The sequence below is a fragment of the Aquariibacter albus genome (genome assembly GCF_014145335.1).
GTDB lineage: Bacteria > Pseudomonadota > Gammaproteobacteria > Burkholderiales > Burkholderiaceae_C > Aquariibacter > Aquariibacter albus.
This window is the reverse complement of sequence record NZ_JACIVI010000001.1, coordinates 500393-1392570: the sequence shown is the minus strand read 5'-3', so window position 1 is coordinate 1392570 and position 892178 is coordinate 500393. Positions and strand designations below refer to the sequence as shown.

804 protein-coding genes, 13 tRNA genes, 1 other RNA gene, 9 pseudogenes, 3 riboswitches and 2 other annotated features (1 of these 832 cut by a window edge) are annotated in these 892178 nt (G+C 70.7%); of the genes and pseudogenes, 376 read left to right on the top strand and 451 right to left on the bottom strand.

Annotated features, from left to right (window positions below; translation table 11 throughout):
- The 12 genes from H4F90_RS06405 to pqqB all read right to left on the bottom strand — a co-directional run.
- Positions 1 to 340 carry the 5' portion of a hypothetical protein gene (locus H4F90_RS06405; RefSeq protein ID WP_235971968.1) on the bottom strand. It extends 401 nt beyond the left edge of the window, so 340 of the gene's 741 nt are visible here — the first part of the coding sequence; the start codon lies at positions 338 to 340; its stop codon lies beyond the left edge, outside the window.
- Positions 341 to 342: 2 nt separating this feature from the next.
- Entirely contained in the window at positions 343 to 852 is a 510-nt protein-coding gene (locus H4F90_RS06400; protein ID WP_182662515.1) for a hypothetical protein, read from the bottom strand.
- Positions 853 to 858: 6 nt separating this feature from the next.
- Positions 859 to 1461, bottom strand: coding sequence for a hypothetical protein (locus tag H4F90_RS06395; RefSeq protein ID WP_182662513.1), 603 nt, complete (start codon positions 1459 to 1461; stop codon positions 859 to 861).
- Position 1462: 1 nt separating this feature from the next.
- Positions 1463 to 2176, bottom strand: a complete 714-nt coding sequence (locus H4F90_RS06390) for a MotA/TolQ/ExbB proton channel family protein (RefSeq protein WP_182662511.1) — start codon at positions 2174 to 2176, stop codon at positions 1463 to 1465.
- A 4-nt stretch (positions 2177 to 2180) separates the two neighbouring features.
- Positions 2181 to 3056 carry an ABC transporter permease gene (locus H4F90_RS06385; RefSeq protein WP_182662509.1) on the bottom strand — a complete coding sequence of 292 codons (876 nt, stop codon included), beginning with the start codon at positions 3054 to 3056 and terminating at the stop codon, positions 2181 to 2183.
- A gap of 51 nt (positions 3057 to 3107) precedes the next feature.
- Positions 3108 to 4280, bottom strand: a complete 1173-nt coding sequence (locus tag H4F90_RS06380; RefSeq protein WP_182662507.1) for a type 1 periplasmic-binding domain-containing protein — start codon at positions 4278 to 4280, stop codon at positions 3108 to 3110.
- 8 nt (positions 4281 to 4288) lie between these two features.
- Positions 4289 to 5290 (bottom strand): PQQ-dependent catabolism-associated beta-propeller protein, encoded by a 1002-nt coding sequence (locus H4F90_RS06375; RefSeq protein ID WP_407926160.1) that lies wholly within the window; start codon positions 5288 to 5290, stop codon positions 4289 to 4291.
- Between the two features lie 40 nt (positions 5291 to 5330).
- On the bottom strand, positions 5331 to 6044 hold the full coding sequence (locus H4F90_RS06370; protein WP_182662503.1) for an ABC transporter ATP-binding protein: 714 nt from the start codon (positions 6042 to 6044) through the stop codon (positions 5331 to 5333).
- A 240-nt stretch (positions 6045 to 6284) separates the two neighbouring features.
- A complete protein-coding gene (pqqE, locus tag H4F90_RS06365) occupies positions 6285 to 7529 on the bottom strand; it encodes a pyrroloquinoline quinone biosynthesis protein PqqE (protein ID WP_182662501.1) in 1245 nt (414 codons plus the stop codon).
- Positions 7513 to 7800 (bottom strand): pyrroloquinoline quinone biosynthesis peptide chaperone PqqD, encoded by a 288-nt coding sequence (gene pqqD, locus H4F90_RS06360; protein ID WP_182662499.1) that lies wholly within the window; start codon positions 7798 to 7800, stop codon positions 7513 to 7515. The genes pqqE and pqqD overlap by 17 nt, the downstream gene beginning before the upstream one ends.
- Positions 7797 to 8579 (bottom strand): pyrroloquinoline-quinone synthase PqqC, encoded by a 783-nt coding sequence (gene pqqC, locus H4F90_RS06355; RefSeq protein WP_407926159.1) that lies wholly within the window; start codon positions 8577 to 8579, stop codon positions 7797 to 7799. Before pqqC ends, pqqD begins: the two co-directional genes overlap by 4 nt.
- On the bottom strand, positions 8576 to 9508 hold the full coding sequence (gene pqqB / locus H4F90_RS06350; protein ID WP_182662496.1) for a pyrroloquinoline quinone biosynthesis protein PqqB: 933 nt from the start codon (positions 9506 to 9508) through the stop codon (positions 8576 to 8578). The genes pqqC and pqqB overlap by 4 nt, the downstream gene beginning before the upstream one ends.
- Before the next feature lie 244 nt (positions 9509 to 9752).
- Here pqqB and H4F90_RS06345 point away from each other — a divergent pair, with 244 nt between their 5' ends.
- Entirely contained in the window at positions 9753 to 10856 is a 1104-nt protein-coding gene (locus H4F90_RS06345; RefSeq protein ID WP_182662494.1) for an alpha/beta fold hydrolase, read from the top strand.
- 16 nt (positions 10857 to 10872) lie between these two features.
- Here the strand turns inward: H4F90_RS06345 and H4F90_RS06340 are convergent, their stop codons facing one another.
- A complete protein-coding gene (locus H4F90_RS06340) occupies positions 10873 to 13179 on the bottom strand; it encodes a sigma-54-dependent Fis family transcriptional regulator (RefSeq protein WP_182662492.1) in 2307 nt (768 codons plus the stop codon).
- 332 nt (positions 13180 to 13511) lie between these two features.
- Between H4F90_RS06340 and pedF the strand changes: the two genes are divergently transcribed.
- The 8 genes from pedF to coaBC all read left to right on the top strand — a co-directional run bounded on the left by pedF (position 13512) and on the right by coaBC (position 21202).
- Positions 13512 to 14009, top strand: a complete 498-nt coding sequence (gene pedF / locus H4F90_RS06335; RefSeq protein ID WP_182662490.1) for a cytochrome c-550 PedF — start codon at positions 13512 to 13514, stop codon at positions 14007 to 14009.
- Positions 14009 to 14887, top strand: a complete 879-nt coding sequence (locus tag H4F90_RS06330) for a transporter substrate-binding domain-containing protein (RefSeq protein WP_220486049.1) — start codon at positions 14009 to 14011, stop codon at positions 14885 to 14887. Before pedF ends, H4F90_RS06330 begins: the two co-directional genes overlap by 1 nt.
- Before the next feature lie 214 nt (positions 14888 to 15101).
- Positions 15102 to 15572: a 4Fe-4S dicluster domain-containing protein gene (locus tag H4F90_RS06325; RefSeq protein ID WP_182662486.1), complete on the top strand. Its 471-nt coding sequence runs from the start codon at positions 15102 to 15104 to the stop codon at positions 15570 to 15572.
- A gap of 13 nt (positions 15573 to 15585) precedes the next feature.
- Entirely contained in the window at positions 15586 to 17433 is a 1848-nt protein-coding gene (locus H4F90_RS06320) for an aldehyde ferredoxin oxidoreductase family protein (protein WP_182662484.1), read from the top strand.
- Positions 17434 to 17567: 134 nt separating this feature from the next.
- Positions 17568 to 18956, top strand: a complete 1389-nt coding sequence (locus H4F90_RS06315) for an NAD(P)/FAD-dependent oxidoreductase (protein ID WP_182662482.1) — start codon at positions 17568 to 17570, stop codon at positions 18954 to 18956.
- A 139-nt stretch (positions 18957 to 19095) separates the two neighbouring features.
- Complete coding sequence (gene thiS / locus H4F90_RS06310; protein ID WP_182662480.1) at positions 19096 to 19350, top strand: sulfur carrier protein ThiS; 255 nt, start codon at positions 19096 to 19098, stop codon at positions 19348 to 19350.
- Between the two features lie 221 nt (positions 19351 to 19571).
- Entirely contained in the window at positions 19572 to 19871 is a 300-nt protein-coding gene (locus H4F90_RS06305; protein WP_182662478.1) for a hypothetical protein, read from the top strand.
- 77 nt (positions 19872 to 19948) lie between these two features.
- The gene (gene coaBC / locus H4F90_RS06300) at positions 19949 to 21202 is read left to right on the top strand and encodes a bifunctional phosphopantothenoylcysteine decarboxylase/phosphopantothenate--cysteine ligase CoaBC (protein WP_182662476.1); all 1254 of its coding nucleotides are present in this window, start codon (positions 19949 to 19951) and stop codon (positions 21200 to 21202) included.
- A gap of 124 nt (positions 21203 to 21326) precedes the next feature.
- Here the strand turns inward: coaBC and H4F90_RS06295 are convergent.
- The 7 genes from H4F90_RS06295 to H4F90_RS06265 all read right to left on the bottom strand — a co-directional run bounded on the left by H4F90_RS06295 (position 21327) and on the right by H4F90_RS06265 (position 24933).
- Positions 21327 to 21402: transfer RNA gene (locus H4F90_RS06295), tRNA-Thr, on the bottom strand.
- Between the two features lie 56 nt (positions 21403 to 21458).
- Entirely contained in the window at positions 21459 to 22331 is an 873-nt protein-coding gene (locus tag H4F90_RS06290; RefSeq protein WP_182662474.1) for a transglutaminase-like domain-containing protein, read from the bottom strand.
- A gap of 307 nt (positions 22332 to 22638) precedes the next feature.
- Positions 22639 to 22830: a hypothetical protein gene (locus tag H4F90_RS06285; protein WP_182662472.1), complete on the bottom strand. Its 192-nt coding sequence runs from the start codon at positions 22828 to 22830 to the stop codon at positions 22639 to 22641.
- A gap of 110 nt (positions 22831 to 22940) precedes the next feature.
- Positions 22941 to 23031: transfer RNA gene (locus tag H4F90_RS06280), tRNA-Ser, on the bottom strand.
- Between the two features lie 43 nt (positions 23032 to 23074).
- Positions 23075 to 23479 carry a DUF2237 family protein gene (locus H4F90_RS06275; protein ID WP_235971966.1) on the bottom strand — a complete coding sequence of 135 codons (405 nt, stop codon included), beginning with the start codon at positions 23477 to 23479 and terminating at the stop codon, positions 23075 to 23077.
- Positions 23480 to 23501: 22 nt separating this feature from the next.
- Positions 23502 to 24440 carry an SPFH domain-containing protein gene (locus tag H4F90_RS06270; RefSeq protein WP_182662470.1) on the bottom strand — a complete coding sequence of 313 codons (939 nt, stop codon included), beginning with the start codon at positions 24438 to 24440 and terminating at the stop codon, positions 23502 to 23504.
- 52 nt (positions 24441 to 24492) lie between these two features.
- The gene (locus H4F90_RS06265; RefSeq protein ID WP_182662468.1) at positions 24493 to 24933 is read right to left on the bottom strand and encodes an NfeD family protein; all 441 of its coding nucleotides are present in this window, start codon (positions 24931 to 24933) and stop codon (positions 24493 to 24495) included.
- A 205-nt stretch (positions 24934 to 25138) separates the two neighbouring features.
- On the opposite strand from H4F90_RS06265, the gene H4F90_RS06260 reads away from it, so the two are divergent.
- Entirely contained in the window at positions 25139 to 27403 is a 2265-nt protein-coding gene (locus H4F90_RS06260) for an arginine/lysine/ornithine decarboxylase (protein WP_182662466.1), read from the top strand.
- 36 nt (positions 27404 to 27439) lie between these two features.
- Here the strand turns inward: H4F90_RS06260 and H4F90_RS06255 are convergent, their stop codons facing one another.
- Positions 27440 to 28294: a glycosyltransferase gene (locus H4F90_RS06255; protein WP_182662464.1), complete on the bottom strand. Its 855-nt coding sequence runs from the start codon at positions 28292 to 28294 to the stop codon at positions 27440 to 27442.
- Positions 28295 to 28386: 92 nt separating this feature from the next.
- Positions 28387 to 29178, bottom strand: coding sequence for an enoyl-ACP reductase FabI (fabI, locus tag H4F90_RS06250; RefSeq protein ID WP_182662462.1), 792 nt, complete (start codon positions 29176 to 29178; stop codon positions 28387 to 28389).
- 428 nt (positions 29179 to 29606) lie between these two features.
- On the opposite strand from fabI, the gene rimP reads away from it, so the two are divergent.
- The 14 genes from rimP (at position 29607) to H4F90_RS06180 (ending at position 44272) form a co-directional block, all read left to right on the top strand.
- On the top strand, positions 29607 to 30152 hold the full coding sequence (gene rimP / locus H4F90_RS06245; protein ID WP_182662461.1) for a ribosome maturation factor RimP: 546 nt from the start codon (positions 29607 to 29609) through the stop codon (positions 30150 to 30152).
- Positions 30149 to 31627: a transcription termination factor NusA gene (nusA, locus tag H4F90_RS06240; RefSeq protein ID WP_182662459.1), complete on the top strand. Its 1479-nt coding sequence runs from the start codon at positions 30149 to 30151 to the stop codon at positions 31625 to 31627. The genes rimP and nusA overlap by 4 nt, the downstream gene beginning before the upstream one ends.
- 64 nt (positions 31628 to 31691) lie before the next feature.
- The gene (gene infB, locus H4F90_RS06235; RefSeq protein WP_182662457.1) at positions 31692 to 34757 is read left to right on the top strand and encodes a translation initiation factor IF-2; all 3066 of its coding nucleotides are present in this window, start codon (positions 31692 to 31694) and stop codon (positions 34755 to 34757) included.
- A 103-nt stretch (positions 34758 to 34860) separates the two neighbouring features.
- Complete coding sequence (gene rbfA, locus H4F90_RS06230; protein ID WP_182662455.1) at positions 34861 to 35241, top strand: 30S ribosome-binding factor RbfA; 381 nt, start codon at positions 34861 to 34863, stop codon at positions 35239 to 35241.
- 3 nt (positions 35242 to 35244) lie between these two features.
- Entirely contained in the window at positions 35245 to 36288 is a 1044-nt protein-coding gene (gene truB / locus H4F90_RS06225) for a tRNA pseudouridine(55) synthase TruB (protein WP_182662453.1), read from the top strand.
- Between the two features lie 159 nt (positions 36289 to 36447).
- On the top strand, positions 36448 to 38286 hold the full coding sequence (gene typA / locus H4F90_RS06220; RefSeq protein ID WP_182662451.1) for a translational GTPase TypA: 1839 nt from the start codon (positions 36448 to 36450) through the stop codon (positions 38284 to 38286).
- 28 nt (positions 38287 to 38314) lie between these two features.
- A complete protein-coding gene (locus tag H4F90_RS06215; RefSeq protein ID WP_182662450.1) occupies positions 38315 to 39217 on the top strand; it encodes an alpha/beta fold hydrolase in 903 nt (300 codons plus the stop codon).
- A gap of 105 nt (positions 39218 to 39322) precedes the next feature.
- Positions 39323 to 40288, top strand: coding sequence for a tRNA dihydrouridine(20/20a) synthase DusA (gene dusA / locus H4F90_RS06210; protein ID WP_182663084.1), 966 nt, complete (start codon positions 39323 to 39325; stop codon positions 40286 to 40288).
- 215 nt (positions 40289 to 40503) lie between these two features.
- Complete coding sequence (locus H4F90_RS06205) at positions 40504 to 40776, top strand: HU family DNA-binding protein (RefSeq protein ID WP_182662448.1); 273 nt, start codon at positions 40504 to 40506, stop codon at positions 40774 to 40776.
- A 31-nt stretch (positions 40777 to 40807) separates the two neighbouring features.
- Positions 40808 to 40883: transfer RNA gene (locus H4F90_RS06200), tRNA-Val, on the top strand.
- Positions 40884 to 40996: 113 nt separating this feature from the next.
- Entirely contained in the window at positions 40997 to 42925 is a 1929-nt protein-coding gene (locus tag H4F90_RS06195) for a SurA N-terminal domain-containing protein (RefSeq protein WP_182662446.1), read from the top strand.
- 20 nt (positions 42926 to 42945) lie between these two features.
- A tRNA-His gene (locus H4F90_RS06190) sits at positions 42946 to 43021 on the top strand.
- A 418-nt stretch (positions 43022 to 43439) separates the two neighbouring features.
- Positions 43440 to 43766, top strand: coding sequence for a type II toxin-antitoxin system TacA family antitoxin (locus H4F90_RS06185; protein ID WP_182662444.1), 327 nt, complete (start codon positions 43440 to 43442; stop codon positions 43764 to 43766).
- 8 nt (positions 43767 to 43774) lie between these two features.
- A complete protein-coding gene (locus H4F90_RS06180) occupies positions 43775 to 44272 on the top strand; it encodes a GNAT family N-acetyltransferase (RefSeq protein ID WP_182663082.1) in 498 nt (165 codons plus the stop codon).
- 30 nt (positions 44273 to 44302) lie between these two features.
- On the opposite strand, the gene H4F90_RS06175 is transcribed toward H4F90_RS06180, so the two are convergent.
- The 6 genes from H4F90_RS06175 to H4F90_RS06150 all read right to left on the bottom strand — a co-directional run bounded on the left by H4F90_RS06175 (position 44303) and on the right by H4F90_RS06150 (position 49361).
- Positions 44303 to 45484 carry a site-specific integrase gene (locus H4F90_RS06175; protein WP_182662442.1) on the bottom strand — a complete coding sequence of 394 codons (1182 nt, stop codon included), beginning with the start codon at positions 45482 to 45484 and terminating at the stop codon, positions 44303 to 44305.
- On the bottom strand, positions 45460 to 45753 hold the full coding sequence (locus H4F90_RS06170) for an excisionase (protein ID WP_310731958.1): 294 nt from the start codon (positions 45751 to 45753) through the stop codon (positions 45460 to 45462). The genes H4F90_RS06175 and H4F90_RS06170 overlap by 25 nt, the downstream gene beginning before the upstream one ends.
- A gap of 133 nt (positions 45754 to 45886) precedes the next feature.
- On the bottom strand, positions 45887 to 48220 hold the full coding sequence (locus tag H4F90_RS06165) for a copper-transporting P-type ATPase (RefSeq protein ID WP_407926158.1): 2334 nt from the start codon (positions 48218 to 48220) through the stop codon (positions 45887 to 45889).
- A 95-nt stretch (positions 48221 to 48315) separates the two neighbouring features.
- Positions 48316 to 48561, bottom strand: coding sequence for a DUF2933 domain-containing protein (locus H4F90_RS06160; protein ID WP_182662438.1), 246 nt, complete (start codon positions 48559 to 48561; stop codon positions 48316 to 48318).
- Between the two features lie 20 nt (positions 48562 to 48581).
- Positions 48582 to 48977: a hypothetical protein gene (locus tag H4F90_RS06155; protein WP_182662436.1), complete on the bottom strand. Its 396-nt coding sequence runs from the start codon at positions 48975 to 48977 to the stop codon at positions 48582 to 48584.
- A gap of 108 nt (positions 48978 to 49085) precedes the next feature.
- The gene (locus H4F90_RS06150) at positions 49086 to 49361 is read right to left on the bottom strand and encodes a heavy-metal-associated domain-containing protein (RefSeq protein ID WP_182662434.1); all 276 of its coding nucleotides are present in this window, start codon (positions 49359 to 49361) and stop codon (positions 49086 to 49088) included.
- Positions 49362 to 49526: 165 nt separating this feature from the next.
- Between H4F90_RS06150 and cueR the strand changes: the two genes are divergently transcribed.
- Entirely contained in the window at positions 49527 to 49973 is a 447-nt protein-coding gene (gene cueR / locus H4F90_RS06145) for a Cu(I)-responsive transcriptional regulator (RefSeq protein ID WP_182663080.1), read from the top strand.
- Here the strand turns inward: cueR and H4F90_RS06140 are convergent.
- Positions 49970 to 51322, bottom strand: a complete 1353-nt coding sequence (locus tag H4F90_RS06140; RefSeq protein WP_182662432.1) for a heavy metal sensor histidine kinase — start codon at positions 51320 to 51322, stop codon at positions 49970 to 49972. The genes cueR and H4F90_RS06140 overlap by 4 nt on opposite strands.
- Positions 51319 to 52020: a heavy metal response regulator transcription factor gene (locus H4F90_RS06135; RefSeq protein WP_182662430.1), complete on the bottom strand. Its 702-nt coding sequence runs from the start codon at positions 52018 to 52020 to the stop codon at positions 51319 to 51321. Before H4F90_RS06135 ends, H4F90_RS06140 begins: the two co-directional genes overlap by 4 nt.
- 228 nt (positions 52021 to 52248) lie before the next feature.
- Here H4F90_RS06135 and H4F90_RS06130 point away from each other — a divergent pair, with 228 nt between their 5' ends.
- The 12 genes from H4F90_RS06130 to H4F90_RS06075 all read left to right on the top strand — a co-directional run bounded on the left by H4F90_RS06130 (position 52249) and on the right by H4F90_RS06075 (position 64260).
- Positions 52249 to 52704 (top strand): hypothetical protein, encoded by a 456-nt coding sequence (locus H4F90_RS06130; RefSeq protein WP_182662428.1) that lies wholly within the window; start codon positions 52249 to 52251, stop codon positions 52702 to 52704.
- Positions 52705 to 52809: 105 nt separating this feature from the next.
- Positions 52810 to 53166 (top strand): hypothetical protein, encoded by a 357-nt coding sequence (locus H4F90_RS06125; protein ID WP_182662426.1) that lies wholly within the window; start codon positions 52810 to 52812, stop codon positions 53164 to 53166.
- Positions 53167 to 53189: 23 nt separating this feature from the next.
- Positions 53190 to 54623, top strand: a complete 1434-nt coding sequence (locus H4F90_RS06120) for a TolC family protein (protein ID WP_182663078.1) — start codon at positions 53190 to 53192, stop codon at positions 54621 to 54623.
- Between the two features lie 20 nt (positions 54624 to 54643).
- On the top strand, positions 54644 to 56068 hold the full coding sequence (locus tag H4F90_RS06115) for a multicopper oxidase family protein (protein WP_182662424.1): 1425 nt from the start codon (positions 54644 to 54646) through the stop codon (positions 56066 to 56068).
- 38 nt (positions 56069 to 56106) lie between these two features.
- The gene (locus H4F90_RS06110) at positions 56107 to 56598 is read left to right on the top strand and encodes a cupredoxin domain-containing protein (RefSeq protein WP_182662422.1); all 492 of its coding nucleotides are present in this window, start codon (positions 56107 to 56109) and stop codon (positions 56596 to 56598) included.
- Entirely contained in the window at positions 56595 to 57062 is a 468-nt protein-coding gene (locus tag H4F90_RS06105) for a DUF411 domain-containing protein (protein WP_182662420.1), read from the top strand. The genes H4F90_RS06110 and H4F90_RS06105 overlap by 4 nt, the downstream gene beginning before the upstream one ends.
- A gap of 10 nt (positions 57063 to 57072) precedes the next feature.
- Positions 57073 to 57420 carry a copper-binding protein gene (locus H4F90_RS06100; protein ID WP_182662418.1) on the top strand — a complete coding sequence of 116 codons (348 nt, stop codon included), beginning with the start codon at positions 57073 to 57075 and terminating at the stop codon, positions 57418 to 57420.
- Positions 57421 to 57469: 49 nt separating this feature from the next.
- Positions 57470 to 57673 carry a hypothetical protein gene (locus H4F90_RS06095; protein WP_056314589.1) on the top strand — a complete coding sequence of 68 codons (204 nt, stop codon included), beginning with the start codon at positions 57470 to 57472 and terminating at the stop codon, positions 57671 to 57673.
- Between the two features lie 52 nt (positions 57674 to 57725).
- Complete coding sequence (locus H4F90_RS06090; RefSeq protein ID WP_182662416.1) at positions 57726 to 58139, top strand: hypothetical protein; 414 nt, start codon at positions 57726 to 57728, stop codon at positions 58137 to 58139.
- Between the two features lie 69 nt (positions 58140 to 58208).
- Positions 58209 to 59522 carry a TolC family protein gene (locus H4F90_RS06085; protein ID WP_235971963.1) on the top strand — a complete coding sequence of 438 codons (1314 nt, stop codon included), beginning with the start codon at positions 58209 to 58211 and terminating at the stop codon, positions 59520 to 59522.
- On the top strand, positions 59519 to 61126 hold the full coding sequence (locus tag H4F90_RS06080; protein WP_182662414.1) for an efflux RND transporter periplasmic adaptor subunit: 1608 nt from the start codon (positions 59519 to 59521) through the stop codon (positions 61124 to 61126). The genes H4F90_RS06085 and H4F90_RS06080 overlap by 4 nt, the downstream gene beginning before the upstream one ends.
- The gene (locus H4F90_RS06075) at positions 61123 to 64260 is read left to right on the top strand and encodes an efflux RND transporter permease subunit (protein ID WP_182662412.1); all 3138 of its coding nucleotides are present in this window, start codon (positions 61123 to 61125) and stop codon (positions 64258 to 64260) included. Before H4F90_RS06080 ends, H4F90_RS06075 begins: the two co-directional genes overlap by 4 nt.
- A 57-nt stretch (positions 64261 to 64317) precedes the next feature.
- Here the strand turns inward: H4F90_RS06075 and H4F90_RS06070 are convergent, their stop codons facing one another.
- The 10 genes from H4F90_RS06070 to H4F90_RS06025 all read right to left on the bottom strand — a co-directional run bounded on the left by H4F90_RS06070 (position 64318) and on the right by H4F90_RS06025 (position 73516).
- Complete coding sequence (locus H4F90_RS06070) at positions 64318 to 64656, bottom strand: CzcE family metal-binding protein (protein ID WP_056314593.1); 339 nt, start codon at positions 64654 to 64656, stop codon at positions 64318 to 64320.
- Positions 64657 to 64908: 252 nt separating this feature from the next.
- The gene (locus H4F90_RS06065; RefSeq protein ID WP_182662410.1) at positions 64909 to 65454 is read right to left on the bottom strand and encodes a hypothetical protein; all 546 of its coding nucleotides are present in this window, start codon (positions 65452 to 65454) and stop codon (positions 64909 to 64911) included.
- A gap of 12 nt (positions 65455 to 65466) precedes the next feature.
- A complete protein-coding gene (locus H4F90_RS06060; RefSeq protein ID WP_182662408.1) occupies positions 65467 to 65853 on the bottom strand; it encodes a hypothetical protein in 387 nt (128 codons plus the stop codon).
- A 29-nt stretch (positions 65854 to 65882) separates the two neighbouring features.
- Complete coding sequence (locus H4F90_RS06055) at positions 65883 to 69080, bottom strand: efflux RND transporter permease subunit (RefSeq protein ID WP_182662406.1); 3198 nt, start codon at positions 69078 to 69080, stop codon at positions 65883 to 65885.
- 10 nt (positions 69081 to 69090) lie between these two features.
- Positions 69091 to 70203 (bottom strand): efflux RND transporter periplasmic adaptor subunit, encoded by a 1113-nt coding sequence (locus H4F90_RS06050; protein ID WP_182662404.1) that lies wholly within the window; start codon positions 70201 to 70203, stop codon positions 69091 to 69093.
- Positions 70200 to 70751: a hypothetical protein gene (locus tag H4F90_RS06045; protein WP_182662402.1), complete on the bottom strand. Its 552-nt coding sequence runs from the start codon at positions 70749 to 70751 to the stop codon at positions 70200 to 70202. The genes H4F90_RS06050 and H4F90_RS06045 overlap by 4 nt, the downstream gene beginning before the upstream one ends.
- Positions 70752 to 70796: 45 nt before the next feature.
- On the bottom strand, positions 70797 to 72074 hold the full coding sequence (locus tag H4F90_RS06040) for a TolC family protein (RefSeq protein WP_182662400.1): 1278 nt from the start codon (positions 72072 to 72074) through the stop codon (positions 70797 to 70799).
- A gap of 143 nt (positions 72075 to 72217) precedes the next feature.
- Positions 72218 to 72562, bottom strand: coding sequence for a hypothetical protein (locus H4F90_RS06035; protein ID WP_182662398.1), 345 nt, complete (start codon positions 72560 to 72562; stop codon positions 72218 to 72220).
- A gap of 91 nt (positions 72563 to 72653) precedes the next feature.
- A complete protein-coding gene (locus tag H4F90_RS06030) occupies positions 72654 to 72878 on the bottom strand; it encodes a GDCCVxC domain-containing (seleno)protein (protein WP_056314601.1) in 225 nt (74 codons plus the stop codon).
- Complete coding sequence (locus tag H4F90_RS06025) at positions 72875 to 73516, bottom strand: cation transporter (protein ID WP_182662396.1); 642 nt, start codon at positions 73514 to 73516, stop codon at positions 72875 to 72877. Before H4F90_RS06025 ends, H4F90_RS06030 begins: the two co-directional genes overlap by 4 nt.
- A 114-nt stretch (positions 73517 to 73630) precedes the next feature.
- Here H4F90_RS06025 and H4F90_RS06020 point away from each other — a divergent pair, with 114 nt between their 5' ends.
- The 3 genes from H4F90_RS06020 to H4F90_RS06010 are packed head-to-tail and all read left to right on the top strand — an operon-like array spanning position 73631 to position 75118.
- The gene (locus tag H4F90_RS06020) at positions 73631 to 73966 is read left to right on the top strand and encodes a YnfA family protein (RefSeq protein WP_056314603.1); all 336 of its coding nucleotides are present in this window, start codon (positions 73631 to 73633) and stop codon (positions 73964 to 73966) included.
- A gap of 16 nt (positions 73967 to 73982) precedes the next feature.
- The gene (gene cadR, locus H4F90_RS06015; protein WP_182662394.1) at positions 73983 to 74471 is read left to right on the top strand and encodes a Cd(II)/Pb(II)-responsive transcriptional regulator; all 489 of its coding nucleotides are present in this window, start codon (positions 73983 to 73985) and stop codon (positions 74469 to 74471) included.
- 26 nt (positions 74472 to 74497) lie between these two features.
- Entirely contained in the window at positions 74498 to 75118 is a 621-nt protein-coding gene (locus H4F90_RS06010) for a class I SAM-dependent methyltransferase (RefSeq protein ID WP_182662392.1), read from the top strand.
- 26 nt (positions 75119 to 75144) lie between these two features.
- Here H4F90_RS06010 and H4F90_RS06005 read toward each other — a convergent pair whose 3' ends face one another.
- Positions 75145 to 75969, bottom strand: coding sequence for an NYN domain-containing protein (locus H4F90_RS06005; protein ID WP_182662390.1), 825 nt, complete (start codon positions 75967 to 75969; stop codon positions 75145 to 75147).
- Between the two features lie 934 nt (positions 75970 to 76903).
- Between H4F90_RS06005 and H4F90_RS06000 the strand changes: the two genes are divergently transcribed.
- From H4F90_RS06000 to H4F90_RS05950, 11 genes are all read left to right on the top strand, one after another.
- Positions 76904 to 77392, top strand: a complete 489-nt coding sequence (locus H4F90_RS06000) for a single-stranded DNA-binding protein (RefSeq protein WP_182662388.1) — start codon at positions 76904 to 76906, stop codon at positions 77390 to 77392.
- Between the two features lie 79 nt (positions 77393 to 77471).
- Positions 77472 to 78329 carry a DUF932 domain-containing protein gene (locus H4F90_RS05995; RefSeq protein ID WP_182662386.1) on the top strand — a complete coding sequence of 286 codons (858 nt, stop codon included), beginning with the start codon at positions 77472 to 77474 and terminating at the stop codon, positions 78327 to 78329.
- Positions 78330 to 78460: 131 nt separating this feature from the next.
- On the top strand, positions 78461 to 78817 hold the full coding sequence (locus H4F90_RS05990; protein ID WP_182662384.1) for a DUF7673 family protein: 357 nt from the start codon (positions 78461 to 78463) through the stop codon (positions 78815 to 78817).
- A 238-nt stretch (positions 78818 to 79055) separates the two neighbouring features.
- Entirely contained in the window at positions 79056 to 79895 is an 840-nt protein-coding gene (locus tag H4F90_RS05985) for a ParA family protein (RefSeq protein WP_182662382.1), read from the top strand.
- Positions 79879 to 80796, top strand: a complete 918-nt coding sequence (locus H4F90_RS05980) for a ParB/RepB/Spo0J family partition protein (protein WP_182662380.1) — start codon at positions 79879 to 79881, stop codon at positions 80794 to 80796. The genes H4F90_RS05985 and H4F90_RS05980 overlap by 17 nt, the downstream gene beginning before the upstream one ends.
- Before the next feature lie 83 nt (positions 80797 to 80879).
- Complete coding sequence (locus tag H4F90_RS05975; protein ID WP_182662378.1) at positions 80880 to 81161, top strand: YlcI/YnfO family protein; 282 nt, start codon at positions 80880 to 80882, stop codon at positions 81159 to 81161.
- Entirely contained in the window at positions 81158 to 81475 is a 318-nt protein-coding gene (locus H4F90_RS05970) for a type II toxin-antitoxin system RelE/ParE family toxin (protein WP_182662376.1), read from the top strand. The genes H4F90_RS05975 and H4F90_RS05970 overlap by 4 nt, the downstream gene beginning before the upstream one ends.
- Before the next feature lie 320 nt (positions 81476 to 81795).
- The gene (locus H4F90_RS05965) at positions 81796 to 82380 is read left to right on the top strand and encodes a hypothetical protein (protein WP_182662374.1); all 585 of its coding nucleotides are present in this window, start codon (positions 81796 to 81798) and stop codon (positions 82378 to 82380) included.
- Between the two features lie 16 nt (positions 82381 to 82396).
- The gene (locus H4F90_RS05960; protein WP_182662373.1) at positions 82397 to 83365 is read left to right on the top strand and encodes a relaxase/mobilization nuclease domain-containing protein; all 969 of its coding nucleotides are present in this window, start codon (positions 82397 to 82399) and stop codon (positions 83363 to 83365) included.
- Positions 83366 to 83528: 163 nt separating this feature from the next.
- Entirely contained in the window at positions 83529 to 84137 is a 609-nt protein-coding gene (locus tag H4F90_RS05955) for a hypothetical protein (RefSeq protein ID WP_182662371.1), read from the top strand.
- Positions 84134 to 85228: a helix-turn-helix domain-containing protein gene (locus tag H4F90_RS05950; protein ID WP_182662370.1), complete on the top strand. Its 1095-nt coding sequence runs from the start codon at positions 84134 to 84136 to the stop codon at positions 85226 to 85228. The genes H4F90_RS05955 and H4F90_RS05950 overlap by 4 nt, the downstream gene beginning before the upstream one ends.
- Before the next feature lie 14 nt (positions 85229 to 85242).
- Here the strand turns inward: H4F90_RS05950 and H4F90_RS05945 are convergent, their stop codons facing one another.
- Positions 85243 to 85509, bottom strand: coding sequence for a type ISP restriction/modification enzyme (locus H4F90_RS05945; RefSeq protein WP_235971962.1), 267 nt, complete (start codon positions 85507 to 85509; stop codon positions 85243 to 85245).
- A 34-nt stretch (positions 85510 to 85543) separates the two neighbouring features.
- On the opposite strand from H4F90_RS05945, the gene H4F90_RS05940 reads away from it, so the two are divergent.
- Positions 85544 to 86673, top strand: a protein-coding gene (locus tag H4F90_RS05940) for an IS3 family transposase (RefSeq protein ID WP_182662366.1) whose coding sequence is annotated in 2 segments (ribosomal slippage) — positions 85544 to 85805 and positions 85805 to 86673 — 1131 coding nt in all. Because the reading frame shifts where the segments join, the coding sequence is not laid out codon by codon here.
- A gap of 6 nt (positions 86674 to 86679) precedes the next feature.
- Here the strand turns inward: H4F90_RS05940 and H4F90_RS05935 are convergent.
- From H4F90_RS05935 to H4F90_RS05810, 26 genes are all read right to left on the bottom strand, one after another.
- Complete coding sequence (locus H4F90_RS05935; protein ID WP_182662364.1) at positions 86680 to 86871, bottom strand: hypothetical protein; 192 nt, start codon at positions 86869 to 86871, stop codon at positions 86680 to 86682.
- The gene (locus H4F90_RS05930) at positions 86868 to 88052 is read right to left on the bottom strand and encodes a TIR domain-containing protein (RefSeq protein ID WP_182662362.1); all 1185 of its coding nucleotides are present in this window, start codon (positions 88050 to 88052) and stop codon (positions 86868 to 86870) included. Before H4F90_RS05930 ends, H4F90_RS05935 begins: the two co-directional genes overlap by 4 nt.
- The gene (locus H4F90_RS05925; protein ID WP_182662360.1) at positions 88049 to 88759 is read right to left on the bottom strand and encodes a uracil-DNA glycosylase; all 711 of its coding nucleotides are present in this window, start codon (positions 88757 to 88759) and stop codon (positions 88049 to 88051) included. Before H4F90_RS05925 ends, H4F90_RS05930 begins: the two co-directional genes overlap by 4 nt.
- Entirely contained in the window at positions 88756 to 89943 is a 1188-nt protein-coding gene (locus H4F90_RS05920) for a nucleoside triphosphate pyrophosphohydrolase family protein (RefSeq protein ID WP_235971961.1), read from the bottom strand. The genes H4F90_RS05925 and H4F90_RS05920 overlap by 4 nt, the downstream gene beginning before the upstream one ends.
- Before the next feature lie 43 nt (positions 89944 to 89986).
- Positions 89987 to 90616 carry an Nmad2 family putative nucleotide modification protein gene (locus H4F90_RS05915; RefSeq protein WP_182662356.1) on the bottom strand — a complete coding sequence of 210 codons (630 nt, stop codon included), beginning with the start codon at positions 90614 to 90616 and terminating at the stop codon, positions 89987 to 89989.
- Positions 90617 to 90625: 9 nt separating this feature from the next.
- The gene (locus tag H4F90_RS05910; RefSeq protein ID WP_182662354.1) at positions 90626 to 91099 is read right to left on the bottom strand and encodes a TIR domain-containing protein; all 474 of its coding nucleotides are present in this window, start codon (positions 91097 to 91099) and stop codon (positions 90626 to 90628) included.
- Between the two features lie 277 nt (positions 91100 to 91376).
- Positions 91377 to 92483: an IS5 family transposase gene (locus H4F90_RS05905; RefSeq protein WP_182662352.1), complete on the bottom strand. Its 1107-nt coding sequence runs from the start codon at positions 92481 to 92483 to the stop codon at positions 91377 to 91379.
- Positions 92484 to 93079: 596 nt separating this feature from the next.
- Positions 93080 to 94114 (bottom strand): tyrosine-type recombinase/integrase, encoded by a 1035-nt coding sequence (locus tag H4F90_RS05900; RefSeq protein ID WP_182662350.1) that lies wholly within the window; start codon positions 94112 to 94114, stop codon positions 93080 to 93082.
- Positions 94111 to 94338 carry a DUF4224 domain-containing protein gene (locus tag H4F90_RS05895; protein ID WP_182662349.1) on the bottom strand — a complete coding sequence of 76 codons (228 nt, stop codon included), beginning with the start codon at positions 94336 to 94338 and terminating at the stop codon, positions 94111 to 94113. The genes H4F90_RS05900 and H4F90_RS05895 overlap by 4 nt, the downstream gene beginning before the upstream one ends.
- Positions 94335 to 94610 (bottom strand): hypothetical protein, encoded by a 276-nt coding sequence (locus H4F90_RS05890; RefSeq protein WP_182662347.1) that lies wholly within the window; start codon positions 94608 to 94610, stop codon positions 94335 to 94337. Before H4F90_RS05890 ends, H4F90_RS05895 begins: the two co-directional genes overlap by 4 nt.
- A 5-nt stretch (positions 94611 to 94615) precedes the next feature.
- Positions 94616 to 94894 (bottom strand): hypothetical protein, encoded by a 279-nt coding sequence (locus H4F90_RS05885; protein WP_182662345.1) that lies wholly within the window; start codon positions 94892 to 94894, stop codon positions 94616 to 94618.
- The gene (locus H4F90_RS05880; protein ID WP_182662343.1) at positions 94891 to 95598 is read right to left on the bottom strand and encodes an HNH endonuclease family protein; all 708 of its coding nucleotides are present in this window, start codon (positions 95596 to 95598) and stop codon (positions 94891 to 94893) included. The genes H4F90_RS05885 and H4F90_RS05880 overlap by 4 nt, the downstream gene beginning before the upstream one ends.
- The gene (locus H4F90_RS05875) at positions 95595 to 96980 is read right to left on the bottom strand and encodes a DEAD/DEAH box helicase (RefSeq protein ID WP_182662341.1); all 1386 of its coding nucleotides are present in this window, start codon (positions 96978 to 96980) and stop codon (positions 95595 to 95597) included. The genes H4F90_RS05880 and H4F90_RS05875 overlap by 4 nt, the downstream gene beginning before the upstream one ends.
- Entirely contained in the window at positions 96977 to 97243 is a 267-nt protein-coding gene (locus tag H4F90_RS05870) for a hypothetical protein (RefSeq protein ID WP_182662340.1), read from the bottom strand. The genes H4F90_RS05875 and H4F90_RS05870 overlap by 4 nt, the downstream gene beginning before the upstream one ends.
- Complete coding sequence (locus tag H4F90_RS05865) at positions 97240 to 97548, bottom strand: VRR-NUC domain-containing protein (protein ID WP_182662339.1); 309 nt, start codon at positions 97546 to 97548, stop codon at positions 97240 to 97242. Before H4F90_RS05865 ends, H4F90_RS05870 begins: the two co-directional genes overlap by 4 nt.
- Positions 97541 to 97696 (bottom strand): hypothetical protein, encoded by a 156-nt coding sequence (locus H4F90_RS05860; protein WP_182663126.1) that lies wholly within the window; start codon positions 97694 to 97696, stop codon positions 97541 to 97543. The genes H4F90_RS05865 and H4F90_RS05860 overlap by 8 nt, the downstream gene beginning before the upstream one ends.
- Positions 97693 to 98337, bottom strand: coding sequence for a hypothetical protein (locus H4F90_RS05855; RefSeq protein ID WP_182662338.1), 645 nt, complete (start codon positions 98335 to 98337; stop codon positions 97693 to 97695). Before H4F90_RS05855 ends, H4F90_RS05860 begins: the two co-directional genes overlap by 4 nt.
- Before the next feature lie 3 nt (positions 98338 to 98340).
- On the bottom strand, positions 98341 to 100422 hold the full coding sequence (locus H4F90_RS15785) for a DNA polymerase (RefSeq protein WP_182662337.1): 2082 nt from the start codon (positions 100420 to 100422) through the stop codon (positions 98341 to 98343).
- Positions 100423 to 100435: 13 nt separating this feature from the next.
- Positions 100436 to 100984, bottom strand: coding sequence for a DUF2815 family protein (locus tag H4F90_RS05845; RefSeq protein WP_182662336.1), 549 nt, complete (start codon positions 100982 to 100984; stop codon positions 100436 to 100438).
- A 33-nt stretch (positions 100985 to 101017) separates the two neighbouring features.
- Entirely contained in the window at positions 101018 to 102262 is a 1245-nt protein-coding gene (locus H4F90_RS05840; RefSeq protein ID WP_182662335.1) for a DUF2800 domain-containing protein, read from the bottom strand.
- Positions 102259 to 102786: a hypothetical protein gene (locus H4F90_RS05835; protein WP_182662334.1), complete on the bottom strand. Its 528-nt coding sequence runs from the start codon at positions 102784 to 102786 to the stop codon at positions 102259 to 102261. Before H4F90_RS05835 ends, H4F90_RS05840 begins: the two co-directional genes overlap by 4 nt.
- Positions 102787 to 102801: 15 nt before the next feature.
- A complete protein-coding gene (locus H4F90_RS05830) occupies positions 102802 to 103185 on the bottom strand; it encodes a hypothetical protein (protein WP_182662333.1) in 384 nt (127 codons plus the stop codon).
- Positions 103182 to 103391, bottom strand: a complete 210-nt coding sequence (locus tag H4F90_RS05825) for a hypothetical protein (RefSeq protein WP_182662332.1) — start codon at positions 103389 to 103391, stop codon at positions 103182 to 103184. The genes H4F90_RS05830 and H4F90_RS05825 overlap by 4 nt, the downstream gene beginning before the upstream one ends.
- Complete coding sequence (locus H4F90_RS05820; RefSeq protein WP_182662331.1) at positions 103388 to 103612, bottom strand: hypothetical protein; 225 nt, start codon at positions 103610 to 103612, stop codon at positions 103388 to 103390. The genes H4F90_RS05825 and H4F90_RS05820 overlap by 4 nt, the downstream gene beginning before the upstream one ends.
- Positions 103609 to 103986 (bottom strand): hypothetical protein, encoded by a 378-nt coding sequence (locus H4F90_RS05815; RefSeq protein WP_182662330.1) that lies wholly within the window; start codon positions 103984 to 103986, stop codon positions 103609 to 103611. Before H4F90_RS05815 ends, H4F90_RS05820 begins: the two co-directional genes overlap by 4 nt.
- A complete protein-coding gene (locus H4F90_RS05810; RefSeq protein ID WP_182662328.1) occupies positions 103983 to 104690 on the bottom strand; it encodes a pentapeptide repeat-containing protein in 708 nt (235 codons plus the stop codon). Before H4F90_RS05810 ends, H4F90_RS05815 begins: the two co-directional genes overlap by 4 nt.
- A 165-nt stretch (positions 104691 to 104855) precedes the next feature.
- On the opposite strand from H4F90_RS05810, the gene H4F90_RS05805 reads away from it, so the two are divergent.
- Both H4F90_RS05805 and H4F90_RS05800 read left to right on the top strand, forming a co-directional pair.
- The gene (locus tag H4F90_RS05805) at positions 104856 to 105137 is read left to right on the top strand and encodes a type II toxin-antitoxin system RelE/ParE family toxin (protein WP_182662326.1); all 282 of its coding nucleotides are present in this window, start codon (positions 104856 to 104858) and stop codon (positions 105135 to 105137) included.
- Positions 105138 to 105148: 11 nt separating this feature from the next.
- Positions 105149 to 105466 (top strand): HigA family addiction module antitoxin, encoded by a 318-nt coding sequence (locus H4F90_RS05800; RefSeq protein ID WP_182662324.1) that lies wholly within the window; start codon positions 105149 to 105151, stop codon positions 105464 to 105466.
- A gap of 48 nt (positions 105467 to 105514) precedes the next feature.
- Here the strand turns inward: H4F90_RS05800 and H4F90_RS05795 are convergent, their stop codons facing one another.
- From H4F90_RS05795 to H4F90_RS05770, 6 genes are all read right to left on the bottom strand, one after another.
- Entirely contained in the window at positions 105515 to 106141 is a 627-nt protein-coding gene (locus H4F90_RS05795; protein ID WP_182662322.1) for an NYN domain-containing protein, read from the bottom strand.
- Positions 106142 to 106320: 179 nt separating this feature from the next.
- A complete protein-coding gene (locus H4F90_RS05790) occupies positions 106321 to 107196 on the bottom strand; it encodes a hypothetical protein (protein WP_182662320.1) in 876 nt (291 codons plus the stop codon).
- Between the two features lie 17 nt (positions 107197 to 107213).
- Positions 107214 to 108131, bottom strand: coding sequence for a hypothetical protein (locus H4F90_RS05785; protein WP_182662318.1), 918 nt, complete (start codon positions 108129 to 108131; stop codon positions 107214 to 107216).
- Positions 108132 to 108353: 222 nt separating this feature from the next.
- A complete protein-coding gene (locus H4F90_RS05780; RefSeq protein WP_182662317.1) occupies positions 108354 to 109121 on the bottom strand; it encodes a DUF1828 domain-containing protein in 768 nt (255 codons plus the stop codon).
- Complete coding sequence (locus H4F90_RS05775) at positions 109118 to 109474, bottom strand: hypothetical protein (RefSeq protein ID WP_182662315.1); 357 nt, start codon at positions 109472 to 109474, stop codon at positions 109118 to 109120. The genes H4F90_RS05780 and H4F90_RS05775 overlap by 4 nt, the downstream gene beginning before the upstream one ends.
- 98 nt (positions 109475 to 109572) lie before the next feature.
- Positions 109573 to 110205 carry a hypothetical protein gene (locus H4F90_RS05770; protein ID WP_182662313.1) on the bottom strand — a complete coding sequence of 211 codons (633 nt, stop codon included), beginning with the start codon at positions 110203 to 110205 and terminating at the stop codon, positions 109573 to 109575.
- A gap of 115 nt (positions 110206 to 110320) precedes the next feature.
- Between H4F90_RS05770 and H4F90_RS05765 the strand changes: the two genes are divergently transcribed.
- Together H4F90_RS05765 and H4F90_RS05760 are read left to right on the top strand one after the other, a co-directional pair.
- Positions 110321 to 110557 carry a YdaS family helix-turn-helix protein gene (locus tag H4F90_RS05765; protein ID WP_220486046.1) on the top strand — a complete coding sequence of 79 codons (237 nt, stop codon included), beginning with the start codon at positions 110321 to 110323 and terminating at the stop codon, positions 110555 to 110557.
- Complete coding sequence (locus H4F90_RS05760; RefSeq protein ID WP_182662309.1) at positions 110554 to 110763, top strand: hypothetical protein; 210 nt, start codon at positions 110554 to 110556, stop codon at positions 110761 to 110763. Before H4F90_RS05765 ends, H4F90_RS05760 begins: the two co-directional genes overlap by 4 nt.
- On the opposite strand, the gene H4F90_RS05755 is transcribed toward H4F90_RS05760, so the two are convergent.
- The 3 genes from H4F90_RS05755 to H4F90_RS05745 all read right to left on the bottom strand — a co-directional run bounded on the left by H4F90_RS05755 (position 110711) and on the right by H4F90_RS05745 (position 112243).
- Positions 110711 to 110896: a hypothetical protein gene (locus H4F90_RS05755; protein WP_182662308.1), complete on the bottom strand. Its 186-nt coding sequence runs from the start codon at positions 110894 to 110896 to the stop codon at positions 110711 to 110713. The genes H4F90_RS05760 and H4F90_RS05755 overlap by 53 nt on opposite strands.
- A gap of 297 nt (positions 110897 to 111193) precedes the next feature.
- Positions 111194 to 111700: a hypothetical protein gene (locus H4F90_RS05750; protein ID WP_182662306.1), complete on the bottom strand. Its 507-nt coding sequence runs from the start codon at positions 111698 to 111700 to the stop codon at positions 111194 to 111196.
- 54 nt (positions 111701 to 111754) lie between these two features.
- Entirely contained in the window at positions 111755 to 112243 is a 489-nt protein-coding gene (locus H4F90_RS05745) for an RING finger protein (RefSeq protein ID WP_182662304.1), read from the bottom strand.
- A gap of 190 nt (positions 112244 to 112433) precedes the next feature.
- Here H4F90_RS05745 and H4F90_RS05740 point away from each other — a divergent pair, with 190 nt between their 5' ends.
- The 7 genes from H4F90_RS05740 (at position 112434) to H4F90_RS05710 (ending at position 119189) form a co-directional block, all read left to right on the top strand.
- Entirely contained in the window at positions 112434 to 112640 is a 207-nt protein-coding gene (locus H4F90_RS05740) for a hypothetical protein (protein ID WP_182662301.1), read from the top strand.
- Positions 112637 to 114673 (top strand): AAA family ATPase, encoded by a 2037-nt coding sequence (locus H4F90_RS15780; RefSeq protein WP_182662299.1) that lies wholly within the window; start codon positions 112637 to 112639, stop codon positions 114671 to 114673. The genes H4F90_RS05740 and H4F90_RS15780 overlap by 4 nt, the downstream gene beginning before the upstream one ends.
- Positions 114674 to 115023: 350 nt before the next feature.
- A complete protein-coding gene (locus H4F90_RS05730; RefSeq protein WP_182662296.1) occupies positions 115024 to 115257 on the top strand; it encodes a hypothetical protein in 234 nt (77 codons plus the stop codon).
- On the top strand, positions 115251 to 115799 hold the full coding sequence (locus H4F90_RS05725; protein WP_182662294.1) for a terminase small subunit: 549 nt from the start codon (positions 115251 to 115253) through the stop codon (positions 115797 to 115799). Before H4F90_RS05730 ends, H4F90_RS05725 begins: the two co-directional genes overlap by 7 nt.
- A complete protein-coding gene (gene terL / locus H4F90_RS05720; protein WP_328700828.1) occupies positions 115796 to 117208 on the top strand; it encodes a phage terminase large subunit in 1413 nt (470 codons plus the stop codon). Before H4F90_RS05725 ends, terL begins: the two co-directional genes overlap by 4 nt.
- Before the next feature lie 39 nt (positions 117209 to 117247).
- The gene (locus tag H4F90_RS05715; RefSeq protein WP_182662293.1) at positions 117248 to 117619 is read left to right on the top strand and encodes a hypothetical protein; all 372 of its coding nucleotides are present in this window, start codon (positions 117248 to 117250) and stop codon (positions 117617 to 117619) included.
- Positions 117606 to 119189, top strand: a complete 1584-nt coding sequence (locus tag H4F90_RS05710; protein ID WP_182662291.1) for a PBECR3 domain-containing polyvalent protein — start codon at positions 117606 to 117608, stop codon at positions 119187 to 119189. The genes H4F90_RS05715 and H4F90_RS05710 overlap by 14 nt, the downstream gene beginning before the upstream one ends.
- A gap of 320 nt (positions 119190 to 119509) precedes the next feature.
- Here H4F90_RS05710 and H4F90_RS05705 read toward each other — a convergent pair whose 3' ends face one another.
- From H4F90_RS05705 to H4F90_RS05650, 12 genes are read right to left on the bottom strand one after another with little or no spacing between them, the layout of a single operon-like run.
- Entirely contained in the window at positions 119510 to 119890 is a 381-nt protein-coding gene (locus tag H4F90_RS05705; protein ID WP_182662289.1) for a hypothetical protein, read from the bottom strand.
- Positions 119890 to 120216, bottom strand: a complete 327-nt coding sequence (locus H4F90_RS05700; protein ID WP_182662287.1) for a hypothetical protein — start codon at positions 120214 to 120216, stop codon at positions 119890 to 119892. Before H4F90_RS05700 ends, H4F90_RS05705 begins: the two co-directional genes overlap by 1 nt.
- A gap of 3 nt (positions 120217 to 120219) precedes the next feature.
- Positions 120220 to 120747 (bottom strand): hypothetical protein, encoded by a 528-nt coding sequence (locus H4F90_RS05695; RefSeq protein ID WP_182662285.1) that lies wholly within the window; start codon positions 120745 to 120747, stop codon positions 120220 to 120222.
- Between the two features lie 11 nt (positions 120748 to 120758).
- Positions 120759 to 121106 (bottom strand): hypothetical protein, encoded by a 348-nt coding sequence (locus H4F90_RS05690; protein ID WP_182662283.1) that lies wholly within the window; start codon positions 121104 to 121106, stop codon positions 120759 to 120761.
- A gap of 2 nt (positions 121107 to 121108) precedes the next feature.
- Positions 121109 to 121399, bottom strand: coding sequence for a phage fiber-tail adaptor protein (locus H4F90_RS05685; RefSeq protein ID WP_182662281.1), 291 nt, complete (start codon positions 121397 to 121399; stop codon positions 121109 to 121111).
- An 11-nt stretch (positions 121400 to 121410) separates the two neighbouring features.
- A complete protein-coding gene (locus H4F90_RS05680) occupies positions 121411 to 121770 on the bottom strand; it encodes a hypothetical protein (RefSeq protein WP_182662280.1) in 360 nt (119 codons plus the stop codon).
- Between the two features lie 14 nt (positions 121771 to 121784).
- The gene (locus H4F90_RS05675; RefSeq protein WP_182662278.1) at positions 121785 to 122681 is read right to left on the bottom strand and encodes a hypothetical protein; all 897 of its coding nucleotides are present in this window, start codon (positions 122679 to 122681) and stop codon (positions 121785 to 121787) included.
- Between the two features lie 23 nt (positions 122682 to 122704).
- Positions 122705 to 123154 carry a hypothetical protein gene (locus tag H4F90_RS05670; protein WP_182662276.1) on the bottom strand — a complete coding sequence of 150 codons (450 nt, stop codon included), beginning with the start codon at positions 123152 to 123154 and terminating at the stop codon, positions 122705 to 122707.
- Entirely contained in the window at positions 123154 to 123573 is a 420-nt protein-coding gene (locus tag H4F90_RS05665) for a hypothetical protein (RefSeq protein WP_182662274.1), read from the bottom strand. The genes H4F90_RS05670 and H4F90_RS05665 overlap by 1 nt, the downstream gene beginning before the upstream one ends.
- A gap of 3 nt (positions 123574 to 123576) precedes the next feature.
- The gene (locus tag H4F90_RS05660) at positions 123577 to 123840 is read right to left on the bottom strand and encodes a hypothetical protein (protein WP_182662272.1); all 264 of its coding nucleotides are present in this window, start codon (positions 123838 to 123840) and stop codon (positions 123577 to 123579) included.
- Positions 123841 to 123850: 10 nt separating this feature from the next.
- On the bottom strand, positions 123851 to 124255 hold the full coding sequence (locus tag H4F90_RS05655) for a hypothetical protein (RefSeq protein ID WP_182662270.1): 405 nt from the start codon (positions 124253 to 124255) through the stop codon (positions 123851 to 123853).
- Between the two features lie 5 nt (positions 124256 to 124260).
- Positions 124261 to 125673, bottom strand: coding sequence for a hypothetical protein (locus tag H4F90_RS05650; protein ID WP_182662268.1), 1413 nt, complete (start codon positions 125671 to 125673; stop codon positions 124261 to 124263).
- Between the two features lie 157 nt (positions 125674 to 125830).
- On the opposite strand from H4F90_RS05650, the gene H4F90_RS05645 reads away from it, so the two are divergent.
- The 7 genes from H4F90_RS05645 to H4F90_RS05615 all read left to right on the top strand — a co-directional run bounded on the left by H4F90_RS05645 (position 125831) and on the right by H4F90_RS05615 (position 129876).
- Entirely contained in the window at positions 125831 to 126532 is a 702-nt protein-coding gene (locus tag H4F90_RS05645; protein ID WP_182662266.1) for a hypothetical protein, read from the top strand.
- Between the two features lie 41 nt (positions 126533 to 126573).
- On the top strand, positions 126574 to 127704 hold the full coding sequence (locus H4F90_RS05640; protein ID WP_182662264.1) for a P22 phage major capsid protein family protein: 1131 nt from the start codon (positions 126574 to 126576) through the stop codon (positions 127702 to 127704).
- A 5-nt stretch (positions 127705 to 127709) separates the two neighbouring features.
- On the top strand, positions 127710 to 127928 hold the full coding sequence (locus tag H4F90_RS05635) for a hypothetical protein (RefSeq protein WP_182662262.1): 219 nt from the start codon (positions 127710 to 127712) through the stop codon (positions 127926 to 127928).
- Between the two features lies 1 nt (position 127929).
- A complete protein-coding gene (locus H4F90_RS05630; RefSeq protein ID WP_182662260.1) occupies positions 127930 to 128145 on the top strand; it encodes a hypothetical protein in 216 nt (71 codons plus the stop codon).
- Positions 128146 to 128148: 3 nt separating this feature from the next.
- On the top strand, positions 128149 to 129114 hold the full coding sequence (locus H4F90_RS05625; RefSeq protein WP_182662258.1) for a phage tail tube protein: 966 nt from the start codon (positions 128149 to 128151) through the stop codon (positions 129112 to 129114).
- A 16-nt stretch (positions 129115 to 129130) separates the two neighbouring features.
- Complete coding sequence (locus tag H4F90_RS05620) at positions 129131 to 129595, top strand: hypothetical protein (RefSeq protein WP_182662256.1); 465 nt, start codon at positions 129131 to 129133, stop codon at positions 129593 to 129595.
- A 107-nt stretch (positions 129596 to 129702) separates the two neighbouring features.
- The gene (locus H4F90_RS05615) at positions 129703 to 129876 is read left to right on the top strand and encodes a hypothetical protein (RefSeq protein WP_182662254.1); all 174 of its coding nucleotides are present in this window, start codon (positions 129703 to 129705) and stop codon (positions 129874 to 129876) included.
- A gap of 6 nt (positions 129877 to 129882) precedes the next feature.
- Here H4F90_RS05615 and H4F90_RS05610 read toward each other — a convergent pair whose 3' ends face one another.
- Complete coding sequence (locus H4F90_RS05610) at positions 129883 to 130143, bottom strand: hypothetical protein (protein WP_182662253.1); 261 nt, start codon at positions 130141 to 130143, stop codon at positions 129883 to 129885.
- 44 nt (positions 130144 to 130187) lie between these two features.
- Between H4F90_RS05610 and H4F90_RS05605 the strand changes: the two genes are divergently transcribed.
- The 11 genes and pseudogenes from H4F90_RS05605 to H4F90_RS05555 form a co-directional block, all read left to right on the top strand.
- Positions 130188 to 134195 (top strand): phage tail tape measure protein, encoded by a 4008-nt coding sequence (locus H4F90_RS05605; RefSeq protein ID WP_182662251.1) that lies wholly within the window; start codon positions 130188 to 130190, stop codon positions 134193 to 134195.
- 15 nt (positions 134196 to 134210) lie between these two features.
- The gene (locus H4F90_RS05600; RefSeq protein WP_182662249.1) at positions 134211 to 135158 is read left to right on the top strand and encodes a phage head spike fiber domain-containing protein; all 948 of its coding nucleotides are present in this window, start codon (positions 134211 to 134213) and stop codon (positions 135156 to 135158) included.
- Between the two features lies 1 nt (position 135159).
- Positions 135160 to 135684: a DUF1833 family protein gene (locus tag H4F90_RS05595; RefSeq protein ID WP_182662247.1), complete on the top strand. Its 525-nt coding sequence runs from the start codon at positions 135160 to 135162 to the stop codon at positions 135682 to 135684.
- The gene (locus tag H4F90_RS05590; RefSeq protein ID WP_182662245.1) at positions 135681 to 136145 is read left to right on the top strand and encodes an NlpC/P60 family protein; all 465 of its coding nucleotides are present in this window, start codon (positions 135681 to 135683) and stop codon (positions 136143 to 136145) included. Before H4F90_RS05595 ends, H4F90_RS05590 begins: the two co-directional genes overlap by 4 nt.
- Entirely contained in the window at positions 136142 to 139000 is a 2859-nt protein-coding gene (locus H4F90_RS05585; RefSeq protein WP_182662243.1) for a host specificity factor TipJ family phage tail protein, read from the top strand. The genes H4F90_RS05590 and H4F90_RS05585 overlap by 4 nt, the downstream gene beginning before the upstream one ends.
- On the top strand, positions 138991 to 139959 hold the full coding sequence (locus tag H4F90_RS05580; RefSeq protein WP_182662241.1) for a hypothetical protein: 969 nt from the start codon (positions 138991 to 138993) through the stop codon (positions 139957 to 139959). The genes H4F90_RS05585 and H4F90_RS05580 overlap by 10 nt, the downstream gene beginning before the upstream one ends.
- Positions 139953 to 140180, top strand: coding sequence for a hypothetical protein (locus tag H4F90_RS05575; RefSeq protein WP_182662239.1), 228 nt, complete (start codon positions 139953 to 139955; stop codon positions 140178 to 140180). Before H4F90_RS05580 ends, H4F90_RS05575 begins: the two co-directional genes overlap by 7 nt.
- Positions 140177 to 140461, top strand: coding sequence for a hypothetical protein (locus tag H4F90_RS05570; RefSeq protein ID WP_182662237.1), 285 nt, complete (start codon positions 140177 to 140179; stop codon positions 140459 to 140461). Before H4F90_RS05575 ends, H4F90_RS05570 begins: the two co-directional genes overlap by 4 nt.
- Positions 140462 to 140471: 10 nt before the next feature.
- A complete protein-coding gene (locus H4F90_RS05565; protein ID WP_182662235.1) occupies positions 140472 to 140939 on the top strand; it encodes a hypothetical protein in 468 nt (155 codons plus the stop codon).
- Between the two features lie 10 nt (positions 140940 to 140949).
- The gene (locus H4F90_RS05560) at positions 140950 to 141420 is read left to right on the top strand and encodes a lysozyme (protein WP_182662233.1); all 471 of its coding nucleotides are present in this window, start codon (positions 140950 to 140952) and stop codon (positions 141418 to 141420) included.
- A 674-nt stretch (positions 141421 to 142094) separates the two neighbouring features.
- A pseudogene (locus tag H4F90_RS05555) lies at positions 142095 to 142351 on the top strand (sulfatase-like hydrolase/transferase); the annotation flags it as partial.
- 41 nt (positions 142352 to 142392) lie between these two features.
- On the opposite strand, the gene H4F90_RS05550 reads toward H4F90_RS05555, so the two are convergent.
- The 5 genes and pseudogenes from H4F90_RS05550 to H4F90_RS05530 form a co-directional block, all read right to left on the bottom strand.
- Positions 142393 to 143589, bottom strand: a complete 1197-nt coding sequence (locus H4F90_RS05550) for an acyl-CoA dehydrogenase family protein (protein WP_182662231.1) — start codon at positions 143587 to 143589, stop codon at positions 142393 to 142395.
- A gap of 152 nt (positions 143590 to 143741) precedes the next feature.
- A pseudogene (locus tag H4F90_RS05545) lies at positions 143742 to 144323 on the bottom strand (TCP-1/cpn60 chaperonin family protein); the annotation flags it as partial.
- Positions 144324 to 144476: 153 nt separating this feature from the next.
- Positions 144477 to 145118, bottom strand: a complete 642-nt coding sequence (locus H4F90_RS05540) for a peroxiredoxin (RefSeq protein WP_182662229.1) — start codon at positions 145116 to 145118, stop codon at positions 144477 to 144479.
- Positions 145119 to 145501: 383 nt separating this feature from the next.
- A complete protein-coding gene (locus H4F90_RS05535; RefSeq protein WP_182662227.1) occupies positions 145502 to 146200 on the bottom strand; it encodes a helix-turn-helix domain-containing protein in 699 nt (232 codons plus the stop codon).
- 73 nt (positions 146201 to 146273) lie between these two features.
- Positions 146274 to 146432 (bottom strand): hypothetical protein, encoded by a 159-nt coding sequence (locus H4F90_RS05530; protein WP_182662225.1) that lies wholly within the window; start codon positions 146430 to 146432, stop codon positions 146274 to 146276.
- Between the two features lie 693 nt (positions 146433 to 147125).
- On the opposite strand from H4F90_RS05530, the gene H4F90_RS05525 reads away from it, so the two are divergent.
- The 5 genes from H4F90_RS05525 to H4F90_RS15740 are packed head-to-tail and all read left to right on the top strand — an operon-like array spanning position 147126 to position 158063.
- Positions 147126 to 148202, top strand: a complete 1077-nt coding sequence (locus H4F90_RS05525; RefSeq protein ID WP_182662223.1) for a ParA family protein — start codon at positions 147126 to 147128, stop codon at positions 148200 to 148202.
- Between the two features lie 3 nt (positions 148203 to 148205).
- Complete coding sequence (bcsA, locus tag H4F90_RS05520; protein WP_182662221.1) at positions 148206 to 152609, top strand: UDP-forming cellulose synthase catalytic subunit; 4404 nt, start codon at positions 148206 to 148208, stop codon at positions 152607 to 152609.
- Positions 152609 to 153727, top strand: a complete 1119-nt coding sequence (gene bcsZ, locus H4F90_RS05515) for a cellulose synthase complex periplasmic endoglucanase BcsZ (RefSeq protein ID WP_182662219.1) — start codon at positions 152609 to 152611, stop codon at positions 153725 to 153727. Before bcsA ends, bcsZ begins: the two co-directional genes overlap by 1 nt.
- Positions 153724 to 156234 carry a tetratricopeptide repeat protein gene (locus tag H4F90_RS05510; protein WP_182662217.1) on the top strand — a complete coding sequence of 837 codons (2511 nt, stop codon included), beginning with the start codon at positions 153724 to 153726 and terminating at the stop codon, positions 156232 to 156234. The genes bcsZ and H4F90_RS05510 overlap by 4 nt, the downstream gene beginning before the upstream one ends.
- On the top strand, positions 156231 to 158063 hold the full coding sequence (locus tag H4F90_RS15740; protein WP_182662215.1) for a cellulose synthase subunit BcsC-related outer membrane protein: 1833 nt from the start codon (positions 156231 to 156233) through the stop codon (positions 158061 to 158063). The genes H4F90_RS05510 and H4F90_RS15740 overlap by 4 nt, the downstream gene beginning before the upstream one ends.
- A gap of 25 nt (positions 158064 to 158088) precedes the next feature.
- Here H4F90_RS15740 and miaA read toward each other — a convergent pair whose 3' ends face one another.
- The 3 genes from miaA to H4F90_RS05490 form a co-directional block, all read right to left on the bottom strand.
- Positions 158089 to 159102: a tRNA (adenosine(37)-N6)-dimethylallyltransferase MiaA gene (gene miaA, locus H4F90_RS05500; RefSeq protein ID WP_182662213.1), complete on the bottom strand. Its 1014-nt coding sequence runs from the start codon at positions 159100 to 159102 to the stop codon at positions 158089 to 158091.
- A 43-nt stretch (positions 159103 to 159145) separates the two neighbouring features.
- Positions 159146 to 161260, bottom strand: a complete 2115-nt coding sequence (locus H4F90_RS15390; RefSeq protein ID WP_220486045.1) for a pseudouridine synthase — start codon at positions 161258 to 161260, stop codon at positions 159146 to 159148.
- Positions 161261 to 161457: 197 nt separating this feature from the next.
- A complete protein-coding gene (locus H4F90_RS05490; protein ID WP_182662212.1) occupies positions 161458 to 161793 on the bottom strand; it encodes a YnfA family protein in 336 nt (111 codons plus the stop codon).
- Positions 161794 to 162157: 364 nt separating this feature from the next.
- Between H4F90_RS05490 and H4F90_RS05485 the strand changes: the two genes are divergently transcribed.
- Both H4F90_RS05485 and H4F90_RS05480 read left to right on the top strand, forming a co-directional pair.
- Entirely contained in the window at positions 162158 to 163273 is a 1116-nt protein-coding gene (locus H4F90_RS05485; RefSeq protein ID WP_182662210.1) for a DUF262 domain-containing protein, read from the top strand.
- 35 nt (positions 163274 to 163308) lie between these two features.
- Positions 163309 to 163737, top strand: coding sequence for a HEPN domain-containing protein (locus H4F90_RS05480; RefSeq protein WP_182662208.1), 429 nt, complete (start codon positions 163309 to 163311; stop codon positions 163735 to 163737).
- A 380-nt stretch (positions 163738 to 164117) separates the two neighbouring features.
- On the opposite strand, the pseudogene H4F90_RS15495 reads toward H4F90_RS05480, so the two are convergent.
- Positions 164118 to 164245: pseudogene (locus H4F90_RS15495) on the bottom strand (IS110 family transposase); the annotation flags it as partial.
- Positions 164246 to 164318: 73 nt separating this feature from the next.
- Here H4F90_RS15495 and H4F90_RS05475 point away from each other — a divergent pair.
- Positions 164319 to 164621, top strand: a complete 303-nt coding sequence (locus tag H4F90_RS05475; RefSeq protein ID WP_182662206.1) for a hypothetical protein — start codon at positions 164319 to 164321, stop codon at positions 164619 to 164621.
- 32 nt (positions 164622 to 164653) lie between these two features.
- On the opposite strand, the gene mutL is transcribed toward H4F90_RS05475, so the two are convergent.
- Positions 164654 to 166825 (bottom strand): DNA mismatch repair endonuclease MutL, encoded by a 2172-nt coding sequence (mutL, locus tag H4F90_RS05470; protein ID WP_182662204.1) that lies wholly within the window; start codon positions 166823 to 166825, stop codon positions 164654 to 164656.
- A 49-nt stretch (positions 166826 to 166874) separates the two neighbouring features.
- On the opposite strand from mutL, the gene H4F90_RS05465 reads away from it, so the two are divergent.
- The gene (locus tag H4F90_RS05465; protein ID WP_182662203.1) at positions 166875 to 167537 is read left to right on the top strand and encodes a DedA family protein; all 663 of its coding nucleotides are present in this window, start codon (positions 166875 to 166877) and stop codon (positions 167535 to 167537) included.
- 140 nt (positions 167538 to 167677) lie between these two features.
- Entirely contained in the window at positions 167678 to 169708 is a 2031-nt protein-coding gene (locus tag H4F90_RS05460) for a bifunctional metallophosphatase/5'-nucleotidase (RefSeq protein WP_182662201.1), read from the top strand.
- Between the two features lie 114 nt (positions 169709 to 169822).
- Here the strand turns inward: H4F90_RS05460 and H4F90_RS05455 are convergent, their stop codons facing one another.
- The 3 genes from H4F90_RS05455 to H4F90_RS05445 all read right to left on the bottom strand — a co-directional run bounded on the left by H4F90_RS05455 (position 169823) and on the right by H4F90_RS05445 (position 174198).
- Positions 169823 to 170842, bottom strand: coding sequence for a class 1 fructose-bisphosphatase (locus tag H4F90_RS05455; RefSeq protein ID WP_182662199.1), 1020 nt, complete (start codon positions 170840 to 170842; stop codon positions 169823 to 169825).
- Positions 170843 to 170877: 35 nt separating this feature from the next.
- Positions 170878 to 173607 carry an aminopeptidase N gene (gene pepN / locus H4F90_RS05450; RefSeq protein ID WP_182662197.1) on the bottom strand — a complete coding sequence of 910 codons (2730 nt, stop codon included), beginning with the start codon at positions 173605 to 173607 and terminating at the stop codon, positions 170878 to 170880.
- Between the two features lie 114 nt (positions 173608 to 173721).
- Entirely contained in the window at positions 173722 to 174198 is a 477-nt protein-coding gene (locus H4F90_RS05445; RefSeq protein ID WP_182662195.1) for a DUF192 domain-containing protein, read from the bottom strand.
- Between the two features lie 84 nt (positions 174199 to 174282).
- On the opposite strand from H4F90_RS05445, the gene H4F90_RS05440 reads away from it, so the two are divergent.
- The 9 genes from H4F90_RS05440 (at position 174283) to H4F90_RS05400 (ending at position 182679) form a co-directional block, all read left to right on the top strand.
- Positions 174283 to 176649, top strand: coding sequence for a heavy metal translocating P-type ATPase (locus H4F90_RS05440; RefSeq protein ID WP_182662193.1), 2367 nt, complete (start codon positions 174283 to 174285; stop codon positions 176647 to 176649).
- 24 nt (positions 176650 to 176673) lie between these two features.
- Positions 176674 to 176889 carry a cbb3-type cytochrome oxidase assembly protein CcoS gene (gene ccoS, locus H4F90_RS05435; protein ID WP_182662191.1) on the top strand — a complete coding sequence of 72 codons (216 nt, stop codon included), beginning with the start codon at positions 176674 to 176676 and terminating at the stop codon, positions 176887 to 176889.
- A 110-nt stretch (positions 176890 to 176999) separates the two neighbouring features.
- Positions 177000 to 178451 (top strand): cytochrome-c oxidase, cbb3-type subunit I, encoded by a 1452-nt coding sequence (gene ccoN / locus H4F90_RS05430; RefSeq protein ID WP_182662189.1) that lies wholly within the window; start codon positions 177000 to 177002, stop codon positions 178449 to 178451.
- A gap of 15 nt (positions 178452 to 178466) precedes the next feature.
- Positions 178467 to 179102 carry a cytochrome-c oxidase, cbb3-type subunit II gene (ccoO, locus tag H4F90_RS05425; RefSeq protein WP_182662187.1) on the top strand — a complete coding sequence of 212 codons (636 nt, stop codon included), beginning with the start codon at positions 178467 to 178469 and terminating at the stop codon, positions 179100 to 179102.
- 19 nt (positions 179103 to 179121) lie between these two features.
- The gene (locus H4F90_RS05420) at positions 179122 to 179310 is read left to right on the top strand and encodes a CcoQ/FixQ family Cbb3-type cytochrome c oxidase assembly chaperone (protein WP_182662185.1); all 189 of its coding nucleotides are present in this window, start codon (positions 179122 to 179124) and stop codon (positions 179308 to 179310) included.
- Positions 179307 to 180257 (top strand): cytochrome-c oxidase, cbb3-type subunit III, encoded by a 951-nt coding sequence (gene ccoP, locus H4F90_RS05415; protein WP_182662183.1) that lies wholly within the window; start codon positions 179307 to 179309, stop codon positions 180255 to 180257. Before H4F90_RS05420 ends, ccoP begins: the two co-directional genes overlap by 4 nt.
- Positions 180254 to 181705: a cytochrome c oxidase accessory protein CcoG gene (ccoG, locus tag H4F90_RS05410; RefSeq protein ID WP_182662181.1), complete on the top strand. Its 1452-nt coding sequence runs from the start codon at positions 180254 to 180256 to the stop codon at positions 181703 to 181705. The genes ccoP and ccoG overlap by 4 nt, the downstream gene beginning before the upstream one ends.
- Positions 181706 to 181735: 30 nt before the next feature.
- Positions 181736 to 181993 (top strand): nitrogen fixation protein FixH, encoded by a 258-nt coding sequence (locus H4F90_RS05405; protein WP_235971960.1) that lies wholly within the window; start codon positions 181736 to 181738, stop codon positions 181991 to 181993.
- Positions 181990 to 182679: a hypothetical protein gene (locus H4F90_RS05400; RefSeq protein ID WP_182662179.1), complete on the top strand. Its 690-nt coding sequence runs from the start codon at positions 181990 to 181992 to the stop codon at positions 182677 to 182679. The genes H4F90_RS05405 and H4F90_RS05400 overlap by 4 nt, the downstream gene beginning before the upstream one ends.
- Before the next feature lie 15 nt (positions 182680 to 182694).
- Here the strand turns inward: H4F90_RS05400 and fnr are convergent, their stop codons facing one another.
- Entirely contained in the window at positions 182695 to 183459 is a 765-nt protein-coding gene (gene fnr / locus H4F90_RS05395) for a fumarate/nitrate reduction transcriptional regulator Fnr (RefSeq protein WP_182662177.1), read from the bottom strand.
- A 156-nt stretch (positions 183460 to 183615) separates the two neighbouring features.
- Between fnr and H4F90_RS05390 the strand changes: the two genes are divergently transcribed.
- The 7 genes and pseudogenes from H4F90_RS05390 to H4F90_RS05365 all read left to right on the top strand — a co-directional run bounded on the left by H4F90_RS05390 (position 183616) and on the right by H4F90_RS05365 (position 192599).
- Positions 183616 to 184377, top strand: coding sequence for an urease accessory protein UreH domain-containing protein (locus H4F90_RS05390; RefSeq protein WP_182662175.1), 762 nt, complete (start codon positions 183616 to 183618; stop codon positions 184375 to 184377).
- Positions 184378 to 184510: 133 nt separating this feature from the next.
- Complete coding sequence (gene icd / locus H4F90_RS05385; protein WP_182662173.1) at positions 184511 to 185764, top strand: NADP-dependent isocitrate dehydrogenase; 1254 nt, start codon at positions 184511 to 184513, stop codon at positions 185762 to 185764.
- A 333-nt stretch (positions 185765 to 186097) separates the two neighbouring features.
- Positions 186098 to 188182: a PQQ-dependent dehydrogenase, methanol/ethanol family gene (locus tag H4F90_RS05380; RefSeq protein WP_235972062.1), complete on the top strand. Its 2085-nt coding sequence runs from the start codon at positions 186098 to 186100 to the stop codon at positions 188180 to 188182.
- Between the two features lie 276 nt (positions 188183 to 188458).
- Positions 188459 to 189588: pseudogene (locus H4F90_RS05375) on the top strand (IS3 family transposase).
- 64 nt (positions 189589 to 189652) lie between these two features.
- Positions 189653 to 191359, top strand: a complete 1707-nt coding sequence (locus tag H4F90_RS05370; protein WP_182662169.1) for an acyltransferase family protein — start codon at positions 189653 to 189655, stop codon at positions 191357 to 191359.
- Entirely contained in the window at positions 191332 to 191535 is a 204-nt protein-coding gene (locus H4F90_RS15845; protein WP_407926173.1) for an SGNH hydrolase domain-containing protein, read from the top strand. The genes H4F90_RS05370 and H4F90_RS15845 overlap by 28 nt, the downstream gene beginning before the upstream one ends.
- Positions 191536 to 191783: 248 nt before the next feature.
- Positions 191784 to 192599, top strand: coding sequence for an ankyrin repeat domain-containing protein (locus tag H4F90_RS05365; protein ID WP_182662167.1), 816 nt, complete (start codon positions 191784 to 191786; stop codon positions 192597 to 192599).
- A gap of 86 nt (positions 192600 to 192685) precedes the next feature.
- Here the strand turns inward: H4F90_RS05365 and H4F90_RS05360 are convergent.
- From H4F90_RS05360 to H4F90_RS05330, 7 genes and pseudogenes are all read right to left on the bottom strand, one after another.
- Positions 192686 to 192946: pseudogene (locus tag H4F90_RS05360) on the bottom strand (hypothetical protein); the annotation flags it as partial.
- A 93-nt stretch (positions 192947 to 193039) separates the two neighbouring features.
- Positions 193040 to 193240 (bottom strand): DUF2281 domain-containing protein, encoded by a 201-nt coding sequence (locus H4F90_RS05355; RefSeq protein ID WP_182662165.1) that lies wholly within the window; start codon positions 193238 to 193240, stop codon positions 193040 to 193042.
- Positions 193241 to 193565: 325 nt separating this feature from the next.
- Positions 193566 to 194237 (bottom strand): HAD family hydrolase, encoded by a 672-nt coding sequence (locus H4F90_RS05350; RefSeq protein WP_235971959.1) that lies wholly within the window; start codon positions 194235 to 194237, stop codon positions 193566 to 193568.
- Complete coding sequence (locus tag H4F90_RS05345; protein ID WP_182662163.1) at positions 194234 to 195916, bottom strand: glycosyltransferase family 39 protein; 1683 nt, start codon at positions 195914 to 195916, stop codon at positions 194234 to 194236. The genes H4F90_RS05350 and H4F90_RS05345 overlap by 4 nt, the downstream gene beginning before the upstream one ends.
- 50 nt (positions 195917 to 195966) lie before the next feature.
- Positions 195967 to 196989, bottom strand: coding sequence for a lysylphosphatidylglycerol synthase transmembrane domain-containing protein (locus tag H4F90_RS05340; protein ID WP_182662161.1), 1023 nt, complete (start codon positions 196987 to 196989; stop codon positions 195967 to 195969).
- Positions 196986 to 197840 carry a decaprenyl-phosphate phosphoribosyltransferase gene (locus tag H4F90_RS05335; protein ID WP_182662159.1) on the bottom strand — a complete coding sequence of 285 codons (855 nt, stop codon included), beginning with the start codon at positions 197838 to 197840 and terminating at the stop codon, positions 196986 to 196988. Before H4F90_RS05335 ends, H4F90_RS05340 begins: the two co-directional genes overlap by 4 nt.
- Positions 197841 to 197972: 132 nt before the next feature.
- Positions 197973 to 198734 carry a SapC family protein gene (locus H4F90_RS05330; protein WP_182662157.1) on the bottom strand — a complete coding sequence of 254 codons (762 nt, stop codon included), beginning with the start codon at positions 198732 to 198734 and terminating at the stop codon, positions 197973 to 197975.
- Positions 198735 to 198855: 121 nt separating this feature from the next.
- Here H4F90_RS05330 and H4F90_RS05325 point away from each other — a divergent pair, with 121 nt between their 5' ends.
- Positions 198856 to 199680 carry a symmetrical bis(5'-nucleosyl)-tetraphosphatase gene (locus H4F90_RS05325; protein WP_182662155.1) on the top strand — a complete coding sequence of 275 codons (825 nt, stop codon included), beginning with the start codon at positions 198856 to 198858 and terminating at the stop codon, positions 199678 to 199680.
- A gap of 67 nt (positions 199681 to 199747) precedes the next feature.
- Positions 199748 to 199835, top strand: a tRNA-Ser gene (locus H4F90_RS05320).
- Positions 199836 to 199858: 23 nt separating this feature from the next.
- Here the strand turns inward: H4F90_RS05320 and H4F90_RS05315 are convergent.
- Positions 199859 to 200386: an FKBP-type peptidyl-prolyl cis-trans isomerase gene (locus tag H4F90_RS05315; protein ID WP_182662153.1), complete on the bottom strand. Its 528-nt coding sequence runs from the start codon at positions 200384 to 200386 to the stop codon at positions 199859 to 199861.
- 26 nt (positions 200387 to 200412) lie between these two features.
- On the opposite strand from H4F90_RS05315, the gene H4F90_RS05310 reads away from it, so the two are divergent.
- Complete coding sequence (locus H4F90_RS05310) at positions 200413 to 201699, top strand: cupin domain-containing protein (RefSeq protein ID WP_182662151.1); 1287 nt, start codon at positions 200413 to 200415, stop codon at positions 201697 to 201699.
- A gap of 223 nt (positions 201700 to 201922) precedes the next feature.
- Complete coding sequence (locus H4F90_RS05305; protein WP_182662149.1) at positions 201923 to 202108, top strand: hypothetical protein; 186 nt, start codon at positions 201923 to 201925, stop codon at positions 202106 to 202108.
- 109 nt (positions 202109 to 202217) lie between these two features.
- On the opposite strand, the gene H4F90_RS05300 is transcribed toward H4F90_RS05305, so the two are convergent.
- From H4F90_RS05300 to H4F90_RS05265, 8 genes are all read right to left on the bottom strand, one after another.
- Entirely contained in the window at positions 202218 to 203012 is a 795-nt protein-coding gene (locus H4F90_RS05300) for an MBL fold metallo-hydrolase (RefSeq protein ID WP_182662147.1), read from the bottom strand.
- A 105-nt stretch (positions 203013 to 203117) separates the two neighbouring features.
- Positions 203118 to 204257 carry an outer membrane protein assembly factor BamC gene (gene bamC / locus H4F90_RS05295; protein WP_182662145.1) on the bottom strand — a complete coding sequence of 380 codons (1140 nt, stop codon included), beginning with the start codon at positions 204255 to 204257 and terminating at the stop codon, positions 203118 to 203120.
- A 56-nt stretch (positions 204258 to 204313) separates the two neighbouring features.
- A complete protein-coding gene (gene dapA / locus H4F90_RS05290; protein WP_182662143.1) occupies positions 204314 to 205195 on the bottom strand; it encodes a 4-hydroxy-tetrahydrodipicolinate synthase in 882 nt (293 codons plus the stop codon).
- Between the two features lie 80 nt (positions 205196 to 205275).
- The gene (locus H4F90_RS05285; RefSeq protein WP_182662141.1) at positions 205276 to 205869 is read right to left on the bottom strand and encodes a class I SAM-dependent methyltransferase; all 594 of its coding nucleotides are present in this window, start codon (positions 205867 to 205869) and stop codon (positions 205276 to 205278) included.
- A gap of 40 nt (positions 205870 to 205909) precedes the next feature.
- Positions 205910 to 206098 (bottom strand): hypothetical protein, encoded by a 189-nt coding sequence (locus H4F90_RS05280; RefSeq protein WP_182662139.1) that lies wholly within the window; start codon positions 206096 to 206098, stop codon positions 205910 to 205912.
- A gap of 6 nt (positions 206099 to 206104) precedes the next feature.
- Positions 206105 to 207334 (bottom strand): MFS transporter, encoded by a 1230-nt coding sequence (locus H4F90_RS05275; RefSeq protein ID WP_182662138.1) that lies wholly within the window; start codon positions 207332 to 207334, stop codon positions 206105 to 206107.
- 35 nt (positions 207335 to 207369) lie between these two features.
- Positions 207370 to 208335, bottom strand: a complete 966-nt coding sequence (gene argF / locus H4F90_RS05270; protein ID WP_182662136.1) for an ornithine carbamoyltransferase — start codon at positions 208333 to 208335, stop codon at positions 207370 to 207372.
- A 42-nt stretch (positions 208336 to 208377) separates the two neighbouring features.
- Positions 208378 to 209595: an aspartate aminotransferase family protein gene (locus H4F90_RS05265; protein WP_182662134.1), complete on the bottom strand. Its 1218-nt coding sequence runs from the start codon at positions 209593 to 209595 to the stop codon at positions 208378 to 208380.
- Between the two features lie 310 nt (positions 209596 to 209905).
- On the opposite strand from H4F90_RS05265, the gene H4F90_RS05260 reads away from it, so the two are divergent.
- Positions 209906 to 210235: a DUF3579 domain-containing protein gene (locus tag H4F90_RS05260; protein WP_182662132.1), complete on the top strand. Its 330-nt coding sequence runs from the start codon at positions 209906 to 209908 to the stop codon at positions 210233 to 210235.
- Here H4F90_RS05260 and H4F90_RS05255 read toward each other — a convergent pair.
- From H4F90_RS05255 to H4F90_RS05245, 3 genes are read right to left on the bottom strand one after another with little or no spacing between them, the layout of a single operon-like run.
- On the bottom strand, positions 210223 to 211032 hold the full coding sequence (locus H4F90_RS05255) for a BPSS1780 family membrane protein (RefSeq protein WP_182662130.1): 810 nt from the start codon (positions 211030 to 211032) through the stop codon (positions 210223 to 210225). The two genes, H4F90_RS05260 and H4F90_RS05255, sit on opposite strands and share 13 nt — an antisense overlap.
- Positions 211029 to 212021, bottom strand: a complete 993-nt coding sequence (locus H4F90_RS05250) for a homoserine kinase (protein ID WP_182662128.1) — start codon at positions 212019 to 212021, stop codon at positions 211029 to 211031. Before H4F90_RS05250 ends, H4F90_RS05255 begins: the two co-directional genes overlap by 4 nt.
- 58 nt (positions 212022 to 212079) lie before the next feature.
- Complete coding sequence (locus H4F90_RS05245) at positions 212080 to 212586, bottom strand: hypothetical protein (protein ID WP_182662126.1); 507 nt, start codon at positions 212584 to 212586, stop codon at positions 212080 to 212082.
- A gap of 63 nt (positions 212587 to 212649) precedes the next feature.
- Between H4F90_RS05245 and polA the strand changes: the two genes are divergently transcribed.
- A complete protein-coding gene (polA, locus tag H4F90_RS05240; protein ID WP_182662124.1) occupies positions 212650 to 215451 on the top strand; it encodes a DNA polymerase I in 2802 nt (933 codons plus the stop codon).
- A gap of 84 nt (positions 215452 to 215535) precedes the next feature.
- On the opposite strand, the gene H4F90_RS05235 is transcribed toward polA, so the two are convergent.
- On the bottom strand, positions 215536 to 217104 hold the full coding sequence (locus H4F90_RS05235; protein ID WP_182662122.1) for an NYN domain-containing protein: 1569 nt from the start codon (positions 217102 to 217104) through the stop codon (positions 215536 to 215538).
- Between the two features lie 138 nt (positions 217105 to 217242).
- Here H4F90_RS05235 and H4F90_RS05230 point away from each other — a divergent pair, with 138 nt between their 5' ends.
- From H4F90_RS05230 to H4F90_RS05225, 3 genes and pseudogenes are all read left to right on the top strand, one after another.
- Positions 217243 to 218586: a class I SAM-dependent methyltransferase gene (locus tag H4F90_RS05230; RefSeq protein ID WP_182662120.1), complete on the top strand. Its 1344-nt coding sequence runs from the start codon at positions 217243 to 217245 to the stop codon at positions 218584 to 218586.
- Positions 218587 to 218669: 83 nt separating this feature from the next.
- Positions 218670 to 219059, top strand: a pseudogene (locus H4F90_RS15840) (deoxyribodipyrimidine photo-lyase); the annotation flags it as partial.
- Between the two features lie 54 nt (positions 219060 to 219113).
- Complete coding sequence (locus H4F90_RS05225) at positions 219114 to 220298, top strand: FAD-binding domain-containing protein (RefSeq protein ID WP_407926172.1); 1185 nt, start codon at positions 219114 to 219116, stop codon at positions 220296 to 220298.
- 40 nt (positions 220299 to 220338) lie between these two features.
- Here the strand turns inward: H4F90_RS05225 and mnmC are convergent, their stop codons facing one another.
- The 3 genes from mnmC to earP all read right to left on the bottom strand — a co-directional run bounded on the left by mnmC (position 220339) and on the right by earP (position 224468).
- Positions 220339 to 222516, bottom strand: a complete 2178-nt coding sequence (gene mnmC, locus H4F90_RS05220) for an FAD-dependent 5-carboxymethylaminomethyl-2-thiouridine(34) oxidoreductase MnmC (protein WP_182662116.1) — start codon at positions 222514 to 222516, stop codon at positions 220339 to 220341.
- Between the two features lie 51 nt (positions 222517 to 222567).
- Positions 222568 to 223122 carry an elongation factor P gene (efp, locus tag H4F90_RS05215; protein ID WP_182662114.1) on the bottom strand — a complete coding sequence of 185 codons (555 nt, stop codon included), beginning with the start codon at positions 223120 to 223122 and terminating at the stop codon, positions 222568 to 222570.
- A gap of 107 nt (positions 223123 to 223229) precedes the next feature.
- A complete protein-coding gene (gene earP / locus H4F90_RS05210; RefSeq protein ID WP_328700826.1) occupies positions 223230 to 224468 on the bottom strand; it encodes an elongation factor P maturation arginine rhamnosyltransferase EarP in 1239 nt (412 codons plus the stop codon).
- A gap of 166 nt (positions 224469 to 224634) precedes the next feature.
- Between earP and H4F90_RS05205 the strand changes: the two genes are divergently transcribed.
- Both H4F90_RS05205 and H4F90_RS05200 read left to right on the top strand, forming a co-directional pair.
- Complete coding sequence (locus H4F90_RS05205) at positions 224635 to 226824, top strand: excinuclease ABC subunit UvrC (protein WP_182662112.1); 2190 nt, start codon at positions 224635 to 224637, stop codon at positions 226822 to 226824.
- A 125-nt stretch (positions 226825 to 226949) separates the two neighbouring features.
- Positions 226950 to 227477, top strand: a complete 528-nt coding sequence (locus tag H4F90_RS05200; protein ID WP_182662110.1) for a hypothetical protein — start codon at positions 226950 to 226952, stop codon at positions 227475 to 227477.
- Between the two features lie 18 nt (positions 227478 to 227495).
- Here the strand turns inward: H4F90_RS05200 and H4F90_RS05195 are convergent, their stop codons facing one another.
- The gene (locus H4F90_RS05195; protein ID WP_182662108.1) at positions 227496 to 228356 is read right to left on the bottom strand and encodes a ZIP family metal transporter; all 861 of its coding nucleotides are present in this window, start codon (positions 228354 to 228356) and stop codon (positions 227496 to 227498) included.
- A 176-nt stretch (positions 228357 to 228532) separates the two neighbouring features.
- Here H4F90_RS05195 and H4F90_RS05190 point away from each other — a divergent pair, with 176 nt between their 5' ends.
- Entirely contained in the window at positions 228533 to 230074 is a 1542-nt protein-coding gene (locus H4F90_RS05190) for a Ppx/GppA phosphatase family protein (RefSeq protein ID WP_182662106.1), read from the top strand.
- Positions 230075 to 230143: 69 nt separating this feature from the next.
- Here H4F90_RS05190 and H4F90_RS05185 read toward each other — a convergent pair whose 3' ends face one another.
- The 9 genes from H4F90_RS05185 to H4F90_RS05145 form a co-directional block, all read right to left on the bottom strand.
- Positions 230144 to 230623 (bottom strand): SixA phosphatase family protein, encoded by a 480-nt coding sequence (locus H4F90_RS05185; protein ID WP_182663066.1) that lies wholly within the window; start codon positions 230621 to 230623, stop codon positions 230144 to 230146.
- A 28-nt stretch (positions 230624 to 230651) separates the two neighbouring features.
- Complete coding sequence (gene ppk1 / locus H4F90_RS05180) at positions 230652 to 232826, bottom strand: polyphosphate kinase 1 (protein WP_182662104.1); 2175 nt, start codon at positions 232824 to 232826, stop codon at positions 230652 to 230654.
- Positions 232827 to 232835: 9 nt separating this feature from the next.
- Entirely contained in the window at positions 232836 to 233888 is a 1053-nt protein-coding gene (locus tag H4F90_RS05175; protein WP_182662102.1) for a glycosyltransferase family 4 protein, read from the bottom strand.
- 11 nt (positions 233889 to 233899) lie between these two features.
- On the bottom strand, positions 233900 to 234829 hold the full coding sequence (locus tag H4F90_RS05170; protein ID WP_182662100.1) for a UDP-2,3-diacylglucosamine diphosphatase: 930 nt from the start codon (positions 234827 to 234829) through the stop codon (positions 233900 to 233902).
- 162 nt (positions 234830 to 234991) lie between these two features.
- Positions 234992 to 236113: a porin gene (locus H4F90_RS05165; RefSeq protein WP_182662098.1), complete on the bottom strand. Its 1122-nt coding sequence runs from the start codon at positions 236111 to 236113 to the stop codon at positions 234992 to 234994.
- A gap of 269 nt (positions 236114 to 236382) precedes the next feature.
- Complete coding sequence (locus H4F90_RS05160; RefSeq protein WP_182662096.1) at positions 236383 to 237159, bottom strand: M90 family metallopeptidase; 777 nt, start codon at positions 237157 to 237159, stop codon at positions 236383 to 236385.
- Positions 237156 to 237965, bottom strand: coding sequence for a UDP-2,3-diacylglucosamine diphosphatase (locus tag H4F90_RS05155; protein ID WP_182662094.1), 810 nt, complete (start codon positions 237963 to 237965; stop codon positions 237156 to 237158). Before H4F90_RS05155 ends, H4F90_RS05160 begins: the two co-directional genes overlap by 4 nt.
- Before the next feature lie 17 nt (positions 237966 to 237982).
- Entirely contained in the window at positions 237983 to 238483 is a 501-nt protein-coding gene (locus H4F90_RS05150; protein ID WP_182662092.1) for a peptidylprolyl isomerase, read from the bottom strand.
- Positions 238484 to 238486: 3 nt separating this feature from the next.
- Positions 238487 to 239038 (bottom strand): peptidylprolyl isomerase, encoded by a 552-nt coding sequence (locus H4F90_RS05145; RefSeq protein WP_235972058.1) that lies wholly within the window; start codon positions 239036 to 239038, stop codon positions 238487 to 238489.
- Between the two features lie 357 nt (positions 239039 to 239395).
- Between H4F90_RS05145 and cysS the strand changes: the two genes are divergently transcribed.
- From cysS to H4F90_RS05105, 8 genes and pseudogenes are all read left to right on the top strand, one after another.
- Positions 239396 to 240808 (top strand): cysteine--tRNA ligase, encoded by a 1413-nt coding sequence (gene cysS, locus H4F90_RS05140; RefSeq protein ID WP_182662089.1) that lies wholly within the window; start codon positions 239396 to 239398, stop codon positions 240806 to 240808.
- Between the two features lie 84 nt (positions 240809 to 240892).
- On the top strand, positions 240893 to 241552 hold the full coding sequence (locus H4F90_RS05135; protein WP_182662087.1) for a DNA-3-methyladenine glycosylase family protein: 660 nt from the start codon (positions 240893 to 240895) through the stop codon (positions 241550 to 241552).
- Positions 241553 to 241670: 118 nt separating this feature from the next.
- Positions 241671 to 242642, top strand: a complete 972-nt coding sequence (locus tag H4F90_RS05130; RefSeq protein WP_182662085.1) for an acetyl-CoA carboxylase carboxyltransferase subunit alpha — start codon at positions 241671 to 241673, stop codon at positions 242640 to 242642.
- A 40-nt stretch (positions 242643 to 242682) separates the two neighbouring features.
- Positions 242683 to 244074, top strand: coding sequence for a tRNA lysidine(34) synthetase TilS (gene tilS / locus H4F90_RS05125; protein ID WP_235971958.1), 1392 nt, complete (start codon positions 242683 to 242685; stop codon positions 244072 to 244074).
- Positions 244075 to 244122: 48 nt separating this feature from the next.
- A complete protein-coding gene (locus H4F90_RS05120) occupies positions 244123 to 245391 on the top strand; it encodes an aspartate kinase (protein ID WP_182662083.1) in 1269 nt (422 codons plus the stop codon).
- Positions 245392 to 245892: 501 nt separating this feature from the next.
- Positions 245893 to 245986, top strand: a tRNA-Ser gene (locus H4F90_RS05115).
- A 1166-nt stretch (positions 245987 to 247152) separates the two neighbouring features.
- Positions 247153 to 248004: pseudogene (locus H4F90_RS05110) on the top strand (IS3 family transposase); the annotation flags it as partial.
- A gap of 167 nt (positions 248005 to 248171) precedes the next feature.
- The gene (locus tag H4F90_RS05105; protein WP_182662081.1) at positions 248172 to 249266 is read left to right on the top strand and encodes an acyltransferase family protein; all 1095 of its coding nucleotides are present in this window, start codon (positions 248172 to 248174) and stop codon (positions 249264 to 249266) included.
- 148 nt (positions 249267 to 249414) lie between these two features.
- Here H4F90_RS05105 and H4F90_RS05100 read toward each other — a convergent pair.
- Positions 249415 to 250377, bottom strand: a pseudogene (locus H4F90_RS05100) (IS5 family transposase).
- A 144-nt stretch (positions 250378 to 250521) separates the two neighbouring features.
- Between H4F90_RS05100 and H4F90_RS05095 the strand changes: the two are divergent.
- Entirely contained in the window at positions 250522 to 251286 is a 765-nt protein-coding gene (locus tag H4F90_RS05095; RefSeq protein ID WP_182662079.1) for a hypothetical protein, read from the top strand.
- A 435-nt stretch (positions 251287 to 251721) separates the two neighbouring features.
- On the opposite strand, the gene H4F90_RS05090 is transcribed toward H4F90_RS05095, so the two are convergent.
- On the bottom strand, positions 251722 to 252612 hold the full coding sequence (locus H4F90_RS05090; protein WP_182662077.1) for a LysR family transcriptional regulator: 891 nt from the start codon (positions 252610 to 252612) through the stop codon (positions 251722 to 251724).
- A gap of 388 nt (positions 252613 to 253000) precedes the next feature.
- On the opposite strand from H4F90_RS05090, the gene H4F90_RS05085 reads away from it, so the two are divergent.
- Positions 253001 to 253396: a tautomerase family protein gene (locus H4F90_RS05085; protein WP_182662075.1), complete on the top strand. Its 396-nt coding sequence runs from the start codon at positions 253001 to 253003 to the stop codon at positions 253394 to 253396.
- Here the strand turns inward: H4F90_RS05085 and H4F90_RS05080 are convergent.
- From H4F90_RS05080 to H4F90_RS05045, 8 genes are all read right to left on the bottom strand, one after another.
- A complete protein-coding gene (locus H4F90_RS05080) occupies positions 253366 to 255150 on the bottom strand; it encodes a sensor domain-containing diguanylate cyclase (RefSeq protein ID WP_182662073.1) in 1785 nt (594 codons plus the stop codon). The genes H4F90_RS05085 and H4F90_RS05080 overlap by 31 nt on opposite strands.
- Positions 255151 to 255354: 204 nt before the next feature.
- On the bottom strand, positions 255355 to 256728 hold the full coding sequence (locus H4F90_RS05075; protein ID WP_182662072.1) for a TldD/PmbA family protein: 1374 nt from the start codon (positions 256726 to 256728) through the stop codon (positions 255355 to 255357).
- A complete protein-coding gene (locus tag H4F90_RS05070; protein ID WP_182662070.1) occupies positions 256725 to 258191 on the bottom strand; it encodes a TldD/PmbA family protein in 1467 nt (488 codons plus the stop codon). Before H4F90_RS05070 ends, H4F90_RS05075 begins: the two co-directional genes overlap by 4 nt.
- 174 nt (positions 258192 to 258365) lie before the next feature.
- Complete coding sequence (locus H4F90_RS05065) at positions 258366 to 259898, bottom strand: L-serine ammonia-lyase (protein ID WP_182662068.1); 1533 nt, start codon at positions 259896 to 259898, stop codon at positions 258366 to 258368.
- An 84-nt stretch (positions 259899 to 259982) separates the two neighbouring features.
- Positions 259983 to 262886, bottom strand: coding sequence for an aminomethyl-transferring glycine dehydrogenase (gene gcvP, locus H4F90_RS05060; protein WP_182662066.1), 2904 nt, complete (start codon positions 262884 to 262886; stop codon positions 259983 to 259985).
- A 112-nt stretch (positions 262887 to 262998) separates the two neighbouring features.
- Positions 262999 to 263370: a glycine cleavage system protein GcvH gene (gene gcvH / locus H4F90_RS05055; protein WP_182662064.1), complete on the bottom strand. Its 372-nt coding sequence runs from the start codon at positions 263368 to 263370 to the stop codon at positions 262999 to 263001.
- Between the two features lie 78 nt (positions 263371 to 263448).
- Entirely contained in the window at positions 263449 to 264651 is a 1203-nt protein-coding gene (gcvT, locus tag H4F90_RS05050; RefSeq protein WP_182662062.1) for a glycine cleavage system aminomethyltransferase GcvT, read from the bottom strand.
- A gap of 85 nt (positions 264652 to 264736) precedes the next feature.
- Positions 264737 to 264855, bottom strand: a riboswitch (glycine riboswitch).
- A 30-nt stretch (positions 264856 to 264885) separates the two neighbouring features.
- Positions 264886 to 264989, bottom strand: a riboswitch (glycine riboswitch).
- Positions 264990 to 265104: 115 nt separating this feature from the next.
- Complete coding sequence (locus H4F90_RS05045; protein WP_182662060.1) at positions 265105 to 267066, bottom strand: ABC-F family ATP-binding cassette domain-containing protein; 1962 nt, start codon at positions 267064 to 267066, stop codon at positions 265105 to 265107.
- 214 nt (positions 267067 to 267280) lie between these two features.
- Between H4F90_RS05045 and H4F90_RS05040 the strand changes: the two genes are divergently transcribed.
- The 5 genes from H4F90_RS05040 to H4F90_RS05020 all read left to right on the top strand — a co-directional run bounded on the left by H4F90_RS05040 (position 267281) and on the right by H4F90_RS05020 (position 274098).
- Positions 267281 to 267739 (top strand): hypothetical protein, encoded by a 459-nt coding sequence (locus H4F90_RS05040; protein WP_182662058.1) that lies wholly within the window; start codon positions 267281 to 267283, stop codon positions 267737 to 267739.
- Between the two features lie 173 nt (positions 267740 to 267912).
- Positions 267913 to 269340 (top strand): TolC family protein, encoded by a 1428-nt coding sequence (locus tag H4F90_RS05035; protein ID WP_235971956.1) that lies wholly within the window; start codon positions 267913 to 267915, stop codon positions 269338 to 269340.
- A 47-nt stretch (positions 269341 to 269387) separates the two neighbouring features.
- Positions 269388 to 270620 (top strand): efflux RND transporter periplasmic adaptor subunit, encoded by a 1233-nt coding sequence (locus tag H4F90_RS05030; RefSeq protein ID WP_182662056.1) that lies wholly within the window; start codon positions 269388 to 269390, stop codon positions 270618 to 270620.
- Complete coding sequence (locus tag H4F90_RS05025) at positions 270617 to 273757, top strand: efflux RND transporter permease subunit (protein ID WP_182662054.1); 3141 nt, start codon at positions 270617 to 270619, stop codon at positions 273755 to 273757. The genes H4F90_RS05030 and H4F90_RS05025 overlap by 4 nt, the downstream gene beginning before the upstream one ends.
- A 20-nt stretch (positions 273758 to 273777) precedes the next feature.
- On the top strand, positions 273778 to 274098 hold the full coding sequence (locus tag H4F90_RS05020) for a P-II family nitrogen regulator (protein ID WP_182662051.1): 321 nt from the start codon (positions 273778 to 273780) through the stop codon (positions 274096 to 274098).
- Between the two features lie 103 nt (positions 274099 to 274201).
- Here H4F90_RS05020 and prmB read toward each other — a convergent pair whose 3' ends face one another.
- The 6 genes from prmB to queF all read right to left on the bottom strand — a co-directional run bounded on the left by prmB (position 274202) and on the right by queF (position 280184).
- A complete protein-coding gene (gene prmB, locus H4F90_RS05015; RefSeq protein ID WP_235971955.1) occupies positions 274202 to 275119 on the bottom strand; it encodes a 50S ribosomal protein L3 N(5)-glutamine methyltransferase in 918 nt (305 codons plus the stop codon).
- A complete protein-coding gene (gene dapE, locus H4F90_RS05010) occupies positions 275116 to 276303 on the bottom strand; it encodes a succinyl-diaminopimelate desuccinylase (RefSeq protein ID WP_182662049.1) in 1188 nt (395 codons plus the stop codon). Before dapE ends, prmB begins: the two co-directional genes overlap by 4 nt.
- Before the next feature lie 17 nt (positions 276304 to 276320).
- Positions 276321 to 277484 carry a PilT/PilU family type 4a pilus ATPase gene (locus H4F90_RS05005; protein ID WP_182662047.1) on the bottom strand — a complete coding sequence of 388 codons (1164 nt, stop codon included), beginning with the start codon at positions 277482 to 277484 and terminating at the stop codon, positions 276321 to 276323.
- 29 nt (positions 277485 to 277513) lie between these two features.
- A complete protein-coding gene (gene dapD, locus H4F90_RS05000) occupies positions 277514 to 278341 on the bottom strand; it encodes a 2,3,4,5-tetrahydropyridine-2,6-dicarboxylate N-succinyltransferase (protein ID WP_182662045.1) in 828 nt (275 codons plus the stop codon).
- Between the two features lie 90 nt (positions 278342 to 278431).
- Positions 278432 to 279676, bottom strand: a complete 1245-nt coding sequence (gene dapC / locus H4F90_RS04995; protein ID WP_182662043.1) for a succinyldiaminopimelate transaminase — start codon at positions 279674 to 279676, stop codon at positions 278432 to 278434.
- A 76-nt stretch (positions 279677 to 279752) separates the two neighbouring features.
- Positions 279753 to 280184 (bottom strand): preQ(1) synthase, encoded by a 432-nt coding sequence (queF, locus tag H4F90_RS04990; RefSeq protein WP_182663056.1) that lies wholly within the window; start codon positions 280182 to 280184, stop codon positions 279753 to 279755.
- 269 nt (positions 280185 to 280453) lie between these two features.
- On the opposite strand from queF, the gene smc reads away from it, so the two are divergent.
- From smc to H4F90_RS04970, 4 genes are all read left to right on the top strand, one after another.
- A complete protein-coding gene (gene smc / locus H4F90_RS04985) occupies positions 280454 to 283978 on the top strand; it encodes a chromosome segregation protein SMC (protein ID WP_182662041.1) in 3525 nt (1174 codons plus the stop codon).
- Positions 283975 to 285351, top strand: coding sequence for a cell division protein ZipA C-terminal FtsZ-binding domain-containing protein (locus tag H4F90_RS04980; protein WP_182662039.1), 1377 nt, complete (start codon positions 283975 to 283977; stop codon positions 285349 to 285351). The genes smc and H4F90_RS04980 overlap by 4 nt, the downstream gene beginning before the upstream one ends.
- A gap of 55 nt (positions 285352 to 285406) precedes the next feature.
- Entirely contained in the window at positions 285407 to 287566 is a 2160-nt protein-coding gene (gene ligA, locus H4F90_RS04975) for an NAD-dependent DNA ligase LigA (RefSeq protein ID WP_407926157.1), read from the top strand.
- 233 nt (positions 287567 to 287799) lie between these two features.
- A complete protein-coding gene (locus tag H4F90_RS04970; protein WP_182662035.1) occupies positions 287800 to 288345 on the top strand; it encodes a PEP-CTERM sorting domain-containing protein in 546 nt (181 codons plus the stop codon).
- Between the two features lie 30 nt (positions 288346 to 288375).
- Here the strand turns inward: H4F90_RS04970 and H4F90_RS04965 are convergent, their stop codons facing one another.
- Genes H4F90_RS04965 through H4F90_RS04935 form a run of 7 tightly spaced genes read right to left on the bottom strand, consistent with a single transcriptional unit; the run spans position 288376 to position 295845 of the window.
- Positions 288376 to 289143 carry an ABC transporter permease gene (locus H4F90_RS04965; RefSeq protein ID WP_182662033.1) on the bottom strand — a complete coding sequence of 256 codons (768 nt, stop codon included), beginning with the start codon at positions 289141 to 289143 and terminating at the stop codon, positions 288376 to 288378.
- On the bottom strand, positions 289140 to 289973 hold the full coding sequence (locus H4F90_RS04960) for an ABC transporter ATP-binding protein (RefSeq protein WP_182662030.1): 834 nt from the start codon (positions 289971 to 289973) through the stop codon (positions 289140 to 289142). The genes H4F90_RS04965 and H4F90_RS04960 overlap by 4 nt, the downstream gene beginning before the upstream one ends.
- On the bottom strand, positions 289970 to 291013 hold the full coding sequence (locus H4F90_RS04955) for an ABC transporter substrate-binding protein (RefSeq protein ID WP_182662028.1): 1044 nt from the start codon (positions 291011 to 291013) through the stop codon (positions 289970 to 289972). The genes H4F90_RS04960 and H4F90_RS04955 overlap by 4 nt, the downstream gene beginning before the upstream one ends.
- Before the next feature lie 54 nt (positions 291014 to 291067).
- The gene (locus H4F90_RS04950; RefSeq protein WP_182662026.1) at positions 291068 to 292297 is read right to left on the bottom strand and encodes a M20/M25/M40 family metallo-hydrolase; all 1230 of its coding nucleotides are present in this window, start codon (positions 292295 to 292297) and stop codon (positions 291068 to 291070) included.
- Positions 292294 to 294102, bottom strand: coding sequence for a 2-oxo-4-hydroxy-4-carboxy-5-ureidoimidazoline decarboxylase (uraD, locus tag H4F90_RS04945; RefSeq protein WP_182662024.1), 1809 nt, complete (start codon positions 294100 to 294102; stop codon positions 292294 to 292296). The genes H4F90_RS04950 and uraD overlap by 4 nt, the downstream gene beginning before the upstream one ends.
- A complete protein-coding gene (gene puuE / locus H4F90_RS04940; protein ID WP_182662022.1) occupies positions 294102 to 295049 on the bottom strand; it encodes an allantoinase PuuE in 948 nt (315 codons plus the stop codon). Before puuE ends, uraD begins: the two co-directional genes overlap by 1 nt.
- Before the next feature lie 10 nt (positions 295050 to 295059).
- Positions 295060 to 295845: a GntR family transcriptional regulator gene (locus H4F90_RS04935; RefSeq protein WP_182662020.1), complete on the bottom strand. Its 786-nt coding sequence runs from the start codon at positions 295843 to 295845 to the stop codon at positions 295060 to 295062.
- Positions 295846 to 295912: 67 nt separating this feature from the next.
- On the opposite strand from H4F90_RS04935, the gene uraH reads away from it, so the two are divergent.
- Complete coding sequence (gene uraH / locus H4F90_RS04930; RefSeq protein WP_182662018.1) at positions 295913 to 296266, top strand: hydroxyisourate hydrolase; 354 nt, start codon at positions 295913 to 295915, stop codon at positions 296264 to 296266.
- A gap of 69 nt (positions 296267 to 296335) precedes the next feature.
- Complete coding sequence (locus H4F90_RS04925; RefSeq protein WP_182662016.1) at positions 296336 to 297538, top strand: urate hydroxylase PuuD; 1203 nt, start codon at positions 296336 to 296338, stop codon at positions 297536 to 297538.
- 108 nt (positions 297539 to 297646) lie between these two features.
- Here the strand turns inward: H4F90_RS04925 and H4F90_RS04920 are convergent, their stop codons facing one another.
- Positions 297647 to 298750 (bottom strand): porin, encoded by a 1104-nt coding sequence (locus H4F90_RS04920; RefSeq protein ID WP_182662014.1) that lies wholly within the window; start codon positions 298748 to 298750, stop codon positions 297647 to 297649.
- A gap of 190 nt (positions 298751 to 298940) precedes the next feature.
- Between H4F90_RS04920 and H4F90_RS04915 the strand changes: the two genes are divergently transcribed.
- Entirely contained in the window at positions 298941 to 300311 is a 1371-nt protein-coding gene (locus tag H4F90_RS04915; protein WP_182662012.1) for an 8-oxoguanine deaminase, read from the top strand.
- A gap of 12 nt (positions 300312 to 300323) precedes the next feature.
- On the opposite strand, the gene xdhC is transcribed toward H4F90_RS04915, so the two are convergent.
- The 3 genes from xdhC to xdhA are packed head-to-tail and all read right to left on the bottom strand — an operon-like array spanning position 300324 to position 305090.
- Positions 300324 to 301151, bottom strand: coding sequence for a xanthine dehydrogenase accessory protein XdhC (gene xdhC, locus H4F90_RS04910; protein WP_182662009.1), 828 nt, complete (start codon positions 301149 to 301151; stop codon positions 300324 to 300326).
- A complete protein-coding gene (gene xdhB, locus H4F90_RS04905) occupies positions 301148 to 303508 on the bottom strand; it encodes a xanthine dehydrogenase molybdopterin binding subunit (protein WP_182662007.1) in 2361 nt (786 codons plus the stop codon). The genes xdhC and xdhB overlap by 4 nt, the downstream gene beginning before the upstream one ends.
- Before the next feature lie 10 nt (positions 303509 to 303518).
- Positions 303519 to 305090, bottom strand: coding sequence for a xanthine dehydrogenase small subunit (gene xdhA, locus H4F90_RS04900; protein ID WP_182662005.1), 1572 nt, complete (start codon positions 305088 to 305090; stop codon positions 303519 to 303521).
- Between the two features lie 209 nt (positions 305091 to 305299).
- On the opposite strand from xdhA, the gene guaD reads away from it, so the two are divergent.
- The 6 genes from guaD to H4F90_RS04870 all read left to right on the top strand — a co-directional run bounded on the left by guaD (position 305300) and on the right by H4F90_RS04870 (position 312586).
- Positions 305300 to 306649 carry a guanine deaminase gene (gene guaD, locus H4F90_RS04895; protein WP_182662003.1) on the top strand — a complete coding sequence of 450 codons (1350 nt, stop codon included), beginning with the start codon at positions 305300 to 305302 and terminating at the stop codon, positions 306647 to 306649.
- Between the two features lie 268 nt (positions 306650 to 306917).
- Entirely contained in the window at positions 306918 to 307757 is an 840-nt protein-coding gene (locus H4F90_RS04890; RefSeq protein WP_182662002.1) for an outer envelope protein, read from the top strand.
- Positions 307758 to 307829: 72 nt separating this feature from the next.
- Entirely contained in the window at positions 307830 to 309350 is a 1521-nt protein-coding gene (locus tag H4F90_RS04885) for an ABC transporter ATP-binding protein (protein ID WP_182662000.1), read from the top strand.
- The gene (locus H4F90_RS04880) at positions 309337 to 310476 is read left to right on the top strand and encodes an ABC transporter permease (RefSeq protein WP_182661998.1); all 1140 of its coding nucleotides are present in this window, start codon (positions 309337 to 309339) and stop codon (positions 310474 to 310476) included. The genes H4F90_RS04885 and H4F90_RS04880 overlap by 14 nt, the downstream gene beginning before the upstream one ends.
- Positions 310473 to 311393: an ABC transporter permease gene (locus H4F90_RS04875; RefSeq protein ID WP_182661996.1), complete on the top strand. Its 921-nt coding sequence runs from the start codon at positions 310473 to 310475 to the stop codon at positions 311391 to 311393. Before H4F90_RS04880 ends, H4F90_RS04875 begins: the two co-directional genes overlap by 4 nt.
- A 50-nt stretch (positions 311394 to 311443) precedes the next feature.
- Positions 311444 to 312586, top strand: a complete 1143-nt coding sequence (locus tag H4F90_RS04870) for a BMP family ABC transporter substrate-binding protein (RefSeq protein WP_182661994.1) — start codon at positions 311444 to 311446, stop codon at positions 312584 to 312586.
- A 130-nt stretch (positions 312587 to 312716) separates the two neighbouring features.
- Here the strand turns inward: H4F90_RS04870 and H4F90_RS04865 are convergent, their stop codons facing one another.
- Positions 312717 to 313265, bottom strand: coding sequence for a PEP-CTERM sorting domain-containing protein (locus H4F90_RS04865; protein ID WP_182661991.1), 549 nt, complete (start codon positions 313263 to 313265; stop codon positions 312717 to 312719).
- Between the two features lie 368 nt (positions 313266 to 313633).
- The gene (locus H4F90_RS04860; protein ID WP_182661989.1) at positions 313634 to 314518 is read right to left on the bottom strand and encodes an ion transporter; all 885 of its coding nucleotides are present in this window, start codon (positions 314516 to 314518) and stop codon (positions 313634 to 313636) included.
- Between the two features lie 124 nt (positions 314519 to 314642).
- Between H4F90_RS04860 and H4F90_RS04855 the strand changes: the two genes are divergently transcribed.
- Positions 314643 to 315185, top strand: coding sequence for a peptide deformylase (locus tag H4F90_RS04855; protein ID WP_182661987.1), 543 nt, complete (start codon positions 314643 to 314645; stop codon positions 315183 to 315185).
- Positions 315186 to 315199: 14 nt separating this feature from the next.
- Here H4F90_RS04855 and H4F90_RS04850 read toward each other — a convergent pair whose 3' ends face one another.
- Entirely contained in the window at positions 315200 to 315844 is a 645-nt protein-coding gene (locus H4F90_RS04850) for an arylesterase (protein ID WP_407926171.1), read from the bottom strand.
- Between the two features lie 130 nt (positions 315845 to 315974).
- Here H4F90_RS04850 and H4F90_RS04845 point away from each other — a divergent pair, with 130 nt between their 5' ends.
- Entirely contained in the window at positions 315975 to 316670 is a 696-nt protein-coding gene (locus H4F90_RS04845) for an ABC transporter ATP-binding protein (RefSeq protein WP_182661983.1), read from the top strand.
- A gap of 15 nt (positions 316671 to 316685) precedes the next feature.
- Here the strand turns inward: H4F90_RS04845 and H4F90_RS04840 are convergent, their stop codons facing one another.
- Positions 316686 to 317372, bottom strand: a complete 687-nt coding sequence (locus H4F90_RS04840; RefSeq protein ID WP_182661981.1) for a glutathione binding-like protein — start codon at positions 317370 to 317372, stop codon at positions 316686 to 316688.
- Positions 317373 to 317707: 335 nt separating this feature from the next.
- Between H4F90_RS04840 and H4F90_RS04835 the strand changes: the two genes are divergently transcribed.
- Both H4F90_RS04835 and H4F90_RS04830 read left to right on the top strand, forming a co-directional pair.
- Positions 317708 to 318166 (top strand): hypothetical protein, encoded by a 459-nt coding sequence (locus tag H4F90_RS04835; protein ID WP_182661979.1) that lies wholly within the window; start codon positions 317708 to 317710, stop codon positions 318164 to 318166.
- Positions 318167 to 318708: 542 nt separating this feature from the next.
- Positions 318709 to 319755 carry a type IV pilus assembly protein FimV gene (locus H4F90_RS04830; RefSeq protein ID WP_182661977.1) on the top strand — a complete coding sequence of 349 codons (1047 nt, stop codon included), beginning with the start codon at positions 318709 to 318711 and terminating at the stop codon, positions 319753 to 319755.
- Between the two features lie 14 nt (positions 319756 to 319769).
- Here H4F90_RS04830 and H4F90_RS04825 read toward each other — a convergent pair whose 3' ends face one another.
- From H4F90_RS04825 to lptF, 5 genes are read right to left on the bottom strand one after another with little or no spacing between them, the layout of a single operon-like run.
- On the bottom strand, positions 319770 to 320948 hold the full coding sequence (locus H4F90_RS04825; RefSeq protein ID WP_182661975.1) for a methionine aminotransferase: 1179 nt from the start codon (positions 320946 to 320948) through the stop codon (positions 319770 to 319772).
- 13 nt (positions 320949 to 320961) lie between these two features.
- The gene (locus H4F90_RS04820; protein WP_182661973.1) at positions 320962 to 321915 is read right to left on the bottom strand and encodes a CysB family HTH-type transcriptional regulator; all 954 of its coding nucleotides are present in this window, start codon (positions 321913 to 321915) and stop codon (positions 320962 to 320964) included.
- Positions 321912 to 322343, bottom strand: a complete 432-nt coding sequence (locus H4F90_RS04815; protein WP_182661971.1) for a sirohydrochlorin chelatase — start codon at positions 322341 to 322343, stop codon at positions 321912 to 321914. Before H4F90_RS04815 ends, H4F90_RS04820 begins: the two co-directional genes overlap by 4 nt.
- A complete protein-coding gene (gene lptG, locus H4F90_RS04810; protein WP_182661969.1) occupies positions 322340 to 323470 on the bottom strand; it encodes an LPS export ABC transporter permease LptG in 1131 nt (376 codons plus the stop codon). The genes H4F90_RS04815 and lptG overlap by 4 nt, the downstream gene beginning before the upstream one ends.
- A gap of 4 nt (positions 323471 to 323474) precedes the next feature.
- A complete protein-coding gene (gene lptF / locus H4F90_RS04805; RefSeq protein WP_182661967.1) occupies positions 323475 to 324590 on the bottom strand; it encodes an LPS export ABC transporter permease LptF in 1116 nt (371 codons plus the stop codon).
- A gap of 40 nt (positions 324591 to 324630) precedes the next feature.
- Between lptF and H4F90_RS04800 the strand changes: the two genes are divergently transcribed.
- Genes H4F90_RS04800 through H4F90_RS04790 form a run of 3 tightly spaced genes read left to right on the top strand, consistent with a single transcriptional unit; the run spans position 324631 to position 327774 of the window.
- Complete coding sequence (locus tag H4F90_RS04800) at positions 324631 to 326106, top strand: leucyl aminopeptidase (protein WP_182661965.1); 1476 nt, start codon at positions 324631 to 324633, stop codon at positions 326104 to 326106.
- Positions 326107 to 326128: 22 nt separating this feature from the next.
- The gene (locus tag H4F90_RS04795; protein WP_182661963.1) at positions 326129 to 326572 is read left to right on the top strand and encodes a DNA polymerase III subunit chi; all 444 of its coding nucleotides are present in this window, start codon (positions 326129 to 326131) and stop codon (positions 326570 to 326572) included.
- Positions 326573 to 326631: 59 nt separating this feature from the next.
- Positions 326632 to 327774 carry a branched-chain amino acid ABC transporter substrate-binding protein gene (locus H4F90_RS04790; RefSeq protein WP_182661961.1) on the top strand — a complete coding sequence of 381 codons (1143 nt, stop codon included), beginning with the start codon at positions 326632 to 326634 and terminating at the stop codon, positions 327772 to 327774.
- Between the two features lie 528 nt (positions 327775 to 328302).
- On the opposite strand, the gene H4F90_RS04785 is transcribed toward H4F90_RS04790, so the two are convergent.
- From H4F90_RS04785 to H4F90_RS04755, 7 genes are all read right to left on the bottom strand, one after another.
- Entirely contained in the window at positions 328303 to 329412 is a 1110-nt protein-coding gene (locus H4F90_RS04785) for an NAD(P)/FAD-dependent oxidoreductase (protein ID WP_182661959.1), read from the bottom strand.
- 41 nt (positions 329413 to 329453) lie between these two features.
- A complete protein-coding gene (gene fdxA / locus H4F90_RS04780; RefSeq protein WP_182661958.1) occupies positions 329454 to 329777 on the bottom strand; it encodes a ferredoxin FdxA in 324 nt (107 codons plus the stop codon).
- Between the two features lie 71 nt (positions 329778 to 329848).
- The gene (gene cobA, locus H4F90_RS04775; protein ID WP_235971954.1) at positions 329849 to 330694 is read right to left on the bottom strand and encodes a uroporphyrinogen-III C-methyltransferase; all 846 of its coding nucleotides are present in this window, start codon (positions 330692 to 330694) and stop codon (positions 329849 to 329851) included.
- Between the two features lie 10 nt (positions 330695 to 330704).
- Positions 330705 to 331487: a phosphoadenylyl-sulfate reductase gene (locus tag H4F90_RS04770; protein WP_407926156.1), complete on the bottom strand. Its 783-nt coding sequence runs from the start codon at positions 331485 to 331487 to the stop codon at positions 330705 to 330707.
- A complete protein-coding gene (locus H4F90_RS04765; RefSeq protein ID WP_182661956.1) occupies positions 331484 to 331987 on the bottom strand; it encodes a DUF934 domain-containing protein in 504 nt (167 codons plus the stop codon). The genes H4F90_RS04770 and H4F90_RS04765 overlap by 4 nt, the downstream gene beginning before the upstream one ends.
- Positions 331988 to 332006: 19 nt before the next feature.
- Positions 332007 to 333731, bottom strand: a complete 1725-nt coding sequence (locus H4F90_RS04760; RefSeq protein ID WP_182661954.1) for a nitrite/sulfite reductase — start codon at positions 333729 to 333731, stop codon at positions 332007 to 332009.
- 16 nt (positions 333732 to 333747) lie between these two features.
- Positions 333748 to 334722, bottom strand: a complete 975-nt coding sequence (locus H4F90_RS04755) for a sulfite exporter TauE/SafE family protein (RefSeq protein ID WP_182661952.1) — start codon at positions 334720 to 334722, stop codon at positions 333748 to 333750.
- Positions 334723 to 334822: 100 nt separating this feature from the next.
- Between H4F90_RS04755 and H4F90_RS04750 the strand changes: the two genes are divergently transcribed.
- Positions 334823 to 335788 carry a patatin-like phospholipase family protein gene (locus H4F90_RS04750; RefSeq protein WP_182661950.1) on the top strand — a complete coding sequence of 322 codons (966 nt, stop codon included), beginning with the start codon at positions 334823 to 334825 and terminating at the stop codon, positions 335786 to 335788.
- A 119-nt stretch (positions 335789 to 335907) separates the two neighbouring features.
- Here the strand turns inward: H4F90_RS04750 and H4F90_RS04745 are convergent, their stop codons facing one another.
- Complete coding sequence (locus tag H4F90_RS04745) at positions 335908 to 336459, bottom strand: phasin family protein (RefSeq protein WP_182661948.1); 552 nt, start codon at positions 336457 to 336459, stop codon at positions 335908 to 335910.
- Positions 336460 to 336681: 222 nt separating this feature from the next.
- Between H4F90_RS04745 and H4F90_RS04740 the strand changes: the two genes are divergently transcribed.
- From H4F90_RS04740 to H4F90_RS04715, 6 genes are all read left to right on the top strand, one after another.
- Positions 336682 to 337653, top strand: a complete 972-nt coding sequence (locus H4F90_RS04740) for a histone deacetylase family protein (RefSeq protein ID WP_182661946.1) — start codon at positions 336682 to 336684, stop codon at positions 337651 to 337653.
- A gap of 25 nt (positions 337654 to 337678) precedes the next feature.
- Entirely contained in the window at positions 337679 to 338353 is a 675-nt protein-coding gene (locus H4F90_RS04735) for a LutC/YkgG family protein (RefSeq protein ID WP_182661944.1), read from the top strand.
- A gap of 46 nt (positions 338354 to 338399) precedes the next feature.
- Positions 338400 to 339410: a 2-hydroxyacid dehydrogenase gene (locus tag H4F90_RS04730; RefSeq protein ID WP_182661942.1), complete on the top strand. Its 1011-nt coding sequence runs from the start codon at positions 338400 to 338402 to the stop codon at positions 339408 to 339410.
- Positions 339411 to 339540: 130 nt separating this feature from the next.
- Positions 339541 to 340092: a cytochrome b gene (locus tag H4F90_RS04725; protein ID WP_182661941.1), complete on the top strand. Its 552-nt coding sequence runs from the start codon at positions 339541 to 339543 to the stop codon at positions 340090 to 340092.
- 297 nt (positions 340093 to 340389) lie between these two features.
- Positions 340390 to 341808 carry a DNA recombination protein RmuC gene (locus H4F90_RS04720; protein WP_235972051.1) on the top strand — a complete coding sequence of 473 codons (1419 nt, stop codon included), beginning with the start codon at positions 340390 to 340392 and terminating at the stop codon, positions 341806 to 341808.
- A 130-nt stretch (positions 341809 to 341938) separates the two neighbouring features.
- A complete protein-coding gene (locus tag H4F90_RS04715) occupies positions 341939 to 342397 on the top strand; it encodes a hypothetical protein (protein ID WP_182661936.1) in 459 nt (152 codons plus the stop codon).
- Between the two features lie 20 nt (positions 342398 to 342417).
- Here H4F90_RS04715 and ppsR read toward each other — a convergent pair whose 3' ends face one another.
- Positions 342418 to 343236 (bottom strand): posphoenolpyruvate synthetase regulatory kinase/phosphorylase PpsR, encoded by an 819-nt coding sequence (ppsR, locus tag H4F90_RS04710; protein WP_182661934.1) that lies wholly within the window; start codon positions 343234 to 343236, stop codon positions 342418 to 342420.
- 278 nt (positions 343237 to 343514) lie between these two features.
- On the opposite strand from ppsR, the gene ppsA reads away from it, so the two are divergent.
- The 17 genes from ppsA (at position 343515) to H4F90_RS04625 (ending at position 361715) form a co-directional block, all read left to right on the top strand.
- Positions 343515 to 345908, top strand: coding sequence for a phosphoenolpyruvate synthase (ppsA, locus tag H4F90_RS04705; RefSeq protein ID WP_235971953.1), 2394 nt, complete (start codon positions 343515 to 343517; stop codon positions 345906 to 345908).
- Positions 345909 to 346070: 162 nt separating this feature from the next.
- The gene (locus tag H4F90_RS04700; protein WP_182661930.1) at positions 346071 to 346370 is read left to right on the top strand and encodes a hypothetical protein; all 300 of its coding nucleotides are present in this window, start codon (positions 346071 to 346073) and stop codon (positions 346368 to 346370) included.
- Entirely contained in the window at positions 346367 to 346981 is a 615-nt protein-coding gene (locus tag H4F90_RS04695) for a tetratricopeptide repeat protein (protein WP_182661928.1), read from the top strand. Before H4F90_RS04700 ends, H4F90_RS04695 begins: the two co-directional genes overlap by 4 nt.
- Before the next feature lie 33 nt (positions 346982 to 347014).
- Complete coding sequence (locus tag H4F90_RS04690) at positions 347015 to 347272, top strand: DUF4212 domain-containing protein (protein WP_182661926.1); 258 nt, start codon at positions 347015 to 347017, stop codon at positions 347270 to 347272.
- A gap of 1 nt (position 347273) precedes the next feature.
- On the top strand, positions 347274 to 349397 hold the full coding sequence (locus tag H4F90_RS04685) for a sodium:solute symporter family protein (RefSeq protein ID WP_182661924.1): 2124 nt from the start codon (positions 347274 to 347276) through the stop codon (positions 349395 to 349397).
- A 161-nt stretch (positions 349398 to 349558) separates the two neighbouring features.
- Positions 349559 to 349936, top strand: coding sequence for a 30S ribosomal protein S6 (rpsF, locus tag H4F90_RS04680; RefSeq protein ID WP_182661923.1), 378 nt, complete (start codon positions 349559 to 349561; stop codon positions 349934 to 349936).
- Positions 349937 to 349979: 43 nt separating this feature from the next.
- Positions 349980 to 350300, top strand: coding sequence for a primosomal replication protein N (priB, locus tag H4F90_RS04675; RefSeq protein WP_182661921.1), 321 nt, complete (start codon positions 349980 to 349982; stop codon positions 350298 to 350300).
- 4 nt (positions 350301 to 350304) lie between these two features.
- Positions 350305 to 350595, top strand: a complete 291-nt coding sequence (rpsR, locus tag H4F90_RS04670) for a 30S ribosomal protein S18 (RefSeq protein WP_182661919.1) — start codon at positions 350305 to 350307, stop codon at positions 350593 to 350595.
- An 11-nt stretch (positions 350596 to 350606) separates the two neighbouring features.
- Positions 350607 to 351059: a 50S ribosomal protein L9 gene (gene rplI / locus H4F90_RS04665; RefSeq protein ID WP_182661916.1), complete on the top strand. Its 453-nt coding sequence runs from the start codon at positions 350607 to 350609 to the stop codon at positions 351057 to 351059.
- A 172-nt stretch (positions 351060 to 351231) separates the two neighbouring features.
- On the top strand, positions 351232 to 352638 hold the full coding sequence (gene dnaB, locus H4F90_RS04660) for a replicative DNA helicase (RefSeq protein ID WP_182661914.1): 1407 nt from the start codon (positions 351232 to 351234) through the stop codon (positions 352636 to 352638).
- The gene (locus tag H4F90_RS04655) at positions 352635 to 353537 is read left to right on the top strand and encodes an alpha/beta hydrolase (protein ID WP_182661912.1); all 903 of its coding nucleotides are present in this window, start codon (positions 352635 to 352637) and stop codon (positions 353535 to 353537) included. Before dnaB ends, H4F90_RS04655 begins: the two co-directional genes overlap by 4 nt.
- A 107-nt stretch (positions 353538 to 353644) precedes the next feature.
- A complete protein-coding gene (locus tag H4F90_RS04650; protein WP_182661910.1) occupies positions 353645 to 354004 on the top strand; it encodes a cobalt-zinc-cadmium resistance protein in 360 nt (119 codons plus the stop codon).
- A gap of 135 nt (positions 354005 to 354139) precedes the next feature.
- The gene (locus H4F90_RS04645; RefSeq protein WP_182661908.1) at positions 354140 to 355450 is read left to right on the top strand and encodes a TolC family protein; all 1311 of its coding nucleotides are present in this window, start codon (positions 354140 to 354142) and stop codon (positions 355448 to 355450) included.
- A gap of 26 nt (positions 355451 to 355476) precedes the next feature.
- The gene (locus H4F90_RS04640) at positions 355477 to 356031 is read left to right on the top strand and encodes a hypothetical protein (RefSeq protein WP_182661906.1); all 555 of its coding nucleotides are present in this window, start codon (positions 355477 to 355479) and stop codon (positions 356029 to 356031) included.
- Positions 356028 to 357158, top strand: a complete 1131-nt coding sequence (locus H4F90_RS04635; RefSeq protein WP_182661904.1) for an efflux RND transporter periplasmic adaptor subunit — start codon at positions 356028 to 356030, stop codon at positions 357156 to 357158. The genes H4F90_RS04640 and H4F90_RS04635 overlap by 4 nt, the downstream gene beginning before the upstream one ends.
- Positions 357159 to 357168: 10 nt before the next feature.
- Positions 357169 to 360291, top strand: a complete 3123-nt coding sequence (locus H4F90_RS04630; protein WP_182661902.1) for an efflux RND transporter permease subunit — start codon at positions 357169 to 357171, stop codon at positions 360289 to 360291.
- A 53-nt stretch (positions 360292 to 360344) separates the two neighbouring features.
- Positions 360345 to 361715 carry a PA0069 family radical SAM protein gene (locus H4F90_RS04625; protein WP_220486044.1) on the top strand — a complete coding sequence of 457 codons (1371 nt, stop codon included), beginning with the start codon at positions 360345 to 360347 and terminating at the stop codon, positions 361713 to 361715.
- On the opposite strand, the gene H4F90_RS04620 is transcribed toward H4F90_RS04625, so the two are convergent.
- From H4F90_RS04620 to hemH, 7 genes are all read right to left on the bottom strand, one after another.
- Positions 361697 to 362413 carry a phosphatase PAP2 family protein gene (locus H4F90_RS04620; protein ID WP_182661900.1) on the bottom strand — a complete coding sequence of 239 codons (717 nt, stop codon included), beginning with the start codon at positions 362411 to 362413 and terminating at the stop codon, positions 361697 to 361699. The genes H4F90_RS04625 and H4F90_RS04620 overlap by 19 nt on opposite strands.
- Position 362414: 1 nt before the next feature.
- The gene (locus H4F90_RS04615; RefSeq protein ID WP_182661898.1) at positions 362415 to 364160 is read right to left on the bottom strand and encodes a phosphoethanolamine transferase; all 1746 of its coding nucleotides are present in this window, start codon (positions 364158 to 364160) and stop codon (positions 362415 to 362417) included.
- Between the two features lie 75 nt (positions 364161 to 364235).
- Positions 364236 to 365366, bottom strand: a complete 1131-nt coding sequence (dnaJ, locus tag H4F90_RS04610; protein ID WP_182661896.1) for a molecular chaperone DnaJ — start codon at positions 365364 to 365366, stop codon at positions 364236 to 364238.
- 121 nt (positions 365367 to 365487) lie between these two features.
- Positions 365488 to 367440 (bottom strand): molecular chaperone DnaK, encoded by a 1953-nt coding sequence (dnaK, locus tag H4F90_RS04605; protein WP_182661893.1) that lies wholly within the window; start codon positions 367438 to 367440, stop codon positions 365488 to 365490.
- Positions 367441 to 367544: 104 nt separating this feature from the next.
- Positions 367545 to 368090, bottom strand: a complete 546-nt coding sequence (gene grpE / locus H4F90_RS04600) for a nucleotide exchange factor GrpE (protein ID WP_182661891.1) — start codon at positions 368088 to 368090, stop codon at positions 367545 to 367547.
- Between the two features lie 159 nt (positions 368091 to 368249).
- Positions 368250 to 368675, bottom strand: coding sequence for an RNA-binding S4 domain-containing protein (locus H4F90_RS04595; RefSeq protein WP_182661889.1), 426 nt, complete (start codon positions 368673 to 368675; stop codon positions 368250 to 368252).
- Between the two features lie 13 nt (positions 368676 to 368688).
- Positions 368689 to 369783, bottom strand: coding sequence for a ferrochelatase (gene hemH / locus H4F90_RS04590; RefSeq protein WP_182661887.1), 1095 nt, complete (start codon positions 369781 to 369783; stop codon positions 368689 to 368691).
- Between the two features lie 112 nt (positions 369784 to 369895).
- Here hemH and H4F90_RS04585 point away from each other — a divergent pair, with 112 nt between their 5' ends.
- Positions 369896 to 370639, top strand: a complete 744-nt coding sequence (locus H4F90_RS04585; protein ID WP_182661885.1) for an HAD family hydrolase — start codon at positions 369896 to 369898, stop codon at positions 370637 to 370639.
- A gap of 16 nt (positions 370640 to 370655) precedes the next feature.
- Here H4F90_RS04585 and H4F90_RS04580 read toward each other — a convergent pair whose 3' ends face one another.
- The 3 genes from H4F90_RS04580 to dnaG all read right to left on the bottom strand — a co-directional run bounded on the left by H4F90_RS04580 (position 370656) and on the right by dnaG (position 376172).
- Positions 370656 to 371579, bottom strand: coding sequence for an adenylate/guanylate cyclase domain-containing protein (locus H4F90_RS04580; protein ID WP_182661882.1), 924 nt, complete (start codon positions 371577 to 371579; stop codon positions 370656 to 370658).
- On the bottom strand, positions 371576 to 373879 hold the full coding sequence (gene rpoD / locus H4F90_RS04575) for an RNA polymerase sigma factor RpoD (RefSeq protein WP_182661881.1): 2304 nt from the start codon (positions 373877 to 373879) through the stop codon (positions 371576 to 371578). Before rpoD ends, H4F90_RS04580 begins: the two co-directional genes overlap by 4 nt.
- 304 nt (positions 373880 to 374183) lie before the next feature.
- Entirely contained in the window at positions 374184 to 376172 is a 1989-nt protein-coding gene (gene dnaG, locus H4F90_RS04570; RefSeq protein ID WP_182661879.1) for a DNA primase, read from the bottom strand.
- A 240-nt stretch (positions 376173 to 376412) separates the two neighbouring features.
- Here dnaG and msrA point away from each other — a divergent pair, with 240 nt between their 5' ends.
- The 3 genes from msrA to H4F90_RS04555 all read left to right on the top strand — a co-directional run bounded on the left by msrA (position 376413) and on the right by H4F90_RS04555 (position 379881).
- Positions 376413 to 376967 carry a peptide-methionine (S)-S-oxide reductase MsrA gene (gene msrA / locus H4F90_RS04565; protein ID WP_182661877.1) on the top strand — a complete coding sequence of 185 codons (555 nt, stop codon included), beginning with the start codon at positions 376413 to 376415 and terminating at the stop codon, positions 376965 to 376967.
- A gap of 139 nt (positions 376968 to 377106) precedes the next feature.
- Positions 377107 to 377487, top strand: coding sequence for a hypothetical protein (locus H4F90_RS04560; protein ID WP_182661875.1), 381 nt, complete (start codon positions 377107 to 377109; stop codon positions 377485 to 377487).
- 201 nt (positions 377488 to 377688) lie between these two features.
- Positions 377689 to 379881 carry a TonB-dependent receptor gene (locus tag H4F90_RS04555; RefSeq protein WP_182661873.1) on the top strand — a complete coding sequence of 731 codons (2193 nt, stop codon included), beginning with the start codon at positions 377689 to 377691 and terminating at the stop codon, positions 379879 to 379881.
- A gap of 347 nt (positions 379882 to 380228) precedes the next feature.
- On the opposite strand, the gene H4F90_RS04550 is transcribed toward H4F90_RS04555, so the two are convergent.
- Both H4F90_RS04550 and pdxH read right to left on the bottom strand, forming a co-directional pair.
- A complete protein-coding gene (locus H4F90_RS04550; RefSeq protein ID WP_220486042.1) occupies positions 380229 to 380867 on the bottom strand; it encodes a hypothetical protein in 639 nt (212 codons plus the stop codon).
- 512 nt (positions 380868 to 381379) lie between these two features.
- A complete protein-coding gene (gene pdxH, locus H4F90_RS04545; RefSeq protein WP_182661871.1) occupies positions 381380 to 382030 on the bottom strand; it encodes a pyridoxamine 5'-phosphate oxidase in 651 nt (216 codons plus the stop codon).
- Between the two features lie 229 nt (positions 382031 to 382259).
- Here pdxH and H4F90_RS04540 point away from each other — a divergent pair, with 229 nt between their 5' ends.
- The 3 genes from H4F90_RS04540 (at position 382260) to H4F90_RS04530 (ending at position 385897) form a co-directional block, all read left to right on the top strand.
- Complete coding sequence (locus tag H4F90_RS04540; RefSeq protein ID WP_182661869.1) at positions 382260 to 382754, top strand: (2Fe-2S)-binding protein; 495 nt, start codon at positions 382260 to 382262, stop codon at positions 382752 to 382754.
- Position 382755: 1 nt separating this feature from the next.
- Entirely contained in the window at positions 382756 to 385020 is a 2265-nt protein-coding gene (locus H4F90_RS04535; RefSeq protein ID WP_182661867.1) for a xanthine dehydrogenase family protein molybdopterin-binding subunit, read from the top strand.
- Between the two features lie 202 nt (positions 385021 to 385222).
- Positions 385223 to 385897, top strand: a complete 675-nt coding sequence (locus H4F90_RS04530; protein ID WP_182661865.1) for a nucleotidyltransferase family protein — start codon at positions 385223 to 385225, stop codon at positions 385895 to 385897.
- A 37-nt stretch (positions 385898 to 385934) separates the two neighbouring features.
- On the opposite strand, the gene gloA is transcribed toward H4F90_RS04530, so the two are convergent.
- From gloA to H4F90_RS04510, 4 genes are all read right to left on the bottom strand, one after another.
- Positions 385935 to 386318, bottom strand: coding sequence for a lactoylglutathione lyase (gloA, locus tag H4F90_RS04525; protein ID WP_182661863.1), 384 nt, complete (start codon positions 386316 to 386318; stop codon positions 385935 to 385937).
- Positions 386319 to 386343: 25 nt separating this feature from the next.
- Entirely contained in the window at positions 386344 to 386913 is a 570-nt protein-coding gene (locus H4F90_RS04520) for a TMEM165/GDT1 family protein (protein ID WP_182663047.1), read from the bottom strand.
- Positions 386914 to 387026: 113 nt separating this feature from the next.
- Positions 387027 to 388679, bottom strand: a complete 1653-nt coding sequence (locus H4F90_RS04515) for a methyl-accepting chemotaxis protein (RefSeq protein WP_182661861.1) — start codon at positions 388677 to 388679, stop codon at positions 387027 to 387029.
- A gap of 237 nt (positions 388680 to 388916) precedes the next feature.
- On the bottom strand, positions 388917 to 389888 hold the full coding sequence (locus H4F90_RS04510) for an MBL fold metallo-hydrolase (RefSeq protein WP_182661859.1): 972 nt from the start codon (positions 389886 to 389888) through the stop codon (positions 388917 to 388919).
- Positions 389889 to 389968: 80 nt separating this feature from the next.
- On the opposite strand from H4F90_RS04510, the gene rlmD reads away from it, so the two are divergent.
- From rlmD to H4F90_RS04495, 3 genes are all read left to right on the top strand, one after another.
- Positions 389969 to 391411 carry a 23S rRNA (uracil(1939)-C(5))-methyltransferase RlmD gene (gene rlmD, locus H4F90_RS04505; RefSeq protein WP_182661857.1) on the top strand — a complete coding sequence of 481 codons (1443 nt, stop codon included), beginning with the start codon at positions 389969 to 389971 and terminating at the stop codon, positions 391409 to 391411.
- A gap of 240 nt (positions 391412 to 391651) precedes the next feature.
- A complete protein-coding gene (locus tag H4F90_RS04500; protein WP_182661854.1) occupies positions 391652 to 392833 on the top strand; it encodes an NF038132 family protein in 1182 nt (393 codons plus the stop codon).
- A gap of 385 nt (positions 392834 to 393218) precedes the next feature.
- Positions 393219 to 393827: a M48 family metalloprotease gene (locus H4F90_RS04495; protein ID WP_182661852.1), complete on the top strand. Its 609-nt coding sequence runs from the start codon at positions 393219 to 393221 to the stop codon at positions 393825 to 393827.
- Between the two features lie 38 nt (positions 393828 to 393865).
- Here H4F90_RS04495 and H4F90_RS04490 read toward each other — a convergent pair whose 3' ends face one another.
- Positions 393866 to 394735: a 3',5'-nucleoside bisphosphate phosphatase gene (locus tag H4F90_RS04490; RefSeq protein WP_182661850.1), complete on the bottom strand. Its 870-nt coding sequence runs from the start codon at positions 394733 to 394735 to the stop codon at positions 393866 to 393868.
- 146 nt (positions 394736 to 394881) lie between these two features.
- Between H4F90_RS04490 and H4F90_RS04485 the strand changes: the two genes are divergently transcribed.
- From H4F90_RS04485 to H4F90_RS04465, 5 genes are read left to right on the top strand one after another with little or no spacing between them, the layout of a single operon-like run.
- Positions 394882 to 395517, top strand: a complete 636-nt coding sequence (locus H4F90_RS04485) for a thermostable hemolysin (RefSeq protein ID WP_182661848.1) — start codon at positions 394882 to 394884, stop codon at positions 395515 to 395517.
- Positions 395514 to 397079, top strand: coding sequence for an AMP-binding protein (locus H4F90_RS04480; protein WP_182661846.1), 1566 nt, complete (start codon positions 395514 to 395516; stop codon positions 397077 to 397079). Before H4F90_RS04485 ends, H4F90_RS04480 begins: the two co-directional genes overlap by 4 nt.
- Positions 397080 to 397123: 44 nt before the next feature.
- Positions 397124 to 397813, top strand: coding sequence for a TenA family transcriptional regulator (locus H4F90_RS04475; protein ID WP_182661844.1), 690 nt, complete (start codon positions 397124 to 397126; stop codon positions 397811 to 397813).
- Positions 397810 to 398628, top strand: a complete 819-nt coding sequence (locus tag H4F90_RS04470) for an SDR family oxidoreductase (protein WP_182661842.1) — start codon at positions 397810 to 397812, stop codon at positions 398626 to 398628. The genes H4F90_RS04475 and H4F90_RS04470 overlap by 4 nt, the downstream gene beginning before the upstream one ends.
- A 30-nt stretch (positions 398629 to 398658) precedes the next feature.
- Positions 398659 to 399309, top strand: a complete 651-nt coding sequence (locus H4F90_RS04465) for a tetratricopeptide repeat protein (RefSeq protein WP_235971952.1) — start codon at positions 398659 to 398661, stop codon at positions 399307 to 399309.
- A 17-nt stretch (positions 399310 to 399326) separates the two neighbouring features.
- Here H4F90_RS04465 and H4F90_RS04460 read toward each other — a convergent pair whose 3' ends face one another.
- Both H4F90_RS04460 and H4F90_RS04455 read right to left on the bottom strand, forming a co-directional pair.
- On the bottom strand, positions 399327 to 400694 hold the full coding sequence (locus tag H4F90_RS04460; RefSeq protein WP_235971951.1) for an ATP-binding protein: 1368 nt from the start codon (positions 400692 to 400694) through the stop codon (positions 399327 to 399329).
- Positions 400691 to 401362, bottom strand: coding sequence for a response regulator (locus H4F90_RS04455; protein WP_182661840.1), 672 nt, complete (start codon positions 401360 to 401362; stop codon positions 400691 to 400693). Before H4F90_RS04455 ends, H4F90_RS04460 begins: the two co-directional genes overlap by 4 nt.
- A 77-nt stretch (positions 401363 to 401439) precedes the next feature.
- Here H4F90_RS04455 and H4F90_RS04450 point away from each other — a divergent pair, with 77 nt between their 5' ends.
- On the top strand, positions 401440 to 402063 hold the full coding sequence (locus H4F90_RS04450) for a GerMN domain-containing protein (protein ID WP_182661838.1): 624 nt from the start codon (positions 401440 to 401442) through the stop codon (positions 402061 to 402063).
- Positions 402064 to 402106: 43 nt separating this feature from the next.
- On the opposite strand, the gene H4F90_RS04445 is transcribed toward H4F90_RS04450, so the two are convergent.
- On the bottom strand, positions 402107 to 403345 hold the full coding sequence (locus H4F90_RS04445; RefSeq protein WP_182661837.1) for a PQQ-dependent sugar dehydrogenase: 1239 nt from the start codon (positions 403343 to 403345) through the stop codon (positions 402107 to 402109).
- Between the two features lie 482 nt (positions 403346 to 403827).
- Between H4F90_RS04445 and H4F90_RS04440 the strand changes: the two genes are divergently transcribed.
- Positions 403828 to 404442 (top strand): hypothetical protein, encoded by a 615-nt coding sequence (locus H4F90_RS04440; RefSeq protein WP_182661835.1) that lies wholly within the window; start codon positions 403828 to 403830, stop codon positions 404440 to 404442.
- A 79-nt stretch (positions 404443 to 404521) separates the two neighbouring features.
- Positions 404522 to 405979, top strand: coding sequence for an ATP-dependent nuclease (locus tag H4F90_RS15735; protein ID WP_182661834.1), 1458 nt, complete (start codon positions 404522 to 404524; stop codon positions 405977 to 405979).
- A 108-nt stretch (positions 405980 to 406087) separates the two neighbouring features.
- Here the strand turns inward: H4F90_RS15735 and recJ are convergent, their stop codons facing one another.
- The gene (recJ, locus tag H4F90_RS04430) at positions 406088 to 407878 is read right to left on the bottom strand and encodes a single-stranded-DNA-specific exonuclease RecJ (protein WP_182661832.1); all 1791 of its coding nucleotides are present in this window, start codon (positions 407876 to 407878) and stop codon (positions 406088 to 406090) included.
- A gap of 7 nt (positions 407879 to 407885) precedes the next feature.
- Positions 407886 to 408845: a hypothetical protein gene (locus H4F90_RS04425; RefSeq protein WP_182661830.1), complete on the bottom strand. Its 960-nt coding sequence runs from the start codon at positions 408843 to 408845 to the stop codon at positions 407886 to 407888.
- A 103-nt stretch (positions 408846 to 408948) separates the two neighbouring features.
- Here H4F90_RS04425 and H4F90_RS04420 point away from each other — a divergent pair, with 103 nt between their 5' ends.
- Positions 408949 to 410220 carry a lipoprotein-releasing ABC transporter permease subunit gene (locus H4F90_RS04420; protein ID WP_182661828.1) on the top strand — a complete coding sequence of 424 codons (1272 nt, stop codon included), beginning with the start codon at positions 408949 to 408951 and terminating at the stop codon, positions 410218 to 410220.
- A 1-nt stretch (position 410221) separates the two neighbouring features.
- Positions 410222 to 410908 (top strand): ABC transporter ATP-binding protein, encoded by a 687-nt coding sequence (locus H4F90_RS04415; RefSeq protein ID WP_182661826.1) that lies wholly within the window; start codon positions 410222 to 410224, stop codon positions 410906 to 410908.
- A 19-nt stretch (positions 410909 to 410927) separates the two neighbouring features.
- Here H4F90_RS04415 and H4F90_RS04410 read toward each other — a convergent pair whose 3' ends face one another.
- Positions 410928 to 411962, bottom strand: a complete 1035-nt coding sequence (locus tag H4F90_RS04410) for a TraB/GumN family protein (RefSeq protein WP_182661824.1) — start codon at positions 411960 to 411962, stop codon at positions 410928 to 410930.
- Positions 411963 to 412045: 83 nt separating this feature from the next.
- Complete coding sequence (locus H4F90_RS04405) at positions 412046 to 412687, bottom strand: cytochrome P460 family protein (RefSeq protein ID WP_182661822.1); 642 nt, start codon at positions 412685 to 412687, stop codon at positions 412046 to 412048.
- 65 nt (positions 412688 to 412752) lie between these two features.
- Here H4F90_RS04405 and H4F90_RS04400 point away from each other — a divergent pair, with 65 nt between their 5' ends.
- From H4F90_RS04400 to H4F90_RS04375, 6 genes are all read left to right on the top strand, one after another.
- Entirely contained in the window at positions 412753 to 413640 is an 888-nt protein-coding gene (locus tag H4F90_RS04400) for a TatD family hydrolase (protein ID WP_235971950.1), read from the top strand.
- A 45-nt stretch (positions 413641 to 413685) separates the two neighbouring features.
- On the top strand, positions 413686 to 414426 hold the full coding sequence (locus H4F90_RS04395) for a spermine/spermidine synthase domain-containing protein (RefSeq protein WP_328700821.1): 741 nt from the start codon (positions 413686 to 413688) through the stop codon (positions 414424 to 414426).
- Between the two features lie 176 nt (positions 414427 to 414602).
- Positions 414603 to 415064 (top strand): tripartite tricarboxylate transporter TctB family protein, encoded by a 462-nt coding sequence (locus H4F90_RS04390; RefSeq protein ID WP_182661820.1) that lies wholly within the window; start codon positions 414603 to 414605, stop codon positions 415062 to 415064.
- A gap of 16 nt (positions 415065 to 415080) precedes the next feature.
- A complete protein-coding gene (locus H4F90_RS04385; RefSeq protein ID WP_182661818.1) occupies positions 415081 to 416589 on the top strand; it encodes a tripartite tricarboxylate transporter permease in 1509 nt (502 codons plus the stop codon).
- Positions 416590 to 416717: 128 nt separating this feature from the next.
- Positions 416718 to 418004 (top strand): DUF3422 family protein, encoded by a 1287-nt coding sequence (locus H4F90_RS04380; RefSeq protein WP_182661816.1) that lies wholly within the window; start codon positions 416718 to 416720, stop codon positions 418002 to 418004.
- Positions 418001 to 418960 (top strand): DMT family transporter, encoded by a 960-nt coding sequence (locus H4F90_RS04375; protein WP_328700820.1) that lies wholly within the window; start codon positions 418001 to 418003, stop codon positions 418958 to 418960. The genes H4F90_RS04380 and H4F90_RS04375 overlap by 4 nt, the downstream gene beginning before the upstream one ends.
- 14 nt (positions 418961 to 418974) lie before the next feature.
- Here the strand turns inward: H4F90_RS04375 and H4F90_RS04370 are convergent, their stop codons facing one another.
- Positions 418975 to 419277, bottom strand: coding sequence for a DUF2007 domain-containing protein (locus H4F90_RS04370; protein ID WP_182661814.1), 303 nt, complete (start codon positions 419275 to 419277; stop codon positions 418975 to 418977).
- A gap of 54 nt (positions 419278 to 419331) precedes the next feature.
- Between H4F90_RS04370 and H4F90_RS04365 the strand changes: the two genes are divergently transcribed.
- The gene (locus H4F90_RS04365; protein ID WP_182661812.1) at positions 419332 to 420330 is read left to right on the top strand and encodes a quinone oxidoreductase family protein; all 999 of its coding nucleotides are present in this window, start codon (positions 419332 to 419334) and stop codon (positions 420328 to 420330) included.
- A gap of 23 nt (positions 420331 to 420353) precedes the next feature.
- On the opposite strand, the gene lspA is transcribed toward H4F90_RS04365, so the two are convergent.
- Together lspA and ileS are read right to left on the bottom strand one after the other, a co-directional pair.
- Positions 420354 to 420881 carry a signal peptidase II gene (gene lspA, locus H4F90_RS04360; RefSeq protein WP_182661810.1) on the bottom strand — a complete coding sequence of 176 codons (528 nt, stop codon included), beginning with the start codon at positions 420879 to 420881 and terminating at the stop codon, positions 420354 to 420356.
- A complete protein-coding gene (ileS, locus tag H4F90_RS04355) occupies positions 420878 to 423808 on the bottom strand; it encodes an isoleucine--tRNA ligase (protein ID WP_182661808.1) in 2931 nt (976 codons plus the stop codon). The genes lspA and ileS overlap by 4 nt, the downstream gene beginning before the upstream one ends.
- Positions 423809 to 424203: 395 nt before the next feature.
- Between ileS and H4F90_RS04350 the strand changes: the two genes are divergently transcribed.
- The gene (locus H4F90_RS04350) at positions 424204 to 424719 is read left to right on the top strand and encodes a copper chaperone PCu(A)C (RefSeq protein WP_182661806.1); all 516 of its coding nucleotides are present in this window, start codon (positions 424204 to 424206) and stop codon (positions 424717 to 424719) included.
- Positions 424720 to 424758: 39 nt separating this feature from the next.
- On the opposite strand, the gene H4F90_RS04345 is transcribed toward H4F90_RS04350, so the two are convergent.
- Positions 424759 to 425754 (bottom strand): bifunctional riboflavin kinase/FAD synthetase, encoded by a 996-nt coding sequence (locus tag H4F90_RS04345; RefSeq protein WP_182661804.1) that lies wholly within the window; start codon positions 425752 to 425754, stop codon positions 424759 to 424761.
- A gap of 135 nt (positions 425755 to 425889) precedes the next feature.
- Positions 425890 to 425964 (bottom strand): pyrroloquinoline quinone precursor peptide PqqA, encoded by a 75-nt coding sequence (gene pqqA / locus H4F90_RS04340; protein ID WP_182663041.1) that lies wholly within the window; start codon positions 425962 to 425964, stop codon positions 425890 to 425892.
- Between the two features lie 249 nt (positions 425965 to 426213).
- On the opposite strand from pqqA, the gene H4F90_RS04335 reads away from it, so the two are divergent.
- Complete coding sequence (locus H4F90_RS04335; RefSeq protein ID WP_235971949.1) at positions 426214 to 427695, top strand: sensor histidine kinase; 1482 nt, start codon at positions 426214 to 426216, stop codon at positions 427693 to 427695.
- Positions 427692 to 428321, top strand: coding sequence for a response regulator (locus H4F90_RS04330; protein WP_182661802.1), 630 nt, complete (start codon positions 427692 to 427694; stop codon positions 428319 to 428321). The genes H4F90_RS04335 and H4F90_RS04330 overlap by 4 nt, the downstream gene beginning before the upstream one ends.
- Positions 428322 to 428357: 36 nt before the next feature.
- Here the strand turns inward: H4F90_RS04330 and H4F90_RS04325 are convergent, their stop codons facing one another.
- From H4F90_RS04325 to H4F90_RS04300, 6 genes are all read right to left on the bottom strand, one after another.
- Complete coding sequence (locus H4F90_RS04325) at positions 428358 to 429263, bottom strand: SMP-30/gluconolactonase/LRE family protein (protein WP_182661800.1); 906 nt, start codon at positions 429261 to 429263, stop codon at positions 428358 to 428360.
- A gap of 51 nt (positions 429264 to 429314) precedes the next feature.
- Positions 429315 to 430034, bottom strand: coding sequence for a 16S rRNA pseudouridine(516) synthase (locus H4F90_RS04320; protein WP_182663038.1), 720 nt, complete (start codon positions 430032 to 430034; stop codon positions 429315 to 429317).
- Between the two features lie 20 nt (positions 430035 to 430054).
- Positions 430055 to 431083, bottom strand: a complete 1029-nt coding sequence (locus H4F90_RS04315) for an MBL fold metallo-hydrolase (RefSeq protein WP_182661798.1) — start codon at positions 431081 to 431083, stop codon at positions 430055 to 430057.
- Entirely contained in the window at positions 431070 to 432068 is a 999-nt protein-coding gene (locus H4F90_RS04310; protein ID WP_182661796.1) for a quinoprotein relay system zinc metallohydrolase 1, read from the bottom strand. Before H4F90_RS04310 ends, H4F90_RS04315 begins: the two co-directional genes overlap by 14 nt.
- Positions 432065 to 432844 carry a quinoprotein dehydrogenase-associated SoxYZ-like carrier gene (locus H4F90_RS04305; RefSeq protein WP_182661794.1) on the bottom strand — a complete coding sequence of 260 codons (780 nt, stop codon included), beginning with the start codon at positions 432842 to 432844 and terminating at the stop codon, positions 432065 to 432067. The genes H4F90_RS04310 and H4F90_RS04305 overlap by 4 nt, the downstream gene beginning before the upstream one ends.
- 125 nt (positions 432845 to 432969) lie before the next feature.
- Positions 432970 to 433458 carry a YajQ family cyclic di-GMP-binding protein gene (locus H4F90_RS04300; RefSeq protein WP_182661792.1) on the bottom strand — a complete coding sequence of 163 codons (489 nt, stop codon included), beginning with the start codon at positions 433456 to 433458 and terminating at the stop codon, positions 432970 to 432972.
- A 51-nt stretch (positions 433459 to 433509) separates the two neighbouring features.
- On the opposite strand from H4F90_RS04300, the gene murB reads away from it, so the two are divergent.
- Together murB and H4F90_RS04290 are read left to right on the top strand one after the other, a co-directional pair.
- On the top strand, positions 433510 to 434586 hold the full coding sequence (gene murB, locus H4F90_RS04295; protein WP_182661790.1) for a UDP-N-acetylmuramate dehydrogenase: 1077 nt from the start codon (positions 433510 to 433512) through the stop codon (positions 434584 to 434586).
- 121 nt (positions 434587 to 434707) lie between these two features.
- Positions 434708 to 435103, top strand: coding sequence for a 4a-hydroxytetrahydrobiopterin dehydratase (locus H4F90_RS04290; protein WP_182661787.1), 396 nt, complete (start codon positions 434708 to 434710; stop codon positions 435101 to 435103).
- Positions 435104 to 435155: 52 nt separating this feature from the next.
- Here the strand turns inward: H4F90_RS04290 and H4F90_RS04285 are convergent, their stop codons facing one another.
- A complete protein-coding gene (locus H4F90_RS04285) occupies positions 435156 to 436139 on the bottom strand; it encodes an integron integrase (RefSeq protein WP_182661785.1) in 984 nt (327 codons plus the stop codon).
- A 202-nt stretch (positions 436140 to 436341) separates the two neighbouring features.
- On the opposite strand from H4F90_RS04285, the gene H4F90_RS04280 reads away from it, so the two are divergent.
- Positions 436342 to 438162 (top strand): P-loop ATPase, Sll1717 family, encoded by a 1821-nt coding sequence (locus H4F90_RS04280; RefSeq protein WP_182661783.1) that lies wholly within the window; start codon positions 436342 to 436344, stop codon positions 438160 to 438162.
- A 483-nt stretch (positions 438163 to 438645) separates the two neighbouring features.
- Here the strand turns inward: H4F90_RS04280 and H4F90_RS04275 are convergent, their stop codons facing one another.
- The 3 genes from H4F90_RS04275 to yjgA form a co-directional block, all read right to left on the bottom strand.
- Positions 438646 to 439662, bottom strand: coding sequence for an IS110 family RNA-guided transposase (locus H4F90_RS04275; protein WP_182661781.1), 1017 nt, complete (start codon positions 439660 to 439662; stop codon positions 438646 to 438648).
- 1179 nt (positions 439663 to 440841) lie between these two features.
- Positions 440842 to 441069: a hypothetical protein gene (locus tag H4F90_RS04270; RefSeq protein WP_182661779.1), complete on the bottom strand. Its 228-nt coding sequence runs from the start codon at positions 441067 to 441069 to the stop codon at positions 440842 to 440844.
- Between the two features lie 151 nt (positions 441070 to 441220).
- The gene (gene yjgA, locus H4F90_RS04265) at positions 441221 to 442087 is read right to left on the bottom strand and encodes a ribosome biogenesis factor YjgA (protein WP_328700818.1); all 867 of its coding nucleotides are present in this window, start codon (positions 442085 to 442087) and stop codon (positions 441221 to 441223) included.
- 128 nt (positions 442088 to 442215) lie between these two features.
- On the opposite strand from yjgA, the gene pmbA reads away from it, so the two are divergent.
- Entirely contained in the window at positions 442216 to 443643 is a 1428-nt protein-coding gene (pmbA, locus tag H4F90_RS04260) for a metalloprotease PmbA (protein WP_182661777.1), read from the top strand.
- Positions 443644 to 443677: 34 nt separating this feature from the next.
- Positions 443678 to 444760, top strand: a complete 1083-nt coding sequence (locus H4F90_RS04255) for a TRAP transporter substrate-binding protein (protein WP_182661775.1) — start codon at positions 443678 to 443680, stop codon at positions 444758 to 444760.
- 80 nt (positions 444761 to 444840) lie between these two features.
- On the opposite strand, the gene H4F90_RS04250 is transcribed toward H4F90_RS04255, so the two are convergent.
- Both H4F90_RS04250 and H4F90_RS04245 read right to left on the bottom strand, forming a co-directional pair.
- Complete coding sequence (locus tag H4F90_RS04250; protein ID WP_182661773.1) at positions 444841 to 446685, bottom strand: TRAP transporter large permease; 1845 nt, start codon at positions 446683 to 446685, stop codon at positions 444841 to 444843.
- Entirely contained in the window at positions 446682 to 447239 is a 558-nt protein-coding gene (locus tag H4F90_RS04245) for a TRAP transporter small permease subunit (RefSeq protein ID WP_182661771.1), read from the bottom strand. The genes H4F90_RS04250 and H4F90_RS04245 overlap by 4 nt, the downstream gene beginning before the upstream one ends.
- A gap of 81 nt (positions 447240 to 447320) precedes the next feature.
- On the opposite strand from H4F90_RS04245, the gene H4F90_RS04240 reads away from it, so the two are divergent.
- Positions 447321 to 448202, top strand: coding sequence for an ABC transporter substrate-binding protein (locus tag H4F90_RS04240; protein ID WP_182661769.1), 882 nt, complete (start codon positions 447321 to 447323; stop codon positions 448200 to 448202).
- A complete protein-coding gene (locus H4F90_RS04235) occupies positions 448199 to 449698 on the top strand; it encodes a PAS domain-containing protein (RefSeq protein ID WP_182661767.1) in 1500 nt (499 codons plus the stop codon). The genes H4F90_RS04240 and H4F90_RS04235 overlap by 4 nt, the downstream gene beginning before the upstream one ends.
- Positions 449699 to 449721: 23 nt before the next feature.
- Here H4F90_RS04235 and H4F90_RS04230 read toward each other — a convergent pair whose 3' ends face one another.
- Positions 449722 to 450336, bottom strand: a complete 615-nt coding sequence (locus H4F90_RS04230) for a C40 family peptidase (RefSeq protein WP_235971946.1) — start codon at positions 450334 to 450336, stop codon at positions 449722 to 449724.
- Positions 450337 to 450611: 275 nt separating this feature from the next.
- Here H4F90_RS04230 and acuI point away from each other — a divergent pair, with 275 nt between their 5' ends.
- A complete protein-coding gene (gene acuI, locus H4F90_RS04225) occupies positions 450612 to 451616 on the top strand; it encodes an acrylyl-CoA reductase (NADPH) (RefSeq protein ID WP_182661763.1) in 1005 nt (334 codons plus the stop codon).
- A gap of 197 nt (positions 451617 to 451813) precedes the next feature.
- Positions 451814 to 453736, top strand: coding sequence for a propionate--CoA ligase (locus H4F90_RS04220; protein ID WP_182661761.1), 1923 nt, complete (start codon positions 451814 to 451816; stop codon positions 453734 to 453736).
- A 375-nt stretch (positions 453737 to 454111) separates the two neighbouring features.
- Here H4F90_RS04220 and modC read toward each other — a convergent pair whose 3' ends face one another.
- The 3 genes from modC to modA are packed head-to-tail and all read right to left on the bottom strand — an operon-like array spanning position 454112 to position 456681.
- Positions 454112 to 455218: a molybdenum ABC transporter ATP-binding protein gene (gene modC, locus H4F90_RS04210; protein ID WP_328700817.1), complete on the bottom strand. Its 1107-nt coding sequence runs from the start codon at positions 455216 to 455218 to the stop codon at positions 454112 to 454114.
- Positions 455215 to 455904: a molybdate ABC transporter permease subunit gene (gene modB / locus H4F90_RS04205; protein ID WP_182661756.1), complete on the bottom strand. Its 690-nt coding sequence runs from the start codon at positions 455902 to 455904 to the stop codon at positions 455215 to 455217. The genes modC and modB overlap by 4 nt, the downstream gene beginning before the upstream one ends.
- A gap of 21 nt (positions 455905 to 455925) precedes the next feature.
- On the bottom strand, positions 455926 to 456681 hold the full coding sequence (gene modA, locus H4F90_RS04200; RefSeq protein WP_182661754.1) for a molybdate ABC transporter substrate-binding protein: 756 nt from the start codon (positions 456679 to 456681) through the stop codon (positions 455926 to 455928).
- Between the two features lie 47 nt (positions 456682 to 456728).
- On the opposite strand from modA, the gene H4F90_RS04195 reads away from it, so the two are divergent.
- The gene (locus H4F90_RS04195) at positions 456729 to 457508 is read left to right on the top strand and encodes a TOBE domain-containing protein (RefSeq protein ID WP_182661752.1); all 780 of its coding nucleotides are present in this window, start codon (positions 456729 to 456731) and stop codon (positions 457506 to 457508) included.
- Between the two features lie 130 nt (positions 457509 to 457638).
- Here the strand turns inward: H4F90_RS04195 and clpA are convergent, their stop codons facing one another.
- Both clpA and clpS read right to left on the bottom strand, forming a co-directional pair.
- Entirely contained in the window at positions 457639 to 459963 is a 2325-nt protein-coding gene (gene clpA, locus H4F90_RS04190; RefSeq protein WP_182661750.1) for an ATP-dependent Clp protease ATP-binding subunit ClpA, read from the bottom strand.
- Positions 459960 to 460322: an ATP-dependent Clp protease adapter ClpS gene (gene clpS / locus H4F90_RS04185; RefSeq protein ID WP_182661748.1), complete on the bottom strand. Its 363-nt coding sequence runs from the start codon at positions 460320 to 460322 to the stop codon at positions 459960 to 459962. The genes clpA and clpS overlap by 4 nt, the downstream gene beginning before the upstream one ends.
- 191 nt (positions 460323 to 460513) lie before the next feature.
- Here clpS and H4F90_RS04180 point away from each other — a divergent pair, with 191 nt between their 5' ends.
- The gene (locus H4F90_RS04180; RefSeq protein WP_182661746.1) at positions 460514 to 460768 is read left to right on the top strand and encodes a cold-shock protein; all 255 of its coding nucleotides are present in this window, start codon (positions 460514 to 460516) and stop codon (positions 460766 to 460768) included.
- Positions 460769 to 460875: 107 nt separating this feature from the next.
- Here H4F90_RS04180 and H4F90_RS04175 read toward each other — a convergent pair.
- The 11 genes from H4F90_RS04175 to aceA all read right to left on the bottom strand — a co-directional run bounded on the left by H4F90_RS04175 (position 460876) and on the right by aceA (position 470757).
- Positions 460876 to 460951, bottom strand: a tRNA-Ala gene (locus tag H4F90_RS04175).
- Positions 460952 to 461043: 92 nt separating this feature from the next.
- Positions 461044 to 461120 (bottom strand) — tRNA-Pro (locus tag H4F90_RS04170).
- 41 nt (positions 461121 to 461161) lie between these two features.
- Entirely contained in the window at positions 461162 to 461566 is a 405-nt protein-coding gene (locus H4F90_RS15485) for a MerR family transcriptional regulator (RefSeq protein ID WP_235971942.1), read from the bottom strand.
- 34 nt (positions 461567 to 461600) lie between these two features.
- A complete protein-coding gene (locus tag H4F90_RS04160; protein WP_407926170.1) occupies positions 461601 to 461930 on the bottom strand; it encodes an integration host factor subunit alpha in 330 nt (109 codons plus the stop codon).
- A 137-nt stretch (positions 461931 to 462067) separates the two neighbouring features.
- A complete protein-coding gene (gene pheT / locus H4F90_RS04155; RefSeq protein ID WP_182661744.1) occupies positions 462068 to 464533 on the bottom strand; it encodes a phenylalanine--tRNA ligase subunit beta in 2466 nt (821 codons plus the stop codon).
- A gap of 68 nt (positions 464534 to 464601) precedes the next feature.
- Positions 464602 to 465651, bottom strand: coding sequence for a phenylalanine--tRNA ligase subunit alpha (gene pheS, locus H4F90_RS04150; RefSeq protein WP_182661732.1), 1050 nt, complete (start codon positions 465649 to 465651; stop codon positions 464602 to 464604).
- 129 nt (positions 465652 to 465780) lie between these two features.
- Positions 465781 to 466137 (bottom strand): 50S ribosomal protein L20, encoded by a 357-nt coding sequence (gene rplT, locus H4F90_RS04145; protein WP_182661730.1) that lies wholly within the window; start codon positions 466135 to 466137, stop codon positions 465781 to 465783.
- A gap of 27 nt (positions 466138 to 466164) precedes the next feature.
- Complete coding sequence (rpmI, locus tag H4F90_RS04140; protein ID WP_028601240.1) at positions 466165 to 466368, bottom strand: 50S ribosomal protein L35; 204 nt, start codon at positions 466366 to 466368, stop codon at positions 466165 to 466167.
- A gap of 154 nt (positions 466369 to 466522) precedes the next feature.
- A complete protein-coding gene (gene infC, locus H4F90_RS04135) occupies positions 466523 to 467071 on the bottom strand; it encodes a translation initiation factor IF-3 (RefSeq protein WP_182663028.1) in 549 nt (182 codons plus the stop codon).
- 111 nt (positions 467072 to 467182) lie between these two features.
- Positions 467183 to 469102 carry a threonine--tRNA ligase gene (thrS, locus tag H4F90_RS04130; RefSeq protein WP_182661728.1) on the bottom strand — a complete coding sequence of 640 codons (1920 nt, stop codon included), beginning with the start codon at positions 469100 to 469102 and terminating at the stop codon, positions 467183 to 467185.
- Positions 469103 to 469440: 338 nt separating this feature from the next.
- Positions 469441 to 470757 carry an isocitrate lyase gene (gene aceA / locus H4F90_RS04125; RefSeq protein WP_182661726.1) on the bottom strand — a complete coding sequence of 439 codons (1317 nt, stop codon included), beginning with the start codon at positions 470755 to 470757 and terminating at the stop codon, positions 469441 to 469443.
- Between the two features lie 242 nt (positions 470758 to 470999).
- On the opposite strand from aceA, the gene speB reads away from it, so the two are divergent.
- Positions 471000 to 471953: an agmatinase gene (speB, locus tag H4F90_RS04120; RefSeq protein ID WP_182661724.1), complete on the top strand. Its 954-nt coding sequence runs from the start codon at positions 471000 to 471002 to the stop codon at positions 471951 to 471953.
- Here the strand turns inward: speB and H4F90_RS04115 are convergent.
- From H4F90_RS04115 to H4F90_RS04085, 7 genes are all read right to left on the bottom strand, one after another.
- Positions 471896 to 472924: a vWA domain-containing protein gene (locus H4F90_RS04115; RefSeq protein WP_182661722.1), complete on the bottom strand. Its 1029-nt coding sequence runs from the start codon at positions 472922 to 472924 to the stop codon at positions 471896 to 471898. The two genes, speB and H4F90_RS04115, sit on opposite strands and share 58 nt — an antisense overlap.
- Positions 472921 to 473703 (bottom strand): tetratricopeptide repeat protein, encoded by a 783-nt coding sequence (locus tag H4F90_RS04110; protein WP_182661721.1) that lies wholly within the window; start codon positions 473701 to 473703, stop codon positions 472921 to 472923. Before H4F90_RS04110 ends, H4F90_RS04115 begins: the two co-directional genes overlap by 4 nt.
- A complete protein-coding gene (locus H4F90_RS04105; RefSeq protein ID WP_182661719.1) occupies positions 473694 to 474728 on the bottom strand; it encodes a vWA domain-containing protein in 1035 nt (344 codons plus the stop codon). Before H4F90_RS04105 ends, H4F90_RS04110 begins: the two co-directional genes overlap by 10 nt.
- Positions 474725 to 475618: a hypothetical protein gene (locus tag H4F90_RS04100; protein WP_182661717.1), complete on the bottom strand. Its 894-nt coding sequence runs from the start codon at positions 475616 to 475618 to the stop codon at positions 474725 to 474727. The genes H4F90_RS04105 and H4F90_RS04100 overlap by 4 nt, the downstream gene beginning before the upstream one ends.
- A gap of 199 nt (positions 475619 to 475817) precedes the next feature.
- Positions 475818 to 476684 (bottom strand): DUF58 domain-containing protein, encoded by an 867-nt coding sequence (locus tag H4F90_RS04095; RefSeq protein WP_182661715.1) that lies wholly within the window; start codon positions 476682 to 476684, stop codon positions 475818 to 475820.
- A 40-nt stretch (positions 476685 to 476724) separates the two neighbouring features.
- A complete protein-coding gene (locus tag H4F90_RS04090) occupies positions 476725 to 477765 on the bottom strand; it encodes an AAA family ATPase (RefSeq protein ID WP_182661713.1) in 1041 nt (346 codons plus the stop codon).
- Between the two features lie 139 nt (positions 477766 to 477904).
- Positions 477905 to 478411 carry an Lrp/AsnC family transcriptional regulator gene (locus H4F90_RS04085; protein WP_182661711.1) on the bottom strand — a complete coding sequence of 169 codons (507 nt, stop codon included), beginning with the start codon at positions 478409 to 478411 and terminating at the stop codon, positions 477905 to 477907.
- Between the two features lie 127 nt (positions 478412 to 478538).
- Here H4F90_RS04085 and H4F90_RS04080 point away from each other — a divergent pair, with 127 nt between their 5' ends.
- The 12 genes from H4F90_RS04080 (at position 478539) to H4F90_RS04025 (ending at position 493087) form a co-directional block, all read left to right on the top strand.
- Entirely contained in the window at positions 478539 to 479852 is a 1314-nt protein-coding gene (locus tag H4F90_RS04080) for an aspartate aminotransferase family protein (protein ID WP_182661709.1), read from the top strand.
- A gap of 25 nt (positions 479853 to 479877) precedes the next feature.
- Positions 479878 to 481215 carry an NAD(P)/FAD-dependent oxidoreductase gene (locus tag H4F90_RS04075; RefSeq protein WP_182661707.1) on the top strand — a complete coding sequence of 446 codons (1338 nt, stop codon included), beginning with the start codon at positions 479878 to 479880 and terminating at the stop codon, positions 481213 to 481215.
- A gap of 129 nt (positions 481216 to 481344) precedes the next feature.
- Positions 481345 to 482178, top strand: coding sequence for a gamma-glutamyl-gamma-aminobutyrate hydrolase family protein (locus H4F90_RS04070; protein WP_182661705.1), 834 nt, complete (start codon positions 481345 to 481347; stop codon positions 482176 to 482178).
- A 73-nt stretch (positions 482179 to 482251) separates the two neighbouring features.
- Positions 482252 to 483619 (top strand): glutamine synthetase family protein, encoded by a 1368-nt coding sequence (locus H4F90_RS04065; protein WP_182663026.1) that lies wholly within the window; start codon positions 482252 to 482254, stop codon positions 483617 to 483619.
- 14 nt (positions 483620 to 483633) lie between these two features.
- Entirely contained in the window at positions 483634 to 485019 is a 1386-nt protein-coding gene (locus tag H4F90_RS04060) for an aspartate aminotransferase family protein (RefSeq protein WP_182661703.1), read from the top strand.
- A gap of 53 nt (positions 485020 to 485072) precedes the next feature.
- Complete coding sequence (locus H4F90_RS04055; RefSeq protein WP_182661701.1) at positions 485073 to 486203, top strand: polyamine ABC transporter substrate-binding protein; 1131 nt, start codon at positions 485073 to 485075, stop codon at positions 486201 to 486203.
- A 64-nt stretch (positions 486204 to 486267) separates the two neighbouring features.
- A complete protein-coding gene (locus tag H4F90_RS04050; protein ID WP_182661699.1) occupies positions 486268 to 487380 on the top strand; it encodes an ABC transporter ATP-binding protein in 1113 nt (370 codons plus the stop codon).
- The gene (locus H4F90_RS04045) at positions 487377 to 488330 is read left to right on the top strand and encodes an ABC transporter permease (RefSeq protein WP_182661697.1); all 954 of its coding nucleotides are present in this window, start codon (positions 487377 to 487379) and stop codon (positions 488328 to 488330) included. Before H4F90_RS04050 ends, H4F90_RS04045 begins: the two co-directional genes overlap by 4 nt.
- Positions 488327 to 489211 (top strand): ABC transporter permease subunit, encoded by an 885-nt coding sequence (locus tag H4F90_RS04040; protein WP_182661695.1) that lies wholly within the window; start codon positions 488327 to 488329, stop codon positions 489209 to 489211. Before H4F90_RS04045 ends, H4F90_RS04040 begins: the two co-directional genes overlap by 4 nt.
- 55 nt (positions 489212 to 489266) lie before the next feature.
- Positions 489267 to 490643, top strand: coding sequence for a DUF3138 family protein (locus H4F90_RS04035; protein ID WP_235971940.1), 1377 nt, complete (start codon positions 489267 to 489269; stop codon positions 490641 to 490643).
- Positions 490644 to 490656: 13 nt separating this feature from the next.
- The gene (locus H4F90_RS04030) at positions 490657 to 492162 is read left to right on the top strand and encodes an aldehyde dehydrogenase (RefSeq protein ID WP_182661693.1); all 1506 of its coding nucleotides are present in this window, start codon (positions 490657 to 490659) and stop codon (positions 492160 to 492162) included.
- A gap of 172 nt (positions 492163 to 492334) precedes the next feature.
- Positions 492335 to 493087, top strand: coding sequence for a carbonic anhydrase (locus H4F90_RS04025; protein WP_182661691.1), 753 nt, complete (start codon positions 492335 to 492337; stop codon positions 493085 to 493087).
- Between the two features lie 63 nt (positions 493088 to 493150).
- On the opposite strand, the gene H4F90_RS04020 is transcribed toward H4F90_RS04025, so the two are convergent.
- The 4 genes from H4F90_RS04020 to aceE are packed head-to-tail and all read right to left on the bottom strand — an operon-like array spanning position 493151 to position 500679.
- The gene (locus H4F90_RS04020; RefSeq protein ID WP_182661689.1) at positions 493151 to 494425 is read right to left on the bottom strand and encodes a Glu/Leu/Phe/Val family dehydrogenase; all 1275 of its coding nucleotides are present in this window, start codon (positions 494423 to 494425) and stop codon (positions 493151 to 493153) included.
- 4 nt (positions 494426 to 494429) lie between these two features.
- Entirely contained in the window at positions 494430 to 496244 is a 1815-nt protein-coding gene (lpdA, locus tag H4F90_RS04015) for a dihydrolipoyl dehydrogenase (protein ID WP_182661687.1), read from the bottom strand.
- Between the two features lie 13 nt (positions 496245 to 496257).
- Complete coding sequence (aceF, locus tag H4F90_RS04010) at positions 496258 to 497949, bottom strand: dihydrolipoyllysine-residue acetyltransferase (protein WP_182661685.1); 1692 nt, start codon at positions 497947 to 497949, stop codon at positions 496258 to 496260.
- 18 nt (positions 497950 to 497967) lie between these two features.
- Positions 497968 to 500679: a pyruvate dehydrogenase (acetyl-transferring), homodimeric type gene (gene aceE / locus H4F90_RS04005; RefSeq protein ID WP_182661683.1), complete on the bottom strand. Its 2712-nt coding sequence runs from the start codon at positions 500677 to 500679 to the stop codon at positions 497968 to 497970.
- Between the two features lie 231 nt (positions 500680 to 500910).
- Between aceE and H4F90_RS04000 the strand changes: the two genes are divergently transcribed.
- The 3 genes from H4F90_RS04000 to H4F90_RS03990 all read left to right on the top strand — a co-directional run bounded on the left by H4F90_RS04000 (position 500911) and on the right by H4F90_RS03990 (position 506367).
- On the top strand, positions 500911 to 503508 hold the full coding sequence (locus H4F90_RS04000) for a PAS domain-containing sensor histidine kinase (RefSeq protein ID WP_182661681.1): 2598 nt from the start codon (positions 500911 to 500913) through the stop codon (positions 503506 to 503508).
- A complete protein-coding gene (locus H4F90_RS03995; RefSeq protein ID WP_182661679.1) occupies positions 503505 to 504131 on the top strand; it encodes a response regulator transcription factor in 627 nt (208 codons plus the stop codon). The genes H4F90_RS04000 and H4F90_RS03995 overlap by 4 nt, the downstream gene beginning before the upstream one ends.
- Positions 504132 to 504303: 172 nt before the next feature.
- Positions 504304 to 506367, top strand: a complete 2064-nt coding sequence (locus tag H4F90_RS03990; RefSeq protein WP_182661678.1) for a M3 family metallopeptidase — start codon at positions 504304 to 504306, stop codon at positions 506365 to 506367.
- A gap of 48 nt (positions 506368 to 506415) precedes the next feature.
- Here the strand turns inward: H4F90_RS03990 and rpiA are convergent, their stop codons facing one another.
- Entirely contained in the window at positions 506416 to 507084 is a 669-nt protein-coding gene (gene rpiA, locus H4F90_RS03985) for a ribose-5-phosphate isomerase RpiA (protein WP_182661676.1), read from the bottom strand.
- Positions 507085 to 507174: 90 nt separating this feature from the next.
- On the opposite strand from rpiA, the gene H4F90_RS03980 reads away from it, so the two are divergent.
- Positions 507175 to 508218: a quinone-dependent dihydroorotate dehydrogenase gene (locus H4F90_RS03980; RefSeq protein WP_182661674.1), complete on the top strand. Its 1044-nt coding sequence runs from the start codon at positions 507175 to 507177 to the stop codon at positions 508216 to 508218.
- Here H4F90_RS03980 and H4F90_RS03975 read toward each other — a convergent pair.
- Complete coding sequence (locus H4F90_RS03975; RefSeq protein ID WP_182661673.1) at positions 508161 to 508769, bottom strand: lytic transglycosylase domain-containing protein; 609 nt, start codon at positions 508767 to 508769, stop codon at positions 508161 to 508163. The genes H4F90_RS03980 and H4F90_RS03975 overlap by 58 nt on opposite strands.
- Positions 508770 to 508918: 149 nt before the next feature.
- Between H4F90_RS03975 and H4F90_RS03970 the strand changes: the two genes are divergently transcribed.
- Positions 508919 to 509869 (top strand): phytanoyl-CoA dioxygenase family protein, encoded by a 951-nt coding sequence (locus H4F90_RS03970; protein WP_182661671.1) that lies wholly within the window; start codon positions 508919 to 508921, stop codon positions 509867 to 509869.
- On the opposite strand, the gene ettA is transcribed toward H4F90_RS03970, so the two are convergent.
- Positions 509851 to 511515: an energy-dependent translational throttle protein EttA gene (gene ettA / locus H4F90_RS03965; protein ID WP_182661670.1), complete on the bottom strand. Its 1665-nt coding sequence runs from the start codon at positions 511513 to 511515 to the stop codon at positions 509851 to 509853. The two genes, H4F90_RS03970 and ettA, sit on opposite strands and share 19 nt — an antisense overlap.
- 279 nt (positions 511516 to 511794) lie before the next feature.
- On the opposite strand from ettA, the gene H4F90_RS03960 reads away from it, so the two are divergent.
- From H4F90_RS03960 to H4F90_RS03950, 3 genes are read left to right on the top strand one after another with little or no spacing between them, the layout of a single operon-like run.
- The gene (locus H4F90_RS03960) at positions 511795 to 512772 is read left to right on the top strand and encodes a quinoprotein dehydrogenase-associated SoxYZ-like carrier (protein WP_235971938.1); all 978 of its coding nucleotides are present in this window, start codon (positions 511795 to 511797) and stop codon (positions 512770 to 512772) included.
- Between the two features lie 4 nt (positions 512773 to 512776).
- On the top strand, positions 512777 to 514051 hold the full coding sequence (gene soxC / locus H4F90_RS03955) for a sulfite dehydrogenase (protein WP_182661668.1): 1275 nt from the start codon (positions 512777 to 512779) through the stop codon (positions 514049 to 514051).
- Positions 514038 to 514637 (top strand): c-type cytochrome, encoded by a 600-nt coding sequence (locus tag H4F90_RS03950; protein ID WP_235971937.1) that lies wholly within the window; start codon positions 514038 to 514040, stop codon positions 514635 to 514637. The genes soxC and H4F90_RS03950 overlap by 14 nt, the downstream gene beginning before the upstream one ends.
- A 56-nt stretch (positions 514638 to 514693) precedes the next feature.
- Here H4F90_RS03950 and H4F90_RS03945 read toward each other — a convergent pair whose 3' ends face one another.
- On the bottom strand, positions 514694 to 515422 hold the full coding sequence (locus tag H4F90_RS03945) for a Crp/Fnr family transcriptional regulator (protein ID WP_182661666.1): 729 nt from the start codon (positions 515420 to 515422) through the stop codon (positions 514694 to 514696).
- Positions 515423 to 515555: 133 nt separating this feature from the next.
- Between H4F90_RS03945 and H4F90_RS03940 the strand changes: the two genes are divergently transcribed.
- From H4F90_RS03940 to H4F90_RS03925, 4 genes are all read left to right on the top strand, one after another.
- The gene (locus H4F90_RS03940) at positions 515556 to 515948 is read left to right on the top strand and encodes a cupin domain-containing protein (protein WP_220486039.1); all 393 of its coding nucleotides are present in this window, start codon (positions 515556 to 515558) and stop codon (positions 515946 to 515948) included.
- A 28-nt stretch (positions 515949 to 515976) separates the two neighbouring features.
- Positions 515977 to 516675 carry a haloacid dehalogenase type II gene (locus tag H4F90_RS03935; protein ID WP_182661664.1) on the top strand — a complete coding sequence of 233 codons (699 nt, stop codon included), beginning with the start codon at positions 515977 to 515979 and terminating at the stop codon, positions 516673 to 516675.
- Between the two features lie 211 nt (positions 516676 to 516886).
- Positions 516887 to 518272 carry a DEAD/DEAH box helicase gene (locus H4F90_RS03930; protein ID WP_182661662.1) on the top strand — a complete coding sequence of 462 codons (1386 nt, stop codon included), beginning with the start codon at positions 516887 to 516889 and terminating at the stop codon, positions 518270 to 518272.
- A 101-nt stretch (positions 518273 to 518373) separates the two neighbouring features.
- Entirely contained in the window at positions 518374 to 518760 is a 387-nt protein-coding gene (locus tag H4F90_RS03925) for a hypothetical protein (protein ID WP_235971935.1), read from the top strand.
- Positions 518761 to 518770: 10 nt separating this feature from the next.
- Here the strand turns inward: H4F90_RS03925 and H4F90_RS03920 are convergent, their stop codons facing one another.
- From H4F90_RS03920 to H4F90_RS03905, 4 genes are all read right to left on the bottom strand, one after another.
- A complete protein-coding gene (locus tag H4F90_RS03920; protein ID WP_182661660.1) occupies positions 518771 to 519733 on the bottom strand; it encodes an NAD(P)H-dependent flavin oxidoreductase in 963 nt (320 codons plus the stop codon).
- Between the two features lie 35 nt (positions 519734 to 519768).
- The gene (locus H4F90_RS03915; RefSeq protein ID WP_182661657.1) at positions 519769 to 521583 is read right to left on the bottom strand and encodes an acyl-CoA dehydrogenase; all 1815 of its coding nucleotides are present in this window, start codon (positions 521581 to 521583) and stop codon (positions 519769 to 519771) included.
- A gap of 121 nt (positions 521584 to 521704) precedes the next feature.
- Positions 521705 to 522637 carry an electron transfer flavoprotein subunit alpha/FixB family protein gene (locus H4F90_RS03910; RefSeq protein ID WP_182661654.1) on the bottom strand — a complete coding sequence of 311 codons (933 nt, stop codon included), beginning with the start codon at positions 522635 to 522637 and terminating at the stop codon, positions 521705 to 521707.
- A gap of 1 nt (position 522638) precedes the next feature.
- A complete protein-coding gene (locus H4F90_RS03905) occupies positions 522639 to 523394 on the bottom strand; it encodes an electron transfer flavoprotein subunit beta/FixA family protein (protein WP_182661652.1) in 756 nt (251 codons plus the stop codon).
- A 153-nt stretch (positions 523395 to 523547) separates the two neighbouring features.
- Between H4F90_RS03905 and murI the strand changes: the two genes are divergently transcribed.
- Genes murI through moeA form a run of 5 tightly spaced genes read left to right on the top strand, consistent with a single transcriptional unit; the run spans position 523548 to position 528180 of the window.
- Entirely contained in the window at positions 523548 to 524381 is an 834-nt protein-coding gene (gene murI, locus H4F90_RS03900; protein ID WP_182661650.1) for a glutamate racemase, read from the top strand.
- Between the two features lie 55 nt (positions 524382 to 524436).
- The gene (gene moaA, locus H4F90_RS03895) at positions 524437 to 525552 is read left to right on the top strand and encodes a GTP 3',8-cyclase MoaA (RefSeq protein ID WP_182661648.1); all 1116 of its coding nucleotides are present in this window, start codon (positions 524437 to 524439) and stop codon (positions 525550 to 525552) included.
- 6 nt (positions 525553 to 525558) lie between these two features.
- The gene (mobA, locus tag H4F90_RS03890) at positions 525559 to 526212 is read left to right on the top strand and encodes a molybdenum cofactor guanylyltransferase MobA (protein ID WP_182661646.1); all 654 of its coding nucleotides are present in this window, start codon (positions 525559 to 525561) and stop codon (positions 526210 to 526212) included.
- Positions 526212 to 526799 (top strand): GNAT family N-acetyltransferase, encoded by a 588-nt coding sequence (locus H4F90_RS03885; RefSeq protein ID WP_182661644.1) that lies wholly within the window; start codon positions 526212 to 526214, stop codon positions 526797 to 526799. The genes mobA and H4F90_RS03885 overlap by 1 nt, the downstream gene beginning before the upstream one ends.
- Before the next feature lie 43 nt (positions 526800 to 526842).
- Complete coding sequence (moeA, locus tag H4F90_RS03880) at positions 526843 to 528180, top strand: molybdopterin molybdotransferase MoeA (protein ID WP_182661642.1); 1338 nt, start codon at positions 526843 to 526845, stop codon at positions 528178 to 528180.
- Between the two features lie 25 nt (positions 528181 to 528205).
- Here moeA and H4F90_RS03875 read toward each other — a convergent pair whose 3' ends face one another.
- The 4 genes from H4F90_RS03875 to H4F90_RS03860 form a co-directional block, all read right to left on the bottom strand.
- Positions 528206 to 531277 (bottom strand): efflux RND transporter permease subunit, encoded by a 3072-nt coding sequence (locus H4F90_RS03875; protein ID WP_182661640.1) that lies wholly within the window; start codon positions 531275 to 531277, stop codon positions 528206 to 528208.
- Between the two features lie 15 nt (positions 531278 to 531292).
- A complete protein-coding gene (locus H4F90_RS03870) occupies positions 531293 to 532456 on the bottom strand; it encodes an efflux RND transporter periplasmic adaptor subunit (RefSeq protein ID WP_182661638.1) in 1164 nt (387 codons plus the stop codon).
- 136 nt (positions 532457 to 532592) lie between these two features.
- On the bottom strand, positions 532593 to 533051 hold the full coding sequence (gene rnhA, locus H4F90_RS03865; RefSeq protein WP_182661636.1) for a ribonuclease HI: 459 nt from the start codon (positions 533049 to 533051) through the stop codon (positions 532593 to 532595).
- Entirely contained in the window at positions 533048 to 533869 is an 822-nt protein-coding gene (locus tag H4F90_RS03860; RefSeq protein WP_182661634.1) for a class I SAM-dependent methyltransferase, read from the bottom strand. The genes rnhA and H4F90_RS03860 overlap by 4 nt, the downstream gene beginning before the upstream one ends.
- On the opposite strand from H4F90_RS03860, the gene gloB reads away from it, so the two are divergent.
- A complete protein-coding gene (gloB, locus tag H4F90_RS03855; RefSeq protein WP_182661632.1) occupies positions 533868 to 534656 on the top strand; it encodes a hydroxyacylglutathione hydrolase in 789 nt (262 codons plus the stop codon). The two genes, H4F90_RS03860 and gloB, sit on opposite strands and share 2 nt — an antisense overlap.
- Entirely contained in the window at positions 534653 to 536473 is a 1821-nt protein-coding gene (locus H4F90_RS03850; protein WP_220486038.1) for a transglycosylase SLT domain-containing protein, read from the top strand. The genes gloB and H4F90_RS03850 overlap by 4 nt, the downstream gene beginning before the upstream one ends.
- 13 nt (positions 536474 to 536486) lie before the next feature.
- Here the strand turns inward: H4F90_RS03850 and recR are convergent, their stop codons facing one another.
- From recR to dnaX, 3 genes are read right to left on the bottom strand one after another with little or no spacing between them, the layout of a single operon-like run.
- Positions 536487 to 537080 carry a recombination mediator RecR gene (gene recR, locus H4F90_RS03845; RefSeq protein WP_182661630.1) on the bottom strand — a complete coding sequence of 198 codons (594 nt, stop codon included), beginning with the start codon at positions 537078 to 537080 and terminating at the stop codon, positions 536487 to 536489.
- A 34-nt stretch (positions 537081 to 537114) separates the two neighbouring features.
- Positions 537115 to 537441, bottom strand: coding sequence for a YbaB/EbfC family nucleoid-associated protein (locus tag H4F90_RS03840; RefSeq protein ID WP_182661628.1), 327 nt, complete (start codon positions 537439 to 537441; stop codon positions 537115 to 537117).
- A 57-nt stretch (positions 537442 to 537498) separates the two neighbouring features.
- Complete coding sequence (gene dnaX, locus H4F90_RS03835; protein WP_182661626.1) at positions 537499 to 539538, bottom strand: DNA polymerase III subunit gamma/tau; 2040 nt, start codon at positions 539536 to 539538, stop codon at positions 537499 to 537501.
- A gap of 98 nt (positions 539539 to 539636) precedes the next feature.
- Here dnaX and H4F90_RS03830 point away from each other — a divergent pair, with 98 nt between their 5' ends.
- Both H4F90_RS03830 and ffs read left to right on the top strand, forming a co-directional pair.
- Entirely contained in the window at positions 539637 to 540767 is a 1131-nt protein-coding gene (locus H4F90_RS03830; protein ID WP_182661623.1) for an AIR synthase related protein, read from the top strand.
- Between the two features lie 89 nt (positions 540768 to 540856).
- An RNA gene (gene ffs, locus H4F90_RS03825) (signal recognition particle sRNA small type) lies at positions 540857 to 540954 on the top strand.
- 75 nt (positions 540955 to 541029) lie between these two features.
- On the opposite strand, the gene H4F90_RS03820 is transcribed toward ffs, so the two are convergent.
- Positions 541030 to 541106: transfer RNA gene (locus tag H4F90_RS03820), tRNA-Arg, on the bottom strand.
- A gap of 45 nt (positions 541107 to 541151) precedes the next feature.
- Between H4F90_RS03820 and H4F90_RS03815 the strand changes: the two genes are divergently transcribed.
- Positions 541152 to 541228, top strand: a tRNA-Pro gene (locus tag H4F90_RS03815).
- A 35-nt stretch (positions 541229 to 541263) separates the two neighbouring features.
- Here the strand turns inward: H4F90_RS03815 and H4F90_RS03810 are convergent.
- The 20 genes from H4F90_RS03810 to H4F90_RS03715 form a co-directional block, all read right to left on the bottom strand.
- Positions 541264 to 541785 carry a phosphoribosyltransferase gene (locus tag H4F90_RS03810; protein WP_182661622.1) on the bottom strand — a complete coding sequence of 174 codons (522 nt, stop codon included), beginning with the start codon at positions 541783 to 541785 and terminating at the stop codon, positions 541264 to 541266.
- 49 nt (positions 541786 to 541834) lie between these two features.
- The gene (locus H4F90_RS03805) at positions 541835 to 543178 is read right to left on the bottom strand and encodes an adenylosuccinate synthase (RefSeq protein WP_182661620.1); all 1344 of its coding nucleotides are present in this window, start codon (positions 543176 to 543178) and stop codon (positions 541835 to 541837) included.
- A gap of 45 nt (positions 543179 to 543223) precedes the next feature.
- On the bottom strand, positions 543224 to 544387 hold the full coding sequence (locus H4F90_RS03800; protein WP_182661618.1) for an ATP phosphoribosyltransferase regulatory subunit: 1164 nt from the start codon (positions 544385 to 544387) through the stop codon (positions 543224 to 543226).
- 75 nt (positions 544388 to 544462) lie between these two features.
- Positions 544463 to 544648: a DUF2065 domain-containing protein gene (locus H4F90_RS03795; protein WP_182661616.1), complete on the bottom strand. Its 186-nt coding sequence runs from the start codon at positions 544646 to 544648 to the stop codon at positions 544463 to 544465.
- Between the two features lie 48 nt (positions 544649 to 544696).
- Positions 544697 to 545587: a protease modulator HflC gene (gene hflC / locus H4F90_RS03790; protein WP_182661614.1), complete on the bottom strand. Its 891-nt coding sequence runs from the start codon at positions 545585 to 545587 to the stop codon at positions 544697 to 544699.
- A 22-nt stretch (positions 545588 to 545609) separates the two neighbouring features.
- Positions 545610 to 546950 (bottom strand): FtsH protease activity modulator HflK, encoded by a 1341-nt coding sequence (gene hflK / locus H4F90_RS03785; RefSeq protein ID WP_182661612.1) that lies wholly within the window; start codon positions 546948 to 546950, stop codon positions 545610 to 545612.
- A 3-nt stretch (positions 546951 to 546953) separates the two neighbouring features.
- Positions 546954 to 548213 (bottom strand): GTPase HflX, encoded by a 1260-nt coding sequence (gene hflX / locus H4F90_RS03780; RefSeq protein ID WP_182661610.1) that lies wholly within the window; start codon positions 548211 to 548213, stop codon positions 546954 to 546956.
- Between the two features lie 70 nt (positions 548214 to 548283).
- Positions 548284 to 548526, bottom strand: a complete 243-nt coding sequence (gene hfq, locus H4F90_RS03775; protein ID WP_182661608.1) for an RNA chaperone Hfq — start codon at positions 548524 to 548526, stop codon at positions 548284 to 548286.
- Positions 548527 to 548590: 64 nt separating this feature from the next.
- Positions 548591 to 549961 (bottom strand): ribosome biogenesis GTPase Der, encoded by a 1371-nt coding sequence (gene der / locus H4F90_RS03770; RefSeq protein WP_182661606.1) that lies wholly within the window; start codon positions 549959 to 549961, stop codon positions 548591 to 548593.
- A gap of 144 nt (positions 549962 to 550105) precedes the next feature.
- Positions 550106 to 551281 (bottom strand): PQQ-binding-like beta-propeller repeat protein, encoded by a 1176-nt coding sequence (locus tag H4F90_RS03765; protein WP_182661604.1) that lies wholly within the window; start codon positions 551279 to 551281, stop codon positions 550106 to 550108.
- Positions 551281 to 551955, bottom strand: a complete 675-nt coding sequence (locus H4F90_RS03760) for a YfgM family protein (RefSeq protein ID WP_182661602.1) — start codon at positions 551953 to 551955, stop codon at positions 551281 to 551283. Before H4F90_RS03760 ends, H4F90_RS03765 begins: the two co-directional genes overlap by 1 nt.
- Before the next feature lie 66 nt (positions 551956 to 552021).
- The gene (gene hisS, locus H4F90_RS03755) at positions 552022 to 553380 is read right to left on the bottom strand and encodes a histidine--tRNA ligase (RefSeq protein ID WP_182661600.1); all 1359 of its coding nucleotides are present in this window, start codon (positions 553378 to 553380) and stop codon (positions 552022 to 552024) included.
- Between the two features lie 78 nt (positions 553381 to 553458).
- Complete coding sequence (gene ispG, locus H4F90_RS03750) at positions 553459 to 554727, bottom strand: flavodoxin-dependent (E)-4-hydroxy-3-methylbut-2-enyl-diphosphate synthase (RefSeq protein WP_182661597.1); 1269 nt, start codon at positions 554725 to 554727, stop codon at positions 553459 to 553461.
- On the bottom strand, positions 554724 to 555653 hold the full coding sequence (locus H4F90_RS03745; RefSeq protein WP_182661594.1) for a helix-turn-helix domain-containing protein: 930 nt from the start codon (positions 555651 to 555653) through the stop codon (positions 554724 to 554726). The genes ispG and H4F90_RS03745 overlap by 4 nt, the downstream gene beginning before the upstream one ends.
- Complete coding sequence (gene pilW, locus H4F90_RS03740; protein WP_328700815.1) at positions 555646 to 556455, bottom strand: type IV pilus biogenesis/stability protein PilW; 810 nt, start codon at positions 556453 to 556455, stop codon at positions 555646 to 555648. The genes H4F90_RS03745 and pilW overlap by 8 nt, the downstream gene beginning before the upstream one ends.
- Positions 556452 to 557645 (bottom strand): 23S rRNA (adenine(2503)-C(2))-methyltransferase RlmN, encoded by a 1194-nt coding sequence (gene rlmN / locus H4F90_RS03735; RefSeq protein ID WP_182661592.1) that lies wholly within the window; start codon positions 557643 to 557645, stop codon positions 556452 to 556454. Before rlmN ends, pilW begins: the two co-directional genes overlap by 4 nt.
- Positions 557646 to 557767: 122 nt before the next feature.
- Positions 557768 to 558193: a nucleoside-diphosphate kinase gene (gene ndk, locus H4F90_RS03730; protein ID WP_182661590.1), complete on the bottom strand. Its 426-nt coding sequence runs from the start codon at positions 558191 to 558193 to the stop codon at positions 557768 to 557770.
- Between the two features lie 98 nt (positions 558194 to 558291).
- Positions 558292 to 560382 carry a pseudouridine synthase gene (locus tag H4F90_RS03725; protein ID WP_235971933.1) on the bottom strand — a complete coding sequence of 697 codons (2091 nt, stop codon included), beginning with the start codon at positions 560380 to 560382 and terminating at the stop codon, positions 558292 to 558294.
- Positions 560379 to 561200 carry an SMC-Scp complex subunit ScpB gene (scpB, locus tag H4F90_RS03720; protein ID WP_182661588.1) on the bottom strand — a complete coding sequence of 274 codons (822 nt, stop codon included), beginning with the start codon at positions 561198 to 561200 and terminating at the stop codon, positions 560379 to 560381. The genes H4F90_RS03725 and scpB overlap by 4 nt, the downstream gene beginning before the upstream one ends.
- Before the next feature lie 227 nt (positions 561201 to 561427).
- Positions 561428 to 562507, bottom strand: a complete 1080-nt coding sequence (locus H4F90_RS03715; protein ID WP_182661586.1) for an RluA family pseudouridine synthase — start codon at positions 562505 to 562507, stop codon at positions 561428 to 561430.
- Positions 562508 to 562561: 54 nt separating this feature from the next.
- On the opposite strand from H4F90_RS03715, the gene H4F90_RS03710 reads away from it, so the two are divergent.
- The gene (locus H4F90_RS03710) at positions 562562 to 563398 is read left to right on the top strand and encodes an outer membrane protein assembly factor BamD (protein ID WP_182661584.1); all 837 of its coding nucleotides are present in this window, start codon (positions 562562 to 562564) and stop codon (positions 563396 to 563398) included.
- Here H4F90_RS03710 and H4F90_RS03705 read toward each other — a convergent pair.
- The 7 genes from H4F90_RS03705 to H4F90_RS03675 form a co-directional block, all read right to left on the bottom strand.
- The gene (locus tag H4F90_RS03705) at positions 563370 to 565418 is read right to left on the bottom strand and encodes an ATP-dependent DNA helicase (protein ID WP_182661582.1); all 2049 of its coding nucleotides are present in this window, start codon (positions 565416 to 565418) and stop codon (positions 563370 to 563372) included. The genes H4F90_RS03710 and H4F90_RS03705 overlap by 29 nt on opposite strands.
- Before the next feature lie 37 nt (positions 565419 to 565455).
- Complete coding sequence (gene zapE, locus H4F90_RS03700) at positions 565456 to 566556, bottom strand: cell division protein ZapE (RefSeq protein WP_182661580.1); 1101 nt, start codon at positions 566554 to 566556, stop codon at positions 565456 to 565458.
- Positions 566557 to 566683: 127 nt separating this feature from the next.
- Positions 566684 to 568111: a dihydrolipoyl dehydrogenase gene (gene lpdA, locus H4F90_RS03695; RefSeq protein ID WP_182661578.1), complete on the bottom strand. Its 1428-nt coding sequence runs from the start codon at positions 568109 to 568111 to the stop codon at positions 566684 to 566686.
- Positions 568112 to 568230: 119 nt separating this feature from the next.
- Positions 568231 to 569502 (bottom strand): 2-oxoglutarate dehydrogenase complex dihydrolipoyllysine-residue succinyltransferase, encoded by a 1272-nt coding sequence (gene odhB, locus H4F90_RS03690; protein ID WP_182661576.1) that lies wholly within the window; start codon positions 569500 to 569502, stop codon positions 568231 to 568233.
- Positions 569503 to 569647: 145 nt separating this feature from the next.
- A complete protein-coding gene (locus tag H4F90_RS03685) occupies positions 569648 to 572506 on the bottom strand; it encodes a 2-oxoglutarate dehydrogenase E1 component (protein ID WP_182661575.1) in 2859 nt (952 codons plus the stop codon).
- A gap of 270 nt (positions 572507 to 572776) precedes the next feature.
- Positions 572777 to 573745 carry an Hsp33 family molecular chaperone HslO gene (gene hslO / locus H4F90_RS03680; RefSeq protein ID WP_182661573.1) on the bottom strand — a complete coding sequence of 323 codons (969 nt, stop codon included), beginning with the start codon at positions 573743 to 573745 and terminating at the stop codon, positions 572777 to 572779.
- Between the two features lie 3 nt (positions 573746 to 573748).
- Entirely contained in the window at positions 573749 to 574309 is a 561-nt protein-coding gene (locus H4F90_RS03675) for a gamma carbonic anhydrase family protein (protein ID WP_182661571.1), read from the bottom strand.
- A gap of 114 nt (positions 574310 to 574423) precedes the next feature.
- Between H4F90_RS03675 and H4F90_RS03670 the strand changes: the two genes are divergently transcribed.
- Positions 574424 to 575293: a ferritin-like domain-containing protein gene (locus H4F90_RS03670; RefSeq protein WP_182661569.1), complete on the top strand. Its 870-nt coding sequence runs from the start codon at positions 574424 to 574426 to the stop codon at positions 575291 to 575293.
- Positions 575294 to 575312: 19 nt separating this feature from the next.
- Here the strand turns inward: H4F90_RS03670 and H4F90_RS03665 are convergent, their stop codons facing one another.
- The 5 genes from H4F90_RS03665 to mltG are packed head-to-tail and all read right to left on the bottom strand — an operon-like array spanning position 575313 to position 579428.
- On the bottom strand, positions 575313 to 576116 hold the full coding sequence (locus H4F90_RS03665; RefSeq protein ID WP_182661567.1) for a TatD family hydrolase: 804 nt from the start codon (positions 576114 to 576116) through the stop codon (positions 575313 to 575315).
- A gap of 30 nt (positions 576117 to 576146) precedes the next feature.
- Entirely contained in the window at positions 576147 to 576590 is a 444-nt protein-coding gene (locus tag H4F90_RS03660) for a PilZ domain-containing protein (RefSeq protein WP_182661565.1), read from the bottom strand.
- Positions 576587 to 577756 carry a DNA polymerase III subunit delta' gene (holB, locus tag H4F90_RS03655; protein ID WP_182661563.1) on the bottom strand — a complete coding sequence of 390 codons (1170 nt, stop codon included), beginning with the start codon at positions 577754 to 577756 and terminating at the stop codon, positions 576587 to 576589. The genes H4F90_RS03660 and holB overlap by 4 nt, the downstream gene beginning before the upstream one ends.
- A 17-nt stretch (positions 577757 to 577773) precedes the next feature.
- Entirely contained in the window at positions 577774 to 578421 is a 648-nt protein-coding gene (gene tmk / locus H4F90_RS03650; protein ID WP_182661561.1) for a dTMP kinase, read from the bottom strand.
- Entirely contained in the window at positions 578418 to 579428 is a 1011-nt protein-coding gene (mltG, locus tag H4F90_RS03645) for an endolytic transglycosylase MltG (RefSeq protein WP_235972029.1), read from the bottom strand. The genes tmk and mltG overlap by 4 nt, the downstream gene beginning before the upstream one ends.
- A gap of 125 nt (positions 579429 to 579553) precedes the next feature.
- On the opposite strand from mltG, the gene ygfZ reads away from it, so the two are divergent.
- The 3 genes from ygfZ to H4F90_RS03630 are packed head-to-tail and all read left to right on the top strand — an operon-like array spanning position 579554 to position 581792.
- Positions 579554 to 580564, top strand: a complete 1011-nt coding sequence (ygfZ, locus tag H4F90_RS03640) for a CAF17-like 4Fe-4S cluster assembly/insertion protein YgfZ (protein ID WP_182661557.1) — start codon at positions 579554 to 579556, stop codon at positions 580562 to 580564.
- The gene (locus tag H4F90_RS03635) at positions 580561 to 580884 is read left to right on the top strand and encodes a DUF4936 family protein (protein ID WP_182661555.1); all 324 of its coding nucleotides are present in this window, start codon (positions 580561 to 580563) and stop codon (positions 580882 to 580884) included. Before ygfZ ends, H4F90_RS03635 begins: the two co-directional genes overlap by 4 nt.
- Positions 580875 to 581792: an NRDE family protein gene (locus H4F90_RS03630; RefSeq protein ID WP_182661553.1), complete on the top strand. Its 918-nt coding sequence runs from the start codon at positions 580875 to 580877 to the stop codon at positions 581790 to 581792. Before H4F90_RS03635 ends, H4F90_RS03630 begins: the two co-directional genes overlap by 10 nt.
- 12 nt (positions 581793 to 581804) lie before the next feature.
- Here H4F90_RS03630 and H4F90_RS03625 read toward each other — a convergent pair whose 3' ends face one another.
- The gene (locus H4F90_RS03625; protein WP_328700814.1) at positions 581805 to 582824 is read right to left on the bottom strand and encodes an asparaginase; all 1020 of its coding nucleotides are present in this window, start codon (positions 582822 to 582824) and stop codon (positions 581805 to 581807) included.
- Positions 582825 to 582978: 154 nt separating this feature from the next.
- Here H4F90_RS03625 and lexA point away from each other — a divergent pair, with 154 nt between their 5' ends.
- Together lexA and H4F90_RS03615 are read left to right on the top strand one after the other, a co-directional pair.
- Entirely contained in the window at positions 582979 to 583659 is a 681-nt protein-coding gene (lexA, locus tag H4F90_RS03620; protein WP_182661549.1) for a transcriptional repressor LexA, read from the top strand.
- Between the two features lie 11 nt (positions 583660 to 583670).
- A complete protein-coding gene (locus tag H4F90_RS03615; protein ID WP_182661548.1) occupies positions 583671 to 583931 on the top strand; it encodes a hypothetical protein in 261 nt (86 codons plus the stop codon).
- A gap of 77 nt (positions 583932 to 584008) precedes the next feature.
- Here the strand turns inward: H4F90_RS03615 and phbB are convergent, their stop codons facing one another.
- The 3 genes from phbB to phaC form a co-directional block, all read right to left on the bottom strand.
- Positions 584009 to 584755, bottom strand: coding sequence for an acetoacetyl-CoA reductase (phbB, locus tag H4F90_RS03610; RefSeq protein ID WP_182661546.1), 747 nt, complete (start codon positions 584753 to 584755; stop codon positions 584009 to 584011).
- A 101-nt stretch (positions 584756 to 584856) separates the two neighbouring features.
- The gene (locus tag H4F90_RS03605) at positions 584857 to 586035 is read right to left on the bottom strand and encodes an acetyl-CoA C-acetyltransferase (protein ID WP_182661544.1); all 1179 of its coding nucleotides are present in this window, start codon (positions 586033 to 586035) and stop codon (positions 584857 to 584859) included.
- 228 nt (positions 586036 to 586263) lie between these two features.
- A complete protein-coding gene (phaC, locus tag H4F90_RS03600; RefSeq protein WP_182661542.1) occupies positions 586264 to 587949 on the bottom strand; it encodes a class I poly(R)-hydroxyalkanoic acid synthase in 1686 nt (561 codons plus the stop codon).
- A 260-nt stretch (positions 587950 to 588209) separates the two neighbouring features.
- Between phaC and H4F90_RS03595 the strand changes: the two genes are divergently transcribed.
- On the top strand, positions 588210 to 588482 hold the full coding sequence (locus tag H4F90_RS03595; protein ID WP_182661540.1) for a hypothetical protein: 273 nt from the start codon (positions 588210 to 588212) through the stop codon (positions 588480 to 588482).
- Here the strand turns inward: H4F90_RS03595 and H4F90_RS03590 are convergent.
- Positions 588424 to 589395, bottom strand: a complete 972-nt coding sequence (locus H4F90_RS03590) for a polyphenol oxidase family protein (protein ID WP_182661538.1) — start codon at positions 589393 to 589395, stop codon at positions 588424 to 588426. The genes H4F90_RS03595 and H4F90_RS03590 overlap by 59 nt on opposite strands.
- Positions 589396 to 589461: 66 nt before the next feature.
- On the opposite strand from H4F90_RS03590, the gene H4F90_RS03585 reads away from it, so the two are divergent.
- Both H4F90_RS03585 and H4F90_RS03580 read left to right on the top strand, forming a co-directional pair.
- Positions 589462 to 590010, top strand: coding sequence for an NUDIX hydrolase (locus tag H4F90_RS03585; protein ID WP_407926155.1), 549 nt, complete (start codon positions 589462 to 589464; stop codon positions 590008 to 590010).
- Between the two features lie 112 nt (positions 590011 to 590122).
- Positions 590123 to 590776 (top strand): hypothetical protein, encoded by a 654-nt coding sequence (locus H4F90_RS03580; RefSeq protein ID WP_182661536.1) that lies wholly within the window; start codon positions 590123 to 590125, stop codon positions 590774 to 590776.
- A 34-nt stretch (positions 590777 to 590810) separates the two neighbouring features.
- Here the strand turns inward: H4F90_RS03580 and H4F90_RS03575 are convergent, their stop codons facing one another.
- Complete coding sequence (locus tag H4F90_RS03575) at positions 590811 to 591890, bottom strand: chorismate transformation enzyme, FkbO/Hyg5 family (RefSeq protein ID WP_182661534.1); 1080 nt, start codon at positions 591888 to 591890, stop codon at positions 590811 to 590813.
- Between the two features lie 92 nt (positions 591891 to 591982).
- Between H4F90_RS03575 and H4F90_RS03570 the strand changes: the two genes are divergently transcribed.
- Positions 591983 to 592324 (top strand): YkgJ family cysteine cluster protein, encoded by a 342-nt coding sequence (locus H4F90_RS03570; RefSeq protein ID WP_182661532.1) that lies wholly within the window; start codon positions 591983 to 591985, stop codon positions 592322 to 592324.
- Positions 592325 to 592436: 112 nt separating this feature from the next.
- Positions 592437 to 593777 (top strand): argininosuccinate synthase, encoded by a 1341-nt coding sequence (gene argG / locus H4F90_RS03565; RefSeq protein WP_182661530.1) that lies wholly within the window; start codon positions 592437 to 592439, stop codon positions 593775 to 593777.
- A 99-nt stretch (positions 593778 to 593876) separates the two neighbouring features.
- Here the strand turns inward: argG and H4F90_RS03560 are convergent, their stop codons facing one another.
- The 5 genes from H4F90_RS03560 to H4F90_RS03540 form a co-directional block, all read right to left on the bottom strand.
- Positions 593877 to 594239, bottom strand: coding sequence for a hypothetical protein (locus H4F90_RS03560; protein WP_182661528.1), 363 nt, complete (start codon positions 594237 to 594239; stop codon positions 593877 to 593879).
- A 214-nt stretch (positions 594240 to 594453) separates the two neighbouring features.
- Positions 594454 to 594849, bottom strand: a complete 396-nt coding sequence (locus H4F90_RS03555; RefSeq protein ID WP_182661526.1) for a hypothetical protein — start codon at positions 594847 to 594849, stop codon at positions 594454 to 594456.
- Between the two features lie 243 nt (positions 594850 to 595092).
- Entirely contained in the window at positions 595093 to 595734 is a 642-nt protein-coding gene (locus H4F90_RS15480) for an Ltp family lipoprotein (protein WP_235971931.1), read from the bottom strand.
- 180 nt (positions 595735 to 595914) lie between these two features.
- Complete coding sequence (locus tag H4F90_RS03545; RefSeq protein WP_182661524.1) at positions 595915 to 596631, bottom strand: hypothetical protein; 717 nt, start codon at positions 596629 to 596631, stop codon at positions 595915 to 595917.
- A gap of 417 nt (positions 596632 to 597048) precedes the next feature.
- Positions 597049 to 597324 carry a hypothetical protein gene (locus H4F90_RS03540; RefSeq protein ID WP_182661523.1) on the bottom strand — a complete coding sequence of 92 codons (276 nt, stop codon included), beginning with the start codon at positions 597322 to 597324 and terminating at the stop codon, positions 597049 to 597051.
- Positions 597325 to 597428: 104 nt separating this feature from the next.
- On the opposite strand from H4F90_RS03540, the gene mog reads away from it, so the two are divergent.
- Entirely contained in the window at positions 597429 to 598058 is a 630-nt protein-coding gene (gene mog, locus H4F90_RS03535) for a molybdopterin adenylyltransferase (protein WP_182661521.1), read from the top strand.
- A gap of 24 nt (positions 598059 to 598082) precedes the next feature.
- On the opposite strand, the gene H4F90_RS03530 is transcribed toward mog, so the two are convergent.
- From H4F90_RS03530 to cysE, 5 genes are all read right to left on the bottom strand, one after another.
- Positions 598083 to 598802: a hypothetical protein gene (locus H4F90_RS03530; RefSeq protein WP_182661520.1), complete on the bottom strand. Its 720-nt coding sequence runs from the start codon at positions 598800 to 598802 to the stop codon at positions 598083 to 598085.
- Positions 598803 to 598879: 77 nt separating this feature from the next.
- The gene (locus H4F90_RS03525; RefSeq protein ID WP_328700851.1) at positions 598880 to 600751 is read right to left on the bottom strand and encodes a potassium transporter Kup; all 1872 of its coding nucleotides are present in this window, start codon (positions 600749 to 600751) and stop codon (positions 598880 to 598882) included.
- Positions 600752 to 600882: 131 nt separating this feature from the next.
- A complete protein-coding gene (locus tag H4F90_RS03520; RefSeq protein ID WP_182661516.1) occupies positions 600883 to 601620 on the bottom strand; it encodes a winged helix-turn-helix domain-containing protein in 738 nt (245 codons plus the stop codon).
- Positions 601617 to 603299, bottom strand: a complete 1683-nt coding sequence (locus H4F90_RS03515; protein WP_182661514.1) for an ATP-binding protein — start codon at positions 603297 to 603299, stop codon at positions 601617 to 601619. The genes H4F90_RS03520 and H4F90_RS03515 overlap by 4 nt, the downstream gene beginning before the upstream one ends.
- Before the next feature lie 157 nt (positions 603300 to 603456).
- Positions 603457 to 604227, bottom strand: coding sequence for a serine O-acetyltransferase (gene cysE, locus H4F90_RS03510; RefSeq protein WP_182661512.1), 771 nt, complete (start codon positions 604225 to 604227; stop codon positions 603457 to 603459).
- Positions 604228 to 604399: 172 nt separating this feature from the next.
- On the opposite strand from cysE, the gene H4F90_RS03505 reads away from it, so the two are divergent.
- On the top strand, positions 604400 to 605965 hold the full coding sequence (locus H4F90_RS03505) for a radical SAM protein (RefSeq protein ID WP_182661510.1): 1566 nt from the start codon (positions 604400 to 604402) through the stop codon (positions 605963 to 605965).
- Between the two features lie 31 nt (positions 605966 to 605996).
- Here H4F90_RS03505 and H4F90_RS03500 read toward each other — a convergent pair whose 3' ends face one another.
- From H4F90_RS03500 to H4F90_RS03465, 8 genes are all read right to left on the bottom strand, one after another.
- Positions 605997 to 606311, bottom strand: a complete 315-nt coding sequence (locus H4F90_RS03500; RefSeq protein ID WP_182661509.1) for an ATPase with chaperone activity — start codon at positions 606309 to 606311, stop codon at positions 605997 to 605999.
- A gap of 57 nt (positions 606312 to 606368) precedes the next feature.
- Complete coding sequence (locus H4F90_RS03495; RefSeq protein WP_182661507.1) at positions 606369 to 606962, bottom strand: cytochrome b/b6 domain-containing protein; 594 nt, start codon at positions 606960 to 606962, stop codon at positions 606369 to 606371.
- Positions 606963 to 606967: 5 nt separating this feature from the next.
- Positions 606968 to 607249, bottom strand: coding sequence for a PepSY domain-containing protein (locus tag H4F90_RS03490; RefSeq protein ID WP_182661506.1), 282 nt, complete (start codon positions 607247 to 607249; stop codon positions 606968 to 606970).
- Between the two features lie 99 nt (positions 607250 to 607348).
- On the bottom strand, positions 607349 to 607633 hold the full coding sequence (locus H4F90_RS03485) for a hypothetical protein (RefSeq protein WP_182661504.1): 285 nt from the start codon (positions 607631 to 607633) through the stop codon (positions 607349 to 607351).
- 165 nt (positions 607634 to 607798) lie between these two features.
- Entirely contained in the window at positions 607799 to 609037 is a 1239-nt protein-coding gene (locus H4F90_RS03480) for a TolC family protein (protein ID WP_182661502.1), read from the bottom strand.
- Positions 609034 to 609363 (bottom strand): DUF3240 family protein, encoded by a 330-nt coding sequence (locus H4F90_RS03475; RefSeq protein ID WP_182661500.1) that lies wholly within the window; start codon positions 609361 to 609363, stop codon positions 609034 to 609036. Before H4F90_RS03475 ends, H4F90_RS03480 begins: the two co-directional genes overlap by 4 nt.
- 28 nt (positions 609364 to 609391) lie before the next feature.
- The gene (locus tag H4F90_RS03470; protein WP_182661498.1) at positions 609392 to 612457 is read right to left on the bottom strand and encodes an efflux RND transporter permease subunit; all 3066 of its coding nucleotides are present in this window, start codon (positions 612455 to 612457) and stop codon (positions 609392 to 609394) included.
- 17 nt (positions 612458 to 612474) lie between these two features.
- Positions 612475 to 613554, bottom strand: a complete 1080-nt coding sequence (locus H4F90_RS03465; RefSeq protein ID WP_182661496.1) for an efflux RND transporter periplasmic adaptor subunit — start codon at positions 613552 to 613554, stop codon at positions 612475 to 612477.
- A gap of 125 nt (positions 613555 to 613679) precedes the next feature.
- Here H4F90_RS03465 and H4F90_RS03460 point away from each other — a divergent pair, with 125 nt between their 5' ends.
- From H4F90_RS03460 to H4F90_RS03430, 7 genes are all read left to right on the top strand, one after another.
- A complete protein-coding gene (locus H4F90_RS03460) occupies positions 613680 to 614336 on the top strand; it encodes a response regulator transcription factor (RefSeq protein ID WP_182661494.1) in 657 nt (218 codons plus the stop codon).
- Entirely contained in the window at positions 614336 to 615625 is a 1290-nt protein-coding gene (locus tag H4F90_RS03455; protein WP_182661492.1) for a sensor histidine kinase, read from the top strand. Before H4F90_RS03460 ends, H4F90_RS03455 begins: the two co-directional genes overlap by 1 nt.
- 25 nt (positions 615626 to 615650) lie before the next feature.
- On the top strand, positions 615651 to 616097 hold the full coding sequence (locus H4F90_RS03450) for a DUF2946 family protein (RefSeq protein WP_182661490.1): 447 nt from the start codon (positions 615651 to 615653) through the stop codon (positions 616095 to 616097).
- Between the two features lie 360 nt (positions 616098 to 616457).
- A complete protein-coding gene (locus tag H4F90_RS03445) occupies positions 616458 to 617390 on the top strand; it encodes an MbnP family copper-binding protein (protein ID WP_182661488.1) in 933 nt (310 codons plus the stop codon).
- 1 nt (position 617391) lies between these two features.
- Positions 617392 to 618657, top strand: a complete 1266-nt coding sequence (locus H4F90_RS03440) for a methanobactin export MATE transporter MbnM (RefSeq protein ID WP_182661486.1) — start codon at positions 617392 to 617394, stop codon at positions 618655 to 618657.
- A gap of 8 nt (positions 618658 to 618665) precedes the next feature.
- Complete coding sequence (locus tag H4F90_RS03435; RefSeq protein WP_182661485.1) at positions 618666 to 619913, top strand: hypothetical protein; 1248 nt, start codon at positions 618666 to 618668, stop codon at positions 619911 to 619913.
- A gap of 155 nt (positions 619914 to 620068) precedes the next feature.
- Positions 620069 to 620731 carry a pyridoxamine 5'-phosphate oxidase family protein gene (locus H4F90_RS03430; RefSeq protein ID WP_182661483.1) on the top strand — a complete coding sequence of 221 codons (663 nt, stop codon included), beginning with the start codon at positions 620069 to 620071 and terminating at the stop codon, positions 620729 to 620731.
- Positions 620732 to 620741: 10 nt separating this feature from the next.
- Here H4F90_RS03430 and H4F90_RS03425 read toward each other — a convergent pair whose 3' ends face one another.
- The gene (locus H4F90_RS03425; RefSeq protein WP_182661482.1) at positions 620742 to 621263 is read right to left on the bottom strand and encodes an LEA type 2 family protein; all 522 of its coding nucleotides are present in this window, start codon (positions 621261 to 621263) and stop codon (positions 620742 to 620744) included.
- Positions 621264 to 621412: 149 nt separating this feature from the next.
- On the opposite strand from H4F90_RS03425, the gene H4F90_RS03420 reads away from it, so the two are divergent.
- Positions 621413 to 621685: a hypothetical protein gene (locus H4F90_RS03420; RefSeq protein WP_182661480.1), complete on the top strand. Its 273-nt coding sequence runs from the start codon at positions 621413 to 621415 to the stop codon at positions 621683 to 621685.
- A 103-nt stretch (positions 621686 to 621788) separates the two neighbouring features.
- Here the strand turns inward: H4F90_RS03420 and H4F90_RS03415 are convergent, their stop codons facing one another.
- From H4F90_RS03415 to H4F90_RS03390, 6 genes are all read right to left on the bottom strand, one after another.
- Positions 621789 to 623318 (bottom strand): DEAD/DEAH box helicase, encoded by a 1530-nt coding sequence (locus H4F90_RS03415; RefSeq protein WP_220486037.1) that lies wholly within the window; start codon positions 623316 to 623318, stop codon positions 621789 to 621791.
- Positions 623319 to 623597: 279 nt separating this feature from the next.
- The gene (locus H4F90_RS03410) at positions 623598 to 624956 is read right to left on the bottom strand and encodes a 3-deoxy-D-manno-octulosonic acid transferase (protein ID WP_407926154.1); all 1359 of its coding nucleotides are present in this window, start codon (positions 624954 to 624956) and stop codon (positions 623598 to 623600) included.
- The gene (locus tag H4F90_RS03405) at positions 624940 to 626346 is read right to left on the bottom strand and encodes a phosphomannomutase/phosphoglucomutase (RefSeq protein WP_182661478.1); all 1407 of its coding nucleotides are present in this window, start codon (positions 626344 to 626346) and stop codon (positions 624940 to 624942) included. The genes H4F90_RS03410 and H4F90_RS03405 overlap by 17 nt, the downstream gene beginning before the upstream one ends.
- A 130-nt stretch (positions 626347 to 626476) precedes the next feature.
- Positions 626477 to 627289, bottom strand: coding sequence for a TIGR00266 family protein (locus H4F90_RS03400; RefSeq protein ID WP_182661477.1), 813 nt, complete (start codon positions 627287 to 627289; stop codon positions 626477 to 626479).
- 86 nt (positions 627290 to 627375) lie between these two features.
- Entirely contained in the window at positions 627376 to 628083 is a 708-nt protein-coding gene (locus H4F90_RS03395; RefSeq protein WP_182661475.1) for an ATP-binding cassette domain-containing protein, read from the bottom strand.
- A complete protein-coding gene (locus tag H4F90_RS03390; protein ID WP_182661473.1) occupies positions 628076 to 628804 on the bottom strand; it encodes an ABC transporter permease in 729 nt (242 codons plus the stop codon). The genes H4F90_RS03395 and H4F90_RS03390 overlap by 8 nt, the downstream gene beginning before the upstream one ends.
- 119 nt (positions 628805 to 628923) lie before the next feature.
- Here H4F90_RS03390 and H4F90_RS03385 point away from each other — a divergent pair, with 119 nt between their 5' ends.
- The gene (locus H4F90_RS03385; protein WP_182661471.1) at positions 628924 to 630057 is read left to right on the top strand and encodes a substrate-binding domain-containing protein; all 1134 of its coding nucleotides are present in this window, start codon (positions 628924 to 628926) and stop codon (positions 630055 to 630057) included.
- Between the two features lie 56 nt (positions 630058 to 630113).
- Here the strand turns inward: H4F90_RS03385 and H4F90_RS03380 are convergent, their stop codons facing one another.
- The 3 genes from H4F90_RS03380 to dnaE all read right to left on the bottom strand — a co-directional run bounded on the left by H4F90_RS03380 (position 630114) and on the right by dnaE (position 635793).
- Positions 630114 to 630662: a hypothetical protein gene (locus tag H4F90_RS03380; RefSeq protein ID WP_182661469.1), complete on the bottom strand. Its 549-nt coding sequence runs from the start codon at positions 630660 to 630662 to the stop codon at positions 630114 to 630116.
- Positions 630663 to 630787: 125 nt separating this feature from the next.
- Positions 630788 to 632050, bottom strand: coding sequence for a patatin-like phospholipase family protein (locus tag H4F90_RS03375; RefSeq protein ID WP_182661467.1), 1263 nt, complete (start codon positions 632048 to 632050; stop codon positions 630788 to 630790).
- Positions 632051 to 632145: 95 nt separating this feature from the next.
- Positions 632146 to 635793: a DNA polymerase III subunit alpha gene (gene dnaE, locus H4F90_RS03370; protein ID WP_182661465.1), complete on the bottom strand. Its 3648-nt coding sequence runs from the start codon at positions 635791 to 635793 to the stop codon at positions 632146 to 632148.
- 131 nt (positions 635794 to 635924) lie between these two features.
- On the opposite strand from dnaE, the gene H4F90_RS03365 reads away from it, so the two are divergent.
- Together H4F90_RS03365 and H4F90_RS03360 are read left to right on the top strand one after the other, a co-directional pair.
- Entirely contained in the window at positions 635925 to 636728 is an 804-nt protein-coding gene (locus H4F90_RS03365; RefSeq protein WP_182661463.1) for a sulfurtransferase, read from the top strand.
- Positions 636725 to 637414, top strand: coding sequence for an ABC transporter ATP-binding protein (locus H4F90_RS03360; RefSeq protein WP_407926153.1), 690 nt, complete (start codon positions 636725 to 636727; stop codon positions 637412 to 637414). The genes H4F90_RS03365 and H4F90_RS03360 overlap by 4 nt, the downstream gene beginning before the upstream one ends.
- 75 nt (positions 637415 to 637489) lie before the next feature.
- Here the strand turns inward: H4F90_RS03360 and H4F90_RS03355 are convergent, their stop codons facing one another.
- Positions 637490 to 639256: a hypothetical protein gene (locus H4F90_RS03355; RefSeq protein ID WP_182661461.1), complete on the bottom strand. Its 1767-nt coding sequence runs from the start codon at positions 639254 to 639256 to the stop codon at positions 637490 to 637492.
- Between the two features lie 244 nt (positions 639257 to 639500).
- Here H4F90_RS03355 and H4F90_RS15730 point away from each other — a divergent pair, with 244 nt between their 5' ends.
- The 12 genes from H4F90_RS15730 to xth all read left to right on the top strand — a co-directional run bounded on the left by H4F90_RS15730 (position 639501) and on the right by xth (position 654203).
- Positions 639501 to 642101, top strand: a complete 2601-nt coding sequence (locus H4F90_RS15730; RefSeq protein WP_182661459.1) for an ABC transporter permease — start codon at positions 639501 to 639503, stop codon at positions 642099 to 642101.
- The gene (locus tag H4F90_RS03345; protein WP_235972022.1) at positions 642098 to 643240 is read left to right on the top strand and encodes a lipocalin-like domain-containing protein; all 1143 of its coding nucleotides are present in this window, start codon (positions 642098 to 642100) and stop codon (positions 643238 to 643240) included. The genes H4F90_RS15730 and H4F90_RS03345 overlap by 4 nt, the downstream gene beginning before the upstream one ends.
- A 78-nt stretch (positions 643241 to 643318) precedes the next feature.
- Complete coding sequence (locus H4F90_RS03340; RefSeq protein WP_182661457.1) at positions 643319 to 645127, top strand: ABC transporter transmembrane domain-containing protein; 1809 nt, start codon at positions 643319 to 643321, stop codon at positions 645125 to 645127.
- 71 nt (positions 645128 to 645198) lie between these two features.
- Entirely contained in the window at positions 645199 to 645468 is a 270-nt protein-coding gene (locus H4F90_RS03335; RefSeq protein ID WP_235971930.1) for a type II toxin-antitoxin system CcdA family antitoxin, read from the top strand.
- Between the two features lies 1 nt (position 645469).
- On the top strand, positions 645470 to 645784 hold the full coding sequence (locus H4F90_RS03330) for a CcdB family protein (protein ID WP_182661453.1): 315 nt from the start codon (positions 645470 to 645472) through the stop codon (positions 645782 to 645784).
- Between the two features lie 10 nt (positions 645785 to 645794).
- Entirely contained in the window at positions 645795 to 646625 is an 831-nt protein-coding gene (locus H4F90_RS03325; RefSeq protein ID WP_182661451.1) for a thymidylate synthase, read from the top strand.
- Between the two features lie 7 nt (positions 646626 to 646632).
- Positions 646633 to 647196, top strand: a complete 564-nt coding sequence (locus H4F90_RS03320) for a dihydrofolate reductase (protein WP_182661449.1) — start codon at positions 646633 to 646635, stop codon at positions 647194 to 647196.
- Between the two features lie 112 nt (positions 647197 to 647308).
- The gene (locus H4F90_RS03315; protein ID WP_182661447.1) at positions 647309 to 648085 is read left to right on the top strand and encodes a hypothetical protein; all 777 of its coding nucleotides are present in this window, start codon (positions 647309 to 647311) and stop codon (positions 648083 to 648085) included.
- A 30-nt stretch (positions 648086 to 648115) separates the two neighbouring features.
- A complete protein-coding gene (locus H4F90_RS03310) occupies positions 648116 to 649516 on the top strand; it encodes a DNA polymerase Y subunit UmuC family protein (protein WP_182661445.1) in 1401 nt (466 codons plus the stop codon).
- 6 nt (positions 649517 to 649522) lie between these two features.
- Positions 649523 to 652951 carry an error-prone DNA polymerase gene (locus tag H4F90_RS03305; protein ID WP_182661443.1) on the top strand — a complete coding sequence of 1143 codons (3429 nt, stop codon included), beginning with the start codon at positions 649523 to 649525 and terminating at the stop codon, positions 652949 to 652951.
- A 91-nt stretch (positions 652952 to 653042) separates the two neighbouring features.
- Positions 653043 to 653324: a DUF427 domain-containing protein gene (locus H4F90_RS03300; RefSeq protein ID WP_182661442.1), complete on the top strand. Its 282-nt coding sequence runs from the start codon at positions 653043 to 653045 to the stop codon at positions 653322 to 653324.
- Between the two features lie 87 nt (positions 653325 to 653411).
- Positions 653412 to 654203 (top strand): exodeoxyribonuclease III, encoded by a 792-nt coding sequence (xth, locus tag H4F90_RS03295; protein ID WP_182662998.1) that lies wholly within the window; start codon positions 653412 to 653414, stop codon positions 654201 to 654203.
- Positions 654204 to 654282: 79 nt separating this feature from the next.
- On the opposite strand, the gene H4F90_RS03290 is transcribed toward xth, so the two are convergent.
- From H4F90_RS03290 to H4F90_RS03250, 9 genes are all read right to left on the bottom strand, one after another.
- The gene (locus H4F90_RS03290; RefSeq protein WP_182661440.1) at positions 654283 to 655428 is read right to left on the bottom strand and encodes a glycerophosphodiester phosphodiesterase; all 1146 of its coding nucleotides are present in this window, start codon (positions 655426 to 655428) and stop codon (positions 654283 to 654285) included.
- A gap of 80 nt (positions 655429 to 655508) precedes the next feature.
- Entirely contained in the window at positions 655509 to 657053 is a 1545-nt protein-coding gene (gene ntrC / locus H4F90_RS03285) for a nitrogen regulation protein NR(I) (protein ID WP_182661438.1), read from the bottom strand.
- Positions 657054 to 657125: 72 nt separating this feature from the next.
- Positions 657126 to 658217 carry a nitrogen regulation protein NR(II) gene (glnL, locus tag H4F90_RS03280; protein WP_182661436.1) on the bottom strand — a complete coding sequence of 364 codons (1092 nt, stop codon included), beginning with the start codon at positions 658215 to 658217 and terminating at the stop codon, positions 657126 to 657128.
- Positions 658217 to 658732 carry a hypothetical protein gene (locus H4F90_RS03275; RefSeq protein ID WP_235971929.1) on the bottom strand — a complete coding sequence of 172 codons (516 nt, stop codon included), beginning with the start codon at positions 658730 to 658732 and terminating at the stop codon, positions 658217 to 658219. The genes glnL and H4F90_RS03275 overlap by 1 nt, the downstream gene beginning before the upstream one ends.
- 125 nt (positions 658733 to 658857) lie before the next feature.
- Positions 658858 to 660273, bottom strand: coding sequence for a type I glutamate--ammonia ligase (gene glnA / locus H4F90_RS03270; RefSeq protein WP_182661434.1), 1416 nt, complete (start codon positions 660271 to 660273; stop codon positions 658858 to 658860).
- Positions 660274 to 660469: 196 nt separating this feature from the next.
- Entirely contained in the window at positions 660470 to 661285 is an 816-nt protein-coding gene (locus H4F90_RS03265; RefSeq protein WP_182661432.1) for a competence/damage-inducible protein A, read from the bottom strand.
- Positions 661286 to 661298: 13 nt separating this feature from the next.
- The gene (locus H4F90_RS03260; protein WP_182661430.1) at positions 661299 to 662198 is read right to left on the bottom strand and encodes an EI24 domain-containing protein; all 900 of its coding nucleotides are present in this window, start codon (positions 662196 to 662198) and stop codon (positions 661299 to 661301) included.
- Positions 662199 to 662244: 46 nt separating this feature from the next.
- Positions 662245 to 664236 carry a C1 family peptidase gene (locus tag H4F90_RS03255; protein WP_182661428.1) on the bottom strand — a complete coding sequence of 664 codons (1992 nt, stop codon included), beginning with the start codon at positions 664234 to 664236 and terminating at the stop codon, positions 662245 to 662247.
- A 136-nt stretch (positions 664237 to 664372) separates the two neighbouring features.
- Entirely contained in the window at positions 664373 to 667165 is a 2793-nt protein-coding gene (locus H4F90_RS03250) for a zinc-dependent metalloprotease (protein ID WP_235971927.1), read from the bottom strand.
- A 149-nt stretch (positions 667166 to 667314) separates the two neighbouring features.
- Between H4F90_RS03250 and H4F90_RS03245 the strand changes: the two genes are divergently transcribed.
- Positions 667315 to 668007 carry a glutathione S-transferase family protein gene (locus tag H4F90_RS03245; protein ID WP_182661426.1) on the top strand — a complete coding sequence of 231 codons (693 nt, stop codon included), beginning with the start codon at positions 667315 to 667317 and terminating at the stop codon, positions 668005 to 668007.
- A 14-nt stretch (positions 668008 to 668021) separates the two neighbouring features.
- Here H4F90_RS03245 and H4F90_RS03240 read toward each other — a convergent pair whose 3' ends face one another.
- The 3 genes from H4F90_RS03240 to surE all read right to left on the bottom strand — a co-directional run bounded on the left by H4F90_RS03240 (position 668022) and on the right by surE (position 670693).
- Positions 668022 to 669005, bottom strand: a complete 984-nt coding sequence (locus tag H4F90_RS03240; RefSeq protein WP_407926152.1) for a peptidoglycan DD-metalloendopeptidase family protein — start codon at positions 669003 to 669005, stop codon at positions 668022 to 668024.
- 97 nt (positions 669006 to 669102) lie between these two features.
- Entirely contained in the window at positions 669103 to 669933 is an 831-nt protein-coding gene (gene pcm / locus H4F90_RS03235) for a protein-L-isoaspartate O-methyltransferase (RefSeq protein ID WP_182661422.1), read from the bottom strand.
- Between the two features lie 13 nt (positions 669934 to 669946).
- Positions 669947 to 670693 carry a 5'/3'-nucleotidase SurE gene (surE, locus tag H4F90_RS03230; protein ID WP_182661420.1) on the bottom strand — a complete coding sequence of 249 codons (747 nt, stop codon included), beginning with the start codon at positions 670691 to 670693 and terminating at the stop codon, positions 669947 to 669949.
- A 213-nt stretch (positions 670694 to 670906) separates the two neighbouring features.
- Between surE and H4F90_RS03225 the strand changes: the two genes are divergently transcribed.
- Both H4F90_RS03225 and H4F90_RS03220 read left to right on the top strand, forming a co-directional pair.
- The gene (locus tag H4F90_RS03225; RefSeq protein WP_182661418.1) at positions 670907 to 671596 is read left to right on the top strand and encodes a response regulator; all 690 of its coding nucleotides are present in this window, start codon (positions 670907 to 670909) and stop codon (positions 671594 to 671596) included.
- A gap of 49 nt (positions 671597 to 671645) precedes the next feature.
- Positions 671646 to 673886: a sensor histidine kinase gene (locus H4F90_RS03220; protein WP_182661416.1), complete on the top strand. Its 2241-nt coding sequence runs from the start codon at positions 671646 to 671648 to the stop codon at positions 673884 to 673886.
- Positions 673887 to 673902: 16 nt separating this feature from the next.
- Here the strand turns inward: H4F90_RS03220 and H4F90_RS03215 are convergent, their stop codons facing one another.
- Entirely contained in the window at positions 673903 to 675300 is a 1398-nt protein-coding gene (locus tag H4F90_RS03215) for a mechanosensitive ion channel family protein (protein WP_182661414.1), read from the bottom strand.
- Positions 675297 to 676250 carry a histone deacetylase family protein gene (locus H4F90_RS03210; protein WP_182661412.1) on the bottom strand — a complete coding sequence of 318 codons (954 nt, stop codon included), beginning with the start codon at positions 676248 to 676250 and terminating at the stop codon, positions 675297 to 675299. The genes H4F90_RS03215 and H4F90_RS03210 overlap by 4 nt, the downstream gene beginning before the upstream one ends.
- A gap of 50 nt (positions 676251 to 676300) precedes the next feature.
- Between H4F90_RS03210 and H4F90_RS03205 the strand changes: the two genes are divergently transcribed.
- The 4 genes from H4F90_RS03205 to mltB are packed head-to-tail and all read left to right on the top strand — an operon-like array spanning position 676301 to position 681442.
- Complete coding sequence (locus H4F90_RS03205) at positions 676301 to 677221, top strand: AAA family ATPase (protein ID WP_182661410.1); 921 nt, start codon at positions 676301 to 676303, stop codon at positions 677219 to 677221.
- Positions 677218 to 678171 (top strand): DUF58 domain-containing protein, encoded by a 954-nt coding sequence (locus H4F90_RS03200; RefSeq protein ID WP_182661408.1) that lies wholly within the window; start codon positions 677218 to 677220, stop codon positions 678169 to 678171. The genes H4F90_RS03205 and H4F90_RS03200 overlap by 4 nt, the downstream gene beginning before the upstream one ends.
- Positions 678165 to 680162 (top strand): transglutaminase family protein, encoded by a 1998-nt coding sequence (locus H4F90_RS03195; protein ID WP_182661406.1) that lies wholly within the window; start codon positions 678165 to 678167, stop codon positions 680160 to 680162. Before H4F90_RS03200 ends, H4F90_RS03195 begins: the two co-directional genes overlap by 7 nt.
- A gap of 47 nt (positions 680163 to 680209) precedes the next feature.
- Positions 680210 to 681442: a lytic murein transglycosylase B gene (gene mltB / locus H4F90_RS03190; protein WP_182661404.1), complete on the top strand. Its 1233-nt coding sequence runs from the start codon at positions 680210 to 680212 to the stop codon at positions 681440 to 681442.
- 15 nt (positions 681443 to 681457) lie between these two features.
- Here the strand turns inward: mltB and H4F90_RS03185 are convergent, their stop codons facing one another.
- The 3 genes from H4F90_RS03185 to alaS form a co-directional block, all read right to left on the bottom strand.
- Entirely contained in the window at positions 681458 to 682807 is a 1350-nt protein-coding gene (locus H4F90_RS03185; protein ID WP_182661402.1) for a COG3904 family protein, read from the bottom strand.
- Positions 682808 to 682910: 103 nt separating this feature from the next.
- Positions 682911 to 683249 carry an HNH endonuclease signature motif containing protein gene (locus H4F90_RS03180; protein WP_182661400.1) on the bottom strand — a complete coding sequence of 113 codons (339 nt, stop codon included), beginning with the start codon at positions 683247 to 683249 and terminating at the stop codon, positions 682911 to 682913.
- Positions 683250 to 683330: 81 nt separating this feature from the next.
- On the bottom strand, positions 683331 to 686171 hold the full coding sequence (gene alaS, locus H4F90_RS03175; protein ID WP_182661398.1) for an alanine--tRNA ligase: 2841 nt from the start codon (positions 686169 to 686171) through the stop codon (positions 683331 to 683333).
- Positions 686172 to 686276: 105 nt separating this feature from the next.
- On the opposite strand from alaS, the gene H4F90_RS03170 reads away from it, so the two are divergent.
- The 3 genes from H4F90_RS03170 (at position 686277) to H4F90_RS03160 (ending at position 689561) form a co-directional block, all read left to right on the top strand.
- Positions 686277 to 687773 carry an NAD-dependent succinate-semialdehyde dehydrogenase gene (locus H4F90_RS03170; RefSeq protein ID WP_182661395.1) on the top strand — a complete coding sequence of 499 codons (1497 nt, stop codon included), beginning with the start codon at positions 686277 to 686279 and terminating at the stop codon, positions 687771 to 687773.
- Positions 687774 to 687857: 84 nt separating this feature from the next.
- Positions 687858 to 688754: an aspartyl/asparaginyl beta-hydroxylase domain-containing protein gene (locus H4F90_RS03165; RefSeq protein WP_407926169.1), complete on the top strand. Its 897-nt coding sequence runs from the start codon at positions 687858 to 687860 to the stop codon at positions 688752 to 688754.
- Between the two features lie 174 nt (positions 688755 to 688928).
- On the top strand, positions 688929 to 689561 hold the full coding sequence (locus H4F90_RS03160; protein WP_182661391.1) for a cache domain-containing protein: 633 nt from the start codon (positions 688929 to 688931) through the stop codon (positions 689559 to 689561).
- Positions 689562 to 689664: 103 nt separating this feature from the next.
- Here the strand turns inward: H4F90_RS03160 and H4F90_RS03155 are convergent, their stop codons facing one another.
- From H4F90_RS03155 to H4F90_RS03140, 4 genes are all read right to left on the bottom strand, one after another.
- Complete coding sequence (locus H4F90_RS03155) at positions 689665 to 690237, bottom strand: lipoprotein (protein WP_182661389.1); 573 nt, start codon at positions 690235 to 690237, stop codon at positions 689665 to 689667.
- Positions 690238 to 690417: 180 nt separating this feature from the next.
- Entirely contained in the window at positions 690418 to 691374 is a 957-nt protein-coding gene (locus H4F90_RS03150; RefSeq protein WP_182661387.1) for a GGDEF domain-containing protein, read from the bottom strand.
- Entirely contained in the window at positions 691371 to 692573 is a 1203-nt protein-coding gene (locus H4F90_RS03145; RefSeq protein WP_182661385.1) for an efflux RND transporter periplasmic adaptor subunit, read from the bottom strand. The genes H4F90_RS03150 and H4F90_RS03145 overlap by 4 nt, the downstream gene beginning before the upstream one ends.
- On the bottom strand, positions 692570 to 695767 hold the full coding sequence (locus H4F90_RS03140) for an efflux RND transporter permease subunit (protein ID WP_182661383.1): 3198 nt from the start codon (positions 695765 to 695767) through the stop codon (positions 692570 to 692572). Before H4F90_RS03140 ends, H4F90_RS03145 begins: the two co-directional genes overlap by 4 nt.
- A 311-nt stretch (positions 695768 to 696078) precedes the next feature.
- On the opposite strand from H4F90_RS03140, the gene H4F90_RS03135 reads away from it, so the two are divergent.
- Positions 696079 to 697683 carry a sensor domain-containing diguanylate cyclase gene (locus tag H4F90_RS03135; RefSeq protein WP_182661381.1) on the top strand — a complete coding sequence of 535 codons (1605 nt, stop codon included), beginning with the start codon at positions 696079 to 696081 and terminating at the stop codon, positions 697681 to 697683.
- A 981-nt stretch (positions 697684 to 698664) separates the two neighbouring features.
- On the opposite strand, the gene H4F90_RS03130 is transcribed toward H4F90_RS03135, so the two are convergent.
- The 12 genes from H4F90_RS03130 to H4F90_RS03075 all read right to left on the bottom strand — a co-directional run bounded on the left by H4F90_RS03130 (position 698665) and on the right by H4F90_RS03075 (position 709873).
- Positions 698665 to 701586 (bottom strand): DUF927 domain-containing protein, encoded by a 2922-nt coding sequence (locus H4F90_RS03130; protein ID WP_182661379.1) that lies wholly within the window; start codon positions 701584 to 701586, stop codon positions 698665 to 698667.
- A gap of 2 nt (positions 701587 to 701588) precedes the next feature.
- Positions 701589 to 701951 carry a hypothetical protein gene (locus H4F90_RS03125; protein ID WP_182661377.1) on the bottom strand — a complete coding sequence of 121 codons (363 nt, stop codon included), beginning with the start codon at positions 701949 to 701951 and terminating at the stop codon, positions 701589 to 701591.
- Positions 701952 to 701960: 9 nt separating this feature from the next.
- On the bottom strand, positions 701961 to 702287 hold the full coding sequence (locus tag H4F90_RS03120; protein ID WP_182661375.1) for a hypothetical protein: 327 nt from the start codon (positions 702285 to 702287) through the stop codon (positions 701961 to 701963).
- A 29-nt stretch (positions 702288 to 702316) separates the two neighbouring features.
- Positions 702317 to 702562, bottom strand: coding sequence for a helix-turn-helix transcriptional regulator (locus H4F90_RS03115; protein WP_182661373.1), 246 nt, complete (start codon positions 702560 to 702562; stop codon positions 702317 to 702319).
- 98 nt (positions 702563 to 702660) lie between these two features.
- Entirely contained in the window at positions 702661 to 703380 is a 720-nt protein-coding gene (locus H4F90_RS03110; RefSeq protein WP_182661371.1) for a hypothetical protein, read from the bottom strand.
- Positions 703381 to 703516: 136 nt separating this feature from the next.
- Positions 703517 to 703867: a hypothetical protein gene (locus H4F90_RS03105; RefSeq protein ID WP_182661369.1), complete on the bottom strand. Its 351-nt coding sequence runs from the start codon at positions 703865 to 703867 to the stop codon at positions 703517 to 703519.
- The gene (locus tag H4F90_RS03100) at positions 703864 to 704139 is read right to left on the bottom strand and encodes a hypothetical protein (protein ID WP_182661367.1); all 276 of its coding nucleotides are present in this window, start codon (positions 704137 to 704139) and stop codon (positions 703864 to 703866) included. The genes H4F90_RS03105 and H4F90_RS03100 overlap by 4 nt, the downstream gene beginning before the upstream one ends.
- A 1245-nt stretch (positions 704140 to 705384) precedes the next feature.
- A complete protein-coding gene (locus H4F90_RS03095) occupies positions 705385 to 706644 on the bottom strand; it encodes a tyrosine-type recombinase/integrase (protein ID WP_182661365.1) in 1260 nt (419 codons plus the stop codon).
- Between the two features lie 208 nt (positions 706645 to 706852).
- Positions 706853 to 706940, bottom strand: a tRNA-Ser gene (locus H4F90_RS03090).
- A 72-nt stretch (positions 706941 to 707012) separates the two neighbouring features.
- Entirely contained in the window at positions 707013 to 708326 is a 1314-nt protein-coding gene (serS, locus tag H4F90_RS03085) for a serine--tRNA ligase (RefSeq protein ID WP_182661363.1), read from the bottom strand.
- Positions 708327 to 708404: 78 nt separating this feature from the next.
- Positions 708405 to 709397 (bottom strand): 4-hydroxy-3-methylbut-2-enyl diphosphate reductase, encoded by a 993-nt coding sequence (gene ispH, locus H4F90_RS03080; protein ID WP_182661361.1) that lies wholly within the window; start codon positions 709395 to 709397, stop codon positions 708405 to 708407.
- 14 nt (positions 709398 to 709411) lie between these two features.
- Entirely contained in the window at positions 709412 to 709873 is a 462-nt protein-coding gene (locus H4F90_RS03075; protein ID WP_182661359.1) for an FKBP-type peptidyl-prolyl cis-trans isomerase, read from the bottom strand.
- Positions 709874 to 709952: 79 nt separating this feature from the next.
- Between H4F90_RS03075 and radC the strand changes: the two genes are divergently transcribed.
- Both radC and H4F90_RS03065 read left to right on the top strand, forming a co-directional pair.
- Positions 709953 to 710627, top strand: a complete 675-nt coding sequence (gene radC / locus H4F90_RS03070; protein ID WP_182661358.1) for a RadC family protein — start codon at positions 709953 to 709955, stop codon at positions 710625 to 710627.
- Positions 710624 to 711292, top strand: coding sequence for a Smr/MutS family protein (locus tag H4F90_RS03065; RefSeq protein ID WP_328700811.1), 669 nt, complete (start codon positions 710624 to 710626; stop codon positions 711290 to 711292). Before radC ends, H4F90_RS03065 begins: the two co-directional genes overlap by 4 nt.
- 52 nt (positions 711293 to 711344) lie before the next feature.
- Here the strand turns inward: H4F90_RS03065 and ispF are convergent, their stop codons facing one another.
- Entirely contained in the window at positions 711345 to 711869 is a 525-nt protein-coding gene (gene ispF / locus H4F90_RS03060) for a 2-C-methyl-D-erythritol 2,4-cyclodiphosphate synthase (RefSeq protein ID WP_182661356.1), read from the bottom strand.
- Between the two features lie 126 nt (positions 711870 to 711995).
- The gene (ispD, locus tag H4F90_RS03055) at positions 711996 to 712763 is read right to left on the bottom strand and encodes a 2-C-methyl-D-erythritol 4-phosphate cytidylyltransferase (RefSeq protein WP_182661354.1); all 768 of its coding nucleotides are present in this window, start codon (positions 712761 to 712763) and stop codon (positions 711996 to 711998) included.
- Between the two features lie 209 nt (positions 712764 to 712972).
- Here ispD and mfd point away from each other — a divergent pair, with 209 nt between their 5' ends.
- From mfd to H4F90_RS03030, 5 genes are all read left to right on the top strand, one after another.
- Positions 712973 to 716533 carry a transcription-repair coupling factor gene (gene mfd / locus H4F90_RS03050; RefSeq protein ID WP_182661352.1) on the top strand — a complete coding sequence of 1187 codons (3561 nt, stop codon included), beginning with the start codon at positions 712973 to 712975 and terminating at the stop codon, positions 716531 to 716533.
- Between the two features lie 61 nt (positions 716534 to 716594).
- Entirely contained in the window at positions 716595 to 716993 is a 399-nt protein-coding gene (locus H4F90_RS03045; RefSeq protein WP_182661351.1) for a c-type cytochrome, read from the top strand.
- Positions 716994 to 716995: 2 nt separating this feature from the next.
- The gene (locus H4F90_RS03040) at positions 716996 to 718360 is read left to right on the top strand and encodes an FAD-dependent oxidoreductase (protein WP_220486036.1); all 1365 of its coding nucleotides are present in this window, start codon (positions 716996 to 716998) and stop codon (positions 718358 to 718360) included.
- 119 nt (positions 718361 to 718479) lie between these two features.
- Complete coding sequence (gene serB, locus H4F90_RS03035; protein WP_182661347.1) at positions 718480 to 719259, top strand: phosphoserine phosphatase SerB; 780 nt, start codon at positions 718480 to 718482, stop codon at positions 719257 to 719259.
- 17 nt (positions 719260 to 719276) lie between these two features.
- Complete coding sequence (locus tag H4F90_RS03030; RefSeq protein ID WP_182661345.1) at positions 719277 to 719867, top strand: flavin reductase family protein; 591 nt, start codon at positions 719277 to 719279, stop codon at positions 719865 to 719867.
- Positions 719868 to 719960: 93 nt separating this feature from the next.
- On the opposite strand, the gene rraA is transcribed toward H4F90_RS03030, so the two are convergent.
- Positions 719961 to 720458 (bottom strand): ribonuclease E activity regulator RraA, encoded by a 498-nt coding sequence (rraA, locus tag H4F90_RS03025; protein WP_182661343.1) that lies wholly within the window; start codon positions 720456 to 720458, stop codon positions 719961 to 719963.
- 280 nt (positions 720459 to 720738) lie between these two features.
- Here rraA and H4F90_RS03020 point away from each other — a divergent pair, with 280 nt between their 5' ends.
- Complete coding sequence (locus tag H4F90_RS03020) at positions 720739 to 721167, top strand: cupin domain-containing protein (protein ID WP_182661341.1); 429 nt, start codon at positions 720739 to 720741, stop codon at positions 721165 to 721167.
- Positions 721168 to 721259: 92 nt separating this feature from the next.
- Here the strand turns inward: H4F90_RS03020 and H4F90_RS03015 are convergent, their stop codons facing one another.
- A complete protein-coding gene (locus H4F90_RS03015) occupies positions 721260 to 721916 on the bottom strand; it encodes a glutathione S-transferase (protein WP_407926168.1) in 657 nt (218 codons plus the stop codon).
- 360 nt (positions 721917 to 722276) lie between these two features.
- Between H4F90_RS03015 and H4F90_RS03010 the strand changes: the two genes are divergently transcribed.
- Positions 722277 to 723491 (top strand): polyhydroxyalkanoate depolymerase, encoded by a 1215-nt coding sequence (locus tag H4F90_RS03010; RefSeq protein WP_182661339.1) that lies wholly within the window; start codon positions 722277 to 722279, stop codon positions 723489 to 723491.
- 33 nt (positions 723492 to 723524) lie between these two features.
- Here H4F90_RS03010 and H4F90_RS03005 read toward each other — a convergent pair whose 3' ends face one another.
- A complete protein-coding gene (locus H4F90_RS03005) occupies positions 723525 to 724790 on the bottom strand; it encodes an MFS transporter (protein ID WP_182661337.1) in 1266 nt (421 codons plus the stop codon).
- Between the two features lie 70 nt (positions 724791 to 724860).
- Between H4F90_RS03005 and H4F90_RS03000 the strand changes: the two genes are divergently transcribed.
- The 5 genes from H4F90_RS03000 (at position 724861) to H4F90_RS02980 (ending at position 732007) form a co-directional block, all read left to right on the top strand.
- Positions 724861 to 725733 carry an AraC family transcriptional regulator gene (locus H4F90_RS03000; RefSeq protein WP_182661335.1) on the top strand — a complete coding sequence of 291 codons (873 nt, stop codon included), beginning with the start codon at positions 724861 to 724863 and terminating at the stop codon, positions 725731 to 725733.
- 94 nt (positions 725734 to 725827) lie between these two features.
- The gene (gene nadA, locus H4F90_RS02995; RefSeq protein WP_182661333.1) at positions 725828 to 726955 is read left to right on the top strand and encodes a quinolinate synthase NadA; all 1128 of its coding nucleotides are present in this window, start codon (positions 725828 to 725830) and stop codon (positions 726953 to 726955) included.
- A gap of 8 nt (positions 726956 to 726963) precedes the next feature.
- Positions 726964 to 727848 (top strand): carboxylating nicotinate-nucleotide diphosphorylase, encoded by an 885-nt coding sequence (nadC, locus tag H4F90_RS02990; RefSeq protein WP_182661331.1) that lies wholly within the window; start codon positions 726964 to 726966, stop codon positions 727846 to 727848.
- A 659-nt stretch (positions 727849 to 728507) separates the two neighbouring features.
- Positions 728508 to 728626: a sequence feature (AL1L pseudoknot), on the bottom strand.
- Between the two features lie 436 nt (positions 728627 to 729062).
- The gene (locus H4F90_RS02985) at positions 729063 to 730766 is read left to right on the top strand and encodes a DUF1800 family protein (protein ID WP_182661329.1); all 1704 of its coding nucleotides are present in this window, start codon (positions 729063 to 729065) and stop codon (positions 730764 to 730766) included.
- Positions 730763 to 732007, top strand: coding sequence for a DUF1501 domain-containing protein (locus H4F90_RS02980; protein ID WP_182661327.1), 1245 nt, complete (start codon positions 730763 to 730765; stop codon positions 732005 to 732007). Before H4F90_RS02985 ends, H4F90_RS02980 begins: the two co-directional genes overlap by 4 nt.
- A 12-nt stretch (positions 732008 to 732019) precedes the next feature.
- On the opposite strand, the gene nadB is transcribed toward H4F90_RS02980, so the two are convergent.
- Together nadB and clpB are read right to left on the bottom strand one after the other, a co-directional pair.
- Complete coding sequence (gene nadB, locus H4F90_RS02975) at positions 732020 to 733690, bottom strand: L-aspartate oxidase (RefSeq protein WP_182661325.1); 1671 nt, start codon at positions 733688 to 733690, stop codon at positions 732020 to 732022.
- A gap of 61 nt (positions 733691 to 733751) precedes the next feature.
- Positions 733752 to 736355, bottom strand: coding sequence for an ATP-dependent chaperone ClpB (gene clpB / locus H4F90_RS02970; RefSeq protein WP_182661323.1), 2604 nt, complete (start codon positions 736353 to 736355; stop codon positions 733752 to 733754).
- Between the two features lie 182 nt (positions 736356 to 736537).
- Between clpB and H4F90_RS02965 the strand changes: the two genes are divergently transcribed.
- Positions 736538 to 737434, top strand: a complete 897-nt coding sequence (locus H4F90_RS02965) for a DUF808 domain-containing protein (protein WP_182661321.1) — start codon at positions 736538 to 736540, stop codon at positions 737432 to 737434.
- A gap of 30 nt (positions 737435 to 737464) precedes the next feature.
- Here H4F90_RS02965 and H4F90_RS02960 read toward each other — a convergent pair whose 3' ends face one another.
- The 8 genes from H4F90_RS02960 to H4F90_RS02925 all read right to left on the bottom strand — a co-directional run bounded on the left by H4F90_RS02960 (position 737465) and on the right by H4F90_RS02925 (position 744968).
- Positions 737465 to 737857: a CrcB family protein gene (locus H4F90_RS02960; RefSeq protein ID WP_182661319.1), complete on the bottom strand. Its 393-nt coding sequence runs from the start codon at positions 737855 to 737857 to the stop codon at positions 737465 to 737467.
- A gap of 139 nt (positions 737858 to 737996) precedes the next feature.
- A complete protein-coding gene (gene moaE, locus H4F90_RS02955; RefSeq protein WP_182661317.1) occupies positions 737997 to 738473 on the bottom strand; it encodes a molybdopterin synthase catalytic subunit MoaE in 477 nt (158 codons plus the stop codon).
- Positions 738474 to 738677: 204 nt separating this feature from the next.
- Entirely contained in the window at positions 738678 to 738932 is a 255-nt protein-coding gene (locus H4F90_RS02950) for a MoaD/ThiS family protein (protein WP_182661315.1), read from the bottom strand.
- Between the two features lie 44 nt (positions 738933 to 738976).
- On the bottom strand, positions 738977 to 740266 hold the full coding sequence (locus H4F90_RS02945) for a molybdopterin molybdotransferase MoeA (protein WP_182661313.1): 1290 nt from the start codon (positions 740264 to 740266) through the stop codon (positions 738977 to 738979).
- A gap of 27 nt (positions 740267 to 740293) precedes the next feature.
- Positions 740294 to 740836 (bottom strand): molybdopterin-guanine dinucleotide biosynthesis protein B, encoded by a 543-nt coding sequence (gene mobB, locus H4F90_RS02940; protein ID WP_182662987.1) that lies wholly within the window; start codon positions 740834 to 740836, stop codon positions 740294 to 740296.
- A gap of 26 nt (positions 740837 to 740862) precedes the next feature.
- Positions 740863 to 742287: a threonine synthase gene (thrC, locus tag H4F90_RS02935; protein ID WP_182661311.1), complete on the bottom strand. Its 1425-nt coding sequence runs from the start codon at positions 742285 to 742287 to the stop codon at positions 740863 to 740865.
- A gap of 35 nt (positions 742288 to 742322) precedes the next feature.
- Positions 742323 to 743654 carry a homoserine dehydrogenase gene (locus H4F90_RS02930; protein WP_182661310.1) on the bottom strand — a complete coding sequence of 444 codons (1332 nt, stop codon included), beginning with the start codon at positions 743652 to 743654 and terminating at the stop codon, positions 742323 to 742325.
- 84 nt (positions 743655 to 743738) lie between these two features.
- Complete coding sequence (locus tag H4F90_RS02925) at positions 743739 to 744968, bottom strand: pyridoxal phosphate-dependent aminotransferase (RefSeq protein WP_182661308.1); 1230 nt, start codon at positions 744966 to 744968, stop codon at positions 743739 to 743741.
- Between the two features lie 159 nt (positions 744969 to 745127).
- Here H4F90_RS02925 and H4F90_RS02920 point away from each other — a divergent pair, with 159 nt between their 5' ends.
- The 3 genes from H4F90_RS02920 (at position 745128) to H4F90_RS02910 (ending at position 747974) form a co-directional block, all read left to right on the top strand.
- On the top strand, positions 745128 to 745502 hold the full coding sequence (locus H4F90_RS02920; protein WP_182661306.1) for an Mth938-like domain-containing protein: 375 nt from the start codon (positions 745128 to 745130) through the stop codon (positions 745500 to 745502).
- 81 nt (positions 745503 to 745583) lie between these two features.
- Entirely contained in the window at positions 745584 to 746060 is a 477-nt protein-coding gene (locus H4F90_RS02915) for a peroxiredoxin (RefSeq protein WP_182661304.1), read from the top strand.
- 132 nt (positions 746061 to 746192) lie between these two features.
- A complete protein-coding gene (locus H4F90_RS02910) occupies positions 746193 to 747974 on the top strand; it encodes a PhoH family protein (RefSeq protein ID WP_182661302.1) in 1782 nt (593 codons plus the stop codon).
- Positions 747975 to 748062: 88 nt separating this feature from the next.
- On the opposite strand, the gene H4F90_RS02905 is transcribed toward H4F90_RS02910, so the two are convergent.
- On the bottom strand, positions 748063 to 748428 hold the full coding sequence (locus H4F90_RS02905; RefSeq protein ID WP_182661300.1) for a putative quinol monooxygenase: 366 nt from the start codon (positions 748426 to 748428) through the stop codon (positions 748063 to 748065).
- Between the two features lie 153 nt (positions 748429 to 748581).
- Positions 748582 to 748686: riboswitch (TPP riboswitch) on the top strand.
- Between the two features lie 62 nt (positions 748687 to 748748).
- Here H4F90_RS02905 and H4F90_RS02900 point away from each other — a divergent pair.
- Both H4F90_RS02900 and H4F90_RS02895 read left to right on the top strand, forming a co-directional pair.
- On the top strand, positions 748749 to 750932 hold the full coding sequence (locus tag H4F90_RS02900; protein ID WP_182661298.1) for a TonB-dependent siderophore receptor: 2184 nt from the start codon (positions 748749 to 748751) through the stop codon (positions 750930 to 750932).
- Between the two features lie 35 nt (positions 750933 to 750967).
- Positions 750968 to 751043, top strand: a tRNA-Asn gene (locus H4F90_RS02895).
- A 218-nt stretch (positions 751044 to 751261) separates the two neighbouring features.
- Here the strand turns inward: H4F90_RS02895 and H4F90_RS02890 are convergent.
- Entirely contained in the window at positions 751262 to 752428 is a 1167-nt protein-coding gene (locus H4F90_RS02890) for a hypothetical protein (protein WP_182661296.1), read from the bottom strand.
- Between the two features lie 125 nt (positions 752429 to 752553).
- On the opposite strand from H4F90_RS02890, the gene H4F90_RS02885 reads away from it, so the two are divergent.
- The gene (locus H4F90_RS02885; protein ID WP_182661294.1) at positions 752554 to 752784 is read left to right on the top strand and encodes a helix-turn-helix transcriptional regulator; all 231 of its coding nucleotides are present in this window, start codon (positions 752554 to 752556) and stop codon (positions 752782 to 752784) included.
- A 38-nt stretch (positions 752785 to 752822) separates the two neighbouring features.
- Here the strand turns inward: H4F90_RS02885 and H4F90_RS02880 are convergent, their stop codons facing one another.
- Together H4F90_RS02880 and H4F90_RS02875 are read right to left on the bottom strand one after the other, a co-directional pair.
- The gene (locus H4F90_RS02880; protein WP_182661291.1) at positions 752823 to 753128 is read right to left on the bottom strand and encodes a hypothetical protein; all 306 of its coding nucleotides are present in this window, start codon (positions 753126 to 753128) and stop codon (positions 752823 to 752825) included.
- A gap of 65 nt (positions 753129 to 753193) precedes the next feature.
- A complete protein-coding gene (locus H4F90_RS02875) occupies positions 753194 to 755146 on the bottom strand; it encodes a ParB/RepB/Spo0J family partition protein (RefSeq protein WP_182661289.1) in 1953 nt (650 codons plus the stop codon).
- 955 nt (positions 755147 to 756101) lie between these two features.
- On the opposite strand from H4F90_RS02875, the gene H4F90_RS02870 reads away from it, so the two are divergent.
- A complete protein-coding gene (locus H4F90_RS02870; RefSeq protein ID WP_182661287.1) occupies positions 756102 to 757052 on the top strand; it encodes a helix-turn-helix transcriptional regulator in 951 nt (316 codons plus the stop codon).
- Here H4F90_RS02870 and H4F90_RS02865 read toward each other — a convergent pair.
- Positions 757049 to 758173 carry a rhodanese-like domain-containing protein gene (locus H4F90_RS02865; protein ID WP_182661285.1) on the bottom strand — a complete coding sequence of 375 codons (1125 nt, stop codon included), beginning with the start codon at positions 758171 to 758173 and terminating at the stop codon, positions 757049 to 757051. The two genes, H4F90_RS02870 and H4F90_RS02865, sit on opposite strands and share 4 nt — an antisense overlap.
- Positions 758174 to 758273: 100 nt before the next feature.
- Here H4F90_RS02865 and H4F90_RS02860 point away from each other — a divergent pair, with 100 nt between their 5' ends.
- Genes H4F90_RS02860 through H4F90_RS02775 form a run of 18 tightly spaced genes read left to right on the top strand, consistent with a single transcriptional unit; the run spans position 758274 to position 775783 of the window.
- Positions 758274 to 758837 carry a hypothetical protein gene (locus tag H4F90_RS02860; protein ID WP_220486034.1) on the top strand — a complete coding sequence of 188 codons (564 nt, stop codon included), beginning with the start codon at positions 758274 to 758276 and terminating at the stop codon, positions 758835 to 758837.
- Positions 758838 to 758848: 11 nt separating this feature from the next.
- The gene (locus H4F90_RS02855) at positions 758849 to 759343 is read left to right on the top strand and encodes a lytic transglycosylase domain-containing protein (protein ID WP_182661283.1); all 495 of its coding nucleotides are present in this window, start codon (positions 758849 to 758851) and stop codon (positions 759341 to 759343) included.
- Entirely contained in the window at positions 759340 to 759630 is a 291-nt protein-coding gene (locus H4F90_RS02850) for a TrbC/VirB2 family protein (RefSeq protein ID WP_182661281.1), read from the top strand. Before H4F90_RS02855 ends, H4F90_RS02850 begins: the two co-directional genes overlap by 4 nt.
- Positions 759631 to 759645: 15 nt before the next feature.
- Entirely contained in the window at positions 759646 to 759978 is a 333-nt protein-coding gene (locus H4F90_RS02845; protein WP_182661279.1) for a type IV secretion system protein VirB3, read from the top strand.
- Entirely contained in the window at positions 759962 to 762445 is a 2484-nt protein-coding gene (locus tag H4F90_RS02840; protein ID WP_182661277.1) for a VirB4 family type IV secretion/conjugal transfer ATPase, read from the top strand. Before H4F90_RS02845 ends, H4F90_RS02840 begins: the two co-directional genes overlap by 17 nt.
- Positions 762442 to 762870, top strand: a complete 429-nt coding sequence (locus H4F90_RS02835) for a hypothetical protein (RefSeq protein ID WP_182661275.1) — start codon at positions 762442 to 762444, stop codon at positions 762868 to 762870. The genes H4F90_RS02840 and H4F90_RS02835 overlap by 4 nt, the downstream gene beginning before the upstream one ends.
- Positions 762871 to 762885: 15 nt before the next feature.
- Positions 762886 to 763983, top strand: coding sequence for a type IV secretion system protein (locus H4F90_RS02830; protein ID WP_182661273.1), 1098 nt, complete (start codon positions 762886 to 762888; stop codon positions 763981 to 763983).
- A 26-nt stretch (positions 763984 to 764009) separates the two neighbouring features.
- Entirely contained in the window at positions 764010 to 764714 is a 705-nt protein-coding gene (locus H4F90_RS02825) for a type IV secretion system protein (RefSeq protein WP_182661271.1), read from the top strand.
- 57 nt (positions 764715 to 764771) lie between these two features.
- Positions 764772 to 765545 carry a virB8 family protein gene (locus H4F90_RS02820; protein ID WP_182661269.1) on the top strand — a complete coding sequence of 258 codons (774 nt, stop codon included), beginning with the start codon at positions 764772 to 764774 and terminating at the stop codon, positions 765543 to 765545.
- The gene (locus tag H4F90_RS02815; RefSeq protein ID WP_182661267.1) at positions 765542 to 766462 is read left to right on the top strand and encodes a TrbG/VirB9 family P-type conjugative transfer protein; all 921 of its coding nucleotides are present in this window, start codon (positions 765542 to 765544) and stop codon (positions 766460 to 766462) included. The genes H4F90_RS02820 and H4F90_RS02815 overlap by 4 nt, the downstream gene beginning before the upstream one ends.
- Positions 766459 to 767910, top strand: coding sequence for a type IV secretion system protein VirB10 (gene virB10, locus H4F90_RS02810; protein WP_182661265.1), 1452 nt, complete (start codon positions 766459 to 766461; stop codon positions 767908 to 767910). Before H4F90_RS02815 ends, virB10 begins: the two co-directional genes overlap by 4 nt.
- On the top strand, positions 767907 to 768992 hold the full coding sequence (gene virB11, locus H4F90_RS02805) for a P-type DNA transfer ATPase VirB11 (RefSeq protein WP_182661263.1): 1086 nt from the start codon (positions 767907 to 767909) through the stop codon (positions 768990 to 768992). Before virB10 ends, virB11 begins: the two co-directional genes overlap by 4 nt.
- Positions 768989 to 771061, top strand: coding sequence for a type IV secretory system conjugative DNA transfer family protein (locus H4F90_RS02800; RefSeq protein ID WP_182661261.1), 2073 nt, complete (start codon positions 768989 to 768991; stop codon positions 771059 to 771061). The genes virB11 and H4F90_RS02800 overlap by 4 nt, the downstream gene beginning before the upstream one ends.
- 18 nt (positions 771062 to 771079) lie before the next feature.
- Positions 771080 to 771724 (top strand): OmpA family protein, encoded by a 645-nt coding sequence (locus H4F90_RS02795; RefSeq protein WP_182661260.1) that lies wholly within the window; start codon positions 771080 to 771082, stop codon positions 771722 to 771724.
- A gap of 32 nt (positions 771725 to 771756) precedes the next feature.
- Complete coding sequence (locus H4F90_RS02790) at positions 771757 to 772896, top strand: LPD7 domain-containing protein (RefSeq protein ID WP_182661258.1); 1140 nt, start codon at positions 771757 to 771759, stop codon at positions 772894 to 772896.
- Between the two features lie 10 nt (positions 772897 to 772906).
- Entirely contained in the window at positions 772907 to 774196 is a 1290-nt protein-coding gene (locus tag H4F90_RS02785; RefSeq protein ID WP_220486033.1) for a DUF1173 domain-containing protein, read from the top strand.
- A gap of 52 nt (positions 774197 to 774248) precedes the next feature.
- Complete coding sequence (locus H4F90_RS02780) at positions 774249 to 774857, top strand: type IV toxin-antitoxin system AbiEi family antitoxin domain-containing protein (protein ID WP_182661257.1); 609 nt, start codon at positions 774249 to 774251, stop codon at positions 774855 to 774857.
- Positions 774854 to 775783, top strand: coding sequence for a nucleotidyl transferase AbiEii/AbiGii toxin family protein (locus H4F90_RS02775; protein ID WP_182661256.1), 930 nt, complete (start codon positions 774854 to 774856; stop codon positions 775781 to 775783). Before H4F90_RS02780 ends, H4F90_RS02775 begins: the two co-directional genes overlap by 4 nt.
- Before the next feature lie 5 nt (positions 775784 to 775788).
- Here H4F90_RS02775 and H4F90_RS02770 read toward each other — a convergent pair whose 3' ends face one another.
- From H4F90_RS02770 to H4F90_RS02735, 8 genes are read right to left on the bottom strand one after another with little or no spacing between them, the layout of a single operon-like run.
- Entirely contained in the window at positions 775789 to 777852 is a 2064-nt protein-coding gene (locus H4F90_RS02770) for a DEAD/DEAH box helicase (protein ID WP_182661255.1), read from the bottom strand.
- A 27-nt stretch (positions 777853 to 777879) separates the two neighbouring features.
- The gene (brxD, locus tag H4F90_RS02765) at positions 777880 to 779190 is read right to left on the bottom strand and encodes a BREX system ATP-binding protein BrxD (protein WP_182661254.1); all 1311 of its coding nucleotides are present in this window, start codon (positions 779188 to 779190) and stop codon (positions 777880 to 777882) included.
- Positions 779191 to 779200: 10 nt separating this feature from the next.
- Positions 779201 to 781933, bottom strand: a complete 2733-nt coding sequence (gene pglZ, locus H4F90_RS02760) for a BREX-2 system phosphatase PglZ (RefSeq protein ID WP_328700808.1) — start codon at positions 781931 to 781933, stop codon at positions 779201 to 779203.
- Positions 781930 to 785646 carry a DUF6079 family protein gene (locus H4F90_RS02755; RefSeq protein WP_182661252.1) on the bottom strand — a complete coding sequence of 1239 codons (3717 nt, stop codon included), beginning with the start codon at positions 785644 to 785646 and terminating at the stop codon, positions 781930 to 781932. The genes pglZ and H4F90_RS02755 overlap by 4 nt, the downstream gene beginning before the upstream one ends.
- A 39-nt stretch (positions 785647 to 785685) precedes the next feature.
- On the bottom strand, positions 785686 to 787173 hold the full coding sequence (locus tag H4F90_RS02750; RefSeq protein WP_182661251.1) for a Fic family protein: 1488 nt from the start codon (positions 787171 to 787173) through the stop codon (positions 785686 to 785688).
- Positions 787170 to 790970 (bottom strand): BREX-2 system adenine-specific DNA-methyltransferase PglX, encoded by a 3801-nt coding sequence (gene pglX, locus H4F90_RS02745; RefSeq protein ID WP_235971920.1) that lies wholly within the window; start codon positions 790968 to 790970, stop codon positions 787170 to 787172. The genes H4F90_RS02750 and pglX overlap by 4 nt, the downstream gene beginning before the upstream one ends.
- A 22-nt stretch (positions 790971 to 790992) precedes the next feature.
- A complete protein-coding gene (gene pglW / locus H4F90_RS02740; protein ID WP_182661250.1) occupies positions 790993 to 795216 on the bottom strand; it encodes a BREX system serine/threonine kinase PglW in 4224 nt (1407 codons plus the stop codon).
- Positions 795217 to 795576 carry a helix-turn-helix domain-containing protein gene (locus H4F90_RS02735; protein WP_182661248.1) on the bottom strand — a complete coding sequence of 120 codons (360 nt, stop codon included), beginning with the start codon at positions 795574 to 795576 and terminating at the stop codon, positions 795217 to 795219.
- Positions 795577 to 795808: 232 nt separating this feature from the next.
- On the opposite strand from H4F90_RS02735, the gene H4F90_RS02730 reads away from it, so the two are divergent.
- The 3 genes from H4F90_RS02730 to H4F90_RS02720 are packed head-to-tail and all read left to right on the top strand — an operon-like array spanning position 795809 to position 799905.
- Positions 795809 to 797626 carry an ATP-dependent nuclease gene (locus H4F90_RS02730; protein WP_182661246.1) on the top strand — a complete coding sequence of 606 codons (1818 nt, stop codon included), beginning with the start codon at positions 795809 to 795811 and terminating at the stop codon, positions 797624 to 797626.
- On the top strand, positions 797623 to 799383 hold the full coding sequence (locus H4F90_RS02725; RefSeq protein ID WP_182661244.1) for a UvrD-helicase domain-containing protein: 1761 nt from the start codon (positions 797623 to 797625) through the stop codon (positions 799381 to 799383). Before H4F90_RS02730 ends, H4F90_RS02725 begins: the two co-directional genes overlap by 4 nt.
- Positions 799384 to 799437: 54 nt before the next feature.
- Positions 799438 to 799905, top strand: a complete 468-nt coding sequence (locus tag H4F90_RS02720) for a hypothetical protein (RefSeq protein WP_182661242.1) — start codon at positions 799438 to 799440, stop codon at positions 799903 to 799905.
- An 18-nt stretch (positions 799906 to 799923) separates the two neighbouring features.
- Here H4F90_RS02720 and H4F90_RS02715 read toward each other — a convergent pair whose 3' ends face one another.
- On the bottom strand, positions 799924 to 800139 hold the full coding sequence (locus H4F90_RS02715; RefSeq protein ID WP_182661240.1) for a hypothetical protein: 216 nt from the start codon (positions 800137 to 800139) through the stop codon (positions 799924 to 799926).
- Between the two features lie 94 nt (positions 800140 to 800233).
- Between H4F90_RS02715 and H4F90_RS02710 the strand changes: the two genes are divergently transcribed.
- Both H4F90_RS02710 and H4F90_RS02705 read left to right on the top strand, forming a co-directional pair.
- Entirely contained in the window at positions 800234 to 800992 is a 759-nt protein-coding gene (locus H4F90_RS02710) for a hypothetical protein (RefSeq protein ID WP_182661238.1), read from the top strand.
- A gap of 5 nt (positions 800993 to 800997) precedes the next feature.
- Positions 800998 to 802071, top strand: a complete 1074-nt coding sequence (locus tag H4F90_RS02705) for a tetratricopeptide repeat protein (protein WP_182661236.1) — start codon at positions 800998 to 801000, stop codon at positions 802069 to 802071.
- A gap of 33 nt (positions 802072 to 802104) precedes the next feature.
- Here the strand turns inward: H4F90_RS02705 and H4F90_RS02700 are convergent, their stop codons facing one another.
- Together H4F90_RS02700 and H4F90_RS02695 are read right to left on the bottom strand one after the other, a co-directional pair.
- The gene (locus tag H4F90_RS02700; RefSeq protein ID WP_182661235.1) at positions 802105 to 803070 is read right to left on the bottom strand and encodes a relaxase/mobilization nuclease domain-containing protein; all 966 of its coding nucleotides are present in this window, start codon (positions 803068 to 803070) and stop codon (positions 802105 to 802107) included.
- Complete coding sequence (locus H4F90_RS02695) at positions 803067 to 803660, bottom strand: hypothetical protein (protein WP_182661233.1); 594 nt, start codon at positions 803658 to 803660, stop codon at positions 803067 to 803069. Before H4F90_RS02695 ends, H4F90_RS02700 begins: the two co-directional genes overlap by 4 nt.
- 410 nt (positions 803661 to 804070) lie before the next feature.
- Between H4F90_RS02695 and H4F90_RS02690 the strand changes: the two genes are divergently transcribed.
- The 5 genes from H4F90_RS02690 to H4F90_RS02670 all read left to right on the top strand — a co-directional run bounded on the left by H4F90_RS02690 (position 804071) and on the right by H4F90_RS02670 (position 806302).
- Entirely contained in the window at positions 804071 to 804442 is a 372-nt protein-coding gene (locus H4F90_RS02690; RefSeq protein ID WP_182661231.1) for a hypothetical protein, read from the top strand.
- Entirely contained in the window at positions 804439 to 805182 is a 744-nt protein-coding gene (gene stbB / locus H4F90_RS02685) for a StbB family protein (protein WP_182661229.1), read from the top strand. The genes H4F90_RS02690 and stbB overlap by 4 nt, the downstream gene beginning before the upstream one ends.
- Positions 805179 to 805625: a hypothetical protein gene (locus H4F90_RS02680; protein WP_220486032.1), complete on the top strand. Its 447-nt coding sequence runs from the start codon at positions 805179 to 805181 to the stop codon at positions 805623 to 805625. Before stbB ends, H4F90_RS02680 begins: the two co-directional genes overlap by 4 nt.
- Before the next feature lie 66 nt (positions 805626 to 805691).
- Complete coding sequence (locus tag H4F90_RS02675; protein WP_182661227.1) at positions 805692 to 805982, top strand: ribbon-helix-helix domain-containing protein; 291 nt, start codon at positions 805692 to 805694, stop codon at positions 805980 to 805982.
- Complete coding sequence (locus H4F90_RS02670; RefSeq protein ID WP_220486072.1) at positions 805979 to 806302, top strand: type II toxin-antitoxin system RelE/ParE family toxin; 324 nt, start codon at positions 805979 to 805981, stop codon at positions 806300 to 806302. The genes H4F90_RS02675 and H4F90_RS02670 overlap by 4 nt, the downstream gene beginning before the upstream one ends.
- Before the next feature lie 146 nt (positions 806303 to 806448).
- Here the strand turns inward: H4F90_RS02670 and H4F90_RS02665 are convergent, their stop codons facing one another.
- From H4F90_RS02665 to H4F90_RS15725, 4 genes are all read right to left on the bottom strand, one after another.
- A complete protein-coding gene (locus H4F90_RS02665) occupies positions 806449 to 806802 on the bottom strand; it encodes a DUF7673 family protein (protein ID WP_182661225.1) in 354 nt (117 codons plus the stop codon).
- Between the two features lie 100 nt (positions 806803 to 806902).
- A complete protein-coding gene (locus H4F90_RS02660; protein WP_182661224.1) occupies positions 806903 to 807766 on the bottom strand; it encodes a DUF932 domain-containing protein in 864 nt (287 codons plus the stop codon).
- Between the two features lie 77 nt (positions 807767 to 807843).
- Complete coding sequence (locus H4F90_RS02655; RefSeq protein WP_182661222.1) at positions 807844 to 808314, bottom strand: single-stranded DNA-binding protein; 471 nt, start codon at positions 808312 to 808314, stop codon at positions 807844 to 807846.
- A gap of 841 nt (positions 808315 to 809155) precedes the next feature.
- Entirely contained in the window at positions 809156 to 809281 is a 126-nt protein-coding gene (locus tag H4F90_RS15725) for a hypothetical protein (protein WP_268911838.1), read from the bottom strand.
- A 144-nt stretch (positions 809282 to 809425) separates the two neighbouring features.
- On the opposite strand from H4F90_RS15725, the pseudogene H4F90_RS02650 reads away from it, so the two are divergent.
- Positions 809426 to 810651, top strand: a pseudogene (locus tag H4F90_RS02650) (IS3 family transposase).
- Positions 809704 to 809820: a sequence feature (AL1L pseudoknot), on the top strand. (Overlaps the previous pseudogene by 117 nt.)
- Here the strand turns inward: H4F90_RS02650 and H4F90_RS02645 are convergent.
- The 3 genes from H4F90_RS02645 to H4F90_RS02635 are packed head-to-tail and all read right to left on the bottom strand — an operon-like array spanning position 810621 to position 814997.
- The gene (locus H4F90_RS02645) at positions 810621 to 812921 is read right to left on the bottom strand and encodes a heavy metal translocating P-type ATPase (RefSeq protein WP_182662978.1); all 2301 of its coding nucleotides are present in this window, start codon (positions 812919 to 812921) and stop codon (positions 810621 to 810623) included. The pseudogene H4F90_RS02650 and the gene H4F90_RS02645 sit on opposite strands and share 31 nt — an antisense overlap.
- A 34-nt stretch (positions 812922 to 812955) precedes the next feature.
- Entirely contained in the window at positions 812956 to 814308 is a 1353-nt protein-coding gene (locus H4F90_RS02640; protein WP_182661220.1) for a heavy metal sensor histidine kinase, read from the bottom strand.
- A complete protein-coding gene (locus H4F90_RS02635; RefSeq protein WP_182661218.1) occupies positions 814305 to 814997 on the bottom strand; it encodes a heavy metal response regulator transcription factor in 693 nt (230 codons plus the stop codon). Before H4F90_RS02635 ends, H4F90_RS02640 begins: the two co-directional genes overlap by 4 nt.
- 150 nt (positions 814998 to 815147) lie before the next feature.
- Here H4F90_RS02635 and H4F90_RS02630 point away from each other — a divergent pair, with 150 nt between their 5' ends.
- The 7 genes from H4F90_RS02630 (at position 815148) to H4F90_RS02600 (ending at position 824441) form a co-directional block, all read left to right on the top strand.
- Positions 815148 to 815480 carry a CzcE family metal-binding protein gene (locus tag H4F90_RS02630; protein WP_182661216.1) on the top strand — a complete coding sequence of 111 codons (333 nt, stop codon included), beginning with the start codon at positions 815148 to 815150 and terminating at the stop codon, positions 815478 to 815480.
- Between the two features lie 148 nt (positions 815481 to 815628).
- Positions 815629 to 816189, top strand: coding sequence for a hypothetical protein (locus H4F90_RS02625; protein ID WP_182661214.1), 561 nt, complete (start codon positions 815629 to 815631; stop codon positions 816187 to 816189).
- A gap of 15 nt (positions 816190 to 816204) precedes the next feature.
- Entirely contained in the window at positions 816205 to 816576 is a 372-nt protein-coding gene (locus H4F90_RS02620; protein ID WP_182661212.1) for a DUF2946 family protein, read from the top strand.
- Positions 816577 to 816799: 223 nt separating this feature from the next.
- Positions 816800 to 817948 (top strand): TolC family protein, encoded by a 1149-nt coding sequence (locus tag H4F90_RS02615; RefSeq protein WP_235971916.1) that lies wholly within the window; start codon positions 816800 to 816802, stop codon positions 817946 to 817948.
- 7 nt (positions 817949 to 817955) lie between these two features.
- Positions 817956 to 819551 carry an efflux RND transporter periplasmic adaptor subunit gene (locus H4F90_RS02610; RefSeq protein WP_182661210.1) on the top strand — a complete coding sequence of 532 codons (1596 nt, stop codon included), beginning with the start codon at positions 817956 to 817958 and terminating at the stop codon, positions 819549 to 819551.
- Positions 819552 to 819567: 16 nt separating this feature from the next.
- Positions 819568 to 822765, top strand: a complete 3198-nt coding sequence (locus tag H4F90_RS02605) for a CusA/CzcA family heavy metal efflux RND transporter (protein WP_182661208.1) — start codon at positions 819568 to 819570, stop codon at positions 822763 to 822765.
- Entirely contained in the window at positions 822762 to 824441 is a 1680-nt protein-coding gene (locus H4F90_RS02600; RefSeq protein ID WP_182661206.1) for a phosphoethanolamine transferase, read from the top strand. The genes H4F90_RS02605 and H4F90_RS02600 overlap by 4 nt, the downstream gene beginning before the upstream one ends.
- A 688-nt stretch (positions 824442 to 825129) precedes the next feature.
- On the opposite strand, the gene H4F90_RS02595 is transcribed toward H4F90_RS02600, so the two are convergent.
- From H4F90_RS02595 to H4F90_RS02580, 4 genes are all read right to left on the bottom strand, one after another.
- A protein-coding gene (locus H4F90_RS02595) for an IS3 family transposase (RefSeq protein WP_182661204.1) occupies positions 825130 to 826259 on the bottom strand; the annotation gives its coding sequence in 2 pieces (ribosomal slippage) (positions 825130 to 825998 and positions 825998 to 826259; 1131 coding nt in all).
- Positions 826260 to 826524: 265 nt separating this feature from the next.
- Positions 826525 to 827334 (bottom strand): endonuclease NucS domain-containing protein, encoded by an 810-nt coding sequence (locus H4F90_RS02590; protein WP_182661202.1) that lies wholly within the window; start codon positions 827332 to 827334, stop codon positions 826525 to 826527.
- A gap of 37 nt (positions 827335 to 827371) precedes the next feature.
- On the bottom strand, positions 827372 to 828580 hold the full coding sequence (locus tag H4F90_RS02585; protein WP_182661200.1) for an XRE family transcriptional regulator: 1209 nt from the start codon (positions 828578 to 828580) through the stop codon (positions 827372 to 827374).
- Positions 828577 to 829227, bottom strand: a complete 651-nt coding sequence (locus tag H4F90_RS02580) for an alpha/beta hydrolase (protein WP_182661198.1) — start codon at positions 829225 to 829227, stop codon at positions 828577 to 828579. Before H4F90_RS02580 ends, H4F90_RS02585 begins: the two co-directional genes overlap by 4 nt.
- Before the next feature lie 188 nt (positions 829228 to 829415).
- Here H4F90_RS02580 and H4F90_RS02575 point away from each other — a divergent pair, with 188 nt between their 5' ends.
- Together H4F90_RS02575 and H4F90_RS02570 are read left to right on the top strand one after the other, a co-directional pair.
- On the top strand, positions 829416 to 830012 hold the full coding sequence (locus tag H4F90_RS02575; RefSeq protein WP_182661195.1) for a DUF6088 family protein: 597 nt from the start codon (positions 829416 to 829418) through the stop codon (positions 830010 to 830012).
- Complete coding sequence (locus tag H4F90_RS02570; RefSeq protein ID WP_328700806.1) at positions 830005 to 831030, top strand: nucleotidyl transferase AbiEii/AbiGii toxin family protein; 1026 nt, start codon at positions 830005 to 830007, stop codon at positions 831028 to 831030. Before H4F90_RS02575 ends, H4F90_RS02570 begins: the two co-directional genes overlap by 8 nt.
- Before the next feature lie 121 nt (positions 831031 to 831151).
- On the opposite strand, the gene H4F90_RS02565 is transcribed toward H4F90_RS02570, so the two are convergent.
- On the bottom strand, positions 831152 to 832399 hold the full coding sequence (locus tag H4F90_RS02565) for a phage integrase central domain-containing protein (protein ID WP_182661193.1): 1248 nt from the start codon (positions 832397 to 832399) through the stop codon (positions 831152 to 831154).
- Between the two features lie 434 nt (positions 832400 to 832833).
- On the opposite strand from H4F90_RS02565, the gene H4F90_RS02560 reads away from it, so the two are divergent.
- The gene (locus tag H4F90_RS02560; RefSeq protein ID WP_182661191.1) at positions 832834 to 833241 is read left to right on the top strand and encodes a hypothetical protein; all 408 of its coding nucleotides are present in this window, start codon (positions 832834 to 832836) and stop codon (positions 833239 to 833241) included.
- Between the two features lie 31 nt (positions 833242 to 833272).
- On the opposite strand, the gene H4F90_RS02555 is transcribed toward H4F90_RS02560, so the two are convergent.
- From H4F90_RS02555 to H4F90_RS02540, 4 genes are all read right to left on the bottom strand, one after another.
- A complete protein-coding gene (locus H4F90_RS02555; protein WP_182661189.1) occupies positions 833273 to 833884 on the bottom strand; it encodes a methyltransferase domain-containing protein in 612 nt (203 codons plus the stop codon).
- A 4-nt stretch (positions 833885 to 833888) separates the two neighbouring features.
- Positions 833889 to 834989 (bottom strand): chorismate synthase, encoded by a 1101-nt coding sequence (gene aroC / locus H4F90_RS02550; protein WP_182661187.1) that lies wholly within the window; start codon positions 834987 to 834989, stop codon positions 833889 to 833891.
- 120 nt (positions 834990 to 835109) lie between these two features.
- Positions 835110 to 835574 carry a CBS domain-containing protein gene (locus H4F90_RS02545; protein WP_182661185.1) on the bottom strand — a complete coding sequence of 155 codons (465 nt, stop codon included), beginning with the start codon at positions 835572 to 835574 and terminating at the stop codon, positions 835110 to 835112.
- A 75-nt stretch (positions 835575 to 835649) separates the two neighbouring features.
- Positions 835650 to 836936, bottom strand: coding sequence for a YihY family inner membrane protein (locus tag H4F90_RS02540; protein ID WP_182661183.1), 1287 nt, complete (start codon positions 836934 to 836936; stop codon positions 835650 to 835652).
- Positions 836937 to 836954: 18 nt separating this feature from the next.
- Between H4F90_RS02540 and H4F90_RS02535 the strand changes: the two genes are divergently transcribed.
- The gene (locus tag H4F90_RS02535; protein WP_182661181.1) at positions 836955 to 837338 is read left to right on the top strand and encodes a DUF2069 domain-containing protein; all 384 of its coding nucleotides are present in this window, start codon (positions 836955 to 836957) and stop codon (positions 837336 to 837338) included.
- A 10-nt stretch (positions 837339 to 837348) separates the two neighbouring features.
- A complete protein-coding gene (locus H4F90_RS02530; protein WP_182661179.1) occupies positions 837349 to 838812 on the top strand; it encodes an FAD-binding oxidoreductase in 1464 nt (487 codons plus the stop codon).
- A 33-nt stretch (positions 838813 to 838845) separates the two neighbouring features.
- Here the strand turns inward: H4F90_RS02530 and H4F90_RS02525 are convergent, their stop codons facing one another.
- The 26 genes from H4F90_RS02525 to H4F90_RS02400 all read right to left on the bottom strand — a co-directional run bounded on the left by H4F90_RS02525 (position 838846) and on the right by H4F90_RS02400 (position 863702).
- Positions 838846 to 839310 (bottom strand): DUF1178 family protein, encoded by a 465-nt coding sequence (locus H4F90_RS02525; protein ID WP_182661177.1) that lies wholly within the window; start codon positions 839308 to 839310, stop codon positions 838846 to 838848.
- Positions 839307 to 839927: an NUDIX domain-containing protein gene (locus H4F90_RS02520; protein WP_182661175.1), complete on the bottom strand. Its 621-nt coding sequence runs from the start codon at positions 839925 to 839927 to the stop codon at positions 839307 to 839309. The genes H4F90_RS02525 and H4F90_RS02520 overlap by 4 nt, the downstream gene beginning before the upstream one ends.
- A 37-nt stretch (positions 839928 to 839964) precedes the next feature.
- Positions 839965 to 840264: a DUF2818 family protein gene (locus H4F90_RS02515; protein ID WP_182661173.1), complete on the bottom strand. Its 300-nt coding sequence runs from the start codon at positions 840262 to 840264 to the stop codon at positions 839965 to 839967.
- A gap of 25 nt (positions 840265 to 840289) precedes the next feature.
- The gene (gene nuoN / locus H4F90_RS02510) at positions 840290 to 841786 is read right to left on the bottom strand and encodes an NADH-quinone oxidoreductase subunit NuoN (protein WP_182661171.1); all 1497 of its coding nucleotides are present in this window, start codon (positions 841784 to 841786) and stop codon (positions 840290 to 840292) included.
- A gap of 31 nt (positions 841787 to 841817) precedes the next feature.
- On the bottom strand, positions 841818 to 843293 hold the full coding sequence (locus H4F90_RS02505) for an NADH-quinone oxidoreductase subunit M (protein WP_182661169.1): 1476 nt from the start codon (positions 843291 to 843293) through the stop codon (positions 841818 to 841820).
- 21 nt (positions 843294 to 843314) lie between these two features.
- Positions 843315 to 845324, bottom strand: a complete 2010-nt coding sequence (gene nuoL / locus H4F90_RS02500) for an NADH-quinone oxidoreductase subunit L (protein ID WP_182661167.1) — start codon at positions 845322 to 845324, stop codon at positions 843315 to 843317.
- A 33-nt stretch (positions 845325 to 845357) separates the two neighbouring features.
- On the bottom strand, positions 845358 to 845666 hold the full coding sequence (gene nuoK / locus H4F90_RS02495; RefSeq protein WP_182661165.1) for an NADH-quinone oxidoreductase subunit NuoK: 309 nt from the start codon (positions 845664 to 845666) through the stop codon (positions 845358 to 845360).
- The gene (locus H4F90_RS02490) at positions 845663 to 846310 is read right to left on the bottom strand and encodes an NADH-quinone oxidoreductase subunit J (protein WP_182661162.1); all 648 of its coding nucleotides are present in this window, start codon (positions 846308 to 846310) and stop codon (positions 845663 to 845665) included. Before H4F90_RS02490 ends, nuoK begins: the two co-directional genes overlap by 4 nt.
- A 25-nt stretch (positions 846311 to 846335) precedes the next feature.
- On the bottom strand, positions 846336 to 846833 hold the full coding sequence (nuoI, locus tag H4F90_RS02485; protein ID WP_182661160.1) for an NADH-quinone oxidoreductase subunit NuoI: 498 nt from the start codon (positions 846831 to 846833) through the stop codon (positions 846336 to 846338).
- A gap of 10 nt (positions 846834 to 846843) precedes the next feature.
- A complete protein-coding gene (nuoH, locus tag H4F90_RS02480) occupies positions 846844 to 847908 on the bottom strand; it encodes an NADH-quinone oxidoreductase subunit NuoH (RefSeq protein ID WP_182661158.1) in 1065 nt (354 codons plus the stop codon).
- A 16-nt stretch (positions 847909 to 847924) separates the two neighbouring features.
- Complete coding sequence (gene nuoG / locus H4F90_RS02475) at positions 847925 to 850258, bottom strand: NADH-quinone oxidoreductase subunit NuoG (protein ID WP_182661156.1); 2334 nt, start codon at positions 850256 to 850258, stop codon at positions 847925 to 847927.
- Positions 850259 to 850286: 28 nt separating this feature from the next.
- A complete protein-coding gene (gene nuoF, locus H4F90_RS02470; protein WP_182661154.1) occupies positions 850287 to 851651 on the bottom strand; it encodes an NADH-quinone oxidoreductase subunit NuoF in 1365 nt (454 codons plus the stop codon).
- 13 nt (positions 851652 to 851664) lie between these two features.
- Positions 851665 to 852180, bottom strand: coding sequence for an NADH-quinone oxidoreductase subunit NuoE family protein (locus H4F90_RS02465; RefSeq protein ID WP_182661152.1), 516 nt, complete (start codon positions 852178 to 852180; stop codon positions 851665 to 851667).
- A 20-nt stretch (positions 852181 to 852200) separates the two neighbouring features.
- Positions 852201 to 853454 (bottom strand): NADH-quinone oxidoreductase subunit D, encoded by a 1254-nt coding sequence (locus H4F90_RS02460; protein WP_182661150.1) that lies wholly within the window; start codon positions 853452 to 853454, stop codon positions 852201 to 852203.
- Positions 853455 to 853471: 17 nt separating this feature from the next.
- A complete protein-coding gene (locus tag H4F90_RS02455; protein WP_182661148.1) occupies positions 853472 to 854083 on the bottom strand; it encodes an NADH-quinone oxidoreductase subunit C in 612 nt (203 codons plus the stop codon).
- Between the two features lie 13 nt (positions 854084 to 854096).
- On the bottom strand, positions 854097 to 854573 hold the full coding sequence (locus H4F90_RS02450; RefSeq protein WP_046113908.1) for a NuoB/complex I 20 kDa subunit family protein: 477 nt from the start codon (positions 854571 to 854573) through the stop codon (positions 854097 to 854099).
- Between the two features lie 36 nt (positions 854574 to 854609).
- Positions 854610 to 854969: an NADH-quinone oxidoreductase subunit A gene (locus tag H4F90_RS02445; RefSeq protein ID WP_182661146.1), complete on the bottom strand. Its 360-nt coding sequence runs from the start codon at positions 854967 to 854969 to the stop codon at positions 854610 to 854612.
- A gap of 189 nt (positions 854970 to 855158) precedes the next feature.
- Positions 855159 to 855243 (bottom strand) — tRNA-Leu (locus H4F90_RS02440).
- Between the two features lie 156 nt (positions 855244 to 855399).
- Positions 855400 to 855780, bottom strand: a complete 381-nt coding sequence (gene secG / locus H4F90_RS02435) for a preprotein translocase subunit SecG (protein ID WP_182661144.1) — start codon at positions 855778 to 855780, stop codon at positions 855400 to 855402.
- Positions 855781 to 855812: 32 nt separating this feature from the next.
- The gene (tpiA, locus tag H4F90_RS02430) at positions 855813 to 856562 is read right to left on the bottom strand and encodes a triose-phosphate isomerase (protein WP_182661142.1); all 750 of its coding nucleotides are present in this window, start codon (positions 856560 to 856562) and stop codon (positions 855813 to 855815) included.
- A 28-nt stretch (positions 856563 to 856590) separates the two neighbouring features.
- Complete coding sequence (locus H4F90_RS02425; RefSeq protein WP_182662972.1) at positions 856591 to 857589, bottom strand: NAD(P)H-quinone oxidoreductase; 999 nt, start codon at positions 857587 to 857589, stop codon at positions 856591 to 856593.
- A 102-nt stretch (positions 857590 to 857691) separates the two neighbouring features.
- Positions 857692 to 859965: a polyribonucleotide nucleotidyltransferase gene (gene pnp, locus H4F90_RS02420; protein ID WP_182661140.1), complete on the bottom strand. Its 2274-nt coding sequence runs from the start codon at positions 859963 to 859965 to the stop codon at positions 857692 to 857694.
- A gap of 234 nt (positions 859966 to 860199) precedes the next feature.
- Complete coding sequence (rpsO, locus tag H4F90_RS02415; RefSeq protein ID WP_182662970.1) at positions 860200 to 860469, bottom strand: 30S ribosomal protein S15; 270 nt, start codon at positions 860467 to 860469, stop codon at positions 860200 to 860202.
- 181 nt (positions 860470 to 860650) lie between these two features.
- Positions 860651 to 861712, bottom strand: coding sequence for a tRNA (adenosine(37)-N6)-threonylcarbamoyltransferase complex transferase subunit TsaD (tsaD, locus tag H4F90_RS02410; RefSeq protein ID WP_182661138.1), 1062 nt, complete (start codon positions 861710 to 861712; stop codon positions 860651 to 860653).
- 176 nt (positions 861713 to 861888) lie between these two features.
- Positions 861889 to 862698, bottom strand: coding sequence for a prolipoprotein diacylglyceryl transferase (gene lgt, locus H4F90_RS02405; protein ID WP_182661136.1), 810 nt, complete (start codon positions 862696 to 862698; stop codon positions 861889 to 861891).
- A 62-nt stretch (positions 862699 to 862760) separates the two neighbouring features.
- Positions 862761 to 863702: a LysR family transcriptional regulator gene (locus tag H4F90_RS02400; RefSeq protein ID WP_182661134.1), complete on the bottom strand. Its 942-nt coding sequence runs from the start codon at positions 863700 to 863702 to the stop codon at positions 862761 to 862763.
- A gap of 127 nt (positions 863703 to 863829) precedes the next feature.
- On the opposite strand from H4F90_RS02400, the gene ilvD reads away from it, so the two are divergent.
- Entirely contained in the window at positions 863830 to 865512 is a 1683-nt protein-coding gene (gene ilvD, locus H4F90_RS02395; RefSeq protein ID WP_182661132.1) for a dihydroxy-acid dehydratase, read from the top strand.
- Between the two features lie 21 nt (positions 865513 to 865533).
- Here the strand turns inward: ilvD and H4F90_RS02390 are convergent, their stop codons facing one another.
- Positions 865534 to 865776: a TIGR04438 family Trp-rich protein gene (locus H4F90_RS02390; protein ID WP_182662968.1), complete on the bottom strand. Its 243-nt coding sequence runs from the start codon at positions 865774 to 865776 to the stop codon at positions 865534 to 865536.
- A 127-nt stretch (positions 865777 to 865903) separates the two neighbouring features.
- Here H4F90_RS02390 and H4F90_RS02385 point away from each other — a divergent pair, with 127 nt between their 5' ends.
- Complete coding sequence (locus H4F90_RS02385) at positions 865904 to 866215, top strand: c-type cytochrome (protein ID WP_182661131.1); 312 nt, start codon at positions 865904 to 865906, stop codon at positions 866213 to 866215.
- Positions 866216 to 866302: 87 nt separating this feature from the next.
- On the opposite strand, the gene H4F90_RS02380 is transcribed toward H4F90_RS02385, so the two are convergent.
- Entirely contained in the window at positions 866303 to 867172 is an 870-nt protein-coding gene (locus tag H4F90_RS02380; protein WP_182661129.1) for an NAD(P)-dependent oxidoreductase, read from the bottom strand.
- Between the two features lie 294 nt (positions 867173 to 867466).
- Between H4F90_RS02380 and H4F90_RS02375 the strand changes: the two genes are divergently transcribed.
- Positions 867467 to 869125 carry an HDOD domain-containing protein gene (locus tag H4F90_RS02375; RefSeq protein WP_182661127.1) on the top strand — a complete coding sequence of 553 codons (1659 nt, stop codon included), beginning with the start codon at positions 867467 to 867469 and terminating at the stop codon, positions 869123 to 869125.
- Between the two features lie 95 nt (positions 869126 to 869220).
- Here H4F90_RS02375 and acs read toward each other — a convergent pair whose 3' ends face one another.
- A complete protein-coding gene (gene acs, locus H4F90_RS02370; RefSeq protein ID WP_182661126.1) occupies positions 869221 to 871188 on the bottom strand; it encodes an acetate--CoA ligase in 1968 nt (655 codons plus the stop codon).
- Positions 871189 to 871376: 188 nt separating this feature from the next.
- On the opposite strand from acs, the gene H4F90_RS02365 reads away from it, so the two are divergent.
- The 3 genes from H4F90_RS02365 to H4F90_RS02355 all read left to right on the top strand — a co-directional run bounded on the left by H4F90_RS02365 (position 871377) and on the right by H4F90_RS02355 (position 875060).
- Complete coding sequence (locus tag H4F90_RS02365) at positions 871377 to 871997, top strand: TIGR00645 family protein (RefSeq protein WP_182661124.1); 621 nt, start codon at positions 871377 to 871379, stop codon at positions 871995 to 871997.
- Between the two features lie 8 nt (positions 871998 to 872005).
- Positions 872006 to 873433, top strand: a complete 1428-nt coding sequence (locus H4F90_RS02360) for a sodium:proton antiporter (protein ID WP_182661122.1) — start codon at positions 872006 to 872008, stop codon at positions 873431 to 873433.
- 88 nt (positions 873434 to 873521) lie between these two features.
- A complete protein-coding gene (locus H4F90_RS02355; RefSeq protein ID WP_182661119.1) occupies positions 873522 to 875060 on the top strand; it encodes a fumarate hydratase in 1539 nt (512 codons plus the stop codon).
- Between the two features lie 96 nt (positions 875061 to 875156).
- On the opposite strand, the gene ahpF is transcribed toward H4F90_RS02355, so the two are convergent.
- The 5 genes from ahpF to yaaA form a co-directional block, all read right to left on the bottom strand.
- Positions 875157 to 876722: an alkyl hydroperoxide reductase subunit F gene (gene ahpF, locus H4F90_RS02350; RefSeq protein ID WP_182661118.1), complete on the bottom strand. Its 1566-nt coding sequence runs from the start codon at positions 876720 to 876722 to the stop codon at positions 875157 to 875159.
- 184 nt (positions 876723 to 876906) lie between these two features.
- On the bottom strand, positions 876907 to 877470 hold the full coding sequence (ahpC, locus tag H4F90_RS02345) for an alkyl hydroperoxide reductase subunit C (protein WP_182661116.1): 564 nt from the start codon (positions 877468 to 877470) through the stop codon (positions 876907 to 876909).
- Between the two features lie 135 nt (positions 877471 to 877605).
- A complete protein-coding gene (locus tag H4F90_RS02340; protein WP_182661114.1) occupies positions 877606 to 880311 on the bottom strand; it encodes a bifunctional acetate--CoA ligase family protein/GNAT family N-acetyltransferase in 2706 nt (901 codons plus the stop codon).
- 144 nt (positions 880312 to 880455) lie between these two features.
- Entirely contained in the window at positions 880456 to 881364 is a 909-nt protein-coding gene (locus H4F90_RS02335; protein WP_182661112.1) for a 2OG-Fe(II) oxygenase, read from the bottom strand.
- A 32-nt stretch (positions 881365 to 881396) separates the two neighbouring features.
- On the bottom strand, positions 881397 to 882176 hold the full coding sequence (yaaA, locus tag H4F90_RS02330; RefSeq protein WP_182661110.1) for a peroxide stress protein YaaA: 780 nt from the start codon (positions 882174 to 882176) through the stop codon (positions 881397 to 881399).
- Between the two features lie 100 nt (positions 882177 to 882276).
- On the opposite strand from yaaA, the gene H4F90_RS02325 reads away from it, so the two are divergent.
- The 3 genes from H4F90_RS02325 to H4F90_RS02315 are packed head-to-tail and all read left to right on the top strand — an operon-like array spanning position 882277 to position 884587.
- The gene (locus H4F90_RS02325; RefSeq protein WP_182661108.1) at positions 882277 to 882735 is read left to right on the top strand and encodes a YchJ family protein; all 459 of its coding nucleotides are present in this window, start codon (positions 882277 to 882279) and stop codon (positions 882733 to 882735) included.
- Positions 882732 to 883679, top strand: coding sequence for a pseudouridine synthase (locus H4F90_RS02320; protein ID WP_328700804.1), 948 nt, complete (start codon positions 882732 to 882734; stop codon positions 883677 to 883679). Before H4F90_RS02325 ends, H4F90_RS02320 begins: the two co-directional genes overlap by 4 nt.
- The gene (locus tag H4F90_RS02315; RefSeq protein WP_182661107.1) at positions 883676 to 884587 is read left to right on the top strand and encodes a DMT family transporter; all 912 of its coding nucleotides are present in this window, start codon (positions 883676 to 883678) and stop codon (positions 884585 to 884587) included. Before H4F90_RS02320 ends, H4F90_RS02315 begins: the two co-directional genes overlap by 4 nt.
- A gap of 23 nt (positions 884588 to 884610) precedes the next feature.
- Here the strand turns inward: H4F90_RS02315 and H4F90_RS02310 are convergent, their stop codons facing one another.
- Genes H4F90_RS02310 through hrpA form a run of 3 tightly spaced genes read right to left on the bottom strand, consistent with a single transcriptional unit; the run spans position 884611 to position 890298 of the window.
- Positions 884611 to 885501, bottom strand: coding sequence for a DMT family transporter (locus tag H4F90_RS02310; protein WP_182661105.1), 891 nt, complete (start codon positions 885499 to 885501; stop codon positions 884611 to 884613).
- A 6-nt stretch (positions 885502 to 885507) separates the two neighbouring features.
- Positions 885508 to 886074, bottom strand: coding sequence for a CDP-diacylglycerol--glycerol-3-phosphate 3-phosphatidyltransferase (gene pgsA, locus H4F90_RS02305; RefSeq protein WP_182661103.1), 567 nt, complete (start codon positions 886072 to 886074; stop codon positions 885508 to 885510).
- A gap of 30 nt (positions 886075 to 886104) precedes the next feature.
- Complete coding sequence (hrpA, locus tag H4F90_RS02300; RefSeq protein ID WP_328700802.1) at positions 886105 to 890298, bottom strand: ATP-dependent RNA helicase HrpA; 4194 nt, start codon at positions 890296 to 890298, stop codon at positions 886105 to 886107.
- Between the two features lie 92 nt (positions 890299 to 890390).
- Here hrpA and argA point away from each other — a divergent pair, with 92 nt between their 5' ends.
- Together argA and H4F90_RS02290 are read left to right on the top strand one after the other, a co-directional pair.
- Positions 890391 to 891779, top strand: a complete 1389-nt coding sequence (gene argA / locus H4F90_RS02295; protein ID WP_182661101.1) for an amino-acid N-acetyltransferase — start codon at positions 890391 to 890393, stop codon at positions 891777 to 891779.
- A 77-nt stretch (positions 891780 to 891856) separates the two neighbouring features.
- Positions 891857 to 892129 (top strand): oxidative damage protection protein, encoded by a 273-nt coding sequence (locus H4F90_RS02290; protein ID WP_182661099.1) that lies wholly within the window; start codon positions 891857 to 891859, stop codon positions 892127 to 892129.
- Positions 892130 to 892178: the final 49 nt, after the last annotated feature.

Sequence of the window (892178 nt, the reverse complement as noted above, 5' to 3'; positions counted from 1 at the left end):
GGTCGGCCTGGAGATCGCTCTTGGCGGCGACGCGGTAGATGCCGGTCTCGTCGCTGCGCAGCCAGTAGTCGACGCCGCTGTCGCTGCGGCGCCGCCAGGCGTCGCCGGCCTTCTTGGCGGCGACATCGTCGAGCGTTTCCTTGCCGAGCGTGCGCAGCGTCAGGGTCTCGACCTCCCGGGTCTCGTCCTCCCGCTCGGTGATCACGCGGTAGGTCCAGACGCGCTGGCCGTCGAGCGGAAAGAACTCGCTGCCGCGCGGCGCGCGCTCGCAGCCCGTCAGCAGCAGGGCCGTGGCGAGCAGCGCAAGCCCGTGGCGGGGCAGGGAATGCAGGCAGGCCATCGTCACTTCTCCGGCAGCTGCGGCACGGGCATGTCGCGGATCTTCACGTCCAGCACCTCGCCGCCCGGGCGCAGCCAGGAGTTGCCGCTGCCGACCTTGGTGCTGGTCGTGCCCATCTGGCTGACGCCCTGGCGCACCTTCTTCATCGATTCGCTGAGCGAGCTGTGCATCTCCTTGCTGTAGGGCAGCTTGAAGGCGCGCGGCTCGGCCACCGGCTTGCCGTTCTCCAGGGCATTGACCCAGACGTAGAGCGCCCCGGCGCTCTTCGGGCTGGGTTCGTCGATCACGGTGGCCAGCAGCACGAAGCGCTCGGGCATGGCGTCGCGGCTGGGCCAGCCCCAGACGTCGAGCAGCACCTGGTTGGCCAGGAAGTACAGGCCGGTGACGCCGAGCACGATCAGGGCCTTGCCCCATTTCGGCCAGTTGGAGGCCATCAGGGCCAGGGCGGTGAGGGCGGCCAGGGCCACATAGGCCCACAGCAGGCCGTTGCTGTCGGAAGGCAGGGAGCTCATCGGAAGTCAGATGCGTTGAACCAGGGATTTCGGCAGGGTGTTGACCCCGGTGACCCGGCCGTCTCCCCCCACGGTGAAGCGGACCGCGGTGACCTCGTCACCCTTGCGCGCCAGCTGGGTGGTGCCGTAGAAGACCACCTCGGCGCGCGGGTTCACCTTCACCACCGAGACGGTCACGTCGACCGGCTCGTTGGTCTTGCTCTCGTAGTAGAAGAGGTTGACGGTGTACTCGCCGGGCGCATAGCCGCGGACCGTCACCACCTCCTGGTTCAGCGGGTTCACGATCTGCTGGCCGTTGACGATCAGCGTGTCGTTGGCCAGGCCGCGGTCGTCGCGGTCCAGGTGCATCATCCCGCCCTCGCGCTGGCGGAACCAGATCAGGTTCTGGCCCGGGTCCTGCACCCAGGTGTCGATGTCATTGGGGTTCATGTCCGGCCAGGTGACCGTGATGATGAATTCGGCCTTCGCATCGATCACCCCGGTCTTGGCCTTCGGGTTCATCGCGATCAGGGCGATCGCGAACAGCATCACGAAGGCCAGCAGGGTGTTGAAGAGCAGGTCGCTGAAGGGATCGATGTCGTCTTGGCGACGCTTGCGCAGCATGGCCATGTCAACGCCCCTGGCTCGACTCGCTCAGGATGTCGGCGGCCAGGCGGTCGGCCGAGCGGTCGAGCACCAGCAGCAGGAAACCCATCCACAGGTTGGCGATCAGGCCGACCAGGGTGGTGTAGAGCGCGATCGCCATGCCGGCCGTCATCTGCTGCAGCAGGGCCTGGATCTCGGCGAGCTCGAAGACCTTGGAGTTCGCGATCTGCGTGGCCATGATGATGAAGCCCACCACCGTGCCCAGCAGGCCCAGCTTGATCGCCGCGGAGGCGAACCACCAGGCCGTCTCGTGCGGACCGTGCGTGCGCTCGGCCAGGCGCTGCGAGGTCTCGGCCACCTGCTCGGCCACGTCCTGGCGGTAGGCCAGGCGCCAGGGGCTGTCGGGACGCGCCTCGGCCGCCAGGCGGTGCATGCGCAGGCCGGCCCAGGCGCTGACGATGATCGCCAGCACCAGGATGCCGAGGCTGATGCCGCTCGGGTCGCCGCGATGCAGCTCGGCGATCAGGCCGCGGTGGTTGACCCACCAGCCGACGAACACCAGCACGCCGGCCAGCACCCACCAGCCCCAGGCCAGGCGGTTCAGCCGGCGTTCGAGCGGGGTGTCGCCGCCGCGCGGCAGCAGGCGCTGGGCCCGGGGGGGCAGGCCGGCGGCCACGCCGGCCGCCGTCAGTCCGGGCGTGAAGAGCTTCCGCCCGAGGGCGGTGAGGGAGCGCATCATGGGGTCAGCCCCGTTTGGTGAGTTGGCCGAAGCCACGCTGCGGGTCGTAGCCCCAGCAGGCCAAGGTGAAGAAGACGAGCGTGCAGCCGAGCACGACCAGCGGCGCAAGGCCCGGATCCTTGTCGTAGAGCGCGAAGCGGATCCACTCGACGGCATGCGTGAAGGGGTTGAAGCGGGCGATCTGGTAGACCCACTCGGCCCCCGATTCCTGCAGCTTCCACAGCGGGTAGAGCGCGGTCGACAGGAAGTACATCGGGAAGATGACGAAGTTCATCGTCCCGGCAAAGTTCTCCAGCTGCTTGATGTGCACCGACAGCAGCAGGCCGAGCGCGCCAAGCATCAGCGCTGCCGACAGCGCGGCCAGCAGGGCGTGCAGGCCCTGCCAGCCGAGCAGCGGCAGCTCGGTGCCGATCAGCCAGGCCACGAGCACGAAGGCCACCGCCTGCAGCAGCGAGAGCAGGGCCGTCGCCGCCAGCTTGCAGAACAGCAGCCAGGGCCGCGGCAGGGGAGCCGTCAGCAGCAGGCGCATCAGGCCCATCTCGCGGTCGTAGACCATGGCCAGGCTGCTCTGCATGCCGTTGAACAGCAGCACCATGCCGATCAGGCCGGGGGCGATGTAGACGTCGTAGGGGATGTAGGTGTCGTAGGGCTCGACGATGGCCACGCCGAAGACATTGCGGAAGCCCGCCGCGAAGACCGCCAGCCACAGCAGCGGCCGCACCAGGGCCGAGACCAGGCGCCCGGTCTGCTGCATGAACTTGAGCACCTCCCGGGTGACGATGGCCTGCAGGGCCTGCAGCGCATGCGGCAGGCCGCGCCGGGCCAGCGGATCGCCGGCACGCCGGGCGTCGGGTGGAGAGGAGGAGGCGGAAGCAGTCATCGCAGGGTCAGGCTACGGGATCGGGAGGGGTTCGGACGCGTCAGGTCCCGCTCAGCGCGGGGCCTTGCAGAGCTTCTCGGGCGCGTCGGCGCCCAGGGTGTCGAGCACATTGACCGGATGCAGGATGCCCTCGACCGGGGCCTGCGAGATCACGCCCTGGCCGTCGGTCAGCAGCAGCGTCTGGCGCAGCTGGCCGTCCCAGGCGCGGAAGCTCATGCTCACGCCCTTGCTGCCGTCGAGGTTCAGCTTGGGCAGGGCCGCAGCCCAGGCCGCGGCATGGCCCTTGGGCTGGGCGGCGGCCAGGGCGACCAGGGTCTTGCCGGCCATCCAGCTGGTCCAGTCGTGTCCCGTCATCGGCCGCTTGGCCGCCTTCGCGAAGCGGCGCGAGACCTGCGGTGCCCCGAAGCGCTCGAATTGCGCATGCCAGCCGACCGCGACCAGGCCCCCGTCGCCGACCACCGGCCGGGGCAGCACGGTGCGGTAGGGCAGGCTGCGGGCGAACTCGCCCTCGCTGTCGACGACCCAGACCGCGTCGTACTGCGCGCCGGCGGTCAGCAGCAGCGGGTTGGCGAGATCGCGCTCGCGCGGATCGGCCGAGAGCTTGAAGGGCTTGACCGCGCCCACCGGCTGCAGGCCGTAGCGCTTCATCGCGGCCTGCACCACCGCCAGCCGGGCGGTGTCGGCCGGGCTGGATCCGGCCAGCACCAGCACCTTCTGCCACTTGCGCTGCAGCAGGCCCTGGGCCAGGGCGTCGGCACGCATGCGCTCGCTGGGCAGCAGGTGGAAGAGCCGGGCGCGGCAGTCGGCCGCGCGCAGGCGGTCGTCGGCCGCGCCGATGTTCAGCACCGGCACCTTGACTGCATCGGCCACGGCCAGCAGCCAGTCGGCGGGCAGCTCGGCGACGATCACCGCCGCGCCGGCCTTCTCCGCCGCCTGGGCGGCGGCCCGGGCGGCCGCGAGGTCCGCGACCTCGCGCGTCTCGAGATCGACCTTCGCGCCGACGGCTTCCAGTTCGAAGCCGCCTTCCTCCAGCGCCAGCCGCAGGCCGTCGGCCGGCACGCCGGTGGGGTGGCCGAGGTAGGCGCGCTCGGCGCGCGAACGCTCCAGGCGCGGATCGTCCTCACGGCTCAGCAAGGCGGCCTTCAGCGTGGCCGCTTCGGCGGCGAAGGCGGCCAGCAGCAGGGCGGCGGCGAGGGCCGCAGGTCGCAGGGTGGGCAGCTGCATGGTCGACCTCACTCGGCGATCACCACGCCGTAGGGCACGCGGCCGACCGGCACGGTCTTGAGGGCCTTGCCGTTCTGCGTGTCGATGACGGTCAGGTCGTCGCTCAGGCCGTTGACGACGAAGAGCCGCGCCTCGGCCTTGTCCAGCGCCACGTTCCAGGCCCGCTTGCCGACCAGGGTCAGCTGGGTGACCTTGCGGCTGGCCACGTCGACGAAGGCCACGTGGTTGGCCTTGCCGAGTGCGACGTAGGCGCGCTTGCCGTCGCGCGTCATGGTGATGCCGACGGGGGAGATGTCCTCGGCCCGGGCGCCCTTGACCTCGAACTTCACGGTGCCGATCACCGAGTGGTCGGCGGTCGAGAGGATGGAGACGGTCGCATCCAGCTCGTTGGTGACCCACAGCTCCTTGCCGTCGGGCGTCAGCGCGAAGCGGCGCGGCCGCTGGCCGACCTTCACGTTCTTGATCACCTTGGCCGTGGCCGTGTCGATCACGTGAACCAGGCTGGCCACCTCGGAGGTGATGTAGAGCGTCTTGCCGTCGGCGCTGACCTTGACGCCCTCGGGCTCCTCGCCGACCTTGACCTTCTTCAGCACCTTGCCGGTGGCCGCATCGACGAAGCTGGCCTCGCCTTCGTCTTCGTTGGACACGTAGATCGTCTTGCCGTCCGGCGAGAGGTCGAAGGCCTCGGGCTCTTCGCCCAGGGGCACCCGGCGCACCGACTTGCCACTGGCCAGGTCGATCACGTCGGCCGCGTTGGAATCGGTGCAGGCCACCATCAGCTGCTTGCCGCCCGGCAGCAGCTGCAGGTGGCGGGTGCGCTTGCAGCTCGGGATCGTGCCCTTGACCGTGAGGGTCTTGAGGTCGATCAGGGTCAGCGCGTTGTCCTTCTCGCTGGACACATAGGCGGTCTGCGCCTGCGCGGCGCCGAGTGCGCTGCCCAGCAGCAGGGTGGCGAGGGCACAGCGAAGGAAGGGGGTCTTGCGGGGGCTCATGCGGAGATCTCCTGGCATCGGGGAAGGGAGGCAGGCCCGGTGCGGGCCGCGAACCACCTCAGGTGGTGCGGGCGATGAAGCCCTGCTCCAGGGAAGGTTCGCCCAAAGCCCGCGTGACTTCTTCCCGACTGCCGTCGGCCAGCAGCTTGCCCTTGTGCAGCACGACGACGCGGTCGGCCTGCTCGGCTTCTTCCACCCAGTGCGTGGCCCACAGCACGCTGCAGCCGCGGGTCGCCACGTCCTCGTGCAGGGCGGCCAGCAGGTCGCGGCGCGACTTCGGGTCGAGGCCCACGGTGGCCTCGTCCATCAGCAGCACCTGCGGCCGGTGCAGGCCGGCGCGCACCAGCTCGACCTTGCGGCGGTTGCCGCCCGAGAGCTCGCGCACCTTGCGGTCCAGGTCCACGTCCACATTCAGGCGGCGGCAGCCCTCGACGATGCGCTCGGCCGCCACCTTGCGCGGCAGGCCGTGCAGATCGGCCTGCAGCGAGAGGTTGCGGCGGATCGACAGGTCCAGGTCCAGCGACATCTGCTGGAAGACCACGCCCAGGGAGCGCAGCGCGGCCGCCGGCTCGCTGCGGTGCGAGAAGCCGGCCACCGTGACCTCGCCCTCGTCGGCGGCGAACAGGCCGGTGAGCACCTGGAACAACGTGGACTTGCCCGCCCCATTGGGGCCGAGCAGCACGGTGAAGCTGCCCGGCGCGATCTCCAGGCTCAGCTTGTCGAGCGCGGTGCGCTCGCCATAGCGTTTGGTCAGTCCACGGATGCTCAGCATGCGGGGCCTCGCAGGGGGTCTCGTTGCAGCGGGTTCATCGAAGGAAGTCAGGGTCGGGCAAAGGATCCGCCGAAGGGCGGGAGGGCTTCCCGGCACAGAGCGCGGGCGAGGATAAGCGCGTTCCCCGGGGGATGCACATCCGGGGCCGGCCCGCAGGCAAATTGCCCCGCGGCCGGGGTGGGAGCCCGGGATTCGCCCCAGGTTCAGTCCCTCGGGACCGCGCCTGGGGCGGCCGGAGGCTCAGGCGGTGATGCGGCCCACGGCACCGCGGGCGACCAGCTCGGTCGAGTTCGCGTCCGTGCGGTAGTACATCGAGCCGCCACGTGCCGCGTTCGGCACGAACTTCAGCGCATGGGTGCTGCCGGGCGCGCCGGCGGCGGCCTGGGCCTCGGCGGCCCGCAGGGCCTCGTCGATCAGGCCGCGGTCCGGGCTCTGGGGGCAGACCGGGTCCGTCGCCTCGGCCGAGCCGGTCACCAGGAAGGCCTGGCAGCGGCAGCCGCCGTGGTCGATGTCCTTCTGGTCGCAGCTCTGGCAGGTCTCGCTCATCCAGGCCGTGCCGCGGTAGCGGTTGAAGGCGTCGCTGTCGCGCCAGATGTGCGCGATGTCGTGCGTCTTCACATTGGGGAAGTCGAAGCCCGGCAGCATGCGGGCGCTGTGGCAGGGCAGGGCGGTGCCGTCCGGCGCGACCACCAGGAAAACCGCGCCCCAGCCGGCCATGCAGGGCTTGGCCTTGGCGTCTACGTAGTCGGGCGAGACCCAGAAGATCTTCATCTGCCCGGCCAGCCTCGCCTTGTGGACGTTGACCTTGGCCTCGGCCTCGCGCAGCTCGTCCGGGGTGGGCATGAGCTCCGCCCGGTTCTGCCAGGCCCAGCCGTAGTACTGGGTGTTGGCCAGCTCCAGGTACTCGGCGCCCATGGCCTCGGCCATCTCGATGATGCGTTCGACCTGCGGCAGGTTGTAGCGATGCATCACGCAGTTCAGCACCATGGGGTAGCCGAGCGACTTGATGATCTTGGCGACCTTGTTCTTGTGGTCGAAGGTGCGGGTGGACGACAGGAAGTCGTTCATCTCCTTGGTCGAGTCCTGGAAGCTGAGCTGGATGTGGTCCAGCCCGGCCTCCTTCAGCGCCCGGGCCCGCGCCTCGGTCAGGCCGATGCCCGAGGTGATGAGGTTGATGTAGAAGCCCAGTTCGTGCGCGTAGGCGACCAGCTCTTCCAGATCGTCGCGCAGCAGCGGCTCGCCGCCCGAGAGGCCGAGCTGCACCGAGCCGGCTTCGCGCGCTTCGCGGAAGACGCGCTTCCAGGTCTCGGTGTCCAGCTCCTGGCCGTGGGCCGCGTAGTCCACCGGGTTGGAGCAGAACACGCAGTGCAGCGGGCAGCGGTAGGTCAGCTCGGCCAGCAGCCACATCGGCGGCCCGCCCTTCTTCAGGGTGCGGGCCACGGGCGCGGCTTCGGGGGCCAGGGTGGGGTCAGACGATCCAGCCATATTTGCTCGCCTCCTTCAGGAAGTGCTCGACGTCGGCGCGCAGCTCGGCGCCGTTGAAGGCCGCGCTCAGGTCGGCGATCAGCTGGGCGACGGACGTCTTGCCATCGACGCGCTTGAGGATCTCGGCCGCCGGGCCGTTGAGCTGGATCAGGCCCTCGGGGTAGAGCAGCACCCAGCTGTCCTGGGCCTTCTCGAACTGCAGGCGGAAGCCGTGCGGCAGGCGCGGGATGGCCTCGTCGCTCACGGTGAAGCGAGGGGTCTCGGCGCTCATGGGCGAAGCTCCTCGGCCAGGTCGTCGGGGTAGGCCTTCTCGACCGCGTCGAGCAGGCTCCACAGCACATCGAGCTTGAACTGCAGGATCTGGAGGGCCCGCTCCTGCTTGGCCCGGGTGCTGCACCAGGTGAGCGCCACCTCCAGGCCGTGCTCCACGTCGCGCTGGGCCAGCGGGATGCGGCTGCGGAAGTAGCCCAGGCCGCTCTGGTCGATCCAGGGGTAGGCGCTGGGCCAGGTGGCCAGGCGGTCGGCGTGGATCTTGGGCGCGAACATCTCGGTCAGCGAGGAGATGATGCCCTCCTGCCAGGGCGCCTTGCGCGCGAAGTTCACGTAGGCGTCGACCGCGAAGCGGGTGCCCGGCTGCACATGCTTGAAGGACCACAGGTCCTCGCGGCTCAGGCCGGTGGCCAGGCCCAGGCGGGTCCAGGTCTCGATGCCGCCGCCCCGGCCTTCCTCGACATGGAAGTCGCCGTGGCCATCGTGGTCGGTGATGCGTTCGATCCAGCGGCGGCGGGTCGCGCGGTCCGGGCAGTTGCCCATGATCGCGGCGTCCTTCATCGGGATGGCGGCCTGGTAGTAGAAGCGGTTGGCCACCCAGCCGCGCACCTGGAAGGGCTGCAGCGCGCCACGGTTCAGGCGCTGGTTGAAGGCGTGGAAGATGTGGTACTTCGACTCCTTCGCGCGCAGCCGGGCCTCGAACTCGGCCGGTGTCCAGGGGGTGCGGCCATCGTCCAGCGGCACCTCGTTGGGGAAGTTGGGGTTCAGGCTCGCGCTCACAGCGTGATCTCCATGCCGTCGTGGGCCACCTCGATGCCGTGCTCGGCCAGCTCGGCGCATTCCGGCCCCCGGCCGTCGAGGATGGGGTTGCTGTTGTTGATGTGGATCAGGATCTTGCGCGAGGCCTCGACACGGTCGAGCGCCGCGATCATGCCCGGCTGGCCCGGGCTGCCGCGCTGCGGCAGGTGGCCCATGTCCGCGCCGGTCTTGCTGCCCAGGCCGCGGACGATCATCTCGTCGTTGGTCCACAGCGTGCCGTCGACCATGACGCAGTCCGCCTCGTTCATCCAGCCCAGCTCCAGCGGGCCGACCTCGCCCAGGCCGGGGGCATAGAAGAAGCGCTGGCCGCTGCGCAGGTCCAGCACCGACAGCGCGATGTTGTCGCCGACGGTCGGGTTGTGGCGGTGCGGCGAATAGGGCGGCGCCTTGCCGGGGATGGCGATCGCGCGGAAGCGCAGCTGGTCGAAGCCATCGACCGTGAACTCGGCGACCTTCTGGTCCCCGGCCACCGGCAGCATGTGCCAGCGCACGCCGCAGTAGTGCTCCAGCACGCTGAGGATGGGCAGGCCGGTCGTCAGGTCCTCGAACACGCAGGGCGTGATGTGCAGGTGGATGGGCGGACCCTCGCGCAGGCTCAGCAGGCCGGTGGCGTGGTCGATCTGCGCATCCATCAGGATGACGGCCTTGATCGGCGTGTGCCGCAGGCCCTGCTTCGGCCACAGCGCGGGCGTGTTGCGCAGCTGGGTGCCGATGTCGGGCGAGGCGTTCAGCAGGATCCAGTCCTCGCCGTCCTGCGAGATCGCGATCGAGCTTTGGGTGCGCACGGGGATGCCGCGCGCCGGATCGCGCTGGGCGGCGCACATCGCGCAGTTGCAGTTCCACTGGGGGCTGCCGCCGCCAGCGCCGGAACCGAGCACAACAATCTTCATGGGGGAGTCGGGTGGGGGTCAGGGAGGGACCGGCTCCGGTCCGCGACGGTGAGTCGTCGCCCCCACAATGGCTGCGCCTGCTGCGGCCCGCACCGGCGTGCGTGACAGGCCCGGCCTTGCGGCCGCCAACCTGGTCTTGAAGGGGTTCCGAATCCGTCGCGCCGGGGCGCGGTCACGATTCGTTGATGTTGCGAGACTCGGCCGCAGCAGCGTCGTTCGCACTCGCGCCGGATTGTGCCAAGCCATGTCCCCTCTGAAGCTCGAATTCCTGCCGCCCAATCGAGGCCATAGCCCGGGGTTTACCCGTGGCCTGCCCTTCGAACTGCCGCTTGCCAACGGGCAGACCCTGGGCGGGCTGGCCGGTCCGGAGGACGCCTGGGCCCCGGGTGCGGCGCCGCGGCCGACCGTGGTGCTGCTGCATGGCGGCCCCGGCGGGCAGACCCGCCCGCTCAGCCTCGAACCCTGGCTCGACGGTCCCCTGCGCTGGGTGGCCCCGGACCAGCGCGGTTGTGGCCGCAGCCGCCCCGTCGGCACGCGCCAGGGGCAGACGCTGGCCGGGCTGCTTGACGATCTGGAGGCCTTGCGGCGGGCCCTGGACCTGCCGCACTGGGCCCTGGCCTCGGGCTCCTGGGGGTGTCGACTGGCCCTGGCCTATGCCGCACGGCATCCCCGGCGGGTGCAGGGCCTGTGGTTGCGCAGCCCCTTCCTCGGCAGCCTGGCCGAGACGCGACGCTACATCGCCCCGTGGCGCCGCTGGCTGGGTGCGGCGGGCCTGGCGGCCCTGGGCCCGGCGGCCGTGGCCGCGGTCGAGGCCCTCTACGCCGCACCACCCGATGCCGCCCAGGCCGCTGCGGCCGCTGCCGGCCAGTTGCCGGGGGCGCTGGATGCGCCGCGCCTGGCGCGGGTCTGGCAGGCCTTCGACGAGGCCCAGTCAGCGCCCGGCGGCCTTGCCGCCCAGCCCACGGTGCAGGCCGATCCGGCCTGCTGGTCGGCCCCGGGGCCTGACCCCGAACAGGTCGAGGCCCTCCACCGCGCCTGGGCGCTGCATGCTTTGCATGGCCTGCAGGCCTGGGGCAGCGCAGGCCGGGGCGCAGCCTGCGCGCGGGGCGCCTGGCTGGAGGTGGAGGCCCTCGATCCCCAGGCCCTGGGCCCGATCGCCGTGGTCGGCGGGCAGGCCGATGCCTGCTGCGATCCGGCGGTGGTCGAAGGCCTGGCCCGCTGCTGGCCGACCGCGACAGTCGACCGGGTGCCCGGCGCCGGCCATCGCATGGGCGACCCGCTGCTGGCGCCGCGCCTCCAGGCCAGCGCGCGGGTCTGGGCGGCCTGCGTCGCGGCCCGGGCGGGCTGAGGGGCGGGCGCCGGCCTCAGGCGGCCGAGCCGTTGCGCCAGCGCAGCTTGCGGTAGATGGTGTTGCGGCTGATGCCCAGGCGCTTGCTGGCCACCGAGATGTTGCCGCCGGCGGCCTCCAGCGCCTGGCGGATCACCTGCAGCTCCATGGCTTCGAGCGTGCCGCTTTCGCCTTCGCCCGGCACCCCCAGGGCCGGAGACGGCTCGACGCCGGACAGGCCGGCTGCGGCCATCGGCTCGCCCGCGCCGCCGGCCGGGGCGGGGTCCAGGGGAGCGCCCGCCGGGCGCGTGCCAGTGGCCGAGGCCGCGGCCGGCGTGCGCGGGCTGCGCTGCGCATCCTCGATGAAGTCGTCGGAGAGGTGGTCCAGCGTGATCATCGGCTCGTCGCCGGCCATCACCACCGCCGTGCGCAGCACATTGCCCATCTGGCGCAGATTGCCCGGCCAGGGGTAGCGGGTCATGAGGTCGACCACCGTGGGGGCCAGCTCGGGCACGCGCTGGCCGCCCTTTTCGCGTTGCAGCAGCAGCCGGGCCAGGGCCAGCAGGTCGCTGCGCTCGCGCAGCGGCGGCAGCTTCACGGCCAGACCGTTCAGGCGGTAGTAGAGGTCCTCGCGGAAGCTCTGGGCCTCGATCATCTCGCGCAGGTTGCGGTGGGTTGCGCTGATCACCGTCACGTCCACCTCGATGGACTTGCTGCTGCCCAGCGGTGTGACCTGACGCTCCTGCAGCACCCGCAGCAGGCGGGCCTGAAGCGCCAGCGGCATGTCGCCGATTTCGTCGAGAAAGAGCGTGCCCCCGTGCGCCTGCGCGATCTTGCCGACGGCACCCTTGCGGCGCGCCCCGGTGAAGGCGCCGTCGGCGTAGCCGAAGAGCTCGGATTCGATCAGGGTCTCGGGGATCGACGCACAGTTCACCGCGACAAAGGGCTGGCGGGCCCGGGCCGAATCCTGGTGGATCGCACGGGCCAGCACCTCCTTGCCCGAGCCGGTCTCGCCAAGGATGAGGATGGGGATGTCGCGGTCCAGCACGCGCCGGACCTTGCCGATCACGGCCTCCATCTGCGGATCGCCGGTCTGCAGCGCGCGCAGATTGGCCACGGGCACACCGCTGTCGGCCGCGGCCCGGCCGCGGCCTGCGCTGCGGACCGGGCTCTCGCTGCCTTCGGGGCTGCTGCGAGCCTCCTCGCCCGGCACCTCGGCCCCGGGCGGCAGGGTCTCGCCGATGCCGCGTGCGGCGCGCAGCGCGGTTTCCTGCAACACGACGGCATCGCTGGCCTGGCCGTTGCGCTCGGGCGCGGGCAGGCCTTCCGGGGCCACCTCGTCGACGGGTTCCACGGCTTCGCCGAGGTCCTTGCCGCCCTGCCAGCCGCCATGCCAGGTCGGCCAGTTGCAGCGGGCCTGCACATGCACCGGCTGGCCATTGGGCAGCAGCAGGCGCAGCGGCCCGGCCACCGGCGAGCGGAAAGCGTCGACCACCGCACCGACCGGGGTGCCGAACAGACTGGTCACGCTGTGCATGCGCACGGCGGCGCCGCTCATTTGCAGCAGATCCAGCGCGCTGCGGTTGGCGCCGAGGATCTTGCCGTCCCGGCCCACGGCGACGATGCCTTCCATCAGCGTGCCGATGAACTCCGGTCGGCTGTGGAAGTGCAGCCGCATGGCATGCCGGAAGTCCTCGTTGAGCCAGTGGTTCTCGATCATCCGCGCCGACATCTTCACCAGCGCCATCGTGTGCTGGTGGTAGCCGTGGTAGTCGCTGCTGACATCCAGCACGCCGAGGATGTTGCCGCGCGGGTCCAGGATGGGCGCCGCCGAGCAGGTCAGGAAATGGTTGGCATGCATGAAGTGTTCGTCGGCATGCACGAGGGTCGGCGACTCGTCGATCAGCGCGGTGCCGATCGCATTGGTGCCCTTCGCGCATTCCGACCAGTTCACGCCAGGCTGCAGCGCCACGCGGGAGGCGCGGTCGACGAACTCGTCGTCGCCGATGCTGTGCAGGATGGTGCCCTGGGCGTCGGTCAGCAGCACCAGGCTCTGGGTGCGGACGATCTGCTCGAACAGCAACTCCATGATCGGCGCGGCATGCACATACAGACGCTGGTTGCGTTCGCGCACCAGGCGCAGGTCGGAGCGGCCGAGCGGGGAGTAGTCCGGCGATTCGATGCGACGCAGGCCCAGCGCCGCGCAGCGCTGATGCGACTCTTCGATCGAGTGCAGGTGCGAACCGTCCAGCGCGAGACTGGCGGCGATCGGTCGCTGCTGGAGCAGTTCGCGTTGCCGGCGGCTGGCGCTGAGCGCGGACGCGTTGGGGGGAATGCTGCTCATGGCCGATCTCCTCAGGCTGTGTGCGCCGTCTTCAGGACGCTGTGTGTCGGTCTTGTCGCAACGTCGTCAGCGTCACGAGGGTCGCGCATGCTAGGCGAAGTGCAACGCTTGTTCAACTAGGACACGAATTGGTTGAACCTGGAACAGTGGCGCGGCGCCTGCGGATTTGCCCGGGGGGGGTGAACCATTTGGCGAAGCCTCGCTCGGATGACCGGCGCCCCATGAGACCGATCCGGTGGGCCTGCCGGGGAGGATTCCCCGGGCCTCGTGGCATGCGCTTTGCACCCCCTTTCCCCCAGCGTTTAAACGCTTCGTTTTCTTGGCTCACCTTGATGGAGACACTGGTGTTTTCCCTGATTCAAAAGCCCGCGCATGCTCTGCGCCTCGTGGTTGGTGCCGCTGCCCTCGTGGTGTCGGGTGGGGTGTTTGCGCACGGTGACGTCACGCCCCAGGCGGTTGACGTCAGCTCGCTGCCCAAGCTTGGCGACAAGTGGAGCCAAGAGAACCCGTACATCGGCAACAAGGAAGCGATCCGCGTCGGTTCCTCGGCCTACAACCAGAACTGCGCGCGCTGCCACGGCCTCGAGGCCGTGTCCGGCGGCATCGCCCCCGACCTGCGCAAGCTGGATGCCGAGTGCGCCCCCAAGACCGACCCGAAGAAGAAGCAGGCCTGCGTCATCGAGTACAACGAGTACTACGTGACCACGGTGCTGAAGGGTCGCGTCCGCAACGGCGCGGTCTACATGCCCCCGTTTGACGGCATCCTGCCGCAGGAAGCCGTGTGGGCGATCAAGTCCTACCTCGAGTCGCGTCGCGAGAAGCCGCTCTGATGAACGCCCCGGTCACCGAGCAGATGGAACCCCGGAATCCGGCACGCCGCGGCGTGCTGGCGCGCGGGCTTGCCACGGCCCTCGGGCTGGGTCTGGGCGCCACCGCGTCGCAGGCCGAGCCCGGTGATCTGGAGCAGATCCGCAAGCGCGGACTGGTGACGATTGCCGTCTACAACGACCTGCCCCCCTTCCACGTGAAGGGCCAGGGCATCGATGTCCTGGTCGCGCAGGCCCTGGCGCGCGAACTGGGCTTCAAGCTCTCCCTGATGCCCTTCCAGGCAGACGAGGAGATGTCGGACGACCTGCGCCACATGGTCACCCGGGGTCACTACATGGGCTTCGGCCCTGCCGATGTGATGCTGCACGTGCCGGTCGACACCCGGCTCATGCAGGAGAACCCGGGCGTGCTGGCCTTCGCGCCCTACTACCGTGAGCGGGTCGTGGTGGCGCGGCGCCTTGCCGCGGTGCCGAAGCTTGAGCAGATGTCGGACTTCGGCAAGCACCGCATCGCGGTCGCTGGCCAGTCACTGGCCGGTTGGCTGGTGCTGGGCACCGACAACGGGGCCTACCGCGACCAGGCCGTCACCCGCTGGTCGGATGGCGTGGCTGCCGCGCAAGCCATGAAGGCGGGTGAATTCGACCTGGTGGCCGGTGCGGCCTCCGAGCTCGAATCCGTCCTGTCCAAGGAGCCCGGCATCGTGATCGATCCGTTGCCGGCCCCCCGTGCACCGAAGGATGGCTGGGCCATCGGCTGCGCGGTCAAGAAGTCGTCCACCGCACTGGCCCAGGCCGTGCAGGCGGCGATGAACACCTTGTCGGACAAGGGCGAGCTGCAGGCCATCTTCGCCTCGGCCGGCGTGAGCTGGCGCAAGGTCTGACGCACAGGTCTCGGCGAGCGCACGACACCAAGGGCTCCTTCGGGAGCCCTTTTTTATGGCTTGCTGCTTCGGCTTGGAGCACTGCTCAGGGAAAACCTTTGCTATCGCCCAGGGGGTCTGCCCTCTGAAGATATGCACTGGATTGCTGAAGTATTCGGGTCTGCTTGGACAAAAAGCAGTGCCCAGTCCCCCTAGCCCGCGGAGCCCGCCAGCCATGCAGAAAACCCTGCACATCAACCCGGAGAAGTGCACCGGCTGCCTTCAGTGCGAGATGGCCTGTTCCTACGAGAACTACGCCACCTATGCGCCCAGCAAGTCGCGCATCAAGGTCTTCGATTTCCACCACACCGGCCGCAAGGTGCCCTACACCTGCACCCAGTGCGACGAAGCGTGGTGCCTGCATGCCTGCCCGGTGGAGGCCATCACCCTGGATGCCGTGACGGGCGCCAAGCTCGTCAACGAGACCACCTGTGTGGGCTGCAAGGTCTGCACGATCTCCTGCCCCTTCGGCACGATCAACTACGTGCAGGAGACCGGCAAGGTCCAGAAGTGCGACCTGTGCGGCGGCGAGCCGGCCTGCGCCGAAGCCTGCCCGACGGGCGCCATCACCTACATCGATGCCAACTGGACCGGCCTGAACAAGATGCAGGCCTGGGCGGACAAGCTCGGCAACCAGACGGCATAAGGAGTACACGCAAATGTCCTGGGCTGGAAAGATCCTCCGCGTCAACCTGAGCACCGGCGCCATCAGCCGAGAGCCGCTGAAGATGGAGTGGGCCAAGGCCTACCTCGGCTCGCGTGGCCTGGCGTCCAAATACCTGATCAGCGAGATCGATCCCAAGGTCGATCCGCTGTCCCCCGAGAACAAGCTGATCTGGGCGACTGGTCCGCTGACCGGCACCATGGCCTCCACCGGCGGCCGCTACACCGTCGTCACCAAGGGCCCGCTGACCGGCGCCATCGCCTGCTCCAACTCGGGCGGCTACTGGGGTGCCGAGTTCAAGTTCGCCGGCTGGGACATGGTGATCTTCGAGGGCAAGTCGGCCAAGCCGGTCTACCTGTCCATCGAGGATGACCACGTCGAGCTGCGCGATGCCGCGCACCTCTGGGGCAAGTCGGTCTGGGAAACCGAAGAGATCATCAAGAAGCAGCATCAGGACCCGCTGGTCCGGGTTTCCAGCATCGGTCTGGCCGGCGAGAACGGCGTGCTCTACGCCGCCGTCGTGAACGACCTGCACCGCGCGGCCGGCCGCTCGGGGGTCGGTGCGGTGATGGGCAGCAAAAACCTCAAGGCCATCGCGGTGCGCGGCACCCAGGGCGTCGGCAACATCCGCGACCCCAAGGGTTTCATGAAGGCCACCTTCGAGAAGAAGAAGATCCTGGCCGACAACGCGGTGACCGGCCAGGGCCTGCCGACCTACGGCACCCAGGTGCTGATGAACGTGATCAACGAGATCGGCGCTTCGCCGACCCGCAATCACCGCGACGTGCAGTTCGAGGGGGCGAAGGACATTTCGGCCGAAGCCATGGCCACGCCCCGTGCGAGCGATGGCAAGGCCCAGCTGGTCACCAACCAGGCCTGCTTCGGTTGCACCATCGCCTGCGGTCGCATCAGCAAGATCGACCAGACGCATTTCTCGGTGCAGAACAAGCCGCAGTACTGGGGTGCGACCGGCGGTCTGGAGTACGAGGCGGCCTGGGCCCTGGGCAATGCCAACGGCGTGAGCGACCTGGAAGCGCTGCAGTACTGCAACACGCTCTGCAACGAGCAGGGCATGGACCCGATCTCCTACGGCGCCACCATCGGTGCCGTGATGGAGCTCTACGAGATCGGAGCGCTGACCAAGGAGCAGATCGGCATCGACGCCCCCTTCGGTTCGGCCGAGGCGCTGGTCAAGCTGACGGAGATGACGGCGCAGGGCGTCGGCTTCGGCAAGGAGATCGGCCTTGGCTCCAAGCGTCTGTGCGAGAAGTACGGTCATCCCGAGCTGTCCATGAGCGTGAAGGGCCAGGAGTTCCCGGCCTACGACTCGCGCGGCATCCAGGGCATGGGTCTGACCTACGCCACCTCCAACCGCGGCGCTTGCCACCTGCGCAGCTACACCGTGGCTTCCGAGGTGCTGGGCATTCCGGTCAAGACCGATCCCCTGAGCGCTGACGGCAAGCCCGAGCTGGTCAAGGCCTTCCAGGATGCGACCGCGGTCTTCGACTCGGCCGGCATCTGCGTGTTCACCAGCTTCGCCTGGGGCCTGGCCGATGTGCAGCCGCAGGTCGCGGCGGCCTGCGGCGAGGAGTTCACGCTGGACAACCTCAACGAGATCGGTGAGCGCATCTGGAACATGGAGCGCGAGTTCAACAACGCGGCGGGCTTCACCGCCAAGGACGACACCCTGCCGCCGCGCCTGCTGAACGAGCCGGCCAAGACCGGCCCGGCCACCGGTCTGGTCAACAAGCTGCCGGAAATGCTGCCGAAGTACTACGCGATCCGCGGCTGGGACACCGAGGGCCGTCCGCTGCCCGAGACCCGCGCCCGGCTCGGCCTCTGAGCCCCGGCGCTTGATGCACCCCAGCCTCAGTGGCTGAGAGACCGCCCGCCGCAAGGCGTGGGCGGGGCAGGGCGGACAAGGCCACTTGATCCGCCCTTTGTCTTGTTTGAACGCTTGATTCCTGGAGACGAGCGATGCGTCACCTGATCCTCGGAGCCGGCCCGGCCGGCGTGATCGCCGCCGAGACGATCCGCAAGTACTCGCCCTACGACACCATCACCATCGTCGGCGACGAGCCCGAGCCGCCCTACTCGCGCATGGCCATTCCCTACCTGCTGATCGGCAAGGTCGGCGAGGACGGCACCTACCTGCGCCGCAGCGAGGCCAATTTCCGCGAGCAGAACATCCAGGTCCTGCGCCAGCGCGCGGTTCGCATCGACGCCGCGGGCAAGACCGTCACGCTCGACAACGGCAGCATCCTGGGCTACGACAAGCTCTTGATCGCCACCGGCAGTCAGCCGGTGCGCCCGCCCATCCCCGGCATGGACCTGCCTGGCGTGCATCCTTGCTGGACGCTGGAGAACGCCCGCGCGATCGCTGCCCTGGCCCAGCCCGGTGCCCGCGTGCTGCAGATGGGTGCGGGCTTCATCGGCTGCATCATCATGGAAGCCCTGGCCCTGCGCGGCGTCAAGCTGACCGTGGTCGAGATGGGCGATCGCATGGTGCCGCGCATGATGGGGCCGACCGCCGGCACCATGATCAAGACCTGGTGCCAGAAGAAGGGCGTGCAGGTCTTCACCAGCACCCGCGTCGAGGCCATCCGCCCGGCCGCAGCGGCGGTTCCGGCGGCCGCTCCGGCCGAGACCGGCGGCTTGCTCGACAAGGTCAAGGGCTTTCTCGGCCTCGGCAGCCCCGCGGCACCCGCCCCGGCCGTCCCCGCCCCGGCCGACGGCCCCATGCAGGTCCAGCTCTCCAATGGCCAGACCCTGGAAGTCGACCTTGTCATCAGCGCCACCGGCGTCAAGCCCCATGTCGCCTTCCTCAAGGACAGCGGCCTGAAGATCGACGGCGGCATCGTCGCCGACGAGCGCCTGCGCACCAACCTGCCCGACGTCTACACCGCCGGCGATTGCGCGGCCGCCTATGACCTGGCGACCAAGGCCCATGTCGTCAGCGCGATCCAGCCGAACGCAGCCGACCAGGCCTATGTTGCGGCCATGAACATGCTGGGCCGCAACACCGTCCTCAAGCGCGTGCCGCAGATCAATGTGCTCGATACCCTGGGCCTGATCTCGGCGAGCTTCGGCGCCTGGGACGGCGTGCCCGGCGGCGAGCAAGTCGAACTGCTCGACGAGGCCAACTACAAGCTGCTGAGCCTCCAGTTCGATGCCGGCGAACGCCTGGTGGGCTGCAACAGCATCGGCTGGACCGACCATGTCGGCGTCATGCGCGGACTGGTCGAGGGCCGCATCCGCCTGGGGGAATGGAAGGCCAAGCTCAAGGCCGACCCGACCCGCCTGATGGAGGCCTATCTGGCCCAGGCCCAGGCGCAGTCGGCCTGGGCCACCGCCCGACCGCATTGAAGATGCAGGCCCGCAGTGCGCCCAGCGACTGCGGCCCCGCTCAAGCGCCGCGCAGGTCCGTTCGGCCCGCGCGGCGTTTTCGTTTTCAGCGATGCTTGCGCTTGCCTCTCCGGACGCCGCGCTCCATCCCGCCCGAGCCATGCAGATCACCTTCAAGCTCTACGCCTCCTTGACCGATCACCTGCCGCCCGAGGCCCGGCGCAGCAACCAGGTGCGCATCGATGTGCCGGAGGGAGCCACCCTGGCCCAGATCATCGAGCCCTACGCGCTGCCCATGCGCCTGGTGCATCTGGTGCTGATCAACGGCGTCTACGTGCCGCCGGAGGAGCGTGAGACCCGCACCCTGAAGCCCGGCGACACCCTCGCCATCTGGCCCCCGATCGCAGGAGGGTGAGTGGGGACTGCCATGGGTCCCTGCGGACCCATGGCAGCCTCACGAACCGACCGAGCTCCGCGAGGTCGTGGGCGACTCAGCACGATGCCCGGGTCCCTGCGGACCCATGGCAGCCTCACGAACCGACCGAGCTCCGCGAGGTCGTGGGCGACTCAGCACGATGCCCGGGTCCCTGCGGACCCATGGCAGCCTCACGAGCCGACCGAGCTCCGCGTTCCCCCATGCAATCCACCTATCCTGAACAGTTCGAGCGCGACATGGCCTGCACCGAGGCCGAATGGCTGGGCTGGCTGCCCGGTGCGGTGCAGTCGCACGCCCTGAGCCTGGCGCCGGGCCGTGCCCAGGTGCAGATCGATGCGGGGGAGCTGCGGCTGAGCTGGTCCGTGCTGCCGCCGCGTCGCATTGCCCTGCTGACCCTGCCGAGGCTGGGGGTGCGCTTTGCCTTCAGCGGACTGGATCACGCGGCGCGTCTGGCCTTCATGCGGCACTTCGACCTGTGGATGCAGCGCGGCGGGGGCTGAGTCGCGCGGCGGAGCGGGGGCCGGCCATCGCCGCGGTTTAAGCTCGCGTCCCCAGCGACCGACCCCGCCCTCCATCGATGAACGCTCCCCTTGCCCCCGCAGAACTTGCCGGACGTCGCCTCGTGTTGGCCCTGTCCGGCGGCGTGGCCTGCTACAAGGCCGCCGAGCTGCTGCGCCTGCTCGTCAAGGCCGGCGCCGAGGTGACGGTGATGATGAGCGAGGCCGCGCAGCAGTTCATCGGTGTCGCGACGATGCAGGCCCTCTCCGGCCGGCCGGTGCATGTCACCGCCTGGGATGAGGCCACGCCCAATCACATGCCGCACATCGCGCTGGGCCGTGAGGCCGAGGCCCTGCTGATCGCTCCGGCCAGCGCCGACCTGATGGCCCGCCTGGCCCAGGGCCGGGCCGACGAGCTGCTGAGCCTGACTGCCCTGGCCCGACCGCGCGAGCGCTGCGCCTTGCTGCTGGCCCCGGCCATGAACCGCGAGATGTGGAGCCATCCGGCCACCCAGCGCAACGTCGCCCAGCTGCGCGCCGACGGGGCCGAGATCCTCGGCCCCGACCACGGCGCGCAGGCCTGCGGCGAAACCGGCGAGGGACGCATGCTGGAACCCCCGGCCCTGCTTGACGCGGTGATCGCGCACTTCCGGCCCAAGTCGCTGGCCGGCTGCGAGCTGCTGATCACCGCCGGCCCGACCTTCGAGCCCATCGACCCGGTGCGCGGCCTGACCAACCGATCCAGCGGCAAGATGGGCTTCGCGCTGGCCCGTGCCGCGGCCGAGGCGGGGGCACGCGTGACCCTGGTGGCGGGCCCCGTCCATCTGCCCACGCCGGCGGGTGTGCTGCGCGTCGACGTGCAGACCGCCGACGACATGCTGCAGGCCGTGCTGCCGCGTGCGCAGGCCCTCGGCCCCCAGGGCGTCTTCATCGCCACCGCAGCCGTGGCCGACTGGCGACCGGCCACGCTGGCGCCGCACAAGCTGAAGAAGAACGGCAAGAAGGTGCCGCCGCAGCTGGAGCTCAGCGAGAACGAGGACATCCTCGCCCGCGTTGCGGCGCTGCCGGCGCCGCCCTTCTGCGTCGGCTTTGCCGCCGAGAGCGAGCATCTCGAAGCCCATGCCCGCGAGAAGCTGGTCCGCAAGAAGCTCCCGCTGGTCGTGGGCAACCTCGGCCCGGCCACCTTCGGCCACGACGATAACAGCCTCCTGCTGGTCGACGCCCAGGGCGCAGCGCCCCTTCCGGCCGATGGCTCCCGGGCGGACAAGCGCGTGCTGGCCTGCGCCCTCGTGGCCGAGATCGCCCGCCGCCGCGCGGCCTGGCTGCAGCCCTGAGCCTGCGCTTGCCGGGCCCTGGCCGGGCGCAAGCCGTCCGGCTCCGCGCCACGGGCCCGTCCGGTTTCCGGCCCAAGAAAAAACCCCCGTCGTCCGGGAGACGACGGGGGTTTTCTGCGAGAGATGGTGCCGGTGAAGAGAGTCGAACTCCCGACCTTCGCATTACGAATGCGCTGCTCTACCAACTGAGCTACACCGGCAACAAGCCCGCGAGTATAGCCGGGCTCGCATCCTCACTGTCGGGTGCAGGCCACGCTCAGCCCAGCAGGCTGCGGCCGGCATCGGTCGAAAGGGCGTCGCGGGTCCGCTGTGGCAGCACGTGGTGGGGCAGGCCGCCCAGTCGCGCTTCGCTGTGGATGCCCGGTGCGTGGGTGCGTACGCCGCCGAAGACGGTGGCGAAGGCCACGTCCGCGGCATCGCGGCCGGTGGCCAGGCGCATCAGACCCATCGGGAGGGCGGTGCCGGAGGGGTCGAAGAGGTACCAGCGGTCGCCGAGGTAGGCCTCCACGTAGGCGTGGAAATCCGGCGGGCCCAGGGCGGGATCGGCGCCGTAGTCGGTCCCGGTGACGAAGCGGGCCGGAATGTTGAGGGCACGGCACAGCGCGATCATCAGATGGGCGAAGTCACGGCAGACGCCCACCCGTGACTGCAGGGTGTCGAGCGCCGAGGTGGCCGAATTCGAGGTGTTCGGTGCGAAGCGCATGTGCTGCTGCACCCAGGCCTGGATGGCCTGCACACGGCCGTGGCCCTGCCAGTGCCCGCCGAAGAGCTGGCAGGCCATGGCCGTGAGCTGGTCGGACTGGCAGTAGCGGCTGGGGTAGAGGTAGGGGATGGCCTCGGCCGGCAGGCGGCAGACCGGCACCTCGCCGACCTGGGCCGGATCCGCGCGGTGGTGCTCGATGTCGACACTCGCCGTGTAGTGCAGCAGCAGCTCGCCCGGCAGCGCGCGCAGCCGAAGGCTGCGGTTGCCGGTGGCCGGATCCAGGGCCATGCGTGGTGCGATGGGCTGGCTCAGCCGAAGGCTCTCGGACAGCACGGTCTGGCAGGCCGTGTTGGCGGCGTGGATGTGGAAGATGAAGTCGGCACCGTGGGCATCGATCTCGTAGCGCAGGTCGACGCGCAGGTCCATGCGCACCCCCGACCGGACACGGTCGAGGCTGCCCGGGGTCGGGCTGGGGGAAAGAAGGATCAAGGGGTCCAGTCGGCCGGGCCCGCTTCAAGGGCGGCCCCGCAAGCGCACCGGCGAGCCGGTGGGGTGGCGGCCGGACCTGCAGACGGCTTGGGCAGGCCGGCCGGCGGCCACGGCCCTCGGAAGACAGAGCCCCTGCTGCCGGCATGGGCCGGTTCGAGGCAAGGGCACGCGCAAATGTAGTCCCTGGGCTCACCAAGCCCCGCGGCGGGGCGTTCCGAGGTCGCAACAGCGTCTGGTCCGGGCCTCAGGCCGCGGTGCCGTCGTGCCTTCGGAACACATCCTGGCCGGCGTGACGCGTGCCGATCAGGCGGGCCACCAGCATCTCCCACATGCCCATGGCCTGACGGTGTTCCTCGTCGCTGTCGAACAGGACGCGCGCAGGCGGCTGGGGGAGGGTCTGGCGGATCTCGTCGCGGAGTTCGTCCCAGAGATTCATCGTGGTGGCCTCGCGGCAATCGGGAAGTGCCTGGACGCGCACGCAAAAAAGCCCCGGCGGGCGGGGCTTTCCGGACTTCACAGGGGCCGGAAGTCGGCGGCGGGTCGGGGTGGCGGAGAGAGCGGGATTCGAACCCGCGGTGGGCTGTTAACCCACACACGCTTTCCAGGCGTGCGACTTAAACCACTCATCCATCTCTCCGGGCCCCGGGGTGGGCCGCGCCCATCCCGGGAAGCCGCGCAGTCTAACCGACTGGCTTGTGGGCATGGGCTTGCAGTTGCGCCAGGGTCACGAAGGCCAGCGCGCGTTCGTGGGTGGCCTCCAGCACGACCGGCGGCGCGCAGCCGGCCTGCAAGGCTTCCTTCCAGCGCAGCACGCACAGGCACCAGCGGTCGCCGGGCTTGAGGCCGGCGAAGCGCCACTGCGGCCGCGGGGTGATCAGGTCGTTGCCGCGTTCGAGCGAGAAGGCCAGGAATTCGGCACTCACACGGGCGCAGAGCAGGTGCCGGCCACTGTCCTCGGGCGGCGCCTGGCAGCAGCCGTCGCGCAGGTAACCGGTCAGCGGGGCGTAGGAGCAGGCCTGCAGCGGGCCGCCCAGCACATTGCGGGCGAGCGCCATCGGGGCCTCGTGTTCGGGGGCTTGGCTCATCGGCGGGAAGGTGGGGACGGGCTCAGCGCGGGGCCGCGGGGGGCGGGGCGGTGGCCGGCCCCTGCTTGAGCAGGCCCATGGCCGTACCGATCAGGCCGGCCACTTCGCTCATGTTGCCGGGCACGATCATGGTGTTGTTGGTGCGCGCGAGCTGGGCGTAGGCCTCGACCGCGCGCTCGGCCACCTTGAGCTGCACCGCCTGCTCGCCGCCGGGCTCGCGGATGGCCGCGGCGATCTTGCGGATGGCTTCGGCCGAGGCCTCGGCGACGGCCGCAATGGCCGCGGCCTCGCCCTGGGCCTTGTTGATCTCGGCCTGCTTCTCGCCTTCGGAGCGGGCGATGAAGCTCTCGCGCTCGCCGGTGGCGATGTTGATCTGCTCCTGCTTGCGGCCCTCGGACGCGGCGATCAGGCCCCGCTTCTCGCGCTCGGCCGTGATCTGCTGCTGCATCGCGCGCAGGATCTCGGCCGGCGGCGTCAGGTCCTTGATCTCGTAGCGCAGCACCTTCACGCCCCAGTTCAGCGCGGCTTCGTCGAGCGCGCTGACGACGGCGCTGTTGATGGCCTCGCGCTCCTCGAAGGTCTTGTCCAGCTCCATCTTGCCGATCACGCTGCGCAGCGTGGTCTGGGCCAGCTGGGTGATCGCGGCGACATAGTTGCTGGAGCCATAGCTCGCCCGCATCGGGTCGGTCACCTGGAAATAGAGCACGCCGTCGACGGTGAGCTGGGTGTTGTCGCGGGTGATGCAGACCTGGCTGGGCACGTCGAGCGGGATCTCCTTGAGCGAATGCTTGTAGGCCAGGCGGTCGATGAAGGGCACCAGCAGGTTCAGGCCGGGGGTGAGCGTGGCGTGGTACTTCCCGAGCCGCTCGACGACCCAGGCGTTCTGCTGCGGCACGATGCGCAGCGACTGGCTGACGAAGACGATGACGGCGATCAGCAGGACAAAGGCGATGGCTTCCATGGGGCGGGCTCCGGGGCAGGGCGGGCGCGGTGGGGGCGCTGGCCGGGGGTCTTCAAGGCTGGGCGGCTTCGAGCACGAGGCGGTTGCCTTCGATGGCGACGATGACATGCCAGCCTGGCTGCGGCGCCGCCGGGCCGGCATGCCGGGCCTGCCAGCGCGCGCCGCGGTACTGCACCTCGGCCAGGCCCTGGGGCGACCAGGCCGGGACGTCGACCCGGCTGCCGAGGTCGAGGTTCATGTTGGCGTCCTGCGCGGCCGGAGGCCGGGGTCGGCGGCTGCGGACCTGGATCCATCCCGCCACCGCCAGGCCGCCCGTGGCCGCGGCGGCCAGCAACTGCCCGCTGAGCGCCAGGCCCAGCAGGGCGGCCAGCGCACCGGCGACGGCGCCCAGGGCCAACATCAGCAGGAAAAAGGTGCCGCTGCTCAGCTCGGCAATCACCAGCACGCCAGCCAGCACCCACCAGGCCGTGCTCGGGCTCCATCCACTGTCCATGGTCGGGGATTCCTTCAGGGGGAGGGGGACAAGGCGGGCCTGCCGCCTGCGGACGCAGTATGGCCCGCGGCGCGGGGCCGGTCCGGGGCAGAGGGGCAGGCCGGGTCTGTCACTCCGCCATCACGGGGCGTGGGGGGCCAGCCCCTACACTGACCTGCTGGGTCGCCCGACCCGTTTCCGAACCGCCCTTCCGACCCCTGCCGCCATGCTGCGTTTCCGCTTTCCCATCGTCATCATCGACGAGGACTACCGCTCGGACAACACCTCCGGCCTCGGCATCCGCGCGCTGGCCGATGCGATCGAGAAGGAGGGCATGGAAGTGCTCGGCGTCACCAGCTACGGTGACCTGAGCCAGTTCGCGCAGCAGCAGAGCCGGGCCAGCGCCTTCATCCTGTCCATCGACGACGAGGAGTTCAGCCAGGGCCCGGACCTCGACCCGGCCGTGCTGAGCCTGCGCAAGTTCATCGCCGAGATCCGCTTCCGCAACCCGGACATCCCGATCTACCTCTACGGCGAGACGCGCACCAGCCAGCACCTGCCCAACGATGTGCTGCGCGAACTGCACGGCTTCATCCACATGTTCGAGGACACGCCGGAGTTCGTGGCCCGCCACATCATCCGCGAGGCCAAGAGCTACCTCGACAGCCTGGCGCCGCCCTTCTTCAAGGCGCTGATGGACTATGCGCAGGACGGCTCCTACAGCTGGCACTGCCCGGGGCACTCCGGCGGCGTCGCCTTCCTGAAGAGCCCGGTCGGCCAGATGTTCCACCAGTTCTTCGGCGAGAACATGCTGCGCGCCGACGTCTGCAATGCCGTCGAGGAACTCGGCCAGCTGCTCGACCACACCGGCCCGATCGCGCAGAGCGAGAAGAACGCCGCGCGCATCTTCAATGCCGACCACTGCTTCTTCGTCACCAACGGCACCAGCACCAGCAACAAGATGGTCTGGCACCACACGGTGGCGCCGGGCGATGTGGTGGTGGTGGACCGCAACTGCCACAAGAGCATCCTGCACAGCATCATCATGACCGGCGCCGTGCCGGTCTTCCTGACGCCCACGCGCAACCATTACGGGATCATCGGCCCCATCCCCGAGAGCGAGTTCGAACCCGAGACCATCCGCCGCAAGGTCGCCGCCAACCCCCTGCTGCAGGGCGTGGACCCGGCGACCGTGAAGCCGCGCATCCTCACGCTCACGCAGAGCACCTACGACGGCGTGCTCTACAACACGGAGACGATCAAGGCCAAGCTCGACGGCTGGATCGACACCCTGCACTTCGACGAGGCCTGGCTGCCGCACGCAGCCTTCCATCCTTTCTACGGCAGCTTCCACGCCATGGGCAAGAACCGCCCGCGGCCCAAGCAGGCGGTGGTCTATGCCACGCAGTCCACCCACAAGCTGCTGGCCGGCCTCAGCCAGGCCAGCCAGGTGCTGGTGCAGGACGCGCAGCAGCAGAAGCTGGACCGCCACCTCTTCAACGAGGCCTACCTGATGCACACCAGCACCAGCCCGCAGTACGCCATCATCGCCAGCTGCGACGTGGCCGCCGCGATGATGGAGCCGCCCGCCGGCACGGCGCTGGTCGAGGAGAGCATCCGCGAGGCCCTGGACTTCCGTCGTGCCATGCGCAAGGTCGACTCGGAGTTCGGCCACGACTGGTGGTTCAAGGTCTGGGGCCCGGACGCCCTGGTCGACGAGGGCATCGGCCGCGCCGAGGGCTGGATGCTGCACGCCGACGAGGACTGGCATGGCTTCGGCCCGCTGGCTGCGGGCTTCAACATGCTCGACCCGATCAAGTCCACCCTGATCACGCCGGGCCTGGACATGGACGGCAAGTTCGCCGAGACCGGCATCCCGGCCTCCATCGTCACCAAGTTCCTGGCCGAGCATGGCGTGGTCGTCGAGAAGACCGGGCTCTACAGCTTCTTCATCATGTTCACCATCGGCATCACCAAGGGCCGCTGGAACACCCTGCTGACCGCGCTGCAGCAGTTCAAGGACGACTACGACCGCAACCAGCCGATGTGGCGCGTGCTGCCCGAGTTCGTCGCCAAGCACCCGCGCTACGAGCGCATGGGCCTGCGCGACCTCTGCCAGGCCATCCACGCCATGTATGCCCAGGGCGATATCGCGCGGCTGACCACCGAGATGTACCTGTCCGACCTGCAGCCTGCGATGAAGCCGGCCGATGCCTACGCGCGCATCGCGCACCGCGACACCGAGCGCGTGGAGATCGACCAGCTCGAAGGCCGCATCACCACCAGCCTGCTGACGCCCTATCCGCCGGGCATCCCGCTGCTGATCCCCGGCGAGCGCTTCAACAAGAAGATCGTCGACTACCTGCGCTTCGTGCGCCAGTTCAACGAAGCCTTCCCCGGCTTCGCGACCGACGTGCATGGCCTGGTCGAGGAAGAGGGCCCGGACGGCCGCAAGCACTACGGCGTCGACTGCGTCCGCAGCGCGGTCTGATCGGACGATGCGCGGGGAAGGCCCCGCGCACGCCGTTCACGCGCCTGGGGGCGTCTCCGGGGGCGCCGGCCGGCCCGTCAGCCAGCCCATCACACGCGCCCAGCGCGCCTGCCGGCGGCGGCGTGCCGCCTCGATGGCCTGCGCATTCGGCAGGTGGCGCACCTTGCGAACCCCGTAGCGCTTGTAGAGCTGCGACAGCGCCGTCTGTTTCAGGCAGCTGGACTTGTCCAGGCCGCGGGTCCGCCACTCTTCGTTCATCCAGTGGAAGACGTGCCAGTCCGGGTGGAAGGCGGGCTGGCCCTGGCTGTAGGTCGCCACGACGTCCCATTGGTCGACGTTGCTGAAGTTCGGCCGGATGTACCGGGACAGCCCGAAGCGCTCGATGCCTTCGTTCAGGATCTCGATCGGCAGCATCCAGTTGGTGTTCTCGGCATCGACGCAGGCCAGCGCGCGCTCGTAGCAGTAGCGCATCAGCTCGGAGCCTTTCGGGGCCTTCATCACATTGCCGACCACCGGCAGCACGTCATGCTCGCGGAAGGCGTATGCAGCCTGGACATCCAGGGTCTTCAGGCAGGTGACGTCCATGTCCGTCCACCAGCCGCCGACCTCATGCAGCAGCTTGTAGCGGAAGATGTCCGAGAAGCCGGCGTAGCTGCCCTTGCCGTGTCCCCACTGGTTGCGGTGCTTGTAGTTGAAGACCTGCTCGCGGGGGATGATCTCGCTGGCATCGCGAAGCTCGACGCCCGCTGGAGGATCCTGCGCCAGGACGTCGTAGTGCCAGAGGACGAAGCGATGACCGTGCGCCAGATAGGACCGCATGGTCAGCCATTCGATCGGGCTCAGCTGCGTCCCGATCCACATGCCATGCACCACAAGGTTGTCCGCCGTCATGACATGGGACCGGTTGTTTTCTTCTCGGAAGGGCGCGCAGGATAGCCCAGCCTCCCGGGGGCCGGGCAGGGATCCGAGCGGCGCGCCTGGAATCAGCCTTCGCTGGCTTCGAGGCCGCCCATCACCTGCCGGAAGCCGGCGTCCACATAGGTGATCTCGCCGGTCACGCCGCCGGCCAGATCGGACATCAGGAAGGCGACCACATTGCCGACGTCGTCGATGCTGACGTTGCGGCGCAGGGGGGCGGTCTGCTCGACCACGTCGAGGATCTTGCCGAAGCCCTTGATGCCGGAGGCGGCCAGCGTCTTGATGGGGCCGGCCGAGACCCCGTTGACGCGCACGCCGCGCGGGCCCAGGCCGGCGGCCAGGTAGCGCACGCTGGCTTCCAGCGAGGCCTTGGCCAGGCCCATGGTGTTGTAGTTGGGCACGGCGCGTTCGGCGCCCAGATAGCTCAGCGTGGTCAGGGCGGCCTGCGCGCTGAGCCGCGGCGCGGCGGCCTTGGCCATGGCGGGGAAGCTGTAGGACGAGATGTCGTGGGCGATGCGGAAGCCCTCGCGCGACAGGCCTTCCAGGAAATCGCCGGCAATGGCCTCCCGCGGTGCGAAACCGATCGAGTGCACGAAGCCGTCGAAGCTCGGCCAGGCCTCGCCCAGGTCGGCGAACAGCCGCTCGATCTGCGCGTCTTCGGCCACGTCGCAGTCAAACACCAGCGAGCTGCCGAACTCGGCTGCGAACTCGGTGATGCGCGACTTGAAGCGCTCGCCCTGGTAGCTGAAGGCCAGCTCGGCGCCCTCGCGGTGGCAGGCCCGGGCGATGCCGTAGGCGATGGAACGGTTGGACAGCAGTCCGGTGATCAGCAGCTTCTTGCCGGCGAGGAATCCCATGGTGTTCTCCTGGAGCCCGGGCCGCATCCGGAACGGCGCGGACCCTGGCGTTGGCGGCGGATTCTGTCACCGCCCGGGGTCTTGACACCCCGTCGCGCTTGCCGGTATGCGCGTTTGCGACTAGAATCCGCCTTTCGCTAGACCATGCCGATAGACAAGAAAGGGCGGGATTTCCAGCCCTTTTTTTGTGCGCGTGACCCGGCCAGCTCCCTGAAAACCAGGGGTGCCGAAGGGGATGCGGGCCTCGGCAGGCTCGGTCTGGCGACTTTCGGAGGGCCTTCCCGGCCCCGCAGGTCCGCGACGGTGGGGCGCCCAGGCGCCAGCCGGCGACGGTCGCAAGGCGCCGGGTCGGGTGGGACGCCGGGGGTCGCCGGCCGTCATGGTTTTTTGCTCCGCGAGGAGCCCGGATCACCCGCCCAAACGACTGCATGAACGGCCCTGTCGCCATCGAAACGACCGTCACCGGCCTCGGCTACGAGCTGGTCGAGATCGAACGCGCCGCCCAGGGCCTGCTGCGGATCACCATCGACCGTCTCCCTGGTCGCGCCTACCCCTCCGGTGGCGGCGAGTTCATCACCGTCGAGGACTGCGAGCTGGTCACCCGTCAGCTGCAGTACGTGCTGGAGGTCGAGGGGGTCGACTACCACCGGCTCGAGGTTTCCTCGCCGGGGCTGGACCGCCCGCTGAAGACCGATGCGCACTTCGCGCGCTTTGCCGGCGAACAGGTCCGCATCACGCTCAAGCAGCCCTTCCAGGGGCGCAAGCATTACGAAGGCCGTCTGGCCGCCGCCCCCGGGCCCGAGGCCGGCTGGGAGCTGCATTTCCACGACGGCAAGGCCGATCAGGTGCTCGGCTTCGCGCTGGCCGAGCTGCGCGAGGCGCGCCTGGTGCCGGTCATCGATTTCAAGGGGCGCAAGGCGCGCGGCACGCCGCCGCCCGCGCCCGTGCAGGAACACGGAGGTCACGAAGAATGAACCGCGAACTGTTGATGCTGGTGGACGCGATCTCGCGCGAGAAGAACGTCGATCGCGAGGTGGTGTTCGGCGCCGTCGAGCTGGCCCTGGCCTCGGCCAGCAAGAAGTTCCACGGTGCGGAAGTCGACATGCGGGTGTCGATCGACCGCGAGAACGGCAACTACGAGACCTTCCGCCGCTGGCTCGTCGTGCCCGACAGCGCCGGCCTGCAGAACCCCGACGCCGAAGAGCTGCTGTCCGACGCCCAGGACCGCATTCCCGACATCGAGGAAGGCGACTACATCGAGGAAACCGTCGAGTCGGTGCCCATCGGCCGCATCGGCGCCCAGGCGGCCAAGCAGGTCATCCTGCAGAAGATCCGCGATGCCGAGCGCGAGCAGCTGCTCAACGACTTCCTGTCGCGCGGCGACAAGGTCTTCGTCGGCACGGTCAAGCGCGCCGACAAGGGCGACCTGATCGTCGAGTCGGGCCGCGTCGAGGGCCGCCTGAAGCGCAGCGAGATGATCCCGAAGGAGAACCTGCGCACCGGCGACCGCGTGCGGGCCTTCATCGGCGAGGTCGACACCACCGTGCGCGGCCCGCAGATCATGCTGTCGCGCAGCTCGCCGGCCTTCATGATCGAGCTCTTCCGCCAGGAAGTGCCCGAGATCGAACAGGGCCTGCTGGAGATCAAGAGCTGCGCCCGCGACGCCGGCAGCCGCGCCAAGATCGCCGTGCTGTCGCATGACAAGCGGGTCGATCCGATCGGCACCTGTGTCGGCGTGCGTGGCTCGCGCGTGACCGCGGTCACCAATGAGCTGGCCGGCGAGCGGGTCGACATCGTGCTGTGGTCCGAGGACCCGGCGCAGTTCGTCATCGGCGCCCTGGCGCCGGCCAATGTCAGCTCCATCGTCGTCGACGAGGAGCGCCACGCCATGGACGTGGTGGTCGACGAGGAGAATCTCGCGATCGCCATCGGCCGCGGCGGGCAGAACGTGCGCCTGGCCAGCGAGCTCACCGGCTGGCGCATCAACATCATGACCGCCGAGGAATCCCAGGCCAAGCAGGCCGAGGAAGTCGACCACATCCGCGTGCTCTTCACCGAGAAGCTCGATGTGGACGCCGAGGTGGCTGACATCCTGATCGCCGAGGGCTTCACCAGCCTCGAGGAAGTGGCCTATGTGCCGCTGCAGGAAATGCTCGAAATCGAGGCCTTCGACGAGGACACCGTCAACGAACTGCGCACCCGGGCCAAGGATGCGCTGCTGACGATGGAGATCGCCAAGGAAGAGAAGCTGGAGGAGGTCTCCCAGGACCTCCGTGATCTCGACGGCCTGAGCGCTGAAATGATCGCCCAGCTGGCCGATGGCGGGATCCACACCCGCGACGACCTGGCCGACCTGGCCGTCGATGAACTGGTCGAGATGACCGGTGTCGACGAGGCCCAGGCCAAGGCGCTGATCATGAAGGCGCGCGAACACTGGTTCGACGTCTGAGCGCTGCCCGCGCCGCACGCCGCCCTTCATCGATCAAGCACGCAGAACACCAAGGATTTCGCCCATGGCAGTGACCACCGTCGCCCAGTTTGCCGCCGAGTTGAACCGTCCGGCCAACACCCTGCTGGAGCAGCTTCAGGCCGCCGGTGTGGCCAAGGGCTCCGTCAGCGACGTGCTCAACGAAGCCGACAAGGAGCGTCTGCTCGACTATTTGCGCCAGGCCCACGGCACCGCCGGCGGGGACCGCAAGAAGATCACGCTGACCCGCAAGTCCACCTCCGAGATCAAGCAGGCCGATGCCACGGGCAAGGCCCGCACGATCCAGGTCGAGGTGCGCAAGAAGCGTGTCTTCGTCAAGCGCGATGACGCGCCGGCCGATGCCGCAGGCCTGACGGCTGCCGAAGAGGCCGCCGAAGCCGAGCGCCAGGAAGCCGAAGCCCGCGCGGCCGCCGAGGCTGCTGCGGCCGAGGCCGAGCGCCGCGAGGCCCAGGCACGCGCCGAGGCCGAGGCCGCCGAGCGCGCCCGCCAGGAGGAAGCCGCCCGTCGTGCTGCGGCCGAGGCCGCCGAGCGCGCCGCCGCCGAGGCCGCCCGCCAGCAGCAGGCCGCCCAGGCCAGCCTGGCCGCCGAGCAGCAGGCCCAGGCGGTCGAGCAGCAGGAAGCCCAGGCTGCTGAACAGGCGGCCGCCGCGCGCCTGGCCGCCCGTGAGCGTGCGCTGGCCGAAGTCCATGCCGCACGCGCTGCCGCCGCCGGCCCGCTGAACCGCACGATGACGGCCGCGCCGGCACCGGCCCCCGCGCCGCTTGCGGCTCCGGCTCCCGCGGCAGAACCCGTGCCCGCGCCCGCGCCGGTCGCTTCCGCCCCGGCCACGCCCGCACCGGCTGCCGAGGCGCCTGTCGCCCCGAAGCCCACGCTGCGCGTGGTCAAGGCGGCTGACATCGAGGCCGAGGAGAAGGCCCGCCAGGCCGAGGCCGACAAGCGCCGCAAGGCCGCCGAGGCGGAAGCCGCGGCCATCCGCGCGATGATGTCCGCCCCCCGCAAGGTGTTGACGGCCAAGAAGCCGGAGGAGCCGCCGAAGCCTGCGGCCACCCCTGGCAAGGACGGCATCAAGGGCACGATCCACAAGCCGGCTGCCAAGCCGGGTGCACCGGGTGCCGGTGCGAACGCGGCCAAGCCGGGCGAGAAGAAATCGGTCAAGTCCGAGAAGCTTTCGTCGAGCTGGGCCGATGACGCGGCCAAGAAGCGCGCCGCGGCCGGCAAGGGCGGCGGCAACGGTCGCACCGACACCAGCCGCGGGGGCTGGAAGGCGCCGCGTGGCGGCCGCCGTGGCGAGCGGGGCGACAGCGAGTCGACTTTCGTCGCGCCGACCGAGGCCCAGGTCTACGAAGTCCACGTGCCCGAAACCATCTCGGTGGCCGACCTGGCCCACAAGATGTCGGTGAAGGCCAGCGAGGTCATCAAGAAGATGATGATGCTGGGCCAGATGGTCACCATCAACCAGCAGCTCGACCAGGAGACGGCGATGATCGTCGTCGAGGAAATGGGTCACAAGGCCTTCGCGGCCAAGCTCGACGACCCCGATGCCTTCCTGGAAGAGGAACACGCGGCGCAGAACGTCGAGGCGCTGCCGCGGCCCCCGGTCGTCACGGTCATGGGTCACGTCGACCACGGCAAGACCTCGCTGCTCGACCGCATCCGTGCGGCCCGCGTGGCGGCGGGCGAGGCCGGCGGCATCACCCAGCACATCGGCGCATACCACGTCGAGACCGAGCGGGGCGTGATCACCTTCCTCGACACCCCGGGCCACGAAGCCTTCACGGCCATGCGCGCCCGCGGTGCCAAGGCCACCGACATCGTCATCCTGGTGGTGGCGGCCGACGACGGCGTGATGCCGCAGACCAAGGAAGCCATCCACCACGCGAAGGCGGCCGGCGTGCCCATCGTCGTGGCGATGAACAAGATCGACAAGCCCGATGCCAACCTGGAACGCCTCAAGGGCGAGCTGGTGTCCGAGCAAGTCGTGCCCGAGGAATTCGGCGGCGAATCGCCTTTCGTGCCGGTGTCGGCCAAGACCGGTCTGGGCATCGACGAGCTGCTTGAACAGGTGCTGCTGCAGGCCGAGGTGCTGGAGCTCACCGCCCCGGTCGAGGCGCATGCCAAGGGCCTGGTGATCGAGGCCAAGCTCGACAAGGGCCGCGGCCCGGTCGCCACCGTGCTGGTGCAGAGCGGCACGCTGAAGAAGGGCGATGTGGTGCTGGCCGGCGCAAGCTACGGCCGCGTCCGCGCCATGATCGACGAGGACGGCAAGGCCACCGAGAGCGCCGGCCCCTCGATTCCGGTCGAGATCCAGGGCCTGACCGAAGTGCCGGCCGCCGGCGACGAGTTCATGGTGCTGGCCGACGAGCGCCGCGCCCGCGAGATCGCCACCTTCCGCCAGGGCAAGTACCGCGACGTGAAGCTGGCCAAGCAGCAGGCCGCCAAGCTCGAGAACATGTTCGAGAACCTCGGCCAGGGCGCCGCCCAGGTGCTGCCGCTGATCGTCAAGGCCGATGTGCAGGGCTCGCAGGAGGCGCTGGCCACCTCGCTGCTCAAGCTGTCGACGGCCGAGGTCAAGGTGCAGATCGTGCATGCCGCGGTGGGGGGCATCAGCGAGTCCGACGTCAACCTGGCGATCGCCTCCAAGGCGGTCATCATCGGCTTCAACACGCGGGCCGATGCCGGTGCGCGCAAGCTGGCCGAGGGCAATGGCGTCGACCTGCGCTACTACAACATCATTTACGACGCGGTCGACGAGATCAAGGCGGCGATGGGCGGCATGCTGGCGCCCGAGCAGCGCGAGGAAGTCATCGGCACGGCCGAGATCCGCACGGTCTTCGTCGCGTCCAAGATCGGCACGGTGGCGGGCTGCATGGTCACGCACGGCAAGGTCACGCGCAACGCGCGCTTCCGCCTGCTGCGCGAGAACGTGGTCATCTACACCGGCGAGCTCGATTCGCTCAAGCGCATGAAGGACGATGTGCGCGAAGTGGCCGAAGGTTTCGAGTGCGGCATCAAGCTCAAGAACTACAACGACATCAAGGAGCTGGACGTGCTGGAAATTTTCGAGATCAAGGAGATCGCGCGCACGCTCTGACCGCCTGCCGGTCGCAGCCCCTGCACCCGACCTTCGCGGCCCGGCGGCCTGCCAGCTGCCGGGCCGTCTCGTTCCCGCCCCGACCCCCTGAGCCTCCGCCCGCATGCGAACCAAGCGCAACCTTCCGAACCGCAGCTTCCGCGTCGCCGACCAGATCCAGCGCGATCTGTCGGAGCTGATCCGCGAGCTGAAGGATCCGCGCATCGGCCTGCTGACCCTCAGCGGCGTGCAGGTGACGCCCGACTACGCGCATGCCACCGTGCACTTCTCGCTGCTGGTCGGCGATCCGGCGGCCTGCGAGGAGGGCCTCAACGAGGCGGCGGGCTTCCTGCGCAACGGCCTGTTCAAGCGCCTGTCCATCCACACGGTGCCGACGCTGAAGTTCCGCTTCGACCGCACCACCGAGCGCGCGGCCGACATGAACGCGCTCATCGCGCAGGCCAATGCCAGCCGCGCGCTCGACGACGAGCCGGGCCAGCCCTGAACCATGCGCCCGAACGCCGCCCGTCCCGCCCGCCTGCCGCGCCGTGCGCTGCACGGCGTGCTGCTGCTCGACAAGCCGCTGGGCTGGACGAGCAATGACGCGCTGCAGAAGGTCAAGGGCATGATGCGGGCCGAGAAGGCGGGCCACACCGGCACCCTCGATCCGCTGGCCAGCGGCCTGCTGCCGCTGTGCCTGGGCGCCGCGACCAAGTTCAGCCAGGTCAGCCTGGACGCCGACAAGACCTACCGCGCCACGCTGCAGCTCGGCGAGACCCGCGTCGGCGGCGACCGCGAGGGCGAGGTGCTGCTGCGCCGCCCCGAAGCCCTGGCCGCGCTGGACGCGCCGCGCCTGGAGGCCGCCTGTGCCGCACTGCGCGGCCCGCAGTGGCAGACGCCGCCGATGCAGTCCGCGCTGAAGCACGAGGGCCGGGCGCTCTACGACTACGCGCGCGCCGGCATCGAGATCGCGCGCGAGCCGCGCCGCATCACGGTTCACAGCCTCGACATCCGCCTCTGGCAGGCTGACACGCTGGAGATCGAGGTCCGCGTGAGCAAAGGCACCTACATCCGTCAGCTGGCCGAGGACCTGGGTGAGGCCCTGGGCTGCGGCGCCCACCTGGCCGGCCTGCGCCGCCTGGCCAGCGGGCCCGTGGATCTGGACGCTGCGCTGACCCTGGAGGCCCTGCAGGCCCTGACACCGGTCGAGCGCGAAGCCCGCCTGCTGCCGCCCGATGTGCTGCTGGCCGACTGGCCGGCGCACATGCTGGACACGGAGGACGCCGCCCGCTTCCTGACCGGCCTGCGCCGCCGCGTGAAGGCGGCCGACGCCGAGGGCGTGCGCGTCTATGGCCCGCCGCCGCCGGCCGCCTGGGCGGCAGGGCGGCGCGCGCCGGTCTTTCTCGGCAGCGCACGCATCGTGGCTGGCGAGCTGATTCCCCTGCGCCTGCTGAGCCCGCCCGAGGTGCAGGCCCTGGCCGAAGGCCCGGGGCCGATGCCCGAACGCCCGCCGGACGATCCCGTCCGGGTGGCCCCGGCCCTGGCCGGCTGAGCCTCCCGCGCGGGCCGGCCGCTGCAGCCGGGCCCGCCTGCCGACCGCCGCGCGGCGGTCGGCCCCCGGTCGGCGTGCCGCTTGCATGCCGTCCGCAGCTTCCTTGCGATGCGGTCCCGGCCGCGCCGCCTCCGCATCCGAACGCACCGAGAGAGTTCCATGAGCACGTCCCGCCAGATCCGCAATGTCGCGATCATTGCCCACGTCGACCACGGCAAGACCACCCTGGTCGACCAGCTGCTGCGCCAGAGCGGCACCTTCGCCGAGCACGAGAAGGTCGTCGACACCGTGATGGACAACAACGCCATCGAGCGCGAGCGCGGCATCACCATCCTGGCCAAGAACTGCGCCGTGAGCTGGGAAGGCACGCACATCAACATCGTCGACACCCCGGGCCACGCGGACTTCGGCGGCGAGGTGGAACGCGCCCTGTCCATGGTCGACGGCGTGGTGCTGCTGATCGATGCCCAGGAAGGCCCGATGCCGCAGACGCGCTTCGTGACCAAGAAGGCCCTGGCCCTGGGTCTCAAGCCCATCGTGCTGGTCAACAAGGTCGACAAGCCCGGTGCCAAGCCGCAGGCGGTGGTCAATGCCGCCTTCGACCTGTTCGCCAACCTCGGCGCGACCGACGAGCAGCTCGACTTCCCGGTGGTCTACGCCTCGGGCATCAATGGCTGGTCCTCGCTGGACGAGGGTGCGCCGGGTGCGCAGTGGGGCCCCGACATGTCGGCCCTGTTCAACACCATCCTCAAGCACGTGCCGCCGCAGCAGGGTGACCCGGCGGCGCCGCTGCAGCTGCAGATCTCGGCCCTGGACTACTCCAGCTTCGTCGGCCGCATCGGCGTGGGCCGCATCAGCGCCGGCACGCTCAAGCCCAATATGGACGTGGTGGTGATGGAAGGTCCGGACGGCAAGACCGTGAAGGGCCGCGTCAACCAGGTGCTGACCTTCCAGGGCCTGGACCGCGTGCAGACCACCGAGGCCGGCCCCGGCGACATCGTGCTGATCAACGGCATCGAGGACATCGGCATCGGCGTGACGGTGACCGACCCGCTGAACCCGGCGCCGCTGCCCATGCTCAAGGTCGACGAGCCGACGCTGACCATGAACTTCTGCGTCAACACCAGCCCGCTGGCTGGCCGCGAAGGCAAGTTCGTCACCAGCCGCCAGATCTGGGACCGCCTGCAGAAGGAACTGCAGAGCAACGTCGCGCTGCGCGTCAAGGAAACCGACGAGGACGGCATCTTCGAGGTCTGCGGCCGCGGCGAGCTGCACCTGACCATCCTGCTGGAGAACATGCGCCGCGAGGGCTACGAGCTGGCCGTCTCCAAGCCGCGCGTGATGTTCAAGGACATCGACGGCGTGAAGAGCGAGCCGATGGAGCTGGTCACCGCCGACGTCGAGGAACAGCACCAGGGCGGCGTGATGCAGGCCCTGGGCCTGCGCAAGGGCGAGATGATCAACATGGAGCCGGACGGCCTGGGCCGCGTGCGCCTGGAATACCGCATTCCGGCGCGCGGCCTGATCGGCTTCAGCAACGAGTTCATGAACCTGACCCGCGGCTCGGGCCTGATCTCGTCGATCTTCGACGGCTACGAAGCCCACAAGGGCGAGATCGGCGGCCGCAAGAACGGTGTGCTCATCTCGATGGACGACGGCGAGATCTTCACCTACGCCCTGGGCAAGCTCGACGACCGCGGCCGCATGTTCGTCAAGCCCAACGACCCGGTGTACGAGGGCATGATCGTCGGCATCCACAGCCGCGACAACGACCTGGTGGTCAACGCCACCCGCACCAAGCAGCTGACCAACTTCCGCGTCTCGGGCAAGGAAGACGCGATCAAGATCACGCCGCCGATCGAGCTGACGCTGGAGTACGGCGTCGACTTCATCGACGACGACGAGCTGGTCGAGATCACGCCCAAGAGCGTGCGCCTGCGCAAGCGCCACCTGAAGGAGCACGAGCGCAAGCGGGCCAGCCGCGAGATGGCGGTCTGATCCCCCGGGTCCATCCGCCTGCCGCACCATGCAGGTCCCGACCGCCAGGCTGCGGCTCGAGGTCGAACAGGGCGGCCCCGTCGACGGGGCGCCGCTGCTGATGATCATGGGCCTGGGCATGCAGCTGATCGACTGGCCCGAGGGCCTGGTCGGGATGCTGCAGGACCGCGGCTTCCGCACCCTCCGCTTCGACAACCGCGACGCCGGACTGTCCGAGCGCTTCGACGCGCTCGGCACGCCCAACCTGGCCTGGCAGGGTCTGAAGCATTGGCTGCACCTGCCGGTCCACGCGCCCTACACCCTGGACGCGCTGGCCGATGACAGCCTGGCGCTGCTCGACGCGCTGGGCCTGGCGCGCGCGCATGTGCTGGGCATCTCGATGGGCGGCATGGTGGCCCAGCTGATGGCCGCCCGCGCCCCCCAGCGGGTGCGCAGCCTGGCCCTGATGATGAGCAGCAGCGGCGCCCGCGAGCTCCCCGGCCCCCGGCCGGTGGCGCGCGAGGCCATGCTGTCACGACCGGCCAGTTCGCTGGAGGATGCACTGGTGGAGCACCAGGTCCGGGTCTTCACCGCCCTCGGCAGCCCGGGCTTCCCGCCCGAGCCGCAGGCCCTGCGCGAGCGCTGCCGGCGGGCCGTGCGACGTGCCCGCGAGGGCGGCCCGGGGGCCGCCGCCGGCTATGTGCGCCAGCTGACCGCGGTGGCCGCCAGTGCCGACCGCAGCCCCCTGCTTCCGGGGCTGCGCATGCCGACCCTCGTCATCCATGGCCAGGACGACCCGCTGCTGCCCCCCGCCTGCGGCGAGCAGCTGGCGCGGCTGATCCCCGGTGCGCGACTCGATCGCATTCCCGGGCTCGGCCACGACCTGCCGCCTGCCTTGTGGCCGCGCTTCGCCGATGCGATCGCCGCCAACGCCCTGCGGGATCCGGCCTGAGCGGCTGCGTCCCCGATCCCGATCCTGCCCCGCGCCGTGGACCGCCAGCCGACCCCGCTGCCCCGACCCGATCCCGCCTCGCCCTGGCGCCTGTGCGTCGCGCCGATGCTGGACTGGACCGACCGCCACTGCCGCGTCTTCCATCGGCTGCTGAGCCGCCGGGCGCGGCTCTACACCGAGATGGTGACCACCGGTGCGCTCATCCATGGCGACCGGCATCGCCACCTCGACTTCGACGCACGTGAGCACCCGCTTGCTTTGCAGCTCGGCGGCAGCGAGCCCGCCGACCTGGCGGCCTGCGCCCGGCTGGCCGAGGCCTGGGGCTACGACGAGATCAATCTGAACTGCGGCTGCCCCAGCGAGCGCGTGCAGCGCGGTGCCTTCGGGGCCTGCCTGATGGCCGAGCCGGCCCTGGTCGCCGACGGCATACGGGCCATGCGCGATGCCGTGGGGCTGCCGGTCACCGTCAAGCACCGCATCGGCCTGGGGCGCCGCGAGGACTATGGTTTCGTCCGTGACTTCGTCGGCACCGTGGCGGCAGCGGGCTGCACGGTCTTCATCGTGCATGCCCGCAACGCCTGGCTGGAAGGCCTGAGCCCGAAGGAGAACCGCGAGGTTCCGCCCCTGCGCCACGACTGGGCTCGGCGCCTCAAGGCCGACTTTCCCGCGCTGACCGTGGTCGTCAATGGAGGCCTGGCCGAGCTGCCCGACCTGGCCGCGCAGCTGCAGGGCCTGGACGGCGTGATGGTCGGTCGTGCCGCCTACCACCAGCCCTGGCGCCTGGCCGACTGGGACGCGGCTTTCTTCGGCGAGGCCCCGCCGCCCACCGCGCTCAGCCGGGATGCGGTGGAGGATGCGATGGTGGACTACATGGCCGGCCTGCCGGCCACCACGCCCTGGACCCATGCGGCGCGCCACATGCTGGGGCTGCGCGATGGCCAGCCCGGTGCGCGTCGCTGGCGGCAGATCTGGTCGGACCATCGGCTGAAGCACACCCCGGTGCGCGAGGTCGCCGCGCAGGCCCGCCAGGCCTGCCGCGACCGTGAGGACGCCGTCACGCCGGACGCCTGATCGCGGCCCGGGGGCTCGCGCCGTCAGCCTCGGTGGCTGCCGATCCGGCGGGGCAGGGCATAGAATTTCCCGCAGTCCTCGGCACAGACCTCGCTTGTGTCGGCGCTTGACCCGGGCGGATGCACCGTCCCCCACCCAGCTGCGAACGGCTGCTCCCGACCGGATCGGTCCACCGTTCGCTTTCCACACAACGCGAGTCCGAGGGGGTTCCTTACGTGAACAAGAGTGAGCTGATCGACCTGATTGCCCAGCAAGCCGACATCTCCAAGGCCGCCGCCGGCCGCGCGCTGGAGGCCCTGATCACCGGCGTGACCAAGAGCTTGAAGAAGGGCGACAGCGTGTCGCTCGTCGGCTTCGGAACCTTTGCCGTCACCAAGCGGGCGGGCCGGGTCGGTCGCAATCCGCGCACCGGTGCGGAGATCAAGATCAAGTCGGCCAAGGTGCCGAAGTTCCGCCCGGGCAAGGCCCTGAAGGATGCGCTGAACTGAGACGAGGCCGCCGGGCCGCATCGACCGGTGCGGGTGCTTAGCTCAGTGGGTAGAGCGGCGCCCTTACAAGGCGTAGGTCGGGGGTTCGAGCCCCTCAGCACCCACCAACGCACCGGTCCAGCCCCGACGGCTACACTGCGGCGCCCGATCCCGGGGCTCCGGACACAAGGCGAACCCCGGTTCGCCTTTTTTGTTTCTCACGCGCTGCGCACCGTCCACGATGTTCGACTTTGTCCGCAACAACCAGCGGGTCCTGCAGTTCATCCTTGTGCTGCTGATCTTCCCGTCCTTTGTCTTCCTCGGCCTGCAGGGCTATGACGGCTTCAAGGAAGGGGGCGGCGATGCCGCCCAGGTCGGCGAACTGAAGATCAGTGCCGCCGAGTGGGATGCCACCCACCGCAACAGCATCGAACGGCTGCGTGCGCAGGATGCCGAGCTCGACATCAAGCAGCTCGACACGCCCGAAGCCCGCCAGCAGACGCTGCAGAGCATGCTGCGTGAACGCACCCTGCTGCTGGCCGCGCAGAAGCAGCACCTGGCCGTCTCCGACGAGCGCCTGGCCCGGCTGTTCCAGACCAACGCCGACTTCGCCTTTCTGCGCAACCCGGATGGCACGCTGAACCGCGCGCTCATCGAGGCTCAGGGCATGAGCGTGGCGCAGTTCGAGGCCCGCCTGCGTCAGGACCTGGCCGTGCGCCAGGTGCTGCTCGGCATCGGCAACAGCCCGACCGGCTCCCGCGTGGCCGCGGAATCGGCGCTGGACGCGCTGATGCAGCGCCGCGAGGTGCGGCTGGCCCGCTTCGACGCGGGCAGCTTCCGCGCCAAGGTCGAGCCGAGCGAGGCCGAGATCGAGGCCCACTACCAGGACCCGGCGAACGCGGAAGCCCTGTCGGCCCCCGAGCGCCTGAAGCTGGCCTACCTGGTGCTCGATGCCACCCAGATCGCGGCCAAGATCCAGCTCACGGATGCCGAGGTGCAGGCAGCCTACGAGGCCAATGCCGCACTCTACAGCCAGCCGGAGGAGCGTCGTGCCCGCCACATCCTGATCCAGTCCGACGCGAAGGACCCGGCCGACCGGCGTGCTGCCGCCCGCGCCAAGGCCACCGAGATCCTCGCCCTGCTGCGCGAGAAGCCCGAGCGCTTCGCCGAGCTGGCCAAGGAGCGCTCGGAGGACAAGGGTTCGGCCGCCCGCGGCGGCGACCTCGACTACTTCGGTCGCGGCGCGATGGCCAAGCCCTTCGAGGACATGGTGTTCAAGATGCCGGTCGGCGCGATCAGCGAACTCGTCGAGACCGAGTTCGGCTTCCACATCATCCAGACCACCGGCGAGCGCGGCAAGGGCAAGCGCACCCTGGCCGAGGTGCGCGAGGAGATCGAGGGCAATCTGCGCAAGGAACGCGCGCAGAAGCTTTATGCCGAGCAGGCCGAGGCCTTCAGCAACCTCGTCTACGAGCAGTCCGACAGCCTGCAGCCGGCGGCCGACAAGCTGGGCCTCACGGTGCAGACCGGCTCGCTCATCGGCCGCAGCGCGGTGAAGGACGACAAGGTCAGCCCGCTGGGCAGCGCGAAGTTCGTCGCGGCCCTCTTCACCGACGCCGTCCTCAAGGACAAGCGCAACACCGAGACCGTCGACCTCGGCGGCAACCGCCTGGCGGCCGCGCGCGTCGTCGAGTACCGCGAGAAGCGCAAGCTCAGCCTGGAGGAAGCCCGCGAGATCGTTCGCAGCCGTGTCGGCCTGGCCAAGGCGGCCGAGCTGGCCCGCCAGGAAGGCCAGGCCAAGCTCGCGCTGTGGAAGGGCGCTGAAGGCGCGGCCGCGGAAAGCGGCCTGGCTGCGCCGGTGACCGTGTCGCGGCCGAACCCGCAGGGCTTGAGCCCGGCCGCCCTCGACGCCGTGCTGGCTGCACCGGCTGACAAGCTGCCGGCCTGGCTGGGCGTCGACCTGGGGGGCGATGGCTACCTCGTGGCACGGGTCGACAAGGTCCTGCCGCGCGATCCCGCCGCCGGCGACGCCAAGCAGTTGCAGGGCCAGTACGCGGCACTGTGGGCCTCGATCGAGTCCGACGCCTACGTCGAAGCGTTGAAGACACGCTACAAAGCGCGCGTGCTGACCCCGAAGACCGCCAAGCCGGTGGATGGCGGAGCGCGCTGAGCTATACTCTTGCCTCTGTGGTGGCTGTAGCTCAGTTGGTAGAGTCCCAGATTGTGATTCTGGTCGTCGTGGGTTCGAGTCCCATCAGCCACCCCAAAATTTCCCTTTGAAATCAACACGTTAGGCCTGCCAAGGCCTTTTGTGGGATAAATCTGGGATAAATCCGTAGTTGAACGTGCCCCGAGGCGAAGCCTCGGAGAGGCCCTTCGAGCTCTACGAAGCGCGCCGAGAACATGTCTCGCGCGGAGCCAGATCCGCACCGCTGAGACTTCTCGAACCAAGGCAAGTCGGCTGGCCGGATCGATCAATTCGGGTCGGGCCTGCGGCTCCGGTGCGAGCAGCTCGGCTACCCGGATCCCGCTCGTTGGGTCGGCACCTTCGCGTCGGCGGATGGAACCCGCCCGCGACGCGCTGCGCGGGCACGCAGGCCGACCTCCTGCGGCGCGGCCCTCAGATGTATGGACAAATGACATACAATGTTGGCATCGAGAACGCAGTACACGAAAAGCATCTCATGGCCTACACCCAAGAGCCCGTCACGATCAGCATCCGCGCCAAGGCCGGGCAGCGCGACCTGATCGACCAGGCCGCCGAGCGCCTGGGCCGCAGCCGCTCGGACTTCATGCTCGAAGCGGCCTGCAGGCAGGCCGAGGACGTGCTGCTCGATCAGACCTACTTCGCGCTCGACGCGAAGAGCTTCGACGCCTTCCAGGCCATGCTCGACAAGCCGCCGGCGCCCACCGACCGCCTGCGTCGCACCCTCGGCGCCCGCGCACCTTGGGAGTCGAGCACGGCAAAGCCGTCAGCCACAGGGAAAGCCACCGGCCAACGCGTGAAGTGACGCTGCCGATGCTGTCGGCGCCGCAGCCGCTGAGCGACGAGCACCAGCTCGCCGGCTTCGACAGCGGCGAGCCCTCGCTGGACGACTGGCTGAGGCGCCGCGCGGCCAAGAACCAGGCCAATGGTTCGTCCCGCACCTATGTCGTGTGCGAGGGCGATCGCGTGGTCGGCTACTACTGCCTGGCCGCCGGCGCCGTCGGCCACGCCGAAGCGCCGTCCACGATGAGGCGCAACCGGCCCGACCCGGTTCCAGTGCTCGTCCTCGGGCGCCTGGCCATCCACAAGAGCCACCACCAGCAGGGCATCGGCACGGCGCTGCTCAACGACGCCATCCGGCGCGCGATCCAGGCCGCCGACATCGCTGGCGTCACCGCGCTGTTGGTGCATGCCCTGTCGGAGCAAGCCCGGCGCTTCTACCTCTCGCGCGGTTTCATCGAGTCGCCGGTCAAGCCGATGACCTTGTGCCTGATGCTGGCGACGGTCGACCAGGCGCTGCGCGAGCCTTGAGCGTGCGACGCGGGCGGTCGGCGGGCTCTGTCACTTGATCTTGCCGGGCTGTGTCTGCTGGCCATCCGGGGAAAGCGCAGCTTCGAGGCGGCCCATCTCCAGCGCATTCTGGCCGCCGTCGATCCACTTCGCGTAGGTGCGCAGGAACATCTCGACCGAGTGGCCGAGCTGCTTGGCGCAGAAGGCCGGCGTCATGCCGGCCATCAGCATCATGGTCGCGTAGGTGTGGCGGGTGTTGTACGGCGGCCGGTAGCGCATGCCCAGGCGACGCAGCGTGGGTTCCCAGTAGCTGCGACGGAAGGCGCGTTCCTCGAGCCAGGGCTCGCCGTAGCGCGGGTCGAGAAAGACGTGTGCGTCACGCATCTGGGTGTGCTTGCGCTGGCGCTTCAGCGCCGCGAGCGCGCGGCTGTTGAGGATGACCTGGCGGGCGGTGTTGGTCTTGGTATTGTTCTTCTCGACGCCACGCACGATGGCTCGGTGCACGAGCAGGTGCTTGCCGGCGAGGTCGACATCGCGCCAGTGCAGGCCGAAGCTCTCGGAGGTGCGAAGGCCGGTGAAGAACTTGAACTCGATGTAGTTCGCGATCGGGGCCGGGTAGTGGGCCGTCATGTCGGCGACGATGGACTCGGCCTCCTCGCGCGAGAACGGGTCGGGCAGGGGCTTCTGGTGCTTGGCCCGGGTGACGGCGCTGACCGGGTTGGTCGGGATCGCCTTGTCGGCAACGGCGAGTTCCATCGCCTTGCGGAGCACCGACACGTAGTTGTTGACGGTCTTGCCCGACAGGGTGGGGCGCGAGGCGAGGGCGGTCAGCACGTCGCTGTGCTTGAGCATGCGCACCGGGCGGTCGCCGAGCCTGGCGCCGCGGCGGTCGCAGACCGCGGCCTTCCAGAAGCGGATCGCGCTCGAGTAGCCTGCGCTGGTCGAGGCTTCCAGGCGCTGCGCGGCGAGCCAGTCGTCGAGCTGGGTGCCGACGGTCATCGGCTGGCCGACGTCGCCATCGGCCGGGAAGTATTCGGCGAGCGAGAAGCTGCCGAAGCGGATGCGCTCGCGGATCTCCGCCGCCAGCCGGTGGGCGTACTTCAGGTTTGCCGCGGTCGGCGGCAGCGGCTTGCCTTCGACGCTGAGCGTGCGGCGCAGCACCTCGCCGTTGAAGGTGAACTGGATGCGGATCGAGTTGCCGCGAACCTCTACGCCCGACCCCTTTCGACCCATAGCTCATACCCCTTCACGCTGATCAGCACATGACCGTCGGGCGCGCGGCGGAACTCGCGGCCTTCGAGCCAGACTCCAGCCTCGATCTTGCGCCGGATGGCCTTGGCCGAATACCCCGTGATTGCCGCGGCGATCGGGATGGTGACGTAGTCAGCCCGTGCGGGGGTGACGGCCCAGCGGGACAGGTCGGGCGGGACCTGCGGCTTGCGGCCAACCCGACTGGGCGGCCTCGATGGCGGAGATTCGAGGGTGGCGGTCTGGCTGGGCATGTGCACAGCGTAGGCGAGGGCAGCTCACGGTCGTGCGATGACTTCGCCCGGAGAATCATCGAACCGGACAATTCGTCACCAGCCTATCAGGCTGACCTGCTGGCTTTCGTCGCGGCCCGCTCGATCGACTCCGTCACTCGATGTTCAGCGCTCGAAGCCGCAACGCGTTGCCGATGACGCTGACCGAGGACAGCGCCATGGCTGCGGCTGCCACGATGGGCGAGAGCAGCAGGCCGAAGAAGGGGTAGAGCACGCCCGCGGCCAGCGGGATGCCGGCGACGTTGTAGGCGAACGAGAGGAAGAGGTTCTGGCGGATGTTGCGCATCGTCGCCTGCGACAGCCTGCGCGCGCGGACGATGCCCATCAGGTCGCCCTTCAGCAGCGTGATCCCGGCGCTCTCCATCGCCACGTCGGTGCCGGTGCCCATCGCGATGCCCACGTCGGCGGCGGCCAGCGCGGGCGCGTCGTTGACGCCGTCACCGGCCATGGCCGGCACCCGGCCTTCGCGCTTGAGCTGCTGCACCACGCGGGCCTTGTCCTCCGGGAATACCTCGGCGACGACCTCGTCGATGCCCAACTCGCGGCCCACGGCCTCGGCCGTGGTCCGGCCGTCGCCGGTCAGCATCACGATGCGGATGCCGGCCGCCTTCAGGGCCTGCAGGGCCTGCGGCGTGGTCGGCTTGATCGGGTCGGCGATCGCGACGAAGCCGGCGAGGCGACTGTCTTTGCCGACGAAGATGACCGTGGCGGCCTTCAGTCGCTGGCGCTCGGCCGCGTCGGCCAGCGGCCCGACCTCGATGCCCTGCTCGGCGAGGAAGCGGCCGCTCCCGGAGACGATCCGGGCGCCGTCGACCGTGCCGACCACACCCTTGCCGACCGGTGAGTCGAAGTCGGTCACCGGCGACAGCGACAGCCGGCGTTGCAGCGCGTCGTTCACGACCGCCATCGCGAGAGGATGCTCGCTGGCGCGTTCGACGCTGGCGAGCTGCTGCAGCACCGCGTCGGCCGTGTGGCCCGGTGCCGGCTCGACGTGCACGACCTTCGGGCGGCCTTCGGTCAGCGTGCCGGTCTTGTCCACCACCAGCGTGTCGACCTTCTCCATGCGTTCCAGCGCTTCGGCGTCGCGGATCAGTACGCCATGCTGGGCGCCGCGGCCGACCCCGACCATGATCGACATCGGTGTGGCCAGGCCCAGCGCACAGGGGCAGGCGATGATCAGCACGGCTACCGCCGTGATCAGCGCGTAGCTGAAGGCGGGCGACGGTCCCCAGACGAGCCAGGCCGCAAAGGTGAGCAGCGCCACGAGGATCACGACCGGCACGAACCAGCCGGCCACCTGGTCGGCCATCCGCTGGATCGGCGCCCGGCTGCGCTGCGCCGCGGCGACCATGTGAACGATCTGCGACAGCAGCGTGTCGGCGCCGACCTTCTCGGCGCGCATCACGAAGCCGCCGGTCTGGTTCAGCGTGCCTGCCGTGACCTTGGCGCCGGGCGCCTTGGCCACGGGCATCGGCTCGCCGGTGACCATCGATTCGTCGACCGTGCCCTTGCCTTCGGTGAGTTCGCCGTCCACCGGCACCTTCTCGCCGGGGCGCACGCGCAGCAACTCGCCGACCTGGATGGTGTCGATCGCGACGGTGTCGTCCTGCCCGTCAGCACCGACCCGGATGGCCGTCTTGGGCGCAAGGTCGAGCAGTGCCTTGATCGCGCCCGAGGTCTTCTCGCGGGCGCGCAGCTCCAGCACCTGACCGAGCAGCACCAGAACCGTGATCACGGCGGCGGCCTCGAAATAGATCGGCACCGCGCCATCGGCCAGCCGCAGGTCGGCCGGAAAGAGCCGCGGGGCGACTGTGCCGACGATGCTGTAGAGCCAGGCCGCGCCGGTGCCGAGCGCGATCAGCGAGAACATGTTCAGGCTGCGGTGCTCGACCGATGCCAAGGCCCGCACGAAGAAAGGCCAGCCGGCCCAGAGCACCACCGGTGTGCCGAGCAGCATCTGGATCCAGTTCGACAACTGCTGCCCGAGCAGGTGGTTCAGGGTGGTCAGGTGGCCGCCCATCTCGAGCGCGAAGACCGGCAGCGTGAGAACGGTGCCGATCCAGAAGCGCTTTGTCATGTCGCGCAGCTCGGCGCTGTCGCCGGCGGCGGCGGTGACCAGCACCGGTTCGAGCGCCATGCCGCAGATGGGGCAGTGACCCGGGCCCATCTGGCGCACCTGCGGGTGCATCGGGCAGGTGTATTCGACCTCGTCGGGGTTGCCCTGGAGCGCCGTTGGTGTCGCGTTGGTGCTCGCGTGACCGTGCTGGTGGTGCTGGTGATCACAGTGCTGCTGACCGCCATCGGTCCGCGTCGGTTTCAGCGGACCGTGTTCCCGGTGCGCACCGTCTCCGTGCGGGTGATCGGACATCGCCGTGGCCGTGGCCCGATGGTGGGTGTGATCGTGAGGGGTTCCAGGGCTGCCCTGCATCGCGTGCTCCTTGTGATGGAAGGCAGTCTCGACCTTCCCACCGTTGGAGAGTCAAGCGGTACGTTGACGCAGCGCCGGGCCGGGGCACTGCGAGGTCAGCGGGGTGGTCGTTCCTCGTTCGGTGCGCCGCCGGGTTCGCCGCCGCCGTGGCGGCCATGATGGCCGCGGTGGAACAGGTGCATCAAGGGACAGGCCAGCAGGATCAGGAAGGGCACGGCCTGGAGCAGGTGATCGAAGTGCCGGGTCAGCAGAACATAGGCGCCGAACGCTGCGGCCGCCAGCAGAACGAGGCCGAGGGGGCTGCGCCAGATCGGCGGCCGGCGTGGTTCGGGATAGTCCATGGCGAGGGATCCCGGCCTAGCTAGCGCTCGGCGGGCGGCTTCATGGCCTCCCGGTCCATCATCATCTGCATCATCATTTCCATCATGTCCATGCGGCGCTTCATGGTCTCGGGGTCCATCGCCATCGGCCCCTTGGCGCCCATGCCCTCGCGCATCCGGCCCATCATCGCCATGCCGTCCTGCATGGACTGCCTGTGATCCTTCATCAGCGCCGCGCGCTCATCCGGCGTCTTCGCGGCGGCCATCTTCCGGTGCATCTCGTGCATCGCGGCCATCTGCTGCTCGTAGGCGATGGGTGCCGCCGCCGGCGACGCCTTCGGATGGTGGCCCCTGTGCTCGTCCTTCGCGTCGCTGCCGACGGCCGTCGCGCAGCCCGTCAGTGTCGCCAGCGCGATCGATCCGATGATGAGCTTCATGGTGTTCTCCGCAAGGTGACGACGCCGTCGTGGCGTCCATGCGGCCAGCTTGCGCCCGTTTGGCGGCGCCGGGCTTGACGGAGGTCAATCCCGGCGTGCCGTGGTGCGTCAGCAGCAGCCGCAGGCGCCGCGCCGTGCGGCCTTGAGGTCGGGCGCTTGCGGCGTCGGTGCGTCGGATACCGCCACCGGTGTGTAGCCGGCCGAGGCGATGGACCGCCTCAGCTGGCTGGCGTCGACGGTGGCCGAGTCCACCTGCACCAGGCGAGTCGCCAGATCGATTTCGACCTCGGCTCGCGGGTCGGTCGCCCGGATCGCCGCGGTGATGGTGCGGACGCAGTGGCCGCAGGTCATGTCGTCGACTCGGAACCGGATCGTGTTGCTCATGGTGCTCTCCTGCACGTTGATGACCCGGTTACTTTCGTCCTTGCCATCGTGGGAGGGTCAAGCCGGTTCGAGGGCTTCGTCCAATTCGCTGCACGGTGCTTGACCTTGCCATGATGGGAAGGTCTAGACTGGGTGCTCATTCGAGAGTTCGAGGAGCTTGTCGTGATGAACATCGGCGAGGCGGCGGAGGCCTCCGGGGTCTCCGCAAAGATGATCCGGCACTACGAAGGTCGTGGCCTTCTGCCGGCCGCGCGGCGCACCGAGTCGGGCTACCGCCAGTACGAGCCCGGCGAGGTGCACACGCTTCGCTTCATCCGGCACGCGCGCGACCTGGGTTTTTCGCTGACCGAGATCGCCGAACTGGTCGGCCTGTGGCAGGACCGGCGGCGGCCGAGCCGGCAGGTCAAGGCCCTGGCCGAGGCGCATGTCCGTCAACTGGAGCAGAAGGCCTCGGAGTTGCTGGCGATGAAGGCCGCCCTCGAACACCTGGTTCATGACTGCCACGGCGACGACCGTCCGGACTGCCCGATCCTCGTGGGCCTGGCCGACCCCGGTGTCGCGCGGCCTGTGGCGGGTCGTGCCGCGTCGCGGCCCGCGGTACGGCGGGGCTAGACCGGCAGCCGCAGACCGACGGCGTTGCCGTTGGTCTCGGACCGGACGAAGACGCTGCCCCGGTGCATGACGGCGATGGCCCGGACGATGGCCAGGCCGAGCCCGACGCTCTCGCCGCTGTGCTGGCGCGATCCGTCGGCGCGGAAGAAGCGGTCGAACATCCGTGTCCTGACGGCCTCGGGGATGGGCATGCCGGGGTTGTAGACCTCGACGATGGCCTGACCGTCCTCCTGGCCCAGGCGCAACTCGATCGTGCCGCCGCGGGGCGTGTGCTTGATGGCGTTGGACAGCAGGTTCGACAGTGCGCGCCGCACCAGGCCGGCGTCACCGCGCGAGCGCGCGTCGCCGACCAGCTCGGCGGTGATCGACGCGTCGGCGAGGGCCGCCTCGAAATAGTCCAGGGCCTTGCGGGCCTCGGTGCGCAGGTCGAGGTCGTGCCACACGGCCGCGGACTCACCGCGGTCGGCGCGGGCCAGGAACAGCATGTCATTGACCATGCCTTTCATCTCCTCGAGCTGGTCGAGCTGCTGGGCCAGCGTCTGTTCGAGCTCTTCGTGGGGGCGGGCACTGGACAGCGTGACCTGGGCGGCATTGATCAGGCTGGCGAGCGGTGTGCGCAGTTCGTGTGCCACGTCGGCGTTGAAGGCCTCCATGCGGCGGTAGGCCTGCTCGACGCGGTCCAGCGCCGCGTTGAACGCCCGCACCAACCCATGCACTTCCGGATCGACGGCGTCGTCGCGCAGCCGCACCGAGAGGGACGCCGGGGCGATGGCGCTGGCTTCCGCGGAGAGCCGGACCAGCGGCTGCAGACCGCGCCGGGTCGTCCAGGCCGCGAGACCGATGCTCGCCAGCACGCCGATGGTGCAGGCAGCCACCAGCACGACGAGGTAAGCGGCCAGCAGGCGCAGGCGCGGACGGATGTCGATGGCGACAAGCATCGTCGCGACGGGCAGGGCTCCGGCGTTGTCGACGGCAACCTCCAGGCCCTCCATCGGCGTGCCGTCCGCATGCGCCAGGCGCAGCACGCCTTCCATGCGATGGGCGACCGTCGGCAGGGCCGGGGCGCCGACGGTCACGCGGCGCTGCGCGTCCAGCAGCCAGACGCGCAGCTCGCCGTGGCCGATCAGCACGTCGTCGATGTGATGGCGCAGGTCGTCCACGCTGCCGCCCCGCGTTTCATCGATGAAGTGGCGGACGATCCGGACCTTGCCGGCCAGGCCGTCGCGGTCGGCCTGTTCGAGCTGGTGAGCCAGGGCCCAGTAGAGGATCCCGCCGACCACGGCGAACACCGCCACGGCGCTCAGCCCGAGCGTCAGCACGAGCCGCTGGCGGATCGAAAGAACCGTCATGGCGGCGGAGCCTCGCCGGGGCCGCGCCATTCCATCACGTAGCCCATGCCACGCACGGTGTGGATCAGCTTGGCGCCATAGGGCTCGTCGACCTTCGCCCGCAAGCGACGGATCGCGACGTCGACGACGTTGGTGTTGCTGTCGAAGTTCATGTCCCAGACCTGTTCGGCCAGCGTCGTGCGCGACATCGCTTCGCCGCGTCGCCGCATCAGCAATGTCAGCAGGGTGAACCCCTGCGCCGTCAGCTCGATGCGTTCCCCGGCGCGGTGGACGCGGCGGGCCGACAGGTCGACCTCCAGGTCGGCCAGGCGCAGCAGCAACTGGTCCTCGATCGGCTGGGGCGTGCCGCGCCGCATCACGGCGTCGATACGCGCCAGCAGCTCGGAGAAGGCGAAGGGCTTGGCCAGGTAATCGTCGGCGCCGGCGCGCAGCCCGCGAACGCGGTCCTCGACCTGGTCGCGGGCAGTGAGCATCAGCACCGGCGTGTTCTTGCGGGCCCGCAGATCCTTGAGGACGGCGAAGCCGTCTAAGCCGGGCAGCATCACGTCGAGCAGCACTAGGTCGTAGTCGCCCTCGAGGGCGAGGTGGCGTCCGTCGATGCCGTCGCGTGCGACGTCGACGACATGGCCGTGCTCTCTCAGACCCTTGTGCAGGTAGGCGGCAAGCCGCGGCTCGTCCTCGATGATCAGCAGTCGCATGGCGGGGCAGGAGTCGTCGATTGCTGAAGTGTCCGCCAGCGAACGCGCCGGCCGGGCCAGCGGCAGGCCTTGATGACGAAGCTGTAATGATTCGGACCAGTTCCTGACCGAGGCTGCGGCCGATCATCGCCGCGATCCCGGAACTCCGGCACGACGTCGGGTGTCCGAGGCAGGCCGGGTCATCCCCCGCATCGACCGGTCCATTCGTCTTGCGATAAGCTCAGAACCATGTGGGTTTCCGTCCGTGCCGCGTTCATCTGGCTGGTGATGCTGGCGATCCCCCTCCAGGGGATCGCAGCGTCCTCCATGCTGCATTGCGGCCCCGGGCATGAGCGCCAGATGGTGCAGGTGAGCGCGGCCGACCATCACGGCGACCGCCGCGGGCTTGGCTCGGTGCACCATCATCCGGCTGCAGACCACCAGGCCGCGCACGTTGACACCGCGGCGGCAGAGGCTGCATCGACGGATCACGGCCAGCCGTCGGCGCAGGCCGACCAGGCCCATCTCGGCAAGTTCAAGTGCAGCGCCTGTGCCCAGTGCTGCGCCTCGGTCGCACTGCTCGACCGGGTGTCCGATCCGATCCGGCTCGAGCCGGTGTCGATCGCCCCGGTGATAGCGGCAGACGACTACCCCCAGGTCGCCCAGACCGGCCCCGAGCGGCCACCCCGACCCTTCCTCGCCTAGCGACGCGCCCTGCGCGCGCACCCGTGCGCGCCCCGTTCCCGTCGCGATGAACCGTTCCCGGCTGCCCTGGCAGCCGGACCGATCACGAGTTCCTGCGAGGACACCATGCTCCCTGTTCCCATCCGCCGGATGCTGCCGGCACTGGCGCTGACCGCAGCAGTGACGGCGCAAGCCGGTCACGAGGCTCCCACCGCCGCACGCGCCAGCCCGCTCGACGCGACGGCCAACGTGCCCGCCGTCACCTACGACTCGGCCTTCACGCGCTACCGCCCGCACGCCGACCAGAAGCTGCGTCCATGGAAGGACTCCAACGACAACGTCGGCCGCATCGGCGGCTGGCGCTCGTATGCGCGCGAGGCCGCCCAGGAGGAGCCTGCAGCCGCGCCCGGTCCCAAGGCTGCGGGGGGCGAGGGCCGCGCAGTGCCGGCGCCTAAGGCCGCTGATGGCCACCACAAGCACTGAGGACGATCATGCGCACAGATTCCATGGCAGACACCCGGCGCACGGGTCTCGGTCGTCTGAGACTGCCCGGGGCGGTGATTTCCGTGCTGGTGCTGGCCGGCTGCGCCAGCTTCAGCCCGGACGGCGGCTTCGGCCCGGTGCAGCAGACCGCGAGCGAGCGGCTCGGCAAGGAAGTCCGCTGGGCCCGGACGGCAGAAGACCAGGACCGCATCGACGCCCGCGTGACCGAGCTGCTGGCCAAGCCGCTGACGGTCGACGACGCGGTGCAGGTCGCGCTGCTCAACAACAAGGGGTTGCAGGCCCGGTTCTTCGAGCTGGGCATCGGCGAGGCCGAGCTGGTGCAGGCCAGTCGACTGCCGAACCCGGGCTTCAGCTTCGGCCGGATCAAGCGCGGCGACGAGGTCGAGCTGGAGCGTGGCTACCACCTCAACCTGGCGCGGCTGCTGGCGATGCCGCTCGTTCGCCAGGTCGAGGAGCGGCGCTATGCGCTGACCCGCGGCGCGGTCTCGGTGCAGCTGCTGTCACTCGCCTCCGAGGCTCGCAAGTCCTACTTCACCGCGGTCGCGGCCGAGGAGACGGTGCGCTACATGCGCCAGGTGCAGCAGGCCGCCGAGGCCAGCGCCGAGCTGGCGCGCCGCATGGCCGAGGTCGGCAACTTCAACAAGCTGCAGCGCATGCGCGAGCAGGGCTTCTACGCTGACGCGACGCAGAACCTGGCGCGGGCTGAACGCGCAGCGCTGGCCTCGCGCGAGAAGCTGACGCGGCTGATGGGCCTGTGGGGCGCGCAGACACGCTTCCAGCTGCCCGAGCGCCTGCCCGACCTGCCGGAGGCGCCGAAGGACCAGCCCGACATCGAGCGCGTCGCGCTCGCCCAGCGGCTGGACGTGCAGGGCGCCAAGCTCGCAGCCGAGCAGACCGCGAAGAACCTCGGGCTCACCAAGACGACGCGCTTCATCAACGTGCTGGAGCTGGGCTGGGTCCACAACAGTTCCAACGAGGAGCCGACCCAGACCGGCTGGGAGGTGGGGCTGGAACTGCCGCTGTTCGACTGGGGCGGCGCGCGCGTCGCGCGGGCCGAGGCGGTCTACATGCAAGCCGTGAACCGCGCCGCGGAGACCGCGGTCAATGCCCGCTCGGAAGTGCGCGAGGCCTACGGCGCCTACCGCAGCAGCTGGGACATCGCGCGCCACAACCGCGACGAGATCGTGCCGCTGCGCCAGCGCATCGCCGAGGAGAACGTGCTCCGCTACAACGGCATGCTGATCGGCGTGTTCGAGCTGCTCGCCGACACCCGTTCGCAGATCGCCAGCGTCAACGCCTACATCGAGTCGCTGCGCGACTTCTGGCTGGCGCAGGCCGACCTCGAGATGGCGCTGATCGGCAAGCCCGAGCTGTCGGGCGCGGCCATGGCAGTCGGCGCGGGTATGTCAGCCGGCGATGCCGGCGGCGGCCACTGAACATCAAGAAGGACACACCCATGGTTTCCCGACGCAATTTCCTCGGCGGCGCCGGCGCGGTCACCGCGGCCGTCAGCGCCGCCGCCGTCAGCAAGGTCGCGATGGCCGCGCTGCCCGAGCCGGTGCTGCAGACCTCACCCGACACGATGCCGCCGCTGCTGCCCAGTACCGGTCGCCCCTACAACCCGGTTGTCACGCTCAACGGCTGGACGCTGCCCTGGCGCATGAACCACGGCGTCAAGGAGTTCCACCTGGTCGCCGAGCCGGTGGTGCGCGAGATGTCACCCGGCTTCAAGGCCCACCTGTGGGGCTACAACGGCCAGAGCCCGGGGCCGACGATCGAAGTGGTCGAGGGCGATCGCGTGCGCATCTTCGTCACCAACAAGCTGCCCGAGCACACCAGCATCCACTGGCACGGCCAGCGCCTGCCCAACGGCATGGACGGCGTGGCCGGGCTGAATCAGCCGGCCATTCCCTCGGGCAAGACCTTCGTCTACGAGTTCGTCGCGCGCCGCCCCGGCACCTTCATGTACCACCCGCATGCCGATGAGATGACGCAGATGGCGATGGGCATGATGGGCTTCTGGATCACGCATCCCAAGCAGAAGCACCCGCTGATCGACGAGGTCGACCGCGACTTCGTATTCCTGCTCAACGCCTACGACATCGATCCCGGCGCCTACACGCCCAAGATCATGACGATGCTCGACTTCAACCTGTGGTCGTGGAACAGCCGAGTGTTTCCGGGGATCGATACCTTGAACGTCCGCAAAAACGACAAGGTGCGCATCCGCATCGGGAATCTCACGATGACCAATCATCCGATCCACCTGCACGGCCACGAATTCCTCGTGACGGGGACGGATGGCGGCCCGACGCCCAAGAGCACGCGCTGGTACGAGGTGACCACCGACGTGGCGGTGGGCCAGATGCGCCAGATCGAGTTCCTCGCCGACGAGGAGGGCGATTGGGCCTTCCATTGCCACAAGAGCCACCACACGATGAACGCGATGGGCCACGACGTGCCGACGATGATCGGCGTCGACCATCGCCAGGTCGTCAAGCAGATCACCAAGCTCGTGCCCGACTACATGGTGATGGCCGAGCGCGGCATGGCCGACATGGCCGAGATGACGATGCCGCTGCCCGACAACACCGCGCCGATGATGACCGGCGACGGTCCCTTCGGCTCGGTCGAGATGGGTGGCATGTTCACGATGGTCAAGGTGCGCAAGGACCAGAAGCCGGGTGACTACAAGAATCCGGGCTGGTTCAAGCACCCGCCCGGCACGGTTGCCTACGAATGGACCGGCGCGCTGGCGGAGCCAGCGCGCTTCAAGGCCGAGAGCGCGGGTGCGATGCCTGCGAAGAACATGCCGGCCACCGACATCGAAGTCCAGGTCCGCAAGCCGGTACGCGGCGGCGGCGGCCATGCCGGCCATTGAACTTGCCATCGCGACCCATCCACCCCAAGAGGACCTCCATGCCGAACATCAAGACCCTGCTGCTCGCGGCGCTGCTAGCTGCCTCCGGCGTCGCCCAGGCCCATGGCGATGCCGACCACGCCAAGAAGCCCGCGGCCGTCATCAAGGAACAGAAGGACTGGGGCATCGCCGGCGATGCCAAGGCCGCCAAGCGGACGGTCGAGGTGAAGATGCTGGACAGCATGCGCTTCAGCCCCGATCGGCTCGAGGTCAAGCAGGGCGAGACGGTCCGCTTCGTCGTCCGCAACGACGGCAAGGTGATGCATGAGTTCGTGATCGGCACCAAGGCCGAGAACGACGAGCATGCCGCGCTGATGATCAAGTTCCCGAACATGGAGCACGACGCGCCCTACATGGCCCACGTTGCCCCGGGCAAGACCGGCGAGATCGTCTGGACCTTCAACCGCGCGGGCGAGTTCGACTTCGCCTGCCTGATCGCCGGCCACTACCAGGCCGGCATGGTGGGCAAGATCGTGGTGGCGGCGCGATGAAGCGGCGGCGCCGTCTGATGCTCGCCGCCGCCTTGGTGGCCGTCCTGCAGTTGCTGTCGCCGGTGGCCGCGGCGCAGGGCCGCGGGCCGCTGGTGACGGTGTGGAAAAGCCCGACCTGCGGCTGCTGCAAGGACTGGGTGCGGCATCTCGAGGCCCATGGCTTCGAAGTCCGCTCTCACGACACCGGCAACACCGATGCGCGTGCGCGCCTGGGTATGCCGGTGGCCTACGGGTCCTGCCACACCGCCCAGGTGGGCGGCTACGCGATCGAGGGCCATGTGCCGGCCCGCGAGATCAGCCGGCTGCTGAAGGAACGCCCCGACGCCGTCGGGCTGGCGGTGCCGTCGATGCCGCGCGGCTCGCCGGGCATGGACGGCCCCGAGTACGGCGGTCACCAGGACCCCTACGACGTGCTGCTTGTCCGCAAGGACGGCCGCGTCACCCCTTACCAATCCTATCGATGAAGGAGTTTTCATGAAGACCCAACTGCACACCCTGATCGCCGCCATCGCCTTCGCCACCGTGTCGGTGGCTTCGCTGCCGGCTCTGGCCGCGAACGACCACGGCACGCATGTCGCGCAAGCGGCTAGCGCGGCCACCGACATGACCGACGGCGAGATCCGCAAGGTCGACAAGGAGAACGGCAAGCTGACGATCAAGCATGCCGAGATCAAGAGCCTGGACATGCCCGGCATGACCATGGTCTTCCAGGTCAAGGACAAGGCGATGCTCGACAAGGTTCAGGCCGGCGACAAGGTGAAGTTCAAGGCGGCCAACGAGTCGGGCAAGTTCACCGTCACCGAGCTCGAGGCGGTGAAGTGACCGGTCGTCACATCCACGCCAGCCTCGGGCGCGGCTGAGCGGAGGCGTCGTGGCCCACGAACTCCATGCCGTCGCCGGGCAGTCGCACGAGACGCTGACGACGCTGCTGGTCGGCGGTGGCGCAGGTGCGGCACTGCTGATCGGCTTCGTCGCCTATCTCGTGTGGCGCGATCGCCGTCGTCCGCGGCGCGGCAGCCCGAAGCCGGGCGGCAAGAACCGGCTGCGCATACCGCGCGCCGGGCGGGCGCCGTGAGGCCGGTGCGGCGCGCGGTGCCGATGCGTCCGATGTGGGCTAAGCTTTCGCCATGGGTTTGAACCGCTCGCTTCGCCGCTGGGTCGTCGGCGCCATGATGGCGGTGCTGCTGTTCGCGCAGATCGCGACGGCGGCCTATGCCTGCCCGGCGCAGGGTCAGGCCGGCGGCGGGAGCCCGCAATCCATGGCCGGCATGCCCTGTGCGGAGATGATGGCGGGCTCACAGCCGGTCGACGACGCGCAGCCGGGCCTGTGCCACGAGCACTGCCAGGCGGACACCGCGCAGCCGCCCGCCGATCCGGCGCAGTTCACCCATGTGCCCGCCGCAGCGATGGCGGGCTACTTCATCGTGTCGGTGCCGCTTGCGAAAGCGGGCGCCGAGGGTCGCTGGTCGGCGCAGGAGCGCCGCCTCGATCGCGCGCCGCCCGACGACCACCGCGTCGTCCACTGCTGCTGGCGCATTTGATCTCCTGAAGTTCCGGCCTGAGGTGCGGGCGATGCCCGCACCGACCTCGTCCGATCTTCAGGAGTGACCATGAATCCTCGTTTGCCGGTCGCGGCCGCACGCCTCGCGGTCTGCCGTGCGCTGCTGCTGCCGCTGCTGTTGCAGTGGCCGCTCGCCCAGGCGCTCGCCGCCACGCCTCCCGCGCTGCCCCTCGATGCCGCCGTGGGCATCGCCACCCGCCATGCCCGTCAGGTCGATGCGATGACCGCCCAGGTCCGTGCCGCGCGGGAGCGGACCGTGGCGGCCGGACAGCGCCCCGATCCGGTCCTCAAGCTCGGTCTGAACAACCTGCCGATCGACGGCCCGGACCGCTTCAGCGTCACGCGCGACTTCATGACGATGCGCTCGGTCGGACTGATGCAGGAGTTCACCCGCGCCGACAAGCGTGCAGCACGCGGCGCGCGGGCCGAGCGCGACGTGGCGCTGGCCGAGGCCGAGCGCCGGCAGGCGGTGGCCGCGGTGCAGCGCGACGCGGCGCTGGCCTGGCTGGACCGCTCCTTCGCCGAGTCGGTGCGCGAGCAGTTGCTCGGGCAGATCGCGCAGGCCGGCCAGCAGGTGCAGGCGGCTGAAGTGATGTACCACAGTGGCCGGGGCAGCCAGGCCGATGTGTACGCCGCGCGCAGCGAGGTCGAGGGACTGCGCGACCGGCTCGACGAAGCCGAGCGCGACATCGAGGTTGCGACCGCGCGGCTGGCGCGCTACGTCGGCGACGCGGCCAATGAGCCGTTGGGCTCGCGACCGGCTTTTGTGCTCCCCGCGTGGCTGGCGGTGGATGGGGCCGTTGCGCTCGACGCCCTGCCCGACATCGCGGCCCGCCGCGAGCAGGAAGCCGCTGCGGTGGCCGATGCGCAGGTGGCCGACGCCGAGCGGCAGGCCGACTGGAGCGTGGAGCTGATGTACAGCCAGCGCGGCACGGCCTACTCGAACATGGTCTCGATCAATCTGTCGGTGCCGCTGCAGTGGGACCGTGCGAGGCGCCAGGATCGCGAGCACGCCGCGACGCTCGCGCGGATCGACGAGGCGCAGGCCCGGCGCGAGGATGCCGAGCGCGCCGTCCAGGCCGAACTCCAGTCCGGGCAGCGGGCCTGGCGCAGCCACGAGCGCCGCTTGCGCCGCCACGACGAAGCCCTGCTGCCGCTGGCCGAGCAGCGAGCCGCTGCGACGCTGAGTGCCTATGCAGCCGGCAGCGGCACGCTCGCCGCCGTCTTCGAAGCGCGCCGCAACGCGCTGCAGGTCCATCTGGACCGCCTGTCCATCGAGGCCGACATCGCTCGCCTCTGGGCTCAACTGAACTTCCTGATGCCGCAGCCCGACGGCCAGGCCCTTCCGAGGAGCACGCCATGATGCTGCGCAATGTCCTGATCGCTACGGCCGTGCTGGGCGCCGGCGGCTACGCACTCCACCAGTTCGGCATGATGCAGGGCAGGGCCGAGTCCGGTCCCGCCGCCTCCGTGGCGACGACACCCGGGGAAGACCCGACCAGCAGCATCGCGGCTGGCGAGGCCGCGACACGGCGCCACATCGAGCAGGGTCTGAAGGCCGGCGCGGTCGACCCGGCCACCGGCAAGCCCATCCTCTACTACCACGACCCCATGGTGCCCGGTAAGCGCTTCGACGCACCGGCCAAGTCACCCTTCATGGACATGATGCTGGTGCCGGTCTACGGCGGCGCCGGCGGCGACGACCAGGGCACCGTCACGGTGAGCCCGCGTATCCAGCAGAACCTGGGCGTGCGCACCGCCATGGTCGAGGAGGGGGTGCTTCAACCCATGGTCAGCGCGGTCGGCAGCATCGCCTGGAACGAGCGTGACCAGTCGGTGGTGCAGGCGCGCGCGACCGGCTACCTCGAGAAGCTGCATGTGCGCGCCGCGCTCGACCGCGTGCGCGCCGGCCAGCCCTTCGCCGAGCTCTACGTGCCCGACTGGGTGGCGGCCCAGGGGGAGTATCTGGCCGTGCGCCGCATCGCACCTGGCGACACCGCTCTGCTCGCGGCGGCGCGCCAGCGCCTGCTGCTGGCCGGCATGAGCGAGGCGCAGGTCGCGCGGGTGGATGCGGCGGGGACCGTGCAGCCGCGCATCACGCTCGTCGCGCCGTCGAGCGGCGTCGTGGCCGAACTGGTCGCCCGCGAGGGCATGACGGTGAGCCCCGGGATGATGCTCGCGCGCATCAACGGCCTGGCCAGCGTCTGGGCGCTGGCCGAGCTGCCCGAGAGCCAGGCAGCGCTGGTGCGCCCCGGCAGCCAAGTCGAGGCGCGCAGCCCCGGCGTCCCGGGCGCGGTGTTCCGCGGCAGCGTGCAGGTGCTGCTGCCCGAGGTGAGTCCGGCGACGCGCACGCTGAAGGCGAGGGTGCAGTTCGCCAACCCCGAAGGCCGGCTGGTGCCGGGCCTGTTCGTCACGATGCAGTTCATGGACACGCGCGCCGAGAAAGCCCTGCTGGTGCCGACCGAGGCCGTGATCCAGACCGGCCGGCGTGCGGTGGTGATGGTGGCCGAGGAAGGGGGGCGCTTCGCTCCGGTCGATGTCGAGACCGGGCTGGAGACCGGCGGCCGGACCGAGATCAGGCGCGGCTTGAAGGCCGGGCAGCGCGTCGTGGTGTCGTCGCAGTTCCTGATCGACTCCGAGGCGAGCCTGAAAGGGGTGGAAGCGCGGCTGAACCAGGACCCGGCCCCGAGCGCCGCCGACAAGGCCGAGCGCCACCGCGGCGAGGCGCTGATCGAGGCCCTGGGCCGCGACACCGTGACGCTCAGCCACGGGCCGGTGCCGAGCATCAAGTGGGACGCGATGACGATGGAATTCAGGCTGCCGCCGCCGAATCAGCGACCGCGCGGGCTTGAGGCCGGCGACCGGGTCGACTTCGAGTTCTACATGCACCCCGATGACGGGCCGACGGTGACGCGGCTCACGCTGCTGCCGCCAGCGGTGCCGGCAGCCGCAGGAGCCTCGCGATGATCACCGCGCTGATCCGCTGGTCGCTCGTCAACCGCTTCCTGGTGCTGCTGGCGACGCTGCTCGTCACCGCCTGGGGGCTGTGGGCCGTGCAGCGCGCGCCGCTCGACGCGTTGCCCGACCTGTCGGACGTGCAGGTCATCATCCGCACCACCTACCCGGGCCAGGCGCCACGCATCGTCGAGAACCAGGTCACCTACCCGCTGACGACGACCATGCTGTCGGTTCCGGGGGCCAAGGTCGTGCGCGGCTACTCCTTCTTCGGCGACAGCTTCGTCTACGTGCTGTTCGAGGACGGCACCGACCCCTACTGGGCGCGCTCGCGGGTGCTGGAGTACCTGAACCAGGTGCAGTCGCGCCTGCCTGCCGCGGCCAAGCCGGCGCTCGGACCGGATGCGACAGGGGTGGGCTGGATCTACCAGTACGCGCTGGTCGACCGCAGCGGCAGCATGGACGCTGGACAGCTGCGCGCGCTGCAGGACTGGTTCCTCAAGTACGAGCTGAAGACGGTGCCGAACGTCGCAGAGGTCGCTTCGGTCGGCGGCATGGTGCGCCAGTACCAAGTGCTGCTCGACCCCGACAAACTGGCGGCCTACAACATCCCGCACGGCGCGGTCATCGACGCGATCCGCAAGGCCAACCAGGAGGCCGGCGGCTCGGTGCTGGAGCTGGGCGAGGCCGAGTACGTGGTGCGCGCCTCGGGCCTGCTGGCGACGCTGGACGACTTCCGCCGGATCCCGCTGAATGCCACCGACGCCGGCGTCAGCGTGCGCCTGGGCGACGTGGCGCGCATCCAGGTCGGGCCCGAGATGCGGCGCGGCATCGGCGAGCTCGACGGCGAGGGCGAAGCCACCGGCGGCGTGATCGTGATGCGCTCGGGCAAGAACGCGCTGGAGACGATTGCCGCCGTCAAGGCCAAGATCGCCTCGCTGCAGGCCGGCCTGCCGAAGGGCGTCGAGATCGTGCCCACCTACGACCGCTCCAGCCTTATCGAACGGGCCGTCGAGAACCTGAGCCACAAGCTGATCGAGGAGTTCATCGTCGTCGCATTGGTGTGCGTGGTGTTCCTGTTCCACCTGCGCTCGGCCTTCGTGGCTATCGTCACGCTGCCGCTCGGCATCCTGGCGAGCTTCATCGTCATGCACTACCAGGGGGTCAACGCCAACGTGATGTCGCTGGGCGGCATTGCGATTGCGATCGGCGCAATGGTCGACGCGGCGGTGGTGATGATCGAGAACGCGCACAAGCACATCGAGGCCTGGCGACACGAGCATCCGGGCGAAGACCTGCAAGGCGAGGCGCAGTGGCGCGTGGTCGGCGACGCCGCGGTCGAGGTCGGCCCGGCGCTGTTCTTCTCGCTGCTGATCATCACGCTGAGCTTCGTCCCGGTGTTCACGCTGGAGGCGCAGGAGGGGCGCCTCTTCTCGCCGCTGGCCTACACCAAGACCTACGCGATGGCGGCCTCGGCGGGGCTGGCGGTGACGCTGGTGCCGGTGCTGATGGGCTGGTTGATCCGCGGCCGCATCCCCGACGAGCGGCGCAACCCGCTGAATCGCGCGCTGATCGCCGCCTACCGCCCGCTGCTCGACGGCGTGCTGGCCTGGCCGAAGACGACGATCGCCGTCGCGCTGCTGCTGCTCGCCAGCACCGCTTGGCCGATCCTGAAGATCGGGGGCGAGTTCATGCCGCCGCTCGACGAGGGCGACCTGCTCTACATGCCGACCGCGCTGCCCGGCCTGTCGGCCGGCAAGGCGGCCGAGCTGCTGCAGCAGACCGACCGGCTGATCAAGACCCTGCCGGAAGTGGCGTCGGTCTATGGCAAGGCCGGCCGCGCCGAGACGGCCACCGACCCGGCACCGCTGGAGATGTTCGAGACCACGATCCAGTTCAAGCCCAAGAGCGAGTGGCGCGACGGGATGACGAGCGACAGGCTGGTCGAGGAACTGGACCGCATCGTCAAGGTGCCCGGCCTGTCGAACATCTGGGTGCCGCCGATCCGCAACCGCATCGACATGCTGGCCACCGGCATCAAGAGTCCGGTCGGTATCAAGGTGGCCGGCACCGATCTGGCGGAGATCGACCGCATCGCCGGTGAGATCGAGAAGGCCGTGAAGGGCATACCCGGCGTCAGCAGCGCGCTGGCCGAGCGGCTGACCGGCGGACGCTATGTCGACGTGAACATCAACCGCGACGCGGCGGCACGCTACGGCATGAACATCAGTGACGTGCAGTCGGTGATTGCCTCGGCGGTCGGTGGCGACAACGTCGGCGAGACGGTGGAAGGTCTGCAGCGCTTCCCGATCAACGTGCGCTACCCGCGCGAGGTCCGCGACTCGCTGCACAAGCTGCGCCAACTGCCCGTCCTCACGCCGCGTGGTGCACGCATCGTGCTGTCCGACGTGGCCGAACTGCGCATCACCGACGGCCCGCCGATGCTGCGCAGCGAGAACGCGCGCCTGGCCGGCTTCGTCTATGTCGACATCCGCGGGCGCGACCTGAAGTCGGCGGTCCAGGACATGCAGCGGGCGGTGGCCGAGCAGGTGAAGCTCGCGCCGGGCTACTCGGTCTCGTGGTCGGGGCAGTTCGAGTTCCTGGAGCGCGCGACGGCCAGGCTGAAGGTGGTGGTGCCCTTCACGCTCGGCATCATCTTCATCCTGCTCTACCTGACCTTCCGGCGCTTCGACGAGGCGCTGCTGATCCTGGCGACGCTGCCCTTCGCGCTGATCGGCGGCTTCTGGCTGCTCTATGGGCTGGGCTACAACCTGAGCGTGGCCGGTGCCATCGGCTTCATCGCGCTGGCCGGCGTGGCGGCCGAGTTCGGCGTCATCATGCTGCTCTACCTGAAGCAGGCCTGGGAAGCGCGGCTGGCGCGTGGCCAAAGCAGCGACGACGCACTGCTCGACGCGATCCGCGAAGGCGCGGTGCTGCGCGTGCGGCCGAAGGCGATGACGGTGGCCGTCATCATCGCCGGCCTGCTGCCGATCATGTTCGGCGGCGGCACCGGCTCCGAGGTGATGCAGCGCATCGCCGCGCCGATGGTCGGCGGCATGGTGACGGCGCCGCTGCTGTCGATGTTCGTGGTACCGGCGGTGTACCGCTTGTTGCGCGGTCGGCGCGGCTCGGGCGCGTCGTCCTAGTTTCGCAGCGCGCGACCGGCGCGGCTGTCCCTGGGCAGCACGCGCCGGCCAACGTGATCAGCCGCCGCGGTTCCACGGGTTCGGCGCCACGTAGATGATCAGCGGCTTGGTCGGAAAGCCCGCCGGGGCGATCTTGGTGATTTCGACCGGGCGGTGGTCCATGCCGTTGAACTGCCAGGTGAAGCTGCGGCCTTCGTTCGTGAAGGTGATGACACTGCCGTAGTCCACGTCCAGCGTGGACCGCGAACCCAGGGTGACCTGGCGCGCGTAGGCCGTGGCGGCCGTCGGCGTGCCGTAGAAGGATTCGCCGTTCCTGAAGGTGTCGGCGTAGGCCGAGAAGGCTGCCGCGGCGAGGGCGGCGAGCAGCGTGGCACGAAGGGTCGATGTCGTTCTCATGGGGGCCTCCAGTTCTTGCGGGTGGCCGGCAACGCGGGGGCGATGCCGATGACGCAAGGGCGCGTCATGAGAACGACTCTAGGAAGCGGCCTGGGTCAATCGATGGTCGGCGGCGTGACGAAACTGCAATGAAGGCGTGCAGGGGCGCGCGTGGTGCCGGGTCGAAGCAGGACGTCGCATGGCCGATGGTCGAAGTGCGCGGCGAAGACCACCGTGCGGCGGGCATATCACCGCATCAAGTGCACGCTGCGATCAGCGCAAGCTCACGTCGGCCACCAGCCGCGTGCCGGCGGCGCGACGCCGGAGATCGTCCACGGTCGATGGCTGCCACACGAAGCGGTCGCCCCAGAACCAACTGCTCCCGACCAGCTCGATGGCGTGCACGTCGCCTGGCGCACCCTCGATACTCAGCTCGGTTCGTTGCCCGTCCCATTCGACCGCCAGCGAGTGTCTGCCCGGCGCGAGGGCCACACGTACCAGCGACGCGGGTACCGTCGCTGCCACGGGCCGGCCGTCCACCTGGAGTTCGACGACGCGGTGGGCATCCAGCCAGCGATGGCGCAGCACGTACAAGCCCAGGGCGCCGGGGATGGGTTCGAAGCGCTTGGCGTCGGCGTCCGCCGAGGCGGGCGGTACCGAGCCCGGCGTGCACGCCACCTTCTGGCGAGGCCGCCGGCCGAGGCGGCGGCAGTAGGAACCGTCGGCCTCGAGCCTTGCCGGCGTGCGCGTGGCGCACCCTGCCGCGGTCATCCCCAGGGCGGCGAGCCCGCCGAGGGTCAGCGATCTGCGCGCGAGCATGCTCGTCTCCGGCTACTTGAGGGTGAAGCGCGCGGTCGCCGTCTTGCCGCCGACCGTCACGACCGCCACCGCCTTGGTGCCCGGTCCGACCTTGAAGCTGCCGGTGGCTTCGAGCCTGTCGCCGGCCGGCTTGAGCTCGACCTCCTGCTTGTCGGTGCCCGACAGCAGCGTCAGCTTGCCCTTGGCCTGGCTCGCGTCCATCGGCTTGCCGTGGTCGCGCAGATGGAGCTGGATCACGGTCGGCTTGGCCACGAGCTCGAAGTCCATGAGCTTGGTCGGGGTCACGACGCCGCCGTGCAACGGCTTGTGGTTGTCGGCCGCGTGGTGGTGGTCGCCGGCGGCGAAGGCGGACCCGGCCAGTGCCAGGGCGATAGAGGCGACGAGGGCTTGGGTGTTCATGGGAGTCCTTTCGGGGTGGGTGGAAGAGATCACAGCGCCTCGGCGTCCTTGTCGTCCATCAGCGCCTCGGCCGGCTTGCGTCCGAACAGCCAGAACATCGCGGGCGTGAGGAAGGTGTCGAGCAGCGTCGAGCTGATCAGGCCGGAGAAGATCACCACGGCCACCGGGTGCAGCACCTCGGTGCCGGGCTGCTCGGCCTCGAACAGCAGCGGCGCGAGCGCGAAGGCCGTGACCAGCGCCGTCATCAGCACCGGGCTCAGCCGCTCCAGCGAGCCGCGCACGATCATCTTCTGGTCGAAGGACTCGCCTTCGAAGCGCATCAGGTTGATGTAGTGGCTGACCTTCAGGATGCCGTTGCGCACCGAGATGCCGGCCAGCGTGATGAAGCCCACCAGCGCCGCCACCGACAGCGGCTGGCCCGACAGCCACAGGCCGATCACGGCACCGACCAGCGCGAGCGGGATATTCACCATGATCAGCGCCGACAGCGCGGCCGACTTGTAGCGGCTGTAGAGCACCACGAACATCAAGGTCAGCGACACGACGGACAGCAGGCCGACCAGGCGCGAGGCCTCTTCCTGCGCCTGGAACTGCCCACCCAGGGTGATGAAGTAGCCCTCGGGCAGCTTGGTCTGGGCCACGACCTGACGGATGTCGGCCACGATCTCCGACAGCGCACGGCCCGAAGCGTTGGCCGACAGCACGATGCGCCGCTTGCCGTCGTCGCGGCTGATCTGGTTGGGGCCGTCACCGTCCTCGACGGTGGCGATCTTCGACAGCGGGATGCGGCCGTTCGGCGTCTCGATCAGGATCTGGCCGAGGCCTTGCACCGAGCGCGCTGATTCCGGCAGCTTCACCACCAGCGCGAAGCGCCGGCTGCCCTCGACGATCTGGGTGATCTTCTCGCCCTCGACCAGGCTCTGCAGCGCGGACAAAACCTGCGGCGCCGGCACGCCGTACTGCGCCGCGGCGGCGTAGTCGATGCGCACCTTGATCTGCGGCGCCAGCACCTGCTTCTCGATCTGCAGGTCGGCGATGCCGGGGATGGCGGCCAGCTTGGCGCGCAGCACCTCGGCCTGGCCGCGCAGCGCGTCGAGGTCCTCGCCGAAGATCTTGACCGCGATCTGCGAACGCACGCCCGAGAGCATGTGGTCGATACGGTGCGAGATCGGCTGGCCGATCTCCAGCGCGGCTGGCAGGTTGACCAGGCGTGCGCGGATGTCGGCCTTGACCTCGTCCATGCTGCGCGTCAGCTCGGCGGTGGGGACGAGCCCGACGTCGAGCTCGCTGACATGCACGCCCTCGGCATGCTCGTCCAGCTCGGCCCGGCCGCTGCGGCGCCCGACGTGGGTGACCTCGGGCACCTGCTTGATCAGGACTTCGGCCTGGCGTGCCAGCGCCGAGGTCTCGGCCAGCGTCACGCCCGGGTTCAGGCGCAGGCCGATCAGCAGCGTGCCCTCGTTGAAGGGCGGCAGGAAGGTGGTCGGGAAGAAGGGCACGGCCACCGCCGCCACCAGCACCGCCGCACCTGCGGCGGCCATGGCCGCCTTCGGCCGATCGAGCACCGCCTGCAGGCTGCCGCGGTAGCGCGCCTTGAGCCAGGCCAGCACCTTGGTGTCGCCATGGTCCAGCGTCTTCATCCGCGGCAGCAGGTAGAGGCTCAGCACCGGCGTGACGGTCACCGAGACGATCAGCGAGGCCAGCGTCGAGACGATGAACGCGATGCCGAGCGGCACGAACAGCTTGCCCTCCAACCCCGGCAGCGCGAACAGCGGGATGAAGACCAGCACGATGATGACCGTGGCGTAGAGGATGGCCGACCGCACTTCCATCGTTGCGCGGGCCACCACCTCGATCGGGTGCATGCGGTGCTCCGGGTGCCTGGCGCGGTCTTCCTTCAGCCGCCGCAGCACGTTCTCGACACCGACCACCGCATCGTCGACCAGGCCGCCGATGGCGATGGCCAGGCCGCCCAGCGTCATCGTGTTGATCGACAGCCCGAAATACCTGAAGACCAGCGCGGTGATGAAGATCGACACCGGGATCGCCGTCAGCGCGATCAGCGTCGGCCGCAGCGTGCCGAGGAAGAAGAACAGGATCACCGCGACGAAGACCGAGGCACCGATCAGCTTGCCCTGCAGCGTGGTGATCGAGGCCTCGATGAAGCTGGCCTGGCGGAAGGTGACCTTCGGGGCCTCCATGCCGGCGGGCAGCGAGGTCTTGAGGCCGGCGAGCGCGTCCTCGATCGCGAGCGTCAGCGCGATGGTGTCGGCGGTCGGCTGCTTCTGGATGCCCAGGATCACGGCCGGCTTGCCCTCGAAGCCGGCGTCGCCGCGCTTGGGCGCCGCGGCGAAGGTCACGTCGGCGATCTGGCGGAGCAGAATCGGTTGGCCGTCCTTCGCCGTCAATGCGAGGTTGTTCAGGTCGTCGAGCCGGGACGTGCGGCCGAGGTTGCGGATCAGGTATTCCCGGCCGTTGAGCTCCAGGAAGCCGCCCGAGGTGTTGCTGGAGTAGCCCTTCAGCGCCGCTTCGAGCTGATCGTGCGTGATGCCCAGCTCGGCCATGCGGGCGGTGTTGGGCTGCACCTGGAACTGACGCACCTCGCCGCCGATGGGGATGACCTGCGCGACGCCGGGAACGGACAGCAGCCGCGGCCGCAGCACCCAGTCGGCGTACTCGCGCACCGCCATGAGGGACGATGCCCCCACGCTCGCTTCGCTCGCTGCCCCCCGAGGGGGCGCAGCCTGGCTTGGGAGCGGCCCTGCGCCAGGCTGGATCTTCTGCGGATCGACGGGGATCGCGATCTGCATGATCTCGCCCATGATCGAGCTGATCGGTCCCATGCGCGGCAGCACGCCGTCGGGCAGGCCTTCCTCCATCGAGGCCAGCCGCTCCGACACCAGCTGCCGGGCGCGGAAGATGTCGATGTTCCAGTCGAAGGTGACGTAGAGGAAGGACAGGCCGGCCGACGAGATCGAGCGCACCGACTCCACGCCGGGCAGGCCGTTCATGGTCGTCTCCAGCGGGAAGGTGATGAGCTGCTCCACCTCCTCGGCGGCCATGCCGCCGGCCTCGGTGATGATGGTGACGGTGGGCTTGTTGAGGTCGGGGAACACGTCCACCGGGGTGCGCGACAGCGTGAACGCGCCGTAGGCCATCAGCACCACGCTGGCGATGATCACCAGCAGCCGGTTGCCGAGGCTGTTGTCGAGGAGCCACTTGAACATGGTGGCTTCCTCAGCGGACCTGGTTGATCAGCGTCGCGCCTTGCGTCGCGACACGATCACCCGGCTTCAAGCCCGAAGTCACAGCGGCGTTGACGCCGTCGAGCGGCTCGGTGGTCACGCTGCGCGGCTCGAAGCGCTCTGGCGCGGTCTTGACCCAGACGATGGTCTGGTTGGCCGGGTTCTTCATCAGCGCGGCGACCGGCACCGCGATGCCCTCGATCGTCTTCTTCGTCTGCACGAAGACCTGCACCGGCTGGCCGACGGCCAGTTGCGCCAGCGCCGGGCCCTCGGCGCGGAAGGCCAGCGGCAGCGCCTGCTCGCGCAGGCTGCGCGAGGCACCGACGAAGACCAGCGGCACGCGCTGGTCTCCCACGGCGAGCAGCGCGCCGCCGATGTCGGCCGCGAGCGCGGCGTCGAAGGCCAGCGCCTCGATGCGCAGGCGGGAGGGATCGACGATCTCGAACACCAGCTCGCGCGCATCGACCACCTGGCCGGCCACCACGTTGGCCGAGGCGATCACGCCGGACACCGGTGCCAGCAGCGTTTCGCGGGTGGCGAGGCCGGCACCGACCGCGGCGATGCGCGCGCCCAGGCTGGCCGATTCGCTTTCGGCCGCCTCGATCTCCTTGCGCGGCACCGTGTCGGCCAGTTCCTGCAGGCGCGCGAGGCGCTTGTCGGCCAGGGTCTTGGCGGCGCGCAGTTCGGCCAGCTGGGCGGCCTGGTTGGCGCGCTCGATCGGCGCGGCCGACGGCAGCACATAAGCGAGCACCTCGCCCTTGCGCACCGCCTGCCCGAGGTTGGGCAGGCCGCGCGGCCCGGGCTCGATGCGACCGGCGTTGAGCGCCTGTACCTTGCCGCCGGCGTTGGGGTCCATCAGCACCCTGGCATTCAGTTCCACCGTGCGCGGCAGCGCGGCCGCCGCGGCGACGAAGGTGCGCACGCCGAGCTGGCGCTGCGCCGGCTTGGGCAGGAAGACGCTGCCGTCGGGCTGGCGCTGCGGCCCGTTGGCGCTGGGGGCCGCGGGGCCGTCACCGTGGTCGTGGCCTTCGCCAGCCAGCGCCGCGTGGGGCCCGGCCAGTGCGATCAGCAGCCCGAGACTGGTGGCGATCAGCGCGCGCTTCATGCCGCACCTCCGGCGCGGACGCTGCGTGCGCCGAGCATGCGACGCCCAGCCCAGCCCAGCAGCGCCAGCGCGGCGAAGCCGGCGGCGGCCCATGAGGCGTATTCCTTCAACGAATGCGTGTGCTCGGCTTCGTCAGCGTGGGCCTCCTCGTGGATGTCGAGTTCGGCCGCCAGCAGGTCGGCCTCGTTGCCCGCGGTCACGGTCGCGGTGACGGGCAGCACGCCCGGCTTCGGCGCCTCGGGCAGCAGCACCTCGTACTCGCCGTCGCCATGGGGTTCTGCCTGGAAGGTCGTGCCGCCGATGTCGAGCTCGATCTGTGCGTCGCGCACCGGGCTGTTGTCGGCAAAGCGGTCGAGGTAGAGGGTGATCTGCTGGCCGCTGAGCACACCGACGAGCTCGAAGGCCTCGGACTCGGCGGTGAAGCGCGGCAGCGCCTGGCCGGCGGCGGGAGCGGCATCGCCGTGGTCATGGTCGCCGGCGGCGCGCGCGGGTGGGGCGCCAAGGAAGGCGGCGACGAGGATCGCGGCCAGGAGGTACGGGAGGTTCATGGGAAGGGGTTCCTGAAGGATTCGGTTCGTGGCGTCGCAGCGGCGTCACCGGGGCAGCAGGCCCAGGGCCTGCCGCCATGCGGAGATCGCCGTGGCGAGCTCGATGCGCGTGCGCGCGACCTCGCGCTCGGCTTCGGCGGCCTCGGCCTCGATGCGCAGGCGCGTCGGCAGGTCGGTCTCGCCGAGGCGGAAGGACTTGTCGAAGAAGCCGCGCGATTCGCGCGCGAGCGTGGCGCGGCGCTCGGCGGCGGCGAGCTGGCTGCGCGAGGCGTCCACCCGCACGCGCGCCGCGTCACGTTCCGCGGCCAGGCGTTCGCGCTCGAGCGCCAGCTGGGCCTGCGCCTCGGTCGCTTCGGCGCGCGCGGCGGCGGATCGGGCATCGTGCCGCGGGCCGCCGCCGAAGGGAATGCGCACGCCGAGCGTGATGGTCTGCTGAGACGACTCGCCGAAGGCGCCGCGGTCGCGGGTGGTCGCAAGCATCAGCTCGGGGTTGGCGCGCGACTGCGCCGCGGTCAGCGCCGCGCTGCCTTCGGCCACCGCGGCGCGGTCTTTCAGCTCCTGCAGCGCCGGGTGCGCGTCGGTCTCGGCCGAGGCCGTACCGGGGTCGGGCTCGGCGGCGGCACCGGCGGTTTCGGTGGCGGCGGGCGCACGGCCTGCCAGCGCACGCAGCTGCTGCCGGGCCGCAGCCAGTGCGGCTTCGGCTTGGGCAAGCCCCGATTCGGCTGCCGCTACCGCGCCATCGGCCTGGTGCTGGTCGGCGCGGGCCAGATCGCCGGCCTTGGTCCGCCGTGCCACATCGGCAGCGATGCGGCGCGTGTTGTCGAGCTGATCGCGGGCGGCGTCGGTTTCGATGCGGGTGCGCTGCCATTGCCACCATGAGTCGCGGACCGCCGCCGCCACGCGCAGCTGCGCGGCAGATGCCCGGCTTTCGATCGCCGCGCCTTCGGCGTCCGCCAGTGCAGCAGTCTTGCTGCGCTCACCGAGCAGCCACAAGGGCACGGCGACACCGACCTCGAGCTCGCGCGCGCCCTGGTTGCGGTTGAGGCGGTCGGTCTTGTTGGACAGCTCCAGCGCCGCGGGTTCAGGGGTCCAGGCTTGCGCGGCCTTCTGCCGGGCCCTGGCCGCGTCACGGCGCGCCTGCAGGGCCAGGGCCTCCGGCTGGCGTGCCCAGGCGGCGTCGAAGACTTGCCGGAGGTCAAGAGGCGTTTCGGGCGCGGGTTGCGCCGTCGAGGTCTGGGCCTGCGCCGTCCATGCGCAGGCGGCCCAGGCGGCGGCCACGGCGGTGCATCGCAGCCATGCGGCCGTTCGAATTCTTCGGTGCATCCGATGCTCCAGTGTCGAGAACAAGCCACGGGAGATCGGCGAGCGGCGACCAGAAGGTCGCGTCGTGCCTGCGCGGGCCGCATGCTGCGGCCGGCGCTCAGGCGCGAACGGGTTTCAGGAAGAAAAGCAACCCGCCTCGCCGATCAGGCGAGGGGACGCCACTGGGGGCGTTCGGGTCGGGGCGGCGCGAGGGCGCCGCTGTGCGCGTCGATGCGGACATCGGGCGAGGTGCTGCCGATGACGGCGGCCACGAGGTAGACCGGTGCCGGCATCCCCGAGCACTGGCCGTGGCAGTGGTGGCCGTCGGCATCGATCGAGCCGCCTGCATCGCCGTCGGGCGCGTCGGGCGGTTCGCCGTGGTCGTGATCGTGATGCCCGAAGTGCATCTCATGGCTGCCGCTGCCGCGCACGTCATAGTCGGCTGCCTGCGCCCAGGCGAACTGGAGCGGCAGTAGGACGAGCAGGAGGATGGAGAGCCAGCGACGCACGGCGCGGAGTCTAGCGGCTGCGCGGCCGGGCGGCACGACGCCATCCCGACCGGCGTGAAGGGTGACGCGGCTTGGCATCGCTCGGGCCCCGTCAGCCGCAGCACGACCCGGGCTCGCCTGCGGCGGCCTGGACCGGCGGGCAGGGCACCGACCCGTAGGAGCAGAACACGCAGCAGTGGCCGGGCCGCGGGCGCAGCAGCCGGCGGCACTGCGGGCATTCGTGCAACCACAGGCAGCGGTCGGTCGGCATGGTCTCGGTCGACCGGTGGCCGCAATGCGGGCAGGTCAGCGCCGAGGTCAGGACGACCGCACTCATGGCGTCACGGGACCGGCAGCGGCCGGTCGCAGCTCGGTGGTGGCCTGGCGCACGACGGACGCCGCCGCGGCGATCGCGAGGCTGCCCATGATCGCGGCGACCGCGAGGTCGGGCCAGGCGCTGCCGGTGCCGAACACACCGAGCGCCGCGGCCATCACGGCGAGGTTGCCGATGGCGTCGTTGCGGCTGCACAGCCAGACCGAGCGCATGTTGGCGTCGCCCTCGCGCCAGGCGTAGAGCATGGCGGCGACGGCCACGTTGGCAAGCAGCGCCAGCGCGCCGATCGCCCCCATGGTCACCGGCTCGGGCACCGTACCGGTGGTCGCGGACCAGGCGGCCCGGGCCAGCACGAAGACGCCGAAGGCGCCCATGGTCAGGCCCTTGAACAGCGCGGCGCGTGCGCGCCAGCGCAGGGCCATGCCGAGCACGAGCAGCGAGATGCCGTAGTTGGCCGCATCGCCGAGGAAGTCCACCGCGTCGGCCAGCAGCGACACCGAGCCGGCGTGCAGGCCGCCGGCGAGCTCGATGCCGAACATCATCGCGTTGACGATCAGCGCGGCCCACAGCACGCGGCGGTAGCGCGGGCTCCGGACGGCGGATGGGGTGGCGCAGCCGTGGCTGCAGCAGGGCTCGCTCATGGGCTGGTCCGAGGCATCATGGTTCGCATTGGAAACCCTGTAGCGGCTCCAGAGTCAAGCGTTAGCATCGTGTCGCCTTCCCTCACCATCGCCCCGCCTCCCGGAACCTCAGCCATGCTCGACTTCCTGCGCGTCACGGGCCTGTTCTTCGTCACCGCGGTGGCCGAGATCGTCGGCTGCTACCTGTCGTGGCTGGTGCTGACGCAGGGCCGGCCGGTCTGGTGGCTGCTGCCGGCCGCGGGTGCGCTGGCAGCCTTCGCCTGGCTGCTGACCCTGCACCCGAGCGCGGCGGGGCGGACCTACGCGGCCTACGGCGGCGTCTACGTGGTGGTGGCGCTGCTGTGGCTGTGGCAGGTCGACGGCGTGGCGCCGACGCGCTGGGACCTGGTCGGCGGTGCCGTCTGCCTGGCCGGCATGGCGCTGATCGCGCTGCAGCCGCGGGCGGCCTGAGGCGGAGGAGACAGCGATGAAGATCGGTGAACTGGCGGCCGCGGCGGGGACCCCGGTCGAGACCATCCGCTACTACGAGCGCGAAGGGCTGCTGCCGACGGCGGCGCGCACCGAAGGCAACTACCGCATCTACGGGCCCGGGCACGTCGAGCGGCTGGCCTTCGTGCGGCACTGCCGGTCGCTGGACATGACGCTGGACGAGGTTCGCGTGCTGCTGCGCGTCAAGGACGCACCGCAGGCCGGGTGCGGCGAAGTCAACATGCTGCTCGACGAGCACATCCACCATGTCGCCACGCGCATCCGGGAGCTGCGGCAGCTCGAGCGGCAGCTGAAGTCCCTGCGCGCGCAATGCGGCGGGGCGGGCGAGGCGGCGCGGTGCGGCATCCTGGACGGGTTGGCGCAACCGGTGGCACGGGCACCGGCGGGCGGGGTGCATGTCGAGGGTGCCCACGGTCGTTCCGGGGGCAGGCGCGCCGCCGATCGCCGTCGGGGATCGGCCGGCTGAACGCCCTGGCGTGCAGGAGAGAGGCGATGGATCCGAAGCAGCATTGGGAGCAGGTGTACGGCGGCAAGGCGGCCGATGCCGTGAGCTGGTTCGAGCCGCATGCGGCCACTTCGCTCGCGCTGATCGAGCAGGCCGCGCCCGGCGGGAGCGCCCGGATCATCGACGTGGGTGGCGGAGCCTCGACGCTGGTCGACGATCTGCTGCTCGCTGGCTACCGCGACGTCACCGTGGTCGATCTGTCGGCGGCGGCCCTGGCCGCGGCGCAGGCTCGATTGGGGCCGGTGGCCCGGCGGGTGCACTGGCTGGTCGGCGACATCTTGTCGATGGACCTGCCGGGCCCGCCCTACGACCTCTGGCACGACCGGGCGGTGTTTCATTTCCTGGTCGAGGAGGCGGCGCGACGTGCCTATGTCGCGCAGGTGTTGCGCGCGGTCCGTCCCGGCGGCCATGTCATCGTTGCCACCTTCGGGGCGCAGGGGCCGACGCAGTGCAGCGGCCTGCCGGTGAAGCGGTACGACGCCGACGCCTTGCACGACGAGTTCGGCCGCGCCTTCGATCTGGTCGAACACAGGGAACACGAGCACCGCACCCCCGGCGGCGTGGTCCAGCAGTTCGTGTACTGCTACTGCCGCAAGGTCCTGACCTAGTCTCCGGCGGAAGCCGGTCGGGGCGGTCAGGTCGGCCGCAAGCGCAGCAGGTGGTCGGTCTCGCCCTTCTTGACCTCGACCACTGCATCGAGCGCCTTGAGCATCTCGGTGAAGCTGGCGTAGCCGTGGTCCTTGGTGTCGAAGGTCGCGTCCAGGCGCTTGATCATCGGCCAGACGTTGGCCTTGTTCACCCAGGTCTCGCCGCGGGTTTCGGCGAGCAGGCGGAGCGCGCGACGGAGCATGTCGGCCGCCGGGTCTGCGGGCGGGGGTGCCGCCGCGTCCACGGTCTCGGCGGCGGCTTGGGCCTGCGGTCCGGGCTCGGGCTCGACGAGGGTGTCGTAGTAGCGGAACTCGTGGCAGCTCTTGGCCCAGTGCTTGTTGGTGTTCCGGCGGTTGCCGATGCCGATCAGGGTGCGGCCGGCGGCCTTGATCTTCTGGGCGACCGGCATGAAGTCGCTGTCGCCGCCGATGATGATGACGGTGCCGATGTGGGCGAAGCGGCTGATGTCCTCGGTGGCGTCGAGGCAGAGCTTGATGTCGGCGCCGTTCTTGGCCGACGCGCCGGGCGGGAAGAGCTGGATCAGCTCGACGGCGCTCTGCAGCAGGGCGTCGCGGTAGCGGCCGAAGAATTGCCAGTTGCCGTAGGCGCGGTTGATGGCGACCGGACCGAAGGAGGCAGCGAGTTCGACCAGGGCCTGCACGTCGATCAGCGGTTCCTGGGCCTTGAAGCGGTTGTCCGGCTTGGCGTAGGCGCCTTCGCCGTAGCGGGCTTCGACGAGACCTGCGTGCAGGTTCTCGAAGTCCCAGTACAGGGCCACCGATCGGTTGTCGTCGTTGTCGTTCGGGGTCAAGTTCTTCTCCCTCCCGTTCTTGTCGAAGGCATCGTAATGCCTCCGGGCGAGGTTCCCGTGCGCGGCAGCGTTGGGCCCGATGGATGCGAAGCGGGTGGGCGTACAGCCGGGTCAGCCTCCAGGTCCTGGTGGGCCATGGCGTGTCCCCGCGGAGCGGGGCCGGGCTGTGGCGCTGCGCGTCGAGCCGCCGGCTGCGTCGGCGTCTCACCCCTGACGGGCTGCCATCCCTCACGCGAATCCAGTCAGGCCGGCGGGGCCGGCTGAAGCACGCGGCGGCCCTGTCCCGTGCCCGGGGATCGCGGGCCTGGCTTCCTTCACGCTGCGCGTGAACGAGGCCCGCTTGGCGAACTGACCGGCGTTCCGTTCACGCCGCTTCGCTTCGTTCGCTGCACGCCGGCCAGATCGCCACCCCGGTCACCCGCCATGCCCGATGCCGGGCCGCCGAAGACGGGGGCCGACAAGTGCTCGCAGCGGCTTTGCCGCTGCACAGCCAGCGATCAGCGGCTCGACCGCCGCGCCATTCGCTCGCCTGCGGCTCCCTCGGTGGCACGTCGGCCGCAGGGCCGCCGCTGCTCGTGAGCTTTCGGTCGGCTGCGCTGCAGCCGCTGCGCCAGGCGGGCTGGCACAGCGGCCGCGACGCTGCGCCGACCAAAGGGGCCGCCGGTGCGCCGGTCGTCCCACCGCGCTCCCCCCACGGCGCCCCCGTCAATGGATGAGGGGGACTTGTGGGGGGATCTTCAAGCGGTGGGTCGGGAAACCGGCTCACTGCCTCGACTGCTGCTGAACCCCACCCATCCCCCACCCCTTCCCGTGAGGGAAGGGGCCGTGCCCACCCCCCGCCCGCCCGTGGGCGGGAGCGAGGAGAGCCAAGCAGAAGGATCAGTTTTCAGCAGCCAGGACGGATGCGGCGGGTCCTTCGGATGAGGAGTTCATCATGGCTTACGTACGTGTCGAACAACGCAATGCGCATCTGGCCGGCGCGGTCCGGCTGGTGTCGGTGGCGGGCCGGGACGGCCCCGTGAGCAAGGCGACGCTGACCGCGATCAGCAACACCCGCAAGGGCAGCGGTGACAACCGCGGCGAGGAGGCCACGGCGATCCAGTGGACGCTGTGGGGCAAGCAGGCCGAGAACGCGGCGCAGTACCTGGGCAAGGGCAGCCACGTCAACGTGGTCGGCCGCGTGCAGAACAACAACTACGAGCGCGACGGCGAGACGGTCTACGGCATGGCCTTCACCGCCGAGGAGGTCGACTACCTCGACACCAAGGCCGAGAGCGAGGCGCTGCGCGCCCGCCAGGGCACGGGGCCGGAGGAGGGCGACGGCCCCGCGCAGCCTGCCGCCGCGCGCGGCAAGTCCGCGAAGGCCCGCAAGGCCGGCGCCAAGACGCCGGCCGACGAGGCCACGGACCCGATCCCGTACTGAGCCCGGACCACGGCGCGCCGGGCCCGACCCGGCGTGCCGTCCCCCTGACATCCATCCATCGATCCCGAAAGGAACCGACATGCACGCGACCCCCACACTCGCCACGCGCTTTGCGCGCAACACCCGTGTCCTGCGCGGCGACAGCCCGCTGAGCGAAGACCAGATGCGCGCCGCCGCGCCCTCGGTGTTCGCCGAGGGCAAGCATGCCAGCCGCTCCGAGCGCTACACCTACATCCCGACCATCGAGGTGCTGCGCGGGCTGCGCAAGGAGGGCTTCGAGCCCTTCATGGTGGCCCAGGGCGCCAGCCGCATCGAGGGCAAGGCCGAGTTCACCAAGCACATGATCCGCATGCGCCACGCGGGGCAGGTGCAGGCCCGGCCCGAGGCTAACGAGATCATCCTCATCAACAGCCACGACGGCGCCAGTTCGTACCAGATGCTGGCCGGCCTGTTCCGCTTCGTCTGCTGCAACGGCCTGGTGGTCGGCCAGGTGGTCGAGGACATCCGCATCCCGCACAAGGGCAACGTGCAGGGCGAGGTGATCGAGGGTGCGTTCCGGGTGCTCGACGAGTTCGAGGCCGTCGAGGCCTCGGCCGAGGGCATGAAGGCACTGACGCTGCGGCCCGAGGAACAGACCGCCTTCGCGACCGCGGCGCTGGCGCTGCGCTTCGGCGAACGGGGCGAGGACCAGCCCCCGCCGCCGGTGACGGCCGCGCAGCTGGTCGAGGCGCGCCGGCCCGAGGACCTGGGCCAGAGTCTGTGGACGACCTTCCAGCGCGTGCAGGAGAACGTGATGCGCGGCGGGCAGCCCGGGCGCAGCGTCCAGGGCCGCCGGCTGCACACCCGGCCGGTCGGCAGCATCGACCGCGGCGTGAGCCTGAACCGGGCGCTGTGGGTGCTGGCCGAGGAGATGCGGCGCATCAGGGCGGCGGCGTGAGGCCGTGATCCCGTGAGCCGGGGCGATGACTTCGAGCCCGAAATCATCGCCCCGCATCGCTGCGGTCGGCGCGACCATCGAGCCGCAGCGTCCAGGCCGGGCTTGCCCGGCACGGTTTCGAGGACTCCACCATGAACTCCGTCCAGCACATCGACACCGAACTCGACGGCTACCGGGCACGATCGAGCGCGGCCACCGCCGAGGGTGCCCAGGCATTCACCCGCCTGCTGCGCCTGGCCGAGACGCGTGACTCCGGGCAGATCGTCCGCGTGGTGCGCTTTCTCGCGGCGACCTACAACGCGCAGGCCTTCCCGCTCGAACCCTTCGAGCTGCGCGCCGTCGATGTCGCGATCAGCGACGACATGCTGCTCTGCCTCGATGCGCTGCGATGGGGGCAGGCCGACCTGCACACCCTGGTGCCCGACGGCGACCGGCGCCTGCAGGCCGTCATCGCGCGCTGGGGCCTGCGCTGGCCCGAGGGCGGGTGATCGGCCACCGATGACTTTCCCCTGAAAGTCATCGCCGCCAAGGCCGCGATCCGCGCCGATCATCGACCGGGCACGGTGCCCGCGCTGCGCCTCGCGCGGCGCTCGCCGGCCGCCGCTTCGCGTCGGCCGGCTCGCAGGGTCCGGTGCCGCCCGTCGAGGTCGGCCCCCGGTCCCGGCAGGACGCCGTGCCCACCCCACGGGTCGGTGGTCCGCGATCCGTTCGCAGGAGTGCGTGCCGATGAAGACCCTCGTGCTGTGCAACCAAAAGGGCGGCGTCGGCAAGAGCGCCGTCGCCACCTTGCTGGCGCATCACCTGGCCCAGCGTGGCCGGCGGGTGCTGGCGATCGACCTGGACCACCAGGGCAACCTGAGCAAGCCGTTGCGGCTGTCGGGCCGTGCGAGCGCGAGTGCTGCCACGGCCGATGCGCTGCTGACCGGCGCGCCGCTGCCGCTGCCGGACCAGCCCTTCGTGCTGGTGCCCGGCGACCGGGCGCTGCTCGGCCTGGAGCGGCAGCCGGCGCTGCACACACCCTTCGCGCGGCATTTCCGGACCTTCCTGGCGAGCGTGGACGCGGACTTCGACGTGTGCGTGATCGACACCAACCCGAACCCCGACATCCGGGTCATCGCCGCGCTGGCCTCGGCCGACTTCGTGCTGTCGCCGATCCAGCTCAACCAGGAGGCGATGGACGGGGTCAGCGGCCTGCTCAATCACGAGCGCGTCGGCCTGCGCAAGATCAAGGCGGTGCTGAACCCGAAGCTCGCGCTGATCGGCCTGCTGCCGACGATGGTCGAACCGACGCCGTTCCAGAAGGCGAACTACCTGCAGGTCGTCCAGCAGTACCACCCGCTGATGATCCGCATCGGCGACGGGCCCGGCGACTTCGCGTCGATCCCCCGGCGCTCGTGCATCGCCGAGGCCCAGGCCGACGGGGTCGTTCTGTGGGAGATGAAGAAGACCGCGGCGCGCGATGCCTGGCGAGAGATCGAACCAAGCCTGACGCGCATCGCCGCGATCGTGACCGGGGCGGTGCCCGAAGCTCGCCGCGCGGAGGCCAGCGATGCCGCTGCAGCTTGACGACCTCGCCGGGCTCGACGCGCCGAGCCCGACCGCGAGCGGCGAGCCGCTGCAGTTGTCGGTCGCCGACATCGACGAGGACCCCGAGCAGCCGCGGCACGAGTTCGACGCCAACGCGCTGCAGGAGCTGGCGGCGACGATCCGGGAGCGCGGCGTGCGCCAGCCGATCTCGGTGCGGCCCCACCTGCAGGCCGCGGGTCGCTGGGTGCTGAACTTCGGTGCGCGGCGCCTGCGCGCCTCGAAGCTCGCCGGGCTCGACACGATCCCCGCCTTCGTCGACACCACCGCGGACCGCTACGACCAGGTGATCGAGAACGAGCAGCGCGAAGGTCTGAAGCCGCTCGAGCTGGCGCTGTTCGTGCAGAAGCGCCTCGCGCTCGGCGACCGGCAGGCCGACATCGCGCGGCAGCTCGGCAGGAGCCGGCAGTGGGTCACCCTGGCGACCGCGCTGATCGAGGCGCCCGACTGGCTGCTGCAGGCCTACCGCGAAGGCCGCTGCCGAGGCATGAACGAGCTCTACGAGTTGCGGCGGCTGCACGGTGAGCATGCGGGCGCCGTCGAGGCGTGGACCGCGCGGGAGCGGTCGATCACCCGCGACCGGCTCATGGCGCTGCGGGCCGAGCTGTCGGCCACGGTGGCACCGGACCCGAGCGAAGCCACGAGGCCGGGTTCGCCGCCGCAGCCTGTCCAGCAGGCGGGAAGCCCTGTCGAATTGGACGAGGCGCGGTCACCACGCTCCACCAAGCGCATCCATGTCGAGTTCGACGGTCAGGACTACCAGCTCGTCGTGTCGGTGGCGCCGGAGCAGTCGGGTCATGTCTACGTCCGCCCGCTGGTCGGCGGCCCGCGCCGGCTCGCGCCGGCCGCGTCGCTGAAGCTGCTCGGCTTCGTCGATGGCTGAGTTGTCACTCCGATGGACAGGCCGACGCGAGCGGAGTACCTCATCCGAGGCCGCATGCAGCGCAATTGCGATACACTGAACTCATGAAGACCGCGACCATTCCTTCCGTCCGCGTGGAACCCGAGTTCCGGGCCGAGGTCGAGGCCGTGCTGGGCGAGGGCGAGACGCTGTCGGAGTTCGTCGAAGCCTCAGTGCGCGCCACCGTCGAGCGCCGGCGGCAGCAGGCGGAGTTCATCGCGCGCGGGCTGCGCTCCCGCGACGAGGCGCGCCGCACGGGCGAGTACGTCGACGCCGATGTCGTGGTCGAGGCGCTGCAGCGCAAGCTCGACGCCGCCCGCGCCAAGCAGGCGAAGACGCGCCGGTGAGCTACCGGGTCCGCCTGACCCGTCAGGCCCGGGACGACCTGGAACGCCTGTTCGACTTCATCATCGAGCGCGAGCTGGCTCGCGACGGCGGTGACCTGGATCTCGCGGCCCAGGCGCTGACCGCCATCCGCAGCGGGATCGACACCCTGAAGGCCTCGCCCTTCACCTGCCGCAAGGCGGGCCCCAGCCCGTTCCTGCGCGAGCTGATCATCCCCTTCGGCCGGGCCGGCTACGTCGCGCTGTTCGAGGTCGAAGACGCCGCCACGGTCGCGGTCCTCGCGGTGCGGCACCAGCTCGAAGACGATTACCACTGACGCAGGCGCCGCTTGGATGCGGTGTGGTTCGCGTTGTCCATCGGATGGACAAACGGGGCCCAACGACGCGGCCGGCTCGCGCGAAGAATTCCGGGACGCTGTCTCGGAAATGAGGCCGGCCGTCCTGGGCGCAACGCTGCTGCGCTCGTGCTCCCCGCGAGCTGCGCGGAAGGCGAGGGCGATGATTCTGAGGTCGGAATCATCGGTCGTGCGACCTCGATCCGGGCCAATACTGAATGCGTAGGTGAGTGCAGAGATAGGCGGCCTGCCGCCGGCTTGTGAAGCTCCGCTTGCCTCGCATCGCATCGATTGCTCGGACCATGAACACCCCGCCTCCCGAGTTCGTCACGGCAGACATGCGCGGCCTGAAGGCCGCGCTGGTGGCGCGCGCGCAGGCCGAGCGGGTTAGCGTGTCGGTGGTGGTCCGTCGGGCGGTCGAGCGCGAACTGGGCCTCATCGATGCGTCGCGCGCGTTCGCCAAGGAGGGCCGACCCGCGCACTTCACCGGATCGACCGTGAAGCTGTCCATCCGATTGACACGCGGCGAGGCCGAGCAGCTCGATGGAGGAGCGAAGAGGTCAGGCCTATCGCGTGGCGCCTTTCTCGCGGGCTTGCTGGCCGACGTGCCGGCGTTGTCGGGTCGGTCGGGCAGCCGCCCCGACTGCCTGGCTGCGCTCACTGCATCGAGCGCCGAACTCTCGACGCTGAGCCGGAGCATCAACCACCTCACCGCGCTGCTGCGTCAGGGCAATGTGCGGCCTGCCCTGGAGTACCGCCGCATGCTCGACACGCTGGGCGATGACGTGCGCGCACACCTGAGCCTGGCTGCCGGCGTCCTGGCCGACCTGCGGCCCGCACGCTCGTCTGCCGGGCGTGGCGAGTCAAGGCGCCCCGCGGCCTCGTGAAGCGAAGGAGATTGACATGTCCCAACGCCCCGACATCGACGGCATCCTGATCCAGTGGGGCGATCGGCTGTTCTACCCGGGCAACCGCATCGTCAAGAACCAGCCGCAGCCCAAGCTAGGAGCCCTCGCGGCGCGCCAGCGTGCCGCGGCCATCCGCGAGCGGATCGAGGCCACCGTCGTTCGCCGCGTGCCGCAGGTGATGGTCAAGGTGACGGGTGGCGGGCGCGGCATGAAGGCCATCACCGCACACTTCCGCTACATCAGCAAGAACGGCCGGCTCGAGATCGAGGACGAGCGTGGCGAGACGACGCGCGGCAAGGAGGCCTTGCGCGAGCTGGCCGACGACTGGCGATTCGGCGGCAGCCTGATCGAGGACGCGGGCGATCGGCGGGAGGCGTTCAACATCATGCTGTCGATGCCGCGGGGCACGGACCCGCTGACCGTGCAGTGGGCCGCGCGCGAGTTCGCGAAGATCGAGCTGGCCGACCACAAGGTCGTGATGGTGCTGCACGACCACCAGGCTAACCCGCACATGCACATCAGCGTGCGGGCCGAGTCGAAGCACGGCAAGCGGTTGAACCCACGCAAGACCGACCTGCATCGGTGGCGGGAGACCTTCGCCGAGAAGCTGCGCGAGCGGGGGGTCGAGGCCGAGGCGTCGCGGCAGGCGACGCGAGGGAGCAGCCGTAACTACGACCCGCTGTGGCGTGTCAAGGCGCGGGAAGATGGGCGGTTGCGCGTCAGTCGCCCAGAGTCGAAGAGCGGATCACAGTCCCGTACGACGAGGGCCGAGGCCATCGAGGCTTGGCTTCAGATTGGCCGAGCACTCGCGGCATCAGGCGATGCCGCGGACAGGAAGCTCGCGGAGTCGATTGGCAGGTTTGCCAGAGGTATCTCCGCTGATCGGCAACGCGCAGAGCCTACCGGGAGGATGGCTCGGGCATCTGCTCCATGGATGAGTTCGACGGCAAGTCGAAGCCGCTGAGGTCGTCCCAAGGCCAACCGACGAAGCAGCGTGCTTGCGTCTGACCGGGAACCGGTGGCGATGAGCTCCGTAGGGCAGCAGGCGACGGTCGTTTCCTGATGAGGTTGACGGATCGTAAAAAACGCACATAATGCGTTGACGTTCTTCCTTGATTGCACAAACCATGTTGGTCCTGAAACCCTCTGTCAGCCGCCTTCCCTCCGAACTCAAGGAGGAGTGCCTGCAGCTCGTCGCGTCCTGGCTGCTCGAGGAGTGGCGAGCCACGGAAGACGATCTGGTCCGGGACACCGACACACCGTATACGCGCGGCACCGCGCGCTTTGGCCGGCAGAAGCAGCGGATCCTGCTGGAGTACCTCTCGGGCCGTCATCCTTGGCTGAAGGTCATGAACGGTGGTCTCGATATCGTGTTTGCGATCAACGGCATCCCGTGCCGGTTCAGCAACGACGATGCCGATGCGCCGAAGAAGCGCGCAGTCCTGGAAACGCACCTGTTTCAGATGCCTCTGTTGGAAGAGGCAGAGCCGGGCGAGGCTGCGCGGTTTGTCTTCGTCATCGATTGCGGGGCCGATGAGTCCAGTGACCCTCGCGTCGAGCTGCTTGGGTTTTCCAACGCCGACGAAGTGGTTTGCCGTTGGATCTCTGGCGGTGTGCGCCGCATCGGCGAGGCGACCCCCTCACTGCCGGCAGCCGTCGAGGTGCCGAAGCCGGTCATCGCGCCCAAGCGCCGCCGTGACGGCGACGACGAAGCAGTCGCATCCGCAGGGCCATGAGCCAGATCATCTACTCGAACATCCGTCTCGCGCGGCTGTTCAATGGCTTCTCGCTCACCGACCTGGGTGAGCGGCTCGACAAGTCCAAGCAGTATCTGAGTCGTGTGGAGACCGGCGCCGAGCCGGTCTCTGCTTCTCTGGAGCAGGCGCTCGTCGAGCACCTGGGCATCCTTCCCGAATTCCTGCGGCATGTAGACCCGATGCCGCTGACCGAAGAGCAGTGTCACTTCCGCAAGCAGCTGACCACCAAGGTGGCCCTGCGTCAGTACGCGCGCGCCCGCGGCGAGATGCTCAAGCGACTGGTGTGCGTGCTCGAGGAGCACCTCGACATGCCAGGGTACCGGATCACCGAGGCGGACCCGACTTCCGAGGAATCGATCGAGCGCGGCGCCGAGCAGTGCCGAAGTGCCTGGGGCCTCGGTTGGGGGCCGATCAGCAACATCACACGCGTGGCTGAGAACGCCGGCGCCGTTGTCATGCGTGTGAACGGCCTGGCCCACGAGGTCGATGCCGTGTCGTTCGCCACGCGGCGCCCGGTGATCGCCTTGAACGGCTCCGGGCGATCGGCCTGTCGTGCGCGCTTCGGTGTAGCCCACGAGCTAGGGCATTTCGCGCTGCACATCGGTGTGCTCACCGGCGACCGTCTGACTGAATCCCAGGCCAACCGTTTCGCCAGTTCGTTCCTTCTGCCTCGTGCGTCGTTCCTCGCCGAAAGCCATCGCGCGCTGCGCGGATCGAGGATCAACTGGGACTACATGAGTCAGCTGAAGCAACGCTGGGGCGTGTCCAAGTCAGCGCTGCTGTACCGCGGTCGTCAACTCGGCGTCTTCTCCGACGACCAGGTGCGCGCCGGGTACATATCGCTAAAGCGCCATGGCGAGGCCATCGAGGAGCGCGAAGACGAATTCATGCCGGTGGAGCAGCCCGAGATGGTGAAGGACGGCCTGCGCATGATGACCGACGAGCTGGGCGTGCCGCTCGCCGCCGTGGCCCGCAAGATGTGCGTGCAGCCGAAGCTGCTGCGCGATCTGCTCGGTGACGAAGAGGATGCAACCGACACCAAGGTGGTGAACCTCTTCGCCATGGCCTGATCGGCCGGGCCGCGTCAGATCACCAGCGGCGGCAGCGCACGCACGATCTTCATCGTCTCGACGCTCACCGTGATCACGCGCAGCAGCAGTTCGAGCGGGTAACGCGGGTTGCCCACGGTCTCGACGGCCCAGTCATTGGCATCGTTGACGATGCCGCTGTCTTTGTCGGTCTTGACGACCTGGCGGTCCATCACCCACTCGATCGCCGGCTTGCCGTTGACCACGTAGTCATAGGCTTCCTTCGGGATGTGACCTGCAACCCGCCACCCGTACCACGGCAATAGAGAAGAATCCGCGCAACCGAGAGGAAGCGCGATGCGCAAGAGCAGGTACACAGACGAGCAGATCATTGGATTCATCAAGCAGGCCGATGCCGGCATGAGCGTGGCGGACCTATGCCGCCGAGAGGGTTTCAGCTCGGCGACCTTCTACAAGTGGCGGGCCAAGTTCGGCGGCATGGAGACCAGCGACGCCAAGCGGCTGCGTGATCTGGAAGCCGAGAACAACCGTCTCAAGAAGCTGCTGGCCGAGGCCGTGCTGGACAACGAGGCGCTGAAGGTGGCCTTCGGCGTAAAGCGCTGAGCCCACCGGCGAAGCGACGCGCGGTGGGCATGATGTTGGAAGCGACCTCGATCAGTGAACGGCGCGCTTGCGCCTTGGTGGGCCTGTCGCGCGACAGCTGGCGGCACCCGCCCCGGCGTGCTGAGCACGACCAGGCGACGAGCCAGCGCATCGTCGAGCTGGCGCATGAGCGGCGGCGCTTCGGCTACCGGCGCATCGGCGACCTGCTGCGCGCGGCAGGTACGAAGATCAACGACAAGCGCGTGTACCGGCTCTACAAGCTGGCTGATCTGTCAGTGCGAAAGCGCCGCGGCAAGCAGCGCCTGAAGCTCGAACGCGTGCCGCTGCACGAGTGCCAGACGATCAACGAGGTGTGGAGCATGGACTTCGTCAGCGACAGCCTGGCCAGCGGGCGGCGCATCAAGTGCCTGACCGTCACCGACGACTTCAGCCACGAGTGCGTGGACATTGCGGTCGATCACGGCATCGGGGGCGAGTACGTCGTGCGCATGCTCGACCAGGTCGCGCGGTTCCGGGGCTACCCGCAGGCCGTGAGAACCGACCAAGGGCCAGAGTTCACCAGCCGCGCCTTCATGGCCTGGGCGCAGGCCAAGGGCGTGCGCCACATCCTCAACCAACCGGGCAAGCCCACGCAGAACGCCTACATCGAGAGCTTCAATGGCAAGTTCCGCGACGAGTGCCTCAACGAGCACTGGTTCCAGAGCCTGAAGCAGGCACGTATCGAGATCGCGCGCTGGCGGACCGACTACAACGAGGTACGGCCGCACAGCAGCTGCGGGCGGATGCCGCCGGCGAAGTTTGCGGCACAGCATCGACAAACGACCGGCGGCGCCGTGCCGGCGCCGCAGCAAACCCAGGAGTAACCTCCTTCAACCCAGCGGATTCCTCATATCGACTGGTACGGGTTCTGGGGACAGGTCACCGAGCGCGAGCAGGTGCCGCGCGGTTTCCGCCATCGCATCCACGAGATGCTCAGGCGCCAGGCCGAGCGGGGCCATGCCGGGGCTCTCCGAGATCGAGATCGCCACAACCGTCTGGCTGAGAGGCTCGCGGTAGGTCACGATGCCTCCTTGTCGGCAGACGCAAGCCACTCGGTCATGCTCTTCAGCCGCAGCGTCGGTGCAATGACCTCGAACAGTCTTTGTTCCTCAGCGCCCAAGGGCGGGTCTGGATAGACGAATGTCGTGCGCTTCGAAGGCTCGACGGCGGCTAGGCTGATGAGTTCGGGAGGCCGGGGCAGGAAGATGACTTCCGCTGCGTCGCCCCTCTTCACCAACTCGACCCGGCACTGCCAGAGAAAGTCCTTCATCACCTCGTCGAGAAGCCGGGCGACCACGTACTCGATTCGATCGACCTTCGCAGGGTCCATCCTCACAACGGGCACGTTCCCCATGTACGGGAAGCCGCGTTCATCCAAGTCGCTGATGCAGTTCGCGACCACCAACGGGACGTTCCACCGCTTCGCCTCGATCACCTCACGGCGGCACCACTCCCGGGACGAGAAGCTGTCGGTGTGCACCACCACCACCGCGCTCACCTTGACTTGATGCAGCAGTACCTTGTCGAACGGCAAGCCGGGCGGGATGTCGTGCACATCGAAGAAGGATGCCAACCCCTCGCCGTCGAAGAGCTGCTGCCGAATCAGTTTGGCGATGCGCTGGCCGTCGGCATCGCGCTTGGAGTGACTGAGGAAGACCTGCACCTTGTTCAGGAACTGGGCAAGCTCGTCTTCGTTCCGGGCCGGATTCTTCAGCTTGCCCAGCAGCGCTCGCAACATTCGGCAGAACTGGTAGGTCAGGGACGACAGCAGCTTGAGCATCCTCGCCTGCGGGTCGAGCGTGGCCCACTGGTCCCACCGAATTGCCTGTTCAACCAGGCCCGAGCTAGTCATGGCGCCGTCTATGGCGACGGGTGTCACCAAGCATCGGAGACCAGCGGCGTCGGCATCCTTGCAGACTGTGCGGAGCCACGTCATGTACGAAGCATCCGCGGCGAAGTGCTCGTCGAGGAGAATCACGACCGCGCTCGACTCGGAGTCACCGAAGTCGATCGGTGCAGGTGCATCCGCGCCTTCATGAGGCGTAAAGCGATAGACAACGCTGACACCGGCACCGCCAGCCACGTTCTCGTACAGCTTGCGGCGGTAGTGCTCGTACAGAAGCTTCGCCATGCTCGCGCCATCGGCGAACGCCGGGTGCCACGCGACGTAGACGACGAACAGGGGTCGCGACGCGTCCGTCATGCCGACTTCCGAGTCTTTGGCGCCAGCCCTGGGTCGAACATAGTGCGCTGTCGATCCTCCGGGGCGACCTCACGACGAGGAACTCCGTAGGCTTCTGCGATGCCACGTCGAAAGTCTGATGTGCCCCCGTAGCTGGGATGCCGGACAACAGTGACCGCGTCGCAGTAGCGTTTGGCGTAGCGTTCGGCGTCCTGCCCGATGCACACGATTCGGCGGATTCGCAGCCACGAAATCAAGTCGGCATTCAGCCCATCAACCTCTTCAAGCTCGCGCGAACTGAACCGCCGGTTTGTCAACTCGCTACCGTGTTCATGCGGGTGCAGCGGAAAGACATTCCAGAGCAATGGCCTGCCACGCACGAGCCTCAGCGCAGCCCATATCTCCGCCGCGGTGCGCTCGGCCACTGCGTTGCCATTGGTCGCGCGCGCGACAACGGTGCCCGCGTACAACGACGGCACCTCGGCCAGGTGGTACTCGTCTGTCAAGGCGAGCCCCGTGCGGCGACCTCCGCGATAGCCGAGATCGCGCCCCATCCAAAGCGTGTCGGCGCCCTGACCTTCGACCGAGCGGAGGTACGAGCGGAGGTTGCTGCGCCGAGTCGAAGCTGCGTCCGCGCGATCGAACAGGCCGCAGGTATCAGCGTAGGGATTGAACACGTCCTCCAGCTGGACCGCAGCCAGGGCGCGAACAAACGCGCTTGCGTTCATCGGACCGCCTGCACTGGTGCAACGAAGGTGAGGCTGTGCTTGACCATGTCCACGACGACCATGCCCCCGCGATGTTCGCGCTTCTGAAGCTCTCTGAACACCCGAAAGCCATCGAGAATGGCTTGCTCCCACTGCCAGAGTGGGCAAGTGGCGACCTCGAAACCGCTGACCATGCTTTGAACCTGCTTGAGCAGTCCGTATTCGAGCTTGCCGGCCGGAACATCTATGTAGAGGTCTCGCTGCTTGGCGTGATTGAAGATCCAGGTCGCGATCCCCTCTTCGATGATCATCGCTCTGGCCCCGTCCTCGTTCTCGTCGACGGCGGGGCGAGACTTGCGCTTCCGCTTCAACAGGGCACGAATCACCGGGGACCAACCCAGATGAGCGACGTAGGCCAGGTGAAACACGTCGTGGAACCGATAGTCGTCGGGTTCGTGGCTGTTGTCGGTAAGCGGATCGCCGATGAACACCTCGTTCAGGCGCTGCACGACGAACGTGCCTCGCGCCGAGACTCGCTCGATGAACTCGATGCGAAGCTCCGGCGGGAAGCGCTCATGTTCCGGGAACGTCGAGTCGAAGGGCGGCAGGTACGTCCGGTCGGGCCCCGGCCAGCGCCCGTGCGTTTTGACGATGTTGTCCCGCGCTACATCCTCGAGCTTCAGCATGAATGACGCGCAAAGCAAACCCAACATGGCCAACAGCGAGCCGAGAAACTCCAACTGTGAGGGCGCACCTAGCTCCAATTGCGGACGATCGGCTCGCCCGATGATTTCGCCGCTCATGCGAGCGAGTTCACCGAGCAGTTCGACACGTGCATCTTGAAGGCCGTTCCCGTGAATCGCGATGAGGCCGTCTATCTGGCGAAAATCGATCTCGCCGCTGCTCTCGCGGTCGGCCTCACCAAAGCGACTCCGGAGCCGTGCCAAGCAGGCCAGGCCGAGCGCCCTCGGCAAGAGCTGTTGTGCGTTCGAGAGAGCGATCAGGTACCAGAGGGCGTCACCGATCTCTTCGCCGGCAACGTCGGTTTCCGTCGCACGGAGCTGATCGCGGTTGACCTTCTTCAGCGCTGCAAGAAGTCCGCCCACCTCTCCGAAAAAGCCGAACGCAAGCTTCGTCAGCCCGCCGGGAACGTCGGTGAAGCGATCTGTCTCGGTGGCCTTCTGGGCGTAGTCCGCGATCGTCAACGGCGGCCGCTGCGGTTGCGCTCTGGTCATATGGTCCTCGCGATTACGCTGGCCGCGCCCACGTCGAACCGGGACGCTGCCACATGAACGGCGGCGCTTGGTAACCCCGAACGCCCAACGACTCGAACCAAGTGACGAACGCGGCGACGAAGTTCGGCGGGAAGTTCACCTTGTAGCCGCGGTTTACGAGAAGCGACTGCCCATTGAAGTCCACGAACTGCTGCGGGACGGCCGGCGCGGTGCTACCCCAGTAAGCGAAGTGCCGGCTGATCAGAACCCCGAGAGACTTGGTGTCATTCGCAATGTTGCGCGGATTCGCGGCGCCTGAGTCGAGGCTATGGTGCGAATCTCGCTGCTGCCACTGCCCAGAGCTGTCGCGGTGGTAGATGTTGTCGCCGAATAGCTGCTTGACGCCTCCTGTTCGACTCGGCTTCTTGCCTTGGAAGCGTGCATCGTTCCAGTACTCGTCAAAGGTCAGTGTCTCATCAACACGCATGACGTACACGAGTCCCGGGGCGGCTCGATCGCTCTTTGACGTGAGGCCGGTAACCCAGTCGCCAACGGCCGCGCGTTGCCGAATGTCAGGCTTGCACGTTGCCAACGTGCAAGTCCCGCCAAACGGATTCGGGGCGAATCCGTAGTCTCGCGCCACCACATACGAGAACAGTCGCATGCGACCGGCCTAGCATGAGTACCGCTTCGTCGCTCGGGGTGCCGCCGGGGAGCCATCTGGTCGCTCGTGGTTGTTGATGCGGCCTTCAATGGCGTCTTTGACTCGGTCGCCTTGCCAGCCAACCACTGCGTCGGCGTGGCGATCCAGGGCCTCAGGAATGTCGCACTCCGCTTCGCCGTGGTCCCAGACACCGACGATGCGCTTGCCAAGCCGCTCGGCGCACTCGATCTCCCACTTCACCCACTGGCTGTCGCAGGTCTCCGGGGTAATCAGAACGACGAACACAGACGCCCATGCAATCCGCGGCGCCAGGATTTCGGATTTGATGTAGCTCTCGTTCGACGCAGCGTTTGGCTTGTCGCTGTTGATCGAGCCGTCGCGAACGTTCATGCCCGCCGACTGGAGCAAGTCCTTGAGCGGCTGAAGGCGGTGGTCGTCCTCGTGGATGTGGCTGATAAAGATGTTTCTGCTGTCGTCCGACATGTCAGCTCCCCGTGCATCTTGCAGTTCTTGAGCGGCCCGAACGAGCACTCACCGGCTTGGCCCCACACTCGTTCAACAGGATAGCAAGGGCTAGCGACACGGCGGCGACTTGCAGGAGACTGCACCTTGTCGTAGTTCTAGCAGGCTGCTGAAGTACCCCTCCCCCATCCGCCCAGCACCCGTCACCTGAAGCCGCGATCGCCATTGCGCCCCGATGAGCGCCGCCGCGAGGCCTTGTCAGCCCGTTCCCCGGCATTTCCAGGCCGCTTTCTCGCCCTCATCCAGCCACTGGACGGACTTCTCCCAAGGTCCGCATCCGCACCAGGTTGTAGACGGCCATCGTCATCACGAACAACTGGTCGACCTTGCGGATGCCGCGCACCATCACCTGGCGGATCGGGCCCACGAACTTGGCCCAGCCGAAGCCTTGTTCGATCAGCTTGCGCTTGCGCTGCGACAGCGCGTAGCCCTCGGTGGCGGCCATCTCGTCAGGCACGGCGGAGCGGCGGCCGGACTTGTTTTGCGCGATGTGCGGCGTGACCTTCATGCGCTGAAGTTCCTCGATGAACTCGGCCGCGTCATACCCTTTGTCGGCGCCGAGCGTGACCTCGACGTCGGCGCTGGCTGCGGCCTGCCGGGCGTCGTGGATCATCACCTTGGCGGCTTCGCGCTCGGCGTGGCCATCGGCATGCGTGACCCTGGCGTTGACCACCAAGCCGTGGCGGTTGTCGGTCAAGGTGTGGCCCATGTAGCGCAGCTCGCTGGCGGTCTTGCCCTTGCGGTACAGCCGCGCATCGGGATCGGTCTTTGACGCGTGCGTCGCGTTGCTGCGCGTGGTGCCCTTGAATCCGCCCGGGCCGCTGCTGTCGTCCGAGTCTTTGTCGGCGTCCTTGTTGACGAAACTCTTGTGGCCGGCCCAGGCCTGGATCAGCGTGCCATCGACGCTGAAGTGCTCGCCCGACAGCCAGTGCTTCTTGTGGGCGGTCTGGATCACTTCGTTGAAGAAGACGACGACCGCCTCGTGTTCGATCAGGCGTTGCCGATTCTTGGTGAAGACCGTGGGCACCCAGACCAGGTCGTCCATCGCCAGGCCGATGAACCAGCGAAACAGCAGGTTGTAGCGGGTCTGCTCCATGAGCTGACGCTCCGAGCGCACGCTGAACAGGATCTGCAACAGCATGGCGCGCATCAGCTTCTCGGGCGCGATGCTCGGGCGACCGCCCTTGATGTCGGCCTCGTACATGGCCGAAAACAAGCCGTCCATCTCGGCCAGCGCCTCGTTGGCCATGACGCGGATGCGCCGCAGGGGATGGTTGGCCGGCACGAAGTCGTCGAGCCGACGCATCGTGAACAAGCCTTCGGTGTACGTGTCAGGTCCGCGCATGCGGTGAATCTTCCGTGGACTTCAGTGCCTGCGCATCGGGACTGTCAGCCAGAGGTGTGACGGGGAGTACTTCAGCAGCCTGTTAGGGCTTGCCTCGGTAGCTCGAGTTGAGCCGCGCTGTGCGGTGAAAGCAGATTGCCGTTGACTGGAACTGTCGGCGGCGCTTGTCACCCTGCAATGTCTGCAACACGTTCCGAACGGTCGTCGTGCGCCACCAGCGCGCGCGCTAGCTTGACGTCCGGCATCTACACCGTGACCTCGAGCGTAGAGGGTGAGGCGACAGCAAGGGCTGCGGAGTTGCCCATAGAAACCTGTAACCAGCCTCGGGCCGATGTGCCACTTCGAGACCCGCGTTGGAGCCTCGTTCGTGGGATAAATCCGGGGATAAATTCGGGGAACATGGGTGACCAGTGGGGGTGCTCTTCATAGGAAAACCATCCCCTCCGGACTCCCGGAGTTCCCCGGGCGCTTGGGTTCGAGTCCCATCAGCCACCCCACCTAAGTCGTTGATTCAACAGGGCCCGCACACGCGGGCCCTGTTCGTTTCTACAGTGGATGTTCCCGCCGAAATTCCCACGGTGGGAATACGTTGCCGGTCACAGGGCCTTGCGGCGGCTGATCTTGCTGCGGTCGTAGACCCGGGCGGTGGTGGCCTGGGTCTGGTGCATGTCGGGCAGGGCGCCGCGCAGCAGCTTGTGCTGGGTGGCGTAGAAGGCGCGCAGATCGTGGAAGCTGAAGCGCCGGCTGACGATGCCCTCGGCCACGGCCGCGGCCATCATGCGGGCCCACATGGCCTTGAACCCCGGCTCGGTGTAGGGCCCGCCGCTGCGGCAGGGGAAGACGGCGCCGCAGCGCTCGTCGGCCGCGCTGGCGCGCTGGCGGTCCAGCAGGGCGCGCAGCTCGGGCGTGATCTCGATGAGGTCCCACACCTCCTTGCCGGCGCGCTGCTTGCGCCGGCGGGCGCGGATCTCGCCTTCGCCCACCTGGGTGAAGGCCAGGTCGATGAACTCGCAGCGCCGCTGCCCGGTCATGGCGGCATAGCTGGCCATGGCGGCCAGGGTGGCGTAGGCCCGCCGTCCGCTGCCGTTGGCCCACTCGACCAAGGCACGCACCTCCGCCGCCTCGGGGGCCTCCGGCCGCGGGCGCTCGGGGTTGCGGCGCACCTGGCGGCAGGGGTTGGCCTCCAGCTCGCCACGCTCCAGGGCCAGGTTCATCAGGTTGGACAGCAGGGCCACCTCGCGGTTGGCGCTGACGGGCGCGCCCGCCCGCTCGACGCGGAGGTAGCGCGCCACGTCGGCCGGGCGGATGGTGCTCGATGCTGCCTCGCCGAAAACCCGGCCGAGGATGGCCCACTGCTGGGCGTAGGCCTTGCGGGTGGTGTCGGCCAGGTCGGCCCACTGCGGGGACTCGGTGTAGGCCCGCCACAAGGCCCCCACGGTGCCGGTGTCCTTGGCCCTGCCGGTCATGTCCAGAACGCGCTGGATGGCCTGCAGCCGGTCGGTGCCAAGCGGGATCGGCTTTCCGGAGACCGGGTGGTAGCGGTAGCTCACGGTCACGCCGTCCGCCCAGGGGCGGGCTTCCATCCTGGGCAGCAGGCCCTTGGAGGATGAGCGATCGCGGGGGCGGGTCATGCCGCCCGACTCCACTTCGGCCCGGCCGCCTGCTGGCCGGCGGCGGGCCGCCCTCCCTGGGCGCGCTCGACGGCGGCCCAGGTCAGCACGGGCAAGCCGTCGATGCCGCGCCGCGGCGCATGCAGGCCAAGGTGAGCCTTGATCCACTTGGCCTGGGCAGCGTGCTGCCGGTAGCCGGTGAGGGCCACCAGGTCGGCGTGCGTCAGAAGGCCGGCTGGGCTCACTCGCTGATCCTCCCGGTGTAGACGGCCGGAGCCCCGGCCCGGCGCACGACTTTGGTGTCCGGCGGCGCCTTGGCGTAGGCCGGCGAGGGGCAGACCTGCACCTTCACGCCGGGCGGGATGACGGTCTTGGCCAGCTTCGACGCAGCAGCCTGGGGCTCCGGGCGCAGGGTCACGGGCGGGCGCAGGCCGCCGGCGTCGGCGGGGATGTGGCCGCCGCTCAGGCTGTAGCGGCTGGCGGGGTGTTCACCCCAGCGGTGGCGTGCTTGGGCCATGGCGCTCAGCCCTTCAGGCGGTGCACGGTGCGGCCGGTGATGCCGGGCGGAAGGCCATCCTCCGGCGCAGCACCCCCGCAAGTGCCGCCGCCCAGGAAACCGCTCTCGCGGCCGCCGGTCACCTTGATCGCGTCGACTTCCACCTTGGCGGACTCGATCAGGGTACGGGCCACCTCGTTCACTGCCTTGGCGGTGTCCAGGTCGATCTTGCCGGCGCGCAGCTCCCGCAGGGTGATGAAGAGGTCGCCGCGCAGGCCTTCGAGGGTGTTGGCGTTCTGGCTCATGGGGTGCTGTCCTTCGGGGCTGGTGCGCGGTCTTGCGGCTGGCTGCGGCCGGCGCGGTTGATGCTGCGGGTGAGGGCGCCCACGGCGCGGATGGCGCGCTTGATGGGCTCGGGGTGGTTGTGGATGCTGTTGCGCTGCATGAGCTGGGCGCGGGTGAGGAGCTCCAGCGCGTCGGGGGTGATCAAGGCGGGGTCCACCGTCTGGCGGCCGGGCTTGAACACCAGGACCATGCCGGGCGGCACGGGCCCGTGGACGGCTTGCCACACCAGCAGGCTCACGGGCTTCCAGCGCTTGTGGCGCGGGCCGGGCTCGTCGCTGACCTTCTGGTCCAGCACGCCGTCGGCGTTGACCACTTGGGTGCCGATGGGCCGCCAGGTGTGGGGCACCGTGCCGGGCTTGAACTGCGTGGCCCGGCAGGCGTCCTGCGTGCCGGTCACGCCCTTGATGCCCTTGTTCCAGGGCTCCGTGCCGGGCTGGATGCGGGTGCGCAGGCTGCCGTGGCCTGGCCGGCTGCTGCGCTCGCGGGCGGTCTCGGCGATCAGCTCGACGGACTTGCGCAGGCCCATGGCGTTGGCCTTGCGCAGCACCTGGGCGATGTTGAGCCCCAGGGCGCAGGCCAGGTCGAGGGTCAGGCTGGTGGCGTAGTTGCGGCGCAGCAGCTCTTCGTCGGCCCAGGTCCAGCGGTGGCGTGCTGGTTTGCTCATGTTCGATCCCCCCTGCGCTTCATCGCGTCCAGCAGGATGTCCTGCACCTCGCGCTTGGTCTGCACCCGCTCGATGACGAGCTCGTCCACCGTGTCGCGCGCGATGATGTTGTGGACGAAGACCGGTCGGTCGTGGCCGGCCTGCTTCTGTCGGGTGGGGCCGACGCGCTCCAGGATCTGCAGGCGCTCCTCCAGGTTCCACCAGTGGCTGAAGTAGACGAGGTGGTGGCCGCCGTCCTGCAGGTTCAGGCCGTGGCCGGCGCTGGCCGGGTGCGCGAACAGCATGGGGATGCGCCCGGCGTTCCAGTCGCGGATGGTGCGCGGGTCGGAGTCCAGCACCCGGCCGGCGCGGAAGGCGCGCTGCAGCCGGGCCAAGTCGCTCTTGAAGTGGTAAGCCACCAGCAGCGGCGCGCCGGCGGCTTCCTCGACGATGCTGGCCAGCGCGTCAAGCTTGGCATCGTGCAGTTCCTCCCAGTCGGTGTTGCCTTCGCCCACGTAGGCTGCGCCGTTGGCGATCTGCAGGCACTTCATGGTCTTGGCCGCGGCGTTTAGGGCCTCGACGCCATGCTGTTCGAGCTGGGTGAACATCTCGCGCTCCATCTCGCGGTAGTGCTTGCGCGCCTTCATCGGCAGGTCCACCACGATGTTGTTCACGATGGGCTCGCGCAGGTCGAACCAGTCGCGCGCGTCCACGGTGGTGCACACGTCGGCCAGCGCGGCTTGGATTTCCGCCTGGGCGTGCGGCAGGGCCGTGATGCCGAAGCCGCTGGGGTGGCTGGTGAACCAGCGCTGCTTGAACGCGTCGAAGGTTCGGCCCAGGCGCTGACCACGATCCACAAACCAGGCCTGGCCCCACAGGTCTTGCAGGCCGTTGGGGCTGGGCGTGCCCGTCAGTGCGACGAATCGGTTGACCTTGCTGTGCGCGACCCGGCCCAGCGCCTTGGCGCGCTCGGTGCCCTGGCGCAGGCGGAATCCCTTGAGCTTGGTGGCCTCGTCGGCGATGACGGTGCGGTAGGGCCAGCGCTCACCCCAATGTTCGACCAGCCAGGGCAGCTGCTCGTAGTTGGTGGTGTAGACCTGGGCGTCTTGCCCGAGGGCGGCCAGCCGTTCGGCTTCGCAGCCGACGATGGGCATGACGTTGAGGCCGCTCAGATGCAGCCACTTCGCGGCCTCCTCCGGCCAGGTGCTGCGCGCCACTCGCAGCGGGGCCAGCACCAGGGCGGGGAACACGTCCTCGCTCAGGCTCAGCACGTCCAGCGCGGTGAGCGTGCTCACTGTCTTGCCCATGCCCATGCCGGCCCAGATGGCGCACCGCGGGCTGTCGACGATGGTGTCGATGATGCCCCGCTGGTAGCCGTGGGGGGTGAAGGCGCGGCGGGTCATGCGTCCGGCCACAGTGCCCGGCCGACCTGCGGCCAAGGATCGCCCAGGCGCGCCATGTCGGTGGGGTTGCGCAGGGAGGCCGGCACCATGGCGTCCGCCGCAGCTTGTAGAGCGCGGCGGGTGACTTCGTGCTTCACAACGGCGTCGCGGTGCATGTCGCGCGCACGGATCAACTCCGCGTCGAGCCGGGCGATCTCATCGGTGGCCGCGCGCTGCAGCGCCAGCGACGGGGCTTGTTGGGTGAGTGCGTCACGCAGGTTCATGCCAACAGCTCCTCGACACCCTCGACCGAGTCGATCACGACGACGCGCTGACCCATCGCACGCATGCGCTCGTGCTCGCGCAGCTGGTGCGCTTCGGGCTTGGCGCCGAGCGCCTTCAGCTCGACCCAGATGGCGGAGCCGTTGCGGTAGAACCAGCTCCCGTCAGGGTTGCGAGTGCTGCGACCGGGCAGCATCACCAGCCGGTCCGGCGCGCCGCGGCGGCCGATCCACTGGACCTTGCGCACCTCACCGCCGAGCTGCTTCACGCGCTCGACCAGGTGCCGCTCGATGTCGCGCTCACGCATGCGCGCCCCTGCTGGCCAAGCGGTCGTAGCTGTGCACCACGGTCTTGAGGCTTTGCGCGATCTCGGCATGGTCGGCGAAGCGGCCGTAGCGCTGGCCGCGTTCGGCTAGCAGGGCGGCGGTGGGGTCGGTCACGGGGATCTCCTTCATGCCAGATCGCAATCCGCCTCGGTGGCGGCCAGCGCACGGACCCAGGACGGGGGCTCCATGCGCAGGTGCTTCTCGACGAACGCGCGCCGCCAGGGCATCAGCAGGCCCACGAACTCCGGCACGCCCCGGACCTGGACCAAGGCGCCGTCCTCGCCGTTGTGCGCGATCAGGAAGGCGCTTTCGTTGTTGGTGGTCTTGGCGCCCTTTGCGGCGCTGAACTTGTGCATCGCGAGAAGGTTTTCAGGGTTGAACTGCGCCGTCTCGCCGTTCGCGCGGACAGGTATGGCCCGGCGCCAGTCCGGGTAGTGCAGGCCGTCGGCATGCCACCGATGCGAGCTGCCGGTCAACGTGTCCGTGGCCGTCCAGGCCAAGCCATTCGGGCTGTGCAGATGGATGCTGGGCCCGGCCTTGCGCAGCGCTTCCACCACCGCGCGCGGCACCTGCACCGTGAACGCCTCGGGGCCCTCTTCGATGCCTTGCTCCTGCCGCATGGCGCCGATGATCTGGCCGTTCGACGCCACCAGAAAGTGCTCTCTGGCCGACGCCTCGACGTGGACGGTGTTCAGGTAGGTGCGGATGTCGCCTTTCGCCGCGAGGTGCAGCAGCGCCACCAAGGGCTTGGTGTTGAGAGTGATCTGCATGGGTCAGTCTTTCCGGTAGCGAGGGGCCTCGAAGCCAGCCGCCGCCAGCGGCATGTCGGGCGCCCAAGGTGGGGTGGCGGCCAGTAGGCTGGCCAAGTGGGTGGGGTTGAATTCGGGCGCGTCGGGGGCTTCGCAGATCACCTCGTCGTGGACGGTCAGCACGATCTCGTAGCCCGCCGCTTCGATCAGCGGCATGGCGTGGGCCATCACGTCGCGGGCAACGGCCTGGCACACGTTCTCGAACAGCTTGCCGCCGTAGGTCTTCAGGCGCCCCCACCGGCGGCTGTACTGGTTGACGCCCCTGTAGGTGATGACGCCGTCCACCAGCTGCGGGCCGGGATAGCACAGCGCCCGGCCGCTGGGCAGGCCGATGCGCAGCCAGTTGCCGTCGCGGCGGACCTTCAGCGGGCCGACCTTCACGGTCTGCTGGGGCCACTCGATGGCCTGCATGACGGCCCCGCGCAGGTCGGCCCACATCGCTGCGATGGCCGGGTGTGCCGCGCGCCAGCCGCGCTTGATGGCGTCGCAGGCCACGAAGGCGTCGCGGCTCAGGCCGAAGGTCTGCGCGCCCTTCTTGGTGGTCCAGGCGTGGAATTCGCGCGCTTCGTCCACGGCCCAGGCCGGCGCCACCGGCAGCACCTTGGCAGCCAGGTCGTCCAAGTTGATGCCGTAGGCCGCCGCGAAGGTGACGAAGGCGCCCACGCCACCCTCGTAGCCCAGCGCCAGCTCCTGCACCTTGCCGACCTGGCGCTGGTCCTTGCTCACCTGGTCGGCCGGCACGCCGAAGCTCTTGCTGTAGGCCAGCTTGTACAGGTCCGGGCCCTCGCCCGCGTCGAAGGCGCGGAAGGCGTCAAGCTTCCAGGTCTCGCCGGCGAGCCACGCCTGATCGCGGCCCTCGATGTTGGAGAGGTCGGCCACCACCAGCTTCTTGCCCGGCGGAGCGACGATCACCGAGCGGATGCAGTTGCTCGTCAGCGCCATCACGTTGTCGAACAGCAGGTCGGCGGCGCCCGCCTTCAGCGCGTCGATGCCGGCCTCGATGTCGGGCTGCGCCATCGTCGGGCGCGGCAGGTTCTGCGGCTGGAACAGCCGGCCCGCCCATCGCCCGGTGCGGCTGGCGCCGTTGAACTGCAGGGTGCCGCGCAGGCGGCCGTCATCGCTGGTGCCGCGCTGCAGCGTCTTGTACTTGCTGGTGCTGGTGGTGCAGGCCTGCAGGCGCACGGCGAGCAGCTCGCGCAGCTCGGCGGGCAGGTCCGGGTCGGCGATACGCCGCTCCAGCGTGGCGCCGGTCAGGTCGGGCAGGTCCACACCGTGGGCTTCCAGGATGTGCGCCAGCATCGCGTCGCGCTGCGTGGCGGCCTGTACCCGGCCCTCGGTCAGCTCAACCGTGCGGCGCGCCAGCACCTTCTGCTCGGCGTCCACGGCGGCAAGGGCCCCGCCCACCAGCTCCAGGTCGATGGCCACGCCGCGGTCGTTGATGCGCTGGTCCAGGTGCCAGAGGTCCAGTTCGGCGCCCTGGCTGTTCCAGGTCGGGAGGCGCTTGGCGACGGCGCGCATCGCGTCGATGTCCAGCGCGGCGTACTCCACGAAGCGGGCCCACTGGGTCGGGTGCGTCTCGCGGGTGGCGCGCTGGATCTTGGCCGTGGCCGGGCGCGGCTTGCAGAAGAGCTGGATCAGCTGCCGGCCGGCCTTGCCCTTGGCCTGGTCGGTGGGCACCTGCAGCACCTCACACAGCGCGCCCAGCGAGCCCGGCAGGCTGTGGCTCAGCGCCTGCACCATGGTGTCCCGCCAGCGGGCAGGACACCAGAAGGGGGCGGCCCACTCACCGGCATAGCGGCCGTAGGTGTGGGCCAGCACCGTGCGGTCGAAGTGGCTGTTGTGGGCCCAGATCTCGACCAGGTCGTCTTCGAGCGCGCCTTCCAGCGCCGCCGGCATGGCGCGGGCGAGGGTGCAGTCCCACACACTGACCGGGCCGTCGTCGAGCGCCCACGCGAAGAGCATCACCTCGGCACCCGCCGCGTAGGCGTGCGTGCCGTGGGTGATGGGGACCTTGGAGTAGGTCTCGAGGTCGACCCAGAGGCGCACGCCTGCTCTCCGGTCAGGCCAGCGACTCGGCGCCCGCGCCTTCGCTGACGTCGTCGAAGTCGTCGGCGCTGGCGCTGCGGCCACCGGCGAAGCTGTCGCCGTCGCGAAGGAACTGCACGCCCATCAGCGTGGCGCACACGCGCTTGCCGTAGTTGTTGTCCATTGCCCAGACGTCGATGGTGGCGTTGACGTAGCAGCCCGCGTAGGGCTTGCCGTCGGCGGCCACGAGCGGGGTCTTGTCGGCGTCGATCACCAGCGGGCGCACCTCGTTGCGGGCGCTGACGTAGACGCGGCCCTCGAAGCCGTCGTAGGTGCTCTTGAGGTCGCCGTCGTGCAGGAAGGTCTTGTCGCCGGCGCGGATCTGCTTGAGCATGGCCGGCGCCTTGGCACCCCACTTCTCGGTGCCGGCCTGGTCGATGGCGGCGTTGATGGCCTTCACCTGAGGGTCGGTCGGGCTGAGCAGCAGCACGGCCGAGAAGGCGGGCTTGCCCTCGCCGTTGACGGTCTTGGCCTCGAAGAGCGCGGGGAACGCCAGGCGCACGTTGTTGAGCTTGATCTTCATGAGGTGTCCTTTCTGGACGGGTTGGGAACGGGGTCAGGCGATGGCTTCAGCCGGCGGGGTGACGACCTCGAAGTCGTCGAGAGCAGCGCCGGGGTCCAGGGCGGGGCGCTTGTCGCTGGCGGGGGCCACGCTGGGCTTGCCTGGCGGGGTGACGATCAGCGCCTTGAGCTTGGTCCACTGCTTGGGGCCGATCTCGCCGGCCTTGGCCAGCTTCTCGGCGGTGGTGGGCGTGATCAGCGCGTACTCGTAGCGCAGGCTGTGCTTGAGGCCCATGACTTCCAGCGCGGTCTCGGCCTCGTCCTGGCTCTCCCACTTGCGGGCGCCCTTGCGGCCTTCCACCAGCTTGAAGCCCGGCACCTGCCGGCCGGCGAGCAGCTCGCCTTCGGCGCGGGCGCGCACGGCCTTGCACCAGGTCTCGACCAGCTCGACCGCGGCTAGGCACGCGCCCAGGTGCGCGCTGTCGGACTGCTCGATGCGATCCAGCGCGCCGGCCAGTTGCGGCGCCAGCGGCTGCGACACGTCCACGAAGTCGTCGGCCACGGTGTCCAGCACGCGCTGGCGCAGCGCCGGGCAGCTGGCCTTGGCACGGCAGAAGCGGCACCCGTGCTCGGTGGGGTGCAGGTCTTCGACCTCGTCCAGGCCCTGCGAGAGACAGCCCCGCACCCACCCGGCCTTCAGATCCACGGCCTGGCCGAAGGTGCGGAGCTCGTCCAGGCCCACCGTCCACTCGTCGATGTGGTTGCGCCGGGGCTGCACGATGATCAGGCGCGCGTGGGTGAGCTCGTGGGCGAGCTCCAGCTCGCGCAGCGCGGCAAGGGCGTAGATCTGCAGCTGCTCGTTGTGCTTGGCGTCCACCTCCACGCCGCGCCCGTACTTCAGGTCGATGACGATCAGCTCACTGCCCAGGACCACCACCGCGTCGGCCGTGCCGTGGGCTCCGGGCTCGCCGGTGAGGTGCTCGATGCTCAGGCGCTGCTCCACCATCAGCTCGCCCCCTGCGGCCACCAGAGCGCGCACGGTGTCCAGGTAGACCTGCGCGTAGGCGGCCATGTCGGCGCCGACGGTGAAGATCGCCCGGTCGCTGACGTTGACCTGCTCGCCGATGTACTCGGCGGCGTCGACGCCCATCAGCAAGCAGGTAGCGGCCAGCTCGTGCGCCGCGGTGCCCTCATCGGCGAAGGTGTTGGACTCGTCGGGCAGGTCACGGGTCAGCAGCACCGAGCCGGGGCAGGCCATCCAGCGGTGGGCGGCGCTGGGTGAAAGCAGGGCGTGGCTCATGCCGTCACCTCCTCGGGCAGCTGGTTGAGGGCGGCCAGGAAGGCGGCGTACTGCTCCACCTTCAGGTTCTGTCCGGTGCGCACGCCGAAAGCCGACAGGGTGTCGATCACATGCTCGCGGTGGGTCTTGGCCAGCGCGTTGATGCGCTGCTTGACCGCGTCGTAGGCCACCGGCTCAGCCGCAGCAGTCGAGGGCGGGGGTTCGGCTGCCGCAGGTGCGGCAGTGGGGTCGCAGGCGGCGGCCGTCTTCTCGGGCGCAGCGGCCGCCGCCGCCCCGGCAGTAGGCGAGGTAGGGGCAGGCGGGCTGGTCGGCTCGGCGGGGCCGGGGGCAGAGGCCTTCAGCGCTTGGGCGCGCTTGGTCTCGCTCCGGCTCTGCGGCTTTTCCACCGGCGCGGCGGCGACCTCCGCGGCCGGTTCCGCGCCTTTCGCAAGGACCTGCGCCTGGGCGTCCAGCAAGGGTTGCAGCGCGCACAGCACCGCGTGGAGTTGCTCGCTGCTGTGCAGCGTGAGGGTCAACGGGAACACGTGAAGGCCTCCTTCTCAGGCAGTGGGGATTGCGGCGACCAGCTCGCCGTCGTTGATCTGGCGCTCAAGTTCGGCCAGGCGGTCCAGCTCGCGCTTCAGGTCGGCGGGCTCGTAGAGGTCGGCGTCGGCGCAGGCGTCCAGCAGGCGCTGCGCGGCGTCCAGGTCGTTCTTCTCGGCGAAGGCCAGCGCGGCACCGATGAGCTCCAGGTCCTTCGTCTTGTCGAAGTCGTAGCCGTCGAGCAGCGGCGCCAGGCCGGCGGGCAGGTCGGGGCTGTCGATCCGCGCTTCGAGGCGCCGGCGCAGCTCAATCTCCAGCGCAGTGCTGCTGAGCTCGTGCTGCTCCTGGTAGGCGCGGCGAAGCGGCTCCTCGTCGGTCAGGCATTGCAGGTGAACACTCATGCCAGCACCCACACCAAAGCAGCGGTCAAGGCCATCGACAGCACGCACAGCCAGTGGGTCAGCGCCTTGGCCGCGCCAAGTGCGTCGTCGCTGGGCGTCTCGATCGCACACGCCGTGCGCGCATCGGGCCCGAAGGCCTCCACCAGCGTGCGCGGGTGGCGGTAGGTAAGCTCATCGCGCCGAGGTGATTGATGGTTCAGGCTCATCGCGTGATCCCGGTAAAGAATTCCACAAGGCACCACACCAGGCCGGCTGCGAAGGCGGCCCAGATCATGGCGTCCACCAGATGGACCAAGGTGCGCGGGCCCTGCTCGTCATCGGCCACCAAGCCCTGCAGGGCCGCGTCGCTCAGCCAGGCCGAAACGCCAGGATCGAAGGTCTCGGCCGGCTCGTGGGGCGGACCGTCATGGGGAAGAAGCTTGCTCACGGAGCCACACCGCTTTCTGCGCTCGCCAATACGGCGCTCGCGGCCTCGGCCTGCATCACGACCAGGTCGGCGGCCAGCGCCGCATGCCGCTGCAGCACCGCTCCGGTGAGGAGCGTGACCATCACCCCGGCTCGCTGCATGTCGCCGCGCACTGCGTGACGCATGGCGGCCATCAGCATGTCCAGGTCGTCATCGCCTTCCAGCACCAGCTCGCCCAGCAGGGCCTGGGTGGCCGGCGCGCCGGCGGCCAGGCCTGCACGGGCACAGTCGTAGGCCTCGTTGAAGGCTTCCTCGCGGATTTGCTCGCTGCCAGGCCGCTGCCACCAGGCGGTGGCGCGGGCGCGTTCGGCATCCGCACATGCCGGGGCCTTCACGCGGCCCCAACAGCGGTTTGGGTCGCCGGCGGCGCCCAGTGCTCGATGTGCGCATCCAGCAGCGCCAGCGCAGCGCCGTACTCGCGCCCGTGGCAGCCGTCACCATGCTCATCGGCCACCGCCGCCTCAAACGCAGCGCGCGTTCCAAAGAAGCAGCCTGTCTGAACCCGCGGCCCTTGGTCAGTGAGCCAAAGCGTCAGGGTTGCTGCGCGAGAGCCGATGGGCCCGATATGCAGGCAAGGGCGAAGACCCACAAGCTTCAAACTGCCGCCCAGGTCCGCGCCGGCCAGGTTCGCGCCGGCCAGGTTCGCGCCGGCCAGGTCCGCGCCGGCCAGGTCCGCGTAGGCCAGGTCCGCGTAGGCCAGGTCCGCGCCGGCCAGGTTCGCGCCGGCCAGGTTCGCGCCGGCCATGTCCGCGCCGGCCATGTCCGCGCCGGCCAGGTTCGCGCCGACCAGGTCCGCGCCGGCCAGGTCCGCGCCGGCCAGGTCCGCGCCGGCCAGGTTCGCGCCGGCCAGGTTCACGCCGGCCAGGTCCGCGTAGGCCAGGTCCGCGCCGGCCAGGTTCGCGCGGGCCTTGGTGGCGGCCTTGGTGGCGGCCTCCAGCGTCACGCGCATCGCGATGCCGCAGGCCTGCTGCTCGTCGGTGACTTCGTGCTCGAACAGCGCCTCGTCGGACCCGCGGTGGCGGATGGTGATCTTCGGCATCCCCGTCTCCCTCACCCCCGCCGTCGCGGCGTTGTCTTGGGGCGCGGGCTTACTCTAGCGAAACGTTAGCCTATGAGTCAAGCGAAACGTTAGATTTCTTCGGGGTTGAGGTGCGGGAAGGGTTGGCCGTTGTGCTGCGTATCGCTACGCTATACACTTCACCGCGTGACGATCAAGACCTTCCAGCACAAGGGCCTGAGGCAGTTCTTCGAGACCGGCAGCACGGCGGGCGTGCAGGCGCAGCACGCGCCGCGGCTGGGCCGCCTGCTGCGGGCGCTGGATGCCGCAGCTGCGCCTGGCGACATGGGCCTGCCGGGCTGGGGCCTGCACCCGCTCAAGGGGGCGCTGGCCGGGCATTGGGCTGTGTCGGTCAGCGGCAACTGGCGGCTGACCTTCCGCTTCGAGGGTGCCAATGTGGTGCTCGTCGATTACCTGGACTACCACTGAGGGCTGAGACCATGGACACGCATCTGCATCATCCGCACCCCGGCGCCATCCTCCGCGAGGACGTGCTGCCTGCGCTGGGCTTGACCGTGACCGAGGCTGCCGCGCAGCTGGATGTGACGCGCGCCACGCTGTCGCGTGTGCTCAACGGGCGCGCGGCGGTCTCGCCCGAGATGGCGCTGCGCATCGAGGCTTGGCTGGGCCGCGACCGCGGCGGCGATGCCGGCCTGTGGCTGCGCATGCAGGCCAACTTCGACCGCCACGCGGCGGAGCTGCGCCTGCGCGATCACCCGCTGCGCGTGATGCGCGCTCCCGAGGCTGTTCCAGCCTGAGCCCCTGGCGTGAAAAAGCCCGCGCGCAGGCGGGCTGGTGGCACGTGATCAGTTCGCGGGGGGCAAGTCGAAGCACAGGTCGCTGTGCTCCAGCATCGAAGGCTTCACCCGTTGCCCTAGAGGGCACAGATAGAGGTGGGCGCCTTCTCGCCGCGCAAACTTCATGGCCGGCACAAAGTCGCTGTCGCCCGTGACCAGCACGATCACCTGCACCTGCCGCTTCAGGGTCAAGGCGGCGATGTCCATGCCGATGCGCATGTCCACGCCCTTCTGTGTGATCTGCGGACGCAGGTCGTCGGGCTTGACTTCGACGGAGGGGCCGACGGCGTTGCCGAGCTTCTTGGCGCTGAGCTCCCAGCCCTGGAACGCCAGCTCGCCCAGGCGCAAGGCCATGAACGGCAGTTGGGCCAACTGCTCGAAGAGATTGCGCGCCCTGGCTGCGGTAGGTGAGGCCCCGAACTCCACCAGCTCGCCGCCCAGCGGTTTCTGGTGGGCCGTTTCAAGCGGCATCGAGTCGTAGTAGTAGACCCGGTGCATGCGCATCCCGGCCAGGGCTTCATGCTGCTGCAGTTGGGCAACCAGGCTTCGGAAGCTCTCGGCGGTCGCGGGTGCCTTGGCCGTCCCGATCTTGCGTTTGGCGAAGCCGCCGTCGATGAGGATCGCGTAGCTGAGCATCGGAGCCCGAAAAGTTGGCCGCCAGTCGGGTCGGACGTCGAGGCGTCCTGTTATATGTCACCCGAAAGGCAGCCGTCTCTGCTATGTGCAGGCAAATAGTGTGCCACATTGCTGCGCCGCAGCGTGAGCAGGGTTAACGCTGCAGTCGAGCAGTACTTCGCTGGTTCCGGCTGAATCGATCAGATCGGCAGCGGCTGCTCCAGCAGGCGCGCGGCCGCTGACGGCGTGGGCGCCTCCAGAATGTGCAGGCCGCGGTAGCGGGCCACGCGGCTGAGCTGATCGCGTGCAGCCAGGGCGTGTTCGCGCGCCTCGGCGCTGGCGCCTTCGGCCAGCGCGTCGGTGTTGAACAGCAGGGTGCCGGCGAAGTTGTTGCCACCCATGTGGTCGCGCGCCATATCCAACTCCAGCATCTTGCTCTTGGCTTCCTGGTCGGTGCGCTGGGCCTGGCGGCGCGTGCTGGGCAAGCTGGTGACCTGCACGGCCAGCGGCCCGTTGGCGTAATCAATGACCACCTCAGGTGCTTCGCCCGAGCTGCTCAGCGGCACTTCGAAGCGACTGGCGTTGGCCTGGTCAGCGCCAACGAAGATGCGGCGCAGCAGGGTCAGGAATTCACCGGTGCGCACGGAGTGGCGGGCGTTGGCCGGCTCGGATTCTTCGATGATCTCGTCGGCCGAGCCGAACACGCTGACGCTGCGCACGGCGGCGTCGAGCAGCTGGTCGACGCTCCAGCCCCGGGCCACCATCACCGGCCCCATCTCGAAGCTCTTGAACAGCGGGCGCAGCTCGTCGATGGGCAGGCCGGCCTGCTGGCGCTGGGTCATGTAGTCGGCGCACTCGCGCAGCACGCCGTGGGCGGAGTTGCCGCGCTGTGCACCCAGCAGCTGGCGCAGGCGCCGGGCGCTGATGATGCTGTGCGTGGCTGCCGTCAGGGCCAGGGCGGTGGTCTCGTGCGCCTGCACGGCCAGCAGCGCCAGCAGCTTCTCGCCAGTGCCGGGCAGCGGCTCCCACAGCACCGGGCGGTAGCGGGCGACCAGCGGCGCACGGGCCGCGGCCACGCCGGCAGCGGGTGGGATCAGTTGTTGGGGGGCGAGGAGTTCCACAGTGAGGCGCCTTCACGCACGCCCAACCGCTCGTTGACCATGAGGGCCAGCGGCTCCAGGCGGGCTGCGATGCCGCGCAATACTACTTCGGCCATGGGCCAGATGTCATCGACGGGCGGGTAGCCCGTGTGCCATTGCCGCATCCGGTCGGCCAGCAGGCCGAGGCGCTGGCCCGCCTTCTGGAACTTGGCCGGCTGGCCCTGCAGGCCATGATCGGACGGCCGGCGGCGCGCCAGCTGGGCGGCCAGCTCGTTGCCCCGGGCGCGATGCTCCAGCACGCGCTGGCGGTTGGCCTGCACCGCCCAGCGGCGGATCACCTGGGCCAGCGGCTGCAGCGCCAGTTCGTGGTCGATGAACCAGTAGCGGTGGCCGTCGAAGATCAGGTTGCCGGTGTGGCGGTCGGCGTTGGCCACCAGTTCGTCCCAGGCGGCGCCCGGTGCTGCGGCCGGCATCTCGCACAGCCGGCGCCAGGTGTGTTCCTCGGCCGCCGCGTCGTCGAGCATGCGCACGGCGCTGTCGTCGGGCCACTGGTGCACGCTTCCGAAGCACAGGAAGTCCTGCGTGTTGGGCAGCGGCTTGGCCCTGACGGGCAGGCCGGGTAACTGGTCGCGTTCGGCCAGCACCACCACGCCGCGGGGCACGTCGAGCTTGAGTTCGGCCGCCGCCAGCGCGCAGGCCAGCTCGATGGCGACCTTGGGCTGGTTGTTCATCCACTTCACAACCGCGGGCACGCAAGACTCGGTGCTGCCCGGCACCTGCAGTTGCCCGCGCCAGACCTTGTTCTCCTGCCCTGCTTCGACGGTGAGCCCACCACTCATCAGCCGCGCCCAGGGCGGGCGGGATGTGTCGTCGAGGTCCAGCCCCGGCACCAGGCGGGTGTTTTCAGTCATCGGGCGCCCCTCCCTGGGCATGCGGCACAGCCTGTGATCCGGCTTTTGCGCCTGCGCCGGCTGGCTTACCGGCGAAATCGTGGGTCTCGGCCAAACCGGTCGGTGCGGCATTGGCAGACGCCGCGCTGTGCAACTCCGCCAGGCGCTGCCGGTAGACCGAGGCGTCGTCCCCCAGCACGGCCAGTAGAGCGGTGCAAGGCTTCTGGCGCTGCGGGCCGCATGTCAGTGCACAGCCGCCGATGGCTCCGCCGCGGCCCTGATCAGGCGCGACATGGGCCATGCCTTGGCGAAGCGGCCCAAGATGGACACCTCGGTCGCGGCGCGCTCCGGGGCGGTGCGGTCGTCAACGATCACGCGGATCTGCACGCTGGCGTTCAACTCGGAGCCGCGCACGTCCACGAGCTTGCGCAGCTCGGCACTGCTCGCGGCAGGTGCGCTTCCGATGGCATCGATGTACTCGTTGCCCATCCTGAAAGCGAAGCTGTGTTCCGAGCCGCTGAGGCCCAGCAGTGGCTCCGGGTCGTCCAGCAGCGGGCTGGCCGGGCGCCAGGCGCGCAAGTAGAGGGCCGCTTCTTCGCGCAGGGTGTTGCTTGTCGAGGCGCCCGTTCCGTTCGCTGAGCGTGCCCAGGCGTCCAAAGCCAGCAGGCCAGAAACCATGCGGGCAAAGGCGGATGGGGCCTGCGCAGTGGGCGCCAACACTTCGACGACGCCGTCGTCGTTCAAGGTCACGTGGTACGGCGCCAGCGCCGCTCGCAGGGGTTTCCAGGCGCGACGGTCGTCCAGGCGGTGCCCCAAGCCAAGCAGCCACGACAAGGTCATGCCTTCATCGCTGAGGTGCACGGTGTCACCGACGCTGAACGCGAAGAGGCTCATCCCGTCACCGTCGAAGAAGCGGAACGGGGTGACCACCGCGGCGCAGAGCGATCCATCTCGCATGGCCTGCGGCTCGCAGCGCATGCCAATGAGGTCGGGTAGCAGTGAGCAGTTCATCGCAGTGGGTAGGCGGTTGGGTCAGGAACGGTTCCATCCAGCGTCAGGGCGCAGCGCTGGCAGAACACGTCAAGCATGCCGTTGAACCCGATGGATTGCCAGGCTGGGTCGTCCGGCTGACGGGGCTCGCCGATGTGCTCGTGCGGGAAATCATGGTCCCCAGGGCGCATGCCCGTAAGGCCTGGATTGTCGATTTGATAGACCCGGAGCAGATGGGCTCCATCAGCCTGAAACAGGGTGATCTTCCAGGCGATGGTTGTCAGCCTGGGCTTGGTGGTGGCCATGCACTGCACGTGCATGCCGGGGATGGTGGCCCCGTCGCCGTCCACGACACCGAACTCGAGCGTGGACACACCACGGTGCGTGCGGTGCTGCCGCCAGCTCTCGGGAGGGCACCCCGTCTTGTGAAGCGCCATCAAGGCGCGCGCCTGCGCGTGGCTGAGCCCCGGCATCAATAGCCCTCGGCGTCGATCCAGCGCAGCACGGCCAGCAGGGTCATGTCGGGGTCGTCGGCGCTGTCGTAGGTGGGGAAGTCCTCGTTGGGGGCGCGGGCGCGCCAGGCTTGGTCGGCACCCACGGCGTAGCGCCGCAGGTGGCGCTCGCCGTTGCCGCGCTGCACCAGGATCACCTGGCCAGGCTGGGCGCTGTGCCCGGCGGCCATGATCAGGCCGGTGCCCCGCAGGATCTTGGGCGCCAGCGCGTCGTCGTTGGCCACCAGGCGGAAGGCCGGCGGCAAGACCTTGGTTTTCATCAGCTCCCCCCACTCAATCAGTGGAGGAACTGTAAATTCGTACAGTTTCAGCGGGTGAGCCTGGCCGGCCCCGGCCACCGCCATCTGCCCGAAATCGCCCACCTGCTGGTGGGCCTGGGCGGTGTGGGTGGGGAGACGCCAGCCGGGGTAGTGCTCGTCGAGCTTGGCGCGCAGCGCGGGCCCGACGCCTTTCGGCCGGCCCGACGGCAGGCGCACGCCTTTCAGGATTTGGTAGATGGTCTGATCGTTGACTTCGATCTTGTCAGCGACGGCTGTGGCGCCACCATTCGCTTCAACGATGCGCCTCAGCGCGTCAACCATTGGGTCAGTCATCCTTCGATCCTCTAGCTTTTAGCTAGTCGTCTCCAGTTCGTTTCGCTTGCCTGGCTTCTAACGTTTCGTTAGAGTGAGCGGCATGAACGCCTTGACGCCCTCTGAGCGTGCTGCCGTGGCCACTGCCGTGGGGATACACGACCAGTACCTCTACCAGTGCCTGACCGGCCGACGGCCGACGCCGGTCGACCGCTGCCCCGCCATCGAACGCGCCACCTCCGGCCGCGTGAGCTGCGAGGAACTGCGCCCGGACGTGCGCTGGCACCGCGTGCCCGACGCCGACTGGCCGCACCCCGAGGGCCGCCCCTTGATCGACGTGGCCGCGCCGAAGGCGCATAAGGAGGCAGCGTGAGCGCAGAGACCGACTGGGCTGCCCGGCTGGCGCAGCACGACCTGCCAAGCGTCATGTGGTCAGAGGTGCGGCTCGCCGTGCTCGACGCAGCGCGGCACGGCGAGGTGTTGAGCATCGGCCAGGTCGAGAGCATGGTGCTGCTCCTGGCGGCGATCAACCGCGCCCAGCGGCTTGCTGCCGAAGCGCGCGGCGCAGGTGCTCGATGAATTTCGCGATCCCCGCAGCGTCCTCCTCGGCCAGCCCGGCCGACTTGATCAGGCCGGGCTGGTGCTTGATCAGCAGCTCCAGCAGGCGATCCGCCTCCCGCTGTGCTTCTGCTCGTGCGACTTCGTTTTCCATGGCCGTGGCCCTTGCTGAGGGCGGTGCGTTGAGGAACTCCCGTTCTCAGCAGGTGAGCCACGGCCACCCGTTCACCACGAAGAAGGAGCGGCGTGATGCTGCAGCGTGAACCCCTGCCCGAGCTGGCCCTGGTGGGCGGCACCTGCGGCATGGCCGAGGTGAGCCTGGACGGCGTGCCGCAGGGCTTCGAGCTTTCGATCTGGCTCACCGGCGCCGAGGCCATGCGGGTGATGCCCACGGGCTTCTGGCTGCGTGTGGCGGGTGCGGACACGTTCTTCACCCCGGCCGGCGTGCTGTTCAACCGCGCAAGGTTTGCAGCCACGAAAGTGCTTCCGGCCAGCGATCCAGCCCCTCGCACACCAGACGTCTGGCTGCTTCAGACCAAGCCTCTTTGCCCAGCCCAAGGAGAGCTGCCTTGATGCGCGATTTCTCGGCGGCCGGAAGGTCGGTGGCGTCGACGCGCTCTGCCAGCAAGGCCCGGAGGGTGTCGCTGTCGAGGCGCATGGTGACGACGCCCAGGATGGCGCCCAGGCCGCCGTCGTCGGCCAGGAAGTCCAGCCCGCGTGCAGTGATGACGCTTTCGCCCATGGGCATGAAGCTGTTGTCGCCGATGCAGCCGCGCCGCTGGTACCCGCTTTCAAGCAGCTCGTGCTCGGCCAGGTACTGGGTGTTGACCAGCAGGGCCCGATCGTCCGGGCGCGGGTGTCCGGCAGCTTCAATTGCGGCAGGCAGGTCGAACTCGCCTTCCGGGTATGCGGATGCCAGGGTTTCGAGGATGAGCTTTTGCAGGGCTCGGTCGAGCATGGGGCTATCCCTTGGGGGTGGGCCTGCGCAGCGGGAGGCGGCGTGATCGAAGCATCACAAACCCGGCACGCTGAGCGCAGCGAAGCCGCTCATGCCGATGCTGGTCTTGCACTCGGGGCACCTGGCTCCGGCGCCCCTGACATGCAGCGCCGAGCGGTGGCGACGGATGTCCAGGCACGGCTGGCAGAGGTAGTGCTGCGGCTGCGCAGGGACTGGACCGCCGGGCCCGGCCAGTGCTGGCCGCTGATCTACCCGGTACGCGACATGCCCGGGAGCGAGTTCGACCATCGTGTATCCCGAGCGCTGCGCGAGGGCGTCTTCTGCTTCTCTCAGTTTCTGGGCTGTCTCGAAGTGCTGCTGCTGCAGCGCGAGCAGGGCAGCCGTGAGGCTGAAGAGACGCTGCTGGGCGTCGAGCAGCGTCTCGTTGAGCTTGGCCACCTCCGGCGCGAGCTTGGCGGCATCGCGGATGCCCAGCAGGCCCCGGCCGATGTCGACGGCGGCCGTGACGGCGCCGGCTGCTGACGTGACGAGCGAAATGTCCATGGGCGCCCCCGCCGTGGCGGGCGTGGTTGAGGGACTTCGATCCTCCCACGGTGCGGGGCGCCCGCCCTTGTCTCCCTCGTGCGCCCTGGCGCCGGCCTATCCGGTGCGGGCTTGCCCCCTCCCAGGCCCGCGCGCGCGTTTGCCCCGGGGCCTCGTCGGCCCTGGGGTTTCTTTCTTCTGAGGCCTTTACATGCCGAAGCGCGAAAACTCCACCCACGTCCGGCTTTCCGAGGAGGCCGACGCCATGCTGGAGCTGATGGCCGAGGCCCATCGAACGGACAAGGCTGCCCTGGCGGCTGACCTGATCGAGCGGGCGTTGCTGGGTGAGGGGCATGCGCTCAAGGTAGCGGCTACCCGCCTGGCGCGCTTGGGAATCGCGGGGAGCTTCAGGGAGTGAGCGCGGTGCTTGATCGGCCGACCCTGCTGGAGCTGCTGCCTGACGGCATCCCGCTGGCCCTGCGCCAACACCGGCGCTGGGCGCCGTGGAGGGCGGTCTGGGCGCCGCGCCGCGGCAAGTGGGACAAGGTGCCGTGCGCCCCAGCCGGCTACGGCCTGAGCACGGCGAAGCCCGAGCGATGGCTGACTTTCGACGAGGCGCTGGCTGCGGTCCAGTCGCGCCCCGACCTGTTCGCGGGGCTGGGCTATCTGATGACGGGCGCGCACGGCGTGGTGGGCCTCGACCTGGATCGCTGCATCGAGCCCGATGGCGCGCTGTCGCCGTGGGCCGCCGAGCTGGTGGCCGAGTCGGCGAGCTACGCGGAGCGGTCCCCCAGTGGGCATGGCGTGCGGGTGATGTTGCAGGGGGCGGTGCCGGCGGACTGGACGAACCACGAGCGCGGCATCGAGGTCTACGGCGGGCACGAGCCGCGCTTCCTAACCCTGACGGGCCATCGACTGGAGGGCACGGCCGAGGACCTGCAGGCAGCCCCCGCGGGCGTGCTGGAGGCCCTGGCGCAGCGCCACGCACGCGAGCGCACATCGGCCGAGGTGGTGCGGCTGATCGAGCCGCTGCCGGACTTGGTGGACGAGCTGTTGTTGCCGGAGCTCGGGGACCTTTCGATCCCCTGGCAGGCCCGGGCCTTCTTGTCCGAGGGCGAGGCGGGTGCGGACCGCAGCCGAACGCTGTTCGCGACGACGGTGGCGCTGTTCGCAGCGGGCTTGCCGGCCGACGAGGTGCTGAGCCTTCTGGCGACCAACCCCCACGCGATGGGGGTGGCGCTGGACCACCGTCGCCAGGACGCTGACCGCGCGCTGATGTACCTGTGGGTGGAGCACACCCTGAAGGCCCGTGGCCGCGCCAGGCGCGTGGCCACGGCCGAGGACTTCGATGACGTGACCGAAGGGCAAGACGCTCGGGCCGAAGTGCCCGGCGCAGCCCAGGCGGGTGTGTCGGCGATGGCCGGGGCGGCTGGGAAGCCGGCCCCGGCGCTGCGGTTCAAGATCGCACAGGCCGCAGCCTTCACGCAGCGTGCGCCACTGACGTGGCTGGTCAAGCGGGTGCTGCCGCTGGCCGAGGTGGGGGCGGTGTTCGGCGAGTCCGGGAGCGGCAAGAGCTTCCTGGTGCTCGACCTGGCGCTGGCCATCGCCACGGGCCGCGAGTGGCGCGGGCATCGGGTCCGGCAGGGCCGGGTGCTCTACATCGCCGCCGAGGGCTCCGGCGGCATGGTGCGGCGCCTGCAGGCGCTGGCCGAACACCACGGCCTCGACCTGGCCGAGCTGGCCATCGACGTGCTGGGCGACGCGCCGAACTTCCTGGAGAAGCAGGACATCGGCGACCTGCTCAAGGCCATCGAAGCCTGCGGGCGCTACGACCTGGTCGTGGTGGACACCCTGGCCCAAGTCACCCCAGGCGCGAACGAAAACGCGGGCGAGGACATGGGCCGGGCGCTGGCGCACTGCAAGGTGCTGCACCAGCGCACGCGGGCGATGGTGCTGCTGGTGGCCCACGCGGGCAAGGACACCTCCCGGGGCCTGCGCGGCTGGTCGGGCATCAAAGGCGCCTTGGACGTGGAGATCATGGTCGAGCGCTCGGACGCGTACCGCGCCGCGACGGTCACGAAGATGAAGGATGGTGAAGGTGAGGGCACGGAGTACCCCTTCACCCTCCAGAGCGTGACGCTGGGGCAGGACGAGGACGGCGAGGCCATCACAAGCTGCGTGGTCCAGCACGGCCAGCACGTGCCCCAGGAGGCCCGCAAGGCACAGCCCAAGGGCTCGTGGCAGACCGTGGTGCTGCGCACCGCCAAGGCCCTGTGCGACTTGGCCGAGGAGGTGACCACTGGCGAGCTGATCGAGGCCTCGATCAACGAGGTTCCGAAGGACGAGAAGGCAAGCAAGGATCGACGCCGCGAGCGGATCCTGGACGCGATCCAGAGCCTCGTGGGGGGCAATCTGCTGTCCACCTCGGGCGGGAAGGTGGTGGTGCTGTGATGTCGGCAACGGGCGAAAAAATGCCAATTGGCAAAAAAACCGCCGTTGAAAGTTCCCGAAAGCCCGTTTCGGGAACTTCGGGAAGTGTCCCGTTTTCCCGAAGATTCCCGAATCGGGACGAAACGGGACCAAAAAACTTCCCGAAGTTCCCGAATCGGGAAGTTTCGGGACGTTGCGGGACTCCGGTTCTTCCCGCTTTGGGCCCTCTCCCCGTAGGGGAGGGCCAAACGGGAACGGACCGGGCCGGTTCGGGAGGGACGATCAACCCGGTGGACCGGGATGGGTGGCGGAAGCTGACGGCCGACGTCGATGCCGTCCCGGGGCCGGTGGGTCGCCGGCTGATCGTCGCCGTGCAACCCTGGCCGTGGTACGGCGAACACGGAACCGCGGCCTGGTCGGGGCGGGTGGTCCGGTGCTTCGACGGCAAGGACCCGACGCGGCGCTACTCGCCGAGCTGGTCGGCCCGGCTGGGTCGGTGGGGTGCCTCCGGCGAGGACGACCGGCAGCGCTGCGACCTGACGCCCGACGAGCTGCGGGAGCTGAACAGCCACGTGCTCGACGTGCTGGAGGTGGCGCTGTGCTGACGCCCAAACAGCAGGCCTTCGTGGCCGAGTACCTGGTGGACCTCAACGCCGCGGCGGCGGCGCGCCGGGCGGGCTACAGCGAGCGGGTTGCGAATCGGATCGGCGCTGAGAACTTGTCAAAACCTGTCATTGCCGCAGCCATCCAGGAAGCCCTTGAGGCCCGCCAGCAGCGCACACAGATCGACGCCGACTGGGTCCTTAAGCGCCTGGCGGCGATGGCGGACGCGGACCTGGCGGACCTGTACGGCCCGGACGGTGCGCTCAAGCCGGTGGCGGAGTGGCCCGAGGTGTGGCGCCGCGGCCTTGTGGCCGGTGTCGAGACCGAGGAGATCCGGGAGGAAGGCGTGTCGGTGGGGGTCATCCGCAAGGTGAAGCTGGCCGACCGCATGAAGTCGATGGAGCTGATCGGCCGGCATGTGACCGTTGGTGCGTGGCGCGACTCCCTGGCGCTGACCGGCAAGGGCGGCGGGCCGGTGCAGACCGTCAACATGACGCCGGACGAGTTCCGCAAGATCGCGGCCGAGATGGCGGGGAAGGTGTGAGCCTGCCAGGCCTCGATGATCCTCGCCAGCGGTTCGTCGCCGCCGAGCTGGCCCGTGCCGACCTGTACTTCTTCGCGCGCTGGATGTTCCTGCGCCGTCGCGGCTACGCCTGGCAGCGCGCGCCGCACCATCGGCTGATCTGCGATGCGCTGATGCGGGTGTTCCGCGGCGAGTCCCGGCGGTTGATCATCAACATCCCTCCGCGGTACTCGAAGACGGAGTTGGCCGTGGTGATGTTCATCGCCTGGGCGCTGGGCCATGTGCCGGACGCGGAGTTCATCCACACCAGCTACAGCACCACGCTGGCCGGCAACAACAGCGCGGCTGTGCGCAGTCTGCTGCAGCACGAGGATTACCGCGAGGTGTTCCGTGGCACGGAGTTGGCCGGCGAGGCCCGGGCGCACTGGACGACGACGGCCGGCGGTGTCATGTACGCCACAGGCGCTGGCGGCACGATCACAGGCTTCGGCGCTGGCAAGCACCGGGCGGGCTTTGGAGGGGCGATCGTCATCGACGACCCGCACAAGGCCGATGAAGCGCGGTCGGACGTGATCCGCGCCGGGGTGATCGATTGGTTCCAGAACACGCTGGAGAGCCGCAAGAACAGCCCGGACACGCCCATCGTGCTGATCATGCAGCGCCTGCACCAGCAGGACCTGGCGGGCTGGCTGCTGGACGGCGGCAACGGCGAGGCCTGGGAGCATCTTTGCCTGTCGGCCTGGAAGGACGACGGCACGCCGTTGTGGCCGGAGAAGCACAGCGCCGACGACCTGGTGCGCATGGAGCGCGCCAGCCCGTACATCTTCGCCGGGCAGTACCGGCAGCGGCCGGCACCGCTCGAGGGCGGGGTGTTCCGGCCGGGCCAGTTGCAGGTGGTCGACGCACTGCCGGCGGGCCGCATCACCTGGTGCCGGGCCTGGGACCTGGCCTCTGTGGCCCGCGGTGGCGACTACACGGCCGGGGCGAAGCTTGGAAAGCTGCCCGATGGACGCTTCGTCATTGCGGGCATCGAGCGCGAGCGCCTGGGGCCTGACGAGCGCGACGCGCTACTGCGCAACACGGCCGCACGCGACGGGCGCGAGGTGCGCATCGGCCTGCCTCAGGACCCGGGGCAAGCCGGCAAGACACAGGTGCTGGCGCTCACGCGGATGCTGGCCGGGTACATGGTGCGCACCAGCCCCGAGACGGGCGACAAGGTGACGCGGGCTGAACCGCTGGCCAGTCAGGTCAACGTCGGCAACGTGCTGTTGCTGCGGGGAGCTTGGAACGACGCGCTGATCGAGGAGATGAGACTGTTCCCGAACGGCACCTTCGACGACCAGGTCGACGCGCTGAGCCGTGCGTTCAGCGAGTTGCTGGGCCCCGTAGACGCCCGCCCCATCAGCACCTTCAACGTCCCCGGCCTCTGACCCGGCCTCTCGCCACGCTCCGCCACGCCCCACACCCCGATGCCCATTCAAGACGCCGGCCCAACCCCCCTGCAGTGGCTGCTGCTGGAGATCGACCGCACGCCCGGCGCCACCGTCAGCAAGGCGCGGCTGCGCGCCATCCTGCGCGGCATGGCCGGGCAGCGCATCTTCGTCACCCGGCGCGAGCTGCACCTGCCCGAGCTGCGCCACACGGCCCGCCGCCTCCTGGACACCGGCCTGAGCTGCACCGAGGCGTCTGGTCAGCTGGCCCAGCAGACCGGCCTCAGCCGCCGCCACGCCCAACGGCACGTGGTGTGGGCCCTCAATGAGCGGGCGCTGCAAGCCATCGCCGCGCGCCGGCTGAGCCTGATCGACGGGCCGGACGGGGAGGACGCCGATGGTGCTACCTGATGGCGCCGCGGCCGCGCTGGCCGCCCGCCACGGCCGGCTGATCGCCACCCTGGCGCAGGCGCAGTTCGTGCGCATGCTGGGCCTCATCCGCGGCGGCACGGAGGCGCGCGAGGCCATCGCCCAGGCGCAGACCGGCTTCAGCGGCGCCTTCTTCGAACAGCTCAGCGTCGCCTTCAGCGAGCTGCTGCAGCGCGCCGTGGGCGTGGCCGAGGTCAAGGCCCTGCCGGTTGGCCCCATCTCCCTGAGCCGGCGCCTCTACCTCAACGACGTGCAGACCCAGGCCGAGACCCTGGCCCTGGTGCGCCAGCACGCCCAGGGCCTGCACCAGGCCCGCACGCTGGCCCTGCGCCTCTACGACGGCTACGACCCCGCCACCGCGGCCGAGCGCCCCCTGGAAGGCCGTGCCCGGGCGGAGCTGCCCAAGGCCCTGCGTGCGCTCACCGCCGACCCAGTCACGCGCGAAAGCCTGCAGGCCCTCATCAAGCGCGGCCAGGCCCAGGTCGCGCGCCTGACGAGCAGCGCCCTGCGCGCGGCCTACAGCGAGGCCTTCGACGCCTGGGCCGCCGGGCAGGGCGATGCCGCCCTGACGCGCCGCCTGGACGTGGCCTGGCGGGAGAAGAACCGCTTCATGGCCGAGCGCATCGCCCAGACCGAGCTGGCGCGTGCCCACCAGGCGCAGCGGGCGCAAGAGCTGATGGCCGACGACAGCATCGAGGTCGTGCAGGTGGTGCTGAACCCGCGCCACCCAAAGGCCGACATCTGCGACCTGCACGGCCGCGCCAACCTGTGGGGCCTGGGCCCGGGCTGCTACCCCAAGGAACGCGCCCCGCGGCCGCCCTTTCACCCGTTCTGCTGGTGCGTGCTGCGCAGCCGGCCGGACCTCGAGGCCTCCGATGCGCGCCGGGCAGCGGGCGGAGAGGGCGCTTTCCTGCGCAGCCTGCCGGAGGGCGAGGCGGCGCGTGTGATGGGGTCGAAAGCCCGCGCCATGGCGGTGATGAGCGGCGCCAGCGTGGAGAGCGTGATCAACCACGAGCGGGTGCCGGAGATGTACCGGCTGGCGAGGCTGGGGGATGCCGCGGGCGGGCATGCGCTGGTGGGGCCGGCTGAGAATGCGGTGGCCATGACAACCGCATCCGCAAGCTTGAAGGACATTCGCGCATTCGCCGTCGAAGCGATGAAGGTCGCCGACCGCCGCACGGAAATCAAGCTCGGGAAGGTGATCAACGCCGAGCTGATTCAGCGGAAGACGGGCTTTGATCTCTCTGGGTTCGAGCGGATGCTGGACAACTACGGCGTCCGCCACACCATGAAGCAGCATGGCTCACCATCGAAGGAAGCCACTCGGGGTCAGATCGCTGTCACGCTGGAGGACTTCGGCCTGATCCCGTTGATCACGGCGGAACCGGACGACGTTTTCGCCGATGGCAAGAACAAGATCGGGCGCGATGTGATCGTGTTCACCAAGGTGATCGACGGCATCGGCTACCGGCACGTCGAGGAGATCCGCGGCAAGAACAAGCTTGTTGCAACGGACTCGATGCGCAAGAAAAAAGGAGCCTGGGGCTCCTAAAGATGCACCCGCGACGAGTGCGTGCTGCCATGCGGCCCCTTCTCTCAACGTCCGAAACGACTTCGCGGGTGTATTCGGAGTGTACGCCACCAACGTGAAAGTGCCGGTGGGCCAGGTTGGCGACCCTGGTCGGCTCATCCTCAGCATCTCTGCTGGGGCCGAGTCAGCCTGATGACCCGCGCCGGCACCGCCAGTGTACGCCGCAAGGCCCCGGCGCGCGGGCTTTTTCACGTCTGTGCCTTACGCGCTGCCGGCAGCGGTGAACCTGTGCCGGCAGCGGTGAACCTGTGCCGGCAGCGGTGAACCTGTGCCGGCAGCGGCTACCCCTGCACCTCCACCCTCAGCGCCATGAGCTTGTAGGCGTCCACGCGGTCCTCGTCGAGGATGGTCTCGCGGTAGGTTGTGGTGGCGTGCTGCATGGCCGTGGCCAGCAGGGCGGCCTCCATGGCCAGCAGCGCTTCCCACTGGGCTTCCAGGCCGGCGCTGAACTCGTGGATGGGCTGGCCGAAGTAGATCAGCAGCTCCACGGCGCGTCGCCCGATCACCTCGCCATGCGTCACCCGGCTGGGCACCAGGCGCACCATGGGGTAGTCGGCCGGGGTCATGTTGGCCTCCAGGCCGATGCGGCAGGTGGCCACGCCGGGCACGGTGGCCAGCGCGTCGCGCAGGCCCCGCAGCAGGGGGAAGGCGCTGTCGCTCATCACGCGCGCTCCAGGGCGACGGTGTAGATGGACGCGGAGCCCGTGCCGCCCGAGGCAGCATCGGCCGCCGCCTGCGCCGCGCGGGCCTGGGCCAGGGTGCTGTCCCACTCCTTGCGGTAGGCGGACAGCTTGGCCGAGAAGGTGTCATCCGCCGCGCGCTGGCTCTCCAGGCAGGTCAGCACGTAGGCCCGGGCCACCACCAGGCGCGCCACCCAGGCGGCGGGCAGGGTGCCCAGCTCGGCTACGTCGGCCGCAGCGCGGGCCTCGCGCTCTTCGGTGACCAGGGGCGCCAGGTAGGCGTCGGCGTAGTAGTGGGTCAGGGGCATGGCTCAGGCTCCGGGGGCGCTCAGGCGGTTGATCGGGTCTTGCACGTGGCGGGCGAAGAGGGCCGGGGCGAGCTGGGCGGCGCGCACCATCCAGGGGTCGCCCTTGTAGCCAGGGTGGCGTACCTCCTTGGCGAAGGCGAACTGCCCACCGGATGGCCAGCGCAGGGCCACGCGCGCCCGGCCGCCGGCCGGGATGCCCTTGCGCCTGGTCTTGCCGTCGGCATCCTTGTAGGACTTGTAGTCACCTCCCGCCTTCGGCCGGATCACATGCGGCTTCGTCCCCCAGTGCACGAACACCGCATGCGGCGCGCGCTGCAGGTCGTGGAAGACCTCCCAGCCGCCGGGGATGCGGCGCTTGTCCACGCTGGCGAACAGCGCACCGGTGCGCGTGTGCTGGCCGGCCTCGCGCATGACGTAGGCCTCGACATCCACCACGGTCTTGTCCAGGGCCTTCTGTGTGCTCTGGGCGCCGAGGCGTAGCAACTGGCGCCGCACGGCCTCGGCGCCGGTGAGCTTGACGTCAAGCTTCATCGCCGGCCCCCTCAGCGCGCGTGCACCCGCACGTCCACCGCCACGGCCACGGCGCCGCGCGTGGTGCGCACCGTGGCGCTCAGGCCGTGGTCCTGGTGGGGGCGCGGATGGTCCACCTCGCCGCCGGCCAGGCGCACCTCCAGGTAGCGGCCCAGGCGGGTGCGGGCCGGACCAACGCCCAGGCCAGGCGCCTCGATGTGCTCCACCCCAAGCGCAAGCTCGTGCCAGCCAAGCAGCGGCGCCAGGTCGATCAAGTAGGGCCGTTCGTCGGCCGCGCGCTTGGCGAGCCGCGCCGGGGCCTGCCCCGCCGGCAGGGCCGACACGTCGGCCGCCAGGCTCATGATGCTTGGCTCGGCCATGCTCACACCTCCTCCACCAGGGTGATGAACTCGTCCTCGACGACGGTGGTGCGCCCGCCGATGACGATGGCGGTGCTGATCGTCCACTTGTAGGTCTGGCCGGCCGTGCCGCCGCTGAGGTATAGCTGCAGCACGTTGCCGCTGACCTGCTCGCTGACCTTGGTGAGGCCCACCGGCGTGGTGACGGTGGGCGTGAGGCTGTCCACCGTGCGGCCGGCGATGACGGCGCTGTAGTCGATGTCCACCGGCAGGGTCTCGCCGGGCTGCTTCGGGAAAGATCCCATCATGGCCATGGGCGGCTCTCCTAGTCGTTGCGGGCCGGGCTGAGGTAGCGCACGGCGCGGCTGGGTGATGCGAAGACTGCCGTGCGGGCCGGGCTGAGGTAGCGCACGGCGCGGCTGGGTGATGCGAAGACTGCCGTGCGGGCCGGGCTGAGGTAGCGGCGCGGTGCCGGGGTGTAGAGGGCGGGTGCCGCGCCACCCGCCGTGCCACTTGCGGTGCCGGTGACGGTGGCCAGGGCGGCCGAGCCGGCACCGCTCACCGCCACCGTGCCACTTGCGGTGCCGGTGACGGTGACCAGGGCGGCCGAGCCACTGCCGGTGACGGCCGCGCCACCCGCGCTCTGGAAGGCCCCGCTCTGGAAGGCCCCGCTCTGGAAGTCCACGGCTCAGCCCTACCTCACCACCACCAGATCATCACGGCGGCATCGCCACCCCGACCGCCGGCACCGCCGGTGACGCCGGCACCGCCGCCCCCGCCGCCACAGCCGTAGGCGCCGTTGCCGCCCGCGCCGCCCACACCGGACACCCCGCCGCCGTTGCCGCCCCCGGCCCCCGGCAGCAGCAGGGGCATGGACATGCCATGCACCGATGAAGCGGCCGGCATGCGGAACAGACCATGCCCGCCCGCCGAGCCATCGCCCGAGGCGTTGCCGGCACCGCCGGACACCACCGGCCCCCAGCCCGAGGGCTCGATCCAGCTGCTGATGGCGCTGCCCCCGCTGCCTGCGTAATCCACGGCGGCCTGACCTGCGCCGCCCAGGCCGCCCCCGGTGAACGAAACCACGCCTGAGGACGCCGCGCCACTCGTCCAACCGGCCGCGGCGCCCGTGCCACCCCCGGTCACATAGCTGGCGGCCAGCAAGGGGCCATAGGCCGTGGCACCGCCGCCGCTGCCGGCCGTGCCGCCGGCCGTGGCGCTGCCCGTGCCGCCGCCGCCGCCGCCGCCCAAGAACAGCAAGGTGCGCGATGGATTGCCCGGCCAGGCATGCAGGTACGAGGTGTTGCCCGAGCTGCCGCCGGCTGCCGATGCGCCGCCCGCCCCACCACGGGCCAGGTTGGCGTAGAGCGTGGGCGGGAAGAAGTCCGCCGGCATCCAGGCCCGGTAGAGCGACCCCACGCCGCCCCCGCCGCCCCCGCCACGCTGGCTGCCGAGAGACCCCGCGAAACCACCTCCACCACCACCACCGGCGCCCACGGCGAGGATGAAGAAGCCGCGGGCCCCGCGCGGCTTGGCGAAGGGCTGCCAGTTGTTGGTCGCACCATCCTGCGCCGTGAGAAGGGCGAATCCGCCCACGGCTGGCAGGTGTCCGATGTCGATCACAGCGCGGCCCCCAGCCGGAACAAATCGTCAGCCTGCGCGGCGCTCATCACCCCCGCCTCGATGGCGGCCAGCACCAGAGGGTCGGCCCGCTCGATGGCGGTGGCGTACTCCCAGCGGATGCGCGCCACGCTGCGTTGGGGCTCGGGCAGCGCCTCGATGAAGGCATCCACCTGGGCCGATAGACCGGCCCGGAACATGGCCTCGCGGGCCTGGGCGGGCGAGATGCTGGGCGGCACGGGCAGCGGCACGGGCGCGGGGTCGTCGCGCCCCCAGGCCGGGCGCGGCAGGTCAGCGTCGAGGACGCGGTTGCTGCCGGGCACCGGCACCTCCACGGGCTTGCCCGTGTCCGGGTGGCACCAGACCGAGCCGTCCGCAAGCTGCTCCAGCACGGCGTGCGTCTCGGTGCCCATCGCATCGGTGAGCACGTAGAGAGCCCAGCGCGGCATCAGTAGCACCCCCCGATGCCGGTGATGTTGACCGGCCCCGTCACGCTGGTGGCCAGGCAGACGTTGATCTTGTGCCCGGGGGTCAGCCCCAGGTTCAATGTCACATCGAAGACCTGCACCGAACTCGTGTTGCTGCCGGTGATGGCGGGCAGCGCGATCTCGTCGATCAGCACATTGTTCTCCGGCGTCGCATTGCTGCCGCCGTTGTTCAGGAACACGCGCAGCACCGTGGCCGCACTCACCGCAGCGGCCTTGACGCGCAGGCGCTGCAGGAAGCTGCCGTTGGTGGCATCCGCCGCGTAGGCGGTGAACACGGTACCCGTGCCGTCCACGGCGGTGTTGGCCGCCGTGCCGCCGGGGATGGTGACCCACTGGTTGTCGGGCTTGCGGGTGTAGATCGGGTCGGTGTTGGCAGGCATGGATCAGAACCCCTGCAGGTTGCGGGTGGCCGCGAGCACGCGGCCGCGGGTGCTGTGGGCGCTGAGTCCGGCTGTTGCATCGAGGGCAAGGCCGGACGCGACGTGAAGCTCGGCCGCCGCACCGTCGCCATCGCTGGCCCTGCCCACCAGGGCCGGGCCGGCGAGGAGCAACGCGTGGTCGGCGTTCCAGTCGGACGGGCGGACGACGCTGGGGTCGTCACCATCGGCCTTGGTGCTGACGAAGGCGTGCTTGACGCGGACGCTCATGGCGCGGGGCTCAGGCGTTGGGCGCAGTCAGCGTCTTGCTGGTGATCGTCACCGTCTGGCCTGCGGCGATGCTGGTGTTGTCCAGCGTTAGGTCGCCGCCGCCCCCGGTGGCGGTGACGCTGCCCTGCTCGTGGCAGGTGGTGCCGGCGTTGTCGACGATGCGGTAGTGGCCCACCGTGCCGGCCGCCGCGCCCGTGGCCTGCCAGGTTCCGCTCAGGGCCTTGCTGCCGCCGCTGGCGGAGGCCATCCAGTCGGCGGGCAGGGCCATGCCAACCAGCATGGTGCCGGTGGCCGCGGCGGCCGGGTTGGCCGGTGCCGCGCCGCTGTACAGGCGCAGCTTGGCGCCGGGGCCGGTGGCGGTTTCGATGGCGTCCAGCATGGCGTTGCGGACGGCGGTGCTGAATTGCAGGGCCATGGTGTTCAGGCTCCGGTGGAGCCGGGCGGGTTGTCGGTTGGGTTGTCGGCGGGCGCAGGCCCGGAGCCGGCCTGGCCGGCCTCGTCGATGGCGGCCTGCAGCGCGGCTTTGGTGGCATCGGCGGCGGCGTCGAATTCGGACGCCACGATCGCGCGGCGCTTCTCGGTCAGCACGGCCTCGGGCATGCCGGTGGCCTGCATCAGCGCCAGGATGTCCAGCTCGGACGCCACGTCGGCCAGGGTGTAGTCGCTGGGCCAGCTCACCGTCACGCGGTTCTCGGTGCCGAGCGCCCGGTGGAAGAGCGTCCACATGCGCAGCTCGAGGGCCTGCAGGTTGAGGCTGAAGCGCGATAGCGCTGCGTTCAGCGCGTCGAATCGCATGCGCCGGCTCAGGCCGCTTTCGGCCTGGCCGCTGCTGCTGACGGCGTCATCCATGGCCACCCTGGCGATCTCCTTGCGCACAGCGGCAATGGCGGCCATGTAGGACTCCACCGGCCCGGGATCAGGCGCGATGAAGCCCGGCCGCTCGCCCTGGTAGACCATCATGGAGTGCGTGCCTACGGTGGCGGCCACGGTCTTGGCCACGTCGGCGCCGTCGCTGCCCTCGGGAACCTGCAGGGTCAGCAGGCTGAATGTCTGGGCGCGCAGGATCTCGCGCAGCTCGCTGCGCAGGTTGAAGAGGTCGCGGCTGAGGTCGGCGATCTGCGTGAAGCGGCCGAGGCATGGGAAGGAGCTTCCGTCCTCGGTGAAGGCCAGCACCGGGCAGGCGCCGAAGCCGTGCTCACCCTCGGAGAAGACGTCCCACTCGTCCAGAAGCGACCGACCGCCAGCTTCGGTGCGGCGCACGCGAAGGCGCCAACTCGTGGTGTCGTAGTCGCGGCGCACCTCGCGCAGCACACCATCGACGAATTCCATGCCGGACAGGGTCACCTGCTCGAATGCGCCGCCGAAAGCGTCGAGCTGGTACGCATCGATGGCCTCGGGGTACGCCGCGCGTACATAGGGCAGGGCGCGCAGCCGTTGCTGGGCGCTGAGGGTGGGGGCTTGGTTCGTTGCCAGTCGATCGACCACCAGCAGCATGGAGCCGCGCGCCGCGGCCTGCTGCGCAAACTGGCGCCAGAAGCTGTCCAGGTCGCGCCCGGCCAGGTCGGCGTCGGCCAGCATGGCCTGCACCAGCGGTGCATCCGTCCCTTGGCGTTGCGGCTTGCGCCGGCCTAGGAACGCGGCGAAGCGGTCGCAGGCCTGGCGCATGTGGTTCTCGTAGGTCGCCAAGGCGTTGCGGGCCTTGAACTTGTCGTCGCCCTCACGCGTGTGGCGCACCAGATGCGAGCCATCGCCAAGCGCGGGCCGGAATCCGCCGCGCCCGTCCAGAGCCTGGCCGGCGAGGTCGAAGAGGTTGCGGTAGGCGCTCCAGTCCATCGCCCGATGGTTGGCGCCAAGTCGGACGCGGATTGGCAAAGCGCGTCCGATGCCCGGCGGATGCTGCCTTGCAAGGCTCAGCGAGATGCTTGGCCGATGTGCCGGCTGGCGCGGGATGCGCGGCCACGGCGCAGACCAACCGATCCGCCTCAATGCCATGAACCTCGACGCCTACAAGGACAAGATCGACAGCGAGACGCTGCAGGCCCTGTCCGCCGACCTCGCCAAGCACACCGACGCCCTGGAGGCCCGCGCCCTCAAGGCCGAGGACAAGGCGCGCAAGGCCGCCCAGGAAAGCATCGATGGGCGCAAGGGCAAGGATGCGCTGCTGGCCAAGGCGCTCGAGAAGCTCGGTATCGACAGCCCGGACGAGCTCGACAACCTGCCCGACGCCAAGGGCCAGGCCGAGGCGATCAAGCAGTACGAGATCAAGCTCAAGCGAGCCGAGCGCGAGCGCGACGAAGCCAAGCAGTCCGCCACCGAGGTGACGGGCCGCTACCAGGCGGAGAAGCGCGAGCGCGCCATCGCCGATCAGCTTGCCCGCCACCCCTTCGCCGATCCGGACGTGGCGCGTGCCGTCATCAGCCAGAGCCTGAAGCAAGACGGCGACGAGCTGTTTTTCATCAGCGCCGACGGCCTGCAGGTGCCGCTGGCCGATGGCGTGGCCGGCCTGGTCAAGGCCAAGCCGGTGCTGCTCAAGCCTGCGGACAACGGCGGCAGCGGCAGCGGCTTCAAGGGCGCCCAGGGCGGCAAACCTGGCGGCAACAAGACCATGAGCGCGCAGGACTTCGCCGCGCTCAGCCCCAAGGACCGCGCCAAGGCCGTCGGCGATGGCTTCGCCATTGCCGACACGGCCTGAACACCCACCCCGCCGCATCCCTTTGATCCCCGGAGCCTGACATGGCCAACACCCTGACCGCCCTCATCCCCACCCTGTACAGCGCCGCGCAGGAGGTATCCAACGAGCCCTTCGGCGTCATCTCGTCCATCGCGGCGAGCTTCGATGACAAGGGCGTCGCCGTGGGTGACTCCGTGCGCGTGCCGATCGCCCCGACGGCGCAGACCGCCGACTTCGTACCGGCCATGACCGCCAGTGCTGGCAGCGACGCCGCCGCCTCCAGCGTGGACGTGCAGATCACGGCCAACAAGTTCGTCAGCTGGCACCTCACCGGCGAGCAGCTGCGCAGCCTGCAGAACGGCGACAACGACCGCGAGTGGGTGCGCCAGATGGTGGCCCAGGGCATGCGCGCCCTGCGCAACGGGGCCGAGCAGGCCTGTGCGCAGGCCATCAAGGTGGGGGCCTCGCGCGCTGTCGGCTCGGCGGGCACCACGCCCTTCGGCTCGGACATCAATTTGATCGCGGAGGCCCGCAAGACCCTGGCCGACAACGGCGCCCCGCTGACCGACCTGCAGATGGTGTTCGACACCGCCGCAGGCCTGAACCTGCGCAAGCTGGGCATCGTCCAGCAGAGCTACCTGGCCGGCGGCGATGCGGAGCGCCGCAGCGGCGACCTGCAGCGCCAGTTCGGCTTCACCCTACGCGAGTCCGCCGGCATCGGCCTGCACACCAAGGGCACCGGCGCCAGCTACGTCACCAGCGGCGCTACCGCGCCGGGCGTGGCCGACATCACCCTGGCGACCGGCACCGGCACCGTGCTGTCCGGGGATGTGCTCAGCTTCGCCGCGGACGGCGCCAACAAGTACGTGGTCGGCACCGGCCGCAGCGGCCCGGGCCTCATCAGCCTGAACCGCCCCGGCGCGCGCATCACCATCCCCATCGGCAACGGCGTGACCGTGGGCAACAACTACACCGCCAACCTCGCCTTCGAGCGCAACGCGGTGGTTGGCATCATGCGCCCGCCGGTCATGCCGGCCAACCCGCTGATGCAGCAGCAGCTCATCAGCGACAGCACCGGCATGACCTACCTGCTGGTGCAGATCGCCGGTGACGGCATGTCCACCTGGCGCCTGCACCTGGCCTACGGCTTCAAGGTGGTGCAAAGCGAGCATGTCGCGCTCGTGATGGGCTGATCGCCATGGACAAGCTCATCACCATCTCCCTCAACGGCGAGCGCATTGCCGTGCACCCGGACTGCCTTGGCGCCCACCTGCGCCTTGGCTGGCGCCAAGTCCACGACGACGACGACGACAAGGTTGCGCCGCAGGCCAGCAGGCGCCGCGCCCGTCCGGCGGACACCGTCCGCGAATCGGGTGGCGCATCCGCTACGGCGGATGGGAACCAGGCGGAGGCCTGACATGCCGCAGCAAGCCACCACCCTGAGCATTCCGCCGTCGCCCGACGGCACCGAGATCAACCCGCCCTGCGGCGGCAGCTGGCTGCGGCACCAGGACGGCAGCCTCAGCCCGGCCGACGCCGGCAGCGAAGCCAGCGCCGCGCAGGCGCTTGGCCTTGTTGCTGACGCGAACCTCGAAGCCGGCCAGGCCCGCCTTGAACCCATGCAGGAGGAGTAAGACATGGCCGGAAGCATCCAGAAGACCGTCATCCTGGCCAAGGTGGAGACCGCCTCGGGCACCGATGCCGCACCCACCCACACGGCCGACGCCGTGGCCATCCGCGTGAGCAACTTGTCGGTGAAGGTGACCGAGAAGTTCGCTGAGCGCGACACCATCATTGGCGCCTTCGCTGCGCCGGACCGACTGCCCTACACCCGCCGTGCCGAAGTCACCTTCAGCTGTGAGCTGCAGAGCTCGGGCACCCTGGGCACGGCGCCGGCATGGGGTGACCTGCTGATCGGCTGCGGCTTTGCCGAGGCCATCACAGCCGGTGCGCGGGTGGACTACACGCCGTCGTCGATCGGCCTCAAGACCCTCACCATCTGGGCCTACATCAACGACCGGCTCGAGAAGTACAACTTCTGCGCCGGGACGTTCAAGCTCAACATGAGCGTGGGTCAGGTCCCCAGCCTGGATTTCACCTTCACCGGCCTGGTCAGCAGCGTGACCGGTTCCGCCGGCGTCACGCCCACCCTCACGGGCTGGATCCGCCCCGAGGCCGTCGGCCCCGTGGCCACCACGCAGCTCAGCCTCGGTGCCGCCACCTACAGCGCGGGCGCGATCACGGGCGGCACGGCCTACAACTTCAAGGACTTCAGCATCGACTGCGCCAACGACGTGCAGGACCTGGAGCTGGCGACGCAGGAAACCGTGGCCATCTACGGACGCGCGCCCACCTGCAGCCTGACGGCCGACCTGGGCCCCAGCGCACACGCGAACCTCGTGGCCGACATGCACGCGGGCACCGCCCGCGCCCTGGGCCTTGTGCATGGCAGCGCCAGCGGCCGCAAGGTGCTCGTCTACGCCCCGGTGGGCGTCATCACCAGCGTGTCCGACCAGGTCGACGGCACGAAGATGTTCAGCGCGGTGGAGATGACCCTGCGCCCGTCGAGCGCGAACGACGACTTCCGCATCGTCGCCATCTGACCCAGCACTTCGACCGATGACCCAAGCCGAAACCAACCGCGCTCCGGCCGACGACGAGCTGCTCGCCCTGCTGGGCGAATCCGGCAGCACCTACACCACCCGTGCCGGCGAAGTACTGGAGCTCGCACCCATCAAGGTCCGCCAGATGGCCGCCGTGGCCCGCGCCGCTGCGCCCCTGTCGGGCGTGCTGGCTGGCATGGCCCGCGGCGGCGGCATCGACGCCGTGGCCCTGGCCGCGCAGGGCGACGAGCTGGCCGCGCTGCTGGCGGCCCTGACCGGCCGGCCCGCGCAGTGGGTGGGCGAGCTGCCGCTGGATGACATGGTGGGCCTGCTCACCGAGGCCCTGGCCGTCAACGTCGATTTTTTTTCGAGCCGGCTGCAGCCCGCCATCGAGCGGGCGGCGGGCCGGATCACGGCGGCCTTCGGCGCGCTGGGCCCGATGCATCCGCCCCCGGCTGGTTCGACCTTGCCGCCCGGCTGATCGCCGCCGGCCACCGCCACGCGGACCTGCCGGGCTACACGCTTGCCCAGGTCCGCGGCTACCTGCGGGCGCACGCCCGGCTGGATGCCGCGGCGCGGGTGGCCAGCATGGACGCGCAGCGCCTGGCCGCGCACGCCGCGGGCGACGACTACCTGGATGCCCGCGCGTCCATGCTGGACCTGGACGGATCGCGCGCCGCGGCACGCCAGGACGAGCACTGGCGGGGCCTGGGCGAGGCGCTTGGGCTGGACCTGGCTGGGGAAGGGTGGCGGGAGGGGTAGGAGTGATCAGTCGCGCTTCGGCGTGGCGTCGTCCACAACGCTGACGCCCATCAGCGCCAGGCTCTGGAAGAGCGCCGAGGCACACACGATGAGCACCAGCCCGGCCGGCACCAGCAGCAGCATGACCGCGAACAGGTACATCGCCGGCTTGAAGCCCGCGAAGGCTAGCCCCATGAGCGCCACGATGGCCCAGTAGGTCATGACTTCGCGCCGTTCGCTCTCTCGCACCCGCCGGGTCAGTTCTTCGTCGCTGGGCAGTGGGTTCACGGCGTCCTCCTTGGTCTTCCAACTTTCATTTTGAGGCTTGAAGCATGAGCGGAGTAGCCCCCGTCAGCATCAAGATCGCCCTGGACGGGGCGCAGGCTGTCTCCGCCCAGCTCAACGGGGTGCTGCAGGCCGCGCGCGCTGCGTTCTCGGGCATCTCGGATTCCGGCAAGTCCATCAGCGGCGGCCTGTCTGCCGCCGAGCAGTCGGTGGAGGCCCTCACGCAGCGCATCGAGCGCAGCAACGGTGCATTCGCCCGCCTGCGCGACAGCGGCAAGCTCACGGCCGAGCAGCTGGCCCGGCTCGACCTGGCGCGCGCCGCGCGGGTGGAGCCCCTGCAGGCCCAGCGCAGCACGCTGCAGGCCCAGCAGGCCGAGCTGAAGATCGCCGGTGCACGCGACACGCTGGGCGTGCGGCCCTTCGCCGACATCAAGGATGGCATCGACCAAGCCAAGAAGGCCTTCGAGACGCTCAAGGAAAGCGGCACCCTCAGCGTCACGGCCATCGCCCAGGCCAAGCTCAAGCTGCAGGAGCGCATCGCCGAGCTGAACGCGCAGACCAACGGCTTCGCGCAGTCCTTCCTCAAGGTCAAGGAAGCGGCAGCGGCGGCGGTGGGTTCCTTCCTGGTCTTCCGCGCGGCCAGCAGTGAGGCCATCGCCTTCGAAGCCGCCCTGGCCGACGTGCGCAAGGTGGTGGACACCACGCCCGAGGGTTTCGAGAGGATCACCCGCAGCATCCGCGAGCTGTCCGGCGAGCTGCCCGTCACCGCCGTGGGTCTGGCGCAGATGGCCGAGGCCGGCGGCCAGCTCGGCATCGCCGGCGAGCAGATCCCCGAGTTCGTGCGCCTGGCCTCCGAGATGTCGGTGGCCTTCAAGATAAGCGCGGAGGACGCCGGCAGCGCCGTGGGCAAGCTGGGCAACATCTTCGGCCTGAGCGTGCCGCAGGTGCGCGCGCTGGCCGACAGCATCAACGCCCTGGGCGACAGCAGCGCCGCCACCGAGCGCGACATCGTCAACGTGCTGCAGCGCACCGGCGGCATGGGTCGCCAGTTCGGCCTGAGCGCACAACAGGTCTCCGCCCTGGCCGCCAGCATGCTGAGCCTGGGCGACCCGCCCGAGATCGCCGCCACCGCCATCAACAACCTGCTGAGCAAGCTGCAAGCCGCGCCGCAGCAGAGCGCTGACTTCCAGCGCGTGCTGAAGGTGCTGGGGGTGGACGCCAAGACACTGGCCGGAGCCATCGAGCAGGACGCACAGGGCGCGCTGCTGGGTTTCCTGGGAACGCTGGAGACGCTCGACGCCAAGAGCCGCAGCCAGGCCCTGGCCGGGCTCTTTGGCAGCGGCGGCGATACCGCCACCCTGGCCAAGCTCACCGGCAACCTTGACCAGCTGCGCACGGCCCTGAAGACCGCGCAGGACGAAGCCGCGCAAGGCGGCCTGGGCAAGGCGCTGGCCATCCAGCTGGAAACCACCGACGCCCAGATCAAGATCCTGCGCAACGGCATCGGCGAGATCGGCATCGCGCTGGGTGCGGCGCTGCTTCCGGCCATCAAGCTGGTGGCCGGCCTGGTGAACGGCCTGGCCAAGCTCATCGCCACCGTGGTGGACGCCGCGCCGGGGCTGGCCGCCTTGGCCGGCGGCGCGGCGGCCATCGCCCTGTCCTTCGGAGCGCTGCGGATCGCGGCGGCCACCCTGGGCCTGTTCTTCTCAAAGCTCGGCCTGTCGCTCGGCCTGCTGGTTCCCGGCCTGGTGGGGGCGGGTACGGCTTCGGCTGGGGCCAGCGTGGGCGTGGGCTTGCTGGGCGGCGCCATGCGGCTGCTGCTTGGCCCCGTGGGGCTGGTGTCGCTGGCCATCACTGGCCTGATCGCGCTGTGGGACAGCCTGGCCGAGGCCAAGAAGAACAAGCCGGCGGCCTCCGCGGGCGACTTGGCCGCCGAGCGGCAGGCCATCCAGGCTGAACTGGATCGCATCAAGGCCGGCGCGGACAAGGGCCGGGTCGGGCTGAACGTCCAGGCGGAATACAACGAGCTCAAGGCCCGTGCGGCCCAGATCGATGCGCAACTGAAAGCCCTCGCGCCCAGCGGCAAGCCAGGCGACACACCGGGCGAGAAGCCGGTCGAAGGCGGGCGCGACATCACCGCCGAGCTGGCCGCTGTGAGCGACGCCGCACGCCAGGCCGCACAAGCCCGCCTGGCCGCCGACAAGGCCGCCCGCGAAGCCCAGGCCACCCTGGCCGCCGATGCCAACGCCCGCGCCCTGGCCGAGCTGCAGCGCCGGCTTGAGGCCGAGACCCTGAGCCTGGAAGGCTTCTACGCCGAGAAGCTGCGCCTTGCCCGGGCCGATGTGGACGCGCAGATCCGCCTGCGCGAGCAGGACCTGGCCGCGCTTGGCAAGGCGGCCCCCAGCAGCCAGGCCGAAGACGCGGCGCGGCTGGAGCAGATCAGCAAGCGCGAGGCGCAGCGCGACGCGATCAAGCCCAAGCTGGGCGACAAAGACGCCGAAGCGCAGCGCGCCAATCTGCAGGACGAGATCGACAAGCTGCACGCCGACCGGGCGCGTAGCCTCCTCGCCAGCGAGGCCGAGCGCGAGCAGCAGCGCGCCGAGCGCACCAAGCTGCAGGCCGAGCTCACCCGGCTGCGCCGCGACCGCGCCCAGCTGCCGGCCGACACCGAACGCGAGCGCCGGGCCGACGAGCTCAAGCTCGCCGAGCAGGCCGTGCGCGAGCGCCTTGGCATCGAGCAGCGCGGCATCGACGCCGAGCTGGCCCTGCGCACCCAGGCCCGTGCCGCGGGCGAGCTGGACGCCGCCGGCCTGGCCGCGGCCGCCGAGCAGGCTGCGCTGCGCCGCGTGCAGGCCGAGGCGGCCGCGGCCGACGCCATCCTGGCCGAGCGCCGCCGCCTGGGCGCACCGGCGGCCGAGGTGCGCGCCGCCGAAGCCGATGTCGGCGCCGCCCGCGGCCGAGTCACCGAGCAGCGCAGCGGCACCCTGGCCGAGGCCGGCGAGCAGCTGCGCCGCCTGCGCGAGCAGGCCCGCGACATCCGCCTGAACCTGGTGGCCGACCCGCAGCAGCGCGACCTGCAGGAGACCGAAGCGCGCATCAAGCGCCTGCGCGAGGAAGCCGGCAGCATCACCGCGCGGCTGAATGTGCAGCTCGACGCCAAGGACACCACCAAGACGCAGCGCAGCGCCATCGAAGCGCAGCTGCGCGAGCTTGCCAGCGCCACCGCCGACGCCGTGGCGGCGGAAAACGAGGCCCTGGCCGAGCGCATGAAGCCCGGCTGGCGGCGCCTGGTGGACGGCTGGCGCGACACCCAGCGCCTCATGCGCGAGGCCACCGACAACGCCATGCAGGGCCTGCTCAGCAGCGCGGAGGACGCCTTCGTCCGCTTCGCCCAGACCGGCAAGCTCAGCCTCAAGGGCATGGTGGACACCATCATCGCCGAGCTGGCGCGGGTGCAGTTCCGCCAGGCCGTGGCCAGCAGCGGCGGGCAAGGGCTGCTGGGCTTGATCGCCAGCTTCCTGTCCGGTGCGGGGGGCGGCTCGGCCGGCGCAGGATCGAGCGGCGTGGACTACAGCCTACCCACGGCGGGCGTCAAGCTCGGCCGCGCGGGCGGCGGCCTCATCACGGGCCCCGGCACCGGCACTAGCGACGAGGTGCCGGCCATGCTGAGCAACGGCGAATTCGTCATCCGCGCTGCGGCGGTGCAGCGCCTGGGCCTGGGCCTGCTGGAGCGCCTGAACCAGGCGGACCGCGTGCCCGCCGGCGTGCGCCGCAGCCTGCCGGCCTTCGCCGAGGGCGGGCTGGTGGGCCGTTCGGCGGCAGCAAGCTGGCGCAGTGACTCCTCGCCGATGCAGGTCATCGTCAACAACAACGCCGGGCAGGTGGCCCAGGCCAGCGCCAGCGAAGGCCGCGGCCCGGACGGCAGTCGCATCGTTGAGGTGCTCATCGAGCAGGTCGAAGCCACGCTGGCCGGAAAGATCAGCCGCGGCACAGGCCCGGTGGCCGGGGCCTTGCAGCGCACCTACGGCCTCAACCGCGCTGCGGGCGCCTACTGACCCCGACCGACCGCCATGGCCGCCTTCCCCTTCAGCCTGCCCGGCCCGCTGGTGCAGGGCTACAGCATCAGCCCGCTGGACGGCACCCTGCGCAGCGACATGGACAGCGGCCTGGCGCGCGTGCGCCTGCGCAGCACCGCCCGCCTGGATCGGGTGGAAGCCACCTGGCGCCTGCGCACGGACGAGCTGGCCGCCTGGCGTGCCTGGGTGGGCAGCTCCGAGAGCTACAACCTGCTGCAGTGCAGCCAGGACTTCGCGAATGCCTACTGGGGATCGGCGCGGATCCAGTCGAGGCAGCCCGACGCGCTCGCGGCCCCTGACGGCTCGCTGAGCGCCGACGGCCTGGTGCCCAACACGGAGCTTGGTGACCATTACATCGAGCGCAACGTGACCGGCCTGCCGCCGATGAGCGAGCACACCGTGTCGGTCAACGTGCGCGCCGCTGGCTCACGCGACATCCAGATCTATGCCTTCGGGACGGGCAATGCGCTGCACAGCGTCAAGCTCAACACCGAGACGGGAGCCGCCGGACTGATCGCCTCGGCGGAGTACACCTCCGGGGCCGGCGTGACGACGGACTGGGGCGTTCAGGCCCTGGTCGGAGGGTGGTGGCGGATGTGGCTCAGCGGCTACCCGAACGCCTCGGCGACCAATCGCCGTTTCCGGATCCGGCTGACCGATGCGGCGGGCGTTGGCGCGTTCGCTGGCGACGGCGTCACCGCGACGGCCTACGTCTGGGGCGCCCAGCTGTCTGCAGGTCCCTTGCGGCCCTACCTCCCGACGCGCACCACGGCGCCTGCATCCGTGGATGGGCTGCAGGGCGGCGCGGGTTGGTTCGAGATCACTTTGCACCTTGGGGGCACGAAGCCCGAAACACGACTGGCGCGCTTCGTCGGCGCGCCGTCCTACCGCATGCACTCGCAGGCCTTCTGGGATGTGAGCGCCGCTCTGGAGGTCCGCTGAGATGCCCGACAGCACCCTGAGCCAGGCCTTACGCGAAGCCTATGCCAGCGTCCCGGAGGGCGAGGTTGTCTTCCACACCCTGGAGCTGTGGCACCCCGACTTCACGGCGCCTGTCCGGGTGGTCCGAGACTTCCAGGACTTGCAGGCCCGTCTGGAGCCCGCGGCACCCCGCCAGCCAGGTGCACTGGTGGACTTCGTGGCCTTTGCCTTCGACGCCGCGCTGCCCGAGGTGAGCCCGGACGCTTCGCCCACGCTGACGCTGGAGATGGACAACGCGGGCCCGGAGTTGATGACCCAGATCGAGCGCGCCGCCATCTCGACGCAACCCGTGGAGGTGATCTACAGGCAGTACCTGGCCAGCGACCTCGAGGCGCCTCAGAACGACCCTCCGCTGACCCTGCAGGTGCTTTCCATCCGCGCCACGCCGCTGCGGGTGACGGTGCGCTGCGGCTTCGCTGACCTGGCGAACCGGCGTTTCCCGGCCCGCAGCTACACCGCGGCCGAATTCCCGGGCCTGATCGCATGAGCATGATGCACGCCGCCGACATGGCAGGTCTGCACTGGTCCGCCGCCTACCTGGGCCAGCCCTGGGCCAACGCCCCCAACAGCGACTGCTGGGGCTTCGTGCGCCGCGTCTGGCGTGATCGCTGGGCGCTCGATGTGCCACCCCTGTCGGTGGACGCCACGTCCGCCCGGGCCTGCGCCCGCGCGGCAGCCGATGTCAGCGATGGGCCGCAGTGGTTGGTCATCGAGCTGGCCCAGGCGCACGAGGGCGACGCGGTGCTGCTGGCCCGCGGCGGACACCCCTCGCACGTTGGCCTCTGGGTTGCCACGGGCGGCGTGCTGCACTGCCTGCAGGGCCGTGGCGTGGTCTACACCCCGGCGGGCCGGCTGGCCGCGCAGGGCTGGCCGCAGCGGCGGATCTACCGCCACGCGAGCGGCGCCACCTTGCGCCCGGCTGCGGTCCTGCTGGAGCCCGGCGCATGAGCCCGATGGTGCATCCGACCCCGCTTGCGCCACGCGCCTGGTGCGTGATCCAGCGCGACCCATTTCACCCCTCGACGGGCCGTGAGCTGCGCGCCATCCACGACGCCTGCCGCCTGGTCGACGTGGTGCCCGCGTTGAGCGTGCCGCACATCCTGCTGCGCAACGGGAAAGCCGTGCTCCGCGCAGACTGGGATCAACCAGTGGTCGACGGCGATCACCTGGCGGTGGTCTGCCTGCCTCAGGGCGGCGGCGGCGGCTCGGACCCGCTGCGCACCGTACTGACCATCGGACTGATCATCGCTAGCCAGGGCGCCTACGTCGCAGCGCTTGGGGCGAGCGTTGGCCTCACCGCCGCGCAAGCAGGTGCCTTGGCATTCGCCGCCGGCAGCGCGCTGATCAACGCCGTCATCCCCCCGCCCAAGGCCCCCAGCAACCTGGCGGCGGCGGCGCTGGCCGCCCCCAGCCCGACCTACAACCTGCAGGCCCAGGGCAACCTGGCGCGCCTGGATGCAGCCATCCCCGTGCAGTACGGGCGCCTGGCTGGCTACCCGGACCTGGCCGCTCAGCCCTACCAGGAGTTCGCTGGCAACGAGCAGTACATCTACCAGCTGCTGTGCCTTGGGCAGGGTGAGTACGACATCGAGGCCCTGCGGATCGAGGACACGCCCGTCAGCAACTTCGACGACATCACCTACGAGGTGGTGCCGCCTGGCGGCACGGTGAGCCTCTTCCCGGCCTCGGTCGTCACCAGCGCCGAGGTGGCCGGGGCCGAGATCATTGGGTCCGCCTCTGGAACGTACAGCCAGGCCGGCACGACGCTGACGGTGACGCTGACGGCGCATGCGCTCAGCTTGGGGCGCGCCGTGGTGCTGGACTTCACGACCGGCACCGCGCCCGATGGCGAGTACACGGTGGCCTCCGCCCCGACGCCAGACACCTTCACCGTCGTGATGCCGGCGGCGGCGGCGGCCACACGCAGCGGCAACGTCAGCGTCACCCGCTACCTCGGCGGCTTCAATGCCGCGGGCGCAGGCACCGTGGCCACGGCGATCGGCCTGGACTTCGTGGCGTCGCGCGGACTCTACGTCTACAACACCAGCACCGGTGCGGTGGGCAGCATCAGCGTCACCGTCGAGATTGGGCTGCGCCCCATCGACGCCGCCGGCGCGCCGGCAGGTGGCTGGGTGGTGTTCACCGAGACCTTCACGGACAGCAGCACCACGCCCCAGCGCTACAGCCGCCGCTACGACGTTTCCCCTGGGCGCTACCAGGTGCGGGTGCGCCGCACCAACGCCAAGAGCACCGCGACCACGGCAGGCCATGAACTGGCCTGGGCAGGCTTGCGCAGCTACCTGCAGGGCAGCAACGCGTTCGGCGACGTGACGCTGATCGCGATGCGGATGCGGGCCAGCAACAACCTCAGCGGCCTGGCCTCGCGCAAGGTCAACGTCATCGCCACGCGCAAGCTCCCGCTGTGGGATGGCAGCGCCTGGAGCGCACCGCAGCCCACCCGCAACCCGGCCTGGGCCCTGGCCGATGCCTGCCGAAACCCGGGCTACGGCGCAGGGCTCGCCGATGCCCGCATCGATCTGGATGCGCTCGCGTCCCTGGCCGAGGTGTGGGACGGTCGTGGCGACAGCTTCGATGGTCGCTTCGACAATGCGGTCAGCCTGTGGGAAGCGCTGAGCAAGATCGCCGCAAGCGGCCGCGCCCGGGCGTTCATGCAGGGCGGCATCGTGCGCGTGGTGCGCGACCAGCCCCAAGAGATGCCGGTGGCCCTCTTCAGCCCAGCCAACATCCTGCGGGGCTCGCTGAGCATCGATTACGCCGTGGCCAGCGACAGCACACCCGACAGCGTGGATGTGGGCTACTTCGACGAGACGCAGTGGGCCCCGCAGCGCCTCGTCGTCACCGTCCCCGGGGGAAGCTCGGCCCGGCCGGCCAAGCTCGAGCTTTTCGGCGTGACCCGCCGCGACCAGGCCTGGCGCGAGGGCATGTACCACGCAGCCAGCAACGCACGCCGTCGCCGCACGATCAGCTTCTCCACCGAGCTTGACGGCCTCATTCCAAGCCTGGGCGACCTGATTGCCGTGGCCCACGACATGCCCGCCTGGGGTCAGTCGGCCGATGCGGTCACCTGGACGGTCGCCTCCCGCACCCTGGTGCTCAGCGAGCCCATGAGCTGGGGCGCCGGGGCGCACTACGCCGCGCTGCGCGGCAGAGACGGGCGTGTCAGCGGTCCCTGGCCGGTCACCCGCGGCGCGGACGACAAGACCCTGGTCTTCACCCTGGCGCCCGACATCACGCCCGACACCGGTGCCGCCCGTGAGCGCAGCCGGGTGAGCTTCGGACCGGCCCAGGCCTGGGCACAGCGGGCCATCGTGACAGCCGTCCGGCCATCCGGCGACGGCTCGGTGCAGATCGAGTGCGTCAACGACGACCCTTCCGTCCACACCGCCGAAACGGGCACCTTTCCGCCACCCGTGCAGGTCAGCCAGCTGGCGACCCAGTACACCGCGCCACAGGTGACCGGCCTGAGCCTGCGCAGCAGCAGCAACGACCCCGGCGTGGCCCTGCTCAGCTGGCAAGCCGCACCGGGGGCCGACTACTACCTGGTCGAGATGTCCGCCGCACAGACCGGGGCTGCGTGGACGCGCGTCGGCGAGACCTCGGCCGCCAACTACGCCGTGGCCGCGCTGTACGGCGCAGCCACCTGGATCCGCGTCGCGGCCTACGGCCGCACCCGCGGTCCCTGGGTGACCCTGAGCTTCGGGATGGAGGCCGACTACATGTGGTCGGCCGACGATGCAGCCCCGATGTGGTCGCCTGACGCCAGCAGCCCGATGTGGCGCTGATCAACCTCTGGAGCCAATCCATGCCAGCACTCCCCACCATCAGCGCACTCACCGGCGCAGCCACCACCGAGGGCCAGGCCAAGCAGTGGTTCGGCGAGCTGCGCAACTACCTCGCCGGCCTGCTCGGGGTCGAAGGGACGCCCGCCGCAGCGCGCGCCGCGCTGGGTCTCGTCAACACCCTGGGCACGACCGTGCTGTCCGCCAACACCACCCTGTCGATCACCGAGCACTTCGCGCGCGTGCTGCGCTGCACGGCCGGGCTCACGCTCACGCTGCCGCTGGCCGCAACGGCCGGCGACGGCTGGTGGTGCGAGGTGCAGATGTCAGGCACCGCAGCCGTCACGCTGGCCCGATCGGGCGGCGCGCTGATCACCGCCGCCGGTGGCGTGCAGGGCGGGCAGGCCTCCCTCAGCTTCCCGTCGACCAACCCAGCCAGCCCCCTCTGGGCGTGTCGCACCGTGCGCCTGCAGTGCGACGGCACCAACTGGCACATCCTCGCCACCGAGGTCTCGCGCGGCTTCCAGCGCTACACCGCGAGCGGCTCCTGGATCTGCCCCCAAGGCGTGCTGGCGGTGCTGGTCAGCGGTGCTGGAGGTGGAGCGGGCGGAACCGATGGGTCCGCAGGCTTCGACGGGAGCGGTAACTACCAGGCGATTCCTGGGGTGGTAGGTGGGTCGGGCGGCCGTGCACACCAGCGACTGGTTAATGTCACTCCGGGTGCAACCTATTCCGTGCTGATCGGCAGTGGCGGTGCCAGGGCGGCCAACGGCTCGCCCACGAGCTTCGGCGGCGCCTTGCTCGGCTTGCCGGGCGGGTCGGTTGGTGGCTCCCCTGGTGCGTCCGATGCCTTCTATCCGGCCATGGCTGGCGCTTCCAGCGGTGCTGGCGGCGCTGGCGGTGCCGCCGGCAGCGGCCTCGGCAGCGCCGGTTCGCCTGGCTTCCTCGAGGTGTCATGGTGACGCATCCCTACACGATGGCCGTGGTCGACCAAGAGGGTCTTGTGTCGAGCGTCGTCGTGGTCGAGCACTACGACCACCAGATCCAGGGCCTGACCCTGATCCCTATCCAGCCCGACGACCCCAACCCGCCCGGCATCGGATGGCGCTATGAGCGCGGCGCCTTCGCTCCGCCAGCCGAAGCGCGGGGCCCCGACAACCCCCAACCCGACGATTCCGAATGAACACCACAGACCATCCCGACCACGAAGACCGCCTCGCTGCGATCGAAGCCAGCCTCCGCGATGGCTCGGTCCGAATGGACAGCATGCAGGCCGAGCTCAGCGCCAACACCGCCATCACCGTGCAAGTCCGCGACCTGCTGCAGGCCTTGCGAGGAGGCCTGCGCGTGCTGGGCTGGCTGGGCGTTGCGGCCAAGTGGACCGGGGGTGTCGCGGCCGCGGCCACGGCCGTCTGGGCCTTGATCCACGCGGCCCTTCACTCCGGGCGCCCGCCCCATCCCTGAGGAGACCTTCATGTTCACCACCCTCATCTCATTCCTCGGCGGCAACGCCTTCCGCATGCTCTGGGGCGAGATCAGCTCATGGGTCGGTAAGCGCCAGGAGCACGCGCACGAGATCGAGCGCATGCGACTGCAGGCCGAGCTGGACGCAGCGCAGCACGTCCGCAACATCGAGAGCCAGCGGCTGCAGGCCAAGCTGGGAGTGCAGGTCATCCGCGTCCAGGCCGAGTCCGAGGTTGAAACCGCCGAAGCCCACGCCTGGGCGGCCGCGGCCGGAAGCATCGGCCGGCGAAGCGGAATCGGCTGGGTCGATGCATGGAACGGCATCATCCGACCGCTCGTTGCCACGGTCTGCGTCGTGCTGTGGGTGCTGCACGTCAGCCGCGCCGGCTGGGTGCTCGACGAGCAGGGCTGGGCAATCCTCGGCGCCGCGCTGGGCATCTACCTGGCCGACCGGACGCTGACGAAGCGTGGCAAGTGAGCCTGGCCGCATGAGCACCGCCGCCGCGACGCAGCAGTCCATGGACCTGGCCGCCGGGCTTTGCAGGCACTTCGAGGGCTTCATCGCGCACCCCTACCTGTGCCCCGCGGGCGTCCCGACGATCGGCTACGGGAGCACTCGCTACGCCGACGGAACGCCCGTGCGCCTGACCGACCCGCCGATCTGCCGCGAGGCCGCCGAGCGCCTGCTGCGACTGACCCTGACGCGCGACTACCTGCCCGCCGTGCGCCAGCTCTGCCCGGGCGTTGACACCCCCGGCCGCCTGGCCGCGCTGGTGGACTTCGCCTACAACTGCGGCACCGGCAACCTCAAGGCCAGCACCCTGCGCCGCAAGGTCAACGCCGAGGACTGGGATGCAGTGCCCACCGAGCTGCGCAAGTGGACCCGCGGCGGCGGGCGCGTGCTGCCCGGGCTGGTGCGGCGGCGCGAGGCCGAGGTGGCGCTGCTCACCTCACGCTGACCCGCAGCTGCTTGCCCAAGGCCGCGGTGCCGTCTGTGCAGGCGGTGGAGGTGTGCGTGCCGTGCATCACGGCCGCGGTTGGCAGACGTGGCTCGACTGGGATGCCGGACGCCGTGTGATGCCGGCTGCGAGCTGGGAGCTGTACCTCCTGCGCACCGGGAAGCATCCCGAGCTGATCGTGCAGGCGCTGGTGTCTGTGGAGGGCCTGGCCGGCGCGGGAACGACCCCTCTGCAGGCCGCGCAAACTCGTGCTTAATTCTTCAGCACTGATTCCCACGAATGGCCCCGCAAGCCGCGTCAACGCTTGAAAGTCGGCTCAGATTGTGATTCTGGTCGTCGTGGGTTCGAGTCCCATCAGCCACCCCACCTGATCCAGCGAACAAGGCCCCGCACCGCAAAGTGCGGGGCCTTGTCGCTTTGGGGCTTCCGATGCGCGTCGCGGGAAGCGGTGCGCAGGGGGCGATTGCTGTCGGGCTCGCAGCAGGACGGGCGGCGGACACCGGCTTCGGTGTTCATCCCGCAGCAGGCGGGCTTGGGCAGTGCTCGCGGCGCAGCAGGCGACCGACGGTTTCCCGGGCATGCGCGTTGCGCAGCAGGGGCAGGGCAGGCCGCCACGCCGGGGCTGCCCGGGGCGCCCCGGCCGGGGCGTTCCTGCCGCCTGCCTGTATCAGCCGATGAGCCTGCCTGCGCGTCCCAACATCCTCTTCATCCTGGCCGACGATCTGGGCTGGGCCGATCTCGGCGTCTATGGCGCCCGTGACATCCGGACGCCGCACCTCGACCGTCTGGCGGCGGGGGGGTGCGCTTCACCCAGGCCTACGCCAGTTCGGCGGTCTGCTCGGTCACGCGCGTGGCACTGATGACCGGCCGCTACCCGGGGCGCCTGCCGGTGGGCTTGGAGGAGCCGCTGGCCCGCGCCGGTGGCGGCCTTGCATGGCGTGGGTTTCCTGGAGGGGGTCGAAGGGCGGGGGATCAGCCGTAGGGCGTGGGTTCGGGCCAGCGCGACGCGAGCGAATGACGCCCGAGGTCGCGCAGCTTCTGGTCGATCGGGTCGTGCAGGGTGTGGACGCGGGCGTTGCGCCAGTAGCGGTCCAGGCCCAGGCGGCGCGAGGTGGCGCCGGCCCCGGTGAGCTCGAAGATCTGGCTGGCGATCTCGACGCTGGCCCGGTGGGCCAGCACCTTGGCCTCGGCGGTGGCCACGGCCACGGCTCCGCGGCCGGCGGCATCGAGGGCTTCGCCCTGCGCCCAGGCCGCCTCCAGCGCGGTCACGGCTTCGGCGGCGACGGCCTCGGCCGCCCGCAGCTTCAGGTGCAGCTCGCCGTGGCGGTGCTGGACGATCGGGTCGTCGATGGCCTGCGCCACCCCGGCGCTGAACCAGGGGCGGGCCTGTTCGCGCAGGTAGCGGCGGCCCTCGGCCAGCGCGCCGCGGGCCAGGCCCAGGTAGAGGTGGGTGAGGATCAGCTGCGAGATCAGCGCACGCAGCGTCTGCCAGTCGCTCAGCGGCGCACCGGGCGCCACCAGCACCTCGTCCGGCGCGACCCACACGCCTTCGAAGCGGATCGAGCCGCTGTCGGTCTGCTTCTGGCCGAAGGCATCCCAGTCCTCCTGCACATGCACGCCGGCGCGGGTGGCCGGCAGCGCCGCGATCAGCAGGCCCTCGGGCTCGGTCTGCCAGCCGGAGACGATCAGCCAGTCCGCCCCGACCGAGCCGGAGCAGTAGCGCTTGCTGCCGTCGAGCACCCAGCCGCTGCCTTCGCGGCGCGCCACCGTGCGACGGTCCAGCGGGTTGAGGGCATTGCCCCAGAAGCGCGTGCGGCCGGGCGGATCGCGCAGCAGCGCGGCCTGCTGGGCCGGGGTGCCGTAGATGCGCACCGTCGCCAGCTGCAGGTGGTGGAAGGCGAAGAGGTGGGCCAGCGCGCTGTCCACCTCGGCCATGCGGGCGAGCACGCGGTAGAAGCCGGTCCACGAGACGCCCTGGCCCCCGAAGGCGCTCGGTCGGGTCAGGTCCAGCAGGCCGCTGGCGCGCAGCGCGGCGCGCTCCTCGGCGGCATGGCCCCCCTGCTGGTCCCGGGCGACCGCGGTGGCGGCCCAGCGGCTCAGCAGGTCTTCGAGCACCGGGTTCAGGCCGTCGGCCTCGGACGGGCGGGGCGGGGGCAGGGGGGTGGACATCGGCGGGGTTCTCCTGGGGAGCCGCGCACTGTGCCCGCGGCCCCCGGCCGGCGGAACCAAGGCTTTTGCACATCGATCTGCGCGATCGGCGCAAGCCGCCGCCCCCCGCCCCGGACGACCTGAGCGGGCAAGGCGGCTTCGTTCACACCCTCTCAGAAGTCCGGACCGCCGAAGCCGCCGCCCGGGGCCGCCGGCGCGGCCGGTTTGTCCTCGGGCAGCTCCGCGACGATGGCTTCCGTCGTCAGGATCAGGCTGGCCACTGAGGCTGCGTTCTGCAGCGCGGTGCGGGTGACCTTGGCCGGATCCAGCACGCCCTGCGCGACCAGGTCGCCGTACTCGCCGGTGGCGGCGTTGTAGCCCTCGTTGCCCCGGCCCTGCAGCACGCGGTCGACGACCACGCTCGGTTCGGCGCCGGCGTTGGCGACGATCTGCCGCAGCGGCTCCTCGATCGCGCGCAGCACCAGGCGGATGCCAGCGTCCTGGTCGCTGTTGTCGCCGCGGACCGTGCCCACGGCCTGCCGGGCCCGCAGCAGGGCCACGCCGCCGCCGGGCACCACGCCTTCCTCGATGGCCGCCCGGGTGGCGTGCAGCGCATCCTCGACGCGGGCCTTCTTCTCCTTCAGCTTGACCTCGGTCGCGGCGCCGACCTTGATGACCGCCACGCCGCCGGCCAGCTTGGCCACGCGTTCCTGCAGCTTCTCGCGGTCGTAGTCGCTGCTCGTGCTGTCGATCTGCGCGAGGGCGTCGCCCACGAAAACGACTTGCTTGGCAGGCATGGGAGGCTCTCTGAATGCTGGGGCCACGGCCGGGCTGCTGCATCGCCAGCAGTGCCGGCTCCGCACGGGCCTTCGCGCTGCCCCGGGCGCAGCAGCCCGGGGCCGCCGGCTTCAGCGCCCCGGTTGCGGGGTCAGACGCAGGTAGGGCGTGACCGCCTCGTGGCCCTGCGGAAACTTCTGCGCGATCAGCTCGGGGTCCTGCAGCGAGGGCAGGATCACCACCCGCTGGCCGTCCTGCCAGTCGGCCGGGGTGGCCACGCTGTGCTGGTCGGTGAGCTGCAGCGAATCGAGCACCCGCAGGATCTCGGCGAAGTTGCGGCCGGTGCTGGCGGGGTAGGTGATCGTCGCGCGGATCTTCTTGGCCGGGTCGATGAAGAAGACCGAGCGCACGGTCGCCGTGGTGCTGGCGTTCGGATGGATCAGGTCGTAGAGCGTGCTGACCTTGCGGTCGGCATCGGCCAGGATCGGGAAGTCGACCGTGGTGTGCTGGGTGCGATTGATGTCCTCGATCCACTTCAGGTGCGCGTCGACCGGGTCGACCGACAGGGCGAGGACCTTGACCCGGCGTTGCGCGAAGGCGTCCTTGAGCTGCGCGGTGCGGCCCAGCTCGGTGGTGCAGACCGGCGTGAAGTCGGCCGGGTGCGAATACAGCACGCCCCAGTGCGTGCCGAGCCAGTCGTGGAAGCGGATCGGGCCGATGCTGGAGGCCTGTTCGAAGTCGGGGGCGAGATCGCCGATGCGGAGCGTGGGCATGTGAGCCTCTCGGGAAGGTGAGGAGGCCCGCAGGCTAGGCGGCGCCCCGGCGCCGGGCCAAGCGCGACTCCCGCAGAAGCTCATGCGCTCCGGCCGCGCGGGCGGCCCCCGGCAGCCGCTCGGCTGCGAAATTCATGACGGGAAGCTGACGCGGATGCGGTGCAAGGCCAGAGGCCCCGCACGGCCTGGTGGGGTCTCGCCCCGAGGAGCCCCTCGATTCGTGGGGGTCGAAGCGGTCGCCGGGATCGTTCGAGTGCGCGAAACCCGGGAAATATTCCTGAGGATTCGGGCCCCGAAGTCCTGGTTCCGCACGCCGCCAGTCCATCCGAGTGACCCAGCCGGAAACCCGAAAGAATCTTCGGGAAACCCGGGTCCGGGGAGTATCAAGATTCGGCGATCAAAGCCCAGCAGGCGCTCGCATAAATCACCGCGCCGTCCTCGCTGCCGAATTCGGCATAGGCCGGATCGCGGGGGCTGCCGAACCAGCTCTCCGGGGTTTTGCCCTCGCGGTAGAGGCGTGCGTGAAAACGTCCGTGGGCATCCTTGACGAGAACCGGCCGGCCCGGCTTGGGCGGCTGCGCGCGGTCCCAGACCATCACGGTTCCCGCCGGCCGCTCAGGCGCCAGCGCATCGTCTTCCAGCACGGTCTTGAACGTGGATGGACCCCTCCCTGGGTCGGTCATCAGCGTCTCCCGGGTCATCTGGACGGGGCGGTTGAAAGCCTCGGGCAGCAGCGCAGGATCCGGGGTCTCTTGAGGGACCCCTGGCGAGCGACCGCGTCGAGCGGATGCGAGCAGTTCATCCCGGCGCGACAGAGGGCCGGGCGCGGGGACGCCCGCAGGGAGATCGCCATAGCGGCGGGCCCACTCTGCGGCGGCAATCGCTTCGTCGTAGACGGCCAGCACGTCCAGGCCGAAGTGGTCCGCGATGCGGCGCGCGGTCTCGTGCGAGGGGCTGCGCACACGGCCGTTGCAGATCTTGTGCAAGGTCGGCTGGAAGCCCGGGATGCCCATGGCCTTGGCCACGGGCAGGGCGCCGCCTGCATCTTCGACGAGTCGCTTGATGAGCTTGTGCGGCGACATGCCCTGACTATGCACCAGGGGCAAATTCGGTCATGCATTGAAAAGGTGGGCGCAGGCCCTGCAATCAATTCCATCAAGCATAGTCGGCGCGCTTGGGCTGGGCGCCGGACGGGGCCTGGTCTTGAGTTTCTTTCCAAAAAAATGGGATCGTCCCGGAGAAGCCGCGGCTTTGACGCGCGGCGGCATCGTGAATTCGCAATCGCATAATCGCATGTCGGAATTGCGAGGTCATGAAGCGCGGCTTCTTCTCCGCTGTCCCCCGGCATGGGCCCAGACCGGGCCGCACGGCGGCCGGCCGGGCAAGCCGAATCGCGATCATCCCGGCCCGCGCCGGGCCCTCGTCCAGCCCCTGAGGTCGGGGGGGGCGGGCTTCTGAAGCTTTCCCACCACGTCAAGCTTAAGCTTTCCTTCAGACAACTTGTAACTGCGCCTATCATTGCATTAGGCTGACGGAACATTGACGTTCCGCTGTGGTCCGCGTCCCCTCGCTTGCTTCGCCTGGCTGCTGCGCATGTCGCGGCGGCCGGACTCCGCCTGAAGGTTCGGGATGCGTTGGACAAATGGTTTGAATCGCTTGCGAATCCTTGGCGACCGCCTCCGGCGGTACGCAGGGGGGCCAGGGCGTTGGGCGGTCCCCCTGGGGCACCGGAATCAGAAGGAGTCGGAGTTCATGGGTCAGAAGGCGGGGATCAGCCCGGACGTGTCGTCCCTTTTCTCGCGGCTGGGCCTGGGCGGCATCGAGTCGTATCAGCACTTTTCACCCCGGCCGCTCGGGGAAACGAATCGCCCGCCCAAGGGGTTTGCGCGGCCGACCCTGCCTGTCGAGCGTGCGGAAGCCCTTTCGGTGTCCGACCCGGGTTTCCCGAGTGCAGCGGGAGACGGGCCGTCCGAAACCCTGCCCCAGGCCGCCCCCACCGGCTCGGCGTTGCCGGAGTCCGTCGCCACGCTGCCGAGCCTGCCCGCTGCGGCGTTCGGCGACATCCTGGACGCTGCGGCGGCCGAAACGCTGCCGGCGGCGGACGGCCCCAGTCCGCTTGCCCGCGCAGCGGCCGGCGCCACGCCGGCGCCTTCGGTGGAGGCTTCGCCGCGCGGCACCGTGCGGGACGAGAGCCTGTCGACCTTCACCTCCAGCACCCTGCCAGGCGCTGCCTCGGTCGAGGGCCCGAGCGTGTCGCTGACCCCGCCGCCGGGTGCGCTCTTCGAACTGCCGGGCCTCGGCGCCGTCAACCTCGACCTGCGGCCCGCCCTGCCGCCGACCGGGCGCAGCCAGCCCGAGCGCACGCCGCGCGTGGTCTTCCATTCGATCCAGGGGGGCGCGGGGGTCAGCACCCTGGCCACCGGTCTGGCCGCCCAGCTTGCGCAGGCTGGCTGGGCTCCGCGGATCCTGGACCTGAAGGGCACGGCCGAAGCCAGCCTGTTCTTCCCCCAGGCCCGCGTGGTGCCGGGTGCCGACGCCCTGGTGCTGGGCCGGGAGGGCAGCCCCCGCGCGGTCGGCCTGCTCTGCCCGTCGACGCTGGACATTCCGGGCCACGGGGTCTGGCCGGTTTCGCTGATCGAGCGCTGCGAACCCCAGTGCCGCGAGCTCTTCGCCGGCCTGACGGGCCAGGCCTTCATGATCTGCGACCTGCCCTCGGGCCACCACGAGCTGTGGCGGCGCTCCCTGGCCGATGCCGACCTGAACGTCATCCCCCTGCGGCCCGACGCCTTCGCGCTGCGTGCAGCCGAGGCCATGCTGCGGGTGCTGGAGAGCGAGCCGGGCCAGGCGCTCTTCGTGCTGAACACCTTCGATCCGCAGGACGCCGTGCACTGCCAGGTCGAGGCCTCGCTGCGCGAGCTGCTGGGTCCGCAGCTGGCGCCCTTGCCGGTGATGCGCGACCCCGGCCTGGCGGCCAGCATGCTGAAGGGCGAGCCCTTCAGCACCGAGCTGTTCCGCGGCGCCGGCTTCCAGGCGCTCTACGCCAGCTGCGCGCTTGCCGCCCTGCAGCGTCTGCACCAAGCCTGAACCATGGGTCTGGACACACGCAAGCCCCTGCGGGGGCTGGGGAGCAGCTTTGTCTTCGGCCTGACGCTGCTGCTGGTGCTGGCGGTGATGCTGCCGCTGGTGGCCGTGCCGCTGGACTGGCAGGGCCAGACCCTGGTCTCGCTGCTGCTCTTCGCTTTCGCCTGGATCACCGCGCTGCGCATGCAGGGGCGGCGCTGGGCCACGCTGGTGCTGATCGGCCTGTCGATCTTCCTGACCTCGCGCTACGCCTACTGGCGTTTCACCGAGACCCTGGGCTTTGACGACCCGCGCTACGGCTGGGTCGATTACCTCGCCACCTTCGCGCTGCTCGGTGCCGAGGTCTACGCCTGGATCATCCTCTTCCTCGGCTACATCCAGACCGCCCGGCCGCTGAACCGCAGGCCGGTGCCGATCGAGCGGCCGCTCGAGGACTGGCCGCATGTCGATGTCTACATCCCCACCTACAACGAACCGCTGTCGGTGGTGGAGCCGACCATCATCGCCGCGCTGCACATCGACTGGCCGCGCGACAAGCTGCATGTCCACGTGCTCGACGACGGCACGCGCGACGAGTTCCGCGCCTTCGCCGCGCGGGTCGGCGCGGGCTACATCGTCCGCGAGCAGCACACCCACGCCAAGGCCGGCAACCTCAACCACGCGATGACGAAGACGAAGGGCGAGTTCATCGCCATCTTCGACTGCGACCACGTGCCGGCCCGCTCTTTCCTGCAGGTCACCATGGGCTGGATGCTGCGCGACCCGAAGATCGCGCTGCTGCAGACGCCGCACCACTTCTATTCGCCCGACCCCTTCGAGCGCAACCTCGGCCTCTTCCACGTCGTGCCCAACGAGGGCGAGCTGTTCTACGGCATCGTGCAGGACGGCAACGACCTCTGGGATGCCACCTTCTTCTGCGGGTCCTGCGCGGTGATGCGCCGCGACGCGCTGGAAGGCATCGGCGGCATCGCGGTCGAGACCGTCACCGAGGACGCCCACACCGCGCTCAAGCTCCAGCGCCTGGGCTGGCGCACGGCCTACCTGAACATCCCGCAGGCCGCCGGCCTCGCCACCGAGAACCTGGCCAGCCATGTGGGCCAGCGCATCCGCTGGGCGCGCGGCATGACGCAGATCTTCCGCATCGACAACCCGCTGCTCGGCCGCGGGCTCACCCTGTGGCAGCGCCTGTGCTACCTGAACGCGATGGCGCACTTCCTGTTCTCGATCCCGCGCCTGGTTTTCCTCACCGCCCCGCTGGCCTTCCTGCTGCTCGACCTGCGCGTGCTGAGCGCCTATGCGCTGACCTTCGCCGCCTATTCGCTGCCCCACCTGGTGCTGGCCAACATGACCAACTCCATCATCCAGGGCAGCCACCGGCATTCCTTCTGGAGCGAGGTCTACGAGACCGTGCTCGCGCCCTACATCCTGCTGCCGACCCTGCTGGCGCTCATCAATCCCAAGCTGGGCAAGTTCAACGTCACGGCCAAGGGCGGCCTGATCGAGAAGGCCTACTTCGACCGCCGCATTGCGCGGCCCTACATGGTCCTGTGGGCCCTGAACTTCGCCGGCCTGGTGGCTGCGGCCGTGCGCCTGGGCCTGGGCGCGGGGGAGGAGACCGCCACCGTCTGGATGACCGCGCTCTGGACCGTCTACAACATGGTGATCATCGGCGCCGTGCTGGCCGTGGCCCGCGAGCAGCGCCAGCTGCGCGAACACGTGCGCGTGCCGCTGGCGGTGCCGGTCGCGCTCAGCGGTCCGCGCGGCCTGCAGCCGGCCCGGACCCTCGACATGTCCGACGGCGGCCTCAGCCTGCGCAGCCTCGACCCACAGCAGCCGCTGAGCTTCGAGGAGGGCAGCGAGCTGGTGCTCGACTGGAGCGGCGAGACCCACCGCCTGCCCGTGCGCTGGGTGGCCGGCGACGGCGCCTCGGCCCCGATGCGCCTGGCCTTCCAAGATCTGCAACTTCCGGAGCGTGTGAACGTGGTCCGACTCCTCTACACCCGCGCCGACGCCTGGCTCGGCCTGGGCGAATCCCGCGAGCCGGACCGTCCGCTCGCCAGCCTGGGCCTGCTGGCCCGCCTGGCCTGGCGCGGCAGCCGGGGCATGGTCGCCAGCCTCTTCGGCGGGCGCAGCACCCGCCCCGCCGCCGTCCTGCTGGCCGCCGGCCTGGCCGGCCTGGCCTTCGGGCCGCAGCCCGCCGAAGCCGCCCCGGCCCGCCGCCCGGCGCCGGTGGAGATCGTCGAGCAGGCCCCGCCCCCCGGCCCTGGCTTTGCCGGCCAGTGGACGCTGGCGCAGATGGGCCTCAAGCAGGGCCTGCGGCTGAGCGGCGTCAACGGCCAGCAGGCGCTGTACTTCGACGTGCCGCAGGAGAAGCTGGTGCGCAACGCCAGCCTCACCGTCAAGCTGCGTCATTCGCCGGCGCTGCTGGCCAAGCTCAGCCAGATCAACGTCTACCTCAACGGGGCACTGCAGGCCACCTACTCGGTCACCGCCTCGGCCGAGGGCGCCAGCGGCAAGCTCGAAACCCGTGGGTTCGAGGTGCCGCTCGACGTCTACGCGCTCAAGGGCAGCAACAGCCTGTCCTTCCAGCTGCTCGGCCACTACACCCTGACCTGCGAGGACCCGGCGCACAGCTCGCTGTGGGCCGAGATCCTGCCCGACACCCTGCTGCGGCTCGACGGCAGCCTGCTGCGCCTGAGCGACCGCCTGCGCCGCCTGCCCGCCCCCTTCCTGCAGCGCTGGGGCCAGGGCCAGCCCGATCCGGTCCAGGTGCAGCTGCCGGCCAACCCGGGCGGACCGGTGCTGGAAGCCGCGGGCATCGTCGCCTCCTGGATCGGCACCACCGCGCGCAATGCCACGCCGCGCTTCCGCGTGGCCGAGGGCGCCGGCCTGCCGCGCGGCCATGTCATCGCCCTGCTCAGCAGCGCCGCCGGCCTGCCCGCCTGGGCCGAGGCCATGGGCCTGCCGCAGGCCACCGGGCCGATGCTGCTCGTGCGCGATCACCCCAGCGACAGCGGCAGCTCGGTGCTGCTGCTCTACGGCCGGCATGGCGAGGACCTGCGCACCGCCGCCCAGGCCCTGGCCCTGGGCCAGCACGGCCTGGCCGGCGACGAGACCCTGGTCCGCGAGCTGAACCTGCCCGCCCCGCGCGGCGTGAACGACGCGCCGCGCTGGGCCTCCACCACCCGGCCGATCAAGTTCGGCGAGCTGGTCGAGCTGGAGCGCCTGCAGGTCAGCAACGCCGGCTATGTGAACGTGCCCTTCCAGCTGCCGCCCGACCTGTTCTTCTGGAACCGCAAGTCCGCGCCCCTGACCCTGGCCTACACCTACAACCCGACGCCGCTGGGCAAGCAGTCGGCGCTGACGGTGAATGTGAACGAGCTCTTCGCCGGCTCCTCGCCGCTGAGCGGTTCGCTGGATGCCGCGTCCAAGGCCGTCGAGTACACCATCGGCCTGCCCACCGACCGCCTCTACCCGCAGGACAACAAGCTCGACATCTACTTCGGCTTCCAGATCGCGAAGGAGGGCGAGTGCAAGGACACCACGCCCGACACCCTGCGCGGCGCGCTGCTGGCCGATTCGCAGCTGGACCTCGTCGGCGTGCCGCACTTCATCCAGCTCCCCAACCTGGCTGTCTTCGGCAACGGCGGCTTCCCCTATGCGCGCCAGGCCGATTTCGCCCGCACGGCCGTGGTCATGGCCGAGACGGTCAGCCCCGGCGCGGCCTCGCTCTTCCTCGGCCTGATGGCGCACTGGGGCGGCCAGACCGGCTACCCCGCGCTGCGCCTGAGCGTGCTCAGCCCGGCCGAGGTCGCCGCCCAGGGCGACAAGGACCTGATCGTCTTCGGCGAACCCGGCCGCCAGCCCCTGCTGTCCAGCTGGGGCGAGCACCTGCCGCTGCGCGTCGGCAGCGCCGGCGGCGTGCAGCAGCAGGAGCTGGTCTGGAGCTGGAGCCGCCTGGCCCGCCTGCAGCCCTGGTGGCAGACGGTCGACGGTGAAGTCGGCGCCGGTGCGCTCGGCCAGCTGCTGGGGCAGGGCGTCTGGCCGCAGGCCCTGATCCAGCAGATCGTCTCCCCGCTGCACGGCGAGCGCAGCGCCTCGCTGCTGATCGCCCGCGACGCCGAGGGCTGGAACCTGCTCGCCCACGCCCTGCTCGACGGCGAGGCCCGGGCCGGCGTGTTCGGCAACGTCTCGGTGCTGACCGGCGACGGCAAGACCCGCTCCTTCATCGTCGATGCGCCGACCTACACCCTGGGCGACCTGCCCCCCTGGACCTGGCTGAGTTGGCGCCTGCACCACGCGCCCTGGGTGATGGCCGTGATCGTGGCCCTCGCGGCCCTGCTGCAGGCCTTCATCGTGGGCATCTGGCTGCGCCGCCGCGGTCGCCGCCGGCTGGGAGAGAAGGCCTGATGCGCGCGTGGATCCTCGCGCTGCTGGTGATGTGGCTGCCGGGCTGCGCCCCGGCCGCCGCGTCGGCCGACTGGCAGGCGACCTGGCGTTCGTACAAGAAGGAATTCGTCAGCGCCGACGGCCGCGTGGTCGACCCGCTGGGCCAGGTCACGACCTCCGAAGGCCAGGCCTACGGCATGTTCTTCGCGCTGGTCGCCGACGACCGCGCCACCTTCGACAGGCTGCTGGCCTGGACTCAGGCCAACCTGGCCGCCGGCGACCTGGCGCGCCAGCTGCCGGCCTGGCGCTGGGGTCGCCTGGGCGACGAACGCTGGGGCGTGCTCGACGAGAACAGCGCCGCCGACGCCGACCTGTGGATGGCCTATGCCCTGATCGAGGCCGAGCGCCTGTGGAAGCAGCCGCGCTACGGCCAGCTCGGTCAGGCCCTGCTCGGCCTGATCGCGCGCGACGAGGTGCTGCTGCTGCCACCCTGGGGCCCGACGCTGATGCTGGGCCGGGTCGGCAGCTCGCAGGGCGAGGGCCGCTACCTGCTCAACCCCAGCTACCTGACGCTGCCGCTGCTGCTGCGCCTGGCCGAGGCCGACCCCGCCGGGCCCTGGCTGGCCCTGGCCGATGCGATGCCGGCCTTCCTCGCCCGGCTGGCACCCATCGGCCTGGCGCCGGACTGGGTGATCTACAACGCCGCGCTGCAGCGCTTCGAGGGCGCCCCCAGCGGCCGCACCGGCAGCTATGACGCGATCCGCGTCTACCTGTGGGCCGGCCTCACCGACCCGGCCAGCCCGGGCGCCGCGTCCATCTTCCAGACCCTCAAGGGCATGGCCGAGGCCGTGGCCCGCCAGGGCAACGTGCCGCGCGAGGTCGACCCCTCCGACGGCAGCCTGCGCGGCCAGGGGCCGGTCGGCTTCAGTGCCGCCATGCTGCCGCTGCTCGGCCAGTTGCGGTTGCCGGACGGCCCGCTGCGGCAGGACGTGCTGCGCCAGCGCCAGAAGAGCGGCCTCTACGGCCAACCCGCGATGTATTACGACCAGAACCTGGCGCTGTTCGCGCTTGGCCATCTCGGCGGTGTCTACCGCTTCGATGTCCAGGGCCGGCTGCAGCGCACCGGAGGTGCACGATGAGCCTGGCCCGACTCGGCGCCCTGCTGCTGCTGGCCACCCTGGCCCTGCCCGCGGCCCGGGCGGTCGCCCCCGAGGACCTGCGCTTCTTGCGCGACAAGGCCGCGGCGCTGGAAAGCCGCGGCCGCGGCGACCTGGCCGCCGAGACCTGGCGCCAGCTGCTGGCCGTCGAGCCCAACGACACCGAGGCCATCGGCCGCCTCGGCCTGCTCGATGCCGGCGCCGGTCGCCGCAAGGACGCCCAGGAAGCGCTGGTCCGCCTGCGCAACCTGGCGCCCAGCTCGCCCTGGCTGGGCCGGCTGGAACAGAGCCTGGCCCTGCCGGCCGAAGGCCGCGGCCAGATTCAGGATGCCGGCCGGGCCCAGGCCCGCGGCGACCATGCGGCCGCCGTCAAGCTCTACGACCAGGCGCTGGCCGGTGCCGAGCCCGCGCCGGCGCTGGCCGAGGCCTATTTCAAGGCGCTGGCCAAGACCCCCGGCGGCAAGGCCGCCGCCCAGCGCCGGCTGCGTGCGCTGGTCGCGGCCGAGCCCGACCAGCCGCGCTACGCGCTGGTGCTGGGCGAGCTGCTGAGCTACGACGCCCCGACCCGCCGCGAAGGCGTGCGCCTGCTGCTGCCGCTGCAGGACCGGGCCGACGACACCGGCCCGGCCGCCCGCCAGGCGATCGCGAACGCCAAGCGCTGGGGCATCCCCGGCGGCATGCCCAGGCTGGGCACCCCGCCGGCCGTCAACCCCGTGGCCAACCTGGTGGCCAACCCGGTGGCCGTGGCACCCGCACGCGCGCCGGTGACCCGCCCGGCGCCGGTCCGCCGGGTGACCGAGGCCCCGCGCGTGGCGGCTGCGGCCCCTGAGGTGCCCCTCGTGCGCGCGCTGCCGCCGCTGCCGCGCACCGCGCCGCGCCGCGTGCAGCCGGTCGAATCCGCGCCTGCCGCGCCGCGCGAGGCCCTGGTCCCGCCGCAGCGCACGCCGGTCCACGCCGCCGGCGCCGAGGGCAGCGAGGTGCAGGCCGGCTATGCCGCGCTGCGCACGGGCAAGCTGGACGAAGCCGAGCGCCACTTCCTCAGCCTGAGCGGCCGCAATCCCGAGGTGCCCGCCTACATCGAGGGCCTGGCCGAAGTCCGCATGGCCCAGCGCCGCTACCCGGATGCGCTCGACCTGTTCGACCGCCTGCCCGCCTCGCCCAAGACCGAGGGCCGCATGCGCGAGGCCATGGGCTACGGCGCGCTCGAGATCGCCGGCGCCGAGGCCGAGGCCGGTCGCTCGCGCGAGGCCCTGCGCTACTACCGCCGCGCCGACGAGCTGCTGCCCAACCAGATCGACGTGCTCAGCGGCCTGGCCCGCGCGCAATCCGCCAGCGGCGAGCGCGAGGGCGCGCTGGAAACCCTGGGCCGTGCGCTGCAGCTGCAGCCGGAGAACCTCGGCCTGTGGCAGACGCAGAACGACCTGCTCGCGCAGGCCGGCCAGTACGAGACCCTGCTGGCCAGCGAGCGCCGCATGCCGGCCAAGGTGCGCAGCAGCCTGGATCGCCAGATCGGCCACCAGCTCACCCTGGCCCAGGCCGCGCAGCAGCTGGGCGACCGCGAACGCAGCCGCAAGGCCCTGGACAGCGCCTTCCTGATGCACCGTGGGGCCACGCCCGGCCAGCAGCTCCAGCTCGCCTGGCTGCTGCGCGAGCAGGGCGAGACCGGCCTGATGCAGTCCGTGCTCGGCCGGCTGGGCGAGGCCAAGCTCGACGCCGACCAGCAGCGCCAGTTCACGCAGCTCCGCCAGCTCAGCACCGAGAGCCAGGCCCGCGCGGCGCTGGAGCAGGGCGACCTCAGCACCGCCCGCAAGGCGGCCGAGCGCCTCGACGCCGGCAGTGCCCGTGGGCTGAATGCCGACATCGCGCTGAAGACCGCCTGGCAGCAGTACGAGGGCAAGCAGGACGCGGCGCTCTACCGCAACCTGATCGGCCTGTACCAGACCCCGGGCCTCAGCGAGGACCAGGCCCGCCAGGTGCGCGAGCTCTTCCGCTACGGCGGCGACCGCGAGGCCGGCACGCTGCTGCAGCGCAAGCGCACCGACGACGCGGCGGCGATCTACGAGCACCTCGGCGGCCTCTTCCCCGACGATGCGCACTACCCGCGCCAGCTGGCCAATGTGCGCCTGGCCGCTGGCCAGCCGGCCGAGGCCCTGGCCCTGCTGCGCGAGCTGCCCGCGCCGGCCAGCGCTGCCGAGTACCGGGCCGCCGTCGGCGCCGCGCTGGGGGCGGGCGACCGCACCCAGGCCGCGGCCTGGGCGGACGAGGCGCTGCAGCAGTTCCCCGAGGACCGCAGCCTCCTCGGCCTGGCCGCCCAGGTCGACGAGGCCAACGGCCGCTACGGCGACGCGCTCAAGCGCTACCAATCCGTGCTGCGCGGCGCCCCCGGGGCCGCCCCGGCCGCCAGCCGCTACGCCCCGGCGGCGCCTGCCGCCGCTCCCGTTCCCGCACCCGTCCGCTTGCCGGCCTTCGCCGGTGGAGATGCCCCATGAGCCTTCGCCCCATGACGCCTTCGCCGCTGCCCTCGCGCCCCCTGCTGCTCGTGGTCGCGCTGGCGGCCGCCTGGGCCGGGCCGACCCAGGCCAACGACGCCACCCGCCGCCTGCAGGACGAGCTGATGTCCATGCAGGCCGAGAACGAGAAGCTCGACCAGCAGCTGCGCCTGGTCCGGCAGATCGAGGACATGCGTCGCCAGCTGGCCGAGAAGCGCGCCGCGCTGATCCGCAGCCTGAACGGCGAGGACCTGCCGGCCGAGGCCCAGACCGTGCGCGAGCGTGCCGGCCAGCCCACGCTGCGCGAGGTGGCCGCGCCAGCCGAGCCGGCCGCCAGCCGCAACCGCCTGAGCACCGCGCTGTCCGGCAATGCGCCGCGCGCGCAATCCATCGAGGCCCGACCGGCGGCCCCCGCCGCCGTCTACCCGGGGGGCGCGGCCCCGGTCGTGCCCGCCGAGTCCGCCGTCCGCCAGGCGGCCGAAGCCCCGGCCCGGACCGTGGCCCCGCGCAGCCTCAACCTGCCGGCCCCGGCGCCGGTGGCCGCCCCGCCGGCGCCCGGCCCTTCGCTGGCCGAGCGGTACGGCGTGCGGCCGGCTGCCGCCGTGCCGGCGCCCACCGGCGGCCAGGCCGCCCCGGCCGCGGCGCCCGCCCCCCGGGCGGCCGGTGCCCCCGCGCTCAGCCCCCGCGAGCGGCAGGACACCGAGCGCCGCATCGCCGACCTGAAGGCCCGCATGTCGGGCTGGCTCGACGGCGGTGCGTCCTACCGCCAGCGTTCCGGCACCGAAGGCCTGAGCACGCTCAGCGAGGTCGACCTGCGCGCCGAGGCGTCCACCGTGCTGGGCAGCGTCGGCCGCGTCACCGCCTCGGCCACCGTGGTCAACCTCGATGCCGGCGGCCCGGCCAGCAGCGCCGATGCGGCCCTGGTCGGCACCAACCTCGGCCGGATCGGCACGCCGATCACGCCCGACAGCACGGCCACCGGCCTGGCGCTGAACCTCCAGCTCGACCAGGGCAGCTGGCAGGTCGACGTGGGCACCACGCCGCTCGGCTTCCCGCTCAGCACCTGGGTGGGTGGCCTGGCCTGGTCGCCGCCGGGCACGCCGCTGCGCCTGGAGCTGGCGCGCCGGCCCATCACCGACAGCCTGCTCTCCTATGCCGGCCTCGACGATCCGGTCAGCGGCGACACCTGGGGCGGTGTCATCAGCCACAGCGTGCAGCTGGGCGCCTATGCCAGCGAGGGCGATTTCCGGCCCTATGGCTCGGTGCTGTTCGGCACGCTCAACGGCACCGACGTGGTCAGCAACCGCCGCTTCCAGGCCAATGCCGGCGTGCGCGTGCCGCTGGACCTCGGCTCGGACCAGGACAAGGTCGAGCTCGGCGCCGACCTGCTCGTGATGGGCTACCAGCGCAACCTGAGCGGCTTCACCTACGGCCACGGTGGCTACTTCAGCCCGCGCGAGTACTACCGGCCCAGCCTCACCGCCGGCTGGCGCCACGACGGCGGCGACGCCGTCTGGAGCCTCAAGGGCCGCCTGGGCTGGCAGATGGCCAGCGAGGACGACAGCCCCTACTTCCCGAACCGCCCCAGCCTGCAGCGCAGCACCGGCAACCGCTTCTACGAGGCCCAGCGCAACACCGGTGCGGCCTACGGCCTGGAGGGCGCGGCCGCCTGGCGCATGAGCCCCCAGCTCAAGGCCGGCGGCTGGCTGCGCACCGAATACAGCCCGAACTACAACGACGTGGCCGGCGGCCTCTACGTGCAGTACTTCTTCGACGGCCAGCCCCGCACGCCGGTGCTGCACAGCACCTGGCCGGGCGGCACGCGCTGAGCGGGCGGGCCCGGGCGCCTTGCCCTCAGCCGGCGGCGTCCAGCGCGGCGGCGAGGGTGTCGGCCACCGCCTCGGCCGGCGTTTCGGCGGCGATCACCCGGCGCCAGGGCAGGCTGCGCAGCCAGGTCATCTGGCGCTTGGCCAGCTGCCGGGTGGCGGCGGCGCCTTCCTCGGCCCAGCGGGCGCGGGCGGCCGGCGGCAGCGGGCCGGCCACGGCGGCCGGGTGGCCCTGGGCGGCCAGCGCGTCCAGCACGGCCCAGCCCTGGCGGTAGCCCACGCAGCGCATCGAAGGCAGCTCGGGGTGCAGGTCGCCGCGGGCGCGCAGGGCGCGCAGCTCGTCGGGCAGGGCGCCGTCCAGCATGGCCTCGAAGCGCTGGCCGATGCGGGCATGCAGGCCGCTGCGGTCCTGCGGCTCCAGGCTGAAGAGCAGGGTGTCGGCGGGGCCGCCGTCGGCACGGGCCGGCTTGTCGAAGCGCCCGCTGTGGAAGGCCGACAGCGGCCGGCCGCTGGCCCGCCACACCTCCAGCGCGCGGCCCACCCGCTGCCGGTCGCCGGGCGCCAGGCGGGCGGCGCTGGCCGGGTCCACCGCCGCCAGCTCGGCATGCAGGGCCGGCCAGCCGCGGGCGGCGGCCTCGGCCTCGATCTGCGCGCGCAGCGCAGGGTCGGCGGGCGGCAGCTCGTCCAGGCCGTCGAACAAGGCCTTGAAATACAGCATCGTCCCGCCGACCAGCAGCGGCAGCGCGCCGCGCGCTTCGATGCCGGCCATCGCCGCCTGCGCCTCGGCCACGAAGCGGGCGGCCGAATAGGGCTCGGCCGGGTCGATCACATCGATCAGGTGGTGCGGCACCGCCGCCCGTTCGGCTGCGCTGGGCTTGGCCGTGCCGCAGTCCATGCCGCGGTAGACCAGGGCCGAATCGACGCTGACGATCTCCACCCCCAGGCCATGGCGCGCGCGCAGCCGCGCGGCCAGGGCCAGGGCCGCCGCCGTCTTGCCGCTGGCGGTGGGGCCGGCCAGGGCCAGGCGCAGGCCGGGCCTCATCGCGCGCCCCCCGTGCCCCGGCCCGGCCGGGCCGCGCCGCCGCTCAATCGAACTTTTCCCACGGGGCGAGGTAGCGCCACTGGCCCGGCGGCAACGAGGCCAGCGCCACGCGGCCGATGCGCACGCGCTTGAGGCCCGTCACCTTCAGGCCGACCAGCTCGCACATCCGGCGGATCTGCCGCTTGCGGCCCTCGCGCAGCACGAAGCGCAGCGTCGTCTCGTTCTGCCAGGACACCCGCGCCGGCCGCAGCGCCTTGCCGTCCAGGCTCAGGCCGTGACGCAGGCTCAGCACGCGATCCTCGGGGAAGAGCGTCTTCAGATCGGCCTCGGCGCCCAGTTCGGGCCGCTCGAACCATTCCACGCGGACCAGGTATTCCTTCTCCACGCCGTTGTCGTCGTCCTCCTCGCGCTCGCCGATCAGGGTGCGCGCGACGCGGCCGTCCTGCGTCAGCACCAGCAGGCCGGAGGAATCCACGTCCAGCCGCCCCGCCACCGCCAGATGGCGCAGGTGGTGGGCCTGCCAGTCGATGCCGCTGGCATCGGCGCCCCAGCGGTTCTCCGGCGTCACCAGGGTGATGGCGGGCTGGTGCCCGTCCTCCGCCTGGCCGCTCACCAGGCCCACCGGCTTGTGCAGCAGCACCGTCACCTGGCGCGATTGCAGCTCGCGGGCGCGCGGGTCGATCTCCACCTGCTGGCTGGGCAGCACCCGGGCGCCCAGGGTGTCCACCACCTGGCCGTCCACCTTCACCCAGCCGGCGGCGATCCAGTCGTCGGCCTCGCGGCGCGAGGCATGGCCCAGCTCCGCCAGACGCTTGGACAGGCGCAGCGAGCCCGGCGCGTGGGCCGGGAACTCGTCGTCGTCCTCATCCTCGTCCCGCGCAGCCGGGCGGCCGAAGCCGCCGCGCGCCGGGGCCGGCGCCTGCGGCCAGCCGGAGCGGGCCGGCGGCCCGCCCTGCGGACCGCGACGCGGATCGGGCCGGAAGCCGTCCGAGCGGCCGCCGCGCGCATCGAAGCGCGGGCCGCCCTCGCGCGGGCCGCGGTCGTCGAAGCGCGGGCGGTCGCCCCCCGGGCCGCCTTGGCCGCCGAAGCGCGGGCGATCCCCGCCGGGGCCGCCATGGCCCCCGAAGCGAGGGCGATCGCCCCCCGGGCCGCCCTGGCCGCCGAAGCGGGGCCGGTCGCCGCTCGGGCCACCTTGGCCCCCAAAGCGAGGCCGGTCGCCGCCGGGGCCACCGTGGCCCCCAAAGCGGGGACGATCCCCACCGGGGCCACCCTGGCCCCCGAAGCGCGGCCGATCGCCGCCCGAAGCCCGCGGGTCCTCGTGGCGGAAACCGCCCTCACGGCGCGGGCCGCGCTCGCTGCCGAAGCGGTCGCGGTTGCCGCCGCGCTCGCCGTCCGGCCGCGGGCCGCGCGGCTCGAAGCGCGGGCCGGGGCCGCGGTCCTGCGGGCCGCCGCGGTGATCGGGCCGGGGGCCGAAGCGCGGGCGCTCGTCCGGGCCCTCGCCCGCACGGCGGAAGGCCGGGTCGGGGCGCGGGCCGCGCGGGCGCTCGTCGCGCGGCGGCGTCCAGCCGCTGCCCTCGCCCTCGCGCGGCGGGCGGAAGCCAGCCTCCCGCGGCGGCGCCGGCCGGCGGTCGCCGCCGAAGGGGCCACCCGGGCCGCTGCGGCGCCGGTCGTCAAAGCGCGGGCCGCCGTCCTCGCGACGCGGGCCGTCGCGGAAGCCGCCGCCCTCCGGGCGCGGGCCCGGACGGAAACCGCCTCCTTCAGGCCGCGGACCGGGGCGGAAACCGCCGCCCTCCGGCCGCGGACCCTGGCGGAAGCCACTCCCCTCGGGCCGCGGACCGCCAAAGCGCGGGCGCTCGCCCCGGGGGTCGGGCCGGGGGCGTTCGTCGCGCCAGCCACCGGGGGCGCCGTCGCGCTCGGGCCGCGGGCCGCGCGGGCCCTCGCCGTCGCGGCGCGGGCCGCCGAAGGCCGGGCGATCACCGCGCGGCGGACGGCCCGGATCGGGCAACACGCGGGCCGGCGCCTCGTCGCGCTGCTGCTTCTCGTGCTTCTGGTGCAGGTGGCGGCCGGTCGGCGTGATGCCGCGCACGGGGCTGCGCTTGTCCTGGCGCCGGTCCGCTTGCGGACGGGGCGACTTGGGGGGGAGCTTGAGGGTGGCCATGGTGGCAGGCCCCGGGCGGGGCGATGGCAGGGGCGGCGCCGAAGACAAATCGGGGCGCGGCCCGGGCCCGCGTTGCCTCTCGGCAAGGGCGGGGGAGGGGGTCAGCCGGGCGCCTCAAGGGGCCCGGACGCGGTGCGGGGGCGGCTGGGGGCCGGTCCGCTGCGGGGGTGGATTGGACCATGGCGCGGCGCGAAGCCTCAGCCACCCTCTCGCTCGCCCATCACGATCACCGCCATCCCCGCCAGGGCCAGGCCCGCTCCGAGCCAGTCGCTGGGCCGGGGCTTGAGGCCGTCCACGCCCCACAGCCACAGCAGGGCCACCGCGATGTAGACCCCGCCATACGCCGCATAGACCCGGCCGGAAGCCGCCGGATGCAGGCTGAGCAACCACGCGAACAGGGCCAGGCTGGCGGCACCCGGCAACAGCCACCAGGCGCTGCGCCCCTGGCTGAACCAGAGGCTGGGCAGGTAGCAGCCGACGATCTCGGCCAGGGCGGTGAGCACGAAGAGGCTGAAGGTTTTCAGAAAGTCCATGGACGAGGGAGCGAGCCAGATCCGTGCCGCCGGCAGCCTGAGCCCAGGCGCAAGTGCCGAAACGCCCGCAGGTGTCAGTCAAAGTTTGGCCGGGCCGTGGAGCGACTTCGGTCCGGCGACATGCCATCGGCCTTGTTCGAATGGGCCGCCTAATGCGCTTGCCAAGTGCCCCGAAGGAGGGGGCCGCCCGCACGAGGCCGGAGCGTGTACCGTCGGCGCCTTTGGAACATTGGGCGTCAAGCGGCGGGTGCTGGGGTGACGTCTAAAGTATGTTGGACGTAAGCAAACGAGTGCCGCGGTAGCTCCAGCAGGTAGGTGCTCATGTGAAACCGGCACAATCACGCTATAGCCAACCGGAGATGCAATGGACAGCACACAACAGATTCCGCCTACAGACGAAGTTGAGGTCGACGACCTTGACGAAGTCAATGAGGTCATCCCAACTGCCTACTCCATCACGTCATACGGCGCCGACTATCCTGTTGATGGTCTGGTCAAACGCCTTGAGCAAGGCGACATAATCGTCCCGTTGTTTAGTTTAGTCCCCGAGGCCGGTCAATCGACAGTTGGCTTCCAGCGCGAGTTCGTTTGGCGCAAGCCACAGTGTGACCGTTTCATAGAATCGCTTCTTCTTGGTTTGCCTGTCCCCGGAATATTCCTGGTAAAGGAGGCAACTGGCAAGCATTTAGTTCTGGATGGGCAGCAGCGGCTAAAGACGCTCCAGTACTTCTACTCGGGCATCTTTCAAGGGAAAGAGTTTGTTCTTGAAGGGGTTCAAGACAAGTGGGAGGGGCGGAGCTACAAGACTCTCGATGCGGATGACCGTCGACGCCTAGATGACAGCATCATTCACGCAACTATCGTGCGCCAGGACGAACCGTCTGACGATCAAAGCAGCGTTTACCTGATCTTTGAGCGCCTGAACTCCGGGGGCATCTTTCTCCAACCGCAGGAGATTCGAGTTGCTCTGTATCACGGCGCTTTCGCATCGCTACTTAGTTCCTTGAATACGAACGAGAGCTGGCGCCGCCTTTACGGAAAGAAAAGCGCAAGGCTCAAGGATCTGGAACTCATCCTGCGCTTTTTCGCGCTGCACTTTCACTCGGATCAGTATCGGCGCCCAATGAAAGAGTTCCTGAATCGTTACATGGCGTCCAACGTCCAACTCCAAAGGCACCCGGAAGCATCGCTCCGACCATTGTTCAACGACACGGTCGATGCGGCGTGCAAGCTGCTGGGTGAGCGGGCGTTCAGGCTTCAGAAGACAGTGAACGCCGCCCTCGTTGATTCGGTAATGATCGGGCTAGCTTCGCGCTTGGCCAATGGTCCGATCTTGGATGCCGCGAGCGCACGAACTTCGTATGAGACGATGCTCAACACACCAGACTTTCAAACGTGGATCACCCGGTCGACAGCTGACGAGGACTTCGTCAAGAAACGCCTTGACTGCGCAAAAGCTGCCTTTGCCAATGCCAAATGAGCGGGCGGAAGGAAGTTCACCGGCTGAGGACTCGGATGGATGCTGCTTTCAGCAGGGCACCAGACCACAGCGCTGACATCGAACTTCAAGCTGACTTCGCTAAGTACCTCTGCGTTCTCACATCCGGCTACCTTGAAAGCGCGCTTTGCGCACTTCTACTTGGGTACGCTCAAGCGCGCTGCGCTCCTGAGGTTGCTTCCTTCATTGAGAAGCAACTTGGACCTTGGACTAATCCCAAAGCGGAGAAGATCATCGATCTGTTTGGTGCCTTCAGCCAGTCTTGGAGGGACAACTTGACCGCCTATCTCGTTGACCAGCGCAAAGACAGCGTCAACAGTCTCGTGGCACTTCGCCACAAGATTGCGCATGGCGAGTCAGTGGGAACAAGCCTCTCGCAGATCCGAAGTCACTACAGAACAGTGAACGAAGTCATTGAACATATTGCAGGGCTGGTGGATCCCTAGCGCACAAGCTGACGCCCAACCCCGCTACAGGGACTTCCCGGTTAATCAAGCGGATTGATGTGGGCGGTATCGATAGGCGCCTTTGCCGTTTTCCTCAAGACCTGAGTTCGGTTTCGATGCAGCGCCACAGAGAGCAGACTGCACATCTACAGGCGGCCTTGTTGCACTCGGGAATCGGTGCGGGCCCAGATACCAAGCGCTCAGAAGGGCTCCATTCACTCGCCGCCGTCGCCACCAGTGGCGCGGCACAGGGTTGGTCGAGCTTGGCTGCTGCCGGTCTGACCTCTCAGTGCATCTTCATCATGTCGTCGTGCGCGGAAGCAGGTTCACGCCATCGCTGCGGCGCTCGGGTCGGCGCCCTGGGGCGGCTGCATCGCACTCTAAGGCTTGGTGCTTACGTGGTGTCGGTCGAAGCGCTGCTCGCGCATCATCACGTCCACAGGATGCGCGCGTCCTTGTCGGCCCGCGCCACCACCGCCTTCTGCCAGCCCGAGCGCTGTTTCAGCGCCAACGCTCAGCCTAATCGGAGAAATTTTTCACAGGTTAAGTGATTGGTGTGGGTGTGAAAAAAAGGAGTGGCAATGAAATCACCGCAAAGTCCATGCGCAGCAGAAGAAAACGCTGTGAAGGAAGCAACCAAGGTGCGCTTCGCCTGTGACCAGAAGCTACGGGATGCAGGTGATGCTGCTCGCGAGTGGTCGAAGCGCGCGAAGGATTTCTCCGGCACCGATATGTGGTGCTCGGAAGACCGGCGTGCGGCAATAAAGGCTGAGAAGGAACTTGAGGACGCGACCGCAGATTGGAGTAAAGCTCAGGCGGTCCTGAACAAGGCGCGGTCGAATCTTGAGGCTTGCCGGAAGAAGAACGGTGTGTCCATCAAGTAAGTGGCAGCTGGGTGCGTCGCGACCACCCCACCTCACCGCCCCCTCATAAACAACCCATCCAACTCCCTCAAACTGATCTGCCGCCACGTTGGCCGGCCGTGGTTGCATTGGTCGGCGCGGGCGGTGGTTTCCATGTCGCGCAGCAGGGCGTCCATTTCGGGCAGGGTGAGGCGGCGGTTGGCGCGCACGGCGCCGTGGCAGGCCATGGTGGCCAGCAGTTCGTCGCGGGCGCGTTCGACCAGGCGGCTGCCGTCGACCTGGGCGAGTTCGGCCAGCACGGCGCGCAGCAGGGTGGGCAGGTCGGCGTCGGGCAGGGCGGTGGGGCGGCTGCGCAGGGCCAGGGCGGTGGCGGAGAGCGGGGCCACGTCCAGGCCAAGCTGGCTCAGGGCCTGGGCATGCTGTTCGGCGGTGGCGATTTCGGTGGGGGTGGCCGGCAGCACCACGGGGATGAGCAGGGGCTGGGCGGACAGGGCCAGTTCGGCATGCCGGGCTTTCAGGCGTTCGTAGACGACGCGTTCGTGCGCGGCATGGATGTCGACGATGAGCAGGCCCTGGCGGTTTTCGGCCAGCAGGTAGACGCCGCCGAGCTGGGCCAGGGCGCGGCCCAGGGGGCGGTCGTCGTCGGAGGCGGGCAGGGCGGGGGTGGAGTCCGCCTCGGGCGCCCGCGGCGTGGCGGCGGGGCCGACGGCTGCGCCCGTGAGGGCGGGGTCGTGGCCGGGTGCGCCGGCTTCGGGGGCGGGCTGGGGGCCGCTGGGGGCCGCAGCTTCAGCTTCCGCCGCGGCCCGCGCGTCGGCGGCCAGGCGCCAGGCGCCGGGGGGCTCGTTCACGTTGAAGGGCGCCGGGCGGCCGAAGTCCAGGGCGCTGTTGCCGCGCCAGGCGGGCGGGGCCGGGTGGGGCAGGGCGGGGCCGGTTCCGGGCGGTGAGGTGCTGCGCTCGGGCCATCCGGCGGACAGCGCGCCGGGCGATGCCCGCTCGGCGGTGGAGGCCCCGGGCGCTGCGGCCCAGGCGGTGGAGGGCCCGGTGGCCGAGGCGCCCGGGCCGTCTGCCCCCGGGGCCAGGCCGCCGCCGGACCCATCCGCAGCCGGCGCCAGCCCGCGCGCGGCCAGCAGGGGCGCGGCGCCGGCGGCCTGGGGGCGGCGTTCGGCCAGGGCGGCGTCCAGCGCGTGGAAGACGGCCTGATGCACTTCGCGGCCGTCGCGGAAGCGGACTTCCACCTTGGCGGGGTGCACGTTCACGTCGACCCGCTCGGGCGGCACGCTCAGCCACAGCAGGTAGATGGGCTGGCGCTGGCCGTGCAGCACGTCTTCGTAGGCGCTGCGCACGGCGTGGGCGATGAGCTTGTCGCGGATGTAGCGGCCGTTCAGGTAGAGGTATTGCTGGTCGGGGCGGCTGCGGGCGTGGTCGGGCAGGCCGATGCGGCCGGCCACTTCCACCGCGCCCTGGCGGCGGGCGGGCAGGGGGCGGCTGCCGCGGACGAAGTCGGCGCCGAGCACGGCTTCCAGGCGCTGGGCCAGGCGGGCCTGGGCGCGGGTTTCGGCCTCGGCGGGCGGGGTGGCGGGGTCGGCGGCGTCTGGGATCAGGGCGCGCCACTGGGCGATCAGCCGGCCTTCATGCCACACGGCAAAGCCCACCTCGGGCCGGGCCAGGGCGTGGCGGCGCAGGGCTTCCAGTCCGTGGGCCAGCTCGGTGGCTTCGCTCTTGAGGAATTTGCGGCGGGCGGGGGTGTTGAAGAAGAGCTCGCGCACTTCCACGGTGGTGCCCACGCCGCGGGCGGCGGCGGCCAGCTCGCCGCTGCGCGCGTCCAGGCGCATGGCGTGGGGTGCGTCGGCGGTGCGGCTGGCCAGGCTCATTTCCGAGACGGAGGCAATCGCCGCCAGCGCCTCGCCGCGGAAGCCGAGGCTGGCCACGGCTTCCAGCTCACCCAGGCTGGCGATCTTGCTGGTGGCGTGGCGCTGCAGGGCCAGGGGCAGTTCGGCGGCGGGGATGCCGGCGCCGTCGTCCTCCACCACGATGCGGCGGATGCCGCCGCCTTCGAGCTTGACGGTGATCTGCGTGGCGCCGGCATCGAGCGCGTTGTCGACCAGCTCGCGCAGCACGGAGGCGGGGCGCTCGACCACCTCCCCGGCGGCGATCTGGCTGATGAGCTCGTCGGGCAGGGGGCGGATCGCGCGACGGACGGGGGGCGGGGGCAGCTCAGGGTTCACCCAGGGATTCTAGGAAGGCGCTGCGCCGGCTCGGAGATACTCCGCGCCCATGGACATCCTGCTGGCGCTTGCCGATTTCATCCTGCACGTCGACCGTCACCTGAGCAGCTTCGTCAGCAGCTATGGCGACTGGGTTTACGCCCTGCTGTTCCTGATCATCTTTGTGGAGACGGGCGTGGTCGTCATGCCCTTCCTGCCCGGGGATTCGCTGCTCTTCGTGGTCGGCGCGCTCAGCGGCCTGGGCCTGCTGGAGCTGAAGCTGGCCATGGGCCTGCTGATCGCGGCGGCCATCCTGGGCAACCAGAGCAACTACACCGTGGGGCGCTGGGTGGGGCCGCGGGTCTTCCAGTGGCCCGACTCCAAGTTCTTCAACCGCCGCGCCTTCGAGCAGGCCCATGCCTTCTACGAACGCTACGGCGGCTTCACGCTGATCGCCGCGCGCTTCATGCCCTTCCTGCGCACCTTCGCGCCCTTCGTGGCCGGCGTGGCCGAGATGAGCCGCCGCAAGTTCACCGTGTACGACGTGAGCGGCGCCGTGCTCTGGGTCGGCGGCATCACGACCCTGGGCTATCTGTTCGGCAACATCCCCTGGGTGCAGCAGCATCTCGACAAGATCATCTGGGCCGCCATCCTGGTGCCGGGCCTGCTGGTGATGCTGGGTGCCTGGCGCGCGAAGCGCCGTCTGGCCGCCGAGGGCGCGCAGCCCGCCTGAGCCCGGCCGGGCCCCGCGGCAGGCGGGGCCTCCGGGCCGGAGGGCCCGGGCCGGTGCCGACACGGGCCTTTCATGGGCCGTACACGGCCCGGTCATGGCGCAACGGGAGCATCCGCCGTCCCCCGACGACGGAGCCCCCGATGCCTCTCTTCCCCCGCGTTTCGCGAGCCTTCGCCCCCCGGCCCCGCCTGGCCCTGGGCCTGATCCTTGCCGCCGGCCTGGCCGCCTGCGGCGGCAGCGGGGGGGACGAGCCCGCCGCCGCCCCGCTGCCCGAAGTGGCCTTCAGCCTGCAGGTGCTGCATGTGGCCGACATGGATTCCGGCGGTGACCTGGTGGCCAACAGCAAGGCCCTCTCCGCCCTGGTGAACAAGTTCCGCGCCGAGCAGCCGGCCCGCACGGTCTTCCTGTCCTCGGGCGACAACTACATCCCCGGCCCCTTCTTCAATGCGGCCGACGATGCCTCGCTGACCCCCGAGCTGGGCGTGACCGGTGCCGGCCGTGGCGACATCGAGATCCTCAACCTGATGGGCCTGCAGGCCAGCGCGGTGGGCAACCACGACCTGGACCTGGGCACCAACTTCTTCGGCGCGCTGATCGGCGCCAGCGGCGCCTGGCGCGGCGCGCGCTTCCCCTACCTCTCGACCAACCTCGACTTCAGCACCGACAGCAACCTGGCCAGCCGCGCGCCGGCCACGAACAACGGTGCCGAGGCCTCGACCCTGGTCGGCGGCCGCCTGGCCGGCCATGCGGTGATCACCGTGGACGGGCAGCGCATCGGCGTGGTGGGGGCCTCCACCCCGACGCTGGCGAGCATCACCTCCACCGGCGGCATCGGCATCCGCCCCAGCGGCGCGCTGGCGGCGGACCTGGACGCGCTGGCCGCCAGCATCCAGCCGGCCGTCGACAGCCTGCGCAGCCAGGGCATCGACAAGATCGTGCTGCTGGCCCACATGCAGCAGATCGAGGTGGAGCAGGGCCTGGCCACCCGCCTGCGCGGCGTGGACCTGATCGTGGCCGGCGGCTCCAACACCCGCCTCTTCGACGCCAACGACGTGCCGCGCAGCGGCGAGACCGGCCGCGGCACCTACCCGCTGAGCTTCACCTCGCCGGCCGGCGAGCCGGTGCTGGTGGTGAATGTGGACGCCGACTACAAGTACCTCGGCCGCATCGTGCTGCCCTTCGATGCGCAGGGCCGCATCATCCCGGGCCGGCTCGACAGCACCGTCAACGGCGCCTACGCCACCGATGCGGCGGGCCTGGCCCGCCAGGGCCTGAGCGTGGCGAATGCCCAGCCGGGCGTGGCGGCGGTGGCCGACAAGATCGCCGCCGTGATCGCCGCCAAGGATGGCGCCCTGGCCGGCGCCAGCAGCGTCTACCTGGAAGGCGACCGCGTGCTGGTGCGCAACCAGGAGACCAACCTCGGCAACCTGACGGCCGACGCCAACCTGGCCTATGCGCAGACGGTGGACGCGAGCACCGCCATCTCGCTAAAGAACGGCGGCGGCATCCGCTCCTCGATCGGCGCCTTCGACGTGGCGCCCGGCGCCACCACCGGCAGCCGCGGCCCGACCCGCGCCAACCCGGCGGCGGGCAAGCTGGCGGGCGATGTCTCGCAGCTCGACATCGAGTTCGCGCTGCGCTTCAACAACGGCCTGTCGCTGGTGACGGTGACGGCGGCCGAGCTGAAGGCGCTGATCGAGCACGGCGTGTCGGACTGGACGCCCACCTCCACCCAGGGCAAGTTCCCGCAGGTGGGCGGCATGCGCTTCAGCTTCGACCCCAGCCAGCCAGCCGGCTCGCGCGTGCGCACCCTGGTGGTCGACGACCCGAACGGCGCGGCCGCCGGCGCGACGCCGCTGACCGTGGTGTCCGGCGGCGTGGTGGTGGCCCCGGCCGGCACCCGCTTCCGGATGGTGACGCTGGACTTCCTGGCCGGCGGCGGCGACGGCTACCCCTTCGCCGGCCTGAGCGCGCCCAACCGCATCGACCAGGTGGCTGCCGGCGTGACCAAGACCTATGCCACCGTCGGTGCCGAGCAGCAGGCCCTGGCGGCCTTCCTGGCCGCGCGCTTCCCGCGCACCGCGCCCTTCGCCGCCGCCGACAGCGCGCCGGCCGGCGATGCGCGCATCCAGAACCTCTCGCTGCGCAGCGACGGTCTGGCCACGCCTTGAGCCTGGTCCCCGGGCTCAGGCACTGAGCCCTGAAAACGAGCAAGGCGCCCCGCGGGGCGCCTTGTGCAGGGTGGGTCCGGTCGCTGAAGGCGCCGGGCCCGGGTGGGGACGGGCTCAGGCCTGGGGCGCGGCGTCCAGGTGGTACGCGGTCACGCGCTCCACCTCGTTCTTGCTGCCCAGCACCACGGCCACGCGCTGGTGCAGCTGCTCCGGGGCGATGTCCAGGATGCGCTGGCGGCCGTTGGTGGCCGCGCCGCCGGCCTGCTCGACGATGAAGCCCATGGGATTGGCCTCGTACATCAGGCGCAGCTTGCCGGCCTTGTGCGGCTCGCGCTTGTCCCAGGGGTACATGAAGATGCCGCCGCGGCTGAGGATGCGATGCACGTCGGCCACCATGGAGGCGATCCAGCGCATGTTGAAGTCCTTGCCGCGCGGGCCTTCCTTGCCGGCCAGGCACTCGTCGATGTAGCGCTTGACCGGGGCATCCCAGTGGCGCACGTTGGACATGTTGATCGAGAACTCCTTGGTGTCCTCGGGGATGCGGACCTGGTCCTCGGTGAGCACCCAGCTGCCCTGCTCGCGGTCAAGCGTGAACATGGCCACGCCGGCGCCGACGGTGATCACCAGCGTGGTCTGCGGGCCGTAGACGCAGTAGCCGGCGGCCACTTGCTCGCGGCCGGCCTGCAGGAAGTCCTCGGTGCTGACGCCGGCCTGCTCGCCGGGCTTCTTCAGCACGGAGAAGATGGTGCCGATCGACACATTCACGTCGATGTTGCTGCTGCCGTCGAGCGGATCGAAGAGCAGCAGGTATTCGCCCTGGGGGTAGCGGTTGGGCACGACGTGGATGGCGTCCATCTCCTCGCTGGCCATGGCGGCCAGCGCGCCGCCCCATTCATTGGCCTCGATCAGCACCTCGTTGGCGATGATGTCGAGCTTCTTCTGCACCTCGCCCTGCACGTTCTCGGTCTCGGCGGTGCCGAGCACGCCGCCGAGCGCGCCCTTGTTCACGCTGATCGCGATGCTCTTGCAGGCGCGGGCGACGACCTCCAGCAGCAGGCGCAGCTGCGGGCTGATGCGGCCGTGGTCGCGCTGCTGCTCGACGAGGTACTGGGTGAGGGAGATGCGGCGACTCATGGGGCGTCCGGTGGGGGTGGAAGGGGGGAGGGGGGTCAGTCGGCCAGCGCGCGGTCGAGGATCTCGCGCAGGTCGTCCGAGACCTCGCTGCGGGCCGCCGCGCGTTGCAGGGCTTCCAGCGCGGCGCTGCGGTAGGGCTCGGCGAGGATGCGCCAGCGGTCCATCGCGCGGGCGAAGCGGGCGGCCAGCTTGGGGTTGAAGGCGTCGATCTCGGCCAGCTTCTCGCCCCACAGCACGTAGCCGGCGGCATCGGCGCGGTGGAAGGCGGCCGGGTTGTGCACGGTCAGGTTGAACAGCAGGCTGCGCGCGCGGTTGGGGTTCTTGAGCGTGAAGTCCGGATGCAGGCACAGGGCGCGCACGCGCTGGAAGACGCTGCCGGCCTGGGCGCCGAGCGGTTCGGGCGCAGCGGCCTGCAGCGCGAACCACTTGTCGATCACCAGGGCCTCGTCGCGGAACAGGGCGTGGAAGCGCTCCAGCGCCGGGCCGGCCAGCTCGGCCTGAGCGTGAACCAGGGCGCTGAGCGCGCCGAAGCGCTCGCTCATGTGCTTGCCGTCCTTGACGCGCTGGTAGGCGCGGCCGGGCCAGACGGGGTCGCCACGGCGGGTGGCGTCCAGGCACAGCATGGCCAGGGCCAGGTTGGCCAGGGCACGGCGGCCCATGCTTTCGGCGTCGGGGCGGTAGCCACCGCGGTCGGGATGGGCCTCGAAGGCCTCGGCCCAGTCGCTGGCCAGCTCGGCCGCGAGCTGCTGGCGGGCCGATTCGCGCACGGCGTGCACGCGCTGCGGGTCCAGCGGCGTGCCTTCGGCGGCCAGGGCATCGGCCAGCAGGCCTTCGCTGGGCAGGCTCAGGGCCAGGGCGCGGAAGGCGGGCGACAGGCCGGCATCGCGTAGCACGGCCGCCAGGGCCTGCACCAGACCCGCCGACAGGGGCGTGGCGGCCGGGCCGTCGGCGCGCACGCGCGCCATCAGTTCGGCCTGCAGCAGCTGCTGGCCGGCTTCCCAGCGCTTGAAGGCGTCCGGGTCGTGGCGCAGGAGCAGCAGGCGCTGGGCGGCGTCCAGCCCGTCATCCAGCAGCACCGGCGCCGAGAAGCCGCGCAGCAGCGAGGGCACCGGCGCCGCCGGCCCGGCCGGCAGGCCGACGAAGCGGAAGTGGGCCTCGGCATCGTCCAGCACCAGCACGCGCTCGGTGGGAGCGCCGGCCGGGTCTTCGCCGTCGAGCTGCAGCGGCAGGGCCTGGCCGGCGGCGTCGAGCAGGCCCAGGCGCAGCGGCAGCAGCCAGGGTTGCTTCTCGGGCTGGCCCGGGCTGGGCAGGCCGTGCTGGCGCAGCGTCAGCGTCCAGGCGCCGGCTTCGGCCTCCCAGGTGCTGCGCGCTTCCAGGCGCGGCGTGCCGGCCTGGGCATACCAGCGCTTGAAGGTGTCCAGCTGCTTCGCCAGCACCGAGCCGGGGTTGGCGTCGGCGATCGCCTGGGCGAAGTCGTCGCAGGTGACGGCCTGGCCGTCGTGACGCTGGAAGTAGAGGTCCATGCCGGCGCGGAAGCCGGCCTCGCCGACGAGGGTGTGCATCATGCGCACGACCTCGGCGCCCTTCTCGTAGACGGTGGCGGTGTAGAAGTTGTCGATGGCCTGGTAGGCGTCGGGCCGCACCGGGTGGGCCATGGGGCCGGCGTCCTCGGGGAACTGGGCCTGGCGCAGGGCGCGCACGTCCTCGATGCGGCGCACCGCGCGGGCCGAGGGGCTGCCCGCCATGTCCATGCTGAACTGCTGGTCGCGGAAGACGGTCAGGCCTTCCTTGAGCGAGAGCTGGAACCAGTCGCGGCAGGTCACGCGGTTGCCGGTCCAGTTGTGGAAGTACTCGTGGGCGACGACGCTTTCGATGCCGTCGTAGTCGATGTCCGTCGCGGTGGCCGGGCTGGCCAGCACGAACTTGGAGTTGAAGATGTTCAGCCCCTTGTTCTCCATCGCGCCCATGTTGAAGTCGCTGACCGCGACGATCATGAAGCGCTCCAGGTCCAGCGGCAGGCCGAAGCGGGCCTCGTCCCAGACGATGGAGGCCATCAGCGAGCGCATCGCGTGCTCGGTCTTGTCGAGGTCGCCGGCGCGCACCCAGACCTGCAGCAGGTGCTCGCTGCCGGCGCGGCTGCGGATGCGCTGCTCGCGCGCCACCAGGTCGGCGGCCACCAGCGCGAAGAGGTAGCTGGGCTTGGGATGCGGGTCGTGCCAGACGGCCTCGTGGCGGCCGCCGTCCAGCTCGCGCTGGCTCTGCAGGTTGCCGTTGGCCAGCAGCACCGGGTAGCGGGCCTTGTCGGCGCGCAGCGTGACGGTGTAGACCGACATGACGTCGGGCCGGTCGAGGAAGTAGCTGATGCGGCGGAAGCCCTCGGCCTCGCACTGGGTGAAGAAGCCGCCGCCGGAGGTGTAGAGGCCGAGCAGCTCGGTGTTCTTCTCGGGCGCCAGACCGACCTTGATCTCCAGCACGAAGCGGCCCTCGGGCGGCTGCTCGATCACCAGTTCCTCGCGGCCGCTCTCGTCCTTGTCGACGCGGAAGCTGACGCTCTGGCCATTGGCCAGCACACGGGCCAGGCTCAGGCCTTCGCCGACCAGGCGCAGCGGTTGCGCTGCTGCGGCGGCGTCGCGCTCGATGCTCAGCCGGCTCAGGACCACGGTGCGGGCCGGGTCCAGATCGAAGACCAGCTCGACGGCCGGGATGCGGTAGGCCGGCGGGGTGTAGGCCTCGCGGCGGATCAGGGGGGCGGTGCCTTCGCGCATGGGGGGAGGGGGCTGGGGATCCGGGGCAGGGGCGCGCGGCCGGCGCAGGAGCCGGCCGCGCCGGTCAGTGTAGTGGCCGGTCGCAGGCCGGCCGGCCCGCAGCCGGGGGGCCGCTCAGCGTGCGGCGGCGCCCGCGAAGGGCTTGCCGCGCAGGCGGTCGCCGGGCTTCAGGCCCTTGCGCTCGAACCAGCCCTGGTTCATCTCCAGGGCCAGGCGCACGGGCTCCTTCGAGCAGTGGGCCTGCAGGCTCTGCGGCTGCATGTCGGCGGTGTTGACGATGCTGCCGTCGTCGCGCAGGAAGGCGATGGTCAGCGGCAGCAGGGTGTTCTTCATCCAGAAGCACTGCGTGCCGGGCCGCTCGAAGATGAAGAGCATGCCGGCCTGGGCCGGCATGCTGGGGCGGTTCATCAGGCCGATCTCGCGCTGGGCCGGGGTCTGGGCGATCTCGGCCTGGATCAGGTGCAGGCCGGCGCTGAGCGTTTCCACCGGCAGGCGCTGCGGGCTCTGGGCGGTCGCCAGCGGGGCCAGCAGCGCGATGAGCACGGCGGCCAGTCCGCGGCCTGCGGCGGGGAACGGGAATTTGATCTGCATCAGCGTGAACCTCGAAGGCAGCTTCTAGAGTAGCGCAGCGGCGCCGGCCTTCCCTGGCGCCGCGCGCCCGAGAATCCTGTCACCTTGCCGTCCGCCGTCCCCGCCCCGTCCGATCGACCCCGTCCGCCGCCGCTCGATGCGCGGGCCCGTGCCGCCCTGGACGACGAGGCCGGCCTGGCCGACTCGACGCGCTGGTTCGATGCGCCCGACGGCAGCCGTCGCGCCGAGACCCGCCTGGCCCTCTCGGGCCTCTACTGCGCGGGTTGCGCGGGCGTGATCGAGGCGGCGCTGCGGGCCCTGCCCGGCGTCGAGCGGGCCGAGGTGCAGGGCAGCGCCGAGCGGGCCCAGGTCTGCTGGCGGCCGGATGCGCTGCGGGCCTCGCAGCTGGTCGAGGCCGTGCGCGCCGCCGGCTACGACGCGCACCCCGCCCGCAGCGAGGCGGCGCTGGAGGCCCGCGCCCGCGAGGGCCGCCGCGCCTTGTGGCGGCTGTTCGTGGCCTGGTTCTGCATGATGCAGGTGATGATGGTGGCCACGCCCAGCTACGTCAGCGGGCCTGGCGAGCTGGCGCCCGACCTGGAGCAGCTGCTGCGCTGGGGCGGCTGGGTGCTGAGCCTGCCGGTGATGCTGTTCTCGGCCGGCCCCTTCTTCGCCAGCGCCCTGCGCGGCCTGCGCCAGGGCAAGGTGGTGATGGACCTGCCGGTGGCGCTGGGCCTGCTGATCGCCTTCCTGGCCTCGACCGCGGCCACCTTCGAGCCCGGCCCGCCCGGCCCCGGCGGCGACCTGGGGGGCGAGGTCTGGTTCGATTCGCTGACCATGTTCGTCGCCTTCCTGCTGGCCGGCCGCTGGCTGGAGCTGCGCGGCCGCGAGCGGGTGGCCCGCGCGCTGGACAGCCTGCTGCGCGAGCTGCCCGACAGCGTCGAGCGCCGGGATGCCGAGGGCCGCATCGAGACGGTGGCCGTCGCCCGCCTGGCCGTCGGCGACACGCTGCGCCTGCAGCCCGGCCAGGCCGTGCCGGCCGACGGCCGGCTGGTCGAGGGCCGCAGCAGCTTCGACGAGGCCTTGCTCAATGGCGAATCCCGCCCGGTGCCGCGCGGCCCCGGCGAGGCCGTGGTGGCCGGCAGCCTGAACCTGGCGGCGCCCGTCTGGATGCAGGTCCAGGCCCTGGGGGCCGACACCCGCCGCGCGCAGATCGTCGAGCTGATGGAGCGCGCCCGCAGCGCCCGGCCCGCGCTGGCGCGCACCGCCGACCGCTGGGCCGGCCCCTTCCTGCTGGGCGTGCTGCTGCTGGCGGCGGGCGCCTGGGCGGTGTGGCGGCAGATCGATCCGGCCCAGGCCCTGCCGGTGGCGGTGGCGGTGCTCATCGTCACCTGCCCCTGTGCCCTGTCCCTGGCCGCGCCGGCCACTTTGCTGGCGGCCGCCGGCGGCCTGGCGCGGCGTGGCGTGCTGGTGCAGCGGCTGGACGCGATCGAGGCGCTGGCCCGCATCGACACCGCCTGCTTCGACAAGACCGGCACGCTGAGCGAGGACCCGCTGCAGCTGGCCGAGGTCCGCGGCGGCCCGGCCGCGCCGGCCGAGCGCGCGGCGTGGATCGCCCGGGCGCTGGCGCTGGCGGCCGGCTCCAGCCACCCCCTCTCACGCGCCCTGGCCCAGGCCGGCGGGCCCGGGACGGCCGTGGCCGAGCCGCTCTTCGTGGGCGACCGGGTGGACGAGCCCGGTGCCGGCCTGGCCGCGACCGATGCCGCGGGGCGGTCCTGGCGCCTGGGCTCGGCCGCCTGGGTGGGGCCGGGCGCCGAGGCCCTGGCCGAGCCGGCGCGCCCGGCCGGCGCGCGGCCATGGAAGGGCCGGCCGGTGGTCTTCCTGGCGCCGCAGCCCCTGGCCGAGGGCGAGCAGGCCATGGTCTTCGAGTTCGACGAGCGGCTGCGCGAGGGCGCGCTGCCCTTGCTGGCCGCGCTGCAGGCCGAGGGCCTGGGCCTGGAACTGCTCAGCGGCGACCGCCCGGCCGCCGTGCAGGCCTTCGGCGCGCGGCTGCGCGAGGCTGGTGCCCCGGCCATGCGGCTGCAGGGGGCGGCCACCCCGCAGCTCAAACTGGCCCGCCTGCAGGACCTGCAGGCCGAGGGCCACCGGGTGCTGATGGTCGGCGACGGCCTGAACGACGGCCCGGTGCTGGCCCAGGCCGATGTCTCGGTGGCCCTGGGCCACGGCGCGGCGCTGAGCCAGCAGCAGGCCGACCTGGTCGTCCTCGGCAGCCGGCTGCCCGAGATCGCCGCGGCCCGTCAGCGTGCGCGCAAGGCCCTGGCCATCGTGCGCGAGAACCTGGTCTGGGCCCTGCTGTACAACCTGCTGGCGCTGCCGCTGGCGATGAGCGGCACGCTGGCGCCCTGGGCTGCGGGCCTGGGCATGGCCTTCAGCTCGCTCTTCGTCGTCGGCAACGCGCTGCGCGCCGGGCGCTGAGCCGCGGCGCCGATCGGAAGCCCCATGGACATCCTCTACCTGCTGCTGCCGCTGTCCGTGCTGCTGGTGCTGGGCCTGATCGCGCTGTTCGCCTGGGCGCTGCACGGCGGCCAGTTCGACGACCTGGAACGCGAGGGCCTGCGCTTGATGGAGGCCCCCGACCCGCCCGCGCCCGCCGCGGCCAGGGCGCCCGAGGCCGCGAAGCCCCCCGCCCGATCGCCGGATCAGGACGGCGACTGAGGCCCATTTGTCGGTCGCGGCCCACGGGGCCGCAGCAAGCTTGATCCGGATCAAGCCGCGCCCGGGCCGGCCTCCGAACAATCGGTGCATCCGATTCGTAGGAGTGTCAGATGAGTGTCTCCCTGCCGGCCCCCGAGCCGGTGTACGACGATCGCCCGGTGCGCCTGTTCGCGCTGGCGACCGTGCTGTGGGGCGTGGTCGGCATGGCGGTGGGCGTCTTCATCGCCGCCCAGCTGGCCTGGCCCGCGCTGAACTTCGGCATCCCCTGGCTGAGCTACGGCCGCCTGCGTCCGCTGCACACCAATGCGGTGATCTTCGCCTTCGGCGGCTGCGCGCTGATGGCCACCTCCTTCCACGTGGTGCAGCGCACCAGCCGCACGCGGCTGTTCGCGCCCTGGCTGGCCGATGCGGTCTTCTGGGGCTGGCAGCTGGTCATCGTCGGTGCCGCGATCAGCCTGCCGCTGGGCTACACCAGCGGCAAGGAGTACGCCGAGCTGGAATGGCCGATCGACCTGCTGATCACCGGGGTCTGGGTGGCCTACGCCATCGTCTTCTTCGGCACCATCGCCAAGCGCAGCGTGCGCCACATCTATGTGGCGAACTGGTTCTTCGGCGCCTTCATCCTGGCGGTGGCCCTGCTGCACGTGGTCAACAGCGCGGCGCTGCCGGTGAGCTTCATGAAGAGCTACTCGGCCTATGCCGGCGTGCAGGACGCGATGGTGCAGTGGTGGTACGGCCATAACGCGGTCGGCTTCTTCCTGACCGCGGGCTTCCTGGGGATGATGTATTACTACATCCCGAAGCAGGCCGAGCGCCCGGTCTACAGCTACCGCCTGTCGATCGTGCACTTCTGGGCGCTGATCTTCACCTACATGTGGGCGGGCCCCCACCACCTGCACTACACCGCGCTGCCCGACTGGGCACAGAGCATCGGCATGGTCTTCAGCCTCGTGCTGCTGGCGCCGAGCTGGGGCGGGATGATCAACGGGATCATGACCCTCAGCGGGGCCTGGCACAAGCTGCGCGACGACCCGATCCTGAAGTTCCTGATCGTCAGCCTGTCCTTCTACGGCATGTCGACCTTCGAGGGTCCGATGATGTCGATCAAGACGGTCAACGCCCTGAGCCACTACACCGACTGGACGATCGGCCACGTGCACAGCGGTGCGCTGGGCTGGGTGGGCTTCATCACCATGGGCTCGATGTACTACCTGATCCCGCGCATGTTCGGCCGCAAGGCCATGTACAGCACGCGGGCCATCGAGCTGCACTTCTGGATCGCGACCCTGGGCATCGTGCTCTACATCGCGGCCATGTGGATCGCCGGCGTCATGCAGGGCCTGATGTGGCGTGCGGTGCATGCCGACGGCACCCTGGTCTACAGCTTCGTCGAGAGCGTGAAGGCCACCTTCCCCTTCTACGTGGTGCGCCTGGTGGGCGGCCTGATGTACCTCGGCGGCATGCTGCTGATGGCCTGGAATGTGGTGATGACCGTGCGCGCCGGCCGCGAGCCCGGCGCCGTGAACGCCCTGCCGGCCGCCCCGCAGGCAGCCCATGCCTGAGACCTGGAGGATCCGATGAGCAACACGCAACACGACACCCCGGTCAAGACCTTCAGCCATGAGCGCATCGAGACCAGCAGCTTCCTGATGGTCGTGCTGACCCTGCTGGTGCTGGCGGTCGGCGGCCTGGTCGAGATCGTTCCCCTGTTCTTCCAGCGCAGCACCACCCAGCCGGTCGAGGGCCTCAAGCCCTACACCGCGCTGCAGGTGCTGGGCCGCGACATCTATGTGCGCGAGGGTTGCTACAACTGCCACTCGCAGATGATCCGGCCCTTCCGCGCCGAGGTGCTGCGCTACGGCCCCTACTCGCAGGCCGGCGAGTTCGTCTACGACCGGCCCTTCCAGTGGGGCAGCAAGCGCACCGGCCCCGACCTGCACCGCGTGGGCGGCCGCTACTCGGACGAGTGGCACCGCATCCACCTGAACAATCCGCGCGACCTGGTCCCCGAGTCGAACATGCCGGCCTATCCCTGGCTGGCCACGGCGACGGTGGCGCCGGAAACCGTCGCGCCGCGCATGCAGGCCCTGCGCACCCTGGGCGCGCCCTACAGCGATGCCGAGATCGCCGGGGCCGCCGAGGCCGTCAAGGGCAAGACCGAGATCGAGGCGCTGATCGCCTACCTGCAGGTGCTCGGCACCGCAGTCAAGTGAGCCCCGCGGGAGAAGCACGATGGATGTGAACACCCTGCGCAGCGTGGTGACGCTGCTGTCCTTCCTGGCCTTCGCCTGGATCGTCTGGCAGGCCTGGCGCAAGAGCGCCCAGGCCGACCATGCCGCGGCCGCGGTCCTGCCCTTCGAGGACGAGCCGCTGCCGGCCGTCTCGAAGCCCTCGGCCCTGCCCACCGGAGCTGTGCAATGAGCGATTTCTTCACCCAGGGCTGGCATGTCTACATCGCCGCCGTGACCGTGGTGGGCCTGCTGGCCTGCCTGGTGCTGCTTTTCGTGGCCAGCCGCCGCACGGTGGTGCTCGGCCCCGACGGCCGCGAGGATCCGACCACCGGCCATGTGTGGGACGAGGATCTGCGCGAGCTCAACAACCCGCTGCCGCGCTGGTGGGTGATCCTGTTCGTGCTGACGGTGATCTTCGCCGGCGCCTACCTGACGCTCTTCCCTGGCCTCGGCAGCCGCAGCGGCACGCTGGGCTGGACCTCGGCCGGCGAGTACCGCAAGGAGCAGCAGGCCGAGCAGCAGAGCGTGGCGCCGATCTACGCGGCCTTCGATGCGAAATCGCCCGAGCAGCTGATCGACGATCCCTCGGCCCGCGCGCTGGGCGAGCGCCTCTTCCTCTCGAACTGCGCGCAGTGCCACGGCTCGGACGGCCGCGGCAGCAAGGGCTTCCCGAACCTGACCGATGGCGACTGGCTGTGGGGCGGCGCGCACGAGCGCATCGTCGAGACCATCACCGCCGGCCGCCAGGGCATGATGCCGCCGATGGCCGCCGCCGTGGGCGGGCCCGAGGAGATCCGCCAGGTCGCGCACTATGTGCTGAGCCTGTCGGGCAGCGCGCACAACAACATCGCCGCCCAGCTGGGCCGGGATCGCTTCGGCGCCTGCGCGGCCTGCCACGGCGCGAAGGGCGACGGCAATCCCATGCTGGGTGCGCCGCGGCTGAACGACAAGGTCTGGCTGCACGGCTGGGGCGAGGCGGCCATCACCCGCATGGTCACCGAAGGCAAGCACAACGTGATGCCGGCCTTCGGCCAGCGCCTGACGCCGAGCCAGATCCGCGTGCTGGCCGCCTATGTGGAAGGCCTGTCGGGCCGCAAGGCCGCCGCCCTGCAGGCTGCGGCACCGGGGACGCCATGAAGCCTGGCGAGCCCCTGCAGGCAGCGGCCGGCGGCACGCCGGCCCGCAAGACCATCTGGATGTATGCGGCGGGGCCGAAGATTCATCCGCGCACGGTGCGCGGATGGTTCGCCAGCTGGCGCTGGGTCATGGTCTGGTTCACCCAGCTGCTGTTCTACGGGCTGCCGTGGCTGACCTGGAACGGCCGCCCCGCATTGCTCTTCGACCTCGGCGCGCGACGCTTCTACATCTTCGACCTGCTGCTCTATCCGCAGGACTTCATCTACCTGACCGGCCTGCTGATCCTCTGCGCCTACGGCCTCTTCCTGTTCACCGCGGTCGCCGGCCGGCAATGGTGCGGCTACACCTGCCCGCAGACGGTCTACACCGAGATCTTCCTGTGGGTGGAGCGCCGCTTCGAGGGCGACCGCAGCGCGCGCCTGCGCCTGGATGCCAGCGGCTGGACCGCGGAGAAGCTGCTCAAGCGGGGCGGCAAACATGTGGCCTGGGCGGCCATCGGGCTGTGGACGGGCTTCAGTTTCGTGGGCTACTTCACACCCATCCGCACCCTCGCGGCCGAGGTGGCTGCCCTCTCGCTGGGGCCCTGGGAAACCTTCTGGGTGCTGTTCTACAGCGTCGCGACCTACGGCAACGCCGGCTTCCTGCGCGAACAGGTCTGCAAGTACATGTGCCCCTACGCGCGCTTCCAGAGCGCGATGTTCGACCATGACACGCTGATCGTCGGCTACGACGTGCACCGTGGCGAGCCGCGCACCGCCGGCCGCAAGGCGGCGGCGGCCGCCGGCAATGCGCCGGTCGGCGACTGCATCGACTGCGGGCTGTGCGTGCAGGTCTGCCCGACCGGCATCGACATCCGCCAGGGCCTGCAGTACGAGTGCATCTCCTGCGCCGCCTGCATCGACGCCTGCGACGGCGTGATGGACAAGCTCGGCCGGCCCAAGGGCCTGATCCGCTACGCCACCCAGCGCGGCCTGGAGGCCGGGGAGCGCGCAGCCCTGAGCCTGCGGTCCATCGTCCGGCCGCGGGTGCTGGTCTACGGCCTGGTGATGGTGCTGATCTCGGCGGCCTTCGTCACCAGCCTGGCCCTGCGGCCGCCGGTGCGGATGGACGTGGTCCGTGACCGCGGGGTGATGGCCCGCGAGGTGGAGGATGGCCTGGTCGAGAACGTCTACCGCCTGCAGCTGATGAACCTGACCGAGCTGCCGCAGCAGCTGCGCATCGAAGTCCGCGGCCTGCCCGGCCTGCAGGCCGAACTGCGCGGCGAGGCCCGACTCGGCCCGGCCGAGACCCGGCTGGTGCCGCTGGCCCTGCGCCTGCCGGCCGAGGCCGCGGCGGCCCTGGCCCGCGGCACGACGCTGCCGGTCACCCTGACCCTGGTCCGCGAGGCCGGCCCGGCCGGTGCCGAACGCCGTCTGGACGAGGCCACCACCTTCTATCTGCCGCGCTGAACCTCCGGGGCCGCGCCCAAGGATCCCACCATGCCCTCCCTCGCTTCCCCCGCCCGGCCGGAGCCGGCCGCCCCCGCCCCCTGGTGGCGCGAGCGCTTCATGTGGCTGGTGCTCGGCGGTCCGGCCCTCGTCGTCGTGGCCGGCCTCGGCACCGTGGTCATCGCCAGCCGTGGCGCCGACCTCGTGCTGCCGACGCAGCCCGCCGCCCTCGAGGGCCGTGCCACCCCCGCCCTGCAGGGGCGCAACCATGCCGCGACACCGCGGCCTGCGCCCGAGGCCGGCCGGTGAGGCGGCGTGGCCTGCTGGCCGGCGGCCTGCTGCCGGCCCTTTCGCTGCTGCCGTCCTGGACGGTGCAGGCTCAGCCCCTGAGCCTCGGAGAGCAGTTCGCGCTGCGCGCGCGCACCGGCGCGGCCCTGGGCCATTCCCTGGCCGAGGTCCTGGGCCTGAGCCATCTGGGGCTGCTGGTCAACGGCACGTCCATCTGCGCCGCACTGGCCAGTGCCACGGGCGCGGCCTTCCTGGACCGGCGGCCGGGTGGCAGCCTGCGGGTGGAGGCACTTGCGGCGGCCGAGGAGGCCGCGAGCGCTGTACACGCCCTGCGCGGCCAGGAGGGCATCGGCCTGCTCTTCGGCGGCCAGGCGGGCCACCGCGAGAACCTGCCCCTGGTGCGGGCCAGCCTGCAGGCGCTGCAGGCCGAGGATTACCGCGGCACCGTCTTTCTTCACCTGCGGCTCTGGTTGGCCGGACAGCTGACGCAGCTTGCGCAGGAGGATGCCGCGCTGGCCGACTGGCTGGCCGTCCATCCCCGGCTGGTGGCCCTGTCGGTCGATCCGAAGCATGACCGGTACGAGCTCCTGCGGGTCGGCCTGGACGACGGCCGCCAGGTCGTGCGTGAGCGGCTGGAACAGCGCACCATGGACCCGAGCTGGGCCCGCCTCTTCCGCCGGCTCTTTGATCCCGAAGCGCCCGCCTGAGGCCGGCGCCTGCGCTCAGCCGCAGGGCTCGACGCGCTGCCGCAGGGCCGGCAGGTCCAGCAGCTTCAGCTCGCGCTGCTGCACTTGGAGCAGGCCCTCGTCCTGCAGCTTGCTGAAGGTCCGGCTGACGGTTTCCAGGCTGAGGCCGAGGTAGCTGCCGATCTCCTCGCGCGTCATCCGCAGCCGCAGCGCCTGGGCGGCGTAGCCACGGGCCTGCAGGCGCTGGCTGAGGTTGAGCAGGAAGGCGGCCACCCGCTCCTCGGCCGTCATGCGGCCGAGCAGCAGCATCACGCCCTGGTCGCGCACGATCTCGCGGCTGAGGATGCGGTGGAACTGGTGGGCCAGCGGCGGCAGGTCGTGGGTGATGCGCTCGAGGTCGGCGTAGGCGATCTCGCAGACCTGGCTGTCCTCCAGCGCGATGGCGTCGCAGGCGTGGTGATCGCTGCCGATGCCGTCGAGGCCGAGCAACTCGCCGGCCATCTGGAAGCCCGTCACCTGCGCCCGGCCGCCCTCGGAGGCGACCACGGTCTTGAAGAAACCGCTGCGCACCGCGTAGAGGGCCCGGAAGCGCTCGCCGGCCTGGAACAGGGTCTGGCCGCGCGCCACGCGGCGGCGCCCGCCGACCAGGCCTTCGAGGCGTTCGAGGTCCTGGTCCTCGAGGCCGACGGGCAGGCAGAGCTCGCGCAGCTGGCAGCCGGAGCAGGCGGCTCGCAGCGCCGGCAGCGAGGGCGGCGGGTCCGCGGGCAGGGGCTTGGGGGAGAAGGGCAGGATCACGGCCATGTGGCGATTGTGCGCGTGCGTCCGTCCTTGCCAGGGCCCACGCCCGACTTGCGTTGCATCAAGCCGGCGCGGCACGCTGCGGGGCACAGTCGGCTCCTGGCAACCGGTTCCCGTCGGCGCCGCCGGGTCGCCGGCGGGCTCCTTCCCATCCTCTGCATGTCCAGCCCTCTCTTGCTCAGCCTGGCCACGGCCGCAGCCCTGCTCGGCCTGGCCGGCACGCCGCACTGCCTGGCGATGTGCACGGCGCCCTGTGCCGCGGCCCAGCGGGTGGCCGGCGGCGGACCCGCGGCCGCGCTGGGCTGGCAGGTCGGCCGCGGGCTGGCCTACACGCTGGCCGGCGCGGTGGCGGCCGGCGGCGCGGCTCCGCTGCAAACCCTGGTCGGGGGGCAGGGCTTCTTGCGTCCGCTGTTCCTGCTGATGCACCTGGCCACCCTGGCCCTGGGCCTGTGGCTGCTGCTGGCCGGCCGCTGGCCGGCGGTGCTGGAGGCCGGGCTGGAAGCCCTCAGCCAGGGCCTGCGCGGCTGCTTGCAGGCCCTGAGGCCCGCCGCGCGCGTGATCTGGCTGCAGCCGGCTGCGGCCGGCGCGCCGGGGCCGGCGTGCGGCGGCGCATCCCGCCTGGCCCGGGGCGCCTTGCTCGGCAGTGGCTGGATCCTGCTGCCCTGCGGCCTGCTGGCCTCGGCCCTCATGCTGGCCGTGCAGGCCCCCGGCCCGGCCGCGGGTGCCGTGGTGATGGCGGCCTTTGCCCTGGGCAGCGGTGGCGGCCTGGCTCTGCTGCCGCGCCTGCAGCGATCCGGTGCGGGCCAGCCCCGCGCCTGGGCGCAGCGACTGGCCCTGCGCTTGGCCGGTGCAGCCCTGCTGGCCAGCGGGGCGTGGCTGGTCTGGCAAGGGGGGCATTTCCCCGGGCGCGATCTGTGCTGAGCAGACTGCGCCCTTGTCGGGCCTGCGTCAGTCTGCTGCCTAAAATGCGACCGCGTTTTGCATGGCAGTGGCGGTCACCACCATTCGCTGCCCTCGACCCACCCCCTCATCACCGAGCGGAGATTTCCCCCCCATGTACCAGCACATCCAGGTGCCCGCGGGCGGCCAGAAGATCACGGTCAACCCCGACTTCTCGCTGAACGTTCCCGACCAGCCCATCATTCCCTACATCGAGGGCGATGGCACCGGTTTCGACATCACGCCGGTGATGATCAAGGTGGTCGACGCCGCCGTCGAGAAGAGCTACGGCGGCAAGCGCAAGATCCACTGGATGGAGATCTACGCCGGCGAGAAGTCGACCAAGGTCTACGGTCCGGACGTCTGGCTGCCGGAAGAGACCCTGCAGGTGCTCAAGGAGTACGTGGTCTCGATCAAGGGCCCGCTGACCACCCCGGTCGGCGGCGGCATCCGCAGCCTGAACGTGGCGCTGCGCCAGGAGCTGGACCTCTACGTCTGCCTGCGCCCCATCCAGTACTTCAAGGGCGTGCCCAGCCCGGTCAAGGAGCCGGAGAAGACCGACATGGTCATCTTCCGCGAGAACTCCGAGGACATCTACGCCGGCATCGAGTTCGAGGCCCAGAGCGAGAAGGCCAAGAAGCTCATCAAGATCCTGCAGGACGAATTCGGCGTCAAGAAGATCCGCTTCCCGGAGACCTCGGGCATCGGCATCAAGCCGGTCTCCAAGGAAGGCACCGAGCGCCTGGTGCGCAAGGCCATCCAGTACGCCATCGACAACGACAAGCCCAGCGTGACCATCGTGCACAAGGGCAACATCATGAAGTTCACCGAAGGTGGCTTCCGGGACTGGGGCTACGGCGTGGCCCAGGCCGAGTTCGGTGCGCAGCTGATCGACGGCGGCCCGTGGTGCAAGTTCAAGAACCCGAAGACCGGCAAGGACATCGTCGTCAAGGACGCGATTGCCGACGCCTTCCTGCAGCAGATCCTGCTGCGCCCGGCCGAGTACAGCGTCATCGCCACGCTGAACCTCAACGGTGACTACGTCTCCGACGCGCTGGCCGCGCAGGTCGGCGGCATCGGCATCGCCCCGGGGGCGAACCTGAGCGACAGCGTCGCCATGTTCGAGGCCACCCACGGCACCGCGCCCAAGTACGCCGGCAAGGACTACGTGAACCCCGGTTCGGAAATCCTCTCGGCCGAGATGATGCTGCGCCACATGGGCTGGTTCGAAGCGGCCGACCTGATCATCAGCAGCATGGAGAAGTCCATCCTGAGCAAGAAGGTCACGTACGACTTCGCCCGCCTGCTTGAAGGCGCGACCCAGGTCAGCTGCTCGGGTTTCGGGCAGGTGATGATCGACCACATGTAAATCGCTGCGTCCGGCGTCAGCCGACGCCGATCGCCCTTCAAGCCCCGGGTCCGCTGGTCGGACCCGGGGCTTTGTCTTTGGGGTGAGCGCGGGCTTGCGAGACGGTCCTGAGCCTTCGGCCGGGAAGGGTTCCTGCCGTTTCAGGCCGAAATGGAACGCCGCAGAACATTTTTTCGTGCGGGTTTCTACTGAGGTGGGCTGAACGCCTCGGGATTGCGAGCCTACGGCCTGGCGCTGTCGCCGCGAAGGCGGCAGGGCTGATTTCAGAAGCCCGTAGGAGATGACATGATCCAAACCCCCGCACAGCCGCAATCGGCGACCTTGCGAAAATTCATGCAGGCGTTTCTTTGCGCCGTGTTGAGCGTGAATATTGCCATACCGGTCCAGGCGGCCGATGCGCCGAAGGCTCCCGCCGGCAAAGTCGATGGCCAGTACATCCAGGCGAATGCTGCCCATACCCGGGAATGGCCGAGTTATGGTCTCGATTACGCCGAGACGCGTTTCAGCAAACTGAAGCAGATCCACGCCGGCAATGTCCGGGAGCTGGGGCTGGTGTGGTCCTATGACCTGGAGTCGACCCGCGGGGTCGAGGCCACGCCGCTGGTCGTGGATGGGGTGATGTACGTGACGGCCCCCTGGAGCGTGGTTCATGCCGTCGACGTGCGCACCGGCAAGCGCCTGTGGACCCACGACCCGAAGGTCGACCGCAGCCAGGCCTACAAGGGCTGCTGCGACGTCGTGAACCGCGGGGTTGCGCTGTGGCAGGGGCGGGTCTATGTCGCGGCCTACGACGGCCGTCTGATCGCGCTGGACGCCGCGAGCGGCAAGGTGCTGTGGGAGAAGGACACGCTGATCGACCGCAAGCGTTCGTACACCGTGACCGGTGCACCGCGCGTCTTCAAGGGCAAGGTGATCATCGGCAACGGGGGGGCGGAGTTCGGCGTGCGCGGCTACATCACCGCCTATGACGCGGTCAGCGGCGACCAGAAGTGGCGCTGGTTCACCGTGCCGGGGGATCCGAGCAAGCCCTTCGAGGATGAATCGATGGCCGCCGCAGCCAAGACCTGGGATCCGCGCGGCAAGTACTGGGAGTCCGGCGGGGGCGGTACGGTCTGGAACTCGATGGTCTTTGATCCAGAACTGAACCTGATGTATGTCGGGACGGGCAACGGCTCGCCGTGGTCCCACGCCAAACGCAGTCCGGCCGGTGGCGACAATCTCTACCTGGGCTCCATCGTCGCGCTCAATCCGGACACCGGAAAATATGTCTGGCATTACCAGGAGACGCCTGGCGACAACTGGGATTACACCTCCGTGCAGGATCTGATCCTGGCTGACCTGAAGATCGATGGCCAGCTTCGCAAGGTGGTCATGCATGCGCCGAAGAACGGCTTCTTCTTCGTCGTCGACCGGACCAACGGCAAGTTCATCTCCGCGAAGAACTTCGTCGACGTGAACTGGGCGAGCGGCTACGACAAGAAGGGCCGGCCCATCGAGGTGGCGGGCGCTCGCGATCGCAGCAAGCCCTACGACTCCGTGCCCGGCCCCTTCGGCGCGCACAACTGGCACAGCATGTCCTTCAACCCGGAGCTGGGGCTGGCCTACATCCCCGCGCAGAACGTGCCGCTGACCCTGGGCGAGGACCCCAGCTGGCAGAAGCACGGCTCCAACGTGGCGGGTCAGCCGATGAGCGGCACCGGCTGGAACACCGGGATGACGATCAACGCCCAGCCGCCCACCAGCAAGGCCTTCGGCCGCTTGATTGCCTGGGACCCCGTCCAGCAGAAGGAGGTCTGGCGCCAGGAACACGCGGCACCGTGGAACGGCGGAACGCTTACCACCGCCGGGGGCCTGGTCTTCCAGGGCACGGCGGACGGTCGCTTCGTGGCCTACCACGCCAAGACGGGCGAACGCCTGTGGGAATCGCCGACCGGCACCGGCGTGGTGGCCGCGCCGATCACCTACGAGGTCGACGGCAGGCAGTACGTCTCGATCGCCGTCGGCTGGGGGGGTGTCTTTGGTCTGTTCCAGCGCGCCACCGACCGCGCCACGCCCGGCACGGTCTACACCTTCGCCGTGGGCGGCAAGGCGGCCATGCCGGCCTTTGCCAAGTACCCGCTTGGCGATCTGGTGGCCGGCGTGAGCTACGACCCCGCCCATGTGCAGGAAGGCACGGCGCTCTACGTGAGCCATTGCGTGTTCTGCCATGGGGTGCCTGGTGTGGACCGCGGCGGCAACATCCCGAACCTCGGCTACTCCTCGCCGAAGATCCTGCGTCATCTCGACCGATGGGTCTTCAAGGGGCCGGCCATGGGCAAGGGCATGCCGGACTTCACCGGCAAGCTCACCCCGGAGCAGGTGGAGAAGATCAAGGCCTTCGTTCAGGGAACGGCCGATGCGATTCGGCCCAAGCCCTGAACAGGGCGGGCAGGGCTGCCTTCACACGCTGCGGATGCGGCCGAGCCCCGCGGTGCCCGCTGGGTGCCGCGGTCCGGTGCGTCGCGGCTTCGTGAGCGCCTGGCCCTGAAGCGGGCAGCGGTCCCGCCCCCGTCGCATGCGACGGGGGCGGGACCGCCTGAATCGCCCCGGAATCCGTAGCCACCTGCGAGCCTCAAATTTCAGGCAAAGCAGGAGGTGCGATGAGCACGAAGCGGTGCACGCAAGAGCTCAAGGGTCGAGGCGGTCGGCCAGGTCGTGGAGAAGGGCCACCGGGTGGCCGACGTGGCTGCTCAGCGGGGTATCAGCCAGCACTGCCTGCACGAGTGAATCAAGGAGCGACGGCAGCCCGCTGCTGAGCGGCAGGCGCAGGCCGTCCAATCCGAGGAGGTGCGGCGGCTGAAGGCCGAACTGCGGCGCGTGACTGAGGAGCGCGACATCCTAAAAAAGGCCGCCGCGTACTTCGCCAAGCAGTCCGGGTGAGGTACGCGTTCATCGAGCAGGAATCCGGGAACCACACCGTGCGCAGGCTGTGCAAGGTGATGAGCGTGCGTCCCGGTAGGTTATACGCCAGGCGCGCCGAGCCGAGTAGCGCGCGCCAGCGAGAGGACGAGCGCCTGCAGGGGCTGCTCAAGCAGGCATGGCTAGAGAGCAGTGGCGTCTACGGCTACCGCAAGCTGGCGCAGTACATGCGAGATCTGGGCGAGCAGTGTGGCAAGCGCTGCGTGGCGCGCCTGCTCAAGGCCGCCGGCCTGCGCTCGCGAAGGAGGCCTTCCCTGCGCGGTGGCAAGCCGGCGGTGGTGGCGCCCAACCACCTGCAACGCGAGTTCACGGTGCAGGCGCTGAACCAGTCGTGGATGACCGACATCACCTGCATCCGCACGCACGAGGGCTGGCTGTACCTTGCGGTCGTGCTCGACCTGTGGTCGCGCATGGTCGTGGGCTGGCCGATAGGCCAGCGCATCGACACGCGCCTGGTACTCGACGCCTTGACGATGGCCCTTTGGCGTCGACGCCCGAAGCAGCAGGTGCTGATCCATTCCGATCAGGGGTGCCAGTTCATCGGCCATGACCGGCAGACATTCCTGCGCGACCACAACCTGCTCAGCAGCATGAGCCGGCGCTGCAACGGCCACGACAACGCGCTGGCCGAGAGCTTCTTCCAATTGCTCAAGCGCGAACGGATCAAACGCCGCATCTACGACACGTGCCAGGACGCGCGACCGGCTCACTTCAACTACATCGAGCTGTTCGACAACCCCACGCGGCGCCACCCGACGATCGCCGGCCTGTCGCCGATAGAGGTCGAGCAGCGCTATTCCCCGAGGCTCACCGGTATCTGGAAAAACCGGGGCGATTCACAGATAAAATCGCGAAAACCAACCTGATGGCGCCCGGCGGCTGTGGCTCGGCACGCAGGTACGACTAGCAACTGATAGCAAGCAAGACACCATGGACTACAGACGAGAGATTGACGGACTTAGAGCGTTGGCTGTACTGCCAGTCATATTATTCCATGCAGGCTTTGAGGCGTTTAGTGGCGGCTTTGTCGGTGTCGATGTTTTTTTCGTTATCAGCGGCTACTTGATAACGACCATCATTTTGGCGGAGCTTGAGCAGGGCAAGTTCTCCATCATTAATTTCTACGAGCGACGTGCTAGGCGCATCTTGCCAACCTTGTTTCTTGTAATGCTTGTCTGTATCCCGTTCGCTTGGTTGTTGTTGGTGCTGAGCGATATGAAAGATTTCTCTCAAAGCTTGGTTGGAGTATCTTTTTTTGCTTCTAATATTTTGTTTTATCTTGAGTCCGGCTATTTTGATGCGAAGGCGGAACTTAAGCCACTCTTGCATACTTGGAGCTTGGCGGTAGAGGAGCAGTATTATGTGCTGTTCCCTCTTTTCCTAATGCTGTTTTGGAGATTGGGCAGGCGCTGGGTGTTGGTTACACTGGGGCTTGTATTTGTCGCCAGTCTTGCTTTGGCGCAGTGGGCAGCTTATGCAAGGCCAGCAGAAGCCTTTTATCTGCTGCCTGCACGCAGTTGGGAGTTGCTTGTCGGTGCCTTTGCCGCCTTTTATTTGTCTAAAGCTAGGTGCAAAGATTTTGGCAGGGCTGTTAGTGAGTTGGGCGGCTGGTTGGGTGTGGCGTTAATTCTCTATGCTGTTTTCGCCTACAACAAGAAGACACCGTTCCCCGGCCTATACGCTCTTGTACCAACGCTAGGTGCCGTTTTAATTATCTTGTTCGCTACGCAACAGACTGCGGTTGGTAAGTTTGTTGGCAACAAGGTTTTTGTTGGTGTCGGCTTGATAAGCTACAGCGCATATCTCTGGCATCAACCTCTCTTCGCTTTTGCCAGACAAGCAAGCCTGACAGAGCCAACTCATAATGTTTTTCTTGCGCTTTCCATTCTGGCTTTGGTGCTTGCCTATTTCAGTTGGAGGTACGTTGAAACTTTATTCAGAGACAAATCAATTATCTCCAGAAAGCATATTTTCCTATCTTCACTGAGCTTTGGTTCTTTTTTTGTTGCTATTGGTTTAGTGGGACACTTTTATAACGACAAGATAACCAATCTTAGGTTCAATGACGATCAGGCTCGCGTTGTATCTTCTGTTTCCGCAAGTCCTGTGCGCGCAAGCTGTGAGTTTATTCAGGTAAATGATTCATTATTTAGGGAGCCGTGTCGTTATTTTTCCAATAGAAGCAAGGTTGCTGTATTCGGCAACAGTCATGCTACGGAGCTTGCTTATTCAATTGCGAGCATACTGAAGGATAGAAATGTTGGGATTATTCATCACGCCATGAGCGGCTGTTATTCCAACTATAAAATCGCTGAAGAAAGTGGTACTGTTTGTGGAAGGTGGCATCGTAAGGTTGTCGATAATTTGGTTTTGGATAAGCAAATTGAGTATGTTGTTCTGAGCTACAGAAACGAAGGGCAATGGAGTAACGCCGTGTATAGGAATGCCCTTGCTAGCATGGCCAATGACCTATCCGATGCCGGGAAAAAGGTTGTCCTCGTTCTGCAGGCCCCATTGCCGCTGGCTCATATAAATAAATACTTGACAAAAAATGCAGCCGACTTGTCCGGATCAATTATTTCTCGCAAACTTTCTGATTGGAATAATATATACCCCGAGTCGGGGGGGCGATTTTAAAGTCACTTAATGCAAGTGTTGGGGTAATTAACCCGGCAGATTCATTTTGTGAATCGGACTATTGCTATGTAATAAGAAGTGGCGTCGCCTTATATTATGATGATAATCATATGTCATTATCTGGCAGTCATTTAATTGCTGAGAATTTGGTAAAAAACTTCTTTGCCTCGCTATAGTTTGCATAACAATGCTGGTGCTTGGTTTTGGTGTATTGACCTGTCCCCACGAACCTCGGGACGGTTCAAAGTGCAGCGATCCTTCTTCCCGATGCTGCCGGACGGCAGATCACGATCGATGCTGTCGATGCGCAAGGTCAAAGCATGAACATCTTCGAGCGCAACAACATCTTTAAGATGACGCCACTCGATCTGCACGGCATGGACTACGTGCTGCGAGGCATGGATGCCTATGCCAAGGGGGGCAAATGAAGCAGAGATTTGGCGCGGCGGTGTTGACCATGGCGTTATTGACGGGATGCACAGCGATGGCCGATGACAAGTCGATCGAGGGCCAAGTCTTCGAGACTGGGCCATACATCGAAGCCGCGCGGGCCATCAAGCGCGACGATGCGGCAACGCTGCGCCAACTGATCCGGCAGGGACTCAACGTCAACCATGAGACCAGGGAAGTAAAGACCGCTTGGGGCCACGACACCGTGCACCTGCTGCTTTATGCAACAGCCTCCGACAGCGTCAAGGCTGCGGAGGCTTTGCTGGAAGCCGGCGCCGATGTGAACAAGTCGACCAAGGGCGGCATGACAGCGATGATCATGGGCGCGCCCTCACCGAGCGATGCAATGTTCGAACTGCTGCTCGTGCGCTACAAGGCTGATCCGAACAAGGTGCTTCGCATCGGGGTACCAAAGAGTGCCCTGATGGTCTTGCTGCAGGAGCGCCGAGCCTTGGGCGAGAGGCGGTTCGAACGCGCAACGCGCTTGCTGCGCCATGGTGCAGATGTCAATCTGGACCTTGGTAGCGGTGAAACCGCCGCGATTGTCTTTAGCAAGCTAGGAGACTGGCGAGCAGTGCATTGGCTGTTGGAAAACGGCGCACGGCATGAAGCGCGGGATCGCTTCGGGACGGTGATGTGCGTTCTTCGGAACAGTTATCGAGCGAACACGCTTGCCCCATCCGAGGCCTTCACCTACCGCGACCAGGTACAAGACTGGCTGCTCGCAAAAGGAGTTGCTCGCTCGCGCGTCGATCCAGCGCTGCACCCCAATCCCAAGTGCGACGACTAAGGTTGAACGCGCAACTGCCTCTGTCTTGCGGGGCTCCGCGACCTCGGGGTCGGTCTTGAGTCTTGCCTCAAACCTCCGGCCGATCCTCACCCGATCACATCCCCGACGACCTCGCGCAGCGCCTTGTCATCGGCCGAGGAGGGCCTGCCCATCGTGCGGATGACGAGCTGCTGCTCAATGGTGGTGAAGACCGGCTTGAGCACCGAGGCCTTCACCAGGCCTGCGGCCTGCCAGTCGGAGACCATGGCCTCACCGAAGCCCAGCGGCTGCCGTACTTGGCTGGTGATGGCCATGATCACGATGTCGCGCCGGCTGGCGTTGTAGCTGGCGCTCGAGACGACGACGGCCGGGCGCTTCTTGGTGCCCGACTAGTCCGTGAACGGAAACGGCACCAGCACCACGTCGGCGAAGCTGAACCTCGAGGCGTTGGCCATGGGGCCTCACATGCGGTCGTAAGCCGCATCCTCGTTGTTGTCCCATACCTGGGCGAAGCTTGCCTTGCTGGCCTTGGCGGCGGCGTGGGTCAGGCGGTGCTCGTCTTCACGGGCGCGCAGGAAATCGACGAAGTCCTCCACCTCGGCCATGCGCTGAGGCGGTAGCTGCTTGATCTTGTCGATCAACACTTGTTCGGCGGCGGTCATGGAATCGGCTCCTTCGGGATCTGGCCCTTGGCGGTCCCGGCCGTGCTCAAGCCGCGCCCTGGCCGAGCACCGTCTCCAGCAACTCCGAGACGACCTGCTGCTTGAGCTTGGGCAGCTCAGTGGGTTTAGCCCGGGACTCCGGACACATCAGATGACATGACGAGGTCTGGAGAGAACGATGAGCATGGAGAGCTCACGACCAGACGAGACCCTGTGCATACACATCGTTGAAGCCGGGCCCCCGTGCCCGGCTTCTTCATGGGCCTGATGGAATCTCAGACGGGCTGGGGCGGCAGGTGCCGTGGCCTGCCGTCCAGGGGCTGGCTCAGGTTTTCAGGGGGGGAAGGCGCTCGTAGTGGCCCCGCCCGTCGGGCGCTCCGACATAGATGCCGTGGTCGGCCAGGGCCAGCATCGGCCGGTCGCCGCGGGTGTCGCCGTAGGCCCAGACCGCCGAGGGGGGCTGATCGGCCCACCAGACCTGCAGGCGGCGGACCTTCTCCTCGCCGTGGCAGTTCGCGCCGATCAGGCGCCCGGTGGCGCACCCACCCTGCCATTCGAGGCGGGAGCAGAGCAGGGCGTCGAAGCCGAGCTGGCGGGCCACGGCCTCCAGGTAGACCTCGGGCGAGGCGCTGACCATCACGCAGCGGTGGCCGGCGGCCCGGTGTTCGGCGAGGCGCTTCAGGGCGCGTGGGTCGAGCAGGCCGGGCAGGGCTTCGTGCAGGAACCGGTCGGTCCATGCGGCCAGTTCGTCGCGGGAGCGACCTGCGACGGTGTGGCGCAGCAGCACCAGCTTGGCGGCTTCGTTGCTGATGCGGCCGAGTTGCCAGGCGGCCAGGGCTGGAAGGGTCTTGCCCAGGGCCCAGCCGAGGCGGGCGGGGCCCTGGCCGCCGCGCAGCCAGGGGATCAGGCTGTCGCCGCGGGTGAGGGTGCCGTCGAAGTCGAAGGCGGCGACGACCGGACCGGCGGGATCGCGCCCGGGCTGCATGGCCAGGCTCATTCCCCGAGCTCGGCCGGAGCCGTGGTTCCGGCTGGGGCAGGCGCTGCGCGCGCCGCGCGCAGCGGTTCGGCCAGATGCAGGGGGGCGCGGGGGGCGTCGGCTGCGGGCAGGGCGGTGGGGGCCACCTTGGGTTCGGCTCCGCTGCAGCGCACGGCACCGCACAGGCGCCGGCAGAAAGCGCAGTCGGACATCGGCAGCCAGCGAGGGATCTGGTAGTAACGGCGGTCGATCTCGGCCAGCACGCCCAGGCGGTAGGCGGCCAGGCGGAAGCCCTGGCCTTCGATCACGTGGAAGGTGGCGCCATCCTGCTGCACGTTGAAGGCACGCACCTGGTCGAAGTAGGGCGCGTAACCGGCCAGGTCGACTGGTTTGTTGCCGACGAGGATGCGCAGGGTGTTGCCTTCGAAGTCGGCGAAGTCGACGAGCTGGTCGTCCTGCCGCGAGTGGAACTTGCCGGGGCCGAAGACCGGCATGTAGTGCCGCCGTGCATGGCCGTAGATCGAGGCCGGCGTGAAGGCGCTGGCCATCACGATCACCCCCGGTGACTCGACCTGGGCGAGCAGCGCGTCCGTCTTGACCGAGCGCACGATGGAGGGGTAGAGGCTGCTGCGCTGCCAGTGCTCCAGCGAGCTGGCCATCACGCCCAGCGCGGCCAGCACATGCAGGCCGCCGAACACCGCCACCGCGATGACCGCCTTGCGCAGCGTCGCGCGCGGCAGCAGGAAGGCCAGCAGCGCGAAGAGGAAGGGGTAGAAGGCCAGCACCCAGTGCAAGCCGATGACCTTCTTGAAGGCCAGCAGCGCGAAGACCGCATGCGGCACGATCACCACACAGGCCAGCAGGCGGTGCGCGCGCAGCGCGGGGCCCAGGCGGCCGCGCTCGCGCCAGGCCAGCCAGGCGGCCCCCGGGGTCAGCAGGTAGACCATCATGCCGAGGTAGAGGCCGGGCTTGCGCCACTCGAAGACCTCGCCCTCGTTGCGATTGATCAGGTTGAACATCACGTTCGGCCAGCAGTGCGCCTGATTCCAGGCCAGGTGCAGGGCCGGGCCGATCAGGGCCACCAGCACGAGCAGGGCGAAGCCGGCCAGCCGCTCGCGGCGGAACAGTGCGAAGTGGGCCAGGTAGGCCAGGCCCAGCAGCACCGCGAAGTACTTCGACAGGAAGGCCAGCGCGAGGAAGAGGCCGGCCAGCGCGTAGAGCGCCAGGGCCCGGCCATCGAGCCGCTCGCGGCGCTCGGCCTGCCACAGCACGGCCACCGACAGCGCGCTCCACAGCGCCAGCGGGATGTCGGTGGTCATCAGCACCTGCAGCAGGCCGATCGGCGTCAGCCAGAACAGCAGCACCGCGACCGCGGCACGCTCGCGGTCCAGACCGCGCAGCGCCAGGCCGATCGCGCCGCCGACCAGCAGGGGCAGCAGCACGGCCGGCAGGCGCATCGCGAAGACGGAATCGCCGAGGAGCCGACCCATCGCGGCATTGAACCAGCCGACCATGGGCGGGTGGTCGGAGTAGCCCCAGTCCGGATAGACGCCCCACCACCAGAAGAAGGCCTCGTCGCCGGTGATCGGCAGTTTCCAGGCGATCAGCGCGCGCAGCAGCAGGCTGCCCAGGCCGACGACGATCAGCCAGGGGGCCCAGCGGGAAGGCGGGGCAGGGTCGGACGGCAGGGAGGCGTGCATACGCAGGAACGGGGAGGGGGCGGCGGGCGGCGGGCGGCGCCGATGATCGCTCAGCCCAGCCGGGGATCTTTCAGGACGATCAGGCTCCAGGCCAGGATCAGTGCGCCGGCGACGATGGCTTGCCACAGCGTGAACACACGCACCAACAGCACCAGCACCAGCGCAGGTGCCAGCGCGGCGCCGCTGGCGACCAGCATGGCGGTGAGCAGGGCTTCCATCGAGCCCAGGCCCGCGGGCAGCGCGCTGAGCGCACCGCCCACCATCGCCGCAGCGTAGTAGCCAGTGGCCAAGCCCAGGTCCAGCGGCAGAGCCAGGTCGCGTGCCAGCAGCCAGACGGCCAGGCCCTGGCCGCCCCAAGCCAGCAGCGTGCTCAGCAGCCAGCGCCAGGGCCGCACGCGCAGGCAGCGGCCGGCCTCGGCCAGCCAGGTCGGCCACCAGCGGCGCAGGCTCAGGATCAGGGCCAGGCCGCCGGCCATCAGCAGGGCCGACAGGCCGAGCAGCACCGCCAGCAGCACGCCGTCGCCGGCCAGGGTCAGGAGCTCGATCATGTGCGGCAGCATCTCCTCGCGGTGATGGCTGCCCCAGTCGCTCAGGCGGCCGCGCAGGGCCGGCCACAGCACCGGGGCGGCGGCCAGGCTCAGCAGCAGCAGGGCGAAGAGATCGGCCAGGCGCTCGGCACCAAAGATGCCCAGCGCGCGCATCGGCTCGCCCGGCCGCACCCAGGTGCCGCGAAGCGCCTCGCCCACATTGCCCGGCGTGGCCGTGAAGGCGTAGCCGCACAGGTAAAGCCGCATCGCCCGGCGCAGTTTCAGGCGGCAGCCGTTCTGCGCCAGCCAGGCCCACCAGCGCCAGCCGCGCAGCAGGTAGTTCAGCCAGCACAGGCCGATCACGGCCAGCACGGTGCCAGGGCGCAGCTTGTCCCAGGCGGCGGCCAGCGCATCGGCCTGCCACAGGCCCAGCACCAGGGCATACAGGCTGGCCGCCAGGGCCGCACCGCCGGCCAGGCGCAGCCAGCGCGGGCGGGGGGCGATGCGGTCCTCGCGGCGTGCGGCGTGCTCGGCGACCACCCTCACCGCCCGACCACGAAGACCGCAGCCCAGCCCAGCAGGGCGGCGATCAGCCAGGGGTCGCGTGCGATGTCGGAGGCGGCGTCCTCGCCCTGGCCGCCATGCACACGCTGGGTGAAGCGCAGCATGCCGAAGACGACCAGCGGCAGGCTGTAGACCAGGCGTTCGCCGTGCAGGGCCTGGGTCTCGGGGCTGGTGGCGTAGAGGCCGTAGGTGACCAGAGTGGCCGTCATGGCCATCGCCACATAGGTATCGAGCAGCGGCAGGCTGTACTGCTTCATGACCCGGCGCTGCGAGGCTGCGTCATGCGAGGCCTCCGCCCGGCGCTTGCTGAAGCCGAGGAAGAGCGTGACGAAAAGCCCGGTGACCAGCAGCCAGCGCGAGGGCGGGATGCCCACCGCCACCGTGCCCGCCAGCAGGCGCAGCATGAAGCCGGCGCTGATCAGGCAGACGTCGATCACCGCCACATGCTTGAGCTTGAAGGAGTAGGCGATGTTGATGAGCAGGTAGAGGCCGACCAGCAGCGCCAGCACCGGCTGGCCGAGCACGCAGGCGAGCAGGCCGGCCGCGAGCGCCAGGCCCAGCCCCAGCGCGCCTCCTGCGCCGACCTGGCCGCTGGCGAGCGGGCGCCGGCATTTGGTGGGGTGGCGGGCATCGGCCTCGCGGTCGACCCAGTCGTTGAGCAGGTAGACCAGGCTGGACGCCAGGCAGAAGGCCAGGGTCGCCACCAGCACACGCTGCAGGGTGGCGGCCTCGTCCCAGCCGTGGGTGAAGAAGGCACCGGCCAGAACGAAGGCGTTCTTCGGCCACTGATGGGGCCGCATCAATCGGATCAGGGCCTTCAAGGTGCTCGACATCGACGGGTCCGAATACGTGGAGCGAGCCGGCGAAACCGGTTCGAGACCAGAGATTATCGGTAGCGCCACATGACGGTCCCGTCCCGCGGCGTTGCGAGCGGCCGACAGTCCCCCGTCCGGGGGCGGGCTGCTTCAGGCCCGCGCGGCCGCCTGCCGCCGGCTCAGGCGCTCGGTCAGCCGCACCGCGTTGCTGGTCGAGATCAGGTGGGCATGCATCAGGCCGATGGCGCCGTTGCGCAGCAGCTCGGCCAGGGTGGATTCCGGCAGCGCGCGCAGCTTGGTCTCGTCGACGACCTGGATCTGCGCGACGGTCTGCTTCTGGCCGCCCGGCAGCGTCACGTCCAGGTTCACCGACTTGAGCAACTGGTGCTGCACCAGCACGTGGCAGAGCACGCGGGTGCGCTGCAGCTCCACCTCGAAGGCATCGAGGAACTTCATCTGCTGCGCGAGCCAGGGGCTGGGCTGGCCGTCGTCCTGCAGCAGGAGCTCGCCCTCGGCCTCGTTGAAACCGGGCCAGGCGGTGTCGACGATCACGCTGCGCTGGTTCTCGCCGGTGGCGGCATAGCCCAGCGGATAGCGGCGCAGGAAGGCCGGCTGGTAGCGGGCATCCCAGCTGCCGTCGGTCGCGACGAAGAGGTTCTCCTGATCCCGCAGGCCCAGCACCACCACCGGGGCCACCGTGGCCTGCGTGGCGGGCTGGCCGGCGGCGGCCGGCGCGGCCACGAAGCCGATCAGGTACTCCTTGCACAGCTCGGGGAACTCGCTCGACGCGACCGGAACGGCGGTCATCCGCGCCGCGACCGACCAGTCCTTCACCGGCAGCAGGCGCTTGCCGCGGTGCAGGTTGCGGTCGAGCAGCTGCGGCTGCATGTAGAGCGTCGGGGTGGGGTTCATCCAGGTCTCCAGGGCTGATACGGCCTCAATCGTTGCGGCGGGCCGCCCGTGGGATCCGCCGCGGGCCGCATGATGCCAGCCCGGCTCGCCCCGCCGTCGTGCAGCCGCTCACAATGCAGCCATGCTCTACGCCGTCGGGGATGTTCAAGGATGCAGGCAGGCTTTGTTGCAGCTTTTGCAGCGTGTCGATTTTTCGCCCTCGCGCGACCATTTGGTGGTGCTGGGTGACATGGTCAACCGGGGCCCTGACTCGCTGGGCACGCTGCGCATGCTGGCCGGTCTGGGCTCGGCGGTCCAGTGCGTGCTCGGCAACCATGACCTCCATCTGCTGGCCGTGAGCCAGGGCCTGCGGCGACCGCATCGCCAGGACACCTTGTCCGCGCTCCTGGCCGATGCCGAGGCACCGGCCTGGATCGACTGGCTGCGCCATCAAGCGCTGGCCCTGAGGGCGGGAGGCTGGCTGATGGTGCATGCCGGCCTGCCCCCCGCCTGGGATGCGTCCACCGCGCTGCGCGAGGCGGCGGCCGTGGCCGACTGCCTGCGCGCGCCGGACTGGCGCGACTTCCTGGCGGTGATGTATGGCAACCAGCCTGACCGCTGGGATCCGGGGCTTGCCGGCGACGACCGCCTGCGCTTCGCCGTCAACGCGCTGACCCGCATCCGCTACGTCCACGCCTGCGACGGCCGGCTCGACTTCGAGGTGAAGGAGGGGGCCTCCCAGGCGCCGCCCGGTCTGCTGCCCTGGTTCGAGGTGCCGGATCGGGCGAGCGCCGGCACGCCGATCGCGTTCGGTCATTGGTCCACCCTGGGGCTGATCAACCGACCCGACCTGCTGGCTCTCGACACCGGCTGCGTCTGGGGCGGCCAGCTCAGCCTGGCCTGCCTGGAGGCCGAGGCCCGCCGCATCGTGCAGCAGCCCTGCCCGCAGGCCTGCAAGCCGGGCTGAGGCCGGGCCCGGCCCGCGCGATGCCACAATCCGCGCCGTCCCGAAGGCGCTGCGGCGCCGCGGGCAGGGAAGCTTGGCAGAGTGGTCGATTGCACCGGTCTTGAAAACCGGCAACCCGCAAGGGTTCCAGGGTTCGAATCCCTGAGCTTCCGCCAAACCCGGATCGACCGGGTGAGCCTCAGTGCAGCGTGTCCTGCCCGGCCTGGGGGCCGCTGACCGGGGTGAAGAGGGATTCCTCGCCCACGCTGCGGCGTTCGATCTCCTGCTCGGAGGCCTCGCGCACATCGCGCACGACCAGGGCGAGCACCAGCGCGATGCCGGCCAGGGGATGGTTGCCGTCGAGCACCACATGCTCGTCGTAGACCTCGGTCACCGTGTAGATGGCCTCGCGCGGCATGCCTTCGGTGACGGCTCCCTCGGGCAGTCCGTCGAACTGCATGCCGGGCTCGACGTGTTCACCGAAGAGGCTGCGCGACTCGAAACAGACCAGCTCGGGTGCGTACTCGCCGAAGGCCTGGTCGGGTTCGAGGTGCAGGGTCGCGCTGTAGCCGGTTTCCTGCCCGATCAGGGCTTCCTCGACGCGTTCGAACAGGTCGTCGCCCCCGATCAGGAATTCAACGGGGTCGATGAGCTCGTCGATGAGCTGGCCCTGGGTGTCTTCGAGCCGCCAGCTCAGGCTGACGACACACGGCGCGGCAATGTGCATGGATTCATGATCGCACAATGCCCCGCATGTCCCGGACCCCCAAGACCCCCTCGGCTGCCGAAGCCGCCGCCCCGTGCCGCACCCGTCGCGGCCCCAGTGCGGCCGATGCCCTGCCTGTCACCGAGCAGCCCTGCGCCCTCCTGGGAGGGCTCAGCCCGACGGCCTTCATGCGCCGGCATTGGCACAAGAAGCCCCTGCTGATCCGCCAGGCCCTGCCGGCCTCGGCCTGGGCGGGCCTCGACCGCGAGGCGCTGCTGCGCCTGGCGGCCGAGCCCGGCTTGGCGGCCCGCCTCATCCAGCGCCAGGCCCGGCCTGCCGGGCGCAGCCGGCGCGCCGCGGCGGACGGCGGGTGGTCGCTTCAGCAGGGCCCCTTCAGCTCCCGTCAGCTTCCGCCGGCCGAGCAGCCGGGCTGGACCTTGCTCGTGCAGGGGCTGGACCGCCATCTCCCGGCCGGTCGGGCGCTGCTCGACCGCTTCGCCTTTCTGCCCGCCGCGCGCCTGGACGATCTGATGGTGTCCTGGGCCAGCGAGGGCGGTGGCGTCGGCCCGCATGTCGATTCCTACGATGTCTTCCTGCTGCAGATCGGCGGCGCCCGGCGCTGGCGCATCGCCCCCCCGGGCGACGAGCGCCTGCATGCCGGCCTGCCGCTGCGCATCCTCGAACACTTCGCACCGACCGAGGAGCACCTGCTCGAGCCCGGCGACATGCTCTACCTGCCGCCAGGCTGGGGCCACGATGGCGTGGCGGAGGGCGGGGCCTGCCTGACGGCTTCCATCGGCTTCCGGGCCCCGGCCCACGCCGAACTCGCCGATGCCCTGCTGAACCGCCTGCTGGATGCCGTGGACCCGGACGATCCGGCCGAGGCCCTTCGCTACCGTGACCCCGGCCAGCCCGCGACCCTCCAGCCCGGACGCATCCCCGAAGCCCTGCAGCACCATGCCGTGCGGCAGGTTCGCGAACGGCTGGCCGCTCCGGCCGCGGTCGAGCTCGCGCTGGGTGAGTGGCTCAGCGAACCCGCCCCCGATGCCGTCTTCGATCCGCTCGACGAGGAGGACACGGCCGGTCTGGACGCCCGGGAGGCCCAGGCCCTGGCCGCCGGCCTGCGGCTCGCGCGCGGCAGCCGCATGCTCTACGACGCGCAGCGGATCTACCTGAACGGCGAGGGCTGGACCGCCGCCGGCCGCGATGCCAAGCTGATGCAGGACCTGGCCGACCACCGCGCGCTGGACGCCCTCCGCCTGCGCCGGGCCAGCCCGGCCGCACGCAGCCTGCTGCGGCAGTGGCTGCTCGATGGCTGGCTCGAGGCGTGCTGAGGTGCCGTTACAACAGCAGCCTTGTCGTCCGCTGACGTTTCCTTCACGCAGGGCTAGGGTCTGCACCAATTACGCCTCTACAATCCTGGGCTGCGCCGAGCGCCGGAATCCTGATCACGGGTTGACGGCGCGGCCGTCAACCGAAAGGCGATGGTCGCGTTACACCGGCGCCGGAACCCGATTCCGCACCTTGATCGAACCTCCTCCGCACTAGGAAAACCCAATGAACAAGTCTTACCTGCTCGCCCTGATCGCTGCTGCTGCCCTGGTCGCCTGCGGCAAGAAGCCGCAAGAAGCCGCCCCGGCCCCGGCTCCGGAAGCTTCGGCCCCGGCCGCCGCCCCGGTGGAAGCCTCGGCCCCGGCCGCCGCTTCGGCCCCGGAAGCTGCCGCTTCGGCCGCCAGCAACTGAGATCGGCGGGCCGCAGGCCCGCAAGCGATGCTCGAAAGCCGCCGCAAGGCGGCTTTTTTTCGTGGGTGCCTCGCGCTGCCCACTCCTGGGCGACCCGCCGTACGGGGGCTCAGCCCAGGTCGAGCCAAGGGCTGCCATGGGCCGCGTCGGCGATCACGATCTCGCCGGTCGGACAGCCCAGGGCCGCGGCCAGGGCCTCGGCGGCAAGTTGCGGCTGGTTGTTCTGTTCACTGAGGTGGGCCGCCACCACATGCCGCAGCCCGGGATGGGCGCAGCGACCCAGGATGTCGGCCGCCACGGCATTGGCCAGATGGCCCCAGGGCCCGGCGATGCGCGCCTTCAGCGAGGCGGGATAGCGCGAGGCTGCCAGCAGCGCCGGGTCGTGGTTGGTTTCCAGCAGCAGCGCCTGGCAGCCGGCCAGTGCGGCCAGCAGATGGGGCGTGGACTGGCCCGTGTCCGTCAGCAGGCCCAGGCGCCGTCCACCCGCTTCGACACAGAGCTGCAGCGGCTCGGCGGCGTCATGCGGCACGGTGTAGGGCCGCAGGGCGAGCGCGCCGAGCTCGATGGTCTCGCCATCGCGGACGAAGTGCAGCAGGCCCTCCGCCTGGAGGGCCTCGGTTTCACCCGGCCGGCACACCGCCGCCCAGGTGCCGCGGCTGGTCCACAACGGCACGCGGTGGCGGCGTGCCAGCGTGACGGCGCAGCCGATGTGGTCACCGTGCTCATGGGTGATGAAGACGGCGTCGAGCGACTCGGGCTGCAGGCCCTCCCGGGCGAGTCGCAGCACCAGTTCGCGAAGCGTGAAGCCCGCATCGACCAGGAGCCGACTGCGACCGCGCAGGCCCTCGGCCTCGATCAGTGTCGCGTTGCCCTTGCTGCCGCTGCCGAGGCTGCGAAAGCGCATGCCCGCCCGGATCTCAGTGAACGTGGGAAGGCCAGGGTCCGAGGCGCTATGCGCCGCGCCCGGCGCCCTGAGAAGGGGCCGTGACGCGTGCTCGGCTCCCGCGTCTCAGCGCAGCTCGGCGACCAGCAGGTCGAGGATGCGTTTGGCCGCCGGCGTGGACGCCGCCTCGCCCTTCTCCGTCTGCACGCGCAGCACGGTCTGGTTGCCGGCCGCGCGCTCGGCGACGATGCGGTAGCGGCTCGGGCCCCCTTCCTTCGGCGCGCTGCCACCGAAGATGCGGCGGAAGAGTCCGGGCTCCTTCGGTGCGGTCTCGTTCGGATCGACGTAGCGCACGAAGTAGACGCCCTGGCCGCGATCGCGGTCCTCGACGGTGAAGCCAACGCGGTCCAGTGCAAGGCCCACCCGGCGCCAGGCGCGGTCGAAGCCCTCGTCCACCGCGATGCCCGCGGCCGGCGTGCCGGGCAGCAGCCGGGCGCGCGCGCTGGCCGCCGAGGGGGCTGCAGCGATCTGCTGGTTCTGCGCCTTGGCCTGCTCCTCGGTCGCACCGAGCTTGAGCATCAGCCGCGACAGCATGGTCGCCTCCAGATCCGGGTCGCTGGGCCGCGGCTGCCAAGCCGTCTGCGACTGGTCGTTGCGCACGTAGACCTCGATCGCGCCGCGGTGCGAGATGTAGACCTCGGCACCGCTGCCGGTCCGCTCGATGCGGGTGCGGTAGGCATCCCGTTCGCCGGAGTCATAGAGGCCGTCCAGCACCGAACCCAGGGCCCGGCGGATCAGGTCCTGCGGAATCTTCGCCCGGTTCTCGACCCAGGTCGTCTGCATCAGGCCGAGCTCGCGCTGCTCGGTCTCGAGCTCGAAACCACGCTCCTGCCAGAACTGCTGGAGCAGCGGCCAGAGTTGTTCGGGCGTCATCGAGGTGACCAGCCAGCGCTGATTGCCATCACGCATCAGGCGGGTGCTGCCCACCGTCGACGGCGCGACGGAGGCCTCGCGCGAGGCACCGGCCACCGGACCGCCGCCGCTCTGCACCGAGGAGGCGGTGATCGTGCCGTCCACCGGCTGGTAGCGCGAGTCCTTCTGCAGCTGGGTCAGGTCCGGCGGCACGTCCAGGTTGACCTGCTTGCTGCCGCCGCTGCGGTAGTCGACCTTCTCGCCCTCCAGGGTCTTGTTGATCGAGGAGCAGCCGCCCAGGGCGATCAGCAGGCAGAACGGGGCCAGGCGCAGGGCAGGAAAGCGTCGATGCATCGGAAGCTCGGCAGGGTTCGGAAAGAAGGCGGGGCGCCCGGGGGGGCCCGCGGGGCTCAGAGCAGGCCGGCCTCGGTCAGCGCTTGCTCGACGGCCGACTGGGTCGCCACCGAAGCCGGCAGCAGCGGCAGGCGCAGGGTGCCGCCGCTGCGGCCCATGCGCTCCAGCGCCCACTTGACCGGGATGGGATTGGGTTCGACGAAGAGCTGCTTGTGCACCGGCAGCAGCTTGAAGTGGATCTCGGTGGCGCGCTTCGCATCGCCGGCCATGGCCGCCTCGCACAGCTCGTGCATCAGGCGCGGAGCGACGTTGGCGGTGACCGAGATGTTGCCGTGACCGCCCAGCAGCATCAGCGCGATGGCGGTCGGGTCGTCGCCCGAATAGATCTTGAAGCCTTCGGGCGCATTGCGGATCAGCCAGCAGGCGCGCTCGATGTTGCCGGTGGCTTCCTTCACCGCGACGATGCCGGGCACCTGGGCCAGGCGCAGCGTGGTCTCGGGGGCCATGTCCGCGACCGTTCGGCCGGGCACGTTGTAGAGCACGACCGGCAGGTCCACCGCCTCGGCGATGGCCTGGAAGTGGCGGACCATGCCCTCTTGCGTCGGCTTGTTGTAGTAGGGCACGACCTGCAGCGTGCAGTCGGCCCCGATGGCCTTGGCATAGGCCGTCAGCTCGATGGCTTCGCGGGTGGAGTTGGAGCCGCAGCCCGCCATGATCGGCACACGGCCGGCCGCATGCTCGACGGACACGCGCAGGATCTCGCGGTGTTCCTCGTGGCTGACGGTCGGCGATTCGCCCGTCGTGCCGACCACACCGATGCAATCGGTGCCTTCGGCGATGTGCCAGTCGATCAGGCGGCGCAGGGCCGGGTAGTCGACGCTGCCGTCTTCATGCATCGGCGTCACCAGCGCGACGATGCTGCCAACAATCGGAGTCATGGGGAAAGGTCCTCGCAATCGCGGGATTCTAGCCAGCAGCGTCCACGCCTTCGGCAAGGCGCGCGGCCCGGGCGGCCGGCTCAGGCGGCGTCGAGCCGGCGCGCGCGCGCCGGGGCGGTGTCGGCCTCGGGCCGGGCTGCGGCGATGCGCTGGATGCGGCGCGGCGGACCGTCCAGCAGGCCGTCTTCGTAGCCCAGCACCTGCAGCCCGGCGGAGGCCGCCACGGCCAGCAGCTCGCCCGGGCGCAGCAGGAAGTCCGGCCGGCTGGGCCGGCCCAGGGCTTCGTGGCCGAGCGCGAAGGTCTCGTGCAGCCACAGACCGCCCGGGGCCAGGCAGGCCAGCAGGGCGGGCCAGAGCGGTCGCCACAGGTAGTTCGTCACGACGATCGCGTCGAAGGCTCCGCCGGCCAGCGGCCAGGGGCCGTCTTCCACGTCGGCCTGCAGCGGCTGGAGGCCGGGCAGCCCGGCGAGGCCCGCCAGGGCTTCGGCATCGCGATCAAGCGCGGTGACCTGCAAGCCCCGCGCGGCGAGCCAGCGTGCATGCCGGCCACGGCCGCAGGCCAGATCCAGCACCCGGGCGCCGGGGGGCAGCCCGGCGGCCCAGCGGGTGATCCAGGGCGAGGGCGCCTGCAGCGCGGCATGGGGCTCGGCAGGGCGGAGGGGCGGCAGGCTCATGGGAGGCGGTGGGGCGCGGGAAGGGATCGCCGGCGGGAGGCTAGAAGCAGGCGATCAGGCGGCTGCCCAGGCTCATGATCACCCCCGGTTGCAGCCAGGCCAGCAGGGTGGCCAGCAGCACGAGGGCGACCAGCAGGCCGCCCAGCAGCGTGCCCCGCAGCGCACCCCGCAGCCGCAGCGGCCGGGGCAGCGACTGCCGCCGCGACAAGGACCTCGCCGAGCGCTGCATCGCGGCTCAGCCGGCGGCCGGCCGCAGCCGTGCCAGCGGCGTCTCGCGCACCGGCAGGTTGAGCAGCGCGGCGAGCACGCCGAGCGCGATGCACAGGCCCCAGACGCTGTCGTAGCGGCCCTGGTGGTCATAGAGCCAGCCGCCCAGCCAGACCCCGAGGAAGCTGCCGAGCTGGTGCGACAGGAAGACCGTGCCACCCAGCATCGACAGGTGCCGCACGCCGAAGATCTGCGCAACCAGGGCATTCGTCGGCGGTACCGTGGACAGCCACAGCAGGCCCATGGCCGCGGCGAACAGGTAGACGCTCAAGGCGCTCAGCGGCGCCAGCAGGAAGACGACGATCACCACCGAGCGCAGCGCATAGATGGCCGCCAGCAGCCGCGGTTTGGAATGACGCTGACCGATCAGGCCGGCGACGTAGGTGCCGATCACGTTGAACAGGCCGATCAGGGCCAGTGCGCCGGTGGCCACCTCGGGGCCCAGGCCGTGGTCGCGCAGGTAGCTCGGCAGGTGCACGCCGATGAAGACCACCTGGAAGCCGCAGACGAAGTAGCCCGCCGTCAGCAGCAGGAAGCGGCGTTCGCCGAGCGCTTCGCGGATCGCGGCGCCCGCACCCTGGGCAGCCGGCCCCCCCGCGGCGCCGGCCGGGCGCGGCGCTTCGCGCAGGCCCCAGGCCAGCGGCAGGATCAGCAGCACCGAGCCGGCCAGCAGCAGCAGCGCCTGCTGCCAGCCCAGGCGGTCGATCAAGCCGCTGGCCAGGGGCACCATCAGGAACTGGCCGAAGGAGCCGGCCGCCGCCGTCAGGCCCATGGCCCAGGAGCGGCGCTCGGCCGGCACATTGCGGCCGATCACGCCGTAGACCACGGCATAGGTCGTGCCGGCCTGGGCCAGGCCGATCAGGCCGCCGCTGCTGAGCAGGAAGGCGGTCGGCGCGCCCGCCAGGGCCATGCCGGCCAGGCCCAGGGCGTAGAGCAGGGCCCCTGCGCTCAGCACGCGCAGCGCGCCGTGCCGGTCGGCCAGCAGGCCGACCAGCGGGCCGGCCAGGCCCCAGACCAGGTTCTGCACGGCCATGGCGAAGGCGAAGGTCTCGCGCGTCCAGCCGCGCTCCATCGTGATCGGGCTCAGCCACAGGCCGAAGCCGTGGCGCACACCCATGCTGAGCGTGACGATGGCCGCCCCGCAGATCAGCAACTGCCGGATCGAGAGGGCCGGTGCAGACCGGTTCAGGGGGTTCATCGCGAGGACCTCGGCAGGGGGGGCGGACCGGGGGCTCAGCCGATGCGCCCGAGCAGCAGGAACTCCATCAGCGCCTTCTGCACGTGCATGCGGTTCTCGGCCTCGTCCCAGACCACGCTCTGCGGGCCGTCGATGACCTCGGCCGCCACCTCCTCGCCGCGGTGGGCAGGCAGGCAGTGCATGAAGACGGCGTCGGGCTGGGCCACGGCCATCATCTCGGCGTCCACGCACCAGTCGGCGAAGGCGGCCTTGCGGGCCTCGTTCTCGGCCTCCCAGCCCATGCTGGTCCAGACGTCGGTGGTGACCAGGTCGGCGCCGCGGCAGGCATCCATCGGGTCCTTGAAGACCTTGAAGCAGCCCGGGTCGCGCACGCCGGCCACCGCCGGATCGACCTCGTAGCCGCTCGGGGTGCTGACATGGACGGTGAAGCCGAAGATCTCGGCCGCCTGCAGCCAGGTGTTGGCCATGTTGTTGCCGTCGCCGACCCAGGCCACCACACGGCCCCTGAGGCTGCCGATGTCGGGCATGCCGGCGCGGGTCGTGCCGCCGCGATGCTCCAGCCAGGTGAAGAGGTCGGCCAGGATCTGGCAGGGGTGGTACTCGTTGGTCAGGCCGTTGATCACCGGCACGCGCGAATGCGCGGCGAAGCCTTCGAGCTTGGCCTGCTCGTAGGTACGGATCATCACCAGATCGACCATGCGGCTGATGACGCGGGCGCTGTCCTCGATGGGCTCGTCGCGGCCGAGCTGGCTGCCGCTGGTCGTCAGGTGCACGACCGAGCCGCCGAGCTGGTACATGCCGGCTTCGAAGCTCACGCGGGTGCGGGTGCTGGCCTTCTCGAAGATCATGGCCAGGGTGCGGTCGGCCAGCGGCGTGTACTTCTCGTAGTTCTTGAAGCGCTGCTTGATGACCGCGGCGCGGCCGAAGAGGTAGGCGTACTCCTCCGCGCGCAGGTCCTTGAACTGCAGGTAGTGCTTGATCAGGCTCTTGCCGGGTTTCATCGGGCGAGGGGCTCGGGGGCCAGGGTCAGGTTGACGCGGCGCTCAGGCCGCGGCCGGCGCGCTCAGGAAGGCGCGGATCAGCGGCACCAGCAGCGCGACGAGGCGGTCGGCCTCGGCCACCGTCAGGATCAGCGGCGGCACCAGGCGGATCACGCGGTCGGCGGTCACGCTCATCAGCAGGCCGGCGTCGAGGGCCTGCTGCAGGAGCACGCCGCAGGGGCGGTCCAGCTCGATGCCCAGCATCAAGCCCGTGCCGCGGATCTCGACCACGCCGGCCAGCCCGGCCAGCTCGCGCGTCAAAGAGCCCTTCAGGTGCGCGCCGACGGCCGCGGCATTCGCCAGCAGGCCCTCGTCCTCCATCACCGCGATCGTCTCCAGGGCGGCCCGCATGGCCAGCGGGTTGCCGCCGAAGGTCGTGCCGTGGTTGCCCGGTTGCAGCACCTTCACGGCCTTGGGGCCGCAGACCACCGCGCCGATGGGCACGCCCGAGCCCAGGCCCTTGGCCAGCGGCATCACGTCCGGCTGGATGCCGGCCCACTGGTGGGCGAACCACTGGCCGGTGCGGCCGATGCCGCACTGCACCTCGTCGAGCATCAGCAGCCAGCCCTTGCGGTCGCAGAGCGCGCGCAGTTCGCGCAGGAAATCGAGCTGGGCGGGATGGATGCCGCCTTCGCCCTGCACCGTCTCCAGGAAAACGGCGCACACGCCGGGCCGCTGCGCAGCGACCGTCTCGATCGCCGCCAGATCGTTCAGCGGCACGCGCACGAAGCCCGGCACCAGCGGGCCGAAGCCCTGCTGCACCTTGGGATTGGCCGTGGCCGACAGGGTGGCCAGGGAACGGCCGTGGAAGGCCTTGTCGAAGACCAGGATCTCGGGGGCCTCGATGCCCTGGTCGACGCCATGCTTGCGCGCGATCTTGATCGCCGCCTCGTTGGCCTCCAGGCCCGAGTTGCAGAAGAAGGCGCCGGTCAGGCCCGAGAGCTCGCAGAGCTTGGCGGCCAGCTGCTCCTGCAGCGGGATCGCGTAGTAGTTGCTGGTGTGGATCAGCTTGCCGGCCTGGTCGGCGAGGGCCGCCACCAGGCGCGGATGGGCATGGCCCAGGGTGTTGACCGCGATGCCGGCCAGGCCATCGAGGTATTCGCGGCCCTCGGTGTCCCAGACCGTGCAGCCGCGGCCATGGGACAGCGCGACCGGCAGGCGCCCGTAGGTGTTCAGCACATGGGGCATCGCCGTCGGGGCGAGGCGTTCGGGGGCGTTCATTCGGCGGCGCTCCGGATCGTCGGACAAGCGAGCGATTCTACGAAGCGCGACCCGGACCGCCCGTGACAGCCCGCTGCAGCCTGCCTTGACGAAAGCGGCGCGGAACGTGCCAAAGCCGGGACGCTTACCCCAGCCTGTCCGGCCCGCAGCCCGGGCGGCCGAGTGTGGCGTCGTGTGGCACAGGCGTTGCTGCACTGCGCAAGGTCGTGCCGGTCTGCGCGAGAATGCCCGGCTGTCCCGATCCAAGCCCACCTGCTTTCCGGGGCCCGTGGCGCCACCGCGCCGCACGCCTTACCTGTCTCACCCGACCGTGCCCCATCCCGACGCCCCCCGCGAAATCGTCATCCTCGGTCAGACGACCGAAGGTCGCACCTTCCGCCCCAGCGACTGGTCCGAACGACTCGCCGGCGCGATGAGCAGCTTCCGTCCGGGCCGGGCGCCCGCAGGCCGCGGGGGACACCTCGGCTACTCGCCCTACTGCGTGCCGACGGTGATGGGCGGCGTGAAATGCGTGGTCGTCAACGAAGCGCTGCGCGAGCTGGAGCCGCGTGCCTGGGACTTCGTGATGAGCTTCGCCCGCGACAACCGCCTGCAGACCACCGAGGCCTGCCTGCTGCCGGAGCCTCCTCAGGCCGACTGAGCCGGCGCCGGAGGCTCCGCGGCGGCGGAAGCCTCCTCCTCGAAGCTGTCCGCGTACACGCGCCACATCGAGGCGTAGAAGGCCGTCGAGAAGGCCATGCCGGCCGGCAGCGCCGCCAGGCTGGCCGCCTGGACCAGGCCCAGCGCAAGCAGCAGCAGCTGCACCAGGGCCAGGCAGACCAGCAGCAGCAGGAACCAGCCCAGGCCCATCAGCAGGTAGGCCCCCAGGCCGCGCCAGCAGGCCAGCACGCTGCCGAAAAGAGCTTGCGCGACCGTCTGGCGGCCCCAGACCAGCAGGGCGGGCGCATGCCAGAACACCAGCGAGACCGCACCCAGCAGCAGCATGCGCAGGGCCATCGTGCCTTCCAGGCCGCTGGCGTCCAGCGTGCCGCCACCCCCGGCCGATTCCCGGGCCAGCTGGTCGACGAAGGCATTGAATCGGCCGCCGTCGATCGCATCGGCCAGCAGGCTGCTGCCGAAGGTCAGGGCCGCGTAGAGCAGGCCCAGCGCGGCAAAGCCGCGGCGCTGGCGCGGGTCGCGCAGCGCGGCCTGCCAGGGCAGGGCCGGCACGCGGCGCCCGGCGGCCTGCTCGCGGCCCGACACCGTGAAGCCCCAGCTCAGCAGGGGCAGCAGAGCGATCGAGAGCAGCGGCCCGCCCGGCAGCATGCTGATCAGCAGCAGCACCAGGCCCGCCACGCCGAGCTGGGCCGAATAGGCCATGGGCTGCGCGCCGAAGGCGGCGAAACCCGCACGGACCCAGCGCAGGCCCTGCAGCGGACGCACCTGACGCAGCTTCATGCCGCCACCGCCACCGGCCAGGGGCTGGCGATGCGCTCGCGCAGCACGCGCTCGAAGTGGCGCGGGTCGTGCGGGGTCAGCATGTGGGCTTCGCGCGGCAGGTGGTAGTCCCAGAGCCGCGAGATCCAGAAGCGCATCGCCGCACTGCGCAGCAGGGCCGGCAGCAGCGCACGCTCTTCAGCGCCCAGCGGCCGGACGGCTTCGTAGGCGGCCAGCAGGGCCTCGCTGCGGGCCGGATCGAGCCGACCGGTGGCGGTGTCGATGCACCAGTCGTTCAGGCAGACGGCCAGGTCGAAGCCCAGGCTGTCGCAGCCGGCGAAGTAGAAGTCGAAGCAGCCCGACAACCGTGTCTGCGGGCCGGCTGGCCCGTCGTCGAACATGGCGTTGTCGCGGAACAGGTCGGCATGCACGGCGCCACGCGGCAGCGCGGCGTAGTCTGCCGAGGCGGCCAGGGCCTGCTGGAAACGCAGCTCCGCATCGATCAGCGCGAGCTGTTCCGGGGCCAGGTGCGGCCGCACCAGCGGCACCGTGGCTTCCCACCAGGCCAGGCCGCGCAGATTGGGCTGCTGCAGCGGGAAGTCCTGCACGGCCCCGTGCATGCGGGCCAGCAGGGTGCCGAGCTGCGCGCAGTGCAGGGGCTGCGGCGCCATCACGCTCTTGCCGCGCAGGCGGTCCACCACGGCGGCCGGCTTGCCGGCCAGGCTCAGCAGGATGCGGCCTTCGGGATCCGCCTTGGGCTCGGGCACCGGCAGGCCACGCCGCGCCAGGTGGCGCATCAGCTCCAGGTAGAAGGGCAGCTGCTCGGCGCTCAGGCGCTCGAAGACGGTCAGCACATGGTCGAGCCGCTGCCCGTCGCGCTCGCTGACGACGAAGTAGTTGGTGTTCTCGATGCCTGCGGCGATGGGCTGCAGCTCGGTGAGCCGGCCGAGCCCGAGGCGGGCGATGAGCGCGGCGGCGGCGTCGAAGCCGACCTCGGTGAACACGGCCATGCGTGGCAGGTCCTGGGAACGTGGGCAGAAACAGTCCGGGCGGCGCGCGCAGCGCCGCTCAGAAGGAGAAGACGCGCCAGGTGCGCTGGCCGCCGGTGCGGCTGAGGCTGGGGCCTTCGCCGAAATCGCGGCCGGCGTCGGTCGGCTGGATCTCGTAGGGCTGCTGGATCGGACCGCCGCCCTTGGGCGTGACCGTCATGCGCTGCACCGCGCCGCGCACGCGCAGCTCCTCGATGCGGGCGGCGTCGTCCTCGACGACGCGGCGCTCGATGCGCGGTTCGCGGCGGTCGCCGGTCGGGCCGCTGTCGCTGTCGCCCGGGCTGGCGCGGGTCACCCGGTGGCGCGGCGCGGGCGCACTGGCTGCAACGGCGGCGGCCGGCGCCGGCACGGCCTGGGCCGGCCGGTCGGCCAGCCGCGGCGGGGCCGTCAGGTCGGCCGCCTGGGCCAGGGCCGGCAGCAGCAGGGCGCCGAAGAGGCCCTGACCGAGCCGGTGCAGGATCACCCGGCCCGGGCCGGCCGGCAGCGGAGCGGACGAACGGCGGGTGGGGTGGGGGTGAGCGCGCATGGCCCGGATTGTAGGAGCCCCCCCGACGGCCCCCCGCCACGGTGCGGCATCGACAATGCCGGCATGAGCACCTCCCTGCTGCTGGTCGACGGCTCCAGCTACCTCTACCGCGCCTACCACGCCCTGCCGGACCTGCGCGGCCCCGGCGGACTGCCCACCGGCGCCGTGCACGGCATGGTCGCCATGCTCAAGCGCCTGCGCGAGCAGTTTCCGGCCGCCCATGCCGCCTGCGTCTTCGACGCCTCCGGCCCGACCTTCCGGGATGCGCTCTATCCCGCCTACAAGGCCCAGCGCAGCGCCATGCCCGAGGACCTGCGGCGCCAGATCGAGCCCATCCACGAGGTGGTGCGCCTGCTCGGCTGGCCGGTCATCGTGCAGCCCGGCATCGAGGCCGACGACGTGATCGGCACCCTGGCCCGCGCGGCGGCCGCGCGCGGCGAGACGGTCGTCATCTCCACCGGCGACAAGGACCTGGCCCAGCTCGTCGACGTCCACGTCAGCCTCATCAACACCATGAGTGGCGAACGCCTGGACCCGGACGGCGTGCAGGCCAAGTTCGGCGTGCCGCCCGAACGCATCGTCGACTACCTGACGCTCATGGGCGATGCCGTGGACAACGTGCCCGGCGTGGAGAAGGTCGGCCCCAAGACGGCGGCCAAGTGGATTGCCGAGCATGGCTCGCTCGACGGCGTCATCGCCGCGGCCCCTTCCATCAAGGGCGTGGCCGGCGAGAAGCTGCGCGAGGCCCTGGACTGGCTGCCCACCGCCCGCAGCCTGGTCACCGTCAAGTGCGACTGCGACCTGGCGCCCAGCCTGCCCGGCTGGCCGGCCTGGGACGGCCTGGTCTGGCAGGACGCACCAGCCGAGGCCCTGCTCGACTTCTACGCCCGCCATGGCTTCAGGACCTGGGGCAAGGAGCTGGCCGGCGCGCTGGGCGTCGAGCTGCCGGCCGTGGCGCCCGCCTCGCCGGCAGCCACGCCTGCCGAGGGCGAGGCCGCCCCGGCGACGCCTCCCGCGGCCGACGCCGCCGACGCGGCGCCCCTCATCCCGCCCATCGGCACACCGGTGCATGAATGCATCACCAGCTGGGAGGCCTTCGAGCGCTGGTTCGCCCGCCTCCAGGCCGCCGAGCTGGTCGCGCTGGACACCGAGACCGACAGCCTGGACAGCCTGCGTGCCCGCATCGTCGGCCTGTCCTTCAGCGTGCAGCCGGGCGAGGCCTGCTACATCCCCCTGGCCCACGACTACCCCGGTGCGCCTGAGCAACTCCCGCTGCAGGCCGTGCTGGACCGCCTGCGTCCCTGGCTGGAAGACCCGGCCCGCGCCAAGCTCGGCCAGCACATCAAGTACGACCAGCATGTCTTCGCCAACCACGGCCTCACGGTCGCCGGCTATGCCCACGACACCCTGCTGCAGAGCTATGTGCTCGAAGCCCACAAGGCCCACAGCCTGGAGAGCCTGGCCAGCCGCCACCTCAATCGCACGGGCCTGAGCTACGAGCAGGTGGCCGGCAAGGGGGCGCAGCAGATTCCCTTCGCCCAGGTCGACCTCGACACCGCCACCCGCTACTCGGGCGAGGACAGCGACATGACGCTGCACGTCCACCAGGTGCTGTGGCCGCAGCTCCAGCAGGCGCCGCGGCTGCGCGAGGTCTACGAGCGCATCGAGATGCCGGCCTCGCGCGTGCTGCAGCGCATCGAGCGCCACGGCGTGCTGATCGACAGCGCCCTGCTCGGCCAGCAAAGCCGCGAGCTGGCCGAGCGCATGCTCGCGCTGGAGGCCAAGGCCTACGAGCTGGCGGGCCAGCCCTTCAACCTGGGCAGCCCCAAGCAGATCGGCGAGATCCTGTTCAGCCAGCAGAAGCTGCCGGTGCTGAAGAAGACCGCCAGCGGCGCGCCGTCCACCGACGAGGAGGTGCTGGAGAAGCTGGCCGCCGACCACCCGCTGCCGGCCACCATCCTGGCCCACCGCAGCCTGGCCAAGCTCAAGGGCACCTACACCGACAAGCTGCCCGGCATGGTCAACCCCGCCACCGGCCGCGTGCACACCCACTACGCGCAGGCCGTGGCCGTGACCGGCCGGCTCGCCAGCAGCGACCCCAATCTGCAGAACATCCCCATCCGCACGGCCGAGGGCCGGCGCATCCGCGAAGCCTTCATCGCCCCGCCGGGGCATGTGCTGGTGAGCTGCGACTACTCGCAGATCGAGCTGCGCATCATGGCCCACCTCAGCGGCGACCCGGCCCTGGTCCGCGCCTTCGAGCAGGGCCTGGACGTGCACCGCGCCACCGCCTCGGAGGTGTTCGGCGTCCCCGTCGACCAGGTCAGCCCCGAGCAGCGCCGCTACGCCAAGACCATCAACTTCGGCCTGATCTACGGCATGGGCGCCTTCGGCCTGGCCAGCGCCCTGGGCATCGAGCAGAAGGCCGCCAAGGACTACATCGAGCGCTATTTCGACCGCTTCGCCGGCGTGAAGCGCTACATGGACACGATCCGCGAGCAGGCCCGCGAACAGGGCTATGTCGAGACCTTCTTCGGCCGCCGCGTGCACCTGCCCGAGATCCGCGGCGGCAACGGCCCGCGCCGCACCGCCGCCGAGCGCCAGGCCATCAACGCGCCCATGCAGGGCACGGCGGCCGACCTGATCAAGCTGGCCATGGTCGCCGTGCAGGACCAGCTCGATGCCGAGGGCCGCGCCAGCCGCATGGTCATGCAGGTGCATGACGAACTGGTGCTGGAGGTGCCCGAGGCCGAGCTGGACTGGGTCAAGGCCGAGGTGCCCGCCCGCATGGCCGGCGTGGCGCAACTGGCCGTGCCTCTGCTGGCCGAGCCGGGGGTGGGGCGGAACTGGGATGAAGCGCACTGAGGCGCAACGCCGCGCACCGCGGTGCCTCGGCGGCGTCCAGACGCCTCGGGCTCGGCACGCCCGGGCCGGACGGCCCGCCGCCCTTCAGCCTGCCCCGGTCATCCACGCGATCAGGGCGGCCCGGTCGCTGTCCTCCACCTTCACGCCTTCGCGGGCGCAGGCGCTGAGGATCACGCCGCAGGTCAGGGCCACCAGGTCCTCGAAGCCGTGCGGGCCGGCCTCGGGCGCGAAGCCGTGGAAGACCAGGGTGCGCAGCAGGCGCAGGCACTGGTCGCGGCTGACGGGCTGCTGCTGCCGCTGGCAGTGCTCGTGCATGGCCTGGGTGACGGCGCCCAGGCTGTAGGGCTGGAGGCTCAGGGCCTGAGCCAGGCCTTCGAGCTGCGCGCGGTACTGGGCCGGCTTGAGCGCCGGCAGGCCCACCGCGTCGAGCAGCGGGGCCACGCTGGCGCGCAGCGGGTGGGCCGGCTCGGTGGCCAGCCCGGGCAGGCTGTGGCGGGCAGGGTCCAGGGCGTAGCCGACCAGGGCCTGCCAGACGATCTGCACGCCGGGCAGGGCCAGCGCGTCCAGCAGCTTCTTCCAGCTGCCGTGGCCGAGCCAGTGCACTTCGATGCCCGGCAGCCGCGCGCGGGCGATCTGGGCCAGGCGGGCGGCCGGGATCGGCGCCTCGGCCGCAGCCACTTCCTCGACGATCAGGCGGCTGAGCTGCGCCAGCATCGGCCCGTGGCCGCCGGCTTCGCCGGCCGGCAGCGGCGGATGCAGCGGGCTGAAGCCGACGGCCGGTCGCGGCGCGGTGGGTGGGTGGGCGGTGAAAGGGCCGGTCGCCGCGCTGGCAGGGCCCGCCGCGGCGCTGGCGCCGGCCGGTGCGGCGCGCGGCATGCGGCGCGGGTCGACCAGGGCATTGAGCTCGCGGTCGATGCGCAGCGGGTCCAGGGGCAGGCTCTTGAGCAGGGCGAGAAAGGTGCCCTTGCCGGCCCAGTCGCTCAGCGGCAGCTCGGGCACCTGCACGGCCAGGGCCTTGGTCAGCGCCGGCAGCGGCACCGGCTGCTCGGCCCGGTCCATCACCCGCCAGACGACGGCTTCGGCCTGGGCCATCACGCTGTCGAGCGAGCTGGCGGCCAGGTCGGGTTCGCCGTCCTGCACGCCCAGGGCCTCGCGCAGGAAGGCCTCGGCATCGATGATCAGGTCGGCCGAGGCATCGTAGGACGCCGAGGTGGCGCCGGCCGCGAAGACGGTGGTGCGGCGGTCCTCGCGGCGCAGCTTGCGCAGCACGGGGGTGAAGTCGGCATCGGCCGAGAAGACGATGAACTCGTCGTAGCGGGTGGCCGACTGCAGGACGTCGATGATGTCCAGCACCATGTGGATGTCGGTGCTGGTCTTGCCGGCGGCCGTCATGGGCGGGCAGTCGACGATCTCGAAGCCGGCGCGGCTGAAGCCGATGCGGAAGCGCTTGTAGGGCTCGGGGTTCAGGTAGCAGCGCCGCACCAGCACGCGCCGCTGCGAGCTGCCTTCGGCGCCGGGCGGTCGCGCGAGCGTCTGCACCAGCCAGTCCAGCCAGCGGGTGGGTTGGCGGGCGAAGGCCTCGGCGTAGCTGGGGCCCAGCCGGCTGAGCCCGGTGAAGACATTGTCGAAATCGACGAAGAGGGCAGATCGCATGGCGGGCGGGGGCAGGGGCAGGGCCCCGGGGCCGCTGCGGACGGCCGGGGCCGGGAAGGCCGGCAGTGTCGGGCATGGCGGGCGTCGCCCGGCCCGGCCCGGCCGGCACCTGGCGCCGCGGCCCGACAATCCGCCCCGATGACGACGGCTCCCCTGTTCCCCGCCCTGTTCGCCCCGCCGCCCGCGGCCGATGCCCCGCCGCGCGAGCGCTTCCTGCATGTGCTGCGCGCGGTGCTGGCCTCGGGCCAGTTCCGCAAGCTGCTGCTCTCGGCGCCGGTGTGCGAGGGCGGCGAGGACGCCGAGGCTGTCGAGCGCCTGACCGTGCGCGCCCTGCTGCTGCGCGGCGAGCCCGCGCTCAGCTTCCTGTGGCGCCACCGCACGAAGGACATCACCAAGAACCATGCGCCCGAAGCCGGCCTGGCCGAGCTGGCGGCCCTGCTGGGCACGCGCTTTCGCAATGCCCACCTGCACACCGACACCGAGGAGCTGCAGTTCGCCGTGAGCCGCAAGGGCCGCGAGAGCCTGCGCCGCAGCCGCATCGCCGGGGCCGCGGCGTCGGACCCGGGCACCGCGGCGCCGGAGGACGCGGGGCCGGACGCCCCCACGGAGCCGGACGGCGGGGCCCGCCGGCCCGGGGGCGTGCCCGCGCACGACAAGGCCAAGGTCCGGCCGCTGAGCCTGGGCGATGGCGTCTGGCGCGGCCTGGGCCTGACCCACCTCGTCCGGGGCGAGCCGGCCCTCGTGCCGGCCATGGCCCGCAAGTGGAAGCAGATCAACCGTTTCGTCGAGATCCTGGCCGCCGCGGTGGACGAAGCCGGCCTGCAGGGCCCCGGGGCCGGGCCGATCCGGGTGGCCGACTTCGGCGCCGGCAAGGGCTACCTGAGCTTCGCCGTGCACGACTGGCTGCAGCGCCAGGGCCTGCAGCCGCGCGTGACCGGCCTGGAGCTGCGCGAGGACATGGTGCGCCTCTGCAATGCCCTGATCGCCGACGAGCAGCTGCAGGGCATCCGCTTCGACCAGGGCGATGTGCGCACGCAGGCCGTGCAGCCGCTGGACGTGATGATCGCCCTGCACGCCTGCGACATCGCCACCGACCATGCCTTGCATGTGGGCCTGCAGAGCGGCGCCCGCATCATCATGAGCTCGCCCTGCTGCCACAAGGAGCTGCGCCCGCAGATGCAGCTGCCGCCGGTGCTGCGGCCCATGCTGCAGCACGGCATCCACCTGGGCCAGGAGGCCGAGATGGTCACCGACGCCCTGCGCGCCCTGCTGCTGGAAAGCCAGGGATACCGCACCCAGGTCTTCGAGTTCATCGCGCTGGAGCACACCAGCAAGAACAAGATGATCCTGGCCGTGAAGGCCCGCGGCACGGCGGCCCAGGCCCTGGCCGCACGCCGGCCCGAGCTGCTGGCGCAGGTCGCCGAGATCAAGCGCTTCTACGGCCTGCGCGAGCAGCGCCTGGAGCAGTTGCTGACGGGCTGAGCCGGCGCCCCGGCGCGTGCCGCCGAAGCCCTCCCCAAACCCCCGCTACGGCGCCCCGGTCGGCCCGCCGCGACACTCCGCACATGCCGGCTCCCCCCGTCCAAGTGCTGTGGTTCAAGCGCGACCTGCGCGTGCACGACCATGCGCCCCTGGTCCGTGCCGCCGCAGCCGGCCCGGTGCTGGCGCTCTGGGCCGACGAGCCCGCGCGCTGGGCGCAAGACGACGCCTCGGCCTTCCACTGGGCCTTTGCCGAGGACAGCCTGCGCGCGCTGGAGGCCGCCCTGCACAGCCTGGGCAGCGCGCTGTGGCGCTGGCCGGGCGAGGTGGAGGGCGCGCTCGAAGCCCTCCTCGCCCGCCACGGCCGCTTCGCGCTGTGGAGCCACGAGGAGACCGGCAATGCCTGGACCTTCGCGCGCGACCGCCGCGTCGCCGCCTGGTGCCGGGCTCATGGTGTGAGCTGGACCGAGCTGCCTTCCAACGGCGTGGTGCGCCGCCTGAAGAGCCGCGACCAGTGGTCGCGCCTGTGGATGCAGCGCATGACGCCGCCGCCCCTGGACCCGCCCGCGTCGCTTCGGGCGGCCGAGCCGCCCTGCCCCTCGGCCGCCCCGCCCACTGCCGCCGCCCTGGGCTGGGCCGAGCCGCCGCCGGCTCGCCAGAAGGGCGGCCGGGCCGCCGGCCTGGCCCTGCTGCACAGCTTCCTGCAGGCGCGCGGCCGGCCCTATCGCGCCGCCATGTCCGGGCCGATGCAGGGGGCCGAGGCCTGCTCGCGCCTCTCGCCCCACCTGGCCTGGGGCACGCTCAGCGTGCGCGAGGTGCTGCACGCCGCCCTGGCCCGCCGCGCGCACTGGCTGGCCCAGGCCCCGCAGGACGAGACCGGCCGCGCCGAACGCCGCGACTGGCTGGACGCGCTCAAGAGCTTCGAATCCCGCCTGCACTGGCAGAGCCATTTCATCCAGAAGCTGGAGAGCGAGCCCGCCATCGAATGGCGCCATGTGCACCGCGGCTTCGACGGCCTGCGCCCGCACGAGGACGGCAGCCCGCTGGCGCCCGAGGCCCAGGCCCGCCTGGAGGCCTGGGCCGCCGGCCGCACCGGCTACCCCTTCGTCGACGCCTGCATGCGCAGCCTCGCCGCCACCGGCTGGCTCAACTTCCGCATGCGCGCCATGGTGATGAGCTTCGCCAGCCAGCTGCTCTGGTTGCACTGGCGCGCGCCCGGCCTGCACCTGGCGCGCTGCTTCACCGACTACGAGCCCGGCATCCACTGGCCGCAGGTGCAGATGCAGAGCGGCGTGACCGGCATCAACACCGTGCGCATCTACAACCCGGTCAAGCAGTCGCACGACCAGGACCCCCAGGGCGACTTCATCCGCCGCTGGGTGCCCGAGCTGGTCCGCCTGCCCGATGCCGCGATCCACGCGCCCTGGGAGCTGCCGCCGCATGCCCTGGCGCCCTATGGCGTGGTGCTGGGCCCGGGCGGAACCTACCCGGCGCCGATCGTGGAGCTGGCCGCTGCCATGGCCGCCGCCCGCGAGGCCGTGCACACCCGCAAGGCCCAGCCCGCCGTGCGGGCCGAGTCGCAGCAGGTCTACCAGAAGCACGGCAGCCGGCATCCGGGGCGGGAGGGCCGGCGCTGGCCGGTCCGTGGCCGGGGGGCGGCCCAGCCCACCGAGGCCCCGGCGGCGCTGCAGCGCGGGCTGTTCGACCTGGACTGAGAAAGCTTGAACGGGCTTGCCATGCCCGTTCACGCGGCCCTCAGCGCGCGGGCCGCAACAGCCGGCGCGCCGGGTCCAGGGCCTCGACCAGGGTCTGCTCCACCGGGGCGGGCTCGCCGGCCACCCAGCTCGCCAGCAGCTCGCCGGCGAGGGCCGACCAGGTCAGGCCGCGCGAGCCCAGGCCGCCGAGCAGGTAGACCCCGGTGCCGGGCCCGGTCCAGCGCGGCCAGTGCGCCGGGCTGCGCGGGACCGGGCCGGACCCGGCCCCGGCGCGGGGCAGGGCGCCGACCCAGGGCAGGCGGTCGGGCGTGGTCGCACGCCAGCCGACGCGGCCGCGTGCGGCCTCCAGGGGGCCGAGGGCTTCGGGCTCACAGCCCAGCAGGCCGGCCAGGCGCGCGCGATTGTGGGCATGGTCGGCCCGGCGCAGGGCGGGCTCGGGGTCGTCGTGCTGGCTGGTCGCGCCGGTCCAGAGCCAGCCCTCGATCGGCGGCATGGCATAGCCGGCGCCCGACAGGGCACAGCGCGGCACCGGCAGCCCGGGCGGCAGCGGCCAGGCGCTGAGCTGGCCGCGCACCTGGCCCAGCGGCCCCAGCGCGGCGGCCGCGGCTTCGCCCAGCGAAGTGCGCAGCAGGCCCGGGAGGGCCCCGGCCGCGGCCAGCACCAGCACCGGCGCGCGGCCGATCTCCCCGCCTTGCGGGTCGAGCAGGCGCCAGCCGGCGCCCTCGTCGCCGACGGGTGCGAAGCGGGCGACGCGCTGGCTTCCGACGAACTGCACGGCCCCCGGCGCGGCATCGGCCAGGAAGGCCGCGCAGACCTCGGCCGGCGCCAGCCAGCCACCCTGCGGGTAGCACCAGGCGCCGGGCGGGGGCTCGCCGGGCGTGGCCAGCGGCAGGCCGCAGCGGGCGGCGGCCTGCGGACCGTCCAGCCAGTCCAGCACGGTCGCAGGCAGGCCGGCGCGGGCGCACTGGGCGGCGGCGCTTGCGCCGTCCAGGCGTGGCTCCAGGCGCAGGAAGCCGTCCAGCGCACCGCGCACGCGCCCGGCGGCCAGCCAGGGCGCGGCCACCTGGGCCATGCGCAGCGCAGCGGCGCGGTGGGCGCGGGCATGCAGGCCGTCGTCGGGGCTGAAGGTCGCGTGCACCAGCCCGGCCGGGTTGCCCGAGGCGCCCGCGGCCGGCTGCGCCGCCGCATCGACCACCGTGCAGGCCCAGCCCGCCCGCGCGAGCGCCCAGGCCGCCGCGCAGCCGGCCAGGCCGGCGCCGACGATCAGGGCCCGCCGGTCCGAGCTCAACCGGCCGGCAGCCGGGGCGGATGCGAGCACGGCGAGGGCCGGCGGCGCGGCGGGGCGACCGGCGGGTGGCTGGCCGGCCGGGCCCGGCGCTTCGGGTGGGGCGGCCGCAGCGGCCGGGGCGCGGGCGCTGCGCGCGGCCGGGCGGATCGGCTCGATCCCGTCGGCCGCGCCTTGCGGCAGGCCGGGCGGCCGTGGCGGCACATGGACCGGGCGGTAGACGGCCTCCAGCCGGTCGCGCTTGCTGGCGAAGCCGGGCCGCCTCGCGACCTCGAAGCCCGCCTCGGACAGGGCATCGCGCACCGCACGCGCGAAGGTCCAGCTGGCGGCGCGGGCACCGGGGCGGCAACGCCGCGCGAGCGCGCGCAGCAATCCGGGCGACCAGGCTTCGGGGTTGCGGCTGGGCGCGAAGCCGTCGAGCAGTAGGCCGTCGACCGTGGCCAGCAGCTCGCGCGCCAGGGCCTCCGCCTCGCCGAAGCCCAGTTGCAGCAGCACCTGGCCGCCGTCCAGGTCGATGCGATGCCAGCCGGCGCTGGCCGGGGGCCAGGCGCGCAGCAGGGCCTCGACCTGGTCGGCCGCATGGCCGGCCCCGGCCAGCGCGCGGGCCAGGTCGGCCGGGAGGGGGGGGTGCCGCTCCAGGCCGAGATAGACCAGGCGCTGCGGCCGCTGCGGATCGGCCCGCCAGGCGGCCCAGCAGGCCAGGAAGTTCTGGCCCAGGCCGAAGCCGGTCTCCAGCAGCACGTGGCGGCTGCGGCCCGCCCAGGCGGGCGGGCCCTCGTCCGGCCCGGGCAGCAGGCCCAGGCCGCGCAGGAAGACGCCGCGCGCCTGGGCGATCGCCCCCGCCTCGCCGTGGTAGCGGTCGGCGTAGTCCGGCGCCGAGGGCAGACCCTCGGCGTCGAAGACGATGCGGGCGGGCTGGATGGCAGCGGGCATGAAAAAAGGGCAGCCGAAGCTGCCCCTGCAGGTGGCGCGGAGCCGGGAGCCTCAGACGCGCTTCTTGTACTCGTGGGTGCGGGTGTCGATTTCGATCTTGTCACCGTTCTCCACGAAGGAGGGCACGGGGATCTCGAAGCCGGTGCCGACGATGCGGGCGGGCTTCATGACCTTGCCCGAGGTGTCGCCCTTGACGGCCGGCTCGGTCTCGATCTCGCGGACCACGGTGGTCGGCAGTTCGACCGAAATGGCCTTGCCGTCGTAGAACACCACTTCGACGGCCATGTTGTCTTCGAGGTAGGAGATCGCGTCGCCCATGTTCTCGGCTTCCACCTCGAACTGGTTGTACTCGGCATCCATGAACACATACATCGGGTCGGCGAAGTAGGTGTAGGTGCACTCCTTCTTGTCCAGGATGATCTGGTCCATCTTGTCGTCGGCCTTGAAGACCACTTCGGCGCCGCCGCCGTTGAGCAGGTTCTTCATCTTGATCCGCACGGTGGCGGCGCCGCGGCCGCCGCGGCTGTATTCCGTCCGCAGGACGACCATGGGGTCCTTGCCTTGCATGATCACGTTGCCGGCGCGGATTTCCTGAGCGAGTTTCATCGGTGAACCTTGGGGTTGGGCCCGCGGGCCGAAGGCCGCGGCGGGGACGGCCCGGTCACCGCCCGCCCAAGGGGGGGTGCCGCGCGTCGGTCGAAAAGCCCGCGAGTTTAGCCGAGCGGCTGATCGGCCCGGCCATGGGCGGCCCGCCACAGCGTTCGGGCCAGATCCCCGTCGGCCTCGACCCGGGCCTGCAGCCGCGCGCGCAGCGCCTCGGCCTGCGCGGCCCAGGCGGCATGGCTGGGCTCGCCGGGGCCCAGGCCCTGCAGGGGGGGCCGGGCGGGATCAGCCAGGCCGTTCCAGCGCGCGAAGGCGGCCCGCAGCGCCTGCGCAAGCTCCGGCGGCGCGCCGGGCAGCAGCACGCGGTCGAGGAAGGCCTGCAGCTTCACGGCATGCGCGTCCTCGTCCTGCGGGTAGAGCTGCCAGAGCATCGGTCGGCCCGCCCAGAGGGCGCGGGCCAGCGAGTCCTCGCCGCGCACCAGGTTCAGGGCGCAGGCGGCCAGCAGGCGGTCGTAGTCCGGCTGGCTGAGCCAGGGCAGGGCGATCAGGCGCAGCGCGCCGCGGTCCACCGCCTGCCCGACCCCCAAGGCCTGCCCCAGCCAGGCGGCGGCCTGCTCGGTGGCATGGCCGGGGGTGAGCAGCAGGTCGAGGGGCTGCGGCCCGGCCGCCCAGGCGGCCAGCTGGGCCGGCAGCGCCGCCTGCGGATAGCCAAAGAGGCTGACCGCCGGCACGCCGGGTCGGGCGCGGCCGCCGCTGGCCTGGGCCCGCAGGGCGGCCGGGTCGAAGCCGGTGCCCGGGTCGGTCGGCAGCGGCCCGCGCATCAGGCCGCCGGTGGCCGGGGTGAAGCCGGGGTAGAAGAACCATTTGTCGAGCCCGGCGCCGGGCCCGCTGCCCTGGGGCGAGCGCAGGCCGTGGCTGCGCTCGACATAGGTCTCGGCGCTCAGGTACTCGAGGTTCAGCCAGAGCGGGGCGGGGCGGCCGTCGGACGCTTGTGCCCGCACCGGCACCGCGCCCGGCGCATGCTGGCCGGCGGCCGCAAGGCGTGCAGCCATCGCGGCGACGAAGCCGGCCGGCGGGTCGCAGCCGAAGGCCTCGACGACGACCTCGCCCGGCACTTCATCCGCCTGCGGTTCCCGCCAGGGCAGCACGCACACGCCGGGGCAGCCGTCGGGCGCCATCCAGGCCAGGGCGCGGGCATCGTCCACCCACAGCCGCACCTGGGCGCCGAGCGCGGCCAGGCGCGTGGCCAGGCGCCAGCAGACGCCCAGGTCGCCGTGGTTGTCGATCACGCGGCAGAACAGATCCCAGCGCGGGCCGGGGGCTGGGGAGGCGGGCAGGGCGGGCGGCACGGTGCGGGGGCAGGCGAGGGCGGGCGGGCGAGGCGACACAGCGGGCTGGAGCCGCCGCCGCTCGGGCACGCCGGGACCGGCTGCGGTCCCGATGCGGAGGGCGGCCGGAGGGGTGGTCCGGCGTGGTCGGCGAGGCCCGCATTGTCCCGGCCCACAATGCGCGCCGATGAGCGATTCCGACCCGCGCCCCGATGCCGTGCCGTCCGCCGCCGTGCCGGCCGCCGCCGCCGCCGTGACCGCGCCGCGCCGCGACCCGGCGTCCGCCCCGGCCGCCGAGCCGCCCGCCGAGCCCCTGCGCGACGCCGCCCGCTGGCAGGCCCTGCTCGACGAAGTGGCCGCCCTGCCGGCCCTGCCCGGCGTCTACCGCTACTTCGACGCCCAGGGCGGCGTGCTCTACGTCGGCAAGGCCCGCAGCCTGAAGAAGCGCGTCAGCAGCTACTTCCAGAAGGACCACGGCGGCAGCCGCATCGGCGTGATGGTCGGTCGCATCGCGCGGATGGAGACCACGGTGGTGCGCTCCGAGGCCGAGGCACTGATCCTCGAGAACAACCTCATCAAGACGCTCAACCCGCGCTTCAACATCCTCTTCCGCGACGACAAGAGCTACCCCTACCTGCGCATCACCGGCGTGCGGGGCGGCACCCGCCGCGGCGAGGCGGCGGCCTGCCGCGAGGGCGCTTCGCCCAGCCCGGCCGCCTACCCGCGGATGACCTACTACCGCGGCGCGGTCGACAAGCGCCACCGCCACTTCGGCCCCTACCCCAGCGCCTGGGCGGTGAAGGAGACCATCCAGCTGCTGCAGAAGGTCTTCCGCCTGCGCACCTGCGAGGACACGGTCTTCGCCCACCGCAGCCGGCCCTGCCTGCTGTTCCAGATCAAGCGTTGCTCGGGGCCCTGCGTGGGCGAGATCGATGCGCTGGACTATGCCGAGGACGTGGCCCGCGCCGAACGCTTTCTCGACGGCGACACCGAGGCCGTCGTGGCCGACCTGCAGGCGCGGATGATGGAGCACGCCGAGCGCATGGCCTACGAGAAGGCGGCCGAGCTGCGCAACCAGATCGGCGCCCTGTCCAAGGTGCTGCACCAGCAGAGCATGGAGGACACCGCCGACGGCGCCTTCGACCGCGATGCCGACGTGCTCGCCGTCGTCGTGCAGGGCGGCCGCGCCTGCGTGAACCTGGCCATGGTGCGCGGCGGCCGGCACCTGGGCGACCGGCCGCACTTCCCCAGCCACATCGAGGATGCGGCGGCGCTTTTCGGCGCCCTGGGCCAGGAGGACGAACCCGTCAGCGAAGCCCTCAGCGCCGACGAGGCCCGCCGCCGCGAGGCCGGCCCGCCGGTCGAGCAGCAGGTGCTGGAAGCCTTCCTCGCCCAGCACTACCTGGCCGAGGCTGGCGGCGAGCCTGCGCCCATCCCGCCGCTGCTGGTGCTGAGTCATCCGGTCGACAAGGCCCTGGTCGAGGCGCTGAGCACGGCCGCCGGCCGCCGCATCGCCACCCAGCACCAGCCGCGCGAGCAGCGCCGTGCCTGGCTGGACATGGCGATCCAGAACGCGCGCCTCAAGCTCGCCCGCCTGCTGGCCGAGGAAGGCTCGCAGCAGGCCCGCACCCGGGCCCTGGTCGAGGCCCTGGACCTCGCCGTCGAGCCGCTGGAGCGCCTGCGCATCGAGTGCTTCGACATCAGCCACACCGCAGGCGAGGCGACCCAGGCGAGCTGCGTCGTCTTCGAGGCGCATGCCATGCAGAGCGCGCAGTACCGCCGCTACAACATCGAGGGCATCACCCCCGGCGACGACTATGCGGCCATGCGCCAGGTGCTGCTGCGCCGCTACGGCAAGCTGGCCGAGGCCTTGCGCCGCCACAAGGGCGGCGAGGGTGCTGACAGCCCCGCCCCCAGCGGCCGCGAGCGCTTGCCCGACCTGGTGCTGATCGACGGCGGCAAGGGCCAGATCGGGGTTGCGCGCGAGGTTTTCGAACAGCTCGGCCTCGACCTGGGCCTGCTGGTCGGCGTGGAGAAGGGCGAGGGCCGCAAGGTCGGCCTGGAGGAGCTGGTCTTCGCCGATGGCCGGGAAAAGGTCTACCTGGGCCACGACTCGGCGGCGCTGATGCTGGTGGCGCAGATCCGCGACGAGGCCCACCGCTTCGCGATCACCGGCATGCGTGCCAAGCGCGCCAGCGTGCGCACCGGCGGCAGCGCGCTGGAGGAGATTCCCGGCGTCGGCCCGCGCAAGCGCGCCCGCCTGCTGCAGCGCTTCGGCGGCGTGCGCGGCGTGGCGGCGGCCAGCGTCGACGAGCTGGCCACCGTCGAGGGCATCTCCCGCGCCCTGGCCGAGACCATCCACCAGGCCCTGCGCTGAGCGCGTGATCCCGCCGGGCGGGGGCCATGCCCCCCGCGCCGACCCCGACTTCACCGGGGCTTCAGGGCCCGGCGGGCACACTGCGCGTCCGGCCACTGGCCATCCCGGCCCCGAGGAGCCCGCGCATGCCGCCCCGTTCCACCCACCCGCTGCTCGCCGTCGTCACCGGCCTGGCCCTGCTGCTGGCCGCCTGCGCGACGCCCCCGGCCCCGCCGCCGCCCGTGGTGGACCGCAGCCCGCCGCGCGAGCCGCCCCCGCCTCCGCCCCCCGTGCGTCCGCCCCCGGCTGAGCCGCCGACCGCGCGCGGCCTGCCGCCGCCGGCCACCCCCCGCAGCCTGGACGAGCTGCGCCGCCAGGCGGCGCAGCGCATCGTGGCCGCCCAGCCCGAGCGCGTCTACGAGGGGCCGCCGCCCGATCCCCTGCTGGCCGTGCCGGTGCTCAAGGTCGAGCTGCATGCCGATGGCAGCGTGCGGCGCATCGAGGTGCTGCGCGAGCCACGGCAGGCCAAGGACACCATCCAGACGGCGATCGAGGCGGTCCGTCGCGCGGCACCCTTCGGCGATGTGAGCCGCCTGCCCAAGCCCTGGGTCTTCAACGAGACCTTCCTCTTCAATGCCGAGCGCCGCTTCAAGCTGCTGACGCTGGAACGCTGAGGCCGAGGCCGACGCGGCTCAGCGGCCTGCCGGGGCGGAGGCCGGGCCGTGGTCGTGGTCGTGCCCTGGCCCGGCCTGGGCCGGCCCGTGGCCGTGATCGTGGTCATGCAGGCCGCCGACCAGGAAGGCGATCAGGGCCAGGCCGGCGGCGATCCAGGCCAGCTGCTGCGCCGTCGCGCGCCAGCTCAGGCGTTTCTGCAGCTGCGGGATCAGGTCGGCCACGGCCACGTAGATGAAGCTGCTGGCCGTCAGCACCAGCAGGTAGGGCATGGCGGCCTCGAAGGGCTGGATCGCGAAATAGCCCAGCACCCCGCCCAGCACGCCGGCCAGGCCCGACAGGGCGTTGACCAGCAGGGCACGCCGGCGGCTGAAGCCGGCATTGAGCAGCACGACGTAGTCGCCCACCTCCTGCGGGATCTCGTGGGCGATCACGGCCACCGCGGTGGCCAGGCCGACCTGGGTGTCGACCAGGAAGGCCGCGGCGATCAGCACCCCGTCGCAGAAGTTGTGGATGCTGTCGCCGATCAGCACGCTCCAGCCGCCGCGGCCGGCCTGCTCGGCATCAAAACCATGGTGGTGGTGGTGATGCGGGTCGTCGCCTTCGTGGTGGTGGCTGTGGCGATAGAGCTCGGCCTTCTCCAGCAGGAAGAAGAACAGCAGGCCGCCGAGCAGGGTCAGGAACAGGGCCTGCGGCGGCGGGCCTTGTTCGAAGGCGGTGGGCAGCACGTGCAGCAGCGCGCTGCCGAGCAGCACGCCGGCCGAGATGCTGACCAGGTGCTTCACGATCACCGGCAGCAGTTGCAGCGTGAGGGCTGCGGCCACCAGCACCGACAGCACGCCCCCGGCAAGGGTGGCCAGCACGATCCAGCTGAGCGTCATCAAGATGGGAATCCGGCGGGAAGAAGCAAAAACGCGCCCGGCGGGGGCCGTGGCGCGGAGCAGGCCCGGACTGCAGGGCCTTCCAGGGATCTTAGCGAGGCTGTCAATGGCTGCCGGCGCCGACGGTGGCGGCTGCGCGTCACCGGCCCGGCATGGGCCACCGCGACAATGCCCCCATGTTGCCGACCGCCGAAACCCAAGCGCCCGATGCCCTTCCGTCCCTGCTGGCCGCCATCGACATCGGCTCCAACAGCTTTCGCCTGGAGCTGGGCCACCTGCAGCGCGGCCGCTACAAGCGCGTCGAGTACCTGAAGGAGACGGTGCGCCTGGGCGGTGGCCTGGACGCCCAGGGTTTCCTGACCGAAGAGGCCCAGCAGCGTGGCTTGGCCTGCCTGGCCCGCTTCGCCGAGCGCCTGCGCGGCCTGCGCGTGGCCGGGGTGCGGGCGGTGGCCACCCAGACCCTGCGCGAGGCGCGCAATCGCGATGCCTTCCTGGCCCGCGCCCAGCCCGTGCTGGGCCATCCGATCGAGGTGATCTCGGGCCGCGAGGAGGCCCGGCTGATCTTCGCCGGCGTGGCCCGCATCCAGCCCAGCGAGCGGCCGCGCCTGGTGATCGACATCGGCGGCCGGTCGACCGAGATGATCCTGGGCCAGGGCCGCACGCCGCGCCGGGCCGAGAGCTTCAAGATCGGCAGCGTCAGCCTGTCGATGCAGTATTTTGGCGACGGTCGCTTCACGGCCGAGGCCTTCCGCGCGGCGCAGATCGCTGCCGGCGCCGAGCTGGAGGAGGCCCTGACCCTCTTCGCCCCCGGCCAGTGGGTCGAGGCGCTCGGATCCTCCGGCACGGCCGGCGCCGTCTCTCAGCTGCTGGCGGCCCACGGCATCAGCGACGGCACCATCACCCCGGCCGGCCTGCGCTGGTGCATGGAGCAGTGCCTGGCGGCCGGCCGCGTCGAGGCCATCGCCTTGCCGGGCCTCAAGCCCGAGCGCCGCGCCGTGCTCGGCGGCGGCCTGTCCATCCTCTACACCCTGGCCATGCAGTTCGGCATCGACGCACTGCATCCCACCCGCGGCGCCTTGCGCCAGGGCGTGATGTTCGACCTGGCCGACCGGCTGGAGGCCGCCAGCCGCGGCGATCGCCGCGGCCCGCAGGACATCCGCGAGGCCTCGGTGGCCGAGCTGCAGCGGCGCTTCGGCGTCGACCTGCAGCAGGCCGAGCGCGTGCGCCTGCTGGCCCTGCGGCTGCACGATGCGGTGGCGCCGGCCGGCCCGCTGGCGGCGGTGTCCGAAGGCGTGCGCGAGCTGGGCTGGGCCGCGGCGCTGCATGAGATCGGCATGTTTGTCTCGCACCACGACCACCACCGCCACAGCGCCTACCTGCTGGCCCATGTCGATGCACCGGGCTTTTCGCAGAGCCAGCTGCGCAGCGTGGCCGAGCTGGTGCTGGGCCACCGCGGCGACCTGCGCAAGCTCGACCACCTCGGCGAGGAAAGCCTGAGCTGGCGCGTGCTCTGCCTGCGCCTGGCGGCCATCCTCTGCCATGCGCGCATCGCACCTCCCAAGCCGGAGGCGGTGCAGCTCACCCGCCAGCGCGGCGGCGCCCGGCTGAGCCTGGCGCCTGGCTGGGCCGCCAACCATCCCCGCACCCTGCACCTACTGCAGGACGAGGTGCGGGCCTGGGCGGCCGTCGACGGCCTGCGGCTGCAGCTGCAGCACTGAGGGACCCCGCCGACCATCGGCCGCCCGCGGCGCCCGTCCGGACCGGCCGCCGCGTCGCCGGAGGCTGGCTCAGAGCAGGTCCGGCCCCTGCATGGCCTGCAGCAGCACCTGGGCCCGTGGCGGGCCGCCGCCCTCGGGCTCGCGCATCCGGTGGCGCAGCCACCAGACGGCGCCCTTGCGCACCGACCAGTCCTGCTCGGCACCGGCCAGCAGCTGCGCCGCCAACCGGCCCAGGGTGGGCTGGTGGCCGCAGATCAGCACGGGCTCGGCCGACTGCGGCCAGCGTGCGGCGGCCAGCAGGGCTTCGGGCCCGGCCTCGGGGGCCAGCTCGGCCACGGTGCGGAAGGGGCGCCCCAGCGCGCGCGCGGTCTGCTGGCAGCGCAGGGCCGGGCTGACGAGCAGGCGGGTGCTTTCGGCCAGCCGCAGGTTCAGCCATTCGCCCATGCGCTGGGCCTGGCGTTCGCCCTTGGGCGTGAGTGCGCGTTCCAGGTCGGTCTGGCCCTCGCGCAGCAGATGGGCCTCGGCGTGGCGCCAGAGGATCAGGTCCATGCCGCGGGGACGGGTCATGGCCGCCGGCTCAGGCCCCCAGGGCCCGCATCAGGCGGCGCTGCGCGCTGCGCGGGGCCTGGCCTTCGGCCGCTTCGATGCGCTGGTAGCGGCCGTCGGCGCCGAGCTGCCAGGCGTCGAGGCTGTCGTCCAGGTAGAGGCTCAGGCATTCCTCGATCACGCGGCGGCGCAGGGCCGGGTCGCGCACCGGCCAGGCCAGCTCGATGCGGCGCAGCATGTTGCGGCTCATCCAGTCGGCGCTGCTGAGGTAGAGCTGTTGCTCGTCCTCGCCCGGGCCCCAGCAGAACCACAGCGCGCGGGTGTGTTCAAGAAAGCGGCCGACGACCGAGCGCACCCGCACGTTCTCGCTCAGGCCGGGCAGGCCGGGCGGCAGCATGCAGGCCCCGCGCACGATCAGGTCGACCTGCGCACCGGCCTGGCCGGCGGCGGCCAGCGCATGGGCCATGGCCGGGTCGGTCAGGGCATTGACCTTGATCACCATGCGCGCGCCCGGCACGCCGGCCCGGGCGGCGGCCGCCACCTGGCCGATCAGCTCGATCAGCCGCGCATGCATGTGCTGCGGGGCCAGCAGCAGGCAGCGCGGGGTGGGCAGCTCGGTCTGGCTGGCGAGCTGCTGGAACACGCCGTGCGCATCGGTGGTGATCGCCGGGTCGGCCGTGAGGAAGCCGGTGTCGGTGTAGAGCCGCGCGGTCTTGGGGTTGTAGTTGCCGGTTGACAGGTGCGCGTAGTGGCGCAGCAGCGGACCGTGCTCGCCGGCCTCGCGGCGGGTGACCAGCATCAGCTTGGCGTGGGTCTTGAGCCCGACGATGCCGTAGACCACCTGGGCGCCGACGGCCTCCAGGCGCTCGGCCCAGTTGATGTTGGCCTCCTCGTCGAAGCGGGCCTTGAGCTCGACGACGGCCATCACCTCCTTGCCCCGGCGGGCGGCCTCGATCAGCAGCTCCATCAGCACGCTCTCGCTGCCGGTGCGGTAGATGGTCTGCTTGATCGCGAGCACGTCGGGATCGTGGACAGCCTCGCGCAGGAAGGCCACCACCGGGTCGAAGCTCTGGAAGGGGTGGTGCAGCAGCACGTCGCGCTGCTGCAGCGTGGCGATGATGCTGCCGCCCTGGCCGCCGCGGGGCAGCTCGGCCGGCCAGCCAGCCTCGAAGGGCGGGAAACGCAGGGCGGCGGCGGCATCGGGCCGCACGCTGTCGTCGACCTGGTCGATGAGCTGGTTCAGCCGCACCAGGTTGACCGGGCCATTGACCTTGTAGAGCGCAGCCTCCGGCAACTCGAACTGCTGCAGCAGGAAGTCGGTCAGCTCGTCGGGGCAGCTGCTCACCACCTCCAGCCGGATCGCGCGGCCGAAGTGCCGCGTGCTCAGCGAGGAGCGCAGGGCCTGGCGCAGATTGGCCACGTCCTCTTCGTCGACCTCCAGGTCGGAGTCGCGGGTGACGCGGAACTGCGAGAAGACCTCGACCTCGCGGCCCGGGAAGAGCTCGGCCAGGTGGGCGCGGATCACGCTGGAGAGCATCACGAAGACCTGCTCGCCCGGCTTGCACAGCTCGGCCGGCAGACGGATCACGCGCGGCAGCACGCGCGGCACCTTCAGGATGGCGATGCGGTTCTCGCGCCCGAAGGCATCGCGGCCGCCGAGCTTCATGATGAAGTTCAGCGCCTTGTTGGCGACCTGCGGGAAGGGGTGCGAGGGGTCGAGGCTGACCGGCATCAGCAGCGGCCGCACCTGCGCCTGGAAGAAGGCGTCGACCCAGGCGCGCTGCTTCGCGTCGCGCTCGGCATGGTTCAGGATGAAGATGCCCTGCTGCTTGAGCGCCGGCATCACCACGTCGTTGAAGGCGCTGTACTGGTCGCGGATCAGGGCATGCGCGTCCTCGACGACGCTGGCCATCTCGCGCGCCGTGATGCCGCTGTCGGGCAGGCGGGCGGCTTCGAGCACATCGGCGAAGCGGACCTCGAAGAACTCGTCGAGATTCGAGGAGACGATGCAGACGTAGCGCAGGCGTTCGAGCAGCGGCACATCCTCGCGCAGCGTCTGGGCGAGGACCCGACGGTTGAATTCGAGGATCGAGCGCTCGCGGTTCAGCAGCGTCAGCTGCGGCGGCGCAGCCGGGCGGGAGGCCGCGGCACCGCGCCGGGCCCGGGGTGCGGCCGCAGGACGGGCCACCGGTGTGCGTACTGACATCGATTCAGTTTATGACGCGTCTGCGACGGTTTCGTGACGGAAAGCGCAGCCTGCATGACAGGGCCGCAGATGCTGCAGGAAGACCTGCGTGACCCGGTCCCAGTCGAACTGCGCGGCACGCGCCAGGGCCGCCTCGCGCGGCAGGCCGGCGGCGGCCAGGGCGGCGGCGCGCAGGTCGGGGTCGAGCACGCCGCCGCTGCGCGCGGGCGGCTCGCGGCCGATCACGTCGAGCGGGCCGGCCTCCGGATAGGCCGCGACCGGTGTGCCGCAGGCCAGCGCCTCGAGCATGACCAGGCCGAAGGTCTCCGAGCGGCTCGGGAAGACGAAGGCATCGGCCGCGCTGTAGATGGCGGGCAGCTGCTCGCGGGCGACGATGCCGCGCCAGTGCACCTGCGGGTAGGCGGCCTTCAGCGCGGCCTCGCGCGGGCCGACGCCGTAGACCACCTTGCTGCCCGGCAGATCGAGGTCGAGGAAGGCTTCGAGGTTCTTCTCCCAGGACACCCGGCCGACGTAGAGCCAGACCGGCCGCGGCAGGCCGAGGTCGGCGCCTTCGATGGGGCGGAAGAGCTGGCGGTCCACGCCGTGGGTCCACGGCCGCAGCGCCGCAAAGCCGTGGGCCTGCAGGATGGCGAGCATGCCTTCGGTCGGCACCATCACGCCGGCCGACGGCGCGTGGAAGCGGCGGAACAGGGCATAGCCCCAGCGCGAGGGGATCTTCAGCGCCTGCGCCAGGATGTCCGGGAAGCGGGTGTGGAAGGCGGTGGTGAAGGCCCAGCCGCGCCGCAGCGCATGGCGCCGCGCCGCCCAGCCCAGCGGGCCCTCGGTGGCCAGGTGCAGGGCATCGGGCCGCAGCGCGTCCAGGCGCTCGCGCAGCGCCCGGCCGGCGCGCCAGGCCAGGCGGATCTCCGGGTAGCCGGGGCAGGCGAAGGTGCGGAAGTCGCCCGGTTCGATCACCGTCACCCGGTGGCCCAGCGCGCGCAGGCGCTGCACCAGCTCGACCAGGGTGATGACGACGCCATTGACCTGCGGCGCCCAGGCATCGCTGACGAGGACGAGATGCATGCGGCCAGCCCTCAGCGCAGGGCCGGCGCGGCGGCCGCCTGGCGCACGGCGCGCCGGGCGGCGGTGGCGCGCTCGCTCCAGTCCAGGATCTCCAGGCGGCCGTCGGGGTGCTCGACCAGGGCCGTCAGGCTCTCGACCCAGTCACCATCGTTGGCATAGAGCACGCCATCGATCTCGCGCAGCTCGGCATGGTGGATGTGGCCGCAGACCACGCCCTGCAGGCCGCGGCGTCGGGCCTCGCGGGCCAGGGCCTCCTCGAAGTCGCCGATGAAGCTGACCGCGCGCTTGACCTTGAGCTTCAGGTACTTCGACAAGCTCCAGTAGGGCAGGCCCAGCCGTGCGCGCAGGCGGTTGAAGTGGCGGTTGACCTTGAGCGTCAGCTCGTAGGCGCGGTCGCCCACGTGCGCCAGCCAGGCCGCGCACTGGATCACGCCGTCGAAGAGGTCGCCATGCGTGACCAGCAGGCGCCGGCCATCGGCCAGGCGGTGCACGGCCTCGTCCACCACCTCGATGCCGCCGAAATTCAGGCCCAGGTACTTGCGGGCGAACTCGTCGTGGTTGCCCGGCACGAAGACCACCCGCGTGCCCTTGCGCGCCTTGCGCAGCAGCTTCTGCACCACGTCGTTGTGGCCCTGCGGCCAGTGCCAGCTGCGCTGCAGCTGCCAGCCGTCGATGATGTCGCCGACCAGGTAGAGCGTGTCGCACTCGACGGTCTTGAGGAAGTCGAGCAAGGCCGCCCACTGGCAGCCCGGCGTGCCCAGGTGCAGGTCCGAGATCCACACCGTGCGCACGCGCAGGGGGCCGTCTTCGGGCCCGCTGCCCTCGGCATCCGGCGGGGGCAGCGCACCGGCGAACCAGGCGGTCGGCGGCGAACGCCGTGCGGCGGCGGGCGGCCGGTCCGCGCTGCGGCGAAAGGGGGCGGTGAGCAGCGCGCGAAGCATGCGCGCATGGTTGCGGCGCTCGATGACAGGCCTGCGACGTCGCCGCCGGCCTGGCGCCTGCAGGCCACAGCCGCCATGAAAAAAGGGCCGCTTGCGCGGCCCTTGCTTCTTGCGTCAGCCCGGGCCGGAGCCCGGGACAGCTGCGGATCCGGATCGCCGGAATCAGAAGTCGTGCTTCAGACCGATGCTCAGGATCGAGGTCTTCTCGCCAGCCACCAGAAAGCGGTCGGCCGCGATCGAGCCGGCGGGGTTGGCGTTGGCGTCCACGTCGGCGTGCACGTACTGCGCGTAGAAGGTGGTGCGCTTCGACAGGGCGTAATCGTTGCTGATCACGATGTCGTTGGTCTTGCCGTTGCCGCCCGCGAACTTCTTGTCCTTGCCGTGGTAGTAGGCCACGGTCAGGGTGTTCGCCGGAGCCCAGGCGTAGTTCACGCCCAGACCGATGTTGCTCAGGTCCTGAATTTCGGTGCCGGTGGCGTTATCACCCACCGAGTTCGAGTAGTAGGCCTTCAGGGTCAGGTCGCCCACGGGCACGGCGACACCCAGCGAGTAGCGCTTGGTCTCGGCGTCCTTGGCGGCGGCCGGCAGGCCCTTGATGGACTGGTACGAACCCGAAACGGTGACCGGGCCGGTGTAGGTGGCGCCCAGGGCGATGGTGCGGCCGGCCGACGATTGGCCAGCGACTTCACCCAGGCCGTAGCCGGCGCGCAGGGTCACGGGGCCGAAGGCGCCGGTGTACGACACCATGTTGCCGTTGAAGATGCCCAGGAAGTTGTTGCCGGTCGTGCCGTTGCCGGCCGGGGACTGGCTCAGCGCGTAGGGCAGCAGCAGCGAGAACGATTCCTTGAAGCCGCGCGGCTCGGTGCCGAGATCGGCCAGGATGGCGGGGCTGTACTGACGGCCCAGCAGCACGGTGCCAAAGCCGCCGCTCAGGCCGACGTTGGCTTGACGGCCGAAGAGGCGCAGGGTGCCGCTGAAGCGCTCGCCGCCGGTCGAACCGTCGAAGTCGCTTTCCAGGTTGAACACGGCCTTCAGGCCGTTGCCCAGGTCTTCGCTGCCACGCAGGCCCCAGATGCTCGGCAGGATGCCGCCGTTCTGCAGATTGGAGACCGAGTCGGTCGGGGCGCCCGCACGCTGGTCGGGAGCACCGTTGAAGGTGCCGGTAGCGGTCTTGCTGACGTATTCAAAGCCAACGTCGACGCGGCCGTACAAGGTGACCGACTGGGCTTGGGCGACACCCGCCAGCGAAGCCAGGGCGGCGGCGGCGATCAGGGTCTTGTTCATTGGGTTCTCTCCTCGAGTGGGTAAGACTGCTCTGGCTGCTCGCATGAACCAGCGCCAAATGACTTTAGCGCAGGGTCCGTGTAAGCCAAGCCCAGGAGGCTCCGTCTTGGTGCGGCGTGTCGCAGCCCTGCGACAAGGGTGTTCCCCCTTGGTGGACCGCGGAAAAGCGCTGTTTTTTCAGGGATTTGTTCCTGGCTGACACAGATGTCGCCCGGGTGTCGCTCGCCGCCTTGGTGCGCACGCCTTCTGCTGGTGCGCCAGCGGGAGGCTCAGCCCGCCGCCGCGCTCCGACCCCGGAGGAAATACTGAGACAGCAGCGCGTGCACCGAAGGCGCCTCGTCCTGCAAAGCTAGGGGGTTGAGGAAGAAGGCCTCGGCCGCCACCGGAAAGAATTCCTCGACCGAGGTGGCGCCATAGGGGTCCAGCACGCCGGGACGCCCGGCCTCCAGCGCGCGCTGCAGCTGCGCGCGGCCGGCCTCCAGCACCTGGCGCCAGTGGCGCCGCGAGGCGGCATCGGGCAGGGCGGGCAGGCCGTCGATGGCCCCGTTGCCCATGTCGAGCACATGCACGAACTCGTGGATCACCACGTTGTAGGGCCGGCCCTCGGCGTCGGTTCCGGCGGCTTCCACATCACGCCAGGACAGCATGACGGGTCCGCCCTCCATGGCCTCGCCGGCCAGCACCTCGTCCCAGGTGTGGACGATGCCGTGCTCGTCGGTCCACTCCCGTCGCGCCGTGACTTCGGCGGGATGCATGACGATGCCGACGAAGCCGGCATAGGGGGCCAGCCCGAAGTTCAGCACCGGCAGGCAGGCCTGGGCCGCGACGGCAACGGCCATCGCATCGGTCAGCACCAGGCCGCCGGCCGCGCTGAACTCCTTGTCGGCCAGGAAGAGGGTGGCCAGCTCGCGCAGGCGGGTGGCTTCGTCGGCCCGTCCGAGCCGCAGGAAGGGGAACTGCGCGAGCGTGGCGTCCCAGAGCGCGTCGGGGATGGCCCGTTCGCGCAGCAGGCGCGCCTCGCGGCGGGCCCGCAGCCAGCCGATCATGCGTGGTCCGGCGGCAGGCGCCGGAAGCCGCTCGCGTTCAGGCGCAGCACCTCGGCGCGCGGCGGCCGGGCGTGGTCGCAGTCCCAGTCGCTCAGCACGATGCGGCGGTGCCCCGGCGACAGCCGGTGCTCGCCGGGCCGGTGGGTGTGGCCGTGCACGAGGGTGTCGACCCCGGCCTCGTGCAGCCACTGCACGGTGGCGGCATCGTCCAGGTCGGCCCAGGTCTCGGGCTGGCCGGCGGCCTGCCGGGCGCGGCTGGCCGCACGCATCTGGGCGGCCAGCGCCCGGCGCTCGGCCAGCGGCCGGGCCAGGAAGTGATCGCGCCAGGCATCCTGGCGCACCTCCTGGCGGAAGCGCTGGTAGGCCTGGTCTTCCAGGCAGAGGGCATCGCCGTGGCTCAGCAGCAGGCGCTGGCCGCAGGCGTGGAGCAGGGTGGGGTCGGACAGCGCGATCAGGCCGCAGTCGCGCACCAGGGCCGCGCCGACGAGGAAATCGCGGTTGCCCGCCATGAAGCCCACCGCGACGCGCGACGAAGCTTGCTGCAGGACGTCGGCGATGCGTCGTTCCCAGCCCGCATGGCGGGCGTCGTCGCCGACCCAGGCCTCGAACAGGTCGCCGAGGATCAGCACCGCGTCGGCCGGCGTGTGCCGCAGATGGCTGGCCAGGGCGGCCAGGGTCGCGGGATGGTCGGCGTCGAGGTGCAGGTCGGAGACGAAGTCCACCGTCGACCACACCCCCTCCATCGACAGTTCCGAGAAGCGCGGCAGGGCCAGGCTCATCGGGGGGGCTGCGGCGGGGGAGGGCATGGCCGGCGGCCTTCCGATCAGAGCGCGACGGCGCGCTCGATCACCACCGCCTCGAGCGGCACGTCGTCGTGGAAGCCCTTGCGGCCGGTGCGGACCTTCTCGATGGCATCGACCACCTCCGTGCCGGCCACCACCTTGCCGAAGACGGCATAGCCCCAGCCGCTGGGCGTCGGCGAGCTGTGGTTGAGGAAGCCGTTGTCGGCCGCATTGATGAAGAACTGCGCGCTGGCCGAGTGCGGGTCGCTGGTGCGGGCCATGGCCACCGTGTACTTGTCGTTCTTCAGGCCGTTGTTGGCTTCGTTGGGGATCGGGCCGCGGGTGGGCTTTTCCTTCATGGCGGCATCCATGCCGCCGCCCTGGATCATGAAGCCCTTGATCACGCGGTGGAAGACGACGCCGTCGTACTGGCCGTCCTTCACGTACTGCACGAAGTTCGCGACCGTCTTGGGCGCGCGCTCGGCATCGAGTTCAAGCCGGATCAGACCGGCGGAGGTGTGCAGTTCGACCTGGGTGGACATGGTTCAGCGCTCCAAAGTGGCTTTCTTGATTTCGATCGGGGTCAGCGGCACGTTCTGGTGCGGCCCCTTGTTGCCGGTCGGCACGACACGGATGCGGTCGACGACCTCCATGCCGGAGACGACCTTGCCGAAGACGGTGTAGCCGTAACCGTCCCGGGAACTCGCCTTGTCGAGGAAGAAGTTGTTCCCGACGTTGATGAAGAACTGCGCGGTGGCCGAATTGGGGTCGGGCGTGCGGGCCATGGCCACGGTGCCGCGGGTGTTGCCCAGGCCGTTGTCGCTCTCGATCGGGATCGGCGCGCGGGTCGGCTTCTCGGCCATCTTCGCGTCCATGCCGCCGCCTTGGATCATGAAGCCGTCGATCACGCGGTGGAAAACGGTGCCGCTGTAGTGGCCGTCCTTCACGTACTGCAGGAAGTTCTCGACTGTCTTCGGCGCCTTGGCCGGTTCCAGCTGGATCACGATGTCGCCCATCGAGGTGCTCAGCCGCACCTTGGTGTCGGCCGGCTCGGCGGCGACGGCCGCGCCCAGGCCGGTCAGCAGCGGCAGCAGCATGGCCAGGCGGATCGCATGCCGGCGGCGCAGCGGCCGGGGCGGCAGGGAAGAAGGATGCATGTCGTTCCTCGGCGTCAGGGAAAGCGCCCGATGCGGGCGGCAGCCGCGGATTCTCCCGCAGTCAGGAAGGGCCACGCCGACGTGGGGCCCACCCCCTGCCGGCCGCTGGCTTCCCCTGCGGGTCTCGCTGGCTATACTGAAATCGCTCCATCGCCCGGCTGCCCCGGTCGCGTGATGGGCGCACCGGGCCGCATGCCCGGCCGGGCCCCGCCGCCCGACCGCATGCGGCCTTTGTCATCTGCCCCCCCGCCTCCGTCCGCCCGTCTTGACCCGCAGGGTCCGCTGCGGTGTCTGCCCATGAGCCTGCGCATCCACAACTCCCTGAGCCGCCGCCTCGAAGCCTTCGTGCCCCTGGAGGCGGGTCATGTGCGGATGTACGTCTGCGGCATCACGGTCTACGACCTCTGCCACGTCGGCCATGCGCGGACGATGACCGTCTTCGACGTGGTCCAGCGCTGGTTCAAGGCCAGCGGCCTGCGCGTGAGCTACGTCCGCAACATCACGGACATCGACGACAAGATCATCAAGCGCGCCGTCGAGCGCGGCCTCAGCGTGCGTGCGCTGACCGAGCAGATGATCGCGGCCATGCATGCGGACTTCGATGCCATCGGCCTGCAGCGCCCCGACCAGGAGCCGCGCGCGACCGACTTCGTGCCGCAGATGCTCGACCTGATCGGCAAGCTCGAACGCCACGGTCTGGCCTATGCCGACGGTCGCGGCGACGTGAACTACGCGGTCCGCAAGTTCCCCGGTTACGGCCGCCTCTCGGGCAAGTCGCTCGACCAGCTGCGTGCCGGCGAGCGCGTCGCCGTGGCCGACGGCAAGGACGATCCGCTGGACTTCGTGCTCTGGAAGGCCGCCAAGCCCGAGGAGCCCGAGGAGGTCAAGTACGACTCGCCCTGGGGCCCGGGCCGGCCGGGCTGGCACATCGAGTGCTCGGCCATGGGCTGCGCCCTGCTCGGCGAGCAGTTCGATCTGCATGGTGGGGGCCTGGACCTGCAGTTCCCGCACCACGAGAACGAGATCGCACAGAGCGACGGGGCCTTCCACCTCGGCAGCGGGCGCAGCTTCGTCGGGCTGTGGATGCACAGCGGCTTCCTCAATGTCGACAACGAGAAGATGTCCAAGAGCCTGGGCAACTTCTTCACCATCCGCGACGTGCTGCGGCACTACGACGGCGAGACGATCCGCTTCTTCATGCTGCGCGTGCACTACCGCAGCCCCTTCAACTACAGCGATGCCGGTCTCGACGATGCCCGCGCCGGCCTGAAGCGGCTCTACACCGCGCTGGCCGAAGCTCCGGCCGTGGACACGCCCGCGGCCATCGACTGGGCCGATCCCCATGCAGCCCGCTTCAAGGCGGCGATGGACGAGGACTTCAACACCCCGGTCGCCGTGGCGGTGCTCTTCGAGCTGGTCGCCGAGCTCAATCGCAGCAAGTCACCCGCCGTGGCCGGCCTGCTCAAGGCCCTGGCCGGCACCCTGGGTCTGCTGCAGCAGGCACCGCAGGCCTGGCTGCAGGGCGGGGCGGCCGGGGCGTCGGACGACGCCGAGGGCGAGGGCGAGGCCATCGAAGCCCTGATCGCCGCCCGGGCGGCGGCCAAGGCCGCGCGCGACTTCGCCGCGGCCGACCGCATCCGTGCCGAACTGACGGCCCGCGGCATCGTGCTCAAGGACAGCGCCCAGGGCACGACCTGGGTGCGGGCCTGAGGCCCCGGGTCGACCGTGGTGCCGCCGCTGCGCCCCGTCCCCCCGCCGGCCCCCGTGCCGACGGCCGACCTCGACCAGCCGGGCATGACCCCGCCGTACTGGGACGAGGCCTGCAAGCACCTGGCGCGCCGCGACCGCGTGCTGAAGAAGCTCATCCCGCAGTTCGGCGCCGCCCGCCTGCAGAGCCGGGGGGACGCCTTCACCACCCTGGCACGCTCGATCGTCGGCCAGCAGATCTCGGTCAAGGCCGCCCAGTCGGTCTGGCTGCGGCTGAACGCCGTGACCTTCGGCGATGCACCTGACGCCCCACCGCCGGTCGGCGAGCGCCCGCCGCTGCTGCCCGCCCAGCTGCTCGACCTGCCGGTCGAGGGTCTGCGCGGCGCCGGCCTGTCCACCCGCAAGGTCGAGTACCTGCGCGACCTGGCTGCGCACTTCGCGGCCGGCAGCGTGCATGTGGAGGCCTGGGCCGGCATGGACGACGAGGCCATCATCGAGGAGCTGGTTGCCATTCGCGGCATCGGCCGCTGGACGGCCGAGATGTTCCTCATCTTCCACCTGCTGCGGCCGAACGTGCTCCCGCTCGACGATGTCGGCCTGATCAAGGGCATCAGCCGCAACTACTTCAGCGGCGAGCCGGTGTCGCGCGCCGAGGCCCGCGAAGTCGGCGAGGCCTGGGCGCCCTACCGCTCCGTGGCCACCTGGTACCTGTGGCGCAGCCTCGACCCGCTGCCCAGCGACTACTGAGCCCCGCGGCCCCGGCCGCAGGCGTTTTTCGGGGGCCCCGCTTTTGCGAGAATGCGGGCCCATCGACCGGGCGGCCCCGCACCGCCCGATCCGCGCCGACCGACAAGGATCCCCGCGCATGAGCAAGAAGCACTTCCTGGAGTTCGAGCAGCCGATCGCCGAGCTCGAGAACAAGATCAACGAGCTGCGCTACGTGCAGAGCGAGTCCGCCGTGGACATTTCCGAGGAGATCGACCGCCTCGGCAAGAAGAGCCTGCAGCTCACCAAGGACATCTACGCCAACCTGACGCCCTGGCAGGTCACGCAGATCGCCCGTCATCCGCAGCGTCCCTACACGCTCGACTACGTGACGGAGATCTTCACCGACTTCCAGGAGCTGCACGGCGATCGCCACTTCGCCGACGATCAGTCCATCGTCGGCGGCCTCGCGCGTTTCAATGGCCAGGCCTGCATGGTCATCGGCCACCAGAAGGGCCGCGACACCAAGGAACGTGCCGCGCGCAACTTCGGCATGAGCCGGCCCGAGGGCTACCGCAAGGCCCTGCGCCTGATGAAGCTGGCCGAGAAGTTCGGCCTGCCCGTCTTCACCTTCATCGACACGCCCGGCGCCTACCCCGGCATCGGCGCCGAGGAGCGCGGCCAGTCCGAGGCCATCGGCCGCAACATCTTCGAGATGGCGCAGCTGGAGGTGCCGATCATCGCCACCATCATCGGCGAGGGGGGCTCGGGCGGCGCCCTGGCCATCGGCGTCGGCGATCAGGTGCTGATGCTGCAGTTCTCGGTCTATTCGGTGATCTCGCCGGAGGGCTGCGCCTCCATCCTGTGGAAGACGGCCGAGCGCGCCAGCGATGCGGCCGAGGCCATGGGCATCACCGCCCATCGCCTGAAGGCCCTGGGCCTGGTCGACAAGATCGTCAACGAGCCGGTCGGTGGTGCGCACCGCGACACCAAGCAGATGGCCGTCTACCTGAAGCGCGCGCTGGCCGACAGCCTGCGCCAGATCGACGACCTCTCGGCCCGCGAGCGCCTGGCGCGCCGCTACGAGCGCCTCAAGGGCCTCGGCCGCTTCAGCGACACCAAGGCCCGCTGAGCCGCCGGCCCGCCCCGGCGGCCGACCCGGGTGGCCTCCCATGCCCCGCGGCCAGGCCGTGATGCCGGACCATGAGCCCGACCGTCCCGCGGCGGCGGCGCCGGGTCCCCGCGGCGCGGCCGTGCCGCCGGCATTCGCCGTCGCCTGGAGCGGCGGCCGCGACTCCACGGCCCTGCTGCATGCCAGCCTGCGCGTGGCGCGGGCCCTGGGTCTGCAGGTGCATGCCTTCCACGTCGACCATGGCCTGCAGCCCGCCTCGGCCGACTGGGCCCGCCGCTGCGCAGCCCAGGCGGCGCGCTGGGCACGGGCCGGCGCGCCGCTGCGCTTTGCCAGCCGGCGCCTGAGCGGCCGACCCGGGCCGGGCGACAGCGTCGAAGCCTGGGCCCGCGAGGGCCGCCGTGCCGCGCTCGCCGCCATGGCGCGCGAGGCCGGCGTCGATCTGCTGCTGCTGGCCCACCACGCGGGCGACCAGGCCGAGACCGTGCTGCTGCAGGCGCTGCGCGGCGCCGGTCCGGCCGGCCTGGCCGCGATGCCGGCCCGGCAGCTGCGCGAGGGCCTGTGCTGGGCCCGACCCTGGCGGGAGCAGCCGCGCCGCGCGATCGAGGCCTACCTGCGCCGCCACCGCCTGCGCTGGATCGAGGATCCGAGCAATGCCCAGCCGGTCCATGCCCGCAACCGTCTGCGTCAGGCCGTGTGGCCTGCGCTGGAGCACAGCTTTCCCCAGGCCGGACCGGCGCTGCTGCGCCTGGCCCGCCATGCGGCCGAGGCGGCCGAGAACCTGCGCGCCCTGGCCGAGGCCGATCTGGGGGCGCTCGGGCCGGCCGCCGCCACGGCCCTGCCGCTCGATGCCCTGCGGGTCCATCCCCCCGCGCGCGCGCGCCTGCTGCTGCGCCACTGGATCGAGCGGCACAGCGCTCGCCCCGTGCCGGCCGACCGTTTCGAGTCGCTCTGGCAGGCCCTCACGGCCGGCCGGGGACCGGCGGCCTGGCCTTGGCCGGGCGGCCAGCTGCGGCGCTACCGCGGCCTGCTGCGCTGGTTCGATGCCGCGGCCGAGGGCGGCGGCGGGGTCGCCCCTTCGCCGGCGGCGGGCGCGCTGCCCGCCGGCCTGCGGGCCGAACCCCTGCCGCTCGACAGCCCCGAGCCGGGCCTGCCGCCCGACTGGCTGCCCGGCCTGGAGGCCCGTGTCCGCCAGGGCGGGGAGCGCTTCCAGGCCGGCCCGGGCCGGCCGGCGCGTGCGCTCAAGAAGCAGTTCCAGGCTGCCGGCGTGCCTGTCTGGGCACGCCAGGCGCCGCTGTTCTTCCTTGGCGAAACCCTGGTTTTCGTGCCCGGCCTGGGTCTCGACGCGCGCTGCCAGGTCGGATCCGGCCAGTCCCGCGTGCGCCTGGTCTGGCAGCCCGGGGGTGTCAGTCCGGCGGAAGACGGCCTCGCCTAGAATCGCGGGCTCTCCGCGGGCCTGGCCCGCCCGTCCTATCCCCCTCCCATGGCCCTGATCGTTCACAAGTACGGCGGCACCTCGATGGGCTCGACCGAGCGCATCCGCAGTGTTGCCAAGCGCGTCGCCAAGTGGGTCGGCGCGGGTCACCAGCTGATCGTCGTGCCCTCGGCGATGAGCGGTGAGACCAACCGCCTGCTCGGCCTTGCCAAGGAACTGCTGCCCGATGCACGCAGCGCCGCCGCCCGCCGCGAGCTCGACATGATCGCCAGCACCGGCGAGCAGGTCTCCGTCGGCCTGCTGGCCCTGGCCCTGCAGGCCGAGGGCGTGCCCTCGGTCAGCTACACCGGCTGGCAGGTGCCGGTGCGCACCGACAGCAGCTACACCAAGGCGCGCATCGAATCCATCGACGACGTCCGCGTGCGGGCTGACCTGGCCGCCGGCAAGGTGGTGGTCATCACCGGTTTCCAGGGCATCGACGACGAAGGCCACATCACCACCCTGGGCCGGGGCGGCAGCGACACCTCGGCCGTGGCCGTGGCCGCGGCCATGAAGGCCGACGAGTGCCTGATCTACACCGACGTCGACGGCGTCTACACCACCGACCCGCGCGTGGTGCCGGAAGCCCGTCGCCTGCAGACCATCTCCTTCGAGGAGATGCTGGAAATGGCCAGCCTCGGCAGCAAGGTGCTGCAGATCCGCTCGGTCGAATTCGCCGGCAAGTACCGCGTGCCGATGCGCGTGCTGTCGAGCTTCACCCCCTGGGACATCCCGGTCGATGAAGAGGCCCGTTCGGGCACGCTGATCACTTTCGAGGAAGACGAGAAGATGGAAAAGGCTGTCGTGTCCGGCATCGCGTTCAACCGCGACGAGGCCAAGATCACCGTGGTGGGCGTGCCCGACAAGCCCGGCATCGCCTCGAAGATCCTCGGCCCCGTGGCCGCGGCCAACATCGACATCGATGTGATCCTGCAGAACGTCTCCCACGAGGGCAAGACGGACTTCAGCTTCACCGTGCACCGCAACGATTTCCAGCGCACCGTCGACCTGCTCAAGGCCGGCGTCGCGCAGGAGCTGGGCGCGGCCGACGTGGTGGGCGATGCCAAGATCGCCAAGGTCTCGATCGTCGGCATCGGCATGCGCTCGCATGCCGGCGTGGCCAGCACGATGTTCCGCGCCCTGAGCGAAGAGAACATCAACATCAAGATGATCACCACCAGCGAGATCAAGACGAGCGTGGTGATCGACGAGAAGTACATGGAACTGGCCGTGCGCGCACTGCACAAGGCTTTCGACCTGGACCAGGCGGCGGCCTGATGCCATCTCCGACCGCCGGCCGTTGACGCGTCCGGCCGGCAGCAGGGTACCGAGGGGGTCGGGCTTCGCAGCTTCGGCCCCCTCGGCGTTTCCAGGGGCATGAGCTGTCGCAGGCGACTTGGCTCAGGACCTGCCCTCCCACCCTTGCGCCAGACGCGACGCGGCTTCGGTTCAGCGGGCCTGCATCACAGCCAAGCGGCGCATGGGTTGCCTCGCCCGTGCTGCGCAGGCGGTCCGGGCCGTCCCCACACGCTATGCGCTGCACGCCGCGCGCCGCCGGCTTGACCGAACAGGATCCGGGGCGCGGTCCTCGGTCGCCTTCAGGAAGGGTTCGGGTCCCTGCTGAAGGCGCACAGACGCTTGTGAGGGGGCTCAGCCCGCTTGGAGGCGGAGGCCTTCGCCGTCGGGTGCCCGGTAGGGCAGGATTGCAACGCCCGCTCCATCCAGCGGATGCGCTGGACGCCAGCCCCCGGATTTACGGCATAATCATGAGTCTTCGCCGGAGTCGTGACCGAGTGGCCGAAGGTGCTCCCCTGCTAAGGGAGTATGCGCGCTAAAACGTGCATCGAGGGTTCGAATCCCTCCGACTCCGCCAAACGACCTTCCGCCGGCCTCCACCGAGGCCCGCCAAAGTCCACTAAAGCCCCGCCAGCCGGGGCTTTTTTGCGTCTGTACTGTCCACACAGCTTCACCGGAGACCGTGGACAGCCGGCCCGAGGCGGGGGGCACATTTGGGGGCACGGCTGCGAAACCCTGGGGGCACATGCCCGCCATGGGGCACAACGCGGCTCCGGAGGTGCCCCCCCACCCATGCTGACCGCGACCGAGTGCAAGAGCGCTTGATGCCCTGGGGGCGCCAAGTGGGGCGCGCTGAGTGACGGTGGCGGCGTCTACTTGAAGCTCAGACCCAGCCGCCTCCCCGCAGGGCGGCCGCGGCCGCCCTGACAGGAGACGCAGGCGCCGCGTCCGGGGCCATCGCCCTCCGCGGTTAGGCTGCTTGGTCGAGCCGCAGTGGCGCCATGCGGTCAACGCCCTGCGGCGTCCGCGGATGGTTCCCCCCTATCATCGACGCTCGCCAAGCAGCCAAGCTGACCGTCCCACTGCTCCCTGCCATGTCCAGTTGAAACGAGGCCGCGAGGCCAACAATTTGGCCCGCCGCTTGCTTGACGCCTGTGCGCAGGAACTGCCTTCGTCACAGCCCAGAACTGGGCCGAGCGCAATGACAAAGTGACCATGGAACCCGTCGCGCTGGAAATTGCGCACGACTGTCCCCCCGTGAAGACACATCTTGGTGCTTAACTGCGACATTTGGACCCAAATGTCTGCAAGACGACATGGTGTTGCAATATGCAGCCCAACAACGCAACAACTAACCCTCTCGGTCAAGAGGGGTGAACCTTGTTTTACTTTAGTGGACACTCCAACCTAACAGAAGGAGTTTTTGATGGGAAAGCCGGGGCCGCAGATGGTGGATCGCTACGGAGTTGATTTCAAACTCGCTGCGGTCAAGATTTCGGAATCGCCGGGGGTGTTGATCAAGGACGTTGCAGAGTCCTTGTGCATTCACCCATTGATGTTGTCCAAGTAGCGCAGGCAGGTGCGTGAAGGAGTCTTGGTGGGTACCCTTCCCAAGGTCGATCCAGACTCCCTGGCTGAGTTGAAGCGCCTGCGCGGGGTCGAGCAGAAGTTCAAGCGCCTTCAGATGGAGCACGACCTTCTAAAGATAGCCATCCGGTTTGTCTCCGAACGAAGGGCGAAGTCTTCGCCTTCATCCAGGCAAACCGGAAAACCCACGCCATCCAAATGATGTGTGCATACTTCAAGGTCAGTCGCTCGGGCTTCTACGCCTGGCAAGGGCGTGACCCCAGTTCGCGCCAGTTACGCGATGAGGGCCTGATCGAGCAGGTCAAGCGGATCCATGCCGACAGCCGCGGGGGCTACGGGAGCCCGTGCGTCCAGCACGCCCTGGCCCAGCAAGGCACCGCCGTCAGCCGTGGCACCGTCGCACGGGTGATGTGCCGTGCGCGACTTCAAGGGCGCAGCGCTCGTCTGTACCGGCGTTCTCGGGTGGGTCAGACGGCCTTCTTCACCAGCATCCCGATCACGGTGCGTGCCATCCAGCCCGCGCGCATCAACCAGGTCCGGGCCGGTGACGTGACCTACCTGCGCGTGAGCGGCCAGTGGCGCGATCTGGCGGCCGTGATGGACAAGTTCTCGCGCAGGATCATCGGCTGGAGCCTGAGCCGAAACCGGGATGCGGCCCTGACGCTGGATGCGGTCAATCACGCGCTGCGCAATCGCAAGCCCGAGTCGGATCTGCACTTTCCTAGCGACCGAGGCATCGAATATGCGGCCTTTGCCTATCGCCAGAAGCTGCTGCAACGCGGTATCGTGCAGGGCATGAACCGCCCGGGCAAGATGAACGACAACGCGCACATGGAGTCGTTCTTCCATTCCATGAAGACCGAGGAGCTGTACGGGCAGACGTTCACGTCCGACGATGATTTGCACAAAGCTTTGCTGAGCTACTTCCAGTTCTGCAACCAGCAACGCCTGCATTCTTCGATCGGGTACCGGTCGCCAGCAGTGTTCGAAAAGAGCCTGTGTTCATAAGCGGGTGTCCACTTTTGAAAAGCAAGTTCCGACCCAGCGGCAATCCACCGGGCCCACTTCCGGGCGTTGTCTATCATCCCTCCAGCGGGCCCGGCGGCCTGACGCCGGCCCCGCGTTACCTCGAACGTTAGGCCTCATACGGAAAGGGGAGCATTAGCTCCTTCAAAATGTCGCATTCACTTTCACTTTACCTAGATGTCGTCCGCTTCCTTGCGGCCTTTGCCGTACTTTTGGCGCACCTTTCCTCTCGCCCATTTACTGAGGGGCTGAATTGGCGAGGAACCGCAGCATTTGGGGATTTGGCGGTTACGGTCTTCTTCGTCCTTTCGGGCTACGTCATCTCGTACGTAACCACGCAGCGAGAGCGGCGGCCGCTTCTCTATGTGGCGGCTCGTGTCAGTCGCTTGTATTCCGTTGTGGCCGTTGCACTGCTTCTCACTCTTGCTCTCGATCTCGCAGGAACTCATCTAAACGAGGCCTTCTACTCAATTCAGAAGGTGCTCTGGAAGCCACCGAGCATTGAGGGATACCTGGCCTCGCTCTTCTTTGTCAACGAGTTTCAGGTCTTTGGCTTTAAGGGCATCTCTCCCGGAACAAACGGTCCATACTGGTCACTCAGTTTTGAAGCCGCGTACTACCTGATTGCCGGACTCTTCCTCTTTCTTAGGCCAAAATTCTGGATCCCATTGGCAATTCTTGTGCTCCTTTTGGGAGGTCGAACCATTTCCGCTTTGCTTCCACTGTGGTTGCTAGGCTTCTACCTACATCGGCTACCACACTCACGCTTCCCGAGGCTCACAACGGCGTTCTGGTTGGCGCTCTTTCTATCATCCGCAACTGCCGTCGCCTCTGCTCCAACTGTTGCGCATCTGCTCCCCTCCGACAACTTTGGTTACTACTTTCCGTGGGGGCGCGGCTCCTTTAATAGAAACCTGATTGCAGACTACGTCGCTGGCTCTCTTTTCGGCGTTCATCTCGTTGCCGCCCGTGAGTTGTTTGAACGGAGTAAGTTTCAGCTGCCTGCTGCTCAGGCCATTCGTTTGCTTGGCTCGCTTACATTTCCCTTGTATCTCTTCCACTATCCGATCATTTGCTTCCTATGCGCCATCAGCCCATGGGCTTCGACATCCAAGACACACGCGCTGTTTGTCACCACAGGTGTGATGCTCACAGTTGTCGCGCTGACTCCATTTTGCGACCGCATTCGCGACCACATGCGCACTCAAATCATTAGTAGATTCTCGCGCCCAAATGAGGCCTAAGGATGGTCTGCACAACCCGCCCATCCACCACTCGGCAGCCTGACTTCGTCGTCCAATGACGCGCAAAACCGTGGAATCGCCTCGCGGCACCGCCCATCAGCATCGCAAAAGCGGCGCGGGGCACCCTGCGCCCGGTTTCCAGGCGCACTCATCCCCGCGCACCCGACAGTTTCCCGCGCGCCATCCATACGTTGGACAGCGCCAACAGCGTGACGAGCTGGGCTGTGTTCTTGGTCAGTCCGCGGTAACGCACCTTGACGTGACCAAACTGCCGCTTGATCACTCGGAAGGGATGCTCGACCTTCGCCCGGATGCTCGCCTTGAGCTTCTCGATGCGCTCGGTCAGTGCGTCGATGGGCTGGGTCGGGTCGAGCAGCTTGCGCTTGCCCGGCCGCATGGCAACGTGCCACGTCACGCCCGGCCTGGCATCGGCGCGCTTGTGCGCCCCTTAGTAGCCCGCATCTCCGAAGGCCTCGGCTTCTTCGCCGTGCAGCAGGCTGTTGGCCTCGACCACGTCACCCACGCTGCCGGTCGTGCCGCGCACGGTATGCACCAGTCCCGATTCGGCATCCGCGCCGATGTGGCACTTCATCCCGAAGTACCACTGATTGCCCTTCTTGCTCTGCTTCATCTCCGGATCACGCTCGCCCGACTGGTTCTTGGTGGAACTCGGCGCGGCGATCAAGGTGGCGTCCACCACCGTGCCGCTCTTGAGCAGCAGGCCCTTGGCTGTCAACAACTCGTTGATGGTCTGGAAGATCTGCTCGGCCAGCTTGTGCTTCTCCAGCACGTGGCGGAATCGAAGAATGGTCGATTCATCGGGCAGGCGGTCGTCCCAGCCACCCAAGCCAGCGAATTCGCGCAACAGCGGCACGTCGTGCAGCGCATCTTCCATCGCCGGATCCGACAGATTGAACCACTGCTGCATAAAGTGGACGCGCAGCATGGCTTCGGCCGGAAACGGCGGCCGGCCGCGACGGCCTTCGGGCAGATGTGGCGCCACCAAGGCCACCAGGTTCGCCCAAGGCACAACCTGCTCCATCTCACCCAGGAACTCCCGGCGGCGCGTGCGTTTGATCGACTGACCGAGGCCAAGGCTTGCTTGCTTCATGCAGCAATCGTGTCAGGGGATGGCCAGTGGGGCAAGCGGGATGGGGTGGGGTTGTGCAGAGCTCCTTAGTGTTCCAAATAAATTGCGTAAAGATCTTTTAGATCATCCCTGTCTAACCTGCCTTATTGCTTTCGCGGAGTGTTTATGAAAATAGCTATCTTCATCATTCATTATTACAACAAAGATGGAGTATTCAAGGGTAAATCGACCCGTGGAAATCCGGCTATTCGCAAGATGTCAGCTGAGCGCACTATTGAAGCTGCGCGAAATGTCAAGGGTGCTGATGTGTTCGTTTGTGGATTCCCTGGTAGTTCGCTCGTTGATATTGACATAGATGCGTCAAAAATCAATAGCGACCCGCGCCTCATAAGTTATGAGACCTTGGCATCGCTGCGCAAATACAGCGGGCTGTATGATTACTTCGCTGTGGTGGAAGATGATATCCTAATTAATGGTGATACATTCGGGAATATCATTCACTTCGATCGCCATCATGATGCGAGAGCCATATTTCTGCCAAATCGAATCGAGGTAAAGGGAAATATAATTGCCTGCGTCGACACGGATCTTAACCCTAATAAAACTGATAAACAGCTTACCTATCGGGGTCGCACGCTGCGAGTCTATGAAAATCCGAACAGCAGCATTTTCATTGTCAATGCGGAAAAGCTTGAAATTATCAAGGCTGAAGTTGATCACAGTTTTCGTGGTTTGGTTGTCGGTGGGCCAATGGCGTCAGCCATGGCCCATTTTCACAAGCCTTTCGATCTCTATCGGGTCGACGATGGGCTTGATTTTCATACCGTCCAGCACTTGGATGTCTTTGACACCATTCCGCCCAAGCGGACGCTGATCCAGCGCGCAGCGGGCAAGCTGCGGCGCTTGGTTTCGAGCACTGCAGCGAACTGAGAAACCGGCTTGTCGTTTGCCTGCCGTAACACGACGAATCCTATTTTGAGTCGCGCTTGGAGATGGCGGCGAGTATCATCGCTGGTATGGCGCATAAAAACCTCGGGCGGGGGCTGTTGCGCCTGCCCGCGGCGGGCATACGATCTTCCCGAGCCTTGACGACGACGTTGTGCCGTCGGGTGGACGGGATAATCTTGTCGGAGTACAGCAAAGGTCTGCGTGGCCGCATCGGTTCGCTCGCTGAGCTTGCATTCTCCCGAGATTGAATGGCCGGCAGAGCAAGGGGGGATGTGCCGGGGCCTACTTGTCCCCGAATCCTGTGGACAAGTTTGGGGTCAAGTTCTGTGCAGTGCCGCCAAGTGCTTGAGCCGGCACGGGCCTGGGTCTCGGTGATGCCGAATGAGGCAGGCCGATGCCGGGGCCGGCGGGCGGAGTTCAGCCGCCTGCCAGCAGGTTGGCCCAGTGGTCGAGGCAGGCACGCACCTTGGGCAGGCGCAGTCGTTCGGCGCGCATCACCGCGTGCACCGCCAGCGGCACGCCGCAGAGGGCTGCCACCGGCACGCGCTGCAGAGCGCCGCGGGCCACCCAGGGCGCAGCGACGCGATCGAGCACGCGGGCCACGCCCAGCCCGGCCAGCACCAGGGCCAGTGCGCCGGCACTGCTGTCGACGCGCAGCGGGCCGTCCGCTTCGAAGTGGCCTTCGCCGTGGCCTTCGGCCAGCGCCCAGCGGTTCATCTGCGGCACGCTGTTGCTGACGATCAGGCGGTGTTCACGCAGTGCGTCCAGCGTGTCGGGCGTGCCCGCCTGGGCCAGGTAGGCCGGCGTGGCGTACAGGCTGCGGCTCAGCCAGCCCAGGCGTCGGACGAGCAGGTGCTCACCGACCGGTGGACCGGTGCGGATCGCGAGGTCCAGGTTGTCTCGCACCAGGTCGGCCAGGCGGTCGTCGGTGAAGAGGTCCAGGCGCAAGGCCGGATGGCGGGCCTGCAGCTCCGGCAGGCTCGGGGCGATCAGGCCCTGCAGCAGCGCGCCGCTGGCGCTGACGCGCACCCAGCCGGCCACACCACCGCCTTCGCCCAGGCTGGCCTGCAGTTCGTCGCGCAGGTCGACCATGCGTGGCGCGAGCTCCCGCAGGGCATGGCCTTCGTCGGTCAGCCGCAGGCCATGCGTGCTGCGCTGCACCAGCTGGCGGCCGCAGCTGGCTTCCAGCCGGCTCAGGGCACGGCTGACCTGGCTGACGGCCAGGTTGCGTTCCCGAGCGACGGCCGACAGGCTGCCGAGCGCGGCAACGCGCAGAAAGAGGTCCAGGTCGTCGAGCTGAAGGTTCATCACGGTCGCGATTGTTTTGCGAAAAGTGCAAAGCCATTGCTCGAATGCTGCGGTTTCCGGGCTTTGCTTGTCTTTCTAAAGTCAAGCCAACCCCTCGTGCCGAGGGGATCAAGCTGGAGCTGGACATGCCCGACCCCGACCCCCTCTCGCCCGCCGGCCCGCCGCTGCCTTCGAGAGATCCCTGGACGCTGCGGCTTCAGGCGCAGGCGGCTCGCCGCGAGTGGCAGGCCGCCCAGCTCCAGGCGCTGGGCGGCGCCCTGGGCCGGGCCCTGCAGCGGCTGGGCCGGTGGCTGGCCGGGGCAAGACCGCCGTCGGACTCGGCCGCTTCACCGTCCCGGACGGCGCGCAAGTCGGCCGCGCGTGGCCTTCAGGACACGGGGGCTCGCACATGCCGATGCTGAATCTGGAGCTGGCCACCGCGCCTTCGGCCCCTCTTGCCCGGACCCTGGCGGCGACGCTGCGCACGCTCACCGCCGAGCGGCTGGGCAAGCGGCCTGAGCTGACGGCCGTCTCACTGCGCTTCGTCGATCCGGCCCACTGGTTCGTCGACGGCCAGTCGCTGACGGAGCTCGGGCGGCCGGCCGCTCTGCTGGTGCTGCGCATCACCGAGGGCAGCAACACGCCGGAAGCCATCGCAGCCTATCTGGCGGCCGTTCACGAGGCCCTGAGGGCGCAGCTGCCGGACCTGCACCCCGTCAGCTACACGGTGGTGGACGGTGTTCCGGCTTCGGCCTGGGGCTGGGGGGGGCGGACTCAGGCGTCCCGGCGCGGGTCGAGCGCCTGAGTCGCGGGAAGGGGGTCCGGGCCTGCGCTGGTGGCCTCGCTCCCCGCTTCGGACCGGACCGGGCCGGCGGGCAGCGGGAAGCAGGCCACGCGGTTGCGGCCGCCGCGCTTGGCTTCGTAGAGGGCCTGATCGGCCGCATGGATCAGCGCCTCGGCGTCGAAGCCGACCGCATCCGTTCCGGCCACGCCGATGCTCAGCGTCACCCGCTTGACCTCCGGGAAGTCGCGCTGCGCGACGCTGTCGACCAGGGCCTGCGCGATGCGCTGGGCGCGGTGCGTGCCGTTGTCGGTCAGCACGACGAGGAACTCCTCGCCGCCGAGCCGGGCAACGATGTCGGCCGCCCGGAAGCCGCTGCGCAACTGGTCGGCCAGGGCCAGCAGCACACGGTCGCCGACGGTGTGGCCGTGCAGGTCGTTGACCCGCTTGAAATGGTCGATGTCGATGAGCAGCAGGCAGAGCGCGCCCCGGTGGCGGTGGGTCAGGACCAGGGCCTGCTGCAGCCGCGGCTCCAGGCCCCGACGGTTCAGCAGCTGCGTCAGCGGATCGGTCTGCGAGAGGTGGGCCAGTTCGGCGTTCGCGCGCTCCAGGGCCTGGGTGCGCTCAAGCACCTGGGCTTCCATGGCCTGATGCAGGCCGAAAAGGCGGCGCTTCATGCTGTCGAGCGCGCGTGCCAGTTCGTCGAGCTCACGGCTTCCCTTCGGGAACTGCGGCATCGGGAGGGCGAGCGCACCGGCCTCGATGCGGCTTGCGACGGCAGCGATCTGGCGCAGCGGCTCCGTCAGATGGCCGCTCATCCACCCGATTGCCGCTGCGGCCAGTGCGCTGATCAGCAGCCCGACAGTGAGCACCTGACGGGTGCCCGCGGCCAGGGCCGCATCGGCCTGGGCCAGGTCCTGCCGTGCCACCACCTGCCAGCCCAGGGTTTCGGCCAGCGCGGGGTTGCTGAGCGGCAGCACGACCGACAGGCGCTCCAGGCCGTCCGCCCAGCGGCTGACCTGCGGGCCCTGGCCGCTGAGCGCCTGCAGCCCGGCCGGACTGATCTGCTTGTCGCGCCCCCCGCTGCGCAGGCCTCCGGGGCTCTGGATCAGCTCGCCATGCCGGTTGTAGACGAGCAGCTCGATCCCGGCCTCGCGCGCCGCGGGGGGCAGCATCTGGTCGAGCAGCCTCGCGGTCCAGGCCCAGTTGCCGTGGATGCCGAGCACGCCCAGGGGGCGTCCGTTCACGACGATCGGTGCGGCGAAATCGACGAAGCGCAGCGTCTCGCCATCCGCCGGGGCGGGCAGCAGCGAGGCCAGCAGCTGCGCCGGATGGACATCGCCGACGTGGGCCCCCTTCAGGCCGGCCGAGAACCAGGGCCGGTCGCTGACATCCCGCCCCAGCAGCAGGCCCCCCGTGGCCTGCCGCACCCGGCCCTGCAGATCGGCCACCCCGATCCAGGCCTTGCCCTCGCGCAGCGACTGGTGACGGGCCAGGGCCGCGCCAGCCTCGGGCCGGTCCAGGCCCTGCGCCCACAGATCCTCGGCGGCGGCCAGCACCTTCGCTTCGTGCAGGCTGAGCTCGAGCCCGCTGCCAAGGGCCTGTGCAGCTGCACGGGCCACCGACTGCAGCGCCATGCCTGCCGCGCTGCGGACCTGCGCAGCCTGTTGCACATGCATCCAGAGCGACAGGCCCAGCACCAGCAGCCCGGCGAAGCCCCCGAGGAAAAGGGTCAGGTGGGCGCGGTGGCTCCCACGGCGCGGGGTGGACGGCTTCATGCGGCACCGGACTCCTTGATGCCGGCTTGCAGCGTGGGACGCCCGCAGGCCGACCTCGGCCGCAGTTCACGCGCCCGCGAAGTGTTCTCCCCCAGGCCCGCAGCGAAGGCCGAAAAGAAGCCGGCCCAAGCCCGTCTGTTCAGACGATGCCCCGGGCCGCGGCACCGGTCCGGCGGGCCGCAGCGCGGCCCCGCCATCGAGCGCTCAGAGCGTCAGCCGGAAGCCTTCCACCAGTGCGCCCGGCGTGGTGATCGAGGCCAGCATGCGGCCGCCGTAGGTGTCGTTGTGCGGCACCAGCTCGGCCCGGTCGGTCAGCGCGATCAGGCCTTCGCCGAAGAGGCGCGGCACCTCGTCGTCGAAGCGCATCACCGGCAGCGGGGCCACCAGCCGGCCGTCTTCCACCCAGAAGCTGGCGAAGCGGGTCATGCCGGTCAGGCGGCAGGCCTGGCGGTCGCTGTAGTTCAGGTACCAGAGGTTGCTGATGTAGAGGCCGGTGCCCAGGGCCTGCAGGGCTTCGGCCTCGGGCAGCTCGCCGGGCGCCAGGTGCAGGGCTTCGGGAAATTCCTCGGCGCGTGCGCCATTGGGCGGCAGGCCGTATTCACGGGCCGAGCGCGGGGCGTTGAGCGTGCCGCCCTCGGCCGGCACGCGGCCGGCGACGATCAGCGGCACCCGCGTCGGGCGGGTGAAGCCTTCGGCGGTGAAGCCCGGGGCGATGCCGGCGGCGAAGTCCTCGCTCAGGTGGATGCGCGCATCCAGGGCCTGCTCGCCCGCGGCCAGCCGGCCCAGCGGCGACACGCCCGTGCGCCGGGCCTTCAGGCCGAAGCCCATCCAGCCCAGGGTGCCGAGGATCTCGACCATGGCCGCCGGGCTGAGCAGGGCGCGGTAGCGACCGGGTTGCAGCGGGCGCGGCGCGCGGGCCAGCAGGGGCAGGCGCTCGCGGGTCTGCTGCACGCGGGCGGCGAAATCGGCCTCTTGCCAGCGGGTGCCGGCCAGTTCCTGCTTCACGGCCTTGTCGCCGTGGTGAACGCCGCACCAGCTGTAGAGAAAGCTTTCGCTGCGGTGCCAGTGGCGCGAGCCCAGGCTGTCGGCCTGCGCGCGCAGCACCGGGCCGCCGGCATAGAAGCCGACGAAGTCCAGGCCCCGGGCATGGCGGGTGGTCTGCTCGATCACCGCCTCGGCCGTGGGCAGGGCGCCGCGGTCGTCGCGGCGGCTCTGCGCGACCTGGTCGGGCAGGGCCAGCCAGGGGTCCTCGGGCACATGGTCCAGGTCGGCGAGCAGGGCATCGCGCTCGGCGCGCAGCAGGGCCAGGTCGCGGTCCAAGTCGCCGCTGAGCGTGGTGCTGGCCTGGGCGCGGCGCTGGCCGCGCACCACGCTGACGGTGGCCTCGGCCTGCACCACGGCCGTGGCCTGGCGCAGCGCGGCGCGGTTGAAGCGCAGGAAGTCGCTGGCCTCGGCCTCCAGGCTCAGGCCGATGCGCTCGCAGCCGGCCGGGGTGGCGCCGCACAGGCCCTCGGCCAGGGCCTGGAAGCCGGCTTCGTCGATCAGGCCGGCGGGGTTCGGCAGGGTGGGAGCGCTCATCGGGCGGCCCCGAACACGTCGACACCGCGGAACAGGCAGGCCGGCGCGGCGTGGCCGACGCGGATCACCTGGGCCGGCTCGCCCTTGCCGCAGTAGGGCGTGCCCATCACCTCGAAGGTGCTGGCATCGCCCACCATCGCCAGCGAGCGCCAGAAGGTCGCGCTGATGCCGCGGTAGTTGGGCGTGCGCACCACCTCGGCCAGTCGGCCGTGGCGGATCACCTGGCCGTGCTCGCAGCCGAACTGGAACTTGTTGCGCGAGTCGTCGATGCTCCACGAGCAGTTGGTGCGCATCAGCACGCCGTGCTCGGTGGCGGCAATCATCTCGTCCAGCGTGCTGCTGCCGGGCTCCACGTTGAGGTTGCTCATGCGGTCGATGGGCGCGCGGTTCCAGCTGCAGGCGCGGGCCGTGGCCACGCCGTCCAGCGGCAGGCCGGCGGCACGCGCGCGGGCCTGGCTGAGGTGGCCGCCGAGCGGGCGTTTGAGGAGGCCGGCCTCGATGATCATCTCCCGCGTCGCGGGGCTGCCTTCGTCGTCGTGGCCGAAGCTGGCGAACTCGAAGGCCTGGGTCGGGTCGTGGCTGACGTTGAGCAGCTCGCTGCCATAGCGGTAGTGGCCGAACATGTCCGGCGTCACGAAGCTGGTGCCGGCGAAGTTGCGCTCGTCGCCCAGGATCCGGTCCAGCTCCAGCGGGTGGCCGATGGACTCGTGGATCTGCAACATCATCTGGTCGGGCATCAGCAGCAGGTCCATGGTGCCGCTGGGGCAGGACGGGGCCAGGGCCAGCTCCACCGCCTCGCGGGCCACGCGGGCGGCCTCATGGTCCAGGCCGGCGCGGTCCAGCACCTCCAGGCCGCCCTGCTGGCACCAGCCGTTGTACTGGCCGGCCTGGGTGCGCACCTGGGTCACGCCGCCGGCATGGGCGGTGACGCTCAGCGAGGGGGTCAGGAAGCTCCAGCGCTGCGCGATGCGGGTGCCGGCGCTGTCGAGCTGCAGCTGCTCGGTCTCCACGCTCCACAGGCTGGCGGCGCGGTCGACGACCCGCGCGTCGACCTGCGCGGCGGCGCTCCAGCCGCGCAGCCAGTCCAGCTTCTGGCCGAGGCTGGCGCTGGCGATGGGCTTCTGCACCGCGCTGGCGTAGCGGCCGGCCGCGCGTGGCGGGGTGTAGCTGCCGAAGTCGAACACCGCCCGGCCGGCCCCCGCACGGGCCAGGGCATGGGCGCGCCGGAAGGCGGCGGCCAGGCCGGCCTCCGAGGTGTCGGCCGTGGCCGCGAAGCCCTGGCCGCCGTCGATCACGCTGAGCATCACGCCGGCATCGCGGCTGCGCTGCGGCGCCTCGGCCACGTCCTGGCGCAGGGCCAGCTTCTCGGAGCGCTCCACCACGCCGCGCAGCGACCAGTGGGCGGTGGACGAGGGCAGCACCGCCGCCGCACGCGGCGCAAGCGCTTCAAGGGTGTCGAGCATGGCGGCCGGCGGCCCCGCTTGCGCGGACCGCGATCGTTCGAAGGGGGCAGGGCGCCCGGCCGGCCGCAGGGGCGCGGAGGGCGGCTCATCGGGGTCGGCGCCGCATCGCCGACCGGGGCCGCGTCATGACAGGACGCGACCTCCAAAGCAGTGTAGCCAGCGGGGGCCCGCCCCTCAGCAGGCCACGATATGCACCGCCAACCCGCCCAGCGAGGTTTCCTTGTAGCGGGTCTGCATGTCGGCGCCGGTCTCGCGCATGGTACGGATGACCTGGTCCAGGCTGACGTGGTGGCGGCCGTCGCCGCGCAGGGCCATGCGGGCGGCGTTCAGGGCCTTGACGGAGGCGATGGCGTTGCGCTCGATGCAGGGGATCTGCACCAGGCCGCCGACCGGGTCGCAGGTCAGGCCGAGGTGGTGCTCCATGCCGATCTCGGCGGCGTTCTCCACCTGCTCCGGCGTGCCGCCCAGGGCGGCGCACAGGCCGGCCGCGGCCATCGAGCAGGCCACACCCACCTCGCCCTGGCAGCCCACCTCGGCGCCGCTGATCGAGGCATTGCGCTTGTAGAGCCCGCCAATCGCGCCGGCCGTCAGCAGGTAGTCGATCAGGGCGCGGCGGCGCGCGGCCTCGTCCGCATGCGGCACGAAGCGCGCCAGGTAGTGGCCCACCGCCGGCACGATGCCGGCGGCGCCGTTGGTGGGCGCGGTCACCACCCGGCCGCCGGCGGCGTTCTCCTCGTTGACGGCCAGGGCCCAGAGGTTGACCCAGTCCAGCAGCTGCAGCGGGTCGTCGGCGCGGGTCCAGTGGGCGGGGCGGTTGGCGGGGGCGGTGGTCCCCGGTTCGAACTCGCCTTCGGGCCGGCCCTGCAGGGCGGCGGCAGCCTGCGGATCCAGCGCGCGGAACAGCCTGGCCGCGCGCCGCGGCACGCGGAAGCCGCCGGGCAGCTCGCCCTCGCGTCGCAGGCCGCGGGCCACGCAGGCCGCCATGGCGTTCCACAGCCGCAGCAGGCGCTGGTCGATCTCGGCGTCCAGGGCGGCGTCCTCGGCGCGGGCCCAGCGTGCGGCCTCGGGGCCCTGGCGCAGCCAGGCGCGCTCGTTCGCGCGCTGCTGCGCGGCCATGCCGCCGCCGTGGGCCGCGCAGCAGGCCAGCAGTTCGGCGGCATCGCGCCAGGGGCGGGGCAGGGCGGGGCCGGGTGCCGGGGCCTCGAAGGCGGCGGCATCGCGCGCCGCGGCCTCGGCCTCGTCGACGACGAAGCCGCCGCCGACCGAGTAGGCCGCCCACGAGGCGAGGCTGCGGCCGTCGGCCGCGAAGGCCTCGAAGCGCAGGCCGTTGAGATGGTGGGGCAGCGGCCGCTCGCCGGCCCAGCGCAGGTCCTGCGCCTCGTCGAAGGCGATGGCGTGCCGCCCGCCCAGCAGGCCGATGCGGCCTTCGGCCCGCAGGGCGGCCAGCCGCGCCGGCACACCGTCCACGTCCACGCCCTCCGGCGTCTCGCCGGCCAGGCCCAGCAGCACCGCGCCGTCGCTGCCGTGGCCGCGGCCGGTCAGGGCCAGCGCGCCATGCAGGGTGACGACGATGCGGGCGGTGGCGTCCAGCCGGCCCGCGTCCGCCAGCCGCTCGGTGAAGCGCCGCGCGGCCACCATCGGCCCCACGGTGTGTGAGCTGGAGGGGCCGAGGCCGATCTTGAAGAGGTCGAAGACGGAGAGGCTCATGGCGCGGGGCGGGGCGGACCGGAGCGGCCTGCCGGCCGCGCCCCGATCATGCCCCGCCCCGGCTGCCCCCGGGGGGCAGAGGCCTCAGGCCGCGTAGCTCTCCACCGGCGCGCAGGTGCAGAACAGGTTGCGGTCGCCGTGGACGTTGTCCACCCGGCCGACCGGCGACCAGTACTTGCTGCCGCCGCGCAGGCTGTCCAGCGGCCAGGCCGCGGCGCTGCGCGGGTAGGCGTGCGGCCAGGTGTCGGCACCGATCACCTCGGCGGTGTGCGGTGCGTGCTTGAGCGGGTTGTCGTCGCGGCCCCAGGCGCCGGCCTCGACCATGGCGATCTCGCGGCGGATGGCGAGCATGGCCTCGATGAAGCGGTCCAGCTCGGCCTTGGGTTCGCTCTCGGTGGGCTCGACCATCAGCGTGCCGGCCACCGGGAAGCTCAGCGTCGGCGCGTGGAAGCCGTAGTCGATCAGGCGCTTGGCCACGTCCTCGGCGGTCACGCCGGTGGCGTCCTTGATCGCGCGCAGGTCCAGGATGCATTCGTGCGCCACGCCGCCGCCGGCCAGGTCGGCCCCGCCGGTGTAGAGCACGGGGAAGGCGTCCTTCAGCCGGGCCGCGATGTAGTTGGCCGAGAGGATGGCCGTCTCGGTGGCGCGGGTCAGGCCCTCGCCGCCCATCATGCGGATGTACATCCAGGTGATGGGCAGCACGGCGGCGTTGCCCAGCGGGGCGGCCGACACGGCGCCCACCTCCTCGCCGTGCACCGCCTCGTCCGCGCCCTTGGGCAGGAAGGGCACCAGGTCCTCGGCCACGCAGACCGGGCCGACGCCGGGGCCGCCGCCGCCGTGCGGGATGCAGAAGGTCTTGTGCAGGTTCAGGTGGCTGACGTCCCCGCCGAAGGCGCCCGGCGCGGCCAGGCCGACCAGGGCATTCATGTTGGCCCCGTCCACGTAGACCCGGCCGCCGTGCTGGTGCACCAGGGCGCAGAGGTCCTTCACGCCTTCCTCGAACACGCCGTGGGTGGAGGGGTAGGTGATCATGATCGCGGCCAGCTTCGCGCTGTGCTGCTCGACCTTGGCGCGCAGGTCCGCGAGGTCGACGTTGCCCTGCGCGTCGCAGGCCACCACCACCACCTTCATGCCGACCATCTGGGCCGAGGCCGGGTTGGTGCCGTGGGCCGAGGCGGGGATCAGGCAGATGTCGCGGTGGCCTTCGCCGCGCGCGCGCTGCCAGCCGCGGATGGCCAGCAGGCCGGCGTATTCGCCCTGCGAGCCGGCGTTGGGCTGCAGGCTGATGCCGGCGTAGCCGGTGATCTCGCTCAGCCAGCTGCGGATCTGCGCGTCCAGCTCGGCGTAGCCGGCGCGCTGCTCGGCCGGGGCGTAGGGGTGGATCTGCGCGAACTCGGGCCAGGTGATGGGGATCATCTCGCTGGTTGCGTTGAGCTTCATCGTGCAGGAGCCCAGCGGGATCATGGTGCGGTCGAGCGCGAGGTCCTTGTCCGAGAGCTTGCGGAGGTAGCGCAGCATGGCCGTCTCGCTGTGGTGCTGCTCGAAGACCGGGTGCGTCAGGTAGGCGCTGCGGCGCTGCAGGGCGGCCGGGATGCGCGGGGCCACGCCCTTCTCGAAGACGTCGAAGTCGGGCCGGCTGGCGCCGCGGGCGAAGACGGTCCACAGCGCGTCCAGGTCGGCGCGGGTGGTGGTCTCGTCCAGGCTCACGCCCAGGCGGGCGGCGTCGACCCGGCGCAGGTTCATGCCCAGCTCGACGGCATGCGCCAGCAGGGCTTCGGTCTGGGCGCCGGTCTGCACGGTGAGGGTGTCGAAGGCGGTGTCGTGCGCCAGCGTCCAGCCGAGCTGCTCGATGCCCTCGGCCAGGGCGGCGGCGTAGCTGCTCACGCGCTCGGCGATGCGGCGCAGGCCGGCCGCGCCGTGGTAGACGGCGTACATGCTGGCCACCACGGCCGGCAGCACCTGGGCCGTGCAGATGTTGGAGGTGGCCTTCTCGCGGCGGATGTGCTGCTCGCGGGTCTGCAGGGCCAGGCGCAGGGCCGGCTTGCCGTGGGCATCGACGCTCATGCCCACCAGGCGGCCGGGCATGGAGCGCTGGTGCGCCTCGCGGCAGGCCAGGTAGGCGGCATGCGGGCCGCCGTTGCCCATGGGCATGCCGAAGCGCTGGGTGTTGCCCACCGCCACGTCCGCGCCCAGCTCGCCGGGCGGCACCAGCAGGGTCAGGGCCAGCAGGTCGGCGGCCACGATGGCCTGGCCGCCCTGGGCCTTCACGGCGGCGATGGGGCCGCGCAGGTCGCGCACCGCGCCTTCGGCGCCGGGGTACTGGAACAGCGCGCCGAAGCAGGGCGTGCCCGCCAGCACCTCGCCCGCCGCCTCGGCCGGGCCCACCACCACCTGCAGGCCCAGCGGCTCGGCGCGGGTGCGGATCACGGCCAGGGTCTGCGGCAGCACGTCGTCGGCGACGAAGAAGGCGGTGGCCTTGCTGCGGCCCACGCGCAGCGCCAGCGTCATCGCCTCGGCGGCGGCGGTGGCCTCGTCGAGCATCGAGGCATTGGCCACCGGCAGACCCGTCAGGTCGACGACCATGGTCTGGAAGTTCAGCAGCGCTTCGAGCCGGCCCTGGGAGATCTCGGCCTGGTAGGGTGTGTAGGCCGTGTACCAGGCGGGGTTCTCCAGGATGTTGCGCAGGATGACGCCCGGCGTCTGCGTGCCGTGGTAGCCCTGGCCGATGAAGCTCTTGAGCACGCGGTTCTTGCGCGCCAGGGCCTTCAGCTCGGCCAGCGCGGCGGCCTCGCCGACCGGCGCCGGCAGGTCCATCGCGCCGCGGCGGATGGCCGCCGGCACGATGGCCTCGATCAGCGCGGCGCGGCTGGCGGCGCCGACGGCCCCCAGCATCGCGGCCTCGTCCTCGGGCCCGGGGCCGATGTGGCGGGCGCCGAATTCACGCTCGGTCTCGAGCTGGGCCAGGGGAGGGAAGGACGGCATCAGCATGGCGGTCTCCTGCGGAAGGCGGGGAGGGGGATCGACAGATCTCGGAGAAGGGGGCGGGCGCCGCGGGGGCGCCGGCGACGGGGTGGCAGGCCCGTCGCCCGGGACGGGCGGCTTACTTCGCGGTCAGGGCGTCGTAGGCGGTGGCGTCCAGCAGGCCGTCGAGCTGGGCGGCGTCGTCCAGCTTGAGCTTGAAGAACCAGCCCGCGCCCAGCGGGTCGCTGTTGGCCAGGGCGGGGTCGGCGCGCAGGGCCTCGTTGACCTCGGTGACGGTGCCGCTGACCGGCATGTACAGGTCGGCGGCGGCCTTGACCGACTCGACCACGCCGGCGACGGCGCCCTGGGCATGGTGCGAGCCGACCTCGGGCAGGTCGACATAGACGACATCGCCCAGCGCATCCTGCGCGTGGACGGTGATGCCGACGGTGGCGGTGTTCGCGTCGGTGGGCTCGATCCACTCGTGTTCGGCGGTGAACTTGCGGCTCATGGTGGGGGTTCCTGAGGAAGGGAAGGGTTCGGAAAGACGGGGCGATCTGTCGGACGCCATGCGACCGCGGCCAGGCGGTCAGACCCGACGATAACGGTGCGGCACGAAGGGCAGGGGGCTGACCGTCACCGGCACGCCACGGCCGCGCACCTGCGCGAAGAGCGCCGTGCCCTCGGCGGCCGCCGCGGCCTCGACATAGGCCATCGCGATCGGCTGGGCCACGCCCGGGCTGAGCGTGCCGCTGCAGACGCGGCCGACCGGGCGGCCGGCGGCATCGTGCAGCGCGGCGCCGTCGCGCACCGGCACGCGCTCCTGCGCCATCAGGCCGATGCGGCGGCGCGCCGGGCCCTCGCGCAGCTGGGCCTCGACCACGGCGGCGCCGGGGTAGCCGCCGGCCCGCGCGCCGCCGGCACGGCGGACCTTGGGGATGGACCAGGCCAGGCCGGCCTCGATCGGGGTGATGGAAGTGTCCAGCTCATGCCCGTGCAGGCAGAGGCCGGCTTCCAGGCGCAGGGTGTCGCGCGCGCCCAGGCCGGCGGGCTTGACGGCGGCATCGGCCAGCAGGGCCTCGGCCAGGGCCACGGCCTGGCCGGCCGGCACGGAGATCTCGACCCCGTCCTCGCCGGTGTAGCCCGAGCGCACCACCCAGCAGGCCGCGCCGGCCAGTTCCACCACCGCGCCTTCCATGAAGCGCAGGGCGTTCAGCGTGTCGGCCGCGCCGGGCGCGACGCGGGCCAGCGCCGCCACCGCCTCCGGGCCCTGCAGGGCCAGCAGGGCGCGGTCCTGCAGGCGGGTGGCGGTGATGCCGGCCGGCAGGCCGGCCTGCAGCAGGGCCAGGTCGGTGTCGGCATTGGCGGCATTGACCACCAGGAAGACCGGGCCCAGCACACCGCCCAGCGCGCCTTCGGGCGGACGGGCGATCATCAGGTCGTCGACCACGCCGGCCTCGGCGGTGGTGAACTGGCTGTAGCGCTGCTTGCCGACCGGCAGGCCCAGCACATCGGCCGGGACCAGGGTTTCCAGCGCCGCGGCCACGGCCTCGAAGCCCGGGCCGTCCAGCCGCACCTGGCCCATGTGCGAGACGTCGAAGAGCGCGGCCGCGGCCCGCGCATGGCGGTGCTCGGCGACCTGGCCTTCGGGGTAGCTGACCGGCAGGGCCCAGCCGGCGAAGGGCACGATCTTGCCGCCCAGGCGCTGGTGCAGCGCATGCAGCGGCGTGCGCTGCGGTTCGGCGGCGGGCGTGGGGGCGGGGGCTTGGGCGGGGTCGAAGGCAGCGGTCATGGACGGACGGAGGCGACGGGGCGGGCCGCTCCCTCGGGGGGAACGACGATGACGGTTGACCCGCCGCTCGCACGGTGGGTCGGTCACTGCCCTCGCTGTCCATGGACCTGAGAGATTGGCAACCGGCGCTTGCGCCCCGGCCGCTTGCCCCTTCGGTGGGCCGCCGGCATCGGGATGCCGCGACCGCTCTCCAGTGAGGTTCTCGCCTCCCCCGGGGGTGTCGGACCCCGAGGGACGCGTTTGCCAGTCCTTGGGCCTGAGCGTTTAGCGCATGCGCGCGGCGCCTTCGGCGGCGTCCTCGGGTGCGGGCCCGGGACGCTCTCTCCTGACCCGGCCAGTGTAGGCCGGCAGGGACGGGTTAACGCGGGGTGTCGAAAAATTCCTACAGCAAATCAAAAGGGCAAATATGTTGTGATTTGCCGCTTTGAGGGAAGGGCCTGCTGCGTCCGCCCCTCAGGCCGCGGCCGCCTCGGCCGTGGCCTGGTCGATGGCTTCGCCCAGCTCCAGCCAGCGGCCTTCCAGGGTCTCGATCTCCTCGCCCAGGGCTTTGAGCTGGCGGCCCAGCTCGGCGCGGCGGGCGCCGTCCAGCGTCGGGTCGCCGAGGCCGGCGCTGGCGGCCTCCTGCTCGGCCTGGGCGGCGGCCAGTCGGGCTTCCACCTGGGCCAGTTCCTTCTTCATCGGCTTGAGCTGCTCCTGCAGCTTCTGCCGGGCCTGGGCCTGGGCACGGCGGTCCTCGCGGCGGGTGGCTCCCGGCGCTTCGACCGTGCCCCCGGCCGCGGGCGCGATGGCCGCCGTGGCGGCCGCGCGGCTGCGCTCGCGGCTTTGCTCCAGCAGCCAGCGCTGGTAGTCGTCGAGGTCGCCGTCGAAGTCGCGCACCGTGCCGTCGGCCACCAGCCAGAAGCCGTCGCAGACCTCGCGCAGCAGTGCGCGGTCGTGGCTGACCAGCATCACCGTGCCCTCGAAGCTGTTGAGGGCCATCGACAGGGCCTCGCGCGTCGTGAGGTCCAGGTGGTTGGTCGGCTCGTCGAGCAGCAGCAGGTTGGGCTTCTGCCAGACGATCATGGCCAGCACCAGCCGCGCCTTCTCGCCGCCGCTGAGGCTGCCGACCGGCTGCTGCACCATGTCGCCGACGAAGCGGAACTGGCCGAGGAAGTCGCGCAGCTCCTGCTCGCGCGCCTGGGGCGAGACCTGCTTGGCCAGGCGGACCATGTGCTCCAGCGGCCCGCTCTCCGGGTGCAGCACGTCCATCTCCTGCTGCGCGAAGTAGCCGATCGCCAGGCCCTTGCCCTGGGTGACCGTGCCGCCCAGCGCACCCAGCGTGCCGGCCAGGGTCTTGACCACGGTGGACTTGCCCTGGCCGTTGGCGCCCAGGATGCCGATGCGCTGGCCCGGCTGCACCGAGCGCGTGATGCCGTGGACGATAGGCTTGTCCCTGCCCTCGTCCAGCCGGTAGCCGCACGCCATCTCGCGCATCACCAGCATGGGGTTGGGCAGCTGGCCGGGCTCGCGGAAGCTGAAGGCGAAGTCGGCCTGGCTGAGCACCGGGCCGATGCGCTCCATGCGCTCCAGCGCCTTCACCCGGCTCTGAGCCTGCTTGGACTTGGTGGCCTTGGCCTTGAAGCGGTCGATGAAGCGCTGCAGGTGGGCGATCTGGTCCTGCTGCCGGCTGAAGGCCGCGGCCTGCTGGCTCAGGCGCTCGGCGCGCATGGCCTCGAAGCCGCTGTAGTTCGCGCCGTAGCGGGTGAGCTTGGCGTCCTCCAGGTGCACGGTCACGCGGGTGATGGCGTCGAGGAATTCACGGTCGTGGCTGATCACCAGCAGCGTGCCCTCGTAGCGTTGCAGCCAGGCTTCCAGCCAGACGAGCGCGTCCAGGTCCAGGTGGTTGGTCGGCTCGTCGAGCAGCAGCAGGTCGCTGGGGCACATCAGCGCGCGGGCCAGCTGCAGGCGCATGCGCCAGCCGCCGGAGAAGCTGTTGACCGGCGCGTCGAGCTGCTCGCCGCGGAAGCCCAGGCCCAGCAGCAAGGCCTGGGCGCGGGGGCGGGCGTCGAAGGCGCCGGCCTCGGCCAGGCCGGCATGGCCCTCGGCGATGGCATGGCCGTCCTGCGCCACCTCGGCCGCGGCCAGGCGGGCCTGGGCCTCCATCAGCCGGGTGTCGCCCTGCAGCACGAAGGCCGTTGCGCCTTCGGCCGTCTCGGGCATCTCCTGCGCGACCTCGGCCACCCGCCAGCGTGGCGGCAGGCTGAAGTCGCCGGCATCGGCCTGCAGCCGGCCCGTCAGCAGCGCGAACAGGCTGGACTTGCCCGCCCCGTTGCGCCCGACCAGGCTGACCTTCTCGCCCGCATGCAGGGTCAGGTCGGCATGGTCGAGGACGAGCTTGACGCCGCGGCGCAGGCTGAGTTGGCTCAGGACGATCATGGGGCGGAACGACTCCGGGCAAAGCCGCGATTGTCCGCCGCCCCGGCCCCGGCCCGCGCGCCGGCCAGCAGCCCGCGCCGCATTCCGCCGAGCCGGGCTTTCTTGTCCCCAAGCTGACGGACTTGGCCTGCGATGTGCTAGGGTTTACCCGCTCGGTGTGAACCTTGGCCCCGGCCGAGAGTCCGCCGCCCCCATCGACCCTGCCCCAGCCGCCGTGCCCTGTCCCCGTTCCGGTCCCGCCCTGCCCAGCCTGCTGCGCCGCATCCCCGGCCGGGCCGCGGCATGGGGCCCGGGATGGCAGGCCCTGCTGCTGGGCAGCTTGCTGGCCCTGAGCCTGCTGGCTGCGCTGCTGCCGATGGCCGCGGAGCCCGGGCGGGCGGTCGGGCCGGCCCTGGAGGGTCTGGCCTGGGGGGAGGTCGAGGTCGAGCGCACGGACCCGGTGCTGCAGGCCCTGCTGCCCGCTGCGCCCGAACTGGAGCGGCCGGTCCGCGAGACCGGCCCCGGCAACACGCTCTCCCTCGGCACCAGCCCGAGCGACCTGCCCGATCCGAGCCCGGCCCCCGCGCCGGGCCTGCTGCCCACTGCGCTGCCGGCCCATGTGCTGTGTGCAGCCGCCTGCCCGCACGCCCACCAGGCCCCGCAGCAGCCTCCGCTGCGTCCGCCGACGGCCTGAAGCCGGCCGCCCACGAGGCGGCCCCCGAACGCCCGCGCCCGTGAGGGTGCCTCGCGGTTCCGACAGGGCCCAGTGCCCTCCTGCTTTCTTGTCCTCCACCCGACCTGTGCGGGCGCCTGGCCGTGGCCAGCGTCCGCGCGGGGAGGGGATTTCGACCTGTCTCAATGCCCGCCATGACTGCTTCCCGCTGCGGCCCCCGCCGTGGTCTGCCTCCCGCCCTGCCCTGGGGCATGCTGCTCGGTCTGGGGCTGCTGGCCGCCCCGGCCTGGGCCGCGGCGCCCCCGATGCCCGGGGCCGGCGAGGCGCCGCCCCGCGCTGCCGCGCATCCGGCCGCCCAGCCGCGCCCCGATCCCCAGGCAGCCGACGCGGCCGGCGCCCTGCCGCTGGCCACCTTGATCGCGATGGCGCTCGACGGCCATCCGGCCCTCGCCGCCGAACGTGCCCGGGAGCAGGTGGCCCAGGCCGCCATCCGAAGCGCCAAGGCCCGGCCCAACCCGGAGCTGGAGTGGCTGGTCGGTCGCCAGGGGGCCCGCCTGCCCGGCGTGGCCGAGGGGCCGACCCACAGCCTCGGGCTCACCCAGCGGCTGGAGCTGCCCTCGCTGCGGCGTGCCCGCCTGGACGCGGCCGAGGCTTCGGCACGCGGGGTGCGCGCCTCGGTCGGCGCCTTCCAGCACGCGCTGGTGGCGGGCGTCAAGCGCGGCTACCTGGGCGTGCTCCGCGCCCAGGCCGAGCTGCGCAATGTGCAGGAGGATGCAAAGGTCACCGAGCAGATCCACGCCCGGGTGAAGGTGCGCGTCGAGACGGGCGAGGCGCCGCGTTTCGAGCTGCTGCGCGCCGAGGCCGAGCGCCTGAACGCGCAGCGCGCGGTGCAGACCGCGCAGCAGCGGGTCGGCCAGGCCCTGGCCGAGCTGCGCCAGGCCGTCGGCCCGGCCCTGCCGCCCGACGCCCGGGTGGCCGGCAGCCTGGAGGACCCGGTGCCGCCGGCCGAGTCGCTGGACGCGCTGCGCAGCCGCCTGCTGGAGCGCCATCCCGAGCTGGTCGCGGTGCGCTCGGAGCTGCGTGCGGCCGAGGCGCGCGTGCGTGTCGAGCAGGCCCAGGCCGAGCCGAGCTGGTCCCTGCGCCTGGGCGCCGACCGCAACCCTGACCTGACCAACCGCCGCATCGGCGTCAGCGTCACCGTGCCCCTGCTCGACCGCCGCGAAGGCCCGATCGCCGAGGCCCGTGCCACCGTGCTGCGCCTGCAGAGCCTGCTGGCCGACCGCGAGCACCAGCTCGGCCAGGCCCTGGCCATCGCCGGCCAGCAGCTGCAGATCGCCATGGACCAGGTGGCGGCCTACGAGGGCGGCATCGTCCGCCAGGCCGAGTCCGCCATGCGCGTGGCCGAGGCCGCCTACCGCTACGGCGAGCGCGGGATCCTGGACTCCCTCGACGCGCAGCGCGTCTGGCGGGCCGCCCGCAACGAGCTGAACGTCGCCCGCTTCGAGCTGCGTGCCGCCCAGGTCGAGATCGAGCGCCTGCGCGCCGAAGCCGGCCTGGACGAGCTGACGGCCGTCCCGGCCCCGGGCCCCACCGCCGCCCTGGGCGCCGGAGGCCAGCCGTGAGCCGCCGCCCGCCCCCTTCCCCGCATGCCCTGCCTTCCGAATCCGCCATGAATCCTTCGTCCCTGTCCCCGTCCCGCCGGCTGCCTGCGGCCGGCCGCCGACACGCCACCCCCGCCCTGCTGCTGGCCGCGCTGCTGGCGGCCTGCAGCGGCCAGGATGCCGCCGCGCCTGCGGCCGGCGCCTCCGCCCCGAAGGCGGCGTCCGCCGCTGCGCCGGCCGCCGATCCGCTGCGCGTCGTCGCCCCGGCCTCGCTGCTGGACCGGCTCGTCCTGGTCGAGGCCGGTCTGAAGCCGATCGCCGAGCCGCTGGCCGTGACCGCCCGCATCGATTTCAACGAACAGTCCGTCGCCCGCATCGGCGCCAGCGTGACCGGCCGCGTGACCGAGATGCAGGCCCTGCCCGGCCAGGCCGTCCGCGCCGGCCAGGTGCTGGCCCAGCTGCACAGCACCGAGCTGGGGGGCGCCCAGCTGGCCTACCTGAAGGCCAATGCCCAGCGCGAGCTGGCTGCCAAGGCGGTGGAGCGTGCCCACCTGCTGCTGGCCGCCGACGTGATCGGCAGCGCCGAACTCCAGCGCCGCGAGAACGAGCTGGGCGTGGCCGAGGCCGAGCGCCGTGCCGCCGCCGACCAGCTGCGTGTGATGGGCGTGTCGGCCGCCAGCCTGGCCGAGACGACGCGCAGCGGCGCGATCACCTCCACCTCGACCGTGGTCAGCACGGTCAGCGGTGTGGTGGTCGAGCGCAAGATCGCCAGGGGCCAGGTCGTGCAGCCGGCCGATGTGCTCTACACCGTGGCCGATCTCTCGCGCGTCTGGGTGCTGGCCCAGGTGCCCGAGGCCGACATCGCCCGCGTGCGGCCCGGCCAGAAGGTCCACATCGAGCTGGCCTCGTCCGACATCGCGCCGGTGCAGGGTGAGCTGAGCTGGGTGGCCGACACCGTCAACCCCGAGACCCGCACGGTCACCGTCCGCAGCGAGATCGCGAACCCGCAGCGCCTGCTCAAGCCGGCCATGCTGGCCCGCATGGTCATCGACCCGCTGCCGGCCGAACGCCTGGTCGTGCCGGCCTCGGCCGTGGTTCGCGAGGACAACCAGGACCATGTCTTCGTGCAGGTCGGTGCGCCCGCCGAGCGCGTGTTCCGCCTGACCAAGGTCAAGCTGGGCCTGCGGGTCAATGGCTCGCAGGTCGTCGACGACGGCCTGCAGCCCGGCATGGTGGTCGTCACCGACGGCGCCTTCCACCTGAACAACGAGCGCAAGCGCGCCGAGATGGAGGGTTCATGATCGAGTCGCTGATCCGCGGGTCGCTCGCGCAGCGGCTCATCATCGTCGTGCTCGCGCTGGTGTTGATGGCCTTCGGCCTCGACGCCACCCGCAAGCTCTCGCTCGATGCCTTCCCGGACGTCACCAACGTCCAGGTCCAGATCGCCACCGAGGCGCCGGGTCGCTCGCCCGAGGAGGTCGAGCGCTTCGCCACCGTGCCGATCGAGATGGCCATGACCGGCCTGCCGGGCATGGTCGAGCTGCGCTCGCTGAACAAGCCGGGCCTGTCGCTGATCACCCTGGTGTTTACCGACGCGACCGATGTGTACTTCGCGCGCCAGCTCGTGATGGAGCGGCTGATCGAGATCGCCGGTCGCATGCCGCCCGGCATCACGCCGGTGCTCGGTCCGGTCTCCACCGGCCTGGGCGAGGTCTACCAGTACACGCTGGAGCGCCCGGACGACGGCTCGCGCGCCCTGACCGAGGCGGAGCTGACCGAGCGCCGCACCGCGCAGGACTGGGTGGTGCGGCCGCTGCTGCGCTCGATCCCCGGCATTGCCGAGATCAACTCCCAGGGCGGCTACGAGAAGCAGTACCAGGTGCTGGTTGCACCCGACAAGCTGCGCTATCACGGCCTGACCATCCAGCAGGTCTTCCAGGCCCTGGCGAGCAACAACGCCAACTCGGGCGGCGGCGTGCTGCCGCACTATGCGGAGCAGTACCTGATCCGCGGTGTCGGCCTGGTGCAGTCGCTCGACGACATCGGCGCCATCGTGCTGAAGTCCGTCGCCGGCACCCCGGTGCATGTGCGTGACGTGGCCGAGGTCAAGGTCGGCAGCGCGGTGCGGGTGGGCTCGGTCGTCAAGAACGGCGTGACCGAATCGGTCGGCGGCGTCGTGATGATGATGCGCGGCGGCAATGCCAAGGAGGTGGTGTCGCGGATCAAGGCCCGGGTGGCCGAGATCAATGAACGCGGCATGCTGCCCGGCGGCCTGCAGATCGTGCCCTACTACGACCGCTCCGAGCTGGTCGACGCGGCCGTGGCTACCGTGGTCAAGGTGCTTCTCGAAGGCGTGGTGCTGGTCGTCGTCGTGCTGCTGCTCTTCCTGGGCGACATCCGCAGCTCGCTGATCGTGGTGGCCACCCTGGTGCTCACGCCGCTGCTGACCTTCATGGCCATGAACCACTTCGGCATCTCGGCCAACCTGATGTCGCTGGGCGGTCTGGCCATCGCCATCGGCCTGATGGTCGACGGCTCGGTGGTGGTGGTGGAGAACGCCTTCGCCCACCTGGCGCGCAGCCAGGGGCCGGGCCACGCCGGCGAGCCGCGCATCCGGGTGATCTTCAACGCGGTCAAGGAAGTCGCCACGCCGGTGATCTTCGGCGTCGGCGTGATCATCCTGGTCTTCCTGCCGCTGATGACGCTGGAGGGCATGGAGGGCAAGATGTTCGCGCCCCTGGCCTTCACCATCGCCCTGGCGCTGTTCTTCTCGCTGGTGCTCTCGCTCACGCTCTCGCCGGTGCTGTCGTCCTACCTGCTCAAGGTCAAGCCGCTGCATCACGAGGGCCCCGAGACCGGCGACGAGCACGACACCTGGCTGATCCGCAAGATGAAGGCGCCCTACCTGAAGCTGCTGCACCGGGCGATTGCCAACGCGCGGGGCACGGTGATGGTCGCGGTGCTGCTGCTGGGCACCACCGGCGCGCTGATTCCCTTCCTGGGCAGTGCCTTCATCCCCGAGATGAAGGAAGGCTCGCTGGTGCCGGGCATCAATCGCGTGCCGAACATCTCGCTGGAGGAATCCATCCGCATGGAGATGGAGGCCATGAAGCTGGTGATGGAGGTGCCCGGCGTGCGCTCGGCCGTCTCGGGTGTCGGCCGCGGGGAATCCCCGGCCGACCCGCAGGCGCAGAACGAGTCGACGCCCATCGTCTCGCTCAAGCCGCGCGACGAGTGGCCCGAGGGCTGGACCCAGGACACCATCGCCGACAAGATCCGCGAGAAGCTGGCCGTGCTGCCCGGCGTGCAGATCGTCATGGCCCAGCCGATCTCGGACCGGGTCGACGAGATGGTGACCGGCGTGCGCGCCGACATCGCGGTGAAGATCTTCGGTGACGACCTGGCCACCCTCAAGACCAAGGCCGACGAGATCGCCAAGGTCGCACAGGGTATCCGCGGCGCGCAGGACCTGCGGGTCGAGCGCATCACCGGCCAGCAGTACCTGCAGATCGTCATCGACCGCCCGGCCATCGCCCGCCTCGGCCTGAACGCGAGCGATGTGCACGACGTGATCGAGATGGCCATCGGCGGTAAGGAGGCCACCGAGATCTACGAAGGCGAGCGCCGCTTCAGCGCCATCGTGCGCCTGCCGGAATCGGCGCGCGGCAACCTGGAGGCGATCCGCAACCTGGTCGTCAGCGCGCCGGGCGGCGCGCAGGTGCCGCTGTCGACGATCGCCCGCATCGAGGTGCTCGACGGCCCGGCGCAGATCAGCCGCGAGCTGGCCAAGCGCCGTGTCGTGGTGGGCATCAATGTGGCCGACCGCGACCTCGGCGGCTTCGTCGCCGAGCTGCAGCAGGCGGTGCAGCAGCAGGTCAAGCTGCCCGAGGGCTACTACCTCGAGTGGGGCGGCCAGTTCCAGAACATGGAGCGCGCGCTGGGCCACCTGTCCATCATCGTGCCCATCACGGTGGCGGCGATCTTCTTCCTGCTCTTCCTGCTGTTCCGTTCGGTGAAGATGGCGTCGCTGATCATCCTGGTGCTGCCTTTCGCCTCGATGGGCGGGGTGATCGGGCTCTTCGTGACGGGCGAGTACCTCTCGGTGCCGGCCTCGGTGGGCTTCATCGCGCTGTGGGGCATCGCCGTGCTGAACGGTGTCGTGCTGGTCAGCTACATCCGTGGCCTGCGCGAGCAGGGCCGCAGCGTGGCCGAAGCCGTCGTCGAGGGTGCGCGCCTGCGCTTCCGCCCGGTGATGATGACCGCCACCGTCGCGCTGCTGGGCCTGATCCCCTTCCTGTTCGCGACCGGTCCGGGCTCGGAAGTCCAGCGCCCGCTGGCCATCGTCGTGATCGGTGGCCTGATCACCTCCACCCTGCTGACCCTGGTCATGCTGCCCACCGTCTACCGCTGGTTCGACGACCAGCGCCACACCGCCTGAGCGGCCGGAGAACCCCAACGATGAAAGAGATCAAGGCCGTGATCGGCCCCCAACGACTCGAAGGCCTCTACGAGGTGCTGCGCGCCGTGCCCGGCTTCCCGGGCATGACCGTCAGCCGCGCCGAGGGCTATGTCGGCCCCAGCCCGCAGTTCAAGGCCAGCATCCGCGACCAGATCACCGACCATCTGCCGCGCGTGCGCCTGGAGATGCTGGTGCCCGACGAGGTGGCCGAGCCGCTCTTCGAGGCCGTCGTCAAGCATGTGAAGGCCGGTGCGCCCGGGGACAGCCTGGTCTGGATGACCGAGGCCCTGCGGGCAGCCTTCGTGCACAAGACGGTGTGATCCGCGTCGCCCGGGGCCTGCCGCCCGGGCGACCGTTCAAGACCAAGGGGCCGGTCCGCGCGAGCGGGCCGGCCCCTTGTCGCAGGGCGCGGGCAGGGCGGTTTCAGCCGCCGGCCAGGTCGTCGCGCCGCAGCAGCAGCACCTGATCCTCGCCCGCGCTCACCTCCAGCCAGATCGGCTGCAGCTGCGGAAAGGCGGCTTCGAAGTGCGCGCGCTCGTGGCCGATCTCGAGCACCAGCACGGCGTCCTCGCTCATGCGCGTGGGGGCGGCGGCGAGCAGGGCGCGGATGAAGTCCATGCCGTCCTGGCCGCCCGCCGGGTTGCCGTCCAGGGCCAGCGCGGGTTCGGCGCGGAACTCGGGCGGCAGGGCGGCCATGGAGGCGGCATTCACATAGGGCGGGTTGCAGACGATGAGGTCGTAGGGCGCGCGGCCGGTGGTGGCGGCCAGGCCGTCGCCCTGCAGCAGGGTGATGCGGTCCTGCAGGCCGTGGCGGTCCACGTTCAGCCGCGCCACGGCCAGCGCGTCGGCGCTCAGGTCGGCGGCGTCCACCTGCACCTCGGGCCAGGCCAGGGCGGCCAGCACGGCCAGGCTGCCATTGCCGGTGCAGAGGTCGAGCACGCGCTGCGTGCGCTCGCTGAGCCAGGCGTCGAGCAGGCCCTGGCCGTCGGCGTCGGCGATCAGCTCGGCGATGAAGCTGCGCGGGATGATGACGCGCCGGTCCACCGTGAAGGGCAGGCCCTGCAGCCAGGCCTCGCCGGTCAGGTAGGCGGCGGGTTCGCGGCTGGCGATGCGGCGGTCGATGAGCGCGGCGGCGCGCGCCGCCGCGTCCGGGCTCACGCCCTGAGCCGGGGCCTCGCCCAGCGCCTCCATGGGCAGGCCCAGGGCCCACTGCACCAGCCAGGCGGCCTCATCCCGGGCGTTGGTGGTGCCCTGGCCGTAGCTCAGTTGCGCGGCGTCCAGCCGGGCGGCCTCGCGTTCGACCAGGGCCTCCAGGGTCAGCACGGGGTGCAGGTCCTTCATGCGACCAGCCTCTGCATCACGCCCTGGTAGATGGCAGCCAGCGGGCCGAGTGCGTCGACGGCCACATGCTCGTCGATCTGGTGGATGCTGGCATTGACCGGGCCGCATTCGGCCACCTGCGGGCAGAGGCGGGCGATGAAGCGGCCGTCCGAGGTGCCGCCGGTCGTCGAGAGCTCGGTCTCCAGGCCGGTGGCCTCGCGGATGCTGGCGCGCAGGGCCTCGGTGAGCGAGCCCGGCTCGGTCAGGAAGGGCCGGCCGCCGAGGGTCCAGTCGATGCGGTGGCGCACGCCGTGGCGATTCAGGATCTCGCCGATGCGCTGCTGCAGGCCCTCGGGGGTGGAGGCGGTGGAGAAGCGCAGGTTGAAATCGACCACCGCCTCGCCGGGGATCACATTGGTGGCGCCGGTGCCGGCGTGCAGGTTGGAGACCTGGAAGCTGGTCGGCGGGAAGTGGGCGTTGCCGGCATCCCAGACGGTCGTGGCCAGCTCGGCCAAGGCGGGCGCGAAGGTGTGCAGCGGGTTCTCGGCCAGCTGCGGGTAGGCCACATGGCCCTGCTTGCCCAGCACGGTGAGCCGGCCGGAGAGCGAGCCGCGCCGGCCGTTCTTCACCATGTCGCCCACGGCCTGCACGGCGGTGGGTTCGCCGACGATGCAGGCGTCCAGGCGAATCCCTTCGGCTGCCAGCCACTCGCAGACCTTGACCGTGCCGTCATTCGCCGGGCCTTCCTCGTCGCTGGTCAGCAGCAGGGCCAGGCTGCCGGCGGGCTCGGGCGTGTCGGCCAGGAAGGCTTCGAGGGCGGCCACCCAGCAGGCGATGGAGGCCTTCATGTCGGCCGCGCCGCGGCCGTAAAGCTTGCCGTCGCGGTGGCTGGGCACGAAGGGCGGGCTGGACCAGCGTTCGACCGGGCCGGTGGGCACCACGTCGGTGTGGCCGGCGAAGACCAGGGTGAAGCCGGCGGCGCCCGCCGTGCCGCGCCGCAGCGCCCACAGATTGCGCACGCGGAAATCGGCCGGGCCGCTCTCCAGCACCTGGAAGCCGAAGCCCAGCGGGGCCAGCGCCTCCTGCAGCAGGGCCTGGCAGCCGGCGTCGTCGGGCGTGACCGAGGGGCGGGCGATCAGGGCTTCGGTCAGCGTCAGCGCGCGGTGGGCGCGGACGAGGGCGGGGTCGGACGGCGGCAGCGGCATGGGGGTGGGGCAGGGGCTCAGGGCGCCGAGGCGTCCAGGCGCAGGTCGGGGAAGGCGGCAGACGCTGCGGCCGGCGCCTCGGCGGCGGCCGGTCGGGCGGCGGCGCCATGGTCCAGGCGCCACATCAGGTTGCTGGGCGAATCGGCCTGGGCCAGCGCATCCTCGCGGCGCACCTGGCCGCTGGCGATCAGGCGGGCCAGGTCCTCCTCGAAGCTCTGCGAGCCCTCGGCCAGCGACTGGACCATCGCCGCCTTCACGCCCTGCAGATCGCCCTGGGCGATGCGCTCGGCCACCAGCGGGCTGTTGCGCAGCAGTTCGACGGCCGCCAGGCGACCGCCGCCCACGGCCGGCAGCAGGCGCTGCGAGACCACCGCCTTCAGCGCGGCGGCCAGGTCGTCGAGCAGCACCGGCCGGGCTTCCGGCGGGTAGAAGCTCAGGATGCGGCCCAGGGCATGGTGGGCGTTGTTGGCATGCAGGGTGGCCAGCACCAGGTGGCCGGACAGGGCGAAGGAGATGGCGGCCGAGAGGGTCTCGCGGTCGCGGATCTCGCCGATCAGCAGGCAGTCCGGCGCCTGGCGCAGGGCATTGCGCAGGCCGGTGGCCAGGTCAGCCACGTCGCGGCCGATCTCGCGCTGGTTCACCAGCGCGCGGTGGTTGGGGAAGTGGAATTCGATCGGGTCTTCGATCGTCAGCACATGGCCCGGCCGCTCGCGGTTGCGGTGGTCGATCATTGCGGCCAGCGTCGTGCTCTTGCCGCTGCCGGTGGCGCCCACCACCAGCACCAGGCCGCGCTTCTCCCGCATCAGCCGGGCGAGGCTGTCGGGCAGCTTCAGCTCGGCCAGGCTCGGGATGAGGACGGGGATGGCGCGGATCACCGCGGCCACCGCACCGCGCTGCCGGAAGGCGCTGAGCCGGAAGCTGGCCAGGCCCTCGATGCGGTGGCCGGCGTTCAGCTCGCCCTCGGCCTCCAGCCGGGCCAGTGCGGCGGCGGGCAGCAGGCCGGCCAGCAGGGCCCGCGCGCCGCCCTCGGGCAGCGCCAGGCCGGTCGGCTGAAGCTCGCCGTCGATCTTGAACTGCGCGGGCGCGCCGTCGGCCAGGAAGAGGTCGGAAGCCCGCCGCGCCACCATGCCCTGCAGCAGGGCCAGCAGCGGGGGCGCGTCGGCGCGGTCGGCGGGATCCATCGGCACGGCGGCCGGCGCGGCGGCGGGACTCAGCCGCGCAGCAGTTCGTTGATGCTGGTCTTGGCGCGGGTCTGCGCATCGACCTTCTTGACGATCACGGCGCAGTAGAGGCTGTACTTGCCATCGGCCGAGGGCAGGTTGCCACTGACGACGACCGAGCCCGCGGGAATGCGGCCGTAGCTGACCTCGCCGGTGGCGCGGTCGTAGATCTTGGTGCTCTGGCCGATGTAGACGCCCATGGAGATCACCGAGTTCTCCTCGACGATCACGCCCTCGACCACCTCCGAGCGGGCGCCGATGAAGCAGTTGTCCTCGATGATGGTCGGGTTGGCCTGCAGCGGCTCCAGCACGCCGCCGATGCCGACGCCGCCCGAGAGGTGCACGTTCTTGCCGATCTGGGCGCAGGAACCGACGGTGGCCCAGGTGTCGACCATCGTGCCTTCGTCCACGTAGGCACCGATGTTGACGTAGCTGGGCATCAGCACCGCGCCCTTGGCGATGTAGCTGCCGCGGCGGGCCACGGCCGGCGGCACCACGCGCACGCCGGCGGCGGCGATGGCGGCATCGTCCATGTGCGAGAACTTGGTGTCGACCTTGTCGAAGTAGGTCAGGTCGCCCGAGCGCATGACCTTGTTGTCGTTCAGGCGGAAGGACAGCAGCACCGCCTTCTTGACCCACTGGTGCACGGTCCACTGGCCGACGGCCTGGCGCTCGGCCACGCGCAGGCGGCCGGCGTTCAGGTCGGCGATGACGGTGTTGACGGCGTCGCGGACCTCGGCCGGCGCGCTGGCGGGCGAGAACTCGGTGCGGCGCTCCCAGGCGGCGTCGATGGTGGCTTGCAGGGCGGCGAAGGACATGGTGGGGCTCTTGTTCGGTTCGGGGGAAACAGCCGGCGCCGCGCGGGCGCGGAGTCCAGGCCGGTGGGGGTGGGCGGCGGCGGTGGGGCCTCAGCCGCCGCGGCGCAGGGCCTCGGCGATGCGTTCGGCGGCCTCCACGCATTCCTCGACCCCGGCCACCAGGGCCAGGCGGATCCGGCCTTCGCCGGGGTTGCGGCCGCCGCTGTGACGGGCCAGATAGCTGCCCGGCAACACCGTCACATTGTAGGAAGCCAGCAGCTCGCGGGCGAAGGCCTCGTCCGCCGAGTGCGTGGCCGTGGCGCAGGCGGCGGGCACGCCGGCCCAGAGGTAGAAGCCGGCGTCGGGCAGGCGCACGTCCAGGCCGGCGGCCTGCAGCAGGGGCGTGACCCGCGCGAACTTCTGGCGGTAGAGCGCGCGGTTGGCCACCACATGGACCTCGTCGGCCCAGGCCGCCACGCTGGCGCGCTGCACGCTGGGGCTCATCGCGCCGCCGTGGTAGGTGCGGTACTTGAGGAAGGCCGCCAGCAGCGCCGCGTCGCCCGCCACGAAGCCCGAGCGCAGGCCCGGCGCATTGCTGCGCTTGGACAGGCTGGTGAAGCTGATCAGGCGCTTGAAATCGTGCCGGCCCAGCGCGGCCGCGGCCTCCAGGCCCCCCAGCGGCGGGCCGCCGGCGGCGCCGCGCGGCGTGTCCTCGGGGCCGAACCAGATCTCGCTGTAGCACTCGTCGCTGGCGATCACGAAGCCGTGTTCGTCGCTCAGCGCGAAGAGCCGGGCCCATTCCGCCAGCGGCATCACCGCACCGCTGGGGTTGCCCGGCGAGCAGACATAGAGCAGCCGCGTGCGTGCCCAGGTGGCCGCGTCGATCGTGTCCCAGGCCGGCGCGAAATTGCGCGCCGGGTCGCTGTTGGCGAAGACCGGCGTGGCCCCGGCCAGCAGGGCGGCGCCTTCGTAGATTTGATAGAAGGGATTGGGGCAGACGACCACGGCCTCGCGGTCGGCCGGGTCGATCACCGTCTGCGCCAGTGCGAACAGCGCCTCGCGCGAGCCGTTGACCGGCAGCACCTGGCGGGCGGCGTCGACCGTCACGCCGTAGCGGCGGCCCAGCCAGGCGGCGCAGGCCTCGCGCAGCGCGGGCTCGCCCGCGGTGGCCGGGTAGGCCGACAGGCCGTCAAGCGCGCCGGCCAGCGCGGCCTTGAGGAAGTCGGGCGTCGGATGCTTGGGCTCGCCGATGCCCAGGCTGATGGCACGGTGCGCGGCGCTGGGCTGCACGTCGGCCGTCAGGGCCTTCAGGCGTTCGAAGGGGTAGGGCTGCAGCAGGGCGAGGCGCGGGTTCATGGGCGCGGATTATCCGGGTGCCCGGCCTGCCACCTGCCCCGGCGGCAGGCCGCCGCGGCGGGGAACGGGGCGGCGCTCAGGCCAGGGCGCGCATCTCGCCCGGCACGGCCGGCAGGTCCACGCGCGGCTGCGGCGTCCAGCCCTTCTGGCGGTGCTCGACGACGACGTTGGTGAAGATGCCGCCGCGCACATACCACTTGGCGGTGATGCGGCAAAAGCGCGGGTCGGTGGCCTTCACCAGGTCGGACAGGATGGTGTTGGTCACCTTCTCGTGGAAGGCGCCTTCGTCGCGGAAGGACCAGAAGTACATCTTCAGGCTCTTGAGCTCGACGCAGGCCTGGTCCGCGATCATCTCGATGGTGAAGTGCGCGAAGTCCGGCTGGCCGGTCAGCGGGCAGTGGCAGGTGAACTCGGGCACGACGAACTGGATGAGGTAGTCGCGTTCGGGCGCCGGGTTGGGGAAGACGTGCAGTTCCTTGCTGGGGCGGCTCGGCGGGTTCGGCGGCATGGCGCGCTGCACGGCACCGGCCGGCAGCTTGGCGGCGCGGCGGCGCGGGGCCGGCGCGGCGGCCGGGGCGGTCTTCTTCGTGGAGGGCATGGCGGTTCGGGCCGCGGCGCGCGGGCCGGTTCAGGGAAAGCCCGATGCTATCATCCAGGCCCTTTGAAGGCCCGCAAGAAGGCCAAAAAGTCCAATTGAATCAATGACTTGAAAGCGAAGGGTGGCGCTTGCCGGGACCTCCCCCCGGGGCGCCGCCGCCCGCGACGACGGTCTCCGCCATGCGCCTCACGTCCATCAAGCTCTCGGGCTTCAAGTCTTTCGCCGAGCCGACCACCTTCCAGCTGCCCGGGCAGCTCGTCGGCGTGGTCGGCCCGAACGGCTGCGGCAAGTCCAACATCATGGATGCGGTGCGCTGGGTGCTGGGCGAGAGCAAGGCCAGCGAGCTGCGTGGCGAGTCCATGCAGGACGTGATCTTCAACGGCAGCGGCAACCGCAAGCCCGCCAGCCGCGCCAGCGTCGAGCTGGTCTTCAGCAACGAGGACGGCCGCGCCGGCGGCAGCTGGAACCAGTACGCCGAGATCGCCGTCAAGCGCGTGCTGACCCGCGACGGCACCAGCAGCTACTTCATCAACAACCAGCCGGTGCGGCGCCGCGACGTGCAGGACGTCTTCCTCGGCACCGGCCTGGGCCCGCGGGCCTACGCCATCATCGGCCAGGGCACGATCAGCCGCATCATCGAGAGCAAGCCCGAGGAGCTGCGGCTCTTCCTCGAGGAAGCGGCCGGGGTCTCGAAGTACAAGGAGCGCCGCCGCGAGACCGAGCTGCGCCTGCGCGACACCCGCGAGAACCTGACCCGGGTCGAGGACATCCTGCGCGAGCTGAACGCCAATCTGGAGAAGCTCGAACAGCAGGCCGAGGTCGCGCAGCGCTACCACGCCCTGCAGGCCCAGGGCACGACGCGCCTGCACCAGCTCTGGTTCCTGAAGGCCCGCGATGCGGCCGGCGAGCAGGCCCGCGTGACCCTGGCCACCGCCGAGGCCAGCACCGCCCTCGAAGCCCGGGTGGCCGAGCTGCGCGCGACCGAGGCCGCGCTCGAGCGCATCCGCCAGGACCACTACGCCGCCGCCGACCAGCTGCATGCCGCCCAGGGCGGCCTGGCCGAGGCGCAGCTCGAAGTCAGCCGCCTCGAGGAGCGCATCCGCTACGTCCTCGAAGGCCGGCAGAAGGCCGAGGCCCGCCTCGCCGACCTGGCCCGCCAGGACGCACAGTGGGCCGATCGCCGCGCCCAGGCCGAGGCCGAGCTCGAGCAGCTCGCCGAGCAGCAGCTCGCCGCCGACGAGCAGGCCGAGCTGCTGGCCGCCCAGGCCGAGGAAGAGGCCGGCCGCCTGCCCGCTGCCGAGGACGCGCTGCGCGCCGCCCAGGCCCGCGCCAATGCGCAGCGCCAGCAGGTCGCCGAGGTGCAGCAGCAGCTCAGCCTGCTGGCCGCCGAATCCCGCAGCCTCGACGAGCAGGCCCGCGGCCTGCAGGGCCGCCGCGAGCGCGCCAGCGCCGAGCAGCGCGCGCTGGTCGCGCCCGACGAGGCCCGCCTCGCCCAGCTGCGCCTGCAGCTGCAGGATGCCGAGGAACGCCAGGCCGAGAGCGCCGCCGTCGCCGAGGAGCTGGCCGCCGAAGTGCCGGCCCTCGACGAGCAGCGCCGCGCCGATCAGGCCGAGGCCGCTGCCCAGGCCGCGAAGCTGGCCGAGCTGGGCGCCCGGCTCGATGCCCTGCGCGCGCTGCAGGCCAAGGTGCAGACCGAGGGCAAGCTCGCCCCCTGGCTGGCCCGCCACGGCCTGAGCGAGCGCGCCGGCCTGTGGAGCCGCCTGCACATCGAGCCCGGCTGGGAGACCGCGCTGGAGGCCGCGCTGCGCGAGCGCATCAACGCCCTGGAAGTCGGCCGGCCCGAGACCGTCCGCGCCTTCGAGCAGGACCCGCCGCCGGCCAAGCTGGCCTTCTACACCCCGCCCGCCACGCCGCTGAGCGCCCCGGCGGCCGCCGCGCTGCCGCGGCTGGGGGCCCTGCTCAAGCTCGACGGCGACGCCGGCCTGCGCGCGCTGCTGAACGACTGGCTCGAAGGCGTCTACACCGCCGACAGCCTGGAGGCGGCACTGGCCGCGCGCAGCCGGCTCGGCCATGGCGAGGTCATCATGACCCGCGCCGGCCATGCCGTCAGTGCCTATGCCGTGGCCTTCCACGCGCCCGATTCCGAGCAGGACGGCCTGCTGGCCCGCGCCCAGGAGATCGAGAACCTCGACCGCCAGCTGCGCGCCCAGGGCCTGATCGCCGACGAGGCCCGCCACCGCGCGGTCCGCGCCGAGGCCGCCTACACCGAGGCGGCCCAGCGCCAGGTCGGCGTGCGCCGCACGGCGGCCGAGGCCCAGCAGGCCGCCCACGGCCTGCAGGTCGAGGTGCTGCGCCTGGCCCAGCAGAGCGAGCAGGCCCGCGAGCGCCGCGCCCAGATCGGCGCCAGCCTGGCCGAGATCGACGAAGCCCTGGCGGGGCTGGACGAGCGCCGCGCCACCGGCGAGGCCCGCTTCGAGGAGCTGGACCTCGAACTCGGCCATGCCCAGGAAGCCCATGCCACGCTGGAGGAAGGCGTGTTCGAGGCCGAGCGCGCCCTGGGCGCGGCCCGCGAGCAACTGCGCCGCCTGGAACGCGAGGCCCAGGAAGCCACGTTCCAGGCGCGCGCCCTCGGGGCCCGGCGGGGCGAGCTGCAACGCGCGATCGAGACCGCCGACCAGCAGCTGGCCGCCCACGCCGCCAGCGCCGCGCAGCTTCAGCAGGAGCTGGCCGCCTTCGCCGAGGCCAGCGCCGACACCGGCCTGCAGGACGCGCTGGAGCGCCGCGCCGCCCGAGAGGCCGTGCTGGCCGAGGCCCGCAGCGCACACGACGAGCTGTCGGCCCAGCTGCGCCGGCTCGACGAGGAACGGCTCGGCTTCGAGCGCAGCCTGGAGCCGCTGCGCGAGCGCATCAACGCCCTGCAGCTCGAGGCCCAGGCGGCCACCCTCGGCGGCCGGCAGTACGAGGAGCAGCTCGACCAAGCCGGCGCCGACCGCGCCGAGCTGGCCCGCAGCATCGAGCGCGACGGCATCCGCCTGCATGGCCTGCAGGCCGAGATCGACCGCCTGCAGCGTGAACTGAACGCCCTGGGCGCGGTCAACTTGGCCGCGCTCGACGAGCTCAGCGCCGCCCGCGAGCGCAAGGGCTTCCTCGATGCGCAGACCGCCGACCTGATGGACGCCATGCAGACCCTGGAAGACGCGATCGCCCGCATCGACCTGGAGACGCGCGACCTGCTCAAGGGCACCTTCGACACCGTCAACGAACACTTCGGCCGCATGTTCCCCAGCCTCTTCGGCGGCGGGCAGGCGCGGCTGATGATGACCGGCGACGAAATCCTCGACGCCGGCGTGCAGGTCATGGCCCAGCCGCCGGGCAAGAAGAACAGCACCATCCACCTGCTCTCGGGCGGCGAGAAGGCCCTGACCGCGATCGCGCTGGTTTTCGCCATCTTCCAGCTGAACCCCGCGCCCTTCTGCCTGCTCGACGAGGTGGATGCGCCGCTCGATGACGCCAACACCGAGCGCTACGCCAAGCTCGTCAAGCACATGTCCGCCGGAACGCAGTTCCTCTTCATCTCCCACAACAAGATCGCCATGGAAATGGCCGGCCAGCTGATCGGCGTGACCATGCAGGAGCAGGGCGTCTCGCGCATCGTCGCGGTCGACATGGAGGCTGCGGCCTCGATGCTGGAGGCCGCGGCATGAGCGCACTGCAGCTCTGGCTGCTGGCCCTGGGCCTGCTGCTGCTGGCCGGTCTGGCCGCCCACGGCGCCTGGCGCACCCGCCGCAGCCGGCCGCGCCGGCCGCTGCGTCCGGCCGAGGCGCCGGCCGCGGACGAGCCCGCCGCACCGCGCCGTGAGCCGGGTTTCGAGCAGCCGCTTCCCGAGGGGCCCGAAGCGGCGGCCACCGAGCGGCAGCTCGCGCCGCGGGTCGAGGATGCCGAACGGGCGCCCAGCCCCGGTCTGGCGCTCGACCTGCTCCGCGGCGCCGAGGCCCCGGCCCGGCGTCCGGAAGCGCCGGCCGAGGCGGCCCCCGCGGCGGCGCCCGCCGAGCCCGTGGCCGAGCCGGTCGAGGCCGAGCTGCTGCCGCCGCCGCCGCGCCGCCGCGAAGGGCCGCGCATCGACCTGCGCATCGACTGCCCGGCCACGCTGCGCCTGAACCCGCCGCTCAGCGGCGACGCGCTGCTGGCCCATCTGCCCGGTGCCCGCCGCGTCGGCAGCAAGCCCCTGCTGGTCGAGGCCAGCCCGCAGCAGGTCCCGGCCCCGGCCGAGCCTGCGCTGCCTGCCGAGCCTGCGCTGCCTGCCGAGCCTGCGCCCTGGGACGCGCCGGTCGAGGCCCCGGAGGTCGCCCCCGACATGGCCTCGGCGCCGCCTCCGCCCGCTCCGGCTCCCGAGCCCGAGGCCCTGCACTGGGAGAGCCCGCGGCCCGGCACGCTCTATGGCAGCCTGCGCCTGGCCGTGCAGCTGGCCAGCCGCAGCGGGGCCCTCAACGAGATCGAGTTCAGCGAGTTCGCGCAGAAGGTCGAGGGCCTGGCCGACACCCTGCAGGCCAGCTTCGAGCTGCCCGACATGCGCGAGGCCGTCGAGCGCGCCCGCAGCCTCGACGCCTTCGCCAGCGCGCACGATGCCCTGCTCAGCCTGCAGCTGCGCGCCCGCCGCGCCGCCTGGACCCCGGGCTTCGTCCAGCAGCAGGCGCGCAGCCTGGGCCTGATGCACGGCGTGCTGCCCGGGCGGATGGTGCTGCCGGCCAGCGAGGCGGGGGCGCCGCCCCAGCTCGTGCTGCAGATGGATGCGCAGGCGGCCCTGGCCGACGAGCCCGAGCGCGCCGCCGTGCGCGAGCTCACGCTCAGCCTGGACGTGCCCCAGACGCCGCAGCAGCACCAGCCCTTCGAGGCCTGGGTGCGCCTGGCCGGCCAGCTCGCCGAGGCCCTGGAGGCCGAGGTTTGCGACGACGCCGGCCAGCCGATCCCGCCGCAGGCCTTCGAGGCCATTCGTGCTTCCCTGGCCGAGCTCTATGCCGAGCTGGAGGCTGCCGACCTGCCGGCCGGCTCGGTTGCGGCGCGCAGGCTCTTTGCCTGAGCCTCGCGCGGCCCGCCGTCGATTGCCTCCCGTCCACCGCCTGACCCTGCCTGCCGTGCCCACCGACGACCTGTTCGGCCCGGCCCCCGCGCCGGCCGCCACCCCCGCGCCCCAGGGCCCCGCGCTGCCGCCCGACACGGCCCCGCCGGCCGAGCGTGCCGCCGCGTTGCGTGCCTGGCTGCAGCACCACGCGCATGCCTACTACGTGCTCGATGCGCCCGAGGTGCCGGATGCCGAGTACGACCGCGTCTTCGCCGCCCTGCAGGCCCTGGAGGCCGCGCAGCCCGCGCTGCGCACCCTCGATTCGCCCACCCAGCGGGTGATCGGCCAGGTGCTTGAGGGCCTGCAGCCGGTGCGGCATGCGCTGCCCATGCTCAGCATCCAGACCGAGACCGACACCACGGCCCAGGGCGCCATCGCGTTTGATGCCCGCGTGCGCCGCGAGCTGGCCCTGCCGCCCGAGGCGCCGCCGGTCCGCTATGCGGCCGAGCTGAAGTTCGACGGCCTGGCCCTCAACCTGCGCTACGAACAGGGCGTGCTGGTGCAGGCCGCCACCCGCGGCGACGGCGAGACCGGCGAGGACGTCACCCAGAACATTCGCACCATCGCGCAGATTCCCCTGAGGCTGCGCGGCAGCGCCCCCGAGGTGCTGGAGGTGCGCGGCGAGGTCTACATGCGCCGCGACGACTTCGAGGCCCTCAATGCCGCCCAGCGTGCCAAGGGCGAGAAGACCTATGTCAACCCGCGCAACACCGCCGCCGGCGCGGTGCGCCAGCTCGACCCGGCCGTCACCGCGCAGCGTCGCTTGAGCTTCTTCGCCTACGGGCTGGGCGAGGTGGTCGGCTGGGGGCCGGACAACGCCGACCAGCCGGCCCGGCACAGCGCCTTGCTGGATGCCTTGGCCGCCATGGGCCTGCCCGTCTGCGCCGACCGCACGGTGGCCGAGGGCCCCGAGGGCCTGGTCGCCTTCCATGCCGCCCTTGCCGCGCGGCGCGATGCGCTGCCCTTCGACATCGACGGCATCGTCTACAAGGTCGACGAGCGCGCCCTGCAGCAGCAGCTCGGCTTCAAGAGCCGCGAGCCGCGCTGGGCCGTCGCCCACAAATACCCGGCCCAGGAGCAGCTCACCACCCTGCTGGCCATCGATGTGCAGGTCGGCCGCACCGGCAAGCTCACGCCGGTGGCCAAGCTGGCGCCGGTCTTCGTCGGCGGCACCACGGTCAGCAACGCCACCCTGCACAACGAAGACGAGGTCCGCCGCAAGGACGTGCGCGAGGGCGACACCGTCATCGTGCGCCGGGCGGGGGACGTGATCCCCGAGGTGGTCGGCGTCGTGCCGGACCGCCGCCCGCCCGAGGCCGCGGCCGCCGCGCCCTTCGACCTCTACCAGAGGCTCCAGGGCCGCTGCCCCGTCTGCGCCAGCCCCATCGCCCGCGACGAGGGCGAGGTCGACTGGCGCTGCAGCGGCGGCCTGATCTGCCCCGCGCAGCGCAAGCAGGCCCTGCTGCACTTCGCCGGCCGCCGCGCGCTGGACATCGAGGGCCTGGGCGACAAGCTGGTCGAACAACTCGTCGACGGCGGCCTGGTGGCCAGCCTGCCGGACCTCTACAAGCTGGGCATCGGGCATCTGGCCGCGCTGGAGCGCATGGCCGAGAAGAGCGCCGCCAACCTGGTCGCCGGGCTGGAGAAGAGCAAGCAGACCACGCTGGCGCGCTTCCTCTTCGGCCTGGGCATCCGCCAGGTCGGCGAGGCCACGGCCCGCGACCTGGCGCGCCACTTCGGCCGCCTCGACCGGCTGATGGACGCCAGCCTCGATGCGCTTCAGGCCGTGCCGGACGTGGGGCCCATCGTGGCCGCCAGCCTGCGTGACTTCTTCGACCGGCCGCTGAACCGCGAGATCGTCGAACAACTGCGCGCCGCCGGCCTGCGCTGGGACGAGCACGAGGGCGTGCAGGCCGAGGCCCCGCTGCCCCTGGCCGGCCAGACCTTCGTGCTGACCGGCACCCTGCCCACCCTGGGCCGGGACGAGGCCAAGGCCCGCATCGAGGCCCTGGGCGGCAAGGTGGCCGGCTCGGTCTCGAAGAAGACCCGCTGGGTGGTGGCCGGCGAAGCCGCCGGCAGCAAGCTGGACAAGGCGCGCGAGCTGGGCGTGGAGATCATCGACGAGCCGGCCCTGCTCGCGCGGCTGGCTGCGGCAGTCGCGACGGCGTCCTGAGTCGCGACGTCCCGCCCGGGCCGACCACGAGGCCCGTCCCCCGCCGGCGCGTGCTGGCGGGGCAGGGGGCGAAGGAACGCACACGCAGCCCCCGCGAGTGCGGGGGCTGGGCGATGGCTGCGATGCCTATGATTGCATCCACCCCCAAAAGGGGGTTCTCCGTGCGATGGCGTCGGACGCCCCGCGCCGAAATCCCCTCCCCAGCCTCCAGGCCTTCGCCCCTCAAGGACCCCATGCGCTCCATCGCCCCCCGGCTTTCCGCTGCACTGAGTTTTGCCGCCCTGAGCGCCTTGGTCTCGCCCGCCCAAGCCCTGATGGGCGACACGGTGTCGTGCGAAGGCCTGGCCAGCTACCGGTGTTCCACACCGACCGCCGTGGTGGGTGCGGGTGTCGAGTTCACCTCCACCGCGAACGGGTTTGGATACAGCTTTGACTTCGACGCCAGCGGCCTGACGGTCACCGTGCTGAGCATCGCGCCCGGTCCCTCGATTGCCGAAACCTTTTTGTTCGCCGACCTGAGCACGCCCTTCACCACCTTCAGCCTGGCATCCAGCAGCCTCCCGACCCTCGATGCCAGCGCGGTGGAGATCGACACGGGCGCCCTGAGACTCAATGTGATGGACGGCTTCATTGCCGTGGGCCAGGCGGCCCGCATCAATCTCGTGCCCGCCACCCCGGCCATCCCCGAGCCCGGCAGCTACGCCCTGATGGCCGGCGGTCTGGCCCTGCTGGGCTGGCTGGGCCGCGGCCGGCGCCGTCAGGGCGCCGTGCTTCGCTGAGCGGGCGGGGGACCGCGCCCCCGGTCCGCTTCAGGGGTTCTGGCTGCCCCGGTGGGCCCAGGCCGTCGTGCGCTTCTCGACGACCGAAAAGAGCTCGTACATGGCCATGGCCATGGCGCCGATGACAACGAGGCCGGCGAAGGCCAGGCCCATCTGCATCGAGCTGCCAGCGCTGATCAGCAGGTAGCCGATGCCTTCGTTGGCGGCGGTCATCTCGCTGACGGTCGTGCCGACGAAGGCCAGGGTGATGGCCACCTTCAGCGAGCCGTAGAAGTAGGGCATCGAGCGCGGCAGGCCGACCTTGATCAGCACGTCCCAGCGCTTGGCGCCGAGCACGCGCAGCACGTCTTCCAGCTCGGGTTCCAGCGTCGCCAGGCCGGTGGCGATGTTGACCATGATCGGGAAGAAGCTGATCAGGAAGGCCGTCAGCACGGCCGGACCGACACCGATGCCGAACCAGACCACCAGGATGGGCACGAAAGCGGCCTTGGGCAGGGCGTTGAAGGCCGTCATCAGGGGATAGACCGCGGCATAGGCCATGCGCGAGCTGCCGATCAGGAAGCCCAGCAGCACGCCGACGACGATGGAGATCGCGAAGCCGACCATCGTGACCCAGAAGGTCCGCCAGGCATGCTGGGCGATCAGGGCCTGGTTCTCCAGCAGCTGCTGCGCGATCTGACTGGGCCGCGGGAAGATGAACTCCGAGACGCCCAGGGCCAGGCAGATCAGCTCCCACAGCAGGATCACGGCGAGCAGCAGGCCCCAGGGAGCCCAGCGTTCGAGGGTCCTGGGCTTCATGCCAGCACCTCCTTCACACCGCCCACGGGTTTGCGCAGCGCGCCGATGTGCTCGCGCAGCTCGTGCACGAGCTCGCTGAAGGTCGGGGTGTAGGTGATCTCCAGATCACGCGGGCGCGGCAGGTCGATCACCCGCCGGGCCAGGATGCGGCCCGGGCTGCGGCTCATCACGTAGACGGTGTCGGCCAGGTAGACGGCCTCGCGCAGGTCGTGGGTGACGAGGATGACGTTGAACTGCTGCACCGTCCACAGGTCGCGCAGCGTGTTCCAAAGCTCCTCGCGGGTGAAGGCATCGAGCGCGCCGAAGGGTTCGTCGAGCAGCAGCATCTTCGGTTCGTGGATCAGCGCGCGGCAGATGCTGGCGCGCTGCTGCATGCCGCCGGAAAGCTGCCAGGGAAACTTGTCCTCGTAGCCGCCCAGGCCGACGGTCTGCAGCAGCTTGCGGGCGCGGGCCTCGAACTCGGCGCGGCGGGCCTTGAACTGGCTGCGGTGCGGTTCGACGATCTCCAGCGGCAGCAGCACGTTCTCCACCGTGGTCCGCCAGGGCAGCAGGCTTGGCGCCTGGAAGGCCATGCCGGTGATCTTCAGCGGGCCGGTGACGGCCTGGCCGTCGATGGTCACGCTGCCGCGGCTGGGGCGGCGCAGGCCGGTGGCCAGCTTCATGAAGGTGGACTTGCCGCAGCCCGAGGGGCCGACGATGGCGATGAACTCGCCCCGCCGCACGGACAGGTCGATGGCCTCCACCGCGAACTGGCCCTTGGCCAGCAGTTCGTCGTTGTAGGCCAGCCAGACCTTGCTGAACTCGACGAAGGGGTCGGCGCTTGCGTTCATTTCTTGGCCGCCGGCAGGATGTTGCGAGCTGCGGCGGCCGGCAGGTAGGCCTCGCTCCAGACCGCATTGGGATCGACGCGGCTCTTGGTCGCGTAGGCGTCGGCCACCTGGCTGGCCATCAGTGCCAGGCGCGGGGCGGACACCGCGCCGAAGCCGTCGGCGCGCGCATCGGGCGTGGCCACCGAGCTGTCGATGGCCAGGCGCAGGCGGCGCTCTTCCAGGCTGGCGTTGACGATGCCGTCGCGCTCCTTCACGAAGGCGGTGGCGGCCTTGGGGTCGGCCATCACCTCCTTCGCGCCCTGGGTGAAGGCGCGCAGGAAGGCCTTCACCGCCTCGGGGTTCTTCTTGAGGAAGTCCTGGCCGACGATGATGGCGTTGCCGTACAGGCGCACGCCGTGCGCCGGGTAGGGCAGCACGACCACGTCCTCCGGCTTCACGCCGCGGGCCTCCAGGTTCAGCAGGCTGGTGAAGTAGAAGCCCGTGATGGCATCGAGGTCGCCGCGGGCCAGCATGGTCTCGCGCAGGCTCGGATCCATGCCGACCCACTCGACCTTGCCGATGCCATTGGCCTTGTCGAAGATCGGCCAGGCCTTGCGGCCGGCGTCGAAGACCGGGGCGCCGAGCTTCTTGCCGGCCAGGTCCTTCGGGCCCTTGATGCCGCTCTTCTTCAGCGCCAGCACCGCGGCCGGCGTGTTGTTGTAGACCATCATCACCGCCACCGGCTTGTTCGGCGCGCCGGGGTTGTTGGCGTGGAACTCCATCAGTGCGGCCAGGTCGGCCAGACCCATGTCGTAGGTGCCCGAGGCCACCCGCGTCACGGTGGCGCCGGAGCCGTTGCCGGCGTCGATGCTGACCTCAAGTTTCTCGGCCGTGAAATAGCCCTTGGCCGCAGGCAGCAGGAAGAAGGCCGAGGGGCCTTCGAAACGCCAGTCCAGCTGGAAGCGGACCGGGGTGGTCTGGGCCAGGGCTGGCGTGCCGATCAGCAGGGTGGCGGCCAGGCAGGCCAGGCGTCGAAGGCTGTGTCGTTTCAGGGCTCGCATCGGGAACGCTCCGCATCGGGGGGATGCGGCCGGTGGAGCAAGGACCGTGCGCGTTCAGCCCAAAAGTGCATACAAAGTTCGTGCGACGACCTTCGTCGCACGGCGCAGGTCTTCGAGCACGATGTGCTCGTCGGCCCGCTTCGCCTGGCTCTCCAGCACGGTGCGCGGGCCGGCCCCGTAGATCACCGCAGGGATGCCCTGCTCACAATAAAGGCGTACGTCCGTATACAGCGGCGTGCCCATCACCGGGATGGGTTCGCCGAAGATGGCCTCGGCATGCGCCTGAAGTGCATCGACCAGCGGCTTGTTGCCGGGCAGCGGCTTGAGCGCATGGCACATCAGCATGCGGCGGATCTCGACCTGCAGGCCGGGCACCGTGGCGGCGGCCTCGGCGATCACGCGGCGGATGTCGGCCTCCACCGCCACCGGGTCTTCCTCGGGAATCATGCGGCGGTCGAGCTTGAAGCTGACCTTGCCGGGCACCACATTGGTGTTGGTGCCGCCCTGGATCAGGCCGACGTTCAGGTAGGGGTGGGTGATGCCGGGCACCTGCGAGCAGAGGCCCTTGTACTGCGCGTTCTGCGCGTACAGCGCATTCAGGATGGCGACCGCGCCCTGCAGCGCATCGATGCCGGTGTGCGGGATCGCGGCATGGGCCATGCGGCCCTGCACGGTCACTTCCATCTGCAGGCAGCCGTTGTGCGCGGTGACGATCTGGTAGCTGAAGCCGGCGGCGATCAAGAGGTCGGGCCGGGTCAGGCCGCGGCCGAGCAGACGGGCCGGGCCGAGCTCGCCGCCGAACTCCTCGTCGTAGGTGAAGTGCAGCTCGACCCCGCCCTTGAGCGGCCGGCCCAGGGCTTCAAGGGCCCGCACGGCCTGGATGTAGGTGGTGAAGTCGCACTTGCTGACGGCCGCGGCGCGGCCGTAGAGCCTGCCGTCGACGATCTCGCCGCCATAGGGGTCGTGCGTCCAGCCTTCGCCGGGCGGCACCACATCGCCGTGGGCATTGAGCGCGATCACCGGCCCGCCCGGGGCGTAGGGGCGGCGCACGATCAGGTTGGTCAGGGACTGCAGGCCCTGGGCACGCACCTCGGCCTCGGGCACCTCGTCCTTCTCGGCGACGAAGCCGAAGCCGGCCAGCAGCTCGGCCGTGCGCTCGGCATGCGGCGCGTTGTCGCCGGGCGGGGTGTCGGTCGGCACCCGGACCAGGGCCTGCAGCAGACGGACCTGCTCGTCGAAATGGGCGTCGATCCAGGCGTCGAGGGCGGTGTCTGCGGCGCTCATCGGGTCTCCTCCGGGGCGAGCTGTTCAAGCAGGTTCAGGAAGGCCTCGACGGCGAGCTGCATGTCGTCGGCCGTGGTCGATTCCAGCGGGTTGTGGCTGATGCCGCCGTTCTGGCCGCGCACGAAGAGCATGGCCTGCGGCAGGGCCTCGTGCAGCTTCATCGCGTCATGGCCGGCGCCGCTGGGCAGGGTGTGCACCGGCAGGCCCAGGGCCTCGACGGCCTTTGCCCAGCGGGCCTGCCAGACCGGGTCGCAGGGGGCGGCCGGCGCGCGCAGCGAGGGGGTCACGCGGTGACCCAGGCCGCGTCGTTCGCACACCGCGGCCAGCGTGGCCAGGGTGTCGTCGTAGCAGGCATCGCGCACCGCATCGGTGGTGGCGCGGATGTCGAGCGTGAAGCGGCAGCGGCCCGGCACGACATTGACCGAGCCGCCCGGCACCTCCAGCTGGCCGACGGTGCCGACCAGGTCGGGTACGGCCGCCGCGCGCTGCTCCAGGGCCAGCAGCAGCTCGGCGGCGGCGGCGGCGGCATCGTGGCGGCTGCCCATCGGCGTGGTGCCGGCGTGGCTGGCCACGCCCTGCAGCTCGACGACCGCGCGCACGCTGCCGTTGATCGAGCGCACCACGCCCAGCGGCAGACCCAGGCCATGGAGCACCGGGCCCTGTTCGATGTGGACCTCGACGAAGCCCATGTAGTGCGCCGGATCGCGTCGCAGCGCGGCAATGGATTCCAGGGTGCCGGGCAGGCCGGCGGCCTGCATGGCCTCGCGCATCGTCACGCCCTCGGCATCGGTCTGGTCCAGCCAGGCGGGATCGAAGGCGCCGACGAGTGCACCGGAGCCGAGGAAGGTCGCCCGGTAGCGCTGCCCCTCCTCCTCGGCGAAGCCGATCACTTCCACGTCGAAGGGCAGGCGCCGGCCCTGGCGGCGCAGCGCGGCCAGGGCGACCATGGGCACCACGATGCCGAGCCGGCCGTCGTACTTGCCGGCGTTGCGCACGGTGTCGTAGTGGCTGCCGCTCAGCAGGCGCGGCGCACCCGGCTGGCTGCCGCGCCACAGGCCGACGACGTTGCCGACGGCATCAAGGCCGACCTCATCGCAGCCGGCGGCTTGCATCTGCGCCTGCAGCGCCTTCGCGCAGGCGCGGTGGGCCGGGCTCAGGTAGGTGGCGGTCAGCTCGCCGCGCTCGGCCCAGGGCGTGTCGCTGTAGGCGGCCAGGGCCTCGCAGGCGTCCCAGGCCGCTTCGCCGAGCCGGGGCTGCACGCCGAACTTGTCGTTGAGCCGGATCTCGGCGATGCGGTGGATGTTGCGCAGGCACTCGGCCAGTTCCTGCGCGGGCTGGGCCGCCAGCCGGCGCTCGAGCGTGGCCAGGATCTCCTGGCGCGGCAGGCCGAGGCCGCGCGGGCCGCGCACGGCCAGGATGAAGGGCCAGCCGAAACGTGCGTTGTAGGCCGCGTTGAGGCTTTGCACGGCGGCGAACTCCGCCGGGCTGCACTGGTCCAGGCCGGCACGGGCCTGCTCGCCGGTGGACTCGGCCGTCAGCTCGCCGGCCAGCGCGGCCTTGCCGGCCAGCTCGGGGTGGGCGCGGATCAGCGCGAGCTGGGCTGCGCGCGGCGCCTCGTCGACGGTGCGCACCAGCGTGTGCTTGAAGCCGGCCAGGCTGCGCCAGCCCGCGGCCGGCCGCGCACGCACGGCCGCCTCGACGATCCATGGCGAATGCTCGTAGAGGCCGTCCAGGCCCCGGGCGGCGTCCTCGGGGCCGGCGGCATTCAGCCAGGCCAGGGTGCGGGGGCTCGGGGGCTCGGCCATCAGGCGCTCTCCGTCCAGGGGTGGGTGGCGATCCAGTGCCGCGCGATGTCGATGCGCCGGGCCACCCAGACCCCCTCGTGCGCCAGCGCGTGGTCGAGGAAGCGCGCCAAGGCGCCGATCCGCCCGGGCTTGCCGAGCAGGCGGCAGTGCATGCCGATCGACATCATCTTGGGGCGGTCCAGGCCGGCGGGATCGCCTTCGGCATAGAGCGCGTCGAAGCTGTCGCGCAGGTAGCTGAAGAAGTGCTCGCCGGTGTTGAAGCCCTGGGCCTGCACGAAGCGCATGTCATTGCAGTCCAGCGTGTAGGGCACGATCAGGTGCGGCCGGACCTGGCCGTCGCTGCGGCGCACGCGGGTCCAGAAGGGCAGGTCGTCGCCGTAGTAGTCGCTGTCGTAGAGGTAGCTGCCCTCGTCGACCAGCAGGCGGCGGGTGTTCGGGCTGTCGCGGCCGGTGTACCAGCCCAGCGGCCACTGGCCGCCGCTGAGTGCGCGCAGCTGGGCGGTGGCCTCGATCAGGTGGGCCCGCTCCTCGGCCTCGGGCATCTGCTGGTAGTGGATCCAGCGCAGGCCGTGGCAGGCGATCTCGTCGCCGCGCGCGAGGAAGTGCTGCGCGAGCTCGGGGTAGCGCGCCAGCGCCATGCCGACCCCGAACACGGTCAGCGGCAGGCCGCGGGCTTCGAAGGCCCGCAGGATGCGCCAGACGCCGACGCGCGAGCCGTACTCGTACATCGACTCCATCGACAGATGGCGGTCCGGGAAGGCCTGGGCGCCGACGATCTCCGACAGGAAGACCTCGGAGGCGGGGTCGCCGTGCAGCACGCAGTTCTCGCCGCCCTCCTCGTAGTTCAGGACGAACTGCAGCGCGATGCGCGCGCCGCCCGGCCAGCGGGCGTGGGGCACGTCGCGGCCGTGGCCACGCAGGTCGCGGGGGTAGGGGGCTTCGGACAAGGCAGGGGGCTCAGGGCGAGGCTTTGCGGCGACGCCCCACCGGGGCGGGGGCGTCGGGGCTCAGGGCCGACTGCAGGTCCTGCACCCGCGGGAAGAGACGCAGGTTGCGTTCCACATTGCCGAGGTGGCCCGACAGCAGCTTGACGGCCGCCTTGGCGTCGCGTTGCTCCAGCGCGTCGACGATGGCCACATGCTCCTCGTGCGAATGCTCGGCCGAGTGCGAGGACTGGTACATCAGCGAGATCAGCGAGGAGCGCGAGAGCAGGTCGCCCAGCATCTCGGCCAGCACCGCGTTGTGCAGCATGCGCGCAAGCAGCACGTGGAAGTCGGCCAGCAGGCGCGTGCGGCCGGGCACGTCGGTGCGGGCGATGGCCTCGCCCTCCGCGGCCAGATGCTGGCGCAGGGTCTGGACCTGACTGGGCGTGATGCTGCGGCAGAGCTGCTGCACCATCACCGATTCCAGCATCTTGCGCACTTCGAAGACCTGCTGGGCTTCCTCGACGCTGGGCTCGGCGACGAAGGCGCCGCGGGCGGGCTCCAGCCGCACCAGGCGGTCGCGGCTGAGCTGGTTCAGCGCCTGCCGAACCAGCGTGCGCGACACCTTGAAGATGTCGGCGATCTTCTGTTCAGCCAGCTTGGTGCCGGGCATCAGCCGGCGTTCGACGATGGCCGAGGTGATCGACTCGGCGATGCGCCGGGTCGTGTCGAGGTCGGGGGCCGAGGCGCTGGCAGCCGTGGTGCGGCCGCGCACAGCGCTGGGGCGGATGGCGTTCAGTTTGGGGGCGGAACGAGGCATGGCGCGAAGTATGCAATGGGCATGCGCAGCGCGGCATGCATGCCCAACTGCATACACTTCAGGAACCATGGGACGACTCACCACCCACGTGCTCGACACGATGAACGGCTGCCCCGCGGCGGGCATGGCCGTGGCCCTGTGGCGGCTCGGGCCCGAGGGTCCGGTCTGCCTCGTCCGCCTGCAGCTCAACGACGACGGCCGGGCCGAGGGTCCGCTGCTGCAGGACGATGCGCTGCAGCCGGGGGCCTATCGCCTGGTCTTCTCGGTGGCCGACTACTTTCGCGCCCGCGGGGTCGAGCTGCCCGAGCCGCCCTTCCTCGATGCGGTGCCGCTCGACTTCGGCCTGGCCGATCCGCAGGCGCACTACCACGTGCCGCTGCTGGTCAGCCCCTGGGCCTACTCAACCTACCGCGGCAGCTGAGCCTGCGCCCTCCGGTCGCAGCCCGCCGCAGGCTGCCCCGCCCTTCGATCCTCCCCTTCCAAGCGCGCCATGGATGTCTACCTGCTCGACTGGGCCAATCTGCTGCTGCGCTGGCTGCATGTGCTGACGGCCATCGCGTGGATCGGTGCCTCGCTGCACTTCGTGCTGCTCGACAACAGCCTCTACAAGCCCGGCGACCCCGATTTGCTGAAGAAGGGGGTCGACGGCGAGGCCTGGGCCGTGCACGGCGGCGGCTTCTACCACTCGAACAAATACCTGGTCGCGCCGCCGAACCTGCCGGACAAGCTGCACTGGTCCTTCTGGGAAAGCTATGCGACCTGGCTCTCGGGCTTCGCGCTGCTGTGCGTGCTGTACTTCGTCAATGCCGCGAGCTTCCTGGTCGATCCCCGGGTCTTCGACTGGAGCCCCTCGGCCGCGATCGCGGGTTCGGTCGCCTACCTGGTGCTGGGCTGGGTCGTCTATGACCTGATCTGCCGCATCGTCGGCCGCCGGCCCGACGGTTCGGTGGGGAGCGACCTGAAGGTCGGCCTGCTGGTCTTCGCCTACACCTGCACCGCCGCCTGGATCGCCTGCCAGCTCTTCGCCGGCCGGGCGGCCTTCCTGCTGACCGGCGCCATGCTGGCCACCGTCATGAGCGCGAACGTGCTCATGGTCATCATCCCCGGCCAGCGCAAGGTGGTGGCCGCCCTGCGCGCCGGCCAGCCGGTCGACCCCCAGCACGGGCGACGCGGCAAGCAGCGCAGCGTGCACAACACCTACTTCACGCTGCCGGTGCTGGTGGCCATGCTGTCCAACCACTACCCGATGCTGACGCAGCACCCCCAGCGCGCGCTGCTCCTGGTGCTGCTGATGCTGGCCGGCGCGCTGATCCGGATGTTCTTCGTGCTGCGCCACAAGGCCCCGCCCCGCTGGGAGATTGCCGCGGCGGCCGTGCTGCTGCTGGGAGGGGTGGCCATGCTCGCCCGGCCCGAACCGCCGCCTGCCGCGCCGGCGGGCAGCGTGCCCACCCCGGCCGGCTTTGCCCAGGTGCAGGCCGTCGTCACGCAGCGCTGCGTGCCTTGCCACAACGCCCAGCTTGCGAGCAAGGGGGTGCAGCTGCATGAGCCCCAGCGCATCCGCGACCAGGCCCAGGCCATCCACCAGCAGGTCGTGCTGCTGCGCGCCATGCCGCTCAACAACGCGACCGGCCTGAGCGAGGGCGAGCGCCTGCTGATCGACCGCTGGGCGTCCGCCGGATTCCCGGGCCCCTGAACCCTCGTCGCAGGCCGAAAAAAAGGGCGGCCCGCAAGGACCGCCCGAACGCATGAAACACCCGAATGCACGGACCGGCCCCGCACGGCCGGTCCGATCCCACAAGGCTCAGAAGCGGTGGCGCAGGCCGAAGCCGTAGCTGTTGCCGCTGATGAAGCGGCCGTAGTTGCGCAGGCTGTTCGCATTCGGCGCCAGCGCCACGCCCTCTTCCTGCGTTTCGCGCATCGCGACCACGGTGATGTCGGTGCGCTTGGACAGCGGCAGGTTGTAGCCCAGGCTCAAGGTCTTGAGCGTGGTGTCGTCGGTCGAGTCGGTGTCGTCCTGCCCGTAGCTGGCCAGCACCTTGCCCCGGCCCAGCGGCACGGCCACGCCGACCTGGACGATCCGGTCCTCGAAGCCGGTGGGCTTGTCGGCGATCTCGGTGTATTGGGCGGAAAGCTTCAGCAGGCCGAAGTCGTAGCTGGCCGCGAGCATGCCGGTGACCTGGCTCCGGCCCTGGGTGGAGGCGGCCCCGACCTTCACGTCCTGCATCGTCAGCGTGGTGCTGAAGGCGCCTGCGTTGTAGCTGAGCATGAAGCTCTGGGCCTCGACCACGCCCAGGCCGCCGTTGCCGGTGTCCTTCTCGCCCGCGGCGGCCATCACGCTCAGGTTGAAGCCGGCGATCTTCGGCGACAGGTAGTGGATCGAATTGCTCCAGCCCGAATCGCCGCGCACCTTGCCTTCGTTGCCGCTGAAGATGTGGCGGATCGTCGGCGACCAGCCGAAGCCCGAGCCGAAGGGGTTGTAGAGAAAGCTGGTCGTGAACAGATGCGTCGTGTGGCGGCCCAGGCGCAGCTCGCCGAACTGCTTGCTGGCCAGGCCGGCATAGGCCTCGCGGGTGAACATCTGGTCGCTGTTGAAGCGGCCGAGCTCGCCGGTGTCCGGGCGGAAGAAGGATTCGAGCAGGAAGACGGCGCTGAGGTCCTCGCTGAGGACCTCCTTGCCGCGCAGGCCCCAGTAGCTGGTCTGCTCGTTGTTGCGGTCCAGCTTGGCCGTGCGTTTCCAGTCGTTGATGATGCCGCCGCCGACCACCTGTTCCTCGGGCCGCTGGAAGCTGCCGAGGCCGATGTCGATCATGCCGTAGAGCTGCACGCTTGACTGGGCCTGAACCGCCAGCGCCGGCAGGCTGAGAGCCAGGGCCGCGGCGCAGGGTTTCAGGGATGTCTTGATCATGAATGGGTCCTCCGGTTGATGCTGCGCTTTGCAGTCCGGCACCCCGGAGTGCAAGGGATGTGCCGCCTCGGAAAAGTGCATGCAATCAGGTGCGCAATCCGCCTCGGAACAGGGCGCGGGTGGCCTGCGCCTTGCTGCACTCCGGGGGAATGCCCCGCGGCGGCCACCGCCATCCGAAGTGCCTGAACCCATGCCCACGCTGCTGATCCATCACGCCCGCCTGCTCGTCACCCAGGACGATGCCCGACGAGAGATCGAGGACGGCGCGGTGTTCATCCGCGACCAGGTGATCGAGGCCGTCGGCCCGAGTGCCGAGCTGCCCGCCAGCGCCGACGAGGTGCTGGATGCGCGCGGCCTGATCGTGCTGCCCGGCCTGGTCAACACCCACCACCACATGTACCAGACCCTGACCCGTGCACGGGCCCAGGACTGCGAGCTCTTCGACTGGCTGCGCACGCTCTATCCGATCTGGGGTCGGATGACGCCGGAGATGATCCGCGTCTCCACCCAGACGGCGATGGCCGAGCTGCTGCTCTCGGGCTGCACCACCAGCAGCGACCACCTCTACCTCTATCCGAACGGCGCGACGCTTGAAGACAGCCTGGAGGCGGCCGAGCAGATCGGCATGCGCTTCCATGCGGCCCGCGGTGCCATGAGCGTGGGCGAAAGCGCGGGCGGCCTGCCGCCCGATGCCCTGGTCGAGAGCGAGGCCGCGATCCTCAAGGACACCCAGCGCCTGATCGAGCGCTGGCACGACCCTGCCCGCCACGCCATGCGGCGCATCGTGGTCGCGCCCTGTTCGCCCTTCTCGGTCAGCCCCGCGCTGATGCGGGAATCGGCCCGGCTCGCGCGCAGCTTCGGTGCCGGCCACGGCGTTTCGCTGCACACGCATCTGGCCGAGAACGACAAGGACATCGCCTACTCCCGCGAGCGCTTCGGCATGACGCCGGCCGAGTACGCCGAATCGCTGGGCTGGACCGGCCGCGATGTCTGGCATGCCCACTGCGTGAAGCTCGATGCCCCGGGCATCGGCCTGTTCGCCCGCACCGGCACCGGGGTCGCGCACTGTCCCTGCTCGAACATGCGGCTGGCCTCGGGCATCGCGCCGATTCGTGCGATGCGGGCGGCCGGCGTGCCGGTCGGCCTGGGCGTCGACGGCTCCGCCTCCAACGATGGCAGCCATCTGCTGGCCGAGGCGCGCATGGCCCTGCTGCTGCAGCGGGTCGCGCACGGGCCGGTGGAAGGGCCCGCCGCCCTCGGCGTCCGCGGCGCGCTGGACCTGGCCACCCGCGGCGGGGCCGCCGTGCTGGGGCGCGACGACCTCGGTGCGATCGCCCCCGGCATGTCGGCCGACCTGGCCATCTTCGCGCTCGACGATGTCGCCCAGGCCGGCGCCCAGCACGATCCGCTGGCGGCGCTGCTGCTGTGCCAGCCCCCGCGCACGCGGCATACCGTGGTCAACGGTCGCTTCGTCGTCCGCGACGGCGAGCTGCAGACCCTGAGCCTGCCGCGCCTGGTCGAGACCCACAACCGCCTGGCCCGCCAGCTCGATGCCGGCTGAGCGGCCCCGGCTTCAGCCTGCGCCGCCGCGGGGCGGGTGCGCGCGCAGCAGCTGCGCAGCGATGGCAATGGCGATCTCCTCGGGGGCCTTGCCCAGCAGGCCCGGCACGCCGACCGGGCAGTGCAGGCGCTCGAAGCGGGCCTCGGCCAGGCCGCGTGCGCGCAGCCGGCTGCCAAAGCGGGCCCGCTTGCTGGCCGAGCCGATCAGGCCCAGCCAGCCCAGATCCTCGCGGCGCAGCAGGGCCTCCACCAGCCGTTCATCGAGCGCATGCTCATGGGTCATGACCAGGGCGGCCCCGCCAGCCGGCAGGGTCGCGACCTCGGCCTCCACCGCATCGACGCAGCGGATCTCGAGCGGGGCCGGCCAAGCCGTGCCGCCCTGCATGAAGTGCGCGAACTCCTCCTCGCGCTCATCGATCCAGACGATGCGCAGCCCCTCCAGCGGCGCCAGCAGCCGCACCAGCGCCCGGGCCACGTGGCCGGCGCCGAACAGGTGCAGGGCCAGGCGCAGCGGCGGCTCGGGCCAGTCGGCCAGGGCCCGGGCGTCCAGCCGCCGCCAGGCCAGCGTGACTTCGCCGCCGCAGCACTGGCCCAGGCTGGGGCCCAGGCTCAGCACCTGAGGCTGGGGAAGCGGGGCGCCCGGGGCCAGGGCGTTGCGGGCCTCGCGCAGCGCAAGCCATTCGAGGTGGCCGCCGCCGATGCTGCCGCAGGCGTCCTCGGCGGCCACCAGCATGCGGGCACCGGCCTCCCGCGGGGTGGAGCCGCGCACGGCCTGAAGCTCGACGATGCAGGTCGGACGGCCGGCTGCCCACCAGGCGGCGGCGGTGTCGCGCAGGTTCATGCCGGGCGGGCGGCGGCCGCGCGCACCGCATCGATCGCGTCCAGCACCGCCTCCGGCGTGGCCGGTGCGCGCAGCGGCGGGTCGATGCGATGGCCGCCGACGGCGGAGACCGCATCGCGGATCGCCAGGAAGGCGGAGAAGGGCAGCAGCAGCGGGGGCTCGCCGACGGCCTTGCTGCGGTGGATGCTGTCCTCCACGTTGGCGTTCTCGAACAGGCGGGTGCGGAAGACCGGCGGGACGTCCGTGGCCGTGGGGATCTTGTAGGTGCTCGGCGCGTGGGTGAGCAGCTTGCCGGTCTGCGGGTGCCAGACCAGTTCCTCGCTGCTGAGCCAGCCATAGCCCTGCACATATGCGCCTTCGATCTGGCCGATGTCCAGGGCCGGGTTCAGCGAGCGGCCGACGTCGTGCAGCAGGTCGGCGCGCAGCAGGCGGTGTTCGCCGCTCAGGGTGTCGACCAGCACCTCGCTGACGGCTGCACCGTAGGCGTAGTAGTAGAAGGACCGGCCCTGCAGGGTCTCGCGATTCCAGTGCAGGCCGGGGGTGGCGTAGTGGCCGTCGCTCCAGAGCTGCACGCGTTCCAGGTAGGCCGCCTTGACCAGGGCGGGGAAGGGCAGGCTGCGGCCCCCGCCGTGGACCGCGTCGGCGACGAAGCGCAGCGCGGCGGGATCGACGGCGAGCTGCGCGGCGGCGATCGGCACCAGGCGCTCGCGCAGCTGCCGCGCCGCATCCTGCGCCGCCTTGCCATTCAGGTCGCTGCCGGTGGACGCGGCGGTCGCCGAGGTGTTGGCCACCTTCTGCGTGTCGGTAGCCGTGACGCGCACCCGCTCGAAGGCAATGCCGAGCTCCTCGGCCACCACCTGGGCAACCTTGGTGTTCAGGCCCTGGCCCATCTCGGTGCCGCCATGGTTCACCAGCACCGAACCGTCGGTGTAGAGGTGAACCAGCGCGCCGGCCTGGTTGAACTGCTTGACATTGAAGGAGATCCCGAACTTCACCGGCGTCAGCGCCAGGCCCTTCTTCAGCACCGGGCTGCCGGCGTTGAAGTCGGCGACGGCGGCGCGGCGGGCCAGGTAGTCGCTGTCGGCCACGAGCTGGTCGACCAGGGCGGCGATCACGTTGTCCTCGACCGTCTGGCCGTAGGGGGTGAGGTTGCGCTCGCCGAGGCCGTAGAAGTTGGCACGCCGCACCTCCAGCGGATCCCGGCCGAGCCGACGCGCGATGCTGTCGAGGATGACTTCGATGGCCAGCGCCCCCTGCGGGCCGCCGAAGCCGCGGAAGGCGGTGTTGCTCTGCGTGTTCGTCCGCGCGCTGTGGCCGTGCATGCGTACCTCGGGCAGCCAGTAGGCATTGTCGAAGTGGCAGAGCGCGCGGGTCATGACGGGACCGGAGAGGTCGGCGCTCCAGCCGGCGTTGGAGATCATGGTGACTTCCGCCGCCAGCACGCGGCCCTCGGCGTCGTGGCCGACCGCGTAGTCGAAGTCGAAGCCGTGCCGGCGACCGGTGATCATGAAGTCGTCGTCGCGATCGACCCGCAGCTTGACCGGCCGGCCCAGACGGACCGCGGCCACCGCGGCCACGCAGGCGAACACGGCCGACTGCGATTCCTTGCCGCCGAAGCCGCCGCCCATGCGCCGGCATTCCACCTGCACCTGGTGGGCCTGCCAGCCCAGGGCATGGGCGATGGTGTGCTGCATCTCGCTCGGATGCTGGGTCGAGCAGTGCACGCGCAGGCCGCGGTTCTCGGTCGGGCAGGCGTAGCTGATCTGGCCCTCCAGGTAGAACTGCTCCTGGCCGCCGAGCTGGAACTGGCCGGCCAGGCGATGCGGCGCGGCCGCCAGGGCGGCGTCCAGCGCCCCCGGCGCCGACTCGCGCTGCAGCGTCATCGAGGGGATGACATGCAGGCCCTGGGCATGGGCCTCGCGCGCCTTGAGCACCGCCGGCAGCGGCTCCAGCTGCAGCACCTTGGCGGCCTGGGCGGCGGCGCGGCGGGCGGCCTCGCGCGTGCGGGCGATCACCGCGAAGACCGGCTGGCCCAGGTAGTGCACCGTGTCGGTCGCGAGGATGGGCTCATCGTGCACGATGGGCCCGCACTGGTTGGCCCCGGGCAAGTCGGCGGCGCTCAGCACCTCCACCACCCCCGGCAGGGCCTGCAGGGCGGCACGGTCGATGGCGAGCAGGCGGCCATGCGCGATCGGCGACAGGCCCAGCGCGGCATGCAGGGTGCCGGCGAGCTCGGGCAGGTCGTCGATGTAGGGGGCGGCGCCGGCCACATGCAGGGCCGCGGACTCATGGGGTCGGCTGCGGCCGACTTCGGGCTTGGCGGCCAGGACGGCGTCGGGCAGGGCAGGGGCGTTCATGCGGACGTCCTCAGACGGGCGCCGGGCGCAGGCGCAGTGCGGCCGGCGGCAGCGGATCGACAAGCCGGGTTTCGAGCCACAGGCGTTCAAGCAGGGCCTGCGCGCCACGCAGCCGGTAGGCGGCCGAGGCGCGCAGGTCGCTGAGCGGCTGCACGTCCCGTGCGAGCGCGGCCTGGGCGGCGCGCAGCGTGGCCTCGGTCCAGGGCTGACCCTGGATCGCGGCCTCGGCCTGCGAAGCGCGCCGCACGGTGGCGGCCAGGCCGCCGAAGGCCAGGCGCACGGCGGCCACCTGGCCTGCGGCGTCGAGCCGCAGCGCGAAGCCGGCCGAGACGGCCGAGATGTCGCAGTCGTGGCGCTTGGACAGCTTCTCGCCCCGCAGCACGGTGCCGGACGCGGGGCGCGGCACCTCGATGGCTTCCAGGAACTCGCCCGCTTCCAGGCGGTTCTTCATGTAGTCCAGGTAGAAGTCGTCCAGCGGCACGGTGCGCAGCCGCGTGCCGCGGCGCAGCCGCAGCTGCGCGTCCAGGGCCATCAGCACCGGCGGGCCGTCGCCGATCGGCGAGCCGTTGGCGACATTGCCGCCCAGGGTGCCGGCATGCCGCACCGGCGGGGCGGCGAAACGCCGGCCCATCTCGCGCAGCGCCGGGTCCAGCGCAGCCAGGGCGCGCCAGGCCTCTTCCAGCGACACGCCCGCACCGATCACCAGGGTGTCGCCTTCCCAGGCCAGGCGCTTCAGCTCGGGCACGGCGCCGAGGTAGAGGATGTCGCCGAGCGCGCGGAACTGCTTGCTGACCCACAGGCCGATGTCGGTGCTGCCGGCCAGCAGCGTGGCCTGCGGCCGGGCCAGGCGCAGCGCGGCCAGCTCGTCCAGACTGCGCGGCGCATGGAAGCCGCCGGCATGCAGCACCGGGCCCGGCGCCTCGCTGGCGGCCAGGGCCTCCAGCTGCGCACGCAGCGCGGCCGCCGGCAGGCGACGCGGGGCGGCGTCGAAGGCGGCGAGGCCGGCATCAACGATCGGCCGGTAGCCGGTGCAGCGGCACAGATTGCCGGCCAGGGCATCGGCCAGGTCCTCGCGGCTGGGGCGGCAGCCGGCGGCCTGGTGGCCCTCGTAGCAGGCGAGCAGCGAGACCGCGAAGCCCGGCGTGCAGAAGCCGCACTGCGAGCCGTGATGATCGACCAGCGCCTGCTGCACCGGATGCAGGTGGGGCCCCGGGCCGGGCGGCGGATCGAAACCGGCCAGGTCCTCCACCGTGATCAGGGCCTTGCCGTGCAGCGTTGGCAGGAACTGGATGCAGCTGTTGACCGTGCGCAGCCGCAGGCCCTCGACCACCGGATCGTCGGGCCCGGCGCTGGGGCGCTCGTCCGCGGGCTCGGCGATCAGCACGGTGCAGGCCCCGCAGTCGCCTTCGTTGCAGCCTTCCTTGGTGCCGGGGCACTGCGCGTCCTCGCGCAGCCAGTTCAGCACGCTGCGGCAGGCCTGCGGGCCATGGACCTCGACCACCCGGCCGCGGTGCACAAAGCGCACCGGGCGTTCGGGAGGCGCGGAGCAGCCGGCGTTCGGCTCGGGGGCTGGCGTGGACATGCGGGGCAGGGGCGGGCAGGGCGGGCGGCAGGATGGGGGCGACGGCCAGGACGGAGCCGTCGCGCGGCATGGCATGCAGGCTGCATGCGAGGGCTTGCGCATGCAGCGTATGCCCTTCTGCATGCGAATACGATGCCAGCCCCCCTGGGCCCGCGTCCACCGGCGCCCCCAGCTCCGGCTGACGCCCGGCCCTGCTTCTGGAGTTCCCCATGCCGCGCCTGGCCTTCTTCGGCGACCTGCTCGACTTCACCGCCGACCCTGGCTTTGCGGCGCCCGGCCTGGCCCCGGGGGTGCGCCACCGCCCCGAGCACTGGCTGCTGGTCGAGGACGGCCGCATCGTCGCCGTGCAGGCCGAGGCGCCCGGGCCCGACTGGCAGCCGGTCCGCCACCCCGGCCGCCTGCTCACGCCCGGCTTCATCGACACCCATGTGCACGCGCCGCAGCTCGACGTGATCGCCAGCCACGGCCTGGCCCTGCTCGACTGGCTGGAGACCTACACCTTCCCGGCCGAACGCCGCTACGCCGACCCGGCCGTCGCGGCCGAGGGCGCGGTGCGCTTCCTGGACGCGCTGCTGGCCCACGGCACGACCGCGGCCGTCGTGTTCCCGACCGTGCATGCCGTCTCGGTCGACACCCTGATGGCCGAGGCGGCCGCGCGCGGCATGCGGCTGATCGCCGGCAAGGTGCTGATGGACACCCATGCCCCCGATGGTCTGCGCGACGACGTCGAGCAGGCCGAGCGCGACTGCCGCGCGCTGATCCGGCGCTGGCACGGTCACGGCCGCCTGGCCTATGCGGTGACGGTGCGCTTTGCCGCCACCAGCAGCCGTGCGCAACTGGCCATGGCCGGCCGCCTCTGCGCGGAGGAGCCCACGCTCTACATGCAGACCCATGTGGCCGAGAACACCGAGGAGGTCCGCTGGGTCGGCGAGCTCTTTCCCGAGGCGCGAAGCTACCTCGACATCTACCACCGCCACGGCCTGCTGCACCCGCGCGCGGTGCTGGCCCACGGCATCTGGCTGGACGCCGAGGACCGCGCGCTGCTGGCCGACACCGGCGCGCAGATCGCGCATTCGCCGTCGAGCAACCTCTTCCTCGGCAGCGGCCTGTTCGACTGGGCCGGCGCCACCGAGGCCGGCTACCGGGTCAGCATGGCCAGCGACGTCGGCGGGGGCACCAGCCTGTCGATGCTGCGCACGATGGGCGATGCGTACAAGATCCAGGCCCTGCGCGGCACGCGGCTGTCGGCCTGGAAGGCCCTGCACACCGCCACCCTGGGCGGTGCCGAGGCCCTGGGCCTGGCCGGCGAGATCGGCCACTTCAGCCCCGGCTGCCTGGCCGACCTGGCGGTGTGGGACTGGGCCTGCGGCCCGGTCGCGGCGCACCGCGATGCCATCGCCTGCGCGCGCCCCACCGGGCCGCAGCACAGCCCGCAGGCCGCGCTGCACGAGCGCCTCTTCGCCTGGATGACCCTGGGCGACGAACGCAACCTCGTCGAGACCTGGGTGGCCGGCGTGCGCCGCCATGGCGGGTCCGCGGCGGCCGGGCTCGGCGGCTGAGCCACGGCGCGCATCCGGTCGAGCAGGCCGACCTGCCGCGCCCGTCAAGGCTTTGTCAGCTTTTCGGGGCGGTGCCCGCGGCGGTGCGCGCGGGAGGCGTTCGGGCCAAGCTTGGTGCGGAAGTTTGTATACAAAAGGTGCATGCGATGTGTTCCGCACGGCATGCCAGAGACGGTTGCGGTGGTACGGATGTTGCGAATTTGCCGGCAAGCCCCCGCCCTCGCGGATGGCCGCGCCCCGTCTTCCAACCACCGCCCTCGGGACCCCGATGCACACCACCCGCAAGACCGCGCTCGCGCTGGCCCTGGCCGCGCTCAGCCTCGCCGCCCCCGTCTCCGCCGCCGACTGGAGCGATACCGCCCTGAGCGTGCGCTACGGCGAACGCTTCGCCGAGCCCTTCGGCCCGAACGACATCGGCAAGACCATCATCGCCCTGACCCATGCCAGCGGCTACAAGTACGGTGTGAACTTCTTCAATGCCGATGTGCTGATCTCCGACAGCAGCGATCCGGCCGTGGGTGGCCGTTCCGGCGCGCAGGAGGTCTATGTCGTCTACCGCCACCTGCTCGACCTGGGCAAGGTCACCGGCACCTCGCTGGCCTGGGGTCCGGCGCGCGGCTTCGGCCTCACGGCAGGCTTCGACCTGAACACCAAGAACGATGCCTACAGCTCGCGCAAGCGCATGTTCGTGCTGGGCCCGACGGTGATGTTCGATGTGCCGGGCTTCCTCAACCTGTCGCTCCTGGCCCTTCAGGAAAGCAATGCGCCCAACGGCGTGTCGCGCTACACCTACGACACCCATCCGGCCCTGGCCGCCGAATGGAGCCTGGCCGTGCCGGGCTTCCCGCTGCTGGCCTTCCAGGGCTACGGCCTCTACATCGGCAACAAGGGCAAGGACGAGTTCGGCGGGGACACCAAGCCCGAGACCCATGTCGACATGAAGCTGATGGCCGATGTCGGCGCGCTGCTGGGCGGCCCCAAGGGGACCTTCAAGGCTGGCGTCGCCTACGAGTACTGGCGCAACAAGTTCGGCAACGACACCAAGGGCCCGGCCGGTTCGGGCGCCACGGCGCGCACGCCGATGGTCCGGGTCGAGTACCACTTCTGAGGCTCCCGCGGCCGGGCGCGCGACTTGCGTCCGGCTCGCTCCGACGGCCCCGTGGCGGGGCCGGAGGTCCGCATGCTCCGACTCGAACTCGCCGACATCAGCAAGCAGTACCCCGCGGTGCGCGCCAACGACGGTGTGCACCTGCAGGTGGCCCCCGGCCAGATCCACGCCGTGCTCGGCGAGAACGGGGCGGGCAAGTCCACGCTGATGAAGATCATCTACGGTGCCGTGCAGCCCGACACCGGCAGCCTGCGCTGGAACGGCCGCCCGGTGCAGCTGCGCAGCCCGGCCGAGGCCCGTGCGCTCGGCATCAGCATGGTCTACCAGCACTTCAGCCTGTTCGAGACCCTGACCGTCGCCGAGAACGTGTGGCTGGGCCTGGACCGCGCTGGTCGCCTGGATGGCGTGCGCGATCGCATCGCCGAGGTCTCGGCCAGCTACGGCCTCGAACTGGAGCCGGACCGCCCGGTGCACGCCCTGTCGGTGGGCGAGCGGCAGCGGGTCGAGATCGTCCGCGCGCTGATGACGCGGCCGCAGCTGCTCATCCTCGACGAGCCGACCTCGGTGCTCACGCCGCAGGCCGTCGAGAAGCTTTTCGTCACCCTGCGCCGCCTGGCGGCGGAGGGCTGCTCCATCCTCTACATCAGCCACAAGCTCGACGAGATCCGCGCGCTCTGCCACCACTGCACGGTGCTGCGCGGCGGCCGCGTGACCGGCACGGTCGACCCGCGCACCGTCGATGCCGCCGCCTTGTCGCGCCTCATGATCGGCAGCGAGCCGCCCGCCCTGGCGGCCCGCTCGGGCCAGCCGGGCGAGCTTGCGCTGGACGTCCGCAGCCTCTCGCTGCCGCGGCGCAGCCCCTTCGGCACCGAGCTGCACGACGTGAGCTTCACGCTGCGGCGCGGCGAGATCCTCGGCGTGGCCGGCGTCTCGGGCAACGGCCAGCAGGAGCTGCTGGCCGCGCTCTCGGGCGAGGACACCCGCGCCGCGCCCGGCAGCCTCCGCCTCTTCGGCCAGGACATCGGCCGCAGAGGCCCCCGTCCGCGCCGTGCCCTGGGCCTGCGCTTCGTGCCCGAAGAGCGCCTGGGCCGCGGCGCCGTGCCCAGCCTGTCCCTGGCCGACAACACCCTGCTGACCCGCGACGAGGCCCGCGGCCGCGGCGGCTGGCTGCGCCGCGGCCCGCTGCGCGCGCAGGCCGCGGCGCTGATCGCGCGCTACGGCGTGAAGGCGGGCGGGCCGATGGCGGCCGCGCGCAGCCTCTCGGGCGGCAATCTGCAGAAGTTCATCGTCGGCCGCGAGGTCGACGCCCAGCCGGCCCTGCTGGTCGTCGCCCAGCCGACCTGGGGCGTCGATGTCGGCGCCGCCGCACAGATCCGCGCGGCCTTGCTGGCCCTGCGCGAAGCCGGCTGCGCGCTGCTGCTGGTCAGCGAGGAGCTCGACGAACTGCTTGCCCTCAGCGACCGCCTGGTCGTGATGGCCCAGGGCCGGCTCAGCCCGGCCATGCCCGTGGCCGAGGCCAGCGTCGAACGCCTGGGCAGCTGGATGAGCGGCCTGTGGCCGCAGGCCCCGGAGGCGCAGCATGCTGCGGCTTGAGCCCCGCGCCCGGCCGGCGCGCGCCCTGGCCCTGGCCTCGCCGCTGATCGCGCTGGCGCTGACCGCGCTGATCGCCGCGCTGCTGTTCCTGATGCTCGGGAAGGACCCGGTGCGCGGCCTGGCCGTCTTCTTCGTCGAGCCGCTCAACGGCCTGCGCGGCGTGTCGGAGGTGCTGCTCAAGGCCACGCCGCTGATCCTGTGCGCCCTGGGTCTGGCCGTCTGCTACCGCGCGAATGTCTGGAACATCGGCGCGGAAGGGCAGTTCCTGCTCGGTGTGATCGCGGCGGGCGGCCTGGCCCTGGCCCTCGGCCCCGCACCCGAGGGCACGCCGGCCGGCCTGCGGGCCCCCCTGCTGCTGCTGGCCGGCGTGGCTGGCGGCATGGCCTGGGCGGGGCTGACGGCGCTGCTGCGCGACCGTTTCCACGCCAGCGAGATCCTGGTCAGCCTGATGCTGGTCTATGTGGCCCAGCAGTTGCTGAACCACCTGGTCTTCGGGCCGTGGAAGGATCCGGCGGGCTTCAACTTCCCGCAGACGCCGAGCTTCGATGCCGCCTACGCCCTGCCGCGGCTGATCCCCGGCACGCGCCTGCATGTCGGCTTCCTGCTGGCGCCGCTGCTGATCGGCCTGGCCTGGCTCTTCCTGTTCCGCTCCTGGCGCGGCTACCAGCTGCAGGTCGGCGGCCTGGCGCCGGCGGCGGCGCGCTATGCCGGCTTCTCCAGCCGCGGCGCGCTGTGGACGGCACTGCTGCTCTCGGGTGGCCTGGCCGGCCTGGCCGGTGCGCTGGAGCTGGCCGGCCCGCTGCGGCAGCTGACCCCGCATGTCTCGACCGGCTACGGCTTCACGGCCATCATCGTCTGCTTCGTCGGCCGCCTGCATCCGCTGGGCATCGGCCTGGCCGGCGTGCTGCTCTCGATGCTGACCATCGGCGGCGAGCTGGCCCAGTCCCGCCTGGGCCTACCGAATGCGCTGACCGGTGTCTTCCAGGGCCTGCTGCTGGTGCTGCTGCTGGCCTGCGACACCTTCGTGCAGCAGCGCCTGCGCTGGGTGCGGCGAACCGCCTCGCGGCCGACGGCCCCCTCATCCCCGGCGCCCGCCGCGGCCCCGGCTTCCGGAGAAGCTGCATGAACGAGCTGGCCCTGCTCCTGGCCGCCACCCTGGCCTCCGGCACACCGCTGGCGCTGGCCGGCCTGGGCCTCTTGATCGGCGAGAAGGCGGGCGTGCTCAACCTCGGCACCGAAGGCACGATGCTGGTGGCCGCGGTGGCTGGCTTCGCCGTGGCCCTGGCCGGCGGCGGCCAGGGGCTGGCCTTCGCGGCCGGCGCTGCAGCGGGTGCGCTGATGGCGGCCCTGTTTGCGCTGCTGGTCATCGGCCTGAACACCAACCAGTACGCCACCGGCCTGGCGCTCAGCCTGTTCGGCGCCGGCTTCTCGGCCTTCGTGGGCGTGTCCATGGTCGGCCAGAAGCTGCCGGAGCAGGCGGTGTTCGCACTGCCATGGCTCGGCGAGCTGCCGCTGGTCGGCCCGGTCCTGTTCGCCCAGCATCCGCTGGTGCCGCTGACCCTGCTGCTGGGCCTGGGCCTGGCCTGGGCGCTGGACCACAGTCGCGCCGGCCTGGTGCTGCGCGCGCTGGGCGAATCGCCCGAGGCCGCGCATGCCCTGGGCTATCCGGTGCGCGCGTTGCGGGCGGCGGCGGTCATCCTGGGCGGGGCGCTGTGCGGCCTGGCCGGGGCCTATCTGTCGGTGGTCTACGCGCCGCTGTGGGTCGAGGGCCTGGTCTCGGGCCGCGGCTGGATCGCCCTGGCGCTGACGCCCTTTGCCACCTGGCGGCCGACGCGGGTGCTGCTGGGCGCCTACCTGTTCGGCGGCGTGACCATGCTGCAGTTCGCGCTGCAGGGGGCGGGCGTGGAAATCTCCAGCCAGCTGCTGGCCATGCTGCCGTACCTGGCCACGGTGATCGTGCTGGCACTGATCTCGCGCAATCCGCTGTGGATCCGCACCCACATGCCGGCCTCCCTCGGCAAACCCTTCCATCCGGGCGGCTGAGGCCTCGCGGCCGGCCGCCCCCTTCCTGTCCCCGTCTCCCAGGAGCGTCCATGTTCGATTCCCGCAAGCGTGCCCTGATCCGCCTGGCGGCCCTGGCCCCGCTGGCCGCCGCCGTGCTGCTGCAGGGTTGCGGCAAGTCCGAGCCGCCGCCCGCGGCCGAGGCCGCCTCGGCGCCCGCCGCCGCCCCCGCGCCGCTGAAGGCGGCCTGGGTCTATGTCGGTCCGGTCGGCGACGCTGGCTGGACCTATGCCCACGACCAGGGTCGCAAGGCCGTCGAGGCCGCCTTCGGCGACAAGGTGCAGACCAGCTTCGTCGAGAAGGTGCCCGAGGGTGCCGACGCCGAACGCGTGATCCGCGACCTGGTCGAGCAGGGCCACAAGATCATCTTCGCGACGTCCTTCGGCTACATGGAACCGATGCTGAAGGTGGCGGCCGACTTCCCCGACGTCAAGTTCGAACATGCCACCGGCTACAAGACGGCCGCCAACCTCCGCGTCTACGACGCGAAGTTCTACGAGGATGCCTACCTGGCCGGCATCGTTGCCGGGGCCATGAGCAAGACCGGCACGCTGGGCTTCGTCGCCTCCTTCCCCATCCCCGAGGTGCTGCGCAACATCAACGCCTACACCCTGGGCGCGCAGTCGGTGAACCCCAAGATCAAGACCAAGGTGGTCTGGGTCAGCTCCTGGTTCGATCCGCCGAAGGAAGGCGAGGCCGCGCAGTCGCTGATCAACGCCGGCGCCGACGTGCTGCTGCAGAACACCGACTCCTCCGCCGTGCTGCAGACCGCCGAGAAGAACGGCAAGTACGCCTTCGGCTGGGACAGCGACATGAGCGCGGTGGCGCCCAAGGCCCACCTGGCGTCCGCCATCGTCGACTGGGGCGGCTACTACAAGCAGGCGATCGGCCAGGTGCTCGACGGCAGCTGGACGACCGGCCGCACGATCTGGGGCGTGAAGGAGGGCCAGAACGCGCTGGTCAAGCTCATGGACGGCCTGCCGCCCGACGCCCTGGCCAAGCTCGAAGCCGCCAAGGCGGGCCTGAAGGAGGGCAGCCTCGAAGTGTTCACCGGCCCGCTGACCAGCACCGCCGGGGCCGAGGTGCTGGCCGCCGGCGTGAAGGCCGACCAGGCGTGGAAGGACAAGGTCGATTTCTACCTGAAGGGCGTCGAGGGCAAGGTCCCGTCCAAGTGAGATGCTGGCGTGCGGGTCGACACGGGCCGTGCCGACACGCTCCGGGTCGGAGGCTGCATCTGCCGCCCCCGACCCAGGGGATCGAGGACGGGAGCGGATGGGATCCGCCCGCCCCGCACGCCGTGCCGGATCAGCGCCGGCCGCGACGGACTGCAGCCGCCACGCATCCCAGCCCCAGGAGCATCAGGGCATAGGTCCCCGGCTCCGGAACCGGGGCGGGAACCGAGGCCGTCTGCAGCACCCATTGACCCGGTTGGTTGCTCACCGAGTTTTGGGAAACGATGTGCGGACCGACCTGGTAATACGAAAGGTCCTGCAGGTGGGTGGTGTGCAGGCGGGGATTCGCCGCCAGGGTGAACAGGTCCCACTCGGTGATGTTGCCCGCGCTGAATGTGAAGTCTCCCGTCACCAGAAAATAGTTGCTGGCCGGGCTGAAATTGAGCCCATCGGTGGACATCTCGAAATCGAGGATGCTGTTCTTGTTGACCGCTGCGTTGACGTACGCCTGATCAAACGTGACCTTCGCGGCAATTCGCGTCTCCGGACCATTGCTGGCTGGTCCGACGAAGGTGTCGAACAGATTGCCCGTGTACAGATAGGTCACCGGCGCGGCCGTGGCCACGCCCAGGGCCATCGCGAACAGGCTCGTACCGAGAATCAGCGGTTTCACTTTCAGCATCGTCAACTCCTGGAAATAAATTTAGGAACCGTTGGCCAAGCACGCAATCAGCATCACCCGCCGCCCTCGGGCGCCCAAGGCTGGACCGGAGGGCAGGTCGTGTATCCGTTTGACCAGGGCGGTAGGGCTGCAGCCGTTTCGGTCTCATCAAGCCTGGCAAGCAAGGGATGACACCAGGCCACCGAAGGGGAACCTCCCCAAAATTTTTACCACGGAGCCGATCGTTGTTACGAGAGGTTCCCGGGCGGAGCCCCGGACCTCGGGGATCGAGCCGTGGATGCCCACGAAGGTCGAGCGTCCCCCGTGAGCCAGTCGGACGGCGCATGGGGGTCGATCCTGATCTGCCCCGCCTGCGCTGAACGGCGGGCCTAGGCCCCGTCGCGCTGGAAGTCGGGCAGCGGGGCCCCGCAGTCGCGGCAGAAGCGGGCGGTGGGCAGGTGACCCTCGCTCAGGCATTCGTGGCAGCTGCGGGTGGTGGGTTCGCGCACCAGGCGCTGGGCGGTGAACTCGGCGGTGACGATGCCGGTGGGCACGGCCAGCGTGCCCCAGCCCAGCAGCATCATCACCGAGGCGATCAGGCGGCCGAGGTCGGTCTTGGGCGTGAGGTCGCCGAAGCCCACCGTGGTCATGGTGGTGATGGCCCAATAGATCGCAGTGGGGATGCTGGTGAAGCCGTGTTCCGGCCCCTCGACCACATACATCAGCGTGCCCATCACGGTGACGACCAGCAGCACGAAGGACAGGAAGACGGCGATCTTGCGCCGCGAGGCCCGCAGCGCACGGCCGAGCGCGCCGTACTCCTCGACGTAGGCGCCGAGCTTGAAGATGCGGAAGACGCGCAGCAGCCGCAGCAGGCGCACATCGATCAGGGCATGCAGCTCCGGCACGAAGAAGGCCAGATAGGTCGGCAGCACCGCCAGCAGGTCGATCACGCCGTAGAAGCTGGTGGCGTAGCGCAGCGGATGCCGCACGCAGGCCAGGCGGGCGAGGTATTCGACCGTGAAGACCAGGGTGAAGACCCATTCCAGCACGCCGAAGAGCGTGCCGTGGCGGGCCCGCAGCGGGGCCACGCTGTCGGCGATGACGACCGCGACGCTGGCCAGGATGGCCAGGATCAGCGCAATGTCGAAGGCTCGGCCCGCGCGGGTTTCGGCCTCGAAGATGATGGTGTAGAGCCGCAGCCGCCCGCCCTGCAAGGGCTTGCCGAAGTCGGCCGGGGCGGGGGCGGGCGGGGTGCGGGGCGGTCGGGCCATGGGCAGGGAGCAAGGCGGCAAGGGCGCAGCGCGCCGGCCGCCGCATTCTGCGGCTCGCCGTCCGGGCTGGCATGCTCGGGCCCGGCGCGGTGCCGTCGGGGCGCCGCGGAGAGGAGAGCTTGCGATGCCCGTGCGTCCCTTGTTGAAGATGGGCGACCCGCGCCTGCTGCGCGTGGCGCAGCCGGTGCGCGACTTCGACAGCCCGGCGCTGCATGCGCTGATCCGCGACCTGGAGGACACCATGGCCGCCGCGAACGGCGCCGGCCTGGCCGCGCCGCAGATCGGCGAGGACTGGCAGGTGGTGATCTTCGGCAGCGGCGCGCCGAACCCGAGGTACCCGGAGGCGCCGCCAGTGCCGCGCACCGTCTTGCTGAACCCTCGCATCACGCCGCTCGGCGAGGCGGAGGAAGAGGGCTGGGAGGGCTGCCTCTCGGTGCCCGGCCTGCGTGGCGTGGTGCCGCGCTGGTCTCGGATCCGCTATGAGGGCCTCGATCCGCAGGGCCGGCTGATCGAGCGCGAGGCGGAGGGCTTCCACGCCCGCGTGGTCCAGCATGAGTGCGACCACCTGATCGGCATGCTCTACCCCATGCGGGTACGCGACTTCCGGCGCTTTGGCTACACCGAGGTGCTCTTCCCCGGCCTGGACGCGGCGGCGGACGAGGACTGAGGCGCCCCGCCGGCTCAGCGCGCAGCGGCCGGGCTGCGCAGCAGCGGCTCCAGCACGGGCCAGACGCTGTCGAGCATGCGCGGCTGGGCGGCTTCGTTGGGGTGGATGCGGTCGGGCTGGAAGTAGCGGTTCAGGTCGGCCGGCGCGGCCACCGCATCCAGGAAGAAGGGCAGCAGGGCGGCGCCCTCCTCGCGTGCGATGCGGGGGAAGAGGGCGGCGAAGTCCTCGCTGTAGCGGCGGCCGTAGTTGGGCGGGATCTGCATGCCCAGCAGCAGCAGGCGGGCGCCGGCCGCGCGCACCGCGCGGGCCATGGCGCGCAGGTGGTCCTCGGTCGCGCCCAGCGCCAGGCCGCGCAGCGCATCGTTGCCGCCCAGCTCGATGACGACCACCGCCGGCCGGTGCCGCGCCAGCAGGGCCGGCAGGCGCTGGCGGCCGCCGGAGCTGGTCTCGCCGCTGATGCTGGCATTGACGACCTGATGCGGCAGCTTGCGCTGCACCAGACGAGCCTGCAGCAAGGCCACCCAGCCGCTGTCGCGGCGCAGGCCGTACTCGGCCGAGAGGCTGTCGCCGAGCACCAGCACGGTGGGCGGCGGGGCTGCCTGAAGTGCGGGCAGGCGGCCGAGCCACAGGCCGCCGCCGAGCAGGCCTGCCGCCAGCACGCCCAAGGCGGCGAGGGTCCGACGCCGTCCCGTGCCACCGCTAAAGTCGCGCCCCTGGGGCCGCAGGGAGGGAAGTGCCCGGTCGGTGCCCCGGTTTTCATGCGAGCCGGGGCTTGGGGGAACGGAGTTCATGGGCGAGATTTTGATGGCGGTTGAGCACCTCGGCCGAACGGTCGAGGACGCTGCGGGCTTGCTGACCCTGCTGGACGACATCCACTTCAGCCTGGCAGCGCGTCAGTCCTGTGCGATTGTCGGGGCCTCCGGCTCCGGCAAGAGCACCCTGCTGGCCCTGCTGGCCGGGCTGGACCGGCCAAGCCGCGGCACGGTGCGGATCGGCGGCGTCGATCTGTATGCCATGGACGAGGACGCCCGCGCGGCCTGGCGGGCACGCCATCTGGGTTTCGTCTTTCAGAGCTTCCAGCTGATGGCCCACCTCAGCGCGCTGGAGAACGTGATGCTTCCGCTGGAACTGCAGGGCGATCCGCGCGCCCGCGACCGCGCGGTGGCCATGCTGGAACGGGTCGGCCTGGGGGCCCGCCTCGGCCACACGCCGCGCAAGCTTTCCGGTGGCGAGCAGCAGCGGGTGGCCCTGGCACGGGCCTTCGTCGTCGAGCCAGCCCTGCTGCTGGCCGACGAGCCGACCGGCAGCCTGGACCACGCGACCGGCGAGACGGTCATGCAGCTGATGCTGGCCCTGAACCGCGAGCGCGGCACGACCCTGGTGATGGTCACCCACGACCTGGGCCTGGCGGCCCGTTGCGACCGCCAGCTGCGGCTGGAGGCGGGCCGTATCGTGGCCGACACGGCCCGGGCCGCGTCGGCCTGAGGGGCCTGGGCAGGCTCAGGCCTTCGGGCCCTGGCCGAACAGCAGCGCGCGGGCTTTCTCGTCGGTCAGCGGCTTGCGGCGATCGGCCAGCACCGCGAGGCCACGCTGGACGGCCGGCCGCTCGGCGATGCGGTCGAACCAGGCCTTCAGCCGGGGGAAATCGCTCCAGTCGACGCCCTGTCGCTCGGCCGTACGCAGCCAGGGCCAGACGGCGATGTCGGCGATCGAGTAGTCCTCACCCGCCAGCCAGGCGCTGTGGACCAGACGCTGGTCCATCACGCCATAGATCCGCCGGGCCTCGCGCGTGTAGCGCTCGATCGCATAGTCGATCGGTTCGGGCGCATACAGGCGGAAGTGATGCGCCTGGCCCAGCATCGGCCCGACGCCGCCCATCTGGAACATCAGCCACTGCAGCACCGACCAGCGCGCCCGCGGCTCGGACGGCAGGAAGCGGCCGGTCTTCTCGGCCAGGTACATCAGGATCGCGCCGGACTCGAACAGGCTGATCGGTGCCCCCCCCGGGCCGTCCGGGTCCACCAGCGCGGGGATCTTGTTGTTCGGGCTGATCGCGAGGAAGGCCGGGTCGAACTGCGCGCCCGCGCCGATGTCGACCGGCTCGACCTGATAGGGCAGGCCGCACTCTTCCAGCAGGATGTGGACCTTGTGGCCATTGGGTGTCGGCCATGAATACACTGTGACCATGATGACCGTGGCGTTGGATGCAGTCGGTTCCGCCGACGACGGCCCGCGCCAACTGGCACGAGACGTCTCACCTTAGCAGCGCATCCGTCATGTGGTCAGCCGTCTGGAGTTTGCTGCGGCGTCGTCCTCCCAAGCCAGCCGCCGGGCTCTTGAGGTCCTGGGGTCGAAGCCATGGGTGGGTCGCGCAGCCGCTGGCCACACAAGGGGGCTGGGGTTTGAGCGGGCAGTCCGACTTGGGTGCTGTACGGGTCGAGTGGGGAACGCTGACCCTCGATGGGTTGCGAGATCCAGTGTTGCGCCTGCGGGTTGACGCTGGCCTGCCGCCTCGGCTGCAGATGTTGTTGCTGAGCCGCGGGCTGGCCGAGCGCTTGGAGCGTGCGATTTACACACGTCTGACTGCGACCGCGCAGACCCGTCTTGATCCCGGTTTCAGCGAACCGATGCGCTGGTTGGCCATGTATCCGCCGTTGATCTTGCCGGCCATGAAACCGCTGCGTGAGCGCTTTCGCGCCGTTGCGCCGGCGCCCTGGACGGTACAGGTCTGGCTTGAAGGCGGCTTGGCTGAAGCCTTGGCCGAGAGCTGGACCTGGCTACCAGGAAATCAGGCCATGCAGTTGCTGACTTTGCGGGGTCGCGTTGAGCTGCGCTTGGAGGTGTCTGGCGATCTGTCTCCGGAACTCCTGGATCGGGCTTGGGGCCTCCTGCAGCGGGCGTTGCGGCAGGCACATTTGGTGGCGGCCGAGCCGGCGCGTGGCCAGAAGATGCAGCCAGTGCCGTCCCGTCCGCTGGTCTAGATGGAACCGGGCAGGTAGCTGATCAAGCGCCGTGGTCGCTCACGGTCAGCATGCACAGGGGCCCGCGCTCGACTTTGCAGCAGATCTCCTTGCAGGACCGTTCAGCGCGGAACCAAACAATTCAGCGACTTCATCGCAGGAAGTCGGATGATGCATGTCCGTCACCCGCTTGGCCCAGCGTGTCAAATATCTGGACCTGCGGCCATGCAACCCTCCAGCAATTTCGTCTCCCCTTTTGCACCGCGGCAGTTCCCCAGCCTTGACCTGAAAGCAGGCCGGGCTCGAGATCTCACCGAGATCGCAGGCCAGTCCTGATGCGCTACCTTGGCTAGCTGCCTGCCTTTGTTCATTGGAGAAGGTGTCGGTGTTCTGAGCGAACGCACTGTTTCGGAAGCTGCGCCCCGTCTCTCAGGGCGGCCTGTTCGGAAGCATGGTTGTGTTGATCCGCACGCCCGGCTGCTTGCCTACAGCAGGCTCAGGACTTTGCATACATGATTGCGTACATGTCTACAACGGAAGACTCTCCGGAGCTTAATGGTAGAGTGAACGCCACGTACGGTGATTCTCAGGACCGCATGCCCAGCAAAGCCCTTTTTAACCAGATCCGCTGGATTGCTTCGGGTTGCGCATCGGTTTTGGGTGACACGGTTCACGCTGGCCCCGAGCCGATTCGATCGGCGGCTTCGGCCGGAACCCAGATTGCGGCTGCTGTCCAGTCCCAAAGCCGCCCGGGAATGAGCCTGTTCGTGCTGGTCGGCTTGGGTCTGCTGGTGGTCTTGCTCGGCTGGCGTTGGCGCATGCGTTTCCTGCCCGATCCTGGGCGTACCCTGCATCTGCCTGTGTCCGCCAGACAGAGAACCGCGTTGCCTTCGACCAGTCACCAAGCCAGTACTCGGGCCGATGTCGCCCGAGCCCGGCTGAGTCAGAGTGCGCTCGAAGCGCCGGACACCGGACCCGCGTCCTATGCAGCGCTTCCCGGGGAGGCAGAGTTGCTGGCCGGCCGCTTGCGGACTCAGCCTGAGCCTGCGCTTGGCCCTGTCACCCCGACGTCTGAGGGCTGGGACGAGTTACTGGCCACCGACAGCCTCGTCGATGTCGAGCAGCAGGCCGACTTCTTCCTCGCCCTGGGCCAGGACGAGGCCGCCAAGGGCTTGCTCGCCGAGGCGCTGGACGCCGCGCCGACCCCGCGCCTGCACCTCAAGCTGGCCGACATCCTGAGCCGCCATGGCGACCGTGAAGCCTGGGAGGCGCTGCGCCTGCGCACCGAGGCCCGCTTCAATCTGGCCATGCCGGCCTGGGAAGCCCACACCGGCCCGGACCGCGGCCTGGAGGCACATCCCCTGGCGCTGGCCCGCCTGGTGGCGATCTGGCCGAACCCGCTGCGGGCCGCCTCCACCCTGGGCAAGAGCTTGCGGCGGCCCGCCGCCGGCCGACCTGATCGTCAGCGTTTCGACCTGTCGGCGTATCGCGAGCTGATGCTGCTGCACGCGATCGCCTGCGACGTGGCCCGTCAGATCGCGGTGACCGAGGTCGACATCGAACTGCCCGTCGGCGACGAGAGCCCCTCGGCCCCGGGGTCGGCGGGCTGAGCGCCCGGCCCGGCTCAGAGCCGGGCCAGCCGGTCCAACGCGCGGTCGAGCGTGTCGTCGCGCTTGGCGAAGCAGAAGCGGATCTGCTGGCGCTGCCGCCCGTCGGCATAGAAAGCCGACATGGGGATGGCGGTCACGCCGATCTCGCGCGTCATCCAGCGCGCCAGGGCCTCCTCGTCGAGCGCGGCGAGCTCCGGCCGCAGGCCGCCGTAGTCGACCACCTGGAAGTAGCTGCCCTCGCAGGGCCGCAGCCGCAGCGGTGTGGCGGCCAGGCCGTCCCGGAAGCGGTCGCGCTTGGCCTGGTAGAAGGCCGACAGCTCCCGGTAGGGGGCCGGGTCGCGCAGGTGCTCGGCCAGGCCCTGCTGCACGGCCGAGCTGACCGCGAAGACATTGAACTGGTGGACCTTGCGGAACTCGGCGCTCAGCTCGGCCGGCGCGGCCACGCTGCCGATCTTCCAGCCGGTCACGTGGTAGGTCTTGCCGAAGCTGGAGATCACCACGCTGCGCGCGGCCAGGCCCGGGTGGCCGGCCGCGCTGGCATGCGCGCGGCCGTCGTAGACCATGTGCTCGTAGACCTCGTCGCTCAGCAGCAGGATGTCGGTCGGGGCCAGCAGGGCGTGCAGGCGGTCCAGATCCTGCGCCGACCAGATCGTGCCGCTGGGGTTGTGCGGCGTGTTCGTCAGGATCAGCCGCGTGCGCGGCGTGATGGCGGCGGCGAGGGCGTCGAAGTCGGGCCGGAAGTCGGCGTCCAGCGCCACCCGCACCATGCGGGCGCCGACCAGCGCGATGCCCGGCGCATAGCTGTCGAAGGCCGGCTCCAGCACGATCACCTCGTCGCCCGGCTGGGTGAAGGCCAGCAGGGCCGTGAACACCGCCTGGGTCGCGCCGGCGGTGATGGTGATCTCCTGCCCCGGGTCGTAGGCCCGGCCGTGCAGCGCGGCGATCTTCTCGGCCAGACGCTCGCGCAGCGCGGCGACGCCCGGCATCGGCGCGTACTGGTTGTGGCCCGCGCGCATGGCACGCTCGACCGCATCGATCAGTCGCGGATCGCAGCCGAAGTCCGGGAAGCCCTGGCCGAGGTTCACCGCATCGTGCTGCTGCGCCAGGGCGGACATCACGCTGAAGATGGTCGTGCCGACCTGCGGCAGGCGGCTTCGGACCGCGGGTGGCGGGGCGGTGCGGAGGGCGTTCATGGCGGGGCGGGGCTCAGAGCTCGTAGTGTTCGGCCTGGCCGGCCATCAGCTTCTCGATCAGGCTGCGGTTCATGCGCTCGGACACCAGCTCCGCAAAGGTGTAGACGAAGCTGCGCAGGTAGGCGCTGCGCTTGAAGGCGATGCGCGTGGTGTTGCGGCCGAAGAACTGGCCCATCGGCCGCACGACCAGGTCGCCGCCGGCGGCGCAGGCCGGGTCGTCCTTCACGGTGATCTCCGGCACGATGCCCAGGCCCATGCCGTGGCGCACATAGGTCTTGATCACGTCGGCGTCGGTGGCTTCCAGCACCACCTGCGGGCTCAGGCCCTTGAGGGCGAAGGCCTGGTCGATGCGGGTGCGCCCGGCGTAGGCCGCGCTGTAGGAGACCACGGGCTCGCGGGCGATCTGCTCCAGGGTCAGGCGCTCGGTCGCGGCCAGCGGATGGTCGGCCGGCATCACCAGCATGTGCTGCCATTCGTAGCAGGGCAGGCTCAGCAGGCCCTCGGTGCCGGCCAGGGCCTCGGTGGCCAGGCCGACGTCGGCACGGTCCTCCAGCAGCATCTGCGCGACCTGGGGCGGCGCGGCCTCCAGCAGGGTGACGACGACTTTCGGATGGCGCTTGCGCAGCGCGACCAGCGGTCCCGGCAGCAGGTAGCGCGCCTGGGTGTGGGTGGTGGCGATCACCAGGGTGCCGCTGTCCTGCTTGCTGTATTCCTCGCCGATGCGCTTGAGGTTGGCCACCTCGCGCAGGATCACGTCCACCGCCTGCAGCACGCGCTGGCCCGGCTCGGTGATGCGCTTCAGGCGCTTGCCGTGGCGCACGAAGATGTCGATGCCGAGTTCCTCCTCCAGCTCCAGGATGGCCTTGCTGATGCCGGGCTGCGAGGTGTAGAGCGCCTTGGCCGTCTCGGTCAGGTTCAGGTTGCGGCGCGCCGCCTCCTGGATGAAGCGGAACTGGTGCAGGTTCATGGCATCGGCACGGCGTCGTGGCGCGGCACCGCGGCCGGGTCAGCCGCCAGGGCGCGGGCCGCTTCCGCCATCGCAGCGACCACCGGGTCGAGTTCGCCGACGGCCGGCGCCAGGCTGTAGCGGCAGCCCGGCTGGGCCTCGCGCAGGGCCTCCAGCAGGGCCGGCAGGTCCTTGCGCACATGGCCGCCCGCCCCCAGGAAGAGCGGCACCACCCGCACATGCCGGCAGCCCGCCTGCGCCAGCGCGGCACCCGCTTCGGCCAGGCTGGGCTGCATGAACTCGAGGAAGCCCAGGGCCACCTTCAGCCCGGGCGCCTGTGCGCGCAGCCGGGCGGCCACGCCTTCGAAGGGGCCGGCCCAGGCCGGGTCGCGCGCGCCGTGGGCGAAGAGCAGCACGCCGTCGGCGGCCAGGTCGGAGGTCGGGCTCATCGGGTACGCACCAGCCAGGTGAAAGCTGCCAGCGAAAGCAGCAGGTAGACCGCACTCGGCGCGCCGGCCGCCAGCCAGGGCGTCCACTCGCGCAGCAGGCCCAGGTGGGTCGAGACGTTGTTCAGCAGCACGAAGCTGATGCCCAGCAGGATGCCGCCGAACACCTTCAGGCTGACGCCGCCGCGCCGCGCCTGCAGGTAGGCAAAGGGCAGGGCCAGGCCCAGCATCACCAGGCAGGCCAGCGGGTAGAGCGCCTTCTTCCAGAACTGGATCGCCGGCTTCTGCGCGGCCTGCGCGTTCTCGCTGAGGTGGCGCATGTAGCGCCACAGGTTGAGCGTCGACAGGCTGCTGGTGCGGGTGATCGAAGCGGCCACCACCGCGGGCGACAGGGTGCTCGGCCAGACCAGCTCCGCCAGCCGCTCCTCGGCGGGCAGGTGCTGGCCCACGCCTTCACCCTGCGGCTGCCAGTCGATGCGGCGCACGCCTTCGAGATGCCAGGCCCCCTCGCGCAGCGTGCCGCGCTCGGCTTGCAGCCGCGAGAGCAGCTGGCCTTCGGCATCGAAGGCGTAGATCCGCAGGCCCTCCATGCGGCCGTCGTTGCCGATGCGTTCGATGCGGACCGACTCGAAGCGGCCGGCCTCGGCCCGCTCGCCGGGCTCGGCCGGGGCCCGGTCCTTGAGCCAGGCGCCGTCCCGGCCGGCATGCGGGGCACGGCCCCGCCACAGCGCATGCACGGTCTCGGCCTGCTGATCGGCCCAGGGGGCCACCACATCGCCGACGACGAAGGTGAGCAGTGCGAAGACCAGACCGAGCTTGCCGAGCAGGCCCAGGGCCCGTCCCGGTCCCAGCCCGCCGGTGCGCATGATGGTGAACTCGCTCGACTGCGCCAGCCGTGCCAGCGCGTAGATCGCGCCGATCAGCACCGCGATCGGGAAGAGCTCGTAGAAGTGCCCCGGCACCAGCAGCAGGCAGTAGCCCAGCGCATGGTGCAGGCCGTAGCCGCCCCGGCCGAGGTTGTCGAGGTCGTCGACCAGGTCGATGAAGAAGAAGAGGGCCAGGAAGGCCAGGGTCACGAAGGCGATGGCGCCGAGCAGTTCGGCGTGCAGCAGGCGGCGGACGGTTCGCATGGTGTCAGTTCGCGCGGCGCGTGCGCCGCAGGCCCAGGCTGATGCCGTTCTGGCGCCAGGCGATCAGGGCCAGCGCGGCCAGGAGGCTGCCGCCGTGCAGGACCAGCAGGGTCGGCAGGGCCGCCGCGCGGCCGCTGGCCACCCAGGTCTGGGAGAGCAGCAGCAGGTTGTAGTAGAGGACGAAGGCCAGCAGGGCCAGCAAGAGGTTCCAGCTGCCGGCACGGCGCGGGTTGCCGGCAGCCAGGCCGATGCCGAACAGCACCAGGGGCACGCCGCCCAGGGCCAGGCCGGCCCGCCAGACCAGCTCGCCCTGGTGGCGCAGCGTCGGCTCGGCCAGCAGGGCCCAGGTGCTGCGGGCCTTCACCGGAAGCTCGCCGGCCGGGCCGACATTGCGCTCGCCAGCCAGCACGCGGTAGGTCTCGAAGCGGGCCTGGCGGCGTTCCCCGGTCTGCAGGTCCAGGTCATTGCGCTGGCCCTGTTCGAGCACGACGAAACGGTCCTCGCCGACCCATTCGATGCGGCCGCCGCGGGCGGCGGTCAGCGATTCCTGATGCTCCTGCTGGTCGAGCAGGAAGATGTTGCGTGCGAGCTGGCCCTCGCCGCCCCGGGCGGCCTCGGCCTCCTGGCTGTCGCGGTCGACGAAGAAGATGCGCCGCCCGTCCGACGAGGCGATGAACTGCCCCGGCGCGATCTTGGCCAGGTCCGAGCGGCGCTGGTAGCGATCACGCAGCTCGACCACCTGCTGGTTGCTCCAGGGCCAGACCACCAGGGCCAGCACCGCCACCGCGGCCAGCACCGGCGCGGCCGAGCGCAGCACCGGTCCGACGAAGCGCGTCAGGCCCAGGCCGCTGCTGAGCCAGACCACCATCTCGCTGTCGCGGTAGAGGCGGGTGAGGGTGCTCACCACTGCGATGAACAGGGAAAGCGTCAGCAGGGTCGGCAGGTGCTGCAGGCCGGCATAGCCCAGGAGCAGGGCCACGTCTTGCGGCGCAATGTCGCCGCCGGCGGCCTGGTTGAGGGCACGCACCAGGAAGCTGGTGATGACGATGACAAGGATGACCACCAGGGTCGCTCCGAAGCTGCGTCCGAGGTCCTTGCGCAGCGAGCGATCGAATAACATCGCCCGACTTTATAACGAGCCACGCTCCTCACGGCCGCCCATGGAACTGCGTCAGATCACCGCCGGGCCCGAGGCCCTGGCCTCGGCCAGCACCGACTTGCTGCTGCTCGTCCTGTCCGGCGAAGCCGCGACCCAGACCCTGGCCGAACCGCTGCTGGCCCTGCGCGACGAGGCCCTCGCCGCCGGCGACCTGAAGCTCGAAAGCGGCCGCAGCCTCTACTTGCATCGTCCGACCGGCCTGAAGGCCGCGCGCCTGCTCTTCGTGGTGGCGGCCGACGCCAGCGCCAAGGCCCTGCGCAGCGCGGTGGCCCTGGGCCTCGCCGCGGTCAAGCCGCTCGGTGTGCGCCAGCTGCTGCTGGCCACGGCTGGCGCCCCGCTGGGCGAGGCCCAGGCCGAAGCCGTGGCCCTGGCGGCTGCGGAGTTCAGCTACCGCTACACCCACACCAAGCCCAGCGCGGCCGCCGCGCCTGCGCTGCAGAAGATCAGCCTGGCCAGCGCCAAGGCCGAGGCCGCTGCGGTGAAGGCCGGCCTCGCGCGCGGTCAGGCCATCGGCCTGGGCCTGCAGCTGGCCCGCGAATGCGCGAACCGCCCGGGCAACCATGCCACGCCGAGCTGGCTGGCCGAGGAGGCCCAGAAGCTCGCCAAGGCCCATCCGCAGCTGAGCTGCACCGTGCTGGAACGCAAGGACTGCGCGAAGCTCGGCATGGGCTCCTTCCTGGCCGTGGCCCAGGGCTCCGAAGAGCCGCCGAAGTTCATCGTGCTGAACTACCAGGGGGCGGCCAAGAAGCAGGCCCCCGTCGTGCTGGTCGGCAAGGGCATCACCTTCGACACCGGCGGCATCTCCATCAAGCCGGCGCCGGAGATGGACGAGATGAAGTTTGACATGGGCGGTGCGGCCAGCGTGCTCGGCACCTTCCGCGCCCTGGTCGAACTGCAGCCCAAGCTCAATGTGATCGGCCTGATCCCGAGCTGCGAGAACATGCCCGACGGCCGTGCGATCAAGCCCGGCGACGTGGTCACCAGCATGAGCGGGCAGACCATCGAGATCCTCAACACCGATGCCGAGGGCCGTCTCATCCTCTGCGACGCGCTGACCTATGCCGAGCGCTTCAAGCCCGCGGCCGTCGTCGACATCGCCACCCTGACCGGCGCCTGCGTGATCGCCCTGGGCGCCGTGCGCAGCGGCCTCTTCAGCCCCGACGATGCCTTGGCCGCCGAGCTGCTGGCTGCCGGCGAGCAGGCCCTGGACCTGGCCTGGCGCATGCCGCTGGACAGCGACTACGACGAAGGCCTGAAGAGCAATTTCGCCGACATGGGCAATGTCGGTGGTCGGGCGGGCGGCGCGATCACCGCTGCCGCCTTCCTGAAGAAGTTCGCCAAGGCCTACCGCTGGGCCCATCTGGACATCGCCGGGACGGCCTGGAAGTCCGGCGCAGCCAAGGGCGCCACCGGCCGCCCGGTGCCGCTGCTGACCCACTTCCTGCTCGGTCGCGCCCAGGCTGGCGAACGCGGCTGAGCGCAGCGGACCCGGTCGCGCGATGACCGAGATCCAGTTCCACACCGGCGTGGCCGAGCCGCTCGTCCACGTGATGAAGCTGCTTCGCAAGGCCGAAGCCCAGGGGGCCCGGCTGGCCGTGCTGGGCCCGGCCGCATTGCTGGACCGCATCAGCCAGCACCTGTGGAGCGACGACCCGCAGAGCTTCCGGCCGCACCTCCGGCTGGGTGCCGGACAGCCGCCGGGCCCGCACCTCGCGCCCACGCCGGTCTGGCTGGTCGAGCGGCTCGAGTCCGTGCCGGCCGACGTCGAACGCCTGCTGCACCTGGCCGGCGAGACCGCCGAGGCCCCGCCGGGCTTCGAGCGCTTCGCCCGGCTCTACGACATCGTCGGCGCCGACCCGGCCAGCCGCCTGGCCGGCCGCCAGCGCTGGCGGCATTACGCCGACCGCGGCTACGCGCTCAGCCACCATCCCATGGACGGCTGAGGCCCCTGCGGCCCGGCCCCTCGATTCCCGTCCCCTTCCCACGCCCCCGGAGACTCCCGATGACCTTCAAGCTCAAGCCGCTGACCCTGGCCCTGGCTGCCGCCGCGCTGCTGGCCGCCTGCTCCAAGCCGGCCGACGACACCCTGGTGGTGAAGATCGGCCATGTCGGCCCCGTCTCCGGCGCCCAGGCCCACTACGGCAAGGACAACGAGAACGGCGCCCGCATGGCGATCGACGAGCTCAACACCCAGGGCATCGTGCTCGGCGGCAAGAAGGTCAAGTTCGAACTGCTGGCCGAGGACGATGGCGCCGACCCCAAGCAGGGCACGGCCGCCGCGCAGAAGCTCTGCGATGCCAAGGTCAACGGCGTGGTCGGGCATCTGAACTCGGGCACCACCCTTCCGGCCTCGAAGATCTACTTCGACTGCGGCATCCCGCAGATCACCCCCGCGGCGACCAATCCCAAGTACAGCCAGCAGGGCTTCACCACCGCCTACCGCCTGCTGGCCAACGACAACGCGCTTGGCGCCGGCCTGGCCGTCTACGCCGCCAAGACCCTCGGCCTGAAGAAGGTCGCGGTGGTCGACGACCGCACCGCCTACGGCCAGGGCATCGCCGAAGTGTTCAAGAAGATCGCGGCCGAGCAGGGCATCGAGGTCGTCGCCGAGCAGTACACCAACGACAAGGCCACCGACTTCATGGCCATCCTGACCGCCATCAAGGACAAGGCGCCCGAGGCGGTCTTCTTCGGCGGCATGGACCCGCAGGCCGGCCCCATGCTGCGCCAGCTCGACCAGCTCGGCCTGAGTGGCGTGAAGGTCTTCGGCGGCGACGGCATCTGCACCGCCAAGCTCGCCGAGCTGTCCGGTGGCGCCAAGGCCCTGGAGGGCGTGGTCTGTGCCGAAGGCGGTGCCTCACTCGACAAGATGCCCAAGGGCGCCGCCTGGCGCGCCGCCTACGACGCCAAGTTCCCGGGCCAGTTCCAGGTCTACGCGCCCTACGTCTACGACGCGGTGATGGTGATGGCCGACGCCATGAAGCGTGCCGATTCCGCCGACCCCAAGGTCTATGCGCCCAAGCTCAAGGAAACGAACTACGAAGGCGTGACGGCCAAGGTCGTCTTCGAGGCCGATGGCGAGCTCAAGGACCCGGCCATGACGCTCTACGTCTACAAGGACGGCAAGAAGACGCCGCTGCAGTAAGCCCCTGGGGGCTGTGCCCGAGGGTGCTCAGGCCCCGGGACGGCGCCGTTGAAAAGGCGCTGGGCTCCTTCCCTTCAGCGCTTTGTGCCGGGGTGGAGCGGCCCGGGGCCGCGCAGCTGGAGCGGCGCGGGGCCGCGCAGGCGCGCAAGGGCTTCGTGTCCCCCGGGCCGCTGCGCGGCCCTCCTCCTTGACCTGCGCCCTTGCGCGCCTGCACGGCCCCGCGCTGCCACCCTCGGGGTTTAGGCCCGCGCCCTGGACCGCGATGCCGCTTGCGGAGCTCCGGCCCGCACCCTGGGCCGCAAGGCCGCCTTCGGGTTTCGGGCCCGCATCCTGGGCCGCGCGTCAGGAGGCTGGGCAGGCCTGCTGCGAAGGTCAAGGAGGAGGCCGCCAAGCGGCCGGGGGACACGCAGCAGCAGGCCTGCCCAGCCTCCTGCGCAAGATGGGGCAGCGTCACCTTCCGACGCGCCAAGCGCCATTGAAAAGGGGCGCCCTCGGGCGCCCCTTCGTGGGTCCGCAGCGCTTGTCGCCTCAGTCGAACACCGGCGACTCCACGCCCAGCACCTTGTGCAGCTTGGGGCTGGTGGTCGTGTACTGCAGGTGGATGCGCTTCTCCGGGAAGATGTAGGGCGCGGCCGCGAAGGCGGCCAGCGCGGCTTCGTGGAAGCCCGACAGGATGAGCTTCTTCTTGCCCGGGTAGGTGTTGATGTCGCCCACCGCGAAGATGCCGGGGATGCTGGTCTCGAACTTCTCGGTGTCGACCGCGATCTGCTTGCGGTCCAGGGCCAGGCCCCATTCGGCGATCGGGCCCAGCTTGGGGCTGAGGCCGAAGAAGACCAGCAGCTGGTCCAGCGGCACGGTGCGGGTCACGCCGTCGCCGCCGGTGACCTTGATCTGACTCAGTGCGCCGCCCTCGGCCTCGAAGCCGGTGACCTGGCCGACGATGAACTGCATCTCGTAGGCCTCGCACAGCTCCTTCATCTTGGCCACGCTGGCCGGCGCGGCGCGGAAGCCGTCGCGGCGGTGGATCAGGATGACGCTCTCGGCCTTGTGCGGGTTGCCGTCGGCATTGCCGCCGCAGAAGTTCAGCGCCCAGTCCAGGGCGGAGTCGCCGCCGCCGACGATCACCAGGTTCTTGCCGGCGAACTGCTCCGGGCTGCGCACGCGGTAATGCACCTGGCTGCCTTCGAAGGCCTCCAGGCCGTCCACCTTCAGCGTGCGCGGCTGGAAGCTGCCGACGCCCCCGGCGATGAAGATGGTCTTGGTGATGAAGCGCGTGCCCTTGCTGGTTTCCAGGTCGAAGCGGCCGTCCTCGCGCTTGTGCACCAGGGTGACTTCCTGGCCCAGATGGAAGGTGGCACCGAAGGGTTCGATCTGCTTGAGCAGGTTGTCCGTCAGCTCCTTGCCGGTGCAGACGGGCACGGCCGGGATGTCATAGATCGGCTTGTCCGGATAGAGCTCGATGCACTGGCCGCCGGGGTAGGCCAGCGAGTCGATGATGTGGGCCTTGATCTCCAGCAGGCCGAGTTCGAAGACCTGGAAGAGACCGACCGGACCGGCGCCGACGATGACGGCATCGGTCTCGATGGGGCCGCTGGCGGCAGCGGTTTCGGCAAGGGCGGAGGTCGGCAGCGGATCCATGCTTGGGGCTCGTCAGGAGATCGGGAGGGGTTGCGCCAGGCTCAGCGGATGAGCTCGCCCAGCTTGTCGGTCTTGTCCTTCCAGTCGTCGGCATCGGGCAGCGCACCCTTGCGCTTGGTGATGCTGGGCCACTGGCGGGACAGCTCGGCATTGAGCTTGATGAAGGGCAGCTGCGCGGTTGGCACGTCCTCTTCGGGGACGATGGCGCCGACCGGGCATTCGGGAATGCAGACCGCGCAGTCGATGCACTCGTCGGGATCGATGACGAGGAAGTTCGGGCCTTCGCGGAAGCAGTCGACGGGGCAGACGTCGACGCAGTCGGTGTACTTGCAGCGGATGCAGGCTTCGGTGACGACGTGGGTCATGACGGGGCTCTGGGCGGTAGGTTGGGAGCTGCCGCGCCGCGAGGCGCCGCAAGGGGCAAAAACCCTGAATTTTAGGCGTCGGATCCGAGGCTGCGCGGCGCCCGGGCCTTGTGCGCATGAAGCATGGCGCAATCCGCATGCGGTGGCGTCGGCAGGGCTTCGGCGCCGACGCCAAGGCAGACCACGGTGGGCCGGCCCGCATGCAGCACGGCGGCGGCGGCCAGGCCGTCGAGGCGGTGGCTGCTGTCGAGCCGGTCGGCGCAGCCGGCGCGCGAGACGACCGCGACCGGCGTGTCCGCGGCCCAGCCGGCGGCGAGCAGGCGGCGGCCCAGCCCGGCGAGCTGCTTGCCGGCCATGTAGAAGACTTCGGTGTCGGCGCGCGGACCGGCCGGCCCTTCGAGCCGGCCCTGCGGCGGCTGGCCGGCCGGGGTCTCGGCGGCCGGCACCGCGCTGACCGCGGTGCTGAAGCAGACGCTGCGGCCGCGGCCGCGGCGGGTCAGCGGGCGCTGCAGGTCGGCTGCTGCGGCGAGCGCGGCACTGACGCCGGGCACCACCTCGGCCTGCAGGCCGGCGGCCGCCACGGCCTCCAGTTCCTCTTCCAGGCGGCCGAACAGGCTCGGGTCGCCGCCCTTCAGGCGCAGCACGCGCGAACCGGCCCGCGCATGCTGGACCAGCAGGTGGTTGATGCGTGCCTGGCCCGAGGCGTCGCAGCCCGGGCGACCGGAGAAGCCGCGCTTGCCGACATCGATCCAGCGGGCCCCGGGCGCGAGGCGGCGGAAGCCCTCGACGTCGGTCAGGGCGTCGAACAGCACCACCTCGGCCGCGGCCAGGCGCTGCGCGCCGCGCAGGGTGAGCAGGTCGACGGGGCCGGGGCCGGCGCCGAGGAAGACGACCGGAAGCAGGGCAGGGGAGGCCATGGGCGGGCGCTCAGCGGGCGGCGGGGGCCTGGCTCACGTGCAGGCCGCACTCCTTGGCCTGCTCGTCCTCCCACCACCAGCGGCCGGCGCGGAAGGGTTCGCCCACGGCGATGGCACGGGTGCAGGGCGCGCAGCCGATGCTGGGCATGAACTGGTCGTGCAGGGGGTTGAAGGGCACGCCGTGCTCGGCGATGTAGGCCCAGACCTCGCCCCAGCTCCAGTCGGCCAGGGCATTGAGCTTGAGGCGGCCGGCATCGTCGCGGTCCTCGAAAGGCACCTCGCCGCGGGCGTCGCTCTGCTCACGGCGCAGGCCGGTGATCCAGGCACTGCGATCCTTGAGCATGCGGCCCAGGGGCTCCAGCTTGCGCAGGCCGCAGCAGGCCTTGCGCAGGGCCAGGCTCTCGTACATGGCGCGCTCGCCGTGCTCGCGCACGAAGGTGATGACCGCCTCGGCCTGCGGACGGTAGATCTCGACGGCCAGGCCGTAGTGGGCGGTGATGCGGGCGATCAGGCCGACCGTTTCGGCATGCAGCGCACCGGTTTCCAGCGTGCCGATCGCGATGGGCAGGCGGTGGCGGGCGATCAGGTCGGTGAGGACCATGTCCTCGGCACCGAGGCTGGTGGCCTGCACGATGCGGTCCGGATGGGCGGCGGCGGCACGGCGCAGGCGCTCGATCGTGGCGGCCAGCTTGGCTTCGAAGCCCGGGCCCTTGCGCGCATAGAGCGCGATGGCCGAGCCGGCCGGCGCCTCTGCGCCGGGCAGGGCGGAGAGGGTCGAGCCGTCCGCGCTCACGCGGCGCTCCCGGCGCGAAGGAACCAGGGGCGGCTGTCCTGCACATCGCCCTGGTAATGGCCCTCGGCGAAGAAGGCCAGAGTCTTCTCGGCCACGTCGCGCCGCTGGTCGCTGCGCAGCACCGCGGCGTCGAAGCCAGTGCGCTTCATCAGCGGCAGCATGTCCACCAGCACCTCGCCGGTGGCGCGGATCTCGCCGGCGAAGCGCAGGCGCTGGCGCAGCAGGCGGGCCTGGGTGTAGGCGCGGCCGTCGGTCCACTTCGGGAAGTGCAGGGCGATCAGGGTGATCGGGCCCAGCGCGCTGCCCAGAGCTTCTTCGACGTCGGCGGTGTTGGGCAGGCTCACGCCCACCGGCAGGGCCGCCGGCCATTGCGCGCGGATGGCGTGCCACTGCTCGATGCTGAGCAGCAGATTGGCCGAGGGCGTGATGTTGACGGGCGGGCCGTCCTCGCCGCCGGCGGGGTGCCAGGCCTCGTGGTCGTGCAGGTCGATGAACTTCATGGCGGGGCTCCTGGGGCGCTCAGGCGGCGGCGGTCGAACGGCGCACCGCGTTGGCGGCCTGCTTGAAGGGGTCGAGACCGATGCGGCGCACGGTGTCGATGAAGCGCTCGGCCGCACCGCTGCGCTGCGTGCGGTAGGTGTCGATCACGGCCTCCACGGCGTCGGCGATCTCGTCGGCCGCGAAGCTCGGGCCGATGACCTTGCCGGCCACGCTGCCGCCCGACAGGCGGGACCCGTCGGAGCCGCCCAGGGTGACCTGGTACCACTCGCTGCCGTCCTTGTCGACGCCGAGCACGCCGATGTGGCCGCTGTGATGGTGGCCGCAGCTGTTGATGCAGCCGCTGATGTGCAGGTCGATGTCGCCCAGGTCGTCGAGCTCGTCGAGGTCCTGGTAGCGCTCGGTGATTGCCGCGGCCAGGGGCAGCGAGCGGGCGTTGGCCAGGGCACAGAAGTCGCCGCCGGGGCAGGCGATCATGTCGGTCAGCAGGCCGATGTTCGGCGTCGACAGGCCCAGGCGCTTGGCCTCGGCGTAGACGGCCGGCAGCTCGCTCGCGCGCACCCAGGGCAGCAGCAGGTTCTGGTCGTGGGTGACGCGGCTCTCGCCGAGCGAGAAACGCTCGACCAGCTCGGCGGCGGCGTCCAGCTGGTCGGCCGTGGCGTCGCCCGGGGCCTGGCCCACGCGCTTGTAGGACAGGGTCACCGCACGGTAGCCCGGCAGGCGGTGCGCATGCACATTGCGTTGCAGCCAGCGCTGGTAGGCCGGGCTGCCGTCGCCGGCAGGCAGGGCGTCGGCGTCGGCGGCCGTCAGGCCCGCGGGCAGGGGGAAGCAGGCGGCCACGCGGTCCAGCTCGGCCTGCGGGATCAGGTGGCGGTCGCCGTCGACATCGCGCTGGAGGATGGCCTGGAACTCGGCCTGCACCGCATCGATGAAGGCCTGGCCCTCGGCCTTGACGAGGATCTTGATCCGCGCCTTGTACATGTTGTCGCGCCGGCCGAAGCGGTTGTAGACGCGGACGATGGCTTCGATGAACACGAGGATCTGCTGCCAGGGCACGAAGGCGGCGATCTCGGTGGCCACCACCGGCGTGCGGCCCATGCCGCCCCCCACCAGCACGCGGAAGCCGACCTCGCCGGCCGCGTTCTTCAGCACGTGCAGGCCGATGTCATGCCAGGCGGTGGCGGCCCGGTCCTCGGTGGCGCCGGTGATCGCGATCTTGAACTTGCGCGGCAGGAAGGCGAATTCGGGGTGCAGGGTGGACCACTGGCGCAGGATCTCGGCATAGGGCCGCGGGTCGACGATCTCGTCGGGCGCGATGCCGGCCAGCGCGTCGCTGGTGATGTTGCGGATGCAGTTGCCGCTGGTCTGGATGCCGTGCATGTCGACCTCGGCCAGCAGGTCCATCACATCGGCCGCCTTCTTCAGCGGAATCCAGTTGTATTGCAGGTTCTGCCGCGTCGTGAAGTGGCCGAAGCCGCCCTGGCCCTTGAAGGGACCGTCCTCGACCACGTCGTACTCGCGCGCGATGCGGGCCAGCTGGCGCAGCTGCCGGCTGCTCAGCTCGCCATAGGGCACGGCCACCCGCAGCATGGGCGCGTGGCGCTGCACATACCAGCCGTTCTGCAGGCGCAGCGGGCGGAAGTCGTCGTCGGTCAGCACGCCGGCCAGGTTGCGCTCGAGCTGGTCGCGGAACTGCGCGGCGCGCTGGCGGACGAACTGGCGGTCGAAGTCGGTGTATTGGTACATGGCGGGGTGGGGCGCTTCAGCCCAGGGCGCGAGCCAGGTTGTAGGTGCTGATCAGGGAGATCACGCTGCCGACCAGGATCAGCAGGGTGCGGGTGCTCAGGCGCGAGGTGAGGTAGGCCGCGAACGGCGCGGCGAACAGGCCGCCGACCACCAGGCCGGCCACCGTCGGCCAGGGCTGCTCGCCGACCAGCACGGCGAAGGCGATGGCGCTGACGAAGGTCAGGAAGAACTCGGCGAGGTTGACCGAACCGATGGTCATGCGCGGATCATGGCCGGTGCCGACCAGGGTGGTGGTGACCACCGGGCCCCAGCCCCCGCCGCCGACCGCGTCGACGAAGCCGCCGAGCAGGCCCAGCTTGGCCACATGGCGGGGCTCGTCGCGGCGCGGCTTGATCTTGCGGAAGATCTTGCTGACCACGTACAGGCCCATCAGCAGCAGGTAGGCCGACACGAAGGGCTTCATGGCCTTGCCGTCGACGCTGGAGAGCAGCCAGGCGCCGGCGATGGCGCCGGTCATGCCCGGCAGCAGCAGGCGCAGGAAGAGGCTCTTGTTCACATTGCCGAGCTTGATGTGGGCGATGCCCGACACGCCGGTGGTGAAGACTTCGGCAATGTGCACCGCCGCGCTGGCCACCGCGGGGCTGCTGCCCGTGGCCAGCAGGAAGCTGGTCGAGGTGATGCCGTAGGCCATGCCCAGGGCGCCGTCGACAATCTGGGCCAGCAGGCCCACGGCCACCGCACTCCAGAAGGCCGAGCCCTGCAGCGTCTCGGCCACCGTCTGCAGCGCGCTGTGGCCGTCGGCCTGGTTGAACAGGCGGGCCAGCAGGTACATGGTGGCCCCGGTCAGCAGGAAGATCACCGCCCAGCTCGCCACCCGCAGCACCGGATGGTCGGCGGCGTGGGTCAGCGACTGCTCCACCGGCGGCAGGCCCAGGGCCTGGTGCTCGGCATTGATCGGGTGGTCGCTGAGGTCGAGGTCGCGGATTTTCATGATGTCGGCAGGCTGCAAGGCGGGTGGGTCCCCGCCGCAGCGAGCGCGCGATGCTAAGGGTCAGTCCAAAGCTTCGAAAGTATTTTTAAGTCTGATATTTATGCATAAGAGAGATAAGAGGGTGTGGCTGCGCCACATAAGCAGCCAGCTGCTGCTGGCTGCGCTGGTGGGCTGTGCCAGCCTGCCGTCCCCCGCCCCGCCGCCGGCCGAGCCCCCCGCCGGGGCCGCGAGCCCGGCGCTCCCCGCCCCGCCGCCCGCCCCCCCGGTGGTCCTTCCGCCTCCGCGCCTGGGCCTGGCCCTGGGGGGCGGCGCGGCCCGGGGCTTCGCCCACATCGGCGTCATCCAGGTGCTGGAGGCCGAGGGCATTCCGGTGTACTGCGTGGTCGGCACCTCGGCCGGCAGCCTGGTCGCGGCGATGTGGGCCTCGGGCAAGAGCGGCACCGAGCTGGCCTCGCTGGCCCGCAGCATGGACGAATCGGCCATCAGCGACTGGACCTTCACCGGCCGCGGCCTGCTGCGCGGCGAGGCCCTGGCCCGCTACGTGCGCGAGCACACCGAGGGCAAGCTGATCGAGGGCATGGGCAAGCCGTTGGGCATCGTCGCCACCGACCTGGGCAACGGCGAGCCCGTGCTCTTCCGCCGCGGCGACCCGGGCACCGCGGTGCGCGCATCCAGCGCGGTGCCGGCGGTCTTCCAGCCGGTGCGGATCAATGGCCGTGAATACGTGGATGGCGGTCTCGTCGCCCCGGTGCCGGTGCGCTTCGCACGCCAGATGGGTGCCGAGCTGGTGCTGGCCGTCGACATCTCGGCCGCGCCCGAGGGCCAGGCCACCGGCGACCCGCTGCGCATGCTGCTGCAGACCTTCGCCATCATGGGCCGCAGCCTGAACCGCTGGGAGCTGCAGGGCGCCGACCTGGTGCTGCGCCCGGCGCTGGACGGTCTTTCGGGCGCCGACTTCACCCAGCGCCAGCGCGCGATCGATGCCGGCCGGGACGCCGCCCGTGCGGCCCTGCCCGCATTGCGCCGCGCCCTGCGCCGCGAAACCCCGGCCCTGCCGCCTCGCTGAGGCCCCGAAAGAAAAGAGCCCGGTGGGCCGTGGGGCACACCGGGCACAAGATCCCTGCGGGATCCGAGGAGACAGACATGAAGCAGGGGCCGGAGCCCGAAGGCTCCGGCGGCCGGGCATCAGCCGCGGCGGGCGGCCGGCTTGACGGCGGCGGTGGCCTTGGCGGCGGTGGCGCTCAGGGCTTGCAGATTGGCTTCGGTCACTTCAGCGGCTTGCTTGGCGGCCTTCTGCACCGATTCCACGGCGTTGGTGGCGGCGGCGATGGCCGACTTCACCAGGGCGACGGCGTTCTCCGAGCCGGCCGGGGCGTTCTTGGCGGCGGTGTCCACCAGGGTGGCGAACTTCTTCTGGGCTTCGGCGACCTGGCCTTCGGCCAGCTTCGACACTTCGGTGCCGGTGGCGCTGACGATGTCGTACACGGTGCGGCTGTAGGCGGCGGCCTTCTCGGCGGCCGGTTGCAGCAGGGCGGTGTTCAGGGCCAGCAGTTCCTGGGCATCCTTGACCGACAGCGAGGCCTTGGTGTGCTCGGCGACTTCACCCAGCGAAGCCTTGGCGACTTGCAGGTTCAGCTCGACCAGCTTTTCCACGCCTTCGAAGGCCTTCTGGGTCAGGGTGAAGAGGGTTTCGACGCTGGCCTTCTGGGCGGCGAGAACTTGTTCGGCGTTGGACATGGTGAACTCCTTGGTGAGGACGGATCGGATGGAGGGGAGACCGGAGCCTCCGTGCAGTGCTGCATGTTTGTTGCACTGCAGCATGGACGCAAGTATACGGAGCTTCCGGTGCAGCGCAAGCGTTTTTTGCTGCGATGCACAAAAAACTTTCGCGCCATCTCAAGACGCCTGAATGACAGGGCCCGACACGCGGGGTCCGGTGCGCGGCGAGACTCCGGGCCCATGGCCGCCGTCCTCCCCCCGCCCCGCCCCGCCGTGCCCCGGCTCCGTGGCTACAGCAGCGACCGCTTCGTGCTGCCCTTGCCCCCCGGCCACCGCTTCCCGATGCAGAAGTACCGGCTGCTGCGCGAGGCCATCGCGGCCCGCCTGCCGGACGTCGAGCTGCACGAGGCCCCGGCCGCGAGCGATGCCGAGCTGCTGCGCGCCCACACCGCCGGCTATGTGCGCGGCGTGGTCGAGGGCAGCCTGCCGCCTGCCATGCAGCGGGAGATCGGCTTTCCCTGGTCGCCCGACATGGTCGAGCGCTCGCGCCGCTCGGTCGGGGCCACCGTGGCCGCGATGCGCGACGCGCTGCGCGAGGGCCTGGCCGGCAACCTGGCCGGCGGCACCCACCACGCCGCGGCCGAGGCCGGCGGCGGCTTCTGCGTGTTCAACGACCTGGCCGTGGCGGCCCGGGTCTTCCAGGCCGAACGTGCGGCGACCGGCGCGCCGCCGCCGCGCATCGCGGTGATCGACCTCGACGTGCACCAGGGCAATGGCACGGCGGCCATCCTGGGCGCCGATCCGGCGATCTACACCTTGTCGATGCACGGCGAAAAGAACTTCCCCTTCCGCAAGGTGCCCGGCCGCGATGAGGTGGACCTGCCCGACGGCACCGGCGACGCGGCCTACCTGGACGCGCTCGACGCGGCGCTCGACCGCGTCTGGGCCTGGGCGCCCCGGCCGGATCTGATCCTCTACCTGGCCGGGGCCGACCCCTACGCCGGCGACCGTCTGGGCCGGCTCGCGCTCAGCGCGCAGGGGCTGGCCGAGCGGGACCGTCGCGTCTTCGCCGCCGCACTTGCCCGCCGCGTGCCGCTGGCCTTCTGCATGGGGGGCGGCTACGGCGAGGTGATCGAGGAGACGGTCGAGATCCAGCTCGAGACCTGGCGCCTGGCCGCCGAGCACCGCGCCCGCTGGCCGCGCCCCGCCTGAGGCCCCCTCTGGAGAGAATCCGCCCATGGACACCTCGACCGCCCGCGCCCGCATCCTGGCCCGCATCCGCAGCCGCCAGGGCCGCGATGCGCTGCAGAAACCCGCCGAGGCAGCCGAACGGGCCCGCTGGCTGGCCGAGCATCCGCGCGGCCCGCTGCCCGCGCTGGAGGGCGACCCGGTCGCGCACTTCCAGCGCATGGCCGCCCGGCTTGAAACCCGCCTGGACCGTGTCGCCACCTGGGCCGAGGCGCCGGCCGCCGTCGCCCGGCATCTGGCCGGACTGGGCCTGCCGGGCCGCGGCGTGGCGTCGCCGGCCCTGGCCGGGCTGGACTGGGCCGGCGCCGGCCTGGCCCTGGAGGCGCGCGCGCCGCGCGACGGTGACCTGCTGGCGGTCACCGACTGCTTCTGCGCGGTGGCCGAGACCGGCTCGCTCGTCTTCGCCAGCAGCCCCAGCCGCCCGGCCGCCGCCCACCTGCTGCCCGAGACCCACCTCGTGCTGCTGCCGGTCGACCGCATCGACGCGCATCAGGAAGACGCCTTCGAGCGCATGCGCCGCGAACTGGGCCAGATCCCGCGCGGCTTCAACACCGTGTCCGGTCCCTCGCGCACGGCCGACATCGAGCAGACCATCGTCATCGGCGCGCACGGGCCCTACCGCGTGCATGTGATCCTGATCGACGAGGCGGCCACCGCGCCCTGAGGGCCTGCCGTCGCCTGTCCCGAACCCATCCCACCGTCCCCTCCGCATGGCCGCCTTTCCGCCCCCCAGCCGCCCGCGCGTGCTCATCACCCGTCGCATCTTTCCGGACCTGCAGGCCCGCCTGGCCGAGCACTTCGAGCTGCTGGACAACCCCGACGACACGCTGTGGTCGGCGGCCGAACTCCGCGCGCGCCTGGCTGGCTGCGTCGGCCTGATGTGCACGGCCGGCGAGCGGGTGGACGCCGCGCTGCTCGACGCCCACCCCCAGCTGCGCGTGGTGAGCAACATCGCGGTGGGGCTGAACAACATCGACCTGCACGCCTGCGCCGCCCGCGGCGTGCTCGTCACCCACACGCCCGACGTGCTGAACGAGACCACGGCCGATCTCGGTTTCGCGCTGCTGCTGGCCGCGGCCCGCAAGCTGTCGGAGGCCGAGCGCTACCTGCGCCGCGGCGAATGGACGAAGTGGGCGATCGACCAGTTCGCCGGCGCCGACGTGCACGGCAGCACCCTGGGCATCCTGGGCATGGGCCGCATCGGCCAGGCCGTGGCGCGGCGCGGCGCGCTGGGCTTCGGCATGAAGGTCGTCTATCACAACCGCTCGCGGCTGCCGGTGGAGACCGAGCAGGCCCTGGGCGCGCGCTGGGTCACCAAGGACGGCCTGCTGGCCGAGGCCGATCACCTGGTGCTGGTGCTGCCCTACACGCCGGCCAGCCACCACATCATCGGCGCGGCCGAGCTGGCCGCGATGAAGCCCGGGGCCACCCTGGTCAACATCGCGCGCGGCGGCATCGTCGACGATGCCGCCCTGGCCCGGGCGCTGGAGGCCGGCACGATCGGCGCGGCCGGCCTGGACGTCTACGAGAACGAGCCGGCCCTGCACCCGGCCCTGCTGAGCGCGCCCAACCTGGTGCTGACGCCGCACATCGGCAGCGGCTCGCTGGCCACCCGTCGGGCCATGGTCGGCCTGGCGGTCGACAACCTGGTGGCCGCCCTCGACTGCGGCCCCGACGCCGGTCGGCCGCCGGCCCCGGCGCCGAAGCCCGCGCCCGTCTGAGCCGGCCCGCGGCCGGCCCCTGCGACCGCGGGAAATCATCCCGGCGAGGGCCCGCCCCCTTGCCGACCCGGTCCGGGCTGCGCAGGATGCGCGCGCCCGACCGCTCCCCCGTCCCCTGGATCCCGCCGCCATGCCCCGCACGCCCCCGACCCCGCCGACCCGCTACAGCCAGCTGAGCGTGCTGCTGCACTGGCTGATGCTGGCCGTGATCGCCCTGACCGTCTTCTTCGTCGAGACGCGCATCTTTTTCGAGCGGGGCACCCCCGAGCGCGCCTTCTTCCGCGCCGCGCATTTCAGCCTGGGCCTGCTGGTGCTGGCCCTGGTCGGCGTGCGCCTGATCGCCCGGCTGCGCGGTGGCACGCCGCCGATCGTGCCGGCGCCGCCCCGGCTGCAGACCGCGCTGGCCCATGCCGCCCACGCGGCCCTCTACCTGATCATGTTCGGCATGCCGCTGGCGGGCTGGTTCATCCTCAGCCTGCGGGGCGATCCGATCCCCTTCTTCGGTCTGCAGCTGCCGCCGCTGGCAGCACCCGACGAGGCCTTGGCCAAGGTCATCCGCGGCTGGCATGGCGACATCGGCCGCGTGTTCTACGGCCTGGTCGGCCTGCATGCGGCGGCCGCGCTCTTCCACCATTACAAGCTCGGCGACAACACCCTGCGCCGCATGCTGCCCGGCCGCTGAGCCGCCGGGCCGGCCCCGCGGGCCGGTGCGGGCAGGGCAGGGCCGAGAATCCGCGCCATGCCCGACTGGATCCTTCTCCCCCTGGCCGCCCTGGCCCTGGCGCTGCTGGCGCTGAACCTCGTCTTGCTGCTGCGCCTGCGGGCGCAGCGAGCCGACGATTCGCCCGCCCAGGCAGCCACCCTGGCTGCCGTGCAGGCCCTGGCCCAGGCCCGACAGCAGGACAGCGACCGCCTGCTGCGCGAGCTGCACGACAGCGCCCGCGCCAACCGCGGCGAGCAGAACCAGACCCTGGCCCTGATGCAGCAGACCTTGCTGACCCAGGCGGGTGATGTGGCGCGCACGCAGAACGAGCAGATCGACAGCTTCCGTGCCCAGCTGGCCACGATGCAGCAGAGCATGGCCGACACCCTGGCCGCCACCACCCGCGAGCTGACCCACAGCGGACAGACCGCCCGGGAGGCGCAGGATGCCGCCTTTGCCCGCCTGCGCGAGGCCGTGGAGGCCGGTGCGCTGCGCCAGGCCCAGGCCCAGACCGAGGCGCAGCAGGCCGCGACGGCGCAGATCGGGGCCGGCCAGCAGCGTCTCACCGAGGCCCTGAGCGCGGCCCAGGCGCAGGCCGCCGAGGCCCAGCTGGGCCAGCTGCGCCAGCTCGGCGAGCAGCAGGCCCAGCGCCTGAACGAACTGCGCCAGACCGTCGAGCAGCGCCTGGCGGCCGTGCAGGCCGGCGTCGAGCAGCGCCTGGCCAGCCTGGCCGCCGACAACGAGAAGAAGCTCGAACAGATGCGCGCCACCGTCGACGAGAAGCTGCACGCCACGCTGGAGGCGCGCCTGGGCGAGAGCTTCAAGCAGGTGGCCGACCGGCTCGAGCAGGTGCACAAGGGCCTGGGCGAGATGCAGGGCCTGGCGCGCGATGTCGGCTCGCTCAACCGCGTGCTGAGCAATGTGAAGACGCGCGGCATCTTCGGCGAGGTGCAGCTGGCGGGCTTGCTGGAGCAGGTCTTCACGCCCGAGCAGTACGCCACCCATGTCGCCACCGTGCCGGGCAGCAGCGAGCGGGTGGAATTTGCCCTGCGCCTGCCCGGCCGCAGCCCGGCGGCCAGCGGGGCGGAGGCGCCGATCTGGCTGCCCATCGACGCCAAGTTCCCGCGCGAGGACTACGAGCGTCTGCTGGAAGCCCACGAGCGTGCCGATGCGCCGGCCGTGGAAGCCGCGGCCAAGGCCATCGAGGCCCGCCTGCGTGCCGAGGCCCGCAGCATCCGCGACAAGTACGTCGCGCCGCCGCACACCACCGACTTCGCCATCCTCTTCGTGCCCACCGAGGGCCTCTACGCCGAGGCCCTGCGCCGGCCGGGCCTGGTCGAGGCCCTGCAGCGCGAGTTCAAGGTCATGCTGGCCGGCCCCACCACCCTGCTGGCCGTTCTCAACAGCCTGCAGATGGGCTTCCGCACCCTGGCGCTGGAGAAGCGCTCGGCCGAGGTCTGGGAGGTGCTGGGCGCGGTCAAGACCGAGTTCGGCAAATTCGGCGCCATCCTCGAGAAGACCCGCAAGAAGATCGACGAGGCCGGCAAGACCCTGGACGACGCGGGGGTGCGCACCCGGGCCATGGACCGCCGTCTGCGCAGCGTGGAGGCCCTGCCCGAAGCCCGCGCGGCCGAGCTGCTGCCCGGTCTGCTGCAGGGCGGGCTGGACGAGGCCGACACCGCGCCCGAGGCCTGAGCCCGCACGGGGGCCGGGCCGCGCCGGGCGGACGACCCGCAGCAAGCCCCCGGCCGGCCCGCTCGGCACCGGCTGTGGCTACAGTGCAGCCCTGCCGGGCGCGGGTCCCGGGCTGCGATGGAGCGTCGAGATGCGTCTGCCCCCTGTCCTTGCGCTGGCCTGCGGTCTGATGGCGGTCGCCCTGCCGGCGCCCGCCTACGAGCAGACGTTCCCCGACCCGGGCGTGGTCGTCAGCGTGCCGGCCCTGAAGGGGACGGCCGGGCTCCAGGTCGAGCTGCATGCCCAGGCCCTGCCGGAAGCCGACAGCACCCGGGTCTGCGCCGGGCGCTTTCTGCGCGAGCTGGTCAAGCGGCCGGACATGCCCGACCGCGACCGCATCTACCGCGCGCCCCTTGATCCGGCCAACTTCCTCGTGCTCTACATCCTCGAGAGCGGCGGCCGCAAGGTGCTGCACGCGCATCTGTTGGGCACGCTGCCCGGCAGCCATTGCCTGGACGTGCATTTCAGCCAGGCGATGCAAGCCGAGGACGAGACCGAGGCCTGGCGCCAGAGCTTCGCCGGCGCCAGCCTGCGCCCGAGCCCGCGCTGAGGGCGGGGCGCCGTCGCGCTTCAGTACACCAGCCGGTCCGGCCGGATGTCCCGCAGGATCGTGGTCGCGATCTCCTCGATCGACTTGTGCGTGGACGAGAGCCAGGCGATGCCGTCGCGGCGCATCATCTGTTCGGCCTGGGCGACCTCGGCGCGGCAGTTCTCGAGCGAGGCGTAGCGGCTGTTGGGCCGCCGCTCATTGCGGATCTCGGACAGCCGGTCGGGTGCGATCGTCAGGCCGAAGCATTTGCTCTTGTAGGGCTTGAGGGCCGGCGGCAGGTGGCCCCGGTCGAAGTCCTCGGGGATCAGCGGATAGTTGGCGGCCTTCACCCCGTGCTGCATGGCCAGGTAGAGCGAGGTCGGCGTCTTGCCCGAGCGGCTGACGCCGACCAGGATCACGTCGGCCTCGGCCAGGTTCTTCGAGGACTGGCCGTCGTCGTGGGCCAGCGTGAAGTTGATGGCCTCGATGCGGTCGCTGTACTCCTGGCTCTTGGAGACGTCCGAGAAGCGGCCGACGCGGTGGTTGGAGGTGATGCCCAGCTCATCCTCCAGCGGTTCGACGAAGGTGCGGAACATGTCCATCACCAGCGCCGGCGCCGAGCAGACGATGCGGTGCGCCTCGGGTTCGATCACGGTGATGAACACGATGGGCTTGCGGCCCTCGCGCTCGCCGGTCTCGGCAATCTCGCGGACCACCTGATGGGCCTTGTCGGGGGTGTCGATGAAGGGCCGCCGGACATGCCGGACCGAGATCGCGAACTGCGCAAGGATGGAGTTGCCGAAGGTTTCGGCGGTGATGCCGGTGCCGTCGGAGACGTAGAAGACGGTGCGCTGGGCCATGGCGGGTCCGTGCAGTCGGACAGGGGAAGGGGTGTCAAGCATAGGGCCCGCCCACCCCGCGGCCGCTGACAGGCGTGAACCCTGAGGGATCTGCGGCGTCCGGACGACGCAGCGCTTCGGGTTCTCCCGGGTCTCGCGCCCGCGGTCCTTACAATCGCGCCGCAACGCAGGGGTGGCGCGTTCCGGTGTCCGGACCCAGAAGAGCAAGAACAGGTCGGGCGGCCGTCGAGCACGCCATGCGCCCCCGCCCCGGTTTTTTTACTCTCTGGAGCATTGTCATGGCCCTCTTCGAAGCGACTGCCCTGGTCGTTCCCTTCGAGCAACTCCGCATGGAGGACGTCGACACCGTCGGCGGCAAGAACAGCAGCCTCGGCGAAATGATCAGCCAGCTCGCCGCCTCCGGCGTGCGGGTGCCGACCGGCTTCGCGACCACCGCCCACGCCTTCCGCGACTTCCTGACCTTCAACGGCCTGACCGAGAAGATCAACGCCCGCCTGGCCGCCCTCGACACCGAGGACGTACGCGCCCTGGCCGAGGCCGGCGCCGAGATCCGTGGCTGGGTCGAGCACGCGCCCTTCCCGCCGGCCCTAGAAGCCGGCATCCGCGAGGCCTTCGCCACCCTCTCGGGCGGCGACGCCAGCGCCTCCTTCGCCGTGCGCTCCTCGGCCACCGCCGAAGACCTGCCCGATGCGAGCTTCGCCGGCCAGCAGGAGAGCTTCCTGAACGTGGTGGGCATCGAGACCGTGCTGCTGAAGATCAAGGAAGTCTTCGCCAGCCTCTACAACGACCGCGCGATCAGCTACCGCGTGCACAAGGGCTTCGCCCATGCCGAGGTGGCGCTCTCGGCTGGCGTGCAGCGCATGGTGCGCTCCGACCTGGGCGCGGCCGGCGTGATGTTCACCATCGACACCGAGTCGGGCTTCAAGGACGTGGTCTTCATCACCTCCAGCTACGGCCTGGGCGAGACGGTGGTGCAGGGCGCGGTGAACCCCGACGAGTACTACGTCCACAAGCCCATGCTGGCCGCGGGCAAGCGTGCGGTGATCCGCCGCAACCTGGGCAGCAAGCTGATCAAGATGGTGTTTGCCTCGCCCGAGGAAAAGGCCGCCAGCGGCAAGCTGGTCAAGACGGTCGACACCGTCACCGAGCAGCGCAACCGCTACAGCCTGAGCGAGGCCGAGGTCACCGAGCTCGCGCAGTACGCGATGACCATCGAGAAGCACTACGGCCGCCCGATGGACATCGAGTGGGGCAAGGATGGCGTCGACGGCAAGCTCTACATCCTGCAGGCCCGCCCGGAGACGGTGAAGAGCCAGGCCGAGGGCAAGGTCGAGCAGCGCTTCAAGCTCAAGGGCAGCAGCACGGTGCTGGCCGAGGGCCGCGCCATCGGCCAGAAGATCGGCACCGGCCCGGTCCGCCTTGTGCACAGCATCAGCGAGATGGACAAGGTGCAGCCCGGCGACGTGCTGGTCACCGACATGACCGACCCGAACTGGGAGCCGGTGATGAAGCGTGCCAGCGCCATCGTCACCAACCGCGGCGGCCGCACCTGCCATGCGGCCATCATCGCGCGCGAGCTGGGCATTCCGGCCGTGGTCGGCTGCGGCGACGCGACCGCCACGCTGAAGGACGGCCAGCTGGTCACCGTGGCCTGCTCGGAGGGCGACACCGGCCTGATCTATGACGGCCTGCTGGAGACCGAGATCACCGAGGTCACGCGTGGCGAGCTGCCGCCCTCGCCGGTGAAGATCATGATGAACGTCGGCAACCCGCAGCTGGCCTTCGACTTCGCGCAGATGCCCAACAGCGGCGTCGGCCTGGCGCGGCTCGAATTCATCATCAACAACAACATCGGCATCCACCCCAAGGCCATCCTCGACTATCCGAACGTCGATTCGGACCTGAAGAAGGCGGTCGAGAGCGTGGCCCGTGGCCACGCCAGCCCGCGTGCCTTCTACGTCGACAAGCTGGTCGAGGGCATCGCCACCATCGCTGCGGCCTTCTGGCCCAAGGCGGTCATCGTGCGTCTGTCGGACTTCAAGTCCAACGAGTACAAGAAGTTGATCGGCGGCAGCCGCTACGAGCCCGAGGAAGAGAACCCGATGCTGGGCTTCCGCGGCGCCTCGCGCTACATCAGCGCCGACTTCGGCGAGGCCTTCGCGATGGAGTGCGAGGCGCTCAAGCGCGTGCGCAACGAGATGGGCCTGACCAATGTCGAGATCATGGTGCCCTTCGTCCGCACGCTGAAGCAGGCCGAACGCGTGAACGCGCTGCTGGCCGCCCAGGGCCTCAAGCGGGGCGAGAACGGCCTGCGCCTGATCATGATGTGCGAGATCCCGAGCAACGCCATCCTGGCCGAGCAGTACCTGCAGCATTTCGACGGCATGTCGATCGGCTCCAACGACCTGACCCAGCTCACCCTGGGCCTGGACCGCGATTCCGGCCTGGAACTGCTGGCGGCCGACTTCGACGAGCGGGATCCGGCTGTCACCGCCCTGATCTCGCTGGCCATCAAGGCCTGCCGGGCGCAGGACAAGTACATCGGCATCTGCGGTCAGGGCCCCAGCGACCATCCTGACTTCGCCGACTGGCTGACCGACCAGGGCATCGTCTCGATTTCCCTGAACCCGGACACGGTGATCGAGACCTGGCAGCGCCTCGCGGCGCGCTGAGTCCGGCGGGCGGCGCGCCCGCCTGTCCCGAGCGGGGCCCTGGCGCGAGCCAGGGCCCCGCGGTCTTTCTACGGGTCTTCCCGCAAGGGCGGCCGGACCTGCCCCGCGCGTCAGAGGGCCGTAAGTCGCGGGCTGAACAGTCGCGGCCCGAACAGGAGTCCCATGCTCTGGCTGGCCGTCACCGTGAAATTGCTCGCCGAGATCGCGCTGATGGCCTTGGTGGGCCGCGCACTGCTGGGCCTGCTGGCCGGCGCGGGACGCGAGCGCAACGCGGTCTATCGCCTGCTCGACCTGCTCAGCCGTCCGGCACTGCGGCTGTTCCGTGCCCTCAGCCCGCGCCGCGTGCTGGACCGTCACCTTCCCCTGATGGCCACGCTGGGCCTGGTCTGGATCTGGCTGGGGGCGCTGCTGCTCAAGCTGGCCGAGTGCCGGGCGCTGCCGGGTCAGGCCCTGTGCCGATGAGCGTTTCGACCCCGGGGCAGGGCGGGCGCGGTCTGCGTCACCGGCTGCTGCATCTGCGGGCCCGCCTGTGGCTGAGCCTGGGCCGTGCGCAGCCTGCCCTGGCGGACTACCAGCGCCTGCTGGACCGGGCGCCGGACGATGCGCATGCCCGCGCCAGCCGCGCCCACCTGCTGGCCCGCGCCGGCCACCGGGAGGCGGCGCTTGCCGACCTGCGCGCCCTGGTCGTGCAGCAGCCCCAAGCGGCGACGGCCTGGTTCAACCTCGGCTACCTGCTGGAGGCCGGTGGCGATCTCGACGAGGCCGTGGCGGCCTTCCGCCAGGCCCTGGCCCTGGAGCCCCGGCTGGACCGCGCCGCCTACGGACTGGGTCTGGCCCTGATCGGCCTGCGCCGGCTCGACGAGGCCGTGCCGGCGCTGGAGCAGGCCACCCGCCTGCAGCCGATGAGCCCGGCGCCCTGGCTGCAGCTGGGGCGGCTGCAGGCCGAACGCGGCGAGCCTGCCGCCGCGAGGGCCGTGCTCGAACGACTGCGCGGCTTCGAGCCCCGGGTGGCCGAGCAGCTGGCCCGGGATCTGGCCGGCCCTCCCACTGCCTTCGGCACCCGCGGGCGCTAAGCCGCCGCCGCCCCTGCCTGCGCCGCCCCCCCCATGTCCTCGCCTTCCCTCGCCCGCAGCTACTGGCGGAAGAACCTCCAGCTGACCTCCTTGCTGCTGCTGGTCTGGTTCGGCGTCACCTTCGGGGTGGCTTTCTTTGCCCGCGAGCTCAGCTTCAGCTTCTTCGGCTGGCCCTTCAGCTTCTGGGTGGCCGGGCAGGGCGCGCTGATCGTCTACCTGCTGCTGATCGCCTGCTATGCCGCCTGCATGAACCGGCTGGACCACGCCCACGGCATGGCCGAGGAAGAGTGAGATGAGCGAGCGCGCGAAGCCGCCCCAGCGCCTGTCGGCCGCCGCCCAGAGCCGCGTCTTCCGGGCCCGCCTGAACCGGGTCTATGGCTGGTACAGCGGCGGCTTCATCGTCTTCGTCGTCGCGCTGGCGATCCTGGAGCAGCGTGGCATGCCGCGCAGCTGGATCGGTTTCACCTTCCTGATCGTCACCCTGGGGCTCTATGCCGGCATCGGCATCATGAGCCGCACGACCGACACGGCGGAGTACTACGTGGCCGGCCGGCGCGTGCCGGCGGTCTACAACGGCATGGCCACCGGCGCCGACTGGATGTCGGCGGCCAGCTTCATCGGCCTGGCCGGCACGCTCTATCTGAGCGGCTACGGGGGCCTGGCCTTCATCCTTGGCTGGACCGGCGGCTATTGCCTGGTCGCACTGCTGCTGGCGCCCTACCTGCGCAAGTTCGGGCAGTTCACGATCCCGGACTTCCTGGGCGAGCGTTACGGCGGGCATGCGGCCCGCGCGGTCGGCATGTTCGCCGCCATCCTCTGCTCCTTCACCTATGTGGTGGCGCAGATCTACGGGGTCGGCCTGATCAGCACGCGCCTGACGGGCGTGGCCTTCGAGATCGGCATCTTCCTCGGCCTGGGCGGCATCCTGGTCTGCTCCTTCCTCGGCGGCATGCGGGCGGTGACCTGGACCCAGGTCGCGCAGTACATCATCCTGATCGTGGCCTACATGGTCCCGGTGGTCTGGCTGTCGGTGAAGCAGACCGGGGTGCCGCTGCCGCAGGCGGTCTATGGCTACCAGCTGGAGAAGGTCAGCGAGCGCGAGCGGGCGCTGTTGGCCGATCCCCGCGAGCAGGAGGTGATCGACATCCTGCGCCGCCAGGCCGACGAGGCGGCCGACAAGCTGCGCAACGTGCCGGCGGCCATGGTGGCCGACCGCGCGGCGGCCGAGGCCCGGCTGGCCGAGCTGAAGACCCGATCGGATCTGGTGCCGCTGGCCCAGATCCAGGCTGCCGAACGCAGCTTGGCCGCCCTGCCGCCGACCGAGGCCGAGGCCGCCCGGGCCTACGAGAAGGCCCGCGCCAGCGCCGATGCCCGAGCACGGCCCCTGGCCGGCATGCCGCCGCACGCCGCACAGTTCAGCGGCGATCCCGACGGCGATGCCGCGGATCGGCAGGCCTACACCGAGTCGCGGCGCAACTTCCTGGCCCTGGTCTTCTGCCTGATGATCGGCACGGCCGCGCTGCCGCACATCCTGATGCGCTACTACACGACGCCGACGGTGAAGGAGGCGCGAGAGTCGGTCACCTGGTCGCTGCTCTTCATCGTGCTGCTCTACATCACCGCGCCGGCCCTGGCGGTGCTTGTGAAGTTCGAGGTCTTCAACAACCTGGTCGGGACCTCCTTCGAGCAGCTGCCGACCTGGATCGCCAGCTGGGCCAAGGTGGATCCCGGCCTGCTGTCGGTCAGCGACATCAACCGGGACGGCGTACTGCAGCTTGCCGAGTTGAAGATCGGCGGCGACATCATCGTGCTGGCCACGCCCGAGATCGGCGGCCTGCCCTATGTGGTCTCGGGCATGGTTGCCGCCGGCGGTCTGGCGGCCGCCCTCTCGACGGCCGATGGCCTGCTGCTGACCATCGCCAATGCGCTGTCGCACGATCTCTACTACAAGATGATCGATCCCAATGCCTCGACGGCGCGACGCGTCACGCTGTCCAAGATGCTGCTGCTGGTGGTGGCCCTGGCCGCGGCCTACGTGGCCGCACAGAAGCCGGCCGACATCCTCTTCCTCGTCTCCGCGGCCTTCTCCTTCGCGGCCGCCGCCTTTTTCCCGGCCCTCGTGCTCGGGGTGTTCTGGAAGCGCGCCAACGGTCCGGGCGCGGTGCTCGGCATGGTGGCCGGCCTGGGCATCACCTCGTACTACATGGTGATGAACCAGCCCTGGCTGCGGAAGGTCTTCGGCATCGAGCAGCCGATCGAGCTCTGGTTCGGCATCTTGCCGATCTCGGCCGGCGTCTTCGGCGTGCCGCTGGGCTTTGCCGTGATCGTGCTGGTCAGCCTCCTCACCCCGCCGCCCGGGCCGCGGGTGCAGGCCCTGGTGGAAGGGCTCCGTTATCCGCGTCCGCCCGTTCCTTGAGGATCGGCCCCGGACGGGGCCTCAAAAGCCTTATACTCGCGGGCTTTTCCCTTGCTGCACCCGGTGTTGACGCTCCGGGGCAGCTTCCCCGCCGAAGCGGTGCGCGGGCCGGAGGATCCGGTTCCGTCACGCCGCAAGGTGGTCATCCACAAGGAGCTCGAATGCGTCATTACGAGATCGTCCTGCTGATCCATCCGGATCAAAGCGAGCAGGTGCCCGCCATGCTGGAGCGTTACAAGGCCAGCATCACCGCATCCGGTGGCGCGGTGCACCGTGTCGAAGACTGGGGTCGCCGTGCGCTGGCCTACCAGATCCAGAAGCTCGCGAAGGCCCATTACCTGTGCCTGAACATCGAAGTCAGCAAGGAAGCGCTGGCCGAGCTGGAGACCGGCTTCAAGTTCAACGACGCCGTGCTCCGTCACCTGACGGTGCAGAAGAGCAAGGCCGAGACGACGCCCTCCATCATGATGAAGGCCGTCGAGCGCGAAGAAGCCCGCAAGTCGGCCCAGGCTCCCGCCCAGCCGGAGAACGCGGCCTGATGTCCGTCCCGATGTCGTCGGCAGCCGCTGACCTGCACCACGCGTGAACCGCGTCGTGCTCACGGGCAGCCTGGCTGAACGCGGCATCCTGCGCTACACCCCTGCCGGCCTGCCGGCCCTGGACCTGCGTCTCACGCATGCCTCCGAGGTCGTCGAAGCCGGTGCCGTCCGGAAGATCGCTTTCGAGATCCGTGCCCTCGCCCTCGGCGAGCTGGCCGGACAGGCCGCCCAGCTGGCGGTCGGCGAGGCGATCCAGGTCGAGGGCTTCCTCGGCCCGGCCTTCCGCGGTGCTGGGGTGCGGTTGCATGTGACGGGCTTCCAGCCGATGTCTTCCCCCCCGATACGTTCGAAAGTTCAGGAGTAACACCATGGCCCCTCCCCGTGGCAAAGGCAAGTTCAGCAAGGACCGCAAGGGCAAGCGCAACACCCAGTCCCTGCTTTTCCGTCGCAAGCGGTTCTGCCGCTTCACCGTCGCCGGTGTCGAAGAGATCGACTACAAGGATGTCGACACCCTGCGTGACTTCATCGGCGAGAACGGCAAGATCACCCCGGCCCGCCTGACCGGCACCCGGGCGATCTACCAGCGTCAGCTGACCGTCGCCATCAAGCGCGCGCGCTTCCTGGCGCTCGTGCCCTACAGCGACCAGCACAAGGTCTGAGGAGACGCACGATGCAAGTGATCCTGCTCGACAAGATTGCCAACCTCGGCAACCTCGGTGACGTCGTCCGTGTCAAGGACGGCTACGCCCGCAACTTCCTGATCCCGACCGGCGCCGCCCGCCGCGCGACCGAGTCGGCCGTCAAGGAATTCGAAGCCCGCCGTGCCGAGCTCGAGCGCGTCGCCGCCGAGAAGCTGGCCACCGCCCAGGCCCTGGGCGAGAAGCTGTCCGGCTCGACCGTCCGCATCAGCCAGAAGGCCGGTGTCGACGGCCGTCTGTTCGGCTCGGTGACCAATGCCGACATCGCCGAGGCCCTGAAGGCCGCCGGCCACGAGATCGCCAAGGCCCAGGTCCGCCTGCCCAACGGTCCGCTCAAGACCCTCGGCGACCACGCCGTCAGCGTCGCGCCGCACACCGATGTCGTCGTCGACATCACCGTGTCGGTCTACGCCCTGGCCGACTGATCGTCGCCTCGACCCGTCGCGGCCTCCGAGCGGGGGCCGCGCCGCAAAGGCCGGCTTCATGCCGGCCTTTTTTCTTGCCGTCGGCCGCTCGGACCCTTGTCCGACCCGGACCCCCAGCTTGTCCACAGCCTTGTCCCCAGGGCAGGCTGCAGGCTGCCCGTAAGATCTTCGGATGACCGCCTTGCTCGATTCCTCCGCCCCGCCCGATGCCGAAGTGGCTCGCCTGCGCGTCCCGCCGCACTCGATCGAGGCCGAGCAGAGCGTGCTGGGCGGCCTGCTGATCGACAACTCGGCCTGGGACCGTGCCGGCGACCTGCTGAACGACAGCGATTTCTACCGCCACGAGCACCGCCTGATCTACGCCGCCATCGGCGCGCTGATCGGCCAGGCCAAGCCGGCCGACGTGATCACCGTGCACGAGCAGCTGACCAGCCTGGGCAAGGCCGAGCAGGTCGGCGGGCTCGTGTACCTGAACGCGCTGGCGCAGAGCGTCCCGAGCGCGGCGAACCTGCGCCGCTATGCGGAGATCGTTCGCGAGCGTGCGGTGTTGCGCAAGCTCGTGGCCACCAGCGACGAGATCGCCACCGCCGCCTTCAACCCGCAGGGCCGGCCGGTCTCGACCATCCTCGACGAGGCGGAGAACAAGATCCTGCGCATCGGCGAGGAGGGCAGCCGCAACCGCAACGGTTTCCAGAGCATGGACAGCCTGGTCGTGCAGCTGCTCGACCGCGTGCAGGAGCTGGCCGACCACGGTGCCGACGACGTGACCGGCGTACGCACCGGCTTCTACGACCTCGACAAGATGACGGCCGGCCTGCAGCCCGGCGACATGGTCGTGCTGGCCGCGCGGCCCTCCATGGGCAAGACCGCCTTCGCGCTGAACATCGCCGAGCATGTGGCCGTGCAGGAGGGCCTGCCGGCGGTCGTCTTCTCGATGGAAATGGGCGCGGCCCAGCTCGCGCTGCGGATGGTCGGATCGCTCGGCCGCATCGACCAGCAGCACCTGCGCACCGGCAAGCTGGCCGATCACGAATGGGGCCAGCTCTCCGAGGCGGTGGAGCGCCTGCGCAACGTCAGCCTCTTCATCGACGAGACCCCCGGCCTGACCCCGGCCGAGCTGCGCGCCCGTGCCCGCCGCCAGGCGCGGACCTGCGGCAAGCTCGGCCTCATCGTGATCGACTACCTGCAGCTGATGACCGGCTCCGGCGGCAGCGAGGAGAACCGCGCGACCGAGCTGGGCGAGATCTCGCGCGGCCTGAAGTCCCTGGCCAAGGAGCTGCAGTGCCCCGTCATCGCGCTGTCGCAGCTCAACCGCTCGGTGGAAAGCCGGACCGACAAGCGACCGATGATGTCCGACCTGCGGGAATCGGGCGCGATCGAGCAGGACGCCGACGTCATCATGTTCATCTACCGTGACGAGTACTACACCAAGGACGCCTGCAAGGAGCCCGGCGTGGCCGAGATCATCATCGCCAAGCAGCGGAACGGCCCGGTGGGCACCGTCAAGCTGGCCTTCGTGCGGCCCCTGACCCGCTTCGAGAACCTCGCGCCGGGCTACATCGGCGTCGACCACGAATGAGCGCGCCCGGGCTCCCGCAGCTCCAGCGGCGTCGCCTGCTGGCCGGCGGCGGCCTGCTGCTGGCCGGCCTGGGCGGCTGTTCGGTGACGGCGATCAACGAGCGCGTGCCCGCGGACACCCACCGCTTCCTCGGCGCGCTCGACTACGGCCCGCATCCCCGCCAGAAGCTCGATCTCTACCTGCCGGTTGGCCCCGTGCCGGCGGCCGGTCACCCCTGGCTCTTGTTCTTCTACGGCGGTTCCTGGAACCGCGGCGAGCGCGCCGACTACCGCTTCGTCGGCGAGGCCTTCGCTTCCGCCGGCATCGCCTGCGCCGTGGCCGACTACCGGCTCTATCCCGAGGTCCGCTACCCCGATTTCCTGCACGACAGCGCGCGCGCCTACGCCTGGCTTCGGGCCGAGGCCGGACGCGGTCCGCTGGACCGCCGCCGCGGCTTCGTCGCCGGCCACAGTGCCGGCGCCTACAACGCGGCCATGCTCGCGCTCGATCCGCGCTGGCTCGCGGCGCAGGACCTGCATCCGCGCGACCTGGCCGGCTGGGCCGGCCTGGCCGGCCCCTACGACTTCACGCCCATCCGCAACCGCGAGGTGCAGCCCGTCTTCCACCATCCCGCGGTGCCACCCGAGTCGCAGCCGCTGGCCCATGCCGCGGACCTGCGCCCGCCACGCCCCGCCTTCCTGGCCGCGCCCCTGAGCGACTGGCTGGTGGGCACCGAACGCAACACCGGCGGCCTGGCTCGCGCGCTGCGCGCGGCCGGGGGCTCGGTGACCGAGCGCATCTACGACACCGCCACCCACATCACATTGGCCGCTGCGCTCTCGCGCGACCTGCGCTGGATCGCGCCGGTCCACGCCGACCTGCTCGACTTCCTGCGGCAGACGCCGCCTGCGGGCGGCTGAGGCCTGGCGAGCCCCCCCCGCCCGCGCAGCCCCCGGGCCGCTTTGCAGGCGAGCCGGGGCAGGGCGGCCCGCCAGTGGCCCGTGAGGCCTCGCTACACTGCGCCCCGATGCGTCGCTTCCTCGTCCTGCTGCTGCTTGTGATGGCCCCGGTCCAGTTCAGCTGGTCGGCGGTGGCCGCGTACTGCCTGCACGAGGTCGAGCTCAGCCGTGCGGCGCACTTCGGCCACCATGCCCATGCGCATGAAGCGGGTCCCGAAGAAGCGGCCGACGAGGCCACCGAGCCCGGGCTGGCGGGTGTCGACCGCGATTGCGGTCACTGCCAGGCCACCCAGCCGGTCTTGCCGCTGCAGCCCCCGGTCGCCGCCACGCCGCCGGGCCTGCTGGCCCTGCCGGCCCTTGTTCCGAACCGGCCTCCACCGGCCAGCGCCTCCCGACCCGAACGCCCGCAGTGGCCCGGCCTCGCCTGATCGGCGAGGCAGCTTGCGCGTTCACGCGTCCTCTTCCCCGCGGGGCCCGGCCGGCTTGTGCCGGCCGGACCTCCGGCGACCGCCCGGTCGCTGCCCGCCGATCTCCTGTCTGCTTTCCCAAGCCTGGAGCATCGGATGTCCTTCTTCTTCGCCCGCGGTGGGCGTGGTGTGTCGCCAGACGCGGCATGGCCCGCGCCTAAGCCGCTTCGCCCCCCGCTTCGATGGGCCCGCGTCGGGTCCGCGATCCTTGCGCTCGTCCTGCTGCCCGCCGCCGCCGGGGCCCAGGCGCCAGAGCCCCGACTCAGCCTGGCCGAGGCGCTGGAACAGGCCTGGGCCCGCCAGCCCGAGGCCCGGGCGCTGGCGGCCCGTCGCGACGCGGCCCACGCCCAGCGCCAGGCTGCCGACGCCTTCGGTCCCGGAGCCGCCCGGCTGGAGCTGGCCCAGCGCCTGGACGCCCGCGGTCCCGAGCGCGGCCTGCGTGAGCTGGAACTGGGCCTGGCGCTGCCGCTGTGGCGGACTGGCGAACAGTCCGCCGGCCGGGCCCTGGCCGATGCCCGGCGCCAGGCGCTGGAGAGCGAGACCACGGCGGCCCGGCTCGCGCTCGCCGGCCAGTTGCGCGCGCGCTGGTGGCCCCTGCTGCTTGCCGAGTCCGACCGCGAGCTGGCCGAGGCTCAGCACCAGCTGACGCTCCGCCTCGTCGAGGACGTCGACCGCCGCGTGCGGGCGGGGGACCTGGCGCGGGCCGATGCCCACCAGGCCCGCATCGCCGAGGCCACGGCCCGGGGTGCGCTGGCCCGGGCGGAGGGGGCCGTCCGCATCGCCCGCCAGCAGCTCGCTGCGCTGATGGGCCAGCCCCTGGGGGCCCGGCCGAATCAAGACGCAGAGCCTCCGCCGGACGAGGCTGCGCTTCCCGCGGCCGCGCACCTGGCCCTGCAGGCCCTGCAGGACCAGCTGCACGCGGCCGAGCGTCAGCTCGCGCTGCAGGCCCAGCAGGAGCGGGCCAGTCCCGAACTCCGCATCGGGGCCCTGCAGGAGCGCGGCCGCAGCGGCGAGCGCAGCAGCACCGCGCTGCAGCTGGGCCTGAGCCTGCCGCTGGGCGAGGGCGCCCGCCAGACCGCCCGCCTGGCGGCCGCCCGGGCCGAAGCCGACGCCCTGCGTGCACAGCTCGCGCTCGGCCAGGCCCGGCTCGCGGCGGAGCAGGCCGAGGCCGCCGCGCGCGTGCAGGCCCTGGCCGAGGAGCAGGAGGCCGCCGCACGGCGCGCCCGCCTGGCCGAGGAGACCGCCGGCTTCCTGCGCCGCGCCTTCGAGCTGGGCGAGACCGATCTGCCAAGCCGCCTGCGCATCGAGGCCGAAGCCGCCACCGCGCGCCGCGAAGCCGTCCGTCTGCGCCTGGAACACGCCGCCGCCCTGTCGGGCTGGCGCCAGGCGATCGGGCTCCTGCCCTGATCGCCCACCTCTTGAACGAGCTGTCCATGAAAACCCTGTTCCTGTCCGCGCGTGCCGCGGCGCTCAGCCTGCTTCTCGCCGCACCGGCCTGGGCCGGTCCCGGCCACGACCACGGCGAGGACGCGCCGGCCGCATCCCCCGCCGTGCCGGCCGCCCCGCGCTTTGCCGCCCTGTCCGAACTCTTCGAGCTGGTCGGCGTGCTCGACGGCCGCCAGCTCACCCTCTACCTCGACGAGGCCGCGAGCAATGCGCCGGTCGAGGGCGCCCGCCTTGATCTGACCCTGGATGCCCAGCCCCTGGCCGTCGAGCCTGCGGGGCCCGGCCTCTACCGCGCCGAATGGCCCGAAGCCGCGCGGGCTGGGGTGCACGCGATCGCGGCCGTCGTGACCGACGGGGACCGCGTCGACATGCTCGGGGCCGAGCTGAACCTGGACCCGCAGGCACACCCGCACGAGCCCGCGGCCGGAGGGCATCCCCACGCCGCATGGCCGCCGGCCGCCTGGGCCGGACTCGCGGCCCTGGGTCTGGCCGGGCTGGGCGGTCTCGCCTGGCGCAGCCTGCGCAAGGGGGAGGCGGCATGAAGACGCACCCCTTCCGCCGCTCCGCCCTGCGCCTGCAGGCCCTGGCCCTGAGCTTCGGCCTGGGCCTGGCGCCGGCCTGGGCCGGTCCCGGTCACGACCATGGCGACGAGCCGGCCGTGCCGCGCCCGGCCGCGGCACCGCAGCGCCTGCCCGATGGCCGGGTGGCCCTGCCCAAGCCCGCCCAGCGCCAGCTGGGTCTGCGCACCCGGCCGGTCACGAGCGCCAGCCATCCGCTCAGCGTGACGCTCCATGCCCTCGTCGCGGCGGACCCCGAAGCCGCGGCCCGTGTGCAGGCCCTGAACGCCGGCCGCATCCAGCCCGGGCCGCGCGGCCTGCCCGGCCCAGGCCAGGCCGTGCGCCGTGGCGAGGTGCTGGCCCATGTGCTGAGCAGCGCCAGCCCGCTCGAGCGCGCCGGACAGGCCGCCCAGCTGGCCGAGCTGGACGCGGCCCGCGCGCTGGCCGAACGCCGCCTGGCCCGCGTGCGCGAGCTGGCCGACACCGTGCCGCGCCGCGAGATCGAGGCCCTGGAACTCGAGCTGCAGGGCCTGGACGCCCGGCGCAGCGCGGCCCGCCGCGGCCTGGAGGCCCGCGAAGCCCTGGTCGCGCCGGTGGATGGCGTGATCGCCTCGGCCGCGGTCTTCAGCGGCCAGGTGGTCGATGCCCGCGAACTGGTCTTCGAGATCGTGGACCCGCGCCGCCTGCGCCTGGAGGCCCTCAGCCACGACCCGGCCCTGGCCGCCCGCGTGGTCGGGGCCCGGATCGAGTGGGGCGGCCAGGCCCGGACGCTGCGCTACCTGGGGGCCGCCCCGCGCCTGCGCGAGCAGGCCCTGCCGCTTTACTTCCGACTCGATGAGCCGGCCGGCGCACCGCTGGCGCTGGGCCAGCTCCTGCCGCTGCAGGTGCAGACCCGCGAGCGCGTGCAGGGCCTGGCCCTGCCCAGCGCCGCGCTGGTCCGCAACCCGGCCAACCAGACCATCGTGTGGGTCAAGACGGCGCCCGAGCAGTTCGCGCCGCGCACCGTCGTCGTCGAGCCGCTGGACGGTGCGACGGTGGTGGTCACCCGCGGCTTGGAGGAGGGCGACCGCGTGGTGGTGCAGGGCGCGACCCTGCTCAACCAGATCCGCTGAGGGCCGCGCGATGTTCAAGTGGCTGCTCGAGAAAAGCCTGGGCAACCGGCTGCTGGTCGCGCTTGGCGCGCTGGTGCTGATGGCCTACGCTGCCTTCACCCTGACGACGACCCCGGTCGACGTCTTTCCCGACCTGAACAAGCCCACGGTCACGATCATGACCGAGGCCGGCGGCATGGCCGCCGAGGAGGTGGAACAGCTCATCACCCTGCCGCTGGAGGCCACGCTCAAGGGCCTGCCCGGCGTGGTGTCGATCCGCTCGGTGTCGACGGCGGGCCTGTCCTTCGTCTACCTCGGTTTCGGTTGGGAGGCCGAGATCTACCGCGCCCGCCAGCTCGTCGCCGAGCGGCTGGGCGCGATGGAGGAGGGGCTGCCGCCGGGCCTGGTGCCGCGCATGGGGCCGGTGAGTTCGGTGATGGGCGAGATCCTGCAGGTCGCGATCCCGGTCGATCCCCAGAAGACCTCGCCGATGGCCGTGCGCGAGCTGGCCGACTGGGTGCTGCGCCCGCGCCTGCTGGCCATCCCCGGCGTGGCCCAGGTCATCCCGATCGGCGGCGAGGTGCGGCAGTTCCAGGTGCAGCCCGACCCGCTGCGCATGGACACGCTGGGCGTGGGGCTGGATGCGATCCAGGCCGCGCTGCGCGGCTATGCGGCCAACACCTCGGGCGGCTTCGTCGAGCTCCATGGCCGCGAGGTGCTGATCCGCCACCTGGGCCGCAGCCCGCGGCTGGAAGACCTGCGCCGCCTGGTCGTCACCGCCCGCGACGGCCGGCCGCTGCTGCTGCAGCAGGTGGCGACGGTGGATTTCGCACCGGCGATCCGCCGCGGCGATGCCGGCTTCGAAGGCCGGCCCGCGGTGATCCTGGGCGTGCAGAAGCAGCCGACCGCCGACACGATCGCGCTGACCCGCGCGATCGAGCAGGCGCTGGACGAGCTGCGGCCCACGCTGCCCGCCGGCATGGAGGCGCCCCGCGTGACCTTCCGCCAGGCCAGCTTCATCGAGGCCTCGATCGCGACGCTGCAGGGCAAGCTGGCCGGCGCGGCGATCTTCGTCGCCGGCGTGCTGCTGGTCTTCCTGGGCACGCTGCGGCCGACGCTGATCGCGCTGACCGCCATCCCGGTGTCCCTGCTCGCGACCCTGCTGGTCTTCAAGGCCTTCGGCCTGTCGATCAACACCATGACGCTGGGCGGGCTGGCGATCGCGATCGGCGGCCTGGTCGACGACGCGGTGGTCGATGTCGAGAACATCCTGCGCCGCCTGCGCGAGGCCCGGCAGCGCGGCATGCCCTTCAGGCCGCTGGAGCTGGTGCGGCAGGCCTCGATGGAGGTGCGCTCGGGCATCGTGCTGGCCACCGCCATCATCGTGCTGGTCTTCGTGCCGCTGTTCGCGCTGCCGGGGCTGGAGGGCCGGCTCTTCGTGCCGCTGGGCGTGGCCTTCATCGTCTCCACCCTGGCTTCGCTGCTGGTGTCGGTGACGGTCACCCCGGTGCTGAGCGCCTGGCTGCTGCCGGGCATGAAGCGCCTGGCCCATGGCGACACCTGGCTGCTGCGGCGGCTCAAGGCCGGCTACGGCCGCACGCTGTCGGCGCTGCTGGCCCGCCCGGGCCGGGCGCGCGCGGCCGTGGCCGTGGGCGCGCTGGCGGTGCTGCTGGCGGCCCTGGCGCTGCTGCGCCTCCCGACGACCTTCCTGCCGCCCTTCAACGAGGGCACGCTGCTGATTGGCCTGCGCCTGAACCCGGGCGTGACCCTGGCCGAATCCTCGGCCCTGGCCCGTCAGGCCGAGCGCCTGGTGCGCGAGGTGCCCGAGGTCGTGCACGTGGGCCGCCGCAGCGGCCGGGCCGAGCTGGACGAGCATGCAGAAGGCGTGCACGTGAGCGAGCTGGACGTCGGCCTGCGCCCCGCGGCCGAGCTGAAGCGCAGCATGGACGCGATCCAGGCCGACCTCCGGACTCGCCTGGTGAACCTGCCGGCCGCCGTGGCCCTGGGCCAGCCGATCTCGCACCGCATCGACCACATGCTCTCCGGCGTGCGCTCGCAGATCGCGATCAAGCTCTTCGGCGAGGACCTGGACACGCTACGCAGCACGGCCGAGGTGCTGCGCGGCCGCCTGGCCGGCATCCCGGGCCTGGCCGACCTGGAGGTCGAGAAGCAGGTGCTCGCGCCGCAGATCAAGGTGCGGATCGATCCCGAGGCGGCAGCGCGGCTGGGCGTGTCCACCTCGATCGTGCTCGCGCAGCTGCAGACCCTGGTCGCGGGCGAGAAGATCACGCAGATCGTCGAGGGCGCGCGCCGCTTCGCGCTGGTGCTGCGCCTGCCCGAGGCGGTCCGCGGGGTCGAGGGCCTGCGGCAGCTGCTGGTCGAGACGCCGCATGGCGCCGTGCCGCTGGCCCGGCTGGCCAGCGTGGAGGAGGGCGACGGGCCCAACCAGATCAGCCGGGACGACGGCAGGCGGCGCATCGTGCTCTCCGCCAACGCCGCGGGCCGGCCGCTGTCCGAGGTGGTGGCCGACATCCGCCGGACGCTGGCTGCGCAGCCGCTGCCCGAGGGCCTGTCCCTCACCCTGGGCGGACAGTTCCAGGCGCAGGAGGAGGCGGCGCGGCGCATCGGCCTGCTGGCGCTGCTGTCCCTGGTGCTGATGTTCGCGGTGCTGTACAGCCGCTACCGCTCGCTGCGCCTGTCGGCCCTGGTGATGGCGAACATCCCGCTGGCCCTGGTCGGCGCGGTCGCCGGGCTCTGGCTTTCGGGCCAGCCGCTGTCGGTGGCCGCCATGGTCGGCTTCATCACCCTGGCGGGCATCGCGGTGCGCAACGGCATCCTCAAGCTCAGCCACTGGCTGAACCTGATGCGGCTGGAGGGCGAGGCCTTCGGCGTGCCGATGATCCTGCGCGGCTCGCTGGAGCGCCTGAGCCCGGTGCTGATGACCGCCCTGGTCACCGCGCTGGCGCTGGCGCCGCTGCTCTTCGAGGCCGAGCGGCCGGGCACCGAGCTGCTGTACCCGGTGGCGGTGGTGATCTTCTCCGGCCTGCTCAGCGCGACCCTGCTCGACACCTTCCTGAGCCCGGCGATGTTCTGGCTCTTCGGTCGGCGCGAGGCCGAGCGCCTGGCCGAGGAGCCCTCGCAGGAGATCCTCTAGCCAGGGGCTGCGGGCTTTTCGCCCGGGGCGTAAAACTGTATAAATAAACAGTTATGCGCCCCGACCCCTTCCCCCCCGACGAGCCCCAGCATGCCTGGGCCCCCAGCCTCGCCACCTCCCGCGCCGCCGCGCCGCGCAAGGGCCGCGGCACCGTTCAGCAGCCCCTGCCGCGCCATCAGGCCTGGCAGCGCGAGCCGGTCGACGACGGCTGGGGCGGGGCCGCCGAGGACCTGCCACGGGCTGGCGGGCGACACGGCCCGGACGCGCTGCCGCCCTCCGAGCCGGCCGATGACACCGGTGGGGCGGACGAGGGGGCCGACCCCGCGGCACGGCATCCGGCCGGACAGCCCGGGACGGCGGCGGAGCCCCTCGGCCCCGAGGCCGTGGCCGGCGCGCCCGATCGGCCCGCGCCCCTGCAAGTTGCCGAGGCCGATCCTGGGCCGGCCGGCCCGCGCACCACCCTGCATCCGGTGCGGGTGCGGCGCATGCTGTCGAGCAACGACTCGCCCGACGTGCCCTTCAGCCTCTCGCTGAACCCGTATCGCGGCTGCGAGCACGGTTGCATCTACTGCTACGCCCGGCCCAGCCACGCCTGGCTGGACCGCTCGCCCGGCCTGGACTTCGAGACCGAGATCGAGGTCAAGACCAATGCCGTCGAGCGCCTGCGCGAGGAACTGGCCCGGCCCGGCCACCGGCCCAGCCCGATCAACCTCGGCGCCGTGACCGACCCCTACCAGCCCGCCGAGCGCAGCTGGCGCCTGAGCCGTGGCCTGCTGGAGCTGCTGGTCGAGACCGGCCATCCCTTCACCATCGTCACCAAGGGCGCGGGCATCGTGCAGGACCTTGACCTGATCGCCCGGGCCGCGGCCCTCGGCCGTGCGGCGGTCTCGATCTCCCTCACCACCCAGGATCCGCGCCTGGCCCGCCTGCTCGAACCCCGGGCCAGCGCGCCGCATGCGCGCTGGGCGGCCGTGCGGCGCCTGGCCGAGGCCGGCGTGCCGGTGGCCGTGAATGCCGCGCCCATCATTCCCTTCCTCAACGAGCCCGAGATCGAGCGCATCGCCGCCCAGGCGGCGGCCCATGGCGCGGTCGCCTTGCACTACACCGTGCTGCGCCTGCCGCGCGAAGTGGCGCCGCTGTTCCGGCAGTGGCTGCAGGACCATGTGCCCGAGCGGGCCGAGCGCATCATGGCCCGCCTCCAGTCCATGCGCGGCGGACGCGACAACGACAGCGATTTCCGCCACCGCATGCACGGCGAGGGACCCTGGGCCGCGCTGATTGCGCAGCGCGTCGAACAGGCCGCCGCACGCCACGGCCTGGCGCGCCGCCTGCCGCGGCTGGACTGCAGCGGTTTCCGCCCGCCCGCGCCGCCGCCGCGCCGGCGGTCCGCGGCGCAGGACACCGCTCAGGTCGAGCTGTTCTGAAGCGGGCCGGTCACCGGCCGCATCGCGCGCCGGCCAAGCCAGGCTGCCTGCCAGCCCCAGCTCAGGGCCGCGCAGAGCCAGGCGCTCCACAGGCTGTGGCTGGGCGCGTGGGCACCGCGCAGCCATTGCGCCAGGCCGAAGAGCAGGCCGGCGGTCAGCACCGCCGCCAGCAGGCGTCGGGCACGCGCCGGCTGACGGCGCTGCCAGGCCCAGACCGTGGCCAGGTGGGCAAAGGCGCCGGCGGCATGGCCCGAGGGGAAGCAGTGGCCGGGGCCACCGTCCTGCTGCGCCCAATCCCAGTGCGACACCCAGTGGGCGCGGCCTCCGAACTCGACCAGCGACCAGGGGCAGCTCGTGGTGCTGAACTGCTTGAGCATCGGCACCAGCAGCAGGGCCAGCAGCAGGCCGCTGAGCCAGACGGCGCGTTCCGCCCGGCTCAGCGAGCTGGCGCCGCCGCGGCCGAACTCGGGGGCCAGGCAGGCCCAGGCGCTCAGCAGCAGGGCCAGGGCCGAGACCAGGCGGCCGCCGTCGTGCAGACCCTGGGCCAGCAGCGGATGGTTGCGGCCGGCAAAGCCCGCGGGGCCGCCGACCCAGCCCAGGCTCAGGCGGTCGAGGCCGCTGAAATCCCAGGCCAGGATCAGCAGCGCCAGCAGCAGCAGCACGAGGGGCGTGCTCAGTCGAGAAGAACCGTCCCTCATCTCAGCGCCCCAGGCTTGCGCAGGCCTGCATCAGGTCCAGCTCGGGCCGGTACTCCCTGGAACGCAGGCCGGTCAGGCCATAGACGGTGTGGAAGAGCAGGTCGTGGCTCAGCGCACGATCGCGCTGCCGGCCCAGGCAGCCCTGCGGTCCGAGCGCTTCGCGGCGGGCCGCGTCGAGCCACAGGATCATCGGCACATGGGTCTGGCTGGCCGGGGCGATGGCGCGGGGCAGGCCGTGCAGGTAGAGCCCGTTCTCGCCCAGCGACTCGCCGTGGTCGGACAGGTAGAGCATGCTGGTCGCGTGGGTGGCCGAGTGGCTTTCCAGCCAGTCGGTGGCGCGGGCCAGCACACGGTCGGTTTCGAGCAGCGCGTTGTCGTAGGCGTTGACCACCTGCTCGCGCGGACAGTCGGCCAGCATCTCGCTGCGGCATTCCGGCTGAAAGCGCTTGAGGGCATCGGGCGAGCGTGCGTGGTAGCGCGGGCCGTGGTTGCCCATCATGTGCAGCACGAGGACGATGCCGCGGGCGCGACGTGCCGGGTCGAGGGCGGCGATGCGTTCGTCCAGGCCGTGCAGCAGGGCCTCGTCCAGACAGCCCCTGCCTTCGGCGCAGAGCCCGGCCGGCAGCGGGCCGGCGCCCGAGGCGGGCAGCTCGGCCCGGGCCTGGGGGATGCGTTCGCACAGGCCCTTGCAGCCGGATTGGTTGTCGACCCACAGCACGGCCAGTCCGGCACGCTGCAGGGCATCGAGCAGGTTCTCGCTTTCGCCGCGACCACTGTCCAACCGTGCCTCGTGGCCCTTGCGGCCCCAGGGCGAGAACATGCACGGCAGCGAGGCCGCGGTGCTGGTGCCGCAGGACTCGACCGCCTGGAAGCTCAGCACCGGACGGCTCGACAGCTCGGGGTTGGTCGGCCGCGGGTAGCCGTTCAGCGCGAAATGGTCGGCCCGCGCGGTTTCGCCCAGCACCAGCAGCAGCAGCGGCGGCCGCGCCGGCCGCTCCGGCAGCACCGAGTGCACATCCAGGGCGATCGGCTCGGGCGGGCCCTTGGGCTGGGCCTGGCTGCGCGCGGCCAGCAGGCCGAAGGCCCAGGCGGCATTCAGCGGGCTGGCCTGGTAGCGCAGGGCCTTGTGGTTGCGCAGGATGGCGGCGTAGCCGCCGAAGTTCGCCGCCAGCAGGGCGGCCAACACCAGCAGCAGGCCGGCCAGCAGACGCAGGCGCGGCAGCCGGGCCAGGGGGCCGCGGGCCGGACCGCCCGGCCAGCGCCGCAACAGCAGCAGCGGCAGGCCGGCCAGCAGCAGCAGGTGCAGCCCCAGGCCCAGGCCGAGCAGGTCGCGGGTTTCGCGCCAGTCGGTCTGCATCACGTTGCGGGCCATGTCGACGTCGATCACGACCCCGTAGGCGCCCTGGTAGTGCGCCAGCACGGCGCAGACGACGAGGATCAGCGCCAGGGCCGGCCGCAGCAGGCGCCGGGCACTCAGCAGCAGCAGCGGCAGCGCCGTCAGCGCGGCGAGCAGCGCGAACAGCATCAGGCCCTGGCCGAAGCCCCGCAGGCCCTGGGCCTCCGGCAGCTGCAGCCAGCTGCGCCACAGAGGCCAGTTGGCCGGCCCCGCGATCCAAAGGGCCGCGATCAGCAGCAGCGGGCCCGGGTCCCAGGGGCGGCCCACCCTGAGTGCAGGGGCCGGGGAGGAGACAGCGGGGCGGGCTTCGACGGCGCTCGCGCCGGGCTGCGGGGGCAGGACATCGGACATGGCCGCCATGGTCGGCGGAGCCGATGAAGCCCGCCTGAAGCCAGCCCCGCCGGCTTCAGGCCCCGCGCCCGGGCCTTACTTGAACAGGTCCTTGACCCGGTCTGTCCAGCTCTTGGCGTTCGGCGAGTGCTTGTCGCCGCCCTGCTGCAGGGCCTCGTCAAGCTCGCGGAAGAGCTTGCGCTGGGTGTCGTTGAGCTTGACCGGGATCTCCACCGCCACATGGCAGTAGAGGTCGCCCGGCGTGCTGGCCCGCACGCCCTTCACGCCCTTGCCGCGCAGGCGGAAGGTCTTGCCATGCTGGGTGCCCTCGGGCAGCTCGATCTCGGCCTTGCCCGCCAGGGTCGGCACCTCGATCGCCCCGCCGAGCGCGGCCGTGCTCACGCTGACCGGCACGGTGCAGTGCAGGTCGTCGCCGTCACGCTCGAAGACCTCATGGGCCTTGATGCGGATCTCGATGTAGAGGTCGCCCGGGGGGCCGCCATTGCTGCCGGGCTCGCCGTTGCCGGCCGAGCGGATCCGCATGCCTTCAGCGATGCCGGCCGGGATGCGCACTTCCAGCGTCTTCTGCTTCTTGATCTGACCCGCGCCGTTGCAGGCGGGGCAGGGCTCCGGAATGATCTTGCCGCTGCCGCGGCAGTGCGGGCAGGTCTGCTGGATGCTGAAGAAGCCCTGGCGCAGGTGGACGGTGCCGGTGCCGTTGCAGGGCGTGCAGGCCTTGGCGCTGGTGCCGGCCTTGGCACCACTGCCCTTGCAGCTGCCGCATTCCTCCCAGCTCGGGATGCGGATCTGCGTTTCCTTGCCGAAGGCGGCTTCCTCCAGCGTGATCTCCATCGAGTAGGAGAGGTCGCTGCCGCGGTAGACCTGCTGGCCACGGCGGCCGCCGCCCTGGCCGAAGATGTCCCCGAAGATGTCGCCGAAGGCTTCGGCGAAGCCGCCCATGCCCTCGCCCCCGGCGCCGCGGCCGCCCATGTTCGGGTCGACCCCGGCATGGCCGAACTGGTCATAGGCCCCCCGCTTCTGCGGGTCGGAGAGCATCTCGTAGGCCTCCTTGGCCTCCTTGAATTTCTCCTCGGCTTCCTTGGCCCCCTCGCCCTGGTTGCGGTCGGGGTGGTACTTCATGGCCAGCTTGCGGTAGGCCTTCTTGATGTCGTCGTCGCTCGCGCTCTTCGGCACGCCGAGGATGTCGTAGTAGTCGCGCTTGGCCATCGGGAGTCAGCTGGAAAGGCGCAAGGCCCTCGTGGGATGCACGAGGGCCGGACGCGGGGTCAGTGGGAGGCCGCCCGGGCTGCGGGCGGCGCGTCGGGGCGCAGGGCGGCCCGTGTCACGATCACTTCGCGTCCTTGACTTCCTTGAAGTCGGCATCGACGACATCGTCGGCCGCCGCCGCAGCCTTCGGGGCCTCGGCGCCCGCCGCGGCCGAACCGGCACCGCCGGCCGCCGCCGCTGCCTGCGCCGCCTGGGCTTCGGCATAGACCTTCTCGCCCAGCTTCTGGCTCACGCTCATCAGGGCTTCGGTCTTGGCCTCGATCGCGTCCTTGTCCTCGCCCTTCAGGGCCTCGTCGGCCTCCTTGAGCGCGGCTTCGATCTTCTCCTTCTCGCCGGCTTCGAGCTTGTCGCCATGCTCGGCCAGGCTCTTGCGCACCGAGTGCACCATGGCGTCGCCCTGGTTGCGGGCCTGGATCAGTTCGAGCTTCTTCGCATCCTCGGCGGCGTTCAGCTCGGCGTCCTTCACCATCTTCTGGATCTCTTCTTCCGAGAGGCCCGAGTTCGCCTTGATGGTGATCTTGTTCTCCTTGCCGGTGCCCTTGTCCTTCGCGCCGACGTGCAGGATGCCGTTGGCGTCGATGTCGAAGGAGACCTCGATCTGCGGCGTGCCGCGCGGGGCCGGCGGGATGCCTTCGAGGTTGAACTCGCCCAGGCTCTTGTTGCCGGCGGCCATCTCGCGCTCGCCCTGGAAGACCTTGATCGTCACGGCCGGCTGGTTGTCGTCGGCGGTCGAGAACACCTGCGCGAACTTGGTCGGGATGGTGGTGTTCTTCTTGATCATCTTGGTCATCACACCGCCCAGGGTCTCGATGCCCAGGGACAGCGGGGTGACGTCGAGCAGCAGCACGTCCTTGCGGTCGCCCGAGAGCACCTGGCCCTGGATGGCGGCACCGACGGCCACGGCCTCGTCGGGGTTCACGTCCTTGCGCGGCTCCTTGCCGAAGAAGGCCTTGACCGTGTCCTGCACCTTGGGCATGCGGGTCATGCCGCCGACCAGGATCACGTCGTCGATGTCGGCCACGTTCACGCCGGCATCCTTCACCGCGGTGCGGCAGGGGGCGATGGTGCGCTCGATCAGCTCCTCGACCAGCGACTCCAGCTTCGCGCGGCTCAGGCGGATGTTGAGGTGCTTGGGGCCGGTCGCGTCGGCCGTGATGTAGGGCAGGTTCACGTCGGTGGCCGAGGACGAGGACAGCTCGATCTTGGCCTTCTCCGCGGCTTCCTTGAGGCGCTGCAGGGCCAGCACGTCCTTGCTCAGGTCGACGCCCTGTTCCTTCTTGAACTCGCCGATGATGAAGTCGATGATGCGCTGGTCGAAGTCCTCGCCGCCGAGGAAGGTGTCGCCGTTGGTCGACAGCACTTCGAACTGCATCTCGCCGTCGACGTCGGCGATCTCGATGATCGAGATGTCGAAGGTGCCGCCGCCCAGGTCATACACCGCGATCTTGCGGTCGCCCTTGCCGTGCTTGTCCAGGCCGAAGGCCAGGGCCGCGGCGGTGGGCTCGTTGATGATGCGCTTGACTTCCAGGCCGGCGATGCGGCCGGCGTCCTTGGTGGCCTGGCGCTGGGCGTCGTTGAAGTAGGCCGGCACGGTGATGACGGCTTCGGTCACCGCTTCGCCGAGGTAGTCCTCGGCGGTCTTCTTCATCTTGCGCAGCACCTCGGCGCTGACCTGCGGCGGCGCGAACTTCTTGCCGCGCACCTCCACCCAGGCATCGCCGTTGTCGGCGGCGCTGATGGTGTAGGGCATCAGGTCGATGTCCTTCTGCACTTCCTTCTCGGTGAACTTGCGGCCGATCAGGCGCTTGACCGCGTACAGGGTGTTGCGCGGGTTGGTGACCGCCTGGCGCTTGGCCGAGGCGCCGACCAGCACCTCGCCATCCTCCTGGTAGGCAATGATCGACGGCGTGGTGCGCGCACCCTCGCTGTTCTCGATCACCTTGGTGGTGTTGCCTTCCATGATGGCCACGCAGGAGTTCGTGGTGCCGAGGTCGATGCCGATGATCTTGCTCATGGGATTGCTCCGGGGAGAGGTGTAAGAGGTTTGCCGTGCAGTTGGGGGGGCGCGCGGCGGAATTCAAGGGGCGGCGGGCGCGGCCTGGGCCGGCCCGCGGGGCATCACTTCGGGGCCGAGACCGTGACCAGCGCCGGCCGCAGCACGCGGTCGACGATCAGATAGCCCTTCTGCAGCACGGCGACCACGGCGTTGGCCTCGTGCTCCGAGGGCACGACGCTGATGGCCTGGTGCTGGTGCGGATCGAACTTGCTGCCGGCGGCCGGGGCAAGCTCGACCACCTTGTGGCGCTCCAGGGCCTGGGCCAGCTGGCGCAGGGTGGCATGGCTGCCTTCGCGCAGCTGCTCCGGCGTGGCGTTCTCGATGGCCAGCGCGGCTTCGAGGCTGTCCTTGACCGGCAGCATGCTCTCGGCAAAGGACTCCACCGCGAACTTGCGGGCCTTGGAGACTTCCTCCTCAGCGCGGCGGCGGGTGTTCTCGACCTCGGCCTTGGCGCGCAGGAAGGCATCCGAAACCTCGGCGTGGCGTTGCTTCAGCTCGGCCAGTTCGGCGGCGACATCGGCCGGCACGGCGGTCGTCGGCTCGGCGGTGCCGGCCTGGGGCAGGGGGGCGGCGTCAAAGGACGGTTCGGAACGGGTGGCGTCGGACATCGGGCGGAAGGGCGGGGTGCCGGTCGGCGGGACAGGAGATGGGATCGGCGTCGATCCCGCGATGGCCGGCAGATGGGGGCCCCTCGCCGGGCTTCAAGGGCTGGGGACGAAAAAAATCCGCGTCGGCCGGCGGGTCTTGCCGGGGCGGGGGGGGGCCGCTCAGTCCAGGCTCACGCTCCAGCGCTGCCATTCGACCAGCTGGCGCCGGTCGCGCTTGGTGGGGCGCCCCTGGTCCAGGCTGGATGCAGGTTCGATGCCCATGCGGCGCTGCTCGGCCAGCTCGGCCCGCCGCGCCACGCTTTCGGGCGTTTCCTCGTAGAGCTGCTGGGCGACCGGGGCCGGGCCGCGCACCGCGCTGAGGCCGCGCACGCGCACCGTGCGCGGCATGCCGCCCGGGCTCAGGTCCAGCACATCGCCGAGATGCAGCTGCCGCGCCACCTTGGCCGGCTGGCCGTTGACCTTGACCTGATGGCGCTCGACCGCCTCGGCCGCGAGGGCGCGGGTCTTGTAGAAGCGCGCAGCCCAGAGCCATCGATCCAGCCGTTCGCCGGGCAGGGCGGTCGGCGGCGGGGGCGGGCGGCTCATCGGACGGACCGCCTCAAGCCTTGGCGCCCCGGGCCAGGGCCCGGGTGCAGCGGGCCGCGCGCTCGGCCGGCTCGGGCGCCGGACCGTCCGGCCAGCCCTGCAGGTGGCGGCTGGCGATGCCGGCCAGGGCCTCGATCCAGGCCGGATCGGCATTCAGGCAGGGCACGTGGTGGAAGACCTTGCCGCCGGCCTCCAGGAAGGCGTGGCGGGCTTCCTGGGCAATCTCCTCCAGGGTCTCCAGGCAGTCGGCGACGAAGCCCGGGCAGAACACATCGACCCGGCCGATGCCTTGCTGGCCCAGGGCGACCAGGGTCGGCTCGGTGTAGGGCTCTAGCCACTTGGCCTTGCCGAAGCGGCTCTGGAAGGTGGTCAGCAACTGCTCGGGCGGCAGGCCCAGGCGCTCGCCGAGCAGACGCGCCGTCTTCAGGCACTGGCAGTGGTAGGGGTCGCCGAGCGTCAGCGTGCGCTCGGGCACGCCATGGAAGCTCAGCACCAGGCGATCGGGCCGGCCGTGCTCGGCCCAGTGGGCCTCCAGGCGGCGGGCCAGGGCCTCGATGTAGGCAGGGTCGTCGTGGTACTGGTTGACGAAGCGCAGCTCGGGCAGGCGTCGCTGGCGACCCGCCCACGCATAGACCGCGTCGAAGACGCTGGCGGTGGTGGTGGCCGAGTACTGGGGGTAGGCCGGCAGGATCAGCACGCGGGTCGCCCCCTCGGCCTTGAGCGCGTCGAGCTGGCGCGCCACCGACGGCTGGCCGTAGCGCATCGCCGGCAGCACCCGCAGCGCGCCGCGGCCAGCCTGCGCGAAGGCCTCGGCCAGGCGATGCGCCTGGGCGCGGGTCCAGACTGCCAGCGGCGAACCCTGCTCGGTCCAGACCGTCGCGTACTTGGCCGCCGACTTGGCCGGCCGCAGCCGCAGGATGATGCCGTGCAGGATGGGCAGCCAGACCAGGCGCGGAATCTCGACCACGCGCGGGTCGCTCAGGAACTCGGCCAGGTAGCGGCGCAGGGCCGGCGCCGTGGCGGCGTCCGGCGTGCCCAGGTTCACCCAGAGGACGGCGGTGTGCTCGGCCTGATCGTGACGGTAGGAAGGTTCGGCCTGGTGCTTCATCGGGTCGGGAAGGGCATTCGGAGCCGGATTGTCGCCGCCCGAGCCGGCCTTGCCCTGCGCTCGGAATCGCCCGCAGCACCGGGCCGCCGGACGGGGGCGGCACACTTCGGCGATGCGCGCCGATGCCCTCCTGCCCACTTTGCCGCCGGTCGATCCGGCACGGCTCGGGGCCTTGACCCTCGACCTCGACGACACCCTGTGGCCGATCGGCCCGACCTTGGCCCGGGCCGAGCAGGCCCTGGCTGACTGGCTGGCCCGCGAGGCGCCCGCCACGGCGTCGGCCTGGCCGCCCGCACGGATGCTCGTGCTTCGCGAGCAGGTCGGCCGGGCCCACCCTGCACTGGCGCACGACCTCAGCGCGCTGCGGCGGCTGACGCTGGAACAGGCCCTGCGCAGCGCGGGGGACGACCCCGGCCGGGCCGGGGAAGCCTTCGAGGTCTTTCTCGCGGCGCGCCAGCGCGTCGATCTGTATCCCGGGGTCGCCGAGGCCCTCGACCGCCTGGCGGCCCGCTGGCCGCTCTATGCCCTCAGCAATGGCAATGCCGATCTCGCGAAGACGGGCGTCGGGCGCTGGTTCCGGGGCAGCCTGTCGGCCCGCGAGGCGGGGGTGGCCAAGCCGGATCCCCGCATCTTCCACCAGGCCTGCCAGCGTCTCGGCCAGGCGCCGGCCGCCGTGCTGCACATCGGTGACGACCTGCGGGCCGACGTGCTTGGCGCGCGGGGGGCCGGCCTGCGCGCGGCCTGGCTGCGTCCGGCCGCGCAGGCCGATCCCGGACAGCCGGCCTGCTGGCAGGGCGTCGACCTGCCGGCCCTGAGCCACTGGCTGCTCGGCAGCCCCCCATCGGTCCCGCGCTGAGGAGGCGCCCGCAGCCTCAGCGCCCGGGGTCTTCCACGGCGAAGCGCAGCGTGGCGCTGCCTTCGCTGCCCGGCGGGCCGCCCAGGCTGATCCAGCCGTGGCCCTGCAGGCGCTGGCGCTCGCGGCGCAGCACCACCAGCTCGCCGGCCGGCGTGCCCAGGCGCAGGTAGCTGCCGTTCGCGCTGAGGTCGACCAGCTCGAAGCTGCCCTCGCGCCATTCGATCAGGGCATGGCTGCGCGAGACCCGCGGCTGGGTGAACGGCACCGTCGCATCGCTGCGCCGACCCAGCGTGGCAGGCAGCTCCGTCGGGCCGAGCCGGAGGTCCAGACCTTCCCCGCGCAGGCTCAAGACCTGAGCCTGCGGCAGGCCGCCGACCATCCGCGACGCCTCGAAGACCACGGTCTGCGCCGACGCCCCACGCTGCCGGCCGGCCGGCAGCCGATAGGCCTGGACCACCGCCTGGCGGCCCCGCAGGCGCAGCGCCCCGAGGCGATGGAAGCGCGCGCGCTCGTCGCCGTCCAGCGCGGCGACCAGCTCGGCGGTTGCCAGGATCTCGTCATCCCCGGCGCGGTCCAGCAGCCGGGCGGCAACGTTCAGGTCGTCGCCGAGCCAGTCCTCGCCCACCGCGACCAGCTCGCCGTGGGCCAGACCCACCCGCAGCGCCAGCCGGCGCCCGCCCGAGGACTGGGCCTGCTGCTGCATGGCCTCGGCGGCCTGCACGGCATGGCCCGGCTCGACGAAGACGGCCATCAGGCCGTCGCCGAGGGTCTTGACCGGGTGGCCGTGATGGGCCCGGGCCAGCGCGACCATCGCCGCCACCCGCTCGGCCACCTGGGCGGCGGCCGACACATTGCCCAGCCGCTCGAACAGCCCGGTGCTGCCCCGCAGGTCGGCGAACAGCACGGTGCGGCGCCGCGGCGCCGTCCCGCCTTCGCTCACAGGTTGTCGAGGTAGGTGCGCAGCTTGTCCGAACGGCTCGGGTGCTTGAGCTTGCGGATGGCCTTGGCCTCGATCTGGCGGATGCGCTCGCGGGTCACGTCGAACTGCTTGCCGACTTCCTCGAGCGTGTGGTCGCTCTGCATCTCGATGCCGAAGCGCATGCGCAGCACCTTGGCTTCGCGCGGCGTCAGCGAATCGAGGATGTCCTTCACCACATCGCGCAGGCCGGCCTGCATGGCGGCTTCGATCGGTGCGGTGTTGTTGGTGTCCTCGATGAAGTCGCCCAGGTGCGAATCGTCGTCGTCGCCGATCGGCGTCTCCATGGAGATCGGCTCCTTGGCGATCTTCATGATCTTGCGGATCTTGTCCTCGGGCATCTCCATCTTCTCGGCCAGCGTCGGGGCGTCCGGCTCGTAGCCGAACTCCTGCAGGTGCTGGCGCGAGATGCGATTCATCTTGTTGATCGTCTCGATCATGTGCACCGGGATGCGGATGGTGCGCGCCTGATCGGCGATGGACCGCGTGATGGCCTGGCGGATCCACCAGGTCGCGTAGGTCGAGAACTTGTAGCCGCGGCGGTATTCGAATTTGTCCACCGCCTTCATCAGGCCGATGTTGCCTTCCTGGATCAGGTCGAGGAACTGCAGGCCGCGGTTGGTGTACTTCTTCGCGATCGAGATGACCAGGCGCAGGTTGGCCTCGATCATTTCCTTCTTCGCGTCGCGGCTGGCCTTCTCGCCCTGGTTCATCTTCATGTTGATGAGCTTCAGGTCGTCGATCGGCACGACGGCGCGCGACTGGATGTCGGCCAGCTTCTGCTGCAGGTCCTGGATGGGCGGCAGGTTGCGGCCCATCACCGCGCTGTAGGGCTTGCCGGCCGCGGCTTCCTTCTCGGCCCACTGCAGGTTCAGCACATTGGGCGGGAAGCTCTTGATGAAGTGCTCCTGCGGCATGCCGCACTTGTCGACGACGATCTTGCGGATCTCGCGCTCGTAGCGGCGGATGTCGTCGACCTGCGAACGCAGGATGGCGCACAGCTTCTCGATCGTCTTGACCGTGAAGCGGATGCTCATGATCACGCCGCTGACCGCGTACTGGGCCTTGTTGTAGGACTGGGCCTTGTAGCCGTCCTTCTCGTAGGCCTTGCGCATGCGCTCGAAGTTCTCGCGCAGCTCGTCGAGCTTGACGAGCGCCGCGGTCTTCAGCTCCTCGAGCTTCTTGGTCAGGGCCTTGCTGCCGCCGGCGCCGTCGTCGTCCTCGGATTCGTCGAATTCGTCGAAGTCTTCCTCGGCCACGTAGTCGTCGGCCTCGTCGTCGGACACGAAGCCGTCGACGACCTCGGAGATCTGCATCTCGCCGGCGCGGATCTTGTCGGCCAGCTCCAGGATCGCGGCAATGGTGGCCGGCGACTCGCTGATCGCCAGCATCATGGCCTGCAGGCCACCTTCGATGCGCTTGGCGATCTCGATCTCGCCCTCGCGGGTCAGCAGCTCGACCGTGCCCATCTCGCGCATGTACATGCGCACCGGGTCGGTCGTGCGGCCGAATTCGCTGTCGACGGTGGAAAGCGCGGCCTCGGCTTCTTCCTCGGCCTCTTCCTCGGTCGAGGTGGAGGTGTTGCCCCCGGCGATCAGCAGGGTGGCCGCGTCGGGCGCCTGCTCGTAGACCGCGATGCCCATGTCGTTGAGCATCGAGATGATGGCTTCCAGGATCTCGTCGGCCACCAGCTTCTCGGGCAGGTGGTCGTTGATTTCCTGGTGGGTCAGGTAGCCCCGGGTCTTGCCCATCTTGATGAGGGTCTTGAGCTCCTGGCGGCGCTTGTTGACTTCCTCATCGGTCAGCAGGGTCTCGTCGAGCCCGAACTCGCGCATCAGCGCGCGTTCCTTGGCCCGGCTGACCTTCATCCGCAGCGGCTTGGCCTTGGGTGTGTCGGCCTCGATCTCGGCGACCGGGCTTTCCGCACTGGCTTCCGCTTCAACCTCGCCCTCGACCTCGGCCTCGATCTCGGCTTCCAGGTCGCTGAAGTCCTCTTCCTCGGCAGCGGCCTTGACCGGCTCGGCCTTGGCCGCCTTGCCCTTGGCCGCCTTGGCCGGCTTGTCCGCCTTGGCGGCCGCCGTCTTGCGGGCCGGGCGGGCGGGCGCGTCCTCGTCGAGGTTCAGCACCTCCTCAGCCACGGCCTTGGCGCCCGTCTTGGCCTTGCCCGCGGCGCGGGCCGGGGCCGTCTTGGCGGCGTCTTCGGCGGGCAGCGGGGCGGCGGGGGCCTTCGCCGTCTTGGCGGGCGCGCTCTTCTTCGCGGTCATGCGGATCCTCGGGGGTCAATCTCAGGGATGGGGCAGGCAGGCCCGGCCGAGGGCCAGGCTTGCAAGGACGGCGCCAGGCGGTGCCGCCGGCCCGTGGACGAAGGGTCTCTCCCGCGCCAAGGCGCCAACCCCTCGCAGCGGCAAGCTTGCGTGAACCGTGTCAGTGCAGAGAGGCGGTGCCGGTGGCCCATGGATGCTGCCCGTTTCGCGGGGGGCCGGGGGTCGCTCGGTCTGCGGTCACTCTTGCCGCATTCGGAAGCGGCGGATTGTACCTGCGCCCACCTCGGCAACCCGGGACGCGGCCTCAGCCCGGCGTCTGGGCCAGGCTGGTTTCCAGCGCACGCCGGCGGGTGTGCAGGGCCCGCCAGCGCTGCAGGGCGGCCGGGTCTTGTGCGGCCGCGGCGATGGCCTCGCTTTCCTCGCGCTTGAGCTGCTCGATCCACAGCCGGTCGACGAGGCGACGCAGGGCCTGCGGCGATTCGGCCACGACCGGGCTCTCGCCGCCGGGGTCGGGCGCGAGATCGGCCAGGCCCTCGGGCACCAGGCGCAGCGCGGCACGGGCGAAGGCCGGCGGCTCGCCGTCGTCGTCCGGCGCAAGGCCTTGCAACACGGCGCGCAGGGCTGGCCAGGGCTGGGGACCGTGCTCGGCCAGCTCGCGTTCCAGCCAGGCGACCAGCGCGCCCAGCGGGGCCGGCAGGGCATGCAGCAGCTCATGGTCCTCGGGGCCGAGCCGGTCCCAGCCGGCCGGGTCGGTCAGCAGCAGGCGCAGCACGTGGTCGGCCGGGCTGGCGGGCGCACGGCGCGGGCCCCGCGGCGCACTGGCCTCGCGATCACGGTCGCGCCCGCCGGCCCAGGGCTTGTCGCGCCAGCGGCCCTCGGCATCGCGCTTGCCGCGCCAGCCGCTGCGCGGGGTGCCGTCGTCGTCGGCGCGGTCTTCCGGCGGCGGGGCTGCCTCGGCGCGGCCCCGGCTGCGCCCCGCCGGGCTGGACCAGAGCTGCAGCAGGTCCTCCGCCTCCAGCCGGCCGAGCGCGGCCAGCTCGCCCAGCAGGCCGCGCTTGAGCGCGCCGTCGGGCAGGGCCGTCCACATCGGCCGGGCCTGGGCCAGGGCGCGTGCGCGGCCCTCGGCGCTGCCCAGCTCGCAGCCCTCGGCGGCCTGCTCGACCAGCTGGCGCGAGAGCGGCACCGCCTGCTCGACCAGGCGCTGGAAGGCCTCGGCGCCATGCTCGCGCACATAGCTGTCGGGGTCGTGTTCGGGTGGCAGGAAGAGAAAGCGCACGCTGCGCGTGTCGCTGGCATGGGGCAGGGCGGCCTCCAGCGCGCGGCCGGCGGCACGGCGGCCGGCGGCATCGCCGTCGAAGCTGAAGACCACCTGCTCGGTGAAGCGGAAGAGCTTCTGCACATGCTCGGCCGTGCAGGCGGTGCCGAGCGTGGCCACCGCGTTCTCGATGCCGAGCTGGGCCAGGGCCACCACGTCCATGTAGCCCTCGACCACCAGCACATGGCCGACCCGCCGCAGCGCCGCCCGCGCCTCGAACAGGCCGTAGAGCTCGCGGCCCTTGTGGAAGACCGGCGTCTCGGGCGAGTTCAGGTACTTGGGCTCGCCGCCATCGAGCACGCGCCCGCCGAAGCCGATGACCTCGCCGGTCACGTTGCGGATCGGGAACATGACCCGGTCGCGGAAGCGGTCGTAGCGCCGGGCCTCGGCCGCATCGGCGCCGTCCTCGTCCTTCAGGATGACCAGGCCTGAATCGGCCAGCAGGGGGTCGTCGTAGCGCGGGAAGACGCTCGCCAGGCCGCGCCAGCCCTCGGGGGCATAGCCCAGGCCGAAGCGGGCGGCGATCTCGCCCGACAGGCCGCGGCCCTTCAGGTAGGCAATCGCCTTGGGGCTGGCCTTGAGCTGGGCCTTGTAGTGCGCGGCGGCCCGGGCCAGCACCTCGGTCAGGGTGTGCTGGCGGGCCTTGGCGGCCTTGTCGCGCTCGCGCTCGGCCGGGCTGCGTTCGTCCTCGGGCACCTGCAGGCCGACGCCGCCGGCGAGTTCGGCCACGGCATCCTTGAAGCCCAGGCCGGCGTACTCGACCAGGAAGCGCAGCGCATCGCCGTGCACGCCGCAGCCGAAGCAGTGGTAGGTCTGGCGGCTCGGGCTGACGATGAAGCTCGGCGATTTCTCACCGTGGAAGGGGCACAGGCCCTTGTGGTTGACGCCGGCCTTCTTGAGCTGCACATGCCGGCCGACCACCTCGACGATGTCGACGCGGGCGAGCAGGGTCTGCAGGAAATCGGCGGGAATGGCCACGGTGGCAGGCGGAACACAGAGGTCGGGCGGCGGGAGAGGGGCCCGGAACAGGCCGCGAGTGTCGCCTCCACGGCCCCTCGTCCGCCGCCTCGGTCGACCCGCAGCCGAAGCGGCGGGCCAGGCGTCGGGCCAGGTGGTGGGGCCGGGGCTTGACGGCTCATGCAAGATGGGCATGAAGACCGTGTCAGGATGCGCAGCCCCCGCGCGACCGACCCGCATCGCCCCCGCCCTGCCTGCACCATGGACACCGCCGCCCCTTCGACCCCCGCCTCCGAACTGGCCACCCTGGCGGGTGGCTGCTTCTGGTGCACCGAGGCCGTCTTCCTCGACGTCGAGGGCGTGCTGGCCGTGCAGTCCGGCTACAGCCAGGGGCAGGTCGCCTCGCCCAGCTACGAGCAGGTCTGCACCGGCCGCACCGGCCATGCCGAAGTGATCCGCGTGCGCTTCGACCCCGAGCGTGTCAGCTACCGCACCCTGCTCGAGATCTTCTTCGAGGTGCACGACCCCAGCCAGCCCAACCGCCAGGGCGCTGACGTCGGCCCCCAGTACCGCAGCGGCATCTACACCCACAGCGAGGCCCAGGCAGCGACCGCGGCCGAAGTGATCGCCGCACGCCGGGCCGCCGGCCAGACCGTGGTCACCGAAGTCGAGCCCGAGCACAGCTACTGGCCGGCCGAGGGCTACCACCAGAACTACGTCGCCGAGCATCCGAACCAGCCCTACTGCCTGTTCGTCGCCAAGGCCAAGGTCGAGGCCTTCCGCCAGGCCTTCCCCGGCCGGCGCAAGCTGCGCTGAGGCTGGACGGCGGCCCATGAGCCCCAAGCCCTTGCCCACGTCGCCTCGCCTGCCCCCTGGGGGTAGGCGGTCGGCGGCCGGTCCCCTGCGCCGGGGGCGGGCTGGGCTGTGGGCGTCGCGGTCCGGCCTGCTGGGGCGGGTGTTGCTGGTCCTGGCCCTGCTGCTGGCCCAGGGGCTGGGCCGGGTCCACGGACTGGCCCATGGTCTGCCCTCGGGCGGGCAAGTCGCCTTCGGCCCCGCCAAGGCCCTGGCGCAGACGCCAGCCGCAGCGGCCGGCCCGCAAGCGCTTCACGGCCACGGGCATCCGGTGTCCTCGCCCGCGCATGCGGCCGACCATGCGGCCGGCAGCGCGCTCTGCCAGCTGCTCGACGACCTGGCCCAGGCGCCGCTTGGCCTGCCCGTCCCGCCCGGCCTGCCCGCCGGGCCCGCGGCCGAAGCCCGCCCCGCCGTTCCCCGGCCGGCCCCGCCGCAGGCCGAGGCCCCGGCCGCCCGGGCGCGCGATCCCCCCCTGCGGGCCTGAGGCTCCGGCCGCTCCCCTCGTCGCCCGCACGGCGACCGGGGACCGGTCGTGTCGCGCCTTGCGGCCTGGCCCGGCGTCCTGGAGGACGGTCGGTCGGCCTCGCATGGCCCCGGCCGCTGCCCTGCCACGCCACCTGCCTGGCGCCCAGCGGCCCCGCAGCCCGCGCCCCCTGCCGGGGCCGGGCCTGTCCCCAGGTCGTCCATGTCCTCGATTGCTTCCCTGTCCGCGGCGCCCGTGCCGCGCCGCCTGCTGCTGGCCTTGCTGGCCGCCTTCACCGGCCCGCTGGCCGCCCAGTCCCCCCCATCCGATTCGGCAGACGCACCCGCCGCGGCCACCCTGCCGCCGCGCCTCATCACCGGCAACCCGCTGGGGCAGGAGGTCACCGGCACGCCGGCCACCGTCATCCAGGGCGAGGCCCTGGTCCTGCGCCGCGGCAGCTCCCTGGCCGAGACCCTGTCCGGCACCCCCGGCGTCGCCGCCACCGCCTTCGGCCCGAATGCCAACCGGCCGCTGATCCGCGGCCTGGACGGCGACCGCATCCGCATCCTGAACAACGGCGGTGCCAGCCTTGACGCCTCCGGCCTCAGCTTCGACCACGCCGTGCCCATCGACCCGCTGGCCGTCACCCGCATCGAGGTGCTGCGCGGCCCGGCGGCCCTGCTCTACGGTGGCAGCGCGATCGGCGGTGTCGTCAACGCCCTCGACCGCCGCATCGCCACCGAGACGCCCGAGGGCGTGGAAGGCGCGGTCGAGCTGCGCGGCGGCGGCGCCGCCCGGGAGGAGGGCGCCAGCGCCGTGCTGGACGCCACCGTGCTGCCCGGTGCTGCGGCCGGCACCGGCCTCGTCCTGCATGTGGACGCCTTCCGCCGCCGCACCGAGGACCTGCGCACCCCGCGCTACGACCGGCCCGACGGCGCGGGCGGCAGCACCCGCGCCGACCGCGTCCTCAACTCGGCCAGCCGCGCCGAGGGCGGCGCCGTCGGCCTAAGCTGGGTGGGCCGCGACGGCCACCTCGGCCTGGCCCTGGACCGCTACGAGAACCGCTACGGCATCGTCGCCGAGGAGGACGTGACCATCCGCATGAAGCAGGACAAGCTGGCCCTCGCCGGCGAATGGCGCTGGGCCCAGGGCCCGCTGCGCCGCCTGAGCGGCCGGGTGCAGGACAGCGACTACCGCCATGCCGAGGTGGAAGGCGATGGCGCCGTCGGGACCCGCTTCGGCCGCAAGGGGCAGGATGCGCGCTTCGAGGCCGAGCATGCGCCCCTGGGCGCGATGCGCGGCGTCCTCGGCCTGCAGCTCGAACGCAGCCGCTTCAGCGCCCTGGGCGAGGAAGCCTTCCTGCCCGCGACCCGCAGCCGCCAGCAGGCCGTCTTCCTGCACGAAGAGCTGCCGCTCGGCGCCCTGCTGGGCCGCGCGCCGGAAGCCGAAACTGCCCCTGCAGCTGCTGCCCGCCAGCCCGGCCGGGCCGAGGCCGGCGACCCGCGCGGCCTGCGCGAACCCCGCCTGAGCTTCGGCGCCCGCCTGGAGCGCAGCCGCATCGCCTCCGCCGGCGACGCGCCCGGCGCCGACCCGCAGTTCGGCGACGCCCAAAGCCGCCGCTTCACCGCCCGCAGCCTGGCCGCCGGCCTGCTGTGGCCCCTGGCCTCGGGCTGGCAGGCCAGCGTCAACCTCGCCCGCAGCGAACGCGCGCCCACCGACTACGAGCTCTACGCCAAGGGCCTGCACCTGGCCACCGCCGCCTTCGAGCAGGGTGACCCCAGCCTGCCCACCGAACGCGCCCGCAGCCTGGACCTGGGCCTGGCCTGGCAATCCGGCCCGGCGCGGATCAGCGGCCAGCTCTACCGCAGCGACTTCAGTCGCTTCATCGGCCTGATCCCCACGGGGGCCGACGCCGACACCGACGAAGGCCCGGTGCCCATCTACGCCTTCCAGCCGGTCCGTGCGCGCTTCACCGGCTTCGAACTGGAAGGCCACTGGCGCTGGACGCATGGCCGCGGCGAGGGCGCGCACTGGACCGAGCTCGGCGCCAGCCTGGACCGCGTGCGGGCCGAAAACCTCAGCGCCGGCGAGGCCCTGCCGCGCATCCCGCCGCAGCGCCTGGGCCTCAGCCTGGCCCACGGCTGGGCCGGCTGGACCCTGCGTGCCGAAGCCCGCCACGCCGCCCGCCAGGACCGCGTGCCCGCCGAGGACGAAGCCACCCCCTCGTCCACCGTGCTCAACCTGGCCGCCAGCCACCGCTGGCGCCTGGCGGACGACCGCGAAGCCCTGTTCTTCCTGCGCCTGGACAACCTGACCGACGAACTGGCCTACAACGCCAGCACCATCGCCACCGTGCGGCGGCTGGCGCCGCTGGGGGGACGCAGCGTGAGTGCAGGGCTGCGGTTCAGTTACTGAGCGCCCCCAGGGCCGGGCTGCGCCCAGCCCGGCCCCGCGGGGGTCCAGGCAACTTGGGGCGGCCCGGCCTCCTTTTGAGAGCGGGCGGGCCGGGGTGCGGCGTGCGGCCCCGAGGGGGTACGGCGGCACGCGCAATGACGGTCGCCCCCGCCAAGACCGGCAAGGCCGCCAAAAAGCGTGGCTGAGGACCTGCACCGGGTCGGTCTGACCGCGAGCTTCCTGGAGCGGCTGGGCGCCACCCTGGCCTTCCTGACCGAAGCCGACGCGGCCTTTGCCTCAGTGGCGCTGCCCCCAAGGTCCGACACCTTGCTGCGCAATGCCCAGGTTGCGGGCCGCTTGTCCGTGGATCATTTCGCGGCAGGAAGGGCTTCGATATGCAGCCGGGTCATCCAGTGCGAGTTCTCGTCCGCCTCGGCCAGATCGGCCGGCACGATCGGTCGCTCCGGATTGCCCTTGGGGGCGATGATGGGGTCCATGTCGACATCGTGCAGCCGCCCCTCAATCAGCGTGCCCCCTGCCTGCGCCCAGCGCAGTCGGTAGTAGTGGCCGTTGCGGCTGCCGATGTGCGGCACCGACGGCTTCTTGTGCAGGAACATCAGCGCGTATTCCAGCGGCACCAGGTCCGAGCGGCTGATCACCGGCTCCACCTCGTAGGGGAAGTGGCAGATCTGCTGCTTGGGACCGGTCAGGCACTTGAAGGGCCGCATCGCGAGGAAGTGCTCCGAGGTCCGGTCGGCATCCAGCTTCACCTTGAAGCGCCAGCGGCCCTCACCCGCTGGCTCGAAGCTCACACGGCCCAGTTCCACCTGCTCGCCCGCTGCATTGCTCAGCAGGATGCGGTGCGGGCCCATCGGCCCCGGCGTGGCCGGACCCGCACCCGCGGCCGATATTCCGGCCAGCAGCAGCCCGGCCAGCGCGCCCCTGCCCAGGGAGAACACGCCAAGCCGGCGGGCCGCCGGTGACGACAGGCATGAAGATATAGACATGGGGGCCTCCGGTTCTGGGAACAGAAAACCGCACCGTAAGTCCGCCCGCACCGCTCGTAAGTGACGAGGTCACCCAAGCACGATCGGAGGGCAGGATTCCCAACCTGGCCGGCCGCTCCCAAGCCGCCGTGCCATGCCCTGCACAGCGTCAGCCGAAAGCCCTCCACCAGCGCGCCCGGCGTGTTGATCCAGGCCAGTCAGTTTCCGAGCGGAACGTGCCGGGGGCGGTCCGTCCCTTGAGGGACACGGCAAGGCCGCCCCGCCGTGTTCGGACTTGGCAGCCCGGCCTCCGGTCGACCGCAGGAAGCCCTGCCGATCGTCCACGTCGAGTAACTGGCCAAGGGCGCGACATCCGGCGGGGCGTTGCCGTGCATCCAAGCGGTCGCCTGGCTCTGCGACGGCTGGGCAGCGGACAGGCCGGCGGGACAGGCCTGCTTCGTTTCAGGCACATGGAGTTGTGTGGGATCGCGGCACCGGGCAGGTCAGCGCTTCATGACCCAACGGCCAACCCCTCACGGCGCCAACCTCTCCCTCACCCACCCCGCCTCCCCCCGCCCCGGATCGGCCGGCCGGTAGCGGATGCGGTCGTGCAGGCGGCTCTTGCGGCCTTGCCAGAACTCCCAGGCTTCGGGGTGCAGGACGAAGCCGCCCCAGTGCGGCGGGCGGGGCGGGTTCAGGCCGTGGCGCAGGGCGGCTTCGGCGGCCTGGGTGACGAGCACGCTGCGGCCGGGGATGACTTCGCTTTGCGGCGAGGCCCAGGCGCCCAGGCGGGAATCGAGCGGGCGGGAGGCGTAGTAGGCGTCCGACTCGGCCTCGGGCAGGCGTTCGACGCGGCCTTCGATGCGCACCACCCGTTCCAGCTCGACCCAGTGGAATTGCAGGGCGGCCCAGGGGTGGGCGGCCAGTTCACGGCCCTTGCGGCTGGCGTAGTTGGTGTACCAGATGAGGCCGCGCGCATCGCAGCCCTTGAGCAGCACGACGCGGGTGGAGGGCCGGCCTTCGGGGCCGACGGTGGCCAGGGTCATGGCGGTGGGCTCGGGCACGCCGCCGTCGATGGCCTGCTGCAGCCAGGTCTGGAACTGGGCGAGCGGGGCTTCGGCGGCTTCGGTCTCGTCGAAGGTGGCCCGTTCGTAGCTTTTGCGCAGGTCGGCAAGAAAGGTCATGGCCGCAGTTTAGGAGCCGCTCCTCGGCCTGGCAGGTGGCGGGGCAGGGCGGTGTGGCCTACACGCTTGAAGGGGCTTTGTCCGTGGCCCGGGATTTGCCCTGGGCCGTCGGCGGGGCTTGCCGGGGTGCATCCCGGCGGGCAGGCCCAGGCGCGAACATCGGCCGGCTGACAAATCCCTTGCGTCCAGTTCGCCTGCCCACGACACCGACCCACCGCCCGGAGAAGCGATGCCCACGACAACCCTGAACCTCAACGGCCGGCCCACGCCGGTGCAGTCCGACCCCTCCACGCCCTTGCTCTGGGTGCTGCGCGACGAGCTGGGCCTGTGCGGCAGCAAGTTCGGCTGCGGCATCGCGGCCTGCGGGGCGTGCACGGTGCATGTCGACGGCCAGGCCACCCGGTCCTGCGTGCTGCCGATCGCCGCGGTGGGGGCGCAGGCGGTCACGACCATCGAGGCGGTGGGCGAGCAGGGCCCGGCGGCGGCCGCCGGGGCCGCCGTTCGCGCGGCCTGGATTGCGCACGACGTGGCCCAGTGCGGCTACTGCCAGAGCGGCCAGATCATGGGCGCGACGGCGCTGCTGGCCGCCAACCCCCAGCCCAGCGATGCCGAGATCGACGCGGCCATGGCCGGCAATGTCTGCCGCTGCGGCACCTACCCGCGCATCCGCGCGGCCATCCATGCGGCGGCGAAGTCGCTCGCCAGCTCGAAGAAGGGGGCTTGAGATGGCTGCTTTCGATCGCCTGGGCGCCACATCGGCTGCGCCGGCCGCATCCGCCGCGCCGTCCGAATCCGGCCTGAGCCGCCGCGCCTGGCTGCAACTCTCGGTGGCTGCCGGCGGCGGCCTGCTGATCGGCTTTGGCGCGCCGCCGCAGGCCGAGGCCGCCGAGCCTGCCGCCGCAGCGCCCAAGCCGCTGCCCCAGCCCGGGGCCTTCGTGCAGATCCGGCCTGACAACACGGTGGAGATCCGCGTGAACCGGCTGGATTTCGGCCAGGGCGCGCTGACCGCGCTGCCCATGCTGCTGGCCGAGGAGATGGATCTGAACTGGTCGCAGGTCCGCGCCAGCCTGGCGCCGGCGGGCGAGGCCTACAAGGATCCCAATTTCGGCATCCAGATGACCGGCGGCTCGACCGCCATCGCCCACAGCTGGCCGCATTACCGCCAGATCGGCGCCACCGCGCGGGCCGTGCTGGTGCAGGCCGCGGCCGCGCAGTGGGGCGTGCCCGTGTCGGCCTGCCGCACCGAGGCCGGCCAGGTGATCGCCGGCGCGCGCCGCGCCAGCTACGCCAGCCTGGCCGAGGCGGCCGCCAGGCAGCCCTTGCCGGCCGAGGTGACGCTGAAGAAGGCGGCCGACTTCCGCCTCATCGGCCGGCCCAAGGGCCGCCTGGATGCGGCGCTGACGACCCGCGGCGAGAAGGTCTACGGCATGGACCTGCGCCTGCCCGAGCAGAAGACCGCGCTGCTGCAGCGCGCGCCGAGCTTCGGCGGCCAGGTCGCCAGCCTGGATGCGACGGCGGCCCTTGCCATCCCCGGCGTGCTGGCTGTCTTCGAGACGCCGACCGACCGCGGTGGCAGCGGCGTGGCCATCGTCGCCACCGGCTACTGGGCGGCCAAGCAGGCCCGCGATGCGCTGAAGGTGAGCTGGAAGGACGGCCCGGCGGCCGGCCTGTCCACCGCCGGCCTCTTCGCCCGCTTCGAGGAGGAAGCCCGTGCGCCCAAGCTGACCGCCCGGGCGCACGACGTGTCCGCCGCCCGCGGCGCCGCCCGGACGATCCAGGCCAGCTTCCGCTTCCCCTACCTGGCCCACACGCCGATGGAGCCGCTGAACGCGACCTTCGACCTGAGCGAGCTGGCCCGGGGCAAGGCCACGGTCTGGGCCGGAAGCCAGTTCCAGACCGTCGACCAGGGCGCCATCGCCCAGACCCTGGGCCTCAAGCCCGAGAACGTGACGCTCAACACCATGCCCGCGGGCGGCGGCTTCGGCCGCCGCGCGGTGCCAAGCTCCGATTACCTGCGCGAGGCCGCGGCCCTGGCCAAGGCCTGGCTGGCCCAGCCGGGCGCAAAGCCCGGCCCGGTCAAGGTGATGTGGAGTCGCGAGGACGATGTGCAGGGCGGCTACTACCGACCGATGCATCTGCACCGGGTGGACATCGCGCTCGACGCCCAGGGCCGTCCGCTGGCCTGGGACCATGTCATCGTCGGCCAGTCCCTGGTCAAGGGCACGCCTTTCGAGCCGGTGCTGGTCAAGGATGGCATCGACCACACCATGACCGAGGGCGTCGTCGAGAACCTCTACGGCCTGCCGATGCGGCTGCGGGTGAGCCACCCCGAGCTGCCCATCCCGGTGCTGTGGTGGCGTTCGGTCGGCCACACCCACACCGCCTATGTGATGGAGACCCTGGCCGACGAACTGGCCCAGGCCGCCGGCCAGGATCCGGTGGCCTGGCGCCTGGCGCGCTGGAAGGCCGCGCCCGAGCCGGCGCGCCTGGCCCGCCATGTCGAGGCCCTGCAACTGGCCGTCAAGCAGAGCGGCTACGGCCAGCGCAAGCTGCCCGCCGGCCAGGCCTGGGGCGTGGCGGTGCACGAGAGCTTCGGCTCGGTCGTGGCCTATGTGGTCGAGGTCTCGCTGGTCGAGGGGCGGCCCAGGCTCCACCGCGTCACCGCGGGCGTGCATGCCAACACCGTGGTCAATCCCCTGGCGGCGCGGGCGCAGATCGAGGGCGGCCTGGTCTACGGCCTGGCCATGATCCAGCCGGGCGTGGCGATCACGCTGAAGGATGGCCGGGTCGAGCAGAGCCAGTTCAGCGACTACCCGCCGCCGCGCCTGAGCGATGTGCCGCCCATCGACGTGCACTTCGTGCCCAGCGACGCGCCGCCCACCGGGCTGGGCGAGCCCGGCACGCCGCCGATCGCGCCGGCCGTGGCCAATGCCGTGGCCGCGCTCAGCGGCAAGCGCCTGCGCGAGCTGCCCTTCGCCCGCCTGGCTTGAGCGGCCTGCCACCGACCCTGTGCCGACCTGGTACAGGGTCGGCCCGGGGGCTCGCGCGGCCGAGGGAAAGCCTGCACAGGACCGGCCCCGATGCGCGTCCGGCGGCTTTTCGGTCTGATGCTGACATGTCGCCAACACCTCGTCTTCCACGGCCCGGGACGCCGCCGCAGCGCCTGCTGCGCGGCGCAGGGAAGGGCCCCGCATGAGCGCGCACCCAGCCGGCCTGGGGGCGCCGCGGCGCCCGGTGGTGGTGGTGCTGGCCGCCGGCCAGGGCAGCCGTTTCCAGGGCCTGGGCCACAAGCTGGCCCAGCCGCTGGGCGAGGTCGGCAGCGTGCTGCAGGCCACCGTGCAGGCCGCGCAAGCCAGCGGGCTGGAGGTGCTGGTCGTGCTGCGGCCGGATCTGCGACCGCTGCTGGCCGGCCGCATCGCCGCCGAGGCCCTGCTCAGCCTGCCGGCCCAGGCCGCCACGGCGCAGGATCCACCGGCCGAGGGCGAGCCCCTGCCGGGCATGGGCGATTCCATCGCCGCCGGCGTGATGGCGCGCCCGCATGCGCGGGGCTGGCTGGTGCTGCCCGGCGACATGCCGCTGGTGCGGCCTGACACCCTGGCGGCGGTGGCCGCCGGGCTGGAGCAGCTGCCGATCGCCTACGCCCAGCATGCCGGCCGCCGCGGCCACCCGGTGGCCTTCGGCGCGGAGCTGTACTCCGAGCTGAGCCGCCTGCGCGGGGACACCGGCGCGCGGCGCCTGATCGCCCGCTACCCGGCCCAGGCCGTGGAAGTGGACGATCCCGGGGTGCTGATCGACCTCGACACCGAGGACGATCTGCGCGAGGTGCGCAGCCGGCTGCTCACCGAGGGCACGCGCCGCCAGGCCTGAGCCAGGCCGTGGCGGCGGCGCCTCGCACGGGGCCCGCTCAGGCCCGCTCGATCAGCTCGATCTTGTAGCCGTCCGGGTCCTGCACGAAGGCGATCACCGTGCTGCCGCCCTTGACCGGGCCGGCCTCGCGGGTGATGGTGCCGCCGGCGGCGCGGATGCGCTCGCAGGTGGCCGCCACATCCGGCACGCCCAGGGCGATGTGACCGTAGGCGGTGCCGATCTCGTAGCTGCTGACGCCGTGGTTGTAGGTCAGCTCGATCTCGGCATGCTCGGGGTTGTTGCCGTAGCCGACGAAGGCCAGGCTGTAGCCCTGTTCCGGACGCTCGGTGGTGCGCAGCAGGCGCATGCCGAGGATGCGGGTGTAGAAGTCGATCGCGCGCGGCAGATCGCCGACGCGCAGCATGGTGTGCAGCAGACGCATGGGGTTCGCTTTCCGGAAAGTGGGCTCAGCCGCCGACGCCGAGCAGCACCGCCAGGCCGAGCAGGGCAAAGATCAGCGCGGCCACGCGCCGCACCCAGACCAGCGGCACGAAGTGCACCGCTCGGTCGCCGAGCAGCACGGCCGGCACATTGGCCAGCATCATGCCCAGGGTGGTGCCCATCGTCACGGCCAGCAGGCTGTCGTACCTGGCGGCCAGCATCACGGTGGCGATCTGCGTCTTGTCGCCCATCTCGGCGAGGAAGAAGGCCACCACGGTGATGCCGAAGACGCCGAGTGCGCTGGTCCGGGGCGTTCCCTCGTCCTCGTCCAGGGTGTCGGGCTTCAGCGTCCAGGCCGCCACCGCGAAGAAGCTGGCCGCCAGCAGCCAGCGCAGCCAGTCGCCCGGCAGCAGGCTCTGGATCCAGGCGCCCAGGGCGCCGGCCGCGGCATGGTTGGCCAGGGTGGCCACGAAGATGCCCGCGATGATGGGCATCGCACGGTGGAATCGGGCGGCCAGCAGCAGGGCCAGCAACTGGGTCTTGTCGCCGATCTCGCTGACGGCGACAACGCCGGTGGAGACGAGCAGGGCATCGATCGACATGCGGTGTCCGTGGGGGGCGGGGCGTCCAAGCAGAAGCGCCCGGGAGGGCCCGGGCGCGGCGTGGCAGTTTAGAGCCCCCTCCGGGAGAACCCGCGGGTCGTGGGGCCTCAGGCCGGCTGCAGGCTGGCCGTGCCGCCGGCGGCCTTGGCCTCGCGGCGCAGCTCGACGGCGTCGGGCAGGGCTTGGGGGGCATGGCCGTCGATGCGGAAGATCGCCACGGTGGATTGCACCGTCTCGGCCTGCTGCTCCAGCGAGCTGGCCGAGGCCGCCAGTTCCTCGACGAGGGCCGCGTTCTGCTGGGTGATGGTGTCCATCTGCGCGACCGCCTCGTTGACCTGCGAGATGCCGCTGAGCTGCTCGCGGGCGCCGTGGCTGATTTCCTGGATCAGGGTGCCGACGCGCTGCACCGCGCCCAGGGCCTCGTTCATCGTCGAGCGGGCCTCGTCGGACAGGCGCGAGCCTTCGTCGACCTTCTGGGTCGAGTCCTCGATCAGCTGCTTGATCTCGCGCGCCGCATTCGAGCTGCGCTGCGCAAGGGCCCGCACCTCGGAGGCCACCACGGCGAAGCCGCGGCCCTGCTCGCCGGCCCGGGCCGCTTCCACCGCGGCATTGAGCGCGAGGATGTTGGTCTGGAAGGCGATGCCGTCGATCACGCCGATGATCTCGGTGATGCGGTGGGAGGAACTGCTGATCTCGCGCATCGTCGTCGTCACCCGGTCGACCGCGGCGCTGCTGCGCTGGGTGATGGCGGTGGTCTGTCCGGCGAGCTGCTCGGCCTCGCGGGCCGAGTCGGCGCTCTGCCGCACGGTGCCGGTGATCTGTTCCATCGAGGCGGCGGTTTCCTCCAGCGAGGAGGCCTGCGATTCGGTGCGGGCCGACAGGTCGTGGTTGCCGGCAGCGATCTCGCGGGTCGCGTTGCGCATATTGGCCACTTCGCTGCGCGCGTCGCGGACGATGGACATCAGGTTCACGTTCAGCTGGTTCAGGCCGCGGCCCAGGGCGCCGATGGCGTCGTGCCGGTCGACGCTCAGGGTCTGCGTCAGGTCACCCGCGGCCATGCGGTTGGTGAAGCGGATCAGCCGCCCCAGCGGCGCCACCGTCAGGCCCTGCAGCAGCCAGGCCCCGCCCAGGCTCAGCAGGCCCAGCCCCAGGGCGGCGGCCAGCAGGCCCGGTCCGCTCGGCGCGGCGCCGGCCAGCACGGCGGCCAGGAAGCCGCTGCCGCTCAGGCCGAGCGCGACCAGGCCCATCTTGCCGGCCAGGCCCGGCCGCAGCGCCGCGGTCAGGCGGCCCAGCGGCGTCGCGCGCAGCAGCTGGCCCTGCTGCAGGCGGTGGACGAGATGGCCCGCCTGCTTCTCGGCCCGCATCGTGGCGTAGAGCGCGTCGGCGCCCTGCACCTGCTGGCGGCTGGGCTGGGTGCGGACGGACATGTAGCCCACCGGCCGGTCGCCCTCCATCAGCGGCGTGACGTTCGCCTGCACCCAGTAGTAGTCGCCGTTCTTGCGCCGGTTCTTGACCAGCGCCGACCAGGGCAGGCCGGCGGCGATCGTGTCCCACATGTCGCGGAAGGCCTCTTCCGGCATGTCGGGATGGCGGATCAGGTTGTGCGGCTGGCCAAGCAGCTCGTCCCTGGCGTAGCCGCTGACCTCGATGAAGGCCGGATTGCAGTAGACGATGCGGCCCTTCAAGTCGGTCGTCGAGACCAGGGTCTCGCCGGCGGGGAAGGGGTACTCGCGGGTCGTGACGGGCAGGTTGGTGCGCATGGACGGGCCGGGTCGGTGGGACAAGAGGCGGAGGCCTGTCGCCGGCCGCCTGGGCATGCCGGGAGACTAGGGGGGATCACCTCACCCGAAGGAGGGAAAAGGCCGGACTCCTCCCGGCAGTTCGCTCCCGCGTCCCCTTCTGTCCTGAACAAGTCGGTCCCGGGCGGCCGGACATCCCGTCCAGCCCGCCCGCAGAGGCCTCCGGCCGGCAGGGCCGGCTCCCGTCCGTGCGCGGCCTCAGGCCCGCGTGCCGCGGTCCAGCCAGACGCCCAGGCCCTGGGCGTTCAGTTCGATGTCGTTGAACAGCACCTCGGCGATCCGCGCGGGATCGGCCGGTCCGCCCAGGGCCTGCCAGGCCCGGACGTAGATGTCGGCACAGGCCGCGCGCAGGGCCTGATGCCGCACCGGGCCGGGTGCCGGATGGGCCGCCTGCACCGCGCGGGCCGCGGCAACCATCTGGTCGATCTGGGCATGCTGCTGCACGGCCAGGGCCTGGACCGCCTCGACGCTGCCGCCAAGCGCGCCGTAGTGGGTTACGTACATCCAGACCGGCGCTTCGGCCATCAGGCGCTCGACCGAGGCATGCAGGGCCTCGGGCTCGAACTGCACCGGGGTCGTCGTCGGCAGCAGGTAGCGGCCCCCGCGGCCGGTGCATTCGGGGTAGGAGATGCCGAAGGTGTCGCCGGTGAACCAGCCGCGCGAGGCCGCGTCCCACACGCAGAAGTGGTGGCGCGCATGGCCGGGGGTGTCGACGATGCGCAGCGGCCGGCCGGCGAGCTGCACGGTCTCGTCCGCACCGGCCTCGCGCACCCGGGCGGCCGGCACCGGCAGGATCTGCCCGTAGGTGCGGGCGATCTCCTCGGCGCCGTAGACGGCGGTGGCGCCGGCCACCAGGGCCGTCGGGTCGATCATGTGGCGCGCGCCGCGCGGGTGGATCAGCAGGGTGGCGTTGGGGCACTGCTGCATCAGCAGGCCGGCGCCGCCGGCATGGTCGAGATGCACATGGGTGGGGATCACCCAGTCCACGGCCTCGGGGCCCAGGCCCTGGGCGGCCAGGGCCTCCAGCAGCCGCGGCACGCTGTGGTTGACGCCGCAGTCGATGAAGGCGGCTCGGCCGTCCTGCACGATCAGGTAGGCGGCGTCGAAGCCCGGACGGATGAAGTCGGTGTCAATGACGGTGATGCCGTGGCCGAGGGCTTGGAAGGACATGGTGTGCAGGGCGGTGAGGGCAGTCGGGCCGGCATTCTCGGCCCCGGGGCGCGGCCGGGCGGGCCGGGATAATCCGGCGGATGACACATGAAGACGATGTTCGCTTCGAGATCGAGTCGCTCGATCTCGAAGCCCAGGGCGTGGCGCATGACGCCGAAGGCCGCGTGCTCTTCCTCGAAGGCGGTCTGCCCGGCGAGCGCGTGCAGGCGATGATCACCCGCCGCAAATCGGCCTGGGCCAAGGGTCGCGTGACCGCGGTCGAGCGCGAGAGCAACCAGCGCGTGCGCCCGGCCTGCCCGCATTTCGGCCTGGAGCCCGGCGCCTGCGGCGGCTGCAAGATGCAGCACCTCGACCCGGCCGCGCAGATCGCCGTCAAGCAGCGCGTCCTCGAAGACCAGCTCTGGCACCTCGGCCGGGTGCGGCCGGCCATGGTGCTGCGGCCCATCCAGGGGCCGTCCTGGGGCTACCGCGAGCGTGCCCGCCTGTCGGTGCGGCATGTGGTCAAGAAGGGCACGGTGCTGGTCGGCTTCCACGAGCGGGCGTCCAGCTACGTGGCCGACATGCGCCGCTGCGAGGTGCTGCCGGCCCATGTCTCCGCCCTGCTGCTGCCGCTGCGCGCGCTGGTGATGGGCATGGACGCCCGCGACCGCCTGCCGCAGATCGAGCTGGCCGTCGGCCGGCCGGCCTCCGGCGAGGTGGTCACCGCGCTGGTGCTGCGCCACCTGGTGCCGCTGGGTGAGGCGGACCTCGACCGCCTGCGCGAATTCGGCCGCCAGCATGCCGTGCAGTGGTGGCTGCAGCCCAAGGGCCCGGACACCGTGCACCGGCTCGACGAGGGCGGCCCCGCCCTGGCCTACACGCTGCCGGAGTTCGGCATCGAGCATCCCTTCCGGCCCACCGATTTCACCCAGGTCAATGCGGCGATCAACCAGGTGCTGGTCGGCCGTGCGCTGCGCCTGCTCGACGCCCAACCCGAGGAGCGGGTGATCGACTGGTTCTGTGGTCTCGGCAACTTCACCCTGCCGATCGCCACCCGGGCGCGCGAGGTGCTGGGCATCGAGGGCAGCCGCGAGCTCGTCGCCCGCGCTCGCGGCAACGCCGCGCACAACGGCCTGGACGGCAAGACCGAATTCGCGGCCAGCAATCTGTTCGAGATCGATGCCGCCACGCTCCAGGCCCACGGTGTGGCTGCGCGCTGGCTGGTCGATCCGCCGCGCGAGGGCGCGCTGGCCCTGGTGCAGGCCCTGGTGGAAAGCGTGCAGCCCGCGGCTGACAAGGCAGCAGGCTGGCGGCCGCCGCAGCGCATCGTCTACGTGAGCTGCAATCCCGCCACCCTGGCCCGAGACGCCGGCCTGCTGGTGCACCGCGCCGGCTACCGCTGCACGCATGCAGGCGTGGTCAATATGTTCCCGCACACCGCGCATGTCGAATCGATCGCGGTCTTCGAGTGGACGGGCACGGTGCCTGCCCCCACGGCCGAGAGTCCGACGCTGCTGTCCGACGCATCGGACGATTCTGCGTAAGGGGTACGCTGCCCGGGCCGAGCTCCGAATTTCCAATGATTTAGGGGGGTATTCCTACCGGGTGATTGGGGGTTCTCCTTCCTTCCTTCGGGCGGTTCAAGCCTTTGTTACCCCCTCAGCCGCGGGGAGCGGCGGGGCATCGGATCGGCGCAACTGGCAGACTGCTTTCAGCCTGTTGCGGTGCTGTGCCGCTTGAGCGGTGCAGCAGATCCAGCCGAGGCAGAGACAAGAGGAGGCCCTGTGAACCACATTTCCGCCCTGTTCAAGCTTTCCGTGCTCGCTGCAGCACTCGGTGCCTTGCCGGCGGCGCGCGCCGATACCTGCATCGGTAATTGCGGCCAGAGCGGCCCGGATGGTGTGGTCTCTGCGCCGCCCGGCGGCAGCACCTACACCTGGATTTCTACTTCGGGGGGGCAGGCCGGTGTCGGCCAGATTCCCGGTGTCGGCGGCACGAACGGCTCGGCACTCATTTCCGATGCCTTCTATGCCGCGCCCGGGGCCGTGGTTCAGTTCAATTTCAACTACATCACCTCGGACGGCGCCGGATTCGCCGACTATGGCTGGGCCGAGCTGCGCGGAAGCAGCTCGAGCGTCTACCTTTTCACGGCGCGAACCCAGCCCGAAGGCACCATTGCACCGGGCTTCGGCCTGCCCGACGTCAACGCCACGCTGAATCCCTCGTCCGTGCCCATCCAGCCGGGAGAGACCACCTGGGCACCGCTTGGCAGTTCCAGCGGCGGCTGCTATGCAGCAGGTTGCGGCCAAACGGGCTGGATCGGTTCTTCCTATACCGTCACACAAGCCGACACCTACCAGCTCGTCTTTGGTGTGACTAACTGGGGCGATACGATTTTCGACAGTGGCATGGCTTTTTCCGGCCTGCTGCTGGACGGTCTGGTGATCGGTGACGGGTCGTCTGAGGAAAACCCCCTGTTGCCGAGTGACCTGGGCAGCAACGGTGAATTCATCTTCGAGTTTGTCGCCACCCCCGGGACGCCCGTCTTCATCGATCCTTTCATCGCGGTAGGTTACGACTACGCGCTGACGACGCCCGGCAATTCATTCGCAAGCCTGATTCTTCCGAATGTCGGGGACGGTGTCTTCACCGTTTCCGGTGTGGACGGCATGGGGGTTTCCTTCAGCGATGTGGTGAATGCCGGCGTGCTCTACAACTTCGCGGGCGGCGTCACGGCCTTCTCCGTCACCGACATCGAGGTGACCGCTGGACTCGACCCCGCAGACCCTTCTGCCTTCGTCACCGGATTGACCTTTGTCAATCCGGGGGCCGTGGCGGTGTCGCAGACGCCGGTGTCCGTTTTCGTGTCCGCACCTGTCCCAGAGCCTTCGACCTACGCCCTGATGGCCCTGGGTCTCCTAGGCCTTGCGGCGATGTCGCGGCGCCGGTCGCTACACGCCTGCTGAACGCAGGTTGAAGCCCCCAGACGCTCGGCAGGCGCAGTCCTGCCGGGCGTCGTTTCATGGGGCCGGCGGAGACGCATGGCCTTTCTCCCTCAAATCAGGGTTTACCCTTGGCATCAAGCTTGCACTGTTCAGCCTGTGCGGATCGCGGCCCTCCCGGCGGCGGACGCTTCGCCGGAGGTGCGAGATGGCGACATGGCATGCAGGGTGCGGCGGCGGCCGTGAGAAGGGGGCGTCCGGCTGGCCTGGGCTTCGGCTTGTCCTGGGGCTGTGGCTGATCTGGATCGTCCAAGCGATCCAGCCCCTCCACGCACATGAGGTTGATGCCGGCGCGCCGCGCGGGACTTTCCATGCGGAGGCGCCGGGGACCCCGGGCGGCATCGCCGAGGTGCTGGATCGTTCCCAGCGGATGCGCCTGGCTGCGCTGCGCGAGGCCGAGGCCTCGCCCGAAGCCGTCGAGGTGATCCGTGCCAGCTTCAACGCCGTGATGGCGGCCTGGCCCCGGGCGCCGCAGGTGACCCTGCTGGTGACGCGGGCCCCGGTGATCGCCGAGAGCCTGCTCGGTCGGGTGATCGTCGCGAGCGAGGCCCTGGCTGGCCTGCCGGAGGCCCAGCGTCGCTTCGTGCTGGCCCATGAGCTGGGCCATGTGATCGAGGGCCATTGGACGCGCATGGGCCTGCTGTACCGCAAGCATGTGCCCGGTGCCGTGGACCCCGAGCACACGCAGGCCGTGGCCCATGTGCTGGGCCGGGAGGCCTCGGCCCTGGCCCATGAGCAGGAACTCGCAGCGGATGCCTTCGGCCTGCGGCTGATCCTCGGCATGGGTCACGAGGTCGGCGATGCCCTCGCCGCTTTCCGATGCTTCGGGGCCCTGCCCGACACCGCCACCCATCCGGGCACGCGCAAGCGGGTCGCGCACCTGCATGCGCTGATGGCCTCCCCCGCCCTGAGCAGCCCGACGACCGCTGCGGTCGTTGGCGTCGGGCCGCAGCCCTGAGGCCGTCCGCGGGCCGGGACGGGGGCCGCGAAGGCGGATCAGCGTCGCGCGATGCGGGAACCGAGGGCGTCCCAGACGGCGTCGAGGTCGCCGGGCAGCCAGGGCAGGGCGCCGAGTTCGGTCCGGCTCTCGCCGGGTGCGTGGAAGTCGGAACCGCGCGAGGCCAGCAGACCGAACTCCCGCGCCGTGTCGGCGTACTTCAGGGCTTCGGCCGCACTGTGGCTGCCGGTCACCACCTCGATGCCGCGGCCACCGTGGGCCATGAACTCGGTGATCAGCGCGTACTCGGCCGTGGGCGAGAAGCGATAGCGCCCGGGATGGGCGATCACCGCGATGCCGCCCGCTCCGGTGATCCAGCGCACGGTGTCGCCGAGGCCGGCCCAGCGATGCGGCACATAGCCGGGCTTGCCCTCGGTGAGGTAGCGGCGGAAGACCTCGTGGGTGGCCTCGCAGACGCCGGTCTCGACCAGCCAGCGCGCGAAATGGGTGCGTGACACCAGATTGGGGTTGTGGACGTAGCGCAGCGCACCTTCGTAGGCGCCGGGCAGCCCGATACGGGCCAGGTCCTCGCCCATCGCGCGGGCCCGCTCGCTGCGGCCCGAGCGCACGCTGGCCAGGCCGGCCTGCAGGCCGGCCTCGTCCGGGTCGACGCCCAGCCCGACGATGTGCACGGTCTCGCCGGCGAAGCTGACCGAGACCTCCACCCCGGCCAGCCAGGCCAGACCCAGGTCGAGCGCGGCCTCGCGGGCCTCGGCCTGGCCGCCCAGCTCGTCGTGATCGGTCAGGGCCCAGAGGCCGACGCCGGCCTTCGCCGCACGTTCGGCCAGGGCGGCCGGACTCAGCTGGCCGTCCGACACATGCGAGTGGCAGTGCAGATCGGCATTGAGCAGGGCTTCTTCGGCAGGCATGGCGCATTGTCCGGGATGCCCCCTGACCCTGCGCAAGACCCGTGGGGCTGCGGACCGGAACAAGGGGGCGTCGGCCGCACATTGCGGCGTTTTCCGCGGCCTCCCCCTTAAGGCGGCGCTAATGCCAGGGGCAGACGATGCGATCCATGCAAGCCGCCACCCGACCCTGCGTCCCCCTGGACACCCCGGCCCGCGCCGAACTGTGCGAGCACGGCCCGGACGATCCCCGCCGCGCCGAGGTCGAGGCCTACATCCGCCGCGTCTACGCCCAGCGCTTTGGCGCCCGGGTCGAGCGCTTCGCGCCGCGCCTGCTGGGGCTGCGCTCGACGGTCGACGGCCGCCTGCTCGGCGCAGCCGGCTATCGCTTGGCCGACCAGCCGCTCTACCTGGAGCGCTACCTCGACGCGCCGGTCGACCAGCTGCTCGGCGAGCACGGGCCGCTGCGGCCCCCGCGCGCCGAGATCGCCGAGATCGGTCATCTCTGCGCGGCCCGGCCGGGCGACGGCCTGCTGCTGATCCCCGCCGTGGCCGCCCACCTGCATGCCGTCGGCGTGCGCTGGGCCGCCTGCACCTTGACCGAGGAGTTGCGCCGGCTCTTCCTGCGCCTGGGTCTGGCGCCGGTGGCGCTGGGCCCGGCCGATCCGGCCCGGCTGCTGCCCGAGGAGCGCGCGGCCTGGGGCGACTACTACAGCCATCATCCGGTGGTCATCGCCGGCCGCCTGCAACCGGCGGTCGAGCGCCTGCAGGCCGCGGCCGCGGCCCGCTCGGGGCGTCCGGCATGAGCGCCCATCCCCTGCTGCCCGCGGCCCTGCACACCCCGGCCGGCTGCTGGACCGCGGCCGCCCTGGCCGAAGCGGCCGTGCAGATTGCCCGGCGCCTGCGCGAGCAGGGCGTGCGCGTGCTCGCCACCCAGCTCGACAACGGCGCCGCCTGGCTGCTGGCGGAAACGGCGGCCGCCCACGCGGGCATCGTCCACGTGCCGCTGCCGGCCTTCTTCAGCGCGGCCCAGCGCAGCCATGCCTTGCACGCCGCGGGCGTCGACACACTCTGGCTGCCCGCCGGCGCGCCCACGCCGCCCGGCCTGCCCTGCTTCGATCTGCATCTGCCCGCCGGCCCCGGCGCGCCCGAGGCCGTCGAAGGCCGCTGGCTGCTGGGCCTGGCGGCAGGCCGCAGCGCAGCCGCGGTGATGCCGCCCGGCACCGGCCTCGTCACCTTCACCTCGGGCACCACCGGCCAGCCCAAGGGCGTCTGCCTGGCCCGCGACCGCCTGGCCGCCGTGGCGGCCGGCCTCGCCCAGGCCACCGCCGCCCTGCCGCTGCAGCGCCATCTCGCCGTGCTGCCGCTGGCGGTGCTGCTGGAGCAGGTGGCGGGCACCCTGGCCCCGGCCGCCCGCGGTGCCGAGCTGCTGCTGCTGCCCCTGGCCGAGCTGGGCTGGAGCGGCTCCTCGCGCTTCGACCCCGCCCGCCTCCAGGCAGTCGTTCAGCGCCACCAGGCCCACAGCCTGATCCTGCTGCCGCAGATGCTGCGCGCCTGGACGGCCTGGCTGGCCGCAGCCGGCCGCCGGGCGCCCGACAGCCTGCGCTTCGTCGCCGTCGGCGGCGCGGCCGTGGGTGCGGCCACGCTGGCGGCGGCCCGCGCCGTCGGCCTGCCGGTCTTCGAGGGCTACGGCCTGTCGGAGGGCGGCTCGGTCCAGACCCTGAACCTGCCCGGTGCCGATGCGCCCGGCAGCGCCGGCCGTCCGCTGCCGCACACCCGCCTGCGCCTGGCGGCGGATGGCGAAGTCGAGGTGGCGGGCACCGGCCTGCTCGGCTACCTGGGCGAAGCCGAGGCCCGTCCAGCCGATGCCTGGTGGCCGACTGGCGACCTCGGCCGCCTCGATGCCGCCGGCCATCTGTGGATCGCCGGCCGCAAGAAGCAGCTCCTCATCACCGCCTACGGCCGCAATGTCTCGCCCGAGTGGGTCGAGTGCGCGCTGCAGGAGGCCGCGCCCGGTGGCCGCCCCGTCATCGCCCAGGCTGTGGTCCTGGGCGACGGCCAGCCGGCGCTCTCGGCCGTGCTGTGGCCGATGCCCGGGGCCGCCGAGGACGAGGCCGCGCTGGACCGCGAACTCGCCGCCGCCGTGGCCCAGGCCAACGCCGGCCTGCCCGACTACGCCCGCATCGCCCGCTGGGTGCGGGCCCGCGAATCCTTTGACGCGGCCAGCGGCATGGCGACCGACAACGGTCGTCCGCGCCGCGCCGCCATCGCCGCGCGCCACGGCACGGCCCTGGGGCTCGACGCCCCGGAGCCGGCCCTGCCGCGCCCCGCGGCCGAGACGGCCGCCTCCATCGGCACCGCGGCCTGAGCCGCCGGCCCATCCCCTCTCGCGCCCCTCCGGCCCTCCCTGTCATGTCCTACCGCTTCCACGACATCCTGCTCGCGGCCACCGCTGCCGAGCGCCAGGCCCTGTTCAGCCAGCCCCTCATCCTGCGTGCGCTGCGCGGGGAGGTCAGCCGGCCGGCCTACCGCGAATTCCTGCAGCAGGCCTACCACCACGTGCGGCACACCGTGCCGCTGCTGGAGGCCTGCCGCGCCCGCATCGCCGCCCGCGACGACGATCGCCTGGCCTGGCTGCTGCCCGCCCTGGACGAGTACATCGAGGAAGAGTCCGGCCACGAGCAATGGATCCTCGACGACATCGCCGCCGCGGGGGGCGACCGCGCGCTGGCCGAGGCCAGCACGCCCGGCCATGCGGCCGAGGTGATGGTGGCCTACGCCTACGACCAGATCGCCCGCGGCAATCCGCTGGGCTTCTTCGGCATGGTGCTGGTGCTCGAAGGCAGCAGCGTCGCGCTGGCCTTGAACGCGGCCGACCGCATCCAGCAGGCGCTCGACCTGCCGGACGCCGCCTTCAGCTACCTGCGCTCGCACGGCACCCTGGACCAGGAGCACACCGCGCACTTCCAGCTGCTGATGGACGACATCCACGACCCGGCCGACCAGGCCGCCATCGTCCATGCCGCGCGGCGCTTCTACCGCCTCTACGGCGAGGTGTTCGCCGAGATCGCCGCCACCGCCGAAGCGCTGGAGGCCGCATGAAGCTCGACCGTGCCCGCGCGCTGCTCACCGGCGCTGCCGGCGGCATCGGCCGCGAAGCGGCCCAGGCCCTGGCAGCCCGTGGCGCGGGGCTGCTGCTGGTCGGCCGTCGCGCCGAGCCGCTCGAAGACCTGGCCCGCACGCTGGGCCAGCAGTTCAGCCGGAGCTTCGGCGCGCTGCGTGCCGGCGAAGCGCCGATGGACATCGCCTGGCTGGCGGCCGACATCACCTGCCCCGAAGACCAGGCCCGCTGCGCCGAAGCCGCCGAGGCCTGCGGCGTGGACCTGCTCATCCACAACGCCGGCCTGCCCGCCTTCGGCCGTTTCGAGACGCTCGATGCCGAGCGGCTGCAGGCCCTGATGGCCGTCAACCTGATCGCGCCCATGCAGCTCAGCCTGGCCCTGCTGCCCGGCCTGCGCCGCAAGCCGCAGGCCGCCATCGTCGCCATCGGCTCGGTCCTGGGCCGGCTCGGCCTGCCCGGCCATGTGGCCTATGGCGCGAGCAAGGCCGGCCTGCGCGGCTTCTGCGAAGGCCTGCGCCGTGAGCTGGCCGACACCCGCGTGCGCGTGCAGTACCTCGGCCCGCGGGCCGTGGCCACCGGTTTCAACAGCCCCGAGGCGGAGGCCCACCGCCTCGCCAGCGGCAGCCGCGCCGACCCGCCCGCGCAGGTGGCCCGTGCCCTGGTCGCGCTGATCGAGCGTGGCGAAGCCGAACGCCACCTGGGCTTCCCCGAGCGCCTCGCCGGCCCGATCAACGCCTGCCTGCCCACCCTGCTCGACGGCCCGCTCGGCCGCCAGGCCCGCAGCCTGCCCGCCTGAATCCCTGCCCCCATCTCCGAAGGATCCCCCATGCAACGCCGCAGCGCCCTGCGCCACGCCCTGGCCGCCAGCCTGTTTGCCCTCAGCCTCGTGCCCGGCTTGGCCCGGGCCGCCGACACCCTGGCCGATATCCAGCAGAGCTGGGAGGTCATCCGCTACCAGACCCCGGCCCGCCAGCGCGAGAAGGCCTTCGAGCAGCTCGCCGAACGCGCGCACCAGCTGCGCGAGGCCCAGCCCGGCCGGCCCGAGCCGCTGATCTGGGAGGGCATCGTGCTCAGCAGCTGGGCCGGCGAGAAGGGCGGCCTCGGCGCGCTCGGCCTGGTCAAGCAGGCCCGCGGCCTCTACGAGCAGGCCATCGCGATCGACGCCCGCGCGCTCGACGGCTCGGCCCTGGCCAGCCTGGGCGTGCTCTATGCCAAGGTGCCCGGCTGGCCGATCGGCTTCGGCGACAAGGCCCGCGCGAAGGAACTGCTGCAGCAGGCGCTGAAGATCAATCCCCAGGGCATCGACCCCAACTTCTTCTACGCCGAGCTGCTGGCCGACCAGGGCCAGAACGCCGAGGCCCTGAGCCATCTGGAGAAGGCCCTGCAGGCCCCGCCGCGGCCCGCGCGGCAGATTGCCGACACCGGCCGCCGCGAAGAGATCAAGGCCCTGATGGGCAAGTTGCAGGCCGCGCGCTGACGCGCCGGCCGCGCCGTTCAGGCGCGGCGGAGGTGCACGGCGAAGCCCGGCCCGTCGTCCCGCGGGCCCCAGGTCACGGCCAGGCCATGCAGCGCAGCGATGCGCCGCACGATCGACAGGCCCAGGCCGCTGCCGCTGCGGGTCTGGCCCTCGGGCCGGTAGAAGCGGTCGCCCAGGCGCGCCAGCTGCTCGGGCGTCACGCCCGGGCCCCGGTCGAGCACGCTCAGGCGGCCGGGCCCGCCCTGCAGGGTGACGGTGCTGCCGCGCGGGGCGTGGCGCAGCGCGTTGTCCAGCAGATTGCGCAGCAGCACCCCGAGCAGGGCGGCATCGCCCTGCAGCGGCAGCGTGTCGGCGCGCAGGTCCAGCACCTCCAGGTCCACCCCCGCCGCCTCGGCCTGCGGCCACAGGCCGTCGATCACGGTGGCCACCACGGCCGACCAGTCCACCGCCTGCACCGGGCCCAGAGCGTCCAGGTGCTCGACCCGCGCCAGCGCCAGCATCTGCTGCACCAGCCGGGCCAGGCGGTCCAGGCCCAGGCCGATCTTGTCCAGGCCGGGACCGGTGGCGCCGCCCTGCAGCCGGGCCGCATCCCACTGCGCGCGCAGGCCGGCCAGCGGCGTGCGCAGCTCGTGGGCCGCGTCGGCGGTGAACTGGCGTTCGCGGGCCAGGGTGCTGTCGATGCGCACGAACAGGCTGTTCATGGCCTCCACCAGGGGCCGCAGGTCGGGCGGCAGCTCGGCGGCCGGCAGCGGGTCCAGGCCCTGCGGGTCGCGCTGGGCCAGGGCTCGGCTCAGGCTGTCGAGCGGCTTGAGCGCGCTGCGCAGTGCCGCGCCCATCGCCAGCAGCAGCAGCGGCAGCATCAGCAGCCAGGGCAGGATCTGGGCAAGCAGCAGGCCGGCGACCAGCTCGTCGCGTTCGTGCAGGCTCTGGCCCACAGCCACCAGCCAATTGCCGTGGCTGGACTGCAGGTAATAGACCCGCCACAGGTCCTCATGGACCTTCAGGTCGCGGAAGCCCGCGGCGTCGGCCAGGTGGGGCAGGTCCACGCCCTCGCGGTCGGCCAGCATCATCTGCCCCTCGGCATTCCAGACGGCGACCGACAGGTCCTCCAGCTCGGCCGCCCCGGCCGCGGAGCCTGCGGGATGGGCCGGATCCGTCCCCGCCGCCAGGTCCAGCGCCCCCAACGAGGCCGCCGGCAGCAGGGTCTGCACCTGGCGGGCGATCCGCACCAGCTGGCTGTCGAAGAGCTCGTCGATCTCGGTGTAGGCGCTGTGGGCGGTGATGGCCACGGCCAGCAACCAGACCAGCGGCGCGGCCCCCATCGTGTAGGCCAGGGCCCGCGCCCGCAGGCTCAGGCCGGCATGCCAGCGCCGCAGGCCCTTCATGCCAGCTCCTCGGCCGGGCCCAGGGCATAGCCCAGGCCGCGCACGGTCTTCACCACCTTCGCATGCAGCTTCTTGCGCAGGTGGTGGATGTGCACCTCCAGCACATTGCTTTCCACCGCCTGGTCCCAGCTGTAGAGCTTCTCCAGCAGCACCTCCTTGCTCAGCACCCGCTGGGGATGGCTGAGGAAGAGCTCCAGCAGCGCCGTCTCACGGGCCGTCAGCTCCACCGGCTGGCCCTGCCAGAGCGTGGACTTGGCTTCGGGGCGGTAGCTCAGCGGCCCATGCGTCCACACCGGCTCGCTGCGGCCGGCCAGGCGCCGCCGCACCGCGCGCAGGCGCGCGGCCAGCTCGGCGGCATCGATGGGCTTGATCAGGTAGTCGTCGGCCCCGGTATCCAGGCCGGCGATGCGCTGCTCCAGCGCGTCGCGGGCCGTCAGCACCAGCACGGGCGTGCGCTGGCCGGCTGCGCGCCAGCGGCCCAGCCAGTGCAGGCCGTCCTCGCCGGGCAGGCCCAGGTCCAGCACCACCGCGTCATAGGGCGCGCCAGCCAGTGCGGCATCGGCCTGCGGGCCGTCCGTGAACCAATCCACGACAAAGCCCTGGGCGCCCAGCGCCGCGGCCAGGCCGTCGCCGAGCAGGGGATCATCTTCAACCAGCAGGATGCGCATGGGCGCGGAGCATAGCGAGCCCGCCGCACTATCCTTGCCGCTCGACCCAGGCCCCGACCGTCCGGAAGGAATCCCGCATGACGCGCATCCCCGCCCGCCTGACCGCTGCCCTGGCCGCCATGCCCAGGGGCTTGCCGTGGGCTGCCGCGCTGGCCGTCCTGCTCACGCTGCCGGGCCACGCGCAGGCCGCCCCGGCCGCCGAAGCCGCGGCCCGCCCTGCAGCCACGATGGTGCTCAACCTGCACTTCCGCAACGAGCGCCTCGCCGACGACCCCGAGAACTGCGCCGAAGTCCATCCCGCCCAGCGCGTGCTGCCCGCCAGCCGCGGCGTCGGCCGCGCGGTGCTGAACCAGCTCTTCGCCGGCCCCAGCGAGCCCGAGCAGGCGGCCGGCTTCCGATCGCTGTTTTCGCCCGCCACGGCCGGCCTGCTGCGCGACATCCGCATCGACGCCGAAGGCACGATCTACGTGGACCTGCACGACCTGCGCGCCCAGCTGCCCGAAGTCGACACCGCCTGCGGCCGCGCCCAGTTCATGGCCGAGGTGGAAGGCACGCTGCGCCAGTTCCGCACCGTGCACCGCGTGGTGCTGGCGCTGGAGGGCGAACCCCGCCGCTTCAACGACTGGCTGCAACTGCCCTGCGTGCCCGAGAAGGGCGCCTGCGAAGAGCCGCCCTTTCCGCCCCCCGCTGCCGTGCCATGAGGCCCCCTGAGCCTCACGGGCCGGGCGCAGGCGCCCGATCCGCCTACAGCTTCTCCACCCGCAGCAGCCGGCCGTTCTCGGGCTCGTCGGTCAGCACATAAAGCCAGCCGTCCGGCGCGGCCCGCACATCGCGGATGCGCACGCCCGCATCCAGCCGCAGCTCGCGCAGCACCCGCGGCGCGCTGGCCGGGGCGCTGCCGTCCAGCTCCAGCCGCACCAGCACCTGGCCGCGCAGGGCGCCCAGCACCGGCTGGCCGGTCGCGCCCGGGTAGCGTTCCGGCCCGCCCGCGCCGCCCACGAAGGCCAGGCCGCTCGGCGCGATCGACGGCACCCAGGTGCGCAGCGCCGGCACCACGTCGGCCCGCGTCTCCGCCTGGCCGATCACCAAGCCGCTGCCGTACTCGCGCCCGTAAGTCACCACCGGCCAGCCGTGGTTGCGGCCCGGCTGCACCCGGTTCAGCTCGTCGCCGCCCTGCGGGCCGTGCTCGTGGGCCCACAGCTCGCCCGTCTGCGGATGCAGGGCCGCACCCTGCACATTGCGGTGGCCGTAGCTCCAGACCTCCGGCGCCGCGCCGCCCTGCGCAAAGCTCGGGTTGCCCGGCGCCGGCTGGCCGTGCTCGTCCAGTCGGAGCACCTTGCCCAGATGGTGGCCCAGCACCTGCGCCTCCTTGCGGAAGCCGCCCCGGTCGCCCAGGGTCATGAACAGCATGCCCTGTCGATCCCACACCAGCCGCCCGCCGAAATGGTTGCCGCCCTGCACCTTGGGCGCTTGGCGGAACAGCACCTTCACCTCGCTCAGCTTGCCCGCCGCCAAGTCCAGCCGCCCGCGCGCCAGCGAGGTGCCGGCCCGGCGCGTGTCGGCGCCGTCCGCCTCGGAAAACGTCCAGTAGACCCAGCCGTTCTCGGCAAAGCGCGGATGCAGCACCACATCCAGCAAACCGCCCTGGCCGGCCACCACCGCCGGCAGCAGCCCGCCCAGCGGGGCCGACAGCGAACCATCCAACCCCGCCACCCGCATCGTCCCCGAACGCTCGGTGACCAGGAAACGCCCGCTGAAACCCTCGCCCGAGCCCGCACCCGGCAGCGGCGCCAGCCCCCAGGGATGGTCCAGCCCCTGCACCACCGTGCGCGCCACCAGCGCCCCGCGCGACTCGATCGGCAGGTTCAGCGCCGGCTCCGCCCGCGCCCGGCGTCCCGGTGCCAGGGTGAGAAACCCGGCCCCCAGCCCGGTGAGGCTGGCGAGACCGGCGGCGAGGACGAGGCGGCGGGATTTGGGGTTCATGCGGGCACTGTAGCGGCGCGGCCTTGGCCGAGGGTGGGGCGTGGGTTCAGTGGGGTTAGGCGTTCCTCCTGAAATGGAACGAATGAGGCTTGAGCGAATTCGGTGGGTTGCTACATTCCAACCACCCTACATGGAACACATCAATGGTGCCCGGCTGATGGTGCTGATGAAACAGGGTGAAACGTTGAACGCCTGGTCAACATCTGTCTATATTTATCAGTCGCCTCACTGTTCCTGCAAGGTTGCCTCACGCATGTGTCATGTAGCATTGCCAAGTGAGACGGGGTGTTCACCTAGGTCAGAGGCGATTGAGCTGTCTATCATGCTCAAAGTCGCTCTCGTCAGAGCGAATTGCATAGTTCTTTAGTGAGCGAACTTGATTGTGTGCCATTCGTGGGTTTCGAACATTAGGCGGCAAAAACGGATCAATATGGTCGTGTCCATTACAAGTTAGGCATCGCATGCACACTCCACCCGAGCAGATGTACCTCGATCTGATGTCGACCATCCGAGAGCGTCTCGACCTGATTTCAAAGATTTCTGGGGAGGGCGGTGGAGATTTCGGTAGGGCAGAAACAGCAGCTTTTCATGGCAGGAAAATCATCGAAGGTATTGCCTTCGGATGCATCGTCGCCACAGACGTGGGCCTGAAATACATTCCTCGAGAAGCGAAAGGCCAGTGGAACGCCGAGACGATCCTTGGCAGTCTGCACAAGAAGGCGCTCAACACCTTTCCCAATCCCAGCGTCTTGCGCAAAGCGACTCCGGAAGAGCATGCAGAGCATAATGTCAGCATCGCAGTTGATGGAGTTCCCGAACGGAGAATTTCAACGAACGAATTAGTGGCAATGTACAAGCGGATGCACCGCTGGCTTCATGAGCTAAACCCTTATGTTATGGCCGATAAGGTGATCTTCCATGCAAACAACGGGCAATCACTTTGGAATGATTTGGCAGCAATCGAGCGGTTCATCGAAAGGCACTTCATCTCATTATCTGGCCAAGGGTTCTTCTGCACTCTTCGCGATGGTGCGGACAACCAAACTAAGGTTGTCCCACTTTCGAAGGTGGCTGAGCTTGTCCAGGGTGCTACTTAATCGTTCCTTTGAGACAACATGCTCCGGCGCGCCGGGTCATGCGCATCATATCAAATAGTATATTTAACAAGGGCTCGCCGTGTCAGACCCTCGCAAAGAACTCGCCGCCAAGTATCTTCCAGCGAACCGATACGCGAACTTTGGCCATTCTCTGAATTCGATCCATGTTCTCGGCTTCCGGGGTATTGCCGATCTTCGCGTCGACTTTCAATTTCCAATCACAGCAATATCTGGGTTGAACGGCGCCGGAAAGAGTACTGTCGGGCAACTCTGCCTCGGCGGTTACAAGAAGCCGGGAACAGTGCTTGACTATAAGCGCTTTTATATTCGGGATTTCTTTCCTGCATCCCTTGCGGATCCCAATCCATTCACAGCAGATTCGTCTGTGATATACGAGTACAACACTAGCGATCCTGAGGCTCCACAGACGCTCACCATCGCTAGAACACAGCGTGAGTGGGGTGGGTATAAACGTCAACCTGAGCGAACCTGCTATTACATCGGCTTCACTATCTATATCCCAAAAGTGGAGCAACGCGATTTGAGTGTCTACAGAGCTGCCCAGTTGGCACTTGGCAACCAGCGACCGATTCCAGGTGAGGTTCGTCAACGGGTGGGGCGCATCTTGGGGCAGCAGTACGATGGTATGCACTTTCAGCGCATAACACATGGAGGTCGGGAGGGAGAGCTTGGAATCGCTGCCCGTTTCGGTGCGCAGTACTCCGAAAACAATATGGGCTTCGGTGAAGGGCGAACGCTCTATCTCGTTGATCTGCTTGAGAATGCGCCCTCCCCGAGCCTCTTCATTATCGAAGAGCCGGAGACTTCTCTCCACGAGAACGCCCAGTTTGAACTGGGCCGGTATCTACTTGATGTCTGCAACCGTCGGCATCATCAGGTTGTCCTGACGACGCACTCAAGTACGCTACTCCAGACGCTTCCGGCAGACGCGAGGGTCATGCTGTCGCGCGATGTTCAAGGAGTGGCCGCGTACCCTGGACTCTCGGCTGCACGGGCTCGATCTATCCTTTCAGGTGGGCACCATCGAGACATGACGGTTTTGGTCGAAGACGAGTTCGCCAAGCTCCTTCTCACGGAGATGGTGCGGCGTTGTGATCGCGATCTGCTCCGCTGCGTCGAGATTCACGCGGTTGGTGATAAGAATGCTGTACGATCGGGAGCGAAATTGCTTCAGCGGTTGGGTAGAACGTATATCGCGGTACGGGATGCAGACGTTGGTCCGGACCATGCGCTGGGCATGTATGTGTTTCCCGGGACACAAGCGCCGGAGCATGAGGTCTATGCGAATTCTGCTGTACGCGCCGCGCTTGCGGCCGAGTTTGGCATCGACGTCCCGCACGTACTCGTGCAGCGGGAAATTAACGATCACCACAAGTATTCCGAGGCTCTGGCTGACGAAGCGTCCACGTCAGTCGACTATCTTCGAACGCTGGCTGTAAAGCGCTACCTTGACGACATTGGTGTCGCAGTCTTTCAACCACTTGTCCAGCACATTCACGCCCGCCTGCCGCAGTGAAACCTACATCCTCGGTCAAGTTGACTCGAGCCAGGTTTTACTTCAGTGGACACTCCAACCCAACCGTAGCGGTTGTATGAAAGCGCCGGGTTCGCAGATGCTTGATTGCTACGGAGTTGCCTCCAAACCCGCCACCCCCACCCCCTCCACCACCCACTGCACCCTCTCCCTCCCGTTGTACCGATCCACGCTGAGCCGGTAGGCCAGGCGCACGCGAGCGGGCAGGGCTTCGGTGTGGCCGAACCAGATGGCGTCGCGGCGCTGGCCGGCGTGGCGCAGGGTGAGCTTGCTGTGCTTCTCGGCCACGATGCGCTGTTGCAGCACCTCGACGGTGTCGGTGAAGACGGGGGCTTCGAAGGTCTGGCCCCAGACGGCGGCGTCCAGGGTGTGGGCGGTCGCCAGGGCGGTGGCGTCGTCGGCGATCCAGGCGGGATCCAGGGGGCCGTCGGTCAGCAGTTCGCGGTGGAGCTGGCTCGGGTCCAGGCTTTCGGCGGCGACCTGGGCGAAGGCGGCGGCGAAGCGCGGGAAGCCTTCGGCGGGCAGGGTGGCGCCGGCGGCCATGGCGTGGCCGCCGAAGCGGGTGAGCAGGCCGGGCTCGCGCTTGGCCACCAGGTCCAGCGCGTCGCGCAGGTGGAAGCCGGGGATGGACCGGCCCGAGCCTTTGAGCGCGCCGTCGGCCCCGGGGGCGAAGACGAAGGTGGGGCGGTGCAGGCGGTCCTTGAGGCGGGCGGCGACGATGCCGACCACGCCTTCGTGGAAGCCTTCGTCGAACAGGGCCAGGCCGGCGGGCGGCTCGGCCTGGCCTAGGCGGGCGAGCTGGGCGTCGAGCTGGGCTTGGGCCTCTTCGCGCATGCCGGCTTCCACTTCGCGGCGCTCGCGGTTGATGGCGTCCAGGCGCTGGGCCAGTTCGCGGGCGGCGGCAGGGTCCTCGGCCAGCAGGCATTCGATGCCGAGGTTCATGGTCTCCAGCCGGCCGGCGGCATTCAGGCGGGGGCCGAGGGCGAAGCCGAAGTCCTGGGCGCTGGCGCGGGCGGGCTCGCGGCCGGCCACGTCGAAGAGGGCGGCGACGCCGGGCTGCATCTGGCCGGCGCGGATGCGCTGCAGGCCCTGGGCGACGAGGCGGCGGTTGTTGGCGTCGAGCCGCACCACGTCGGCCACGGTGCCCAGGGCGACGAGGTCGAGCAGGCCGTCCAGCCGGGGCTGGGGGCGGTCGGCGTAGCGGCCCTGTTCGCGCTGGGCGGCGCGGGTGGCCAGCAGCACGTAGAACATGACGCCGACGCCCGCGAGGGCCTTGCTGGGAAAGTCGCAGCCGGGCTGGTTGGGGTTGACGATGATTTCGGCCGGCGGCAGCTGCGGCACGCCGTCCCGCAGGGCGGGCAGGTGGTGGTCGGTGACCAGCACTTTCACGCCGCGGGCCTGGGCGGCCTGGATGCCTTCGAAGCTGGCGATGCCGTTGTCCACGGTGATGAGCCAGTCCGGCCGGCGCGGGCCGGCGGCGGCCAGGGCCTGCTCGACGACGGCGGGCGAGAGGCCGTAGCCGTGCCGCGCGCGGTCGGGCACGACGTAGCCGAGCTGTTCGGGCCGGGCGCCCAGCAGGGCCAGGCCGCGCAGGGCCAGCGCGCAGGCGGTGGCGCCGTCGCAGTCGTAGTCGGCCACCACGAGCAGGCGCTCGCCCTGGGCGAGGGCGCGGGCCAGGGCGGCGCCGGCCTCGGCCGCACCGCGCAGGCGGGCGGGGGGGATGAGGTGTTGCAGGCTGGGGTCGACTTCCTCGGCGGCGCGCACGCCGCGGGCGGCATAGAGCCGCGCCAGCAGCGGATGGATGCCGGCCTGTTCCAGCGCCCAGGCGGGGCGGGGCTGGGCGGCGCGTTCGACCAGGCGGGGGGCGCCGGGCGCGTTCATGCGCGCCTCACAGCGCGGCCAGCACGGCGGCCGGCGCAGGCGCCTGCCAGCGGGCGCGCAGGCCCTGCAGCCAGCCACGCGGGCGCGGGCCGAAGTGCGCGGCCTGGCGCTCGCCGCACAGCCACAGGCTGAGGGCCTGGCCGGCGCGCAGATCGGCCAGGGCCTGGGCCAGCGGACCGGCGTCGAGCTGCTGCCAGGCGGCCTGCCAGGCGGTCACGTCCTGGGCCAGGCTGGGCGCGCGCAGGGCGTCCAGGTGGATGACGCCGGGCGCCAGCGGCTGCGGCCGGCCGCAGCCGCTGAGCCACACGCTGTTGATGGCGGGCAGGCCGCGGGCCTCGCGGGCGGCGTTGAGCGGGTGGGTGTAGAGCGTCATCTGCACCTCGGCCTGCAGGCGGCGGAAGCTGCGGGCGGCGCGGGCCTCGGGCATCCAGCGGTCGGGGTTGCGGCCGATCACGCGGTCGGGCGAGGCGGTGGCCAGGCCGTCCAGGTCGGGATGCACGAGGAACCAGGCGGTCGGCCCGCCCCAGTGCAGGGCCCAGCCGGCGGAGCGGAACAGGGGCTCGAGGGCGTCGAAGACTTCGCGGCCCGAGGCCTCGTCCAGGCCCAGGGCCTCGGGGTCACCCATGCGGACATGCTCGCGGCCCACGGCCCAGTGCACGGGCTGGAGCAGGCCCCAGGCTTCGTCGGCCGCGGGCTGAAGGCCCAGGGCCCGGGCGCGGGCGGCGGCCAGGGGCGGGGGCTGCTCGGCCGACCAGCCCCAGGCGCGGGCCAGGGCGCGTTCGTGCGGGGGGATCGGGTCTTCGACCTCGCCCGGCTCGGTGTCCAGGCGGTCCAGCCGGCCCAGCAGAGCGGCCAGATGGGGCAGGGCGGGGGGCGGGGCCAGGGGCTCGCCGGCTTCGTCGGTGGGCCCGTTGCAGAAGGACAGGACGAGGGTGCGGGGGGCGGACACGCCGAGGGGGGAGGGCATGGGGCCGGATTATCCCGAGGGGCTGCGCAGGGGCTCGGGTAGCATCCGGCGCCCTCGGGATGTGTCCCGAACGATTCCAAACCCCGCCTGCCCCGCTGCCCCCATGTCCCTGCGTTTCGAGTGGCCCTATGAATGGAGGGTGGGCTGGCGCTACACGCGCGCCGGCCGGGCCGGGCGGCGCAATGGCTTCATCAGCTTCATCTCGGGCGTGTCGGTGCTGGGCATCGCGCTGGGCGTGGCGGCGCTGATCATCGTGCTGAGCGTGATGAACGGCTTCCAGAAGGAGGTGCGCGACCGCATGCTGGGCGTGATCGCGCATGTCGAGCTGATCAGCGCCGACGGCGAGGCCCTGGCCGACTGGCGCGCCCTGGCCGCCGAGGCCCGGCGCGAGCCGGAGGTGATCGGCGCCGCGCCCTTCGTGGCGGCGCAGGCCCTGGTGGGCCGCGGCGAGACGCTGCGCGGCGCCATCCTGCGCGGCATCGATCCGGCCGAGGAGCCCGCCGTCACCCCGCTGGCCGCGCAGCTCGCCGCCCGGGGCGAGCTGGCCGCGCTGCAGCCCGGCGCCTGGCAGGTGATTGCGGGCAGCGAGCTCGCCCGCACTCTTCGCGTGATGCCCGGCGAGCCGGTGACGGTGGTCACCCCCAGCGGCCAGGTCACCCCGGCCGGCGTGGTGCCGCGCATGAAGCAGATGAACCTGGCGGGCACCTTCTTCGCCGGCCATTTCGAATACGACAGCGCGCTGGTGCTGATGCATCTGGACGATGCCGCGCGGCTCTTCCGCACCCAGGGCCCGACCGGCGTGCAGCTCAAGCTGAAGGACGCCCAGGCCGCCCGCGCCGTGGCCGAGCGCCTGGCCGCCCGGCTCGGCCCGCAGGTGCAGGTGCGCGACTGGACGCGCAGCAACGAGAACTGGTTCGCCGCCGTGCAGCTGGAGAAGCGGATGATGGCCATCATCCTCACGCTCATCGTGGCGGTGGCGGCCTTCAACCTGGTCAGCACCCTGGTGATGACGGTGACCGACAAGCGCGCCGACATCGCCATCCTGCGCACCCTGGGGGCGAGCCCGCGCTCGATCATGGGCATCTTCATCGTGCAGGGCGCGACGGCCGGGGTGATCGGCACGCTCTCCGGCCTGGGCCTGGGCCTGCTGGTGGCCTGCAACATCGATGTGATCGTGCCGGCGCTGGAACGCCTGTTCAACGCCAGCTTCCTGCCCGGCAGCATCTACCTGATCAGCCGCATGCCCAGCGATCCGCAGTCGGCCGACATCGTGCCGATCGCGCTGATCTCCCTGGCACTGGCCTTCCTGGCCACCCTCTACCCGAGCTGGCGCGCAAGCCGCGTGCAGCCCGCCGAAGCCCTGCGCTACGAGTGAGATGAGCGATCCCGTGATCGAGGCCCGCGGCCTCAGCCGGCGCTACACCGAGGGCGGCCTGGACGTGGCCGTGCTGCACGGCGTGGACCTGCGCCTGCAGCCCGGCGAGACCCTGGCCGTGGTCGGCGCCTCCGGCTCGGGCAAGAGCACCCTGCTGCACCTGCTGGGCGGCCTGGACCGGCCGAGTGCCGGTTCGGTGGCCCTGGCCGGCCGCGCCTTCAACGGCGAGGGCGCCCACCTGACGCCGGCCGAGCAGGGGGCCTGGCGCAACCGCCAGCTGGGCTTCATCTACCAGTTCCACCACCTGCTGCCAGAGTTCAGCGCGCTCGACAACGTGGCGATGCCGCTCGCCATCCGCCGCATGCCGCGCGCCGAGGCCCGCGCGTCCGCCGCGGCCATGCTGGCCGAAGTCGGCCTGGCGGCGCGGCTGGAGCATCGTCCGGCCGAGCTTTCGGGCGGCGAGCGCCAGCGGGTGGCGGTGGCGCGGGCCCTGGTCACCCGGCCAGCGGCCGTGCTGGCCGACGAGCCGACCGGCAACCTCGACCGCGGCAGCGCCGAGACCGTCTTCCAGCTGATGCTGAAGCTGGCGCGCGAGCGCGGCACGGCCTTCGTCGTCGTCACCCACGACGAGAGCCTCGCCGCCCGCTGCGACCGCCTGCTGCGCCTGCAGGCCGGCCGGCTCGTCTGAGCGCGGCCTCGGGTCCGGTTCAGCGCACCCGCTGAACCGACCAGCCTTCGCGTGCCAGCAGGGCCGGCAGGCCCTGATCGCCCCAGAGGTGCAGGGCGCCGACCGCCACGAACACCCCGCCGGTCTTCAGCTCGGCCGCCAGGTTGCGCACCATGCCGTGGTTGCGCTGGGTGACCAGGCGCTCGACCAGCGCGGCATGGGCGGCGGCCAGCTCGGCGTCGTCGCGCGGACCGGGCTGTTGCAGGTCGGCCAGGCCGTTGAGGTCTTCCTCCAGGTAGAGCTGGATCAGGCCCTCGATCGCGGCCTGGGTGCGGTCATGGCGCAGCGCGACCGATTCCAGCAGCTTGAGCTGCTGCGGCATGGGCAGGCCGTCGAGGGCGCCGAGCTGCTGGTCCAGGGTCTCCAGGGCCGCCAGGGGCCGGCCCGCGCGCTGGGCGCGGGCCAGGATCGCGCGGTCCAGGATTTCGCCGATCGGCCGGGCCGGCTGGTTCAGGAAAAGGTAGGCGGCCCAGGGCTTGAAGCGCGAGGCGGCCTCCGGCGGAATGCCGTAGCGGTCGCGCAGCAGGCCGATCACCGTCTGGCCCAGGGCCGGGCCGGTCAGGGCTTGCAGGCTCTCGCCCGCGGGCAGCTGGGTGGCCTGCTGGAAGGCCCGGGCGTCGTCGGCGCTGGGCAGCAGCTCCAGCATCAGCAGGCGGGCGCCGTCCAGGGCGTCGCGCAGGGGTGGGAGCTGATCCAGCCGGGCGATCAGGCGGCGGTCGTCGATGTGCAGCGTGCCGTAGAGGAAGCTCGGCGCCCCCTGGCCCTCGGCGGCCTGCACCCGCCAGAGCAGGCCCTGCTCGGCCGGCGGCAGCTCGGCCGGGGCGAGGGCTGCCGCCGCCGCGACCGGGCTGGATGCGGCAGGCGCGTGCGCCGGCGTCTGGGCCTGGGCGGGCAGCAGGCTGCCGGCCACCAGGCCCAGCCAGCCCAGCCAGCGGAGGCCGGCCCGCAGGCGCGTGGCGATCGGGCGGAGGAGGGCGGCCGGAGACGGCGGCTGGCGGGGCGGCAGGGCGGGCATGGGGTCCGGGCGGACAGCCCGTCGAGAGCGGCAGGGGAGGGGCCGGCGGGGCGCAGCCGCGTCCCGCCGGCCGGGCGCGGTGTTCAGCGACCGCCGTGCAGCGCGGCCAGCACGGCCGGCGGAAGGTCGGTCGCCGTGCCGGCGGGCTGGGCCAGGGCCAGGCGCAGGGCCGGGTCCAGGGCCTGGCTGCGCTTGCTGCTGAAGTACTCGTCGTAGCGGAAGACGAAGTCGACCGGCTTGTCCTTCAGCGCGACATGGCAGGCCCGGCAGGTGCCCAGGTTGTCGGCGCTCTTCTGGCCGCTGGCCAGGTAGGCCGCGTAGACCCAGTTGCCGGTGCGGGTGGCCTCGGGCACGCCCTCGCCCCAGCCGGCCTGCTTGCCCATCACGAAGACGCGCAGCAGATCCCCCTTGACGAGCTTGCCGTCCGGGCCGGTCTTGAGCGTGCCGTCCGGGTTGGCCTGGGCCGCATAGTTCTCCATCACGAACACGCTGCCGTTCGGGAAGCCGGCGGCGGCCGTGCCCTGGGTGGCGGCGCGGTTCATGTAGATCTCGCGCACCTGCTTGGCATCGGGTCGCTGCACGGCCGAGAGGAACTTGCTCCAGCCGGTGTAGCCCTCGGGCAGCGGCAGCTCGCCGTCGGCCACGCGGGCCGGCGGCAGTTCGACGGTGCCGCAGCCGGCCACGACGGCGGCCAGGGCAAGGAGAAGAGGGCGGACAAGCTTCATGGGGCGCTCCTGAAACAATCGACGGTCGGCACGCGCCGGTGGCCCCTGGCCGCCGGCGAGGCCGCATGCTAGTCGCCCCCGACGTCTTTGCCATGTGGATCGATACCCACTGTCACCTCAGCGCCAGCGAGTTCGCGCCCGATGCCGCGGCCGTGGTGGCCCGCGCCCGGGCGGCCGGGGTCGGGCAGATGGTGCTGCCGGCGGTCGACACGGCGGATTTCGCCCCGGTGCAGGCCCTGGCCCACGCCCATGGTCTGGCCTATGCGCTGGGCCTGCATCCCCTGGCCCTGGATCGCCTGAGCGACCGCGCCGCCGAGACCGCGGCGCTCGATGCGCTCGACGCCGCGCTGGATGCCTGCCGCGACGACCCGCGGCGGGTGGCCGTCGGGGAGATCGGCCTCGACCACTTCGTGCCCGGCCTGGACCGCGCCCGGCAGGAGCGCATGTATGCCGCCCAGCTGGGCCTGGCCGCGCGCCACGGCCTGCCGGTGCTGCTGCATGTGCGGCGCTCGGCCGACGGCCTGCTCAAGCACCTGCGCCGCCGGCCCGGCATGGGCGGCATCGCCCATGCCTTCAACGGCAGCCTGCAGCAGGCGCAGGCCTTCGTCGACCTGGGCTTCGCGCTGGGCTTCGGCGGTGCCCTGGTCTTTGAACGCGCCTTGCAGCTGCGCACCCTGGCCACCCAGCTGCCCGACTCGGCCCTGGTGCTGGAAACCGATGCCCCGGACATTCCGCCCCCCTGGCTCTACCGCCGGGCCGAGCAGCGTGCCGCCGGCCTGGCCCACGGCCGCAACGAACCGGCCGAGCTGCCGCGCATCGCCCAGACCCTGGCCGACCTGCGCGGCTGGGATGCCGCGCACACCGCCGCCCAGACCACGCGCAACGCCCTGGCTGCGCTGCCGCGGCTGGCCGGCCTGTGCGGCGCGCTGCCGCAGCCCCATCCTTTGCCCTGAACGCGAGCCCCCGTGCCGACCGACCCGAGAACCGAACTGCCCGCCGTGTCCCTCTCCGAAGGCGAGGGCCTGCGCCATCTGCACCTGGGCGACACCGAGTGGGTGCAGGGCACGATGCGCATCCGCTCGCCCTGGAAGATCGAGCTGGACTATGTGCAGCGCATGATGGCCGCCCTGCTGCTGCGCCGCGGGCCGCTCGAACCGCAGCCCGGCGAAGCGCTGCCGCATGCCGTGCAGCTCGGTCTGGGCGCAGCCGCGCTGACCAAGGCCTGCCACCAGACCCTGCGCTGGCGCAGCACCGCGGTCGAGCTGAATCCGCAGGTCGTGCAGGCCTGCCGCCAGTGGTTCAAGCTGCCGCCGGACGATGCCCGCCTGGCCGTGGTGGTGGCCGATGCGGCCGACTGGGTGCGCCAGCCGGCGCAGCTCGGCACGGCCGACCTGCTCTGCGTCGACCTCTACGACCACGACGCCGCGGCCCCGGTGCTCGACGACGAAGTCTTCTACCGCGACTGCCGCGCCGTGCTGGGCGAGGATGGCGTGATGAGCGTGAACGTCTTCGGCTGGCGGGCCCATCTCGCGGGCAGCCTGCGCCGCCTGCGCGCGGCCTTCGGCGCGGCCCATGTCGCATGGCTGCCGCCGACCGAGGAGGGCAACACCGTGCTGCTCGCCTGGCGTGACGGCCCCTGGCCGGAGCGCGAGACGCTGGCCGCACGGGCCGCCGAGCTGCAGCGGGTGATGAAGCTGCCGGCCTCGCGCTGGGCCCGCAGCCTCAGCCGCAGCGGCTGAGCCTGGCGCCTGCGGGGCGCCGCGGGCTGCGGGATGCCACTACGTGAAATCCGCAGCCCCCCCCGGGGGTCGCTTCCTACAATGCCCAGCAGCCAGCCGCAGCCCGCGGCCGCCGCGCCAAGACGGCATGCGCCCGATGCGGGCGCAGGACCACCGGACCGGAGACCTCCACCACCATGAAGATCAAGAGCCAACGCGACTTTGGCGCAGGACTGATGTTCCTCGCCGTCGGCGTGTCCTTCGCCCTGGGGGCGAGCACCTACGACTTCGGTGTCTCGGCCCGTCCCGGCCCGGGCTATTTCCCGATGCTGCTCGGCCTGATCCTGGCCGTGCTCGGCGCGATGGTGCTGTTCAAGGCGCTCACGCTGGAAACCGAGGACGGCGAGCCGATCGGCAAGCTGGCGTGGAAGCCGCTGATCACCATCCTCGGCAGCGTCGTGCTCTTCGGTCTGCTGCTGCCGCGCCTGGGCCTGGCCGTGGCCTTGCCGCTGCTGGTCTTCGGGGCGAGTGCGGCGGGCGACGAGTTCAGCCTGCGCGATGCCCTCGTCTCGGCCGTGGTGCTCACCACCCTGGCCTGGCTGCTCTTCATCAAGGGCCTGTCCCTGACGCTGCCGCTGTGGCCGGCGTTCCTCGGCTGAACCGGAAGGCTGTCCCATGGACCTGATCAACAACCTGATGCTCGGTTTCCAGACCGCGCTGACCTTCCAGAACCTGACCTACGGCTTCTTCGGCTGCCTGCTCGGCACGCTGATCGGCGTGCTGCCCGGCCTGGGTCCGGTGGCCACCATGGCCATGCTGCTGCCCTCGATCTACGCGCTGGACGCGACGCCCGCGCTGATCATGCTGGCCGGCATCTACTACGGCGCGCAGTACGGCGGCTCGACCACCGCCATCCTGATCAATGTGCCGGGTGAATCCAGCTCCGTCGTCACCGCGATCGACGGCTACCAGATGGCCCGCCAGGGCCGCGCCGGCGCCGCGCTGTCGACGGCCGCGCTGGGCAGTTTCTTCGCCGGCAGCGTCGGCACGCTGATCATCGCGGCCTTCGCGCCGCCGCTGACCGAGCTGGCCTTCCAGTTCGGCCCGGCCGAGTACTTCAGCCTGATGGTGCTGGGCCTGATCGGCGCCGTGGTGCTGGCCTCGGGCTCGCTGGTCAAGGCGATCGCGATGATCGTGCTGGGCCTGCTGATCGGCCAGGTCAACACCGACGTGATCTCCGGCATCCCGCGCTACAGCTTCGACATCGCCGAGCTGACCGACGGCATCAGCTTCGTCGCGATCGCCATGGGCGTGTTCGGCTTCGGCGAGATCATCGCCAACCTCGGCAAGCCCGCCGAGCACCGCGAGGTCTTCACCAAGGACGTGAAGGGCCTGTGGCCGACCAAGCAGGATTTCCGCGACGCGGCCCCCGCCGTGCTGCGCGGCACCGCGCTGGGCTCCATCCTCGGCGTGCTGCCGGGCGGCGGGGCGCTGCTGGCCTCCTTCGCGGCCTACACGGTCGAGAAGAAGGTGGCGAAGGATCCGAGCCGTTTCGGCAAGGGCGCCATCCAGGGCGTGGCCGGTCCGGAATCGGCCAACAACGCCGGCGCGCAGACCAGCTTCATCCCCATGCTCACCCTGGGCATCCCGCCGAATGCGGTGATGGCGCTGATGGTCGGCGCGATGACGATCAAGGGCATCCAGCCCGGTCCGCAGGTGATGACCAGCGACCCGGCGCTGTTCTGGGGCCTGATCGCCTCGATGTGGATCGGCAACCTGATGCTGGTGATCCTGAACCTGCCGCTGATCGGCGTGTGGATCAAGCTGCTGACCGTGCCCTACCGCGTGCTCTTCCCGGCCATCCTGACCTTCTGCTGCATCGGCCTCTACACGCTGAACAACAACAACTTCGACGTGTTCATGGCCGCCGGCTTCGGCGTGCTGGGCTACGCCTTCTACAAGCTGGGCTGTGAACCGGCGCCGCTGCTGCTGGGCTTCATCCTGGGCCCCATGATGGAAGAGAACCTGCGCCGCGCGCTGCTGCTCTCGCGCGGCGACTGGAGCACCTTCGCCACGCGGCCGCTCTCGGCCGGCCTGCTGGTGGCGGCGGTGCTGCTGATCGTGATCGTCGCGCTGCCCTCGGTGAAGAACCGCCGCGAGGAAGCCTTCAAGGACGCGGACTGAGCCGGCGTCCGGCATGAGGGCCCGTCGACCGGTGGGCCCTCACCCAGCGCGGGGCCCGTTCCCGGAAGGGGGCGGGCCCCGACGTCCTTCCGGCGTCTGTCTATGATCGCCCCAGGAGAAACCCTCACATGCCCCGATCGCATCCCTGGCGCGAGTCCCTGCACAACGAGGTTCACGCCCGTCCGCCCGAGCGCCTGCAGGCCCCGATGGCGCTCTCGCACCTGGCCCTGCTGACCCCGCCGGGCGAGGTGGCCGAGGCGGCCCGCGATCAGCTGCGCGCGCTGCTGCGCGCCCGCCACCTGCCCGAGCCGGCCGAGGGGGCCGGACATCTGAGCGTCGACCTGGGCGGCGGGCTGCACCTGCGCTGGGAGCAGCACACCGAGTTCCAGACCTGGACCTTCCGTCGCGCGCTGGACGCCGGCAGCGACGATTTCGAGGCCATGCCGCTGGCGCGGGTGCCGCAGGACTGGCTCGCGGCCCTGCCGGGGCAGTGGCTGGTCGGCCTGCATCTGATGGTGCTGCCGGCCGAGGACGAGAACGGACCGCGCCTGGTGCGGCGTGCGCTCGATGAGGACAGCCTGGTCGGCTCCAGCGTCATGGAGGGCGCGGGCGAGCTGATGACCGATTTCCGCCTGCATGCCGACGGCCTGGCCCGCTTCGTCCTGCGGGTCGGCAGCATGAACCCGCGCCGCCTCGGCCGCACGGTGCAGCGCATCGTCGAGATCGAGACCTACCGCATGATGGCCCTGCTCGGCCTGCCGGCCGCGCGCGAGGTGGGCGCCACCCTGGCCGACGCCGAGCGCGATCTCGCCCGCATCGCCGGCGAGATCCGCAGCGCCCGCCGCGAGCGCGAGCCCGAGCTGCTGCGCGAGCTCACCCAGCTGGCCGGCCGGGTGGAGAGCCTCTACGCCTCGACCCATGCGCGCTTCTCGGCCAGCGCGGCCTACTTCGAGCTGATGCAGCGCCGCATCGACGAGCTGCATGAATCCGGCCTGCCCAATCTGCAGACCCTGCGCGAGTTCATGGACCGCCGCCTTGCGCCGGCCATGCAGACCTGCGCCTGGGCGGCACGTCGCCAGCAGGCCCTGTCCGAGCGCATCTCGCGCACCAGCAACCTGCTGCGCACCCGGGTGGAGATCGAAGCCCAGGAAGCCAGCCAGGCCCTGCTCGACGGCATGAACCGCCGCCAGCAGCTGCAGCTGCAGATGCAGAGCGCGGTCGAGGGCCTGTCCGTCGTCGCGATCAGCTACTACGGCAGTGGCCTGATCGGTTACCTGGCCAAGGGGGCGAGCGTGCTGGGCCTGCCGGTCAAGCCCGAGCTGGCGGTCGCGCTGAGCATCCCGCTGATCGCCCTGGCCACCTGGCTCGGCGTGCGGCGTCTGCACCAGGTGATCCACGCCGGCCTCAAGCCGTGAGCCGTTCGCCCGCAGCCGGCCGCGCGCGGGCGGCCGGTTTTGCGCTGGCCATGGCCGGCGCCGTCGGTTTCTCCGGCAAGGCCATCGTCGCCAAGCTCATGTACCGCCACGGCGTCGATGCACTGACCGTGCTCGGCCTGCGCATGCTGCTGGCCTTGCCCTGCTTCCTGCTGATGGCCTGGTGGGCGGGGCGTGGCCGGCCGGCACTCAGCCGGCCAGATTGCCTGCGCATCGTGCTGCTGGGCTTCAGCGGCTACTACCTGGCGAGCTACCTCGACTTCCTCGGCCTGCAGCACATCAGCGCCAGCCTGGAGCGGCTGATCCTCTACCTGAATCCGACCCTGGTGCTGCTGCTCGGCTTCCTGCTCCTGGGGCGCAAGGTGCAGCCGCGGCAGCTGCTGGCCATGGGCCTGAGCTATGCCGGCGTGCTGCTGGTCTTCGGCCACGAGCTGCAGGCCCGCGGCCTGGCGGCGGCGGAGGGCTCCTCGATCGGTCTGGGGGCGCTGCTGGTCTTTGGCAGCGCGCTCAGCTATGCCGTTTACCTCGTCGCCAGCGGCGAGCTGGTGCAGCGCCTGGGCTCGCTGCGCCTGGTCGGCCTGGCGAGCACGGTGGCCTGCGGCTTCGCGATCGCGCATTTCCTGGCCGGCAAGCTGGGCGGCGGGCCCTGGGCGGGCCTGGCCGGGCTGCCGGCGCCGGTCTGGGGCCTGGCCGTCGTCAACAGCCTGTTCTGCACGGTGGCCCCGGTGCTGATGGTGATGATGGCCGTCGAGCGGCTCGGCCCGGCGACGGCGGCGCACACCGGCATGGTCGGCCCGCTTTCCACCCTGCTGCTGGGCCTGCTGCTGCTGGACGAGGCGCTCAATCCCTGGATCGGCGCCGGCACGCTGCTGGTGCTGGGCGGCGTGGCCTTGCTGGCCCGCAGCCCGCGTCCCGCGCCAACGCCGCCGGCGGACTGAGCCCGGCGGACGGCTCAGGGCATGGGCGCGCCGCAGTTCCAGCAGCTCTCGAAGGGGCCTTCGACCGACTCGCCGCAGTCCCGGCAATGCCAGTGGCGGCTGGGGCTGGCGGTGAGGGCGTCGAGCAGGGCCTCGGCCTCGCTGCGGCGGCTGGCATCCTCGATCCAGACCTCGGGCAGGGCCTGGTCGGGCGGGATCTCGCCCACGATGCCGCAGCCATGGCCGCGCTGCACGCTCGCCGGCAGGCCGCCCTGGCTCAGCCAGTCGGCCCAGAGCGTGGCCAGCAGAAGGTTGGGGGCGCTGCGCAGTCTTTGCATGGGTGCGCGATCATGCCGGCTTCCGCAAGCCCTGCGCCCTTGCGCGCCGAGACCATGACTTCCAGCTCCACCGTGCTGGCGATGCAGATCGCCGCCCCCGGCGGCCCCGAGGCCCTGCAGGCCACGCAGCTTGCGCTCGGCGAGCCCGGCCCCGGCCAGATCCGCCTGCGCCATCACGCCATCGGCCTGAACTACATCGACTGCTACCACCGCAGCGGCCTCTACCCGCTGCCGCTGCCGGCCGGCATCGGCATGGAGGGCGCGGGCGTCGTCGAGGCGGTCGGCCCGGGCGTCGAGCACCTGCAGGTCGGCGACCGCGCGGCCTATGCCTGCACGCCGCCCGGGGCCTACTGCGAGGCCCGCGTCATGCCGGCCATGAGCGTGGTGCGCCTGCCCGAGGCCATCGACTTCGAGACCGGCGCGGCCATGATGCTCAAGGGCTTGACCGTGCAGTACCTGCTGCGCCGCACCCTGCCGGCCGAGGGCCTGGTGCCGGGCGACTTCATCCTCTGGCATGCGGCTGCGGGCGGTGTGGGCCTGATCGCCTGCCAGTGGGCACGGGCCCTGGGCCTGCAGCTGATCGCCACCGCCGGCAGCGAGGCCAAGTGCGCCCTGGCCCTGGCGCATGGGGCGAGCCATGCCATCAACTACCGCAGCGAGAACTTCGCCGCCCGCGTGCGCGAGATCACCGGCGGCCAGGGCGTGAAGGTGGTCTACGACTCGGTCGGGGCCGACACCTTCGAGGGCTCGCTCGACTGCCTGCGGCCCTTCGGCCTGATGGTCAGCTTCGGCAATGCCTCGGGCCCGGTGCCGCCGGTCAACACCGGCGTGCTGGCGGCCAAGGGCTCGCTCTACCTGACGCGGCCGACGCTGTTTGCCCACCTCTCCAGCCGCGAGCGCAGCCAGGCCATGGCCGACGATCTGTTCGCGCAGGTGCTCGCGGGCACGGTGCGCATTCCCGTCGAGCGCCGCTACCCGCTGCGCGAGGCCGCCCAGGCCCATCGCGATCTGGAAGCCCGGCTGACCACCGGCTGCAGCGTGCTCCTGCCCTGAGGCCCCGAAGGCCTCAGGGCGCCTCAGCCGCGGCGCCAGCGCCGCAGTTCGTCGAGGACCAGCAGCATGGCCCCCAGGGTGATCGCGCTGTCAGCCAGGTTGAAGGCCGGGAAGTGCCCGCCCGGGAAGAAGCGCGCGAACCAGGGGCCGTGCACATCGAGCATGTCGATCACGTGGCCGTGGATGAAGCGGTCGACGACATTGCCCAGCGCACCGCCGAGCACCAGGGCCAGGGCCGCGCGCATCGTGCCGCCGTGCTCGGCCTGGCGCAGCAGCCAGACGATGTAGGCCGAGGCCGCCAGGCCCAGCGCGGTGAAGAACCAGCGCTGCCAGCCGCCCGCGCCGGCCAGGAAGCTGAAGGCCGCGCCCGGGTTGTGCACCCGCACGAAGTTCAGCCAGCCCGTGACGGCCACGCCCTCGCCGAGCTGGAAGGCCTGCACCGTGGCCCACTTGCTGAGCTGGTCCAGCACGATGACCGCCGCGGCCAGCGCCAGCCAGCGGCCGACGGATGCCTTGCCGCCCGCCGCGGCGCCCATCTCGGCGGCGCTCATGCGAAGGCGCGCGCCTCGCCGGCGCCGTGCAGGTTGCTGAGGCAGCGGCCGCAGACGGTGGGATGGGCCGGGTCGGCGCCGACGTCCTCGCGCACATGCCAGCAGCGCTCGCACTTCTGGCCGGCGGCGGGGCTGACGCCGATGGCGAGTGCGTCCCCGGCCTCCAGCGTGAGCGCGGAGACGATGAAGACGAACTTCAGGTCCTCGCCCAGGCTGGCCAGGGCGGCCAGGTCCTCGGCGGGCGCGGTGATGCGCAGCTGCGCCTGCAGCGAGGCGCCGATGGCGCCGGTCGCACGAAGCGCCTCGATGGCCTTGTTGGCCGCTTCGCGCACGGCCAGGATGCGGGCCCACTTGGCGTCCAGCGCCGCATCGGGGGCGGGCAGCACGGTGTACTCGGCCGCGAAGATCGAGCCCTGCGGGCGCTGCGCTTGCGGCAGCGCGGCGTTCAGGATGGGCCAGGCCTCCTCGGCGGTGAAGCTGAGGAAGGGCGCCATCCAGCGCAGCATGGCCTGGGTGATGCGCCACAGCGCGGTCTGCGCGCTGCGGCGGGCGGGGCTCTTGGGTGCGGTGGTGTAGAGGCGGTCCTTCAGCACGTCCAGGTAGAAGGCGCCCAGCTCCTCGCTGCAGTAGACCTGCAGCTTGGCCACCACCGGGTGGAAGGCGTAGTCGCCGAAATGGCCGCCCGTCCACAGGCCGGAGGCGGGGTCCAGCGTGCCCACGATCTCGGCCTGCAGCGCGGCCGCGCGGCCCAGGGCCAGGCGGTCGATTTCCAGCAGCTCGGCCTCGGGCACGGCGTCGGCCACGGGGTCGAAGTCCGAGACATTGGCCAGCAGGAAGCGCAGGGTGTTGCGGATGCGGCGGTAGGCATCGACCACCCGGGCCAGGATCTTGTCGTCGATGCCCAGGTCGCCGGCGTAGTCGGTGGAGGCCACCCAGAGGCGGATGATCTCGGCGCCCAGCTTGTCGCTCACGGCCTGCGGCGCCACCACATTGCCCTGGCTCTTGCTCATCTTGCGGCCCTTGCCGTCCACCACGAAGCCGTGGGTCAGCAGGCCCTTGTAGGGCGCGCGGCCCTCCAGCGCGGCCGCCAGCAGCAGGGAGCTGTGGAACCAGCCGCGGTGCTGGTCGTGGCCTTCCAGGTAGAGGTCAGCCTCGGGGCCGCCGTCGTCCCGTCCTTCACCGGCGTGGCTGCCGTGCCGGCCCAGCACATGGGAGAAGGTGGCGCCGGAGTCGAACCACACGTCGAGGATGTCGCTGCCCTTGGCGTAGTCGGCCGCCTCGGCGCCCAGCCAGTCGGCCGGCTCCAGCCGGGCCCAGGCTTCCACGCCGCCGGCCTGCACCAGGTCGGCCGCGCGCTGCAGCAGGGCGGGCGTGTCGGGGTGGAGCTGGCCCGTCACCTTGTGCAGGAAGAAGGGCAGGGGCACGCCCCAGCTGCGCTGGCGGCTGATGCACCAGTCGGGCCGGTTGGCGATCATGTCGCGCAGGCGGGCGCGGCCGTTCTCCGGGTAGAAGGCGGTCTGGTCGATGGCGGCCAGCGCCGCTTCGCGCACCGTGCGGGCTGCGGGCGCGCGGGCGAACACGCCTTCGCTGCCGGGCTGCGGCGCGTCCATGCGCACGAACCACTGCGCCGCGGCGCGGTAGATCACCGGGCTCTTGTGGCGCCAGCAGTGCGGGTAGCTGTGCTCCATCGCGCTGCTGGCCAGCAGGCGGCCGGCCTCGTCCAGGGCCTGGATCACCAGCGGGTTTGCCTTCCAGATGAACTGGCCGCCGAAGACCGGCAGGTCCGCGGCGTAGACGCCGTTGCCCTGCACCGGGTTCAGGATGTCCGCATGGGCCAGGCCATCGGCCACCAGGCTGTTGAAGTCGTCCACGCCGTAGGCGGGCGCGGCATGGACGATGCCGGTGCCGTCCTCGGCCGTGGCGTAGTCGGCCAGGATCAGCTTGGCCGTGCGGGCATAGCCCTCATGGGCCTGCGCGAGCGGGTGGTGGAAGGTCAGGCCGTCCAGCGCCCGGCCGGGCGCAGTGGCCAGCACCGGGCAGTCGGCCGGGGCGAAGCCGTAGCGGCCCAGAGCCTTCTCGACCAGGGCCTCGGCCAGCAGCAGCACGCCCCGGGGCGTCTGCACCAGGGCATAGGGCAGGTCCGGGTTCAGGTTCAGGGCCTGGTTGGCGGGCAGGGTCCAGGGCGTGGTCGTCCAGATCACCGCAAAGGCCTCGCCCGGCAGGGCGGCCAGGCCGAAGGCGGCGGCCAGCTTGCCGGGTTCGGCGCTGAGGAAGGCCACGTCGACGGTGGGCGAGCGCTTGTCGGCGTACTCGATCTCGAACTCGGCCAGCGAGGAGCCGCAGTCGAAGCACCAGTACACGGGCTTGAGGCCGCGGTAGACATGGCCGCCGTCCATCAGCCGGCCCAGGGTGCGGATCTGCTCGGCCTCGTTGCCCGGGTCCATGGTGCGATAGGGCCGGTCCCAGGCGGCCAGGACGCCCAGGCGCTTGAAGTCGGCCTTCTGCAGCTCGACCTGCTCGCCGGCGTAGGCACGGCTCTTGGCCTGCACCTCGTCGCGGCTGAGACCGCGGCCGTGGGTCTTCTCGATCTGGTTCTCGATGGGCAGGCCGTGGCAGTCCCAGCCCGGCACGTAGCGCGCGTCGAAGCCGGCCAGCTGGCGCGACTTGACGATCATGTCCTTGAGGATCTTGTTGACCGCATGGCCGATGTGGATGGCGCCGTTGGCATAGGGCGGGCCGTCATGCAGCACGAAGCGCGGGCGGCCGCAGCGGGCCTCGCGCAGGCGGGCGTAGCGTCCTTCGGTTTCCCAGGCGGCCACCCAGCCGGCCTCGCGCTTGGGCAGGTCGCCGCGCATGGGAAAAGGCGTGTCGGGCAGGTTCAGCGTGGCGCGCAGGTCGGGGCCGGGGGCGTGGGGAGCGTCGCTCATGGGGCGAGTTCGCGGATCGCGAGAAGCAGGAGGAGGAGGCCGCAGCACACGCGGCGCGGGAGCCGAGGCAGCTCTCGAAGGCGAGGGCCGGGGCAGGGCGCCCGGCCGGTCGGCGGCGCGGGGCCGCCGGGCGATCAGCGCGGAATTCGATCGCGCGTGGTCTGCCGCCGGGTTGCGGCGCAGGCGGTCCGCAAGGGCCGTCGCGGGTCGGCGGGGAGGTGTGCAGCCATGGCGGGATTCTAGGCGGCGCCCCGTCCGTGCCCGGGCGGGGGAACGGCGGGCGGATGCGGCCCTCCTAAACTGCCTTGCGCACTGGCCGCCTTGGTTTGTCGGCCAGCCTTCCCAAGCCCGGGTGTCCAGGCCGCCCGACCCCTTCCCCTCGACCCTCTTCCACCATGACCCGAGTCCTGTCCCGTCGCGCCCTGCTGGCGCTTGGCGCCGCCTTCACCCTGTCCGCCCAGGCGGCCGAGCCGCTCACGGTCGGCGCGCCCTGGGTTCGCCCGGCCGTGGCCGGCCAGGGCGCGACCGGCGCCTTCATGCAGCTGCGTGCCGGGCCGGCGCTGCGCCTGATCGGGGCCCGCTCGCCGGCGGCTGCGCGGGTCGAGATCCACGAGATGAAGATGGATGGCGAGGTCATGCGCATGCGCGCCATCCCCGGCCTGGACCTTCCCGCCGGCCAGACGGTGGCCCTGCAGAGCGGGGGCTACCACCTGATGCTGCTCAAGCCCTTCCAGCCGCTGAAGGTGGGCGACACGGTGCCGCTGACCCTGGTCGTGCAGGACGCGGCGATGAAGCGCCACGAGATCACCGTCCAGGCCCCGGTGCGCCAGGCGCCCCCCGGGCAGGCTGGCGCGGCCAAGGACGAGCACGGTCACCACGACCACCACGGCCACGGCGATCACAAGCACTGAGCGCGGCCGCCTCGCCCGGCGGCCGCCGCGGGCCGGGCCTCAGCCCGGCGGCTGCACCGCCCACCAGACCCGCGCCGCCGCCACGTCGGCCGCGATGCCGGCCTGCAGCGCGGCCAGGTCCGGGTAGCGGCGCTCCTCGTGCAGGTGGTGCAGCAGCTCGACGCTGACCGTGCGGCCGTAGCCGCCCTCCGGGCCCAGCTCGGCCGGCCAGTCCAGCAGATGGGTTTCCAGCAGCACGCGGCCGGCGTCCTCCACCGTCGGCCGCACGCCCAGGCTGGCCACGCCCGGCAGCGGCCGCGCGCCCAGGCCGTGCACCCGCACGACGAAGATGCCCTGGGCTGCCGGCCGCGCATGCGGGAAGCGCAGGTTGAGCGTGCGGAAGCCGTCGGCCCGGCCGGCGGCGCTTTCGCCCAGCTGCCGGCCCAGCTTGCGGCCGTGCTGCACGCGGCCGCTGATGGCGTAAGGCCGGCCCAGCAGACGCGCCGCCAAGGCCATGTCGCCCGCCGCCAGCGCGCTGCGCACGGCCGAGCTGGACACGCGCAGGCCGTGCACCTCGTAGCTCATCATCCGAGCCACATCGAAGCCGGCGCGCTCGCCCGCGGCATCGAGGAAGGCATAGTCGCCCGCCCGGCGGGCGCCGAAGCGGAAGTCGTCGCCGACCAGCACATAGCGCGCGCCCAGGCCGGCGCGCAGCACCTGGTCGACGAAGGCCTGCGGCTCCAGGGCCGCCAGCCGCTCGTCGAAGCGCAGCACGACGGCCTGCTCGACGCCGCAGCGCGCCAGCTCGGCCAGCTTGTCGCGCAGCGGCGCGATGCGGGTCGGCGCCTGCTCGGGTCGGCCGCTGCGGGCGGCGAAGAAATCCCGGGGATGGGGCTCGAAGCTCAGCACCGTGGGCGGCAGCCCGCGATGGCGCGCCTCGCTGACCAACAGCGCCAGCATGGCCTGGTGGCCGCGGTGGACCCCGTCGAAATTGCCGATGGTCAGCGCACAGGCCGGCGCCAGACCGGGGGCGCGGACGCCGCGGAAGACTTGCATGCACGGATTATCGCGAGGCCGCCGCAGCCGCCCGACCCGGCGCCCGGCCGGGTGCCCAGCCCATGAAAAAAGCCCGCCGAGGCGGGCTTCTTCAGTGGGGCGGTCCGTCTGCGGCCGGGCCGACCCCTCAGCGGCTCAGCGGGCCGACACGTACATCGTGATCTCGAAGCCGAAACGCAGGTCGGTGGCGCGGGGGGCGGTCCATTGCATGGTGAAGTCTCCTGTGGGTGTGAACACCGCCGGGGCGGCGATGCCGATGTCTTCGGCATGGCTGCACTGTGCGCCGGCCGGGCCGCAGCGCCCAGCGCGCGGCCATGAATGAGGCTTCATGAAATTCATGAATCCCCCCCGCAGGCCCTGGCGATGGTGGGCGCCGGCCGGGCCGCCTACCATGCCGGCCAGCGCCGCCCCTGTGGCGATCGGGCCCTCGGGCCTGCCCCGTGCCCTGAGTCCCCTCCCTTGAAGCGCCCCGTCCTGAGCCTTCGCCTGAAGATCCACCTGATCGTCGGCGGCCTCGCCACCGTGTTCGTGCTGGTCGTCATCGGCCTGCGCCTGCACGGCATGCGCGAGACCGTGCGCGAGGAGGTGGTGGCCGCCAACCGGGTGGCCTCGCAGCTGCTGAACCGCACCGTCTGGATGGTGGCGGCCCGCGGGCCCGGTGCGATGGTCGAGTACCTGCAGGGCATGGGGCGCGTGCGCGCCAACGACATCGTGCTCAGCACCATCGGCGGCGAGGTGCTCTACCAGTCGCCGCCCTCGCCCTACAAGGCCGGCCGCAATGCGCCCGACTGGTTCAGCCGCCTGATCGTCCCGCCGCTGCCGGTGCAGGTGCTGGAGTTCCCGAGCGGCGGTCGCCTGACCATCACGCCGGACGCCTCCCGGTCGGCCATCGACGCCTGGGACCAGCTGCTGGCCATCGCCGCCACCGCGCTGGCCCTGCTGCTCGCGCTGCATGCCATCGTCTACGCCCTGGTCGGCCAGACGGTGCGGCCCTTCGGCAAGATCGTCGCCGCGCTCAACCGGCTGGAGGCCGGCCAGCTCGATGTGCAGATCGAACGCCTGCCGGGCCAGGAGGCCGCAGCCATCGGGGCGGCCTTCAACCGCATGGTCGAGGGCCTGCGCGCCCGCATCGAGGCCGAGCGCCGCGCCTCGGTGGCCGAGCGCGAGCTGTCCGATCGCCGCGAGCTGGCCCGCTGGATCGACCACCACCTCGAAGAGGAACGCAAGCTCATCGCCCGCGAACTGCACGACGAGCTGGGCCAGTCCGTCACCGCCATCCGCAGCCTCGCCCTGGCCGTCGCCGGCCGCACGGCGGGCAAGGATGCCAGCTCCGAACAGGCCGCCCGCGTGATCGCCGACGAGTCCCAGCGTCTCTACGCCGCCATGCATGGCCTGATCCCGCGCCTGGCCCCGCTGGTGCTGGATGCCTTCGGCCTGGCTGACACCTTGCGCGACCTGGTCGAGCGCACCGAGCGCAGCCAGCCCGGCGTGCAGGTGGGCCTGCAGGTGCAGCTGGACCAGGTGCAGCTCGATGCCGAGACGGCCCTGGCCCTCTACCGCGCGGCGCAGGAAGGCCTGACCAATGCCCTGCGCCACGGCCAGGCCACCGCGATCGAGCTGAGCCTGAGCGCCGACCCGGCCGGGGCCCGCCTGCGCGTGGACGACAACGGCAGCGGCCTGCCCGCCGACTGGCAGGCCCGCGCCGGCCATTACGGCCTGCGCTGGATGGGCGAGCGCATCGAAGGCCTGGGCGGCGGCTTCGCGATCCGCAACCGCGAGCCCGGCCCCGGCGTCCGCCTCGACATCTGGGTGCCCACCGGCCAGACCCCGGCCCCCGCAGGCCGGGCCGAGCCCGGCCTGCCTGCCCCGTCCCCCGCTGTGCCGGCCCCCGCGGCCACGCAGCCCCCCGTGCTGAATGCTTCCAAGGAAGGCCGCGCATGATCCGCGTGATGCTCGTCGACGACCATGCGCTGGTGCGCATGGGCTTCCGCATGCTGCTGGGCGATGCCCAGATCGAGGTGGTGGCCGAGGCCGATTGCGGCGAGGACGCCTGCAAGCTCTACCCCCAGCACAAGCCCGATGTGGTGGTGATGGACCTCACCATGCCCGGCATGGGCGGCCTGGAGGCGGTGCGCCGCCTGATCGCCCAGGAGCCCAAGATCCGCATCCTCTGCCTCTCGGCCCATGAAGACACCGCCCATCCGCAGCGCGTGCTCAAGGCCGGCGCCCTGGGCTACCTGGCCAAGCGCAGCGCGCCCGAGGCCCTGATCGAGGCCGTCACCGCCGTCTCGCGCGGCAAGCGCTACCTGGACCCGGAAACCGCCAAGGCCCTGGCCGTGGCCCAGATCGAGGGCGACAGCAACCCCAGCGAGGCCCTGAGCGAGCGCGAGTTCTCGGTCTTCCTCCAGCTCGCCCGCGGCGCCACCGTGGCGCAGATCGCCGAGAACCTCAAGCTCTCGCCCAGCACCGTCGGCACCCACCTCTACAACATCAAGCAGAAGCTGGGCGCCAGCAACCAGAGCGAGATCACCCTGGTGGCGCTGCGCTGGGGCCTGATCGAGGCCTGAGCCGCCCGGCCGGCCGGACCGCCCAGGCCCTTCGCCTCACTTCGGCAGGAAGACCAGGGTGCCGGCCTTCATGTCGGGCACCAGGATGGTCTTGCCGTCGGCGCTGAGCGTCAGGTCGGCCGAGGCCTGGAAGGCCTGCGGGTAGACCACGGGCTGCGCGCCGGCCCGCTTCAGGTCGAGCTTGAAGACCTTGCCGTTCTTCCAGTCGCTCAGGATCAGCAGGCCCTGCTTGTCCTGCGCCAGGCCGTCGCCGCCGCCGAATCCGCTGGCCAGCTTGCTGAGCTTCACGCCCTGCGACAGGTCCAGCCGCAGCAGCTCGCCGGTGCCGAAATCCAGCACCAGCAGCTGCTTGGGGTTGCCGCGGTCGAACAGCAGGCCGTTGGGGTTGCGGATCGCCGGGTCCTGGGCCTCGTTGATGAGCAGCGTCACCTCGCCATGCGGCGAGACCCGGTAGATCGCGCCGCCGCCCCCGCCGCTGAGCAGATCGCCGCTGTCGGACACATAGAGCTGGCCCTCGGCGTCGAAGACCAGGTCGTTCAGGAACTTGGGCGGGCTCGGGAAGGCATCGGCCGGCACGAAGGTGAGCAGCACGCCGTCGCGGTCCACCTTCAGGATGCGGTCGCGGTCGGCCACGTAGACGATGCCGTTGAGCTCGGCCAGGCCCTTGGGGTCGTTCAGGCCCTGGTCGACCAGGGTCTTCAGGCTGCCGTCGGGCTGCACCAGGCTCAGGCGGCCATCGCCGTCCTGGCCGAAGCCGGCAATCTCCGAGACGACGATGCGGCCGTCGCGGGTGACGAGCACGCTCTCGGGCGTCTTCAGGCCGGTGACGGTCTGGGGCGCCTCGGCGGCCTGGACCAGGCCGCAGGCCAGCAGGCCGGCGGTGACGAGGGCGTGCCGGCGCAGGGCGGCGCAGGCGGCGGAGAGGCGGGGTTGCAGGGTCATGGCGGGGCTCCGGGGCAGGGCGGAAAGGGGCGGGGCGACGGTGGGCAGGTCTCAGGGGCGGTGCAGCAGCGCGCTGCGCTCTTCGGCGCTGAGCCAGCGCCAGCGGCCCGGGGGCAGGGCCTCGGGGTCGAGTGTGAGGCTGCCGAAGGCGCTGCGGTGCAGTCCGTTCACATGGTTGCCGACGGCGGCGACCATGCGCTTGACCTGGTGGTACTTGCCCTCGGTCAGCGTCAGGCGCAGGGCGCGCTCGGCCGTGGCCTCGCAGGCGGCGGCGCGCACGGGCTGCGGGTCGTCGTTGAGCACGACACCTGCGCGCAGCCGCGCCAGCTGAGCTTCGGTGACGGGCTCGGCGGTCTGCACCTCGTAGACCTTGGGCACATGGTGCTTGGGGTGGGTGACGCGGTGGATCAGCGCACCATCGTCGGTCAGCAGCAGCAGGCCGGTGGTGTCCTGGTCGAGCCGGCCGATGGGCTGCACGCCGCCCTTGCTGCGCGTGCGCAGCGGCGGCGGCAGCAGGGTCAGCACGCCCGGCCAGGCCGAGGGGCGCTGCGAGCATTCGTAGCCGGCCGGCTTGTTCAGCATCAGCAGGGCCTGGGTGCGGTAGACCCAGTCGCGGCCTTCGACGCGGAAGGGCAGGTCGTCGTGGGCCATCACGATCTCGTCGTGCTCGACCAGGGCGCCCTGGTGCTCGACGAAGCCGCCGTGGATGAGCGCCTCGCAGTCGCGGCGGGTGCCGAAGCCCTGGCTGAAGAGCAGCTGCGACCAGCGCAGGCGGGTGCTTGGGGAAGAAGTCATGGGGCCGGATTGTCGAAGCTGGCGGCCTCGCGCTCGCGCCAGGCCCGCTGCCAGTTCAGCGCATGGCGGGCCTGGGTGGTCCAGGCCGCGGGCACGCCGGGCAGGGCGGCCGGTGGCGGATCGGTCTCGGCGGCGCCGCGGGCCTGGGCGGCATCGACGGCCTCGCGCAGGCCGCGCCAGTAGGCCTGCGTGGCCTGGACGGCCTCGATGCCGGCCAGCGGGCCCTGCTCGGGCACCAGGCGCCAGGTGCCGCCGCCGGGCGGCGGATCGGCCAGCAGGGCCAGCAGGGCCTCGGTGCTGGGCTCCAGCGCGGCGAGGGTGGCGTCGCGCAGCTCCGGCGCATCGGCCGTCCACAGCAGGCCGGGGGCCCAGAGCAGGGCGGCGGCATCCAGTCGCCAGACGGTCACGGGCGTGGCTTCGCCGCGGTCCAGCCGCCACCAGTGGAAGGGGCCGAGCCGGCCGGATGCGCCCTGCAGCGTGTCGGTCGGCAGGCGCAGGGCCTGCAGGCCCGGGCCCAGCTCGGCGCCGTGGCGGCCCAGCTGGGCGCGCAGCCGCGCGATGCAGCGCGGGCAGCGGGCCTGGAGCGTGGCCGCCACCTCGGCATGGGCCCAGATGCGGGCGCGCGGGAAGGCGCGGTTGCCCATCACATGCTCGGGCCGCGGCCAGGGATTGATCAGGTCGGTCACCTGCTGGCCGGCCCGAGCTTCGAGCCGGCAGCGGATGGCGCGACCCAGCCGCGGCGTGGCCCCGGTGCCCAGCAGCCACAGCCGAGCGCCCTCGCGGTGGGCGAGCAGCGGCTGCACGCGGCCGCGGTTGGCGGGGCTGATCGCGCCGGGGGCGGCCGGCATCAGCCAGGTATCGGGGCCCAGGGCTTCGATCGCCTGATCCGGCCCGGGGCAGCTGCGCGCGGCCGGGGTGCCGGGGCCCGTGTCGGCCCGAACCAGGCCCGGCCCCCCCAGCAGCAGGCCGGCCAGCAGCGCCAGCAGGCGCCAGGCCAGCCGGGCCCGCGCTTCAGCGCGCGCCACCCAGTTCGGCCTGCTCGTAGCGCGGGTAGAGGTGCACGACATTGCGCACCCACTCGGTCTGGAAGGCGGCCCAGCCCTTGAACTCGGCCGGCACCGGGCTGCGCAGCAGCTCGTTCATGTCCAGGCCGCTGCGGGCGGCTCCGCGCAGCTGGCCGTCCAGCCACTTCAGGTAGCGCTGGGTCTGGGCCAGGCCGCCGGCCTCGCCGAGGTTGCCGGCATGCACCGGGCCATGGCTGGGCACCCACTGGCTGGCCTTCAGGCTGGCCAGGGCGTCCAGGCTCTTGAGCCAGGGGCCGATCTGCGCATGGGGCGTGGTGGGGATCCGGTTCGCGAAGACCAGGCCGCCGGCGAAGACCACGCCGCTGGCCCTGTCGATCAGCACCGCGTCGCTGGCCGTGTGGCCGTCGAGCAGGCGGATCTCGATCTCGCGCTGGCCGATCCGCCGCACGCCGGGCTCCAGGGGCGCGTTCGGCAGCACCTCGGCGGTGGCGGTGCCCTTCATCCAGTCGCCGCAGAGGCGGTAGAGGTTGTCCTCGTAGGCCGTGTACTCGGCCTTCATGCCGGCCTGGGTGGCTGCCGTGGCGCGGCGCGGCACGTCGGCGAAGGCCTGGTTGCCGAGGAAATAGTCGGGGTGCAGGTTGAGGTGGATCACCTCGCGCACCGGCTCGGCCGTGGTGCGGGCGATCAGGGCGCGCAACTGCTCGCCGTAGAGGCGCGAGGTGCCGGTGTTGATCACCACCACGCCCTCGCCGGTGACGAGGAAGCCGGTGTTGATGATGTTGCAGCCATTGGCCGGGCTGAAGTCGGCATTGGCTCCCTCGACCACATAGACGCCCGGCGCCAGCGCGCGGGCCTGCAAGCCATAGTCGAGCTTGGCCAGGTTCACGGTGGGCGGGGCGGCCAGGGCCTGAGGCAGGGCTGCACCCAGGGCGGTGGCGAGCATGGCGCCCGCCAGGGCGGCATGCAAGGGCGTGAGGCGCTTCATTCGATGCGGCTGCTGATGCGGTTGCCGTTGTTGTCGGTCCCGACCAGTTGCACGCCGCCCTGCGGCGCCTGGGCGAAATCGAAGGAGAAGACCGGGTTCTCGCTGATCGGCTCGTAGGGCTGCAGGCGCAGCAGCTCGCGGCCGCTGCCGTCGCGCACGCTGAGCTTGTTTACGTAGAAGGCCGGGATGCCGGCGACCAGGCCGGTGTCCATCGGGTGCATCAGCCGCACCCGCAGCCGCGAGCTGCTGCCCGCCTCGCTGAACAGCTTGCCCTGCACCTGGCCCAGGGTCTGCGACCAGGTGCCGTCCTTGCGGGTGGCGCCCGAGACGGTGCAGCCGCCGCCGGCCGAATCGACCAGCGCCCCGCCCACATGCCAGACGCCGTCCTTGGTGCGCACCGCCGCCCGCACCGGGCTGGCCTGCTCGAGCTTGAAGCGGAAGGACACCGCCGGCATCGCGCCGCTGCCGGGCTGGGGGAAGAGCTCCAGCACCTTGCGGATGGGGTTGCGGTCGACGATGACCGTGATCTGCTCGACCTCGGCCAGATCCTTCACCCGCACGGTCACGGGCACGTTCATCGGGTCCTCGGCGAAGGCCGGCACCTGCACCTGCACGCGCTCGTCGAACACCACCGTGGCCTTGGCGCCGAAATGCTCGCGGGCCAGATCGGGCCAGGCCAGCGAGCCGAAGGGGTCGCCCTGGGACGCGGCGGCGAAGCCCGCCGGGGCGAACAGGGCCAGCCCGGGCAGGGCAAGGCAGAGAAGACGACGACGCATGGGCGACTCCGGGACACGCTGAATAAGTAACCGCTTATTGTCTGCGGTGCGCCCCTAATCCTTACGACCCGGGATAAACCCGGCGCTGTCCCATCCCGGGGCAGTCGGCCGGGGTGGGGTCGGGCTCAGTCGCGGAAGTTGTTGAAGCTCAGCGGCAGGTCGGCGATGTCCTTGCGGATCACGGCCATCGCGGCCTGCAGGTCGTCGCGCTTGGCGCCCTGCACCCGCACCGCATCGCCCTGGATGCTGCCGGCCACCTTCAGCTTGCTGGCCTTGATCGCGGCGACGATCTTCTTGGCCGCTTCGGTCTCGATGCCGGCCTTCACCTTGATCAGCTGCTTGACCTTGTCGCCGCCCATCTTCTCGACCTTGGCCGTGCGGTCGAGGAAGCGCACGTCCACTTTGTACTTGGTCAGCTTGGCCAGCAGCACGTCGGTGATCTGCCCCAGCTGGAATTCGCTGTCGCCGTGCAGGGTGATGTCGTGCTCCTTCTGCTCGATCCGCGCGCCGGTGCCCTTGAGGTCGAAACGGTTGCCGACCTCCCTGGCGGCCTGGTCCACGGCGTTGCGGACCTCGACGAGGTTGGGTTCAAGCACGGTGTCAAAGCTGGGCATGGTGAGGCGTGTCCTCGGGGCCGGGCCGGCCCCATCGGCGAAAATTCTCGCATGCACCCCTCTTCCCGCCCGGCCCTGGCCGCTGGCCCGGCGCCGCTCGCCGTCGAGCGCGACATCAGCCTCAAGCCGCACAACAGCTTCGGCCTGCCCGCCCAGGCCCAGGCGCTCGTGCGCATCCGCAGCGAGGCCGAGGTGCGCCGCCTGCTGGGCGACCGCGAGCTCGGCACCCAGCCCAAGCTGGTGCTCGGCGGCGGCAGCAACCTGGTGCTGACCCGCGACGTGCAGGCCGTGGTGCTCAAGGTGGAGGTGCCCGGCTGCCGCGTGGTCGACGACGGCCCCGAGGCTACCGTGGTCGAGTTCGGCGCCGGCGAATCCTGGCACGGCGCCGTGGCCTGGAGCCTGGCCCAGGGCCTGCCCGGCCTGGAGAACCTGGCCCTCATCCCCGGCACCGTCGGCGCCGCGCCGGTGCAGAACATCGGCGCCTACGGCCTGGAACTGGCCGACCGCTTCCACAGCCTGGACGCGGTGGACCTCGTCACCGGCCGCACCGTCAGCCTGGACGCTGCCGCCTGCCGCTTCGCCTACCGGGACAGCGTCTTCAAGCAGCCCGCCCTGGACGGCGGCCTGGCCGGCAAGAGCCTCATCACCCGCGTGCGCCTGCGCCTGCCCAAGCCCTGGCAGCCCGTGCTGGGCTACCTGGACCTGGCACGCCACTTCGCCGAAGCCTGCATTGCCCAGCCCACGCCGCAGCAGGTGTTCGACGCCGTCTGCGCCATCCGCCGCGCCAAGCTGCCCGACCCGGCCGTCGTCGGCAACGCCGGCAGCTTCTTCAAGAACCCCGTGGTCAGCGCCGAGCAGTGCCGCGACATCATCGGCCGCGACCCCCACCTGGTGCACTACCCCCTGCCCGACGGCCGCGTGAAACTGGCCGCCGGCTGGCTCATCGATGCCTGCGGCTGGAAGGGCAAGACGGTGGGCGGCGCCGGCGTCTACGAGAAGCAGGCCCTCGTCCTCGTCAACCGCGGCCAGGCCACCGGCGGCGAGGTGCTGATGCTGGCCCGCGCCATCCAGGAAAGCGTCTACGGCCGCTTTGGCATCCGGCTGGAACCGGAACCCGTGGTGGTCTGAACCCCGGCCGGCCCGGCCCCCATGGGCCCCGGCTTGTCCCCGCAGACCACCCGGGCCGCCCCGCCGCGTAGAGTGATTCCAGGCACTGCGCCGCGCAGAGCCACCCCGCGAGGAGAACACCATGAGCGCCTGGCGCCGCAAAGGGACCGACGAGGTCTACACCGAGGACGAGATCAACGCCCGCCTGGCTGCCGAGCTGCCCGCCTGGCGCCTGCAGGACGGCGTGATCCGCCGCACCTACAAGACCAGCGGCTGGAAGGCTACCCTCATGGTCGTCAACACCGTCGGCCACCTGGCCGAAGCCGCCTGGCACCACCCGGACCTGACCGTCAGCTACGCCTTCGTCACCGTCAAGCTCGTCAACCACGCCGCCAAGGGCGTGACCGACAAGGACTTCCAGCTCGCCCGCAAGATCGACGAGGTGGTGATGTGGCAGCCCAGCCAGGAAGAAGGCAGCGCCCTGGAAGGCACGCCGAACGACGATCCGCGGTTCAAGTACCTGAAGTACGACGCGTGACGGGGCTCAGGCCCCCGCAACCCGGGAGGGTGGGGCGGCGCCGGTGGCTTCATCACCCGTAGCGGTCCAGCGGGCTCAGCACCCCGCGCCCGCCGCGGTTCAACACATGGGTGTAGATCATGGTGGTGCGCACGTCGGCATGGCCCAGCAGCTCCTGCACCGTGCGGACGTCGGCACCGGACTGAAGCAGGTGCGTCGCGAAGGCATGCCGCAGCCCGTGCGGTGAACAGGGTTTGGCCAGCCTCGCCGTGCGGGCTGCCTGCGCCACCGCGCGCTGGATCGTTTGCTCATGCTGATGGTGGCGGCGTCGCGCACCGCTCCGCGGGTCCGTGCTGAACGTCGGGCTGGGAAACACCCATTGCCACCCCCACTGCCGTGCCGCTCCGGGGCTTTTCAGCGCGTAGGCATCGGGCAGTGCCACATCGCCGAGCCCGTCGGCCAGATCTTGCAAATGCAGGGCCTTCACCGCGCTCAAATGCTGCTGCAAGGGCAGCAAAAGATTTTCAGGCAGCACCGTCACCCGGTCCTTGCTGCCCTTGCCCTCGCGCACGATGATTTCACGGCGCTCGAATTCAAGGTCCTTCACCCGCAGCCGCAAACCCTCAAGCAGGCGCAGGCCGGCGCCATACAGCAGCGCTGCCATCAAACCCGGCACGCCGGACATGGCCGCCAACAAACCCTGAACCTCGCGGGGTGTCAGCACCACGGGCAGGCGTTTCGGCACCCTGGCCGCCACCACATCGTCCAGCCAAGACAATTCCACCTGCAGGACCACACGATAGAGAAACAGCAGCGCCGAGCGCGCCTGGTTCTGCGTGGCCGCCGATACCCCGCGGTCGCTGGCCAGATGGCTCAGAAAAGCTTCCACCTCCGGCGACCCCATCATGACCGGATGCCGCTTGTCGTGGAACAAGATGAAGCGCCGCACCCACTGCACATAGCTCTGCTCCGTGCGCAGGCTGTAATGCCGCAGCCGGACGGCCTCACGCATCCGGTCCAGCAGCTTGGGCGGGCGGGGTGGGGCAGCAGCGTCCATGGCCGGATCATTGGGCCGTCTAACGCGCAGGCTGGCACCCCTCGGAGAGGGTGTGGAGCGGTTCTTTGAGAGGAGAGACGAAGCGTGTACCCTGCAACCCAGTCGAGAATTAGACGGCAGCAGACGTGCTGTCGCGCTGAAGTCCATTACACGTTAGGCCCCTGAAACATCATAATCAACGTTCTTCGTCTAGGGAGACATCTTGAGCACGCTCTTCGAGAATCAGAAGTACCTGTGGCCATGGACCACGCTGAACAACCTCAGCGACCCATTCAACGATGCAGTCAACTACAAGACTAGGCAACAGAAGGAATTCTTCAATCGTATCTTTCTCAAGACGGAGTCACTCGAAGAGTGCCTTGGGCCATCGGTCTACTTCTTGATCGGAGAGAAGGGCTCAGGCAAAACGGCGTACGCAGCCTTTCTCGACAACAATGAAGTTAAGGAACATCGCTGCAAACTCTCGACCATGACCGAGAGCCAGTACAAGAGGTTTATTGCGCTCAAAGCAAAGGGCAAACTCGACTACAGCGACTATGCCAACATCTGGCGGCCCATGTTGCTAAACATGGTTGCTCAAGCGCTAGCCCAGAAGTCGAAGGGGTTCCTTTCAAGCTTTACCGGCAAGTTTGATGCCATCGAAGCCGAAATTGAGGCATTCAACTCCGGAGCCTTGAATCCGGAAGTTGAAGTTGCCTTTGAGATGGTCAGTGAAACCACTGACAAGGGCTCAGCGGGAAAGGAAGGCATTGCCAGTATCTCACTTGAGGACAAGCAACGAGAGTCAACCAAGACCGAGAAGATCAGACATCATCTATTGGAACAAGAGCGACGACTCAAAATTGCCCTTTCGGATCTTCGATTGGGAAGAAATCATGTTCTCTTCATAGATGGGATTGACTACCGACCAGAGTCCGTCGCGTACAAGGACTATCTTGCGTGCGTAAAGGGACTGGGGGAGGCGGCATGGGATTTGAATACAACATTCTTTGGCAACATTCGTGATTCAAAGGGACGAATCAAGATTGCATTGCTGGTCAGGCCCGACGTCTTCAACGCCCTAAATCTGTACAACTCAAACTCTCGCCTAAGGGACAACGCAGTCTTCCTTGAATGGACCACCACAGAGGAAGAGATGCGAAGGTCAAATCTTTACAAGGCGGCTGGACAGTTCTTCGCCCGTCAACAAACATTTGAAGTTGACCCTGTTGAGGCAGCAGATCACTATCTGTCTTCTGCTGAATCGGACCAGATCTTTCGCAGGCTCCTGCGCTCGTCATTTCAAAAGCCACGAGATGTGCTCACCTTCATGAAGATTGCTAGGGAACTACTCGTGAAGCAACAGGGCAAGGGAGTTGAAACAAGATTTCCCAGTGAGATTGTCAAAGACGGGGCATTTACTCGCCTCTTTGCCGACTATTTATTGGGAGAGGTAAGAAACTATGCCTCATTCTACATGGAGCAGAATGACTTCAATCTCTTCCTCAAGCTCTTTCAGTATCTCCATGGCAAGCGCGAGTTTACGTATCCCGAGTACGAGAGGGCATTCAACTCATTCAAGACGTGGATCGACGGTGAGAAAGTTGCAGCGACAGAATACCTGAGGGACCCGGAAGCACTGCTGCAGTTCTTTTTCGATGTCAATGTAATCGGCTACCGTGAATTGCTAGGCCAGGAGCAAGAGCGCTTCATTCACTTCGCATACCGTGAGCGGACACTGATGAACGTGGCGCCGAAGGTGAAGACTACTGGTGTCTTACTCGTCAACCCTGGCATTGCGAAATCGCTTGATCTTGGAATGAAGGCGCACGCCGTTACGCCGGACTCTGTTCCAGCAAAGCGGCGAGCACAACGACGTAGATTCCACGATCGACGACCCAAGTCAAATGGGCAGGCACTCTCCGCAACTTCGTCCAAGAGAAGTCAGCCATCGCGACAGCAGGACGCTGCTAGAAAGCAGCCAACGCAGAAGTCATCAAAGAAGCATTCCCACAAACCGAGAGGCCCGAAGACAGGGGCCTAACAGGTCGTTCAACCGGAGCGCCAACGGCTGGCCACCAGGCCCGCGCGGCGCATTGGTTCATCATGCACCGCGCGGGCCTGGCGTCCACCCGTCGCCGCCCGGTTAACTCTGCTACAAGGGCTTCCCCACGAATAGCAACAAGAAAACCAGCCGATCTTGTTGGCGCAGCCAACGAGGTCGGAACTCGGGGTCTTGAATCGCCGCCAGCGTTTGGGGTTTGATCGTTGTCTGCAGAGCAAGTGCGGACTGGGGTTGCTACAAACGGTCATTGCGGCAGCTTCAAAGTGCTGCGGACCCTGATGTGAAGACGCGCGCGGGGGTTCTCAATCCTTAGTCGGAGCCGGTTTTCCGCTCCCTTGAATTCACCAGAACCACCCCGCACAGGTCCAACCTTTGCTCATCAACGACAGGCCGGTCATGCGGCGGAAGAAATCGGTGTTGTGGTCTCCAGTTGAGCAGGTTGATCGGTGGGCAGCGTGCCGCTCAAGCCGGCAGCTTGAAGTCCTCGCCCTTGGCCAGCACCGCCCAGGCCAGGCGCGCGTTCTTGGCCGCCATGGCCACCACCGCTTTCCAGTCGCCGCGCCGCTCCTGCAGGCTCACGGCCCAGCGGCTGATCGGGTCGGCCTTGTTCTTGGCCGCGGCCAGCACCGCCCTGGCACCCAGCACCAAGAGGCTGCGCAGGTAGGCGTCTCCTGCTTTGGTGATGCGCCCCAGCCGCGTCTTGCCGCCCGAGCTGTACTGGCCCGGCACCAGGCCCAGCCAGGCGGCGAACTGGCGTCCACACGCGAAGTCGTGGCCATGACCGATGGCCGCCATCAGCGCCGTGGCCGTGGTCTCTCCGATGCCCGACAGGCGCATCAGGCGCCGGGCGGCTTCGCTCTGGCGGGCCAGTTGGCTCAGGTGCCGGTCGTACTCCCGGATGCGCTCGTCGAGCCTGCCGACCTCGCTCAAGCAATCGCCCACGGCGAGGTTGGCCCAGCCGGGCAAGTCCTCCAGGTGCAAGAGCGCCTCGCGCCGCACCGTGGCGGCTTTGAGCGGCAGCACGATGCCGAACTCGCTGAGCAGGCCGCGGATGCGGTTGATGAGGGCGGTGCGCTGCTCGACAAAGCCTTGGCGCACGCGGTGCAGGCACAGCTGACCTTGCTGCTCCAGGCGCTTGGCGGGCACGAAGCGCATGCTGGGGCGCTGGGCGGCTTCGCATATGGCGGCAGCGTCGGCTGCATCATTTTTGCCGTGCTGACCCGAGAGCCGGTAAGGGATGACGAACTTAGGGGCGATGAGCTTGACGGTGTGGCCGAGCTGCTGGAACTGGCGCGCCCAGTGATGCGCACCCGAGCAGGCTTCCATGGCGACCCGGCAAGGCGGCAGCGCGGCGTGAGCCTCCAGAAGCTTGGCCCGCGGCACCGCCGGGCGCACCAGCGCGGGCTTGCCCGCCTCATCCACCCCGTGCAGGGCAAACACGTTCTTCGCCAAGTCGATGCCGACGCACACAATGGCCATGGACTTCCCCTTTCGAGTGAGTTGATGAGATTCGCAACCTCATCGTGGCACTTTGATGCCGGTCGCCGCTACACGCGGCTAGCTCGGGACGGGGAAGTCCCTTTCATTCGTTAGGCCAAACAACCAACCCTATCTCTTGCCAGGGATGCTTCCGTGACACGCTGCCGCCTTGCTCTTGCTGCAACCCTGATCTTTTTCGCCTCCGGATGCTCTGACCAAACCGAGCTGAAAGCGGCGCGGGACCGCATTTCCAAGTTGGAGGCGGAACTTGCGGCTGAGCGAGCCAAGACGACCTCGGCGCCAGCAGCTACGCCAGCCGGGAAGGTTACATCGACGACAAGGCCTTCAGAACCTGCACCAGAACTAAATTCAGAGCCATCTGGGCAGCAGTGGACTTACGATGTCCGCGAAGACAAGATGACCGGCGGAGCCACTCGTCACGCCTTCGTTCTGAGCACCAACACCGTCAATTTCGGTTCTCCATACGCCGGTGCGCAGCACGGCAGGCTTTCGCTACGAACTGATCCAAAGTACGGACGGGACGTCATATTCTCAATTGAACGTGGCCAGCTACTGTGTCGATCATATGAAAACTGCGATGTTCTTGTTAGATTTGACGAAGGAAAGCCAGAAAGATTCTCCGCAGTCGGGCCCGCTGACAATAGTTCTGAGACAGTGTTCATCCGGAACTATGATCGCTTCTTCGCAAAGTTGCGTAAGGCGAAAATTGTCAGACTTTCGTTGAACGTCTATCAAGAAGGCGCTCCAGTCTTCGAGTTTGACGTGAGCGGATTCAATGAACCGAATTACGCTGGCAAGAAGTAGTCGCTGGCGAGGCGCAAGTGTGACCTAACCCCTCTACAGGGACTTCCCGGTTAATCAAGCGGATTGATTTGGGCGGTATCGATAGGCGCCTTTGCTGTTTTCCTCACGACCTGAGTTCGGTTTCGATGCAGCGCCACAGAGAACAGACTGCACATCTACAGGCGGCCTTGTTGCACTCGGGAATCGGTGCGGGCCGAGATACCAAGCGCTCAGCAGGGCTCCATTCACTCGCCGCCGTCGCCACGAATGGCGCGGCACAGGGTTGGTCGAGCGTGCCTGCTGCCGGTCTGACCTATGAATTGCATCTTCGAACGCAGGTCTACGGGGAAGAATTTGTTGGGTCGTGGGTGGGTTTCAGGTTGGCGTCACGGCCGGCAAGATGGGCCGTACCGTTGGCATCTCGTCCGGCTTGACCGACACGTGATTCGGATCGAACACGCGCCCCTTGGCCAGCAGCGCCCAGACGATGCGCGCGTTCTTGTTGGCCAGCGCCACCACAGCGTTCTGCCAGCCCGAGCGCTCTTTCAGCGCCAAGGCCCAGCGGCTGATCGGATCGGTGCGGGTGTGGGCGGCGTTGACCACTGACTTCGCGCCCTGGACCCGCAGGGTGCGCGGCTAGTGGTCGCCGCGCCGGGGATGCGCCCCATGCTGGCTTGGCCGCCGATGAAGTTCTGGCTGTGCACCAGCCCCAGCCACGGGCCGAACTGCGTGAATCGACCTTGGCGGGCTGCCCTCAATCCGCCGGTTCGTCCTGCCCTTCGTCTTCCGCCGCTTGCGGCCTCACCGCCGCCCCTGCCGGCCGTCCGGCCGCCGCGGCATTCACTGCCGAGGCCAGCCGATCCCTCAGCCAGTTGAACAGCTCGCGGTAGCTGCGGCCTTGGCGCGGCGCGGTGCCGGCCCGGGTGGTGTCGGGGCGGTCTTCGGCTTCCTGGCGGGCTTTGCGGACGAGGGCGCGCAGGCGGTGCAGGTCGCTGGCGGGGTGTTCGGCGGCCCAGCGGTCGAAGGCTTCGTCGCTGGCCAGCAGTTCGGTGCGCCAGCGTTCGGCGCGGTGCAGGGCCAGGGTTTCGCGGGCGCGGCCCAGTTGGTGGGCGGCCACGGCTTCTTCGAGGGGGTCGAGGTCCAGCCCGCGCATGATCTTGCCGACGTATTGCAGCTGGCGGCGTCGGCCTTCGAAGCTTTTGGTCTTCTGCGCCATGACGATGGCGTCGAAGGCACGTTCGGGCAGGTCCAGGGCTTTCAGGCGGGCCAGCGGCAGTTCGAGCAGGGCTTCGCCCAGGCGCTGGGCGGCCAGGGCGTCGGTCTTGCGGCGGGTGCGGCTGGGGCGGCCGCTGCCTTCGGGCTCGGCGGGGTCTGGGTCTTCGTCGGGGGCGGGGCCGCCGACATAGATGCTTTCGGCGAGGTCTTCGGGGTCGTGCTCGTCCTGGGGCTCGACCCAGCTGCCGGGCGGGCCGCGGAAGGGCAGGGGGGCACCGCTGCCGGCCGGGCGCCGACGGCGGCCTTCCTGCACGGGCAGGGTGGCGGGCGGCTTGGCGGCCGGACCCTGGCCACTGGGGGCGGGCAGGACGCGGTAGGTCTTGACTTTGGGGGAACGGGCGGGCACGGCAGGGGGTGTTTGGACCGGTGCCGGACGCGGCACAAGGGGCCCGTATCATAGGTTTGACGGCCCGCAGGCCCGGCGCGGCCTTCCGGCCGGCGCGGCCCGCGGACCCGATCCGACCTTTCGTGCCCATGCCCCACGCCCCGATCTTCCCGACCCTTGCCGCCGTCGAGGCCGCCTCCCGCCGCAGCGCGGCCCTGGCCGCCACCGGTTTTGCCTATCCGCCCGCGCAGTTCCAGGCCCTGGTCGAGCAGACCCTGGCCGAGGCCCGCAAGCTCGGCGCCAGCGATGCCGCAGCTGAGGTCAGCGAGGGGGCCGGTCTGACGGTGCAGGTGCGCAAGGGCGAGGTGGAGACGGTGGAGCGCAACCGCGACAAGTCGCTGGGCGTCAGCGTCTACCTGGGCCAGCGCCGCGGGCATGCCAGCACCTCGGACTTCTCCGCGGCGGCCATTGCGCAGACGGTGCGCGCGGCCTACGACATCGCCCGTTTCACCGCCGAGGACCCGGCGGCCGGCCTGCCCGAGGCCGAGGACATGGCCACCGCCGAGGAGGTGGGGCGCGACCTGGACCTCTACCACCCCTGGGCGCTGGATGCCGCGGGCGCGGTGGAGATCGCCCAGCGCTGCGAGGCGGCCGCCTTTGCGGTGGACCGGCGCATCCGCAATTCCGAGGGTGCCTCGGTCTCGGTGCAGCAGGCGCATTTCTGGGCGGGCAATTCGCGCGGCTTCCGCGGGGGTTACCCCAGCTCGCGGCACTCGCTCTCGGTGGCGCCGATCGCCCAGCTGGGGCGCGAGATGGAGCGGGACTACTGGTACAGCTCCGAACGCCACCCGGACGCGCTGGCCGCACCCGAGGCCGTCGGCCGCTACGCCGCCGAACGCGCGCTGGCCCGCCTGCATGGCCGCAAGATCCCGACCTGCGAGGTGCCGGTGCTGTTCGAGTCGCCGGTGGCGGTGGGCCTGCTAGGCGCCTATGTGCAGGCCACCAGCGGCGGCGCGCTCTACCGCAAGGCCAGCTTCCTGACGGAAAGCCTGGGCAAGCCGGTGTTCGCCCGGCACATCGACCTCGACGAGGACCCGCACCTGCTGCGCGGCAAGGCCAGTTCGCCCTTCGACGACGAGGGCGTGGCCACCCGCGCCCGCCGCGTGGTGCAGGGCGGCGTGGTGCAGGGCTATTTCCTGTCCACCTACTCGGCGCGCAAGCTGGGCATGAAGACGACCGGCCATGCCGGCGGTTCGCACAACCTGACGCTGCGCAGCCGCCGCACCCAGGCGGGCGACGACCTGGACGCGATGCTGCGCAAGCTCGATCGCGGCCTCTTCGTGACCGAGCTGATGGGCCAGGGCGTGAACTACGTGACCGGCGACTACTCGCGCGGCGCGGCCGGCTACTGGGTGGAGGGCGGCAAGATCGTCCACCCGGTCAGCGAGGTGACGATCGCCGGCTCGCTGCCGAAGATGCTCAAGGGCATCGTGGCCGTGGGGGCCGACGCCTACACCTTCGGCGGCAAGACCATCGGCTCGGTGCTGGTCGACCGCATGAAGATCGCCGGCGCCTGAGCCGGCCTTCCGTTTCTGCCCTGGAGCCCGCGCGATGCAACGCCGTTCCTTCGTTCGCCACGCCGGCCTGGCGGGCGTGCTGGCTGCCGGCACGGCGCCGGCCGTGGTCGGCGCGCAGCCGGCGCTGCGCTGGCGCCTGGCCTCGAGCTTCCCGAAGTCGCTCGACACCATCTACGGCGCGGCCGAGGTCTTCTCGCGCCGGGTGGCGGCCATGTCCGGCGGGCGCTTCCAGATCAGCGTGCATCCGGGCGGCGAGCTGATGCCGCCGCTGGCCGTGCTGGACGGCGTGCAGGGCGGCACGGTCGAGATCGGCCACACCGCGCCCTACTACTACTTCGGCAAGGACGAGACTTTCGCCATCGGCTGCACCATCCCCTTCGGCCTGAACTCGCGCCAGATGAGCGCCTGGATGATCGACGGCCAGGGCCTGAAGCTGATGCGCGCCTTCTACGCGCAGTACAAGGTCATCAACTTCCCCGGCGGCAACACCGGGGTGCAGATGGGCGGCTGGTACCGGCGCGAGATCAAGGGCCTGGCCGACATGAAGGGCCTGAAGTTCCGCATCGGCGGCTTCGCGGGCCGGGTGGTCGAGCGCATGGGCGTGGTGCCGCAGAACCTGCCGGGCGGCGAGGTCTACCAGGCGCTGGAGAAGGGCACGCTCGATGCGGCCGAGTGGGTCGGCCCCTACGACGACCTGAAGCTCGGCCTGCACAAGGTGGCGCCGATCTACCACTACCCGGGTTGGTGGGAGGGCGGGCCGCAGCTCGACTTCTTCATCAACACCGAGGCCTGGGCCAAGCTGCCGGCCGACTACCAGGCCATGGTGGAGACGGCGGCCATGCAGGCCCACGTCAACATGCAGGCGGCCTACGACGCGCGCAACCCGGCGGCCTTCCGCGAGCTGGTGCGGCAGAAGGCCCGGCCGGTGGCCTTCCCGCGCGCGGTGCTGGATGCGGCCTACCAGCATGCGATGGCGCTCTACGACGAGATCGGCCAGCGCAACCCGAACTGGCGCACCGTCTACGCCGATTACGCAGCCTTCCGGCGCGAGCAGAACCTGTGGTTCCGCTTCACCGAGGCGCGTTACGACAGCTATATGCAGGGCTTGCGGCTCTGAGGCTGGGGCGGCAGCCGGGCGCAGATGCGCTGCGGCGGGGGCGGCAGCGGGCCGCGGGCGGCGGCCCCCGTGCCGGCCGCTCAGCGTGGCGCGGCGGCGGGCGCGGGCTGCTGCAGGGCGCGCAGGGCCTCGGCCTCGCGGGCGGCCAGCTCGGCGTCCAGGGCCTCGGGCGGGACGGGCGGCGGCTCGAAGGGCCGGTCCGGATCGGGGCTGAGGTCGAAGACGCTGGCCCCGGGGCGCAGCCGCAGCGGCTCGGCCCGCGGGCCCTCGGTCTGGACCGCGGGGGATGCGCTTGCGGCCGCATCGTCCAGCCCGTCCGTGACCAGGCCCGGCCAGACCACCAGGGCCGCCACCACCGCCAGCTGCAGGCCGATGAAGGGCAGGGTGCCACGGTAGATCTGCGCGGTGCTCAGGCCCTCCAGCGTGCGGCCGCTGGCCGCATCGCGCCAGGGCGCGGCCGGCGCGACGCTGCGCAGGTAGAAGAGCGCGAAGCCGAAGGGCGGGGTGAGGAAGGAGGTCTGCAGGTTCATCGCCAGCATCACGCCGAACCAGACCATCACCGCCTCCGGTGGCAGGCCTGGCAGCAGCGCGGGCAGCAGCTTTTCGGCCGTCGGCAGCAGCAGCGGCACGACGATGAAGGCGATCTCGAAGAAGTCGATGAACATGCCCAGGCCGAAGACCAGCAGGTTCACCACCAGCAGGAAGCCCCAGGCGCCGCCGGGCAGGCCGGCAAACAGCTGCTCGACCCAGAGATGCCCGTCGGCCGCGTTGAAGGTGAAGCTGAAGACGGTCGAGCCGATCAGGATGAACAGCACGAAGCAGGACAGCTCCGCCGTGCGATCCAGCGCCTCGCGCAGGCTGCTCCGGCCAAGCCGGCGCCGCGTGGCGGCCATGAGCAGCGCGCCGAGGGCGCCGAGCGCACCGCCCTCGGTCGGCGTGGCCAGGCCGAGGAAGATGGTGCCCAGCACCAGGAAGATCAGCAGCAGCGGCGGGATCAGCACGAAGGTGACCTGCTCCGCCAGCTTCGACAGCGCGCCCAGGCCCAGCGCACGGTTCAGCGTGGCCAGCACGAAGGCCAGGGCGGCCGCCACGGCCAGGGCGCTGATCAGCACCTCGTCGCCCGGGGCGGGCGTGCTGCGCTGCAGCCAGGCGTTCACCCAGGCTTCGTGCACCCGGGCCCAGGCCCAGCCGGCGGCTGCGCACAGGGCCAGCAGCAGGCCGAGGGATCGGTGGCCGCTGCGGCCGCTGGCTTCGCGGTGCACGCGCGCCTCGGGTGGCAGGGCCGGCAGCCACTGCGGCTTCAGCCAGGCCATGAGGGCGATGAAGACCAGGTAGGACGCGACCAGCAGCAGGCCCGGCCCCAGCGCGCCGGCATAGAGCTGGCCGACCGAACGGCCCAGCTGGTCGGCCAGCACGATCAGCACCAGCGAGGGCGGGATGGCCTGGGCCAGGGTGCCCGAGGCGGCGATGACGCCCGCCGCCAGCGGCCGGTGGTAGCCGTGGCGCAGCATGATGGGCAGGGAGATCAGGCCCATCGAGATCACCGCCGCCGCCATCACCCCGGTGGTGGCGGCCAGCAGCGCGCCCACCAGCACCACCGCCACGGCCAGACCGCCACGCAAGGGGCCGAAGACCTGGCCGACCGTGTCGAGCAGGTCCTCGGCCAGGCCCGAGCGTTCCAGCACCAGGCCCATCAGCGTGAAGAAGGGAATGGCCAGCAGGGTCTCGTTCTGCATGATCCCGAAGATCCGCAGCGGCAGGGCCTGGAAGAGCGCGGGCGGGAACAGCTCCAGACCGATGCCCAGCAGGCCGAAACCCAGGCCGGTGGCCGCCAGCCCGAAGGCCACCGGCAGGCCCGACAGCAGCACCAGCAGCAGCCCCCCGAACATCAGCGGGACGAAGTGCTCGACCAGCAGGGCGCTCATGGCTGCGGGCCTCCGGCGGCGGGGGCGGCTGCGGCGGCGTAGGGCGAGGGCAGGGCGCCCGCCAGGAAGGCCAGGCGGCGCAGGGCCTCGGCGCCTGTCTGCAGGGCCAGCAGGCCGAAGCCCAGCGGCAGCAGGGCCCAGGCCGGCCAGCGCGGCAGGCCGCCGGCGTTGGCGCTGGCCTCGCCTGAGCGCCAGGCCTCGGCGAACAGCGGCCAGGACAGCTCGATCAGCAGCAGGCAGAGCGGCAGCACGACGAGCAGCAGGCCGAGCAGGTCGATCAGCGCCTGCACCCGCAGGCCGAAGCGCTGCGCGAGCACGTCGATGCGCACATGGCCGTTGCGCAGCAGCACCGGTCCGGCGCCCAGCAGGAAGACGGCGGCGAAGAGATACCACTGCCCTTCCAGCAGGGCGTTGCTGCCCAGGTCCAGGGTCTTGCGCAGGAGGGCGTTGGCGGCCGAGAGCAGCACGGCCAGCAGCACGCCCCAGCGCAGCAAGCCGGCCAGGGCCAGGCTGAGGCGGTCGATCGGGGCGATCAGGCGCAGGAGGAAGGGCATCGAGCAGGTCCGGAGTGCGCCCGCATTCTAGGAAGGGCTCCGAGGCGGGAGCGGGTCGGCTTTGGTGGGATGATCACGGGCATGCTGCGTGTTCAAGGTTCTGCGGTGGGCCTCCTGATCCGCGTCGCGGGCGCTTTGCGGATCGCCTGCACGCTTGCCGTGGCCGCCTGGGTGCCGGCCGAGGCGGCGACCTTGCGCTTGTCCAGCCCGCTGGCCCGGCAGGCCACGGCCCCCGAGGAAAGGGTGCTCCACCAGCTGCGGGCCGGCCAGCCCCTGCGGGTCTGCATCTGGACCGGCTACTACGGCATCACCTGGCGCAACCCGCGCAACCAGCAGCTCGTCGGCCTGGACATCGACCTGTCCCGCCTGTTCGCCGAGCAGCTCGGCGTGCCCATGGTCTATGTGGAGTCGTCCTTCGGCACGCTGATCGACGACCTGCTGGGCGAGCGCTGCGACCTGGCCATGTTCGCTATCGGCGTGCTGCCGCAGCGGGCCCGGCACCTGGCCTTCTCCCAGCCCTACCTGCGGAGCGGGATCTATGCCGTGACCACCCGGAGCAGCCGGATCGTGAAGCGCTGGGCGGATATTGACCGCCCGGGGGTCGTCGTCGCGGTGCAGGCCGGGACCTTCATGGAACCGGTGATGGGCGAGACGCTCAAGCAGGCCCAGCTGCGGGTGATTCGTCCGCCGATGAGCCGCGAACGCGAACTGGAGGCCGGCCGGGTCGACGTCTTCATGACCGACTACCCCTACAGCCGTCGCCTGCTCGACAACGCGGACTGGGCCCGGCTGATCGAGCCGCCCGAGCCCTTCCACGTGCTGCCCTATGCCTACGCCATGCAGCCGGGCCAGCCCGGCTGGCTGGCCGAGGTGGACGCCTTCGTCCTGCGCATCCGCCAGGACGGACGCTTGCTGAGCCTGGCCCGCCGCCATGGCCTGGCGCCGATCGTCGTCGGACCATGAGGATCCTGGCCCCGGCCGAGACCCCTCCGGGGGCAGACCACGAGGGCCTGCTCCAGGCGCAGCGCTGGTTGACCCCGGCCGGCGCACGCTGGGCCTTCGGCCTGATGATCGCCGTGGTGCTGGGGCTGGCCCTTGCAGTTGCAGCGCATCTGCGATCGGAGGTGCTGGTCGACGAGCGCCGCCAGGCCGAGCTCATCGCCCGGGTGCTGGAGGACCACACCACCCGCAGCCTGGAAACCATCGACCTGACCCTGGCCACCCTGGCCGGTGCGATCGAGGGGGCGGGCAGCAGCGAAGGCCACACGTCCCCGCACAAGCTGGTGGATGCCGCCCTGCTGGACCCGACGCTGCAGGGCGTGGCCGCGCTGCGCAGCCTGTCGCTGGTATCGGCCGAGGGCCGCGTGCTCGGCAGCACGCGCAGCGACAACGTGGGCGTGCGCATCGACCTGCGCCGCGTCGGCCTGCGGCCCGACCGGCCGATTCCCCGGCTGGGGCCGATGCAGCGCGCCCGGGATCTGGACGATCTGGCGCAGGGCGCCCCGCCGACCCCCCAGCCGCGCAACCTGATGCCGATGGTGCGGGCCATCGAGGTCGGCGCCTTCAATGGCTTTTATCTGGTGGCCGTGCTGAATCCCGATGCCTTCGCCAACCATTTCGGCATGACGTCCATGCCCAGCGGGCACAGGGCCTCGTTGGCCAGCTACGACGGCCGGCTGCTGGTGCCGGGCGCCGACGTCGATGCCCAGCCCGGCACCGATCTGAGCCTGATGCCGGTCTGGGCCCAGCATCTGCCGCGGGCCGAGCACGGCAGCCTGATCGGAGCCGGCATCGATCCGGGCGAGTACGTGCTGGCCTGGCGGGTGCTGCGCAGCTACCCGCTGGTGGTGGTGGTGGAGCGCAAGCTCGGCGAGGCCATGACCGGCTGGGCCGATCAGGCCCGCCTGATTGCCGCCTTGAGCTTGTTCGCGGTGGCCGCGCTGCTCCTGCTGTCCGGCCTGGCCACCCGCAGCCTGCGGGTGCAGGCGGAGGCCCGCAAGGCCCTCGCCCAGTCCATGGCCGCGCTGCGTGATCGCGAGCAGATGTTGAGCGCGCTGGTCGACAACGTGCAGGAGCTGATGTTCCGCACCGATGCCGAAGGGCGCGTCGGCTTCGTCAACGGCCGCTGGCAGCTCTTCAGCGGCCATCCCCAGGAGTACGCGATCGGGCGCCGCCTGGCCGAGCTCTTCGTGGCGGCCGACCGTCAGCTGATCGATGGCCTGTTCGCGCCGGGGGCCGTGGTCGAACCCGGGGCCAAGGTGCTGGCCCGTCTGCTGCGGCGCGATGGCGGGGAACGCCCGCTGGAACTGGTGCTGGCACCGCTCCACAGCCCCAAGGGCAAGGCCCCGCTGGGCTACACGGGCTTCGCCATCGATGTCAGCGAACGCGAACAGGCGCGCAGTGCGCTGCGGGCCCGGGGCCTGCACCGGCCGGAGGAAGCGGGCGCGGGTCCGCTCTGAGCCGGCCGGCCTGCGGCCCCGGCTCAGCGCTCGGCGGGGGCTGAGCCGCGCAGCGCCGCCAGGGCGGCGGCCGCGTCGATCGGTGCACGCCGCGCGCCGTTGTAGCGCTTGACCCAGTAGGCCATGCGCATGTCCTCAATCTGGATCTTCTGCCCGCTGCGCGGCGAGTGGATGAACTTGCCGTCGCCGATGTAGATGCCGACGTGCGAGAAGGTGCTGCGCAGGGTGTTGAAGAAGACCAGGTCGCCCGGCTTGAGCTCGTTGCGCTCGACCGCCAGCCAACCGGGTGCGCGGGCCTGGTCGGCCGAGCGGCGCGGCAGCACCAGGCCCAGGGTGGACTCGAAGACATGCCGGGTGAAGCCGCTGCAGTCGAAGCCGGTGTCCTCGGACTGGCCGCCATAGCGGTAGCGCACCCCGAGGAAGTTCATGGCCGACAGCACGAGGTCGGAAGCCCAGTCCGACACTTCCTCCGGCACCCAGGTGCCTGCGCGGCTGCCGGAGGTCCCGCCACGGGGCAGGGCCGCGCGCTCGCTGAGCAACTGCAGCAGGGGGTCGCTGGCGCTGGCGGCCGCGGCCGGCGGTGGGGCGGCCGGGGCGGCCCCGGCCGGACCGAGGGCGGCGCCCCCCAGGATCAGCATGGCCAGACCGCTCCGCCAGCACGCCCGCGACACGCGTCGCAGGCGGAGGACGCGGGACGGGGGGCGGGCAAACGGCATGGGCCGCGAGGGTAGCGAGGGCCCCGGAGGCGGTCAAGCCGGGAGGACGGAGCGCCGCGCGCCGAAATCGACGACCATACGGCCGGCCGGGCCGCGCGCCCGCGCGCGCAGGCCGCCCGGGCCCAGGCCCAGACCAAGGCGGCCCCCGCGGGTGGTCGCGATGCACGCCCCCTTGTCGCCCCAGAGGAGAGTCCCCGATGTTCCAAGCCCTGCTGCTCGAAGCCACCGAGACCGAGGGCCGCCCTGGCGTGCGTGCCAGCGTGCGTGCCGTCGATGACAGCCTGCTGCCGCCCGAGGCCGAGGGTCAGGTCACCCTGGCCATCCGGCATTCCACCTTGAACTACAAGGATGGCCTGGCCATCTGCCGCGGCGCGCCCATCGTGCGGCAGTGGCCGCTGATTGCGGGCATCGACGGTGCCGGCACCGTGCTCAGCAGCCGCCATCCCGACTGGCAGCCGGGCGACGAGGTCCTGCTCAACGGCTGGGGCGTCGGCGAGGGCCACCATGGCTGCCTGGCCGAGCGCGCCCGCCTCTCAGGCGACTGGCTGGTTCGCCGCCCGGCCACCCTCGGCAGCGCCGAGGCCATGGCCATCGGCACGGCCGGCTACACCGCCATGCTCTGCCTGATGGCCCTGGAGCGGCACGGCCTGAAGCCGGGCGATGGCGAGGTGCTGGTCACCGGGGCGACCGGCGGGGTCGGCTCCGTGGCCGTCGCGCTGCTGGCCAGCCGCGGCCACCGGGTGGTGGCCGCCACCGGCAAGGCGGAGGAGGGCGATTTCCTGCGCGGCCTGGGTGCGGCCGAGGTCATCGACCGGGCCCTGCTGAGCGCGGCGGGCAAGCCCTTGCAACGCGAGCGCTGGGCCGGTGTGGTCGATTCCGTCGGCAGCCACACCCTGGTCAACGCCCTGGCCCAGACCCGCAGCGAAGGCGCGGTGGCGGCCTGCGGCCTGGCCCAGGGGGCCGACCTGCCGGCCACGGTGATGCCTTTCATCCTGCGCGGCGTCAGCCTGCTCGGCATCAACAGCGTGACCCAGCCGCGCGCCGTGCGCGAGACCGCCTGGGCCCGCCTGGCCGAGGAACTGGACCGCGCGAAGCTGGCCGCGATCACCCAGGAGATTCCGCTGGCCGAGGCCCCCGCGGCGGCCGCCCGCCTGCTGGCCGGCCAGGTGCGGGGGCGGCTGGTCGTACGCATTGCCGCCTGACGCGGGGCACAGCTCAGGGTGCCCACGGGGGGAAAGCGCAGCGTCCGGCTGACAGACTGGGACGGAAAGTCAGCGGCCAGTCAGCCCTAGCGCCTGCAATGCGGGCCGTGTAAAGTCTTCTATAAGACACAAGACTTTGAGGGTGCAGGCTGACGCGACCCGGATGCCGCCGCACCCACCGACCGAGGAGACCTCCGATGACCCTTGCCGCGCCCCTCTCGCCGGCCTATTCCGCGCTGCATCAACGTTCCGTGACGGACCGCGATGCCTACTGGGCCGAGCAGGCCGCCCGCATCGAGTGGGAAACGCCGTTCAGCCAGGTCTGCGACACCTCGAATCCGCCCTTTGCGCGCTGGTTCGTCGGGGGCCGCACCAACCTGTGCCACAACGCGGTCGACCGCCACGCGCGTGACAACCCGCAGACGCAGGCGCTGATCTGGGTCTCGACCGAGACGAACCAGGAACGCATCCTCAGCTTCGCCGAGCTGCAGCGCGAGGTCGAGCGCATGGCTGCGATCCTGCAGGCCCAGGGGGTGGGGCAGGGCGATCGGGTGCTGGTCTACATGCCGATGATTCCCGAGGCCATCTTCGCGATGCTGGCCTGCGTGCGGATCGGCGCGATCCACTCGGTGGTCTTCGGCGGCTTTGCCAGCGGCAGCCTGGCCAGTCGCATCGACGACGCCCAGCCCAAGCTGGTCGTCAGCGCCGACGCGGGCAGCCGCGGCGGCAAGGTCGTGCCCTACAAGCCGCTGCTCGACGAGGCCATCCGCCTGGCCCAGCACAAGCCGGCCTCGGTGCTGATGGTCAACCGCGGCCTCGCGCCGATGGACACCGTGCCCGGCCGCGACCTGGACTACGCCGCCCTGCGCGAACAGCATCTGGACGCCAAGGTGCCGGTGGTCTGGCTGGAAAGCACGGCCCCGAGCTACACCCTCTACACCAGCGGCACGACCGGCAAGCCCAAGGGCGTGCAGCGCGACACCGGTGGCTATGCCGTCGCGCTGGCCGCGTCGATGGAGCAGATCTACGCCGGCAAGCCGGGCGAGGTCTATTTCTCCACCAGCGACATCGGCTGGGTGGTCGGCCACAGCTACATCGTCTACGGCCCGCTGCTGCACGGCATGGCCACCCTGGTCTACGAAGGCCTGCCGACCCGTCCTGACGCTGCCATCTGGTGGCAGCTGGTCGAACGCTTCAAGGTCACCGTGATGTTCAGCGCGCCGACCGCCGTGCGGGTCCTGAAGAAGGCCGATCCGGAAGCGCTCAAGCGGCACGACCTCAGCTCGCTGCGCGCGCTCTTCCTGGCCGGCGAACCGCTCGACGAGCCGACTGCCACCTGGATCTCCGCCGCGCTCGGCAAGCCCATCATCGACAACTACTGGCAGACCGAGACCGGCTGGCCCATCCTCGGCCTGGCCAATGGCGTCGATGCCCAGACCAGCAAGTTCGGCTCGCCCGGCGTGCCCATGCCGGGCTACAACGTCAAGCTCTTCGACGAGGCCACCGGCGAGGAACTCCTGGGGGGCAACCAGAAGGGCGTGGTCTGCGTCGAGTACCCGCTGCCGCCGGGCTGCATGCAGACCATCTGGCAGGACGACGCACGCTTCGTGAAGACCTACTGGTCGAGCATCCCGGGCCGGCAGGTGTATTCCACCTTCGACTGGGGCATCCGCGACGCCGACGGCTATCACTTCATCCTCGGCCGCACCGACGACGTGATCAACGTCGCCGGCCACCGCCTGGGCACCCGCGAGATCGAGGAGGCGATTGCCAGCCACCCGAACGTCGCCGAGGTGGCCGTGGTGGGCGTGGCCGACCAGCTCAAGGGTCAGGTGGCCATGGCCTTCGCCGTCGCCAAGGACAGCAGTCGCCTGGATGACGAAGCCGCCCGCAATGCGCTGGAGGCCGAGATCATGAAGCTCGTCGACGGCAACCTGGGTGCAGTGGCCCGTCCGGCCCGTGTCCGCTTCGTCAATCTGCTGCCCAAGACCCGCTCGGGCAAGCTGCTGCGCCGCGCGATCCAGGCCGTCTGCGAAGGCCGCGATCCGGGCGACCTGACGACCATCGACGATCCGAGCTCGCTGGAGACCATCCGTCAGCTGGTCCAGGCCCCGCGCTGAGTTCGACCCGAACCGGAACGCCAACCCGCGTTCCCGGTGGCTTCAGGCCGCCGGGAACGCGGGCTTTTCGTTTCGGACGCAGTCCGTCGCCGCGGCCAGCCCGTCTGACCTGATCGATAAACCGCGCTAATGATTATTATGTTAAATAACAAGCGGGTACAGACGCCCAGGCGCTCGTCGTGCTGCCCGCGCCTTTCGCAGTGCAGTCGGCGCCCCCCGCGCTGGCCGTGCCATCGAACGCTTCTGGGCACCGCGCATGCAGCGCGCGCTGTGGGCCCATCTCGATGCGCATCCCGATGCGCCGATGAGTCCACGCCTTGGGGCCGCCCTGCGGCGTGCACGCGCCGCCTGCCCGGTGGCCGTCTGACGCATTCTTCAGCCGAGCAGCGCGACCGATTTGACCTGGACCCACACCGTCTGGCCGAGGTGCAGGCCGAGCTGGTCCCAGGCGCGGGCGGTGATGCGGGCGAGCAGCTGCGCCTGCCCGACCCGCAGCCGCACGAGGCGCTGCGCGGGGTGCCGGTCGGCAGCGACCGCCTCGATGCGGCCCTGCAACTGGTTCTGGATGCTGCTGCCCTGCGGTGCCTGGGTGGCCAGGCTCAGGTCGCGCGCCAGCAGCCGCAGGCGCAGCGGGCTGCCCAGCGGACGCTCGGTGTCGCGCAGCCAGAGGCAGCCGCCGGCAAAGTCGGCCCGGGCCAGATGCCATTGCGGCATCCGCTCGGCCAGCACGGCATCAAGCACCACGCCCTGTTCGTCGCCGCCCAGCAAGGGCAGGTCGAGCGCGGCCAGCACCTCGCCCACCGGGCCCTGGCGAAGCACCCTGCCCTGTCCGAGCACCACCACCTGGTCGGCGAGGCGGGCGAGTTCCTCGGGCGAGTGGGTCACATAGACCATCGGCAGCTGCAGCTCGGCGCGCAGGCGCTCCAGCCAGGGCAGCACGTCCTGCTTGCGCGCGGGGTCCAGGGCGGCGAGCGGTTCGTCGAAGAGCAGCAACTGCGGGTCGGTCGCCAGGGCGCGGGCGATGGCGGTGCGCTGGCGCTCGCCGCCTGAGAGCGCCTCGGGCATGCGGTCCATCAGGTGCGCGATGCCGAGAATGTCGATCGCCGCCGCCAGCGTCCGGGCGGCCCGCGCGCTGCCCACGCGCCGCAGGCCATAGCGCAGGTTGGCGGCGACGCTCAGGTGCTCGAACAGCGAGGCCTCCTGGAAGACCATGCCGACCGGCCGCTTCCAGGTCGGCAGGAAGTGGCGACGCGTCTCGTCCTGCCAGAGCTGGCCGGCCAGGTCGACCCGGCCCCGGGGCGCACGCTCCAGGCCGGCCAGGCAGCGCAGCAGCGTGGTCTTGCCCGAGCCGGACGCGCCGAAAAGCACGGTCACGCCAGTCGCTGGCAGGCGCAGGTCGACCTGCAGGTGGAAGGCGCCGCGGGGCCAGTCGAGCTCGACGATGCAGCTCGGCGTCCCGCCTTCGGATGCGCTGCCCTTCACAAGGCAACCCGCGCTTCAGGCCCGCGGCGCATGCGCGCGAGCATCAGCAGCACAACGAAGGACAAGAGCACCATGCCGGCGGCCAGGGTGTGGGCCCGGCCCAGCTCCAAGGCTTCGACGTGGCCATAGATCTGGGTCGAGACGACCCGGGTCTCGCCCGGGATGTTGCCGCCGACCATCAGCACCATGCCGAATTCGCCCACGGTGTGCGCAAAGCTCAGGATGGCCGCGGTCAGCAGACCGGCCCGGGCCTGGGGCAGGGCCACGCTGAAGAAGGCATCGAGCGGCCGTGCCCGAAGGGTGGCCGCGACCTCCATCGGTCGCCGGCCCAGGCTCTCGAAGGCATGCTGGATCGGCTGCACCGCAAAGGGCAGCGAAGCGATGACCGAGCCGATCAGCAGCCCCGTGAAGCTGAAGGAGAGCAGGCCCCAGCCCATCTGGCGGGTGAGCTGGCCGATCGGTCCGTCCGGCCCCAGCAGCACCAGCAGGTAGAAGCCCAGCACCGTCGGCGGCAGCACCAGCGGCAGCGTCACCAGGGCCGAGACGGCAGCTCGCCTGCGCGAGCGACCCTGGGCCAGCCACCAGGCCAGCGGGGTGGCCAGCAGCAGCAGGATCAGGCTGCTCAGTGCGGCCAGTTTCAGGGTCAGGACGATGGCCTCGACGTCCTCGCCCCCCACCCCCCTCATGCCGCAGCTCCGGCGCGCGGCTCAGCGGGCATAGCCATAGGACTCGATCAAGGGCGTGAGCCGCACGCTGCGCAGGTGATCGAGCAGGGCCCGGGCGGCGGGCCGATCGGCCCCCGGACGCAGAAGGACGGCATCCTGATGCAGCGGGGCATGCAGGGCCTCGGGCACCCGCCAGGCGGAACCGCCGGTCAGCCTGCCGTCGAGCTGAACCTGGGCCAGGGCAACGAAGCCCAGCTCGGCATGGCCGCTCGCAACGAACTGGTGGGCCTGGCCGATGCTGTCGCCCTGCACCAGCCTGGCCGCCAGCGCATCCTTCAAGCCCAGCTTGTCGATCACGGCGGCGGCGGCCGCGCCATAGGGCGCGAGCCGCGGATCGGCGATCGCCAGCCGTTCGAAGTGGCCTGTGCGCAGCACCTGGCCTTCCGCATCGACCCGGCCTGCATCCCGGCTCCACAGCACCAGGCGTCCGGTCGCGTAGGTGAAGCGGCTGCCGGGCACGGCCAGGCCTTCGGCTTCCAGCTTGCGCGGGGTCTCCTGGTCGGCGGCCAGCAGCACCTCGAAGGGCGCTCCGTTGCGGATTTGGGCGTGGAACTTGCCGGTCGAGCCCAGGCTGATCAGCAGCTTGTGGCCGGTGGCCTGCTCGAAGTCGGCGGCGATGCGCTGGATGGGCGCCGCGAAGTTGGCCGCGACGGCCACCTTGACCTCATCCGCGCGGGCCTGCGGGCGGGTGGTCAAGACAGCAAGCAGGCCGAGGACTGCCATGGTCCGGAATCTCATTCGCTATTCCTTTGGTGAATAGCGCTAGTCTAGGCCAAACTGAGTGCATGCCTCTGACCTCTTCCGGCCTGGCCCAGGCCCTCTCGGCCAGCAGCACCGACAAGCGCATCGACATCCTGCGTCGCATCGGCGAGGCCGGCTCCATCTCGGAAGCGGCGCGGCGCGCGGGCGTCAGCTACAAGGCGGCCTGGCAGGCCTTGGAGACCCTGTCCAACCTCGCGGGCACCGCGCTGGTCGAGAAGGCCGTGGGGGGCGGGGGGGGCGGCGGTGCGGTGCTGACCGCCAGTGGCCGCCGGGTGCTTGCGGCTGCTAGCCGCCTCGACCAGGCCCGGGCCGAGGTGCTGGCGGCCCTGGCCGCCGGCGCGACCGATCCGGCCGATGGGAAGGGCCGGGCGGGCCTGGCCGCGCTTGCCCTGCGGACCAGCATGCGCAACCAGATGCCCTGCACGGTGGATGCGATCGAGGCCTGCGTGGGCTTTGGCCGCGTGGCCTTGCGCCTGCCGGGCGGCGAGCGACTGCATGCCCAGGTCACGCGGGAAAGCGTGGAATTACTCGAACTGCAGGCGGGCGCCGCCCTGCTGCTGCTGTGCAAAGCCACCGCGGTGCGGGTGAGCCGGCCGGGGGCGGGCGCATTGGCGGGCAACCGGCTGCAGGGTCGGGCCTTGCGGGTGGCCGAGGACCGGCGGGTGCGCCACGAGTTGAGCCTGACCCTGCCGGACGGCTTGCACTGGGTCGGCTTTGCCGAGCCTCATGCGGCGATCGAAGCCGGCGACGCCGTCGAGGCCTGGGTGGACGAGAACGCGCTGGTGCTGGCACGCGCAGCTTGAGCGCCACGAAAGGATCAGACGGGCGGTTCGCAACGAAGTCGCGGATGGCCTCTCCCGGACCCGCGAGCCCTGGCATCGAGCGACGTGCGGGCCCTCCCCTCCCGGGACGGGCCCGCAGCCAGACGGGAACTCAGTCCGTCGTTGCCGGTTCGGCCTTGCTCGGCCGGTCGTTCTTGCGGATGGGCTGGATGTCGAGGGTGACCTCGCCGGCCTCGTCCACATCGACCGACAGGCGGCCGCCGTCGGTCAGGCGGCCGAACAGCAGCTCATCGGCCAGCGCACGGCGGATGGTGTCCTGGATCAGGCGCTGCATCGGGCGCGCACCCATCAGCGGATCGAAGCCCTTGCGGCCAAGGTGCTTGCGCAGCGCATCGCTGAAGCTGACCTCGACCTTCTTCTCGGTCAGCTGGCTTTCGAGCTGCAGCAGGAACTTGTCGACCACACGCAGGATGATCTCCTCGTCCAGCGCGCGGAAGGACACGATGGCGTCCAGCCGGTTGCGGAACTCGGGCGTGAACAGCCGCTTGATGTCGGCCATCTCGTCACCCGACTCCCGGGCGTTCGTGAAGCCGATCACCGACTTCTGCATGGTCTCGGCGCCCGCATTCGTCGTCATGATGATGATGACGTTGCGGAAGTCGGACTTGCGGCCGTTGTTGTCGGTCAGCGTGCCGTGGTCCATGACCTGCAGCAGCACGTTGAAGACGTCCGGGTGCGCCTTCTCGATCTCGTCGAGCAGCAGCACGCAGTGCGGCTTCTTGTTGATGGCCTCGGTCATGAGGCCGCCCTGGTCGAAGCCGACGTAGCCCGGGGGCGCGCCGATCAGGCGGCTGACCGTGTGGCGCTCCATGTACTCCGACATGTCGAAGCGGATCAGGTCGATGCCCAGGGTGTAGGCCAGCTGCTTGGCCACCTCGGTCTTGCCGACCCCGGTGGGACCGCTGAACAGGAAGGCGCCGATGGGCTTGTCGGGCTTGCCCAGGCCGGAGCGGGCCATCTTGATGGCGGCGGCCAGCGCATCGATCGCCGTGTCCTGACCGAAGACCACGTTCTTCAGGTCGCGGTCCAGGGTCTTGAGCTTGCTGCGGTCGTCGTTGCTGACGCTCTGCGGCGGGATGCGCGCGATCTTGGCGACGATGTCCTCGACCTCGGCCCGGGTGATGGTCTTCTTCTGCTTGCTCTTGGGCAGGATGCGCTGCGCAGCCCCGGCCTCGTCGATCACGTCGATGGCCTTGTCCGGCAGATGGCGGTCGTTGATGTACTTGGCCGACAGCTCGGCAGCGGCCTGCAAGGCGCCGAGCGCGTACTTCACGCTGTGATGCTCCTCGAAGCGGCTCTTCAGCCCCTTGAGGATCTCGACCGTCTGCTCGACCGAGGGTTCGCCCACATCAACCTTCTGGAAGCGGCGCGACAACGCCGCGTCCTTCTCGAAGATGCCGCGGTACTCGGTGAAGGTGGTCGCGCCGATGCACTTGAGCTGACCGCTGGACAGCGCCGGCTTCAGCAGATTGCTGGCGTCAAGTGTCCCGCCGGAGGCTGCCCCGGCGCCGATCAGCGTGTGGATCTCGTCGATGAACAGCACGGCGCCGCGCTGCTCCTTGAGCTGCTTGAGCACGCTCTTCAGACGCTGCTCGAAGTCGCCGCGGTACTTCGTGCCCGCCAGCAGCGCGCCCATGTCGAGCGCATAGACGGTGGCGTCGGCCAGCACCTCGGGGACCTCGCCCTGGGTGATGCGCCAGGCCAGACCCTCGGCAATCGCCGTCTTGCCGACGCCCGCTTCGCCGACCAGCAGCGGGTTGTTCTTGCGCCGGCGGCAGAGAATCTGGATGACCCGCTCGACTTCGCCCTCGCGGCCGATCAGCGGATCGATCTTGCCCTCGCGGGCTGCCTGGTTGAGGTTCTGCGTGAACTGGTCGAGCGGAGAGGCCTTGCCCTCGCCGCCGCCCTCCTCCTTCTCGCCGTCTCCGCCCGAGGCGCCACTGCTGCCCTCCGGACCCTTGCTCGGCTCGGGCGGCTCGCTCTTCTTGATGCCGTGCGCGATGAAGTTGACGACGTCCAGACGGGTCACGCCCTGCTGGTGCAGGTAGTACACCGCGTGCGAATCCTTCTCGCCGAAGATCGCGACCAGCACGTTTGCGCCGGTCACTTCCTTCTTGCCGTTGCCGGTGGACTGGACGTGCATGATCGCGCGCTGGATCACGCGCTGGAAGCCAAGCGTCGGCTGCGTGTCGACCTCATCGGTCCCCCCCACCGTCGGCGTGTTCTCCTTGATGAACTGCGTCAGGCTCTTGCGCAGGTCGTCGATGTTCGCCGAGCAGGCCTTGAGCACCTCGGACGCCGAGGGGTTGTCGAGCAGCGCGAGCAGCAGATGTTCGACGGTGATGAATTCGTGGCGCTGCTGGCGTGCTTCCACGAACGCCATGTGCAGGCTCACCTCGAGTTCTTGGGCAATCATGTGGCCTCCATGGTGCATTGCAGGGGGTGCCCGGACCGACGCGCGGCCGTGAGCACCAGTTCTACCTTCGTGGCCGCGACGTCCTTTGTGTAGACGCCGCAGACGCCCCGTCCTTCGTGATGGATCTTCAGCATGATCTGCGTGGCGCTCTCCAGGTCACGCTGGAAAAACTCCTGCAAAACCATGACGACAAATTCCATCGGCGTGAAGTCGTCGTTGAGCAACACCACCTGAAACATGCGGGGTGGTTCCACTTTGGCCGTCTTGCGCTCGGCAAGCACCGTGCCCTGATCGTCCTCCCTGGGCGGTCCGGGAGGCGCTGGGTCCTGGGGGCGGGATGGACTCGACATGGATTTCATTCTATCGATGCCCTCCCGACCTTCCGGACTGCGGGGCCGGATGGCGTGAGCCCACGCGGGCATGGCCTGTCGCAGGCTCACCAGCGCTGCAACCTGAACAAGAAGTCGACAAGCGCTTGACGCTTCCTTGACACCCGCAGGAGCGTGTTCGCAGAATCCCCCGCAGCGCAGGTGCTCGGAGGGAGGCAGTCATGCCCAGCGGTACGGTCAAGTGGTTCAACGACGTGAAGGGCTTCGGCTTCATCGCGCCGGACGATGGCGGCGACGATGTCTTCGCCCACTTCTCCGCCATTCAGATGGACGGCTTCCGCACCCTGAAGCAAGGCGCTCGAGTTGACTACGAGCTGGTGCAGGGGCCCAAGGGGAGCCTGGCGCAGAAGATTCTTGCCCAGGCGTCAACGCAGGCCCAGGTTCCGGCCGCGCAGCCGCTCAGCGCGACGGGCTGAGTCGAGCAGCCTCCCCGCACACGGTCCGGAAGGCCCTTGCCTCAGCGAGGGCCTTCCGGACCGGCCAATAAAAAGGCCCGCGTCTTGCGACGCGGGCCTTCAAGTTTTGGTGGAGAGGAGGAGGATCGAACTCCCGACCTTCGCATTGCGAACGCGACGCTCTCCCAGCTGAGCTACCCCCCCAAAACAGTCGAACTGTTGCTTGCGCGCAAGTCAGCTTGTGGCTGCTTGGCGGGTGCCCTGGAAGCCGGGGAGCTTCCAGGGACTTGGTCTCGTGGTCGGGGTGGCGGGATTCGAACTCGCGACCCCTTGCACCCCATGCAAGTGCGCTACCAGGCTGCGCTACACCCCGACGAGCCCTCTACTATAACCGCATCTTCATCGCTTTGTTGCTCAGACCATCAAGAGACTGCGAATCAGCAACAGCTCGCTGATGAGCACCTGCCGGTCGGCCGGGCTGGCCGGCGCGCGGAGCGCCTCGATGGGCAGCGTCGCGGGCGCATCTTCGAAACCGTCTGGTCCGGTGGCAGGTTCCGGCTGCGCACGCAGGTCGGCCAGCCGGTTGCGCGCTCCGCTGATGGTGAAGCCCTGGTCGTAGAGCAACTCCCGGATGCGGCGGATCAGCAGCACCTCATGATGCTGGTAGTAGCGCCGGTTGCCCCGTCGCTTCATCGGTCGCAGCTGGGTGAACTCCTGCTCCCAGTAGCGCAGTACATAGGGCTTGACGGCGCACAGTTCGCTCACCTCGCCGATGGTGAAGTAGCGCTTGGCAGGGATCGGCGGAAGCGCTTTTTCCATGAATATCAACGGCGAATCGAAGGAATCTCAGACTTTACTCGAACTGATCCCCTGCCCCGGGCTCGCCCTGGACCAGGGCCTTGAGCTTCGGGCTGGCGTGAAAGGTGACCACATCCCGGGCCTTGATCGGAATGGTCTCGCCGGTGCGCGGGTTGCGGCCGGGCCGCGGCGCCTTGCGGCGGATCTGGAAGTTGCCGAAGCCCGACAGCTTCACATCCTGGCCGGTAACGAGGCGGCCATGGATCAGCTCGAAGAAGGCTTCGACCATGTCCTTCGACTCGCGCTTGTTCAGGCCCAGGCGCTCGAACAGCAATTCGGCGAGCTCGGCCTTGGTCAAGGTCGGGGTTTCGAGGCTGGCGAGCAGGGCGCCCCCCCCCTCCCCTTCGTCGCCGCGCAGCGAGGCCTCGGCCGTGCGGCGTTCGGCGGGGGTGTCCGGTCCGGACTCGGGGTCGCGGTCGTCGATCGGATCGTCGTGGGCAAGCATGGACATGATCGGGATCCTCAGCCGCGCAGGCGCACGGCCAGGGCCGCGCTCAGATGGGCCACCAGGGCCTGCAGGGTGGCGTCGATGCGCTCGTCGGTCAGGCTGCTGTCCTCGTCAAGCAGATCAAGCCGAACGGCCAGGCTGCGTTCGCCCGCGCCCATCTCGGCACTGGGCGTGGCCGGACGGTAGACATCGAACAGCCGGGCACGGCGCAAGAGGCCGCCGTGCGGACCGGCGTGCAGGGCGTCGATCACAGCGTCGTGGCTCAGCGCATCCGGGGCGATCAAGGCCAGGTCGCGCTGCACGGGCAGCAGCTTGGGCAGGGCCTGCAACTGCGGCAGGGGCAGACGCTGCAGGGCCTCGACGTCCAGCTCGAACAGCACGGGCGCTCCCGGCAGCTCGTAGGCCTGGCGCCAGCGCGGATGCAGTTCGCCGATCCAGCCGACGGCCTGGCCGTCCAGCTCGACACGTGCGGACCGTCCTGGGTGCATGGCCGGGTGCTCGGCCGCCACGAAGCGGGGCTGGCACGGGCTCAGCAAGGCCTCGACATCACCCTTGGCGTCGAAGAAGTCGACCGTGCGCTCGCGGCTGCCCCACTGCAGCGTGTCCACCGCGCCGAAGGCCAGGCCGGCCAGGCGCAGCGGCTGACGCACACCGGCCACGGTGGTGTCGCTGTCGGTGACCGAGGCGTCGCGCAGGAAGACGCGGCCCAATTCGAACACCCGCACCCGGGGCGCTTTGCGGGCCAGGTTGTGGCGGAGCACGGCAACCAGGCTGCCGATCAGGCTCGACCGCATCACCGCCAGCGGGCTGGCGATGGGGTTGAGCACGCGGATCGGCTCGGTGTTGCCCGCCAGCTCCTCTTCCCAGCGCGCTTCGACGAAGCTGTAGTTCACCGTCTCCTGATAGCCCAGGCCGGCCAGGGCATGGCGCAGGGCGTGGCTGCCGCGGCGGGTCTCGGAGCGCACGCGGGCGGTCACCGGCGCCCGCGGTGGCGTGTTCGGCAGCTGCGGGTAGCCGATCACGCGGATCAGCTCCTCGATCAGGTCTTCCTCGATCTGCAGGTCGAAGCGCCAGCTCGGTGGGGTGATGCGGATCACGTCGCCGCCCTGCCCTGTCTCCGCGGCCTCGAGCACAGGCACCAGGCCCAGGCGCTGGAAGATCTCCAGCGCGCGGGCCGTGCCGACCGGCATGCCGATCACCTTCTCGGCCCGGGCCAGGCGCAGGGCGAGCGGCGGCCGGGCAGGCAGTGCACCGACGGTGTCGTCGACCGGGCCCACCGTGGTTTCCGGCGTGCCGCAGACCTCAAGAATCAGCGCCGTCAGCCGCTCCAGGTGCAGCGCGGTGCGCTCGGCATCGACACCGCGCTCGAAGCGGTGGCCGGCGTCGGTCGAGAACTTGTAGCGCCGCGAGCGGCCGGCCACGGCCTGGGGCCACCAGAAAGCGCATTCGACGTAGACATTGCGCGTCGCATCGGATACCGCTGCCGCCTGGCCGCCCATGATGCCGGCGAGCGATTCCACCCCGGCCGCGTCGGCGATCACCCCCACCGGCTGACCGGCCGTGTCGGGGCCCAGCTCGACGGTCTGGCCGTTCAGCAGGGTGAGCTGCTCGCCGGGCCGGCCCCAGCGCACGCTCAGGCCGCCCTGCAGGGTGTCGAGGTCGAAGACGTGGCTGGGCCGGCCCAGTTCGAACATCAGGTAGTTCGACAGGTCGACCAGCGCGCTGACTGGCCGTTGTCCGCAGCGGCGCAGGCGTTCGGCCATCCAATCGGGCGTGCGGGCCTGCGGGTTCAGACCGCGGATCACCCGGCCGCTGAAGCGGCCGCAGAGTTCGGGAGCCTCGATCGTGACCGGCACCCGTTCCTCGCGGCTGGCCGGCACCGGGGCGATCGTCGGCTCCAGCAGCGGCGAGCCGGTCAGGACCGACAACTCGCGCGCGATCCCGTACACGCTCAGGCAATGCGCCAGATTGGGGGTGAGCTTGAGCGTGAACAGGGTGTCGTCGAGCTGCAGCAGCTCGCGCAGGTCGGTGCCGACCGGCGCCTCGGCCGGCAGCACCATCAGGCCGGCGTTCTCCTCGGACAGCTTCAGCTCGCGGGCCGAGCACAGCATGCCCGCGCTCTCGACCCCGCGCAGCTTGCCGAGCTTGATGCGGAAGGGCTCACCACCCGGCTCGGCCGGCGGCAGCTCGGCCCCGACCCGCGCGCAAGGCACCTTCAGGCCGACGGCGACATTGGGCGCGCCGCAGACGATCTGCAGCAGAGCACCGCTGCCGTCGTCGACCTCGCAGACGTTCAGGCGATCGGCATTCGGATGGCGGCTGAGGGACTTGACCTCGCCGACGACGACTTGCGTGAAGGGCGGCGCCACCGGGCGCAGCTCCTCCACTTCCAGGCCGGCCATGGTCAGGGTCTCGGCCAGTTGGGCCGTGCTCAGCGGCGGGTTGCAGAAGGCGCGCAGCCAGGATTCAGGGAATTGCATGGCGGGGGATCAGCTCGGTTCGGCTCGGACGGCGGTGAGGGCGAGGGGGGCGATTGGACAAGGCCCGCTCACTGGAACTGCGCGAGGAAGCGCAGGTCGCCGTCGAAGAAGAGGCGCAGGTCGTTCACGCCGTAGCGCAGCATGGCCAGGCGGTCGATGCCCGAGCCGAAGGCGAAACCGAGGTAGCGCTCCGGGTCCAGGCCCATGTTGCGGATGACCTGGGGGTGCACCTGACCCGAACCCGACACCTCCAGCCAGCGGCCCTTGAGCGGACCCTGGCCGAACATGATGTCGATCTCGGCGCTCGGCTCGGTGAAGGGGAAGAAGCTGGGGCGGAAGCGCAGCTCCAGGTCCTTCGATTCGAAGAACTGCTGGATGAAGTCGAGGTAGACCGCCTTCAGGTCCTTGAAGCTGATGGCCTCGCCGATCCAGAGGCCTTCGACCTGGTGGAACATCGGTGAATGGGTGGCGTCGCTGTCGACCCGGTAGGTGCGGCCCGGCGCGATCACGCGGATCTCGGGCATGGTCTGGCCGGCGTCGATCAGGTGACGGTGGGCCTTCACATGGCGCACCGCATGGCGGATCTGCATCGGGCTGGTGTGGGTGCGCAGCACGTGGTCCCCCTCGACGTAGAAGGTGTCGTGCATCGAGCGGGCCGGATGGTCGGCTGGCGTGTTCAGCGCGGTGAAGTTGAACCAGTCGGTCTCGATCTCGGGGCCGTCAGCGACCTCGAAACCCATTGAGCCGAAGATGGCCTCGATCCGCTCCATGGCCCGCATCACCGGATGCAGGCTGCCTGCGCCGCGACGCCGGCCGGGCAGGCTCACGTCCAGGGCCTCGGCCTGCAGCTGGCGGCTGAGTTCAGCCTCGGCCAGGGCCTGGCGGCGCGCATTCAGCGCAGCCTCGACCTGGGCCTTCACGGCATTGATCTCGGCGCCGCGCACCTTGCGCGACTCCGCATCGAGCTTGCCCAGGCCCTTCATCAGTTCCGTCAGCGCACCCGTCTTGCCGAGGTAGCGGGCCTTGGCATCCTCCAGCGCGGCCGGGGTTGCGGCGGCGGCGAAGTCACGGGCCGCGTGATCGGCCAGATCGGCCAGCGGGGTCACGGTGTCGGTCATGGGCAGGGCGGGAGAACGAGGGAGCGGCAGGACACGCCGCAGAGACGAAAAAGGCCTGCCGCGGGGCAGGCCTTGAGACGCGGGATGGAGCCGGGCCGGGGCGGGAGCCCCGGCATGGCCTCAAGCCCTTCAGGCGAGTTGCGCCTTGGCCTTCTCGACGATGCTGCCGAAAGCGGCCGGATCGTTGACGGCCAGATCGGCCAGCACCTTGCGGTCCACTTCGATGGCAGCCTTCTTGAGGCCGGCCATGAAGCGGCTGTAGGTGACGCCCAGCGCGCGCGAGGCGGCGTTGATCCGGACGATCCACAGGCGACGGAACACGCGCTTCTTCGCGCGGCGATCCCGGTACGCGTACTGACCCGCCTTCATCACCGCCTGCTTGGCGATGCGATAGACGTTCTTCCGACGACCGCGGTAGCCCTTGGCCAGGGCCAGGACCTTCTTGTGACGGGCACGGGCGGTAACACCACGTTTGACGCGAGGCATGTCTTACTCCTTCAGTCGATGTGGTGATTACAGGCCAGCGAACGGCAGCATCTGCGCCATGTGACCCATGTTGGTCTCATGCACATTCACCGCGCCGCGAAGCTGACGCTTGTTCTTGGTCGTCTTCTTGGTCAGGATGTGACGCTTGAAGGCTTGACCGCGCTTGACGGTGCCACCCGGGCGCACGCGGAAGCGCTTCTTCGCGCTGCTCTTGGTCTTCATCTTGGGCATGACTGCTCCTTTTCTTGTTCCCGCCGGCGCCGCGAACCGCTCGCGGACTTGGGGGCCGGCAGGCACCGCATCACCGGAGGGCCGGCAACGCCGGATCCGGCCGAAGCCGGATCCAGGACCGCAGCGGTGACCGAACCGCTGCAGCCCAAACCGCTTATTTTCGCCTCTTCGGCGCCAGCACCATGATCATCTGGCGGCCTTCGAGCTTGGGCATGTTCTCGACCACCGACAGATCGGCCAGATCATCACGCACGCGTTCGAGCAAGCGCATGCCGATCTCCTGGTGGGTGATCTCACGGCCGCGATAACGCAGCGTGACCTTGCACTTGTCGCCGTCCTCGAGGAAGCGGCGCATGTTGCGCAGCTTGATCGCGTAGTCGCCGTCGTCGGTGCCGGGGCGGAACTTGATCTCCTTGATGTCGACGACGTGCTGCTTGGCCTTGGCTTCGGCAGCTTTCTTGGCTTCGGCGTACTTGAACTTGCCGTAGTCCATCAGGCGGCAGACCGGGGGATCCGCCGTCGGCGCAATCTCGACCAGATCCACATCCTGCTCGCCGGCGAGGCGCAGCGCCTCCATGATGGTCATGACGCCCAGGGGCTCGTTCTCGGGACCGTTGACCCGCACCTCAGGCGCCATGATCTCCCGGTTGAGGCGGTGCTTGCGCTCGTCGTTGCGGATGCGGCGCTCGAAGAAATTAGCGATGGTCTGGGTCCTTCCGAGCCCGGGGGCTCATTGATTGATCGGGGTGCGTCCCTGGGCGAGGCTGCCGTCTGACCGTGCTTGGACAACAGTCATCTGACGCCGCTGACCTTTTCAGGCCTTGCGGGCGATGTCACCGGTGATCTTCTGGGAGAAGGCTTCCAGGGCCATCGCTCCGAGGTCTTGGTTGCCCCGGGCGCGCACCGCAACGGCTCCCGCCGCCATCTCCTTGTCACCAACGACGAGGATGTAGGGGAGCTTTTGCATCGAATGCTCACGAATTTTATACGTGATCTTCTCGTTGCGGAGGTCCAGCGCAACCCTAAGGCCTTGTTTCTGCAGCGTTTTGGCGACTTCACGGGCGTAATCGGCCTGCGCATCGGTGATGTTGAGCACCGCCACCTGCACCGGAGCCAGCCAGGCCGGCAGCGCGCCAGCATGTTGTTCAATCAGGATGCCGATGAAACGCTCCAGGCTCCCGAGGATGGCCCGGTGCAGCATGACCGGCCGCTTGCGGCTGCCATCCTCGGCCACGTACTCCGCGTCCAGCCGTTCGGGCAGGGCGAAGTCCACCTGGATGGTGCCGCACTGCCAGGGCCGGCCCAGCGCATCTTTGAGCGTGTATTCGATCTTCGGGCCGTAGAAGGCGCCGTCGCCCGGCGCGATCTCGTAGGCGCAGCCCGAGCGCTCCAGGCTGGCGAACAAGGCGGCCTCGGCCTTGTCCCAGGCCTCGTCGGAGCCGATGCGAGCGGCCGGCCGGGTGGCGACCTTGTAGAGGATGTCGGTGAAGCCGAAATCGGCGTAGACGCGCTTCAGCAGTTCGGTGAAGGCCCCGCACTCATCGAGGATCTGGTCCTCGGTGCAGAAGATGTGGCCGTCGTCCTGCGTGAAGCCGCGCACCCGCATGATGCCGTGCAGGCCACCAGTGGGCTCGTTGCGGTGGCACTGGCCGAACTCGCCGAAGCGCAGCGGCAGGTCACGGTAGCTCTTGATGCCCTGCTTGTAGATGAGCACGTGACCGGGACAGTTCATCGGCTTGAGCGCGTAGTCGCGCTTCTCCGACTCGGTCGTGAACATGTTGTCGCGGTACTTGTCCCAGTGCCCGGTCTTCTCCCACAGGCCCTTGTCGAGGATCTGCGGGCCCTTGACCTCGAGGTAGCCGTGGTCCTGGTAGACGCGGCGCATGGTCTGCTCGACCTGCTGCCACAGCGTCCAGCCCTTGGGGTGCCAGAAGACCAGGCCGGGCGCGTGCTCGTCGAGGTGGAAGAGGTCCAGTTCGCGGCCGAGCTTGCGGTGGTCGCGCTTCTCAGCCTCCTCGATGCGACGCAGGTAGGCCTGCAGATCGTCCTTGCTGGCCCAGGCCGTGCCGTAGACCCGCTGCAGCATCTCGTTGCGGTGATCGCCGCGCCAGTAGGCCCCGGCCACCTTCATGAGCTTGAAGTGCTTGAGCTTGCCGGTGCTGGGCACGTGCGGGCCGCGGCAGAGGTCCTCGAAACCGCCTTCGCGGTAGAGGCTGACGTCCTGCCCCTCCGGGATGCTCGCGATGATCTCGGCCTTGTAATGCTCGCCCTGGGCCTTGAAGTGCGCGACGGCCTCGTCGCGCGGCAGCACCCGGCGCTCGACCTTCTCGTCCTTCTTCGCCAGCTCGCCCATGCGTTGCTCAATGGCAGCCAGGTCCTCCGGCGTGAAGGGTCGCTTGTAGGCGAAGTCGTAATAGAAGCCGTCCTCGATGACCGGACCGATGGTGACCTGGGCCTCGGGGAAGAGCTGCTTGACCGCATAGGCCAGCAGGTGCGCGGTGGAATGACGGATCAGCTCCAGGCCGTCGGCATCCTTCTCGGTCACGATGGCCAGTTCGACGTCCTCCGCGATCGTGTGCGAGGTGTCGACCAGACGGGCCGCATCGCCTCGTCCGATGCGGCCGGCCAGGGCAGCCTTGGCCAGGCCGGCGCCGATCGAGGCGGCGACCTCGGCAACGGTGACGGGCGCAGGGAACTCACGGCGTGAGCCGTCGGGGAGCAGGATCGCAGGCATGGGGAATCCGGTCGGGCAAGAAAAAAGCGCGGGGCGAGCCGCGCTTTTCGAGGGGAGCAGGGACGGTCGCGCGGGTTCGGGCTCAGCGCCAGCGGCGCTGCGGTGAGGTGGAAGCCGGAGTCCGCGGTGTCATAACCATCGTGCCTTTCTCGCCCTTGTTGGGTTTCGGGTCACGCATTCTAAGGACCGCCCCAGGGACTCTTCGCCCTGCTTCGAGGGCACGTTCAGTGGCGCGGACCGGTCGGGGCATCGTGCCCGAGCAAGAGGGCCCGGAGCTTGCGCCCCGGGCCCTCCGGCGGTTCACGCGATCAGGTGCCGGCATACGCCGGCCGCCTGGATCAGTGGAACTGCTCTTCTTCGGTCGAGCCGGTCAGGGCCTTGACCGAGGACGAACCGCCCTGGATCACGGTGGTCACGTCGTCGAAGTAGCCGGCGCCGACTTCCTGCTGGTGCGACACGAAGGTGTAGCCCTTCTCGCGCGCCGCGAATTCCGGCTCCTGCACCTGCTGGACGTAGTGCTTCATGCCTTCGCCGCGGGCATAGGCATGCGCGAACTGGAAGGTGTTGTACCAGTTGACGTGGATGCCGGCCAGGGTGATGAACTGGTACTTGTAGCCCAGCGCGCTCAGGTCTTCCTGGAAGGAAGCGATCTGGCTGTCGTTGAGGTTCTTCTTCCAGTTGAACGACGGCGAGCAGTTGTACGACAGCAGCTTGCCCGGGCAGGCGGCGTGCACGGCTTGCGCGAACTCACGGGCGAAGCCGATGTCGGGCACGCCGGTTTCGCACCACACCAGGTCGGCGTAGGGGGCGTAGGCGACGCCACGGCTGATGGCTTGCTCCAGGCCGTTCTTGACGCGGTAGAAGCCTTCCTGGGTGCGCTCACCGGTCAGGAAGGGCTTGTCGTTGGCGTCGTGGTCGCTGGTGATCAGGTTGGCGGCCTCGGCGTCGGTACGGGCCAGCACGATGGTCGGCACGCCCATCACGTCGGCGGCGAAGCGGGCCGAGATCAGCTTCTCGATGGCTTCCTGGGTCGGGACCAGGACCTTGCCACCCATGTGGCCGCACTTCTTGACAGCGGCCAGCTGGTCTTCGAAGTGAACGCCGGCGGCACCCGCGGCGATCATGTTCTTCATCAGCTCGAAGGCGTTCAGCACGCCGCCGAAACCGGCTTCCGCGTCCGCGACGATGGGCAGGAAGTAGTCGATGAACTCGGCCGAGCCCGGCTCGATGCCACGCGACCACTGGATCTCGTCAGCGCGCTTGAAGGTGTTGTTGATGCGGCGAACCATGGTCGGCACCGAGTCGTACGCGTAGAGCGACTGGTCGGGGTACATGGTTTCGCTGGTGTTGCCGTCGGCGGCGACTTGCCAGCCCGACAGGTACACGGCTTCCAGGCCGGCCTTGGCCTGCTGCATCGCCTGACCGGCGGTGATCGCGCCGAAGGCGTTGACGTAGCCCTTCTTGGCGCCGCCATTGACCTTGGCCCACAGGGTCTCGGCGCCGCGCTTGGCCAGGGTGTACTCGGGCTGCAGGCTGCCACGCAGGCGAACGACGTCGGCCGCGCTGTAGCCGCGCTTCACGAGCTTCCAGCGGGGGTTTTCAGCCCAGTCCTTTTCGAGGGCGGCGATCTGTTGTTCGCGGGTCAGTTGCGTCATGGGAGAGACTCCAGGGATGGAACGGAAAGTGGCGATAGCGTAGCTGTGCGGCCACGCTTTGCGAAGACTTGTGTCTTATAGAAGACTCACTGGCTAGCCCTTGAAAATCAAGGACTTGGCGACGAAATTTCCGGATGCGAAATCTTGTTCCCCACAATGGGAAATTTTGCGGCGCCGCACCAGACGCTATTTTTACATGATGGAAGCCCCACCTGCCCCGATGAAATGAGGACCGGATCACGATGAGCGCCTTCGCCTTCCACAGCGACCAGCGATTCCTGCGCGTTCCGGCGCCCCTGCCGGGAGACGGCCGACCCTTCGGCCTGGCCGGCATCGCCTGGGACGGCAGCGTCACCCACCGGCCTGGCGCGCGCTTCGGCCCGGCCGCGATCCGCGCGGCCAGCCTGATGCTCTGCGACGGCATCCATCCGCATTTCGACCTCAGCCCCGACACCGCGCTGGCCGACGCCGGCGACCTGGCCCTGCCCAACACCAGCCTCGAACGCATGCGGGCCGCCCTGGCCGCGCCGGCCGCAGCCCTGCTCGCCGAGCGACACATGGTCTGGCTCGGCGGCGACCACAGCATCACCCTGCCCCTGCTGCGCGCGCTCAAGGCCCGTCATGGCCAGCCGCTGGCCGTGCTGCACTTCGATGCGCACTGCGACACCTGGACCGACCACTTCGGCGAGCCCAGCGGCCACGGCACCTGGGTGCACGAGGCGATCCAGGAGGGCCTGGCCGTGCCGGAGGGCTTCGTGCAGATCGGCATCCGCTCGGCCGGCGAGCGGGCGGCACGGGACTACGTGGCCGACCGCGGCGGCCAGATCTTCACCGCCCGCGCGCTGCGTGGCCTGGCCAGCCCGGCGCAGCTTGCCCCCGTGCTGGACGCCATCCGCGCGCGCATGAGGGCCCTGGGCCATCCGCCGCTCTACCTGAGCCTGGACATCGACTGCCTGGACCCTGCCTACGCCCCCGGCACCGGCACGCCCGAGCCGGGGGGGCTGAGCAGCAACCAGGTGCTGACGATCCTTGAAGAGCTGGCCGACCTGAACTTCGTCGGCATGGATTGCGTGGAGGTGGCACCGCCCTACGACCATGCCGAGCTCACCGCGAACGCCGCCGCCTGCTTCGTCTGGACCTACCTCTGCGGGCGCCTCCACGCACGCCAGCGCCAGACCGAAGGCGGCGGCAGGTAGGAGAGCAGCAGCGCCAGCAGCGCGGCGCCCCCCAGCAGCGGGGCCAGCGCATGGCGGGTTGGGGCCGGGTGGGCCAGGGCCGGGTCCAGCAGCCGCTCACGCAGCGCGGCCGGTGCATCCAGCCGCTGGTAGCCCAGCTTGAGGCTGTCGGCCAGCTCGCGCAGGTAGTCGCCGCGCAGGGCCGAGAGGTGCTCCTTGCCCGGCACCACCCCGGGGATGGGCTGCACCGGCTTGTCGGCCTCGGTGTCGATCAGGGCCTCACCGGTGCCGCCGCGGCCCAGGCTGCGCGGGTCGACCTGCATCACCTCGTTCGCCCCCCAGAAGCCGAGCGGCCGCCCGGCGGGGTCCGAGCGCGGTATCGGTGCCAGCTCGTCGCCGCCGACGCCCATCACCACGCCGCGCACCTCGCCCGGTGTGCCGGGGAAGTTGGGCCGGTAGCGCGGGTTCACCGGCGGCGACTCATGCCCGTCGCTGAGGAACAGCAGGGCGGGCTTCTCCGGCAGCCCCGCGGCGATCGCCACGGCGCCAAACAAGCCCTTGGCCACTTCGCTGTTGCCCGTCCAGGCCATGCGGCCGTCGATGCGCGCCAGCGTGTCCTTCAGCTCGCGGTAGTTCGCGCAGACCTCCATCGGCGCGAGCAGCAGGAAGCTGCGCGATTCCGTGAACAGGCCCAGGCCCAGCTGCGAGCCGCAGGGCATCTCGCCGATCACCGCGTCCAGCTGGCGCTTGGCGGCCTGCAGCCGGCTCACGAGCTGGGTCGAGCCATCGGCGGCGGTGACCGGCATGTCGCGCACATCCATGCTCTGCGTCACGTCCAGCACCACCACCCAGTCGTGGCGCCGGCCCGGCCCGTGCAGGGCCGGGTCGAGCAGGGCCAGCAGGACCAGCAGCAGCGCGAGCGGTCGCAGCTGGGCATGGCGCGGGCGAAGGTGCCGAAGGCCGAGCCGGCGCAGGACGGCCGCGCGCTTCATGGCAGGCCCTGGGAGACGCCGCGCATGGTGGTGGCGGCCCGCTCGGCGTTCTCGGGCGGGCCGGCCGCCTCGCTGTCCTCGTGCTCGGGGTCGGGCAGCAGGCGCTGCGCCCGCTCGTAGTTGTAGCGGGCGGGCCAGTGCGTCGGGTCCAGCCGCAGCACCTGGCGGTAGCCCTCCTTGGCCAGTTCGATCACCGGCACGGCCTGGCCGGGCGAGGGGGACTCGCGCAGCCGAAAAGCCTGTTGCATCAGCACATTGCTGCTGTTGTAGCGCGCGGCCAGACCCAGCCGTGGGTGATCGATCAGGCTGCGGTAGCGGGCCAGCGCGGCCTCGTGCTCGCCGGCGGCGGCCAGGACCTGGGCTTCGGCAAAGCGCCATTCCGGGGGATGCCCGGCGTCCAGCCAGTCCGGCCGTCCGGATGCCGCCGAAGCGGCCGACACCGCCGGCGCGGATGCACGACCGGCCGGCGGGCTGCCGGAGGCGCCCTCGAGGGCACCGGCCACCGATCCGGGCCCGACCCGCGCAAGCGCCCGGCGCAGCACCTCGCGGGCCGCCTCGGGGTCCTCGCGCAGGGCGGCCATGCGGGCGTCCCACTGCGCAGCCTCGCGCAGGGCCAGCCCTTCGCGGCCGGCCAGCACGGCCAGCAGCAGGGTCGCGGCCAGGGCCCAGCGCAAGCGCCGTCGCGCACGGGCCAGGGCCGAAGCGGCCGCAGCCTGCTGGCGCTGGCGACGATCGGCCCCGGCAGGGGCCGGGGAGGCCGTGGACGGGGTCAGCGCCATGCGTGCAGTTCCTTCCAGCGGGCCAGGCTCAGCAGCAGCAAGGCCGCGGCAGCCACCCCGTAGGCCAGCGGGGCGTAGGCCGCCCGCGGCACCGTGTCCAGGTAGGTGATCGGGAGGTTCTCGAGCCGGTTCACATCGGCCACCGCGCGTTCCAGGGCATCCGGGTTCTCGGCCTCGTAGGCCCGGTAGGGCACGCCCAGGTTCTTGAAGTAGCGGTGCAGGAAGTACTCGGGGACGGCTTCGGCGTTCTCCGGGCTCAGGCCCTCGGCCTCGCTCAGGCCGGGGCTGCGCGCGGAGCGGATGTAGATCCAGTACAGCGACACCCGGTAGCGCTGCATGAGCGTGGCGAGGCGCTCGCGCACGACGGCGTCGAGATGGTCGCCGCCGTCCGAGACCAGCATCAGGATGCGCGAGCCGGTGTAGGGCCGCTGCTCGAAGAAGGCCAGGCCCTCCTGCAGCGCCAGCCAGATGTCGGTTTCCGAGATGCCGCGGCCCACCTGGCCCGCGGCGATGGCGGCCTTCACCGCCGCGGGCTTCTCGGTGAAGTCCAGCACGCGCATCGGCAGCGTGCTGAACACGACCATGCCGAAGCGGTCGTTCGGCCGCTGCGCGACGAACTGGGTCAGCACGCGGCGCGCCGCCTCGCCCTTGTTGCGGTCGGCCACCGCCTTCTCGCCCGACAGGCTGTAGTAGGGGTTGTAGTTGCCGCCGATGCCCAGGCCGTCCCGTGCGCTGCCGAAGGCCTGGTCCATGCTGCGGCTGCGGTCGAGCAGCAGCACGATCTCGGCGCCCTGCCCTTGCCGCTCGACCTGGCGCTCGGGCCGGTAGGGGCCGGCCAAGGCCAGCAGCAGGGCCGCCAGCGCGACCACCCCGGCCCCGCGCAGCACGCGGTCGAGCCAGCGGGACGCTGGGTCGTCCGGCAGGAGCGACAGGCTGGAGTAGACCAGGCGCGAACCCGTCCCCCGCCGCAGCGGCAGCAAGGCCAGCGGCAGCAGAAGCAGCAAGGCGGGGTGTTCCAGGTTCATGCCCGGGCCTCCACCGGCGCCGCCAGCGCAGCCGGCGCGAGGCGCTCGAACGCGGCCAGCTCCTGGGCCAGACGCCGCAGGCGGGCCAGATCCCAGCCGGGGGCGGCGCCGGCACCGGGCTGGAAGAACAGGATTTCCGAAGCCTGGTGGAAGGCCAGCAGTTCGTCGGCCAGCGGGGCCAGGCCCGGCCGGGCGTCCAGGTAGGCCGGCAGGTCGCGGGCGAGCAGGTTGCGGCCGGCCTGGGCCCGCAGCGCCGCATGCACGCGGGCGAAGACGGCCCGGGGATCGTCGGCCAGGGCCTGCGGGGGCAGCGTGGCCAATTCGCGCCGCAGGCGGGCGAAGGGCTGGCGCTGTCGCAGCAGGCGGGGACGCAGCAGCAGCACCCAGGCCAGGCCCAGCAGCATGAGCAGCAGCCCCGCCAGGGCCAGCCCGCCCCGCAGCCGGATGGCCCGGGTGTCGAGCGGGGGCGCGTCGGCATCGGGCTGCAGCGGCCCCAGCCCGCGGCGATTGGCAGCTTCTTCAGGGCCCAGCGGCGCCAGTTGCAGGGGCCAGGCGTCGATCCTCAGGGTCTGCACCCGGCCTCCGCCGATGGGCTCAAACTCCAGAAGCACCGGCGGCAATTCCAGCACGCGCGGCTGCAGCGGGGCGGCAAAGACCTGGTAGCGCAGGGTCAGGGTCTGGCGCGGCGCATCGTGCGGGCCTTCGTGCAAGGCCTCGCGCAGCTCCAGCGCCTGGCCGCGCCGGCCGGGCACCGGCACGCTGTCACCGCGCAGCCGCAGGCCCGCCGGCAGTTCGAGCCGTATCGTGCGTTCGACCACGTCGCCGACCCAATGCCCGTAGGCCCGCGGCTCGTCCACCTTGTGATGCAGCCCGGCGGGCGGGACCGGCACGGGGGCGGCGGGTTGGGCCGGTGCCCGCTGCCCTGCCCCGCCCCCAGCCGGCGCGGCCTGCGACCCCGCGTCCGCCTCCGGGACGGCGGCGGCCGAGGCTGCAGCATCCGGTCCGACCACGGGCTGGGCGGCCGCAGGCATCACCAGGCTGGCCAGCAGCATGGCGATCCACGGCAGGCGGGGCCTGCGCCAGGCGCGCTCAAGGCCTGGCGCCATAGAAGTAGGCGGTGACCGCATCGGGATCGTGGCCATCGGCCAGGTGAAGGGGCCGCATCTGGTGGCGGCGGAACAGCTGATCCAGGAAAGTCCGGCGCTCGTCCTCCAGCCGGCTCCAGCGCTCACGCAGCACGGGGCGCAGCCAGACCAGGCGCTCGGCCCCGGTCTCGGGATCGCGCAGCGGGGCCAGGCCCTGGCCGGCCGGCAGGGTGAACTCGAGGGGATCCCAGACCACCACCGGCACCACGGCATGGCCGGCCAGGCTGCGCAGCAGCGCCTCGATCTGTGCCGGCGGCAGGTGGAAATCCGACAGCAGGAAGATCAGGCTCCGTTGCCGACGCAGATGCCGGTGGGCCTGCAGCAGGCCGGCCGCGCCAAGGTCGCCACGGCCCTCGCCCAGGCGCAGGCCGCGCAGGCGCGGCCCGAGGCCGAGGCCTGCGCCGCGGGCACGGGTCAGAGGCAGCAGGAGGTCGGCACGCACGGTGTCGTCGCAGCCGATGAAGCCGAAGGCGTCGCCGCAGCGGTAGGCGGCATAGGCCAGGCCCTCCGCGAAATCCGCGAGGGTGTCGAGCTTGCGGTGGCGGCCGACAAAGCCCATGGAGGCTGAGAGGTCCGCGATCAGCAGCACCTGTGCGGCCATGCGCTGGGCATAGACGCGCACCTGCCAGCTGCCGAAGGGGTCGCGCAAGCTCGCGTGGATGTCGATGCGGCGGGCGTCCGGCGCATCGGCCAGCGGCAGGTGACGGCGGAACTCGAAGCCGCTCTCGCCGCGCGGGCTGCGGTGGGCTCCGGGGAAGTGACCGGCGGCCGGCCCCGGCAGGCGGTAGTGGAACTCGCGGCGGACGTTCATCGGGCGAGGCGAGCGCATGGGCGGGCGCCGGGCGCGCGCCTCATGGCGCCGGCACCTGGGCGAGCAGACCCTGCATCAAGGCCGGCGCCAGTTCGGCGCGGCGCAGTTCGTGGACCGGCTGGAAGCACAGGCGATGCGCCATCACCTCGGGGAAGACGGCCTGGATGTCCTCCGGCAGCACATGACTGCGGCCCTCGATCCAGGCCGACACCCGCGCAGCCTGCAAGAGCATGCCGACGCCCCGCGGACTGGCGCCGGCCAGCACCAGGTCGGCGCTGTCGACGTCCAGCGCCTCCAGCCGGACGCCCGCATCCTGCGGACGCGCGGTGGCCTCCCACAGGCGCAGCACGTAACGCTGCAGCGCCGGGCTGGCGGCAACGCCGCGCTGGATGGCCGCGGCCAGGCCGATCAGGCCCTCCATGTCGACCACCCCCTGCGGCAAGGCGCCGATCAGCGCATCGGTGTCGTGAAAGCGCGGGTCGAAGGCCAGCGCCAGCCGGGCCGCTTCGTCGGCCGGTGCATCGATGGCGATCTCCATCATGAACCTGTCACGCGCCGCCGAGGCAATCTCGAAGGTCTCCTCCCGTTCGACCCGGTTGCGGTCAGCGAAGACCTGAAGCCGCGGGAAGCGCCATTCCCGGTTGAAGGCCTGCACGCTGCGCTCGGCCATCGCGCGCAGCAACAGGGCATGCACCTGCGGCCGGGCGCGGTTGATCTCGTTGAAGAAAAAGATGGCGAGCGCTTCGCCGTCGCGGATCAGCGGGCCCGGCTCCACCGCCGGCTTGCCCTCGGCGCTGATGTAGGTGTGGTACAGCAGGTCGTTGGGCATCAGGTCGACCGTGCCCTCGATGCGGCCGAAGCGCCCGCCCATGGCCCGGGCGAAGGCCCGCAGCAGCGTCGTCTTGCCGACCCCGACGTCGCCCTGCAGCAGCACGTGGCCGCGGGCAAAGACGGCTGTGGTGATGCGGCGTATGGCCCGGGCCTGCCCGACGACGGCCTGGGCAACCGCTGCCTCCAGGGCCAGGGCCTGGGCGCGGCCTGCGCTCAACAAGAGGTCATCGCGATCGTCGGGGGCAGGCATGCACGCGGGTCCTAGGCACAAGGCGCCGGGACAGAGGGCCCGGCTCGGCGCGCGAGCATCGCCGCATGCGGGCGACGCGGCAATCGGCAGCGGCCCGTAGACAGGGTGATGAAACCGGCCCTGCGGGCACCGCCCCTGCTCACAAGTCGAGCGCCGTCGTCTTCTTGACCGTGCGCAGCACCAGCATGGAGTTGCTGCGCAGCATGCCGGGCAGGCGCATCAGCACCTCGCTGTGGAAGCGCTCCAGGTCCGCGGCATCGCGGTAGGTGAAGCGGATCAGGTAGTCGTGGGTGCCGGCCACGTAGAAGCAGTCGAGGATGGACGGGATGTCCTTCACCGCACGCTCGAAGGCTTCGATGGCCGGCACGGTCAGTCGCTCCAGGTTGACGATGGTGTAGCTGGTGCCGGGCTGGCCGACGATCCGGGGGTTGAGCAGGGCGACGTAGCGGTCGATCACCCCGGCCTCTTCCAGGGCCTTCACGCGCCGCAGGCAGGCCGAGGGCGAGAGATGCACCTTTTGCGCCAGGGCCAGGTTGGACTGGCGGCCGTCGGCCTGAAGCTCGCGCAGGATGGCGCGATCCAGCGCGTCCAGCGGCGGCTGGGGGAGCGAGGTGTCGGATTGCGTCGATCCCGAGCTTTTCGGCATGTTGTGCGAGTGATGGAGTTCGAGCGCAATTTTGTGCGAATCCTGAGGGATCTCACCCGCGATTGCGCAAGCACATTGCGTGGCCGCCTGCCTAGACTGGGCACCGTCACCCCCTGCCCTGCCCGCGATGAGCCACGCCGCCGAACTCGACGCCTACTGGATGCCCTTCACCGCGAACCGGCAGTTCAAGCAGGCCCCGCGGCTGATCGCCAAAGCCGCAGGCATGCATTTCTGGACGCCGGAGGGCCGCGAGATCCTGGACGGCATCGCCGGCCTGTGGTGCGTGAACGCCGGCCACGCCCGACCGCGCATCGTGCAGGCCATCCAGGCCCAGGCGGCGGAGCTGGACTTCGCCCCGCCCTTCAACATGGGCCATCCCCTGGCCTTCACCCTGGCTGATCGGCTGGCGCAGATCGCGCCGGCCGGGCTGGACCGGGTCTTCTTCACCAATTCCGGCTCGGAATCGGTCGAGACCGCGCTGAAGATGGCCCTGGCTTACCACCGCCTGCGCGGCGAGGGCCAGCGCACCCGGCTGATCGGCCGCGAGTGCGGCTACCACGGCGTGAACTTCGGGGGCATCTCGGTGGGCGGCATGGTGGCCAACCGCAAGATGTTCGGCAGCCTGCTGGCCGGCGTGGACCATATCCGCCACACCCACGACCCCGAGCGCAATGCCTACAGCCGCGGCCAGCCGGCCCACGGTGCCGAGCTGGCCGAGGACCTGGAGCGCCTGATCGCGCTGCACGATGCCAGCACCATCGCCGCGGTCATCGTCGAACCGGTGGCCGGCTCGACCGGGGTGCTGATCCCGCCGCTCGGCTACCTGCAGCGCCTGCGCGAGATCTGCAACCGCCACGGCATCCTGCTGATCTTCGACGAGGTGATCTCGGGCTTCGGCCGCACCGGTGCGCCCTTTGCCGCCCAGCGCTTCGGCGTCACGCCCGACCTGATGACGGTGGCCAAGGGCCTCACCAATGGCTGCGTGCCCATGGGGGCGGTCTTGGCCAGCCGGGCCCTGCACGACACCTTCATGACCGGCCCCGAGCACGCGATCGAGTTCTTCCACGGCTACACCTATTCCGGCCATCCCCTGGCCTGTGCCGCGGCCCTGGGCACGCTCGACACCTATGCCGAGGAAGGCCTGCTCACGCGCGGCGCGGCGCTGGAGCCGGTCTGGACCGAGGCCCTCCACAGCCTGCGGGGCCTGCCGCATGTGATCGACATCCGCACGATCGGCCTGGTCGCCGGCATCGAGCTGGCCCCGCGCCCGGGCGAACCCACGCGCCGGGCCTTCGACGCCTTCATGGACTGCTGGCAGCAGGGGGTGCTGGTGCGGACCACGGGCGACACGATCGCGCTGTCGCCGCCGCTGATCATCGAAGAGCGGCACATCGCACAGCTCGTCGAGGCGATCGGCACCGCGCTGCGGCGCCTGGCCTGAAGCCCCGCCCGCCCCCGCCCCGGCGATGGCCTGGATCGACACCGACCGCGCGCTGGGCCGGCAGAGCTGGTACGCGGCGAGCGCGCCACCGGCGGTGGCGCAGCCAGTGCTGGCGGGCGATCTGCGGGTCGACGTGGCCATCGTCGGTGGCGGCCTGGCCGGCCTGTCGGCCGCGCTGGACCTGGCCGCCCGCGGCCGCCGCGTCGCCGTGCTGGAGGCCGGGCAGTTGGGCGAAGGGGCCAGCGGCCGCAACGGCGGCCAGGCCATCCATGGCCTGGCTTGCGACATCGACACCGTCGAAGCCCAGCTCGGGACCGAAGCGGCGCAGCGCATCTGGCGCATGTCGCTGGACGCACTGGATCTGCTGCGGGCCCGCATCGCCGAGCATGCGATCGACTGCGACTGGCAGGCCGGCTGGCTGGGCTTGGCCACCTCGGCGCGCAAGGCCCGCGCGCTGCGCGACAGCCTCGACGGCCTGGCCCGGCGCCACGGCAGCCGCTACCGCTGGCTGGCGCGGGACGAACTGCCGGCCTGGATCGACAGCCCGCGCTATGCCGGCGGCTATGTGGACCCGGCCTCCGGCCACCTGCATCCGCTCAAGCTGGTGCGCGGCCTGGCCGCCGCCGCCGCGCGGGCCGGCGTGCTGCTCTTCGAGCACAGCGCCGTGCTGGGCCTGGAGGACCCGCCCGGCGCCCCCTGCCGCCTGCGCACCGCCGCCGGCCGGGTGCAGGCCGACCAGGTGCTGCTCGCCGGCAACAGCCGCCTGGCCGCGCTGGCCCCCGGCCTGGCCCCGGCGCTGGCGCCGCGGGTCATGCCGGTCGGCACCTACATCGTGACCACCGAGCCGCTGGGCGAGGCCCGCTGCCGGGCGCTGATCCCCAGCCGCGCCGCGGTCTGCGACACCAACTTCGTGCTGGACTACTTCCGCCCCACGGCCGACCACCGCCTGCTCTTCGGCGGCCGGGTCAGCTACAGCACCCTGACCCCGCCGGGCATGGCGGCCAGCCTGCAAGGGCGGCTGCAGGCCGTGTTCCCGCAGCTGGCGGGCGTGCCGATCAGCCATGCCTGGGGCGGCTTCGTCGACATCTCGATGAACCGCGCGCCGGACTTCGGCCGACTCGACGCCCGCGGCCGCCCCGGCGCCGCCGCAGGCCGCGTCTACTACCTGCAGGGCTTCTCGGGCCACGGCCTGGCCCTCACCGGCCTGGCCGGCCGGCTGGTGGCCGAGGCCATGGCCGGCGACGCCGGGCGCTTCGACACCTTCGCCCGCCTGCGCCACCGGCCTTTCCCGGGCGGCGCGGCACTGCGCACCCCCGCCCTGGTGCTGGGCATGGCCTGGTACCGGCTGCGGGATGCGCTGTGAACGCAGGCCGCAAGCGGAGGCACCCGCAGCCGTGGCGCCCCGAACACATCTTGCCCCGCTGCAGGCCGCCCGGATGGCACGGGCTTTGCCTACATGCTGGAATCCACCGGACCCCCTGAAGATCCGCCGATGAACGCCGCCGCGCCCGCCTCTGTCCTGCTCGCCGCGTCCGACCGCCCCGTCGTGCTGGTGCCGGCCTGCAACCGTCAGCTCGGCGACCACCCCTTCCACATCTGCGGCCAGAAGTACATCGATGCGGTGCGCCTGGCCGGCGCGCTGCCCCTGGTCATGCCGGCGGCGACGCCCGATGAACTGGCCGACCTGCTCGCCCTGGCCGACGGCCTGCTGCTGACCGGCTCGCCCAGCAACGTGCATCCGCGCCACTTCGACGAGGGCGTGCTCAACCCCGAGCTGCCGCTCGACCCGCGCCGGGACGAGATGACGCTGCCGCTGATCCGCGCGGCACGCGAGCGCGGCCTGCCCTTCCTGGCCATCTGCCGCGGTTTCCAGGAGGTCAATGTGGCCCTGGGCGGTGCGCTGCATCAGGCCGTGCAGGACCTGCCCGGCCACCTCGACCACCGCGAGGACAAGGACGCGCCGGTCGACGTGCAGTACGGCCTCGCCCACCCCCTGCAGGTCGAGGCCGGCGGCCTGCTGGCCACCCTGCTGGGTGCGGGCGAGATCCAGGTCAACAGCCTGCATGGCCAGGGCGTCAAGCGACTGGCGCCGGGCCTGCGCGTGGAGGCCCGCGCGCCCGACGGCCTGATCGAAGCCTTCTCCGTGCCGCCGCCCGAGGGCGAGGCCGCCGAAGCCGGCCGCTTCCAGCTCGGCGTGCAGTGGCATCCCGAGTGGAAGGCGCGCGAGAACCCGATCTCCATGACCCTGCTGCGCGCCTTCGGCGATGCCTGCCGCAGCTTCCGCGAGCGCACCCGCGCGACCGTGCCCGAACGCCCCCGCCCCTGAGGCCCTGTGCGTGCTCCACCCGTCCCGGATCGGCCGCCGCGGCCCCGGGCTCGAGAACGAACAAGGACGAATGATGGTGGCGAGAGACAAGCTCAGCTTCAGCGACCTGGAACACTGGCTCAACGAGCGCCGGGTGACCGAGATCGAATGCCTGGTGCCCGACCTGACCGGCGTGGCCCGCGGCAAGATCCTGCCGCGCGAGAAGTTCACCGAAGACCGCGGCATGCGCCTGCCCGAGGCCGTGGTGGCCATGGGCGTGACCGGCGAATTCCCCGAGGCCGGCCCCTACTACGACGTGATCAGCCCGACCGACCGCGACATGCACCTGCGGCCGGATCCCAGCACGGTGCGCCTGGTGCCCTGGGCCGCCGACCCCACCGCCCAGGTGCTGCACGACTGCTACGACCGCGACGGCACCCTGGTGCCCTATGCCCCGCGCTCGGTGCTGCGGCGGGTCTGCGAGCTCTATGCGGCCGAGGGCTGGCAGCCCATCGTCGCGCCCGAGCTGGAGTTCTACCTGGTCGCCCGCAACAGCGACCCGGACGTGCCGCTGAAGCCGCCGGTGGGCCGCAGCGGCCGCAGCGAGACCTCGCGCCAGGCCTATTCCATCGATGCCGTCAACGAGTTCGATCCGCTCTTCGAGGACATCTACGCCTACTGCGAGAAGATGGAGCTGGGCGTCGACACCCTGATCCACGAGATCGGCGCCGGCCAGATGGAGATCAACTTTTTCCATGCCGCGCCGCTGCAGCTGGCCGACGAGGTCTTCTTCTTCAAGCGCACCGTGCGCGAGGCGGCTCTGCGCCACAACATGTTCGCGACCTTCATGGCCAAGCCGATCGCCGGCGAGCCGGGCAGCGCGATGCACATCCACCAGAGCGTGGTCGACGCGGCCACCGGGCACAACATCTTCAGCCAGGCCGACGGCAGCGCGTCGGACGCCTTCCGCTGGTACCTCGGCGGCCTGCAGAAGTACATCCCCGCGGCCATGGCCCTGTTCGCGCCCTATGTGAACAGCTACCGCCGCCTGGCCCGCCACACCGCCGCGCCGATCAACATCCAGTGGGGCACCGACAACCGCACCGTGGGCATCCGCAGTCCGGTCGCGCCGCCCCATGCGCGGCGCATCGAGAACCGCGTGATCGGTGCCGACGCGAACCCCTACGTCGCGCTGGCCGCCACCCTGGCCTGCGGCTGGCTCGGCATGAAGCAGCGGATCGAGCCCAGCCCCGAATGCAAGGGCGACGCCTACCTGGGCGACCACGCGCTGCCGCGCAGCCTGGGCGAGGCGCTGGAGCTGCTGCGTGCCGAGAAGGACCTGGCCCGGGTGCTCGGCGAGTCCTTCGTCACCGTCTACACCGAGGTCAAGGAAATCGAGTACGCCGAGTTCATGAAGGTGATCTCGCCCTGGGAACGCGAACACCTGCTCCTCCACGTCTGAACTGAAGCGCGCCCATGATCCCCACCCGCAGCACCCAGGCCTGGCAGGCGGCCGACGCCGCCCACTTCCTGCACCCCTTCACCGACTTCAAGGCCCTGGGGGCCCAGGGCGCGCGCATCATCGAGCGTGCCGACAACATCTGGCTGTGGGACAGCGAGGGCCAGCAGATCCTCGATGCGATGAGCGGCCTGTGGTGCGTGAACGTCGGCTACGGCCAGCCGGCCCTGGTCGAGGCGGCCACCGAGCAGCTCCGCCAGCTGCCCTTCTACAACGCCTTCTTCCAGACGGCCACGCCGCCGGCCATCGCCCTGGCCGAGGCCCTGGCGGCCATCGCGCCGCCGGGCTTCCAGCATGTCTTCTTCGCCGGCTCGGGCTCGGAGGGCAATGACACGGTGGTCCGCATGGTCCGCCGCTACTGGGACCTGCAGGGCCAGCCCCAGCGCCAGCACATCATCAGCCGCTGGAACGGCTACCACGGCTCGACGATGGCCGGCGCCTCGCTCGGCGGCATGCGCTACATGCATGCCCAGGGCGGGCTGCCGATTCCCGGCATCAGCCACATCCCGCAACCCTACTGGTGGGAGCACGGTCGGGCTCAGGGCCTGAGCCGCGAGGACTTCGGCCTCGTCGCGGCCCGTTGGCTGGAAGACGAGATCCTGCGCCTGGGCCCCGAGAACGTTGCCGCCTTCATTGGCGAGCCGGTGCAGGGCGCGGGCGGCGTGATCGTGCCGCCGGCCAGCTACTGGCCCGAGATCCAGCGCATCGCCGAGCGCTACGGGATCCTGCTGGTCGCCGACGAAGTCATCTGCGGCTTCGGCCGCACCGGCCAGTGGTGGGGTTCGCAGACCCAGGGCTTCCGGCCCGACCTGATGACCTTCGCCAAGGGCGTGACCAGCGGCTACATCCCCCTCGGCGGGGTGCTGGTGGGGGAGCGCGTGGCCACGGCCCTGATCGAGCAGGGCGGCGAGTTCGAGCACGGCTACACCTACAGCGGCCACCCGGTGGCCTGTGCGGTGGGCCTGGCCAATCTGAAGCTGATCCAGGAGCTCGGGCTGGTCGAGCATGTGCGCGAGGACGTCGGCCCCTACCTGGCCGAACAGTTCGCGACGCTCAAGGACCACCCCCTGGTCGGCGACGCCGAGACCTGCGGCCTGATGGGCGCGATGCTGCTGGTCAAGGACCGCGCCACCGGCGCCGGCTTCGCCCCCGAGCAGGGGGTCGGCATGGTCTGCCGCGGCCACTGCTTCGGCAACGGCCTGATCATGCGGGCCGTCGGCGACCGCATGATCATCGCGCCGCCGCTCGTCATCACCCGCGCGCAGGTCGACGAACTGATGCACCGCATCCGTCGGGCACTCGACCTGACGCTGGCCGATCTGCACCGCCGAGGCTGGGTCTGAGCGGCCCCGCCCCGGTTTCCCCCGTCTCTTCTTCCCGCCCCCCGGAGTTCCCCATGCTGCGTTCCGCCCCGCGTCGCACCTTCACCGGCCGCCTGGCCGGCGCCCTGCTTGCCGCCTTCGGCCTGCTGGCCGCCGGCCCGGCCGCTGCGCAGGAGGAGAAGGTGCTCAATGTGCTGAACTGGTCGGACTACATCGCGCCGGACACGATCGCCAACTTCGAGAAAGAGACCGGCATCAAGGTCCGCTACGACAACTTCGACAGCAACGAGGTGCTGCATGCCAAGCTGGTCGCGGGCAAGACCGGCTACGACATCGTCGTGCCCTCGTCCTACTGGGCCCGGGTGCAGGCCGATGGCGGCATCCTGCAGAAGCTCGACAAGGCCAAGATCCCGAACCTCAAGAACCTCGATCCCACCGTGCAGGATCTGCTCGGCAAGCTCGACCCGGGCAACCAGTTCCAGGTGAACTGGCTCTGGGGCTACACCACCGTGGGCATCAACGTCGACAAGGTGAAGGCCGCGCTCGGCGGCCTGCCGATGCCGGCCAATGTCTGGGACCTGATCTTCAAGCCCGAGTACATCAGCAAGCTCAAGAGCTGCGGCGTCAGCGTGCTGGACTCGCCGACCGAGGTGATTCCGGCCGCCCTGCACTACCTGGGCAAGCCGGCCTACAGCCGCAACCAGGCCGACTACGCGGCCGTCGGCCCGCTGCTCAAGAGCATCCGGCCCTACATCACGCTGTTCAGCTCCTCGGGCTACATCAACGACATGGCCAACGGCTCGATCTGCCTGGCCCTGGGCTGGTCGGGCGACATCAGCATCGCGCGCCAGCGTGCGATCGACGGCAAGACCGGCCAGACCATCCAGACCCTGGTGCCGGCCACCGGCGGCATCCTCTTCTTCGATGTGATGGTGATCCCGGCCGATGCGCCCCACCCCGAGAACGCGCACAAGTTCATCGACTACATCCTGCGGCCCGAGGTGCATGCCTCGCTGACCAACAAGGTCTTCTACGCGAACCCGAACAAGGCCTCCAAGGCCTTCGTGAAGCCCGAGGTGGTGAACAACCCGGCGGTCTTCCCGAGCGAGGCCGACATGAAGAAGATGATTGCGCCGGATGCGCTCAGCAACGACATCCGCCGCACCATGACCCGGCTCTACACCGGCTTCAAGACCGGCCTCTGAAGCCGGGCCGGCCAGGCCGGCCCGCTCCACACACGGACCCCAGATGCGGAACAGGGAGGCGGGGATGGCGACACCCGGCGGCGCGCAGGGCTACCTGCAGATCCAGGACGTGGTGAAGGACTTCGGCGGCGGGGCCGTCGCGGTCAACCACGTCAGCATCGACATCGCGCAGGGCGAGATCTTTGCCCTGCTCGGCTCCAGCGGCTGCGGCAAGACCACCTTGCTGCGCATGCTGGCCGGCTTCGAGACGCCGAGCGCGGGGCGCATCGTGCTCGACGGCCAGGACCTCGCCGGCCTGCCGCCCTACGAGCGACCGATCAACATGATGTTCCAGAGCTATGCGCTGTTTCCGCACCTCAGCGTCTGGGACAACATCGCCTTCGGCCTGCGCCGCGACGGCCTGCCGCGCGCCGAGGTGGCCGAGCGTGTCGAGCAGATGCTCAAGCTCGTCCAGCTCGACAAGTACGCGCGGCGCAAGCCGCACCAGCTCAGCGGCGGCCAGCAGCAGCGCGTGGCGCTGGCCCGCAGCCTGGCCAAGCGACCGCGGCTGCTGCTGCTGGACGAACCGCTCGGTGCGCTCGACAAGAAGCTGCGCGAGGCCACGCAGATCGAGCTGGTCAACATCATCGAGCAGGTCGGCGTGACCTGCGTGATGGTCACCCACGACCAGGAGGAGGCCATGACCATGGCCTCGCGCATCGCGGTGATGAGCGAAGGCCGCTTCCTGCAGGTCGGTGCGCCCGCCGACATCTACGAGACGCCCGCCACCCGCTTCGTGGCCGACTTCATCGGCAATGTGAACCTGATGGACGGCGTGCTCCGCAGCGACCAGCCGGACCATGTGCAGATCGACTGCGCCGATTGCAGCCACCATGTCGGCCATGGCATCACCGGCACCGAGGGCATGGCCGTGACGGTGGCGATCCGGCCCGAGAAGATCCGACTGGGCCGCGCGATGCCCGACACCGGCTTCGGCCCGCACAACCGCGTGCAGGGCACGGTGCGCGAGCTGTCCTACTTCGGCAGCTTCACCGTCTACCACCTGGCCCTGGCCAGCGGTGCGGTGCTCAAGGTCAGCCAGGGCAATGTCGACCGCCATCCCGACGACGTGCTGAGCTGGGGCGACACCGCCTGGGCCAGCTGGGCGCCCAACGCCCAGGTGGTGCTCACGCAATGAGCGCCGCCCCCCGCCCCACCCCCGGCCCCGGCGGGCCGACCCGTCGCCTGCGCCTGGGGCGCGGCGCGGTCATCGGCCTGCCCTATGCGTGGCTGCTCGTCTTCTTCCTGCTGCCCTTTCTGATCGTCTTCAAGATCAGCGTGTCCGAGATGGACGGGGTGCGCTTCTCCGAGCTGCTGACCGTTCAGGACGGCGTGCTCCAGCTCACCCTGCGCCTGGGCAACTACCTGCTGGTGGCCGAGGACGCGCTCTACGTCCGCACCTACCTGCGCAGCCTGGGCTATGCGGGGGCCACCACCCTGCTCTGCCTGGCCCTGGGCTACCCCTTTGCCTACTTCATGGCGCGCGCGCCGAGACGGGCCCAGCCGCTGCTGGTGATGGCCGTGATGCTGCCCTTCTGGACCTCCTTCCTGCTGCGGGTCTACGCCTGGAAGGGCCTGCTCGGCGAGGGCGGGGCGGTGGCCGAGCTGCTGATCGCGCTGGGCCTGGACCAGCTGCTGGCAAGCGGTGGCCTGATCGGCAGCCCCGGCAAGCTGATGAACACACCCTTCAGCCTGCTGGTCGGCATGGTCTACACCTACCTGCCCTTCATGGTGCTGCCGCTCTACGCCACGCTCAGCAAGCTCGACGGACGGCTGCTGGAAGCCGCCGCCGACCTGGGGGCCACGCCCTGGACCGCCTTCTGGCGCGTGACGGTGCCGCTGTCCAAGGCCGGGATCATCGCCGGCGCTATGCTGGTCTTCATCCCCTGCGTCGGCGAGTTCGTGATCCCCGAGCTGCTCGGCGGCCCCGAGACGCTGATGATCGGCCGCGTGCTGTGGGACGAGTTCTTCAGCAACAACGACTGGCCGATGGCGGCGACGGTGGCGGTGGTCATGGTGCTGCTGATCGTGGTGCCCCTGGCCCTGTTCAACCGCTACCAGGCCGAGAGCACGGAGGCCCGTCGATGAGTGCCGCCCCCTCGGCCGGCGGCCGCCGGCCGCGCGCATGGTTCGGCCCGCGCTTCGCCCGGGGCTTCGGCCGCGGCTGGCTGATCGGCGGGTTCGTCTTCCTCTACCTGCCGATCCTGTCGCTGATCGTCTACTCCTTCAACGACTCGCCGGTGCCCAACCGCTGGGCCGGCTTCACGCTGAAGTGGTACGCCAGCCTGGTGAACGACCGCGAGCTGCTGGCCGGTGTCTGGCTCAGCCTGAAGCTGGCGGTCTTCACGGCCTGCGGCGCGGTGCTGCTCGGCCTGCTGGCGGCCTTCGCGCTGGTGCGCTACCGGCGCTTCGGCGGCCGCACGGTGTTTTCGGGCATGGTCAGCGCGCCGCTGGTGATGCCGGAGGTGATCGTCGGCCTCTCGCTGCTGCTGATGCTGGTGTCGGTGCAGCGCACCTTCGGCTGGCCCGATCGGGGGCTGCTCACCATCTGGCTCGGCCACCTGCTGCTCGGTCTGGCCTATGCCACGGTCGTCATCCAGGCCCGCCTGCAGGAGCTGAACCCGCAACTTGAGGAGGCCGCGATGGACCTGGGCGCGCGGCCCTTCCAGGTCTTCATGCTCGTCACGCTGCCGATGATCGCGCCTTCGCTGCTGTCGGCCTGGCTGCTGACCTTCACGATTTCGCTCGACGACGTCGTGCTGTCGGCCTTCCTCAGCGGACCGGGCTCGACCACGATGCCTCTGGTGATCTTCTCGCGCGCGCGGCTGGGCCTGAACCCCAGCGTCAATGCCATGGCGACGGTCACCATCGTGATCGTTGCGTTCGGCGTGCTGCTGGCCAGCTACGCCATCGCCCGGGCCGAGCGCCGCCGCCAGCGCGAGGCCGCCGCCGCGGCCCGCGGCGGCTGAGTCCCGGCCCCCGCCTTTCCCCTTGCCCCGACCTTCCGACGCAGGAGATCCCGTGATGAACCGCCCCACCCTGCGTGCCCTGCCGAGCACCCTGTTGCTCGCCCTGGCCGCCGCCTACCCCCTGCTGCAGCCGATGCCGGCGGCCGCCCAGTCCGCCAGCGAAGAGCTGCTGAAGGAACTGCGCGAGCTCAAGGCCCGTGTCGGCGAACTGGAGAAGCGCCTGCTCGAAGCCGAAGCCCGGACCCAGGCCGCCCCGGCTGCTGCGCCGGCCGGCATGACGGCCGAGCAGCAGCAGGAATTCAACCGCATCGCCGTCAAGACCGAGGCGATGGAAGACAACCTCGAAACCTTGGGCCTCAAGGGCCTGAAGATCAGCGGCTACATCGAGCCGGTCTACCTCTACAACCGCCGTCAGGACCGCGCCGGCTTCCAGTTCCTGAACAGCCAGAGCGACGGCTACTTCTACGACACCTCCTACCTCGGCGCCGCGGTGATCGACTTCACCAAGGAGACCGACTCCGGCTCGCGCTTCAAGCTGACCCTGTCGCCGCAGCGTGGCGTGGGCGAGGCCATCGGCGGCGGTATCGTCCACGAAGCCACGGCCTCCATCCCGCTGAGCGATGCCAAGACCCGCCTCTTCGCCGGCCAGCTGCCCGACTGGTCGGGCTACGAGTACCTGCAGCCGACGCTCAACCCCTTCACCACCCACAACCTGCTGTTCGACTTCACCCTGCCCTTTGGCTACACCGGCGTCGGCCTGGACGTGACCCGGGGCAAGTGGTGGATGCGCGGCATCCTCGGCCAGCTCAACCTGACCTCGCGCAGCGCGGGCGAGAAGTCGCCGATGGTGGCCTACCGGGTCGACTACTCGCGTGGCGAGTTCCAGGGCTTCGGCTTCGCCGGCGTGCACGGCCGCATCTTCAACTTCGGCACCGGCACCAACACCACGGCCCACCTGTTCGAAGTCGACGGCTACTTCATCCGCGGCGACTGGACCCTGCAGGGCCAGTTCAGCTACGGCCAGCAGGCCCAGGCCGCGCTGAACGGCGGGGATTCGCGCTGGGTGGGCGTCTCCGGCCTGGCCGGCTACGCGCTCACCCCGCGCCTGCAGGCCCTGGTGCGTGCCGACTTCCTGGAGAACAAGAAGAACGGCGGGGGCTTCTTCGGCTACAGCTTTGCCGACGGCCGCAACGGCATCGGGCCCGACATCAGCAAGCTCGATCCCGGCACCGGCACCCCGCTGCCCGGGGCCAGCGGGGCCAACCGCTATGCGCTCACGGTCGGCCTGAAGTACCTGTTCAACCAGAACACCACCTTCAAGGCCGAGTACCGCTACGACGGGGCCACCGAGCGCGTCTTCGAGGACGTGCGCGACGGCGCCTACAAGAAGAACAACCACCTGCTCGGCGGCTCCGTCGTGCTGTTCTTCTGAGCCCGGAGCCCGCATGAGCCGCAGCGTGCCCATCGACTGGACGGCCCGCGCGGCCGATGGCCTGGCCGCCGGCCTGGACGGCCGGGCCCTGATCGGCGGCCGCCGCCAGGCCGCGCAGGACGGGCAGACCTTCCTCAAGCGCAGCCCGGTCGACGGCCGGGCGCTGGGCGAGGTCGCCCGCGGCCAGGCGGCCGACGTGGATGCCGCCGTGCGCGCCGCCCGCGCCGCCTTCGTCGACGGCCGCTGGGCCGCCCGCCCGCCCGCCGCGCGCAAGCGCGTGATGCAGGCCTTCGCCGAGAAGGTGCTGGCCGCCCGCGAGGAACTGGCCCTGCTCGAAACCCTGGACATGGGCAAGCCCATCGCCCACAGCCTGGCGGTCGACGTGCCCTCCACCGCCCGCACCCTGGCCTGGTACGGCGAGGCGGTCGACAAGGTCTATGGCGAGATCGCCCCCACCGGCCCCAGCGCCCTGGCCCTGATCAGCCGCGAGCCCGTGGGCGTGGTGGGCGCCATCGTGCCCTGGAACTACCCCATGATCATGGCGGCCTGGAAGCTGGGGCCGGCCCTGGCAGCCGGCAACAGCGTGGTGCTCAAGCCCAGCGAGAAGAGCCCCTACACCGCCCTGCGCCTGGCCGAGCTGGCGCTCGACGCCGGCCTGCCGCCGGGGGTGTTCAACGTCGTGCCGGGCTACGGCCCCGAGGCCGGCGAGGCCCTGGCCCGCCACATGGACGTGGACGTGCTGGGCTTCACCGGCTCCACCCGCGTCGGCAAGCACATGCTGGTCTGCGCCGGGCAGAGCAACCTCAAGCGCGTCTACAACGAGCTGGGCGGCAAGAGCGCCTTCCTCGTCTTTCCGGACGCGCCGGACCTCGACCGCTGCGCCCAGACCCTGGCCGGCAGCATCTTCTTCAACCAGGGGGAGAGCTGCAACGCGCCCTCGCGCGTGCTGGTGCAGGCCGACATCGCCGAGGACTTCGCCCGCCGCGTGGCCGCCGAGGCGCCCAAGTACCGGCCGGCCGACCCGCTGGATCCGTCCACCGTGATGGGCGCGCTGGTCGACGAAGGCCAGCTCCGCACCGTGCTGGGCTACATCGAGGCCGGCCGCGCCGAAGGCGCGCACTGCCTGGCCGGCGGCCGCCAGGCCCGGGCCGAAACCGGCGGCGTCTACGTCGAGCCCACCGTCTTCGCCGGCGCGCACAACGGCATGCGCATCGCCCGCGAGGAAATCTTCGGCCCGGTCGTGACCTTGATCCCCTTCCGCGACGAGGCCGAGGCCCTGGCCCTGGCCAACGATTCCCCCTACGGCCTGCAGGCCAGCGTGTGGACCGGCGGCCTCGACCGCGCCCACCGCGTGGCCCGCGCCCTGCAGGCCGGCACCGTCCACGTCAACCAGTACGACGAGGACGACCTCACCGTGCCCTTCGGCGGCGTCAAGCAGAGCGGCAACGGCCGGGACAAGTCCCTGCACGCCTTCGACAAGGTCACCGAGCTGAAGACGACCTGGATCCGCTTGGGCTGAGGACGCGGGCGCAGGACGAGGCGCCCTCCGAGACATGTTGTTTGCCACCCACCCTGGCCGTGAGGAATCTCACGGCTTAAGACAGGCTTAAGACTCGCGATGATGGAATGAGGCGCACCGGACGATCCACCCGCGCGGTGGCTTGCCGGGAACCTCATCAGGAACCGACTTCGTGAATCGACTTGCCCGCCTCGCCTCGCTTCTTCCCCTGATCTTTGCCGCAGCCACCGCCGGTGCCGCACCGCGCGGCGCGCACTGGGACTACCAGGGGCCCCACGGTGCCGCCCACTGGGCGGAGCTCGACGGGGCTTTCGAGACCTGCGCCCGCGGCCAGGCCCAGAGCCCGATCAACATCCGCCATGCGGTCAAGGCCGAGCTGCCGGCCCTGGACTTCCTGTATGCGCGGGATGCCTCGCCCACCCTGGTCAACAACGGCCACACCGTGCAGGTGAACCTGCCCGCCGGCAGCGCGCTGACGGTGGGCGATCAGCGCTACGAACTGCTGCAGTTCCACTTCCACACCCCCAGCGAAGAGGCTGTGGCCGGCCGCCGCACGGCCATGGTGGCGCACCTGGTCCACCGCGACGCCCAGGGTGCGCTGGGCGTGGTGGGCGTGCTGATCCAGCCGGGACGCCACAACGCCGCATGGGCCCCGATCTTTGCGCACCTGCCGCGCAAGGGCGAATCGGTGCAGGTGAGCGACCTGGCCCTGGACCTGGCCGCCTTGCTGCCGGCCGATCATCGCTACTACGACTTCAGCGGCTCGCTGACCACACCGCCCTGCTCCGAGGGCGTGCACTGGATGGTGCTGAAGCAGCCGATCCAGCTGAGCGCGGCACAGATCCGGGCCTTCCGGCAGCTGTTCCCGGCGAATGCGCGGCCGCTGCAGCCGCTGAACGACCGGGTGATCCGCGAAAGCCTCTGAGGCGGTCCGGCAGGAAGCACCGGCGGGCAGGGCCTCAGCCCTGCCCTGTGCCGCACCCGGCCTTCAGGGATAGAGCCCGCGATCCTGACGCGCCATCAGGATGCGCTCGCAGGCCACCGCGAAGGCGGCGGTGCGCAGGGGGATGCGGTGCAGGTCGGCCACGTCCCAGATGCGGGCCAGGGCCTCGACCATGATCTTGTCCAGGCGGGCGTTGATCTCGTCCTCGGTCCAGAAGAAGGACGAGAAGTCCTGCACCCACTCGAAGTAGCTGACGGTCACGCCGCCGGCGTTGCAGATGACGTCCGGCACCACCAGCACGCCGCGTTCGCCCAGGACGCGGTCGCCCTCGGGCACGGTGGGGCCGTTCGCGCCTTCCAGCACCAGGCGGGCTTGCAGCCGGGCGGCCCGGTCGGCGCCGATCTGGCCTTCCAGGGCGGCGGGGATGAGGATGTCGCAGGGCGTGTCCCAGAAGGCCTCGTCATCCAGGGGGCTGGCGCCGGGAAAGCCCGCCACGCCACCCTGGGCCTGCGCATGGGCGGCCAGGGCGGTCGCGTCGATGCCGGCCTCGCGGTGCAGGGTGCCGCTGTGGTCCTGCACGGCCACGAGCCGGGCCCCCGCCGCCGCGAAGAGCTGCGCCGCCACACCGCCCACATTGCCGTAGCCCTGCACCGCCACGCGGGCGCCCTGCAGGTCCAGGCCGATGCGGCGGGCCGCCTCGCGCCCGGTCACGAAGACCCCCCGCCCCGTGGCCTTCACCCGTCCCAGCGAGCCGCCGAGGTGCACCGGCTTGCCGGTGACGACGCCGGTGGCGGTGTGGCCGGTGTTGACGGCATAGGTGTCCATCATCCAGGCCATGATCTGGCCGTTGGTGTTCACGTCCGGCGCGGGGATGTCCTGGGTCGGGCCGATCAGCAGGCCGATCTCGCTGGTGTAGCGGCGGGTCAGGCGTTCCAGCTCGCCGCGGGACAGGCGCCTGGGATCGACCCGCACCCCGCCCTTGGCGCCGCCGTAGGGCAGGTTGACGGCGGCGTTCTTGATGGTCATCCAGGCGGACAGGGCCATCACCTCTTCCAGCGTCACGTCCGGGTGGAAGCGCACACCGCCCTTGCCGGGCCCGCGGCTGAGGTTGTGCTGCACGCGGTAGCCCTCGTAGTGGGCGATGGTGCCGTCGTCCAGCTCGATGGGCACGTCGACGATCAGCGCCCGCTTGGGCCGGCGCAGGGTCTCGGCCCAGCGCGCCAGCGGTCCGAGATAGGGCACGACCCGGTCGATCTGCGAGAGGTAGGTGCCCCAGGCGCTGTCGCTGGTGGGGTGAACGTAGGACAGGGGACTGTTCATGGCCTCATCTCCTTGCGGGCGGCAGGTCGGTGCAGGAGCCATGCGCCACCTCCGCCGCCATGCCGATGCTTTCGCCCAGCGTGGGGTGGGGGTGGATGGTCTTGCCGATGTCGATGGCGTCGGCGCCCATCTCGATGGCCAGGGCCACCTCGCCGATCATGTCGCCGGCATGGGTGCCGACCATGCCGCCGCCGAGGATGCGGCCGTGACCGTGGGCCTCGGGCGAATCGTCGAACAGCAGCTTGGTGACCCCCTCGTCGCGGCCGTTGGCGATGGCGCGGCCCGAGGCGGTCCAGGGGAACAGACCCTTCTTGACCTTGATGCCCTGGGCCTTGGCCTGGTCCTCGGTCAGGCCCACCCAGGCGACCTCGGGGTCGGTGTAGGCCACGCTCGGGATCACGCGGGCATTGAAGGCGGCCGAGGCCAGTTCCTTGTCGCCCTTGAGCGTGCCGGCGATGACCTCGGCCGCCACATGCGCCTCGTGCACCGCCTTGTGCGCCAGCATGGGCTGGCCGACGATGTCGCCGATGGCGAAGATGTGCGGCACGTTGCTGCGCATCTGGAGGTCGACGTTGATGAAGCCGCGATCCGTCACCGCCACGCCGGCCTTCTCCGCCCCGATCTTCTTGCCATTGGGTGTGCGGCCCACGGCTTGAAGCACCAGGTCGTAGAGGCCTTCGCTCTTGCTGCCGTCCAGGCCCTCGAACTGCACCTTGATGCCTTCGGGTGTGGCCTCGGCACCCACAGTCTTGGTCTTCAACATGATCTTGTCGAAGCGGCCGGCGTTCATCTTTTCCCAGACCTTGACCAGGTCGCGGTCGGCGCCCTGCATCAGGCCGTCCATCATCTCCACCACATCCAGGCGGGCACCCAGGGTGCTGTAGACCGTCCCCATCTCCAGACCGATGATGCCGCCGCCGACGATCAGCATCTTCTTGGGCACCGCCTTGAGCGCCAGGGCGCCGGTGCTGTCGACGATGCGCTCGTCCTGCGGGAAGAAGGGCAGCTTCACCGACTGCGAACCGGCCGCGATGATGGCGTGCTTGAAGCGCAGCACCTTCTTGGCGCCACTGCGCTCGGTGCCCGCGCCGGTGGTTTCCTCGACCTCGACGTGGTGAGGGTCGAGGAAGGTGCCCACGCCGCGCACGGTGCTCACCTTGCGCATCTTGCCCATGGCCGCCAGGCCGCCGGTGAGCTTGCCGATCACCTTGTCCTTGTGGCTGCGCAGCTTGTCGATGTTGACGCTGGGGGCGCCGAAATCGACGCCCAGGTCGACCATGTGGCGGACCTCGTCCATCACCGCGGCCACGTGCAGCAGCGCCTTCGAGGGGATGCAGCCGACATTGAGGCAGACGCCGCCGAGCGTGGCGTAACGCTCGACGATCACCACCTTCAGGCCCAGGTCGGCCGCGCGGAAGGCGGCCGAGTAGCCGCCGGGGCCAGCGCCGAGCACGAGCACATCGCACTCGACATCGGCCGCGCCGCCGTAGCTGCCGGCGGGGCCGGCGACCACGACCGGCGCAGGGGCCGCCGCAGCCGGTGCGGGCGGCGGCGCTGCAGCCGGGGCCGAGGCCACGGCGCCCGCGGCTTCCAGCGTGAGGATCACGCTGCCCTGCTTGACCTTGTCCCCCAGCTTGACCTGGAGCGCCTTGACCACGCCGGCCGCGCTGGAGGGAATCTCCATCGAGGCCTTGTCGCTCTCGACCGTGATCAGGCTCTGCTCCACCTTGACGGTGTCGCCGGGCTGGACCAGCAGCTCGATGACGCCGACGTCCTCGAAGTCGCCGATGTCGGGGACTTGAACTTCGATCAATGCCATGTCGCGCCTCCGATCACAGCGCGATGCGGCGGAAGTCCGCCAGCAGCGACGCAAAGTAGACGTTGAAGCGCGCCGCGGCGGCCCCGTCGATGACACGGTGGTCCCAGCTCAGGCTGAGCGGCAGCGACAGGCGCGGCTGGAAGGCCTTGCCGTCCCACTTGGGCTCGATCGTGCTCTTGCACACGCCCATGATGGCCACCTCGGGGGCGTTGATGATCGGGGTGAAATAGCGCCCGCCGATGCCGCCCAGGGAGCTGATGCTGAAGCAGCCTCCGCTCATCTCGGCCGGGGCCAGCTTGCCGTCGCGGGCCTTCTTGGCCAGCTCGCCCATCTCGGTGCTGATCTGGAAGATGCCCTTCTTGTCGGCGTCCTTGATCACCGGCACGACCAGGCCGTTGGGCGTGTCCGCCGCGAAGCCGATGTGGAAGTAGTTCTTCAGCACCAGGGTGTCGCCGTCCAGCGAAGCATTGAACTCGGGGAACTTCTTCAGGGCGGCCACCGCGGCCTTGATCATGAAGGCGAGCATCGTGACCTTGAGGCCGGACTTCTCGTTCTCCTTGTTCAGGGCAACGCGGAAGGCCTCCAGCTCGGTGATGTCCGCCTCGTCGTGGTTGGTGACGTGGGGGATCAGCACCCAGTTGCGGTGCAGGTTGGCGCCGCTGATCTTCTTGATGCGGCTGAGGTCCTTGCGTTCGACCGGGCCGAACTTCGCGAAGTCGACCTTGGGCCAGGGCAGCAGGCCCGGGAAGGCCTCGCCGCCCCCGGCCGCCGCGGGCGCGGGGGCCTTGGCCTTCTGCGCGGCGGTCTGCACGCTGCCGACCATCACGCCCTTGACGAAGCCCTGCACATCGGCCAGGGTGATGCGGCCCTTGGGGCCAGAGCCCTTGACCTCGTCCAGCGGCACGCCCAGCTCGCGGGCGAACTTGCGGATCGAGGGCGAGGCATGCGGCAGCGCGGGCTTGAGCGCGCTGGCGGGCTCATGCGCTGCGACCGCCTGGGGGACCGGAGCCGCTGCGGCGGCGGACGGGGCCACCGGGGGCAGCGGTGCGGCCGAGGCCGCCGCCGGGGGCGTCGCCACCGGGCCGCTGGAGGCCGCGGCCGCCACGGGGGCCGCCGCGCCCGCCACACCGGCCAGGCGGACGATGGGCGTGCCCATGCGAACCTTGTCGCCAAGCTTGACGAGCAGGGCCTGCACGACGCCGGCCGCGCTCGACGGAATCTCCATCGAGGCCTTGTCGCTCTCGACCGTGATCAGGCTCTGCTCGACCCGCACGGTGTCGCCCGGCTGGACCAGCAGCTCGATCACGGCGACTTCGTCGAAGTCGCCGATGTCGGGCACGCAGACCTCGACCGGCCCGGCGGCCAGCGGCGCGGGGGCTGGGGCGGCAAGGGCCGGAGCCGGAGCCGGAGCCGGAGCAGCTGCAGCGGAAACCGGGGCCGCCGCCGCAGGGGCCTCCGCCGCCGCACCGGCCACGTCCAGCAACAGCACGACGCTGCCTTCGCTGACCTTGTCACCCAGGGCGACCTTCAGCTCCCGGACCGTCCCCGCATGGGAGGACGGGATCTCCATCGAGGCCTTGTCGCTCTCGACGGTGATCAGGCTCTGCTCCGCCCGGATGCTGTCGCCGGGCTTGACGAGCAGCTCGATCACGCCCACTTCCGCAAAGTCGCCGATGTCGGGGACCCTGATTTCAACCAGTGCCATGTTCTTGTCTCCCGGCGCTCAGGCGTAGAGCGGATTGATCTTGTCGGCCTGGATGCCGTACTTCGCGATGGCCTCGGCGACCTTGGCCACAGGCAGCTTGCCGTCGTCGGCCAGGGCGCGGAGCGCCGCCACCACGATGTAGTGGCGGTTGACCTCGAAATGCTCGCGCAGCTTGCTGCGGAAATCGCTGCGGCCGAAGCCATCGGTGCCCAGCACCTTGAAGCTGCGACCGGCCGGGATGTAGGCGCGGATCTGCTCGGCGTAGCTCTTCATGTAGTCGGTAGAGGCCACGACCGGACCCTCGTGGGCGCCGAGCTGCTCGGTGACGTAGGCCCGCTGGGGCGGCGCCTCGGGATGCAGCAGGTTGTGGCGCTCGACGGCCTGGCCGTCGCGGGCCAGCTCGTTGAAGCTGGGGCAGCTCCACACATGGGCGCTCACGCCCCAGTCGCTGGCGAGCAGCACGCGGGCGGCCAGGCTCTCGCGCAGGATGGTGCCCGAGCCCAGCAGGTTCACCGTCGGTGCACCCTTGGCGCCCGAGCCAGGCTCCAGCAGGTACATGCCCTTGATGATCTGCTCCTCCGTGCCGGCCTTCAGGCCGGGCATGGGGTAGTTCTCGTTGAGCAGGGTGAGGTAGTAAAAGACGTTTTCCTGCTTCTCGACCATGCGCTTCAGGCCATGCTGCATGATGACCGCCACCTCGTGGGCGAAGGTGGGGTCGTAGCTGACGCAGTTGGGGATGGTGCCGGCCAGGATGTGGCTGTGGCCGTCCTCGTGCTGCAGGCCCTCGCCGTTCAGCGTGGTGCGGCCGCTGGTGCCGCCCAGCAGGAAGCCGCGGGCCTGCATGTCGCCGGCGGCCCAGGCCAGGTCGCCGATGCGCTGGAAGCCGAACATCGAGTAGTAGACGTAGAACGGGACCATGATCCGGTTCGACGTGCTGTAGCTGGTGGCCGCGGCGATCCAGCTGCTCATGCCGCCGGCCTCGTTGATGCCTTCCTGCAGGATCTGGCCGGCCGTGTCCTCGCGGTAGTACATGACCTGGTCCTTGTCGACCGGCGTGTACTGCTGCCCCAGCGGGTTGTAGATGCCGACCTGGCGGAACAGACCCTCCATGCCGAAGGTGCGGGCTTCGTCGACCAGGATGGGCACCACGCGCGGACCCAGGGCCTGGTCGCGCAGCAGCTGCGTCAGGAAGCGCACATAGGCCTGGGTGGTGGAGATCTCGCGGCCCTCGGCGGTGGGCTCCAGCACGGCCTTGAAGGTTTCCAGCGAGGGCACGGTGAAGTGCTCGTCGGCCTTGACCCGGCGCTTGGGCAGGTAGCCGCCCAGGGCCTGGCGGCGGGCGTGCAGGTACTGCATCTCCGGCGTGTCCTCGGCCGGCTTGTAGAAGGGCAGCTTGGGCAGCTCGCTGTCCGGGATGGGGATGTTGAAGCGGTCGCGGAAGGCCTTGATGTCCTCGTCGGTCAGCTTCTTGGTCTGGTGGACGGTGTTGCGGCCTTCGCCGATCTTGCCCATGCCGAAGCCCTTCACCGTCTTGATCAGCAGCACGGTGGGCTGGCCCTTGTGCTTGACCGCACGGTCGTAGGCCGCGTAGACCTTCTGCGGATCGTGGCCGCCACGGCGCAGGTTCCAGATCTCGTCGTCGCTCATGTGGGCGACGAGGGCCGCGGCCGCCGGGTCGCGGCCGAAGAAGTGCTTGCGGACGTAGGCGCCGTCATTGGCCTTGAAGGCCTGGTAGTCGCCGTCCAGCGTCTCCATCATGACCTTGCGCAGCGCGCCGGTCTTGTCGCGGGCCAGCAGCGGGTCCCAGTTGCTGCCCCAGAGCAGCTTGATGACGTTCCAGCCCGCGCCGCGGAACTCGCCCTCGAGCTCCTGCACGATCTTGCCGTTGCCGCGCACCGGACCGTCCAGGCGCTGCAGATTGCAGTTGATGACGAAGATCAGGTTGTCCAGCCCTTCGCGCGCGGCCAGGCCGATGGCGCCCAGGCTTTCCGGCTCGTCCATCTCGCCGTCGCCGCAGAAGACCCAGACCTTGCGGTTCTCGGTGTTGGCGATGCCGCGGGCGTGCAGGTACTTGAGGAAGCGCGCCTGGTAGATCGCCATCAGCGGGCCCAGGCCCATGCTGACGGTGGGGAACTGCCAGAACTCCGGCATCAGCTTGGGGTGCGGGTAGCTGGACAGGCCCTTGCCGTCGACCTCCTGGCGGAAGTGCAGCAGCTGCTCCTCGGTCAGGCGGCCCTCCAGGTAGGCACGGGCGTAGACGCCGGGCGAGACATGCCCCTGGATGTAGAGGCAGTCGCCGCCGTGGCCTTCGCTCTCGGCATGCCAGAAGTGGTTGAAGCCGGCACCGAAAAGGTGGGCCAGCGAGGCGAAGGAGCCGATGTGGCCGCCGAGGTCACCGCCGTCCTCCGGGTTGTGGCGGTTGGCCTTGACCACCATGGCCATGGCGTTCCAGCGCATGTAGGCGCGCAGGCGCTCCTCGATCTCGATGTTGCCCGGGCAGCGCGCCTCGTCCTGCGGCTCGATGGTGTTCACGTAGCCGGTGGTGGCCGAGAAGGGCCGGTCGATGCCGTGCTGCCGCGCCTCTTCCAGCAACTGCTCGAGCAGGAAGTGCGCGCGCTCGCGGCCCTCGCTGTCGATGACCGCGTCGAGGGCGTCGAGCCACTCGCGGGTTTCCTGGGCGTCGGTGTCGTGGGCGGCGGCGGGCCGCTGGGGTTCGGGGACGGCGGACATGGGTCTCCTCGCTCTCTCGTTTGAGCCCGGGAGGCCGGCCGGATCACGGCCGATCCGCGGGCCGGATCAGGGGTGGAGAAAGTCTCGCACAAGGCCAATGAATTTTGAATAGCGCTACGTGTTTCTACGATGCGAAACATTGGACAGGCAAGGAGGTGCTCCCGCACCGCCCCCGAAACCGCGAGGCCAGGCGGTCGCGCCGGGCGGACGGCCCCTTGATAATCCGCGCCCATGGCCCCGCGCAACCCTGTCTCCAACCTTCCGCTGGGCCTGCGCCCGGCCCCGCGTCGCTGGTTCGGCCGATGGTGGAAGCGGCAGTCGCCCACCGACCAAGATCGCCTGGCCACGCTGGGGCCGCTGATCTCGGTGCTGCTCTTCCTCGCCGCGATCGTCACGGCCTTCTGGTACCTGCGCAACGAGGAATTCGAGCGGGAGCAGGAGTCGGTCAAGCGCGACACCGAGATCGCGCAGCAGCAGATCCGGCTGCGCCTGATCGAGAACCAGGAGCAGCTCGTGCGCCTGGCCCGCGAGCTGGCCACCCAGGCCTTCGACGGCAACGAGTTCCTGGGCGAGGCCACGGCCTTCGTCCGCGAGCGACCGGAGGTGGTCAGCCTGTCCTGGATCGGTGCCGAGCGGCAGGTGCGGCTGCGCCAGCTGTCGGGCAACCACGCCCAGGATTTCTCCCGCTTCCCCGAGCTGCCGGCCCACCCGGCCACCCGCGCTGCGCCGCCCCCCGCTGCACCGCCCTCGCTGGGCACCGAGGCCGACTGGGCCTTCGGGGCTGCCCGCGATCTGCGGCAGCCGGTCTACTCGCGGCCCTTCCAGGCCCTGGGCGGCGCGTGGGTCTTCCAGGTCCACGTGCCGGTGATCGATCGAACCATCTTCTCGGGCAATCTGGTGGTGGAGTACTCGGCCGAATCGCTGCTGCGCTTCCACGTGCCGAACGACGTGGTGATGCGCCACGCCATCAGCCTGCTCGACGCCCAGAGCCGCACGCTGGCCAGCACCGTCAGCCGCGAGAGCGGCAAGGACGAGCGCGGGCCACCCTTTCTGTCCGAGGTGGTGGTCTCGCCGGTCGGCAACGGACTGGTGCTGCGGGGCAAGGGCTGGCGGACCTCGGCCGGCCTGGTGGGCAGCACCCTGTTCTGGATGGTGGTCGCGATGTCGGCCCTGACCGTCTGGATGCTGCTGGGCACCTGGCGCCATATGGGTCGGCGTGAGCAGATGCAGGCCGCCCTGATGGCCGAGACCAATTTCCGCCGGGCCATGGAGAACTCCATGCTGACCGGCATGCGGGCCATGGACATGGACGGCCGCATCACCTACGTGAACCCGGCCTTCTGCGCCATGACCGGTTTTGCGGACCATGAGCTGATCGGCAAATTGCCGCCCTACCCGCACTGGCCTGCCGACCGCATCGAGGAGAACATGCGCGTGCTGCAGCAGGAACTGCAGGGGCGCAGCCCGGCCGGTGGCATCGAGGTCCGGATCATGCGCAAGGACACCAGCGAGTTCGACGCGCGCATGTACGTCTCGCCACTGATCGATGCGCGCGGCCAGCAGACGGGCTGGATGACTTCGATGACGAACATCACCGAGGCCAAGCGCGTGCGCGACCAGCTCAGCGCCTCGCATGAACGCTTCACCACCGTGCTGGAGGGCCTGGAGGCCGCCGTGTCGGTGCTGTCGGTGCAACAGGGCGAGCTGCTGTTCGCGAACCGCAGCTACCGGCTGTGGTTCGGGGGCGACGCCCGGGGCCACGGCTGGCTCGCGGGGGGGGCGGGCAGTCCGGCCCTGCAGGTCGAGCTCGACGAGGCGGTGGACAGCTTCGGCGGTTTGCCCGCCCAGGCCCTGACCCGTGCCGGCACCGACGTGCGCGAGGTGCATGTCGCCAGCCTGGACAAGTGGTTCGACGTCCGTGCCCGCTACCTGCAGTGGACCGACGGCCGTCTGGCGCAGATGCTGATCGCCACCGACATCACCGAACGCCGCCGGGCCGAGGAGCTGACCGCCCGGCAGGCCGAGCGCTCGCAGCAGACCAGCCGCCTGATGACCATGGGCGAGATGGCGTCCAGCGTGGCCCATGAGCTGAACCAGCCGCTGACCGCCATCACCAATTACTGCAACGGCATGGTCTCGCGGGTGAAGGCCGACACCATCCAGAAGGACGATCTGATCGCCGCGCTCGAGAAGACGGCCAAGCAGGCCCAGCGCGCGGGCCAGGTCATCCACCGCATCCGTGCCTTCGTCAAGCGCAGCGGGCCGCAGCGCCAGCCGGCCCAGGCCCAGCAGATCGTCGAGGACACGGTGGAACTGGCCTCCATCGAGCTCAAGCGCCGGCATGTCGCCATCCAGAGCTATGTGGCGCGGCGGCTGCCCGAGATCCTGGTCGATCCCATCCTGATCGAGCAGGTCCTGCTGAACCTGCTGAAGAACGCGGCCGAAGCCATCGACCAGGCCGGCATGCCGACGCAACGCCGACGCATCGAACTGCGCGTCGTGCCGCGCCACACGACCGAGGAAGGCGGCGTCATCGAGTTCAGCGTGACCGACACCGGCCCCGGCCTGCCCGAGGATGTGCTCAAGCGCCTGTACGAGGCCTTCTTCTCGACCAAGACCGACGGACTCGGCATCGGCCTGTCGCTGTGCCGTTCCATCGTGGAATCGCACCGCGGCCGGATCCGTGCCGAGAATCTCTACAATGGCTCGCAGGTCGTCGGCTGTCGTTTTGCCTTCACGCTGCCCGTGGAGGTGGAGCCTGCGGACGCCGACAGCCTTCCCGTCGGCAGCCCCGAAGCCGGCCCCCTCCCCCTCAGCAAAACCTCATGAGCCTGATCCCGAAGAAAGGCACGGTCTACGTCGTCGATGACGACGAGGCCGTGCGCGACTCCCTCCAGTGGTTGCTCGAGGGCAAGGATTACCGGGTGAAGTGCTTCGACTCGGCCGAGTCCTTCCTGTCACGCTTCGACCCGCGGGAAGTGGCCTGCCTGATCGCCGACATCCGCATGGACGGCATGAGCGGCCTGGAGCTGCAGGACCGGCTGCTTGAGCGCAAGAGCCCGCTGCCCATCGTCTTCATCACTGGCCACGGCGATGTGCCGATGGCCGTCACGACGATGAAGAAGGGCGCGATCGATTTCATCGAGAAGCCCTTCAAGGAAGAAGAGCTGCTGAGCCTGGTCGAGCGCATGTTCGAGCAGGCCCGCCTCGCCTTCAGCCAACACCAGGAGCAGGCCAGCCGCGAGGCCCTGCTGTCGCGCCTGACCACCCGCGAGAGCCAGGTGCTCGAGCGCATCGTTGCCGGCCGGCTGAACAAGCAGATCGCCGACGACCTGGGCATCAGCATCAAGACCGTGGAGGCGCACCGCGCCAACATCATGGAGAAGCTGAACGCCAACACCGTGGCCGACCTGCTGAAGATCGCGCTGGGTGCCCAGCAGATCAAGGCCTGAGACGCGGCCCGTTCCGCGCCCTCGAGCCCCCAAGGCCGCGCACGTCGCGGCCTTTTTCTTGGCTGCACGCTATCCCCGGCATCAAGGCTTTCAACGCCGGGAACACCAGGCCCTTGCGAAGATCCGAGCACGCCGTGCACCGCTGCACGCCCGACCTCCTTTTGACGACGACATGACGCACGACAACCCGCTGCTCGACACCGCCGCCCTGCCCCGCTTCGATGCCATCCGGCCCGAGCATGTCCAGCCCGCGATCGACGCGCTGCTGGCCGAGGCCCGCGCGGCGCAGGAGCGGGCCGTCGGCCCCGAGGTGCCGGCCGACTACGAGGCCCTGTCGGCGGTGCTCGACGTGGCTACTGAGCGCCTGGGTCGGGCCTGGGGCGCGGTCGGCCACCTCAACAGCGTGGCGGACACCCCCGAGCTGCGCGCGGCCTACAACGCCGCCTTGCCTGCGGTGACGGCCTTCTACACCGAGCTCGGCGCCGACGAACGCCTCTACGCCAAGTACAAGGCCGTGGCCCAGGGCCCGGCGGCGGCAGGCCTGAGCGTGCCGCGTCAGCGGGCCCTGGGCAATGCGATGCGCGACTTCGTGCTGTCCGGCGCCGAGCTGCAGGGCGAGGCCCGCGAGCGCTATGCCGCGATCCAGGCCCGCCAGGCCGAGCTGCAGCAGGCCTTCAGCGAACATGTGATGGACGCGACCGACGCCTACAGCCTGCTCGTGCCGGCCGAGCGCCTGGCCGGCGTGCCCGAGGACGTGCAGGCCGCCACCCGGGCCGCGGCCGAGGCGGCCGGCCAGGAAGGTCACAAGCTGGGCCTGCACATGCCGGTCTACATCCCGGTCATGCAGTACGCCACCGACCGCGCACTGCGCGAGCAGCTCTACCGCGCCCACGTGACGCGGGCCAGCGAGCTGGAGGCCCGGGCCACCGACGCCGCCGAGCGCGACAACGGCCCGGTGATGCGCGAGATCCTGGCCCTGCGCCAAGAAGAGGCCCGCCTGCTCGGCTACGCGAACTTTGCCGAGGTCTCCCTGGTGCCGAAGATGGCCGGCTCGCCGCAGCAGGTCATCGACTTCCTGCGCGACCTCGCCCGCCGCGCCCGCCCGCATGCCGAGCAAGACCTGGCCGAGCTGCGGGCCTTCGCCGCCCGCGAACTGGGCCTGGACACGATGGAGCCCTGGGACTTCAGCTTTGTCGCGGAGAAGCTCAAGGAGGTCCGCTACAGCTTCAGCGACCAGGAGGTGAAGCCCTATTTCACCGAGGCCAAGGTGCTGGCCGGCCTGTTCGGCATCATCGAGACGCTGTTCGAGGTCAGCATCCGCCCGGACGAGGCGCCGACCTGGCATCCCGACGTGCGCTTCTTCCGCATCGAGCGCCCGGCCCGGCAGGCGGGGGACGCTGCGCCCGAACTGGTCGGCCAGTTCTACCTCGACCCCTATGCCCGTCCCGGCAAGCGGCCCGGCGCCTGGATGGACGATGTGCGGGGCCGCTGGGCGCGGCCCGACGGCCGGCTGCAGACGCCGGTGGCGCATCTGGTCTGCAATTTCGCCGCGCCCCTTGGCGGCAAGCCAGCGCTGCTCACGCACGACGAGGTCATCACCCTCTTCCACGAGACCGGCCACGGCCTGCACCACCTGCTGACCCGCATCGAGGACCCGGGCGTGGCCGGCATCTCCGGCGTGGAATGGGATGCCGTCGAGCTGCCCAGCCAGTTCATGGAGAACTTCGCCTGGGAATGGGCCGTGCTGCAAGGCATGACCGCCCATGCCGAAACCGGTGCGCCGCTGCCGCGCGCCCTCTTCGACAAGATGCTCGCGGCCAAGAACTACCTCAGCGGCCTGATGACGCTGCGGCAGATCGAGTTCTCGCTCTTCGACATGCTGCTGCACGCCCAGCCCGGTGCCGAGGCCGATGTGCAGGGCCTGCTCGATGCCGTGCGGGCCGAGGTGTCGGTGAACCCGCCGCCGGCTTTCAACCGCTTCCAGCACAGCTTCTCGCACATCTTCGCCGGCGGCTATGCGGCGGGCTACTACAGCTACAAGTGGGCCGAGGTGCTGTCGGCCGACGCCTACGGCGCCTTCGAGGAAAGCGGCGTGCTCAACCCCGAGACGGGCCGCCGCTACCGCGAAGCCATTCTTGAGGCGGGCGGCAGCCGCCCGGCCATCGAGAGCTTCAAGGCCTTCCGCGGCCGCGAGCCGAGCATCGACGCCCTGCTGCGCCACCAGGGCATGGCCTGAATGCCGTGGCCGGCGGCCCGGGGACGGGCCCGCCGGCCGGCCGCTGCCTCAGTAGCGCAGCGTCTCCACGCCCTGCGGCGTGCCGAGCAGGCAGACGCTGGCCTTGTGGCGGGCGAAGATGCCCACGCAGACGACGCCCGGCCACTGGTTGATCTCGGCCTCCAGGGCCGCCGGGTCGGTGATGGCCAGGCCTCGCACGTCGAGGATGGGATGGCCGTTGTCGGTCGTCACGCCGGCCCGCAGCGTGGCCGTGCCGCCCAGGGCGGCGAAGCGGCGGCCGATCTGCGCGGCGGCGTGGCCGATCACCTCGACCGGCAGCGGGAAGCGGCCCAGCACCTCGACCCGCTTGCTGGCGTCGGCGATGCAGACGAAGCGATCGGCCAGATCGGCCACGATCTTCTCGCGCGTCAGCGCGGCGCCACCGCCCTTGATCATGTGGCCGCGCGGGTCGATCTCGTCGGCCCCGTCGATGTAGACGCCCAGGCGTTCCACCTCGGCCGCCTCGACCACCGCGATGCCGTGCGCGCGCAGCCGCGCGCTGCTGGCCTCGGAGCTGGACACGGCCGCCCGCACCTTGTGCTTGACGGTGGCCAGCGCGTCGATGAAGCAGTTGACGGTGGAGCCGGTGCCGACGCCGATCACGGCGCCGCCGGGTAGTTCGGGAATCTCGGCCAGCGCGGCGCGGCCCACCAGGGCCTTGAGTTCGTCGGAAGTCATGGATCTGCAGCAGGAAGAAGCCAGGGTTGCACCGAGCTTACCCGGCCGACGGCCGCGTCCGGCCCGCCGACGCTGGCCGACAATCAGTCCATGGCCCTGATTCCCTACGCCCTGACCCGCCCCTTCCTCTTCGGCCTCGACCCGGAGCATGCCCACGAACTGACGCTTGGCAGCCTCGCCCGCCTGCAGGACACGCCGGCCCGCTGCCTCTGGACCCAGGCCCGGGTGCAGGACCCGGTCACCGTTGCCGGCCTGCGCTTTCCCAACCGCATCGGCCTCGCCGCCGGCCTGGACAAGAACGGCCGCTGCATCGACGGCCTGGGCGACATGGGCTTCGGTTTCATCGAGGTCGGCACCGTCACCCCGCTCGGCCAGCCCGGCAACCCCAAGCCGCGCATGTTCCGTCTGCCCGAGCGCCAGGCCCTGATCAACCGCCTGGGCTTCAACAACGAGGGCCTGGACGCCTTCCTCGCCAACGTGCAGCGCGCCCGGCGCTTCCGCGCCGCGGGCGGCCTGCTGGGCCTGAACATCGGCAAGAACGCCGCCACGCCCATCGAGCGTGCGGTGGATGACTATCTGATCGGCCTGGCCGGCGTCTACCCGCATGCCGATTACGTGACGGTCAACATCTCCAGCCCCAACACCCAGAACCTGCGCAGCCTGCAGAGCGACGAAGCGCTCGACGGCCTGCTCGGCGCCCTGCAGGCCCGCCGCGCCGAGCTGGCCGCGCAGCATGGCCGCCAGGTGCCGATGTTCCTGAAGATCGCGCCGGACCTGGACGAGACCCAGGTCGGCGTCATCGCCGCGACGCTGAAGAAGCACGGCCTGGACGGCGTGATCGCCACCAACACCACCCTGGCCCGCGAGGCCGTGGCCGGCCTGCCGCATGCGCAGGAAGCCGGCGGCCTGTCGGGCCGGCCGGTCTTCGAGGCCAGCAACCGCGTGATCCGCCAGCTGCGCGCGGCCCTGGGCCCGGGCTTCCCCATCGTCGGCGTGGGCGGCGTGCTCAGTGGCGAGGACGCGCGGGCCAAGATCGCCGCCGGTGCGGACCTGGTGCAGCTCTACACCGGCCTGATCTACCGCGGCCCCGAGTTGGTGGCCGAGGCGGCGCGTGCGCTCGCGCGCAAGGGCTGAGCCGGCGGGGCGGACTGGCCCGGTTTCAGCAACGGCCGCCCCTCGAAGGGCCGCGTGCCCGACGGCAGCAGCTTCCAGTCGACCAGCACCTGCGCGATCTGCTGCGCATACCAGTGCTGGCGGGCCGGCGTGGCCTCGGAGTGGTAGGCGCCGACCGCCCGCCAGGTGTTGCCGTGCCGCTCGACCAGGCGGCGGTAATGCGCGGCGGCCACGCGGGCGGCAGTGCAGCCGTGCTTCAGATCGGTCGCGCCGAGGCCCTGGGCCTGCAGGCGTGGCAGGTGGATGCTGTTGATCTGAAAGGCGCCCAGATCCACCGTGCCGTTGCGGTTGCGGTGCTCGGCCGCGCTGCGGAGCCGGGATTCGTGCCAGCCGATGGCGCGCAGCACATGCCGGTTGACGCCCTCGGCCCCGGCCGCTTCGTCGATGCAGTCCGCCCGGGCCGCGGGCAGGATGGCGCCCAGGCCAGCCAGCAGCACGCCGGCGTGCAGCAGGCCGGCCCGGCCCCGGGGATCCGGACCTGGGCGGAGGCGTTCGGGCTTTCGGTGGACCATGGGCTTGAGGCGCGCATGCTGCCGCGGCCCAGGCCGAACGGCACAGGGAATCCCTCCCGACGGTCGTCCGGATTCCTCCGGGCCTGAAAGCTGCTGTCCCCTTGTCCCGTCGGACAGGATGCGCCCCCGGGGCGCCAGGGAGACACACCATGGGATTCTTCGCCAAGCTCGGCCGCTGGCGGCCGGGGGCCGGACCGCAGCATCGCGTCGCGGCCACGCCAGCCCCCCCGGGCCGCGATCCGGGCGATCGTTCCGGACTGCTGGCGCACTGGCGGGCCGAGGGCCATGTCGTGCTGCCGGGCTTCTATGCACCGCAGGCCCTCGACGCCATCGAAGCCGGTGTGCAGGCCGCTTGGGCCCGGCGTGTGCCGCGCATCGTCGTCGACGACCTGGTCACCGGGCAGCGCCTGCGGCTGGCCGACGTGAGCGAGTCGGACCGCCTGGCCCATCGCTTCAAGACCAACGACCTCTACCTCGAGGACGCCGGCGTGCGCGGCCTGGCGCTCAATGCGCGCATCACGCCGCTGCTGCGCGCGCTGCTCGGCCAGGGCCCCGTGCTGTGCAACTCGCTGAACTTCCAGCAGGGCAGCGCGCAGGCCGAGCATGTCGACACGCTCTACATGACCCCGCGCACGCCCGACCACCTGATCGCAATCTGGGTGGCGCTCGAGGATGTGCACCCCGATGCCGGGCCGCTCTTCTTCCTGCCGGGCAGCCACCGCATCCCGGCTCTGACGTTCTCGAACGGCAGCCGCCACGGGGTGCCCGCGGAGATGGACGACTGGTCGGCCCGCATGGCCGCCGAGGTGGCGGCCCGCGGCCTGCGCCGCGAGACCTTCCTGGCCCGCAAGGGCGACGTCTTCGTCTGGCACGCCCACCTGCTGCATGGCGGGAGCCCGATCCGGGATCCGCAGCGCAGCCGCAAGAGCGTGGTCTTCCACTACCTGTCGGAACCAGACTGCCGGGCCGCCGGTGCCGAGCTGATTCCGCAGGCCGGCGGCCACTGGCTGTACCGCGCCCACCAGCCGGTGCCGGGCGCCGCGGCCGCCGAATGGCCGGAGCGCCCCGACCGGCCGAAGGATCAGGCCAGGGCCTTGTAGCGCACCCGCTTCGGCCGAGCGCCTTCCTGGCCCAGGCGGCGCAGCTTGTCGGCCTCGTACTCCTGGTAGTTGCCGTCGTAGAAGTACCACTTGGAATCGCCCTCGCACGCCAGGATGTGGGTGCAGATGCGGTCCAGGAACCAGCGGTCGTGGGAGATGACCATGGCCGAGCCGGCGAACTCCAGCAGCGCGTCTTCCAGGGCGCGCAGGGTTTCGACGTCGAGGTCGTTCGACGGTTCGTCGAGCATCAGCACATTGCCGCCCTGGGCCAGGGTCTTGGCCAGGTGCAGGCGGCCGCGTTCGCCGCCGGAGAGGTTGCCGACCAGCTTCTGCTGGTCGTTGCCCTTGAAGTTGAAGCGGCCGATGTAGGCGCGGCTGGGCATGACGAACTTGCCGACCACGATGTTGTCCAGCCCGCCGGAGACGTCTTCCCACACCGTCTTGTCGCCGGCCAGGCCTTCGCGGCTCTGGTCGACGAAGGCGAGCTTGGCGGTCTGGCCGATCTTGACCTCGCCGGCATCGGGCTGCTCGACGCCCTGGATCATGCGGAACAGCGTGGACTTGCCCGCGCCGTTGGGGCCGATGATGCCGACGATGGCGCCGGCCGGGATCTTGAAGCTCAGGTCGTCGATCAGCACGCGGTCGCCGAAGCTCTTGCTGACGTTGACGAACTCGATCACCTCATTGCCCAGGCGCTCGGCCACGGGGATGAAGATCTCGTTGGTCTCGTTGCGCTTCTGGTACTCGACGTCGCTCAGTTCCTCGAAGCGGGCCAGACGCGCCTTGCTCTTGGCCTGGCGGCCCTTGGCGTTCTTGCGCACCCATTCCAGCTCGGCCTTCATGGCCTTGGCATGGGCTTCCTCCTGCTTCTGCTCCTGTTCGAGGCGCTTCTGCTTCTGGTCCAGCCACTCGGTGTAGTTGCCCTTCCAGGGAATGCCGCGGCCGCGGTCCAGCTCCAGGATCCACTCGGCGGCGTTGTCGAGGAAGTAGCGGTCGTGGGTGATGGCCACCACGGTGCCGCCGAAGCGCTTGAGGAACTGCTCCAGCCATTCGACCGATTCGGCGTCCAGGTGGTTGGTGGGTTCGTCGAGCAGCAGCATGTCGGGCTGGCTCAGCAGCAGGCGGCACAGGGCCACGCGGCGCTTCTCGCCGCCGGAGAGCTTGCCGATCACCGCATCCCAGGGCGGCAGGCGCAGGGCGTCGGCGGCCAGTTCGAGCTGCAGGTCGGTGTTCTCGCTGCCGGCCGCGGCGATGATGGCTTCGAGCTCGGCCTGCTCGGCGGCGAGGGCGTCGAAGTCGGCATCCTCCTCGGCGTAGGCGGCATAGACCTCGTCGAGGCGCTTCTTGGCGGCCAGCACGCCGCCGATGCCTTCCTCGACCGCCTGGCGCACGGTCTGCTCGGCATCGAGCTGGGGCTCCTGCGGCAGGTAGCCGATCTTCAGGCCGGCCATGGGAATGGCTTCGCCCTCGATCTCCTTGTCGAGGCCGGCCATGATCTTCAGCAGCGTGGACTTGCCCGAGCCGTTCAGGCCGAGCACGCCGATCTTGGCGCCGGGGAAGAAGGACAGGGACACGTCCTTCAGGATCTGGCGTTTGGGGGGAACCGTCTTGGAGACACGGTTCATCGAGAACACATACTGGGCCATCGGGGATCTCGGCTGACGCCCGGCCGGCGGGGCCGGCGGGCGGGGGACACGGAGCATGCAGCGCGGCCCGGGACCGGGCACGCCTCGGGCCGGATTGTCGCCGCTGCGGCGGACGGCCCGGCCCGGGGGCCGCGAGCCCGGGCCGGACCCGGGCTTACCCGCGCTTGGTGACCCCATCACTGTCCCGAAACTTCGCAGCGCGCAAGATGGATCCTGTTTGATCGACAGAGGTCGGGCGGCCCATGCCGACCCAGCCCCGACCCCGCGAAGGAGACCCCCATGAACACCCCTGTGAAGACTTTGCGTCGCCTGCCCTTGGCCCTCGCCCTGATGCTGGGCCTGGGGGCTGCGCAGGCTGCCGACAAGCCCCCGCTCGGCCCGGCCACAGGCGCCCTGCCCGCCGCACCGACCACCGCCCCCGACACCCCCAGCGGCCCGCGCGTGGCCACCGCCGAGGCGCACGAGAACGAACGCTGGCTCGCGATCCGCGAGGGTCTGTTCGGCCAGCGGCCGATCCAGAACCTGCTGGAGGCCAAGGCCCCCGCCGATGCCGTGGTGGCGCTGGACGTGCCGATCCGTGCCGCCGACGCCTCGGTCGTGCCCATGACCATCCGCACCCTGCCGCAGCAGACGGCCGGGCGCTACGTGAAGAAGGTCTGGCTGGTGATCGACCGCAACCCCTCGCCGGTCGGTGCGGTCTTCACCCTGACGCCCCAGGCCGGCCGGGCCGAGCTGGCCACCCGGGTACGGGTCGAGGAATACACCCATGTCCGCGCCATCGCCGAGCTGAACGACGGCAGCCTGTACATGCACACCCGCTTCCTGAAGGCCTCGGGCGGCTGCTCGGCCGCGCCGGGCGGCGACCTGGCCGCGGCCAAGGCCACCCTCGGCCGCTTCAAGGTGAGGCTTGATCCGGTCCCCGACGCCGCCGGACTGGTCGCCGCCCAGCTCAGCATCAGCCACCCCAATGTGTCCGGCCTGGCCATCGACCAGCTCACCCGCCTGGCCCCGCCGCCGCACTTCGTGCGCCAGGTGGAGGTCAGCTTCGACGGCAAGCCGGTGGTGACCGCCGATGTCGACTTCACCCTCAGCGAGAACCCCTACCTGAAGTTCCACTTCAAGGCGAGCGGCGCCGGCGACCTGAAGGTCACCGTGCGTGACACCGAAGACGGCCGCTACGAGCAGACCCTGGCCCTGGGCCCCGGCGGCCAGCCGGTGGCTGCGGCAGCCGGCGCCGCCACCACTGCCGCGCGCTGAGCCGGTGGGCGCGCCCCGTTTCGACGGCCCGGGTTTCCGCACGCTCAACGGCCTGCTGCCCCGCCGCGCCCTGCTGCGCGGGGGCCTGCTGCTGGCCTCGGCGCCGGCCGCCCTGGCCCAGGGGCCTGGCGAGGCGGGCGAGGACCTGCCGCCCTGGATGCGGAGCCCCGGCGCCGGCTTCAGCGTCTACGGCCAGCCCGGCCCCCAGGCCCAGCGGGTCCTGCGCCGGCCCGGCGCCAACCGCGCCGCGCCCGGCAATGGCGTGGCCTGGACGCCGCTGGAGCAACTGGAAGGCTTCCTCACCCCCAGCGGCCTGCATTTCGAACGCCACCACAACGGCGTGCCGGCCATCGACCCGGCCGTGCACACCCTGCGCATCGACGGCGCCGTACGCCGGCCGCTGGATTGGCGCCTGGCCGATCTGCTGCGCTACCCGCAGCGCTCGCACCTGGGCTTCATCGAATGCGGCGGCAACAGCAATGCCGGCTGGAACGAGGAGCCCATCCAGCGCCCGGTCGGCAGCTTCCATGGCCTGATCTCGACCAGCGAATGGACGGGGGTGCCGCTGCGCCTGCTGCTGGACGAGGCCGGCGTCGACGCCCAGGCCACGCCCTGGGTGATCGCCGAGGGCGCCGACGCCTTCGCCATGCAGGCCAGCCTGCCCCTGGCCAAGCTGCGCGCCGACGGCCTGCTGGCCCTGTGGCAGAACGGCGAGCCGATCCGGCCCGAGCAGGGCTACCCCATGCGCCTGATCCTGCCGGGCTGGGAGGGCGTGACCCAGGTCAAGTGGCTGCGCCGGCTCACGCTCAGCGCCGAGCCGCTCATGGCCCGCAACGAGACCAGCAAGTACACCGAGCTGCAGCCCGACGGCCGCGCTCGCCAGTTCACCTGGGCGATCGGCGTGAAAAGCCTGCTGACCACGCCTTCGCACGGCCAGCGCCTGGACGCGCGTGGCACCTACCAGCTCAGCGGCCTGGCCTGGAGCGGCGCGGGCCGCATCCGCAAGGTCGAGGTCTCGGCCGACGGCGGGCGGCGCTGGGCCGAGGCCGCGCTCGACGGCCCGGTGCTGCCGCGCTGCACCACCCGCTTCCGCGCCGCCTGGCGCTGGGATGGCCAGCCCGCCGTGCTGCAAAGCCGCGCCACCGACGAGACCGGCGCGGTCCAGCCCAGCCGCGCCGCCCTGCTCGCCGCCCGCGGCCGGAACGGCTACTTCCACTACCACGCCATCGTGTCCTGGGGCGTGGACGAAGAAGGGGCGGTGCGCCATGTCTACGTCTGAGATGCGTTCGCGGGCGGCGGCCTGGCGCGCTGCAGCCCTGGCCCTGCTGCTCACCGCCTGCGCCGGCGCCGGGCCGGCGCCCTCGGCGGTGCCCGCAGCGCTGGCCGCCGAGCTGGCGCCGCCGCGGCTCGGCCGTCCGGTGCCAGCCGAGGCCCTGGCCCGCGGCGACCGCCACGTCTTTCCCGACGGCCGCGGCCTGCCGGCCGGCCGCGGCAGCGTGGCGCAGGGCGCCGTGCTCTACCAGGCGCAGTGCGCGGCCTGCCACGGGGTGGACGGCCGCGGGCTGACGGCCGAGGAACTGGTCGGCGGCGTCGGCAGCCTGGCCAGCGCCGAGCCGGAAAAGACCGTCGGCAGCTACTGGCCGCATGCCAGCACCCTGTTCGATTTCATCCGCCGCGCGATGCCCCTGCATGCCCCGGGCAGCCTGAAGGCCGACGAGGTCTACGCGCTCAGCGCCTGGCTGCTGCATGCCAACGGCATCCTGCCCGCCGAGGCCGTGCTGGACGCGGCCTCGCTGGCGGCGGTCCGCATGCCCAACCGGGCGGGCTTCGTGGCGGTCGACGATCCGCGCCGGCCGCCGCCCTGAAGGGGACGGCCCGAGACCCCGGACCGAGGCGCGGTCGGCCCTGCGGGCCGCTGGCCTCAGGCCGCCGGCCGCTCCCCGTCGCCCAGCGCGCGCAGCGCGTTCTCATCGAGCAGTTCGATGCGGCTGCGGCCCAGGCGCAGCCAGCCCTTGCGCTCCATCTCCTTGAGCACCCGGCTCACGGCCTCGCGGGCGCTGCCCAGTTCCTGCGCAAGCTGCTGGTGGGTGCGCTCCACCCGTGGCGGACCGCCGCCCTCGCCCGGCTCGCTCAGGGCGAGCAGGCGCTGGGCCAGGCGCTCGTCGAGGCGGCTGAACATCAGGTCGTCCATCAGCAGGATGAGATCGCCCAGCAAATTGCCGTAGTTCGCGATGACGAAGCGCCGGAAACCTTCGCTGTCGAGCATCAGGGCCTGGAAGGTGGCCGGCGGGATCACCGCCTCCAGCACCGCCGACTCGGCCACGCCCTCGGCCGGAAAGGCGGCCTGGCCCAGCAGGCAGGAGGTGGTGAGCACGCAGGTCTCGCCCGGCCCGACGCGGTAGAGCACGACCTCGCGGCCCGAGGGTGCCGTCTTCTGGACCCGGGTGACACCGGCCAGGCGCAGCACATAGCCGCGGGCCAGTGCCCCCTGGAGATAGGCCCGTTCGCCGGCCTGCATGCGGGCGAAGACGGCATCCCGCCGCAGCCGCTCGCGGACGGGAGCGTCCAGCGCGAACAGGGCCGGAAACTGGACGAGCCAGTCGGCGGGCAGGGCCGGGAGGGCGGTCGGAGACGGCGGAGGGGTCGGCATCGGAGCCTCGGGGTGACGGCAAAGGGCGCGCCGCTTGTACGTGCCCGACCGGGCCGGCACAAGGCGGGGAATCCTGCGGCCTGGCCTGCATCCTGCGAAGACACCGACGCCCTGCCCTGGCCCGGAGTCCGCCATGCCCGCCTTCGCCACGCTGTGCCTGCCCGAGGCGCCGACCGTGATCGCCCCCGACGGCTCGACCGTCCGCGTGCTGCTCAGCCTGGCCGGCGGCAGCATGGCCCACTTCACCCTGCGGCCGGGCCAGGTGGCGGCCGCCGTCTGCCACCGCAGCGTGGAGGAGCTCTGGTGGATCCTCGAAGGACGCGGCACCATGTGGCGGCGCCAGGACGGCCGGGAGGGCTTCACCGAGCTGCGGCCCGGTGTCTGCCTGAGCCTGCCGGTCGGCACGGACTTTCAGTTCCGGGCCGATCCGCAGCAGGGCCTGAGCGCCGTCGCCGTCACCCTGCCGCCCTGGCCCGGGCCGGACGAAGCCCGGCAAGTGTCCGGGCCCTGGGTCGCCTCCCCCTGAACCGCGCCGCAACGGCGCCGCCTTCGCCATGTCCCCGCACCCGCAGATCCTCGCCTTCGACGTGTTCGGCACGGTCGTTGACTGGCACGGCAGCATCGTCCGCGAGCTCGCAGCCCTGGCCCCGGCGGTGGATGGCCCGGCCTTCGCCCGCGCCTGGCGGGCCGGCTACCAGCCAGCCATGCAAAGGGTGCGCAGCGGCGAGCGGGGCTGGGTGGCGCTCGACACCCTGCACCGCGAGATCCTCGACGGTCTGCTGCCGCGCTTCGGCCTGCAGGGCCTGGACGAGGCCGCGCGCGTGCAGCTCAACGGCGTCTGGCACCGGCTCGACCCCTGGCCCGAGGTGCGTGCCGGCCTGCTGCGCCTGCGCGCCGGACACACGCTCTGCACGCTGTCCAACGGCAATCTGGGCCTGCTGATCGATCTGGCCCGGCATGGCGAGCTGCCCTGGCATGGCGTGCTGTCGGCCGAGGTCTTCCGGGCCTACAAGCCCGATCCGCGCACCTACCGGGGCGTGGCCGAGCTCTTCGGCCTGCCGCCGCAGGCGGTGATGCTGGTGGCGGCGCACGAGGACGACCTGGCCGCTGCCCGGGCCTGCGGCCTGCAGACCGCCTACATCGAGCGCCCGCACGAGTTCGGCGCCGACGCGCCCAAACCCGTGCAGGGCTCGCCCGAGGACACGCTGCATGCCCGGGATCTGCTGCAGCTGGCCGATCTGCTCGGCGCCTGATCCCCGGCCCTTGCCCGCAGGCCGGAAAACAAGCGATTCAAGCTGCTTGACCTAGGGGTTTCCCGCATACACTTGGCAGCAACGCGCCCCGCCCCAGTCCGGGCCCCGCGGTCGGTTCCCGACACCCCTCTGCCTGTCCTGCCGCGACTGGCGCCCGTCTCTCCGACGTGGCTGCGGCCGGACCCGACGCCCCCCGAGGCGCACCCCCCACATGTCCTTCCAAGAACTGGGTCTCGCCGAGCCCCTGCTCCAAGCCATTCGCGATTCCGGCTACGAGACCCCGACCCCGATCCAGAAGCAGGCCATCCCCATGGTCCTGGCCGGTGGCGACCTGCTGGCCGGCGCCCAGACCGGCACCGGCAAGACCGCCGGCTTCACCCTGCCGCTGCTGCACATGCTCGCGGCCGGCGCGCCGGTCAAGAACCGCAACGGCCGTCCGGCCATCCGCGCCCTGATCCTCACCCCCACCCGCGAGCTGGCGGCCCAGGTCGAGGAAAGCGTGCGCACCTACGGCAAGTACCTGTCGCTGACCAGCATGGTCATGTTCGGCGGCGTGGGCATGCAGCCTCAGGTCGACAAGCTCAAGCGCGGCGTCGACATCCTGGTGGCCACCCCCGGCCGCCTGCTCGACCACCACCAGCAGGGCACGCTGGACCTGAGCCAGGTCCAGTTCTTCGTGCTGGACGAGGCCGACCGCATGCTGGACATGGGCTTCGTGCACGACATCAAGAAGGTGCTGGCCATCGTGCCGAAGCAGAAGCAGAGCCTGCTCTTCTCGGCCACCTTCAGCGACGACATCAAGGCCCTGGCCGATCGCCTGCTGAATGCACCCAAGGTGATCGAAGTCGCCCGCCGCAACACCACGGCCGAGACGATTGCCCAGAAGATCCACCCGGTCGACCGCGAGCGCAAGAAGGAGCTGCTGGCCCACCTCATCAAGGGCCAGGACTGGCACCAGGTGCTGGTCTTCTGCCGCATGAAGCATGGCGCCAACCGCCTGACCGAGTACCTCAACGGCGTGGGCATCAGCGCCATGGCCATCCACGGCAACAAGAGCCAGGGCGCACGCACCAAGGCCCTGGCCGAGTTCAAGACCGGCGAGCTGACCTGCCTGGTGGCCACCGACATCGCCGCCCGCGGCATCGACATCGACCAGCTGCCCCACGTCGTCAACTACGAGCTGCCGAACGTGCCGGAAGACTATGTGCACCGCATCGGCCGCACCGGCCGGGCCGGGGCGCAGGGCGAGGCCATCTCCCTGGTCTGCGTCGACGAAAGCGGCTTCCTGGCCGACATCGAGAAGCTGACCAAGCAGCGCATCCCGCGTGAGGTGGTGCCGGGCTTCGAGCCCGATCCGAATGCCCGGCCCGAGCCGATCCAGATCGGCCGCCGCACCCTCAATGGCGCACGCGGCGCCGGCGGTGGCGGCGGGGGGGGTGGCCGGGGCGGCGCCCCTTCGGGCCGCGGCGCGGCACCGGGCGGCGCGGGCCGGCCTGGTGGCGGCGGGCGACCGGGTGGCGGAGGCGGCCGACCGGCCGGTGGCGGGGGCCGTGGTGGCCCGGCTGCGGGCGGCGGTGGCCGTCCGCGCGGCCGCTGAGGCTGCGCAAGCCTTGTTCGGTCCCGCGCGGGCCCGTCCTCGATCCCCGGGGACGGGCCCGCGTCGCTTCGGAGCACCGCGCCATGCGGCATGCTGCGCCCATGCCCGCGAACCGGACACCACAATGCCCTGAGCCGCCACAGCGCCTGCTGTGGCTGGCTGTCGAGCCGGGCGCGCCGGCCAAGCCGGCCGAGGGCGAACCCTGCAATGGCTGCGGCCTGTGCTGCCTGGCCGAGCCCTGCCCGATCGGCCGCCTGCTGAGCCGGCGCCGCCACGACGCCTGCGTCGCGCTGCGCTGGGATGGGGCCGCAGGCCACTACCGCTGCGGCGTCCTGACCCGCTTCCGCCACCGGCTGTGGCGACGGCTGGTCGGCCGCTGGATCGCGGCCGGGGCCGGCTGCGATGCGGCCTTCGAGCTGCCGGATCCGGCCGGCTGGCCGCCGGATCAATCGGCCGGGCCGCCGAGCGAGCCGCCTCGGGCGGCTTGATCGTTCCGGCTCAGGCCGGGGCCAGGCCCAGCCGGCTGCGGGCCGCGGCGTACTCGGTGGACCAGCGCGCGACGCGCTCGGCCACCGGCACGATGGCATCGACCGGCGCCACGCCCTGGCCGCAGCCCCAGATGTCCTTCCAGGCCTTGGCCGCCCCGGCGCTGGCGATGTTCATCACCTCGGTGGCCTTGGGCAGTTGCTCCGGATCCAGCCCGGCGTTGCGGACCGAGGCCTTCAGGTAGTTGCCGGGGATGCCGGTGAAGAGGTCGCTGTAGACGATTTCGTCGCTGTTGGCCTCGACGACGGCCTGCTTCTGCGCCTCGGAGGCCCGCGCTTCCTGCGTCGCGATGAAGGGGGAGCCGATGTAGGCGAAATCCGCGCCCATGGCCTGGGCGGCCAGGATGGCATCGCCGCTGGCGATGCAGCCGCTCAGCGCCAGCGGGCCGTCGAACCACTGGCGGATCTCCTGCACCAGGGCGAAGGGGCTCTTGGTGCCGGCATGGCCGCCGGCCCCGGCGGCCACGGCGATCAGGCCGTCGGCGCCCTTCTCGATGGCCTTGTGCGCATGGGTGTTGTTGATGATGTCGTGCAGCACCACGCCGCCCCAGCTGTGCACGCCCTGGTTGACCTCGGGCCGCGCGCCGAGGCTGCTGATGACCAGGGGCACGCGGTACTTCGCGCAGACGTGCATGTCGGCTTCCAGCCGGTCGTTGCTCTTGTGCACGATCTGGTTGATCGCATAGGGCGCGGCAGGCTGCTCGGGATGCGCCCGGTCCCAGGCGGCGAGGCCCTCGGTGATCTCGGCCAGCCAGTCGTCGAGCTGGCTGGCCGGCCGCGCATTGAGCGCCGGCATGGAGCCGACGATGCCGGCCGTGCACTGGGCGATCACGAGCTGCGGCACGCTGATGATGAAGAGCGGTGCGCCGATGACGGGCAGGCGCAGCTTCTGGAAGACGGGGGGCAAGGCAGTCATCGGGGGGCTCCGGGGTCAGAAGGGGCGCGGGGAGGTCAGAGCGCCTCGGGCGCCAGGGCCAGCACGCTGTCGGCGCCGTCCAGCAGGCAGTCGGCCAGGCCGGGCACGCGGGTCAGCAGGTGCTCGGCGAAGAAGCGCGCGCTGGCGAGCTTGGCCTGGTGGAAGTCGGCGTCCTCGCCGGCGGCCAGCGCGTCCTCGGCGGCGATCAGGCCGCGCGCCATCTCGACACCCGCGGCCAGGTAGCCGGCCAGCATCAGGAAGGGCACCGAGCCGGCGAAGACCGGGTTCGGCCGGGCCCTGGCCTCGGCCAGCACGAAGGCGACGCCGGCCTCGAAGCTCGCCTGGGCCGCACGCAGCCGGCGGGCCATCGAGGCGGCGGCGGGGCCGGGCCGGGCGGCCAGGGTCTCGGCCAGCGCGGCGGCCTCGGCGGCCAGGGCGCGGGCCTGGGCGCCGCCGTCGCGCAGGGTCTTGCGGCCGATCAGGTCATTGGCCTGGATGGCCGTCGTGCCCTCGTAGATGGTCAGGATGCGGGCATCGCGCAGGTGCTGGGCGGCGCCGGTCTCCTCGATGTAGCCCATGCCGCCATGTACCTGCACGCCGAGGCTGGTGACCTCCTGCGCGACCTCCGTGCACCAGCCCTTGACCAGGGGCACCAGGAATTCATAGCGCGCCTGCGCAGCGCTGCGGGCCGCCGCCTCGGGATGGTGGTGGGCGGCGTCGAAGGCACCGGCCGCGGCCATGGCCAGGGCCCGGCCGCCCTCGGTCAGCGCCCGCTGGGTCATCAGCATGCGGCGCACGTCGGGGTGGTGGACCAGGGGCGCCGCGCCGGGCAGCGAGCCGTCGACCGGCCGGCTCTGGACGCGGTCGCGGGCGTAGGCGCTGGCGCGCTGCAGCGCACGCTCGGCCACCGCCACGCCCTGCACGCCGACGGCGTAGCGGGCGGCATTCATCATCACGAACATGTGCTCCAGGCCGCGGTTGAGCGTGCCGAGCAGTTCGCCGACCGCGCCGGTGCCGCCCAGGGCCGGGTCGCCCCGGCCGTCGCCGAACTGCAGCACCGCCGTCGGGCTGCCGTGGATGCCGAGCTTGTGCTCCAGGCTCGCGCAGTACACATCGTTGCGCAGCCCCGGGCGGCCGTCGGGCCCGACCAGGAACTTCGGCACCAGGAAGAGGCTGAGGCCCTTGACGCCCTCGGGCGCGCCCGGCACCCGCGCCAGCACCAGATGGACGATGTTCTCAGCCACGTCGTGCTCGCCCCAGGTGATGAAGATCTTGCTGCCGAAGAGCCGGTAGCGGCCATCGGCCTGCGGCTCGGCACGGCTGCGCACCAGGCTGAGATCGCTGCCGGCCTGCGGCTCGGTCAGGTTCATGGTGCCGGTCCAGCGGCCGGCGGCCAGCGGCGGGATCCAGGCCGCCTGCTGCGCGGGCGTGCCGGCGACCATCAAGGCCTCGATGGCCCCATCGCTCAGCAGCGGGCACAGGGCGAAGGCCAGGTTGGCGCTGTTGAGGATCTCGCTGCACGCCGAGCCCAGGGTCTTGGGCAGGCCCTGGCCGCCGTGGGCCTGGGGATGCTGCAAGCCCTGCCAGCCGCCCTCGGCGAACTGGCGGTAGGCCTCGGCGAAGCCCGGCGAGGTGCTGACCCGGCCGGCTTCCACCCGCGCCGGATGCTGGTCGCCGGTCCAGTTCAGCGGGGCGATCACGCCCTCGTTGAAGCGGGCACATTCCTCCAGCACCGCCTGGGCGGTGTCGAGGTCGGCATCCTCGTGGCCGGACCAGCCGGCGCGGCGGTCGAGCCCGGCGTTCACGCGCATCGCGAACATCAGGTCCTTGAGGGGGGCGCGGTAGCTCATGCGGGTCTCCTGGGCGGCGCTTCGGGGCGCTCGGGTGCACGGTGGGGTCGAAAAAAAGGCACCGCGACGCGGCTGGGGATCAACCGCGTCAGGGCGCCTTCGGGGCGTCGGGAGCCGGGGTTCAGAGCTTGCCGATCAGCTCCGGCACGGCCTCGAACAGATCCGCCTCCAGGCCGTAGTCGGCCACGCTGAAGATGGGGGCCTCGGGGTCCTTGTTGATCGCGACGATCACCTTCGAATCCTTCATGCCCGCCAGATGCTGGATCGCGCCGCTGATGCCGCAGGCGATGTAGAGGCTGGGCGCGACGATCTTGCCGGTCTGCCCGACCTGCCAGTCGTTGGGCGCGTAGCCCGCATCCACCGCCGCGCGGCTGGCGCCCAGGGCGGCACCCAGCTTGTCGGCCAGCGGCGTGAGCACCTGGTCGAACTTCTCGCTGCTGCCCAGCGCGCGGCCGCCGCTGACGATGATCTTGGCCGCCGTCAGCTCGGGCCGGTCGCTCTTGGTCAGCTCGCGGCCGAGGAAGCGGCTGCGCGCGCTGGGGGCGACGGCCGCCACGGTCTCGAGGGCCGCGCTGCCGCCTTCGGCCGGCGCGGCGTCGAAGCCGGTGGCGCGCACGGTCAGCACGAGCTTGGCATCGGCGCACTGCACGGTGGCCAGGGCATTGCCGGCGTAGATGGGGCGCTCGAAGGTGTCGGGGCCGATCACGCGGGTGATGTCGCTGATCTGCGCCACATCCAGCCTGGCCGCCACGCGCGGCGCGGCGTTCTTGCCGCTGGCCGTGGCCGGGAAGACGAGGTGGCGGTAGGCGCCGGCCAGGGCCAGCACCTGTTCAGCCAGGGGCTCGGCCAGGGCTTCGGCATGGGCCGGGCCCTCGGCCAGGATGACCTTGGCCACGCCCGCGATCCTGGCTGCGGCCTGCGCGGCAGCCTGGGCGTTCTGCCCGGCGACCAGCACGTGGACTTCGCCGCCGAGCTGCGCGGCCGCCGCGACGGTGTTCAGGGTGGCGGCCTTGAGGCTGCCGTGATCGTGTTCGGCAATGACGAGGGCGCTCATCTCAGATCACCTTGGCTTCGTTCTTGAGCTTGTCGACCAGGGCGGCCACGTCGGCCACCTTGATGCCCGCCGCGCGCTTGGGCGGCTCCTGCACGGTGAGGGTCTTGACGCGCGGGGCCGCGTCGACGCCCAGGGCCGCCGGGTTCAGCGTCTCCAGCGGCTTCTTCTTGGCCTTCATGATGTTGGGCAGGGTGACGTAGCGCGGCTCGTTGAGGCGCAGGTCGGTGGTGATGACGGCCGGCAGGGCCAGCGCCAGGGTCTCCAGGCCGCCGTCCACCTCGCGGGTGACGGTGGCGGTGTCGGCGCTGAGCTCGACCTTGCTGGCGAAGGTGGCCTGCGGCCAGTCCAGCAGCGCAGCGAGCATCTGGCCGGTCTGGTTGCAGTCGTCGTCGATGGCCTGCTTGCCCAGCACGACGAGCTGCGCGCCTTCCTTGTCGACCAGGGCCTTGAGCAGCTTGGCCACGGCCAGGGGCTGCAGCTCCAGCTCGGCCGGGGTCTCGACCAGGATGGCGCGGTCCGCGCCGATGGCCATGGCCGTGCGCAGGGTCTCCTGGCAGGCGGCGACGCCGCAGGAGACCGCCACCACCTCGGTGACCGCACCCTTCTCCTTGAGCCGCACGGCCTCCTCGACGGCAATCTCGTCGAAGGGGTTCATGCTCATCTTCACATTGGCAATGTCCACGCCGCTGCCATCGCTCTTGGCACGGACCTTGACGTTGTAGTCGACCACCCGCTTGACGGGGACCAGAACCTTCATCGAACGAACTCCAGAGGGAAAAGGGACGGGCCGCATTCTAGGAAGCGGGTCATGCGCGTCCGGCATGAGCCCGGATCAACGCCTAAAAAAGCACGATCGTTCGATTCTAGCCGACACCCGGGGGACCGTGGCTAGACTCCCCCCCGCAAAACCATGGAATGCCCTGACCTGTCCCTTCCGCCGAAGCCTCCGCGCATCGGCGTCTTCGATTCCGGCCTGGGTGGCGTCTCGGTGCTGCGCGCGCTCCGTGCGGCGCGGCCCGACGCCGACCTGATCTATGCGGCCGACTCGGGCCACGCCCCCTATGGGGAGCGGGACGCGGGCCATGTGCTGGCCCGCTCGGAAGTCCTGACCGAGCACCTGCTGGCCGAGGGCGCCGAGCTGCTGGTGATTGCCTGCAACACCGCCACGGCGGTGGCCGCGGCCGCGCTGCGCGCACGCCATCCCGATCTGGGCATCGTCGGGGTCGAGCCGGGCCTGAAGCCGGCCCTGGCCGCGAGCCCCGGCGGCCGGATCGGCGTGATGGCCACCCAGGCCACGCTGGGCAGCCCGAAGTTCCGGCGCCTCCTCGACGAGCTGCTGGCCGGCGCGCCCGCAGGCACCCGCATCCACCTGCAGGCCTGTCCGGGCCTGGCCGCAGCCATCGAGGCGGGCGAACCCGACAGCCCGGCCGTGCGCGCCGCGGTGGCGCCCCACGCGGCCGCGCTGCGGGCACACGGCGTCGACACCGTGGTGCTGGGTTGCACGCACTACCCCTTCGCGGCCGGCCCGATCGCCGAGGCCCTGGGACCCGGCGTGCGCTTGATCGACACAGCCGAGGCCGTGGCCCGCCAGGCCAGCCGGCGGATCGGTGCACGGCCACCGGCCGATGCAGGTGCGTCGGGCGGGCTCGCGCTGTGGACCAGCGGAGTGCCCGACACCCTGGCCCGCTTTGTTGCCCGAGGCCTGGGTTTGCCCGCCTTGCCGGTGAGGCGCCTGCCCCGGTGAGCCTTTGGGGGGACATGCGGGAAAGTCGCCGGAGCGCACGGCACAATCCCCTGAAATGGCTGAACGAAGCATTCCCCTGGTCGACTGGCGGCAGACGCGCCCCACGCTGCGCCTGCCCGATGTGCCGGTGCCCGCCACCGGCCTGCTGGGCGACCGGCTCGGCCGGCCGCTGCGCGACCTGCGGATCTCGGTGACCGACCGCTGCAACTTCCGCTGCAGCTACTGCATGCCGAAGGAAGTCTTCGACAAGCACCACGCCTTCCTGCCGCAGCGCGAGCTGCTGAGCTTCGAGGAGATCACCCGGCTGGCGCGGATCTTCCTGGCCCATGGGGTGCGCAAGATCCGCCTGACCGGCGGCGAACCGCTGCTGCGCAAGGGGCTCGAGACGCTGATCGCCCAGTTGGCCGCGCTGCGTACCGTCGACGGCGAAGCGCCCGACCTGACGCTGACGACCAATGCCTCGCTGCTGGCCCGCAAGGCCCAGGCCCTGAAGGACGCCGGCCTGCAGCGCGTCACCGTCAGCCTGGACGGCCTGGACGACGCGACCTTCCGCCGCATGAACGACGTGGACTTCCCGGTCGCCGACGTGCTGGCCGGCATCGAGGCCGCCCGCGCGGCGGGCCTGGCGCCGATCAAGGTCAACATGGTCGTCAAGCGCGGTACCAACGAGCAGGAGATCCTGCCGATGGTGCGGCACTTCCGCGGCACGGGCGTCTCGCTGCGCTTCATCGAGTACATGGACGTCGGCGCGACCAACGGCTGGAAGATGGACGAGGTGCTGCCCTCGGCCGAGGTGCGTGCACGGATCGCCGCCGAGTTCCCGCTGCAGCCGCTCGGAGCCAGTCAGCCCGGCGAGACCGCCGAGCGCTGGGCCCATGCCGATGGTGCGGGCGAGATCGGCTTCATCTCCAGCGTCACCCAGGCCTTCTGCGGCGACTGCAACCGCGCCCGCCTGTCGACCGAAGGCCAGCTCTACCTCTGCCTCTTCGCCAGCCAGGGCCACGACCTGCGCGGCCTGCTGCGCCAGGGGGCGAGCGACGCCGAGCTGGCCAGCGCCATCGGCGCCGTCTGGCAGGCCCGTGACGACCGCTATTCCGAGCGGCGCAGCGAGGGCGGCATCGTGCCGACCGACGGCCCGCGCCGCGTCGAGATGAGCTACATCGGAGGCTGAGCCCGCATGACCCTGCCCCCCCTGCCGCGCGAAGCACTGACCGGACTGGTCCTGGCCGGCGGACGCGGCAGCCGCATGGGCGGGGTCGACAAGGGCTTGCAGAGCTGGCGCGGCCTGCCGCTGGCCCTGCAGGCGCTGATGCGGCTGACGCCCCAGGTCGGCGAGCTGATGGTCAATGCCAACCGCAACCTCTCGGCCTACGAGAGCTTCGGGGTGCCGGTCTGGCCCGATCCGGTGATCCCGGGGGCCGGCGAGTTCCCCGGCCCGCTCGCTGGTTTCCTGGCGGGCCTGGAGCGCTGCGAGACCGACTGGCTGCTGGCCGTGCCCTGCGACACGCCGAACTTCCCCGAGGACCTGGCCGAGCGGCTGGGCGCGGCGGCGCAGGCAGCCGGTGCGCCGATCGCCCTGCCCCGCGCGCAGGATGCCGACGGCGTCTGGCGCAGCCAGCCAGCCTTCTGCCTGGTCCGCGCCGACCGCATGGAAAGCCTGCTGCGCTTCCTGCAGGCGGGCGGCCGCAAGATCGACCGCTGGACCGAGGCTGAAGGCGCGGTCCTGGTCGACTTTCCGGAGGCTTCGGCCTTCGACAACCTGAACACCCTCGCGGAGCTGCAGGCGGCCCAAGGCCGACCTTCCGCGACGGCCGACGGAGGCATGCGCTGATGCGACACGAGACCCTGGCCCCCTCGCAAGCCCCCGGCGCCCTGCCGCGCTGCAGCGTGCGCCGGCTCGGCCCGGCGGATCTCGCGGCCTACAAGACCCTGCGCGACCAGGCCCTGCGCCTGCATCCCGACGCCTTCACCGCCGACGCGGAAAGCGAGTCGCGCCGCGACCCGGAAAGCTACCTCGGCCGCCTCGGCCTCTGCGATCCCCTGGGGGGCACCGCCCTGTTCGGCGCCTTCGTCAGCGGCCCGGCGGGCGGCGAGCAGCTGGTCGGCTCGGTCGGCCTGGAACGCGAGACCCGCGGCAAGCTGCGCCACACCGCCACCGTGATCGGACTGATCGTGCTGCCGGGCCACACCGGCCTCGGCCTGGGCCGGCAGCTGGTCGAGCGGGTGCTCGACGAAGCCCGCCGCGCGCCCGCCCTGGAAATGCTGACCATCTCCGTCAGCGCGCACAGCGAACGCGTGCTGCGCCTCTACGAACGCGCCGGCTTCCGCCGCTACGGCCTGCTGCCGCGCGCGCTGCGCCTGGCCAAGCCCGGCGGCGTGCAGTACGTCGACAAGGTGCAGATGCTGCTGATGCTCTGAACCCCGGCCGGGCGCCCCGCCCCGGCCTGACTGGATCCCGCCCATGAGCGCCCTGCCCCCCGATCTCGAAGACCGCCCGCCGCTGCCGCCGGCCCTGGCCGCCATCGCCTCCTGCGTGAACGGCTACGACCCCTCGGCCCTGCCGGTGGCCGCCGCACAGGACTTCATCGCCCGCTTCGTGCCGACCCTGGCCGAAGGCGGCGCCATCGAACGCCTGGCCCTGCGCGCCTGCCTGGGCCGGGTCCTGGCCGAGGACCAGATCAGCCGCATCGACGTGCCGGCCCATGACAACTCGGCCATGGACGGCTACGCCCTGCGCGGGGCCGAGCTGGCGGCCGCAGGCGAGACCCGGCTGCGCGTCGTCGGCAAGGGCCTGGCCGGCGCGGCCTTCCAGGGCGCGGACGTGCCGCCCGGGGCCTGCGTGAAGATCACCACCGGCGCGGTCATGCCCGCCGGCCTGGACACCGTCGTGCCGCAGGAGTTCTGCCGCCTCGAGGGCGAGCAGGTCAGCGTGCCGGCCGGCGTCGTCCGCCCCGGCGACAACCGCCGCCTGCGCGGCGAGGACCTGGCCTGCGGCGAGGCCGCGATGCGCGCCGGCCGCCTGCTCAGCCCCTCGGACCTCGGCCTGGCGGCCTCGCTCGGCCTGGCCGAGCTGCCGGTGCGCCGCCGCCTGCGGGTGGCCTTCTTCTCGACCGGCGACGAGCTGCGCTCGATCGGCGAGCCGCTTGAGGCCGGCTGCGTCTACGACAGCAACCGCTACACCCTGCACGGCATGCTCAGCCGCCTGGGCGTGGAACTGCTCGATCTCGGCGTCGTGCGCGACGAACCCGCTGCGCTGGAAGCCGCCTTCCGCAGCGCCGCGGCCAGTGCCGATGCGGTGATCACCTCCGGCGGGGTCAGCGTCGGCGAGGCCGACCACACCAAGCAGGTCATGGCCCGGCTCGGCGAAGTGGCCTTCTGGCGCATCGCCATGCGCCCCGGCCGGCCGATGGCCTTCGGCCGCATCGGCGCCGGCCCGCAGGGCCCGGGTGCCGTGCTCTTCGGCCTGCCCGGCAATCCGGTGGCCGTCATGGTCACCTTCTACGCCTTCGTGCGCGACGCGCTGCTGCGCATGGCCGGCGCCCGCCCGCAGCCCCTGCCCACGCTGCGCGTGCGCAGCCTGGAGACGCTGCGCAAGAAGCCCGGCCGCACCGAGTACCAGCGCGTGAGCCTGCAACAGGCCGCCGACGGCGTGTGGGACATGCGGCTGACCGGCGCCCAGGGCTCGGGCATCCTGCGCTCGATGTCCGAAGCCCAGGGCCTGGCCGTGCTCGGCCACGAACAGGGCACGGTGCAGCCCGGTGACTGGGTCGAGGTGCTGCCCTTCCACGCCCTGATCTGAGCGGCCGCCTAGCGGGCGGCGACGCTCAGGCGGGTGCCGGTCCGGGCTCGGTGCGCGGCCCCGGCGTGCTGCGCCGGGCCAGCAGGGTGTAGACGGTGGGGACGACGAAGATCGTCAGCAGCGTGCCCAGGGACATGCCGCCGACGATGACCCAGCCGATCTGCTGGCGGCTTTCCGCGCCGGCTCCGCTGGCCAGGGCCAGGGGGATGGCGCCCAGCACCATCGCGCCCGTCGTCATCAGGATGGGGCGCAGGCGCAGGGCGGCGGCCTCGGCCACCGCGTCCTGCACGCTGCGGCCCTGCTGGCGCAACTGGTTCGCGAACTCGACGATCAGGATGCCGTGCTTGGTGATCAGGCCGACCAGGGTGATCAGTCCGATCTGCGAATAGACGTTCAGCGTGCCGCCGGTGAGCTGCAACGCGGCCAGCGCACCGACCATGGACAGCGGCACCGAGATCAGGATGACCAGCGGATCGACGAAGCTCTCGAACTGTGCCGCCAGCACCAGGAAGATGAAGGCCAGGGCCAGCACGAAGACGAGGCCGAGTGCACCGCTGGAGGTGCGGAACTCCCGCGAAATGCCGTTGAGCTGCAGGGCGTAGCCCTCGGGCAGGGCGCGCGCGGCGGCCGACTCGATGAAGTCCAGTGCCTCGCCGAGGGCGGTGCCGGGTGCGAGATTCGCGGTGATCGTGACCGAGCGGCGCTGGTTGAAGTGGTTCAGCTCGCGGGGGGCGACGTTCTCCTCCACCTGCACCAGGGCCGAGAGCGGCACCATGGTGTCGCCGCGGCCGCGCACATAGAGGCGGTCGATGTCCTGCGGCCGGCTGCGATCGCCGGCTTCGGTCTGGACCATCACGTCGTACTGCTCGGCACCGCGCTTGTAGCGGGTGACCTCGCGGCCGCCGAGCATGGTCTCCAGCGTGCGCGCGACCGCATCGACGGCGACGCCCGCGTCGGCGGCGCGCTCGCGGTCCACCCGCAGACGCAGCTCGGGCTTGTTCAGCCGCAGGTCGGTGTCGGGCTGGACGATGCCGGGGAAATTGGCCATCTCGGCCAGCAGGGCCTGGGCGGCCTGGCCCATGCCTTCGTAGCTGTCGGAGCTGACCAGCACCACGTTGACCGGCCGCTCGCGCAGGCTCTGGCCCAGCGAGGGCGGCGTGACCGGGAAGGCACTGACCCCGGGGAGGGCCTCGAAGCGGGGCCGCAGCGCCTCGGCCAAGGCCGGGGTCTTGCGCGTGCGCTCGGTCCAGTCGACGGTGCGCAGCACGGCGATGCCGCGCTCGACCGTCGGGTTGCCGGCCACGACGAAGATGCGGTCGAACTCGGGGAAGTCGCCGCTCTCGCGCACGATGCCGTCGATGGCCTCCAGGTAGCGCTGGGTGAAGGCCAGGGTCGCGCCGTCCGGCGCGCTGACATTGGTGAAGATCGCGCCGCGGTCCTCGATGGGCGCGAGCTCGCTCTTCATGCCGCGGAACAGCAGGGCCGCCGTGGCGGCGGAGACCAGCATCACCACCAGCACCAGCGCGCGGTGGCGCAGGCTCCAGACCAGCGTGCGGCGGTAGCCGTGGGTCAGGCCGCCGAGCAGGCCCTCCATGAAGCGGTCGAAGCGGCCGGGCCGGGCTTCGTGGCGGAGCAGCTTGCTCGACATCATCGGGCTCAGCGTCAGCGCGACGAAGCCCGAGACGACGACCGCGCCGGCCAGCGTCAGCGCGAACTCGGCGAACAGCCGCCCGGTGCGGCCCGGCGTGAAGGCCAGGGGCGCGTAGACGGCGGCCAGGGTCAGTGTCATCGCGACGACGGCGAAGCCGATCTCGCGCCCGCCCTTGATCGCGGCCTGGAAGGGGCTGAGGCCGGCCTCGATGTGGCGGTGGATGTTCTCCATCACCACGATCGCGTCGTCGACCACCAGACCGATGGCGAGCACCAGGGCCAGCAGGGTCAGGGTGTTGACGGTGAAGCCGGCCAGCGCGATCAGCGCAAAGGCCCCGACCAGGCTGACCGGGATGGTGACCAGCGGGATCAGCGAAGCCCGCAAGGAGCGCAGGAAGACGAAGACCACCAGGGCGACCAGCAGCACCGCCTCGCCCAGGGTCTGGTAGACGGAGCGCACGGCACGGTCGATGAACTCGGTGCTGTCATTGGCCACCTGCACCTTCAGGCCCGGCGGCAGCTCGGCCTGCAACTGCGGCAGCAGCGCGCGCACGCCGGCCGCCACCTCCAGCGGGTTGGCGGTGGCGTTGCGGATGATGCCGGTGGCGATGGCCGGCACGCCGTTGAGCCGAACAGCCGAGCGTTCGCTCTCGGCCGCCTCCTCCAGCCGGGCCACGTCGCGCAGGCGCACGGTGTGGCCCTGCACCTGGCGCAGCGCGATCTGCGCGAAGCCCTCGACGGTGTTGAGGTCGGTTCTTGCGGTGACGGTGAACTCGCGCTGCTGGCTCTCGATGCGGCCGGCCGGCAGCTCCAGGTTCTGCGCGCGCAGCGCTGCCTCGACGTCCTGCACCGTCAGGCCGTGGGCCGCCAGGGCATCGGGCTGGAGCCAGATGCGGATGGCATAGAGCCGGTCGCCGTTGAGCCGCACGTCGGCCACGCCGGGCACGGTCTGCAGGCGCGGCTTGACGATGCGGGTGAGCAGCTCGGTGATCTCCAGCGGGTTCAGGCTGTCGCTGCTGAAGGCCAGCCAGACCGTGGGCGAGGCGTCGGCCTCGACCTTGGCGATGACGGGCTCGACCACCGCGTCGGGCAGCCGGGCACGCACCCGGGCCACCCGGTCGCGCACGTCGGAGGCGGCGTTGTCCGGATCCTTGGCCAGCTTGAAGCGCACCGTGATCTGGCTTTCCTCGGCCCGCGAGATCGAGCTGAGGATGTCGATGCCGTCGATGCCGGCGATCGAATCCTCCAGCGGCTTGGTGACCTGGGTCTCGATGACCTCGGAGGCCGCCCCCAGCAGCCGGGTGGTGACGGTGACGACCGGCTCGTCGATGCGCGGGTACTCGCGCAGCTGCAAGCCCCGGAAAGCCACCAGTCCCACCAGCAGGAGCAGCAGGGACAGCACGGTCGCGAAGACCGGCCGGCGGATGGAAAGCTCGGCGATCTGCATGGCGGGGCCCGCCCTTCAGGCGCCCGGGCCGCTGGCGCGGGCCGGCGTGCCAAGGCGCACCGGACGCACGGCCAGGCCGTCGGCCCGCATCAGCCGGGAGGGGCCGGCGGTGACGATGAGGTCACCGGCCTGCAGGCCGGGCGCGAGCACCTCGACCCGACCTGCGCCGCGCCAGCCGCTGCGGACGGGCAGCCGCTCGCTGCGGCCCGGCTGGCCCGCGGCACCGGCCTGCACGCGCACCAGGAAGAGCTGGCCGTTCTGCGGCACCAGGGCCTCCTCGGGCACCGTCAGGGCGCCCTCGCGGCGGCCCAGCTCGATCTCGACCCGCGCGAACATGCCGGGCCGCAGGCCGGGGGGCACGGCCTCGAGCCGGGCGCGCACGGCCAGCGCACGGCCCTCGGCATCGACCTGGGCCTCCAGGGCCTGGATGCGGGCCGAAAGTGCCTGCTGCGGCTGGGCGTCCAGGCGCAGGCTGAGCGCCTGGCCCGGCTTGAGCCGGGCCAGCTCGCGCTCGGGCAGGCGGAAGTCGACCTCCATCTGACGCAGGTCTTCCAGCATGACCAGGTCGGCGCCGGCCGCCACCACGGCACCGACATCGACCTTGCGCAGGCCGACCCGGCCCTCGAAGGGTGCCAGCAGCCGCAGACGCGCCAGTTCGGCCCGGGCCAGCTCGCGCTGGGCCTCGGCCACGGCCAGGGTGGCGGCGGTCTGGTCGGCCACGCTGCGGGTCACGAAGCCCTGGGCCACCAGGTCGACATTGCGCTGGTGGTTGCTGCGGGCCACGGCCAGCTGGGCCTCGGCCTGGGCCAGCTGCGCGCGCGGCAGGCTGTCGTCGAGCTGCACCAGCAGCTGGCCACGGCGCACGGCCTCGCCGTCGCGGAAGCCGAGCTGCACGATGCGGCCGCCGACTTCCGGCCGCAGCATCACGCTCTGGACCGCGCGCAGGCTGCCGACGGCCTGCACGAGCTCGCGCAGGGTCTCGCGCCGGACCTCGCCCAGCTCGACCGCGATCGGTCCGCCGCCGCCCGGTCCGCCCCCGGCGCCGCGCGGGGAAGAGGCTGCCGCCGGCGGGCTGGCGGCAGCCGCTCCCGGCCCGGAGGGGGCGTGTTGCAGCCACCAGGCCCCGGCCGAGAGGCCGGCCAGTGCGATCAGGGCGAGGAGGAGGATGGGACGCTTCATGCAGGGCAGGGGCTCAGGACCGGGGGCCTCGACGGCCGCGGGCTGCGATCCTCGCCGCAAGCGGCCGGCCCTGCCGGCGTCGACCCCAAGACCGCAGGGCGCAGCGCGCCGGCAACACGGGCTTCACACAGCGGGCTCATCGGCGGACCCCGCCGGGCACGCCCTGGTTGGCCAGGCGGTCGGCACGCTCGTTGCCGGGATCGCCGGCATGGCCCTTGACCCAGCGCCAGTCGATGCGGTGCAAGGCGGCCAGCGCATCGAGCCGGGCCCAGAGGTCGGCGTTCTTGACCGGCTGGCCGCCGGCGGTCTTCCAGCCCCGACGCTTCCAGTTGTGGATCCATTCGCTGATGCCCTGCTGCACATAGCTGCTGTCGGTGTAGACGACGATGTCGCAGCTGCGCTTGAGGCTGGCGAGGGCCTCGATGACGGCGGTCAGCTCCATGCGGTTGTTGGTGGTGCTGGGCTCGCCGCCGAAGAGCTCTTTCTCGTGCTCGCCGCTGGTGAGCCAGACGCCCCAGCCGCCGGGGCCGGGGTTGCCCTTGCAGGCGCCATCGGCGTAGATGGTGACGGCGGGACGCTGGATCGGGAGATTCATTCGGAGGATCGTTTCGAGCGGGAGGAGGGGGACAGGGGCGGCATCAGGGCTTCGCGGTGACCGCCCGCCACGGCCGGGGCGGCACGCGCGCGACGCGGCCGCTTCCAGGCCGGGCCGATCAGGCGCATGCCGGCCACGCGCTTGACGGCCACCAGGATGTGCAGCGCGCCGAACATCGGCCACCAGCGGTCGCCGGCGGATTCCATCCAGGCCCAGCGGTCCAGCCAGGCCGCGCTGCGCCAGGGCGGACGGTAGGCGCCGAAGCGGCCGCCATCGATCTCGAAGCCGAGCAGGCGCAGCCAGTCGCGCAGGCGTCGCGGGCTGATCAGGCGGCCGGTGCCGGCCTCGCCGCAGGGCAGGTAGACGGGGCCCTGGCTGCCCAGGCGTCGCAGCAGCAGGCCACCGCCCTGGCGCAGGCCCCAGAGGCTGTCGGGGTTGAAGCCGACGATGACGACCCGGCCCTCGGGCATCAGCACGCGCTCGACCTCGCGCAGGGTGGCATGCGGGTCCAGGCAAAGGTCCAGGGTGTGCGGCAGCAGCACCAGGTCCAGGCTCTGGCTGGCGAAGGGCAGCGCGTGGAAATCGCAGCGCACGGCCGTCCGCGTGTCGTCGGCCCCCCCCTCGTCGACCTGCCAGCGGTGGGGCATCCGGTTCGCCCGCAGGCCGTCAAGCACCGGCAGGCCGAGCTGGATGGCATGGAAGCCGAAGAGGTCGGCGACCAGCGCATCGAGCTGCTGCTGCTCCCAGTCCAGCGCATACCGTCCGGCAGGGGTCTCCAGCCAGGGGGCCAAACCTATACTCAGCGGACTCAAAGTCATGAAGCTGCTCGCCGTTCCCGCCTTCACCGACAACTACATCTGGATGCTCCACGACGCCGCGCACGCGGTGGTCGTCGATCCGGGGGACGCCGCACCGGTCCTCGCGATGCTCGACCGGCTGAAGCTCGAAATCGCCGGGATTCTAGTGACGCATCACCACGGCGATCACACCGGCGGTCTGGCCGGCCTGGCCGAGCGGGCAAGGCAGCGCGGCAGGGTGCCGCCCCCGGTCCTCGGCCCGGCCGGCAGCGGCATCGCCGGCCTGACGCAAACCGTGGCCGAAGGCGACACCGTCGAGCTGCTGGGCCTGGGCTTCCAGGTGCTGGCCGTGCCCGGCCACACCCTGGACCACCTGGCCTATGTGGCCCGGCCAGCCGGCGAGGCCCCGCTGCTCTTCTGCGGCGACACCCTCTTCTCCGGCGGCTGCGGCCGGCTGTTCGAGGGCACGGCGGCGCAGATGCATGCCTCGCTCGGCCGCCTGGCTGCGCTGCCGGCCGACACGCGCGTCTGCTGCGCCCACGAGTACACCCTGTCCAACCTGGCCTTCGCCAGCGCGGTCGAGCCCGACAACGCCGAGCTCGCCGCCCATCGCGCGCATTGCGAGGCCCTGCGTGCGCGCGGCGAGCCCACCCTGCCCAGCCGCATCGGCCTGGAGCGGGCGATCAATCCCTTCCTGCGCAGCGGCGAAGCCGCGGTCGCAGCCCAGGCCCGCGCCCAGGGCGCAGCCTCCGACGATCCGGTGGCCGTGCTGGCCGCGATCCGGACCTGGAAGAACCACTACCGATGACGCCTCCCCCCTGGCCGCTGCGGCGGCGTGCTGCCCGGCCCGCCGGCCTGCTGCTGTTGAGTGCCCTGCTCAGTGCCTGTGCCGGCTTGCAGCCGCCGCCCGCCGCCCCGCAGGCCAAGGTGCCGGCATCGCCCCCGCCCACCGCCCGTCGCGAGTTGCCGTCGCCGAACCGGCCGCAGGCCCTGGCCACCCTGCCCGCCCCCAGCCTGCCGCCCGCGCCGGCCAGCCCGCTCGGCCGCCCGGCCGATCCGGTGATCCGGCCTGGCTTCTCCAGCCCGGAGGCCCTGCCGCCCGTCGGCATCCGTCCGGCCGACGCCCTGCCCGCCGCCGGCACGCCGATCGACCCGCTGCAACCCGAGGTCCAGCCGCAGCCCGAGGCCCAGGCGCGCCGCGACCTGTGGGACCGCATCCGCGAGGGCTACCGCCTGGAGCCGCTCGAAACGCCCGAGGTGGCCCAGCAGCGCCGCTGGTACGGCAGCCGGCCCGACTACGTGCAGCGCATGACGGCGCGCTCCAGCCGCTACCTCTTCCACATCGTCGACGAGGTCGAGCGCCGGGGCCTGCCGACCGAGCTGGCCCTGCTGCCCTTCATCGAGAGCGCTTTCAACCCGCAGGCCATGTCCTCGGCCAAGGCCTCGGGCATGTGGCAGTTCATCCCCTCGACGGGCAAGCATTTCGACCTGACGCAGAACCTGTTCCGCGACGATCGGCGCGACGTGCTGGCCTCGACCCAGGCCGCGCTGGACTACCTGCAGAAGCTGCACGCGATGTTCGGCGACTGGCACCTGGCCCTGGCCGCTTACAACTGGGGCGAGGGCAATGTGCAGCGGGCCATCAAGCGCAACCAGCGCGCCGGCCTGCCGACCGGCTACGCCCACCTGCGCATGCCCGAGGAGACCCGCCACTACGTGCCGAAGCTGATCGCGGTGAAGGCCATCGTGGCGGCGCCGCAGGACTTCGGCATGGCCCTGCCGCCGATCGAGAACCACCCCTACTTCCTGGCGGTGCCGATCCAGCGTGACATCGACACCGCGCTGGTCGCCGAGCTGGCCGAGCTGCCGCTGGCCGAAGTGCAGGCGCTCAACCCCTCGATGAACAAGCCGCTGATCCTGGCCGCCGGCACGCCGCAGGTGCTGCTGCCCTGGGAGAACGCGCAGCGCTTCGTCCACCGCCTCGCCCGTCATCGCGGCGGGCTGGCCAGCTGGACGGCCTGGGTCGTGCCGGAGACCATGAGCCCGGCCCAGGCGGCGCAGAAGGTGGGCATGGCCGAGAGCGAGCTGCGCAGCCTGAACCGCATCCCGCCCCGGATGATGGTGAAGGCCGGTTCCACCCTGCTGGTGCCGCGCGCCGGCAAGCGCGACCAGGATGTGGCCGAGCATGTGGCCGAGAACGCCCGGCTGGCCCTCGCCCCGGTGCGCCCGCCGGGCCGGCGCGTGGTGGCCAAGGCCCGGGCCAAGGACCGCACGCTGGCCCTGCTGGCCGCGCGTCATGGCCTGAGTGCCGAGGCGGTGGCCGGCTGGAACGGGGGCTCGGCCGACATGAAGCTGCGACCCGGCCAGGCGGTGGTGCTCTACCTGCCGACCCGGGCCGCCGCCGTGCCGGCGCGGGCCAAGGAGCGCCGCGCGACCGAGCTCGCGGCACGCAAGCCGGCCGGCAGCCGGGCCGAGCGCCTGGCCCAGGCCGAGGCGCGCCGCAACAAGTCGCCGGCCGTGGCGGGCAAGCCGGCCGCTGCGACCGGCAAGCGTGCGGTGGCGCAGGCCGGCAAGTCCGAAGGCCGGCGCAGCGGCGAACGCGTGGCCCAGGCCAGCCCCCGCTGAGGGCGCGACCGGCTCAGCGCCGGTCGGCCAGGGCGTGGGCCAGGGTGCCGAGGTCGACGAACTCCAGTTCGCTGCCCACCGGCACGCCACGCGCCAGGCGGGTCACGCTCAGGCCCTGGGGCCGCAGGGCCTGGGCAATGGCCTGGGCGGTGGCTTCGCCTTCGGCCGTGAAGCTGGTCGCAAGGATCAGCTCGTCGACCACACCGTCCTGCGCCCGCTGCAGCAGCGGGGCCAGTCCGATGTCGTGCACGCCGATGCCATCCAGGGGCGAGAGGCGGCCCATCAGCACGAAGTAGAGCCCGCGGTAGCTGCCGCTGCGCTCCAGCGCGGCTTGGTCGGCGGGGGTTTCGACGACCAGCAGCTGGCGCGCATCGCGGGCCGGGTCGAGGCAGGTCGCGCAGACCTCCGCCTCGGTGAAGGTGTGGCAGCGCGCGCAGTGGCGCACCGCCTGCTCCGCATGGCCCAGGGCCTGGGCCAGCTGGCGGGCCGCGGGGCGGTCGTGCTGCAGCAGGTGGTAGGCCATGCGCTGGGCCGATTTCTGCCCGACACCCGGCAGCCGGCGCAGGGCATCGATCAGCGCTTCCAGCGCGCCGGGGGCTGCACTCATGGCGGCGGGAGCCGGCGGGACGCGCGCGCGGCGTTCAGAACGGCAGCTTCATGCCGGGCGGCAGCGGCATGCCGGCGGTGACCTTGGCCATCTTCTCGGCACTCAGGGCCTCGGCACGGCGCAGGCCGTCGTTGAAGGCAGCGGCCACCAGGTCTTCGAGCATGTCCTTGTCGTCGGCCAGCAGGCTGGGGTCGATGGCGATGCGCTTGACGTCGTGCTTGCAGCTCATCGTCACCTTGACCAGGCCGCCGCCGGACTGGCCCTCGACCTCCAGCAGCGCCAGTTCGTCCTGCGCGCGCTTGAGGTTGTCCTGCATGGCCTGGGCCTGCTTCATCAGGCCGGCGAGTTGTCCCTTGAGCATGGGGTGATCCTCGAAAAGTGACGGGTCGGAAAGAAGGACCTTGCAGCCGTCCGCGGGTCAGCGGGGCTGCAGGGTGCCGGGCAGCAGCTGGGCGCCACGGTGACGGCCAAGCAGGGCCTGGACAAGCGGATCGGCCTCGCAGGCCGCCTCGGCCGCCTGCTGGCGGGCCAGCCGGGCCGCGGCATCACGGCGCGCCGGGCTGTCGTCGACCGGGCCCGCCTCGACCTGCAGCGTGACCGGGCGCTGCCAGTGGGCAGCCAGCGCGGCCTGCAGCCGTTCGATGTGCAGCGGGCTGCGCAGGGTTTCGCGGTCGATGCGCAACTGCACCTCGCCGGTCTCGGGCCCCAGCTTCAGGCACTGGGCCTGCCAGGCGAGCTGGCGATGCAGCGCGGCCACCCGGCCCTGCGCGATCAGGGTGTCGACCAGGGCGGCCCAGGCCACGCCCAGCGGGCTGTCGGGCAGCGGGTCGGCACGCTCGGCCGATGGGGGCGGGGCCGTGGAGGCCACGGCCGCCTCGGACGGCGACTCGAAGTCCAGCTCGGGCGGGGCCCCATCCTCGGCGGCGAAGGGCGCAGCCTGCCCCTGCGCCTCGACGGGATGGGGCGCATCCTCGCCCGGCAGGGCCTGGCTTGCAGGGGGCGTCGGGCGGTCCTCGCTCAGCGCGGGATGCGGGACTTCCTCATCCCAGGGGGCCGGCTCGCGCGGGCGACGCGGCGCAGGCGCCGCGGCCTCGGGACGGGAGGGCGGCGGCGCCACGGCGGGGGCGGGACGCGGCGCGATCGCGGCGGCCGGCAGAGAGGGCGACACCGGCGCAGGGGCCGCGACCGGCGACGCCATCGCCCGGGCCGGCCAGGCCGCGGGCCCTTCGTCCGGCGGCTGGGGCGCGGGCATCTGCGCGGCAGGCGGGGCCGGGCTGCGCAAGGCCGCGCTGGACGTGGCGCGCGGGCGGGCGGCGGGCTCGGCCGGCGCAGGCGCCGCAGGGCGCGGCACGCCGTCCGGTGCCGGCCGGAAGGCCAGGAAGCGCAGCAGCACCATCAGCAGGCCGCTGAACTCGTCGGGCGCGAGCGCCAGCTCGGCGCGGCCCTGCAGGGCCAGGCTGTAGAGCAGCTGGGTTTCGTCGGCCGGCAGGCGGGCCGCCAGCGCGAGGGCGGCCGCCTGCTCGGGATCGTCGGCATCGAGCGCGCCGGGCACGGCCTGCTGCACGGCCATGCGCTGGCAGAGGGTGGCGATGGCTTCGAGCATGCCCTCGGCCGACAGGCCCTCGTCGCGCAGGCGGTCGCAGTGCTGCACAACGCGGGCGCCATCGCCCGCGGCCAGGGCCTCGACGAGCGACTCGGCCAGCCGATCGTCGACGGCGCCGAGCATGGTCCGCACCCCCTCCTCGGCCAGCGCGCCATTGCCGTAGGCGATGGCCTGGTCGGTCAGCGAGAGGGCGTCGCGCATCGAGCCCCGCGCGGCCCGGGCCAGCAGCCTGAGCGCGCCGGGCTCGGCGGGAATGGCTTCGGCAGCCAGCACGCGGCCCAGGTGCTCGCGCACGGTCTCGGGCGCCATGGGCCGCAGGTTGAACTGCAGGCAGCGCGAGAGCACGGTGATGGGCAGCTTCTGCGGGTCGGTCGTCGCCAGCACGAACTTCAGGTGCTCGGGCGGCTCCTCCAGCGTCTTGAGCATCGCGTTGAAGGCGGTGCTCGACAGCATGTGGACTTCGTCGATCAGGTAGACCTTGGTCCGCGCGAGCACCGGCTTGTAGACGGCACGGTCGAGCAGCTGGCCGATCTCCTCGACGCCGCGGTTGCTGGCGGCGTCGAGTTCGGTGTAGTCGACATGGCGGCCGGCATCGATGTCGCGGCAGTGGTTGCAGACGCCGCAGGGCTGGTCGGTCACCCCGCCCTGCCCGTCCGGGCCGACGCAGTTCAGGCTCTTGGCCAGGATGCGCGAGACCGTGGTCTTGCCGACGCCGCGGGTGCCGGTGAAGAGGTAGGCGTGATGCAGCCGGTTCGAACGCAGGGCGTTGGCCAGAGCCTGCACCACATGCTCCTGGCCCACCATCTCGTCGAAGCGGCGCGGCCGGTACTTGCGGGCCAGGACCAGGGTCGTCATGGCGAGGATTCTAGAGGCCGGTCTCCACGGCCCCGGACACGACCGGGGGCGCAGGGATAATCCGTGGCTTCGATCCCTGCCCTGCCCCGCGCCGCCCGATGAGCCACGCCCCCACCCCCGCCCCGCTGAGCTATGACCAGGCCGGCGTCCAGTACGACCTCATCGATCCGCTGAAGGTGGCGGCCCAGCGTGCCGCCGCCGCGACCGCGGTGCAGCTCGGCAAGCACGGCTTCGGCGAGGTCGCGGCCTCGCGCGGCGAGTCGGCCTACGTCGTCGACGTGGGCCCCTTCTATCTGGCGAGCATCGTCGAGTGCCTGGGCACCAAGGTGCTGGTGGCCGACGAGATGGCGCAGCTCACCGGCCGCAGCTGGTATGCCGGCATCGCGCAGGACACGATCGCGATGGCGGTGAACGACCTGATCACCGTGGGCGCCACGCCGCTGCTGGCCCAGGCCTACTGGGCCGCCGGCGGCAGCGCCTGGTTCAAGGATGCGGCGCGCGCACAGGCCCTGGTCGAAGGCTGGCAGAAGGCCTGCGAGACCTGCTCGATCGCCTGGGGCGGCGGCGAGACGCCGGCCCTGGCCGGCATCGTCGAAGCCGACCGCATCGACCTGGCCTGTGGCTGCACCGGCCTGGTCAACCCCAAGAGCCGCCTGACCCTGGGCGACAAGCTGCAGGCCGGCGACGCCATCGTGCTGCTGGCCTCCAGCGGCATCCACGCCAATGGCCTGAGCCTGGCGCGCAAGCTGGTCGAGCGTCTGCCCGAGGGGTATCTGACCGAGATCGACCCGGTCGGCCACCCCGGCCTGCGCTATGGCGAGGCCCTGCTGGCGCCGACCGCGCTGTATTCGCCGGTGACCGAGGCCTTGGCCCAGGCGGGCATCGTGCCGCACTACGCCGCCAACATCACCGGCCATGGCTGGCGCAAGCTGCTGCGCCATCCGGCCGCGCTGACCTACCGCATCCACACGGTGCCGCCCGTGCCGCCGGTGTTGAAGTTCATTGCTGAACAGGCCGGCCACGACGCCCGCGAGGCCTACGGCACGCTGAACATGGGCGCGGGCTTCGCGCTCTTCGTGCCGGCCGACCTCGCCGCGCGCACCGTCGAGATTGCGCAAGCCCAGGGCATCGCGGCCTGGGTGGCCGGCGCCGTGGAGGCCGGGCCGAAGCAGCTGATCGTCGAGCCGCTGGATCTGCGCTGGGGCGAGGACGATCTGCACCTGCGCTGAGTCGCCCGGCGACCGGCACCGGCCCCGGCGTGGGCCGCGCACCACGGCGAACGGCAGGGCCTTCGCCGCCCTCGCCTAGAATGCTCGGCGACGGGCCTCCCCGCATGGGAGCGCGGCCAAACGGGTCAGGTGGGGAACCAAGCAGCCCTAACTGTTGCGACCAGTGCCGGGGGTAAGGCTCGTCACCTTTTCTGCAAGCCCGGTTCGGGTTTGCGTGCTCAGGCTCCTTGCCTGAGGGTGTGCGGGCTTGCAGCCTGCACATTGGCCTGTCCGGAGGGGCTCGAACCCCCGACCTGCGGTTTAGAAGACCGCTGCTCTATCCAGCTGAGCTACGGACAGCCTGACCATGAGTTTAGGGGCCGCGCCCCTAGAATCCAGACACCTCGGGGTGTAGCGCAGCCTGGTAGCGCAACTGCTTTGGGAGCAGTAGGTCGCGAGTTCGAATCCCGCCACCCCGACCATGCCGGACGCCGTCAGCGGCGCCCGGCCTTGTGGCTCAGACCGTGAGCTTGCGGCGCAGCCCGTCGAGGCCGGTCTGCTCGTAGGCTTCGAAGGGCTGGTGGATCCAGGGGCTGGTCGGCAGCGCCTCGACGAAGTACTCGGGCGTGTAGATCGACACGCCCTTGACCCATATGACCGCCGCACGAAGCTCAGTGATGGCCGGCAGGCCGCGCAGGCGGTCGACGACCGCCTTCAGCGTGGTGCCCGAATCCGCCAGGTCATCGACCAGCAGCACCCGACCGGCCAGCTCGCCGCGCGGCAGGGTGATGTACTGGGCCATGTCGAGCCGGCCCTGGATGCAGCCGCCACCGGCGCGGTAGCTGCTGGTCGACATGATGGCCAGCGGCTTGTCGAGCACGCGCGACAGCACGTCGCCAGGCCGCAGGCCGCCACGGGCCAGGCAGAGGATCTGGTCGAAGTCCCAGCCCGAATCCGCGACCTGCAGCGCGAGCTTCTCGATCAGGCCGTGGTACTCGTCCCAGGAGACGTAGAGGTTCTTGCCGTCGTCGGTCAGCATGGGGCTCAGGCCAGCAGGTGGAGGGGGAAGGATGCGCCGTGCACCGGGCTCAGGCCTGGTAGGGATGGCGCAGCAGGATGGTGTGCTCGCGGTCCGGGCCGGTCGAGACCATGTCGATCGGCGCGCCGATGAAGGCCTGCACCCGCTCCAGGTAGCGGCGCGCGTTCAGCGGCAGCTGATCCCATTGCGTGTGGCCGAAGGTCGTGCCGTCCCAACCCGGGAAGCTCTCGTAGATCGGTTCGCAGCGGGCCACCTCGTCGGCGTCGAGCGGCAGGATGTCGATCACCCGGCCGTCGAGCTTGTAGCCCACGCCCATCTTGATCTCCTTCAGGCCATCGAGCACGTCGAGCTTGGTCAGGCACAGGCCCGAGACGCCGTTGATGAGGATCGAACGCTTCAGCGCCGCAGCGTCCAGCCAGCCGCAGCGGCGGGCCCGGCCGGTGACGGTGCCTCGCTCCTGGCCGACGGTGGCAAGGTGGTGGCCGACCGTGCCTTCCTGCTCCCAGGCCAGCTCGGTCGGGAAGGGCCCGCTGCCCACCCGCGTGGTGTAGGCCTTGGTGATGCCGAGGATGTAGTGCAGCTTGTCCGGGCCGACGCCCGAACCGGCCGCGGCATTGCCGGCCACGCAGTTGCTGGACGTGACGTAGGGGTAGGTGCCGTGGTCGATGTCGAGCAGGGTGCCCTGCGCGCCCTCGAAAAGCACATTGCCGCCGGCCACGTTGGTGGCGTGGATGCGCACGCCGACGTCGGCCAGCATGGGCAGCAGCTGCTCGGCCATCTTCAGGGCCTGATCGTGGATGGGCGCGAAGTCCAGCGCCGGGCGGCCGAGGTAGCCGGTCAGCACGTGGTTGTGCAGCGCCAGCAGCTCGCGCAGCTTGGTGGCGAAGCGCTCCGGGTGCTTGAGGTCCTGCACGCGCAGCGCGCGGCGGGCCACCTTGTCCTCGTAGGCCGGGCCGATGCCCTTGCCGGTCGTGCCGATCTTGCCGCTGCCGGAGGACTCGCGCAGTGCCTCGCGGGCGCTGTCGAGCGCCACGTGGAAGGGCAGGATCAGCGGGCAGTTCTCGCTGAGGAAGAGGCGCGAGCGCACATCGATGCCGGCCGCCTCCAGACGGCCGATCTCGCCGAGCAGATGGGTCGGGTCGACGACCACGCCGTTGCCGATGTAGCAGGCCACGCCCTCGCGCATCACGCCCGAGGGAATGAGCTGCAGCGCGGTCTTCACGCCCTTGATGACCAGGGTGTGGCCCGCGTTGTGACCACCCTGGAAGCGGACGACGCCCGCGGCATGGTCGGTCAGCCAGTCGACGACCTTGCCCTTGCCCTCGTCACCCCACTGGGTGCCCACCACCACCACATTGCGTCCCCCCTGGGGGCGCGGCGCGCTTGCATTCATTGTGTCAATCCTGAATCGATGTCGGGGAAGGTGTCGCGGCGGCGCTCAGAGCGCACGCACGATCCACTGCCCGTCGACCGCGACCACCTCGCGGTCGCAGGCGAATTCCTGGGTTTCGTGTTCATGGCCGGGCAGCAGGCAGACCACGGTCTCGCCCTGCTCGCGCAGGCTGCGCACGGCTTCGCGCAGCGCGCTGTCCTCGCCCCAGGGGGCGCGGATGGCGGTGCGCCGGCCGCTGGCACCGGCCTGGGCGGCCAGGGCCTTGAGGTCGGTGCTGAAGCCGACGGCCGGCCGGTTGCGACCGAAGATGGCGCCGACCTCGTCGTAGCGGCCACCGCGCAGCAGCGCGTCGCTGGCGCCCGGGGCGTAGACCGCGAAGCGCGGGCCGCTGTAGTACGCAAAGCCGCTCAGGTCGGCCAGGTCGAAGCCGACCCGCACCCCGGCATGGGTGCGGCGCGCGTGACCGGCCAGGCGACGCAGATCGGCCAGCGCAGCGCGGATGAGCGGGCGCTCGGGCAGGGCCCGGGCCGCGTCGTCAAGCACGGCCTCGTCGCCGTAGAGCTGCACCAGCGCCGCCAGGCCGGCTCGGACCTCGGCCGGCAGGCCGGCCGAAGCCTCCCGCAGGCCCGCGGCATCCTTGCCCGCCAGGGCGGCGTAGATGGCTTCGATCTGGGCCGGCTCGCAGAGCACGCCGGCCATCAGGCCCCGCATCAGCCGGGCATCGGCAAGGTCGAGCACGGCGCCGTCGATGCCGAGGGCCGCCAGGCCATCGAGCGCGAGGTCGTGAATCTCCAGGTCGGCCTCCAGGCCGGCATGGCCATAGAGCTCGGCACCGAACTGCAGCAGCTCGCGGCCGGCACCGGGCGCACCGGGTCGGGTGTGCAGCACCGGACCGCAGTAGCACAGCCGGCTCAAGCCCTCGCGGTTGAGCAGGTGGGCGTCGATGCGGGCGACCTGCGGCGTCGTGTCGGCGCGCAGGCCGAGCATGCGGCCGCTGAGTTGGTCGACGAGCTTGAAGGTCTGGAGGTCCAGCGCCTCGCCGGTGCCGGAGAGCAGCGAGTCGAGATGCTCGACCAGCGGCGGCATCACCAGCTCGTAGCCATGGCTGCGGGCGGTGTCCAGGAGGCGCCGCCTCAGGTCTTCGATGCGCCGGGCCTCGCTGGGCAGGACGTCGGCAAGGTGCTCGGGCAGGAGCCAAGCAGAGGTCATGGAACAGTGGCCAGTGGTTGAAGCCGGATTGTATCGGCGGGGTGACAGGCCTCGGCCGCCCCGGCCGCCTGCGGCTCAGGGGGTGGACAGCAGCAGCACGAGGCCGCCGGCCACCAGGCTCAGCGCACCGATGAAGCGCAGCTGGCCATCACGCAGCTGCAAGAGCTGCTGGAAGGTCTCGCGCCAGCGGGCCGGTGCAAGCAGCGGCAGCAGGCCTTCGAGGATCAGCACCAGGCCCAGGGCCTGCAGCAGCTCATGCATCGACGGGCCTCGAAAGGCGGCCGGGCCCGCAGGGGGCCCGGCGCGGGGTCAGCGGCCACGGCCGCTGCCGGAGGACGGGTCCCGCATCGCGCGGAAGAAGTCACCGTCGGGCTGCACGACGATCACGTCGCTCTTGTTGCGGAAGCTGGCGCGGTAGGCCTCCAGCTGACGGTAGAACTGCGCGAAGGACGGGTCGCGGCCGAAGGCCTCGGCGTAGAGGGCCGAGGCCTTCGCATCGCCCTCGCCCTTGATCTTCTGCGCGTCGCGGTAGGCCTCGGCGACGATGACCTCGCGCTGCCGGTCGGCGTCGGCGCGGATCTTCTCGCCCTCGGCCTGGCCGGTCGAGCGCAGCTCGTTGGCCACGCGCTTGCGCTCCGACTCCATGCGGCGGTAGACCGATTCGGTGATGCTCGCCACGAAGTCGACGCGCTTGATGCGCACGTCGACGACCTCGATGCCGAAGGCCTTGGCATCGTCGCCGAGCCGGGCCATCACGCCCTGCATGACCTTCTCGCGGTCGGTCGACAGCACCTGGGTCACGTTGCGCCGCGTGACCTCCTCGTTCAGCGCAGCCTGCACGATGGGGCTCAGCCGGGCCTCGGCATTGCGCACATCGGTGCCGGCGTTGCGGATGAACTGGCGCGGGTCGCTGATGCGCCACTTGATCAGCCAGTCGATCACCAGGCTCTTCTTCTCGGCGGTGAAGATGGGCCGGGTCTCGGCGCTGTCCATGCTCTGGATGCGCTTGTCGAGGAAGACCACGTTCTGGAAGGGCGGCGGCAGCTTGAACTTCAGGCCGGGCTCGGTGATGACTTCCTTGATCTCGCCGAGTGCATAGAGCACGGCGAACTGGCGTTGGTCGACGACGTAGAGCGTCGACGAGGCGGCCATCAGCGCGATCAGCGCGCCGGCGACGGTGATACCGATGCTTTGCTTCATGATGGTTCTCGGATCCTCGGGCTCAGCGGGTCTCGCGGTCGCGGCTGCGCTGCGGGTCCCGCCCGCGTGCGTCCACCACCGGCGGCAGCACCGGCAGGGCGGGCACCTCGGCACCCGGGGCGGAGGCGGCGCCGGCGGGCGGCGTCGCGCCCGAGGCCTGCATCAGCTTGTCCAGCGGCAGGTAGAGCAGGTTGGAGCCGCTGCGGCTGTCGATCATCACCTTCGAGACATTGCTGTAGATGTCGCGCATGGTGTCCACATGCAGGCGGTCGCGGGTGACCTGCGGCGCCTTCTGGTATTCGACCAGCACCTGGCGGAAGCGCGAGGCATCGCCCTCGGCCTGCGCGACCACGCGCTGGCCGTAGCCGGCCGCTTCCTCGCGCAGTCGCGCCGCCGTGCCCTGGGCCTTGGGGATCACGTCGTTGGCGTAGGCCTGGCCTTCGTTCTTGAAGCGCTCGCGGTCGGCGCCGGCCTTGACGGCATCGTCAAAGGCCGCCTGCACCTGTTCTGGCGGCAGCACGCCCTGCACATTGACGTTCGAGACGAGGATGCCGGCCTTCAGGCGATCGAGCTGGGCCTGGATGGACTTGACCAGGTCGGAGGCCAGGGCGTCGCGCTGCTCGTAGAGCACCGAGTCCATGCGGCTGCGGCCGACGATCTCGCGGACCGCGCTCTCGGCGGCCAGCAGCACGGCCTCGTCGGCATTGCGGTTCTCGAAGAGGTAATCCTTCGGATCCTTCAGCCGGTACTGCACGGTGAAGCGGATGTCGACGATGTTCTCGTCCTCGGTCAGCATCGAGGATTCACGCAGGCCGGTGGCCTGGGCCACCGCGCTGCGGCCGACGTCGACCGAGCGCAGCTGGGTGACGTTGACCACCTCGTGGCTCTGGATCGGATACGGCATGCGCCACTTCAGACCGGCGTCGACCGTGCTGCTGTAGCTGCCGAAGGTCATCACCACGCCCTGCTGACCTTCCTGGACGATGTAGACCCCGCTGCCCAGCCAGAACACCAGCACGGCGGCAGCGATCAGGCCGACGCCGATGCCGGCGCTGCGCGGATCGGGCAGGCCGGGGCCGCCCGAAGGACTGCCCTCGGGGCGTCCCGGCTTGCCGGGGCCGCCCCCCTTGCCGCCCATCAGGCCGCTGAGCTTGCGGTTGAAGTCGCGCCAGAGCTCGTCCAGGTCGGGCGGGCCTTCGTTGTTGCGGCCGCTGTTCAGCAGCACGCCGGCGCGGGCACGCCAGGCCAGTCGGCTGAACGCCCCCTGCACCAGCGCGCTCAGGGCCTTCAGCGCCAGGACCGGGCGGGCCGCGGGACGGGCCGCGGATCGGGCCGTGAAAGGTCGGACGGTGTCGTCGTGCATGGCTCAGACAGGGCGGTCGTGGGTGCCGGTGCGCGGCATGGAGCCGGCCGGCAGGGCGTCGTCATCAAGAGGGGCGAGCGGCCCCGGGGCCTGGCCCCGGGGGTCGTCGTCGGCAAAGAAGGCTCGGGGGGCCGGCAGCGCATCGGCATCGATCACCCGTCGGGCGATCAGCTGGCGCAGCTCGGCCAGGCCCTCGCCTTCGCGCGCGCTGACGAAGATGCGAGTGAAGCGGCGGCCGTCGAGTTCCAGCTCGTCGATGCGCTGACGCGGACGCTGGTCCGGCTCCAGCCGATCGAGCTTGTTGAAGACCAGGATCTGCGGCAGCTCGGCGGCACCGATCTCGCGCAGCACCCGCTGCACTTCGGCCATCTGCTCGTCGGCCACCGGGCTGGCGGTGTCGATCACGTGCAGCAGCAGGTCGGCCTCGGCCGCTTCCTGCAGCGTGGCCTCGAAGGACTCGACGAGGGTGTGCGGCAGGTCGCGGATGAAACCGACCGTGTCCGACAGGCTGACCGAGCGCTGCGCGTCCTCCAGGTAAAGCTGGCGGGTGGTGGTGTCGAGCGTGGCGAAGAGCTGGTCGGCCGCGTAGCTGCGGGCCTTGACGAGGGCGTTGAACAGGGTCGACTTGCCGGCATTGGTGTAGCCGACGAGCGAGACGCGGAAGGTGCCGGCCCGCTCGCGCGACTTGCGCTGCGTGCCCCGCTGGCGCTTGACCTTGACGAGGCGCGACTTCAGCTGCTTGATGCGCTCGCCGATCATCCGGCGGTCCAGCTCGATCTGGCGCTCACCCGGGCCGCCGCGCGTGCCGATGCCGCCGCGCTGGCGCTCCAGGTGGCTCCAGCGGCGGACGAGCCGGGTGCTGAGGTATTGCAGCCGGGCCAGCTCGACCTGCAGCTTGCCTTCGTGGCTCTGCGCGCGGGCCCCGAAGATCTCGAGGATCAGGCCCACACGGTCCAGCACCTCGCAGCCCAGGTGACGCTCCAGGTTGCGCTGCTGGGCCGGACTCAGGGGCTGGTCGAAGATCACCGCATGAGCCTGGTGGCCTTCGACCAGGGCCTTGATCTCGTCGGCCTTGCCGCTGCCGACGAACAGCGCCGGATCGGGCGCGGATCGACGTGCCGTCAGGCGGGCGACGGTCACGTCCCCGAGCGATTCGGCGAGCAGCGCGAGTTCGTCGAGCGTGGGGTCGAAGGGGCTGCCCGGACCGAGATCGACCCCCACCAGGATGGCGCGGGCTTCGGGGCTGGCGGTGGAGGCGCTCAAGAGAGGATGCTCCCAGAGCGGCCCGCATCGTCGAATCGGGCGGGCCGGCCGGGTCGGCGGGACGCGGGCTTCAGGACGCGTCCGTCGGCTCGTTGGCGTGGAAATTCACCGGACGGCCGGGGACCACGGTGGAGATCGCGTGCTTGTAGACCATCTGGGTCACGGTGTTCCGCAGCAACACGACGTACTGGTCGAAGGACTCGATCTGGCCCTGGAGCTTGATGCCGTTGACCAGGTAGATCGAGACCGGGACATGCTCCTTGCGCAGCAGGTTGAGGAAGGGGTCTTGCAGGAGTTGTCCTTTGTTGCTCACGATATGTTCCGTGTTGAAGAGGGGAGAGGCGAAGTTAACACAGGGGGCCGATCCGGCCGGTCCGTCAGGACTCCTTCGCGGCGAAGGGATTCCGTCCGGAACGCAGTTCGATCCGCAGCGGCGTGCCCTCCAGCTTGAAATGCGCGCGGAAGCGGCCTTCGAGGTAGCGCTTGTAGCTGTCGGTCACATGCTCGGTCGAGGAGCCGTGGATCACGATGATCGGGGGGTTCTGGCCGCCCTGGTGCGCGTAGCGCAGCTTGGGCCGGAACGCCCCTTCGCGCTTGGGCTGCTGGTGCTCCACGGCCTCATGCAGCAGGCGGGTGAGGATCGGGGTGGACAGCTTGCGGGTCGCCGAGGACCAGGCCTCGGAGATCGCCTTCCAGACCGGCCCCAGGCCCTGGCGCTTGAGCGCCGAGATCTGCAGCACCGGCGCAAAGCGCAGGAAGGCCAGGCGCTGCTCGATCTGGCGCTGCAGCTGTTCGCGCTGGTAGGCGTCGACGGCGTCCCATTTGTTGATCGCGATCACCACCGCGCGGCCGGCGTCGAGGATGTAGCCGGCGATGTGCGCATCCTGGTCGCTGACGCCCTGGGTCGCGTCGAGCAGCAGCAGCACGACGTTCGCATCGGCAATGGCCTGCAGGGTCTTGACCACCGAGAACTTCTCGATCGCCTCGAAGACCTTGCCCTTGCGGCGCAGGCCGGCGGTGTCGATCAGCTCGAAGCGCTGGCCGTTGCGCTCGAAGGGCACGGTGATGGCGTCGCGCGTGGTCCCCGGCATGTCGAAGGCCACCAGGCGTTCCTCGCCCAGCCAGGTGTTGATGAGCGTGCTCTTGCCGGCGTTCGGGCGGCCGGCCACGGCCAGGCGGATCGGCCGGTCGGCGCTGCCGTCGGCCAGCAGCTCGGCCTCGGCCTCCTCATCCTCGTCGGACTCGTCGGCGCTGCCGAAGCAGGTCTCCAGGGCCAGCTCGGTCAGGCTGCGCACGCCCTGGCCGTGGGCGGCGGAAACGGGCAGCGGTTCGCCGATGCCCAGCTCGTGGCCCTCGCCCAGATGCGCGCTGCCGACCATGCCCTCGGCCTTGTTGGCCGCCAGCAGCACCGGCTTGCCGGTCTGGCGCAGGTAGCGGGCGATGTCGTGGTCCTGGGCGGAGATGCCGCCGCGCACATCGACGACGAAGATCACCACATCGGCCTCGGCCACGGCCTGGCGGGTCTGGCGCGCCATCTCGCGGACGATGCCGGTCTCGGCCGTCGGTTCGAAGCCGCCGGTGTCGATGACGATGAACTCGCGGCGCCCGAGCCGGCCATCACCGTAGTGGCGGTCGCGGGTCAGGCCGGCGTAGTCCGCGACGATCGCGTCGCGGCTCTTGGTCATGCGGTTGAACAGGGTCGACTTGCCGACATTGGGTCGGCCGACCAGGGCGATGACGGGTTTCATGGCGTTGCGGACCTTCCGCGGTCGGGCCACGTCCGGCCGGGGGGCCGCCGCGGCGGGCTCAGAAGGAAACGACGGCGGCACCCGGGGGCACCGCCGCCGTCGGCGGAATCAGGCGCAGGGCCGCCCACGCGGCCACGCACCGCGTCAGCGCGGCAGCCGCAGCGCGAAGACGCCGCCGCGGCGCGTGCTCAGGAGCACCGTGCCCCCGGGCGCCACGCTGAGCGGGCTGTCGACGGCACTTCCGTCGGTGGCGATGCGGCCGACCGGCTGACCGCTGTCGCGGTCGAAGACATGCACATAGCCTTGCGCGTCGCCGACCAGCAGATGACGACCGACCACCACGGGCGCCGTCAGCTGCCGGCGCAGCAGGCTTTCGCTGCTCCAGCGGACCTCGCCACCACTGCGCTTCCAGGCCATGAGGCGGTCGTTGGCATCGACGCTGTAGACCTGCTCGGCGTCGACGGCCGTGCCCTCCTCGCCACTGCCGGACTTGCTCCACAGCAGGCGGCCGGCATCGGCATCGACGCAGCCCAGGGCGGACTGGAAGGCCCGCGCGCAGATCACCTTGCCCTCGCGGCCGGCGGGGCCGACCAGATCGGCCAGGCGCTCGACCTCGTTGGTGCCACGCGGGGCCGCCAGGGGCAGGTCCCAGCGCACGCTGCCATCCAGGCTGTCGAGCGCGACCAGGCGCGGGCCGAGGCCGACGACCAGCAGATTGCGGTGGGCACGCAGCACGCCCGGCTTCAGCAGGGTCAGGGGCTCGCCGGCGCCGGCCCGCTGCTGGGTCCACAGCGCACGGCCGTTGAGGGCGTCGAAGGCCAGCACCTGGCGGTCGACCGTGAGCACGAAGACCCGCTCACCCGCCACCAGCGGTGCCGTGACCACCCGGCTCCCGAGCCGGGTGCGCCAGAGCTCACGGTCCTCGCGGACCACGATCAGCTCGTTGTCGAGCGTGACCACGGCCGCCACCAGGCCGTCGCTTCCGAGGGAGGCCCCGAGCTCCTGCCGCACATGGGCCCGCCACAGCACCCGGCCATCGGCAAGGGCGTAGGCAGCCAGACGGCCATCGCCTCCGGCCACCACGTAGCGGTCACCGGCCAGCACCGCCTGGCTGGGGCTGCGGCGCGAAGGCAGGTCATCACGCCACAGCAGCTGGAGCTGCACCGGCTGGGCCGGCAGGGTCGGCAGCGGCGCGGGCTTGGGCGCGCTGGATCCGAACAGGCTGCCGCAGCCCGCGAGCAGGCCGGCAGCCGCCAGCGACAGGACGCCCGCGAGCAGACGACGGACGCCCGGCTTCGGGCAGAAACGGGTCAGCGACATCATTGCGCGGCTCCGGAGGCGGCGGGAAGGGAGGGCTGCGGTGCGCCCAGCGCAATCAGCTTGGCTTCGACCACGCGGCGGTAGTCGCCCTCGGACCCGAAGGCCGCCAGGGCCTGCTGGAAGGCGGTGATCGCCTCGGCATGCTTGCCCTGCGCGCGCAGGATGTCGCCGCGCCGATCGGCGCCGAGCGCGGCAAACAAGCCTTCGCTGTCCTTCGGCAGTGCGGCCAGGGCCTCGTCGAACTTGCCCTGGTCCAGCAGCACGCCGGCCAGGCGCAGGCCGGCGATGCGGCGATAGCCTTCGTCGGCCGCGTGCTCGGCCGCCCAGCGCAGCGTGCCTGCGGCTGCATCGGCCTGCTCCTTGTCCAGCTGCACCTTGGCCGCCAGCAGCGCAGCCTGCGCGGTGAAGACCGTGCCGCCAAAGCGGTCCCGCAGGTCACCGAAGACCCGGCCGGCCTTGTCGGCGTCGCCGGCGCTGACCGCCCGGTCGATCTCGTCGAAGAGCACGCCGGCCTTGGCGGCCTGGCTGCGCTGCCACCAGTTCCAGCCGTTCCAGCCCGCCGCGATCAGCAGCGCGACGGTCAGCAGGCTGGTGATCAGGGTGCCGTGGCGCTTCCAGAAGTCCTTGATCTGGTCGAGCTGTTCCTGCTCCTGCAGGTCGAGAGGGGTGGCCATCGCTAGGTTCTTGGGGACGCAGGGAACACGCAGGAAGGCCGGCGGGCGCCGGCGGCAAGCCGCGGATTATGCGGGGAGGAGTTCGGCCGCCCAGGCGGCCACGTCATGCAGGGGCTTGAGCTGCTGGGCCGCGCGAGGCGCATCCCCGCCCTGCCCTTCGCCAGCGGCCGGTGCCCGCAGGGGCTTGAGGGCCACCAGGCCCTCGGCCAGCTCGGCCTCGCCGAAGACCAGCGCATAGCGCGCGCCGCTGGCATCGGCCTTCTTGAACTGCGACTTCATGCTGGCCGGGCCCTCGGCCCCGGCGGCATGCCAGAGCACGGCCACGCCGGCCGCGCGCAGGGCATCCACCGCCACCATGGCCGGCTGCAGCGCGGCCGCGCTCGGCACCACGGCATAGACGTCCGGCGCGGGCGGCGCCGGCAGCACGCCGACCTCCTCCAGCAGCAGCATCAGGCGCTCGATGCCCAGGCCCCAGCCCACGCCCGGCGCCGGCTGGCCGCCGAGCTGGCCGACCAGGCCGTCATAGCGCCCGCCGCCGCAGACCGTGCCCTGGGCGCCCAGGCGCTCGGTCACCCATTCGAAGACGGTCAGGTTGTAGTAGTCCATGCCGCGCACCAGGCGCGGGTTCAGGCGGTAGGCGATGCCGGCGGCATCCAGCACGCCGCAGACCGCCGCCAGGTGGGCGCGCGAGGCCTCGCCGAGGAAGTCGCCCAGCTTGGGCGCGGACTCGACCAGGGCCTGCATGGCCGGGTTCTTGGTGTCGAGGATGCGCAGCGGGTTGCTGTGCAGGCGGCGCCTGGCGTCCTCGTCCAACTGGTCGGCATGGGCCTCGAAGTGGGCGATCAGCGCGGCGCGGTGGGCCTGGCGTTCGGCCGGCTGGCCCAGGCTGTTGAGCTCCAGCCGCAGGTCGCGGCCTTCAACCAGACCCAGCGCACGCCACAGCGTACGGGTCAGCAGGATGACTTCGGCGTCCACGTCGGGCCCGGGAAAGCCCAGCACCTCGACGCCGACCTGGTGGAACTGGCGGTAGCGGCCCTTCTGCGGCCGCTCGTGGCGGAACATCGGGCCGAGGTAATAGAGACGCTTGCCGCCCTCGCGCAGCAGGCTGTGCTCGACCGCGGCCCGCACCACGCCGGCCGTGCCCTCGGGGCGCAGGGTGAGCTGGTCGCCGTTGAGCTTGTCCTCGAAGGCGTACATCTCCTTCTCGACGATGTCGGTCACCTCGCCCAGGCCGCGCACGAAGAGCGCGGTCGGCTCGACGATGGGCGTGCGCACATTGGCGTAGCCGTGGCGGCGCATCAGTTCGCGGACGGTGGCCTCCAGCCACTCCCACTGCGCCGAGGCCGGCGGCAGCAGGTCGTTCATGCCCTTCACCGCACGCAGCGGGGAAGCGTCAGGCCTTGCGGCGCGGGAAATCTCGCTCATGGACAGCTCGGACGGCCCGCCAGGGGCCATCTCGTCTCGGAAGGAAATCGGAGGGGCGGGGTCCGCCCGCCCGGACGCTCAGGCCGGCTGGCCGTAGCGCCGCTCGATGTAGGTCTCGACGACCTTCTGGAATTCGGTCGCGATGCCCTCGCCCCGCAGGGTCAGGGCCTTCTCGCCGTCGATGAAGACGGGGGCGGCCGGGGCCTCGCCGGTGCCGGGCAGGCTGATGCCGATGTCGGCATGCTTGCTCTCCCCGGGGCCGTTGACGATGCAGCCCATCACCGCGACCTTCATGGATTCGACGCCCGGGTAGCGGGCCTTCCAGACCGGCATCTGCGCACGCAGGAAGTCGTCGATCTGCTTGGCCAGTTCCTGGAAGGTGGTGCTGGTGGTGCGGCCGCAGCCCGGGCAGGCGGTCACGCTGGGGTTGAAGGCGCGCAGGCCCAGGGCCTGAAGGATCTCGGTGGCGATCACCACCTCCTGCGTGCGCGACTCGCCGGGCTGCGGCGTGAGGCTGACGCGGATGGTGTCGCCGATGCCCTCCTGCAGCAGCAGGCCCATGGCCGCGGTGGAGGCCACCGTGCCCTTGGTGCCCATGCCCGCCTCGGTCAGGCCCAGGTGCAGGGGATGGTTGCAGCGCGCCGCCAGTGCACGGTAGACGCTGACCAGGTCCTGCACCCCGCTGACCTTGCAGGACAGCAGCACCTGGGCCGGGTCCATGCCCAGCTCCACGGCATAGGCCGCCGAATCGAGCGCCGACTGCATCAGGGCCTGGTACATGACCTGCTGTCCGGTCCAGGGGGTGGCGCGGGCCGCGTTCTCGTCCATCAGGCGGGCGAGCAGCTCCTGGTCCAGGCTGCCCCAGTTCACGCCGATGCGCACCGGCTTGTCGTACTTGAGCGCCGCCTCGACCATCATCGCGAACTGGCGGTCCTTCTTGTCGCCCTTGCCGACATTGCCGGGGTTGATGCGGTACTTGCTCAGGGCCTGGGCGCAGTCCGGAAACTCGCTCAGCAGGCGATGGCCGTTGTAGTGGAAATCGCCCACCAGCGGCACGGCGATGCCCATGCGGTCGAGCTGCTCGCGCACATGCGGCACGGCCTTGGCGGCCTCGGGCGTGTTGACGGTGATGCGGACCAGCTCGCTGCCCGCCTGGGCCAGTTCCTTGACCTGGATGGCGGTGCCGATCGCATCCTCGGTGTCGGTGTTGGTCATGGACTGCACGCGCACCGGGGCGTCGCCCCCCACGGTGACGACATTCGAGCCCCAGACGACGCGCGCCTGCAGGCTGCGGCGGGCGGCCGGACGGGCGGCGGCGATGGCCTGGGTCGGATCGGCAAGGCTCATTTCAGCTCCAGACGGGCGACGTTGCCGCGATTCAGCGGATTCAGGTCGATCGCGGTGTCGCGGAAGCTGACCTGGGTGCCCTTGACGTTGCCGACCGTCAGGCTCAGCGGCAAGACGCCATCCAGGCGCAGCGATTCGCCCGCGGCGAGGGTGCGCGACAGCAGCACCTTGCCGCCGGCCTCCCGAACCTCGATCCAGGACGACTCCACGGCCTGCAGCGCCAGCGGACCCGCGCCAGGCGCCGATGCCGCAGCGGCCGACGGGACGGCCACCGGGCCCGAGGCACCCCCCCCTGCCGGTGCGACGGCGGCGGCCGCGGCCACGGGCACGGCGGAGGCCGATGCGGCGCCCTCGGCCGCGATCGCGGAGGCGGGCAGTCCCTCGGCCACCACGCCCGGCCCCAAGGGCAGGCTGGCCGCCGGGTCCGGGGCGGCCAGATCCTGTGCCAGCGCCGGCGCGGCTGGCGCCTCGGCGTCCTGCGCCGCAGGCGGCCAGAACACCACCGCCGCGGCTCCGGCCAGCAGCAGCAGGGTCAGGGCGATCAGGGGCTGACCGAGCGTGCGCGGCGAGCTGCCCCAGTCGACCCGGCGACGGCCCCCGTCACGGAAGGGCTGGTTCAGGCCGGCCTGGCCGAGCGGCTCGATCGCCGGCTGGTCCTGCTGCGGCAGCAGATCCAGCACGCGGCGGGGCTCGACCTTCAGGACGCGGCACAGGCTCTGCGCCAGCGCCCGCGCAAAGGTGCGGTCGAGCAGGCCGTCGATCCGGTCGGCTTCCAGCATCTCAAGCTTGCTGACCTGGACCTTCAGGGTGGCGGCCAGGGCCTCCAGCGTCAGGCCCTGGCGCTCGCGCTCGGCGCGCAGGATGGCGCCGGCCGTGGACGGGTGGGCTTGCGGCACCGCGGGCGGCGCGAAATCTTGCTCATTCATCGAAGGCACCCCGTTCGAAGGCTGCGGTCTCGCGCGCCTCGGGGTAGCGGCTGCGCAACTGTTGGCCCAGGGTGGCCACTTCGGCGGTCCGCCCCAGTCGGTGTTCGATACGGGCCAGCAGCCACAGCGATTCTGCGTTGCGCAGCTCGGCGCGGTCGTTGACTCGCTTGACGTAGAAGCGGGCCCGCTCGGGCTCGCCGCGGCGCAGCAGCACCTCGGCCAGGTTCATCGCGCTGGCCGGCTGGCCGGCGTCCAGGTCGAAGGCCTGCTGAAGCAGGTCCTGGGCCCGAGGCAGGTCGCCGGCCTGGCGCGCGCAGACCCCCTGCACCAGCAGGGTCCGGGCGCGCTGGCGGTAGGCCGGCTGCGCCAGTGCCCGCTCAAACAGGGCGTCGGCCTCGGCCCACTGCGCGCGCTGGCAGCGGAAGTAGCCGTAGTTGTGGAGGCTGTCGGCGTCGTGCGGATCCAGCGCCAGCGCCCGCTCGAAGCTCTCGCTTGCCCGGGGCGCATCGCCAAGCGCCGCGTAGATCAGGCCGCGCAGGTTGTGGGCCGGCACCGCGTCGGGCCGGACGGCGAGGGCCTGCTTGACCTCGTCGAGCGCGGTCGCGTACTGGCCCTCGGCGAAATAGGCGGCGGCCAGTTCCAGGCGCAGCCGGGCACGCCGCTGGACCTCGGTCTCGTCCGAGCTGGTGATGGGGTCGGACGAGGGGGCCTGCGCATGCAGCGGACCGGGCAGTAGGACGGTCAGCCCCAGGGCGAGCCCCGCAAGCCAGGGGGCCAGGCCACGGCGCAGGCAGGACTTCACCGGCGCGCCTCCACGACCACGGGAATGCCGCCCAGCAAACCGCTCTCGCGGCGCTGGGCCAGGCGCTCGGCGGCGCGGGTGCGGTCCTGCACCTCGCCGGCGAGCTGGCCGCAGGCCGCGTCGATGTCGTCCCCCCGCGTCTTGCGCACCGTGGTGACGATGCCGCCCTCGGCCAGGATCTGCGCGAAGACCTCGACGTTCACCGCCGAGGAGCGCCGCAGGCCCGAGGCCGGGAAGGGATTGAAGGGAATGAGGTTGAACTTGCAAGGCACGCGGCCCACCGGGCCGTGCTCGCCCACCAGGCGCAGCAGGGCGCGGGCCTGGGCCGGGCTGTCGTTCACGCCGTCGAGCATGCAGTACTCGAAGGTGACGAAGTCGCGCGGCGCCTTGTCCAGGTAGCGCTGGCAGGCGGCCAGCAGCTCGGCCAGCGGGTACTTGCGGTTGATCGGCACCAGGTCTTCGCGCAGCGCATCCTCGGGTGCATGCAGCGACACGGCCAGGGCCACCGGCGCAGCTTCGCGCAGGCGGTCGATCATCGGGACCACGCCCGAGGTGCTGACGGTGACCCGGCGGCGCGACAGGCCGTAGCCGTGGTCGTCCAGCATCACCTTGAGCGCCGGCACCAGGGCGTTGAAGTTTTGCAGCGGCTCGCCCATGCCCATCATCACGACGTTGCTGATGATGCGCTGGTCGCTGGTCGAGTTGCCGCGGGCCGGTGCGCCGTCGCGGGCCCGCGCACGGGCCCGCAGCGCGTGCTCGGCATGCCAGAGCTGCGCCAGGATCTCGCCGGTCTCCAGGTTGCGGCTGAAGCCCTGGTGACCCGTCGAGCAGAAGCGGCAGCCGACCGCACAGCCGGCCTGCGAGGACACGCACAGCGTGCCGCGGTCGTCCTCGGGGATGAAGACGGTCTCGACCGCATCGCCCTGTCCGACGTCGAACAGCCACTTCACGGTGCCGTCGGCCGACACATGCTCGCTCAGGATGGGCAGCGGGCGGATCTCGGCCGCGCCGGCCAGCTTGCTGCGCAGGGACTTGGCCAGGTCGCTCATCGCGTCGAAGTCGCGGGCGCCCTTCTGGTGGATCCAGCGGAAGAGCTGGGTCGCACGGAATCGCTTCTCGCCCAGGCCTTCGCAGTGCGTGGCCAGGCGGTCGAGGTCGAAGTCGAGGAGGTTGATCACGTCAGCGGGCACAAAGCCTCGGGCCGGGCTTCAAGCATAAAGGCCCCGCGGCATGCGGCAAGCATGCGGCGGGGCCAAGGGGTGGGGCCGGGCCGGCGGCCGGACACCGCCAGCCCCGGTCCGCCCCGCGCCGCTCAGCGGCTGTAGACGTTCAGGCCGGGGAAGAAGAAGGCCACTTCGGCGGCGGCGGTCTCGGGGGCGTCCGAGCCGTGCACGGCGTTGGCATCGATCGAGTCGGCGAAGTCGGCGCGGATGGTGCCCTTCTCGGCCTTCTTCGGATCGGTGGCGCCCATCAGCTCGCGGTTCTTGGCGATCGCGCCCTCACCTTCCAGCACCTGGATCATGACCGGGCCGGAGATCATGAAATCCACCAGGTCCTTGAAGAAGGGACGGGCCTTGTGCACGGCATAGAACTGCTCGGCTTCGGCGCGCGAGAGGTGCACGAACTTCGCCGCGGCGATCTTCAGGCCGGCGCCTTCGAAGCGGCTGTAGATCTGGCCGATCACGTTCTTCGCGACGGCGTCGGGCTTGATGATCGAGAGGGTGCGTTCAATCGCCATGGAAACTCCGGGAAATCAGGTTTGGGCAAAGCCCATGATTGTAGGTGGGCGGCGCGACATCGTTCACACCGCCCGGGGATCGCGGGGACCGGCAGGCTTCAGCGACCGCGGCGCTTGCCGCCCCAGTTGCCGCCGCCGCCCCCGCCGCCCTTCTTGCCGCCCTTGTTGAAGTAGGCGTCGGCGCCGATGTAGCCCACCGAGGTCTGCATCGGATCGGGCTGCTTCGGACCGCCCTTGGGGCCCTTGGGACCGCCGGCCGCTCCGCCCGGCTCGCCGCTGTCGGGCCGGCCGAAGCCGGCGACGATGCGCTGCGAGCCCTTGACGAAGCGGCGGTCGAAGGTCTGTTCCAGCGGGTTGGGAATCGCACCGCCAGGGATGTAGTCGTCGTCGACGCGCTGGGCGCCGCCGAAGCCCTGCGCCGGGCGGCGCGGGCCGCCCTTGGCGAAGCGACGGTCGAAGGTCTGCTCCAGCGGGTTGGGGATGCGGCCCACATCCTCGAACAGGGCTTCGCCGTCGGCATCGCGCAGCACCTCGCGGGGCGGACGCTCGGCCCGCGGCGGACGCGCGGCACCGCCCTGCGGACCACCGGCCGGACGCGGACCCTTGCCGCCCGGGCCGAACTTGTTGCCACCGGCCTTGCCCGGCTTGCCGGCGCCGGCCGGGCCGCGGGCCGGCAGCTCGCCGGGCTGGGGCCGCGGGCCGTTCTGCATCGGCTTCGGCCCGCGCGCGGCCTTGCCGGTCTTGGCGGCAGGCTGTGGACGCGGGCCGTCGTGCAGGCCGGCGAGCTGGCGGATGACCTTCAGGTCGGGCTCGTCCAGCTCCACCCAGACGCCGCGCTTGAGGCCGCGCGGCAACACGACGCTGCCGTAGCGGATGCGGATCAGGCGGCTGACGACCAGGCCGACCGATTCGAAGAGCTTGCGCACCTCGCGGTTGCGGCCTTCGGAGATGACGACGCGGTACCAGTGGTTCGCGCCTTCGCCGCCGCCGTTGTCGATGCTGCGGAAGGCCGCCGTCTGGCCGTCGATGGCCACGCCGGCCAGCAGCTGCGCGCGCTGCAGCTCGCCGAGCTGGCCGAGCACGCGGACCGCGTACTCGCGCTCGACGCCGAAGCGCGGGTGCATCAGCCGGTTGGCCAGGTCGCCGGAATTGGTGAAGAGCAGCAGGCCTTCGGTGTTGATGTCGAGCCGGCCGACCGACAGCCACTTGCCTTGCGGCAGGCGCGGCAGGTGGCGGAAGACGGTAGGACGACCTTCCGGATCGCTGTGCGTGACGACCTCGCCGGTGGGCTTGTGATAGGCCAGCACGCGGGCGGTCGGCGGGTGGATGCGCAGGCGTACCGGCTTGCCCTTGACCTCGACGCGGTCGCCGATGACGACGCGCATGCCAAGGTGGGCGACTTCGCCGTTGACCGTGACCTGGCCGTCGGCGATGAGCTGCTCCATGTCGCGGCGCGAACCCACGCCCGACTGGGCCAGGACCTTGTGCAGCTTGGGCGCGTCGGGTTCGGCTTCGAGCACGCGCTTGCCGGCATCGGCCGGGCCCTCGTCCTCGGCCGCGTCGGCCTCGGCTTCGCCCGCGGCGGCGGTCTGGGCAGCGGCTTCGGCTTCGGGGTCGTAGTGCCCGGTGATGAGCGCGTCGAAGAGCGCACGGGCGGCGACCAGGCTCTCGACGGGCGGCGGCACCGCGGCGGGTCGGCCCGGGCGCGGCGGGCTGCCCGCTTCGGTCTCGGCCTCGACCGGGGTCTCTGCCGGGGCGTCGGCGGCGGCATCCGCCGCTTCGGGCTGGGCCTCGGCATGCGGCGCAGCGTCCGCCGGCACGGCGACCGGCGCTTCCGCGGAGACCGGGGCGTCCTGGGGCTCGGCGGCGGGCTTGCGCGGGCTGCGGCGACGGGCCGGCTTGGCTGCCGGGATCTCGGCTTCGGCCTGGACCTCGGGGGCAGGCTCGACCGGCAAAGCGGCTTCAGCCTGTGCCGGCACGGCTTCCGCGTCGGCTTCGACCGGGGCGACGGCCGCCCGGCTGCGCCGGCGAGGGGCCGGCTGGGTGTCGGCCTCGGCCGGCGGCGTCGGGCTGGCTTCCGCCGCGGGACGCGCGGCGGGGCTGCGGCGCCGGCGGGCGGGGGCCGTCGGCCCGGCGGAGTCGGCCGGCGGGGAAAGATCCGGCGCGTCGGGCTGTTCGTTCATGCTCATGTCGTCTCGGTGGGAGGACGAGGGTCGGCCGCAACTTCGGCATCCGGGGCCTGGGAGGCGGCCGGTGCGGCGACAGGAAGGACGTCCGCCGTCACGGCGTCGTCCGGGCTTGGGGCCGCGACCTCGTCCGCCCCGTCGGGGCGGGCCAGGTCCGGCGCCGTGGCGCGATCCGCCGGCTGGGCCGGATCGTCTTGGCGGTCCTCCACCCCGGGGGTGGGCCGCAGCGCCGGCCCGGTGTCTTCAGGCGACACCGGGTCCGGGGGAAGCAGGGAGAGGGTCTGGCCGGCCGCCGGATCGCCGCCCAGGCCGCTGCCGTCGAGCGGCGGCAACTCGGCCAGCGAGGCCAGGCCCAGGTCGTCGAGGAAGGCCCGGGTCGTCGCGAAGAGCGCCGGCCGGCCCGGGGCCTCGCGGTGGCCGATCACCTCGATCCAGCCGCGGTCCTCGAGCTGCTTGATCATCGGCGCACCGACGGTCACGCCGCGGATGTCCTCGATGTCACCGCGGGTGACCGGCTGGCGGTAGGCAATGATGGCCAGGGTTTCCAGCGTCGCGCGGGTGTAGCGCGGCGGCTTCTCGGGGTTGAGGCGATCGAGATGCAGGCGCATGGCCGGCCGGCTCTGGAAACGCCAGCCGCTGGCCAGCTCGACCAGCTCCAGGCCGCGGTCGGCCCAGTCCTCGGCCAGGGCGTCCAGCACCGGACGCAGCGTGACCGCGTCGACCGGGTCGTCGAAAAGCAGCTTGAGCTCGCGCAGCGGCAAGGGCTCGCGCGCACAGAGCAAGGCGGCTTCGAGGACGCGCTTGGCATCCTGAATGTTCATCGATCGCAGCTTCGGGGCGGCCAGACGGCCAGGGGTCGGACAGGGTGCGGGCCGCAGGGGCCCGACGGAACCGGAATCCGCCGATCAGGGGCGCGCCATTCCGGGAGGCAGGACGGGGGCCGCGAAGGAAGGCTGCGGCCTGTCATGCCGGCGGGTTCACACCGCCTCTCAGGGCGATAGTGTACGGGACGCCCCTGCAGGCTCCGGCCGCAGCGGGCGGGAGGCGTTCACGAGGCTTCCCAATGCACGCCCGGCGGGTCGGCTGGCAGGGCCGCCTGCAGACCGAGCGTAGTCACCGCGGCCAGCAGGTCGGCCGGCGGCGGTGCCACGCAGCGCAGGCGGCGGCCACTGAGCGGGTGCACGAGGCTGAGCACCCGCGCATGCAGGGCCTGGCGCTGCAGGCCGGCCGCCGGCGCACCGCCGTAGACGGCGTCCGCCAGCAGGGGATGGCCGCGGTGGGCAAGGTGGACGCGGATCTGGTGGGTGCGACCGCTGTGCAGCAGGCAGCGCAGCAGGCTGACGCCGCGCGGGCCGGCCTCGGCCACCCCACCCAGGCGCTCGATGTCGGTGCGGGCCGGCTTGCCGCCGGCGACGACGGCCATGCGCACGCGGGAGGCCGGATCGCGACCGATCGGCGCGTCGATGGTGCCGGTCGGCGGCGGCAGGCCGTGGGCCAGGGCCAGGTACTCGCGGTGCACCTCGCGGGCGGCGATGGCGCGCACCAGCGCCGTCTGGGCAGCCAGGGTCTTGGCGACGACCATCAGGCCGCTGGTGTCCTTGTCCAGCCGATGCACGATGCCGGCCCGCGGCAGGGCCGATGCCCCGGCGTGGTGGGCGAGCAGACCGTTGAGCAGCGTGCCGGACCAGTGGCCCGCCGCCGGATGCACGACGAGGCCGACCGGCTTGTCGACCACCATCAGGGACTCGTCCTCGTGGACGATGGCCAGCGGCAGGGGCTCGGGCCGGAAGGCCTGGCTCTGCGGCGTCGGCACCAGACGCAGGGCCAGCTGCTGGCCGGCAAGCAGGCGCTTGGCGGGGGTGGTCGCCGGCCGGCCGTCGATCGTGGCCTCGCCCTGGGCGATCAAGGTCTGCACATGGCTGCGCGAAAACTCCGGCGCGAGCCGCGCGAGCCAGCGGTCCAGGCGCTCGCCGTGTTCGGCAGGCGCGACCTGGCCGACGCGCAGCTCGGCCGGCGCTTCGTCCGGACCCTCGCCTTCGGCCTCGTCCACCGGGCCGTCCAGAGCCTCGGGCCAGGCCCCGGCAAGCCCCGGATCCCGCGGGGGGGCACCCCTATACTCGTCGGTCATTTGTCCTTTGATGGGCGCCCGATCCGCTGCGGGCCGGCGCCGAAGTCCCTTGCGATGAACCTGCACCGCCAACCGCCCTGCTCCGGCCGCCTCGGCCGCGCCTCCCTGATGGCCGCCGCCGTGGTCCTGCTGGCGGCTTGCGCGTCGAAGCCCGGCCTGGGCAGCGACGTGGAGAAGTGGGACACGACCCGATTGTATGAAGAGGCCCGCGACGAGTCCGCCGCGGCCAACTGGGACCGTGCGATCCAGCTCTACACCCGCCTGGAAGCGCGTGCCGCCGGCACCCAGCTCGCGCAGCAGGCCCAGCTGGACCTGGCCTACGCGCAGTGGAAGAACGGCCTCAAGCCCGAGGCCCTGGCCACCCTGGAGCGCTTCATCAGCCTGAACCCCAGCAGCCCGGCGCTGGACTATGCCTACTACCTGCAGGGGCAGATCAACTTCAACGAGCGGCTCGGCCTGCTCGGGAGCTTCGCGCGGCAGGACCTCTCCGAGCGCGACCAGCAGGCCTCGCGCGACGCCTACCAGAGCTACCGTCAGGTCGTCACGCTGTTCCCGAATTCGCGCTACGCGCCGGATGCCGGCCTGCGGATGAACTACATCCTGAACACGCTGGCACAGTACGAGGTGCATGTGGCGCGCTACTACGCGCGCCGCGGTGCCTGGGTGGCCGCGGTGAACCGCGCGCAGCAGGCGGTGCAGGAATTCCGCAACGCCCCGGCGGTCGAGGAGGCGCTGTTCATCATGGTCCGCGGCTACGACGAGCTGAAGCTGCCCGAGCTGCGTGACGATGCCCAGCGCGTGCTGGTCAAGAATTTCCCGAACAGCGTCTTCCTGAGCGGCGGCCTGGACGCGAAGGCCAAGGTCAGCAAGCCCTGGTGGCAGGTCTGGTGAGGTCGACCAGCCAGTCCAGCGCCTCGTCGAGATCGTCGAGGCGCGGCATCGGCGGCAGCGCGCTCAGCAGCTGCCGCCCGTAGCCCGGCGCCGCCAGGCGCGGGTCGGCCACCACCAGCAGGCCGCAGTCGCTCTCGCGGCGGATCAGTCGCCCGGCGCCCTGCTTCAGCGCCACCGCGGCCTCGGCGACGAAATAGTCCTTGAAGGGGCTGCGGCCCGCGGCCTCCAGCTGCCGGCTGCGCGCCTCGACCAGCGGGTCGCTCGGCGGAGGAAAAGGCAGCTTGTCGATCACGACGCATTGCAGCGCCTCACCCGGCACGTCGATGCCCTCCCAGAAGCTGGCCGACCCGACCAGCAGCGCGGGCTCACCGGCGACGAAACGTTCCAGCAGCTGCCGCTTCGGCAGCCGGCCCTGCACCAGCAGGGCGATGCCGGCGTCGGCCAGCGGGGCCTCCAGGTCCTCGGCAATGCGCTGCAGGGCGCGCAGCGTGGTCGTCAGCACGAAGCTGCGGCCGCCCAGGCGCAGCGCGCAGCGGGCGGCCAGGGCCGCGACGGCGGTCGGATGTTCGGGGCTGTTCGGCCGCGGGAAGCGCGCGGGCACATGCAGCCGGGCCTGTTGCCGGTAGTCGAAGGGGCTGTCGAGCTTGAGGGTACGGGCCCGGTCGTCCAGGCCGGTGCGCTCGGTGAACCACTGCAGGCGCGCCTCCGCGCCCAGCGTGGCCGAGGTGAAGACCCAGGCCCGCGGCGCCGCGTCGAGCTGGCCCTGCATGGCCTCGCGCACATCGAGCGGACTGTCGACCAGGCGCATGGCCAGGCTGCCCAGCTCGATCCAGCGCACGCGCCCCGTCTCGGCCGGCTGGCCGAAGGCCCGGGCGGCCTGGGACAGGGCCTGGGCGCGGTCGGCCAGCTTGGGGAAATCGGGCGCCAGCTCGCTGACGGTGTCGAGTGCAGCCTGCACGGCCGTGGCGGCTGCGGCAAGGGCGGCAAGACCTTCGACGAAGTCAGGCGCCTCGGCCCGGTCCTCCCAGCGCAGTTTCAGGCTGCCGCCACGCGGCGGCCGGTGGGCCAGCGGACCGGCCGCCACCAGGCGCAGATCGCGCGCGGCGCGGTCGAGGCGGCCGGCCAGTTCGGCCCAGGGCTGCAGGCCGCGGGCCTCGCGCAGACCGGCGGCCAGCAGGTCGCGGGCCAGGTCCAGGGCCTGGGCACTGCCGAGGTTGCGGCCGAGGAAGCCGACGCCGGCCTCGGCCAGCTGGTGGGCTTCGTCGAAGATGGCCAGCTCGACGCTGGGCAGCAGCTCGGCCATGCCGGTGTCGCGCAGGCTCAGGTCGGCGAAGAAGAGGTGGTGGTTGACGACGACCAGATCGGCCGCCATGGCCTCGCGCCGCGCCTGCATCACATGGCATTCGCGGAACTGCGGGCAGTCGCTGCCCAGGCAGTTCTCGCGGGTGGAGGTGATCAGCGGCAGCAGCGGCGAGCGCTCGTCCAGGCCCGGCAGGCCGGCCAGGTCGCCATTGGGCGTGCCCTGGGCCCAGGTCTCGATACGGGCCAGCGCGCGCTGGGTGGCGGCATCGGCCATGCTGTCCTCGCCGCGGGCCAGGATCAGGCGGTGCTGGCAGAGGTAGCTGCCGCGGCCCTTGAGCAGCGCGGTGCGCAGGGGCAGGCCCAGGGTGTCGCGCAGGGCCGGCAGATCGCGGCGGTAGAGCTGGTCCTGCAAGCTCTTGGTGGCGGTGCTGACCAGGGTGCGACGGCCCGAGAGCAGGGCCGGCACCAGGTAGGCGAAGGTCTTGCCGATGCCGGTGCCGGCCTCGACGACCAGCACGGCCTGGTCGGTGATGGCTTCGGCCACGGCCGCCGCCATCTGCTGCTGGCCGGAGCGTTCGAGGTAGGACGGATCCTGCGCGGCCAGCGGCCCCTCGGGACCGAAGCAGCGGGCCACGGCCTGGACCAGGTCCTCGGGCGGCGCCGCGTCGGGCCAGGGCAGCGCGTCGCGCTCGGCGGGGTCGGGGCGGTCGGCATCCATCGGGTCCGGGCCAGTATAGGAGCCGGCCCGGCAGGCCTCAGGTCAGCCGGGTGTCGACGTTGCGATGCGGCAGGGCCAGGAACTCGGCGCTCTGCATCTCGTTGAGGCGCGAGATGGTGCGCGGGAATTCGTGCGCGAGCGGCCCTTCGGTGTAGAGCTGCTCGGGCGGCACGGCGGCCGAGACCGCCAGCTTGACGCGCCGGTCGTAGAGCACGTCGATCAGCCAGGTGAAGCGCCGCGCCTCGGCGGCGAGCTTGGGCGGCATCAGGGGCACGTTCGACAGCAGCAGGGTGTGGAACTGGCTCGCGATCTCGAGGTAATCGTTCTGCGAGCGCGGGCCGCCGCAGAGCTGCGCGAAGTCGAACCACACCACGCCCCCGGCACGGCGCCGGGCCTTGAGCTCGCGATGCTCGATCAGCAGCCGGGGCTCCTCGTCGGCGCACTCGGCCAGCTTGCCGAAGGTCTCGGCCAGCTGGGCATCGGCGGCCGGACCGGCCGGGCAGTGGTAGAGCGCGACCTGCTCCAGCGTGCGGCGCCGGTAGTCGATGCCGGCATCGACCTGCTTGACCACCAGATGCGTCTTCAGCAGCTCGATGGCCGGCAGGATGCGGTCGCGATGCAGGCCGTTGGGGTAGAGCCCGTCGGGGTGGAAGTTGCTGGTGGTGACGATGGCCACCCGGTTGCGGAAGAGCGCGTCCAGGAGGCGGTGCAGGATCATCGCGTCGGTCACGTCGGCGACGTGGAACTCGTCGAAGCAGATGAGACGGTGCTTGCGGGCGATGCGCCGGGCCAGTTCATCCAAGGGATCGGCGCGGCCCTTGAGCTCCTGCAGCTCGCGATGCACCTCGCGCATGAACTCGTGGAAGTGCAGCCGCGTCTTGCGGCGCAGCGGCACGGCCTGGAAGAAGCTGTCCATGAGGAAGCTCTTGCCACGGCCGACGCCGCCGAACATGTAGACGCCCTTGGGCAGGGCCGGCTTCAGCAGCAGCTTGGCCACCGCATTGCGGCGCCGCGCCAGGTAGGCGCGCCACTGGTCCTCGCAGCGCTGCAGTTCGGCCACCGCGGCCTCCTGGGCCGCATCGGCGGTGTAGCCGCGACCGGCCAGGGTCTGGTGAAACAGCTCGGTGACGGTGGGCATGGGCGGAATCATCGGTGAAACCGGGCGGTCACCCGACGCCCGGACGTCGTGCGGCAAGGAAGCGACGCCGGCCTCCCCGGCCCCCGCCGCCCGCGGGCCTGGGGACCGCGCGGGCGGAAGGCTGGCCTCAGAAGTTCAGCGTGCGGCCGTCGACGGCCAGCGCGGCTTCCTTGGTCGCTTCGCTCAGCGAGGGGTGGGCATGGCAGATGCGGGCGATGTCCTCGCTGCTGGCCTTGAAGGCCATGGCCACGCAGGCCTCGGCGATCAGCTCGCTGGCCACCGGGCCGACGATGTGCACGCCCAGCAGTTCGTCCGTCGTCGCGTCGGCCAGCATCTTCACCATGCCGGTCGTGTCGCCCAGCGCGCGGGCGCGGCCGTTGGCGATGAAGGGGAAGCTGCCGGCCTTGTAGGCGCGGCCGCTGGCCTTGAGCTGCTGCTCGGTCTGGCCGACCCAGGCGATCTCGGGCGAGGTGTAGATCACCCAGGGAATGAGGTTGAAGTCGACATGGCCGTGCTGACCGGCGATGCGCTCGGCCACCGCCACGCCCTCTTCCTCGGCCTTGTGGGCGAGCATGGGGCCGCGGACCACGTCGCCGACCGCCCAGACCTTGGGCAGGTTGGTCTTGCACTCCTCGTCGACCACGATGGCGCCGCGCTCGTCGAGCTTCAGGCCGACCGCCTCCGGCGCGAGGCCGGCGGTGTGGGGCACGCGGCCGATGGAGACGATCAGGCGCTCGACCTCCAGGCTCTGCTCGGCGCCCTTGGCATCGGTGTAGGCCACGGTCACGCCGGCTTCACCCTTCGTGACGCTGTTGATCTTCACGCCCAGGTTGATCTTCAGGCCCTGCCGGGTGAAGGCCTTGTTGGCTTCCTTGGCGATGGTCTCGTCGACCGCGCCGAGGAAGGTCGGCAGGCCTTCGAGCACGGTGACCTTGGCCCCCAGGCGGCGCCAGACCGAGCCCATCTCCAGGCCGATCACCCCCGAGCCGATCACGCCCAGCGTGGCCGGCACGGCGCCGATGCGCAGCGCGCCGTCGTTGCTGAGGATGCGCTCCTCGTCGAAGTCCGCGCCCGGCAGCGCACGGGCGCTGGAACCGGTGGCCACGACGATGTGCTCGCCGCTCAGCGTGGCAGCGCCGGGGCCGTCGACGGCGATCTCGTAACCCTTCTCGGTGGCCTTCACGAAGCGGCCGGTGCCGTGGAAGAACTCGACCTTGTTCTTCTTGAACAGGTAGAGGATGCCGTCGTTGTTCTGCTTCACGACGGTGTCCTTGCGGCCGACCATCTTGGCCACGTCCAGCGTCAGGCCGGACACGCCGATGCCGTGCGCTGCGAAGTGCTTGCCGGCGTGCTCGTAGTGCTCGCTGGACTGCAGCAGGGCCTTGCTGGGAATGCAGCCGACATTGGTGCAGGTGCCACCCGGGGCGGGGCCGCCCTGGGCATTGGTCCAGGCATCGATGCAGGCGACCTTGAAGCCGAGCTGCGCGGCGCGGATGGCGGCGATGTAGCCGCCGGGGCCGGCGCCGATGACGATGACGTCGAAGTGTTGGGACATGGGGTTCTCCGATCTCGGATCGCGGCCCCTCTCGGGGCCTCGGAAGCGGCCGCCCGACCCGGGCGGCCGCCTGCGCGCCGCCGGGGGGTCGGGTCAGTACCTGGGGGCGCTTCGACGGCTCAGATGTCGAACAGCAGGCGCGCGGGGTCTTCCAGCGCTTCCTTCATCGCGACCAGGCCCAGCACGGCCTCGCGGCCGTCGATGATCCGGTGGTCGTAGGACATGGCGAGGTAGTTGATCGGGCGGACCACGACCTGACCGTTCTCGACCACGGCACGGTCCTTGGTGGCGTGCACGCCCAGGATGGCCGACTGCGGCGGGTTGATGATCGGCGTCGACAGCATGGAGCCGAAGGTGCCGCCGTTGCTGATCGAGAAGGTGCCGCCCGACAGCTCTTCGAGCGAGAGCTTGCCGTCCTTGGCCTTCTGGCCGAAGCCGGCGATGGTCTTCTCGATGTCGGCGAAGCTCAGCTGGTCGGCATTGCGGATGATGGGCACCACCAGGCCGCGCGGCGAACCCACCGCGATGCCGATGTCGAAATAGCCGTGGTAGACGATGTCGTTGCCATCGACCGAGGCGTTCAGGATCGGGAACTTCTTCAGCGCATGGACGGCCGCCTTCACGAAGAAGGACATGAAGCCGATCTTGACGCCGTGCTCCTTCTCGAACTTGTCCTGGAAGCGCTTGCGCATCTCCATGACCGGGGCCATGTTGACCTCGTTGAAGGTCGTGAGGATGGCGTTGGTGGCCTGCGACTGCAGCAGACGCTCGGCCACGCGGGCCCGCAGGCGCGACATCGGCACCCGCTGCTCCGGGCGGTCCGAGAGCTTGGGCGCCGCCACGTCCACGGCGGGCAGCGGCTTGGCGACGGCCGGGCTGGCCGGCACGCTGAGCGCCGGGGCCGGAGCGGCCTTGGCCGCGGGGGCGCTGGCGGCCGCAGCCACGGCGCCGAGCACGTCGCCCTTGGTCACGCGGCCATCCTTGCCGGTGCCGGCGACACCGGAGATACCGGCATCGGCCGCGATCTTCGCCGCCGCCGGCGAGTACACGTCCGACTTGCTGCCTGCGGCCGCCGGGGCGGGGGCTGCCGCGGCCGCCGCCGGGGCCGCGGCCACCGGCTTGACTTCCAGCGGGCTGACCGCGGTCTGGCCCTCGGTGTCGATGCGGGCGATGACCTCGTCGCTCACGCAGAGCTCGCCGTCGTTCTTGACGATCTGGGCCATCACGCCGGCCGCCGGCGCCGGCACTTCGAGCACGACCTTGTCGGTCTCGATCTCGATCAGGATCTCGTCGATGGCCACGGCTTCGCCGGGCTTCTTCTTCCACTGCAGCAGGGTGGCTTCGGCCACGGATTCCGACAGTTGCGGAACCTTCACGTCGATGATGGGCATGGTGTCTCTCTAAATGCTGTGCTTCAAGCAGCCGCCGCGGACCCGGCTCGGCCGGTCCGTCGGCGGCGACCCGTGAGGGGCTGAGCCCGGCGACGAATCGTCCGGCGGACGATTCGCGCCTGGCGAAGGGCGCTTCGGGGTGGCCTTACTTCGTGAGGACGAAGCCCTTGAGCTTGCCGAAGGCCTGGTCGAGCAGGGCCTTCTGCTGCTCCTGGTGCAGGTGGGCGTAGCCCACCGCCGGCGAGGCCGAGAAGGGCCGACCGGCATAGCCGAGGCGCTGGCCTTCCAGCATGTTCTCGTGGATGTAGTGCTGCACGAAGAACCAGGCACCCTGGTTCTGCGGCTCATCCTGGCACCAGGTGATCTCGGTGGCGTTCGGGTACTTCTTCAGCTCGGCTGCGAAGGCCTTGTGCGGGAAGGGATAGAGCTGCTCGACGCGCACGATGGCGACGTCGGACGCCTTCTTCTCCGCCCGCTTCTTCACCAGGTCGTAATAGACCTTGCCCGAGCAGGCGACCACGCGCTTGACCTTGGCCGCGTCGATCGTCGCGTCCAGTTCGCCGATGACGGTCTTGAACTCGCCCTTGGTGAACTCGGCCAGCGGCGAGGTCGCGTCCTTGTTGCGCAGCAGGGACTTGGGCGTGAACAGGATCAGCGGCTTGCGGAAGGGCCGCACCATCTGCCGGCGCAGCACATGGAAGATCTGGCTGGCGGTGGTCGGCTGGACGACCTGCATGTTGGTGTCGGCCGAAAGCTGCAGGAAACGCTCGATGCGCGCCGAGCTGTGCTCCGGGCCCTGACCCTCGTAGCCGTGCGGCAGCATCAGGGTCAGGCCGTTGGAGCGGCCCCACTTGACCTCGCCCGAGGCGATGAACTGGTCGATCACGACCTGTGCACCGTTGACGAAGTCGCCGAACTGCGCTTCCCAGATGACCAGGGTGTTCGGCTCGGCCGCGGCATAGCCGTACTCGAAGCCCAGCACCGCCTCCTCCGACAGGATGGAATCGATCACCGTGTAGGGGGCCTGGCCGTCGGCCACGTTCTGCAGCGGGATGTAGGTGCCGGTGTCCCACTTCTCGCGGTTCTGGTCGTGCAGGACGGCGTGACGGTGGGTGAAGGTGCCGCGACCGCAGTCCTCGCCGGACAGCCGCACCGGATAGCCGGAGGCGACCAGCGAGGCGAACGCCATATGCTCGCCCATGCCCCAGTCGACATTGACTTCGCCGCGGCCCATCGCCGCGCGGTCCGCCAGCACCTTCTCGACGAGCGGATGCACCTTGAACCCCGAGGGCACGGTGGTGATGCGCTCGGCCAGGCGGCGGAACTCGGTGACCGGGATCGCGGTGTCGCCGGCATCGGTCCACTTGCGACCCAGGAAGGGCGACCAGTCGACCGCGTACTTGCTCTTGAAGTTGGTCAGCACCGGATCGACCGTGTGCTTGCCCTCGTCCATCGCGGCGCGGAAGGCCTTGACCATCTCGTCCGGCGCGGTGGCGGGAATCACGCCCTGGGTGACCAGCTTCTCCGCGTACAGCTTGCGGGTGCCGGGGTGGGCCGCGATCTTCTTGTACATCAGCGGCTGCGTCAGGCTGGGCGTGTCCTGCTCGTTGTGGCCCAGCTTGCGGAAGCAGACGATGTCGACGACGACGTCCTTGTTGAACTGCTGGCGGTAGTCGAGCGCGAGCTGGGTGGCCAGCACGACGGCCTCCGGATCGTCGCCGTTCACGTGCAGCACCGGGGCCTCGATCATCTTCACGACGTCGGTGCAGTACAGCGTCGAGCGGCTGTCGCGCGGGTCGGAGGTGGTGAAGCCGATCTGGTTGTTGATGACCAGGTGGACGGTGCCGCCGGTGTAGTAGCCGCGCGTCTGGGCCAGCGCGAGCGTCTCCATCACCACGCCCTGGCCGGCGAAGGCCGCGTCGCCGTGGACCAGGACCGGGAGCACGGTGTCGCCTTCCTGATCGCCGCGGCGATCCAGGCGGGCCTTGACCGAGCCCTCGACGACCGGGTTCACGATCTCGAGGTGCGAGGGGTTGAAGGCCAGGCTCAGGTGCACCGGGCCGCCGCGGGTGGTGACGTCGGACGAGAAGCCCTGGTGGTACTTCACGTCGCCGGCGGTCAGCTCCTCGGGCGCGGTGTGGTCGAACTCGGCGAACAGGTCCTTCGGCATCTTGCCGAGGGTGTTGACGAGCACGTTCAGGCGGCCGCGGTGGGCCATGCCGATCACGATCTCCTGGACCCCGACTTCACCGCCGCGGTTGACCAGTTCGTCCATCGCCGCGATGAAGCTTTCGCCGCCTTCCAGCGAGAAGCGCTTCTGACCGACGTACTTGGTGTGCAGGTAGCGCTCCAGGCCTTCGGCCGCGGTCAGGCGGTCGAGGATGTGGACCTTCTTCTCGGCCACGAAAGCGGGCTTGCTGCGGATGCTTTCGAGCTTCTCCTGCCACCAGCGCTTCTCGGCCGGCTCGGTGATGTGCATGAACTCGGCGCCCAGGGTGCCGCAGTAGGTCTCGCGCAGCGCCTGCAGGATCTCGCGCAGCGTCTGCTGCTCGGCCTTCGTGAAATAGGTATTGGTCGCGCTGAACGTGATGTCCATGTCGGACTCGCTCAGGTCGTAGAACGCCGGCTCCAGCTCGGGAATCTTCGGGCGTTCCTGGCGCTTGAGCGGGTCGAGGTCGGCCCAGCGCGCCCCGAGCGAGCGGTAGGCGGCGATCAGGGACTGGACATGGACCTGCTTGCGGGCCACCGCCAGTTCGGCGGCGCTGGCCTTGACGGCAAAGGCATTGGCCTTGGCCCGCTGCGCGAAGGATTCGATGACGGGCGCATGGGCCACGTCGCGGCTCTCGCTGCCATCGACCGCAGGCACGTTCTGCAGTGCGTCGAAGTAGCTGCGCCAGTTGTCGGGCACGGAGCCCGGGTTGAGGAGGTAGGCCTCGTAGAGCTCCTCCACATAGGGCGCGTTGCCCCCGAACAGGTACGAGTTGGACCTGTATTGCTGCATCATCTTTCGCTCACCTTTCGCGCCGGCTGCCGGCACTCTGGCTGGTTGGAAAACCTTCCGCGACACGGCTTGACCGCTTGGCGGATTGCGACCCGCCTTCGGTTTCCCGCGAGGGAAACACGCAAGGGGACGGGAAGGACCCTCAAATCACGAAAATCAATGTAGCACTGGCCCCTGACGCGAGCATTTCGACTTTGTGCAGTCGAGCCCTGTTTCGATGCTGGTAAACCCGAGGCAAAACGGCTGTCAAGGCCGTTTTTGCACCATTGAGGTTCATTGAGGCCGACCGCTGACCGGTGGCTGGTCGCGTTGCGGCACGAAGAGCTCGCCCACGTCGACCGCGTCGAAGCGGTACTGGGCACCGCAGAACTCGCAGCCCACCTCGGCCTCGCCGCGCTCGGCGATCAGGCCGTCCATTTCCTCGCGACCCAGGCTGCGCAGCATCGCGCCGACGCGCTCGCGCGAGCAGCGGCAGGCAAAGCGCGGCGCCCGGTCGCCGACCAGGGGCTCGAAGCGCCGCAGGTCCTCTTCCCAGAACAGACGGCGCAGCACGGTCTCGGCGTCCAGGGTCAGCAGTTCCTCGGGCGTCAGCGTCGAGGCCAGGTGCGCGATTCGGGTGTAGGCCTCGCTCAGGCCGATCGCGTCCTCGCGGGCCGCGCGCTCCAGATTGCCCTCGCCTTCCACCGGCAGGCGCTGGATCAGCAGGCCGGCCGCCAACTCGCCGTTGGCCGCCAGGATCAGCTTGGTGTCGAGCTGCTCGGACTGCAGCATGTAGTGCTCCAGCACCTCGCTGAGCCGGTGCAGCGGCTCGCCACGGTCGCCGTGGAGCGGCACCACCCCCTGGTAGGGCTGCTGGCCGGGCAGGCGGTCGGCCGGGTCCAGGGTGATGGCGCAGCGGCCCTTGCCTTGCGCATTGACCATGGCCGGCAGGCCCGCGTCGGGTGCCAGCTCGCCTTCGAGCGTGGCGGTGGCACGGAATTTCAGCTCGGGCTGCACCTCGACCACGGCCAGCTTGACCGGCCCGTCGCCGTGGATCTGCAGCACCAGCGCGCCGTTGAACTTCAGGTTGGCCTGCATCAGCACGCCGGCTGCGGCCAGCTCGCCGACCAGGCCCGTCAGCGGCGCGGGCCACCCCCCCGCGGCCGCGCGCCGGGCCTGAAGCGCCTGCCAGCCTTCGGTCAGGCGGACGAGCATGCCGCGCACCGGCAGGCCCTCGAAGATGAATTTGTGCAGTTCGCTCATGGCTCAGGCGGGTTTGAAGCCATCGTCGCCGGCGGCCGGGGCGTCGATGCGCTGCAGCCCCTCGCGGAAGCGGCGGCCGCGGTCCACGTAGGAGGCCGCCGAGCGTGCCAGCCCGGCCTGCTCGGCCTCGCTCAGGGGCCGCACGGCCTTGGCGGGCGAGCCCAGGATGAGCTGTCCCGCCTCGAAGACCTTGCCTTCGGTGACCAGCGCACCGGCGCCGACCAGGCAGCGCGGGCCGATCACCGCCCCGTTCAGCACCACCGCCTGGATGCCGACCAGCGCCCCGGCGCCGATGCGGCAGCCGTGCAGCATGGCCTGGTGGCCGATGGTCACGCCCTCCTCGATCACCAGGGGATGGCCGACGTCGGTGTGCAGCACCGCGCCTTCCTGCACATTGCTGCCCGTGCCGATGGCGATGGGCTCGTTGTCGCCGCGCGCCACCACGCCCGACCAGACGCTGCCCCCTGCGCCGACGGTGACCGCACCGATCAGCTCGGCGCGCTCGGCCACATAGGCCTCGGGGTGAACCTGGGGCTCCCGCCCCTCGAATCGGTACAAGGCCATCGCCGCACAATCTCCGCACGCGGCCTGACGCCGCGCAAAGCCCGGATTCTAGAGAGCCGTCCTGCCCCGGCGGCCCCGGCGTCCCCAAGCCCGTCCTGCCTGCCGTCCCAGCCCATGCCGTCGGATGCCTCCGCCGGGGCCCTGCCCGCCCCGCCTCCTGTCGAACTGCGCGAAGCAGCCCGCCACGCCTGGGCCGAGCCCGATCCGACCCGCAAGGCGGCCCTTGCCCGCGCACTCGCCGAGGCCGCCGCAGCCGGCCGGCAGCCGCTCGACACGCAGGCGCGGCTGCTCGCACCCGCCGAGCGCCCGGGCCAGCCCGAGCGGCCCCGCCTGGTGCCGCCCAAGGACGTGCCGCAGCGCGCCCTGAGCACGCCGGCCGGCCGCGCGGCGCTGCTGCATGCCATCGCGCACATCGAATTCAATGCCATCAACCTGGCCCTCGACGCCGCCTGGCGCTTCCCGGGGCTGCCGCCCGCCTTCTACCGCGACTGGCTGCGGGTGGCCGGCGAGGAGGCCCTGCACTTCAGCCTGCTGGTCGAGCACCTGGCTGCGCTGGGTACGGCCTATGGCGACTTCGATGCGCATGACGGCCTTTGGCGCATGACCGCCGCCACCGCCCACGACCCGCTGGCCCGGATGGCCCTGGTCCCCCGCACGCTGGAGGCCCGTGGCCTGGACGCGACCCCGCCGCTGCAGGCCAAGCTGGCCCGGGCGGGGGACGCCGGCGCCGTGGCCATCCTGGACGTGATCCTGCGCGACGAGATCGGCCACGTCGCCGTCGGCAACCGCTGGTACCGCCACCTTTGCGCGCTGCAGGGCCTGGACCCGGTGAGCACCTACCCGACCCTGGTCGCACGCTACAAGGCCCCGCGGCTGCGCGGGCCCTTCAACTTCGAGGCGCGCGGCGCAGCCGGCTTCAGCGCCGAGGAACTGGACGCGCTGGCCACGGGCGCCGGGGCGGACGCAGGCGCCGCAGGCGGCTGAGGCCGCCCGCCCGCCAGACTCAGGCCGGCACCGCCTCGGGCAGGCCGAAGAGCGCGCGGGTGTTGGCCCGGCTCGCCTCGGCCACGGCCTCGACCGACAGGCCCTTGAGCTGGGCGATCTGTGCGGCCACATGCGGCACATAGGCCGGCTCATTGGTCTTGCCGCGGTAGGGCACGGGCGCGAGATAGGGGCTGTCGGTCTCGATCAGCAGACGCTCCAGCGGCAGCGCGGCCGCCACCTCGCGCAGTTCCCGGGCGTTCTTGAAGGTCAGGATGCCGGAGAAGCTGATGTGGAAGCCCAGGTCAAGCGCGGCCTCGGCCACGGCCTGGCTTTCGGTGAAGCAGTGGAAGACGCCGCGCAGCGGGTGGGCGCCGGGGGCGGCGGCTTCCTCGCGCAACAGGGCCAGCGTGTCCTCGGACGCGCTGCGGGTGTGCACGACCACCGGCAGGCCGGTGGCGCGCGCGGCGCGCAGGTGCACGCGGAAGCGCTCGCGCTGCCAGGCCATGTCGGCCACGCTGCGGCCGTCGAGGCGGTAATAGTCCAGGCCGGTCTCACCGATGGCAACGATCTTCGGCCGCGCAGCCAGCGCCAGCAGGGTGTCGAGGTCGGGCTCGCGCACTCCCTCGTTGTCCGGGTGCACGCCGACGGTCGCAAACAGCTGCGGATGCTGCGCGGCCAGGGCCTGCACCGCGTCAGCCTCTTCCAGCGTCGTGCAGATGCAGATGGCCTGCTCGACCCGGGCGGCACGCATGGCCTCCAGCACCTCGGGCAGGCGCTCGCGCAGGCCGGGGAAATTCAGATGGCAGTGGGAATCGATGTACATCGTGCGGAGCCGCCGCGGGCAGCCCGGGAATCAGAGCGTCTGGGTCGGCTTGGACGAGGCCAGCAGGGTGCCGAGGATCTCCTCGATGCGGATGCGCAGCGCACGCCCCGGGTCGTCGGCCGGGAAGGCGATGCCCACCCCCTGGGTGCGGCCGCCCGGCGCCCGCGGGGGCGTGATCCAGGCCACGGGCCCGCAGAGGCGGCGGGGCTGAAGCTCGTCGGGAAGGGTCAGCAGCAGCGTGAGCATGTCACCCAGCCGCAGCGGCCGGGTGGTCGGCACGAAGATGCCGCCCTCGCTGAGGAAGGGCAGGTAGGCCGCGTAAAGCGCTGGCTTGTCGCGGAAGACCAGCTGGATGGCACCGGGCTGCAGCGTGCCGTGCAGGGTCAGGGCCTCGGGCAGCGGGGCCAGGCCGGACAGCAGGGTGCTCGGCGCTTCGCGCTCGGGTGCCGGGGGCTGGAGGGGCTCGCCGCTCATGGCCGCGAGTTTAGGGGGGGTGCCGCCGCCGCGTCGGCCAGGGCCTGCCGGGCTTCCGCGAGCAAGGCCTCCAGCGCCAGCGCGGCATGCCAGGGGTGCTCGGCCTGGCGGGCCTCGCGGCGCAGGCTGCGGGCCCAGTCGCTCAGCACCCGCAGGGCCTGGGGCGAGCCACCGGCCGGCCCCAGGCTGTCGGCCGGGAAGAAGCGCGGGGCGGCGCCCAGCACCCTGCGCATGCGATCGTGGCAGAGCTTGGCCAGGGCGTCGATCAGCAGCGGCAGCGGCAGCTCGGCCAGTCGCGCACTGCGGCCGGCGCGCACCTCGGCCGGCAGCTCGCGCCAGAGGGCGGCATCCAGGCCCTGCCCGGCGCGGGCCAGGGCCTCGAAGGGCGCGCCGCCGGCGGCGGCCAGCAGCAGGCCGGCGGCCTCGGGCGACTGGCCCTGGCCTTCCAGCCAGGCCTGGGCCTGCTCGGCGGGCGGCAGGCCCAGGCGCAGGCTGCGACAGCGGCTGCGCACCGTGGGCAGCAGGCGCTGCGGCGCCGCGCTGCTGAGCAGGAAGCGAAAGCGCGGCGGCGGCTCCTCCAGCGTCTTCAGCAGGGTGTTGGCCGCCACCGCATTCATGCGTTCGGCCGGATGCACCAGCACGATCTTGGCCCCGCCGCGGGAGCTGGTCTGCTGCGCGAAAGCGACCGCACGGCGCAGGGCCTCGACGCGGATCTCGCGGCTGGGCTTGCGGCTGGACTTGCCGCCCCCCTCCTCGGCGGACGGAGCGGCCTCGGCCTCCTCGCCGCTGCCCCAGCCCAGCTCGCCCTGCAAGGCCTCGGGCAGCAGCAGCAGCAGGTCCGGATGGGTGCCGGCGCGCAGGGTCTGGCAGCCGGGGCAGTGGCCGCAGGCGCGGCCGGCGGGCCGGGCGGGGCCGGGCGCGGTCTCGCACAGCGCGGCGGCGGCCAGGGCCACCGCCAGCTCGTAGCTGCCGACGCCGGCCGGGCCGTGGATCAGCAGGGCCGGCGGTTCGCCCAGGCCCTGGGCCTGGGCGAAGGCCGCGTCGAGCCAGGCCGGCAGCTGCCCGCCGGGCAGGCCAAGCGCCGCGCCGGCCGGGGCCGCTGCAGCCTCGGGCCGTCCGGCCGCCGGGCGTGCGGCGCGGGCGGTGGACCGCGATGCCGTGGCCATGCCGGGGCGGGCCGGGCTCAGAGGCCGCGCGCTTCGAGCACGCGGGCGATCTGGGCGGCGACGGCCTCGCGCGGCGCATCGGCCTCGATGCGGGCGAAGCGCTGCGGCTCGGCCGCCGCACGCGCGGCATAGCCGTCGCGCACCCGGGTGAAGAAGGCCTGGTCCAGGGCCTCGAAACGATCGGGCGCACGGGCGCCGGCCAGGCGCTCGGCGGCGATCGACGGCGCCAGGTCGAACCAGAACGTCAGATCGGGCTGGCGCAGCTGGCCGGGTGCGTCGACACGGGCCTGGACCCAGCTTTCCAGCGTGCGCAGCAGCGCCAGGTCGAAGCCCCGGCCGCCACCCTGGTAGGCGAAGGTGGCATCGGTGTACCGGTCCGAGAGCACGACGGCGCCACGCGCCAGCGCCGGCTCGATGCACTGCTGCAGGTGGTCGCGGCGCGCGGCGAAGACGAGCAGGGCCTCGGTCAGCGGGTCCATGGCCTGGTGCAGCACCAGCTCGCGCAGCGACTCGGCCAGCGGCGTGCCGCCCGGTTCACGCGTGCTCACCACCTCGCGGCCCGCTGCGCGGAAGCGCTCGGCGATGCCGGCGATGTGGCTGGACTTGCCGGCACCATCGATGCCTTCGAAGCTGAGGAAGAGTCCGGTCGGAGCGGGCTGGCTCATGGGCGGGGGGCAGAAGAGGCGGGGGGAATCGAGGCCGGTCGCGACGCGGTCGGCGCGAGCTGGAAGCGCCGGACGGCGCGATTGTGCGCGTCGAGGTCGGCACTGAATTCGCTGCTGCCATCCCCGCGGGCGACGAAGTAGAGCGCGGGCGTGGCCTCGGGCTGCACGGCAGCGCGCAGGGCCTCGCGGCCGGGCAGCGCGATCGGCGTCGGCGGCAGGCCGGCCCGGGTGTAGGTGTTCCAGGGCGTGTCGGTCTCCAGGTCGCGGCGGCGCAGGTTGCCGTCGAAGGCCGGGCCCAGGCCGTAGATGACCGTCGGGTCGGTCTGCAGCCGCATGCCGATGCGCAGGCGGTTGACGAAGACGCCGGCGACGCGGCCACGGTCAGCGGGCTGACCGGTCTCCTTCTCGACGATGGAGGCGAGGATCAGGGCCTCGTCGGCACTGCGCAAGGGCAGGTCGGGCGCGCGGGCAGCCCAGGCCTCGGCCAGCGCCTGCTGCATGGCGCGGTAGGCGCGGCGCAACACGTCCAGATCGGCGCTGCCGCGGCTGTAGGGGTAGGTGTCGGGGAAGAAGCGGCCCTCGGCCGGCTGGCCGGGCGCGCCGAGCGCGGCCATCAGCGCGGCCTCGTCGAGGGCGGCGGTGTCAGGCCGCAGGGCCTCGGCGGCGGCCAGGGCGGCACGCATCTGGCGCACCGTCCAGCCTTCGCCGATGCGGACGGTGGCCAGTTCCTCCTCGCCCCGCACCATCTTGCCGAGCAGCTCGGCGCCGGTCGTGCCGCGCGCGATGGCGTAGCTGCCGGCACGGATGCGAGCGGCCTCGCCCGACCAGCGGAAGCCCTCGTACAGCAGGCGGGCCGGCAGCTCGACGCCGGCCTCGGCCCAGGCCCGTGCGACCTGCTGCGGGCTGCTTCCAGGCTCGATGCGCAGCTCGACGCGTTCGGCCGCCAGCGGCAGCGCCCCGTGCTGCCAGGCCTGCACGGCCAGCGCGGCGAGCAGGGCCGGCAACATCACCCCCAGCAGCAGCAGGATCAGGCCCGTGCGCCGCAGCCGGCCCCAGGTGGCCGCCGGAGGACTGCGGCGCAGGAAGGGCCGCAGCGGCCGGGTCGGGATCATCGGCTCATGATAATCAGGGCATGAACCTGCAAGCCCCTGCTGCTGCCGTCCAGCCTGACGGCGTGTTGCGCCTGCCCCGCACGGCGGTGATCGTCGCCGAGGGCGCCGACGCCGCGAGCTTCCTGCATGGCCAGCTCAGCAACGACGTGGCGCGGCTCGGCGCCCGCGAGGCCCGGCTGGCGGCCTACTGCTCGGCCAAGGGCCGGATGCTGGCCAGCCTGCTCGTCTGCCGCCCGGGTCCCGAGACCCTCTGGCTGGTGCTGGAAGCCGCCCTGCTGCCGGCCACGCTCAAGCGCCTTTCCATGTTCGTGCTGCGCGCCAAGGCCAAGCTGCGCGAGGGCAGCGGCGAACTGGCCGTGCTCGGCCTCGCCGGGCCCTCAGCCGCCCGGGCGCTGGCCGACGCCGGCCTGACGGAGACGGCCGCAGCCGACCAACCCGCCCGCGCCTGGGCCAGCGCCGCCGTCGACGAGGACCGTGCCCGCCTGCTGCGCCTGCCCTCGGCGCGCTCGGCGCCCCTGGCGGCCGACTGCCCGCGCGCGCTGTGGATCGGCCCGGCCGAGCGGGCCGAGGCCTGGCTGGCCGCCCATCCGGCCCTGGCTGCCGACACCTGGGACTGGCTGGAAGTCGCCAGCGGCGTGGTGCCGGTGCAGGCCGCGACGGTGGAGGCCTTCGTGCCGCAGATGCTGAACTACGAGCGGGTCGGCGGCGTGGATTTCCGCAAGGGCTGCTACCCGGGCCAGGAAGTCGTGGCCCGCAGCCAGTACCGCGGCACGCTCAAGCGGCGTGGCCAGCGCGTCGACGCCGAGGTCTCCCTGGCGGTGGGCGCCGAGGTCTACGCAGCGGACGACCCCGGCCAGCCGGCAGGCGTGGTGGCTGCGGCCGCACCGCGGCCCGATGGCGCCGGCTGGAGCGCGCTGGTCGAGCTGAAGCTCGCCGCCCTGGACAGCCCGGGCCTGCACCTGGGTGCCGCCGACGGCCCGGCGCTGCACCTGCAGCCCCTGCCCTACCCCCTGCCGGCCGAGGCCGAATGAGCCCCGCGGCCCCGCCGGGCGTCGAGCACTACCTCTATTACCGCGTGCCGGACGCCGCCGCCACCGGCCTGCGGCTTGCACTGCTGGCCGAGCAGGCAGCGCTCTGTGCCGCCCATCCAGGGCTGGAAGCCCGGCTGCTCGAACGCGTGGACCCCGCGGCAGGACAACGCACCTGGATGGAGATCTACCGCCGGCCCGGCGCCGGGGTGGAGGAAGCCCTGGCGGCGGCCATCGAGGCGAGGATGGCCGCGCACTGTGCGGCAGCGGGTGTGGGCGGCCGGCACCTGGAGGCCTTCCGCGCCCTGCCGCCATGTGCCTGATCGGCCTGGCGCTGGACGCGCACCCGCGTTTCCCCCTGGTCATCGCCGCCAACCGCGACGAGTTCCGCAGCCGCCCGACCCAGGCCCTGCACTGGTGGGCCGATCGCCCGCCGGGCGCGGTGCCGGTGCTCGGCGGCCGCGACCTTCAGGCCGGCGGCGGCTGGATGCTGCTCTCGCCGCAGGGCCGCCTGGCCCTGTTGACCAATGTCCGCGCACCGGCCTCGCAGCGGCCCGAGGCCCGCAGCCGCGGCGAGTTGCCGCTGGGCTGGCTGGACCACCCCGCCAAGGCCGAAGCCTGGGCCGCCGCCCATCCACCGGCGGCGCACAACGGCCACAACCTGCTGCTGGGGGAACTCGATCCCACCGGCCATGGGGCCGGCCGCTGGCATGCGCTGCAGGCCGGCCACGGCGCCTTCGCGCCCGGCCTGCAAGCCCTGGGGCCAGGCCTGCACGGCGTATCGAATGCCGCGCTCGACACCCCCTGGCCCAAGCTGCGCAAGCTCAAGGCCGCGATCGGCCAGGCCCTGGCGGCCACCCCCCAGCGGACGGCTGAGGATCGCCCCGACGATGGGCCGGCCGACCGCCTGGCCCGGCAGCTTTTCGCCGCCCTGGCGGACCCCCGTCCCGCCGATCCTGCCGAACTGCCGGCGACCGGCGTGTCGCCGGCGTGGGAACGCTGGCTCTCGCCCTGCTTCATCCGCACGCCGGACGGGCGCTACGGCACGCTCAGCTCCTCCGTGCTGCTGCTGGAGCGGCGCGCGGCCGGCAGCCGCCTGCTGTGGATCGAGCGCAGCCACGCGGCCGAGGCCGGCGCGCCCGCCCGCGAGCGGCGCATCACCTTGCCCTGGCCGCCCGGCCCGGGCGCGCTGCCCGCGGTGGAGGATGGGGCCGAGGCCGCGGCAGCCTGAGGCCGGCCTGGCTCAGCCGGGCCGCCGGCCGCCCGGCTGCGCCAGCAGGCGCAGCACCAGCTCGACCCGCGCCTGCCAGGGCGAAAGCGCGATGCAGGGCAGCGGCGCGTCGGGCGCCATCGGCCGGGCCAGATCGGCCAGCGGCTGGCCGCCGGCATCGACCGCCTCCGGATCGATCACCTCGCCCTCCGGCAGCCGGCTCGTGCGCCAGACCACGCAGCCCTGGGCGCGGGCCCGCGCCAGCGCGGCGGCCAGGCCCCGATGCAGGGTGCCGTTGCCGGTGCCGGCGACGATCAGGCCCGCCAGCGGCCGGCCATCGGCCGGACGGTGGGCGCAGAGGACATCGACCAGCGCGCCATCGGCATCGGCATGGCTGGCCAGCACCTCGACTCGCGGCCAGGGCGCGGGCGGCAGGCCCGCGGGATCCAGACCCAGCGGCGGTTCGTCGACCGGCACCGGCCCGGGCGGCGGCACGGGGCGGCGCAGGCGCCCCCCGTACAGCTCGCCCAGGCGGCCCTGCGGGCCGGGCGCGAAGGCCGAGAGACGCTGCGGATGCAGCTTGCGCAGGCCCCGCGGGGCCAGCAACTCGCCGCCAAAGACCAGGGCCACGCCCGGCGGCGCGGCCGGATCGGCGGCCAGCCGCAAGGCATCCAGCAGGTTCACGGGACCGTCGGCGCCCCGCGCGCTGGCCGGCCGCATCGCAGCCGTCAGCAACAGCGGCTTGCGCGGCGCCAGCACGCGGTGCAGCAGCCAGGCGCTCTCCTCCAGCGTGTCGGTGCCGTGGGTCAGCACCAGGCCGCTGACTTCGGGCCGCGCCAGCTGGGCGGCGCAACGTGCCAGCAAAGGCTGCCAGACCACGGCCCCCATGTCCTTGCTGTCGAGCTGCGCCACCTGCTCGTGCTCGATGGCCAGGCCCTGCAATTCGGGCAGCGCCGCCAGCAGCACATCCACCCCCTGCTGGGCCGCGCGGTAGACCAGGGGCTGGTCCGGCCGGTCGGCCAGGCCGGCGATGGTGCCGCCCGTGCCAAGCACGACGACCCGTGCATCTGCGGGGGGCCGTGTAGGAGCGGGGCTTGGCAAGTCCATCGAACTGGTTGAAACTACAGCCACTGGATGAAAAGACAGGGATCGAAAACCACATGCCGGGTGCCATGGCCCCGGGTGCTGCCGACCGAGGACCGCGCCAATGGACGACTCCCCCAAGCTCACGAACCGGCAGCAGCAGGTGCTGGCACTGATCCGCCGCGCCATCGAGACCACCGGCGCGCCCCCCACCCGGGCCGAGATCGCAGCCGAACTCGGTTTCCGTTCGGCCAATGCCGCGGAAGAACATCTCCAGGCCCTGGCCCGCAAGGGGGTGATCACCCTGCTCGGCGGCACCTCGCGCGGCATCCGGCTTCAGTCTGACACATTGCGCGCGATCCACGCCGGCCGCAGCAGCACGCCCGACGATGTCATCGCGACCCGCTACAGCGCGCTACGCCTTCCGCTGGTCGGCCGGGTCGCAGCCGGTCATCCCATCCTCGCGCAGGAGCACATCGAGCAGATCCTCGGTGTCGACCCCGCCCTCTTCGCCCGCCGGCCCGACTACCTGCTCAAGGTTCGCGGCCAGAGCATGCGAGACGTCGGCATCCTCGACGGCGACCTCCTCGCCGTGCAACGCGCCCACGAAGCCCGCGACGGCCAGATCGTCGTCGCCCGGCTGGCGGACGAAGTCACGGTCAAGCGCTTCCGGCGCGTGGCCGGCGGCATCGAACTGCTGCCCGAGAACCCCGATTTCCAGCCGATTCGCGTCGGGCCGGCCTCCGGCGACTTCGCGATCGAGGGCCTGGCCGTCGGCCTGATCCGCAACACCGTGCTGAGCTGAGGAAGACCGTGATGACGCCTGGACCCCTCCTGCCCCTGACGCCCACCCTGCCCGCACTGCCGCGGGCCACCAGCTTGCGCCGGCCGCTGACGCCCTTCCGCAGCGAACGCCATGCCGCTCCGCGGGCGGGGGCCAGCCGCACGGTGAGAATCAGTACCGACCCCTGCGACCCGCGCCGGGCCGTGATCGGCGGCACCATCGGCCAGGTCTGCGCGGCGCTTGAAGGCATGGTCGCGGTGGAAGCCATCGGCAGCCTGCCTCGCTGCGATTGAGGCCGTCCGGCTGCGCCCCCCATGAAAAAAGCCCGCGGCATCCGCCGCGGGCTTTTTGCTGAACAGGCCCTGAGGCCTCAGCCCATGTGCAGGCCGCCGTTGCAGGAGAAGTCGGCGCCGGTGGTGAAACCACCGTCCTCGCCGGCCAACCAGGCAATGACCGAGGCGATTTCTTCCGGCTTGCCCAGGCGACGCACCGGGATGCCGGAGATGATCTTGTCGAGCACATCCTGGCGAATGGCCGTGACCATGTCGGTGGCGATGTAGCCCGGGCTCACGGTGTTGACCGTCACCCCCTTGCTCGCCACTTCCTGGGCCAGGGCCATGGTGAAGCCGTGCATGCCGGCCTTGGCCGCCGAGTAGTTGGTCTGCCCGAACTGGCCCTTCTCGCCGTTGACCGAGCTGATGTTGATGATGCGGCCCCAGCCCTTGTCGAGCATGCCGTCGATGACCTGCTTGGTCACGTTGAACATGCTGTCGAGGTTGGTCGACATCACGGCGTCCCAGTCGGCCTTGCTCATCTTGCGGAACATGCCGTCGCGGGTGATGCCGGCGTTGTTCACCAGCACATCGACGGAACCATGCTCGGCCTTGACCTTGTTGAAGGCTTCGACGGTCGAATCCCAATCGGCCACATTGCCGGCCGAGGCGTAGAAGGTGTAGCCCAGAGCGGCCTGCTCGCCCAGCCACTTGTTGTAGTCGCGGCTCGGTCCGCAACCTGCGATGACCTTGAAGCCCTCCTTGTGCAGGCGCTGGCAGATGGCGGTACCGATACCGCCCATGCCGCCGGTGACGTAGGCCACCTTGCCGTTGTTATTGCTCATCGCGATGTCTCCTGGCTATGGGTTCTGAAACGAAGCCCGAGCACCGACCGCCGCGGCAAGGCGGTCGGGAACCCAGGCGGGAGCGGGAAAGGTGTGCGGACTCAGCGCTCGACGGTCAGGGCCACGCCCATGCCGCCACCGATGCACAGCGAGGCGATGCCCTTCTTGGCATCGCGCTTCTGCATCTCGTGCAGCAGGGTGACCAGCACGCGGCAGCCGGACGCGCCGATCGGGTGGCCGATGGCGATCGCGCCGCCATTGACGTTGACCTTGCTGGTGTCCCAGCCCATTTCCTGGTGCACGGCACAGGCTTGGGCGGCGAAGGCCTCGTTGATCTCCAGCAAATCCAGTTCCGAAGCCTTCCAGCCCGCGCGCTCCAGGGCCTTGCGGCTGGCGGGCACCGGACCCATGCCCATGATCTTCGGGTCCAGGCCCGAGGAGGCGTAGGACGCGATGCGGGCCATCGGCTTGAGGCCCAGCGCAGCCGCCTTGGCCGCGCTCATCACCATCACCGCGGCGGCGCCGTCGTTGATGCCCGAGGCATTGCCCGCGGTGACCGAACCGGCCTTGTCGAAGGCGGGGCGCAGGCCGGCCAGCACGTCGGCGCTGGTCTTCTTGTTGATGAACTCGTCCTGGTCGAAGACCAGCGGATCGCCCTTCCGCTGGGGAATCAGCACGGGGACGATCTCATCCTTGAAGCGGCCGGCTTCCTGCGCGGCGGCTGCCTTCTGCTGGCTGGCCAGGGCCAGGGCGTCCTGGGTCTCGCGGCTGATGCCGTATTGCTTGGCGATGTTCTCGGCCGTGATGCCCATGTGGTAGTGGTTGTAGGCATCCCACAGACCATCATTGATCATGGTGTCCACGACCTTCCAGTCGCCCATGCGCTGGCCGTCGCGCGAGCCCGGCAGCACATGCGGCGAGGCCGACATGTTCTCCTGGCCACCGGCAATGACGATCTCGGCATCGCCGTCGCGGATGGCCTGGACCGCCAGCATCACCGCCTTCAGGCCCGAACCGCAGACCTTGTTGATGGTGAAGGCGGGCACGCCTTCGGGCAGACCGGCCTTGATGACGGCCTGGCGGGCCGGGTTCTGGCCGCTGCCGGCGGTCAGCACCTGGCCGAGGATGACTTCGCTGATCTGCTCACCCGACACGCCGGTGCGCTGCAGCAGGGACTTGATGACGGCGGCGCCCAGTTCGGGGGCCGGCGTCTTGGCCAGCGAGCCGCCGAACTTGCCCACGGCGGTGCGGGCGGCGGCAACGATCACGATGTCAGTCATGGTTCAGGCTCCTCCAGAGTCTTGGTCGTAGGTCGATCAGAAAGGGACGTGATCGTCAAAGGGGCGGTGTCGGTCCGGGCCCTGCCGGGCTGCGACGGGTCGCAGCAGACACGCGGGACCCGGGCAAGGCAAGAGCCGGACCCGGTTGGCGTGCCGACGAGTGTCCTGCGGGGTCCGGCCGCCGTCCCTCGGCGGCAACCCCGACGGGGCAGACTTGCAACATGCGGCTCAGTTGGGATGGCGGACCCGGGCGTAGCGGCCGGGCGCGGGCTCCAGGGCGGGATAGCGGCTGTTGCCCGCCTGGGCCGGTGCCGCAACGAGTGCACCCGCCTGCGCATCGAGCCAGTCCAGCCAGCCGGGCCACCAGCTGCCGGGCTCCTCGGTTGCCTCGGCCAACCAGTCCTGGGCGGACGGCACGAGGTGCGCGTTCGTCCAGTGACTGCGCTTCTTCTTGGCCGGCGGGTTGACCACCCCGGCGATGTGGCCGGACGCGCCGAGCACGAAGGTCTTGGGCCCCGGGAGCAGGTTCACGCTCTCGTAGGCGCTCTCCCAGGGCACGATGTGGTCCTCGCGCGAGGCGTAGAGGAAGACCGGCATGTCCAGCTTGCCCAGATCGACCCGCTCGCCGCAGACCACCGCCTTGCCCGGCTTCTTGAGGTTGTTCTCGAGGTAGGTGTTGCGCAGGTACCAGCAGTACATCGGCCCCGGCAGGTTCGTGCTGTCGGAGTTCCAGTACAGCAGGTCGAAGGCCGGCGGCGTCTCGCCCTTCAGGTAGTTGCCGACGACATAGTTCCAGACCAGCTCGTTGGGCCGCAGGAAACTGAAGGTCGCGGCCAGTTCGCGACCCTTGAGCAGGCCCCGCTTGCCGATGGTCATCTCGCGCAGGGCCACGGCCTGCTCGTCGACGAAGAGGTCGAGGATGCCAGTGTCGCTGAAATCGAGGAAGCTGGTCAGCAGCGTCATGCTCTTGCAGGGCTTCTCTCCCCGCGCCGCATAGACCGCCAGACCCGTCGTCAGCAGCGTGCCGCCGACGCAGAAGCCCAGGGTGTTGATCTGCGACTGCTTGCTGATCGAGCGCACGGCCTCGATGGAACCGATCACACCCTGCTCGACGTAGTCGTCCCAGGTCGTCTCGGCGAGCGACTCGTCCGCATTGACCCAGCTGACCAGGAAGACCCGGTGGCCCGCCGCCACCGCGTGGCGCACGAAGGAGTTCTCCGGCTGCAGGTCGAGGATGTAGTACTTGTTGATGCAGGGCGGAACGATGAGCAGCGGCGTCTTGCGGACCTTCTCGGTCGTCGGCGCGTACTCGATCAGCTGGCAGACCGCGTTCTCGAAGACCACCGTGCCTGGCGTGGTCGCCAGGTTGCGACCGACCTCGAAGACCGATTCGTCGGTCTGCGAAAGGTGGCCCTGCCTCAGATCGTGGAGCAGGTGCTGCACGCCGGCGGCCAGGCTCTGCCCCTGGGTATCCACGGCCTTGCGCAGGGCCTCGGGGTTCAAAGCCAGGACATTCGATGGCGCAGTGGCGTCGATGAATTGCTGCACTGCGAAACGCACCCGCTCACGCGTCTTTTCGTCGCCCTGGACGGCATCGGCCAGCGAAAGCATCGTGCGGGCGTTCAGCGCATAGAGCTGCGCGCTCAGGGCGGCCGCGGGGTTTTCGGCCCAGGCCTCGCCGGCGAAACGGCGGTCGGCTTTCGGCGGCTCGATCTTCGCGTCGGGACCTGCCGCCAGCCGGTTCCACAGCTCGGTGGCGTCGAGCAGGTACTGCTTCTGAGCCGCCAGCACGGCCTCGGGGGCGAGCGCCATGCCGGACAGGCCCGACAGCGCGCGCTGCCAGCCCTCGGTCAGCGCCTTGTTTGCAGCGCCAAAGCCCGGCAGTTCGGGCAGGCCGGTGTTGAACTTGTCCATGAGTCTCCTGGGTCGTGGGCGCACTGGCCGGTTGGATGCGGAGTATTCCCCGGTTTCAGCCAGAGGCCGTGCACGGAATGCATGTTCAGTGCCATCGATGACATTTCGGTGCAGCGGCGCGCTGCGCAGGTGCACCGGCGGCCCGGGCTCCAGCCGCGAATCCTGAGGCATGCTGGGGCTTGCGGCTTGCGCAATGCTGTCGGCCGTCGTCGCGGCGACACTGCGGGTTCGCCCGCACACCGTCTTGCCTCCTTGCCACGATGTACCTGGTTGCCATCGCCTGGATCTATGTGGCCCTGATGATGGCCGTTGCCGAGGCCACCCACGCCCAAGGCAGCGTGCTGGGCGGCCTGATGACCTTCCTGCTGTACGGCGTCGGGCCGCTGGCCCTGGTGCTCTACCTGCTCGGCACGCCCCAGCGGCGAGCCGCCCGACGTGCGGCGGAAGCCGCCGAGGCCTCCTCGGGCCCAGGGTCTAAGACGGATGATCCGGCTGCCGCGGCCACCAAACCGCCGCCGCCATCCGCCCCGTGACCCCGTCCCGGCGGAAGGAGAAGCAGCGCACAGCGTCTTCGTGCGTGCAGACGCCCGCGGTCTGCACCTGGCGCAGCCCCAGCGCCTGAAGGCGCAGCCGGGCGAGCGCCGGCAGATCCCCCAGCCAGCGCGGCCGGCCATCGGCCGCCGGGCGCGGGCTGGGGCGAAAGCCCGGTCCGGGCTGCGAAGGCGTGGCCCCGAAGGCCGGCAGCACCTCGGCGCCCACTTCGAAAGCCTGCGGTCCGATGCAGGCGCCGATCCAGGCCTGGAGGTCCGAGGGCAGAACCCCCGACGCCACCTGCAGGGCCGCCACCGCCGCCTCGATCACCCCTCCTGCCAACCCCCGCCAGCCCGCATGGACCGCAGCCACGGCCGGCCGATCCGGCGCGGCCAGCAGCAGCGGCAGGCAATCCGCAACCTGCACGATGCACGGCAGGCCGGGCTCGGTGCTCAGGCAGGCGTCGGCCTCGGGCAGCCAGCGGGTACCGTCCGCAGGCGTGTCGATCACCTGCCACGCCAGCCCGGGCATATGGCCGGCCGGCGCCGCCTCGGGCGCCCAGAAACCCAGGGCCCGGGGCTGGCCTGTGGCGTCGCGTCCCCAGCGCAGCACGCGAGCACCATGGACCTGCCGCATCCACAGGCCACCGCAGGCCTCGCCCGCCAGCAAGGCGTCGGACGCCCCCGACCCGGGCAGCCAGGCCCCGTGCCGGCCCAGCCAATCGAGGAAGCGACGGCGGTTCTCGGCCACATCGGCCGGGGCATCGCCCACGGCACTGCCGAGGTTCAGGCCCTGCCAGGGGCCCTGGCTGATCCCCCCGCGGCGGGTGCTCATCACGGCACGCGCCGGGCCGAAGCCAGGGCCGGGCTCCAGCAGGTCGGCAGGCGTCAGCTCATGGAGGTTCGGGGCCGTCATGGGGGCATCATCGCCGAGTCCCGCCCAGGCCCGGTCGGTTCCAGCCCCACCGCTACACTGCCTCGCATGTTGATTGACTCCCGCCGCATCCGCCATTGCCGCGCCTGCGGTCATGCCGTCGACTACAGCGTGCCGGCCGACGACAACCGCGAACGCGCGGTCTGCCCCGCCTGCGGGACCATCCACTACGAGAACCCGATCAACGTCGTCGGCACCGTGCCGACCTGGGGGGACCAGGTGCTGCTCTGCCGGCGTGCCATCGAGCCGCGCCACGGCTTCTGGACGCTGCCCGCCGGCTTCCTCGAACTCGGCGAGACCAGCGCCGAGGGCGCGCTGCGCGAGACCGACGAAGAGGCCGGGGCCCGCGTCGAGCTGCAGGGCCTGTTCAGCGTGATGAACGTGGTGGCCGTCGGCCAGATTCACCTGTACTACCGCGCCGCGCTGCGCGACGTGGATTTCGCCCCCGGGCCCGAAACCCTGGAGGCCCGCCTCTTCACCGAGGCCGAGATCCCCTGGGACGACCTGGCCTTCCGCACCGTGCGGACCACGCTGGAGCGCTACTTCGCCGACCGCCGCGAAGGGCGTTTCGGGCTGCACTGCGTCGATTTCCGCTGAGGGCCCCGCCGCTTGCCGGCGGCTCCGGTCCCAAGCGTCGCTGCGCGTTGACCCCGATGGGTCGGGCCGATCCCATCGGAAACACTTCCGTGTCCATCCTCCGGGAGATTCCATGGCCGACGCCAGCGATGTCATCACCAGCCAGCACATCGAGTCCCTGCAGGCCGTGCTGAAGCACGCCGACAAGGCGCTCAAGCTGCTCGAAACCAAGGCCAAGCGCAAGGTCGAGTACTTCGTCGACGCCCTCGACCGGCTGGAGAAAGAACGCAAGGCTCTCGAAGGCCGCATCGAGAAGCTCAAGGCCGGCGTGGCCAAGCTGCCCCGCTCCACCCCTGCCTTCACCAACCTGGTCAAGGAGGTGTCGGCCTACGCCAAGAGCGCCGAGGCCGAGAGCAAGCAGGAAGAGATCCGCAGCTACTACTTCGGCAAGTCCAAGGTCGGCAGCAGCAGTGCGCTGGAAAGCAAGATCAAGTCGGTACTGCCGGACAAGTGCAAGGGCAACGCCTCGCAGGCGCTGAACGACGTGGTTGCGGGCGAGGACAGCACCAAGGACGCCTCCGCCGCCGGCTCCGGCGTGCGGCATGCCTCCTCGGGCAAGGCGGGGGTCAGCTCATGCACCCTCTTCTGCACCTACGAGGAGGCCAACAAGGGCCTGGAGACCCTGGTCACCATCGTCGGCGTCGGCAGCCACCAGGGCAGCAAGAGCTACCAGATCCACTGGTCCTCGATCTCCAAGCTCAAGGTCGGTTCGGTCTTCGACCTGTGAGACGCCGCACCGCAGCGGCGGCGGGCGCAGGCGCTCAAGCCCCCCGCGTGATCTGCTGCGCCTCCACCTCCACCAGCAGTTCGGCGCGGCAGATGTCGGCGTGCAGGTAGAGGGCGCCGCGCAGCGCCGGGCTGTCGGCCGGGAAGCGGCGGGCCAGGGCCTCGGCCACGGCCGGCTGGTCGGCCGGGTCGCGCAGGTAGAGGGTCAGGGCCAGATCGGCCCAGCGGTGCGGGGCGCGGGCATCGATCTGCGCGGCCAGCCAGACCGATTCCAGGTTGTCCAGCAGGGTCGCGGCCTGCTTGTCGGCCCGGCCGGCATGCAGGCTGGCGTGGCCAACGATGGCCGCGGTGCCCGAAATCAGCAGGCCCTCGCGGCCGCCGCCCAGTTCGGCCAGGGCCGCACGCGCAAAGATCGGGCTGCGCGGTCCGTAGTCGCTGGGGTAGTGGTAGGCGCGGGTCTGGCGCGGGTTCTCCACCGGCACCGGCGGCTGCGGCCCGGCCAGCACATGCACGGTCAGCGGGCCGTGGTGGGTGCCCAGCGCGCAGGCGGCCGGCACCCGGTCGCTGGCGCTGCGGCGCGCCTGGGCGTAGGCCAGGCGGCGGCCGACATTGAACTGGCGGTAGCGCTCCAGGCCGTCCTGGCCGTCGGCCGGGTCGCTGCCGTTGATGTCGGCCAGGTAGTTCCAGATCTTCAGCAGGTGCCAGACCCGGCCCGCCGCGGCCTCGGCATCCAGCAGCCCGAACAGCTCGCGATAGAGGCGCTCGGTGGCCGCCTGCAGGCCGCCCGGCTCGGCGGCCTCGTCGAGCGTGGCCGTGGCCAGCCAGCCATCGGCGCAGCGGGCGGTCGTCCAGCAGCCCAGCTGCGCACGCTGCACCGGGCCGGCGTGCAGCCAGCGCTCGACACAGGCCCCGCCCCCACCCAGGCGGGCCGGCTCGGCCCGATCACGGGCCTCCTGCCCTTCGATCAGCCGCTCGGCCAACAGGGACCAGCCCGGCGGCAGCGCCTGCCCCGCCGCCACACGCTGCCAGCCCAGGCCGCCGGCTGCCCGGTCGGGCCCGTCGAAGGCATCGCCCGACAGGGGCGCAGGCACGGGGGCGAGAGAATCGGAAGACATGCGTGAAGGGGCGGCGCGGTCACGTTCACCGGCCCACGCCGGCGAAGCGTCGGCAGTTTAGAGGCCCGCCCCACGCCCTGCCCTGCCCTGCGATGTCCACCTCCGCCCCGGATCCCTCCGCCCACCCCTGCCTGGCCTGCGGCGCCTGCTGCGCCTGCTACCACGTCGACTTCTCCGTCTATGAACTCGACGAGCACGGCGGCAGCGTGCCCGCCGGCCTGGCCGTGGAAGTCAATGGCAACACCGCCCGCATGCGCGGCACCGACCATGTGCCGATCCGCTGCGCCGCCCTCGTCGGCCAGGTCGGCCGCGCCGCGCACTGCGGCATCTACGAATGGCGGCCCGGCCCCTGCCGCGAGCTGGAACCCGGCAGCCACGGCTGCGAAAAGGCCCGCGCCCGCCACGGCCTGCCGCCGCTGGACGCCGCCGCCTGAGCCCGCCCGGCCCCCGCGTGGCGCGCCCGCCGTCGCCCACCCCGGCTGCGGCGACAATCCCCGGCTTCGCGCCGCCCGCCGGCCTGCTCCTTCCCTGCCCCGCCTGCCCGCCATGCCCTCCATCCTGCAGTCCCTCCCCGTCGGCCAGAAGGTCGGCATCGCCTTCTCCGGCGGCCTGGACACCAGCGCCGCGCTCCACTGGATGAAGCTCAAGGGCGCCCAGCCCTATGCCTACACCGCCAACCTCGGCCAGCCCGACGAGCCGGACTACGACGAGATCCCCCGCAAAGCCCGCCTCTACGGCGCCGAGCAGGCCCGCCTGATCGACTGCCGCCCGCAACTGGTCAACGAAGGCCTCGCCGCCCTGCAGGCCGGCGCCTTCCACATCAGCACCGCCGGCATCACCTACTTCAACACCACGCCCATCGGCCGCGCCGTCACCGGCACCATGCTCGTGGCCGCCATGAAGGAAGACGACGTCAACATCTGGGGCGACGGCAGCACCTTCAAGGGCAACGACATCGAGCGCTTCTACCGCTACGGCCTGCTGACCAACCCCGCGCTCAAGATCTACAAGCCCTGGCTGGACCAGAGCTTCATCGACGAGCTGGGCGGCCGCGCCGAAATGAGCGCCTTCATGACGAAGGCCGGCTTCGGCTACAAGATGAGCGCCGAGAAGGCCTACTCCACCGACAGCAACCTGCTGGGCGCCACCCACGAGGCCAAGGACCTGGAGTTCCTCAACGCCGGCATCACCATCGTCAACCCGATCATGGGCGTGGCCTTCTGGAAGGACGAGGTCGAGGTCAAGCGCGAAACCGTCAGCGTGCGCTTTGAAGAAGGCCGCCCCGTCGCCCTGAACGGCGTGGAATACCCCGACGCCGTCGAACTGCTGCTGGAAGCCAACCGCATCGGCGGCCGCCACGGCCTGGGCATGAGCGACCAGATCGAAAACCGCATCATCGAAGCCAAGAGCCGCGGCATCTACGAAGCCCCCGGCCTGGCCCTGCTCTTCATCGCCTACGAACGCCTCGTCACCGGCATCCATAACGAAGACACCATCGAGCAATACCGCGAAAACGGTCGCAAGCTCGGTCGCCTGCTCTACCAGGGCCGCTGGTTCGACCCGCAAGCCCTCATGCTGCGTGAAACCGCCCAGCGCTGGGTGGCCCGCGCCGTCACCGGCACCGTCACCCTGGAACTGCGCCGCGGCAACGACTACAGCATCCTCGACACCGAAAGCCCCAACCTCACCTACGCCCCCGAGCGCCTGAGCATGGAAAAGGTGGAGAACGCCCCCTTCACCCCGGCCGACCGCATCGGCCAACTGACCATGCGCAACCTGGACATCAGCGACACCCGCGAGAAGCTGGGCGTCTACAGCCGCAGCGGCCTGCTCAGCCTGGGCGAAGCCGGATCGGCCCTGGCGCGCATCGGGAACGACAAGGGCTGATTCGCCCCCCAAACCGCATCAAGCCAAAGGGCTGCCCACGGGCAGCCCTTTTTCTTTGCCTGCACACACGGCGCTTCCGTGAACGCGCCTCAGGAAAGGTCAAACCAGCGGCCGGCCTCCGAACGCAAGCCAACGCAACAACAACAAGCCAGCTGCCCCAGAAAAAGCCTTGGCCACATTGCCAATCTGCCAAACCATCAGCTCGGCCGAATCCAGCGCAGACGGATCAGCGCGGGCCTGAACCCGCTTGCCCAGCCGATACCCCGGATACGCCGCCAACATGCCCAACAGCAGCGCAGACTGCTCGGCCGACCCGAGCGGCCTGAGCACCCACCCCAGCGCACCCCAACCGAGATAGAACAACACCATGGTGTTGCGCAGGTACAGAACGACCTGCAGCTCGTCCCAGGAATAGTGGAAGAAATAGTCCCGCAGTCTTCTGGTGGGCTTGGGTGGGGTCACGGTCCTGTACCGGTTCTATTTTTGCAGTCCGCACCTTATTCCTGTCGATGTTGCTAAGTCGCTGGTGGTGACTGGCTCACATTAAGCTGAGTCGCTGCGTGATTCATTAGGGAATGCTTCCGCGTTGACTTTCAGGGATGCTCTTGTAGTTAAATTTAAACGGTGCCTCAGGCGCCCGCTTGAAAATGGGCCAAGCCATATTTTTTATGGCAAATCATTTCTCAACTATATTTTTAACTAAATCTCCATCGTTCAACGATGCGCCCGAATTCATTTGCACGAATATTTTAGTTTTAGAATTTCCGTAACGATGCGGCCCAGCCAAAAATGCAACCTCTGCAAATGCATTGACAGTAGCATTATAATCTTCCTGAGTCGAAAAATCAAATACAGCACCCCCTTTTCCAGGCACTCCCGTCAAGTCAAAATTATACTTATTTCTAGCCCTCGCTCCAAGCGCCATTGGTTTATCGCGGGTGCAGTTCTTTCCAATACCAGCAGCGACGATTTTATCGCACACTGATGCAGCACTAATTGTCTTTTCCAACGAACAGCCAAGAAGAAACAAAACGCCGAAAAATAAAAAACTTGCAGCGCACTTAAATATCATTTAAATCTCCAATATTGATAATCCAAAGCTAAACCCAAGCAGTACCGTCAGTTGTCAGCTTTAATATTTGGCTCGGCATAGACAATACACTCACCGAACAAAAGGAATGTTTTATAAATTTATTTATGGGTTCGCAGCAAAATAAGCACGATAAGTTGAGAACTAGAACGCTAATTTTCAACTAGCGACCGCAACCTTAAATGAGTCTCTGGTTATACTAAACGCAAACTAAGCTCCAATTATTTACTGACAAGCACCTGCCTCGCGCGCTCCGTACATAGCTTGACTCACGGTAAAATTTTCTCCAGCGCCAGATGAAAGCTGCCGAATGAGGCCTTTACATGAAAAACCTTGCATATCTAAATATTGCTTTGCTGATCTCATAGCCTCTCGATTCCAGTCGATGTTCAAGCTATCCACTGCTACAGTAGCATCAGAAACTTTATAGCCATCTCCAGCCTCAGATGAAAGCTGACGAATAAGTCCCTCCCGCGAGAAACCCTGCATACTGAGGTACTGCCTCGCAGATCTAGCAGCATTATTCTGAGGCCCCGTCATTCTTGTTTCGGCTGATGTGCTTTCTTCTTCAGATTTTTGGACGGGCGGTTTTTCATTCGCATTAAAAATATCAGCGATATTTTCCGCCTTAGCTTCCGTGGAAATCTCAGCCGATTTCTTCGTATTTTTTATTGCGCCACTTGACGCATCCGGAATAGAAACAATAAATGCAATAAATAACACAAAGAAGCTTAGGCCATAAACCTTAATAACTTTTGATCTCGTAGTCCCAACACCAAGAAATGTTTTGGTCGGCCTTACCATTCCCCAAAGCAGAATAATTAGGCATAATAACGCCATTAGAAAAATCAATGCTGTGAAATTCATTACTTCATTCCATTAATATTACGATATTCCTCAAAAACGCTGCTAACAGCCCAGCGCTCGCGGTAAGCCGCGCCGAAGTGCGACGCATGGAGAGCACCCGCAATCGGAGCTTGTGAGCATCGGCTTGGCCAACCAGTTAGGCTGGGAAGCGAAGGCACTAAGTTATGTATGGATTGGGAATTAGGGTTTATGTTCATGTTGCTTAAGGACTTCGAAAAGCTCATCCCAAAACGCAACAATTACGCGCTCGATTTCTTGTAGATGGGTAGTTGTAACATATATACCCTCTCCCAGCAGTGGTTTGCCCAAGTGCAATGATGGTCCGATATCTGGGTCGCTAGATAATTGCGGATCGATGAAAAAATTTGGCCTCGCTTTTCGAAGAGCTTGAGCGGCTTCACCCTCTCCGTGCTTGATAGCATTTGCTAGCTGTTCAATTTCTTTAAGCTGCCCCCAAGACGGAAGGCTCTTTATGTGGACACCCAATTTTTCAAGATGCGCCACGACATGAAAAGGTTTTAGTTTTTTGGGGTCGTTCTGCACGCGTAGTGGATCACGCAATTCGCGCTTATAGAACAGCATTATATGCTGCTCATGAATATGGAATAGCGATGCAGCGAATAAATTCACTACACCCTGATTTAATCCACTCATGAGAGAGTAGTGTTTGTATCCCGCATTGAAGGCCGCATCCATAAAATCAGAGGGATCATAGTCGCCGCTTGTGAGCGAAGAAGTAAGCCCACTCCATGTTTGATTTTGAATGTCCGCAGCCTCAGCCGAGATGTTTGAGAGCTGAGGGAGAATACTTTCATGCAGAACCTTGACGAGGTTCGCCAACTCAACAAATAGAGTGGAGCGAAAGTGGTTGTGCCAAAAACTTGCGTTGAAATACATGAAGAGCCCAACGTGAAAGCTCACTGGCAGCCGCAGGCTGTCCAGTGCAGCGGCGTGTTCTACGTGCTTGGTTGCGGGCCAGCCCGCCAGCCTCACTGTTCAGATTCAACAGATCCCCCACTGGGCGTCAATTGATGCTGTTAGGGTCACGCTGCGTTGATGGCTTGACCGCTCAATCTCGCTTGTGTGTGCATGCCTGCAACGCAGCGCAAACTAGCAGATTCTTAGCGCTGCATAAACCTGCCCATTTCTGCAGATCCCTTGCTGGAGTGTGCCGAGCAACCTTGCTCGAAGAACAAGTAATGGATGTCACGCCGACGACGTGCCCGCGCCGCCTAACGTTCAAGGCCCCGAAGAGTACACGCTCCCGTCGCCGCCTGAAAGACCCACCCACACCACGTTTTATTCCAGAGTCGCTCAGCGCATTGGCTGACCCAAAGGCTTAACCCCAGATGCAACACACCCCCTTTCAAGCGACTTGACCCTTTGCATGATGCGATCCAAAAGCGGCGCGACCTGCCGTAAGCAGCGCATGTTCATGGCAAGCAGCTCCAACGTTTCACCTTGTTTCTCTGTGGCGGTCTTCCGGGCATCACCAATACCTCTGATCGGCGATTGCACAGGTGAAGCAAGCCCCGCACTTTCTTCTGCCTCAGTTTCTGACGGCACGCCATCAATGACCTGTTCAGACACCTTCAGCGGCGGATGCTCGCCACCAGGCGGGCCGGGAAGGGGTGGCCGCTCCGGCCGCCCGAGCCCCCGGCACAATCCGCGCCCGGCCCGCTTCCTTTCCTGCCATGTCCCCCGACACCCCCTCCCCTTCCTGCAACGGTGGCCTGCCGCCGCCCGCGTCCGTGCGCATCGGTCTGGTGTCGGTCAGCGACCGGGCGAGCGCCGGGGTCTACACCGACCAGGGCATTCCTTCGCTGCAAGCCTGGCTGGGCAAGGCGCTGCTGAATCCGATCACCTGGGTGACGCGGCTGGTGCCCGATGAGGTGCCGCAGATCAGCGCCGCGCTGCAGGCGCTGGTGGACGAGGAGGCTTGCGATCTGGTGCTGACCACCGGCGGCACCGGCCCGGCGCCGCGCGATGTGACGCCGGAGGCGACGCGGGCGGTGGGCGAGCGTGAGATGCCGGGCTTTGGCGAGCAGATGCGGCAGATCAGCCTGCGCTTCGTGCCCACGGCCATCCTGTCGCGGCAGACGGCGGTGATTCGCGGCAAGGCGCTGATCCTGAATCTGCCCGGCCAGCCCAAGTCCATCGCCGAGACGCTGGAGGGCCTGCCGGCCGCCACGCCGCCCTGCCCGGGCATCTTCGCGGCGGTGCCGTATTGCATCGACCTGATCGGCGGCCCTTACCTGGAGACGGACGCCGCCGTGTGCAAGGCCTTCCGGCCGAAGACGGCGATCCGCTGGACGCGGCCCTGAGCTTGGCGGCCGCGCCGACGGCGCTCAGGGCAGGAAGGGCGGGGTCAGCAGGCGCAGGCCCAGGCTGAGCCAGCGGCTGCGGGGCTCGCCGCCCAGGCGTTCGCCGGCGGTGGCGTCCAGTTGCAGCCGCCCGGGCAGCAGCCAGCTGCGCAGGCCGATCTGGACCATGGGCCGGCCGGCCGCCTGGTCGAAGACTTCGGCGATGCCGCCCAGGCGGGGCGCGACGGCCCATTCCAGGCCCAGGCCCCAGCTCAGGCGCTCGCGCCGGGTGGCGCCTTCGTGCAGCAGGCCCAGGTTGGCGTGCAGCAGCAGTTCGTCCAGCCCGAAGGAGCGGCTGAAGGGCAGGTAGGCGTAGAACTCGTCGGCCGGGCCGGGTCGCTGGACGGTGCCCACGGCCAGGCCGTAGCCCCAGTCGCCCGGCGTGAGGGGACGGAACAGGGTTTTGGCCTGCAGCAGCACGGCATCGGTGGCCGGGCCCTCGCCGCGCTGGCGCGCACCGCCCAGCGTCAGTTCCAGCCCGCCGGCCGGGTTGCAGGCCGGCAGGGCCCAGCTTTCGCCGCCCTCGGGGCCGACACGGCGCCAGGTTTCGAGCTGGCAGGCCTGCGGATCGACCAGGCGGGCGTCGTCGGTGACCATGGGGCGGGCGGCCCAGGCCGGTGCGGTGGCCAGCCCCAGCAGGCCGAGGACGGCCACGCTGCGCCGGATCGGCCGGCGGCGATGGGCGTGCGGGGCGGGCCAGGGCATCGCAACAGTCTGTGCCCGCAGGGCGACAGCGCGATGACGGCCGCCGGGGCGGAACGGTGGCGGGCCGCCCGCCGGTCTCACAGCCGCAGCCGGGTGCCCAGCTCGACCACCGCGCCCTCGGGCAGGCGGAAGAAGCCGGCCACGCCGCGGGCCTGGCGGCTCATGGCGGCGAAGACCCGGTCGGCCCAGGCCGAAGGACCGCCCGCGGCCCGCGGCAGCAGGGTTTCGCGGCTGAGGAAGTAGCTCGTGGCGGCGGGCTCGATGGGCAGGCCGTGCGCGGCCAGACCGGCCAGGGCCTGCGGCAGGTCGGGCTCTTCCATGAAGCCGAAGGCCACGCCGACCCGCCAGAAGCCCTGGCCCAGGGGCTGCACGCTCAGGCGCTGTCCGGCCGGCACCCAGGGGCTGTCGGCAAAGCGCACGGTGAGCACCAGGTTGCGGGCGTGCAGATGCTGGTGGTGCTTGAGGTTGTGCAGCAGGGCCTGCGGCACGGTCTGCGCGTCGGCCGAGGGGTAGATGGCGGTGCGGGCGATGCGCGGCAGCGGGTCGGCGGCGAGGCGGGCGACGAAGTCGTCCAGCGCGAGGCCGTCGCGGCGCAGCGCGGCCAGCAGGCGATGGCGGCCACGCGCCCACAGCGCCATGCCCAGGCCCAGCAGGCCGCCCAGGGCCAGGGGGAACCAGCCGCCGTCGGCGAACTTGATCAGGCAGCCGCCGATCATCAGCCCGTCCAGCCCGAGCAGACCGGCCAGCAGCAGGCCGACCCGCAGCCGCGGCCAGCCCCAGGCGCGGCGCGCGAGCACGGCCACCAGCAGGCCGGTGATGCCCATGGTCAGGGTGACGGCGATGCCGTAGGCGGCCGCCAGCGCCGAGGAGCTGCCGAAGCCCAGCACCGCCGCCAGCACGCCGGCCAGCAGCACGGCATTGACGACCGGCATGTAGATCTGCCCCGAAGCCGCCGCCGAGGTGTGGCGCACCGTCAGCCGCGGCAGGAAGCCGAGCTGCATGGCCTGCCGGGTGACCGAGTAGGCCCCCGAGATCACCGCCTGCGAGGCGATGATGGCCGCCAGGGTCGCCAGGCCCAGGGCCGGCCACAGGGCCCAGGCGGGGAACATCCGGAAGAAGGGGTTCTCCAGGGCGGCCGGCTCGGCCATCAGCAGCGCGCCCTGCCCCAGGTAATGCAGGGCCAGGGCCGGGAAGACGAAGAAGCTCCAGGCCCGGGCGATGGGCTGGCGGCCGAAGTGGCCCAGGTCGGCATAGAGCGCCTCGGCGCCGGTGACGGCCAGCACGATGGCGCCCAGAACCAGCAGGAGGCCGGGGCCGCGATCGGCCAGGAAGCCGACGGCCGCCAGCGGGTTCAGCGCCGCCAGGATGGCCGGGGTCTGCGCGATCTGCACGACGCCGGTCAGCGCCAGCGTGAAGAACCACAGGGCGATGATGGGCCCGAAGGCCGTGCCCACCCGGGCCGTGCCGAAGCGCTGCACCAGGAAGAGCCCGGCCAGGATCAGCACCGCGGCCGGCAGCGTCCAGTGCGCCAGCGCGGGCGAGGCGACGGCCAGGCCCTCCATCGCCCCCAGCACCGAGATGGCCGGGGTGATCAGGCTGTCGCCATAGAACAGCGTGGCCGCGGCGAGGCCCAGGGCCAGCACGAGGGTGCGCTGCGCCGGCCGACCGTCCATCAGGCCGGCGACGCGGGCGGCCAGGGCCAGGGCACCGCCCTCGCCGTGGTGGTCGGCACGCAGCACCAGCAGCACGTACTTGAGCGAGACGACGAGCAGCAGCGTCCAGACGATGACCGAGACGGCGCCCACCAGGTGCGGCGCATCCAGCGGCACGCCGGTGGCGGGGGCGAAGACCTCCTTGACGGTGTAGAGCGGGCTGGTGCCGATGTCGCCATAGACCACGCCGAGCGCGGCCACGGTGAGGGCGGCCTGGGTGGCGCGGGGGGCCGGCACGGCGCCGGCCCCTTGGGGAAGGGAAGCCATGGGGTCGGGGCCGCGAGGGGCCCGGAGCGGAGAGGGCTTCATGCTCCGCCGCGCGGCATCAGGGCCGCATAAGGACGCGGCGGCCGGGATGGCGTGCGGGCTCAGGTGCCCTCGTCGGGCTCGGGCTCGACCAGGCGGTAGCCCACGCCCGGCTCGGTCAGCAGGCGGCGCGGGTCGGCGGGCTCGGCCTCCAGCTTGGCGCGCAGCTGGGCCATGTAGAGCCGCAGGTAGTGGGTCTGCTCGACGCAGTCCGGCCCCCAGACCTCGGCGAGCAGCTGGCGGTGGGTGCGCACGCGGCCGGCGCCGCGCACCAGGCAGGCGAGCAGGCGGAATTCGGTGGGGGTCAGATGCACCTCGGCGCCGTGCAGGCGGACGCGGTGGGCGGCCAGGTCCACCGCCAGGCCGTCACGGACGTAGTGGCGGCGGGCCGGCTCGGGCGCGCGGCCGCGGTGGCGCCAGGCCACCCGCATGCGGGCCAGCAGCTCGGGCAGTCCGAAGGGCTTGACCAGGTAGTCGTCGGCCCCGGCGTCGAGCAGGCGGACCTTGCCGGCCTCGTCCTCGCGGGCGGAGATCACCAGCACCGGCAGGCCGGGCAGGCGCAGCGGGCTGTCGGGCGCGCGCAGGCGGACGAGCAGGGCCTCGCCCTCGCCGTCGGGCAGGCCCAGGTCGAGCAGCAGCAGCTCGGGCGGCTCGCGGCGGCGCAGGGCTTCGGCGAGCTGGGCCTCGGCATCGGCCCGGCTTGCCGCGGCCGCCACGGCATGGCCCTCGGCCTCCAGGCCGGCGCGCAGGGTGGCGCGCAGCACGGGGTCGTCCTCGACCAGCAGCACGCGCAGGCTCACGGCGGGGTCTCCCGGGGCCGCGGGACCGGCAGCCCCGGCTGCGCAGCGGGCCCGTCCGGAGCCGGCCGCTCGGAGCGGGCGGACGCCGGATCGGCCGCCAGCGGCACCTCGCCGGCGGCGGGCGCATCGGCGGCCAGCGGCAGCCAGCATTCGAAGCTGGCGCCGCCGTGGGCGCGGGCGCGCAGGCGCAGGCGGCCCCCGTGGGCCGCGGCGATGGCCCGGCCCAGGGCCAGGCCCAGGCCGGCGCCGCGGCGCTGCGGGGCGGCCTCGCCCGGCGCACGCGGGCCGCGTTCGAAGGGCTGGAAGATGCGCTCGCGCAGGGCCAGCGGCACGCCGGGACCGCGGTCGCGCACGGCCAGCAGCAGACCGCCGTCCTGGCGTCGGGCCAGCAGCTCCACCGGGCCGGCGGGGCCGCCATGGCGCAGGGCGTTGTCGACCAGGTTGTCGAGCAGCTGCACCAGGCGCGCGGCATCGGCCTGCAGCAGCGGCAGGCCGGGCTCGACCCGGGCCTTGAGGCGCCGCGCCGGGTCATGCCGGCGGGCGCGGGCCAGCACGGTGGCGACGATCTCCTCGACCGACTCCCAGTCCGCCGCCAGCCGCGCGCCGGGCGCCTCCAGCCGGGCGAGCTGCAGGCTGTTCTCGCTCAGGCGGACCAGGCCCTCGGCCTCCTCGATCACGGTGTCGAGCAGGGCGGCGCGGCGGGCCGGGTCCAGCGGGCGGTCGGTCTCGCGCAAGGCGGTGGCCGCGCCCAGCAGGGCGGCCAGCGGCGTGCGCTGGTCGTGGGCAATCGACGCCAGCAGGGTGTTGCGCAGGGTGGTGGCCTCGGCCTCGGCGCGGGCGGCGGCGGCGGCCTCGCGCAGGCGGGCCTGGGCCAGGGCCTCGGCATAGGGCTCCAGCAGCTCCGGCAGCGCGGCCAGGCCCTCGGCCCAGACCGGGTCGGCCGGGCCGCGCTCGGCCCGCGCCAGGCCCAGCACCAGCACACCCTCCGGGCCCTGCGGGCCGGGCAGCGGCAGGATCCAGGCCGATGACGCCTCGTGGTGGCCGGTGCCGGGGCCGAAGGCACGGCCGAGGCGATGGGCCAGGCCGGCGCCCTCCCGCTGTTCGGCGCCGGGTGGGTCGCCCACCCAGGCCTCGGGCCAGGACCCGGCGGCGGGCAGCCAGAGGCTGGCGCCGAGGAGGCCGGGCCGATCGCGCAGGCCCTCGCGGAGGCGGTCGAGCAGGGCCGCGGCCAGCTCGCGCGGATGAGCAGCCCCGCGCAGGGCCTCGGCCCAGGCGCGGCGGGCCTCGGCCCGTGTGGCCTGGGCGGCGGCACGCTCGGCCGCGCGGCGCTGGCGTGCGACCAGGGCCGCCACCAGGCCGCCGACCAGCACGGTGGTGGCCAGCAGCAGCACATCGGGCTGCAGGGCCACGCGCAGGCTGCCACGCGGCGGCACCAGGCTCCAGTTGAAGGCGGCCACCGCCAGCGTGCAGACCGCCACCGAGGGCCCGGGCGGCAGGAGCAGGCCGCTCAGTGCCGCGGCCAGCACGAGCAGCAGCGCGAGGGTGGCATGCTCGACCCGGCCGTCGAGGGCGGCCAGGGCCAGGGCCGTGAGGCCCCACAGCAGGGCCGCCGCCGCCAGCGTGCGCCCGGACGACCCAGGCCGGCGGGCAGGAGACGGGGGAGCGGCGAGCGGTGCCATGGGGCGAAGCCTGCCACGCCGGGCATCAGGATGGCATCAGGACGCGGTCCGCAAGCCCTGTCCGCCGGGCACGGCCGGGGTGCGGCGGGCTCCCGGCCGGCGTGACCCGCTCAGCGGAGCGGGCTGCACCGGGCGCCGGCCCGGGGCCGCCCTTCCCTCACTTCACCAGGCCCTTGAGCCCCTCGGCGTCGAAGGCCTCGGCGCGCTGCGCATCGCCGGGCACGCAGACTTCGGGGTTCTGCGCCTTGATCAGCGTGTCCAGCGCCTGCCAGAGCATGGCGATCTGGTGCTCGTGGCCGGCGGCGGAATCGATCAGGCCGCGCATGGCCTGCGAGACGGGGTCGTCGCCCTGGGTGACGCCGTAGGCCGAGAAGCCCATCTTGGCAGCGGCGGCCTCGCGGGCCGCATCGTCGGGCGCATGCAGGATGCGCGCAGGGTTGCCCACGGCGGTCGCCCCGGCCGGCACGGGCTTGACGACGACGGCGCTGGAGCCGATGCGCGCGCCATCGCCCACCGTGAAGCCGCCCAGCACCTGCGAATTGGCGCCGACGATCACGCCCTTGCCCAGGGTGGGATGGCGCTTGGCGCCCTTGTAGAGCGAGGTGCCGCCCAGGGTGACGCCCTGGTAGATGGTGCAGTCGTCGCCGACTTCGGCGGTCTCGCCGATGACGACACCCATGCCGTGGTCGATGAAGACGCGATGGCCCAGGGTGGCGCCCGGGTGGATCTCGATGCCGGTCAGGAAGCGGCCGGTCTGCGACAGGAAGCGCCCCAGCCAGAACCAGCGCCGCCGCCAGCAGGCATGGGCCCAGCGGTGGATGACGATGGCATGCAGGCCCGGGTAGCAGGTGAGCACCTCGAAGGCCGAACGCGCGGCCGGGTCGCGTTCGAGGATGCAGGCGATGTCTTCGCGCAGGCGGGCAAACATGGTCGGGGGCGGAGGCGGGGGCTGCGCGGGGCGGGAGAGCCTGCGGAAAACCGTCGGGATTGTCTCATCGGCCCCCAAAGGCCCGCAGACCCCGGGGCCGACCCGGCCTTGTGCGGCTTGGCCTCAGCTGAGACGATGCGGCGCGCTTTCGCCCTGCCCTGCCCTTGCCCCGATGAACACCTCCCGACGCGCGGCCTACGACGCCCAGCGCCACTGCGCCGACACCCGGGCGCTGTGCCACGCCCCGGCGCTGAACATGTACTTCGGCATGACCGGCACGGTCGGTGCCTGCTGCTACAACCGCAGCGAGGCCTACGGCCAGTACCCGCAGTCCAGCGTCCGCGAGCTTTGGGACAGCGCCCACCGCAAGGCCCTGGAAGCGGCCATGCTCACGCCCGAGACCCCGCTGGCTGGCGGCTGCCGGCTGTGCGCGCTGCCCTACGAGGCCGGCAACTTCCAGGGCATGGTGGCACGGGCCTTCGACTCGCTGGCGCCCGCGCCGGCCGCGCCCGTCGGCTGGCTGCAGCGCGCGAAGGACCGGCTCAGCCGTGCGCCGGGCCCCTACCCGCGCCAGATGGACTTCGAGCTGTCGAACACCTGCAACCTCGAGTGCTCGATGTGCAATGGCTGGTTCTCCTCGCTGATCCGCGAGAAGCGCGAGAAGCTGCCGCCGATTCCCTGCCCCTACGACAGCGCCTTCGTCACCCAGCTGCGCGAGTTCATCCCGCACCTCAAGCGAGCCCGCTTCTACGGCGGCGAACCCTTTCTGATCCCGATCTATCACGAGATCTGGGACGCGATGATCGAGCTCAACGAAGGCATGGAGGTGGTCATCACCACCAACGGCACCGTGCTCAACGAGCGGGTCAAGCGCGTGCTGGACCGGCTCAACGGCCTGCTGGTGATGTCCATCGACAGCCGCGTGAAGTCCACCTACGAAAAGATCCGCGTCGGCGCGAACTACGCGCAGGTCATGCGCAATGTGGATGCCTTCGTCGAGCGCCTGGCCGGCCAGGGGCGGCTGTCGATGGCCGTGTGCCCGATGCCGGTCAATGCCGACGAGATCCCGGACCTGCTCGACTGGTGCAACGGCCATGGCGTGCGGATTCACTTCAACGTGGTGTCCCAGCCGGCCGGCGCCTCGCTGCGCAGTCTGTCGATCGAGGCGCTGCGGGCCCTGTCGCAGCGCTACGACGCGGTGGACTGCCCGCAGGGCTCGGCCCTGGAACGGGACAACGCGCAGGCGTTCGAGGGCCTGCGCCTGCAGCTGCGCCACTGGGCCGAATCGGCCGTGCAGGCGCACGCGAAGTTCTCGCCCCTGGTCGGGCTGCTGGGGCAGGCCGAGGCCCGGGGCGAGCGGCTGCTGGCCGAGGTGGTTCGCCGCGAGCTGGACCTGCGCGTGCGCGCGCATGCCCCGGCCGACGCGCTGCTGGCCTGCGGCGAGGAGATGCCGCGGCTGGACTTCCTGTTCAGCTACCTGCGCGCCAGCGGCGAGGCCTATCTGGCCGAGCAGCGCCTGGCCGAGCCCGAGGCTCTGGCCGTGCGCCGCCGCCTGGCCGAGGTGGAAGCGCTGATCCGCAGCCTGCCGCTCGATCCGGAACTGCTGGTGCGCAACGTGGTGCTCAGCAGCCCCTGCCTGACCGTGCAGGCGGTGCTGCGGCATGACGATGCCTCGCTGGCCCGGATGATGGGCACGCTGGCGGGCCACTCGGCCGCCGCGACGGCGGCGACCGCCTGAGGCCGCAGGGCCGGGTGGCGCGGCGCCGGCCTTAGCGGGCGGCGGGGTCGAGCCAGTCGCCGGGATCGCGCCAGCCCAGCAGCTCGGCCAGGCGGCGGAGCACCCAGACCGACTCGGCGGGGCTGACGCCAGCCTCCGGACCCGCCAGGCCACGGTGGCAGCGCGCCAGCACATCGTCGGCCGTGACGCCCAGGGCGCCGGGCAGGCCGCGGCAGCTCTCGGCCAGGCTCTGGGCCAGGTCCTCACAGAACTCGTGACGCTCGCTCAGGGCGGCCAGCTCGGGGGCGCGCCAGCCGCGCGGCGGGCTCGGGTGCAAGGCCAGGAAGGAAGGCGGGAGGGTGTGCATCCCGCGGGTGTAGCAGAGCCGCAGGCGCGGCCCGCGGCCGGTGGCCGGCCGGCACGCTCAGGTCCGGTCGGAGGCGGCGGGATCCGCCGCCTCGGGGCCGGCCCGCTTGCGGCCGGTGAACATCGCGAGGATCAGGTTCTCGCGGTGCCGCCAGCTCTCGAACACGGCAGCGGCCACATGCACGGCCACGGCGATCAGCGTGAGCTCGACCAGGCCTTCATGCAGTTCCTCGACCCATTCGACACCCCACCAGCGGTCGAGCGTCATCATCCAGCCGGTGCCGCCGATGCCGACGACGGCGGCCAGCAGGAACAGGATCATCACCGCCGCGGCCGGGTTGTGGCCCAGGTGGCGCGGCTCGCGGCCCCGCCGCATCGCCAGCAGGTAGGCGCGCAGGGTGGCCGGGCGCGGCACGAAGTGGTCGAAGCGGGCCGCGCCGCGGCCGACGAAGCCCCAGACGATGCGCGCGGCCACCAGGCCCAGCGCAAGCCAGCCGAGCCATTCGTGCAGGTTGCGCAAGTCGTCGCGGCTCAGCCAGGCGCCGAAGAAGCTGGCGACCAGGCTCCAGTGGAAGAAGCGCACGAAGCGATCCCAGACCCGCACCGTCGGCACGGGCCCGGACCGGCGGCGCGCGGCGGCGCGGCGGTCCATGGCGATCAGTCCTTGCGGTTTTCCTGGACGATCGCGCCGGTGATCGGGTGGAAGTAGACCTCGACCGCCTTGCCGGCCTTGTCGTGGCCATAGATTTCCCAGCACTTGCCCTTGGAGACATGCAGCTTGCGCACGTCGTCGACATAGCCCTGGGCGCGGAACTTCTCGCTCATCTGCTCGGCCGTGAGCCACTTGCTGGTGGGTTCCTCGGTGCAGCTCGGGCCGGCCTGGGCGGCGGCCGCGGCGGACAGTGCGAGGGCGAGAACGAGGGTCTTGCGGAAGGTCATGGCAGGGGCTCCTGGAAGGGGAATGGGACCGGGTCCGGGCTGCGGACCGCTGGACGCCAGTCTCTCCAGGGGCACTGAAGGGGCGCTGAAGCGCGCGCTTCAGCTTCGCAAGCGAAAACGGTCTTCGTCGGCGGCATCGTCGCCGGCGGGCGGGGCGGCGTCAGCGGCGGGCCGGACCCGGTCGCGCGAGACCCAGCGGGGTTCGTCGCCGGCCTCGGCCTCGTCGTCCAGGCCGGCGGGGCCAGGTCGCAGGGTGTCGAGCGGCCGGCAGACATGCCGCGCCAGGCCCTGCAGGCGCTCGGAGTGCTCGATGCGCGTCAGCACGGCGGCCGGATCGAGCAGCATGGCGAAGGGATGGACGGGGTGGGCGTTCGGGCGCGGCATGGCGGGACTCCATCGAGGGGATGGTTCCCACTCTAGGCAGGCCGGGCCGCGGGCGCAGTCGCCGGATGGCGCGGCAGCGTGTCAGGCAAGCACCGACACGCTGTCAGGCGCCGAGGGGGTCGGACGTCTCCCGACGCCGCCCCCGGGCCGGGGCCGGGCGCCCGCTCAGCGCAGCGGCGGTGCCGGCCACAGGCGGCCGCTGTCGAGGGCGATCTGCCACTGCAGCAGCCAGGCGTCCAGGGCGGCGAGCTCGGCGGCGAGGCCGGCCTCATGGGCCAGGCGGCGGGCCTGCAGCAGCTCGGCCAGCGAGGCTTCGCCGAGCGCATGGCTGCGCTCGAGGCCGCGGGTGACCTGCTCCAGCCGCTCGGCGGCGGCCTGCGCGGCCTGCCAGGCGGTGTGCTGGGCCTGGGCTTCGCGCAGGCGGGCGGCCTGCTGGGCGGCCAGGTCGCGCCGGGCCTGGTCAAGGCGTGCGTCCTGCGCGGCCAGGCGGGCGCGGCTGGCCTCCAGGCCGGCGTCGCGGGCCGCACTGCCGAAGGGCAGGCTCAGGCTCAGGCCGACGCGGCGTTCGCCGTCCAGCGTCGCGCGGCCCAGCTGGACGCCGACGGTGGGATCGGGCTGGCGCTCCAGGGTCTCGGCCGCCAGGGCGGCGGAGGCGGCCTCGCGGTCGCGGACCAGGGCCTCCAGACCGGCGTGCTGGCTGTCGAGCGGCAGCTCGGCGGCCGGAAGCGGCGGCAGCGGCAGCTCGGGCGGCGGCAGGACCAGGCCGGGGAACTGGCGCAGCAGCAGCAGCTCGGCCGCAGCCGCCCGGCCTTCGGCGCCGCGCTGCAGGGCCTGCCACTGCGCGAGCGCCGCCTCGGCCTGCAGCGCGTCGAGCGCGGAGGCATCGCCCAGCTGCTTGCGGCGTACCAGGCCCCGGGCCTCCTCGGCGGCCACCGCGGCCTGCCGGGCCAGGCGTCGGGCCTGCAGGCCCTCGCGGTGCCAGCGCGCCAGGCCGTCGAGCAGGGTGCCGGCCTGAAGCTGCCAGTCGCGGGCCCAGGCCGCCCGGGCGGCGTCGAGCCGGGCCTGGCCCAGGCGCTCGGCCGCCGCCTGCTTGCCGGGCAGACGCAGGCCGCGCTCCAGGCTCAGCTCGACATCGTTCGAACGCCGGCCGGCCACCGGATCGAGGGTGCGGCGGGCCGCGCCCAGGCCCAGGGTCCAGGCATGCGGGCCCAGCTGCAGCTGACGGCCGGCGGCGGTCTCGGCCTGCACGTCCGCCCGCGCAGCCTGCAGGGCCGGCGCGGCACGCAGTGCGGCCTCGACCGCCTCCGGATCGGGCAGGCCGGGCGCGGCCTGGGCCGCGGCGGCCAGCAGCAGGCCGAGCGCGAGGCTGCGGGGCAGCAGCGCGGGGCGGGACGACAAGCTCATTGCGCAGCCTCCGCGGCCGGCTTGAAGCCACCGACGGCCTCGACGGGGCTGATCCACCAGCCGCCGTCGGAGCCGGCCAGCTCGGCCTGCAGGCGTGCGAGCAGGCGGGTGGCCTGCTCGCGCGGCAGCACCAGGCTCAGGTGCTGGCGCTGGGCATGGCCCTGCACGCGCTCCTCGTCGGCCGCCAGGTGGATGTGCGGCCCGCGCGCCGCCACGGGATGCAGGCTGAACTCGACCCCGCCCGCGCCCTCGGCCAGCAGCAGGTCGGTGACGCGCAGCCCGGCCGCGGCCGGGAGCAGAAGGTGCAGACAGACGTGGGAGGACATGGACAGGACAGCAGGGGGAAGGCCGGACTCAGGCCGCACGGCCCAGACCGAAGCGACGGAACATCAGCGGCAGCAGCAGCAGGGTCAGGGCCGTGGAGCTGATCAGGCCGCCGATCACGACGATGGCCAGCGGGCGCTGGATCTCGGAGCCCGGCCCGGTCGCGAACAGCAGCGGCACCAGGCCGCCGGCGGTGATGGCGGCGGTCATCATCACGGGGCGCAGGCGGCGCTCGGCGCCCTCCACCACCACGCGGGCCAGCGGCAGGCCCTGCGCGAGCAGCTGCTGGAAGTGGCTGAGCATGACCAGGCCATTGAGCACGGCGATGCCCAGCAGCGCGATGAAGCCGACCGAGGCCGGCACCGACAGGTACTCGCCCGACACGCCGAGTGCGAACACGCCGCCGATCAGGGCCAGCGGAATCGTCGCGAAGACGAGCAGGGCCTGGCGCACCGAGCCGAAGGTGGAGAAGAGCAGGAAGAAGATCAGCGCCAGCGCGACGGGCACGACCAGGCCCAGGCGGCTGGCCGCGCGCTGCTGGTTCTCGAACTGTCCGCCCCACTCCAGCGCATAGCCGGCCGGCAGCGGCACGGCGCGGGCGACGGCGGCCTTGGCCTCGTCGACGAAGCCGACGAGATCGCGGCCCCGGACATTGGTCTGCACGACCACGTAGCGCTGCGCACGCTCGCGGTCGACCTTGACCGGACCTTCGACCCGCTCCAGCCGCGCCACGCCGGCCAGGGGCACGGCCTCGCCGGCCTCGTTGCTGACCCGCAGGGCGGCGAAGGCCTCGGGCGAGGCGCGCAGGGCCTCGCTGCCGCGGATGACCAGCGGCACGCGGCGCGCACCTTCGAGCACCACGCCCACCGGCTGGCCCTCGACCCAGCGGCGCAGCTCGGCCTGGATGGCCTCGATGCTCAGGCCCAGGCGGCCGGCGGCCAGGCGATCGATGCGGACCTGCAGGTACTGCACGCCGTCGTTGCGCAGGGTCAGGGTGTCGGTCGCGCCGTGCAGGCCGGCGACGACCTGCTCGATGCGATGGGCGAGCTCGCCGAGCTGGACCAGGTCGCTGCCGTAGAGCTTGAGGGCGACGTCGCCGCGCACACCGGTCAGCATCTCGGAGACGCGCATGTCGATCGGCTGGGTGAAGCCGGGGCTGACGCCGGGGAAGTCCTCCATCACCTCGCGCAGGCGGTCGGTCAGCCAGTCCTTGTCGGGCTCGCGCCACTGCTCGCGCGGCTTGAGCACGAGGAAGGTGTCGGTCTGGTTCAGGCCCATCGGGTCCAGGCCCAGCTCGTCGGAGCCGCTGCGCGCGACGATGCCGGCCACCTCGGGCACGCGGGCCATCACGGCCTGCTGCACGCGCAGGTCGAGCGCGACGGTCTGGTCCAGGCCGATCGAGGGCAGCTTCTCCAGCTGCATGATCAGGTCGCCCTCGTCGAGCGTGGGCATGAAGGACTTGCCGACCGAGACCGCCATGCCGCCCGCGGCCACCAGGGCCAGGGCGGCGGCGCCGAAGGCCAGGCGCTCGTGACGCAGCGTGGCCTGCAGCAGGCGGTGGTAGCCGGCCCCGAGCTTGCGGACCAGCCAGGGCTCATGCGCCGGGCCGGTCTTCAGCAGCCAGGAGGCCAGCACCGGCACGAGGGTGAAGGACAGCAGCAGCGACACGCTCAGCGCGTAGACGATGGTGAGCGCGACCGGCGCGAAGAGCTTGCCCTCCAGCCCCTCGAGGCTCAGCAGGGGCAGGAAGACGATGACGATGATCGCGATGCCCGCGACCACCGGCACCGCGACCTCGGCCGCCGCGCGCCACAGCAGGTGCAGCAGCGGCAGGCGCTGCGCACCGGGCCGGGCCAGCGTGGTCTCGACGTTCTCGACCACCACCACGGCGCCATCGACCAGCATGCCGATGGCGATCGCGAGCCCGCCCAGGCTCATCAGGTTGGCGCTCAGGCCGGTCCAGCGCATCAGCACGAAGGTGCCGAGGGCCGAGAGGGGCAGCATCAGCGCGACGACCAGGGCCGCCCGCAGATTGCCCAGGAAGGCCAGCAGCAGCACGACGACCAGCACCACCGCCTCGGCCAGGGCCTTGCCGACGGTGTGCACGGCGCGGTCCACGAGCGCGGAACGGTCGTAGAAGATGTCGACGCTCAGACCCTCGGGCAGCGTCGGCGCGAGCAGGGCGAGCTTGTCCTTCACCGCGGCCACCACCTGGCGCGCATTCGCGCCGCGCAGGCCCAGCACCAGGCCCTGCACGGCCTCGCCCTGCCCGTTGCGGGTGACGGCGCCGTAGCGGGTCATCTCGCCGAAGCGCACCTCGGCGACGTCGCCGATGCGCACCAGGCCGCCGCTGGCGCCACGGACCACCGTGGCGCGCACGTCGTCGAGCGTGCGGATGGCGCCCTCGGCGCGGACGATCAGCGCTTCCTCGCCGGCCGCCAGTCGACCGGCGCCGTCGTTGCGGTTGCCGGCCGCCAGGGCGGCCTCCAGCTGGGCCAGGCTCAGGCCGCGAGCCTGCAGGGCCGCCGGATCGGGCACGACCTCGAAGGTGCGGACCCGCCCCCCCAGGCTGTTGACGTCGGCCACGCCGGGCAGCGTGCGCAGCGCGGGGCGGATGAGCAGGTCGAGCACGCGGCGCTTCTCGTCGAGCGCCTGCGGCCCCTCCAGCGTGAACATCAGCATCTCGCCGAGCGGGGTGGTGATGGGCGCGAGGCCGCCGCTGGTGCCGGGCGGCAGGTCGGCCATCACCGTGGCCAGGCGTTCGCTGACCTGCTGGCGGGCCCAGTAGACGTCGGCGCCATCCTCGAAATCGACGGTGATGTCGGCCAGCGCGTACTTGGACGTCGAGCGCAGCATGACCTGGCGCGGGATGCCGAGCAGCTCCTGCTCGATGGGCACGGTGATGCGGGTCTCGACCTCCTCGGGCGTCATGCCGGGGGCCTTGAGGATGAGCTTGACCTGGGTGGTGGAGACGTCGGGGAAGGCGTCGATGGGCAGGCCGCGCCAGGCCACGGCCCCGGCGGCGACGAGCATCAGGGTGAGCACCAGCACGAGCAGGCGCTGACGGAGGGACCAGGCGATCAGGCGATCGAGCATGCGGCGGCCTCCGGCGCTCAGGGCAGCAGGGCCAGCAGGGCCGCCGTGCCGCGCACGACGACCAGGCTGCCCGGCGCGAGGCCGGTGACCGCCAGGCGGGCGCCCTGCCCGCCCTGCACCGTGACCGGCTGCAGGCGGTAGGCCCCGGGCGCGGTCTCGATGAAGACCACGCTGCGGCCGCGGTGGCGCAGCACGGCGGCGCTGTCGACGGTCAGCAAGCCGGTGCCGCGCGGGGCCAGGCCGGCCTCGATGAGCTGGCCGGGCCGCAAGCGGCGGCCGCTGGCGGCGGCGGGCGGGCTGATCTCGGCGCGCACCCGCAGGGTCTGGGTGGCGGGGTCGACGACGCCCGCGCTGCCGATCACGCGGCCGACGGCGGCGACGCCCTCGACCTGCACGGCCTCGCCGGGACGCAGGGCGTCGGCCTCGGCCACCGGCACGGTCAGCTCGAGCCACAGGGTGGAGAGGTCGGCCACGCGCATCAGCATGTCGCCGGCCTCGACCCGCTGGCCGACGGTCAGCGGGGCTTCGATCACGACGCCGGCCAGCGGGCTGGCCAGGCTGAGCTCGCCCGGCGCCTCGGGCCGCAGGCCGTTCAGGCGCAGCGCGCGCAGGCGCTCCTCGTGCAGCGTGCGGGCCTGGGTGTCCGCGGCGCGGCTCGCATCGAGGCGGGCCGCGGGGATCAGGCCCTCGGCATGCAGCTGCTCGTCCCGGGCCCGGCTGCGGGCGGCCAGGTCGGCCTGGCTGGCGCTCTGGCTCAGCTCGCGCTGCAGTTCCTGCGCCTGCAGGCTGCGCAGGCGCAGCAGCGGCTGGCCGGCACGCACCGTGTCGCCGAGGGCCACGGCCTGCTGCTCGACCCGGGCCGCCAGCGGCGCGGCCAGCACGCGCTGGCGATGCACCGGCACCAGCACCTGGGCCGGGTAGCGGCGCAGCGTGGCCTCGGCGACGCCCTCAAGGCGGGCCGTCTGCACGCCCAGGGCCTGAACCTGGGCCGGCTGCAGCCGCAGGGGCTCCGGATCGGACGGGGTGGCAGGCTGGGCCGCCACGGTGGCGGCCAGCAACAGGCCAGACAGCAGGCCGGCGGAGAGGCGGTAGGGCATCGGGAAAGGCAGGGTGCGCGAAGGGACGGACGGTGCTAAGCGTGCCCGAGATGTCTGAAGCGGTGGTGAAGCCTGCCCGGCCTGGCGGGTGCTATCGTTTTTGCCTCCTCCCGTGCCCCTGCCCCATGCGCCTGCTGCTGCTCGAAGACGACCTGATCCTGGGCGAAGCCCTGCGCGATTTCCTGCGCAGCGAAGGCCATGTGATCGACTGGTTCCCGCGCCTGCTCGAAGCCAGCGCAGCCCTGCACAACGAGCCCTATGACGCGCTGCTGGTGGACTGGCAGCTGCCCGACGGCTCGGGCCTGGACTGGATCCGCGGCCTGCGCGCCCGCGGCGTGACGACGCCGATGCTGATGATGACCGCCCGCGACCTGCTCAGCGACCGCATCCGCGGCCTGGACGGCGGCGCCGACGACTACCTGGTCAAGCCCTTCCCGCCCGAGGAGATGGTGGCCCGCCTGCGCGCGGTGCGGCGCCGCTCGGCCGGCGTGGTCAGCCCGCGGCTGCGCTTCGGCGGGGTCGAGGTGGACCTGAATGCCCGCATCGTCTACCTCGACGGCGGCCCGGTCGACCTGACCCAGCGCGAGTGGTCGATCTTCGAAGCCCTGGTGCACCGCGCCGGCCGCATCGTGCCGCGCGGCGAGCTGGAGGCGCTGATCCTGGGCTTCGGCGCCGAGCTGGCGAGCAATGCGCTGGAAGTCCACATCTCGGCGATCCGGCGCAAGCTCGGGCGCGAGCTGATCGAGACCGTGCGCGGCCTCGGCTACCGGGTGCCGCGCTGATGAGCCTGCCTTCGATCCGCAAGCGCCTGACCGATGCGGTGCTGCAACTGTCGCTGGCCTGGGGGCTGGCGGTCTCGGGCGTGGTCTGGCTGGCCGTGCAGCATGAGGTCGACGAGGTGATGGACGGGGCCCTCAAGGAGTCCGCCGAGATCCTCTACGGCCTGCTGAGCTTCCACGCCGCCGAACTGCCGCTGGACCGCCAGGGGGCGCTGCCGGCGCCACCGCACCAGGAGCTGCTGGTCTGGCAGCTCGTCGACCGCGACGGCCGGGTCGGGCTGCGCTCGCACCATGCCCCCGACACCGCCCTGGGCCCGCCCGGCCAGCTGGGCCTGGTCGACGTCGGGGAGGCCTGGCGGGCCTATGTGCTGCCCTTCGACGCGACCGGCCGCACGCTCCACGTCGCCCAGCCCGGCACCGAGCGCCGCGAGGCGCGGATGGAGGCCGCCGAGTTCACGGCCCTCTGCGTGCTGATCGTCGGCGTGCTGTGCGCCCTGCTGCTGCGGCTGCGGGTCGGCCGCGAGCTGCAACCCCTGCAGACCCTGAGCCGCGAGGTGTCGAACTTCCAACCGCTGGAGGCCCACGCCACCCTGCCGCCGCCGCAGCGGGCCGAGCTGCAGCCGCTGCGCGAGGCCATCGTCGAGCTCGGCCGTCGCCTGGCCGACCGGGTGCGGCACGAGCGGGCCTTCGCCGGCCAGGCCGCGCATGCGCTGCGCACGCCGCTGGCCGGCCTGGGGGCGCAGCTGGCGGTGGCTTGGCGCGAAGCCACGCCGGCCCAGCAGCCGCGGCTGGCCCGCGCCCGCGAGGCGGCCGATCGCCTGGGCCGGGTCGTCAGCGCCCTGCTGACCCTGTTCCGCAGCGGGGTCGAACCGAAGGTGCAGGCCCTGGACCTGCGCACCCTGCTCGACAGCCTGCCGGTGGAGGGCCTGCGCATCGAACTGCTGCGCAATGGCGTGCTGCATGCCGACCCCGATCTGCTGGCGGCCGCCCTGCTCAACCTTTTCGACAACGCACTGCGCTATGGCGCGCAGACCCTTCAGGTCGACTGGGCCCCGGCCCCGGGCGGCGGGGTGGAGCTGCAGCTGCAGGACGACGGGCCGGGCGTCAGCGCGGAACGTCACGCCCAGCTGCAGGCCGCGCTGGCCCATGGCGACTTCGATGCGGTCGGACCCGGCCTCGGCCTGCGGCTGGCGGATCGGGTCGCGCGGGCCCATGGCGGCATGCTGGCCCTGCGCAGCGCGCCCAGCGGCTTCGCGCTGACGCTGAGCCTGGGGCCCGCGACGGGCGGCTGAGCCGGCCGGATATCATCGTCCGCTTATGCACGGCATCCACCGCCTCAGCCTCCGCACGCGCCGCCTCGGCGCGGGCTGGCTGGCGCTCGTGCTGCTGCTGGCCAGCCTGCAGCCGCTCATGGCGCAGGCCTGGCGGCAGTGGGGCGGCGGCAGCGGCGACTGGGTGCAGGTCTGCACCTCGGCCGGCATGCGCTGGGTCACGCTGCAGGCACCGTCCGGTGCCGAAGCGGCGGCGGCCTCCGGTGCGGCCGGGCACGGCGATCCGGCCGGCATCTCGGGCCCCGACCACTGCCCCTGGTGCCGCACCGGCCTGCACCTGCCGGCGCTGCCCGGCATCGAGCGCCTGCCGCAGGCCCTCGCGATGCCGGTGCTCAACCCGCCGCCGCCGGAGCCTTCCAGCCCCGGCCGGGTGGGTCCGCCGCCGCGGCATCTCCTCGCGCTCGTGAGAGCGCCGCCGGTCGCCGCCGCCTGAGCGCGGAACGATCCGGTCCCGACGCGCGGCGCGGTCCTGCCCGCGCGACCTGTCGCACGGCCTTGCCTGCACCTCCGTCGCCACGGCCTCCGGGCTGAGGGGCGAGCTGTGCCCGGCCCCTGCTGAGGGCCGGTGGCCCGCCAGGACCCGAGCGCCTGCGTCTCGACCGCCCCGGCCGCCTTCGTGCGACCGCCTGACCCGGCGGTGTCGCGCCTGCGCGCCGTCCACAGCCACCCGATGACCGTCCGGCCGCCTCGGCCGGACGGCGCATCCCGCGGCGCCCGCCCGCCTTCGTGCAGGCGAGGCCGCGGGGTGTGCCCTGCCCTTTTCCCTGCCCTTTCCTCACGCTGGATGCTTCCCATGAACACCCACTTCAAGCCCTTCGCCTTCCGTCTCAGCCCGCTGCGCTCCGCCGCAGCCGCCGTGCTCGGTGCCAGCCTGCTCGCCGCCTGCGGCGGCGGGGGCGGCGACAGCCCGCAGGCCGTCAAGCTGCAGTTCGCGGCGCTCAACGGCAGCAGCGCGGTCAGCTGCACCGGCTCGCTGAGCGGCCTGGGTTCGACGGCCGCCTCGGCCAAGCTGCAGGACCTGCGCTTCTATGTGTCCGAGGTCGAGCTGGTCGATGCCAAGGGCAACGTCACCCCGGTCAAGCTGGACGCCGTCACCAACTGGCAGATCGCCGGTTCGGGCGCGGCGGGCGTGGCCCTGGTCGACCTGGCTGCGGCCGGTGAGGCCTGCGACGCGACCTCGCCCGAGACCCACACCGAGGTGGTCGGTTCGGCCGACGGCGGCGACTACACCAAGGTGCGCTTCAAGATCGGCGTGCCGCTGGCCCTGAACCACTCGAACGTGGTGGGCGCCGCAGCGCCGCTGGACATCGCGGCGCTGAACTGGTCCTGGGCCGGCGGCCGCAAGTTCCTGAACATCGAGGTGAACGCCGATGCCCCGACCACGCTGACCACCTTCAACGTGCACCTGGGCTCGACCGGCTGCACCGGTTCGAGCCCGGCCACCGGCCTGGTCGACACCTGCGCCCGCCCGGACCGCATGACGGTCGAGCTGGCCTTCGACCGCAAGGCCAGCGCACAGAACGTGGTGATCGACCTGGCCCAGCTCTTCCAGGGCGTGGACATCACGCAGAACATCAACGGCGCGCCGGGCTGCATGTCGGGTGCGACCGACTCGGAATGCGTGCCGGTCTTCAGCAACCTCGGCCTGGACCAGAGCACCGGCCTGCCGCTCAGCACCACGGCGCAGCGGATCTTCCGCCTCGCGGGCAGCACCGGAGCGCTGTGAGATGAGCCGCCGCACCCTGCTTGCACAGGCCCTGGGGCCGATCCGTCTGCGTCACGTCTGCGGAGCAGCCGTCGTGACGATCGCAGCCGCCCTCGCGGCCTGCGGTGGGGGCGGCGGCACGACCGCCCGCGACCCGGGCGATCCCTCGGGCGGCGGCGTGGACCTGCCCGCCCTGCCCGCAGGCTTTCCGAGCCCGCGCATCCCGGCCGACGCGCCGGTCACGGCGGCCCGGGCCGAACTGGGCCGCCACCTCTTCTTCGACATCCGGCTCTCGGGCAATGGCCGCCAGGCCTGCGCGAGCTGCCACCAGCCGGACAAGGCCCTGACCGACGGCCGCATGACGGCGATCGGCTCGACCGGCCAGGCGCATCCGCGCAACACGCAGAGCCTGCTCAACGTCGTCTTCAGCCCGACCCTGACCTGGGCCAACCCCAGCCTGCTGCTGCTCGAAAAGCAGATGGAGGTGCCGCTGTTCAGCGAGGACCCGGTCGAGATGGGCATCAACGACGGCAACAAGGCCGAGGTGCTGGCGCGCCTGCGCGGCGACAGCCGCTACCCGGCCCTGTTCCGCGCGGCCTTCCCCGACAGCGCCGGCGAGCCGGACTGGTCGCGCATCATCACCGCGATCTCGGCCTACCAGCGCACGCTGTACTCGGGCGACAGCCGCTACGACCGCTTCCTGAAAGGCGCCCTGACGCTGACCGCGTCCGAGCAGCGCGGGCTCACGCTGTTCTTCGAGGAGAAGGCCGAGTGCTTCCACTGTCACGGCAGCTTCAACTTCAACGACCAGATCGTGCATGCCGGCAGCCGGCTGATCGAGACGCCGTTCAACAACACCGGCCTCTACAACATCGGCGGCACCGGGGCCTTCCCGGTCGGCAACCGCGGGGTCTTCGAGCTGACCGAGCAGCCGCGCGACATGGGCAAGTTCCGCGCGCCCAGCCTGCGCAACGTGGCCCTGACCGCGCCCTACATGCATGACGGCACGATCGCCACGCTGGAGGAGGTGCTGGACTTCTACGCCGCCGGCGGCCGGAACATCACCGAAGGGCCGCATGCCGGCGACGGCCGGCGCAACCCGAACAAGAGCGGCCTGATCGGCCTGATCCAGCTGAGCACGCAGGACAAGGCCGACCTGATCGCCTTCCTGCGCGCGCTCACCGACCTCAGCCTCGCCAGCAACCCCGCGCTGGCCGACCCCTGGGCCGGCACCGCCAACAGCTTCCGCACCACGCTGCCGTCGACGGCGGCTTCGGCCACCCCCTGAGGTCCGCGATGCCCAACAAGCTTTCGACCCTGAAGACCCCGCGGCGCCTGCTCGCCGCACTGATCGCCCTGGCCGCGGCCACGGCCCAGGCCCATACCGTGGGCGACGACGCGATCCCGCCGCAGCCCGGCTGGCGCGTCGGCGTGGCCGCGGCCCTGGCCGCCGTGGAGGCCGATGGCCCGGTGCCGGCGGCCCGGCTGAACGGCCAGAGCAATGTCGGCGACACCCTCAGCGACGTGCGGCGCGAGCCGCTGGAACACGCCACCGTGGAACTGGCTTGGCGCTTCGCCGACCAGGCGGGGCTGCATGTCGCCGTTGGGCGGCATGGTGCGGACCCGACGCACATCGAGTCCGCCTGGCTCGCGCTGCGCCCGGCCGCCGACAGCGCATGGCGCCTCGGCCTCGGCCGCAACCGGGTGCCGCTGGGCACGGTGATCACGGCTGCCGGCCACTACGACCGCTTCCTGCAGACGCCGCTGGCCAAGCGTGCCGCCTTCAACGGCGACTGGATCGAGGAAGGCGCCAACCTGGCCTGGCGCGGCGCGCCCGGCGCAGGACCGCTGGGCCTGGACGGCCTCGACGCCGGCCTGTGGCGGGCCGGCACCTTCCCGGGTGGCGACGGCGCCTCGCCCGCCCCGGTGCTGCACCTGCAGGGCGGGCCGGCCGGGCTGCGCTGGGATGCGGTGGCGGCCTGGCTGAACCCGGACGCACGCGGCAGCTACGCCCGTCCCGCCGCCGGCCTGCCCGGCGTGGGCCACAGCCACGGCCTGCCGGACTGCAGCGGCTCGCTGCGCGACGTGGTCTGCTTCGACGGCACGGTGCGCCTGCTCGGCGGCAGCCTGCAGTGGCGGCCCGCCGCCCTGCCCGACTGGCGCTTCGTCGCCGCCGGCCTGCACCGCCAGGAGCAGGGCGATCTCTACGGCCGCAACGGCGACACCCGCTACCGCGGCCGCGGCTGGGGGGGCTGGCTGGAAGCCGGCTGGACGCCCCACGCCGCCTGGGAGCTTGCGCTGCGCAGCGAAGCGCTGAATGGCCGCAACACCGTGGTCGGACCGGGGGCGACGCTGATCGTGCGCGACGCCGGCCTGGACGGCGAGAGCCGTTCCTGGCGCCATGCGCTGATGCTGGGCTGGACTCCGGTCCCCGGCTGGCGCCTGAGCGTGGAAGGCGCGCGCGAATCGGTCTCCGGCGTGGCGCAGACCGTGCTCGCCCTGCGACTGCGCTGGGCCCTGCCCGAGCTGCTGCACGGCCACTGAGCGGCGCGGGGCGCGGGCCGAAGCGGGCCTGCGCCCGGGCTTGTCAAGGCGGACTTGCCGGCTTGCCCCGGACCGCCGGGGCCGCGAGGCTCGCGCGGGCGTGATCGGCTTCCGCCCCCCGGGAGCCGGCCGATCCCTGCCGCCCAGGAGCCTCCATGAGCCGACTTTTCGGACCCGCGCAGCGCAGGCTGCAGGACCAGTTCGACACCCGCCGCATCGCCGACAAGGTCGAGGCCATCGCACTGCACGACAGCCTGAGCGAGGGCGACCGCGCCTTCATCGCCGGCCGTGACATGTTCTTCCTGTCCAGCGTCGATGCCCAGGGCATGCCCACCGTGTCCTACAAGGGCGGCGCGCCGGGCTTCGTGCGCACGCCCGACGAGAAGACCCTGGTCTTCCCGTCCTACGACGGCAACGGCATGTTCCTGTCGCTGGGCAACCTGGCGGCCACCGCCAAGGTCGGCCTGCTGTTCATCGATTTCGAGACACCCAACCGCATCCGCGTGCAGGGCGAGGCCCGGCTGGACACCGACCCGGCCGCGCTCGCCGACTGGCCCGGCGCGCAGCTGCTGGTGCGGGTGACGGTGCAGGCCGTCTGGCCGAACTGCCCGCGCTACATCCACCGCTACCGCAAGGAAACACCGTCGCGCTACGTGCCCCGGCCCGAGGACCCGGTGCCGCTGGCCGGCTGGAAGCGCATCGACCTGCTGCAGGACGATCTGCCCGCCGCCGACCAGGGCCGTGCCGCCCGCGAGGGGGGCACGATCTCGATCGAGACTTGGTTTGGCCAGGTGGCCTGCGGCGACCCTGAAGCCTGAGCCGGACGGCTCAGCGCATGCCGGCCGGCAGGGTCAGCTCGCCGCGGGTTTCGAAGCGTCGCTCGCCGAGCACGCCGCCCACCCCCACCTTGCCGCGCAAGACGTAGTCGAGGCGGCGGCCGTCCTTGCCCTCGACCACCCGCAGCGCCTGGCGCAGGGCATCCAGCGCGGTCACGGTGACCGGCACGAAGAGCTGGGTTTCGCCGAAGGGCGTCAGCCGGCCCTTGATGTCGCTGATGCCGCTGCCCAGCGGCTTGCCCCCGACATCGAGTTCGAGGAAGACACCGCTGTAGTCCAGCTCGGCGTCGTTGGGATTGAGCAGCCGCAGCTTGACGCCGAAGCGCCACTCGAGGCCCGCACCGGGCAGCGGCTCGATGCCCACCACCTGCACGCGCAGCGGATCGCGCAGCGGGATGACGACGCAGCCGGCCAGCGGCAGGGCCGCGGCCAGCAGCAGGCGACGGGCGAGCTCGCGGCGACGTGGCGAGGACGGGAGGCAGGCGCGCGGCGGCAGGGATCGGGAGGCAGGCATGGGGGGAGTCTAGACAATTGCCCCCCGGGGACCGCTGGTCTATCCTGCGCCCGCCCGGCGACGACAAGATCGCCGGCTCGGGCCGCCGTCCGCGCGGACCGCATTCCCACTTCAAGAGGCCATCAAGCCCTCACCCGGAGACAAGCACCATGGACGCCCAGACCCTGATCATTGCCCTCGCCGTCGCGGCGGTGGTCTTCTTCATCCTGCGACGCAGCCAGGGCGGTCCGGCCGAAGCCGCTGTCGCAGCCCCCCTCGCGCCGGCCGCGGCGCCGGCGGCGCTGGGCGATGTCCAGGCCTATCGCAAGGCCCATCCCTCGAACCAGATCCAGGGCAAGCTGACCTGCCACCACTGCGGCTCGAACCGGGTGGCCTGCAGCGGCAGCTGCGAGAACTGCGGCGCCAAGCTCTTCAGCGCCTGAGGCCTGGCCCGCGCCCCGCGGGCGGCGAAACGCAAAGGGCGGCCCGCGGGCCGCCCTTTTTCATGGATGCCGCAGCGCCCGAGGCCTGCGGCATGCAGCGATCTCAGCGACCGCCGCCGCGCGGACCGCGGTCGTTGCGGAAACCGCCCGGGCCACGATCACCACGCGGCGCGCCGCCCTCGGGACGCGGGGCGCCGTAGCCCCCCCCACCGCCACCTTCGGCCCAGCGGCCACCACCGCCGCCACCGGCACGGGCCTGGCCCTTGCGGAAGCCGGGCATGGGCTTGTCGCGGCGCGGCTTCGGCGCCTGCGGGGTGGGTTCGAGACCGGGGATCACGGTCGGCACCAGGGTCTGGCGGGTGTAGGCCTCGATCGCGCGGATCTTGGCGCGCTCGCGGTGTTCGGCGAGGGTGATGGCATGGCCGCTGCGGCCGGCACGACCGGTGCGGCCGATGCGGTGCACATAGTCCTCGGCCTTCATCGGCAGGCCAAAGTTGATGACATGGCTGATGGTCGGCACGTCGATGCCCCGGGCGGCCACGTCGGTGGCGACCAGCACGCGGATGTGGCCGTCGCGCAGGTTCTGCAGGCGACGGTTGCGCACGCCCTGGGGCATGGCGCCGTGCAGGGCGACCGCCGCATGGCCCATCTGCTGCAGGGTCTCGGCCAGGGCTTCGGTGTCGACCTGGGTGCTGGCAAAGACGACGGCCTGCTCAAGCGCCACGTCGCGCAGCCAGTGCTCCAGCAGCTTGTGCTTGTGGTCGAGGTTGTCGGCCCAGTGCAGGGTCTGGGTGATGTCGGTGTGGCGGTCCTGGGCGGTGGCCAGTTCCAGGCGGCCCGGTTCGCGCATCACGCGGGAGGCCAGGGTCATGATGCGCGGCGCGAAGGTGGCCGAGAACATCATGGTCTGCTCGCGATGCGCGGTCGCGTCGTGCAGGGCGGCCAGGTCCTCGGCAAAGCCGAGGTCGAGCATGCGGTCGGCCTCGTCGACGACCAGCATGTGGCAGAGGTCCAGGCGGATCTGCTTGCGTTCCTGCAGATCGAGCAGGCGGCCCGGCGTGGCGACGACCAGGTCGGCGCCGCGCAGGTCGAAGAGCTGCTTGCCGTAGGCCATGCCGCCGACGATGGTGGCCACGCGCAGGCCGCGCACGGCATCACGCACCTTGTCGTGCTTGCTGGCGCTGCGCATCGCGGCGCTGACGCCGCGCATCAGGTCGATGGCATCGGAGGCCACCTGCTGGGCCAGTTCGCGGGTCGGGCAGAGCACGATGGCGCGCGGAGCGGCCACCCGGGAGGCGGCAGCGGGCGGCAGGGTCAGCAGGCGCTGCAGCACGGGCAGCAGGAAGGCGGCGGTCTTGCCGCTGCCGGTCTGGCTGGAGACCATCCAGTCGCCACCGGCCAGGGCCGAGGGCACGGCCTGGGCCTGCACCGGCGTGGGCGCGGTGTAGCCGAGCGCAGCCACCGCATCGACCAGGGGCTGGATCAGGCCGAGGGCGAGGAAGGCATTGGGGGCCTGGGGCTCGGTCGGGACCGGCTCGGCCACTTCCTGCACGGTGTTCAGGGGCGCCTGGGCTTCTTCAGCTTCGGCCAGAAAGGACATGGCGTGGCCAGCGGCCGCATCAAGGGTCGTCATCGCAGCTTCCGCCGTCTTGCGGCGGTTCCGTCGTGCTCGGATCGGGTGCTCGGCACCTCGAAACCCGAGGGTTGGGTGAACATCGACCAACCGACGGCAAGCCACGGAAACCGGTTCGACCGGTGCGCCGCGCAGGGGGTCCGCGGCAAACGCGACGGACCGGGGGCGGGTGAGACGATGGGCGGAGGTGGTCGAAAGACAATTCGTACCACCCGGGCACGCCGTGAGGAGTGCAGCCTGCGATTATGGCACGGATACGACAGCCGATCCGTGCGAACCCTAGGTTTTGTCGCCTGGGGGCGACGCCAGCACCCGCCGGGCCATGCTCTGGGCGATGGCCTGCCGACCCGCCACCCAGGGCGGACCAGCCACGGCGCGGGCCTCGCGCGCGGCGGGCTCGTCGAGCAGGGCGAGCGCACGGTCCAGCGCGGCCGGCAGGTCGGGCAGCCGCTCGGCGGCTCCGGCCGCGCAGGCCGACTCGGCCGCGGCCGCAAAGTTGAAGGTGTGCGGTCCCATCAGCAGCGGGCAGCCGCAGGCGGCGGCCTCGATCAGGTTCTGCCCGCCCAGCGGCGCGAAGCTGCCGCCCAGCAGGGCCAGGCCGCCGGCCGCAGCCGCGCTGTAGTAGGCCGCCATTTCACCCAGGCTGTCGCCCAGCCAGACCGGCGCCTGCGCGGCCTCGGGCGGCGGCAGGCCCTCGGCCCCCCAGGCGCTGCGGCGGCTCAGCGGGCCCAGCGGGGCCAGCAGGGCCGCAACGTCGTCGAAGCGCTGCGGATGGCGCGGCACCACCAGCAGCCGCAGGCGGCCGGCCAGGCTCGCGGCACGCGCCTGCCAGGCGGCGAGCAGGGCGGCCTCCTCGCCCTCGCGGCTGCTGGCGAACAGCAGCAGCGGCAGGCGGCTGGCGGCCGCCCAGGCCCTGCCACGGGCCAGCAGCGCGGGCTCGGGCCGCAACTCGAACTTCAGGTTGCCGAGCGCCTCGACCCGGCGCACGCCGGCGGCCTGCAGGCGGGCGGCGTCCTCGGGCGTCTGGGCCAGCGCACCGGCCAGGGCACGGTGGGCCGGGCGCAACAAGGCGTCGAAACGGCGACCGCGACGCAGGCTGCGTTCGCTGAGCCGCGCATTCAGCAGCCAGACCGGCAGGCCCTGAGCCTGCGCCTCGGCCAGCAGGCCGGGCCAGACCTCGGTCTCCATCAGCAGGCCACAGCGGGGCCGGGCCCAGGCCAGGAAGCGGCGCACCGGACCGGGCGCGTCCCAGGGCAGCCAGACCTGGCGATCGCCGGGTCGCAGCAGGGCCGCGCCGGCGGCCCGGCCGGTGGCGGTGCCATGGCTGAGGATCAGCCGCAGCGCCGGATCCTCGGCGCGCAGGGCCTCGATCAGCGGCTCGGCCGCCCGCGTCTCGCCGAGCGAGACGGCATGCAGCCAGACCGCGCCGGGCGCGGGCGGCGGCTCGCCGTAGCGGCCGAAACGTTCACCGAGCGCCTGCCGGTAGCCCGGCTCGGCCCGGCCCCGCCAGGCCAGGCGGACCCGCAGGGCGGGCGCGAGCAAGGTGCTGAGGCCGCGGTAGAGGCCGAGGGCCAGGGCCTCGGCGGACGACCGCTCGGGCGCGGTCGCGGCCTCGCCCGCCTCAGTGGGCGGCGGCACCGAGCACGGCGTCCGGCTTGACGGCCTTCAGCGCAGCGAGGAAGGTGCCCTCGATGCGATGCAGCGCCGCCTCGGTGTGGCCTTCGAAGCGCAGCACCAGCACCGGGGTGGTGTTGGAGGCGCGGATCAGGCCGAAGCCGTCGGCGAAGTCGACCCGCACGCCGTCGATGGTGACGACCTCGCTGGCGCCCGGGAAACTCAAGGCACCCGACGCCACCTGCTCGCGCAGGGTCGCGACGATGGCGTGGTGCTCACCCTCGGCACAGGCCACATTGATTTCCGGCGTGCTGAAGCTGGTCGGCAGGGCGTTCAGCACGGCGCTGGGGTCGGCCTCGCGGCTGAGGATCTCCAGCAGGCGGGCGGCGGTGTAGGTCGCGTCGTCGAAGCCGTACCAGCGCTCGGAGAAGAAGATGTGGCCGCTCATCTCGCCGGCGATCGGTGCGCCGGTGGCCTTGAGCTGGGCCTTGATCAGCGAGTGACCGGTCTTCCACATCATGGGCTGGCCGCCGGCGGCGCGTACGGCCTCGGTCAGGCGCTGGCTGCACTTCACGTCGTAGATCACCGGCTCGCCCGGGCGGCGGGTCAGGATGTCGCGGGCGTAGAGCATCAGCTGCCGGTCGGGGAAGATGTTCTGGCCGTCGCGGGTCACCACGCCCAGGCGGTCGCCGTCGCCGTCGAAGGCCAGACCCAGCTCGGCCCCGGTCTCGGCCACGGTGCGGATCAGGTCGCGCAGGTTCTCGGGCTTGGACGGGTCGGGGTGGTGGTTGGGGAAGTCGCCATCGACCTCGGAGTACAGCTCGATCACCTCGCAGCCCAGGGCCCGCAGGATGCCGGGCGCGCTGGCGCCGGGGATGCCATTGCCCGAGTCGACGACGATCTTCAGCGGCCGGGCCAGCTTCACGTCGCCGACGATGCGCTGGGTGTATTCGGCCAGCAGGTCGACCGGGGTCACGCGGCCGCTGCCCTGGGCGTAGTCCTCGGCCTCGATGCGCTTGCGCAGGCCCTGGATCTCGTCGCCGTAGATCGCACGACCGGCCAGCACCATCTTGAAGCCGTTGTAGTCCTTGGGGTTGTGGCTGCCGGTGACCTGGATGCCGCTGTTGCAGCCGATCGCGCCACGGGTGGCCGCCGCGTAGTACAGCATCGGCGTGGTGACCGCGCCCAGGTCGATCACATCGACACCGGCTGCGGTGAGACCGCGCGACAGCGCCGCCACCAGCTCCGGCCCCGAAAGCCGCCCGTCGCGGCCGACGGCCACGACCTTCTCGCCCAGGCGCACCGCCTCGCTGCCGAAGGCCCGGCCGAGGTGCTCGGCCAGGGCGGCGTCGAGCGTCTTGCCGACGATGCCGCGGATGTCGTAGGCCTTGAAGATGCTGGCGTCTACATGCATGGGAGGAAGTCTCCGGGACGGGGATGGGTGGGAAAGGGGGCTCGGGCCATTCTAGGGACCAACCCTGAGGTTTCGGCCGCCCCACCCGCCCCGAGCGGAGGGGGTGCGGACGGCGCGGCAGGCCAAGGGCTTACTCGTCGTCGCCGCCCAGCACCGAACCCAGCAGGCCGCCGCCGGCAAAGCCGCCGAGCACCGAGCCCTCCTCGCGCCGGCCCCCCATCTGCGGCGCGGCCGCGAACACGCGGCTGGCGAGGCGGCTGAAGGGCAGGCTCTGCAGCCAGACGGTGCCGGGACCGCTGAGCTGGGCAAGGAACAGGCCTTCGCCGCCGAAGAGCGCGGTCTTGATCTTGCCGACGTACTGGATCTCGAAATCCACGCTCGGCGTGTAGGCCACCACGCAGCCGGTGTCGACCCTGAGGGTCTCGCCGGGCTTGAGCTCGCGCCGGACGACGGTGCCGCCCGCGTGGATGAAGGCCAGGCCATCGCCCTCGAGCTTCTGCATGATGAAGCCCTCGCCGCCGAAGAAGCCCACCGAGAGCTTCTGCTGGAAAGCGATGCCGAGGCTCACGCCACGCGCCGCGCAGAGGAAGGCATCCTTCTGGCAGATCAGCGTGCCGCCCAGGCGGGACAAGTCCATCGGCAGGATCTTGCCGGGATAGGGCGCCGCGAAAGCCACCCGTTGCTTGGCCTGCGCCTGGTTGGTGTAGACCGTGGTGAACAGCGATTCGCCGGTGATCAGGCGCTTGCCCGCGCCGAGCAGCTTGCCGAAGAAGCCGCCCTGCTGGGCCGAGCCGTCGCCGAAGACGGTGTCCATCGTGATGCCGGCTTCCATGAACATCATGCTGCCGGCCTCGCCGATGGCCGCCTCGCCGGGGTCGAGTTCGACCTCGACGAACTGCATCTCGCTGCCCTTGATCTCGAAATCGACCACATCCATCGCCATCCTGAAACTCCTCGCGCAAAGGGGGCGCCGACGGGGCCGGCGCATGCGGCGCGGATGTTAGCGAGGCGCCCCGACGCGCCCGGGCCTCACCAGGGCAGTTCGCCGCGGACGAAACGCCGGGCCGCTTCCGGCAGGGCCGCCCCGCCGTCGGCGAAGAAGGGGCCGACCGGCGCATCGGCCAGCACCCGGCCCTGCTCCAGATAGAGCACCCGGGTGGCCAGGCGCTTGACCTGCCCCAGGTTGTGCGAGGCGAAGACCAGGCTCATGCCGCCGGCCGCCAGGCCCTCGATCAGGGCCTCGACCTCGCGCTTGGCGCCCGGGTCCAGGCTGGCGGTGGGCTCGTCCAGCAGCAGCAGGCCGGGCCGGCCGGCCAGGGCCCGGGCCAGGGCCAGGCGCTGCTGCTGGCCGCCGGACAGCGCACGGGCCGGACGGGCGGCCTCGGCGCGCAGGCCGACCTGGTCCAGCAGCTCGGCCACCCGCGCGGCCGGCTCGGGCTCGACCGCGCCGGCCAGGCGCAGGGCCAGGCGCAGGTGCGCGGCCACCGACAGACGCAGCAGCGCCGGCCGCTGGAAAAGCATGCCGATGCGCAGCGCCGGGGCCTGCAGGCACAGGCCGGCATCGGGCCGGCGCAGGCCGTGCAGCAGGCGCAGCAGGGTGCTCTTGCCCGAGCCGTTCGCCCCGACCAGGGCCAGCCGCTCACCCGGCGCCAGGCGCAGGTCCAGCGGGTGCACGGCCGTGCGCGTGCCGAAGCGCACGCTGGCGCCGCGCAGCTCGATCAGCGCCGGCTCAGTCATGCGCCTGCCCCTCCACCGCCGCCTCACCACGACCCTGCCAGGCCCGCAGCGCGGCAATGCCCAGGTTCAGCAACAGCACCACGCCCAGCAGCACCAGGCCCAGGGCCAGGGCCAGCGGCAGATCGCCCTTGCTGGTCTCCAGCGCGATCGCGGTGGTCATCACCCGGGTGTGCCCCGCGATGTTGCCGCCGACGATCATCACCGCGCCCACCTCGGCCACCGCGCGGCCGAAGGCCGCGAGCACCACCGTCAGCAGGGCCAGGCGCTCGTCCCACAGCAGCAGCAGGGCCGCCACCGGTCGGCTGGCGCCCAGCGAGCGCAGCTGCTCGCCGTGCAGGGCCCAGGGTGCTTGCAGGGCCTGCCGGGTCAGGGCCACGACGATGGGCAGGATCAGCACCGTCTGCGCGATCACCATCGCCGTCGGCGTGAACAGCAGCCCCCAGCGACCCAGCGGACCGGAGCGCGACAGCAGCAGGTAGACCACCAGACCCACCACCACAGGCGGCAGGGCCAGCGAGGTGTTGAGCAGCGCCAGCACCAGACGCCGGCCGCGGAAGCGGCTCAGCGCGAGGGCTGCGCCCAGGCCCAGACCGATCAGCGCGGCGATCAGGCTGGCCGTGCCGCTCACGCCCAGCGACAGGGAGACGATCTGCCCCAGCTGGGGATCGGCCCCACGGATCAGGGCCAGGGCCGTGAGGACGCTGTCGGCGAAGGTGTTCAAGGTCAGGGCGGCACGAAGGCGGCAGGGCACCAGGCCGGGCCCGTCGGGCCCCTGCCCCTGCGGCACACTGCGGCGGCGGATTCTCCCGAGGGCCTCGTCCCCTGACCATATGAAGCCCGATGCATAGGATTGACCTCACCTACGCGCTGCGCAGCACCCTGCCCGACGATCGCCGCCCGCCGGCCCTGCACCATCCGCTCTTCGCCCTGCTGGATGCCCTGCACCGCAGCGGCTCGATCAGCGCGGCAGCCCAGACCCTGGACCTGTCCTACCGCCACGTCTGGGGCGAGCTCAAGCGCTGGGAAGGTGAACTGGGCCGCGAGCTGGTCGTCTGGGCGAAGGGTCAGCGCGCCGCCCTCACGCCCTTCGGCGAAAAGCTGCTGTGGGCCGAGCGGCGCGCGCAGGCCCGCCTGGCGCCGCAGGTGGAAGCCCTGCGCATGGAGCTGGAACGCGCCTTCGACGACGCCTTCGACGACCGCGTCGACGTCATGACCCTCTGCGCCAGCCATGACCAGGCCCTGCCCCTGCTGCGCGAACTGGCCCGCGAACAGGGCCTGCACCTGGACCTGAACTTCATGGGCAGCCTGGATGCCCTGCGCGCGCTGGATGCAGGCCAGTGCACGATGGCCGGCATCCATGTGCGGGACGGGGTCGCGCGGGCCTCGGTCAGCGCGCGCATCTACCGGCCGCGGCTCAAGCCCGGCCACCACAAGCTGATCGGCTTTGCCCAGCGCACCCAGGGCCTGATGGTGGCGCCGGGCAATCCCCGCCGGATCGCGCGGCTCGACGACATGCTGCGCGCCGATCTGCGCTGGGTCGGACGGGCCGAAGGCACCGGCACCCGCATCCTGCTCGACGAGCTGCTGGCCGAGGCCGGCCTGGAGGCCCCGCCGGCCGACCTGACCGAGCCCTCGCACGTGGCGGCCGCCCAGGCCGTGGCCAGCCGTGCCGCCGATGCGGCCTTCGGGCTGGAAGCCGCCGCGCGGCAGGCCGGGCTGGACTTCATTCCCCTCGTGCGCGAGCGCTACTTCCTGCTGACCCTGAAGAGCCTGCTCGACAGCAGCCCGGCCCTGCAACGCCTGGTGCGCCTGCTCGGCTCGACGGCCTGGGCCCAGGTCCTGGCCGGCCTGCCCGGCTATGCCGCCACCGAGCCCGGCGCCGTGCTGGCCCTCACCCGCGTGCTGCCCTGGTGGACCTACCGCAACCCGCCCCGCCCGGCGGCTGAAGGGGTCGCGGCCCCGCCGATGGCCTGAGTCGCAGCCCGCGGCCCAACGCCGGGCGCGAGGCCGGCGGGCCGGGTCAGCGCGTGTCAGTCGCGGCCGCCACGGCCCTTGCCGTGCTCCCCGTCGCCCCGCCCGGGGCCATGACCGTGGTCGCGGTCCGGCCCGCGGCCCTTGCCGCCACGGTCACGGTCGTGGTCACGGTCGTGGCCATGCGGGCGGTCACGGTCCCCGTGCCCCTCCCGGTGCGCGTGACGGCCGCCGCGCTCGTCGTCGCCGCCATGGCGCCGCCGGTATTCGGGCGCGTAGACCCCGTCGTACCAGTCGTTGCGGACGAAGTAGACGGGCGTGCCGCAGGCGTCGTAGCGATGGCAGTGCTTGCGCCAGTTCTTGCGGTGGCCGGGTGGCACGTTCAGGTAGAGGGGCCGCGACCGGTGGCCGCCCTCGACGAGGATCACCGGCCGCGGCGACACCAGCACCGGCCGCGGGAAGGTGCCGATGTCGATCACGCCGTAGAAGCCGGGCTGGCCGATGCGGACGGAAACGCCGACATCGACGTCGGCGGCGTGGGCGGCAGGCAGGGCGGCCAACACCAGGCCGGCGGCCAGCCAGCGGCGGATCGGGCGGGGGATGGACATGGGGGGACTCCTTCGTGTCGTCGGGATCGGCGGGCCGCCGGTGCCCCGGGCGACATGGTGCCAGCCCGATGTCGCTGCCGCGCGGGGCCGGTGGGAAGCAAGGTGAAGGCGGCCGGGTCGCGGCGCTACTCCACCCCGGCCATCAGCGGCGGCGGAACGGCGGCGGGAAGGCGGACCTGCCGGCGCCGGCACCAGCCGAAGAAGCGCGCCACCTCGTCGCGTCGCGCCAGGGTGTCGGCGGTCCCCAGGGCCATCAGCTCCGCGGTGTAGGCCGACTCGAACAGCAGGTAGCTGGCCAGGGCCGCGCCACGGGCCTGCTCGCCCCGCCCGGCGACGCCGACCCCGCGCAGCAGGGTGCGGACCGGGGCCGGCAGGGCCTGCAGATGGCGGGCGGCCAGGTCGTCCAGGCGCTGGCTGGGCGCGATGACCAGCACCTCGATCGGCCGCAGATGGGTCTGGCCGCGGGCGCTTTCCGGCAGCAGGGCCAGGGTGCGGTTGATGCGCTCCAGGCGCTCGATATCCACCGCCAGCGCATCCAGGAAGATGTTGGACAGGGCATGGCCGGCCACCTGGGCCAGGCTGGGGTAGGCACCGTCGTCGCCGCTGGGCGGGCGGGCGGCCGCTTCGTGCATGCGGCCCGCGCCGATCACCAGGATGCGTTCGGCCCCCAGGTGCACGGCCGGCGAGATCGGCGCGGCCTGGCGCATGGAGCCGTCGCCGCACCAGTGCGCGCGGCCGTCCACCGCCAGCGGCTGGGCCGGGAAGACGAAGGGGATGGCGGCCGAGGCCAGCAGGTGGCGGTGGGTGATGGGGCTGGCCACGGCCAGGCGCTGCGAGCGCGTCCAGGGCTGGATCGGGTGCCGGGCCTGGACGAAGGTCAGGTGGGTCCCGGTCGAGTAGCTGGATGCGGTGACCGCCAGGGCATGCAGGTGGCCGGCCTCCATCAGCCCCGGGACCCGACCCAGGTCGATCCAGTCGCGCAGCAGCTGCTCCAGCGGCGTGTTGTCGAGCAGGGAACGCGGCCGTGCGCGGCGCCAGCGGGCGATGGCCCAGCCCACGGTCAGCATGGTCAGCCAGCGTGCGCCGGTGCGGATGACACCGAAGGCGTCGGCGCGGTAGACCTGCTCGGCCGAGAAGCCGGACCAGACGCGGCCCAGGCTGTCCACCGCGGCATCGAAGTCGTCGGCCCGGCTGGCCAGGGCCGCCGCATTGAGGGCCCCGGCCGAGGTGCCGACCAGGATGGGAAAGGGGTTGCCCCCGCCCGCCGCAGCGCAGTCCCGGCGGATGCGGGCCAGGGCCTGCAGCACGCCCACCTGGTAGGCGGCGCGTGCCCCGCCGCCGGTCAGCAGCAGGGCAGTCCGCGGGGCATGGGAGGGTTCCGGGGCCATGCCGCCAGCTTGCGACCGGCCGGGCCGGGGAGAGCCCCGGAAATGCCCGCGGGCGGCCGTGCCATCCGCGGCTTGCGCGGACGGCGCCCTCCGCCTCAGCCCGCCTCGTAGACCAGGCGGGCGCCGTCCGGGGCCAGGGCGCGGCAGCGCTGCAGGGCCTCCTCGCTGGGCAGGATGCGGGCGTCCTCGCCCAGGTCCAGCTCGACCTCGCCCCAGGGCCGCTGCAGCCGCAGCTGCAGGCGCAGGCCGAGCAGCTTCTCGCCGCCTTCGGGCAGCTCGATGCGTCGCGGCGGGAAGTCGCGCAGCAGGGCCTGCACGCCGTCGAGCAGCGTCCGCTCGGCCGGACCGAGGCCGCCGCCCTCCAGGCCCAGCGCCAACTTCACATGCCGGCCGAAGCGGCAGCGCGCCTCGCCCAGGCTCCAGACCTGGTTGACGTTGAGCCGCAGGCCGCCACTGAAGCGGTCGGGCTGCACCTTGCCCTGCACGATCACCAGTTCGTCGTCACGCAGCAGCTCGCGGTTCGCGTCGAGCAGCTCCTCGTTGGCCACGGCCTCCAGGGTCTCGCTGCGGTCGTCGAGGCTGAAGATCGCGACCCGGCCGCGCTGGCCGTTGACGACCCGCAGGCCGGTGACGATGCCGGCCAGCAGCTGCGGCTCGCGGCTGTCGATCAGGTCGGCGATCTTCAGCTTCGCGAAGCGCCGCACCTCGGCGGCATGCTCGTCGAAGAGGTGGCCGCTCAGGTAGAAGCCGAGCGCGGTCTTTTCGTGGCCCAGCTGCTCGCGCACGCTCCAGGGCGCGGTGGCCACGAGGGCCGGTTCCTGGGTGGAAGCGCCATGCACGTCCTCGCCGCCGAAGTCGAAGAGGCCGCCCTGGTCGGCATGGCGGGCCTGGGCCTCGGCATCCTCGAAGCCCAGGCCGATGCTGGCGACCAGGGCCGCGCGCTCGGGCGTGATGCGGTCGAAGGCGCCGGCCTTCACCAGGGCCTCGACGGCGCGCTTGTTCACCCGCTGGCGGTCGATGCGGCGGCAGAAGTCGAAGAAGCTGCGGAAGGGGCCGCCGGCCTCGCGGGCCTCGACGATGGCCTCGACCGCGCCCTGCCCCGTGCCCTTGACCGCACCCAGCGCGTAGCGGACGCGGCCCCGCTCCTTGAACCCCTCGCCGTCCTGCTTCGGCAGGCGGCCCGGCTCGCCCTCGGCCGGCGGATCGACCGGCTCGAAGCCCCAGGTGCCGGTGTTGATGTCCGGCGCCTCGAAGACGATGCCGAACTGCGCGACGGCGTCGTCGTGGAAGATCTTCAGCTTGTCGGTGTCGTCGATCGACACCGTCATGTTGGCCGCGAAGAACTCGGCCGGGTGATGCACCTTGGCCCAGGCCGTGTGATAGGCCAGCAGGGCGTAGGCCGCGGCATGCGACTTGTTGAAGCCGTAGCCCGCGAACTTCTCCATCAGGTCGAAGATCTCGTTGGCCTTGGCGGCGTCGATGCCCTTTTTGTCGGCGCCCTCGGCGAAGATGACCCGGTGCTTGGCCATCTCCTCGGGCTTCTTCTTGCCCATGGCCCGGCGCAGCAGGTCGGCGCCGCCGAGCGAGTAGCCGCCGACGATCTGCGCCACCTGCATGACCTGCTCCTGGTAGACCATGATCCCGTAGGTCTCCTTGAGCACGCCCTCCATCAGCGGGTGGGGGTACTCGACCTCCTCGCGACCGTGCTTGCGCGCGCAGAAGCTGGGGATCAGGTCCATCGGCCCGGGGCGGTACAGGGCCACCAGGGCGATGATGTCCTCGAAGACGCTGGGCTTGGCCTCGCGCAGCATGCCCTGCATGCCGCGCGATTCCAGCTGGAACACGGCCACCGTCCGGCCCTCGCTGAGCAGGCGGTAGGTGGCGCGGTCGTCGAGGGCCAGGGTCTCGAAGCTGAAGTCCTTGCGCGCGGGGTGGCGCGCGACGATGAACTTCCGGGCCAGCTCCAGGATGGTCAGCGTGGCCAGGCCCAGGAAGTCGAACTTCACCAGGCCGATGGCCTCGACGTCGTCCTTGTCGTACTGGCTGACCGCGCTGTCGCTGCCGGGCTGCTGGTAGAGCGGGCAGAAGTCGGTGATCTTGCCGGGCGCGATCAGCACGCCGCCGGCATGCATGCCGATGTTGCGGACCAGGCCCTCCACCCGCTCGGCCAGGGCCAGCAGTTCGGCCACCTCCTCTTCCTTCTGCTCGCGCTGCTCGATCTCCGGCGCCTCCTTGCGCGCATAGATCAGGCCGGGGTCGGGCTTGTCGCCGGGGCGGGCCAGGGTCACGGTCTTGCCAGGCGGGGCCGGCACCAGCTTGGCGATGCTGTCCACATGGCCATAGCCCATGCCGAGCACCCGGCCCACGTCGCGCAGCGCCGCCTTGGCGGCCATGGTGCCGAAGGTGGCGATCTGGCTGACCGCATCGCGGCCGTACTTGAGCTTGACGTAGTCGATGACGCGGTCGCGGTTGCCCTGGCAGAAGTCGATGTCGAAGTCGGGCATCGAGACCCGGTCGGGGTTCAGGAAGCGCTCGAACAGCAGGTTGTAGGCGAGCGGGTCCAGGTCGGTGATCTTCAGCGCATAGGCCACCAGGCTGCCGGCGCCCGAACCGCGGCCCGGCCCGACCGGGCAGTCGTGCGTCTTGGCCCAGTTGATGAAGTCGGCCACGATCAGGAAGTAGCCGGGGAAGCCCATCTTCAGGATCACGCCGATCTCGAAGTCCAGCCGCTCCAGGTAGCGCGGCCGGGCGGCTTCGCGGGCCGCCGGATCGGGATAGAGCTGGACCAGACGCTCCTCCAGCCCGGCTTGCGAGGCCTCGCGGAAGTAGTCGGCCATGGGCATGGGCACGGGCACGCCGTCCGGGCCGGGGCGCAGCGGGGTCGGGAAGTCCGGCAGCTGCGGCTTGCCCAGCACCAGGCTCAGGGCGCAGCGGCGGGCCAGGGCCACGCTGTTGGCCAGGGCCTGCGGCAGGTCGGCGAAGCGGGCCTGCATCTCGGCCGTGGTCTGGAAGCGCTGTTCGGGCGTGAAGCGCTTGGGCCGCTTGGGGTTGGCCAGGGTCTCGCCCTCGGCAATGCAGGTGCGGGCCTCGTGGGCCTCGAAGTCGTCGGCCGTCAGGAACTGGATCGGATGGGTCGCGACCACCGGCAGGCCCAGGCGGGCCGCGAAGGGCAGGGTCGCGCGGACCAGGGGCTCGTCCTGCGGCCGGCCGGCGCGCTGCAGCTCCAGCACATAGCGGCCGGGGAAGATCGCGGCCAGCTGCCGGGCCAGGGCCTCGGCCCGGGCCTCGTCACCGGCCAGCAGGGCTTGGCCGACCGCGCCGAGGTCGAAGCCCGAGAGCGCGATCAGGCCCGTGGCGCGGGCGGCCAGCGCGTCCAGCGTCAGGCAGGGGGTGGTGCCGCGGTGCAGCTCGCCGGTCCAAGCCGCGCCGAGCAGCTCGGAGAGATGGCGGTAGCCCTGCGCGTCCTGGACCAGCAGCAGCAGGCGGGTCGGCACGCGGTCGGCCGCCTCGGGCGCCAGCCAGACCTCGGCGCCCAGCAGGGGCTGCACGCCCTTGCTGCGGGCCTTGTTGTAGAACTTGATCGCGCCGAAGAGGTTGGCGAGATCGGTCACCGCCAGCGCCGGCTGGCCGTCGGCCGCAGCGGCGGCCACCAGATCGCCGATGCGCAGCGTGCTGTCGACCACCGAGAACTCGGTGTGGCTGCGCAGGTGGACGAAAGGGGTCGGCTTGGGGTCGGCGCTCATCGGGGCATCCTAGCAAGGCCCCCTGGGCGGTCCGGCCGGCGGAGACGGACCGGACACGGTCGGCTGCGGCAGGGGCACCGGAGCCCCCGGGCGGCCCGGCCCTGCGAGGCCCTCTTCCTAGAATCCGGCCCATGTCCGATGCCCCTGCCCCACCGGCCGCCGTGCTCAACCTTGCGGCCTATCGCTTCGTGCCGCTGGACGAACTGCCGGCGCTGCAGGCCGCGATCCGGGCCGCCGCCGAGGCCGCCGGCCTGCGGGGCACGGTGCTGCTTGCGCCCGAAGGCATCAACCTCTTCCTGGCCGGCCCCGAGGCGGCGGCCCTGGGCCTGCTGGCACAGCTGGGCCGGATCGATGCCCGTCTGGCGGCCCTGCCCGCCAAGCGCAGCTGGAGCGAGGCCCTGCCCTTCGCCCGGCTGAAGGTCAAGATCAAGCGCGAGATCATCCGCATGGACCGGCCGGCCGTGCAGCCCGCCGCGGGCCGCGCGCCAGCGGTCGATGCCGCGACCCTGGCCCGCTGGCTCGACGCCGGCTGCGACGATGCCGGCCGGCCGCTGCGCCTGCTCGACACCCGCAATGCCTGGGAAGTCGACGCCGGCCGCTTTGCCGGCGCGATCGACTGGCGCCTGGACAAGTTCAGCGCCTTCCCCGAGGCCCTGGCGGCGGCGGCCGACACGCTGCGCGACGCCACCGTGGTCAGCTACTGCACCGGCGGGATCCGCTGCGAGAAGGCGGCCCTGCTCGGTGCCGAGCTGGGCCTGACGCACCTGCTTCAGCTTGAGGGCGGCATCCTGCAGTACCTGGAGACCGTCGGCGGCCGGCACTGGATCGGCGACTGCGTGGTCTTCGACGAACGCGGCGCGCTCGACCCGGCGCTGCGGCCGGCAAAGCCCGCGCCGGCGCAGCCTGCCGGCGGCGCGACGACACTGGCCGGGTGACACACGCCGCGCCCAGGCCCCTGCTCGAACTGCAAGCGCTCGCCAAGCGACATGGCGAGGTGCCGGTCTTCCGCGAGGTCTCGCTGCGGCTGGAAGCCGGCGAGTTCCTGGCCCTGGTCGGCGATTCGGGCGTCGGCAAGTCGACCCTGCTGCATGCGGTGGCTGGCCTGGAGCCGATCGACGCCGGCCGCCTCTGGCTGGACGGCGAGGAGCTCGGCGGGCTGGACGAGGCCGGCTGGGCGCGGCTGCGCCGCGAGCGCCTGGGCTTCGTCTTCCAGGCCTTCCACGTGCTGCCGCAGCTGACCGTGGCCGAGAACGTCGGCCTGCCGCTGCAGTTGCTGGGCCAGGCGGGGGATCGCATCCGCGCCCGGGTGGCCGAGATGCTGGAGGCCACCGGCCTGGACGGCCTGGGCGGGCGGATGCCGGCCCAGCTTTCGGGCGGGCAGCTGCAGCGGGTGGCGATCGCACGGGCCCTGGTGCACCGGCCCCGGCTGCTGCTGGCCGACGAACCGACCGGCAACCTGGACCCGGGCACCGCCGCCCGCATCCTCGACCTGCTGGACGCCGCCCGGCGCCGCGAAGGCACGGCCGTGCTGCTGGTCACCCATGCCGAGGCGGCCGCCGCGCGGGCCGACCGCGTGCTGCGCCTGCACCCCGACGGACTGCGGCCCGGCCGCAGCGGCTGAAGCCGCCCCGTGCCGGGCCGTGTGCAGGGCCCCGGAAGGCCCCGCGCGCTGCGACAGGCTCTGCGCCGTGGCGGATCAGGTGGCCGTCGTCGCCGGCTGCAGCAGGTTCAGCAGGCTGGTGTCGGTGTCACCGAGCAGCGAGCTGACCAGACCGCCGGACAGCAGGCCGTCGGTGCCGCCGAGCAGGCCGCCTGCCAGCCCTTCCGAGCCCAGCAGGCCGCCGACCAGACCGTCCGGCCCCAGCAAGCCGTCGAGCAGGCCACCGCCGCTGCCGCTGCCGAGCAGACCACCCAGCAGGTCGCCGCCCAGCAGATCGCCACCGAGCAGGCCCCCCAAGAGGTCTCCCCCCAGCAAGCCGCCGAGCAGGCCGTCGGCACCGAGCAGACCGTCGAGCAGCCCGCCACCCAGCAGGTCGCCGCCCAGCACATCGCCGCCGAGCAGGCCGCCCAGCAGATCTCCACCCAGCAGCCCGCCGACCAGGCCGTCGGCACCGAGCAGGCCATCGAGCAGGCCGCCATTCAGCAGGTCACCGCCCAGCAGGTCGCCGACCAGCGGCAGACCGCCCAGCAAGCCCCCCGTGCCGCCCCCCAGCAAACCGCCCAGGAGACCGTCGGCGCCGAGCAGGCCGCCCAGCAGATCCCCACCGAGCAGGCCGTCCAGCAGACCGCCGCCGAGCAGGCTGTCCCCGAGCAGGCCGCCGCCCAGCAGGCCACCGATCAGGCCGCCGTCGACGCCGAGCAGGCCGTCGACCAGGTCGGTCACCGGGCTGAGCAGACCACCGACCAGGTCGGTGACGGTGTCGAGCGTCGGCACCAGGGCCTCGGCCAGCAGCGTGTCGTCGCCCAGCAGGCCGCCGACGTCGGTCAGCAGGTCGGCCGCGAGCAGATCGACCGTGTCGAGCAGGCCGGCGACCGTCTCGGTGCTGTGGCCGGCCAGCACATCGGTGCCGACCAGGTCCCCGACCAGATCGGTCAGGTGGTCCACCAGGTGGTTGACCGTGCTGGAGACGGCATCGCCGCCCAGCAGGTCCAGGGTGGGGGTCAGGCTGGCCACCAGGCCGTCGACCTGGTCCAGCGCACCGCCGCCGTTCAGCTCGGGGCCGAGCAGGAGGGCGTCGAGCTGCGAGGTGATCGCGTCGAGCTGGCCATTGACGTTGCCGAGCAGCGGATCGAGGGCCGCGGCGGTCTCGGCGCCCAGCAGGCCACCCAGCAGGCCGGAGACGACGCCCGTCACGCCTTCGACGGTGCGGTCGACGCCGGAGGTCAGCGTGGACGGCAGCGGCGCGGGCGGCGGCGGGGGCGGCGGGTTGTCGTTGTCGTCGTCATCGTCGAGCGCGGCCGCAGCGGCCAGGCCGCCGCCGAGCAGGGCCGCGGCCAGCAGGCCCGCCCCGGCGGCATCGTCGAAGAAGCCGGCCGCCCCGGCCACGGCCGAGCTGCTCTTCTTCAGCATGACGATCGGCTCACCGGCCGGATCGACGATCTCGACGAAGGCGGCATCCCCGGCCACGACCAGCAGGTCGGCCGGCGGCGCATCGGGATCGACCGCCGCCGGGCGGACGATGACCTCGGAGTTCGGCGCAACCTTCACCAGCGCCTGGCGATTGCCCGGACCGTTGGGCACCAGCACCTCGACCGCCTCGGCACCCGTCACCACCCGATCGCCGGCCAGCAGGGCCTGGCCGCGCGGCACGTTCACGACGCCTCCCTGGCGCATCACGGCAACCGGGATCTCGGGGTTCGTGGGGGCAGCGGCGGCGACCGTACCCAGCTCGACGGGTGCCACGGTCGTGGACGTTGCGTCCGCAACGAAGGCCGCAGTCGGCTCGGGCTGGCTTGAATTCATGAAGGCTCCTGCACGGGGGAATCGGGATCTTGGGCAAGGGCGAACCCTCACGCGAGCCGCAGGCTAGCGGCCCGGACGCCCCAAGGCGGTGTGGGTGTGTGTGCAGTCGTTTCTGACGTCAGCAAACGTCATGGAATGGCAGCCCGCCCCCCTCAAGCGGGTGGCCGGCCGTGGCACGGTGTCCACGGCCGGTCCATGCCCCTCGAAGCCGCGCCCGGTCGATCGGGCTTCGACAATCGCGCCGATGTCTGCCCGCCCTGCCCTGACGACCTTGCTGCGCACGGTCTCCCACCCGGTCTGGCGGGCGCAGCGCCTGCGGCAGGGGCTGGCGGCGTTGGCGGTGGCGCTGGGGGTGGCGCTGGCCTTTGCCGTGCATCTGATCCACGGCTCGGCGCTCGACGCCTTCGAGTCCGCCGGCCGGCGGGCCGATGCCGCGCCCGACTGGGTGCTGCAGGCCGCCGCCGGCGACTTCGACGAAGGCGTGCTGACCGAGCTGCTGGCCTTGCCCACGGTCGCCCAGGCCCTGCCCCTGCTGGAGGCGCGGCTGCAAGCGGCCGGGCCGGGCCAGCCCGCGCTTCGGGTGCTGGGCCTGGATGCGCTGGCCGCGGCTTCGCTGGCGCCCACGCTGCTCCCCCGCCCGCAGGATCGCGAGCCCCTCGCCGCCCTCGACCCCGGCCTGATCTTCCTGAATGCTTCCGCCCAGCAGGCCCTGGGCCGGGCGGCCGGCTCGACGCTGCGCCTGGCCGGACCCGAGGGCCGCGCCCTGGACCTGGCGGTGGCAGGCGACTTCGCCGATGCCGGCCCACCGCTGGCCGTGATGGACCTGGCGGGCCTGCAGCCCCTGGCCGGCCGGCTGGGCCGGCTCAGCCGCATCGAGCTGCGCCTGGCCGAGGGCGTGGACCGCGAAGCCTTCCGGCGCGACTGGCAGCAACGCCATCCACCCGAGGCCGGCCTGCAACTGCAGAGCGCGGCCGACCGGACCAGCCGCCTGGCCGGCGCCTCGCGGGCCTACCGGGTCAATCTGACGGTGCTGGCCGGCATCGCGCTGTTCACCGGCGCCTTCCTGGTCCATGCGGTGCTGGCCCTGGCAGTGGCGCAGCGCCTGCCGCAACTGGCCCTGCTGGGGGTGCTCGGCGTGCCGGCGGCGCTGCGGCGGCAGCTGGTACTGGCGGAGTCGGCGCTGATCGGCGGTTTCGGCAGCGTCGCCGGCCTGCTGCTGGGGGCCGGCCTGGCCTGGCTGGCGCTGCGCCTGCTGGGCGGCGACCTGGGCGGCGGCTACTTCCCGGCCGCTGCCGAACAGGGCCCCGGCCTGCGGGTGGGCCTGGGGGCCACGCTGGTGCACGGCACGCTGGGCCTGGGCGCGGCCCTGGTCGGCGGCTGGGGGCCCGCACGCGCGGCCGAGCACCTGACCCCGACCCAGGTGCTCAAGGGCGTGGCGACGCTGGACGGCCCCGGGCCCGGCCGCCTGCGCGCCTGGGCCGACCCCCTGCTGCTGCCGGCCGGTCTGCTGCTGAGCCTGCTGCCGCCGCTCGACGGGCTGCCGCTGGGCGCCTACCTGGGCATCGCGCTGATGTTGCTGGGCGGCATCGCCTGCGTGCCGGGCCTGGCCCGGCGGCTGCCCGCGCCGGCCTGGGCGCAGGGCCCGAGGCGTGCGCCGGCGGCGGCCGGCTGGCACACCCTGCTCGGCCTGGCCCTGGCGCGCGCGCGGCGGCAGCGCCAGCAGGCCACGGTGGTGGTGGCCGGCGTGGTCGCCAGCCTGGCACTGTCGGTGGCGCTGACGGTGATGGTGGGCAGCTTCCGCGGCGCGGTGAGCGACTGGCTGGATGCGGTGCTGCCCGCCGCGCTCTACGCCCGCCTGGCACCCGTGGCCGGCGAGACGCCCCCGCTGCCGCCCGGCCTGCGCGAAGCCGCTGCCGCCCTGCCCGGCGTGCGCCGGGTCGACACCCTGCAAAGCCTGCCCCTGCAGCTGGATCCGGCACGGCCGGCGGTGACGCTGATCGCCCGCAGCCTGCCCGAGCGGCCGGACGAGGCCCTGCCGCTGATCGGCCCGCCCTGGCGGGGCCGCGCGCCCGAGCCGGCCGTCTGGGTCAGCGAAGCCTTCGCGCGCCTCTACGGCAGCCAGCCGGGCGATCGCCTGCTCCTGCCCCTGCCCGATGCGGCCGGCCGCCACCGCCCGGTGGCCCTGCGGGTGCACGGCATCTGGCGCGACTACGCCCGCCAGCACGGCGCGCTGGTGATCGACCGCCGCGACCACCTGGCCCTGGGCGGGCAGGACGCGCCGCAGGACCTGGCGATCAGCCTGGACGAAGGTGCCTCGGCCGACGCGGTGGCCGAGGCCCTGCGCGCTGCGGCCGCCCGCCTGCCGGGCGGCCAGGGCCTGGCGCTGCAGCGCGCCGACGGCATCCGCCAGCTCTCGCTGGAGATCTTCGACCGCAGCTTCGCGATCACCCGCTGGCTGCAGGCCGTGGCGATCGGCATCGGCCTGTTCGGCGTGGCGGCCAGCCTGTCGGCCCAGGTGCTGGCCCGGCGGCGCGAGTTCGGCCTGCTGCTGCACCTGGGCTTCAGCCGCCGCCAACTGCTGGCCCTGGTGACGGCCGAGGCGGCGGTCTGGGCCCTGCTCGGCATCGTGCTGGGCCTGGGCCTGGGCCTGGCGATCGCGGCCGTGCTGATCCTCGTCGTGAACCCGCAGAGCTTTCACTGGACGCTGCCGATGCAGATCGACCCCCTGCCCCTGGCCGGCCTGGCCCTGGCCGTGCTGGCCGCCACCGTCGCCGCGGCCGCGGCCGCGGCCCGGCGCGCCCTGCGGGTCGACCCGGTGCGGGCCGTGCGCGAGGACCTGGGATGAGCCCCCGCCTGCCACGCCGCCCGATGCTGCTGGGCCTGGGCGGGCTGGTCCTGGGCGTGCCGCCGACCGGCCGGGCCGCCGGGGCCGCGGTGCCGCCGCTGCACACCAGCCTGCCGCTGCGCCTGCCGCGCGACCACGGCGCCCATCCCGCCTGGCGCACCGAGTGGTGGTACCTGACCGGCTGGCTCGGCCGGGGCGCGCAGCCGCTCGACGACCCGGCCCCCTGGGGCTTCCAGCTCACCTTCTTCCGCCGCCGCGGGCCGGCGCCGGCCGACCATCCCAGCCGCTTCGCGGCGCGGCAGATCCTGTCGGCCCACGCTGCCCTCACGCCGCCCGGCGGGCCCGGCCTGCGCCATGCCGAGGCCGTGGCCCGCAGCGGCTTCGGTGCCGCCGAGGCGGCCGAGGACGACACCCGCGTCCACCTGCGCGACTGGCGCCTGCTGCGCGTGGTCGCCCCCGGCCGGCCGGTCGAGGGACCGGGCCACCACTACCTGGCCGAATGGTCGGCGGGCGGCATGCGCGCGCGGCTGCGCTGCGAGAGCACGCAGCCGGTGCTCTTCCAGGGCGAGCGCGGCTGGTCGCGCAAGGGGCCGGACCCCGAGCAGGCCAGCCTCTACCTGAGCGAGCCGCAGCTCCAGGTCCACGGCGAGCTGCAGGTCGACGGCCGCCGCCACACGCTCAGCGGCCGCGCCTGGCTGGACCATGAATGGAGCGAGGCCCTGCTGCACCCCGAGGCCGTCGGTTGGGACTGGGCCGGCATCAACCTGCACGACGGCGGCGCGCTGACCGTGTTCCGCCTGCGCCGTGCCGACGGCAGCACGCTGTGGGCCGGCGGCAGCCACCGGCCGGCCGGCGCGACCGAGGCCCGCGCCTTCGCGCCGGGCGAGCTTCGCTTCCACCCCGGCCGGCTCTGGCGCAGCCCGGCGAGCGGAGCCCGCTACCCGGTCACCTGGACGATCGAGAGCCCCGCCGGCCGCCACACCTTGCGCGCCCGGCTCGATGCGCAGGAGCTGGACGGCCGCGCCTCCACCGGCGCCGTCTACTGGGAGGGGCTGTCGGACCTGTTCGAGGCCGGCGGCCGGCCGGTCGGCCGCGGCTACCTGGAGATGACGGGCTACGCCGCCGCGCTGAAGCTGTGAGCTGGCGCGGCCGGGCGGGCCGTCGCCCCGCCTCCTACACTGCCGGCGCCCCGCTGCCCGGGGCGCCTCCCCGCACGCATGAGCCCCGCATCCCCCGCCTCCCCCAACGCCGCCGGCCGCCGTCTCAGCCCGCTGCGCGGCCTGCTGCCCTTCTTCCGCCCCTACCGCGGCCGGGTGCTGCTGGCCGCACTCTTCCTGGTGCTGGCCGCGGCCAGCACCCTGGCCTTTCCGGTGGCGCTCAAGGCCCTGGTCGACCAGGGCTTCATCGCCGCGGACCCGGGCGAGCGCCTGTTCGCGCTGCGCGGCCACTTCCTGGCCCTGTTCGGCGTGGGCGTGGCGCTGGCGGTGTTCTCGGCTGCACGCTTCTACATGGTCAGCTGGATCGGCGAACGCGTGACGGCCGACCTGCGCAATGCCGTCTACCGCCATGTGCTGAAGCAAAGCCCCCAGTTCTTCGAATCGACCCAGGTCGGCGAGGTGCTCTCGCGCCTGACCACCGACACGACGCTGGTCCAGACCCTGGTCGGCTCCAGCCTGTCCATGGGCCTGCGCAACACGGTGATGGGCCTGGGCGCCCTGGCCATGCTCATCGTCACCAACCCGGTGGTGATGGCGCAGGTGCTGGGCATCCTGGTGGGCGTGGTGCTGCCGGCGATCTGGGCCGGGCGCAAGGTGCGGCGCCTCTCCCGCGCCAGCCAGGACCGCGTGGCCGACAGCAGCGCGATCGCCGCCGAGGTGCTGGGTGCCATCCCGGTCGTGCAGGCGCACGGCCAGGAGGCGCGCGAGGCCAGCCGCTTCGACGATTCGACCGAACGCGCCTTCGGCACCGCCGTCAAGCGCAGCCGCCTGCGCGCGGTGCTGGTGGCCTTCATCATCGCGGCCACCTTCGCGGCCCTGCTCTGGGGCCTGTACCAGGGCACCCAGGCCGTGGTGCGCGGCGAGATCACGGCCGGCCACCTGGGCCAGACCATCGTCTACGTGATCATCTTCGTCGGCTCCGTGGCCGTGCTGGCCGAGGTCTGGGGCGACCTGCTGCGCGCGGCCGGCGCCAGCGAAAGGCTGCTGGAGCTGCTGCACGGCGTCTCGCCCATCCAGGAGCCGCGCGAGGCCCAGGCCCTGCCCGCACGCGACCCGGCCGGCGTCGCCCTGCGGCTCGAAGGCCTGCGCTTTGCCTACCCCTCGCGGCCCGACACCCTGGCGCTGGACGGCTTCAGCCTCAGCGTGCGCTCGGGCGAGACCGTGGCCCTGGTCGGTCCCAGCGGGGCCGGCAAGAGCACGCTGTTCCAGCTGCTGCTGCGCTTCTACGAGCCGCAGCAGGGCCGCATCGAGCTCGACGGCGTGCCCATCGCCCGGCTGCGCCTGGGCGAGCTGCGCAGCCGCATCGGCCTGGTGCCGCAGGACTCGACCGTGTTCTCCACCAGCGCGCTGGAGAACATCCGCTACGGCCGGCCCGATGCCAGCGAGGCCGAGGTGCTGGCCGCTGCCACCGCCGCCCAGGCCGACGGCTTCCTGCGCGCGCTGCCCGAGGGCTATGCCACCTACCTGGGCGAGCGCGGCGTGCGCCTCTCGGGCGGCCAGCGCCAGCGCATCGCGATCGCCCGCGCCATCCTGAAGAACGCGCCGCTGCTGCTGCTCGACGAAGCCACCAGCGCGCTCGACACCGAGAGCGAACGCGCCGTGCAGGCTGCGCTGACCGAGGCCATGCGCGGCCGCACCACGCTCGTCATCGCCCACCGCCTGTCCACCGTGCAGCATGCCGACCGCATCGTCGTGATGGAGCAGGGCCGCATCGTCGACATCGGCCGCCATGCCGAGCTGCTGGGCCGCTGCGCGCTGTATGCGCGGCTGGCGGCGGTGCAGTTCGATGAGGCGGGGGCGGTGGGGTGAGGCCAGGGCACCCATGCGCATGATCCCTGCGCATGGGCGACACTTGCCGCACCCCGAACGTGGAGCCCTCCTTGCAAGCGACCAAGCCCCCCAGCCCCAGCAAGCGCCCGGTCAATCTGAGCCTGGATGCGCAGCTGGTCGAACGCGCCAAGGCCCTGGGCATGAACGTCTCGGGCACGGTCGAGGCGCTGCTGGCGGCCGAGGTCGAGCGGGTGTACTGGCAACGCTGGAATGACGACAACCGCGAGGCCATCGCCCACTACAACGCCCGCGTCGCGCGCGAGGGCCTGCCGCTGGTCCGCCACCGCAGCTTTGCCCGAGGCGTGTCGGACGAGGCTTGAAATGGCCCGCTACGACCTCTATCGCAACCCCGATCCGACCGAAACCGAGGCGGTGCCCTTCCTGCTTGACGTGCAGAACGAGCACATCGACGGCCTGGCGACGCGGGTGGTGATCCCCCTGCGCCCGACGCGCCACTTCGGCCCGCGCGCCGACCGACTGCACCCGCTGCTGGAGGTCGAGGGAGAAAGCCTGGTGCTGGACACCGCCGCCCTGGCCGCCGTGCCGCAGGGCTGGCTGCGCGAGCGCGTCGGCAGCCTGCGCGCGCAACGCGAGCCAATCCAGACCGCGCTGGACACGCTGTTCGGCGCGTATTGAAAGCCTCTCCGTGAGCCCGACCCCCCTCCCCACCCCCTACGAAGACCTGCTGCGCCATGTGCTCACCCACGGCGTGGCCAAGGGCGACCGCACCGGCACCGGCACCCTGTCGGTCTTCGGGCACCAGATGCGCTTCGACCTGTCGGCCGGCTTCCCGCTGATCACGACGAAGAAGGTGCACTTCAAGTCCATCGCGCTGGAGCTGCTGTGGTTCCTGCGCGGCGACGGCAACGCCCGCTGGCTGCAGGAACGCGGCGTGACGATCTGGGACGAATGGGCGGCGCCGGACGGCGACCTGGGGCCCGTCTACGGCGTGCAGTGGCGCTCCTGGCCGAGCCGGGACGGCGGCACCATCGACCAGATCACCGAGGCCCTGCGCCTGCTCCGGGAGGATCCCAACTCCCGCCGCAACCTGGTGAGCGCGTGGAACGTGGCCGAGCTGCCGAAGATGGCCCTCATGCCCTGCCACGCCTTCTTCCAGTTCTACGTCGCCCCCGGCGTGGACGGCGGCCGCGGCCGCCTGAGCTGCCAGATGTACCAGCGCAGCGCGGATCTCTTTCTGGGCGTGCCCTTCAACATCGCCAGCTACGCCCTGCTGACCCACCTGATGGCCGCCCAGGCCGACCTGGACGTGGGCGACTTCATCTGGACCGGTGGCGACTGCCACCTCTACAGCAACCACCTGAGCCAGGTGCGGACGCAGCTGGAGCGCACGCCCTACCCACTGCCGACCCTGGCGCTGCGGCGCCGGCCGGCTTCGATCTTCGACCACGTCTTCGAGGATTTCGAGATCGTCGGCTACCAGCACCACCCGGCGCTGAAGGCCCCCGTGGCGGTGTGAGGCCGGCATGACCCCGAGCGTCCGCCCCGAGCTCTGGCTGATCGCCGCCGTCGCCCGCGACGGCGCCATCGGCCGTGACGGCAGCATGCCCTGGCACCTGCCGCAGGACCTGGCCCACTTCCGCCGCGTCACCCTGGGCTGCCCGGTCCTCATGGGCCGCAAGACCTGGGACAGCCTGCCCGCGCGCTTCCGCCCCCTGCCCGGCCGGCCGAACTGGGTCGTCAGCCGCAACCCGGCCTGGCAGGCCCCCGGCGCCCACGCCGCCACCTCGCTGGACACCGCGCTGCAGCAGGCCGGCGACTGGGCTGCGGCCGACGCCCGCGCCCGCGGCCTGCCGCCGCAGGCGCCGCTGCGCGTCTTCCTCATCGGCGGCGGCCAGCTCTATGCCGAAGCCCTGCCCCGGGCCGATGGCCTGGTGCTGACCGAGATCGCGCTGGACGTGCCGGACGCCGACACCCGCTTCCCCGCCTGGCCGCGCGAGGCCTTCGTCGAGACCCAGCGCGAGGCCGGCGCCGCCGACGCCCCGCTGGCGCATGCCTTCGTGAGCTACCGGCGGCGCGCCCCGGGCTGAAGGCCGCCGCCGGAGACGCTGCGCCGGGCGGCCGGGGCAAGCCCTTCCGCCCCCGTCCCCCGGCCCGCCCCAGGCTCATCGGGCGAGACCCATATGCTGTACAAATACACATATGTTCTCGCCCGCTTCCCCGCCCCGGGCCACCGGCCCGGCCGACGCCCTGCCGCGTCTGGACGGCCTGTGGCGGGCCGACCGCCTGGCGGCGGCCAGCGGGGCCACCTGCCCGAGCGGGCTGTCCGGGCTGGATGCGGTGCTGCCCGGGCGGGGCTGGCCCCTGGGGGTGCTGAGCGAGCTGCTGATCCCCGCCCCGGCCAGCGGCGAGCTCGGCGTGCTGGCCCCCCTGCTGCGGCAGCACCAGGCCCAGCCCGGGGCGGCGGGGCTGCTGTGGGTGGATCCGCCGCACGGCCTGCAGCACGACGGGCTGGCCGCCCTGGGCCTGGCCGAGCTGCCGCTGCTGTTGCTGCGTGAAGCCCGGGCGGCCGACACGGCCTGGGCCGTGGAGCAGGCCCTGCGCAGCGGCCTGGCGCTGGCCATCGTCTGGTGGTGCCTGCAAGCCCTGCCGGCCCTGAGCCTGCGGCGCCTGCAACGCGCGGCCCAGGCCTCGCCGGCCAGCCTGCTGGTGCTGCTGCGGCCGCAGGCGGTGGCCGCGCAGGCCAGCCCGGCGCCCCTGCGCCTGCAGCTGGACCCCGTGGCCGGGCCGGCGCTGACGCTGCGCCTGCTCAAGCGCCAGGGCCCGCCACTGGACCGCCTGCTGCACCTGCCCCGCCCGCATCCCCTGCGCCTGGGCGCAGCGCGGCTGCAGCCGCTGGGCCCGGCCGCCCCCCGGCCCGTGCCGGCGCCGCGGCCGCTGCCGCACAGCACCGGTCCGCGGCGGCTGGGCGTGGTCTGAGCGTCGCCACCGCAGGCCATGCCACCCCCCTTGTCCCGTCCGCCACTGTGGCTGGCGCTCTGGCTGCCCGGCCGGTCCGGCTTGCAGCCGCCGCAGGACCCGGCCGCCATGGCCGAGGCCGTGCAGGCCCTGGCGTGGCGCCTGTCGGCCTTCAGCGCGCGCATCGTGCTGCGCGAGGAGGGCCTGCTGCTGGACCTGGCGCCCACGCTGCGCCTCTTCGGCGGGCTGCGCACGCTGCTGCGGCGCCTGGCCGATGCCGGCCGGCAGGCCGCCGGGCCGGGCGGCGGCGCCTGGCCCGGACGCGGCCGCTGGGGTCTGGCACCCACCGCCACCGGCGCCTGGCTGCTGGCCCAGGCCCCGACGGGGCCGCGCCGGCTGCTGCAGCGCCACCGGCTGCAGCAGCGGCTGGCCGCCCTGCCGATCCAGCTGCTGCCGGCCCTGCAAGGCGCCTGGCCGGCCGAGCCGGGCGAGGCCACAGCCTGGCAGCCGCTGGCCGAGGCCCTGGGCTGCGACACCCTCGGCGCGCTGCGCCGCCTGCCGCGTGGCGGCCTGCAGGCCCGCTTCGGGCCCGGCCTGCTGCGCGCGCTGGACCGCGCCTGGGGCGAGGCGCCCGAGCTGCCCGAGCTCTGGCTGCCCGAAGCCCCCTGGCACTGGCGGCTGGAACTGCCGGCGCACGAGGACCGGCTGGACGCCCTGGCCGCCGCCCTGGCCCCGGCCTGGGCCGCGCTGGCGGCCTGGCTGCAGCCGCGCCGCCGCCAGGCCAGCCGGCTGATGCTGCGGCTGGCGCATCCGCAGCGCCGCGAAGCGCAGCCCGACACCGTGCTGCACCTGGACCTGGCCCAGGCCGAGCATCGCCCCGAACGCCTGGCCGCCTTGATGGGCGAGAAGCTCGCACGCTGCCGCCTGCCGGCCGCCGTGCGCGCCCTGCGGCTGGACCTGCTGGGCAGCACGGCCGAGGACGTCGGCGAGGGCCAGCTCTGGCCCGGCCCCGAGCAGGACCTGCGCCGCCGCGCCGAGCTGATCGACCGCCTGAACGCGCGCCTGGGCCCCGGCCCGCTGCGCGAGCTGGACGCCTGCGACGACCACCGGCCCGAGCGCGCGCAGCGTGAACGGCCCGCCCGGGCCCAGAGCCCGGCGGGCACGGGCCGCCCCGGCCCCCGGCCGGTCCCGCCCGGCCCGCGCCCGCTGTGGCTGCTGGCGCAGCCCGAACCCCTGCCCTGCGACGCCCGCGGCCAGCCCTGGCATGACGGCGCGCCGCTGCGCCTGCTGGGCCGGGCCGAGCGCCTGGAGGCCGGCTGGTTCGACAGCCCGGGCGAGCGGCGCGACTACCAGCCCGCCCTGGGCGCCGACCAGCGCTGGCGCTGGGTCTTCCGCCGCCCCGACCGTCCGGGCCAGGCCGGCGGCTGGTTCCTCCACGGCTGGTTCGGCTGAGGCGCCATGGACGCGATCGACCCGGCCTGGGCGGCCGCCACCGGCCTGCCGCGGGAGACGGCACCACCCGGCGCGGCGGGGGACGCGGCCGGTCCCGTGCCGCCGGTCGAGCTGGTCTGCCGCAGCAACTTCAGCTTCCTGACCGGCGCCTCGCACCCCGAGGAGCTGGTGGCCCGCGCCGCCGAGCTCGGCTATGCCGCGCTGGCGCTGAGCGACGAGTGCTCGCTGGCCGGCATCGTCCGCGCGCACGAGGAGACCCGCCGCCAGCGCCTGGCCGGCCGGCCGCTGCAGCTGCTGTGCGGCAGCCTCTTCACCCTGGAGCCCGGCCCGCAGGCCCTGGACGGCCTGCCCCCGGCCCCGCTGCGCCTGGTGCTGCTGGCCCGCGACCGCGAGGGCTATGGCGACCTGGCCGAGCTGATCAGCCTGGGCCGCGGCCGCTGCAGCAAGGGCCGCTACCGCCTGCATCCGCAGGACCTGCTGCAGCCGCCGCCCGACACCGGCCTGCGCCCGGGCCTGCCGGGCTGCCTGATCGTCTGGCTGCCCGAGGGCGCGGCCCCGCCGCCGCCCGAAGCGTCCGAGCCCGCGGACGGGGACCTGCCGGACCGCCCGGCCGGGCCCCTGCCCGAGCCGCTGCCGCTGTGGCGGGCCCAGGCGCAGTGGCTGGCGCGGCACTTCCCGGCGCTGCCGGGCGAGCCGCCGCGGGTCGGCATCGGCCTGGTGCTGCTGCGCCTGGGCGAGGACGAGGCCCGCATCGCCGCCCTGGAGGCGGTGGCCGCCGCCAGCGGCCTGCCGCTGCTGCCGGCCGGCGACGTGCTGATGCACCGCCGCGCGCGCAAGCCCCTGCAGGACACGCTGAGCGCCATCCGCCTGGGCCGCCCGCTGGCCGATTGCGGCCGCGCGCTGGCGCCCAATGCCGAGCAGCACCTGCGCGACGCGCTCAGCCGCGCCGCCCTCTTCCGCCCGGCCTGGCAGGCGGCGGCGCTGGCCTTCGCGCAGCGCTGCCGCTTCTCGCTGAGCGAGCTGCGCTACGAGTACCCCGACGAGCTGGTGCCGCCCGGCCACAGCCCGGCCAGCCACCTGCGCGCGCTGACGGCGGCCGGCGCCGCGCGGCGCTACCCGCAGGGTGTGCCCGCCGCGGTGGCCGCGCAGATCGAGCGCGAGCTGGCCCTGATCGCCCTGAAGGCCTACGAGCCCTTCTTCCTGACCGTGCATGACGCGGTGGTCTTCGCGCGCGGGCGCGGCATCCTGTGCCAGGGCCGGGGCTCGGCGGCGAACTCGGCCGTCTGCTACTGCCTGGGCATCACCGAGGTCGACCCGCAGACCGCGACCCTGCTCTTCGAGCGCTTCATCAGCGCCGAGCGCGACGAGCCGCCCGACATCGACGTGGACTTCGAGCACGAGCGCCGCGAGGAGGTCATCCAGTACCTCTACGCCAAGTACGGCCGCCAGCGCTGCGCGATGGCCGCCGCGCTCAGCACCTACCGCGTGCGCGGCGCGGTGCGCGAGGTGGGCCAGGCGCTGGGCTTCGCGCCGGAGACCATCGAGCGCCTGGCCGCCAGCCTGCAGGGCTTCGACGCGCCCGAAACCCTGCCGCAGCGCCTGGCCGAGCTGGGCCTGCCGCCGGATGCGCCCGGCCTGCAGCGCTTGCAGGGACTGGTGCAGCAGCTGATCGGCTTTCCGCGCCACCTGTCGCAGCACAGCGGCGGCATGGTGATCGCGCGCGGGCGGCTGACGCGGCTGGTGCCGATCGAACCGGCCGCGATGGAGCGCCGCAGCGTGATCCAGTGGGACAAGGACGACCTCGAAGCCCTGGGCCTGCTGAAGGTGGACGTGCTGGCCCTGGGCATGCTGAGTCTGCTGCGGCGCGCGCTGGACGGCCTGACGGCCTGGCGTGGCCCCCTGGCCTCGCCCGAAGGGCCGCGGCCCTGGACGCTGGCCGACCTCCCGCGCGAGGACCCGGCCACCTACGCCATGATCCAGCGCGCCGACACGGTGGGCCTCTTCCAGATCGAGAGCCGCGCCCAGCAGGCCATGCTGCCGCGGCTGCGGCCGGCCTGCTTCTACGAGCTGGTGGTGCAGGTGGCCATCGTCCGGCCCGGGCCGATCCAGGGCGGCATGGTGCACCCCTACCTGCGCCGCAAGCAGGGCCTGGAGCCGGCACGCAGCCCCTACCCCGCGCTGGAGGACGCCCTGGGCCGCACCCTGGGCGTGCCGATCTTCCAGGAGCAGGTCATGCAGCTGTGCATGATCGCCGCCGGCTTCAGCGGCGGCGAAGCCGACCAGCTGCGCCGCGCCATGGCCGCCTGGCGGCGCAAGGGCGGCGTGGGCCACTTCCACGCCCGCATCGTCGAGGGCATGACGGCGCGCGGCTATGCGCGCGACTTCGCCGAGCAGCTCTTCCGCCAGATCGAGGGCTTCGGCGAATACGGCTTCCCGGAAAGCCATGCCACCAGCTTCGCGCTGCTGGCCTACCTCAGCGCCTGGCTGAAGTGCCATGAACCGGCGATCTACCTGGCCGCCGTGCTGGACGCCCAGCCCCTGGGCTTCTACGCCCCCGCCCAGCTCGTGCAGGACGCGCGCCGCCACGGCGTGGTCGTGCGTCCGGTCGACGTGCAGCACAGCGACTGGGACTGCCGGCTGGAGCCGCCCGAAGGCGAGCTGCCCGGCCCGGCCGAGAGCGCCCCCGTCGAAGGCCCCGCCTGGCCCGACCGCGGCCGCCCCGGCCAGCCCGCCGTGCGCCTGGGCCTGCGCCAGGTGGCGAGCCTGGGCCGGGCGGACGCGCAGGCCCTGGTCGAAGCCCGCCGGGCTGGCGGCCCCTTCCGCGACCTGGAGGATCTGCGCCGCCGCAGCGGCCTGGGCCGCCCGGCCCTGCAGGCCCTGGCCCGGGCCGACGCCCTGCGCTGCCTGGCCGGGCCGCGCCGCCAGCAGCTCTGGGCCGCCAGCGCCCCCGGCGCCCCGCTGGCCCTGGACGGCCTGGCCGCCGCTGCCGACGCGCCGCCGCCCCTGCCCCCGATGCCCGAGGCCGAGGCCATCGCCCAGGACCATGCCCGGCTCGGCCTGTCCCTGCGCCGCCACCCCCTGGCCCTGCTGCGCCCGCGCCTGGCCGCGCGCGGCCTGCGCAGCGCCCGCGAACTGGCCGGCCTGGCCGACGATCAGCCCACCTGGGCCTGCGGCCTGGTGCTGATGCGCCAGGCGCCCGGCACCGCCGGGGGCACCGTCTTCCTGAGCCTGGAGGACGAGACCGGCTGCACCCAGGTCATCGTCGACCGCCGCCTGCGCGAACGCCAGCGCACGCCGCTGCTGCAGGCCCGGCTGCTGGCCGTGGCCGGCCGCTGGCAGCTCAGGCACGGCGTCGGCCAGCTGCGTGCGCGGCACCTGCTGGACCTGAGCGACTGGCTGGGCGCGCTGCAGGCCCCCGCGCGCAACTTCCGCTGAACCGCCGCAGGCCGCCGCGAGGGGCCGGTCGCCGGGATCCCCGAGATCACCGAGACTGACGGCCCTCTTCCCCTCCCCAGGACCGCCCCGCATGAAAGCCCTCTGGAAAGGCGTCGTCATCGCCGAAAGCCCCGACACGGTCGTGATCGAAGGCAACCACTACTTCCCCGCCGCGGCGCTGAACCCGGCCTACACCCTGCCCAGCAACACGCGCAGCACCTGCTCGTGGAAGGGCGAGGCGCGCTACCTGAGCCTCTTCGTCGACGGCGAGGTCAACCCCGACGCCGTCTGGACCTACCCCGAGCCCAAGGAGGCCGCCGAAGCCATCCGCGGACGGGTGGCCTTCTGGAAGGGCGTGCAGGTGATCGAGTGAGCGCCGGCCGGGCGCTGGCATGATCGGGCGCCCCGCCCCGCCCCGCCCCGCCCCGCCCCGCCCCTGCCTGAGCCTGTGACCGTGCCGATGCAATTCGCGACCTGGAACGTCAACTCCTTGAACGTGCGCCTGCCGCACCTGCTGGACTGGCTGGCCGCCACGCCGGTGGATGCCCTGGTGCTGCAGGAAACCAAGCTGACGGACGACAAGTTCCCGGCGGCGGAGATCGAGGCGGCCGGCTACCAGGTCGCCTTCTTCGGCCAGAAGACCTACAACGGTGTCGCCCTGCTCAGCCGTGGCCCGGTGCGGGAGGTGCAGCGCAACATTCCCGGCTTTGCCGACGAGCAGGCGCGGGTGATTGCCGGCACGCTGGACGATGCCGACGGGGCGCCGCTGCGGGTGATCGGCGCCTACTTCCCCAACGGGCAGGCCCCGGACAGCGAGAAGTTCGTCTACAAGCGCGCCTGGCTGGCTGCGCTGCACGACTGGCTGCGCGCCGAGCTGGCCGCCCACCCGCGGCTGCTGCTGATGGGCGACTTCAACATCGCGCCGACCGATGCCGACGTGCACGACCCGGCGGCCTGGGCCGGCCAGATCCACTGCACGCCCGAGGAGCGCGCGGCCTTCCAGGGCCTGCTGGACCTGGGGCTGGTGGACGCCTTCCGTCTCTTCGAGCAGCCGGCCAAGAGCTGGAGCTGGTGGGATTACCGCAACCTGGCCTTCCGCAAGAACCAGGGCCTGCGCATCGACCACATCCTGCTGAGCCCGGCGCTGCGGCCGCGCGCCAGCGCCTGCGTGATCGACAAGGCGCCGCGCAAGCTGGAGCGGCCCAGCGACCACGCGCCGGTGGTGGTGACGCTGGCCGACGCGTTGGGCTGAGCGGGCGGCGCAGCTTGGCTGGGCCCCACCCACCGCGGGATGCAGGCGCCCGGCACCTGCATCCCGGCCCGCAGGCCGGTCAGCGCAAGGCGTTTCGGGCGGCCACGCCGGTGGCCGGGAAGTCGGTGAACAGGCCGTCGACGCCGAGCTTGAAGAAGTAGTCGATCTCGGCCCGGCCGTCCTTGAAGCCGTAGATGCCGGCGTCGTCACGGAAGGTGTAGGGATGCACGCGCAGGCCGCGGGCGTGGGCGGCTTCGACGACGCCGGTGCTGCCCTCGACGCGGCGGTCGCGCCCATCGACCACGCCGTCGCCATTGCGGTCGACCCCGTCGTTGACGGTGCGGACGAGGTAGGGCTTCCAGGGGCCGATGCCATCGGCGTAGGTCTTGACGAAGTCCAGGCCGCCGGGGGTCAGCAGGTCGGCAAAGGTGCGGACATCACCGCGCACGACGAAGTCGTAGGGCTGGCGGTAGGGCGCGACCAGGGACAGGCTGCCGTCATCCTTCACGTCGTCGGCATCGATCAGCTGGATCAGGCGCAGCTGGGTCCGGCCGTTGAGGTACTGCAGGTTCGCGACCTCGAAGGACTGGATGTAGACCGGCGCGCTGGCGGTGTTGCCATAGGCCAGGTGCAGGAGCGTGAGGAGCTTGTCCTCGAAGGTGTTGGCGCCGAAGCCGGCTTCCACCGCATGGAAGGTGGAGTGCTTGATCTCGGGATAGATGCCGATCGTGCGGCCAAGGCGGGCGCCCTCGGTCTTGGCGAGCGTGATGATCTCTTCGATCGTCGGGATCTCGTAGAGGCCGTTGAAGCCCTGCGGGCGGCTGGCGCGCGGCTGCACGGCGCGCAGGGTCTTGAGCTCGGCCAGGGTGAAGTCGCTGGCGAAGTAGGCGGTGGTCGGTACGCCGTCCACGTTCTTCGTGCGCATGCGCGAGGCCGGGAACTTGCTGGCGACGTCGGTGGTGCTGTCGAGCATGGGCTCGTGGCGGGCCACCATCGCGCCGTCCTGCGTCAGCACGAGGTCGGGCTCGATGAAGTCGGCGCCCTGCTCGATCGCGAGGCGGTAGCTCTCCAGCGTGTGCTCGGGCCGCTCGCCGGAGGCGCCGCGGTGGCCGATGACGAGGGGCGTCTGGCCATCGAGCGTGCGCAGGGCCGGGTCGTCCCCCCCGCCACAGGCTTGAAGAAGGGCGGTCATCAGGAGCAGGCTGAAGGGGGCAGTCAGGCGCATGGGGGTGGAAAGCCGTGGACGAATCCCGGCATTCCATCCCGGCGCCGTGGCAGGGCTGTGACGCCCTGCCCGGCCCGGGCTCAGTCGTCGAGCCCCAGCTCCTGGATCTTGCGCGTGATGGTGTTGCGGCCGATACCGAGCTTGTGCGCGGCCTCGATGCGGCGGCCGCGCGTGATGTCGAGCGCGGCGTGGATGAGCTGCGCCTCGAACTTGCGGGTGAGCGTGTCCCAGACCTCGGGGATGCCCGCCTGCAGCATGGCGCGGGCCTCGCGCTCCAGATCGTGCAGCCAGGGGCCGGCGCCCAGGCCGGAAGGGCCGCCGCCGGGGCCGGGGAAGGCCGGGAAGGGGCTGGGGGCCGGAACGACGGTCGGCGGCAGGGTCTCGGCCAGGGCCGGCGATTCGACCGGCGCCGGGCCATCCCCGAGCGAAGGGGCCGGCGGCAGCGACGCACGCGCGGGCGGCGACTGGACCAGGCCCATCAGCTCGGGCGGCAAGTCCTTCACGTCGATGACCTGGGCCGGCGCCATCACGGTCAGCCAGTGGCAGATGTTCTCGAGCTGGCGGACGTTGCCCGGGAAGTCGAAGGCGGCCAGTCGCGCCAGCGCCGGTTCGGCGATGCGCTTGGCCTCGATGCCGAGCTCCTTCGCACTCTTCTGCAGGAAGTAGCGGGCCAGGGCCGGCACGTCCTCGCGGCGCTCGCGCAGCGCGGGCAGACGCAGGCGGATCACGTTCAGGCGGTGGAACAGGTCTTCGCGGAACACGCCCTGCTTGACCCGATCCTCCAGGTTCTGGTGGGTCGCCGCGATCACCCGGACATTGCTGCGCATCGGGTTGTGGCCGCCGACGCGGTAGAACTGGCCGTCCGACAGCACCCGCAGCAGACGGGTCTGCAGGTCGAAGGGCATGTCGCCGATTTCGTCGAGGAAGAGCGTGCCGCCATCGGCCTGCTCGAAGCGGCCGCGGCGCGTGGTCTGCGCACCGGTGAAGGCGCCGCGCTCGTGGCCGAAGAGCTCGCTCTCCAGCAGGTCCTTGGGAATGGCGGCGGTGTTGATCGCGACGAAGGGGCCGTTGGCGCGCGGGCTGTGCTTGTGCAGCGCCCGGGCAACCAGCTCCTTGCCGGAGCCGCTCTCGCCGGTGATCAGCACGGTCACATTGCTCTGGCTGAGGCGGCCGATCGCGCGGAACACGTCCTGCATGGCCGGGGCCTGGCCGAGCATCTCGGGCATCTGCGCCATGCGTTCGTCGGCCACATCCTCGCGCAGGCTTTCATCGACGGCGCGGCGGATCAGCTCGACGGCCTTGGGCAGGTCGAAGGGCTTGGGCAGGTATTCGAAGGCACCGCCCTGGAAGGCGCTGACCGCACTGTCCAGGTCGGAGTAGGCCGTCATCACGATGACCGGCAGGCCGGGCAGGCGCTCCTTGACATGGGCCAGCAGGTCCAGGCCGGAACCGCCGGGCATGCGGATGTCGCTGACGAGCACCTGGGGCAGGTCCTCCGCATCCAGCGCCGCGATGACATCCCGCGGGTTCGAGAAGCTGCGCACCGGCAGCTCGTCGCGCATCAGGGCCTTCTCCAGCACGAAGCGGATGGATTGGTCGTCGTCAACGATCCAGATGGGTTTCATGAAGGCGCTCGGTCCGGGACATTCAATCAGGATGGCCGGCGGTCCCGGCCCAGAGCCCGCGCCACGCGACGCTCAGGGCAGCGGGATCGTGATGCGGAACAGCGTGCGCCCGGGCTCGCTCTCGCAGTCGATCGTGCCTTGATGCCGCGCGACGAAGCTCTGGGCCAGGGTCAGCCCGAGGCCGGAGCCGCCCTCCCGCCCCGACACCAGCGGATAGAAGATGCGGTCCAGAAGGGCCTCGGGCACGCCCGGCCCGTTGTCCTCGATATGCAATTCCAGTGCCAATCGCCAGCGCTGCTTGCCCAGCGTGACCTGGCGCGCGATGCGGGTGCGCAGCACGATGCGCGCGTCGCCGGCCTGGCGCCGCTCGGCCAGGGCCTGGGCGGCGTTCTGCACGATGTTCAGCACGGCCTGGATCAGCTGCTCGCGGTCGCCGCGGAAGTCGGGGATGGACGCGTCGTAGTCGCGCTCGATGGCCAGACCGCGCGGGAACTCGGCCAGCACGAGGGAGCGCACCCGCTCGCAGACCTCGTGGATGTTCATGTCGCCCACCACCAGCGGCTTGCGGTGCGGCGCGAGCAGGCGGTCGACCAGGGCCTGCAGCCGATCGGCCTCGTGGATGATGACCTGGGTGTACTCGGCCAGCTCGCGCTTGGACTCGACCTCCATCTGCAGCAGCTGCGCCGCGCCGCGAATGCCGCCCAGCGGGTTCTTGATCTCGTGGGCCAGGTTGCGGATCAGCTCCTTGTTGGCCTCGACCTGTTCGAGCGCGCGCTCCTCGCGGCCCTGGCGGGCCTGCTGCTCGATCTCGATCAGCTCGATCACCGTCGCGCCGGGCTCGTCCATCTGGTTGACGATCACATGCACCTGCAGCGGCTCGGCCGGGCCGGGCACGCTCAGATAGGGTCGGTGGAGCTGGGCTTCGAGCCGGCTGGTCGCGAACTCGTTGCGGGCAACGGCCGCCACGGTCTCGGCCAGGAGGTCGGATTCGACGAACCAGCCGAACCAGGAGCGCCGCAGCATGTTGCGGCGCGACAGGCCCATCACATGCTCGAAGGCCGAGTTGGCGAACAGGCAGCGGCCGTCGGGCTGGACGACGGCGACCATGGTCGCAAGCTGGTCGAAGGCCTCGAAGCGGCGGTCATGCGCCGGGACGGCCGGCATCAGCCCGGTCCTCCGGCGGTCTTGGCCAGTTCACGGCGCAGGGCGGCCAGGTCGGCCTGGCTGCGCTCGATGCTCTCGCGCAGCAGGGCGAGCCGGGCGCTGCGCTCGGCCAGGGCTTCACCGGGCCGGGCCGGGGCCTGGGCCTGTTCCAGGTCGCGCTGCAGCCCGGCCAGGCGCTGCTGCTCGGCCGCCAGTTCGGTCTCGAGGATGCGGCGCTTGTCGCCGTCGCGCGCCCGCTGCACGGCGGGATCGACCCGGGCCTGCGCGCCCTCGGCCTGCAGCTCACCCGTGCGCAGCACGGCGGCGGCGCGCGGCGGGACGGTGGCAGGCAGGCTGACGACGGCCTCGATCGGGCTGCAGCCGCGCTGGCGCGCCTCGGCCGCCTCCAGGGCGTCGGTGTAGAGGTTGCCGCTGCAGCGATAGACCGGCCGGGCCTGGCCCCGGGCGGACTCGGGCAAGGCCAGCAGGGTCGGCGCCAGCAGGGCGAGCAGCGCGGCAAGGAAGGGGGCGCTCATGGCGGCATCCATCGTCGGGGACATCGCGCAGTATCCCGCAGCCCCTTGGGCGGAGGCCCGGGCGCCGATCCAAGAAAAAAAGGCGGCTTGCGCCGCCCTTTCGGATCTGCAGGTCCCGGCAGGGATTACAGCGTGTAGTACATGTCGAACTCGACCGGATGGGTCGTCATGCGCATGCGCTGGACTTCCTGCATCTTCAGGTCGATGTAGGCGTCGATGTACGAGTCGGTGAACACGCCACCCTTGGTCAGGAAGGCACGACCCTTGTCGAGGTACTCCAGCGCCTGTTCGAGGCTCGAGCACACGGTCGGGATCAGCGCGTCCTCTTCCGGCGGCAGGTGGTACAGATCCTTGGTGGCGGCTTCGCCCGGATGGATCTTGTTCTCGACGCCGTCCAGGCCGGCCATCAGCAGCGCAGCGAAGCCCAGGTAGGGGTTCATCAGGGGATCCGGGAAGCGAGCTTCCACGCGACGGCCCTTCGGGTTGGCGACGTAGGGGATGCGGATCGAGGCCGAGCGGTTCTTGGCCGAGTAGGCCAGCTTCACCGGGGCTTCGTAGCCCGGGACCAGGCGCTTGTAGCTGTTGGTGCCGGGGTTGGTGATGGCATTCAGCGCGCGGGCGTGCTTGATGATGCCGCCGATGTAGTACAGCGCGAAGTCGCTCAGGCCGGCGTAGCCGTCACCGGCGAACAGGTTCTTGCCATCCTTCCAGACCGACTGGTGCACGTGCATGCCCGAGCCGTTGTCGCCCACGATGGGCTTGGGCATGAAGGTCGCGGTCTTGCCGTAGGAGTGCGCGACGTTGTGGATCACGTACTTCTGCAGCTGAACCCAGTCAGCGCGCTGGATCAGCGTGGCGAACTTGGTGCCGATCTCCATCTGGCCGGCGTTGGCCACTTCGTGGTGGTGGACTTCGACGGGGATGCCGAGCGATTCCAGCACCAGGCACATCTCCGAGCGCAGGTCCTGGCCGCTGTCGACCGGGGGCACCGGGAAGTAGCCGCCCTTGACGGCCGGACGGAAGCCGCTGTTGCCGTGCTCGTAGTCCTTGCCGGTGTTCCAGGCGGCTTCTTCCGACTCGATCTTCGAGAAGCAGCCGGACATGTCGACGTTCCAGCGGACGCTGTCGAACACGAAGAACTCGGGTTCCGGACCGAAGTAGGCGGTGTCGCCCAGGCCCGAGGCCTTCATGTAGGCCTCGGCCCGCTTGGCCAGCGAGCGCGGGTCGCGCTCGTAGGGCTTGCCGTCGGTCGGATCGATGACGTCGCAGGTCAGGATCAGCGTCGGCTCTTCGAAGAAGGGGTCGATGTTCGCCGTGTTCGGGTCCGGCATCAGCTGCATGTCGGAGGCTTCGATGCCCTTCCAGCCGGCGATCGAAGAACCGTCAAAGGCATGGCCCGAGACGAACTTGTCTTCATCGAAATGCGAGACGGGCACGGAGACGTGCTGCTCCTTGCCGCGGGTGTCGGTGAAACGGAAATCAACGAACTTGATTTCGTTTTCCTTCACCATCTTCATCACGTCGGCGACGGTCTTGGCCATCAGGGATCTCCTAGCGGAACGCTTTGGTCGAGGTGTCTTGGGATGAGGCTGCCCGGTCATCGGAGCGCCGGGCAGGCCGAAAGAGGCGGTGGCAATTTAGCAGAATCCATGCCCATGCCCGGGGCTTGCAGCCGCATGCGTCGATCGCCATGCCGGGTCGGCATATGCACCACTTAAATGCATTGGTGCACTCAAATCAGGCTTCCCGCACGGACTCCGGGCCCGTGACGCAGGCCAGGGCCTGCAAACCGCCCCGTAATGCAGCATAGGCCGCGGCGCTGGCTTCCTCCGTGCCCTTCACGCCCAGCTCGATGTGCCGACCGTGCACCGGATGGTCCACGCTGGGGAGGCTGAAGATGCGGACGGCCGGATGGTCCGCCTCGATGCGCTCCATCAGCGGCGTGAGCGCCGCCTCCATCGCGCCGTAGACGATCAGCGCGCGCTCCACCTGGCGGGCCGTCCCGAAGTGCGCGGCGTAGTGGGTGTCGAGCAGCCAGGCCAGCATCGGCCAGGCCATCACGGGGAAGCCGGGCAGGAAGTGCACGGTCGCCCCGCCCTCGGCCGTGCAGCGGAAGCCGGGGATGCGGTTGTAGGGGTTGGGGATGATCTCGGCACCCGCCGGGAAGACCCCCATCTGCAGGCGCTGGAGGTTGTCGGCCCGCTCGGGCTCGAAGGGCTGGCCCTGCTCGGCGGCCACCTCGCGCATGCGCTGCTGGATCAGGGCCTTGGCTTCGGGGTGCAGCTCCAGCGGCCGGCCCAGGGCGGCGGCGGCGGCCTGGCGGGTGTGGTCGTCGGGCGTGGCCCCGATGCCCCCGAAGCAGACCACGGGCTCCGCACCGGCGAAGGCCTCGCGCAGCGTGGCGGCCAGCCGGTCCGGCTCGTCGCCGAGGTAGCGGGCCCAGGCCACGGCCAGGCCGCGGGCCTTCAGCAGCTCGATGGCCTGGGCGAGATGCTTGTCCTCGCGGCGGCCACTGAGGATTTCGTCGCCGACGATGATCAATCCGAAACGCATGGACAGGGCCTGCTCAGAACGGGAGGGCCGGCGGGGGCACCGGAACGGCCGGGGACGCGACGGGCGGGAGGTCGATCACCGATCCGGCCGCGGCAGCCTCCCGCCCGGCCCGGGCCGATTCGGCCTGGCGCCGAGCGCTCAGCGCGGCCAGCGCATAGTGGGTGAACCACAGGCAGGAGAAGGCAAAGACCAGGGTGTAGAGCCAGACCGACAGCACCAGCAGCACGGGCGCCAGGATGACGGCCGCCGCACCGAAGGCCCACAGCAGCGAGGGCGCCGCCCCCAGGTAGCCGGTGACGACGCCGATGACGAGCAGCGGCAGCCGCTCCTCGCGCAGGATGGCCTGGCGCTCGGCCGCATCGGCGTGGTCGGCAAGCGCGTCATAGCTCATCACCCGGTAGCTGAGCCAGCCCCAGATCAGCGGCGGCAGCAGCAGCACCAGGGGCGGGATCAGCCAGAACGGCAGGCTGAGGAGCAGCGCGAACAAGGCCAGCAGGGTCGAGCCGAGCGACCACAGCAGCGAGCGCAGGAAGCTGGCCTGGCCACGCCGGGCCAGCTGCGGAAAGCGGCGCGCGGCCACCAGCCGCACCACCGCGGGGGCCAGGCTCAGGGCCACCATCAACAGGGCCACGATCACCAGCAGCGGCACGGCCAGGGCCAGCACGATCAGCGGCACGACCAGGGCCCGCATGCTGGAGGCTCCGACCCGGTCGAGCCAGGCCAGCGCACCGGCGGCCAGCGACCAGCTGTCCAGCCAGGCCCGCACGGCGGTGTTGGCATCCTCCCAGAAGAACCCGCCGAACAGGCCGGCCAGCGCGGCGGTCAGGGCGAGCGGGGCCAGGGCCCACAGGATGATCCGGGGATGCAGGCAATAGGCGGCAGCGCGCCAGAAGGCATCGAGCAGCAGGTTCATGCGGCCAGCATACCCAAGCCCACCGCCGGCAGCCGGCGTCGCGCACTCAGGCCGCCGGCGGGCGGATGAAGTTCAGCACCTGCTGCAGCGTCAAACCGTCATCGTCGAAGCCCCCGTGCGACAGGCTGCGGCTCCTCGGGCCGGGCGAGACGTGGACTTCGATGTCTGCCTTCGCCCCCCGGAGCTTCGGCGCAAGCCGGGCCGACCAGTCGACCGCCAGGCCGGTGATCGGCACCGTGCTGCCACCCTCGAAGGATTCGCGCAGCAGGTAGAGCAGCGAGCGGCGGTAGGGGCCGACATGGTCGGCCTCCTCGGTGGGCTCGTCGAGGTGGAAGGTCTGGAAGCGCCGGACCGCACCGGATTTCAGCAGGGGCAGCAGCTGCGCCGCGAAGGCGTCCGCCCGGATCGCCGGCGCCATGAAGCTGATCGACTCGATCGGCAGGCCGGCCGCCGCCAGGTGCGTGGCGAGGTGGCTGGCGACGATGCTGCCGGCCGAATGCCCGACCAGATGCAGGCGCAGGCTTTGCGCGCCGGCCGCCCGCTGGACGTGGCGCCAGAGCTGGACCAGGCCGGCCTGCGCGTGCAGCGGCTTCTCCCGGCCTGCGGCGTCGCGGCGGATCTGGCTCATGGCCTCGGCGTTCTGCTTCATCTCGGCCCACAGGGCCGTGCCGGGCCGGGCCAGGGCCTGTTCCAGGCGGCGGTTCCAGATCCGCTCGAAGCTGTCGCCGAGGCCGCCGCCGGCCACCCGCTCCCGGCCCTTGAGCACATCCTCGATGCGATGCTTGAGCGTGTCGAGGAAACCGGTCTCCCACATCAGGAAGACGGGCAGGATCTGCCGCTCGTAGAGCGCAGGGATCCAGCGCGCGGCGATGTCGGCCGCCGCAGCCTCGTCGACCAGGCCGCCGTGGGCGTACAGACACACGTCGAGCGGCGCGTCCGGCGCCCGCCCCCACTGCTGGCGCGCCAGCGGGACCTGCACGTCCACCAGGGCCTGGACATCACCGGGCTGGGTGCGGAAGCGGCCGCTGTTGCTCAGGTCCCCGTTGTTGCCCAGGTTGAGGATGTAGGGCGAGAGCTCGCGATCACGCAGCACGGGGTCGCGGGCCAGGGCCACGCGGGCCCGGCCTGCGGGGCCGTCCTCCAGGCGCAGGCCGCCGCTGCCGGCCAGGGCCTCGTGGGTGTGCGTGACCACGCCGAGCTGGGCCACCCAGCAGTCCCAGCCGTTCTCCAGCCAGTCCTCGTAGCTCATGACCGCCTGGCCATGCCGGCCCCAGCTGGGGCCCCAGGAGTTCTGCAGGATGAAGCCGCGCTCGTCGTAGCCGAGGATCGCGAAGGCATGGCCGCCGTGGGCCGCGCTGCCGGGCTTGCGCTGGATGAGCGGCAGGTCCTGCGGACGCCGGGCGGGCGCCTGGGCCTTGGTTCGGACCAGCTCGTCCCAGCCGGCATGGCAGCCAGCGGTGACGAAGAGCGCCCCCGTCTCGGCCAGCGCGGCGTGCAGGTCGGGCAGGTCCTTGGGATTGAGGCGGTAGTAGGCGCCGAGCGGACGCCGCACGGCATCGAGCCACCAATCCTCGGTGGGCTGCGCCGGCGTGGGCGGCAGCTCGATGCCCTCGAACAGCGCCTGGCGGCAGACACCGTGGCGGAACCAGCCCTTGAGGGCCCCGCGTGCGCTGGAGCCCTCGTCCTCGGCCGAGCCGGGAAACTCGTCGTAGCGCCGCGCCATGCTGTAGAGCATGAAGGGCGCGACGCGCGGCCGGGCCTCGCGGCCGGCGCGTCGCAGCAGCTGGTTGACGACGGTGGCCAGCGCAAAGCCCGTGCAGGCATTGGTCTCGCCCTGGTCCTCGACGGGCAGGCCCGGCGCGGGCATCAGCGAGGGCGGCGGCACGGTGGCCACGCTGGGCAGGTAGCTGCGGTCGCGGAAATCGATCGCGTCGGGACGCGCCACCCGCTTCCAGGCGGTGGCGGGGGCAGACCGGGCCGCACGTGCGCCCTTGGCGGACGCAGCGGCAGGCGGGGGGGCAGGACGACGGCTGGCCATGGGCGGACTCCGGCAGGCAAAAAGGGGGACGGGATGCGGCGCGATGCCCTGCGCCACGGCTGCAGCGCAGGGCCGGCGAGCCTCGCCCAGCCCGGGTGCCGCGGCAAGCCCCCCGCGAGGCGGGAGGGCCCCGCCGTCAGCCCCCGGCCCGCAAGCTCGTCGCGTCCAGGGCCTGGCGCAGGGTGTCCAGGGTGTCGAGCAGGTGAGCGCGGGCCTCGGCCCCCAGGCCGGGCCGGGCCAGCCGGGCCTCGACCGCCTGGCGCAGGCCCAGCGCCTCCTGGCGCAGCAGGCTGCGCGCATCGGCCCGGCTCAGGGCCGTCGGCCGCAGCAGCAGGCCGGCCAGGCGGTTGACCTGGTCGCGCTGCAACTCGCGGCGCAGCAGCGGCAGGTCGGCCGTGCCGTCGAGATCGCTCCAGACGGCGCGGCCGATGCGCTGGTAGACCTCGGCCAGGCCCAGGCGCTCCTGGCCGGGATCGAGCTTCTCCTGGGCATCGAGCAGACGGCTGGCCAGCGCGTCGCTGTAGATCGGCGCCAGCACGCCGCGCTGCAGCTCCAGCAGGGCCGCGCTCAGCGGGTAGTCGGTGGCCGCGGGACCGCCCAGGCGCATGGCGTCCTGGCGCTCGGCGAAATCCGGCGCCATCCGGCGCAGCAGGGCGGGCGACAGCTGCAGCGCGTCGGCGGCCAGCAGCTCGCGGCCCAGCAGGCCCAGCGCCTCGCGCTGGGTGGACGCCGGCAGGGGCTGCAGCGGCTCGCGGCCACTGCCGGGATGGTCGCGCAGGGTGCGCACGCCGCCGATCTGGCGCAGCAGCACGGTGGCCACCCGGCCCATGTCGCGCAGGGCATAGGCCACCGAGCGGCGCAACACGGAATAGTCCTGGTCGCTGCGCAGCGCGCGCTGGCCCTGGCGCTGGATCAGCTCGCGCGCCAGCGCGAAGCGCTTGCGCGCGTGGACGATGGGGTCGGCCCCCAGGTCGAAGGGCTGGGCCTCGGGGTCGAGGCCGACCGCGTTGTCCTCGTCGGTCGCGTAGGCCAGCAAGGGCTCGGCGCTGCGCGCCGCGATGCGCTGCAACTCGGCCTCCTCCTGCGCGGCAGCGATGGGCTTGTAGGCGTACTCGATGGCCCAGTAGTCGTAGGGGCCGAGCGTGCTCTGGAAGGGCTCGGGCTGCGGCTGGCCGGCCGGTGCGAGGTGCACCGGCGCGTACTCCATCACCGAGCCGGTCTGGCCGTGCACCGCGGTGAAGGCCGGGTCGGCGAGCTGGGCCTCGGTGTAGACGGTCGAGGCGCGGAAGTTGTGGCGCAGGCCCAGCGCATGGCCGACCTCGTGCATGGCCACGTCCTTCAGGTAGGCCTGGACGAAGGCCTCGGCCTCGGGACTGTCGGGGTCCAGGTCGCCGCGGCTGGCCAGCAGGTCCAGGGCATAGCCGAGCTGCTCGGCCGCATGGTCGCCATGCCGGCAGAGGGCGGGGTCGTGGCCCGCGGGGTCGGTGGCCGAGTCGGCAGTCGCCATCGGCCCCAGCAGCTGGGACCGCAGGGTGCGCAGGGCCCGCGAACTCAGGCTCTCGAAGGCAATGTCCGCGTCGAGGATCTCGCCGCTGCGCGGGTCCACATGGCTGGGGCCGATCGCGCCGAAGCTGGCTTCGGCATTGCTCATCCAGCGCACCGAGGCCTTGTCGCTGTCGAGGGTGTCGAAGGCGGCATCGTCGGGCTGCTGCTCGACGCGGATCGCATCCTGGAAGCCGATCGCCGCGAAGGCCTTGTTCCATTCGAGGATGCCGGCGCGCAGGCTGTCGCGGTAGCGCAGCGGCACGCTGCGGTCGAGCCAGAAGGTGATGGGCTTCTTCGGCGGGGACAGCGCAGCCTGCGGATCCTGCTTCTCCAGCCGCCAGCGGTTCACATAGCGGCGCTTGGGCGAGCGCGGCAGCTCGTCGGCCACGTCATGCACGGTGGTCACGAAGTGGCCGATGCGCGCATCCGCCCGTCGCGGCAGCAGCGGCTCGGCCGGCAGCGGGCTCAGCGAGTAGTGCATCGTCACGAACAGGCTGCGGACATCCGCGAGCGTCGGCGGCAGGGTCGGCGCCGGCGCGCCGGGCGCGCCACCGGCCGCCGCGAGGGCCGCGACATAGTGATTGCGGACCTCGAAGGCCAGCAGGCCTTCGCTGTTGCGCAGGCGGATCAGGGCCGAGTTGCGGGTGTCGTGCCCATAGGGCTGGCGGTAGCTCCTCTGCAAGGCGGCGCCGAGACCGGCCAGGTCGCCCTGGAACAGCAGGCCCAGGTCGATCAGCACCGACTTCCGTTCCGGATGCGGCGCGCTGGCCAGCGCGGCGCTCGCGATGAGGCTGGGCGAGTAGCCGGCCTCCAGCACCGCGCGGGCGGCCACCCCCTCGCCCGGAGCCACATAGGCGCTGTTCAGCGCCAGCAACTGCACCAGGTTGCCGACCTTGCGGAACTGCACGATCTGCGGCCGGCCGACCGCCTGGCCGAAGCTGCTGGCCATCAGCCCGCCGTAGATGCCGGCGCTGCCGATGCCGGTGGCGATCTTCGGGCTGAGAAAGTAGGGGCGCTCGAAATCCTCGGGGCGCAGCTCGATCCAGTGCCGCTCGTCCTTGCGCCAGACCGGCAGCAGGCCGGGCAGGGTCTCCGCCCCGCGGCTGACCACGGCGAAAGCCGGGGGGCTGCCGGCGGCCGGCGCTTCGGGCGGGGCGGTGGCCGGCCGGGCGGCCGTCGGCGAGGTGGCCGCGGGCGCGGAGGCCGGGCCGGCGGCCGCGGCCGGGGCGGCGGTCCCGCCCACCGCGGCCGGCGCGATCGGGGGGACGGCGCAGCCGGCCAGCATCAGCCCCGCGAGCATCGACAGCGCCGCCCGGTGACGCGGGCCCCCGGCAGGGCGATGCGGGCGGGCGGCGGCGGGCAGAGGGGCGTTGGGCGAGGTCATCGTCGGGCGGTCGGGCAGGACAGCGGGCGCCGGATCGGCGGCCCGCGATGATCCTTCAAAGCCGGCGGCCCCGCGGCCCGGCCCCTGCATGCACCCGCCCGCCGGACCGGATCGCCCCCGCCACGGCCGGCCGCGGCGAAGATGCCGCCATGCTGACCGTCCACCACCTCGAACATTCGCGCGGGCACCGCATCCTCTGGCTGCTGGAGGAGCTGGCCCTGCCCTACACGCTGCAGATCCACCGCCGCGATCCCAAGACCCTGCTCGCCCCCGACAGCCTGCGGGCCGTGCATCCGCTCGGCAAGGCGCCGCTGGTCGTCGAGGACGGCGAGGTCCTGGCCGAATCCGGCGCGATCGTCGAGATCCTGCATGCCCGCCACGGCCAGGGCCGGCTGCGACCGCCCCCCGGCACGGCCGAGGATCGGCGCTGCACGCACTGGCTGCACTTCGCCGAAGGCTCGGCCATGCCGCCGCTGGTGATGGACTTGGTCTTCCGCCGCATCCGCAGCGCACCCATGCCCTTCTTCGCCAGGCCCATCGCCCGGGCCCTGGCCGACAAGGTGCAGCAGGGCTGGCTGATGCCGCAGATCGAGGCGCAGCTCGACGCGATGGAAGACGAACTGGCCCGTGGCGGCCCCTTCCTGGCCGGCCCGGCCTTCAGCCTGGCCGATCTGATGATGGGCTACCCGGTCGATGCCGCCTGTCAGCGGCCCGGGCGGCTCGCCGGGCGGCCGCGGCTGGCGGCCTGGCGGAGCGCCCTGCATGCGCGACCGGCCTACCAGCGCGCGCTGGCGGTCGGCGGCCCCCTGTTTCCCGGCGCAAGCCCTGGCGAAGCCGGCTGAGCCGGCCCCCCAGCTCAGCGAGCCGGCAGCAGCCGGCCGGGATCGACCGGCTTGCCCATGCGGCGGATCTCGAAATGCAGCTGCACACGCTCGGCGTCGCTGCTGCCCATCTCGGCGATGCGCTGGCCCTTGCGGACCGGCTGGTCTTCCTTGACCAGCAAGGTCTGGTTGTGCGCGTAGGCGCTCAGGTAGCTGGCGTTGTGCTTGACGATGACCAGGTTGCCGTAGCCACGCAGGCCGGCGCCGGCATAGACCACCCGGCCGTCGGCCGCGGCGAGCACCGGATCGCCCGCCTTGCCGCCGATGGCCAGGCCTTTGTTGCGGGCATCGTCGAAGGGGGCAAGCACCGGTCCGCTGGCCGGCCAGATCCAGGCGGGCTCGTCCTCGCCCGTCGACGAGGCCGCCGGAGGGGCGGCCGGAGCGGGTGCCGGCGCCGCGGCCGGGCCGGGCGCGGCGGAGGCCGCGGGGGTGGAACCGCTCCCGGCGGGGACGGCCGGGCCGGGCGGGACCGGGGCCGATGGCGGCGGCGTCACCAGGGTGATCGCGCTGCTGCCCGGCGGCAGCACGCGCAGCACCTGGCCGACTTCCAGGCGGTTCGGGTCGCTCAGATTGTTCCAGCGCGCGATGTCACGCCAGTTCTGGCCGTTCTCCAGCGCGATGCGGATCAGCGTGTCCCCTGGCCGCACGCTGAAGTAGCCGGGCTTGCCGGCGTTCTCCCAGCCCGGCGGCTGCGGCTTGACGGTGGAGGGACTGCCCAGCGGCGTGGCCACGGCCACGTCCGAATCGGCCGCCGGACTGCCGGGCCCGACCGGCGCGCCGGGCCGTGTGGCGGCAGGGGCGGCGGGCTGGGGCCGGCCGACATTGCGGTCGACGACGGGCGGCGCGCGGCGCGGGGTGGTGTCGCAGGCGGCGAGCAGGGCCAGGGTGAGCAGGCCGAGCGCGAGGCCGCGAGGGGCATGGGCCCGAGGGGCCGGATCGAACGGGGTGCTGGGCATCATCGTGCAGGGTTTCCTGCCCGGGCCGACGGGGCGGCTGCCGCATCGTCTGTCGCGCCCCGCGGGGCCGCATCCAGCGGCAGTCAATCGGGTCGGCCGTTCAGGCGACGCCCGATTCTAGGGGGACGAAAAGCACGGCCTCGTGGCGCTGCTCGACCAGGCGGCCGTCGGCCATGCGATCCACCACGGCCAGGCACTGCGGCCCGCCCGGGCTGCGGGCAAGCGGCGCGACCAGCCGTCCGCCGGGCGCGAGCTGGGCCAGCCAGGCCTCGGGCAGGGCCTCGCCACCGGCGGCGGCGATGATGCCGTCATAGGGCGCCATCGGCGCATGGCCGAGCCGGCCATCGCCGTGCACGAGACGCAGGCGATCGCCGCGATGGGGCGCCAGCCGGGCCTGGGCCAGCTCATGCAGGGGCCGCAAGCGCTCGATGCTGACCAGGCGGCTCACGCCGAGCTGCAGCATCACCGCCGCCTGGTAGCCGCAGCCGCTGCCGATCTCCAGCAGGCGCAGCGGCCGGCCGGCCGGCTGCGGCGCGATCAGCAACTCCAGCATGCGTGCGACGACCGAGGGCTTGGAGATGGTCTGGCCCCAGCCAATCGGCAGGCTGGTGTCCTCGTAGGCCTGCTGGGCCAGCGCACTGTCGACGAACAGGTGGCGTGGCACCGCGCGCAGGGCCGCGGCCACGCGCGGATCGCGCAGGCCCTGGGCCTCCAGGCGGCGGATCAGGCGCTCGCGGACCTGCTCGGAATCCAGGCCCAGTCCGGCCGGTACCGTCTGACGGGCCCGGTCGCGTGCAGCCGCATCGAGCGGCGCCTGCGGCCGCAGCATGGGGGGCTCGGGCGCCGCCGCCGGGCGGCGGGCACCGGGCCCGCGATCCCCGCTTCGCACGGCATCGAGCGGCAGGGGAAAGCGGGGCCGGGACGGCGCCATGCTCGGCCTCGACTCAGGGGCGGAGCCAGCCCGACCAGGCGGGCATCGCGGCATGGTCGGTCAGGTCGACCTGCAGGGGCGTGATCGAGACATGGCCGGTCTCGACCGCCTGGAAATCGGTGCCCTCGCCGGCTTCGCGGGCGCTGCCGGCGGCACCGATCCAGTAGATCGGCTCGCCACGCGGGTTCAGCTGACGGATCACCGGCTCACTCGCATGGCGCTTGCCCAGGCGGGTCAGCTTCCAGCCGGCCAGGGCCGCCTTCGGACGCTGCGGCACGTTCACGTTCAGCAGCCAGGGGCCGGCCGAGGGCGGGCGCTGCAGCACGCGGCCGATCAGCTCGTGCGCGACGGCGGCGGCCGTGTCCAGCTCGGCCCAGCCCTTGTGCTGCAGCGAGAAGGCGATCGCCGGGATGCCGAAGAGATAGGCCTCCATGGCTGCGGCGACGGTGCCGGAGTAGACGGTGTCGTCCCCCATGTTCTCGCCGTTGTTGATGCCGGAGACGACGAGATCGGGCCGCTGCGGGAGCAAGCCGGTCAGGGCGACGTGCACGCAGTCCGAGGGCGTGCCGTTCACGTAGCGGAAGCCGTTGGCCGCCGTCTGCACGGTCAGCGGGCGCTGCAGCGTCAGGGCGTTGGAGGTGCCGCTGGCATTGGCCTCGGGGGCGATCACGTCGACCTCGCCGTAGGCCTTGCAGGCCTCGACCAGGGCGGCCAGGCCGGGGGCGAGATAACCGTCGTCGTTGCTGACCAGGATGCGCATGGCGGCGAGTGTAGGGGCCGCCCCGGCGCCGCCTGCCGACAGGGGCTGACGCCGGGACACGGCCCGGCCCCGCACGTCCGGGGGGGTCGAACGCTCGGCCCGGACCGGACCTGCCGCTAAGCTCGCCGCCATGCCACCGGGCCCTGCCCGGCCACCTTGGATCCGCCGGGCCGCCCGCCCCGCGCCCTGCCCCGCCCGACCGAGCCGCCCACCATGCCCGTCGAGGTCCTGATCGTCGAAGACAACCCGGTCGCGCGGGCCTTCCTCGGCCGCGTCGTGCGGGCCAGCTTCTCCGACGTGCAATCGATCGACGAAGCCGGCGACCTGCAGAGCGCGCGCCAGCGCCTGATGCGGGGGCCCGGCCTGGGACCGCACGGCCTGATGCTGCTCGACCTGGAGCTGCCCGACGGCAGCGGGCTGGAGTTGCTGCGCGAGCTGGCCGAGCACCGCGCGACCAAGATCGTCACCACCCTGTACTCGGACGACGAGCATCTCTTCCCCGCCCTGCAGCGCGGCGCCGACGGCTACCTGCTCAAGGAAGACCGCTTCGAGGTGCTGGTCGAGGAGATGCAGAAGATCGTCCGCGGCCAGCCGCCACTCTCGCCCGCCATCGCCCGCCGCCTGCTGGCGCACTTCCGCCAGGGCGAGGACGGCCAGGCCCCGCGCGTCCTGAACGCCAGCACCCGGCCCCAGGTGCCGCCGCCGGACCTGCCGGCCCTCACCCCGCGCGAGCGGGAGGTCCTGACCCTGCTCAGCAAGGGCTTCACGATCCGGGAGATCGCCGGTCTGATGGGCATCAAGTGGTTCACCGTGAACGACCACATCAAGGCCATCTACCGCAAGCTCGACGTGTCCAGCCGCGCCGAGGCGGCGGTCTACGCAAGCAAGCAGGGCCTGGTCTGAGGGTCCGCGGACCGGCCCGCCGCGACCGGTCTTGCGGACGTCCGCCGCCATGAGCCCGCAGCCCGTCGCCGCGCCCGCCGGTGCCCGCGCGGACCCGGTCCCCGCCTTGCACGGCCGTCGCCTGCACCTGCTCGGCCTGGCCCTGATGCTGGGCCTGCTGCCGCTGATGGCCCTGCTGCTGATGCTGGCCCGCCTGCCGCAGCCGGGCATCGCCTGGGGCCTCACCGCCGACGGCGGGCTGGCGCTGGGCGAAGCCAGCACGGCCGCGGACCTGCGCGCGGAGGCCGGCCACAGCGTGGTCGCGATCGCCGCGGGCGGGGGGCCGGATCAGGCCGTGAACGCCCTGGTCCGCCTGCCCTCGGCACGCTGGCTGACCGAGAACCCGGCGCGTCAGGCCTGGGTCGAGACCCAGCAGCGCCTGCAGGCCCTGGGCCAGGCGGAGCAGCTCGTGCTGGTGCTGGCCGATGGCCGCCGCCTCGCGGTGGCGGCCCCGCGCGGCCTGCGCCTGGACGCCGGTCCTCTGCTCCTGGCCGGCCTGATCCTGCTGCTGCACGGGCTGGCGTCCTGGGTGCTGATCCGCCGGCCGGGGGCCCGCAGTGCGGTCTTCGCGCTGATCAGCGCCTGCGTGATCGGGCAGCTGCTCTTCATCCTGGTCGGCGAGGCCAGCCCCCTGCTGCTGCCGCCCGGCTGGGCCCGGGCCGAGCCGATGCTCCGCAGCGGGCTGGACCTGGCGGCCGGTGCCGCCACCCTCCATGCCGCCCTGCTCCACCCCCAGCGCCACCCCCGGGCCGGCTCGCTGGCCCTGCTGGGCTGGCTGCTGAGCGCCGCCGTGCTGCTGGCGCTGCTGGCGCGACCGGAGCTGCCGGCCTGGCTGCTGACCCAGCTGGCCGTCGGCGCGCAGGGCCTGGCCGCAGTGGGCGTGCTCGGACGGCACGGGCCGCAGGGCCCGCATCCCCAGGCCCTGCTGCTGCGGCGCATGCTGAGCCTGGTGCTCGGGGCCTGGCTGCTGCTGAGCCTGGCCGTGGCCGCCAGCGGACCGGGCCTGGCGGCGCAGCAGGTGGCGGGCGCCGCCTCGCTGCTGTGGACGGTCTTCCTCGCCTCGCTGCTCCTGCTGCTGCCCTTCCTGCACGACCGGCAGCGCCTGCTGCGCGAGTTCGCGCTGCTCTGCGGCGCCGGCACGGTGGCCGCATCGCTGAACCTGCTGTTCCTGGCCCTGCTGCCGGGCCGGGCCGGCGCCTGGACCGGTCTGGCCGCCTTTCTCGGCGTCGTCGCCTACCTGCTGGGCCGGACCTGGCTGCTCGCGCGCATGCGCGGCCCGCGCCTGAACGACACCGGACGCCTGTTCGACGCCATCTACCGCAGCGCCCGGGCCGCCGAGCATCAACCCCAGGCCATGCCCGGGCTGCTTGCCGAGCTCCTGCGCGGCGTGTTCGACCCGCTGCAGAGCCTGGCCCGCGGTCCGCAGCCCGACCGGCCACCGCGCTGCCTGCTCCTGGAGCACGGCGCCGGCCTGGCCGTGCCCCTGCCGACGCCCGAGGGCGGCGAGCCCCCGGGCTGGATCGAACTGCGCCTGGCCGAACGCGGCCGACGCATCTTCAGCCGCGAGGATGCACGGCTGGCCGAGGCGATCCGGGCCCAGCTCGGCCGGGCCATCGCCCACGATCGCGCGGTCGAGCGCGGCCGGCGGGAGGAGCGCCAGCGCATCGCCCAGGACCTGCACGACGACATCGGCGCACGCCTGCTGACGCTGATGTACGGCGCCGGCTCCCCCGAGCGCGAGGACTACATCCGCGACACCCTGCAGGACCTCAAGACCCTGAGCCGCGGCTTGGCCGCCGGCCCTCCCCGCCTCGGCGAAGCCGCGGCCGACTGGAAGGCCGATGCCGAGCACCGCCTGCAGCTGGCCGGCCTGCGCCTGCACTGGCAGCTTCAGGCCGGGCACGACCCTTGGTTGAGCGTGGCGGCCTGGTCGGCCCTGACCCGGGTGCTGCGCGAGCTGCTCAGCAATGCCATCGCCCATGCGCAGGCCCGCTCGGTCTGGATCGCGCTGGATTGCGGCCCCCAGGCGCTGACCCTGCAGTTCGAAGACGACGGCCGGGGCCGCGAGCCGCAGGACTGGGCGCCCGGGCTCGGCCTGGGCGGCATCCGCAAGCGCGTGCGCCAGCTGGGGGGACGGGCCGACTGGCAGGGCCGCCCGGGGGGTGGCATCGTCTGCCGCCTGCGCCTGCCGCTTGCAGGCATCGAAGCCGAAGCCGCGGCCGCCGAGACCCCGAGACCGCCTCAGGACTGAAGCGGTCCGTCGGCCCTCAGGGCGTGGGCGGCAGGTCCGACCGCGGGGCCCCGGGCCCGCCCGGGGCCTGCGCCAGGCCCGCGCCCGGTGGCAGGTGCAGCACGCGCTGCGGGAAGGGGATGTCGACCGCCATCTGCTGGAAGAGCGCGAGCAGGGCCAGGTTGACGTCGCTGCGGACATTGGCCTGGCCGTTGTCCGGATCGGCGATCCAGAAGGACACGGTCAGCTCCAGGCCGTCGGCCGCGAAGGCCGTCAGATTGCAGCTCGGGCCCGGCGTGGCCAGCACACGCGGCACGCGGGCCACGGCCTCGACCACCCGGGCGCGCAGGCCGTGCACGTCGGTGCCATAGGCCACCTGCACGATCGTCTGCAGCAGCACGTTCGGGTCGGCCAGCGAGAGGTTCTCGACCCGCGTGGTGATCAGCATCTCGTTGGGCACCAGCGATTCGCGGCCCCCGGCCGAGCGGACCCGGGTGTAGCGGGTCGAGATGTCGGCGATGCGACCCTCGAAGTTGTCGATCCGCACCCAGTCGCCGATGCGCAGCGAGCGCTCGGCCAGGATCACGAAGCCGCTGACATAGTTGGCCGCCAGCTTCTGCAGGCCGAAGCCGATGCCGACGCCGATCGCACCGCCCAGCACGCCGAGCGCCGTCAGGTCGATGCCGACGGTCGACAGCGCGATCAGCAGGCCGACGAACATCAGCAGCGCGCGGACCACATTGGAGGCGACCTTGCGCAGCGACAGCGACTCGCCGACCGCGCCGGCCAGCAACCGCGACTCGATGGCTGCGGACACCCAGAGCGCAACCATCAGCACGATGGCCGCGCTGATCGCGCCCTCGATCAGCTTGCGCAGCGTGACCGGCTTGCCGCCGAGCGTCCAGCTGATCTCGTCCAACTCGGCCAGCAGCACCGGCAGCACGCCGGTGACCCACAGCACGACGCCGACCCAGACCAGCCAGGACAGCCAGCGCTCGAAGATCCGTACCCAACCCGATTCCGGCAGCGCCATCCGCAGCACATGCACCGCGCTGCGGATCAGGGCCAGCGAGAACAGGATCGGCAGCGCGAGCTGGAAGACCGGCAGCAGCGTCTGCCCCGGAAACACCAGCCGCCGCGCGATCGCGGCCAGCAGGAAGGCCAGCAGCGGAAAGACCGCGCCATCGATCAGGCGCTTGCCGACCAGCAGGCGCCCGGCCTTGAGCTGGGCCTGGCGCAGGGCCCAGACCAGCAGCGCCGCCATTGCCAGGCTGGCAGCCAGCACGGCCAGCTCGCGCAGGGCATGGGGCTGGGTCAGCGCGGTCAGCAGCAGATTCAGATCCTCGGTGACCGAGGGCTGGGCCCGGGCCCCGGCCTGGGCCTGGGCGCCCGCGGCCCAGGGCAGCAGCAGCCCCAGCAGCCAGAGGGGCCTCATCCGGTTCGGCCCCCATCGACCCCGGCCAGCACCCGCAGGTGGGCCAGCACGCTGCGCGCGAGCGCGCCGAGGTTGTAGCCCCCTTCGAGGCAGGAGACGATGCGGCCGCGGGCATGGCGCTGCGCACAGGCCTTGAGCTCGCGGGTGATCCAGGCGTAGTCGTCCTCGACCAGCATCAGCTGGGCGAGGTCGTCATCCCGGTGCGCATCGAAACCGGCCGACAGCACGAGCAGCTCGGGCTTGAAGGCGTCCAGGCGCGGGATCAGCCGGGTGGTGAAGAGGTCGCGGATCGCCGGGCCCTTGGTGTAGGGCGGCACCGGCAGGTTCAGCATGTTCGGGCCCTTGGGCACGTCGCCGCTGCCGGGGTAGAGCGGGTGCTGGAAGAAGCCGACCATGACGGTGCGCATGTCATGGGCCAGGATGTCCTCGGTGCCGTTGCCGTGATGCACGTCGAAGTCGACCACGGCGACGCGCTTGAGGCCGTGCACGTCGAGCGCATGCCGGACCGCCACCGCCACGTTGTTGAACAGGCAGAAGCCCATGGCCTGGTCCTTCTCGGCGTGGTGGCCGGGCGGGCGCACCGCGCAGAAGGCGTTCTCAGCGCCGCCGGACAGCACCAGGTCGGTGGCCGCCACCGCCGCACCGGCGGCCCGCAGGGCCGCCTGCCAGGTGCCGGGGCCGGCGCGGGTGTCCGGGTCGAGGCTGCGGGACTGGCCGCTGCGGTCGATCTCCGCGCAGAGATCACGCATCGTCGCCACATGCAGCGCGGTGTGCGCGCGGGCGAGCTGGGCCTCGGTGGCCAGCGGCGCCTCGTGCAGGTCGAGCAGGGCATCAAGGCCGGTGGCGATCAGCAGGTCGGCGATCGCGTCGAGACGTTGCGGGCTCTCGGGGTGATCGGGGCTCTGGACATGCTTGCGGCAGTCCGGATGCGTGAAATAGGCAGTGGCCATCCCAGGGGATCGACCCGCAGGACGGGTGCGAATCAGCTATGGTGCGCCGCATGGCATGGACCCAGAGGCTGCGGCAGGTTGCGGATCAGATTAGCACGATCATCGTCGGCAAACGACCGCAGGTGGAGGACGCGATCATCTGCCTGCTGGCTGACGGCCACCTGCTGATCGAGGACCTGCCGGGCGTCGGCAAGACCACCCTGGCGCAGGCCCTGGCCCTGTCGCTGGGCCTGCAGTTCAAGCGCGTGCAGTTCACCGCCGACCTGCTGCCGGGCGATCTGCTCGGCGCCAGCATCTACCTGCGGGACAGCGGCCGCTTCGTCTTCCATCCCGGCCCGGTCTTCAGCCAGGTGCTGCTGGCCGACGAGATCAACCGCGCCGGCCCGCGCACGCAGAGCGCGCTGCTGGAGGTGATGGAGGAAGGTCAGGTCAGCCTGGACGGCGCGACCCATCCCCTGCCGGCGCCCTTCTTCGTGATCGCCACGCAGAACCCGCTGGACCAGGCGGGCACCTACCCCCTGCCGGAAAGCCAGCTCGACCGCTTCCTGATGTGCATCCAGCTCGGCTACCCGGACCGCGCCAGCGAGCGGGCCCTGCTGGCCGGGCAGGACCGGCGCGCCGCACTGGCCGGCCTACGGCCCTGCATGCAGCCGGCTGAGCTGCAGGCCGCGCAGCAGGCGGTGTCGGCCATCGCCGTGTCCGAGCCGCTGCTCGACCACCTGCAGGCCGTGCTGGCTGCCAGCCGCGACGGCCGCTGGTTCATCGAAGGCCTGAGCCCGCGCGCCGGCCTGGGCCTGCTGCGCGCCGCGCGCGCCCGCGCGCTGTTCGAGGGGCGCGACTACGTCACGCCGGACGACCTCGATGCGCTCCTGATCCAGACCGCCGCCCACCGCCTGCGTCCGCTGCCGGCCGCCGGCCGCGGGCCGCGCGAACAGCTGCGGGCGATGCTCGACGCCCTGCCCGCGGCGTGAGCCCGCCGGCCGACCGGGCCGGCCCGGCGCTGCAGATCGGCTGGCGCAGCCTGCGCATCCGGCCGACCCGGGCCGGCCAGGTCTTCGCGCTGACGGTGGCCGGCCTGGGCCTGGCCTCGATCAACGAGCAGCTCAGCCTCGGCCATGCCCTGACCGACCTGCTGATCGCGCTGGCCGGCGTGGCCCTGCTCCTTGGCGTGCTCGCCCTGCACGGTCTGCGGCTGACGCTGCGGCCGGTCGAGCCCGTGCATGCCGGTGAACTCGCCCGGCTGCGGCTGCGGCTGGAGGGCGGCGGCCGCCCCACCCTGACCGGGGGACGGCGTCATGGCCTGGGCCTGAGCCTGCGCCCGGATGGCGGCCTGCTGCTGGCCGCCGCGACCGAGCCGGTCTGGACCGAGGTTCCGGCCGAGGCCGCCGCCGACGTCGAGCTGCGCCTGCCGACCGCGCGCCGCGGGCACCTGGCCCTGCCCCCGCTGCGGATCGAGACCCGCTTCCCGCTGGGCCTCTTCACCGTGTCGGCCGACTGGCAGACCGACCACCGGCTTTGGGTCTGGCCGGCCCGGCTCTCCGGACCGCCTGCGGCAAGCGGCCGCGGGGGGGGCTTCGGCCGCAGTCCGGGCGAGGAGGCCGTGGACAGCCTGCGCCCCTGGCGGGACGGCGACCCCCTGCGGCACATCGCCTGGCGCGCCTCGGCCTCGGCGCTGGCGCGCGACGAGCTGCCGCGGGTGCGCGAGCACGCCCCCGGCCCGGCCGAGGGCACGGTGATCGACTGGCAGGCCCTGCCCGCCGGTCTGGACACCGAGACCCGCGTGCAGTGGCTCGCCGAGGCCGTGCTGGCCCGCGGCCTCGGTGGCCCGGCGTGGAGCCTGCGCCTGCCGGGCCAGACCCTGCCGCCCGGGCAGGGTCCGGCGCAGCGGCGGGCCGCGCTGGAAAGGCTGGCGCAGTGCTGAGCCCGCGCGGCACGGGCCGCCCGCGCGAGGTGCGCGACACCCTGTTCCTGCTGGCCGTGCTGGGCTTCACCGTCGCGCCGCACCTGCCCGGTCAGCCGGCCTGGACGACGGTGCTGGTGCTGGGCGTGCTGGCCTGGCGGGCGCAGCTCGCGCTGCGCGGCAGCGCCCTGCCCGGCCGCGGCCTGCTGCTGGGCCTCCTGCTGCTGGCCCTGGGGCTGAGCCTGTGGAGCCACGGCAGCCTGGTCGGCCGGGCGGCCGGCCACACCCTGCTGGTCGTGCTCGTCGCGCTGAAGACGCTGGAGCTCCGGGCGCGGCGCGATGCCCTCGTGGTCTTCTTCCTCGGCTTCTTCCTGGTGCTGGCGCAGTTCCTCGGCAGCCAGTCACCGGGCACGGCGCTGGCCGCGGTCCTGTCCGTCTGGGGCCTGCTGACGGCCCTGGTGCTGGCCAGCCTGCCGGCCGGCAAGCCACCGCTGCGCGAAGCCGCCGGCCTGGCCGGCAGCCTGCTGCTGCTGGCCCTGCCGCCGATGCTGCTGCTGTTCACGCTGCTGCCGCGGCCCCAGCCCTTCTGGCCCGGGGCCGGCCAGGCACGCACCGGCCTGTCGGACAGCCTGGCCTGGGGCGATGTCGGCCAGCTTGCGCTCGACCCGCAGCCGGTCATGCGCCTGCGCCTGCCGCCCGGCCAGGTCCTGCCGCCCGAGGCCCGCTACTTCCGCGGCCCGGTGCTTGCCCAGTTCGACGGCCAGCGCTGGACGGTGCTGCGCCCGGGCTTTCCGCGCGCGTTGCAGCCGCCGGCGAACCTGCGGCCCGAAGGCCAGCCGATCGAGTACAGCGTGCAGGTGGAACCCACCCGGCTGCCGGTGCTGCCGCTGCCCGAGCTCAGCGGGGACCTGCGCGGCGCGGCCCCCGAGCTGGCCGAAGCCCGGCGCGAGGACGACCTGCACTGGTCCCTCGACGCCCCGCTGCATCGCCGCCTGAGCCTGCAGGCCCGGCTGTGGCCGCAGTTCCGGCATGGACCCGTCGAGCCGGTGCTGGGCCTGCAGGACTACCTGGAGCTGCCGCCCGGCCACAACCCGCGCCTGCTGGGCCTGGCCGCCGCGATGCGGCGGGATCCGCGCCTGCAACAGGCCGGGGCCCGCACCCTGGCCGACGCCGTGCTGCAGCAGCTGCGCGAAGGCGGCTACCGCTACACGCTGGCGCCGGGCCCGATGGGCGAGCCGCGCGACGCGATCGACCGCTTCTGGTTCGAGCGCAAGGCCGGCTTCTGCGAGCACTACGCCGCCGCCTTCGTGGTGCTGATGCGGGCCTTCGATGTGCCGGCCCGGCTCGTCACCGGCTACCAGGGCGCGGACTGGGAGGCCGGCGAGGGCGTCTGGATCGTCCGCCAGCGCCATGCCCATGCCTGGGCCGAGATCTGGCAAGCCGGCGAAGGCTGGCTGCGCATCGACCCGACCCAGGCCGTGGCCCCGGACCGGCTGCAGGACGGGCCGCCGCCGGCCGAAGCCGCCGCCTGGCTGCGCTGGCTGCCGGGCGGACTCGGCGCACGCTGGCAGCGCGGCTGGCAGGCCTTCGAGCAAGACTGGCATGAGCAGGTGCTGCAGGCCGGCAGTGCCGCCGCGCGGGCCGAGCGCAGCACCTCATGGCCGGTGCGGGCCGGCCTGGGCCTGGCCCTCCTCGGCCTGCTCGGCGGGCTGGTCTGGCGCCTTGCCCCGCGGCCCCGACCCGACCCCTGGCCGGCCTGCTGGGCCCGCCTGGGCCGGTGCGCGCAGCGGGCGCTGGGCCCCGGGCCGCAGCCCGCCAGCCCGCTGGCGCTGGCCCGGGCCCTGAAGGAGCGGCACGGCGCGCGGGCCGCAGACGCTGCAGCGGCGCTGGACGCCCTGGCCCGCTGGCGCTGGCGGCCCGAGGAGCCCGGCCACGGCCAGCCGCGGGTGCTGCGGGCGCTGGCCCGGCAGGCCGAGGCCGCGCTGCGCCGGCTGCCTCCCCCTACGCACTGACACATCCGCCCGGCAGCCGGGCGCAGACCATGCGGCACACTCGATCCATGCACCGACGGCTCCTTCTCTCCCCCGCCCTTGCCGCCAGCCTGTGCCTGCTGCCGGCCACCCCCGTCCCGGCCGCCGACGAGCCGCCCCCCGCGGCGGCCACGCCGATCGCCGACAAGCCCGGTCCCGCCACCCAGGCGCTGGAAAGCCGCAGCCCCGCGCGACCGCCGCTCATCAGCACCGACCCTGGCATCCCGCCGCCGGCCGAGCCGGGTGGCTACGCCGAGCGCGAGGACGTGGCCCGCATCCTCGATGCGCTGTCGCGCCGCCACGGCTTCCGGGTGGAACAGGCCGCGGCCCTCGTCGCCCAGGCGCGCTACCAGCCGCGCGTCGTGCAGCTCATCCTGCCCACCCCCGGTGGCCTGAAGAAGAACTGGGCGGCCTACCGCGCCCGCTTCGTCGAGCCGATCCGCATCCAGTCGGGCGTGAAGTTCTGGGCCCAGCATGCGGCCCTGCTCGACCAGGCCGAGGCGCGCTACGGCGTGCCGCCGGCCATCGTGATGGGCATCCTCGGCGTCGAAACCGGCTGGGGAGCCGACACCGGCACCTTCCGCGTGCTCGACGCCCTGGCCACCCTGGCCTTCGATTTCCCGACCAGCAGCCGGCGCGACCGCAGCAGCTACTTCCGCGACGAGCTCGGCGAATTCATCGACCTCTGCCTGAAGCAGGGCCTGGATCCGACCAGCCTGCGCGGCAGCTTCGCCGGCGCGATGGGCCTGCCACAGTTCATGCCCAGCTCGCTGCGCAAGCTGGCGGTGGACTTCGACGGCGACGGCCGCATCGACCTGCAGGGCAGCGTGGCCGACGCGATCGGCTCGGTGGCGGCCTACCTGCACGCCTTCGGCTGGGAGCCGCGGCTGCCGACGCACTTCCACATCGAGCCGCCCAGCGATGCGGCCGACCTCTCCACCCTGCTCGCGCCCGACATCGTGCCGAGCTTCGCGGCCAGCGAGATGGCCGAGCGCGGCGCCCGCCTGCCCGAGGATGCGATGAAGCGCCCCGGCCTGCTGGCCCTGGTCAAGCTGGAGAACGGCGACGCGCCGGCCACCCTGCTGGCCGGCACCGCGAACTTCTATGCGATCACCCGCTACAACTGGTCGAGCTACTACGCCATGGCGGTGATCGAGCTGGGCCAGGCGGTGGAAGCCGCAAGGCGGGCCCCCTCGCCCGCAGCGCGCAAGCCGGCCAGCCGGCCGGCGTCCAAGCCGGCGCGCAAGGCCGGCGGCGGCTGAGGGCCGCGGCCCCGCTCAGCGCGAAGCCGGCGCGGGCGCGCTGGCCGCCTCCAGCACCGGGAGGCTGCGCTCCAGGCCATCGAGCGTGAAGCGGGCGGTGAAGCGCCAGTCGCTGGCGGATTCGGGCAGGCCGTCGATCACTTCCAGCACGGCATCCTGGCGGGCCAGGATGCCGATGCGCTGCAAGGTCGTCGGGCTGAGAACATAGCCGGTCGCGTAACTGACACTGACTCCCGGCCGGTCGCGGCGCTGCCAGGCCGCTGGCGGCACGATCTCGCCCAGCGGAATTTGCTCGCCGCTGTCGGCCACCTGCAGCCGAAGCCCGCTGAGCAGACCCGATGGAAAGTCTCCGGCGCGAGGCGGATCGGCGGGCCGCGTCGCGAATTCCAGCGACAGCGCGAGAACCGGCCGGCCCGCAGGATCGAGCGAGAAAACCAGGCCGACGTTGCAGCGCGGGTCGGCACGGACACGTGACTGCACATAGGGCCGCCCCTTCTCGCTGCGGCCGCTGGTCCAGGGCGTCTGCGGCAAGGTCTGCGCCAGGCGCTGCCCCGCCGTGTCCACGCCGAGCTGGCGCAGTTGCGCGCGACTCAGCAGGGTCATGCGCTGGGTGGGGGTGAGGTTGGCGATGTCGAGCAGGCGCCGGGCCGCACCCATCTCGTCGAGGTAGAGGTTCAGCACCGAGATCGCGGCCTGCGCCTGGGCCACCGGGTCAGCCACGGCTTCGCCGGCCTGCGGCGCGGGCCGGAACTGATGCACGCCGTAGGCGCGGTCGTCCAGCACGTCGCGCCGCACGCCCCCGAGGAAGGCATAGGCACAGGACGACTGGCAGCGCGTGGCCGCGGCCACGCGCTCGCGCGGGCCCTCGGTCTGCACCCAGAGATCGCCGCCGGTGCGGGTGGCCAGGCCCAGCCAGCGGATCTCGCGGCCCAGCTCCAGGCCGCCACGCAAGTCGCCGCCCGGGCTGTCCAGATGCAGGGCGGCGAGGTCTGCGGCCTGGCCACGCAGGCTGCGCGCGGGCTGCTGGGCGCGCAGGGCATCGCGCAGGCGGGCGACGACCTCGCGGTCGATCTGGCCGCGGCCGAGCAGCAGCTTCACGCAGCCGTCGGCCGCCTGGTCCGCCCCCGCCAGCCCTTGGGCGTCGGGGCCGCAGACGCGGTGCACGCGGAAGCGCATGGGCTGGCGCAGGGCCTCCGGCAGCGGGCTGGACGCGCTGCCCGGCGGGGTGGCCACGGGGCGGGCCGCGGGGGACGCCGAGGGTCCGGCGGTGCCGCCGGCGCAGGCCGCCAGCAGCAGCACCACCAGGGCCGATGCGAAGCGGCGGAGCAGGCGGCCGCGGGCCGGCGGGCGGAGCGGGGAAGGCATCGTCATCGGCATGGGGCGAGCCTGCCACAAGCCGGGCCGGCCCGCGGGATGCCCGACCGCGCCCTGGCCCGCGCAGCGGGCGGCCCGCCGCGCTGCGGACCGCTCAGCGCCGGTGGCGGGGCGGCCGGCTGCCGTCCACGAAGGTCGGGGGCTGGCGGCGCACCCAGGCGATGAAGACGGCGATCTCGGGATGCGCCTGCAGCGCGGCCCAGCTTGCATAGTGCCGGGCCAGGTCCTTCTCGGAGAGGGTCGCGTGGATCTTGCGGTGGCAGACGCGATGGACGAGGAAGCTCTCGCGTCCGCCCTGGCTGCGCGGGATCAGGTGGTGCAGGTCCGCGCTGGGTCCGGGCACGATGGGCCGGGCGCAGAGCGGGCAGTCCGGCGGCGGAGCCGGCGGCCGCCCGAAGGGCGTGCCGCCGCGCAGGGCGCGCTTGCCGACCATGCAGGCACTCCCCGGCGCAGGCTCAGGGCCTGAGGCTGGCGCAGCCGCTCACGGCGGGATGCCGGCGCCGGCCAGCCTGCCTCAGGCCCGCTCGGCCACCCAGCCGGCCACGGCGGCCAGGGCCGCCGGCAGGGCCGCCGGGTCGCTGCCGCCGGCCATGGCCAGGTCCGGCTTGCCGCCGCCCTTGCCGCCGACCTGCTGGGCGACGAAGTTCACCAGCTCGCCGGCCTTGAGCTGGCCGATGCGGTCGGCGGTGACGCCGGCCGCGAGCTGCACCTTGCCGCCCTCGACCGCCGCCAGCACGATGGCCGCCGTCTTGAGCTTGTCCTTGAGCTTGTCCATCGTCTCGCGCAGGGCCTTGGCGTCGGCACCGTCGAGCACCGCGGCCAGCACCTTGGTGCCCTTCACGTCCACGGCCTTCGCCATCAGCTCGTCGCCCTGGCTGCTGGCCAGCTTGCCCTTGAGGGCGGCCAGCTCCTTCTCGGCCGCACGCAGCTGATCGACCAGGCTGGCGATGCGGCCTTCCAGCTCCTCGGGCGCGGCCTTGAGCAGGGCGGCGGCGCGTTGCAAGTTCTTCTCGGTCTCGCCGATGTAGGCCAGCGCGCCCTCGCCCGTGGTGGCCTCGACGCGGCGGATGCCGGCGGCCACGCCGCTCTCGGCCAGGATCTTGAACACGCCGATGTCGCCGGTGCGCGCCACGTGGGTGCCGCCGCACAGCTCCTTGCTGGAGCCGATGCTGAGCACGCGCACGGTCTCGCCGTACTTCTCGCCGAAGAGCATCATCGCGCCGCTCTTCTGCGCGTCCTCCAGCGCCATCACGCGGGCGTCGGTGGCGGCATTGGCGAGGATCTCGGCATTGACCAGGGCCTCGACGCGGGCGATCTGCTCGGCCGTCATCGGCGCGGTGTGCGAGAAATCGAAGCGCGTGCGCTCCGGCGTCACCAGCGAGCCCTTCTGCGCCACATGCGCGCCCAGCACCTCGCGCAGGGCCTTGTGCATCAGGTGGGTGGCGCTGTGGTTGCGCACGGTGCGGGCGCGGCGCGCGGCATCGACCCGGGCGCTCAGCACGTCGCCGACCTTCAGCGTGCCCTCGGCCACGCGGCCGTGGTGGCCGAAGACCTCGGCCTGGATCTTCAGCGTGTCGTCCACGCGCACCAGGGTGGCGGCGTTGCGCAGCTCACCGGTGTCGCCGACCTGGCCGCCGCTCTCGGCATAGAAGGGCGTGTGGTCCAGCACGACGACCACGTCGCTGCCGGCCTCGGCGGCGGGCACCGGGCTGCCGTCGACGTAGAGCGCCGTCACCGTGGCGCCTTCGCGCGCCAGCTGCTCGTAGCCGTGGAAGGTGGTGGCCGCGCCGCTGTAGGCCAGGCCCTGGGCCATCTTGAACTTGCCGGCGGCGCGGGCCTGCTCGCGCTGGCGCTGCATGGCGGCCTCGAAGCCGGCGGTGTCCACCGCCACGCCGCGCTCGCGGCAGACGTCGGCGGTCAGGTCCAGCGGGAAGCCGTAGGTGTCGTGGAGCTTGAAAGCGGTCGCTCCGTCAAGGACCACACCATTTGCGTCGCGCTTGACGCGATGAATGTTTTTCCCTGTCAGATTTAGGGCTTGGACGTGAGCAGGGCTAGGTTCGTCATCGAAGACGATGACTTGGTCGCTCATCTTTCGCTGTTGGTCGATAAAGGACACAACGGCTACGCCGGGCAACGGCTCTTGTGTGTAGGAAAAGAACATGACGGAGGGCTCAGCAACATGGCGCTCAGCAATTGCTTGGTCCAAGGCTCCTTCAAGGATCAACATCCCAGTCGCAATGGTCTGGAAGAAGCGCTCCTCCTCCTGCTTCAGCACCTGGGTGATGCGGGCCTCGTCGCGGGCCAGCTCGGGGTAGGCCTCGCCCATCTGGCCGACCAGGGCGGCGACCAGCTTGAAGAAGAAGGGCGCGCGCGCGCCGAGCTTGTAGCCGTGGCGGATGGCGCGGCGGGCGATGCGGCGCAGCACGTAGCCGCGGCCCTCGTTGCCGGGAATGACGCCGTCGGCCACGGTGAAGGCGCAGGCGCGGATGTGGTCGGCGATGACCTTGAGGCTGGGGCTCTCGGCGTCCACCGCGGCGCCCCCGGCCGAGGCCTCGACCGCCGCCTTGGCCGCGGCCAGCAGGGCGACGAAGGTGTCGATCTCGTAGTTGCCGTGCACGCCCTGCAGCACGGCGGCGATGCGCTCCAGGCCCATGCCGGTGTCCACGCTGGGCTTGGGCAGGGGGTGCATGACCCCGGCCTCGTCCCGGTTGAACTGCATGAAGACGTTGTTCCAGATCTCGATGAAGCGGTCGCCGTCTTCCTCCGGGCTGCCCGGGGGGCCGCCGGGGATGTGGTCGCCGTGGTCGTAGAAGATCTCAGTGCAGGGGCCGCAGGGGCCGGTGTCGCCCATCATCCAGAAGTTGTCGCTGGCGTAGCGGGCGCCCTTGTTGTCGCCGATGCGGATGATGCGCTCGGCGGGCACGCCGATCTGGTCCTTCCAGATGCCGTAGGCCTCGTCGTCCTCGGCGTAGACGGTGACGGTCAGGCGCTCCTTGGGCAGCTTGTAGACCTCGGTCAGCAGCTCCCAGGCGTAGGCGATGGCGTCGCGCTTGAAGTAGTCCCCGAAGCTGAAGTTGCCCAGCATCTCGAAGAAGGTGTGGTGGCGCGCGGTGTAGCCGACGTTCTCCAGGTCGTTGTGCTTGCCGCCCGCGCGGATGCACTTCTGCGCCGTGGTGGCCCGGGTGTAGGGGCGCTTGTCGAAGCCGAGGAAGACGTCCTTGAACTGGTTCATCCCCGCATTGGTGAAGAGCAGGGTCGGGTCGTCGCCGGGCACCACCGGGCTGGAGGCCACGATCTGGTGGCCCTTGCTCTCGAAGAACTTCAGGAAGGTCTGGCGGATCTCGGCGGCTTTCATCCGGGGGCTTTCGGCTGGGGTCGGCAGGGTCTCGACGAAGCGCGGAATTGTAGTTTTGGGCCGGTGGCGACAATCGACACCCCGCCCTTGCCCGCGCCGCCGCCCATGAGCCCCACGCCCCCGCCCGATTTGCAGCTTGCCGACGCCGGCCTCTGGCGCTGCAATGCCTTCCTGGCCGGCGCCTGGCAGGCCGGCACGGGCCGCTTCACCGTGCATGCGCCGGCCAGCGGCGAAACGCTGGCCGAGGTGGCCGCCCTGGGCGAGGCCGAGGCGCAGGCCGCCATCGCGGCGGCCGAGGCCGCCTGGCCCGCCTGGCGCGCCCAGACGGCCAAGGCCCGTGCCGCCCTGCTGCAGCGCTGGTTCCTGCTGATCACCGCCGCCACCGAGGACCTGGCCCGGCTGATGAGCGCCGAGCAAGGCAAGCCCCTGGCCGAGGCCCGCGCCGAGGTGGGCTACGGCGCCAGCTTCGTCGAGTGGTTCGCCGAGGAAGCGCGCCGCGTGCACGGCGAGACCATCCCGGCCACCGACCCCAGCAAGCGCATCCTGGTGCTCAAGCAGCCCATCGGCGTCTGCGCGGCGATCACGCCCTGGAACTTCCCGCTCGCCATGATCACCCGCAAGGTCGCGCCGGCCCTGGCCGCCGGCTGCCCGGTGATCATCAAGCCGGCGGAGCAGACCCCGCTGACCGCCCTGGCCCTGGCCGAGCTGGCGCAGCGTGCCGGCTTCCCGCCCGGCGTGCTGAATGTGCTGACGGCCGACGGGCCGGGCTCCATCGCCCTCGGCCGCGTGCTCTGCGCCAGCCCGGCGGTGCGGCACCTGAGCTTCACGGGCTCGACCGAGGTCGGCCGCATCCTGGCCGCGCAATGCGCGCCGACGGTCAAGAAGCTGGCCCTGGAGCTGGGCGGCAACGCGCCCTTCCTGGTCTTCGACGATGCCGACCTGGAGGCCGCCGTCGAGGGCGCCCTGGCCGCCAAGTACCGCAACGCCGGCCAGACCTGCGTCTGCGCGAACCGCTTCTACGTGCAGGACGGGATCTACGAGGCCTTCGTGCAGCGCCTGGCCGAAAAGGCCGCCGCGCTGCGCGTGGGCCCGGGCACGCGCGAGGGCGTGCAGCAGGGCCCGCTGATCGATGCGGCCGCGCTGGCCAAGGTCGAGTCGCATGTGGCCGACGCCCTGGCCGGCGGCGCCCGCCTGCTGACCGGCGGCCGGCGCGTGCAGCCCGCCGATCACGCAGGCGGCCACTTCTACGCCCCCACCGTGCTGGCCGACGTGACGCCGGCCATGCGCTGCACGCGGGAAGAAACCTTCGGCCCGGTCGCCCCCGTGCTGCGCTTCCACACCGAGGCCGAGGCCCTGGCCGCCGCCAACGCCAGCGAGTTCGGCCTGGCCGCCTATGTCTACACGCGGGACATCGGCCGCGTGATGCGGGTGAGCGAGGGCCTGGAGAGCGGCATCGTCGGCGTGAACACCGGGATCATCTCGACGGCCGAGGCGCCCTTCGGCGGCGTCAAGCAGTCCGGCCTGGGCCGCGAGGGCTCGCACCATGGCCTGGACGAGTACCTGGAGATGAAATACGTCTGCCTCGGTGGCCTGGACGGCTGAGCTGTCAGGCCCACATCACCCCCCCTCCCCCGCCCGCCGTGCCTGGACCGCGCGGCGGCCTGCCCGACCCGATCGACCATGGCCCTGCGACACGCCATCCTGCTGAGCTTCCTGGCATCGGCGCTCTACATCCACCTCCGTGGGCGGGTCCGCTTCCCGCTGAAGCGGGCGCTGGACTTCACCATCGTCCTGGCCCCGGTCAATGCGCTGATGTACCTGTTCTCGCGCGTGCCAGCCCAGCCCTTCCTGGATCCCGCCGATTTCCCGCAGCTGCAGCCTCTGCAGGCGAACTGGCAGCGCATCCGCGACGAGGCCCTGGCCCTGGACGGGGCCGGCCGGATCCGCGCCTCCGAGGGCTACACCGACGTCGGCTTCAACAGCTTCTTCCGCACCGGCTGGACGCGCTTCCACCTGCTCTGGTACGGCAGGAAGCTCGACAGCGCTGCCCGCGCCTGCCCGCAGACCGTGGCCCTGCTCCGGCAGATTCCCGGACTGAAGGCGGCGATGTTCGCCTCGCTGCCGCCGGGGGCCACCCTGGTCCGGCACCGCGACCCCTACGCCGGCTCGCTGCGCTACCACCTGGGCCTGTGCACGCCCAACGACCCGGGCTGCTTCATCGAAGTCGATGGCGAACGCCGCCACTGGCGCGACGGCGAAGCGATGATGTTCGACGAGACCTTCATCCACCACGCAGCCAACACCACGCAGCAGCCACGCATCGTGCTGTTCTGCGATGTCGAGCGGCCACTGCACTTCGGCCCAGTGCGGGCCTTCAACCGCTGGTTCGCCGGCACGGTCATGGCCGCGGCGGCCTCGCAGAACGAGGGCGGCGACGCCTCGCTGGGTGGGCTGAACCGGGTCTTCGGGGCGATCTACCGCCTGCGGCTCAAGGCCAAGGCCCTGAAGGTGCGCAGCCGCGGCAGCTACTACACCGGCAAGTGGCTGCTCATCGCTGGCCTGCTCTGGCTGCTGTTCGCCTGAGCCCGGCCTGGACCAAGGGTTTCCACGCTTGCGGCTCGCCGAAGAGGTCAGATTCCCTGACCTCAGGCTTCAGAAGATGCGTCTTGTGGTGACTGGGGGTTAACCCTAGATTAGCGACATGGGCCGCGACCTCCCGTCGGCCTCCAAGCTTCCCCAAACCCTCGGAGCCCTGCCATGACCCGCACCGCCACGCTCACCCTGCGCCGCACCGCGGCCGCCGCCGCCCTCACCCTGGGCGCGCTGCTTCCGGCCTTCGCCGCGTCGCCGATCGACGGCATCCTGCCCGCGGCCCCCATCGTCCTCGGCGAGGCCGGCCGCGCCGACACCGCCTCGGCCCTCCACCTGCTGGCCGCCGCGGCCGAGGCCTACCGTGCCGACCCGGCCCGGGCGCTGACCGCCTTCAACGACGGGCTCGCCCCCTTCCAGCAGGCCGACCTCTATGTGTTCGCCATCGACGCGCGCAGCGGCCGCATGCTGGCCAACGGCGGCTTCCCGGGCCTGACCGGCGGCGATGTGGCCGCCCTGCGCGACGCCCGCGGCGCCGCGGTGGGCGAGGCCTTCCTGCACCTGCCCCAGAACGCGATCAGCCAGGTCAGCTACCGCTGGCGCAACCCGCAGACCTGGCGGGTCGAGACCAAGCGCAGCCAGGTGCTGCGGGTCGGCGACACCCTGATCGCCGTGGGCAGCTACCAGTCCACCCCGCTGGCCGAGCGCAAGCTGCACCCGGCCCTGGGCCAGACCGCCGCGCTGCCGGCCGGCCAGGCCAGCGCGCTGCGCGCCCATCCGGTGAGCTGGTGGGGCGTCTGAGCCCCGCGGCGGCCTGAAGCCGCCGCGAGCCGGCACCGCAAGGCCGCCTTCGGGCGGCCTTTTTCATGGCCGACCGCCACAGCGCCGGCACATAGCCCGCGTCTCAGGGCGCCCAGATCGCTTCTTCGCTGCAGGCGCCGACGTGGACGATGCCGATGCGGCCGTTGTTGGGCACGAAGACCTGCTGGGCCGCCGTCTTGGGGAAGGTGGAGCCGTCGGCGCAGCCTGCGCTCTGGGTGCTGCCGATCACGAGCTGGGTGCCGGGATGGACTTCGCAGACGGCCAGCCGGTCCAGCGGGCTCCACTCGGGGCAGATCGCATTGGCGGCGCGGTAGCTGTCGCGGCTGCCGCTGGGCCGCTCCAGCGACCACCAGCCGCCGAACTTGGTGTAGGGCTTGGACGCATCGAAGACGCGGTAGAGCTTGATGGGCTGCTCGCTGACCGAGAAGACCTGCGCGTCGCAGACGCCGCCTTTGCCGCTCGGTAACTGCACCTGGCGCTGCAGCACCGGCTGGCTCGAAGGGCTGAGGCCCGGCACGGCCTGCGGCGCCCGGCCGGCACAGGCCTGGCCGTCGATGCCGACCGGCGGCGCGGCCGCGCTGCCGCCTTCGCGGCCCAGGTTCGCGCAACCCGCCAGCAGCAGGACCAGGCCGAGGCCCATCAGCGATCGCTTCATCGTGCAACTCCCTTGCATGTTCGTCGTGAGACCCGGTGCCCCGCCCCTCGCGGACCGGCACCGGCCGCGAATGTAGGGGTCGAAGGCCCAGGCGCGGACGCCGGCAACATCCGGATGCATCTGCGACGGCCGGGTCGGGAAGCGACCCCGCCGACCCGGTCCTCGAAACCCGGGCCGATCTCAGCCGGCCGGGTCGGCAGGGTCGTTGGCCGCGGCGTCGGCGCGGCCCTCGGCGGGGACGAAGAAGACCTTGCTGCCCAGCGGCGCGGCGCCGTCCAGCGCGGCCAGCGCGCGCTGCCACAGGTGCTCGGCATCGAGCATGCCGGGCCCGCTGACGACCAGGCCGATGCGCGGGTGCACGCGCAGGCCCTCGGCCTCGCCGAGCTGGAGGGGCCGGGCCAGGGCCTGGATCAGTTTGTCCGCGACGGTGCCGGCGCTGGCCGGCTGGTCCAGCCGGGCCAGCCAGACGGCCAGGCGCGTCGGCCCGTCGACGGCCACCACATCGCTGCCCCGCAGGTTCGCGCGCATGCGCACGGCCAGCTTGCGGCGCAGCAGGGCCGAGGCGCCCTCCCCCAGGCGTTCGCGAAGCTCGGCCAGCTCGGGCAGCTCGATGAGCAGCAGGGCCATGGGCGCGGGCTCGCGCTCGCGCAGGGCCAGCATCTGCTGGATCTGCGGCACCAGCTGGGCGCGGCTGGGCAGGCCGGTGGCGGCATCCAGCGGCGCGAGCTGGCGCAGCGGCCGGTCGAGGCGGTGGCGGACGATGGCAAAGCCCAGGCTGGCGGCCAGCGCGGCCGGCGGCAGGCCACCCGGCAGCACGGCCTGCAGGCCCAGGGCGGCCAGGGCCTCGTCGCGGGCCAGGTCCGTGGCCCGGCCGCCACCGGGGGCCGGGCCCGTCGGATCGAGCAGCACGGTGGGCCGCGCCGCACAGACGGCGGCCAGGGCCGGCGTGGCCCAGTCGGCCCAGGCCTGCAGCGCGGCCTCATCCGGCGGCTGCAGCAGCAGGCCGGCGGGTGCGCGGCCGAGCAGACGCGGCCACAGCTGGGCGGCGGCCCCCGCGTCGCGCGGCCAGCCGGCCTCCACCGGCCCGGAGGCCGCGGGGTGGCCGGCGCCGATCCATCCGAAGCTGGCGGCACTCATGGCGCAGCCACCTTCACGCGGCTGCCGTCCTGCAACAGGGCGTTGACATTGATCACCACGGTCTGGCCCGGGGCCAGGCCACGGCGCAGCAGCACCTCCCGACCGGCGGTGCGCTCGACCTGGACCGGCACGAAGCGCAGCCGGCTGTCCCCGTCGACCGTGGCGACATGCGGCTGCCCCCCCCGCAGCAGCACGGCGTTGCCGGGTACGGTCACGCCGGGCTGGGCGGCGTCGGCAGCCAGGTCCAGTTCGCCGCGCAGGCCGGCCGGCAGGCGCTGGCCGGGGTTGGGCAGCTTCAGCTCGACGCGCATGGCACCACTGGCGGGGTCGATGCGGCCGGCCAGGCGCTCGACCCGCGCCTTGAAGACCTCGCCCGGAAACTCGGCGAAGCGCAGCTCCGCAGGACGACCGGGCTGCAAGGTGGCCGCTGCGGCCTGCGGTACCTCGACGACGACGCGCAGCGCGTCCAGCCGGGCCAGGCGGAACAGGGCCGGGCTGCTGTTCGCGCCGTCGGCGCTGACGCGGTCGCCGCGCTCGACCGCGCGCTCGACGATGGTGCCGGCGAAGGGCGCGCGGACCTGCTGGAAGCCCTGCACGGCCTCCAGCCGACGCACCTCGGCCTGGGCGGCGGCCGTGTCGGCGCGGGCCACTTCCAGCGCGGCATTCAGCTCGTCGAGCCGCACGGCGGAGAGGAAGTTCTGCTCGACCAGCGGCCGGCTGCGGTCCAGATTGAGCTGGGCCAGACGCTCGCGCGCCTGGGCCTGGCCGAGGCCGGCCCGGGCGCTGGCCAGGGCCTGGTCGACCTCCGGCGCGGCGATGCGGGCCAGCAGCGCACCGGCGGCCACGCGGTCGCCCAGGTCGACGCGGCGTTCGACCAGGGTGCCGCTGCTGCGGGCATAGAGCCGGGCTTCCTCGATGGGCTCGGTGCGCGCGGGCAGGCGCAGCGGCGCGCCGGCGGCCACTGGCTTGGCCCGGGCGGTTCGCACCTCGGGCACGGGCGCCGAGGCGGCCGCGGCCGGCGCAGACGCGCCCTGGGCCTGAAGCGCCGGCGGGCCGCCGAACAGGCCCGCGACCAGCAGCAGCGCCGGCTGCAGCAGGGCGCGGCGGGATCGGGCGGCGGCAGACCGCGGCGGGCGGCAAGGCGGGGCGTCGGGCATGGGGGGCGAGGCCGGAACAAGGGGGCGGATGAAAAAGCTCATGGCGCAGGCGGCGGCTCCACGGTCGGCGGCAGGCCACGGCGCTGCAGGGCACGCCAGCGCGGCAAGGCGCAGCGGCTGAAGAGCAGCGGCACCAGCACCAGGCTGCCGAAGGTGCCGAAGACCAGGCCCCCGACCACGGCGCGGCCGAGCGGCGCATTCTGTTCACCGCCTTCGCCATGGCCCAGGGCCATGGGCAGCACGCCGACGATCATGGCCAGCGCCGTCATCAGCACCGGCCGCAGGCGGGCCCCGGCAGCGGCCAGGGCGGCATCGCGCGGCGTGTCGCCGGCGTCCAGCCGGTCGCGGGCGAAGCTGGTGATCAGCACGCTGTTGGCGGTGGACACGCCGATCACCATGATCATGCCCATCAGTGCAGGCACCGAGAGCGGCGTGCCGGTGAGCCACAGGCCGGCCGCCGCCCCGGCCAGCGCCACCGGCAGCGCCGCCATGGCATTGAGCGGCAGCAGCCAGGACTGGAAGTTGGCCGCCTGGACCAGGAAGACCAGCAGCACCGCCAGCGCCAGGCCGCCGGCGAGGTCGCGGTAGGCCTGCTGCATGAGCTGCACCTGGCCACGCATCTCGATGCGGTTGCCGGGCTTGAGCTTGGCCTGGGCTTCGGACAGCTGCGGCGCCAGGGCCTCGGCCACGCCGCCCAGGTCGCGGGTGCTGACATTGCCGAGCACGTTCAGCGCCGGCGCCAGGGTCACGCGGCTGACATTGGCGGGCACGGTGCGCGGCGTGGCCGTGGCCACGGCGCGCAGCAGGATGGGCTCGCCGTTCTCGGCCAGGCGCACCGGGGTGTTGAGCAGGGTCTCGACCGACTCGATGGCCAGGGGCGGGATGATGAGCTGCACCGGGTAGGAGGTGCCGGTGGCTGTATCCGACCAGAACTGCGGTGCCACCGTGTTGCCGCTGCCCAGCGCGGCCAGCACCGCATTGGCCACCTGCTGCTGGGTGATGCCGTATTGCAGGGCCCGGGCGCGGTCGATCTCCAGGTGGATCTGCGGCAGGTCGGGCACCTGGCGCAGGGCCACGTCCTCGACGCCGTCCAGGCCCCTCAGGCCCTCGGCAAGCTGGCGGGCGACGGCGCGATTGCCGGGCCCGTCGCGGCCGACGATGCGCAGGTCCAGGGCGCTGGGCGAGGCGCCGGCCAGCGTCAGGCCGGTGGTGTCGGCTGGCCGCATCAGCACGAGCAGCTGCGGGAAGCGCTCGGCCAGCAGGCGGCGCAGGCGGGCCTCGGTCTCGACGACCGGCGTGCGCGGACCGGGCTTGAGTTGCAGGTAGAGCTCGCCATCGAAGCTGCCGACCACGGTGGAATCGACCCAGGCCTGGTTGATCGCATCGGGCGCGCCGATCACCTCGACGACGCTGTCCAGCTCGCCCGGCGGCAGCTCGGCGCGGATCGCGCGCTGCACGTCGGCGAAGAGCCGGGCCGTCTCCTCCAGCCGCAGGCCGGTGGGGGCGCGCAGGTAGACGCGGATCAGGCCGGCATCGGTGCGCGGGAAGAACTCGCGCTGAAGCTGGCTGGCCGCGTAGCCGCCCAGGGCCAGCAGGGTCGCCACGCCCAGGATGACCGCCAGCAGCCCGGGCCCCAGGCGCTGCATGGCGCCGGACAGGCGGGCCACATAGCGGTCGCGCAGCGCGTCCAGGCCGTGCTCGACCCGGTGCTGCAGCTTCTCGCTGAGGTTCAGGCCCTTGCGCTGGCGCCGCGCCAGCTCGCCGGGCAGCAGCACATGGGCCAGCATCGGCACCAGGGTGCGCGAAAGCAGGAAGGACGCGGCCATCGCGAAGACCACCGCCAGCGCCATGGGCTTGAAGACATAGGCCGGCACGCCGGTCAGCAGGAAGATGGGCAGGAAGACGATGCAGATGCAGAGGGTGCTGACGAACTCGGGGAAGACGACTTCCCTCGCGCTCTTGAGCACGGCCTCGCGCACCGTCTCGCCCAGCGCGATGTGGCGGTTGGTGTTCTCGATCTCGACCAGCGCGTTGTCGACCAGGATGCCGATGGCCAGGGCCAGGCCGCCCAGGGTCATCAGGTTGAAGGTCTGCCCCGTGGCGGCCAGGCCAGCCACCGAGGCCAGCAGGGCCAGCGGGATCGAGGTCAGCACGATGGCCGTCGAGCGCAGGCTGCCGATGAAGACCAGCACCACCGCCGCGACCAGGCTGCCGACCAGCACGCCCTCGAAGGCCACGGTGTCGACGGCGGCCTGCACGAAGACGCTCTGGTCGAAGACCGGCTCGATCGTCATGCCCGGTGGCGCGGCGGCGCGGATCTCGGGCAGGCGCTCGCGGATCTGCCGGACGATGTCCACCGTCGAGGCATTGCCGAGCTTGAGGATGGAGACCATCACCGCGTTGTCGCCGTTGAGGCGCGCGAGGTTGGTCTGCACGGCCGGGCCATCGCGCACGCCGGCCACCTCGCCCAGCCGGATCAGCCGTTCGCCGATGCGCTTTATCGGCAGCTCGGCGAAATCGCCGGCCCGCTCGGGGCTGGCATTCAGGCTGATCTTGAGCTCGCGCTCGCCCTCGCGCAGCGCACCGGCCGGCAGGGTCAGGTTCTGTGCGGCCAGGGCGGCCCCGACATCGGCGGCCGTCAGGCCATGGCGCTGCAGGGCGGCCGGGTCCAGGTCCAGCATCACCTGCCGGGCCGCGCCGCCGTAGGGCAGCGTCATCCGCACGCCGGGGATGTTCTGGATCTGCGAACGCAGCGCGAGGCGCGCGTAGTCGTAGAGCGCCGCGTCGTCGAGGGTGGCCGAGCCCAGCACCAGGTTCACGATCGGCTGGCTGGACTGCGAGGCCCGCACGATCAGCGGCGGGGTGGTGCCGGGCGGCATGCGCCGCAGGATGGTCTGCGAGACCGAGGTGACCTGCGACAGCGCGATCGCGATGTCCGCCTGCGGCTGGAAGTCGATCTTGACGATCGCGACGCCGTCGGTCGTCTCCGAGCGGGCCTCCAGCACGTCATCGACGTTGTTGAGGATGGCGATCTCGGAGAAGGACGTCAGCTTGCCCGCCATCTCGGCCGCGCTGAGGCCGGGATAGGTCCAGATCAGGTTGACCGAGGGAATGTCCACCGAGGGAAGGATGTCGGTCGACATCTTGCGCGCCGACAGCACCCCGGCCAGCACGATCAGCAGCGCCATCACGGCGATGGTGTAGGCCCGGTCGAGGGCGTAGCGGACGATCCACATGGGGCGGGCGGAACCTCGGTCGGGAAACAGCCAGCGCCCGGCGGGACGCCGGCCGCGAGGGAAGGGGGCCAGACGTCCGCATTAGAGCCGAGGCCGCCGTCTTCCCGCCCGACCCGGGGCAAACCCGCAGGGAAACCCCCGCAGATGTGGACCCTCTCACACCCGCGGGCCGGCCGGGCGGCCGCCTCGCCTTGTTCGGCCGACGCCGGGCCCGAACAATGGCAAACCGGCCCGCCCCACGCGCGCAAAGCCGGCGACGCGAAGCCGCAGCCGTCCGGCCCCGCGTTCCGAAAACCAACTTTGGGAGGTTCATGGCCCCGCTGCACCGAGGCTTCCGCGGCCGCACGCGACTGCTCTTCACCGGCCTGGCCCTGGTCACGCTGCTGCTGTTCACCGGCCTGCTGCACACCCTGGTGGTGAAGCGCCTTCAGCGCACGGCCGAAACGGAGCAGCTCGCCCTCCTCGACAAGGTCGACCAGGCCCTGCGCCAGGCCGCACGGGCCCGCCTGCAGGTGCTCGGCACCCTGGGCGACGCCGCCACCCTCTGGTCGACCGGGCTGGACAGCCACGAGGCGCAGGACCTCGTCGACCGCCTGCAGCGCAGCAGCCGCCACCCTGGCTGGCTCGGCATCGTCGACCTGCAAGGCCGCATCCGCACCGCCACCGGCGGACGGCTGCTGGGCCATCGCCTGAGCGACGAGACCTGGTTCGGCAGCGGCCTGCGCAGCGGCCGGCTGGAGCCGATCGACGACCCGCTGCTGCGCAGCGTGGGCGCCGCCGGCGGCCAGCATGCGCTCGCCTTCGTCGTGCCGATCCGCCGCGGCAGCGAGGTGCTCGGGCTGCTCGTCGAAGTGCGTGGCTGGGACTGGGCCGACGCCGCGCTCGAAAGCGTGCTGGCCGGCAGCGCCTCCCGCCAGGGTCTGAGCGTGATGCTGGGCGACGGCCTCGGCCGCCCGCTCTACCGCCATGCCGAGCTCGGCAGCACCCCGGGCCGCTTCGCCGGCCCGCTGCTGGTCGAGCGCAGCCGCTGGAGCGGCCCCGACGACGATCTCGACTGGCTGCTCGTGCTGGAGCAGCCGCGCCGCGAGGTGCATGCCGACGCGGACCAGCTCGGCGGCACGGTGCTGCTGGCCGGGCTGCTCTTCGGCCTGGTGCTGGTGGGCGGCATCTGGTGGAGCAGCGCGCGGCTGGCCCGGCCGGTCGAGCGCATCGCCGCGGCCGCCCAGCGCATCGCCGAAGGCCATCTCGACACCGCCATCCCCCAGTTCGACCGCGGCAGTGCCGAGTTCCGTGCGATGTCGCGCGCCATCGCCACCATGAGCCAGCGCCTGATCGAGGCCCAACGCGTGCTGGAAGAGGAAGTCCGTGCACGCACCGCCGAGCTCGAGGATGCCAATGCCCGCCTGGCCCATCTGGCCGACACCGACCAGCTGACCGGCCTGCTGAACCGGCGGGGACTCGAACCCCGGCTGGCCCACACCCTGGCCCTGGCCCGCCGCCAGCAGAGTCCGGTCAGCGTGATGGCACTCGACATCGACCACTTCAAGGCCGTCAACGACCAGCACGGCCATGCCACCGGCGACGCCGTGCTGCGCGAGCTCGGCCGCTGGCTCGGCCAGCGATTCCGAGGCACCGACCTGTGCGCACGCACCGGCGGGGAAGAGTTCGTGCTCGTGCTGATCGACAGCCCCGGCAGTTCGGCCGAGGCCCTGGCCTGGCACATCGTCCGCGAGATCGCGCAACTGCCGATGCCCGGGGTCGGTCGCATCACCGTCAGCATCGGCCTGGCCGAAAGCGGACGCACCGCCGGCGACGGCACCGAACTGCTGCTGGCCGCCGACGCCGCGCTCTACGCGGCCAAGCGGGCGGGCCGCAACCGGGTCGTGGGGGCCGTGGGACCGGCATCGCCCGGCTGACTCCGGTCACTCGTCAATCAAGCGACCCGCCAACGAAAACGGGCCCCGTGGGGGCCCGTTTTGTCTTGGCGAGGGTGGGAGTCACAAGATCCTCGCCAACCCGCATGAATCCTAGGTTTTCGGGCTGTTCTATTTTTCATGTGCCCCCAAATGTGCCCCCAGACTTCGCATGCTGCCCCCTTCGGAGCCCGCTTTCGTGGCTGGTGTGGCTGGCACCGCCGGGGCCGCGTTGATGTTGTCAGGCCGCGACGCAGGCGCCAGCACTTGGGGCCAGTCCGCCAGCCCGATGCCGCGTTCGATCACTCGAACGTTCCGGCCAGGAAGGCGCGGCACAGGTTCGGCAGGGAATCCGGCGCCGATGGTTCGACGCCAGAAACCTAGGCGGACGTTCGGGCCTGCGCCCGAGCCGTGGTCCCGACTGGATGCGGCAGGCGGGTGCCGGCGCGACCCCGCCGGGCGCTCCAGCTCAGTGAGACATGGCGAGACATTCAAAGGAGCTGAAGCCCCAGGGACGGAACACCCCTCCCCCCCCGGAAACTCCCGCCGCAAAAGATGAGGCTACGGGAACGGTCCTAGGGGGACTTTCCTCCTAACTTCTGACCCCCTACCCCCTCCGCCTTCTTTGCCTTGCGGACTCAATCCGGGGTTGATCGTTCAGGCGAATTGAACGAAGGACGCAGCCTCCGCCGGACTGCCTTCCTTCGGCTTGGGGTCGTCCTGCCGGCGGCCCTCAACGGCGCGGAAGAAACCCCAGCCGCCGCCTGCACCACCCGCGCAGCCATAGGGGCCGGCAGGCCGGCCCGTTCCCCCTCGCCGCGCCTTCCTTGTGAAATGCACTGCGGACACTGCGGACACTGCGGACATGAGGATTCATGCGGGTTTGCGGGCCGTTCAACTGCGGACAAACACTGCGGACACTGCGGACACTCAGTCCGCCACGGTCCACCGAAGACCGGGCCCGATCCCTCGGGCCTGCATCGATCACTCGCCCGACTCGTCCAGCAGGCTTGAGCGGACACGGATCACGCTGGTGGGCCCAGCGTCTGGCACCCGCACCCGGCTGGTGAAGCCGTCCGCCTTCTCCCGGCGGATGTGGCCCAGCTCGTCCAGCAGCTTCAGCATGGCCCGAGCCTCCCAGCCCTTGGCAACTTCCTGGCGGAACACCTCAGGCAGCACGTACCACTCCAGGCCCAGCACCTCCACCAGACCATCATCGGTCTCGATGGCCCGCCGCCAGCCGGCCCGGTTGATGACTTGGCCGCGGCGGTCATCGTCGGCGCGGTGCCATGGAACGAAACGGCCTTCGCCGTTGGTCGCGAACCAGTGCCGCGCCTGGCGCAGCATCGCAGTCCGCTCGCTTGTGCCGGTGCCGGCCGGCCGCGCAGCCAGCCAGGCATCGAACACGGCCCGGGCTGCGCGGTGCGCCTCGCCCTCGGGCCAGCCGGTCAGGCCGGCCGCGGTCGCCATCTCCCCGGCCGCCGCCACCAGGGCGAAGCGCCGCGCCACCCGCTCCACCTGGCCGGAGGCCTCGGCCTTCAGGGTTTCGGCCTCGAACTCCCGCATGCGCTCGCGCAGCTCGGCGGCCAGGGTGTCGGTGCGGCCGGTCAGATGCTCCAGCCAGGCGCGGCCGGCGCTGCCGTAGCACTTGCCGCAGGCTTCGCTCAGTGCCTTGGCCAGCTCGCCCGGGCTGCCGGCCTCGGCCGCATGGTCGAACAGGCCCAGGCCCCGGCCCGCATCGGCGCCCAGGTCGATGAGCCGCAGCTCTTGCCCGGCCCGGGCCTTCTTGCCGGCCTCGGCCATGTGGTCGGCCAGGCCCACTTCGCCGGCCGACAGGAACAGCAGGCGCCAGGACAGGCGCGGCCGGCTGCCCCCGGTGCGGCTGGCGCGGGCTTTGCCCTGGCCGTTGCCCAGCATGTAGGCCGCCTCGCCCGCCGCCTTGGGATCGAGCTGCGCCAGCTCGTCCAGGGTCAGCAGGGCGTCGGAGTGCGCCGCGGCCAGGCCCTCGATGCCGTTATCCGTGCCGCGCCAGCGCTGCATGTAACCCGGCCCGCCCCAGACGCTGGCGGCCACCCGCAGGGCCGTGGTCTTGCCGCAGCTCGAATCGCCCACGAAGTGAAAGCCGCCGGAGTCGCCGCCGGCCCAGGCCACCAGCGGGCCCGCGAAGGCCACGGCCACAGAGAAGGCGAGCCGGCTGTTGCCGATGCAGGGCCGCGCGATCCGCGCCTGCCAGGTGGACAGGGCGCCCCGCTGGGCGAAGGTGCGTTCGGTCGGCTTCTCGCCGTGGAAGAGGATGGGCTCGCCGGGGTCGCCGCCCAGGGTTTCATCGTGCAGCACGAAGGCCCGGCCATGCCAGCCGGTGCGGTCCACCAGGCGCACCAGCTCGGGCGGGTTGCGGCTGGCCAGGTACTCGGTCAGCCAGCGGCGGCGGGCAGTGTCCACCGGGGTGGCGAAGCCTTGATGCTCCAGGGCTGCGCGGTACTGCGTGCCATCGCCCGCCAGCATCTCGCGGGGCATCAGCCAGCGCTTGCCCGGGCCGTCCGGGGTGTCGAAGGCCAGCAGCAGGGACCAGCCCGCGCCCTGCGCATCCCGGGCCCGGGCCAGCACCTGCAGCGGGTCGCAGACACGGCGCCAGCCGCCGCCGTCGCCGTTGCCGCTGGGTGGCAGGTTGCGATGCACCCCCAGGGCATCGACGCGGAACAGGTCGCGCTCGGCCTGCAAGGCATCGCCCTCGGGGTCTTCGCTGGCTGCGCCAGCGGCCGGGGCCTTGCGCCGCGCAGCGGCCTGGCGGCCGGCCGGCGCTTCCTCGGCCGCCGGGGCGGTGTCATCGCCTGAGCCCGGGGCCTGGCGGGCCGCTGGCGCTGCGTTCGCTGGTGCGGCAGGGGCTGGCCTCGGCCGGGCGGTGTCGGCGGCTTGCAGGGCCGCCTCGATGGCCGCCTGCACGGCCGCAGCGCCGGCCCGGCAGTGCAGGTCGTTGAAGTCGGATTCCTCGCCTTGCAGGCCCTCGGGCGCGATCACCAGGCCGGCGCAGGCGCGGGCGGCTTCGCTGGCCTTGGCGCGGCCGGGGTTCTTGCCGGTGCGCTCGGCGGTGGCGCGGTCGTCATCGCAGCAGAAGGCCAGGCGGGCGGCCTTGAAGCGCTGGCGCAGGGCGCGGCCGGCGGCCAGCAGGTTGCCCGCATCCCAGGCCACGGCCACGGGCCGGCCGGTGCATTCGTGCAGGCTCGCGGCGGTGGCGTAGCCCTCGGCCACCAGCAGCCAGGCGGCGCCCTCGGCCGCGCCGATCAGGTGGAAGGTGCCGGCCTTGCGGGCGTCCTTCGTGAAGAGCTTGTCCGGCCCTTCGGCCGGCCGCTCGGGCAGGATGCGCTGCACGTTCACCAGCTCGCCGGCTGCGTCCACTGCGGGCACCAGCAGCACGCCCTCGGGCAGGAAGCGGCAGCCGTGGGCCTGCACGCCCTTGCGGGCCAGGTAGGGCGAGGCGCCGGCCTCGCTGGCGCGGTGCCACAAGGCCCGGGCCCGCTCGGCGGCCTGCGCCTGGCGCTGGCATCGCTCGGCCTCGGCCGCGGCTTCGTCGGCCTTGCGCTTTCGCGCCAGCTCGGCCAGTGCGGCGGGGTCGGGCTTCGGGGCGGCCTGGCTGTCCTTGGGGAAGCTGAAGCCGTGGTCCTTGGCCAGGGCAAACAGGGTGCCGATGGTGACACCCCCGCCGGGCTTGATGCTGCGCCAGGTGGCGCGGGCGTCGCCCTTGCGGTAGCCCTCGGCGCCAGCGCTCCAGCGGTCGAACAGCTCGAACCCTTCGGGGCCCAGCTCGGACTTCAAGGCCATCCCGACCCGGGCCCATTCGTCGCGGGGCAGCGCAGCCGGGATGCAGAAGAGGGCCGCCTCGATGGTGGCCGGGGTGTGAGGCGTCATGGTCAGGTGTCGGTGAACAGGTCGCGCTGCGCGGTGTCGGGCTGGGTCAGCCAGTACAGGGCCTGCAAGCCAAAGGCGCCATCCGGCAGCGGTCGCTCGACAAGGGACTGGCTCACGTCAAGGCCCTTGCGGCGCATGGCGCTGATTCGCTTGGTCAGGCTGCCGCAGCCCACCAGCGCTTCCAGCTCATGCCGCGTGGCCGGGCCGCGCTCCAGTCGCTCGCGGATCAAGGCCTCTTGTGCAGCGGTGCCGCGGTAGCCGATGCGACCGGAGAGGCGGAACCGTCTGGCCAGCGCCAGCGGGTGCGAGCTGTCCGCTTGTGCAGGCGCCTGCATCGGGAGGGGTGGCGGGGCCTGGCGCTGCATGGCGCCCCCTCAGTGCAGGGGCTGCCCGCCAGGGTGCGGGGGCCAGGGGGTGCCGGGCTGGTGGCTGCCCAGCATGGCCACTGCAAGCGGCAGGGTGTCGGCGCTGGGATCGCAGTCGAAGACCTGAAGCACCAGGCCATTGAAGATGCCGCGCGGCCAGTACGTCACCCCCATGAACTCGACGGGCTGCCGAAGGCGCTTGTCCAGCTCGGCACGGATGTGGCCCACCAGGCCCGCAAGCGCGGGATAGGTCTGGCCATGCGCCAGGGCTCCCTTCGTCGCGGCTTGCGCCGCAGCGGCCTCGCGCTGGATGGCTTCATGGACTGCCCCGCGCATCGCCTTCTTCCGGTTGGCGGCCTTGCCCATCACGCACCCCCCTTGCGACGGGAAGCTGCAACTTGGCGTGTCACCCAGGCATGGACCTCAGAGGCGGGCCACAGGCTTGTGCGACCGACCTTCACCGGGCTGGTGAATTCACCCGATGCAATCAGCTCATAAAGCCGAGACGTGCTGAGCCCGACGATGGACAAGACCTGAGGCAGACGCAGAAGACGCTCAACCTGCGGCGGGTTCGGCACAGGTTCGCCGGAAGGCTCTGGACTCTGGTGCATGGCGGCGGCTTCGGTTGGTTGCGATGGCTCGCACTGTTCCGGCAGCACCCCGCGGGATCAAGGTAAGCCGCGCCGCAAAAAATCGGCGGCTGGATTACCTAGACGAGCCCGAAACACTCCGCCAACAGCGGATGAAGGTCGTGTGGATCAACACGCTTCCGGGCCCGCTGGATCGCCTTGAGGCAGGCCTCTGGCCCGCGTGGTAGTCCCGCCTCTTTTGCAAGCTCAGCCAGTAGGGTGCAGGCCGGGCCGTCAACGTAATTCGTGACCTTGCCCGGCAGCTCGTCGGGGTAGAGCGCGAAAAGCGCCAGCACCCCCAGCGCGGCCAGGTCGAACGGGGCCAGTCGTGGCCCAGGCCCGCGACATGCAGCCGCAGCCGCCGTCGCGCTTTCGGCCAGGTCGTGGAGGGCATGAACCACATGTAGCGTGGCCCCCGCGCCGTGCCGTGCATCGTGAGCCGTACTCAGCAGCTCGGCAGCGCCCTGCATCGAGAGCCGCACCTTCGGTTGCCAAGCGGGCGGCATCGTCGGCGCCAGGCTGGCCGGATCGTCGAAGGCAGCCCAGGCAGCATCGTCGCGGGCCTTGATCTGCTTCCGCTCGCTGGCGCTGGGCGACTTCGCAGGCTTTCCTGTACCCCAGCCCTCAAGGTCATCGGCCAGGCCCAGCAGCGCCGCGGCCAGGTCTTCCAGGCGGTCGCGGTCTGTCGCCCGCTCGGGGGCATCCTTCGCCCGCTCGGCGGCATCCTTCGCCAGGTCAAGCTGCCTCCGCACAGTGGCCACCAGGCGGGCCCGGGCTTCGGCGTAGGTGTACGGCCTCACGGCCTGAGCCTCTGCGGCTTGCCCATCGTCGCACCCCTTGTGCGCCCCTTGAAGAATCGCTGCGCCCGCCGAGGAAGGGAAGGCCTCGGCACCCTGCGGGGATCAGTCGCAGGGCTGGCGCAGCGAAGCGGAAGGCTCAGCCGCGGGGCGAGCGGCCCGCCGGTGCGGCAGCAGGCAGGGCACCTGAGGCGAGCGGCCGCAGTGCGGCCATCCTGTCGGCAAGATCAGGCCGCAGCAGCCAGGCCGCCGCGCTGTCGCGGGTAGGCGGCTGCCCGCCCAGGGTGGCGGCAGCGTCAGCGCACCAGCCCACCAGGGCCAGGCCGGACGCAAGGGCCTCGATCATCCTTTCGGATGCGGCGTGGTCCTCGGGCAGCGGCGCCGCGTTCAGGTCGTCCAGCAGGAGGGCAGCGTGGCCAGCAGCATGGCCAGCCAGCTCGGCCACTGCAAGAAGCCGAGACTGGAGATCGTCGCAAGCGGCAGCGCTCATGCGCTGGCCTCTTGATCCGCACCCATCACCAGCTCGCGGACTTCTCGCGCCAGGTCATAGAGCAAGAACAGCACGGGTTCCTGTTGCGTCGCGGGCGCAGTGCTGAAGGCGTCGCAGCCCTGCGCCGACAGGAAGCTGAGCAAGCCGACGAGCTGCGCGGAGCGCTCGTCAAAGCGGGTCCGGTCAAAGCGCGGCCCCGGCTGCGGCTTCGGCATGTGGGGGAAGGAGATGGGCGCCGGCAGTTCGCCGGATGCAGACACGGTGTCAGCCATGGTGAGGCTCCTTGTTTGACGGTACAGGCTGGCCCCCCTCTGCCAAGAGGTAGGAGGCGGCCGGAACGCGGGTTGGCAGACCGGAAACAAGGGACCGGCAGGGCCTAAGCCCTCCCGCGCCCGGCCGCCAAACGGTGCCGTGCGCATGCACGCGGAATGAGAAGGGCCGCGCTCGACGCTGTTGCGCCTGGCGCGGCCTCCGCGCCTTGTTTGCCGGGCTGCCAAGCCCGGGCCGCTGCAACGCAGCGGCGTGTCGGACTGTGCAGGCGCCTGCGCACAGCGTCAAGCCCTGGCCAGCAGCGCGAAGCGCCGACACGCACTGCGGGTCGAAACGGGTGCGGGGGCTACTCTTCGCGCCGACTTTTCGGGAAGACAAGGGCAAGGCACCAGGGCCGGGGCAGCTCAGCCGGTGTGGCCAGGTCGAAGGCCGCAGCCTGGCGCCGTCCTCCGCTGGCTGCGCGGCCGCAGCACCAGCTCGGGCAGATCAGCCGGCGTGGCCAGGTCGAAGGCCGCAGCCTGGCGCCGTCCCCGGCTGGCTGCGCGGCCGCAGCGCCAGCTCGGGCAGCTCAGCCGGCGTGGCCAGGTCGAAGGCCGCAGCCTGGCGCCGTCCCCGGCTGGCTGCGCGGCCGCGGCGCCAGCTCGGGCAGCTCGGCCAGCTCGGGCCGCGTGGCCAGGTCGAAGGCCTCAGCCTGGCGCCGTCCCCGGCTGGCTGCGCGGCCGCGGCGCCAGCTCGGGCAGCTCGGCCAGCTCGGGCCGCGTGGCCAGGTCGAAGGCCTCAGCCTGGCGCCGTCCGGGCTGACTGCGCGGCCGCGGCGCCAGCTCGGGCAGCTCAGCCGGCGTGGCCAGGTCGAAGGCCGCAGCCTGGCGCCGTCCCCGGCTGGCTGCGCGGCCGCGGCGCCAGCTCGGGCAGCTCGGCCAGCTCGGGCCGCGTGGCCAGGTCGAAGGCCTCAGCCTGGCGCCGTCCTCGGCTGGCTGCGCTGCCGCGGCGCCAGCTCGGGCAGCTCGGCCAGCTCGCGGGCCGCGTGGCCAGGTCGAAGGCCTCAGCCTTGCGCCTGAGGGCAGGGATGGATGAGTGAGTGTCCGCAGTCTGTCCGCAGTTTGTCCGCAGTCCCAGCACCCCGCCAGCCCGCTCATTTCCTTGTGTCCGCAGTGTCCGCAGTGTCCGCAGTCGCTTTCTCTCCGCCCAGCAGCGCGAAGGCTGCCCAACTGCCTGCGGAGGCGTTGCGCTCTTGCGCCTCGCGGCGCTCAGGCCGCCCGGCGGGCGCGGCGGAAGGGCACCACCTTGCCGGTGTCCCGGGCGGCTTCCATGTAGTCGGCCCAGGCCTGCATCAGCTCGTGGCGCTCGGGCAGGTACTGCGCATGGTTGTAGGCCGCCCGCACCTTGTTGCCCTCGACGTGGGCGAGCTGGGCCTCGATCACGTCCGCCCGGTGGCCCATCTCGTTCAGCACGGTGGAGGCCAGGCCGCGGAAGCCGTGGCCGGTCATGCGGCCCCGGTAGCCCATGCGGTAGAGGGCGAAGAGCATGGTGTTGTTGCTCATCGGCAGGGCGTGGTCGCGCTCGCCCGGGAACAGCAGGTCCTGCGGGCCGGTGCGGGCCTCGCCGCGGGCGGTGCGCCAGGTCTCCAGCAGCTCGACGGCCTGGCGGCTCAGGGGCACCACGTGCAGGCGACGGCGCTTCATGCGCTCGGCAGGGATGCGCCACTCGCAGGCCTGCAGGTCGAACTCGCCCCAGCGGGCGCCGGTCAGTTCCTGCGTGCGAACGAAGGTCAGGGCGAGAAGCTGCAGGGCAAAGCGGGTGGCGGCGCTGCCTTCGTAGGCGGCCATCTTGCGCAGCAGCTCGGGCAGCTCGGCCGCACCGATGCGGGCGTGGTTCTCCACGTCACGGGGCTTGAGCACGTCGCCGGGCTTCACGTCCGCCCCGGCATTGCGCTCGGCCAGGCCGTGGGCCACGGCCCAGCGCAGCACCTGGCCGCAGGTGGCCAGCAGGCGCCGGGCCAGCTCGCCGGCCCCGCGGGCCTCGATGCGCTTGGACAGGGCGACGAGCTGGGGGGCGGTCAGCTCGGCCACCTGGCGGGCGCCGATGACGGGGAAGGCGTCCTGCTCCAGGCGTCGCAGGGCGTAGGCGGCGTGGCGCTCGCTCTTGTTGCTGGCCCAGTCCGCCCACCAGCGGCGGGCCACGGCCTCGAACGTGGTGGACTCGGCGCCAGCCGGGGCAGCCTTGGCCGCCTTGCGGGCCGCGGCCGGGTCGGTGCCGGCGTCAAGCTGGCGCCGGGCTGCGTCGCGGCGGCTGCGGGCCTCGGCCAGGCTCACGGCCGGGAAGGTGCCCAGGGCGAGGCGCTTCTCCTTGCCTTCGTGGCGGTACTTCCAGCGCCAGGCCTTCATGCCCTCGGGGCTCTTGGGGCCAGCCGGCCAGACCTCCAGATAGAGGCCGCCGCCGTCGCTCAGGCGGTTCCACTTCTTGCCCTCGGGGCAGCGGGCGTTCTTGCACTCGGTCGCGGTCAGCATGGGGGCACCTCCGGGGCCGCGTTGTGCCCCCTGGCGGGCATGTGCCCCCAGGGTTTCGCAGCCGTGCCCCCAAATGTGCCCCCGCTTCGGGCCGGCTGTCCACGGTCTCCGGTGGACCTGTGTGGACAGTACAGACGCAAAAAAGCCCCGGCTGGCGGGGCTTTAGTGGACTTTGGCGGGCCTCGGCGGAGGCCGGCGGAAGGTCGTTTGGCGGAGAGGGTGGGATTCGAACCCACGGTACCTTGCGGTACGCCTGATTTCGAGTCAGGTACATTCGACCACTCTGCCACCTCTCCTGATTCGGTGCGCTGGTCGGCGAAGCCCGCAACTATAGCTGATCTTCGGCAGGCTTCGGCAAGCCGGGCGCGTCAGGCGCGCAACACGGCCTGGCCGCCCAGGTAGGGACGCAGGGCTTCGGGGATGGCGATGCTGCCGTCGGGCTGCTGGTGGTTCTCCAGCACGGCCACCAGGGTGCGACCCACGGCCAGGCCGGAACCGTTGAGGGTGTGAACCAGCTCGGGCTTGCCCGCCGCGTTGCGGAAACGGGCCTGCATGCGGCGGGCCTGGAAGGCCTCGCAGTTGGAGCAGGAGCTGATCTCGCGGTAGGTGTTCTGCGCCGGCAGCCAGACCTCCAGGTCGTAGGTGCGGGCGGCGCCGAAGCCCATGTCGCCGGTGCACAGCAGCACGACGCGGTAGGGCAGCTGCAGCAGCTGCAGGATGCGCTCGGCGTGGCCGACCATCTCCTGCAGCGCGGCGTCGCTCTGCTCGGGCGTCGTGATCTGCACCATCTCGACCTTGTCGAACTGATGCTGGCGGATCATGCCGCGGGTGTCGCGCCCGGCGCTGCCAGCCTCGCTGCGGAAGCAGGGGCTGTGGGCGGTGAGCTTGATCGGCAGCTGCGCGGCGTCGAGGATCTGCTCGCGCACGCTGTTGGTCAGCGAGATCTCGGAGGTGGAGATCAGGTACTGCGCGGGCGCCGTCTCGTCGCCGCCGCGGCTGACCCAGAACATGTCGTCCTTGAACTTGGGCAGCTGGCCGGTGCCTTCGAGCACCTCCTGGTTGACGATGTAGGGCGTGTAGCACTCGGTGTAGCCGTGCTGCTGGGTCTGCACGTCCAGCATGAACTGCGCGAGTGCGCGGTGCAGGCGGGCCACCGGGCCGCGCAGGAAGGCGAAGCGGCTGCCGGAGAGCTTGGCCGCGGTGTCGAAGTCCAGGCCCAGGGGGACGCCCAGGTCGACATGGTCGCGCGGGGTGAAGGGCAGCGGCGCGGCGTCGGTGCCAGGGCCGGCGGGGCTCCAGCGGCGCTGCTCGACGTTGCCGGTCTCGTCGCGGCCGACGGGCACTTCGTCCTGCGGCAGGTTGGGCAGGCCCATCAGCGTCGCATTGAGCGCGGCCTGCACCTGCTCCAGGCGCTCAGCGGCGGCCTTGAGCTCGTCGCCCAGGCCGGCCACCTCGGCCATGACCGGGGCCACGTCCTGGCCCTTGGCCTTGAGCTGGCCGATCTGCTTGGACAGGCTGTTGCGCTTGGCCTGCAGTTCCTCGGTACGGACCTGGATCTGCTTGCGCTCGGTCTCCAGCGCGGTGAAGGCCGCCACGTCCAGGAAGGGCTGCGGCGACTTGCGGCGCTCCAGCTTGGCGACGACGGCGTCGAGGTCCTTGCGCAGCAGGTTGATGTCGAGCATGGGGATCGGGATCAGGTTCGGAATGGGCCCGGCCGCGCTGCGGCGGGGCCGGGCAAGCGGAAACGGCTCGGCAGGCCTTCAGCCCAGCTCGGCCATGGACTTGTCGCCCAGGCCCAGGGGCAGCGGGAAGCGGATGTGCTCTTCGACGCCATCCATCTTGCGCACGCTGACGGCCCCCAGTGCGCGCAGGCGCTCGATGACCGCGCGCACCAGCACGTCGGGCGCCGAGGCGCCGGCGGTCAGGCCGACCGAGAGCGGCCGGCCGGCCCGCGGCTGGAACCAGGCGGGCTGAAGGTCATCGGGGCCGTCGACCATGTAGGCCGGCGTGCCCAGGCGCTCGGCCAGCTCGCGCAGGCGGTTGCTGTTGGAGCTGGTCGGGCTGCCCACGACGATCACCAGATCGGCCTTCGGCGCCAGCAGCTTGACGGCGTCCTGGCGGTTCTGGGTCGCGTAGCAGATGTCCTGCTGCTTGGGCTCGCGGACCTGCGGGAAACGAGCCTTCACGGCGGCCAGGATCTCGGCGGCGTCGTCGACCGACAGGGTGGTCTGGGTGACCACCGCCAGCTTGGCCGTCTGCGCCGGCTGCACGCGGGCCACGTCGGCCACGTCCTCGACGAGGTGGATGCCCTCGCTGAGCTGGCCCATGGTGCCCTCGACCTCCGGATGGCCCTTGTGGCCGATCATCAGGAACTCGAAGCCTTCCTTGTGCAGCTTGGCCACCTCCACATGCACCTTGGTGACCAGCGGGCAGGTCGCGTCGAAGATGCGGAAGCCGCGGGCCTCGGCCTCCAGCCGCACTGCCTGGCTCACGCCATGCGCGCTGAACACCAGGGTGGCACCGGCCGGCACCTCGGCCAGGTCCTCGATGAAGATGGCGCCCTTGGCCTTGAGGTCGTTCACCACATAGGTGTTGTGCACGATCTCGTGGCGCACGTGGATTGGCGCGCCGTACTTCTTGAGCGCACGCTCGACGATCTCGATCGCGCGGTCCACGCCGGCGCAGAAGCCGCGCGGCTCGGCCAGCAGCACCTCGCCGACGGGGGCGACGGGGGAAAGCGAGGGCTCGATCATGGCCAGGGCTCCGCTCAAAGCACGCCGATCATCTGCACCTCGAAGCGCACGGGCAGGCCGGCCAGCGGGTGGTTGAAATCGAACAGGGCCCAGTCCTCGGCGGCCGGGCCCAGCTCGCGCAGCACGCCGGCGAAGGCGCCCTGCCCGTCGGGCGTCGGGAAATGCACGACATCGCCGACGTGGTAGGTCTCGTCCGGGTCGCCGTACTGGCGCAGCACGGCCAGGCTGACGCGCTGGATCAGCTCGGGGTTGCGATCGCCGAAGGCCGCACCGGGCGGCAGCTCGAAAGCCTTGTGATCGCCCTCGGCCAGACCCAGCAGGCACTGCTCCATGGCCGGCGCGAGCTGGCCGCTGCCCAGCGAGAGCGTGGCCGGCGGCCCGTCGAAGGTGCTGACGACATCGCTGCCGTCCGGGCCGGCGAGCCGGTAATGCAGGGTGAGGAAGGAAGCGGGCTGAACCGTGGCCACGGGGGGCATCCTTGCTTGGCTAGACTGGGGTGGATTGTAGGGACGGGGTTGCTGCCCGCCCCGGACGCCCCTTCGCGACGCCCGAGCCATGGCCCTCGACCACCTGCCGCCCGACGCCCGCCCCCGCGAGAAGCTGCTGCAGCGCGGCCCCGGCGCCCTGTCGGACGCCGAACTGCTCGCCCTGCTGCTGCGCACCGGCACCCCCGGCTGCGACGTGCTGCAGCTGGCCCAGCGCCTGCTGGAGACCTGCGGCGGCGTGGCCGGCCTGCTGCATGCCGACGCGGCGCAGCTCGGCCGCGTCAAGGGCCTGGGCCCGGCCAAGTCGGCCGAGCTGCTGGCCGTGGCCGAACTGGCCCGCCGGGCCCTGGCCGCCGGCCTGAAGGAGGCCCCGGTCTTCACCGCCCCCCAGGCCGTCAAGGACTACCTGGCCCTGCAGCTGGCCGCGCGCGAGCAGGAAGTCTTCGCCGCCCTCTTCCTCGACAGCCAGCACCGCCTGCTGGGCTTCGAGGAGCTCTTCCACGGCAGCATCGACCAGACGAGCGTGCACCCGCGCGAGCTGGTCAAGCGCGCCCTGGCCCGCAATGCGGCCGCGCTCATCGTCGCCCACAACCATCCCAGCGGCGTCGCTGAGCCCTCGCGCGCCGACGAGGCCCTGACCGCCACCCTCAAGACGGCGCTCGCCCTGGTCGACGTGCGCCTGCTCGACCATGTCGTCGTCGGCCGCGGCGGCTGCGTGTCCTTCGCCGAGCGGGGGCTGCTGTGAGCCGCCTGCCGACCCGCCTGAGCGTGAACGGCCTGCACGAACTGCATGCCGTGCAGCGCGCCATCGCCGAGCTGCGCGCCGAGGCCGAACGCCGCGAAGCCGAAGCCCGCGCCCGGGCCGAAGCCGCCGACCGCGAACGCCGCGCCTTCGAGCTGGCCGTCGGCCCCGTCACCCCCCTGCCCGATCCCAACCTGGCACGCCCCGAACGGCCCCGGCCCGAACCCCTGCCGCGCCAGCGCGAGGCCGACGAGAAGCGCGTGATGCAGGAGGCCCTGTCCGACGACTTCGACGTCGAGGACCTGCTGGAAACCGACGACGGCCTCTTTTTCCGCCGGCCCGAGATCGGCCTGGACGTGGTGCACAAGCTGCGCCGCGGCCACTGGGCCATCCAGGCGCAGTGCGACCTGCACGGCCTCCAGCGCGACCCGGCGCGCGAACGCCTGGCCAGCTTCCTGCGCGATGCGCGCCGCGCCGGCCTGCGCTGCGTGCGCGTGATCCACGGCAAGGGCCACGGCTCGCCCGGCCGCGAGCCCGTGCTCAAGGGCAAGGTGCGCAGCTGGCTGGTTCAGAAGCAGGAGGTCATGGCCTTCGCCCAGGCCAGCGCCGCCGAAGGCGGCCACGGCGCGCTGGTGGTGCTGCTCAAGGGCGAGCCGGGCGGGCGCTGAGGGCGCTCCTGCGCGCACCACGCGGCCCCGCGGCTCGCGCGGGGCCGCGGCCTCAGCCCGCCACCGGCAGTAGCAGGCAGACGGCCCGCGCTTCCATCGACAGGCCCTCGCCCACCGGCCCGAGCTTCTCGGCCGTCTTGGCCTTGAGGTTCACGCGCTCCGGCGGCAGGCCCAGGCAGGCGGCCACGGAGGCGACCAGGGCCGGCATGTGCGGGGCCAGCTTGGGGGCCTGGGCGACAACGGTGGCATCCACATTGCCGGGCTGCCAGCCGGCGGCGCGCACGCGCCTGAGGGCTTCGGCCAGCAGCACCTTGGAGTCGGCGCCGGCGAAGGCCGGGTCGGTGTCGGGAAAGTGGCGGCCGATATCGCCCAGGCCGGCGCCGCCCAGCAGGGCGTCGGTGATGGCATGCAGCAGGGCGTCGGCGTCGGAATGGCCGAGCAGGCCGTGGCTGTGCGGGATGCTCACGCCGCCCAGGATCAGCGGCCGGCCGGTGACGAGGCGGTGGCAATCCCAGCCTTCACCGATCCGGAAGGGCAGGGGCGGCAGCTTGGCGGCGGGCGGTGGGGGGGCGGTCATGGGCAGAAGGCTGGGGTGGGGGCGTCCGAAGGCGCGGGGGCGGGCTGAGGATCCGATACGAGGGGCCGGGCGTGGGTCGGGGGCCAGGGGCGCGCGACGCTGCGTGGACGGGCGACCTGGCCGCCCTCAGGGCCCCGCGGCGCGCAGGCGCAGCAGGGCCTCGGCGGTCGCGAAATCCTCGGGCCAGGTGACTTTCAGGTTGAGCAGGTGGCCGGGCACCAGGCGCGGACGCAGGCCCAGGGCCTCGATGGCACTGGCCTCGTCCGTCACGCCAGGGCCGGCGGCATCGAGCGCGCGGGCCAGCAGGCCCAGGCGGAACATCTGCGGCGTCTGGGCGGCCCACTTGCCGCGACGGTCCAGGGTCTGCTCGACGCGGCCTTCGGGGCCGGCAGCCTTCAGGGTGTCGGCCAGGGGCAGGGCCAGCAGGCCGCCGACCGGGTCCTCGCGGCAGGCCTCGATCAGGCGCTGCACCCAGGCGGGCTCGACCAGGCAGCGCGCCGCATCGTGGACCAGCACCCAGTCCTCCTCGGCCGCGCCGGCGGTGCGCAAGGCTTGCAGGCCCTGGCGCACGGTCTCGGCGCGGCTGGCGCCGCCGACGGCGGCGGTCTCGCGGCCGGGGCCGGCCCATCCGGGCAGCAGCTCGGCGAAGCGGCGGTCGCCGGGGGCCAGCACCAGCAGCAGGCGATCGACCCCGGGCACGCGGCCCAGGGCGTCCAGGGTGTGGGCCACCAGCGGCCGACCGGCCAGCGGGGCGTACTGCTTGGGGCCGCCGGCGGCGGCACGCTCGCCGAGGCCGGCGCAGGGCAGCAGCAGGTGGAGGCGGGCAGGGGCGGGGTGGGCGCCCCCGGACGTCAAGGACGGCACCGGGCTTGCCGCAGGCGGGGCAGAGGTCATGGCGGCGATCTTAAGATTCGCCGCCCTGCGCGCTGACCGTGGCCCCGCTCCTGCGGCGGGGCACCCGGCGTCCGCCGGCCCCGTGCCACGGACCGGCTGTCGCGCAGGCCCGGTCCTGCCCCGCCCTGCCCCCTTCACCGGGCGCGGCGGGTATTTGTGTTTTCGTGCCCGCCCCGAATGCCCGGCCTGCCGGCCGGCCCGCCCTCCGCATGCAGCTGCCCCGCCTCGCCCCCGGTCAACGCCCCACCCTGCCCCGGCCGCCGGGCTCGGCCGACGCCCTGCTGCTGGCCCGCCTGGCCCAGGGCCGGGCCGGCCAGCTCACGGCCATCGTCTGCGCCGACCCGGCCGACGCCCAGCGCCTGGAAGCCGAGCTGCCCTTCTTCGCGCCCGGCCTGCGGGTGGCCGTCTTCCCGGACTGGGAGACCCTGCCCTATGACAGCTTCTCGCCGCACCAGGACCTGATCTCCGAACGCCTGGCCACGCTGTGGCGCCTGCTCCAGGGCCAGCGGGGTGCGGCCCCGGCCGAAGGCCCGGACGCCGCCCTGGACGTGGTGCTGCTGCCCGCCACCACCGCCCTGGTGCGGCTGGCACCGCCCAGCTTCCTGGCGGCCACCACCTTCCAGTTCCGCCAGAAGCAGAAGCTGGACGAGTCGGCGCTGAAGTCGCAGCTCACCCTGGCCGGGTATCAGCATGTGAGCCAGGTCGTCTCGCCCGGCGAGTACGCGGTGCGCGGCGGCCTGATCGACCTCTTCCCCATGGGCTCGCCGGTGCCCTTCCGCATCGACCTCTTCGACGACGAGATCGACTCCATCCGCACCTTCGACCCCGACAGCCAGCGCAGCCTCTACCCGGTGCCCGAGGTGCGCCTGCTGCCCGGCCGCGAGTTCCCGATGGACGAGGCCGCGCGCACCGCCTTCCGCGCCCGCTGGCGCGAGAAGATGGACGGCGACCCCAGCCGGGCCCGGCTCTACAAGGACATGGGCAGCGGCCTGGCCGGGCCGGGCATCGAGTTCTGCCTGCCGCTCTTCTTCGACGAGACCGCCACCGTCTTCGACTACTTCGGCACGCAGGCCGCCGTGGTGCTGCACGGCACGGTCGACGAGGCCCTGGCGGCCTTCTGGGGCGAGATCCGCGAGCGCCACCGCTTCCTGCAGCACGATGCCGAGCGTCCGCTGCTGCCGCCCGAGGCCGTCTACCTGACGGCCGAGGACTTCTTCGGCCGCTGCCGCGCGCAGCCCACGCTCTCGCTGCGTCCGCCGCGGGCCGCCGCGGGGGACGAGACCGCCTCGGCCGACGCCGAGCCGCCCGCCACCACGCCCTGGGCCCGCCCCCTGCCCGACCTGGCCCTGGACCGCGGTGCCGTCGAGCCGCTGCGCAAGCTGGCCACCCAGATCCTGAGCCGGCGCGAGAAGGCCGGCCGCCTGCTGCTGCTGGCCGAGAGCGAAGGCCGGCGCGAAAGCCTGCTGGAGCTGCTGCGCGAGCACAAGCTGGCGCTGCCGAGCGTGGCCGACCTGCCGGCCTTCCTGGCCAGCGAGCATGTCGCGGCCATCAGCGTCGGCCCGCTGGCCGCGGGCTTCCACTGGATCGAGGCGGGCGGCGAAGCCCCGGGCGAAGCGGGCGGTCCGCTGAACCTGCAGCTCGTCACCGAGACCGAACTCTTCGAGGCCGCGCCCACCCAGCGCCGCCGCCGCAAGCAGGAGCAGGTCAGCGACGTCGATGCGCTGATCAAGGACCTGTCCGAGCTGCGCCCCGGCGACCCGGTGGTGCACAGCCAGCACGGCATCGGCCGCTACGTCGGCCTGGTGAACATCGACCTCGGCGAAGGCTCGACCGAGTTCCTGCACCTGCAGTACGCCGAGAAGGCCACGCTCTACGTGCCGGTCGCGCAGCTGCACCTGATCAGCCGCTACACCGGCGTCAGCGCCGAGGAAGCGCCGCTGCACAAGCTGGGCAGCGGCCAATGGGACAAGGCCAAGCGCAAGGCGGCCGAGCAGGTGCGCGACACCGCCGCCGAGCTGCTCAACCTCTACGCCCGCCGCGCCGCCCGCGAGGGCCATGCCTTCCGCTTCAGCCCGCAGGACTACGAGGCCTTCGCGGCCAGCTTCGGCTTCGAGGAGACGGCCGACCAGCGCGCCGCCATCCATGCCGTCATCCAGGACATGATCAGCCCCAAGCCCATGGACCGCCTGGTCTGCGGCGACGTGGGCTTCGGCAAGACCGAGGTCGCGCTGCGCGCGGCCTTCGTGGCCGTGACCGGCGGCAAGCAGGTGGCCCTGCTGGCCCCCACCACCCTGCTGGCCGAACAGCATTACCAGAACATCGCCGACCGCTTCGGCCAGTGGCCGGTGAAGGTGGCGGAGATGTCGCGCTTCCGCTCGACCAAGGAGATCAAGGCGGCGATGGAGGGCCTGGCCGACGGCACCATCGACATCGTCGTGGGCACGCACAAGCTGCTGAGCCAGGAGACGAAGTTCAAGCGCCTGGGCCTGCTGATCATCGACGAGGAGCACCGCTTCGGCGTGCGCCACAAGGAAGCCATGAAGGCCATGCGGGCCGAGGTGGACGTGCTCACGCTCACCGCCACGCCCATCCCGCGCACCCTGGGCATGGCCCTGGAGGGCCTGCGCGAGCTGAGCGTGATCGCCACCGCGCCGCAGCGCCGACTGGCCATCAAGACCTTCGTGCGCAGCGAGGGCAGCAGCGTGATCCGCGAGGCCGTGCTGCGCGAGCTGAAACGCGGCGGCCAGGTCTACTTCCTGCACAACGAGGTCGAGACCATCCAGAACCGCAAGCAGAAGCTCGAGGAGCTGCTGCCCGAGGCGCGCATCGCCGTGGCCCACGGCCAGATGCCCGAGCGCGAGCTGGAGCGCGTGATGCGCGAGTTCGTGCAGGGCCGCCACAACCTGCTGCTGTGCTCGACCATCATCGAGACCGGCATCGACGTGCCGAGCGCCAACACCATCGTGATGAGCCGTGCCGACAAGTTCGGCCTGGCCCAGCTGCACCAGCTGCGCGGCCGGGTGGGCCGCAGCCACCACCAGGCCTATGCCTACCTGCTGGTGCCCGACGTGGAGGGCCTGAGCAAGCAGGCCGCGCAGCGCCTGCAGGCCATCCAGGACATGGAAGAGCTGGGCAGCGGCTTCTACCTGGCCATGCACGACCTGGAGATCCGCGGCGCCGGCGAGGTGCTGGGCGAGCACCAGAGCGGCAACATGATGGAAGTCGGCTTCCAGCTCTACAACGACATGCTGAGCCAGGCGGTGCGCGACCTGAAGGCGGGCCGCGAGCCCGATCTGCTGAACCCGGTGAACACCGCGACCGAGGTCAACCTGCATGCGCCGGCCCTGCTGCCCGACGCCTACTGCGGCGATGTGCAGCTGCGGCTCTCGCTCTACAAGCGCCTGGCCTCGGCCGAGCGCCTGGACCAGCTCGACCTGCTGCTGGAGGAAATCGTCGACCGCTTCGGCAAGCTGCCCGCCCAGGCCCAGACCCTGTTCGACGTGCACCGCCTGCGCGTGCAGGCCCGGCCCTATGGCGTGATCAAGATCGACGCCGGCCCGGCGGTGATGAACATCCACTTCCGGCCCAACCCGCCGATCGAGCCGATGCGCATCATCGACCTCGTGCAGCGCCAGCGCCATGTGAAGCTGGCCGGCAACGAGAAGCTGCGCATCGACCGCGCCCAGGCCGATCCCAAGGACCGCGCCCAGACCGTGCGCGAAGTGCTCAAGGCGCTGGGCCAGCCGACCGTGCCGTCCGGCACGGTTTGAGCCGCCAGCGCGCCCCTCGGCTTCAGCCGACCTTCAGGCAGGGGGCGGACCATCCGCCTCCATGAATTCGCATGAACTGATGTTTCCGGCCGGCCCCTGGGCCTTGCGCCGGGCCCGTGGGCTGGTCCTGGCCAGCCTGACCCTCAGCCTGGCCGGTCTGGCCCCGACGGCGGCGCAAGCCGGCAGTTCGTCGAAGAAGACGCCGACACCGACGACCGTCGCCGTCAACCCGCGCGCGATCGACAGCCCGGGCCGCCTGCTGGCCTCGAACTGCTTCCAGTGCCACGGCACCGGTGGCACCGGCGGCTTCGACAAGATCCGCGGCGGCGAGGCCGAGGAAATCCGCGAGTACCGCGACCTGGCCCGCAAGCCGGCCCGGCAGGACATCATGGCCGCCCACGCCCAGGGCTACACCGACGCGCAGATCGCGCTGATCCTCCAGAACCTGAAGGCGAAATGAGCATGAGCACCCCCGAACACTTCCCGGGCCTGGCGCCGTCCCTGCTCTCGCGCCGCACCCTGCTGCAGGCCCTGGCCGTCGGCGCCGGCGTCAGCCTGCTGCCGCGTCCGGGCGGCGCCCGCGCCGCAGCGGCCCCGACCGGCCGCGTCGTCGTCGTCGGCGGCGGCATGGCCGGCGCCAGCGCGGCCAAGTACCTGCGCTATTGGGGGGGCAGCGGCGTGCAGGTGACCCTGGTCGACCCGACCGCGGCCTACACCTCGCACATCATGAGCAACCTGGTGCTCAACGGCAGCCGCAAGCTCAGCTCGCTGAACTTCAGCCGCGACGGCCTGCGCAAGCAGCATGGCGTCGTGATCCGCCAGGCGGCCGTGGAGTCGCTGGAGCCGATCCAGCGCGTGCTGCGCCTGTCCGACGGCAGTACCCTGGCCTACGACCGGCTCATCGTCGCCCCGGGCATCGACTTCGACCCGGCCTACGGCCTGACGGCCGAGGACTACACGCTGCGCACGCCGCACGCCTGGGCCGCCGGTCCGCAGACCGAGCTGCTGCGTCAGAAGGTGGCCGCGGTGCCGGCCGGCGGCGTGTTCGTGATGACCATTCCGAAGGCACCCTACCGCTGCCCGCCCGGCCCCTACGAGCGGGCCTGCGTGGTGGCCGACTTCCTGAAGAAGCGCCGCAACGGCAACGTGAAGGTGCTGGTGCTCGACGAGAACCTGGCCATCACCGCCGAGCGCGAGAACTTCACCCACGCCTTCAACGTGATCCACGGCGGCGTGATCGACTACCAGCCCGGTGTGCAGAACCTGCAGATCAATGCCTACACCGGCCAGGTCAGCTGGACCGACGCCGTCGGCACGCCGCGCAGCGTGATGGCGCAGGCCGTCAACCCGATCCCGCCGCAGCGCGCCCGCGGCAGCCGCAGCGGCGAATGGCTGCAGCAGGCCGGGCTGATCAACAGCGCCGACCGCCGCTGGGCGGTGGTGGACCTGCTGAGCTACGAGTCGACCGCGGTGGCCGGCGTGCACGTGATCGGCGACGCCGCGCAGACCGGCCTGCCCAAGGCCGGCCATGTGGCCAACCAGGAAGGCAAGACCTGCGCCGACGCGGTGCTGCGCCTGCTGGCCGGCGGCAGCCCCGACCCGGCGCCGGTGCTGAACTCGGCCTGCTACTCGCCGATCACGGCCGACACCGCCTCCTGGCTGACCGCGGTCTACCAGTACGACGCAAGCACCCGCACGATGAAGGTCGCCGCGAACAACGGCGTGATCGCCGGCGCCACGCCGACCGAGGCCGCCAACATCAGCAACAAGAACTTCAAGCGCATGGACACCTGGTTCAAGACGCTGATGGCCGACACTTTCAACTGAAGCCTCGCCCGGCCCCGCACAGGGGGCCGCGCACGCCTTCGCTACCATGCCGACCCGGCCCAGGCCGCGTCGGCAAGAGGCCGGCGCCCCCAGGGGCTGCCGGCCTTTTCTCATTTGCGATGTCGACTTCCACCGCCTCCCCCCTGCCCGCCGGTCTCGAGGCCAGCCGCCTGCTGGCCCGCGGCGTGTCCCTGCCCCTGCGGCTGAGCGATTTCAAGCTGATCGCCTTCGACATGGACTCGACGCTGATCAGCATCGAGTGCGTGGACGAGATCGCCGATGCTGCCGGCCGCAAGGCCGAGGTGGCGGCGATCACCGAAGCCGCGATGCGCGGCGAGATCGCCGACTACAAGGCCAGCCTGCGCCAGCGCGTGGCCCTGCTGCGGGGCGTGCCGCTGAGCGCACTGCGCCAGGTGGCCGAAGAGCGGCTGCGCATCCATGACGGCGCCCTGGCCCTGGTGCGCGCCTGCCAGGCGGCCGGGCTGAAGACCCTGCTGGTCTCCGGCGGCTTCACCTACTTCAGCGACCGCGTGCGCGACGCGCTGGGCCTGGACGCCACCCGCAGCAATGTGCTGGAGCTGTCCACCGACCCGGCGCAGACCGGCCGGGCCGACGCCGAACCGGCCCTGACCGGCCGCCTGATCGACCAGCCCTGGGGCGACATCGTCGACGGCGAGGAAAAGCGCCGCACCGTGCTGGAGACCGTGGCCGCGCTCGGCGGCACGGGCACGCAGGTGATCGCCGTCGGCGACGGCGCCAACGACCTGCCGATGATGTCGGTGGCCGGCCTGTCGGTGGCCTACCGGGCCAAGCCCGCGGTGCGCGCGCAGGCCGATGTGGCGCTGGACGTCGAGCGCCTGGACACCCTGCTGGCGCTGTTCGGCGCCGACGCCCGCTGAAGCGACCGGAGCCCGCCATGCCCGACACCCTGCCGCCCCGCCCGCTGGCCGTGCCCCTGGCCAAGGCCTACCGCCTGCTCAACCACGGCCCCACCGTGCTGCTGAGTGCCGAACACGGCGGCCGCCGCAACACCATGGCCGCGGCCTGGAACATGCCGCTGGACTTCGACCCGCCCAAGGTGGCGGTGGTGATCGACAAGGCCGTGTTCACGCGCGGTCTGGTCGAGGCCTCGGGTCGCTTCGTGCTGAGCCTGCCCTGCGCCGCCCAGCGCAGCCTGGTCGACGCGGTGGGCGGCGCGAGCGGCCGCAGCCTGGACAAGGAAGCCGCCTTCGGCCTGCGCTACCTGGCGGGCGAGGCCGCCCCGGCCGAATCCGGCGGGCAGCCGCTGGTGGCCGGCAGCGTGGCCTGGCTGGCCTGCCGCCGCCTGCCGCAGCCGACGATCGAACAGGCCCACGACCTCTTCCTGGCCGAGGTGGAGGCCGCCTGGGCCGATCCGCGCGTGTTCTCCAACGGCCGCTGGCACTTCGACGGCCACGACGCGCTGCGCACGCTGCATCACGTCGCCGGCGGCGCCTACTTCACCCCCGGCACCATGCTGCAGGGCTGAGCCCCGCGGCGCCCGGGACGGGGCGAAGGGGCCGAGCTCTGCGAGGTCCTGGGCGCAGCAGCCCGGCGGCTCACGGGCGCCCTGCGGCGGGCTTCAGACCAGCTTGGTCGCGCTGACGATGATGCCGTCCTCGTCGGCATAGAGCCAGTCGCCCGGACGCACCCAGACGCCCTGGATCTGCACGGCGATCTCGCGCTGGCCTTCGTTGCGCTTCTCGGTCGGCAGGGGCATGGCGCCGAGGGCGCGGATGCCGGTGGCGCAGGCCGCGAGTTCGGCCACGTCGCGCACGCAGCCGTCGACCACCACGCCGGCCCAGCCGTTGCGGGCCGCGGCCGCACCGAGGTTGCCGCCGACCAGGGCCCGGCGCAGCGAGGCGCCGCCGTCGACGACCAGCACGCGGCCTTCGCCCGGGCTGTCGACCGCAGCCTTGACGAAGCTGTTGTCCTCGAAGCACTTCACGGTGAATACGGGGCCGGCAAAGCGCTTGTGCGCGCCGAAGTCGCGGAAGACGGGCGGCAGCACGCGGAAGGCGCCGCTGCCGTCGTTCTTGTGGAGGTCGCAGAGGTCGCAGGTCGCGAAATCGGTCGTCATGGGGGGCTCCTGGCCGCAGGGCTTGCGGAATGGGTTCACGTCCGAAAAAGCCTAGCACGCCCCCTGCCGGGCACCGGGACGCTCCGCTGCACCGCGCTGGGCCGCAGCGCGGGCAGACCGGCTGATCGTCGGCGGGGCGGGCCGCTCGGCACCGGTGCCCGGCTCGCCAGCGCGGGGCGGGCGGGCCCAGGGCCTGTGCGTGGGCGCCCCGCGGCGGCGCGGAACGCTTGTTGCATTGGGCACGCCACCCCAGCCACCGCTCCGCACGAGGAGGACCGCCATGCTCGACCGCACCACCCCGACCCTGTTCTCGCATGTGAAGCCCGACGACACGCCCTGGCGTGGCGAAGGTGGCCTGCGCGACTTCTTCGCCTACCGCGACCTGGGCATCGCCGACGCGACCCGGGGCAAGGTCATCGCCCACCTGGTGAAGGCCAAGAACCCGCCGGCCGAAGGCACGGGCTGGCACCGCCACGAGGCGGAATTCCAGATCGTGATCATGATCAGGGGCTGGGCCCGCTTCATGTACGAGGACAAGGAGACCCTGGTCTCGGCCGGCGACTGCGTCCACCAGCGTCCGGGCATCCGCCACTACCTCTTCGACTACTCGCCCGACATGGAGTACCTGGAGATCGTCAGCCCGGCGGACTTCAAGACCATCGACGTGGAACCCGCCGCCGAGGTGCCGCCGTCGACGCCGTGGAAGTGACGCGGACCACGGCCGGCCCCGGATGAGCGAAGGCGCCCCGCGGGGCGCCTTCTTCGTGGGGCTGCGGGCCCGGGCGTCCGCAGCTTCGCCGCTCAGAACTCGGCTTCCAGCTCGTCGATGTCCTCGGGTTCGAGCTTGGCGTCGGCGATCCATGCCTGCATCTCGGGCATGGCCAGCACACGTTGGCAGTACTCGATCAGGCGGCGGTCGGACAGGCGCACGTCATAGGTCTGCAGCCGGGTGACGACGGGCGCGTACATGGCATCGGCCATGGTGCGGTGCTCGCCGAAGAGCCAGGGGCCGCCATAGGCGTCGAAGCACTCGGTCCAGATCTGCACGATGCGGTCGATGTCGGCCTGCGCGCGCGACCAGACCTTGAAGCCCGGGAAGCGGGCCTTCAGGTTCATCGGCAGCGCCGAGCGCAGGGCGCTGAAGCCGGAATGCATCTCGCCGCAGATGGCGCGGCAGTGCGCGCGGGCGGCGCGCGAGGTCGGCAGCAGGCCGGCCTCGGGGAAAAGCTCGTGCAGGTACTCGCCGATGGCCAGCGTGTCCCAGACCCGCACCTCGGCGGGGCCGCTGCCATGGTGCAGGCAAGGCACCAGCATGGACGGCGCGAGCAGCAGGATCTCGGCCCGCACATCGGCGTTGTCGGTGGAGAGCATCTCCTCCCGGAACTCCAGGCCTGCGAAGCGGGCCAGCAGCCAGCCGCGCAGGGACCAGGACGAGTAGTTCTTGCTGCTCAGCGTCATCGAGGCCGCCCCCAGCGCCACGGCAGGCGGTGCTGCGACGACGGCCGGCAGGGCCGGGGCCGCCGCGGGCGCGCGCCGCCCCGCCCGCTTGGGGCTGGGCGAGGGTGCGGCTTCGGGCAGCGGATCGGCGGCGGGGCGGCGGCGGGTAACCATGGCGGCAGGTCCTGCGGTGTCGGGCAGAGGAAGGGGTGGAGCCTGGGCCGATGCCCTGTTCCGGGTCGGCACGATCGAGGCCCGCAAGCGCTGTGCCACCGCGCGGTGCAGGTCGCCGAAGGCGGTGCACGGCCTTCGGTGGCCTGCAACTTGCCTGTTGCAAACCAATTCTTCCGCCCCTGCCCTGTCCGATCCGGAGCCCAGCGCATGCTGTACCAGGCCTACCAATCCCAATGCGATCTCCTGGCGCCCTGGCAGGAAGCCGCCCGGGGCTTTGCCCAGGCCTGGCGCTTCCTCGGCAGCCGCGAGCCCACCAGCCTGCGCCGCCTGGCTGCTGCCGCGGAGGTCTTCTCGCAACTGCGGCTGACCCATGAGCGGCCGCCCTTCAGCCTGGGGCGCATCGGTCCCGATGCCTGGGCGGTCGAGGAAGAGGTGATGGACCGCACGCCCTTCGCGACCCTGCTGCGCTTCCGCAAGCCGGGGGCGCCGGAGGGCCAGCCCCGCATGCTGGTGGCCGCGCCGCTGTCAGGCCATTTCGCCACCCTGCTGCGCGACACCATCCGCACCCTGCTGCAGGACCATGAGGTCTGGGTGACCGACTGGCACAACGCACGCCAGGTGCGCCTGTCCGAAGGGGTGTTCGGCTTCGACGAGTACGTGCAGCACCTGATCCGCTTCCTTGGCGTGATGGGCCCGGGCAGCCATGTGATGGCGGTCTGCCAGCCCTGCGTGCCGGTGCTGGCAGCGGTGGCCCTGATGGCCGAGGACGACCATCCGGCCCAGCCGCGCACGATGACGCTGATGGCCGGGCCGGTGGACACGCGGATCAACCCGACCGAGGTCAACAAGCTCGCGATCAGCAAGCCGATGGAATGGTTCGAGAAGAACCTGATCTGCCGGGTGCCGCTGCGCTACCCCGGCGGCATGCGACGGGTCTATCCCGGCTTCCTGCAGCTGACCGCCTTCATGAGCATGAACCCCGACCGCCACACCCAGGCCTTCCAAGGCCTGTACGAGGCCCTGGTGGCCGGCGAGACGGACAAGGCCGAGACCACCCGGACCTTCTACGAGGAGTACTTCGCGGTCAACGACCTGCCGGCCGAGTTCTATCTGGAGACCGTCGAGCGGGTCTTCCAGACCTGGGACCTGGCCCGTGGCGTGATGAAGGTGGCCGGCCGCTCCGTGAACACCGCCGCGATCCGCCGCACCGCGCTGTTCACCGTGGAGGGCGAGCGCGACGACATCTGTGCCCTGGGCCAGACCGTGGCCGCCCATGACCTGTGCAGCAGCCTGCGCGCCCACCTCAAGACCCACCACATCCAGACCGGCGTGGGCCACTACGGCGTGTTCAGCGGCCGGCGCTGGCAGCAGCAGATCTACCCGCGCGTGCGCGAGCTCGTGCACCAGCACGACGACGCCTGAAGCCCCCCGGGGGCGCACCGGCCATGCGGAGGCTCAGGGGCTGAGCCTGGGTTCGGCGGGCAGCGCGGGCTGTCCGGCCCGGCCGACCAGGCCGGCCGAGACGATGCCCGCGGCCAGGGCCAGGGAGGCGGCCAGGAAGACGCCACCCGGCCAGCCGGCATCCAGGATGCGGCCGAAGACCGGCGCGCCCAGCGCAAAGCCGATGTCCAGGCCCGAGTACACGGTGCCGTAGACGCGGCCGGTGGCACCGGGCGGCGCAGCGCGCTTGATCAGCATGTCGCGCGACGGTCCGGCCAGGCCGATGGCCACGCCCGAAAGCGCGACCGCCACCACCGCTGCGACGCCTGGAATCAGACCCAGGCCGACGGCCACCAGCACCGCCGCACCGGCGCCGATGGCCAGGGTGATGATGCGTTCCAGTGCCGCGCCGCGTGCGACCAGGAAACCGCCCGCCACCATGCCGGCCGCCCCGCAGAGCATGAAGCCGGTCACGACGAAGGCCGTGAGCGACAGCGGCAGGCCGTGCATCTGCTGGAGGGCCGGGCTGGCGAAGCCCTGGATGGCGGCCATCGCCGCGGTGCTCCAGAAAAAGAAGGAGAAGCACAGCCAGACCGAGGGCAGGCGCAGGAAGGCCATCGGATGCTCCACCGTCGCTCCCGCCACCGGCCGGGCGGCCACGCTGGCCTGGCGGCGGGCCTGGTGACGATCGTCCAGCGCGGCACGCTGGCGGTAGAGGATGAGGAGCACGGTGGCGGCCAAGAGGGCCGCGCCCAGGTAGGCCAGACGCCAGGAATCGAGCACGCTCGTCAGCCCGACCAGGAAGACCGGCGACAGCGCCCAGCCCAGGTTGCCGCAGATGCCGTGGGCCGAATAGGCATGGCCCAGGCGCTGCGGCGTGATGCGCTGGTTCAGGATGGTGAAGTCCGCAGGGTGGAAGGGCGCATTGCCCAGGCCGGCCAGCAGGGCAGCCACCGCGAGCGCGCCCGGCCCCTGGGCGCTCGCCGCGGTCAGGGCCGCGGCGATGAAGCTCAGGAAGGCGGCGAAGAGCACCGGCCGCGCCCCAACCCGGTCGACCAGGAAGCCCGACAGGGCCTGGCCCAGGCCGGACACGACGAAGAACAGCGTGACCAGCAGGCCCAGCTCGGTGTAGCTGAGGCCGAATTCGCGGATGAAGACCGGGAACATCGGCGGCAACAGCAGATGGAAGAAGTGCGAGCTGCCATGCGCCAGGCCCACCAGGCCGGTGGTGCGCAGATCGGCCCGCAGCGCGGGATCGTTCGGGAGGGGAAGAAGCGCCATGCCGGCATCGTAGGCAGGCCGGGCTCGTCGCGCTTACGATAGAAAGACATCCTTTGTCGAGATCAAGCCAATGCCTGCCCAGCCGACCGAGGGCCCGCTGCGCGGCCGCCAGGCCCCCCACCTCTACATGCCGACACCGGCCCGCCCGCTGCGGGCCAAGTTCAGCGTGCTGGCGGCCGACACGCGGGTCGAGCCGCACCACCATCCCTGGGCCCAGCTGGCCTGGTCGGCCACCGGGGTGATGCGGATCACGGCCGAGCGCGGCACCTACCTGGTCCCGCCCTCGCGGGCGGTCTGGATCCCGCCGGGCATCGAGCACACGGTGACCGTGGTCGAGACGGCCGAGCTGCGCACGCTCTACCTGCACCAGGCCGCCGGCCGCTGCGGGCCGGCCGCGGCCCGGGCCGAGGAACCCGAGGCCCCCCCGGAAGCCGACCTGCCCTGGCGGCACTGCCGGGTGCTGGAGGTGTCCGACCTGCTGCGCGCGCTGATCCTGGCCCTGGACCCCCGCCCCGACGGCGGTCCGCCGCCCGCGGCAGCCCAGACCGAGCGCGAGGCGCTGATCGCCCCGCTGCTGCGCGCCGAACTGGCCGGCGCCGCGCCGCTGCCGCTGGGCATCGCCCTGCCCGAGGACAAGCGCCTGCGTGCGCTCTGCGAAGCCGTGCTGGACGCGCCGCAGCGCCACGCCACGCTGGCCGGCTGGGTGCGCGACATCGGCGCGAGCGAACGCACCGTCGCGCGGCTCTTCCGCCAGGAACTGGGCACCAGCTTCGGCCAGTGGCGGCAGCAGGTGCTGCTGGCGCGGGCGCTGACGCTCGCCGCCCACGGCCGGCCGATGGGCGAGATTGCCGCCGCGCTGGGCTACGCCAGCCCCAGCGCCTTCAGTGCGATGGTGCGGCGCAGCCTCGGCGCGCCGCCGAGCCGGGTGTTCGCCGCGGCCTGAAGCCACCCGGCGCAGACCCGCGCGTGAACCGATCCGGGGAAACCCCGGCCCGCTTGCTACGATCCCGCCCCCGCCCGATGCAAAGCGCCATCCGATGAGCACCCCGATCCGCTTCGACTTCACGCGGCAGGACGCCCTGGGCCAGGCCTCCACCGCCCACGCCTGGGCCCGCGTGCCCGAGGCCCTGGACCCGGCCGCCCGCGCCGCCCTGAACGCCCGCGCCAAGGCCTTGCTGGCCGCGCGTGGCGCGGTGCTGGTCGCGCACTACTACGTCGAGCCCGAGCTGCAGGACCTGGCCCTGGCCACCGGCGGCATCGTCGCCGACTCGCTGGAGATGGCCCGCTTCGGCCGCGACCACGCCGCGCAGGAGCTGGTCGTGGCCGGGGTGCGCTTCATGGGCGAGAGCGCCAAGATCCTCTCGCCGCACAAGACGGTGCGCATGCCCGAGCTGGAGGCCACCTGCTCGCTGGACCTGGCCTGCCCGGCCGAGGACTTCGCCGCCTTCTGCGATGCCCACCCGGACCGCAGCGTCGTGGTCTACGCCAACACCAGCGCCGCGGTGAAAGCCCGCGCCGACTGGATGGTGACCAGCTCCTGCGCGCTGGGCATCGTCGAGCACCTGAAGGCGCAGGGCCGGAAGATCCTCTGGGCGCCGGACCGCCACCTGGGCCGCTACATCCAGCAGACCACCGGCGCCGACATGCTGCTCTGGCAGGGCGAGTGCATCGTGCACGACGAGTTCAAGGGCCTGGAGCTGGAGCTGCTCAAGGCCGAGCACCCGCAGGCCAAGGTGCTGGTGCATCCCGAATCGCCGTCGGCCGTGGTGGCCCTGGCCGACGTGGTCGGCTCGACCTCGCAGCTGCTCAAGGCCGTGACCGATGCGCCGACCGGCACCTTCATCGTGGCCACCGACAACGGCCTGCTGCACCGCATGCGTCAGCTCGCGCCGCAGGCCACGCTGATGGAAGCGCCCACCGCCGGCAACGGTGCCACGTGCAAGAGCTGCGCGCACTGCCCCTGGATGGCGATGAACGGCCTGCAGGCCCTCGTCGACTGCCTGGAGCGCCAGACCGGCGAGATCCAGGTGCCCGAACCGGTGCGAGGCCAGGCCCTGGGCTGCATCGAGCGCATGCTGGCCTTCGTCGCCGCACATCCGCAGGTGCTGGCCACGCCGGCCACCCGCGCGACCCCCCATCTCGTCACTGGACTCGGCGCCGCCTGATTGCCCCCATGCTGAACATCGAACGCAACGAGACCCTCGCCGAAGCCCGCGCCCGCAACATCCGCGAGGCCCTGGCCGAGGACATCGGCCAGGCCGACTGGACCGGCCGGCTGGTGCCGGCCGGACGCCGCGTGGTGGCCCGCGTGATCGTCCGCGAGGATGCGGTGCTCTGCGGCCGGGACTGGTTCGACGGCTGCTTCCTCGCGCTGGACCCGGAGGCACAGGTCGAATGGCGTGCCGCCGATGGCGAGGCCCTGCAGCGCAACCAGACTGTCTGCACCGTGCATGCCGAGGCGCGCGCGCTGCTGGCGGCTGAGCGCCCGGCGCTGAACTTCCTGCAGATGCTTTCGGGCGTGGCCACGGTGACCAAGCGCCACGTCGATGCCCTGGCCGATGCCTCGCCCAATCCGCGCGGCTGCGCGGTGCTCGACACCCGCAAGACCCTGCCCGGCCTGCGCCTGGCGCAGAAGTACGCGGTGCGCATGGGCGGGGGCAAGAACCAGCGCCTGGCGCTGTACGACGGCGTGCTGATCAAGGAAAACCACATCGCCGCGGCCGGCGGCGTGGCCCAGGCCCTGGCCGCAGCCCAGGCCCTGAAGGCCGGCGAGGCGCCGAACATCAGCATCCAGATCGAGGTCGAGTCGATCGCCGAGCTGATCCAGGCCCTGGACGCCGGCGCGACCAGCGTGCTGCTCGACAACTTCAGCCTGGACAAGATGCGCAAGGCGGTCGCGCTGAACGCCGGCCGGGCGGTGCTGGAAGTCTCGGGCGGCGTGACCCTGGCCCAGCTGCGCGGCATCGCCGAGACCGGCGTGGACCGCATCTCCCTGGGCACGCTGACCAAGGACATCGAGGCGGTCGACTACTCGATGCGGGTGCTGGACTCGGACTGAGCCACGGTTTTGCCGGTCGAACTCCACAGCCCAACGGATCCCATGGCGTGCCCCGCTTGGCGACGGTCTTGGGCATCGTCAGTCGCCTGCAAACCAAGAGCTCAGTCCTATTGCGCCTGCCCGCAGCGGGCAGGAGTTCGTCGCGGGTCTTGAGGGCCATGAACCGCCCCGTGAATCGCGGAGGCCCTATGCCGTGAGTCGGGGCGATCGGCCGCACACGGACGGCTCGATGCCGGCCTCAGCCAGTCCACGACACGCCGTGCATCGACGTCGATCACGAAGGTCATCCCTTCCCGCCGAGTCGAGATCTCGGTGAAGTCTGACGCCCAGAGCGGGTTCGGCACGTCAACTCCGAACGGGTGCTCGACCCTGTCCGGCGGACACGGCACCTTCGAGTCGGCGATCGTGGTGCGTGGTGCACTCGCACCTTGCCCCGGATTACGCCTTGCAGGCTCTGGCGGCGCATCAGCCGCTCGACGGCGCAGCGGCCCCCCCATGGTCTTCTCGGAGGAGTTGCCGCCAGACCTTCCCGGCACCTCAGACCTGCAGCCTGGTCCGCCCCACGCGTTCGAGATGCGCGGGGCCAGGACCTGGTCGCGCCGAGCCCGCAGGCTGCACAGCACGCGGGCCTGCGCTGCAGGGCCGCATGGCGCCGCTAGGGTGGCGATCTGCAGCCCGCGGCGGATCGGCTCGACCCCGTGGGCGTGTCGGTCCGGGCCCATATGAGCGCCCGCATCACTTCAGCCGGCGGTTGAGCTCCGCCTGGGCGAAGAAGGCGTTGCCCTACCTCAGGACCCCGTGGGTCTTGCGCAGCTCGCGTTCGAACCGGCGCATCCGGCGCCGCAGCGCCTCGGCCGCGCACTGAGCCTGCCTGCGATGGATTCGATGGCCGCCCTCTGCGAGTCCTGCTGCCTCTGCGCCTCCACGACCCTCCGCGTGGCGGCCCGCCCCCGAACCTCCGCCCATAACTTGCCTGCTCTCTTCATGGCTGCGTCCTGTCACAGGCAGGAGCCTCCTCGAAAGCCGGGACGGTTCGGATACATCTACTTGCATTTCCAAGCCTACGAAATCAAACAACTCAAGCGTTATCAGATCGTGATCCGTGCATTACGACACATCTAACAATCAAAGGAGCAACAAACCTTCTCAAGTCAAGGTCGATCATACCGATCCAGCCTCCACGGCGACACCATGCGTCGCTTCGTGAGGCTGCCATGACCATGACCACCGAAATCTCGATGACCGAACCGCTTGAGCACTCCCGAAGGGATTTCCTACGAGTCGGATCACTCGCCTGCATCACGACTGCAGCCGCCGTAGCGGGCTTTCCGCAAACCACACTTGCTCAATCCCTTTCCAACATCGGAGTGTCGGTGTCGGTAGATCAGGCAGCTCGCTGGCTGCGCTTCAGCACCTTCGCACCACTGGACAGCGAAATTCTGGATGTAGCGACTCGCGGCTACGCCTCTTGGCTCGAAACGCAGATGCTGCTACCCCAAAGCCGCACGGTATCCGATTGGGTCAGGCTTCAAGGTCCGCCAGGCTTCGAGGATCCAAATCAGCTCATTGCTTTCACCGAACGGGTTCGCGCCATCGATTGGAAATGCGTGTATGCCGCAGATCAGTTTCGCCAAAGGGTTACCTATGCACTCTCGAACATCTTTGTCGTCAGTACACTGAGCATTTCAGCTTATATCTGCGCATCATTCTGGGACACGCTCAATAAACATGCCTTCGGTAATTTTCGCGAACTGATCGAAGCGATCACGTACAGCGTCGACATGGGCATCTACCTGACGTACATGAATAATTCGAAGGGTGATGCAGCAAGCGGACGACAACCCGACGAGAATTATGCCCGCGAGCTGATGCAACTCTTCACGATCGGTTTGTGGGAACTGAATGAAGACGGCTCACGAAAAATCGACAGCAAGGGCCACCCGATCCCGACCTACAGTCAAGCCGACGTCACACAGATGGCACGCGTCTTCACCGGCCTGTATGCCAACGGCACGACCTACTGGGGCGAAAAGGTCAGATTTGGGTTCACGAACTTCAGCGCTTTCAGCAGCGAGTTATGGGCCTCGCCGATGCAAGCGGACGATTCACGGCATTCGCCGGAGTCTGTGAGAGCCCTTGACGGCAGAGTTGACATTCCGGCGGGAACGTCCTGCAGCCAAGCCATCCGCAAGGCGCTGGATGCCCTTTTCCAGCATCCCAGCTGCCCTCCCTTCATCGCCTTGAACCTGATCCGGCGCCTGACTTGCTCAAACCCATCGCCTGCCTATGTAACCCGGGTCAGCCGAGCCTTCGTAAACAACGGCCAAGGGGTCCGGGGCGACATGAAGGCAGTGCTCCGAGCGATCTTTCTCGATCCCGACCTGCTGACGCCGGGCACACCGCGGTTCGGCATGTTAACCCCTCGATATGTGTACACCATGGGGGCTGCTCGACGCCTGGGATGCTTCTCCAACCCGCTGACTCAACGGGTGATGAGCCAGTATGATCATACTCTGATCGGTTCTCAGCGACCCTTTACCGCACCGACGGTCTTCAACTTCAATCGACCGGACTTCACGACGCCAGAACTTCGGGCACTGGAACTTGTCGGCCCCGAGCTTGAGAATTGCGATGAATACGGGGCAAGCCAGGTTTTCACCGGCCTGGGTCATCTCTGCTCGAACGCCACCCTGACCCCCAATCTGAGCCTTCGCCTGATCTCCGCCGACAACGATGCCGCACTGCTTGACGAATTATCTCGACGGCTAAGCGGCAAGGTGCTTCCCGACGGAGACCGCAGCAGCCTTCTGTCCATCCTGCGCGGTATCGGACGAACCCAAGTCACGTATCAGCGTCAAGTACTCGCCGCGATGCTGTGGACGATCCTCATCCACCCTCAAAACATGGTGCTGTCATGAGCCGAAGCCTTCTGATCACTTATCTGGGGGGCGGCCTCGACGCCCATCATCTGATTTCACCGCGTCGCGGAACCAACCGAACAACCTATACTTCAGTGCGCGGTACCCTGGCCCTGGCAGACAACCCGAGCCAGGCCTTGAGCGAGGACTGGATGCTTCATCCGGCCATGAGCAATCTGCGTGCACTCTATGCCGAAGGTCGGGTCGCCATCGTGATGAACACTGGCACCCTTGCTGTACCAACCACCCGGGCACAATACGATGCACGGTCGGTTCCCCTGCCGCGCGCGCTCCAGAGCCACAACGACCAGACGCGAATCTGGCAACTCGGCGATGCAACCGACCTGATGGGTATGAGCGGCTGGATCGGCCGCATGATCGCAGCCCTGCCCAGCTCGCTGCGGGGGGGTAGTTTCTCGCAGATCACCTCGATGGCTGGTCCGCAGCCGGGCTTTACCGCCCCAGGGATCCGAGCCCTCGGCCTGGGTCCGACTGGTGTATTGGTCCGCCAGCCGAACATCCCAGCCAAGGTCATCCAGATGATGGAAGGCGTCATGGGCCGTGCTGGCAGTTTTGGGCATCCGCTGGCCAACGAGTTCGCTGCTGCCCAGCTGCGTGCAAACCAAAGTTCCGCTGTGGTGAGGAACGCGCTGGCCATGGTGACGGATACGACGCCCTACCCCGGACTGCCCGAGCTGCAGACTGTCGCTCGGCTGTTCAAGTCTGATGCCTACTCGGGACGCCCGCGCTCCGTGCATTTCTCGACCCAGGGTAACTACGATACCCACGCGGACATGATGAGTACCCTGGACAAGAATCTGAAGACTCTTGATCAGGGCATCGGCTCGTTTTGGAGCTCCGCGAAGGCTCTTGGCATTGAGAACGACGTCTCGATGCTGATTCACTCCGAGTTCGGTCGCAGCCTGGTGCCCAACGGCAGCGGCACCGACCACGGCTGGGGCGGCCATGCCCTGCTGATCGGCCCGGTGATCGGCGGCCTGCACGGCAAGTCGCCCGACCTGCGGCTGAACGGCCCGGACATGGTGGAGTCGCGCGGCATCCTGCTGCCCAGCACGCCGACCGAGCACCTGCTGGCCGAAGTGGCGCGCTGGATGGGCGTGCCGGCCGCCTCGATGGGCACGGTCTTCCCCAACCTGGGCAGCTTCCCGACGAGCTCGGGCTCCTTGCTGGGCGGCTTGCTCGGGGGCGGTTCCAGCAGCGCGCTCAGGCTCTATCCCTGAGCCCGGACGGGCTCAGTCGTCCTGATCGCGCCGCCGGCGCTTGCGCACCAGCACGGTCGGGAAACTGACCGGCAGGCTGCCCGGGTAGTCGCGGCTGTAGTGCAGGCCGCGGCTTTCGTGGCGGCTGAGCGCGGAGCGCACGATCAGCTCGGCCGCATCGACGAGGTTGCGCAGCTCCAGGAGGTCGCGGGTCACGCGGAAACTGCCGTAGTAGTCGTCGATCTCGCCTTTGAGCAGCTTGATGCGGTGCAGGGCCCGCTCCAGGCGCCGGGTGGTGCGGACGATGCCGACGTAGTTCCACATCAGCAGCCGCAGCTCGTCCCAGTTGTGGCTGATGACGACCTGCTCGTCCGCGTTCTCGACCTGGCTCTCGTCCCAGGCCGGCAGGGCCGGCGCGGGCGCGACGGGCTGGGCCAGCAGATGTTCGGCACAGCTGCGGCCCAGCACCACGCATTCCAGCAGCGAGTTGCTGGCCAGGCGGTTGGCGCCGTGCAGGCCGGTGCAGCCGGTCTCGCCCACGGCGTAGAGGCCCGGCAGGTCGGTTCGGCCCTGCAGGTCGCTCACCACGCCGCCGCAGCTGTAGTGCGCGGCGGGCACCACCGGAATGGGCTGGCGGGCGATGTCGATGCCCAGCGCGAGGCAGCGCGCATGGATGGTCGGGAAGTGGCTCCTGAGCCGGTCCTCGCCCAGGCCGGTGGCGTCGAGCCAGACGTGGTCGAGGCCATGCTTCTTCATCTCGAAGTCGATCGCGCGGGCAACGATGTCGCGCGGGGCCAGCTCGGCCCGGGCATCGTGGGCCGGCATGAAGCGCGCGGCCTGGCCGTCCTCGCCTGGCACGCCGGGCAGGCGCAGCACGGCGCCTTCGCCGCGCAGGGCCTCGGTGATCAGGAAGCTGCGCTCCTGCGGGTGGTAGAGGCAGGTGGGATGGAACTGGACGAACTCCATGTTCGCGACCCGGCAGCCGGCCCGCCAGGCCATGGCCACGCCGTCGCCGGTGGCGGTGTCGGGGTTGCTGGTATAGCGATAGACCTTGCCGAGGCCGCCGGTGGCGAGGATGACCGCGCCGGCGGCCACGGTCTCGACCCGCTTGCGATCGATGTCCAGCGCGTAGACCCCGTAGCAGCGCGGGGCCGCAGCCTCGCCCTGGCGGGCCTGGCGCCCGGCCAGATGGCGGGTGGTGATGAGGTCAACCGCCATCCAGCGCTCGCGCAGCGTGATGTTGGGATGCGCGCGGGCGCGGGCCAGCAGGGCCTCGTGGATGGCACGGCCGGTGGCATCGGCTGCATGGGCGATGCGGCGTACGGCATGGCCGCCCTCGCGCGTCAGGTGCAGGCCCAGCGGGCCGTCGGGGTCGGGCGAAAAGGGCACGCCGTGCTCGACCAGCCAGGCCACCGCATCGGCGCTGCGCTCGGCGACGAAGCGGGCGCTGTCCTTGTCGACCAGGCCGGCACCGGCCTCCAGCGTGTCCTGCACATGGCTGTCGACGCTGTCGTCCTGGCCGAGCACGCCGACGATGCCGCCCTGGGCCCAGGCCGTCGCGCCTTCGCCCAGGCTGCGCTTGGCCAGCACGATCACCGGCCGCTGCCCGGCCAGCTGCAAGGCCGTCGTCAGACCGGCCAGACCGGCCCCCACGATCACCACCGGCTGGGCTGCTGCGGCCCCCGTCACCTGCTTGTCATTCATCGCGAAATTCTAGGCGCCGCCCATCCCGGGCCACCCTGCGGCCCGGGATGCCCGACCGGGCTCAGTGCGTGCGCCGCTCGAAGCGGAATTCACCCGGATGAAGGATGGGGTCGACCTCGACCGGAATCACGCTCTTGGGCGGGAAGCGGCCTTCCAGCAGCAGCCGGGACAGCGGGTTCTCGATACGCTGCTGGATCGCCCGCTTCAGCGGCCGCGCGCCGAAGACCGGGTCGAAGCCGACCTTGGCCAGCTCGGCCAGCGCGGCCGGACTGACGTCCAGGCTCAGCTCCAGCCGCGCGAGCCGGCCCTGCAGGGCCTTGAGCTGGATCGCGGCGATGCCCTCGATGTGCTGCGCGTCGAGCGCGTGGAAGACCACGGTCTCGTCGATGCGGTTGAGGAACTCGGGCCGGAAGTGCGCCTTGAGCTCGCCCCAGACCGCCTCGCGGATCAGCTCCGGGTCCTGCCCCTGCATCTGCATGATGAGATGCGATCCGAGGTTGCTCGTCATCACGATCACCGTGTTCTTGAAGTCCACGGTGCGGCCCTGGCCGTCGGTCAGGCGGCCGTCGTCCAGCACCTGCAGCAGCACATTGAAGACATCCGGGTGGGCCTTCTCGACCTCGTCGAGCAGCACCACCGCATAGGGCTTGCGGCGCACGGCCTCGGTCAGAGTACCGCCCTCCTCGTAGCCCACGTAGCCGGGCGGCGCGCCGATCAGGCGGCTGACGCTGTGCTTCTCCATGAACTCGCTCATGTCGATGCGGACCATGGCCTCCTCCGTGTCGAAGAGGAAGGCGGCCAGGGCCTTGCACAGCTCGGTCTTGCCGACGCCCGTGGGCCCGAGGAAGAGGAAGCTGCCGGTCGGCCGGTTCGGGTCGCCCAGGCCGGCTCGGCTGCGGCGGATGGCGTCGGCCACCGCGACGATGGCCTCGTCCTGCCCGACCACGCGCTCGTGCAGCTTGCCCTCCATCTGCAGCAGCTTGTCGCGCTCGCCCTGCATCAGCTTGGCCACGGGGATGCCGGTGGCGCGGGCCACCACCTCGGCGATCTCCTCGGCCCCCACCTGCGTGCGCAGCAGCACGGGGCGGCCGGCGGCGGCCTTGCCGTTCTCATGGGCCTGGGCGTCGCGGAGCTTCTTCTCCAGCTCCGGCAGCTGGCCGTACTGCAGCTCGGCCACCTTGTTGAAGTCGCCCTTGCGCTTGAGCTCCTCGATCTGCGACTTGATGCGGTCGATCTCCACCCGCAGCTCGCCCGAGCCCTGGACCTGGGCCTTCTCGGCTCGCCAGATCTCGTCCAGGTCGGCCAGCTCGCGTTCGAGCTTGCCGATCTCCTCCTCGATCAGGGCCATGCGCTTGATCGATGCCTCGTCCTTTTCCTTGCGCACCGCCTCGCGCTCGATCTTGAGCTGGATCAGCCGGCGGTCCAGCTTGTCCATGGCCTCGGGCTTGGAGTCCAGCTCGATCTTGATCTTGGCCGCCGCCTCGTCGATCAGGTCGATGGCCTTGTCGGGCAGGAAGCGGTCGGTGATGTAGCGCTGGCTCAGCTCGGCCGCGGCGACGATGGCCGGGTCGGTGATCTCCACGTCGTGGTGCAGCTCGTACTTCTCCTGCAGGCCCCGCAGGATGGCGATGGTCGCCTCCACGCTGGGCTCGTCGACGAGGATGCGCTGGAAGCGGCGTTCGAGCGCGGCGTCCTTCTCGATGTACTTGCGGTACTCGTCCAGCGTGGTCGCGCCGATGCAGTGCAGCTCGCCGCGCGCCAGGGCGGGCTTGAGCATGTTGCCGGCATCGATCGCGCCCTCGCCCTTGCCGGCGCCGACCATGGTGTGCAGCTCGTCGATGAAGACCAGGGTCTGGCCAGCGTCCTGCGAAAGCTCCTTGAGCACATTCTTCAGCCGCTCCTCGAACTCGCCGCGGAACTTGGCACCGGCCAGCAACAGGGCGATGTCGAGCACCAGCAGGCGCTTGCCCTTGAGGCTGTCGGGCACCTCGCCGTTGACGATGCGCTGGGCCAGGCCCTCGACGATGGCGGTCTTGCCCACGCCGGGCTCGCCGATGAGCACGGGGTTGTTCTTGCTGCGCCGCTGCAGCACCTGGATGGCGCGGCGGATCTCGTCGTCGCGGCCGATCACCGGATCCAGCTTGCCCTGGCGGGCACGCTCGGTCAGGTCCAGGGTGTACTTCTTCAGCGCCTCGCGCTGGCCCTCGGCCTCGGCACTGTCGACCTTCTGTCCGCCGCGCACGGCCTCGATCGCCGCCTCCAGGGCCCCACGCTTCAGGCCGTGGCGGCGGGCCGTTTCGGCCAGCTCGGTCTTGGCTTCGGCCAGGGCCAGCAGGGCCATCTCGCTGCTGATGAAGGCGTCGCCGCGCTTGCCCGCCTCCTTCTCGGCGCCCTGCAGCCAGGCGACGAAATCGCGCGAGGGCTGCACCGGCCCCCCGCCGCCCTGCACCTGCGGCAGGGCCTCGAGGGCGGCATCCACCGCCGTCTTCAGTGCGGGCAGCTTCACGCCGGCCCGCTCCAGCAGCGCCCGCGGGCCGTCGGGCTGGGCCAGGAAGGCGGCCAGCAGATGGGCCGGCTCCAGGTAGGGATGCTCGCGGGTCACCGCGAGGCTGCTGGCCTCCTGCAACGCCTGCTGGAAGGCCGTGGTCAGTTTGTCGATGCGCATGGGTCCATCCTTGAGATGCGGTGGCCGGCACCGCTTGGTTTCTAGATGGGGCGGCACCCCGCCGATTCAAGGTGGGGGCGCTCGGGGCGCAGAGACTGCGGGACGCCATAGCATGCGCCGCAGCCCAGCCTTCGGCGGCCGGACCCACCCGCCTTCAAGGCCCCTTCCCGGAGACACCCCCCATGGCCACCAGCCTGCTCGCCCTGCTCGACGACATCGCCTCCATCCTGGACGACGTGGCCGCGATGACCAAGGTCGCCACCAAGAAGACTGCTGGCGTGCTGGGCGACGACCTGGCGCTCAACGCCCAGCAGGTCACCGGCGTGCAGGCCGACCGCGAGCTGCCCGTGGTCTGGGCCGTGGCCAAGGGCTCGATGGTGAACAAGGCCATCCTGGTGCCGGCGGCCCTGGCCATCAGCGCCTTCCTGCCGGTGCTGATCACGCCACTGCTCATGATCGGCGGCGCCTTCCTCTGCTTCGAGGGCTTCGAGAAACTGGCCCACAAGTTCCTGCACAGCCGGGCCGAGGACGCTGCCCACCAGGCCGAGCTGCGCGCCGCCCTGGCCGACGAGACGGTGGACCTGGTGGCGCGGGAGCAGGACAAGATCAAGGGGGCGGTGCGCACCGACTTCATCCTCTCGGCCGAGATCATCGTGATCAGCCTGGGCACGGTGGCCGCCGCCAGCTTCAGCCAGCAACTGGCGGTGCTGGTCAGCATCGCCGTGCTGATGACGGTCGGCGTCTATGGCCTGGTGGCCGGCATCGTCAAGCTGGACGACGCCGGGCTCTGGCTCAGCCGCCGCGGCGGCCTGCAGGCCGCCCTGGGCCGCGGCCTGCTGCGGGGCGCGCCCTGGCTGATGAAGGCGCTGTCGGTCTTCGGCACCGCGGCCATGTTCCTGGTGGGCGGGGGCATCCTGGCCCACGGCATCGCCCCGCTGCACCATGCGGTGGCCGCCTGGGCCGAGGGCGCTGGCGCGCTGGGGGTGCTGGGCGCCATGGCGGTCGACGGCTTCGTCGGTCTGCTGGCGGGGGCGCTGGTGCTGGGCGCGGTCCGCCTGATCAAGCGCCTGCGCGGCTGAAGCCGGGGCCGCGGTGGTCCGGCCCCGGCTTCAGCCGCGGGCCAGCAGGGCCTGCACCAGGGCCCAGCCCGCCGCCGCGCAGGCCAAGGCGCCCACCAGGTGGGCGGCGGTGTGCAGCAGGGCCAGGCCCAGGGCGCCGCGCTGCAGCAAGGCCAGGGATTCGGCCGAGAAGGCCGAGAAGGTGGTCAGCCCGCCGAGCAGGCCGGTGACCAGCAGCAGGCGCAGCAGATCCTGCGGCTGCTGGGCGAACCAGGCGCCGAGGCCGCCGATCAGCAGACCGCCAACCGCGTTGACGAACAGGGTGCCGAGCGGAAAGCCCGCCCACAGCGGGTTGAGCAGCAGGCTCAGGCCCCAGCGCAGCAGGCCGCCGGCGGCTGCGCCACCGGCCACGGCCGCAGCCTGCAGCCAGAGGGCGGGGCCCATGCCGCTCATCGCAGCTCAGCCGGCCAGCAGGCGCCGCACGCCGCAGGCCGCGCCTGCGCGGCGCGGGTGTCCGGCACCCACCCGCCGGGCACGGCCGAGCCAGCCGCCGGCCCGACCTGCGTCGCGCCCGTGGGCGGCCTCAGGCATTGCGGGCCTCGATGCCCCAGCGGGCCAGGGCCGCGTCGTCGGCCACGCGGGCGTCGACCCAGCGTGCGCCCTCGGGCGTGGTTTCCTTCTTCCAGAAGGGCGCCTGGGTCTTGAGGTAGTCCATCAGGAATTCGCAGGCCTGGAAGGCCTCGCCGCGGTGGGCCGAGCTCACGGCCACCAGCACGATCTGATCGCCCAGGTCGAGCGGCCCGACGCGGTGGATCACCCGCACGCCGCGCAGCGCGAAGCGGCGGCGGGCCTCGGCGATCATGGCCTCGATGGCCCGCTCGGTCATGCCGGGGTAGTGCTCCAGCTCCATGGCGGACACGCTGGCACCCTCGCTGCGATCGCGCACGGTGCCGATGAAGGCCGCCACCGCGCCGACGCCGCCATCGCCCTCGCGCAGGCGGGCGACTTCGGCGCCGAGGTCGAAGTCGGCGGTCTGGATGGTGACGGTGTCGGTGTGCATGGCGTGCTGATTGTCGGTTCGACCGGATCACATCGGCTGCCCCCGGCCACCGGGCTCATCGGCCCGCCGGCGTTCGGGCCACCCCAAGGTCCGCAGGGACCTTGGGGCCCCGTGCCCTGGGCTTCGCCCCCGGCCACCGGGCTCGTAGGCCCGCCGGCGTTCGGGCCACCCCAAGGTCCGCAGGGACCTTGGGGCCCCGTGCCCTCACCCCCCTGTGACCGGCGGGAAGAAAGCGACCTCTGCGCCCTCGCGCAGCGGGGTCGCTTCGTCGGCCATCTGCTGGTCGACGGCCATGCGCACGGCGCGGCCGCGGGCCAGGCGCTCGGCATGGGCGCCGCCGCGGGCGATCAGGGCATCGCGCAGGGCGGCCATGGTGGCGGGCTCGGGCCGCGCCACGGTTTCGCCGGGGCCCAGGGCTTCGCGCAGGGCGGCGAAGTAGCGGACGTGGACGGTGCTCATCAGGACAGGCTCAGGCGGAAGGGCAAGGGGCCGGGCGGCGCCGCTCACAGCAGGGCCGCATAGGGCAGGTAGGGCACCGGGTCGCCGGCGCGGATGACCTGACCGGCCGCCACATCAATCAGGCCCTCGGCCCAGACGGCCGAGGTCAGCACGGCGGAGGACTGCTTGGGGTAGATGTGGGCCTGTCCGGCGGCATCCAGCCGCGCGCGCAGGAATTCGCGGCGTCGGTCGGGGTGCGGCCAGTCGAAGGCGGCCGGCACCTGCAGCGCGCGCGGCGCGTGGACGGGCTCGCCCTCCAGCGCACGCAGCACCGGCCGCACGGCCAGCAGGAAGGTCACGAAGCTCGACACCGGGTTGCCGGGCAGGCCCATGAACAAGGCTTCGGCCGCTGCGCCCCGCGCCTCGCCCGGCGCGCCGGGCCGGCGCACTGCGCCGAAGGCCAGGGGCTTGCCGGGCTTCATCGCGACCTGCCACAGGTCCAGCCGGCCTTCGGCCTCGACGGCGGGCTTGAGATGGTCTTCCTCGCCCACCGAGACGCCGCCCGAGGTGAGGATCAGGTCATGCGCCTCGGCCGCGGCGCGCAGGGCCTCGCGGGTGGCCTCGCGGCGGTCGGGCACGATGCCGAGGTCGGTGACCTCCGCGCCGGCCGCCTGCAGCAGGCCGCGCAGGGTGTGGCGGTTGGAGTTGTAGATGGCGCCGCGCGGCAGCTGCTCGGGCGGCAGGCTGCCCGGCATCACGAGCTCGTCGCCAGTGGAGAACAGGGCCACCCGCGGACGGCGGCGCACCTGCACCGTGGCCCGGCCCAGGGAGGCGGCCAGGCCCAGGGCCTGGGCGCTCAACCGGGTGCCGGTGGCGAGCACGGTGGCGCCCTGGCGCACGTCGTCGCCGCGGCGGCGGATCCAGGCCTCGGGCTCGGGCAGCACGGTGATGCGCACGGCCGCACGGCCGTCCGGCAGGGTGAGCGCCTCGGCCTGCTCCTGCGGCACGACGGCGTCGGCGCCGGGCGGGATCTCGGCGCCGGTGAAAAGCCGCGCGGCCGTGCCCTCGGCCAGGGGGCCGCCGGGGTGGCCGGCCGCCACGCGCTGGCCCACCGGCAGCGCGCGGGCCAGGCCCTCGGGGCCGAGCAGGTCGGCACGGCGCAGGGCGTAGCCGTCCATCGCGCTGTTGTCCATGCCGGGCACGTCGAGCGGGGCGACGAGGTCCTCGGCCAGCACGCGGCCCAGGGCCTCGAAGCTGTCGACGGTCTCGACGCCGGCCAGGCGCGGGGTCTGGGCCAGCAGGCGGGCCAGGGCCTCGTCCAGGCTGATCAGCGGCTTGGGGGCGGGTCGGTTCATGCGGGGAGGCGCAAGGGCGAAGCAGGCTCAGAAGCCGAGCCGGGGCAGCGCGCGGGGCGTGTAGGCGAAGTCCGCAGCCTGCCCGATCAGGAAGGCGATGATGGCCTCGGGGTCGTTCAGGTCCAGCAGCGGCAGCTCGGTGGCCTGCGGCAGCTCGGCCCGGCTGTCGGTCGCGATCGCCCGGATGTGCGGATCGGCCGGGTACTGCACCGGCCGTCCGGTGCTGGCGCGCCAGACCTCGATCTTCGGCAGGTCGGCATGCTTGAAGCCTTCGACCAGGGCCCAGTCGCAGGGGGCCAGTTCGGCCAGCAGCTCGTGGGCGGTCGGCTCGCGGTCCTCGCGCAGCGTGCGCACCTTGGCCAGGCGGCGGCTGGAGGAGACGACGACCTCGTAGGCCCCGGCCTCGCGGTGGCGCCAGGAATCCTTGCCGGGCTGGTCGATGTCGAAGGCGTGGTGGGCATGCTTGACCACCGAGACGCGCAGGCCGCGCGCGCGCAGGCCGCCGACCATCTGCTCGACCAGCGTGGTCTTGCCCGAGCCGGAGTAGCCGCAGAAGCCCACGGCCTTCATGGCGGGGCCGGCCGGCAGGTCGAGGGTCATGCGGGGGCGTGGGCGGCCACGTAGTCCTTGACGACCTGGACCGAGGCCGGCACCGCCTGGACACGCTTGGGCAGGGCCTCGATGCCCTCCAGGCCCGCGGGCCGCGGGGGCTCGTGGCCCAGGGCCTCGACGATGGTCGCGGCGAACTTGGCCGGCAGCGCGGTCTCCAGCACGATCATGGTCTCGGGGCCGGGCTGCTCGGCGGCCACCTTCAGGCCGTCCGCCGTGTGCGGGTCGACGATCAGGCCGCTTTCCGAAGCCACGCGGCGGATGGTGGCCAGGCGGTCGGCATGCGTGCTGCGGCCCGAGCGGAAGCCGTAGCCCGCCACCTTCGCGAAGCTGGCGGCGTCGAGCGTGAAGCCGCCCTGCCCCACCTGCGCGCCGAAGAGCTCGGCGGTGCGGGCGGCGTCGCGGCCGAGCAGGTCGAAGACGAAGCGCTCGAAGTTGCTGGCCTTGGAGATGTCCATCGAGGGGCTGGAGGTCTCGTGCGTGTCGGCGCTGCCGCGCACGCGGTAGGCGCCGGTGCGGAAGAACTCGTCGAGCACATCGTTCTCGTTGGTGGCAACCACCAGGCGCTCGATGGGCAGGCCCATCATGCGCGCGACGTGGCCGGCGCAGACGTTGCCGAAGTTGCCGCTGGGCACAGTGAAGCTCACGCGCTCGTCGTTGGTCTCCGTGGCCTGGAAGTAGCCGGCGAAGTAGTAGACGACCTGGGCCAGCAGCCGCGCCCAGTTGATCGAGTTGACGGTGCCGATCTTGTGGCGGCGCTTGAAGTCCAGGTCGGCGCTGACGGCCTTGACGATGTCCTGGCAGTCGTCGAAGACGCCCTCGACGGCCAGGTTGTGGATGTTGGCGTCCTGCAGGCTGAACATCTGCGCCTGCTGGAAGGGGCTCATGCGGCCGAGCGGGCTGAGCATGAACACGGCGATGCCGCGCTTGCCGCGCATCGCGTATTCGGCCGCGCTGCCGGTGTCGCCGCTGGTGGCGCCGAGGATGTTCAGGGTCTCGCCACGGCGGGCCAGCTCGTACTCGAAGAGGTTGCCGAGCAGCTGCATGGCCATGTCCTTGAAGGCCAGGGTGGGGCCGTTGGACAGGGCTTCGAGCAGGACGGCGCCCTGGCCCCCGCGCGCAGGCGTGACGGGCTTGAGCGGCACGATGGCCGCGTCGCCGAAGGCTGCGACCGTGTAGGTCTTGTCGACCAGGGCCTTCAGCTCCAGCGGCGGAATGTCGTCGATGTAGCGCGAGAGGATCTCGAAGGCGAGCTCGGCATAGCCCAGGCCGCGCCAGCGCGCGAGCGTGGTGGCATCGACCTTCGGGTAGTGCGTGGGCAGGTAGAGACCGCCGTCGGGCGCCAGGCCTTCGAGCAGGATCTCGCAGAAGCGGCGCTCCGTGCGGTCGCCGCGGGTGCTGATGTACTTCATCGTTGCATTCGGTTCGGGAAGGCCCCGGGCCCGGCTCAGGCGAGATCTTCCTTGCGCAGGCTGACGATGGGCGCCAGCACGCTCGGCAGGGCCTGCATCTCGGCCAGCGCGGCGCGCATGGCGCCTTCGCGGGTGATGTGGGTCAGCATGATCAGGTCGGTGGCGGCGGGCTGGCCGGCGGCCACCTCGTCGCCCGGGCGCTGCAGCACGGCGTCCAGCGAGATGCCGCGTTCGGCCAGGATGCCGGTCAGGCGGGCCAGCACGCCGGCCTCGTCGGCCACGCGCAGGCGCAGGTAGAAGGAGGTCAGCACCTGCTCGATCGGCAGGATGGGCAGGGCGTCGGCCTGGGCCAGGGCCTCGGGCTGGAAGCCCAGGGCCGGCACGCGGGCGCCCTCGCCAGCGCCGGACAGGCGGGCGATGTCGACCAGGTCGGCAATCACAGCCGAGGCGGTCGGCTCGCTGCCCGCGCCCTTGCCGTAGTAGAGGGTGGTGCCCACGGCATCGCCCTGCACCATCACCGCATTCATCGCGCCTTCGACGTTGGCGATCAGGCGCTTGGTCGGCACCAGGGTCGGGTGCACGCGCAGCTCAATGCCCTCAGCCTGACGGCGCGCGATGCCCAGCAGCTTGATGCGGTAGCCCAGCTGCTCGGCATAGCGGATATCCGCAGCGGCCAGCCGGGTGATGCCCTCGACATGGGCCTTGTCGAACTGCACCGGCACGCCGAAGGCGATGGCGCTCATCAGCGTGGCCTTGTGGGCGGCATCGACGCCTTCGATGTCGAAGGTCGGATCGGCCTCGGCATAGCCCAGGCGCTGAGCCTCCTTGAGCACGACGTCGAAATCGAGGCCCTTGTCGCGCATCTCGGACAGGATGAAATTCGTCGTGCCGTTGATGATGCCGGCCACCCACTGGACCTGGTTGGCGGTCAGGCCTTCGCGCAGAGCCTTGATGATGGGAATGCCGCCGGCGACCGCGGCCTCGAAGGCGACGATCACGCCCTTGGCGCGCGCGGCCGCGAAGATCTCGCTGCCATGCACGGCCAGCAGGGCCTTGTTGGCGGTGACTACATGCTTGCCGGCCGCGATGGCCTCCAGCACCAGGGCGCGGGCGATGCCGTAGCCGCCGATCAACTCGACGACGACATCGATCTCGGGATCGGCAATCACCGCGCGGGCGTCGGCCACCACTTGCGCGGCATCCCCGACCACGGCCCGGGCGCAGGCGGTGTCGAGATCGGCCACGGTCTTGATCACGATGCCGCGGCCGGCGCGGCGGACGATCTCCGCCTGGTTGCGTTGCAGGACAGCGAAGGTGCCGCTGCCGACGGTGCCGATGCCGAGCAGGCCGAGCTGGAGAGCTTTCATGGAATCAGGACGCGAGAGGATCAAGGGGCACGCGGCCGGCTCGTGGCCGGCCGCGTCGGGGAAAGGGGGGGAGAGGCCGAGACCTCAGACGCTGTGGCGGCGGCGGTAGCCGGCCAGGAAACGCTCGATGCGGTCCAGCGCCTCGCCGAGGTCGTCGGTGTTGGGCAGGAAGACGAGGCGGAAGTGGTCCGGCTGCGGCCAGTTGAAGCCGGTGCCCTGCACGATCAGCACCTTCTCCTCGGCCAGCAGCTCGTAGGCGAACTGCTGGTCGTCCTGGATCGGATAGACCTTCGGGTCCAGGCGCGGGAACATGTAGAGCGCCGCCTTGGGCTTGACCACGCTGACGCCCGGAATGGCCGACATGCGCTCGTAGGCCATGTCGCGCTGGCGGGTCAGACGGCCCTGCGGCGCGACGAGGTCCTTGATGCTCTGGTAGCCGCCGAGCGCGGTCTGCACGGCCAGCTGGCCGGGCGTGTTCGCGCACAGTCGCATGGAGGCCAGCATGTTCAGGCCTTCGATGTAGTCCTTGGCCTGGCGCTTGTTGCCCGAGACGACCATCCAGCCGGCGCGGTAGCCGCAGGCCCGGTAGTTCTTGCTGAGCCCGTTGAAGGTGACGAAGAAGACATCGTCGGCCAGCGAGGCGATGCTGGTGTGGACGTTGCCGTCGTAGAGCGTCTTGTCGTAGATCTCGTCGGCGAAGACGATGAGCTTGTGCTGCCGCGCGATCTCGACCAGCTCCCGCAGCAGCGGCTCGGGATAGAGCGCGCCGGTCGGGTTGTTCGGGTTGATGATGACGATCGCACGGGTCGCCGGCGTGATCTTGCGGCGGATGTCGTCGAGGTCGGGGTACCAGTCGGCGCCCTCGTCGCACAGGTAGTGCACCGGCGTGCCGCCCGACAGGGAGACGGAGGCCGTCCACAGCGGGTAGTCGGGGGCGGGCACCAGCACCTCGTCGCCTGCGTCGAGCAGGGCGTTCATGCTCATCGCGATCAGCTCGGAGGCCCCGTTGCCGAGGTAGACGTCGTCCACCGTCACGCCGGCAATGCCCTTCTCCTGCGTGTAGTGCACGACGGCGCGGCGCGGCGCGAACAGGCCCTTGCTGTCGGTGTAGCCGGCGGCCGAGGGCAGGTTGCGGATCATGTCCTGCACGATCTCGTCCGGGGCGTCGAAGCCGAAGACCGCCAGGTTGCCGATGTTCAGCTTGATGATCTTCTGGCCGTCCTCTTCCATCTGACGGGCCTTGTCGAGCACCGGTCCGCGGATGTCGTAACAGACATTCGCCAGCTTGCTCGACTTGTGGATGGGTTTGCTCACGGGGGCTCCGCAGTGGGTCAGCGTCGGCCTGGCGCATGCCCCCTGACGGGGCCCCGGGCGCGAGGCGAAAGCTAGAATTTTAGTCGAGGGGTGGATCCTGGCTCTCGCATGGCCGATGGCCCGTGTCCGCCCGCGCCCCCGAGCCGGAAGCCCCGCCCCATGAAGTTCCAAGCCGATCTGCCCAGCCGTCCCAACGTGGTCTCCGCGGTGCATCCTGACCGCATCGGCGTGGGATCCGTGGTCTGGCGAGAGAGCCTGCTCCTGCCCTGGCAGGGCGAGGTCCAGGCCTGGGCCCCGGCGGGTTTCGACGGTCTGCGCCTCGAGGACTTCGAGGCCATCGCCGCACTGCAGCCCGAGCTGGTGCTGCTGGGCACCGGCAGCCGCCAGCGCTTCCCGAAGCCGGCCCTGCTGCGACCGCTGATGGCGCGCCGCATCGGCATCGAGACCATGAACACCGCCGCCGCCTGCCGCACCTACAACGTGCTGCTGTCGGAGGATCGTGCGGTGGTGGCGGCCCTGCTGCTGGACGCCTGAGCCAGCGGTCGGGGGAGCAGCCAGGGGAGGCCTCGGCGCGCCTTCTATAATGCGCGGCTGTTCAAGCCCTGCCCACCTGCCATGACGCCTGCCCTGAACAAACCCCTTCCGGATTTCGATGCGCAGGCCACCGGCGGCGTGACCTTCACGCCGCAGGCATTCCGGGGTCGCTCGATCGTCCTTTATTTCTACCCGAAGGACAACACCCCGGGCTGCACCACGGAAGCGATGCAGTTCCGTGACCGCCACGCCGATTTCCTCGCCTCGGGCGCCGTCGTCTTCGGTGTCTCGCGCGACAACCTGGCCTCGCACGACAAGTTCAAGCAAAACCTCGAACTGCCCTTCGAGCTGATTGCCGACACCGAAGAGAAGCTCTGCCACATGTTCGGCGTGGTCAAGAACAAGATCATGTACGGCAAGAAGGTCAAGGGCATCGAGCGCTCGACCTTCCTGATCGACCCGCAGGGCGTGCTGATCGCCGAGTGGCGCGGCATCAAGGTGGCCGGCCATGTGGACGAAGTCCTGCAGTCGGTCCAGGGGCTGCGCGCCGCCGCCTGAGGTCGGCTGCCGGGCTTCACCCGGCGTGCATAATGGGTTGCATGCCAGAGGGACGAAGCCCCGCATCCCAACAAAGCCGCACAGCTTGCTGTGCGGCTTTTCTTTTTTCCGGCTCCGCGTTCAGCCCTGACCATGCCCCTGCCCAAGCCCCCGACCCAGAAAGCTTCCCTGCTCGGCCCGCGTGACTTCGAGGCCCAGGCCGCGCCGCGTGCGCTCAAGCGCGGCACGGCGACGACGGACGAGGCCAGCGCCCCGCCCGCCTTGCTGGATCCGGCGCCCCTCGCAGCCGATGCCGATCTGGGTGCTCGTCCCCCACGCGCGCCCTCTCGCAGCCCGCGCAGCCGGAGCGCCGCCCGGCCCGAGGGGCTGGACCCTGCACCGACGGTCCCGCCGCAGGCCGTGCCGGCACCCGTCCATGCCGGCAACCCGGCGATCGAGACGCCACCACGCACAGCCGTCCGCGAGCAGCGCCCCGCGACCGAACCCGCCCGTGCCCGACCGCGTCGCCTGGCCGGCGGCCCGGCCAAGCTCTTCGTGCTGGACACCAACGTGCTGATGCACGACCCGACCAGTCTCTTCCGCTTCGAGGAGCACGACATCCTCCTGCCGATGATCACGCTGGAGGAACTCGACGGGCACAAGAAGGGCATGAGCGAGGTCTCGCGCAATGTCCGCCAGGTCAGCCGCGAACTCGACGCGCTCGTCGCGGCCATGGGCCACGGGGCCTTCGACTCGGCCGCCGGCATCCCGCTGGCCAAGACCGGTCATCGCGAGGCAGGCGGCAAGCTCTTCTTCCAAACCAAGCTGCTGGAGGTCAAGCTGCCCCAGGGCCTGCCGCAGGGCAAGGCCGACAACCAGATCCTGGGTGTGGTGCAGCACCTGGTGGAGGCCCACCCGACGCGCGAGGTGGTGCTGGTGTCCAAGGACATCAACATGCGGGTCAAGGCCCGCGCGCTGGGCCTGGCCGCCGAGGACTACACCAACGACAAGACCCTGGAGGATGGCGACCTCCTCTACACCGGCGTGCTCGCCCTGCCAGCGGACTTCTGGGACCGCCACGGCAAGACGATGGAGAGCTGGCAGCAGGGCGGCGCCACCTATTACCGCATCGCCGGGCCCATGGTGCCGGTGCTGCTGGTCAACCAGTTCGTCTACCTGGAGACCCCGGGCGCCGCGCCGCTCTACGCCAAGGTCACCGAGATCACCGGCAAGACGGCGGTGCTGCGCACGCTCAAGGACTACACGCATGCGAAGAACTCGGTCTGGGGCGTGACCGCGCGCAACCGCGAGCAGAACTTCGCCTTGAATCTGCTGATGGATCCGGACTGCGACTTCATCACCCTGGCTGGCACCGCAGGCACCGGCAAGACGCTGATGACGCTGGCCGCCGGCCTCTCGCAGGTGCTCGACGAGCGGCGCTACAGCGAGATCATCGTCACCCGCGTGACCGTGCCGCTGGGCGAGGACATCGGCTTCCTGCCCGGCACCGAGGAAGAGAAGATGGGCCCCTGGATGGGCGCGCTGGACGACAACCTCGAATTCCTGGCCCGCAACGACAGCGGCGCCGGCGAGTGGGGCCGCGCCGCGACCAACGACCTCGTGCGCAGCAAGATCAAGGTCAAGAGCCTGAACTTCATGCGCGGCCGGACCTTCATGAACAAGTTCCTGCTGATCGACGAGGCACAGAACCTCACGCCCAAGCAGATGAAGGCCCTGATCACCCGGGCCGGCCCCGGCACCAAGATCGTCTGCCTGGGCAACCTGGCGCAGATCGACACGCCCTACCTGACCGAGGGCAGTTCCGGCCTGACCTATGTCGTCGACCGCTTCAAGGGCTGGCCGCACAGCGGCCATGTGACGCTGGCGCGCGGCGAGCGCTCGCGGCTGGCGGACTTCGCGTCGGACGTGCTCTGAGGCGTGCGGCCACCCGGTCGCCCCCGACATGCCAAGGGCCCCCATGGGGCCCTTGGGCTTGAAGGAGCCCCTGCAGCGGGCTTCCGCCTCAGCGCCGGAAGCCGCCCGGCTGCAGCACGAAGAAGGCCGGGTTGAGGCCGGCCAGCGGCGTGCGCAGCTTGTCCAGCTCGGCCTCGGGGCCGTGCACTTCCAGGCGGGTGATGTCGGCCAGCTGCAGGGCCTCGCCCAGCACCGCACCGACATTGTCGAGATGGGCCAGCACGCCGGCGGCATCGGCGTAGCCCTCGCGACAGTGGACGTTGTCGCCCTCGACGCTGAAGGCGTAGTGCAGGCAGCGCGGCTCGTTGCGGGTCAGGTCGGTGAAGCGCGGCATCAGCGCCTGGAAGGCAGCGAGCTGGCCGGGCTTGGCCTTGAAGTAGGGCACGAGGGTGCAGCAGGTGTCGGGCTGGCTCATCGGAGTCTCCGGTTCGAGGGCAGGACGCACGCGGCCGGCAGGGCCGGCAGCGAACGGGCGGAGCTTGCCGAGAGGCGCCGGCCGCCCCCATCGGGGCGAACCCTGCGCGCAAGTCGCATAATCGGGACACACGGCTGCCCCGTCCGGGGTGCACCGTGCTGCTGGGGGTGTTGGCCGTGCTTGAGGCAGGCCGACTGAGAAAGTCCCTTTGAACCTGATTGAGGTAATCCTCGCGCAGGGAAGCGTCCAGTCCTCGGGGTCGGCCTGTTGGCGCGACCGCGTTGCTGCAGCGCTCACCTGCCATCGCAACGCAAGCACCGATGGCTCACCACCTGATCCCCCCGTCCCCCGCCGCCCCGGCAGCCGCGCCGCATGGGCGCCTGATCCTCGCCGGACTGTGGCCGCTGTGCGCCGCCCTGCCCGCCTGGTCGGTCGAGGACGCGGCCACGCTCAGTACCGTCCGCGTGCAAGGCCGGGCCGATGCGGCCCAGGTCGAGATCGGCGGCTTCGCCGGCACGCCCGCCCGCGAGCTGCCGATGCAGACCACCGTGCTCGGCGAAGGCCAGCGGCTGGATATCGGCGGCGTCAGCCTGGCCGATTTCGCACGGCTCGACGCCAGTGTCGGCGGCGCCTACAACGCCACCGGCTACTGGAGCAACATCACCGTGCGCGGCTTCAGCCTGGATCTGCGCAGCAACCTGCGCCGCGACGGTCTGCCGATCAGCGGCGAGACCGCCCTGCCCCTGGACAACAAGTCGCGCCTGGAACTGCTCAAGGGGGCCAGCGGCATCCAGGCCGGGGTCAGTGCGCCGGGGGGGCTGGTCAACCTCGTCGTCAAGCGGCCCGATGTCGAGCTGCGCAGCGGCCTGGTCGAGATCAAGGGCAATGGCAATCTGCTGGCCGCCGTCGACCTGTCGAGCCGCTTCGGCGAGGACCGCGCCTTCGGCCTGCGCCTGAACGTGGCGGCGGAGCGTCTGCGCCCGCGCCTGGACGACGCCGAAGGCCAGCGCCGCCTGCTGGCCCTGGCAGGTGACTGGCGACTGGCGCCCGGCAGCCTGCTGGAGGCCGAGTTCGAGATCAGCCAGCAGCGGCAGCCCAGCCAGCCCGGCTTCAGCCTGCTCGGCGGGCGCGTGCCCGACGCGCGGGACATCGACCCGACGATCAACTTGAACAACCAAGCCTGGGTGCGCCCGGTCGACTTCGAGGCCTTCACCGGCAGCCTGCGCTGGACCCAGGTGCTGAGCGCTGGCTGGCGCCTCGTCGCCCACGGCGCCAGCCAGCGGCTGAAGACCGACGACTACACCGCCTTCCCCTACGGCTGCGACGCCGAGGGCAACTACGACCGCTACTGCAGCGACGGCAGCTTCGACTATTACGACTTCCGCAGCGAGAACGAACGCCGCCGCCAGCATGCGCTGGACCTGGGCCTGCACGGCGGCCTGCAGACCGGCCCCTTCAGCCATCGCCTGTCTGCCGGCGTGTTGTTCAACCGCAGCCGGGCCGACTTCGAACGCCAGGCCTACAACTACGTCGGCGTCGGCCACATCGACGGTCGAAGCCAGGTGCCGGCCGACCCGACCCTGACCGACGACAACACCAACCGCCGCGAACGCAGCCGCGAGCTCTACCTGCGCGACCAGATCCGGCTCTCGCCCAGCCTGCAACTCTGGCTGGGCCTGCGTCACACCCGGCTGGAGCGCGAAAGCATCACCACCTCCGGCACCCGCGCCACGGCCTACGAAGACGACTTCACCACCCCCTGGATCGCCGCCAGCTGGACACCCGCACCCGGCCACAGCGTCTACGCCAGCTGGGGCCGCGGCGTCGAATCCGACGTCACCCCGAATCGCCCGCGCTACCAGCGCCGCGGCGAGGCCATCGGCCCGCTCGAGAGTCGCCAGACCGAGATTGGCTGGCGGGGCGGCAGCGCCGCACTGCAGGGCGGCCTGGCCCTCTTCCGCATCGACCGTCCTGTCTTCGCCGACCTCGGCCCCTGCAGCGACAGCAGCCCCGGCAGCTGCAGCCGCCAGGCCGACGGCGAGGCGGTGCACCAGGGTCTGGAGGCCAGCATCGACACCCGTCTGGGCCCCTGGACCCTGGGCCTGGCCGGCACCTGGATCCACGCCCGCCGTGAGGGCAGCGCCCAGGCCGGTCTGAACGGCAGCCGCCCGGTCAATGTGCCCGCCCGCAGCCTGCGCGCCGACCTGCAGTACCGCTTCAGCGCCCTGCCCGGCCTGCGCGCCTACGGCCTGCTCAGCGCGGACAGCGACCGCGTGCTCATCCCCGGCGACGACAGCCTGCGCATTCCCGGCTGGGCACGCATCGACATCGGCGCCAACTACGAGCAGCGCCTGGCCAGCGGCCAGCGCCTGATCTGGCGCGCCGGCATCGACAACCTGGCCAACCGCCGCGCCTGGCAGGAGAGCCCCTACCAGTTCGGCCACGTCTACCTCTACCCCCTGCCGGCCCGTAGCGTGCGCGCATCACTGCAGCTGGACTTGTGACAGGCGAGGAAATCCTGCTATAGTGCAAGGCTCTTTCCCCGATAGCTCAGTCGGTAGAGCGCCGGACTGTTAATCCGTAGGTCCCTGGTTCGAGCCCAGGTCGGGGAGCCAAGAAACGCAAGAGTCAGCAGGTTAGCGCCTGCTGACTTTTTTGCTTTCTGGGTTTGGCTGGTGCCAGTTTTGAGGTCGATGATCTTCCGACACCGCAACTCAGACCGACCGTTGTAGTGGCGCCGCATCGCTTGCTGCTCCAGTCGTCTGCCTCGGTCCACCCAACACCGGAATTTGCGACAGCGCGGAAGGGGCTCGGTTCACTGCGGGCGACCCCTTCAAGGCGTGCGCGATTGAGCAGTGAGCACAGCAGCCAGCTCAGCACAGTCTCTCGCACGCGCGACGCCGGTCGTGAGGCGGTCGAACATCGGACTCTTGCTCCGAGCCCGGCGGGCGCTTTCCAAGGTGCGCTTGTCCACGAATGTCTGGTCGGCGTACGGCGCGAGGCAAAGCAGGTGCGTGTCGTTCAGCTCGCTGCCCTTGCGCTCCGGCTGATCCTGGGCGTGGAGCCGCATCGATTCCTCGATGACCATCACGGGTAGCTGCTGCCTGGTGACTCGGCGCTTCAACTCAGCCCAGGGCAAGCGGAGCCCTTCTGCCACGATGCGCAGACGCTTCTGGAAGGTCAGCAGGTTCATCGTCTCGCCGAAGGTTGCAGATGGGTCGATGTCTTCGGGGTCCAACCCTGCGTTGATGAGCAACTGGACGGCAGGCTTGGCCACCCGATCCTCGACAACTGCGCGACCGTCGCGGTCAATCTGCTGCATGAACTCGGCCGCCATCGACCTCGCGTCCGGAATGCGCCTATCCCCCCGGGTCGCGATCTCGTGCGCAAGGCTCTCGTGCAACCTTCCGAGCATCCGAGCAGTCGCGTCCGGGTCCCTGGCCGGCTGGTTCATCCACGCGCTTATCGGCGTGTCATCGATCTGGGTCGCGCGCCACCTTGCAATCGCCGTGACCCGGCGCGCGTTCTGTTGTTGCTGAGTCAGCGCACTTCGAAGCAAACGCCAATCGCGGAAGCTCGTTGGAATCGCATCAGTACCTGCGCCCACGGCAATGAGCTCATGTCCGGCGAGGTCGCACACCTCAGTGGCATCGGCACCTGGATTGCGCATCGCAGCCGCAACCTCGGCCCGCAGAATGTCGATGATGGACCCAGGCCCGGCGCTTGGGTCCACAGGGCGTATCCAGGCAATGAGCGGCTGGCTCCAAACGTAGGACAACCGTGCATCCACAACATGTTCGTCGCGATGCTGAAGCAACTCCTCGATGTGATGCCAGCAGAGCAACGGCAGCCATCCCATTTCGAGCAAATCGGGGAGGAAGCGTTGCGCAGCCCGCCTGCGCTCGCGGCTGTCCGACATGATGTCGGCAACTAGGCCTGCCAGGTGCGCGGTGTCGGGGACAAACAGCCGACTGCGCTTGATCGGGGTGACTTCGGGCATGACTTCGCTCTGTGATCGACAGTGTCGCTCCACTTCAGCCCGACACTTTTCGGCCCAAAGTCATCGCTCGCGGGTCCGCCTGCAGCGCCTAGAGTTCTCCTCAGACGCAGCCCAGGAGCCGCCTGATGAGCCAGACGCAGACCGAGTCGAAACCGCCCGCCGCCGAGGTGCAGTCCGCCGTGTTCGTCCGCATGGCTGCCGTCGTGCGGATGACCGGACTCGGCCGGTCAACGATCTATCGGCTGATGGCCGAGGACAAGTTCCCGTCGCCGGTTCGCCTCGCCAAGCGCGCCGTCGCGTGGCGTCGCATCGACCTCGAGCAGTGGAGCGCGGGTCGCCCCACGGTGTCACACTGATGTCGTCGCCGCGCGCAGCGCGCTGAAGAACCTTCAGGCTACGCTGCCATCGAGAGCTTCAGCACGGCTCCGATAAGCAGCATCGCGCCCAGCACCTTGCCCCAGCGCCAGGTCGTGAACCAGTAGCGATGGTTCTCCCACAGCGCGCGGTGCAACCGCCCTAGACCCAAGAGCACGGCGAGCGCCGTGACGAACGGGCCGACCAGGCCTGCGGGCCCCGGCACTTGCCGGATCAGCAGCACCCACATCAGCGGCCACGCGACCGCATCAATGGCCGCGAGCAGGCGCCGGCCGGGCCAGTCAGGCGCGTCCGGCCGGGGTTCGCGAGCGACCAGCAGCCACACGATTCCTCCGACCCGGATCGCGCGGGCGGGTTCACACCGCCCGCGCCAACCGGTCAACTTCGCGTTCAGCCCGGCGATCGGCGCAGCGGCTCCGGCAGCCAGCGCGTGCCGGCCAGCCGCGATGCCGCTGCCGTCACCAGCGCATCCTTCTTCATCGCCTCGACACCACCACCCGCCAGTTCGGGCCCGACCTCCTTCAGCGCCTCGATGATCTGTGCCTTCGGCACGTGGTTCAGGTAGCCCTCGGCGGTCGGCTCCCACCAGACGGCCATGTCCAGGCCCAGCGCCGCCGCGATGGCATTTGCGCTGCCTGCCGCACCTGCGGTCGGCAGCGCGTTCGCTGTCAGCGCGCTGCACAGCGCGAGCAGGTCGAGCAGCTCGACCTGGGACAGGCCGAGCAACCATCCGAACCACTCGCCCTGCTGCTCGGGCAGGCGGGCTTGCCACGCATCCTTCGCCTGCTGAACCGCCAGCCAAGCCCGGCTGGCCTTGAGGTCGTCGGCCGCAGCTTCGAGCGCGTACCCCGACAACTGCGGCGACACCTGCAGCACCGAAGCCTCGCGCGGATAGTCGGCACCGAAGGTGCGCAGCACGAAGACATGGACTACCGAGGCCAGGGCCACCGCCGCGTTCTGCGCGAGCATCGCCTGCAGGGCCATTGTTCGATGCGCGGTAAGCCGCTTGGTCAGCGCCTCGCTGCAACCGGGTGCCCGGCGCTCCGGTGCCGCCGACGACGAAGCCGAGTGCGGCTCGTCGTCGCTCGCGTCATCGGAGCTGCCCTGGTCCGTCGCGCCCTTGGAGCGGACCACGGCAGCGATGGCCTTCCGATCTTCGTCGCGCACGAGTCCGCGCATCACCTCGACATCACCGTCGCGGCCAATGGAGACGACGACACCGGCGTGGGCCATCTGTTCCGGCGTCCAGGTCTTCAGCGCCTCGTGGATGACCTTGCACCGCGCCGCGATGTCCTGCTCTTCCAGGTCGATCATCTCGGCCTCGTTGGGCGGCCACTCGGGCGCGTCGTCCAGTGCCTGCGCCTGCTGCTCCAGTTCGGCAGCGCGGCGAGCCAGCGCATCGAGTTCCTCCTGCTCAGCGGCCGTGGGCTTGCGGTTGACGTGCACACAGGGCGCGAACTGCCGCAGGGCCTGCGAGTCCACGCTCAGCCGCGCCTCGACCCACTTCCAGCCTTCCGCACGCACGGTGACGGCCACGGCTTCGAGCTTCTCGACCGCCAGCCGCTCCAGCAGCGTTGGATCCGACAGGAAGCGGCTTTGCTCGTCGTCGAACAGGTCGCGTCGCACGACACCGCCTGCGGCCTCGTAGGCGTCGATGCCGACGAAGCGCACCAGCGCGCTGCCGGCCGCTTCCACCTCGCCAACAGTCAGCCGTCGCCGCAGCGCGGCCGGCGTCTTGTCCCAGGGCTGCGCGTCGAACCAAGTGCGCTCCTGCGCGGCGTGGTCGTCACTGAGCGTGAGCGCCATCAGCTGGTCCAAGTTGATTCCGTCCTCGCGGTACAGCGCCAGCAGCTTCGGCGAGAGCGCCGAGAGCTTCAGCCGGCGCTGCACCGTCAACACCGACACGCCGAAGCGCGCAGCCACGTCCTCGACGCCCTTGCCTTCGTCGATCAACGCCTTGAAGGCCTCGAATTCGTCGGCCGGATGCATGGCCTCGCGTCCGCTGTTCTCGGCGAGGCTGACCTCCAGCGCCCGCTCGGGCGGCACCAGCTCGCACAGCACTTCGTGTTCCTTCGGCAGGCGGCCACGCTGCTGCAACAGCAGCATCGCGCGACGCCGCCGCTCACCGGCCGCAACCGCGAACTTCAGCTTGCGCGACTTGCCCCGGCCGACCTCCTGCTCGGTGACGACCAGGTTGTGCAGGAGACCCTGCGCCTCGATCAGCGCCGCCAGTTCCTCGACCTGACCGACCGAGTGGCGCCGAACGTTGAACCGCGACGGCACCAAGCTGGCCAGCGGCACCGAGAGCAACTCCTTCGTGTGTTCCATGATGATGAACTCCATAGGTTGATGACACTGCGCGACCGTCTCTCGACAACGCATCACGGCGGCACGCCGGGCCAGGGAAAGGCCCAGGTTTTGAACGGCACGGCAACTTTGCGTAAACGGCGCCGTGCCCACTCGCTGCCTTCAAGATCGACTTGCATCAAGACCTCGTCTGTCTTCCCGACCCGAAAACCGCCTGCCCTGTTTTCCGAGGGAGCCGGATTGGCTGTTGATCCCTCGGCGTTGGGTTGAGCGGACTGCTGCCCCGCATTCGTCGGTCGCCGTGCGACACCGACAGCGCCGCGGACAAGCGCGGGCGCAAGGGCACCGTGGAATAGCTGGGAGGGGACCGCCGCAGGCGGGAGGGCACCGGCCTATGCCGCGAAAGGCCCTTGCGACGGCGCGCGCGGCGCTACGGTTCGCACATCGGGTGGCCGATGAACGCGGGCGCACTCGACATCACCGCCGAGGCCGGCATTGGCGCGCGAGAGGTGGCGTGCCATTCGCGTGTTAGCCCATCGTCCCACGTACCAACGCTTACCAAAAACTTCGGCGCAGAGGTGGACAACGCGACATCTCTTGGAGTCTTCTACAACCTGTGTAGAAGCCCGTCCCGTGCGGGCCACCACAAGCCGCCTGTCCGAGCGGATCGTGTCGTTCCCTTTCATCGCTTGGAGCAGGTATGCGCCGTTTCCACGAGGCGCCAGCCGCAGCCGTTGCGGCATCGAAGGCGCCACTGTTGCTCGATGACCGTCGCACCGCGACGGCGACGCGGCGCGCGCCGGGGCCGATCAAAGCGAGGGACATCCGGTGAACCGCGTGACACGCCCTGGCCTGCCGCGGCGTGTCGTGCCAGGAGACGCCATGGGGACGGCGACCAACGGGGCCGCGTCAAAGAGCGCTCGAACCCTGAGCGCCGAAGGCCGGAGGGGGGAAGTCCGGTTCTTCCTACAACGCGTTGCAGGAGGTCTCTATGTCGAACGAGAAGAAATCCCCCGGCGTGGGCTGCGAACGCAGCAGTCCGTCCAGTTCGCGGACGCGGAGCACTTCAGGCGGTGGTGTGACAACGACCCCATCCGCTTCGAGCACCCGCTGCTCCACATCAGCCTCAAGCGAGACGCCGACGAGCTCTGGCGAAGCAGCGACGCCAGCGAAACCTGAGGGCCCGGCGCTGGCGCGGATCGTGGCGGCTGCGAACTACACCGATCACGTCGCTGCCATCGCCGAACGCATTGGCGAAGCCATGGACCAGGCCACGGTTCACGGGCTGCTCGTCGATGGCGTCCATGCCCTCGGCGCCGAGCACGCGGTCTTCGTCAGCTTCATCCGCGACAACGCCGATCTTTCTACCTGCCGCTTCATGCTGGTGTGCGAGCCCGGCTGGTGCCAGCGATACCTTGAGGCCGGCTGCTTCGCCCACGACCCATGGCTGGCCTACGCGGCGCACCATTCGGAGCCGATCCCGGCCAGTTCACTGCCGGTGCTCGACGCCGAGGGCCAGCGAGTGATTGCGCTGGCCCAGCAGAATGGCTTTGCATCTGCAGCCCTCGTGCCGGCCCACTCGGGCGCCGGCCACTCGCGGATCAGTCTGCTCTGCCTCGGATCACCCCAACCCGGCTTCTTCGACGGCGAAGGGTTCGGCCGCTTCCGCCTCGGGGCCCGCCTGCTCGCCGCCGAGTTGCACGACTGGTGGCTGGCCCGCATCCGGCGCGAGCTGATCGTCAAGGCCCGCATCACGCAGGCCGACCTGGAGTTGCTCCGGCACGAGCATCAAGGCCACAGCAGCAAGCGCATCGCGGCTGAACTGAACGTCAGCAAGAGTTCGATCAACTCCCGCTTCCAGCGCATGAACATGAAGCTGGGGGTGCCCAATCGCCGGTTGGCAACACGCCTTGCCGTCGAGTGCGGCCTGTTGATTGGCTAAGTCGCCACGACTTCAGGCATCGGTTGCCACGCCTGCACCGCCAGAGCCAGTTGGTCCTGCTTCAGCGAGTCGGCCACCAGGGGCACGAGTCCATTCGACTTGGCATTCCGTAGCGAGTGTTTGGCGGATTGCCGTCGATCCAGGTAGTCGGTCAGCACGCTGGCGACCAAGCCAGCCAGTTCGCGCAGGGACAGATCCCTCCAGCGCTCGATCAAGCGACCTTCCGGAGGTGGGCTCCACGAGGCGATCGCTTCGACTGCATCCGACGGCGAGGCCCAGGCCGGCTCGTCCTCGATCCACCGATTGACGCGCTCTTCGATCGGCGCCACCAGCAGAGCTGCTGGCGCTGCGCCGATCGCATCGGCCATCGAACCTGGCAACTGCAGTTCACCGACTTGAGCCTCGACATCGCCGATCCAGACGGGTCGACGCGGATCTACAGAGCGAAGTCTTTGGAGCAACTGGCTCTCGAACCACGCCTGCGAGGGTTGCTGCGCTGCACAGAACGAGATCGAACCACGCCGCCGCACCATCAGCGCTTCGACGTTCAGCACCTGATGGCCAACGGTGGACATCGCGTTCAAGACGCGGTCGGCTTCGCAGCCCAGCGACGTGGCGACCACGCGGAACGTCGCCATCCGGGGCAGGACCTCCAGGCCGGCCTGCACCCAGCGGCGGTAGTTGATCCATCCTCCGGGAAGCACATCGACGCTCCAGCCGCGCCAACGAAGCGCCCGGGCGACAGGCAAGCTGTCGAGCCCACCTCGTCCACAGTAGACCAGGATGGCCTGGTCCAGCTTCAACGGCGCAACAAGCGCGGCGAGCGAAGCCGGCAACTCGGCGTCACCTGCGCTGTCTTGGGCCGCCAACGCTCGGTTCTGAGCGTCGGCGTGCCCCGTAACGAGTGGTCCCTGGCCGACCACTGCCGGCGAAAACTGCACCGCACCGGGGATGTGATCGTCCTCGTATTCCTCCCGCGTTCGCACGTCGATGACGAGTGCGTAGTGCGAGAAGTCCTGCACCTCGATCGCGTGCGGGTGGAAGGCCCCCGCGAGGGATTCGATCTCGGGCGGCTTGTTCAGCTTGCGCGCTCGATCCGATGATTCTTGGCTCGAAGTCATCGCGTGAAGTGGTGGGTGGGGAACCTAGAGTTTCCGAACGGGGCGCGGTGGTGCCCCCTGACACGAAGCCCCTCGGTCTCCTCTACCCAAGGACCCCGCCATGAACGCAATCAGCACTCTAGACCGGCCACGCCGCGCTGCCAAGCGGGGCATGCTCGCCCACTTCTTCGCCGTCGTTCTGGCGTTCGCTGCGCTCTTCGGCGCGAGCACGCCGGCTCGCGCCGTGGACGGCTGCAAGGTGCTGCTGTGCCTCGCCGCGCCGAGCTGGCGCTCGATCCCCGAGTGCGTTCCGACGATCAACCAGCTTCACCGCGACCTGGCCCGCGGCAAGCCCTTCCCGGTCTGCTCGATGGCTGGTGCCGGCAACTCCGCGAACAACACCTGGGCCAGCGCGCCCAGCTACTGCCCGCCGCAGTACACCCGCGTGTTCGAGGGCGAGAGCGGGCCGATCTACTCATGCGACTACGCCGGCGCCGTCACGGTGAACATCAACGGGGCGCCCTTCACCCGCACCTGGTGGAGCATGGGCGGCGACACCGTCACCGAGTTCACCCCGGCCGCCAAGGCGCAGCTCGGCACCTGGGACACCAAGTTCGACGACGACTACGCTGCCTGGTTCGCCGCGCTGCCGCCGCCGGCACCTGTCGCCGAGTCGGGCTACTGAGGCATCGGGCCATGGATGCTTCCGTCTTCCTCGCGCTGGCGCTGGCCTGCGCACCGCAGGTGCATGGCGACACGGCGCGGGCTCTGGTCAGCGTCGAGAGCGCCTTCAATCCGTGGGCGATCGGCGTGGTCGGTGGTGCGCTGCTGCGCCAACCACGCAATCGCGAAGAAGCGCTGGCCACGGCCAAGGCGCTGAAGGACGGCGGCTGGAACTTCAGCGTCGGCCTGGGCCAGATCAACGTCGGCAACTTCGAGCGACTCGGCCTGAACATGGAGTCCGCCTTCGAGCCCTGCGCCAACCTGGCCGCCATGCAGACGGTGCTCGGCGAGTGCTTCGACCGCGCGAGCGGCACTGCATCGAAGGCCGCGGATCAGACGGCCCTGCGGCAGGCACTGTCCTGCTACTACAGCGGCAACTTCGCCACCGGCTTCCGCCACGGCTACGTGCGCAAGGTCGTGTTCGCCGCACGCGCCGTTCCCACCTCCCAACTGAAGGAGCAGCTATGAGAACACTCGCATCAATCCGGCACGCCGCGCCGGCCCTGGCCGCCATCGTTCCGGCCCTGCTGTCGCAGGCCGCGCTCGCCCAGGGCTTCGACAAGATCAACACCACGGTCACGAACGTCAACACCATCCTGGTGACGATCTCGATCGCGGTGGTGACGATCGCGATCATCTGGGCGGGCTTCAAGATGATCTTCCAGGGCGCCCGCCTGGCCGATGTCGCCAACGTGCTGATCGGCGGCACGCTCGTCGGCGGCGCCGCCGCCTTCGCCAGCTACATCGTGACCTGAACTCCGGACGCGACCATGCAAGGCGAAGCCATCTACAAGGGCGCCACGCGCCCGGCCATGAAGCTGGGCATCCCGCTCGTGCCGCTGGTGGTGCTGTTCGGCACCGGCATGCTGCTGATCATGTGGGGCGGCACCCTGGTGAGCTGGTGGATCGCCCTCGGCGTCGTGGTCGCCTACGTGCCGGCGCTGCTGTGGATGCGCTTCGTGACGTCCAAGGACGACCAGCGCTTCCGTCAGATGTTTGTCGCCATGAAGCTGCGCCTTCACGACCGCAACCGCCGCTTCTGGCATGCGCGCAGCTACGCGCCCACCCTCTACCGGGGAGCCCGCGATGCTTGGCATGTCTAAGGCCAACGGCGCCGACACGCGGCCCGGTCGCAGCGGCTTCAGGCCCCGGCACTGGGCACAGGTCCAGGCGGAGAACCCGCTGGCCCGGTTCATCCCGTTCTCGTCACTGGTCAGCCCTCATGACGTGATCACGCGCGGCGGCGACTACCTGCGCGTCTGGCGGCTTGACGGCGTGGCGTTCGAGTGCGCCGACGAGCACCAGATCGCCGAACGGCATGAGGCGCTGTGCAGCCTGCTGCGCAACCTAGTTGGTGGCCAGTGGGCGGTGTGGACGCACCGCCTGCACCGCGTGGTCAGCGACAACCTGCAGGACCCGGCGCAGCCCGGGTTCGCGCGCGACCTGTCCCAGGCCTACCAAGCCAAGCTCGGCGAGCGCCGAATGATGAGCAACGAGCTCTACCTGACGCTGGTCTACCGGCCCAACGTCTCCCGGGTGAGCCGGGCCCTGCAGTCGACGCAGCGCACCCGTGCGGCCATCGCGGAAGCCCAGGCCGAGGCACTGCGCGTCATGGAAGAGCGCACTGCATTGGTCGGCCGGGTGCTGCGCGGCTTCGGCCCCGAGCTGCTCGGCACGCGCGAGCACCGCGGCCGGACCTACTCCGAGGTGGCCGAGTTCCTGGGCTTCCTGGTCAACGGCTGCTGGCGCCCGATCCCGATGACCGCCGGGCCGCTGTACCGGACGCTGCCCACGGCACGCCTGTCCTTCGGCGGCGACAAGCTCGAACTGCGTCAGGGCGACCAGCGGCGCTACGCGGCCCTGGTGGACATCAAGGAGTACGCCGACGCCGTCGAGCCCGGCATCCTCAACGCGCTGCTCTACGAGGCCAGCGAGTTCATCGAGACGCAGAGCTTATCGATCCTGCCGCGCCGCGAGGCCATGCGTGCGCTCGAACTTCAGCGCGACCAACTCATCGCCAGCGACGACGTGGTGGCCAGCCAGGTCACCGAGATGGACGTGGCGCTGAACGAACTCGGCGACGGCCAGTTCTGCATGGGCGAGTACCACTACAGCCTGGTCGTCTTCGGCGAGGACGTGGCCGACGCCGGGCGCCGGGCGGCCCAGGCCATCGGCGCCGTCGGCGAAGCTTCCAGCCTGCAGATGTCGCCGGTGGACCTGGTGGCCGATGCCGCCTGGTTTGCGCAGATGCCCGGCAATTGGCAGTGGCGGCCCCGGGACGCCAAGCTCAGCTCGCGCGCCTTCGCGGCGCTCTCCAGCGGCCACAACTTCGCGCGCGGCAAGCGCGACGGCAACCCCTGGGGCGAGGCGCTGGCACTCTTGCGCACGCCCTCGGGCCAGCCGTTCTACCTGAACCTGCACAGCAGCCCCGAAGGCGAGGACTCGGCCGACAAGAAGCTGCCAGGCAACACGCTGATCATCGGCTCGACCGGCGTCGGAAAGACGACGCTGGAGATGTTCCTGCTGACGCTCACGCGCAAGTGGGACCCGGCGCCGCGCCTGGTGCTCTTCGACCTGGACCGTGGCTGCGAGATCGCGATCCGTGCCCTCGGTGGCCGCTACTTCACCCTCGAAGCCGGCAAGCCCACCGGCTGCAACCCGCTGCAGCGCGAGCCGACCCCGGCACGCATCCAGTTCTGGGAGCAGCTGATGCGTACCTGCATCGCAACGCCGGCGATGCCACTGCTGCCGGCCGACGAGCGCGCCATTGCCGATGCCGTCAAGGCGGTGGCGATGATGCCGGCGCCGCTGCGCCGCTTCTCGACCGTGCGGCAGAACCTGCCCAAGGCGGGCGAAAACAGCCTCTTCGAGCGGCTCGGCCGTTGGTGCCAGGGCGGCGCACTCGGCTGGGTCTTCGACCAGGCCGACGACCGCCTGCTCGACCTGCACGCGGCGAATGTCATCGGCTTCGACACCACCGAGTTCCTCGACCTGCCCGAGGTCCGCACGCCGGTGATGATGTATCTGCTGCAGGTGATGGAAGAACTCGTCAACGGCGAGCGGCTGATCTACGTGATCTCGGAGTTTTGGAAGGCGCTGGACCACGAGATCTTCAGCGACTTCGCCAAGCAGAAGCAGAAGACGATCCGCAAGCAGAACGGCCTGGGCATCTTCGACACGCAGAGCCCGTCCGACGTGCTGCGCCACCCCATCGGCCGCACGATGATCGAGCAGAGCGTGACCAAGATCTTTCTCGCCAACCCGGAGGCGGTGCGCGAGGAGTACGTCGACGGCTTCGGCCTGACGCAGGCCGAGTTCGACATCGTGCGCAGCCTCGGCGCGCAGGGCGGCCGGCGCTTCCTGGTCAAGCAGGGACATGCCAGCGCGATCTGCGAACTGGACCTGGCCGGGCTCGAGGACTTCATCACCGTGCTCTCGGCCACCACCGACAACGTGGCCTTGCTCGATGCCGTGCGCGAACGGCATGGCAACGATCCGTTTCAATGGCTTCCCGTGCTCCTTCGTGAGGTTCAGGATCGGAGGTTTCGTACCTCCCGGAGAGCCGCATGAAAACTGTTCGCAATCTCCTCGCGCTGGTCGCGCTGGCACTCGCCGCCACCACCTCCGGCGCCCAGTTCGTCAAGGGCAACGAGGCCGTCAAGGTGATGCCCGATGGGACCAAGAAGGTGGAGACACCTCCGGTTCCAACAACAGGTCCAGCAAGCAAGGCCAAGCCTTGCGCAGCCGATGCTGGGTGCCATCCAGGCCCATGGCACATGGTTGAAACGTCTGCCGGCTTGCGTGAGTGCACGGAGCCATTCGCGCGGGCCACGACTTGTCGCGAATCGACCTACGGGACGCAGAAGCTTTCGCGCCTCTGGATCGCCAAGAGAGGGACTGCTTGGCTCTGGTGCCAGTACCCCGACATGGCCGGAAAGTGCGTTGACATGAATGCCCGGCCGCCGTTGAACCTGCCGGTTTCAGCAGTGCAGTAGGAGCAGGAGATTGCCATGTTCAATTGGGTCGGTTCGCAGTTCGACGCAGTGCTCAGCACGTACGTGCTGAGCGTGGTGTCCGCGCTTATGGCTGCGATCGCTCCGATTGCTCTGAGCGCGATGACGATTTGGGTCGCGCTCTACGGCTGGGCGGTGCTCCGCAATGAGGTGTCAGAGACGCTGCCGACCTTCATGTGGAAGGTCTTCAAGATCGGTCTGGTCTTGGCCTTCGCGCTGCAGTCTGGCTTCTACATCAGCAACGTCGCAGACACCGCGAACTCGCTGGCGATGGGAGTGGCGTCCACGTTCTTGCCTGCGGCGGTCGATCCGTCCACGGTAACGACGCCCTACGCCTTGCTGGACAAGTTCAACGACGACGCAAGCACTCAGGTCGCAGACATCATGAAGGAGGCGAGCATGTTCCGGCTCGACCTCGTGCTCGCAGCAGTGGTCTTCTCCATCGGCTCAGTGGTTTTCCTTTGCATCGCGCTCTTTGTCGTCACCCTCTCGAAGCTCTTCCTGACGTTCGTCATTGCGATTGGTCCGCTATTCATCCTCTGCCTGGCCTGGAAGCCAACGGCGCGGTTCTTCGATAGCTGGCTATCGATGGTCCTCAACGCTGTAGTGCTCACGTGGTTTGCGTTCTTCGCTCTGGGTCTGAGCGCGTTCATGGGCAACCAGATTTTCGTTGCGATCCAGAGCGGCGGTGGCTTTCTCGGCGCCACGTTCAACGTCCTGGGTGAGGCAACGCGCTACTGCGTGCTGATGATCCTCATGGCCATCATCTGCTTCCAGGCCCCGAGCCTCGCCTCTGCCCTCACTGGCGGCGCGGCAGTCCAGCAGGGCATTCAGATGATCCAGAACGCCATGATGGTCTCCGGCATGCGCTCGGCATCTGCGCGAGGTGCCGGAGCCGCGGGCGCAGCCGGCGGCGTCGTGCGCGCCGGTGCCGGCCTGCCCTACGCCGCAGGCCAGGCCACGGGTGCCGCTGCCGCAGCCACTGGCCGCGCAGCAGGAACCATGGCCGCCGGTGCCGGCGCCGTGGTCCGACAGGGATACGGCGCGGTGCGAACCGCCGCCTACAAGCTCGCCGCACTTCGCGGCCGAGCGTAGCCACCAACCTGTTGAAGGAGCGTGAGATGAAGACTCGTCTGAAGGCCGCTGCCGCCGCTGTCCTTGTTGCCGGCAGCCTCGGTGCCGGGAGTGCGCGCGCGCAGGGCATCCCCGTCATCGACATCGCCAACCTGATCCAGACCATCCTGCAGGTCCTGAACGATGTCACCGAGATCAGCAACCAGGTCCAGCAGATCACCCAACTGCAGGACCAGCTCAACAGCATCAACGGCATCCGCAACCTCGGCAACGTGTTCAACAACCCGATGCTGAAGAACTACGTGCCGGCCGAGGCCTACACCTACCTCAACGCCATCAACACGTCGGGGTACTCGGGGCTGAACGGCACGGCCAAGGCGTTGCGCGACGCGGGCATGGTCTACAACTGCATGGACCTGTCCGGCGACGCCCGGACCAGCTGCCAAGCCACGCTGGCGCAGCCGTACCAGCAGAAGGGACTGCTGCAGGACGCGATGAAGTCGGCGGCGGGCCGTCTTTCGCAGATCCAGTCGCTGATGGGCCAGATCAACGCCACCTCCGACCAGAAGGCGGTGCAGGAGATACAGGCCCGTATCGGCGCCGAGAACGCGCTTCTGGCGCACGAGATGTCCCAGGTGCAGATGCTGCAGGGCATGGCCGACAGCGAGGAGCGCATCGCCCGGTCGCGCGAGCGGGAGCGGCAGTACCAGATGCTCGCCCGTACCGGGAAGGTGGCCGACTACCTGCCCTGATGCTCAAGCACTGAACCGCTGCGCCGGGTCTTCGGCGCAGCCCCACGGAGGTACACCATGAGTGCCGTCCTGACGCCAGGAAGAGCCGCTGCATTGCCGGAGCGTTCGCGCGACGCCGGCAAGGTTGCTGCCGAGACGACCGCAATCGATGCCAACCGTGCGTGGGAAGTCGACCGGGCCATGATGCTGGAACGCTCCGAGCGCCGCGCATGGTGGGTCGCCATCGCCGGCCTCGTGCTGGGCCTGATCGGCATCGCGGCGGTGTTCGTCCAGGGTCCGCTGCGCCGCGTGGTGGAGATCCCCATCGTGGTCGACCGCGTGACCGGCGAGGCCACGATCCAGCAGCGCCTAGCCGTCGAGACCATCCCGCCGATGGAAGCGCTCGACAAGCACAACCTCGCCACCTTCGTGCGTGCCCGCGAGGGCTACAGCTGGATGTTCCTGCAGCGCGACTTCGACCAGGTCGCCCGCATGGCGGTGCCCGGCGTCTTCGCGGACTACAACCGCCAGTTCGAGGGCGACGCCGCCCTGCAGAAGAAGATCGGCGCAGCCGAGGACTGGCGCATCAACGTCATCGGCGTCCGGCTGGCCGCGTCCGGACGTCCTGGCAACAAGGGCGAGGCCACCGTCACCTACGACAAGGTGGTGCGGCTCACCGACCGCAACCTGCCCGAGGTCACCACGCGACACGTGGCCAGCGTCGTCTACCAGTACCAGCCCAAGGTGCTGGCCAAGGAACGCGACCGGCTCGAGAACCCGTTCGGCTTCGTCGTGACGGCTTACCGCTCCGATCCCGAGATCAACACGGCTGCACCGGGGGCCAAGCCATGAAGGCCTTCGCCTGGCTGGTCGCGTTGAGCTGCGCGGGACTGTGCGGCAACGCAGGCGCCGCGCCCGAGCCTGCCGACCCGCGCCTGCGCGAAGTCGTCTATGACCCGCGTGCCGTGGTCACGGTGCCCGTCAAGCGCGGCGTCGTGACGCTGGTGGTGCTTGATGCGGACGAGTCGATCACCGAGGTCGCAGCAGGCCTCGGCGGGGACTGCACGAAGGCGGATGCCGCTTGGTGCGTGGCCGCGCAGCCCGGTGGCCGCAACCTGTTCGTCAAGGCCAAGAGTTCGGCCAGCGCCGCCAACAACCTGGCCGTGGTCACCGACCGTCGCACGCACACCTTCCGCTTCGTTGTCCTCGCCGACGGCGATCCGAAGCCACCGGTGTACCGGCTGGTGGTCAAGGCGCCTCCTCGCGTGGTGCCTGCCGCCCGATTCGCCCTGCGCGATGCGGCGCCCCTCGTCGCGCTGCCGACCATTCCGCCGCCTCCGCCACCGCAGCAGGTTGTCGCCGAACGCCTGCAGGCCAAGCCCCAGGTGATGAACACGCAGTACTCGATCGCTGAGGGCACCGGCTCGCAGGACATTGTGCCGACGCTGGTCTACGACGACGGCCGCTTCACGTACTTGCGGTTCCCTGGCAACCGCGAGGTGCCCGCCGTGTTCCATGTGCTCGGCGACGGCAGCGAGACGCTCGTCAACGCGCGGATGGAAGACGACCTGCTCGTGGTCGATCGCGTCAGCCGGAAGCTGATGCTTCGCGCCGGTTCAGCGGTCGTCGGTCTGTGGAACGAAGCCTTCGATCTCGACGGGCGGCCACCCGGCGACGGCACCACGGTGCCCGGCGTGCAGCGCGTGCTCAAGGCCGATGCCAGCGGCAACCAGGCGCCCTCGGACGCGCGCAAGGGAGCGACACCATGACGCACGACCCCACCGATCCGCGCGACCGCGAGCCCAGCCTGCGCGCCGACGCCGACGCCGATGGCAACACGATCTCTCCACTGCCCGGTGAGCCGGGCATCCCCAACGTTGCGACCCGGCAGCGCATCTCGATGTCGAAGAAGGGGCTGCTGGCCGTGCTTCTGCTGGTCGGCTCGCTGGTCGCCGTCGCTGCGTTAACGATCCAGCGCTTCTCGGCCAGCGGCAAGAAGGCCGACGAGGAGTCGAAGCTGGTGAAGGACAAGCCCACCGCTGCAACCTCCGAACCCCGCCGGCTCGAGATGCCGCCGGCACCGACCGCCAGTGCTGCGGTGGCCACCGCACCGCGCATCCCGGCCCTGACGCCCACAGCCGACGACCTGGCCGAACCCATCGGTGTGCGGCGCACCGGATCGGGGGCGCCCGCATCGGGCGGCCCGAAGGTGGTCCCTCCCGAGGATGCCCCCGTCCTGCTGGTCACCACCCGGCCGGGGGCCCTCTCGGCGCCTGGGGCCTCCACCCGAAGGTCGGAGGCCATTGCACCCGCTTCGGAGGGCACCCCTGCGCCTGAGGCCACGGACCCGAACGATCCGATTGCGGCGACCTCGCGCAACCTGCAGGGCTACCAGCGCCAGTTGCAGGGGATGCTCGAAAGCCTGACCAAGACCGCAGCGCTGGCGACCGGCCAGGCCACCGGCAACATGCCTTCAGGGGCACTCCTCGGCGGGCCCCCAATGGTAGGCACCCCACCCGCCGCCGTGGCCGCCGCCGGTGCTGGCCTGTTCGGCGGCCAGCTCCAGGGTTCGGCCACTCCCAAGGTGGCCGCCTCGATGCTCGGCAACCGCAGCCTGACGCTGCCCAAGGGCACCGCCTTCACCTGCGCACTCAAGACCAAGGTGATCAGCGCCACCTCGGGCCTGGTCGGCTGCCAGGTCCAACGCAATGTCTTCAGCGACGACGGCCGCGTGCTGCTGATCGAGCGCGGCTCGCACCTGGACGGTGAGTACCGCATCGCCTCGGTCCGGCCCGGCACGGTGCGCATCCCCGTGCTGTGGACGCGCATCCGCACGCCGCTGGGCGTGACGGTGGACATCGACTCGCCCGGCACCGGCCAGCTCGGCGAGTCCGGCATCGACGGCTACGTCGACAACCGCTGGGGCGAGCGCATCGGTGCGGCCATGCTCCTGTCGCTGATCGACGACTCGGTGAAGCTGGTCATCCAGAACCAGGCCAGCGACCGGCAGGCCGACACCATCGTGCTGCCGTCCACCACGGCCAACACCAGCAAGCTGGCCGAGAAGGTGCTGGACAGCACGATCAACATCCCGCCGCTGATCTACCAGAACCAGGGCGGCATCGTCGGCATCTACGTCGCACGCGACGTGGACTTCTCGTCGGTGTATGAACTGAAGCCCACGGCCGCCGCCCCACAGCGCGAGGGCACGCCATGAACCAGCACGCCTGCGAGCACGAAGGCCTCGGCGAAGGCTGGTGCGGCGACGCCACCTCGGTTGTCGAGTTCCTGCGGCCACTGCGCGACCAGCTCGACGCCCCTGGCGTGCTGGAAGTCTGCGTGAACCGGCCGGGCGAACTGCTCGTCGAGACCGTGCACGGCTGGCAGACCGTGCCGGCTCCGGAGATGACGCAGGAGCGCTGCCTGTCGCTGGCCACCGCCGTGGCCACCTTCTGCGACCAGCAGGTGAACCAGGAACGGCCGCTGCTGTCGGCCACGCTGCCCAGCGGCGAGCGCATCCAGTTCGTCATCCCACCGGCCGTGCCACGCGGCACGGTTTCGATCACGGTGCGCAAGCCGTCGCACCTGATCAAGCGGCTCGATGACTTCGAGCGCGAGGGCCTGTTCGGGCGCACGGCGGCGGTGACGCGTACACCGAACGCCGAACTGCTGCCCTTCGAGCGCGAACTGGTGGAACTGAAGGATGCCGGCCGCTATGCGGACTTCCTGAGGCTGGCGGTTCGCAAGCACCAGACCATCGTCGTCAGTGGCAAGACCGGCTCGGGGAAGACCACCTTCATGAAGGGCCTGGTCGAGGAAGTGCCGAAGCACGAGCGGCTCATCACCATCCAGGACACGGCCGAACTGACGCTGCCGAACCACCCGAACGTGGTGCACCTGTTCTACAGCAAGGATGCCCAGGGCACGGCCCGCGTGACGGCCAAGTCGCTGCTCGAAGCCTGCCTTCGCATGAAGCCCGACCGCATCTTCCTGGCCGAGGTGCGCGGCGACGAGTGCTTCTACTTCGTCCGGCTCGCAGCCTCCGGCCACCCGGGCAGCATCACCAGCGTTCACGCCGGGAGCTGCGCGCTGGCCTTCGAGCAGATGTCGCTGATGATCCGGGAGACCGGCGCCGGCGGTGGCCTGCGCATGGACGAGATCAAGTGGCTGCTGAGTGTCGTCGTCGACGTGATCGTGCAGTTTGATCGCGACGAGCGCGGGCGCTTCATCTCCGAGATCCTCTATGAGCCCCGGCGCCAACGGCTCGGCCGCTGGGACCAGCAGGCGGCGGCGGCATGAGCAGCGTTGCAACCCTGCCGTTCTCCGCTTGGCCCACGGGCCGCAAGGTAGCCGCGGGCGTATTCGCTGTCGCCGGCTACGTCGCGCTCGCCTGCGCTGCCGTGTACGTGGCCGGAGTCCTGTTCCTGGTGCTGAACAAGGCGAACCCGAAGCAGGCCCAGTTCACCAGCATCGTTCATTACTGGGACCTCTACGCCAACGATGCGCAGCTCCGCAAGAAGCTGCAGCTCGCCATCGGCGTCTCGGGGATTGGCCTGCTGATCCTGCTGCCGGCCGGACTCGTTGCTGCCGCACGGCCGCGCCGGGCGCTGCACGGCGATGCCCGGTTCGCCAGCCCGGGCGAGGTCGATCGCGCGGGGCTGACCGGAAGCGACGGGCAACCGGGCATCTTGATTGGCCGGCACCGTGGCAGATTCCTATCGTTGCCCGGCCAGCTCTCGGTGATGCTGTCGGCGCCCACCCGAAGCGGCAAGGGGGTCGGCGTCGTCATCCCGAACCTGCTGAACTGGCCCGACTCGGTCGTGGTGCTCGACATCAAGGGCGAGAACTACGACATCACGGCCGGCTACCGCGCGGCACATAGCCAGGCCGTCTATGCCTTCTCGCCCTTCGACGAGGACGCGCGCAGCCACCGTTGGAACCCGCTGACTGCCGTGCGCCCCAGCCCGTTGCACCGCGTCGGCGACCTGCTCACCATCGGCCAGGTCTTCTTCCCCAACGACGGCGGCGCCACCTCGTCCGAAGCCTTCTTCAACGACCAGGCGCGCAATCTGTTCCTCGGCCTGGGCCTCGTCCTCCTCGAAACCCTCTCGCTCCCCCGAACCATCGGCGAGATGCTGCGCCAGTCCTCGGGCAAGGGCCGGTCGCTGAAGGACCACCTGAGCGGCCTGATCACGCAACGCCGCGAGGAAGGCTACCCGCTGTCAGACGAGTGCGCCGACGCCCTGCAGCGTTTGCTGTCGAACTCGGAGAACACGCTGTCCAGCGTGGTCGCCACCTTCAACGCGCCGCTGACGATCTTCGCGGATGCCATCGTCGATGCAGCGACCAGCGCCGACGACTTCCGGCTCGAGGACGTGCGCCGCCGCCGCATGTCGGTCTACGTCCGGATTCCACCGAATCGGCTGGCCAATGCCCGCCCGCTGCTGAACCTGTTCTTTTCGCAGCTCGTCAGCCTGAACACCCAGCATCTGCCCGAGCAGGATGCGACGCTGAAGCTGCAGTGCCTGCTGGTCAACGACGAGTTCACGGCGATGGGCCGGGTGGGCGTCATCACCAACGCCGCGGCCTTCCTGGCCGGCTACAACCTGCGCCTGCTGACCGTGGTGCAGGCGATGTCGCAGCTCGATGCGGTCTACGGCGACAAGGAAGCCCGGACCTTCGCGACCAACCACGGCCTGCAGATTCTCTACGCGCCGCGCGAGCAGCGCGATGCCGACGAGTACAGCGCCATGCTCGGCCACTTCACAGAGCGCGCCACGTCGCGGGGGCGCAGCCGCTCCTTCAGCGGCCAGGGCTCAAGCACCGTCAGCCGCAACGAGAGCGAGCAGCGCCGCGCGCTGCTGCTGCCGCAGGAGTTCAAGGAGCTGGGCAGCGAACGACTGGTGGTGATCTTCGAGAACTGCAAGCCCATCCTCGGCGAGAAGATTCGCTACTACCGCGACAGGGCCTTCACCTCGCGCCTGCTGAAGTCACCGGCCGTGCCGCGGATGGACATGGACCTGCACCTGGCGCGGGTCCAGCAGCGCTGGCGCTATGCCGACGATGAACTGCCGGCCGGGCAGACCTTGAGCCTGGAGGCGCTGGCCCACGACCACACGCTGCTGCCGGACTCGTTCGAGGGCCCGCCGGACAAGGTCGCCGACGAGTTGCTGACCTTCTTCGACAAGGGCGCGCTTGGGATCCCTGGCATCGGAGGCTCGATCGAGCCTGTCCCCGATGAAGACGGCGTCCTGCTCACCGAAGGCGACGCGACGGAGACGACGCTGGACGTGGCCGCGCTCGACGCGGATATCGACACGGTGCCGGGTGTCGAACCCGGCCCGCAAGAGACCCAGATCGTGCCCTGAGAACGCGGGAGACCTGCCATGCGCAACACCACCCCACTTGTCCCCTGGCTGCTCGTCCTCGCCTCCTGCAGCTCGCCCCCGCAGCCGCCGACCGTAGACGAGTCGCAGAAGCGGCCGGTGAACTCGCAGATGGCCGTCGAGCTGCAGGTGTGCAAGAACGACCTGCAGAACACCCGCCTGCTGGCCACCGAGTCCAGTCGCATCGCGGAGACCACGGCTGCCGCGCTCGCCAACGTGACGGCGCGCCAGCAACTGCTGGCTGCCATGCAGGCGCCGGCTGCCCAGCCGGTGAAGGCCAACAGCGTCTTCACCGTGCGCTTCGACTTCGGCAGCACGCGCGTCGCCATCCCGCCCGAGGTGACCGCCGCCCTGGTCGAGGACGCCAAGGCCTCGCCGCTCGTCCTGCTGCGTGGGCGCACCGACGCCACCAGCGACGCGCCGGCCGAGAGCCGCATCGCCCGCGAGCGCGCCGCCGCCGTGCGTGACTACCTGGTGGCCGCGGGCGTGGACCCCGCACGCATCCGCGCCACCTACCAGCCGGCCGGCGACCACGTCGCCGACAACGCCAGCGCCGGAGGCCGCAACCTGAACCGGCGCGTCGAGATCGAGCTGTACCGCGCACTGCCGGTGGCGCTCAGCGCGACGGCTGTCGCCCAGCCCTGATCCTTCCTTCAACCCAAAACCGCGAGGTCGCCATGGATGCAGACAACTCCCCCGTCCGCAAGGCAGCGCCAGCCCAGGGCGGCACCGTCGAGCCGGCCAATCGCGCCCCCGTGGCGATCGAGCGGTTTCAGACGCCAGCTGACACGCCCGGCGAGCGCTACGAGATGCGCGATCCCTTCGCGGAAGTCACGTACCGCGCAAACACCTTCACCGAGATGGTCGCGAAGGCGGATCAAGTCGGCAGCACGCGCATCGTCGCGGTGGCCGAGGACGGCAAGCGCACGCCGATCCAGAAGGTTGATGGCGAGTGGCAGCGGGGTCCGCAGCGCCCGGCGGCGCCGGAGCGACCCCTGGACGCCGTACCAGCGCGTGACGAGGTGCCCGAGGTCACCAATGTGGTTCCGATGCCGGGCGCCGCCAAGGCACCTGCGCAGCCCGGACAGGTCGATGCCAAGACCGTCGCCAAGATCGACGCCCAGGCCGAACGCGCCGCACTCGTGGCTCGCATCGAGTCCGCACTGATGGATCGCTACATCATCAAGCGCGCGCCGGTGACGATGGGCGACGTGACCATCGGACGCACCGAGTACCGCTTTCGCGGCGACACGTCGCGCGTGGCCTTCACCGAATCGACCTTCCGCCTGGCGACGGAAACCAACAGCCCCTCGGTCGCCCGCTCGATGGTCGACGTGGCCGAGGCGCGCAACTGGAAGGCGCTGCGCGTCTCCGGCAATGAGGACTTCAAGCGCATGGTCTGGCTCGAGGCGTCGGTGCGCGGCGTGAAGACGCTGGGCTACGAACCGAATCCCGGCGACCTGGAAGTTCTGAAGCGCGAGCGCGAAGCCCGGCTGGTCAACCGCATCGAGCCGGCCCGTGACGCTGGTGCCGCGGCAGCAGCCCCCGCCGACAAGGCATCGGCCCGCGGCGGCGGTAGCCGTAAGGCCGTGCTTGCCGCCATCGAGGCGGTGCTGGTCGCCAAGAAGGTGCCGGAGAAGCAGCGCGCGGCCGTGATGGCCGCCGCGACAGAGAAGCTCGCGCAGCGCATCCGAGACGGCCAGGCGCCGAAGGTCAAGGTCTACGACAAGGCGGCCCCATCGCAGCGGCCCGTCGTCATGCCGACGCCTGAGATGCAGCGCACACGCGACCGCGCCGCACCGGCACCTGTGCGATGAGGCGACGAAGTTGGAGATTCCGGCCCAAGGCATCACGGCACCGGCGGCGGTCTACGAGATCGCCGGCCGTCGCTTCGAGATCGGGTCGCGAGGCTTCGCAGACGCCATTGCCGACGCCCACGCCGGCCACCAGCGTCCCCGCTGCCTGTGTCAAGCTGAAGGCGTCGAGATGTACGTGGCGCGCCTTGGCGAGGGCTACATCGTCAAGCGCATGCCCGACACAGGAAGCCACCACGCGTCCGACTGCCCGTCCTATGAACCGCCGGCCGAGGTCTCCGGCCTGGGGCAGGTGCTGGGCAGCGCGATCACTGAGGACCCGGATACAGGCGAGACCACGCTGAAGTTGGACTTCCCGCTGAGCAAGATGCCGGGCGGATCGCAGATGCCGCCTACGGGCGGCGACAGCGACAGCGTCACCAGCGACGGCACCAAGCTCTCGCTGCGCGGCCTGCTGCACTACCTCTGGGACCAGGCCGAGCTGACGCGCTGGCATCCTGGCTTCGCCGGCAAGCGGACCTGGGCCACGGTGCGAAGACACTTGCTTCAAGCGGCGGACCACAAGTTGGCGCGCGGCGACGCGCTGCGCAACCGGCTCTATGTGCCGGAGCCGTTCTCCATCGCCGAGCGAGAGGCGATCAACGCGCGGCGCCTTGCGCAGTGGCAGCATGCGGTCGGCGTACCCGGGAAGGCGCAACACCTGATGCTGCTGATCGGCGAGGTCAAGGAGATCGTGCCCGCGCGCTACGGCTTCAAGGCGGTCGTCAAGCACATGCCCGACCAGGCCTTCGCCATCGACGAGCAGCTGTACCGGCGGCTCGGGCGGCGCTTCGAGCGGGAGCTGGCGCTGTGGGGCGCCAGCGACGACATCCACCTGGTGACGATTGCGACCTTCGGCGTGGGCCGTGCCGGCGTTCCGGCGATCCAGGAGTTGTGCCTGATGCCCGTGACGCGCCAATGGCTGCCGGTTGCCGACGGGTTCGAGAAGCAGCTTCTGGATCGGCTCGTCGGCGAGACCCGTTGCTTTGTGAAGGGCCTGCACTACAACCTCGGCCGGGGCGACCGGATCGCGAGCGCCGTGCTCACCGACTGCGAAGGGCCAGCGCCGATGCTGCTCATCGGGCCTGCTGATGCCGATGAGTCCTCGCCGGGGCCTGAGAATGGCGCCGCTGGTGTCGCCCCGATCTGGACGTGGCGTCGATCCGGAGAGCCGATGCCGCCTCTTCCGCTCCCGCGCATCCATTCGCCCCGGACGGCGCCCACTCAGGCCGAGCAAGCATCCCGGACGGCTCGCGCAGGGTGACTATAGAATGCATTACTTGCGCATAAGTAGTGCACTTTGCTACCATTCGGGCATGCCTGCCCGAAGCAATGCCGCCAAGCTGCTGCGCCTCGCCGCGAAGCAGCCCGTCGTATCGGCGCGCGAGCTGTCCGCGGCCGGCATCCCTGCACGCACGGCCTCTCGCATGGCGGCGCGCGGCCAGGTCCGTCGCGTGGGGCGCGGGCTGTACACCGGCGCCGAGGGCTCGCCAAGCGCCCACCAGTCAGCGATCGAGGTGACCCGGCAGGCGCCCAAGGCCGTGGTGTGCCTGCTCTCGGCCCTGGAGATCCACGGCATCGGCGTGCAGGCCCCCTTCGAGGTCTGGATCGCGCTGCCGGCCGGCACCCACGCTCCGAAAGGCACCCACACCGCGCTGCGCGTCACCCGCCTGTCCGGCGCAGCGTTCACGGAGGGCATCGAGAGCATCGTGCTCGACGGCGCGCCGGTCCGCGTCTATAGCCTCGCCAAGACCATCACCGACTGCTTCAAGCTGCGCAGCAAGGTGGGCCTCGACGTGGCGCTCGAAGCCCTGCGCGAGGCATGGCAGCAGCGCAAGGTGACGATGGATGACCTGTGGCGCTACGCCAAGGTCAACCGCATGACCAACGTGATGCGCCCGTACCTAGAGGCGATGACGGGATGAGCGCCGACCGCTCGGCTTCAGTGCTCGCCCGCCTGCTCAATCGCTCACGCAGCACGGGCGAGAGCTACAACCTCCTGCTCTCTCGCTTTGCGATCGAGCGGCTGCTGTACCGGATGTCGGTGTCCCCGCATGCCGGCAGTTTCGTGCTGAAGGGCGCGCTGCTGTTTGCGCTCTGGTACGACACGCCGCATCGGCCGACGAAGGACGCCGACCTACTGGGCTTCGGCGCGGATGACGCGGACACGCTGCGGAGCACGTTCACCGCGATCTGCGCGATCGACGCGGACGATGGAGTTCGATACGACACCTCAGGCATGCGGATCGCGCCGATCCGTGAAGACAACGTCTACGGCGGGCTGCGTCTGAACATCCCCGCGTCCATCGGCAGTGCGCGCCTGCCGGTGCAGGTGGACATCGGATTCGGCGACGCGATCACCCCCGCACCCGAGTCGGTCACCTACCCGACCCTGCTCGACGATCTGGCAGCTCCATCGCTGCGGGCCTACCCTGTCTACACGGTGATCGCCGAGAAACTGCACGCGATGGTCGTGCTGGGCATGAACAACAGCCGGATGAAGGACTTCTTCGATCTGGCAGTCATCGCCAGGACCTCGGAGCTCGACGGCGCTACGCTGGCGTCCGCCATCCGTGCGACGTTCGCAAGACGAAACACACCGGTGCCGACATCCGTTCCTGCTGCGCTGACAGCCGAGTTTTCGTCGAACCCTATCAAGGCCCAGCAGTGGCGGGCCTTCGTTACGAAGGCTGGCCTGCAGTGGACTAGTCTTCACACGGAGATAGAGACCCTCGTCGTTTTCCTGGTCCCGGCGCTTCTCGCGTGCAGCCTCGGCGACGACTTCAAACCGACGTGGAACCCTTCTACGCGCGACTGGGTCGGCGCCGAGGCAAACGATTCCCAGGCATAGACCTCCTACTGCCTCGACGCGAGGCGGCTGAGGTTCTCCTCGTCTAGCGATCGGCTGGCCACAACCTCCACGAGCAGCTCTGCAGTCAGGCAATCAGAGAACTTCAGGTCCGACCGCTCGACAAGGTTCGAAACGAACGCCTTCCTTGCCACCGGAAGCACAGGCGACTTGACGACACTTGTCATCGACGTACCAGGGTCAGCTTCTATCCAGAGGTCGTCTACTCGGACACTTCCCGCATCCTCGAATCTCAGAGCGATCGCGCTATTGACTGCCCCGCCCGCAAACGTCCACCAGCGCAACCGACCAGACGCCACATGCTCAAGCAACATTGAGCCCTGTCGCTCGGGTGCCGTGATCAGTTCACGCACCTCACTCAATTGCTGTGCACCCCGCCTCGACAGTCCGAGCTCCGCGTCGCCCTCATTCAAGAGAACGCGCCGCATGGCCTGGCACACCTCAAAGCCCAACCAGCGCGATGTCCCTAGCCATCTTGACTTGCCCCGGTCTTCTGTCGGCTCCACCGACACTGTTCGCCTCGACCAGTCCACGCACGTGACCTTCCAGCTGCGACCGCCAAGCAGTAGGACAGTAGGTCTCTCCCGCTGCTGTTGAACCGCCATCGGATCCACGTACCCCAGCTCAGTGGCTCCGTACTTCGCTGCCAGCACCATTGGGCTAGCGAATGCGGACAACAGATCGAGGAAGTGCCCCCGTCCATAGAGCTTTTCACCCTCGGGCCCCATCGACGTGAGTCCGCTGCTAACCAGTAGGATCCCCTTGGCCACCATGAACTCGAAAACTGCTGCAACGGTCGTCGCGGCTAGCTCCGGGAACTGAGAATGTCCCATGCCCACGACTTCGTGCGCCGGAGTTCCAGGCTTCTCTAGAGCCAAAGCCATCATTTGTTGAGCAACCATGTGCCACGGCATGGGCGGCGGCTTGACGTGCTCTACATACTTGTCGCGCCACAGAGTTGTGATCGCGCAGGCCAGCAGGAACGCCTCGTCGCTCGTAGTCAGGAAGAGGCAGTTGCGGCGACTGCCGCTCCGCCGCCCGGTGCGACCCATGCGCTGCAGAAACGACGACACAGTGCTCGGCGAGTCGATCTGGATCACGTGGTCCAGATCACCCACGTCGATTCCTAGTTCCAACGTGCTGGTGGCAACGATCACGCAATCCTGCTCCTCGGCGAATGCCGTCTCTGCAAGCTTGCGCTCCGATGCGCTCAGGGACGAGTGCGAAACGAAGGTTCGCGTGTTCAATGCGCGCAGCGCTACCGCCAACTCTTCCACCTTAGATCGACTGTCGCAGAAGACCAGTCGCTTGGCGCCTCGGTGCAGCCGAGAGATCACCGTCGCGGCGTTAGCCATCGTGCCGACGTGATCGATCGTGACATCTGCGTCGGTGGAGACCGACGAAGAGCCGACGATCTGCCACTCACCTGAACCAGCAAACCATTCGAGCAGTTCTTCAGGGTTGCCCACTGTCGCAGACAGCCCGATCCTCTGAATCGGTTGCCTCGCGTAGGCCTCAATGCGCTTGATGACGGCCCGTAGATGCCAACCGCGGTCGTCACCTGCAAACGCATGCAGCTCGTCAACGATGATCGTGCGGACGTTGCCGAACCAAGATGGTCGGTCCACTTTCGTGGAGATGAGCATCCCCTCAAGGGACTCTGGCGTCGTCAACAAAACATCGGGGGCCACCCGCTTGGCCCGAGCCTTGGCGCCTTGCCCGATGTCGCCATGCCAGACCTGTACGGTCCTCCCGACAAAGCCTGCGTAGCGCGATAGTCGCGATTCAAGGTTGTTCAGCAGCGCCTTGATCGGGCAGACATAGATGACGCTCGGGCCAGGCCACTCTTCGGTCGCCATGCGCGACAACACAGGGATCGCTGCAGCTTCGGTCTTGCCACCTGCAGTCGGCGCGAGGATCAGGCAATGCTTGCCTCCCAGGATCGGCTCCACTGCGTCGGCCTGCGTCGATCGCAGACCAGTCCAGCCCATCGAGTTAACGATGTGGTACTGCAGGGCACCATGCAGCCGATCGAACGCCTCCACGCTCATTGGCGGCCACCAGAGCTGTCGAGACGTTCACAGTTCGATGTCATCGACCGAACTCACACCGACCGAGGCACGCTCCTGGGCGGTCATCTCACTCTCGGAGATGGTGAGCGCATAGTGTTTGCGAGGGTCGAAGTCGTCGAACTGATCGACGCGGTCCATCACGTCGGCCACCAACTTCTTGAGGAACAGCCTGGGCGAAACACCCACCTTGCCGCCCAAGTTGCCAGTCACTGCCTTGGCGAGTGACTCGACATACCCATCGTCGACCAGGGTACGGACCCTGTCTCCGGCTGCGGCTCCGTCGGCATAGATGTCTCGCACCTTGCGACCCACTTCGAGGAGCGATTCATGGCCGAAGGCCGGCAAGCGGACCTGTACGGCACGTGGATTGTCAAAGCGCGAATCCGTACCGAAGTCGACGTGCAGCCGCTGGGCAAGGGGCGCAAGACGCTGGATGCCTTGGGCACCTTCGTAGAACGCCTGAGTACCGGTGATGAGCAAGTAGAGACCCGGGAAGCGGCCGGCGTCAATCTCGTCGATCCACTGCCGCAACGCATTCAAGCCCCGTTCGCGCGTGTCGGCACGCATGCGCTGCAGGGTCTCAACCTCGTCCAACACGAGCAGCAAACCGCCGTAGCCGGAGTCGCGCAACATGGTCAACAAGCCGGACAGGAAGTTGGTCGCTCCGAAGTGATCAATGTCTCCCTTCACCCCAGCGGCGCGTCGGACTGATGCAGCCACGTTGGGCTGACCACTGAGCCACGCCATCAGCCCGTCAGCCGTAGCGTTGTCGTTGGCCTGCAAGGCACGGCGGTATGCGCGCAGAGTGGCTGAGAACGCCGGCGCCACCTTGGTAACACTGGCGAGCCGCGCCTCCATCAAGGCCTCTGTCTTCGATAGCAGCATCGCCTCGTCCGAAGGATCGAGGCTTGCGTCTTCGAGTACATCGCGTTCCAACGCATAGAACCAACCGTCAACGATCCCGCGGAATGCACCCTCACCGCTGTCAGCTGTCGCTATGCGCTCCACCAAGCGCCGGTAAACGGTTTCTAGTCGATGCAGCGGCGTCTCGGTCTCGGAAATCTGCACTTCGCTCGTCGCGAGGCCTCGGGCCCGGGCGCGCTCCTGCAGCCAACGGCCGAAGAAGGTCTTGCCCGAGCCGTACTCTCCGCGGATGGCCTTGAATGCGCCACGTCCTGCCGAGACGGCGTCCAACTCTTCGTCAAGGGTTCCCTGCAATCGACCGTATCCAACAGCCAGCGCATCAAGACCTGACTTGGGGACCGTGCCGCGCCGCAGCGCTTCGATCACCTCGGCTCTTCGTTGTGGGCTGATCACGTTGTGGCCCTCACCGCACCATCACCCGAAACTGTCGGGCAAGCAGTTCCTTGTTCAGTTCAACAGTGCCAGCCGTCTCATCGAGAACGAGCACCGCGGCCTGGTCGACGTTCAGAACACGCTTCGCAGCATTGACGAAGCCGCTGATGCGCATGGCAGGCATGCCCAGACGCTGCGCGAGCGCTGCCTTGGAAAGCTTCCCACCTCTTGCTGCCAAAGCATCCAGCAACGCTCGTACGTCAGCGTCGGCGGGTGCCACGCGTGCGGCAAGCGCCTTCTGGGCCATGTAGGCTGGCGAGGCCTGAAGCGCGTCAATCCAGTGCACCCCCGGCGCCGGAGGGGCCACCGGGTCTGCCGCCCCAAACAGGTCAGGTTGCGGCAATGCCACGGGCTTCGGCCTCGGTGGCTTGCGAGAGAACGCCGGGACCTCGGGCGCCAACGGTTGCGCTGCAGCCTCCAGGGGCGACCACCAATCAGGTTGGGGGGCTGCGGCCACCTGCCAACCCTTGAGCGTCATGTTCCGCGGCGTGAACACGCTCAAGGGCACGACGACTTCCTGTGCCGAGACTCCCCCGTGATAGCCGTTCTTCTTGGCGCCGTGGCGAACACCTTCCGACCAGGAGCAAACCACAGCGTCTCCGGCTGCGGTCTTCACGCGGCCGCCCTCGAACAGCAACTCACTCCCATCCAGCGGCCCCGAAGGCAGACGCCAGCGATCTCCGTCGCCGTGACCTCTTTGAACGGTGCCATCGTCGATCACATGACCGTGATCGGCAGTGATGACAACGACCCGCCGTGCCCGGCGCGCTTCGCTCAGCAATGGCCCCAGCAACCGCAGATCGTCGACAGTCCATCGCACGTGGATCTGGTTTGAACCACTCAAGTGGTCGTCCACGGCGTTGTAGACAACCGCCACCACCTGCTGCTGTGGTGAAGCGATGGCGTCCCGGACCTGCGATGACAAGCCCTCAGAGTCCGAAAGTTCACCCTTGTGGAAAACGACTGGCGCCACGCCTGCCCGAGATGCCGCCACGAGTGCCGAATGACTCGAGAACGCCTGCTTCTCCTGCGCAGCCGCTCCGACGACCAAGCGTCCCGATAGAAGACTGGTACGGCTCACCTCGGTAATCGTTGGAAGGGCAGCAACACCCACCGCGAACGTCGGTGTCGGACCGACAATGTGTTCGTCCCACCCCAGCGCCTCCAGGTCTTCGCCTAGCTCGCGGAAGATGCTGTAGCTCAAGCCATCTGCGACCAACAGCAGCACTGGCGCCTGCTGTGCCAGGGGGGCAATCAGTCGCTCGTTGACCGCTTCGACCGGCATGCATGCAGGCTCTGCCCTCGGCTCACGGTTCCACACCTGGAGGGCCTGTGCGAAGGCCGCGTTGAACTCTTCGGCCTTCCGACGCGCCGCGTCTCGCAGCGAAACGAAAGCCGCGGAAAGACCCGGCAAGTCGTCGCCGCCGATGAGCTTGAACCGGGCCCAGTCAACAAACGCACCTTCACGTGCATAGGCCTGGGCAAGCGCGGCGAATCCCGTCGCGGCTCGGGTACTGCGGCCCTTGCCGTCTGGCCGCTCGGTGACCATCCACCGACACAGGCGAACCGCCATCTTCACGCGCAGCATGCGTGTGCTCGCTGCATCGGCGTACGCGTGGGTCGAAACCGAGCTGGCGGCACGCTCAACCGACTGGAGAAGTGCCGCCGATGGATCAGCGATGAAGGCCTTCAGTGCTTCGGCCAGCAGCCCAAGCCGTTGTTCCAAGCCGAGCGGCAGTACATCGCTCAGGTGCGCGTAGGCGTCCACATGCAAGTCGCGCAGCAAAGCCTCGGCACGTTCATTCACCCCGTGGCGCAAAGCAGGCGTCAAGGGAGTCAACGCATTGGCACTGAGCAGCTTCGCCGCGTCAGCGGCCCATAGACGCCCGTCTGCAATGCCGATTCGCTTGTCGCCCATGAATCGTTCGAGCCGAATCGCAGCAGCCGCCAGCTCGTGAACGCCCTCACCTTGAGGAGACAGAACAACGCCGCAAACCAGCCCGAGCGGCACGGCATCCTGGGTATTGCCGGCCACTACGCAACGCATGACTAGCGTGCCGACGGCACCGGCCGAATCACCTAGCCATGCAGAGATCTGCGGCTTCGCGGCGTCGGGCAAATCGGCAAACACTCCTGCGGAGTCGGTGCCGAGCGACCAGTTCAACAGCATCGCCGCATCAGGCCGAGAAGCCTCCAACGCAAGGCACCGGCTCAGGGTGTGCCGCCAAGCGGTGTCCAAGTCCAGAAAGCCGTTTGGCACCGGCGGATAGGCACCCATGCTGGCTCGCTCTACCAGCAGTTGTGCCATCCATCGAAAGCGGCTCAACCGCGCATCGATCTCGCGAGCCTTGAACAACTGCTGAACCATGCCCCATGCGTCGGGCTGAAAGACCTGAGTGCGCGCCAGTCGGGCTATGACATCGCCACCCAAGTCGCGAGAAGCCATCGGCGTCAGCAAGATGAGCCCCCGCGCCTCCTGGCCGTCCCCCGATTCTTCGAGGGCCGATAGAGCTTCACGCGCCATCAATGGGCTCTCGCACCATCGCAGCTGGAACGCCCGACCCGCCAATGTGATGGACTCCGGCCACGCGGCCTTCGCCTTGGCCTGGATCGCGATCACTCTGGCATCGCTGGCACGGTCCAGCACCGCGAGTGCCTGAGCCTCGATCTGCGGCAACGACAAGGGGCCGGCAACCACGGTCACTTGCTTCCTCCCGGCTTCTCCAGCCGCCATGAGATGGAAAGCCGCAGCTCCGTATCGCTGTCCAGCTTTGCGTGCAAGTCGTCTAGCAGGGCGAGCGCCTGCGCACTTGCAAGGTCAGCCGCGGCAGACTCCTGAACGACCACCGGCGGCCTGGGCGCTGCGCCACCAGGTGTCGCCGGCGCCTGCCCCGCGGGAGGGAGCGGTGGCGACACGGGGCCGCCCGGTGTTGGCCCGGGAGCCGGCGGCGGCGGCGGGGGCGGCGCTGCGGTCAGCAGCCGAACCGCTTTGCCACGCTGATCATCCAGGGCTGCCTTCAGGCCAATCGCGTGCTCATCGGCGGCAACTGCCTCACCCACCTTCGAGACGATCGCTCTTCCCGCCACTTGCCGGTCGTCGGCCAGCGCCTTCATGGCCTCAAAGATCTCCCAGGCTGCGGTGCGCGCCGCCTCGTCCAGCTCACGGGCCTTGGCCAAGGTTTGGCGCATCGCCACGTCAGAAGTCTCAATCGTGGCCTGGGCAAGAGCGGTGACGACGGCAGCGCCATCTGCACTGACAAGGCTGGCCACCAACGCCATGGCGGACCGCGCAGTTTGAAGCCGATGATTGGCCCCGCCGGTCGGGAACAGTGCTGACTTCTCGTTCAAGGTCTTGACGAGGCTGACCATCGGCTCGCGAGCTTCACGGGCTTTGACCTGCACGTCCTCGACCAACTTGGCCACGTTGCTGGCGTTCCGCGACGTGGGAATGGTCAGACCGAACAGCGACGCCGCTCGCTTGCAAGCTGCGTCCCAATCCGCTTGCTCAGGCAGTGTCTGCTCTCGAAGCTCCAGCTCATCAGGCATCTGGTCGATGCCCGGGGCGTAGGGAACATTGCCCTTCACGAACCGCCGGTTTGTTTGCCCAGCGAAGGTCAGGATGATCAGGTTCTGCACCTCTGCGGGCAGACCCATCGCCAACGGTTGGTCCATCCAGCGGCGCAGATTCGCCACCGTGAACGCGGCGCCTTCCTTGGCTTGCTCACGCAAGAAGTGCGAGCGCCAGTGGTCACCCAGCACAAAGTGCGTCTCACCCGTCTTACCGAGCTGTACCGGGTCGGCGATCGAGCGGATGACCTGCCTCAGCACTCGGTCACTGACCAAGGCCCGCCCATCGCTGGATGCGACGGCACGCTCAATCTCGGGCCAGACCTTCCTCACCGCAGCCAGCTTCACCTCGGTGTCAAAGACCGGGTGCGCTGGGTACTGATGCCTGAACAGCTGATCCAGCAGCGCTTCGAACGCAGACTTCAGGTTCGCACCCACCGGCGGCAGCGGGGTCAGGGTCTGGTCCAGCGAGCGGAACTGGTCTTCAGGTGCCAAGGGGTTGACCACGGCATCGCGCGAATCGCCTGCAATGCCGTAGGCCACTTCCAGGTACTGCCGAACGCGCTGCTGCAGCTGATCACGCTGGTTGCGCAGCAACGCCTGCGCCGGCCCGCGGTCCACCAGCGCCAAGTGCGAGGCCAGGTCGTTGAATCGCTCGCCTGTGAGGATGTAGTCCAGCACCACCAGCCGGCCGAGGTCATGCTGGGCCTTCGCACTGAAGAACGAAGGCATCCACACCAGCGTCTGCGTGTCATCCCCGTGGTATGCCGCCAGCCTGGCCAAATCGTCTGCGGGCGTGTACTTCTGGTCATCAAACGGAAAGTCGATCACCACCGTCCAGGTGCCGGGCCGCCCACGCAGCTTCTCGTCCGACATCTCGCGCACGTTCTCGTACAGCACCTCCACCTCGCGCCGCGTACCACGCCACAGCACGGGGTAGGTGGCGAACATGTCATTGGTGTCGGTCACGCCAAGCTGCTCGAAGAGCATCTCGCGCACTCGGCGCCGTCGGTTGCCCGGGTTGTCGCTGGACGCTGCCGGGCCACGCACGATGGGCTCGATGTCCACGCCCGTGACCTGGATCGAGATCAGCGAGTTGGCATCGTCGGTGACCTTGATCTCGCCGATGTCGGCAGCCCACTCCTTGCACTTGCGCAGGACGTCCTGGGTCTCGCGGCCCGGAATGGGAGACCTGATCGTGCCGTGGTTCAGCGCTGCCAGGCGCTGCGCCGTCAATGCCTTCAGGGACTCCACCTCGGGCACCAGAGCGCTCAGCAGAAGCGTCTTGATCAGCCGCGCGTCGTTGCGCAGCATGCGGGCCTTGGCAGGATCCGCATCGCCGATGCGGATGTTCTCCCAGGTCACACCGTGCTGCCGCTCCAGGTGGGGCAGCAACTTCTGCTTGTACAGCCGCTTGGCGTTGTCGAAGTGGATCCGCATCGCCTCGGAGAACGGCTCGTCGCCGTCGGCAATCACGTCGAAGAGATCGCCTACTGGGATGATCTGGCCCAGCTCCAGGTCGTCACGCCTATCCACCAGCAGTTGCAGCATCAGCTTGAGCGCCGTGCGCTCTCGCTGCAGTGCAGCCGACACGGCGATCAAGGTCTGCACCAGTGCCGGGCTGAACGGGTAGACCTTGCGGAACATCTCCTTGTCCGCAGTCTCGGTGAGGAGCGTGTTCCAGACCTCTGGCCTGACCCGCTGGAACTCGTCGAAGGCATTGCCAAGCGTCTGCCGCGCAGCCTCCGATACCGGCTTGAGCACGCGTTTCTCGACGATCGCAGGCAAGTTGCGGTCCTCGAGCCGGATGGTGTGGAATCGTGCTTCCCAGTGCCGCAGCGAGTCGCTGAACTGCAGTTGCAGCGATCCGGCCAGATTCTCCCCCACCAGCTCTCGAAGGTCGCGCTGCCGGGCCACAAAGCTCACGAGCGGAATCGGCCGATCCGCATTCCCGGCCTCAACCAACTTGACGAGCTTGGTGCCTTCGCTGCTCACAAAGCTTGCGTCTGCCGCCCGGCTGGCCAGCCACAGGATCAGTTCATCCAGGAACAAGATCACCGCGTCATAGCCGAGCGCCTTGGCATGACGGCTCATGATGCTGAGCCCGTCGTCCAGCGGCACGAAGGCCTCGCCACGGCTCTCCGCCACATCGGCGACGGCCGTGAAGAACCTGCTGATGAGGTCGCCCACCAGTCGCACGCGATCGTCGCCACTCGGCGGCTCCAGCATCGCGGCCTCGAATGAGGCAGCGTCCCACCCGCCACTCAGGTCGCCCCAGCCGCTGTCACCACCACTCCCCGTACCCGATCCCGCGTTCAGGTCCCGAAAGAAGGCCTCGTCGCCGCTGCGCTTGCGCATCCGCACCGCATCTTCGAACAGGCGCTCAGACAGGTAGAAGCCCGGAACGGGTGCATCGGGATGCCGCTGGCGCACGAACTCTGCATAGCCACCCAGGATGGCCGACTCCATGCTGCGTGCGCCGATCATGTGGTACGGCACCAGCAGAAACTTGCGGTCCTGAGTCCACCCGTTGTGCTGGGCCACCACGTTGGCCAGCTCCGGCATGGAGCGCGCCGAAACGTTGTTGTCGAGCAGCAGATTCAGCACGGCCATGAAGTGGCTTTTGCCGGCGCCGAAACTTCCGTGCAGGTACGCCGCCTTGCTGGTACCTCCCTGCACGGCCTGCTTGATGAAGGTCAGCGCGTCGTTGAAGCACTCATTGAGTTGGCGGGTCACGACGTAGTCGCGCAGTGTCGCTTCTGCATGCGTGACGCCGTCGGCCAGCTTCAAGACGAAGTCGCCCTGGTGCACCTGCTCTGGGATGGCGATCAGTTCTCGAATCAGTGTCATGCGGTGTGTGCTTTCTGCGGTAGCCCGAAGGTCCTGGGATCAGAGCTGCCGGCGCCAGATGTCCAGGCTGACCAGGGCAACGCGACTCATCCATTGATCAAATCGAAGACGTAGGTCATCAACGGGCTCGCGGTAGGCGAACTGAAAGACCTCTTCACTGACCAAGTAGGGGCCATCTGTTGTGGTCTGGCCGTCGGTCCGGTCTCGATATTCGAGAAAGGCCGACGCTGCCATGATGCCAACGAACTTGGTTCCAAGACCGTGGAAGGCCACCACGACATCCGTTTCACGGTCTTCGTGAATACGCAAGCGAACCCATGCGCGATAAGTTCGCGTGTCGGCAAAGTAGTCAAGCTGCTGGGCAGTCTTGACTATCTGATGTTTGAAGTAGTGGTCTGTATTCGCGTCACTTCGCTTCACCGAACTGCGATAGCCCGGATCGATTTCCCGCAGCTGCGCGATCAGCTGTGTACTGAGCTCTTGAAGCCGCTGCTCCGCCAGTCCGACCAGGTTGTCTGCGTGTGCGGATGCCTGCGACTGCATTTCCTGCACTTCGGCGTACCTGCGCTGCCGCATTCGATCTGCGGCTTGAGCGATGACATGCGCGAGCGGCTCTGTTTGACGGAGTGCGTCCTCGGACAGGCTCAGTGCACGGATGAACGCCTGCTTCTGTACTCTTGCGATCAAGGTGGCCAGCGGACGCAGATCACCGTCGTCCGCAGCTTCGAGCGCATCGATGTACTCATCTCGCTGATCACGGTTGATCACAAGCGGGAACCAACCAGCTTTCAGAAAGACAAGCGACGCGATGGCTCGGGCAACTCGACCGTTGCCGTCCTGGAAGGGGTGAATCTGAGTGAATCGATGGTGAAGCCACGCGGCCGAGACTTCTGGCGGCACGCGGTTGGCCTCGTGCTCAGCGTGCAAAGCGACCAAGCGGTCCATCTCCGAGGCCACATGCTCAGGCGGGCAATACTCGTGGACAGTTGCATCACGACGAGTTGGATTGTTCGGCTGCGGCTTCCAGTCGCCGTGAATCAGGGGGACCTGTACCGCGTTGCCAAAGGCATCAATGCCGTCCGTGTACTCCTGGGTCCGGGTCAGCTGCTGATGCAGTTCCTTGATGTACGAGGTGGAGAGCGACCTGCGCTGCGCGACAAAGTCGAACAGGCCTTCCAGCGTGGCCTCTTGGTCCCGAAGTATGGGAATGATCTCGGCGACGGGCCTGTCGGTTGTTCCATGCGGGATGAGGCTTGCTTCGATCCCACGTTCGATCAGCACCTGAGTGATGCCCCGATCCAGAGAGTACAGGCCTTCGATGATTCCTGTTTCGATGGCCCACTCGCGCCGCAGCCGGTCATTGAAACGAGTCAATGCCGGGGAACCTCTCAGGCGGACCGCCTGTTCGCTCCAAACCTGCGCCAAGTGTCCAAGGTCTGCCTGGACCATGCCTGAAACATCTTCCGGCAGGTCTGTGATCGGACTCCATGCATGGTGGACAAGGCTGCTTCCTTGTGGGGTCGTCATGTCGTCCTCCTTCTGCCTCGCCGTGCTGGCTGAGCTGCTGGCTTCCAGGATCGCAGATCGTCCAACGTGAATTGCAGGGCCCGCGCCTCATCGGCAACGAAGCTCTCGTAGTAGTCGCCCATGCGGGCGCCGAAGTCAGGGTTCATTTCGTTGTGCCACTGCTTGAGCCAGGGCACCAGATCGAGCAGGCCGGCCAGCAACGGCTGCAAACGCTCGGGGCTCCAGCCTTCACGCTCCTTCATGTCGATGAAGTAAGAGGCCAGGGCCATCGCCTGCTGAAGATGGTTCCATCCCGCCCAGGCAATGGGCAGGCTGCCATCGGCGCCGCGCTCGCAGCCGGGGTAGCTGACCCAGCGTTCCTTGGGCACGTCCAGGCCTTTTCGGAGGTCCCAGAACCTCGCTGACCTGAAGTCGTCCTTTTTGTACCTAGGCGGCACAGGAATTCGACCCACTTCCTCGGCTTTGCGCTCGTCCTGGTAGCGCTTAACCTCTTCCGCCAAGCGCTTCTCGACCCACGCCTCGGCCTCGGGAGTGAGGAGCGCCTCGGCGCCCAGGTCGAAGCGCGTGCGAGCCTCGGTGGTGAGCTCGGCGCGCCAGCCGGGGGCTTCCTGTGCCAGCACCTCGGCATCGACTACGTCCTCGCGCCGCTGCAGCGCCCAGGTAGCTTCCCATTGCGCACGTTTGCGCAGGCCCGTCTCGCTGTAGCGCAGCACGGGTAGGAATGGCACGGCCTCGTCGGCGACTAGCTCGGCCACGACCTGGTCGATGTCGAAGCCGGCGTGGCCCGCGTGCAGCTCGGCGATCTGCATGAAACCGGCGTCATTGCGCACCGCATCAGCGAGGCGGCTGACGGTGGTGAGCTGTGGCGGCTGGTCCGCACTGGCCGGCCACAGGTGCGGGGCCTCCAGGCGGTCAAGCAGCCAGCCGCGCAGTGCGGCGCGCTCCAGGTCTTCCCAGGCAGGCGTGTTCCAGCGGCGCTTGTACTCGGGCCGTTCGATCAGAGCGATGCTGCGGTCGCGCTCGATCAGGGCGATGCGGCGCTGGACGACCTTGCGGTAGTCCTCGGGCCAATGCGCAGGGATCTCAGTGACGGGCGTAGAGCCGTGACGCTCGAACCAGACGGTCGTCTCGCGTCCGGCAGCAACGCGACGGGCGAGCACTATCTCAAAGGCGCGCTCGCCCAAGCGCACGTCGGGCGGCTGGGCGGCGCAGCATAGGTCTTCGGCATCGTCGGGCAACAAGCCGTAGAGTGCGTAGCAAGTCCAGTCGAGTTCCTCCTGCCAAGCCACCGCCTCACGGCGCAGGCCAGCGGCGCGGTCCCGCATCGCATCCAGGCCCTGACGGGTAGGCAGCGGCTGAGCGCCTTCCCCCGCGCCGCAAAGCTGCGCCGCGGGCAGGCAGGCTCCGATGTCGCGCGTGAGCGTATCGAGTGTCCGGGCCAGCGTCAGCGGTCGATGAGGGGCGAGCGGAAACTCGGCCACATTGGTAGCGTTGAAGGCATAGCGCTCGTCCCAGAGAGTCTTACGCACGCGCGCACCTTCGCCGCCGACGCTGTCGCCGCCCTTCGGGAAGCAGACCTGCTTCAACCAGAAGCACGCCACCGACGAATTGAGCAGACCGAGCAGCCCCAGGTACTCATCTTCACCGCTACCGGTGGCAAGCTTGATCATTGGCGCCGTCTGTTTAAAGACCTTGCCACCGCGGTCCAGGACGAAGTGGTTGTGGGTGGCAATCTCTCCGAAAGCCAGGACATAGCGATAGCGCAGCCGGTCCACAGTTACTTGGTGCCAGCCCCACCAAGGACGCCCCTCCTCGAGGTAGGTCGTACGTCCAAACGTCACCCGACTCCCCAGCGTAGTGCGTTGGGGCCAGAGCCACCGCATCGCTCGCGGTAGCTTGTCCGCGGGCACAAGCCCGGCATCTCCGTATGGCGCGAAGACCACTTCAGTTGCGCCGAGACTCCAATCCCGGACCATGTCTCCTTCGACAAGGGAACCAAAGGCTGAAGCTTCCAACTGGAGGCGCGTGGGTACGGAGGCGGGGACTACGAATGCCTCGTCGGCACTAGTTCTACCTGTCCCAGAAACGACGGTACCCCTTGGAAACCGGGCTGGAAAGCGCTCGTCAAGCAGGTCCGAGAGCTCGGCCGCTCCACCGCCCCCAATTCGCCACGGATGCCGTTCGAATTTGGCTCTGGGCATGTCCGTCGCGCTGACGAAGTCGTTCTCGAACCCCGGCCTGTCTGTCGCCTCGAGGATGGAGGTCCACACACTCCCGAGCGCAGGATCCTCCGGTGTCGACGGCTCGCCCTTGATGCCAAGGACGCTGCGAACCAGGTCGCCCACAGGTGTGCGATTTCGCCCTAGAAGAATGACAGTCGGCGTGCCGTGACCCGGGATGTAGGCCCCCGAGGTGTCGATCATGTGAGTGAGGTCATACGCAGGTAGAACCTCAGTGACGAGCTTTGGACCGAACTCGCGCTTCATGAACGAGTTGGTGGTGATCAGCCCGACGTATCCGGCATGCCCCCCGCCCCGGCCCCGCAGAGTCAGGTCGAAGAAGCGCTCCGTAAACGGCACACCCAGGGAATACTGCCCTTGGCAACTCGCGTATCGCTTCCGATAGGCGCCGTTGAGCCTCGCGTCTTCAACCACGATGTACGGCGGGTTGCCCACCACTGCGTGGTATTGGAGGCCGAGGATGCGGTTGACCTCTTTCAAGTCCTCGCTGGCGTAGGCATGCGCCAGCCCAGTGCCTGCGTAGTGCTCGGTGCCCTCGAACATCCCTTCGGTGACGGTCAGGCCGAAGCGGGTGCCGTGCAGCAGGCTGTCGCCGATAGCCACGTTGAGCTTGAAGTCGGGCGCCTCCGACAACCGATGCACGTCGCTCACCTGCAGTGCCGCGATCCACAGCCGGAAGCGTGCGATGGCCACCGCGAACGGGTTCAGGTCCACGCCGGCCACGGCGTCCAGCGCCTTCTGCGCGATGTCGCGCCGGTTGCGGCCAGGCTCGGCACGCGCCCAGGCGTCCACCAGGCGATAGAAGCCGCCTAGGAGGAAGTGGCCGCTGCCACAGGTGGGGTCGATCATCCGCGCCTCGCTCAGGCCGTACTCGCGAATGGCCGGGGTGAGCGTGCGGTCGAGGATGAAGGCCTCGACGAAGTCGGGCGTCTGCAGCAGCGCGTAGCGCTTGCGCGTGGCCTCGGAGAGGTCCTGGTAGAGGTCGCCGAGGAAGCGTGTGTTCCAAGTAGGGTCCGTGAAGTCTCGAATCAGCGCACCCGAATCAGCGGAAACCTCTCGCCAGAACTGCAGCACCTCAATCGCTGCGTAGCCGCTGATGCCCAGACGGAACACTGGGTTGTGTGCCTCATCAAAGAATGTGTGCAGCCCAGGAAGCCGGCCTGCTTCTCGGAAACTCGAGATCAGGTACTCGCGATCACTTTCATGCGGGTGAACGCGGAAGTACGCGTCATGCCGATCGCGCGCCAACGCCAGTCGGCCCGAATCCGGAGTTCCGCTGAGCCAAGGCCGATCCACCAACTTGTTGTCTTCGATGAAGCGCAGGAAGACACAGCTCAGCAGCCAGTGCACCCCTGCCTGCGTGATGACTTGCTCAGCCCAGGACTCGAAAGTTTCCGCCGTGCGTTCGGCGTCACGCGCTGCCTGCCACTCGGCCTTCAATTGACCGCGGAGCTGCGGCACTTCGCTGGTGGGGCTGAGGGCACGCTCGCGCAGATCGTCTTCCAGCCGCTTGAGCAGGCGAGTCAGGTCGGCGAGCAGGACTTTGGGATCAACCATCGAATTGGGTCAGTCGGTGAGTTCACGCGGGCGATGCCGCGCGGTGCAGGTTCTTGGCCCATGCGACGGGAACAGTCGCCCACTGCGTGGAGGTGATGACCGGGACAGGCACGTCGTCGATGGTGGGCAGCCCTGTAGCCGCCATCGGCAGCAACATCCACAAGCTACTGAGCTTGCCCGGTCGTCCGACTTCATCACGAAGGTCGTCGATCAGAGGCATGAGGCCGTAGCGGGCGATCAGCCCCGAATTGACCAACAGCACAGGGGCAGTGGCTTCAAGCAGGGCCTGCTTCACCTGCGGCAGTGCTTTGTGAACCAGGCGCATCAGGCGGCCCCAATCGGCGCTGGTCGGAGCGGCGCCATCGGCCAGCAGGACCACGTTCCAGTTCACCTTGAGGGCATCAGCCTGCTGGCGCAGTGCCTTGATCATCAGTGTGTCGAAACTCACCCTCTGGCGGCCGAACCGACGAAGGAGTTCGGCTTCAACATGGTGAGCAAGACGGGGTTCGACGGTGAGCACGAGAAAACCGCCGGCCTTCTGTGCATAGGCCAGACGGTCTTCGAGCTTCTGCGCCTCGATGGCTGGCGCCGACGCCTCCTCGGCGCTGATGTCGGGCGCGGGCCCATTACGTTCGATCGCCGTGGTGGCACGCGAGTATTGGGTGGTGGTGCCTGCCGATACCCCGAGCGCCTGCGTGGATGGCACGTAGCCCGGCCCCGCCGGTGTATCGTCGCGCCAGACCAAAAGTGCGCCGACATCGCTGAGCATGGTGTCAAGCAGCGGCCGGGGCGGAAGCGGCTGCGCTTCCGGGTAGCGGCCGGCCACACGGTCTTGCACGTCCTTCAGCTTGAGGAAGCGCACGCCCATCAGGGCACCGAGAGACTGCCGCAATGCCAGCGATGCCGCCATGCCACGCGGGTAGATCTCTTGCCGGCTGGACAGTGCCGCGCGCTGTGATGCCGCGGTGGCCAAACGCAGCAGGCGCTGCGAGGAAAGAGCAGCGTTGGCCGGCGGTGCAAGAACGGACTCCAACGTCTCCAGGGCGCGCTGCGGTGTCAGCAAAGGCTCTGCCTGAGCGCAGGCGTCAGCAGAACTGCCGAGGCGCCGCGCGTACTCGGCCAGCTCGGCGGAGACGGCGATCAGCGGCATGGGTTGGTGCTCGTACTCCTGAAACCGTGGGGCCTTCATGCTCGCCTCGGCCTCGCAGCAAGCGCGAACCACGGCTGTTGCAAGACGCGCACGCTCTGCGTCGTCCTGGGAAGCGCAGCCGCGCATCGCAAGCAGTGCCGACGCCAGCTCAGGCACGGTCATCACGCCGCCCTGGGTCGACAGCAGGCTTTCGAAGTGGTTGCGCAGCTCGGTGAGCGGGGGCGTCTTCTGCCAGCGCTCGCGGGCTCTGAGGAGCGATTCAGAGGCATCGCTGCGGTCAATGGACTGTGAGGATGCAGCGACGCCTAGTGGCGTCCACAAGGTCGATCCTTCAGCCTCTTCAAGGCCGAGGTAGACGGCCAGGGCGGCCTCTTCGGCGCGGTCGTCACCGGCCGGGCGGCGAGGCAGCAGTTGCGCGGCCAGCTCGTTGACGCTGTTGGCACCTGCAGACGACGTGTCTTCCTCTGCCTCGTGCAACGTCGGGCGTCCCTGCACCAAGTCGGGCCGGATCGCGGCAAGCGCCTTGGCCTTGAGGCGGATCTCCTTGCGGACCTTGTCGCCCACTCCGCGAAGGTAGCGGAACCGCACGCGGTCTACGGCCAGCAACTCGCGGGCGTTGTGGATCGCCATGGCTTCGAGCACGTTCTGAGCTTCCACGCTGTAGCCGAGCTCGGCCATGTTGGTGTTGGCCGTGGCCAGGCGCGCTACGGCCTCGAAGGGGTCCGATGCCTGCTGGCTCGTGGCGGCTGCGGCCTCGAACACTCGGCGCCAATCCCGCAGCATTTCCTCTGCGTTGTCGAAGCGCTTCAGCGGATTGCGGTTGAGCGCCCTTGCGAAGAAGGCCACGAAGCCTTCGCGCAGCAAGGGGTCGAAACGCTCGGTGGCCAAGGTGGCTTCGCAATCGAGCATCGATGCCTGCGTCTTGCCATCACCCCACCGAGGCAGCAGGCCTGTGACCATCTCGTGCAGCGTGACACCCAGGGCAAAGCGCTCGGCCTGCAGATCCCATCGCGGCGGCTTGCGAAGGGAAAGGAAGGGATCTAGGTACGGATGCGTGCCGGCGGAGATGTTCTCGGGCGAGGTTCGGGTGAGCGAGAAGTCAAACAGCACCAACTGCAGCTTGCCCTTGGTGCCAGCCTGTGACATGCCGATGTTGTCGGGCTTGATGTCACGGTGGGCCACGCCTTGCTGGTCGAGGTAGTCGACTGCCTGGATCAGCTCCTCTCCGAACCGCTGCAGCAGGTCCAGCGAAAGGCGTGCCTCCTCCCGAATCCGGTGCGACAGCGTGGTGTCACCGGCCTTGCGCATCAACAGCGCGGTGCGGCCATTCACGGTGAGCGTGCGCTGCCACTCGACGATGTTGGGATGACGCAGCTTGGAGAGTGCCTCGCCTTCCGCCGTGAGGCGGTCGTTGAGACTCGCATCGAGCGCGACCTTCAGCACCATCTCTTCGGTGTTGCCATCAACACGGACCAGAAGTACGTCGGCTGACGAGCCCCGGCCCATCTTGCGGACGACGGTGAAGCCGCCTTCAATGCGCTCTTCGGGCTTGGCTTCAGCTGGGTCGACGGTGGCTTCGGGCTCAGGTGTCGTGAGTTCATCGACGACCTTGTCAAGGTCTTGCAGGAACTCGTCGACAGTGCCGTAGCGGCCCATCACGTCGGGGTTGGTGCTGTACTGGATGAGGTCTTGCAGCTGCTCGCCGCAGCCGTCCAACACATCGGAGAGCCGAAGGCCTTGCCCGATGCGCAGCTTCTCCGCCAGTTCCAACACCGACCCTGCGGGTGGGCGGCCAGAAAAGACGTGATACGTGATCGCGCCCAGGCTGAATACGTCCAGGCTGGGGCCATGCTGAGCCTCGGCTTGTGAGGTCTCTGGCGCCAGGTAGACCAGGCCAGGATCCTCCACGTACTCCTCGACGTGCATGGTGCCGCCCACCGTGCGTCGAGCCGGATCGACTGTGTCGCTGCTCTGGGTGCCTTCGCGCGTGCCGGTCTGCCAGTTCATGATGCGCGGCCGCGGCGTGGCGCCTGCAACGTCTTGCACCAACACGCTTTGCGGGCACAAGGCGCGGTGGTACAGCCGCTTCTGGTGCGCGTACTTCAGGGTTTCGGCCAGGTCACGGACGATCTGCAGGCGTTGATCCACGCTGAGTAACTGGCCCATCTCATGGAGCAGGAAGTCCAGTCGGATCGACTTGGGGTCGTGATCGAAGATCAGTGCTGGGCCAAGTTCAGTGTCTTGGTAGTCCTTGACCTTGACGATGCCCGGGTGGTCGATGCCTTCGAGGATCTGAAATTCGCGCTGTGCCTGGCGCACCAGCGACTTGCGAGCCTCGGCGGTGGCCGCAGCAGCAACGGTATAGATGCGAACGCGGCGGCGCACCGCGTCCATCGCCGCGTGGGTGCCTTCCCAGTCTTGATACGACGCGCCCTCCGACAGCAATGAGCCCAGTTGGTAGTCGCCGACCTTGCGGTGCTTGTTGGACGGCCGAATCCCCGCCTCCGCCATGGCTCGAGCCAAGACGCGGGCGTGCTGCTGATCGACACGACCAGGCTGGAGATCACGGATGTTCCCAGTGCCGTTGTGCAGCGCGCCGATGATGCCGGGGTCCGACTCGCTACCCGGCTGCCCGCGAAGGAAGGTACCGGACCGGGCCGTGCCGGTGAGCTTGCAGTTGAGGCTGGTGGCGGACAGGAAGATGAGCGGCTCGACGAATGGCAGCTTCACCTTGGCCTTGAGCACTGCTGACTGGCGACGCAGCAAGCTGGCGAGCCGCTTCGACTTCCGATTGGCCAGGATCAGCGGGTTGTCGTAGGCCCGCTCGCGGCCATCAGTGACCCACGACCACGTGTGTGCATCGCCCGATACGACGCCAGGCCTGCTCTTGATCTCGATGAGAAAGAGCCCGGCCGGCGTCAGGATCAAAGCGTCGACTTCGTTGACCTTCCCTTCCTCGTCAATGAACTCGAAGTTTGTCCAGGCATGCCAAGGCTCGCGGTCAGGCAAGTTGCCGCGAAGCCAGTCCAGCGCTTCGCGTTCCCACGCAAATTGGGACTGGGAAACCGCCTGCCAGCGCGTCGGGCCCATGGGCATCTAGATTCCTCCGTCTCGCACCGTTGCACCGGCTTGCGATTCGCTGTCGGGGACGATCTCCAACAGCTCGGCCAACTGGCAACCAAGCACGATGCAGAGGCGCTCCAGGGTCGCCAGCTCCACGCGGCTTGCACGATTGTTCGCAAGAGCCGTCACGGCGCTGCGATTGACGCCAGCAGCACGTGCGAGCTCCGCCGCCTTCAGCTGGCGCTGGCGCATCAGAGCAAACAAATTGGAACGGATCAATGCATCCACCTTGTGCCGGGGTGTTGCGCAGGATAGCATGTCGATGGGATTCCGTAACGGTTGTTCGCAGCCAACGGCGCCAGGCCTGCTGGCCGACGGGATGGTCTGGCGCATGACTTTGGTGAAGTTCAGTCCCGCGCATGCAGTCGCGGCCGTTGGCATCCAAATTCTTGTTTTTATTGACTTTTCCTAGCCAAGACCGAGTTGGCCGACTTGCGACACGCGGCCCACCTGACCGGCACCGGCACCGCTGTGATCTGCGGCATGCCCCGTCTGGCGATGTTGGATCGCATCGCCCCGGGTCGCGGAACGATGATCCGGCCACACACGAACGTGAAGGGACAGCATGAAGGTCGTTCGCCTCACCATCGCCAACTTCAGGGGCATCAAGTCCGCCGAGTTGCTGTTCGACGGGCACATCCTGATGGTGGGCACAAACAATGTGGGCAAGAGCACGTTGTGCGAGGCGCTCGACCTGGTGCTCGGGCCCGACCGACTCAATCGCTTCCCACCCGTCGACGAATTCGACTTCTACAACGCCACCTACCTGGTTCCGCCACCAGCCGAAGACGAACCGCCTCAGATCGTGCCGTTGCGGATCGAGGCGGTGCTGATCGAACCCGGCGCCGAGATCGCCGCCAAGTGCGGCGGCAACATGGAGTTCTGGCACCTTGGTGAGCAGCGGCTGCTCGGGCCTGGAGAGTTGGCCGCGGCGAACCCACCGGACGTTGTGCCCTGCCTCAGGATCGAGACGATCGGCAAGTACGACCCGGAGGAAGACGAATTCGAGGCCAGGACCTTCTTCTCCCACAGTCCCGACGCGCCGGAAGGGGAACTGACTGGCGTTCCGAAGCCGATCAAGCGGCTCTTTGGCTTCCTCTACCTCCGCGCCCTGCGGACAGGCTCGCGCGCGCTCAGCCTCGAACGCGGCTCGCTTCTGGACATCATTCTTCGCACCAAGGGTGTCCGCACAAGCCTTTGGGAGAAGACCATCGATCGACTGCGCGGCCTGGACATTGAGGCCGATGCCGCCGAGATCGCGCCCGTACTCCGATCCGTGGAACGCCGCCTGGCGCGGTACATCGCCTTGGAGTCACCCGGCAATGCCACCAAGCTGCACGTTTCTGAGCTGACTCGAGAGCACCTGCGCAAGACAATGACCTTCTTTCTCGCTCTGTCTGCGGACCAGGGCCATGTGCCGTTCCCGCACGCGGGCACCGGCACCATCAACACCTTGGTGCTGGCGCTTCTATCGTTCATCGCGGACTTGAAGCCCGAGACCGTGATCTTCGCGATGGAGGAGCCCGAGATTGCCGTTCCTCCGCACACGCAGCGCCGAATCGCCGAGTACCTGCTAACGAAGACCACGCAGGCTTTCGTGACCTCTCACTCGCCTTTTGTCATCGAGAAGTTCGAGCCTTCGAAGACGCTGCTTCTCGCTCGCAAAGACGGTGTGCTCTCGGCGCGCAGGGTGTCCGACGCGACAGGACTCAAGGACAACGACTACAAGAGGTTTGCGCGCTCGGGCCTGACCGAGTGCATGCTCGGGCGTGCAGCGATCGTGGTCGAGGGCGTCACCGAACTGCACGCCTTGCCGGTCGTCGCCCGCAGGATGGAAGAGGCCGACCCCAACTTGCAGCCGCTCGACATCGCGGGCGTGGCCTTCTTCGATGCCGACGGCGAGTCGAACATGCCGAAGTTCGGCAAGTTCTTCAAGACGTTGGGGCTGCGTACGTTCGCCTTCTATGACAACGACTACAAGAAGAAGCGCAAACCTGAGCAAGCGAAGGCGCTCGCGGAGAACTTCGAGATCAACGTCGAGCATGCATACAAGGGCTTCGAAGACCTCGTGGTCGCGGAGGTGCCACTGGACCGCCTATGGTCCTTCCTGTCCGCACTGCAGGCCAATGACGAGAACGGCAATCTAGCGATCCCGGATGCGCGCCCACCTGACGATGCCCTCCGAGCCCTTGCTAGGGAAGCCTTGGGAGGCAACAAAGGGGCCGGGTGGGCTGCGCGGTTGTTTGAAGAGTGCGAGTTGCATGAACTGCCGGCTACGGCAACGGCCTTCTTGGCGTCGGTGTTCGCGTTGTTTCCGCCTCCGCCCCCGATTGATGACAACGGTGAAGAGGCGGAAGCCGCCGCCGATCCCGACGAGCTATGAACGAGCCGTGCGCGCTGCGCGACAGCGTGTTGGCATGCGACGGCCACATCCTGGTCATCGGAGGACCGGGCAGCGGCAAGACGACCGTTGCGCTTCGCAAGGCTGTTCGCCGAATCAAGCAAGGCATGCAGCCGGGTCAATCTGCCCTGTTCCTCAGCTTCTCGCGCGCCGCGGTTGCCCGGATTCTCGACGCCGCAAAGCTTGAGACCACAGCCGCGGAGCGCGAGCTGCTGTCGATCCAGACCTTTCACTCGTTCTTCTGGAGCATCCTGAAGGCACATGCCTATCTCCTGGGCGCACCAGCCAAGCTGTCGATCCTGCTGCCACAGGACGAGAAGGCTCTATCGGGTGGGATCGACGATGACGATCCGGGCTGGGAGGACTGGCTGATCGAGCGTGAACGGCTGTTCCGCGAGGAAGGGCGAATCGCCTTCGACTTGTTCGCACCATACGCGACCCAGCTGTTGGCGACGAGTTCGCACCTGCGGACGGCAGTGGCCATGCGGCACCCGATCATCATCGTGGACGAGGCACAGGACACCGGGCAGTTCGCTTGGCAGTGCATCCAGATGCTTGCGCCCAGCTGCCAAGTCCTGTGCCTGGCAGACCTTGAACAACAGATCTTCGACTACCTGCCCGGCGTCGGTCCGGAGCGGGTCATCGCGATACGGGAAGCACTACAGCCGCACGAGGTTGACCTCGGCAGCCAGAACCACCGCAGCCCCGACTCTGAGATCTTGGCATTTGGCAACGACATTCTGACTGGCAAGACCCGTGGTGCACCGTACAAGGGTGTCTCCGCACTGGCCTATCGCCCGGAGAAGCCGCCGCCGAACTGGAATCACTTGCTAAGGCATGCACTCTTTCGTCTGTTCAAGGCGATTCGCACCCAGACCGGTTCGTTTCCCAAGACCGTTGCGATCCTGGTGTCGAACAACCGAAGTGCCCTGAAGATGTCGAACGCACTCAACGCTCTTGGGACAAACGTTGGGAAGGTCGTCCGCCACAAGCTGCTGTTCGACGAGGCCGAATCGTTGTTGTCCGCTCGCCTCGCGGCGTTTCTGCTTGAACCGAAGGATCTGACCGATCTCGAAGATGATGTAGCGACCTGCATGGAGATGATCGCGGCTGCGCGCCGAGCGACAGGCCAGGCACGCACCGAAGTAGCGAAGCTACAGGAGCAGGCCATCAAGATCCGAAGCGGCAAGGCGCTCAACATCAACATCGCGAAGTCATTGCGAAGCCTGATCACTGAGCTGAGTCTGTCTGAGTTCACTGGCGACCCGGCCAAGGACTGGCTGACGATCAAGCAGTTGCTTCGTGCGACGGGTCAAGTCGAACTCGGTCGCGTCGCCAATCAGCTTGACTACCTCGTCGCTTTCCGAAGAGGACACCGCATCTCGTCAGGTCTGGCAACGGAGTGGCTACGCGATGGGGCATACACAAACGCGCGCGCGGCGTTAGATCAGGCTCTCGCACAGGAGCAGATCCTGGACGGCGTGGAGGCACCAGCGGGGTTGCAGGTGATGAACTTCCACAAAGCCAAGGGGAAGCAGTTCGACGGCGTGATCATTGTTCGCGAGGCGCGTAGGACGAAGACTGGCGTTGAGTCATCGTTCGTCTGGCGAGGCGACGATCCTCCGTACCCGAAGAGCAGACGAGTGCTGCGCGTGGGGATCACGCGGGCTCGGGCGCATACGCTGCTGCTGGATCCGCTCTGGCCTATCTGCCCGCTGATGAAGGGCCACAAACTATGACATTCGAAGGAGGCTGCTGACGTGACATCTCCTCGCATCGACCTACGCCCGGGAATGACCGAGCCCGTTGTACTGTTGATATCCCGTCGCGAGGTAGATGCCGGCGACCTCGCCTCCGTCTTGTCGCGCCTGAAGGTTTTCTTGGCCACGCGCGAGGACGCCTGGCGCTACCGCGGGCAAATGACGTTGGTGGTGGACGGGTACAACCACGATCCGCGCGAGCTGGTCGACATCGCCGAGGTGCGGTCGCTTCTGCGCCGGCTGGAGGCCGAGTGGCCCTACTGGGCCTTCTTCTTCAATCAGGTGGACGACAGCATCAAGCTGCTGCTGTCCTGCGTGGCCGGCAGCCGCTACCTCGGCAACGGCGCCGTCGAGATAGACGCCAATCTAGTGGCCGCCGCAATGGCCCGCGCGTTCGGCGGCATGAACGCGGTCTTCGAGCGCTTCAATTTCCCCGAGGACGAACTCGAGCTGATGAGCCGCGGCTTCGTCGAGGTTTTGCAGCAGGCTGGGATGGGCTGACCGTTCATCGACGCCGTATCAGCGCGGTCGCAGGATCACGGTGTTCAACCCGATAAGCCGGTAGCGGTGTGGCCCTTCGACCAACACGCGCCCGAGTCGACGCGCCTTTCGTATCCCTCGGACAGCCTCTGTGCGCGTCACGGGAACCGGGAGCGCCGCCCAGCCGTTGAAGGCATCCCAGTCGTCGGGATGCGCCTGCTCGAACTCCATCTTGCAGGTACGGATGCGTTCCATGTTGGCCACCGCCTCAGATCGATAGACCTGCGCCATTCTGCGCGTGCCCCTGCGCGAACCAGGGCGCGCCCGAGGCGGCACGGATAATCCTCCCATGAAGAACCTGCGCCCGGAGACCCTGGGCATCCTCAAGCAGATCGAGACGCTCAGCGGCAGGCCCGTCGAGTTCAAGCCCGACGCTTCGCTGACCCTGCGCGCGACGTTGCAACTCGCGCGCAACGGCGCGCCGGCCCACGTGCTGCGCTACCGGCCCGCGAACGAGCCGCTTGACTACTGGGTCGCCTACCAGGCGGGCTACCTGTTGCGCCTGCTGGAACTGCCGCCGTCCGAGCGCTTCGACTTTGCCGGCACCGGCTCGGCGCCTGCCCAGGTGGAGGAGCTGTTGACCGCCGGCCTGAAGCTGACCGATGCCGAACGGTCGGCCGCTCCCCGTTTCGCGGAAGCCGCGGCTCACTGGGCCATGATGAATCTGCGTTCGTTCGCCATTGGCATGCGCATCGACCAGTGGCTGGCTGAACGGCACCCCGATCTTCACCTGCTGCAGCGTCATGGCATGGACGCCCTGCAGCAGGAGAACCTGCAGTTGCTCTCCCAGCGCGTCGGCAAGCTCGCAATCCCGGTGCCCCTGCTGGGTCCGGTCGCGGCATACGCTCTGTTTGCTGACCGGCTGCTGGGCAAGACCACCTACGCGATACCCTTTCGAGCGGCCGGCGCGCTGGACCTGGGCGCCGAGCTGCTCTCGATCGTCGACAAGCTGCCGGCCGATGCGGAGCACGATCGCGCGCTCGTCGATACCTGGGCCAGCGCGATCGGCATGACCGGGTGGTACACCTGGATCCCCTACAAGCCCTGAAACGCATGGCCGAGTTCAAGATTCCCATCAGCCGCTTCGACACCAACCTACTGCCGCCCGAGGCGCGACAAGTCGGCACCGAAGCGTTCAAGGCGGCCGTGGTGATGCACTTCGCCGCCGAGTACGCGGCGCAGGGCCAGACCGCCATGGTGACGGTGGACGACGAAGAGATCACCGTGCTGGCCTTCCCGGCCACCGCTTCGGCGCTCGACTTCGTGATGCCGATGCTCCGATCGGGCCGCATCGCCGAGGCCGTGCCGTACCTGGAAAGCCTGACCAAGTCGGCGCCGGCCGATGCTGCGGTGCTCTACAACCTCGGCATCGCCTACAGCGAACTCGGCCAGTACGACGAAGCCATCATTCGCCTCAAGCGTGCCGTGCAGCTGGATCCCGGCCACGCCCATGCCTGGGTCGGCATCGGCAATGCCTACCACCGCATGCGCAAGCCCGAGCAGGCGCTCGAAGCCTTCGAGCAGGCGGTGCAGGCGGATCCCAACGACGGCTACACGCGCCGCAACCTGGGCGGGATCCTCATCGGCTTCAAGCGCATTGACGAGGCGGTGCAGCACCTGCGCCGAGCGCTGGAACTGATGCCCGACGACCCGCAGTCGATCTTTGGGCTGGCCACGGCGCTGGAGCAGCTGGGCACGCGGGAAGCCGATGAGGAGGCCGATCAGCTCTACCGCCGCTTCATCCACGAGCACCCGAACTCGCCGATGGTGGAGCAAGCGGAGAAGTCACGCACGGCCTTCGCCCACCGGCAGGTGAAGTCGAACTCTGTCGGCGGCTTCCGGCCCGACGTGATGATGTACATCGCAGGGGCACTCGACACCTTCAAGAAGCAAGGCACGCAGAAGCGCCAGGCCATCGCGCTGGAGATCGCCATCCTCGGCCGCGGCGGCCTGGACATCAACGATCCGGACGAGAAGTACAGCCTGAAGTCACTGCCCGGCAAGTTCTCGGGCCTGCACCTGCTGGCCATCATGTACACGGCGTTTCAGCAGATCGATCCGACGATGGACACGGGCGTGGACTTCGCGGCCGAGTACAAGGCAGCGTTGGAGATGCAGGGGAAGTAGCCGGCGCCCGCATGATGTTGCGAGGTTTGCCCCTCACCGTTGGGGGACGAGGTCGATCGGCCTGAGCTGCGGTGCCACTTCCGGCGTGGCCCGGTGCGGAATCGCTGCCTGAGTGATCGGCATCTCCTTGATGAAAGCGGCGATGGCGCCTGCCAACTTGCGGTCGTCCGCATCGCCGGAAGTAGCTAGCGCCTTGCCCACGTGCATCCAGGCTTCGACGGCCTGCGCTCGCGTCGCCTGCGCCGCGGCCGTCGCCTTGGACCCCGGGCGCGTCGTCCGCAGGCGCCCATCCTGCCGGGCCTTCAGCCGCCACAGTGTGTCGTAGTTCTTGTCGCGCCCGCGGGTGGCCTGGCGGGTTGCCTCTGCTTCGATGCCCTGATCGCGCAGCTTCCCGGCGAAGGTCTCGCGCCACCGATGCAGGTCTGCCTTACGCGGATTGAGGCGCTTGCCGTGCCGTGATTCGGCCCGCACGCTGATGTGCACGTGCGGGTTGGCCTGGTGGTCGTGCAGCGCCATCACGTACTTGTGGTCCGCCAGCTCGACCTTGGCGAACTCGCGTGCCGCGCGCTGCACCGCCAGCGGATCGGTGCCACGTGGCATCGACAGCATGATGTTGTAGGCCTCGCGCCGGTCGCCCAGGTCATCGATGAAGGTGCCGCCGTAGCGCCAGTCGTCAGCCAGCCCCTGAAGTGCTGACTTTCCGCGCGAGGTGTCGCCGCGGTCGTCTTCAATGTCTAGGCGGCCGTTCTTGCTGATGTAGCGGAAGTGCGCCGCGATGGCCTTCATGCCGCGCCCACCGCCCGTGACCTTCACCATCACCTGCGGCGCCCGACGCACCACGGTCGCCTCGATGCGCTCGCGGATGGCGGCGGCCCGCTGCCTCGCAGCGAGCGCGCTGAGCTTGGGTTGCGGCCGGGTGTGCACGATCCGGTTGCCCGGATAGAAGAGCCTGTCGCCCCACTGCAGAAGGACGCCGTCGATGTGCTGACCTTGCGTCATGGCCGTGCTCCCGTGCGCGTGGTGCTGATGCGGTGCTGATGCATGCCACTTCCCCGACGTGGCTGCAGATCCGCCATCACCCGCGTGTAGTGATCCAGGTGCTCGCGCACGTCGGTGCCCAGCGTGGCCAGCATCGGCCGGTACTCCTCGGCTGGCCTGAAGGCGCCCTGCCGAAGCAGCGAGACGAGGTGGCTTAGGTTGCGGCTGAACGTGGACAACTCGGCACAGGACGCGATCAGCGCTCCGACGGTTTCGGCGCGGTCGCTGGCAGGCATGGGCGCGGGCTGCATAGCCAGCAGGTTGGCGACGAAGTCGCCCGGAGCTTGGCCAGCCAAACGGGCCGCAGCCAGCACCGCAGAAGCATCGTCGCGGGACATCCGCAGCGTGAGCCGCACGCGGCCCACAGCGCGGGCTTCGAGCCGCGAGGGACGTGTGCCTTCGATGGGCCCAGCAGGGCCGCCCAGAGCCTCTGCAAGCGTCGCCCGGACCCAACCCGAGGGCGACGTGCCGGCCAGCCGTGCGCGCTCGACCAGCGCGGCTTTCAGACCATGCAGATCGACGCTGAGTCGATCACGTGACGAGGGTGCCATACCCGAGCCTCCTGACATGCCGTGCGTGTCAGACAACGGCGCCACCGCGCCTATCTCTGCACTCACCAATGCATTCAGTCTCGGCTCGAATCGAGGTCACAGGACCGATGATTTCGGCCCAAGAATCATCGAACCGGCCGCTATGGTCTACCGGCATGCATCGGGAAGCCGACGACAAGACGACGGGATCTGCCGTCGATCCGCCGAGCAAGCGACGATCTGCCGCCGGCTGTGGATCGAATCAACCGCCGCTCATCACTAAGGACGGGACAAGCGACGGCAAGGCGACGGATCCTGCTGGGGCAGCAGACGAACTGCCGCCGCAGAGCCGATGATTCGCCGCCGAAAGTCATCGCGTCCGACCGGCCCGCAGCGACCTAGATTGGTCGTACTGCCACTGCGGAGTCTCCGTGCACCTGCAACCCAAACGTCCACCCGGACGCGCCGACCGGAAGGCCGCGGCGTATGCGGCTGAGATCGTGCGGCTGCGCGCGGAGGGCTACACGTACGAAGCCATCCGAGAGGCACTCGGCGAGGTCGGCATCACGTTGAGCGAGTGTGCGCTGAGGCGCGAGGTACGCAGGCACGAGAAGCGAACCGTGGGCACCGCTTCGGACGTTCACCCAACACCGCAGGTACCTCCAGGTCCGCGGTTGTATGTGGAGCGCCCCCTGACCACCGGGCCGCCGCCGTCAAAGGACGCCACCGGCCGCGAGATCGCAGCAGCGTTCTTTGACGCAAACCCCAGCAACCCACTGCTTCCAATCAAGGAGAAATCATGAGACTCGCGGTCATCAACTTTTCGGGCAACGTCGGCAAGACCACGATTGCCCGCCATTTGCTCGCGCCCCGGATCCCCGGCTGCCAGGTCGTCGCGGTGGAGAGCATCAACGCCGACGACGGCCAGTCCGTGACGATCCGCGGTCGGCAGTTCGCGCAGCTGCAGGAGTTCCTTCAGAGCGTCGACAACGTCGTGATCGACATCGGCGCGAGCAACGTCGAAGACCTGCTCAAGCTGATGCGCCGCTATCGCGGGAGCCAGCAGGACTTCGACGGCTTCATCGTGCCCACCGTGCCGGCCCGCAAGCAGCAGCAGGACACGGCGGCCACGTTGACGGAGCTGGCACGCATCGGCGTCCCGCCGGACCGGCTGCGCCTGGTCTTCAACCAGGTCGACGACGACAACCCGATCGAGCACACCTTCGAAACGTTGCTCGCCTATTGCGCCTCGTCGGGCGTGGTGCAACCACGGCTGGCAGCCTCCATCTCGTTCAACGAGGTCTACGCGCTCGTTCGTGGCACCGGCCAACCGCTGGCCGAAGTGGCAGCCGACAGCACCGACTACAAGGCGGCGATCGCGAAGGCCGGCACGCAGTCCGACAAGCTGGCCCTGGCTCACCGCCTCGCGATCCAGCGGCTCGCCTGGGGAGTCCTCCCCGAACTCGAGGCGTGCTTTGCAGCGCTGGACCTGCCTGCTCTGGCGCAGCAATCGGGCGTGGCAGCGGTTCCGGCAGCATCATGAACCCGAGCACACCACGTGAAGTGCTCATCGTCGAGGCTCTCGGCGAGGCCGCCAAGCTGATTCGACAGGTCGAAGCCTTGGCCCCGGCGCTGGATCAGTCACGCCAGTCGCTCGCGGACGCGCACAGCGGGCTCTCGGGTCAGCTGGCTGCGTTCGAGACCCAGGTGCTGGCTCTGACCGAGAAGGCCAAGGTCGTCGCGGTGAAGCACGTCCTGACGCGGACCGAGGAGGCGGCGAGGCAGTCGGCCGACCTGCAGAGTCGCGCCATGGCCGACGCGGCGAGGGTCGCCTTTGGCGCCGACATTGGCGCCGCACTCCAGCGCCTGCAGTCACTGCACGCGCGACCAGGACCGCGCTGGGAACCGTGGCTCACACATGCGGCAGCCGCAGCGACAGCATCGGCGGCCACCTGGACGCTGGCGATCACGCTGTGGCCTCGGTGAACGCGCATGCGCACGCTCGCGAGCACTGGTGTAGGATTAAATCCTACGCTGCACGCCAAAACTGCCATGCGCTCGACCCAACAGTTCAGCATCACCCTGCCCAACGAGATGGCCGACGCCGTGCGGGCGAAGGTGGCGGCCGGCGAGTACGCCACAGAGAGCGAAGTGATCCGCGACGGCTTGCGCGTCCTGCTCGCACGGGACCGGGCCGTCGAGGAATGGCTGCGCAAGGACGTGGCCGCCACGTACGACAAGCTCAAGGCCGACCCGTCGCGAGCAGTGGCGGCCGGCGCCGTCAAGGCACGCCTGGCCGCCGCGCACGAGAAAGCGACGAAGAAGGCGCCGGCCAAGGCCTGATCCCGTACGGCGTCGTCTACGCGCCCGAGGCGGCTGACCAACTCGAAGAGCTGTATCGCTACATCGCCGAGCGCAGGTCACCGGTGGTCGCCGAGCGCTACACCAGCGCGGTGATCGAGACCTGTGAGGGGCTTGCACTCTTTCCGCTGCGGGGCGTCTCGCGCGAGGACATCCGTCCCGGGCTGCGCGTCACCCACCACGGAGGTCGTACCGTGATCGCGTATGCCGTGGACCAGGAGCCGCGGCGGGTCTCCATCCTTGGAGTGCTCTACGGCGGCCAGGACCTCGCACGGGCCCTGGCCGAAGGCGGGGACGCCTGAACCATCCGCCCGAGGAAGCGGCTGCACTACGGCGTGTGGATGGGGCGCCGCGCGGCCGAAGGCAAGCGCGGCGCCGGTATTCCCGCGGGCCGGCGAAAGCCGGCCCGCGCGTTTTCAGACCGGCGTGGGCCAGCGATGATCGATGCTCACGCGTCGGTCGGCCAGCGCAGGCCCCAGCGCTCGATGACAGCACGCACGCGGCCATCACCTTCGGGGATGAGCGTGTGCAGGTCGGCACGGCCCCAGCGCAGCGCATCCAAGCAGCACAGCATGTCGTTGCTGATGGCGATGTCGACGGCGCGCAGTTCAAACAGGTCGAGCTGGAAGGCCTGACCGTTGTATGTTGCGGCCAGGAAGCGCGCGATGCGCGGGATCTGGCCGGAGTCGCGCGTCTCGGCCAGCTTCAACAGCCGCGCGAAGGCCTGGGCGCCGGCCTGGGTCGCCTGGAGCGACAGCGCGTCGCAGGCGGCGATCTCTGCGTCGATGGCGTTCTGAACCATGTGAGGCTCCTCGGGTGCGTGTGGGACAGCCGGTCCGATGGTCAGGCCGGCTGTCGGCGCAAGCGGCGATGACTTTCATCGGAAAGTCATCGCACATTGCTCAGCCCTTCAGCTTGCGCATCTCCTCGGCCAGCATCCACAGCGCGCGGTTCAGGCTCACGCCGCGGTCGATGCTGCCCACCGGCCGGGTCTGCAGCCGGCGACCCTGGGCGCTGCGGCCTGGCTGGCCACCGCGGATCACGTTCTCCTGCACGCGCTGGAAGGTGGTCCACAGGCTGTGCCCGATGTCTTCAGGCCTGCGCGCCTCGATCAGCTGCTCGGCAGTCACGGGCGCCGGACGATGCCCGCCGGTCTCCTCCACGCCGCGCTCACCGAAACGCAGCGCCAGGGCGGCCGTCGCGAAGGCGATTTCCTCGGGCGGCTCGAGCTGCAGCGCCTTCATCGCCTCGGTGTGCTCGCCCACCGCCTCGAACTCGTCGAGCACGCGGAACGCGCCTTCGATCACCTCGCCCTGGATGTTGCCCTTGTGCGGGATGCGGATGTCGTCCACCACCTCGCCCACCACCAGGCCGTTGCAGCAGACGAAGCGGAACATGCCCGCGAGCATCTGGTACGAACTGGCGCCGTCGTGGCTGTTGATCAGGATGATCTCGTTCGCCTCGGGCCGGGTCTGCACCTGTCCGGCGTGGCGCATGCGGATCATGTGCTTGGTGAACTCCGCCTTGCCTTCGACGCGGCTCTGGCCCTGGGCGACCATGAAGGGCTCGAAACCCTCCTTGCGCAGGCCGCGCAGGACATCGATGGTGGGGATGTAGGTGTAGCGCTCGGAGCGGCTCGCGTGCTTGCCCTCGGCGAAGATGGACGGCGCCGCGGCGCGCATCTGGTCCTCGCTCAGGGGCTGGTCACCGCGCATCACGCGGGTGTTGCGGGCAAAGCGGGTCGCCAGGGTCGGGGTCGAGTACATGATGGTTTCCTTCGATCGTTGATTGAGGTTCGAAGGGCGGGCGCACCTCAGCGGCTTCACGCCCACCCGATGAGGGTTCAGGCGTCGGCGTGCGCCGGCCGGCGCGCAGCACGGGGCTTGCGGGTGCTGGCGGCCGGTGCAGGCGGCTCGCCGCTGCCGTTGCTGGCGCCGGGCGCGCTGTCGTCGCCACGGGTGCGTCGGGCTTCGGACTCGGCGCGGCTGTCGAGGTAGTCGATCTCCTCGGCCGTGAACGCCATCCCGTAGACGGTCTCGCCGTCTTTCTCGTAGTTGTTGTTGCGCAGCCGGCCGACGATGTTGACGTGCGAACCCTTGCCCAGGTACTCGGCGGCGTTCTCGGCCTGCTTGCCCCACAGGGTCCACTGGATCGCAGTGGACTCCTCCTCGCGGGCTTCACCCGAACCGCGCCGCGTGTTGCTGATCGCGGTCAGCACGGCCTTGGCGATCTTGCCTTCGCGGCCGTTGACGAATTCGAGCTTGACGGCCACGGCCAGGTGCGCGTGACGCTGGATGACTTGAACGTTTGCCATGACGATCTCCAAACGAGAGCAAGCAGCCGGGTCCCGGTCCGGGTTCCCTGAAAACTGATCCTCTCGCTCGGACTCCCTTGCTCCCGCCCACGGGCGGGCGGGGGGTGGGCATGGCCCCTTCCCTCACGGGAAGGGGTTGGGGATGGGTGGTGTTCCTCAGCAGCCGAAGCAGTGAGCCGGTTTCCCGGCCCACCGCTTGAAGATCCCCCCACAAGTCCCCCTCGCAATTCGACGGGGGCGCGTGGGGGGAGCGCGGTGGGACGACTGGCGCACGGGCTGCCTCCTCCCCACGGTCGGCGCAGCGTCGCGGCCGATGTGCCAGCTCGCCTGGCGCAGCGGCTGCAGCGCAGCCGGCTGAACGATCACGAGCAGCGGCGGCTCTGCGGCCGACGTGCCACCAAGCGCAGCGACTGGCGCGACGGCCGAGCCGCGGCGATCACTTCAACGCATTCGGTCTTCAGCGGCCCGGCTACGGGCTTGGCGGGTGACCGGGGTGGCGATCTGGCCGGCGCCGCACCGAGCGGAGCGGAGCGCAGCGACCTGCAAGCCGGTCAGTTCGCCAAGCGGGCCTCGCTCACGCGCAGCGTGAGGGAATCAGGGCCCGCGATCCCCGGGCACGGGAAAGGGCCGCCGCGTGTTTCAGCCGGCAGCGCCGGCCTGACCGAATCGCGTCAGGGATGGAAGCCCGTCAGGGGCGAGACGGCGGTACCCCGGTGGCTCGACGCGCAGCGCGACAGCCCGGTCCCGCACCGCGGGGAGACGCCCAGGCCCACCGAGACCTGGCAGAACCTGCAACATCGAACGCACCACCCGGACACACAGCGCCGGCTGCACCAGCAACTCAAACCTGGGCAGCAGTGGACCCCGCCGCAGCATCAAACCTCGGATAGGACGCGCCCTTCACCGAATCCACCTTGACCACGCCTTCCTCGATCAGCCGGGCCAGCGCCACCTCGACGGACTCCACTGTCGCACCAGCCCCCAGGAGGGATTTCAGTGACCGCCACAGCGAAGCTGGGTTCGTCGGCCGCTTGTCGCCTATCTTCCTCAGGCTGTCTGTCTGAACCGCCCCGGGTTCTGAGGAGGCTCCAACCTTTGAGAGGATGGAGCGATGAGGAGAGCGAGCAAGTTTTCGCTCGAGGTCCAGGAGCGGGCCGTGCGGATGGTCGTCGAGGCCCAGGGCGAGCATGACTCGCAGTGGGCGGCCATCGAGTCCATCGCGTCCAAGATCGGCTGCACGGCCGAGACGCTGCGCCGCTGGGTGCGCCAGCATGAACGGGACACCGGCCAGCGTGATGGCCTGACGACGGCCGAGGCCCAGCGCATCAAGGAGCTGGAACGGGAGAACCGCGAGCTGCGCAAGGCCAACGAGATCCTGAAGCTGGCCAGCGCGTTTTTCGCCCAGGCGGAGCTCGACCGCCGGCTGAAGTGATGCGGGCCTTCGTGAATCAGCATCGTGACGTCCACGGGGTCGAGCCGATCTGCCGGGTGCTGCAGATCGCCCCCTCGGGCTACTGGCGCCACGCCGCGGGGCAACGCAGCCCCGCGTTGTGCAGCCCGCGAGCTCAGCGTGACGCAGCACTGGTGCCGCACATCGAGCGCGTGTGGCGCGCCAACCTGCAGGTCTACGGCGCGAAGAAGGTCTGGCGGCAACTCCACCGCGAGGGCCACGCGGTGGCCCGCTGCACCGTCGAGCGGCTGATACGTCGCCAGGGCCTGCGAGGCGTGATCCGCGGCAAGGTCGTACGCACCACGGTGGCCGACCCGAAGGCGCCGTGCCCACTGGACAAGGTCAACCGGCAGTTCAGGGCCGACAGGCCGAACCAGCTCTGGGTCTCGGACTTCACCTACGTCTCGACCTGGCAGGGCTGGTTGTACGTGGCCTTCGTCATCGACGTCTTCGCGCGGCGCATCGTCGGCTGGCGGGTCAGCCGTTCGATGCACACCGACTTCGTACTCGACGCCCTGGAGCGGGCGCTGTACGCCCGTCAGCCCGAGCGCGACAGCAGCCTGGTCCATCACTCCGACCGCGGCAGCCAGTACGTCTCGATCCGCTACAGCGAACGTCTGGCCGAGGCAGGCATCGAGCCCTCGGTGGGCAACCGCAGCGACAGCGATGACAACGCGCTGGCCGAGACGATCAACGGCCTGTACAGAGCCGAACTGATCCACCGTTGAGCACCCTGGAAGACCCGCAAGACGGTCGAGCTGGCGACGCTGGAATGGGTCTCCTGGTTCAACCATCACCGGTTGCTCGAGCCCATCGGCCCCGTGCCGCCGGCGGAGTTCGAGGACGCCTACTATCGTCAACGCGCCGAGTCGGCCACGTCGGCCTGACTCACACCAATGGGCCTCCACGAAACCCGGGGCGGTTCATTCCTCGGCGTGGTTTGGGTCTTGAGCAGGCGCAGCCCGTTGGCCACGACCAGTAGGCTCGCGCCCATGTCGGCGAAGACGGCCATCCACATCGTGGCGCTGCCGAACACGGCCAGCACGAAGAAGATGGCTTTCACGCCGAGGGCGAAGCTGATGTTCTGCCAGAGCACAGCGTGCGTCTTCTTCGACAGGCGGATCACTTCCGGAATGCGCCGCAGGTCGTCGTTCATGATGACCACGTCGGCCGCTTCCATCGCGGTGTCGGTACCGGCTGCGCCCATCGCGACACCGATGTCGGACTTGGCCAAGGCGGGCGCGTCGTTGATGCCGTCGCCCGTCATCGCGGTCGGGCCGTGCTTGCGCTTCAGGTCTTCGATGGCCTGGAGCTTGTCTTCGGGCAGCAGGTTGCCGCGCGCTTCGTCGATGCCGACTTCGTGGGCGATGGTCTGCGCGGTCGCGTTGTTGTCGCCGGTCAGCATCACGGGCGTCACGCCCAGTGCTTTGAGTTCGGCCACGGCCTGCTTCGAGCTCGGCTTGATGGTGTCGGCCACGGCGAACAGCGCCAGCACCCCTTCGTCGGACGCAAGCAGCGTCACGGTGCGGCCGGCTTCCTCGTGCCTCTTCAGCTCGGCTTCGATGGCCGGGCCGCACTGGCCACGCTCCTCGATCAGCCGGTGGTTGCCGAGCACGTAGGTCTTGGTGCCGACCTGGCCTTGCACGCCGCGCCCGGCCAAGGCCTTGAACGCATCCACCGGTGAATGCGCCAGCTTCAACCCTTCGGCGATGGCCTTCGACACCGGGTGATCGGACCGGCCCGCCAGGCTGGCCGCGACCTGAAGCGTGTCGTCAGCGCCGGCCAGCACCTGCTGGCCGACCAGCTTGGGCTTGCCTTCGGTGATGGTGCCGGTCTTGTCGAGCGCGATGGCGCGCAGCTTGCGCGCGTTCTCCAGGTAGGTGCCGCCTTTGACCAGGATGCCGCGCCGTGCCGCGGCGGCCAGCGCGCTCACCACCGTCACCGGGGTCGAGATCACCAGCGCACACGGGCAAGCGATCACCAGCAGTACCAGCGCCTTGTAGAGCGCCTGCGTCCACGTCCAGCCCATCAGCCACGGCGTGGCCACGGCCACCAGCACGGCGATCACGAAGACGGCCGGCGTGTAGACCGCCGCGAAGCGGTCGACGAAGCGCTGTGTTTCGGCGCGGCTGCCCTGGGCCTGCTCGACGGCGTGGATGATCCGCGCCAGCGTGGTGTTCGACGCGGCGGCGGTAACGCGGAACTCCAGCTCGCTGGTCTCGTTGACCGTGCCGGCGAACACCGGGTCGCCCGGGGCCTTCTCGACGGGGATGCTCTCGCCCGTCACCGGGGCCTGGTTGATCGCGCTGTTCCCGCGCAGCACCACGCCGTCGAGCGGCACGCGTTCGCCGGGGCGGATGCGCACGGTGGCGTCCAGCGGCACCTCGGCGGCCGGGCGCTGGGCCCAGGTGCCGTCTGGCTGCTGAACCAAGGCCGTGTCGGGTGCCAAGGCCATCAGGCCCTTGATCGCATTGCGGGCTCGGTCCACCGAACGCGCCTCGATCAGCTCGGCGATGGCGTACAGCGCCATCACCATCGCTGCTTCGGGCCACTGGCCGATCAGGAAGGCCCCGGTCACGGCCACCGACATCAGCGCGTTGATGTTCAGCTTGCCGTGCAGCAAGGCGCGGAAGCCCTTGGTGTAGGTTTCCAGCCCTGCGAGCACGATGGCCCCGAGCGCCAGGGCCATGCCGATCACCTGCGTCACGCGGGTTTCTGGTGCGAAGAACTCGATCGACTCCGCGGCGATGGCCAAGGCCAGCGCCAGGCCGAGCCGGCCGATCCCGGCCCCGAGTCCGTGCTCGACGTCGGCGGCCACCACCTCACCGGCACCCGTAGGCCGCTGCACGGGTTCGGGCTTGAAGCCCGCTTTCGTGATCGCCTCGACGGCCTGCGGCAGCACATCGGCCGGCGCAGTGATCGCGAGCGTGCGAGCCCCCAGCTGGAAGCTCAGCGAGCGGATGTCGGCCACGGGCTCCAGCGCGCGGCGGATCTCGGCTTCCTCGGCCGAGCAGTCCATGCTGGCAATGCGGAACAGCGCGGCATCGGGCGGTGCGACCGGTGCGGTTTTCGGCTCGGGGGTGTCGCAGGAATGGCAGCCGTGGCTGTCGCACGAGGGCGCGTCAGCGGCGATCGGCAGAGGGTTGGATTGCTTCATGGCGCACATTGAAATACCTGTAGCAGGTATAAAGTCAAGCGCGTTCGGCAACCGGTGTGCCGCTGCCCGATTTGAGGAGCTTCATGCCGATGGACGTGATGCCATGGCCCGAGCGGGCCGTGGTCTCGCCGCCGTGCATCCGCGCGATGGCTGCCACGATGGCGAGGCCCAGCCCCTGGTTCTCGCTGCTGCCCTCGCGGCTGGGCTCCACGCGGTAGAAGCGGTCGAACAGGCGCGACAGGTGTTCCGGGGCGATGTCTTCGCCCGGGTTCTGGACGAAGACGTAGGCGCAGGGCCCGTCGTCGACCAACTGGATCTCCAGGGTCGAGCCGCGCGGCGAATACCGGATCGCGTTGCTCAGCAGGTTCGACACGGCCTGCCGCAGGAGCCCGCGGTCGAAGGCGAACGTGGCCTCGCCCACCACCACCGCGTTCAGGCCGGCCTGCGACAGCACGGCGTCATAGAAGTCGATCACCGCACGCACCTCTTCGGCCAGGCTCGACGGGCCTTCGCGCCGGGCCTGGGCACCGCGGTCCGCGCGCGAGAGGAAGAGCATGTCGCGGATGATCGCGGCCAGGCGATGCAGCTCTTCCAGGTTCGAGGCGGCACTGTCCTGCAACTGCGCAAGCGTGCGTTGCGGTTGCAGGTCCAGTTCGCAGCGGGTGATCAGGATGGTCAGCGGCGTGCGAAGTTCGTGCGCCACGTCGGCATTGAAGCCTTCCAACTGCCGGTAGGCCGCCTCGATGCGCTCCAGCAGGGAGTTGAACTGCTCCACCCAGGGCCGGAGTTCCTCCGCATACGCCTGCGGGTCGAGTCGCTGGTTCAGCTCCTGGGGCGACACCGCATCCAGCTGCGATGCCAGATCCCTTAGGGGCGACAGGCCGTAGTGCACCAGCCAGAACCCGCTGGTCGAGATGGCACAACTGCCGATCACCGTGGCCGCGACGAGCGTCCACGCCAGGGTGGTGAGCAGCGATCGGGTGGCCCCGGCGTCGATGCGAACGATCAACTGGGCGGGCTTTCCGGCCCAGCTCACTTCGCCCTTGAACTCCATGTAGGACTCACCTGCTGCCCTGCCGTCGGGGCTGCGGTACAGCATCCGATCACCAGCGGTCAGGTTGATCTGGATGCTTTGGTCCCCGATGGAAAAATCGTCCAGCTTGTGGCGCAGCGCGTCCACGTCGTCATCGCCACCGACCTCCTTCACCACGTGACGCACGAAGTCCACGCGGTTGGTCAGGTCGCCTTCGAGGTGGCTCTGGAGGCTCCACGACATCGCAAAGTAGATCGACAGCGACACCGCCCCCAGGCCCAGCGCGGTCTGAAGCGCAAACAGCCACCACAGTCGAACGCGCAGCGAATAAGGATGCCGCTTCGCCGGGCTCATGCCGATTCGTCACGTGCTTCCAGCACGTAGCCCATGCCCCGCACGGTGTGCAGCAGCTTCTTCTCGAAGGGGTCGTCCAGCTTGCTGCGCAGCCGGCGGATGGCCACCTCGATCACGCTGGTGTCGCTGTCGAAGTTCATGTCCCACACCTCTTCGGCGATCACGGTGCGCGAGAGCACCTGGCCCTGGCGTCGCAGCAGCAAGGCCAGCAGTTTCAGCTCCTTGGCCGTCAGGTCGAGCTTCGTGCCCGCACGCGTGGCCCGGTGCCGTGCCAGGTCCAGCTCCAGGTCCGCAAGGGCCAGCGTGGTGCCGGTCGAAGAGGCGCGAGCCGTTCCCCCACGGCGCAGCAAGGCCTGCATGCGGGCGAGCAGTTCAGAGAACGCGAACGGCTTGACCAGGTAGTCGTCCGCACCGTCTTGCAGGCCCTTGACGCGGTCTTCGACCCGATCGCGCGCCGTGAGCATCAGCACCGGCGTGTTGTTGCGCTTGCGCAGGGACTGCAACACGCCGAAGCCATCGATCCCCGGCAGCATCACATCGAGCAGCACCAGGTCGTAGTGCCCCTCGGTGGCCAGGTGCAGCCCATCGACACCGTTCGGTGCCACGTCGGCCACGTAGCCATGCTCGGACAACCCGCGCCGCAGGTTCTCTGCCAGCTTGACCTCGTCTTCGATGATGAGCACGCGCATCGCGGCATTCTGCAAGTGCGAAGCAGTTAGCAAGTTTACAAATTTGTTAACTTGGCGTTCGGTTGGCGTTGGCATGGGATTTCTACAGTCCTTCCCATGGATCGCGCATTGCGAGTCCATGCAAGTCAACCCGCAAGAAAGAACCCGCACATGAACCGCATCGGTACCGCCCTCCTGGCTGGGGCTCTGCTGGCCTCCGGCACAGCTTTCGCCGAAACCCTGCGCAACGGCAAGTCGTTCTACGGCGAGCCCGTGCCCGCCTCGCCGCACGCTCGCACGGTCGATCTGTCCAAGAACAAGCCGATCAACGTCGACTGCGGCGACACGGTGACCTTCGTGAACGGCACGAAGACCTTCACCTGGAAGTTCGACTCGATCCGGCACAACACTGGCGTGAAGCTGGCCAAGATCGCCCCCGCCGACTTCGGTGCCGGCGAACAGACGGTCCACATCGGCCCGAGCCGCGACGAGCTCGGCGGCTGAGCTTCAAGGTTCTCCTCGTCGGAAGCGCCATTGCTCTAGTCACCCAGGCGCTCGCATGGGTTTTGACAGCGATGGATTCCGCCGAGTTGAATCGGCGAACAGCAACCACCTGAATTCACATCACGCACGAAGCGGTCAAGGAGTGCCCGTGAACCTCAAGCCTCATTCCCGAGCCCTGGGCACGGCCCTGATCCTGTCCACGGCCGTGTTGCTGGGTGGTTGCATGACCAAGCCGGTGCAGCCCTTGAGCGCCGACGGCACGTACTGCTACCGCGCCGGCAAGATGGCCAAGTTCAAGACGGCCTGCACGGGCCAAGCAGCCCCGTCCGAGCAGGCCCAGGCGGACGCCCAACGCTTCGAAGCCGACCCCGAGGCGCTGACCGTCTATGTGATGCGCAAGCGCTGGGTCGACGGCACGATCGTCGTGCCGCTTTCGGTGGACGGAAGCACGAGCATCGACACCGTGCCGGAATCCTGGCTCCGGCTCAAATTGCCCGCACAGCAGCCCCATCGCCTCACGGCCCGCTGGAACGACCAATCGGTCGACCTCGTGGTCGATGGCAAGCCGGGTGAGGTGCGCTTCGTCGAGTTGGCGGGGTCGCACTTCGCGTGGGGCACCGATTTCCGGTTGAACGCCACCACCCCGGCGGCCGCCATCCCGAAGGCTCAGGCCTCGCGGCTGGTCGCCGACCTGGACCTTCGTCGCTGATTCGCCCCACGAAACATGCGCCGCCGGCTCGTCATCGTTCTGATGTTCCTGTTGCCGTTGCAGTTCTCATGGGCTGCGGCGGCGACTTATTGCCGGCACGAAGCCGGTGAAGGAACGATGCACCTGGGCCACCACGTCCACAGCCATGGCGAGTCGGGCGCACACGCTCATGCCGAGGGGCACCCCGAAGACAAGCCTGGCAACGCCGGCCAGGCCACGCTCGATGACGACTGCGCCTACTGCCATGGCTTCCACCTGAAGCTCGTGCAGATCGAGCACCCTGATGCGTCGCCCGCTTTCAGCACGAGCGTCCCGCCTTATCAAACCAGGTCGGCCACCGCGCCGGACCCCGATCGCCTGGAGCGCCCGAATTGGCGGCTCGCCTGAACGGCGAGTGCTGAATCTTCCTCAAGCTTCCCTGAGGGCCAGCCTCGTCGAGATCCCCGGTTGTCGTTCAACTTCGGAGTTTTCGATGCGCAGGTTCCATCTGCCGTTGCTCAGCACGGCATTGATGCTTGTCTTGAATGCGCCTGCTGCTTGGTCGCAAGCCAGCACGGGTTCGCAAAGCCCCCCTGAAACCCTCTCTGCACCCCCCCGCTCAGGGCTCACGTTGCAGCAGGTTCTGCACAACGCGGCACAGAACAACGCCCGCCTGCGTGCGTCGGCGCTTGAGGCACAGGCGGCGGAAGCTGCCATCCAGCAGGCCGGCGTGCTGCCCAACCCGTCGCTCAGCGTCGATCAGGAAGACACGCGGCGTGCCACGCGGACCACCTCGGTGCTGCTGAGCCAGCCGCTGGAGCTGGGTGGCAAGCGGGCTGCGCGCGTCGAGCTGGCGCAGCGCGCCCATGACCTGGCGCAGGCCGAGCTGGCCGACCGCCGCGCCGATGTGCGTGCCACGGCCACGCAGGCCTTCTTCGACGCGCTGATCGCCCAGGAGCGCGTCGCCGTGGCCGAAGAGTCGCTGCGCATCGCCAGTGGCGGCACCACGGCGGCCTCGAAGCGCGTGATCGCCGGCAAGGTCTCGCCGACCGAAGAGACGCGCGCCAAGGTGGCCGAGGCCAACGCCCGCATCGAGTGGGTCCAGGCGCAGGCCGAGAAGGACATCGCGCTCCAGGCACTGGCAGCCGCGATGGGCACATCGCAGGCGACCGTGCCGGCGCTGGACGGCCGTGTCGATGCCCTGCCCGGTGTGCCCGACGGCACGCGCCTCGACGCACGCCTGACCGCCGCACCTGCTCTGCGTCGTGCGCAGGCCGATGTCCAGCGCTCGGCCGCTGCCTACCAGTTGGAGCGCTCCAAGCGCATCCCCGACCTGACCCTGAGCCTGGGCACCAAGCGCTCGGAGGAGCTGGGCCGCAACCAGGCGCTGATCGGTGTGTCGATCCCTCTGCCGGTGTTCGACCGCAACCAGGGCGGTCAACTCGAAGCGCTGCGCCGCCAGGAAGCCGCCCAGGCCCTGGCCGAAGCCGAGGCCGTGCGCCTGAAGTCCGAAGTGATGCAGGCCGCCGCTCAACTGAAGAGCCGCCGGGCCGAGGTCGAAGCGCTCAAGAACGATGTGCTGCCCGGTGCGCAGAGCGCCTACGAGGCCGCCAGCCGCGGTTTCGAGCTGGGCAAGTTCGGCTTCCTCGACGTGCTGGACGCCCAACGCACCTGGCTGCTGGCGCGCACGCAGTACCTGCGCGCGCTCTCCGACGCGCACCGCGCTGCTGCCGAACTCGACCGACGCCTCGGTGGCGACGAGAACGCCACCCAACCTTGAGATCGCCATGAACACGAACAACCGACTTGTCGACAAGCTGGGCAAGAAGCAACTCATCGCCATCGCCGTGGTGCTCCTGCTGGGGGCCGTGGGCGCGGTGGCCATCCTGGGCTCGTCGCCCTCGAAACCCGCCGCCGAAGAAGGCCATGGACACGGCCACGACGAAGCCAAAGGCCACGCCGACGGCGAGCACCACGGTGCCGCCAAGGGTGAGCACGGGCATGCCGACGAACACGCCGACTCCGAACACCACGAAGAAGCCGCCAAAGGCCCGAACGGCGGCACGCTGCTGACCGAAGGCGACTTCGCCGTCGAGGTGCTGCTGGCCGAGCAAGGCGGCGAGCCGCGCATGAAGCTGTGGCTGTCCAGGGGCGGCAAGCCCGTGGCCCCGGGCAGCGTCAAGGCGCTGGCCGAGCTGACCCGCCCGGGTGGTGACGTCGAGAAGCTCGCCTTCGCGGTCGAGAAGGACGCGCTGGTCAGCACCCAACCGGTGGCCGAACCGCACCTCTTCACCGGCACGATCGAAGTGCAGACGGCCAAGGAGCCATTCCTCTTCCCGTTCAACCAGAGCGAAGGCATCGTGGCGATGACCGACGCGCAGATCCAGTCGTCGGGCGTGGGCATCGACAGCGCAGGGCCCGCGGTCATCCGCTCGGCGCTGCAACTGCCCGGCGAGATCCGCTTCAACGACGACCGCACCGCGCACGTGGTGCCGCGCGTGTCGGGCGTGGTCGAGTCCGTGCCCGCAAACCTGGGCCAGGCGGTCAAGAAAGGCCAGGTGCTGGCCGTCATCTCCAGCCCGGCGGTGGCCGAGCAGCGCAGCGAGTTGCGCGCGGCGCAGAAGCGCCTGGAGCTGGCCCGCACCACCCACGACCGCGAGAAGCGCCTGTGGGAAGAAAAGATCTCGCCCGAGCAGGACGTGCTGCAAGCCCGCCAGGCCCTGCGCGAGGCCGAGATCGCAGTAGATAACGCGCAGCAGAAGCTGCAAGCCATCGGTGCCGGCACGGGCGGTTCGGGCACGCTGAACCGCTTCGAGCTGCGCGCCCCGTTCGACGGCGTGGTGGTCGAGAAGCACGTCGCGCTGGGCGAGCAGGTCAAGGAAGACACCAACGTCTTCACGCTGTCGGACCTGCGCACCGTGTGGGCCCAGATCAACGTGCCGGCCAAGGACCTGGACGTGGTGCAGGTGGGCAGCAAGGCCACCGTGCGCTCCACCGCGTTCGAGCAGTCGGCCTCGGGCACGGTCGCCTATGTGGGCTCTCTGATCGGCGAACAGACGCGCACCGCGCAGGCCCGCGTCACCGTCGACAACCCGAAGCTCGCCTGGCGGCCGGGCCTGTTCGTCACCGTCGAACTCACCGCCGAAGAAACCCAGCTGCCGGTGACGGTCGCCGCCGACGCCATCCAGACAATGGACGACAAGCAGGTGATCTTCCTGCGCACGCCGCAGGGCTTCGCGCCTCAGCCGGTGCAGGTGGGCCGCAGCGACGGCAAGCGGGTCGAGATCGTGAAGGGGCTGAAAGCCGGCACCAAGTACGCCAGCACCGGCAGCTTCGTGGTGAAGTCCGAGGCCGGCAAGAGCTCGGCCACCCACACGCACTGACGGACGGAGCCGATTCATGTTCGAACGCATCATCCGCTTCTCCATCGAGCATCGATGGCTGGTGCTGCTGGCCGTGCTGGGCATGGCCGCGCTGGGCATCTTCAGCTACCAGAAGCTGCCCATCGACGCCGTGCCCGACATCACCAACGTGCAGGTGCAGATCAACACCGCGGCGTCCGGCTATTCACCGCTGGAAACCGAGCAACGCGTCACCTTCCCGATCGAGACCGCGATGGCCGGCCTGCCCGGCCTTCAGCAGACGCGCTCGCTGTCGCGCTACGGGCTGTCGCAGGTGACGGTGATCTTCCGCGACGGCACCGACATCTACTTCGCGCGGCAACTGGTCAACGAGCGCCTGCAGGCCGCACGCGACCAACTGCCCGCCGGCGTGGCCGCTGCCATCGGGCCCACCTCGACCGGCCTGGGCGAGATCTACCTGTGGACGGTCGAGGCGAAGGACGGGGCCAAGAAGCCCGACGGCAACCCCTACACGCCCACCGACCTGCGCGAGATTCAGGACTGGATCATCAAGCCGCAGCTGCGCAACGTGCCCGGCGTGACCGAGATCAACTCGATCGGCGGCTTCGAGAAGGAGTTCCAGGTCGCGCCCGACCCGGCCAAGCTGTCGGCCTACGGCCTCACGCTGGGTGATGTGGTGCAGGCCATCGAGCGCAACAACGGCAATGCCGGGGCCGGCTACATCGAGCGGCGCGGCGAGCAGTACCTGGTGCGCGCACCCGGGCAGGTGAAGTCGATGGACGACATCCGCAACGTGGTGCTGCGCAACGAGGGCGGCGTGCCGGTGCGCGTGCGCGACGTGGCCACGGTAGACATCGGCCGCGAGCTGCGCACGGGCGCGGCCACCGACAACGGCCGCGAGGTGGTGCTGGGCACCGTCTTCATGCTGATCGGCGAGAACAGCCGCACCGTGGCCCAGGCGGTCGACAAGAAGATGACCGAGATCAACCGCAACCTGCCCGAGGGCATCCACGCGGTCACGGTCTACGACCGCACCACGCTGGTCGACAAGGCCATCGCCACGGTGAAGAAGAACCTGCTCGAAGGCGCGATCCTCGTGATCGCGGTGCTGTTCCTCTTCCTCGGCAACCTGCGCGCGGCGGTGCTCACGGCGATGGTGATCCCGCTGTCGATGCTGTTCACCTTCACCGGCATGGTGAACCAGAAGGTCAGCGCCAACCTGATGAGCCTGGGCGCGCTCGACTTCGGGATCATCATCGACGGCGCGGTCGTGATCGTGGAGAACTGCGTGCGCCGCCTCGCGCACGCACAAGAGCACCACGGCCGGCCGCTGACGCGCAGCGAACGCTTCCACGAGGTCTTCCTCGCGTCGCAGGAAGCGCGCCGGCCGCTGATCTTCGGCCAGTTGATCATCATGATCGTGTACCTACCGATCTTTGCCCTGGCCGGCGTGGAAGGAAAGATGTTCCACCCGATGGCCTTCACGGTGGTGATCGCGCTGGTGGGCGCGATGATCCTCTCGGTGACCTTCGTGCCGGCGGCCGTGGCGCTGTTCATCGGCAAGAACGTCGGCGAGAAAGAGAACCGGCTGATGGGCTGGGCACGCCGGGCCTATGAGCCGCTGCTCGACCGGGTGATGACCGCCAAGCCGCTGGTGCTGACCTTCGCCGCGGTGGCGGTGCTGTTGTCGGGCCTGCTGGCCACGCGCCTGGGCAGCGAGTTCGTGCCCAGCCTCAACGAAGGCGACTTCGCGGTGCAGGCGCTGCGCATTCCCGGCACTAGCCTCACGCAGTCGGTGGCGATGCAGCAGCAGCTCGAAGCCACGCTGAAGGCGAAGTTCCCCGAGATCGAGCGCGTGTTCGCGCGCACCGGCACGGCCGAGATCGCGGCCGACCCGATGCCGCCCAACATCTCGGACGCCTACGTGATGCTCAAGCCCAAGGACGAATGGCCCGAGCCACGCAAGACCCGCGAGGAGCTGATCGCCGCCGTGCAGGCCGAGGCCGCCAAGCAGCCGGGGCAGAACTACGAGTTCTCGCAGCCCATCCAGCTGCGCTTCAACGAACTGATCTCGGGCGTGCGCAGCGACGTGGCGGTGAAGGTGTTCGGCGACGACATGGACCAGCTCAACGCCTCGGCCGAGCAGATCGCCGCGCTGCTGAAGCAGATGCCGGGTGCGTCGGAGGTCAACGTCGAGCAGACCACCGGCCTGCCCATGCTCAGCATCGAGATCGACCGCGAGAAGACCTCGCGCTACGGCCTGAACGTGCAGGACGTGCAGGACACGCTGTCCACCGCCATCGGCGGGCGCGAGGCCGGCACGTTCTTCCAGGGCGACCGCCGCTTCGACATCCTCGTGCGCCTGCCGGACAACCTGCGCAGCGACCTGGAGGCCATCAAGCGCATGCCCATCGCTTTGCCGAAGACGGCTGAGTCGGCCAGCGTGCGCTACATCCCGCTGGGCGAGGTGGCCACGCTGTCGCTGGCACCAGGGCCCAACCAGGTCAGCCGCGAAGACGGAAAACGCCGTGTCGTGGTCAGCGCCAACGTGCGCGGGCGCGACATCGGCTCCTTCGTGGCCGAGGCCGAGCAGGCCATCCAGCAGCAAGTGAAGGTGCCCAGCGGCTATTGGCTGACCTGGGGCGGGCAGTTCGAGAACCTGCAATCGGCCACGGGGCGTCTCAAGATCGTGGTGCCGGTGTCGCTGCTGCTGGTGTTCACGCTGCTGTTCGCGATGTTCGGCAACGTCAAGGACGGCCTGCTGGTGTTCACCGGCATCCCGTTCGCGCTGACGGGTGGCATCGTGGCGCTGTGGATGCGCGGCATTCCGCTGTCGATCTCGGCCGCCGTGGGCTTCATCGCGCTCTCGGGCGTGGCGGTGCTCAACGGACTGGTGATGATCTCGTTCATCCGCAACCTGCGCGAAAGCGGCAAGCCGCTCGATGCAGCCATCCACGAAGGCGCGGTAACCCGCCTGCGCCCGGTGCTGATGACCGCGCTGGTGGCATCGCTGGGCTTCGTGCCGATGGCGCTGGCCACGGGCACGGGTGCCGAGGTGCAGCGCCCGCTGGCCACCGTGGTGATCGGCGGCATCCTGTCGTCGACCGCGCTGACCCTGCTGGTGCTGCCGGTGCTGTACCGGCTGGCCCACCGACGTGATGAGGACGAGGTCCTGGACGAAGACGAGAAGACGCCGGACTATCCGGTGATCTCCGGGCACGGCGCGCAGCCATGAGGCTGGCTCCTCTGCGCAAGCGCTCGCCGCAGAGCGCGGGCGAGTCGCGCCCGGGCCTGTCCGCCACATGGCTGGCCGGTGGCGTGGCGGCCTGGTTGGTGGCCGTGGACAACCTCAGCTTCTGGCGCACCTTCATCGGTGCCCAGAGCCCGACGCCCTCGACGGTGGCGGCCACGATCGCGCTGGCCCTGGTGCTGTGGACCTTCACCACGGCCGTGCTCCGATGGGCCGGGCCGCCGCGTGTTGCCCGGGTCGTCTTCGCCGTGCTGCTGCTGGCCTCCGCGCCGGCGGCTCACTTCGTCGACGTGTGGGGCGTGCTGCTCGACCGGGGCATGGTGCAGAACGTGTTGCAGACCGACCTGCGCGAGGCGCTCGACCTGCTCACCGGCACACTGGCCCTGGACGTGCTGCTGCGCGGCGTGCTGCCGGCGGTGGCCGTGCTCTTGCTGCCCGTCCGGCCGGAATCCTTCCGGGCCTCTTGGCGATCGAGCGTCGTCCTGTCCGTGCTGGCGGGCCTGACGCTGGGTGCGGCGCTCACGGCCTTCTATGCCATCTACGCGCCCACGTTCCGCAACCACCGCGAGCTGCGCCTCCAGCTTGTCCCGAGCAACTACCTGGGCGGCTTGTACGGTGCCCTGAGGCCGAAGCGCCTCGGGCCCCTGACACCCGTGGCCCTGGATGCGAAACGGGCCGATGCCGCAGGTCAGCGTCCCCTGCTGGTCGTGCTGGTGGTCGGTGAAACCGCGCGGGCCGACAACTTCTCTCTCGGCGGCTACGCCCGCCCGACGAACGACGCACTGGACGGCCAGCCCATCGTCTACTTCCCCGACGTCACCTCGTGCGGCACCGACACGGCCACCTCCTTGCCCTGCATGTTCTCGGGCCTGGGTGTGGAACGGTTCAGCGTCGAAGCCAGCCAGCAGCGCGAGAACCTGCTGGACGTGCTCAAGCGCACCGGCGTGCAGGTGACCTGGGTCGACAACAACTCGGGCTGCAAGCGCGTGTGCGACCGGGTGCCGACCGTGCGGCTGCACGAGCTGCATTGCAAGCCCGACGCGGATTGCCTCGACGGCCTGCTCGTCGATGCGCTGGAACGGCAGCTCGCCATCACATCCGGCGACGCCCTCGTCGTGCTGCACCAGCAAGGCAGCCACGGCCCGGCCTACTTCAAGCGCTACCCGCAGCCCGCACGCTTCCAGCCGACCTGCGAGACGAACCGCCTGCAGGACTGCACGCCCGAAGCCATCGTCAACACCTACGACAACACGATCGACTACACCTCACGCATCCTTGCCCGAGCGATCGACACCTTGCAGCAAGAGGTGGCCGACCGGGACGTGCTGCTGCTCTACGTGTCCGACCACGGCGAGTCGCTGGGCGAGCGCGGCGTGTTCCTCCATGGCATGCCACGCTGGGTGGCACCGCACGAGCAGTCGCACGTGCCGATGCTGCTGTGGATGAACGAGACGGCGAAGCAGCGGCTCGCACCGAACACCGGCTGTCTGAAGGCCGCAGCCCAGCAGAAGCTCTCGCACGACAACTTGTTCCACACGCTGCTGGGAGCGTTCGGTGTGTCCACGGGCGAATACGCGGCCGATCTGGATGTGCTGGCGGGCGCAAGGGGGCGGACGGACTGCCCGGTGCTGTCCGCACCGAAGGTGCATCTGCCCACCTGACCTGGATGCGTCATGCAGGCGGGTTCTCTTCACAACGCGGTGCATGAGCTTTTCGGCTGGATGGCCCTTGCCATGCTGGCCGTGGCGGTGGTCTGTGGGCTCTGGCTGCACTGGCAGGATCGACGCCAGCGGAAGCATCGGAACAAGGCCTTGCCGTCGAAGCGCCGAAAAAAGAGATGACGTGTCCGGCTCGTGCATATGACGCATATCGATGCGGCTCATCCATGGTGCCGGGGCCCACGCGCAACGTCCACTGGCGTTTGGCTTCTTGCAGCCGCAGCTGGGCTTCGCTGGTGAGATGGCCGCAAGAGCCTCGGCCTGCGCCAGATCGCCAGCGCGGACACGCCGCTGGCCAGCGGATCCAGCGCCTGTTGCTGCGCTTCGACCTGCTGCACGTCCGCCTGCGCAATGGCTAGGTGCCAGGCGGCTTAGCGCATTTGGCCGGCGACCTGCCAGCGGCCGAATGTCGCGGCCGTGTCCGCACTCGCAGCCAGGGCCTCGGACAGTGCGCGCCGACGGCTTTGCTGCCCGGGCATCCACAAGGGTGGGGCCGCGGCGACCTCGGTCTCGCGTGCGGCACCCGGGCGGCGATCGACCCAGCGCTCGTCGCGGTGCGACAGCTCGAGCGAGTGACCTGCCCCCAAAACCCGTACCAGTCGATATGAGGAATCCGCTAGGTTGAAGGAGGTTACTCCTGGGCTTGCTGCGGCGCCGGCACGGCGCCACCGGTCGTTTGTCGATGCTGTGCCGCAAACTTCGCCGGCGGCATCCGCCCGCAGCTGCTGTGCGGCCGGACCTCGTTATAGTCGGTCCGCCAGCGTGCAATCTCGTCGCGAGCCTGCTTCAGGATCTGGAACCAGTGCTCGTTCAAGCACTCGTCGCGGAACTTGCCGTTGAAGCTCTCGATGTAGGCGTTTTGCGTGGGCTTGCCCGGCTGGTTCAGGATGTGGCGCACGCCCTTGGCCTGAGCCCAGGCCATGAAGGCGCGGCTGGTGAACTCCGGCCCCTGGTCGGTTCTCACGGCCTGCGGGTAGCCCCGGAACCGCGCGACCTGGTCGAGCACGCGCACGACGTACTCGCCCCCGATGCCGTGATCGACCGCGATGTCCACGCACTCGTGACTGAAGTCGTCGGTGACGGTCAGGCACTTGATGCGCCGCCCGCTGGCCAGGCTGTCGCTGACGAAGTCCATGCTCCACACCTCGTTGATCGTCTGGCACTCGTGCAGCGGCACGCGTTCGAGCTTCAGGCGCTGCTTGCCGCGGCGCTTTCGCACCGACAGATCAGCCAGCTTGTAGAGCCGGTACACGCGCTTGTCGTTGATCTTGCTGCCTGCCGCGCGCAGCAAATCGCCGATGCGCCGGTAGCCGAAGCGCCGCCGCTCATGCGCAAGCTCGACGATGCGCTGGCTCGTCGCCTGGTCGTGCTGCGCACGCCGGGGCGGGTGCCGCCAGCTGTCGCGCGACAGGCCCACCAAGGCACAAGCCCGCCGTTCACTGATCGAGGTCGCTTCCAACATCATGCCCACCCCGCGTCGCTTCGCCGGTGGGCTCAGCGCTTTATGCCGAAGGCCACCTTCAGCGCCTCGTTGTCCAACACGGCCTCGGCCAGCAGCTTCTTGAGACGGTTGTTCTCGGCTTCCAGGTCACGCAGCCGCTTGGCGTCGCTGGTCTCCATGCCGCCGAACTTGGCCCGCCACTTGTAGAAGGTCGCCGAGCTGAAACCCTCTCGGCGGCACAGATCCGCCACGCTCATGCCGGCATCGGCCTGCTTGATGAATCCAATGATCTGCTCGTCTGTGTACCTGCTCTTGCGCATCGCGCTTCCTCTCGGTTGCGCGGATTCTTCTCTATTGCCGTGGTACGGGTCGCGGGTTGCAGGTCAGATGCAAGACAGCCAGCTTGGCCGCGTCGTCGCCATCCAGGACGTAGCTTCGTGCTGCGACGCGCGCAATGTAGCCAGCCTCATCGGCATAGGCCCACAGATTGACGCATACCTCAGGATTGCGGAGCGGGCGCGGCGCAGTCATGACAAGTCTCCCGAAAGCGGTGAATACCGAGCATCATGAAACAGGCCTGCGCGCTTACGCGGGGAGTTCAAGAGCGGGCACTTTCGACACCGTCACTTGGAGACGGTACTCGTAGAGTTCCACTTCCTTGTTGCTGGCACAGGCCAGGACCAAGTCTTCAGACATCGTCCGGCAAACGATGATGCCGCGCACGCGCTGGCCCGGCTCAGCAAGCTCCTTCCGCACCCAGTTCACGTAGCGCAGGAGTTGCCCGACCACGCGGTCGTAGCCCTTCTCGACCTTCAGTTCGAGCACAACGAAGTTGCCCGACTTGTCCTTTGCCAAGATGTCGATGCGGCGGCCTCCGCCAGCGGGGTACTCGAACCCGGTGATGTCTTCGTCCTGGAACAAGGTCAGCCCAGGCTCGATGAGCTGGAGGTTGTCGGCCAGGTAGCGCTGCAGGTCCTTCTCGAGGGCGAACTGGGTCGAGCCGGCGAGCGCGGCGTCAACGGCGGCCCCGGCATCGTCGTCCTCCTCGTCGACGGTGACCATCGCTCCACCGGCGCCAGCGATCTGAGTCTTGCCTGGCTGATGAATCGGCGCTGGATCTACGCCAGGCTGGTAGCGCCGGTACTCGCGTGACCCAACCTTGAACAGGAGATCATCGGTCGCATTCGTCGCCGGATGGTGGCGACGACTCGGGTCGTTCGTCGAAGCCTGAACAAGATGCGCGTGGATGCTGCCGGCCTTCAGCTTCGGGTAGTTCTTTGCGAACCACTCAACCGCACGTTGGGCGCTGAACGTTTCGTCGGGCTTCAGCTTCCACTCGGCGAGCATGTCTTTGAGAAGCGCCCGCGTCGGCTTGTCGTAGATGGTCCGGGCCATGGGGCGTTCTCACTTTCCAGGCAAGCAAGGGATTCGATCAAGACCTTCGGGGGCCGCGAAACGGCAGCACGGTGCTCGGCGCAGACGCTGAACCGGCAGGCGCATCCGTCGGCTGACGAATGCGGGCCAGTTGAACGACGTTGCCTCGCCCCTGAAAGTAGCCTTCGGGCAACCCAGCCAGCATCTCGATATCGTGCGACGCAAGGCCGAGATGCCGAGGAATGGCTTCCAGCGGCATCACGTTCTCATCGACGAGCAGGTCGATCGTGCGACGCAGCAAGCGCGGTCGCTCAGGCGCTCGATCGCCATCCCCCGGTTCCGACTTGGCGCCCCATCGCGCCGACCGACGCTTGAACAGCGCCTGAGCCCCTTCGTCGTCCAGGAGTTTCAGAGCCCGCAGCCGCATCAAGATCGCGCCAACGGATACGCCCCAGCGACGCTTCATCAACAGCAAGTCGTCCAAGGTCACCGGCATGCGCACTTCGGATGCGAAGGTCTCCGCGGGCAGGAGAAAGGCGCCCGCGAACCTGTGGGCCTGCTGTTCAAGTTCCTTGTGACGTTCGCGATCGGTTGGACGCGCGATGTGCCTGTGAAGGATCAGATGCCCGAGCTCGTGGGCGAGGTCGAATCGGCTTCGATAACCGTTGTCCTTATCGGCAGAGAGAAGCACCAGCGGTCTGCCGAGAACAGCGCTCCATGCAGACAGGCCTTCGATCTGTGCGATACCGGTCTCCTCACGGACGAGCACGACCCCAGCGCCTTCGATGGCCAGCGCCAAGTCCTGGACAGCCGACCGCCCAAGTCGCCAGAGATCGCGGCACTCCGCCGCGGCTAGTTCGATCTCTTCATGGGTGATCTGCTCAGGGTCGGTGAAGTTGCGGCTCGGCAGGTTCAAGGCCGGGAAGTCGACGAACTCGGTCAAGGCCAACGCAATGTCTTGAGCCCACTCCATCCGAGCTTCCAGCATGGCCCGGGCAGCCACATGCGCGGAGGCGTTGCTCCGGAAGAGCGGCAACGAAACCTTCTCCGCCGGCGGCCTGGTGAACCACTCAGGCGTCACATTGACAACCCCGGCCAATCGATCGAGTGCATCTCGCTCTGGAGCTTGGGTTCCCGCGCGCCACTTGCTCACCGTCGCGGGCGACACCCCCACCAGCGAAGCGAGCTGCGCTTGGGTCAGGCGGCGAGCAGCCAGCATCTGGCTGAGGCGGTCACACTGAAACCCTTGAACACCACCGCGGCTCATGACGAGGTGCCGTCCATGTCCTTCTTGCCGATGTTCTTCTTGAGCTTCGGCACGGCCAGGTCGATTTGGCTGGGCTCTTGGACGTCATAGCGCTTGGCAAACACCTCCAGCGGCTCGCGGAACAGCCAGCCGCGCATGTACCGATCGGGCACTGCGATCTGGATCGAGGTGGGCGATTCGGGCTGGATCTGCAAGGACCCCGAGAAGCAGGCCACGAAGAACGCCACGGCTTCAGCCGGCGGCTGGTACTGATCGAACAACTCCGGCTGCACCAGCGGTTCGATGGCCTTGTTTGCGAACGCCATCTGGCGGCGTGTCTGGCTGCGGCGTCCGTTGATCCAGAACCCTTCGGGGATGTTGAACCTGGCGAGGGTGAAGACGCCAGTGCGGCCGGTGACCAAGCCGTTGCCCTGGATGGCCGTTGGTGTCGCCTCAGCCGCCGCAAGCGCGCGGTAGAAGGCTTCGTTCATGTTGAAGTGCCTCAGCTGGCCGACGACATGCGGGAGGTGGCCCTCATCCATCCCCTTGGCTGCGGCGTACGCGCGCGCAGCACCAGCATTAAGTGCGTCTTCGACGCCGAGTACAAGCTCGCGCGGGATGCTGCGCAGAAGCAGGCCTGGGATCGTGTCTTTGGTGGGCGGATTCATGCTCTGGGTCACCTCGTCATCGATTTCGCTTAGACGTATTCTATACGGATTTTGTTTCGCTTAACCAGTTTTGGAGCGTGGATGCGCACAGGCCCTTCCCCCCAGGAGCGCACCTGAAGCCTCGAGCAACCGATCCACTTGAACTTCGTCAGAAATAGCTTCATACTTCTGACAACCAAGGAATCAACGTGTCCAACCTCGCCCAGCAAGTCCTCGCGCACGCCACCTCCATGCCGGAAGGCACCAGCCTGTCCGCCAAGGCCCTGTTGCACCTTGGCAGCCGGGCTGCGGTGGATCAGGCGCTGTCGCGCCTGGCGCGTAGCGGCGAACTGCTGCGCGCCGGGCGGGGCGTCTACGTCCTGCCAGTGAAGGGCAAGTTCGGAACACGGGCACCGGAAGTTGCCAAAGTGGTCCAGGAATGGGCCAGCCAGCGCGGCGAAACCGTGGTCGGCCACGGTGCGGCTGCAGCGAACAGGCTGGGTCTGACGACCCAGGTGCCGGTGCGCCAGGTCTTCCTGACCTCGGGCCGCAGCCGCAAGCTCAAGCTCGGCGCGCAGACGGTCGAGTTGAAGCATGCCCCGCCGTGGCAACTGCTCTACCCAGGGCAGGCCGCGGGCGAAGTCATCCGCTCGCTGGCGTGGATGGGGCCATCGGGCTCCGAAGCGGCGCTCGGTCAGCTCAGGCACAAGCTGCCGACGTCGGAACTGCTGGCCGTCGCCAACGCACGCGCGCGACTACCCACCTGGCTGGCGAGCCAAGTCAGCAGCCTGGTGACCCGTGCCTGAATACTTCGCCATGCCGCGCGAGGATCAGCGCGAGGCGCTGCTCGTTGCGGCAGAGCATTCGGGCCGTCCCCTGCACTTGCTCGAGAAGGACGTGTGGGTCGTCTGGGCCCTGCACCACCTGTTCACCGGGCCGCACGCGCAGCACCTGGTCTTCAAGGGCGGCACATCGCTCTCCAAGGCCTACGGCGTGATCAAGCGCTTCTCGGAAGATGTGGACCTCACCTACGACATCCGTGCCATCGCTCCGGACCTGATCGAAAAGGCCGACTCCCCCTGGCCCACGTCACGCAGCCAGGAGAAGAAGTGGAGCAAGGCGATCCGGCGGCGCCTTGCCGAACTCGTCAGCGGCAAGCTGGCGCCTGATCTTGCCAAGGCACTCGCCGAGCAGGGGCTGCAGGCCTCGGCCCGCGCAGAAGGTGAGAAGGTCTTCATCGACTACGAGGCCTTCGGCGAAGGCACGGGCTATGTCCGGCCCTCGGTCCTGCTGGAGTTCGGCGCGCGATCGACGGGCGAGCCCAACGAGCCGCGACCGGTCGCGTGCGACGCTGCGCTGCACCTTGCGGAAGTGAGTTTTCCATCGGCCACCCCCCAGGTGATGCGCCCGGAGCGCACGTTCTGGGAGAAGGCCACAGCCATCCATGTCTTCTGCGCCCAAGGCAGCTTTCGAGGCGGTGACCGCTACGCGCGCCACTGGCACGACGTGACGAGGCTGGACGCTGCCGGCTTTGCCGACAGCGCGGCAACAGACCGCGCGTTGGCGCTCGCCGTCGCAGAGCACAAGAGCATCTTCTTCGCCGAATCGATGCCAGACGGTGCACCCATCGACTACCGCGCAGCGGTCACCGGCGCACTGGATCTGGCACCCAGCGGCGACGCGCGGAAGACGCTGGCCGAGGACTACCAGCGCATGGTGGAGGACGGCCTGCTCTTGGATGACGCCGAGCCCTTTGAGGCCTTGCTGGAGCACTGCCAGGCGCTCGCAGAGCGCGTTAACGCTGTTGCCCGCGGGAGCACCTGAGACCTGATCAGCCCGACGCCACCAGGACCACTTGGGGTGATGTCGGGTGTTGCGTTGGGGAAATGCGGACATCCGGGTCGACACGCGCACCCTGCGCATCGACTCGGACGCTGGCTAAGCGTCAAGCACCGACAGGCGCACTTTGACACACCTCGCGCACGAGGATCTCGATCGCTTGGCGCTTCTCCGGCATGTAGTCGTGCCCGTCGTAGTGCCGCGCCTGAACACCGGTCAGGCCGTGCGACTGCAGATGCCCTCTGATCTCGCGGCTGACGCCGTTCGCCGCAAGCAGCGTCTCCACCCCTGATCGAATCCGCTTCAGCTGGAAGCCCTCGATCGAGTCACCGACCACGTCGTGAGCCCAGCCCGCGAGCGTCCGCACGCTAATGGCCTTCTTGCCAGCTGTCGTCGAGATCGCGAACTCACCCTCGCGTTTCAGGAGGGCGAGGTCGGCCCTGGCCAGCTTCACGAGCGGAATCTGGTGCGCGCGCGGCCCCTGGCCTGGCCGCCCCTTGCCGTCGAAGATCGTCAGGGCGTCATCGCTCACATCAGCCCACTTCAGCCGAACGAACTGTTCGATGCGCTGGCCCCCGGTCAGCACATGCAACCTCAACGCCGCTGCCTCGACGCCCGGGCGTGCGGCAATCAGCTTCCAGTACGCCTGGAGTTCGGCCTTGGAGAACGGTCGCTTGTCAGCACGATCGAACTGCGGGGATCGACGCGTCTGCGCGGCCGGGTTGAAGACGGCGCCGAAGGACTTGAAGACGACCGGGATCGACGCCGTGGTGCGGACATCCAGCGCGCACTGGAACGCCGCACGAAGGTACGAACGCAGCTTGTTGGCCGTACGTCCCTTGTTGGCCTCGATCAGCCTGCGCAGCATGTCCAGTACCTGATCAGGCGTGAGGTCAACCGCAGGCGCCTCGGCCACGATCGGCCACGCTTCGGTGACGTGCCGCTTGAAGATCTGGTCGGCGTCGACGTGGCTGCGACGACCCTGGGTCTTCAGGTGCCACACGTAGGCGTCGAGCAGCTTCTGCAGCGTCCGCTCGGACTTCTCGGCTTCGGCTGCCTTTTGCGCGACGAAGGACTTGCGCTTCTCTGCCTTGGCCTCGCGGAGGCCGCCCGTGTCGGCCCGCGCCGAATGAATGTCGGCGAGCTCGCGACACTTCTCGAGCGCGGCGGCCAGGCCATAGCCACGCGGTGTCGGCTGCAACTTCTTCGGCGGTGCCGACGGATCGTAGACCCCGATCGGCTCGCGGCTCGTCTTGCCGCCGAGGGAGTAGCGCCAGTAGAGCTGCACCGCGCCATTGGCGAGCTTGCGCGCCTGCAGCGCACCGCCTCGATCGAGGCGGCTGTGCAGGGTCACGAAGGCGCCGCCTTCCAGTGATTTGATAGCGGCGGAAGCCGCTGAAACTTGATCTCTTGCCATAGTCCGTAGCTGATCTGGTGCCAGTCTGGTGCCAGTTTTGGCGACGATGGTCCGAGACGGCTTGAAATGACTATGGACGTAAGCTGTTGATCTGTAAAGAGTATTCTGAAGGCGGCTTGTGTCAGGAGATCCCAGAAAGTCCCATCCCCAGGGACTGTTAATCCGTAGGTCCCTGGTTCGAGCCCAGGTCGGGGAACCAAAGAAAAGCAAAGCCCTGAACGCGCAAGCGTTCAGGGCTTTCTCTTTGCGCGGCCGGTTTCGGTTCGGGTCCGGGCGAGCCTGCCCCCATGCCCCACTCAACCTCCCCTCCTCGGCGATAAAGGGGCATGCATCGCCGAACCCTGCTGACGGCCCTCGCCCTCGGACCCTGTGTGACGCAGCCCGCCTGGGCGGTACGCCGCGAGCTGCCGGGCCTGGGCCTGCATCTGGAACTGCCTGATCGATGGATTCCGGTGCCACGGGCCGAGATCCTGGAAGCCGTGGCCCGCGGGCGGGAGGCTGGGGCAGCGTCTGATTGGCGCCTGGCAGGGGCCTGGCAGCGGCTTCCGCATCTGCGCTGGTTCTCGCTGCCGCATCTGCTCCTGGAATCGCAGCCAGGGGCCGGGCTGCCCAATCGCCGGCCGCAAGGGACGAGGCACGAAGTGGCGCGCGCCGGAACCCGCACGGTACACAGCCACCGGGCCGACTGGGCCTGGGACGATCAGAAGCTGCGATTCACGCTGCTCGCCTTCGAGGACATGCAGGCCGAGTTCACGGCCTGGATGGCCTCGCTTGACTGAACCGGAGCGGCAAGCCTGCCTCGCCCAGCTCTCAGCGCCTTGTCAGGACCACCGCGAGCTCATGCCCCCGGTTGGGATGGGGCACCGCGACATAGGGCGGCTTGGGCCAGTGCCAGCGGGCTTCAGGCAGCAGGGCGCGCATGCCATGGATGTCACAGTGGTAGGGCGGGCCCTGGATCAGGCCGGAGGCGAGGGCCTCGGGATTCGGCACCTGCATGAAGAGCACGGCGAGCAGACCCCCCGGGCGCAGCCAGCGGTGCAGTTGTCCGGCATAGGTTTGCCAGTGCTCGGGGTGCAGCGCGCAGAGGCAAGTCTGTTCGTAGATGGCGTCGAAGGGTGCCTCGGGCCGATGCTGCAGCACATCGGCCTGGACGATGCGGGCGTTCAGGCCCTGGTCGGCACAGCGGGCACGGCTGCGCTCGACGGCGGCGGGGGTGTAGTCGAGGCCGGTGACGTCGAAGCCTCGGCGGGCCAGTTCGGCGACCTCCCAGCCGCTGCCGCAGCCTGGCACGGCGATGCGACAGGGCTGCAGCTGGCCGCGGTCCAACCAGTCCAGCAGCTGGGGGCTGGGGGCACCGCGGTCCCAGCCGGTCTGGCCGGTGTCGAAGCGTTGCTGCCAGAACGCAAGGGTGGGACCCGCCATGGCTTCAGCCCGCGGACGCAGGCAGGGCCGGGGTGGTGACGCGCACGTCACCGCACTGCGCGCGGTGGCGCAGGGCATGGTCGATCAGCACCAGGGCCAGCAGGGCTTCGGCAATGGGCGTGGCGCGGATGCCGACGCAGGGGTCGTGGCGGCCGAAGGTCTCGACGGTGACCGGCTGGCCGTCCAGGTCGATGGACTGGCGCGGGATGCGGATCGAGCTGGTCGGCTTGATGGCGAGGGACACGCGCAGGTCCTGGCCGCTGCTGATGCCGCCGAGCACGCCGCCGGCGTGGTTGCTGAGGAAGCCCCGGGGCGTGAGCTCGTCGCCATGCACGCTGCCCGGCTGGGCGACGCAGGCGAAGCCGGCTCCGATCTCGACGCCCTTGACCGCATTGAGGCCCATCATCGCGTGGGCGATGTCGGCGTCGAGCTTGTCGAACAGGGGCTCGCCCCAGCCGGGCGGCACGCCCTGGGCCTCGACGACGATGCGGGCGCCGCAGGAGTCACCGGCCTTGCGCAGGGCGTCCATGTGGGCTTCCAGCGCCTCGATCTGGCTGGTGTTGGGCGCGAAGAAGGGGTTGTGGGGCACGTGCTCCCAGCCCTCGAAGGCGATGTCGATGGGCCCGAGGGCGGCCATGCCACCGCGCAGGCTCACGCCGTGATGCTGGGCCAGCCACTTGCGGGCCACGGCGCCCGCGGCCACCACCGGAGCGGTCAGACGGGCGGAGCTTCGGCCCCCGCCGCGCGGATCGCGCAGGCCGTACTTGTGGTGGTAGGTGTAGTCGGCATGCCCCGGACGGAAGGTCTGGACGATGTTGCCGTAGTCCTTGCTGCGCTGGTCGGTGTTGCGAATCAGCAGGGCGATCGGGGTGCCGGTGGTCAGGCCTTCGTAGATGCCCGAGAGGATCTCGACCTGGTCGGCTTCCTGGCGCTGGGTGACGTGGCGGCTGGTGCCGGGGCGGCGCCGATCGAGCTCGGGCTGAATGTCCTCGACCGACAGCGGCATGCCGGGCGGGCAGCCATCGATCACGCAGCCGATGGCCGGGCCATGGCTTTCGCCGAAGGTGGTGACGCGGAAGAGGTGGCCGAGGGTGCTGCCGGACATGATCGGGACGGGTCGCGGAAAGGACCGCGATTGTCGCCGAGGGCCGCGCGGCCGCCCGGCACCGCGTCGACCCGCTGACGCCGGCCCGGCGCTCCCGAGCGGGGCCGGGCCGAAACGCGCTTACTGCTGCTGCTGCGCAGCGGCCTCGTGGTCCGACGGCCAGTCGCGGATGTAGGCCTTGAGCATGCGGTTCTCGAAGTCCTGGCTGTCCACGACGGCCTTGGCGACGTCATGGAAGGAGATGACGCCATGCAGGGCCCGACCATCCATCACGGGCAGGTAGCGGGCGTGGCGCCCCAGCATCATGCGGCGGACTTCGTCGATGTCGGTCTCGGGGGTGCAGGTCAGCGGATGGTCGTCCATCACCGTGCGGACGAGGGTGTTGCCAAGCGCACCGCCATTGCCGATCAGGGCCTGGATTAGCTCGCGGAAGGTCAGCATGCCCGCGACGTCACCGTGTTCCATCACCACGAGCGAGCCAATGTCCATTTCGGACATCATCCGCGCGGCGTGCTGCAGGCTGTCGTCCGGGGACACGGTGTAGAGGGCGGAGCCCTTCACGCGCAGAATTTCGCTGACTTTCATGGTTTGTTCTCCTGGGGGGGCGACGTGCCCGATCGTGCGGTTTCAATATAACCAAGCCCCCACACGGCGCAAGGGTCATCCCCCCGGGTTGCCGGCAGGATCTTCCTGGGGCACGGGGCGGCGGCCGATGAGGTCGGCCAGGTGGAGGCGATCCAACCCCGCCGCACGGCGGAAGGCCGCGCTGGTCTCGCCCGGCCCGAGCAGGGTCTGGGCGATCAGTGCGGCGGCGGGAGTGCGCTCGGGATCGACCAGCAGCACATAGCGTGGCGGTTCGGCCTCGTCGAGGCGGGCGATCCAGTCCAGCGCCACCAGCTGGCCCAGCGTGGGTTCGAGCTGCAGCGGGTCCAGCCGAAGGCGCCGCGCCAGCTCGGCCGCCCCCAGGCCCTGCGATGTGGCCGGGCCCCGGGCCGCATCGAGCATGCGCAAGACGACCAGGGCCAGCTCGAAGGCCGAGCCCGGCCCCTCGGGCAGGCGTCGCACGCGCAGCTGCAGGCTGGGCGCATAGGCCGCGATGACTGCACCGAACAGCACGATCAACCAGACCATGTAGAGCCAGATCAGGAAGATCGGCAAGGCGGCGAAGGCACCGTAGACCCGGGTGTAGCCCGGAACCTGACCGACATACCAGCCCAGCAGGCCCTTGGCCAGTTCCAGGCCGACGGCGACAAAGGCCCCACCCGCCACCGCGTGGGCCCAGCGCACCGAGGTGTTGGGCACGTAATGGAACAGTGCGGCGGCAAAGCCACCGACCATCAGGAACTCCAAGCCCGACAGCAGGAAGCCGACCCCGCCCCCGGGCCGGCCCGAAACCCAGTCTTGACCTGCAGCGATCACGAAGGAGGTGAAGGACAGGCTGATGCCGACCAGCAGCGGCCCCAGCGTCGCGGCCGCCCAGTAGACGAGCACCCGCTGCGCGATCGGCCGGGGCTGCCGCACCCGCCAGATGCCGTTGAGGGTGCGGTCGATCGTCAGCATCAGCGACAGCGCCGTCGCCACCAGGATGACCAGGCCCAGCGTGCCGAGGCGGTTGGCCTTCAGGGCGAAGCTGGTGAGGTTCTTCAGCACCGGCTCGGCGATGCCCTCGGGCACCAGCCCCTGCAGGAACTGGCTCTCCAGCGCGCGGCGGAAGGGCCCGAAGACGGGGAAGGCATTGAACAGGGCCAGGGTCACCGTCATCAGCGGGACCAGGGCAATGGTGGTGGTGAAGGTCAGGCTGCTGGCGGTCAGGCCGAGGCGGTCTTCGCGGAAACGCTGGGCCAGGGTGCTGAGGGTGTCGCGCCAGGGCCAGCGCTGGAGGATCTCGGCCAGCTCGGCCGCGCGTTCACGCAGCGCCAGCAGACGCAGGGCAAGGGTTGAAGCCATGCTGGCATCATGCCAGCCATGCCCTTACTTCCACTCCCCACGCCCCGGGCCGCCGCGCAGAGCCGTGCTGCCGCCCTGGGCCTTCTCCTGGCCCTGATCGCGCTGGGCCTGCTGTGGGAGCTGCTGCTCGCGCCCACGGGCCGCGGCACGCTGGCCCTCAAGGTGCTGCCGCTGGTGCTGGCGGTGCCCGGCCTGCTGAAGCAGCGGCTCTACACCTTCCGCTGGCTGAGCCTCGCGGTGTGGCTCTACTTCACCGAAGGCGTGGTGCGGGCCTGGAGCGATCCGGCCCCGAGCCAGGCGCTTGCGGGCCTGGAGATCGCCCTGAGCATCGCGCTGTTCTGTGCCTGCGCACTGCACGTGCGTCAGCGCCTGGCCCTGGGCCGCGCACGCACCGCGGCCTGAGCCTGCGGCCATGGCACCCGACCCGCAGGCCCTGCTCGACCTCCTGCGCCGGCAGCTGGGTCCGGCCCATGTGCTGCGGCCGCAAGACACCGACCTTTCGGCCTGGACGGTCGACTGGCGCAAGCGCTATCACGGCCGGCCGCTGGCGCTGGTGCGACCGGCCGACGCCCAGGAGGTGGCCGCCGTGATGCGGGCCTGTGCGGCCGCCCGCGTGGCCGTGGTGCCCCAGGGCGGCAACACCGGCCTGGTCGGTGGCGGCGTGCCCGATGCCAGCGGGCAACAGATCCTGCTGAACCTGGGCCGGCTCAATCGCCTCCGCGCCCTCGACGCCGACAACCTCACCCTCACCGCCGAGGCCGGCTGCATCCTGCAGCAGGTCCAGCAGGCGGCGGCGGCGGCCGGTCTGCTTTTCCCGCTGAGCCTGGCCGCCGAAGGCAGCTGCACCATCGGGGGCAACCTGGCCAGCAACGCCGGCGGCACGGCGGTGCTGCGCTACGGCAATGCACGCGAGCTCTGCCTGGGCCTGGAAGTGGTCACGCCGCAGGGCGAGCTGTGGTCCGGCCTGGGCGGTCTGCGCAAGGACAACACCGGCTACGACCTGCGCGATCTCTACATCGGCAGCGAAGGCACGCTGGGCATCCTGACCGCGGCCACGCTCAAGCTCTTCCCCACCCCGGCCGCGCAGACCACCGCGCTGGCCGCCTGCGCCAGCCTGGAGGCGGCGGTGGCCCTGCTCGGCCGGGCGCGCGCCGCGCTGGGCGCCGCGCTGACCGGCTTCGAGGTGATGAACGCGGCCGCGCTGGACCTGGTCGCCCACCACTTCCCCGCCCTGCCCCGCCCCTTCGCGGGCGGCGCCTGGCCCGCGTGGACGGTGCTGATCGAGCAGTCCGAGGCCGGGGCCCCCGACGAGCCGGGCGAGGCCGCCGCGGCCCGCGCCACCGCGCGCTTCGAAGCGCTGCTGGCCGGTGCGCTGGAGCGGGGCACGATCGGCGATGCCGTGGTGGCCAGCAGCCTGGCGCAGTCGCGCAGCCTGTGGGCGCTGCGCGAGCACATCCCGCTGGCCCAGGCCGAAGCGGGGCTGAACATCAAGCACGACATCGCCCTGCCGGTCTCGCGCATCCCCGCCTTCGTCGAGGCCAATGCGCGGGCGCTGGCCACCGCCTGCCCGGGCAGCACGCTGATCTGCTTCGGGCATCTGGGCGACGGCAATCTGCACCACAACCTGCAGGCACCGGCCGGGGTCGATGCGCCGTCCTTCCTGCTCAGGCACGAGGCGCAGGTGAATGCCCTGGTGCACGACGCGGTGCAGGCCGCCGGCGGCAGCTTCTCGGCCGAGCATGGCATCGGCGCCCTGAAGTGCGGGGAGCTCGGCCGTCGCAAGGATCCGGTGGCCCTGGCCCTGATGCGCCGCCTCAAGCAGGCCCTGGATCCGCTGAACCTGATGAACCCGGGTCGCCTGCTGCCGCCGGGCTGAGCCCTGGCCAGCTTGCGCCAGCACGGCAGGCGCTCAGTGCGTCGGGCCTTTCAGGGCCTCGGGCATCGGCAGGGTGTGGACTTCGATGCCCTCCTCGCGCAGGGCCAGGCGTTCTTCCGGACTGGTCTGGCCGCGGATGCCACGCTCCGGGCTTTCGCCATGGTGGATGCGGCGGGCCTCGTCGGCAAAGCGTGGGCCGACATCCTCGGTGTGGTCCAGCACGTGACGGACGGCGCGTAGCCACAGGGCCTCGACGCTCTGCTGCTCCGGCGTGGCCTGCGGCCGCGGCGCGGGAACGTCCGGCGGCGGGCTGGGCTCGCTGCGCGACACGCCGGACAGGTTCAGGCGCGGCGCCGAGGGCCGCTTGTCGACCCGGGGGCTTCCGCAGAGCGGGCACTCGATCAGGCCACGCGCCTGCTGGTCGGCGTGGTCCGCCTCGGAGGCGAACCAGCCCTCGAAGCGGTGGCCGTGCTCGCACTGCAGGTCGAAAACCTTCATGCCGCCGATGATGCGTGATCCGGGCCGGGCGGGCTGGCCTGCCAGTCCAAGGCCCAACGGCCTTCGCGCCAATGGCGCAGCCAGAGCATGCCGATGAGGGTCTTGGCATCGGTGAGCTCGCCCCGGGCGGCCTGGTCTTCCAGGGCCTCCAGCGTGGTGGTCTGCACATCGAGGAACTCGCCCTCGTCGAGATGACGTTCGCCCAAGCTCAGGCCGCGCGCGAACCAGATCTCGATGCCCTCGTTGCTGTAGGCGATGGCGTTGTGCAGCAGGCCGGCCCGGGCCCATTCACGGGCGCGGTAGCCGGTTTCCTCGGCCAGCTCACGGATGGCGCAGGCCAGCACCGGCTCGCCGGCGTCCAGCTTGCCGGCCGGGAACTCGATGAAGGCGCGGTGCAGCGGATAGCGCCACTGGCGCTCGACAACCAGACGACCGTCATCGAGCAGGGGCACGATCATCACGGCCCCGGGATGGACGATGTACTCGCGGGCCGCCTCCTGCCCGTCGGGCAGCTGCACGCGGTCGCGGCGCACATGCAGGAAGTGGCCGCGGTAGACCTCGCGGCTGTCGATCGACTGTTCGCGCAGGTGGGCGTCGGGCGGGAGCGTGTCGGTCATCGCAGGCCCAGGGGTCGGCGGTGGGCGACCTGCCCCCTCAGCCCGGCCGACGCAGCTGGCGCCAGACGAAGCCGGGGAAGGCGAAGGTCAGGAAGAGGCAGAGCACGACCGCGTAGAAGGACCAGCCCTGCGGGTGGCGCTGGCCGATCTGGGCTTCCAGCGCGAAACCGAGGGCGGTGGTCAGGCCGGCAAGGATCAGGAGTTCCAGGAGCCGCCAGCCCAGGCCCTTGTCCTGGCGACGCGGCCCGATCAGCAGCACCCGCTGGCTGAGAAAGGGCAGGTTCGCGCCGACCAGGGCCAGCACGATCAGCAGGTAGACCGCGAGATCGAGCGACATCGTGAGACTGTCCGGAAACGGCCGCTCAGGTGGCCAGGGCCATGCGGATCGCGTCCGCACACCAGGCCATCAGCCCACCCGGCAGGAGGCCGAAGCCGAGCACCAGCAGGGCATTGAGCCCCAGCACCACACGCACCTCGGTCGGCAGCAGCTGCAGCTCGCCCGCAGCCGGACCGGAGTCGGCCGGTGCATCGAAGTACATGACCTTGACGATGCGGAGGTAGTAGTAGGCGCCGATCAGCGAGAGCAGCACCGCGACGATGGCCAGGCCAATGTAGAGCGGCACATTGGTCGAGACCAGCGACTGCAGCACCGCCAGCTTCGCGTAGAAGCCCACCGTCGGCGGAATGCCGGCCAGCGAGAACATGACCAGGGCCATGATGCCGGCCATCAGCGGGCTGCGGCGGTTCAGGCCGGCCAGATCGCTGACCTGCTCGCTTTCGAAGCCACGCTGGGTCAGCGCCAGCAGCACGCCGAAGCCGGCCAGCGTGGTCAGCACGTAGGCGACCAGGTAGAACATCGCCGAGCTGTAGCCGTTGGCGGCCGACAGGGTGTTGCCCGCGATCAGCGTCGGCGTCAGGCCGAGCAGCATGAAGCCGAGCTGGGAGATGGTCGAGTAGGCCAGCAGGCGCTTCAGGTTGTCCTGCGCGATCGCGGCGAGGTTGCCGAGCACCAGGGAACAGACCGACAGCACCATCAGCATCTGCTGCCAGTCCTTGCCGAGACCGATCATGCCCTCGACGAGCAGGCGGATGGTGATCGCGAAGGCGGCCAGCTTGGGCGCGGCGGCGATCATCAGCGTGACCGCCGTCGGTGCGCCCTGGTAGACGTCGGGCACCCACATGTGGAAAGGCACGACGCCAAGCTTGAAGGCCAGGCCGGCGACGATGAACACCACGCCGAAGACCAGCACCTGAGCATTGATCTGCCCGCTGCCGATGGCTTCGAACACCTTGCCGAGCTCGAGCGCACCGGTCGCGCCGTAGAGCATCGACAGACCGTAGAGCAGGAAGCCGCTGGCCAGGGCGCCGAGCACGAAGTACTTCATCGCGGCCTCGGTGGCCGGTGCATGGTCGCGACGCAGGGCCACCAGGGCATACAGGCTCAGCGACATCAGCTCCAGTCCCAGGTAGATCACCAGGAAGTGGTTGGCCGAAATCATCACCAGGATGCCGAGCAGGGCGAACAGCGACAGGGTGTGCAGCTCGCCCTTGAGCATCTCGCGCGAGGCCGCGTAAGGCCGCGCATAGATGAGGGTGACGGCCGTGGCCACCACGGCGAAGAAGGCCAGCAGATGGCCCATCGGGTCGCTGACGACCATGTTGCCGAAGGCGTACTGCGTCTGCCCCTCCTGGAAGCCCAGCAGGTGCAGGGCGGCCACGGCGGCCAGCGCAATCATCGACAGGCCGTGGGTCAGACCACGCCGGGGCGAGCTGACGAAGAGATCGGCCAGGGCGATGAGGCAGGTCATCGCCAGCAGCAGGATCTCGGGGCTCAGGACGGACCAGTTCATCGGGTTCATCGTCGGGGTATCGGGTTCAGGCCGGGGCGGCTCAGGGCAGCTTGGAGACGGCCACGTGGCGCAGCAGCTCGGCCACCGACACGTCCATCACGTCGGTGAAGGGCTTGGGATACAGACCCATCGCCAGCACGGCGAGGGCCAGCACGGCCAGCATCAGGAACTCGCGGGCATTCAGGTCGCTCAGGCCGCGCACGTCCTCGTTGGCCACCGGGCCGAAGTAGACGCGCTTGACCATCCACAGCGTGTAGGCGGCGCCGAAGATCAGCGTGGTCGCCGCCAGCAGGCCGATCCAGAAATCAACCTTCACCGCACCGAGGATGACCATCCACTCGCCCACGAAGCCCGCGGTGCCCGGCAGGCCGCAGTTGGCCATCGCGAACAGCACGGCGAAGGCCGCGAACTTCGGCATGGTGTTGACCACGCCGCCGTAGCTGGCGATCTCGCGGCTGTGCACGCGGTCGTAGAGCACGCCGATACAGAGGAACATCGCGCCCGAGACGAAGCCGTGGCTGACCATCTGCACGATGCCGCCGGCCATGGCCAGGGGATCGAAGAGGAAGAAGCCCAGGGTCACGAAGCCCATGTGCGCGATCGACGAATAGGCGACCAGCTTCTTCATGTCGCCCTGGACCAGCGCGACCACGCCGATGTAGAGCACCGCCACCAGGCTCAGGCCGATGATGAGGCCGGCCCAGGCCTGGCTGGCATCGGGCGTGATGGGCAGCGAGAAGCGCAGGAAACCGTAGGCGCCGAGCTTCAGCATGATCGCGGCCAGCACGACGGAGCCGCCGGTCGGCGCCTCGACGTGGGCGTCGGGCAGCCAGGTGTGCACCGGCCACATCGGCACCTTGACGGCGAAGGCGGCGAAGAAGGCGAAGAACAGCAGGGTCTGCGCGTCCATCGGCAGCGGCAGCTTGTGCCAGTCAAGGATCGCGAAGCTGCCACCCGACTTGTAGTACAGGTAGATCAGCGCCACCAGCATCAGCAGCGAGCCGAGCAGCGTGTAGAGGAAGAACTTGAAGGCCGCGTAGACGCGGCGCGGACCGCCCCACACGCCGATCACGATGTACATCGGGATCAGCGTGGCCTCGAAGAACACATAGAAGAGCAGGCCGTCGAGCGCGGTGAACACGCCAATCAGCAGACCCGACAGGATCAGGAAGGCGCCGAGGTACTGGTGCGGCCGGTCCTCCACCACCTCCCAGGCCGCAATCACGACGATCACGGTGATGAAAGCGGTCAGCGGCACGAACCACATCGACAGGCCGTCGATGCCGAGGTGGTAGCGCACATTGAAGCGCGCGATCCACGGCAGGTTCTCGACGAACTGCATGGCAGCCGTCGAGGTGTCGAAGCCGGAGACCACCGGCAAGGTCACCAGCAGGCCGACGAGGGCCCCGACCAGCGCGAGCCAGCGCGCGACATGCGCCTGGGCCTGGCGGCCGAAGGCAAGCAGGAGGACGCCGAAGGCGATCGGGGTCCAGATGGCAATCGAGAGGGTTCCCATGTTCTTCTTCGTGTTGCCCGCTCAGCGCCCGAAACGCACGAACCAGGTCAGCAGGACGAACACGCCGACGATCATCACCAGCGCGTAGTGGTAGATGAAACCGGTCTGGAGCGTGCGCACCCGCTGCGCGATCCAGCCGACCAGACGGGCGGGGCCGTTGACGAGCAGGCCGTCGATGAAGGCCACGTCGCCGCCCTTCCACAGTCCGCGACCCAGGCCCCGGGCGCCTGCCGCGAAGACCTTCTCGTTGATCGCGTCCATGTAGTACTTGTTCTCCAGCACCCGGCGCAGCGCGCCGAGGCGAGCATCGAAGGCCGCCGGGATGGCCGGCAGCTTCAGGTAGAAGACCCAGGCCGTCAGCACGCCACCGAGCGCCAGCCAGAACGGCAGGGTCTGCAGGCCGTGCAGGGCCATCGCCAGCGCACCGTGGAAGTGATGGGCCAGCTCCGCCATGGCGGGATGCTTGGCCGCGTCGACGGTGATCGCATCGGCGAGGAAGCCGCCGAAGAGCATGGGCTCGATGCTGAGGTAGCCGATCACGACCGAGGGGATCGCCAGCAGCGCGAGCGGCAGGGTCACGACCCAGGGCGACTCGTGCGGCACATGCGGCTCGTGGTGGCCGTGCGCATCGTCATGGTGATCGTGTTCGCCGGGGAAGGGCTTGTGGTGGAAGCGTTCCTTGCCGTGGAAGACCAGGAAGTACATCCGGAAGCTGTAGAAGGCGGTGACGAAGACGCCGGCGATGACCGCAAACTGCGCGAAGCCGGCAGCCGGCAGCGTGCTGGCCTCGACCGCCAGGATGATGCTGTCCTTCGAGTAGAAGCCGGCGAACAGCGGCGTGCCGATCAGCGCGAGCGAGCCCAGCAGCGAGGTGATCCAGGTGATGGGCATGCGCTTCCACAGGCCGCCCATATTGCGGATGTCCTGATCGTGGTGCATGCCGATGATGACCGAGCCCGCACCGAGGAAGAGCAGCGCCTTGAAGAAGGCGTGCGTCATCAGGTGGAAGACCGCCACCGAGTAGGCCGAGGCGCCGAGCGCGACCGTCATGTAGCCGAGCTGGGACAGCGTCGAATACGCGACCACGCGCTTGATGTCGTTCTGGATGATGCCGAGGAAGCCCATGAACAGGGCCGTGATCGAGCCGATCACCATCACGAAGTTGAGCGCGGTGTCGCTCAGCTCGAAGAGCGGCGAGAAGCGCGCGACCATGAAGATGCCGGCCGTCACCATGGTGGCGGCGTGGATCAGGGCGGAGATCGGCGTCGGGCCTTCCATCGAGTCGGGCAGCCAGACATGCAGCGGGAACTGCGCGCTCTTGCCCATGGCACCGATGAACAGGCAGATGCAGGCCACGCTCAGCAGCGCCCAGTCGGTGCCGGGGAAGGCCAGCGCGGCGAGTTCGTCCTTCTTCGCGAAGACCTCGGTGTAGTTCAGCGAGCCGGTGTAGGCCAGCAGCAGGCCGATGCCGAGGATGAAGCCGAAGTCACCCACCCGATTGACCAGGAAGGCCTTCATGTTGGCGAAGATCGCCGTCGGCTTGGTGAACCAGAAACCGATCAGGAGGTAGCTGACCAGGCCCACCGCTTCCCAGCCGAAGAAGAGCTGGAGCATGTTGTTGCTCATCACCAGCATGAGCATGCTGAAGGTGAAGAGCGAGATGTAGGCGAAGAAGCGCTGGTAGCCCGGGTCCTCTTCCATGTAGCCGATGGTGTAGATGTGGACCATCAGGGACACGAAGGTCACCACGCACATCATCATCGCGGTCAGGCCGTCGACCAGGAAGCCGACTTCCATGACGAGCTTGCCCAGCGTCATCCACTGGTAGAGCGTCTGGTTGAAGCGCGCGCCATCGAGGGCGACGAGCTTCAGCACCCAGGCCGAGATCAGGAAGGCAATCGCGACGCCGAGGATGGTCGCGACATGGGCGCCGCGACGGCCGAGCGTCTTGCCGAACAGGCCGGCAAGCACGGCGCCGGCCAGCGGGGCCAGCGGCACCGCGAGCAGCAAGGGGGTGGAGAGTTGGGACATCGGGTTCGAGGCTCCGTGGGCGGGGTCAGGGACTCAGCCCTTGAGCGTGTCCAGCTCGTTGACGTCGATCGTCGAGCGGTTGCGGAACAGCACGACGAGGATGGCCAGGCCGATCGCCGACTCGGCGGCGGCGACGGTGAGGATGAAGAACACGAAGACCTGGCCGGCCATGTCGCCCAGGAAGTGCGAGAAGGCGACGAAGTTCAGATTGACCGCCAGCAGCATCAGCTCGATGGCCATCAGCAGCACGATCAGGTTCTTGCGATTCAGGAAGATGCCGATCACCGAGAGCGCGAACAGCATCGCGCCAAGGGACAGGTAGTGGCCGAGGGTGAGGGTCATCGGGCGGCTCCTTCGGGGCCGGAGGCCGCGGCCTCGGACGGCGGGGTGGCCACGGTGGGCGCCACCTTCAGGATGCTGAGGCGGTCCGCCTTCTTCACGCGGACCTGCTGGCCCGGGTTCAGGTAGCGGCTGTCCTTGCGACGGCGCAGCGTCAGCGCAATGGCGGCGATGATGGCCACCAGCAGCAGCACGGCCGCGATCTGCAGGGGGTAGAGGTAGTCGGTGTAGAGCGCCAGGCCGAGCAGCTTGGTGTTGCCCAGGGACAGGGCCTCGGCCGAGGGTGCCGGCGCATCGCTGAGGCGGAAGCCCCCCAGCAGCACGGCCGCCATCTCGAAGGCGATCACCACGCCGACGCCGGCCGCCAGCGGCACATGCTTCCAGAAGCCGGCCCGCGTGCGGTCGAGGTTGGCGTCGAGCATCATCACGACGAAGAGGAAGAGCACCATCACCGCGCCGACATAGACCAGCACGAGGGTGATCGCGAGGAACTCGGCCTCCAGCAGCATCCAGACGCAGGACGCATTGAAGAAGGCCAGCACCAGGTAGAGCGCGGCGTGGACCGAGCTTCGGGCGGTGATCACGCGGAAGGCTGCAAACAGCAGCACGGCCGCGAAAAGGTAGAAGAGCGCGGTGGGGGTCGTCATGGCAGGGCGGCGGCGGGCCTCTTCGTCAGCGGTAGCGCGCGTCCGCGGCCTTGTTGGCGGCGATCACGGGCTCGTAGCGGTCACCGACCGCCAGCAGCATGTCCTTGGTGAAGTACAGGTCGCCGCGCTTCTCGCCGTGGTACTCGAAGATGTGCGTCTCGACGATCGAGTCGACCGGGCAGCTCTCTTCGCAGAAACCGCAGAAGATGCACTTGGTCAGGTCGATGTCGTAGCGGGTCGTGCGGCGGCTGCCGTCGTCGCGGACATCGGACTCGATGGTGATGGCCATGGCCGGGCAGACCGCCTCGCAGAGCTTGCAGGCGATGCAGCGCTCCTCGCCGTTCTCGTAGCGGCGCAGGGCGTGCAGGCCGCGGAAGCGCGGGCTCTGCGGGGTCTTTTCTTCCGGGAACTGAACGGTGATGGTCGGCGACAGGAAATGCTTGCCGGTCAGCTTCAGGCCCTTGAACAACTCCAGCAGCAGGAAGCTGCCGAAGAATTCCTTGATCGATGCGAGGGTGCTCATGCTGCCGCCCTTACTTCCAGATGTTCCACGGCGACTGCATCCACAGGCCGACCACGACCAGCCAGACCAGCGTCACGGGAATGAAGATCTTCCAGCCCAGACGCATGATCTGGTCGTAGCGGAAGCGCGGGAAGGTGGCGCGGACCCAGAGGAACATCGTCACGACGACGAAGGTCTTCAGGCCCAGCCAGATCCAGCCCGGGATGGCGTTGAAGAAGGCGCTGTCGATCGGCGGCAGCCAGCCGCCCAGGAAGAGCGTGACCGACAGGATCGACACCAGGATCATGTTCGCGTACTCGGCCAGGAAGAACATCGCGAACGACATCCCGGAGTACTCGATCATGTGGCCCGCCACGATCTCCGATTCGCCTTCCACCACGTCGAAGGGGTGGCGGTTCGTCTCCGCGAGGCCGGAGATGAAGTAGACGATGAAGATGGGGAAGAGCGGCAGCCAGTTCCAGCTCAGGAAATTCAGGCCCATGTCGGCGAACTGGCCGACGTCCTGCTTCAGCACGATCTGGCTGATGTTCAGCGAGCCCGAGATCATCAGCACGATGACGAGCGCGAAGCCCATCGCGATCTCGTAGCTGACCATCTGCGCCGAGGCGCGCATGGCGCCGAGGAAGGCGTACTTCGAGTTCGAGGCCCAGCCGGCGATGATCACGCCGTAGACCTCGAGCGACATGATCGCCATCAGGTAGAGCAGGCCGGCATTGATGTTGGCCAGCGCGACCTCGGGGCCGAAGGGCACGACCGCCCACGCCGCCAGGGCCGGCATGATGGTCATGATCGGGCCGAGGAAGAACAGGCCCTTGTTGGCCGCCGTCGGGATGATGATCTCCTTGAAGATCAGCTTCACCGCATCGGCGATCGGGGTCAGCAGGCCGAAGGGCCCGACCCGGTTGGGGCCCGGGCGGATCTGCGACCAGCCGATGGCCTTGCGCTCCCACAGGGTCAGATAGGCCACGCAGCCCATCAGCGGCAGCAGCAGCGCGACGATCTTGATCAGGGTCCAGACGACCGGCCACGCGCCCCCGAGGAGCGAGCTGCCGGTGCTTTGCATGAGTTCGAGCATGGTGGGGTGCCTTTCCTCAAGCCTTCTCGACGCGGACCGTGCCGCTCATCGCGCCGAGGGTGGCGGTGTCGGCATGGCCCGCGGGCAGGCGGACGCAGTGGGCGGCCAGGGTGGCTTCCTGCTCGGCGGGCAGCACGGCGATGGCGGCGCCCTGCGTGACGCGGACCGACGCACCGTCCTGCAGGCCGAGCGCGGCCCAGGTGGCGGGCGAGAGGCCGACGCGCGGCGCCCGACCATCGGCCGTGGCCTGCAGCGCAGGGGCACGGCGGACCAGGCTGTCGCTCGCGTAGATCGGCACTTCGGGCAGACGCTGCAGGCCGCCGTCGGCCAGGGGGCCGGTGCCGATGCTAGCCGGCAGGGCCACCGCATTGCTCAGGCGGGCAGGCAGCGCGGCCAGGTCGCCCAGGGCGGCGGCCTTGACCTCTTCGCTGCTCTCCGCGCCGAAGCCCGGCAGGCCCAGCAGGGTGCCCAGCACGCGCAGCACCTTCCAGGCCGGGCGGGTGTCGGCCAGGGGCTTGACCACGCCGTGGAAGCTCTGCACGCGACCTTCGGCGTTCACGAAGCTGCCGGAGGTTTCGCTGAAGGGCGCGATGGGCAGCAGCACGTCGGCGAACTCGGTGTTCGCGTCGGCGAAAGGCGAGAAGGACACGACCATCTGCGCGGCCGACAGCGCGGCGCGGGCGGCGGCGGCATCGGCGCCATCAAGCACCGGCTCGGTGTTCAGCAGCAGCAGGGCCTTGCGCGGTGCGTGGCCGAGCATGGCGGCTGCCGAGAGGCCGTCCGCAGCCGGCTGCGCGCCGACCAGCTGGGCGCCGACGCTGTTGGCCGCCTCGCCCAGCACGCCCAGCTTGGCGCCGGTCTGCTCGGCAATCCATTGGGCCAGGCCCAGCAGCGCCGCTGCCTGCGGATGCTGCGTGGCCGCGTTGCCCAGGAGCACGGCCTTGCGCTGGCCGGACAGCAGGCTGTCGGCCACCGCCTGGGCCTGCGCGCAGGGGCTGACCGCGAAGGGCGCGTTCAGGCCCTTGGCCTGGGCGACCGCGGCCGCGACACCGGCCAGGGCCTGGGCCCAGTCGGACGGGGCGGCCACCCAGCGGCTGGCGCTCGGCAGGGCCCAGTCCTCGGCCACCCCGTTGAGACCATGGATGGCGGCGCCGCGAACGGCGGCATGGCGCAGGCGCAGCGCGAATAGGGGGTGGTCCTTACGCAGGAAGGAGCCCACCACGAAAGCGACGTCCAGGGTGGACAGCTCGGCGATCGGCAGGCCCAGCCAGCGGGCCTGGCCGGCCGGCGCGGCCAGCGCCGCGTCGGTCTGGCGCAGGCGATGGTCGATGTTGTCGCTGCCCAGGCCGCGGACCAGCTGGGCCAGCAGATGCAGCTCCTCGACGGTGGCATGCGGGCTGGCCAGCGCGCCAATCGCGGCGGCGCCGTGCTCGGCCTTCACGCCCTTGAGGCCATTGGCCACGTACTCGAGCGCGGTCGTCCAGTCGGTGGCGAGCCATTGGCCGCCCTGCTTGATCATCGGCTGCTTGAGGCGCGACGGGCCGTTCAGGGCCTCGTAGCTGAAGCGGTCGCGGTCGGCGATCCAGCACTCGTTGACGGCATCGTTCTCGAGCGGCAGCACGCGCAGCACCTGGCCGGCCTTGACCTGCACGACGAGGTTGGCGCCCGTGCTGTCATGCGGGCTCACGCTCTTGCGGCGCGACAGTTCCCAGGTGCGGGCGCTGTAGCGGAAGGGCTTGCTGGTGAGGGCGCCGACCGGGCAGAGGTCGATCATGTTGCCGGAGAGCTCGCTGTCGACCGTGCCGCCGCTGAGCGTGGTGATCTCGCTGTGCTCGCCGCGATGGATCATGCCCAGCTCCATCACGCCCGCCACTTCCTGGCCGAAGCGCACGCAGCGGGTGCAGTGGATGCAGCGGCTCATCTCCTCCATGGAGATCAGCGGACCGACGTCCTTGCGGAAGACCACGCGCTTCTCTTCCTCGTAGCGCGAGGCGGACTTGCCATAGCCGACCGCGAGGTCCTGCAGCTGGCACTCGCCACCCTGGTCGCAGATCGGGCAGTCCAGCGGATGGTTGATCAGCAGGAACTCCATGACCGACTGCTGGGCCTTGACGGCCTTGTCGCTCTTGGTGCGGACGATCATGCCCTGGGTGACCGGGGTCGCGCAGGCCGGCATGGGCTTGGGCGCCTTCTCGATCTCCACCAGGCACATGCGGCAGTTGGCCGCCACGGACAGCTTCTTGTGGTAGCAGAAGTGCGGGATGTAGGTGCCGTTGCGTTCGGCCGCCTGGATCACCATGCTGCCTTCGGCCACCTCGACCTTGCGGCCGTCGAGTTCGATTTCAACCATGTTCTTGGTGCGATGCGCCGCGGTCGACTCAGGCCGGCACGGAGACCTGACAGGTCTTGTGCTCGATGTGATACGCGAACTCGTCGCGGAAGTGCTTCAGCATCGCGCGGACCGGCATGGCCGCGGCGTCGCCGAGCGCGCAGATCGTGCGGCCCATGATGTTCTCGGCCACGTTGTCGAGCATGGCCAGATCCTCGGGGCGGCCTTCGCCGTGCTCGATGCGCTGGACCATGCGCCACAGCCAGCCCGTGCCTTCGCGGCAGGGGGTGCACTGGCCGCAGCTCTCGTGCTGGTAGAAGTAGGACAGGCGCAGCAGGCTCTTGACCATGCAGCGGGTCTCGTCCATCACGATGACGGCGCCCGAACCCAGCATGGAGCCGGCCTTGGCGATGGAGTCATAGTCCATCGTGCAGGCCATCATGAGATGCGCCGGCAGCACCGGGGCGGAAGAACCGCCGGGGATCACGGCCTTGAGCTTCCTGCCGCCCTTCACCCCGCCGGCCAGTTCCAGCAGGGTGCTGAAGGGGGTGCCCATGGGCACCTCGTAGTTGCCGGGCCGCTCGACGTCGCCGACCATCGAGAAGATCTTCGTGCCGCCGTTGTTCGGCTTGCCGACCTTCAGGTAGGCCTCGCCGCCATGGCGGATGATCCACGGCACGGCGGCGAAGGTCTCGGTGTTGTTGATGGTGGTCGGCTTGCCGTAGAGGCCGAAGCTGGCGGGGAACGGCGGCTTGAAGCGCGGCTGGCCCTTCTTGCCCTCCAGCGATTCAAGCAGCGCGGTTTCCTCGCCGCAGATGTAGGCGCCGAAGCCGTGGTGGGCGTGCAGCTGGAAGCTGTGGCTGCTGCCGAGGATGTTGTTGCCCAGGAAGCCGGCGGCGCGGGCTTCCTCCAGCGCGGCCTCGAAGCGCTCGTAGACCTCGAAGATCTCGCCGTGGATGTAGTTGTAGCCCACCGAGATGCCCATCGCGTAGGCCGCGATCGCCATGCCTTCGATCACGGCATGGGGGTTGAACATCAGGATGTCGCGGTCCTTGCAGGTGCCCGGCTCGCCCTCGTCCGAGTTGCAGACGAGGTACTTCTGCACCGGCAGCGCACGCGGCATGAAGCTCCACTTCAGGCCGGTGGGGAAGCCCGCACCGCCCCGGCCGCGCAGACCGCTGGCCTTGACCTCGGCGATCAGCTGCTCGGGCGTCATCGGCTCGCCCTGCGTGCCGTCGGGCAGCAGGCCGGTCAGGATGCGGCGCAGCGCCACGTAGCCACCGCGGGCGACGTAGTCCTGCAGATGCCAGTTCGCGCCATTCAGACCGGCATAGATCTGCGGCTCGATGTGGCGACCGTGGAAACAGGTCTCCAGGCCGGTGGCCTTGAACTTGGACAGGTCCAGCGTGCTCATCGGGGGGTGCCTCTCACTGACCAGACTTGGCCGTGGCGGTGGCCGCCTCGGCCGCGCACATCGCCAGCAGCTCGTCCAGGCGCTCCTCGCGCATGAAGCTCAGCATCTCGCGGTCGTTGACCAGCATCACCGGCGCATCGGCGCAGGCGCCCAGGCATTCGCTGGGCTGCACGGTGAACACGCCGTCGGTCGTGCTGCCATAGGGCTCGACGCCCAGGCGCTTGCAGACATGGTCCAGCGCGGTCTGGCCCTCGCGCAGCTGGCAGGGCAGGTTGGTGCAGACGTTGAGCTTGTAACGGCCCACCGGCTGCTGGTTGTACATGTTGTAGAAGGTCGTGACCTCGTGCACCGCGATCGGCGCCATGCCCAGCACGGCGGCCAGCGCCACCTCGGCCGCCTGGCTCACATGGCCCTGCTCCTGCTGGATGATGGACAGGCAGGCCATCACGGCCGATTGGCGTTGCTCGGCGGGGTACTTGGCGGCCTCGCGCTCGAAGCGGGCCAGCGTGGCATCACTGAAAAAGCTCATCGCGCTCGTCTCGTGCAGGGTCAGCGGTCGATCTCGCCGAACACGATGTCCATCGTGCCGATCACGGCGACGGCATCGGCAATCATGTGGCCACGCGACATCTCGTCCATCGCCGCGAGGTGGGCGAAGCCGGGGGCGCGGATCTTCAGGCGATAGGGCTTGTTGGCGCTGTCGCTGACCAGGTAGATGCCGAACTCGCCCTTGGGGTGCTCGACGGCGGCATAGGCCTCGCCCTCGGGCACATGGAAGCCTTCGGTGAAGAGCTTGAAGTGATGGATCAGCTCCTCCATCGAGCTCTTCATCTCGACCCGCGAGGGCGGCGCGACCTTGTGGTTCTCGGTGATGACCGGACCGGGGTTCGCCCGCAGCCAGGCCGCGCACTGCTGGATGATGCGGTTGGACTGGCGCATCTCCTCGACGCGGACCAGGTAGCGGTCGTAGCAGTCGCCGGTCTTGCCGACCGGGATGTCGAAATCCATCCGGTCGTACACGTCATAAGGTTGCTGCTTGCGCAGGTCCCAGGCGATGCCCGAGCCACGCAGCATCGCGCCGGTGAAGCCCAGGTTGAGGGCGCGTTCGGGCGTGACCACACCGATGCCCACCGTGCGCTGCTTCCAGATGCGGTTGTCGGTCAGCAGGGTCTCGTACTCGTCGACCAGCGCCGGGAAGCGGCGGGTGAAGTCGTCGATGAAGTCCAGCAGCGAGCCCTGGCGGTTCTCGTTCAGGCGGGCGATGGTCTTCGCGTTGCGGACCTTGCTGGCCTGGTACTGCGGCATCACGTCGGGCAGGTCGCGATAGACGCCGCCCGGGCGGAAGTAGGCCGCGTGCATGCGCGCGCCCGAGACCGCCTCGTACATGTCGAACAGGTCCTCGCGCTCGCGGAAGCAGTAGATGAGGATGTTCATCGCGCCGCAGTCGAGACCGTGGCAGCCCAGCCAGAGCAGGTGGTTGAGCAGGCGGGTGATCTCGCTGAACATCACGCGGATGTACTGCGCGCGCTCGGGCACCTCGATGCCCATGAGCTTCTCGATGGCCAGGCAGTAGGCGTGCTCGTTGCACATCATCGAGACGTAGTCCAGCCGGTCCATGTAGGGCAGCGACTGGATGTAGGTCTTCGACTCGGCCAGCTTCTCGGTGGCGCGGTGCAGCAGGCCGATGTGCGGGTCGGCGCGCTGGATGACTTCGCCGTCGAGTTCGAGCACCAGCCGCAGCACGCCGTGCGCGGCCGGGTGCTGGGGACCGAAGTTCAGCGTGTAGTTCTTGATCTCAGCCATGGTCGTGCCGGGTCCGTTCAGTGCAGGCCGCCGTACTTGTCCTCGCGGACGATGCGGGGCGTGATCTCGCGCAGCTCGATGCTCACCGGCTGGTAGATCACGCGCTGCTGCTCGGGGTCGTAGCGCATCTCGACGTGGCCGTGGGTCGGGAAGTCCTTGCGGAAGGGGTGGCCGATGAAGCCGTAGTCCGTCAGGATGCGACGCAGGTCCTCGTGGCCCTCGAAGACGATGCCGTAGAGGTCGAAGGCTTCGCGCTCGAACCAGTTGGCCGAGGACCAGATGCCGTTGAGCGAGGCGACCATCGGCAGCTCGTCCTCGGGACAGAACACGCGCAGGCGCACCCGCTGGTTCAGGCTGACCGACAGCAGGTGCACGACGACGGCATAGCGCGGGCCCTCGGCCAGCGGCGAGGCGCCATCCTTGTACTGCGAGTAGTCCATGCCGCAGAGGTCGATCAGCTGCTCGAAGCGCAGCGCCGGCGCATCGCGCAGCAGCTCGGCGGCTTCCAGCAGGCGGGCCGCCGGCACGGTGATGGTGACTTCGCCACGGTCGGCGACGATCGAGCTCAGGCGGTCGCCGAGCACCGACTTCAGCGCGTCCTGCAGCGTGTCCAGGGTGGGATGAGACATGGTCGGCAGGGCCTCAGCGGGCGATGGTGTTCTCGCGGCGGATCTTGGCCTGCAGCTGCAGGATGCCGTAGAGCAGCGCCTCGGCGGTGGGCGGGCAGCCCGGCACGTAGACATCGACCGGGACGATGCGGTCGCACCCGCGCACGACGCTGTAGCTGTAGTGGTAGTAGCCGCCGCCGTTGGCGCAGGAGCCCATGCTCAGCACCCAGCGCGGCTCGGCCATCTGGTCGTAGACCTTGCGCAGCGCCGGCGCCATCTTGTTGCACAGGGTGCCGGCCACGATCATCAGATCGCTCTGGCGCGGACTCGGCCGGAACAGCATGCCGAAGCGGTCGATGTCGTAGCGCGCCGCACCGGCATGCATCATCTCCACCGCACAGCATGCGAGGCCGAAGGTCATCGGCCACAGGGAACCCGTCTTCGACCAGTTGATCAGCTTGTCGACCGAGGTGGTGACAAAGCCCTCTTTCAGAACGCCTTCGATGCCCATGACTTCTCCGCGTGTCGCCTCAACGTCCTGCTGCGCTCATTCCCAATCCAGTGCGCCCTTCTTCCACTCGTAGGCGAAGCCGACGACGAGGATGCCCAGGAAGATCATCATGGCCCAGAAGCCTGACGCACCAATTTCTGCCAGCGAGACCGCCCAGGGGAAGAGGAAGGCGATCTCCAGGTCGAACAGGATGAAGAGGATGGCCACCAGGTAGTAGCGCACGTCGAACTTCATCCGCGCGTCTTCGAAGGCCTCGAAGCCGCACTCGTAGGGGCTGTTCTTGGCCGCGCCGGGGCGGCGCGGGCCGAGCAGGAAACCGAGCACCTGGGGGGCCACGCCGACCCCGACGCCAACCAGGATGAAGAGGATGACCGGGAGGTACTCTTGAAGGTCCATGGTCGTGCGCTCGCGTCGGCTTGCTGTCAGGTGGTCGGTTCGGAGCGCACAAAACAAAGCGCGCTGGCACCGCACGAACCCCTTGGAAGGGATCTTTGCTGCACTCTCAGCGCGCCTGCTTTGCCCGATCCGGCTGCCCGGATCTGCCGCGGGTTCTCCGCGGGGCTCTCTCTGCGTCAATCTTGTTCTTGGTGCCGACGGCGAGACTCGAACTCGCACAGCTTTCGCCACTACCCCCTCAAGATAGCGTGTCTACCAATTTCACCACGTCGGCCCGAGGCTTCTTTTCGAAGCTCTTGGAAGCTGTCCAGCTGGCTTGAGGATGGCTCGCTGAACAGCCTTGAATCTTACCGTGAAAACCCGCGGGTTCCACCGCGTCCGAGAGGCCTTGTCGGTCAATTGACACAAGCGTCCCGGACGAGGACGGACCTCACTTCGAGGCGGCCGGGGCGGCAGGGAGCGGCGCCACGCTGGCGGCCGGCGCGGCGCCCGGAATGGCGTCGGCCGTGGCGCTGGCGGCAGGGGCCACCCGCTCAAGCACGCTGCCACCGGCCGCGCTCGCACCGCCCGAGCCGGGGTTGCCGGTGTAGGCCAGGGCCAGCGTCGACGCGAAGAAGACCGCGGCCAGGATGGCGGTGGTGCGCGACAGGAAGTTCGCGCTGCCGGTCGCACCGAACAGGCTGCCGGACGCGCCGCCGCCGAAGGAGGCCCCCATGTCGGCCCCCTTGCCGTGCTGCATCAGCACCAGACCGATCATCGCCAGCGCCGACAGCAGCTGGGCGACGAGGAGCAGGGACATCAGGATTTGCATGATCGGGAATCTCCAGGAATCCGTCGGTCGCCTCAGGCGGCCGCACGGCAGATGGCAAGGAAGTCTTCGGCCTTCAGCGCGGCGCCGCCGATCAGGCCGCCATCGATGTCAGCCTGGGCGAAAAGGACCTTGGCGTTGTCCGGCTTGACGCTGCCACCGTAGAGCAGGCGCATCTGGCCGGCGCGCGGCGAGGCCGCGGCCAGCTGCGCGCGAAGCAGCGCGTGCACGGCCTGCGCCTGTTCCGGGGTGGCGGTCAGGCCGGTGCCGATGGCCCAGACGGGCTCGTAAGCCACCACCATCTCGCCGACGCAGGGGCCCAGGGTGTGGATCACGGCCGAGAGCTGCCGCTTGACCACCGCTTCGGTCTCGCCAGCCTCGCGCTGGGCCAGCGTCTCGCCGACGCAGACGATGGGCGTGATGCCCTTGGCCAGCGCGACCTTGGCCTTGTCGGCCACGAGCTGGTCGGTTTCGCCGTGGTACTGGCGGCGCTCCGAGTGGCCGACGATCACATAGCGGCTGCCGAAATCGGCCAGCATGGCGGCGCTGACTTCGCCGGTGTAGGCCCCCTGCGCATGCACGGAGACATCCTGCGCGCCCCAGCCGATCGGGCTGCGCGCGAGGCGTTCGGCCGCCTGGGCGAGGTAGGGAAAAGGCACGCAGACGGCGGCTTCGGCCGGCAGCGGGCCCGCCGCCTTGAGGGCTTCGAGCAGTTGTTCGTTCACGGCATGGCTGCCGTGCATCTTCCAGTTGCCGACCACGAGGGGCTGTCGGGTTTCGCTCATCGGGAGGTCCTCGAAAGGTTCAAAGAATTCAGGCGGCGGCGGACCAGTCCAGCACGATCTTGCCGATGTGCGTGCCGGACTCCATCAGGGCATGGGCTTCGGCCGCCGCCGATGCCGGCAGCACGCGATGCAGCACAGGGCGCATGCGGCCCGCCTCGATCCAGGGCCAGACGCGGGCCTGCAGTGCCGCGGCCACGCGGGCCTTGACCTCGACGCTGCGCGGCCGCAGCGTGGAGCCGGTCAGCGTCAGGCGGCGGCGCTGCAGGCGGGCCACATCGATCGTGGCCTTGCTGCCGCCCTGCACCGCAATGACGGACAGGCGCCCGTCCTCGGCCAGGCAACGCAGGCCGCGCTCGATGTAGTCGCCCGCCACCATGTCGAGGATCACGTCGACGCCACGGCCGCCGGTCAGGCGCAGCGTCTCGTCGACGAAATCCTGGGTCTTGTAGACGATGGCCGCATCGGCCCCCAGGGCCACGCAGGCCGCAGCCTTGGCCGCATCGCCGACGGTGACGAAAACCGTCGCCCCCAGGGCCTTGGCGATCTGGATGGCCGTCACGCCGATGCCGCTGCTGCCGCCGTGGATCAGGATGGTCTCGCCGGGCTGCAGGGCCGCCCGCTCGACCGCATTGATCCAGACGGTGAAGCAGGTCTCCGGCAGGCTGGCCGCCTCGACCAGGCTCAGGCCGGCCGGCACCGGCAGCACCTGGCCAGCGGGGGCCACGGCATAACGGGCGTAGCCGCCCCCGTGGGTCAGCGCGCAGACGGCCTGACCCAGGTGGAAGCCGCGTGCAGCCAGCGCCTTCGCCTCGCCCCCGACCAGACGGCCGGCCACTTCCAGACCCGGCAGGTCCGAGGCGCCGGGCGGCGGCGGGTAGAGGCCCTTGCGCTGAAGGACGTCCGGACGGTTCACGCCCGAGGCCGCCACCTCGATCAGCAGCTCACCGGCCTGAGGCTGAGGCAGGCTGCGCTGCACGGGCGTCAGCACCTCCGGGCCGCCCGGCTCGCGGATGGCCAGGGCCGGCATCTGCGTCGGCAGCGGGAAGAGCGCGTCGTTCATGGGGGTCGGCACGGCGAGGCCCGGACACGGGACGAACCGCGGAACGCGGCCGCCCGTCGGGCCCGGCGATCAGCTCTGGAAGTCGCCGCCTTCGGCCGCCGGCGCGGCCTCGGCCGGGCGCTCGCCGCCACGGTCACCGCGATCACCCCGGTCGCTGCGCTCACGGCGCGGGCCACGGTCCCCCCGGTTGTCGCGGTCGAAGCGGTCGCGGCGCGGACGGTCCTCGAAGCTCGGCTCGACATAGCCTTCCGGCTTCTCGAGCAGGGCCTTGAGCGAGAGCTTGATGCGGCCCTTCTCGTCGGTCTCCAGCACCTTGACCTTGATGACATCGCCTTCCTTGACGAAGTCCTCCACCCGCTCGACGCGCTGGTGCGCGATCTGGCTGATGTGCAGCAGGCCGTCCTTGCCGGGCAGGATGTTGACCAGGGCACCGAAGTCCAGGATCTTGGTGACCGGGCCTTCGTAGACCTTGCCGACTTCCGCCTCGGCGGTGATTTCCTCGATGCGCTTCTTCGCGTACTCGGCGCGCTCGCCGTCGGTCGAGGCGATGGTGATCGTGCCGTCCTCGGCGATGTCGATCGTGGTGCCGGTTTCCTCGGTCAGCGCACGGATGGTCGCGCCGCCCTTGCCGATCACGTCGCGGATCTTCTCCGGATTGATCTTCATCGTGTAGAGGCGCGGGGCGAACTGCGAGACCTCGGTGTTCGCCCCGGCCACGGCCTCGGTCATCTTGCCGAGGATGTGCAGGCGGGCTTCCTTGGCCTGGGCCAGGGCAACCTGCATGATTTCCTGGGTGATGCCCTGGATCTTGATGTCCATCTGCAGGGCGGTCACGCCGGTGGTGGTGCCGGCCACCTTGAAGTCCATGTCGCCGAGGTGGTCCTCGTCGCCCAGGATGTCGGTCAGCACCGCGAAGCGGTTGCCGTCCTTGATCAGGCCCATGGCGATGCCGGCCACGTGCGCCTTCAGCGGCACGCCCGCGTCCATCAGCGCCAGGCAGCCGCCGCAGACCGAGGCCATCGAGGAGGAGCCGTTGGACTCGGTGATCTCCGAGACCACGCGCATCGCGTAGGCGAACTCGTCCTTGGCCGGCAGCACCGGCACCAGGGCACGCTTGGCGAGTCGGCCGTGGCCGATCTCACGGCGCTTCGGGCTGCCGACACGACCCGTCTCGCCGGTGGCGAAGGGGGGCATGTTGTAGTGCAGCATGAAGCGGTCCTCGAACTCGCCGGCCAGCGCGTCGATGCGCTGCGCGTCGCGGTCGGTGCCGAGGGTCGCGACGACCAGGGCCTGGGTCTCGCCGCGGGTGAACAGGGCCGAGCCGTGGGTGCGCGGCAGCAGGCCGGTGCGGATCTCGATGGGGCGCACGGTGCGGGTGTCGCGACCGTCGATGCGCGGCTCGCCGGCCAGGATCTGGCCGCGGACGATGCGTGCCTCGATGTCGAAGAGCAGGCCGTCAACCTTGACCTTGTCGAACTCGACGCCTTCGGCCTTCAGCGCGGCGAAGACCTGGGCGTTCGCGTCACGGCAGGCCTGGGTGCGGGCCTGCTTGGAACGGATCTGGTAAGCCGCGCGCAGCGGGCCTTCGGCCAGGGCGGTGACCTTGGCGATGAAGGCCTCGTCCTTGGCCGGCGGCTGCCAGTCCCAGACCGGCTTGCCGGCCTCGCGGACCAGCTCGTTGATCGCGGCGATCGCGACCTTGCCCTGCTCATGGCCGAAGACCACGCCGCCGAGCATCACTTCCTCGCTGAGCTGGTCGGCTTCCGACTCGACCATCAGCACGGCGGCCTCGGTGCCGGCGACGACCAGGTCCATCTTGGACTCGGCCATCTGCGCCTTGCTCGGATTCAGCAGGTACTCGCCGTTCAGGTAGCCGACGCGGGCGGCACCGATCGGGCCGTTGAAGGGGATGCCGCTGATGGCCAGCGCGGCGCTGGAGCCGATCAGGGCCGGGATGTCGGCGGCGACTTCCGGGTTCAGCGAGACGACGTGGACGATGACCTGCACTTCATTGAAGAAGCCGTCCGGGAAGAGCGGGCGCAGCGGACGGTCGATCAGGCGGCTGGTCAGGGTCTCCAGCTCGCTCGGACGGCCTTCGCGCTTGAAGAAGCTGCCGGGGATCTTGCCGGCGGCATAGGTCTTCTCGACGTAGTCGACGGTCAGCGGAAAGAAGTCCTGACCCGGCTTGGCCTCGGACTTGGCGACCACGGTGGCGAGCACCACGGTGCCGTCGACGCTGACGAGCACGGCGCCGCCGGACTGGCGGGCGATTTCACCGGTCTCCAGCGTGACGTCGTGCTGGCCCCAGCGGAAGGTCTTGCTGACTTTGTTGAACATGGACATGGAAGTCTCCTGGGAGGATGGGGCGGCGGCCTGCGCGCCCCGGGCTCCGGTTCAGGGTCGGTCAGCGGGATGCCATTCCAGCGGGGCAGGTGCGGGGGGCTGCGGGCCCCTGCCCTGCTGGAATGACACAGCGTCGCTCACGATCGGCCCCGTGGCCGGGAATTTTTCGGGCTCTTGAAACGCCAAGAGCCTGTGCTGGAGGAGACCAGACAGGCTCTTGGCGTCCGCTTGGGCTTACTTGCGCAGGCCCAGCTTCTGGATCAGTGCGGTGTAGCGGTCGGCGTCCTTGGCCTTCAGGTAGTCCAGCAGCTTGCGGCGGCGGCTGACCATGCGCAGCAGACCGCGGCGACCGTGGTGGTCCTTCGCATGGGTCTTGAAGTGCGGGGTCAGGTGGTTGATGCGCGCGGTCAGCAGCGCAACCTGGACTTCGGGAGAGCCGGTGTCGGCCGCGCCACGGGCGTTGGCGGCGACGATGTCGGTCTTGTTGATTTCGGACATGGGCAGAACTTTCGTTTCAATGGAAGCCGCCCTGCCCGGCCGGCCCTGGGGCTGGAGCCGGTGCAGACTGCGGTTTCCGTGGGACTTGCGGAACACGGGTGAAACCGACCCGTGCCGTGCGCTCTGGTTTGCTCTCCACGGGACGCAGGCGCCCCGGCAAAGCCCGTCGAGTATAGCGGCCCCGGCCTCAGGCGGCCGGTGCGTCGATCGCTGCCAACGGCCAGCGCGGCAGCACGTCGAAGGCCCCCGCGGGCTGTGGGCGGGCGCGGCCGGCGGCCACCCGCATGGCAGCCGCGAGGGCAATCATCGCGCCGTTGTCGGTGCAGAGATGCAGTTCGGGGTAATGGACACGCAGGCCGCGCCGTGCGGCGGCGGCGTCCAGCTCGGCGCGCAGGCGGCGGTTGGCGCCGACGCCGCCGGCCACCACGAGACGCCGCAGGCCGCTGGCCTTCAGTGCAGCCAGCGATTTCTTCACCAGGACGTCGACGATGGCGGCCTGGGTCGAGGCCGCCAGATCGGCCCGCGCCTGGGCCGTGGGACCCTCCGGTCCGGCCGCGGCTTCCAGCTTGCGAAGCGTGGTCAGCACGGCGGTCTTCAAGCCGGCGAAGGAGAAATCGAGCGTGCCGCTGTGCAGCAGCGGGCGCGGCAGGGCGAAAGCGGCCGGGTCGCCCTGCAGGGCGAGGGCGGCGAGGGCCGGGCCGCCGGGGTAGCCCAGGCCCAGCAGCTTGGCGGACTTGTCGAAGGCCTCGCCGGCGGCATCGTCGATGGTTTCGCCGAGCAGCGCGTAGTCGCCGACGCCGTCGACCCGCATCAGCTGGGTGTGGCCGCCGGAGACCAGCAGGGCGATGAAGGGAAAGCTCGGCGGATCGGCCGAGAGGAAGGGCGACAGCAGATGCCCCTCCAGGTGATGCACGCCAAGCACCGGCTTGCCCAGGGCCAGGCCCAGGGCGCAGGCGGTGGCCGAGCCGACCAGCAGCGCCCCGGCGAGACCGGGGCCACGGGTGTAGGCGATCAAGTCCAGGTCGGCGAGCCGGACCTGGGCGCGCTGCAGCACCTCGCGGGCCAGCGGCAGCACGCGGCGGATGTGGTCGCGCGAGGCCAGCTCCGGCACCACGCCGCCATAGGCCTGGTGCATGGCGATCTGGCTGTGCAGCGCATCGGCACGCAGCTGCGCGCGGCCGCCGGCATCGAGTTCGACCAGGGCCACGCCGGTCTCGTCACAAGAGGATTCGAAGCCCAGGATACGCATCGGGGCAGTGTATCGACGGGCTTTGCGGCCAGCGCCTGGCACGGCGGATGCAATGCCTTCTGCGGCTGCGCTCTTCGCGTGGCCTGCGATCTCCTCTGCAGGGCCAGTCCCTTTGACCCCGCCGGTTGCCATGCCGGCGGGGCATTTTTTTTGCCTGGGCCGCGATGTGGCGAGGCTCAGTGCACCGGGGCAAGGCGGCCGCGCGCGGCCAGGCCCAGGATCAGTGCACCCAGCAGCACCATCGGCAGGCAGAGCCACTGCCCCATGCTCAGGCCCAGGCTGAGCAGACCCAGGTGGGCATCGGGCTCGCGGAAGGCCTCGGCGATGAAGCGGAAGACGCCGTAGCCCAGCAGGAAGGCGCCGGCCACCTGGCCCGGCCGGCGCGGCCCGCGGCTGTAGAGCCAGAGCAGCGCGAAGAGCAGCAGCCCCTCCAGCGCGAACTGGTAGAGCTGCGAGGGATGGCGCGCGATCGCCAGGCCCGACTGCGGGAAGACCATGGCCCAGGGCAGGCCGGGGTCGGCCGCGCGGCCCCAGAGCTCGCCGTTGATGAAATTGCCCAGGCGCCCGGCCGCCAGGCCGACGGGCACGCAGGGCGCGACCAGGTCCGCCACCTCCCAGAAGGGTCGGCCGCGGCGGCGGGCGTAGACGAAGAGCGCAAAGATCACGCCGATCAGCCCGCCGTGGAAGGCCATGCCGCCCTGCCAGACGGCGAAGACCTCCAGCGGGTTCGCCAGGAAGTGCAGCGGCTTGTAGAACAGCACATAGCCCAGGCGCCCCCCCAGGATCACGCCGAGCACGCCGAAGAAGAGCAGGTCTTCGACCTCCGCCGGCGCCCAGCCTGCGGCCGCAAAGCGCGGCCGGCGCGCCTGCGCGCGGCCGAGCAGCACGAAGAGGCCGAAGGCGGCCAGGTAGGTCAGGCCGTACCAGTGCACGGCCAGCGGGCCGACCTGGAGGGCGATGGGATCGAACTGCGGATGGACCAGCATGGCAGGGGCGGCCGGCGGGCCGCAGACGCTCGGAAGGCGCCGAACCATAGCGCAAGCCCGTGTCAGTCCCCCCGCGGTGGCGGACCGGCGGCCGTCAGCGCCGCACGCACGTGTTCGACGAAGCGCCGCGTCGCCGCCGGCGCCTCGCGCGGCCAGACCATCTCGGCCAGGCCCTGCGGCGGTGCATGCCGCGCGTCGAGCCGGCGGTAGACCACGCCCGGCCGCTGCAAGGTGGTGATCGAGGCCGGCACCCAGGCCAGGCCCAGGCCAGCCGAAACCAGGTTGACGATGGTCTGCATCTGGATCGCCTCCTGCGCAATCGCTGGGGCACGGCCCTGGCGATGGGTCCAGGCCAGGATCGCGTCGTGCAAGGAGGGCGCGATGCTGCGCGGAAAGATGACCAGCGGCTCGGCCGCCACCGCCTGCGGATCCAGCGCCTGCCCGTGCGCGAGCGCATGGGCTTCGGGCAGGGCCAGGAGCAGGGGCTCGTCGAGCACGGGCAGGCTGTCGAAGCCCGGCAGCTCCGCCGGCCCGACGCCGCGGGCGCGCAGCAGGAAGCCGCAGTCGAGCTGACCCTCGCGCAGCGCGGCCTGCTGCACGTCGCCGGTGGCCTCGCGCAGCTCCACCTGCAGGCCGGGGTGGGCCGCGCGGAAGCTGCGCAGCCAGGCCGGCAGCGGGCCGAAGCCCAGGGTGGAGACGAAGCCCAGCCGCAGCCGGCCCAGTTCACCCCGGCCGCTGGCGCGGGCCCGCTCGACCAGGTCCTGCCCGGCGGCCAGCCATTGCCGCACCGGCTCGACCAGGGCCTCGCCGGCCGGGCTGAGCGCCACGCTGCGGCGGCTGCGCAGGAAGAGCGGCGTGCCCAACCGCGCCTCCAGCTGCTGGATGGCCACCGTCAGGGGCGGCTGCGTCATGTGCAGGCGCGCCGCGGCGCGGCCGTAGTGCAGGGTCTCGGCCAGGACGAGGAACTGGCGCCAGGCGCGGGCTTCGATGGGCGCATCATTCATTCGTCCAGCGTATCAAAATGCCATGAATGATCGATTGGACAGCCGGTCCGGACGACCCGGATACTTCGCGCCACCGCCTCCCCTCCCCTACCCCTTCTGCCTGCCGGCGCCCCGCGCCCTGCCCGCCATGAGCATCAACCGCCGTTCCAAGAACATCACCGAGGGCGTCGCCCGTGCGCCGAACCGCTCCATGTACTACGGCATGGGCTACCAGGAGACGGACTTCGGCAAGCCGATGGTCGGCGTGGCCAACGGCCACAGCACGATCACGCCCTGCAATTCCGGCCTGCAGAAGCTGGCCGATGCGGCCGTGATCGGCCTGAAGGAAGCCGGGGCCAACCCGCAGATTTTCGGCACGCCCACCATCAGCGATGGCATGGCCATGGGCACCGAGGGCATGAAGTACAGCCTGGTGTCGCGCGAGGTGATTGCCGACTGCGTGGAGACCTGCGTCGGCGGCCAGTGGATGGACGGCGTGATGGTCATCGGCGGCTGCGACAAGAACATGCCCGGCGGCATGATGGGCATGCTGCGTGCCAATGTGCCGGCGATCTACATCTACGGCGGCACCATCCTGCCCGGCAAGTACAAGGGCCAGGACCTGAACATCGTCAGCGTCTTCGAAGCCGTCGGGCAGTTCAGCGCGGGCAAGATGAGCGAGGAGGACTTCTGCCAGATCGAGCGCCGCGCCATTCCCGGCAGCGGCAGCTGCGGCGGCATGTACACGGCCAACACCATGTCCTCGTCCTTCGAGGCCCTGGGCATGTCCCTGCCCTACTCCTCGACCATGGCCAATGTCGAGAACGAGGTGCTGGACAACGTCAAGCGGGCCGCGAAGGTGCTGGTCGAGGCGGTCAAGGCCGACCTCAAGCCGCGCGACATCGTCACCAAGCAGGCCATCGAGAACGCGATCGCCGTGATCATGGCCACCGGCGGCTCGACCAACGCCGTGCTGCACTACCTGGCCATCGCGCATGCGGCCGGCGTGGACTTCCAGCTCGACGACGTCGAGCGCCTGCGCCGCAAGGTGCCGGTGATCTGCGACCTCAAGCCCAGCGGCAAGTACCTGGCCATCGACCTGCACCGTGCCGGCGGCATCCCGGCCGTGATGAAGGAGCTGCACAAGGCCGGCCTGCTGCATGGCGAAGCCCTCACCATCACCGGCCAGACCGTGGCCGAGGTGCTGGCCGGCGTGCCCGACCTCTCGCCCGACCAGGACGTGATCCGCCCGGTCGGCCAGCCGATCTATGCCGAAGGCCATCTGGCCATCCTCAAGGGCAACCTCAGCCCCGAGGGCGCGGTGGCCAAGATCACCGGCCTGAAGAATCCGGTCATCACCGGCCCGGCGCGCGTCTTCGACGACGAGCAGTCGGCCCTGGCCGCCATCATGGCCGGCAAGATCCAGGCGGGCGACGTGATGGTGCTGCGCTACCTCGGCCCCCAGGGCGGCCCCGGCATGCCGGAAATGCTGGCCCCGACGGGTGCGCTGATCGGCCAGGGCCTGGGCGAGAGCGTGGGCCTGATCACCGACGGCCGCTTCAGCGGCGGCACCTGGGGCATGGTGGTGGGCCACGTCGCGCCCGAGGCCTATGCCGGCGGCACGATCGCGCTGGTGCAGGAAGGGGACTCGATCACCATCGACGCGCACCAGCTGCTGCTGCAACTGAACGTGCCGGACGCGGAACTTCAGCAGCGCAAGGCGGTCTGGGTCAAGCCCGCCCCGCGCTACACCCGCGGCGTGCTGGCCAAGTTCGCCAAGAACGCGTCCAGCGCCAGCACCGGCGCCGTGCTGGACCGCTTCGAGGACTGAGCGGCCCGCAGCCTGCGGGGCTCAGGCCCCGGGCCCGCGACCCCGCGGACCCAGGCCGAGGGCTTCGCGCTGCTGCTGCTTGCGCACCTGACGACGTGCCGCCTCCCGGGCCATGGCCTGGCGGGCGGTCCGCCCGCTGCGGTCGGACCAGGTCCACAGCAGGGCGGCCACGCCGAAGGGCGCGAGCACCCAGGGCCAGGCCAGTGCATGCAGCATGCTCCATCCGAGCCCTTTGCCCAGGCACAAACCCACGCCTAGCAGCATCCATCCCATGTGTGACACCCCGTGTCATCCCTGGCACGGTTCCCGAAGAAGCCGGTCAACCGGACGACATAAACTCCGTTGATTGAGTCTCTCTCCCAGCCATCCTGGCTTTTCCAGAAAGGAAACCATGAAAGCCCTGCGTCTTCCCCTGATCCTGTCGGCCCTGGTTCTCGTCGCCCCGGCCACCTTCGCCAGCCAGGAACTGGCCCAGAAGCGCTCCTGCCTGGCGTGCCACGCCGTCGACAAGAAGCTGGTCGGCCCGGCTTTCAAGGATATTGCCGCCAAGTACGCCGCCGACAAGGACGCCGCCGCCAAGCTGGCCACCAAGATCCAGAAGGGTGGCGTCGGCTCCTGGGGCCAGATCCCGATGCCGGCCAACCCGCAAGTCACCGACGCGGAAGCCAAGGAACTCGTGACCTGGGTGCTGAACCAGAAGTGATCGTCCCTCGCCCTGGCCGCAGGCCGGGGTCCGATGCGATGCAACGGCCCTTCGGGGCCGTTTTTCATGGCCGCGCGGCGGCGGCGCTCAGCGCAGGCCGTTGCGCCCCGCCAGCTCCAGCCACAGGCCGGCATGGTCGGCCTCGGCATGGCCATGGTCGATGGCCTCGGCGTAGAGCTGGGCGAACAGGGTGGTGATCGGCAGCTCGGTGCCGTCGCCTGCGGCGGTGGCGAGCGCATTGCGCAAGTCCTTGAGCTGCACCGTCATCGCCGCACGCTTGGCGAAGTCGCGCTGCACCATGCGCTGGCCGTGCACTTCGAGGATGCGGCTGTCGGCAAAGCCGCCCTGCAGGGCCTGGCGTACGCGGGCCGGATCGGCGCCCCCGCGCTCGGCCAGGATCAGGGCCTCGGCCACGGCGCCGATGGTGATGCCCACGATCATCTGATTGGCCAGCTTGGCGAGCTGGCCCGTCCCGGTCGGCCCGACATGGGTGGCGCGGCCCAGCGCCGCGAAAACCGGCAGTGCGCGCTCGAAATCGGCGCTGCTGCCGCCGGCCATGATGGCCAGGGTACCGGCCTCGGCGCCCAGCGTGCCACCGGAGACCGGCGCATCGAGCGCCCCGATGCCGCGGGCGGCCAGCCAGGCCGCATGCTCGCGCGCCTCGGCCGGCTGGATCGAACTCATGTCGACGAACAGCGCGCCGGGCTTCATGGCGGCCAGCACGCCACCGTCCTGCAACTGCGCGCGCACGACGCGACCGTCTGCCAGCATGGTGATGACGAGGTCGGCGCCCGCCACCGCATCGGCGGCCCGGTCGACGGCTCGCGCGCCCACCTCGACGAGGCTGCGGGTCTTGTCCGGGCTGCGGTTCCAGACCGTCAGCGGCCAGCCGGCCGCCAGCAGGCGCCGCGCCATGGGCTGACCCATCAGGCCGGTGCCGAGCAGTGCAATGTTCATCGTCGGGACGGGAGCGGGTGATGCAGAGGCCTGGCAGCACGGCGCAGGGCTGCCACAGTTTATCGAGGCGGCATGGCCCCGCCTGGCCGGGCAGGGGGCAAGAGGTACGGTCCGGCCAGCCCGGGGCCCGGGCCCCGCCCGCAGGGCGCACAGCGACCGAGCGCCGGAACAGGCGCCCCTGGAGGGGCCAGCTTCAGGCTTCGGTGCGTGCGCGGTCACGGTGGAATCGGTCCTGCCCCTGCGGCCGCCCGCCCCGAGCGCAAGCGGCCCGCGCCCACCCCGCCGAGGTCGCCCTTGAACCCGCATTCGCTGTTTTCGCCCGCTGACCCGCGGCGGCCCGTCCGTCCCGCGGCCCGTGATCTGCAGCTGCTCGGCCCCTACCAGCTGCTGCAGCGCCTCGGCTCGGACCGCAGCACCCAGCTCTGGCGGGTCCGGCCGGAAGCGGATCGCCCTGCATCCAGCACCGATCTGCTGCTGCTGCCCGTGGCGAACGGTGCCCAGCCGCTTGCCGAAGGGGTCGCGCCCGCGCGCCTGTCGGCGCTGCCGCCGGACGGCCTGCTGCGCGGACGGCGCGTGGATCTGGGCCCAGCCGGACACGGCTGCCATCTGGCCGGCGTGTCCGGCCTCACCCTGCTGGAACGGCTGGGTCCCGAAGGCGGCCCCGTGCCCAGCCCGGCCGACTGGGTGGCGTGGATGGCGGAGATGCTGGACCACCTGGCCAGCCTGCATGAGGCCGGCCTGCGACCGCCGGGCCTCAGTGGGCACACCGTGCTGGTCGAGCCCGGCGGCCGGATCCGGCTGATCGGCATCGAGCTGGCCCGCGAGATGGACCCTCGCGGCGAGGGCCGCCGCGAAGACCTGCTGCTGGCCGGCCTGCTGCTCCATCGCGGCCTGGCCGGCCGCTGGGCGCTGGACGAACCGGATCTGCCGCGCGCCGCCCAGCGGCTGGAGCGGGAGATCGTCCGGCTCGGCTGGGCGCTGCCGCAGCCTCTGCCTGCGGCGCTGCGGGCCCTCGCCAACCGGGCGATCGATCACGATCCGGCGCGCCGTCCGCTCAGTGCGCGCAGCCTGGCGCAGGCGCTGCGCGGCTGGCTCGACAGCCATCGCGCCCAGCGCCCCGACCCCCTGGAGCGCCTGCTCGATCAAGTGCCGACCGCCGGGGTCCTGCCCGCCCATGCCGACCTCCCCGAGCATCTGGCCGCCTTGAACCGGCTGGAGGGCCAGCGCATCGACGCCTGGATCGTCTGCCTGTTCGATGAGCCGGCCCTGGCCTTCGAGCTGCTGCGCGGCCTGGGCGCCGTCGGGCTGGCCGGGCAGGTGCAGCCCGACGAGATTGCCACCCTGCGACGGGCCGTGCAGCTGGTCGGCCTGCACGGGGTGCGTCAGGCCGCGCAGGGTCTTCGACCCTGGCCGGGCGCGCTGGATCACACGGCAGCGCAGTCCCTGGCCCATCGCCTGGCCCAGGCCAGTCGGGCCGCCCACCTGGCAGAGCGCCTCTGCCCGGCCGACCACGACGGCGAAGCCGCCGGCCTGCTGGCCCTGCTGCAGGCCCTGGGGGAACTGCTGCTGGCCTATCACTTCCCCGAAGCGCAGCGCCAGATCGAGGCCCTGACCCAGTCCACGGCCCCCCTGCCATCCGGCCTGCGGCCCCTGACGCTGGAGGCGGCTGCACAGGCGGTGATCGGGACCAGCCCCCAGGCCCTGGCCCAGGGTCTGGCGCGCCACTGGGGCCTGAACGAGGCCCTCCAGCATGCCATGCAGCCGCTGCCGAGCGACCGGCCGGTGCGCGCCCCCGAAACCCGGCTGGACACCCTGCGCTGCGCCGCCAGCGCCGCGGGCGAACTGGCGGCCGGGACGCCGCCCCAGACCGTGGAACAGCGCTTCCAGCGCGCGCTCGGCTGGACGCGCGGCGAAGCCTCCCGGGCGGTGGCCGCCCTGACCCTCGCGCACTGAGACCGCTCGAAGCCTTCGGCGGCCCATGAAAAAGGCCCGCCGGTGGCGGGCCTCGGGGCCGATCGATCCACGGGGCCGAGGCCCCGCAGCCGCGATCAGTTGTTCTCGGCCAGCTGGTCGAGGATGGCCGGGTTCTCCAGGGTCGAGGTGTCCTGGGTGATGGCCTCACCCTTGGCGATCGAGCGCAGCAGGCGGCGCATGATCTTGCCCGAGCGGGTCTTGGGCAGGTTGTCGCCGAAGCGGATGTCCTTGGGCTTGGCGATCGGGCCGATTTCCTTGCCGACGTGGTCGCGCAGGATCTTGGCGATGGCCTTGGCCTCGTCGCCCGTCGGGCGGGGACGCTTGAGCACGACGAAGGCGCAGATGGCCTCGCCGGTGGTGTCGTCCGGACGGCCGACCACGGCGGCCTCGGCCACCAGGTCGGTGCAGCTGACCAGGGCGGACTCGATCTCCATCGTGCCCATGCGGTGGCCGGAGACGTTCAGCACGTCGTCGATGCGGCCGGTGATGGTGAAGTAGCCGGTCTTCTCGTCACGGATCGCGCCGTCGCCCGCCAGGTAGTAGCCCTTCAGCTCCGCCGGGTAGTAGCTCTTGACGAAGCGCTCGTTGTCGCCCCAGATGGTGCGGATCATCGAGGGCCAGGGCTTCTTGACGACCAGGATGCCGCCCGAGCCGTTGGGCACGTCGGCGCCGGTCTCGTCGACGATGGCGGTGGTGATGCCCGGGAAGGGCAGCGTGCACGAACCCGGCACCAGGGGCGTGGCGCCCGGCAGCGGGGTGATCATGTGGCCGCCGGTCTCGGTTTGCCAGAAGGTGTCCACGATGGGGCAGCGGCCGCCGCCAACGTGCTGGTGGTACCACTCCCAGGCGGCCGGGTTGATCGGCTCGCCCACCGAGCCCAGGATGCGCAGGCTGGACAGGTCGTAGCTCTTCGGGTGCACCGCGTCATTGGCCTCGGCGGCCTTGATCAGCGAGCGGATGGCGGTCGGCGCGGTGTAGAAGACCGAGACCTTGTGGTCCTGGATCATCTTCCAGAAGCGGCCGGCGTCCGGGTAGGTGGGCACGCCTTCGAAGACGATCTCGGTGCCGCCCAGGGCCAGGGGGCCATAGGTGATGTAGCTGTGGCCGGTGACCCAGCCGATGTCGGCCGTGCACCAGAAGACGTCGTCGGCCTTCAGGTCGAAGGTCCACTTGGTGGTCAGCGCGGCATGCAGCAGGTAGCCGCCGCTGCTGTGCTGCACGCCCTTGGGCTTGCCGGTGGAGCCGGAGGTGTAGAGCAGGAAGAGCGGGTGCTCGGCCTCGACCCACTCGGGCTCGCAGGTGGTGGGCTGGGCGTCGGCGACGTCGGCCATCCACTTGTCGCGGCCTGCGGTCATGCTGATGGCGTTGCCACCGCGCTTGACGACCAGCACGTTCTGGACCGACTCGCAGCCGCCCATGGCGATGGCGTCGTCGACGATGCTCTTGAGCGGCAGCTGCTTGCCGCCGCGGACCTGGCAGTCGGCGGTGATGACGGCCACGGCGCCGGTGTCGTTGATCCGGTCGCGCAGCGACTGGGCCGAGAAGCCGCCGAAGACGACCGAGTGGATCGCGCCGATGCGGGCGCAGGCCTGCATGGCCGCGACGCCGTCGATCGACATGGCGATGTAGATGACGACGCGGTCACCCTTCTTGATGCCGAGGCTGCGCAGGCCGTTGGCGATCTGGCTGACCTTGGCCAGCAGCTGGCTGTAGGTGACCTTGGTGACTTCGCCGCCGTCGGCTTCGAAGATGATCGCGGTCTTGTCGCCCAGGCCGCGCTCGACATTGCGGTCCAGGCAGTTGTAGGACACGTTCAGCGTGCCGTCGGCGAACCACTTGAAGAAGGGCGCGTTGCTCTCGTCGAGCGTCTGCGTGAAGGGCTTCTTCCAGCTGATCAGCTCGCGGGCCAGGCGGCCCCAGTAGGCGCCGTAGTCGGCCTCGGCCTCCTTGCACAGGGCCTCGTAGGCGGCGAAGCCGGCGACATGGGCGGAGGCGACCAGATCGGCCGGCGGGTTGTAGATCGTGATGCTGGTCTCTGACATGGTGTCTCTCTCCTCGGACGGGGGCGGCGCGCACTGTGGCGCCGGGGTCTTACGATGGTCTGACGGTCCCTGGCCGGGGTGTCACGGCGAATTCCAATCGCGCTGCCTAGAATCCTCGGCTTCCGGCAGATGGAAAACCCCCGACAAACCCCTGAAGGACGCGTGGTCACACGCGATTTTGTTCCGAGATGAGCCAAGCCCCCCTGTCCCAAGCTGGCAAGCCGGCGCACAAGCTGCCCGCCCTGCCGAACCTGATCTTCGCGAGCCGCTGGCTGCAGTTGCCGCTCTACCTGGGCCTGATCCTGGCGCAGGGCGTCTACGTCGTCCACTTCTGGGTGGAGCTGGTCCACCTGATCGAGGCGGCACTCGGCAACCCGGATGCACTGGGCAAGCTGGTGTCGAGCATCGGCTACAAGGCCGACGCGCCGGTCACCGCGCTCAACGAGACCATCATCATGCTGGTCGTGCTGGCGCTGATCGACGTGGTGATGATCAGCAACCTGCTGATCATGGTGATCGTCGGCGGCTACGAGACCTTCGTCTCGCGGATGAACCTGGAAGGCCACCCGGACCAGCCGGAATGGCTGAGCCACGTGAATGCCAGCGTGCTGAAGGTCAAGCTGGCCACGGCCATCATCGGCATCAGCTCGATCCACCTGCTCAAGACCTTCATCAACGCCGGCAACTACACCGACAAGGTGCTGATGTGGCAGACGATCATCCACATCGCCTTCCTGTTCTCGGCCCTGGCCATCGCGCTGGCCGACCGGATCATGCACCCGCCGGCCGGCGGCACGGACGCCCACTGAGCCTGCCGATGCGCGTGCGCCTCTCCCCTGCCGCGCTGCGGGCCCTGCTGATGCTGCCGGGCCTGGCCGGCTGGGCCGGGACCGCGCAGGCGGCCGAGCTGGACGGCGCCACGCTCGGCCCGCTCTGGGGCCTGCCCTTCGCCGGCATGCTGCTCTCGATCGCGCTGGCGCCGCTGCTGGCGCCGGGCTTCTGGCACCACCACCAGGGCAAGGTGGCGGGCTTCTGGGCCCTGCTCTTCCTGCTGCCCTTCGCCGCACTGCACGGGAGCGGGGCCGTCGGCGGCGTGCTGGCCCACACCCTGCTGGCCGAGTACCTGCCCTTCGTGATCCTGCTCGGCACCCTGTTCACGGTGGCGGGCGGCATCTACGTGCGCGGCAACCTGCACGGCAGCCCAGGCCTGAACACCGCGCTGCTGGCCACCGGCGCCGCCCTGGCCAGCGTGATGGGCACGACCGGCGCCTCGATGCTGATGATCCACCCGCTGATCCGGGCGAACGACAACCGCCGGCACACGGTGCACGTCATCGTCTTCTTCATCTTCATCGTCAGCAATGCCGGCGGCTCGCTGACACCGCTGGGCGATCCGCCGCTCTTCCTCGGCTTCCTGAAGGGCGTGGACTTCTTCTGGACCGTGCGGCACCTGCTGCCCGAGACGCTCTTCATGGTCGGCAGCCTGCTGGGGATCTTCTACCTGATCGACCGCCACTGGTATGCGAAGGAAGGCGTGCTGCCGCGCGACCCGACCCCCGACGACCACCGCCTCGGCCTGGAAGGCCGCATCAACCTGGTGCTGCTGGCGGGCGTGGTCGGCCTGGTGCTGATGAGCGGCACCTGGAAGCCCGGCATCGCCTTCGTGCTGGCGGGCACCGAAGTCGGCCTGCCGCAGCTGCTGCGCGACGCCGGGCTGATCCTGCTGGCCCTGCTCTCGCTGAAGCTGACCCCCGCCGCGGTGCGCGCCGGCAACCAGTTCAGCTGGGGGCCGATGCTGGAAGTGGCCAAGCTCTTCATCGGCATCTTCCTGACCATGGTGCCGGTGCTGGCCATGCTCAAGGCCGGGGAGGCGGGTGCCTTTGCCGCCGTCACGCGCGCGGTCACCGGCCCCGACGGCGCACCGCTGCCCTGGGCCTATTTCTGGTTCAGCGGCGGACTGAGCTCCTTCCTCGACAACGCGCCGACCTACCTGGTGTTCTTCAACCTGGCCGGCGGCGACCCCGAAGCGCTGATGCATGTGCTGGCGCCCACCCTGGCCGCCATCTCGGCCGGCTCGGTCTTCATGGGTGCCAACAGCTACATCGGCAACGCGCCGAACTTCATGGTCAAGGCCATCGCCGAGCAGCGTGGCATCCGCATGCCGAGCTTCTTCGGCTACATGGCCTGGTCGGGCGCGGTGCTGCTGCCGCTGTTCGCCCTGGTGACCCTGATCTGGTTCCGCTGAGCCGCCGCGGCCGACGTGGCCGTCAGCCCGGCGCAGGTCGGGCTGCCTACACTTTCCGATTCACCCCCTCGTGACCCGAGCCGCCGCCATGACCACGATCCGCCACGACGACCTCGTCGAATCCGTCGCCGCCGCCCTGCAGTACATCAGCTACTACCACCCGGCGGACTACATCGAGCACCTCGCCCGCGCCTACCAGCGCGAGGCCTCGCCGGCGGCCAAGGACGCCATCGCCCAGATCCTGACCAACTCGAAGATGTGCGCCGAAGGCCGGCGCCCGATCTGCCAGGACACCGGCATCGTCAACGTCTTCCTGAAGATCGGCATGGACGTGCGCTGGGAAGGCTTCAAGGGCTCGATCGAGGACGCCGTCAACGAGGGCGTGCGCCGCGGCTACCTGAACGCCGACAACACCCTGCGCGCCTCGGTGCTGAACGACCCGATCTTCGAGCGCAAGAACACCAAGGACAACACGCCGGCCGTCATCCACGTCAGCGTGGTGCCGGGCAACACGGTGGACGTAACCGTGGCGGCCAAGGGCGGCGGCAGCGAGAACAAGAGCAAGTTCATCATGATGAATCCCAGCGACAACCTGGTCGACTGGGTGCTCAAGACCGTGCCGACCATGGGCGCCGGCTGGTGCCCGCCGGGCATGCTGGGCATCGGCGTCGGCGGCACCGCCGAGAAGGCCATGCTGCTGGCCAAGGAAGTGCTGATGGAGCCGATCGACATGTTCGACCTGCTCGCCCGCGGCCCGCAGAACAAGCTGGAAGAACTGCGCATCGAGCTCTACGAGAAGGTCAATGCCCTGGGCATCGGCGCCCAGGGCCTGGGCGGCCTGACCACGGTGCTGGACATCAAGATCGCCACCTACCCGACCCATGCGGCCAGCAAGCCGGTCGCGATGATCCCGAACTGCGCCGCCACCCGCCATGCGCACTTCGTGCTGGACGGCAGCGGCCCGGCCTACGTCGAGCCGCCGAGCCTGGACCTCTGGCCCGACGTGAAGTGGGCGCCCGACTACAACAAGAGCAAGCGCGTCGACCTGAACACCCTCAGCAAGGAGGAAGTCGCGAGCTGGAAGCCCGGCGACACCCTGCTGCTCAACGGCAAGATGCTCACCGGCCGCGACGCCGCGCACAAGCGCATCGCCGACATGCTGGCCAAGGGCGAGAAGCTGCCGGTGGACTTCCGCAACCGCGTCATCTACTACGTCGGCCCGGTCGATCCGGTGCGCGATGAAGTCGTCGGCCCGGCCGGCCCGACCACGGCCACCCGCATGGACAAGTTCACCGAGATGATGCTGGCCGAGACCGGCCTGATCGCCATGGTGGGCAAGGCCGAGCGCGGCCCGGTCGCGATCGAGGCGATCAAGAAGCACCAGAGCGCCTACCTGATGGCCGTCGGCGGCAGCGCCTACCTGGTCAGCAAGGCAATCAAGGCCGCCACCGTGGTCGGCTTCGCCGACCTCGGCATGGAAGCCATCTACGAATTCGACGTGGTCGACATGCCCGTCACCGTGGCGGTGGACGCCGGTGGCACCAGCGCCCACATCACCGGCCCCAAGACCTGGCAGGAGAAGATCGCCAAGGGCGAGTTCAAGGGCATCACGGTCGCGGCAGGCTGAAGCCGGCGCAACAAGCCAAAGGCCCGGGGGCTTGCGCCCCCGGGCCTTTTTTCATGCGCTGCCAGCCGGCTGCAGGGGCCGACCGGCGGCAGCGCTTCAGTGGGCTGCGCCGCCGCGGATCAGGTAGTCGAAGGCGCCCAGGGCCGCCTTCGCGCCATCGCCGGTCGCGATGATGATCTGCTTGTAGGGCACGGTGGTCGCATCGCCGGCCGCGAACACGCCGGGCACCGAGGTCGCGCCGCGCGGGTCGACGAGGATCTCGCCGTAGCGGCTCAGCTCGACCGTGCCCTTGAGCCATTCGGTGTTGGGCACCAGGCCGATCTGCACGAAGACGCCGGCCAGTTCCACGGTGTGGGCCTGGCCGGTGCCGCGGTCGGTGTAGCTGAGCGCGGTGACCTTCTTGCCGTCGCCGTGGATCTCGGTGGTCTGGGCATGCTTGACGATGCTCACATTGGGCAGGCTTTCGAGCTTGCGCACCAGCACCGCGTCGGCACGCAGCTGCTCGGCGAACTCGATGAGCGTGACGTGCTCGACCAGGCCGGCCAGGTCGATGGCCGCCTCGACGCCCGAGTTGCCACCGCCGATGACCGCCACCTTCTTGCCCTTGAACAACGGGCCGTCGCAGTGCGGGCAATAGGCCACGCCGCGGTTGCGGTACTCGGCCTCGCCGGGCACGTTCACATTGCGCCAGCGCGCGCCGGTCGAGAGGATCAGGCTGCGCGCCTTCAGCTCGGCGCCGTTGGCCAGCTTCACGCCGATCAGGCCGCCGGGCTCGGCCGCCGGGCTGAGCTGTTCGACGCGCTGGCCGTTCATGATCTCGACGTCATAGGCGCGCACATGCTGCTCCAGCGCGGCGGCGAACTTCGGGCCGTCGGTCTCCAGCACGGAGATGTAGTTCTCGATGGCCAGGGTGTCCAGGGTCTGGCCCCCGAAGCGCTCGGCCACCACGCCGGTGCGGATGCCCTTGCGCGCCGCGTACACGGCCGCCGCGGCGCCGGCCGGGCCGCCGCCCACCACCAGCACCTCGTAGGGCGCCTGCTCGCTGAGCTTGGCCGCCTCGCGGGCCGCCGCGCCGGTGTCGACCTTGGCGAGGATCTCCTCCAGGCCCATGCGGCCGCTACCGAAGGGCTGGCCGTTGAGCAGCACGGTCGGCACCGCCATGACCTGGCGCTCCTCCATCTCGGTCTGGAAGAGCGCGCCGTCGACCACCACCGTGCGCACCTTGGGGTTGAGCACGGCCATCAGCGTCAGCGCCTGCACGACGTCCGGGCAGTTGTGGCACGAGAGGGACATGAAGACTTCGAAGCGGAAGTCGCCGTCGAGCGCGCGGATCTGCTCGATCACCTCGGGCTCGACCTTGGGCGGGTGCCCCCCCACCCACAGCAGGGCCAGCACCAGCGAGGTGAACTCGTGGCCCATGGGCACGGCGGCGAACTCCACGCCCAGGTCCTGGCCGATGCGGTTCAGGCGGAAGGAGGGCTGGCGCGCGGCCTGGCCGTCCAGGCGCAGGCTGATCTTGTCCGACAGGGCGGCGACCTGTTCGATCAGCTCGCGCATCTCCTGCGCACCGGCGCTGTCGTCCAGGCTGGCCACGATCTCGAACGGCTGCGTGACCCGTTCGAGGTAGGCCTGAAGCTGAGCGGTCAGTTGGGCGTCCAACATCGTGGTTCTCCTTGGGGACCCTCACCACGGCGGCGGGGTCATCGATCGTTCGGAAACGGCAAGCCCGGCCGAGCGCCCCGGGAGGGGCACCGGGCCGGGCTTGGGACGAGGCCTCAGGCCCGAAGCCGGAGGCTCCGGGCTGGGCCGGGGCGGCCCGCCTGCGCAGGCAGGGGGCGCGTGGACGTCAGATCTTGCCGACGAGGTCCAGCGAGGGCGTCAGGGTCTTGGCGCCTTCCTTCCACTTGGCCGGGCAGACCTGGCCGGGGTTGGCGGCGGTGTACTGGGCGGCCTTCAGCTTGCGCAGGGTCTCGGCCACGTCACGGGCGATCTCGTTGCTGTGGATTTCGGCGGTCTTGATCACGCCATCCGGATTGATCACGAAGGTGCCGCGGTAGGCCAGGCCGTCTTCCGGGATCAGCACGTCGAAGGCCTTGCTCAGCACATGCGCCGGGTCGCCGACCAGCGGGAACTTGGCCTTGCCGACGGCCGGCGAGGTCTCGTGCCACACCTTGTGCGAGAAGTGCGTGTCGGTGGTGACGATGTAGACCTCGGCACCCGCGGCCTGGAAGGCGGCGTAGTTGTCGGCAGCGTCCTCGATCTCGGTCGGGCAGTTGAAGGTGAAGGCCGCCGGCATGAAGATCAGGACCGACCACTTGCCCTTGAGGCTTTCCTCGGTGACGGTGATGAACTTGCCGTTGTGGAAGGCCTGGGTCTTGAAGGGCTGGACTTGGGTGTTGATCAGGGACATGACGGTTTCCGGTGGGTTGGGGGTGGATGCGGGTTCGATCTGAATCCAACGGAGCGAATGCTAGCTGCGCCGCATCATTGCCGCGATGGATAGAAGAAAAGGCGGCGATTGAAACGGGCAATCACCCGGCCCGCCTCAGGCCGCCGGGGCGTCCGGGCTCCCCAGCTCCAGGGTCACGCGCATCAGCTCGTCGTCGTCGGGATCGCGCACGGCCCGGAAGCCCAGCTGAGCGAGCAGCTTGAGCATGCCGCGGTTCTCGCGCAGTACCTCGCCGACGATGCGCCGCGTGCCGCGGCTGCGCACGTAATCGATGATGCGCAGCATCAGCAGCCGGCCCAGGCCGCTGCCCTTGAGCTCGGAGCGGATGACGATCGCGTACTCGGCCGCCTGGTTGTCCGGGTCGGTGATCGCCCGCACCACGCCCAGGGTCTGGGCCTTGGCCGGGTCGGGGTCGGTGCTGGCGATGAAGGCCATCTCCCGCGCGTAGTCGATCTGGGTCATGCGCGCCAGCTCGACATGCGCGAAGGCGCTGCGCCGCGTGCTGAAGAAGCGCATGCGGCGGTCGGTCGGGTCCAGGCTCTGGATGAAGGCGCTGTGCGCGGCCTCGTCCTCGGGCCGGATCGGCCGCACGACGAGCTTCCGGCCCCGCCAGACGACCGTCTGCACCCAGGCGCTCGGGTAGGGCCGGATCGCGAAGTGCTCGCGGCCGCCGGGCCGGGCGGCCGAGATCCGCACCCGCACGTCCACCGCCAGCGCACCGTCGGCATCGGCCAGCACCGGGTTCAGGTCCAGCTCGGCCAGGGCCGGCAGCTCGGCCACCAGGCGGGCCACGGCGATCAGGGTGTCGTAGACCGCCTCCAGCCGGGCCGGCGGATGGTCGCGGTAGCCCGCCAGCAGCCGCGCGACCCGGGTGCGCCGCACCAGGTCGGCGGCCAGGGCGCGGTTGAGCGGCGGCAGCGCGACGGCGCGGTCGGCCAGCACCTCGACGGCCGTGCCGCCGGCACCGAAGAGCAGCACCGGGCCGAACAGCGGGTCGATGCTGGCGCCGACGATCAGCTCCTGCGCATGCGGCCGCCGCACCATGGCCTGCACGGTCAGCGCATCGATGCGGGCCTGGGGCGCCCGCGCCCGCACCCGGCCGAGCAGGGCCGCCACCGCGGCCTCCAGCTCCTGCGGATCGTGCAGGCCCAGCACCACGCCGCCGACGTCGGACTTGTGCACGATATCGCGCGAGGCGATCTTCAGCACCACCGGGTAGCCGATGGACTGCGCGGCGGCCAGCACCGCGCCCACGTCCGGCGCGACGCGGCGGGTGGCCACCACCTCGACGCCATAGGCCTTCAGCAGGGCCATGGCCTCCTCGTCGTCGAGCAGCTCGCGGCCCTCGGCCAGGGCGCGGTCGATCACCGCCTGCGCGCGCTCGCGCTGCGGCGCGGCGATCTGCACCAGCCCCGGCGTTTCCATCAGCGCGGCCTGGTTCTCGCGCCAGGTGCGCAGCATGGCCAGGGCGCGCACCGCATCCTCGGGCGTCGCATGGTCGGGGATGCCGGCGGCGGTGAAGCGCGAACGCGCCTCGTCCATCGCCGCACCGCCCAGCCAGCAGCCCAGCACGCGGCCCGGGTGGCGGCGGGCCACCGGGAGCAGGGCCTCGGCCAGCTCGGTGCAGTCGATGCCCGCCGCCGGGGCGTGCAGCAGCAGCACGGAACCGGTCTCGGGGTCGTCGAGCAGGGCCTCCAGGGCCTCGACCTGGCGGGCGGCCGTCGCGTCGGCCCCCAGGTCGACCGGGTTGCCCACCGTCGCCCCCGCCGGCAGCAGCGGCGCCAGGCGGGCCTGCAGCGCGGCCCCCAGGGCATGCAGGGGCACGCCGTGGTGCTCCGCCGCATCGGCGGCGATCACGCCGGCTCCGCCGCCATTGGTCAGCACGGTCAGGCGCTCGCGCAGGTGACCGTGCAGCTGCGACAGGGTCTGCGCGGCCAGGAAGAGCTCCTGCAGCGTGTCGACCCGCAGCATGCCGGCCCGGCGGATGGCGGCATCGAAGACGATGTCGGCGCCGCTGAGCTGGCCGGTGTGCGAGACGGCGGCCAGCTGCCCGCCCGGGCTGCGGCCGGCCTTGACGACGATCACCGGCTTGCCGCGCGAGGCCGCCCGCGCGGCCGACATGAACTTGCGCGGCTGGTCGATGGATTCCAGGTACAGCAGGATCGCGCGGGTGCGGCCCTCGATGGCGAACTGGTCCAGCAGGTCGGCGGCATCGACGTCCATGCGCTCGCCGATCGACACCAGGTGCGAGAAGCCGAAGTTGCGCGACTTGGCCCAGTCCAGCATCGCGCTGACCAGGGTGCCGGACTGCGAGACGAAGGCGATGTGCCCCGGCAGCGCCTGGGTGTGAGCCGCGCTCGCGTTCAGGCCCAGGGCCGGCGACTGCAGGCCCAGGCCGTTGGGGCCGAGCAGGCGCAGCTGGTGCGGCCGGGCCGCCTCCAGCGCGGCCTGGCGCTGGGCCGGGCTGGGGTTGCCGCCGCTGACGATCACCGCCCGGGTGCCACGCGCCCCGAGGGCGCGCACCCAGTCGGCCAGCTCGGCCGGTGGGGTGCACAGCAGGGCCAGGTCCAGGCCTTCGGGCAGCTCCTCCAGCCGGCTCGCCAGCGGCTGTCCATCGAGCAGGCCGCCGTCCGGATCCAGGGCCAGGCAAGGGCCGCGAAAGCCGCCGCTGCGCAGATTGCGCCACAGGCTGCGGGCGTGGCGGGTCTCGGGACCGCGCTCGGCCGGCTCGGCATCGGCCAGCGGCCCGATCAGCAGCACCGAACGCGGATGGAGCAGCTTGTCGAGGTTGCGGATGGTCATGGTGCGGGCAGGGGATCGGGGCCCGGGTCGGCCGCTTGCCCGCGCGGCAAGGCCCGGGCGTGACAGGGGCTGAGCCCGCCCCACCCCGCAAGGACCGCGCCCGGCCGGGGCCGGCGGCTCACGGGGCGTCCGGGCCCGGGCGCCTCAGTCGAAACGGCCTGCCCGCAGCCACTTGGTCGCCACCCATTTCTCGCCTTCGAGCACCGGCGCGCCGCCGTGCAGGGTCTGGGTGGCGGGATGCGGTCGGTCGTAGCTGAAGAAGACGGCATGGCCGCGGCGCGGCGCGACCTGGAGCTTCACGTCGGGGAAGGTGGTCGCGCCGCCGCGGGTCGGCGTGTTCAGGTACATCACCACCGTGGCCAGGCGCTGGCCGCCGCGCTTGAGGATGCTGGGCGTGCCGGGCTGGGCCGGGTCGAAATAGTCGTAGTGCGGCTTGTACTGCGCGCCCGGGGCGTAGCGCAGCACCTGCAGGCCCTCGCCACGCTCGACCGGCCAGCGCAGCAGCGCGGCCAGGCGCGCCTCGATGCGGGCGCAGACCGGGTGCTCGCCGCGGCCGAAGAACATGCCTTCGCTGGTGCGCGCGGCATTGACCTCGCTGTCGCCGGTGGCCACGTCGACGGTGTGCGAGCGCGCCAGGCGGTCGCGTGCCCGGGCGATGATCTCCTCGCACTCGGCCGCATCGAGCAAGTTCTCGAAGACGACGATGCGCGGCTGGCGCATGGCCACCACCACGCCGACCTCGCGGTCGCCGGCCCAGAGGCTGGGCGGTTCGTCCTCCAGCGCCGGCTCGGGCAGCGCGCCGGGCGTGCCGCTGAAGCCCGGGCCGGCCCGACCGGCCGGATCCGCCGGGGCAGGTGCCGGCACCGGCGCCTCGGCCAGCTGCTTCAGGCCGGCGACCACTGCCGCGCCCAGCACGGCCTTGAGCGCCTCGCGCGCGGTCTCGGGCTGCCAGCCGGTCTTCTCCATCGCCGCCTGCAGGGTGGCGATGCTGTGGCCGGCGGCGGCCTGCTCGGCGATCCAGCGGCGGATGGCAGGGGTCAGGGGCTGCTTCATCGTGGATCCGGCGCGGGGCGGACGCGCAGGCTTCAGGCCGCGCTGCGGCGGCGGAAGACGAGGCGCTCCTCGTCGCTGGCGGCCGGGTCGAAGGCATAGCCCTCGTCGGCGAAGGCACGCAGCGCGTCCAGGTCCTGCGCGCGCTGGCGGATCGCGTGGCGGGCCATCAGGCCGCGTGCGCGCTTGGCATAGAAGCTGACGATCTTCCAGCCGGCCGGCTTCCATTCCTCGAACACGCAGTGCACGACGCGGGCCTTCAGGGCCTTGCGCGGCACGGCCTTGAAGTACTCCTCCGAGGCCAGGTTGACGATCAGGGGCTGCGGGTCCTTCGCCAGCTGGCGGTCCAGGGCCTCGGCCAGGCGCGGCCCCCACCAGGCGTAGAGGTCCTTGCCACGCGGATTGGCCAGGCGGGTGCCCATCTCCAGGCGGTAGGGCTGCAGCCGGTCCAGCGGCCGCAGCAGGCCGTAGAGGCCTGACAGGATGGCGAGATGCTGCTGCGCCCAGGCCAGGTCGTCGGCCCCGAGGCTCGTCGCCTGCAGGCCCTCGTAGACATCGCCGTTGAAGGCCAGCACGGCGGCCTTGCTGTTGGCGGCGGTGAAGCGGCTCGACCAGGCGCCGAAGCGGCCGACGTTCAGCGCGGCCAGCGGCTCGCTCAGGTCCATCAGCGCGGCCACCTGGGCGGCGTCCAGCGGTCGCAGCAGCTCGATCAGCTCGGCCGCCTCGGCCCGAAAGGCCGGCAGGGTGTGGGCCAGGCCGGGCGGCTCGGGCGTCTCGTAGTCCAGGGATTTGGCGGGGGAAAGCAGCAGCAGCATGGAAGGTCCGGGTCCGATCGGACGAAAGGCTACCACCGGGCCCCGGCGCGGGGCCTCGCGCCACGGCCCGGCCCCGCGGACGCATGGCATCCTCGCGCCCATGGCCGTTCCGTCCCCTGCCCCCGCCCCGGCCCCCGCGGCCGACGCCGCGCCCTGCCCCTGCGACCTCGGCGCCGCGGGCCGCCGCTATGCCGACTGCTGCGGCCGCTACCACGGCAGCGGCTGCGGCCAGGCGCCCGATGCCGCCAGCCTCATGCGCTCGCGCTACAGCGCCTTCGTGCTCGGCCGCCGCGAGGAGCTGCTGGCCACCTGGCATCCCGACACCCGGCCGCCCGCGCTGGAAGCCGATCCGCCCGGCCTACGCTGGCTGGGCCTGAGCGTGAAGGCCGCGCGCCGCACCGGGCCCGATGCCGCCGAGGTCGAGTTCATCGCCCGCAGCAAGCTCGGCGGCCGCGCGCACCGGCTGCACGAGCGCAGCCGCTTCCTGCGGGTGGACGGCCGCTGGCTCTACCTCGACGGCGTGGACCCGGCGAGCGGCCAGCCCGCCGGCGCGGCGTGAAGCCACCGGCCGCCGCCCCCTGCGGCGATGCGGCCGAAGCCGCCCCGCTGACCCTGCTGCACGACGATGGCGACTGGCTGGCCGTGCACAAGCCCGCCGGCCTGCTGGTGCATCGCAGCCCGCTCGATGCCGCCAACACCGACACCGTGCAGCACCGGCTCAAGGCCCAGCTCGGCGCCTGGCTGCTGCCGGTGCACCGCCTGGACCGCGGCACCTCCGGCGTGCTGCTGCTGGCCCGCACGCCGGCCGCGGTGCGGGCGGCGCAGGCGCCCTTCCTGGACGGCCGGGTGCGCAAGCACTACCTCGGCCTGGTGCGCGGCTGGCCCGCCGGGCCCATGGCCGTCGACCACCCGCTGCGGCCCGAGGATGCCGGCCCCGAAGCCCCCGCCCAGCCCGCCTGGACGGCCTTCGCCCCCCTGGCCCGGCTGGCGGTGGAGGGCGGCGCCGACCCGCGCCATCCGCAGAGCCGCTATGCCCTGGTCGCGGCCTGGCCGCGCAGCGGCCGGCGCCACCAGATCCGCCGCCACCTGAAGCACCTGGCCCATCCCCTGGTCGGCGACGCCACCCATGGCAAGGGCGAGCACAACCGCTGGTGGGCCGCCGCCCTGGGCCGGCCGCGGCTGTGGCTGCATGCCCAGGCCCTGGGCCTGCCGCATCCGGACGGCGGCTGGCTGCACCTTGCCTCGCCGCTGGACGCCCCCTGGAATGCCGACTGGCAGGCCCTGGCCGCCTGGCCCGGCTGGCAGACGCCGTGGCCGGAGACGGCCTGGGGCGCCACGCCACCCGAGCTGCCGGCGGGGCTGGACGAGGGGCAGGATCCCAGCGACTCGGGGGGACCGGACGGCCGGGACCGCTCGATCGACCTGGACGGGCCCGCCCGCCCCTCGCCCCCCTCGCCCCCAGCGCCGGACGCCCCGGCGGGGCACGCGCCGCCGGCCGGATGAAGCCGCCCCTCAGCCCGCGCGGCGCGGCCTTCAGCCTGGCCGGCAGCATGCTGCTGGTCGGCGCCTATGTGAGCGCCGCGCCGCTGCTGCTGGCCTGGTTCCCGCTGGCCGTGCTGGCCAGCCTGCGCTTCCTGCTGGCCGGCCTGTTGATGCTGCCCTGGCTGCGCCGGCCGGCCGGGGCGCCGCCGCTCCGCCCCTGGGAACACGGCCTGCTCTTCGTGCAGGCCCTGTTCGGCAATGTGCTGTTCACCGTGCTGATGCTGGAGGGCGTGGCCCGCGGCGGCGCGCTGCTGGCCGGCTCGGTGATGGCCGCGCTGCCGGCCGCGGTGGCCCTGCTGGCCTGGGCCCTGCTCGGCGAGAAGCCGGGGCCGCGCGTGGGCGGGGCCGTGGCCCTGGGCGGCGCCGGCATCGCGCTGCTGGCCTGGCTGCGGCATGCCGGGCCCGGCGCCGCCACCGAGCCCTGGGGCCTGCCCCTGCTGCTGGGCGCCCTGGCCTGCGAGGCCCTGCAAGCCGTGCTGGGCAAGCACCTGAGCGGGCGCCACCCACCGCGCTTCATCACCGCCGGCATCAATCTGTGGTGCCTGGTGCTCTGCCTGCCGTTGGGCCTGGCCGCCCTGCCCGCCTGGCCGGCGGCGGCCGTGCCGGCCGGCGCCTGGGCCGGGCTGCTGGCCTATGCCCTGATGGCCAGCGTGCTGGCCGTCTGGCTGTGGATGCGCGGCCTGAGCGTGCTGCCGGCCAGCACCGCCGGCCTCTTCACCGTGCTGCTGCCGCTGAGCGCGGCGGCCGTGGGCCTGCTGGTCGGCGGCGAACGCGCCGGGCCGGGGCATGCCCTGGCCTATGCCCTGGCCCTGGGCGGCCTGTTGCTGGGGGTGATGCCGGCACGCCGGCAGGGCGGGCGCGGCGCCTGAGCTGGCCCCCGCCCGGGGCCGCCTCAGCGCGCGGCGCGCTGCACCAGGGCCACGCCGGCTGCCGTCAGCGCGGTGCCGAGCAGCACGTCCAGACCCAGTGGCTCGCCGAAGAGCACGGCAGCCATCAGGGCGGTGGTCGGCGGCACGAGGTAGAGCCAGCTCGTCACGGCGGCGGCCGCGCCGCGCTGGATCATCAGGTAGAGCAGGCTGCTGGCGCCCAGCGTCAGCCCGAGGACGGACCAGGCCAGGGCGCCGACCATCTCGGCATGCCAGTCGATGGGCGCCGTCTCCAGGGCGGCCAGCGGCAGCGTGGCGGCCAGCGCGGCCAGCATCTGCACGCAGCCGGCGGTGCGCGCGTCGCAGGGCGCCACGAAGCGCTTCTGGTAGAGCGTGCCCACGGTGATCGATGCCAGGGCCAGCAGGGCCAGCAGCAGATTGGGCCCGTTCACCTCGCCCTGCCCCAGCTTGCGGCCCACCACCAGGGCCAGGCCGGCCAGGCCCAGGGCCAGGCCGGCCCACTGCAGCGGCGCAACCCGGCCGCCATCGCCCGGCGCAGCGCGGGCCGCCAGCCACAGCGCCGTCAGCACCGGCTGCAGGCCGACGATCAGCGCCACCGCGCCCGCGCCCAGCCCCAAGCGCACGGCCGCCCACACCCCGCCCAGGTAGCCGGCCTGCATCAGCAGGCCGGTCACGGCCAGATGGCCCCAGGCCGCCCGGCCCTGCGGCCAGCGCGCACCGCTCAGCCCGATCCAGACGCCGAAGCAGGCGATCGACAGGGCATAGCGCCAGCTCAGGAAGCCCATGGGCGGGGCATGCGGCATGCCGTAGCGCGCGACGATGAAACCCGTGCTCCAGATCAGCACGAAGACCGCCGGCACGACGCGCCAGACGGCGCCCGGGGACACGAGGCGCATCCGGCCTCAGCGCGCCTTGGCGCGGATCTCCGGCAGCGCCTTCTGCAGGTAATAGACCATCGACCAGATCGTCAGCGCCGCCGCCACCAGGATCAGCAGCGTGCCCCAGAAGCGCGTGTCGATCGCGCCGAACAGCCGGCCGTCATAGAGCAGGAAGGGGATGGCCACCATCTGCACCGTCGTCTTCAGCTTGCCGACCATGTGCACGGCCACGCTGCCCGAGGCGCCGATCTGCGCCATCCACTCGCGCAGTGCCGAGATCGCGATCTCCCGCCCGATGATCACCAGCGCCACCAGCGCATGCAGCCGGCCCAGGTGCACCAGCACCAGCAGCGCCGCGCAGACCAGGAACTTGTCCGCCACCGGGTCCAGGAAGGCGCCGAAGGACGAGGTCAGGTTCATCCGCCGCGCCAGCCAGCCATCGGCCCAGTCCGTCAGCGCCACCACGATGAACAGCCCGGTCGCCCAGACGTTCTGCGTGCCCGCCTCGATCGGCAGGTAGAACAGGCCCACGATCAGCGGGATGGCGACGATGCGCGCCCAGGTCAGGGCGGTGGGCAGGTTGAAGAACATGGGGGCATTGTGGGGTACGCGCCAGCGCCCTCAGCCCTCCAACTGCCCCCAGGCCTTTTCCAAGCGCTTGACGCTGACCGGCTGCGGGGTGCGCAGCTCCTGGGCGAAGAGGCTGATGCGCAGTTCCTCCAGCAGCCAGCGGTATTCCTGCAGGCGGGCATCCGCGGCGCCCTTGCGTTCGGCCAGGCGGCGCCACAGGCGCTGTTCCAGGGGGCGCAGTTCGGCAAGCTTCTGGGCGTCGCGCGGCGGGTCGGCGCGGCATTTGTCCAGGCGAAGCTGCACGCCCTTGAGGTAGCGCGGCAGGTGCTGCAGCGCCGTCCAGGGGTGGTCGTCGAGGAAGCGCTTGCCGACGAGGCGGCCGAGCTGGGTGGCGGCGTCCTCGGCCACGTCCTTGGGCGGGTTGCGGTCCTTGAGCTTGCGCAGGGCCAGGGCGTGTTCCTGCAGGATGGTCAGGCCCAGGCGGGCCACTTCCTGAGCGATCAGCACCAGGCGCGGCCGGCCCTCGGCCAGGCGGGCGGCGAAGCTGGCGGCGTCGGCGGGCAGGGGATCGGCCAGGAAGGCGCGCTCGATGGCCAGGCCGAGCAGCATGGCTTTGAGCTCATCGGCTGAGCCCAGGGGCATGTAGGCCACGCCCATTTCGACCAGGCCGGGGAGCTGGCGCTCCAGCGCGCGCAGCGGCTCCTTGAGCTGCAGGGCGAAGAGGCGGCGCAGGCCCTTGCGGTGGGCGGTGGCGGCGGTGTCGGGTTCGTCGAAGACGGCGATTTCGACATGGCTGGCCTTGTCCAGCACGGCGGGGAAGCCGATCAGCGTCTGGCCGCCACGGCCGGCCTCGCGCAGCTCCATCAGCTCGGGCAGGGTGCCGAAGGTCCAGGCGGTGTGGCGGGCGCCGGCTGCGGGCATGGGGGGCGCCGCAGCGGCGGGCGGGGCTGCCGCTGCGGCGACGCGGCGGGCGTTGCCGGCCGAGGGGCCAGCGACTGCGTCCCCCGCGGGCGCGGGGGACGGGGCAGGCGCGGCCTCGGGCGCCGGCGCCGCCGCCGCGCCGGCCAGCTTCAGCGCCGCCAGGGCCTGGAAGGCGTGGCGGGCCTGGCCGCCGAACTCGGCCTTCAGCGCCGCCAGGTGACGGCCCATGCCGAGCTGGCGGCCGTGCTCGTCCACCACGCGCAGGTTCATGAACAGATGCGGCGGGAGCTGGTCGAGCTTGAAGTCGGCCTTCTGCACGGCCAGCTGGCTGCGCTCGCGCACGGCGGCCAGCAGGGCGTCGAGCAGCGGGCCTTCGCCGAAGGGCGTGAGCTCGCAGAACTCGGCCGCGAAGGCGGGCAGGGGCACCAGGCGCGAGCGCGGGCGCTGCGGCAGGCTCTTGAGCAGGGCCAGCACCTTGGCCTCCAGCATGCCGGGCACCAGCCAGTCGCAGCGGGCCTCGCTGGCCTGGTTCAGCGCCACCAGCGGCAGGCTGACGGTCACGCCGTCCTTGGGGTCGCCAGGCTGGTGCAGGTAGTCGACCTTGCAGTCGATGCCGCCCAGACGCAGGGTCTTGGGGAAGGCCGCGGTGGTGATGCCGGCGGCCTCGTGGCGCATCAGCTCCTCGCGGCTGAGCATCAGCAGCTTGGGATTCGCCCGCACGGCTTCGCGGTACCAGCGCTCGAAGCTGGCGCCGCTGGCCACCTCGGCGGGCAGGTGCTGCTCGTAGAAGGCTTCGATCAGGGCCTCGTCGACCAGCACGTCCTGGCGGCGGGCCTTGTGCTCCAGCTGCTCGACCTGCTCGATCAGCTTGCGGTTGTGGGCCAGGAAGGGCAGGCGGCGTTCCCAGTCGGCCGGCACCTCGCCCTGCACCAGGGCCTCGCGCAGGAAGATCTGCCGGGCGGCGGGCAGGTCGAGGCGCGCATAGTTCACGCGCTTGTTGTTGTAGACGACCAGGCCGTAGAGGGTGGCGCGTTCCAGGGCCACGACCTCGGCGGCCTTCTTCTCCCAGTGCGGCTCCAGCAGCTGGGTCTTGAGCAGGTGGCCGGCCATCTGGGGCAGCCAGGCGGGGTCGATGGCGGCCAGACCGCGGGCGAAGAGCCGGGTGGTCTCGACCAGCTCGGCCGCGACGATCCAGCGGCCGGGCTTCTTGCTCAGGTGCGCGCCGGGGTGGCGCCAGAACTTGATGCCGCGGGCGCCGAGGAACCAGTCCTCGTCCTCGCTCTTGCAGCCCACATTGCCCAGCAGGCCGGTCAGCAGGGCGAGGTGGATCTGTTCGTAGCTGGCCGGCGTGGGGTTCAGGCGCCAGCCCTGCTCGGTGACGACGGTGAGCAGCTGGCTGTGGATGTCGCGCCACTCGCGCACGCGGCGCGGGCTGATGAAGTGCTCGCGCAGGCGGTTCTCCTGCTGGCGGTGGCTGAGCTTGTGGCTGGGCGCGGTGGCCGCCGGCAGGGCCGGCACGCGGCGGGCGCCGGGGGCAGGCTCGGCCGCGGCGGGGGGCTGGGCCTGGGCGTGGCCGCGGCCTTCCTCGATGAACTGCCAGAGCTTGAGCAGGCCGACGAACTCGGAGCGCTCGTCGTCGAACTTCTTGTGCTTCTCGTCGGCGGCCTGCTGCTGTTCGATCGGGCGGTCGCGCACGTCCTGCACCGAGAGCGCGGCGGCGATCACCAGCACCTCGGCCAGGCTCTGGCGCTCGCGCGCGGCCAGGATCATGCGGCCCACGCGCGGGTCCAGCGGCAGGCGGGCCAGCTCGCGGCCGATGGCGGTGAGCTGGTTGGCCTCATCCACCGCGCCCAGCTCGGCCAGCAGGGCATAGCCATCGACGATGGCCTTCTTGGGCGGCGCCTCCAGGAAAGGGAAGGCCTCCACATCGCCCAGCTTGAGCGACTTCATGCGCAGGATCACGCCGGCCAGGGAGCTGCGCAGGATTTCCGGGTCGGTGAAGCGCGGGCGGCCGGTGAAATCGGCCTCGTCATACAGCCGGATGCAGATGCCGTTGGCCACCCGGCCGCAGCGGCCGGCGCGCTGGTTGGCCGCTGCCTGGCTGATGGGCTCCAGCAGCAGCTGCTCGACCTTGTTGCGGTAGCTGTAGCGCTTGACGCGGGCCAGACCGGTGTCGATGACGTAGCGGATGCCGGGCACCGTCAGCGAGGTCTCGGCCACGTTGGTGGCCAGCACGATGCGCTTGCGGCCGCCGCTGTGGAAGACGCGGTCCTGCTCCTCGGCCGAGAGGCGGGCGAAGAGCGGCAGGATGTCCGCATCGCGGTGCGCGGGCTGGTGGCTCAGGTGCTTGCGCAGGTGCTCGGCGGCCTCGCGGATCTCGCGCTCGCCGGGCAGGAAGACGAGGATGTCGCCGCCGGCCGAGGGGCCGCCGCGCCAGAGTTCGTCCACCGCATCGGCGATGGCCTCGTGCAGCTCGCGGTCCTTCGGTTCGCGGCGCTCGGCGGCTTCGGGCTTGGCCTCGGGCTTCCTGCCGCCCTCGCCCGGCTGGCCGGCCGCCGGGGCCTTGTCGTCGAAGATCGGCCGCCAGCGCTGCTCCACCGGGTAGAGCCGGCCGCTGACCATCAGCACCGGCGCCGCGCCCTTGGGGCCCGCGAAGTGACGCGCGAAGCGGTCGGCGTCGATGGTGGCGGAGGTGACGATCAGCTTCAGGTCCGGCCGCTTCGGCAGGATCTGCCGCAGGTAGCCGAGCAGGAAGTCGATGTTGAGGCTGCGCTCGTGGGCCTCGTCGATGATGAGGGTGTCGTAGGCCGAAAGCAGCGGGTCGGTCTGGGTCTCGGCCAGCAGGATGCCGTCGGTCATCAGCTTGACGCTGGCCCCGGGCTGCAGCCGGTCCTGGAACCGCACCTTGTAGCCCACCACCTCGCCCAGCGGCGTGCCCAGTTCCTCGGCGATGCGCTTGGCCACGCTGCTGGCGGCAATCCGCCGCGGCTGGGTGTGGCCGATCAGGCGGGGGCGCTCGCCCGGCCGGGCGTTCGCGGCGCCGCGGCCCAGGGCCAGCGCGATCTTGGGCAGCTGAGTCGTCTTGCCCGAGCCGGTCTCGCCGCAGACGATGACGACCTGGTGCTCGCGGATCGCGTCGGCGATCTCGTCCCGGCGGCCGGAGACGGGCAGGCTCTCGGGAAAGGTGAGGGGCGGCAGCGGCGTGGGCGCAGGGCGGGCCCTGGCCTCGTCCGCGCGCGGACGGGGCGGGCGGCCCGGGCGCTCGGCGCGCGGGGCGGCGGGGGCCGCCTCGGGGGCGGGGGCGTCGGGGGGCAAGGTCTTCACGGGCGGCGGATTATCCGGGGCCCGCCCGCCCCGGCCGCCCGGATGGGGCAACCCCCTGCGGCACAATCCCCGCAGCCTGTCTCGCGCCCCCAATGGACCTCGTCTTCCCCCACACCTTCGTCCCCTGGTTCCGCTCGGTCGCACCCTACATCCATGCGCACCGCGGCAAGACCTTTGTGGTGGCCATTGCCGGGGAGCTGATCGCCGCAGGCAAGCTCGCCCACTTCGCGCAGGACCTCGCCCTGCTGCAGGCCATGGGCGTGCGCGTGGTGCTGGTGCACGGTTTCCGCCCGCAGGTGGAGGAACAGCTCCGAGCCAAGGGCCACCCCTCGCGTTTCAGCCACGGCATGCGGGTGACGGATGCGGTGGCGCTGGACTGCGCGCAGGAAGCCGCCGGCCAGCTGCGCTACGAGATCGAGGCGGCCTTCTCGCAGGGTCTGCCGAACACGCCCATGGCGGGCTCCTCGGTGCGGGTGGTGTCGGGCAACTTCATCACCGCCCGGCCGGTCGGCATCGTCGACGGCCTGGACTTCATGCACACCGGCTTCGTCCGCAAGATCGACGCGGCGGGCATCCGGCGGGTGATCGACTTCGGCGCCATGGTGCTGCTCTCGCCCTTCGGTTTCTCGCCCACCGGCGAGGCCTTCAACCTCAGCATGGAAGACGTGGCCACCAGCGCCGCGATTGCGCTGCAGGCCGACAAGCTGCTCTTCGTGACCGAGGTGCGCGGCATTCCCCAGCTGATCGGCCGCGGCCCGGCGGCGGTGGCGATCCAGGCCGGTCATGCGGTGGCCGCCGCCGACGACACCGAGATCGACCAGGAACTGGCCCTGGCCGACGCCGAGAAACTGCTGGCGGCCCTGCCCAACCCGGTGCAGCCCACCGACACCGCCTTTTACCTGCAGCATGCGGTGAAGGCCTGCCGGCATGGCGTGGAGCGCGTGCACATCCTGCCCTTCGCGGTCGATGGCGCGCTGCTGATGGAGGTTTTCACGCATGACGGCGTCGGCACGATGATCGTCGACGAGAAACTGGAGAGCCTTCGCGAAGCCAGTGCCGACGATCTCGGCGGCATTCTTCAGCTGATCGAGCCCTACGAACGCGAGGGCACGCTGGTCAAGCGCGACCGGACGGAAATCGAGCGCGACATCGGCCACTACACGGTGATCGAGCACGACGGCGTGATCTTCGGATGCGCCGCGCTCTACCCCTATCCCGAGCGAAACACCGGCGAAATGGCGGCGCTGACCGTCAGCGACCACGTGCAGGGCCAGGGCGACGGCGAACGTATTCTCAAGCGCATTGAGCAGCGCGCCCGCGCGATGGATCTGGCCAGCATTTTCGTGCTGACCACCCGGACCATGCACTGGTTCATCAAGCGTGGTTTCGTGCCGGTCGACCCCGACTGGCTGCCCGAAGCGCGCAAGCGCAAATACAACTGGGATCGCCGTTCGCAGGTGCTGGTCAAGCCCCTGAAGTGAGCCATGCCGCCGCAGCGGCCATGGCCCATCCCGCGATCCCTTTTCTTTTCGATCCCCCTGAACCTGGAGATTCCGCGATGGCCCGCACCGTTCAATGTGTGCTGCTCAAGAAAGAGGCTGAAGGCCTGGATTACGCGCCCTACCCCGGCGAACTCGGCGCCCGCCTCTATGCCGGCGTCAGCAAGGAAGCCTGGGCGCAGTGGCTCAAGCACCAGACCATGCTGGTCAACGAGAACCGGCTGAATCTGGCCGATGCGCGCGCCCGCCAGTACCTGGCACGGCAGATGGAGCGCTACTTCTTCGGCGAAGGCGCAGACCAGCCGGCGGGCTTCGTGCCGCCGAGTGCCTGAGGAGCGCGCCGGGCGCTGGGGCCGCGAGGCCCTGCGCCCAGGGTTGAAA

What these genes read in the sequence shown, in the direction of transcription:
- H4F90_RS03875 (WP_182661640.1), bottom strand. Translation starts at nt 531,277, where the DNA reads ATGCAGATCGCCGAGCTTTCCATCCGCCGGCCGGTCTTCGCGACCGTG.
- ppsR (WP_182661934.1), bottom strand. Translation starts at nt 343,236, where the DNA reads ATGGCCCAGCGCACCGTCTTCTACGTCTCCGACGGCACCGGCATCACC.
- H4F90_RS04105 (WP_182661719.1), bottom strand. Translation starts at nt 474,728, where the DNA reads ATGAACCTGGAACACCCCGCCTTGCTGCTTCTGCTGCCGCTGGCCTTG.
- acuI (WP_182661763.1), top strand. Translation starts at nt 450,612, where the DNA reads ATGTTCCAAGCCCTGCTGCTCGAAGCCACCGAGACCGAGGGCCGCCCT.
- H4F90_RS05755 (WP_182662308.1), bottom strand. Translation starts at nt 110,896, where the DNA reads ATGGAAAACGAAGTCGCACGAGCAGAAGCACAGCGGGAGGCGGATCGC.
- H4F90_RS03115 (WP_182661373.1), bottom strand. Translation starts at nt 702,562, where the DNA reads ATGCACCAGAGTCCAGAGCCTTCCGGCGAACCTGTGCCGAACCCGCCG.
- H4F90_RS02980 (WP_182661327.1), top strand. Translation starts at nt 730,763, where the DNA reads ATGAGCCGAAGCCTTCTGATCACTTATCTGGGGGGCGGCCTCGACGCC.
- H4F90_RS04450 (WP_182661838.1), top strand. Translation starts at nt 401,440, where the DNA reads ATGACGCGCATCCCCGCCCGCCTGACCGCTGCCCTGGCCGCCATGCCC.
- H4F90_RS02445 (WP_182661146.1), bottom strand. Translation starts at nt 854,969, where the DNA reads ATGGACCTTCAAGAGTACCTCCCGGTCATCCTCTTCATCCTGGTTGGC.
- H4F90_RS06215 (WP_182662450.1), top strand. Translation starts at nt 38,315, where the DNA reads ATGCAGGTCCCGACCGCCAGGCTGCGGCTCGAGGTCGAACAGGGCGGC.
- H4F90_RS02725 (WP_182661244.1), top strand. Translation starts at nt 797,623, where the DNA reads ATGAACGAGCCGTGCGCGCTGCGCGACAGCGTGTTGGCATGCGACGGC.
- H4F90_RS06285 (WP_182662472.1), bottom strand. Translation starts at nt 22,830, where the DNA reads ATGAATCTCTGGGACGAACTCCGCGACGAGATCCGCCAGACCCTCCCC.
- H4F90_RS05480 (WP_182662208.1), top strand. Translation starts at nt 163,309, where the DNA reads ATGGATGCTGCTTTCAGCAGGGCACCAGACCACAGCGCTGACATCGAA.
- H4F90_RS05230 (WP_182662120.1), top strand. Translation starts at nt 217,243, where the DNA reads ATGACGACGGCTCCCCTGTTCCCCGCCCTGTTCGCCCCGCCGCCCGCG.
- gcvP (WP_182662066.1), bottom strand. Translation starts at nt 262,886, where the DNA reads ATGCTGATGCCGTCCTTCCCTCCCCTGGCCCAGCTCGAGACCGAGCGT.
- H4F90_RS02845 (WP_182661279.1), top strand. Translation starts at nt 759,646, where the DNA reads ATGCAAGGCGAAGCCATCTACAAGGGCGCCACGCGCCCGGCCATGAAG.
- H4F90_RS04045 (WP_182661697.1), top strand. Translation starts at nt 487,377, where the DNA reads ATGAGCGCCGCCCCCCGCCCCACCCCCGGCCCCGGCGGGCCGACCCGT.
- H4F90_RS04955 (WP_182662028.1), bottom strand. Translation starts at nt 291,013, where the DNA reads ATGCGAGCCCTGAAACGACACAGCCTTCGACGCCTGGCCTGCCTGGCC.
- mnmC (WP_182662116.1), bottom strand. Translation starts at nt 222,516, where the DNA reads ATGCCCGCTGCCATCCAGCCCGCCCGCATCGTCTTCGACGCCGAGGGT.
- gcvT (WP_182662062.1), bottom strand. Translation starts at nt 264,651, where the DNA reads ATGACCGCTGCCTTCGACCCCGCCCAAGCCCCCGCCCCCACGCCCGCC.
- H4F90_RS04255 (WP_182661775.1), top strand. Translation starts at nt 443,678, where the DNA reads ATGCAACGCCGTTCCTTCGTTCGCCACGCCGGCCTGGCGGGCGTGCTG.
- H4F90_RS04745 (WP_182661948.1), bottom strand. Translation starts at nt 336,459, where the DNA reads ATGTCCAACGCCGAACAAGTTCTCGCCGCCCAGAAGGCCAGCGTCGAA.
- recJ (WP_182661832.1), bottom strand. Translation starts at nt 407,878, where the DNA reads ATGAACGCGCCCGGCGCCCCCCGCCTGGTCGAACGCGCCGCCCAGCCC.
- dnaK (WP_182661893.1), bottom strand. Translation starts at nt 367,440, where the DNA reads ATGAGCAAGATCATCGGCATCGACCTCGGCACCACGAACTCCTGCGTG.
- scpB (WP_182661588.1), bottom strand. Translation starts at nt 561,200, where the DNA reads ATGAACATTCAGGATGCCAAGCGCGTCCTCGAAGCCGCCTTGCTCTGT.
- H4F90_RS02515 (WP_182661173.1), bottom strand. Translation starts at nt 840,264, where the DNA reads ATGTCGCTCGATCTCGCGGTCTACCTGCTGATCGTGCTGGCCCTGGTC.
- H4F90_RS02290 (WP_182661099.1), top strand. Translation starts at nt 891,857, where the DNA reads ATGGCCCGCACCGTTCAATGTGTGCTGCTCAAGAAAGAGGCTGAAGGC.
- H4F90_RS05510 (WP_182662217.1), top strand. Translation starts at nt 153,724, where the DNA reads ATGAGCCTGGCCCGACTCGGCGCCCTGCTGCTGCTGGCCACCCTGGCC.
- nuoH (WP_182661158.1), bottom strand. Translation starts at nt 847,908, where the DNA reads ATGCTCGAACTCATGCAAAGCACCGGCAGCTCGCTCCTCGGGGGCGCG.
- rplT (WP_182661730.1), bottom strand. Translation starts at nt 466,137, where the DNA reads ATGCCTCGCGTCAAACGTGGTGTTACCGCCCGTGCCCGTCACAAGAAG.
- H4F90_RS03105 (WP_182661369.1), bottom strand. Translation starts at nt 703,867, where the DNA reads ATGAGCGCTGCCGCTTGCGACGATCTCCAGTCTCGGCTTCTTGCAGTG.
- H4F90_RS05150 (WP_182662092.1), bottom strand. Translation starts at nt 238,483, where the DNA reads ATGTCCACCCAGGTCGAACTGCACACCTCCGCCGGTCTGATCCGGCTT.
- H4F90_RS05135 (WP_182662087.1), top strand. Translation starts at nt 240,893, where the DNA reads ATGACCCCGCCGTACTGGGACGAGGCCTGCAAGCACCTGGCGCGCCGC.
- H4F90_RS04515 (WP_182661861.1), bottom strand. Translation starts at nt 388,679, where the DNA reads ATGCGCACCAACCTGCCCGTCACGACCCGCGAGTACCCCTTCCCCGCC.
- H4F90_RS03140 (WP_182661383.1), bottom strand. Translation starts at nt 695,767, where the DNA reads ATGTGGATCGTCCGCTACGCCCTCGACCGGGCCTACACCATCGCCGTG.
- H4F90_RS02590 (WP_182661202.1), bottom strand. Translation starts at nt 827,334, where the DNA reads ATGGCCCGGACCATCTACGACAAGCCGACGCGGGCGCTTCTCAAAGAC.
- H4F90_RS05825 (WP_182662332.1), bottom strand. Translation starts at nt 103,391, where the DNA reads ATGAGCCTGAACCATCAATCACCTCGGCGCGATGAGCTTACCTACCGC.
- H4F90_RS02860 (WP_220486034.1), top strand. Translation starts at nt 758,274, where the DNA reads ATGAACGCAATCAGCACTCTAGACCGGCCACGCCGCGCTGCCAAGCGG.
- H4F90_RS06000 (WP_182662388.1), top strand. Translation starts at nt 76,904, where the DNA reads ATGGCTTACGTACGTGTCGAACAACGCAATGCGCATCTGGCCGGCGCG.
- H4F90_RS04040 (WP_182661695.1), top strand. Translation starts at nt 488,327, where the DNA reads ATGAGTGCCGCCCCCTCGGCCGGCGGCCGCCGGCCGCGCGCATGGTTC.
- H4F90_RS15740 (WP_182662215.1), top strand. Translation starts at nt 156,231, where the DNA reads ATGAGCCTTCGCCCCATGACGCCTTCGCCGCTGCCCTCGCGCCCCCTG.
- H4F90_RS06385 (WP_182662509.1), bottom strand. Translation starts at nt 3,056, where the DNA reads ATGACTGCTTCCGCCTCCTCCTCTCCACCCGACGCCCGGCGTGCCGGC.
- H4F90_RS04290 (WP_182661787.1), top strand. Translation starts at nt 434,708, where the DNA reads ATGAGCGCCTGGCGCCGCAAAGGGACCGACGAGGTCTACACCGAGGAC.
- H4F90_RS05275 (WP_182662138.1), bottom strand. Translation starts at nt 207,334, where the DNA reads ATGAACCCCCTGAACCGGTCTGCACCGGCCCTCTCGATCCGGCAGTTG.
- H4F90_RS03425 (WP_182661482.1), bottom strand. Translation starts at nt 621,263, where the DNA reads ATGCCTGCCTCCCGATCCCTGCCGCCGCGCGCCTGCCTCCCGTCCTCG.
- H4F90_RS02535 (WP_182661181.1), top strand. Translation starts at nt 836,955, where the DNA reads ATGCCCTTACTTCCACTCCCCACGCCCCGGGCCGCCGCGCAGAGCCGT.
- H4F90_RS05195 (WP_182662108.1), bottom strand. Translation starts at nt 228,356, where the DNA reads ATGACGCTCAGCTGGATCGTGCTGGCCACCCTTGCCGGGGGCGTGCTG.
- H4F90_RS04415 (WP_182661826.1), top strand. Translation starts at nt 410,222, where the DNA reads ATGAGCGATCCCGTGATCGAGGCCCGCGGCCTCAGCCGGCGCTACACC.
- xth (WP_182662998.1), top strand. Translation starts at nt 653,412, where the DNA reads ATGCAATTCGCGACCTGGAACGTCAACTCCTTGAACGTGCGCCTGCCG.
- H4F90_RS04405 (WP_182661822.1), bottom strand. Translation starts at nt 412,687, where the DNA reads ATGAAGCTTGTCCGCCCTCTTCTCCTTGCCCTGGCCGCCGTCGTGGCC.
- H4F90_RS02555 (WP_182661189.1), bottom strand. Translation starts at nt 833,884, where the DNA reads ATGGCGGGTCCCACCCTTGCGTTCTGGCAGCAACGCTTCGACACCGGC.
- H4F90_RS05075 (WP_182662072.1), bottom strand. Translation starts at nt 256,728, where the DNA reads ATGAGCGCTCCCACCCTGCCGAACCCCGCCGGCCTGATCGACGAAGCC.
- H4F90_RS02985 (WP_182661329.1), top strand. Translation starts at nt 729,063, where the DNA reads ATGACCATGACCACCGAAATCTCGATGACCGAACCGCTTGAGCACTCC.
- H4F90_RS04690 (WP_182661926.1), top strand. Translation starts at nt 347,015, where the DNA reads ATGTCCTCGCCTTCCCTCGCCCGCAGCTACTGGCGGAAGAACCTCCAG.
- H4F90_RS04735 (WP_182661944.1), top strand. Translation starts at nt 337,679, where the DNA reads ATGGACACCTCGACCGCCCGCGCCCGCATCCTGGCCCGCATCCGCAGC.
- H4F90_RS04740 (WP_182661946.1), top strand. Translation starts at nt 336,682, where the DNA reads ATGGCCGCCGTCCTCCCCCCGCCCCGCCCCGCCGTGCCCCGGCTCCGT.
- moaE (WP_182661317.1), bottom strand. Translation starts at nt 738,473, where the DNA reads ATGCACACCGACACCGTCACCATCCAGACCGCCGACTTCGACCTCGGC.
- guaD (WP_182662003.1), top strand. Translation starts at nt 305,300, where the DNA reads ATGCCGCGCCTGGCCTTCTTCGGCGACCTGCTCGACTTCACCGCCGAC.
- H4F90_RS02920 (WP_182661306.1), top strand. Translation starts at nt 745,128, where the DNA reads ATGAAGTTCCAAGCCGATCTGCCCAGCCGTCCCAACGTGGTCTCCGCG.
- H4F90_RS04380 (WP_182661816.1), top strand. Translation starts at nt 416,718, where the DNA reads ATGCCCCGATCGCATCCCTGGCGCGAGTCCCTGCACAACGAGGTTCAC.
- H4F90_RS03930 (WP_182661662.1), top strand. Translation starts at nt 516,887, where the DNA reads ATGTCCTTCCAAGAACTGGGTCTCGCCGAGCCCCTGCTCCAAGCCATT.
- H4F90_RS04345 (WP_182661804.1), bottom strand. Translation starts at nt 425,754, where the DNA reads ATGCAAGTCTTCCGCGGCGTCCGCGCCCCCGGTCTGGCGCCGGCCTGT.
- bcsA (WP_182662221.1), top strand. Translation starts at nt 148,206, where the DNA reads ATGGGTCTGGACACACGCAAGCCCCTGCGGGGGCTGGGGAGCAGCTTT.
- H4F90_RS02660 (WP_182661224.1), bottom strand. Translation starts at nt 807,766, where the DNA reads ATGTACTCGACCCCGACCCTGGCGACCCGCTTTGCCCGCAACACCCGC.
- H4F90_RS04725 (WP_182661941.1), top strand. Translation starts at nt 339,541, where the DNA reads ATGCCCCGCACGCCCCCGACCCCGCCGACCCGCTACAGCCAGCTGAGC.
- H4F90_RS15390 (WP_220486045.1), bottom strand. Translation starts at nt 161,260, where the DNA reads ATGGCCACCCTCAAGCTCCCCCCCAAGTCGCCCCGTCCGCAAGCGGAC.
- argA (WP_182661101.1), top strand. Translation starts at nt 890,391, where the DNA reads ATGGACCTCGTCTTCCCCCACACCTTCGTCCCCTGGTTCCGCTCGGTC.
- H4F90_RS03330 (WP_182661453.1), top strand. Translation starts at nt 645,470, where the DNA reads ATGGCCCGCTACGACCTCTATCGCAACCCCGATCCGACCGAAACCGAG.
- H4F90_RS02545 (WP_182661185.1), bottom strand. Translation starts at nt 835,574, where the DNA reads ATGAAAGTCAGCGAAATTCTGCGCGTGAAGGGCTCCGCCCTCTACACC.
- nadB (WP_182661325.1), bottom strand. Translation starts at nt 733,690, where the DNA reads ATGAATGACAAGCAGGTGACGGGGGCCGCAGCAGCCCAGCCGGTGGTG.
- aceE (WP_182661683.1), bottom strand. Translation starts at nt 500,679, where the DNA reads ATGTCCGCCGTCCCCGAACCCCAGCGGCCCGCCGCCGCCCACGACACC.
- H4F90_RS05190 (WP_182662106.1), top strand. Translation starts at nt 228,533, where the DNA reads ATGTTGCCGACCGCCGAAACCCAAGCGCCCGATGCCCTTCCGTCCCTG.
- H4F90_RS05310 (WP_182662151.1), top strand. Translation starts at nt 200,413, where the DNA reads ATGTCCCGGACCCCCAAGACCCCCTCGGCTGCCGAAGCCGCCGCCCCG.
- H4F90_RS03000 (WP_182661335.1), top strand. Translation starts at nt 724,861, where the DNA reads ATGCCTGCCCAGCCGACCGAGGGCCCGCTGCGCGGCCGCCAGGCCCCC.
- H4F90_RS05005 (WP_182662047.1), bottom strand. Translation starts at nt 277,484, where the DNA reads ATGGATCCCGCCGACCGCGCCGACGCGCCCCCGCTGCTGGCCCTGCTG.
- secG (WP_182661144.1), bottom strand. Translation starts at nt 855,780, where the DNA reads ATGCAAATCCTGATGTCCCTGCTCCTCGTCGCCCAGCTGCTGTCGGCG.
- H4F90_RS04075 (WP_182661707.1), top strand. Translation starts at nt 479,878, where the DNA reads ATGGCCTGGATCGACACCGACCGCGCGCTGGGCCGGCAGAGCTGGTAC.
- H4F90_RS03305 (WP_182661443.1), top strand. Translation starts at nt 649,523, where the DNA reads ATGGACGCGATCGACCCGGCCTGGGCGGCCGCCACCGGCCTGCCGCGG.
- H4F90_RS03345 (WP_235972022.1), top strand. Translation starts at nt 642,098, where the DNA reads ATGAGCCCCCGCCTGCCACGCCGCCCGATGCTGCTGGGCCTGGGCGGG.
- H4F90_RS04305 (WP_182661794.1), bottom strand. Translation starts at nt 432,844, where the DNA reads ATGCGTCGTCGTCTTCTCTGCCTTGCCCTGCCCGGGCTGGCCCTGTTC.
- H4F90_RS05685 (WP_182662281.1), bottom strand. Translation starts at nt 121,399, where the DNA reads ATGGCCATGATGGGATCTTTCCCGAAGCAGCCCGGCGAGACCCTGCCG.
- H4F90_RS04765 (WP_182661956.1), bottom strand. Translation starts at nt 331,987, where the DNA reads ATGAAGTTCATCGACCTGCACGACCACGAGGCCTGGCACCCCGCCGGC.
- H4F90_RS04925 (WP_182662016.1), top strand. Translation starts at nt 296,336, where the DNA reads ATGGATGTCTACCTGCTCGACTGGGCCAATCTGCTGCTGCGCTGGCTG.
- aroC (WP_182661187.1), bottom strand. Translation starts at nt 834,989, where the DNA reads ATGTCCGGCAGCACCCTCGGCCACCTCTTCCGCGTCACCACCTTCGGC.
- hemH (WP_182661887.1), bottom strand. Translation starts at nt 369,783, where the DNA reads ATGAAGCACCAGGCCGAACCTTCCTACCGTCACGATCAGGCCGAGCAC.
- H4F90_RS02870 (WP_182661287.1), top strand. Translation starts at nt 756,102, where the DNA reads ATGTCGAACGAGAAGAAATCCCCCGGCGTGGGCTGCGAACGCAGCAGT.
- H4F90_RS04245 (WP_182661771.1), bottom strand. Translation starts at nt 447,239, where the DNA reads ATGCCCTTCCTCCTGCGCCTGATCGCCCCGATCGACCGCCTCAGCCTG.
- H4F90_RS04535 (WP_182661867.1), top strand. Translation starts at nt 382,756, where the DNA reads ATGGCTGCTTTCGATCGCCTGGGCGCCACATCGGCTGCGCCGGCCGCA.
- lptF (WP_182661967.1), bottom strand. Translation starts at nt 324,590, where the DNA reads ATGTTATTCGATCGCTCGCTGCGCAAGGACCTCGGACGCAGCTTCGGA.
- H4F90_RS03225 (WP_182661418.1), top strand. Translation starts at nt 670,907, where the DNA reads ATGCCCGTCGAGGTCCTGATCGTCGAAGACAACCCGGTCGCGCGGGCC.
- murB (WP_182661790.1), top strand. Translation starts at nt 433,510, where the DNA reads ATGCACCCCTCTTCCCGCCCGGCCCTGGCCGCTGGCCCGGCGCCGCTC.
- H4F90_RS05620 (WP_182662256.1), top strand. Translation starts at nt 129,131, where the DNA reads ATGACCCAAGCCGAAACCAACCGCGCTCCGGCCGACGACGAGCTGCTC.
- dnaE (WP_182661465.1), bottom strand. Translation starts at nt 635,793, where the DNA reads ATGAGCGCCGACCCCAAGCCGACCCCTTTCGTCCACCTGCGCAGCCAC.
- H4F90_RS05305 (WP_182662149.1), top strand. Translation starts at nt 201,923, where the DNA reads ATGAACAAGTCTTACCTGCTCGCCCTGATCGCTGCTGCTGCCCTGGTC.
- rnhA (WP_182661636.1), bottom strand. Translation starts at nt 533,051, where the DNA reads ATGAATCTCCCGATCCAGCGTCCCGCCGTCACCATCTACGCCGATGGC.
- pqqD (WP_182662499.1), bottom strand. Translation starts at nt 7,800, where the DNA reads ATGAGCGCCGAGACCCCTCGCTTCACCGTGAGCGACGAGGCCATCCCG.
- H4F90_RS03150 (WP_182661387.1), bottom strand. Translation starts at nt 691,374, where the DNA reads ATGAGTGCCGCCAGCTTCGGATGGATCGGCGCCGGCCACCCCGCGGCC.
- H4F90_RS02640 (WP_182661220.1), bottom strand. Translation starts at nt 814,308, where the DNA reads ATGAGCCCGGCGAAGCGGCATCCTTATTCGCTGCGCGTTCGACTGTGG.
- H4F90_RS03905 (WP_182661652.1), bottom strand. Translation starts at nt 523,394, where the DNA reads ATGAAGGTTCTGGTCCCCGTCAAGCGGGTGGTCGACTACAACGTCAAG.
- H4F90_RS06105 (WP_182662420.1), top strand. Translation starts at nt 56,595, where the DNA reads ATGAAGCGGCGGCGCCGTCTGATGCTCGCCGCCGCCTTGGTGGCCGTC.
- dnaX (WP_182661626.1), bottom strand. Translation starts at nt 539,538, where the DNA reads ATGACGACCCTGGTCCTGGCCCGCAAGTACCGGCCGCGCCGCTTCGAC.
- H4F90_RS06315 (WP_182662482.1), top strand. Translation starts at nt 17,568, where the DNA reads ATGCGTCACCTGATCCTCGGAGCCGGCCCGGCCGGCGTGATCGCCGCC.
- H4F90_RS02620 (WP_182661212.1), top strand. Translation starts at nt 816,205, where the DNA reads ATGCGCCGCCGGCTCGTCATCGTTCTGATGTTCCTGTTGCCGTTGCAG.
- H4F90_RS03745 (WP_182661594.1), bottom strand. Translation starts at nt 555,653, where the DNA reads ATGAATGAGCAAGATTTCGCGCCGCCCGCGGTGCCGCAAGCCCACCCG.
- H4F90_RS03940 (WP_220486039.1), top strand. Translation starts at nt 515,556, where the DNA reads ATGCCCGCCTTCGCCACGCTGTGCCTGCCCGAGGCGCCGACCGTGATC.
- H4F90_RS02340 (WP_182661114.1), bottom strand. Translation starts at nt 880,311, where the DNA reads ATGACCATCCGCAACCTCGACAAGCTGCTCCATCCGCGTTCGGTGCTG.
- pqqB (WP_182662496.1), bottom strand. Translation starts at nt 9,508, where the DNA reads ATGAAGATTGTTGTGCTCGGTTCCGGCGCTGGCGGCGGCAGCCCCCAG.
- H4F90_RS04275 (WP_182661781.1), bottom strand. Translation starts at nt 439,662, where the DNA reads ATGGCCATTGTGTGCGTCGGCATCGACTTGGCGAAGAACGTGTTTGCC.
- H4F90_RS04400 (WP_235971950.1), top strand. Translation starts at nt 412,753, where the DNA reads ATGCTAGTCGCCCCCGACGTCTTTGCCATGTGGATCGATACCCACTGT.
- H4F90_RS03415 (WP_220486037.1), bottom strand. Translation starts at nt 623,318, where the DNA reads ATGACGACCCTTGATGCGGCCGCTGGCCACGCCATGTCCTTTCTGGCC.
- H4F90_RS05130 (WP_182662085.1), top strand. Translation starts at nt 241,671, where the DNA reads ATGAGCAAGAAGCACTTCCTGGAGTTCGAGCAGCCGATCGCCGAGCTC.
- lspA (WP_182661810.1), bottom strand. Translation starts at nt 420,881, where the DNA reads ATGAGCGCCGCCGAGATGGGCGCCGCGGCGGGCGGCAAGGCATCCGTC.
- H4F90_RS04865 (WP_182661991.1), bottom strand. Translation starts at nt 313,265, where the DNA reads ATGCTGAAAGTGAAACCGCTGATTCTCGGTACGAGCCTGTTCGCGATG.
- H4F90_RS05865 (WP_182662339.1), bottom strand. Translation starts at nt 97,548, where the DNA reads ATGCGTGAGCGCGACATCGAGCGGCACCTGGTCGAGCGCGTGAAGCAG.
- H4F90_RS05990 (WP_182662384.1), top strand. Translation starts at nt 78,461, where the DNA reads ATGAACTCCGTCCAGCACATCGACACCGAACTCGACGGCTACCGGGCA.
- ygfZ (WP_182661557.1), top strand. Translation starts at nt 579,554, where the DNA reads ATGAACCTGCAAGCCCCTGCTGCTGCCGTCCAGCCTGACGGCGTGTTG.
- dusA (WP_182663084.1), top strand. Translation starts at nt 39,323, where the DNA reads ATGCTGGACTGGACCGACCGCCACTGCCGCGTCTTCCATCGGCTGCTG.
- H4F90_RS04055 (WP_182661701.1), top strand. Translation starts at nt 485,073, where the DNA reads ATGCTGCGTTCCGCCCCGCGTCGCACCTTCACCGGCCGCCTGGCCGGC.
- H4F90_RS04490 (WP_182661850.1), bottom strand. Translation starts at nt 394,735, where the DNA reads ATGCCTGCCGAAGAAGCCCTGCTCAATGCCGATCTGCACTGCCACTCG.
- H4F90_RS03005 (WP_182661337.1), bottom strand. Translation starts at nt 724,790, where the DNA reads ATGGCGCTTCTTCCCCTCCCGAACGATCCCGCGCTGCGGGCCGATCTG.
- hflC (WP_182661614.1), bottom strand. Translation starts at nt 545,587, where the DNA reads ATGAAGCAAAGCATCGGTATCACCGTCGCCGGCGCGCTGATCGCGCTG.
- H4F90_RS05265 (WP_182662134.1), bottom strand. Translation starts at nt 209,595, where the DNA reads ATGAACGCCCCCGAACGCCTCGCCCCGACGGCGATGCCCCATGTGCTG.
- H4F90_RS05830 (WP_182662333.1), bottom strand. Translation starts at nt 103,185, where the DNA reads ATGAGTGTTCACCTGCAATGCCTGACCGACGAGGAGCCGCTTCGCCGC.
- H4F90_RS05205 (WP_182662112.1), top strand. Translation starts at nt 224,635, where the DNA reads ATGAGCGATTCCGACCCGCGCCCCGATGCCGTGCCGTCCGCCGCCGTG.
- H4F90_RS03210 (WP_182661412.1), bottom strand. Translation starts at nt 676,250, where the DNA reads ATGGCCACTGCCTATTTCACGCATCCGGACTGCCGCAAGCATGTCCAG.
- H4F90_RS04080 (WP_182661709.1), top strand. Translation starts at nt 478,539, where the DNA reads ATGAGCCACGCCGCCGAACTCGACGCCTACTGGATGCCCTTCACCGCG.
- H4F90_RS02425 (WP_182662972.1), bottom strand. Translation starts at nt 857,589, where the DNA reads ATGCCGGCCCTGGCCATCCGCGAGCCGGGCGGCCCGGAGGTGCTGACG.
- H4F90_RS03275 (WP_235971929.1), bottom strand. Translation starts at nt 658,732, where the DNA reads ATGAGCGCCCCCTTCCTTGCCGCGCTGCTCGCCCTGCTGGCGCCGACC.
- H4F90_RS03665 (WP_182661567.1), bottom strand. Translation starts at nt 576,116, where the DNA reads ATGTACATCGATTCCCACTGCCATCTGAATTTCCCCGGCCTGCGCGAG.
- H4F90_RS05785 (WP_182662318.1), bottom strand. Translation starts at nt 108,131, where the DNA reads ATGACTGAAAACACCCGCCTGGTGCCGGGGCTGGACCTCGACGACACA.
- rbfA (WP_182662455.1), top strand. Translation starts at nt 34,861, where the DNA reads ATGCGAACCAAGCGCAACCTTCCGAACCGCAGCTTCCGCGTCGCCGAC.
- H4F90_RS05770 (WP_182662313.1), bottom strand. Translation starts at nt 110,205, where the DNA reads ATGACTGACCCAATGGTTGACGCGCTGAGGCGCATCGTTGAAGCGAAT.
- H4F90_RS06265 (WP_182662468.1), bottom strand. Translation starts at nt 24,933, where the DNA reads ATGGACAGTGGATGGAGCCCGAGCACGGCCTGGTGGGTGCTGGCTGGC.
- H4F90_RS05845 (WP_182662336.1), bottom strand. Translation starts at nt 100,984, where the DNA reads ATGAAGATCAAGCTCAACAACGTGCGCCTGGCGTTCCCCGCGCTCTTC.
- H4F90_RS05905 (WP_182662352.1), bottom strand. Translation starts at nt 92,483, where the DNA reads ATGCGCGGACCTGACACGTACACCGAAGGCTTGTTCACGATGCGTCGG.
- H4F90_RS05955 (WP_182662371.1), top strand. Translation starts at nt 83,529, where the DNA reads ATGTTGGTCCTGAAACCCTCTGTCAGCCGCCTTCCCTCCGAACTCAAG.
- H4F90_RS03405 (WP_182661478.1), bottom strand. Translation starts at nt 626,346, where the DNA reads ATGCATGTAGACGCCAGCATCTTCAAGGCCTACGACATCCGCGGCATC.
- H4F90_RS03430 (WP_182661483.1), top strand. Translation starts at nt 620,069, where the DNA reads ATGAGCCGACTTTTCGGACCCGCGCAGCGCAGGCTGCAGGACCAGTTC.
- H4F90_RS06345 (WP_182662494.1), top strand. Translation starts at nt 9,753, where the DNA reads ATGTCCCCTCTGAAGCTCGAATTCCTGCCGCCCAATCGAGGCCATAGC.
- H4F90_RS05380 (WP_235972062.1), top strand. Translation starts at nt 186,098, where the DNA reads ATGCAGGCGTTTCTTTGCGCCGTGTTGAGCGTGAATATTGCCATACCG.
- H4F90_RS03850 (WP_220486038.1), top strand. Translation starts at nt 534,653, where the DNA reads ATGACGCCTCCCCCCTGGCCGCTGCGGCGGCGTGCTGCCCGGCCCGCC.
- clpA (WP_182661750.1), bottom strand. Translation starts at nt 459,963, where the DNA reads ATGATTGCCCAAGAACTCGAGGTGAGCCTGCACATGGCGTTCGTGGAA.
- ppsA (WP_235971953.1), top strand. Translation starts at nt 343,515, where the DNA reads ATGGCCCTCTTCGAAGCGACTGCCCTGGTCGTTCCCTTCGAGCAACTC.
- H4F90_RS04475 (WP_182661844.1), top strand. Translation starts at nt 397,124, where the DNA reads ATGTCCTACCGCTTCCACGACATCCTGCTCGCGGCCACCGCTGCCGAG.
- rpiA (WP_182661676.1), bottom strand. Translation starts at nt 507,084, where the DNA reads ATGACTTCCGACGAACTCAAGGCCCTGGTGGGCCGCGCCGCGCTGGCC.
- uraD (WP_182662024.1), bottom strand. Translation starts at nt 294,102, where the DNA reads ATGGCCGAGCCCCCGAGCCCCCGCACCCTGGCCTGGCTGAATGCCGCC.
- H4F90_RS05365 (WP_182662167.1), top strand. Translation starts at nt 191,784, where the DNA reads ATGAAGCAGAGATTTGGCGCGGCGGTGTTGACCATGGCGTTATTGACG.
- H4F90_RS05080 (WP_182662073.1), bottom strand. Translation starts at nt 255,150, where the DNA reads ATGAAGCCGTCCACCCCGCGCCGTGGGAGCCACCGCGCCCACCTGACC.
- H4F90_RS04530 (WP_182661865.1), top strand. Translation starts at nt 385,223, where the DNA reads ATGAGCGCGCACCCAGCCGGCCTGGGGGCGCCGCGGCGCCCGGTGGTG.
- lptG (WP_182661969.1), bottom strand. Translation starts at nt 323,470, where the DNA reads ATGCGAACCGTCCGCCGCCTGCTGCACGCCGAACTGCTCGGCGCCATC.
- H4F90_RS02850 (WP_182661281.1), top strand. Translation starts at nt 759,340, where the DNA reads ATGAGAACACTCGCATCAATCCGGCACGCCGCGCCGGCCCTGGCCGCC.
- H4F90_RS05405 (WP_235971960.1), top strand. Translation starts at nt 181,736, where the DNA reads ATGCCCTCCCTCGCTTCCCCCGCCCGGCCGGAGCCGGCCGCCCCCGCC.
- H4F90_RS03725 (WP_235971933.1), bottom strand. Translation starts at nt 560,382, where the DNA reads ATGAGCATGAACGAACAGCCCGACGCGCCGGATCTTTCCCCGCCGGCC.
- H4F90_RS03340 (WP_182661457.1), top strand. Translation starts at nt 643,319, where the DNA reads ATGAGCCCCGCATCCCCCGCCTCCCCCAACGCCGCCGGCCGCCGTCTC.
- H4F90_RS05145 (WP_235972058.1), bottom strand. Translation starts at nt 239,038, where the DNA reads ATGCTGCTGCCGCTGCTGACCGGCCTGGGCGCGGCCGTCGCCGCCGAG.
- H4F90_RS03505 (WP_182661510.1), top strand. Translation starts at nt 604,400, where the DNA reads ATGAACACCTCCCGACGCGCGGCCTACGACGCCCAGCGCCACTGCGCC.
- miaA (WP_182662213.1), bottom strand. Translation starts at nt 159,102, where the DNA reads ATGAGGCCCGGCCTGCGCCTGGCCCTGGCCGGCCCCACCGCCAGCGGC.
- virB10 (WP_182661265.1), top strand. Translation starts at nt 766,459, where the DNA reads ATGACGCACGACCCCACCGATCCGCGCGACCGCGAGCCCAGCCTGCGC.
- H4F90_RS05595 (WP_182662247.1), top strand. Translation starts at nt 135,160, where the DNA reads ATGCCCGACAGCACCCTGAGCCAGGCCTTACGCGAAGCCTATGCCAGC.
- H4F90_RS03615 (WP_182661548.1), top strand. Translation starts at nt 583,671, where the DNA reads ATGACGCCTGGACCCCTCCTGCCCCTGACGCCCACCCTGCCCGCACTG.
- hisS (WP_182661600.1), bottom strand. Translation starts at nt 553,380, where the DNA reads ATGAGCGAGATTTCCCGCGCCGCAAGGCCTGACGCTTCCCCGCTGCGT.
- H4F90_RS02355 (WP_182661119.1), top strand. Translation starts at nt 873,522, where the DNA reads ATGACCACGATCCGCCACGACGACCTCGTCGAATCCGTCGCCGCCGCC.
- H4F90_RS02840 (WP_182661277.1), top strand. Translation starts at nt 759,962, where the DNA reads ATGCTTGGCATGTCTAAGGCCAACGGCGCCGACACGCGGCCCGGTCGC.
- H4F90_RS05475 (WP_182662206.1), top strand. Translation starts at nt 164,319, where the DNA reads ATGAAATCACCGCAAAGTCCATGCGCAGCAGAAGAAAACGCTGTGAAG.
- xdhA (WP_182662005.1), bottom strand. Translation starts at nt 305,090, where the DNA reads ATGTCCACGCCAGCCCCCGAGCCGAACGCCGGCTGCTCCGCGCCTCCC.
- H4F90_RS02755 (WP_182661252.1), bottom strand. Translation starts at nt 785,646, where the DNA reads ATGACACTGATTCGAGAACTGATCGCCATCCCAGAGCAGGTGCACCAG.
- H4F90_RS04050 (WP_182661699.1), top strand. Translation starts at nt 486,268, where the DNA reads ATGGCGACACCCGGCGGCGCGCAGGGCTACCTGCAGATCCAGGACGTG.
- pedF (WP_182662490.1), top strand. Translation starts at nt 13,512, where the DNA reads ATGGAGACACTGGTGTTTTCCCTGATTCAAAAGCCCGCGCATGCTCTG.
- H4F90_RS06130 (WP_182662428.1), top strand. Translation starts at nt 52,249, where the DNA reads ATGTGGGTTTCCGTCCGTGCCGCGTTCATCTGGCTGGTGATGCTGGCG.
- H4F90_RS06195 (WP_182662446.1), top strand. Translation starts at nt 40,997, where the DNA reads ATGTTCGACTTTGTCCGCAACAACCAGCGGGTCCTGCAGTTCATCCTT.
- H4F90_RS04385 (WP_182661818.1), top strand. Translation starts at nt 415,081, where the DNA reads ATGGACCTGATCAACAACCTGATGCTCGGTTTCCAGACCGCGCTGACC.
- fdxA (WP_182661958.1), bottom strand. Translation starts at nt 329,777, where the DNA reads ATGACCCACGTCGTCACCGAAGCCTGCATCCGCTGCAAGTACACCGAC.
- odhB (WP_182661576.1), bottom strand. Translation starts at nt 569,502, where the DNA reads ATGCCCATCATCGACGTGAAGGTTCCGCAACTGTCGGAATCCGTGGCC.
- lexA (WP_182661549.1), top strand. Translation starts at nt 582,979, where the DNA reads ATGGACGACTCCCCCAAGCTCACGAACCGGCAGCAGCAGGTGCTGGCA.
- H4F90_RS02600 (WP_182661206.1), top strand. Translation starts at nt 822,762, where the DNA reads ATGAGGCTGGCTCCTCTGCGCAAGCGCTCGCCGCAGAGCGCGGGCGAG.
- H4F90_RS05550 (WP_182662231.1), bottom strand. Translation starts at nt 143,589, where the DNA reads ATGTCCACCCCCCTGCCCCCGCCCCGCCCGTCCGAGGCCGACGGCCTG.
- H4F90_RS02730 (WP_182661246.1), top strand. Translation starts at nt 795,809, where the DNA reads ATGAAGGTCGTTCGCCTCACCATCGCCAACTTCAGGGGCATCAAGTCC.
- nuoI (WP_182661160.1), bottom strand. Translation starts at nt 846,833, where the DNA reads ATGAGCACCCTCGCATCGATCAAGGAATTCTTCGGCAGCTTCCTGCTG.
- nuoG (WP_182661156.1), bottom strand. Translation starts at nt 850,258, where the DNA reads ATGGTTGAAATCGAACTCGACGGCCGCAAGGTCGAGGTGGCCGAAGGC.
- H4F90_RS03145 (WP_182661385.1), bottom strand. Translation starts at nt 692,573, where the DNA reads ATGAGCTTTTTCATCCGCCCCCTTGTTCCGGCCTCGCCCCCCATGCCC.
- H4F90_RS02630 (WP_182661216.1), top strand. Translation starts at nt 815,148, where the DNA reads ATGAACCGCATCGGTACCGCCCTCCTGGCTGGGGCTCTGCTGGCCTCC.
- H4F90_RS03205 (WP_182661410.1), top strand. Translation starts at nt 676,301, where the DNA reads ATGGCATGGACCCAGAGGCTGCGGCAGGTTGCGGATCAGATTAGCACG.
- H4F90_RS02385 (WP_182661131.1), top strand. Translation starts at nt 865,904, where the DNA reads ATGAAAGCCCTGCGTCTTCCCCTGATCCTGTCGGCCCTGGTTCTCGTC.
- lgt (WP_182661136.1), bottom strand. Translation starts at nt 862,698, where the DNA reads ATGCTGGTCCATCCGCAGTTCGATCCCATCGCCCTCCAGGTCGGCCCG.
- aceF (WP_182661685.1), bottom strand. Translation starts at nt 497,949, where the DNA reads ATGGCACTGGTTGAAATCAGGGTCCCCGACATCGGCGACTTTGCGGAA.
- argG (WP_182661530.1), top strand. Translation starts at nt 592,437, where the DNA reads ATGCCCTCCATCCTGCAGTCCCTCCCCGTCGGCCAGAAGGTCGGCATC.
- grpE (WP_182661891.1), bottom strand. Translation starts at nt 368,090, where the DNA reads ATGTCCGACGCCACCCGTTCCGAACCGTCCTTTGACGCCGCCCCCCTG.
- H4F90_RS04325 (WP_182661800.1), bottom strand. Translation starts at nt 429,263, where the DNA reads ATGACCCTGCAACCCCGCCTCTCCGCCGCCTGCGCCGCCCTGCGCCGG.
- H4F90_RS03180 (WP_182661400.1), bottom strand. Translation starts at nt 683,249, where the DNA reads ATGGTCGGCAAGCGCGCCCTGCGCGGCGGCACGCCCTTCGGGCGGCCG.
- H4F90_RS04420 (WP_182661828.1), top strand. Translation starts at nt 408,949, where the DNA reads ATGTCCCTGCGTTTCGAGTGGCCCTATGAATGGAGGGTGGGCTGGCGC.
- H4F90_RS03245 (WP_182661426.1), top strand. Translation starts at nt 667,315, where the DNA reads ATGCTGACCGTCCACCACCTCGAACATTCGCGCGGGCACCGCATCCTC.
- H4F90_RS05855 (WP_182662338.1), bottom strand. Translation starts at nt 98,337, where the DNA reads ATGCAGATCACTCTCAACACCAAGCCCTTGGTGGCGCTGCTGCACCTC.
- cueR (WP_182663080.1), top strand. Translation starts at nt 49,527, where the DNA reads ATGAACATCGGCGAGGCGGCGGAGGCCTCCGGGGTCTCCGCAAAGATG.
- H4F90_RS04635 (WP_182661904.1), top strand. Translation starts at nt 356,028, where the DNA reads ATGAAGACGCACCCCTTCCGCCGCTCCGCCCTGCGCCTGCAGGCCCTG.
- H4F90_RS03945 (WP_182661666.1), bottom strand. Translation starts at nt 515,422, where the DNA reads ATGCCGACCCCTCCGCCGTCTCCGACCGCCCTCCCGGCCCTGCCCGCC.
- H4F90_RS02695 (WP_182661233.1), bottom strand. Translation starts at nt 803,660, where the DNA reads ATGGCACCCTCGTCACGTGATCGACTCAGCGTCGATCTGCATGGTCTG.
- H4F90_RS05840 (WP_182662335.1), bottom strand. Translation starts at nt 102,262, where the DNA reads ATGAGCCACGCCCTGCTTTCACCCAGCGCCGCCCACCGCTGGATGGCC.
- H4F90_RS06135 (WP_182662430.1), bottom strand. Translation starts at nt 52,020, where the DNA reads ATGCGACTGCTGATCATCGAGGACGAGCCGCGGCTTGCCGCCTACCTG.
- pheT (WP_182661744.1), bottom strand. Translation starts at nt 464,533, where the DNA reads ATGCAATTCCCTGAATCCTGGCTGCGCGCCTTCTGCAACCCGCCGCTG.
- H4F90_RS03760 (WP_182661602.1), bottom strand. Translation starts at nt 551,955, where the DNA reads ATGGCCACCCCTCTCGACCTGCAGGAGCAGGAACAGCTCGACCAGATC.
- H4F90_RS03675 (WP_182661571.1), bottom strand. Translation starts at nt 574,309, where the DNA reads ATGGCCTTGTACCGATTCGAGGGGCGGGAGCCCCAGGTTCACCCCGAG.
- H4F90_RS06120 (WP_182663078.1), top strand. Translation starts at nt 53,190, where the DNA reads ATGGCAGACACCCGGCGCACGGGTCTCGGTCGTCTGAGACTGCCCGGG.
- H4F90_RS02790 (WP_182661258.1), top strand. Translation starts at nt 771,757, where the DNA reads ATGGATGCAGACAACTCCCCCGTCCGCAAGGCAGCGCCAGCCCAGGGC.
- H4F90_RS06025 (WP_182662396.1), bottom strand. Translation starts at nt 73,516, where the DNA reads ATGAGCGAGCCCTGCTGCAGCCACGGCTGCGCCACCCCATCCGCCGTC.
- H4F90_RS02540 (WP_182661183.1), bottom strand. Translation starts at nt 836,936, where the DNA reads ATGGCTTCAACCCTTGCCCTGCGTCTGCTGGCGCTGCGTGAACGCGCG.
- ccoO (WP_182662187.1), top strand. Translation starts at nt 178,467, where the DNA reads ATGAGCAACACGCAACACGACACCCCGGTCAAGACCTTCAGCCATGAG.
- H4F90_RS04250 (WP_182661773.1), bottom strand. Translation starts at nt 446,685, where the DNA reads ATGAGCGCCCTGCTGGTCGAGCACTTCGTCCCGCTGATGTTCGGGGGG.
- nadA (WP_182661333.1), top strand. Translation starts at nt 725,828, where the DNA reads ATGAGCACCCCGATCCGCTTCGACTTCACGCGGCAGGACGCCCTGGGC.
- ccoS (WP_182662191.1), top strand. Translation starts at nt 176,674, where the DNA reads ATGGACATCCTCTACCTGCTGCTGCCGCTGTCCGTGCTGCTGGTGCTG.
- H4F90_RS03030 (WP_182661345.1), top strand. Translation starts at nt 719,277, where the DNA reads ATGCCCGACACCCTGCCGCCCCGCCCGCTGGCCGTGCCCCTGGCCAAG.
- pmbA (WP_182661777.1), top strand. Translation starts at nt 442,216, where the DNA reads ATGCCCCACGCCCCGATCTTCCCGACCCTTGCCGCCGTCGAGGCCGCC.
- ahpF (WP_182661118.1), bottom strand. Translation starts at nt 876,722, where the DNA reads ATGTTGGACGCCCAACTGACCGCTCAGCTTCAGGCCTACCTCGAACGG.
- H4F90_RS05795 (WP_182662322.1), bottom strand. Translation starts at nt 106,141, where the DNA reads ATGCTCAGCTACGCGATCCTCATCGACGGCGGCTTCGCCAAACGCAAG.
- H4F90_RS05965 (WP_182662374.1), top strand. Translation starts at nt 81,796, where the DNA reads ATGAACACCCCGCCTCCCGAGTTCGTCACGGCAGACATGCGCGGCCTG.
- H4F90_RS02675 (WP_182661227.1), top strand. Translation starts at nt 805,692, where the DNA reads ATGCGCTCGACCCAACAGTTCAGCATCACCCTGCCCAACGAGATGGCC.
- H4F90_RS02585 (WP_182661200.1), bottom strand. Translation starts at nt 828,580, where the DNA reads ATGAGCCGCGGTGGTGTTCAAGGGTTTCAGTGTGACCGCCTCAGCCAG.
- H4F90_RS02780 (WP_182661257.1), top strand. Translation starts at nt 774,249, where the DNA reads ATGCCTGCCCGAAGCAATGCCGCCAAGCTGCTGCGCCTCGCCGCGAAG.
- cobA (WP_235971954.1), bottom strand. Translation starts at nt 330,694, where the DNA reads ATGGCCTCCCCTGCCCTGCTTCCGGTCGTCTTCCTCGGCGCCGGCCCC.
- H4F90_RS05095 (WP_182662079.1), top strand. Translation starts at nt 250,522, where the DNA reads ATGAAAATAGCTATCTTCATCATTCATTATTACAACAAAGATGGAGTA.
- H4F90_RS03130 (WP_182661379.1), bottom strand. Translation starts at nt 701,586, where the DNA reads ATGACGCCTCACACCCCGGCCACCATCGAGGCGGCCCTCTTCTGCATC.
- rpsF (WP_182661923.1), top strand. Translation starts at nt 349,559, where the DNA reads ATGCGTCATTACGAGATCGTCCTGCTGATCCATCCGGATCAAAGCGAG.
- H4F90_RS04920 (WP_182662014.1), bottom strand. Translation starts at nt 298,750, where the DNA reads ATGATCAAGACATCCCTGAAACCCTGCGCCGCGGCCCTGGCTCTCAGC.
- H4F90_RS02720 (WP_182661242.1), top strand. Translation starts at nt 799,438, where the DNA reads ATGACCGAGCCCGTTGTACTGTTGATATCCCGTCGCGAGGTAGATGCC.
- H4F90_RS03635 (WP_182661555.1), top strand. Translation starts at nt 580,561, where the DNA reads ATGAGCCCCGCGGCCCCGCCGGGCGTCGAGCACTACCTCTATTACCGC.
- H4F90_RS02310 (WP_182661105.1), bottom strand. Translation starts at nt 885,501, where the DNA reads ATGCGCCTCGTGTCCCCGGGCGCCGTCTGGCGCGTCGTGCCGGCGGTC.
- H4F90_RS03215 (WP_182661414.1), bottom strand. Translation starts at nt 675,300, where the DNA reads ATGAGGCCCCTCTGGCTGCTGGGGCTGCTGCTGCCCTGGGCCGCGGGC.
- H4F90_RS05585 (WP_182662243.1), top strand. Translation starts at nt 136,142, where the DNA reads ATGAGCCCGATGGTGCATCCGACCCCGCTTGCGCCACGCGCCTGGTGC.
- H4F90_RS04970 (WP_182662035.1), top strand. Translation starts at nt 287,800, where the DNA reads ATGCGCTCCATCGCCCCCCGGCTTTCCGCTGCACTGAGTTTTGCCGCC.
- H4F90_RS04800 (WP_182661965.1), top strand. Translation starts at nt 324,631, where the DNA reads ATGGAACTGCGTCAGATCACCGCCGGGCCCGAGGCCCTGGCCTCGGCC.
- H4F90_RS02960 (WP_182661319.1), bottom strand. Translation starts at nt 737,857, where the DNA reads ATGGGCCCCGCCCTCTGGCTGCAGGCTGCGGCCGTGGCCGGTGGCGCA.
- H4F90_RS04310 (WP_182661796.1), bottom strand. Translation starts at nt 432,068, where the DNA reads ATGAAGCGCCTCACGCCCTTGCATGCCGCCCTGGCGGGCGCCATGCTC.
- H4F90_RS03795 (WP_182661616.1), bottom strand. Translation starts at nt 544,648, where the DNA reads ATGCATGAGCTGCTGCAGGCCCTGGGCCTGGTGCTGATCCTCGAAGGC.
- H4F90_RS02750 (WP_182661251.1), bottom strand. Translation starts at nt 787,173, where the DNA reads ATGACGACCCCACAAGGAAGCAGCCTTGTCCACCATGCATGGAGTCCG.
- H4F90_RS03960 (WP_235971938.1), top strand. Translation starts at nt 511,795, where the DNA reads ATGAACACCCCTGTGAAGACTTTGCGTCGCCTGCCCTTGGCCCTCGCC.
- H4F90_RS04090 (WP_182661713.1), bottom strand. Translation starts at nt 477,765, where the DNA reads ATGCCTGCCCCCGACGATCGCGATGACCTCTTGTTGAGCGCAGGCCGC.
- H4F90_RS03420 (WP_182661480.1), top strand. Translation starts at nt 621,413, where the DNA reads ATGGACGCCCAGACCCTGATCATTGCCCTCGCCGTCGCGGCGGTGGTC.
- polA (WP_182662124.1), top strand. Translation starts at nt 212,650, where the DNA reads ATGAGCACCTCCCTGCTGCTGGTCGACGGCTCCAGCTACCTCTACCGC.
- H4F90_RS03995 (WP_182661679.1), top strand. Translation starts at nt 503,505, where the DNA reads ATGAGCCTGATCCCGAAGAAAGGCACGGTCTACGTCGTCGATGACGAC.
- H4F90_RS03715 (WP_182661586.1), bottom strand. Translation starts at nt 562,507, where the DNA reads ATGACCGACGAGTATAGGGGTGCCCCCCCGCGGGATCCGGGGCTTGCC.
- ndk (WP_182661590.1), bottom strand. Translation starts at nt 558,193, where the DNA reads ATGGCGATTGAACGCACCCTCTCGATCATCAAGCCCGACGCCGTCGCG.
- H4F90_RS05390 (WP_182662175.1), top strand. Translation starts at nt 183,616, where the DNA reads ATGTCCAGCCCTCTCTTGCTCAGCCTGGCCACGGCCGCAGCCCTGCTC.
- lpdA (WP_182661687.1), bottom strand. Translation starts at nt 496,244, where the DNA reads ATGGCATTGATCGAAGTTCAAGTCCCCGACATCGGCGACTTCGAGGAC.
- H4F90_RS05330 (WP_182662157.1), bottom strand. Translation starts at nt 198,734, where the DNA reads ATGAACCCCACCCCGACGCTCTACATGCAGCCGCAGCTGCTCGACCGC.
- H4F90_RS04070 (WP_182661705.1), top strand. Translation starts at nt 481,345, where the DNA reads ATGAACGCCGCCGCGCCCGCCTCTGTCCTGCTCGCCGCGTCCGACCGC.
- moaA (WP_182661648.1), top strand. Translation starts at nt 524,437, where the DNA reads ATGGCTGAACGAAGCATTCCCCTGGTCGACTGGCGGCAGACGCGCCCC.
- H4F90_RS02885 (WP_182661294.1), top strand. Translation starts at nt 752,554, where the DNA reads ATGAGCCAGACGCAGACCGAGTCGAAACCGCCCGCCGCCGAGGTGCAG.
- H4F90_RS05465 (WP_182662203.1), top strand. Translation starts at nt 166,875, where the DNA reads ATGGACATCCTGCTGGCGCTTGCCGATTTCATCCTGCACGTCGACCGT.
- H4F90_RS04285 (WP_182661785.1), bottom strand. Translation starts at nt 436,139, where the DNA reads ATGGACGCTGCTGCCCCACCCCGCCCGCCCAAGCTGCTGGACCGGATG.
- H4F90_RS05235 (WP_182662122.1), bottom strand. Translation starts at nt 217,104, where the DNA reads ATGCGATCTGCCCTCTTCGTCGATTTCGACAATGTCTTCACCGGGCTC.
- H4F90_RS04235 (WP_182661767.1), top strand. Translation starts at nt 448,199, where the DNA reads ATGAGGATCCTGGCCCCGGCCGAGACCCCTCCGGGGGCAGACCACGAG.
- H4F90_RS05350 (WP_235971959.1), bottom strand. Translation starts at nt 194,237, where the DNA reads ATGAGCCTGGCCATGCAGCCCGGGCGCGATCCCGCCGGTCCGGTCGTC.
- H4F90_RS05530 (WP_182662225.1), bottom strand. Translation starts at nt 146,432, where the DNA reads ATGACCTCGCAATTCCGACATGCGATTATGCGATTGCGAATTCACGAT.
- pqqE (WP_182662501.1), bottom strand. Translation starts at nt 7,529, where the DNA reads ATGGCTGGATCGTCTGACCCCACCCTGGCCCCCGAAGCCGCGCCCGTG.
- H4F90_RS04960 (WP_182662030.1), bottom strand. Translation starts at nt 289,973, where the DNA reads ATGAACGCAAGCGCCGACCCCTTCGTCGAGTTCAGCAAGGTCTGGCTG.
- H4F90_RS05090 (WP_182662077.1), bottom strand. Translation starts at nt 252,612, where the DNA reads ATGAACCTTCAGCTCGACGACCTGGACCTCTTTCTGCGCGTTGCCGCG.
- H4F90_RS02505 (WP_182661169.1), bottom strand. Translation starts at nt 843,293, where the DNA reads ATGGGAACCCTCTCGATTGCCATCTGGACCCCGATCGCCTTCGGCGTC.
- pgsA (WP_182661103.1), bottom strand. Translation starts at nt 886,074, where the DNA reads ATGTTCTTCAACCTGCCCACCGCCCTGACCTGGGCGCGCATCGTCGCC.
- gloB (WP_182661632.1), top strand. Translation starts at nt 533,868, where the DNA reads ATGAAGCTGCTCGCCGTTCCCGCCTTCACCGACAACTACATCTGGATG.
- H4F90_RS02950 (WP_182661315.1), bottom strand. Translation starts at nt 738,932, where the DNA reads ATGAGCACCGTCCACGTCCGCTACTTCGCCGCCCTGCGCGAAGCCCTG.
- H4F90_RS06375 (WP_407926160.1), bottom strand. Translation starts at nt 5,290, where the DNA reads ATGCCAGGAGATCTCCGCATGAGCCCCCGCAAGACCCCCTTCCTTCGC.
- H4F90_RS02635 (WP_182661218.1), bottom strand. Translation starts at nt 814,997, where the DNA reads ATGCGCGTGCTCATCATCGAAGACGAGGTCAAGCTGGCAGAGAACCTG.
- H4F90_RS02965 (WP_182661321.1), top strand. Translation starts at nt 736,538, where the DNA reads ATGGCCACCAGCCTGCTCGCCCTGCTCGACGACATCGCCTCCATCCTG.
- H4F90_RS03185 (WP_182661402.1), bottom strand. Translation starts at nt 682,807, where the DNA reads ATGCCTTCCCCGCTCCGCCCGCCGGCCCGCGGCCGCCTGCTCCGCCGC.
- H4F90_RS05670 (WP_182662276.1), bottom strand. Translation starts at nt 123,154, where the DNA reads ATGCCGCGCTGGGCTCTCTACGTGCTCACCGATGCGATGGGCACCGAG.
- moeA (WP_182661642.1), top strand. Translation starts at nt 526,843, where the DNA reads ATGAGCGCCCTGCCCCCCGATCTCGAAGACCGCCCGCCGCTGCCGCCG.
- glnL (WP_182661436.1), bottom strand. Translation starts at nt 658,217, where the DNA reads ATGCCGGCCGTCCCGGCGCATGACCGCCGCTTCGAGGCCTTCGACCAG.
- lpdA (WP_182661578.1), bottom strand. Translation starts at nt 568,111, where the DNA reads ATGTCCCAACACTTCGACGTCATCGTCATCGGCGCCGGCCCCGGCGGC.
- xdhC (WP_182662009.1), bottom strand. Translation starts at nt 301,151, where the DNA reads ATGAACCTGCGCGACACCGCCGCCGCCTGGTGGGCAGCCGGCCGTCCG.
- H4F90_RS02795 (WP_182661260.1), top strand. Translation starts at nt 771,080, where the DNA reads ATGCGCAACACCACCCCACTTGTCCCCTGGCTGCTCGTCCTCGCCTCC.
- H4F90_RS03595 (WP_182661540.1), top strand. Translation starts at nt 588,210, where the DNA reads ATGTACCTGGTTGCCATCGCCTGGATCTATGTGGCCCTGATGATGGCC.
- H4F90_RS02325 (WP_182661108.1), top strand. Translation starts at nt 882,277, where the DNA reads ATGGCCGTTCCGTCCCCTGCCCCCGCCCCGGCCCCCGCGGCCGACGCC.
- H4F90_RS04230 (WP_235971946.1), bottom strand. Translation starts at nt 450,336, where the DNA reads ATGCTGATCCTGGGGGGCGCCGCCCTCGGTCCGGCCGGGGCCGCCCCG.
- H4F90_RS03495 (WP_182661507.1), bottom strand. Translation starts at nt 606,962, where the DNA reads ATGGACCGCCGCGCCGCCGCGCGCCGCCGGTCCGGGCCCGTGCCGACG.
- H4F90_RS05325 (WP_182662155.1), top strand. Translation starts at nt 198,856, where the DNA reads ATGCTCTACGCCGTCGGGGATGTTCAAGGATGCAGGCAGGCTTTGTTG.
- bcsZ (WP_182662219.1), top strand. Translation starts at nt 152,609, where the DNA reads ATGCGCGCGTGGATCCTCGCGCTGCTGGTGATGTGGCTGCCGGGCTGC.
- H4F90_RS03570 (WP_182661532.1), top strand. Translation starts at nt 591,983, where the DNA reads ATGTCCACCTCCGCCCCGGATCCCTCCGCCCACCCCTGCCTGGCCTGC.
- H4F90_RS06390 (WP_182662511.1), bottom strand. Translation starts at nt 2,176, where the DNA reads ATGATGCGCTCCCTCACCGCCCTCGGGCGGAAGCTCTTCACGCCCGGA.
- H4F90_RS04750 (WP_182661950.1), top strand. Translation starts at nt 334,823, where the DNA reads ATGCATAAGAGAGATAAGAGGGTGTGGCTGCGCCACATAAGCAGCCAG.
- gcvH (WP_182662064.1), bottom strand. Translation starts at nt 263,370, where the DNA reads ATGAGCCGCAAGTTCACCGCCGAACACGAGTGGATCGAGCCCACCGAC.
- H4F90_RS02680 (WP_220486032.1), top strand. Translation starts at nt 805,179, where the DNA reads ATGAACCCGAGCACACCACGTGAAGTGCTCATCGTCGAGGCTCTCGGC.
- H4F90_RS05740 (WP_182662301.1), top strand. Translation starts at nt 112,434, where the DNA reads ATGCCGAAGCGCGAAAACTCCACCCACGTCCGGCTTTCCGAGGAGGCC.
- H4F90_RS03530 (WP_182661520.1), bottom strand. Translation starts at nt 598,802, where the DNA reads ATGCCCTGGCCCGCCCCGCACGCCCATCGCCGCCGGCCGATCCGGCGC.
- tilS (WP_235971958.1), top strand. Translation starts at nt 242,683, where the DNA reads ATGCCCCGCGGCCAGGCCGTGATGCCGGACCATGAGCCCGACCGTCCC.
- H4F90_RS05810 (WP_182662328.1), bottom strand. Translation starts at nt 104,690, where the DNA reads ATGCCGAAGATCACCATCCGCCACCGCGGGTCCGACGAGGCGCTGTTC.
- H4F90_RS02580 (WP_182661198.1), bottom strand. Translation starts at nt 829,227, where the DNA reads ATGAATCCGCCCACCAAAGACACGATCCCAGGCCTGCTTCTGCGCAGC.
- rraA (WP_182661343.1), bottom strand. Translation starts at nt 720,458, where the DNA reads ATGACGACCGATTTCGCGACCTGCGACCTCTGCGACCTCCACAAGAAC.
- H4F90_RS04220 (WP_182661761.1), top strand. Translation starts at nt 451,814, where the DNA reads ATGACCCTTGCCGCGCCCCTCTCGCCGGCCTATTCCGCGCTGCATCAA.
- H4F90_RS03555 (WP_182661526.1), bottom strand. Translation starts at nt 594,849, where the DNA reads ATGATATTTAAGTGCGCTGCAAGTTTTTTATTTTTCGGCGTTTTGTTT.
- pepN (WP_182662197.1), bottom strand. Translation starts at nt 173,607, where the DNA reads ATGCGCGAAGGCACCGCCCCCCTGATCCGCCGCGAGGCCTACACCCCG.
- H4F90_RS05635 (WP_182662262.1), top strand. Translation starts at nt 127,710, where the DNA reads ATGGACAAGCTCATCACCATCTCCCTCAACGGCGAGCGCATTGCCGTG.
- H4F90_RS05355 (WP_182662165.1), bottom strand. Translation starts at nt 193,240, where the DNA reads ATGACCGCCGCCGAACAAGTGTTGATCGACAAGATCAAGCAGCTACCG.
- zapE (WP_182661580.1), bottom strand. Translation starts at nt 566,556, where the DNA reads ATGCCCACCGTCACCGAGCTGTTTCACCAGACCCTGGCCGGTCGCGGC.
- ppk1 (WP_182662104.1), bottom strand. Translation starts at nt 232,826, where the DNA reads ATGTCAGTACGCACACCGGTGGCCCGTCCTGCGGCCGCACCCCGGGCC.
- H4F90_RS04480 (WP_182661846.1), top strand. Translation starts at nt 395,514, where the DNA reads ATGAGCGCCCATCCCCTGCTGCCCGCGGCCCTGCACACCCCGGCCGGC.
- H4F90_RS04915 (WP_182662012.1), top strand. Translation starts at nt 298,941, where the DNA reads ATGCCCACGCTGCTGATCCATCACGCCCGCCTGCTCGTCACCCAGGAC.
- H4F90_RS04240 (WP_182661769.1), top strand. Translation starts at nt 447,321, where the DNA reads ATGCTGCGTGTTCAAGGTTCTGCGGTGGGCCTCCTGATCCGCGTCGCG.
- pdxH (WP_182661871.1), bottom strand. Translation starts at nt 382,030, where the DNA reads ATGACCTTTCTTGCCGACCTGCGCAAAAGCTACGAACGGGCCACCTTC.
- H4F90_RS02390 (WP_182662968.1), bottom strand. Translation starts at nt 865,776, where the DNA reads ATGCTGCTAGGCGTGGGTTTGTGCCTGGGCAAAGGGCTCGGATGGAGC.
- H4F90_RS04885 (WP_182662000.1), top strand. Translation starts at nt 307,830, where the DNA reads ATGCTCCGACTCGAACTCGCCGACATCAGCAAGCAGTACCCCGCGGTG.
- H4F90_RS03160 (WP_182661391.1), top strand. Translation starts at nt 688,929, where the DNA reads ATGACCCGCACCGCCACGCTCACCCTGCGCCGCACCGCGGCCGCCGCC.
- H4F90_RS03255 (WP_182661428.1), bottom strand. Translation starts at nt 664,236, where the DNA reads ATGGCCAGCCGTCGTCCTGCCCCCCCGCCTGCCGCTGCGTCCGCCAAG.
- H4F90_RS06395 (WP_182662513.1), bottom strand. Translation starts at nt 1,461, where the DNA reads ATGGCCATGCTGCGCAAGCGTCGCCAAGACGACATCGATCCCTTCAGC.
- dnaB (WP_182661914.1), top strand. Translation starts at nt 351,232, where the DNA reads ATGACCGCCTTGCTCGATTCCTCCGCCCCGCCCGATGCCGAAGTGGCT.
- H4F90_RS03135 (WP_182661381.1), top strand. Translation starts at nt 696,079, where the DNA reads ATGGCCCCGCTGCACCGAGGCTTCCGCGGCCGCACGCGACTGCTCTTC.
- H4F90_RS05715 (WP_182662293.1), top strand. Translation starts at nt 117,248, where the DNA reads ATGCCCATTCAAGACGCCGGCCCAACCCCCCTGCAGTGGCTGCTGCTG.
- H4F90_RS05640 (WP_182662264.1), top strand. Translation starts at nt 126,574, where the DNA reads ATGGCCAACACCCTGACCGCCCTCATCCCCACCCTGTACAGCGCCGCG.
- H4F90_RS04860 (WP_182661989.1), bottom strand. Translation starts at nt 314,518, where the DNA reads ATGGCCCGACCGCCCCGCACCCCGCCCGCCCCCGCCCCGGCCGACTTC.
- H4F90_RS05085 (WP_182662075.1), top strand. Translation starts at nt 253,001, where the DNA reads ATGCCGATGCTGAATCTGGAGCTGGCCACCGCGCCTTCGGCCCCTCTT.
- H4F90_RS04890 (WP_182662002.1), top strand. Translation starts at nt 306,918, where the DNA reads ATGCACACCACCCGCAAGACCGCGCTCGCGCTGGCCCTGGCCGCGCTC.
- H4F90_RS05490 (WP_182662212.1), bottom strand. Translation starts at nt 161,793, where the DNA reads ATGGACTTTCTGAAAACCTTCAGCCTCTTCGTGCTCACCGCCCTGGCC.
- H4F90_RS04825 (WP_182661975.1), bottom strand. Translation starts at nt 320,948, where the DNA reads ATGAACGCCCTCCGCACCGCCCCGCCACCCGCGGTCCGAAGCCGCCTG.
- H4F90_RS04760 (WP_182661954.1), bottom strand. Translation starts at nt 333,731, where the DNA reads ATGTACCAATACACCGACTTCGACCGCCAGTTCGTCCGCCAGCGCGCC.
- H4F90_RS03240 (WP_407926152.1), bottom strand. Translation starts at nt 669,005, where the DNA reads ATGATGCCCAGCACCCCGTTCGATCCGGCCCCTCGGGCCCATGCCCCT.
- H4F90_RS05655 (WP_182662270.1), bottom strand. Translation starts at nt 124,255, where the DNA reads ATGGCCCTGCAATTCAGCACCGCCGTCCGCAACGCCATGCTGGACGCC.
- H4F90_RS06275 (WP_235971966.1), bottom strand. Translation starts at nt 23,479, where the DNA reads ATGAGCCAAGCCCCCGAACACGAGGCCCCGATGGCGCTCGCCCGCAAT.
- H4F90_RS03460 (WP_182661494.1), top strand. Translation starts at nt 613,680, where the DNA reads ATGCGCCTGCTGCTGCTCGAAGACGACCTGATCCTGGGCGAAGCCCTG.
- H4F90_RS05590 (WP_182662245.1), top strand. Translation starts at nt 135,681, where the DNA reads ATGAGCATGATGCACGCCGCCGACATGGCAGGTCTGCACTGGTCCGCC.
- H4F90_RS03010 (WP_182661339.1), top strand. Translation starts at nt 722,277, where the DNA reads ATGCTGTACCAGGCCTACCAATCCCAATGCGATCTCCTGGCGCCCTGG.
- gloA (WP_182661863.1), bottom strand. Translation starts at nt 386,318, where the DNA reads ATGCGTCTGCTGCACACCATGCTGCGCGTCGGCGATCTGCCGCGCGCG.
- H4F90_RS04115 (WP_182661722.1), bottom strand. Translation starts at nt 472,924, where the DNA reads ATGAAGCGCGCGGCCGTCCTGCGCCGGCTCGGCCTTCGGCACCTTCGC.
- modA (WP_182661754.1), bottom strand. Translation starts at nt 456,681, where the DNA reads ATGAGATTCCGGACCATGGCAGTCCTCGGCCTGCTTGCTGTCTTGACC.
- H4F90_RS04950 (WP_182662026.1), bottom strand. Translation starts at nt 292,297, where the DNA reads ATGAGCGCCGCAGACACCGCCCTCGACGCCTGGATCGACGCCCATTTC.
- H4F90_RS03975 (WP_182661673.1), bottom strand. Translation starts at nt 508,769, where the DNA reads ATGGTCCACCGAAAGCCCGAACGCCTCCGCCCAGGTCCGGATCCCCGG.
- coaBC (WP_182662476.1), top strand. Translation starts at nt 19,949, where the DNA reads ATGAACGCTCCCCTTGCCCCCGCAGAACTTGCCGGACGTCGCCTCGTG.
- H4F90_RS04440 (WP_182661835.1), top strand. Translation starts at nt 403,828, where the DNA reads ATGTACCTCGATCTGATGTCGACCATCCGAGAGCGTCTCGACCTGATT.
- H4F90_RS03500 (WP_182661509.1), bottom strand. Translation starts at nt 606,311, where the DNA reads ATGCACACCCTCCCGCCTTCCTTCCTGGCCTTGCACCCGAGCCCGCCG.
- H4F90_RS05750 (WP_182662306.1), bottom strand. Translation starts at nt 111,700, where the DNA reads ATGCTCGACCGAGCCCTGCAAAAGCTCATCCTCGAAACCCTGGCATCC.
- H4F90_RS03400 (WP_182661477.1), bottom strand. Translation starts at nt 627,289, where the DNA reads ATGGCGATGGATGTGGTCGATTTCGAGATCAAGGGCAGCGAGATGCAG.
- H4F90_RS02800 (WP_182661261.1), top strand. Translation starts at nt 768,989, where the DNA reads ATGAGCAGCGTTGCAACCCTGCCGTTCTCCGCTTGGCCCACGGGCCGC.
- rimP (WP_182662461.1), top strand. Translation starts at nt 29,607, where the DNA reads ATGAACGGCCCTGTCGCCATCGAAACGACCGTCACCGGCCTCGGCTAC.
- hflK (WP_182661612.1), bottom strand. Translation starts at nt 546,950, where the DNA reads ATGCACGACGACACCGTCCGACCTTTCACGGCCCGATCCGCGGCCCGT.
- H4F90_RS03320 (WP_182661449.1), top strand. Translation starts at nt 646,633, where the DNA reads ATGACCCCGAGCGTCCGCCCCGAGCTCTGGCTGATCGCCGCCGTCGCC.
- virB11 (WP_182661263.1), top strand. Translation starts at nt 767,907, where the DNA reads ATGAACCAGCACGCCTGCGAGCACGAAGGCCTCGGCGAAGGCTGGTGC.
- dnaJ (WP_182661896.1), bottom strand. Translation starts at nt 365,366, where the DNA reads ATGGCCAAGCGCGACTACTACGACATCCTCGGCGTGCCGAAGAGCGCG.
- H4F90_RS04330 (WP_182661802.1), top strand. Translation starts at nt 427,692, where the DNA reads ATGATCCGCGTGATGCTCGTCGACGACCATGCGCTGGTGCGCATGGGC.
- H4F90_RS05800 (WP_182662324.1), top strand. Translation starts at nt 105,149, where the DNA reads ATGGACACGCATCTGCATCATCCGCACCCCGGCGCCATCCTCCGCGAG.
- H4F90_RS03290 (WP_182661440.1), bottom strand. Translation starts at nt 655,428, where the DNA reads ATGCGCCTGACTGCCCCCTTCAGCCTGCTCCTGATGACCGCCCTTCTT.
- H4F90_RS06180 (WP_182663082.1), top strand. Translation starts at nt 43,775, where the DNA reads ATGCTGTCGGCGCCGCAGCCGCTGAGCGACGAGCACCAGCTCGCCGGC.
- H4F90_RS05600 (WP_182662249.1), top strand. Translation starts at nt 134,211, where the DNA reads ATGGCCGCCTTCCCCTTCAGCCTGCCCGGCCCGCTGGTGCAGGGCTAC.
- H4F90_RS02775 (WP_182661256.1), top strand. Translation starts at nt 774,854, where the DNA reads ATGAGCGCCGACCGCTCGGCTTCAGTGCTCGCCCGCCTGCTCAATCGC.
- H4F90_RS06155 (WP_182662436.1), bottom strand. Translation starts at nt 48,977, where the DNA reads ATGAAGCTCATCATCGGATCGATCGCGCTGGCGACACTGACGGGCTGC.
- H4F90_RS05745 (WP_182662304.1), bottom strand. Translation starts at nt 112,243, where the DNA reads ATGGACATTTCGCTCGTCACGTCAGCAGCCGGCGCCGTCACGGCCGCC.
- truB (WP_182662453.1), top strand. Translation starts at nt 35,245, where the DNA reads ATGCGCCCGAACGCCGCCCGTCCCGCCCGCCTGCCGCGCCGTGCGCTG.
- yaaA (WP_182661110.1), bottom strand. Translation starts at nt 882,176, where the DNA reads ATGCTGCTGCTGCTTTCCCCCGCCAAATCCCTGGACTACGAGACGCCC.
- H4F90_RS06380 (WP_182662507.1), bottom strand. Translation starts at nt 4,280, where the DNA reads ATGCAGCTGCCCACCCTGCGACCTGCGGCCCTCGCCGCCGCCCTGCTG.
- H4F90_RS06055 (WP_182662406.1), bottom strand. Translation starts at nt 69,080, where the DNA reads ATGTTCAAGTGGCTCCTCGACAACAGCCTCGGCAACCGGCTGCTGGTG.
- H4F90_RS05900 (WP_182662350.1), bottom strand. Translation starts at nt 94,114, where the DNA reads ATGACCCGCCCCCGCGATCGCTCATCCTCCAAGGGCCTGCTGCCCAGG.
- H4F90_RS04630 (WP_182661902.1), top strand. Translation starts at nt 357,169, where the DNA reads ATGTTCAAGTGGCTGCTCGAGAAAAGCCTGGGCAACCGGCTGCTGGTC.
- H4F90_RS05535 (WP_182662227.1), bottom strand. Translation starts at nt 146,200, where the DNA reads ATGTCGCCGCACAAGCTCATCAAGCGACTCGTCGAAGATGCAGGCGGC.
- H4F90_RS04820 (WP_182661973.1), bottom strand. Translation starts at nt 321,915, where the DNA reads ATGAACCTGCACCAGTTCCGCTTCATCCAGGAGGCGGCGCGCCGCAAC.
- H4F90_RS05880 (WP_182662343.1), bottom strand. Translation starts at nt 95,598, where the DNA reads ATGAGCAAACCAGCACGCCACCGCTGGACCTGGGCCGACGAAGAGCTG.
- nuoL (WP_182661167.1), bottom strand. Translation starts at nt 845,324, where the DNA reads ATGTCCCAACTCTCCACCCCCTTGCTGCTCGCGGTGCCGCTGGCCCCG.
- ispD (WP_182661354.1), bottom strand. Translation starts at nt 712,763, where the DNA reads ATGACCTCTGCCCCGCCTGCGGCAAGCCCGGTGCCGTCCTTGACGTCC.
- H4F90_RS04455 (WP_182661840.1), bottom strand. Translation starts at nt 401,362, where the DNA reads ATGCGCATCCTGCTGGTTGAAGATGATCCCCTGCTCGGCGACGGCCTG.
- H4F90_RS06255 (WP_182662464.1), bottom strand. Translation starts at nt 28,294, where the DNA reads ATGACGGCGGACAACCTTGTGGTGCATGGCATGTGGATCGGGACGCAG.
- H4F90_RS06160 (WP_182662438.1), bottom strand. Translation starts at nt 48,561, where the DNA reads ATGGACTATCCCGAACCACGCCGGCCGCCGATCTGGCGCAGCCCCCTC.
- H4F90_RS04615 (WP_182661898.1), bottom strand. Translation starts at nt 364,160, where the DNA reads ATGTCCGATGTCCTGCCCCCGCAGCCCGGCGCGAGCGCCGTCGAAGCC.
- H4F90_RS02460 (WP_182661150.1), bottom strand. Translation starts at nt 853,454, where the DNA reads ATGGCTGAGATCAAGAACTACACGCTGAACTTCGGTCCCCAGCACCCG.
- H4F90_RS04620 (WP_182661900.1), bottom strand. Translation starts at nt 362,413, where the DNA reads ATGAGGGACGGTTCTTCTCGACTGAGCACGCCCCTCGTGCTGCTGCTG.
- H4F90_RS06110 (WP_182662422.1), top strand. Translation starts at nt 56,107, where the DNA reads ATGCCGAACATCAAGACCCTGCTGCTCGCGGCGCTGCTAGCTGCCTCC.
- H4F90_RS02865 (WP_182661285.1), bottom strand. Translation starts at nt 758,173, where the DNA reads ATGACTTCGAGCCAAGAATCATCGGATCGAGCGCGCAAGCTGAACAAG.
- H4F90_RS05185 (WP_182663066.1), bottom strand. Translation starts at nt 230,623, where the DNA reads ATGGACCTGATCCTCTGGCGCCACGCCGAGGCCCATCTGCTGCGCGAG.
- H4F90_RS05120 (WP_182662083.1), top strand. Translation starts at nt 244,123, where the DNA reads ATGGCCCTGATCGTTCACAAGTACGGCGGCACCTCGATGGGCTCGACC.
- H4F90_RS03155 (WP_182661389.1), bottom strand. Translation starts at nt 690,237, where the DNA reads ATGAAGCGATCGCTGATGGGCCTCGGCCTGGTCCTGCTGCTGGCGGGT.
- H4F90_RS02905 (WP_182661300.1), bottom strand. Translation starts at nt 748,428, where the DNA reads ATGAGCCAGCCCGACACCTGCTGCACCCTCGTGCCCTACTTCAAGGCC.
- cysS (WP_182662089.1), top strand. Translation starts at nt 239,396, where the DNA reads ATGAGCCTGCGCATCCACAACTCCCTGAGCCGCCGCCTCGAAGCCTTC.
- H4F90_RS03455 (WP_182661492.1), top strand. Translation starts at nt 614,336, where the DNA reads ATGAGCCTGCCTTCGATCCGCAAGCGCCTGACCGATGCGGTGCTGCAA.
- H4F90_RS05255 (WP_182662130.1), bottom strand. Translation starts at nt 211,032, where the DNA reads ATGAAGCTGCGTCAGGTGCGTCCGCTGCAGGGCCTGCGCTGGGTCCGT.
- H4F90_RS03470 (WP_182661498.1), bottom strand. Translation starts at nt 612,457, where the DNA reads ATGCTCGATCGCCTGATCGCCTGGTCCCTCCGTCAGCGCCTGCTCGTG.
- speB (WP_182661724.1), top strand. Translation starts at nt 471,000, where the DNA reads ATGAGCGCCTTCGCCTTCCACAGCGACCAGCGATTCCTGCGCGTTCCG.
- mobA (WP_182661646.1), top strand. Translation starts at nt 525,559, where the DNA reads ATGACCCTGCCCCCCCTGCCGCGCGAAGCACTGACCGGACTGGTCCTG.
- H4F90_RS03805 (WP_182661620.1), bottom strand. Translation starts at nt 543,178, where the DNA reads ATGAATGCAAGCGCGCCGCGCCCCCAGGGGGGACGCAATGTGGTGGTG.
- rpmI (WP_028601240.1), bottom strand. Translation starts at nt 466,368, where the DNA reads ATGCCCAAGATGAAGACCAAGAGCAGCGCGAAGAAGCGCTTCCGCGTG.
- H4F90_RS03465 (WP_182661496.1), bottom strand. Translation starts at nt 613,554, where the DNA reads ATGCCCTACCGCCTCTCCGCCGGCCTGCTGTCTGGCCTGTTGCTGGCC.
- H4F90_RS03095 (WP_182661365.1), bottom strand. Translation starts at nt 706,644, where the DNA reads ATGCTGACCGCGACCGAGTGCAAGAACGCCCGCTGCCCCGAGGGCAAG.
- H4F90_RS04585 (WP_182661885.1), top strand. Translation starts at nt 369,896, where the DNA reads ATGCGCGCCGATGCCCTCCTGCCCACTTTGCCGCCGGTCGATCCGGCA.
- tpiA (WP_182661142.1), bottom strand. Translation starts at nt 856,562, where the DNA reads ATGAGCGAAACCCGACAGCCCCTCGTGGTCGGCAACTGGAAGATGCAC.
- cadR (WP_182662394.1), top strand. Translation starts at nt 73,983, where the DNA reads ATGAAGATCGGTGAACTGGCGGCCGCGGCGGGGACCCCGGTCGAGACC.
- H4F90_RS02710 (WP_182661238.1), top strand. Translation starts at nt 800,234, where the DNA reads ATGAAGAACCTGCGCCCGGAGACCCTGGGCATCCTCAAGCAGATCGAG.
- H4F90_RS04470 (WP_182661842.1), top strand. Translation starts at nt 397,810, where the DNA reads ATGAAGCTCGACCGTGCCCGCGCGCTGCTCACCGGCGCTGCCGGCGGC.
- H4F90_RS04685 (WP_182661924.1), top strand. Translation starts at nt 347,274, where the DNA reads ATGAGCGAGCGCGCGAAGCCGCCCCAGCGCCTGTCGGCCGCCGCCCAG.
- H4F90_RS04965 (WP_182662033.1), bottom strand. Translation starts at nt 289,143, where the DNA reads ATGAAGCCCAGGACCCTCGAACGCTGGGCTCCCTGGGGCCTGCTGCTC.
- dapC (WP_182662043.1), bottom strand. Translation starts at nt 279,676, where the DNA reads ATGAACCCGCGCCTCGCCCTGCTGCAGCCCTACCCCTTCGAACGCCTG.
- H4F90_RS04625 (WP_220486044.1), top strand. Translation starts at nt 360,345, where the DNA reads ATGCGCCCCGACCCCTTCCCCCCCGACGAGCCCCAGCATGCCTGGGCC.
- clpB (WP_182661323.1), bottom strand. Translation starts at nt 736,355, where the DNA reads ATGCGCATCGACAAACTGACCACGGCCTTCCAGCAGGCGTTGCAGGAG.
- H4F90_RS04035 (WP_235971940.1), top strand. Translation starts at nt 489,267, where the DNA reads ATGAACCGCCCCACCCTGCGTGCCCTGCCGAGCACCCTGTTGCTCGCC.
- ispH (WP_182661361.1), bottom strand. Translation starts at nt 709,397, where the DNA reads ATGATCGAGCCCTCGCTTTCCCCCGTCGCCCCCGTCGGCGAGGTGCTG.
- H4F90_RS06040 (WP_182662400.1), bottom strand. Translation starts at nt 72,074, where the DNA reads ATGCACCGAAGAATTCGAACGGCCGCATGGCTGCGATGCACCGCCGTG.
- H4F90_RS02450 (WP_046113908.1), bottom strand. Translation starts at nt 854,573, where the DNA reads ATGGGCATCGAAGGCGTTCTGAAAGAGGGCTTTGTCACCACCTCGGTC.
- H4F90_RS06305 (WP_182662478.1), top strand. Translation starts at nt 19,572, where the DNA reads ATGCAATCCACCTATCCTGAACAGTTCGAGCGCGACATGGCCTGCACC.
- H4F90_RS04815 (WP_182661971.1), bottom strand. Translation starts at nt 322,343, where the DNA reads ATGAGCCCGACCTCCGACCTGGCCGCCGACGGCGTGCTGCTCTTCGCC.
- H4F90_RS05985 (WP_182662382.1), top strand. Translation starts at nt 79,056, where the DNA reads ATGAAGACCCTCGTGCTGTGCAACCAAAAGGGCGGCGTCGGCAAGAGC.
- H4F90_RS05645 (WP_182662266.1), top strand. Translation starts at nt 125,831, where the DNA reads ATGAACCTCGACGCCTACAAGGACAAGATCGACAGCGAGACGCTGCAG.
- H4F90_RS02825 (WP_182661271.1), top strand. Translation starts at nt 764,010, where the DNA reads ATGAAGACTCGTCTGAAGGCCGCTGCCGCCGCTGTCCTTGTTGCCGGC.
- tsaD (WP_182661138.1), bottom strand. Translation starts at nt 861,712, where the DNA reads ATGCGTATCCTGGGCTTCGAATCCTCTTGTGACGAGACCGGCGTGGCC.
- H4F90_RS04715 (WP_182661936.1), top strand. Translation starts at nt 341,939, where the DNA reads ATGCGTCTGCCCCCTGTCCTTGCGCTGGCCTGCGGTCTGATGGCGGTC.
- H4F90_RS05960 (WP_182662373.1), top strand. Translation starts at nt 82,397, where the DNA reads ATGTCCCAACGCCCCGACATCGACGGCATCCTGATCCAGTGGGGCGAT.
- H4F90_RS03605 (WP_182661544.1), bottom strand. Translation starts at nt 586,035, where the DNA reads ATGACTGACATCGTGATCGTTGCCGCCGCCCGCACCGCCGTGGGCAAG.
- H4F90_RS02665 (WP_182661225.1), bottom strand. Translation starts at nt 806,802, where the DNA reads ATGGTTCAGAACGCCATCGACGCAGAGATCGCCGCCTGCGACGCGCTG.
- H4F90_RS03485 (WP_182661504.1), bottom strand. Translation starts at nt 607,633, where the DNA reads ATGCCGCGCCCGAACGCCCACCCCGTCCATCCCTTCGCCATGCTGCTC.
- rplI (WP_182661916.1), top strand. Translation starts at nt 350,607, where the DNA reads ATGCAAGTGATCCTGCTCGACAAGATTGCCAACCTCGGCAACCTCGGT.
- H4F90_RS03365 (WP_182661463.1), top strand. Translation starts at nt 635,925, where the DNA reads ATGTCCGATGCCCCTGCCCCACCGGCCGCCGTGCTCAACCTTGCGGCC.
- H4F90_RS03885 (WP_182661644.1), top strand. Translation starts at nt 526,212, where the DNA reads ATGCGACACGAGACCCTGGCCCCCTCGCAAGCCCCCGGCGCCCTGCCG.
- H4F90_RS05370 (WP_182662169.1), top strand. Translation starts at nt 189,653, where the DNA reads ATGGACTACAGACGAGAGATTGACGGACTTAGAGCGTTGGCTGTACTG.
- H4F90_RS05170 (WP_182662100.1), bottom strand. Translation starts at nt 234,829, where the DNA reads ATGCTTCGCGCGCTGCTCACCGCCCCCTTTCGCCGCAGCGCGGACCGG.
- H4F90_RS03355 (WP_182661461.1), bottom strand. Translation starts at nt 639,256, where the DNA reads ATGAATTCAAGCCAGCCCGAGCCGACTGCGGCCTTCGTTGCGGACGCA.
- H4F90_RS03015 (WP_407926168.1), bottom strand. Translation starts at nt 721,916, where the DNA reads ATGACGCTGAGCAGCAAGAACTACTCGTCCTGGTCCCTGCGCGGCTGG.
- H4F90_RS05025 (WP_182662054.1), top strand. Translation starts at nt 270,617, where the DNA reads ATGATCGAGTCGCTGATCCGCGGGTCGCTCGCGCAGCGGCTCATCATC.
- H4F90_RS02735 (WP_182661248.1), bottom strand. Translation starts at nt 795,576, where the DNA reads ATGCGCCAGACCATCCCGTCGGCCAGCAGGCCTGGCGCCGTTGGCTGC.
- H4F90_RS05335 (WP_182662159.1), bottom strand. Translation starts at nt 197,840, where the DNA reads ATGTCGAGCACCTTGAAGGCCCTGATCCGATTGATGCGGCCCCATCAG.
- H4F90_RS03385 (WP_182661471.1), top strand. Translation starts at nt 628,924, where the DNA reads ATGCATAGGATTGACCTCACCTACGCGCTGCGCAGCACCCTGCCCGAC.
- H4F90_RS03970 (WP_182661671.1), top strand. Translation starts at nt 508,919, where the DNA reads ATGGGATTCTTCGCCAAGCTCGGCCGCTGGCGGCCGGGGGCCGGACCG.
- H4F90_RS02815 (WP_182661267.1), top strand. Translation starts at nt 765,542, where the DNA reads ATGAAGGCCTTCGCCTGGCTGGTCGCGTTGAGCTGCGCGGGACTGTGC.
- H4F90_RS04540 (WP_182661869.1), top strand. Translation starts at nt 382,260, where the DNA reads ATGCCCACGACAACCCTGAACCTCAACGGCCGGCCCACGCCGGTGCAG.
- nuoF (WP_182661154.1), bottom strand. Translation starts at nt 851,651, where the DNA reads ATGAGCACGCTGGACCTGTCCAAGTTCAAGGCCACCGGCCTGGAGACC.
- H4F90_RS02890 (WP_182661296.1), bottom strand. Translation starts at nt 752,428, where the DNA reads ATGCCCGAAGTCACCCCGATCAAGCGCAGTCGGCTGTTTGTCCCCGAC.
- H4F90_RS02525 (WP_182661177.1), bottom strand. Translation starts at nt 839,310, where the DNA reads ATGAAGGTTTTCGACCTGCAGTGCGAGCACGGCCACCGCTTCGAGGGC.
- H4F90_RS02400 (WP_182661134.1), bottom strand. Translation starts at nt 863,702, where the DNA reads ATGAATGATGCGCCCATCGAAGCCCGCGCCTGGCGCCAGTTCCTCGTC.
- argF (WP_182662136.1), bottom strand. Translation starts at nt 208,335, where the DNA reads ATGAAACCCGGCAAGAGCCTGATCAAGCACTACCTGCAGTTCAAGGAC.
- nuoK (WP_182661165.1), bottom strand. Translation starts at nt 845,666, where the DNA reads ATGACCCTCACCCTCGGCCACTACCTGTCCCTTGGCGCGATGCTGTTC.
- thrS (WP_182661728.1), bottom strand. Translation starts at nt 469,102, where the DNA reads ATGCCTGCGATCCTGCTCCCCGACGGCTCACGCCGTGAGTTCCCTGCG.
- H4F90_RS05225 (WP_407926172.1), top strand. Translation starts at nt 219,114, where the DNA reads ATGCAGCGCATGACGCCGCCGCCCCTGGACCCGCCCGCGTCGCTTCGG.
- H4F90_RS04880 (WP_182661998.1), top strand. Translation starts at nt 309,337, where the DNA reads ATGCTGCGGCTTGAGCCCCGCGCCCGGCCGGCGCGCGCCCTGGCCCTG.
- H4F90_RS05695 (WP_182662285.1), bottom strand. Translation starts at nt 120,747, where the DNA reads ATGAAGCTTGACGTCAAGCTCACCGGCGCCGAGGCCGTGCGGCGCCAG.
- H4F90_RS05570 (WP_182662237.1), top strand. Translation starts at nt 140,177, where the DNA reads ATGAACACCACAGACCATCCCGACCACGAAGACCGCCTCGCTGCGATC.
- pcm (WP_182661422.1), bottom strand. Translation starts at nt 669,933, where the DNA reads ATGGCGCCGTCCCGGCCCCGCTTTCCCCTGCCGCTCGATGCCGTGCGA.
- H4F90_RS05020 (WP_182662051.1), top strand. Translation starts at nt 273,778, where the DNA reads ATGAAAGAGATCAAGGCCGTGATCGGCCCCCAACGACTCGAAGGCCTC.
- H4F90_RS03710 (WP_182661584.1), top strand. Translation starts at nt 562,562, where the DNA reads ATGAACCTGCACCGCCAACCGCCCTGCTCCGGCCGCCTCGGCCGCGCC.
- H4F90_RS05975 (WP_182662378.1), top strand. Translation starts at nt 80,880, where the DNA reads ATGAAGACCGCGACCATTCCTTCCGTCCGCGTGGAACCCGAGTTCCGG.
- H4F90_RS03630 (WP_182661553.1), top strand. Translation starts at nt 580,875, where the DNA reads ATGTGCCTGATCGGCCTGGCGCTGGACGCGCACCCGCGTTTCCCCCTG.
- H4F90_RS05485 (WP_182662210.1), top strand. Translation starts at nt 162,158, where the DNA reads ATGGACAGCACACAACAGATTCCGCCTACAGACGAAGTTGAGGTCGAC.
- H4F90_RS05950 (WP_182662370.1), top strand. Translation starts at nt 84,134, where the DNA reads ATGAGCCAGATCATCTACTCGAACATCCGTCTCGCGCGGCTGTTCAAT.
- H4F90_RS04550 (WP_220486042.1), bottom strand. Translation starts at nt 380,867, where the DNA reads ATGTCTATATCTTCATGCCTGTCGTCACCGGCGGCCCGCCGGCTTGGC.
- H4F90_RS05560 (WP_182662233.1), top strand. Translation starts at nt 140,950, where the DNA reads ATGAGCACCGCCGCCGCGACGCAGCAGTCCATGGACCTGGCCGCCGGG.
- dapD (WP_182662045.1), bottom strand. Translation starts at nt 278,341, where the DNA reads ATGTCCTTCGCCGCCCTGCAAGCCACCATCGACGCCGCCTGGGAGCGC.
- H4F90_RS04645 (WP_182661908.1), top strand. Translation starts at nt 354,140, where the DNA reads ATGTCCTTCTTCTTCGCCCGCGGTGGGCGTGGTGTGTCGCCAGACGCG.
- H4F90_RS06290 (WP_182662474.1), bottom strand. Translation starts at nt 22,331, where the DNA reads ATGGACCTGCGCGTCGACCTGCGCTACGAGATCGATGCCCACGGTGCC.
- H4F90_RS03250 (WP_235971927.1), bottom strand. Translation starts at nt 667,165, where the DNA reads ATGACCTCGCCCAACGCCCCTCTGCCCGCCGCCGCCCGCCCGCATCGC.
- H4F90_RS05615 (WP_182662254.1), top strand. Translation starts at nt 129,703, where the DNA reads ATGGACGCGCAGCGCCTGGCCGCGCACGCCGCGGGCGACGACTACCTG.
- dapE (WP_182662049.1), bottom strand. Translation starts at nt 276,303, where the DNA reads ATGCCGCTGCCGCCGTCCGACCCCGCCCTCGTCCGCGCCCACCGCGCG.
- H4F90_RS05155 (WP_182662094.1), bottom strand. Translation starts at nt 237,965, where the DNA reads ATGCCCTCCCCCGCCGCAGCCCCCCCGATGAGCCTGGCCCTGCCGCGC.
- H4F90_RS06070 (WP_056314593.1), bottom strand. Translation starts at nt 64,656, where the DNA reads ATGAGAACGACATCGACCCTTCGTGCCACGCTGCTCGCCGCCCTCGCC.
- pglW (WP_182661250.1), bottom strand. Translation starts at nt 795,216, where the DNA reads ATGCCCATGGGCCCGACGCGCTGGCAGGCGGTTTCCCAGTCCCAATTT.
- H4F90_RS03920 (WP_182661660.1), bottom strand. Translation starts at nt 519,733, where the DNA reads ATGACTGCCTTGCCCCCCGTCTTCCAGAAGCTGCGCCTGCCCGTCATC.
- pnp (WP_182661140.1), bottom strand. Translation starts at nt 859,965, where the DNA reads ATGTCCATGTTCAACAAAGTCAGCAAGACCTTCCGCTGGGGCCAGCAC.
- mobB (WP_182662987.1), bottom strand. Translation starts at nt 740,836, where the DNA reads ATGAAGGCCGTGGGCTTCTGCGGCTACTCCGGCTCGGGCAAGACCACG.
- H4F90_RS03395 (WP_182661475.1), bottom strand. Translation starts at nt 628,083, where the DNA reads ATGACTGAGCCGGCGCTGATCGAGCTGCGCGGCGCCAGCGTGCGCTTC.
- H4F90_RS05300 (WP_182662147.1), bottom strand. Translation starts at nt 203,012, where the DNA reads ATGCGCTTTCGCAGCCTCGGCAGCGGCAGCAAGGGCAACGCGACACTG.
- H4F90_RS05175 (WP_182662102.1), bottom strand. Translation starts at nt 233,888, where the DNA reads ATGCATCTCGTCCTCGTCAGCGATGCCTGGGCGCCGCAGGTCAATGGC.
- H4F90_RS04790 (WP_182661961.1), top strand. Translation starts at nt 326,632, where the DNA reads ATGACCTTCAAGCTCAAGCCGCTGACCCTGGCCCTGGCTGCCGCCGCG.
- H4F90_RS03075 (WP_182661359.1), bottom strand. Translation starts at nt 709,873, where the DNA reads ATGCCCCCCGTGGCCACGGTTCAGCCCGCTTCCTTCCTCACCCTGCAT.
- H4F90_RS06030 (WP_056314601.1), bottom strand. Translation starts at nt 72,878, where the DNA reads ATGAGTGCGGTCGTCCTGACCTCGGCGCTGACCTGCCCGCATTGCGGC.
- H4F90_RS06125 (WP_182662426.1), top strand. Translation starts at nt 52,810, where the DNA reads ATGCTCCCTGTTCCCATCCGCCGGATGCTGCCGGCACTGGCGCTGACC.
- H4F90_RS04730 (WP_182661942.1), top strand. Translation starts at nt 338,400, where the DNA reads ATGGCCGCCTTTCCGCCCCCCAGCCGCCCGCGCGTGCTCATCACCCGT.
- H4F90_RS05345 (WP_182662163.1), bottom strand. Translation starts at nt 195,916, where the DNA reads ATGCACGCCTCCCTGCCGTCCGACCCTGCCCCGCCTTCCCGCTGGGCC.
- H4F90_RS04485 (WP_182661848.1), top strand. Translation starts at nt 394,882, where the DNA reads ATGCAAGCCGCCACCCGACCCTGCGTCCCCCTGGACACCCCGGCCCGC.
- H4F90_RS05930 (WP_182662362.1), bottom strand. Translation starts at nt 88,052, where the DNA reads ATGACGGACGCGTCGCGACCCCTGTTCGTCGTCTACGTCGCGTGGCAC.
- H4F90_RS05710 (WP_182662291.1), top strand. Translation starts at nt 117,606, where the DNA reads ATGGTGCTACCTGATGGCGCCGCGGCCGCGCTGGCCGCCCGCCACGGC.
- nadC (WP_182661331.1), top strand. Translation starts at nt 726,964, where the DNA reads ATGCTGAACATCGAACGCAACGAGACCCTCGCCGAAGCCCGCGCCCGC.
- rpoD (WP_182661881.1), bottom strand. Translation starts at nt 373,879, where the DNA reads ATGACCGCGAAGAAGAGCGCGCCCGCCAAGACGGCGAAGGCCCCCGCC.
- H4F90_RS05910 (WP_182662354.1), bottom strand. Translation starts at nt 91,099, where the DNA reads ATGTCGGACGACAGCAGAAACATCTTTATCAGCCACATCCACGAGGAC.
- efp (WP_182662114.1), bottom strand. Translation starts at nt 223,122, where the DNA reads ATGAAACTCGCTCAGGAAATCCGCGCCGGCAACGTGATCATGCAAGGC.
- H4F90_RS05070 (WP_182662070.1), bottom strand. Translation starts at nt 258,191, where the DNA reads ATGCTCGACACCCTTGAAGCGCTTGCGCCGCGTGCGGCGGCGGTGCTG.
- H4F90_RS06340 (WP_182662492.1), bottom strand. Translation starts at nt 13,179, where the DNA reads ATGAGCAGCATTCCCCCCAACGCGTCCGCGCTCAGCGCCAGCCGCCGG.
- recR (WP_182661630.1), bottom strand. Translation starts at nt 537,080, where the DNA reads ATGAGTGCAGCCCCCGGCGCGCTGGAAGCGCTGATCGATGCCCTGCGC.
- H4F90_RS02465 (WP_182661152.1), bottom strand. Translation starts at nt 852,180, where the DNA reads ATGAGCTTTTTCAGTGATGCCACGCTGGCCCGCTTCGAGCGCGAGGCC.
- H4F90_RS05045 (WP_182662060.1), bottom strand. Translation starts at nt 267,066, where the DNA reads ATGATCGTCCTGAGCCAACTCAGCCTGCGCCGCGGCGTCAAGCTCGTC.
- ettA (WP_182661670.1), bottom strand. Translation starts at nt 511,515, where the DNA reads ATGGCCCAGTATGTGTTCTCGATGAACCGTGTCTCCAAGACGGTTCCC.
- icd (WP_182662173.1), top strand. Translation starts at nt 184,511, where the DNA reads ATGTACCAGCACATCCAGGTGCCCGCGGGCGGCCAGAAGATCACGGTC.
- H4F90_RS04410 (WP_182661824.1), bottom strand. Translation starts at nt 411,962, where the DNA reads ATGCCCGCCCTGCCGCCCCGCCAGCCGCCGTCTCCGGCCGCCCTCCTC.
- H4F90_RS03935 (WP_182661664.1), top strand. Translation starts at nt 515,977, where the DNA reads ATGTCCCCGCACCCGCAGATCCTCGCCTTCGACGTGTTCGGCACGGTC.
- H4F90_RS02945 (WP_182661313.1), bottom strand. Translation starts at nt 740,266, where the DNA reads ATGAACCGACCCGCCCCCAAGCCGCTGATCAGCCTGGACGAGGCCCTG.
- H4F90_RS02875 (WP_182661289.1), bottom strand. Translation starts at nt 755,146, where the DNA reads ATGGAGTTCATCATCATGGAACACACGAAGGAGTTGCTCTCGGTGCCG.
- H4F90_RS04875 (WP_182661996.1), top strand. Translation starts at nt 310,473, where the DNA reads ATGAACGAGCTGGCCCTGCTCCTGGCCGCCACCCTGGCCTCCGGCACA.
- H4F90_RS05665 (WP_182662274.1), bottom strand. Translation starts at nt 123,573, where the DNA reads ATGCCTGCCAACACCGACCCGATCTACACCCGCAAGCCCGACAACCAG.
- mfd (WP_182661352.1), top strand. Translation starts at nt 712,973, where the DNA reads ATGCAGCTGCCCCGCCTCGCCCCCGGTCAACGCCCCACCCTGCCCCGG.
- H4F90_RS02645 (WP_182662978.1), bottom strand. Translation starts at nt 812,921, where the DNA reads ATGAAGCAATCCAACCCTCTGCCGATCGCCGCTGACGCGCCCTCGTGC.
- H4F90_RS03990 (WP_182661678.1), top strand. Translation starts at nt 504,304, where the DNA reads ATGACGCACGACAACCCGCTGCTCGACACCGCCGCCCTGCCCCGCTTC.
- H4F90_RS03925 (WP_235971935.1), top strand. Translation starts at nt 518,374, where the DNA reads ATGCCCGCGAACCGGACACCACAATGCCCTGAGCCGCCACAGCGCCTG.
- thrC (WP_182661311.1), bottom strand. Translation starts at nt 742,287, where the DNA reads ATGAAGTACATCAGCACCCGCGGCGACCGCACGGAGCGCCGCTTCTGC.
- H4F90_RS04795 (WP_182661963.1), top strand. Translation starts at nt 326,129, where the DNA reads ATGACCGAGATCCAGTTCCACACCGGCGTGGCCGAGCCGCTCGTCCAC.
- H4F90_RS02365 (WP_182661124.1), top strand. Translation starts at nt 871,377, where the DNA reads ATGAGCCAAGCCCCCCTGTCCCAAGCTGGCAAGCCGGCGCACAAGCTG.
- H4F90_RS05700 (WP_182662287.1), bottom strand. Translation starts at nt 120,216, where the DNA reads ATGCCCCTGACCCACTACTACGCCGACGCCTACCTGGCGCCCCTGGTC.
- H4F90_RS05035 (WP_235971956.1), top strand. Translation starts at nt 267,913, where the DNA reads ATGACTGCTTCCCGCTGCGGCCCCCGCCGTGGTCTGCCTCCCGCCCTG.
- H4F90_RS04695 (WP_182661928.1), top strand. Translation starts at nt 346,367, where the DNA reads ATGAGCGTTTCGACCCCGGGGCAGGGCGGGCGCGGTCTGCGTCACCGG.
- H4F90_RS04595 (WP_182661889.1), bottom strand. Translation starts at nt 368,675, where the DNA reads ATGAGCCGCCCGCCCCCGCCGCCGACCGCCCTGCCCGGCGAACGGCTG.
- H4F90_RS04030 (WP_182661693.1), top strand. Translation starts at nt 490,657, where the DNA reads ATGAGCCGCAGCGTGCCCATCGACTGGACGGCCCGCGCGGCCGATGGC.
- H4F90_RS03435 (WP_182661485.1), top strand. Translation starts at nt 618,666, where the DNA reads ATGCCCAACAAGCTTTCGACCCTGAAGACCCCGCGGCGCCTGCTCGCC.
- H4F90_RS15480 (WP_235971931.1), bottom strand. Translation starts at nt 595,734, where the DNA reads ATGAATTTCACAGCATTGATTTTTCTAATGGCGTTATTATGCCTAATT.
- H4F90_RS03860 (WP_182661634.1), bottom strand. Translation starts at nt 533,869, where the DNA reads ATGACTTTGAGTCCGCTGAGTATAGGTTTGGCCCCCTGGCTGGAGACC.
- H4F90_RS02900 (WP_182661298.1), top strand. Translation starts at nt 748,749, where the DNA reads ATGGCTCACCACCTGATCCCCCCGTCCCCCGCCGCCCCGGCAGCCGCG.
- bamC (WP_182662145.1), bottom strand. Translation starts at nt 204,257, where the DNA reads ATGCATCGACGCTTTCCTGCCCTGCGCCTGGCCCCGTTCTGCCTGCTG.
- H4F90_RS03810 (WP_182661622.1), bottom strand. Translation starts at nt 541,785, where the DNA reads ATGCTGACCGACGACGGCAAGAACCTCTACGTCTCCTGGGACGAGTAC.
- H4F90_RS03980 (WP_182661674.1), top strand. Translation starts at nt 507,175, where the DNA reads ATGGCCCTGATTCCCTACGCCCTGACCCGCCCCTTCCTCTTCGGCCTC.
- H4F90_RS03120 (WP_182661375.1), bottom strand. Translation starts at nt 702,287, where the DNA reads ATGCGCGGGGCAGTCCATGAAGCCATCCAGCGCGAGGCCGCTGCGGCG.
- ccoN (WP_182662189.1), top strand. Translation starts at nt 177,000, where the DNA reads ATGAGTGTCTCCCTGCCGGCCCCCGAGCCGGTGTACGACGATCGCCCG.
- glnA (WP_182661434.1), bottom strand. Translation starts at nt 660,273, where the DNA reads ATGGCCAAGACCGTCGCCGACGTGATGAAGATGGTGAAGGAAAACGAA.
- H4F90_RS04555 (WP_182661873.1), top strand. Translation starts at nt 377,689, where the DNA reads ATGTCCTCGATTGCTTCCCTGTCCGCGGCGCCCGTGCCGCGCCGCCTG.
- H4F90_RS05420 (WP_182662185.1), top strand. Translation starts at nt 179,122, where the DNA reads ATGGATGTGAACACCCTGCGCAGCGTGGTGACGCTGCTGTCCTTCCTG.
- mltG (WP_235972029.1), bottom strand. Translation starts at nt 579,428, where the DNA reads ATGTTGCCGGCCCTGCTCGCCGCGCTGGCCGTGCAGGCCTGGCAGCAC.
- H4F90_RS04845 (WP_182661983.1), top strand. Translation starts at nt 315,975, where the DNA reads ATGGGCGAGATTTTGATGGCGGTTGAGCACCTCGGCCGAACGGTCGAG.
- cysE (WP_182661512.1), bottom strand. Translation starts at nt 604,227, where the DNA reads ATGTTTGCCCGCCTGCGCGAAGACATCGCCTGCATCCTCGAACGCGAC.
- H4F90_RS06140 (WP_182662432.1), bottom strand. Translation starts at nt 51,322, where the DNA reads ATGACGGTTCTTTCGATCCGCCAGCGGCTCGTGCTGACGCTCGGGCTG.
- H4F90_RS03020 (WP_182661341.1), top strand. Translation starts at nt 720,739, where the DNA reads ATGCTCGACCGCACCACCCCGACCCTGTTCTCGCATGTGAAGCCCGAC.
- H4F90_RS06320 (WP_182662484.1), top strand. Translation starts at nt 15,586, where the DNA reads ATGTCCTGGGCTGGAAAGATCCTCCGCGTCAACCTGAGCACCGGCGCC.
- H4F90_RS02490 (WP_182661162.1), bottom strand. Translation starts at nt 846,310, where the DNA reads ATGACGACCCCCACCGCGCTCTTCTACCTTTTCGCGGCCGTGCTGCTG.
- H4F90_RS05065 (WP_182662068.1), bottom strand. Translation starts at nt 259,898, where the DNA reads ATGAGCCTCTCCGTCTTCGACCTCTTCAAGATCGGCCTCGGCCCCTCC.
- H4F90_RS06370 (WP_182662503.1), bottom strand. Translation starts at nt 6,044, where the DNA reads ATGCTGAGCATCCGTGGACTGACCAAACGCTATGGCGAGCGCACCGCG.
- H4F90_RS03260 (WP_182661430.1), bottom strand. Translation starts at nt 662,198, where the DNA reads ATGAACCTGCTGCTCGATGCCTTCTGGCGCGCTGCCGCCTATTGCCTG.
- H4F90_RS04650 (WP_182661910.1), top strand. Translation starts at nt 353,645, where the DNA reads ATGCGTCGCTTCCTCGTCCTGCTGCTGCTTGTGATGGCCCCGGTCCAG.
- H4F90_RS04855 (WP_182661987.1), top strand. Translation starts at nt 314,643, where the DNA reads ATGCCCGTGCGTCCCTTGTTGAAGATGGGCGACCCGCGCCTGCTGCGC.
- stbB (WP_182661229.1), top strand. Translation starts at nt 804,439, where the DNA reads ATGAGACTCGCGGTCATCAACTTTTCGGGCAACGTCGGCAAGACCACG.
- serB (WP_182661347.1), top strand. Translation starts at nt 718,480, where the DNA reads ATGTCGACTTCCACCGCCTCCCCCCTGCCCGCCGGTCTCGAGGCCAGC.
- H4F90_RS04840 (WP_182661981.1), bottom strand. Translation starts at nt 317,372, where the DNA reads ATGGTCACAGTGTATTCATGGCCGACACCCAATGGCCACAAGGTCCAC.
- H4F90_RS05980 (WP_182662380.1), top strand. Translation starts at nt 79,879, where the DNA reads ATGCCGCTGCAGCTTGACGACCTCGCCGGGCTCGACGCGCCGAGCCCG.
- der (WP_182661606.1), bottom strand. Translation starts at nt 549,961, where the DNA reads ATGAAACCCGTCATCGCCCTGGTCGGCCGACCCAATGTCGGCAAGTCG.
- H4F90_RS04085 (WP_182661711.1), bottom strand. Translation starts at nt 478,411, where the DNA reads ATGCCGAAAAGCTCGGGATCGACGCAATCCGACACCTCGCTCCCCCAG.
- H4F90_RS03515 (WP_182661514.1), bottom strand. Translation starts at nt 603,299, where the DNA reads ATGGCACCGCTCGCCGCTCCCCCGTCTCCTGCCCGCCGGCCTGGGTCG.
- smc (WP_182662041.1), top strand. Translation starts at nt 280,454, where the DNA reads ATGCGCCTCACGTCCATCAAGCTCTCGGGCTTCAAGTCTTTCGCCGAG.
- modB (WP_182661756.1), bottom strand. Translation starts at nt 455,904, where the DNA reads ATGAGGGGGGTGGGGGGCGAGGACGTCGAGGCCATCGTCCTGACCCTG.
- H4F90_RS03265 (WP_182661432.1), bottom strand. Translation starts at nt 661,285, where the DNA reads ATGCGTTTCGGATTGATCATCGTCGGCGACGAAATCCTCAGTGGCCGC.
- H4F90_RS02915 (WP_182661304.1), top strand. Translation starts at nt 745,584, where the DNA reads ATGACGCCTGCCCTGAACAAACCCCTTCCGGATTTCGATGCGCAGGCC.
- phbB (WP_182661546.1), bottom strand. Translation starts at nt 584,755, where the DNA reads ATGAGCAATAACAACGGCAAGGTGGCCTACGTCACCGGCGGCATGGGC.
- H4F90_RS06325 (WP_182662486.1), top strand. Translation starts at nt 15,102, where the DNA reads ATGCAGAAAACCCTGCACATCAACCCGGAGAAGTGCACCGGCTGCCTT.
- H4F90_RS05925 (WP_182662360.1), bottom strand. Translation starts at nt 88,759, where the DNA reads ATGAACGCAAGCGCGTTTGTTCGCGCCCTGGCTGCGGTCCAGCTGGAG.
- rlmD (WP_182661857.1), top strand. Translation starts at nt 389,969, where the DNA reads ATGACACATGAAGACGATGTTCGCTTCGAGATCGAGTCGCTCGATCTC.
- H4F90_RS03840 (WP_182661628.1), bottom strand. Translation starts at nt 537,441, where the DNA reads ATGCTCAAGGGACAACTCGCCGGCCTGATGAAGCAGGCCCAGGCCATG.
- H4F90_RS15485 (WP_235971942.1), bottom strand. Translation starts at nt 461,566, where the DNA reads ATGGAAAAAGCGCTTCCGCCGATCCCTGCCAAGCGCTACTTCACCATC.
- H4F90_RS03040 (WP_220486036.1), top strand. Translation starts at nt 716,996, where the DNA reads ATGAGCACCCCCGAACACTTCCCGGGCCTGGCGCCGTCCCTGCTCTCG.
- H4F90_RS06080 (WP_182662414.1), top strand. Translation starts at nt 59,519, where the DNA reads ATGATGCTGCGCAATGTCCTGATCGCTACGGCCGTGCTGGGCGCCGGC.
- nuoN (WP_182661171.1), bottom strand. Translation starts at nt 841,786, where the DNA reads ATGAACCCGATGAACTGGTCCGTCCTGAGCCCCGAGATCCTGCTGCTG.
- uraH (WP_182662018.1), top strand. Translation starts at nt 295,913, where the DNA reads ATGGGACGACTCACCACCCACGTGCTCGACACGATGAACGGCTGCCCC.
- murI (WP_182661650.1), top strand. Translation starts at nt 523,548, where the DNA reads ATGGAATGCCCTGACCTGTCCCTTCCGCCGAAGCCTCCGCGCATCGGC.
- H4F90_RS03125 (WP_182661377.1), bottom strand. Translation starts at nt 701,951, where the DNA reads ATGCAGCGCCAGGCCCCGCCACCCCTCCCGATGCAGGCGCCTGCACAA.
- holB (WP_182661563.1), bottom strand. Translation starts at nt 577,756, where the DNA reads ATGGCCACGGCATCGCGGTCCACCGCCCGCGCCGCACGCCCGGCGGCC.
- H4F90_RS06050 (WP_182662404.1), bottom strand. Translation starts at nt 70,203, where the DNA reads ATGAAGCGCGCGCTGATCGCCACCAGTCTCGGGCTGCTGATCGCACTG.
- H4F90_RS06045 (WP_182662402.1), bottom strand. Translation starts at nt 70,751, where the DNA reads ATGAACCTCCCGTACCTCCTGGCCGCGATCCTCGTCGCCGCCTTCCTT.
- radC (WP_182661358.1), top strand. Translation starts at nt 709,953, where the DNA reads ATGGCCCTCGACCACCTGCCGCCCGACGCCCGCCCCCGCGAGAAGCTG.
- H4F90_RS02855 (WP_182661283.1), top strand. Translation starts at nt 758,849, where the DNA reads ATGGATGCTTCCGTCTTCCTCGCGCTGGCGCTGGCCTGCGCACCGCAG.
- ileS (WP_182661808.1), bottom strand. Translation starts at nt 423,808, where the DNA reads ATGAGCGACGCTCCCCACGCCCCCGGCCCCGACCTGCGCGCCACGCTG.
- H4F90_RS03830 (WP_182661623.1), top strand. Translation starts at nt 539,637, where the DNA reads ATGAGCCACGCCCCCACCCCCGCCCCGCTGAGCTATGACCAGGCCGGC.
- typA (WP_182662451.1), top strand. Translation starts at nt 36,448, where the DNA reads ATGAGCACGTCCCGCCAGATCCGCAATGTCGCGATCATTGCCCACGTC.
- H4F90_RS04835 (WP_182661979.1), top strand. Translation starts at nt 317,708, where the DNA reads ATGTTGTTGCTGAGCCGCGGGCTGGCCGAGCGCTTGGAGCGTGCGATT.
- pheS (WP_182661732.1), bottom strand. Translation starts at nt 465,651, where the DNA reads ATGACCGACACCGTGACCCCGCTGGCCGATCTGGCCGATCACGCGGCC.
- ahpC (WP_182661116.1), bottom strand. Translation starts at nt 877,470, where the DNA reads ATGTCCCTGATCAACACCCAAGTCCAGCCCTTCAAGACCCAGGCCTTC.
- H4F90_RS03300 (WP_182661442.1), top strand. Translation starts at nt 653,043, where the DNA reads ATGAAAGCCCTCTGGAAAGGCGTCGTCATCGCCGAAAGCCCCGACACG.
- H4F90_RS04060 (WP_182661703.1), top strand. Translation starts at nt 483,634, where the DNA reads ATGATCCCCACCCGCAGCACCCAGGCCTGGCAGGCGGCCGACGCCGCC.
- H4F90_RS02315 (WP_182661107.1), top strand. Translation starts at nt 883,676, where the DNA reads ATGAAGCCGCCCCTCAGCCCGCGCGGCGCGGCCTTCAGCCTGGCCGGC.
- pglX (WP_235971920.1), bottom strand. Translation starts at nt 790,970, where the DNA reads ATGGTTGATCCCAAAGTCCTGCTCGCCGACCTGACTCGCCTGCTCAAG.
- H4F90_RS05455 (WP_182662199.1), bottom strand. Translation starts at nt 170,842, where the DNA reads ATGAGTCGCCGCATCTCCCTCACCCAGTACCTCGTCGAGCAGCAGCGC.
- H4F90_RS06185 (WP_182662444.1), top strand. Translation starts at nt 43,440, where the DNA reads ATGGCCTACACCCAAGAGCCCGTCACGATCAGCATCCGCGCCAAGGCC.
- H4F90_RS03580 (WP_182661536.1), top strand. Translation starts at nt 590,123, where the DNA reads ATGGCCGACGCCAGCGATGTCATCACCAGCCAGCACATCGAGTCCCTG.
- H4F90_RS04640 (WP_182661906.1), top strand. Translation starts at nt 355,477, where the DNA reads ATGAAAACCCTGTTCCTGTCCGCGCGTGCCGCGGCGCTCAGCCTGCTT.
- H4F90_RS05445 (WP_182662195.1), bottom strand. Translation starts at nt 174,198, where the DNA reads ATGCAGATCAAATTCCCGTTCCCCGCCGCAGGCCGCGGACTGGCCGCC.
- H4F90_RS05540 (WP_182662229.1), bottom strand. Translation starts at nt 145,118, where the DNA reads ATGCCCACGCTCCGCATCGGCGATCTCGCCCCCGACTTCGAACAGGCC.
- H4F90_RS04460 (WP_235971951.1), bottom strand. Translation starts at nt 400,694, where the DNA reads ATGAAGGGCCTGCGGCGCTGGCATGCCGGCCTGAGCCTGCGGGCGCGG.
- H4F90_RS02830 (WP_182661273.1), top strand. Translation starts at nt 762,886, where the DNA reads ATGTTCAATTGGGTCGGTTCGCAGTTCGACGCAGTGCTCAGCACGTAC.
- H4F90_RS03585 (WP_407926155.1), top strand. Translation starts at nt 589,462, where the DNA reads ATGTTGATTGACTCCCGCCGCATCCGCCATTGCCGCGCCTGCGGTCAT.
- H4F90_RS02520 (WP_182661175.1), bottom strand. Translation starts at nt 839,927, where the DNA reads ATGACCGACACGCTCCCGCCCGACGCCCACCTGCGCGAACAGTCGATC.
- H4F90_RS04755 (WP_182661952.1), bottom strand. Translation starts at nt 334,722, where the DNA reads ATGAAAATCCGCGACCTCGACCTCAGCGACCACCCGATCAATGCCGAG.
- H4F90_RS06090 (WP_182662416.1), top strand. Translation starts at nt 57,726, where the DNA reads ATGGGTTTGAACCGCTCGCTTCGCCGCTGGGTCGTCGGCGCCATGATG.
- H4F90_RS05630 (WP_182662260.1), top strand. Translation starts at nt 127,930, where the DNA reads ATGCCGCAGCAAGCCACCACCCTGAGCATTCCGCCGTCGCCCGACGGC.
- H4F90_RS05460 (WP_182662201.1), top strand. Translation starts at nt 167,678, where the DNA reads ATGCCTCTCTTCCCCCGCGTTTCGCGAGCCTTCGCCCCCCGGCCCCGC.
- mog (WP_182661521.1), top strand. Translation starts at nt 597,429, where the DNA reads ATGTCCCCCGACACCCCCTCCCCTTCCTGCAACGGTGGCCTGCCGCCG.
- H4F90_RS04390 (WP_182661820.1), top strand. Translation starts at nt 414,603, where the DNA reads ATGAAGATCAAGAGCCAACGCGACTTTGGCGCAGGACTGATGTTCCTC.
- H4F90_RS15730 (WP_182661459.1), top strand. Translation starts at nt 639,501, where the DNA reads ATGTCTGCCCGCCCTGCCCTGACGACCTTGCTGCGCACGGTCTCCCAC.
- H4F90_RS05860 (WP_182663126.1), bottom strand. Translation starts at nt 97,696, where the DNA reads ATGAAGGAGATCCCCGTGACCGACCCCACCGCCGCCCTGCTAGCCGAA.
- H4F90_RS06115 (WP_182662424.1), top strand. Translation starts at nt 54,644, where the DNA reads ATGGTTTCCCGACGCAATTTCCTCGGCGGCGCCGGCGCGGTCACCGCG.
- H4F90_RS04365 (WP_182661812.1), top strand. Translation starts at nt 419,332, where the DNA reads ATGACTTCCAGCTCCACCGTGCTGGCGATGCAGATCGCCGCCCCCGGC.
- H4F90_RS06065 (WP_182662410.1), bottom strand. Translation starts at nt 65,454, where the DNA reads ATGCTCGCGCGCAGATCGCTGACCCTCGGCGGGCTCGCCGCCCTGGGG.
- H4F90_RS04510 (WP_182661859.1), bottom strand. Translation starts at nt 389,888, where the DNA reads ATGTCCTTCCAAGCCCTCGGCCACGGCATCACCGTCATTGACACCGAC.
- ntrC (WP_182661438.1), bottom strand. Translation starts at nt 657,053, where the DNA reads ATGAAACCCATCTGGATCGTTGACGACGACCAATCCATCCGCTTCGTG.
- H4F90_RS03045 (WP_182661351.1), top strand. Translation starts at nt 716,595, where the DNA reads ATGAATTCGCATGAACTGATGTTTCCGGCCGGCCCCTGGGCCTTGCGC.
- H4F90_RS03375 (WP_182661467.1), bottom strand. Translation starts at nt 632,050, where the DNA reads ATGGCCCCGGAACCCTCCCATGCCCCGCGGACTGCCCTGCTGCTGACC.
- alaS (WP_182661398.1), bottom strand. Translation starts at nt 686,171, where the DNA reads ATGAAAGCCGCCGAGATCCGCCAGACCTTCCTGAAGTTCTTCGAGAGC.
- H4F90_RS04700 (WP_182661930.1), top strand. Translation starts at nt 346,071, where the DNA reads ATGCTCTGGCTGGCCGTCACCGTGAAATTGCTCGCCGAGATCGCGCTG.
- H4F90_RS05030 (WP_182662056.1), top strand. Translation starts at nt 269,388, where the DNA reads ATGAATCCTTCGTCCCTGTCCCCGTCCCGCCGGCTGCCTGCGGCCGGC.
- H4F90_RS03445 (WP_182661488.1), top strand. Translation starts at nt 616,458, where the DNA reads ATGAACACCCACTTCAAGCCCTTCGCCTTCCGTCTCAGCCCGCTGCGC.
- prmB (WP_235971955.1), bottom strand. Translation starts at nt 275,119, where the DNA reads ATGAAGGACCTGCACCCCGTGCTGACCCTGGAGGCCCTGGTCGAACGC.
- H4F90_RS05160 (WP_182662096.1), bottom strand. Translation starts at nt 237,159, where the DNA reads ATGATCGGCTGGCTGCGGGCCCGCCGCGAGGCGCGCCTGCTGCGCGAA.
- H4F90_RS04785 (WP_182661959.1), bottom strand. Translation starts at nt 329,412, where the DNA reads ATGGATCCGCTGCCGACCTCCGCCCTTGCCGAAACCGCTGCCGCCAGC.
- H4F90_RS02930 (WP_182661310.1), bottom strand. Translation starts at nt 743,654, where the DNA reads ATGAAAGCTCTCCAGCTCGGCCTGCTCGGCATCGGCACCGTCGGCAGC.
- aceA (WP_182661726.1), bottom strand. Translation starts at nt 470,757, where the DNA reads ATGACGCAACTGACCCGCGAACAACAGATCGCCGCCCTCGAAAAGGAC.
- H4F90_RS05250 (WP_182662128.1), bottom strand. Translation starts at nt 212,021, where the DNA reads ATGGCCGTGTTCACCGAGGTCGGCTTCGACGCCGCCGCCGCGCTCATC.
- ccoG (WP_182662181.1), top strand. Translation starts at nt 180,254, where the DNA reads ATGAAGCCTGGCGAGCCCCTGCAGGCAGCGGCCGGCGGCACGCCGGCC.
- H4F90_RS03670 (WP_182661569.1), top strand. Translation starts at nt 574,424, where the DNA reads ATGCCGTCGGATGCCTCCGCCGGGGCCCTGCCCGCCCCGCCTCCTGTC.
- H4F90_RS03800 (WP_182661618.1), bottom strand. Translation starts at nt 544,387, where the DNA reads ATGACCTCTGCTTGGCTCCTGCCCGAGCACCTTGCCGACGTCCTGCCC.
- H4F90_RS06085 (WP_235971963.1), top strand. Translation starts at nt 58,209, where the DNA reads ATGAATCCTCGTTTGCCGGTCGCGGCCGCACGCCTCGCGGTCTGCCGT.
- rpsR (WP_182661919.1), top strand. Translation starts at nt 350,305, where the DNA reads ATGGCCCCTCCCCGTGGCAAAGGCAAGTTCAGCAAGGACCGCAAGGGC.
- H4F90_RS03315 (WP_182661447.1), top strand. Translation starts at nt 647,309, where the DNA reads ATGTTCTCGCCCGCTTCCCCGCCCCGGGCCACCGGCCCGGCCGACGCC.
- H4F90_RS03870 (WP_182661638.1), bottom strand. Translation starts at nt 532,456, where the DNA reads ATGAAGCGTCCCATCCTCCTCCTCGCCCTGATCGCACTGGCCGGCCTC.
- H4F90_RS06100 (WP_182662418.1), top strand. Translation starts at nt 57,073, where the DNA reads ATGAAGACCCAACTGCACACCCTGATCGCCGCCATCGCCTTCGCCACC.
- H4F90_RS05660 (WP_182662272.1), bottom strand. Translation starts at nt 123,840, where the DNA reads ATGAGCGTCCGCGTCAAGCACGCCTTCGTCAGCACCAAGGCCGATGGT.
- H4F90_RS05780 (WP_182662317.1), bottom strand. Translation starts at nt 109,121, where the DNA reads ATGAACTGCTCACTGCTACCCGACCTCATTGGCATGCGCTGCGAGCCG.
- H4F90_RS05280 (WP_182662139.1), bottom strand. Translation starts at nt 206,098, where the DNA reads ATGCAGCGCTCGGCGAGGTCCTTGTCGCGGCGGCAGTCGCTGCCCCGG.
- H4F90_RS02610 (WP_182661210.1), top strand. Translation starts at nt 817,956, where the DNA reads ATGAACACGAACAACCGACTTGTCGACAAGCTGGGCAAGAAGCAACTC.
- queF (WP_182663056.1), bottom strand. Translation starts at nt 280,184, where the DNA reads ATGCCGCCGAACCCGCCGAGCCGCCCCAGCAAGGAACTGCACGTCTTC.
- H4F90_RS05885 (WP_182662345.1), bottom strand. Translation starts at nt 94,894, where the DNA reads ATGAGCCAGAACGCCAACACCCTCGAAGGCCTGCGCGGCGACCTCTTC.
- ispF (WP_182661356.1), bottom strand. Translation starts at nt 711,869, where the DNA reads ATGACCGCCCCCCCACCGCCCGCCGCCAAGCTGCCGCCCCTGCCCTTC.
- H4F90_RS05575 (WP_182662239.1), top strand. Translation starts at nt 139,953, where the DNA reads ATGGTGACGCATCCCTACACGATGGCCGTGGTCGACCAAGAGGGTCTT.
- H4F90_RS05200 (WP_182662110.1), top strand. Translation starts at nt 226,950, where the DNA reads ATGCCGCCCCGTTCCACCCACCCGCTGCTCGCCGTCGTCACCGGCCTG.
- H4F90_RS05650 (WP_182662268.1), bottom strand. Translation starts at nt 125,673, where the DNA reads ATGGACTGGAGCGCCTACCGCAACCTCTTCGACCTCGCCGGCCAGGCT.
- H4F90_RS02655 (WP_182661222.1), bottom strand. Translation starts at nt 808,314, where the DNA reads ATGGCAAACGTTCAAGTCATCCAGCGTCACGCGCACCTGGCCGTGGCC.
- fnr (WP_182662177.1), bottom strand. Translation starts at nt 183,459, where the DNA reads ATGGCCGTGATCCTGCCCTTCTCCCCCAAGCCCCTGCCCGCGGACCCG.
- H4F90_RS03220 (WP_182661416.1), top strand. Translation starts at nt 671,646, where the DNA reads ATGAGCCCGCAGCCCGTCGCCGCGCCCGCCGGTGCCCGCGCGGACCCG.
- H4F90_RS05995 (WP_182662386.1), top strand. Translation starts at nt 77,472, where the DNA reads ATGCACGCGACCCCCACACTCGCCACGCGCTTTGCGCGCAACACCCGT.
- serS (WP_182661363.1), bottom strand. Translation starts at nt 708,326, where the DNA reads ATGCTCGACATCAACCTGCTGCGCAAGGACCTCGACGCCGTCGTCGCC.
- xdhB (WP_182662007.1), bottom strand. Translation starts at nt 303,508, where the DNA reads ATGAACGCCCCTGCCCTGCCCGACGCCGTCCTGGCCGCCAAGCCCGAA.
- nusA (WP_182662459.1), top strand. Translation starts at nt 30,149, where the DNA reads ATGAACCGCGAACTGTTGATGCTGGTGGACGCGATCTCGCGCGAGAAG.
- H4F90_RS06175 (WP_182662442.1), bottom strand. Translation starts at nt 45,484, where the DNA reads ATGGGTCGAAAGGGGTCGGGCGTAGAGGTTCGCGGCAACTCGATCCGC.
- H4F90_RS02835 (WP_182661275.1), top strand. Translation starts at nt 762,442, where the DNA reads ATGAAAACTGTTCGCAATCTCCTCGCGCTGGTCGCGCTGGCACTCGCC.
- H4F90_RS04465 (WP_235971952.1), top strand. Translation starts at nt 398,659, where the DNA reads ATGCAACGCCGCAGCGCCCTGCGCCACGCCCTGGCCGCCAGCCTGTTT.
- tmk (WP_182661561.1), bottom strand. Translation starts at nt 578,421, where the DNA reads ATGAGCCAGCCCGCTCCGACCGGACTCTTCCTCAGCTTCGAAGGCATC.
- H4F90_RS04980 (WP_182662039.1), top strand. Translation starts at nt 283,975, where the DNA reads ATGAGCGCACTGCAGCTCTGGCTGCTGGCCCTGGGCCTGCTGCTGCTG.
- mltB (WP_182661404.1), top strand. Translation starts at nt 680,210, where the DNA reads ATGCACCGACGGCTCCTTCTCTCCCCCGCCCTTGCCGCCAGCCTGTGC.
- H4F90_RS03660 (WP_182661565.1), bottom strand. Translation starts at nt 576,590, where the DNA reads ATGAGCGGCGAGCCCCTCCAGCCCCCGGCACCCGAGCGCGAAGCGCCG.
- H4F90_RS04425 (WP_182661830.1), bottom strand. Translation starts at nt 408,845, where the DNA reads ATGCCCTCCCCCCTCGGCGTGTCCGCCCCCCGCACCCTCGTCCTGTCC.
- H4F90_RS02820 (WP_182661269.1), top strand. Translation starts at nt 764,772, where the DNA reads ATGAGTGCCGTCCTGACGCCAGGAAGAGCCGCTGCATTGCCGGAGCGT.
- H4F90_RS06075 (WP_182662412.1), top strand. Translation starts at nt 61,123, where the DNA reads ATGATCACCGCGCTGATCCGCTGGTCGCTCGTCAACCGCTTCCTGGTG.
- H4F90_RS05625 (WP_182662258.1), top strand. Translation starts at nt 128,149, where the DNA reads ATGGCCGGAAGCATCCAGAAGACCGTCATCCTGGCCAAGGTGGAGACC.
- H4F90_RS04000 (WP_182661681.1), top strand. Translation starts at nt 500,911, where the DNA reads ATGGCCCCGCGCAACCCTGTCTCCAACCTTCCGCTGGGCCTGCGCCCG.
- H4F90_RS02910 (WP_182661302.1), top strand. Translation starts at nt 746,193, where the DNA reads ATGCCCCTGCCCAAGCCCCCGACCCAGAAAGCTTCCCTGCTCGGCCCG.
- H4F90_RS03685 (WP_182661575.1), bottom strand. Translation starts at nt 572,506, where the DNA reads ATGATGCAGCAATACAGGTCCAACTCGTACCTGTTCGGGGGCAACGCG.
- H4F90_RS03765 (WP_182661604.1), bottom strand. Translation starts at nt 551,281, where the DNA reads ATGTCGCTGACCCGTTTCTGCCCGAAGCCGGGCGTCCGTCGTCTGCTC.
- H4F90_RS05605 (WP_182662251.1), top strand. Translation starts at nt 130,188, where the DNA reads ATGAGCGGAGTAGCCCCCGTCAGCATCAAGATCGCCCTGGACGGGGCG.
- H4F90_RS06020 (WP_056314603.1), top strand. Translation starts at nt 73,631, where the DNA reads ATGCTCGACTTCCTGCGCGTCACGGGCCTGTTCTTCGTCACCGCGGTG.
- H4F90_RS04350 (WP_182661806.1), top strand. Translation starts at nt 424,204, where the DNA reads ATGACCCGAGTCCTGTCCCGTCGCGCCCTGCTGGCGCTTGGCGCCGCC.
- H4F90_RS05565 (WP_182662235.1), top strand. Translation starts at nt 140,472, where the DNA reads ATGTTCACCACCCTCATCTCATTCCTCGGCGGCAACGCCTTCCGCATG.
- H4F90_RS06270 (WP_182662470.1), bottom strand. Translation starts at nt 24,440, where the DNA reads ATGGAAGCCATCGCCTTTGTCCTGCTGATCGCCGTCATCGTCTTCGTC.
- H4F90_RS05690 (WP_182662283.1), bottom strand. Translation starts at nt 121,106, where the DNA reads ATGGCCGAGCCAAGCATCATGAGCCTGGCGGCCGACGTGTCGGCCCTG.
- surE (WP_182661420.1), bottom strand. Translation starts at nt 670,693, where the DNA reads ATGCGCATCCTGGTCAGCAACGACGACGGTTATCTCGCCCCCGGCCTG.
- H4F90_RS06060 (WP_182662408.1), bottom strand. Translation starts at nt 65,853, where the DNA reads ATGAACACCCAAGCCCTCGTCGCCTCTATCGCCCTGGCACTGGCCGGG.
- H4F90_RS05285 (WP_182662141.1), bottom strand. Translation starts at nt 205,869, where the DNA reads ATGAGCCTGCCGCCCCTCCGCCCTGCCGAGCCCCATGCCGCGCTGCAG.
- H4F90_RS03915 (WP_182661657.1), bottom strand. Translation starts at nt 521,583, where the DNA reads ATGAGCTACCGCGCCCCCCTCAAGGACCTGATGTTCGCGATGCGCGTG.
- H4F90_RS03480 (WP_182661502.1), bottom strand. Translation starts at nt 609,037, where the DNA reads ATGAGCTTGTCGTCCCGCCCCGCGCTGCTGCCCCGCAGCCTCGCGCTC.
- H4F90_RS03450 (WP_182661490.1), top strand. Translation starts at nt 615,651, where the DNA reads ATGCACGGCATCCACCGCCTCAGCCTCCGCACGCGCCGCCTCGGCGCG.
- H4F90_RS02605 (WP_182661208.1), top strand. Translation starts at nt 819,568, where the DNA reads ATGTTCGAACGCATCATCCGCTTCTCCATCGAGCATCGATGGCTGGTG.
- H4F90_RS02770 (WP_182661255.1), bottom strand. Translation starts at nt 777,852, where the DNA reads ATGAGCGTGGAGGCGTTCGATCGGCTGCATGGTGCCCTGCAGTACCAC.
- H4F90_RS05705 (WP_182662289.1), bottom strand. Translation starts at nt 119,890, where the DNA reads ATGAGCGACAGCGCCTTCCCCCTGCTGCGGGGCCTGCGCGACGCGCTG.
- dapA (WP_182662143.1), bottom strand. Translation starts at nt 205,195, where the DNA reads ATGACTCCGATTGTTGGCAGCATCGTCGCGCTGGTGACGCCGATGCAT.
- H4F90_RS04095 (WP_182661715.1), bottom strand. Translation starts at nt 476,684, where the DNA reads ATGAACGTCCGCCGCGAGTTCCACTACCGCCTGCCGGGGCCGGCCGCC.
- clpS (WP_182661748.1), bottom strand. Translation starts at nt 460,322, where the DNA reads ATGAAATCCATGTCGAGTCCATCCCGCCCCCAGGACCCAGCGCCTCCC.
- H4F90_RS06330 (WP_220486049.1), top strand. Translation starts at nt 14,009, where the DNA reads ATGAACGCCCCGGTCACCGAGCAGATGGAACCCCGGAATCCGGCACGC.
- H4F90_RS06170 (WP_310731958.1), bottom strand. Translation starts at nt 45,753, where the DNA reads ATGCCCAGCCAGACCGCCACCCTCGAATCTCCGCCATCGAGGCCGCCC.
- H4F90_RS04370 (WP_182661814.1), bottom strand. Translation starts at nt 419,277, where the DNA reads ATGCAAAGACTGCGCAGCGCCCCCAACCTTCTGCTGGCCACGCTCTGG.
- H4F90_RS03950 (WP_235971937.1), top strand. Translation starts at nt 514,038, where the DNA reads ATGTCTACGTCTGAGATGCGTTCGCGGGCGGCGGCCTGGCGCGCTGCA.
- infB (WP_182662457.1), top strand. Translation starts at nt 31,692, where the DNA reads ATGGCAGTGACCACCGTCGCCCAGTTTGCCGCCGAGTTGAACCGTCCG.
- H4F90_RS05315 (WP_182662153.1), bottom strand. Translation starts at nt 200,386, where the DNA reads ATGCACATTGCCGCGCCGTGTGTCGTCAGCCTGAGCTGGCGGCTCGAA.
- H4F90_RS02360 (WP_182661122.1), top strand. Translation starts at nt 872,006, where the DNA reads ATGCGCGTGCGCCTCTCCCCTGCCGCGCTGCGGGCCCTGCTGATGCTG.
- acs (WP_182661126.1), bottom strand. Translation starts at nt 871,188, where the DNA reads ATGTCAGAGACCAGCATCACGATCTACAACCCGCCGGCCGATCTGGTC.
- H4F90_RS06165 (WP_407926158.1), bottom strand. Translation starts at nt 48,220, where the DNA reads ATGCAGGGCAGCCCTGGAACCCCTCACGATCACACCCACCATCGGGCC.
- H4F90_RS05875 (WP_182662341.1), bottom strand. Translation starts at nt 96,980, where the DNA reads ATGACCCGCCGCGCCTTCACCCCCCACGGCTACCAGCGGGGCATCATC.
- H4F90_RS06150 (WP_182662434.1), bottom strand. Translation starts at nt 49,361, where the DNA reads ATGAGCAACACGATCCGGTTCCGAGTCGACGACATGACCTGCGGCCAC.
- H4F90_RS03545 (WP_182661524.1), bottom strand. Translation starts at nt 596,631, where the DNA reads ATGTATTTCAACGCAAGTTTTTGGCACAACCACTTTCGCTCCACTCTA.
- hslO (WP_182661573.1), bottom strand. Translation starts at nt 573,745, where the DNA reads ATGAGCGAACTGCACAAATTCATCTTCGAGGGCCTGCCGGTGCGCGGC.
- H4F90_RS04445 (WP_182661837.1), bottom strand. Translation starts at nt 403,345, where the DNA reads ATGAACCCCAAATCCCGCCGCCTCGTCCTCGCCGCCGGTCTCGCCAGC.
- ccoP (WP_182662183.1), top strand. Translation starts at nt 179,307, where the DNA reads ATGAGCGATTTCTTCACCCAGGGCTGGCATGTCTACATCGCCGCCGTG.
- H4F90_RS03910 (WP_182661654.1), bottom strand. Translation starts at nt 522,637, where the DNA reads ATGAGCGCCCTCGTCATTGCCGAACACGATCACGGCAGCCTCAAGGCC.
- H4F90_RS06400 (WP_182662515.1), bottom strand. Translation starts at nt 852, where the DNA reads ATGAGCTCCCTGCCTTCCGACAGCAACGGCCTGCTGTGGGCCTATGTG.
- H4F90_RS03490 (WP_182661506.1), bottom strand. Translation starts at nt 607,249, where the DNA reads ATGACCTTCCGCAAGACCCTCGTTCTCGCCCTCGCACTGTCCGCCGCG.
- H4F90_RS05165 (WP_182662098.1), bottom strand. Translation starts at nt 236,113, where the DNA reads ATGAACAAGACCCTGATCGCCGCCGCCGCCCTGGCTTCGCTGGCGGGT.
- H4F90_RS02455 (WP_182661148.1), bottom strand. Translation starts at nt 854,083, where the DNA reads ATGTCTCATCCCACCCTGGACACGCTGCAGGACGCGCTGAAGTCGGTG.
- thiS (WP_182662480.1), top strand. Translation starts at nt 19,096, where the DNA reads ATGCAGATCACCTTCAAGCTCTACGCCTCCTTGACCGATCACCTGCCG.
- ilvD (WP_182661132.1), top strand. Translation starts at nt 863,830, where the DNA reads ATGAGCATCAACCGCCGTTCCAAGAACATCACCGAGGGCGTCGCCCGT.
- H4F90_RS05245 (WP_182662126.1), bottom strand. Translation starts at nt 212,586, where the DNA reads ATGCGCGCTCACCCCCACCCCACCCGCCGTTCGTCCGCTCCGCTGCCG.
- H4F90_RS04110 (WP_182661721.1), bottom strand. Translation starts at nt 473,703, where the DNA reads ATGGCGCTGACCCCGTCCACGGCCTCCCCGGCCCCTGCCGGGGCCGAT.
- H4F90_RS03100 (WP_182661367.1), bottom strand. Translation starts at nt 704,139, where the DNA reads ATGGCTGACACCGTGTCTGCATCCGGCGAACTGCCGGCGCCCATCTCC.
- H4F90_RS02715 (WP_182661240.1), bottom strand. Translation starts at nt 800,139, where the DNA reads ATGGAACGCATCCGTACCTGCAAGATGGAGTTCGAGCAGGCGCATCCC.
- H4F90_RS05870 (WP_182662340.1), bottom strand. Translation starts at nt 97,243, where the DNA reads ATGAACCTGCGTGACGCACTCACCCAACAAGCCCCGTCGCTGGCGCTG.
- H4F90_RS02335 (WP_182661112.1), bottom strand. Translation starts at nt 881,364, where the DNA reads ATGAAGCAGCCCCTGACCCCTGCCATCCGCCGCTGGATCGCCGAGCAG.
- H4F90_RS04180 (WP_182661746.1), top strand. Translation starts at nt 460,514, where the DNA reads ATGCCCAGCGGTACGGTCAAGTGGTTCAACGACGTGAAGGGCTTCGGC.
- H4F90_RS05915 (WP_182662356.1), bottom strand. Translation starts at nt 90,616, where the DNA reads ATGCGACTGTTCTCGTATGTGGTGGCGCGAGACTACGGATTCGCCCCG.
- H4F90_RS04020 (WP_182661689.1), bottom strand. Translation starts at nt 494,425, where the DNA reads ATGAACAGTCCCCTGTCCTACGTTCACCCCACCAGCGACAGCGCCTGG.
- H4F90_RS04300 (WP_182661792.1), bottom strand. Translation starts at nt 433,458, where the DNA reads ATGCCCAGCTTTGACACCGTGCTTGAACCCAACCTCGTCGAGGTCCGC.
- H4F90_RS04195 (WP_182661752.1), top strand. Translation starts at nt 456,729, where the DNA reads ATGCCTCTGACCTCTTCCGGCCTGGCCCAGGCCCTCTCGGCCAGCAGC.
- H4F90_RS06260 (WP_182662466.1), top strand. Translation starts at nt 25,139, where the DNA reads ATGCTGCGTTTCCGCTTTCCCATCGTCATCATCGACGAGGACTACCGC.
- msrA (WP_182661877.1), top strand. Translation starts at nt 376,413, where the DNA reads ATGGACACCGCCGCCCCTTCGACCCCCGCCTCCGAACTGGCCACCCTG.
- H4F90_RS02700 (WP_182661235.1), bottom strand. Translation starts at nt 803,070, where the DNA reads ATGACGCAAGGTCAGCACATCGACGGCGTCCTTCTGCAGTGGGGCGAC.
- H4F90_RS04065 (WP_182663026.1), top strand. Translation starts at nt 482,252, where the DNA reads ATGGTGGCGAGAGACAAGCTCAGCTTCAGCGACCTGGAACACTGGCTC.
- H4F90_RS02530 (WP_182661179.1), top strand. Translation starts at nt 837,349, where the DNA reads ATGGCACCCGACCCGCAGGCCCTGCTCGACCTCCTGCGCCGGCAGCTG.
- H4F90_RS04655 (WP_182661912.1), top strand. Translation starts at nt 352,635, where the DNA reads ATGAGCGCGCCCGGGCTCCCGCAGCTCCAGCGGCGTCGCCTGCTGGCC.
- phaC (WP_182661542.1), bottom strand. Translation starts at nt 587,949, where the DNA reads ATGGACAAGTTCAACACCGGCCTGCCCGAACTGCCGGGCTTTGGCGCT.
- H4F90_RS03380 (WP_182661469.1), bottom strand. Translation starts at nt 630,662, where the DNA reads ATGTCCATCCCCCGCCCGATCCGCCGCTGGCTGGCCGCCGGCCTGGTG.
- H4F90_RS04870 (WP_182661994.1), top strand. Translation starts at nt 311,444, where the DNA reads ATGTTCGATTCCCGCAAGCGTGCCCTGATCCGCCTGGCGGCCCTGGCC.
- H4F90_RS04935 (WP_182662020.1), bottom strand. Translation starts at nt 295,845, where the DNA reads ATGCCTCGTTCCGCCCCCAAACTGAACGCCATCCGCCCCAGCGCTGTG.
- H4F90_RS05105 (WP_182662081.1), top strand. Translation starts at nt 248,172, where the DNA reads ATGTCGCATTCACTTTCACTTTACCTAGATGTCGTCCGCTTCCTTGCG.
- H4F90_RS03440 (WP_182661486.1), top strand. Translation starts at nt 617,392, where the DNA reads ATGAGCCGCCGCACCCTGCTTGCACAGGCCCTGGGGCCGATCCGTCTG.
- fabI (WP_182662462.1), bottom strand. Translation starts at nt 29,178, where the DNA reads ATGGGATTCCTCGCCGGCAAGAAGCTGCTGATCACCGGACTGCTGTCC.
- H4F90_RS04720 (WP_235972051.1), top strand. Translation starts at nt 340,390, where the DNA reads ATGCAGCAGACCTTGCTGACCCAGGCGGGTGATGTGGCGCGCACGCAG.
- H4F90_RS03475 (WP_182661500.1), bottom strand. Translation starts at nt 609,363, where the DNA reads ATGTCCTCCCACGTCTGTCTGCACCTTCTGCTCCCGGCCGCGGCCGGG.
- H4F90_RS03575 (WP_182661534.1), bottom strand. Translation starts at nt 591,890, where the DNA reads ATGTCTTCCGATTCTCTCGCCCCCGTGCCTGCGCCCCTGTCGGGCGAT.
- H4F90_RS03705 (WP_182661582.1), bottom strand. Translation starts at nt 565,418, where the DNA reads ATGGATGCCGACCGCCCCGACCCCGCCGAGCGCGACGCGCTGCCCTGG.
- H4F90_RS02705 (WP_182661236.1), top strand. Translation starts at nt 800,998, where the DNA reads ATGGCCGAGTTCAAGATTCCCATCAGCCGCTTCGACACCAACCTACTG.
- H4F90_RS02380 (WP_182661129.1), bottom strand. Translation starts at nt 867,172, where the DNA reads ATGAACATTGCACTGCTCGGCACCGGCCTGATGGGTCAGCCCATGGCG.
- H4F90_RS03590 (WP_182661538.1), bottom strand. Translation starts at nt 589,395, where the DNA reads ATGACGGCCCCGAACCTCCATGAGCTGACGCCTGCCGACCTGCTGGAG.
- H4F90_RS03170 (WP_182661395.1), top strand. Translation starts at nt 686,277, where the DNA reads ATGAGCCCCACGCCCCCGCCCGATTTGCAGCTTGCCGACGCCGGCCTC.
- H4F90_RS06010 (WP_182662392.1), top strand. Translation starts at nt 74,498, where the DNA reads ATGGATCCGAAGCAGCATTGGGAGCAGGTGTACGGCGGCAAGGCGGCC.
- H4F90_RS05890 (WP_182662347.1), bottom strand. Translation starts at nt 94,610, where the DNA reads ATGGCCCAAGCACGCCACCGCTGGGGTGAACACCCCGCCAGCCGCTAC.
- ispG (WP_182661597.1), bottom strand. Translation starts at nt 554,727, where the DNA reads ATGAGCCTTGCCGATCCGACCCAGGCCATCGCCGCCGCCCGTCCGGCC.